The sequence below is a fragment of the Pseudomonas sp. R5-89-07 genome, assembly GCF_003851685.1.
Classification (GTDB): domain Bacteria; phylum Pseudomonadota; class Gammaproteobacteria; order Pseudomonadales; family Pseudomonadaceae; genus Aquipseudomonas.
The window spans coordinates 3,365,522-4,288,267 of the sequence record NZ_CP027727.1 but is presented as its reverse complement, the minus strand read 5'-3'; the positions used below and the strand labels follow the sequence as shown (position 1 = coordinate 4,288,267).

Annotated in this window: 798 protein-coding genes, 16 tRNA genes, 8 pseudogenes and 2 riboswitches (2 of these 824 only partly in view); of the genes and pseudogenes, 477 read left to right on the top strand and 345 right to left on the bottom strand. The window is 61.3% G+C overall.

The genetic code is table 11. The annotated features are described in order from the left end of the window. Window positions 1-892, bottom strand: partial view of an MFS transporter gene (locus C4J94_RS19500; protein WP_124387648.1) — the 5' portion only. The gene continues 308 nt to the left of window position 1, outside the view; the window shows 892 of its 1,200 coding nt (coding positions 1-892); the start codon lies at window positions 890-892; its stop codon lies beyond the left edge, outside the window. 103 nt (window positions 893-995) lie between these two features. Here C4J94_RS19500 and C4J94_RS19495 point away from each other — a divergent pair, with 103 nt between their 5' ends. Further along, on the top strand, window positions 996-1,889 hold the full coding sequence (locus tag C4J94_RS19495; RefSeq protein ID WP_124387647.1) for a LysR family transcriptional regulator: 894 nt from the start codon (window positions 996-998) through the stop codon (window positions 1,887-1,889). A 143-nt stretch (window positions 1,890-2,032) separates the two neighbouring features. After that, a complete protein-coding gene (locus tag C4J94_RS27900; protein WP_017737772.1) occupies window positions 2,033-2,155 on the top strand; it encodes a PA1414 family protein in 123 nt (40 codons plus the stop codon). Between the two features lie 151 nt (window positions 2,156-2,306). Here the strand turns inward: C4J94_RS27900 and C4J94_RS19490 are convergent, their stop codons facing one another. From C4J94_RS19490 to speB, 4 genes are read right to left on the bottom strand one after another with little or no spacing between them, the layout of a single operon-like run. Then, complete coding sequence (locus C4J94_RS19490) at window positions 2,307-3,689, bottom strand: sodium:solute symporter (protein ID WP_124387646.1); 1,383 nt, start codon at window positions 3,687-3,689, stop codon at window positions 2,307-2,309. A 23-nt stretch (window positions 3,690-3,712) separates the two neighbouring features. Beyond that, window positions 3,713-5,284 (bottom strand): cytosine permease, encoded by a 1,572-nt coding sequence (locus C4J94_RS19485; protein WP_124387645.1) that lies wholly within the window; start codon window positions 5,282-5,284, stop codon window positions 3,713-3,715. A gap of 21 nt (window positions 5,285-5,305) precedes the next feature. Beyond that, entirely contained in the window at window positions 5,306-5,728 is a 423-nt protein-coding gene (locus C4J94_RS19480; protein WP_124387644.1) for a nuclear transport factor 2 family protein, read from the bottom strand. Continuing rightward, window positions 5,728-6,678, bottom strand: coding sequence for an agmatinase (gene speB / locus C4J94_RS19475; RefSeq protein WP_017845302.1), 951 nt, complete (start codon window positions 6,676-6,678; stop codon window positions 5,728-5,730). Before speB ends, C4J94_RS19480 begins: the two co-directional genes overlap by 1 nt. A 156-nt stretch (window positions 6,679-6,834) precedes the next feature. On the opposite strand from speB, the gene C4J94_RS19470 reads away from it, so the two are divergent. From C4J94_RS19470 to C4J94_RS19440, 7 genes are all read left to right on the top strand, one after another. Next, a complete protein-coding gene (locus C4J94_RS19470) occupies window positions 6,835-7,728 on the top strand; it encodes a LysR family transcriptional regulator (RefSeq protein ID WP_017134867.1) in 894 nt (297 codons plus the stop codon). Between the two features lie 5 nt (window positions 7,729-7,733). Next, window positions 7,734-8,339: a tRNA-uridine aminocarboxypropyltransferase gene (locus C4J94_RS19465; RefSeq protein ID WP_124387643.1), complete on the top strand. Its 606-nt coding sequence runs from the start codon at window positions 7,734-7,736 to the stop codon at window positions 8,337-8,339. Window positions 8,340-8,570: 231 nt separating this feature from the next. Further along, entirely contained in the window at window positions 8,571-9,473 is a 903-nt protein-coding gene (gene cysM, locus C4J94_RS19460) for a cysteine synthase CysM (protein ID WP_124387642.1), read from the top strand. Further along, window positions 9,473-10,825 carry a 23S rRNA (uracil(1939)-C(5))-methyltransferase RlmD gene (gene rlmD / locus C4J94_RS19455; RefSeq protein ID WP_124387641.1) on the top strand — a complete coding sequence of 451 codons (1,353 nt, stop codon included), beginning with the start codon at window positions 9,473-9,475 and terminating at the stop codon, window positions 10,823-10,825. Before cysM ends, rlmD begins: the two co-directional genes overlap by 1 nt. Window positions 10,826-10,945: 120 nt before the next feature. Then, the gene (gene relA, locus C4J94_RS19450; RefSeq protein WP_124359318.1) at window positions 10,946-13,189 is read left to right on the top strand and encodes a GTP diphosphokinase; all 2,244 of its coding nucleotides are present in this window, start codon (window positions 10,946-10,948) and stop codon (window positions 13,187-13,189) included. A 127-nt stretch (window positions 13,190-13,316) separates the two neighbouring features. After that, a complete protein-coding gene (gene mazG / locus C4J94_RS19445; protein ID WP_124387640.1) occupies window positions 13,317-14,150 on the top strand; it encodes a nucleoside triphosphate pyrophosphohydrolase in 834 nt (277 codons plus the stop codon). Between the two features lie 25 nt (window positions 14,151-14,175). Continuing rightward, a complete protein-coding gene (locus C4J94_RS19440) occupies window positions 14,176-14,721 on the top strand; it encodes a DUF2058 domain-containing protein (protein WP_003230516.1) in 546 nt (181 codons plus the stop codon). A gap of 62 nt (window positions 14,722-14,783) precedes the next feature. Here C4J94_RS19440 and C4J94_RS19435 read toward each other — a convergent pair whose 3' ends face one another. The 7 genes from C4J94_RS19435 to purM form a co-directional block, all read right to left on the bottom strand. Continuing rightward, the gene (locus C4J94_RS19435; protein ID WP_124387639.1) at window positions 14,784-16,904 is read right to left on the bottom strand and encodes a TonB-dependent receptor; all 2,121 of its coding nucleotides are present in this window, start codon (window positions 16,902-16,904) and stop codon (window positions 14,784-14,786) included. Window positions 16,905-16,913: 9 nt separating this feature from the next. Beyond that, window positions 16,914-18,125: an MFS transporter gene (locus C4J94_RS19430; protein WP_124387638.1), complete on the bottom strand. Its 1,212-nt coding sequence runs from the start codon at window positions 18,123-18,125 to the stop codon at window positions 16,914-16,916. Beyond that, window positions 18,115-20,040, bottom strand: coding sequence for an IucA/IucC family siderophore biosynthesis protein (locus C4J94_RS19425; protein ID WP_124387637.1), 1,926 nt, complete (start codon window positions 20,038-20,040; stop codon window positions 18,115-18,117). The genes C4J94_RS19430 and C4J94_RS19425 overlap by 11 nt, the downstream gene beginning before the upstream one ends. A gap of 238 nt (window positions 20,041-20,278) precedes the next feature. Then, window positions 20,279-20,467: a hypothetical protein gene (locus C4J94_RS19420; protein WP_124387636.1), complete on the bottom strand. Its 189-nt coding sequence runs from the start codon at window positions 20,465-20,467 to the stop codon at window positions 20,279-20,281. 377 nt (window positions 20,468-20,844) lie between these two features. Further along, window positions 20,845-21,558, bottom strand: a complete 714-nt coding sequence (locus tag C4J94_RS19415) for a DUF3108 domain-containing protein (protein WP_124387635.1) — start codon at window positions 21,556-21,558, stop codon at window positions 20,845-20,847. A gap of 8 nt (window positions 21,559-21,566) precedes the next feature. Next, complete coding sequence (gene purN, locus C4J94_RS19410; RefSeq protein ID WP_124387634.1) at window positions 21,567-22,217, bottom strand: phosphoribosylglycinamide formyltransferase; 651 nt, start codon at window positions 22,215-22,217, stop codon at window positions 21,567-21,569. Continuing rightward, window positions 22,217-23,275 (bottom strand): phosphoribosylformylglycinamidine cyclo-ligase, encoded by a 1,059-nt coding sequence (gene purM, locus C4J94_RS19405; RefSeq protein ID WP_124387633.1) that lies wholly within the window; start codon window positions 23,273-23,275, stop codon window positions 22,217-22,219. Before purM ends, purN begins: the two co-directional genes overlap by 1 nt. A gap of 341 nt (window positions 23,276-23,616) precedes the next feature. Between purM and C4J94_RS19400 the strand changes: the two genes are divergently transcribed. From C4J94_RS19400 to C4J94_RS19380, 5 genes are all read left to right on the top strand, one after another. Continuing rightward, a complete protein-coding gene (locus C4J94_RS19400) occupies window positions 23,617-24,657 on the top strand; it encodes a DUF2066 domain-containing protein (RefSeq protein WP_124387632.1) in 1,041 nt (346 codons plus the stop codon). A 52-nt stretch (window positions 24,658-24,709) separates the two neighbouring features. Next, window positions 24,710-25,783: an AI-2E family transporter gene (locus C4J94_RS19395; protein ID WP_124387631.1), complete on the top strand. Its 1,074-nt coding sequence runs from the start codon at window positions 24,710-24,712 to the stop codon at window positions 25,781-25,783. A gap of 205 nt (window positions 25,784-25,988) precedes the next feature. Further along, on the top strand, window positions 25,989-26,693 hold the full coding sequence (gene hda / locus C4J94_RS19390) for a DnaA regulatory inactivator Hda (RefSeq protein WP_065884498.1): 705 nt from the start codon (window positions 25,989-25,991) through the stop codon (window positions 26,691-26,693). A 212-nt stretch (window positions 26,694-26,905) separates the two neighbouring features. After that, window positions 26,906-27,535 carry a C40 family peptidase gene (locus C4J94_RS19385; RefSeq protein ID WP_124387630.1) on the top strand — a complete coding sequence of 210 codons (630 nt, stop codon included), beginning with the start codon at window positions 26,906-26,908 and terminating at the stop codon, window positions 27,533-27,535. Between the two features lie 144 nt (window positions 27,536-27,679). Further along, window positions 27,680-28,219, top strand: coding sequence for a C40 family peptidase (locus tag C4J94_RS19380; protein ID WP_124387629.1), 540 nt, complete (start codon window positions 27,680-27,682; stop codon window positions 28,217-28,219). Between the two features lie 134 nt (window positions 28,220-28,353). Here C4J94_RS19380 and C4J94_RS19375 read toward each other — a convergent pair whose 3' ends face one another. Next, entirely contained in the window at window positions 28,354-29,667 is a 1,314-nt protein-coding gene (locus C4J94_RS19375; protein ID WP_124387628.1) for a sorbosone dehydrogenase family protein, read from the bottom strand. A gap of 99 nt (window positions 29,668-29,766) precedes the next feature. After that, a riboswitch (cobalamin riboswitch) is annotated at window positions 29,767-30,002 on the top strand. A gap of 78 nt (window positions 30,003-30,080) precedes the next feature. On the opposite strand from C4J94_RS19375, the gene cobO reads away from it, so the two are divergent. The 13 genes from cobO (at window position 30,081) to C4J94_RS19310 (ending at window position 41,482) form a co-directional block, all read left to right on the top strand. Further along, window positions 30,081-30,692, top strand: a complete 612-nt coding sequence (gene cobO / locus C4J94_RS19370; RefSeq protein ID WP_124387627.1) for a cob(I)yrinic acid a,c-diamide adenosyltransferase — start codon at window positions 30,081-30,083, stop codon at window positions 30,690-30,692. After that, complete coding sequence (locus C4J94_RS19365; RefSeq protein WP_124387626.1) at window positions 30,689-32,071, top strand: cobyrinate a,c-diamide synthase; 1,383 nt, start codon at window positions 30,689-30,691, stop codon at window positions 32,069-32,071. Before cobO ends, C4J94_RS19365 begins: the two co-directional genes overlap by 4 nt. Continuing rightward, window positions 32,068-32,718 carry a 5,6-dimethylbenzimidazole synthase gene (gene bluB, locus C4J94_RS19360; RefSeq protein WP_124387625.1) on the top strand — a complete coding sequence of 217 codons (651 nt, stop codon included), beginning with the start codon at window positions 32,068-32,070 and terminating at the stop codon, window positions 32,716-32,718. Before C4J94_RS19365 ends, bluB begins: the two co-directional genes overlap by 4 nt. Further along, window positions 32,715-33,623: an adenosylcobinamide-phosphate synthase CbiB gene (cbiB, locus tag C4J94_RS19355; protein WP_124387624.1), complete on the top strand. Its 909-nt coding sequence runs from the start codon at window positions 32,715-32,717 to the stop codon at window positions 33,621-33,623. The genes bluB and cbiB overlap by 4 nt, the downstream gene beginning before the upstream one ends. Continuing rightward, on the top strand, window positions 33,616-34,605 hold the full coding sequence (gene cobD, locus C4J94_RS19350) for a threonine-phosphate decarboxylase CobD (protein ID WP_124387623.1): 990 nt from the start codon (window positions 33,616-33,618) through the stop codon (window positions 34,603-34,605). The genes cbiB and cobD overlap by 8 nt, the downstream gene beginning before the upstream one ends. Continuing rightward, a complete protein-coding gene (locus C4J94_RS19345) occupies window positions 34,602-36,053 on the top strand; it encodes a cobyric acid synthase (protein WP_124387622.1) in 1,452 nt (483 codons plus the stop codon). Before cobD ends, C4J94_RS19345 begins: the two co-directional genes overlap by 4 nt. A gap of 140 nt (window positions 36,054-36,193) precedes the next feature. Beyond that, entirely contained in the window at window positions 36,194-36,715 is a 522-nt protein-coding gene (cobU, locus tag C4J94_RS19340; protein ID WP_124387621.1) for a bifunctional adenosylcobinamide kinase/adenosylcobinamide-phosphate guanylyltransferase, read from the top strand. Next, on the top strand, window positions 36,712-37,767 hold the full coding sequence (cobT, locus tag C4J94_RS19335) for a nicotinate-nucleotide--dimethylbenzimidazole phosphoribosyltransferase (protein ID WP_124387620.1): 1,056 nt from the start codon (window positions 36,712-36,714) through the stop codon (window positions 37,765-37,767). The genes cobU and cobT overlap by 4 nt, the downstream gene beginning before the upstream one ends. Then, the gene (cobC, locus tag C4J94_RS19330) at window positions 37,764-38,339 is read left to right on the top strand and encodes an alpha-ribazole phosphatase family protein (RefSeq protein ID WP_124387619.1); all 576 of its coding nucleotides are present in this window, start codon (window positions 37,764-37,766) and stop codon (window positions 38,337-38,339) included. Before cobT ends, cobC begins: the two co-directional genes overlap by 4 nt. A gap of 2 nt (window positions 38,340-38,341) precedes the next feature. After that, window positions 38,342-39,070 (top strand): adenosylcobinamide-GDP ribazoletransferase, encoded by a 729-nt coding sequence (locus C4J94_RS19325; protein WP_124387618.1) that lies wholly within the window; start codon window positions 38,342-38,344, stop codon window positions 39,068-39,070. 42 nt (window positions 39,071-39,112) lie between these two features. Continuing rightward, window positions 39,113-39,517, top strand: a complete 405-nt coding sequence (locus tag C4J94_RS19320; protein ID WP_124387617.1) for a MarR family winged helix-turn-helix transcriptional regulator — start codon at window positions 39,113-39,115, stop codon at window positions 39,515-39,517. A gap of 54 nt (window positions 39,518-39,571) precedes the next feature. Then, a complete protein-coding gene (locus tag C4J94_RS19315; protein WP_124387616.1) occupies window positions 39,572-40,780 on the top strand; it encodes an MFS transporter in 1,209 nt (402 codons plus the stop codon). A gap of 150 nt (window positions 40,781-40,930) precedes the next feature. Then, window positions 40,931-41,482: a glutathione peroxidase gene (locus C4J94_RS19310; RefSeq protein WP_124387615.1), complete on the top strand. Its 552-nt coding sequence runs from the start codon at window positions 40,931-40,933 to the stop codon at window positions 41,480-41,482. Window positions 41,483-41,547: 65 nt separating this feature from the next. Here the strand turns inward: C4J94_RS19310 and C4J94_RS19305 are convergent, their stop codons facing one another. From C4J94_RS19305 to C4J94_RS19295, 3 genes are all read right to left on the bottom strand, one after another. Further along, window positions 41,548-42,825, bottom strand: coding sequence for an OmpP1/FadL family transporter (locus C4J94_RS19305; protein WP_124387614.1), 1,278 nt, complete (start codon window positions 42,823-42,825; stop codon window positions 41,548-41,550). 145 nt (window positions 42,826-42,970) lie between these two features. Next, a complete protein-coding gene (locus C4J94_RS19300; protein WP_124387613.1) occupies window positions 42,971-43,453 on the bottom strand; it encodes a hypothetical protein in 483 nt (160 codons plus the stop codon). A gap of 275 nt (window positions 43,454-43,728) precedes the next feature. Further along, window positions 43,729-43,953, bottom strand: coding sequence for a hypothetical protein (locus tag C4J94_RS19295; RefSeq protein WP_005790139.1), 225 nt, complete (start codon window positions 43,951-43,953; stop codon window positions 43,729-43,731). A gap of 835 nt (window positions 43,954-44,788) precedes the next feature. Here C4J94_RS19295 and C4J94_RS19285 point away from each other — a divergent pair. Together C4J94_RS19285 and rmuC are read left to right on the top strand one after the other, a co-directional pair. Beyond that, window positions 44,789-45,112, top strand: coding sequence for a sel1 repeat family protein (locus C4J94_RS19285; protein WP_124387612.1), 324 nt, complete (start codon window positions 44,789-44,791; stop codon window positions 45,110-45,112). Between the two features lie 175 nt (window positions 45,113-45,287). Further along, window positions 45,288-46,652 (top strand): DNA recombination protein RmuC, encoded by a 1,365-nt coding sequence (rmuC, locus tag C4J94_RS19280; protein ID WP_177413484.1) that lies wholly within the window; start codon window positions 45,288-45,290, stop codon window positions 46,650-46,652. Between the two features lie 106 nt (window positions 46,653-46,758). Here rmuC and C4J94_RS19275 read toward each other — a convergent pair whose 3' ends face one another. The 3 genes from C4J94_RS19275 to C4J94_RS19265 form a co-directional block, all read right to left on the bottom strand. Beyond that, on the bottom strand, window positions 46,759-50,247 hold the full coding sequence (locus C4J94_RS19275) for a hybrid sensor histidine kinase/response regulator (RefSeq protein WP_124387611.1): 3,489 nt from the start codon (window positions 50,245-50,247) through the stop codon (window positions 46,759-46,761). A gap of 117 nt (window positions 50,248-50,364) precedes the next feature. Continuing rightward, complete coding sequence (locus C4J94_RS19270) at window positions 50,365-50,748, bottom strand: YbaN family protein (protein ID WP_124387610.1); 384 nt, start codon at window positions 50,746-50,748, stop codon at window positions 50,365-50,367. A gap of 20 nt (window positions 50,749-50,768) precedes the next feature. After that, complete coding sequence (locus C4J94_RS19265; RefSeq protein WP_124387609.1) at window positions 50,769-51,356, bottom strand: YecA family protein; 588 nt, start codon at window positions 51,354-51,356, stop codon at window positions 50,769-50,771. 277 nt (window positions 51,357-51,633) lie between these two features. On the opposite strand from C4J94_RS19265, the gene recQ reads away from it, so the two are divergent. Together recQ and C4J94_RS19255 are read left to right on the top strand one after the other, a co-directional pair. Further along, window positions 51,634-53,760: a DNA helicase RecQ gene (recQ, locus tag C4J94_RS19260; protein WP_124387608.1), complete on the top strand. Its 2,127-nt coding sequence runs from the start codon at window positions 51,634-51,636 to the stop codon at window positions 53,758-53,760. 121 nt (window positions 53,761-53,881) lie between these two features. Continuing rightward, window positions 53,882-54,316, top strand: a complete 435-nt coding sequence (locus tag C4J94_RS19255; protein WP_124387607.1) for a MarR family transcriptional regulator — start codon at window positions 53,882-53,884, stop codon at window positions 54,314-54,316. A gap of 129 nt (window positions 54,317-54,445) precedes the next feature. Here the strand turns inward: C4J94_RS19255 and C4J94_RS19250 are convergent, their stop codons facing one another. Then, window positions 54,446-56,635 carry a patatin-like phospholipase family protein gene (locus C4J94_RS19250; protein ID WP_124389020.1) on the bottom strand — a complete coding sequence of 730 codons (2,190 nt, stop codon included), beginning with the start codon at window positions 56,633-56,635 and terminating at the stop codon, window positions 54,446-54,448. A gap of 83 nt (window positions 56,636-56,718) precedes the next feature. Here C4J94_RS19250 and C4J94_RS19245 point away from each other — a divergent pair, with 83 nt between their 5' ends. Then, complete coding sequence (locus C4J94_RS19245; protein WP_124387606.1) at window positions 56,719-57,006, top strand: SelT/SelW/SelH family protein; 288 nt, start codon at window positions 56,719-56,721, stop codon at window positions 57,004-57,006. On the opposite strand, the gene C4J94_RS19240 is transcribed toward C4J94_RS19245, so the two are convergent. Beyond that, complete coding sequence (locus tag C4J94_RS19240) at window positions 57,007-57,888, bottom strand: DMT family transporter (protein ID WP_124387605.1); 882 nt, start codon at window positions 57,886-57,888, stop codon at window positions 57,007-57,009. Between the two features lie 142 nt (window positions 57,889-58,030). On the opposite strand from C4J94_RS19240, the gene C4J94_RS19235 reads away from it, so the two are divergent. Then, complete coding sequence (locus C4J94_RS19235) at window positions 58,031-58,840, top strand: UDP-2,3-diacylglucosamine diphosphatase (RefSeq protein ID WP_124387604.1); 810 nt, start codon at window positions 58,031-58,033, stop codon at window positions 58,838-58,840. Window positions 58,841-59,051: 211 nt separating this feature from the next. Here the strand turns inward: C4J94_RS19235 and C4J94_RS19230 are convergent, their stop codons facing one another. The 3 genes from C4J94_RS19230 to phhA all read right to left on the bottom strand — a co-directional run bounded on the left by C4J94_RS19230 (window position 59,052) and on the right by phhA (window position 61,503). Then, window positions 59,052-60,245, bottom strand: coding sequence for an amino acid aminotransferase (locus tag C4J94_RS19230; protein WP_124387603.1), 1,194 nt, complete (start codon window positions 60,243-60,245; stop codon window positions 59,052-59,054). Continuing rightward, window positions 60,245-60,601, bottom strand: a complete 357-nt coding sequence (locus tag C4J94_RS19225) for a 4a-hydroxytetrahydrobiopterin dehydratase (RefSeq protein WP_124387602.1) — start codon at window positions 60,599-60,601, stop codon at window positions 60,245-60,247. The genes C4J94_RS19230 and C4J94_RS19225 overlap by 1 nt, the downstream gene beginning before the upstream one ends. Window positions 60,602-60,684: 83 nt before the next feature. Beyond that, window positions 60,685-61,503, bottom strand: a complete 819-nt coding sequence (gene phhA / locus C4J94_RS19220; protein WP_124387601.1) for a phenylalanine 4-monooxygenase — start codon at window positions 61,501-61,503, stop codon at window positions 60,685-60,687. 256 nt (window positions 61,504-61,759) lie between these two features. Here phhA and C4J94_RS19215 point away from each other — a divergent pair, with 256 nt between their 5' ends. The 50 genes from C4J94_RS19215 to yegS all read left to right on the top strand — a co-directional run bounded on the left by C4J94_RS19215 (window position 61,760) and on the right by yegS (window position 113,801). After that, on the top strand, window positions 61,760-63,322 hold the full coding sequence (locus C4J94_RS19215) for a sigma-54-dependent transcriptional regulator (RefSeq protein ID WP_124387600.1): 1,563 nt from the start codon (window positions 61,760-61,762) through the stop codon (window positions 63,320-63,322). Window positions 63,323-63,625: 303 nt separating this feature from the next. Beyond that, complete coding sequence (locus C4J94_RS19210; RefSeq protein ID WP_124387599.1) at window positions 63,626-64,366, top strand: flagellar basal body rod protein FlgF; 741 nt, start codon at window positions 63,626-63,628, stop codon at window positions 64,364-64,366. A 70-nt stretch (window positions 64,367-64,436) separates the two neighbouring features. Continuing rightward, the gene (flgG, locus tag C4J94_RS19205; protein WP_057721328.1) at window positions 64,437-65,222 is read left to right on the top strand and encodes a flagellar basal-body rod protein FlgG; all 786 of its coding nucleotides are present in this window, start codon (window positions 64,437-64,439) and stop codon (window positions 65,220-65,222) included. A 52-nt stretch (window positions 65,223-65,274) separates the two neighbouring features. Further along, entirely contained in the window at window positions 65,275-65,970 is a 696-nt protein-coding gene (flgH, locus tag C4J94_RS19200; protein ID WP_124387598.1) for a flagellar basal body L-ring protein FlgH, read from the top strand. 6 nt (window positions 65,971-65,976) lie between these two features. Continuing rightward, on the top strand, window positions 65,977-67,086 hold the full coding sequence (locus C4J94_RS19195) for a flagellar basal body P-ring protein FlgI (protein ID WP_372240903.1): 1,110 nt from the start codon (window positions 65,977-65,979) through the stop codon (window positions 67,084-67,086). A 4-nt stretch (window positions 67,087-67,090) separates the two neighbouring features. Beyond that, on the top strand, window positions 67,091-68,356 hold the full coding sequence (gene flgJ, locus C4J94_RS19190; protein ID WP_124387596.1) for a flagellar assembly peptidoglycan hydrolase FlgJ: 1,266 nt from the start codon (window positions 67,091-67,093) through the stop codon (window positions 68,354-68,356). Between the two features lie 10 nt (window positions 68,357-68,366). Then, complete coding sequence (gene flgK, locus C4J94_RS19185; protein WP_124387595.1) at window positions 68,367-70,403, top strand: flagellar hook-associated protein FlgK; 2,037 nt, start codon at window positions 68,367-68,369, stop codon at window positions 70,401-70,403. 14 nt (window positions 70,404-70,417) lie between these two features. Next, window positions 70,418-72,001, top strand: a complete 1,584-nt coding sequence (locus tag C4J94_RS19180) for a flagellar hook-associated protein 3 (RefSeq protein WP_124387594.1) — start codon at window positions 70,418-70,420, stop codon at window positions 71,999-72,001. A gap of 279 nt (window positions 72,002-72,280) precedes the next feature. Next, window positions 72,281-73,210 (top strand): ketoacyl-ACP synthase III, encoded by a 930-nt coding sequence (locus tag C4J94_RS19175; protein WP_124387593.1) that lies wholly within the window; start codon window positions 72,281-72,283, stop codon window positions 73,208-73,210. A gap of 274 nt (window positions 73,211-73,484) precedes the next feature. Beyond that, window positions 73,485-74,930, top strand: a complete 1,446-nt coding sequence (locus C4J94_RS19170; RefSeq protein ID WP_124387592.1) for a flagellin — start codon at window positions 73,485-73,487, stop codon at window positions 74,928-74,930. 75 nt (window positions 74,931-75,005) lie between these two features. Beyond that, entirely contained in the window at window positions 75,006-75,365 is a 360-nt protein-coding gene (locus C4J94_RS19165; RefSeq protein ID WP_124387591.1) for a flagellar protein FlaG, read from the top strand. An 80-nt stretch (window positions 75,366-75,445) separates the two neighbouring features. Next, window positions 75,446-76,846: a flagellar filament capping protein FliD gene (gene fliD / locus C4J94_RS19160; protein WP_124387590.1), complete on the top strand. Its 1,401-nt coding sequence runs from the start codon at window positions 75,446-75,448 to the stop codon at window positions 76,844-76,846. 136 nt (window positions 76,847-76,982) lie between these two features. Then, window positions 76,983-77,372: a flagellar export chaperone FliS gene (gene fliS, locus C4J94_RS19155; protein WP_003175320.1), complete on the top strand. Its 390-nt coding sequence runs from the start codon at window positions 76,983-76,985 to the stop codon at window positions 77,370-77,372. A 24-nt stretch (window positions 77,373-77,396) separates the two neighbouring features. Next, window positions 77,397-77,693, top strand: a complete 297-nt coding sequence (locus C4J94_RS19150; protein ID WP_124387589.1) for a flagellar protein FliT — start codon at window positions 77,397-77,399, stop codon at window positions 77,691-77,693. A gap of 168 nt (window positions 77,694-77,861) precedes the next feature. Next, on the top strand, window positions 77,862-79,337 hold the full coding sequence (locus C4J94_RS19145; RefSeq protein ID WP_124387588.1) for a sigma-54 dependent transcriptional regulator: 1,476 nt from the start codon (window positions 77,862-77,864) through the stop codon (window positions 79,335-79,337). Between the two features lie 110 nt (window positions 79,338-79,447). Beyond that, a complete protein-coding gene (locus C4J94_RS19140) occupies window positions 79,448-80,659 on the top strand; it encodes a PAS domain-containing sensor histidine kinase (protein ID WP_124389019.1) in 1,212 nt (403 codons plus the stop codon). 7 nt (window positions 80,660-80,666) lie between these two features. After that, window positions 80,667-82,043: a sigma-54 dependent transcriptional regulator gene (locus C4J94_RS19135; RefSeq protein ID WP_124387587.1), complete on the top strand. Its 1,377-nt coding sequence runs from the start codon at window positions 80,667-80,669 to the stop codon at window positions 82,041-82,043. Window positions 82,044-82,174: 131 nt separating this feature from the next. Continuing rightward, complete coding sequence (gene fliE / locus C4J94_RS19130) at window positions 82,175-82,504, top strand: flagellar hook-basal body complex protein FliE (RefSeq protein WP_124387586.1); 330 nt, start codon at window positions 82,175-82,177, stop codon at window positions 82,502-82,504. Window positions 82,505-82,520: 16 nt separating this feature from the next. After that, on the top strand, window positions 82,521-84,296 hold the full coding sequence (gene fliF, locus C4J94_RS19125) for a flagellar basal-body MS-ring/collar protein FliF (RefSeq protein ID WP_124387585.1): 1,776 nt from the start codon (window positions 82,521-82,523) through the stop codon (window positions 84,294-84,296). Next, window positions 84,289-85,305: a flagellar motor switch protein FliG gene (gene fliG / locus C4J94_RS19120; protein WP_057721344.1), complete on the top strand. Its 1,017-nt coding sequence runs from the start codon at window positions 84,289-84,291 to the stop codon at window positions 85,303-85,305. The genes fliF and fliG overlap by 8 nt, the downstream gene beginning before the upstream one ends. A gap of 10 nt (window positions 85,306-85,315) precedes the next feature. Continuing rightward, window positions 85,316-86,080 (top strand): flagellar assembly protein FliH, encoded by a 765-nt coding sequence (gene fliH, locus C4J94_RS19115; protein ID WP_124387584.1) that lies wholly within the window; start codon window positions 85,316-85,318, stop codon window positions 86,078-86,080. Next, window positions 86,070-87,428: a flagellar protein export ATPase FliI gene (gene fliI, locus C4J94_RS19110; protein ID WP_124363780.1), complete on the top strand. Its 1,359-nt coding sequence runs from the start codon at window positions 86,070-86,072 to the stop codon at window positions 87,426-87,428. The genes fliH and fliI overlap by 11 nt, the downstream gene beginning before the upstream one ends. Window positions 87,429-87,431: 3 nt before the next feature. Then, window positions 87,432-87,881 carry a flagellar export protein FliJ gene (fliJ, locus tag C4J94_RS19105; RefSeq protein WP_124387583.1) on the top strand — a complete coding sequence of 150 codons (450 nt, stop codon included), beginning with the start codon at window positions 87,432-87,434 and terminating at the stop codon, window positions 87,879-87,881. A 166-nt stretch (window positions 87,882-88,047) separates the two neighbouring features. Beyond that, window positions 88,048-88,353 (top strand): STAS domain-containing protein, encoded by a 306-nt coding sequence (locus tag C4J94_RS19100; protein ID WP_124387582.1) that lies wholly within the window; start codon window positions 88,048-88,050, stop codon window positions 88,351-88,353. Further along, window positions 88,350-90,068, top strand: coding sequence for a fused response regulator/phosphatase (locus tag C4J94_RS19095; protein ID WP_124387581.1), 1,719 nt, complete (start codon window positions 88,350-88,352; stop codon window positions 90,066-90,068). The genes C4J94_RS19100 and C4J94_RS19095 overlap by 4 nt, the downstream gene beginning before the upstream one ends. A gap of 30 nt (window positions 90,069-90,098) precedes the next feature. Then, a complete protein-coding gene (locus C4J94_RS19090; RefSeq protein ID WP_124387580.1) occupies window positions 90,099-90,443 on the top strand; it encodes an Hpt domain-containing protein in 345 nt (114 codons plus the stop codon). A gap of 103 nt (window positions 90,444-90,546) precedes the next feature. Beyond that, window positions 90,547-91,833, top strand: coding sequence for a flagellar hook-length control protein FliK (locus tag C4J94_RS19085; protein WP_124387579.1), 1,287 nt, complete (start codon window positions 90,547-90,549; stop codon window positions 91,831-91,833). A 211-nt stretch (window positions 91,834-92,044) separates the two neighbouring features. After that, window positions 92,045-92,545 (top strand): flagellar basal body-associated protein FliL, encoded by a 501-nt coding sequence (gene fliL, locus C4J94_RS19080; RefSeq protein ID WP_124387578.1) that lies wholly within the window; start codon window positions 92,045-92,047, stop codon window positions 92,543-92,545. A gap of 9 nt (window positions 92,546-92,554) precedes the next feature. After that, entirely contained in the window at window positions 92,555-93,523 is a 969-nt protein-coding gene (fliM, locus tag C4J94_RS19075; protein WP_010166091.1) for a flagellar motor switch protein FliM, read from the top strand. A gap of 56 nt (window positions 93,524-93,579) precedes the next feature. Beyond that, window positions 93,580-94,047: a flagellar motor switch protein FliN gene (gene fliN / locus C4J94_RS19070; RefSeq protein ID WP_124387577.1), complete on the top strand. Its 468-nt coding sequence runs from the start codon at window positions 93,580-93,582 to the stop codon at window positions 94,045-94,047. Window position 94,048: 1 nt separating this feature from the next. After that, a complete protein-coding gene (fliO, locus tag C4J94_RS19065) occupies window positions 94,049-94,483 on the top strand; it encodes a flagellar biosynthetic protein FliO (RefSeq protein WP_124387576.1) in 435 nt (144 codons plus the stop codon). Continuing rightward, window positions 94,483-95,226 carry a flagellar type III secretion system pore protein FliP gene (fliP, locus tag C4J94_RS19060; RefSeq protein WP_124363771.1) on the top strand — a complete coding sequence of 248 codons (744 nt, stop codon included), beginning with the start codon at window positions 94,483-94,485 and terminating at the stop codon, window positions 95,224-95,226. The genes fliO and fliP overlap by 1 nt, the downstream gene beginning before the upstream one ends. 4 nt (window positions 95,227-95,230) lie before the next feature. Continuing rightward, complete coding sequence (gene fliQ / locus C4J94_RS19055; RefSeq protein WP_027603863.1) at window positions 95,231-95,500, top strand: flagellar biosynthesis protein FliQ; 270 nt, start codon at window positions 95,231-95,233, stop codon at window positions 95,498-95,500. A gap of 4 nt (window positions 95,501-95,504) precedes the next feature. Then, window positions 95,505-96,290 (top strand): flagellar biosynthetic protein FliR, encoded by a 786-nt coding sequence (gene fliR, locus C4J94_RS19050; RefSeq protein WP_124387575.1) that lies wholly within the window; start codon window positions 95,505-95,507, stop codon window positions 96,288-96,290. A 3-nt stretch (window positions 96,291-96,293) separates the two neighbouring features. Then, a complete protein-coding gene (gene flhB / locus C4J94_RS19045; RefSeq protein WP_124387574.1) occupies window positions 96,294-97,430 on the top strand; it encodes a flagellar biosynthesis protein FlhB in 1,137 nt (378 codons plus the stop codon). A 973-nt stretch (window positions 97,431-98,403) separates the two neighbouring features. Continuing rightward, window positions 98,404-100,518: a flagellar biosynthesis protein FlhA gene (gene flhA, locus C4J94_RS19030; RefSeq protein WP_124389018.1), complete on the top strand. Its 2,115-nt coding sequence runs from the start codon at window positions 98,404-98,406 to the stop codon at window positions 100,516-100,518. 12 nt (window positions 100,519-100,530) lie between these two features. After that, window positions 100,531-101,847, top strand: a complete 1,317-nt coding sequence (flhF, locus tag C4J94_RS19025) for a flagellar biosynthesis protein FlhF (RefSeq protein WP_124387571.1) — start codon at window positions 100,531-100,533, stop codon at window positions 101,845-101,847. Between the two features lie 105 nt (window positions 101,848-101,952). Next, on the top strand, window positions 101,953-102,786 hold the full coding sequence (gene fleN, locus C4J94_RS19020; protein ID WP_003192912.1) for a flagellar synthesis regulator FleN: 834 nt from the start codon (window positions 101,953-101,955) through the stop codon (window positions 102,784-102,786). Then, window positions 102,783-103,523 (top strand): RNA polymerase sigma factor FliA, encoded by a 741-nt coding sequence (gene fliA, locus C4J94_RS19015; protein ID WP_124359259.1) that lies wholly within the window; start codon window positions 102,783-102,785, stop codon window positions 103,521-103,523. The genes fleN and fliA overlap by 4 nt, the downstream gene beginning before the upstream one ends. 167 nt (window positions 103,524-103,690) lie before the next feature. Continuing rightward, window positions 103,691-104,065 carry a chemotaxis response regulator CheY gene (locus C4J94_RS19010; RefSeq protein ID WP_015885173.1) on the top strand — a complete coding sequence of 125 codons (375 nt, stop codon included), beginning with the start codon at window positions 103,691-103,693 and terminating at the stop codon, window positions 104,063-104,065. Between the two features lie 18 nt (window positions 104,066-104,083). Beyond that, entirely contained in the window at window positions 104,084-104,872 is a 789-nt protein-coding gene (locus C4J94_RS19005; RefSeq protein WP_124387570.1) for a protein phosphatase CheZ, read from the top strand. An 11-nt stretch (window positions 104,873-104,883) separates the two neighbouring features. Then, window positions 104,884-107,091, top strand: coding sequence for a chemotaxis protein CheA (locus tag C4J94_RS19000; protein WP_124387569.1), 2,208 nt, complete (start codon window positions 104,884-104,886; stop codon window positions 107,089-107,091). 48 nt (window positions 107,092-107,139) lie between these two features. Next, complete coding sequence (locus C4J94_RS18995; protein ID WP_124387568.1) at window positions 107,140-108,267, top strand: chemotaxis response regulator protein-glutamate methylesterase; 1,128 nt, start codon at window positions 107,140-107,142, stop codon at window positions 108,265-108,267. Next, a complete protein-coding gene (locus C4J94_RS18990) occupies window positions 108,267-109,007 on the top strand; it encodes a flagellar motor protein (protein WP_124387567.1) in 741 nt (246 codons plus the stop codon). Before C4J94_RS18995 ends, C4J94_RS18990 begins: the two co-directional genes overlap by 1 nt. A gap of 142 nt (window positions 109,008-109,149) precedes the next feature. Then, on the top strand, window positions 109,150-110,037 hold the full coding sequence (gene motD / locus C4J94_RS18985) for a flagellar motor protein MotD (RefSeq protein WP_124387566.1): 888 nt from the start codon (window positions 109,150-109,152) through the stop codon (window positions 110,035-110,037). Between the two features lie 50 nt (window positions 110,038-110,087). Continuing rightward, window positions 110,088-110,876 carry a ParA family protein gene (locus C4J94_RS18980; protein WP_124387565.1) on the top strand — a complete coding sequence of 263 codons (789 nt, stop codon included), beginning with the start codon at window positions 110,088-110,090 and terminating at the stop codon, window positions 110,874-110,876. Further along, the gene (locus C4J94_RS18975; RefSeq protein ID WP_124387564.1) at window positions 110,876-111,673 is read left to right on the top strand and encodes a CheW domain-containing protein; all 798 of its coding nucleotides are present in this window, start codon (window positions 110,876-110,878) and stop codon (window positions 111,671-111,673) included. The genes C4J94_RS18980 and C4J94_RS18975 overlap by 1 nt, the downstream gene beginning before the upstream one ends. Before the next feature lie 79 nt (window positions 111,674-111,752). After that, window positions 111,753-112,235: a chemotaxis protein CheW gene (locus tag C4J94_RS18970; protein WP_057721368.1), complete on the top strand. Its 483-nt coding sequence runs from the start codon at window positions 111,753-111,755 to the stop codon at window positions 112,233-112,235. After that, the gene (locus tag C4J94_RS18965) at window positions 112,236-112,628 is read left to right on the top strand and encodes a DUF2802 domain-containing protein (protein ID WP_124387563.1); all 393 of its coding nucleotides are present in this window, start codon (window positions 112,236-112,238) and stop codon (window positions 112,626-112,628) included. It begins immediately after the preceding gene. A 252-nt stretch (window positions 112,629-112,880) separates the two neighbouring features. Next, the gene (gene yegS / locus C4J94_RS18960) at window positions 112,881-113,801 is read left to right on the top strand and encodes a lipid kinase YegS (protein WP_124387562.1); all 921 of its coding nucleotides are present in this window, start codon (window positions 112,881-112,883) and stop codon (window positions 113,799-113,801) included. On the opposite strand, the gene C4J94_RS18955 is transcribed toward yegS, so the two are convergent. The 3 genes from C4J94_RS18955 to C4J94_RS18945 all read right to left on the bottom strand — a co-directional run bounded on the left by C4J94_RS18955 (window position 113,760) and on the right by C4J94_RS18945 (window position 116,051). Then, complete coding sequence (locus C4J94_RS18955; RefSeq protein WP_124387561.1) at window positions 113,760-114,419, bottom strand: response regulator transcription factor; 660 nt, start codon at window positions 114,417-114,419, stop codon at window positions 113,760-113,762. The genes yegS and C4J94_RS18955 overlap by 42 nt on opposite strands. After that, window positions 114,416-115,309, bottom strand: coding sequence for a sensor histidine kinase (locus C4J94_RS18950; protein WP_124389017.1), 894 nt, complete (start codon window positions 115,307-115,309; stop codon window positions 114,416-114,418). The genes C4J94_RS18955 and C4J94_RS18950 overlap by 4 nt, the downstream gene beginning before the upstream one ends. Before the next feature lie 292 nt (window positions 115,310-115,601). Next, window positions 115,602-116,051 (bottom strand): hypothetical protein, encoded by a 450-nt coding sequence (locus C4J94_RS18945; protein WP_177413460.1) that lies wholly within the window; start codon window positions 116,049-116,051, stop codon window positions 115,602-115,604. A 552-nt stretch (window positions 116,052-116,603) separates the two neighbouring features. On the opposite strand from C4J94_RS18945, the gene C4J94_RS18940 reads away from it, so the two are divergent. After that, window positions 116,604-117,539 carry a chemotaxis protein CheV gene (locus C4J94_RS18940; RefSeq protein WP_124387560.1) on the top strand — a complete coding sequence of 312 codons (936 nt, stop codon included), beginning with the start codon at window positions 116,604-116,606 and terminating at the stop codon, window positions 117,537-117,539. Window positions 117,540-117,579: 40 nt separating this feature from the next. Further along, window positions 117,580-118,383: an MOSC domain-containing protein gene (locus C4J94_RS18935; RefSeq protein ID WP_124387559.1), complete on the top strand. Its 804-nt coding sequence runs from the start codon at window positions 117,580-117,582 to the stop codon at window positions 118,381-118,383. A gap of 49 nt (window positions 118,384-118,432) precedes the next feature. On the opposite strand, the gene C4J94_RS18930 is transcribed toward C4J94_RS18935, so the two are convergent. The 8 genes from C4J94_RS18930 to C4J94_RS18895 all read right to left on the bottom strand — a co-directional run bounded on the left by C4J94_RS18930 (window position 118,433) and on the right by C4J94_RS18895 (window position 127,646). Continuing rightward, window positions 118,433-118,717, bottom strand: a complete 285-nt coding sequence (locus C4J94_RS18930) for a pyrimidine/purine nucleoside phosphorylase (RefSeq protein ID WP_124387558.1) — start codon at window positions 118,715-118,717, stop codon at window positions 118,433-118,435. A gap of 63 nt (window positions 118,718-118,780) precedes the next feature. After that, the gene (locus tag C4J94_RS18925; RefSeq protein ID WP_124387557.1) at window positions 118,781-119,323 is read right to left on the bottom strand and encodes an exonuclease domain-containing protein; all 543 of its coding nucleotides are present in this window, start codon (window positions 119,321-119,323) and stop codon (window positions 118,781-118,783) included. Window positions 119,324-119,396: 73 nt separating this feature from the next. Then, on the bottom strand, window positions 119,397-121,319 hold the full coding sequence (locus C4J94_RS18920) for an acetyl/propionyl/methylcrotonyl-CoA carboxylase subunit alpha (protein ID WP_124387556.1): 1,923 nt from the start codon (window positions 121,317-121,319) through the stop codon (window positions 119,397-119,399). 111 nt (window positions 121,320-121,430) lie between these two features. Then, window positions 121,431-122,192: an enoyl-CoA hydratase/isomerase family protein gene (locus C4J94_RS18915; RefSeq protein WP_124387555.1), complete on the bottom strand. Its 762-nt coding sequence runs from the start codon at window positions 122,190-122,192 to the stop codon at window positions 121,431-121,433. Next, the gene (gene atuD / locus C4J94_RS18910; RefSeq protein WP_124387554.1) at window positions 122,189-123,346 is read right to left on the bottom strand and encodes a citronellyl-CoA dehydrogenase; all 1,158 of its coding nucleotides are present in this window, start codon (window positions 123,344-123,346) and stop codon (window positions 122,189-122,191) included. Before atuD ends, C4J94_RS18915 begins: the two co-directional genes overlap by 4 nt. Window positions 123,347-123,362: 16 nt before the next feature. After that, window positions 123,363-124,979 (bottom strand): acyl-CoA carboxylase subunit beta, encoded by a 1,617-nt coding sequence (locus C4J94_RS18905; RefSeq protein ID WP_124387553.1) that lies wholly within the window; start codon window positions 124,977-124,979, stop codon window positions 123,363-123,365. 3 nt (window positions 124,980-124,982) lie between these two features. Then, window positions 124,983-125,855 (bottom strand): SDR family oxidoreductase, encoded by an 873-nt coding sequence (locus C4J94_RS18900; RefSeq protein WP_124387552.1) that lies wholly within the window; start codon window positions 125,853-125,855, stop codon window positions 124,983-124,985. A gap of 12 nt (window positions 125,856-125,867) precedes the next feature. Then, the gene (locus C4J94_RS18895) at window positions 125,868-127,646 is read right to left on the bottom strand and encodes an acyclic terpene utilization AtuA family protein (RefSeq protein WP_124387551.1); all 1,779 of its coding nucleotides are present in this window, start codon (window positions 127,644-127,646) and stop codon (window positions 125,868-125,870) included. A 153-nt stretch (window positions 127,647-127,799) separates the two neighbouring features. Here C4J94_RS18895 and C4J94_RS18890 point away from each other — a divergent pair, with 153 nt between their 5' ends. Both C4J94_RS18890 and C4J94_RS18885 read left to right on the top strand, forming a co-directional pair. Beyond that, window positions 127,800-128,423, top strand: a complete 624-nt coding sequence (locus C4J94_RS18890; protein WP_124387550.1) for a TetR/AcrR family transcriptional regulator — start codon at window positions 127,800-127,802, stop codon at window positions 128,421-128,423. Between the two features lie 93 nt (window positions 128,424-128,516). Next, window positions 128,517-129,305, top strand: coding sequence for an ABC transporter substrate-binding protein (locus tag C4J94_RS18885; protein ID WP_124387549.1), 789 nt, complete (start codon window positions 128,517-128,519; stop codon window positions 129,303-129,305). Between the two features lie 192 nt (window positions 129,306-129,497). Here the strand turns inward: C4J94_RS18885 and C4J94_RS18880 are convergent, their stop codons facing one another. Further along, complete coding sequence (locus C4J94_RS18880; RefSeq protein WP_065903497.1) at window positions 129,498-130,049, bottom strand: RNA polymerase factor sigma-70; 552 nt, start codon at window positions 130,047-130,049, stop codon at window positions 129,498-129,500. Window positions 130,050-130,351: 302 nt separating this feature from the next. Between C4J94_RS18880 and C4J94_RS18875 the strand changes: the two genes are divergently transcribed. The 3 genes from C4J94_RS18875 (at window position 130,352) to C4J94_RS18865 (ending at window position 146,909) form a co-directional block, all read left to right on the top strand. Continuing rightward, window positions 130,352-131,104 (top strand): thioesterase II family protein, encoded by a 753-nt coding sequence (locus tag C4J94_RS18875; RefSeq protein ID WP_124387548.1) that lies wholly within the window; start codon window positions 130,352-130,354, stop codon window positions 131,102-131,104. Window positions 131,105-131,155: 51 nt separating this feature from the next. After that, window positions 131,156-144,055 (top strand): non-ribosomal peptide synthetase, encoded by a 12,900-nt coding sequence (locus C4J94_RS18870; protein ID WP_124387547.1) that lies wholly within the window; start codon window positions 131,156-131,158, stop codon window positions 144,053-144,055. A 151-nt stretch (window positions 144,056-144,206) separates the two neighbouring features. Continuing rightward, window positions 144,207-146,909, top strand: coding sequence for a hypothetical protein (locus C4J94_RS18865; protein WP_124387546.1), 2,703 nt, complete (start codon window positions 144,207-144,209; stop codon window positions 146,907-146,909). 60 nt (window positions 146,910-146,969) lie between these two features. Here the strand turns inward: C4J94_RS18865 and dsbG are convergent, their stop codons facing one another. From dsbG to dsbD, 3 genes are read right to left on the bottom strand one after another with little or no spacing between them, the layout of a single operon-like run. Next, a complete protein-coding gene (gene dsbG, locus C4J94_RS18860) occupies window positions 146,970-147,731 on the bottom strand; it encodes a thiol:disulfide interchange protein DsbG (protein ID WP_124387545.1) in 762 nt (253 codons plus the stop codon). Then, window positions 147,707-148,552 carry a TlpA disulfide reductase family protein gene (locus C4J94_RS18855; protein WP_124387544.1) on the bottom strand — a complete coding sequence of 282 codons (846 nt, stop codon included), beginning with the start codon at window positions 148,550-148,552 and terminating at the stop codon, window positions 147,707-147,709. Before C4J94_RS18855 ends, dsbG begins: the two co-directional genes overlap by 25 nt. Continuing rightward, window positions 148,552-150,279 carry a protein-disulfide reductase DsbD gene (gene dsbD, locus C4J94_RS18850; RefSeq protein ID WP_124387543.1) on the bottom strand — a complete coding sequence of 576 codons (1,728 nt, stop codon included), beginning with the start codon at window positions 150,277-150,279 and terminating at the stop codon, window positions 148,552-148,554. The genes C4J94_RS18855 and dsbD overlap by 1 nt, the downstream gene beginning before the upstream one ends. Window positions 150,280-150,454: 175 nt before the next feature. Between dsbD and C4J94_RS18845 the strand changes: the two genes are divergently transcribed. From C4J94_RS18845 to C4J94_RS18825, 5 genes are all read left to right on the top strand, one after another. Further along, entirely contained in the window at window positions 150,455-151,135 is a 681-nt protein-coding gene (locus tag C4J94_RS18845) for a response regulator (RefSeq protein ID WP_124363741.1), read from the top strand. After that, window positions 151,135-152,454 (top strand): ATP-binding protein, encoded by a 1,320-nt coding sequence (locus C4J94_RS18840; RefSeq protein WP_124387542.1) that lies wholly within the window; start codon window positions 151,135-151,137, stop codon window positions 152,452-152,454. The genes C4J94_RS18845 and C4J94_RS18840 overlap by 1 nt, the downstream gene beginning before the upstream one ends. Before the next feature lie 123 nt (window positions 152,455-152,577). Continuing rightward, complete coding sequence (locus C4J94_RS18835) at window positions 152,578-153,345, top strand: N-acetylmuramoyl-L-alanine amidase (RefSeq protein ID WP_124387541.1); 768 nt, start codon at window positions 152,578-152,580, stop codon at window positions 153,343-153,345. 245 nt (window positions 153,346-153,590) lie between these two features. After that, window positions 153,591-154,991: an aspartate aminotransferase family protein gene (locus tag C4J94_RS18830; protein WP_124387540.1), complete on the top strand. Its 1,401-nt coding sequence runs from the start codon at window positions 153,591-153,593 to the stop codon at window positions 154,989-154,991. A gap of 82 nt (window positions 154,992-155,073) precedes the next feature. Then, entirely contained in the window at window positions 155,074-155,295 is a 222-nt protein-coding gene (locus C4J94_RS18825; protein ID WP_124387539.1) for an MbtH family protein, read from the top strand. A gap of 122 nt (window positions 155,296-155,417) precedes the next feature. Here C4J94_RS18825 and C4J94_RS18820 read toward each other — a convergent pair whose 3' ends face one another. The 7 genes from C4J94_RS18820 to minC form a co-directional block, all read right to left on the bottom strand. Further along, complete coding sequence (locus tag C4J94_RS18820) at window positions 155,418-157,586, bottom strand: mechanosensitive ion channel family protein (protein ID WP_124387538.1); 2,169 nt, start codon at window positions 157,584-157,586, stop codon at window positions 155,418-155,420. A 72-nt stretch (window positions 157,587-157,658) separates the two neighbouring features. After that, a complete protein-coding gene (locus tag C4J94_RS27660) occupies window positions 157,659-157,835 on the bottom strand; it encodes a hypothetical protein (RefSeq protein WP_016970148.1) in 177 nt (58 codons plus the stop codon). A 207-nt stretch (window positions 157,836-158,042) separates the two neighbouring features. Continuing rightward, a complete protein-coding gene (locus C4J94_RS18815; protein ID WP_124387537.1) occupies window positions 158,043-159,332 on the bottom strand; it encodes a M18 family aminopeptidase in 1,290 nt (429 codons plus the stop codon). A 184-nt stretch (window positions 159,333-159,516) separates the two neighbouring features. Continuing rightward, the gene (locus C4J94_RS18810; protein WP_005789965.1) at window positions 159,517-160,152 is read right to left on the bottom strand and encodes an RluA family pseudouridine synthase; all 636 of its coding nucleotides are present in this window, start codon (window positions 160,150-160,152) and stop codon (window positions 159,517-159,519) included. Window positions 160,153-160,247: 95 nt separating this feature from the next. Further along, window positions 160,248-160,502 carry a cell division topological specificity factor MinE gene (gene minE, locus C4J94_RS18805; protein WP_003175252.1) on the bottom strand — a complete coding sequence of 85 codons (255 nt, stop codon included), beginning with the start codon at window positions 160,500-160,502 and terminating at the stop codon, window positions 160,248-160,250. Window positions 160,503-160,505: 3 nt separating this feature from the next. After that, window positions 160,506-161,318, bottom strand: coding sequence for a septum site-determining protein MinD (minD, locus tag C4J94_RS18800; protein ID WP_003192835.1), 813 nt, complete (start codon window positions 161,316-161,318; stop codon window positions 160,506-160,508). A 201-nt stretch (window positions 161,319-161,519) separates the two neighbouring features. After that, the gene (gene minC, locus C4J94_RS18795) at window positions 161,520-162,257 is read right to left on the bottom strand and encodes a septum site-determining protein MinC (RefSeq protein ID WP_124387536.1); all 738 of its coding nucleotides are present in this window, start codon (window positions 162,255-162,257) and stop codon (window positions 161,520-161,522) included. Window positions 162,258-162,376: 119 nt separating this feature from the next. Between minC and C4J94_RS18790 the strand changes: the two genes are divergently transcribed. Continuing rightward, window positions 162,377-163,312, top strand: a complete 936-nt coding sequence (locus C4J94_RS18790) for a lipid A biosynthesis lauroyl acyltransferase (protein ID WP_124387535.1) — start codon at window positions 162,377-162,379, stop codon at window positions 163,310-163,312. 29 nt (window positions 163,313-163,341) lie between these two features. Continuing rightward, window positions 163,342-164,475 carry a patatin-like phospholipase family protein gene (locus C4J94_RS18785; protein ID WP_124387534.1) on the top strand — a complete coding sequence of 378 codons (1,134 nt, stop codon included), beginning with the start codon at window positions 163,342-163,344 and terminating at the stop codon, window positions 164,473-164,475. Between the two features lie 177 nt (window positions 164,476-164,652). On the opposite strand, the gene C4J94_RS18780 is transcribed toward C4J94_RS18785, so the two are convergent. The 7 genes from C4J94_RS18780 to puuE form a co-directional block, all read right to left on the bottom strand. Next, a complete protein-coding gene (locus C4J94_RS18780) occupies window positions 164,653-165,438 on the bottom strand; it encodes an outer membrane protein OmpK (RefSeq protein WP_124387533.1) in 786 nt (261 codons plus the stop codon). Window positions 165,439-165,664: 226 nt separating this feature from the next. After that, window positions 165,665-167,011, bottom strand: a complete 1,347-nt coding sequence (locus tag C4J94_RS18775) for a nucleobase:cation symporter-2 family protein (protein ID WP_124387532.1) — start codon at window positions 167,009-167,011, stop codon at window positions 165,665-165,667. A 195-nt stretch (window positions 167,012-167,206) separates the two neighbouring features. Beyond that, window positions 167,207-168,493 (bottom strand): urate hydroxylase PuuD, encoded by a 1,287-nt coding sequence (locus tag C4J94_RS18770; RefSeq protein WP_124387531.1) that lies wholly within the window; start codon window positions 168,491-168,493, stop codon window positions 167,207-167,209. A gap of 51 nt (window positions 168,494-168,544) precedes the next feature. Next, on the bottom strand, window positions 168,545-169,048 hold the full coding sequence (locus C4J94_RS18765; RefSeq protein WP_124387530.1) for an ureidoglycolate lyase: 504 nt from the start codon (window positions 169,046-169,048) through the stop codon (window positions 168,545-168,547). A gap of 144 nt (window positions 169,049-169,192) precedes the next feature. Beyond that, entirely contained in the window at window positions 169,193-170,188 is a 996-nt protein-coding gene (alc, locus tag C4J94_RS18760; protein WP_124387529.1) for an allantoicase, read from the bottom strand. Window positions 170,189-170,229: 41 nt separating this feature from the next. Continuing rightward, entirely contained in the window at window positions 170,230-170,745 is a 516-nt protein-coding gene (uraD, locus tag C4J94_RS18755; RefSeq protein WP_124387528.1) for a 2-oxo-4-hydroxy-4-carboxy-5-ureidoimidazoline decarboxylase, read from the bottom strand. Next, window positions 170,742-171,668, bottom strand: a complete 927-nt coding sequence (puuE, locus tag C4J94_RS18750) for an allantoinase PuuE (protein ID WP_124387527.1) — start codon at window positions 171,666-171,668, stop codon at window positions 170,742-170,744. Before puuE ends, uraD begins: the two co-directional genes overlap by 4 nt. 389 nt (window positions 171,669-172,057) lie before the next feature. On the opposite strand from puuE, the gene uraH reads away from it, so the two are divergent. Together uraH and C4J94_RS18735 are read left to right on the top strand one after the other, a co-directional pair. Next, window positions 172,058-172,411, top strand: coding sequence for a hydroxyisourate hydrolase (gene uraH, locus C4J94_RS18740; protein WP_124387526.1), 354 nt, complete (start codon window positions 172,058-172,060; stop codon window positions 172,409-172,411). A 151-nt stretch (window positions 172,412-172,562) separates the two neighbouring features. Further along, window positions 172,563-177,839 carry a dermonecrotic toxin domain-containing protein gene (locus C4J94_RS18735; RefSeq protein ID WP_124387525.1) on the top strand — a complete coding sequence of 1,759 codons (5,277 nt, stop codon included), beginning with the start codon at window positions 172,563-172,565 and terminating at the stop codon, window positions 177,837-177,839. Here the strand turns inward: C4J94_RS18735 and C4J94_RS18730 are convergent. Both C4J94_RS18730 and C4J94_RS18725 read right to left on the bottom strand, forming a co-directional pair. Next, window positions 177,817-178,455, bottom strand: a complete 639-nt coding sequence (locus tag C4J94_RS18730; RefSeq protein WP_124387524.1) for a LysE family translocator — start codon at window positions 178,453-178,455, stop codon at window positions 177,817-177,819. The two genes, C4J94_RS18735 and C4J94_RS18730, sit on opposite strands and share 23 nt — an antisense overlap. Before the next feature lie 80 nt (window positions 178,456-178,535). Further along, window positions 178,536-179,882: an NCS2 family permease gene (locus C4J94_RS18725; protein ID WP_124387523.1), complete on the bottom strand. Its 1,347-nt coding sequence runs from the start codon at window positions 179,880-179,882 to the stop codon at window positions 178,536-178,538. Window positions 179,883-180,191: 309 nt separating this feature from the next. On the opposite strand from C4J94_RS18725, the gene C4J94_RS18720 reads away from it, so the two are divergent. Further along, complete coding sequence (locus tag C4J94_RS18720; protein WP_124387522.1) at window positions 180,192-180,794, top strand: glutathione S-transferase family protein; 603 nt, start codon at window positions 180,192-180,194, stop codon at window positions 180,792-180,794. Between the two features lie 149 nt (window positions 180,795-180,943). On the opposite strand, the gene C4J94_RS18710 is transcribed toward C4J94_RS18720, so the two are convergent. Further along, window positions 180,944-181,840: a LysR family transcriptional regulator gene (locus C4J94_RS18710; RefSeq protein WP_124387520.1), complete on the bottom strand. Its 897-nt coding sequence runs from the start codon at window positions 181,838-181,840 to the stop codon at window positions 180,944-180,946. Between the two features lie 124 nt (window positions 181,841-181,964). On the opposite strand from C4J94_RS18710, the gene C4J94_RS18705 reads away from it, so the two are divergent. From C4J94_RS18705 to C4J94_RS18695, 3 genes are read left to right on the top strand one after another with little or no spacing between them, the layout of a single operon-like run. After that, complete coding sequence (locus C4J94_RS18705) at window positions 181,965-183,257, top strand: CitMHS family transporter (RefSeq protein WP_124387519.1); 1,293 nt, start codon at window positions 181,965-181,967, stop codon at window positions 183,255-183,257. A 1-nt stretch (window position 183,258) separates the two neighbouring features. Further along, entirely contained in the window at window positions 183,259-184,584 is a 1,326-nt protein-coding gene (locus C4J94_RS18700; protein ID WP_124387518.1) for an acyclic terpene utilization AtuA family protein, read from the top strand. After that, entirely contained in the window at window positions 184,581-184,901 is a 321-nt protein-coding gene (locus C4J94_RS18695; protein ID WP_124387517.1) for a hypothetical protein, read from the top strand. Before C4J94_RS18700 ends, C4J94_RS18695 begins: the two co-directional genes overlap by 4 nt. A 46-nt stretch (window positions 184,902-184,947) precedes the next feature. Here the strand turns inward: C4J94_RS18695 and C4J94_RS18690 are convergent, their stop codons facing one another. The 5 genes from C4J94_RS18690 to C4J94_RS18670 form a co-directional block, all read right to left on the bottom strand. Next, on the bottom strand, window positions 184,948-185,319 hold the full coding sequence (locus tag C4J94_RS18690) for a glutathione S-transferase N-terminal domain-containing protein (RefSeq protein WP_124387516.1): 372 nt from the start codon (window positions 185,317-185,319) through the stop codon (window positions 184,948-184,950). Window positions 185,320-185,421: 102 nt separating this feature from the next. Beyond that, window positions 185,422-185,967, bottom strand: a complete 546-nt coding sequence (gene folE / locus C4J94_RS18685; RefSeq protein ID WP_003192797.1) for a GTP cyclohydrolase I FolE — start codon at window positions 185,965-185,967, stop codon at window positions 185,422-185,424. A 78-nt stretch (window positions 185,968-186,045) separates the two neighbouring features. Beyond that, a complete protein-coding gene (locus tag C4J94_RS18680; protein WP_124387515.1) occupies window positions 186,046-186,603 on the bottom strand; it encodes a Smr/MutS family protein in 558 nt (185 codons plus the stop codon). Window positions 186,604-186,677: 74 nt separating this feature from the next. Continuing rightward, complete coding sequence (locus tag C4J94_RS18675; RefSeq protein ID WP_124387514.1) at window positions 186,678-186,998, bottom strand: hypothetical protein; 321 nt, start codon at window positions 186,996-186,998, stop codon at window positions 186,678-186,680. Window positions 186,999-187,140: 142 nt separating this feature from the next. After that, complete coding sequence (locus C4J94_RS18670; RefSeq protein WP_124387513.1) at window positions 187,141-187,731, bottom strand: cysteine hydrolase family protein; 591 nt, start codon at window positions 187,729-187,731, stop codon at window positions 187,141-187,143. A gap of 238 nt (window positions 187,732-187,969) precedes the next feature. Here C4J94_RS18670 and prmB point away from each other — a divergent pair, with 238 nt between their 5' ends. Then, window positions 187,970-188,878, top strand: coding sequence for a 50S ribosomal protein L3 N(5)-glutamine methyltransferase (prmB, locus tag C4J94_RS18665; protein ID WP_124387512.1), 909 nt, complete (start codon window positions 187,970-187,972; stop codon window positions 188,876-188,878). Window positions 188,879-189,003: 125 nt separating this feature from the next. Here prmB and C4J94_RS18660 read toward each other — a convergent pair whose 3' ends face one another. Then, window positions 189,004-189,807: a hypothetical protein gene (locus tag C4J94_RS18660; protein ID WP_124387511.1), complete on the bottom strand. Its 804-nt coding sequence runs from the start codon at window positions 189,805-189,807 to the stop codon at window positions 189,004-189,006. A gap of 99 nt (window positions 189,808-189,906) precedes the next feature. Beyond that, window positions 189,907-190,869: an alpha/beta hydrolase gene (locus tag C4J94_RS18655; protein ID WP_124387510.1), complete on the bottom strand. Its 963-nt coding sequence runs from the start codon at window positions 190,867-190,869 to the stop codon at window positions 189,907-189,909. 143 nt (window positions 190,870-191,012) lie between these two features. Here C4J94_RS18655 and aroC point away from each other — a divergent pair, with 143 nt between their 5' ends. The 4 genes from aroC to C4J94_RS18635 all read left to right on the top strand — a co-directional run bounded on the left by aroC (window position 191,013) and on the right by C4J94_RS18635 (window position 194,282). Then, window positions 191,013-192,104: a chorismate synthase gene (gene aroC, locus C4J94_RS18650; RefSeq protein ID WP_124387509.1), complete on the top strand. Its 1,092-nt coding sequence runs from the start codon at window positions 191,013-191,015 to the stop codon at window positions 192,102-192,104. Window positions 192,105-192,114: 10 nt separating this feature from the next. Continuing rightward, window positions 192,115-193,275 (top strand): MFS transporter, encoded by a 1,161-nt coding sequence (locus C4J94_RS18645; RefSeq protein ID WP_124387508.1) that lies wholly within the window; start codon window positions 192,115-192,117, stop codon window positions 193,273-193,275. Next, window positions 193,272-193,802, top strand: coding sequence for an acireductone dioxygenase (locus tag C4J94_RS18640; protein WP_124387507.1), 531 nt, complete (start codon window positions 193,272-193,274; stop codon window positions 193,800-193,802). Before C4J94_RS18645 ends, C4J94_RS18640 begins: the two co-directional genes overlap by 4 nt. A 210-nt stretch (window positions 193,803-194,012) precedes the next feature. After that, window positions 194,013-194,282 carry a response regulator transcription factor gene (locus C4J94_RS18635; RefSeq protein ID WP_124387506.1) on the top strand — a complete coding sequence of 90 codons (270 nt, stop codon included), beginning with the start codon at window positions 194,013-194,015 and terminating at the stop codon, window positions 194,280-194,282. 60 nt (window positions 194,283-194,342) lie between these two features. Here C4J94_RS18635 and C4J94_RS18630 read toward each other — a convergent pair whose 3' ends face one another. Next, window positions 194,343-194,621: a DUF3509 domain-containing protein gene (locus C4J94_RS18630; RefSeq protein ID WP_003172952.1), complete on the bottom strand. Its 279-nt coding sequence runs from the start codon at window positions 194,619-194,621 to the stop codon at window positions 194,343-194,345. Window positions 194,622-195,021: 400 nt separating this feature from the next. Here C4J94_RS18630 and C4J94_RS18625 point away from each other — a divergent pair, with 400 nt between their 5' ends. From C4J94_RS18625 to C4J94_RS18605, 5 genes are all read left to right on the top strand, one after another. Beyond that, complete coding sequence (locus C4J94_RS18625) at window positions 195,022-196,848, top strand: long-chain-acyl-CoA synthetase (protein ID WP_124387505.1); 1,827 nt, start codon at window positions 195,022-195,024, stop codon at window positions 196,846-196,848. Window positions 196,849-196,944: 96 nt separating this feature from the next. Continuing rightward, the gene (locus tag C4J94_RS18620) at window positions 196,945-197,460 is read left to right on the top strand and encodes an ankyrin repeat domain-containing protein (RefSeq protein WP_124387504.1); all 516 of its coding nucleotides are present in this window, start codon (window positions 196,945-196,947) and stop codon (window positions 197,458-197,460) included. A 40-nt stretch (window positions 197,461-197,500) separates the two neighbouring features. After that, a complete protein-coding gene (locus tag C4J94_RS18615) occupies window positions 197,501-198,031 on the top strand; it encodes a hypothetical protein (RefSeq protein WP_124387503.1) in 531 nt (176 codons plus the stop codon). A 67-nt stretch (window positions 198,032-198,098) separates the two neighbouring features. After that, window positions 198,099-198,290, top strand: coding sequence for a PLDc N-terminal domain-containing protein (locus C4J94_RS18610; protein WP_003172956.1), 192 nt, complete (start codon window positions 198,099-198,101; stop codon window positions 198,288-198,290). A gap of 444 nt (window positions 198,291-198,734) precedes the next feature. Continuing rightward, the gene (locus C4J94_RS18605; protein ID WP_124387502.1) at window positions 198,735-200,822 is read left to right on the top strand and encodes an LTA synthase family protein; all 2,088 of its coding nucleotides are present in this window, start codon (window positions 198,735-198,737) and stop codon (window positions 200,820-200,822) included. A 62-nt stretch (window positions 200,823-200,884) separates the two neighbouring features. Here C4J94_RS18605 and C4J94_RS18600 read toward each other — a convergent pair whose 3' ends face one another. Beyond that, on the bottom strand, window positions 200,885-201,037 hold the full coding sequence (locus tag C4J94_RS18600) for a DUF3309 family protein (protein WP_003192767.1): 153 nt from the start codon (window positions 201,035-201,037) through the stop codon (window positions 200,885-200,887). A gap of 329 nt (window positions 201,038-201,366) precedes the next feature. Between C4J94_RS18600 and C4J94_RS18595 the strand changes: the two genes are divergently transcribed. Both C4J94_RS18595 and csrA (C4J94_RS18590) read left to right on the top strand, forming a co-directional pair. Then, a complete protein-coding gene (locus C4J94_RS18595) occupies window positions 201,367-202,182 on the top strand; it encodes an SDR family oxidoreductase (protein WP_124387501.1) in 816 nt (271 codons plus the stop codon). 127 nt (window positions 202,183-202,309) lie between these two features. After that, window positions 202,310-202,513 carry a carbon storage regulator CsrA gene (csrA, locus tag C4J94_RS18590; RefSeq protein WP_124387500.1) on the top strand — a complete coding sequence of 68 codons (204 nt, stop codon included), beginning with the start codon at window positions 202,310-202,312 and terminating at the stop codon, window positions 202,511-202,513. Window positions 202,514-202,518: 5 nt separating this feature from the next. Here csrA (C4J94_RS18590) and C4J94_RS18585 read toward each other — a convergent pair whose 3' ends face one another. The 5 genes from C4J94_RS18585 to mnmC form a co-directional block, all read right to left on the bottom strand. Further along, window positions 202,519-202,746, bottom strand: coding sequence for a YheU family protein (locus tag C4J94_RS18585; protein ID WP_003192759.1), 228 nt, complete (start codon window positions 202,744-202,746; stop codon window positions 202,519-202,521). A 59-nt stretch (window positions 202,747-202,805) separates the two neighbouring features. Continuing rightward, window positions 202,806-204,005, bottom strand: coding sequence for an osmoprotectant NAGGN system M42 family peptidase (locus tag C4J94_RS18580; protein WP_124387499.1), 1,200 nt, complete (start codon window positions 204,003-204,005; stop codon window positions 202,806-202,808). A gap of 165 nt (window positions 204,006-204,170) precedes the next feature. Further along, a complete protein-coding gene (gene ngg / locus C4J94_RS18575) occupies window positions 204,171-205,916 on the bottom strand; it encodes an N-acetylglutaminylglutamine synthetase (RefSeq protein ID WP_124387498.1) in 1,746 nt (581 codons plus the stop codon). 3 nt (window positions 205,917-205,919) lie between these two features. After that, on the bottom strand, window positions 205,920-207,692 hold the full coding sequence (locus C4J94_RS18570) for an N-acetylglutaminylglutamine amidotransferase (RefSeq protein WP_124387497.1): 1,773 nt from the start codon (window positions 207,690-207,692) through the stop codon (window positions 205,920-205,922). Between the two features lie 162 nt (window positions 207,693-207,854). Then, on the bottom strand, window positions 207,855-209,846 hold the full coding sequence (gene mnmC / locus C4J94_RS18565) for a bifunctional tRNA (5-methylaminomethyl-2-thiouridine)(34)-methyltransferase MnmD/FAD-dependent 5-carboxymethylaminomethyl-2-thiouridine(34) oxidoreductase MnmC (protein ID WP_124387496.1): 1,992 nt from the start codon (window positions 209,844-209,846) through the stop codon (window positions 207,855-207,857). Window positions 209,847-210,001: 155 nt separating this feature from the next. Here mnmC and pap point away from each other — a divergent pair, with 155 nt between their 5' ends. The 12 genes from pap (at window position 210,002) to C4J94_RS18505 (ending at window position 222,880) form a co-directional block, all read left to right on the top strand. After that, window positions 210,002-211,516, top strand: a complete 1,515-nt coding sequence (gene pap, locus C4J94_RS18560) for a polyphosphate:AMP phosphotransferase (protein WP_124387495.1) — start codon at window positions 210,002-210,004, stop codon at window positions 211,514-211,516. 972 nt (window positions 211,517-212,488) lie between these two features. Beyond that, complete coding sequence (locus C4J94_RS18555) at window positions 212,489-213,673, top strand: thiolase family protein (RefSeq protein WP_124387494.1); 1,185 nt, start codon at window positions 212,489-212,491, stop codon at window positions 213,671-213,673. A gap of 499 nt (window positions 213,674-214,172) precedes the next feature. Then, entirely contained in the window at window positions 214,173-214,682 is a 510-nt protein-coding gene (locus C4J94_RS18550; RefSeq protein WP_124387493.1) for a fimbrial protein, read from the top strand. A 51-nt stretch (window positions 214,683-214,733) separates the two neighbouring features. Beyond that, entirely contained in the window at window positions 214,734-215,294 is a 561-nt protein-coding gene (locus C4J94_RS18545; protein ID WP_124387492.1) for a fimbrial protein, read from the top strand. A 19-nt stretch (window positions 215,295-215,313) separates the two neighbouring features. Beyond that, window positions 215,314-217,917: an outer membrane usher protein gene (locus C4J94_RS18540; protein WP_164485594.1), complete on the top strand. Its 2,604-nt coding sequence runs from the start codon at window positions 215,314-215,316 to the stop codon at window positions 217,915-217,917. Continuing rightward, window positions 217,914-218,675: a fimbria/pilus periplasmic chaperone gene (locus C4J94_RS18535; RefSeq protein WP_124387491.1), complete on the top strand. Its 762-nt coding sequence runs from the start codon at window positions 217,914-217,916 to the stop codon at window positions 218,673-218,675. The genes C4J94_RS18540 and C4J94_RS18535 overlap by 4 nt, the downstream gene beginning before the upstream one ends. 17 nt (window positions 218,676-218,692) lie before the next feature. Further along, the gene (locus C4J94_RS18530) at window positions 218,693-219,274 is read left to right on the top strand and encodes a fimbrial protein (RefSeq protein ID WP_124387490.1); all 582 of its coding nucleotides are present in this window, start codon (window positions 218,693-218,695) and stop codon (window positions 219,272-219,274) included. A 10-nt stretch (window positions 219,275-219,284) separates the two neighbouring features. Further along, a complete protein-coding gene (locus C4J94_RS18525; RefSeq protein WP_124387489.1) occupies window positions 219,285-219,767 on the top strand; it encodes a fimbrial protein in 483 nt (160 codons plus the stop codon). Between the two features lie 46 nt (window positions 219,768-219,813). Next, a complete protein-coding gene (locus C4J94_RS18520) occupies window positions 219,814-220,293 on the top strand; it encodes a fimbrial protein (protein ID WP_124387488.1) in 480 nt (159 codons plus the stop codon). Between the two features lie 11 nt (window positions 220,294-220,304). After that, window positions 220,305-220,841, top strand: coding sequence for a fimbrial protein (locus C4J94_RS18515; protein WP_124387487.1), 537 nt, complete (start codon window positions 220,305-220,307; stop codon window positions 220,839-220,841). 37 nt (window positions 220,842-220,878) lie between these two features. Beyond that, window positions 220,879-221,850 (top strand): fimbrial protein, encoded by a 972-nt coding sequence (locus tag C4J94_RS18510; RefSeq protein WP_124387486.1) that lies wholly within the window; start codon window positions 220,879-220,881, stop codon window positions 221,848-221,850. 73 nt (window positions 221,851-221,923) lie between these two features. Next, on the top strand, window positions 221,924-222,880 hold the full coding sequence (locus tag C4J94_RS18505; protein ID WP_124387485.1) for a DMT family transporter: 957 nt from the start codon (window positions 221,924-221,926) through the stop codon (window positions 222,878-222,880). 191 nt (window positions 222,881-223,071) lie between these two features. Here the strand turns inward: C4J94_RS18505 and C4J94_RS18500 are convergent, their stop codons facing one another. Next, complete coding sequence (locus C4J94_RS18500) at window positions 223,072-224,460, bottom strand: class II fumarate hydratase (protein ID WP_124387484.1); 1,389 nt, start codon at window positions 224,458-224,460, stop codon at window positions 223,072-223,074. A 193-nt stretch (window positions 224,461-224,653) separates the two neighbouring features. Here C4J94_RS18500 and C4J94_RS18495 point away from each other — a divergent pair, with 193 nt between their 5' ends. The 3 genes from C4J94_RS18495 (at window position 224,654) to C4J94_RS18485 (ending at window position 228,598) form a co-directional block, all read left to right on the top strand. Then, window positions 224,654-225,172 (top strand): DUF2059 domain-containing protein, encoded by a 519-nt coding sequence (locus C4J94_RS18495; RefSeq protein ID WP_003175221.1) that lies wholly within the window; start codon window positions 224,654-224,656, stop codon window positions 225,170-225,172. A gap of 6 nt (window positions 225,173-225,178) precedes the next feature. Beyond that, a complete protein-coding gene (locus C4J94_RS18490; protein ID WP_124387483.1) occupies window positions 225,179-225,472 on the top strand; it encodes a BolA family transcriptional regulator in 294 nt (97 codons plus the stop codon). 138 nt (window positions 225,473-225,610) lie between these two features. Continuing rightward, entirely contained in the window at window positions 225,611-228,598 is a 2,988-nt protein-coding gene (locus tag C4J94_RS18485) for an RHS repeat-associated core domain-containing protein (RefSeq protein WP_124387482.1), read from the top strand. A gap of 78 nt (window positions 228,599-228,676) precedes the next feature. On the opposite strand, the gene C4J94_RS18480 is transcribed toward C4J94_RS18485, so the two are convergent. Genes C4J94_RS18480 through C4J94_RS18470 form a run of 3 tightly spaced genes read right to left on the bottom strand, consistent with a single transcriptional unit; the run spans window position 228,677 to window position 240,914 of the window. Then, window positions 228,677-233,260, bottom strand: coding sequence for a SpvB/TcaC N-terminal domain-containing protein (locus tag C4J94_RS18480; RefSeq protein ID WP_124387481.1), 4,584 nt, complete (start codon window positions 233,258-233,260; stop codon window positions 228,677-228,679). Further along, window positions 233,257-238,077: a neuraminidase-like domain-containing protein gene (locus C4J94_RS18475; RefSeq protein WP_124387480.1), complete on the bottom strand. Its 4,821-nt coding sequence runs from the start codon at window positions 238,075-238,077 to the stop codon at window positions 233,257-233,259. The genes C4J94_RS18480 and C4J94_RS18475 overlap by 4 nt, the downstream gene beginning before the upstream one ends. Window positions 238,078-238,079: 2 nt before the next feature. After that, window positions 238,080-240,914, bottom strand: coding sequence for a Tc toxin subunit A (locus tag C4J94_RS18470; RefSeq protein ID WP_256657730.1), 2,835 nt, complete (start codon window positions 240,912-240,914; stop codon window positions 238,080-238,082). 201 nt (window positions 240,915-241,115) lie between these two features. Here C4J94_RS18470 and C4J94_RS18465 point away from each other — a divergent pair, with 201 nt between their 5' ends. From C4J94_RS18465 to C4J94_RS18440, 6 genes are all read left to right on the top strand, one after another. Next, entirely contained in the window at window positions 241,116-244,019 is a 2,904-nt protein-coding gene (locus tag C4J94_RS18465; RefSeq protein WP_124387478.1) for an RHS repeat domain-containing protein, read from the top strand. 153 nt (window positions 244,020-244,172) lie between these two features. Beyond that, window positions 244,173-245,114, top strand: coding sequence for a rhodanese-related sulfurtransferase (locus C4J94_RS18460; protein ID WP_124387477.1), 942 nt, complete (start codon window positions 244,173-244,175; stop codon window positions 245,112-245,114). Between the two features lie 3 nt (window positions 245,115-245,117). Beyond that, window positions 245,118-245,753 carry a DsbA family protein gene (locus C4J94_RS18455; RefSeq protein WP_124387476.1) on the top strand — a complete coding sequence of 212 codons (636 nt, stop codon included), beginning with the start codon at window positions 245,118-245,120 and terminating at the stop codon, window positions 245,751-245,753. Further along, window positions 245,746-247,563, top strand: coding sequence for an ABC transporter ATP-binding protein (locus tag C4J94_RS18450; RefSeq protein WP_124387475.1), 1,818 nt, complete (start codon window positions 245,746-245,748; stop codon window positions 247,561-247,563). The genes C4J94_RS18455 and C4J94_RS18450 overlap by 8 nt, the downstream gene beginning before the upstream one ends. 71 nt (window positions 247,564-247,634) lie before the next feature. After that, window positions 247,635-250,097, top strand: a complete 2,463-nt coding sequence (locus tag C4J94_RS18445) for an EAL domain-containing protein (RefSeq protein ID WP_124387474.1) — start codon at window positions 247,635-247,637, stop codon at window positions 250,095-250,097. Between the two features lie 76 nt (window positions 250,098-250,173). Next, window positions 250,174-250,947 carry a TenA family transcriptional regulator gene (locus C4J94_RS18440; protein ID WP_372240902.1) on the top strand — a complete coding sequence of 258 codons (774 nt, stop codon included), beginning with the start codon at window positions 250,174-250,176 and terminating at the stop codon, window positions 250,945-250,947. Between the two features lie 21 nt (window positions 250,948-250,968). Here C4J94_RS18440 and C4J94_RS18435 read toward each other — a convergent pair whose 3' ends face one another. Next, window positions 250,969-251,895 (bottom strand): GGDEF domain-containing protein, encoded by a 927-nt coding sequence (locus C4J94_RS18435; protein WP_124387472.1) that lies wholly within the window; start codon window positions 251,893-251,895, stop codon window positions 250,969-250,971. Between the two features lie 306 nt (window positions 251,896-252,201). Next, window positions 252,202-253,338 carry an FMN-dependent L-lactate dehydrogenase LldD gene (gene lldD, locus C4J94_RS18430; RefSeq protein WP_124387471.1) on the bottom strand — a complete coding sequence of 379 codons (1,137 nt, stop codon included), beginning with the start codon at window positions 253,336-253,338 and terminating at the stop codon, window positions 252,202-252,204. Window positions 253,339-253,438: 100 nt separating this feature from the next. On the opposite strand from lldD, the gene C4J94_RS18425 reads away from it, so the two are divergent. The 13 genes from C4J94_RS18425 (at window position 253,439) to C4J94_RS18355 (ending at window position 279,181) form a co-directional block, all read left to right on the top strand. Beyond that, on the top strand, window positions 253,439-254,341 hold the full coding sequence (locus tag C4J94_RS18425) for a LysR family transcriptional regulator (RefSeq protein ID WP_124387470.1): 903 nt from the start codon (window positions 253,439-253,441) through the stop codon (window positions 254,339-254,341). 54 nt (window positions 254,342-254,395) lie between these two features. Next, a tRNA-Asn gene (locus C4J94_RS18420) sits at window positions 254,396-254,471 on the top strand. A gap of 122 nt (window positions 254,472-254,593) precedes the next feature. After that, on the top strand, window positions 254,594-254,818 hold the full coding sequence (locus tag C4J94_RS18415; RefSeq protein ID WP_256657556.1) for a ParA family protein: 225 nt from the start codon (window positions 254,594-254,596) through the stop codon (window positions 254,816-254,818). A 256-nt stretch (window positions 254,819-255,074) separates the two neighbouring features. Next, the gene (locus C4J94_RS18410) at window positions 255,075-256,796 is read left to right on the top strand and encodes a ShlB/FhaC/HecB family hemolysin secretion/activation protein (RefSeq protein ID WP_124387469.1); all 1,722 of its coding nucleotides are present in this window, start codon (window positions 255,075-255,077) and stop codon (window positions 256,794-256,796) included. A 33-nt stretch (window positions 256,797-256,829) separates the two neighbouring features. Then, on the top strand, window positions 256,830-272,210 hold the full coding sequence (locus tag C4J94_RS18405) for a filamentous hemagglutinin N-terminal domain-containing protein (RefSeq protein ID WP_124387468.1): 15,381 nt from the start codon (window positions 256,830-256,832) through the stop codon (window positions 272,208-272,210). Between the two features lie 10 nt (window positions 272,211-272,220). After that, entirely contained in the window at window positions 272,221-272,670 is a 450-nt protein-coding gene (locus C4J94_RS18400; protein ID WP_124387467.1) for a DUF2247 family protein, read from the top strand. Window positions 272,671-273,063: 393 nt separating this feature from the next. Next, the gene (locus C4J94_RS18390) at window positions 273,064-273,462 is read left to right on the top strand and encodes a hypothetical protein (RefSeq protein WP_124387466.1); all 399 of its coding nucleotides are present in this window, start codon (window positions 273,064-273,066) and stop codon (window positions 273,460-273,462) included. 1,204 nt (window positions 273,463-274,666) lie between these two features. Continuing rightward, complete coding sequence (locus tag C4J94_RS18380; RefSeq protein WP_124387465.1) at window positions 274,667-275,020, top strand: hypothetical protein; 354 nt, start codon at window positions 274,667-274,669, stop codon at window positions 275,018-275,020. 355 nt (window positions 275,021-275,375) lie between these two features. Next, window positions 275,376-275,449: transfer RNA gene (locus C4J94_RS18375), tRNA-Asn, on the top strand. Window positions 275,450-275,589: 140 nt separating this feature from the next. Further along, on the top strand, window positions 275,590-276,129 hold the full coding sequence (locus C4J94_RS18370) for a GNAT family N-acetyltransferase (protein ID WP_124387464.1): 540 nt from the start codon (window positions 275,590-275,592) through the stop codon (window positions 276,127-276,129). Window positions 276,130-276,299: 170 nt separating this feature from the next. Beyond that, window positions 276,300-277,511, top strand: coding sequence for a YeeE/YedE family protein (locus C4J94_RS18365; RefSeq protein ID WP_124387463.1), 1,212 nt, complete (start codon window positions 276,300-276,302; stop codon window positions 277,509-277,511). A gap of 127 nt (window positions 277,512-277,638) precedes the next feature. Beyond that, window positions 277,639-278,181, top strand: a complete 543-nt coding sequence (locus C4J94_RS18360) for a cysteine hydrolase family protein (protein WP_124387462.1) — start codon at window positions 277,639-277,641, stop codon at window positions 278,179-278,181. A 4-nt stretch (window positions 278,182-278,185) separates the two neighbouring features. Next, window positions 278,186-279,181, top strand: a complete 996-nt coding sequence (locus C4J94_RS18355; protein WP_124387461.1) for a GlxA family transcriptional regulator — start codon at window positions 278,186-278,188, stop codon at window positions 279,179-279,181. Here C4J94_RS18355 and C4J94_RS18350 read toward each other — a convergent pair. From C4J94_RS18350 to C4J94_RS18330, 4 genes are all read right to left on the bottom strand, one after another. After that, complete coding sequence (locus tag C4J94_RS18350) at window positions 279,153-279,323, bottom strand: DUF2986 domain-containing protein (RefSeq protein WP_124387460.1); 171 nt, start codon at window positions 279,321-279,323, stop codon at window positions 279,153-279,155. The genes C4J94_RS18355 and C4J94_RS18350 overlap by 29 nt on opposite strands. Before the next feature lie 57 nt (window positions 279,324-279,380). Continuing rightward, the gene (locus C4J94_RS18345; protein WP_124387459.1) at window positions 279,381-280,409 is read right to left on the bottom strand and encodes an alpha/beta fold hydrolase; all 1,029 of its coding nucleotides are present in this window, start codon (window positions 280,407-280,409) and stop codon (window positions 279,381-279,383) included. 84 nt (window positions 280,410-280,493) lie between these two features. Then, window positions 280,494-281,105, bottom strand: a complete 612-nt coding sequence (locus C4J94_RS18340) for a transferase (protein ID WP_124387458.1) — start codon at window positions 281,103-281,105, stop codon at window positions 280,494-280,496. Window positions 281,106-281,319: 214 nt separating this feature from the next. Continuing rightward, a complete protein-coding gene (locus tag C4J94_RS18330; RefSeq protein WP_124387457.1) occupies window positions 281,320-282,555 on the bottom strand; it encodes an acyl-CoA dehydrogenase family protein in 1,236 nt (411 codons plus the stop codon). Window positions 282,556-282,795: 240 nt separating this feature from the next. Between C4J94_RS18330 and C4J94_RS18325 the strand changes: the two genes are divergently transcribed. Together C4J94_RS18325 and C4J94_RS18320 are read left to right on the top strand one after the other, a co-directional pair. Further along, entirely contained in the window at window positions 282,796-283,719 is a 924-nt protein-coding gene (locus C4J94_RS18325) for an ABC transporter substrate-binding protein (protein ID WP_124387456.1), read from the top strand. Window positions 283,720-283,741: 22 nt separating this feature from the next. Further along, window positions 283,742-283,966 (top strand): annotated as a pseudogene (locus C4J94_RS18320) (addiction module antidote protein); the annotation flags it as partial. Window positions 283,967-284,025: 59 nt separating this feature from the next. Here the strand turns inward: C4J94_RS18320 and gudD are convergent. Beyond that, window positions 284,026-285,351, bottom strand: coding sequence for a glucarate dehydratase (gene gudD / locus C4J94_RS18315; RefSeq protein WP_124387455.1), 1,326 nt, complete (start codon window positions 285,349-285,351; stop codon window positions 284,026-284,028). An 18-nt stretch (window positions 285,352-285,369) separates the two neighbouring features. Beyond that, window positions 285,370-286,731 carry an MFS transporter gene (locus tag C4J94_RS18310; RefSeq protein ID WP_124387454.1) on the bottom strand — a complete coding sequence of 454 codons (1,362 nt, stop codon included), beginning with the start codon at window positions 286,729-286,731 and terminating at the stop codon, window positions 285,370-285,372. Between the two features lie 336 nt (window positions 286,732-287,067). Here C4J94_RS18310 and C4J94_RS18305 point away from each other — a divergent pair, with 336 nt between their 5' ends. The 6 genes from C4J94_RS18305 to C4J94_RS18280 all read left to right on the top strand — a co-directional run bounded on the left by C4J94_RS18305 (window position 287,068) and on the right by C4J94_RS18280 (window position 294,839). Further along, window positions 287,068-287,778, top strand: a complete 711-nt coding sequence (locus C4J94_RS18305) for a FadR/GntR family transcriptional regulator (protein WP_124387453.1) — start codon at window positions 287,068-287,070, stop codon at window positions 287,776-287,778. A gap of 13 nt (window positions 287,779-287,791) precedes the next feature. After that, entirely contained in the window at window positions 287,792-288,487 is a 696-nt protein-coding gene (locus C4J94_RS18300) for a tRNA (adenine(22)-N(1))-methyltransferase TrmK (RefSeq protein ID WP_124387452.1), read from the top strand. 251 nt (window positions 288,488-288,738) lie between these two features. Beyond that, on the top strand, window positions 288,739-290,796 hold the full coding sequence (locus C4J94_RS18295) for a methyl-accepting chemotaxis protein (protein ID WP_124387451.1): 2,058 nt from the start codon (window positions 288,739-288,741) through the stop codon (window positions 290,794-290,796). 66 nt (window positions 290,797-290,862) lie between these two features. Continuing rightward, window positions 290,863-291,489 carry a glutathione S-transferase family protein gene (locus C4J94_RS18290; RefSeq protein ID WP_124387450.1) on the top strand — a complete coding sequence of 209 codons (627 nt, stop codon included), beginning with the start codon at window positions 290,863-290,865 and terminating at the stop codon, window positions 291,487-291,489. An 84-nt stretch (window positions 291,490-291,573) separates the two neighbouring features. Further along, window positions 291,574-293,298 carry an OPT family oligopeptide transporter gene (locus C4J94_RS18285; protein WP_124387449.1) on the top strand — a complete coding sequence of 575 codons (1,725 nt, stop codon included), beginning with the start codon at window positions 291,574-291,576 and terminating at the stop codon, window positions 293,296-293,298. 134 nt (window positions 293,299-293,432) lie between these two features. Then, the gene (locus tag C4J94_RS18280; RefSeq protein WP_124387448.1) at window positions 293,433-294,839 is read left to right on the top strand and encodes an amino acid permease; all 1,407 of its coding nucleotides are present in this window, start codon (window positions 293,433-293,435) and stop codon (window positions 294,837-294,839) included. Window positions 294,840-294,901: 62 nt separating this feature from the next. Here C4J94_RS18280 and C4J94_RS18275 read toward each other — a convergent pair whose 3' ends face one another. Further along, the gene (locus tag C4J94_RS18275) at window positions 294,902-295,273 is read right to left on the bottom strand and encodes a cupin domain-containing protein (RefSeq protein ID WP_124387447.1); all 372 of its coding nucleotides are present in this window, start codon (window positions 295,271-295,273) and stop codon (window positions 294,902-294,904) included. A gap of 193 nt (window positions 295,274-295,466) precedes the next feature. On the opposite strand from C4J94_RS18275, the gene C4J94_RS18270 reads away from it, so the two are divergent. The 3 genes from C4J94_RS18270 (at window position 295,467) to C4J94_RS18260 (ending at window position 298,601) form a co-directional block, all read left to right on the top strand. Then, on the top strand, window positions 295,467-296,921 hold the full coding sequence (locus C4J94_RS18270; RefSeq protein WP_124387446.1) for an MFS transporter: 1,455 nt from the start codon (window positions 295,467-295,469) through the stop codon (window positions 296,919-296,921). A gap of 424 nt (window positions 296,922-297,345) precedes the next feature. After that, window positions 297,346-298,200, top strand: a complete 855-nt coding sequence (locus C4J94_RS18265; protein ID WP_256657555.1) for an HNH endonuclease — start codon at window positions 297,346-297,348, stop codon at window positions 298,198-298,200. 167 nt (window positions 298,201-298,367) lie between these two features. After that, on the top strand, window positions 298,368-298,601 hold the full coding sequence (locus C4J94_RS18260) for a hypothetical protein (RefSeq protein ID WP_124387445.1): 234 nt from the start codon (window positions 298,368-298,370) through the stop codon (window positions 298,599-298,601). Window positions 298,602-298,720: 119 nt separating this feature from the next. On the opposite strand, the gene C4J94_RS18255 is transcribed toward C4J94_RS18260, so the two are convergent. Continuing rightward, the gene (locus C4J94_RS18255) at window positions 298,721-299,539 is read right to left on the bottom strand and encodes a helix-turn-helix transcriptional regulator (RefSeq protein WP_124387444.1); all 819 of its coding nucleotides are present in this window, start codon (window positions 299,537-299,539) and stop codon (window positions 298,721-298,723) included. Window positions 299,540-299,638: 99 nt separating this feature from the next. Here C4J94_RS18255 and C4J94_RS18250 point away from each other — a divergent pair, with 99 nt between their 5' ends. Then, window positions 299,639-301,093 (top strand): MFS transporter, encoded by a 1,455-nt coding sequence (locus C4J94_RS18250; RefSeq protein WP_124387443.1) that lies wholly within the window; start codon window positions 299,639-299,641, stop codon window positions 301,091-301,093. A gap of 60 nt (window positions 301,094-301,153) precedes the next feature. After that, window positions 301,154-301,684, top strand: a complete 531-nt coding sequence (locus C4J94_RS18245; protein ID WP_124387442.1) for a hypothetical protein — start codon at window positions 301,154-301,156, stop codon at window positions 301,682-301,684. A gap of 665 nt (window positions 301,685-302,349) precedes the next feature. On the opposite strand, the gene C4J94_RS18240 is transcribed toward C4J94_RS18245, so the two are convergent. Both C4J94_RS18240 and C4J94_RS18235 read right to left on the bottom strand, forming a co-directional pair. Beyond that, window positions 302,350-303,294, bottom strand: a complete 945-nt coding sequence (locus C4J94_RS18240; RefSeq protein WP_124387441.1) for a DMT family transporter — start codon at window positions 303,292-303,294, stop codon at window positions 302,350-302,352. 257 nt (window positions 303,295-303,551) lie between these two features. Further along, window positions 303,552-304,178 carry a TetR/AcrR family transcriptional regulator gene (locus C4J94_RS18235; protein WP_124387440.1) on the bottom strand — a complete coding sequence of 209 codons (627 nt, stop codon included), beginning with the start codon at window positions 304,176-304,178 and terminating at the stop codon, window positions 303,552-303,554. Between the two features lie 111 nt (window positions 304,179-304,289). Between C4J94_RS18235 and C4J94_RS18230 the strand changes: the two are divergent. Then, window positions 304,290-305,494 (top strand): annotated as a pseudogene (locus C4J94_RS18230) (MFS transporter). Window positions 305,495-305,656: 162 nt separating this feature from the next. Here C4J94_RS18230 and C4J94_RS18225 read toward each other — a convergent pair. Continuing rightward, window positions 305,657-306,610: a GlxA family transcriptional regulator gene (locus C4J94_RS18225; RefSeq protein WP_124387439.1), complete on the bottom strand. Its 954-nt coding sequence runs from the start codon at window positions 306,608-306,610 to the stop codon at window positions 305,657-305,659. A 375-nt stretch (window positions 306,611-306,985) separates the two neighbouring features. Here C4J94_RS18225 and C4J94_RS18220 point away from each other — a divergent pair, with 375 nt between their 5' ends. The 6 genes and pseudogenes from C4J94_RS18220 to C4J94_RS18195 form a co-directional block, all read left to right on the top strand. Further along, window positions 306,986-307,849 (top strand): alpha/beta fold hydrolase, encoded by an 864-nt coding sequence (locus tag C4J94_RS18220; protein ID WP_124387438.1) that lies wholly within the window; start codon window positions 306,986-306,988, stop codon window positions 307,847-307,849. After that, a complete protein-coding gene (locus tag C4J94_RS18215; RefSeq protein WP_124387437.1) occupies window positions 307,846-308,565 on the top strand; it encodes a hypothetical protein in 720 nt (239 codons plus the stop codon). Before C4J94_RS18220 ends, C4J94_RS18215 begins: the two co-directional genes overlap by 4 nt. 10 nt (window positions 308,566-308,575) lie before the next feature. Beyond that, a complete protein-coding gene (locus C4J94_RS18210) occupies window positions 308,576-309,619 on the top strand; it encodes an alcohol dehydrogenase catalytic domain-containing protein (protein ID WP_124387436.1) in 1,044 nt (347 codons plus the stop codon). Window positions 309,620-309,644: 25 nt separating this feature from the next. Next, window positions 309,645-310,652 carry a zinc-binding alcohol dehydrogenase family protein gene (locus tag C4J94_RS18205; protein WP_124387435.1) on the top strand — a complete coding sequence of 336 codons (1,008 nt, stop codon included), beginning with the start codon at window positions 309,645-309,647 and terminating at the stop codon, window positions 310,650-310,652. Window positions 310,653-310,675: 23 nt separating this feature from the next. After that, window positions 310,676-311,212 (top strand): carboxymuconolactone decarboxylase family protein, encoded by a 537-nt coding sequence (locus C4J94_RS18200; protein WP_124387434.1) that lies wholly within the window; start codon window positions 310,676-310,678, stop codon window positions 311,210-311,212. Window positions 311,213-311,397: 185 nt separating this feature from the next. Then, window positions 311,398-311,544 (top strand): annotated as a pseudogene (locus tag C4J94_RS18195) (transcriptional regulator); the annotation flags it as partial. Between the two features lie 48 nt (window positions 311,545-311,592). Here the strand turns inward: C4J94_RS18195 and C4J94_RS18190 are convergent. Beyond that, window positions 311,593-312,471, bottom strand: a complete 879-nt coding sequence (locus C4J94_RS18190; RefSeq protein WP_124387433.1) for a LysR substrate-binding domain-containing protein — start codon at window positions 312,469-312,471, stop codon at window positions 311,593-311,595. A 203-nt stretch (window positions 312,472-312,674) separates the two neighbouring features. Between C4J94_RS18190 and C4J94_RS18185 the strand changes: the two genes are divergently transcribed. From C4J94_RS18185 to C4J94_RS18140, 10 genes are all read left to right on the top strand, one after another. After that, entirely contained in the window at window positions 312,675-313,100 is a 426-nt protein-coding gene (locus C4J94_RS18185; RefSeq protein WP_124389013.1) for a VOC family protein, read from the top strand. A 116-nt stretch (window positions 313,101-313,216) separates the two neighbouring features. Then, the gene (locus C4J94_RS18180; protein ID WP_124387432.1) at window positions 313,217-314,458 is read left to right on the top strand and encodes a cation:dicarboxylate symporter family transporter; all 1,242 of its coding nucleotides are present in this window, start codon (window positions 313,217-313,219) and stop codon (window positions 314,456-314,458) included. A 58-nt stretch (window positions 314,459-314,516) separates the two neighbouring features. Beyond that, complete coding sequence (locus C4J94_RS18175) at window positions 314,517-315,098, top strand: TetR/AcrR family transcriptional regulator (RefSeq protein WP_124387431.1); 582 nt, start codon at window positions 314,517-314,519, stop codon at window positions 315,096-315,098. Window positions 315,099-315,152: 54 nt separating this feature from the next. After that, window positions 315,153-316,256, top strand: a complete 1,104-nt coding sequence (locus C4J94_RS18170; protein WP_124387430.1) for an alkene reductase — start codon at window positions 315,153-315,155, stop codon at window positions 316,254-316,256. A gap of 64 nt (window positions 316,257-316,320) precedes the next feature. Further along, the gene (locus C4J94_RS18165; RefSeq protein ID WP_124387429.1) at window positions 316,321-317,064 is read left to right on the top strand and encodes an SDR family oxidoreductase; all 744 of its coding nucleotides are present in this window, start codon (window positions 316,321-316,323) and stop codon (window positions 317,062-317,064) included. Between the two features lie 59 nt (window positions 317,065-317,123). Continuing rightward, on the top strand, window positions 317,124-317,504 hold the full coding sequence (locus C4J94_RS18160; protein ID WP_124387428.1) for a nuclear transport factor 2 family protein: 381 nt from the start codon (window positions 317,124-317,126) through the stop codon (window positions 317,502-317,504). A gap of 59 nt (window positions 317,505-317,563) precedes the next feature. Further along, window positions 317,564-317,950: a nuclear transport factor 2 family protein gene (locus C4J94_RS18155; RefSeq protein WP_124387427.1), complete on the top strand. Its 387-nt coding sequence runs from the start codon at window positions 317,564-317,566 to the stop codon at window positions 317,948-317,950. Between the two features lie 93 nt (window positions 317,951-318,043). Then, the gene (locus C4J94_RS18150; RefSeq protein ID WP_124387426.1) at window positions 318,044-318,484 is read left to right on the top strand and encodes an SRPBCC family protein; all 441 of its coding nucleotides are present in this window, start codon (window positions 318,044-318,046) and stop codon (window positions 318,482-318,484) included. A gap of 151 nt (window positions 318,485-318,635) precedes the next feature. After that, window positions 318,636-319,118: a GNAT family N-acetyltransferase gene (locus tag C4J94_RS18145; protein ID WP_124387425.1), complete on the top strand. Its 483-nt coding sequence runs from the start codon at window positions 318,636-318,638 to the stop codon at window positions 319,116-319,118. 152 nt (window positions 319,119-319,270) lie between these two features. Next, window positions 319,271-320,071, top strand: coding sequence for a GNAT family N-acetyltransferase (locus C4J94_RS18140; RefSeq protein WP_124387424.1), 801 nt, complete (start codon window positions 319,271-319,273; stop codon window positions 320,069-320,071). Window positions 320,072-320,138: 67 nt separating this feature from the next. Here the strand turns inward: C4J94_RS18140 and C4J94_RS18135 are convergent, their stop codons facing one another. The 3 genes from C4J94_RS18135 to C4J94_RS18125 form a co-directional block, all read right to left on the bottom strand. Beyond that, entirely contained in the window at window positions 320,139-320,348 is a 210-nt protein-coding gene (locus tag C4J94_RS18135; RefSeq protein ID WP_124387423.1) for a DUF6124 family protein, read from the bottom strand. A gap of 592 nt (window positions 320,349-320,940) precedes the next feature. Next, a complete protein-coding gene (locus C4J94_RS18130; RefSeq protein ID WP_256657554.1) occupies window positions 320,941-321,432 on the bottom strand; it encodes a hypothetical protein in 492 nt (163 codons plus the stop codon). 223 nt (window positions 321,433-321,655) lie between these two features. After that, window positions 321,656-321,907, bottom strand: a complete 252-nt coding sequence (locus C4J94_RS18125; protein ID WP_124387421.1) for a hypothetical protein — start codon at window positions 321,905-321,907, stop codon at window positions 321,656-321,658. 173 nt (window positions 321,908-322,080) lie between these two features. Between C4J94_RS18125 and C4J94_RS18120 the strand changes: the two genes are divergently transcribed. The 3 genes from C4J94_RS18120 to C4J94_RS18115 are packed head-to-tail and all read left to right on the top strand — an operon-like array spanning window position 322,081 to window position 323,795. After that, window positions 322,081-322,593, top strand: a complete 513-nt coding sequence (locus C4J94_RS18120) for a GNAT family N-acetyltransferase (protein ID WP_305955302.1) — start codon at window positions 322,081-322,083, stop codon at window positions 322,591-322,593. A gap of 54 nt (window positions 322,594-322,647) precedes the next feature. Continuing rightward, a complete protein-coding gene (locus C4J94_RS27895) occupies window positions 322,648-322,956 on the top strand; it encodes a transposase (protein ID WP_256657553.1) in 309 nt (102 codons plus the stop codon). Then, window positions 322,953-323,795, top strand: a complete 843-nt coding sequence (locus C4J94_RS18115) for an IS3 family transposase (protein ID WP_305955305.1) — start codon at window positions 322,953-322,955, stop codon at window positions 323,793-323,795. Before C4J94_RS27895 ends, C4J94_RS18115 begins: the two co-directional genes overlap by 4 nt. A gap of 100 nt (window positions 323,796-323,895) precedes the next feature. Here C4J94_RS18115 and C4J94_RS18110 read toward each other — a convergent pair whose 3' ends face one another. Continuing rightward, window positions 323,896-324,291 (bottom strand): RidA family protein, encoded by a 396-nt coding sequence (locus C4J94_RS18110; RefSeq protein WP_124387419.1) that lies wholly within the window; start codon window positions 324,289-324,291, stop codon window positions 323,896-323,898. 140 nt (window positions 324,292-324,431) lie between these two features. Here C4J94_RS18110 and C4J94_RS18105 point away from each other — a divergent pair, with 140 nt between their 5' ends. Beyond that, window positions 324,432-325,346 carry a LysR family transcriptional regulator gene (locus C4J94_RS18105; RefSeq protein WP_124387418.1) on the top strand — a complete coding sequence of 305 codons (915 nt, stop codon included), beginning with the start codon at window positions 324,432-324,434 and terminating at the stop codon, window positions 325,344-325,346. Between the two features lie 25 nt (window positions 325,347-325,371). On the opposite strand, the gene C4J94_RS18100 is transcribed toward C4J94_RS18105, so the two are convergent. The 9 genes from C4J94_RS18100 to C4J94_RS18060 form a co-directional block, all read right to left on the bottom strand. Then, on the bottom strand, window positions 325,372-326,553 hold the full coding sequence (locus C4J94_RS18100; protein ID WP_124387417.1) for a hypothetical protein: 1,182 nt from the start codon (window positions 326,551-326,553) through the stop codon (window positions 325,372-325,374). 116 nt (window positions 326,554-326,669) lie between these two features. Beyond that, window positions 326,670-327,956, bottom strand: coding sequence for an aminotransferase class V-fold PLP-dependent enzyme (locus tag C4J94_RS18095; RefSeq protein ID WP_177413458.1), 1,287 nt, complete (start codon window positions 327,954-327,956; stop codon window positions 326,670-326,672). A 79-nt stretch (window positions 327,957-328,035) separates the two neighbouring features. Then, on the bottom strand, window positions 328,036-328,932 hold the full coding sequence (locus C4J94_RS18090; RefSeq protein WP_124387416.1) for an EamA family transporter: 897 nt from the start codon (window positions 328,930-328,932) through the stop codon (window positions 328,036-328,038). A gap of 31 nt (window positions 328,933-328,963) precedes the next feature. Then, entirely contained in the window at window positions 328,964-330,193 is a 1,230-nt protein-coding gene (locus C4J94_RS18085; RefSeq protein ID WP_124387415.1) for an acetyl-CoA carboxylase biotin carboxylase subunit family protein, read from the bottom strand. A 31-nt stretch (window positions 330,194-330,224) separates the two neighbouring features. Then, window positions 330,225-331,556 (bottom strand): acetyl-CoA carboxylase biotin carboxylase subunit family protein, encoded by a 1,332-nt coding sequence (locus C4J94_RS18080; protein ID WP_124387414.1) that lies wholly within the window; start codon window positions 331,554-331,556, stop codon window positions 330,225-330,227. Between the two features lie 72 nt (window positions 331,557-331,628). Beyond that, window positions 331,629-332,969 (bottom strand): acetyl-CoA carboxylase biotin carboxylase subunit family protein, encoded by a 1,341-nt coding sequence (locus tag C4J94_RS18075; protein ID WP_124387413.1) that lies wholly within the window; start codon window positions 332,967-332,969, stop codon window positions 331,629-331,631. A 15-nt stretch (window positions 332,970-332,984) separates the two neighbouring features. Beyond that, the gene (locus C4J94_RS18070) at window positions 332,985-333,737 is read right to left on the bottom strand and encodes a hypothetical protein (RefSeq protein WP_124387412.1); all 753 of its coding nucleotides are present in this window, start codon (window positions 333,735-333,737) and stop codon (window positions 332,985-332,987) included. A gap of 66 nt (window positions 333,738-333,803) precedes the next feature. Continuing rightward, a complete protein-coding gene (locus C4J94_RS18065; protein WP_124387411.1) occupies window positions 333,804-334,100 on the bottom strand; it encodes a 2Fe-2S iron-sulfur cluster-binding protein in 297 nt (98 codons plus the stop codon). Window positions 334,101-334,196: 96 nt separating this feature from the next. Continuing rightward, complete coding sequence (locus tag C4J94_RS18060) at window positions 334,197-335,453, bottom strand: MFS transporter (protein ID WP_124387410.1); 1,257 nt, start codon at window positions 335,451-335,453, stop codon at window positions 334,197-334,199. A gap of 150 nt (window positions 335,454-335,603) precedes the next feature. On the opposite strand from C4J94_RS18060, the gene C4J94_RS18055 reads away from it, so the two are divergent. The 4 genes from C4J94_RS18055 (at window position 335,604) to C4J94_RS18040 (ending at window position 339,674) form a co-directional block, all read left to right on the top strand. Further along, window positions 335,604-336,059 carry a helix-turn-helix domain-containing protein gene (locus C4J94_RS18055; RefSeq protein ID WP_124367699.1) on the top strand — a complete coding sequence of 152 codons (456 nt, stop codon included), beginning with the start codon at window positions 335,604-335,606 and terminating at the stop codon, window positions 336,057-336,059. An 83-nt stretch (window positions 336,060-336,142) separates the two neighbouring features. After that, window positions 336,143-336,715 carry a nucleotidyltransferase family protein gene (locus C4J94_RS18050; RefSeq protein WP_124387409.1) on the top strand — a complete coding sequence of 191 codons (573 nt, stop codon included), beginning with the start codon at window positions 336,143-336,145 and terminating at the stop codon, window positions 336,713-336,715. 1,556 nt (window positions 336,716-338,271) lie between these two features. Next, window positions 338,272-338,712 carry a TspO/MBR family protein gene (locus C4J94_RS18045; RefSeq protein WP_124387408.1) on the top strand — a complete coding sequence of 147 codons (441 nt, stop codon included), beginning with the start codon at window positions 338,272-338,274 and terminating at the stop codon, window positions 338,710-338,712. Further along, entirely contained in the window at window positions 338,712-339,674 is a 963-nt protein-coding gene (locus C4J94_RS18040) for an alpha/beta hydrolase (RefSeq protein ID WP_124387407.1), read from the top strand. The genes C4J94_RS18045 and C4J94_RS18040 overlap by 1 nt, the downstream gene beginning before the upstream one ends. Here C4J94_RS18040 and C4J94_RS18035 read toward each other — a convergent pair. The 4 genes from C4J94_RS18035 to C4J94_RS18020 form a co-directional block, all read right to left on the bottom strand. Beyond that, window positions 339,666-340,430 (bottom strand): ABC transporter ATP-binding protein, encoded by a 765-nt coding sequence (locus C4J94_RS18035; protein WP_124387406.1) that lies wholly within the window; start codon window positions 340,428-340,430, stop codon window positions 339,666-339,668. The genes C4J94_RS18040 and C4J94_RS18035 overlap by 9 nt on opposite strands. Further along, a complete protein-coding gene (locus C4J94_RS18030) occupies window positions 340,427-341,431 on the bottom strand; it encodes an iron ABC transporter permease (protein WP_124387405.1) in 1,005 nt (334 codons plus the stop codon). Before C4J94_RS18030 ends, C4J94_RS18035 begins: the two co-directional genes overlap by 4 nt. Continuing rightward, a complete protein-coding gene (locus C4J94_RS18025; RefSeq protein WP_124387404.1) occupies window positions 341,428-342,438 on the bottom strand; it encodes an ABC transporter substrate-binding protein in 1,011 nt (336 codons plus the stop codon). The genes C4J94_RS18030 and C4J94_RS18025 overlap by 4 nt, the downstream gene beginning before the upstream one ends. A 114-nt stretch (window positions 342,439-342,552) precedes the next feature. Next, window positions 342,553-342,747, bottom strand: a riboswitch (cobalamin riboswitch). Window positions 342,748-342,784: 37 nt separating this feature from the next. Continuing rightward, window positions 342,785-343,714, bottom strand: a complete 930-nt coding sequence (locus tag C4J94_RS18020; protein WP_124387403.1) for a DNA/RNA non-specific endonuclease — start codon at window positions 343,712-343,714, stop codon at window positions 342,785-342,787. A 134-nt stretch (window positions 343,715-343,848) separates the two neighbouring features. Between C4J94_RS18020 and C4J94_RS18015 the strand changes: the two genes are divergently transcribed. Further along, window positions 343,849-344,910, top strand: coding sequence for a M4 family metallopeptidase (locus C4J94_RS18015; RefSeq protein WP_124387402.1), 1,062 nt, complete (start codon window positions 343,849-343,851; stop codon window positions 344,908-344,910). A gap of 28 nt (window positions 344,911-344,938) precedes the next feature. After that, window positions 344,939-345,241, top strand: coding sequence for a protealysin inhibitor emfourin (locus C4J94_RS18010; protein WP_124387401.1), 303 nt, complete (start codon window positions 344,939-344,941; stop codon window positions 345,239-345,241). Between the two features lie 85 nt (window positions 345,242-345,326). Here the strand turns inward: C4J94_RS18010 and C4J94_RS18005 are convergent, their stop codons facing one another. Further along, complete coding sequence (locus tag C4J94_RS18005) at window positions 345,327-346,718, bottom strand: aldehyde dehydrogenase family protein (protein ID WP_124387400.1); 1,392 nt, start codon at window positions 346,716-346,718, stop codon at window positions 345,327-345,329. 105 nt (window positions 346,719-346,823) lie between these two features. Between C4J94_RS18005 and C4J94_RS18000 the strand changes: the two genes are divergently transcribed. Next, complete coding sequence (locus C4J94_RS18000; protein ID WP_124387399.1) at window positions 346,824-347,696, top strand: LysR family transcriptional regulator; 873 nt, start codon at window positions 346,824-346,826, stop codon at window positions 347,694-347,696. Between the two features lie 45 nt (window positions 347,697-347,741). Here C4J94_RS18000 and C4J94_RS17995 read toward each other — a convergent pair whose 3' ends face one another. Both C4J94_RS17995 and C4J94_RS17990 read right to left on the bottom strand, forming a co-directional pair. Next, entirely contained in the window at window positions 347,742-347,951 is a 210-nt protein-coding gene (locus tag C4J94_RS17995; protein WP_005789784.1) for a hypothetical protein, read from the bottom strand. A gap of 99 nt (window positions 347,952-348,050) precedes the next feature. Further along, entirely contained in the window at window positions 348,051-349,247 is a 1,197-nt protein-coding gene (locus C4J94_RS17990; RefSeq protein WP_124387398.1) for an amino acid aminotransferase, read from the bottom strand. A 342-nt stretch (window positions 349,248-349,589) separates the two neighbouring features. Between C4J94_RS17990 and uvrB the strand changes: the two genes are divergently transcribed. From uvrB to C4J94_RS27890, 12 genes are all read left to right on the top strand, one after another. Further along, entirely contained in the window at window positions 349,590-351,605 is a 2,016-nt protein-coding gene (uvrB, locus tag C4J94_RS17985) for an excinuclease ABC subunit UvrB (protein ID WP_124387397.1), read from the top strand. A 291-nt stretch (window positions 351,606-351,896) separates the two neighbouring features. Beyond that, window positions 351,897-353,378, top strand: coding sequence for a glutamate--tRNA ligase (gene gltX, locus C4J94_RS17980; RefSeq protein ID WP_046068947.1), 1,482 nt, complete (start codon window positions 351,897-351,899; stop codon window positions 353,376-353,378). A gap of 147 nt (window positions 353,379-353,525) precedes the next feature. Further along, window positions 353,526-353,601 (top strand) — tRNA-Ala (locus C4J94_RS17975). 78 nt (window positions 353,602-353,679) lie between these two features. After that, a tRNA-Glu gene (locus C4J94_RS17970) sits at window positions 353,680-353,755 on the top strand. Window positions 353,756-353,804: 49 nt separating this feature from the next. Then, a tRNA-Ala gene (locus tag C4J94_RS17965) sits at window positions 353,805-353,880 on the top strand. Window positions 353,881-353,959: 79 nt separating this feature from the next. Then, a tRNA-Glu gene (locus C4J94_RS17960) sits at window positions 353,960-354,035 on the top strand. A gap of 181 nt (window positions 354,036-354,216) precedes the next feature. Continuing rightward, complete coding sequence (locus tag C4J94_RS17955; protein WP_124387396.1) at window positions 354,217-354,756, top strand: TetR/AcrR family transcriptional regulator; 540 nt, start codon at window positions 354,217-354,219, stop codon at window positions 354,754-354,756. A gap of 14 nt (window positions 354,757-354,770) precedes the next feature. Beyond that, a complete protein-coding gene (locus tag C4J94_RS17950; RefSeq protein ID WP_124387395.1) occupies window positions 354,771-355,604 on the top strand; it encodes an alpha/beta hydrolase in 834 nt (277 codons plus the stop codon). Window positions 355,605-355,643: 39 nt separating this feature from the next. After that, window positions 355,644-356,078, top strand: a complete 435-nt coding sequence (locus C4J94_RS17945; RefSeq protein ID WP_124387394.1) for a thioesterase family protein — start codon at window positions 355,644-355,646, stop codon at window positions 356,076-356,078. Window positions 356,079-356,133: 55 nt separating this feature from the next. After that, window positions 356,134-357,093 (top strand): tRNA-dihydrouridine synthase, encoded by a 960-nt coding sequence (locus C4J94_RS17940; RefSeq protein ID WP_124387393.1) that lies wholly within the window; start codon window positions 356,134-356,136, stop codon window positions 357,091-357,093. Between the two features lie 388 nt (window positions 357,094-357,481). Next, window positions 357,482-358,441, top strand: coding sequence for a hypothetical protein (locus C4J94_RS17935; protein WP_124387392.1), 960 nt, complete (start codon window positions 357,482-357,484; stop codon window positions 358,439-358,441). A 90-nt stretch (window positions 358,442-358,531) separates the two neighbouring features. Then, entirely contained in the window at window positions 358,532-359,488 is a 957-nt protein-coding gene (locus C4J94_RS27890) for a hypothetical protein (protein ID WP_256657552.1), read from the top strand. A gap of 67 nt (window positions 359,489-359,555) precedes the next feature. On the opposite strand, the gene C4J94_RS17925 is transcribed toward C4J94_RS27890, so the two are convergent. Both C4J94_RS17925 and C4J94_RS17920 read right to left on the bottom strand, forming a co-directional pair. Then, window positions 359,556-362,834 (bottom strand): PAS domain S-box protein, encoded by a 3,279-nt coding sequence (locus C4J94_RS17925; protein WP_124387391.1) that lies wholly within the window; start codon window positions 362,832-362,834, stop codon window positions 359,556-359,558. 66 nt (window positions 362,835-362,900) lie between these two features. After that, window positions 362,901-363,791: a LysR family transcriptional regulator gene (locus C4J94_RS17920; protein WP_124387390.1), complete on the bottom strand. Its 891-nt coding sequence runs from the start codon at window positions 363,789-363,791 to the stop codon at window positions 362,901-362,903. Window positions 363,792-363,931: 140 nt separating this feature from the next. On the opposite strand from C4J94_RS17920, the gene leuC reads away from it, so the two are divergent. The 19 genes from leuC to C4J94_RS17825 all read left to right on the top strand — a co-directional run bounded on the left by leuC (window position 363,932) and on the right by C4J94_RS17825 (window position 382,971). Further along, complete coding sequence (gene leuC, locus C4J94_RS17915; RefSeq protein ID WP_124387389.1) at window positions 363,932-365,350, top strand: 3-isopropylmalate dehydratase large subunit; 1,419 nt, start codon at window positions 363,932-363,934, stop codon at window positions 365,348-365,350. An 11-nt stretch (window positions 365,351-365,361) separates the two neighbouring features. Continuing rightward, on the top strand, window positions 365,362-366,003 hold the full coding sequence (gene leuD / locus C4J94_RS17910) for a 3-isopropylmalate dehydratase small subunit (RefSeq protein ID WP_124371258.1): 642 nt from the start codon (window positions 365,362-365,364) through the stop codon (window positions 366,001-366,003). 110 nt (window positions 366,004-366,113) lie between these two features. Next, window positions 366,114-366,878, top strand: coding sequence for a class I SAM-dependent methyltransferase (locus C4J94_RS17905; protein ID WP_124387388.1), 765 nt, complete (start codon window positions 366,114-366,116; stop codon window positions 366,876-366,878). Between the two features lie 52 nt (window positions 366,879-366,930). Beyond that, window positions 366,931-368,013, top strand: coding sequence for a 3-isopropylmalate dehydrogenase (gene leuB, locus C4J94_RS17900; RefSeq protein WP_124387387.1), 1,083 nt, complete (start codon window positions 366,931-366,933; stop codon window positions 368,011-368,013). 64 nt (window positions 368,014-368,077) lie between these two features. Further along, a complete protein-coding gene (gene asd, locus C4J94_RS17895; protein ID WP_124387386.1) occupies window positions 368,078-369,190 on the top strand; it encodes an aspartate-semialdehyde dehydrogenase in 1,113 nt (370 codons plus the stop codon). A gap of 237 nt (window positions 369,191-369,427) precedes the next feature. Beyond that, window positions 369,428-370,438 carry an aspartate-semialdehyde dehydrogenase gene (locus C4J94_RS17890; RefSeq protein ID WP_124387385.1) on the top strand — a complete coding sequence of 337 codons (1,011 nt, stop codon included), beginning with the start codon at window positions 369,428-369,430 and terminating at the stop codon, window positions 370,436-370,438. A 163-nt stretch (window positions 370,439-370,601) separates the two neighbouring features. Then, on the top strand, window positions 370,602-373,157 hold the full coding sequence (locus tag C4J94_RS17885) for a FimV/HubP family polar landmark protein (protein WP_124387384.1): 2,556 nt from the start codon (window positions 370,602-370,604) through the stop codon (window positions 373,155-373,157). A gap of 214 nt (window positions 373,158-373,371) precedes the next feature. Next, window positions 373,372-374,196: a tRNA pseudouridine(38-40) synthase TruA gene (gene truA / locus C4J94_RS17880; protein WP_124389010.1), complete on the top strand. Its 825-nt coding sequence runs from the start codon at window positions 373,372-373,374 to the stop codon at window positions 374,194-374,196. A gap of 64 nt (window positions 374,197-374,260) precedes the next feature. Then, entirely contained in the window at window positions 374,261-374,893 is a 633-nt protein-coding gene (locus C4J94_RS17875) for a phosphoribosylanthranilate isomerase (RefSeq protein WP_124387383.1), read from the top strand. 245 nt (window positions 374,894-375,138) lie between these two features. Next, entirely contained in the window at window positions 375,139-376,059 is a 921-nt protein-coding gene (accD, locus tag C4J94_RS17870; protein WP_124387382.1) for an acetyl-CoA carboxylase, carboxyltransferase subunit beta, read from the top strand. Further along, the gene (folC, locus tag C4J94_RS17865) at window positions 376,056-377,363 is read left to right on the top strand and encodes a bifunctional tetrahydrofolate synthase/dihydrofolate synthase (protein ID WP_124387381.1); all 1,308 of its coding nucleotides are present in this window, start codon (window positions 376,056-376,058) and stop codon (window positions 377,361-377,363) included. The genes accD and folC overlap by 4 nt, the downstream gene beginning before the upstream one ends. Next, window positions 377,347-378,006 carry an SPOR domain-containing protein gene (locus tag C4J94_RS17860; RefSeq protein WP_124387380.1) on the top strand — a complete coding sequence of 220 codons (660 nt, stop codon included), beginning with the start codon at window positions 377,347-377,349 and terminating at the stop codon, window positions 378,004-378,006. Before folC ends, C4J94_RS17860 begins: the two co-directional genes overlap by 17 nt. Before the next feature lie 247 nt (window positions 378,007-378,253). After that, window positions 378,254-378,811 carry a CvpA family protein gene (locus tag C4J94_RS17855; RefSeq protein ID WP_003192538.1) on the top strand — a complete coding sequence of 186 codons (558 nt, stop codon included), beginning with the start codon at window positions 378,254-378,256 and terminating at the stop codon, window positions 378,809-378,811. 40 nt (window positions 378,812-378,851) lie between these two features. After that, window positions 378,852-380,357, top strand: a complete 1,506-nt coding sequence (purF, locus tag C4J94_RS17850; protein WP_124387379.1) for an amidophosphoribosyltransferase — start codon at window positions 378,852-378,854, stop codon at window positions 380,355-380,357. A gap of 66 nt (window positions 380,358-380,423) precedes the next feature. After that, window positions 380,424-381,635, top strand: a complete 1,212-nt coding sequence (locus tag C4J94_RS17845; RefSeq protein WP_124387378.1) for an O-succinylhomoserine sulfhydrylase — start codon at window positions 380,424-380,426, stop codon at window positions 381,633-381,635. A gap of 11 nt (window positions 381,636-381,646) precedes the next feature. Next, window positions 381,647-382,411, top strand: a complete 765-nt coding sequence (locus C4J94_RS17840) for an SDR family oxidoreductase (RefSeq protein ID WP_124387377.1) — start codon at window positions 381,647-381,649, stop codon at window positions 382,409-382,411. Between the two features lie 169 nt (window positions 382,412-382,580). Next, a tRNA-Val gene (locus tag C4J94_RS17835) sits at window positions 382,581-382,656 on the top strand. Window positions 382,657-382,712: 56 nt separating this feature from the next. Next, window positions 382,713-382,789 (top strand) — tRNA-Asp (locus C4J94_RS17830). A 105-nt stretch (window positions 382,790-382,894) separates the two neighbouring features. Continuing rightward, a tRNA-Asp gene (locus tag C4J94_RS17825) sits at window positions 382,895-382,971 on the top strand. A 157-nt stretch (window positions 382,972-383,128) separates the two neighbouring features. On the opposite strand, the gene C4J94_RS17820 is transcribed toward C4J94_RS17825, so the two are convergent. Continuing rightward, window positions 383,129-384,412 carry an FAD-binding oxidoreductase gene (locus tag C4J94_RS17820; protein ID WP_124387376.1) on the bottom strand — a complete coding sequence of 428 codons (1,284 nt, stop codon included), beginning with the start codon at window positions 384,410-384,412 and terminating at the stop codon, window positions 383,129-383,131. A gap of 184 nt (window positions 384,413-384,596) precedes the next feature. On the opposite strand from C4J94_RS17820, the gene C4J94_RS17815 reads away from it, so the two are divergent. Continuing rightward, window positions 384,597-384,673 (top strand) — tRNA-Val (locus C4J94_RS17815). 232 nt (window positions 384,674-384,905) lie between these two features. Here the strand turns inward: C4J94_RS17815 and C4J94_RS17810 are convergent. Next, on the bottom strand, window positions 384,906-385,652 hold the full coding sequence (locus tag C4J94_RS17810) for a hypothetical protein (RefSeq protein ID WP_124387375.1): 747 nt from the start codon (window positions 385,650-385,652) through the stop codon (window positions 384,906-384,908). Window positions 385,653-385,799: 147 nt separating this feature from the next. Here C4J94_RS17810 and C4J94_RS17805 point away from each other — a divergent pair, with 147 nt between their 5' ends. Further along, window positions 385,800-386,399, top strand: coding sequence for a histidine phosphatase family protein (locus C4J94_RS17805; protein WP_124387374.1), 600 nt, complete (start codon window positions 385,800-385,802; stop codon window positions 386,397-386,399). On the opposite strand, the pseudogene C4J94_RS28165 reads toward C4J94_RS17805, so the two are convergent. Both C4J94_RS28165 and C4J94_RS17795 read right to left on the bottom strand, forming a co-directional pair. Next, a pseudogene (locus C4J94_RS28165) lies at window positions 386,385-386,509 on the bottom strand (transposase domain-containing protein); the annotation flags it as partial. The gene C4J94_RS17805 and the pseudogene C4J94_RS28165 overlap by 15 nt on opposite strands. A 692-nt stretch (window positions 386,510-387,201) precedes the next feature. Continuing rightward, window positions 387,202-387,450, bottom strand: a complete 249-nt coding sequence (locus C4J94_RS17795; protein WP_164485593.1) for a hypothetical protein — start codon at window positions 387,448-387,450, stop codon at window positions 387,202-387,204. A 176-nt stretch (window positions 387,451-387,626) separates the two neighbouring features. Here C4J94_RS17795 and C4J94_RS17790 point away from each other — a divergent pair, with 176 nt between their 5' ends. From C4J94_RS17790 to C4J94_RS17775, 4 genes are all read left to right on the top strand, one after another. Next, the gene (locus tag C4J94_RS17790; protein ID WP_124387372.1) at window positions 387,627-388,343 is read left to right on the top strand and encodes a DUF969 domain-containing protein; all 717 of its coding nucleotides are present in this window, start codon (window positions 387,627-387,629) and stop codon (window positions 388,341-388,343) included. Further along, window positions 388,340-389,290 carry a DUF979 domain-containing protein gene (locus tag C4J94_RS17785; protein ID WP_124387371.1) on the top strand — a complete coding sequence of 317 codons (951 nt, stop codon included), beginning with the start codon at window positions 388,340-388,342 and terminating at the stop codon, window positions 389,288-389,290. The genes C4J94_RS17790 and C4J94_RS17785 overlap by 4 nt, the downstream gene beginning before the upstream one ends. Window positions 389,291-389,297: 7 nt before the next feature. Continuing rightward, on the top strand, window positions 389,298-389,927 hold the full coding sequence (gene pcp, locus C4J94_RS17780) for a pyroglutamyl-peptidase I (RefSeq protein WP_124387370.1): 630 nt from the start codon (window positions 389,298-389,300) through the stop codon (window positions 389,925-389,927). Window positions 389,928-389,989: 62 nt separating this feature from the next. Then, entirely contained in the window at window positions 389,990-390,436 is a 447-nt protein-coding gene (locus tag C4J94_RS17775; protein WP_124387369.1) for an anti-virulence regulator CigR family protein, read from the top strand. Window positions 390,437-390,448: 12 nt separating this feature from the next. Here the strand turns inward: C4J94_RS17775 and C4J94_RS17770 are convergent, their stop codons facing one another. Genes C4J94_RS17770 through C4J94_RS17760 form a run of 3 tightly spaced genes read right to left on the bottom strand, consistent with a single transcriptional unit; the run spans window position 390,449 to window position 392,820 of the window. Beyond that, window positions 390,449-391,849, bottom strand: a complete 1,401-nt coding sequence (locus tag C4J94_RS17770) for a heavy metal sensor histidine kinase (protein WP_124387368.1) — start codon at window positions 391,847-391,849, stop codon at window positions 390,449-390,451. After that, complete coding sequence (locus C4J94_RS17765; protein ID WP_124387367.1) at window positions 391,846-392,517, bottom strand: heavy metal response regulator transcription factor; 672 nt, start codon at window positions 392,515-392,517, stop codon at window positions 391,846-391,848. Before C4J94_RS17765 ends, C4J94_RS17770 begins: the two co-directional genes overlap by 4 nt. A gap of 42 nt (window positions 392,518-392,559) precedes the next feature. Beyond that, complete coding sequence (locus tag C4J94_RS17760; protein ID WP_124387366.1) at window positions 392,560-392,820, bottom strand: DUF2790 domain-containing protein; 261 nt, start codon at window positions 392,818-392,820, stop codon at window positions 392,560-392,562. A 201-nt stretch (window positions 392,821-393,021) separates the two neighbouring features. Between C4J94_RS17760 and C4J94_RS17755 the strand changes: the two genes are divergently transcribed. Further along, the gene (locus tag C4J94_RS17755) at window positions 393,022-393,693 is read left to right on the top strand and encodes an HAD family hydrolase (RefSeq protein WP_256657550.1); all 672 of its coding nucleotides are present in this window, start codon (window positions 393,022-393,024) and stop codon (window positions 393,691-393,693) included. 4 nt (window positions 393,694-393,697) lie between these two features. On the opposite strand, the gene C4J94_RS17750 is transcribed toward C4J94_RS17755, so the two are convergent. After that, entirely contained in the window at window positions 393,698-393,961 is a 264-nt protein-coding gene (locus C4J94_RS17750) for a hypothetical protein (protein WP_124387365.1), read from the bottom strand. 206 nt (window positions 393,962-394,167) lie between these two features. Continuing rightward, on the bottom strand, window positions 394,168-394,362 hold the full coding sequence (gene csrA / locus C4J94_RS17745) for a carbon storage regulator CsrA (RefSeq protein ID WP_003192511.1): 195 nt from the start codon (window positions 394,360-394,362) through the stop codon (window positions 394,168-394,170). 260 nt (window positions 394,363-394,622) lie between these two features. On the opposite strand from csrA (C4J94_RS17745), the gene C4J94_RS17740 reads away from it, so the two are divergent. Then, window positions 394,623-394,988, top strand: a complete 366-nt coding sequence (locus tag C4J94_RS17740; RefSeq protein ID WP_124389008.1) for an SPOR domain-containing protein — start codon at window positions 394,623-394,625, stop codon at window positions 394,986-394,988. 31 nt (window positions 394,989-395,019) lie between these two features. On the opposite strand, the gene C4J94_RS17735 is transcribed toward C4J94_RS17740, so the two are convergent. The 3 genes from C4J94_RS17735 to C4J94_RS17725 form a co-directional block, all read right to left on the bottom strand. Further along, the gene (locus tag C4J94_RS17735) at window positions 395,020-395,709 is read right to left on the bottom strand and encodes an endonuclease (protein ID WP_124387364.1); all 690 of its coding nucleotides are present in this window, start codon (window positions 395,707-395,709) and stop codon (window positions 395,020-395,022) included. Between the two features lie 4 nt (window positions 395,710-395,713). Beyond that, a complete protein-coding gene (locus tag C4J94_RS17730) occupies window positions 395,714-395,965 on the bottom strand; it encodes a DUF1654 domain-containing protein (protein ID WP_170827563.1) in 252 nt (83 codons plus the stop codon). Between the two features lie 166 nt (window positions 395,966-396,131). After that, window positions 396,132-397,220, bottom strand: coding sequence for an asparaginase (locus C4J94_RS17725; protein ID WP_124387363.1), 1,089 nt, complete (start codon window positions 397,218-397,220; stop codon window positions 396,132-396,134). Between the two features lie 451 nt (window positions 397,221-397,671). Here C4J94_RS17725 and C4J94_RS17720 point away from each other — a divergent pair, with 451 nt between their 5' ends. From C4J94_RS17720 to C4J94_RS17690, 7 genes are read left to right on the top strand one after another with little or no spacing between them, the layout of a single operon-like run. Continuing rightward, window positions 397,672-398,631: a sugar ABC transporter substrate-binding protein gene (locus C4J94_RS17720; RefSeq protein ID WP_124387362.1), complete on the top strand. Its 960-nt coding sequence runs from the start codon at window positions 397,672-397,674 to the stop codon at window positions 398,629-398,631. A 57-nt stretch (window positions 398,632-398,688) separates the two neighbouring features. Further along, on the top strand, window positions 398,689-400,242 hold the full coding sequence (locus tag C4J94_RS17715; protein WP_124387361.1) for a sugar ABC transporter ATP-binding protein: 1,554 nt from the start codon (window positions 398,689-398,691) through the stop codon (window positions 400,240-400,242). Further along, window positions 400,239-401,216 carry an ABC transporter permease gene (locus tag C4J94_RS17710; protein WP_124387360.1) on the top strand — a complete coding sequence of 326 codons (978 nt, stop codon included), beginning with the start codon at window positions 400,239-400,241 and terminating at the stop codon, window positions 401,214-401,216. Before C4J94_RS17715 ends, C4J94_RS17710 begins: the two co-directional genes overlap by 4 nt. Window positions 401,217-401,219: 3 nt before the next feature. Beyond that, on the top strand, window positions 401,220-402,242 hold the full coding sequence (locus tag C4J94_RS17705) for a LacI family DNA-binding transcriptional regulator (protein WP_124387359.1): 1,023 nt from the start codon (window positions 401,220-401,222) through the stop codon (window positions 402,240-402,242). A gap of 23 nt (window positions 402,243-402,265) precedes the next feature. Next, window positions 402,266-403,183, top strand: coding sequence for a ribokinase (rbsK, locus tag C4J94_RS17700; RefSeq protein ID WP_124387358.1), 918 nt, complete (start codon window positions 402,266-402,268; stop codon window positions 403,181-403,183). Next, complete coding sequence (rbsD, locus tag C4J94_RS17695) at window positions 403,180-403,584, top strand: D-ribose pyranase (protein WP_124387357.1); 405 nt, start codon at window positions 403,180-403,182, stop codon at window positions 403,582-403,584. Before rbsK ends, rbsD begins: the two co-directional genes overlap by 4 nt. A 26-nt stretch (window positions 403,585-403,610) precedes the next feature. Next, window positions 403,611-404,639, top strand: a complete 1,029-nt coding sequence (locus C4J94_RS17690) for a nucleoside hydrolase (protein ID WP_124387356.1) — start codon at window positions 403,611-403,613, stop codon at window positions 404,637-404,639. Window positions 404,640-404,672: 33 nt separating this feature from the next. On the opposite strand, the gene C4J94_RS17685 is transcribed toward C4J94_RS17690, so the two are convergent. Next, window positions 404,673-404,879 carry a hypothetical protein gene (locus tag C4J94_RS17685; RefSeq protein WP_124387355.1) on the bottom strand — a complete coding sequence of 69 codons (207 nt, stop codon included), beginning with the start codon at window positions 404,877-404,879 and terminating at the stop codon, window positions 404,673-404,675. A 153-nt stretch (window positions 404,880-405,032) separates the two neighbouring features. Here C4J94_RS17685 and C4J94_RS17680 point away from each other — a divergent pair, with 153 nt between their 5' ends. Together C4J94_RS17680 and C4J94_RS17675 are read left to right on the top strand one after the other, a co-directional pair. After that, entirely contained in the window at window positions 405,033-405,338 is a 306-nt protein-coding gene (locus C4J94_RS17680; RefSeq protein WP_124387354.1) for a hypothetical protein, read from the top strand. Between the two features lie 144 nt (window positions 405,339-405,482). Further along, window positions 405,483-405,803, top strand: a complete 321-nt coding sequence (locus C4J94_RS17675; protein WP_124387353.1) for an I78 family peptidase inhibitor — start codon at window positions 405,483-405,485, stop codon at window positions 405,801-405,803. Window positions 405,804-405,875: 72 nt separating this feature from the next. On the opposite strand, the gene C4J94_RS17670 is transcribed toward C4J94_RS17675, so the two are convergent. Together C4J94_RS17670 and C4J94_RS17665 are read right to left on the bottom strand one after the other, a co-directional pair. After that, on the bottom strand, window positions 405,876-406,088 hold the full coding sequence (locus tag C4J94_RS17670) for a cold-shock protein (RefSeq protein ID WP_003234260.1): 213 nt from the start codon (window positions 406,086-406,088) through the stop codon (window positions 405,876-405,878). 289 nt (window positions 406,089-406,377) lie between these two features. Further along, on the bottom strand, window positions 406,378-406,692 hold the full coding sequence (locus tag C4J94_RS17665; protein ID WP_124387352.1) for a hypothetical protein: 315 nt from the start codon (window positions 406,690-406,692) through the stop codon (window positions 406,378-406,380). Window positions 406,693-407,058: 366 nt separating this feature from the next. Here C4J94_RS17665 and thrS point away from each other — a divergent pair, with 366 nt between their 5' ends. From thrS to C4J94_RS17620, 9 genes are all read left to right on the top strand, one after another. After that, on the top strand, window positions 407,059-408,981 hold the full coding sequence (gene thrS, locus C4J94_RS17660) for a threonine--tRNA ligase (protein ID WP_124387351.1): 1,923 nt from the start codon (window positions 407,059-407,061) through the stop codon (window positions 408,979-408,981). Further along, window positions 408,981-409,532, top strand: coding sequence for a translation initiation factor IF-3 (gene infC / locus C4J94_RS17655; protein WP_015884933.1), 552 nt, complete (start codon window positions 408,981-408,983; stop codon window positions 409,530-409,532). Before thrS ends, infC begins: the two co-directional genes overlap by 1 nt. Window positions 409,533-409,592: 60 nt before the next feature. Next, window positions 409,593-409,787 carry a 50S ribosomal protein L35 gene (gene rpmI, locus C4J94_RS17650; protein WP_002553160.1) on the top strand — a complete coding sequence of 65 codons (195 nt, stop codon included), beginning with the start codon at window positions 409,593-409,595 and terminating at the stop codon, window positions 409,785-409,787. Between the two features lie 30 nt (window positions 409,788-409,817). Next, the gene (rplT, locus tag C4J94_RS17645; protein ID WP_005789679.1) at window positions 409,818-410,174 is read left to right on the top strand and encodes a 50S ribosomal protein L20; all 357 of its coding nucleotides are present in this window, start codon (window positions 409,818-409,820) and stop codon (window positions 410,172-410,174) included. A 109-nt stretch (window positions 410,175-410,283) separates the two neighbouring features. Beyond that, window positions 410,284-411,300, top strand: coding sequence for a phenylalanine--tRNA ligase subunit alpha (gene pheS / locus C4J94_RS17640; protein WP_034099107.1), 1,017 nt, complete (start codon window positions 410,284-410,286; stop codon window positions 411,298-411,300). 26 nt (window positions 411,301-411,326) lie between these two features. Then, the gene (gene pheT / locus C4J94_RS17635; RefSeq protein ID WP_124387350.1) at window positions 411,327-413,705 is read left to right on the top strand and encodes a phenylalanine--tRNA ligase subunit beta; all 2,379 of its coding nucleotides are present in this window, start codon (window positions 411,327-411,329) and stop codon (window positions 413,703-413,705) included. Window positions 413,706-413,708: 3 nt separating this feature from the next. After that, window positions 413,709-414,011, top strand: a complete 303-nt coding sequence (ihfA, locus tag C4J94_RS17630) for an integration host factor subunit alpha (protein WP_002553164.1) — start codon at window positions 413,709-413,711, stop codon at window positions 414,009-414,011. After that, a complete protein-coding gene (locus C4J94_RS17625; protein WP_003174972.1) occupies window positions 413,992-414,348 on the top strand; it encodes a MerR family transcriptional regulator in 357 nt (118 codons plus the stop codon). The genes ihfA and C4J94_RS17625 overlap by 20 nt, the downstream gene beginning before the upstream one ends. A gap of 91 nt (window positions 414,349-414,439) precedes the next feature. After that, window positions 414,440-414,516: transfer RNA gene (locus C4J94_RS17620), tRNA-Pro, on the top strand. Window positions 414,517-415,039: 523 nt separating this feature from the next. Here C4J94_RS17620 and C4J94_RS17610 read toward each other — a convergent pair. The 9 genes from C4J94_RS17610 to C4J94_RS17575 form a co-directional block, all read right to left on the bottom strand. Continuing rightward, window positions 415,040-416,263 carry a hypothetical protein gene (locus tag C4J94_RS17610; protein WP_124387349.1) on the bottom strand — a complete coding sequence of 408 codons (1,224 nt, stop codon included), beginning with the start codon at window positions 416,261-416,263 and terminating at the stop codon, window positions 415,040-415,042. Further along, the gene (locus tag C4J94_RS27885; protein ID WP_256657549.1) at window positions 416,260-416,871 is read right to left on the bottom strand and encodes a hypothetical protein; all 612 of its coding nucleotides are present in this window, start codon (window positions 416,869-416,871) and stop codon (window positions 416,260-416,262) included. The genes C4J94_RS17610 and C4J94_RS27885 overlap by 4 nt, the downstream gene beginning before the upstream one ends. After that, window positions 416,805-417,257, bottom strand: coding sequence for a DegT/DnrJ/EryC1/StrS family aminotransferase (locus tag C4J94_RS27880; protein ID WP_256657548.1), 453 nt, complete (start codon window positions 417,255-417,257; stop codon window positions 416,805-416,807). Before C4J94_RS27880 ends, C4J94_RS27885 begins: the two co-directional genes overlap by 67 nt. After that, a complete protein-coding gene (locus C4J94_RS17600) occupies window positions 417,248-417,718 on the bottom strand; it encodes a hypothetical protein (RefSeq protein ID WP_124387348.1) in 471 nt (156 codons plus the stop codon). Before C4J94_RS17600 ends, C4J94_RS27880 begins: the two co-directional genes overlap by 10 nt. A 69-nt stretch (window positions 417,719-417,787) precedes the next feature. Then, the gene (locus C4J94_RS17595; protein ID WP_124387347.1) at window positions 417,788-428,200 is read right to left on the bottom strand and encodes a LysM peptidoglycan-binding domain-containing protein; all 10,413 of its coding nucleotides are present in this window, start codon (window positions 428,198-428,200) and stop codon (window positions 417,788-417,790) included. 17 nt (window positions 428,201-428,217) lie between these two features. Then, complete coding sequence (locus C4J94_RS17590; protein ID WP_124387346.1) at window positions 428,218-429,576, bottom strand: endonuclease/exonuclease/phosphatase family protein; 1,359 nt, start codon at window positions 429,574-429,576, stop codon at window positions 428,218-428,220. Next, window positions 429,573-433,148, bottom strand: coding sequence for a hypothetical protein (locus C4J94_RS17585; RefSeq protein WP_124387345.1), 3,576 nt, complete (start codon window positions 433,146-433,148; stop codon window positions 429,573-429,575). The genes C4J94_RS17590 and C4J94_RS17585 overlap by 4 nt, the downstream gene beginning before the upstream one ends. A gap of 2 nt (window positions 433,149-433,150) precedes the next feature. Beyond that, window positions 433,151-433,864, bottom strand: a complete 714-nt coding sequence (locus C4J94_RS17580; RefSeq protein ID WP_124387344.1) for a hypothetical protein — start codon at window positions 433,862-433,864, stop codon at window positions 433,151-433,153. A 323-nt stretch (window positions 433,865-434,187) separates the two neighbouring features. Further along, window positions 434,188-434,523 (bottom strand): hypothetical protein, encoded by a 336-nt coding sequence (locus tag C4J94_RS17575; protein WP_124387343.1) that lies wholly within the window; start codon window positions 434,521-434,523, stop codon window positions 434,188-434,190. Window positions 434,524-435,155: 632 nt separating this feature from the next. Here C4J94_RS17575 and gspE point away from each other — a divergent pair. The 17 genes from gspE to C4J94_RS17490 all read left to right on the top strand — a co-directional run bounded on the left by gspE (window position 435,156) and on the right by C4J94_RS17490 (window position 452,500). Further along, entirely contained in the window at window positions 435,156-436,853 is a 1,698-nt protein-coding gene (gene gspE, locus C4J94_RS17570; RefSeq protein ID WP_124387342.1) for a type II secretion system ATPase GspE, read from the top strand. Beyond that, window positions 436,850-438,046 carry a type II secretion system inner membrane protein GspF gene (gene gspF, locus C4J94_RS17565; RefSeq protein ID WP_124387341.1) on the top strand — a complete coding sequence of 399 codons (1,197 nt, stop codon included), beginning with the start codon at window positions 436,850-436,852 and terminating at the stop codon, window positions 438,044-438,046. Before gspE ends, gspF begins: the two co-directional genes overlap by 4 nt. A gap of 21 nt (window positions 438,047-438,067) precedes the next feature. Continuing rightward, window positions 438,068-438,478 (top strand): type II secretion system major pseudopilin GspG, encoded by a 411-nt coding sequence (gene gspG / locus C4J94_RS17560; protein ID WP_124387340.1) that lies wholly within the window; start codon window positions 438,068-438,070, stop codon window positions 438,476-438,478. A gap of 7 nt (window positions 438,479-438,485) precedes the next feature. Continuing rightward, entirely contained in the window at window positions 438,486-438,911 is a 426-nt protein-coding gene (locus C4J94_RS17555; protein ID WP_124387339.1) for a GspH/FimT family pseudopilin, read from the top strand. Continuing rightward, a complete protein-coding gene (locus C4J94_RS17550; RefSeq protein ID WP_124387338.1) occupies window positions 438,908-439,240 on the top strand; it encodes a type II secretion system protein in 333 nt (110 codons plus the stop codon). The genes C4J94_RS17555 and C4J94_RS17550 overlap by 4 nt, the downstream gene beginning before the upstream one ends. Then, window positions 439,237-439,845, top strand: coding sequence for a prepilin-type N-terminal cleavage/methylation domain-containing protein (locus C4J94_RS17545; protein WP_124387337.1), 609 nt, complete (start codon window positions 439,237-439,239; stop codon window positions 439,843-439,845). Before C4J94_RS17550 ends, C4J94_RS17545 begins: the two co-directional genes overlap by 4 nt. Beyond that, window positions 439,842-440,543: a general secretion pathway protein GspK gene (locus C4J94_RS17540; protein WP_124387336.1), complete on the top strand. Its 702-nt coding sequence runs from the start codon at window positions 439,842-439,844 to the stop codon at window positions 440,541-440,543. Before C4J94_RS17545 ends, C4J94_RS17540 begins: the two co-directional genes overlap by 4 nt. Continuing rightward, entirely contained in the window at window positions 440,540-441,532 is a 993-nt protein-coding gene (locus C4J94_RS17535) for a PilN domain-containing protein (protein ID WP_124387335.1), read from the top strand. The genes C4J94_RS17540 and C4J94_RS17535 overlap by 4 nt, the downstream gene beginning before the upstream one ends. Further along, window positions 441,507-442,109, top strand: coding sequence for a type II secretion system protein GspM (gene gspM / locus C4J94_RS17530; RefSeq protein ID WP_124387334.1), 603 nt, complete (start codon window positions 441,507-441,509; stop codon window positions 442,107-442,109). The genes C4J94_RS17535 and gspM overlap by 26 nt, the downstream gene beginning before the upstream one ends. Further along, window positions 442,106-442,606 (top strand): general secretion pathway protein GspN, encoded by a 501-nt coding sequence (locus tag C4J94_RS17525; RefSeq protein ID WP_124387333.1) that lies wholly within the window; start codon window positions 442,106-442,108, stop codon window positions 442,604-442,606. Before gspM ends, C4J94_RS17525 begins: the two co-directional genes overlap by 4 nt. 5 nt (window positions 442,607-442,611) lie before the next feature. Beyond that, window positions 442,612-444,735 carry a type II secretion system secretin GspD gene (gene gspD / locus C4J94_RS17520; RefSeq protein WP_124387332.1) on the top strand — a complete coding sequence of 708 codons (2,124 nt, stop codon included), beginning with the start codon at window positions 442,612-442,614 and terminating at the stop codon, window positions 444,733-444,735. A 477-nt stretch (window positions 444,736-445,212) separates the two neighbouring features. Then, window positions 445,213-447,606, top strand: a complete 2,394-nt coding sequence (locus C4J94_RS17515) for a TonB-dependent siderophore receptor (protein ID WP_124387331.1) — start codon at window positions 445,213-445,215, stop codon at window positions 447,604-447,606. Between the two features lie 19 nt (window positions 447,607-447,625). Further along, the gene (locus C4J94_RS17510; RefSeq protein WP_124387330.1) at window positions 447,626-448,597 is read left to right on the top strand and encodes an amino acid ABC transporter permease; all 972 of its coding nucleotides are present in this window, start codon (window positions 447,626-447,628) and stop codon (window positions 448,595-448,597) included. Beyond that, window positions 448,590-449,363 (top strand): amino acid ABC transporter ATP-binding protein, encoded by a 774-nt coding sequence (locus tag C4J94_RS17505; RefSeq protein ID WP_124387329.1) that lies wholly within the window; start codon window positions 448,590-448,592, stop codon window positions 449,361-449,363. The genes C4J94_RS17510 and C4J94_RS17505 overlap by 8 nt, the downstream gene beginning before the upstream one ends. Window positions 449,364-449,381: 18 nt before the next feature. Continuing rightward, complete coding sequence (locus C4J94_RS17500) at window positions 449,382-450,305, top strand: ABC transporter substrate-binding protein (protein ID WP_124387328.1); 924 nt, start codon at window positions 449,382-449,384, stop codon at window positions 450,303-450,305. Window positions 450,306-450,316: 11 nt separating this feature from the next. After that, complete coding sequence (locus C4J94_RS17495) at window positions 450,317-451,900, top strand: FAD-dependent oxidoreductase (RefSeq protein ID WP_124387327.1); 1,584 nt, start codon at window positions 450,317-450,319, stop codon at window positions 451,898-451,900. 177 nt (window positions 451,901-452,077) lie between these two features. Beyond that, a complete protein-coding gene (locus C4J94_RS17490) occupies window positions 452,078-452,500 on the top strand; it encodes a RidA family protein (protein ID WP_124387326.1) in 423 nt (140 codons plus the stop codon). A gap of 43 nt (window positions 452,501-452,543) precedes the next feature. Here C4J94_RS17490 and C4J94_RS17485 read toward each other — a convergent pair whose 3' ends face one another. Further along, the gene (locus C4J94_RS17485; RefSeq protein WP_124387325.1) at window positions 452,544-453,380 is read right to left on the bottom strand and encodes a 5'-nucleotidase, lipoprotein e(P4) family; all 837 of its coding nucleotides are present in this window, start codon (window positions 453,378-453,380) and stop codon (window positions 452,544-452,546) included. A 359-nt stretch (window positions 453,381-453,739) separates the two neighbouring features. On the opposite strand from C4J94_RS17485, the gene C4J94_RS27655 reads away from it, so the two are divergent. Continuing rightward, window positions 453,740-453,889 (top strand): hypothetical protein, encoded by a 150-nt coding sequence (locus C4J94_RS27655; protein ID WP_164485592.1) that lies wholly within the window; start codon window positions 453,740-453,742, stop codon window positions 453,887-453,889. Here C4J94_RS27655 and C4J94_RS17480 read toward each other — a convergent pair. From C4J94_RS17480 to C4J94_RS17470, 3 genes are all read right to left on the bottom strand, one after another. Beyond that, window positions 453,859-455,073, bottom strand: coding sequence for a DUF1835 domain-containing protein (locus C4J94_RS17480; RefSeq protein WP_124387324.1), 1,215 nt, complete (start codon window positions 455,071-455,073; stop codon window positions 453,859-453,861). The genes C4J94_RS27655 and C4J94_RS17480 overlap by 31 nt on opposite strands. A 151-nt stretch (window positions 455,074-455,224) precedes the next feature. After that, on the bottom strand, window positions 455,225-455,467 hold the full coding sequence (locus tag C4J94_RS17475) for a hypothetical protein (RefSeq protein WP_124387323.1): 243 nt from the start codon (window positions 455,465-455,467) through the stop codon (window positions 455,225-455,227). A gap of 71 nt (window positions 455,468-455,538) precedes the next feature. Then, on the bottom strand, window positions 455,539-456,615 hold the full coding sequence (locus tag C4J94_RS17470) for an aldo/keto reductase (RefSeq protein ID WP_124387322.1): 1,077 nt from the start codon (window positions 456,613-456,615) through the stop codon (window positions 455,539-455,541). A gap of 131 nt (window positions 456,616-456,746) precedes the next feature. On the opposite strand from C4J94_RS17470, the gene C4J94_RS17465 reads away from it, so the two are divergent. The 10 genes from C4J94_RS17465 to C4J94_RS17420 all read left to right on the top strand — a co-directional run bounded on the left by C4J94_RS17465 (window position 456,747) and on the right by C4J94_RS17420 (window position 465,742). After that, the gene (locus C4J94_RS17465; RefSeq protein ID WP_124387321.1) at window positions 456,747-457,424 is read left to right on the top strand and encodes an ATP-binding cassette domain-containing protein; all 678 of its coding nucleotides are present in this window, start codon (window positions 456,747-456,749) and stop codon (window positions 457,422-457,424) included. After that, entirely contained in the window at window positions 457,421-458,215 is a 795-nt protein-coding gene (gene fetB / locus C4J94_RS17460; protein ID WP_124387320.1) for an iron export ABC transporter permease subunit FetB, read from the top strand. Before C4J94_RS17465 ends, fetB begins: the two co-directional genes overlap by 4 nt. 226 nt (window positions 458,216-458,441) lie before the next feature. After that, a complete protein-coding gene (locus C4J94_RS17455) occupies window positions 458,442-459,413 on the top strand; it encodes a cysteine synthase family protein (protein WP_124387319.1) in 972 nt (323 codons plus the stop codon). Next, on the top strand, window positions 459,391-459,951 hold the full coding sequence (locus tag C4J94_RS17450; RefSeq protein ID WP_124387318.1) for a phosphoribosyltransferase family protein: 561 nt from the start codon (window positions 459,391-459,393) through the stop codon (window positions 459,949-459,951). The genes C4J94_RS17455 and C4J94_RS17450 overlap by 23 nt, the downstream gene beginning before the upstream one ends. Before the next feature lie 28 nt (window positions 459,952-459,979). Next, window positions 459,980-460,897 (top strand): DMT family transporter, encoded by a 918-nt coding sequence (locus C4J94_RS17445; protein WP_256657546.1) that lies wholly within the window; start codon window positions 459,980-459,982, stop codon window positions 460,895-460,897. Further along, the gene (locus tag C4J94_RS17440) at window positions 460,894-462,141 is read left to right on the top strand and encodes an ATP-grasp domain-containing protein (RefSeq protein WP_124387317.1); all 1,248 of its coding nucleotides are present in this window, start codon (window positions 460,894-460,896) and stop codon (window positions 462,139-462,141) included. The genes C4J94_RS17445 and C4J94_RS17440 overlap by 4 nt, the downstream gene beginning before the upstream one ends. Window positions 462,142-462,282: 141 nt before the next feature. After that, the gene (locus C4J94_RS17435) at window positions 462,283-462,909 is read left to right on the top strand and encodes a glutathione S-transferase family protein (RefSeq protein ID WP_124387316.1); all 627 of its coding nucleotides are present in this window, start codon (window positions 462,283-462,285) and stop codon (window positions 462,907-462,909) included. Between the two features lie 16 nt (window positions 462,910-462,925). Next, complete coding sequence (locus C4J94_RS17430; RefSeq protein ID WP_124387315.1) at window positions 462,926-463,846, top strand: LysR family transcriptional regulator; 921 nt, start codon at window positions 462,926-462,928, stop codon at window positions 463,844-463,846. Beyond that, the gene (locus tag C4J94_RS17425) at window positions 463,846-464,730 is read left to right on the top strand and encodes a LysR substrate-binding domain-containing protein (protein ID WP_124387314.1); all 885 of its coding nucleotides are present in this window, start codon (window positions 463,846-463,848) and stop codon (window positions 464,728-464,730) included. The genes C4J94_RS17430 and C4J94_RS17425 overlap by 1 nt, the downstream gene beginning before the upstream one ends. Window positions 464,731-464,809: 79 nt before the next feature. Beyond that, window positions 464,810-465,742 (top strand): pyridoxamine 5'-phosphate oxidase family protein, encoded by a 933-nt coding sequence (locus C4J94_RS17420; RefSeq protein WP_124387313.1) that lies wholly within the window; start codon window positions 464,810-464,812, stop codon window positions 465,740-465,742. 176 nt (window positions 465,743-465,918) lie between these two features. Here the strand turns inward: C4J94_RS17420 and C4J94_RS17415 are convergent, their stop codons facing one another. Then, on the bottom strand, window positions 465,919-467,406 hold the full coding sequence (locus C4J94_RS17415) for an aldehyde dehydrogenase family protein (RefSeq protein ID WP_124387312.1): 1,488 nt from the start codon (window positions 467,404-467,406) through the stop codon (window positions 465,919-465,921). Between the two features lie 237 nt (window positions 467,407-467,643). Here C4J94_RS17415 and C4J94_RS17410 point away from each other — a divergent pair, with 237 nt between their 5' ends. Next, window positions 467,644-468,813 carry a p-hydroxyphenylacetate 3-hydroxylase oxygenase component gene (locus tag C4J94_RS17410; protein WP_124387311.1) on the top strand — a complete coding sequence of 390 codons (1,170 nt, stop codon included), beginning with the start codon at window positions 467,644-467,646 and terminating at the stop codon, window positions 468,811-468,813. Window positions 468,814-468,870: 57 nt separating this feature from the next. After that, a pseudogene (locus C4J94_RS17405) lies at window positions 468,871-469,344 on the top strand (flavin reductase family protein); the annotation flags it as partial. 32 nt (window positions 469,345-469,376) lie between these two features. Here the strand turns inward: C4J94_RS17405 and C4J94_RS17400 are convergent. After that, window positions 469,377-470,699 carry a hypothetical protein gene (locus C4J94_RS17400; protein WP_124387309.1) on the bottom strand — a complete coding sequence of 441 codons (1,323 nt, stop codon included), beginning with the start codon at window positions 470,697-470,699 and terminating at the stop codon, window positions 469,377-469,379. Between the two features lie 218 nt (window positions 470,700-470,917). On the opposite strand from C4J94_RS17400, the gene C4J94_RS17390 reads away from it, so the two are divergent. The 3 genes from C4J94_RS17390 (at window position 470,918) to feaR (ending at window position 474,001) form a co-directional block, all read left to right on the top strand. Beyond that, window positions 470,918-472,417, top strand: a complete 1,500-nt coding sequence (locus C4J94_RS17390; protein ID WP_124387308.1) for an APC family permease — start codon at window positions 470,918-470,920, stop codon at window positions 472,415-472,417. Continuing rightward, window positions 472,380-472,946, top strand: a complete 567-nt coding sequence (locus C4J94_RS17385; protein ID WP_124387307.1) for a DUF3156 family protein — start codon at window positions 472,380-472,382, stop codon at window positions 472,944-472,946. The genes C4J94_RS17390 and C4J94_RS17385 overlap by 38 nt, the downstream gene beginning before the upstream one ends. A 113-nt stretch (window positions 472,947-473,059) precedes the next feature. Beyond that, a complete protein-coding gene (gene feaR, locus C4J94_RS17380; RefSeq protein WP_124387306.1) occupies window positions 473,060-474,001 on the top strand; it encodes a transcriptional regulator FeaR in 942 nt (313 codons plus the stop codon). Window positions 474,002-474,136: 135 nt separating this feature from the next. On the opposite strand, the gene C4J94_RS17375 is transcribed toward feaR, so the two are convergent. The 5 genes from C4J94_RS17375 to C4J94_RS17355 form a co-directional block, all read right to left on the bottom strand. After that, a complete protein-coding gene (locus tag C4J94_RS17375; protein WP_124387305.1) occupies window positions 474,137-474,892 on the bottom strand; it encodes an SDR family oxidoreductase in 756 nt (251 codons plus the stop codon). Further along, on the bottom strand, window positions 474,882-475,685 hold the full coding sequence (locus C4J94_RS17370; protein WP_124387304.1) for an SDR family NAD(P)-dependent oxidoreductase: 804 nt from the start codon (window positions 475,683-475,685) through the stop codon (window positions 474,882-474,884). The genes C4J94_RS17375 and C4J94_RS17370 overlap by 11 nt, the downstream gene beginning before the upstream one ends. After that, window positions 475,678-476,499, bottom strand: a complete 822-nt coding sequence (locus tag C4J94_RS17365) for a molybdenum cofactor biosynthesis F family protein (protein WP_124387303.1) — start codon at window positions 476,497-476,499, stop codon at window positions 475,678-475,680. Before C4J94_RS17365 ends, C4J94_RS17370 begins: the two co-directional genes overlap by 8 nt. Window positions 476,500-476,511: 12 nt before the next feature. Further along, window positions 476,512-476,877, bottom strand: a complete 366-nt coding sequence (locus C4J94_RS17360; protein ID WP_124387302.1) for a cupin domain-containing protein — start codon at window positions 476,875-476,877, stop codon at window positions 476,512-476,514. A gap of 135 nt (window positions 476,878-477,012) precedes the next feature. After that, entirely contained in the window at window positions 477,013-478,311 is a 1,299-nt protein-coding gene (locus tag C4J94_RS17355) for an FAD-binding oxidoreductase (protein ID WP_124387301.1), read from the bottom strand. Window positions 478,312-478,519: 208 nt separating this feature from the next. Here C4J94_RS17355 and hpaR point away from each other — a divergent pair, with 208 nt between their 5' ends. Next, window positions 478,520-478,942, top strand: a complete 423-nt coding sequence (hpaR, locus tag C4J94_RS17350) for a homoprotocatechuate degradation operon regulator HpaR (RefSeq protein WP_124387300.1) — start codon at window positions 478,520-478,522, stop codon at window positions 478,940-478,942. A gap of 125 nt (window positions 478,943-479,067) precedes the next feature. On the opposite strand, the gene hpaI is transcribed toward hpaR, so the two are convergent. The 8 genes from hpaI to C4J94_RS17310 all read right to left on the bottom strand — a co-directional run bounded on the left by hpaI (window position 479,068) and on the right by C4J94_RS17310 (window position 486,274). Further along, window positions 479,068-479,868, bottom strand: coding sequence for a 4-hydroxy-2-oxoheptanedioate aldolase (gene hpaI, locus C4J94_RS17345; protein ID WP_124387299.1), 801 nt, complete (start codon window positions 479,866-479,868; stop codon window positions 479,068-479,070). A gap of 15 nt (window positions 479,869-479,883) precedes the next feature. Continuing rightward, window positions 479,884-480,687 (bottom strand): 2-oxo-hept-4-ene-1,7-dioate hydratase, encoded by an 804-nt coding sequence (hpaH, locus tag C4J94_RS17340; protein WP_124387298.1) that lies wholly within the window; start codon window positions 480,685-480,687, stop codon window positions 479,884-479,886. Between the two features lie 11 nt (window positions 480,688-480,698). Next, window positions 480,699-482,003, bottom strand: coding sequence for an MFS transporter (locus C4J94_RS17335; RefSeq protein WP_124387297.1), 1,305 nt, complete (start codon window positions 482,001-482,003; stop codon window positions 480,699-480,701). 41 nt (window positions 482,004-482,044) lie between these two features. Beyond that, window positions 482,045-482,437 carry a 5-carboxymethyl-2-hydroxymuconate Delta-isomerase gene (locus C4J94_RS17330; RefSeq protein ID WP_124387296.1) on the bottom strand — a complete coding sequence of 131 codons (393 nt, stop codon included), beginning with the start codon at window positions 482,435-482,437 and terminating at the stop codon, window positions 482,045-482,047. Between the two features lie 15 nt (window positions 482,438-482,452). After that, window positions 482,453-483,310: a 3,4-dihydroxyphenylacetate 2,3-dioxygenase gene (gene hpaD / locus C4J94_RS17325; RefSeq protein WP_124387295.1), complete on the bottom strand. Its 858-nt coding sequence runs from the start codon at window positions 483,308-483,310 to the stop codon at window positions 482,453-482,455. 65 nt (window positions 483,311-483,375) lie between these two features. Beyond that, a complete protein-coding gene (hpaE, locus tag C4J94_RS17320) occupies window positions 483,376-484,836 on the bottom strand; it encodes a 5-carboxymethyl-2-hydroxymuconate semialdehyde dehydrogenase (protein WP_124387294.1) in 1,461 nt (486 codons plus the stop codon). Between the two features lie 5 nt (window positions 484,837-484,841). Beyond that, window positions 484,842-485,612: a fumarylacetoacetate hydrolase family protein gene (locus tag C4J94_RS17315; protein WP_124387293.1), complete on the bottom strand. Its 771-nt coding sequence runs from the start codon at window positions 485,610-485,612 to the stop codon at window positions 484,842-484,844. Further along, entirely contained in the window at window positions 485,609-486,274 is a 666-nt protein-coding gene (locus tag C4J94_RS17310; protein WP_124387292.1) for a fumarylacetoacetate hydrolase family protein, read from the bottom strand. Before C4J94_RS17310 ends, C4J94_RS17315 begins: the two co-directional genes overlap by 4 nt. A gap of 127 nt (window positions 486,275-486,401) precedes the next feature. Here C4J94_RS17310 and hpaA point away from each other — a divergent pair, with 127 nt between their 5' ends. The 3 genes from hpaA (at window position 486,402) to C4J94_RS17295 (ending at window position 489,572) form a co-directional block, all read left to right on the top strand. Beyond that, window positions 486,402-487,262, top strand: coding sequence for a 4-hydroxyphenylacetate catabolism regulatory protein HpaA (gene hpaA / locus C4J94_RS17305; protein ID WP_124387291.1), 861 nt, complete (start codon window positions 486,402-486,404; stop codon window positions 487,260-487,262). A gap of 378 nt (window positions 487,263-487,640) precedes the next feature. Next, window positions 487,641-488,609: a type III secretion protein gene (locus C4J94_RS17300; protein WP_256657545.1), complete on the top strand. Its 969-nt coding sequence runs from the start codon at window positions 487,641-487,643 to the stop codon at window positions 488,607-488,609. A 108-nt stretch (window positions 488,610-488,717) separates the two neighbouring features. Continuing rightward, the gene (locus C4J94_RS17295; protein ID WP_372240835.1) at window positions 488,718-489,572 is read left to right on the top strand and encodes a hypothetical protein; all 855 of its coding nucleotides are present in this window, start codon (window positions 488,718-488,720) and stop codon (window positions 489,570-489,572) included. Here the strand turns inward: C4J94_RS17295 and C4J94_RS17290 are convergent. Both C4J94_RS17290 and C4J94_RS17285 read right to left on the bottom strand, forming a co-directional pair. Further along, a complete protein-coding gene (locus tag C4J94_RS17290) occupies window positions 489,569-490,993 on the bottom strand; it encodes an efflux transporter outer membrane subunit (RefSeq protein ID WP_124387290.1) in 1,425 nt (474 codons plus the stop codon). The genes C4J94_RS17295 and C4J94_RS17290 overlap by 4 nt on opposite strands. Next, on the bottom strand, window positions 490,993-491,787 hold the full coding sequence (locus tag C4J94_RS17285) for a helix-turn-helix transcriptional regulator (RefSeq protein WP_124387289.1): 795 nt from the start codon (window positions 491,785-491,787) through the stop codon (window positions 490,993-490,995). The genes C4J94_RS17290 and C4J94_RS17285 overlap by 1 nt, the downstream gene beginning before the upstream one ends. A gap of 488 nt (window positions 491,788-492,275) precedes the next feature. On the opposite strand from C4J94_RS17285, the gene C4J94_RS17280 reads away from it, so the two are divergent. Further along, a complete protein-coding gene (locus tag C4J94_RS17280) occupies window positions 492,276-498,548 on the top strand; it encodes a non-ribosomal peptide synthetase (RefSeq protein ID WP_124387288.1) in 6,273 nt (2,090 codons plus the stop codon). Between the two features lie 433 nt (window positions 498,549-498,981). Here C4J94_RS17280 and C4J94_RS17275 read toward each other — a convergent pair whose 3' ends face one another. The 4 genes from C4J94_RS17275 to C4J94_RS17260 all read right to left on the bottom strand — a co-directional run bounded on the left by C4J94_RS17275 (window position 498,982) and on the right by C4J94_RS17260 (window position 503,758). After that, window positions 498,982-499,290: a DUF6124 family protein gene (locus C4J94_RS17275; RefSeq protein ID WP_124387287.1), complete on the bottom strand. Its 309-nt coding sequence runs from the start codon at window positions 499,288-499,290 to the stop codon at window positions 498,982-498,984. A gap of 410 nt (window positions 499,291-499,700) precedes the next feature. Next, complete coding sequence (locus tag C4J94_RS17270; protein WP_124387286.1) at window positions 499,701-501,218, bottom strand: glycosyltransferase family 39 protein; 1,518 nt, start codon at window positions 501,216-501,218, stop codon at window positions 499,701-499,703. Window positions 501,219-501,238: 20 nt separating this feature from the next. Then, window positions 501,239-502,894 carry a lipid IV(A) 4-amino-4-deoxy-L-arabinosyltransferase gene (arnT, locus tag C4J94_RS17265; RefSeq protein ID WP_124387285.1) on the bottom strand — a complete coding sequence of 552 codons (1,656 nt, stop codon included), beginning with the start codon at window positions 502,892-502,894 and terminating at the stop codon, window positions 501,239-501,241. A 186-nt stretch (window positions 502,895-503,080) separates the two neighbouring features. Next, the gene (locus tag C4J94_RS17260; protein ID WP_164485617.1) at window positions 503,081-503,758 is read right to left on the bottom strand and encodes a histidine phosphatase family protein; all 678 of its coding nucleotides are present in this window, start codon (window positions 503,756-503,758) and stop codon (window positions 503,081-503,083) included. A 280-nt stretch (window positions 503,759-504,038) separates the two neighbouring features. Between C4J94_RS17260 and C4J94_RS17255 the strand changes: the two genes are divergently transcribed. Genes C4J94_RS17255 through C4J94_RS17245 form a run of 3 tightly spaced genes read left to right on the top strand, consistent with a single transcriptional unit; the run spans window position 504,039 to window position 508,225 of the window. Then, window positions 504,039-504,707: an ABC transporter ATP-binding protein gene (locus C4J94_RS17255; RefSeq protein WP_124387284.1), complete on the top strand. Its 669-nt coding sequence runs from the start codon at window positions 504,039-504,041 to the stop codon at window positions 504,705-504,707. 1 nt (window position 504,708) lies between these two features. After that, entirely contained in the window at window positions 504,709-507,171 is a 2,463-nt protein-coding gene (locus tag C4J94_RS17250; RefSeq protein ID WP_124389003.1) for an FtsX-like permease family protein, read from the top strand. Then, window positions 507,161-508,225, top strand: a complete 1,065-nt coding sequence (locus C4J94_RS17245; RefSeq protein ID WP_124387283.1) for a lipocalin-like domain-containing protein — start codon at window positions 507,161-507,163, stop codon at window positions 508,223-508,225. Before C4J94_RS17250 ends, C4J94_RS17245 begins: the two co-directional genes overlap by 11 nt. Before the next feature lie 95 nt (window positions 508,226-508,320). On the opposite strand, the gene C4J94_RS17240 is transcribed toward C4J94_RS17245, so the two are convergent. Beyond that, window positions 508,321-509,004: a sterol desaturase family protein gene (locus tag C4J94_RS17240; RefSeq protein ID WP_124387282.1), complete on the bottom strand. Its 684-nt coding sequence runs from the start codon at window positions 509,002-509,004 to the stop codon at window positions 508,321-508,323. A 376-nt stretch (window positions 509,005-509,380) separates the two neighbouring features. Between C4J94_RS17240 and C4J94_RS17235 the strand changes: the two genes are divergently transcribed. The 7 genes from C4J94_RS17235 (at window position 509,381) to C4J94_RS17205 (ending at window position 518,240) form a co-directional block, all read left to right on the top strand. Next, window positions 509,381-510,817: a hypothetical protein gene (locus C4J94_RS17235; RefSeq protein ID WP_124387281.1), complete on the top strand. Its 1,437-nt coding sequence runs from the start codon at window positions 509,381-509,383 to the stop codon at window positions 510,815-510,817. A gap of 297 nt (window positions 510,818-511,114) precedes the next feature. After that, the gene (locus tag C4J94_RS17230) at window positions 511,115-512,038 is read left to right on the top strand and encodes a substrate-binding domain-containing protein (RefSeq protein ID WP_124387280.1); all 924 of its coding nucleotides are present in this window, start codon (window positions 511,115-511,117) and stop codon (window positions 512,036-512,038) included. Window positions 512,039-512,101: 63 nt separating this feature from the next. Beyond that, on the top strand, window positions 512,102-513,610 hold the full coding sequence (locus C4J94_RS17225; RefSeq protein WP_124387279.1) for a sugar ABC transporter ATP-binding protein: 1,509 nt from the start codon (window positions 512,102-512,104) through the stop codon (window positions 513,608-513,610). Next, the gene (locus tag C4J94_RS17220) at window positions 513,576-514,568 is read left to right on the top strand and encodes an ABC transporter permease (protein WP_124387278.1); all 993 of its coding nucleotides are present in this window, start codon (window positions 513,576-513,578) and stop codon (window positions 514,566-514,568) included. The genes C4J94_RS17225 and C4J94_RS17220 overlap by 35 nt, the downstream gene beginning before the upstream one ends. A 27-nt stretch (window positions 514,569-514,595) precedes the next feature. Then, on the top strand, window positions 514,596-515,675 hold the full coding sequence (locus C4J94_RS17215) for an alcohol dehydrogenase catalytic domain-containing protein (protein WP_124387277.1): 1,080 nt from the start codon (window positions 514,596-514,598) through the stop codon (window positions 515,673-515,675). Between the two features lie 2 nt (window positions 515,676-515,677). Beyond that, window positions 515,678-517,210 (top strand): FGGY-family carbohydrate kinase, encoded by a 1,533-nt coding sequence (locus C4J94_RS17210; RefSeq protein ID WP_124387276.1) that lies wholly within the window; start codon window positions 515,678-515,680, stop codon window positions 517,208-517,210. Window positions 517,211-517,514: 304 nt separating this feature from the next. Then, window positions 517,515-518,240 carry an SDR family oxidoreductase gene (locus C4J94_RS17205; RefSeq protein WP_124387275.1) on the top strand — a complete coding sequence of 242 codons (726 nt, stop codon included), beginning with the start codon at window positions 517,515-517,517 and terminating at the stop codon, window positions 518,238-518,240. Here the strand turns inward: C4J94_RS17205 and C4J94_RS17200 are convergent. From C4J94_RS17200 to C4J94_RS17135, 14 genes are all read right to left on the bottom strand, one after another. Next, a complete protein-coding gene (locus C4J94_RS17200; protein WP_124387274.1) occupies window positions 518,237-519,241 on the bottom strand; it encodes a LacI family DNA-binding transcriptional regulator in 1,005 nt (334 codons plus the stop codon). The genes C4J94_RS17205 and C4J94_RS17200 overlap by 4 nt on opposite strands. 58 nt (window positions 519,242-519,299) lie before the next feature. After that, window positions 519,300-520,163, bottom strand: coding sequence for a LysR family transcriptional regulator (locus C4J94_RS17195; protein WP_124387273.1), 864 nt, complete (start codon window positions 520,161-520,163; stop codon window positions 519,300-519,302). A gap of 145 nt (window positions 520,164-520,308) precedes the next feature. Continuing rightward, complete coding sequence (locus C4J94_RS17190) at window positions 520,309-521,715, bottom strand: amidase (protein ID WP_124387272.1); 1,407 nt, start codon at window positions 521,713-521,715, stop codon at window positions 520,309-520,311. Next, entirely contained in the window at window positions 521,712-522,980 is a 1,269-nt protein-coding gene (locus tag C4J94_RS17185) for a Zn-dependent hydrolase (protein WP_124387271.1), read from the bottom strand. The genes C4J94_RS17190 and C4J94_RS17185 overlap by 4 nt, the downstream gene beginning before the upstream one ends. 13 nt (window positions 522,981-522,993) lie before the next feature. Then, window positions 522,994-523,689, bottom strand: a complete 696-nt coding sequence (locus tag C4J94_RS17180) for an ABC transporter ATP-binding protein (RefSeq protein WP_124387270.1) — start codon at window positions 523,687-523,689, stop codon at window positions 522,994-522,996. Beyond that, on the bottom strand, window positions 523,689-524,438 hold the full coding sequence (locus tag C4J94_RS17175) for an ABC transporter ATP-binding protein (protein ID WP_124387269.1): 750 nt from the start codon (window positions 524,436-524,438) through the stop codon (window positions 523,689-523,691). Before C4J94_RS17175 ends, C4J94_RS17180 begins: the two co-directional genes overlap by 1 nt. Then, window positions 524,435-525,445 carry a branched-chain amino acid ABC transporter permease gene (locus C4J94_RS17170; protein WP_124387268.1) on the bottom strand — a complete coding sequence of 337 codons (1,011 nt, stop codon included), beginning with the start codon at window positions 525,443-525,445 and terminating at the stop codon, window positions 524,435-524,437. The genes C4J94_RS17175 and C4J94_RS17170 overlap by 4 nt, the downstream gene beginning before the upstream one ends. A 1-nt stretch (window position 525,446) precedes the next feature. Next, a complete protein-coding gene (locus tag C4J94_RS17165) occupies window positions 525,447-526,307 on the bottom strand; it encodes a branched-chain amino acid ABC transporter permease (protein WP_124387267.1) in 861 nt (286 codons plus the stop codon). 41 nt (window positions 526,308-526,348) lie between these two features. Further along, window positions 526,349-527,551: an ABC transporter substrate-binding protein gene (locus C4J94_RS17160; RefSeq protein WP_124387266.1), complete on the bottom strand. Its 1,203-nt coding sequence runs from the start codon at window positions 527,549-527,551 to the stop codon at window positions 526,349-526,351. Window positions 527,552-527,759: 208 nt separating this feature from the next. Then, window positions 527,760-528,527: a FadR/GntR family transcriptional regulator gene (locus C4J94_RS17155; RefSeq protein ID WP_124387265.1), complete on the bottom strand. Its 768-nt coding sequence runs from the start codon at window positions 528,525-528,527 to the stop codon at window positions 527,760-527,762. Window positions 528,528-528,635: 108 nt separating this feature from the next. Continuing rightward, complete coding sequence (locus tag C4J94_RS17150) at window positions 528,636-529,391, bottom strand: alpha/beta fold hydrolase (RefSeq protein WP_124387264.1); 756 nt, start codon at window positions 529,389-529,391, stop codon at window positions 528,636-528,638. Window positions 529,392-529,498: 107 nt separating this feature from the next. Further along, on the bottom strand, window positions 529,499-530,911 hold the full coding sequence (locus tag C4J94_RS17145) for an efflux transporter outer membrane subunit (RefSeq protein ID WP_124387263.1): 1,413 nt from the start codon (window positions 530,909-530,911) through the stop codon (window positions 529,499-529,501). Beyond that, window positions 530,904-532,877, bottom strand: coding sequence for a MacB family efflux pump subunit (locus tag C4J94_RS17140; protein WP_124387262.1), 1,974 nt, complete (start codon window positions 532,875-532,877; stop codon window positions 530,904-530,906). The genes C4J94_RS17145 and C4J94_RS17140 overlap by 8 nt, the downstream gene beginning before the upstream one ends. Window position 532,878: 1 nt before the next feature. Continuing rightward, complete coding sequence (locus C4J94_RS17135) at window positions 532,879-534,048, bottom strand: efflux RND transporter periplasmic adaptor subunit (protein ID WP_124387261.1); 1,170 nt, start codon at window positions 534,046-534,048, stop codon at window positions 532,879-532,881. A gap of 256 nt (window positions 534,049-534,304) precedes the next feature. Here C4J94_RS17135 and C4J94_RS17130 point away from each other — a divergent pair, with 256 nt between their 5' ends. The 5 genes from C4J94_RS17130 to C4J94_RS17105 all read left to right on the top strand — a co-directional run bounded on the left by C4J94_RS17130 (window position 534,305) and on the right by C4J94_RS17105 (window position 539,668). After that, on the top strand, window positions 534,305-534,787 hold the full coding sequence (locus C4J94_RS17130) for a sigma-70 family RNA polymerase sigma factor (RefSeq protein WP_124387260.1): 483 nt from the start codon (window positions 534,305-534,307) through the stop codon (window positions 534,785-534,787). Window positions 534,788-534,907: 120 nt separating this feature from the next. After that, window positions 534,908-536,245 (top strand): lysine N(6)-hydroxylase/L-ornithine N(5)-oxygenase family protein, encoded by a 1,338-nt coding sequence (locus C4J94_RS17125; protein ID WP_124387259.1) that lies wholly within the window; start codon window positions 534,908-534,910, stop codon window positions 536,243-536,245. Window positions 536,246-536,417: 172 nt separating this feature from the next. Beyond that, window positions 536,418-537,638: a putative DNA modification/repair radical SAM protein gene (locus C4J94_RS17120; protein ID WP_056861349.1), complete on the top strand. Its 1,221-nt coding sequence runs from the start codon at window positions 536,418-536,420 to the stop codon at window positions 537,636-537,638. Next, the gene (locus C4J94_RS17115) at window positions 537,635-538,468 is read left to right on the top strand and encodes a TIGR03915 family putative DNA repair protein (protein ID WP_124387258.1); all 834 of its coding nucleotides are present in this window, start codon (window positions 537,635-537,637) and stop codon (window positions 538,466-538,468) included. Before C4J94_RS17120 ends, C4J94_RS17115 begins: the two co-directional genes overlap by 4 nt. 309 nt (window positions 538,469-538,777) lie before the next feature. Continuing rightward, window positions 538,778-539,668: a GNAT family acetyltransferase gene (locus C4J94_RS17105; protein ID WP_124387256.1), complete on the top strand. Its 891-nt coding sequence runs from the start codon at window positions 538,778-538,780 to the stop codon at window positions 539,666-539,668. A gap of 124 nt (window positions 539,669-539,792) precedes the next feature. On the opposite strand, the gene C4J94_RS17100 is transcribed toward C4J94_RS17105, so the two are convergent. The 5 genes from C4J94_RS17100 to C4J94_RS17080 form a co-directional block, all read right to left on the bottom strand. Further along, entirely contained in the window at window positions 539,793-540,812 is a 1,020-nt protein-coding gene (locus C4J94_RS17100) for a branched-chain amino acid aminotransferase (RefSeq protein ID WP_124387255.1), read from the bottom strand. Between the two features lie 211 nt (window positions 540,813-541,023). Beyond that, a complete protein-coding gene (gene lpdA / locus C4J94_RS17095) occupies window positions 541,024-542,403 on the bottom strand; it encodes a dihydrolipoyl dehydrogenase (protein ID WP_124387254.1) in 1,380 nt (459 codons plus the stop codon). A gap of 4 nt (window positions 542,404-542,407) precedes the next feature. Next, window positions 542,408-543,667 carry a dihydrolipoamide acetyltransferase family protein gene (locus C4J94_RS17090; RefSeq protein ID WP_124387253.1) on the bottom strand — a complete coding sequence of 420 codons (1,260 nt, stop codon included), beginning with the start codon at window positions 543,665-543,667 and terminating at the stop codon, window positions 542,408-542,410. Continuing rightward, entirely contained in the window at window positions 543,668-544,726 is a 1,059-nt protein-coding gene (locus C4J94_RS17085; RefSeq protein ID WP_124387252.1) for an alpha-ketoacid dehydrogenase subunit beta, read from the bottom strand. It abuts the gene before it with no gap. 1 nt (window position 544,727) lies between these two features. After that, entirely contained in the window at window positions 544,728-545,963 is a 1,236-nt protein-coding gene (locus C4J94_RS17080; protein WP_124387251.1) for a 3-methyl-2-oxobutanoate dehydrogenase (2-methylpropanoyl-transferring) subunit alpha, read from the bottom strand. Between the two features lie 194 nt (window positions 545,964-546,157). Between C4J94_RS17080 and bkdR the strand changes: the two genes are divergently transcribed. Further along, a complete protein-coding gene (gene bkdR / locus C4J94_RS17075) occupies window positions 546,158-546,646 on the top strand; it encodes a Bkd operon transcriptional regulator BkdR (protein ID WP_003174877.1) in 489 nt (162 codons plus the stop codon). A gap of 121 nt (window positions 546,647-546,767) precedes the next feature. Here bkdR and C4J94_RS17070 read toward each other — a convergent pair whose 3' ends face one another. Beyond that, window positions 546,768-547,631, bottom strand: coding sequence for an MBL fold metallo-hydrolase (locus C4J94_RS17070; RefSeq protein WP_124387250.1), 864 nt, complete (start codon window positions 547,629-547,631; stop codon window positions 546,768-546,770). 94 nt (window positions 547,632-547,725) lie between these two features. Between C4J94_RS17070 and C4J94_RS17065 the strand changes: the two genes are divergently transcribed. The 5 genes from C4J94_RS17065 (at window position 547,726) to C4J94_RS17045 (ending at window position 553,079) form a co-directional block, all read left to right on the top strand. Continuing rightward, window positions 547,726-548,061: a helix-turn-helix transcriptional regulator gene (locus tag C4J94_RS17065; RefSeq protein WP_005789341.1), complete on the top strand. Its 336-nt coding sequence runs from the start codon at window positions 547,726-547,728 to the stop codon at window positions 548,059-548,061. A 50-nt stretch (window positions 548,062-548,111) separates the two neighbouring features. After that, window positions 548,112-549,356: an FAD/NAD(P)-binding oxidoreductase gene (locus C4J94_RS17060; RefSeq protein WP_124387249.1), complete on the top strand. Its 1,245-nt coding sequence runs from the start codon at window positions 548,112-548,114 to the stop codon at window positions 549,354-549,356. Then, complete coding sequence (locus C4J94_RS17055) at window positions 549,357-550,163, top strand: sulfite exporter TauE/SafE family protein (RefSeq protein ID WP_124387248.1); 807 nt, start codon at window positions 549,357-549,359, stop codon at window positions 550,161-550,163. It begins immediately after the preceding gene. A 121-nt stretch (window positions 550,164-550,284) separates the two neighbouring features. Further along, a complete protein-coding gene (locus tag C4J94_RS17050) occupies window positions 550,285-551,931 on the top strand; it encodes an MFS transporter (RefSeq protein WP_124387247.1) in 1,647 nt (548 codons plus the stop codon). Continuing rightward, the gene (locus C4J94_RS17045; RefSeq protein WP_124387246.1) at window positions 551,928-553,079 is read left to right on the top strand and encodes an HlyD family secretion protein; all 1,152 of its coding nucleotides are present in this window, start codon (window positions 551,928-551,930) and stop codon (window positions 553,077-553,079) included. Before C4J94_RS17050 ends, C4J94_RS17045 begins: the two co-directional genes overlap by 4 nt. A gap of 150 nt (window positions 553,080-553,229) precedes the next feature. On the opposite strand, the gene C4J94_RS17040 is transcribed toward C4J94_RS17045, so the two are convergent. The 9 genes from C4J94_RS17040 to copC form a co-directional block, all read right to left on the bottom strand. Beyond that, a complete protein-coding gene (locus C4J94_RS17040; protein WP_256657543.1) occupies window positions 553,230-554,117 on the bottom strand; it encodes an aldose 1-epimerase in 888 nt (295 codons plus the stop codon). A 149-nt stretch (window positions 554,118-554,266) separates the two neighbouring features. Beyond that, window positions 554,267-555,547, bottom strand: coding sequence for a TRAP transporter large permease (locus C4J94_RS17035; protein ID WP_124387245.1), 1,281 nt, complete (start codon window positions 555,545-555,547; stop codon window positions 554,267-554,269). Between the two features lies 1 nt (window position 555,548). Then, on the bottom strand, window positions 555,549-556,076 hold the full coding sequence (locus C4J94_RS17030) for a TRAP transporter small permease (RefSeq protein WP_124387244.1): 528 nt from the start codon (window positions 556,074-556,076) through the stop codon (window positions 555,549-555,551). Between the two features lie 74 nt (window positions 556,077-556,150). Beyond that, entirely contained in the window at window positions 556,151-557,113 is a 963-nt protein-coding gene (locus tag C4J94_RS17025) for a TRAP transporter substrate-binding protein (protein ID WP_124387243.1), read from the bottom strand. 51 nt (window positions 557,114-557,164) lie between these two features. After that, window positions 557,165-558,040 carry an SMP-30/gluconolactonase/LRE family protein gene (locus C4J94_RS17020; RefSeq protein WP_124387242.1) on the bottom strand — a complete coding sequence of 292 codons (876 nt, stop codon included), beginning with the start codon at window positions 558,038-558,040 and terminating at the stop codon, window positions 557,165-557,167. A gap of 31 nt (window positions 558,041-558,071) precedes the next feature. Beyond that, entirely contained in the window at window positions 558,072-558,887 is an 816-nt protein-coding gene (locus C4J94_RS17015) for an NAD(P)-dependent oxidoreductase (protein WP_124387241.1), read from the bottom strand. Window positions 558,888-559,109: 222 nt separating this feature from the next. After that, on the bottom strand, window positions 559,110-560,372 hold the full coding sequence (locus tag C4J94_RS17010) for an OprD family porin (RefSeq protein ID WP_124387240.1): 1,263 nt from the start codon (window positions 560,370-560,372) through the stop codon (window positions 559,110-559,112). A 272-nt stretch (window positions 560,373-560,644) separates the two neighbouring features. Beyond that, entirely contained in the window at window positions 560,645-561,502 is an 858-nt protein-coding gene (gene copD / locus C4J94_RS17005) for a copper homeostasis membrane protein CopD (protein WP_124387239.1), read from the bottom strand. Window positions 561,503-561,505: 3 nt separating this feature from the next. Then, window positions 561,506-561,871 (bottom strand): copper homeostasis periplasmic binding protein CopC, encoded by a 366-nt coding sequence (gene copC / locus C4J94_RS17000; protein ID WP_124387238.1) that lies wholly within the window; start codon window positions 561,869-561,871, stop codon window positions 561,506-561,508. Between the two features lie 116 nt (window positions 561,872-561,987). Here copC and C4J94_RS16995 point away from each other — a divergent pair, with 116 nt between their 5' ends. Next, on the top strand, window positions 561,988-562,608 hold the full coding sequence (locus C4J94_RS16995; RefSeq protein ID WP_124387237.1) for a TetR/AcrR family transcriptional regulator: 621 nt from the start codon (window positions 561,988-561,990) through the stop codon (window positions 562,606-562,608). A 127-nt stretch (window positions 562,609-562,735) separates the two neighbouring features. Here C4J94_RS16995 and preA read toward each other — a convergent pair whose 3' ends face one another. The 3 genes from preA to hydA form a co-directional block, all read right to left on the bottom strand. After that, window positions 562,736-564,010, bottom strand: coding sequence for an NAD-dependent dihydropyrimidine dehydrogenase subunit PreA (preA, locus tag C4J94_RS16990; protein WP_124387236.1), 1,275 nt, complete (start codon window positions 564,008-564,010; stop codon window positions 562,736-562,738). Beyond that, window positions 564,010-565,377 (bottom strand): NAD(P)-dependent oxidoreductase, encoded by a 1,368-nt coding sequence (locus C4J94_RS16985; protein ID WP_124389001.1) that lies wholly within the window; start codon window positions 565,375-565,377, stop codon window positions 564,010-564,012. Before C4J94_RS16985 ends, preA begins: the two co-directional genes overlap by 1 nt. 161 nt (window positions 565,378-565,538) lie before the next feature. Then, window positions 565,539-566,978 (bottom strand): dihydropyrimidinase, encoded by a 1,440-nt coding sequence (hydA, locus tag C4J94_RS16980; protein WP_124387235.1) that lies wholly within the window; start codon window positions 566,976-566,978, stop codon window positions 565,539-565,541. A 603-nt stretch (window positions 566,979-567,581) separates the two neighbouring features. On the opposite strand from hydA, the gene C4J94_RS16975 reads away from it, so the two are divergent. Together C4J94_RS16975 and C4J94_RS16970 are read left to right on the top strand one after the other, a co-directional pair. Further along, window positions 567,582-569,069, top strand: a complete 1,488-nt coding sequence (locus C4J94_RS16975; RefSeq protein ID WP_124387234.1) for an NCS1 family nucleobase:cation symporter-1 — start codon at window positions 567,582-567,584, stop codon at window positions 569,067-569,069. A gap of 98 nt (window positions 569,070-569,167) precedes the next feature. Next, the gene (locus C4J94_RS16970; protein WP_124387233.1) at window positions 569,168-570,451 is read left to right on the top strand and encodes a Zn-dependent hydrolase; all 1,284 of its coding nucleotides are present in this window, start codon (window positions 569,168-569,170) and stop codon (window positions 570,449-570,451) included. A 69-nt stretch (window positions 570,452-570,520) separates the two neighbouring features. On the opposite strand, the gene C4J94_RS16965 is transcribed toward C4J94_RS16970, so the two are convergent. From C4J94_RS16965 to C4J94_RS16950, 4 genes are all read right to left on the bottom strand, one after another. Continuing rightward, window positions 570,521-570,979 carry a transposase gene (locus C4J94_RS16965; protein ID WP_124387232.1) on the bottom strand — a complete coding sequence of 153 codons (459 nt, stop codon included), beginning with the start codon at window positions 570,977-570,979 and terminating at the stop codon, window positions 570,521-570,523. Between the two features lie 218 nt (window positions 570,980-571,197). Continuing rightward, window positions 571,198-572,616 carry an efflux transporter outer membrane subunit gene (locus C4J94_RS16960; protein WP_124387231.1) on the bottom strand — a complete coding sequence of 473 codons (1,419 nt, stop codon included), beginning with the start codon at window positions 572,614-572,616 and terminating at the stop codon, window positions 571,198-571,200. Further along, the gene (locus C4J94_RS16955; RefSeq protein ID WP_124387230.1) at window positions 572,600-573,769 is read right to left on the bottom strand and encodes an efflux RND transporter periplasmic adaptor subunit; all 1,170 of its coding nucleotides are present in this window, start codon (window positions 573,767-573,769) and stop codon (window positions 572,600-572,602) included. The genes C4J94_RS16960 and C4J94_RS16955 overlap by 17 nt, the downstream gene beginning before the upstream one ends. Then, a complete protein-coding gene (locus C4J94_RS16950; protein ID WP_124387229.1) occupies window positions 573,759-576,980 on the bottom strand; it encodes an efflux RND transporter permease subunit in 3,222 nt (1,073 codons plus the stop codon). The genes C4J94_RS16955 and C4J94_RS16950 overlap by 11 nt, the downstream gene beginning before the upstream one ends. A gap of 205 nt (window positions 576,981-577,185) precedes the next feature. On the opposite strand from C4J94_RS16950, the gene C4J94_RS16945 reads away from it, so the two are divergent. Then, entirely contained in the window at window positions 577,186-577,596 is a 411-nt protein-coding gene (locus C4J94_RS16945; protein ID WP_124387228.1) for a hypothetical protein, read from the top strand. Here C4J94_RS16945 and C4J94_RS27650 read toward each other — a convergent pair. Next, window positions 577,593-577,754, bottom strand: a complete 162-nt coding sequence (locus C4J94_RS27650) for a hypothetical protein (RefSeq protein WP_164485591.1) — start codon at window positions 577,752-577,754, stop codon at window positions 577,593-577,595. The two genes, C4J94_RS16945 and C4J94_RS27650, sit on opposite strands and share 4 nt — an antisense overlap. Before the next feature lie 210 nt (window positions 577,755-577,964). Here C4J94_RS27650 and C4J94_RS16940 point away from each other — a divergent pair, with 210 nt between their 5' ends. Then, complete coding sequence (locus C4J94_RS16940) at window positions 577,965-578,627, top strand: peptidase C39 family protein (RefSeq protein ID WP_124387227.1); 663 nt, start codon at window positions 577,965-577,967, stop codon at window positions 578,625-578,627. Between the two features lie 114 nt (window positions 578,628-578,741). Here the strand turns inward: C4J94_RS16940 and pbpG are convergent, their stop codons facing one another. Together pbpG and folD are read right to left on the bottom strand one after the other, a co-directional pair. Continuing rightward, window positions 578,742-579,665 (bottom strand): D-alanyl-D-alanine endopeptidase, encoded by a 924-nt coding sequence (gene pbpG, locus C4J94_RS16935; RefSeq protein WP_124387226.1) that lies wholly within the window; start codon window positions 579,663-579,665, stop codon window positions 578,742-578,744. A 207-nt stretch (window positions 579,666-579,872) separates the two neighbouring features. Then, window positions 579,873-580,727 carry a bifunctional methylenetetrahydrofolate dehydrogenase/methenyltetrahydrofolate cyclohydrolase FolD gene (folD, locus tag C4J94_RS16930; RefSeq protein WP_124387225.1) on the bottom strand — a complete coding sequence of 285 codons (855 nt, stop codon included), beginning with the start codon at window positions 580,725-580,727 and terminating at the stop codon, window positions 579,873-579,875. A gap of 274 nt (window positions 580,728-581,001) precedes the next feature. Here folD and C4J94_RS16925 point away from each other — a divergent pair. The 10 genes from C4J94_RS16925 to C4J94_RS16880 all read left to right on the top strand — a co-directional run bounded on the left by C4J94_RS16925 (window position 581,002) and on the right by C4J94_RS16880 (window position 590,429). Further along, window positions 581,002-581,078, top strand: a tRNA-Arg gene (locus C4J94_RS16925). 32 nt (window positions 581,079-581,110) lie between these two features. Next, window positions 581,111-581,186, top strand: a tRNA-His gene (locus C4J94_RS16920). A 57-nt stretch (window positions 581,187-581,243) separates the two neighbouring features. After that, window positions 581,244-581,328, top strand: a tRNA-Leu gene (locus tag C4J94_RS16915). Between the two features lie 77 nt (window positions 581,329-581,405). Then, window positions 581,406-581,481: transfer RNA gene (locus tag C4J94_RS16910), tRNA-His, on the top strand. A gap of 398 nt (window positions 581,482-581,879) precedes the next feature. After that, a complete protein-coding gene (gene tig / locus C4J94_RS16905; protein ID WP_124387224.1) occupies window positions 581,880-583,190 on the top strand; it encodes a trigger factor in 1,311 nt (436 codons plus the stop codon). 91 nt (window positions 583,191-583,281) lie between these two features. Then, window positions 583,282-583,917, top strand: a complete 636-nt coding sequence (clpP, locus tag C4J94_RS16900; protein ID WP_003174822.1) for an ATP-dependent Clp endopeptidase proteolytic subunit ClpP — start codon at window positions 583,282-583,284, stop codon at window positions 583,915-583,917. Between the two features lie 112 nt (window positions 583,918-584,029). Beyond that, entirely contained in the window at window positions 584,030-585,313 is a 1,284-nt protein-coding gene (gene clpX / locus C4J94_RS16895; RefSeq protein ID WP_017136464.1) for an ATP-dependent Clp protease ATP-binding subunit ClpX, read from the top strand. 190 nt (window positions 585,314-585,503) lie between these two features. Further along, window positions 585,504-587,900 (top strand): endopeptidase La, encoded by a 2,397-nt coding sequence (gene lon / locus C4J94_RS16890; RefSeq protein WP_124387223.1) that lies wholly within the window; start codon window positions 585,504-585,506, stop codon window positions 587,898-587,900. 150 nt (window positions 587,901-588,050) lie between these two features. Beyond that, entirely contained in the window at window positions 588,051-588,323 is a 273-nt protein-coding gene (locus C4J94_RS16885) for an HU family DNA-binding protein (RefSeq protein ID WP_003174819.1), read from the top strand. Window positions 588,324-588,554: 231 nt separating this feature from the next. Next, window positions 588,555-590,429 carry a SurA N-terminal domain-containing protein gene (locus C4J94_RS16880; RefSeq protein ID WP_124387222.1) on the top strand — a complete coding sequence of 625 codons (1,875 nt, stop codon included), beginning with the start codon at window positions 588,555-588,557 and terminating at the stop codon, window positions 590,427-590,429. A 144-nt stretch (window positions 590,430-590,573) separates the two neighbouring features. Here the strand turns inward: C4J94_RS16880 and C4J94_RS16875 are convergent, their stop codons facing one another. Both C4J94_RS16875 and C4J94_RS16870 read right to left on the bottom strand, forming a co-directional pair. Continuing rightward, window positions 590,574-590,999, bottom strand: coding sequence for a cupin domain-containing protein (locus C4J94_RS16875; protein ID WP_124387221.1), 426 nt, complete (start codon window positions 590,997-590,999; stop codon window positions 590,574-590,576). Between the two features lie 112 nt (window positions 591,000-591,111). Further along, window positions 591,112-591,438: a carboxymuconolactone decarboxylase family protein gene (locus tag C4J94_RS16870; RefSeq protein ID WP_124387220.1), complete on the bottom strand. Its 327-nt coding sequence runs from the start codon at window positions 591,436-591,438 to the stop codon at window positions 591,112-591,114. 120 nt (window positions 591,439-591,558) lie between these two features. Here C4J94_RS16870 and C4J94_RS16865 point away from each other — a divergent pair, with 120 nt between their 5' ends. Continuing rightward, window positions 591,559-592,452 (top strand): LysR family transcriptional regulator, encoded by an 894-nt coding sequence (locus C4J94_RS16865; protein ID WP_124387219.1) that lies wholly within the window; start codon window positions 591,559-591,561, stop codon window positions 592,450-592,452. A 57-nt stretch (window positions 592,453-592,509) separates the two neighbouring features. Here C4J94_RS16865 and nhaA read toward each other — a convergent pair whose 3' ends face one another. After that, complete coding sequence (nhaA, locus tag C4J94_RS16860; protein ID WP_124387218.1) at window positions 592,510-593,859, bottom strand: Na+/H+ antiporter NhaA; 1,350 nt, start codon at window positions 593,857-593,859, stop codon at window positions 592,510-592,512. A gap of 232 nt (window positions 593,860-594,091) precedes the next feature. On the opposite strand from nhaA, the gene C4J94_RS16855 reads away from it, so the two are divergent. Then, window positions 594,092-594,919: a DUF2242 domain-containing protein gene (locus tag C4J94_RS16855; protein WP_124387217.1), complete on the top strand. Its 828-nt coding sequence runs from the start codon at window positions 594,092-594,094 to the stop codon at window positions 594,917-594,919. Between the two features lies 1 nt (window position 594,920). Here the strand turns inward: C4J94_RS16855 and aceE are convergent, their stop codons facing one another. Beyond that, window positions 594,921-597,581 carry a pyruvate dehydrogenase (acetyl-transferring), homodimeric type gene (gene aceE / locus C4J94_RS16850; RefSeq protein WP_124387216.1) on the bottom strand — a complete coding sequence of 887 codons (2,661 nt, stop codon included), beginning with the start codon at window positions 597,579-597,581 and terminating at the stop codon, window positions 594,921-594,923. Between the two features lie 144 nt (window positions 597,582-597,725). Between aceE and C4J94_RS16845 the strand changes: the two genes are divergently transcribed. After that, window positions 597,726-598,196, top strand: coding sequence for a MarR family winged helix-turn-helix transcriptional regulator (locus C4J94_RS16845; RefSeq protein ID WP_124387215.1), 471 nt, complete (start codon window positions 597,726-597,728; stop codon window positions 598,194-598,196). 25 nt (window positions 598,197-598,221) lie between these two features. On the opposite strand, the gene C4J94_RS16840 is transcribed toward C4J94_RS16845, so the two are convergent. Next, window positions 598,222-599,229 carry a pyruvate dehydrogenase gene (locus C4J94_RS16840; protein ID WP_124387214.1) on the bottom strand — a complete coding sequence of 336 codons (1,008 nt, stop codon included), beginning with the start codon at window positions 599,227-599,229 and terminating at the stop codon, window positions 598,222-598,224. Between the two features lie 48 nt (window positions 599,230-599,277). On the opposite strand from C4J94_RS16840, the gene C4J94_RS16835 reads away from it, so the two are divergent. Then, on the top strand, window positions 599,278-599,544 hold the full coding sequence (locus tag C4J94_RS16835; RefSeq protein ID WP_124387213.1) for a hypothetical protein: 267 nt from the start codon (window positions 599,278-599,280) through the stop codon (window positions 599,542-599,544). 8 nt (window positions 599,545-599,552) lie between these two features. Here C4J94_RS16835 and C4J94_RS16830 read toward each other — a convergent pair whose 3' ends face one another. Together C4J94_RS16830 and C4J94_RS16825 are read right to left on the bottom strand one after the other, a co-directional pair. Beyond that, window positions 599,553-600,587, bottom strand: coding sequence for an AraC family transcriptional regulator (locus tag C4J94_RS16830; protein ID WP_124387212.1), 1,035 nt, complete (start codon window positions 600,585-600,587; stop codon window positions 599,553-599,555). A gap of 4 nt (window positions 600,588-600,591) precedes the next feature. Then, window positions 600,592-601,722 carry a carbon-nitrogen hydrolase family protein gene (locus tag C4J94_RS16825; protein WP_124387211.1) on the bottom strand — a complete coding sequence of 377 codons (1,131 nt, stop codon included), beginning with the start codon at window positions 601,720-601,722 and terminating at the stop codon, window positions 600,592-600,594. Window positions 601,723-601,932: 210 nt separating this feature from the next. Between C4J94_RS16825 and C4J94_RS16820 the strand changes: the two genes are divergently transcribed. Both C4J94_RS16820 and C4J94_RS16815 read left to right on the top strand, forming a co-directional pair. Next, window positions 601,933-603,972: an NADPH-dependent 2,4-dienoyl-CoA reductase gene (locus tag C4J94_RS16820; protein WP_124387210.1), complete on the top strand. Its 2,040-nt coding sequence runs from the start codon at window positions 601,933-601,935 to the stop codon at window positions 603,970-603,972. A 52-nt stretch (window positions 603,973-604,024) separates the two neighbouring features. Continuing rightward, window positions 604,025-604,915: a 1-aminocyclopropane-1-carboxylate deaminase/D-cysteine desulfhydrase gene (locus C4J94_RS16815; RefSeq protein WP_124387209.1), complete on the top strand. Its 891-nt coding sequence runs from the start codon at window positions 604,025-604,027 to the stop codon at window positions 604,913-604,915. Between the two features lies 1 nt (window position 604,916). Here the strand turns inward: C4J94_RS16815 and C4J94_RS16810 are convergent, their stop codons facing one another. The 3 genes from C4J94_RS16810 to C4J94_RS16800 all read right to left on the bottom strand — a co-directional run bounded on the left by C4J94_RS16810 (window position 604,917) and on the right by C4J94_RS16800 (window position 607,546). Beyond that, a complete protein-coding gene (locus tag C4J94_RS16810; RefSeq protein ID WP_124387208.1) occupies window positions 604,917-605,471 on the bottom strand; it encodes a cytochrome b in 555 nt (184 codons plus the stop codon). Between the two features lie 111 nt (window positions 605,472-605,582). Then, entirely contained in the window at window positions 605,583-606,410 is an 828-nt protein-coding gene (gene phnX / locus C4J94_RS16805; RefSeq protein ID WP_124387207.1) for a phosphonoacetaldehyde hydrolase, read from the bottom strand. Window positions 606,411-606,436: 26 nt separating this feature from the next. After that, a complete protein-coding gene (locus tag C4J94_RS16800) occupies window positions 606,437-607,546 on the bottom strand; it encodes a 2-aminoethylphosphonate--pyruvate transaminase (RefSeq protein WP_124387206.1) in 1,110 nt (369 codons plus the stop codon). A 111-nt stretch (window positions 607,547-607,657) separates the two neighbouring features. On the opposite strand from C4J94_RS16800, the gene C4J94_RS16795 reads away from it, so the two are divergent. Then, window positions 607,658-608,515 (top strand): LysR substrate-binding domain-containing protein, encoded by an 858-nt coding sequence (locus C4J94_RS16795; RefSeq protein ID WP_124387205.1) that lies wholly within the window; start codon window positions 607,658-607,660, stop codon window positions 608,513-608,515. Between the two features lie 98 nt (window positions 608,516-608,613). Beyond that, window positions 608,614-609,321, top strand: coding sequence for a YebC/PmpR family DNA-binding transcriptional regulator (locus C4J94_RS16790; protein ID WP_124387204.1), 708 nt, complete (start codon window positions 608,614-608,616; stop codon window positions 609,319-609,321). A 106-nt stretch (window positions 609,322-609,427) separates the two neighbouring features. Here the strand turns inward: C4J94_RS16790 and C4J94_RS16785 are convergent, their stop codons facing one another. Together C4J94_RS16785 and zapE (C4J94_RS16780) are read right to left on the bottom strand one after the other, a co-directional pair. Then, on the bottom strand, window positions 609,428-610,729 hold the full coding sequence (locus C4J94_RS16785) for a protein kinase (protein ID WP_124389000.1): 1,302 nt from the start codon (window positions 610,727-610,729) through the stop codon (window positions 609,428-609,430). Window positions 610,730-610,769: 40 nt separating this feature from the next. Beyond that, complete coding sequence (zapE, locus tag C4J94_RS16780) at window positions 610,770-611,864, bottom strand: cell division protein ZapE (protein ID WP_124387203.1); 1,095 nt, start codon at window positions 611,862-611,864, stop codon at window positions 610,770-610,772. Window positions 611,865-612,086: 222 nt separating this feature from the next. Between zapE (C4J94_RS16780) and C4J94_RS16775 the strand changes: the two genes are divergently transcribed. The 7 genes from C4J94_RS16775 (at window position 612,087) to C4J94_RS16745 (ending at window position 618,403) form a co-directional block, all read left to right on the top strand. After that, window positions 612,087-612,578, top strand: a complete 492-nt coding sequence (locus C4J94_RS16775) for a spore coat U domain-containing protein (RefSeq protein ID WP_124388999.1) — start codon at window positions 612,087-612,089, stop codon at window positions 612,576-612,578. Then, a complete protein-coding gene (locus C4J94_RS16770; protein WP_124387202.1) occupies window positions 612,572-613,117 on the top strand; it encodes a spore coat protein U domain-containing protein in 546 nt (181 codons plus the stop codon). The genes C4J94_RS16775 and C4J94_RS16770 overlap by 7 nt, the downstream gene beginning before the upstream one ends. Window positions 613,118-613,135: 18 nt before the next feature. Next, the gene (locus tag C4J94_RS16765; protein ID WP_124387201.1) at window positions 613,136-613,678 is read left to right on the top strand and encodes a spore coat protein U domain-containing protein; all 543 of its coding nucleotides are present in this window, start codon (window positions 613,136-613,138) and stop codon (window positions 613,676-613,678) included. Continuing rightward, window positions 613,678-614,169 carry a spore coat U domain-containing protein gene (locus C4J94_RS16760; RefSeq protein ID WP_124387200.1) on the top strand — a complete coding sequence of 164 codons (492 nt, stop codon included), beginning with the start codon at window positions 613,678-613,680 and terminating at the stop codon, window positions 614,167-614,169. Before C4J94_RS16765 ends, C4J94_RS16760 begins: the two co-directional genes overlap by 1 nt. A gap of 26 nt (window positions 614,170-614,195) precedes the next feature. Next, window positions 614,196-614,984 (top strand): molecular chaperone, encoded by a 789-nt coding sequence (locus tag C4J94_RS16755; protein ID WP_124387199.1) that lies wholly within the window; start codon window positions 614,196-614,198, stop codon window positions 614,982-614,984. Window positions 614,985-615,056: 72 nt separating this feature from the next. Next, window positions 615,057-617,405: a fimbria/pilus outer membrane usher protein gene (locus C4J94_RS16750; RefSeq protein ID WP_124388998.1), complete on the top strand. Its 2,349-nt coding sequence runs from the start codon at window positions 615,057-615,059 to the stop codon at window positions 617,403-617,405. Next, a complete protein-coding gene (locus C4J94_RS16745) occupies window positions 617,402-618,403 on the top strand; it encodes a spore coat U domain-containing protein (RefSeq protein WP_177413456.1) in 1,002 nt (333 codons plus the stop codon). The genes C4J94_RS16750 and C4J94_RS16745 overlap by 4 nt, the downstream gene beginning before the upstream one ends. Here C4J94_RS16745 and C4J94_RS16740 read toward each other — a convergent pair. Both C4J94_RS16740 and C4J94_RS16735 read right to left on the bottom strand, forming a co-directional pair. Further along, the gene (locus C4J94_RS16740; protein WP_124387198.1) at window positions 618,400-619,137 is read right to left on the bottom strand and encodes an anti-sigma factor; all 738 of its coding nucleotides are present in this window, start codon (window positions 619,135-619,137) and stop codon (window positions 618,400-618,402) included. The two genes, C4J94_RS16745 and C4J94_RS16740, sit on opposite strands and share 4 nt — an antisense overlap. Beyond that, window positions 619,134-619,640, bottom strand: a complete 507-nt coding sequence (locus tag C4J94_RS16735; RefSeq protein ID WP_124387197.1) for a sigma-70 family RNA polymerase sigma factor — start codon at window positions 619,638-619,640, stop codon at window positions 619,134-619,136. The genes C4J94_RS16740 and C4J94_RS16735 overlap by 4 nt, the downstream gene beginning before the upstream one ends. Window positions 619,641-619,807: 167 nt before the next feature. On the opposite strand from C4J94_RS16735, the gene C4J94_RS16730 reads away from it, so the two are divergent. Together C4J94_RS16730 and C4J94_RS16725 are read left to right on the top strand one after the other, a co-directional pair. After that, a complete protein-coding gene (locus C4J94_RS16730) occupies window positions 619,808-620,890 on the top strand; it encodes a catalase family peroxidase (RefSeq protein ID WP_124387196.1) in 1,083 nt (360 codons plus the stop codon). Next, window positions 620,887-621,426, top strand: coding sequence for a cytochrome b (locus C4J94_RS16725; RefSeq protein ID WP_124387195.1), 540 nt, complete (start codon window positions 620,887-620,889; stop codon window positions 621,424-621,426). Before C4J94_RS16730 ends, C4J94_RS16725 begins: the two co-directional genes overlap by 4 nt. Window positions 621,427-621,445: 19 nt before the next feature. Here the strand turns inward: C4J94_RS16725 and C4J94_RS16720 are convergent, their stop codons facing one another. Beyond that, window positions 621,446-622,597 carry a M14-type cytosolic carboxypeptidase gene (locus C4J94_RS16720; RefSeq protein WP_124387194.1) on the bottom strand — a complete coding sequence of 384 codons (1,152 nt, stop codon included), beginning with the start codon at window positions 622,595-622,597 and terminating at the stop codon, window positions 621,446-621,448. Between the two features lie 463 nt (window positions 622,598-623,060). Further along, the gene (locus tag C4J94_RS16715; RefSeq protein ID WP_124387193.1) at window positions 623,061-623,411 is read right to left on the bottom strand and encodes a DUF6124 family protein; all 351 of its coding nucleotides are present in this window, start codon (window positions 623,409-623,411) and stop codon (window positions 623,061-623,063) included. Window positions 623,412-623,540: 129 nt separating this feature from the next. Here C4J94_RS16715 and C4J94_RS16710 point away from each other — a divergent pair, with 129 nt between their 5' ends. Continuing rightward, entirely contained in the window at window positions 623,541-624,176 is a 636-nt protein-coding gene (locus C4J94_RS16710) for a LexA family transcriptional regulator (RefSeq protein WP_124388996.1), read from the top strand. Here the strand turns inward: C4J94_RS16710 and C4J94_RS16705 are convergent. From C4J94_RS16705 to C4J94_RS16690, 4 genes are read right to left on the bottom strand one after another with little or no spacing between them, the layout of a single operon-like run. Further along, window positions 624,173-626,098 (bottom strand): acetyl/propionyl/methylcrotonyl-CoA carboxylase subunit alpha, encoded by a 1,926-nt coding sequence (locus tag C4J94_RS16705; RefSeq protein WP_124387192.1) that lies wholly within the window; start codon window positions 626,096-626,098, stop codon window positions 624,173-624,175. The two genes, C4J94_RS16710 and C4J94_RS16705, sit on opposite strands and share 4 nt — an antisense overlap. After that, window positions 626,095-626,901: a gamma-carboxygeranoyl-CoA hydratase gene (locus C4J94_RS16700; RefSeq protein WP_124387191.1), complete on the bottom strand. Its 807-nt coding sequence runs from the start codon at window positions 626,899-626,901 to the stop codon at window positions 626,095-626,097. Before C4J94_RS16700 ends, C4J94_RS16705 begins: the two co-directional genes overlap by 4 nt. A gap of 14 nt (window positions 626,902-626,915) precedes the next feature. After that, window positions 626,916-628,523, bottom strand: a complete 1,608-nt coding sequence (locus C4J94_RS16695) for a carboxyl transferase domain-containing protein (protein ID WP_124387190.1) — start codon at window positions 628,521-628,523, stop codon at window positions 626,916-626,918. 12 nt (window positions 628,524-628,535) lie between these two features. Continuing rightward, window positions 628,536-629,699, bottom strand: a complete 1,164-nt coding sequence (locus tag C4J94_RS16690; RefSeq protein WP_124387189.1) for an isovaleryl-CoA dehydrogenase — start codon at window positions 629,697-629,699, stop codon at window positions 628,536-628,538. 150 nt (window positions 629,700-629,849) lie between these two features. On the opposite strand from C4J94_RS16690, the gene C4J94_RS16685 reads away from it, so the two are divergent. Beyond that, window positions 629,850-631,481 carry an AMP-binding protein gene (locus tag C4J94_RS16685; RefSeq protein ID WP_124387188.1) on the top strand — a complete coding sequence of 544 codons (1,632 nt, stop codon included), beginning with the start codon at window positions 629,850-629,852 and terminating at the stop codon, window positions 631,479-631,481. 733 nt (window positions 631,482-632,214) lie between these two features. Here the strand turns inward: C4J94_RS16685 and C4J94_RS16680 are convergent. The 3 genes from C4J94_RS16680 to C4J94_RS16670 all read right to left on the bottom strand — a co-directional run bounded on the left by C4J94_RS16680 (window position 632,215) and on the right by C4J94_RS16670 (window position 634,573). Continuing rightward, a complete protein-coding gene (locus C4J94_RS16680) occupies window positions 632,215-633,114 on the bottom strand; it encodes a hydroxymethylglutaryl-CoA lyase (RefSeq protein ID WP_124387187.1) in 900 nt (299 codons plus the stop codon). 15 nt (window positions 633,115-633,129) lie between these two features. Continuing rightward, window positions 633,130-633,522 (bottom strand): MerR family DNA-binding transcriptional regulator, encoded by a 393-nt coding sequence (locus C4J94_RS16675; RefSeq protein ID WP_003174785.1) that lies wholly within the window; start codon window positions 633,520-633,522, stop codon window positions 633,130-633,132. Window positions 633,523-633,637: 115 nt separating this feature from the next. After that, on the bottom strand, window positions 633,638-634,573 hold the full coding sequence (locus tag C4J94_RS16670) for a LysR family transcriptional regulator (protein ID WP_124387186.1): 936 nt from the start codon (window positions 634,571-634,573) through the stop codon (window positions 633,638-633,640). Window positions 634,574-634,724: 151 nt separating this feature from the next. On the opposite strand from C4J94_RS16670, the gene C4J94_RS16665 reads away from it, so the two are divergent. Further along, complete coding sequence (locus C4J94_RS16665; RefSeq protein ID WP_124387185.1) at window positions 634,725-635,954, top strand: acyl-CoA dehydrogenase; 1,230 nt, start codon at window positions 634,725-634,727, stop codon at window positions 635,952-635,954. 120 nt (window positions 635,955-636,074) lie between these two features. Here C4J94_RS16665 and C4J94_RS16660 read toward each other — a convergent pair whose 3' ends face one another. Further along, a complete protein-coding gene (locus C4J94_RS16660; RefSeq protein WP_372240901.1) occupies window positions 636,075-637,406 on the bottom strand; it encodes a substrate-binding domain-containing protein in 1,332 nt (443 codons plus the stop codon). A 198-nt stretch (window positions 637,407-637,604) separates the two neighbouring features. Continuing rightward, on the bottom strand, window positions 637,605-638,417 hold the full coding sequence (gene xthA / locus C4J94_RS16655) for an exodeoxyribonuclease III (RefSeq protein ID WP_124387183.1): 813 nt from the start codon (window positions 638,415-638,417) through the stop codon (window positions 637,605-637,607). A gap of 169 nt (window positions 638,418-638,586) precedes the next feature. Here xthA and C4J94_RS16650 point away from each other — a divergent pair, with 169 nt between their 5' ends. The 7 genes from C4J94_RS16650 to C4J94_RS16620 all read left to right on the top strand — a co-directional run bounded on the left by C4J94_RS16650 (window position 638,587) and on the right by C4J94_RS16620 (window position 649,612). Continuing rightward, window positions 638,587-639,237 (top strand): N-acetyltransferase, encoded by a 651-nt coding sequence (locus C4J94_RS16650; RefSeq protein ID WP_124387182.1) that lies wholly within the window; start codon window positions 638,587-638,589, stop codon window positions 639,235-639,237. 64 nt (window positions 639,238-639,301) lie between these two features. Next, a complete protein-coding gene (locus tag C4J94_RS16645) occupies window positions 639,302-641,029 on the top strand; it encodes an autotransporter assembly complex family protein (protein WP_124387181.1) in 1,728 nt (575 codons plus the stop codon). Beyond that, on the top strand, window positions 641,029-644,712 hold the full coding sequence (locus C4J94_RS16640) for a translocation/assembly module TamB domain-containing protein (RefSeq protein WP_124387180.1): 3,684 nt from the start codon (window positions 641,029-641,031) through the stop codon (window positions 644,710-644,712). Before C4J94_RS16645 ends, C4J94_RS16640 begins: the two co-directional genes overlap by 1 nt. 234 nt (window positions 644,713-644,946) lie before the next feature. Further along, window positions 644,947-645,417, top strand: coding sequence for a MarR family winged helix-turn-helix transcriptional regulator (locus C4J94_RS16635; protein ID WP_124387179.1), 471 nt, complete (start codon window positions 644,947-644,949; stop codon window positions 645,415-645,417). Continuing rightward, window positions 645,417-646,868 (top strand): efflux transporter outer membrane subunit, encoded by a 1,452-nt coding sequence (locus C4J94_RS16630; protein WP_124387178.1) that lies wholly within the window; start codon window positions 645,417-645,419, stop codon window positions 646,866-646,868. The genes C4J94_RS16635 and C4J94_RS16630 overlap by 1 nt, the downstream gene beginning before the upstream one ends. A gap of 15 nt (window positions 646,869-646,883) precedes the next feature. Continuing rightward, a complete protein-coding gene (locus C4J94_RS16625; RefSeq protein ID WP_124387177.1) occupies window positions 646,884-648,083 on the top strand; it encodes an efflux RND transporter periplasmic adaptor subunit in 1,200 nt (399 codons plus the stop codon). Then, on the top strand, window positions 648,083-649,612 hold the full coding sequence (locus C4J94_RS16620) for a DHA2 family efflux MFS transporter permease subunit (protein ID WP_124387176.1): 1,530 nt from the start codon (window positions 648,083-648,085) through the stop codon (window positions 649,610-649,612). The genes C4J94_RS16625 and C4J94_RS16620 overlap by 1 nt, the downstream gene beginning before the upstream one ends. A 154-nt stretch (window positions 649,613-649,766) precedes the next feature. Here C4J94_RS16620 and lpxH read toward each other — a convergent pair whose 3' ends face one another. Both lpxH and C4J94_RS16610 read right to left on the bottom strand, forming a co-directional pair. Then, window positions 649,767-650,516 carry a UDP-2,3-diacylglucosamine diphosphatase gene (gene lpxH / locus C4J94_RS16615; RefSeq protein WP_124387175.1) on the bottom strand — a complete coding sequence of 250 codons (750 nt, stop codon included), beginning with the start codon at window positions 650,514-650,516 and terminating at the stop codon, window positions 649,767-649,769. After that, entirely contained in the window at window positions 650,513-651,019 is a 507-nt protein-coding gene (locus tag C4J94_RS16610) for a peptidylprolyl isomerase (RefSeq protein ID WP_065877469.1), read from the bottom strand. The genes lpxH and C4J94_RS16610 overlap by 4 nt, the downstream gene beginning before the upstream one ends. Before the next feature lie 239 nt (window positions 651,020-651,258). On the opposite strand from C4J94_RS16610, the gene C4J94_RS16605 reads away from it, so the two are divergent. From C4J94_RS16605 to C4J94_RS16590, 4 genes are all read left to right on the top strand, one after another. Continuing rightward, entirely contained in the window at window positions 651,259-652,959 is a 1,701-nt protein-coding gene (locus C4J94_RS16605; protein WP_124387174.1) for a glutamine--tRNA ligase/YqeY domain fusion protein, read from the top strand. Window positions 652,960-652,977: 18 nt separating this feature from the next. Next, the gene (cysS, locus tag C4J94_RS16600) at window positions 652,978-654,366 is read left to right on the top strand and encodes a cysteine--tRNA ligase (RefSeq protein ID WP_124387173.1); all 1,389 of its coding nucleotides are present in this window, start codon (window positions 652,978-652,980) and stop codon (window positions 654,364-654,366) included. Window positions 654,367-654,617: 251 nt separating this feature from the next. Beyond that, the gene (locus C4J94_RS16595; protein ID WP_124387172.1) at window positions 654,618-655,382 is read left to right on the top strand and encodes a GNAT family N-acetyltransferase; all 765 of its coding nucleotides are present in this window, start codon (window positions 654,618-654,620) and stop codon (window positions 655,380-655,382) included. Between the two features lie 29 nt (window positions 655,383-655,411). Then, complete coding sequence (locus tag C4J94_RS16590; protein ID WP_124387171.1) at window positions 655,412-656,566, top strand: acyl-CoA dehydrogenase family protein; 1,155 nt, start codon at window positions 655,412-655,414, stop codon at window positions 656,564-656,566. Window positions 656,567-656,716: 150 nt separating this feature from the next. Here C4J94_RS16590 and C4J94_RS16585 read toward each other — a convergent pair whose 3' ends face one another. The 7 genes from C4J94_RS16585 to C4J94_RS16555 form a co-directional block, all read right to left on the bottom strand. Beyond that, a complete protein-coding gene (locus C4J94_RS16585; RefSeq protein WP_124367455.1) occupies window positions 656,717-657,055 on the bottom strand; it encodes a Na+/H+ antiporter subunit G in 339 nt (112 codons plus the stop codon). Then, window positions 657,052-657,330, bottom strand: a complete 279-nt coding sequence (locus C4J94_RS16580; RefSeq protein ID WP_076950843.1) for a K+/H+ antiporter subunit F — start codon at window positions 657,328-657,330, stop codon at window positions 657,052-657,054. The genes C4J94_RS16585 and C4J94_RS16580 overlap by 4 nt, the downstream gene beginning before the upstream one ends. Then, a complete protein-coding gene (locus C4J94_RS16575; protein WP_124387170.1) occupies window positions 657,327-657,815 on the bottom strand; it encodes a Na+/H+ antiporter subunit E in 489 nt (162 codons plus the stop codon). Before C4J94_RS16575 ends, C4J94_RS16580 begins: the two co-directional genes overlap by 4 nt. Then, a complete protein-coding gene (locus C4J94_RS16570) occupies window positions 657,812-659,494 on the bottom strand; it encodes a monovalent cation/H+ antiporter subunit D (protein WP_124387169.1) in 1,683 nt (560 codons plus the stop codon). The genes C4J94_RS16575 and C4J94_RS16570 overlap by 4 nt, the downstream gene beginning before the upstream one ends. Then, window positions 659,491-659,835 carry a Na+/H+ antiporter subunit C gene (locus C4J94_RS16565; RefSeq protein ID WP_124363330.1) on the bottom strand — a complete coding sequence of 115 codons (345 nt, stop codon included), beginning with the start codon at window positions 659,833-659,835 and terminating at the stop codon, window positions 659,491-659,493. The genes C4J94_RS16570 and C4J94_RS16565 overlap by 4 nt, the downstream gene beginning before the upstream one ends. Then, window positions 659,835-662,759, bottom strand: coding sequence for a monovalent cation/H+ antiporter subunit A (locus tag C4J94_RS16560; RefSeq protein WP_124387168.1), 2,925 nt, complete (start codon window positions 662,757-662,759; stop codon window positions 659,835-659,837). Before C4J94_RS16560 ends, C4J94_RS16565 begins: the two co-directional genes overlap by 1 nt. A gap of 174 nt (window positions 662,760-662,933) precedes the next feature. Beyond that, window positions 662,934-663,863: a DMT family transporter gene (locus C4J94_RS16555; protein ID WP_124387167.1), complete on the bottom strand. Its 930-nt coding sequence runs from the start codon at window positions 663,861-663,863 to the stop codon at window positions 662,934-662,936. Window positions 663,864-663,956: 93 nt separating this feature from the next. On the opposite strand from C4J94_RS16555, the gene C4J94_RS16550 reads away from it, so the two are divergent. The 11 genes from C4J94_RS16550 to C4J94_RS16500 all read left to right on the top strand — a co-directional run bounded on the left by C4J94_RS16550 (window position 663,957) and on the right by C4J94_RS16500 (window position 674,859). Beyond that, window positions 663,957-664,520: a helix-turn-helix domain-containing protein gene (locus C4J94_RS16550; RefSeq protein ID WP_124387166.1), complete on the top strand. Its 564-nt coding sequence runs from the start codon at window positions 663,957-663,959 to the stop codon at window positions 664,518-664,520. A 155-nt stretch (window positions 664,521-664,675) separates the two neighbouring features. Beyond that, window positions 664,676-665,872, top strand: a complete 1,197-nt coding sequence (locus C4J94_RS16545) for an SfnB family sulfur acquisition oxidoreductase (protein ID WP_124387165.1) — start codon at window positions 664,676-664,678, stop codon at window positions 665,870-665,872. Window positions 665,873-665,883: 11 nt separating this feature from the next. Continuing rightward, window positions 665,884-666,210, top strand: coding sequence for an acyl-CoA dehydrogenase (locus C4J94_RS16540; RefSeq protein WP_124387164.1), 327 nt, complete (start codon window positions 665,884-665,886; stop codon window positions 666,208-666,210). Next, window positions 666,210-667,646 carry an LLM class flavin-dependent oxidoreductase gene (locus C4J94_RS16535; protein WP_124387163.1) on the top strand — a complete coding sequence of 479 codons (1,437 nt, stop codon included), beginning with the start codon at window positions 666,210-666,212 and terminating at the stop codon, window positions 667,644-667,646. Before C4J94_RS16540 ends, C4J94_RS16535 begins: the two co-directional genes overlap by 1 nt. Before the next feature lie 108 nt (window positions 667,647-667,754). After that, window positions 667,755-668,603: an AMP-binding protein gene (locus C4J94_RS16530; RefSeq protein WP_124387162.1), complete on the top strand. Its 849-nt coding sequence runs from the start codon at window positions 667,755-667,757 to the stop codon at window positions 668,601-668,603. Next, entirely contained in the window at window positions 668,600-669,373 is a 774-nt protein-coding gene (locus tag C4J94_RS16525) for an ABC transporter ATP-binding protein (RefSeq protein ID WP_124387161.1), read from the top strand. Before C4J94_RS16530 ends, C4J94_RS16525 begins: the two co-directional genes overlap by 4 nt. Before the next feature lie 10 nt (window positions 669,374-669,383). Further along, window positions 669,384-670,265 carry a branched-chain amino acid ABC transporter permease gene (locus tag C4J94_RS16520; protein ID WP_124387160.1) on the top strand — a complete coding sequence of 294 codons (882 nt, stop codon included), beginning with the start codon at window positions 669,384-669,386 and terminating at the stop codon, window positions 670,263-670,265. A 4-nt stretch (window positions 670,266-670,269) separates the two neighbouring features. Further along, complete coding sequence (locus C4J94_RS16515) at window positions 670,270-671,319, top strand: branched-chain amino acid ABC transporter permease (RefSeq protein ID WP_124387159.1); 1,050 nt, start codon at window positions 670,270-670,272, stop codon at window positions 671,317-671,319. A gap of 21 nt (window positions 671,320-671,340) precedes the next feature. Further along, complete coding sequence (locus C4J94_RS16510) at window positions 671,341-672,681, top strand: ABC transporter substrate-binding protein (RefSeq protein WP_124387158.1); 1,341 nt, start codon at window positions 671,341-671,343, stop codon at window positions 672,679-672,681. A gap of 3 nt (window positions 672,682-672,684) precedes the next feature. Continuing rightward, the gene (locus C4J94_RS16505; RefSeq protein ID WP_124387157.1) at window positions 672,685-673,452 is read left to right on the top strand and encodes an ABC transporter ATP-binding protein; all 768 of its coding nucleotides are present in this window, start codon (window positions 672,685-672,687) and stop codon (window positions 673,450-673,452) included. 12 nt (window positions 673,453-673,464) lie between these two features. After that, a complete protein-coding gene (locus tag C4J94_RS16500) occupies window positions 673,465-674,859 on the top strand; it encodes an FAD/NAD(P)-binding protein (RefSeq protein ID WP_124387156.1) in 1,395 nt (464 codons plus the stop codon). Between the two features lie 193 nt (window positions 674,860-675,052). Here C4J94_RS16500 and C4J94_RS16495 read toward each other — a convergent pair whose 3' ends face one another. The 4 genes from C4J94_RS16495 to C4J94_RS16480 are packed head-to-tail and all read right to left on the bottom strand — an operon-like array spanning window position 675,053 to window position 679,664. Next, complete coding sequence (locus C4J94_RS16495) at window positions 675,053-676,300, bottom strand: efflux RND transporter periplasmic adaptor subunit (RefSeq protein WP_124387155.1); 1,248 nt, start codon at window positions 676,298-676,300, stop codon at window positions 675,053-675,055. Beyond that, the gene (locus tag C4J94_RS16490) at window positions 676,290-677,768 is read right to left on the bottom strand and encodes a TolC family protein (protein ID WP_124387154.1); all 1,479 of its coding nucleotides are present in this window, start codon (window positions 677,766-677,768) and stop codon (window positions 676,290-676,292) included. The genes C4J94_RS16495 and C4J94_RS16490 overlap by 11 nt, the downstream gene beginning before the upstream one ends. Further along, window positions 677,761-678,960 (bottom strand): ABC transporter permease, encoded by a 1,200-nt coding sequence (locus C4J94_RS16485; protein WP_124387153.1) that lies wholly within the window; start codon window positions 678,958-678,960, stop codon window positions 677,761-677,763. The genes C4J94_RS16490 and C4J94_RS16485 overlap by 8 nt, the downstream gene beginning before the upstream one ends. Then, window positions 678,957-679,664, bottom strand: a complete 708-nt coding sequence (locus C4J94_RS16480; protein WP_124387152.1) for an ABC transporter ATP-binding protein — start codon at window positions 679,662-679,664, stop codon at window positions 678,957-678,959. Before C4J94_RS16480 ends, C4J94_RS16485 begins: the two co-directional genes overlap by 4 nt. A 355-nt stretch (window positions 679,665-680,019) precedes the next feature. Here C4J94_RS16480 and C4J94_RS16475 point away from each other — a divergent pair, with 355 nt between their 5' ends. Then, window positions 680,020-680,772: a TetR/AcrR family transcriptional regulator gene (locus C4J94_RS16475; protein WP_124387151.1), complete on the top strand. Its 753-nt coding sequence runs from the start codon at window positions 680,020-680,022 to the stop codon at window positions 680,770-680,772. A gap of 165 nt (window positions 680,773-680,937) precedes the next feature. On the opposite strand, the gene C4J94_RS16470 is transcribed toward C4J94_RS16475, so the two are convergent. After that, the gene (locus tag C4J94_RS16470; protein ID WP_124387150.1) at window positions 680,938-681,999 is read right to left on the bottom strand and encodes an FUSC family protein; all 1,062 of its coding nucleotides are present in this window, start codon (window positions 681,997-681,999) and stop codon (window positions 680,938-680,940) included. Between the two features lie 87 nt (window positions 682,000-682,086). Beyond that, window positions 682,087-683,703, bottom strand: a complete 1,617-nt coding sequence (locus tag C4J94_RS16465; protein WP_124387149.1) for an NADP-dependent glyceraldehyde-3-phosphate dehydrogenase — start codon at window positions 683,701-683,703, stop codon at window positions 682,087-682,089. A 138-nt stretch (window positions 683,704-683,841) separates the two neighbouring features. On the opposite strand from C4J94_RS16465, the gene C4J94_RS16460 reads away from it, so the two are divergent. From C4J94_RS16460 to C4J94_RS16445, 4 genes are all read left to right on the top strand, one after another. Then, on the top strand, window positions 683,842-684,723 hold the full coding sequence (locus C4J94_RS16460) for a Dyp-type peroxidase (protein ID WP_124387148.1): 882 nt from the start codon (window positions 683,842-683,844) through the stop codon (window positions 684,721-684,723). An 86-nt stretch (window positions 684,724-684,809) separates the two neighbouring features. Beyond that, window positions 684,810-685,199 (top strand): hypothetical protein, encoded by a 390-nt coding sequence (locus tag C4J94_RS16455; protein WP_124387147.1) that lies wholly within the window; start codon window positions 684,810-684,812, stop codon window positions 685,197-685,199. A 116-nt stretch (window positions 685,200-685,315) separates the two neighbouring features. Beyond that, on the top strand, window positions 685,316-686,689 hold the full coding sequence (locus C4J94_RS16450; protein WP_124387146.1) for an MFS transporter: 1,374 nt from the start codon (window positions 685,316-685,318) through the stop codon (window positions 686,687-686,689). A gap of 56 nt (window positions 686,690-686,745) precedes the next feature. After that, window positions 686,746-687,876 carry an MFS transporter gene (locus C4J94_RS16445; RefSeq protein WP_124387145.1) on the top strand — a complete coding sequence of 377 codons (1,131 nt, stop codon included), beginning with the start codon at window positions 686,746-686,748 and terminating at the stop codon, window positions 687,874-687,876. A gap of 13 nt (window positions 687,877-687,889) precedes the next feature. On the opposite strand, the gene C4J94_RS16440 is transcribed toward C4J94_RS16445, so the two are convergent. Then, entirely contained in the window at window positions 687,890-688,411 is a 522-nt protein-coding gene (locus C4J94_RS16440) for a DUF3087 family protein (RefSeq protein ID WP_124387144.1), read from the bottom strand. A gap of 114 nt (window positions 688,412-688,525) precedes the next feature. On the opposite strand from C4J94_RS16440, the gene C4J94_RS16435 reads away from it, so the two are divergent. Both C4J94_RS16435 and C4J94_RS16430 read left to right on the top strand, forming a co-directional pair. After that, a complete protein-coding gene (locus C4J94_RS16435; RefSeq protein WP_124388995.1) occupies window positions 688,526-688,705 on the top strand; it encodes a hypothetical protein in 180 nt (59 codons plus the stop codon). Between the two features lie 15 nt (window positions 688,706-688,720). Continuing rightward, window positions 688,721-688,915: a DUF6021 family protein gene (locus tag C4J94_RS16430; protein WP_124387143.1), complete on the top strand. Its 195-nt coding sequence runs from the start codon at window positions 688,721-688,723 to the stop codon at window positions 688,913-688,915. Window positions 688,916-688,945: 30 nt separating this feature from the next. Here C4J94_RS16430 and C4J94_RS16425 read toward each other — a convergent pair whose 3' ends face one another. Beyond that, window positions 688,946-689,182: a DUF6555 family protein gene (locus C4J94_RS16425; RefSeq protein WP_124387142.1), complete on the bottom strand. Its 237-nt coding sequence runs from the start codon at window positions 689,180-689,182 to the stop codon at window positions 688,946-688,948. Between the two features lie 120 nt (window positions 689,183-689,302). On the opposite strand from C4J94_RS16425, the gene C4J94_RS16420 reads away from it, so the two are divergent. After that, a complete protein-coding gene (locus C4J94_RS16420) occupies window positions 689,303-690,136 on the top strand; it encodes an arylamine N-acetyltransferase (RefSeq protein WP_124387141.1) in 834 nt (277 codons plus the stop codon). 125 nt (window positions 690,137-690,261) lie between these two features. After that, entirely contained in the window at window positions 690,262-691,014 is a 753-nt protein-coding gene (locus tag C4J94_RS16415) for an outer membrane beta-barrel protein (RefSeq protein WP_124387140.1), read from the top strand. Between the two features lie 53 nt (window positions 691,015-691,067). Here the strand turns inward: C4J94_RS16415 and C4J94_RS16410 are convergent, their stop codons facing one another. The 24 genes from C4J94_RS16410 to C4J94_RS16295 form a co-directional block, all read right to left on the bottom strand. After that, complete coding sequence (locus C4J94_RS16410) at window positions 691,068-691,382, bottom strand: DNA-binding transcriptional regulator (RefSeq protein WP_124387139.1); 315 nt, start codon at window positions 691,380-691,382, stop codon at window positions 691,068-691,070. After that, window positions 691,372-691,722 (bottom strand): toxin, encoded by a 351-nt coding sequence (locus C4J94_RS16405; RefSeq protein ID WP_124387138.1) that lies wholly within the window; start codon window positions 691,720-691,722, stop codon window positions 691,372-691,374. The genes C4J94_RS16410 and C4J94_RS16405 overlap by 11 nt, the downstream gene beginning before the upstream one ends. A gap of 238 nt (window positions 691,723-691,960) precedes the next feature. Beyond that, complete coding sequence (gene nuoN, locus C4J94_RS16400; RefSeq protein WP_124367423.1) at window positions 691,961-693,424, bottom strand: NADH-quinone oxidoreductase subunit NuoN; 1,464 nt, start codon at window positions 693,422-693,424, stop codon at window positions 691,961-691,963. Window positions 693,425-693,431: 7 nt separating this feature from the next. Continuing rightward, complete coding sequence (nuoM, locus tag C4J94_RS16395; protein WP_010209575.1) at window positions 693,432-694,964, bottom strand: NADH-quinone oxidoreductase subunit M; 1,533 nt, start codon at window positions 694,962-694,964, stop codon at window positions 693,432-693,434. A gap of 39 nt (window positions 694,965-695,003) precedes the next feature. Further along, window positions 695,004-696,857 carry an NADH-quinone oxidoreductase subunit L gene (gene nuoL, locus C4J94_RS16390; RefSeq protein ID WP_124387137.1) on the bottom strand — a complete coding sequence of 618 codons (1,854 nt, stop codon included), beginning with the start codon at window positions 696,855-696,857 and terminating at the stop codon, window positions 695,004-695,006. Beyond that, on the bottom strand, window positions 696,854-697,162 hold the full coding sequence (gene nuoK, locus C4J94_RS16385; protein WP_003219560.1) for an NADH-quinone oxidoreductase subunit NuoK: 309 nt from the start codon (window positions 697,160-697,162) through the stop codon (window positions 696,854-696,856). The genes nuoL and nuoK overlap by 4 nt, the downstream gene beginning before the upstream one ends. 2 nt (window positions 697,163-697,164) lie before the next feature. Further along, on the bottom strand, window positions 697,165-697,668 hold the full coding sequence (nuoJ, locus tag C4J94_RS16380; protein ID WP_124387136.1) for an NADH-quinone oxidoreductase subunit J: 504 nt from the start codon (window positions 697,666-697,668) through the stop codon (window positions 697,165-697,167). Window positions 697,669-697,677: 9 nt separating this feature from the next. Further along, window positions 697,678-698,226, bottom strand: a complete 549-nt coding sequence (nuoI, locus tag C4J94_RS16375) for an NADH-quinone oxidoreductase subunit NuoI (RefSeq protein WP_003174725.1) — start codon at window positions 698,224-698,226, stop codon at window positions 697,678-697,680. A gap of 11 nt (window positions 698,227-698,237) precedes the next feature. Next, complete coding sequence (gene nuoH / locus C4J94_RS16370; RefSeq protein ID WP_003174724.1) at window positions 698,238-699,245, bottom strand: NADH-quinone oxidoreductase subunit NuoH; 1,008 nt, start codon at window positions 699,243-699,245, stop codon at window positions 698,238-698,240. Beyond that, window positions 699,242-701,956: an NADH-quinone oxidoreductase subunit NuoG gene (gene nuoG, locus C4J94_RS16365; protein WP_124387135.1), complete on the bottom strand. Its 2,715-nt coding sequence runs from the start codon at window positions 701,954-701,956 to the stop codon at window positions 699,242-699,244. Before nuoG ends, nuoH begins: the two co-directional genes overlap by 4 nt. A 136-nt stretch (window positions 701,957-702,092) precedes the next feature. Beyond that, complete coding sequence (gene nuoF / locus C4J94_RS16360) at window positions 702,093-703,451, bottom strand: NADH-quinone oxidoreductase subunit NuoF (protein ID WP_124387134.1); 1,359 nt, start codon at window positions 703,449-703,451, stop codon at window positions 702,093-702,095. Further along, on the bottom strand, window positions 703,448-703,945 hold the full coding sequence (gene nuoE, locus C4J94_RS16355; RefSeq protein WP_003232080.1) for an NADH-quinone oxidoreductase subunit NuoE: 498 nt from the start codon (window positions 703,943-703,945) through the stop codon (window positions 703,448-703,450). The genes nuoF and nuoE overlap by 4 nt, the downstream gene beginning before the upstream one ends. Before the next feature lie 2 nt (window positions 703,946-703,947). Continuing rightward, window positions 703,948-705,732, bottom strand: a complete 1,785-nt coding sequence (nuoC, locus tag C4J94_RS16350; protein WP_124387133.1) for an NADH-quinone oxidoreductase subunit C/D — start codon at window positions 705,730-705,732, stop codon at window positions 703,948-703,950. A gap of 72 nt (window positions 705,733-705,804) precedes the next feature. Further along, window positions 705,805-706,479, bottom strand: a complete 675-nt coding sequence (locus tag C4J94_RS16345) for an NADH-quinone oxidoreductase subunit B family protein (protein ID WP_003174719.1) — start codon at window positions 706,477-706,479, stop codon at window positions 705,805-705,807. A gap of 10 nt (window positions 706,480-706,489) precedes the next feature. Continuing rightward, window positions 706,490-706,903, bottom strand: a complete 414-nt coding sequence (locus C4J94_RS16340; RefSeq protein WP_003192109.1) for an NADH-quinone oxidoreductase subunit A — start codon at window positions 706,901-706,903, stop codon at window positions 706,490-706,492. 640 nt (window positions 706,904-707,543) lie between these two features. Next, a complete protein-coding gene (aceA, locus tag C4J94_RS16335) occupies window positions 707,544-708,869 on the bottom strand; it encodes an isocitrate lyase (protein ID WP_010458877.1) in 1,326 nt (441 codons plus the stop codon). A gap of 496 nt (window positions 708,870-709,365) precedes the next feature. After that, window positions 709,366-710,103, bottom strand: coding sequence for a secretin N-terminal domain-containing protein (locus C4J94_RS16330; protein WP_124387132.1), 738 nt, complete (start codon window positions 710,101-710,103; stop codon window positions 709,366-709,368). A 212-nt stretch (window positions 710,104-710,315) separates the two neighbouring features. After that, window positions 710,316-710,738, bottom strand: a complete 423-nt coding sequence (locus C4J94_RS16325; protein ID WP_124387131.1) for a GNAT family N-acetyltransferase — start codon at window positions 710,736-710,738, stop codon at window positions 710,316-710,318. Then, complete coding sequence (locus tag C4J94_RS16320) at window positions 710,731-711,897, bottom strand: cupin domain-containing protein (protein WP_124387130.1); 1,167 nt, start codon at window positions 711,895-711,897, stop codon at window positions 710,731-710,733. Before C4J94_RS16320 ends, C4J94_RS16325 begins: the two co-directional genes overlap by 8 nt. An 84-nt stretch (window positions 711,898-711,981) precedes the next feature. Continuing rightward, a complete protein-coding gene (gene purB, locus C4J94_RS16315; RefSeq protein ID WP_124387129.1) occupies window positions 711,982-713,352 on the bottom strand; it encodes an adenylosuccinate lyase in 1,371 nt (456 codons plus the stop codon). A gap of 125 nt (window positions 713,353-713,477) precedes the next feature. After that, complete coding sequence (gene hflD, locus C4J94_RS16310; protein WP_016969254.1) at window positions 713,478-714,101, bottom strand: high frequency lysogenization protein HflD; 624 nt, start codon at window positions 714,099-714,101, stop codon at window positions 713,478-713,480. Continuing rightward, a complete protein-coding gene (mnmA, locus tag C4J94_RS16305) occupies window positions 714,098-715,222 on the bottom strand; it encodes a tRNA 2-thiouridine(34) synthase MnmA (protein WP_124387128.1) in 1,125 nt (374 codons plus the stop codon). Before mnmA ends, hflD begins: the two co-directional genes overlap by 4 nt. A gap of 59 nt (window positions 715,223-715,281) precedes the next feature. Next, entirely contained in the window at window positions 715,282-715,728 is a 447-nt protein-coding gene (locus C4J94_RS16300) for an NUDIX hydrolase (protein WP_124387127.1), read from the bottom strand. 221 nt (window positions 715,729-715,949) lie between these two features. Next, window positions 715,950-718,175, bottom strand: a complete 2,226-nt coding sequence (locus tag C4J94_RS16295; protein WP_124387126.1) for an NADP-dependent isocitrate dehydrogenase — start codon at window positions 718,173-718,175, stop codon at window positions 715,950-715,952. Between the two features lie 494 nt (window positions 718,176-718,669). Between C4J94_RS16295 and icd the strand changes: the two genes are divergently transcribed. After that, entirely contained in the window at window positions 718,670-719,926 is a 1,257-nt protein-coding gene (gene icd, locus C4J94_RS16290) for an NADP-dependent isocitrate dehydrogenase (protein WP_124387125.1), read from the top strand. Window positions 719,927-719,988: 62 nt separating this feature from the next. Here icd and C4J94_RS16285 read toward each other — a convergent pair whose 3' ends face one another. Continuing rightward, window positions 719,989-720,258, bottom strand: a complete 270-nt coding sequence (locus tag C4J94_RS16285; protein WP_124387124.1) for a cold shock domain-containing protein — start codon at window positions 720,256-720,258, stop codon at window positions 719,989-719,991. A gap of 224 nt (window positions 720,259-720,482) precedes the next feature. Between C4J94_RS16285 and clpS the strand changes: the two genes are divergently transcribed. Continuing rightward, entirely contained in the window at window positions 720,483-720,851 is a 369-nt protein-coding gene (gene clpS / locus C4J94_RS16280; protein ID WP_005789091.1) for an ATP-dependent Clp protease adapter ClpS, read from the top strand. 29 nt (window positions 720,852-720,880) lie between these two features. After that, window positions 720,881-723,151 carry an ATP-dependent Clp protease ATP-binding subunit ClpA gene (gene clpA / locus C4J94_RS16275; protein ID WP_124387123.1) on the top strand — a complete coding sequence of 757 codons (2,271 nt, stop codon included), beginning with the start codon at window positions 720,881-720,883 and terminating at the stop codon, window positions 723,149-723,151. A 245-nt stretch (window positions 723,152-723,396) separates the two neighbouring features. Here the strand turns inward: clpA and infA are convergent, their stop codons facing one another. From infA to aat, 3 genes are all read right to left on the bottom strand, one after another. Continuing rightward, window positions 723,397-723,615 carry a translation initiation factor IF-1 gene (gene infA, locus C4J94_RS16270; RefSeq protein ID WP_002553999.1) on the bottom strand — a complete coding sequence of 73 codons (219 nt, stop codon included), beginning with the start codon at window positions 723,613-723,615 and terminating at the stop codon, window positions 723,397-723,399. Window positions 723,616-723,715: 100 nt separating this feature from the next. Continuing rightward, window positions 723,716-724,423 carry an arginyltransferase gene (locus C4J94_RS16265; RefSeq protein WP_124387122.1) on the bottom strand — a complete coding sequence of 236 codons (708 nt, stop codon included), beginning with the start codon at window positions 724,421-724,423 and terminating at the stop codon, window positions 723,716-723,718. A 56-nt stretch (window positions 724,424-724,479) separates the two neighbouring features. Next, complete coding sequence (aat, locus tag C4J94_RS16260) at window positions 724,480-725,160, bottom strand: leucyl/phenylalanyl-tRNA--protein transferase (protein WP_124387121.1); 681 nt, start codon at window positions 725,158-725,160, stop codon at window positions 724,480-724,482. Between the two features lie 498 nt (window positions 725,161-725,658). Between aat and C4J94_RS16255 the strand changes: the two genes are divergently transcribed. From C4J94_RS16255 to cysG, 6 genes are read left to right on the top strand one after another with little or no spacing between them, the layout of a single operon-like run. Then, window positions 725,659-728,070, top strand: a complete 2,412-nt coding sequence (locus tag C4J94_RS16255) for a DNA translocase FtsK (RefSeq protein WP_124387120.1) — start codon at window positions 725,659-725,661, stop codon at window positions 728,068-728,070. Window positions 728,071-728,124: 54 nt separating this feature from the next. Next, window positions 728,125-728,748 carry an outer membrane lipoprotein chaperone LolA gene (gene lolA, locus C4J94_RS16250; RefSeq protein ID WP_124387119.1) on the top strand — a complete coding sequence of 208 codons (624 nt, stop codon included), beginning with the start codon at window positions 728,125-728,127 and terminating at the stop codon, window positions 728,746-728,748. A gap of 27 nt (window positions 728,749-728,775) precedes the next feature. Then, window positions 728,776-730,098 carry a replication-associated recombination protein A gene (locus tag C4J94_RS16245; protein WP_124387118.1) on the top strand — a complete coding sequence of 441 codons (1,323 nt, stop codon included), beginning with the start codon at window positions 728,776-728,778 and terminating at the stop codon, window positions 730,096-730,098. Next, complete coding sequence (gene crcB / locus C4J94_RS16240) at window positions 730,098-730,472, top strand: fluoride efflux transporter CrcB (protein ID WP_124387117.1); 375 nt, start codon at window positions 730,098-730,100, stop codon at window positions 730,470-730,472. The genes C4J94_RS16245 and crcB overlap by 1 nt, the downstream gene beginning before the upstream one ends. Window positions 730,473-730,488: 16 nt before the next feature. Further along, on the top strand, window positions 730,489-731,769 hold the full coding sequence (gene serS, locus C4J94_RS16235; protein WP_124387116.1) for a serine--tRNA ligase: 1,281 nt from the start codon (window positions 730,489-730,491) through the stop codon (window positions 731,767-731,769). After that, window positions 731,770-733,164 (top strand): siroheme synthase CysG, encoded by a 1,395-nt coding sequence (gene cysG, locus C4J94_RS16230; protein WP_124387115.1) that lies wholly within the window; start codon window positions 731,770-731,772, stop codon window positions 733,162-733,164. A gap of 105 nt (window positions 733,165-733,269) precedes the next feature. On the opposite strand, the gene C4J94_RS16225 is transcribed toward cysG, so the two are convergent. The 6 genes from C4J94_RS16225 to tusD all read right to left on the bottom strand — a co-directional run bounded on the left by C4J94_RS16225 (window position 733,270) and on the right by tusD (window position 736,706). Then, window positions 733,270-734,265 carry a glutathione S-transferase family protein gene (locus tag C4J94_RS16225; RefSeq protein ID WP_124387114.1) on the bottom strand — a complete coding sequence of 332 codons (996 nt, stop codon included), beginning with the start codon at window positions 734,263-734,265 and terminating at the stop codon, window positions 733,270-733,272. A gap of 88 nt (window positions 734,266-734,353) precedes the next feature. After that, on the bottom strand, window positions 734,354-735,355 hold the full coding sequence (locus tag C4J94_RS16220; RefSeq protein WP_124387113.1) for a glycosyl transferase family protein: 1,002 nt from the start codon (window positions 735,353-735,355) through the stop codon (window positions 734,354-734,356). Beyond that, window positions 735,352-735,687 (bottom strand): TusE/DsrC/DsvC family sulfur relay protein, encoded by a 336-nt coding sequence (locus C4J94_RS16215; RefSeq protein ID WP_124387112.1) that lies wholly within the window; start codon window positions 735,685-735,687, stop codon window positions 735,352-735,354. Before C4J94_RS16215 ends, C4J94_RS16220 begins: the two co-directional genes overlap by 4 nt. Further along, a complete protein-coding gene (tusB, locus tag C4J94_RS16210; RefSeq protein ID WP_124387111.1) occupies window positions 735,684-735,962 on the bottom strand; it encodes a sulfurtransferase complex subunit TusB in 279 nt (92 codons plus the stop codon). The genes C4J94_RS16215 and tusB overlap by 4 nt, the downstream gene beginning before the upstream one ends. Further along, complete coding sequence (gene tusC / locus C4J94_RS16205; protein ID WP_124387110.1) at window positions 735,962-736,312, bottom strand: sulfurtransferase complex subunit TusC; 351 nt, start codon at window positions 736,310-736,312, stop codon at window positions 735,962-735,964. The genes tusB and tusC overlap by 1 nt, the downstream gene beginning before the upstream one ends. 1 nt (window position 736,313) lies before the next feature. After that, the gene (gene tusD, locus C4J94_RS16200) at window positions 736,314-736,706 is read right to left on the bottom strand and encodes a sulfurtransferase complex subunit TusD (RefSeq protein WP_124387109.1); all 393 of its coding nucleotides are present in this window, start codon (window positions 736,704-736,706) and stop codon (window positions 736,314-736,316) included. A gap of 158 nt (window positions 736,707-736,864) precedes the next feature. Between tusD and C4J94_RS16195 the strand changes: the two genes are divergently transcribed. After that, window positions 736,865-738,040 (top strand): CaiB/BaiF CoA-transferase family protein, encoded by a 1,176-nt coding sequence (locus tag C4J94_RS16195; protein ID WP_124387108.1) that lies wholly within the window; start codon window positions 736,865-736,867, stop codon window positions 738,038-738,040. A gap of 93 nt (window positions 738,041-738,133) precedes the next feature. Here C4J94_RS16195 and C4J94_RS16190 read toward each other — a convergent pair whose 3' ends face one another. Next, on the bottom strand, window positions 738,134-738,628 hold the full coding sequence (locus C4J94_RS16190) for a SprT family zinc-dependent metalloprotease (protein ID WP_124367396.1): 495 nt from the start codon (window positions 738,626-738,628) through the stop codon (window positions 738,134-738,136). Between the two features lie 128 nt (window positions 738,629-738,756). Then, complete coding sequence (locus tag C4J94_RS16185; RefSeq protein WP_124371051.1) at window positions 738,757-739,359, bottom strand: Yip1 family protein; 603 nt, start codon at window positions 739,357-739,359, stop codon at window positions 738,757-738,759. 363 nt (window positions 739,360-739,722) lie between these two features. On the opposite strand from C4J94_RS16185, the gene ttcA reads away from it, so the two are divergent. Both ttcA and C4J94_RS16175 read left to right on the top strand, forming a co-directional pair. Next, window positions 739,723-740,547, top strand: coding sequence for a tRNA 2-thiocytidine(32) synthetase TtcA (gene ttcA / locus C4J94_RS16180; RefSeq protein ID WP_124387107.1), 825 nt, complete (start codon window positions 739,723-739,725; stop codon window positions 740,545-740,547). Window positions 740,548-740,614: 67 nt separating this feature from the next. Beyond that, window positions 740,615-741,286 (top strand): DNA-3-methyladenine glycosylase I, encoded by a 672-nt coding sequence (locus C4J94_RS16175; protein WP_124387106.1) that lies wholly within the window; start codon window positions 740,615-740,617, stop codon window positions 741,284-741,286. A 28-nt stretch (window positions 741,287-741,314) separates the two neighbouring features. On the opposite strand, the gene C4J94_RS16170 is transcribed toward C4J94_RS16175, so the two are convergent. From C4J94_RS16170 to arsC, 3 genes are read right to left on the bottom strand one after another with little or no spacing between them, the layout of a single operon-like run. Next, on the bottom strand, window positions 741,315-741,734 hold the full coding sequence (locus C4J94_RS16170; RefSeq protein ID WP_124387105.1) for a DUF2069 domain-containing protein: 420 nt from the start codon (window positions 741,732-741,734) through the stop codon (window positions 741,315-741,317). Next, window positions 741,718-742,332, bottom strand: a complete 615-nt coding sequence (wrbA, locus tag C4J94_RS16165) for an NAD(P)H:quinone oxidoreductase (RefSeq protein ID WP_124387104.1) — start codon at window positions 742,330-742,332, stop codon at window positions 741,718-741,720. The genes C4J94_RS16170 and wrbA overlap by 17 nt, the downstream gene beginning before the upstream one ends. Further along, window positions 742,329-742,682, bottom strand: coding sequence for an arsenate reductase (glutaredoxin) (gene arsC, locus C4J94_RS16160; protein ID WP_124387103.1), 354 nt, complete (start codon window positions 742,680-742,682; stop codon window positions 742,329-742,331). Before arsC ends, wrbA begins: the two co-directional genes overlap by 4 nt. A 115-nt stretch (window positions 742,683-742,797) precedes the next feature. Here arsC and C4J94_RS16155 point away from each other — a divergent pair, with 115 nt between their 5' ends. Further along, window positions 742,798-743,259 (top strand): TlpA disulfide reductase family protein, encoded by a 462-nt coding sequence (locus C4J94_RS16155; RefSeq protein ID WP_124387102.1) that lies wholly within the window; start codon window positions 742,798-742,800, stop codon window positions 743,257-743,259. Between the two features lie 143 nt (window positions 743,260-743,402). Here the strand turns inward: C4J94_RS16155 and C4J94_RS16150 are convergent, their stop codons facing one another. The 4 genes from C4J94_RS16150 to C4J94_RS16135 form a co-directional block, all read right to left on the bottom strand. Next, entirely contained in the window at window positions 743,403-743,807 is a 405-nt protein-coding gene (locus C4J94_RS16150; RefSeq protein ID WP_124387101.1) for an META domain-containing protein, read from the bottom strand. Further along, on the bottom strand, window positions 743,804-744,244 hold the full coding sequence (locus C4J94_RS16145; RefSeq protein ID WP_124387100.1) for a hypothetical protein: 441 nt from the start codon (window positions 744,242-744,244) through the stop codon (window positions 743,804-743,806). Before C4J94_RS16145 ends, C4J94_RS16150 begins: the two co-directional genes overlap by 4 nt. 71 nt (window positions 744,245-744,315) lie before the next feature. Then, entirely contained in the window at window positions 744,316-745,305 is a 990-nt protein-coding gene (locus C4J94_RS16140) for a 2-hydroxyacid dehydrogenase (RefSeq protein WP_124387099.1), read from the bottom strand. A gap of 162 nt (window positions 745,306-745,467) precedes the next feature. Next, entirely contained in the window at window positions 745,468-748,221 is a 2,754-nt protein-coding gene (locus C4J94_RS16135; RefSeq protein ID WP_124387098.1) for a response regulator, read from the bottom strand. A 205-nt stretch (window positions 748,222-748,426) separates the two neighbouring features. Between C4J94_RS16135 and C4J94_RS16130 the strand changes: the two genes are divergently transcribed. After that, complete coding sequence (locus tag C4J94_RS16130; RefSeq protein ID WP_124387097.1) at window positions 748,427-749,155, top strand: response regulator transcription factor; 729 nt, start codon at window positions 748,427-748,429, stop codon at window positions 749,153-749,155. Beyond that, window positions 749,142-750,500, top strand: a complete 1,359-nt coding sequence (locus C4J94_RS16125; protein WP_124387096.1) for a sensor histidine kinase — start codon at window positions 749,142-749,144, stop codon at window positions 750,498-750,500. Before C4J94_RS16130 ends, C4J94_RS16125 begins: the two co-directional genes overlap by 14 nt. A 3-nt stretch (window positions 750,501-750,503) precedes the next feature. On the opposite strand, the gene C4J94_RS16120 is transcribed toward C4J94_RS16125, so the two are convergent. Beyond that, window positions 750,504-751,019 carry a DUF2062 domain-containing protein gene (locus tag C4J94_RS16120; protein ID WP_124387095.1) on the bottom strand — a complete coding sequence of 172 codons (516 nt, stop codon included), beginning with the start codon at window positions 751,017-751,019 and terminating at the stop codon, window positions 750,504-750,506. Window positions 751,020-751,154: 135 nt separating this feature from the next. Between C4J94_RS16120 and C4J94_RS16115 the strand changes: the two genes are divergently transcribed. The 8 genes from C4J94_RS16115 (at window position 751,155) to murB (ending at window position 758,011) form a co-directional block, all read left to right on the top strand. Further along, on the top strand, window positions 751,155-753,380 hold the full coding sequence (locus tag C4J94_RS16115; protein WP_256657539.1) for a DNA internalization-related competence protein ComEC/Rec2: 2,226 nt from the start codon (window positions 751,155-751,157) through the stop codon (window positions 753,378-753,380). Between the two features lie 109 nt (window positions 753,381-753,489). Next, complete coding sequence (locus C4J94_RS16110) at window positions 753,490-754,125, top strand: MotA/TolQ/ExbB proton channel family protein (RefSeq protein ID WP_122676958.1); 636 nt, start codon at window positions 753,490-753,492, stop codon at window positions 754,123-754,125. Then, window positions 754,122-754,550, top strand: coding sequence for a biopolymer transporter ExbD (locus tag C4J94_RS16105; RefSeq protein ID WP_124387094.1), 429 nt, complete (start codon window positions 754,122-754,124; stop codon window positions 754,548-754,550). The genes C4J94_RS16110 and C4J94_RS16105 overlap by 4 nt, the downstream gene beginning before the upstream one ends. Then, complete coding sequence (gene lpxK, locus C4J94_RS16100; protein ID WP_124387093.1) at window positions 754,550-755,560, top strand: tetraacyldisaccharide 4'-kinase; 1,011 nt, start codon at window positions 754,550-754,552, stop codon at window positions 755,558-755,560. Before C4J94_RS16105 ends, lpxK begins: the two co-directional genes overlap by 1 nt. 24 nt (window positions 755,561-755,584) lie before the next feature. Next, on the top strand, window positions 755,585-755,770 hold the full coding sequence (locus C4J94_RS16095) for a Trm112 family protein (RefSeq protein WP_003174668.1): 186 nt from the start codon (window positions 755,585-755,587) through the stop codon (window positions 755,768-755,770). After that, a complete protein-coding gene (gene kdsB, locus C4J94_RS16090) occupies window positions 755,767-756,531 on the top strand; it encodes a 3-deoxy-manno-octulosonate cytidylyltransferase (RefSeq protein ID WP_124387092.1) in 765 nt (254 codons plus the stop codon). The genes C4J94_RS16095 and kdsB overlap by 4 nt, the downstream gene beginning before the upstream one ends. Next, window positions 756,531-756,995, top strand: a complete 465-nt coding sequence (locus C4J94_RS16085; RefSeq protein ID WP_124387091.1) for a low molecular weight protein-tyrosine-phosphatase — start codon at window positions 756,531-756,533, stop codon at window positions 756,993-756,995. The genes kdsB and C4J94_RS16085 overlap by 1 nt, the downstream gene beginning before the upstream one ends. Continuing rightward, window positions 756,992-758,011 carry a UDP-N-acetylmuramate dehydrogenase gene (gene murB, locus C4J94_RS16080; protein ID WP_124387090.1) on the top strand — a complete coding sequence of 340 codons (1,020 nt, stop codon included), beginning with the start codon at window positions 756,992-756,994 and terminating at the stop codon, window positions 758,009-758,011. The genes C4J94_RS16085 and murB overlap by 4 nt, the downstream gene beginning before the upstream one ends. A 71-nt stretch (window positions 758,012-758,082) precedes the next feature. On the opposite strand, the gene C4J94_RS16075 is transcribed toward murB, so the two are convergent. Beyond that, window positions 758,083-758,754: a Bax inhibitor-1/YccA family protein gene (locus tag C4J94_RS16075; RefSeq protein WP_053256786.1), complete on the bottom strand. Its 672-nt coding sequence runs from the start codon at window positions 758,752-758,754 to the stop codon at window positions 758,083-758,085. 152 nt (window positions 758,755-758,906) lie between these two features. Between C4J94_RS16075 and C4J94_RS16070 the strand changes: the two genes are divergently transcribed. Together C4J94_RS16070 and C4J94_RS16065 are read left to right on the top strand one after the other, a co-directional pair. After that, window positions 758,907-758,997: transfer RNA gene (locus C4J94_RS16070), tRNA-Ser, on the top strand. Between the two features lie 534 nt (window positions 758,998-759,531). Beyond that, window positions 759,532-759,999 carry a hypothetical protein gene (locus C4J94_RS16065; RefSeq protein ID WP_124387089.1) on the top strand — a complete coding sequence of 156 codons (468 nt, stop codon included), beginning with the start codon at window positions 759,532-759,534 and terminating at the stop codon, window positions 759,997-759,999. Window positions 760,000-760,049: 50 nt separating this feature from the next. On the opposite strand, the gene C4J94_RS16060 is transcribed toward C4J94_RS16065, so the two are convergent. The 7 genes from C4J94_RS16060 to pip form a co-directional block, all read right to left on the bottom strand. Beyond that, window positions 760,050-760,991, bottom strand: coding sequence for an AraC family transcriptional regulator (locus tag C4J94_RS16060; protein WP_124387088.1), 942 nt, complete (start codon window positions 760,989-760,991; stop codon window positions 760,050-760,052). Between the two features lie 26 nt (window positions 760,992-761,017). Next, complete coding sequence (locus tag C4J94_RS16055) at window positions 761,018-761,851, bottom strand: oxidoreductase (RefSeq protein ID WP_124387087.1); 834 nt, start codon at window positions 761,849-761,851, stop codon at window positions 761,018-761,020. A gap of 164 nt (window positions 761,852-762,015) precedes the next feature. Continuing rightward, window positions 762,016-762,645 (bottom strand): YdcF family protein, encoded by a 630-nt coding sequence (locus tag C4J94_RS16050; RefSeq protein WP_124387086.1) that lies wholly within the window; start codon window positions 762,643-762,645, stop codon window positions 762,016-762,018. Then, entirely contained in the window at window positions 762,645-763,352 is a 708-nt protein-coding gene (locus C4J94_RS16045; protein ID WP_124387085.1) for an HAD family phosphatase, read from the bottom strand. Before C4J94_RS16045 ends, C4J94_RS16050 begins: the two co-directional genes overlap by 1 nt. Continuing rightward, entirely contained in the window at window positions 763,318-764,493 is a 1,176-nt protein-coding gene (locus C4J94_RS16040; protein WP_124387084.1) for an MFS transporter, read from the bottom strand. The genes C4J94_RS16045 and C4J94_RS16040 overlap by 35 nt, the downstream gene beginning before the upstream one ends. A 75-nt stretch (window positions 764,494-764,568) precedes the next feature. Beyond that, complete coding sequence (locus tag C4J94_RS16035; protein ID WP_124387083.1) at window positions 764,569-766,284, bottom strand: carbamoyltransferase C-terminal domain-containing protein; 1,716 nt, start codon at window positions 766,282-766,284, stop codon at window positions 764,569-764,571. A gap of 427 nt (window positions 766,285-766,711) precedes the next feature. Continuing rightward, entirely contained in the window at window positions 766,712-767,692 is a 981-nt protein-coding gene (gene pip, locus C4J94_RS16030; RefSeq protein ID WP_124387082.1) for a prolyl aminopeptidase, read from the bottom strand. A gap of 192 nt (window positions 767,693-767,884) precedes the next feature. On the opposite strand from pip, the gene C4J94_RS16025 reads away from it, so the two are divergent. From C4J94_RS16025 to C4J94_RS16015, 3 genes are all read left to right on the top strand, one after another. Beyond that, a complete protein-coding gene (locus tag C4J94_RS16025; protein WP_124387081.1) occupies window positions 767,885-768,889 on the top strand; it encodes an NAD(P)/FAD-dependent oxidoreductase in 1,005 nt (334 codons plus the stop codon). 58 nt (window positions 768,890-768,947) lie between these two features. Next, window positions 768,948-769,214: a hypothetical protein gene (locus C4J94_RS16020; protein ID WP_256657538.1), complete on the top strand. Its 267-nt coding sequence runs from the start codon at window positions 768,948-768,950 to the stop codon at window positions 769,212-769,214. Window positions 769,215-769,375: 161 nt separating this feature from the next. Beyond that, on the top strand, window positions 769,376-769,591 hold the full coding sequence (locus C4J94_RS16015; RefSeq protein ID WP_124387080.1) for a hypothetical protein: 216 nt from the start codon (window positions 769,376-769,378) through the stop codon (window positions 769,589-769,591). Window positions 769,592-769,693: 102 nt separating this feature from the next. On the opposite strand, the gene C4J94_RS16010 is transcribed toward C4J94_RS16015, so the two are convergent. Continuing rightward, a complete protein-coding gene (locus C4J94_RS16010) occupies window positions 769,694-769,918 on the bottom strand; it encodes a hypothetical protein (protein ID WP_124387079.1) in 225 nt (74 codons plus the stop codon). Between C4J94_RS16010 and C4J94_RS16005 the strand changes: the two genes are divergently transcribed. From C4J94_RS16005 to C4J94_RS15995, 3 genes are all read left to right on the top strand, one after another. Beyond that, the gene (locus tag C4J94_RS16005; RefSeq protein ID WP_124387078.1) at window positions 769,917-770,147 is read left to right on the top strand and encodes a hypothetical protein; all 231 of its coding nucleotides are present in this window, start codon (window positions 769,917-769,919) and stop codon (window positions 770,145-770,147) included. The two genes, C4J94_RS16010 and C4J94_RS16005, sit on opposite strands and share 2 nt — an antisense overlap. A 113-nt stretch (window positions 770,148-770,260) precedes the next feature. Further along, window positions 770,261-770,989, top strand: a complete 729-nt coding sequence (locus C4J94_RS16000) for an AraC family transcriptional regulator (protein WP_124387077.1) — start codon at window positions 770,261-770,263, stop codon at window positions 770,987-770,989. A gap of 79 nt (window positions 770,990-771,068) precedes the next feature. Further along, on the top strand, window positions 771,069-772,016 hold the full coding sequence (locus C4J94_RS15995) for a DMT family transporter (RefSeq protein ID WP_124387076.1): 948 nt from the start codon (window positions 771,069-771,071) through the stop codon (window positions 772,014-772,016). Here the strand turns inward: C4J94_RS15995 and C4J94_RS15990 are convergent. Then, window positions 772,013-772,810: an NAD(P)H-dependent oxidoreductase gene (locus tag C4J94_RS15990; protein ID WP_124387075.1), complete on the bottom strand. Its 798-nt coding sequence runs from the start codon at window positions 772,808-772,810 to the stop codon at window positions 772,013-772,015. The two genes, C4J94_RS15995 and C4J94_RS15990, sit on opposite strands and share 4 nt — an antisense overlap. A gap of 84 nt (window positions 772,811-772,894) precedes the next feature. On the opposite strand from C4J94_RS15990, the gene C4J94_RS15985 reads away from it, so the two are divergent. Then, a complete protein-coding gene (locus tag C4J94_RS15985) occupies window positions 772,895-773,824 on the top strand; it encodes a LysR family transcriptional regulator (RefSeq protein WP_124387074.1) in 930 nt (309 codons plus the stop codon). Window positions 773,825-773,855: 31 nt separating this feature from the next. Here C4J94_RS15985 and C4J94_RS15980 read toward each other — a convergent pair whose 3' ends face one another. Both C4J94_RS15980 and C4J94_RS27875 read right to left on the bottom strand, forming a co-directional pair. Next, the gene (locus C4J94_RS15980; protein ID WP_124387073.1) at window positions 773,856-774,470 is read right to left on the bottom strand and encodes a LysE family translocator; all 615 of its coding nucleotides are present in this window, start codon (window positions 774,468-774,470) and stop codon (window positions 773,856-773,858) included. Window positions 774,471-774,632: 162 nt separating this feature from the next. Continuing rightward, window positions 774,633-774,767: a hypothetical protein gene (locus C4J94_RS27875; RefSeq protein ID WP_256657537.1), complete on the bottom strand. Its 135-nt coding sequence runs from the start codon at window positions 774,765-774,767 to the stop codon at window positions 774,633-774,635. A gap of 216 nt (window positions 774,768-774,983) precedes the next feature. Here C4J94_RS27875 and C4J94_RS15975 point away from each other — a divergent pair, with 216 nt between their 5' ends. After that, window positions 774,984-775,724: a hypothetical protein gene (locus tag C4J94_RS15975; RefSeq protein ID WP_124387072.1), complete on the top strand. Its 741-nt coding sequence runs from the start codon at window positions 774,984-774,986 to the stop codon at window positions 775,722-775,724. Window positions 775,725-775,864: 140 nt separating this feature from the next. After that, window positions 775,865-776,146, top strand: a complete 282-nt coding sequence (locus tag C4J94_RS15970) for a hypothetical protein (RefSeq protein ID WP_124387071.1) — start codon at window positions 775,865-775,867, stop codon at window positions 776,144-776,146. Window positions 776,147-776,404: 258 nt separating this feature from the next. On the opposite strand, the gene C4J94_RS28015 is transcribed toward C4J94_RS15970, so the two are convergent. The 3 genes from C4J94_RS28015 to C4J94_RS27645 are packed head-to-tail and all read right to left on the bottom strand — an operon-like array spanning window position 776,405 to window position 777,745. Continuing rightward, window positions 776,405-776,899, bottom strand: a complete 495-nt coding sequence (locus C4J94_RS28015; protein ID WP_305955301.1) for a hypothetical protein — start codon at window positions 776,897-776,899, stop codon at window positions 776,405-776,407. A gap of 55 nt (window positions 776,900-776,954) precedes the next feature. Next, window positions 776,955-777,581, bottom strand: coding sequence for a helix-turn-helix domain-containing protein (locus C4J94_RS15960; protein WP_124387070.1), 627 nt, complete (start codon window positions 777,579-777,581; stop codon window positions 776,955-776,957). A gap of 5 nt (window positions 777,582-777,586) precedes the next feature. Continuing rightward, the gene (locus C4J94_RS27645; RefSeq protein WP_164485588.1) at window positions 777,587-777,745 is read right to left on the bottom strand and encodes a hypothetical protein; all 159 of its coding nucleotides are present in this window, start codon (window positions 777,743-777,745) and stop codon (window positions 777,587-777,589) included. Window positions 777,746-777,953: 208 nt separating this feature from the next. Here C4J94_RS27645 and C4J94_RS15955 point away from each other — a divergent pair, with 208 nt between their 5' ends. Then, on the top strand, window positions 777,954-780,071 hold the full coding sequence (locus C4J94_RS15955) for a TonB-dependent receptor domain-containing protein (RefSeq protein WP_124387069.1): 2,118 nt from the start codon (window positions 777,954-777,956) through the stop codon (window positions 780,069-780,071). A 34-nt stretch (window positions 780,072-780,105) separates the two neighbouring features. Here the strand turns inward: C4J94_RS15955 and C4J94_RS15950 are convergent, their stop codons facing one another. Next, entirely contained in the window at window positions 780,106-781,929 is a 1,824-nt protein-coding gene (locus C4J94_RS15950; protein WP_124387068.1) for a sigma-54-dependent Fis family transcriptional regulator, read from the bottom strand. Window positions 781,930-782,283: 354 nt separating this feature from the next. Between C4J94_RS15950 and C4J94_RS15945 the strand changes: the two genes are divergently transcribed. From C4J94_RS15945 to C4J94_RS15890, 12 genes and pseudogenes are all read left to right on the top strand, one after another. Continuing rightward, window positions 782,284-783,378 (top strand): ABC transporter ATP-binding protein, encoded by a 1,095-nt coding sequence (locus tag C4J94_RS15945; RefSeq protein ID WP_124387067.1) that lies wholly within the window; start codon window positions 782,284-782,286, stop codon window positions 783,376-783,378. Then, a complete protein-coding gene (locus C4J94_RS15940; RefSeq protein ID WP_124387066.1) occupies window positions 783,378-784,475 on the top strand; it encodes an ABC transporter ATP-binding protein in 1,098 nt (365 codons plus the stop codon). The genes C4J94_RS15945 and C4J94_RS15940 overlap by 1 nt, the downstream gene beginning before the upstream one ends. Continuing rightward, a complete protein-coding gene (locus C4J94_RS15935) occupies window positions 784,472-785,338 on the top strand; it encodes a carbohydrate ABC transporter permease (RefSeq protein ID WP_124363238.1) in 867 nt (288 codons plus the stop codon). Before C4J94_RS15940 ends, C4J94_RS15935 begins: the two co-directional genes overlap by 4 nt. A 10-nt stretch (window positions 785,339-785,348) precedes the next feature. Then, the gene (locus C4J94_RS15930) at window positions 785,349-786,149 is read left to right on the top strand and encodes a carbohydrate ABC transporter permease (RefSeq protein WP_124387065.1); all 801 of its coding nucleotides are present in this window, start codon (window positions 785,349-785,351) and stop codon (window positions 786,147-786,149) included. Window positions 786,150-786,160: 11 nt separating this feature from the next. After that, window positions 786,161-786,433, top strand: coding sequence for a DUF2160 domain-containing protein (locus C4J94_RS15925; RefSeq protein WP_124387064.1), 273 nt, complete (start codon window positions 786,161-786,163; stop codon window positions 786,431-786,433). Window positions 786,434-786,595: 162 nt separating this feature from the next. Further along, on the top strand, window positions 786,596-788,338 hold the full coding sequence (locus C4J94_RS15920) for an ABC transporter substrate-binding protein (protein ID WP_124387063.1): 1,743 nt from the start codon (window positions 786,596-786,598) through the stop codon (window positions 788,336-788,338). Window positions 788,339-788,529: 191 nt separating this feature from the next. Continuing rightward, window positions 788,530-788,724 (top strand): stability determinant, encoded by a 195-nt coding sequence (locus tag C4J94_RS15915; protein WP_124387062.1) that lies wholly within the window; start codon window positions 788,530-788,532, stop codon window positions 788,722-788,724. After that, window positions 788,724-788,992, top strand: a pseudogene (locus C4J94_RS15910) (type II toxin-antitoxin system RelE/ParE family toxin). Before C4J94_RS15915 ends, C4J94_RS15910 begins: the two are co-directional and overlap by 1 nt. 201 nt (window positions 788,993-789,193) lie before the next feature. After that, window positions 789,194-790,573, top strand: a complete 1,380-nt coding sequence (locus tag C4J94_RS15905) for an iron-containing redox enzyme family protein (RefSeq protein ID WP_124387061.1) — start codon at window positions 789,194-789,196, stop codon at window positions 790,571-790,573. Window positions 790,574-790,584: 11 nt separating this feature from the next. After that, window positions 790,585-791,529, top strand: coding sequence for a class I SAM-dependent methyltransferase (locus C4J94_RS15900; RefSeq protein ID WP_124387060.1), 945 nt, complete (start codon window positions 790,585-790,587; stop codon window positions 791,527-791,529). 6 nt (window positions 791,530-791,535) lie between these two features. Next, entirely contained in the window at window positions 791,536-792,675 is a 1,140-nt protein-coding gene (locus C4J94_RS15895; protein ID WP_124387059.1) for a carboxylate-amine ligase, read from the top strand. 61 nt (window positions 792,676-792,736) lie between these two features. Further along, complete coding sequence (locus C4J94_RS15890; protein WP_124387058.1) at window positions 792,737-793,981, top strand: zinc-dependent alcohol dehydrogenase; 1,245 nt, start codon at window positions 792,737-792,739, stop codon at window positions 793,979-793,981. A gap of 59 nt (window positions 793,982-794,040) precedes the next feature. On the opposite strand, the gene C4J94_RS15885 is transcribed toward C4J94_RS15890, so the two are convergent. Both C4J94_RS15885 and C4J94_RS15880 read right to left on the bottom strand, forming a co-directional pair. Then, window positions 794,041-794,472, bottom strand: coding sequence for a hypothetical protein (locus C4J94_RS15885; protein ID WP_124387057.1), 432 nt, complete (start codon window positions 794,470-794,472; stop codon window positions 794,041-794,043). Between the two features lie 109 nt (window positions 794,473-794,581). Continuing rightward, window positions 794,582-795,370: a helix-turn-helix domain-containing protein gene (locus C4J94_RS15880; RefSeq protein WP_124387056.1), complete on the bottom strand. Its 789-nt coding sequence runs from the start codon at window positions 795,368-795,370 to the stop codon at window positions 794,582-794,584. A gap of 85 nt (window positions 795,371-795,455) precedes the next feature. Here C4J94_RS15880 and C4J94_RS15875 point away from each other — a divergent pair, with 85 nt between their 5' ends. Further along, window positions 795,456-796,454 (top strand): bile acid:sodium symporter family protein, encoded by a 999-nt coding sequence (locus tag C4J94_RS15875; protein ID WP_124387055.1) that lies wholly within the window; start codon window positions 795,456-795,458, stop codon window positions 796,452-796,454. Between the two features lie 202 nt (window positions 796,455-796,656). Continuing rightward, on the top strand, window positions 796,657-797,841 hold the full coding sequence (locus C4J94_RS15870) for a sugar transporter (protein WP_124387054.1): 1,185 nt from the start codon (window positions 796,657-796,659) through the stop codon (window positions 797,839-797,841). Between the two features lie 140 nt (window positions 797,842-797,981). Here C4J94_RS15870 and C4J94_RS15865 read toward each other — a convergent pair whose 3' ends face one another. After that, the gene (locus C4J94_RS15865) at window positions 797,982-798,926 is read right to left on the bottom strand and encodes an aliphatic sulfonate ABC transporter substrate-binding protein (protein ID WP_124387053.1); all 945 of its coding nucleotides are present in this window, start codon (window positions 798,924-798,926) and stop codon (window positions 797,982-797,984) included. Window positions 798,927-799,119: 193 nt separating this feature from the next. Between C4J94_RS15865 and C4J94_RS15860 the strand changes: the two genes are divergently transcribed. The 8 genes from C4J94_RS15860 to C4J94_RS15825 all read left to right on the top strand — a co-directional run bounded on the left by C4J94_RS15860 (window position 799,120) and on the right by C4J94_RS15825 (window position 831,044). Further along, a complete protein-coding gene (locus C4J94_RS15860; RefSeq protein ID WP_124387052.1) occupies window positions 799,120-800,451 on the top strand; it encodes an LLM class flavin-dependent oxidoreductase in 1,332 nt (443 codons plus the stop codon). Window positions 800,452-800,491: 40 nt separating this feature from the next. Continuing rightward, window positions 800,492-801,550, top strand: a complete 1,059-nt coding sequence (locus C4J94_RS15855; RefSeq protein ID WP_124387051.1) for an ABC transporter substrate-binding protein — start codon at window positions 800,492-800,494, stop codon at window positions 801,548-801,550. Continuing rightward, entirely contained in the window at window positions 801,537-802,526 is a 990-nt protein-coding gene (locus C4J94_RS15850; RefSeq protein WP_124387050.1) for an ABC transporter permease, read from the top strand. The genes C4J94_RS15855 and C4J94_RS15850 overlap by 14 nt, the downstream gene beginning before the upstream one ends. Next, complete coding sequence (locus C4J94_RS15845) at window positions 802,520-803,308, top strand: ABC transporter ATP-binding protein (RefSeq protein WP_124387049.1); 789 nt, start codon at window positions 802,520-802,522, stop codon at window positions 803,306-803,308. The genes C4J94_RS15850 and C4J94_RS15845 overlap by 7 nt, the downstream gene beginning before the upstream one ends. 209 nt (window positions 803,309-803,517) lie before the next feature. Then, window positions 803,518-816,465 (top strand): non-ribosomal peptide synthetase, encoded by a 12,948-nt coding sequence (locus tag C4J94_RS15840; RefSeq protein WP_124387048.1) that lies wholly within the window; start codon window positions 803,518-803,520, stop codon window positions 816,463-816,465. Further along, window positions 816,462-827,795 carry a non-ribosomal peptide synthetase gene (locus C4J94_RS15835; RefSeq protein WP_124387047.1) on the top strand — a complete coding sequence of 3,778 codons (11,334 nt, stop codon included), beginning with the start codon at window positions 816,462-816,464 and terminating at the stop codon, window positions 827,793-827,795. The genes C4J94_RS15840 and C4J94_RS15835 overlap by 4 nt, the downstream gene beginning before the upstream one ends. A gap of 135 nt (window positions 827,796-827,930) precedes the next feature. Beyond that, the gene (gene macA / locus C4J94_RS15830; protein ID WP_124387046.1) at window positions 827,931-829,082 is read left to right on the top strand and encodes a macrolide transporter subunit MacA; all 1,152 of its coding nucleotides are present in this window, start codon (window positions 827,931-827,933) and stop codon (window positions 829,080-829,082) included. A 3-nt stretch (window positions 829,083-829,085) separates the two neighbouring features. Next, window positions 829,086-831,044: a MacB family efflux pump subunit gene (locus C4J94_RS15825; RefSeq protein WP_124387045.1), complete on the top strand. Its 1,959-nt coding sequence runs from the start codon at window positions 829,086-829,088 to the stop codon at window positions 831,042-831,044. A gap of 202 nt (window positions 831,045-831,246) precedes the next feature. Here the strand turns inward: C4J94_RS15825 and C4J94_RS15820 are convergent, their stop codons facing one another. Next, window positions 831,247-831,918, bottom strand: a complete 672-nt coding sequence (locus tag C4J94_RS15820) for a helix-turn-helix transcriptional regulator (protein WP_177413455.1) — start codon at window positions 831,916-831,918, stop codon at window positions 831,247-831,249. A 231-nt stretch (window positions 831,919-832,149) separates the two neighbouring features. Continuing rightward, complete coding sequence (locus C4J94_RS15815; RefSeq protein WP_124387043.1) at window positions 832,150-833,394, bottom strand: methionine gamma-lyase; 1,245 nt, start codon at window positions 833,392-833,394, stop codon at window positions 832,150-832,152. Between the two features lie 123 nt (window positions 833,395-833,517). Between C4J94_RS15815 and C4J94_RS15810 the strand changes: the two genes are divergently transcribed. Then, entirely contained in the window at window positions 833,518-833,988 is a 471-nt protein-coding gene (locus tag C4J94_RS15810; RefSeq protein ID WP_124387042.1) for an Lrp/AsnC family transcriptional regulator, read from the top strand. A 23-nt stretch (window positions 833,989-834,011) separates the two neighbouring features. On the opposite strand, the gene C4J94_RS15805 is transcribed toward C4J94_RS15810, so the two are convergent. Next, window positions 834,012-835,424, bottom strand: coding sequence for a PLP-dependent aminotransferase family protein (locus tag C4J94_RS15805; protein WP_124387041.1), 1,413 nt, complete (start codon window positions 835,422-835,424; stop codon window positions 834,012-834,014). A 158-nt stretch (window positions 835,425-835,582) separates the two neighbouring features. Here C4J94_RS15805 and C4J94_RS15800 point away from each other — a divergent pair, with 158 nt between their 5' ends. From C4J94_RS15800 to C4J94_RS15780, 5 genes are all read left to right on the top strand, one after another. Beyond that, window positions 835,583-835,765, top strand: a complete 183-nt coding sequence (locus C4J94_RS15800; protein WP_124387040.1) for a rubredoxin — start codon at window positions 835,583-835,585, stop codon at window positions 835,763-835,765. 27 nt (window positions 835,766-835,792) lie between these two features. Continuing rightward, the gene (locus C4J94_RS15795) at window positions 835,793-836,662 is read left to right on the top strand and encodes a sugar phosphate isomerase/epimerase family protein (protein ID WP_124387039.1); all 870 of its coding nucleotides are present in this window, start codon (window positions 835,793-835,795) and stop codon (window positions 836,660-836,662) included. Between the two features lie 53 nt (window positions 836,663-836,715). After that, the gene (locus tag C4J94_RS15790; RefSeq protein ID WP_124387038.1) at window positions 836,716-837,348 is read left to right on the top strand and encodes a LysE family translocator; all 633 of its coding nucleotides are present in this window, start codon (window positions 836,716-836,718) and stop codon (window positions 837,346-837,348) included. A gap of 79 nt (window positions 837,349-837,427) precedes the next feature. Beyond that, complete coding sequence (locus C4J94_RS15785) at window positions 837,428-838,474, top strand: diguanylate cyclase (RefSeq protein ID WP_124387037.1); 1,047 nt, start codon at window positions 837,428-837,430, stop codon at window positions 838,472-838,474. A gap of 60 nt (window positions 838,475-838,534) precedes the next feature. Continuing rightward, the gene (locus tag C4J94_RS15780) at window positions 838,535-839,764 is read left to right on the top strand and encodes a M20/M25/M40 family metallo-hydrolase (RefSeq protein WP_124387036.1); all 1,230 of its coding nucleotides are present in this window, start codon (window positions 838,535-838,537) and stop codon (window positions 839,762-839,764) included. 181 nt (window positions 839,765-839,945) lie between these two features. Here the strand turns inward: C4J94_RS15780 and C4J94_RS15775 are convergent, their stop codons facing one another. Beyond that, window positions 839,946-840,359 (bottom strand): hypothetical protein, encoded by a 414-nt coding sequence (locus tag C4J94_RS15775; RefSeq protein ID WP_305955300.1) that lies wholly within the window; start codon window positions 840,357-840,359, stop codon window positions 839,946-839,948. A gap of 400 nt (window positions 840,360-840,759) precedes the next feature. Between C4J94_RS15775 and C4J94_RS15770 the strand changes: the two genes are divergently transcribed. Continuing rightward, the gene (locus tag C4J94_RS15770; RefSeq protein ID WP_124387035.1) at window positions 840,760-841,416 is read left to right on the top strand and encodes a hypothetical protein; all 657 of its coding nucleotides are present in this window, start codon (window positions 840,760-840,762) and stop codon (window positions 841,414-841,416) included. 340 nt (window positions 841,417-841,756) lie between these two features. On the opposite strand, the gene C4J94_RS15765 is transcribed toward C4J94_RS15770, so the two are convergent. The 5 genes from C4J94_RS15765 to C4J94_RS15750 form a co-directional block, all read right to left on the bottom strand. Continuing rightward, entirely contained in the window at window positions 841,757-842,176 is a 420-nt protein-coding gene (locus C4J94_RS15765; protein ID WP_124387034.1) for a hypothetical protein, read from the bottom strand. 3 nt (window positions 842,177-842,179) lie between these two features. Continuing rightward, the gene (locus tag C4J94_RS15760) at window positions 842,180-846,541 is read right to left on the bottom strand and encodes an RHS repeat-associated core domain-containing protein (protein ID WP_372240833.1); all 4,362 of its coding nucleotides are present in this window, start codon (window positions 846,539-846,541) and stop codon (window positions 842,180-842,182) included. Between the two features lie 15 nt (window positions 846,542-846,556). Then, the gene (locus C4J94_RS28160) at window positions 846,557-847,024 is read right to left on the bottom strand and encodes a hypothetical protein (RefSeq protein WP_372240832.1); all 468 of its coding nucleotides are present in this window, start codon (window positions 847,022-847,024) and stop codon (window positions 846,557-846,559) included. 110 nt (window positions 847,025-847,134) lie between these two features. Beyond that, window positions 847,135-850,209: an efflux RND transporter permease subunit gene (locus tag C4J94_RS15755; RefSeq protein ID WP_124387033.1), complete on the bottom strand. Its 3,075-nt coding sequence runs from the start codon at window positions 850,207-850,209 to the stop codon at window positions 847,135-847,137. A 2-nt stretch (window positions 850,210-850,211) separates the two neighbouring features. Next, window positions 850,212-851,318 (bottom strand): efflux RND transporter periplasmic adaptor subunit, encoded by a 1,107-nt coding sequence (locus tag C4J94_RS15750; protein WP_124387032.1) that lies wholly within the window; start codon window positions 851,316-851,318, stop codon window positions 850,212-850,214. Between the two features lie 99 nt (window positions 851,319-851,417). Between C4J94_RS15750 and C4J94_RS15745 the strand changes: the two genes are divergently transcribed. The 4 genes from C4J94_RS15745 (at window position 851,418) to C4J94_RS15730 (ending at window position 855,812) form a co-directional block, all read left to right on the top strand. Further along, a complete protein-coding gene (locus C4J94_RS15745; protein ID WP_124387031.1) occupies window positions 851,418-852,623 on the top strand; it encodes a multidrug effflux MFS transporter in 1,206 nt (401 codons plus the stop codon). 76 nt (window positions 852,624-852,699) lie between these two features. After that, window positions 852,700-853,566, top strand: a complete 867-nt coding sequence (locus C4J94_RS15740; RefSeq protein ID WP_124387030.1) for a pirin family protein — start codon at window positions 852,700-852,702, stop codon at window positions 853,564-853,566. Between the two features lie 269 nt (window positions 853,567-853,835). Then, window positions 853,836-855,281, top strand: a complete 1,446-nt coding sequence (locus C4J94_RS15735; protein ID WP_124387029.1) for a mechanosensitive ion channel family protein — start codon at window positions 853,836-853,838, stop codon at window positions 855,279-855,281. Window positions 855,282-855,374: 93 nt separating this feature from the next. Next, window positions 855,375-855,812, top strand: coding sequence for a carboxymuconolactone decarboxylase family protein (locus C4J94_RS15730; protein WP_124387028.1), 438 nt, complete (start codon window positions 855,375-855,377; stop codon window positions 855,810-855,812). A 3-nt stretch (window positions 855,813-855,815) separates the two neighbouring features. Here C4J94_RS15730 and C4J94_RS15725 read toward each other — a convergent pair whose 3' ends face one another. Both C4J94_RS15725 and C4J94_RS15720 read right to left on the bottom strand, forming a co-directional pair. Next, window positions 855,816-857,957, bottom strand: a complete 2,142-nt coding sequence (locus C4J94_RS15725; RefSeq protein WP_124387027.1) for a TonB-dependent siderophore receptor — start codon at window positions 857,955-857,957, stop codon at window positions 855,816-855,818. A gap of 113 nt (window positions 857,958-858,070) precedes the next feature. Continuing rightward, complete coding sequence (locus C4J94_RS15720) at window positions 858,071-858,970, bottom strand: helix-turn-helix domain-containing protein (RefSeq protein ID WP_124387026.1); 900 nt, start codon at window positions 858,968-858,970, stop codon at window positions 858,071-858,073. 138 nt (window positions 858,971-859,108) lie between these two features. Here C4J94_RS15720 and C4J94_RS15715 point away from each other — a divergent pair, with 138 nt between their 5' ends. Genes C4J94_RS15715 through C4J94_RS15705 form a run of 3 tightly spaced genes read left to right on the top strand, consistent with a single transcriptional unit; the run spans window position 859,109 to window position 862,869 of the window. Continuing rightward, window positions 859,109-860,467, top strand: a complete 1,359-nt coding sequence (locus tag C4J94_RS15715) for a glutamine synthetase family protein (RefSeq protein WP_124387025.1) — start codon at window positions 859,109-859,111, stop codon at window positions 860,465-860,467. 24 nt (window positions 860,468-860,491) lie between these two features. Continuing rightward, window positions 860,492-861,580 carry a polyamine ABC transporter substrate-binding protein gene (locus C4J94_RS15710; RefSeq protein WP_124387024.1) on the top strand — a complete coding sequence of 363 codons (1,089 nt, stop codon included), beginning with the start codon at window positions 860,492-860,494 and terminating at the stop codon, window positions 861,578-861,580. Beyond that, window positions 861,577-862,869 carry an FAD-binding oxidoreductase gene (locus C4J94_RS15705; protein WP_124387023.1) on the top strand — a complete coding sequence of 431 codons (1,293 nt, stop codon included), beginning with the start codon at window positions 861,577-861,579 and terminating at the stop codon, window positions 862,867-862,869. The genes C4J94_RS15710 and C4J94_RS15705 overlap by 4 nt, the downstream gene beginning before the upstream one ends. 81 nt (window positions 862,870-862,950) lie before the next feature. Here the strand turns inward: C4J94_RS15705 and C4J94_RS15700 are convergent, their stop codons facing one another. Next, window positions 862,951-863,835, bottom strand: a complete 885-nt coding sequence (locus C4J94_RS15700) for a LysR substrate-binding domain-containing protein (protein WP_124387022.1) — start codon at window positions 863,833-863,835, stop codon at window positions 862,951-862,953. Window positions 863,836-863,950: 115 nt separating this feature from the next. Between C4J94_RS15700 and C4J94_RS15695 the strand changes: the two genes are divergently transcribed. Genes C4J94_RS15695 through C4J94_RS15685 form a run of 3 tightly spaced genes read left to right on the top strand, consistent with a single transcriptional unit; the run spans window position 863,951 to window position 866,214 of the window. Next, a complete protein-coding gene (locus tag C4J94_RS15695; protein WP_124387021.1) occupies window positions 863,951-864,955 on the top strand; it encodes an aldo/keto reductase in 1,005 nt (334 codons plus the stop codon). 18 nt (window positions 864,956-864,973) lie between these two features. Beyond that, window positions 864,974-865,771, top strand: coding sequence for an SDR family NAD(P)-dependent oxidoreductase (locus tag C4J94_RS15690; protein ID WP_124387020.1), 798 nt, complete (start codon window positions 864,974-864,976; stop codon window positions 865,769-865,771). 26 nt (window positions 865,772-865,797) lie between these two features. Beyond that, entirely contained in the window at window positions 865,798-866,214 is a 417-nt protein-coding gene (locus C4J94_RS15685) for an SRPBCC family protein (RefSeq protein ID WP_124387019.1), read from the top strand. 193 nt (window positions 866,215-866,407) lie between these two features. Here the strand turns inward: C4J94_RS15685 and C4J94_RS15680 are convergent, their stop codons facing one another. Next, window positions 866,408-866,917, bottom strand: a complete 510-nt coding sequence (locus tag C4J94_RS15680; protein WP_124387018.1) for an AAA family ATPase — start codon at window positions 866,915-866,917, stop codon at window positions 866,408-866,410. A 155-nt stretch (window positions 866,918-867,072) separates the two neighbouring features. On the opposite strand from C4J94_RS15680, the pseudogene dapF reads away from it, so the two are divergent. Further along, window positions 867,073-867,453 (top strand): annotated as a pseudogene (gene dapF, locus C4J94_RS15675) (diaminopimelate epimerase); the annotation flags it as partial. On the opposite strand, the gene C4J94_RS15670 reads toward dapF, so the two are convergent. Both C4J94_RS15670 and C4J94_RS15665 read right to left on the bottom strand, forming a co-directional pair. Next, window positions 867,425-868,585, bottom strand: a complete 1,161-nt coding sequence (locus C4J94_RS15670) for a PAS domain-containing sensor histidine kinase (RefSeq protein WP_124387017.1) — start codon at window positions 868,583-868,585, stop codon at window positions 867,425-867,427. The pseudogene dapF and the gene C4J94_RS15670 overlap by 29 nt on opposite strands. Further along, on the bottom strand, window positions 868,575-869,390 hold the full coding sequence (locus tag C4J94_RS15665; protein ID WP_124387016.1) for an alpha/beta fold hydrolase: 816 nt from the start codon (window positions 869,388-869,390) through the stop codon (window positions 868,575-868,577). Before C4J94_RS15665 ends, C4J94_RS15670 begins: the two co-directional genes overlap by 11 nt. Window positions 869,391-869,521: 131 nt before the next feature. Between C4J94_RS15665 and C4J94_RS15660 the strand changes: the two genes are divergently transcribed. After that, window positions 869,522-870,721 carry a YgcG family protein gene (locus tag C4J94_RS15660; protein WP_124387015.1) on the top strand — a complete coding sequence of 400 codons (1,200 nt, stop codon included), beginning with the start codon at window positions 869,522-869,524 and terminating at the stop codon, window positions 870,719-870,721. Window positions 870,722-870,960: 239 nt separating this feature from the next. Here the strand turns inward: C4J94_RS15660 and C4J94_RS15655 are convergent, their stop codons facing one another. Next, window positions 870,961-872,376, bottom strand: a complete 1,416-nt coding sequence (locus C4J94_RS15655; RefSeq protein ID WP_124387014.1) for a cytosine permease — start codon at window positions 872,374-872,376, stop codon at window positions 870,961-870,963. A gap of 251 nt (window positions 872,377-872,627) precedes the next feature. On the opposite strand from C4J94_RS15655, the gene C4J94_RS15650 reads away from it, so the two are divergent. Next, complete coding sequence (locus tag C4J94_RS15650; protein ID WP_124387013.1) at window positions 872,628-873,539, top strand: LysR substrate-binding domain-containing protein; 912 nt, start codon at window positions 872,628-872,630, stop codon at window positions 873,537-873,539. Window positions 873,540-873,658: 119 nt separating this feature from the next. Here the strand turns inward: C4J94_RS15650 and argE are convergent, their stop codons facing one another. From argE to C4J94_RS15625, 5 genes are all read right to left on the bottom strand, one after another. Then, on the bottom strand, window positions 873,659-874,804 hold the full coding sequence (gene argE / locus C4J94_RS15645) for an acetylornithine deacetylase (RefSeq protein ID WP_124387012.1): 1,146 nt from the start codon (window positions 874,802-874,804) through the stop codon (window positions 873,659-873,661). Next, on the bottom strand, window positions 874,801-875,478 hold the full coding sequence (locus C4J94_RS15640; protein WP_124387011.1) for a DUF1028 domain-containing protein: 678 nt from the start codon (window positions 875,476-875,478) through the stop codon (window positions 874,801-874,803). Before C4J94_RS15640 ends, argE begins: the two co-directional genes overlap by 4 nt. An 11-nt stretch (window positions 875,479-875,489) precedes the next feature. Next, on the bottom strand, window positions 875,490-875,900 hold the full coding sequence (locus tag C4J94_RS15635) for a RidA family protein (protein ID WP_124387010.1): 411 nt from the start codon (window positions 875,898-875,900) through the stop codon (window positions 875,490-875,492). Window positions 875,901-875,922: 22 nt separating this feature from the next. Continuing rightward, window positions 875,923-877,212, bottom strand: coding sequence for an NAD(P)/FAD-dependent oxidoreductase (locus tag C4J94_RS15630; RefSeq protein WP_124387009.1), 1,290 nt, complete (start codon window positions 877,210-877,212; stop codon window positions 875,923-875,925). A 121-nt stretch (window positions 877,213-877,333) separates the two neighbouring features. After that, window positions 877,334-877,936: a response regulator transcription factor gene (locus C4J94_RS15625; RefSeq protein ID WP_124387008.1), complete on the bottom strand. Its 603-nt coding sequence runs from the start codon at window positions 877,934-877,936 to the stop codon at window positions 877,334-877,336. Window positions 877,937-878,015: 79 nt separating this feature from the next. Between C4J94_RS15625 and C4J94_RS15620 the strand changes: the two genes are divergently transcribed. After that, on the top strand, window positions 878,016-879,629 hold the full coding sequence (locus C4J94_RS15620) for a hybrid sensor histidine kinase/response regulator (RefSeq protein ID WP_124387007.1): 1,614 nt from the start codon (window positions 878,016-878,018) through the stop codon (window positions 879,627-879,629). Here the strand turns inward: C4J94_RS15620 and C4J94_RS15615 are convergent. Then, window positions 879,619-879,957 carry a hypothetical protein gene (locus tag C4J94_RS15615; RefSeq protein WP_124387006.1) on the bottom strand — a complete coding sequence of 113 codons (339 nt, stop codon included), beginning with the start codon at window positions 879,955-879,957 and terminating at the stop codon, window positions 879,619-879,621. The two genes, C4J94_RS15620 and C4J94_RS15615, sit on opposite strands and share 11 nt — an antisense overlap. Before the next feature lie 176 nt (window positions 879,958-880,133). Between C4J94_RS15615 and C4J94_RS15610 the strand changes: the two genes are divergently transcribed. After that, window positions 880,134-880,646: a GNAT family N-acetyltransferase gene (locus C4J94_RS15610; RefSeq protein ID WP_124387005.1), complete on the top strand. Its 513-nt coding sequence runs from the start codon at window positions 880,134-880,136 to the stop codon at window positions 880,644-880,646. Between the two features lie 106 nt (window positions 880,647-880,752). Then, the gene (locus tag C4J94_RS15605) at window positions 880,753-881,235 is read left to right on the top strand and encodes a DUF488 family protein (protein ID WP_124387004.1); all 483 of its coding nucleotides are present in this window, start codon (window positions 880,753-880,755) and stop codon (window positions 881,233-881,235) included. Here the strand turns inward: C4J94_RS15605 and C4J94_RS15600 are convergent. The 4 genes from C4J94_RS15600 to C4J94_RS15585 form a co-directional block, all read right to left on the bottom strand. After that, entirely contained in the window at window positions 881,184-882,005 is an 822-nt protein-coding gene (locus tag C4J94_RS15600) for a hypothetical protein (protein ID WP_124387003.1), read from the bottom strand. The genes C4J94_RS15605 and C4J94_RS15600 overlap by 52 nt on opposite strands. A 97-nt stretch (window positions 882,006-882,102) precedes the next feature. Next, window positions 882,103-882,591: an HIT family protein gene (locus C4J94_RS15595; RefSeq protein ID WP_124387002.1), complete on the bottom strand. Its 489-nt coding sequence runs from the start codon at window positions 882,589-882,591 to the stop codon at window positions 882,103-882,105. Window positions 882,592-882,748: 157 nt separating this feature from the next. Beyond that, the gene (locus C4J94_RS15590) at window positions 882,749-883,231 is read right to left on the bottom strand and encodes a copper chaperone PCu(A)C (protein WP_124387001.1); all 483 of its coding nucleotides are present in this window, start codon (window positions 883,229-883,231) and stop codon (window positions 882,749-882,751) included. Then, on the bottom strand, window positions 883,231-883,839 hold the full coding sequence (locus tag C4J94_RS15585; RefSeq protein ID WP_034106413.1) for an SCO family protein: 609 nt from the start codon (window positions 883,837-883,839) through the stop codon (window positions 883,231-883,233). The genes C4J94_RS15590 and C4J94_RS15585 overlap by 1 nt, the downstream gene beginning before the upstream one ends. Before the next feature lie 179 nt (window positions 883,840-884,018). On the opposite strand from C4J94_RS15585, the gene C4J94_RS15580 reads away from it, so the two are divergent. Together C4J94_RS15580 and C4J94_RS15575 are read left to right on the top strand one after the other, a co-directional pair. Continuing rightward, the gene (locus tag C4J94_RS15580) at window positions 884,019-884,402 is read left to right on the top strand and encodes a DUF2946 domain-containing protein (protein WP_124387000.1); all 384 of its coding nucleotides are present in this window, start codon (window positions 884,019-884,021) and stop codon (window positions 884,400-884,402) included. A gap of 62 nt (window positions 884,403-884,464) precedes the next feature. Further along, window positions 884,465-885,010 carry a putative natural product biosynthesis protein gene (locus C4J94_RS15575; RefSeq protein ID WP_124386999.1) on the top strand — a complete coding sequence of 182 codons (546 nt, stop codon included), beginning with the start codon at window positions 884,465-884,467 and terminating at the stop codon, window positions 885,008-885,010. Between the two features lie 66 nt (window positions 885,011-885,076). Here C4J94_RS15575 and C4J94_RS15570 read toward each other — a convergent pair whose 3' ends face one another. Continuing rightward, window positions 885,077-885,553: a hemerythrin domain-containing protein gene (locus C4J94_RS15570; RefSeq protein WP_124386998.1), complete on the bottom strand. Its 477-nt coding sequence runs from the start codon at window positions 885,551-885,553 to the stop codon at window positions 885,077-885,079. A 289-nt stretch (window positions 885,554-885,842) separates the two neighbouring features. Between C4J94_RS15570 and C4J94_RS15565 the strand changes: the two genes are divergently transcribed. Further along, a complete protein-coding gene (locus C4J94_RS15565) occupies window positions 885,843-886,049 on the top strand; it encodes a PLDc N-terminal domain-containing protein (protein WP_124386997.1) in 207 nt (68 codons plus the stop codon). A 63-nt stretch (window positions 886,050-886,112) separates the two neighbouring features. Here the strand turns inward: C4J94_RS15565 and C4J94_RS15560 are convergent, their stop codons facing one another. Then, window positions 886,113-886,673 (bottom strand): type 1 glutamine amidotransferase domain-containing protein, encoded by a 561-nt coding sequence (locus C4J94_RS15560; RefSeq protein WP_124386996.1) that lies wholly within the window; start codon window positions 886,671-886,673, stop codon window positions 886,113-886,115. A gap of 30 nt (window positions 886,674-886,703) precedes the next feature. Next, window positions 886,704-887,207, bottom strand: coding sequence for a DUF4142 domain-containing protein (locus C4J94_RS15555; RefSeq protein WP_124386995.1), 504 nt, complete (start codon window positions 887,205-887,207; stop codon window positions 886,704-886,706). Window positions 887,208-887,405: 198 nt separating this feature from the next. Between C4J94_RS15555 and C4J94_RS15550 the strand changes: the two genes are divergently transcribed. Genes C4J94_RS15550 through C4J94_RS15540 form a run of 3 tightly spaced genes read left to right on the top strand, consistent with a single transcriptional unit; the run spans window position 887,406 to window position 888,776 of the window. Beyond that, on the top strand, window positions 887,406-887,615 hold the full coding sequence (locus C4J94_RS15550; protein WP_124386994.1) for a hypothetical protein: 210 nt from the start codon (window positions 887,406-887,408) through the stop codon (window positions 887,613-887,615). A 4-nt stretch (window positions 887,616-887,619) separates the two neighbouring features. After that, entirely contained in the window at window positions 887,620-888,051 is a 432-nt protein-coding gene (locus C4J94_RS15545; RefSeq protein WP_124386993.1) for a DNA methylase, read from the top strand. Continuing rightward, complete coding sequence (locus C4J94_RS15540; protein ID WP_256657533.1) at window positions 888,048-888,776, top strand: DUF72 domain-containing protein; 729 nt, start codon at window positions 888,048-888,050, stop codon at window positions 888,774-888,776. The genes C4J94_RS15545 and C4J94_RS15540 overlap by 4 nt, the downstream gene beginning before the upstream one ends. Here C4J94_RS15540 and C4J94_RS15535 read toward each other — a convergent pair. After that, on the bottom strand, window positions 888,741-889,526 hold the full coding sequence (locus C4J94_RS15535; RefSeq protein WP_124386992.1) for a DeoR/GlpR family DNA-binding transcription regulator: 786 nt from the start codon (window positions 889,524-889,526) through the stop codon (window positions 888,741-888,743). The genes C4J94_RS15540 and C4J94_RS15535 overlap by 36 nt on opposite strands. A 120-nt stretch (window positions 889,527-889,646) precedes the next feature. Between C4J94_RS15535 and C4J94_RS15530 the strand changes: the two genes are divergently transcribed. Further along, window positions 889,647-890,822 (top strand): alpha-hydroxy acid oxidase, encoded by a 1,176-nt coding sequence (locus C4J94_RS15530; protein WP_124386991.1) that lies wholly within the window; start codon window positions 889,647-889,649, stop codon window positions 890,820-890,822. Between the two features lie 177 nt (window positions 890,823-890,999). On the opposite strand, the gene C4J94_RS15525 is transcribed toward C4J94_RS15530, so the two are convergent. Beyond that, a complete protein-coding gene (locus C4J94_RS15525) occupies window positions 891,000-891,926 on the bottom strand; it encodes an alpha/beta hydrolase (protein ID WP_124386990.1) in 927 nt (308 codons plus the stop codon). A gap of 182 nt (window positions 891,927-892,108) precedes the next feature. On the opposite strand from C4J94_RS15525, the gene C4J94_RS15520 reads away from it, so the two are divergent. The 7 genes from C4J94_RS15520 (at window position 892,109) to uvrA (ending at window position 903,170) form a co-directional block, all read left to right on the top strand. After that, window positions 892,109-892,696, top strand: coding sequence for an NUDIX domain-containing protein (locus C4J94_RS15520; protein WP_124386989.1), 588 nt, complete (start codon window positions 892,109-892,111; stop codon window positions 892,694-892,696). 283 nt (window positions 892,697-892,979) lie between these two features. After that, window positions 892,980-893,597, top strand: a complete 618-nt coding sequence (gene lexA / locus C4J94_RS15515; protein ID WP_124386988.1) for a transcriptional repressor LexA — start codon at window positions 892,980-892,982, stop codon at window positions 893,595-893,597. Beyond that, a complete protein-coding gene (gene imuA, locus C4J94_RS15510) occupies window positions 893,597-894,211 on the top strand; it encodes a translesion DNA synthesis-associated protein ImuA (RefSeq protein ID WP_124386987.1) in 615 nt (204 codons plus the stop codon). The genes lexA and imuA overlap by 1 nt, the downstream gene beginning before the upstream one ends. 7 nt (window positions 894,212-894,218) lie before the next feature. Continuing rightward, window positions 894,219-895,634 carry a DNA polymerase Y family protein gene (locus tag C4J94_RS15505; protein ID WP_124386986.1) on the top strand — a complete coding sequence of 472 codons (1,416 nt, stop codon included), beginning with the start codon at window positions 894,219-894,221 and terminating at the stop codon, window positions 895,632-895,634. Window positions 895,635-895,770: 136 nt separating this feature from the next. Then, complete coding sequence (locus tag C4J94_RS15500) at window positions 895,771-898,842, top strand: error-prone DNA polymerase (protein ID WP_124386985.1); 3,072 nt, start codon at window positions 895,771-895,773, stop codon at window positions 898,840-898,842. Window positions 898,843-898,941: 99 nt separating this feature from the next. Next, window positions 898,942-900,654 carry an ATP-binding protein gene (locus C4J94_RS15495; protein WP_124386984.1) on the top strand — a complete coding sequence of 571 codons (1,713 nt, stop codon included), beginning with the start codon at window positions 898,942-898,944 and terminating at the stop codon, window positions 900,652-900,654. After that, on the top strand, window positions 900,651-903,170 hold the full coding sequence (uvrA, locus tag C4J94_RS15490) for an excinuclease ABC subunit UvrA (protein WP_124386983.1): 2,520 nt from the start codon (window positions 900,651-900,653) through the stop codon (window positions 903,168-903,170). Before C4J94_RS15495 ends, uvrA begins: the two co-directional genes overlap by 4 nt. A 43-nt stretch (window positions 903,171-903,213) precedes the next feature. Here the strand turns inward: uvrA and C4J94_RS15485 are convergent, their stop codons facing one another. Further along, window positions 903,214-904,296, bottom strand: a complete 1,083-nt coding sequence (locus C4J94_RS15485; protein WP_124388989.1) for an LLM class flavin-dependent oxidoreductase — start codon at window positions 904,294-904,296, stop codon at window positions 903,214-903,216. Between the two features lie 274 nt (window positions 904,297-904,570). Between C4J94_RS15485 and C4J94_RS15480 the strand changes: the two genes are divergently transcribed. The 5 genes from C4J94_RS15480 (at window position 904,571) to C4J94_RS15460 (ending at window position 907,459) form a co-directional block, all read left to right on the top strand. Beyond that, window positions 904,571-904,915, top strand: a complete 345-nt coding sequence (locus C4J94_RS15480) for a hypothetical protein (protein ID WP_124386982.1) — start codon at window positions 904,571-904,573, stop codon at window positions 904,913-904,915. A 55-nt stretch (window positions 904,916-904,970) separates the two neighbouring features. After that, entirely contained in the window at window positions 904,971-905,879 is a 909-nt protein-coding gene (gene glsB, locus C4J94_RS15475; protein WP_078743128.1) for a glutaminase B, read from the top strand. A 142-nt stretch (window positions 905,880-906,021) separates the two neighbouring features. Further along, window positions 906,022-906,312, top strand: coding sequence for a hypothetical protein (locus C4J94_RS15470; RefSeq protein WP_124386981.1), 291 nt, complete (start codon window positions 906,022-906,024; stop codon window positions 906,310-906,312). Window positions 906,313-906,392: 80 nt separating this feature from the next. Beyond that, entirely contained in the window at window positions 906,393-907,052 is a 660-nt protein-coding gene (locus C4J94_RS15465; protein ID WP_256657532.1) for a zeta toxin family protein, read from the top strand. Between the two features lie 86 nt (window positions 907,053-907,138). After that, window positions 907,139-907,459, top strand: coding sequence for a hypothetical protein (locus C4J94_RS15460; RefSeq protein ID WP_256657531.1), 321 nt, complete (start codon window positions 907,139-907,141; stop codon window positions 907,457-907,459). A 5-nt stretch (window positions 907,460-907,464) separates the two neighbouring features. Here the strand turns inward: C4J94_RS15460 and C4J94_RS15455 are convergent, their stop codons facing one another. From C4J94_RS15455 to C4J94_RS15435, 5 genes are all read right to left on the bottom strand, one after another. Further along, entirely contained in the window at window positions 907,465-907,968 is a 504-nt protein-coding gene (locus C4J94_RS15455; protein ID WP_124386979.1) for a signal peptidase II, read from the bottom strand. Window positions 907,969-908,040: 72 nt separating this feature from the next. Beyond that, window positions 908,041-908,280, bottom strand: a complete 240-nt coding sequence (locus C4J94_RS15450) for a DUF6124 family protein (protein WP_124386978.1) — start codon at window positions 908,278-908,280, stop codon at window positions 908,041-908,043. Window positions 908,281-908,784: 504 nt separating this feature from the next. Further along, on the bottom strand, window positions 908,785-910,029 hold the full coding sequence (locus C4J94_RS15445; RefSeq protein WP_124386977.1) for a saccharopine dehydrogenase family protein: 1,245 nt from the start codon (window positions 910,027-910,029) through the stop codon (window positions 908,785-908,787). A gap of 28 nt (window positions 910,030-910,057) precedes the next feature. Beyond that, the gene (locus tag C4J94_RS15440; RefSeq protein WP_124386976.1) at window positions 910,058-911,155 is read right to left on the bottom strand and encodes a carboxynorspermidine decarboxylase; all 1,098 of its coding nucleotides are present in this window, start codon (window positions 911,153-911,155) and stop codon (window positions 910,058-910,060) included. A gap of 248 nt (window positions 911,156-911,403) precedes the next feature. Beyond that, on the bottom strand, window positions 911,404-911,793 hold the full coding sequence (locus tag C4J94_RS15435) for a GFA family protein (RefSeq protein WP_124386975.1): 390 nt from the start codon (window positions 911,791-911,793) through the stop codon (window positions 911,404-911,406). Between the two features lie 285 nt (window positions 911,794-912,078). Here C4J94_RS15435 and C4J94_RS15430 point away from each other — a divergent pair. The 3 genes and pseudogenes from C4J94_RS15430 to C4J94_RS15420 all read left to right on the top strand — a co-directional run. After that, window positions 912,079-913,149: pseudogene (locus C4J94_RS15430) on the top strand (5-methyltetrahydropteroyltriglutamate--homocysteine S-methyltransferase); the annotation flags it as partial. Window positions 913,150-913,227: 78 nt separating this feature from the next. Next, entirely contained in the window at window positions 913,228-914,337 is a 1,110-nt protein-coding gene (zapE, locus tag C4J94_RS15425; protein WP_124386973.1) for a cell division protein ZapE, read from the top strand. Window positions 914,338-914,500: 163 nt separating this feature from the next. After that, window positions 914,501-914,992 (top strand): GNAT family N-acetyltransferase, encoded by a 492-nt coding sequence (locus C4J94_RS15420; RefSeq protein WP_124386972.1) that lies wholly within the window; start codon window positions 914,501-914,503, stop codon window positions 914,990-914,992. 99 nt (window positions 914,993-915,091) lie between these two features. On the opposite strand, the gene C4J94_RS15415 is transcribed toward C4J94_RS15420, so the two are convergent. From C4J94_RS15415 to C4J94_RS27640, 4 genes are all read right to left on the bottom strand, one after another. After that, the gene (locus C4J94_RS15415) at window positions 915,092-915,304 is read right to left on the bottom strand and encodes a hypothetical protein (protein ID WP_124386971.1); all 213 of its coding nucleotides are present in this window, start codon (window positions 915,302-915,304) and stop codon (window positions 915,092-915,094) included. Window positions 915,305-915,447: 143 nt separating this feature from the next. After that, window positions 915,448-917,685 (bottom strand): TonB-dependent siderophore receptor, encoded by a 2,238-nt coding sequence (locus tag C4J94_RS15410; RefSeq protein WP_124386970.1) that lies wholly within the window; start codon window positions 917,683-917,685, stop codon window positions 915,448-915,450. A gap of 127 nt (window positions 917,686-917,812) precedes the next feature. Continuing rightward, window positions 917,813-919,555, bottom strand: a complete 1,743-nt coding sequence (locus C4J94_RS15405; RefSeq protein ID WP_124386969.1) for a phosphoethanolamine transferase CptA — start codon at window positions 919,553-919,555, stop codon at window positions 917,813-917,815. A gap of 153 nt (window positions 919,556-919,708) precedes the next feature. After that, window positions 919,709-919,885: a DUF6026 family protein gene (locus C4J94_RS27640; protein ID WP_256657530.1), complete on the bottom strand. Its 177-nt coding sequence runs from the start codon at window positions 919,883-919,885 to the stop codon at window positions 919,709-919,711. 259 nt (window positions 919,886-920,144) lie between these two features. On the opposite strand from C4J94_RS27640, the gene gnd reads away from it, so the two are divergent. The 3 genes in view from gnd to C4J94_RS15390 are tightly spaced (each overlapping or abutting the next) and all read left to right on the top strand, a layout consistent with a single transcriptional unit that may run on beyond the window. Beyond that, entirely contained in the window at window positions 920,145-921,128 is a 984-nt protein-coding gene (gnd, locus tag C4J94_RS15400) for a phosphogluconate dehydrogenase (NAD(+)-dependent, decarboxylating) (RefSeq protein ID WP_124386968.1), read from the top strand. After that, window positions 921,125-922,648 (top strand): glucose-6-phosphate dehydrogenase, encoded by a 1,524-nt coding sequence (gene zwf, locus C4J94_RS15395; protein ID WP_124386967.1) that lies wholly within the window; start codon window positions 921,125-921,127, stop codon window positions 922,646-922,648. The genes gnd and zwf overlap by 4 nt, the downstream gene beginning before the upstream one ends. Continuing rightward, window positions 922,645-922,746, top strand: partial view of an HAD family hydrolase gene (locus C4J94_RS15390; RefSeq protein WP_124386966.1) — the 5' portion only. It continues 723 nt past the right edge of the window; only the first 102 of its 825 coding nucleotides appear in the window; it begins with the start codon at window positions 922,645-922,647; its stop codon lies off the right edge, out of view. Before zwf ends, C4J94_RS15390 begins: the two co-directional genes overlap by 4 nt.

Below are 922,746 nucleotides of genomic sequence, written 5' to 3'. Positions count from 1 at the left end.
CGCACAGCAAGACTCCCAGCGCCAGGCCCCAGCCGTTGCCCAGCAAGCAAGTGAACACACCCGCCGCTTGCAGCCACAGGGTAGTCATCAGCCAGCGCCGGGTGGTGTTCGGATCCTTGTGGCGCAGGCTGGCAATCACCACCCCCGTTGCTGCGGCCAGGCCAAAGCAAGGCCAGAACAAGTCGGCCTGCCAGGCGCCTTTGAACTGTGCGCTAGCCATCTGCGACAGGAAGGTCGCTGGAATGATGTAGCCCAGGCCGTACAGGAAGTAGATCCAGCATAAGTGCGCGATGCTGCCGTTGTTGCCAGCGCTGGGCTCGGGTGCAACCGAGGACGTCGGCTTCGGCAAGAAGGGCAGGCTGGCCAGCAGCATCACCAGCGCCACTGCGCCATACACCAGCCACAGCGTCGCGGAGCTTTGTCCCAGCAGGTTGGAGCCCAGCGCCAGCAAGCCGGTCAGCAAAATCCCCAAGCCCGGCCCGGCGAACACCAATGCTCCCAGGCGTGGCTTGCCGGCGGCAATCGCCAGTGGCTGGCTCAGACTGGTGATCATCACCAAGGCCCAGGCGCTGGCCACACCGGTGCCGAAACGCAGCAACAGGTGCGGCCAGAAGCCGTGTGCCCAGTACGAGGCCAGCGTCAGCAGCACGCACAGCCACAGTCCCGCGTACAGGCGGCCCTTAATGTGGTGATGGCTGCGGGCGAATATCGAGTCCACGGCACCCACGAAGTAACCCAGGTAATTGGCGGCCGCGATCAGCCCGGCGCCGGTCAGGTCGATCTGGCCTTCGCTGAGCAGATGCGGCATCTGCGGGGTGAGGGCAAAGCGGCCGATACCCATGGCCATCATCAGGGCGACAAAGCTGGCGGTTAAGCGAATCAGCGGTGACATGTTCACGTGTCCTGCAACAAAGCGAAGACCGTCAGGCTAAAGCGGATTGACTTTCTGTAAAAATGAATAATAGTGAGTAACTTGTTCAGTTTTGGAGAAAGGTGTGGAATTCAGTCAACTGCGCATCTTCCAGGCGGTGGCCGAGGAGGGCTCCATCACCCGCGCCGCCGAGCGCTTGCACCGTGTGCCGTCGAACCTGTCGACCCGGCTCAAGCAAATGGAAGAACAACTCGGCGTCGAGCTGTTCGTGCGTGAACGCCAGCGTTTGCAGCTTTCGCCTGCCGGTAAAGTGCTGCTGGACTACAGCGCCCGCCTACTGGCGCTGCACGACGAAGCGCACGGCGCCGTACAGGGCGGGCAACCGGCCGGTGATTTCGTACTCGGCAGCATGTACAGCACGGCAGCGATTCACTTGCCGGCGCTGTTGGCGCGTTATCACAAGGCCTACCCGAGGGTGAACCTGCAGGTGCAATCGGCGCCCAGCGGCGAGCTGCTGGAGGGGTTGATCACCGGGCGGCTGGATGCGGCGCTGGTGGATGGCCCGCTGACCCTTGCTACGCTGGACGGTATCCCTCTGTGCGAAGAGCGCCTGGTGATCATTTGCGAGGCCGACCACCCGCCGGTAAACGGCCCGCAGGACGTTGCCGGCCGCTCGGTATTCACCTTCCGTCGCAGTTGCGCCTATCGCACCCGCCTGGAAACCTGGTTTTCCCACGAGCGCGTGGCCATGGGCCGCGCCATCGAGATCGAGTCTTACCAGGGCATGCTCGCTTGCGTCATCGCGGGCTCTGGCGTGGCGCTGATGTCTGAATCCATGCTCGACAGCCTGCCAGGCAAGGACAGCGTGTCCGTTCATCCGCTGACGGGGCCTTTTGCCACTGCCACCACCTGGTTAATGTGGCGAAAGGGTATGCTCGGCGCTAACCTCAATGCATGGATCGAGCTGCAGCAGGCAAACCGTGCAGATTGCGCGCAAGAAAGGCGGGAGATTGCTTGAACGATCCGACAGGATTCAGATCCATTCAGTAATAGTTCGTTGTGGTTTCGCGCAAGCAATACGTAGGACTTAGGGCTACTATCAGTGTAGGAAAGGGCGACAGAACAGGCGCCTGCCAGCATTACCCTCAAAGGGGGCAAACCATGAAAGAGAAAATCCAAACCTGGCTCCATGACCTTGGCGTTGCGCTGGGCTTGATCGAGCCTCCGCTGCAGCCGGTACCGATCCGTACCGACGATGAGCAACGCCGCCCCCGTCGGCGTTGATTCCTAGTCCCAATTCAGGATTCGTGTGGGCCGGCTTGTTGCGGCGAGCAGGCTTGTCTGCGCGAGTTCCATGCAGCACTAAAAAGAAGCCGGCAGCCAGCTGCGCTGTCGGACGGGAGCAAGCTCCCTCGCCACGGTAATTCCATTCCTCTCAAACCGCCCCCACCACCACCGCCCCCGGTTTACGCGACAACACACTCACCAGCACAAAACTCGCCAATGCCACCGCGAGGCTGTAGTAAATCGGGGTGTTCGCATCCAACCCATCCTTGAACATGAAGACCAGCGCGGTCACGAAGCCCAGGGTCATGGACGTGATCGCCCCAGAGGTGGTTGCACGCTTCCAGAAGATCGCGCCGATCAACGGCACCAGCATGCCGCCTACCAGCAGGTTATAGGCCAGGGTCAAGGCACTGATCACATCGTTCACCACCAGTGCGATACCCAGCACCGCCACGCCGGTCAGCAGGGTGAACCAGCGGTTGATGCCCAGGCTCGACTGTTTGCCACCGCGCAGGCGGGGCAGCAGGTCTTCGGTCAGCACGGTGGAGGCGGCGAGCAAGCCGGCGCTGGCGGTTGACATCATCGCCGCCAGGGCAGCGGCAATCACCAGGCCGCGAATACCGTCGGGCAGCGAGGCTTTGACGATGGCCGCAAACGCGTTGTTGACGTTGTCCAGGTCCGGAAGCAGCACGTGCGCTGCCATGCCGATCAAGGCGCACGCCAGGCCGTAAAGAATGCAATAGAACCCGGCGAAGGTGCCTGCGTACTGGGCGACTTTTTCGTCGCGGGCGGTGAATACGCGCTGCCAGATGTCCTGGCCGATCAGGATGCCGAAGAAGTAGATCATGAAGTAAGTGATGATCGTGTCCCAGCCGATGGCGCTAAAGCTGAAGCTCGAGGCCGGCAGCTTGGCCACCAGTTCATCCCAGCCACCGACGCGGTACAGGCAGATCGGCAGCAGGATGAACATCAACCCGACGGTCTTGATCACGAACTGCACGATATCGGTCAGGGTCAGCGACCACATGCCGCCGATGGTCGAATACACCACGACCACGCCACCGCCGAGCAGCACCGAGACCCAGAACGGCAGGCCGAACAGCACTTGCAGGACGGTGCCGATGGCCAGGATCGAGGTCACGCCGATCATCAGCGCGTAGGCCAGCATGATCACTGCACTGGCCTGGCGGGCCATGGGGTTGTAGCGCTTTTCCAGGACCTGGGTGACGGTGAAGATTTTCAGCTTCAACAGCGGCTTGGCCAGGAACAGATTCAGCGCAATGATCCCCGCGCCTAGCGCAGCACACAGCCAGAAACCGGAAATACCGTGCACATAGCCCAGGCGCACGGTGCCGACGGTGGAGGCGCCGCCCAGCACCGTGGCGGCCATGGTGCCCATGTACAGCGAGGGGCCGAGGTTGCGCCCGGCGACCAGGTAGTCTTCGTGAGTCTTGGCGCGGCGCATGCCGTAGTAGCCGAGCACGAGCATGCCGGCGGCGTAGATGAGTACGACGAATAAATCCAAAGCCATGACGGCGAGTCTCCGATTATTTTTTATTGTGCAGAAGGCGCTTGCTGTGGCGAGGGCGCTTGCTCCCGTTCGACAGCGAAGCTGGAGCCGGCTTTTTCAGGACCGCGTCGCAGTCCAGCGGGAGCAAGCGCCCTCGCCACATACGTCGGGCCATAGACGGCGGTCGGTTCCGGAAACAGCCGCAGCAGGCTCAGGTACACCACCGAGGCCAGGCCCAGCGTCACCGGCAGGCTGATGTCGATGCCCTCGGCCAGGTTGCCCAACGGCCCGACAAACTGCCCCGGCAAGTTGACGAAGCACAGGCCCACCAGCGCGCTCGGGATCCAGGCCCCCAGCCCGCGCCAGTTCCAGCCATGGCTGAACCAGTAGCGGCCGCCGGTTTCGCCACGGGTGAACACCTGCAGGTCATCCGGGCAATAAAAGCCTCTGCGTACGATCAGGCCGATGATCATCATCACCATCCAGGGCGTGGTGCAGGTGATGATCAGCACGGCGAAGGTCGACACGCTCTGCACCAGGTTGGCGGCGAAACGTCCGATAAAGATGAAGGCAATCGACATTACCCCGATCAGCAGCGTGGCCTTGACCCGCGACAGCAGGCGCGGAAACACGCTGGACATGTCCAGCCCGGTGCCATACAGCGAGGTGGTGCCAGTGGACATGCCGCCGATCACCGCAATCAGGCACACCGGCAGGAAAAACCAGTTCGGCGCCACCGCCAGCAAACCGCCCACATAGTTGTTGCTTGCGATGTAGTCCGGTGCCTTGACGGCCACGATGGTCGCGGTAGCCAGGCCGAACAGAAAGGGAATCAAGGTGGCGAGCTGGGCCAGGATCACCGCCAGCATGATCCTGCGCTTGGGGGTGTGTCGCGGGATGTAGCGCGACCAGTCGCCGAGGAACGCGCCGAAGGAAATCGGGTTGCTCATCGCTACCAGTGCAGCGCCGATAAACGCCGCCCAGAAACCGCTCTGGCCGAGGGCGACGCTGCCGGAGAAGTGGCTGTCGAAGGCTGGCGCAAAGGCGAAGATCCCCAGCAGGAACAACAGGCTCGCGGCCCACACCGCAATCCGGTTGACCCACAGCATGAAGCGAAAGCCATAGATGCATACCGTCAGCACCAGCACGGCGAAGACGCCGTAGGCCAGGCCCAGGGTCAGGTCGGACTCCGGCAGGCCGATCAGACGTTTCGCACCGCCCACCAGCGCATCGCCGGAACTCCACACCGACAGTGAGAAGAAGGCAATTGCCGTCAACAACGACAGAAACGAGCCGACAATCCGCCCATGCACGCCGAAATGCGCGCCGGAAGACACGGCGTTGTTGGTACCGTTGATCGGTCCGAACAGGCCCATGGGCGCCAGGATCACCGCGCCCACCAGCACGCCCAGCACAATCGCCCAGACCCCGGCCTGGAACGACAGGCCGAACAACACCGGGAAGGCGCCCAGCACCGCAGTGGCAAAGGTATTGGCACCGCCGAAGATCAGCCGGAACAGATCCTTGGGGGCGGCGGTGCGTTCGTGGTCGGGGATCTGTTCGACCCCGTTGGTTTCTATGGTGCGAATACTGTTTTGGTTGTTTTTATTATTCATGATCAGCTCCGATCACATTGGCTAAGGGGGCGGCAGCCCTTCCGGCATAGCGGACAAATGTTCGTGACAGGCCAGCCACAGGCCTTGTTGTTGTTCTGTGCGCGACCCTTGCCGTGTGAAGACGATGGTCTCGCGTTCCTGGCTGAAGTAATGCTCCCCGTTCATGCGCAGCTCGGTGGCCACGTCATGCATGAAAATCGCCACGTCACCCTGCAGGCTGACAAAGGCGTTGCTCGAGGTGCACGAGAGCACCTCGAACCCCTCGTCCCGACGCCAGTTGTCCCACAACGCCTGGTAGGCATCGCGGCTGAGCAGCGGCTGGGGGAGGGGGTGGAACACAAAACTTGCATCGGCCGTGAACGCGCCGAAGTAAGCGGCGCGGTCGTTGCGAGCGAAGGCCCGGACCAGCGCCGCCGCAGCCTTGAGCACCGCGGGCACGCTCATCAGCGATGCGCCACGCCGGGCAGTACGCAGAGCATCTCGTACAGCAGGTTGGCACCGAGCAGCGAGGTGTTGCCGGTGGTGTCGTACGGCGGTGAAACTTCTACCAGGTCGCAACCAATCAAATCCAGGCCCTGGCAGCCACGGATGATCTCGATTGCCTGGATGGTGGTCAGCCCGCCGATTTCCGGGGTGCCGGTGCCAGGCGCCCAGGCCGGGTCGATGCCGTCGATGTCGAAGCTCAGGTAGACCGGGCCGCCGCCGACTTTTTCGCGCACTTCGGCCATCAACGGCGCAAGAGAGTGATGCCAGCATTCTTCGGCCTGGACCACGCGGAAGCCCTGTTTGCGGCTCCAGTTGAAGTCTTCGGCGGTGTAGCCCTGGGCGCGCAGCCCGATCTGCACCACACGGTCGCAATCGAGCAAACCCTCTTCCACGGCGCGACGGAAGGTGGTGCCGTGGGCGATTTTTTCGCCGAACATATGGTCGTTGACGTCGGCGTGGGCATCGATGTGCACCAGCCCGACCTTGCCGTGTTTCTTATGGATGGCCCGCAGGATCGGCAGGGTGATGGTGTGATCGCCGCCCAGGGTCATGGGGATCACGTTGTGCTCGAGGATTTCATCGTAGGCTTCTTCGATGATGCGCACGGCGTCGAGGAGGTTGAAGGTGTTGATCGCCACATCGCCAATATCGGCAACCGACAGCGAATCGAACGGCGCCGCACCGGTGGCCATGTTGTAGGGGCGGATCATCACCGATTCGGCGCGGATTTCACGAGGGCCGAAGCGGGTGCCGGCGCGCAGCGAGGTGCCGATGTCCAGGGGCACGCCGATAAAGGCTGCATCCAGGCCCTTGGCCGACTGCAGGTGGGGCAGGCGCATCATGGTGGCGATGCCGGCGAAACGCGGCATTTCGTTGCCGCCCAGTGGTTGGTGGAAAATCTTGTCCACGGGATTGCCTCATCGTTGTTTTGTTTATCAGGGGCCGATTCTGCGAAAAGCGCAGGAAGGGAAGAATCGGCAGAGGCAAATACTTAGTTCAGATTTTTCTAAACTAAGGGCTTAGGTAAACTCCGGCTCAAATGTAGGAGCGCTTCTGGAAAACTTATGGCCAACGCCTTGCCCGACCTCAAACTCCTGCGCATCTTCGTCAGCGTCGTGCGGCACCAGGGGTTCGCCAATGCCCAGCACGAACTCAACCTGTCCACGTCGGCCATCAGCACCTACATGAGCCAACTGGAATCGGCGTTGGGGCTGGTGCTGTGCCACCGCGGTCGGGGCGGCTTCAGCCTGACCAGCAAAGGCGAGCTGTTTCATCAGGAAACCTTGCGTTTATTGGGCGAGCTGGAAGGTTTCGAACAGTACGCCGCCGCGTTGAAGGGCGAGCTGCGCGGCACGCTCAAGCTCGGCGTGCTCGACTCTACCGTCAGCGATAAAGCCTTGCCGTTCGCCGAAGTGATCGGCGCCTACAGCCTGGAACACCCGGCAGTGCACCTGCATTTATCGGTAATGAGCCCGTATGAGTTGCAACTGGGTGTGCAGGACAACCGCCTGGACCTGGCCATCGGCGCGTTCTCCAACCGCATGAGCGGGCTGATCTATATGCCGTTGTACCGCGAGCAGCACTGGCTGTATTGCAGCACCCGGCACCCTTTGTTCAATGAGCGACGCATCCCCGAGCAAGTGATTACGCAACAGCGCATGGTGGGTCGCGGCTATTGGAGCCAGGCCGAACTCGCACGCCACGGCTTCAAGCACAGCGCCGCGACCGTGGAAAGCATGGAGGCGCAACTGATCCTGGTGCTGTCCGGCGCCTACATTGGCTACCTGCCCGAACACTATGCCCAGGCCTGGGCCGACAAGGGCGACCTGCGTGTGCTGCTGCCGGCCACCTTTGGCTACCAGGCGCCGTTTTCGATGATCATGCGCCGTGGGCGAAGCCGCGAGCCGCTGATCCAGACCTTTCGCGATCTACTTAAAGCTCAGCTCAACCAGGCCTGAAAACCATGTCCAGACCCCAATGCCCGCGCTGCCTCAGGCCGACCACTCATTGCCTGTGCGCGCTGATCCCCAGCCTCGACAGCCGTACGCGCGTGTTGCTGTTGCAGCACCCCAGCGAGGTCAACCATGCGCTGAATACGGCGCGGTTGGCGGCGCTGGGGCTCAACAATGCGCAGTTGGTGGTGGGGGAGGTGTTCGAGGACCTGGCGACCTTATTGAACCCGCCAGGGTATCAGGCGCGGTTGTTGTTTCCGGCCGATGATGCGCAGCCTTTGCAAACCTACGGGCCGGGTGATCAGCCACTGTTGCTGGTGGTGCCCGATGGCACGTGGCGCAAGGCGCGCAAGCTGCTGTACCTGAACCCGCTGCTGGCAGCCTTGCCCCGTGTGACCTTGGCTGATGGCGGCGTTTCCCGGTATCGGCTGCGCAAGGCGCCGGGCCCTGGAGCCTTGTCGACGGTCGAAGCGATTGTGCAGGCGCTGCAGTTATTGGAAGCGCCGGCATCTTTCGAGCCGTTACTCAAACCCTTTGAAGCACTTATCGAGGGGCAGATCGCTGCAATGGGTGAAGAGGTTTTTCAGAAAAATCATGGCGACGGGCATTTGGGTTAGATCTTTTTTCCAGGCGCGGCCATCGGGGGCAAGCCCCCTTCCATATTCGACCGCATGCTCACGTTGGAACGCGATCAACTGTGGGAGGGGGCTTGCCCCCGATGGCGCCCTCATAGGCACCACACCGCTGCCTTATTCCTATAAGCCATAAGCACCGCACTTTGCGTGATATGGCCCGCCGACCTTTCCCGGTATGATGTCCGCCCCCGCAGTCTGGATTGCGAATACGCCATGACCTTGCAGTACCCCACAATCGCCGATTGCGTCGGCAACACACCCCTGGTCCGCTTGCAACGCATGGCGGGTGAAACCAGCAATACCCTGTTGCTCAAGCTTGAGGGCAACAACCCCGCCGGTTCCGTCAAGGACCGCCCGGCGTTGTCGATGATTACCCGCGCCGAACTGCGCGGGCAGATCAAGCCGGGCGACACGCTGATCGAAGCCACCTCGGGTAATACCGGGATCGCCCTGGCCATGGCCGCCGCGATCAAAGGCTACAAGATGGTGCTGATCATGCCCGACAACGGCAGTGCCGAGCGCAAGGCGGCAATGACCGCCTATGGCGCCGAGCTTGTGCTGGTCACCCAGGACGAGGGCATGGAAGGTGCGCGTGACCTGGCTGAACGCATGGCTGCCGAAGGCCGTGGCGTGGTGCTGGACCAGTTCGCCAATGGGGATAACCCCGAAGCGCACTACACCAGCACCGGCCCGGAAATCTGGCGCCAGACCCAGGGCACCATCACCCATTTCGTCAGCTCCATGGGCACCACCGGCACCATCATGGGTAACTCGCGCTACCTCAAGGAGCAGAACCCGGCGATTCAGATCGTCGGCCTGCAACCGATGGAAGGCGCAGCCATCCCCGGTATCCGGCGCTGGCCTGAAGAGTACCTGCCGAAGATCTACAACGCCACGCGGGTGGACCGCATCATCGACATGGCCCAGCGTGAAGCCGAAGACACCACCCGCCGCCTGGCCCGTGAAGAAGGCATCTTCTGCGGCGTGTCGTCCGGTGGCGCCGTGGCCGGTATGTTGCGCTTGTCCAGGGAAGTCGAAAACGCGGTGATCGTCGCGATCATCTGTGACCGAGGCGACCGCTACCTGTCGACCGGCATCTTCGACGAACCCAACTGATGGCCAAGCACGAGAGAGGCCTGCGCTTCCAGCCGACGGGCGGCAGCCGGGCCCCGCAGATCCCCGTAGGCAAGAAGCAACGCCTGACCATCGAACGCCTGGCCAATGACGGTCGCGGCATCGTGTTCTTCGAAGGCCGCACCTGGTTCGTCAATGGTGCGCTGGCCGGCGAAGAGGTGGAAGCACGGGTGCTCGGCACCCACGGCAAGGTGGTTGAGGCGCGCACCGAGCGTGTATTCACCGCCAGCGAGCTGCGCCGCCCCGCACCCTGTGCCCACGTTGGCCGTTGTGGCGGCTGCAGCGTGCAGCACCTGCCTCATCACGAACAGCTTGCGCTGAAACAGCGCATGCTCGCCGAGCAATTGTCCCGCGTAGCCGGCGTCGAACCGCAAGAATGGGCCGCGCCCTTGAGCGGGCCGGAATTCGGCTACCGCCGCCGTGCCCGCGTGGCGGTACGTTGGGATGCCAAGGCGAAGCACCTCGAGGTGGGTTTCCGTGCCGTGGCCAGCCAGGACATCGTCGCCATCAATGATTGCCCGGTGCTGGTACAGGCCTTGCAGCCGATCATGCAGCGTCTGCCGGGCATGCTGCGCCGCTTGAGCAAACCGCAGGCGTTGGGGCACGTGGAGCTGTTCAGCGGGTCGTCCATCGCCGTGTTGCTTCGGCACATGGCACCGCTGTCAGACGCGGACATGCAGGTACTGAAGGAATTCTGCGCGTTCCATGACGCCCAATTGTGGCTGCACGGCGAAGGTCAGCCGGAGCCGGTCGAGCCAGCCACGGCACTTGGTTTCCGACTGGAGGCGTGGGATCTGGAGCTGGCTTACCGGCCGGGGGATTTCGTGCAGGTCAACGCCGCGGTCAACGAGGCGATGGTGGCCCAGGCCCTGCAATGGCTGGCGCCGCAACCCGATGAGCGGGTGTTGGACTTGTTTTGCGGGCTGGGCAACTTCGCCCTGCCACTGGCCAGGCAAGTACGCGAAGTCATTGCCGTGGAAGGCGTGCAGGCCATGGTCGAGCGTGCTGCGCAGAACGCCCTCAGCAACAATTTGCATAACGCCCGGTTTTTTCAAGCCGATTTGTCCCAGCCCCTGACTGACGCGCAATGGGCCAAACAAGGCTTTTCTGCGGTACTCTTGGACCCACCCCGCGATGGTGCCCAAGAAGTTGTGCGCAAACTGGCAACCCTGGGGGCCAAGCGCCTGGTGTATGTGTCCTGCAACCCGGCCACGCTGGCGCGGGACACCGTTGAGTTGGTCAAGCAAGGTTACCGGCTAAAGCGTGCCGGGATCCTCGACATGTTTCCGCAGACAGCGCATGTCGAGGCCATGGCGTTATTTGAAGCGGGCTAGGATGCCCGTTTAATCCGACTGGCCTGCAGTCTCCAGGGCCATGAACTGCCAGGGAGCTTGCAGCAAGGTCGGCGATGATTTTTGGCGCATCCAAGGTGCGTCGTAGGGAAGGTAAGCAAGATGGTACAGGTGAGAGCACACCAGCCGATCAACACCGACGGCAGTATCAATCTCGAGGCATGGCTGGATCATGCCGTCAGTGTCGACCCGGCACTGGACCGTGAAGCCTTGAAAGCAGCCTGCGAGTTCGCTCGTGAGTCTGAACAGCAAGACAATGCGGCCAAGAACCTGTGGGCGGAAGGCACCTCAAGCTTTCGTACCGGGTTGGAAATCGCCGAGATCCTTGCCGATCTCAAGCTGGATCAGGATTCGCTGATCGCCGCCGTGCTCTATCGCGGCGTGCGTGAAGGGCACATCCCGTTGCCGACCGTCAGCCAGCGTTTCGGCGCCGTGGTGGCCAAGCTGATCGACGGCGTGCTGCGCATGGCGGCCATCAGTGCCAGCCTCAGCCCGCGCCAGTCCATGGTGCTGGGCACCCAGGGCCAGGTGGAAAACCTGCGCAAGATGCTGGTGGCGATGGTCGACGACGTGCGCGTCGCGCTGATCAAGCTGGCCGAACGCACCTGCGCGATCCGTGCGGTGAAAACCGCCGACGACGAGAAGCGCAACCGCGTCGCCCGCGAGGTCTTCGATATCTACGCGCCGCTCGCGCATCGCCTGGGTATCGGCCATATCAAATGGGAGCTGGAGGACTTGTCCTTCCGCTACCTCGAGCCCGATCAATACAAACAGATCGCCACCCTGCTGCATGAGCGGCGGCTCGACCGCGAGCGCTTCATCAGCGACGTGATGGGCCAGTTGCGTTCCGAGTTGCAGGCCACCGGCGTGGATGCCGACATCAGCGGCCGCGCCAAGCACATCTATTCCATCTGGCGCAAAATGCAGCGCAAGGGCCTGGCGTTCAGCCAGATCTACGACGTACGCGCCGTGCGTGTGCTGGTGCCGGAAATGCGCGACTGCTACACCGCGCTGGGGATCGTGCACACCCTGTGGCGGCATATTCCCAAGGAGTTCGACGACTACATCGCCAACCCCAAGGAAAATGGCTACCGCTCGCTGCACACGGCGGTGATCGGCCCTGAGGGCAAGGTGCTGGAAGTGCAGATTCGCACCCACGCTATGCATGAAGAGGCGGAGCTGGGGGTTTGCGCGCACTGGCGCTACAAGGGCACCGACGTCAAGGCCGGTTCCAACCAGTACGAAGAGAAAATCTCCTGGTTGCGCCAAGTGCTGGAGTGGCACGAAGAACTGGGCGACATCGGTGGCCTGGCCGAACAGCTGCGCGTGGATATCGAACCGGACCGGGTCTACATCTTCACCCCCGACGGCCACGCCATCGACCTGCCCAAGGGCGCCACGCCATTGGACTTCGCTTACCGCGTGCACACCGAAATCGGCCACAACTGCCGGGGCGCCAAGATCAACGGGCGCATCGTGCCGCTCAACTACAGCCTGCAAACCGGTGAACAGGTCGAGATCATCACCAGCAAGCACGGCACGCCGAGCCGCGACTGGCTGAACCCGAACCTGGGCTACATCACCACCTCGCGGGCGCGGGCGAAGATCGTCCACTGGTTCAAACTGCAGGCCCGCGACCAGAACGTTGCCGCCGGCAAGACCTTGCTCGAACGCGAATTGGCGCGCCTGGGCCTGCCCCAGGTGGACTTCGACAAGCTGGCCGAAAAGGCCAACATGAAGATCGCCGAAGACATGTTCGCCGCCCTCGGTGCCGGCGATTTGCGTCTGGCCCAGCTGGTCAACCTGGCCCAGCAACTGGTGGAGCCGGAGCGCGGCAACGAACAGCTGGAACTGATCCCGCGCAAGGCCACCGGCTACAAGCCTGGCAAGCGCGGCGATATCCAGATCCAGGGCGTGGGCAACCTGATGACGCAAATGGCCGGTTGCTGCCAGCCGCTGCCGGGCGATGCCATTGTCGGCTACATCACCCAGGGCCGCGGGGTGAGCATTCACCGCCAGGACTGCGCCTCGGTGCTGCAACTGGGCGGGCGCGAGCCAGAGCGGATCATCCAGGTCAGCTGGGGCCCGGTGCCGGTGCTCACGTACCCGGTGGACATCATCATCCGTGCCTACGACCGCTCCGGCCTGCTGCGCGACGTCTCGCAAGTGCTGCTCAACGAGCGGATCAACGTGCTTGCAGTCAACACCCGCTCCAACAAGGAGGACAACACTGCGCTGATGTCCCTGACCATCGAGATTCCGGGGTTGGATGCGCTGGGGCGCTTGCTGGGGCGGATTTCCCAGTTGCCGAACATCATCGAAACGCGGCGTAATCGCACCCCATGAACGCGGTTTAAATGTGGGAGGGGGCTTGCCCCCGATGAGGGAGGGTCAGCTGGCACCTTTATTGACTGACCCATCGCAATCGGGGGCAAGCCCCCTCCCACATTTGATCTTCAGCGGAAAGAGACTGATGTATTCACTTGAAGACCTGCTGCACCTGATGAACCGCCTGCGCGACCCGCAATTCGGTTGCCCGTGGGACATCAAGCAAACCTACGCTACCATCGTGCCGCATACCCTCGAAGAAGCCTACGAAGTGGCCGATGCCATCGAGCGCGGCGATTTCGATCATCTGCAGGGTGAGTTGGGCGACCTGTTGTTCCAGGTGGTGTATTACAGCCAATTGGCGCGCGAAGAAGGGCGCTTCGAGTTTGCCGGGGTGATCGACAGCATCACCCGCAAGCTGATCCGGCGGCATCCCCATGTATTTCCAACCGGCGACCTGTATGCACCGCTGGATATCCCACAGTTGAGCGAAGAGCAGGTCAAGCAGCGCTGGGAGCAGATCAAGGCCGAGGAGCGCGCGGAAAAATCCGACGCACCCGAGCAATTGTCCCTGCTCGATGATGTGCCCACCGCCTTGCCCTCTCTGTCCCGCGCCGCCAAGTTGCAAAAGCGCGCCAGCCAGGTGGGTTTCGACTGGCCGTCGGCGTTGCCGGTGGTGGATAACGTGCGCGAAGAGCTCGATGAAGTGCTCGAAGCCATGGCCGATAACGACTCGGCGGCCATCGCCGATGAAGTCGGCGACCTGTTGTTCGCTGCGGTCAATTTGGCCCGTCACCTCAAGGTCGACCCGGAAACCGCGCTGCGCGGCGCCAATGCCAAGTTCGAGCGACGTTTCCGATTTATCGAACAGGCATTGCGCGACACGCACCAACCCATAGAAGATTGCACCCTCGAAACGTTGGACGCCCTATGGGGCGAAGCCAAACGCCAGGAAAAGAATGTATCCAGCTGCGGTTGAGCAGTTGCCCAAGTGAGTAAGCACCATGAGCCTTTCCCTTCGCGACCAGTTGCTCAAAGCAGGTCTGGTCAACCAAAAGCAGGCCAAGCAGGTCGGCAAAGAGAAGCAGAAACAGCAGCGGCTGGTCCACAAGGGTCAGGCTGAAGTCGATGACACCCAGGCGCGCCTGGCGGCCGAGGCGCACGCCGAGAAGGTCAAACGCGACCAGGAACTGAACCGCCAGCAGCAGGAAAAAGCCGAGGCCAAGGCGCGCACCGCCCAGGTCAAGCAATTGATCGAAACCTCGCGCCTGCCCAAGTTGACCACCGAGGATTACTACAACTTCGTGGATGACAAGAAGGTCAAACGCCTGTCGGTCAACACGCTGATGCGCAACAAGCTGAGCAACGGCTCCCTGGCCATCGTGCACCACGGCGGCAGTTATGAGGTGATCCCGCGCGAAGCCGCGCTGAAGATCCAGGAGCGTGCGCCGGAGCGTATCGTGCAACTCAATATCCTGACGGAAAGCCAGGTGCCGGATGAGGACGATCCGTACGCTGCCTACCAGATCCCTGACGATCTGATGTGGTAAGCCGCTGAAACGACAAACCCCGCCAAAAGGCGGGGTTTGTGTTTTACCGAGCCGGGTGCAGCTTACCAATCCACCGCATAACTGAGGCTGAAGGTACGGCCTTCGGCGTTCGGGTACGGTGCGCGGGCGTTGGCCTGGGCGAACATGTTCTGGTAGTTGCGGTTGCTGAGGTTGTACACCGCACCTTCGAGACGACCCACCGGCAGCCTTACCGAGCCGAGTAGGTCGACCAGGGTGTAGCCCTGGATATCGCGCCCGTTGTTGTCCTTGAACGCGGCGTCATAATTGGCCAGGCGCATACCCTGCAGGCGCAGGCTGTAGTCGCCACGGTCATAGCCGACAAAGGCTGTGGTCTTGGCCGGCGAGATACGGGTGGCGGGCAGGTCGATCCACTTGCCGTTCTGCTGGGTTTCGCCTTTGGCATAAGCGTAGGTGCCGCCTACTGACCATTGGTCGTTGACGTTGTACGTCAGGCTGGTTTCGATGCCACGCACGCGTTCTTTCTGATTGATCAGGCGCAGTACGCGGTCATTGGCGTCATAGAACTGCGTCACATCCGACGTGTTTTCATACGCCGTGACGTTGGCCAGCCACTTGTCCCAGTTGCCACGCCAGCCCAGTTCATAGCTGTTGACCTTCAACGCCTGGGCATTGAGGTCTTGAATGTTGTACGTGCTGTTGACGTCCCGCAGGAAACGCTGGATATCCGGCAGGGAAAAGCCCTGGCTGAAGTTGGCAAATACATCCTGGTTCTCGGTCAGGTGGTACACCGCGCCGAGGTTGTAGAGGGTGTCGTCATACTTGAGGGTGCCGCCGGGCAGCGTCGCGCGGTTGCCGGTCTGAACGATTTCGCCGTACGCGATGCTGTCGTCGACATCGCTCTCGATCCATTCGCGGCGCACGCCGCCGCGCAAGGTCCAGTCACCGATGTCATAGGACAATTGGCCGAAGATGGCCTTGGTGGTGGTCTGAATGTCCGGGCCCAGCTCGAAGGTGGTGCCGGTCTTGGTGTAGGTCAGCCCGTTGACGCGGTACTGGTCGCCGCGTTGACGCGAGGTTTCATGGTCATAGTCTGCACCCCAGACCAGGTTGCCGGTCGCAGCGCCGATGTCCGGCATTTGCGTGTCGATCGCTGCGCGCAGGCCGTACACATCTTGCACGCTGTTGTTGTCCGATACGCCGGCTCGGCCCCTGGACAGGTCCGGGAAGAACAGCGCATCGGCGCGGCGCCAGTAACTTTCCACCTGCAGACCCTGGCCGTAGAAATCCTTGTCGGTGTAGTTAAGGTTGACCGCCTGGTTGTGGGTAGACGGCTGGTCGTCCAGGTCCAGGCCTTTCACCGCTACCGCCTCGCTGGTGATGCGTGGGTTCTTGGTATAGCGGGTGTCCTGTTCGTCCTTGTAGTCTTGCAGCGAAAGGCTGATCTTTTTGTCGTCATCCAGCTCGTAGCCGAAGCGCCCTTGCAGGTCGTAGGTGTCGGTGTCCATGTTGCTGCCCTGGGACGTGTCCTGGGGGATGCGTTTGCCGTTACCGTCGAACTGGTCGTTGCGTTGCACGGCGTTGCCCGACAGGTACCAGTCCAACGGGCCCTGGCGGCCTGTTGCGCTCTGGAATGCCTGGTAGGAAAAGCCTTTGTGGCTGAGGTTGTCACCGGCGGTCATGCCGATCTTGCTGCTGAAGGCCAGGTCTTCACCTTTGTTGCGCTTGGTGATGATGTTGATGATGCCGCCCGATGCGCCTGCGCCGTAGACACTGCTGGCGCCGGAAATCACTTCGATGCGTTCGATGCTTTCCGGCGCCACGCTGTTGAGCTGGCGGAAGTTGTCGCGCGTGGCGTTCTGGGAAACCCCGTCGATCAGGATCAGCGTATTGCGCCCGCGAAGCGTCTGGCCGAAGTTGCTCATGCCGCCGCTGGAAGGGGCGATGCCCGGCACCAATTGGCCGAGGATATCAGCGACGCGGCGTCCGGCCCCCGTCTGCTGGCGGATCTGCTCTTCGTTGATCACCTGCACGGAACCTGGAATCTGCGCAATGCTGGTTTCATTGCGCGTGGCCGATACGACGGTCTCCTGTAGCTGCAGGGTGGTCGGCGCGGCCTGGGTCTGCTCTGTCTGGTCGGCCCAGGCAGGGGCGCTTATCGACCCGAAAAGCGGCAGCAGCACTGCCCATTGCGATTTGTTCATGAGCTTGTCTCAGTTATTAGAAGTATTGACAGAAAGAACGGATGTCTCAGGCATACGGGTGAACGAGCGGATTGCGCGGATGCCGAGGGCGGCCAATGCATAGGTGAGTGCCACCAGCCAGAAGCTGTGCGCCAGGCCCACCAAACCCATGCCGATACCCCCCATCAGCGCGCCGCTCAACGCGCCTGCTTTCGCGGCACTGTTGCCCATGCCCAGGGCGAAACCCTGCTGGCTCGGCGCTACGGTGTTGGCGATCAGCGTGTAGGCAACGGGCAACAAAGCGCCTTGCCACACGCCCCACAGCAGCCGACTGGCGATGAACCCCAGCCATTCGTTGGCCAGTGCCGTGAAGGCCAGCGTCAAGGCGCACGCCCAGGTGACCCACTCGATGATGCGCAGCGTGTGTGCGGGTTGATGACGATCGAACAGGCGGCCCCATAACGGCGCGGACAGCGCCAGGGTCAATGCGCTGGCGGCATAGCTGGCGCCGATCAGCCACGCGGGCGCGTGCAGGACATCGGCAACATACAAGGCGTAGAACGGTTGCGGCATCATCTTGGCTGCTTGAATCAATACGATGATTCCCAGCATCGCGCCAAGCCAGCCTTTGGGCAGTGCGACGGGCTTGGATGTACGGGCGGGTCTCGATCGTGGTGCGTCGTTGGGTAGGAACACGCTGATTATTGCGCACAACAGGCAGACGGCGGTGGCGCTGTAGCACAGTAATGCGAAACCAGATATATCCATCAGCCAGCCGCCCAGCACCGGCCCGGCGAGGGACCCGACGGCGGTGGCTGATTGCAGTCGGGCCAGAATATGCCCGCGTTCCCCGTCGCCGCAGTAGGCCAGCGCATAGGCTTGGGCTGCCGCGATGAAGCCGGCCAGGGCCCCTTGCGCCACGCGAATGACCACCAGCCACCACGGGTCGAGGGTAAGCGCCGCGAGCGCCTGGCACACCGCCAGCGCCAGCAACGCACGGATGATCATCGGCTTGTGCCCGGTGCGGTCGCCCAGTCTGCCCCACAGGGGCGTAAGGATCATCGCCGCCATCATGGGGCCGGCATACACCAGCGAAGACAACAGGCCGGTGTACTGGGCATTGGCAACACCCAGCAACTTCTGGATTTGCAGCGGCCAGAAGGGGCCGCTCATTTCCATGGCCCCCATCGAGACCAACTGGATCACCACCAGCAGCCGCAGCGCCATGCCGTTAGCCGGCATTGGCGATGGCGCTCAACGGGTTGGGCAGGCGCCCGACGATATCGGCGTGACTCTCCAGCAGGCGCATGCGCATGAACGACTTGGCCGGCCACGCTTGCTCCAGCAGTGCCTCGCGTTCGGTTTCCCAGCGTTGTGGCTCAACCTGGCCACGCAAATCGTCAAAACACTGGCTGACCTGTGTCGACAGTTCGTTCCAGAGCCGCGCCTGGGGAAGGTCGAAGTGGCGTGCAGCAAGTAATACCAGTTCGCCCAGGTGGCACATGAACACCGTGTGCAGCAGCTTGTCGCGTACGAAACCGGCGTCGTCGTAGAGCGTCATCTTCGGGTCGTGCAGTTCAATGTCCAGGCCGTGGGCGTGCAAGGTTTTGCGGTCGATCCGTATATCGCCGAAATCGCGCAGCAACAGGCGGCTCAATTGCCCGTCCGCAGCCATGACCATGAAGGAGTTCTGCTGATGGGCCTCGAAGGCAATGCCGTAGCGCAAGTACATGCCCAGCAGTGCCGGCACGGTGATCGCCGCGTAGTCGTGGAAGAAGGCGAACATGGCGTCCGCGTCATCCTTGCCTTTGCTCAGCCGCACCCATTGCCTGAGCAGCGGCTGGCCGTGCTGGTCGGTGGCAAACAGGCTGCCCACCGGCACCGCCATTTCTCCCGGCTGGAGCTGGCTCTGCGGGTTGTCGCGGTACAGCACCGCCAGGTGGCGAGAGTGTTCATCGTTGGCCGGCTGTGGCTTGAAATGCACACCGATGCGCTCGGGGACGATGCTGAGGATTTTCCGGATCGCAGGCTCGCGTTCCAGGACTGCCAGCAGCAGGTGGCTGATCCGCGGGCCCATGCGCGCCGAGCGTGGCGAAACGGTGCGCTGTACGCTGGTCAGTCGCAGCGACACCGGCAGCTTGACCATGGGCGCATCGCTCCGGCCTTCAGGCAGAACGGTCCGGAACGACATGGTGGGGTGGGCAGTGAATGCAACGATGTCGGTCAGCACCAGCAAGCGGTCACCGATTTCATTGGCGAACAGCTGCGGTAATTCCTGGCGAGCTTGCCAAGGGTGGGCAGGCAGCGGCAGATAATCGCTGGCCTCGAGGCCCTGAGCGGTCAGTTGTGCGGTCAATTGGCGGGCCGCTTGCGGGAACTGGCTTTGCCACCATTGCCAGTAATTTGCAGTACCGGCCAGGCTTTCGACATGGGCGTACTGGCGGTGCAACGCACACAGCAATACGGGGAAACGCGCCTCGAACTCCGGGGAGAAATCAATCACCTGGTCTGTGCCCAGACCCATCTTCGTCTTGTAGTTGGGGTGCCAGGGATGGCCGAGCGTGCCCCACTGCTCAAGCACGGATGTCGGGTTGCACACGCCGGGGTCGTTCTTGAGGTGGCTGAGCAGATTGTTCTGATGCGCGGGGTCCATCGAGGCGTGCAGGTTGCGCGTCCAATCCTCGTGAAAGGCGAGGCACAGCGTATCGTTGATGAAGCTGTCGTCGATCTCTGCGTTGAGACGGTTCAAGACCTCGGGGTCGGCAGGCGATTGCAGGCTGGTGTTGAGCAGCGTCAGCAACTGCGACGGGAACTGGATTTTCCGTTCGGGCTGACCATCCCGCAGCAGGCTGACTTTGCCTCGCAAATCCCAGCTGGCCATGCGCCCGGGTTGCAGGTGTTCGAAGCGCAGGCGGCTCTGGTCGGGCAGCACCAGCCAGCAGTGATCGTGTTCATCACGGTTGAGTGTGTCGGGGTCGAGCAGGCCTTCACGAAACAGCGCTTGGATCAGGCGTTGAAAACTGCGTTCGCAAGCCGGCGCCAAGGTCGCGACCAACGAATCCATGGAGAGGTGCCTGGCCTGAAATTGACGGGTGGCGAGTGCTTCACTCCAGCGGCCAAGCAGCGATTGTTCCGGTGTGGTGATGTGTCCGTGCATCGAGTCAAACTCCGTTTACGTGGGCCGAATGTAAAGCGCAGCGATACTATCGAGAATCATTCACAAATGTCTATTTTTTGTTACGCTTTTACATGAAACGATTATTCAAGGACTGAAGGGCAGGGGACGGGTGAAGTGCTTGTCTTCAGAAAACGAAAAACCCCGCTCAAAATGGCGGGGTTTTCTGTTTGTAGACGACTCGGCTGCGTGGGCCGAGCGGCTATGCGATTTCAGTGCTTCAGGAACTCTTTGCCTGGCGTTGCAGTTCGAGAGTTTCCAGCTCGTTTTTATAATTGTGGGCGTCGCTCTCGTTGTGGAACATGCCGACCAATACGTCTTGCTGATGAACATCCCAGATGTGAATCCCGTGGCCTATCGCTTCATGGGACATATGTTCATCGTCGCGCTCAGTTACTTTTACAGTCATCTGCTTGCTCCAATCTCTGGTTGATCTGCGGCAAGTCGTCGCAGGCCTTTGTTATATAATTTGTTAGCTTGCTAAGTAAACTGCTTTTGCGTGCAACAATTTATTGCGGGAAACGCAACAGTGACGCAAGCCGCGCAAACCGTGGCGTTGCGCTGTACGGTCTTGAGTTTTATGACAAAAGTTTCATGTTTGAGTCAGGCGTGACGGTTTGGTTGCTCCAGCTTCCGCTATCGGGGGCAAGCCCCCTCCCACACTTGGAATGCATTTTAAATGTGGGAGGGGGCTTGCCCCCGATAGCGTTCTACGCGTCAACACCAAAACCCCCGGGCAAAAAAAGCCCCGCATTCAGCGAGGCTCTTCTTTGAATCACCAGCGCATCAGCTACCTTTGACAGCCTGGCCGTCAACGGTGCCATCCTGCAGCATGATGTTGTATTCCTTGCCATCCGTCTCAACCTGGCGCAAGGCAACCAGAATGCCGCCCTGGTCCTTGGCAAACCACATCTGGGTGATGCGCTTGCTCTGGGATGGATCACGCACGCGTTCAACCTTGATCGCGTCGATGGAGCCCACCTTGGTCTGGACCTTTTCCGAGCCAATCACGCGGAAGTCATAGGTGTCGACATCAGTACCTTCGGCCACTCGGTAGCTCATGCTTTTCTTGCCGGCAGCCACGTCACGCTGAAGGGCGAGTTGGTACGTGGACTTGTCGAGCATGCCGCTTTCGAGGGTGACGTTAACCGGGTCCTTGTTTTCAAAGCCGGTGATTTTCTTGGTCGCCTGGTCGAAATCCAGGTTGATCTTCTTCGCCTTGCCCAGGCCGCCGCGTTCGAAGCTGTAGCTCTTGGGTTGCAGGGTGTCCTTGTCAAACAGGATCACGCTGGTTTCGGTCAGGCTGGCAATCATCATCGAGGCCTTGAAGTTCAAGGTCCAGGTGCCGTCGCCGTTTTTGGTCAGGCTGCGTTCAGCCGAACCACTCATGGGAAGCTGCTTCCAGTCGGCGGTGTAGCTGACGGAGAAGGGGTGAAGGTCTGCCGCTTGTACGGCAGGCAGAGCGAACAGCGCAAAAGCGAAAAGCAGGGCGCGACGCATAAAATCTCCTAGGTTCGAATCAAGTGGCCGCTGGCCGCGAGTAACTGACCGTCCAATAATGCACCCTGTTCACCGAGAATCAACCGACCCTCGGCAAACCAGCGTACAGCCAGCGGGTAAATCCTGTGTTCCTGGGTATGAACCCGTTGCGCAAGCGTCTGCGCCGAGTCACCCGACTCTACCGGAACCACTGCCTGTACGACCAGAGGCCCGCCATCGAGTTCCTCGGTAACGAAGTGCACGCTGCAGCCATGCTCGCTGTCGCCGGCGTCGAGGGCACGCTGATGGGTGTGCATGCCTTTGTATTTGGGCAGCAGGGATGGGTGGATATTGAGCAGGCGTCCTTCGTAATGCCGCACGAAATCAGCGCTGAGGATGCGCATGAAGCCGGCCAGGACGACAAGCTTGGGGTTGAAGGCGTCGATCAGTTCGATCAAGGCGCTGTCGAAGGCTTCGCGGCCTTCGAACGCCTTGTGGTCCAGCGAACGGGTCTCGATACCCGCGTCGCTGGCGCGCTGCAGGCCGTAGGCGTCGCTGCGGTTGGAAATCACCGCAGCGATGCGTACCGGGCTGTCGCCGGTACGCGTGCTGTCGATCAGGGCCTGCAAGTTACTGCCGGTGCCGGAGAGCAGCACCACGACATCACAGGTGACAGGCATCAATGCGCCTTAAGGTTCTTCAGTTCAACCTGGGCCGCGCCTTCGGCAGCGGTGGCGATCTGGCCGATCACCCAAGGTTGCTCGCCGGCTTCACGCAATACGTTCAGCGCGGTCTCAACGTGCTCCTGCGCCACGCAGATGACCATGCCCACGCCGCAGTTCAGTACGCGGTGCATCTCGATTTCGTTGACGTTGCCTTTTTCCTGCAGCCAGTCGAAGACCGCCGGGCGCTGCCAGCTGGCCACGTCGACAATTGCCTGGGCGCCTTTTGGCAGAACGCGCGGGATGTTGTCCAGCAGGCCGCCGCCGGTGATGTGGGCCATGGCTTTGACAGCGCCGGTGTCCTTGATCAGCTTGAGCAGTGGCTTGACGTAGATGCGCGTCGGGGCCATCAGCAGGTCGGTCAGGGGCTTGCCGTCGAGCTGGATGTTCTCGATATCGGCGCCTGCCACTTCGATGATCTTGCGGATCAGCGAGTAACCGTTGGAGTGCGGGCCGGAGGACGGCAGCGCGAGCAGGGCGTCGCCGGCAGCCACTTTGGAGCCGTCGATGATGTCGGCTTTTTCGACCACGCCGACGCAGAAGCCGGCCAGGTCGTAGTCTTCGCCTTCGTACATGCCAGGCATTTCAGCGGTTTCGCCGCCGACCAGGGAGCAACCCGACAGTTCGCAGCCAGCGCCGATGCCGGTGACCACTTGGGTCGCGGTCTCGACATTGAGCTTGCCGGTGGCGTAGTAGTCGAGGAAGAACAACGGCTCGGCGCCGCAGACCACCAGGTCGTTGACGCACATGGCAACCAGGTCGATGCCGATGCTGTCGTGCTTGTTCAGGTTCAAGGCCAGGCGCAGCTTGGTGCCCACGCCGTCGGTGCCGGAGACCAGTACAGGCTGCTTGTAGCCGGCCGGGATTTCGCAGAGGGCGCCAAAACCGCCCAGGCCGCCCATGACTTCAGGGCGCGCAGTGCGCTTGGCGACGCTCTTGATGCGTTCGACCAATGCTTCACCGGCGTCGATGTCTACACCGGCGTCCTTGTAGCTCAGGGAGGGTTGCTTGCTCATGATCCAGGCCTTTAGGGGGGATTTCTGGGTAACGACCGAGCCGGCAGGCGCTTTTTGTAAAAGGCCCAGCCGTTGACGGTCTGCGAAGGCGCGCGATTTTATCAGGCTTGAGGGGCAGCGGCCATCCTCGGGCCGACGGGCAGGGCATAAGAGCTTAAAAAAAACCGAATCGGCCCGGTAATGGAGCGTATTAAGGTATAGCCTTGAACCCGCTGTCGTTATGACAGTACGAAAACTTACCGGGACCCTGTGAATGTTTTACCGGTCGCTGTGTCACAGCCTTGCCAAACCGAGTTCACGCGGTCTGTTCCAGCCGCTAAATTGTCGTTCGGGAATCTTCCATGCGTCTGTGTAAATTCTTTTTTGTAGGCTGCTTGTCGTTGGTCAGCCTGGCGAGTCATGCCGAAACCCTCAATGGCCTCTATCAAGTACTCGAACCGGTCAGCAGCCAGTCGCCCCAAGAGCGCGACCAGGCCACCCAGCGTGCCGTGCAAACCCTGGTCATCCGCCTGACCGGCGATGCCAAGGCCGCCGAGGGCCCAGGCCTGGCGGCGATCCGCAAAGACCCGCAACAAATTATCAGCCAATACGGCTACGACGCCGGCCCACCGGAAAGCCTGCAAGTGGATTTCGACCCGGTCAGCACCGATCGCGCCTTGCGTGACGCCGGGTTGGCGATCTGGGGCAGCAATCGACCTTCGATCCTGGGCTGGTGGCTGAACGACTCTACCGAAGGCAGCAGCCTGGTCGGCGACGGCCAGGCGGTGGCTCAAACACTGCGCCGGGCGGCCCAGCACCGAGGCTTGCCGCTGCGCCTGCCGCTGGGGGATCTGGACGAGCAGGTGGTGGCCACCGCGCCGAACCTGGAAAGTGCCGACGCCACGCCGCTGCGCGCCGCCTCCGAGCGCTACGGCGCCGATGCGTTGCTGGCGGTTCATGCGCGCCAGGAAGGCAACCAGTGGCAGGCCAAATGGCGCCTGTGGCTGGGCGATAAAACCGAGCAGGGCAGCGTCCAGGGCGCTGACACTGGCGCGGTTGCCGATGCCGTGCTGCTCGCGGTCAGCCAAAAGCTGGCACCGCGCTTTGCGGTCAAGCCGGGGGTCAGCGCCGAACAGCTGCTTGAGGTACAAGGCATGACCCTGGAACGCTACGCCGTGCTGGGTCGTCTGCTGGAGCCCTTTGGTGGCCAGCCACAGCGGGTCGATGGCAGTCGCATTGTGTATCGCGTCAATGGCAGCGCCGATCAGTTGCGCACCCAGTTGAGCCTGGCCAAGTTGCAGGAAGTGCCGGCCGGTGAAGCTCCTGCCCAGCCACCGCAGGCCGAAGGTGCACAACCGGCCGCGGCGCCTGAGCCTCAGGCGCAGTTACGTTTTCGTTGGTAAGTGGCCTTCCTTCTATATAGAAGCGGCCAGCAAATAACAGAGGAAGTGGTTTATGGCGGATACGCGTCGTTGGGTGTGGCTTGGCGGGATTGTCCTGCTGTGCGTTTTTGTGTTCTTGCTGCATTCGATCCTGACGCCGTTCCTGGTTGCGTTGCTGCTCGCCTATCTGTTCGATCCTGTGGTGGATCGCCTGGAGAAAGCGGGCTTGTCGCGAACCTTGGGTGTGGTCGCGGTGTTTGCCTTGTTCACGTTGATCATCACCGCGCTGGTGCTGGTGCTGGTGCCGATGCTGGCCAAGCAGCTGTATCGGCTGTACGAACTGGCGCCACAGATGCTCGATTGGTTGCAGCACACGGCCATGCCGTGGGCCCAGGCCAAGCTGGGGCTGTCGGACGGGTTCTGGAAGTTCGACAAGGTCAAGGCGGCGATCAGCGAGCACATGGACAAGACCACCGATATCGTCGGTGTGGTGCTCAGCCAGGCCACTGCTTCCAGCCTGGCACTGATCGGCTGGTTGACCAACCTGGTACTGATCCCGGTGGTGGCGTTCTACTTGCTGCGTGACTGGGACATCATGGTAGCCAAGATCCGCAGCCTGCTGCCGCGCGACCGCGAGGAACGTATCGTGTCCCTGGCGGGCGAATGTCATGAGGTGCTCGGGGCGTTCGTGCGCGGGCAATTGCTGGTGATGCTGGCGCTAGGCATTATCTACGCCGCCGGCTTGATGGCGATCGGCCTGGAGCTGGGCCTGTTGATCGGCCTGATCGCCGGCCTGGCTGCGATCGTGCCCTACATGGGTTTCGTGATCGGCATCGGTGCGGCGCTGGTGGCGGGGCTGTTCCAGTTCGGCGGCGACCTGTACCCGATGCTGGGGATTGTCGCGGTGTTCATGGTCGGCCAGGCGCTCGAAGGCATGGTGCTGACGCCGCTGCTGGTGGGAGACCGCATTGGCCTGCATCCCGTGGCGGTGATCTTTGCGATCCTGGCGGGCGGCGAGTTGTTCGGCTTTACCGGCATCTTGCTGGCGCTGCCGGTGGCGGCGGTGATCATGGTGCTGGTGCGGCATGTGCACGACGTGTACAAGGATTCGGATGTGTACACGGGGGTTGAAGACCCCGATCTGTAATTGCGATAACACAAACCCGGCTCATGGCCGGGTTTGTTGTTTATGGCGGCGGGTGCGTCAAACAATTTACGTAAAACCAGCAAGTTAACGCAAACCTTTGATTTTGCTTGTGGTCTGCTGCATTGTGCGCCCGGCGCCACGAGTATAGACTTTGCAAACTTTACACAGAGGCCACTCACGGTTCGATGGGAGCCGTTCAGTCAGCATGAAACCGATTCAGCTGCCCCTAGGTGTGCGTCTGCGTGACGACGCTACCTTTATCAATTACTACCCAGGCGCCAATGCCGCTGCACTCGGCTATGTCGAGCGCCTCTGCGAAGCCGACGCCGGGTGGACTGAAAGCCTGATCTATCTGTGGGGCAAACATGGCGTAGGGCGTACCCACTTGCTGCAGGCCGCGTGCCTGCGCTTCGAGCAAATGGGCGAGCCGGCGGTCTACCTGCCCCTGGCTGAGCTGATGGACCACGGTGTCGGCATCTTCGACAACCTCGAACAGTACGAACTGGTGTGTCTGGATGATCTGCAGGCCATTGCCGGCAAGGCGGATTGGGAAGAGGCACTGTTTCATCTGTTCAACCGCCTGCGCGACAGTGGTCGGCGCCTGTTGATCGCCGCGTCGACGTCGCCGCGCGAGCTGCCGGTAAAGCTGGCCGACCTCAAGTCGCGCCTGACGCTGGCGCTGATCTTCCAGATGCGCCCGTTGTCCGACGAAGACAAATTACGCGCCCTGCAACTGCGCGCCTCGCGTCGCGGCCTGCACCTGACCGACGAAGTCGGCCACTTCATCCTCACCCGGGGCACGCGCAGCATGAGCGCACTGTTCGATTTGCTCGAACAGCTCGATCAGGCCTCGTTGCAGGCCCAGCGCAAGCTCACCATTCCCTTCCTCAAGGAAACCCTCGGCTGGTAGCCAGCCCTTGTATTTCAAGGCCTCGGCAAATTCCAGGCGCCAGAAAACCTGCGTTTTGACCGTTTTGGCCACGCAAAAGGCGCGTATCAGGGATTAAGGGCTTAGATGGCATAGTCCAAACGAGAAGTCACAAAGAACTCGATTGAATTTGCAAATCGATGTGATAGAGGGCATAGTCTCGCCTTCTTTACACATCAGCCACGGTCGTGCCCATGCTAAATCGCTTCGCACCCCTCGTGCCTCTCGCACTCGTTACCCTGTTGTTTGGTTGCGCCTCCCACCCTCAGCAGGTGGCAGAACAGCAAAAACCACAGGTTCAAAATCAGGCTAAATTCGTCGCTGCACAGTCTGCTTCTGTTTATGAAGAAGAGCTGGCAACCGAAAAAGAATTGGCCGATTTCTCCGGCAGCAAGCCTTATCAGCTGCCTGTTCTGGCCGACAGCATTCTCGAACGCGGCATGTCCCTGATCGGTACCCGTTACCGTTTCGGCGGTACTTCCGAAGCCGGTTTCGACTGCAGCGGTTTTATCGGCTACCTGTTTCGTGAAGAAGCTGGCATGAATCTGCCGCGCTCCACCCGCGAAATGATCAACGTGAAAGCACCGTTGGTCGCGCGCAACAACCTCAAGCCCGGTGATCTGCTTTTCTTTAGTACGGCCGGTCGCGGTCGTGTCAGCCACGCCGGTATCTACCTGGGCGATAACCAGTTTATCCACTCCAGCAGCCGTCGCAGTGGTGGTGTGCGGGTCGATAATCTGGGCGACAGCTACTGGAGCAAAACCTTCATCGAAGCCAAGCGCGCACTCGCCATGGCCCCGTCGACGGTTACCGCCAGTAAGTAAAGTTAAAGTGATACTTGAAGTTTGACGTGTAAGCGCTAGAATCCCTGGATATTGTTGTAATCCGTTCGCGCGAGCTTTGCTTGCGCGTTCTGGTTTTCAGCGTTCGGCAGCGAAAGCCGCATCCAGATCAGGATTGTTCTGCCCATGTCGACCTCGGCCCGCCTCATTCTGCTTGTTTGCGCCGCGCTCCTCAGCGCCTGCGCAAGCCGTCCACCGCCGCCCGCGCCCGTCGCAGCCAAGCCTAAGCCGGTGTTCAATTATTCCACCCAGAATTTCTCGCCCGCCGCCGAAGACGTACTGTTCCGCGCGCTGGGCCTGGTGGGCACGCCTTATCGTTGGGGCGGCAATACACCGGACTCTGGGTTTGATTGCAGCGGCCTGATTGGCTTTGTCTACCGCGATGCGGCGGGTATCTCCTTGCCACGTACCACCCGCGAGCTGATCGTGATGCGCGCCCAGGACGTGAGCGAACAAAACCTGCAAACCGGTGACCTGTTGTTCTTTGCCACCGGTGGCGGTTCGCAGGTCAGCCACGCGGGCATCTACGTGGGCGAAGGCCGTTTTGTGCACGCTCCGCAGACCGGCGGTACGGTGAAGCTGGATACCCTGTCAAAGGCGTATTGGCAGAATGCCTACCTGAGCGCCAAGCGGGTGTTGCCGGCAAACCTGGCGCGAAATCCCTGAACAAAACACCAAACCAAATGTGGGAGGGGGCTTGCCCCCGATGGCGGTGTATCAGTCACTATCTCCAGTGGCCGACACACTGCTATCGGGGGCAAGCCCCCTCCCACATTGCTTTGTGGTGTGCATGAGAGGGTCTACTTGGCAGCAGACACCCGCCACACCTTATTCCCCACATCATCAGCCACCAGCAAAGCGCCTTGCTGATCGATCACCACGCCCACCGGCCGGCCCATGGCGTTCTCATCCTTGTCGAGGAACCCGGTCAGCACATCCACAGGCAGACCTTTAGGCTGTCCACCCTCGAACGGCACGAAGATCACTTTGTAGCCACTGTGCGGCTTGCGATTCCACGAACCATGCTGACCGATGAACGCGCCGTTGCTGAACTGCGCCGGGAGTTTGTTGCCCTGGGCGAATGTCAGCCCCAGTGAGGCGGTATGAGGGCCCACCGCATAATCCGGCGCAATGGCCTTGGCGACCAGCTCCGCGTTCTGCGGGTTGACGCGCACATCCACATGTTGCCCGTAGTAGCTGAAAGGCCAGCCGTAGAATGCGCCATCCTTGACCGAGGTGATGTAGTCCGGCACCAGGTCGCTGCCAATTTCATCGCGCTCGTTTACCGCCGTCCACAATTTGCCGCTCTGCGGTTCCCACGCCATGCCATTGGGGTTGCGCAGGCCAGAGGCGAAAATACGATGCTGGCCCGTGGCGCGGTCGACTTCCCAGATCGCCGCCCGGCCTTCTTCGGCTTTAAGGCCGTTCTCGCCGACGTTGCTGTTGGAGCCGACGCTGACATACAGCTTGCTGCCATCGCGGCTGGCGATCACGTTTTTGGTCCAGTGATGGTTGAGGCTGCCACCTGGTAAATCGACGACCTTGGTGCCTGCCACCTTGATCGCGGTTTCGCCAGGCTGGTAAGGGAAGCGCAGCAGCTTGTCCGAATCCGCCACGTACAGGTCGTTGCCGACCAGGGCCATGCCGAACGGCGAGTTGAGGTTTTCCAGGAACACCGTGCGCGTTTCGGCGACGCCGTCGTGGTCGGCGTCGCGCAGCAGGGTGATGCGGTTCGGGCTCGGCACACCGGCCCCCGCGCGGCCCATGACCTTCTCCATCACCCAGCCGCGCACGCCCTTGCTGTCATCCGGCTTGGGCGGTGCGTTGGTCTCGGCCACCAGGATATCGCCGTTGGGCAATACATAGAGCCAGCGCGGATGGTCCAGACCCTCGGCGAACGCAGCCACTTGGGTGCCGCCAGCGGCCGTTGGCCTGGCGCCGTCCGGCCAGCCGACCGCCGGTGCGATATTCACGGTGGGGATCAGCGTCTTGTTCGGTTCCGGCAGCGTGGGCGAGGGCCCGGTGCCGTCGACCACCTGCAGGGTCGAGCTTTCTCCGCAGGCGGCGAGCGTGCCGGCCAGCATGATCAGTAGGGCGAGTCTGGTTTTGTGCATGGTGTTCTCCTGAATACCTGTAAGGGTAGAGAAGCACATCACCTTGATGGTTCAAGTACAGGGCCAGCTTTAATTGACGCTCCACCCCCAACCCACTAACCTTCGCGGCTTGTTCCAGGTGCTCTGTGGCGTATGCGTCAACAGAGTGAAACAGGGAAGCCGGTGAGTGAGCGCACTTGTACACAGTGCCGCCGCAATTCCGGCGCTGCCCCCGCAACGGTAAATGAGTCAAGACGCTGCCTTCTGCCACTGTATCCACACGATATGGGAAGGCGCAGCGCCGGCCTTAGCGCCACTCATGAGCCCGGAGACCGGCCTGAAACATTCAACAGCATCACGGTGGGCGATGCTTGGCTGTCTGTTTTTCTTTTTTCCTGCCCGCCGTTTTTGTCCAGCCCCAACGGAGAGCTGCCATGACCGATACCCCCGACCGCGACGAGCGCCACCTGGCGCGCATGCTGCGCAAAAAAGCCGTGATTGACGAACGCATCGCCAATTCGCCCAATGAGTGCGGTTTGCTGCTGGTGCTGACCGGCAATGGCAAGGGCAAAAGCAGCTCGGCCTTCGGCATGTTGGCCAGGGCCATGGGGCATGGCATGCAGTGCGGCGTGGTGCAGTTCATCAAGGGCCGCCACAGTACGGGGGAAGAGTTGTTTTTCCGACGTTTCCCCGAGCAGGTTCGCTTCCACGTGATGGGCGAAGGCTTCACCTGGGAAACCCAGGATCGCCAGCGCGATATCGCCGCCGCCGAAGCGGCCTGGGCGGTATCCCGGGCGATGCTCAATGACCCTGCCATTGGCCTGGTGGTGCTGGACGAATTGAACATCGCCCTCAAGCACGGCTACCTCGATCTGGACCAGGTGCTCAGTGACCTGCAAGCGCGGCCGCCGATGCAGCACGTGGTGGTCACCGGCCGTGGCGCCAAGCCCGAGCTGATCGAAATGGGCGATACCGTCACTGAAATGGGCATGCTCAAGCACGCGTTCCAGGCCGGTATCAAGGCTCAGAAAGGCGTCGAACTTTGAATCAGCCCCGTCATTGCCCGGCCGTATTGATCGCCGCACCGGCGTCCGGCCAGGGCAAAACCACCGTCACCGCCGCGTTGGCGCGCCTGCACCGTAACCTGGGGCGCAAGGTGCGCGTATTCAAATGCGGGCCGGACTTCCTCGACCCGATGATTCACGAACGCGCCAGCGGTGCGCCGGTGTATCAATTGGACATGTGGATGGTCGGCGAGCAGGAAAGTCGACGTTTGTTGTGGGAAGCGGCGGGGGAGGCCGACCTGATTCTGATCGAGGGCGTGATGGGCCTGTTCGACGGCACGCCGTCCAGCGCCGACCTGGCGCGCCACTTCGGTGTGCCGGTGCTGGGGGTGATCGACGGCACGGCCATGGCGCAAACCTTTGGCGCGCTCGCGCTGGGGCTGGCGCGCTACCAGCCGGACTTGCCATTCGCCGGCGTGCTCGCCAACCGTGTCGGTACCTTGCGCCACGCGCAGTTGCTCGAAGGCAGCCTGACCGAAGGCTTGCGCTGGTACGGCGCGCTTTCGCGTGAAACCGGCATCGAATTGCCCAGCCGTCACTTGGGCCTGGTGCAGGCCAGCGAACTGAATGACCTCGACGTGCGTCTGGACGCCGCCGCCGAGGCGTTGGGCAGCAGTTGCGAAGTTGCCTTGCCGCCGCCGGTGACGTTTGCCGCGCCGCAAGTGATCGTCGCCGAGCCGTTGCTCGCCGGGGTACGCATTGCTGTGGCCCGTGACGAAGCCTTTGCATTCACCTACGGTGCCAGTCTTGACCTGTTGCGCGCGATGGGTGCCGAGTTGAGTTTCTTTTCGCCGATCCATGACGGCGCATTGCCTGAAGCCGACAGCCTCTATTTGCCTGGCGGTTACCCGGAGCTGCATCACCTGGCGCTGTCGGAAAACACACCGATGCTCGACGCCATCCGCGCTCACCATGCGGCCGGCAAGCCCTTGCTCGCCGAATGTGGCGGCATGCTGTATCTGCTGGACTCGCTCACTGATGTCGACGGCAACCGCGCCGAACTGCTGGGCCTGTTGCAGGGCGATGCGGTGATGCAAAAGAAACTGGCGGCGCTGGCGCTGCAAAGTGTTGAGCTGCCCGAGGGTACGTTGCGCGGGCATACCTACCACCATTCCCTCACCAGCACCGAATGCCAGCCGATCGCCCGTGGCCTGAGCCCCAATGGCGGACGCGGCGCCGAGGCGGTTTATCGGCAAGGGCGAATGACCGCTTCCTACGTGCACTTTTACTTTCCGTCCAGTCCGGTTGCGGTAGCTGCACTGTTTGCGCCGGGCCCCGACACCGTCATCGGGGGCAAGCCCCCTCCCACCCTTGGAATGCATTCCCCTGTGGGAGGGGGCTTGCCCCCGATGACGCCATGACCGACAACGCCTTCCCCCAGGCCGACCGCGACGCCGTCTACCGCGCCATCGCCGAACGCCGCGACATGCGCCACTTCAGCGGCGGCACCGTCGCGCCTGAATTATTGCAGCGCCTGCTCCAGGCCGCCCACCAGGCGCCCAGTGTCGGCTTGATGCAGCCGTGGCGCTTTATCCGCATCAGTGACCGCCAGTTAAGGGGCCAGATTCAACAACTGGTGGAGCAAGAGCGCATTCGCACTGCCCAAGCCCTGGGCGAACGCTCCGATGAGTTCATGAAGCTCAAGGTCGAAGGCATCCACGACTGCGCCGAAGTGCTGGTGGCAGCCCTGATGGACGACCGCGAGCGGCATATCTTCGGTCGTCGCACCTTGCCGGAAATGGACATGGCTTCCTTGTCCTGTGCGATCCAGAACCTGTGGCTGGCAGCCCGCGTCGAGGGGTTGGGCATGGGCTGGGTCTCATTGTTCGAGCCCCAGGCCCTGGCCGACCTGCTGGGGTTGCCGGCCGGCGCCAAGCCCCTGGCGGTGCTGTGCCTGGGGCCGGTCGCCGAGTTCTATCCGGCACCGATGTTGCAGCTTGAAGGCTGGACCGAACCTCGGCCATTGAGCGACATGCTGTATGAAAACCTGTGGGGAGTGAGTCAATGAGTGTGGCCTTGCTGTGTGTCGCCGCAGTCGCGCTGGATGCGCTGCTGGGCGAACCCAGGCGCTGGCATCCGCTGGTGGCGTTCGGCAATTTTGCCGGGCGCATCGAGCAGCGTTTCAATACCGGCGGCCGTGGCTGGCGCAGCCATGGCGTGACCGCGTGGTTTATCGCGGTGGTGCCGCTGACCCTGCTGGCGACCGCATTGTCCTGGGCCCCTTACATCGGCTGGGTGCTGGAGATCCTGGCGTTGTACTGCGCCTTGGGCATGCGCAGCCTGGGAGAGCATGTGATCCCGGTCGCCCAAGCCTTGCGCAGTGATGATCTGGACGAAGCGCGCAAGCGCGTGAGTTATCTGGTCAGCCGCCAGACCAGCGAGCTGGACCGCACCGAAGTGGCCCGCGCCGCCACCGAGTCAGTGCTGGAAAACGGCAGCGACGCCGTGTTCGCCGCGTTGTTCTGGTTCGTGGTCGCTGGCGTGCCGGGGGTGGTGCTCTATCGCCTGAGCAACACCCTTGACGCCATGTGGGGCTATCGCAACGAGCGCTTTGAACGCTTCGGCTGGGCGGCGGCGAAGATCGACGATGGGCTCAATTATATTCCTGCGCGCCTGGTGGCTTTGACCTACGCGTTGCTGGGCAAGACGCGCCTGGCGCTCAAATGCTGGCGCAGCCAGGGCCCGACCTGGGACAGCCCCAACGCTGGCCCGGTAATGGCCGCTGGCGCCGGTGCGTTGGGCGTCGAACTGGGCGGCGCGGCGATTTATCACGGCGAGCTGCACCAGCGTCCACCGCTGGGCGAAGGTCCGCCGGCCGACGCTGACGCCATCGACCGAGGCTGGCAACTGGTGCAACGCGGCGTCTGGCTGTGGCTGCTGATCCTGTGCGCGGGGGCGCAATTTTATGCTTGAACACGGTGGACGCTTGCGCAAGGCGGCAATTGAATACGGGATCGCCGAAGCCGATTGGCTGGATTTGTCCAGTGGCCTGGCGCCCTGGCCATGGCCGATCCCTGAGATTCCCTTGCGCGCCTGGGCCCGCTTGCCCGAAGCCGATGATGGCCTGGAAAAAGCGGCCGCCGACTACTATGGCGCCGCTCAGGTGTTGCCGGTGCCAGGTTCTCAGTCCGCCATCCAGTTACTGCCGCGGCTGCGCCGTTCCGGCAAGGTCGGGGTGCTGTCGCCGTGCTACGCCGAACACGCCGAAGCCTGGCGTCGCGCCGGTTATGTGGTGCGCGAAGTACAGGAGCAGGAAGTCGACTTCTTTCTCGACGGCCTCGACGTGCTGGTGGTGGTCAACCCCAACAACCCCACCGGCTTGAGCCTGGCCCCGGAGCGCCTGCTTGACTGGCACGCGCGGCTGGCCCAGCGTGGCGGCTGGCTTGTGGTGGACGAAGCCTTCATGGACGTCACCCCGCACCTGAGCCTGGCCAGCCACACTCATCAGATCGGCTTGATCGTGTTGCGCTCGTTCGGCAAGTTCTTCGGCCTGGCCGGCGTGCGCCTGGGCTTTGTGCTGGCCGAACGCAAGCTGCTCAAATTGCTCGCCGACCAGGTCGGGCCATGGGCGGTCAGCGGGCCGACACGGGTAATCGGCCAGCAATGCCTGCGCGATAGCGCCGGGCACACCCGCCAGCGCACGCGGTGCATCGAGGCCGGCCAGCGCCTGTTCGACCTGCTTGAGCGCCAGGGCTTTCAACCCCAGGGTGGCTGCGCCTTGTTCCAATGGTTGATCACGCCGCACGCCCAACGCCTGCATGAATTCATGGCCCAGCGCGGCATATTGCTGCGCCTGTTCGTGCATGACAGCAGCGTGCGTTTCGGGCTGCCCGACAGCGAGGCCGACTGGCAGCGTCTGGAAACGGCGCTGGCCGCTTACAAGGAAGCCACATGAGTACGCTGATGGTGCAGGGCACCACCTCCGACGCCGGCAAAAGCACGCTGGTAACCGCGCTGTGTCGCTGGCTGGTGCGCCAGGGCGTCGCGGTGGCGCCGTTCAAGCCGCAGAACATGGCGCTCAACAGCGCGGTCACCGCCGAAGGCGGCGAGATCGGCCGGGCCCAGGCGGTGCAGGCACAGGCCGCCAACCTGGCGCCGCACACCGACATGAATCCGGTGTTGCTCAAGCCCAACAGTGACACCGGCTCTCAGGTGATCATCCATGGCCGCGCCGTGACCAGCATGAACGCGGTCGCCTATCACGATTACAAAGCCATCGCCATGCAGGCGGTGCTGGCTTCCCATACGCGTTTGAGCCAGGCCTATGGAGTGGTCATGGTCGAAGGCGCGGGCTCGCCGGCCGAAATCAACCTGCGCGCCAACGACATCGCCAATATGGGTTTTGCCGAAGCGGTGGACTGCCCGGTGCTGTTGATCGCCGATATCAATCGCGGCGGGGTGTTCGCCCATCTGGTGGGCACGCTGGAATTGTTGTCCCCCAGCGAACAGGCGCGGGTGCAGGGTTTTATCATCAACCGTTTTCGCGGCGATATTGCGCTGCTGCAACCGGGGCTGGACTGGTTGCAAGCGCGCACCGGCAAGCCGGTGGTGGGCGTATTGCCCTATGTGATGGACCTGCACCTGGAGGCCGAAGACGGCATCGACCAGCGTCAGATCGACAAGGCCGCCCAGGTGCTCAAGGTGGTGGTGCCGGTGCTGCCGCGCATCAGCAATCACACGGATTTCGACCCGCTGCGCCTGCACCCGCAGGTGGATCTGCAGTTCGTCGGGCCGGGTCAGCCGATTCCTGCCGCCGACCTGATCATCCTGCCGGGCTCGAAAAGCGTGCGCAGTGATCTGTCCTACCTGCGCGCCAATGGCTGGGATAGCGCCGTGGCGCGGCATTTGCGCTATGGCGGCAAAGTGTTGGGAATTTGTGGCGGCTTGCAGATGCTCGGTGAGCAGGTGCATGACCCGCTCGGGCTGGAAGGACCTGTCGGCTCCAGCGACGGCTTGGGGTTGCTGGCATTCAGTACGACGCTCGAGCAAGAGAAGCAGTTGCGTAATGTGCGCGGGCGCTTGTTGCTGGAGGATGCCGAGGTCAGCGGGTATGAGATTCATGCGGGGGTGACAACCGGCCAAGCGCTGTCGAAGGCTGCCGTGCTGCTCGATGATGGGCGCAGTGATGGGGCGCAGAGTGCCGACGGGCAGATCCTGGGCACCTACCTGCACGGGCTGTTCGAAACACCGGCAGCGTGCAGTGCCTTGCTGCGCTGGGCGGGTTTGCAGGATGTGCAGGAGGTCGATTATCACGCCCTGCGTGAGCGCGATATCGAGCGCCTGGCGGACCTGGTGGAAAACCATCTGGACACGGACTTGTTGCGTCGTTTGTGCGGGATCTGACGGCCTGTAAACGATACAAATGTGGGAGGGGGATTGCCCCCGATGACGGCGTATCAGCCGATGCATCAATGTCTGAAGCCCCTCCCACAATGGACGGTCCCAGGCGCACGCTTTCGGCTGAATGAAAAAGGTAGTGGCTCATGCATCAATTGATTCTTGGCGGCGCTCGTTCGGGCAAAAGTCGCCTCGCTGAAAAACTCGCCGGCAACAGCGGGCTGCCGGTGATGTATATCGCCACCAGCCAGCCGCTGGACGGTGAGATGAACCAGCGCGTTGCCCTGCACCGAGAGCGTCGTCCCGAGCACTGGGGCCTGATCGAAGAGCCCATCGAGCTGGCGCGGGTGTTGCGCGAAAACGCCGCCGCCGAGCGTTGCCTGCTGGTGGACTGCCTGACCCTGTGGCTGACCAACCTGCTGATGCTGGAAGACCCCGAGCGTCTTGCCTTCGAGCGCGAACAATTGCTGGAAACCCTGGCGGCATTGCCGGGGCAGATCATTTTTGTCAGCAACGAGACCGGACTCGGTGTCGTGCCGCTGGGCGAATTGACTCGCCGTTATGTGGATGAAGCCGGTTGGCTGCATCAAGCCTTGGCCGAGCGGTGTCAGCGTGTGGTGCTGACGGTCGCCGGCCTGCCCCTGACTTTGAAAGGTACTGCGTTATGACGGATTCCTGGTGGCTCAACCCCTGCAAGGCTATTGACGCCGCTGCGCAAGAGCAGGCGCTGGCACGTCAGCAGCAGTTGACCAAGCCGGCCGGTTCGCTCGGCCAGCTGGAAGCGCTGGCGGTGCAACTGGCCGGTTTACAGGGACAGGTCAAGCCGTCGATGGAGCAGCTGTGGATCGCGATTTTTGCCGGCGACCATGGTGTGGTCGCCGAAGGCGTGTCGGCGTTTCCCCAGGCCGTGACCGGGCAGATGCTGCACAACTTTGTCAGCGGCGGTGCGGCCATCAGCGTATTGGCCCGGCAACTGGACGCGCAGTTGGAAGTGGTCGACCTGGGCACGGTGACGCCCTCCCTGGACCTGCCCGGCGTACGCCATCTGAATCTCGGCGCGGGCACCGCCAACTTTGTCGAAGGCCCGGCGATGACCCAGGCCCAGGGTCGCCAGGCCCTGCAGGCCGGACGAGACAGCGCACGTCGCGCTCTGCAAGGCGGCGCCCAGCTGTTTATCGGTGGTGAGATGGGCATCGGCAACACCACCGCCGCCAGTGCGCTGGCGTGTGCGCTGCTCGATTGCCCGGTGAGTGAGATGACCGGCCCCGGCACGGGGTTGAATGCCCAGGGCGTCAGTCACAAGGTAGCGGTCATCGAGCGCGCCCTGGCCTTGCACGCGGCGCAGCGCGGCGACGCGTTGCAGACGCTGTTCAACCTGGGTGGCTTTGAAATTGCCGCATTGGTCGGTGCCTACCTGGCCTGCGCCCAGGAAGGCATCGTGGTGCTGGTGGACGGGTTTATCTGTAGCGTCGCCGCGCTGGTTGCCACGCGCTTGAACCCGGCATGTCGCGACTGGCTGGTGTTCGGCCACCGGGGCGCCGAGCCAGGCCATCGTCACGTGCTGCACAGTCTCGATGCACAGCCGCTGCTGGACCTGGGCCTGCGCCTGGGCGAAGGCAGCGGCGCGGCGTTGGCGGTGCCGTTGTTGCGCCTGGCCTGCGCGTTGCACGGGCAGATGGCGACGTTCGCCGAAGCCGCCGTGGCGGATCGCCCCGCATGACCTTGCACCTGGACCTGCTGCGCCACGGTGAAACCGAACTGGGCGGCGGGCTGCGCGGCAGCCTGGACGATGCGTTGACGGCCAGGGGCTGGGAGCAGATGCGCGCCGCGGTACTGGAGCAGGGGCCGTGGGACCGGCTGATCAGTTCACCATTGCAACGCTGTGCGCGCTTTGCCCAGGAATTGGGCGAGCGCCTCAACCTTCCCGTCAGCCTGGAAAAAGACCTGCAAGAGCTGCACTTCGGCGCCTGGGAAGGGCAGAGTGCGGCGGCGCTGATGGAAACCGACGCCGAGGCCCTGGGCTTGTTCTGGGCCGACCCCTACGGTTTTACGCCGCCCGAAGGTGAGCCGGTGAGCGCATTTTCCGAACGGGTGCTCGGCGCTGTCGCACGCCTGCAGCAGGCCTATGCCGGTGAGCGCGTGTTGCTGATCAGCCACGGTGGCGTGATGCGGCTGTTGTTGGCGCGCGCGCGGGGTTTGCCCCGAGAACACTTGCTGAATGTCGAAGTCGGCCACGGTGGGCTGTTCAGCCTGCAGGTGGCGGGTGATGGCAACTTGAAGGAAGGGGCTTGAACATGCTGCCATTCTGGATCGCCCTGCAGTTCCTAAGCAGCCTGCCGATTCGCCTGCCTGGCATGCCGCAGCCGCAGGAACTAGGGCGTTCGTTGTTGTTTTACCCGGTGGTGGGCTTGCTGTTTGGCCTGCTCCTGTGGGGCCTGAGCAGCCTGCTAACCGGCACCCCACTGTTGCTGCATGCCGCGCTGCTATTGAGCGCCTGGGTGCTGCTCAGCGGTGGCCTGCACCTGGACGGCCTGGCAGACAGCGCCGACGCCTGGCTGGGTGGCTTTGGCGACCGCGAACGCACCCTCACCATCATGAAAGACCCCCGTAGCGGGCCCATCGCCGTGGTCACCCTGGGCCTGGTGTTGCTGCTCAAGTTCACCGCGCTGGTGGCCCTGATCGAGCAACACAACGGCGCTGCGCTGATTCTCGCGCCGTTGATCGGCCGGGCTTCGATGCTGGCGCTGTTTCTCACCACGCGCTATGTGCGTGCGGGTGGGTTGGGTCAGGCGCTGTCGGATCATTTACCCAGGATCGTCGGTCAGCAGGTGCTGATTCTCAGTGGGCTGGCCTGCATCCTCATCGCAGGCTTCAGCGGTGGCCTAGCGGTACTGCTCGCTGCCGTGTGTTTTATCGGGTTGCGCCAGTTAATGGTCAACCGCCTCGGTGGCACCACTGGCGATACCGCCGGTGCCCTGCTGGAACTGCTCGAAACAGCTGTATTGATTGGGCTGGCGCTGTAACACTTTCTTGCATTTCCTTAACTCCGGGTATATACACGCTCTATGCTTGCCTCCCAATGTTTATGCACCAACCTGCGACGTGCCGCCCGTGGCGTCAGCAGGCATTACGACGGCGCCCTCGACGGCTTCGGGATCAACGTTGCGCAGTATTCTTTGCTGTGCAACTTGCAGCGTCTGGATCAGCCGAGCATTTCCAGCCTGGCGGAGGCCATGGGCCTGGACCGCAGCACCCTGGGGCGCAACCTGCGCGTACTGGAGGGTGAAGGCCTGGTGCAGTTGGTCGAAGGTGATGACCTGCGCAACCGCCTGGTGGTCTTGACCAACGCAGGTGAACAGCGCTTGGCTGCCGCATTGCCGGCATGGGAAGCGGCGCAACAGAAACTGATTGATAAGCTTGGCGCCGAAAAGCGCGAAACCTTGTTGGCCTTGCTGGATGAACTCGCCTGAACGGCGGTTTTTTCGACTATAAGCGGGTATATACCCGCGAGCGGAGAATAAGAAATGCCCTCAATATGGCGCACCAGTGGTTGGGTTCTGTTGGGAAGTGCGCTGATCCTGGCATTGTCCCTGGGCGTGCGGCACGGCTTTGGCCTGTTCCTGGCGCCGATGAGCAGCGAATTTGGCTGGGGGCGTGAGACGTTCGCCTTTGCCATTGCCTTGCAGAACCTGATCTGGGGCCTGGCGCAGCCGTTCACCGGGGCCCTGGCCGACCGTTTCGGCGCGACCAAGGCGGTGTTCGTCGGCGGCGTGCTGTACGCCGTGGGCCTGGTGTTGATGGGTATGTCGGACTCGGCGTGGTCATTGTCATTGAGCGCAGGGTTGCTGATCGGCATCGGCCTGTCCGGTACCTCGTTTTCGGTGATCCTTGGCGTGGTCGGCCGCGCCGTACCGCCGGAAAAACGCAGCATGGCCATGGGCATCGCCAGCGCCGCCGGCTCCTTTGGCCAGTTCGCCATGGTGCCCGGCACCTTGGGCTTGATTGGCTGGCTGGGCTGGTCCGCGGCGCTGCTGGCATTGGGCTTGATGGTGGCGCTGATCCTGCCGCTGGTGGCGATGCTCAAGGATCGCCCACTGCCGGTGACGGTCGGCCAGCAAACCCTGGGCGAAGCGTTGAAGGAGGCGTGCTCCCATTCCGGCTTCTGGCTGCTGGCCTTCGGCTTTTTTGTCTGCGGTTTCCAGGTGGTGTTTATCGGTGTGCATCTGCCAGCGTACCTGGTGGACCAGCATTTGCCGGCCACGGTGGGGACCACCGTGCTGGCCCTGATCGGCCTGTTCAATGTGTTCGGGACCTACACGGCCGGTTGGCTGGGCGGGCGCATGTCCAAGCCGCGCTTGCTCACCGGCTTGTACCTGTTGCGTGCGGTGGTGATCGTGTTGTTCCTGTGGGCGCCGGTCACCGAAGTCACGGCCTACCTGTTTGGCATGGCGATGGGTTTTTTGTGGTTGTCCACCGTACCGCTGACCAACGGCACGGTTGCGACTTTGTTCGGGGTGCGCAACCTCTCGATGCTGGGTGGGATTGTGTTCCTGTTTCATCAACTCGGCTCGTTTCTGGGGGGCTGGTTGGGCGGGGTGGTCTATGATCGAACCGGTAACTACGACTTGATCTGGCAAGTGGCGATTCTGCTCAGCCTGCTCGCTGCGGCCCTGAACTGGCCGGTGCGCGAGCGGCCGGTGGCGCGGATGCAGGCGCAAATGGAGGCGGCATGAGTGCAGCACTGCGGTGCATGGCCCTGGCGGCAGGGCTGATACTGTTGCTGCTGGCCTGGTGGGGCTGGCAGCAAGGGGGCCTGGCGCTGATGCAGTTGGGCATGGCGATCTGTTAAGTTGTTGGCCTGAACCGACTCAAGGACTTTCGATATGCGCAAGCGCTGGCTCGCTGTACCCGTCCTCATGGCTATTGGCAGCGTGGCCCTGGCGGCCAGTTGCCCGCCGTTGCTGGAAGGCCAATTGCCCAAGCTGCGGGCCAAGGAATCCATTGACCTGTGCCAGCGTTTCGCAGGCAAACCGCTGGTCATCGTCAACACCGCGAGCTTCTGTGGCTTCGCCCCGCAATTCAAAGGCCTCGAGGCCTTGTACCAGCGCTACAAGGGCGACGGTCTGGAGGTGATCGGCGTGCCTTCCGATGACTTCAAGCAGGAGGCCAAGACCGGCGAGGAAACCGCCAAGGTCTGCTACGTGAACTACGGCGTGACCTTCACCATGACCGAGCCGCAGAAGGTGAGGGGGCCGGATGCGGTCAATTTGTTCAAGGTTCTGGCGCAGCAGACCGACGCGCCGCCCAAGTGGAACTTCTACAAGTACGTGGTGGATCGCCAGGGCAAGGTCATCGCCAATTTTTCCAGCCTGACCAAGCCCGACAGTCCGGAATTGATCGAGGCCGTGGAAAAGGCGCTGGCGTCCAAACCTTGATCGCCAGCCATTGAAAAGCCCCGCCTCCCTTGCAGGAGAGCGGGGCTTTTTCATACCGCTGCGAATCAGAAGCGGTAGGTCATGCCCAGGCCGAAACCGTTGGCACTGTTTTCATACTTGGCGTTGTAGCTGGCCAATTGGTTGGAGCGTGCCACCTTGACGTCCTCTTCCTTCAGGTAGGAATAGGCCAGGTCGATGGTCATGTTCGGCATGACCTCGTAGCCCAGGCCCAGACTGAAGATGGTGCGGTCGCCGGTCGGAATGCGCGGCGAGCGATCCGTGTTGTTGGTTGGCGACTGGTCGAAGGTCAAGCCGGTACGCAGCACCACTTGCTTGGTCAACTGGTACGAAGTACCCACGGCGTACGCCCAGGTGTCGTGCCAGTTCTGGTCTTCCTTGATGGTGCTTACCAGCGCAGGGGCCAGTGCGCCACCGGTTGCGCCGCTGACGCCGTCGTTGTTGACGGTGATGTCTTTGAGGCGGCTCCAGCGGGTCCAGGTGGCACCGGCATAGAGCTTCCAGGCGTCGGTCAGGTCCTGGGTCACCGACAGGTCGTAGGACTCAGGCGTATCGATCTTCAGCGAAGCGTCGTAGCGGTTGCTGCGCAGGAACGGCGAGGTCGCGGTGGGCGCGGTCACTTCGGTGTGGCCGTCCAGCTTGTAGCTGACCTTGGAGTGATAGGTCAGGCCGACGCGGGTGGTATCGGTGGCTTGTACCAGCACGCCGATGTTGAAGCCCAGCGCGGTGTCATCACCCTTGATCTTGATATTGGTATCTGGCGCGGCAGGGTTGAGCGTGATGTCCGATTCCAGCGTACCGGAAATGCGGTTGATGGTCGGACCGAAACCAACGGAAACGCGGTCGTTGAACGCGTAGCTGACCGTCGGCTGGAAGGTCATGACTTTGACTTCGCTCTTGCTGCCGAAGCCACGGCCCTGGAAGCCGCTTTCGTAGTCAGTGATCAGGCCGAACGGTGCATAGACGCCGAAGCCGACCGCCCACTGGTCGTTGAGTTTATTGGTGTAGAAACCGAACGGCACAGCGGTGAAAGGCACCATGTCGCCTTTGTTGCTGCCGCGGGAGCGACCGCTGGTGTCGCTGATATCGGTGGAAGCATCGATGGCTGCGACACCGCCGGTGATTTGCTGGCCGTTCAGGCGAGCCATACCGGCAGGGTTGCCATAGACAGTGCTTGCATCATCGGCAGAAGAAGAACGACCTGCGAAACCGGTACCCATTCCGCTGACGCTCTGTTCGTTCAGGGCGAAGCCGCTGGCGAACAGTTGGGAGGAGGCCATGGCAACGGCGAGGCTAAGTGTGGTCTTGAGCATTACTTTTTTCATTATTAGAACTCCGTGTGATCACCGCTGCGGAAAGTATCAATAAATTTAACATCGCGCTATAGGCTGTAATGCAGGAGATAGAGCGGTTTTGTAGGACAATCCGACCAAATTCCGTGGTTTTTGGCGAATCTTGCAATTTGCCCGGTCAGCAGGCCACCTGTTTCATTGGAGATACACAGGTTTGCCAGGCCTGGGAGAAATCTCGCAGTCGGCCCTGAGGGTGAAATATTTCTTTCCAGATACGCGCCATGGCCAGTACATCGCCGGGGGCGGGCAGGGCGGGACGGTGTTGTTCCACCAGCAACCAGGCAATCGCTGTGGCGTAACGCAGGTTCACCGTCAACTCCAGCTGGGGCGCACTGAGGAATGCATGTTGGCTGGCTAATCCTCGCACCAGGCTCGCACGTTCAGGGTCGAGCGCCAGGTAGGTGTCCCAAAGCGCGCGGTGACGCGGTTCGGTGATGCTGTAGAGGCCGTGACCGCGTCGATCATGCAGGGCTGAGCCCAGTTCCGACTGGCTGGCGGCAATACCCAGCAACAAGGCTTCGGCGGTCGGGTTATGGCAGCCGAGGTACATCAAGGTCGGCCTGATCACATAACGACACAATTCACTGGCGGCAATACCCATACAAGCCTCAGTCAATGGAATGATTGACGGGCCTGAGAAGGGGGGCTTGGCAGCGGTGAATCGGATCTCAGGCCCGTCGCAAGCGGATCATGCCGCTTGAGTTGAAGTGTAGTGTCATATTTGTGATGTAAAGGACTGTTTTTAAAACATCTTCTTTATCTGGTTATAACGTTTATATTTATTCGTACTTAGTAAAAAGTACTTGAGCCAAATTCCAGGCAATAAAAAACCCTGCTTTTCAGGCAGGGTTTTTGTGTTTCAGCGACTCGGGTCGATCAGGCAGTCAGTGCCTGACGGGTACGCTCGATCACGGCCTGCAGCGGTTCTGCGCTGGAGTATTGATCGGGGTACAGGCGTTCGCTGTGACGTGCGATGCCGTGTTCGTTGACCAGGGTGAAGCTGAAGCAGCCTTTGCGAGCGGCCATGATCAGGCAGTTCATTGGGGCAAAAGCGTTGGTGAGGGTGCGGATGGCATCCTGAGTGTGGATTTGAGCGTTCATATTATTGGTGTTCCTACAAATGACACGGATAAGAACCGTGCAACGTTAAAACGTTCCAGAAACGCTGATCACCATTGATCAAGCGAAAGAACCTAGTCTGGAACAAAGCAGCCAGTTTGAAGCGCTATTCAATTAGGCGCGCTTGGGCTGGCAGGTAGGTACTTAGGAGGGCAGGCAACACAACAAGGGCAAAGGTTCTGGGCCCGGGGTGAAGATCCTGATCAATTTGCAGGTTGGTTCGGTCAGAGTATGCAGACTTGGCGGCACCCTTTGCTTGTTCAAAGGCAGTGTCGTCGCAAGTGATACCTGGAAACCATCGAGGTGGTCGACCCCATGTTGTTCAAGGGATATGTTCGACCAGAATTGACTTTCAGCTTGGTACTAACGCCGCGGATAGTAACGGATCGAAACAAGGAAAGGAAGTGTCTCTACAAAAAAACATGAACCATCCACCCGCCAGCAACATTTCCTGAGCCTGTGGGACCAAAAAAAGCCGCCGATATAACCATTGGCTGTGTAGTTGTGCACATTAGTCGCGGCGCATGTCACTTCACGGTCAACCGCCCTGGAGCCTGCCCATTTGCCTGCAATCAAAATTTAAGTCAATGAAAAATCTCGCTTTTTTTTATTGGTGAAAAAATCGTCAGTTTGACTGCGGCCCCCGTTCCATGGGCCTTTGCGCGAGTTAAAGCCGGGTTGTCCACTGAGTTATCCACAGCTTCTGTGGATTGTCCCAAGCGCTTGCTCTAGAACGGGCGTGCAGCGTTTTTTCAGCTTTACCTGTACGAAAAAAAGAGTACAGTGGCGCGCCTTCCGTCCTGCCCCACAGTGCTTTATGAAGTTTCGCTCAGTATCACCTTCTGTTACCGCCACTCCCCAACCTGTTACCGCGCCCAAGCGTTTTTCCTTGAAAGTCGCCTTGTGGCTCCTCGACAGCCCGCGCCTGGGGCAGAACACCAACATCAAGCACCTGGCTGGCCGTCTGCTCAAGCAACCTGCCCGCGAAGGGGTGGTGGCCGCGCAGAGCCGCCTGGGCCAATTGATGTGCCGCGAATGTGGAAGTGCCCGCGACCGACGTATCGGCCACGACCTGCTGCGTTCAGCGGCCCGCGCCGGCGACCGTCGTGCCCAGCGTGAACTGGGCCAGGTTGAAGACTGAGCTGTCCTCCCGCGCAATGCTTGGTTAACCTTGTTGTTTTTGGGTAATGGCAGAAATGGCTATGGTTTTCGACTGGACCAGTGTCGCCCTGGGGCTTGCTGGCGCAGCGCTGCCGTTATTGGCGTTGTGCTGGCAGATTCAACGGCGGCTGACCGCGCGTACCACCGGCTGGGAGTTGCTGGAAGAACGCCTGGCGACCGCGCAACTGGCCCAGGAAGGGCTCGCCGCCCAATTGGACGCCAGCCGCGACGAGATCAGCGATTTGAGCCAGGCCAACGCTGCCAAACAGGCCGACCTGGCCGCGGTGCGTCGCGAAGTCGAGCTGCTGCAGATCGACCGCGACAATGCCCGCGACGCCGCCCACGCCTGGAACCTGGACCGCAGCGCCAAGGAAGCCGAGCTGCGCCGGCTTGACGCCTTGGCCGCGGCCTTGCGCGCCGAGCTGCGTGAACAACAGGACAGCCATCAGCAACGCCTCGCCGACCTGCAAGGTTCGCGGGATGAGCTGCGCGCGCAGTTCGCCGAACTGGCCGGGAAGATCTTCGATGAGCGCGAGCAGCGTTTTGCCGAAACCAGCCAGGAGCGCCTGGGTCAGCTACTGGACCCGCTCAAGGAGCGCATCCAGTCTTTTGAAAAACGCGTTGAAGAAAGCTACCAGAACGAAGCCCGCGAACGCTTTTCCCTGGCCAAAGAGCTTGAGCGCCTACAGCAACTGAACCTGCGCCTGTCGGACGAAGCCACCAACCTGACCCGCGCCCTCAAAGGCCAGAAAACCCAGGGTAACTGGGGCGAGCTGATCCTCGAGCGGGTGCTGGAGCATGCCGGCCTTGAGAAAGGCCGCGAATACCAGACCCAGGTCAGCCTAAAAGGCCCGGATGGCGAACGCTTCCAGCCGGACGTGCTGATCATGTTGCCGGGCGACAAGCAGGTGGTGGTGGACTCCAAGGTCAGCCTGACTGCTTACCAGCAATATGTCGCCGCAGACGACGAAGTGATCGGCCAGGCGGCGTTGAAGCAGCATGTGCTGTCCTTGCGCAATCACGTCAAAGGCTTGGCCGGCAAGGACTACAAGCGCCTGGAGGGCTTGCATAGCCTGGATTTCGTGTTGCTGTTCGTGCCAATTGAAGCGGCGTTTTCCGCAGCGCTGCAAGCCGAGCCGAACCTATTCCAGGAAGCCTTTGATCGTCATATCGTGATTGTCAGCCCCACCACCTTGCTGGCCACTCTGCGGGTGATCGACAGCCTGTGGAAACAGGAGCGCCAGAGCCAGAACGCGCGGGAAATCGCCGAGCGCGCCGGATGGCTGTACGACAAGTTCGTGCTGTTTATTCAGGATCTGGACGAAGTGGGCAACCGCTTGCAACAGTTGGACAAGGCTTACAGCGCAGCGCGTAACAAGCTGACGGATGGACGCGGCAATCTGGTCAGTCGCACCGAGCAGCTGCGCCTGCTTGGCGCTCGTGCGAGCAAAAGCCTGCCGGCGGATTTGCTCGAACGCGCGATGACAGATTCGGATGGCGTGGCGCATTCCCCTGAGTAATGCACAGTCCGAAATGTGGGAGGGGGCTTGCCCCCGATAGCGGTGTAACAGTCAGCGATTTTTTAACTGACAGACCGCCATCGGGGGCAAGCCCCCTCCCACATTTTTACCGAGTACATTCTTTCTGCAGAGGCAGGTGTCTGCTTAGCAGTGCCCGCAACGCTGCCGGCTTCACGGGTTTGGCCAGGTAATCCAGCCCCGCTGCATGCACCTGCGCCACCATTTCCGGGCGCCCGTCTGCACTGATCACCACGCCCGGGATCGGCTCGGCCAATTCTGCGCGCAGCCAGCCCATCAGCTCAGTACCGGTCTCGCCGTGGTCCAGGTGATAATCCACCAGCGCCACGTGCGGGCGCATGCCTTCAGCCAGCAGGGCCGCGCATTGGGCCTGGCCGGTAGCGGTCCACACCTGGCAGCCCCAGCGGGTGAGCAGGCTGCGCATGCCGATGAGGATGCTTTCTTCGTTATCCACGCATAACACCTGCGCACCACTCAGCGGCAGGCCGTTTTCCTGGGGGGCCGGGTGTTGCTGGCTTACCTGATTGCGCGCCAGCGGCACACGCACACTGAATACGCTGCCCTTGCCCGGCCATGAGCGCACGCTCAGGCGATGGCCGAGCACGCGACACAGGCCGTCGGCAATCGCCAGGCCCAGGCCCAAACCCTTTTCGGCGCGGGTCTGGTGGCTGTCCAGACGCTTGAACTCTTCGAAAATGACTTTTTGTTTGTCCTGCGGGATACCGGGGCCTCGGTCCCAGACTTCCAGGCACAGTTCGCCCTTGCGACGACGTACGCCGAGCAGCACCGGGCCGTCGGCATAGCGGAAGGCATTGGTCAGGAAATTCTGCAGGATGCGCCGTAACAACTTGATGTCGCTGTCCACCCGCAGGCGGCTGCCGCGCAAACGGAAGCGCAAGCCTTGCTCATGGGCCAGCGCCTTGAATTCGGCGCCCAGGGTGTCGAATAACTCGTTGAGTGCGAAAGGCTGGCGTTGTGGGTTGATCTTGCCGTTTTCCAGGCGCGAGATGTCCAGCAAGTCGCTGATCAAGTCCTCGGCAGAGCGCAGCGAACTGTCCAGATGCTGCACCAGTTGCCGGGCCTCGTTCGAGAGGCCTTCCTGCTGGTGGGAAAGGGCGGCGGAGAATAGGCGCGCGGCGTTCAGCGGTTGCATCAGGTCGTGGCTGACCGCTGCCAGAAAGCGGGTCTTCGACTGGCTGGCGGTTTCGGCCACGCCCTTGGCCTCGGTCAGCGCGACGTTGAGCTGCGACAGTTCATGGGTGCGCTCGGTCACCCGCTGTTCAAGGCCTTCGTTGGCCTCGGTCAGCGCTTGTTCGGCTTCGCGGAATGCGGTGATGTCGGTGAAACTCATGACAAAACCACCACCGGGCATTGGGTTGCCGATCAATTCGATCACGCGTCCATTGGGGAACAAGCGCTCGGAGGTATGCGCACGGCCCTGACGCATCCAGTGCAGGCGTCGCGCCACATGCACTTGCGCCTCGCCCGGGCCGCACAGGCCGCGTTCGGCGTTATAACGGATGATGTCGGCAATCGGGCGGCCTACGCTGATCAAACCGTCGGGGTAGTTGAACAGTTCCAGGTAACGCCGGTTCCACGCCACCAGCTTGAGGGACTGATCCACCACGCTGATGCCCTGGGTGATGTTCTCGATTGCCCCTTGCAGCAGGGCGCGGTTGAACTGCAGTACCTCGGACGCCTCGTCGGCGATTCGTACTACATCCTCGAGCTGCATGTCGCGGCCTTCAATCGCCGCTTTCACCACGGCCCGTGTCGAGGACGCACCCAGCACGCCCGCCAGCAGGCGCTCGGTGTGGGCTATCCAGTCGTTGTCGGCATTCTGATTGGGGTTGAAGCCCTTGCCCTGGCGATAGGCGAAACGGATAAAGCTCTGCTGGGCGCGTTCCTCACCCACAAAGCGTGCAGACAGGCTGAGCAGGTCGCTGATCTGTACCGACAACATGGAGCGGGCGCTCGCGCGCTGGCTGATCTCCTGGCCGATGAAGCGGCCGGCCTGCCAGTGCTCGGACACTCGCGTACGCGACAGCATCGACACCCACACGAACAGCGTAAAATTCCCGGCCAGCGAGAACACGGTGCCCAACGTCAGTGAGGTCACGGAGAACCCGAATGGGTGGGAATGCATCCAGGTCAGGCCGGGGAAAAGGCTCAGCGACCAACCGAGGCTTTTCGCGGTGACCGGTAGGACCAAGGTGTAGAACCACAGGAAGGTGCCGGCCGCCAGGCCCGCAAATACGCCACGTCGGTTGGCCTGCTTCCAGTAAAGCGCGCCAAGCATCGCCGGTGCCAACTGGGTCACGGCGGCAAAGGCGATCTGGCCGATGGTCGCCAGGCTCGCGGTGGAGCCCAGCAGCCGGTAGCTGACATAGGCCAGCAGCAGGATGATCACGATGCTGACCCGGCGTACCGACAGCATCCAGTGGCGGAACACTTCAAAGGGCCGCTCGGCGCTGGAGCGACGCAACAGCCAGGGCAGCAGCATGTCGTTGGAAACCATGGTCGACAAGGCAATGCTCGCCACGATCACCATGCCGGTGGCCGCCGAGGCGCCGCCAATGAAGGCCAGTACGGCGAGGGCCGGGTGGGCTTCGGCCATCGGCAGGCTGATGACGTAGGAGTCCGGCAGCACCGAACCGGGCAACAGCATCTTGCCACCCAGGGCGATGGGGATCACGAACAACGCGGCCAGGATCAGATAAGCGGGGAACACCCACTTGGCCAGGCGCAAGTCCTGTGGGTCGATGTTCTCCACCACCGTCACATGAAATTGCCGCGGCAGGCAGATAATCGCCATCATCGCGACGCCGGTCTGCACCACCATCGACGGCCAGTTGACGGTCTCTTTCCAGTATTCCTCCAGGCGCGGGGCGAGCATCGCCTGGCTGAACAGATCGCCGAAACCGTCGTACAGCCCGTAGGTCACAAACGCCCCGACCGCCAGAAATGCGAACAGCTTGACCAGGGATTCGAAGGCAATCGCCAGCACCATGCCGCGGTGGTGTTCGGTGGCGTCGAGGTTACGGGTACCGAACACGATGGTGAACAGCGCCAGCACCAGCGACACGATCAGCGCGGTGTCCTGGGCCCGGGTGCCCGTGGTGTCGGCGCCGGAGCCGATCAACAGGTTCACGCCAAGCACGATGCCTTTGAGCTGCAGGGCAATATAAGGCAATACGCCAACCAGGCAGATCAGCGCGACCACGACCGCCAGGGATTGGGATTTGCCGTAGCGCGCAGCGATGAAGTCGGCGATGGAGGTGATGTTTTCCTGCTTGCTGATCAGAATCATCTTCTGCAGCACCCAGGGCGCTAGCACCAGCAACAGCACCGGCCCCAGGTAGATCGGCAAGAAAGCCCAAAGCTGTTCGGCAGCCTGGCCTACGGCGCCGAAGAAGGTCCAGCTGGTGCAATACACGGCCAGCGACAAACTGTAGACCCACGCACGCACACGCGGCGGCAGCGGCGCATGGCGACGGTCACCATAAAAGGCGATGGCAAACATAATGGCCATATAGGCCAGGGCAACGGCGGCGATCAGCCCGCTGGACAGCGTCATGGTAACTCCGAGCATAGGAACACCGGGCATTCCGGGCCCGGTTGGACAGTCTCGCATGATGCTTGGGGTTAGTCAGTGTCGACCAAGGTCGCGTGAGGACGAATGTCGCAGGCGTGCTCAGCGCGGTGGCAGGGTTTTCTGGCGCAGGATGTAAATCGTCACCAGTACGGCACTGGTCAGCATGAAGCCTCGTGCCCAGGGCAGGGGCACCAGGTAGCAGGAGAGTGCGATGCTCAGCCACATCAAGCCGATGGCGTAGACCTTGCCTTTTAGCGGGATACCATTACCGTCCAGGTAATCGCGGATCCAGGGGCCCAGGCGTGGGTGTTCCACCAGCCAGTGGTAGAAACGCGGGGAGCTTCGCGCGAAGCAGGCAGCCGCCAGCAGGAGAAAGGGTGTAGTCGGCAATACCGGCAGGAAAATGCCGATAACCCCCAGCGCTACGCTCAGCCAGCCGATGGCCAGCAGCGCGTAACGCAGGAGCGGCGAGCGGGTGCCCATGGGGTCCACGGGCAAGCGACTCAGTGGTGGCGTGGCTTGAGGATCGCCGGTTTTTCGTCAGGCGCGTTGCACAGCAGGTACAGCGCGGTGAGGGCTTCGGGGATCTGCACGATCATATCGTCCATCAGGTTGGCGTCGGCGGCGATATCGGAGAACTCCGGCTGGTCGTCGAACAGGCCCGAACCGACCATGATCGGCAGCAGCATTTCGCTGACTTCTTCTTCGGCGGTTTCGAACCAGGCGGCTTCGCGCAGGAAAACGCCTTCCATGAAGCCGATGCACCAGCCGCGCAGGTCGGAATCGTCCGGCTCTTCGCCCAGATCCAGCTCGCAAGGCAGCTCGAATTCCTCGTCGGAGGCCAGTTGGCGACCGATGTGGGCCTTGAGGGCCAGCAGGGTGGCTTCGATTTCTTCGCGCTGGGCGTCGTCGGCGTAGTGAGGCTCTTCGGCGAACAGCGCGTCGATCCATTCACGCTCGGGCACCTCTTCGGCGCAGATCGACAGCGCGGTCAGGTAGCCGTGGGCGGCCACGTAGTCCAGCGCCTCGTCATGCAGCTCATCGGCGTCGAGGAAGGCTTGCAGGCGGGTTAGTTGCTCAGCGAAGGACATTGAAGGACTACCTTGGGAATAAACGATGCTGAATTCTAGGCTTTCTTGAGCGCCCAGGCCAGCCGCAGTGCATTTTTGCAAGGTTTTAGACGGCGGCGGTCTATTCGTCAGTCGCGCCCTTTGCCGGTGAACGCTCGGGTATACTGCCGCGTTTTGTGATGCCCCTGCAGGCCATGCAGCACTCCGGGAAAACTTCGCTTACGGATTATTTTCTATGAAAGCGGATTTTTTCGGCCAGCCTGTACAGAGGGATTTCGGCACCATTTTGGAGTTTTACATGCTCGAGCAGGCTCAACGCGTCCTCAAGGACATCTTCGGCTACGACAGTTTTCGTGGCCGCCAGGGTGCGATCATTGAGCGCGTGGCCAGTGGCGGCGATGCCCTGGTCCTGATGCCTACCGGTGGCGGCAAGTCGTTGTGCTTCCAGGTACCGGCGCTGTTGCGCAATGGCCTGGCGGTGGTGGTATCGCCGCTGATCGCATTGATGGACGATCAGGTCGCCACCCTGGAAGAGCTTGGTGTCGCCGCCGCGTCCCTGAACTCCACCCTCAGTGCCGAGCAGCAGCGCGACCTGGCGGCGCGGATCAAGCGCGGCGAAGTGAAGATGCTTTACCTGGCGCCGGAACGGCTGGTGCAGCCGCGCATGCTAGCGTTCCTGCAGAGCCTGGAAATTGCCCTGTTCGCCATCGACGAAGCCCACTGTGTGTCGCAGTGGGGCCACGACTTCCGCCGCGAATACCTGCAGCTCGGTCAACTGGCGGAGCTGTTCCCCGATGTGCCGCGTATTGCCCTGACCGCCACTGCCGACAAGCGGACCCGCGAAGAGATCGTCGAGCGCCTGCATTTGCAGAACGCCGAGCGCTTCCTGTCGAGCTTTGACCGGCCGAACATTTTCTACCGCATCGTGCCCAAGGAGCAGCCACGCAAGCAGCTGCTGGCATTCCTCTCCGAGCGCCGTAGCGATGCGGGCATCGTGTATTGCCTGTCACGCAAGAAGGTCGATGAAGTCGCTGCGTTCCTCTGTGAACAAGGCTACCCGGCGCTGCCTTACCACGCCGGCCTGCCCAATGAAACACGCTCGGCCCATCAGAAGCGCTTCCTCAACGAGGAAGGCCTGATCATGGTGGCGACCATCGCCTTCGGCATGGGCATCGACAAATCCAACGTGCGTTTCGTGGCGCACATGGACCTGCCCAAGTCCCTCGAGGCCTATTACCAGGAAACCGGCCGCGCCGGCCGTGACGGCCTGCCGGCGGATGCCTGGATGGTCTACGGCCTGCAAGATGTGGTGATGCTCAAGCAGATGCTGCAGAACTCCGAAGGCGACGAGCGCCACAAGCGCCTGGAGCAGCACAAGCTCGACGCCATGCTCTCGCTATGTGAAGAGACCCGCTGCCGCCGCCAGACGCTGCTGGCGTACTTCGACGAAGACATGCCGCAACCGTGCGGCCATTGTGATAACTGCACCGACGGCGTGCAGACCTGGGACGCTACCGAGCCGGCGCGCCAGGCCCTGTCGACGATCTACCGCACCGGCCAGCGCTATGGCGTGGGCCATCTGGTGGATGTGCTGCTGGGCAAGGACAACGAAAAAATCCGCAGCTTCGGCCACGAGAAACTCTCGGTCTACGGCGTCGGCAAGGCCCGCGCCGAAGGCGAATGGCGTTCACTGTTCCGCCAGATGGTCGCGCGCGGGCTGGTTGACATCGATATCGAAGGCTATGGCGGCCTGCGCCTGAACGACAGCTGCCGGCCGTTGCTCAAGGGTGAGGTCAGCCTGGAACTGCGCCGCGACCTCAAGCCGCAGACCACCGCCAAGAGCAGCACCAGCCAGGCCAGCCAGCTGGTGCGTGGCGAGGAGCGCGAACAGTGGGAAGCCTTGCGTACCTTGCGCCGCAACCTGGCGCAGGAACACAGTGTGCCGCCGTATGTCATCTTCCCTGACTCCACGTTGCTGGAGATGCTTCGCGAGCAACCCACCACCATGGCCGAGATGGCCAGGGTCAGCGGCGTGGGTGCGCGCAAGCTGGAGCGTTATGGTCAGGCCTTCCTTGAGGTACTTGGAGGCCAGGCTGAAGCGCCCAGGGAAGTCGCTGATATTCGCCACGAACTGATCAGCCTGGCCCGCGCCGGCATGACCCCGCTGCAGATCGCCGGCCAACTGCAGTGCTCGGAAAAGAACGTCTACACGTTGCTCGCCGAAGCCATCGGCAAGCAGCAGTTGTCGCTGGAACAGGCCCTTGATTTGCCTGAGGACTTGCTCGGCGAAATCCAGGATGCGTTTCTCGACGGAGAGGGCGAATTGCCACCGGTCGCGGAGATCGCGCCGCTGTTCACCGGACGCGTTCCGGAGGGCGTTTTGTACTGCGTACGTGCCGCTTTGCAGTCCGAATTCGAAATTTAGTGTGCCAATTACGACAATGTAACGAATCAGTACATACCGGGCCTTGCCTCCTGGCATGGCTCATGCTTAGCTGACTAATAATTAGCCACACTTTATTTTCAGTCTAAAACATGAGTTTTTTATGCCGTTAACCGATCAACACCGCTTTGGCATGCAGTTGGCGCAAATGTCCCGAGGTTGGCGCGCTGAGCTGGACCGCCGCTTGGCGGGGCTGGGGCTGTCCCAGGCGCGGTGGCTGGTGCTGCTGCACCTGGCCCGTTTTACCGAAGCACCGACTCAGCGTGAATTGGCACAAAGTGTCGGGGTGGAAGGGCCGACCCTGGCGCGGCTGCTCGACAGCCTGGAAAGCCAAGGTCTGGTGCAGCGCCAAGCGGTAGTGGAAGACCGCCGCGCCAAACGTATCCTGCTGTGCGACAGCGCCAGGCCCCTCATCGACCAGATCGAGACCATCGCCACGGCGTTGCGCCATGAACTGTTCGTTGGCGTGGATGAAGAGGATTTGCGGGTGTGCATGCGCGTGCACGGGCACATCCTGGCGAATCTGGAAAAGTCCTGATTCCAAGGCCATTGAAGATCAAAAGGTGGGAGGGGGCTTGCCCCCGATAGCGGTGGTTCAGTTGGAGCATTTTTGACTGATACACCGCCATCGGGGGCAAGCCCCCTCCCACATTTGTTCTGCGTTCGGTCAGAAGGTCTGGCCGAGGTTCAGGTACACTGCCTTCTGGTTGTCATCATTGAACCCATAGCTGAAATTCAACGGGCCCAGCGGGGTATCAAAGCCAAGGAAAATGCTCGCCGCGTTGATATACCCGCTGTCGAATTCGTTGTCGTTGTTCCACGCCCGGCCGCGCTCCACCGAGGCGCCCAGGTACAGCGGGAAATCCAGCGGCAGGTAGGAGCGCGGCGTAAGGCGACGGTAGTACACCGCACGCATCAGGCTGACGTTCTGGCCCGAAATCGCGTCTTCGCGAAAGCCTGACAACTGTCGCGCGCCACCCAGTAGGAAGCTGGAGATCACCACGTCGGATTTATCCAGGGTGCGTCCGTAGCGTCCGCCCAGGATCAGGGTATCGGGGCCGTGGCTCATGGCCTTGTCCAGCTTGAACTCCCATTGGCGGTAGCGCTGGTCCGAGCCAAGCCCCGGCTCGAACTCGCGGAAGGCCAGGGCGATGTCTTCGCCGGTGTGCGGGAAATACACGTTATCGAACGAATCGAACGAGTATTTCAGTTCATAGAAGCCCTCGCTGAAGCTCACGCTTGGCAGGTCGTGGTCGCCAATGCGCACGTCCGCCTTGCCCCAGGCTTCACCCACGCCGAAGCGGATCTCGCCGCTGTTGCCGATCTGCCGCCCGACATTCAAGCCAAAACCGTAGCGTTCCAGCCGATATTCCGAGATGGGGTCGTTGTCCAGCATCAGCTCGACATTTTGCGACTGAGCACTGATATAAGGCGCGATGAAGTAGCGTGACCCGGTGTCCATCGGTTGGTAGAACTCGCTGTACAGCTCCTGGCGATCACCGATCTGCACGCGCGTGAGCCATTCGGCGCCGAGGCGGTTGATGCCGTTCACCCGGTAGCTGGCGCCGAGGTTGAAGGCGCTGTCGCCGCGCATGTCATCCGACAGGTTCAAGCCCAGGCGCAGGTAATCGGTACCGCTGCGTTTGCCGCGCGCAGTGATGACCAGGGTGTTGGTCTTGGCCTTTTTCACCACGCGGTATTGCACCTGCTCGAAGTAGTCCAGGCCGTACAGCGTGCCCATGTCCGATTGCAGGCGGCCGAGGTTGAGCGGCTCGCCCAGTTCCTGGCGGATGTAGTAGCGGATCACGTCGTCGCTGACTTTGGAGTCGTTTTCCACCTCAATGGCGGTAATGATCGGGGTGCGCTCGCCTGGCGTGCGGGCGGCGGTCAGTTGCGGGTCTACCGGTTCGGCGGGGCGCAGATGCGCCAGGCGCAAGTCAAGGGCACGCGTGGCGCGGTAGCCGGCGTCGATCATATCCTTGGCGCGTCCGAAATCCGTCACGCCATAGGCCGCCAGCGGTGGTTGGATCAAGATGTCCCTGGGTTGCAGGGCCTTGAGCTGTTCCTCGGAGTTACGCCGGGTCATCAACGTGATGGACTGGTTGAGCACATCGACCACGGTCGCCAATTGCTTGCGCGAGCGTAGCGGGGTGCCGATGTCCACCACGATGGCGATGTCCACGCCCATTTCCCGCGCCACATCCAGCGGAATGTTGTCGGTCATGCCGCCGTCCACCAGCAGGCGCCCGTCCAGCTCCACTGGAGCGAACACCGCAGGAATCGACATGCTGGCGCGTATCACCTGGGGCAGGTGGCCCTTGCTGAACACGACTTTTTCGCCGGTGGTGATGTCGGTGGCCACGGCCCGGAACGGAATCGGCAGCTTGTCGAAGTTACGCGTGTTGCTGCTGTGGGCGAACATGCTTTCCAGCAGCAACGCCAGGTTCTGGCCCTGGATCACACCCAGCGGCAGGCCGAGGCTGCCGTCGTCGCGAAAGCTTAGTTTCTGTTTGACCAGGAAGTCGCGGTCGTCCTGCTTGCGCCGGAACGGCACGTCTTCCCGCGGCGGTGCGTCGGACAACGCCTGTTGCCAGTCGATATTCAGCGCGAGTTTTTCCAGCTCGTCGATCTTGTAGCCCGAGGCGTACAACCCGCCGATCACCGCGCCCATGCTGGTACCGGCAATCGCGTCGACCTGGATGCCTTGTTCTTCCAACGCCTTGAGCACACCGATATGCGCCAGGCCACGCGCCGCGCCGCCAGACAGTACCAGGCCGATTTTAGGACGTGGGCTGTCAACGGCATTGGCGAGAAGGGGCAACAGGCACAGGCACAGGCAGGACAACAGGCGGCGCATCATGAATCTCAAGGCTGGTCGATAAAGGCCGGTATTATAGCCACTCGATCCACCGAAGCCGTCACGCAGGAGCCTTTCACCTTATGTCTGCACGTAAACCCGAAATCGTGATCACCTATTGCACCCAGTGTCAGTGGCTGTTGCGTGCCGCGTGGCTGGCTCAAGAGTTGTTGAGTACGTTTGCCGACGATGTGGGCAAAGTGTCCCTGGCGCCCTCGACCGGCGGCGCGTTTCGCATCACCTGCGACGATGTGCAGATCTGGGAGCGCAAGGCGGACGGTGGCTTCCCGGAGGCCAAGGTGCTCAAGCAGCGCGTGCGCGACCAGATCGACCCGCAGCGCGACCTGGGCCACAACGATCGTACCCCGTAGTCAGGCCGCCGCCGGCTGCTTGGCCTGGCTGGCGCTGCCCATCAGCCCGGACAACACGATGGCGACAATGATCAGCGCGCCGCCCAGCAGCATGCGCAAGGTCGGCGTTTCGGCAAACAGAAGCCAGGCCACCGTGATGCCGTAGACCGGTTCCATGGCGAACACCACCGACGCGGTGCGCGCCTTGATCACCGCGAGGCTGGCGACAAACAGGCTATGGGCCAGTCCGGTACAGAACACGCCGAGCAGGCCGATCCACAGCCAGTCCAGCGCGCGTACATCGGCAAGCCCCGGCGCTGCCACGGGCAACAGGCAGGCCGCAACGATCAGGTTCTGGCACAACGCGGCCTGTACTGCAGGAATGCGCCCGGAGCTGGCGCGGTTATTCAGCGACAGCAGGGAGAACAGCAGTCCGGAGGCGATCCCCCACAACAGGCCGCCGGTGGCTTCGCTGGCCAGGTTGAAGTCCGGGGTGACCAACACCAGCCCTACGGTGACCAACGCCACCAGCAGCACTTCATTGGCGCGGATGCGCTCGCGGAAAATCAGCCCCTCGAGGATCACCGTAAAGGCTGGAAAGGCGGTGAAGCCCAACGTTGCTACCGCCACGCCGGCCACTTTTACGGCAATAAAGAACGTCACCCAATGCGCCGCCAGCAGCACACCGCTGACGAGCAAGCGGCGCCAGTCACGCCATTCAAGCCGCCTCCATGGCGCCTGGCTGGCAAAGCGCGCAAACACCGCCAAGGCAATTACCGCAAACGCGGCCCGCCCGAATACGATGATGGCGGGGGAGGCGGCCGCCAGCTTGCCGAATACGCCGGTAAGGCCAAACATCAATGCGCCGATATGCAGGGCGCCGAGGGCTGAGCGGGGAGTCATGGCGATCCTTGAGCCAAAGGGTAACAGGGGCGCAGTCTACAACGCTTGGCGGCAGACGCGTTGTCATCAGACTGACGCACGGCTGTCACGGGCTATTAATCGCCAGGGCGCAAGCTCGCGAAAACAGCGTCGAGGGACACCCATGACCCGTGCCGAATTCGCCAAACCCAGCCGCAAGCAACGGGTGCGTACCCTGTGGATTTCCGATGTGCATCTGGGCACTCGGGATTGCCAGGCCGAGCACTTGTCGCACTTTCTCAAGGGCTACCACGCCGACAAGGTGTATCTGGTCGGCGACATTATCGATGGCTGGAAAATGCGCGGCGGCATGTATTGGCCCCAAGCCCACACCAACGTCATCCGTCGCCTGCTGACCATGGCCAAGCGTGGCACCGAGGTGATCTACGTCACCGGTAACCATGACGAGTTTCTAAGGCGCTACTCCAAGCTGATCCTGGGCAATATCCAGCTGGTGGACGAGGCCGTGCATGTCACCGCCGACGGCCGCCATCTGCTGGTGATTCATGGCGATCAGTTCGATGTGATTACCCGTTATCACCGCTGGCTCGCCTTCCTGGGCGACTCGGCCTACGAGTTCACCCTTACCCTGAACCGTTGGCTCAATCACTGGCGAGCGCGCTATGGCTATGGTTATTGGTCGCTGTCGGCGTACTTGAAGCACAAGGTGAAAACCGCCGTGAGTTTTATCAGCGATTTCGAAGAGGCCATCGCCCACGAAGTGACCAAGCGTGAGTTGCACGGGGTGGTGTGCGGGCATATTCACCATGCCGAGATCCGCAAGGTGGGCGAGGTGGATTACCTCAATTGTGGCGATTGGGTGGAGTCGTGCACGGCGTTGATCGAGCACTGGGATGGGCATATCGAGTTGTATCGGTTGGCGGATGCGCAGGCCAGGGAAGCGCAACTGAGGGCCGAGGTGGCCGTAACCTGAAGGTCCTGACTCGGTCAAAATATAGGAGGGGGGCAAGCCCTAATGCCATTCAGTTAAGTGTACACCGTCCTCAGTAGGAGCGAGCTTGCTCGCGAAAAACTCACAGGCTCCGCGTTCGTTCAGAAAGCACGCGTTATCGTTGACGTTTTTCGCGAGCAAGCTCGCTCCTACACAAATCCTTAACCCCTCCCACATTTTGTTCCGGTTTTATTCAGTTGGAGACGTCGGCGATGGCCTGGGCCAGCAGGGTTAGGCGGGTGGCATCGACCCCCGCCACGTTGGCCCGTCCCGAACTGACCATGTACACACTGTGCTTCTCACGCAGTTGCTTGACCTGCTCGGCACTCAAGCCGGTATAGGAAAACATTCCGCGCTGCGTCCCGATGTGCGCAAACCGCTCGGCCAGGCCGTGGGGCGTCAGCGCTTCCACCAGCCCGGCGCGCAATTGGGCGATGCGCAAACGCATGGCTTCGACTTCGTCGCTCCACTGCTTTTTCAGCTCGGCATCGCCCAGGATGGTCGCGACCACGGCGGCGCCATGATCCGGTGGCGTGGACCACAAATTGCGCGCGATATTGGCCAACTGACTGCGCACATCCAGAAGCTTTTGCGCATCCGCCGCACACACGATCAAGGCGCCAACGCGGTCGCGGTACAAACCGAAGTTCTTCGAGCACGAACTGGTGATCAACACTTCCGGCAGTTCGGCGGCGAACAAGCGCACCGCCCACGCATCTTGCTCCAGGCCGTCGCCAAAGCCCTGGTAGGCAAAATCGATCAGCGGTAGCAATTGACGTTCGCGCACGATCTGCAGCACCTGGCGCCAGTCATCCTGGGACAGGTCGAACCCGGTCGGGTTATGGCAGCACGCGTGAAGCAGGACCACGTCGCCCTTGGGCACGCTGGACAGAGTGGCCAACATCGCCGCCACATCCAGGCGATTGTCGCTGCCCACGTAGGGGTAGTGACTGACCTTGAGTCCGGCTTTGGCGAATAGGGTTTCGTGGATCGGCCAGGTCGGGTCGCTCAGCCACACGCCACGGCCGGGCAGGCTGTGGGCGATGAAGTCGGCCGTCAGGCGCAGGGCGCCGGTACCGCCCGGCGTCTGGGTGGCGCCGGCCCGTTGTTCGCCGAGCAAGGCCGAATCGGCGCCAAGCACCAGTTGGCTGATCAATGCGCCGAACGCTGCATCGCCGTGACCGCCGATGTAGGTCTTGGTGGTTTGGCTATCGACCAGGCGCTGCTCGGCGAGTTTGACCGAGTGCGGAATCGGCGTCAGACCCTGGTCGTCCTTGTAGACGCCCACGCCCAAGTCGAATTTGTTCGGGTTGGCATCCTGGGCGTACAGGTCCATCAACCCGAGGATCGGGTCACCGGGCACGCGGCCAATCGCATCGAAATGCATTACTTGCGACCCTCGGCGCTCTTGGCCACTTCATCGGTGCGCGCGGCCATGATGAAGTCGTTGCGGTGCAGGCCCTTGATGGAGTGGCTCCACCAGGTCACGGTGACTTTGCCCCATTCGGTGAGCAGGCCAGGGTGGTGGCCTTCGGCTTCGGAGATGTCACCCACGGCGTTGGTGAAGGCCAGGGCGAACTTGAAGTTCTTGAACAAAAAGACCTTTTCCAATTGCATCACGCCGTCGCGCACTTCGATGTTCCAGTCCGGGATCTGTTTGATCAACACCGGCAGTTCTTCATCGCTGACTTGCGGGGCGTCGGCGCGGCAGGCTTCGCAATGGGCTTGGTTCAAGGTGGTCATGAAGGTGTCCTGAATTCGAATGATTGAAGGTCAGTGGCGTTACCCTAAAGCAACGCGCGGCCAGGGAACAGACTCACCTGGCGTTAAAACACAAGGTTCACGCGGCTTTGGGTTTTGGAGGCTGCTTTTGGGGTAAAGAGCGGCGCATGCAGGCCCAGCTGCATGCCGCGCTCCACCATGCCCATGATGTCTTCCTGTGCCACATCGAACAGACGCTTGAGCTCGGGCAGCACGAAGTACAGCGGCTGCAGGATGTCGATGCGATAAGGGGTGCGCATCGCCTCCAGCGGGTCGAAGGCCTGGTGTTCAGGCTCGTCCGACAGGCAATACACGCTTTCCTTGGGCGACGACAGAATACCGCCACCGTAGATGCGCCGACCTTCAGGAGTGTCCACCAGGCCAAACTCGATGGTCATCCAGTACAGGCGCGCCAGGTACACCCGTTGCTCTTTGGTGGCCGCCAGGCCGAGCTTGCCGTAGGTGTGGGTGAATTCGGCGAACCAGGGGTTGGTCAGTAGCGGGCAGTGACCAAAGATCTCGTGAAAGATATCCGGCTCTTGCAGGTAGTCCAGTTCTTCACGGGTACGAATAAAGGTTGCCACCGGAAACTGCTTGCTGGCGAGCAATTCGAAGAAAGTCTGGAAGGGGATCAGCGCCGGCACGCGGGCCACTTGCCAGCCCGTGGTTTCAGCCAGCACTTTGTTGATTTCGCCCAGCTGTGGGATGCGATCCAGGGGCAGTCCGAGCTTGTCGATGCCGTCCAGGTATTCCTGGCAGGCACGGCCCTCGATCACTTTCAACTGGCGCGTGATCAGGGTGTTCCACACCGCGTGTTCTTCGGGCGGGTAGTGGATAAAACCTTGCGCATCGGGCTCGCGGGCCACGTAGTGCGTCTGCTTCATACGGCTCTCCTGCTAGGCATTCGTTCTTGTTATGTCCTGCGATGTCTCTATTGATAACCCGTGCGAGGCAGGTTTTCGCGGGTCTCAAAGGCCTCAAGGTAGGAAAAGTTACTGGATTTCGTAAACTATTCGTTACGGATGTGGCGCCCTGCGCTGCATTGGGCTGGGAAAAGCTCGCGGGCTGTCACATAATCTTGACGACTATCTGCGCCCAGCGGCAAAAAGCCGCAGCGCCTATCCACTTTCGAGCCCTTTCATGCGTATCAAAGTGCATTGCCAGAACCGCATCGGCATCCTGCGGGACATCCTCAACCTGCTGGTGGAGTACGGCGTGAACGTTGCCAAGGGCGAGGTCGGCGGCGAGCATGGCAATGCCATCTATCTGTTCTGCCCTAACCTGGTGAACATGCAGTTCCAGGCGTTGCGCCCGCAGTTCGAGGCGATAGCCGGCGTATTCGGCGTAAAAAGGGTAGGGCTGATGCCCAGCGAGCGTCGGCACATGGAGCTCAATGCGCTGCTCGGCGCCCTGGAGTTTCCGGTGTTGTCCATCGACATGGGCGGCTCCATCGTTGCGGCCAACCGTGCGGCGGCGCAGTTGCTCGGCGTGCGGGTGGATGAAGTGCCAGGGATTCCCTTGTCGCGCTATGCCGAAGACTTCGATTTGCCGGAGCTGGTGCGCGCCAGCAAATCGCGGATCAATGGTCTGCGGGTCAAGGTCAAGGGTGATGTATTCCTGGCGGACATCGCGCCGCTGCAGTCTTCCGAACATGATGACAGCGAAGCCATGGCCGGCGCGGTGTTGACCCTGCACCGCGCCGACCGGGTGGGCGAGCGCATTTACAACGTGCGCAAGCAGGAGCTGCGCGGCTTTGACAGCATCTTCCAGAGTTCCAAGGTGATGGCCGCCGTGGTGCGCGAAGCCCGGCGCATGGCACCACTGGATGCGCCGCTATTAATAGAGGGCGAAACCGGTACCGGCAAAGAGCTGCTGGCCCGTGCCTGCCACCTCGCCAGCCCGCGTGGTCAGTCGCCCTTGATGGCGCTCAACTGCGCGGGCTTGCCTGAGTCAATGGCCGAGACCGAGCTGTTTGGCTATGGCCCCGGCGCGTTCGAAGGCGCACGGGCCGAAGGCAAACTCGGGCTGCTGGAACTGACCGCCGGCGGTACGTTGTTTCTCGACGGGGTCGGGGAAATGAGTGCACGCCTGCAGGTAAAACTGCTGCGCTTTTTGCAGGACGGCTGCTTTCGCCGCGTGGGCAGTGATGAAGAGGTGTACCTCGACGTGCGGGTCATCTGCGCGACACAGGTGGATTTGTCCGAGTTGTGCGCCCGTGGCGAATTTCGCCAGGACCTGTATCACCGCCTGAACGTGCTGTCGCTGCACATCCCGCCCCTGCGCGAATGCCTTGACGGCCTCGCACCCCTGGTCGAGCATTTCCTCGACCAGGCCAGCCGGCAGATTGGCTGCCCGCTGCCCAAGTTGGCGCCTGCCGCGATGGACAAGCTCAGCCACTATCACTGGCCGGGCAATGTGCGGCAATTGGAGAACGTGCTGTTCCAGGCGGTTTCGCTGTGCGAAGGCGGGACGGTCAAGCTTGAGCATATTCGCTTGCCGGATTACGGCATGCGCCAGCCCCTTGGCGATTTCTCGTTGGAAGGCGGGCTGGAGGCCATCGTCGGGCGGTTCGAGAAGGCTGTTCTGGAAGCCTTGTACGCCGAGCATCCCAGCAGTCGGCAATTGGGCAAGCGCCTGGATGTATCCCACACCACCATCGCCAACAAACTGCGCGACTACGAAATCCTCAAGACCGGCAAGTAATGTGGGAGGGGGCTTGCCCCCGATAGCGGTATATCAGCCATACACTTTTGGACTGACCCACCGCTATCGGGGGCAAGCCCCCTCCCACATTGGATTTGTGTCGTATTCAAGGCCGAGGCTTGCCGTTAGCGGCAGTAGTCCGCCGTTTTTTCGACTCTGACCCACGCTCGCAATCTTGCATCGCACCCGCAAACCCCCGCCCCGCCTGTGCTTGAGCCAATTTTAAAAAGTTGGTTCGCAAATTGCTTAAGCCTCATCAGTACAGCGGTGGGCGGCAAGCGTCCGTCAGAAAGAGGATAGAGCGTGGACAAGTACCTTTATGTGGCAATGACCGGCGCCAGCCAAAATGCTCTGGCGCAGAAGGCCCATGCCAACAATCTGGCGAACATTTCCACCAACGGTTTCCAGCGTGACCTGGAGCAGGCGCGGTCGATGCCGGTGTTCGGTGACAGCTTTCCGGCGCGGGCCTTTGCGATGACCGAGCGGCCAGCCACCGACTTCTCCCCGGGCGCGATGATTGAAACCGGTCGTGACCTGGACGTGGCCGTCAGCGGCGACGGCTGGATGGCCGTGCAAACCCCGGATGGCAGCGAAGCCTACGTGCGCAGTGCCAGCATGAACGTGGATGCACTGGGCGTGCTGCGGGCGGGCAACGGTATGCCGATCATGGGCAACGGCGGCCCGATCGCCGTGCCGCCCCAGCAGAAAATCGAAGTGGGCGCCGACGGCACCATCAGCATCCGCGCCATGGGCGAGGGCCCACGGGTGATGGCGGAAGTGGACCGGATCAAGATGGTCCAGCCTGACCTCAAGAACATGACCAAAGGTTTGGACGGCACCATCCACACCAAGGATGGCCAGCCGGCCCAGGCCGACGCGAACGTCAAGCTGACCTCGGGCTTCCTGCAGGCGAGCAACGTCAACGCCGTGGAGGAAATGACTGCGGTACTGGCGCTTTCCAAGCAGTTCGAGCTGCACATCAAGATGATGAACAGCGCTAAAGAAGACGATCAGGCCATGACTCGCGTCATGCAGATGAGCTAATTGCCTTAATTGGCTTTTAAATAAACAGCGCAGCACGGCGCCAACAAACAGGCGCACGAAGGAGAACAGCATGCTTCCGGCTCTATGGGTTGCCAAGACAGGCCTGTCCGCCCAGGACACCAACCTGACGACCATTTCCAACAACCTGGCGAACGTGTCGACCACGGGTTTCAAACGTGATCGCGCCGAATTCCAGGACTTGCTCTATCAGATCAAGCGCCAGCCAGGCGCCCAGTCGACCCAGGACAGCGAACTGCCGTCGGGCCTGCAACTGGGTACCGGTGTGCAGATTGTCGGCACCCAGAAAAACTTCAGCGCCGGTAACCTGCAACAGACCGGTCAGCCGCTGGACATGGCGATCAACGGCCGTGGTTTCTTCCAGATCCTGCAACCGGATGGCACCACGTCTTACACCCGTGACGGTACTTTTCACCTGGATTCCAACGGCCAGATCGTGACCGCCAACGGTTTCGCCCTGGAGCCAGCCGTCGTGGTTCCGGCAGACGCCAAGACCTTCACCGTCGGCAACGACGGCACCGTGTCGATCACCGTGGCCGGCAACCCCGCGTCGCAAGTGATCGGCAACTTGCAAACCGCCGACTTCATCAACCCGGCCGGCCTGCAGGCCATGGGCAACAACCTGTTCCTCGAGACCGCCTCCAGCGGCGCGCCGCAAATCGGCACCCCTGGCCTGAACGGTTTCGGTACCACGCTGCAAAGCACCCTGGAAACCTCCAACGTCAGCACGGTTGAGGAGATGGTCAACATGATCACCACCCAGCGCGCCTACGAGATGAACTCCAAGGTGATTTCCACCGCCGACCAGATGCTTTCGTTCGTAACGCAGAATCTGTAATCAGTCTATGGGGCGCCCTTGAAAGCGCCTGCAACACCGTGAGGTTAGGGTCATGAATCGCTTTGTTTCTGTTTTGGCATTGAGTGGGATCGCCGTACTTGCGGGCTGTGTCGCCCCGACGCCGAAACCCAATGACCCGTACTACGCGCCGGTGTTGCCACGCACGCCATTGCCGGCGGCGGCCAACAATGGCTCGATCTACCAGGCCGGTTTCGAGCAGAACCTGTACAGCGACCGCAAGGCGTTCCGGGTGGGTGACATCATCACCATCACCCTGAACGAGAAGACCCAGGCCAGCAAGAACGCCAACTCGCAGATCGGCAAGACCAGCAAGACCGGTATCGGCCTGACTTCACTGTTCGGCGGCGGCCTGACCACCAATAACCCGTTGGGTGATGGTGACCTGAGCCTCAATGCCGGCTACAGCGGCGACCGCGCCACCAACGGCAAGAGTGCGGCAGGGCAGGGCAACAGCCTGACCGGCTCGATCACCGTGACCGTGGCTGACGTGTTGCCCAACGGCATTATCGCCGTACGCGGTGAAAAGTGGATGACCCTCAACACCGGCGACGAGCTGGTGCGCATTGCCGGCATGGTACGTGCCGATGATATTTCCACCGATAACACCGTGCCATCGACGCGGATTGCCGATGCGCGGATTACCTACTCGGGTACGGGTTCGTTTGCTGATGCAAGCCAGCCGGGCTGGTTCGACCGTTTCTTCCTTAGCCCGCTGTTCCCTTTCTAGGTGGCCATTTTGAACTTCAAGCAGCTGATGGCGGCGGTGTTGTTGCTGTCCCTGAGCGCCGTCGCCCAGGCCGAGCGCCTGAAAGACATCGCCAGCATTTCCGGCGTGCGCAGCAACCAGTTGATCGGCTATGGCCTGGTGGTGGGGCTCAATGGCACGGGTGACCAGACCACCCAGACCCCGTTCACCCTGCAAACCTTCAACAACATGCTGTCGCAGTTCGGCATCAAGGTACCGCCAGGCTCGGGCAACGTGCAGTTGAAGAACGTCGCGGCGGTGTCGATCAGCGCCGACTTGCCGGCGTTCGCCAAGCCGGGGCAGGTGGTGGACATCACGGTTTCGTCCATGGGCAACTCCAAGAGCCTGCGTGGCGGTACGTTGCTGATGACGCCGCTCAAAGGTATCGACGGCAATGTCTACGCCATCGCCCAGGGCAACCTGGTGGTGGGCGGGTTCGACGCCGAGGGCCGCGACGGCTCGAAGATCACCGTCAACGTGCCATCGGCCGGCCGCATCCCCGGTGGCGCCACGGTTGAACGCACCGTGCCGAGCGGTTTCAACCAGGGCAACAGCCTGACCTTGAACCTCAACCGTTCCGACTTCACCACCGCCAAGCGCGTGGTCGACAAGATCAACGACATGCTCGGCCCAGGCGTGGCCCAGGCCATCGATGGTGGCTCGGTGCGGGTGACCGCGCCGCTGGACCCAAGCCAGCGGGTGGACTATCTGTCGATCCTGGAAAACCTTGAGGTGGACCCCGGTCAGGCAGTGGCCAAAGTCATCATCAATTCGCGCACCGGCACCATCGTGATCGGCCAGAACGTCAAGGTTTCGCCGGCAGCGGTTACCCACGGCAGCCTGACGGTGACCATCACCGAAGACCCGATCGTCAGCCAGCCTGGGCCATTGTCCAACGGCCAGACGGCGGTGGTGCCGCGTTCGCGAGTCAATGCCCAGCAGGAAGCCAAGCCGATGTTCAAGTTCGGCCCCGGTACCACCCTGGACGAGATTGTCCGCGCGGTGAACCAGGTGGGCGCGGCCCCCGGCGACTTGATGGCGATCCTCGAAGCCCTGAAACAGGCCGGCGCCTTGCAAGCCGACCTGATCGTGATCTGAGGCCATGGTCATGGACATGCGCAAGAGCGGGATCAGCAGCACGGCGGATTCTGGGTCTTACTCGGACTTGAACCGGCTTAACCAGCTCAAGGTCGGCGCCGACAAGAACAGCGATGGCAACATGCGCAAAGTCGCGCAGGAGTTCGAGTCGCTGTTCCTCAGCGAGATGCTCAAGTCCATGCGTTCGGCCACCGAAGCGCTGGGCAAGGACAACCCGCTGAACACCCCGGCGGCCAAGCAGTATCAGGAAATGTACGACCAGCAACTGGCGGTGTCGATGTCCCGCGAGGGCGGTGGTATCGGCCTGGCCGACGTGCTGATGCGCCAGATGCAAAAGAACAAACCGGTGGACGCCCAGGCGGCCACCTTGCAGGGGCCGGCAGCCGAGGCCCCGGCGAAGAAAGCCGACGTGCCGACGGAAATTGCCGCCGGCACCCAGGCGCAAGGCCCGTTGGGACGCTCCAATGGCCAGCGTCCATTGTGGGCTTATCGCGTGGCGGTGCCCGAAGGCGCGAGTGCGCATGCCAACGACATGGAGCTGATGAACCAGCGCCGTATCGCCTTGCCAAGCAAACTGACCGATCGCCTGCTCGCCGGCATCGTGCCGAGCACGCCAGTCGCTGCGCAAACCACCAGCGCGCCGCTGCGCAACAGTGCCGCCGACGACAACGTGGTCAACAGCACTGCGCGCAGCGTGGCCGTGCCGAGCGGGCGCATGCAGGTCTACGGCCGCGCCATCGCTCAGCCACCGTTGGCACCGGCGAAAAAGGCCTTCAGCTCCCAGGACGAATTCGTCGCGACCATGCTGCCGATGGCCAAGGCAGCGGCCGAGCGCATCGGTATCGATCCGAAGTACCTGGTGGCCCAGGCCGCCTTGGAAACCGGTTGGGGTAAATCGGTGATGCGCGCCGAGGACGGCAGCAGCAGCCACAACCTGTTCGGCATCAAGGCCGGCCAGAGCTGGCAGGGCGGCCAGGCCCGTGCGATCACCAGTGAGTTTCGCGATGGCGCGATGGTCAAGGAAACGGCGCAGTTCCGTTCCTACAGCTCTTATCAAGACAGCTTCCATGACCTCGTGACGCTGCTGCAAAGCAATGATCGCTATAAAGAAGTTGTGAAGTCAGCCGACAACCCGGAACGCTTTGTGCGCGAGTTGCAAAAAGCCGGTTACGCCACCGACCCGGATTACGCCAGCAAGATTTCGCAGATCGCAAAAAACATGAACAGTTACCAGAACTACGCTGCCGCTGGCGCAACCACACATTTATAAGGTCTGAACCATGAGTTTGCTCAGTATCGGGATGTCAGGGCTTAACGCCGCTCAAGGATCGTTGTCGGTTCTGAGTAATAACATTGCCAACGTCAACACCCCGGGATACTCGCGTCAGCAGACCACGCAGAACGCCGGTGCCAGCAACCCCTACGGCGGCGTGTACATCGGCACCGGTACGACGCTGGCGGATGTGCGCCGCATTTATAACGATTTTCTAGGCGCTGCCTATCAAGGCAGCACCGCCCTCAACAGTGACGCCACCACTTACGCGGGCCAGGCCGCTGCGATCGACAAGACCCTGTCGGACAAGTCGACCGGCATGTCGGCCGTGCTCAGCGCATTTTTTGCCTCCCTGCAGACCGCGGCGGCAACGCCCAGCGATGTGTCCGCGCGGCAGTTGCTGGTCACCAGCGCCCAGACCTTGAGCAACCGCTTCAACGCGATCTCCACGCAGTTGACCCAGCAGAAAGAAGGCATCAACGCCCAACTTAGCACCATGAGTGACCAGGTCAACAAACTGACGTCGTCGATTGCATCGCTCAATGCTCAAATCACCACCGCCCAAAGTTCGTCGACCAGTGCGCCGGCCAACTTGCTGGATGCGCGTAATGAGGCTGTGCGTTCGCTCAATGAACTGATCGGCGTGACGGCCACCGAGAAAAACGGTCAGTTCAGCATCAACACCGGCACCGGCCAGTCGTTGGTGGAGGGGAGTATCGCCAATACGATCTCGGCGGTGCCGAGCAAGGCCGACAACAGTCAGTACACCATCCAGCTGAACATGGGCGACACTGCGATTGACATCGGTAATGTAGTCAGCGGCGGCAGTATTGGCGGCCTGTTGCGTTATCGCAGTGATGCGCTGATGCCCGCCATCAATGACTTGGGGCGCATCGCCATTGCCACCGCCGACAGCGTGAACAGCCAGTTGGGGCAGGGCCTGGACCTGAACAGCGATTTTGGCTCCTCGCTGTTCGGCGACATTAACAGCGCCATCGCGATTGCCCAGCGAAGCCAGGCGTCAGCGGGTAACAGTGCGGGTTCGGGCAACTTGAATGTGACGATCGCCGACAGCAGCAAGCTGTCGACCTTTGACTACAAGGTGACCTTCACCAGCGGTAACCTTTACAACGTGGTGCGCTCGGACGGCAAAGCCATGGGCTCGTTCGATACCACCACCACGCCGCCACCGGTGATTGACGGTTTCACCCTGGCGTTGAATGGCGCGGGCCCGGTCGCGGCCGGTGACAGCTTCAAGATCAGTCCGACGGCTAACGGCGCCAGCGGCATCAGTGTCGAACTCAAAGACCCGAACAAGCTTGCTTTTGCCGCGCCTTTGGCCGGTAACGCCAGCAAGACCAACACCGGTACCGGTGCGTTCACGCCTCCCACCTTGACGGTGCCGATCGATATCAATGGTGGCGCGGCCACCGCCCAGTTGCGCACCGGGATCGAAAACTCGATGCCGGTGAAAATGCTCTTCGGCAAGCCTGCGGCGAATGGCACCCAGCCGTATTCGATCAGTGATGCCCAAGGCAATCCGCTCGGCAGCGGTACCATCATTCCGGGTCAGGGCAACAAGATCACCATCAACGTGCCGATGCGCGATGCCGCCGGCGCGTTGATTCCGGGCAAAAGCTTCAGCTTTGACACCAGTGTGTCCGGTGCGCCCGCCGACGGCGACAGCACGACCTTTTCATTCAACAGTGGCGCCACGTCCGATGGCCGCAACGCCCAGCAGTTGCTGGGGTTGCAGACCAAGGCGACGGTCGGCGCGGTGGATGGCAATGCGGGCGTGAGCCTGGTCAGCGCCAACAGTCGGCTGGTGTCCCAGGTGGGCTCCAAGGCAGCCCAGGCCAATACCGACAGCACTGCAACCGGGGCCTTGCTGGCGGCGAACAAGGCGGCCAGCAACTCTGTGTCCCAGGTCAACCTGGACGAGGAGGCGGGCGACATGATCAAGTTCCAGCAGTACTACACGGCGTCGTCGCAGATCATCAAGGCCGCGCAAGAAACCTTCAGCACACTGATCAACGCCCTTTAAAGGAGTCTGGAACGATGCGTATCTCTACACAGCAGTATTTCGACACCAGCTCCACCAAGTACCAGGACAACTATTCCGGTGTGGTGAAGGCCCAGGACCAGGCGTCTACCGGCGTGCGTGTGCAAACCGCTTCCGATGACCCGGTGGCCGCGGCCCAGTTGCTGATGCTGCAACAACAGAAAGACATGCTGGGGCAGTACAACGGCAACATCACCACCTTGCAGAACTCGCTGAACAACGAAGAAAGCGTGCTGTCGAGCATCAGCCTGGCGATGCAGACCGCCAGTGGCCTGGCGCTGCAGGCGGGTAACCTGCAGATGAGCAACGATGATCGCAAGGCGATCGCCGCCCAGGTGGGAGCGCTTGAAGATCATGTGCTGGGCCTGCTCAACAGCAAGGACTCCAGCGGCAACTACATGTTCTCCGGGGCCAAGACCGACACGCCACCCTACAGCCGTAACAACGATGGCACCTACACCTATCAGGGTGATGAAACGCCGTTGAGCCTGCAGGTATCGAGCAACCTGTCGATTTCCATGGGCGATACCGGCAAGACCCTGCTTGAAAGTTCTTCCAATGTCGGTCGCACCCAAACCACGCTGTTGCCGCCTTCGGTCGATGACGGCAAGGTCTCGATTTCGGCCGGCCTGGTGACGTCCGGCACGGCTTATACCAAGAGTTTCGCCGATGGCCAGCCATACAAGCTGACCTTCGCCAGCAGCACCCAATACAGCGTAACCGACAACGCGGGTAACGACGTCACGTCGGAGATCACCGGCAACGGTATGTTCGACTCCACCAAGGAAGGCGCGGCCAGTGTCAACCTGCGCGGAGTCAAGTTCGACATCACCTTGAACCTGGGAGCGGGTGTAGCCTCGGGGCCTCCCTCCGACGTCCTGGTGGCCGGCAAGGAATTCACCCTTGAAAGCAAGCCGGATACCTTCAGCAGCTCGCGTACGGCAAACAATGCGTCCACCGCGCAGCTGACCGGTGGTCGCGTCACTGATCAGGCCACGTACGCCAGCACTTTCCCGAACTCGGGGGCGGTGATCAAATTTACCAGCGGCACCGCCTACGACGTGTACGCCCAGCCCTATACGGTTGATAGCAAATCCATTGCCTCGGGCACCATTGCCGCGGGCGCGACAACAGTCACCGCGGTCGGGGTGACCTTTGATGTGAGCGGCACGCCGGGTGCCGGCGATCAGTTTTCGATCGGTGCCACGAGCAACAAGAACATGAACGCCCTGGATACCCTGGGCCAATTGCGCAAAGCCCTGGAGACTCCGGCAGATGGTGATCCGATTGCCAGGGCCAAGCTCAAGGATGTCATCAATACCTCGATTGGCAACCTGGCCAACGCCGACGCGCAGATCAACCAGGTACGCGGCTCCATTGGTGCGCGGCAGAACGCCTTGGATATTCAGGGCCAGGAAAACACCAGCCTGGGTCTGGCCAACACCTCCACCATGTCATCGCTGGCCAACGTCGATATGGGGCAGGCTGCGATTGACCTGACGTTGCAGCAGACCATGTTGCAGGCGTCCCAGTTGGCCTTTGTGAAAATCTCCCAGTTGAGCCTGTTCAATAAAATGTAAATTCTGGCGGTAGACCAGCGGCTCATCCCGGAAACGGGGTGGGCCGTTGTCGTTTTTGCGGCTGATTTGTTTGCGGATTTTGCACGGATCCATTGAAAATTGAGTGACCTGTGAGTCATAAAGCGCATCTTCACTGTATCGTGTGAAAAGGATAAGTCGCCTTGCCGTTGTTATTGCGCGGCGTTCAGCGAGATCTTTATGGGGTTATCCCCTTTATTGTCAGCACTTCGGGCCCAGGCCCTGGGGTGTTCTCCAGCTATTTAGTATTGGGAAGCCACAATGATTGGCATAAAAAGCATCGCCAGTTACGTGCCGGCGGACGGTATCGATAACTACGCCCAGGGTGCCAAATTCGCCAAGGATGAAGAATTCATCATCGGCAAGATCGGTTCGGCGTTCCTGCCGCGCAAGGAAGCCGCGCAGGAAACCTCCGATCTGTGTGTCGAGGCGGTCAACGCGTTGTTTGCCAACAACCCGGACTTGAAGCGCGAGTCCATCGACGCTGTGATCGTCGTCACCCAGAATGGCGATGAAGAAGGGCTGCCCCACACCGCAGCCATCGTCCAGGACAAACTGGGCCTGCCGACCCACGTGGCCGCCTTCGATATTTCCCTGGGCTGTTCCGGGTACGTGTACGGCATCTACGCGATGAAGGGTTTCATGGAAGCCACCGGCCTGAAAAACGGCCTGCTGATCACGGCCGACCCGTACTCGAAAATCGTCGACCCGGAAGATCGCAACACCACCATGCTGTTCGGCGACGCCGCCACCGCCACCTGGATGGGCGAAGACGCGCCTTGGTTGCTGGGCAAATCCAAGTTCGGCACCGACGGTTCTGGCGCGCCGCATCTGAAGGTCAGTGATGGCGTGTTCTTCATGAACGGCCGCCAGGTGTTCAACTTCGCCTTGCTGAAAGTGCCGGCGCATTTGCACGAGCTGCTCGATGAGTCGGACCTCAAGCCCGATGACATCGATGCGTTCTGCATCCACCAGGGCAGTGCGGCCATTGTTGACGCCGTGGCGCGGCGTTTCGAAGACGCGCCGGTAGAGAAGTTCATCAAGGACATGGTCGAGACCGGCAACACCGTGTCATCGAGCATTCCGTTGCTGCTGGAAAAGCATGTGATGGACGCCACCTGGAAACGCGTGGCGATCAGTGGCTTCGGTGTGGGCCTGTCCTGGGGTTCGGCGATTCTCTATCGCCCATGACGTTTCATTAGACCGGTTCTGCATAAAAGCGAACGCTGATGATCAAAAGATCATCGGCGTTTTTTATTTGGCGCCAAAAAAAACCATAAAATCGCAGGTTGGAGTCGGCCCAAGGCCTTGAATCACAAGGGGTGGCACGGCGCCATTAAAAAAAATCAAAAAAATCCTCAAGCAACCGGCTACCACGACGATAACTATTACGTAGGTTCTCTAGGCCACACCCGGCGGTTGCCAGGGCCGGAAGCCGCAGTACACCACCCACGAGGATTTCGTCATGGCATTAACAGTAAACACCAACCTTGCTTCGTTGACCGTTCAGAGCAACCTGAACAAGGCTTCCGGCGCTCTGCAAACTTCCATGCAGCGTCTGTCCTCCGGCCTGCGTATCAACAGCGCCAAGGACGATGCGGCCGGCCTGCAAATTTCCAACCGTCTGACCAGCCAGATCAACGGCCTGGGCGTTGCAATCAAAAACGCCAACGACGGTAGCTCGATCGCTCAGACCGCTGAAGGCGCGATGCAGCAGTCCACCAACATCCTGCAAAGCATGCGTACCCTGGCCCTGCAATCGGCCAACGGCTCGCCAAGCGCTGAAGACCGCAAGTCGAACCAGGCTCAATACGCTGCTCTGACTGCTGAACTGACCCGTATCGCTACCACCACCACCTTCGGTGGCAAGAACCTGCTGGACGGTTCTTTCGGTACCACTTCGTTCCAGGTCGGCGCCAACGCCAACCAGACTATCGACATGAGCATCGGTAACGTTGCAGCCAACAACATTGGTTCGCAGCAGCTGAAAACTCAAGCTCTGACGCCTTCGGCAACCGGTATTACCGGTGGTGCTGTCACCGTTACCGGTGGTGGCCAGACCGCTACTGTGACCCTGGCTGCTGGCGCTTCCGCCAAGCAGATCGCTGCGCAAATGAACGGCGCCGTTGGTGGCCTGTCTGCGAGTGCCAGCACCGAAGCTCAGTTCACCGTGAACACCGGTACCATCGCTGCTGCCACTCCGCCGAGCGCTAACTTCACCCTGCAAGTGGGCAGCGGTGCAGCCGTTCAGTTCACTGGCGTGACCAGCACTTCCGACCTGGCTGACCAACTGAAGTCCAACGCTGCCAAGCTGGGCATCAGCGTCAACTACGATTCGTCCACCAACGCCCTGTCGGTCAAGTCCGACACCGGTGAGAACCTGACCTTCAACGCCGGTGACGGTGGTGCTGCTGGTATCTCGGTTGCTACCAAAGACGGCACCGGCACCTACGGTACCGCTACTGCCCTGGCCGCCACCGCTATTATCGCCACTGGTGCTGTTTCGCTGAACTCCTCCAGCAGCTACGCGCTGAACGGCGCTGGTGTAGCCGGTGTGTTCGCTGCCGGTGCCGCGACCGCTGCCAACTCGGCCAAAACCACCGTCAACAACACTGACATCACCACGGCTTCCAACGCGCAGAACTCGATCGACGTGATCACCCAGGCGATCTCGGACATCGACTCCCAGCGTGCCGGTCTCGGTGCTGTACAAAACCGTTTCGACAACACCGTTGCCAACCTGCAGAGCATTGCAGACAACTCCAGCGCCGCTCGCGGTCAGATCCAGGACGTTGACTACGCTGCAGAAACTGCTCAGCTGACCAAGCAACAAACCCTGCAACAGGCTTCCACTGCGATCCTGTCCCAGGCCAACCAACTGCCATCCGCTGTACTGAAGCTGCTTCAGTAATAGCCATCGGTAGATGACTGACGGAAGGGCGCGTTTACGTGCCCTTTTGTCTTTTGCGTGATGAGGAGATTGGACATGGACATGAGCATCAAGTTGAACCTGTCTTATCCTGCAGCGGCGCCGCAGAGCGTTTCTGCTCCCGTAAACAATGACCTGCAGAAGTCCAAGGTAGACCCTACTGCTGCCACGGTCGAAACCAAGCAGGACACGAAGCCGTCCGACCTTCAACAGGCGGTAACGGACATTCGCAAATTCGTCCAGGCTGCCCAGCGCAACCTGGATTTTTCGATTGATGACAGCACCCATCAGGTGGTCGTCAAAGTCATTGCGACTGACAGCGGCGAAGTTATCCGCCAGATTCCGTCGGAAACCGCATTGAAACTTGCACAGAGCCTTCACGACGCCAGCAGCGTACTGTTTGACGCCAAAGTCTGAGCTGGCATGAATTTTGTTGCTGTAGCTGCTTTTAGGCGTCGTCCGTCAATAAAGCGCCAGCCCCGATCAGGAGAAGTGTCATGGGTGATATCACGGTAAGCGGCCCGGTTACAGGGATTAATACCGAGTCGATCGTTACTGCCTTGGTGAACGCGGAGCAAGCGCCCAAGCAGTCGCAGATCAACAAACAGACGCAGACGCAGACCGCCCAGCTGTCCTCGATCGGTAAGATTCAAGCGGCGCTGTCGGCGTTTCGCGGCGCCATGGACAACATGGCCAAGGACGCCAGTATCGGTGGCCTGACAGCCTCGACCTCGGATACCGCCGTATCCAGTGTGACCTTGGGTGCCGGTGCTTCCGCGGGCAGCTATCAGCTGGTGGTCAACCAGTTGGCGACCGCCTCGAAGATCGCGACCCAGAATTTCGCCGGTGGCGCCAAGACCGTCGTCAACGCCGGCAGTACCGCGACGACCCTGGAGATTTCCCAGTCAGGCCAGAGTTATGGCGTGAGTGTCGCGCCGGGCGCCACCCTGCAGCAGGTGCGAGATTCGATCAACTCGCAATACAGCAGCGCAGGCTTGAGCGCCAACATCCTGACAGACGCCACCGGTTCGCGCCTGGTCGTCACCTCGACCAACACCGGCGCCGGCACCGACATTACCCTGGGCGGTAATTCCGGCCTGCAAACCGGTACTTCGGTGGTGGGCGGTGCGCCGCAGAATGCCAAATACACCATTGACGGTACGGCTCAGGAGTCCAAGAGCAATACCTTGTCCGATGCGATCAGTGGTGTGAGCATCAAGCTGACGGCCGTGTCGCCGCTGCCCACCGGCGAACAGGACACGACCAAGCGAATTGCGTCGACCATTACGGTCACCCGTAGCAACGACACCCTCAAAAGTTCGGTCAAGGGTTTTGTCGATACCTATAACGCACTGATCACCGCGATCAGCACCGAGACCAAAGTAACCACCAACCCTGACGGCAGCACCACGCCGTCCGCGCTGACGGGCGATGCCACCATGCGCTCTTTGCAATCGGCGCTGCGCAGCGAGTTGAACGCACTGAGCGGTTCGGGCACGTTGAAGTCTCTGGCTCAATTTGGCGTGAACACTGACCAGACCACCGGCAAGCTGAGTATTGACGATAAAATCTTCAGCGCGGCAGTCGCTAGCAACCCTACGGACATCGGCGGCATTTTCAACGGTGACAAGGGCCTGCTGGCGCGCATGAAAACCGCGACCGACAGTTATGCGCTGAGCGGCACTGGCGTGCTCGCCACGCGCAGCTCGACGTTGTCGGATAACCTCAAGGACCTGCAGAACCAGCAGGACACCCTGACCGCGCGTATGGCTGCCCTGAAGACGAGCCTGACCGCCAAGTACACCACGATGAACAACCTGGTCGCCCAGCTTACCAACCAACGCTCCAGTGTCATGACAACCCTCAATGCGCTGAACAAAAACAATTCGGATAGTTGATCCGCGTTGCAGTCGCCCCGGTGAGCGGCACCGGGCGCGGCTTCGCCTGATCGGCGGGTTAAAGTTTTGTGTAGTCCCGACGACATATTAGTCAGAGCCCATCCTATTTAGCTGTTGCCTGTCACGAGGTCGAAAAATGAATCCCATGAGAGCCCTTCGCCAATACCAGAAGGTCAATTCCCATGCCCAGGTCTCCGAGGCCAGCCCGCACCGTCTGGTCCAGATGCTGATGGAAGGCGCATTGGATCGCATGGCTCAGGCCAAAGGCGCCATGGCTCGTGGTGATATCGCGCAGAAAGGCCTGCTGTTGGGCAAGGCGATCGATATCCTGATCGGTCTGCGCGATGGCCTGAACCCGGAAAAAACCGATGACCCGGCCGCCTTGCAGCAATTGGACAACCTGTACGCCTATATGACCACGCGTTTGCTTGAAGCCAACAGCAAGAGCGATGTCACGATGATCGATGAAGTGGCGGGCCTGATGATTACCTTGAAGGAAGGTTGGGACGGTATCGCAACACAGTAGGCCCCTTGGCCTGAGGATGATGTCATGAGCCACGCCCTGCAACGGATTGACGAGACCCGCGAAGCCTTGGTGGACGCATTGGCGCAACGTAACTGGGACGCTATCGGCGAACTGGACCTGGGTTGCCGTGCGGTGATCGATGAGGCGCTGCACAATGCGCCGGTAGACGAAGCCGCGCTCCGCGAGAAGCTTGAGAGCCTGCTGGCGGTGTATCAGCAATTGCTTGAGGTGACGACCGGCGAGCGTCAAGCGATTTTTGAAGAGATGTCGCAGATCAACCGCGCGCAAAATGCGTCTAAGGTCTACCATCTGTTCGGCTGAATAGGCGCAGTTAATCCTACCGGGCGTCATAAATTTGACTGTGGCAGCTTTTTTGACTTAACTAGTGCTGTTTTCAGAGTTCAGACGTCTATAGAGTACGAAATCCTACGGCCGTCTTGATTGCCCTCATTCCGGGGCAGGAAGTTTTACTAGGGAAGTTGCTATTGCATGTGGCGTGAAACCAAAATTCTGCTGATCGATGACGATAGCGTCCGCCGCCGCGATTTGGCGGTGATTTTAAATTTTCTCGGTGAAGAAAATTTACCCTGCGGTAGCCATGATTGGCAGCAGGCGGTCAGCTCGTTGGCGTCGAGCCGTGAAGTCATTTGTGTGCTGATCGGGACGGTAAACGCTCCAGGCGCTGTTTTGGGCTTGTTAAAGACACTGTCAACCTGGGATGAGTTCCTTCCAGTGTTGCTGATGGGCGATATTTCTTCTGTCGACCTGCCTGAAGACCAGCGCCGCCGGGTACTTTCCACCCTGGAAATGCCGCCCAGCTATAGCAAGCTGCTCGATTCCCTGCACCGCGCCCAGGTCTATCGCGAGATGTACGATCAGGCCCGTGAGCGCGGCCGTCACCGTGAACCCAACCTGTTCCGCAGCCTCGTCGGCACCAGCCGGGCGATCCAGCACGTACGCCAGATGATGCAGCAAGTGGCCGACACCGATGCCAGCGTGCTGATCCTGGGCGAGTCGGGCACCGGCAAAGAAGTGGTCGCGCGCAACCTGCACTATCACTCCAAGCGTCGCGACGGGCCGTTCGTGCCGGTCAACTGCGGGGCGATCCCGGCAGAGCTGCTGGAAAGCGAATTGTTCGGCCACGAGAAGGGCGCCTTTACCGGGGCGATCACCAGCCGTGCCGGGCGCTTCGAACTGGCCAATGGCGGCACGCTGTTCCTCGACGAAATCGGCGATATGCCGCTGCCGATGCAGGTCAAGCTGCTGCGCGTGTTGCAGGAGCGCACCTTCGAACGCGTGGGCAGCAACAAGACCCAGAGCGTGGACGTGCGCATCATTGCCGCCACCCACAAAAACCTCGAAAGCATGATCGAGGTCGGCAGCTTCCGCGAAGACCTGTACTACCGCCTCAACGTATTCCCGATCGAGATGGCGCCGCTGCGCGAGCGTGTGGAAGACATCCCGTTGCTGATGAACGAACTGATCTCGCGCATGGAGCACGAAAAACGCGGCTCCATCCGTTTCAACTCCGCCGCGATCATGTCCCTGTGCCGCCACGGCTGGCCGGGTAACGTGCGCGAGCTGGCCAACCTGGTGGAGCGCATGGCGATCATGCACCCCTATGGTGTGATCGGCGTGGTCGAGTTGCCGAAGAAATTCCGCTATGTCGACGATGAAGACGAGCAACTGGTCGATAGCCTGCGCAGCGACATGGAAGAGCGCGTGGCCATCAACGGCCATACGCCGGACTTCGGTGCCACGGCCATGCTGCCGCCGGAAGGCCTGGATCTGAAGGACTACCTCGGCAACCTGGAACAAGGCCTGATCCAACAGGCCCTGGACGACGCCAGCGGCATCGTTGCCCGCGCCGCCGAGCGCCTGCGTATCCGTCGAACCACCTTGGTGGAGAAGATGCGCAAGTACGGCATGAGCCGCAAAGAAGGCGATGAACAGGCGGATGATTGACGCCTGTTTTTCAAGCGACTGAAATCCAGGTAGTTTTTTTTCGGCACGGGTATTGCTACAGCCCTCGCAACGTTCCGTTTCACTGACGGTCAGCCAAGCGAGAGAGCATGATGCCCCACGCCGCCCAATTATCTGCGGCCCCTGCCATCCAGGGGCTGGTTTCGCCTGTAGAGCCGCTGACCCGCCCGGGTCTTGAGCAGGCGTTCTCGCAGTTCAACCAGATGTCGAGCCAGTTGACCGATTCCTACAGTCTGCTCGAAGCCCGGGTGTCCGAGCTTAAAGGCGAGCTCGCAGTGGTCAGCGCCCAGCGCATGCAGGAACTGGCCGAAAAAGAACGCCTGGCCAATCGCCTGCAGAATTTGCTCTCGCTGCTGCCCGGTGGCGTGATCGTCATCGATGACCAGGGCCGTGTGCGCGAAGCCAACCCGGCCGCCTGCGACCTGCTCGGCCTGCCGCTGGAAGGCGAGCTGTGGCGTCACGTCATCACCCGCTGCTTTGCGCCGCGTGACGATGACGGCCACGAAGTTTCCCTCAAGGACGGGCGCCGCCTGTCCATCGCCACCCGGTCTCTGGATGCTGAGCCGGGTCAGTTGGTGCTGCTCAATGACCTGACGGAAACCCGTCACCTGCAAGACCAACTGGCCCGGCATGAGCGTTTGTCGTCGTTGGGGCGCATGGTCGCTTCCCTGGCGCATCAGATCCGCACGCCGCTGTCGGCAGCGTTGATCTACGCCAGTCATTTGACTGATGAGCAATTGCCGGCCGCCACCCATCAGCGTTTTGCCGGGCGTCTCAAGGAGCGCCTGCATGAGCTGGAACACCAGGTGCGCGACATGCTGGTGTTTGCCCGCGGCGAATTGCCCTTGACCGACCGCGTCACCCCGGCCGGTTTGATGCAGGCCCTGCAAGCGGCCGCGTCCACGCATATCCAGGGCGCGAACCTGCGCTGGCAGTGCGACAGTCACCAAGGCGAGTTGCTGTGCAATCGCGACACCCTGGTCGGCGCGCTGCTCAATCTAATCGAAAACGCCACCCAGGCCAGCGGTCCCGGTGCGCGGCTCAAGGTGCACCTGTACAGCCGCGAGCAAACCCTGCGCCTGTGCATCAGCGACAGCGGCAGCGGTATAGCGCCGGCGGTGCTGCAGCGCCTGGGCGAACCTTTTTTCACCACCAAGACCAACGGCACCGGCCTGGGCCTGACCGTGGTCAAGGCAGTGGCGCGCGCGCATCAGGGAGAATTGCAGTTGCGCTCCCGGTTGGGGCGCGGCACCTGTGCATTGATGACCTTGCCGCTGTTTTCCAGCGCGGCAAGCGCGGAGTAGAAGGGACATGACTATCAAGGTTTTATTGGTTGAAGACGATCGCGCCCTGCGTGAAGCATTGGCTGACACGCTGCTGTTGGCGGGCCATGACTACCGCGCGGTCGGCTCAGCCGAGGAGGCCTTGGAGGCGGTGGAGCAGGAGGCGTTCAGCCTGGTGGTCAGCGATGTGAACATGCCCGGCATGGACGGCCACCAGTTGCTCGGCCTGTTGCGTGCGCGCCAGCCGCAATTGCCGGTACTGCTGATGACCGCCCATGGCGCGGTGGAGCGGGCCGTGGACGCCATGCGTCAAGGGGCTGCGGATTACCTGGTCAAGCCGTTCGAGCCCAAGGCGCTGATCGAACTGGTGGCCAGGCATGCCCTGGGCGTGATTTCGGCGGGGGAGGGCGACGGTCCGATTGCCTTCGAGCCGGCCAGCGCGCAACTGCTGGATCTGGCGGCCCGTGTGGCGCGCAGTGACTCCACCGTATTGATCTCTGGCGAGTCCGGCACTGGCAAGGAAGTGTTGGCGCGCTATATCCACCAGCAATCGAGCCGGGCCCGGCAGCCGTTTATCGCGATCAACTGCGCAGCGATCCCGGACAACATGCTCGAAGCCACGCTGTTCGGCCATGAAAAGGGCTCGTTCACCGGCGCCATCGCGGCCCAGGCCGGCAAGTTCGAACAAGCCGACGGCGGCACCATTCTGCTCGACGAAATTTCGGAAATGCCCCTGGGTCTGCAAGCCAAGCTGCTGCGTGTGTTGCAGGAGCGCGAAGTGGAGCGGGTGGGCGCACGCAAGCCGATCCAGCTGGATATCCGCGTGGTCGCCACGACCAACCGCGACCTGACGGGCGAAGTGGCGGCGGGGCGGTTTCGCGAAGATCTGTTCTATCGCCTGTCGGTGTTTCCGCTGGCCTGGCGCCCGTTGCGCGAGCGCCCCGCCGATATCATTCCCCTGGCCGAGCGCCTGCTGAACAACCACGTCAAGAAAATGAAGCACGCCCAGGCGCGGCTGTCGGCCGAGGCCCAGGCCTGCCTGGTCGGTTATCCATGGCCGGGCAATGTGCGCGAGCTGGACAACGCGATCCAGCGCGCCCTGATCCTGCAGCAAGGCGGCTTGATCCAGCCCCAGGATTTCTGCCTGGCCCTGGGCAATGGCGTGGCGCCGTTGCCGAGCCTGGCGCCGGCAGCGGTGCTTGCCGAAGCAGAATCGGCCGGCGCCCTGGGCGATGACCTGCGTCGCCGCGAATTCCAGATGATCATCGACACCCTGCGCGCCGAGCGCGGCCGCCGCAAAGAAGCGGCCGAGCGTCTCGGCATCAGCCCGCGCACCCTGCGCTACAAGCTGGCGCAGATGCGCGACGCCGGGATGGATGTGGAAGCGTATCTCTTCGCCACCTGAGCAGAACCTAGGCTGACAAGGTTTGTCGCCTTTTCTTACGAATCGCCACGGAGCTGGCACCCTTGTTGCTACCACCCCTAGTAACCGCTGCGTAGTGTCAAAAAATTGCGGGTCGTCGGAGAGAGAAGTTCATGAGCCAGGGTATTGAGTTCAATCGGTTGATGTTGGATATGCGCTCCATGCAAATGGATGCCATGGCTCAGCCGAAATCCGTCGCGCCAGCGCCGGAATTGGGCCAAAGCAATTTTGCCGACATGCTCGGTCAGGCAATCAATAAAGTCAGTGATACCCAGCAGGCCTCCAGCCAGTTGGCGACCGCGTTCGAGATCGGTAAAAGCGGCGTGGACCTCACCGATGTGATGGTCGCCTCGCAAAAGGCCAGTGTTTCCTTCCAGGCCTTGACCCAAGTGCGTAACAAGCTGGTTCAGGCTTATCAAGACATCATGCAGATGCCGGTTTAAGGGCGAGATTTAAGTCATGGCAGAAGCAGTCGTGGACAACGTACCCGCCAAGACAGACGGCAAGCCGCCGCTGTTTGGCCTGTCGTTCCTGGAAAACCTCTCGGAAATGACCATGCTGCGTCAGGTGGGCCTGATGGTCGGCCTGGCGGCGAGCGTGGCGATTGGTTTTGCCGTGGTGTTGTGGTCGCAGCAGCCTGATTACCGGCCGCTGTACGGCAGCCTGGCGGGCATGGATTCCAAACAGATCATGGAAACCCTCGCCGCCGCCGACATCGCCTACACCGTAGAGCCCAACTCCGGCGCCTTGCTGGTCAAGGCCGATGATGTGGCGCGTGCACGGATGAAACTGGCGGCCGCCGGCGTGACGCCGTCCGACAGCAATATCGGCTTTGAAATCCTCGACAAGGACCAGGGGCTGGGCACCAGCCAGTTCATGGAAGCCACCCGCTACCGTCGCGGCCTGGAAGGCGAACTGGCGCGGACCATTTCCAGCTTGAACAACGTCAAGGGTGCCCGCGTGCACCTGGCCATTCCGAAAAGCTCGGTGTTCGTGCGTGATGAGCGCAAGCCAAGCGCCTCGGTATTGGTCGAACTGTTTTCCGGCCGCTCCCTGGAGCCAGGCCAGGTGCTGGCGATCGTCAACCTGGTGGCCACCAGCGTGCCAGAGTTGAGCAAGTCGCAAATCACCGTGGTCGACCAGAAGGGTAACCTGCTCTCCGACATGGCCGAAAACTCCGCGCTGACCCAGGCCGGCAAGCAGTTCGACTACAGCCGTCGCATGGAAAGCATGCTCACCCAGCGCGTGCACAACATCCTGCAACCGGTGCTGGGCAACGACCGCTACAAGGCTGAAGTGTCCGCTGACGTAGACTTCAGCGCCGTGGAATCGACGTCCGAACAATTCAACCCGGACCAGCCCGCCCTGCGCAGCGAGCAGTCCACCAGCGAGCAACGCACTGCCAGTAATGGCCCGCAAGGCGTACCGGGGGCCCTGAGCAACCAGCCGCCGGCCCCGGCGTCAGCACCGCAAACCACCGGCGGCGCCGCTGCCACCGCTGGCGCGATTGCGGCCGGCCAACCGCTGCTGGACGCCAATGGTCAGCAGATCATGGACCCGGCCACCGGCCAGCCGATGCTCGCGCCTTACCCGGCGGACAAGCGTAACCAGTCCACCAAGAACTTCGAACTCGACCGTTCCATCAGCCACACCAAGCAGCAGCAGGGCAAGATCAATCGCCTGTCGGTGTCGGTGGTGGTCGATGACCAGGTCAAGGTTAACGCCGCTGACGGCGCCGTCACCCGCGCGCCTTGGAGCGCCGACGAATTGGCACGCTTCACCCGCCTGGTGCAGGACGCCGTTGGCTTCGACGCCAGCCGTGGCGACAGCGTCAGCGTGATCAACATGCCGTTCTCTGCCGAGCGCGGCGAAGTGATCGCCGACCCGGCGTTCTACACCCAGCCGTGGTTCTGGGACATCGTCAAGCAAGTGCTGGGTGTGATGTTCATCCTGGTACTGGTGTTTGGCGTGCTGCGCCCGGTGCTCAACAACATCACCGGTAACGGCAAGAAGCAACTGGCCCTGGCCGGTGGCGACGTGGAACTGGGCGGCATGGGTGGTCTGGACGGCGAACTGGCCAACGACCGCGTCAGCCTGGGCGGCCCGCAAAGCATCCTGTTGCCAAGCCCGAGCGAAGGCTATGACGCTCAGTTGAACGCAATCAAGAGTCTGGTGGCAGAAGACCCGGGCCGTGTGGCCCAGGTCGTGAAAGAGTGGATTAACGCTGATGAATGATCGAGTCGCTGTTGCCAAGCTCTCCCGGGTCGACAAAGCTGCCGTGTTGCTGCTGTCGTTGGGCGAAACCGACGCCGCCCAAGTGCTGCGCCACATGGGCCCCAAAGAGGTCCAGCGCGTCGGCGTGGCCATGGCGCAGATGCGCAACGTGCACCGCGAGCAAGTCGAACAGGTGATGAGCGAGTTCGTCGAGATCGTCGGCGACCAGACCAGCCTGGGCGTCGGCTCCGACAGCTATATCCGCAAAATGCTCACTTCGGCCCTGGGCGAAGACAAGGCCAACGGCCTGATCGACCGCATCCTGCTGGGCGGCAACACCAGTGGCCTGGACAGCCTCAAGTGGATGGAGCCGCGCGCGGTCGCCGACGTGATCCGCTACGAACACCCGCAGATCCAGGCCATCGTCGTGGCCTACCTGGACCCGGACCAGGCGGGTGAAGTGCTCGGCCACTTCGACCATAAAGTGCGCCTGGACATCATCCTGCGCGTGTCTTCGTTGAACACCGTGCAGCCGGCCGCCTTGAAGGAACTCAACACGATTCTGGAGAAACAGTTCTCCGGCAACTCGAACGCCTCGCGCACCACCCTGGGCGGGATCAAGCGTGCCGCCGACATCATGAACTTCCTCGACAGCTCGGTCGAAGGCCAGTTGATGGACTCGATCCGCGAGATCGACGACACCCTGTCCGGCCAGATCGAAGACCTGATGTTCGTGTTCAACAACCTCGCCGATGTCGACGACCGTGGCATCCAGGCGTTGCTGCGCGAAGTGTCGTCCGACGTGCTGGTGCTGGCCCTCAAGGGCTCGGACGAAGGCGTCAAGGAAAAGATCTTCAAGAACATGTCCAAGCGTGCCTCCGAACTGTTGCGCGACGACCTGGAAGCCAAAGGCCCGGTGCGCGTCAGCGACGTGGAGACCGCGCAGAAAGAAATCCTCACCATTGCCCGCCGTATGGCCGAAGCCGGAGAAATCGTTCTCGGCGGGAAGGGCGGCGAAGAAATGATCTAAGGCGCCCTGCATGTCGAACAAAGATGAGACGCCCAGCGATCTGATTCGCGCGCGGGATGTCGGCGGGTTCGACATCTGGTCGTTGCCCAGCTTCGACCCCCACGTGCCGGAGCCTGAGCCTGAACCGGTGGAAGAGCCGCCGGCGCAGATGGAAGAAGTGCCGCTGGAGGAAGTCCAGCCACTGACCCTTGAAGAGTTGGAAGCGATCCGCCAGGAGGCTTACAACGAAGGGTTTGCGGCCGGTGAAAAAGATGGCTTTCGCAGCTCCACCCTCAAGGTCCGCCAGGAAGCCGAAGAAGCCCTCGGCGGTAAGCTGGCCAGCCTCGAGCGCTTGATGGGCAGCCTGTTCGAGCCGATTGCCGAGCAGGACTCGCAACTGGAAAAGGCCATGGTCGGCCTGGTGCAGCACATCGCGCGCCAGGTGATCCAGCGTGAACTGGTGCTTGATTCGAGCCAGATTGAAAGCGTGATGCGCGAAGCCCTCAAGCTGCTGCCCCTGGGTGTCGGCAATGTGCGCCTGTACATCAACCCGCAGGATTTCGAGCAGGTCAAAGCCTTGCGCGAGCGCCATGAAGAAACCTGGCGCATCGTCGAGGACGCTTCGCTGCAGCCGGGTGGCTGCCGCGTCGAGACCGAGCACAGCCGCATCGATGCCACAGTGGAAACCCGCATCAGCCAGATCATGGCCAAGTTGCTGGACCAACAGCACGAGCAGGCATTGAACCCCGCCCAAGCCGATATCAGCGTTGACCTGGACGCCAGCGATGCGCCTTGATCGCACCAGCTTCGCCAAGCGCCTGGGCAGCTACGCCGAGGCCACTGAGTTGCCCGGCCAGCCGATCCTGGAAGGGCGCCTGTTGCGCATGGTCGGCCTGACCCTCGAAGCCGAGGGCTTGCGTGCCGCCATGGGCAGCCGTTGCATGGTGATCAACGATGACAGCTACCACCCGGTGCAGGTCGAAGCCGAAGTGATGGGTTTTTCCGGCAACAAGATCTTCCTGATGCCGGTGGGCAGCCTCGCCGGTATCGCCCCCGGTGCCCGCGTGGTGCCATTGGCCGACACCGGGCGCTTGCCGATGGGCATGAGCATGCTCGGCCGCGTGCTCGACGGCGCCGGCCGCGCGCTGGACGGCAAGGGCGGCATGAAGGCCGAGGACTGGGTGCCGATGGACGGCCCTACGATCAACCCGCTCAACCGTAACCCCATCAGCGTGCCACTGGACGTGGGTATTCGCAGCATCAACGGTTTATTGACGGTCGGTCGAGGCCAGCGCCTGGGCCTGTTCGCCGGTACCGGTGTGGGTAAATCGGTGTTGCTGGGCATGATGACGCGTTTTACCGAAGCCGACATCATTGTGGTCGGGCTGATCGGCGAGCGTGGCCGTGAGGTCAAGGAATTCATCGAACACAGCCTCGGTGAAGAAGGGCTCAAGCGCTCGGTGGTGGTGGCTTCCCCAGCGGATGATGCCCCGCTGATGCGCTTGCGTGCGGCCATGTACTGCACGCGCATCGCCGAATATTTTCGCGACAAGGGCAAGAATGTCCTGTTGCTGATGGACTCGCTCACTCGTTTCGCCCAGGCCCAGCGCGAGATCGCCCTGGCCATCGGCGAGCCGCCGGCGACCAAGGGTTATCCGCCGTCGGTGTTCGCCAAGCTGCCCAAGCTGGTGGAGCGGGCGGGTAATGCCGAGGCCGGCGGCGGTTCGATCACCGCGTTCTATACGGTGTTGTCCGAAGGCGACGACCAGCAGGACCCGATTGCCGACTCGGCGCGGGGCGTGCTCGATGGGCACATCGTGCTGTCGCGGCGCCTGGCCGAAGAAGGGCATTACCCGGCCATCGACATCGAGGCGTCCATCAGCCGGGTGATGCCGGCGGTGGTCACGCCGGAGCACATGGCCCGCGCGCAATACTTCAAGCAGTTGTGGTCGCGTTATCAGCAGAGCCGCGACCTGATCAGCGTCGGCGCCTACGTGGCCGGCGGCGATCGCGAGACCGACCTGGCGATTGCCCTGCAACCGCAATTGGTGACCTACCTGCGTCAGGGCCTTAACGACAAGATCAGCATGGGCGAAAGCGAAGCGCATCTGCAGTCCATCTTCGCCCCGGCGCCAGGCGGCTAAGCCATGGCCAACAGCCGTGCTGCGCGCCTGGCCCCGGTGGTGGAAATGGCCGAAAAGGCCGAAAAGACCGCCGTGCAGCGCCTGGGCTATTTCCAGGGCCAGGTGCGCCTGGCGGAAAGCAAGCTGGGCGACCTTGAGAGCTTTCGCAGCGAATACCAGCAGCAGTGGATCGAGCGCGGCAGCAAGGGCGTGTCGGGCCAGTGGCTGATGGGGTACCAGGGCTTTCTCAATCAACTGGAAACCGCCGTCGGCCAACAGCGCCAGAGTCTGGCCTGGCACCAGAACAACCTCGATAAAGCCCGCGAAAGCTGGCAAGCGGCGTTCGCCCGCGTCGAAGGGTTGCGCAAGCTGGTGCAGCGCTATCTCGACGAAGCACGGGCCCTCGAGGATAAGCGTGAGCAGAAGCTGCTCGATGAGCTGTCACAGCGCCTTCCCCGCCAGGAACAGTTCTAAATGTGGGAGGGGGCTTGCCCCCGATGCAGTGTGTCAGCCAATAAATTCATTGCTGATACACCGCTATCGGGGGCAAGCCCCCTCCCACATTTGAACTGCTGTGTTGCTCACATCAGGTTCAGCTGCTACACCTTGTGTCTAGTGCCAACGACAAGGAAGCAGTCACATGTCAATCGAGTCAGAAGTATCCCTGGACGGGACGAAGTTGACGATCGCAATCAGGGGTCGATTCGATTTCGGCAGCCACCAGGCATTTCGTGATGCCTACGAGCGGTTTTACAAAGTGCCTGAGTTGTACGTCGTGGACCTCAAGGAAACCACGTATATGGACAGCTCGGCCCTGGGCATGCTTCTGCTGCTGCGCGACCATGCCGGTGGTGATGACGCAGAAGTCCGCGTGATCAACAGCAACGCCGACGTGCGCAAGATCCTCGCCATCTCCAACTTCGACAAACTGTTTGATTTAAGTTGAGCTTCCTGGCCCCTGTCCTCGAGCCGCTGACGATCCTGATCGCCGAGGACAGCGCCGCCGATCTGCTGTTGCTGTCGACGATTATCCGGCGTCAGGGTCACCAGGTACTCACCGCCAGGAACGGCGTAGAGGCCACAGAGGTGTTCGCCCTTGAGCGACCGCAACTGGTGCTGATGGATGCCCTGATGCCGGTGATGGACGGCTTCGAAGCGGCACGGCAGATCAAGCAATTGGCGGGCGAGGCGCTGGTGCCGATCATCTTCCTCACCTCGTTGCGTGAAAGCGAAGCCCTGGCTCAATGCCTGGATGCCGGCGGCGATGACTTCCTGCCCAAACCCTACAATCCGCTGATCCTGGCCGCCAAGATCAACGCCATGGACCGTCTGCGCCGCTTGCAGGCCACGGTGTTGCAACAGCGTGACCTGATCGCCCGGCACCACGACTACCTGCTGCATGAACAGCGTGCGGCCAAGGCGGTCTTCGACAAAGTCGCGCATTCGGGTTGCATCAACGCGGCGCCGAATATCCGCTACCTGCAATCACCCTATGCGCTGTTCAATGGTGATTTGCTGCTGGCGGCCTACACGCCGTCCGGCGACATGCACGTGCTGCTCGGCGATTTCACCGGCCACGGTTTGCCGGCCGCTATCGGTGCCATGCCCCTGGCCGAGGTGTTCTATGGCATGACCGCCAAGGGTTATGGCCTGACGCAGATCCTGCGGGAAATGAATGCCAAGCTTAAGCGCATCCTGCCGGTGGACATGTTCTGCTGCGCGACGCTGTTGTGCCTGAGCCCACAGCGGCGGGTGGTGGAAGTGTGGAATGGCGGCATGCCCGAGGGGTATGTGCATGACGTCGCCACGGGCCAACGCACCGCGCTGATATCGCGACATCTGCCGTTGGGAGTGCTCTCGGCGCGCGCCTTCGATGACAGTACCGAGGTCTGGCCGATGGCCTTGGGCGACCGGGTGTTTTTGCTGTCCGATGGGGTGCTGGATACGGCCGACGCCAACGAGCAGCTGTTCGGCGCCGAGCGTTTGCAACAAGTGTTCGCCGCCAACCGTGAGCCCGACCGGTTGTTCGAGGATATCGAGCAGGCGCTGGCGGCGTTCCGTGGCCGCGCCCGGGATGACGTCAGCATGGTGGAGATCACCTTGCAGGCCGACCAGCCGTTGCGTGCGGCCGAGCCGATGTATACCGACAGCGGCCAGTCGTGCCCGCTGGACTGGTCGGTGAGCTTCGAATTTCGCGCGCAGACGCTCAAAAGCTACAACCCACTGCCCTACCTGCTGCAACTGCTGCTGGAGGTCCATGGCCTGCGTGAGCAGGGCGGGGCGCTTTACAGCGTGATGGCGGAGTTGTATTCCAATGCACTGGAGCATGGCGTACTGGGCCTGGATTCGCAGCTCAAGCGCGATGCCCAGGGCTTTGCGCAGTATTATCAGCAGCGCAACGAACGGCTGGCGAACCTGAGCCACGGTTACATCCGGGTGCATGTGCAGGTGGAACCGACCGTGACGGGTGGCAGGTTGACTTTGCGTATCGAAGACAGCGGGCTGGGTTTCGATGTTGATCAGGTGCTCGCGCGGCCGTTGGATATCGACCGTCTGTCCGGTCGCGGCTTGAGCCTGGTGCGTCAACTGAGCAGCGATGTACGCTGGTCCGACGGCGGGCGCAGTGTCTGCGTGGAGTTTTGCTGGAAGGCTCTGGCATAATCCGCCGATTCTTGATCAAGGAGCGAGCAAGTGGCTGAGATTCATCTGGACCCCAACGTGTTGTCGGGCTTGCAGGAAGTGATGGAGGCCGAATACCCGCGATTGCTGGAAACCTTCCTGCATGATTCTGAAGAACGCGTCACCGCGTTGCGCAAGGCACGCGATGACGCCAAGGCGCTCGGGCGCATAGCGCATAGCTTCAAGGGCAGCAGCGGCAACCTGGGGGCGGTGCGATTGGCGCAGTTGTGTCAGCGCCTGGAAGTGGAGTCCGTTGGGGCGACCGCGGACCTTGGCGCCCTGGTCGATCAGATTGATCATGAGTTTGCATTGGTTCGGCCGTTGTATGAATCGGAGCGGGAGCGCTTCAGTCTCTGAATCGCGTTGAGCCGTGATTTATCGATCTCGGGTGACTTGGCCCGACTCTTGCTGTAGCTCTGGATACTGCATCCCCGATCCCATGCAGTGGAGACCTTTACCTATGCCAGTCGCCCCCAATTCGCTCCTTCAGGCTGCCCCTGCGGCCAAGCCTCAAGCGCCTGCCGCCAGCCCTGCGCCAGCGGCAGCGGACCCACGGGACAAGGGCCCTGGCTTCGCTCAAGTGTTCGCCAACCAAGGCGCCAAACCGGCGTCGAAAACCAGCGACACCCCGGCCAAATCGACGCCGACAGCGGGGGACGACAAATCTGCCGCCAGCACCCCAGCGGTTGCCGATAGCGGCAATCCCTTGCCTGCCAAGCCGGCCGAGGCCGACGAGGGCGCCGACGATACGCCCACTGATCCGTCGCTGGCGCAACAGCCGCCGGCAGACCCGCCGGTTGATCCCGCGTTGATCGCTGCGGTCATGCCCGTCGCCGTTCCGGTAGAGCCCCCAGCGCCTGCGGCAGTCGTGGCGGATGACAAGCCCCAACCGGTCGCTGCCGCCCCTGTCGCAGTGATCGACGAGGCCAAACCACCGGTCTTCGACCCGCAAGCCGATCCCCTGGACGCGGTGCCCGCCGTGCGCCTGGCGATGGAGCAGGGCGGTCATGTGTCGGCCAGCAGCCAGACGCCGCAGAAAGCTGCGCCAATCCCATCGCTGGATCAGCCGAGCGCCGCACAGAACTTCGCGGCGGGCCTGGTCACCCTGGTCGATCAACAAGCCACCAAGGACAGCACTGACCAGGGCGGCGACAAAGCCTTCGGCGCGCTGATCGATGACGGTCTCAAGGATTTGAAAGACGCCAGCAGCGACACCCGTGTGGATGACTTCGCCAATCGCCTGGCCGCGCTGACCCAAGCCGCCACGCCGAAAACCGCCAATGCCTTGCCGCCGGTGATCAACGCCCCGCTGGCCATGCACCAGAGCGGCTGGACCGAGGAAGTGGTCAACCGCGTCATGTACCTCTCCAGCGCCAACCTCAAGTCAGCCGAAATCCAGCTGCAGCCGGCTGAACTCGGGCGTCTGGATATCAAGGTCAACATGACGCCCGACCAGCAGGCCCAGGTGAGTTTCATGAGCGGCCATGCGGTGGTGCGTGAAGCGCTGGAAAGCCAGTCTGGCCGCCTGCGCGAAATGTTCGCCCAGCAGGGCATGGGCCAGGTGGATGTAAATGTGTCGGACCAGTCCCGGGGCCAGGAGCAGCAGCAACAGCAAAGCCAGGCGCGGAGCGTAAGTGGCGGTCGCAGTAGCGCTGGCGACGGCGCCGACCCTGTCGACGTGGCGGCCGCCGTCGCGCCAGTGGTGAGCAGCGTGATCGGCTCCAGCGCCGTCGACTATTACGCCTGACCCAAGCCGAACCGAGCTCCAAATGTGGGAGGGGGCTTGCCCCCGATTGCGATGTATCAGCAACAGATTTGTTGACTGACACACTGCTATCGGGAGCAAGCCCCCTTCCACATTTGATTTGTGTTGCCCTGATGCCAGACAACTCTGGCATAACACTTGCTCTTGCCTTTGCGTAGATCTATGAATCCCAGAATAGTGACGGATTATTGGCATGGCGAAGAGCGACGACGCAGCAACTCCCCCCGCAGGCAAAGGCAAGCTCAAGCTGATCCTGCTGATTGTGCTGGGCCTGCTCCTGGCCATTGGCGCCTCGGTTGGCGGCACCTGGTACATCATGCACAGCAGCGCCAGCAAGCCGGCCCCCGCCGCCGAGACCGCCACTAACGTCAAGCAACCGGCAATCTTCGAGCCGATGCTTCCGGCGTTTGTCGCCAACTACAATCAGAATGGTCGCCAGCGCTATTTGCAGGTGAGCATCACCTTGCTGGCGCGCAACCAGGCGGACCTGGACGCGCTCAAGGTGCACATGCCGGTGATCCGCAACAACCTGGTGATGCTGTTCTCCGGGCAGAGCTTCGACAGCCTGGCCACTCCGGTGGGCCAGGAAATGCTGCGCCAGAAGGTCACTGCCAGCGTGCAGGAAGTGGCCCAGAAAGAGCTCGGCAAAGTCGTGGTCGAGCAGGCGCTCTTCACTAACTTCGTATTGCAGTAGGACCACGACATGGCCGTGCAAGACCTGCTGTCCCAGGATGAAATCGACGCGCTGTTGCATGGCGTCGACGACGGTCTGGTACAGACCGAAATGGCTGCCGAGCCCGGCAGCGTCAAAAGTTACGACCTGACCAGCCAGGATCGCATCGTCCGTGGACGCATGCCGACCCTGGAAATGATCAACGAACGTTTCGCCCGTTACACCCGCATCAGCATGTTCAACATGCTGCGCCGTTCGGCGGACGTGGCGGTGGGCGGCGTGCAGGTGATGAAGTTCGGTGAATACGTGCACTCGCTGTACGTACCCACCAGCCTCAACCTGGTCAAGATCAAGCCGTTACGCGGCACCGCGCTGTTCATCCTCGACGCCAAGCTGGTGTTCAAACTGGTGGACAACTTCTTCGGCGGCGACGGCCGTCACGCCAAGATCGAAGGCCGCGAATTCACCCCCACCGAACTGCGCGTGGTACGCATGGTGCTGGAGCAGGCCTTCATTGACTTGAAGGAAGCCTGGCAGGCGATCATGGAAGTCAATTTCGAGTACATCAACTCGGAAGTGAACCCGGCCATGGCCAACATCGTCGGGCCGAGCGAAGCCATTGTGGTGTCGACCTTCCACATCGAACTCGATGGCGGTGGCGGCGACCTGCACGTGACCATGCCGTATTCGATGATCGAGCCGGTGCGCGAAATGCTCGATGCCGGTTTCCAATCCGACCTCGACGACCAGGACGAACGCTGGGTCAAGGCTTTGCGCGAAGACCTGCTGGACGTCGACGTGCCCCTGAGCGCCACCGTGGCCCGTCGCCAGCTGCGCCTGCGCGACATTCTGCACATGCAGCCGGGAGATGTGATCCCGGTCGAGTTGCCAGAAGAACTGATCATGCGCGCCAACGGTGTGCCGTCGTTCAAGGTCAAGCTCGGTTCCCACAAGGGCAACCTGGCGTTGCAAGTGATTGAGCCGATCAACCGACGCTGACCCAACCCCATGATGCATCCCCTATTTCTGATTGTTTGCTGCGCCGAGGACATGTAATGGCTACCGAACACGAAAACACTTCCGCCGAAGACCAGGCCCTGGCTGACGAGTGGGCAGCGGCCCTGGAAGAAACCGGCGATGTCGGCCAGGACGACATCGACGCGCTGCTGGCCGCCGACGCCGCCTCTGCGCCGGCCGGCAAGCGCCTGCCGATGGAAGAATTCGGCAGCGTGCCGAAAAACAACGACCCGGTGAGCCTCGACGGCCCTAACCTGGATGTGATCCTGGATATTCCGGTGTCGATTTCCATGGAAGTGGGCAGCACCGAGATCAACATCCGTAACCTGCTGCAGCTCAACCAGGGCTCGGTGATCGAGCTCGACCGCCTGGCCGGCGAGCCGCTGGACGTGCTGGTCAACGGCACGCTGATCGCCCATGGCGAGGTGGTGGTGGTCAACGAGAAGTTCGGCATTCGCCTGACGGACGTGATCAGCCCGAGCGAACGCATCAAGAAGTTGCGCTGAAATGAAGTATTCGCTGGCGGGACTGATGCTGGCGCTGCCATTGAGCGCCCTGGCGGCTGAACCGGTCGCGCAAGCGGCTGCGGCCCCCGCGGTGGGCAGCGTCGGCGGGCAATTGACGCAACTGATGCTCGGCCTGTTGCTGGTGGTCGGCCTGATTTTCGTACTGGCCTGGTTGATGCGCCGCGTGCAGCGTATCGGCCCGGGCAACGCCCAGGTCATCGAGATGATCGGCTCGCGCGCCCTGGGCCCGCGTGATCGCCTGGTGCTGGTGCAGGTGGGTGAGGAGCAGATCCTGCTCGGTCTCACCCCCGGCCGCATTACCCCGCTGCACGTACTCAAGACACCGGTGGACGCGGCCAAGACCGAGGCCGCCACGCCAGAATTCGCCCAGCGCCTGATGGAGTTGCTGGGCAAGGATCAGAAGGATAAGAAGTAATGCGCGTGTTCCTGACGCTCATGCTGTTGCTGGCCGCGCCGATGGCGCTGGGCGCCGACCCGTTGTCGATCCCGGCGATTACCCTGGGCACCAATGCGGCCGGGGCGCAGGAATATTCGGTCAGCCTGCAGATCCTGCTGATCATGACCGCGCTGAGTTTTATCCCGGCGTTCGTCATGCTGATGACCAGCTTCACGCGGATCATCATTGTGTTCTCGATCCTGCGCCAGGCGCTGGGCCTGCAACAGACGCCGTCGAACCAGATCCTGACCGGCATGGCGTTGTTCTTGACGCTGTTCATCATGGCGCCGGTGTTCGACAAGGTGAACCAGCAAGCCCTGCAACCCTACCTGGCGGAAAAAATGACCGCCCAGGACGCCATCGACAAGGCCCAGGGCCCGATCAAGGACTTCATGCTGTCGCAGACCCGCTCCAGCGACCTAGAGCTGTTCATGCGCCTGTCCAAGCGCACCGACATCGCCACGCCGGACCAGGCCCCGCTGACCATCCTGGTACCGGCCTTCGTCACCTCGGAATTGAAGACCGCGTTCCAGATCGGCTTCATGATTTTCATCCCGTTCCTGATCATCGACCTGGTGGTGGCGAGCGTGCTGATGGCGATGGGCATGATGATGCTGTCGCCGCTGATCATCTCGTTGCCGTTCAAGATCATGCTGTTTGTGCTGGTGGACGGCTGGGCGCTGATTATCGGCACCCTGGCCGGCAGTTTCGGAGGGGTATAGCGCCATGACCCCAGAAGTTGCCGTCGACCTGTTCCGTGAAGCGCTGTGGCTGACCACCGTGATGGTCGCCGTGCTGGTGGTGCCGAGCCTGCTGGTCGGCCTGCTGGTGGCGATGTTCCAGGCGGCCACCCAGATCAACGAGCAGACCCTGAGCTTCCTGCCGCGCCTGCTGGTTATGCTGATCACGTTGATCGTCGCCGGCCCGTGGCTGGTGCAAACCTTCATGGAATACATCCTGCAGCTGTACGGCAGTATTCCGCAGTTGATCGGCTGAGCCGATGCAATCGTTACTGGCCTTGACCGACACCCAGATCAGTACCTGGGTGGCCTCGTTCATCCTGCCGCTGTTTCGCGTCACGGCCATGTTGATGGCCATGCCGGTGTTCGGCACCACCCTGGTACCGCGGCGTGTGCGGCTGTATTTTGCGGTCGCGATTACCGTCGTCATCGTGCCGGGCCTGCCGCCGATGCCCCCGGTCAACGCGCTCGACCTCAGCGCGCTGCTGCTGATCGCCGAACAGGTCCTGATCGGCGCCATGCTGGGCTTTTCCCTGAGCCTGTTTTTCCAGGCGTTCGTGGTCGCCGGGCAAATCATTTCGGTGCAGATGGGCATGGGCTTCGCGTCCATGGTCGACCCCACCAACGGTGTGTCGGCGGCGGTGATCGGGCAGTTCCTGACCATGCTGGTGACCTTGCTGTTCCTGGCCATGAACGGCCATCTGGTGGCGTTCGAGGTGCTGACCGAAAGCTTCACCACCTTGCCGGTCGGCTCGGGACTGGTGGTCAACCATTTCTGGGAAGTGGTCGGGCGCCTCGGCTGGGTATTGGGCGCGTCCTTGCTGCTGGTGTTGCCGGCGATCACTGCGCTGCTGGTGGTCAACATCGCGTTTGGCGTGATGACCCGTGCGGCGCCGCAACTGAACATCTTCTCGATTGGCTTCCCATTGACTCTGGTGTTGGGCATGGGGATTTTCTGGATCGGCCTGGCTGACATTCTCAATCAGTATCAACCGCTGGCGACCGACGCCCTGCAGTTCCTACGTGACTTGGCACGGGCGCGCTGAGCCATGGCCGAGAGCGAGAGCGGTCAGGACAAAACAGAAGACCCCACGGAGAAACGTAAAAAGGACTCCAGGGAAAAGGGCGAGATCGCACGCTCCAAAGAGCTCAATACCGTTGCGACCATGATGGCCGGTGCCGGCGCGCTGCTGATCTACGGCGGTGGCCTGGCGCTGGACTTGCTGGAACTGATGAAGCACAACTTCAGTTTGCCCCGCGAGGTACTGCTCAACCCTGATTCCATGGGGCAATACCTGCTGCACTCGGGAAAAATCGCGATCCTGGCGGTGCAGCCGATTCTGATCACATTATTGCTGGCCGCGCTGATCGGCCCGGTCGCCCTCGGCGGCTGGCTGTTTGCCGCCGGCAGCATGGCGCCCAAGTTCAGCCGCATGAATCCGGCGGCCGGGCTCAAGCGCATGTTTTCCACCAAGGCCCTGGTGGAGCTGCTCAAGGCCCTGGCCAAATTCATTCTGATTCTGTTCGTAGCGTTGTCGGTGTTGTCATCCGACATCGACGACTTGCTGCGCATCGCCCATGAACCGCTGGAGTCGGCGATTATCCATAGCCTGCAAGTGGTGGGGTGGAGTGCGTTGTGGATGTCTGCCGGGCTGATCATCATTGCGGCGGTAGACGCGCCGATCCAGCTGTGGGAAAGCCACAAGAAACTGCTGATGACCAAGCAGGAAGTGCGCGACGAACACAAGGATCAGGAAGGGCGCCCAGAGGTCAAGCAGCGCATCCGCCAACTGCAGCGCGAAATGTCTCAGCGCAAGATGATGGCCTCGGTGCCCGATGCCGATGTGATCATCACCAACCCGACCCACTACGCCGTCGCCCTCAAGTACGACCCGGAGAAGGGTGGCGCGCCCATGCTGCTGGCCAAGGGCAGTGACTTTACCGCGCTGAAAATTCGCGAAATCGCCGTGGCCAACGACATTCTGCTGCTGGAATCGCCGGCCCTGGCGCGCTCGATTTTCTACTCCACCGACCTCGACCAGGAAATCCCGGCCGGGCTGTACCTGGCCGTGGCGCAGGTATTGGCCTACGTCTATCAGATCCGCCAGTACCGCGCGGGCAAGGGCAAGCGCCCGGATCCGCTCAAGGACCTGCCGATTCCGCCGGATTTGCGTCGCGACACGTAAATGCCTGTCTAACCTGTCAACTTTGACAGTAGCCAATACGCCGCCTTCACTGTCTGATAGAACGATGAGCCGCGCAGCCATGCGCGGCTCGGGAGGCTGTGATGGATAGGGCTACGGTCAGGTGGTTCGATGCGGTAAAGGGCATTGGCTTTATTGCCCGGGACCGTGATGGCAATGAGGTCGCTGTGCAGTCGACAGGCGCTAAGTGCGGTGACGTCCCGCCAGCCGCTCCCACCTTGCGAAAACCCCGCAAGCGAAAAAAACAACCGAAAACATAATCCCCTCACTAGCATCCATCGGCCGCTCGCGTCTACCTGTCAACTTTGACAGTAGCCAGCGGCAGCGTCTCGCGGTTCTATTGCGTCAGGCACTGCGCGCAGGCTGTAAACGAGATGCAGGGAGAACGGGGTTGAAAGTGGCTACGGGTACAGTCAAATCCTATGAGTTGGCCAGGGGCGAGTGGTTGATAGCGCTGGAAGACGGGCAGGACTGCGTCTTTATCGATTGGAGGGATTGGCATTGGGCTGCACTGTCGATTGGTGAGCAGATAACGTTTCAAATGATCCATAAACCCCTGGGCGTTTATGCGCTGCCCGTCAGTGCGGGTAACCGCGCCGAAACGGGTCCATAAGTGTGTGGAGAGCGGCAATGAGGTGAAACAAGCACAAAAAGGTCCTCAGGCCGAGAATATACGGCTTCTTTAAAAGACCACCCCGGTTACAAATGTAAGAGGGGGCTTGCCCCCGATAGCGGCATATCAGTCACCTATTCCGGGCCTGACACACCGCCATCGGGGGCAAGCCCCCTCCCACATTCGAACTGACTTACCCCCGTAGGCTGCGTCGTTCCCAAGGTCATCCTGGGCCCAAAAGCAAAGTTGGAAGGCTTCTTGCAATACCGCCTGCAGGACGCCCTCCAGCGTCAAAACTTTGCTTCAAGGACACGAGGAATACCGGTGGTAGATCGCTCTCAAATGCTCAGCACGGCCCGTGGCACCCTGACTGACCTGTCGCGGGGCAATCTGGGTGTGCCATTGTTGTTGCTGGTGATGCTGGCAATGATGATGTTGCCGATGCCGCCGTTCCTGCTCGACGTGTTCTTCACCTTCAACATCGCGCTGTCGGTGGTGGTGCTGCTGGTGTGTGTGTATGCCCTGCGCCCGCTGGATTTCGCGGTGTTCCCGACCATCCTGCTGGTGGCAACCCTGCTGCGCCTGGCGCTGAACGTGGCGTCCACCCGCGTGGTGATGCTGCACGGCCAGGACGGCCACGCCGCCGCCGGTAAGGTGATCCAGGCCTTCGGTGAAGTGGTGATCGGCGGTAACTACGTGGTCGGTATCGTGGTGTTCGCGATCCTGATGATCATCAACTTCGTGGTGGTGACCAAGGGCGCCGGGCGGATTTCCGAGGTGAGCGCGCGCTTTACCCTGGACGCGATGCCCGGCAAGCAGATGGCCATCGACGCCGACCTCAATGCCGGCCTGATCGACCAGAACCAGGCGAAATCCCGACGCCTGGAGGTAGCCCAGGAAGCCGAGTTCTACGGCTCTATGGACGGCGCGAGCAAATTCGTGCGCGGTGATGCCATCGCCGGCCTGCTGATCCTGTTCATCAACCTGATCGGCGGCATGGCCGTGGGTATCTTCCAGCACGGCATGACCTTCGGCGATGCGGGCAAGGTGTACGCGTTGCTGACCATTGGTGACGGTTTAGTGGCGCAATTGCCATCACTGTTGTTATCCACAGCGGCAGCCATCATGGTCACCCGTGCTTCGGGCTCCGAAGACATGGGCAAGCAGATCAGCCGGCAGATGTTCGCTTCCCCCAAAGCATTGGCCGTGGCGGCGGGCATCATGGCGATCATGGGCCTCGTGCCGGGCATGCCCCACGTCTCGTTTCTGAGCATGGCAGCCATGGCTGGCGGCGGGGCCTACCTGTTCTGGAAGAAGCAGAACGCGGTGAAGGTCCAGGCTCAGCAAGAGATTGCCCGCCAGCAGGAGCTGCTGCCATCCCCGGCCCGCGCCCAGGAAACCAAGGAGCTGGGCTGGGACGACGTGACCCCGATCGACATGATCGGCCTGGAAGTCGGTTACCGCCTGATTCCGTTGGTGGACCGCAACCAGGGCGGCCAGTTGCTCGCGCGGATCAAGGGCGTGCGCAAGAAGCTGTCCCAGGACCTGGGCTTTCTGATGCCCACCGTGCATATCCGCGACAACCTCGACCTGGCGCCCAGCGCCTACCGCCTGACCTTGATGGGCGTAATCCTGGCCGAGGCCGAGATCTACCCGGATCGCGAACTGGCGATCAACCCCGGCCAGGTGTTCGGTACGCTTAACGGCATCACCGCCAAAGATCCGGCTTTTGGCCTGGAAGCGGTGTGGATCGAAGTCAGCCAGCGCAGCCAGGCGCAGTCCCTCGGTTATACCGTGGTCGACGCCAGCACCGTGGTCGCTACCCACCTCAACCAGATTCTCTACAAGCACTCCCACGAGCTGATCGGCCACGAGGAAGTCCAGCAATTGATGGGTTTGCTGGCCAAAGCCTCGCCAAAACTGGCCGAAGAGCTGGTGCCGGGCGTGCTGTCGCTGTCACAGTTGCTCAAGGTGCTGCAAGCCTTGCTCGCCGAGCAAGTGCCGGTACGGGATATTCGCAGCATTGCCGAGGCCATCGCCAACAATGCCGCCAAGAGTCAAGATACTGCCGCGCTGGTGGCTGCGGTGCGCGTCGGTTTGTCCCGCGCCATCGTGCAAAGCATTGTAGGCATTGAGTCTGAGCTGCCTGTGATCACCTTGGAGCCAAGGTTGGAACAGATATTGCTCAATAGTATTCAGAAGGCAGGGCAAGGCCAGGAAGAAGGTGTTTTGCTGGAGCCAAGCATGGCTGAAAAGCTGCAGCGTTCGTTGATCGAAGCCGCGCAGCGCCAGGAAATGCAGGGCCAGCCGGTGATTCTGCTGGTGGCCGGACCAGTCCGCGCGATGTTGTCGCGCTTCGGGCGCCTGGCAGTACCGAATTTGCACGTGTTGGCTTACCAGGAAATTCCTGACAATAAGCAAGTGACTATCGTCGCGACAGTAGGGCCCAACGGCTGAGGGTAGTGGGTTATGCAAGTGAAGCGTTTTTTCGCCGCCGATATGCGTCAGGCCATGAAGTTGGTCCGCGATGAGCTGGGCGCCGATGCCGCGATTATCGGTAACCGTCGTATTGCCGGCGGTGTCGAGCTGACGGCTGCCCTGGATTACACGCCCCAGGCCCTGGCTCCGCGCGTGCCGAACATGGAGCTTGAAGACGAGTTGCGCAAGACCGCTTCGCGCATCGTCTCGGCCCAGGCCGAACTGAGCATGCGTGGCGACAGCGATGCCACCACCAATCGCCAATTGTTCGCCGGCCTGCCGCTGACCGCCGCCGAGCCGCTGGTGGAACCTACCTTTGTCGAGCCGCCACGTCCCGCAGCGCCAGCCCCGGCCGCCGCGGTCGACCAGCGCGTGTTCGATTCGATGCGCTTTGAACTCAACGGCCTGCGTGAGCTGCTCGAAGTGCAGCTGGGCTCCCTGGCCTGGACGCAACTGCAAGGCAGCAAGCCGCAACAAGCCAACCTGTGGCGTCGCCTGCAGCGCATCGGCCTGTCCGGCCCGTTGTCCCGCGACCTGCTGGCGCTGACTGCCGAAGTCCAGGAGCCGCGCCAAGCCTGGCGTATGCTGCTGGCGCACCTGGCACGGATGATCGCCACCCCGGAAATCGAACCCCTGGAAGAAGGCGGTGTGATTGCTATGGTCGGCCCTGCCGGCATGGGCAAGACCACCACCCTGGCCAAGCTGGCCGCGCGTTATGTGCTCAAGTACGGCGCGTCGAATATCGCGTTGGTGAGCATGGACAGCTACCGCATTGGCGCCCAGGAGCAACTCAAGACCCTGGGCCGCATCCTCAATGTGCCGGTGACCCACGTCGACCCGGGCCAGTCCCTGGCCAATGCCCTCGACCCACTGCTGCGCAAGCGCGTGGTGTTGATCGATACCGCCGGCCTGCAAGCCAGCGACCCGGCCCTGCGCATGCAGCTCGAAAGCCTGGCCGGACGCGGCATCAAGTCAAAAAATTACCTGGTGCTTGCAACCACCAGCCAGAAACAGGTTCTTACCGCTGCCTATCACAGCTACAAACGCTGCGGTCTGGCCGGTTGCATCCTGACCAAACTGGATGAAACTGCCAGCCTCGGCGAAGTGCTGAGCCTGGCGATCAGTCATGAATTACCGGTCGCCTATCTGACCGACGGGCCGCGGATCCCGGATGATTTGCATCTGCCGCGCCGTCATCAGTTGGTCAGCCGTGCTGTCAGTGTGCAAATGCAAGACGAGCCTAGCGAGGAAGCGATGGCCGACATGTTCGCCGACCTTTATCACAACCCGGCAAAGCGGGTGGGGTGAGGCAGGATGAACACCGTGAAATGTATCTACATCGATGGTCTGCAAGCGATACACGCGGCCAAGCCATGTAGCCTGCGTCTAAGCAAGACAAGGTAAAGAAATAAAATGGGCAGCATGCATCCCGTACAGGTGATCGCGGTGACCGGCGGCAAAGGTGGCGTCGGCAAAACTAACGTGTCAGTGAATTTGTCCCTGGCGCTGGCAGAGCTTGGCCGTCGCGTCATGCTGCTGGATGCTGACCTGGGCCTGGCGAACGTGGACGTTCTGCTGGGGCTGACACCCAAACACACCCTCGCCGATGTGATCGAAGGCCGCTGTGAGCTGCGCGATGTGCTGCTCCAGGGCCCCGGTGGCATCCGCATCGTGCCGGCCGCCTCGGGTACCCAGAGCATGGTGCACCTGAGCCCGGCGCAGCATGCCGGCCTGATCCAGGCCTTCAGCGATATCGGCGACAACCTCGACGTGCTGGTGATCGACACCGCAGCCGGGATCGGCGAGTCGGTGGTCAGCTTTGTCCGCGCAGCGCAAGAAGTGCTGCTGGTGGTGTGCGACGAACCCACCTCGATCACTGACGCCTACGCCCTGATCAAACTGCTTAACCGTGACTACGGCATGAACCGCTTCCGCGTGCTGGCCAATATGGCCCAGAGCCCGCAGGAAGGGCGCAACCTGTTCGCCAAGTTGACCAAGGTCACGGATCGCTTTCTCGACGTCGCCTTACAATACGTCGGTGCGGTTCCCTATGACGAGTGTGTACGCAAGGCCGTGCAAAAGCAGCGTGCGGTCTACGAAGCGTTCCCTCGTTCCAAGTGCGCGCTGGCGTTCAAGGCCATTGCCCAGAAGGTTGATACCTGGCCGTTGCCGGCCAACCCTCGCGGGCATCTGGAGTTTTTCGTCGAGCGATTGGTGCATCAGACGAGCGCAGGACCTGTGCTATGACATCCAGCGGCTACAACCTTTACAAAAAGTCGGCACGTGACAGTCAGGGCGAGTTGATCGAGCGCTATGCGCCGCTGGTCAAGCGCATTGCCTATCACCTGTTGGCGCGCCTGCCCGCCAGCGTGCAGGTGGAAGACCTGATCCAGGCCGGGATGATCGGCCTGCTTGAAGTGTCGACCAAATACGACGCGAGCAAGGGTGCGAGTTTCGAGACGTATGCGGGTATCCGTATCCGTGGCGCGATGCTCGATGAGGTGCGTAAAGGGGATTGGGCGCCGCGCTCGGTACACCGCAATACGCGAATGGTCAGTGACGCAATTCGCGCAATTGAAGCAAAAACCGGTCGTGACGCTAAAGATCATGAAGTTGCGGCCGAACTCCAATTGAGTCTCGACGATTATTACGGGATTTTGAACGATACCTTGGGCAGCCGCCTGTTCAGTTTCGACGACCTGTTGCAGGACGGCGAACACGAAGGGCTGCATGAGGACGGCGCGAGCGCGCATATGGAACCGTCGCGCGATCTGGAAGATGAACGTTTCCAGGGAGCGCTGGCGGAGGCCATTGCCAATTTGCCGGAGCGCGAGCGCCTGGTGTTGGCGCTGTACTACGACGAGGAGCTGAACCTCAAGGAAATCGGTGAGGTCCTGGGGGTCAGCGAATCGCGTGTCAGCCAGTTGCATAGCCAGTGCGCGGCCCGCTTGCGGGGGCGGTTGGGAGAGTGGCGCGCGCGCTGACAGGCAGTGTGGGGACACTGCAGACGCTACCGCGAGGGTTTCGGCCCTTGCGGGTTCGCTCCGTGGTGCCCTGGGCAGTCCTTTTTGTGTAACGCCTGTTGATTGAAGTGGCGCGTCCAGGTGCTGGGCGCGTTTAAGACTGCTTGGAGGTCGAATTGGACAAGAACATGAAAATCCTCATCGTTGATGACTTCTCAACGATGCGGCGGATCATAAAAAACCTGTTGCGTGACCTTGGGTTCACAAACACGGTCGAGGCGGACGACGGCATTACAGCCATTCCGATCCTCAACAGCGGGAGCATCGACTTTCTGGTAACCGACTGGAACATGCCGGGCATGACCGGTATCGACTTGCTGCGCCATGTGCGCGCCGATGAAAAACTGCGCAGCCTGCCGGTGCTGATGGTGACCGCCGAAGCCAAGCGTGAACAGATCATCGAAGCCGCCCAGGCCGGGGTCAACGGTTACGTGGTCAAGCCATTCACAGCATTGGCCTTGAAAGAGAAGATCGAAAAAATCTTCGAACGCATCCACGGCTAATGCCATCGCGGGGGAGCTATGGAGCATAACGAAACGTCACAGGGCGACTTTGAGTCGACCTTGAAAAAACATGCTCACCAGTTGGTCGAAAGCCTCGAAAAAGGCCAGTTCGCCGATGCGGTGCAGTTGATCCATGAGCTTAACCAGACCCGTGACCGCGGCCTGTACCAGGAAGTGGGCAAGCTCACGCGTGAGCTGCACAGTGCGATCGTCAATTTCCAGATTGACCCGCGCATGCCCCAGGCCGAAGAAATTTCGCAGATCACCGACGCCACTGAACGCCTGTCCTATGTGGTCAGGCTGACCGAGGCGGCGGCCAACCGCACCATGGACCTGGTGGAAAACGCTACGCCTCTGGTCAACGGCATGGCCAGCGAAGCCCAGGCCTTGAGCGTTGACTGGGGGCGCTTCATGCGCCGTGAAGTGGGGGCTGAAGAGTTCCGTGAGCTGGCCCGCAGAGTCGACGGTTTTCTGTCGCGCAGCGAACAGGAAAACCGCACGGTGGCCAGCAACCTCAACGACATTCTGCTCGCCCAGGATTATCAGGACCTTACCGGTCAGGTGATCAAGCGTGTGACCCAATTGGTCACCGAAGTGGAAAGCAACCTGCTCAAACTGGTGCTCATGGCCGGCCAGGTCGACCGTTTTGCCGGCATCGAACATGACCGCGAAGCGATCCTCTCGGAAAAAGATCCACAAAAACATCTCGCCAAGGGTGAAGGTCCGCAGATTCATGCCGATAAACGTGAAGACGTCGTATCCGGTCAAGATGACGTAGACGATTTGCTGTCCAGTTTAGGCTTCTAAGGAGCACCCACATGAGCTTCGGCGCCGATGAAGAAATCCTTCAGGATTTCCTTGTAGAGGCCGGCGAAATTTTAGAGCAACTGTCCGAACAACTGGTCGAGCTGGAAAGCCGTCCGGATGATGCGAACCTGCTCAATGCAATTTTTCGCGGTTTTCACACTGTAAAAGGGGGCGCCGGCTTCCTCCAGCTCCATGAGCTGGTGGAGTGCTGCCACATCGCCGAGAACGTGTTCGACATCCTGCGCAAGGGTGAGCGTCAGGTTGACTCGGAGTTGATGGACGTGATTCTCGAAGCACTGGATGCGGTCAACGGCATGTTCAGCCAAGTGCGTGAACGTGCACCGGTCACCGCCGCCACGCCGGAACTGCTGGCCGCCCTAGCGCGCCTGGCGGAACCCGCCGCCGAAGCACCGGTTGCGCAAGCCGAGCCTGAGCCTGTGGTAGAAGCCGAGCCGGACGTGACCGACAGCGAGTTCGAACAGCTGCTCGATTCGCTCAATGCGGTCAAGGCTCAAGCTGAGGCTCCGGCCACGGCTCCGGCCGCGCCGGTTGCCGCGCCGACCAGCGAAGACATTACCGATGCGGAATTCGAATCCCTGCTCGACCAGTTGCATGGCAAGGGCCAGTTCGCGGCCGACGCCGTGGCACCCGCCGCTGCACCGCCAGCGCCGGCCGCCAGCGCCAGCACCGATATTACCGACGATGAATTCGAGGCCCTGCTCGATCAACTGCATGGCAAAGGCACGTTCGTCGCCGAAGCCCTGCCGAATGTTGCGGCCACCGCAGCCGCTCCAGCCGCCAAGTCTGAACCGGCCGCTGATGGACTGATCTCCGACAACGAGTTCGAGGCGTTGCTGGACGAACTGCACGGCAAAGGCAAGTTCACCGAAGTGGCCCCGGCCCCGGTCACCGCCGCAGCGGTCGCTACGCCCGCACCGGTTGCTGCCAAGGCCGCGGCGCCGGTCGCCAAGCCAGCGCCTGCACCGGCTGCCGCGCCCGCTCCGGCGCGTGCCGCCGCGGCGCCGGTTGGCGAAAAACCTGCCAGTGAAGCCGAAACCACCGTGCGCGTGGACACTGCGCGCCTGGACGACATCATGAACATGGTCGGCGAACTGGTACTGGTGCGTAACCGCCTGGTACGCCTGGGTCTGAACAGTGGTGATGAAACCATGCAGAAGGCCGTGTCGAACCTCGACGTGGTCACCGCCGACCTGCAAACCGCCGTGATGAAAACGCGCATGCAGCCGATCAAGAAAGTCTTCGGCCGCTTCCCGCGCCTGGTGCGTGACTTGGCGCGCCAGCTCAAGAAAGAAATCATTCTGGAACTGGTGGGCGAAGAAACCGACCTCGACAAGAACCTCGTCGAGGCCCTGGCCGACCCGCTGGTCCACTTGGTGCGCAACGCCGTCGACCATGGCGTGGAAACCCCGGAAGAGCGCGAAGCCTCGGGCAAGTCACGGGGTGGCAAAGTGATCCTGGCGGCGGAGCAAGAGGGCGACCATATCCTGCTGTCGATCACCGATGACGGCAAAGGCATGGACCCGACCATTTTGCGCAATATCGCGGTCAAGCGTGGCGTGATGGACAAGGACGCCGCCGACCGCCTCACCGACACCGAGTGCTACAACTTGATCTTTGCCCCCGGCTTCTCGACCAAGACCGAGATTTCCGACGTGTCCGGCCGTGGCGTCGGCATGGACGTGGTGAAGACCAAGATCAGCCAGCTCAACGGCTCGATCAATATCTACTCGACCAAGGGCCAGGGCTCGAAAATCGTCATCAAGGTGCCGTTGACCTTGGCGATCATGCCGACCCTGATGGTGATGCTGGGCAACCAGGCATTCGCCTTCCCGCTGGTCAACGTCAACGAGATTTTCCACCTCGACCTCTCGCGCACCAACGTGGTGGACGGCCAGGAAGTGGTGATCGTGCGCGACAAGGCATTGCCATTGTTCTACCTCAAGCGCTGGCTGGTGGCCTCGGCCAAGCATGAAGAGCAGCGCGAAGGCCATGTGGTGATTCTGTCGGTGGGCACCCAGCGCATCGGCTTTGTGGTCGACCAGCTGGTGGGCCAGGAAGAAGTGGTCATCAAGCCGTTGGGCAAAATGCTGCAGGGAACCCCAGGCATGTCGGGCGCAACCATCACGGGTGACGGCCGCATCGCGCTGATTCTCGATGTCCCGAGCATGCTCAAGCGTTACGCCGCACGGCGTATTTGATTCTGGCGGGGCAGGGCGATAGCGCCCGCCCCGTCTAACGGAGTGTTTATGGCAGTCAAGGTCCTGGTGGTGGACGATTCGGGTTTCTTCCGCCGCCGCGTCTCGGAGATTCTTTCCGCCGATCCAACGATCCAGGTAGTCGGCACGGCCACCAATGGCAAAGAGGCGATCGATCAAGCCATTGCGTTGAAGCCGGACGTGATCACCATGGACTACGAGATGCCGATGATGGATGGCATCACGGCCGTGCGTCATATCATGCAGCGCTGCCCCACACCGGTGTTGATGTTCTCCTCGCTGACCCACGAAGGCGCCCGGGTGACCCTGGATGCGCTGGATGCCGGCGCGGTGGATTTTTTGCCGAAGAATTTCGAAGATATCTCGCGCAACCCCGAGAAGGTCAAGCAGATGCTGTGCGAGAAGGTGCACAGCATCTCGCGCAGTAACCGCCGCAGTCTGTTCAGCGCACCCGCGCCGACACCTGCACCCGCACCCGTGGTCGCGCCGACTTCATCGTTCAGCCGCCCGGCGCCCGCACCGGTTGCTCGGCCCGCGCCGACAACGCCTGCCCGCGCGGCTGCACCGAGCGCCCATTCGCCCGCGCCCAAGCGCAAGGCCTACAAGCTGGTGGCGATTGGTACATCCACGGGCGGGCCGGTGGCCCTGCAGCGTGTGTTGACCCAACTGCCGGCCAACTTCCCGGCGCCAATCGTGCTGGTGCAGCACATGCCCGCCGCGTTCACCAAGGCTTTTGCCGAGCGTTTGGACAAGCTGTGCCGCATCAGCGTCAAGGAAGCCGAGGATGGCGACATCTTGCGCCCTGGCCTGGCGCTGCTGGCCCCGGGCGGCAAGCAGATGATGGTGGATGGCCGTGGCGCGATCAAAATCCTGCCGGGCGACGAGCGCCTCAACTACAAGCCGTGTGTGGATATCACCTTCGGTTCGGCGGCCAAGTCCTACGGTGACAAAGTTCTGGCGGTGGTGCTCACCGGCATGGGCGCCGACGGTCGTGAGGGCGCACGCCTGCTCAAGCAGGGCGGCAGCGCCATCTGGGCCCAGGACGAAGCCAGCTGCGTGATCTATGGCATGCCCATGGCCATCGTCAAGGCTGACCTGGCCGATGCGGTCTACAGCCTGGACGACATCGGCAAACATCTGGTGGAGGCCTGCCTCTGATGGATGTCTTGAGCCTGATCGGCATCACTCTGGCGTTCGTTGCCATTATCGGCGGCAACTACCTGGAAGGCGGCCATCTGGGCGCGCTGGCCAACGGCCCGGCGGCGCTGATCGTGATTGGTGGCACCGTGGGCGCGGCGCTGTTGCAGTCGCCGCTGAGCTCATTCAAGCGTGCGATGCAGATCCTGATCTGGATCATTTTCCCGCCACGCGTCGACCTGCCAGGCGGCATCGACCGTGTGGTCAACTGGAGCCTCACTGCACGCAAGGAAGGCTTGCTGGGCCTGGAAGGCATAGCCGATGCCGAGCCCGACAGCTACGCGCGCAAGGGCCTGCAGTTGCTGGTGGACGGCGCGGAGCCGGAGGCGATCCGCAGCATCCTCGAGGTGGATTTCTACACCCAGGAAAGCCGCGACATCAACGCGGCCAAAGTATTTGAAAGCATGGGCGGTTACGCGCCGACCATCGGCATCATCGGCGCGGTGATGGGCCTGATTCATGTGATGGGCAACCTGGCTGACCCTTCGCAACTGGGCAGCGGCATTGCCGTGGCGTTTGTCGCCACCATCTATGGTGTGGCGAGCGCCAACCTGGTGCTGCTGCCGGTGGCGAGCAAGCTCAAGTCGATTGCCCTGCGCCAGTCCCGTTACCGCGAAATGCTGCTCGAAGGCATCCTGTCGATCGCCGAGGGCGAAAACCCGCGCTCCATCGAATTGAAGCTCCAGGGCTTCATGGATTGATGGGCATGAATTCTGTAGGAGCGAGCTTGCTCGCGAGAAACGTCAACGATAACGCGTGCATCCTGGATGAATGCGTCGGCCTCGTGTTTTTCGCGAGCAAGCTCGCTCCTACAGTGGGGTCGGTTTGTGGAGGGAAGTGCCTGTGAGCCGTCGCCGTCGCGAGCCAGAAGAACACGTCAACCATGAACGCTGGCTGGTGTCCTACGCGGACTTCATAACCTTGCTGTTTGCGTTTTTCGTGGTGATGTATTCGATCTCGTCGGTGAACGAAGGCAAGTACAAAGTCATTTCCGAAGCGTTGATCGGGGTGTTTTCCGACTCCGATCGCGCGCTCAAGCCTATCCCTATTGGCGATGAACGGCCCAAGACGGTGACCCCGGCCAAGCCGCTGGTCAATGACAGCGATGAAACCGCTGCCGGCATCGGCGGCACCAGCGATCCGCTCAAAAGCATCGCCGACGATATCAGCGCCGCGTTCGGCGACCTGATCCGTTCCAACCAGATGACCGTGCGCGGCAATGAGCTGTGGGTGGAGATCGAGCTGAACTCCAGCCTGTTGTTCGCCAGCGCCGATGCGCTGCCCAGCGATCAGGCCTTCACCATCATCGATAAGGTGGCGGCGATCCTCAAACCGTTTGAAAATCCGATTCACGTCGAGGGCTTTACCGACAACTTGCCGATCAGCACGGCGCAGTACCCGACCAATTGGGAGCTCTCCTCGGCCCGGGCGGCAAGCATCGTGCGCATGCTCGCGATGCAGGGCGTGAACCCCCAGCGCCTGGCGTCGGTGGGCTACGGTGAGTTCCAGCCGGTGGCCAATAACGCCACGGTCGAAGGCCGTGCGCGCAACCGACGGGTAGTGCTGGTGGTGTCGCGTAACCTGGATGTACGCCGCAGCCTGACCGGCACCGGCACGGCGAATGCAACACCGGATGCGGCGTTGAGGCGCGCTGGCACACAAACTGCACCGGCCTCTGCGAAGCCGCCGGTGCGGGCAAGCTCCGTCAATTCTCCGTCACCGGCTCAATAACCAATGCAATGTCTCGGTCGCGCCTGTGCCCGCCGGGAGGAACCAACCGAATGAGAGTCTGGGCAGTTGCCAATCAAAAGGGTGGGGTCGGCAAGACCACCACGTCCATCGCTTTAGCCGGGTTGCTGGCCGAGGCGGGCAAGCGCGTGGTCGTGGTCGACCTGGACCCCCACGGCTCCATGACCAGCTATTTCGGCTACGACCCGGATGCGCTGGAGCACAGTTGCTATGACTTGTTCCTGCACAAGGGCAACGTGCCGAGCGACTTGCCTGGGCAGCTGCTGCTGCCCACCAGCAATGACAGTATTTCGCTGTTGCCGTCCAGCACCGCCCTGGCCACCCTTGAGCGCCAGTCGCCGGGCCAGAGCGGCCTGGGCCTGGTGATCGCCAAGACCCTGGCGCAACTGTGGCAGGACTTCGACTACGCGATCATCGACAGCCCGCCCTTGCTCGGCGTGCTGATGGTCAATGCCTTGGCGGCCAGCCAGCAGTTGGTGATCCCGGTACAGACCGAACACCTGGCGGTCAAAGGCCTGGAGCGCATGGTCAGCACCCTGGCGATGATCAACCGTTCGCGCAAACAGGCGCTGCCGTTCAGCATTGTGCCGACCTTGTTCGACCGTCGTACCCAGGCGTCCCTCGGCACCCTGCGGGTACTGCGCGATGCCTACCCGGACACCATCTGGAACGGTTACATTCCGGTGGACACGCGCCTGCGTGACGCCAGCCGCGCCGGGCTCACGCCGTCGCAATTCGACGGCAAGAGCCGTGGCGTGCTGGCCTATCGCGCGTTGCTCAAGCACCTGCTGTCCCAGCAACTCGTGGCGCAGGTGGCGTGATGAATCGTCCCCTTGATTTCAAGACCCGGCCGCAACTGGCACTGGAATCCTACCTGGATGCCTTGCTGCAGGATGCGACCGCCGAGGAGCTGCCGGAACCGATCCTGGTGCTGGAGCCGGCCGTCGAGCCTGAGACTGCGCTGGATGAGTTCCAGTTGGCGGTGCTTGAAGAGCAGGCGCGCGATGCTCACGTCGAGGCGGCGCCCGTGGTGGTGCCGATCACGCCTGACGTAGTAGTGCCGGTGCCGGTGGTGGTCGAGCCGATCGTGCAGGTGCACCTGCCGCCGAGCATCACGCCGCCGCCGGCGACCGGCGATGGCCGCCCCTCGTGGGCCGCCGAGCCGTTCGAGTGCCTGCTGTTCGACGTCGCCGGGTTGACCCTGGCAGTGCCGCTGGTGTGCCTGGGCTCGATCTACTCCCTGGAAGGCCAGGAGCTGACGCCGCTGTTCGGGCAACCGGAGTGGTTCCTCGGCATCCTGCCCAGTCAGGCCGGTAACTTGAAGGTGCTGGACACCGCACGCTGGGTGATGCCCGATCGCTACCGCGACGACTTCCGCCAGGGCCTGCAGTACGTGATCTCCGTGCAGGGCTACGAGTGGGGGCTGGCGGTGCATCAAGTCAGCCGCTCGTTGCGCCTGGACCCGAACGAAATCAAATGGCGCAGCCATCGGGGCCAACGGCCGTGGTTGGCGGGCACCGTGATTGAACATATGTGCGCGTTGCTCGACGTCGCCGAACTGGCCGAGTTGATTGCCAGTGGCGCGGTCAAGGCAATGGCGCAGAACCAACGCAGTTGATTGAACAATAAAAGTCGTGCGGTCGCGCGGCTCATTAGCACACACGCCGTCGATAGCGGCATTTGAAGGGGTCAGAAGCATGAACAAGTCAGCGTCCGCACAAGGTTTGGATGATCCGATCCTGCAATGGGTGACCTTCAAACTGGACAACGAGTCCTACGGCATCAACGTCATGCGCGTGCAGGAAGTGCTGCGCTACACCGAGATCGCCCCGGTACCGGGTGCACCGAGCTACGTGCTGGGCATCATCAACCTGCGCGGCAATGTGGTGACGGTGATCGACACCCGTCAGCGCTTTGGCCTGGCACCGACCGATGTCAATGACAACACGCGCATCGTCATCATCGAAGCCGACAAGCAAGTGGTCGGGATCATGGTCGACAGCGTGGCCGAAGTGGTCTACCTGCGCCAGTCGGAAGTGGAAACCGCACCGAACGTAGGCAACGAAGAATCCGCCAAGTTTATCCAGGGTGTGTGCAACAAGAACAACGAGCTGTTGATTCTGGTTGAGCTGGACAAAATGATGAGCGAAGAAGAGTGGTCGGAACTGGAGAGCATCTGATTGTTCCTTGAGGCGGCGGTGATTGTCCTGGCCCTGTTGTGGGCCGGGACTTTGGCATTTGCGCTGCGCTATATGCGCCAGCAGCGGGAGTTGGCCTTGCAACAGGCCGAGCGCGATGCGGTGCGTGACCGGCGCATTCTGGAGTTGGTCAAGCGCGTCGATCATTTCCAGCAGAGTGCGGTGCGGGTTGGGGATGAAGTGCATGAATTGCGCGCTATTCTCGCGCCGTTGCCGGACAAGCTGGTGCAGTTGGAACAGCGTGACCCTTCGAATCTGTCGTTCGCCCAGGCCGCCAAGCTGGTGGGCATGGGGGCGACGGTGGATGAGCTGACCCAGTCTTGCGGCTTGACCCAGGCTGAAGCGCAGTTGATGAGCAAGTTGCACAAGGGCTGATTCGGGCCGGGGTATGGGTGGAAGGGCAGCCGGCGGCGATCCAACTGATGTTCCTCGGCCCAATGTGGGAGGGGCTTGCTCCCGATGGCGGTGTATCAGTCAGCTTATCTATAGCTGACCCACTGCTATCGGGGGCAAGCCCCCTCCCACATTTTGATTTGCGTACATCGGTCAATTTTCGCCCGTCACCGACTTTTCCCGTTGCCCAAGGGTCCACATCCTGCAAGCACCTTTGACCCAGGAGATTTCCCGATGACCACCGCCAGAGCCCTGTTGATCCTCCACGGCAAGCAAGCCCTCAACGAGGACGTACGCGCCGCCGTGATGGCGCGGCGTGAGCAGGGTTGGGAGCTGGCAGTGCGGGTCACGTGGGAGGGCGGCGATGCCCAGCGCCTGGTCAATGAAGCCCTGGCCGCTGGTTACACCCATATCATCGCCGGCGGTGGCGACGGCACCTTGCGCGATGTGGCCGAAGCCATGGCTCAAGCCGGCACCGACGCGAGCCTGGTGCTGATGCCCCTGGGCACCGCCAATGACTTCGCCAAGGCCGCTGGCGTGCCGTTGGAGCCCGCGGGAGCGCTGGCGTTGCTGGACGTTGAGCCCAGGGCAATCGACCTCGGCCAGGTCGGTGGGCAGATCTTCTTGAACATGGCCACCGGTGGTTTCGGCAGCCAGGTCACCGCCAACACCTCCGAAGACCTGAAGAAAATCCTCGGCGGTGCCGCCTACCTGTTCACCGGTTTGTCGCGCTTCAGCGAGTTGAAGGCCGCCTACGGTGAGCTGGAAGGTCCGGATTTCCACTGGAAAGGCGAGCTGCTCGCGCTGGGTATCGGCAACGGGCGCCAGGCCGGGGGCGGGCATGTGCTGTGCCCGGGTGCATTGGCCGACGACGGGCTGCTGGATGTCAGCATCCTGCCGGCGCCCCAGGAAGTGGTTGGCACCTTGCGCGAGTTGATGAGCAACGGCTGGGGCCTGGACACCATGTTCGTCCGCGCACGCCTGCCGTGGGTGAATATCAAGGTGGCGCAAGGCTTGTACATCAACCTCGATGGCGAGCCGCTGGAAGGCGATGACCTGCATTTCGAGGCGTTGCCCAAGGCGCTGCGGGTGCACCTGCCGCTGGGCTCGCCCTTAGTCGTCCAGGCTGATGATCTGCTCGCGCACCGCGAATAACACCAGGCCCGCCACGTCGAAAATCTGCAGGCGCTTCATGATTTGCGAGCGGTGTGCTTCCACGGTCTTGATGCTCAAGCCCAGGCCGTGGGCGATCTCCCGGGTGGACTTGCCGCGCACGATCAAGCGCAGGATTTCCAATTGGCGCGCGGTAAGGTTGTGGCTATGGGGGACGGGGGAGGCAGGGCCGTGGCTGCGCACCAGTGCCTGGTTGATCACCGTGTGGGCGATGGCCGGGCTGAGGTAGCGCTCGTTGTTGCGCAGGGCCCGCAGGGCATGTTCCAGCTCGTTGCCAGTCATGTCCTTGAGCAGGTAACCGTGGGCGCCCGACTCCAGCGCGCGCATGATCAGGTCGGGGTCGGTGTGCATCGACAGGATCAGTACTTTGCTCTTGGGGTAGGCGCCCTTGAGTTGCTGCAAGGCGTCCAGGCCGCCGGTGTGTTTCATCGACAGGTCCAGCAGCACGATGTCCGGCTGCAGGGTGCGAAATTGCTCCAGCAGTTGCGCGCCATCGCTGGCTTCGCCGATCACATCGTAGTCGGGAATATCCAGGATCAGCGCGCGTACTCCTGCGCGGATCAGCGCGTGGTCGTCCACCAGCAGTAAGTTGCAGCTCACTCGAAGACCTCAGGCGCGCGGGCCCGTTCGAGGGCGCGGGGCGCCCAGGGGAACAGCGCGTCGATCCGCGTGCCTTTGCCGGGTTGGCTGCTGACGGACAAGGTCCCCCCCAGTTGATCTATCCGCTCGGCCATGCCGGCCATGCCGCGTTGGCCTGCAAGGGCCGGGTCGGGGGCAGGCGAAAAGCCCTGGCCGTCATCGCAGATCATCAGCGACAGGCCTTCGGGCAGGCGTTGCAGGCGCACCCGCAGGTTGCGTGCCTGGGCGTGACGGAGCATGTTGGTCACCGCTTCCTGGGTAATACGAAACGCCGCCACGGCCATTTCTTCCGGGATACCGGTCAGGCGTTGCTGGCACTCCAGGCTCCAGCATACCTGGGTGTTTTCCAAGGTCTTGAGCAGGTGCGCGCGCAAACTGGCTTCCAGGCCCAGGCTGGCCAACTGGCGCGGATTGAGAATGGCGGACACGTCGCGCACTTTGGCCAGGGTTTCGTTGAGAATATTGCACAGCGTCTCGCACTGGCCTTGCAGCTCTGGCGGCAGGCGACGCTGCAGCCATTCGCTTTGCAGCTTGGCGGCGGTCAGCAGTTGGCCGATATCGTCGTGTAGCTCGCGACTGAGGCGATGGCGTTCGTTTTCCTGGACCTGCAACAGACGGTCGGCCAATTCCTGGGGTTGGAACTTGATGGCTTTGCGCGAACGCCATTGATGCAGGCCCAGCACCGTCAGCGTGGCCAGGTTGAGCAGCAGCACCAGTAGCGACCAAGGTGAAGTGTGCACGTACGCCCACACGCTGACGGCCAACGAACACAGGCACAGCGCGAGGACGATGCGGCATGCATTGCTGCGTGATACAGACCTGGAAAAAAGTGGCTTGAGGTTGGCGTACATAGCGGTTGGAGCCACTGAGGGTTCGCTGCGGGGAGACCGGTTGGCCGGGCTCTGTTTGGAATGCGCTGCCGAATCGTTTTTAAACATGATGAAGTTGTGTCACTTCGAGCGGGGCATAGTACCACCCCTGTTACCGTTGGTCGCCTGATTGGTTTATGGAACACGCAAATACTCTGGGCGGTAAGCCCAGAGTTTCAAATGAGAAGTTGTACTAATAGATTGGGTTTGTAACGTTATTATCGGCTGGGTCGTTTTTAGAGAAGTCGGCGATTAAATACGACATGCGCCAGACTCAAGACGCATGATGCAAACGCTGCTGCGGTTTATGACCGTAGTCCTTTTGCGGGATTTGCAGGGTGACCGTCGCAATCAGCGAAGTTTGCTCAGTTTCGTCCAGGCTCAGCTCGCCAGTGCGGCTGTCGATCAGTTCCAATTGCCAGGCCAGCAATGTCAGGCAGTTATGCAAGGCATCCAGTGCATCGTCATGCAATTGCATGGGGCTCTGGGCATTGGCGATCAGGTGTTGAAGGTGCCTCGAGAACTCGCTGATCGCTTGCAGGGCCAGGCTGTCGGCCTTTTCAGCGAGTTTGGCGAGGCTGGTCTTCATGCAGTCGATGGCGTCGCTGTCGTTACGGATCAAATGCAGATGGCTCAAGCACTCTTGCGACTTGATCAGCAGCATTTCGGCCTCCAGCAGAAATTCGGGAAGTGCCGTTTGCCATTCTTTCGCGCTGTTCATCATGCAAGTCTCCACAACTTAAGCTCGGGTGATGAGATATCGCACCGGGTGAATGGCTTAACGCTAGCGCTGAAATATAATTGAGGCTTGTAGGCTGCTTCCGATATTCCTGTAGGACGTTTATTGAAATGCCCACGAAAGTCGTGCGTAACCCCAATTGATCGGGATGACACGACTTCAGTTGCCGATACGTGAGTGCCTGGAAGGCCTACGGGCCAAGGGCTGGGGATGGCAAACAAAAGCCTGACTCCATTCATGCAATGAGAATGGCGTCACATTAATGGCTATTAGATATCGCGAATATCAGGTCGGGCCTGATTGCGCATAGGGGAATCCCCTATGGAGTGGAACCGCACGACGATTGGAGTGTCGTGCAAGGGTCGCCACACAGCCCTATGAGAGGGCTTACGCAGTAAAGCATGATGTCAGTGTGACATCAATGTATTTACATGGCATTTTACCGGGGTCAAGGTCTGGCGCTTGCCGCCGATAACTTGCCTATATGAACTGCACACCCTCTCAGCGCGAAACCAACGTGCACACCAGGAGCTTTTAATGGCCGGCATTCTCGACACGGTAGATCAACGCACGCAATTGGTGGGTGAGAATCGCCTGGAGATCCTTATGTTTCGCCTGTTCGGGCGGCAGCTGTTCGCCATCAACGTGTTCAAGGTGCAGGAAGTGCTGCAACTGCCCAAGTTGACCCTGATGCCCCAGCGCCATCCCTTTGTTTGCGGGGTGGTCAACCTGCGCGGCCAGACGTTGCCGGTGATCGACTTGTCCCAGGCCATCGGCATGCGTCCGCTGGTGCCAGGGCCCAACAGCACCATTATCGTCACCGAGTACAACCGTTCGGTGCAGGCCTTCCTGGTGGGCGGCGTCGACCGCATCGTCAACATGAATTGGGAAGCCATCCTGCCGCCGCCGGCCAGCGCCGGGCGCCAGCACTACCTCACCGCCATCAGCAAGGTCGACGACCAGTTGGTGGAAATCATCGATGTGGAAAAAGTCCTCGCTGAAATCGTGCCTTACAACGCCAAGGTCTCCCGGGAAAAACTCGAAGACCCGGTGCTGGAGCGCGCCCGTGGTCGTGAAGTATTACTGGTGGATGACTCCAATGTAGCGCTGTCGCAGTTGAAGGACACCCTGGGCCAGTTGGGCGTGAAAATGCACATCGCCAGCGATGGCCTCAAGGCGCTGAACATGCTCAAGGCCTGGGCCGACAGCGGCCAGGTGATGACCGACAAGCTGCTGATGATCTTCACCGACGCCGAAATGCCCGAGATGGACGGCTACCGCCTCACCACCGAAATTCGCAATGATCCGCGCTTGCGTGGCCTCTACGTGGTGCTGCACACCTCGCTGTCGGGCAGCTTCAACGAGTCGATGGTGAAGAAGGTCGGCTGCGACAATTTCCTCTCCAAATTCCAGCCCGACAAGCTGGTGGATGTAGTGCGTCAACGACTGATGCTGGACGAAGTGTCTGCCTGACTTTAGTCTATGACACTTTGTTTCCTAGGAACGCAGGCTCATGCTCCGTCTCAGCGCGCTGTACCGTTACCCCTTGAAATCCGGCAAGGCTCAAGCCTTGCAGCAGATTGGCCTGGATAAGCTTGGGCTTGAGGGGGATCGACGCTGGATGCTGGTGGACGAAGCCAGCGGGCGATTCCTCACACAACGCGCCGTGGCCAAAATGAGCCAGCTGACTGCGCTGTGGAACACCGCGGGCGGCCTGACCCTCAGCTCGCCCGGCTACCCGACGTTGGACGTGGCCTTGCCCGGCGCCGATGCGTTGCGCGGTGTGACCATCTGGCATGACAGCCTGCGCGTGCCGGACGCAGGCGATGCCGCGGCGGCCTGGGTCAGCGCCTTCATCGGCAAACCCACGCGCCTGGTGCACATGCCCATCGATCGCGCACGTGCCACCGAAGCCGGCTATGGCCAGGATGACGACCGGGTAGGGTTTGCCGACGGATACCCCCTGCTGCTGATTGGCCAGGCTTCCCTGGACGATCTGTGCGCGCAGATCGGCCGGCCGATGGAGATGCTGCGCTTTCGCCCCAACCTGGTGATCGAAGGCGGCGAGGCCTTCGCCGAGGATGGCTGGAAGCGCTTGCGCATTGGCGATGTGGAGTTTCGCGTGGTCAAGCCCTGTTCACGTTGCGTCCTCACCACCATCGACCCGCAGACCGGCGAGCGCAGCCCGGATCGTGAGCCTTTCGCGACGCTGCAGGCCTATCGCAGCACTGAGAAGGGCGCGATGTTCGGCCAGAACCTGGTCAACGATGGGGTGGGGCGATTGGAAGTCGGCATGCCGGTGACCGTGCTGGAATGAAAAATGCCCGTCTCGCAAGAGACGGGCATTTTTTTGCGCCGAGTGACCTTTAGCCGCGGTATTCGCACAGGTAAGCAGTGTCTACGGCGACCTTCAGTTGGAATTTGCTGTTGGCCGGCACGTTGAACTGGCTGCCGGCGGCGAAGGTTTCCCAGCCGCTGCTGTCCGGCAGCTTGACGACCAGCGCGCCGGAAACCACGTGCATGATTTCACGCTGGGCGGTGCCGAATTCGTATTCACCCGGGGCCATCACGCCGATGGTCGCCGGACCTTCCGCGGTGCCGAACGCGATCGACTTGACGGTGCCGTCGAAGTATTCATTGACTTTGAACATGGGTGAATCCTCGGAAAAGGGTCTGGAAAGGTCAGCCAGTATGCCCAAGGGCAGGGAAGCTGCCTAGACCGGCAAAGTCAGCGGCAGCAGGCGTGCGGTGTTGCGCGCATCCTCCAGCGCCCGATGCTGCTGGCCATGGAACTGCATGCCCGCCAGTTGCAGCGCGCTATTGAGCCCCAAAGGCTTGTCCAGGCGCCGGGCCTTGGCGAAACGTTGCTTGAGGTTGACATGGGGCGTCTGGCCGAGCGCGCTGGCCAGGCCATGGCGTTGCCATTCCAGCTCCAGTTGCACGCGGTCGTAATCGCCCCAGCTGGCCCAGCCTTCCAGGCGTGGCTGATGCTGGCCCAGCCAGCGCTCGAACAGCGGCCACACCTCGGTGATGGGCGCTGCCGCGTCGATATTGGCCTGGGTGATGTGGGTCAATTTGCGGCAAAACGGCGTCAGCAGTGGCCGCCGCAGCGGTCGCACGAAGCGCTGGAAGTGGTCCAGCTCGCGGCCCTGGCGGTTGACCAGGCTCGCGCCGATTTCGATGACTTCCATCTCCGTCACGGGCCAGCCGCCGTCATCCGTTGTGGCTTCAAGGTCAATAATCAGCCAATGAGGCATGCGCAGGTTCCCGTACTGTTCCTGTCCTGATGGGGATAGAGCGTAGCCGGGCCTTGTAGTTCCGCCCAGGGGCTTATTCGATCTCCAGCAAAACCTGACGATTGCGTACCTGGTCGCCCGCCGCCACCTGCACACCCTGGATAATGCCGTCGATGCCGGCCTTCAGCGGGTGCTCCATTTTCATCGCTTCGAGCACCACCAGCAGTTGGCCTTTGCTGACACTTTCGCCGACGCGTACATGCACCTCGACAATCGCCCCATCCATCGGCGCCTTGAGCGTACCGCTGCCGGCATCGGCCTGGCGGTTGGCGATGGGCTGGGTGACGTTATTTACCTTGAGGCCCGGCAGCCACAGTTGGGTGCCGTCGAGGTGATAGGCGATGCGTCGGCGGATGCCGTTGAGCACCAGGGTCGCCCAGCGCCCGTCAGTGCTGAGCTGGCGGATATCGACGTCGTCGACCTGCAGGTGGTTGTCCGCCACCACGCTGACGCTGGCCGCGTGGGTGGCATCGTTCACCACCAGGCGGTACGCCCAGGGCAGCGTGGCGTTGTTGCGCCAGCCTGCGAGGCCGTGGCGATGGGCGTTGGCGCTGTGCTGATAGAACAGCGCGGCGGCCACGGCGAGTTCTTCGGCGCAGGCCGGGGGGCGGGGAATGTGGTTGAAATGCTCGGCGATAAAACCGGTACCGAAATCACCGCTGACAAAGGCCGGATGCCTGAGCAGGTCGGCCAAAAGGCGCTGGTTGGTGGCGACGCCGAGCAACACCGTATCTTCCACCGCCCGCAGCAGCTTGCGCCGAGCTTCTTCGCGGGTGGCGCCATGGGCGATGAGCTTGCCCTGCATCGCGTCGTAGAACGGGCTGATGCTGTCGCCCTCGCGCACGCCATGGTCTATGCGAATACCCGGCGCCGGCTCCCAACGCAGCACCGCGCCGGTTTGCGGCAGAAAGTCGTTGGCCGGGTCTTCGGCGTACAGGCGCACTTCCATGGCGTGGCCGCTGAGCGTCACCTCGGCTTGGGTCAGCGGCAGGGGCTGGCCGGCGGCGATCTGCAGTTGCCAGTCGACTAGGTCAACGCCGGTGATCAGTTCGGTGACTGGGTGCTCGACTTGCAGGCGCGTGTTCATTTCCAGGAAGTAGAACTGGCCGTGGCCGTCGAGCAGGAATTCCACTGTCCCTGCGCCGACGTAATTCACCGCGCGACCCGCCTTGAGCGCGGCTTCGCCCATGGCGCGGCGCAGTGCGTCGGTCATGATCGGGCAAGGTGCTTCTTCGATGACTTTTTGATGGCGACGCTGAAGCGAGCAATCGCGTTCGCCCAGGTAAATCAGCTGGCCATGCTGGTCGCCGAACAGCTGGATTTCCACATGGCGTGGACCGATCAGCGCCTGTTCGAGGATCAGTTCATCGCTGCCGAAGGCGTTCAGTGCTTCGGAGCGCGCGGTGCGCAGTTGCTCCAGCAATTGGCCCTGATGCTGCACCAGGCGCATGCCACGACCGCCGCCGCCCGCGCTGGCCTTGATCATCAGGGGGTAGCCGATGCGCTGGGCTTCGTGGTGCAGCGTAGCGTCGTCCTGGGCGCTGCCTTGATAGCCGGCGATGCAGGGAACGCCGGCCTGGAGCATGGCAAGTTTGGACAGGCGCTTGCTGCCCATCAGCTCAATGGCTTCCGGGCTGGGGCCGATGAAGGTGATACCGGCGTTCAGGCAGGCCTTGGCGAACGCGGGGTTTTCCGACAGGAAACCGTAGCCGGGGTGAATCGCGTCGGCCCCCGTGCGGTGGGCGGCGTCGAGGATCGCCTGGCTATTGAGGTAGGACTGGTGGGCGGGAGCGGGGCCGATATTGACGGCTTCGTCGGCCATTTCCACGTGCAGGGAATGAGCGTCGGCGTCGCTGTAGACGGCCACGGTGCGGTAGCCCAATGCCTGGGCCGTGCGTTGGATACGGCAGGCAATTTCGCCGCGGTTGGCGATCAGGATCTTGGTGAAGGCGGGCATTGGTTTATCCCTTGGTTGATCGGATGAGTGTTCCGGCCTCATCGGGGGCAAGCCCTCTCCCACATTTTGAAAAGCGTTCCAAAGGTGGGAGGGGGCTTGCCCCCGATGGCGTCATTTGCACCACCCAGGCTTGCGCTTGTGCACAAAAGCCTGCGTCCCCTCGATCCCTTCTTCACCGGTCACCGCCTCGGCAAACCACTGCGCTGCCTGGTCCAGCAGCGGCTCCAGTGGCCGCTCCACACTGGCCAACAACAGCGCCTTGGTGCGCGCATTGGCGCCTGGCGCGCAGCGCAGCACTTGCCCCAGCACCTCATCCAGACGCTCTGCCAATGCCTGCCCATCGTCCTCGACAAAATGCACCACGCCCAACCTGCCCGCTTCGACGCCATCAAACCGCGCCGCCGTCAGCGCCAGGCGACGCGCCTGGGTCAACCCCACGCGCCTGACCACAAACGGCGCAATCTGCGCCGGCAGCAACCCCAGGCTGGTTTCCGGCAAGCCGAACTGCGCCGTGCCTTCTGCAATCGCAATATCGCTCACACAGGCCAGGCCAAACCCACCGCCCAGTACCGCGCCCTGGAGCACCACGATCACCACCGGCGAAACGGCTTCTGCCTCTTGCAGCAAACTGCCAAACGCGCGGTTCAAGGCGACCAGTTGATCACCTGCCGTGACCAGGTCCTTCACATCCGCCCCCGCACAAAAGTGCCCACCCGCGCCGCTGATCACGATGGCACGCACCTGACTGTCCAGTTGTGCCAGCACGGCGCGCAGTTCGTTGACCATCTCAAGGCTCATTGCGTTACGGCAATGCGGGCGGTTGAGGGTGATGTGCAGCACACCGTTGTGCGCTTCGAGCAGCAAGGTGTTCATGGCTTTTTCCCCGGCAGGGTGCCCATCAGTTTGCAGATGATGCCCAGCATGATTTCATCGGCACCGCCGCCGATCGACACCAGGCGCACGTCGCGATAGGCACGGGCCACCGGGTTGTCCCACATGAAGCCCATGCCGCCCCAATATTGCAGGCAACTGTCGCTGACCTCGCGGCCCAGGCGCCCGGCCTTGAGCTTGGCCATGGACGCCAGGCGCGTCACGTCCTGGCCTTTGATGTATTGCTCGGTGGCCTGGTAGACCAGTGCGCGCAAGCATTCGATTTCGGTCGCCAGTTCGGCCAGGCGAAAGTGAATCACCTGGTTGTCGAGCAGCGCCTTGCCGAAGGTGTGGCGTTGCTTGCAGTAGTCGATGGTGCTGTCGATGCAGTATTCCAGGCCCTTGATCATATTGGCCGCGCCGAACAGGCGTTCTTCCTGGAACTGCAGCATCTGCATCATGAAGCCCGCGCCCTCCTGGCCGATACGGTTGCGCTGCGGCACGCGCACGCCGTCAAAGAACACCTGGGCAGTCTCGGAGCTGTGCATGCCGAGCTTTTCCAGGGGCGGGCTGACGCTGATGCCGGGGCTGTTCATCGGCACCATGATCAGTGATTTGTTGAGGTGCGGCTTGTCGTCGGAGGTGTTGGCCAGCAGGCAGATAAAGTCGGCACTCGGCGAGTTGGTGATCCACATTTTGCTGCCGTTGATCACGTAGTCGTCGCCGTCCTTGCGCGCATGGGTCTTGAGCCCGGCAACGTCGGAACCGGCGCCGGTTTCCGAAACACCGATGCAACCGACCTGCTCGCCGCTGATGGCCGGGCGCAGGAACTCCTCGCGCAGTTCATCCGAGCCGAAGCGGGCGAGGGCGGGGGTGCACATATCGGTCTGTACGCCGATGGACATCGGGATGCCACCGCAGCGAATGCTGCCGAACGCTTCGGCGGCAACGATCGAGTAGCTGTAGTCCAGGCCCATGCCGCCAAACTGTTGCGGTTTGGAGATGCCCAGCAGGCCGAGATCGCCGGCCTTGCGGAAGATTTCGTGGATGGGAAAGCGCCCGGCTTTTTCCCATTCGTCCACGAAGGGGTTGATCTCGCGCTCGACGAAGGCGTGCACGGTACGCCGCAGTTCCTGGTGTTCCTGGGTGAAGATCATGCGTGTCGTCCTCCTGTTAGAACCGCGCCACACCAAAACTGTTGGGCTGCAAGGGGCGCACCTCGGCCTCCTCACAGATATCCAGCAATAACCCGAGCAAGGTTCGCGTATCCCGTGGGTCGATCAGCCCGTCATCCCACAGGTTGGCAGTGCCATACAGTGCGGTGGACTGGCTGTCGAGTTTCTGCGCGGTGACCTGCTCCAGCATGTCCAGTACCTTTTGATCGGGCACCAGGCCCTCCTTCAACTGCTTGGCCTCGGTGACGATGCGCAGCACCTTGCCCGCCTGCGCGCCCCCCATCACCGCCGTGCGGCTGTTGGGCCAGGCGAAGATGAAACGCGGGTCCAGGCCGCGGCCGCACATCGCGTAGTTGCCGGCCCCGTAGGAGCCGCCCACCACAATCGTGAGTTTGGCCACGCGGGCATTGGCCACCGCCTGGATCATCTTGGCGCCGTGCTTGATCACGCCTTGCTGCTCGGATTCGGTGCCCACCATGAAACCTGTGGTGTTGTGCAGAAACAGCAGCGGCGTGCGGCTCTGGTCGCACAGCTGGATGAACTGCGCCGCCTTGCTCGCGCCTTTCGGGGTGATGGGGCCGTTATTGCCGATCACGCCGACGGCGCGGCCGTGGATATTCAGGTGGCCGCAGACCGTGTGCGCATCGAACTCGCTCTTGAATTCAAGAAAGCGCGAGCCGTCGGCCAGGCGCGCGAGGATTTCACGCACGTCGTAGGGTTTTTTCGGGTCGTCCGGGATCAGTCCCAGCAGCTCTTCAGCGGCATACAGCGGCTCGCTGTAGGCCCGTTGCGGCGCTGGCGGCAGGTGATCATTCCAGGGCAACAAGCTGACAATCTCGCGCACGATGCGCACGCCATCGGCATCGTCCTGGGCCAGGTATTCAGCGGTGCCAGCGGTTTGCGCGTGCATCTGGGCGCCGCCCAGTTCTTCATCGGTGGCGACTTCACCGGTGGCGGCCTTGAGCAGCGGCGGCCCGGCCAGGAACAGCTTGGCCTTGCCGCGCACCACCACCACGTAATCCGAAAGCCCCGGCTGGTACGCGCCGCCGGCGGTGGCCGAGCCATGCACCACGGTGATCTGCGGCAGGCCCATGGCCGACATGCGCGCCTGGTTGGCAAAGCTGCGCGCGCCTTCGACGAAAATCTCGGCGGCGTAATTGAGGTTGGCACCGCCGCTTTCGGCGAGGGTCACCACCGGCAGTTTGTTGTCCATCGCGATCTGCTGCAGGCGCAGGGATTTTTTCAGGCCGGCGGGGGAGATGGTGCCGCCCTTGATCGCGCTGTTGTTGGCCACCACCAGCATGCGTACGCCGCTGACGTAACCGATGCCGGCGACCAACCCGCCGCCGGCGGCGCTGCCGTCCTTGTCGTCATGCAGTTTGTAGCCGGCCAGGCTGGCCAGTTCCAGAAACGGCGCGCCGGGGTCGAGCAGCAGGTTGAGGCGCTCGCGTGGGAGCAGTTGGCCACGTTGCTCGAACTTGGCCCGGGCCTGCTCGGCCTTGGCGAGCAGGGTGTGTTCCAGCTGGCGCACGTGCTGGAGGCTGCGCAGCATGGCTTCGCGGTTTTGCGCGAACTGCGGGCTGTGGGGGTCGATCAGGCTTTCGATCACGGGCATGGCCTAGTGCTCCGCCTTGAGCACATCGGGCAGGTAGGCGCGGTGAAAACCATTGAACCCTTCAGTGGGCGCCTTCGCCTTGTGCAACGGCCAGGCGCGGCTGCCCAGGCTGGCGGCGCCGTCGATGCGCAAGGTGCTGCCGCTGATAAAGGCGGCGGCGGGGCTGAGCAGAAACACGATGGCCGCGCTGACTTCCGACTCGGTGCCGATCCGCTTGAGCGGCACATGCTCGCCCAGGGTGGGGATCACCGCCTTGAACGCGCCTTCGTAGGTGTCCATGCCGCTGGAAGCGATCCAGCCCGGCGCCACCGCGTTGACGCGCACGCCGGCGTGGCCCCATTCAAATGCCGCGGTCTTGGTGAAGTTGTCCATCCCCGCACGCGCCGCACCCGAGTGGCCCATGCCGGGCATGCCGCCCCACATATCGGCGAGCATATTGACGATGGCACCGCCGTGGGTGCTCATCGACTGGTTGAACACTTCCCGCGCCATCACGAAGCCGCCGACCAGGTTGCTGCGCAGCACGGTTTCAAAGCCTTTTTGATTGATCGATGCCAGTGGCGATGGGTACTGGCCGCCCGCGTTATTGACCAGTCCATGGATTGGGCCGTGGTCGGCGACGATCTGTTCGACCAATTGCTTCACGGCGTCTTCATCGCGGATATCGCAGGCGTGCCAATCGGCGGTGCCAGCGTCTTCGGCGATTTCCGTCGCGACCTTTTCCAGCTTATCCGGCTTGCGCCCCACCAGGATCACATGCGCACCGAGTGCCGCCAGCTCATGGGCGGTGCAACGACCAATACCGCTGCCGCCTCCGGTAACGATAATGCTTTGCCCCTGGAGCAGGTCGGCTTTGAAGATCGAGTCGAAGGCCACGGCGACGGTCCTTTAAGTGAGTTGATCGGCGATGTGTTGCGGCACGGCGATGGGAATTTCCAACAGTTGCTGGGCGAAGGCCTTGCCTTGGGGGTCGATGCGCAAGCTGGCAATGCCGCCACCCCCCAGGGCGTTTTCCAGCAGGAAGTTAAGGCTGTGGCTGCCGGGCAAATACCAGCGCTCGACACGGCCGTACACCGGGTCGAGCACATGGCTCATCCAGTCGACGACCACTTCGGGGGTGAGCACTTCGGCGATCCACGGCAGGTACTCGGGCGCGCGGGCAATTACGCCGATATTGCTGTGGTTACCCTTGTCGCCGGAGCGCGCCACTGCCAGTTTCACCAGGGGCACGCTGGCGTCGGCACGGCCCTGGGGTTTGGGCGGTTCGATGGGCGCGGCAGGGGTGAGGGGCGGCCGTGCGGCGGGTAGCTCCACGACGTGATGTGCGTCCTGGTAGTCGAGGGTCACGGCGCAGGCAGATTTATCGATCAGGAACGAAAACAGCCGGATCAGTGGATACACCGTGGGCCTGCCGCCGACGATCCCGGTCAGCCCCGGCGCCATGCCGGTAGCGGCCTGGGCGATTTCGCGAGCAAACAGGAGGAGTGCCTGCTTGTGGGGGTGGCGCACCGCCAGCTTGATCACCACCTCCCGGCAGTCCTGACGTTGGGCGTGCCCTCCGTAGGTGGCTTCGCTGCCGAGCAGTTCTATGTTCACCTCGGTGTAGGGCCCCCAGCCGCGCTGGCTGAAGAGTTCGGAGGTCTTGTGGATGATGGCCTGGCTGACTCGGTCGGCCTTGGCCACCGCATCGATGCCGGCCAGCAGGCAACTGGCGGTGCAGCGGAAGCCGTCAAGATAAGTGGCACTGACCTTGTACTGCTCGGTCGGCGGCAGCCCCTTGGCGCCGTGCAAGCGCACGCAGTGTTTGCCTTGCTGCTGCACCTTGACCTGGCTGAAATCGCAGATCACATCAGGCAGCCGGTAGGCGCGGGGATCGCCAATCTCATACAGCAGCTGTTCGGCCACGCTCAGTTCACTGATCAAGCCGCCGCTGCCCTCGACCTTGTTCACCGTGAACTGGCCGTCGGCGCTGACTTCGACGATGGGGAAACCGATGTGCTCATAGTCCGGCACGTCGCGCCAGTCGGTGAAGTTGCCGCCGGTGCATTGCGCGCCGCATTCGATGATGTGCCCGGCCAGGGCGGCCTGGGCGAGGTGGTCATAGTCTTGCCACGACCAGCCGAACTCATGCACCAGCGCCGCGCTGACCACCGCGCTGTCGACCACCCGGCCAGTGATGACGATATCGGCGCCGAGCGCGAGCGCTGCGGTAATGCCTGGTGCGCCGAGGTAGGCATTGGCGGACATGCACGCAGGTGGCAGCGGCGCGCCGTTGAACATGTCGGTAACGTCCGGCAGGTGCTTGAGTTGCGCATGCAGGTCATCGCCGAGCAGGACGGCGATCTTCAGGGCAACCCCGGCGCTATTGCAGGCCGCTTGCAAAGCTGTCGCACAGGCCTGGGGGTTGATGCCGCCGGCATTGCTGATCACCCGGATGCCCTGGCGCTGGATATCGGCCAGCAGCGGCGTGAGCACCTCGACAAAATCGGCGGCGTAACCGGCCTTGGGGTCTTTGATGCGCGCCCCGGCCAGGATCGACATCGTGACCTCCGCCAGGTAGTCGAACACCAGGTAATCCAGGGCGCCGCCGTGCACCAACTGGGCGCCTGCGGTGCAGGTGTCGCCCCAGAAGGCGCTGGCACAGCCGATGCGAACGGTCTTGCTCATGAGAAATCCTTCCTCGAATGGCTGGTGGCGAGGCTACCAAGCAAGCGCTTGGTTTGTAAACCCTGTACACAAGTTTTACCCGAGCGCTTGCTTGGTTGGCGGTCACGGCCTAAATTGCCGCCCAAGACGATAGTAGACATGAGGGAGAGCAGCATGGATGACCCCCAGGCCCTGCGAGTAATGCGCACCATGGTCGACGGTGGACAATTGACCGACCCCGAGAGTGCCCGGGGCAAGTTGCTGCAAACCGCGGCGCACCTGTTTCGCAACAAGGGCTTCGAGCGCACCACCGTGCGCGACCTGGCCGGCGCGGTGGGCATCCAGTCCGGCAGCATCTTTCATCACTTCAAGAGCAAGGACGAGATCCTGCGCGCAGTGATGGAAGAAACCATCCTCTACAACACCGCGATGATGCGGGCTGCGCTGGAGCAGGCGAGTACCGTGCGCGAGCGCGTACTGGCGCTGATCCGCTGCGAATTGCAGTCGATCATGGGCGGCAGCGGGGAGGCGATGGCGGTGCTGGTGTACGAATGGCGTTCATTGTCTGCCGACGGTCAGGCCCAGGTGCTGGCCTTGCGCGACGTGTACGAAGACATCTGGCTACAGGTACTGGGCGAAGCCAAGGCCGCCGGCTACATCAGGGGCGACGTGTTTATCACCCGGCGCTTCCTGACCGGCGCGTTGTCCTGGACCACCACCTGGTTCCGCACCCAAGGCAGCCTGACACTCGAAGAACTGGCCGAAGAAGCCCTGCTGATGGTGCTCAAGGCCGACTGAGGCGCAAGCTATTAATTTGCTGGCGAAAAGTTGTCTCTATGGGGAAAAGCGCCTAGCTTATCGCCATCATAGAATTCAACGGTGTGTGCCTAGATGTTTTCGCCATGGCGGCTGGCTGCAGGACTTACATTATGGGCATTGGGAAGTGCAGGGTGGACGCAGGCTGGCGCCGCGCAGTTGGTAAGGGTCGGCGCGGCGCATTTTCCACCCTATACCGTACGCCCTGAGCAAGGCGCCGATACCGGTTTGCTGCCGCAATTGGTCGAAGCGTTGAACGCCACGCAAAGCGACTATCAGTTTGTGCTGGTGCCCACCTCGATACCCAGACGGTTCCGCGATTTCGAGCAAGGCCGCGTCGACATGGCGATCTTCGAAAACCCGTCCTGGGGCTGGAATGACATTCCCCATACCAGCGTCGATATGGGCCTGGAAGATGCGGAAATCTTCGTCGCCGAGCGTGAGCCCGGCCGCGACCAGAGCTTTTTCACCGACCTTGCCGGCAAACGCCTGGCGGTGTTCAGCGGTTATCACTACGCCTTCGCCAACTTCAACCCCGACCCCAAATACCTGACCGAGCACTTCCACGCCACCTTGACCTACTCCCACGACAGCAACTTGCTGATGGTGGCTCGCGGTCGTGCGGACATCGCCTTGGTGACGCGTTCGTACTTGAGTGACTTCATGGTGCGCAACGCCGACATGGCGGGCAAATTCCTGGTGTCGGAGCGCACTGACCAGGTCTATCACCATTACGCGTTGCTAAGGCCGAAGGCCCCGATCAGCGGGCCGGCGTTTGCCGGGCTGCTCAAGCAGCTGCGAGATAATGGCCAGATGCTGAAGATTTTCGAGCCGTATCGCATCGATGTAATGCCAGTGCCCTGAGAACGCAGAAGATCAACTGTGGGAGGGGGCTTGCCCTAATGCCATTTTGTAGGAGCGAGCTTGCTCGCGAAGAACTCAGGGCCACCGCGTTTATTCAGAATGAACGCGTTGCCTGTGCGCTCTTCGCGAGCAAGCTCGCTCCTACAGTGAACCAGTGGGGCAAGCCCCCTCCCACATTGGTTTCTGCTGTTTTCAGACCCTGCGCGCAAAGGTATCGCTATGGTTGCCCGACACCTTGCGGCAATGCACCAGCGCATCGCGAATCATGAAGTTCACCAGTGTCGGTGAAACCCCCAGTTCCTTGGCAATGTCCTTCTGCGGCACGCCGTGCAGGCGGTACATCTCGAACGCGTAGCGGGTGCGCTGCGGCAGCTCGGTCAATGCGTCGGCAATGTTTTCCAGGGTATTGAAATTGATGTGGGAGGTTTCCGGTGAAGCGCCGTGGATCACCACGTTCAAGCCTTCCTCTTCGGTCCCGGAATACTTGAGCTCCAGGGCCTGCTTGCGGTAGTGATCAATCGCCAGGTTGCGCACGATCTGGAACAGATAACTCAGCTGGGCCTTGAACGAAGAGGTGATGGTCGGTGCCGATTGCAGCCGAAAGTAGGCGTCCTGCACCACATCCTCGGCACGCGAACGACAGCCGGTAATACGTGCCGCGATCTTCACCAGGATCAGTCGATTGTCGACGAACGCCTGGAGAAGTGGTGAGTCGCACCTGCCTGTGGTTACTGGTTCCGTCATGGAAATCACCTTGTTGCAAAAGAGGTTAGGGGAGGGCGTCCTTGCTGAGGCCTCCTACACATCGGGCAACAAATTATGCTTAATGATAATTATTGTCAAATGAGAAGGCGAACTAATCTTATGCTTTCCAGGAAGGTGTGAACCGCGTCTCGCTCGCCCTCGGCGACTAATTATTTGCCGAGTCCGTCCGTTCTTCTGGGTGACAGGTCCGTTAGTAGAACGGCCAAGGATCAGCACCCGCAGGAGGACGAAATGGGTTTTTATCGTGCACGCAGCGTGTTTCAGCTTGGGGGCCTCGCTCGATGAGTACGCCTACGCCGCTGCGCCTGTTTTGCCTGCCCCATTCAGGCGCCAGCGCCTCGGTCTACGCACGCTGGCGTCGAGTGCTGCCGGACTGGTTGCAGGTGTGCCCGCTGGAACTGCCGGGGCGCGGCATGCGCATGGGCGAGCCGTTGCAGCGCGATATCAAGGCCCTTGCGGCCCAGCTCGCCGCTGAAATCAGCCGCGACCTCAAGGGCCCTTATGCGTTGTTTGGCCACAGCCTCGGCGGCCTGCTGGCGTTCGAACTGGCGCACGCATTGAACGCGCGCAATGCACCGGCTCCGCTGGCGTTGTTTGCCTCCGGCACTGCCGGCCCGGCGCGGCGTGATGTCAGCGAATACGCCATCGAAAAGACCGACGGACAACTGATCGCCCGCCTGCGCGAACTGCAGGGCACCTGCGACGCCGCGTTGGCCAATGCCGAGTTGATGCAGTTGATGCTGCCGATCCTGCGCGCCGATTTCCTGCTGTGCGGCAGTTTCACTTATGGCGAGCGCGAGCCGCTGGGCCTGCCGATCCATGTGTTCGGCGGCAAGCAGGACAGCGTGCGCGCCGACCAATTGCTCGACTGGCAGCTCGAGGCCGCCAGCGGTTTTTCCCTCGACATGTTCGACGGTCACCACTTCTTCCTCGTGCAGCACGAAAGCGCCGTGCTGCGCTGCCTGCGCCGCTACGCCGACGAACACCTGGCCCGTTGGCGCAATGGCGCGGCGCGGCAACTGGCCGCCGGCTGAATCTCACCGACTTCCCGACTTTCCCGTAAGCCGATTTCAGGCAGGAACCCCATGATGGACGCCTTCGAACTTCCCCGCACCCTGGTCCAGTCCCTCCAGCGCCGTGCCGCGCAAACGCCGGACCAGGTAGCCCTGCGCTTTCTGGCCGAGTCCGCCGAGCACAGCGTGGTGCTCAGTTACCGAGACCTGGACCTGCGCGCGCGCACCATCGCCGCCGCCTTGCAAGCCGATGTGGCGTTGGGCGAGCGCGCGGTGCTGTTGTTCCCCAGCGGCCCGGACTATGTCGCGGCGTTCTTTGGCTGCCTGTACGCCGGGGTGATCGCGGTGCCGGCCTACCCGCCGGAATCCACCAAGCGTCATCACCAGGAACGCTTGCTGTCGATCATCAGCGATGCCGAGCCGCGCCGGTTGCTGACCATCGCCAGTCTTGCCGATGGCCTGGCGCAGATTGACAACGCACCACCGGTATTGAGCGTGGATACCCTCGACGCACAGCTCGCCGACCACTGGGTCGCCCCCGAGCTGCAACCCGATGACATTGCCTTCCTGCAATACACCTCCGGCTCCACCGCGCTGCCCAAGGGTGTGCAAGTCAGCCACGGCAACCTGGTGGCCAACGAACTGCTGATCCGCCGCGGCTTTGGCATCGACCTCAACCCGCACGATGTGATCGTCAGCTGGTTGCCGCTGTACCACGACATGGGTTTGATCGGCGGGCTGCTGCAGCCGATCTTCAGTGGCGTGCCGTGCGTGCTGATGTCGCCGGCCTATTTTCTGGCGCGGCCGTTGCGCTGGCTGGAAGCGATCAGCGAATACGGTGGCACCATCAGCGGTGGGCCCGACTTCGCCTATCGACTGTGCAGCGAACGAGTCAGCGAGTCGGCCCTGGAGCGCCTGGACCTGAGCCAATGGCGCGTGGCCTATTCCGGTTCCGAGCCGATCCGCCTGGACACCCTGGAACGCTTCGCCGATAAGTTCGCCGTCTGCGGTTTCACCTCGAACAACTTCTTCGCTTCCTATGGGCTGGCCGAAGCGACCCTGTTCGTCGCGGGTGGCACCCGTGGCCAAGGCATCCCGGCGCTGCGCGTGGATGAGCAGGCGCTGGCCGCCAACCGCGCCGAGCCGGGGCAGGGCAGTGCGATCATGAGCTGCGGCACTGCTCAGCCGGACCACGCCGTGCTGATCGCCGACCCGCATACGCTGAGCGAGTTGGCCGACACCTGCGTGGGCGAACTCTGGGCGAGCGGCCCGAGCATTGCCCAGGGTTACTGGCGCAACCCCGAGGCCAGCGCCAAGACCTTCGTCCAGCACGCCGGTCGCACGTGGTTGCGCACGGGTGACCTGGGTTTTATCCGTGACGGCGAGGTGTACATCACCGGGCGCCTGAAGGACCTGCTGATCGTACGCGGGCACAACCTCTACCCGCAGGACATCGAGCACACCATCGAGCGTGAAGTCGAAGTGGTGCGCAAGGGCCGCGTGGCGGCGTTTGCGGTCAACGATCAGGGCCTGGAAGGCATCGGCATCGCTGCGGAAATCAGCCGCAGCGTGCAGAAAATCCTGCCGCCCGAAGCGCTGATCAAGGCGATTCGCCAAGCGGTAGCCGAGGCTTACCAGGAGGCGCCGTGCGTGGTGGTGCTGCTCAACCCGGGCGCGCTGCCGAAAACCTCCAGCGGCAAGCTGCAACGGGCGGCATGTGCGCTGCGCCATGCCGACGGCGGCCTGGACAGCTACGCGCAGTTCCCTGACCTGCAAGCACAGGCGAGCGGGGCAGCGTTGGCGTCGGCCCTGCAACACCATATCGCCGCGATCTGGTGCGAACAGCTCCAGGTGCCAACGGTTGCCGCCGACGATCACTTTTTCCTGCTGGGCGGTAACTCCATCAGCGCTACTCAAGTGGTCGCGCGCCTGCGCGAAACCCTGGGCCTGGAGCTGAACCTGCGGCTGCTGTTCGAAGCGCCCACCTTGCAGGGCTTTGCCGACAGCATCGCACAGTTGCAGCACGACGGTGGCGTTGCCCAAGGCGCGATTCCCGCGCTGTCGCGCCACGGCGACCTGCCACAATCCCTGGCCCAGAACCGCTTGTGGATTACCTGGCAGCTGGACCCCCACAGCAGCGCCTACACGATCCCGGGTGGCCTGCGCCTGCGCGGCGAGTTGAACGAAGACGCGGTGCGCGCAAGCTTCCAGCACCTGATCCAGCGCCACGAAGCCCTGCGCACGCGCTTCTATGAGCGTGACGGCCAGGGGTTCCAGCGCATCGAGCCCCATGTGGCGTTCGACCTGCAGGTCATCGACCTCGGCGACCTGCCCGGCGCCGAGCGTGAAGCCCGTGCGCAGCAGATCCGCGAAGACCAGGCCCGCACCCGCTTCGACCTGGAAAAAGGCCCGCTGCTACGGGTAACCCTGGTGCGCCTGGATGACGAAGACCACCAGCTGCTGGTGACCCTGCACCACATCATCGCCGATGGCTGGTCGCTGAATATTCTGATCGACGAGTTCTCCCATCTCTACGCGGCAGCCTCCCAGGGCCAGGCCCTGGAGTTGCCGCCCCTGCACCTGCACTACGCCGACTACGCCAGCTGGCAGCGCCAATGGCTGGCCGCCGGTGAAGGCCAGCGCCAGTTGACCTACTGGAAAGCAGCGTTGGGCGGCGACCACCCGACCCTCGACCTGGCCACCGACCACCCGCGTTCGGCGCAGCTGCTCAACAGCGCCTCGCGGCACACCGTCCGCCTGAGCGCCAAGCTCAGCGAGGCGATTCGCCAGACCGCACAGGCCCATGAATCCACCCCGTTCATGCTGCTGCTGGCCGCGTTCCAGACGCTGTTGTATCGCTACAGCGGCCAGCGCGATATCCGCATCGGCGTGCCCAATGCCAACCGCTCGCGCCAGGAAACCCAAGGGCTGGTGGGGTTCTTTATCAACACCCTGGTGCTGCGGGCCGAGCTGGACGGGCGCCAGCCTTTCGACCAACTGTTGGCCGTCACACGCCAGGCGGCGATGGACGCCCAGGCGCATCAGGACTTGCCGTTCGAACAACTGCTGGAGGCTTTCCCCGAGGCGCGTGAGCAGGGCCTGTTCCGGGTCATGTTCAACCATCAGCAACGTGACCTCAGCGCCTTGCGCCGTTTGCCGGGGATGCTCGCCGATGAACTGCCGTGGCACAGCCGCGAAGCCAAGTTCGACCTGCAACTGCACAGCGAAGAGGATCGCAATGGGCGCTTGAGCCTGGCCTTCGACTACGCCGATGAGCTGTTCGACACGGCAACGCTGCAGCGCCTGGCCGAGCATTACGTCAACCTGCTGCACGCGGTCTGCGCGCAACCGCAGCAAGCCTTGGGCGAGCTGAAACTGATGGCAGTGGACGAGCAACAGGCGTGGAGCCAGGCGCCGTGCGCGCCGGCCCGGCAGTGGTTGCCTGAGTTGCTCAACCAGCAGCAGACGTCGGACGCCACCGCGCTGGTCTGGGCGGACGCCAGCCTGAGCTTCGCCCAGTTGCACACCCAGGCCAACCGCCTGGCGCATTACCTGCGCGACAAGGGCGTCGGCCCGGACGTGTGCGTGGGCATCGCCGCCGAGCGTTCGCCGCAGTTGCTGATCGGCCTGCTGGCGATCATCAAGGCCGGTGGCGCCTATGTGCCGCTGGACCCGGATTACCCCAGCGAACGCCTGGCCTACATGCTTGAGGACAGCGGCGTGCACCTGCTGCTGACCCAGACCTCGCTGCTGGACCAATTGCCGACGAGCGCGGGCGTGTGCGTGATCGCCATGGACAGCCTGCACCTGGAGAGCTGGCCGACCCAGCCACCGGGCCTGCACCTGCACGGCGACCACCTCGCCTACGTGATCTACACCTCCGGTTCCACCGGCCAGCCCAAGGGCGTCGGCAGTACCCATGCGGCGCTGGCCGAGCGGTTGCAGTGGATGCAAGCCACCTATCGACTCGACGCCACCGATGTGCTGATGCAAAAGGCGCCGATCAGTTTCGACGTATCGGTGTGGGAGTGCTTCTGGCCGCTGATCAGCGGTTGCCGGCTGGTGCTGGTGGGGCCGGGTGAGCACCGCGATCCCCATCGCATCGCCCAGTTGGTGCGGGCCCATGGCGTGACCACGTTGCACTTCGTGCCGCCGTTGTTGCAGTTGTTTATTGACGAACCTCTGGTCGCCGAATGCACCAGCCTGCGGCGTCTGTTCTCCGGCGGCGAAGCCTTGCCCGCCGAACTGCGCAACCGCGTCTTGGCGCGGCTGCCAGCGGTGCAACTGCACAACCGCTATGGCCCGACCGAAACCGCGATCAACGTCACCCACTGGCACTGCGCCGTGGAGGATGGCGAGCGCTCGCCGATTGGCCGGCCATTGGGCAACGTGATCTGCCGGGTGCTCGACGAACACCTCAACCCGCTGCCGGCCGGTGTGCCGGGCGAGTTGTGCATCGGCGGCATCGGCCTGGCGCGCGGTTATCTTGGGCGGGCGGGGCTCACCGCTGAGCGGTTTGTCGCCGACCCGCTGGGCAGTGCCGGGGCGCGCCTGTATCGCACCGGTGACCGTGCGCGCTGGAGCGCCGAGGGGGTGCTGGAATACCTGGGCCGCCTCGATCAGCAGGTCAAGCTGCGCGGCTTTCGCGTTGAACCCGAAGAAATCGAAGCGCGCATGCTGGCGCTGTCGGACGTCGCCCAAGCCGTGGTGCAGGTGCGTGACGGCCAGTTGATCGGTTACTACACCGCCCCTGCCGAACTCGACGCAGCGGCGGTAAAAACCGCCCTGGCCCTTGAACTGCCCGACTACATGGTGCCCGCCTACCTGATACGCCTGGACGCCATGCCCTTGAGCCCAAGCGGCAAGGTCGACCGCCGCGCGCTGCCGGAACCTGTGTGGCAAACCCGCGAGCACGTCGAACCCGAGACGCCGTTGCAGCAGCAGATTGCGGCGATCTGGCGCGAAGTGCTCGGCCTGCCGCGTATCGGCCTGTGCGATGACTTTTTCGCCCTCGGCGGCCATTCGTTGCTGGCCACGCAAATCATCTCCCGCACCCGCCAGTCCTGCGACGTCGAACTGCCATTGCGCACCTTGTTCGACGCCAGCGAGCTGGGCGCGTTTGCCGAGCAGGTCGGGTTGATCCAGGCGTCGGGCCAACGCAACCAACAGACGGCCATCGCCAAGGTCGACCGCAGCCAACCGGTGCCGCTGTCCTATTCCCAGCAGCGCATGTGGTTCCTCTGGCAGCTGGAACCGGACAGCCCGGCCTACAACGTGGGTGGCATGGCGCGTTTGCGCGGGGTGCTGGACGTGGGGCGTTTCGAGGCGGCGTTGCAAGCCTTGATCATGCGTCACGAAACCCTGCGCACCACCTTTCCGAGCGTCGATGGCGTGGCTTGTCAGAAAGTCTCGCCACAGACCGGCCTGCGCATGGACTGGCAGGACGTCTCGGCACTGACTGAAACCGAGCGCCAGCAGCGCCTGCAACAACTGGCGGATCAGGAGGCCCATACGCCGTTCAACCTGGAACGCGGGCCGTTGCTGCGCGCCTGCCTGGTCAAGGCCGGCGAGCAAGACCATTACCTGGTGCTGACCCTGCACCATATCGTCACCGAAGGCTGGGCCATGGACATCTTTGCCCGTGAACTCAGCGCGCTGTACGAAGCCTTCATCGACGAGCGTGACTCACCGCTGGCGCCGCTGCCGGTGCAGTACCTGGACTACAGCGTGTGGCAGCGCCAGTGGCTGGAATCCGGCGAACGTCAACGCCAGCTGGACTACTGGACCGCGCAACTGGGCAACGAACATCCGCTGCTGGAACTGCCTGCCGACCGTCCGCGTCCAGCGGTGCAAAGTCACCGGGGCGAGCTGTACCGCTTCGACCTGAGCGACGCATTGGCCGCCCGCGTACGCGCGTTCAACGCCGAGCATGGCCTGACCCTGTTCATGACCATGACCGCTACCCTGGCCGTGTTGCTCTACCGCTACAGCGGCCAGACCGACCTGCGCATCGGCGCGCCGGTGGCCAATCGGATCCGTCCGGAAAGTGAAGGGCTGATCGGTGCGTTCCTCAATACCCAGGTGCTGCGCTGCCAGCTCGATGGGCAGATGACGGTTGCGCAGCTGTTCGAGCAGGTGCGTCACACCGTGATCGAGGGCCAGTCCCATCAGGACCTGCCGTTCGACCATCTGGTGGAGGCGCTGCAGCCGCCGCGCAGTGCGGCGTATAACCCGCTGTTCCAGGTGATGTGCAACGTGCAGCGCTGGGAATTCCAGCAGAGCCGCCAACTGGCCGGCATGACCGTCGAGTACCTGGCCAACGACGCCCGCGCCACCAAGTTCGACCTCAATTTGGAAGTCACCGACCTCGACCATCGCCTGGGCTGCTGCCTGACCTACAGCACCGATCTGTTCGACGAGCCACGCATTGCCCGCATGGCCGCGCATTGGCGCAACCTGCTCCAAGCGCTGATCGAACATCCGCAGCAATGCCTCAGCGAACTGCCGTTGCTCAGCGCCGCCGAGCAGCGCGCCGTGCAAGATAGCCTCGGTGCTGAAGCCGGCGAGCATCGGCTCGACCAGTGCATTCACCCGCTGTTCAGCCAACAGGCGCGCAAGCGTGCCGATGCGCCGGCGCTGACCTTTGCCGGGGTCACGCTCACTTACGCCGAACTCGACGCCCGCGCCAATTGCCTGGCCTGGATGCTGCGTGAACGCGGCGTCGGCCCGCAGGTGCGCGTCGGCCTGGCGCTGCCGCGTTCGCTGGAAATGGTCATCGGCCTGCTGGCGATCCTCAAGGCCGGCGGCGCCTACGTGCCGCTGGACCCGGAATACCCGCTGGACCGCCTGCGTTACATGATCGAAGACAGTGGCATCGGCCTGCTGCTCAGCGATGCCGCGATGTTCGAAGCCCTCGGCCCGCTGCCGGCAACCGTCGCGACCTGGTGCCTGGAACACGACCTGCCGCTGCTGGGCAACTACCCGGCCAGCGAGCTGCCGTTGATCAGCCTGGCGCAACACCAGGCGTACCTGATCTACACCTCCGGTTCCACCGGCAAGCCTAAAGGCGTGGTGGTGTCCCACGGCGAAATCGCCATGCATTGCCAGGCCGTGATCGAACGGTTCGGCATGCGCTCGGACGACTGTGAACTGCATTTCTATTCGATCAACTTTGACGCCGCCACCGAGCGCTTGCTGGTGCCCTTGCTCAGCGGCGCCCACGTCGTATTGCGCGCCCAGGGCCAGTGGGACGCGCAGGAAATCTGCGCGCTGATCCGCACCCATCGCATCACTATCCTCGGGTTCACCCCCAGCTACGGCAGCCAATTGGCACAGTGGCTGGCCACGCAAAACCAGAGCTTGCCGGTGCGCATGTGCATCACCGGCGGCGAAGCCTTGACCGGCGAGCACTTGCAACGCATCCGCACCGCCTTCCAGCCCCAGGTGTTCTTCAATGCCTATGGCCCGACCGAAACCGTGGTCATGCCGCTGGCCAGTCTGGCGCCGGAACAGCTGGAGGAGGGCGCCGCCAGCGTGCCGATCGGCAGCATCATCGGCGCGCGCGTGGCCTATATTCTGGACGCCGACCTGGCCCTGGTGCCGCAAGGTGCCACCGGCGAGCTGTACGTGGGCGGTGCGGGCCTGGCCCAGGGTTATCACCAGCGTCCGGGGATGACCGCGGAACGCTTTGTCGCCGACCCGTTTGCAGCGACTGGCGGCCGCCTGTACCGCACCGGCGACCTGGTGCGCCAACGCGCCGATGGGCAGGTGGAATACCTGGGGCGTATCGACCATCAAGTGAAGATCCGTGGTTTCCGCATCGAACTGGGCGAAATCGAAACCCGCCTGCTGGAGCATCCAGCCGTGCGTGAAGCGGTGGTGCTGGCGCTGGATTCGCCGAGCGGCAAACACTTGGTGGCGTACCTGGTCAGTGATGCCGAGCAGATTGCCTTGCGTGACGCGCTGAAGGCTCACCTCAAGGCGCACTTGCCGGACTACATGGTGCCGGCCCAGATGATCGTGCTCGACAGCATGCCGCTGACCGCCAACGGCAAGCTCGACCGCCGCGCCTTGCCCGAGCCGGACCCCGAGGCCAATCGCCAAGAGTACGTGGCGCCGCGCAACGCGCTGGAGCAAAGCCTGGCAGCGATCTGGTGCGCGGTGCTGAACGTGCAGCAAGTCGGTCTGGACGATAATTTCTTTGAGCTGGGCGGCGACTCCATTCTGTCGATCCAGGTGGTCAGCCGTGCGCGGCAGGCAGGCATTCATTTCAGCCCGCGTGACCTGTTCCAGCACCAGACCGTGCACAGCCTGGCCGCCGTCGCCACGCGCGCCGAACAGGTCAGCGCCGAGCAGGGTTTACTGACTGGCGGCTCGGGCCTTACGCCGATCCAGCATTGGTTCTTCCACAGCGACATCCCGGCGCGCCATCACTGGAACCAGGCGCTGCTGCTCAAGCCGCTGCAACTGCTCGACCCGCATCGCCTGGAGCAGGCCCTGGTGGCGGTACTCGAACATCACGACGCGCTGCGCCTGAGCTTTACCCAACGCGACGCGCAGTGGCATGCCGAACACCTGGCCGTGCCTGAAGGTGGCGTGTTGATGCAGGCGCAAGTGCGCGACATGGCCGACTGCACCGCGCTGTTCACCGACACCCAGCGCAGCCTCGACCTGCAGCATGGCCCGCTGCTGCGCGCGTTACTGGTGGACGGCCCGCAAGGCCAGCAGCGCCTGCTGATCGCCATCCACCACTTGGTGGTGGACGGCGTGTCGTGGCGAGTGCTGCTCGAAGACCTGCAAACTGTCTATCGCCAACTGAGCGCAGGCCAATCCGTGAGCCTGCCGGCCAAGACCAGCGCCTTGCGCGACTGGGCCGCGCGTTTGCAGGCCTATGCGCACAGCGAATCCCTGCGCGAAGAACTGAGCCTGTGGCAAGCCCAACTGGCGGGCCCGGCGCTGGCGTTGCCGGTAGATCGAGCCCACGGCGCACGGCGCAATCGGGATGCCGAAACGGTCAGCGTGCGCCTGGATGCCGAGCACACTCGGCAGTTGCTGCAACAGGCGCCGAGCGCCTACCGCACCCAGGTCAACGACTTGCTGCTGACCGCCCTGGCCCGCGTGCTGTGCCGCTGGAGCGGCCATGACGCGGCGCTGGTCCAACTGGAAGGCCACGGCCGTGAAAGCCTGTTCGATGACATCGACCTGACCCGCAGCGTCGGCTGGTTCACCAGCGCTTATCCGTTGCGCCTGACCCCGCAGGCGCAGCTGGGCGATTCGATCAAGGCCATCAAGGAGCAACTGCGCGGCGTACCGCATAAGGGCTTGGGCTATGGCGTGCTGCGCTACCTGGCGGACGACCTGTGCCAACGCACCCTGGCGGCGCTGCCGAGCGCGGATATCACCTTCAACTACCTCGGCCAGTTCGACCAGAGCTTCGGCGCCGATGCGCTGTTCCATCCACTGGATGAATCCGCCGGTCTCGCCCACGACCCCGACGCACCGCTGCCCAACGAGTTGAGTGTCGACAGCCAGGTGTACGGCGGCGAACTGGTGCTGCGCTGGACCTTCAGTCGCGAACGCCACGACCAGCAGACCATTCGCGATCTGGCCGAGGCGTACCTGGCTGAGTTGCACAGCCTGATCGCCCATTGCCTTGACGAAGATGCCGGCGGCCTTACGCCGTCCGACTTCCCGCTGGCGCGGTTGAGCCAGGCGCAGCTGGACAGCCTGCCGGTACCGGCCAGCGTCATCGAAGACGTCTACCCGCTGACCCCGATGCAGGAGGGCCTGCTGCTGCACACCCTGCTGGAACCGGGCACCGGCCTGTATTACATGCAGGACCGCTACCGCATCAACAGCGCCCTGGACCCGCAGCGTTTCGCCCAGGCCTGGCAGGCGGTGATTGCCCGCCACGAGGCCTTGCGCGCCTCGTTCTGCTGGAACGTCGGCGAGGACATGCTGCAAGTGATCCACACGCCGGGCAGCACGCCAATCGAGTACCTGGACTGGAGCGCCGACCCCGAGCGCGAGCAGGAACCGCGTCTGCAAGCTTTGCTCAAGCGCGAACGCGAAGCCGGTTTCGATCTGCTCAACCAAGCGCCGTTCCACCTGCGCCTGATCCGTGTGGGCGAGGCGCGTTACTGGTTCATGATGAGCAACCACCACATCCTCATCGATGCCTGGTGCCGTTCGCTGTTGATGAATGACTTCTTCGAAATCTACCTGGCCCTGGGCGAAGGTCGCGAAGCGCAACTGGCCACGCCACCGCGCTACCGCGACTACATCGCCTGGCTGCAACGCCAGGACCTGGACGAAGCACGCCAGTGGTGGCAGGGCAACCTGCAAGGTTTCGAGCGCACCACACCGATCCCCAGCGACCGGCCGTTCCTGCGCGAACATGCCGGCCACAGCGGCGGCATGCTGGTGGGCGACTGCTACACCCGCCTGGATGCCCCCGACGGCGCGCAATTGCGCGAGCTGGCCCAGGCCCACCAATTGACGGTCAACACCTTTGCCCAGGCGGCATGGGCGCTGGTGCTGCGGCGCTTGAGCGGTGATCGCGACGTGCTGTTCGGCGTCACCGTGGCTGGCCGCCCGGTCGACATGCCGCAGATGCAACGCACCGTCGGCCTGTTCATCAACAGCATCGCACTGCGAGTCAAACTGCCGGAGGACGACCAGCCTTGCAGCGTGCGCGACTGGCTGAGCGGCCTGCTCGACAGCAACATGCAATTGCGCGAGTACGAATACCTGCCGCTGGTGACCATTCAGGAGCACAGCGAACTGCCCAAGGGCCAGCCGCTGTTCGACAGCCTGTTCGTGTTCGAGAACGCCCCGGTGGAAACCTCGGTGCTGAGCCGTGCGCAAAGCCTGAATGCCACCTCGGATTCCGGCCGTACCCACACCAACTTCCCGCTGACCGCCGTGTGCTACCCGGGCGATGACCTGGGCTTGCACCTGTCCTACGACCAGCGCTATTTCGATGAAACCACCGTGCAAGGCATGCTCGGCGAGTTCAAGCGCCTGCTGCTGGCGCTGGTGCAGGGCTTCCATGGCGACATGGCCGACTTGCCGCTGATTGGCGCGCAGGAGCGTGAATTCCTGGTGGACGGCTGCAACCAGAGCGAACGCGATTACCCGCTGCAGCGCAGCTATGTCGAGCTGTTCGAGGAACAGGTGGCGCAGCAGCCGCAGCGTATCGCCGCCACTTGCCTTGAGCGGCAATGGAGCTACGAGGAGTTGAACCGGCGCAGTAACGGCCTGGGGCATGCGCTGATCACGGCCGGCGTTGGCCCGGACCAACCGGTGGCGTTGCTGGCCGAGCGTAACCTGGAGCTGCTCGGCATGATCATCGGCAGCTTCAAAGCCGGTGCCGGTTACCTGCCGCTGGACCCTGGCCTGCCGGGCCCGCGCCTGAGCCGCATCATCGAACTGAGCCGCACGCCGTTGCTGGTGTGCACCGAAGCCTATCGGGAGCAGGCGATCGAACTGCTCGACGGGGTCGACTGCCAGTTGCTGGTGTGGGAGGAAATTCCCGCCCGTGGCGAGAACCCGGGCGTCTACAGTGCGTCGGACAACCTCGCCTATGTGATCTACACCTCGGGCTCCACCGGCCTGCCAAAAGGCGTAATGGTGGAACAGCGCGGCATGCTCAACAACCAGTTGAGCAAGGTGCCGTACCTGCACCTGAGCGAGACGGATGTGATCGCGCAGACCGCTTCGCAAAGCTTCGATATTTCCGTGTGGCAGTTCCTCGCGGCGCCGCTGTTCGGCGCGCGGGTCGACATCGTGCCGAACAGCATTGCCCATGATCCCCAGGGCTTGTTGGCTCACGTCCAGGCACAAGGTATTACTGTACTGGAAAGCGTGCCGTCGCTTATCCAGGGCATGCTCGCCCAGGACCGTATCACCCTCGACGGCCTGCGCTGGATGCTGCCGACCGGTGAAGCGATGCCGCCGGAGTTGGCGCACCAATGGCTCTTGCGCTACCCCCGGATTGGCTTGGTGAACGCTTACGGCCCGGCGGAATGCTCGGACGATGTGGCGTTCTACCGGGTCGACCTGGCCTCGACCCGTGGCACCTACCTGCCGATTGGCACACCGACCGACAACAACCGTTTGTACCTGCTCGACGGTGCACTGGCGCTGGTGCCGCAAGGCGCTGTCGGTGAACTGTGCGTGGCCGGCACCGGTGTCGGGCGGGGCTACGTCAGCGATCCGTTGCGCACCGCACCGGTGTTTGTGCCCAACCCGTTCGGCGCGCCGGGCGAGCGGCTGTACCGCACCGGCGACCTGGCACGGCGGCGCAGCGATGGTGTGCTGGAGTACGTCGGGCGCATCGACCATCAGGTGAAGATTCGCGGCTACCGCATCGAGCTGGGTGAAATCGAAGCGCGCCTGCACGAACAGCCGGAGCTGCGCGATGCGGCGGTCGGCGTACAAGAGGGGGTCAATGGCAAGCACCTGGTCGGCTATCTCGTGGCCGCGGACCAGACGTTGAATGCCAGCGAGCGCCTGGACCGCATCAAGCAGCGCCTGCGCAGCGAACTGCCCGAATACATGGTGCCGCTGCACTGGCTATGGCTCGAACGCCTGCCGCTCAACGCCAACGGCAAACTCGACCGCAAGGCCCTGCCGGCCCTGGAGATCGGCCAGTTGCACAGCCAGGACTACCTGGCGCCGCGCAATGAGCTGGAAGCCACTCTGGCCGACATTTGGGCCCAGGTGCTGAAAATCGAGCGGGTAGGGGTGCAGGACAACTTCTTCGAACTGGGCGGGCACTCGCTGCTGGCCACGCAGATTGCCTCGCGGGTGCAGAAGACCTTGCAGCGCGATGTGCCGTTAAGGGCAATGTTCGAATGCAGCACGGTGGCGGAGTTGGCCGAGTATATCGAGGGGTTGGCGGCTAATGAGATCAGTGCGGAGAAGGTGGATCGGTTGAGTGATTTGATGGCGCAGTTGGAGGGGCTGTGAGGAAGCCATTGGTCTGGAATGCCGTGGTTTTCCAGCAGAACTGTTAATTCTGACAGTAGGCAAGGTTCTTGATCCCAGGGTTAGATAACCGCAGTTTCTGGCCGAGTTGGCCAGGCCCGACGGTGATCTAACGCTGGACAGGAGTCTTATCGTGGCGAGAAAAATACCCTCTGAGAAAAACATGTTCGTCGAGGCGGCGAAGGTGGCGCCAACAGTGGAAACGGAACTGCCCTATCCGATTATTCAGTACGCTGAGAACAACAGCCTGCTGTATCCCATCAAGGCAATTGATGGCACGACGGCCACGCTGACCCTGCCGGCGAATGCCACCAATGTCATGTTCTACATGGCGATCAAGGACCAGGATGAGCCGAGCTTCAAGCCGGTTTCTGTCGAAAACGGGGTTGATGTCGTCGACATTTCCGCACAGGACATCAGCTACTGCATTGGGCACACGGTATTGTTCAGATACACGGCTAATGCAGGAGGGCGGGCGCTGGAGTCCTTGACGCTGGAGTTGGAAGTCCAACAGATCAGGGAGGAAGATCTCGTCGTCTCCAGGCCGGTGTTCGTGCATGCGCGCAATGAATGGAATACCTGGTATCTGCGGATGCATGAGTTCCTAGGCAATGAATCTGTTGCCATCCAGGCGTGGCCAATGATCTCCCCAGGCCAGCGCCTGTTTGTGGCTGTCGCGGGAAACCAGCACGTCGCACCGTATCGCTTCATTTGGGTAGCGTTGGACCACGTAGTGCAGCCTCATGAGGCTCGTCCCGAGCAGATTTTCAGGTTCCCTCTATCGCGCGCCTGGCTGTCCAGGCTGGAGGATTACTCGGCGATCACCGTCCATATGGGCGTGATTTGGGATAAGAGTGCGCCGGTGTTTCCTCAGCCAGACGACCCACTGCTGGAAAATCCGCTGCCTGTTAACGCCGAGGACTTCCATCTGCGCACTACCTCGTTGTTGCTGGTCGACCCCGAACAGGAACTGAGACCGCCCCACTTGAGGGAGTCGGTGGAGCTACCGCCAGGTCAATGGCAGGTCAATCCTACCAATACGGTCAACGGCGGGCATGCAATCGTTAACTATGACGGTATGTTCGAGGGCGACCATGTCTGTGCCTATGCGTCGGGCCCGGATTATGGGCCGGTGGCACTCGGTTGCAAGGACGTAAAGAAAGGCGAGACGAGCCTGTCATTCGATGTCGCACCCGACATTTTCGCAGCGCTGTTCAAAGAGTCGCTCACGCTGAACTACAACCTCCAGTTCAATAGTTATCAACCTCAATCTTCCCCTAACCGTCAAATCAAGGTGTTAGCTCCGCAACTGACCACGCCGGATATTAAAGAAGCAACAGTGGGGGTGGTTGACCTGAGTACCTTCAAAAACGACGCAAAGGGCGTGGTACCCCCTTGGGAGTACGCAAAAGAGGGCGACTGTTGCTGGATGTGGGGGTGCGGAAAAAATAAGTCTGGTAAAGACTACAAGTTCGATATATTGCACGCCCAGCCCCTCAACGCACAATGGTTGGTCAATGGCGTTGACACGCCTATCCTACGCCGCGAACTGAAAAGTCTTGCGGATTGCACTGATTTTGAACTGCATTTTGCCGCGAGTTTTAATGGTAAGTGTGATTTCAATTCCGCTATGAAATTTCCGGTGCAATCATTCACGATTCAACAGGAACATCCGGTGTTAAAACCGCCGACAGTCACCGAAGCCGTGGGTGGCGAATTGACAGGGTGGAATGCGCGCGAAGGTGCGAATGTCGAAGTGCATCATCCGGACAACGAACCCAATCAAAAGCTTGCTGCGCAATGGTGCGGGCCCGATGGCAGTTGCGTGTCACTGCCCTTGAAGCCAGGCACGAATTCACCGTTCATTTTTCTTGCATCCAGGCAACTTGTGATCGAGGGCATTAACAAGCAGATATCGATTACCTATAGTGTGGAAAATGCGTGTAAACAGACGTTCTCCGACGCGCTGAAGTTGAATGTCAGCGTGCCGGTAAAAGAAAGGCGTCCACGGCCGATGGTGCGTCAAGCGACCCCCCAGCAAGAAAAATGCATATTGGATCTGCGCACCTTTGATGATGAGCCAGAGGTCTTCATCAAGACATCCGATCCCGAAATCAAGTGGGCGTGGTGGTTTATTCTTGAGGGTCAGATTTCGTACATGACATGCACTGGGGTCGATGATGATAATGAACCCCATACGGTAACTATAATGCACAGGGCCCCCATAGAGGCGGGTGATTTGTATAAGTTGTCGCGGAAGATTCCACGTGCGGATTTGGAGAAATTCAAAGATAAGTCTTTCATCGAGTTCAAGTTTAAATGCACGACGGATAAAAGCCTTCTTGAGAGCGACGCGCTTGAATTTCAGTCATTGAAGCTGCAATTCAGAAAACGCTATCGTCAAATGGCCAATTTCAATAGCCAAACCCTGGAAGGTTGGGAAGTGGGGACGGGCGCGCCGGATCCGAGAGATATCAGCTTCGAACCGCAACTCGATGGGTTCGCGGTAAAAAATTATACGTATTCAAAACGAAATGTCGGCCCTATCTTGCAGAAGACTTTTACGGACCTTGAACCGCACCATACGTATAAGTTTACTGTGAGGGTCCGCCGATTTAATACCGCCAACCCCACGCCTAAACTATTGCTACGAAAAGATAGTCAAGCAAAAACGCCAGAACTGGAGCTGATCGATACGGCTTGGCACACCCTCAGTTTCACGTTCGTGGCACCCGAGGCGAAGCCGGTCCTGTTGGATATTTATAGCAATGAAATGGATGAGCGAGGTACCGGCAACGATTACCTGATGGATGATTTCCTTGTAGAGGAGTTGTAGCGGCCGAATAAGAATGCCCGCGTTTATAGCGGGCATTCTTTGTTTGACGGTCAGAATCTATCACTTTGCCCCAAGTATCTTCACCAACTTATCCGGCGACGGCGCCCCTTGCTGTTGCTGCAAGCCACCCTTGTCGTCCAGATAGAAAATCGCCGGCGTCGCCGACAATTCCAGCTCCTCCATCAACTTCATATTGGCATCGAGCTTGGCTTCGATATCGGCCGGGATCTTGGCCAGCGCCTGCAACTTGCTGCCCTTGCCGGCGGCTTCGTGTTCTTCCAGGGCTTTTTGCGGGTCCTTGGCGGCGAACAGCGCGGCGGATTTGCCGGGGCTGTCTTCGCGAATGATGCCGACCATGATGTGGCGCAGTTGCACCTTGCCGGCCTTCACCCACGGGCGGGCCTGTTCCCAGAACATGTTGCAGTAGGGGCAGTTGGGGTCACTGAACAGGTAGACGGTACGCGGCGCGTTGACGTCGCCGTCCTGGATCCAGCTGCTCTTTTCCATCTTGGCCCAGACCTCCTTGGCCATCGGCGCGTACACCAGTTTTTCCAGGGGCGCGCTGCTCAGGTCATTACCCTGGGCGTCGTACAGGTTGCCGGCGAGCACGCTTTTGCCGTCGGCGGTCAGGTACAGCGCCATGCCGCGGTTCTGGTATTGCGCCGCGTAGCCGGTGAGGCCGCTGGGGGCGTCGAATTTGCCGAGGATCTTGGCGCCCTTGGCTTCGATCTGTTTGATCGGGGCCGGCCAGTCTTCGGCCTGGGCCAGGGTGGCGGCCAGCGTCAAAGGCAGCAGGGTCAGCAGGTGGCGGAGGCGAGGCATGTGGGTTTCCTTTGTGGGGCGGTGTCGAAGGGTTCCATGGCACGTGCCAGGCTGGCTTGGGACAGCTCGCCAAGGTGGCTGTTGATCAGGCGTCCGTCGGCGGTATAGAACAGCGTGGTGGGTAAAGCCATGGAGCCGACGGCCTGGCCGAGGCGACCGCTGGCGTCGAACAGCACGTTGTCGAGGTTCAGGCCCTGGGTGGCCAGGTAAGTGCTGACGCTCTGCATGCTCTCGGCCTGGTTGACGAACAGGAAGGTGACGTCCGGACGTTGGTGCTGGGCGCGTTCCAGTACCGGCATTTCGCGGCGGCACGGCGGGCACCAGGTGGCCCATAGATTGATCACCAGCGGGCCGCCTTTATAGTCGGCCAGTTGCACCACGTTGCCGTTGGCGTCGCGCAAGGTGATATCCGGCAGTTGCGAGCCTTTGTCGTAAAGGTTCAGGGACAGGCTGGCCAGGCCCCAGAACAGCAGACCGCTGATCACCCCGGCACTCAGCGGCTTGCGCAGGGCCGGGCGCCGCCAACCGTAGGCCAGCGCACCCAGCACCAAGGCGATAATCCCGGGCCAGGCGAGAAAGCCGCCGTCGCGCAGGTCGACCATCTGCAGCCAGTCGTTGCTGTACTCGCTCCAGTACATCAGCACAAAGCTGACGCGGGCGGTGAGCATGCCCAGCAGGAACAGGCTGAACAGCACCGACTCCGGGTTTTCACCGCCACGTTTGGCCACGCGCCAGCCCACCAGGGTGGCGAGGATCAGCGCGCTGATCAGCAGGATGTGATTCAGGGCGATGGCGAAGGTGCCGATGGTGAGGGTCAGCATCAGCGCGCGTCTCGGGTTTGTGTCCAGCGTTGCAGGAAGGCGGCGGCATCCACTTCGCCAGTGATGCGATGGGCGCGACGCTCTTCACCGTCCGGGCCGATCCAGACGAAGCTCGGCGGCCCAGGCACTTTATAGCGGCCGAGCAGCTCGCGACTGGCGGCGTTGTCGGCGGTAACGTCCAGGCGCAGCAGGCGCACGTCTTTCAGCGCGTCCATCACTTCGGGTTTGCCGAATACCTGTTTTTCCATGATCTTGCACGACACGCACCAGTCGGCGTAGTAATCCACCAGCACCCACTGGCCCTGGGCCTTGGCGCTGTCGAGCTGGCTTTGCAGCACGGCGGGGTCATTGATCGTCATGAATGCATCGTGAGCGCTGGCGGTGGCAGCCACCCGCGAGCCGCTGTAGACCTTCAGCGGTTGCCACAGCTCATCGCTGCCACCCGCCGCGCCCACCACCAGCACCGCGCCCCACAGGCCCAGCACCACGGAGCCTGCGCCAAACATCTTGGCAGCCAGGCCGCGCTCACGGGCCAGCGTCCAGCCGCAATAGGCCATGACCAGCGCCAGGGCGCCCCACAGACCGATCCACAGGCTTTCGCCAACCACCGGGCGAATCATCAGCACGGCGGTGCCGAGGAACAGGAAGCCGAAGATGCCCTTGAGCACGTTCATCCAGGTGCCCGGCTTGGGCAGGAAACGGTTGCCCACGGTGACCAGCAGCAACAACGGAATACCAATGCCGATGCCCATGGCGAACAGGATCAGGCCACCGTGCAGCGCATTGCCGCTCTGGGCGATATACAGCAGGGCGCCGGCCAGGGGCGCGGTCATGCACGGGCCCACCAGCAGGCCGGACAACGCACCGAGAACGCCAGCGCCGATCAGGCTGCCACCGCTTTGCTTGCGGCTGACGTTGTCGAGGCGGTCACGCAGGAAGGCCGGCAGTTGCAGCTCGAAGAAGCCGAACATCGGCAGGGCCAGGACCACGAACAACGCGGCGAAACTGCCGAGGATCCACGGGGTTTGCAGCAGCGCGGCAAGGTTGCCGCCGAGCAACGCGGCCATCACGCCCAGCGCGGCATACACCAGGGCCATGCACACCACGTAGCTGCTGGCCAGGGCAAAGCCGCGACGCGGGCTGGCGCCGCTGCCTACCACCAGCCCCGCGAGAATCGGCAGCATCGGCAGCGAGCAGGGCGCAAATGCCAGCAACAGGCCCAGGCCGAAAAAGATCAGCAGGCTCCAGCCCAGGCTACGCTGTTGCAGGCCGCTGGCCAGGCTCTGGTCCTGGGCCTGGGCGGTGGCAGCGACCGCCGGGTTGCCGCCCAGGTCCACGGTGATCGATTGCGGCGGGTAGCACAGGCCGGCATCGGCGCAGCCCTGCCAGCCCAGCCTGACCTGGCCGGTGGTGCCGGCCGGGATCTTCACTTCCAGGCCCTGGCGATACACCTGCTGTTCGCCGAAGAATTCATCGCTGTGGGCTTCCCCCTGGGGCAACACCGGCTTCTCGGCCAGGCCGTCGAATTTCATGCGCTGCTGGTACAGGTAATAACCGTCGGCAATCTGCCAATACAGCTGGGTCTCGCCACTTTCAAGACGTTCGGAGGTAAACGTGAAGGCTTTGCCCACCGGGAGAAAATCGGGTTTGGTCTCGAAAGGGTTGCCCGGCGCGGCCTGGGCCAGCCCCGCGAACAACACCAGCAGAAAGGTCAATAGATGCCGCATGGTCCAGCCTTAGTTCGATACAAGTGAGGCACACAATGTGTGGTGCTGATTAACCGATGATTAACCGGGGCTATTCTAGAACGTAGGGATTATCGGGTGTTGCGAAGTTAGCGGCATAATGTGCGCTTAATCCGTGCCTTTTCTAATCACCCGCATCTTTCATGAAGGGTTCAGCATGCACGTACTGGTCTGTGAAGACGACGAACTGATCGCCAGCGGCATTGTGGCCGGCCTCACCGCCCAGGGCTTCACGGTCGAACGCGTGGGCACGGCCGCGGCGGCCAGGGCGATGCTCAGGGCGGCGACCTTCGACATTATGGTGCTCGACCTCGGCCTGCCCGACGAAGACGGCTTGAAACTGCTGCAGCAACAGCGCAGCCAGGGCCTGGAGATTCCGGTGCTGATCCTCACCGCACGCGATTCGGTGACCAACCGTGTCGACGGTTTGCAGGCGGGCGCCGATGATTACCTGCTCAAACCCTTCGACCTGCGCGAACTCGCCGCCCGCCTGCAAACCCTGCTGCGTCGCGTGGCGGGGCGCAGCGTCAACCTGATCGAGCATGGCCGCCTGGCCTATGACCCCAGCAGCCGCGAGACCTTCCTGGGCGGCCAGCCGGTGGACCTGTCGCGCCGTGAACAGGCGCTGTTGCAGGCGTTGCTGCACAACAAGGGCCGTGTGCTCTCCAGTGAGCAACTCAAGGACAGCGTCTACGGGTTCAACGACGAACTGGAAAGCAACGCGCTCAACGTGCACATCCACCATCTGCGGCGCAAATTGGGCAATGGCATCGTCGAAACCGTACGCGGCCTCGGTTATCGCCTGGGCCCGGCCGATGCGGGAGAGGACGCTTCGTGATGAGCCTGCGCCTGCGCCTGACGTTCAAGCTCGGCGCCGCTTTTGTGTTGATCTGGGCCCTGGCGGCGGCCTGGATGCTCAATGACCTGCGCAACCAGATGATGTTTTCCCTTGACCAGCGCCTGGTGGCCTCGGCGCGCATGGTCGCCGGGCTGACCGAACAGATGCCGGGCCTGGCCAGCGTAGGCGCAGGCACCCATTTGCGCACCGAACAACTCAACGTGCCTGGGGGCATGGCCTGCCAGGTCAGTTCCTTGCGCGGTGAAGTCCTGGCGCGCAGCCATACCACGCCGGATGAGGGGCTGGAGTCGCGCAAGAGCGGTTTTCGCGACCAGATGATCGATGGCGTGGGGTGGCGCAGCTTCACCCTGTCCCGTGGTGACCTGCTGATCACCACGGCCGACCGTCAGGTGGAGCGCGAGGCGTTGAACCTGTCGATCCTGCTCGCGGCGTCGGTGCCGGTCGGCGTGGCCTTGCTGGGCTGCCTGTGCCTGCTGTGGCTGGGCATCGGCCAGAGCCTGGTGCCGCTCAATCGCATGCGTGACGCCTTGATGCGCCGCAGCGCCGACTCCCTCGAGCCGTTGCAGATCCACCCGCTGCCCAGTGAACTCAAGCCGCTGCTCGACACCCAGAACCAGCTGTTGCAACGCATCGCCAAGGCCATCGAGCGCGAACGCCGCCTGACCGGCGACGCCGCCCATGAGCTGCGCAGCCCGTTGACGGCGATCAAGACCCACCTGCAAGTGGCCCGCATGACCGAGGGCGCGGCACGTGACCAATCCCTGGCCCACGCCGAGGAAGGTGCCGACCGCTTGCATCGCACCCTGGAGCAACTGTTGCTGCTGGCACGGGTCGAGGGCAGCTTGTCGTTCGATGATGGTTTGCAGTCAAGCGCCGAGGAAGTCGCCAGGCTGGCGATCCAGGATGCCAGCGCCGGCGACAGTTCGCGCATCGACCTGATCCTGGCGGACGAGCTGACCGACACACCGGTGGACATGCCTGTGGGCCTGGCCGTCGCGGCTTTGCGCAACCTGCTGGACAATGCCTTGCGCCATACCCCTGCCGATACGCGTGTGGAACTGAAGGTATTTTCCACCGCTGACAGTGTGGTATTTCGCGTGCGGGACCATGGCCCGCAGATTTCCAGTGAGGACCTGCAATACCTGACCCAACGCTTCTGGCGCAACGGCAGCAGCGAAGGCTGTGGCCTGGGCCTGGCGATCGTTCAAGCGATCGTCCAGCGCTGCTCATGCTCGTTAAAATTCGACAGCCAGGTGGATGGCCTGCGGGTTGAACTGGGTATGCCGTTGCGTCGCTGATCGCTTTTCTGCACGTGCCAAATAGTTACCGCCCGCCTGAGGCTCAAGCCTTCAGGATGGCGGTAATTTTTTTGCGCTTGAAAGGGCCGAATGATTCGGCCCGTACTGAAAAGGACGGATCTTATGTTGGTCATCGATACCAGTTTCCCTGCCAGGGATTTCAACGAACGTAACGGCGAGCCCGTGGGGCAGGTGATCCTGCATTACACTGCGGCACCCTTTGCATCGTCCTTGCGCACGCTGACGCAGAACGGGGTCAGCGCTCACTACCTGCTGCCCGATCCCGATGAGCCCGCTTACCGCGCCGCCGGCTATGACGAACTGCGCGTGTTTCGCCTGGTGCCCGAGGACAAGCGCGCCTGGCATGCCGGGGCGAGTCATTGGGACGGGCGAGATAACCTCAATAGCCGTGCGATTGGCATCGAAATCGTCAACCTGGCGCGCGATGACCAAGGCGTGTTTACCTTCCCGGCGTATCGCGAGGAACAGGTGCAGGTTTTGATTGCGCTGGTGCGCGACATTCTCGAGCGATACGCGCACATCTGCCCGGTCGATGTTCTCGGGCATTCGGATGTGGCGTACTGGCGCAAGAGCGACCCGGGGCCCCGGCTGCCCTGGCGGCGCCTGCATGAAGCCGGGATAGGGGCCTGGTTTGACGAGGCGACCCGCGCGATGTACCAGCGCCGGTTTTGCCTGGGGTTGCCGCCGGAAGTTGAGGTAGAGCGGGCATTCCAGCGTTATGGATACAAACCGGCATGGAATCGCCAGGCCTTCGAACAGCGCACTCGAGCGTTTCAAATGCACTTCCGGGCGCGCGATTACAGTGGGCTTCTGGACGCCGAGACCTGCGCGATCCTGTACGCGCTGAATGAAAAATACCGCGGGCTTTAAGCCAAACACCCCTCAAATGTGGGAGGGGCTTGCCCCCGATAGCAGTGTGTCAGCTAAACATTGGCTGGCTGATACACCGCAATCGGGGGCAAGCCCCCTCCCACATTTTGATCTGTATACAGCGGTAAGTCCGAGCAAACCCCTAAATCCCCTCGAGCCTGATGCGTCTTCAGAACATGAAATCCGTGCGCGTTCCTCACCCCCCACGGATGACCCCCATCACCCGCGTATTGAGGGATCGAGAGATGTCAGTCGCCACCAGCCCCATCGAAGCCGCGCCTGTGCACGTCAGCGAAACGCTCTACCAGTTCGACGACAGCCCATTGCTGGCCCGCCAGCGCCAGCAGGAGTCCAACGCCCGCAGTTACCCTCGGCGCATTCCCCTGGCGCTCAAGCGGGCCAAGGGTATCTACGTCGAAGATGTGGAAGGCCGCCGTTTCATCGATTGCCTGGCCGGCGCCGGCACCCTGGCGCTCGGCCATAACCACCCGGTGGTGATCCAGGCCATTCAACAGGTCTTGAGCGATGAGTTGCCGTTGCACACCCTGGACCTGACCACGCCGGTCAAGGATCAGTTCGTGCAAGACCTGTTCGGCCTGTTGCCGCCGCAATTGGCGCGAGAAGCGAAAATCCAGTTCTGCGGCCCCACCGGTACCGATGCGGTGGAAGCGGCCCTGAAGCTGGTGCGCACCGCCACCGGGCGCAGTACGGTGTTGTCGTTCCAGGGTGGGTATCACGGCATGAGCCAGGGCGCGTTGAGCCTGATGGGCAGCCTCGGGCCGAAGAAGCCTTTGGGCGCATTACTCGGCAATGGCGTGCAGTTTCTGCCCTTCCCCTACGACTACCGTTGCCCGTTTGGCCTGGGTGGTGCAGAGGGCGTGCGGGTCAACCTGCATTACCTGGAAAATCTGCTCAACGATCCGGAAGCCGGCGTGTTGCCGCCAGCGGCGGTGATCGTTGAAGTGGTGCAGGGCGAGGGCGGCGTGGTTCCGGCGGACCTCGATTGGCTGCGCGGCCTGCGGCGTATCACCGAACAGGCGGGTGTCGCGCTGATCGTCGATGAAATCCAGAGCGGTTTTGGTCGCACCGGCAAGATGTTCGCCTTCGAGCACGCCGGTATCATCCCGGACGTGGTGGTGATGTCCAAGGCCATCGGCGGCAGCCTGCCGCTGGCGGTGGTGGTGTACCGCGACTGGCTCGACACCTGGCTGCCGGGTGCCCATGCCGGGACCTTCCGCGGCAATCAAATGGCAATGGCGGCCGGTTCCGCGGTGATGCGCTACCTCAAGGAACACGACCTGGCCGGGCATGCGGCGGTGATGGGCGAGCGCCTGGGCGAACACCTGCGCCTACTGCAGCGCGACTTCCCACAACTGGGGGATATTCGCGGGCGTGGGCTGATGCTCGGCGTGGAGCTGGTAGACCTGGATGGCACGCGCGACATCCAGGGCCACCCGCCCGTGCATCGTCAGCTCGCGCCGCTGGTGCAACGTGAATGCCTCAAGCGCGGCCTGATTCTCGAGCTGGGCGGTCGGCATGGCAGCGTGGTGCGCTTCCTGCCGCCGCTGGTGATCACCGCCGCTGAGGTCGACCAGGTCGCCGAGATCTTCGGGCGCGCCTTGGCGGCGGCGCTCGCCGGGCTCTAATTTTTCTGGCCCTTGGTACGTTTCTACAGATATCAGTGCGGCGCATGGTGCGCCGCCAGCCTTTGGACGACGGAGAACAGCAATGACCTCAGTATTTGACCGCGACGACATCCTGTTTCAGGTAGTGGTCAACCACGAAGAGCAATACTCGATCTGGCCCGACTACAAGGCTGTGCCGGACGGCTGGCGCACCGTGGGCAAGAGCGGCTTCAAGAAAGAGTGCCTGGCCTATATCGAAGAGACCTGGACAGATATGCGCCCGCTGAGCCTGCGTCAAAAAATGGATGGCGCGGCAATCGCCTGAACACCATGGATTCAATGTGGGAGGGGGCAAGCCCCCGATAGCGGTCTGTCAGTCAGCTTATTTTCAGCTGACCCACCGCCATCGGGGGCAAGCCCCCTCCCACATTTGGACAGTGCTGCCTTCTAGAGGCTCTTCTCTTTCTCCAATGCGCCAGATGCGCTCGTCACCACCTGCACACTCAAGCGCGGTGTCGCCAGGTCCAGCCCGGCTTCATCCAGATGCCGCTTGAGTGACAGGTTGAACGCCCGCGACACTTCCCACTGCTTGATCGGCGCCGTCTTGAACCGCGCGCGCAGGATGGCGCTGCCTGATTCGAAACTCTCCACGCCCTGGATCTCCAGCGGCGACCAGATATTGCGGCGTTGCAGGGGGTCATTGCGCATGGCATGGCCGACATCGCGCATCAGCTTGATCGCGTCGTCGATCTCCATGTTGTAGGGGATCGCCACGCGGAAGATCGCGTAGCCGAATTCGCGCGAGTAGTTCTTGATGCTCTTGATTTCGCTGAAGGGAATGGTGTGCACGATGCCGTCGATATCGCGCAGGCGCACGGTGCGGATGGTCAGCCCTTCGACGGTGCCGAGGTGACCGCCGACGTCCACGTAGTCATCGATGGCCAGGGAGTCTTCGATAATGATGAACAGGCCGGTGATCAAGTCGGCCACCAGCGACTGCGCACCGAAACCGATCGCCAGGCCGATCACACCGGCACCGGCCAGCAGTGGCGTGACGTTCATGCCCATGTTCGCCAGGGCGACGATGGCGGCGATGATAAAGATGGTGATGAACAGCACGTTGCGGATCAACGGCATCATGGTTTGCGCACGCGCGTTGGCCAGGCCTTTGCGCGAGCGGGTCAGGGCGTGGTGGATCGCGGTGTCGCTGAGGATCCAGATCAGCCAGGCAAACAGCAAGGTGCCGCCGAGGCTGAACAGCTTGACGCTGATTTCATGGCCGTCGCCTTCGGTAAAGCGAATCAGCGACAGGCCCCACACGCGCAGGCCCAGTTCAATGAACACCAGCCACACCAGCAGGTGCGCCAGGGTGTAGACGAAGCTTTTCAGGCGGTCGGAGTACAGTGCATGGCGCTTGTGCCCGCGTTGCGGTTTGAGCGCGTGGCGCCGCACCAGCCCGTTGATCACCATGCACAACACCAACAGCACCGTGCACAGCAGCGATTGGCGCAGGGCGGTGCTGGTGTCGCCGGCGGACAGAAAGGTGGCGAACAGCGAAATGCCCACCAGCAACAGCGCCGGCAAGTACCAGAAGGTGCCGATAATCGACAGGGTATCGGTGAGGGCGCGACGCGTCAGGCGACGCGACAGCGGCTGGTTGCGGATCAGGTGGGCAATCGGTCGACGGAACCGTAGGATAAATACCCCCGTGGACAGCGCCGCCATCACATTCGCTACGGTGGCGGCCGTGTGTGCCAGGTGCTGGCCGAGCGCCGCGACCAGCCGTGGGTCGCTCAAGGCTTCGCCAAAGGCGGCAAAACTGCCGATCCACCACAGTGGGCGGAAGGCCTGATGACGCAGGATATACAGGGCGCGGTGGCGATGCGGGCCGTCCAGCAGGGAAAAGGCAATCACGCAGATTGCCGAGAAACAGGTACCCACGACCAGGGCGTAAGCCAGCACCATCGCCAGGGACTTGCCCAGCGACGATGGCAGCGCGTAGCTCAGGTAAACCGTGATCACCAGGGCGATCAACCACGGGCCCAGCTTGCGCAGGGCGAAGCGCAGCATGTCCCAGGTGCGTGGGTGTTGCGGCAGCTCCTCGGGCAGGCCGAAGCGTTCGCGTACGCGATGGCTGAGCCAGATCAGCGCGGCGGCCAACAGGCTCCACACCGCCAGGATCACCGCAAAACCGAAGATGATCGGCAACCATTCGCTGGCCGGCAGCATCAGCGCACTGAGTTCATCCTTGGCCAGGTCGACCTCATTGGACCAGCGACCCAGCGGGCTGTCGGCGCCTGAGAATTGTTGTTCAAAGCCCGACAGCGTACTGCCGATCAGGCCCAGCACACCGAGTTCGGCAGCCGGTTGGGCCTTTTGCGTGGCGGCGCGCAGTTTCTTCAGGTCGCTCAACAACTGGGTGCGCTGCTGGTCGTTCTCCAGGGTCTTGATCACCTCGTCCAGCGACTGCCCCAAGGGCACCTCGGCCTGGGGTTGGGCCTTGGTGGAGCTGCCCAGCATACCGGGCAAACCCACGGCTTGGGCTGACGTCAGCGGCAGCAGCGTGAGCAGAGTAATGAGCAGGTAGCAGGGCAGGGCAAACAGGCGGGAAAGCACGAGGCGGTCAACCTTGAAAACGACGAATTGACCGAGTGTACGAGGCCGCTATGCCAGATGCGAGCGCATTTGTCATTCCGCCAGTTTGGCAAGGATCTTGTACACCACGGTACCCAGGATCAGCAGCATGCCGACCCACATGCCGAATACGCCAAGGGGCTTGTCGCGAAAGTTGAAGCCGACGGCGAGCATGATCATGCCGATCAGGATAGGGATAAGCATGGCGTGGAAGGAGGACATGGAGATCATGGTGCGACGGCCTTGTCAGAGTGGGAATACTGACAAGTCTAGGTCGGATTATGGGAAATGCAGGTGATATGGATCAGGTGAACACATAACCAATGTGGGAGGGGGCTTGCCCCCGATGGCAGAGTGTCAGTCAATGTATTTTTGTCTGAAGCACAGCAATCGGGGGCAAGCCCCCTCCCACATTTTTGAGCGCATTCGGTCCTGAGATCAGGGCAGATCGCGGCTGGCGTAAAACGCGCCCAATACCTTGACCAGATGCGCCAAGTCATGACTGCCACACAGTTCACGAATCGAATGCATGGCAAACGTCGGCAGGCCGATGTCTACGGTGCGCACGCCCAGGTGGCTGGCGGTGATCGGGCCGATCGTCGAGCCACAGCCCATGTCGCTGCGCACCACAAAGCTTTGCACCGGTACTTCCTGGGCCATGCACAGGTGGCGGAAGAACCCTGCGGTTTCGCTGTTGGTGGCGTAGCGCTGGTTGCTGTTGACCTTGATCACCGGGCCGGCGTTGAGCTTGGGGCCGTGGTTGGCGTCGTGTTTCTCGGCATAGTTGGGGTGCACGCCATGGGCGTTGTCCGCGGACACCAACAGGGATTTCTGAATGGTGCGTACGAACTCTTCACCTTCCGGCAGCAAACGGCGCAGGGTCTGTTCCAGCATCGGGCCATCGGCGCCGCAAGCCGAGCAGGAGCCGACTTCTTCATGGTCGTTGCACACCAGCACGCAGGTTTCATCGGTGTCGCTGGTGAGCAGGGCTTGCAGCCCGGCGTAGCACGACAGCAGGTTGTCCAGGCGTGCCCCGGCGATGAAGTCGCCATTGAGGCCAATCACCGCAGCGCTTTGGGTGTCGTAGAAGCTCAGCTCGTAATCGAGCACCACATCGGCATTCAGCCCATGCTCGCGAGCCAGTTGTTCGGTGAGTACGGCGCGAAAGTCCACGCGCTCGTCACCGGCAAATTGCGCGAGGATTGGCGGCAGTTCGGTCTGGGCATTGATCGCCCAGCCCTGGTTGGCTTCACGGTTGAGGTGAATGGCCAGGTTGGGAATGATGGCGATCGGCAGCTTGAAGTCGATCAGCTGGCTTTCGACCTTGCCATCACGACGGAACGTGACGCGGCCGGCCAGGGACAGGTCGCGGTCGAACCACGGGGCCAGCAATGCACCACCGTAAACTTCCACGCCCAACTGCCAGAAACCCTGGCGTTGCAGCTCGGGCTGAGGCTTGACCCGCAGGCACGGGCTGTCGGTGTGGGCGCCGACCATGCGGATGCCGTCCTGCAGTGGCGAATGGCGGCCCAGTTTGAACGCGATGATCGAAGAGTCGTTACGGGTCACGTAATAGCGACCGTTGGCTTCGGTGGCCCAGGTGTCACGCTCGTCGAGACGCTGGTAACCGGCCGCTTCCAGGCGCTGGGCCAGGGCAGCAGTGGCATGAAAAGGAGTGGGGGAGGCCTTGAGGAAGTCGATCAGGCCTTGATTCAACGCTTCGCGCATAAATAGCTCCAGACAGCAATGCGCGGAGTTTACCGTATTGGTTTGACTCGGTGTCTAGAACTCACACAGAACAAAATGTGGGAGGGGGCTTGCCCCCGATTGCGGTGTATCAGTCAGCCAATGTCTTAGCTGACCCACTGCTATCGGGGACAAGCCCCCTCCCACATGTACTGTGTTTACAGCTTTAGAAGGGCGCTGGGCACTCGAAACGCAAGCGCTCGCCGCTTTGCGGATGGGTAAAGCTCAGCATGCTTGCGTGCAGGCACAGGCGCGGCCAGGCGGCGAGGGCTTGTTCATGGGCGTACAGGCCGTCACCGAGCAGCGGATGGCCGATAGACAGCATGTGCACACGCAGTTGGTGCGAGCGCCCAGTGATGGGCGTCAGCTCGACGCGGCACCAGTCGCCGCAACGTTCCAGCACCTTCCAGAAGGTCAGCGCGTGCTTGCCGAATTCGTGGTCCACCACATGGCGTGGCTTGGTCGGCGGGTCATAGCGCAAGGGCAAGTCGATGCTGCCGCTGTCCAGTTCCGGCTGGCCCCAGGCCAACGCGGTGTAGGCCTTTTCCGTTTCGCGGTCATGAAACTGGCGGGACAGTTCGCGGTGGGTGTCCGCGTCACGTGCCAGCAGGATGATGCCCGAGGTTTCCCAGTCCAGGCGATGGACGATGCGGGCTTCGGGGTAGCCGTTTTCCTGCAGGCGGGTGATCAGGCAGTCCTTGTTGTCGTCGGCCCGGCCGGGCACCGAGAGCAGCAGGGTTGGCTTGTTCACCACCAGGACAGCGTCGTCCTGATGCAGGATATGGATATTGGACAGCGGCATTAAACAGCCTCGTAACAAACGCCAACGGCGGCTCGCCCACCCGGTTCCCGCAAGGGGATCAGGTGAGCGAGCCGCCGTGGCGGCCGCCTGTTCGATTAACGATCAGGCAGGGTGATATTGAGTTCCAGAATCGAGCAACTGCCGTCATTTTCCAGGGCGACATGCACGTCATCGTTGCCGATATTGACGTACTTGCGGATCACCTCGACCAGCTCCTTCTGCAAGGCTGGCAGGTAGTCCGGGGTGCTGCGTTGGCCGCGTTCGTGCGCCACGATGATCTGTAGACGCTCTTTCGCGACCGACGCGGTGCTTGGCTTTTTGTTGGCACGAAAGAAGTCGAGAAATTTCATTGTTTAGTTGCCTCCAAAGATACGCTCGAAGAAGCCCTTCTTCTTCACATCGAGGAAGCGGTGTTCCACGGTCTTGCCCAGCAGGCGATCAACCGCATCGCTGTACGCCTGGCCGGCGTCGCTCTGGTCATCGAGAATCACCGGCACGCCCTGGTTGGACGCTTTCAGGACGGCCTGGGACTCGGGAATCACACCCAGCAGGGTCACCGCGAGGATCTCCTTGACGTCTTCAACGCCGAGCATTTCGCCGTTGTTGACGCGCTCGGGGTTGTAGCGGGTCAGCAGCAGGTGTTCCTTGATCGGGTCCTGGCCTTCTTCGGCGCGCTTGGACTTGCTGGCCAGCAGGCCGAGCATACGGTCGGAGTCACGTACCGAGGACACTTCCGGGTTGGTCACGACGATGGCTTCATCGGCGAAGTACATCGCCAGGTGAGCACCGGTTTCGATACCGGCCGGGGAGTCGCACACCACGTATTCGAAGGTTTCTTTCAGCTCGGCAAGAACCTTGCCTACGCCTTCCTTGGTCAGCGCGTCTTTGTCACGGGTCTGGCTGGCGGCCAGCACATACAGGTTCTCAAGGCGCTTGTCCTTGATCAGGGCCTGTTGCAGGTTGGCTTCGCCGTTGACCACGTTGACGAAGTCGTACACTACGCGGCGTTCGCAGCCCATGATCAGGTCGAGGTTACGCAAACCGACGTCGAAGTCGACGATGACTGTCTTGTGGCCGCGCAGAGCGAGGCCGGTACCGATAGCGGCGCTGGTGGTGGTCTTACCCACACCACCCTTGCCGGATGTAACCACGAGAATCTTGGCCAAGGTGTTTCACCCCTAAGGAAAAAGGACTTTCGGTCCCTGAAAAACATCTCTTGAAACCCGCTGCAGGCGGACAGCCTGTGTAGGGGAAAGCCAGGTTTTCCTCAGGGGAAACACCCTACTTCCAAATAGTCCTACGCAAGTATTGCCAGTTTCGCTTTGCTATCAGAGTCTAGAGATGCTTGGAAAATGCGGCAGTATCCGTTAAAGACGGATGATGTTCAACACATCGCCCGACAGGTTGACCTGTACCGAAGCCCCCCACAGTGGATCACGGCGCAAATCTTCGGAAACCTTGTACTGACCCGCGATGGAAACCAGCTCAGCGGTCAACTGCTGGCAGAAAATACGCGCTTTGGTATCACCCTTGATGCCGGCCAGTGCACGTCCGCGCATCGGGCCGTATACATGGATGTTACCGTCGGCGAGAAGTTCCGCGCCGGGGCTGACCGAGGAGACCACCACAAGGTCGCCGCCCTGGGCGTAGATCTGCTGCCCGCCGCGCACCGGCGAGGTGATGATCCTGGTCGGCCTGATCGTCGGTTCAGGTGGTTTTTCCGGTTTTTTCTTCTCTTCGCCGACCAATGGTTCCAGCGGACGCTCGCGTGCACCGGAGGGCGGCAATACTGGCAGTTCAATGGCGATGGCCGCGGCAATATCTTCGATACGGCTGGCGCGAATCGCCAGGGTGCGCAGGCCGTGGGAGCGGCACACGCGCATCAGTCCCGGCAGGTCGATGACGCCTTGGCCGGCCGGGAGTTTGTCCAGGGCCAGCACCAGCGGGGCATTGTTGAAAAAGTTCGGCGCCAGGGCGACCTTGGCGGCCAGTTGGCGGTCGAGGGCGTCGAGGTCATTGCGGGCCAGTTCCAGCACGGTAATGGCGAGCATGCTGCCCTTCAGCTGGAACACGGGATCTTGGTCTAGCGGTTCGGTTTGGCTCATGGTCGGCAAAAGCGGCTTGTCGCGAAAAGTGTCGAGACTTATAACGAGAACACTCACCCGCCGCAAGCCGAGTCGAACCGTTGTAGAATGCGCGGCCCTTGTCTTTACCGGAATCTGTAATGGATCGCCCGCGTTTTCGAGCTGTATTTCTTCACCCGCGTTTTTGGCCGTTATGGCTGGGGCTGGGCCTGCTGTGGCTGGTCACCCAACTGCCGTACCGGGTGCTGCTGACCATTGGTCGCCTGTTGGGCGCGGGCATGTACCGCGTGGCCGGCGAGCGCCGACGCATTGCCGCGCGCAACCTGGAGTTGTGCTTCCCGGAGAAGTCCGCCAAGGAGCGCAAAAGCCTGCTCAAGGAAAATTTTGCTTCCACCGGTATCGCTTTCTTCGAGATGGCCATGAGCTGGTGGTGGCCCAAACCGCGCCTGGCGCGGCTGGCTCATGTGCAGGGGTTGGAGCATCTCACCCAGGCGCAACTGGAAGGCAAGGGCGTGATCCTGATGGCCTTGCACTTCACCACGCTGGAAATCGGCGCCGCCCTGCTCGGGCAAAAGCACACCATCGACGGCATGTACCGCGAACACGGCAACCCGCTGTTCGACTTCATCCAGCGCCGTGGCCGCGAGCGTCACAACCTCGATTCCCTGGCCGTGGAGCGCGACGATGTGCGCGGCATGCTCAAGCTGCTGCGCGCCGGCCGTGCGATCTGGTACGCACCAGACCAGGATTACGGCGCCAAGCAAAGTATCTTCGTGCCGTTGTTCGGCATCCAGGCCGCCACGGTTACCGCCACCAGCAAGTTCGCGCGCCTGGGCAAAGCCTTGGTGGTGCCGTTCACCCAGGAACGCCTTGCCGATGGCAGCGGCTATCGCCTGGTGATTCATGCGCCGCTGACCGATTTCCCCGGCGAGACGGACGAAATCGACTGCCTGCGCATCAACCAATGGGTTGAAGCTTCGATTCGTGAATGCCCCGAGCAATACCTGTGGACTCACCGCCGCTTCAAGAGCCGGCCACCGGGTGAACCCAAGTTGTACGAAAAACGCCGTCGGTAAGACTGACCTTTCCCATATGGAGTGACGCAATGCGCCCAGCTGAACCGGTTACAGGCTTGATTCTTTCCGGCGGCGGGGCGCGAGCGGCGTATCAGGTGGGGGTGTTGGCGGCGATTGCCGAGTTGCTGCCGCCGGGGGCGCCGAATCCGTTTCCGGTGATTGTCGGCACGTCCGCCGGGGCGATCAATGCGGTCACCTTGGCCAGTGGCGCGACTGACTTCCCCGCCGCCATTCAACGCCTCACGGCTTTCTGGCAAGGCTTTCGCAGCCATCTGGTCCTGCGCAGCGACTGGCGGGGAGTGATCCGCCAGGCGAGCCGCTTTCTTATTCATAGCTTGTTGGGCCTGGGCCGGCAGTTCCCGGTGGCGTTGCTCGACAGTTCACCGCTGCGCGATCTGCTGCAAGACAAACTGCACCTGGCGGGGATCGACGACGCTATCCGGCACAAGCATCTGCACGCCGTGGCGGTCACCGCGTTCGGCTATGAATCCGGGCAAGCGGTGACCTTCTACCAAGGCGGCGGCACCATCGCCCCCTGGCTGCGGCATCGGCGGATCGGCGTGCCGACCCAACTCACGGTTGAACACTTGCTGGCCAGTTCTGCGATTCCCTTGCTGTTCGCCCCGGTGAAACTCGACCAGGAGTTTTTCGGTGACGGCGCCGTTCGCCAGTCAGCCCCGATCAGCCCGGCTTTGCACCTGGGCGCGAGTCGCGTGCTGGTGGTAGGCGTCAGCGGTAACCCGCGCGGCAATGAACCCTCGACGCCGCGCACCTACACCGGCCAGGAACCGACCCTCGCGCAAATCGGTGGGCACATGCTCAACAGTACGTTCATTGACAGCCTGGAAAGTGATATCGAATTGCTGGAACGCTTGAATCAATTCAGCCATGCGTCGCCTGGGGTGGCGGCGGTGGATGTGCTGGTGATTGCGCCCAGTCAGCCGATCGACGAAATCGCGGCGCGGCATCGCCAGGAACTGCCGGCGGCGTTGCGTATGTTCTTGCGTGGGCCAGGGGCGACCAAGACGAGCGGGGCGGGCGTGTTGAGTTACTTGTTGTTCGAGGCGGGGTATTGCAGTGAGTTGATTGAGTTGGGGCGCAAAGATGCGTTGGCCAAGCGCGAGGAACTGTCGCGATTCCTCGGCCTAATGCCAGTCAGTTAAGCGAAAGGGGCTCATTGTAGGAGCGAGCTTGCTCGCGAAAAACGTCCAGGCAACGCGTTCAGTCTGAATAAACGCGAGAGCCCTGAGTTCTTCGCGAGCAAGCTCGCTCCTACAAAAAACCTTGATTGACTGGCATTAGGGCACGCCCCCTCCCACAGGTTGAAAGGCGGTGCTCAGTCAGAAGTGATACTTGACCAGGAAGCTCGCCGTATCCTGGGTCGTCTTGAACGCCCCCGAATCCTCGATCCCGTACTTGTTCTTCCAGTAGTCGTATTCAAAGCCCACATACAACTGTTTGTCGCCCCAATGCAGCGCCTTGCCCAGGTCATATTTGACCTGCGGGTTGAAGTGCAGGTTGGCGTGATAAGTGCCGCGGGCGTTCTTGTCGTTATCGACCACCCAGTCCATGAAACCGTCGATCAACACATCGGAGTTGCCCACGGGGATGGTGTACGACCACACCGGCGTGATCTGCCACACGCCGTCACCCGGGCGGTTGCCTTCGGTCTGACGCTGATAGAAGTTCAACTGGAAGTAGTCGAAGCCCGGAATATTCAAATCAAACGCCGGACCCAGCAAGTACGACTCGTTGTCGCCTTCGCCGAACTCGTAAGTGAAGGCCAGCAATACATCCTTGATCGGGCCGAATAAGAGGTCTTTGTCGAGAATCTTGCCGAACGACAAGCGTGGGCTGAACTCGCCGTAGTAGGTATTTGGGCCGACGTTACCGTCTTCCTTGCCGTTGTAAAAGATGCGGTCGAGGAAGAAGAAGTTGTCGCCGTATTTCCACGCGTCGGCATGTTCGAACGTGACGGTTTGCTGGATCTGCGGGTTGACGGTAAAGCTCTTGCCCCACAGATACGTCAGGCTGTTGTTCTGCCACTGCAACAAATCACCGGCCACGGCTTGGCCGCCGGCCAGCAGGGATCCCGCCAGCATCAGGCCTTTGAACATAGGTTTCATTCGGTGCTCCCGAGTTAAAGTTTTATGTTTTTTAATCTGGCGCTCTGGTGTGGCGCCTTTGGATTTGCTGAAGAACTCGTCTGATTGGTCAACTTTATGGCTGTAGCAAAAGCCGCGCCAAGGCGGTAAAAAACCGTCGATTCAAGCGGGCGCGGAGAATACTGGCTCCCACGTCTGGGCTCAAGTGCGCCGTTACAGCGCGCACAAGGCGACGATGGGGCACGCTTCAGCTGTGGGCGTGCTCAACGGCAGGGCGTTCCGCACCGCCGAGAATGTTGAACAGGATGTTCAGCGACAACGCGCTGAGGGTGGCCATGGCGATGCCACTGTGGGTGATCGGGCTCATCCATAACGGCAATTGCGCGAAGAACTCCGGGCGCACCACCGGGATCAGGCCCATGCCGATGCTTACTGCTACCAGCAATTGGTTGCGTCGGTCGGCGATGTCGGCTTCCTGCAGGATCTTGATACCGGTCGCCGCGACCATGCCGAACATCGCAATCGCCGCGCCGCCCAGTACCGCCGGTGGAATCGACGCCACCAGGTAGGCGGCCTTGGGCAACAGGCTCAGCACAATCAGGAACGCACCGGCCATGATCGTGACCGAGCGGCAGCGCACGCCGGTCATCTGCACCAGGCCGATGTTCTGCGCGAACGAGGAGTGGGTGAAGGTATTGAAGAAACCGGCAAAGAACGACGCGCCGGCATCACACAGCAAACCACGGCGCAGCATCTTCGGCGTGACCTCCTGGCCGGTGATTTTGCCCAGGGCGAGGAACATCCCGGTGGACTCGACAAAAATGATCACCACCACCAGGCACATCGACAGGATCGGCGCCAACTCGAATGTGGGCATGCCGAAGTGCAGCGGGGTCACCACCTGCACCCACGGTGCCTGGGCCAGGCCGCTGAGGTCGACCATGCCGAGCGTGCCGCATAATGCGTAGCCCAGGCCCATGCCGATCAGCACCGAGATGTTCACCCAGAAGCCACGCATGAAGCGGTTGATCAGCAGGATGGTGGCCAGCACCAGCGCGGCAATCGCCAGGTACACCGGCGAGCCGAACGTAGCGGCGGCACTGCCGCCACCGGCCCAGTTCACGGCCACGGGAAACAGCGAAAGGCCGATGGCGGTAATCACGGTACCGGTCACCAGCGGCGGGAAAAAACGCACGATCCTGGACATGAACGGCGCGATAAGCATGCCGAAGAACCCGGCGGCGATGGTCGCGCCGAAAATCCCCTGCAAGCCGATGCCAGGCATGCCTGCCATGGCGACCATGCTGCCGACGGCGGCAAAACTGGCGCCCATCATCACCGGCATGCGAATGCCCACCGGGCCGATGCCGAACGACTGCACCAGGGTGGCGATACCGGCGACCAACAGGTCGGCGTTGATCAGGAAGGCGATTTCTTCACGGCTCAGCCCGGCGGCCTGGCCAATGATCAGGGGCACGGCGACGGCACCGCCGTACATCAGCAAGACGTGTTGCAGGCCTACCAGAATCAATTGCAAGAGGGGCAGCCGCACCATGGCGGGCGCGGCAGGGTTCTGCGTTTCTAACTGGGACATGCAACACCTCGAATCTTTTTTATTGTTGTGTTGTTTGGCATTCAATTGCCGGGTGTAACTCAATCTTCAAAACGATGCTGGCCCAAATGTGGGAGGGGGCTTGCCCCCGATAGCGGAGCGTCATTTACAGATGCATTCACTGACACACCCTCATCGGGGGCAAGCCCCCTCCCACATTGGATCTGTGTGAATCAACTAGTTGGTACGCGCCCCCTGATTGATCCAGGTGCCAATCAAATCCCGCTCCTGCTGGGTCATCTGGGTAATGTTGCCCAGCGGCATGATCTGGCTCGCGACGGCCTGCGCTTGAATGCGCGCAGCCTGCTGCTGGATCTGCGCCGGGGTGTCGAACATCACCCCAGCCGGCGCGGTGCTGAACAGCGGACTGGTGGGCTTGGCCGAGTGGCACACGGCGCAGCGTTCCTGGATTACGCCATGCACCTTGTCGAAATCAATCGTCGCCTGGGCCGGTGCTGCGGCGGGCTCAGCCGGTGCGGCAGGGGCTGCGGGTTTCAAGCCACCACCCAGGGCGGTTTCCGGCAATGGCTGGTACTCAATCTTCGCAGGTGCCTTGGCCACTTCCGGCGCCGGCGTGGGCCCGGTCACATAGGCCAGGCTGATCATTGCCAGCGCGCCCACCGGTAAGGTCCATGCATACTTCTGGCTGTTATGCCGGGTGTTGAAGTAGTGGCGCACCAATACCGCCGCCACGGCAATCCCGGCCAGGATCAGCCAGTTGTAGTGGCTGCCATAGGTGCTCGGGAAGTGGTTGCTGATCATGATGAACAGCACCGGCAGGGTGAAGTAGTTGTTGTGCCGCGAGCGCAGCAAGCCCTTGGCCGGCAGCGCCGGGTCGGGTGTGCGGTTCTCGGCGATGGCCGCCACCAATGCGCGCTGGGCGGGCATGATGATGCGGAACACGTTGCCGACCATGATCGTGCCGATCACCGCGCCCACATGCAGGTAGGCGCCACGACCGCTGAACACCTTGCTGAAGCCGTAGGCCGCCGCAATCAACAGCACGAACAGGATCAAACCGAGCAGGGCAGGGCGCTTGCCCAGGGCTGAGTCGCAGAGGAAGGAGTAGATGAACCAGCCGGCGAACAGTGAGCCGATGCCCAGCAATACGCCTTCGGTGCCGCTCAGGCTGCTGCCGGGGGCGAGCAGGTAGAGGGTCGGATTCCAGTAGAACACCACGCACAGCAGCGCAATGCCCGACATCCAGGTGAAATAGGCTTCCCATTTGAACCAGTGCAGGTTGTCCGGCATGGTCGGCGGGGCCAGTTTGTACTTTTCCAGGTGGTAGATGCCGCCACCGTGAATCGCCCACAAGTCACCGGCCAGGCCGCTCTTGGGGTTGACGCGATTGAGGTTGTTTTCCAGCCAGACGAAGTAGAAAGAAGCGCCGATCCAGGCGACGCCGGTGATCATGTGAACCCAGCGCACGCTCAGGTTCAGCCATTCCATCAAATGTGCTTCCACAGTCTTTACCTCTCGCCTGTCACCCTTGTTGTCGGGTGATCAGACCTTCTCTTATTGGTGGGGGGCGAGGATCAACCGCTCATCCTCTTTGAAAAAATGCTCATCGCAGTTATTGCCTGTGCCACTGCGATCAACCACCAGGAAGTCATCCCGCTTTTCGATCGTCAGCACCGGGTGGTGCCAGACGCCGCGATGGTAATTGATGCCCTGCCTGCCGTTGGTGACGAAGGCGCGGACCAAGCCTGATACCGGTACATCGCCAAGTGGCGCGACCACGATCAGAAAGGGGTTGCCGAGCAGCGGAATGAAGGCCTGGCTGCCCAGCGGGTGTCTCTCCAACATGCACACGGTCAGCGGCATGTCCTGCGCGTCGGCGCGGAAGATGCTGATGATGGCGTGGTCTTCAGGCTGTGCTGTTTCGACCGTCGCCAGTTTGTGAAAGCGCATGGTCGACCCGTTGTTGATCATGAAGTGATCGCTGCCATCGGTTTCGATAACGTCTCCGAAGGGGGCGAAGGCTTCTTTGGTCAGGGGTTCGATCATCAGTGTGCGCATGGCTGTCTTCTTATCCGAATGCTGTGTTGGATCTGTTGTTGTGGCGAGGGAGCTTGCTCCCGCTGGGCTTCGTAGCGGCCCTGAAATCTTGGGAGCGCTTCGCACTCCAGCGGGAGCAAGCTCCCTCGCCACAGGGTTTACCGCTTATTTGGCTACCTTGCCCAGTACCCGCAGGCGGCTCACACCACCATCCGGGAACACATTCAGACGGATATGGGTAATCGGCCCCAGCGCCTTGATCTGCTCGGCGAAGGTGTGTTCGGCGTGCATTTCCAGTTTCTGTGCCGGCAGCAGTTCACGCCAGAACAGCGATTGGGTCTCGATCTGGCTGTCAGTACCGCCCTTGACGAACGCGCCCTGGATCGAGCAGGTGTCCGGGTAGTTGCCCTTGAAGTGCAGGGTGTCGACGATGATCTTCTCGATCTCGCCAGGGTGACCCAGCGCGACGATCACCCAGTCATTGCCCGGCGTACGGCGACGCGCGGTTTCCCAGCCATCGCCCATGTTGATGCCACGGCCCGGGTTGAGGATGTTGCTCATGCGCCCGAAGTGTTCATCGGAGCAGGCCAGGGCACGCCCGCCATTGAGCGCGGCAGCCAGGTCGACCTGTTCGTTGTCGCCCACCGCAGACCAGTCGCGGAATGGCACGCCGTACACGCGCAGACGCGCTACCCCGCCATCCGGGTAGATGTTGAACCGCAGGTGGCTGAACGCCTGCGCATTGTTGATCTCGTGGTAATGGTGGCTGTTACCTTGCAGCTCCACGGCCGACAGCACTTCCACCCACTGGGTGTTGGCATCCGGCTCGCCCGAGGCGAGGAAGCAGGCTTCCAGGGAGGCCGATGGCGGGAAGTTGCCGGTGAAGAATGAAGTGTCGATGTCCACGCCTTTGATCGAGCCCGGTACGCCCAGGCGGATCACCGCGCTGTCGTAGCCTTCGAAGCGCTTGCGGCGTGACTCCCAGCCGTCCATCCACTTGCCGTTGTCATCGAAAACGCCCTCCTTCCACACGGCCGGGGTCGGCTGGAACAGGCGATTGGCGTCGGCGAACCAGTCATCGGTGACTTCGATGATCTTGGTGCCCAGGCGGGCGTCGGCGAGGTTGACGAACTTTTCGAAAGGTACGGCGTAAGCTTTCATTCTTCTTGTCTGCCTTGGATAGAGTGGCTGGGGATGGTCGTTTAGAGGGTCAGTAATCGGAACAACGCGATCTTGTTGATCTCGTCCAGCGCGCACTTGAACTCAACGTCGGTGTCGTTGTGGATGCGCGTTTCGAACGCGGCGAGGATCTGGTGCCGGTTGCTGCCTTTTACCGCCATGATGAAGGGAAACTTGAACTTGGCTTTGTAGGCCTCGTTCAGCTCGGTGAAGCGCGAGAACTCTTCGGCCGTGCATTGGTGGATACCCGCGCCCGCTTGTTCATCGGTGCTGGCTTGGGTCAGCTGGCCCTGGACGGCGGCTTTGCCGGCCAGGTCCGGGTGAGCGTTGATCAGTGCCAGTTGACTGGCGTGATCGGCGCTCAACAGGATATCGCTCATGCGCTGGTGCAGGGTTTCGATCTGGTCGATCGACGCGTCCTGGCCCAGGTCGAAGGCCTTTTCGGCCACCCATGGCGAGTGTTCGTAGATATCGGCAAAAGCGGCGACGAACTCATCGCGGCTCAGGTTCGACGGTTTCAGGGTTTGGAACGCAGTCATTTCGCCGCTCCCGTATAGGGGTGGGTTTGCTGCCAGTGCCGGGCAATGTCGACGCGGCGGGTGAACCACACCTGTTCGTGGCTCTTGGCGTACTCGATAAAACGCTTCAACGAGGCCAGGCGCGCCGGGCGGCCGATCAGGCGACAGTGCAGGCCGATGGAAAGCATTTTCGGCGCCTCGGCCCCTTCGGCATACAGCACGTCGAAGGCGTCCTTGAGGTACTCGAAAAAGTCGTCGCCCTTGTTGAAACCCTGCACCTGGGTGAAGCGCATGTCATTGGTGTCCAGGGTGTAAGGGATGACCAGGTGCGGCTTGCCGGTGGGTGTGTTCGGTTCCCAGTAGGGCAGGTCGTCGTCGTAGGTGTCGCAGTCATACAGGAAGCCGCCTTCCTCCATCACCAGGCGCCGCGTGTTGGGGCCGGTGCGGCCGGTGTACCAGCCCAGCGGGCGTTCCCCGGTCAGCTCGGTGAGGATGCGGATCGCTTCCAGCATATGTTCGCGTTCCTGGGCCTCGTCCATGTACTGGTAGTCGATCCAGCGGTAGCCGTGGCTGCAGATCTCGTGGCCGGCGGCAACCATGGCGCGGATCACCTCCGGATGGCGCTGGGCGGCCATGGCCACGGCGAAGATCGTCAGCGGAATGTCGAATTCCTTGAACAGCTTGAGGATGCGCCACACCCCGGCACGGCTGCCGTATTCATACAGCGACTCCATGCTCATGTTGCGCGCGCCCTGCAGCGGTTGCGCCGAGACCATTTCCGAGAGGAAGGCTTCGGACTCTTTGTCGCCGTGCAGGATATTGCGCTCGCCGCCTTCTTCGTAGTTGAGTACGAACGACAGCGCAATGCGTGCCTTGCCCGGCCAGTGGGGGTGAGGAGGGTTACTGCCGTAACCGATCAGGTCGCGTGGGTAGTCAGCGCTCACTGCAGTCTTCCTTCTTGTTCGTGGTAGCAAGTGTGTGTGGCGGCCGGGCAGTGGAAAGACTGGGTGGCGTCACAGCGATGAGTGATTGTATACAACTTATCGCAAACTTTGTAAGCCTGCATTTCTGCATTTTTTCATCGAGGCTCGTCAGAAAGGGTGTAGCAAGAAACTTGCCTGACTGGTCAGCTAATGGACAAAAGGTCGTTTAAAAGCAAGGATTACATACGAATTGGCCCCTCAAGCAACAAAGGCGGCAGGATCCCAAGGTTTGTGATTTTTATTGTGTACAATTTTTTTAAAAAATGTCTTAATTAGCCATCGCCGGCTTTTTCGATGCCCTGAAAGAGTGCGGGTTCTCTACTACTGACTTCGGGAGGCGCGACCACGCCATGGGACGCTTGACTACACATGTTTTGGACGCCGCACATGGCTGCCCCGGCAGCGCCATCAAGGTTGAGCTGTACCGCGTCGACGGTGCGCAGCTGGCGTTGGTCGCGACTGCCGTGACCAACGACGATGGTCGCTGCGACGCGCCATTGCTGCAGGGCGACGACTACCGCAGCGGTGTCTACCAATTGCAGTTCAGTGCCGGCGACTATTACCGCGCCCGTGGCGTGCAATTGCCGGAACCGGCGTTCCTCGACGTCGTCGTGCTGCGGTTCGGCATCAGCGCCGAGCAGGATCATTACCATGTCCCGCTACTGATTTCGCCTTACAGCTACTCCACCTATCGCGGTAGCTGAGCGTCACCTCGCTTCATACCCCCAAGCTCTTCGTTGGTTTTTCGCCCGCCCACACTGCGGGCTTTTTTTCGTCTGCGTATTCAACTATCTAGCACCTTTTAAACAGCACGGGTGCCTAGGCTGGGTCTTTTCCTCATAGAGAAGAAGCCCTATGACGTCGCCGCCCAATCAGCCGGATACGCCTTCCTCATCCAATCGCTCCGTCGAACCCACCGAAGCGGATGCGCCGGACGTCATTGCCGAAGCGCAGTCTCGGCATATTCGCGACCAGGTGGAGGTGCGGATCAACACCACTACCCATCCCAGCCGGCTGATCAATCAGATCTGCCTGGCTGACTTGCGCTGCAATGAATCGGCAAACGCGCTGTTACGCCTCACGGGCCGCTCGCCAAAAATCCTGCAGGTCATCCGCGCCGAGCTGCGCAAAGCGTTTGACGTCGACCCGGACAACCTGCTGTTTACCGAGCCCAAGCCACCCCGGGTGGCAGAGAAAGTCGACAGCTTGACCGATCGCGCGCTGGCCCTGCTGGTGCTGCCGAGCGTGCCGATCAACGTCAATCAATTCACCGCCTTGAGTATCAAGGGCGATCCTGGCCGGCGCTTGCCTTATACACCGCTGGAAGCCCTGGAACGTGTTATCGGCTTGCGGCTGTTCGAGCGTCTCGCCCAGGCAGCAAGTCGATACTGGGACTCCCTGGCGCAAGGTTCCTGGCTCTCGCGCCGGGAGCGTTGGGTTGAGTTACACAAGGATCTCTTTGCGCAGCGTGCGTTTATAGCGCGGCAACTGGATGAGCTGTCGAGAGCGGGAATGGCCATGGTTCAGGCCGTAATCGATGCACCGGACGCTGAGGCCCGCCAGCGGGCGGGCGGGCAGTGGGCTACGGTGCGCGTGGCCCGGTTGATGTGGCCGGGTACATCTTCGATAGCGATTCCGGGCGCACTGCATATCTATCGTGAAAATGATCCCATCGATGTGCCTCATGTTGTTTACCTGCCGGGCGTGGCCCGCAATTTTTACGAGTACTCGTCCTTTGCTGTCCTGCAATGCGGCCTGCTGGCGTTGAATCAGTCCCTGTTTCACGACCTCTGGCATTGCTTGCCGTTGAGTCGGCGCAATCGGTTATGCCGGCCCGCGGACTTGTCCCCGGCGTCCAGCGTCGTTCGCGGTTTGGATGTCTTGGGCGATGCGCTGGCTCTCGGCGCGCAGGCGTTGCTGAGTGAGCAATGGGGAAACGAATTGGCCTGCGCGGTGATGATCAATTCCGCCCATGTGTTTGCTGATGAACGACCTCGGCCCCCGCCGCGGGATGCCGCATCCTTTCTCGCTTATGTGGAGGGGACCCGAAAGCAACTGATCGGCAGTGCTCGGCTCAGCGACCTTCGTGAGCCGTTGCTCCAATGGGACCAGCAGCGACGACGCCCGGAAATAATCCTCGCCAGCACCTCGCCCGGCTTGGCCCTGCGCACCGCGACGCAGCAGATCAAACGTTACGAAAAACGGCTGCTTGCGCTGTTGGATCCGCAGGACCTCAGCGCAGAGACGCCTGCGTATAAAGAGTTCGTGTCGTTGGTCAGCCGCCTCGAGGATCATGCCCGGGCGTTGAGCGAGTTGATGCACGGCGCACGGCCACGATTGCTTGACTTGGAATTTTGGACCGAGCGCCCCGGCGGAGTGGGAACGCCCAGGCGTGCGTCCCTGTTTTTGAACGCGCAGGCTGAGGCGCTACGCTGCGAAGTCCAGTTGCAACACCGGCTCAAGCTGCTGAGCGCGGCCCATCGGGACTTGGTTATCGAGGTGGTGGAGCGGCCACTGCCCAGCCAACGTGCAGACAGTCAAACCCAGGTGCTGTCGATCGTCGTGGGCAACGAGCCAGACGCTTTCTATCCACTGCATAACGCATGGGTGGTCACGACAGCTGCGGCGGTGAGGGTGCCGGTCCGCCAGCTTCCAGCGGTGCTGTATGTGTTCGGGACGGATGGCGGACTGCAGGGCTTCGCCGGATTGGACGCCTTGACCCACGGCGTCAAGGCGAGCCTGGGCGCTCGGGACGACTCCGTACTTTGGGGCTGTGTCGAGCGCGATAAACGTAATGACCTGCGCGCACATGCTGTGCGTAAAACCCTGGCCGTTCGCTACCTGCCCATCAATGGCAAGCCTGCACTGGTCGCGCTCAAGAAATTGCTGGGTAGCCATGATCGCCTGGACAAAAGTACCGAAGACATTACGCGGATTTTCAGTGAGGTGACGAGCGCCGAGTTGAGCCGCGCGCTGCTGGCCATTGAGCTGGAAGAGCACCTGAAAGTCCCGCCCAATAGCGCCCTGAGCCAGGCCCGGGCCAATATAGAGTTGGTGCGCAAGGCCATGTCCGAAGCGAAAAAAATGCCGGTATGGTTGGCGTCCGCCACACGCGCCCGGCGTAAACACTTCAGGCGCTCGCAGCGCCTTTATTTGAGTGGCGCGTTTGCCTACAAGGCCAGACTTGAAGAGCACCTGCCCGACCTGTACACCTTTGCCCGCACTGCCTTGACTGCGCGTTTGCGCCAGGAAGGTATCTCCGCGCAGCTGGACATCGACCAGCCTTTGATCGATATGCCCGATAATGTTTACGCCAGCTTTTGCGGCCAGGGGGACAGCCGCTGTGTGGTGGGGGATCGCAGAATCATATTGACCCCAACCACCACGCGTACCACCTTCAGCCTGCTGCAACTGGCGCTGCATAACCTGGACCCACTGGCACCCTGGACACTGTGGCGATTCAACCGCGCATTGTGGCTGCAACCGGCATGGAAGCAACAGCTCAGTGCCGATTTTCTGATCCGCATGGTGTCGTCGCTGGACATTGGCGGACAGTACGACGCCCTGATCAACAAGGTGTTCTATCCGCCTGTGACACCCGAGCGCAGACTCAGTGAGGGACGGATTCCCGAGTTACTCAAGCGCGCGTTACGCGCGGGCGTTCAGCATCATCTGTCGTTAGCGATACAGCGCGGCCTGACGGCAGATGCGCAAAGCCTGTTCAGCACGGCGATGGCGGCACGCACGCCGCAAGATCTGTTGAAAAACCAGCACGCGTTGCGATTGCATGTGGTGCACCTGGTGGGCCACACGATGCAACATGACCGCTACATTGCGGGGATTGTGGTGGTGCAGGACATCCGCTCCGGGCTTTGCGTGGTCTATTGGCCGCAGGCTGCGCCTGCCTCGGTCCTCACCGAGTACAGCAGTGTGCAACAGGCCCAGGAAGCCTTGAACCGTATTGGCGCAGAGGCTGGAAATACCAGGATTCTCGCGGGGCAAGTCGCACCCGGCTGGGCGTTCGAGGCCATCACCCACCACCCGGATAAGCTCGACACGACACTCGATTTGCTTGATATCACGCCTGCTTTCGTCCTGGTGAACGGGGTATGGCGGGGGGTGGAGTTCATTCGCTCATTCAAGATTACGCATCTGGAGCCGGCGGCGATGCCGGATGAGATCGAAAAACAGACCCTTGAACAGCTTGCCAGTGATGCGCAGGGCTGGCTGGCGGTGGTGGCCACGTCCCACAGTGACGCCCAGGCGTTGTTGTATCACGCAAATGTGCTTGAGTTGCAACGCCAGACCCAGGCTGCCAGTCATTCCGGCAAGGCGCTGCAAGCCTATCGAACCCGCCGGCTGGGTGAGCAGCAGGAGGCCACCTTGAGGCGCTTGGCGGGGTTTTTTTCCCCATTGTTCGGGATGCTCAATGACTTCTATGAATTGCTGGTGGTCGCGCGGCGTTATCACCGTTATGGCGATCCCAATGATGCGGTCGATGTGGGGTTTATGAGCGCTTTCATGGCAATTGACCTGTTGCTGAACTTTGTACCCGGCCCCAAGAGGGCGGGCAGGTCTGCCGCAGGTATTGTGCGTCCCGGCCCGAGGTTTGCCTTGGGGCGCTTGCACCGTTTGCGCATGACGAGGCGCGGCACTTTGCGCTCGACGCCGTCGCCTGCAACTCCACTCGACGCCTTGGCGTGTTTCAAAGTCAACGGCGTGCCTGAAGGGGCGGTGCCATTGAAAGCACCGGGTGAGAAGGGAGTCTATGTGAAAAATGGCGAGCCATTTGTGACGGATGGCTCGAACCATTACCCGCTTTACCGGCGCGACGGTGAAGCGGCGTATCGGACGAAAAATGCGCAGACGCCGGGGCAGGATGAGTTGATTTTGAACATTCATCAGCCCAGGGAATGGTTGCTCGGCGCGGACGCGCCGCAGCCAGTGGCGGGCACGAGTAGGGGGACGCTCCATCCGTGGCGTCAGGCCTCTCCTGCACAGGCGGACTGGCAACCCGCCACTGTGCGGACCGTGACGGAAAGCAGAATTATCAATTCATCCCCGGCGTCCAGCCATTGGTTGGATTGGCGCACTCCACTTCAGATGGACGCGCAAATGACGTCCCCGGCGCCAGGGGTGTTTCATATTGTGACCGACGCCCGGGGCTTTCCTCATAATGTCTTGCGGGTAGCTCCGCCGAATACCAGCCTGACCGACCCCCTGAGCGCTTATTACAGAATGCTCCCTCCGGGTGACCAGGCGCCTTTGACCGGCATCGGTTTCATCCACCGGGATGAGCCGCTGGTGTCACTGGCCCGCGCCGATATTGAGCGATGGACAAGCACGGCGATGTCCGAACAACCGCTTCCTGTCTCTCGCAGTTCGACGGGCGATTGGATAATCCATGCGCCCCTGTTCGACAGGCCTCTGGTGGACTATGTAGGCACGGCCTTTCCTACCATGACAAGGCATAGCCGCGAGTTCGCCGTGGCAAGGATGATTGAGTTGAGCGGCCCGAACCGCCCTGCGACGGCCAGTCATCTGCTCAATATCCGTTCGACGCTGGATGACTGGTTACCGCTTTCCGGCAGGGCCGGGCAGACGGATGATGTGTTGAAAATGTTGCGGCGCACTGAAAGCCCCGGCGAGAGGGTATTCATTGGTTACGACGGCAAGGCGCCGGGTTTTACCCGTGTTGACTACACGCCGCCTGTTGCATTGGACGCGCGGCTCCAGCATGGCGGCAGGGGAGTCGCGGCAGAGCGGGATGTGGCACAGCGTTCGGCGGTCAGGACGGTGCTCGAGCAGCAGGGCTTTACCGTCCAGGAGCGTGGCGGAAAACGCTACGCCATACCTTCCCACGAATTGATTGCCACTCATCCCAACTCTCCAGGCCGGCTCTACTACGTGACGTGCGAGTGGGTGGATAAGGCATCGTTCATCAAAAGGACCAAGGCCAAGCCAGCTTGGATTCGTGCATTCAAGCCTGACGTAGACTCGGATCTGACAAACCAGATCAGCACTGCGCTGAGCCGCAAGCGCCTGGTTCGGATCATTGCAGGCATCCAATGGCCTACGTGGGGGCAAGTCCCGCCCTCCGTTTACTTCGTCAAGTTATTGCTCGGGCCTTGATCAGCGACGCCACGCCAGCGCAGCCGAACAAGGCGGCGCTGACGCGATTGAACCAGCTCTGGCCCGAACCGCTGCGCAAGTACCGCGCGGCGCCCTGGGCACTCAGGCCATAGCCGAGCTTGCAGAGCAGGTCGAGTACGGTCCAGGTGGCGATCATGGTCAGCAACTGCGGCAGGAAGGCCTGCTCGGCACTGAGAAATTGCGGGAGGAAGGCGGCAAAGAACAGGATGTCCTTGGGGTTGCTCGCACCCAGCACAAAGGCACGGCCGAACAGCACGCGAAAACGCGGGGTGGGGGCCACCTGCGGCACATCGGCGCCCTCGGCCGGCTGGCGTGATTGCTGCCAGCTCTGCCAGGCCAGGTAGAACAGGTACAGCGCGCCGACGATCTTCAGTGCACTGAACACTTGCTCGGAAGCCAGCAACAGCGCACCCAGGCCCAGGGCCGAGGCACTCAGCAGGCAGATCGAGGCGAACACCCCGCCCAGGAACGCCGGGTAGGAGCGGCGTAGGCCGTAGTTCAAGCTGTTGCTGATCATCAGCAGGGACAGGGGGCCTGGGATCAGGATCACCACCAGCGCCGCGCCGCTGAACAGCAGCCAGGTTTCAATCGTCATTTCATTGCTCCAGTAGTCAGCGGCAAGCTTCAAGCCGCAAGTTAAAGCTTGTAGCTTGCCGCTGAAAACTTGCTGCTATGTCATAGAAATACAAACTTGGCGATAAAGATCACACAAAGCACCCACAGGCTGGCGGAAATTTCCTTGTGCTTACCGGTGCCGGCCTTCAGCACGACATAGGTGATAAAGCCCAGCGCGATGCCGTCGGCCACCGAGAAGGTCAGCGGCATCATGATCGCCGTGACGATGGCCGGAATGCTGTCGGTGGCCTCGTCCCAGTTGATATGCGCCATGCTCGCCATCATCAGCATCGCCACGTAAATCAGCGCGCCCGCCGTGGCATAGGCCGGGATCATGCCCGCCAGCGGGGCAAAAAACATCGCCGCCACGAACAAGATGCCCACCGTCACCGCCGTCAGCCCGGTGCGCCCGCCAGCGGCCACCCCAGCGGCGCTTTCCACGTAGCTGGTCACGGGCGGCACGCCGACCATGGCACCGAACACGCTGGAAGCGCTATCGGCTTTCAGTGCGCGGGACAGGTTATCGATCTTGCCATCGGCCTTGACCAGCCCAGCGCGCTGCGCGACGCCCATCAGTGTACCGGCTGTGTCGAACATGTGTACAAAAAGAAAGGCAAATACCACGCTGATCATGCTGACATTGAATACACCCTTGACGTCCATGGCCATCCAGGTCGGCGCCAGGCTCGGTGGGGTGGAGAGAATGCCGTTGTAGTGCACCAGGCCCAGGCCCCAGCCGGCCAGGGTCACGGCGATGATGCTGATCAGGATCGCGCCGAATACCCGGTGGTAGCTGAGGATTGCGATCAGCAGGAAGCACACCGCCGCCAGCAGCGGTGCGGGCTCGTGCAGCGAACCGAGCTTGATCAGCGTGGCGGGGCTGTCGACGATGATGCCGGCGGTTTTCAGGCCGATCACCCCGAGAAACAACCCGACGCCCGCACCCATGGCGTGGCGCAGGCTCACCGGAATACTGTTGAGCAGCCATTCGCGCACGCGGGACAGGGTCAGGCCCATGAACAGCACGCCCGAGATGAACACCGCACCCAGCGCGGTCTCCCAGTGGTAGCCCATGGTGCCGACCACGGTGTAGGTGAAAAACGCGTTCAAGCCCATGCCCGGCGCAAGGCCCACCGGCCAGTTGGCGTACAGGCCCATCAACAGGCAGCCCAGCGCTGCGGCGATGCACGTAGCGACGAAGGCTGCGCCATGATCGATACCGGCGTCGGCCATGATGTTGGGGTTGACGAAAATGATGTAGGCCATGGTGATGAACGTGGTGAGGCCGGCAATCAGCTCGGTCTTCACTGTGGTGCCATGCAAGCGCAGTTTGAACAGGCGTTCCAGCCAGCCATGCTGCGGCGGGCTGAGGTCCAGGGTTGGGGCTTCGGTTTTGCGGCTATCCACAGCGAGTACTCCTCAATCGTTTTATTGTTATTTCCAGCGCCGGTCACATGAGTGGGCAACAGCGCTTTGAGGTACTGGCGGGTTTTGTTGACCAGTAGGTCAGGAACTCGCACGAAGCGAATTATGCTTTTGTATACAAATAAAGCAAATAATGTTTTCGATAATCCGGGTGGAAGGGGATGAAAGGCAGCTTCCACGGCGGGCCAGCGCATTTAATTGTGCCGGATGCCTTGAAACCATCCCTCGATACCCTCACTTTGTTGGCGCAAGCGCTCGGTCGGAGCGCGCAAAGCGGCATAAGGGGAGCCCATGTACAAGGTTTATGGCGATTACAGGTCGGGCAACTGCTACAAGGTCAAATTGATGCTCAACCTATTGGGTATCCCGTATCAGTGGATTGATGTGGATATCCTCAAGGGTGACACCCAAACCGCAGAATTCCTTGCCAAGAACCCCAACGGCAAGATTCCGGTGCTGGAACTGGAAGATGGAACCTGCCTGTGGGAGTCCAATGCGATCCTCAACTTCCTCGCCGATGGCAGCGAATTTTTACCGAGCGAACCGCGCTTGCGCACCCAGGTGTTGCAGTGGCAATTCTTCGAGCAATACAGTCATGAACCGTATATTGCAGTGGCACGGTTCATTCAGTTTTACCTGAACATGCCGGAAGATCGTCTGGAGGAATACAAAACCACCCACAAGGGCGGTTACAAGGCGCTGAAAGTCATGGAGCGTCAGTTGCAAGCCACGCCGTATCTGGTGGGCGAGCAGTATTCGATCGCCGACATCGCGTTGTATGCCTACACCCATGTGGCCCATGAAGGTGGGTTTGATCTGGCGCCTTATCCGGCGGTGCAGGCATGGTTGCAGCGCGTGGCCAGTCATCCAAAACATGTGGCGATGCTGGACTGAGCCACCTTCCCAGGGGGGGATGGGCTCATTGTAGGAGCGAGCTTGCTCGCGAAAAACGTGCAGGCAACGCGTTCATTCTGGATAAACGCGGTGGCCCTGAGTTCTTCGCGAGCAAGCTCGCTCCTACAAGAGCCTTGCCCCTGCCACATTTAGTCCGATGGTGTGCCAGATAATGCTTCATTGAGCAGGTCAAAGCAGCGCTGCGCCGCCGGGCTCAATGCCATCCCACTGCGACTGATCAAGCCGATTTCCCTGTTCACGCCGGGATGATCAATGTCGATCCGCTTCAACCCCTCCAGGCTGTCCGCCGCCGATTCCGGCAGCACGCTGATCCCCAACCCCTGGCGCACCAGCGCCAGCACCGTGGACATGTAGTTGGCCTCCATGCCCGCATTCAGCGTCAACCGCGTCTCATCGAACAGCGTATCCACCTGCTCGCGCACGCTGCTGTCGCGCCCGGTGAGGATGATCGCCTGGTCCGCCAGTTGGGCCAGGCTCAGTTGCCGATGATGGGCGAGGGCGTGCCCCAGCGGCACGAATGCGCACAAGCGGTCATTGAGCACCGGCACAAAATCCAGGCCGTGGCTCAGGCGCGCGCGTACGCCGATGCCGAAGTCCACCTCGCCGGAACGCACCTGGGCATGGATGCGGTGGGCCACGAGGTCGTGCAGGCGCACTTCGATCCCGGCGAAGCGTTGCCGAAACAGACGCAACACCGGCGGCAGGCTGCCGGCGCACACCGAGGGCAGGGCGGCGATGGTCACGACGCCACGGCGCAGGGCCGCGAGGTCACGCGAGCCGGTGACGATGTTGTCCAGGTCCAGCAGCAGTTTTTCCATGGGGCCGCGGGCATCCTGGCCGGCGGCGGTGATGCTCACATGGCGCGGGCTGCGGTCGAGCAGGGCGACGCCCAGCCATTCTTCCAGCTGTTGAACTTGCACGGTCAGCGCCGAAGGGGACAGGTTCAGCTCGTTGGCGGCCTTGGTGAAGCTGCCCGTGCGAGCCACGGCGAGGAACGCCTGGATGTGTTGGATGCTGTTTTTCATAACGGCAGCTTCATTTTGTTTTTCCGAACGCGGGTGCCTGAATATTCCAATTTACAAAGCCTAACCTGATTCCAATACTCCAGGGAAAACAATAACCGGCCACAAGGCCGCCCTGGAGTACCCCATGCTCGCAACCCTGGGTGTCATCACCATCCTCTGCCTGCTCGCCGCCGTCATGAGCAAGCGCCTCTCGCCCCTGGTGGCCCTGATTGCCTTGCCGATCATCGCCGCGCTGCTCGGCGGTTTCGGCCTGCAAACCAGCGCGTTCATCATTACCGGCATCAAGAATGTCGCCCCCGTAGTGGGCATGTTCGTGTTTGCGATCCTGTTCTTCGGGATCATGACCGACGCCGGCATGCTCGACCCGATCATTGATCGCATCCTGCTCACGGTGGGCACGCGTCCTACACGCATTGTCGTCGGCACGGCGACCCTGGCACTGCTGGTACACCTGGACGGTTCCGGCGCGGTGACCTTCCTGGTGACGGTACCGGCGATGTTGCCGCTGTACACCCGGCTGGGCATCGACAAGCGCATCCTTGCCTGTGTCTGTGCCATGGCCGCCGGGGTCAACTTCCTGCCCTGGACCGGCCCGGTGCTGCGCTCGTCGGCGGCGCTGCATGTGCCGGTGGCGGACCTGTTCCAGCCGCTGATCCCGGTGCAGATTGTCGGGCTGGTCTTTGTATTCGCCTGCGCCTGGTGGCTGGGCCACCGAGAAGAAAAACGCCTGGGCCTGGGCGCCGGTTCCAGCGTGGACGCGGTGCCGCAGCGGGTGCTCAGTGACGATGACATCAAGCTGCGCCGTCCACGGCTGTTCTGGGTCAACCTGATCCTGACCGTGCTGGTGATGGTGGTGATGATCGCCGGCTGGGTCGACCCGGTGGTGATGTTCATGCTCGGCACGGTGGTGGCGCTGTGTATCAACTACCCCAACGTCGACGCCCAGCGCGCCCGCATCGATGCCCATGCCAAGACCGCCCTGACCATGGCCAGCATCCTGCTCGCCGCCGGGGTGTTCACCGGCATCATGCAAGGCACCGGCATGCTCAAGGCCATCGCCGAAGTGGCGGTGGCGCAGATTCCTGCGGGCCACGGCAAATTGATCCCGGCGGTGGTGGGTTTTATTTCCATGCCGTTGAGCATGCTGTTCGACCCCGATTCCTACTATTTCGGCGTGATGCCGGTGATCGCCGAAGTCGGCAAGGCCCTGGGCGTCGACCCGCTGCAGGTGGCCCAGGCCTCGCTGCTGGGTGTGCACACCACGGGTTTCCCGGTCAGTCCGCTGACCCCCGCGACCTTTCTGCTGGTGGGTTTGTGCAAGATCGAATTGGCCGATCACCAGCGCTTCACCATTCCTTTTCTGTTTGCCGCGTCGGTGCTGATGACCCTGACCGCGCTGCTCCTGGGAGTTATCTGAGATGAAAACCTTGCGCATCGGCGCCGGTGCCGGCTACTCCGGTGACCGCATCGAACCCGCCGTGGAGCTGGCCGAACAGGGCGACCTGGATTATCTGGTGTTCGAATGCCTGGCCGAACGTACGATTGCCCTGGCCCAACAGGCGAGAATCAGCGACCCACAGAGCGGTTACGACCCGCTGCTGAGTGAGCGTATGCGCCGTGTTTTGCCGTTTGTAGGTGTTAAAGCGGGGCGTCGTCGCCTGCGCGTGATCACCAATATGGGCGCGGCCAACCCGGTGGCGGCGGCTGTTGAAGTCCGACGGATTGCCGGTGAGTTGGGCTTGAGCCTCAAGGTTGCCGCCGTGGTTGGGGACGATGTGCTCAGCGTGTTGAATCCCAGGCAGCTGTTGGATAATGGCCAGACGGTTGCCGCCCTGGGTGAACGGCTGATTTCGGCGAATGCCTACCTGGGTGTGGATGGCATCCTTGACGCCCTGCACGCTGATGCCGACGTTGTGATTACAGGGCGCGTGGCCGACCCGTCATTGTTTCTCGCGCCGCAGATGTTTGAATTCGGCTGGGCCGCCGACGACTGGCAGCGCCTGGGCAGAGGCACCCTGGTGGGGCATTTGCTCGAATGTGCGGGACAAATCAGCGGTGGTTACTTCGCCGACCCTGGTTTCAAGGATGTGGATGACCTGGCCCGCCTCGGCTTTCCGTTGGCCGAGGTCGATGCCGACGGCAATGCCTTGATCACCAAGGTTGCAGGCTCCGGTGGGCGAGTCAGTCGGGCGACCTGCACCGAGCAGTTGATCTACGAAGTGCACGATCCGGCGGCGTACCTGACGCCCGACGTGACTGCCGACTTTTCCCAGGTAGGTTTTGTCGAGGAAAGCCTCGATCGGGTGCGTGCGCAAGGGGCGACAGGACAGGCGCGGCCGGAGCAATTGAAGGTCAGTGTCGGTTACCTGGACGGCTGGATCGGTGAGGGGCAGATGTCCTATGGCGGCCCCGGCGCTGTCGCACGAGCGCAACTGGCACGGGAGGTGGTGCTCAAGCGTCTGGAACTGATCGGCGTGAAGATGCAGGACGTACGCGCCGAGTTGATCGGCATGGAGTCATTGCACGGCCCGCGCAGCACCGTCGAGCCTTGGGAGGTGCGCCTGAGGGTCGCCGCCCGTTGTGAAGAACGCAGCGACGCCGTGCGCGTCGGCAATGAAGTGGAAACCCTCTACACCAACGGCCCGTCCGGCGGCGGCGGGGCGAGCAAGAGCGTGCGCCAGGTGGTGGCGGTGGCGTCGCTGCTGCTGCCCCGCGACAAGGTCAAACCGAGGATAGACGCATGAAGTTGCACGCATTGGCCCACTCCCGCACCGGGGATAAGGGCGACACCTCGAACATTTCGATCATTGCCTACCGCGCCGAGGATTACCCGTTGCTGTGTGAACAGCTCACCGCCGAGCGCGTCGCCGAATTTTTCGCGGGCCTGCTGGAACCCGGCGCGGCGCCGGTGCGACGTTATGAGTTGCCCAACGTGCAGGCGCTCAATTTTGTGTTGCCAGGCATCCTGCGCGGCGGCGTGACGCGCTCGCTGGCGCTGGATGCCCATGGCAAGTGCCTGGGCTCGGCGCTGCTGGACCTTGACTTGGTAATGCCAGACTAAATGTGGGAGGGGGCAAGCCCCTCTCACATTGGAGCGCACAGGTCTGTCAGATCGCGGCGAAGCGCTTGTCCAGGTAATCGATGATGACCTTGGAGTCGTACATCCAGGTGGTCTGGCCGTTTTCTTCGATGCGCAGGCACGGCACCTTGATCTTGCCGCCTTGCTCCAGAAGGGTCTGGCGGTCTTGCGCGTTGTTTTTTGCGTCCTTGAGCGCCACAGGCACATTCAGGCGGTGCAGGGTGCGACGGGTCTTCACGCAGAACGGGCAGGCATGGAACTGATACAGGGTCAGGTCCTTGGCCGCTTCGTTCACCTGGGCCTGTTGTTCGGCGGGGCGCTGTTTTTTGCGCGGGCGGGTCAGGAAGTCGCTGGCGATAATGATCTGGCCGAGGCCGACTCGAAGTGCTTTGACGAACATGGCTGAAAACCTCTTGCCCATGAAGAAGGGGTCGCAGCTTACCTGAATTTTGCGGGCGAAAAAAAACCGACGATGAACGCCGGTCTTTTCCTACGCAGCCATTTACTTGATCAGGCTGAGAAATTCGCTGCGGGTGGCCGCGTTTTCGCGAAACTCACCGAGCATCACCGACGTGATCATCGACGAATTCTGTTTTTCCACGCCGCGCATCATCATGCACATGTGCTTGGCCTCGATGACTACTGCCACGCCGAGGGCGCCGGTGACTTCCAGCACCGCATCAGCGATCTGGCGGCTGAGGTTTTCCTGGATCTGCAGGCGACGCGCATACATGTCGACGATCCGCGCGACCTTCGACAGGCCCAGCACTTTGCCGCTCGGGATATACGCTACGTGGGCCTTGCCGATAAACGGCAGCAGGTGGTGTTCGCACAGCGAGTACAACTCGATGTCCTTGACCAGCACCATTTCGCTGTTGTCGGAGCTGAACAGGGCGCCGTTGGTGACTTCTTCCAACGTCTGTTCGTAACCGCGGCAAAGGTACTGCATCGCCTTGGCGGCACGCTTTGGCGTGTCGAGCAGGCCCTCGCGGGAGACGTCCTCGCCGAGTTGGCCGAGAATCTCTGTGTAATTCTGTTCCAGGGACATGAAACTACCTGTGGGATTTTCGCAAAGCGCAAGGTTACGGGGGCGGACACATCGCTGCAAGCCTGACGATGGCACTTGTTACTCGTCGCGGCCTTCCATCATGGTGCGCTTGAGCATCACATACACCGCACCGGCGCCGCCATGGCGGGCCTGGCACGACGTAAAGCCGAGCACCTGGGCATGCTGGCGCAGCCAGGTATTGACGTGGCTCTTGATCATCGGCCGCTTGCCGTCCAGCCGCACGGCCTTGCCATGGGTGACACGCACGCAGCGGATTTCGAATTTGGTGGCTTCGGCAAGAAAGGCCCAGAGGGTTTCCCGGGCTTTTTCCACGCTCATGCCATGCAGGTCGAGGCTGCCTTCGAACGGAATCTGGCCGGCCTTGAGCTTGCGCATCTGGCTTTCCTGCACGCCGTCACGGGCCCACATCAACTCATCTTCGGGGCCGACGTCGATCACGAACTGGTCCGACAGGCCATCCACGGTGGTGGCATCGCTGCGCACGGTCGCGGCCTGGCGCAGCTTGGCGATTTGCGCCCGATCAGTCTTGGGTTTGCCGGTGTCGGCGCGATCGTGCTTGATCGGCTTGACGCCGCGCAGCTCGTTCTTGAACAGGGAAAAGTCGTCGTCTTGCATGTCAGCCTCCGCGAAGGGCGGGCAGTTTACCTAATCGCGGCGGCCACGGCGCAGCAAATGCTATTCAAGCGCCATCAGTCGTGCTTTTTCATCAGGTGCGAGGCGATATTCAACGACAGCGGCTGGCGCATCCTGCGCCGGCTGCGACGCCACAACCACACCCCCAACCACAACACCAGCAGGCCGATCCCCAGCAGGATCGCCGAGCCGCCAGGGCTGGCATTCAGCTCGCCGAGTGCAGGCGAATGCCCAAACAGGCCGGCGCCACCAGCGCCCGCCAACAGCAAACCTACGATCGCCAGCAGCGCGGCAATGCCCGCCACCAGGCGCAGACGCCAGTTGCTCGGGCCCTTGGGGCGCAAGCGACGAGCATCAAAACCATCGGATATCTTCATTCCGACCTTTCCTCCAGGGTATCGGCCCTTCGACCGGAAGATACACAGGTTGTTCCTGTGCCCGAGGTAAATGCGCGAAATGAGTACGCTTTGCAGATGAGCGGGGCAATGAACATTGGCGCACCGCTCATCAGGGCGGCGATCAGATCAGATCTTTGGTCAACGCCAGGGTGGCGAAGTTGTCGGCCATGATGGCCATTTCAGTCTGCTGCACGTGCTCGGCGCTCAGCACGCCACCTTTGTAGGGCAGGTCGCGCGTGGCGCAGGCATCTTCTACCAGGGTGCAGCGAAAACCGAGGTTCTTGGCGGCGCGCACGGTGGTGCTGACGCTGGAGTGGCTCATGAAACCGCAGACGATCAGGTCCAGCGAACCCAGGTCCTGCAGGTGTTTTTCCAGGCCGGTGCCGTGAAAGGCGCTGGGCAGCAGCTTGCCGATGATGGTTTCGTCACCTTCAGGTTCCAGGCCGGGGATGAATTCGCCGCGCTCGCCTTGTGGATCGAACAGGCCGCCGACGGTACCCAGGTGGCGCACATGCACGATCGGCCGCCCGGCGTTGCGCGCAGCGGCCACCAACTGCTTGACGTTGCCGACCGCTGCGTCCATGCCCGAGAGGGCGAGTGGGCCGCTGAGGTATTCCTTCTGGGCGTCGATGATCACAAGGGTCGCATGGGCAAGGTTGGCAGCTGCGTAACCACGACCGCTGAGTTGAAACATCGTCTTTGGAACGGACATTCTGGGGCTCCTGTGAGGGGGGCTTTTGCGACATTGTCCACTGGCTGAGCGGTTCTGTGAATCGCTACCATCGTAAGGTACGCCGTTGTTGACGTGCAGCCATGTCAAGTAGTCGGCTTGTTTAACTCAATAGTGGCAATTTGGATGAAATCCGACAAATGGCAAAGGTGTTTCGTACGTCGTCGGTACAGGTGAACGCTGCTAGAATCGCCAGTCGTTTTTTCCAGGAGTCTGCCCCGTGATCACTTCCCGCCTGCGCACCTTGCGCGACCATATCCGTTGGGCTGTCAGCCGTTTCCATGGGGAAGACCTGTTTTTTGGCCACGGCACCGACAATGCCTGGGACGAAGCCCGGCAACTGGTGCTCGGCGCCCTGCACCTGCCGTGGGAAATCGCCGACAGCTACCTGGACTGCAATTTGGAAGAAGAGGAAATCTCCCATGTGCAGCGTCTATTGCATCGTCGCATCCATGAGCGCGTGCCCACCGCCTACTTGCTGAAGGAAGCCTGGTTCTGCGACATGTCGTTCATCGTTGACGAACGCGTGTTGATCCCGCGTTCGCCGATCGGCGAATTGATCATGAACCGCTTCGAGCCCTGGCTGGCCCAGCCTCCGGCACGCATTCTAGACTTGTGCACCGGCTCCGGCTGCATCGGCATTGCCTGTGCCTACGAGTTCCCGGACGCCGAAGTGGTGCTGGGGGACTTGTCCTTCGAAGCCCTCGAAGTGGCCAACCAGAACATCGAGCGCCACGGCGTCGATGAGCGCGTCTACACCGTTCAGGGCGACGGCTTTGATGGCCTGCCGGGCCAGCGCTTCGATCTGATCGTGTCCAACCCGCCGTACGTGGATGCCGAAGATTTCGCCGACATGCCGGACGAATACCAGCACGAACCGGAGCTGGGCCTGGCCTGCGGCGATGACGGCCTGAACCTGGTACGGCGCATGCTGGCCGAGGCGGCGAACCACCTGACCGAGAAAGGCTTGCTGATCGTCGAGGTGGGCAATAGCCAAGTGCACGTCGAGTCACTGTACCCGGAAGTGGATTTCGCCTGGCTGGACTTCCAGCGCGGTGGGCATGGGGTGTTCATGCTCACGGCGCAGCAGTGCCGCGAGCATCAGGCGGTGTTTGCCGCGAGAATCTAACTGAACAAACACGCTCAATGTGGGAGGGGGCTTGCCCCCGATGAAGCAGTGTCAGTCAATGCATCACTAGCTGGGACACCGCTATCGGGGGCAAGCCCCCTCCCACATGGGTGGCATCCAGCCTGCTAGCGGTGGGTGGCAATCCAGATCAACAACCCCGCCTGAAACACGGTAAACGCCACCAGGCAGGTGATGGTAAAGCGCAGCCCGCTGTCCTCACGCTTGAACTTGGTGACCTTTTCCTCTTCCTTGCGCAGTTTCACTTCCTGCTCGGCCAGGTTCTGCTCGGCCTGTTGCAGCATCTGTGCGGCTTCGAGGATTTCCACGAATTGCACCTTCTCGGTGTTCCAACTGTCCAGCACATCGCTGACCTTACCTGGCTGCACGTTGCCCTTGAGGTGTTGTACGTCGGCGTAGGCCACGTCAAAACCCTGGATGCGCAGGAAGTGATCGCGGCGCAGGCGCGTGGCTTCGTTGAGCGCGTCCTTGTTGGCCAGGTCTACGCCGTCGACGCGGTAGTGTGACCACTTCTTCTTGGCCCAGGCAGCCGCCTGAGCGACCAGGAAACGGCCAAGGCCGCGGTTGGCCGGTTCGATTTCCAGGCTGTTTCCCGGGCCGAAGTGCACGCGATGTTTATCGTGATCCACCCACACATCCAGCTGGTTCTGCTCGCGCCGTACCCGCTGGCCGGGCAGTTGGATCACCATGCGCAACAAGCTGTGATGCGGGTCATGGCGCTCGGCATAGCCGAACTGCACGAACCGCAACGGCCGCACACCGGTCGCACGGTCGGTGGCCAACGGGGCGAGGCGCAGCATCTTGAAATGTTCGGCGTGTACGTCCGCCCACGGTAGGGCCGCAGCTGTTGCGGCCTCGGTTTCAGCCGGGGTATCGGCAGTGGATTCTGAGGTTGCTTCTGTGGTTGTCATGCGGCGCGATCCTGTCCAAGCCCTGCGAGCCGACAGTCTTTTTACTGTCGACTCTGGGCTTATCGGCCGTTTTCTCCAGGACTGGAGGCAAATTGCCGCTTAACGGGGGGCAAGTCCGTCGATAAAGCGCACTATCCGCTCGCCGAGTTCGGCGGCGAGGGGCAATTTGGGGTCGTTGTAGGACGCCAGTTGCTGCTTGACGTTGTTGGGCACGATGCGCATCACATGGTTCATGCCTTCGATCACAGCCAACTGCGCGTCGGGCTTGGCTTTCTTCAGTTGCTGGGCATCGCCTACGCCGACCTGTATGTCGTTGGTGCCCTGGATGATCAGGGCCGGCATGTTCAGCCGTGCAAAAGCCTCAGACGGATCGGCGCGGAACAGGCTGATCAGATAAGGCTGCACGCTGGGTCTGAAAATACCTTCCAGCGGGCGCGGCACATCGGTATCCACCTGGCCGGATTTGAGGTGGTCGAGAATGTCGTTGCTGCGCAGTAACAGGGCCGGGGGCAGGTGATCGGCCAGTTGCTGGCGAATGACCTGATCGACCGGGCGGGCACTGCCGGACAAGGAAATCACCCCGGCCGGATTCAATTGCGGCGCGGCGAGGGCGGCGACCAGCGCGCCTTCGCTGTGACCCAGCACGATCAGTGGGCCCATGCGCGTGTCGGCCTTGAGCAACTTGCCCCAGGCCACGGCGTCGGACACATAGGCGTCGAGGGTCAGGTTGCGTTCGTCCGGGGTTGCGGCAAGGCTCGCAGCCACGCCACGTTTGTCATAACGCACGCTGGCGATATTGTGCCGCGCCAGCACCCAGGCCAGGCGCTTGAGGCTGTCGTTGCGCGCGCCGTCGGCGCTGTTGCCGTTGCGGTCGGTGGGGCCTGAGCCGGCGATGATCAGCACCACCGGCACGGGCTGGTCGGACTGCGGCAGCAGCAGCGAGCCAAATAGCTCGCCGCTGCCGGTGTCCAGGCTGATGGGCCTTTGGAGTACAACCGGGGAGGCGGCCTGGGCCGCGACAGTAAACAAGGTGAGGGTGAACAGCAGAACTCGCAGCATCATCGCGCCATCATCGGAGAGGTGCCGGTTGGACCAACGTCTACCGGTAAGGTTTCGAGGATGAACTAGTCGGTTAGCCTGCGTATACTGGCCGCCTTAAGTTATTACGGTTGACTTGTTTCAACTGACTTCACGGAGCGCCCTGCATGTCCGGCAATACCTTCGGCAAGCTGTTCACTGTCACCACCGCGGGCGAAAGCCATGGCCCGGCGTTGGTCGCCATTGTCGACGGCTGCCCGCCCGGCCTCGAGCTGTCTCTGCAAGACCTGCAACATGATCTGGACCGCCGCAAGCCCGGCACCAGCCGCCACACCACCCAGCGCCAGGAGCCCGACGAAGTCGAGATCCTCTCCGGCGTGTTCGAAGGCCGCACCACCGGTTGCGCCATCGGCCTGTTGATTCGTAATACCGACCAGAAGTCCAAGGACTACTCGGCGATCAAGGACCTGTTCCGCCCGGCCCACGCCGACTACACCTACCATCACAAATACGGCGAACGCGACTACCGTGGCGGCGGCCGCAGCTCGGCCCGCGAAACCGCGATGCGCGTGGCGGCCGGTGCCATTGCCAAGAAATACCTGGCGACCCAGGGCATCGTCATTCGTGGCTACATGAGCCAGCTCGGCCCGATTGAAATCCCGTTCAAGACCTGGGACAGCGTCGAAGACAACGCCTTCTTCTGCCCCGACCCGGACAAGGTGCCGGAACTGGAAGCCTACATGGACCAGCTGCGCCGCGACCAGGACTCGGTCGGTGCGAAAATCACCGTGGTGGCCGAAGGGGTGAAGCCGGGCCTGGGCGAGCCGATCTTCGACCGCCTCGACGCCGAACTGGCCCACGCGCTGATGAGCATCAACGCGGTCAAGGGCGTGGAAATCGGCGCCGGTTTCGCCTGTGTGTCCCAGCGCGGTACCGAGCATCGCGACGAGATGACCCCGCAGGGTTTCCTCAGCAATAACGCCGGCGGCATCCTCGGCGGCATCTCCTCGGGCCAGCCGATCGTGGCGCACCTGGCGCTCAAGGCCACATCGAGCATCACCACCCCGGGCCGTTCGATCGATGTGCACGGCAACCCGGTTGACGTGATCACCAAAGGCCGTCACGACCCGTGCGTCGGCATCCGCGCCACGCCGATTGCCGAGGCGATGATGGCCATCGTGTTGATGGACCACCTGCTGCGCAACCGCGGGCAGAATGCGGATGTGCAGGTGAGTACGCCGGTGCTGGGCCAGCTGTGACGCGTTGAAGGTGACAGCCCTCCCGTATTGGCGCCTCTCCAGCTTTTACCTGTTCTACTTCGCCCTGCTCGGGGCGACGGCGCCGTTCCTGGCGCTGTACTTCGATTACCTGGGTTTCTCCAGCGCGCGTATCGGCGAGCTGGTGGCCATTCCCATGCTGATGCGTTGCGTGGCGCCCAACCTCTGGGGTTGGCTGGGCGACCACACTGGCCGACGCCTGGCGATCGTGCGGTTTGGCGCGGTGTGCACGCTGTTGAGTTTTTCGCTGATTTTTGTCAGCAAGACGTACGCCTGGCTGGCATTGGTGATGGCGTTGCACGCGTTCTTTTGGCACGCCGTGCTGCCGCAGTTCGAAGTGATCACCCTGGCCCACCTGCAACAGCAGACGGCGCGCTACAGTCAGATACGCCTGTGGGGCTCCATCGGCTTTATCCTCACCGTGGTGATCATGGGCAGGCTGTTTGACTGGCTGAGCGTGGCGATCTACCCGGTGGTGGTTGTGGTGATCATGGCCGGTATCATCGGCGCCAGCCTGTGGGTGCCGAACGCCCACCCTGCCAGCCACGGCAAGCGCTTGGCCGGCGACGGGTTTATCCGGCAATTGCGCAGCCCCGGCGTGCTGGCATTCTATGCCTGTGTGGCGCTGATGCAGATGAGTCATGGCCCGTATTACACCTTCCTCACCCTGCACCTTGAACACCTGGGCTACAGCCGTGGCGTGATCGGCCTGCTGTGGGCCCTCGGGGTGGTGGCGGAGGTCTTGATGTTCCTTTGCATGAGCCGCATTCTGGCGCGTTTTTCGGTGCGCCGGGTGCTGCTGGCCAGTTTCCTGCTGGCGGCGCTGCGCTGGCTGTTGCTCGGTGCGTTTGCCGAATTTTTCTGGGTATTGCTGCTGGCGCAAGTGATGCACGCCGCCACGTTCGGCAGTTTTCATGCGGCGGCCATCGCTTTCGTGCAGCGCAGTTTCGGCGATCATCAGCAAGGCCAGGGCCAGGCGCTGTATGCCGCCTTGGCTGGCACCGGCGGTGCGCTGGGTGCGCTGTATGCCGGCTACAGCTGGAACCTGCTGGGCCCGACGCTCACGTTCAGTATCGCCAGCATCGCGGCCCTGGCGGCCGCCGTTATCATTGGCCTTCGATTGCAAGAACCGAACCAAGGAGCCGTGCAATGAGTTATGTCGCTGTCTATCACATCACTACACCGGACACCCCGAACAAACTGCTGACCCACTTCGACGACATTCAGTCGACCCTGGCCGAACGCGGCGTGCGCTTTGAGCGCTGGCAGCCCAGCCCTCTCGAAAAGGGCGCGAGCGAGGCGCAGATGATGGCGGCGTATCAGTCGCAGATCGACGCGCTTGGCTACGCCCGCGTCCAAGTGGTCAGCGTGACCGGTGATCATCCGCAGAAAGATGCGTTGCGGGCCGAACGCCTGAACGAGCACGTCTGCAGTGAAGATCAAGCGCGATTTTTCATCGCGGGTCAGGGGTTGTTTTCGTTGCACATTGGCGATTACGTCTATGGTGTGCGCTGTGAAAAGCACGATCTGCTGATCGTGCCCGCCGGCATGCAGCATTGGTTCGACATCGGCGAGAACCCGCATTTTGTAGCGCTGCATATGTTCAACACCACAGAGGGCTCGGTGCCGACATTGACCGGTAATGACCTCGCTCGGGACTTTGCCAAGCTGGACGACTAGGACAAGTCTTTTAAATGTTCAACCCCGGCAAGTTGGAATGTGCTGTGGGAAGAAGCCTAAATACATGTAGGGCTTGGCTGTTTATCCTCGGCCTTGCTCTCTCATTCCGCCAGTTATGTAACTCTCTCCTTATTCAATGTTTATGTCGCCTGTCAATAGGAGGAATCCGAAGGGTGGCAGCGCATCAGCATATATAAAAAGGAGAAAGTAATGAGTCGCCCCGAGGAGTTATCTCAACCGCTGGACGTTGTGCCGACGGTTATCAGAAGACGCTTGAGTTTACTCGGTAAGCCCCTGACCAAGACGGAGCTGGAGATCCTGCGATGGGCCTCAGAGGGTAAGACCATTTGGGAGATGAGCAGGATTCGCTGCACTTCGGAGGCGACGGTCAAATTCCATCTGCGCAATATCTACGGCAAGCTCGATGTGAATAACCGGGTGCAGGCGATGAATGAAGCGGCGCGTCAGGGCCTGTGCTGACGGCATAAAAAAGGGCCGCGACGCTCAACGGCGTTGCGGCCCTCTTTATTGGAGTGAAGCTTATGCCGAATGGTAAGTCGGCAGGGCAAAGCGGTTCTGGCTTTGCAGCATCGAAATTTGCGGCAGCTCGCTGGCTTGTTCGGCCAGGTCGCGGCGAATTGCGCTGATCACCCAAGTGAGCTGGTCGGCGGTGTGCAGCTGCTGATACGAGATCGAGCGCTTGACCTGCTTGCCTTCGCTGTTGCGCAGGGTCAACAGGATGCCGCCGTCTGGACGTGGTTGGGTGGTGACGTCGTAGTTGGAAAATACCGAAGCGAATTTATCTTGGATCAGGCTCATGTCTATCAGCTCCATTGGCTCAAGTTGGCAAGCATGGAGTGATAGGTGCAGCGTTTGTGCCAGTATTGGATCTTCTTAAAAATTCTTATAAATCAGTCAGTTACAAATTTTCGGAATTTTTGTTTTCGTGCAATTTGCATGAAAGGCCATCGTGCATCCTGCATTTTGCGTTATCCGGATGATTACTTTCTGCGCGCAATATTCCTTTTCTACCGATTCTGACCGCGTATTTGCCGGATAAATTCCCTTCGGGCCCCTGGCAGCCGTCCGGGATACAAAACATTTCAAATCCTGCGTGTACAGCCAAAGAAGGGCTGACGTATTTTCCTTGAAAGGGGCCGGCCAATTTCTCGGCCGAGTGTCCGGACCCCGATCAACAATAAGAAAAGGACGTCCCGCCATGGCTCATCATCCAAGCGACATGATTACCTGGAGCATGCTACTGCGAAAGGTGCCGACGATTGTGCGGGCGCTCCCGCGAGTGCTGCGCGGCATGCGCGCCGCCAACATCACCGACCCCACCCAGCCTTGCGGCCTGGGCTGGCATTTCGAACAAGCCACCCTGCGCAATCCGCAGGGTGCCGCCTTGCTGTATGGCGACAGCGTGATCAGCTACCGCGACGCCAATCAGCGCGCCAATCGCATCGCCCATCATCTGCAGGGCCAGGGCATCCGTAAAGGCGAGGTAGTGGCACTGTTCATCGAAAATCGCCCGGAGTTGCTGCTGACCGTGCTGGCCGTGGCCAAGCTCGGCGGGATCTGCGCCATGCTCAATACCGCGCAAACCCAGGCGGCGCTGGTGCACAGCCTGAGCCTGGTCAGCCCGGCGGCGATTGTGGTGGGCGCGGAATTGGTAGACGCCTACGCGGCGGTGCGCGATCAGGTGGAAATAGCGCCTGAGCGCACCTGGTTCGTCGCGGATCAAGCGGAGAGCGGGCCGCCCAACGGGTTTATCGACCTGATGGCCGCCAGCGCGCAGAGCCCGGAGGACAACCCCGTCAGCTGCGCCCAGGTGTTTTTCAACGATCCCTGCTTTTATATCTACACCTCCGGCACCACCGGTCTACCCAAGGCCGGCATCATGAAGCACGGGCGCTGGACCAAGACCGCCGTGAGTTTCGGCAGCATTGCCCTGAACATGGGCCCGCAAGACGTCATGTATTGCACTTTGCCGCTGTACCACGCCACCGGCCTGTGTGTGTGCTGGGGCTCGGCAATCATTGGCGCGTCCGGGTTCGCCATCCGCCGCAAGTTCAGCGCCAGCCAGTTCTGGGACGACGTGCGCACGTTCAATGCGACCACCCTGGGGTATGTCGGTGAGTTGTGTCGCTACCTGCTCGACCAGCCGCCCAGCGAGCAGGATCGCCATAACAGCGTGACCAAGATGGTGGGCAATGGCCTGCGCCCAGGGGTGTGGGCGCAGTTCAAGCAGCGCTATGGAGTCGAGCACATCTGCGAACTCTACGCGGCCAGCGACGGCAATATCGGCTTTACCAACGTGTTGAATTTCGACAACACCATCGGCTTTTGCCTGCAGCATTGGGCGCTGGTGGATTACACCCACGACACCGGTGAGCCGCTGCGCGGCAGCGATGGTTACATGACCAGGGTGCCCAAGGGCGGGCAGGGCGTGTTGCTGGCGAGGATCGATGAAAAGTCACCGTTCGACGGCTACACCGATCCGCAAAAAAATCGCAAGGTGGTGCTGACCGACGTATTCGAGAAGGGCGACCGCTATTTCAATACCGGCGACCTGGTGCGCAGCATCGGCTTCGGCCATGGGCAATTCGTCGACCGACTGGGCGACACCTTTCGCTGGAAGGGCGAAAACGTGTCTACCACCGAGGTCGAGAACACCCTGCTGCAACACCCGCAAATTGCCGAGGTTGTGGCCTATGGGGTCGAGATCGTCAACACCAACGGGCGTGCCGGGATGGTCGCCATCACGCCGCGCGAGTCCCTGGCCGCGCTGGATATGCGCGAGTTGCTGCAGTTCGCCCACGGCCAGTTGCCGCATTATGCGGTGCCGTTGTTCCTGCGGATCAAAGTGAAGATGGAAACCACCGGCACCTTCAAGTACCAGAAGGTGAAGCTCAAGGAAGAGGCGTTCGACCCGGACAAGGCCGGCAATGATCCGCTATTTGCCTGGTTGCCGGGCTCGGACAGCTACGTGCCGGTAACCGCGCAACTGCTTGCGCAGATACAAGGCGGACATTTTCGCTATTGATTGTGCCTATGGACGCTTTTGGCAAAAAAGCCATGACAGCGGGGAACTCCATCGCGACACTGGGCGCCATATACAGCATCACAAAGGAGCCCCTACATGTCGACCCAGCCTAAACAAATGACCGAAGACGAAGCCGCCGAATTTGCCGAGCAAGTCTTCGATGTCGCCCGCAAAGGCGACGCCGCCATGCTCGCAGCGCTATTGGCCAAAGGCTTGCCGGCCAACTTTCGTAACCACAATGGCGACACGCTGCTGATGCTGGCGGCTTACCACGGCCATGCCGAGGCGGTAAAAGTGCTGCTGGAGTTCAAGGCTGATCCCTTGATCGCCAATGACAAGAACCAACTGCCGATTGCCGGTGCGGCGTTCAAGGGCCACCTGGCCGTGGTCAAGGCGCTGATCGAAGGCGCAACCCCGGTTGAAGCGGCGTCTTCGGATGGGCGCACGGCCTTGATGATGGCGGCCATGTTCAACCGCGTCGACATGCTCGAGTACCTGTTAGGCCAGGGTGCCAACCCCAAGGCCACGGACGCCCAGGGCGCGACGGCACTGGCGGCGGCGCAGACCATGGGCGCCGTGGATACGGCGGCGTTGTTGCAAAAACTGGTGTAGGCTACGCGCCCTCGAAAACCCGCCCGCCACAGGACTATCCATGAAAACCGCTCTCGTCGAACTCATCAGTAAAATCAGCGCCGGCGTTATGGGTGAGGACGAAGTGGCGCGTATCGCCGACGAAGCGGCCCAGGCCTACGCGGACCCTGCGGCCTTTCTGGCGGCCAATCCGGATATCAACTACGACGACACCTTCCCGATTCCGCTGGGGGAGTGGGTGGTAATCGGTAGTCTGCCGGACACCGTGCTGTTCCAGGCCGACACCTACGCCGACCTGTTTGCCCAGATCGTTGCCTCGTTCGGCCCCGGTGTGGCGTTCAACCTCAAGCCCAAGCAATTGGCTAAAACCGAGGACCTGACCGCGCTCAATCGCATCCAGATCCAGATGAGCGCCCTCAGCCCGGAAGACGGCGGCTATGTGCTGCTCAACTTCAGCCAGTTGCTCGATGACGAAATCCAGGCCGTGCTGGTGTTCGGCAATGACCTGCCCCGCGTGCTGCAACTGTGCGCCGAAGTCGGTATCCAGGCCGAGCCGTCGCTGGAAGCACTGAAGATTGCCGTTCACGTCTGAAATAATACGGAACCCCTGCCAGGGCTGACTATCCTACAAGGGCAAGCCCTCACTTAGGAGCGACACCATGGGTTCCACTTTCAATGGCCTGATTGGCCTGATCATCCTCGCGCTGGATATCTGGGCGATCATCAACGTGTTCAAAAGCGGCGCGAGCACGGGCGCCAAGGTACTGTGGATCTTGCTGATCCTGCTGCTGCCAGTGCTGGGCCTGATCATCTGGGCGATTGCCGGGCCGCGCGGTAACGTGCGGATCTGATCGTTCGCTCACTTCAACTCCTGTAGGAGCGAGCTTGCTCGCGAAAAACCTCCAGGCAACGCGTTCATTCTGAATAAACGCACGGGCCTTGAGTTCTTCGCGAGCAAGCTCGCTCCTACAAAAAACGTTACTGACAGGCATCAGGGGCCCGTGCCCCTCCCACATTTGCTTTCAATGTGTCTGGGAGATTTGTGTGTCGAAACTATTCGCTGCACGATTTTTTCACATCTCATCCAAGACAATTCCCCGGCTTTGTTTCTCTGCCAAGGCTCAGCTCATAAAGGCAGGGCGGCGGCGCACGTTCAGTAATATATAGCGTTGATGCCGTTGATCGGGCACCATTTGCCCCCACCGCGTTAACCGCCCACCCCGGCCAGCCTGGGCGAGGGGCGCACGCCACTGCATAATTTCGCAACTTCAACTTCCAATGGGTCCTAAAACGACATGGCAAACCCGGACGCCCTGAATCAGCAGCGAGCTTCAAATCGCCTGCTGCAACCGACCGTCAAATCCCATCTGGCATACACGCTGCTCTGCGCACTGGTCCTGATGGTGATGTTCTCCCTGCTGCGCCTGGCGTTGCTGGTCTACAACCGCGAGATGATCCTCGACACACCGGCCTCGACCTTCCTCGAAGCGTTCGCCAACGGCCTGCGCCTGGATATTCGCCTGGTGATGTACGTGCTGATCCCGCTGCTGCTGGCCTTGTTCAGCGTACGGGCCATGGCGGCACGTGGGTTCTTCCGGCTGTGGCTGACCGTCGCCTCCAGCATTGCGCTGTTCCTGGGCCTGATGGAGATGGACTTCTACCGCGAGTTTCACCAGCGTCTCAACGGCCTGGTCTTCCAGTATGTGAAGGAAGACCCGAAAACCGTGATGAGCATGCTCTGGTACGGTTTCCCGGTGGTGCGCTACCTGTTGGCCTGGGCCGTGGGCACGCTGATCCTGAGCATGGCCTTCAAGGGCGCCGACCGTGCGACGCGCCCGCGTGGCCCGTTCAGTGGCGGCAGTATCGGCACGCGCCAGGTGGCGCCGTGGTACAGCCGCATCGCGGTATTCGTGGTGTGCCTGCTGGTTGCTGTCGTCGCCATCCGCGGCACTCTGCGCCAGGGCCCGCCGCTGCGCTGGGGTGACGTGTACACCACCGATTCGAACTTCGCCAACCAGTTGGGCCTCAATGGCACGCTGTCGCTGATCGCCGCCGCCAAGTCGCGCTTCTCCGAAGAGCGTTCCAACATCTGGAAAGCCACCCTGGAGCAACCGCTGGCCACCCAGACCGTGCGTGACATGCTGGTGTTGCCAAGCGAGAAGCTGGTAGATACCGACACCGCTGCCGTGCGCCGTGATTACACGCCGCCGGCCGAGAAGACCCTGCCGATCAAGAACGTGGTCGTGATCCTGATGGAAAGCTTTGCCGGTCACTCGGTAGGCGCCTTGGGCCGTCCCGGCAATATCACGCCGTACTTCGACAAGTTGTCCAAGGAAGGCCTGCTGTTTGATCGCTTCTTCTCCAACGGCACCCACACCCACCAGGGTATGTTTGCCACCATGGCCTGTTTCCCGAACCTGCCGGGCTTCGAATACCTGATGCAGACCCCGGAAGGCAGTCACAAACTGTCGGGCCTGCCGCAGTTGCTCAGCGCGCGTGATTTCGACGATGTGTATGTCTACAACGGCGACTTCGCCTGGGACAACCAGTCGGGCTTCTTCAGCAACCAGGGCATGACCAACTTCATTGGCCGCAATGACTTCGTCAACCCGGTTTTCTCCGACCCGACCTGGGGCGTGTCCGACCAGGACATGTTCAACCGTGGCCTGGAAGAACTGAAGGCCCGCGAAGGTGGCAAGCCGTTCTACGCCCTGCTGCAAACTTTGTCCAACCACACCCCGTACGCATTGCCGACGCCATTGCCGGTTGAGAAAGTTACCGACCGTGGCAGCCTCAACGAGCATTTGACGGCCATGCGTTACTCCGACTGGGCGTTGGGCCAGTTCTTCGAGAAGGCCCGCAAGGAGCCGTACTTCAAGGAAACCCTGTTCGTGGTGGTGGGTGACCACGGCTTCGGTAACGAGCAGCAAATCACCGAGATGGACCTGGGGCGCTTCAACGTGCCGATGCTGATGATCGCGCCAGGCATGCAGGAAAAGTTCGGCGAGCGTGACCACACCGTGGGCACCCAGATCGATATCGTCCCGACCATCATGGGCCGCCTGGGCGGTGACACCCTGCACCAGTGCTGGGGCCGTGACCTGCTCAACCTGCCGGAAGGCGACAAGGGCTTCGGCGTGATCAAACCGTCGGGCAGCGATCAGACCGTCGCCCTGCTCACCGCCGACCGCGTGCTGGTCCTGCCCAAGGAAATGCCGCCCAAGCTGTGGCAATACGAACTGGGCGCCAACCCGACCGGCAAGGCGATTGAAGAGTCATCGGACGAAGCGGCATTGAAGCAGAAACTCGAGTCGTTCCTGCAGACCGCCACCAAGAGCCTGTTGGATAACACCGCAGGCGTGGTAGACGGTAAGCCGGATTAACCGATCGGCAATAAAAAAGAGGCCTCATCGAGGCCTCTTTTTTTTGTTCGTAAAAGCGCGTTTTATATTTTGCCGAGTAACAACAGCACCAGCAGAACGACCAGCACTACACCGAGGATACCCGACGGGCCATAGCCCCAGTTACGCGAGTGCGGGAACACTGGCAGGCCACCGACCAGCAACAGGATCAGGATAATGATCAGAATCAGGCTCATGGTTTTATTCCTTATAGGCCTTCTGTAAAGACCGGTTATTCAGCGGGAGTCTCGTCCACTTGATTATGGACGGCTTACCAACTCCGACTGCGCCGCTTCACAAAAAATTCCTTATTTTTTTAAAGCAATTTGGTTGCTGGCTTATTTCTTTTAACGCGTGCGCAACTGCATCAACTTAGTTGAAAAAGATTGAACTTAGTCTATGCGTGCGCATCCGACCGAGCCCGCAGTTTGCCTGGGGCATTCATCACTCTGATGGTGCGTGGGTGTGGCAAAAACCTTCGCTACACTGCCGGTCACTCCTCTGGTAAACCACAAGGCTACTTCCTATGCAAAACCGCATGATGATCACGGGCGCCGGGTCCGGCCTGGGCCGTGAAATCGCTCTGCGCTGGGCCCGAGAGGGTTGGCAGTTGGCTTTATCGGATGTCAGCGAGCCCGGCTTGCAGGAAACCCTCAAGCTAGTGCGCGAAGCCGGCGGCGACGGTTTCACCCAGCGCTGCGATGTGCGTGATTACAGCCAGCTCACCGCATTCGCGCAGGCGTGCGAAGTGAAGCTTGGCGGCATCGATGTGATCGTCAATAACGCGGGTGTGGCTTCTGGTGGGTTCTTTGCTGAACTGTCGCTGGAAGATTGGGACTGGCAAATCGCAATCAACCTGATGGGCGTGGTCAAGGGTTGCAAGGCATTCCTGCCGCTGCTGGAAAAGAGCAAGGGCCGCATTATCAACATCGCCTCGATGGCTGCGCTGATGCAGGGGCCGGCCATGAGCAACTACAACGTGGCCAAGGCCGGTGTGGTGGCGCTGTCGGAAAGCCTGTTGGTGGAGCTCAAGCAGCAGGAGGTCGGCGTGCATGTGGTCTGCCCGTCGTTTTTCCAGACCAATCTGCTCGATTCATTCCGTGGGCCCACGCCGGCGATGAAGGCACAGGTGGGCAAGTTGCTCGAGAGTTCACCGATTTCGGCGACGGATATCGCCGACTATATTTACCAGCGCGTGGCCGAAGGCGAGTTCATGATTCTGCCCCACGAGCAGGGGCGGATGGCATGGGCGCTCAAACAGAAAAAACCACAGTTGCTGTATGACGAGATGACGTTGATGGCCGACAAAATGCGCGCCAAGGCACAGGCCAACAAGGTCTGATCTGGGGGCGGTCTGTCAGGTAAGTTACCTATCTGTGTAGGTGGCGCCTGATTTGGCCGCAAGCCGTTGTGAGTTGTGCTGCAAACAAGGATGGTCGGGGTCCGGACACTGGAAAAGGACAACCGCCATGCTGGTCTTAAGCCGTGCTGTAGGCCAAACCATCGCCATCGGCGATGACATCGTCTTGCACATTCTCGAACTCAACGGTCATCACGTTAAATTCGGCATCGAAGCACCCGTAGGCGTCAGCGTGCACCGCGCCGAGGTGTACCGCAAAATCCTCGAGCGCAAGGCCAGCGCGACTTATCCGGTGCCGGTGCCCAACCCCTGATACCGTCAGTCAAACAGATGCTTGGGCACGTCGTGCTTGAGCATCAATTGGCATTGTTCGCTTTCCGGATCGAACACGATCAGGGCCTGGCCCTTGGTCAGTGCCTGGCGCACCCGCAATACACGGGTTTCCAGCGGTGTGTCGTCGCCATTGTCGGTGCCATCGCGGGTGACGAAATCTTCGATGAGACGGGTCAGGGTGTCGACTTCAAGCGCGTCGTAGGGAATCAGCATACAAGCCTCAGGTGTCAGGTCCCGGCGATGCTACTGTGCCGGGACCCATGTTGCCAGTATCAGCTGCTGCCGGCGTCTGACTTATGGCCGACCAGGCTGTCCACCGACGGCACACGGGTATCGTTCTCCATGTGCGTCTCATGTTCGATCTGATGGCTGAAGCGGTCCAGAGAGCCCTGGGCCGGTTGCGCGTCGCTGGCAAATACCGGTGGGCTGAGGATGTACGCGCCCAGCAGGCGACTGAGGGCCGCCAGGCTGTCGATATGGGTGCGCTCGTAGCCGTGGGTGGCGTCGCAACCGAACGCCAGCAGGGCCGTGCGAATGTCATGCCCGGCGGTCACCGCCGAATGCGCATCGCTGAAGTAATAGCGGAACAGGTCGCGGCGCACCGGCAACTCGTTATCCGCCGCCAGGCCCAGCAGGTGACGTGACAAGTGATAGTCATACGGCCCGCCGGAATCCTGCATGGCCACGCTCACCGCGTGCTCGCTGGAGTGCTGGCCGGGGGCGACCGGGGCGATATCGATACCGACGAACTCACTCACATCCCAGGGCAGGGCCGCCGCCGCGCCACTGCCGGTTTCCTCGGTGATGGTAAACAGCGGGTGGCAGTCGATCAGCAACGGCTCGCCGCTGTCGACGATCGCCTTGAGCGCGGCGAGCAGGGCGGCGACGCCGGCTTTGTCGTCCAGGTGACGCGCACTGATGTGCCCGCTTTCGGTGAACTCCGGCAGTGGGTCGAATGCCACGTAGTCGCCGATGCCGATGCCCAGGGAATCGCAATCGGCGCGGGTCGCGCAGTAGGCGTCCAGACGCAGTTCGACGTGGTCCCAGCTCACCGGCATTTCATCCACGGCGGTGTTGAACGCATGCCCGGAGGCCATCAAGGGCAACACGCTGCCGCGAATCACACCGCTGTCGGTGAACACGCTGACGCGGCTGCCTTCGGCAAAGCGGCTTGACCAGCAGCCCACCGGCGCCAGCGTCAGGCGGCCGTTGTCCTTGATGGCGCGTACGGCGGCGCCGATGGTGTCCAGGTGCGCGGAGACAGCGCGGTCGGGGCTGCTTTTCTGGCCCTTGAGGGTGGCGCGAATAGTACCGCGCCGGGTCATTTCAAACGGGATGCCAAGTTCTTCCAGGCGTTCGGCGACGTAGCGCACGATGGTGTCGGTAAACCCGGTGGGGCTGGGAATGGCGAGCATTTCCAGCAGTACTTTTTGCAGGTAGGCGAGATCCGGTTCGGGAATGGTTCGGGTCATGGAAACTCCTGATGAGTTGAGGGCATCGATGGTTTCGATGAGGTAAGGGGGAATGTAGTTGCCTTCACCGGCCTTATCGGGGGCCAGCCCCTCCCACCTTTGAAGGTGAACACCGTCAAAGGTGGGAGGGGGCTCCCGATAGCGGTTTCACATTCAGCACATTCCTCAAGCGGCCGGCTGACTGTGCGGAAACAACAGGTCCACAAACTTCTCAGCGGTCGGTTGCGGTTCATGGTTGGCAAGGCCGGCCCGCTCGTTGGCTTCGATAAACACGTACTCGGGTTGATCGGCGGCCGGCACGAGCAAGTCGAGGCCGACCACGGGAATGTCCAGGGCACGGGCGGCGCGTACGGCGGCGTCCACCAGGGTCGGGTGCAGGATCGCCGTGACGTCTTCCAGGCAACCACCGGTATGCAGGTTGGCGGTGCGACGCACGGCCAATTGCACGCCGCGTGGCAGCACGCTGTCGTAGTCATACCCGGCGGCTTTCAGGGTGCGCTCGGTTTCCGCATCCAGGGGGATCTTGCTTTCGCCATCGGTGGCAGCCTGGCGACGCCGGCTTTGGGCTTCGATCAAGGCGCGGATCGAATGCTGACCATCGCCTATCACTTCGGCCGGGCGCCGAATCGCGGCGGCAACCACTTCAAAGCCGATCACCAGAATGCGCAGGTCCAGGCCTTCGTGGAAGCTCTCGAGCAGCACCCGGCTGTCGAATTGGCGCGCCGCTTCAATCGCTTGCTGCACCTCCTCGATGGTCTGCAGATCCACCGCCACGCCCTGGCCTTGCTCGCCATCGAGGGGCTTGACCACGATGCGCTGATGCTCGTCGAGAAACTCCAGGTTGTCGTCGGCACTGCCCGCCAATTGCTGGGAAGGCAGTTTCAAACCGGCGGCTTTGAGCACCTTGTGGGTCAGGCTCTTATCCTGGCACAAGGTCATGCTGATGGCGCTGGTCAGGTCGCTCAACGACTCGCGGCAGCGTATGCGCCGCCCGCCGAGGCAGAGGGTAAACAGGCCGGCCTCGGCATCGTCCACCTGCACATCGATGCCGCGCCGGTGGGCTTCTTCAACGATGATCCGCGCATAGGGATTGAGCCCGGCCTGAGGGCCAGGGCCGAGGAACAGCGACTGGTTGATGCCGTTCTTGTGCTTGATCGCAAAGGTGGTCAGCGCCCGGAAGCCGAGCTTGGCATAGAGGTTTTTGGCCTGGCGGTTATCGTGCAGCACCGACAGGTCCAGATAGCCCAGGCCACGGCTCATGAAGTGTTCCACCAAGTGGCGCACCAGCACTTCACCCACGCCAGGCCGGGTGCATTGCGGGTCCACCGCCAGGCACCACAGGCTGCAGCCGTTTTCCGGGTCGTGAAAAGCTTTCTGGTGGTTCAGGCCCATCACGCTGCCGATGACCGCGCCGCTGTCTTCATCCTCCGCCAGCCAGTACACCGGGCCGCCTTGATGACGTGGCGTCAGGCGCTCGGGATCAACGGGTAACATGCCGCGTCCTTGATACAGCAGGTTTACCGCGTGCCAGTCGGCTTCGCTCTGTACACGGCGGATGCGGAAGCCGCGAAACACCCGTGTAGCGGGGCGATAGTCGCTGAACCATAGGCGCAGCGTATCGGAGGGGTCGAGGAACAGTTTCTGCGGATCGATCCCGAGAATCTGCTGGGGCGCGGCCACATACAGTGCGATGTCACGCTCGCCGGGCTGCTCCTTGAGCAACTCCTGGGCGAGGCTGGCCGGGTCGGGAAAGGTATGCCCGATCAGCAGGCGGCCCCAGCCGCAATGCACGGCAATCGGTTCGGGGCCTTGCGGGCTGCCGTCTTCGGCAAGCCGGGCCTGCAGGCGCTCGTAGGTCGGCGCCTGGACCTTGAGCAAGCGTTGGCTGTACGCCGCGGCGTTAGGTTTCATCGATCAGATTCCTTGTTCGCTGAGCCACAGGTTCAGCGCCGCCAGTTGCCACAGCTTGGAGCCGCGCAACGGGGTCAGTTGGCCTTGTGGGTCCGTCAGCAAGCGGTCGAGCATGGCGGGGTTGAACAAGCCACGGTCCTGGCTGGGGTCCAGCAGCAGTTCGCGTACCCAATTCAAGGTATCGCCCTGCAAATGCTTGAGACCGGGCACCGGGAAGTAGCCTTTCTTGCGGTCGATGACTTCGCTGGGGATCACGCGGCGCGCGGCCTCCTTGAGCACCTGTTTGCCGCCGTCGGGCAACTTGAACTTGCCCGGCACGCGGGCCGACAGTTCCACCAGGCGGTAGTCGAGAAACGGCGTACGCGCTTCCAGACCCCAGGCCATGGTCATGTTGTCGACGCGTTTGACCGGGTCGTCCACCAGCATCACCGTGCTGTCCAGGCGCAGGGCCTTGTCCACCGCAGCGTCCGCGCCTGGCATCGCAAAATGCTCGCGCACGAAGTCACCGGCGGCGTCGTTGGCGGTCAGCCATTTCGGCGCAACGGTGGCGGCATAGTCGTCGTAGCTGCGGTCGAAGAACGCTTCGCGGTACGCCGCATACGGGTCGCTGGCGCCGTCCACCTGCGGGTACCAGTGGTAACCGGCGAACAATTCGTCGGCGCCCTGGCCGCTTTGCACCACCTTGCAATGCTTGGCCACTTCCCGCGAGAGCAGGTAGAACGCGATGCAGTCATGGCTGACCATCGGTTCGCTCATGGCGCGAAAGGCCGCCGGCAATTGCTCGATGATCTCGCTCTCGGCGATGCGCAATTGGTGGTGATGGGTGCCGTAGTGCTTGGCAATCAGGTCCGAATACTGGAACTCATCGCCACGCTCGCCGCCGGCGTCTTCAAAACCGATGGAGAAGGTCGACAGGCCTTCCACGCCCACTTCGCGCAACAGGCCGACGAGCATGCTCGAGTCGACGCCGCCGGAGAGCAGCACGCCGACGTCCACGGCCGCGCGTTGGCGAATGGCCACGGCTTCGCGGGTGCTGTCGAGTACGCGGTCGGTCCAGTCTTCCAGGGTCAGGTGTTTTTCATCTTCATGGGGGCCGTAGGGCAGGGTCCACCAGGTTTTCTGTTCGGTCTTGCCATCGGCCTCGATGCGCATCCAGGTGGCTGGCGGCAGCTTTTCGATGCCCGCCAGCAGCGTGCGCGGAGCCGGCACCACCGCGTGGAAATTGAGGTAATGGTTGAGCGCGACCGGGTCGAGAATCGGGTTGATGTCGCCGCCCTTGAGCAACGCCGGCAACGCCGAGGCAAAGCGCAGGCGCTGGCCGGTACGCGACAGGTACAACGGCTTGACGCCGAGGCGGTCACGGGCGATGAACAGACGCTGGGCGTCTCGCTCCCAGATGGCAAAGGCGAACATGCCGTTGAGCTTGGGCAGCAGCGCTTCGCCCCAGGCGTGATAGCCCTTGAGCAGCACTTCAGTGTCGCCGCCCGAATAGAAGGCATAGCCCAGGGCTTCCAACTCTTGGCGCAGTTCCGGGAAGTTGTAGATCGCGCCGTTGAACGCCAGGGACAGGCCCGGTTGGGCGTCGACCATCGGTTGGGCAGAGCCGTCCGACAGGTCCATGATTTTCAGGCGGCGATGGCCCAGGGCAATCGGCCCTTGAGCATGGAAGCCCCAGGCGTCGGGGCCTCGAGGGGCGAGGTGATGCGTGATGCGTTCCACGGCTGCCAGGTCGGCAGGTTGATGATCAAAGCGTAACTCGCCAGCTAATCCACACATAAGTTCCTTACCGGTTTTTCCGTTGGGGAGGGGTCAATACTCAATACGCACCAAAAGGGCGCTTACCCAGAAACTGACCCCAGGCACAACGCCGGAGTTTTAGAACGATAAGTTATAAGTGGACTTTTATTAATGGCGCGCTTTGCATTGGTCCCTTGGCCCTCAGGTAGCCGTTCGCGATTTGCCGCGTATCAATTCGCGCAAGGCGAAGCGGTTGGGATGGCAGGCCTGGGCCACGCTCAGGGGCACGGGCAAGGGCTCGTTATCCAGCCACGCCGCCAGCAGTTGCGCCGATAGCGGTGCGGTGATCAACCCGCGAGAACCATGGCCGCTGTTGATGTACACACCGTCCAGCCATGGGCACGGCGTATCGGGTATTTGGCGTGCATCCCTGGCCAATACGCCGTACGCCTGGGCAAACGCGGTGGCATCGGCCAGCGGGCCGACGATGGGCAGGTAGTCGGGGCTGGTGCAGCGAAATGCGGCGCGGCCCTGCAGGGTTTCGAGCGGCTCGCCTTCAGGGTGCAAGGCGTCCAGCAAAGCCGGGGAAATTTCCCGCAGCATGGCCAGGTTATCGGCGTGTTCGGCGAGGGTGGGCGTCAGATCGTCGCTGTTGAAATCGAAACTGGCGCCCAGGGTGTGTTCGCCCAGGCGTGCCGGCGCGACGTAGCCCTGGCCGCAGACCACCGTGCTCAACGCTTGGCTGGCGGCGGTCTGCGCCAGGCAGGTGATCTGCCCGCGAATACGCTTGAGCGGCAGCGCGGCGCTGAAGGGGAAGCGCTTGATCTCGGCGGCGCCGGCCAGAATCACCACCGGCGCGCTGGCGATCAGCGTCTTACCGTTGCGGGCCTGCCACTGGCCGTCGATGCGTTGCAACGTCAGCGCCTCTTCATGCAAGCGCACCTGCACCCCGGGATGGCGGGCCTGCCACTCGCACAGCGCAGGCGGATGGACCCAGCCGCCTTCGGGAAAAAACAGCCCGCCCATGTCCAGCGGTATCTGCGCGTAGGCTTGCGCCTGGGTTGCATCTACGCGGTGCAGCAGACCCGGCGCGAACGCCTCGGCCAGTTGCGCCTGGCGTTCGGCCTCCTTGGCATTGAACGCCAGTTGCAGCACACCGCAGGCGTCCCAATCCACCCCGCGCTGTAAATGCTCCAGCAGCCGGCGCGTGTAGCCAAAACCGCTGACGATCAACTGCGACAGCGCCGTGCCATGGGCCGAGAGCTTCAGGTACAGCACGCCCTGCGGGTTGCCGGAGGCTTCCTGGGCCAGGGCGTCGTGGCGTTCCAGCAGGCACACCTGCCAGCCCCGCGCCGCCAGGCTGGCTGCGGTGCAGCAACCGGCCAGCCCACCGCCGATCACCAGCGCTCGGCGTTCACCGGGCGCAGGTGCTGGCCGCGCGAACCACGGCGCGATCACGGCGGGCGGTGGCGTGTGTTCGGGCCAGCCGAGAAACTCCCCGCGCAGGATCTCCCATTTGTGGCCGATGCCCGGCGTGCGTTTCATCTTGAAGCCGGCGGCATTGATCAAGCGCCTTACCCAACCGGTGCTGGTGAAGGTGCTGATGGTCGAGCCCGGTGCCGCCAGGCGCGCCAGTTCGGCGAACAGCTCGGCGGTCCACATGTCCGGGTTTTTCGCCGGGGCGAAGCCGTCGAGAAACCAGGCGTCAACCTGCGTATCCAGTTGCGGCAATTGCTTCAGGGCATCGCCGATCAGCAGTGTCAGGGTCACGCGGCCATTGTCCAGCACCAGCTGCTGGAAGCCTGGGTGAATGGCGATGTACTGGGCCAGCAGCGCTTCGGCGTAGGGTTGAAGCTCAGGCCAGAGGGCGAGGGCGCGTTGCAGGTCGGCGTGGCTCAGCGGGTACTTCTCCACGCTGACAAAATGCAGGCGCGCCCCGGCCACCGCGTGTTGATCGAACAGCTGCCAGGCGCACAAGAAATTCAAGCCGGTGCCGAAGCCGGTTTCGCCGATGACCAGCCGCCCACCTGCCGGCAAGGCGGCGAAGCGCTCCTGCAAACGGTTCTGTTGCAGGAACACATAGCGGGTTTCTTCAAGGCCCGACTGGTCGGAGAAATACACGTCGTTGAACATCCGCGAATGCGGGCGGCCGTGGTCGTCCCAGTCGAGCTGGGCGTGGGCGATGGGGGTCATGGGCGGCTCATAAATAGACAGCGGGCAAACACAAGGCGGCCATTCTAGCCGATCGACAGGCCTGGAATTGACCCATGGCAAGCCTCGGTGGAATTTCCCTCCGCGTGTTGCTGCCCAATCCGCTAGTCTTGAGCCATCTTGAAACGGAGCAGCCCATGTTCGAATCCGCCGAAATCGGTCACGCCATCGACAAAGACACCTTTGAGGCCGAAGTGCCCGCCCTGCGCGAAGCCTTGCTGGAAGTGCAGTATGAGCTGCAACAGCAAAAGCGCTTTCCGGTGATCATCCTGATCAACGGCATCGAGGGCGCGGGCAAGGGCGAGACGATCAAGCTGCTCAACGAGTGGATGGACCCGCGCCTGATCGAAGTGCGCACCTTCGACCAGCAGACCGATGAGGAACTGGCGCGCCCACCGGCCTGGCGTTACTGGCGGCAACTGCCGGCCAAGGGCCGCATGGGGATTTTCTTTGGCAACTGGTACAGCCAGATGCTGCAGAGCCGGGTTCACGGGCGCATCAAGGACGCGCGTCTGGACCAAGCCATCGCCGGCGCCGAGCGCCTGGAAAAGATGCTCTGCGATGAAGGGGCGCTGATCTTCAAGTTCTGGTTCCACCTGTCCAAGAAGCAGATGAAGGCACGCCTCAAGGCGCTGGCCGATGACCCGCTGCACAGCTGGCGCATCAGCCCGTTGGATTGGCAGCAGTCGGCGACCTACGACAAGTTCGTGCATTTCGGCGAGCGCGTGCTGCGCCGCACCAGCCGCGACTACGCGCCGTGGCATGTAATCGAAGGTGTCGACCCTCACTACCGTGGGCTCACCGTGGGCAAGATTCTGCTCGAGGGTTTGCAGAATGCCTTGAAGCTGCCCAAGGGCAAGGCCAGCGGCATGAACCCGGCGCCCTTGATTGCGTCGGTGGACGAGAAAAGCCTGCTCGACAGCCTCGACCTGTCCCTGCGCCTGGACAAGGACGATTACGAAGAACAACTGATTACCGAACAAGCGCGCTTCTCCGGCCTGATGCGCGACAAACGCATGCGCAAGCACGCGTTGGTAAGTGTCTTCGAAGGCAACGACGCGGCCGGCAAGGGCGGCGCGATCCGACGCGTGGCGGCGGCGCTGGACCCGCGCCAGTACCACATCGTGCCGATTGCCGCGCCCAGTGAAGACGAACGCGCCCAGCCTTACTTGTGGCGGTTCTGGCAGAAGATCCCGGCCCGCGGCATGTTTACCGTGTTCGACCGCTCCTGGTACGGCCGCGTACTGGTGGAGCGCATCGAAGGCTTCTGCACCCCGGCCGACTGGATGCGCGCCTATGGCGAGATCAATGACTTCGAAGAGCAATTGCGCGATGCCGGGGTGATCGTGGTCAAGTTCTGGCTGGCCATCGACAAGGACACCCAACTGGAGCGCTTTCAGGCGCGCGAAGAAATCCCTTTCAAACGCTTCAAGATCACCGAAGACGACTGGCGCAACCGCGACAAGTGGGACGATTACCGCGCCGCTGTCGGCGACATGGTCGACCGTACCAGCACCGAAATTGCGCCCTGGACCCTGGTGGAGGCCAATGACAAGCGCTGGGCCAGGGTCAAGGTGCTGCGCACCCTCAACCGCGCGCTGGAAGATGCGTTTGCCAAGAGCGACAAGCACGACAAGAAGAAAAAGAAATGACCTGATCAGAATTATTGGTCGACCACAGTCCAAATGTGGGAGGGGGCTTGCCCCCGATAGCGGTGGGTCAGTTACTGATTTATTGACTGACACTCTGCTATCGGGGGCAAGCCCCCTCCCACAATTTGACCGCATTCACTCAGGCCAGTGGCGATACTTCGCCAACCCGCAGCTGGCATGGCCGGGCGCGTGATACCTGACAACGCCAATCAAAGGTGGGAGGGGGCTTGCCCCCGATAGCGGTGGGTCAGTTACTGATTTATTGACTGTCACCCTGCTATCGAGGGCAAGCCCCCTCCCACAATTTGACCGCATTCACTCAGGCCAGTGGCGATACTTCGCCAACCCGCAGCTGGCATGGCCGGGCGCGTGATACCTGACAACGCCAATCAAAGGTGGGAGGGGGCTTGCCCCCGATAGCGGTGGGTCAGTTACTGATTTATTGACTGACACCCTGCTATCGAGGGCTTGCCCCCTCCCACAATTTGACCGCATTCACTCAGGCCAGTGGCGATACTTCGCCAACCCGCAGCTGGCATGGCCGGGCGCGTGATACCTGACAACGCCAATCAAAGGTGGGAGGGGGCTTGCCCCCGATAGCGGTGGGTCAGTTACTGATTTATTGACTGTCACCCTGCTATCGGGAGCAAGCCCCCTCCCACAATTTGACCGCATTCACTCAGGCCAGTGGCGATACTTCGCCAACCCGCAGCTGGCATGGCCGGGCGCGTGATACCTGACAACGCCAATCAAAGGTGGGAGGGGGCTTGCCCCCGATAGCGGTGGGTCAGTTACTGATTTATTGACTGACACTCTGCTATCGGGGGCAAGCCCCCTCCCACATTTGATCTCCATGCAGCCGATAGACCGCATCCTGGCTGCCATGCTTTTGCATCCATGCAGTGAATGATCATCGCGGTCGCCCAGGGCCCGCTCTATCCTCGATCCACAACCACAAGATCGAGGTAGCCCATGCGTGAAGTAGTGATCGTCGACAGCGTGCGAACCGGCCTGGCCAAGTCCTTTCGCGGAAAGTTCAACCAGACGCGGCCTGATGACATGGCGGCCCATTGCGTAAACGCGCTGTTGAGCCGCAATGGCATCGACCCGGCGACGGTGGAGGACTGCATTGTTGGCGCCGGCTCCAACGAGGGCGCCCAGGGCTACAACATCGGACGCAACGTGGCGGTGCTGTCGCGACTGGGCACCGGTACGGCGGGCATGACGCTCAACCGTTTCTGTTCGTCGGGCTTGCAGGCGATTGCCATTGCCGCCAACCAGATTGCCTCGGGGTGCAGCGACATCATTGTCGCCGGCGGCGTTGAATCCATCAGCCTGACCATGAAAAGCGTCAACACCGACCACCTGATCAACCCGCTGCTCAAAGAGCAGGTGCCGGGTATCTATTTCCCCATGGGCCAGACCGCCGAAATCGTCGCGCGGCGCTACCACGTCAGCCGCGAAGACCAGGACCTGTATGCCCTGCAGAGCCAGCAGCGCACCGCACAGGCCCAGGCCGATGGCCTGTTTGACGATGAAATCGTGCCGATGGCGGTCAAGTACAGCGTCGAAGACAAAGCCACCGGCCAGGTACAGGTGCTCGATGGCGTGGTCGACCGCGACGACTGCAATCGCCCCGACACCACCCTGGCCAGCCTCAGTGGCCTGAAGCCGGTGTTTGCCGAAGACGGTTCGGTGACAGCAGGTAATTCGTCGCAGCTGTCCGACGGCGCGTCGATGACCTTGGTGATGAGCCTGGAAAGGGCCCTGGCGCTGGGGCTCAAGCCCAAGGCGTTCTTTCGCGGTTTTACCGTGGCCGGGTGCGAGCCCGACGAAATGGGCATCGGCCCGGTGTTCTCGGTGCCCAAGTTGCTCAAGGCCAAAGGCTTGCAGGTAGCGGACATCGACCTGTGGGAACTCAACGAAGCGTTTGCCTCGCAGTGCCTGTACGCCCGTAATCGCCTGGAAATCGACAATGCCCGGTACAACGTCAACGGCGGCTCCATCGCCATAGGCCATCCATTCGGCATGACCGGGTCACGGCAAGTGGGGCACCTGGTGCGTGAGCTGCAACGGCGTGATTTACGCTACGGCATCGTCACCATGTGCGTGGGTGGCGGGATGGGCGCAACCGGGTTGTTTGAAGCGGTGCGCTAGATGGATTGACGGTTGCAGCACGTGTCACAGGGGGAGCTTTGCTCCCCCTGTTTGCATCTGCCATTCATCAACGCCACTTGCCCGTCGGCTGAATTCCTTAGTTGCAAAATCCCAGTAAGGTTTATTGTTTTTAAAGTCTGTGTAGCCATATTCTTACGGCTGTATCTGGCGCTGAATTATTAGCATTAACTCGTTTGTAGTCCAATTCCTTCAGCTGATTTAAAAGTTTTGGCAAAGTGCCATAAATTTCCTGCAAGCCTTGATATGCAAGGGCTACACGGTTAAACGAAACAGCTGGCTTACTTCTTCAAGTGTGAAGCGGACACTTGCCCGGCGTTGAGCGTGGTCCTGAAATGCAATACAACAAGTTGGAAAAGCATCTCAGGAGCAACCCCCTCGAAGCACTGGTCATACCGCTCTTTTAATCAGCCCTGTGCCTATCGGTGGCAAGGCTTCTTAATGACACTTGTTAAGTGGGAATCTGTAGATGAAAACCAAAATGAAAACTGTGCTGTTGTCTGTCGGTCTGCTGGCGGGCTCGGTGTCGATGGCGCACGCGGCGGACGGAACGGTTACGTTTTTGGGGTCGGTGCACTCCGGGGCTTGCTCTATCAAGCCTGACTCCGTTGATCAAACCGTTCGCCTGGGGGCGATTGCAAAGCATCAGTTGCAATCGGGGGGCAAGTCGGAGGCCCGGCGCGTGCTGATCGAACTGGAAGGTTGCGACCTGACGGGCCTCACCGACAACACCGTCACCACGACCTTCACCGGCGCGCCCTCCACCGTTGTGCCGGGCGCGATCGGTACGGTCGGCGGTGCTGGCGGCGTGGGCATCATGATGACCCACGGCGGCGACCTGGTTAAGTTGGGTGTGCCTACCGCCCCGCAAATCATTTCCGTTGGGGACAACACTCTGGAATTCGGTGCCTATGTACAAGGCGCCACCACTGGCACGATCGTCCCTGGCGACTTCAGTGCGGTCACCAATTTCACCTTGGCTTATCAGTAAGTTTTGCCCCCGCCACCTGGTGTGGCGGGGGAACGCTGACGGGAGGTCCAGGTGAACACATTCATACGTCTGGCTATCGCCTCTTCATTGACGACATTCATCAGCCCTTGTGTGGTCGCCCAGGCGCCTGCGCAAGGCGATGGGGTCGTGCTGCTCGGAGGCGAAGTGATTGATTCTGCCTGCGGGCTGGAACTGGCCAGTATCGATCAAACCATCGAGATGCCGCCCGAACCGGTTGGCCGGCTCTTGCGCAACACGCGGGGCGAAGACCATCCCTTCCAGCTGCGCTTGGTCAATTGCTCGTTGACCCGCCCGGACCCGTCGCGCCCAGGTGCAACCCTGCCTGACTGGGAACACATGCGCGTGACGTTCGACGGGCCCACCGACAGGGCAGGGCTTTCCTTCGCCGTGTTTGGCGCCTCGCAGGGGGTGGCGTTGCACATCGTGGATGCCGCCGGCCAGGAGAGCCTGCCGGGGCAACGCATGGCCCCGGTCCCGCTGGCGGAGGGTGACATGACGCTCAATTACCGGTTTTACCTGGTCGGCAACGGCTTGCCATTGGTGGTTGGGGCTCACAGTGCCGCGGTGCGGTTCAAGTTGGAATACTTTTGAACAGTGATGGACAGCTTTCATGTTGAATACGTCGAAGATCAAAAATACGCTCCGCCCCGGACTGTTTGGCGGGTTGATGTCATTGGCGGGCACTGCCATGGGCGCCGGTGATATCGAGTTCAATACCGACGTTCTCGATCTGAGTGATCGCACTAATATTGACTTGTCTCAATTTGCGCGCAGCGGATTCATTCTGCCAGGCACTTACTCGATGGCGGTGCAGTTGAACGCCCAGCCTATCGCTGAACAATCGGTGGCGTTCTATCCCCCCGATAATGATCCCAAGGGCAGCCAGGCCTGTTTGTCGCAGGCGCTTGTCGAGCAGTTGGGCCTGAGAGTGTCCGAAGCCGGCAAACTCACCTGGTGGAGGGGCGGGGAGTGCCTGGATATCACCAGCATGCCGGGCATGGAGGTCAGTGGCGACCTGGCCACCGCGACCCTGAGCATCAACCTGCCCCAGGCTTACCTTGAGTACAACGCCCTCAACTGGGACCCGCCGTCGCGATGGGACGAGGGGGTGCCGGGGCTCTTGCTCGATTACAGCCTGACGGCGCAGTCCAACTACCAGAAGGACGACGGCCAGCGCAAAAACCTCAGTGGCAACGGCACCGTCGGGGCCAATGCCGGCGCCTGGCGTCTGCGGGCCGATTGGCAGGGGCGCGTGGAGAATGGCCGGCAAGAGGCGGCCGGGCCGCAAAAGCTGGAGTGGAGCCGTTACTACGCGTATCGCGCCATTCCAGCGTTGCAGGCACGCCTGGTGGTGGGTGAGAGCTACCTGTATTCGGACCTGTTCGACAGCTTCCGTTTCACCGGTGCCGCGCTCAATTCGGACCAAAGCCAGTTGCCACCGAATTTGCGTGGTTACGCGCCGGAAGTGGTCGGCGTGGCCAAGACCAATGCGAAAGTCATCATCAGCCAGCAGGGGCGTGTGCTTTACGAGACCCTGGTCGCGGCCGGCCCTTTTCGCATTCAGGACCTCAATGATGCGGTGACCGGCAGGCTGGATGTGCGGGTGGAAGAACAGGACGGTTCGGTCCATACCTTCCAGCTCAACACGGCCGGGGTGCCTTACCTGACGCGCCCAGGCCAAGTGCGTTACAAGCTGGCGAGCGGGCGACCGTCCAATCTGCAGAACGGCTCCGATGGCGACTTCTTCGGTACCGGCGAGTTTTCCTGGGGCGTGAGCAATGGCTGGTCGTTGTTCGGTGGCGGCATCACCGATAACAACTATCGGGCCTTATCCGTGGGCGCCGGCCGGGATTTGCTGGCGTTCGGCGCTGTCTCGCTGGATGTGACGCAGTCCCATGCCTCCGTGTGGAACGAGACGCTCTCGGGAAAATCCTACCGCCTTCAATATTCCAAGAACTTCGAACAGTACGACAGCCAGGTGACGTTCGCCGGCTACCGCTTTTCCGAGAAGAACTTCCTGAGCATGAGCGAGTACCTGGATGCCCGGCATTACGGGTTGAATGGCGAACTCGGCGGGCGTGGCGATTATCGGGACCCCGAAGAGGGCTGGAAGCCTATCGGCGGCAGCAAGGCGCTGTATACGGTGACGGTCAACAAGCAGTTTCGTGACCTGGGCGCCACCGTCTACGCCAGCTACAACAAGCAAACCTACTGGGACCGGCCCGACACCCATCGCTGGAACCTGTCGCTGTCGCGCTACTTCAATGTGGGCACGGTCAAGAACATGAGCCTGTCCCTGAACATGTACCGCACCCAGGAATATAACCACAAGGATAACGGCATGGCGCTGACCGTCAGCCTGCCGTTGGGGCGTACCGGCACGCTGTCACTGGATGCCAACCGAGCCGGCGGCAAAAACAACCTTGCAACGCGCTACAGCGATCGCCTCGATGAGCGTAATAGCTACCAGCTCAGTGCCAGCGACACCTCCGCCAGCGGTTACCTGAGCCATATGGGCGACAACGCCGACATCGATGTGAGCGCCAGCCGGCAGCAGGGCGGTTCCAGCAGCCTCAGTGTGTCTGCACGCGGCGGCGCCACGCTCACGGCCTACGGTGCCGCGCTTCATCGAACCACCAGCACAGGCGGCACCCGCCTGATGGTCGATACCGCCGGCGTGCCCGATGTGCCTGTACGCGGTTACGGCGCGCCGACCCGCAGTAATGCCTTCGGCAAGGCGGTGATCTCGGACATCAGCAGTTACCAGCGTACCGCCGCCAGTGTTGATCTGGAGCGCCTGCCAAGCAATGTCGAAGCGACTCAATCCGTCACGCAATTGACCCTGACCGAAGGGGCGATCGGTTATCGCGCGCTGGACGTGATCGCCGGTGAAAAAGCCATGGCGGTGCTGCGCCTGGCGGATGGCACTGCGCCGCCCTTCGGCGCGACGGTGAAGAACCTCAAGCAGCAGGACACCGGCATTGTGAATGATGGCGGCCATGTCTACCTGAGCGGCATCCAGGCCGGCGAACAGATGAGCGTCAGTTGGGGCGGTGACGAGCGATGCATGCTCACGCTGCCCGCCACACTGCCCGCCGATGGTTTGACCGACGCCCTGCAATTGCGCTGCCAGATGGTAGCCGCCGACCCATCCTTGCCCGAGCCCGCCGGGCTGACCGGCAAGCCTAACGATACGGAGAACACAGCCTCATGAAACCGACCACAGGTTCCACTTTCCCGGCCTTTGCGCTGTTGGCCCTGGCCTTGAGCCAGAGTGCCAACGCAGCGGTGGGCCTGGACCGTACCCGCGTGATTTTCGACGGTGGCAAAGACGCCACCAGCGTGAACATCACCAACAACAATACCCAGCTGCCGTATCTGGCCCAGGGCTGGATCGAGGATGAAGCCGGTCAGAAGATCACCACGCCGTTGATCGTGCTGCCCCCGGTTCAGCGATTGGAGCCGGGTAAGCAAAGCCAGGTGAAAGTCCAGGCGTTGCCGGCGGCCAAGGCGCTGCCGCAGGATCGGGAGACGGTCTACTACTTCAACCTGAGGGAGATCCCGCCGCGCAGCGATAAGTCCAACACCCTGCAGATTGCCCTGCAGACGCGCATCAAGCTGTTCTACCGACCGCAAGCCATTGCGCCGAGCCAGCAGGACCTGTCCAACCCCTGGCAGGAGAAGCTGACCCTGACCCGTGAAGGCGATCAATACCGGGTAAATAACCCTACGCCGTACTACGTGACCCTGGTAGATGCGCGCAGCAGCAAGGACGGCAAGACCGTGCCCGGCTTTACGCCGCTGATGGTGCCGCCCAAGGGCGCCCTGACGCTGGGGGCCACGGCCAAGGCACTGGGTACAAGCCCTTACCTGGCCTATGTCAACGATTATGGCGGGCGCCCGGTGCTGGCCTTCAGTTGCACGGGCGACACTTGCACAGTAAACCCGCAGGCCGCGCCGGCGAATGAGTGATGCTGCTGGAGAACGCCATGAAGTCGCAAAAAGTGAAGGTCCTGGGTGCCCTGTTATGGGCCTTGGCAGTGGGTGCCTACGCCGAGGATGAGGAAGATATCGAAGGCATGAGCGGCATGCTCAATGTGCTCGGGTCCATGCATGAGTCGCCTTGCAGCCTGGAGATGACATCGGTGCACCAGACCGTCGATCTGGACGCGGTGTCGACCAGCCAGTTGCAACGCCCCGGTGACCAGGCGACCCCCAAAGCCTTTCAACTGCGGTTCAGCGATTGCCTGCGTACCGCCGGCCGTATACGCAATGAGCGCACCGGAAACCTGACCTGGAGCGCATACCAACCGGTGCTGTCGGTCACGTTCCAGGCGCCGGCCGATGCCGATGATCCGCGGCTGGTCAAAGTGCAGGGCATCACCGGCATGGGCCTGCAGTTGACCGATGCTCTGGGCCGGGACGTGCAATTGGGCGCACGGGGCCAGCCGCTGTTCTTGCCGGTGGGCCGCAATATCCAGACCTGGAATGTCTGGCCCACGCGCACTGCGGCGCCGTTGACCAGCGGGGCATTCAGGGCCGTGGTGGATGTCAGGCTCAATTATGACTAAGGGTGCAATGATGGCTAAATCAATCGGCTGGATCACCGGCGGCATGTTGCTGGCGGTCAGCCAGGGCGTACAGGCCGAGACCAGCTTGACCATTCGTGCGGTGATCATCGCGCCTCCGCCGTGCGTCATCAACGGTGGCAGCACCCTCGACGTGCCGTTTGGCAATGACCTGCTGACGACACGGGTCGACGGGGTCAACTACCGTCGCGATGTGCCGTATACCGTCACCTGTGATTCACCGTTCAGCAATGCGCTGACCCTGGAACTCAAGGGGACGGTGGCGTCATTTGACAGTCGCGTGCTCTCGACCCGCAAGGCCGATCTTGGGGTCAAACTGTTTGTGAATGGCGCGGACTGGCCGCTGAATACGGCGGTGAATTTTACCTACCCCAATTTCCCCGTGGTGCAGGCGGTGCCGGTCAAACGCGCGGGCAGCAAGCTGACCGGCGGGGCCTTCGATGCCACCGCGACCCTGGTGGTCGATTACCAATGATGGCTACCACTGATAACACGGCCATTAACAAGAAGAGGAACGACCCATGACAGCTTGGCAGCCACGAGCGTTGTTCGCCCTGTGGGCCATCGGCCTGTGCAGTGGCGCGTCGGCCAACGTGACGTTCAGCGGGACGTTGAATGAGCCGCCCCCCTGCACCATCGATGCGGGCAACACCATTGAAGTCGACTTTGGCGATGTCGGGGTAAAACGCGTCGACGGCGTGAGGTATCGCAGGGGCGTCGGCTACGCGATCAACTGTGGCACTGACACGCTGCCGTGGGCGCTGAAACTGAGCGTCAACGGCACTCCCACAGCGTTTGACGGTGCAGCGGTGCAGACCAGCGTGCCTGCGCTGGGCATTCGGGTTTTTCAGAATAACCTGCCATTTTCACTCAATACGCCGCTGGATATCACCCTGTCATCACCGCCGACATTAGAGGTGGTGCCGGTGCAACAGCCCGGCGCAACGCTGCCTCCCGCCGGGTTCACAGCGGTGGCCACGTTGTTGGCCGAATACCAGTAGGAGCTGAATCGATGCGATATCAAAGGGTTCAAAAGCACGGCCTGGCACTCCTGCTCATCTGCGGTCTGATCCCCATGGGGCACGCGGCGGACAATCTGCGTCTCAAAGGCAACCTGGTCGAAGAGGCCTGCACCCTTCGCCCTGGCGACGAGGCCGTCAGGCTGGAGCTCTGGGACCTCACCAGCAAGTACCTCTATATCAACACGCGATCGGTGGGTAAGCGTTTCAAGCTGCACCTGGAAGACTGCGACACCACGATCGGCAACTCGGTGACCATCACCTTCGGCGGTTTAGAAAACCGCGAGCTTCCCGGCTTGCTCGCGCTGGACGGTGGCAGCGGTGCCTCTGGCATCGGCGTCGGCATCGAGACGCTGAGCGATAAGCCCTTGCCCCTCAATACCGTCAGCGACAGGCAGGTGTTGAGCGACGGCAGCAATGCCATTGAGCTCAAGGCTTATGTGCAGGGCGAGCCGACAGCCATCGCGGAACAAACCATCGGGCACGGTGCGTACACGGTGACCTCAACTTTTACGCTGGACTATCCATAAGCTTTGACTGGGTAGAGCAGAGCAACGAGAGATCAAAATGAAACGACTATTTGGAGCCCTGGCGCTTGTCCTTCTGTTTTGTACAGCCACCACCGCGAAAGCGGCCCAATGCAGTGTGAACGGAGGCCCTTGGCAGCAGATCGATACGGGTGGAACACTGAATCTACAAGTACCCGTGACGGTTCAGCTCAACTCGGATAGAACCCGTATCTTCCTTCAAGGGGTAAGGCTGAGCTGCCGATTCACGCCTTATTTTGGATGGCCACCTTCTTATACGGACTACTGGGCAACTGCAATTCAAGCGGGCGCTCCCTGGACGCCTGGCCCGAAATTCTCCAATCATGGTACGGGCCTGCTGATAAACGGAAGGTTTCTGAACACCCCCGTGCCCTATGGGATTCGGGTGGCTACGATGCCCAATAACACATTGGGTGTGCCTATTGATGTGACGCCCTATATTTTGACCAGTAATAATCCGAGCAACCCGATCAAAATCGAGATAGGCGACATCCTCGGCGTCCTACGTCTCAACCAGACCAATAACTACGATCAAAGCCGAACTGGATTGGCGCTCACATACACCGCCGCCAACCGGTTCGAAATTTCCCCATCAACCTGCACGATCAACAACAACAACCCCATCGAGATCAATTTCGGCAACGTGCACCAGCGAGCGATAGGCACCGATCCGCTGACATCTTCCATCATCAGTAACCGCAGGCTTACCTATTCATGCCCGGATGGCGGGATCAATACACCCATCACCATTACCTACAAAGGCACCCGCACCGCATTTGATTCACGCTTGCTGACGATGACCAATGCTGACGTGGGCACGGCCCTTGTTCGCGACGGAGTTCCCGTGCAGGTCAACGGTTCGTTCCTTACCCGCATCACCAACAGTACGGGCGCAGACGACGTGACGTTTTCGCTGGTACGTCGGGCGGGTTCGTTGCCGGCTGCCGGCCCCATCAGCGGCAGCGGGGTGCTGGTGATGGGCGTGCCCTGAACACTGTTATACCCAAAGCGCACCGCATGCCCCTAGAATGCTGGTTCCACCTCCTCTGGCATTCGGGGCACTCATGCACATTTCTTCGGGCCGCTGGGTCTACGGTTTTTTCCTGACCCTGCTGACCGCGCTGCTCTGGGGCATTCTGCCGATCAAGCTCAAACAGGTGTTGCAGGTGATGGACCCGATCACCGTCACCTGGTTTCGCCTGATCGTGGCCGGCAGTTGCTTGTTTATCTATCTTGCGGCGACCCGGCGCTTGCCCAGCCGCAAGGTGCTCGGCCCCAAGGGCCCTTGGCTGGTGGCGATGGCCGTGTGCGGGCTGGTGGGCAATTATGTGTTGTACCTGGTGGGGCTTAAAATGCTCAGCCCCGGCACCGCGCAACTGGTGGTGCAGATGGGGCCGATTTTTCTGATGGTTGCCAGTGTGTTTGTGTTCAAGGAGCGTTTCAGCCTGGGGCAGGGTGTAGGCCTGGTGGTGTTGATCGTCGGCTTCGGGTTGTTCTTCAACCAGCGCCTGATGGAACTGCTGACTTCCATGGGCACCTACACCGCAGGCGTACTGACGGTGCTGCTGGCGACCACCATCTGGGTGTTCTACGCCCTGGGCCAGAAGCAGTTGCTGACGGTGTGGAATTCGCTGCAGGTGATGATGGTGATCTACCTGTCATGCGCCGTGTTGCTGACGCCCTGGGCACACCCGTTGGAAGCCTTGCAACTGAGCCCGTTGCAGGGTTGGCTGCTGCTGGCCTGCTGCATGAATACCCTGGTGGCATACGGCGCGTTTGCCGAGGCGCTGGCCCATTGGGAGGCCTCGCGGGTCAGTGCGACCCTGGCCCTGACGCCGTTGGTGACCTTTGTTGCGGTGGCGTTGGCGGCGTGGCTGTGGCCGGAATTTGTGCAGGCCGAGGAGATCAATGCCCTGGGGTATTTTGGCGCGTTGGTGGTGGTGACCGGCTCGGCGATGGTGGCGCTGGCGCCGTCGCTGATGGCCGGGCTCAGGGCTCGGCGATTGCGCATGGCTTCATGATTTCGATCCAAATGTGGGAGGGGGGTCGCCCTAATGCCCGTCTGTAGGAGCGAGCTTGCTCGCGAAAAACGTCCAGGCAACGCGTTCATTCTGGATAAACGCGATTGCTCTGAATTCTTCGCGAGCAAGCTCGCTCCTACAAAAAGCCTTAACTGGCTGGCATTAGGGCTTGCCCCTCACACATTGGGCTGTTAGTGCCCGGCCTCCAGCATATTCTCCGGGCGTACCCACTGGTCGAACTGCTCATCCGTGAGATAGCCCAGCGCCAGTGCCGCTTCACGCAGCGTCAGCCCTTCGGCATAGGCCTTCTTGGCGATCTGCGCGGACTTGTCATAGCCGATATGCGGGTTTAGCGCGGTCACCAGCATCAGGCCGCGCTCCAGGTGCTCGGCCATCTGTTCGGCGTCAGGCTCAAGACCCGCGATGCAGTGCTCCTGGAAGTTGTTGCACCCATCGGCCAGCAGGCGGATCGACTCCAGCAGGTTGTGGATGATCACCGGCTTGTACACGTTCAACTGCAGGTGCCCCTGGCTCGCCGCGATGCCGATGGTCACGTCATTGCCCAGTACCTGGCAGGCCAGCATCGACAGCGCTTCGCACTGGGTCGGGTTGACCTTGCCGGGCATGATCGAGCTGCCTGGTTCGTTGGCTGGCAGCTTGACCTCGGCCAGCCCGGCGCGCGGGCCGGAGCCCAGCAGGCGCAGGTCGTTGGCGAGTTTCATCAGCGCCACGGCGAGGGTTTTCAGCGCACCGTGCAAGGTCACCAGCGGCTCGTGGCCGGAGAGGGCGGCGAACTTGTTCGGCGCGGTGACGAACGGCAAGCCCGACAGCGCCGCCAGCTCGGCGGCAATCGCCTCGCCAAAACCGTGGGGCGAATTGAGCCCGGTGCCCACAGCGGTGCCGCCCTGGGCCAGCTCGCACACGGCGGGCAGGGCGCTGCGGATGGCGCGCTCGGCATAGTCCAGCTGGGCGATAAACGCCGAGACTTCCTGGCCGAAGGTGATGGGCGTGGCATCCATCATGTGCGTACGGCCGGTCTTGAGCAGCTTCATATGCCGCGCCGCCAGTTCCGCCAGCCCACCGGACAGCACAGTGATGGCCGGCAGCAACTGCTCGTGCACCGCCTTGACGGTGGCAATGCTCATGGCCGTGGGGAAGCAGTCATTGGAGCTTTGCGAGCGGTTCACATGGTCGTTGGGGTGCACCGGGCTCTTGCCGCCGCGGTTGTTGCCGGCCAGTTCGTTGGCGCGGCCGGCGATCACTTCGTTGGCGTTCATGTTGCTTTGGGTGCCGCTGCCGGTCTGCCACACCACCAATGGGAATTGGTCGTCGTGCTGGCCGTCGAGGACTTCGTCGGCGGCCTGTTCGATCAGGCGGGCGATATCGGCGGGCAAGTCGCCGTTGCGGTCGTTGACCCGTGCCGCGGCCTTCTTGATCAGGGCCAGGGCATGCAGCACCGCCAACGGCATGCGCTGTTCGCCGATGGCGAAGTTCACCAGCGAACGTTGGGTCTGGGCGCCCCAGTAAGCGTCATCCGGGACGTGGACGTCTCCCAGGCTGTCGGTTTCGATACGGCTCATCGGGCACACTCCTTCAGGTTCGTTTGCGCAGTTTAGGCTGTGATCGGCCCGGTGGGTTCCAAAAAACACGCTTCATCGGATTTGCACCGCGCAAAACCAGGCCCGACAAGGCCTGGGGTTGAGCCGCGAGGTTTTTTAGGCGCAGAATGGTCGCCCTTGGGGTCTTACCTCGCCTGCTAGAAAAGGAAACTCGATGACTCGTCTTCGTGCCATCTGTACCGCGGTTGCTCTGGTTTGCGCCAGCGGCCAGGTTTTTGCCGATACCGCCAGCCACAACGCCAGTGCCGAAGCCTTCCTTACCCTGGCCCACGCTGACAAGCTGGGTACCCCGGTGTACATGCAAGTGCAACAAATGTTCGCCCAGCGTTTCGAACAGACCAAGGCGCCTGCCGCCAAGCAGTCGGTTCTGGACAGCTACCAGGCCAAGGCCAATGCCGCCCTGGACCAGGCTATTGGCTGGCCGAAGCTGAAGCCGGACATGGTCAAGCTCTACACCACCAACTTCAGCGAATCGGAGCTCAAGGACCTGGTTGCCTTCTACCAGTCGCCGCTGGGCAAGAAAGTCCTGGAGAAAATGCCGCAACTGACCCAGCAATCGGCCCAGATGACCCAGGCCAAACTGGAAAGCGCCGTGCCGGTAGTGAACAAGCTGCTGGAAGACATGACCAACGAGCTGGCGCCCAAGGCAGCCGCACCGGCCAAGAAGAAGTAAACAGGAATGACCATGCAACAGCGTATCGAAACGGCACTCGCCGCCCTGAGCCCGCAACACTTGAGCGTGCTGGATGAGAGCCACATGCACAGCCGTGGGTTGCAGACCCACTTCAAGGCCGTGCTGGTCAGCCAGCAGTTCGAGGGGCTCAACCGCGTCAAGCGCCACCAGAAGGTCTACGCCAGCCTGGGTGACCTGATGAGCGAGTTTCATGCGCTGGCGCTGCATACCTACACGCCTGAAGAATGGGCGAACATCGACGCAGCGCCGGCCTCGCCGACCTGCGCCGGCGGGCATTGAGCGCAGCCTCGACCCGCGCGAGCGGGTCGAGGCGATGCCAGTACCCGGATACACAAAACATCCTCCAGCACCACCTTGCACCACCCACCGACCCCTAGGCTTTCAGGACTACTTATTCAGCAATAAGGTCTTGAGGTCATGTCTGATTCCGTCCATCGAAACACGCCGTCCCTGGCCGCGGTCGACCCGCGTGGGTTAATTGTTCGCAACATCGGCTACCACCGCGCAAGTGCAGCGGACGAGCCGCAGGTGCGCATTCATCGTCAGGTGTTGGGCAGTACCGGCTTGCTGACTGAGCAATGGGACCCACGTTTGTTGCAGTTGTCACGCTCACAGCTCGACACTGCGCCCAACCAACGCACGGTCTATAGCCTTGGCGGGCAAGCGCTGCGCACCCACAGCGTGGACGCGGGCTGGCGGTTGATGCTGATGGGCGAAGCCGGGCAGTTATTGGAAGAATGGGACGGGCGGGGCGCTCACCAGGCTCATCACTACGATCAATACCTGCGGCCGGTCGCCGTCTTCGAACAGGCGGCCGGGGACGCGCAAGCGCTGTGCGTCGAGCGTCTTGCCTATGCTTCATCCTCGGATGAAGAGGCTGCACGCAACCGTTGTGGCCGGGTGATTCGCCACGATGACGGCGGCGGCTCGTTGTTCCATGAAGTGTATGGGCTGCACTCGGAGGTTGTGCAGCAGACACGACGTTTCAGGCAGGCGGGTGCCGCGCTGGATTGGCCGCAGCCCGACACACAACGCGAGCTGCGCCTGGAGCCCGAGACGTTCCAGACATCCGTTGGGTTTAACGCGCTGGGTGAGCGCCTGCATCACACGGACGCCAAGGGCAATCGGTTCGACTACGCCTACGGCATTGACGGGCAACCGGCGAGTATCTACGTGACGCCCAGGGGCGGCGCGCGTAAGCAGGTGCTGGGCGAGCGCCACTACAACGCCGTCGGCCAGGTGCTCAGCGAACGCGCCGGCAACGGCGTTGTGCGCGCCATGCAATACCGTGAGTTCGATGGTCGCTTGGGGCAAATGACAGCTCGTCTGCCCGGACCATCGGGCGCGGCGCTGCAAGACCTGCGCTACGACTATGACAGCGTCGGCAACGTCGTGCGGATTGACGACCTTGCCCAACCGACACAATGGTCCAGCAACACCCAAATCAGTTCGGCCAGCCTCTACGAGTACGACACGCTATCCCAACTGACCAAGGCCACCGGCCGCGAAACCGCCGGCAACACGGGAGGCCCGGCGTTACCGGCGCGCCTAGCGTTTGGCTCGGCTGACGACAGCGTATGGCGTCGCTACACCCAGCGGTTCAGTTATGACGCCGCCGGCAATGTGCTCGCGTTGCACCATGTGCCCAGCAGCGGCACCGGCTTCACACGGCAGATGAGCGTGGCCGCAGGCAGCAATCATTTTCTGCCGCAGGTCGATGGCAGGACGGTGCCGGGGTTGGGCCAGGGCTTTGACCGCAACGGCAATCTGCAAGCATTGGCAGGCGACCACAAAATGGGCTGGGATGTGCGCAATCAACTGGTGCGCCTTACGCAAGTACGGCGCGAGGGCGGCAACGACGATGAAGAACGCTACGCCTACGATGCCACCGGCCAGCGTATCCTCAAACGTCGGGTCTCCCAGGCCCGGGGTGTGGCGCATACCGCCGAGGTGCGCTACCTGCCTGGGCTGGAAATTCGTCATGACAGCGCAACGGGTGAGCAACTGAATGTACTCAACCTCGATGCCGGTACAACCACCGTCCGCGTGCTGCTTTGGGATCGCCACCCTTCGGGCGCGCGCCAGGACGCGCAGATCCGTTACGGCTTGTCGGACCACTTGGGCAGCAGCTGCCTGGAGCTGGGCGAGCAAGCGCAACTGCTCAGCCAGGAAACGTATTACCCCTACGGCGGGACCGCGTGGTGGGCGGCGAAAAACGCCAGCGAGGCGAGTTACAGGTTTATCCGTTATTCGGGCAAGGAGCGCGATGCCAGCGGCCTGTCCTACTACGGCTTCAGGTATTACGCACCGTGGTTATGCCGCTGGATCAGCCCGGACCCGACCGGCGATGCCGATGGCTTGAATCTGTACGCCATGGTTGGCGGTAACCCGGTTACCCAGATCGATGCGCAAGGGTTGGCCGCCACACCGGCTCTGGAGGCGCCTCGGGACAACCCGATACGCAGGCTTTCCATTACCCGTCGTCTCGCGAATATAGGGTGGATCATGCGCCCGAGAATACAAGCGGCCTCGTCGGCCGCGATTCGCGATGGGTTATCCACCTACATCGCCAATGCCGTCGCGACGGGCGTCGATCTGGCGATATTCGGCAACATCCAACCCACGCCGGAACGCAATCAGGCCTTGCGTTTTAGCGTCGCGGCGCTGGATGCCGTGGCCACGATGCATATGAGCACCGGTATCGCGGGTAACTGGACACGCCTTGCGCCACACATTGGGGCTATTTCGGCTGGCCTCGTGGGCAGTGCTTATGCCCTCCAGTTCGACACGCCGAGCGTTCAAGCCGAGGAAGGCTGGGACCCCGTGGCGGTGCAGCGATTGAGCGGGCATGTCCGCTCGCTCTCCAGGGAACTGGTGCAGCAGATCATGCGTGGGCACGGCACTGGCGCATCCTGGGGCAGTGCGCCCCTGAGGGCCAGGGTCGGCCGCACCGCCGGCGCGACGGCGGCGTACGCGGTTGCGACCGTCGCCAACGCGGTGTACGGCGGGGAAGTGCCTGCGCTGATGCAAGCCAATGTGTCACCCGCAGTTGAAGCCTACGGCGGGGCGATGGGAACGATGATTCGCAGCGGCCACCCCATGGCTGTTCACGATCCCCATGGCCTGACCGTGCAGGCGCCGGACCCAGCGGCGCTGGTGCACGGCGGGCTGAGCAGAATGTTCAATCAGGTGTGGACGTACTGGGCCGCGACTGGGGTCGAGGCCTTGGCCGTTGCGCTGACGGGCCTACCCCAGGCCGCGCAAAGCGTGGGCACGCGCAGGATGGTCATGGCGGCCCGCGGGCTGATCGCATCACTGACCGAATGGCGCGGCTTTTTCGTCGCGTACGCCAGGCGCGGGTACACAACCTTTGCCGCGAGCTGGAGCACGGCCCGACGCCCCTGACGAGACCAGGACTGGGCCGCTCGCGGCCCATTCCCATACCTTTCGCGTGAGGCGAACGTCGTGCGGCTACCTGAGCCCTCAGGCGTCGCCAGTCTGTATTGGGCCGGGATTCAGCTCGTCATAGGTGTCGTTTTCATCCTCATTGACGGTATACCAGGCCCAATAGGTGGTACGCCGCATGAGACCCGCGGCGGTGAATGTCTGGGTCGGGCGCCCGAGAGGGTCATACAATTGCCGGTCGCTGTGGCCCAATTCGCGCATGGAGTGATCATTGACGTAGGCATGGCTGTTGGCGAAGTAGGGGCGGTAGAGGCGTATGACCAGGCCCTTGTTGTTGTATTCGACACGCTCGCTGACGCGCCAGCGCGGATCGGCATGCACTCGGCGCAGCTGCTTCTTCACGATGCCGGATGCATCCGGCAGCTCGTCGACCAACAGGTTGCCCTGCTCGTCGACCGCATGGGCCAGGCCTGGTTCGGTCTTCTGCTTGGTCTGCAATGAACGGCCGAAGCCATCCCAGCAGGTCAGGGTCATGCGCACCTGTTGTTCGGCATCGCCGGGGTAGCGGTCGGCTTGCAGCATGAGCCCGTGTACCGGCGTGCGGCTGGCCGCATCGATCAACGCCTTGAGTTGTTTTTCGCTGTCGTTGAGCGGTAGGCGACTGCCGCTCAGGCGCGCTCGCGCGCTCCTGCGGATATACCCGCCGGGGAGCAGATAGGCTTCGGTAATCCACTCGGGCTTGACCTGGGCCAGGTCGATGCTGCCCATCCAGCTGAACGGGGCGTAGCAGTGCGCGCTGGCCATGTCTTGCAACACGCTTTGCGCCTGGTCGATGGCAAGCTCGGGTGTCACGTTGTTGAGCGGGCGGTAGCTCTCCAGAGCGGCGAACCCCACTCTGAGGCTTTGTTCATGGCCGTGGAAGCTGCTGGCAAGCAATTGCCCAAAACCGTCATAAAGCGCCTCTTGAACAGTACCGTTTGGGTCAACGATTTTTGTCGGCAGCAGCAATCGGTAGTCGTATTCGGCTTTGGTCACGCAGCCGTCGGGGGTTTTTACCAGCAGGGTTTGCAGCGAGTAGGGGTCATATTGGAGGGTCGTTTCTTTGTGGGCCTCGGTGGCCCGCAGCGCCCTCAACCGGCAAAACCGGCTGGGCTTGTCATAGCGGGGAAAGTGGCGGCGAATCGACCACAGGCGGTTTTCCCCCGGCGGCGCCTCGCCGTCGAACAGAAAAAACATCGTCACGGTGTGATAGCCACAGTCGGTGAGCTTTTTTACCAGATCCACCGTGGGTTGGTTGGGCATGGCCGGGATGTCGTTATAAGCATTCAGGGCCTGGTCATCCAGCTCGGCGGTTTCCAGGTAATCGGCCAATGCCTGGGGCGTGGCGACGCCGGGCTCCAGGGTTTTACCGAGGCCACCGGCCTGCCGGTAGCGCTGCACCGACAAGCCGCTCAGTGTGCGCTTGGCCCCCGCGGCCAGTGGTCCGTCGCGGGTGTCAATGAACAGCTCATAGGCGATACGCGCAGGGTCCAGCCCGCCAGGGGCCGGCGCCTTGCCGAGCACCAGGGCGTTGTGGCGTTGGCGGTAGGGTAAGGCCAGGCACCACTGCTGTGCGTCGTCCAGGTGTATCGGCTGCGCCAGCGTTTCGCTCAGGTAATAGAACTGTTGCGCACTGTCATGGGTATCGCGCCACCAACGCTGCTGGTGTTCATTCGGGAGCACGGCGGGTGGCGGGTCGTCGGCGCTGGCACGGCGGGCATAATGCAGGGTCACGCCATGCGCCAGGCAACCATAGGCATCCCAGCGCAGGTTGATCTGGTGTTGGCAAACCGGGTCGTCTGCTACGCCTTCGTACTGATAGCTGATCGACTCCAGAGCCAATGGCAATAACCGGGCGTAGGGCGTGTGGGCAGTGGCCGGCGCAAGTTCGCGCACCAGATACCGCTGATGCTTGACCGAGTAGGGCACGACGTCGTGCGCCGGGTCCGCCGGCATTACTTCCGTGCGCAGCACCACGCCACTGAGTGCCCGAGCCACTTCGCGGGCCAGCGCTGGCGCAGGATCACCGATCAAGTCGTCATGATGGTCCAGCGGTTGCGCCTGAGCCGTCGCCCTGTAGCGGCTGACCAGCGTGTCTCCCGGGGCCTTGGCATGCGGGTCGTGAGCGCTATGGCCGAGGGTGGGCATGTCGAGGGATCGTCCGGTATGAAACCAGGTTTTGCTGAGCACGGGGGCGCTGGAACCCGGCGTGCGGGGAGCATCCTTGCGGCTGTCGGTGTCGGTTTGCAGCAACAGCCCGAAGCCACGGAACTCGCGGTCCAGGCGGTCGTAGTAAGCCTGGCGATAGCTCACGCGCTGGGTCCGTTGGTTGCCGGTAATCTCGTCCTGCTGGGTGTGTTGGCTGACCAGCAGCAGCGCAAAGGGTAGCTGGCTGATCGCAGGTTGCCCCTTGGCTTGCAGCTCGCGTTTTTCGTCCAGCCACTCTTGGGCACTGCTGCGATATCCGATCAACGCCTGGGCGCCCATGTTGTTGTTGGTACCCCTGAGCAGCCAGGGCTTCTGGCTGAAGAAGTCGTAGCGCCAGTGGATGGGGGTCTGGTGAGCGGCGGTCAGGATCAGGCTCGGACAGCCCAGGCCGAGCACGTCGATAACGCTGACCTGGCAGTAGTCGTCGTATTGCACGCCCTCTGGCCATGGGACGCTGATCGCCTCTGTCTCGAAGCCGTTGCCGCCTTTGTTGAGAAAAATAAGCAGGTGAGTGGTGGTCAAATACAGTAAGTCTGCCGCGCCACCGCCATCGAGGTCGACGAGCAGTACATGCGCCGCGTTGAACGTTCGATAACGCAACGGCAATGTGGCCAATACAAACCCCTGGCCAAAACGGCCGCGACCCAGGTTCGGCCAGCATTTCACCTCGTTATGGCGGATACGCACCAGATGCTGTTGGCCCGTGGCGAGCACGTCGCTGAACGCCACCAGTTCGTTGGGCGAGGAAGAAATGATCGGCAAGCCATCGTCGTGATCATGCGGTACGTCGGTGGCGGGTGCGAAGCCGGCCGCTCGGCGATTTTCATACAGGCGCACGCTGCGCGGGCCGATCATCGCAAAGTCATGCCGGCCGGTCCCCATCAAGTCAGCGAGCATGCCCTGGGGGTGGAAGATCTCCGACGGGAAGGCATCGAATGACGTATAGGTTGACCAGTTGCGTTGTTCGTCCAGGCTGAAAAAACCGTTCATCCCGGGCGCGGCCACCATCCAGTCCAAACGCCCGTCGCCGTTCACATCGGCCAGCGCCTGGTGGATTGGCCGGGTGCTGTCGGCCACCGGCACCCGCGTCAGCTCTGCGGCCGCGCCGTAGCTCACCTCGTCGCTGGTGGCCGCGTGTTGCGGCCTGAGCGGTTCACGGTAATACCAACTTTTGTCTGCGCGGTACAACACACCGGGCAGGCCTTCGCCATAGAGGTCCACCAGTTGATAACGCGTGCCGTCATGCTGCCTGGGCAACGCAGCGAATGCCTTGTAGCGGCCAGGGTCAATCTTGAGCTGGCTCGACTGATAAAAGCACTCCAGCGGCGGGCGGCTCACGCGATTGCCGGCGCTGTCGAAGGCCTGCTCATGAACCCCGCCCAACAGACTGACATGCCTGGGTAGGCGGTATTCCAGCAACAGGCGCTTGACCAGCACCGGGTCGGCGCCCATTCGCGTTTCTTTGGGGAAGTGGTGAAACATCAGGACCTGGCTGCAGCGGCGCAGGGTGCGCAGCTCGAAACCGAAGGAAAAGTCCGAGCAGGGATCGGGTCGTTCTGGCCATGCCCGGATTTTCCGATACGTCGGACGCTGATCCAGTTCAACGGCGCGTTCGCCGTAATCAAAGATCAATTGAAAATGCCAGCCCACGTCCGGTTCGTTGTTGGTCTGCCAGAGGTAAAGCTGCTCCCGTTCCCTGGCGGTGAAGTTGCCGTAGCAGACGCTTTCCAGGTAGTGCCTGGCGCGACAGTCTCTGGGGTAGCGCGCGGTATCGGTTTCTTTGATGTAGTGATAATAAATGTGCTCACCGCGGGCATTCAGGCTTTCCTGCAACAACCATTGCGCCACATGGTGCGGCTGGTCCGGATCGGCAATCCGGGCCAGCGGGGTTTTTCCGTAAAAGTGCTGGCTGCCATCGGCACTCTGTACCAACCAGAAGCCGGCTGTGTCAGTTGCCGATTGCCAGTGCTCGATGCGGTCGAAGCGGCTCTCGACCCTGGGGAAGTGGCGGGTCACCGTATAGGTGATGGGCAGTGGCAAGCCATTGAATAAGGCGAGTTGGCTGCTGCTGATTGCGCCCTCGGCGTCGCGTTCCGGTAACCACATTTGCCCATCGGGGCCCACCAGCACATCGTGCATCGTGTAGCTAGGCACGCCATGGGAAGTGCGCCGGCTGACGGCAGGCTGGGGCACCCCCCAGCCCAGGCCGAAGGGGCTGTTACCCGCGCCGCTGTGGTAGCTCAGCGACATGGCCGGCGCGTAGCCACGCCCTGGAGAGATGGGCAAGGCAATTTCAAAGCTTGCCGTACCACTGGAACCGATATCGCCCCAGCCCTTGCCGGTACCCTGGATGGCCGCACCGCCCTTGGGCAGGGCTGGCGGATTGACCTGTAGCTTGAAGGTGTCGTCGCTCATGCCTTACCCCCACTGGCAGCCGCCGCCCTGGCGGTGTAGCGCAGGTGAACGACAATATCGTTGATGGATTCCAGGACGGCTTTTTGCCGGGCCGGGTTGGGGAATTCCAGGGTCCAGTCGGAGATAGCCCCGGTGTATTCGAACGGCAAGTAACGCTCGTTGTTATCGAACGTGAGGGTGAACAGGCCGTTGTCATCCAGCCCGGTGGACAGTGCGATTTGTTGATGGGCATGCATGTCCGTGCGCAGCTGGCCCGTGGGCAATTCGATTTCGTTGCGGGTCTGGGTCAGTATCGCTTTGATGTCTTCATAGGGGCCCAGGGTCGCGGGCAACGATACGCTGATGCCTTTGATCCGTCGCAGGATGTGCCCGGGGTAATCCTCGTCAAACAGTGCTGCGGGCAATTTGAAGCACAGCGTGCCTTTGCTGACCAGTTGCTGTTTATGCACGGTCCACTTGTCTTCGGTAGTGGCGGGCGGTGTCTGGGAGGTGCCGGTTGAGGGTGGGGATATGTCGCACTCGATCAGGCGGTGACGCAGGGAAATGGTCTTGACGATTTCCAGATCCCGCACGTTATGGTTCAAATAGGCGGTGTTCATGTTCAACAGCGACAGTTTCAGGGCTTCACCCGCCAGATAGCCACGGTAGTGGTTGTTCCAGGCACCGGGCTGAATAAACGTGCGCTCATAGTCCGCGATCTCGTACTGCCAGCACGCCTGGGCGCTACGGCACAGGGAAAGGCTAAGGTCATAGACCTGGTAGTAGAACGTGCTCAATTGGGAATTGAGCCAGTCATACAGCTGTGCTTTGGTATAGCGCTTGGCCAGCAACTGATAGTTCGACCAGGCCTGGGCCAGGGAGGTCTCGGCCAGGCGCAATTGCAGGCGCGTGGCTTTTTCCTGCTCGGCATAGGCGTTCAATTGGGCGTCGACCTGGGCCAGTTCGAGTCGGGCCTGATCCTGGGCGTGGGCCCACTCTTGCGCCCGGCGGTTGAATTGTTCGGAACGGTCCAGGTCCGCAGCGGTGCCGCGCAGCGCTGTGGCAACACCCTGGGCAATGGCCTGGGCGGCATAGAACGGCCCTTCCCAGCGCGAGCCGCCGACACTCGTACCGAAGATATTCGGTGCCACCATGGCCATGCCGGCCCCTGCGGCGGCGACGCAGGCGGCGGTGTCGTACCCGGTGCTCATCAGGTAAAGCAAGCCTGCCTGGGATTCGCCGGGGCTGATGCCTTCGCTGAGCTGATGGGTGTAGTAGTGCATCCGCGATTCGATCATGCGTCGACTGGCGTCGAGTGCCTGGCGGTTCTTCGCGTCGACCTTCAACGCCTGGGTTTGCTGGGTCACGATGATGTTGGCCAGGTCCCACGCTTGTTGTTGCTGCAGCTCCAGGTATTCCGCCTGTTCCTTGCGTTCAACCAGGGTCAGCACCGTATTGCCGAATTGAATTACCGCTTCGGTGGCCGTGAGTGCGTGGCTCAACATCACCTGGAAGCGATAATGGCCGACCTGCGCGTCGATGAACGGCGCTGCACGGCTTTCGCCAAAAGCCCCTTTGCCTTGGCTGGCCATCAGTGTGAGAGGCGACAGCGGGGCCGCGTAGAGCGGCAGGCGCAAGGGCTTGCCGGTGATGTCGAGATTGTGCCGCAGATTATGCAAACGACTTTCGAGCTTGTCCCAGCGCGCCACCAGCTCGGTGTTGAAAGGCACGCGCAGATTTTCGGTGGCCGTGAGCCAGAGCCGCGCTTCGCCTTCGACCGATAGATTGACGTCGATTTCCAGCTTCGTTCGCTCGAGTTCTTCCAAGGCTTTAGAGCCCTGCGTTGCCAAAGTGGCAAGGGTGATTTGCGCCCACGGCTCAGTGGTAATGACCCTGGGACGAGTGCCAAGGAAATGGTGGACTCGGGTGTACCAGAGTTTGGCTTGGGTCAGGCTATCCGGAGTGAGCTGGCGATAGTACGCATCGCCGCGATTGAGCAGGATATCCAGATAAAACAGGTAGATCGCCTTGCGAAAATGCACGGGTGCGCGTATCGCCAGTTCGTGCGGATCGTCGCTGATGTAATCGGGCAGCCGTTCGTCAAGGGCGAGTCTGCTCAAGCCCCAAAAGGCAGGCCGGTCGCTGGAAGTGTCGGCGGCTCGCCCAGGGTCGAACAGATAGCCGAGCCAGGCTTGCGCTTGGGCGTACTGTTGCTCTTGATTCAGGCGATGGGCTATTAGCCAGGGCACGTACAGGAACAGCTCCCAGAAGTACTTGCCGTAAGCACCGTTGAAGTCGATGCCTTCTGCTGCACCGCCACGTGCAAGTGGAGGCTCTTGCCAGGTTTTTGGCGTTAACGAGAACAAATGGTCAAGGCCGATATTGGCCGCCTGGACCAGCTTTGCGGCAAAACAGGTATTCATGCGCAGGGTGGTGGACATGCCCGCAGGGAGGCTTGCCGAACTGTTGGAAAAGTCAATGAATTCGGCGGTGCCGATTGTTTCCGATGCGAGTGTCTTGATTGTCGGCGCCAATTGCTGGTTGGGCGTGGGGTCAGAAACAGATGTCGTCAGCTTCAAGGTTGCCGTATTCAATGCATAGCCGAGGATTTTCGTGCCGTTCTCGCTAGGCTCAAGGGTCACCACCCCATGTATAAGGGTGATGCCGGACATTAGTTGCTCCTGTGTTACCTGAAGGCGCGTCGTGACCCGGTGTCCTTCAGGTAATTCGGGACTTGAGCCGGTGAGGCTTTCGTGAGCCGTGTCCTGAAAATTGATGATCCGATGCGTATTGGCATTGATCTCGCTGGTAAATGGGTAGTCTTCGAAGTTCGCGCTCATGATGACGTGTTTGTAGGCGCGTAAGTTAGACGTGGTCACGTTTGCTCTTTGGATAAACGTATAATTTTGTGCATGTAACTTGTTTTTTTTTTCACCCTCTTGCTTGGCAATGCCATAACGTGTAAGGGCGAAATGGAAGTTTTTGTTTGTATATAAATCTACGAAAGCGTTCTTCTCGATGAAGTTACCTTCCAATGAGAGCTTTTTTGAGTCGTCCTGCTCTAATTTATGGGAAAAGAGTGGCCCGTCAGCATGATGGACAGCGTTGGGGAATTCCTCCAGCGTGTTCGAATTTCTTAGATATATTGAATAAAGATTAGTTTTCAGGTTTGTATCGGCATCTTCGATGACAGAGCCCTGGCTCAGTTCCATTCGTGTCGTTTTTGGGTCATCCAGCGCATCATTAGTCGTCAACGTGATAGTCATACCCGCCGGTTTGGATAATGTGACGGTGTACGGATGGCGGAAACTGCCACTGAGGGTAGAAGAGAACACAAGTTCTTGGGTGCTTGAATCGAAGAAAACGTTAGTGCTGTCGGAGTTTTTTATGTTTGTCTGTTTTTGTTCAAAATTCCAATGCTCTTTGTTTTTGAAAACCCGGTGCGGTGTTATGCTAATCGTTTGCTCGACTGTCGGCGCTATTTTGAACTGCAAGTTGCCCTGGTTTTTGTGGGCAAAGAGGGTAAGAAATTGCCGGGCGCTGTCGGGCAGCAATTCGCTGTAATACCCGTTGGTACTTTGCACCTCACCTTTGAGTATGGTTTGTACTCTGGTTTTCTGGGACGGATCGAAGGGTTCCAGTAGCCGGTTTATCTCTTCGGCCACCGCTGAACCGGGCAGCACGCTATAGCGCTCCGGGCTGCCGCCGTCGGCGACGGTGATGAGATTGAAAGACTGGTCGAGATGGACGGCCTGGAAAAATTTGCCGATAAAATTATCCTGCTGTTTAGGATCTTTGCGGCTGGTGGCAAGCACGCTTAAAAAAAGCACAGGCGTGCTGCTACTGTCGACGACGGCTACCGTTTGGGTAATGCTTTTGAGCAGCTCATGGGACGATGCGTTTACGTCTTCAGTCGCGCAATATTGCTCAATGCATGTATGGGGCACGCTCCAACTGCCTTCGTGCTTTTTATACGAGAAATTGAGCCGGAATTTGACGTAGTGGGTGTTGATCCAATCGGCCAGTTGCTCCTTTTCCTCCGAATCCCGTTGCGCCGGCTTAAACGAACTGGACGGGGTGGGCTTGATGCATTCGGCCCAGATGAAAAATAGCCGGCCATTGAAATACACCGGCCGGATACTTTGCTCGGCGGTGGCGTCGGAGATCGACAGGTTGATTTTTTCCCAGTCTGACCAGGCGCCCGGCAAAAGCACCGCGCCGGAGCGCCTGGACAGGTCCAGAGCACGCCAGTGATAGGTGTTCTCGGAGCTCGACTTACCGACGAAATAATAGGTGCCGCTGTGCAGGCTGCTCAAGTCTGCGTCGATATAGCCGTTGATCGTGCGTATGTTGGCGGTTTCCTCGAACCTGCTCAGATAATGCTGAACCGCCGTGGCGACGGTGTCCGCTTGAATTCGGTACTGGCTGAGGTCGTTTTCCAACTGTTGAAAACTGTCGGTCTTATCACGTCGTAATGTGGGGTCCAGATAGTTCGCCGGGTGGTAGCGCAGTTGCTGATTGGCATGCCACAGCGGGTAGGTGTGCAACTGTTCGCGCCAGAGCTTGCCCTGTTGCGCGGTCATGCCCTGGTGTTCGTAGCCCGGCTCCAGGCCCAGTTCAATACGGCTGATGTATTGCTGCAGGCTGGAAATGGCGCAGGCTACCGGACTGGTTGGCACGGCCTGGCTAACTTGGACGTCGAGTAACCAATACGCGTAAAGGTCATCGGCAGTGCTGATAGTTGTCTTCAGGGCAGCCGGCACTTTATGGGTGAGGTAGTACGCGAGCATGGCATCGCGCAGGCTTTCGTTAAGTTGTTGGGCAAGTGAATGGGACATGATCAATCCTTGAGCAGGTCGGAAGTGGAAGGCGCGTTGATGGGGGATGCGTGCGCGCTCGTGAGCGCGTCGCCGACGGCCTTCCATTGAGCGAATGTGGAGTCGGTTTTAAGTTGGCTCGCTGCGATCAGCAGGCTGGCCGACAGGCCGGTAGCGGTGCTGGCCTGGCGGCAGCGCATCAGCCAGTCCAGGCGATCCATGGAGGTAATGCGTGGCGGTTTCAGTTGGCTGCTGAAGACGTCTATTTCGCTGGCACTCCAGCCACACAGGCGGGCGAGATGCGCGTTGATTTCGTCACTGGTGTTTTGCGCTGCGCTATCGGGCGGTGTGTTGGCCTGCCTGAAGTAGTCGAGCATGTGTTCTTCGGTCATGCCTAGGCGGTCAATGCAATGCTTGAACTGCTGCATGAGGCAAAGGGTGTGCGGGGTCAGTTCAAGTAACGAAGATGCTTGATAGTCACTGTCCAGCCAGTGCGGGTTTATCAGAAACTGATCAAGCGCCTGGCGGCTGAGCGGCAATTGCAGAGCATCGACGGCGTGAGGCAATAGCAATATCAAGTAGCCGAGGGTTTGCAGGGGTGGGGCAGCGGGCGCGTGTAAGCGCAGGAAATGGCCGTAATGGTCATATTTTTCATAACCGTTGCCATTGCCTGGCAGCTGGGGGGCGGCGTGGATGATGCCTTTGAGACGTATATACAGCGCCCACAATTCATCCCGCACCGTGTTCAGCAGTTTTTCAAGCTTGGGTTTGACTACTTTGATGATCTCGGTTGTGCGGTCGGATTGCGTGCTGATGACAAGGGAAGACAGCATTTCATTGAGCGCCTCCTCAATGCGCGTCTCTGAGCGCATCCTTTTCAGTGCTTGCTGGACAAGGGATTCCCAGTTTACGGCGGGCAACCGCTGTTTTTCATCATCAGGTTGCTGGGGAAGGTTGAGCAGGTTCAAGTGTTTGGAATAAGAAGCCTGATCATAGGCCGCGAACTCTTTCAACAGCAGGGTGATAGCCGGGTCCTGGACCTGCTGCTCGAGCAAAAGCTGGCGCCTTAACAGTGACAGGCTGTCGCCGTTCTCCTTGAACCAATGGCTGGCCCATTCCAGGTGCATGAGCATATCGAGAAAGTCAGTCGCGCCCTTCGGCTTGCGGCGTAGCGTTGGGTGACGCAGTTGCGTAAGAAAGCTGGCCTTGCCGAGCAAGTGCGCCAGTTGTCGGCATTGCATGACCGACAAGCCGAACAGGCGAGCGATGCGCGCTTGCCGATAAAGTGCGCTGACGGTCTCGATCGTACGGGTTGCAGGCTTATCGACGATCAGCAGTTGCAACGAATCTTCGGTGTCTTGCAGGCCCAGCCCGGCGCAGAGTTGTTGCGCAGTCGTTGCGTCGAATGCATGGCCGTCCAGATACAGGGGCGGCAGGGCGGAACCTGCGCGATTGAACACCTGATCGAACAATGACACGCGCTCACCCGAGGCGTGAACGGGCAATTGATGGAGCCAGGCGGCAAACTCTTCGGCGTGCAAGCCGTAGCGCTTGCTCAGATAGCAAAAGACCCCCAGTGCCCGGAGCGTGTTATGGGTGATCAGCAGCCCGGGGTTGCTGGCACCTTCGCAGCGCATGGCACTGACCAGCAACGTGTCCAATTGCGCAAAAGGCAGGCCGAGCCAGCGCTGTAGGCGAATCATCCGGTGCAGCCTGTCGAAGCGTTCGAGGCTCACGTTGGCCAGTTTGCTGGGGGCGCCTTTGTCCAGGCCGATCGCGGGTGCAAGCGCAACGTCAGGGCCAGTCGCACCGTTAATGTAACAGGCACCGTAAGTAAAGCCGGTGTCCTGCTTGCAGTTAGGCGATTTGCGCGGTGCTTGTGTCTGTTGTGCCAGCAGCGCTTGAAGTTGTCCGGCATCCAGTTGCGTGTGGTGCAGAAAGTCAGTGACGTTTTCCAGCCCCTTCTCAGCCGTCCAGTTGAAGTACGTGAGATAGAAGATTTGCGCATCCTTCGCTGCTATCAGATCATTTTTCAGCATTGTCTGTTGTTCAGGGCTTAACCCTGATAACAGACACTGGACCTCATTATTTTGGCTAACGACTTGCCCATAAGTGCTGGTTTCTCCGGCTAGGGGCAGTCGGCGACTGATGCGATAGTTCAACTCCCCCAGCATCGGTTTGTCACCCGACAAGCCCAGCCAGCATTGCTGGTGGTGGAAATGATACGGCAGCGAAAACGGGTACCAGGTCTTGCTCAGTAGGATATAGGCGTCGCTGTCGTTGACGCCCGCAATATGGCGCAACAACGTCTGATTGACGATCGACAACATGGGCACCTGCTCCGCGACGCTGTGTTGGTCGATCAACAGCGCCTTCAGATCCACACGCCGGTCCGACAATTTGATCGCGTCTGCCCCCTCGGCATTCTCTTCCAGTTCCAGGGCGAACAGATAAAGCGCGCGCAGATAGGCAGCCGAAGAGTCGAGCGCTGCTATGGACGAGCTGGCGCAGAACTGTTTCCAGTTTTCGTTGAACAAGGCCTGGTAGGTGGCACTGGTATTGGCGGCCACAGGGACTTTATTGCGCAAGGACGAGCGATCCGGCGCGACTTGCTGTTCGCGAAACAACCTTTCCAGTTGCCTTGCAGCGCTTTGAGCCTTGCGATACACCGCGTGGGCATCGTCATCGTTGTAGGTGGCCAGTTGCTCAGCGAAGGCCTTTTCGCTGAGTCGCACAATGTCGAATACCGAACGAATGTCGAGGCGCTGCAGCGCGGTCTTGAAATCGTCCCGACCGGGGGCGGGAGGGCGTGTGTGATCAATCAGTTGCTCGAGCAATGAGCGGCTGTCGGTTGGCATATTCATACGTTCCTTCACGCCCGCCGATGGGGCCGGCGGGCAATGAAAAACGCTATCACGCAGGTTAACGGGGCCAGGCATAGCTATTTACAGGCATCGCCGGCCCCCGCCAATCGAGGCGTCCATACGCCAATACCACCTCAGTGCGAGGCATGAACCCTAGGCTTTACCGACCATTGTGCAAATACAGGTCATCTGATCATGTCTGCTTCCCTTCATCGAAATACGCCCTCGCTTGCAGCATTCGACCCCCGTGGGTTGACCGTGCGCAGCGTCGCTTATCTGCGCGCTACATCTGAGGCAGCGCCAACAGCCCGTGTCAGGCGCCACGTCTATGGGGCCAGCGGCCTGTTGCTCGAGCAATGGGACCCGCGCCTGCTTACCCGTAAATTGCGCGAACCGTCGACCGAGGCGAATCGGCTGTCGGTGTACAGCCTGTCCGGTACGCTGATCCGCAGCAAGGCGGTGGACGCCGGTACGCGTTTGATGCTGGCAGGACCATCGGGGCAATTGCTGCATGCCTGGGACGGGCGGGGTGCCTATCAGCGCCACGACTATGACGTCTTACAGCGTCCGGTGGCGGTGTTCGAACAAGCTGCCGGCGAAGCGCGAGCGCGGTGTGTCGAACGCTTGGTGTATGCCCTGCCAACGCCCGAGCACGTCGCGCTTAACTGCAGTGGACGTCTGCTACTCCATGCTGACCCGGCGGGCACGCAGGTGTTTGAGGAGTACGCAATGACCGGGCAAGCGCTGCGTCAAACCCGGCGGTTTCGCGAGGCGCCGGGCGAGGTGGACTGGCCGCTGGCCCAGGCCGACCAGGACCAGCAGTTGGAAAGCGTGCATTACGCCACTCGTTGGACGTTTGACGCCCTTGGCGGCACGCTGGAACAACTCGACGCCAAGGGAAACGCCCAACGATTCGCCTATGGGCTGGACGGGCAGATGAAGAATGTTCACCTCACCTTGAAAAGTGGCACGCGCAAGACCGTGATCGAGCGCTACCGCTACAATGCCGCCGGTCAGGTGGAAGCGGCCGTGTTGGGGAATGGCGTGACCAGCGAGGCCGCGTATCGGGCCGAGGATGGGCGTATGCACCGGCTGATGGCGTACCGCAAGAATGAGCTGGCGACGCCGTTACAGGATCTGAGCTACGAATATGATCCCGTGGGAAATGTTTCAAGCCAGCAGGATCAGGCGCAACCGACGAAATGGAGCCACAACACGCAAGTGGATGCTTCATATCGCTATGAATACGACTCGCTGTACCAACTGACCCAGGCGACTGGCCGGGAAAGCAGCGCCGCCGCCATCGGCCCGGCACTGCCCACGCGAGTTTCGTTCGGCTCGACCGATGCCGGCCTGTGGCGCAACTATACCCAGCACTACGTCTATGACGAGGGGGGTAACCTGACCCAATTGCGGCATGTGCCGTCCATTGGGGTCGGCTATACGCGCAACATGCACGTCGCCACCGGCAGTAATCGCGCGTTGTCGAGCGAACATCCGGTTGCCGAGTTCGCGCAGGGCTTTGATGCCAACGGCAATCAGCAACAGCTGGGGCGTAGCGTGCCGATGCAATGGAACGTGCGTAACCAACTGACTAAAGTCACGACAATTGCGCGAGAGAAGGGGGACACGGATGAGGAGGCCTATGTGTACGCAGGCGACGGCCAGCGTGCACTCAAGCTCACCCATCAGCAGGTGGCCGGCAGTCGGCAAACCGCGCGTGTGTATTACCTGCCGGGCCTGGAGATCCGCCATCGGCCGTTACGCCGGCTGAATGTGGTGCGCCTTGAAGTGGCGCGGTGCACGGTCGAGGTGTTGCAATGGGAGCTGGGGCTCGATGAGCGGGCCGCTGATGAAACCCTGCGTTTTTGCCTGACGGACCAGCAATCGAGTCATGGTCTGGAGTTGGGCGAACAGGCGCAGTTATTGAGCCAGGAGAGCTATTTTCCTTATGGGGGAACGGCGTGGTGGGCATCGCGCAGCGAGTTAGAGGGTAGCTACAAGACTCGCCGGTATTCAGGCAAAGAGTGTGACAGCAGCGGTTTGTACTACTACGGTTTCCGCTACTACGCCCCTTGGTTACAGCGCTGGATAAGCCCGGACCCCGTAGGGGATAGTGAAGCGTTGAATCCCTATCTCATGGCGTTCAACAACCCGATCACATTCGTTGATTCAATGGGACTGCTGCCGGTTGACGTGGAAAGTACCCAAATACGGGAAGGTATCATAGTCCTGCTGCTGGTCTTGCTGGGCCTGGGCGCGGGGGCGCTGTTTGGCAATGCGACGATGGGGGCTTCCGTTGGGGCGCTGGTGGGAGGTGTACTGTTTGGCGCCAGCCGCTTGAGTGCCTATCAACAAATGCAACCGCAGGCCCTGGCCAGGGCCGCGGAACAAGTGGAAGAAGTATTCGCCAGAAATGTTTCGGAGATGGCGATCTCGTTGGCGCAGCAGGCGCAGTTGACTCACGCAGAAACGGAGCGGATGGTGAATTTTGCCTATGGGCGCCGCCATGCGGACGAAGGCATTTCCCTGTATGTCTTTACGTCACCTCAGAAGCATATCTACGGTTACGCGGGGCCTGTGGACAAACCGGGAGACGTCGAAAAAATACTGAAGGTCAATCGTAACCCGATGCCCGAGTTGAAACGCAGGGGCTATGGCGCGGTACTGCTGCGAGGACCTGGGCGTGAGTCCGCTGCCGCGAGCAGTCAACAGGCGGGGCCAAGCGCGTTCGAGGTCGGGGCGACGACACAGGTTGCCGGCTCCAGCCGCGCGCGTGGCAGTCGGCAGGCGCAAGCCCAGCCGCCGACGGCGCCGACGGCGATGAGCGCCGCTGCCCCGCGGATGCAGATCGATACTTTGGCACTTGGAGGTGTCGACCCATCGAGCCGCGAGGGCCGCAGTATTGCCCTTACCCTCAGCCACTTGGGTGAAGGGCGTTTGGGCGCGGTTCACTGGCATTCTCACAGAGATCAACTGTGGTCCGCTGATTTGCATGGCTATGCCGCTTCTCGTGGCCGCGGCGCCTATCGGCTGATCTTGAGACACCTCGGTGGCCAGCAGTACCGAGTGGAAGGCATACGCAACCCACACCGCTAAAGCCGGTCGCTGCCAGGCGTCGGGGAATATCAGCGACTGCGTGTCGATGCGGTGGCTGCGTGGTTTTGCTAGAATGCGCGCCGCGCCGCCTGGCCGGCGTCCTTTTGCATCCGGTTCACCCTTTACGAGGGTAGCCACCTGGAGAGAACACCCATGACTCAACCGATTGTCGTGGCGGCACTGTACAAGTTCGTCACCCTCGAAGATTACGTCGCCCTGCGCGAGCCACTGCTGCAGGCGATGGTCGACAACGGCATCAAAGGCACCCTGCTGATCGCCGAAGAAGGCATCAACGGTACCGTTTCCGGCAGCCGCGAAGGCATCGACGGCCTGATGGCGTGGCTCAAGAACGACCCTCGCATGGACGACATCGACCACAAGGAGTCGTATTGCGATGACCAGCCGTTCTATCGCACCAAGGTCAAGCTCAAGAAAGAGATCGTGACCCTGGGCGTCGAAGGCGTCGACCCGAACAAGCAGGTCGGCACCTACGTCGACCCCAAGGACTGGAACGCGCTGATCAGCGACCCAGAAGTCTTGCTGATCGACACCCGCAACGACTACGAAGTGTCGATCGGCACCTTCGAAGGCGCGATCGATCCGAAAACCACCAGTTTTCGCGAATTTCCCGACTACATCAAAGCCAACTTCGACCCGGCGAAACACAAGAAAGTCGCCATGTTCTGCACCGGCGGCATTCGCTGCGAGAAAGCCTCGAGCTATATGCTCAATGAAGGCTTTGGCGAGGTCTATCATCTCAAGGGCGGTATCCTCAAATACCTCGAAGAGGTGCCGCAGGAAGAGACCAAGTGGCAGGGCGACTGCTTTGTTTTCGACAATCGCGTGACGGTGCGCCACGACTTGAGCGAAGGCGACTACGATCAATGTCATGCCTGCCGCACACCGGTGAGCGTGGAAGACCGCGCGTCCGAGCATTATGTGGCTGGCATCAGTTGCCCGCATTGCTGGGATAAGCTGCCGGAGAAAACCCGTCGCAGTGCCATCGACCGGCAGAAGCAGATCGAGCTGGCCAAGGCGCGCAATATGCCGCACCCGATTGGCTTCAACTACAAGCAAACCCCTTCCGAGGCTTGAACCATGCCCGCGCGCCTGCTCTATGTGATGGACCCGATGTGTTCCTGGTGCTGGGGCTTTGCCCCGGTGGCGCAGGCGCTGGTTGAGCAGGCCCGGGCGGCCGGTGTGGAGTTGCACCTGGTGGTGGGCGGCCTGCGCACCGGCAGCGGCGCGGCGCTGGAACCGACCACGCGGCGCTATATCCTCGAGCACTGGCAGGCGGTGACGGACGCCACCGGCCAGCCGTTCAAGCGCGAGGGCGCGCTGCCCGATGGGTTCGTCTATGACACCGAGCCTGCGTGCCGCGCCATCGTCACGGCGCGCAGCCTGGCGCCCGATTGCGCCTGGAAGCTGCTGGGGCTGATCCAGCAGGCGTTCTATGTAGAGGGCCGCGACGTCACCTCTGCCCACGTGCTGGTGGAGCTGGCCGAGCAGGCCGGGATCCCGCGTATCGAGTTTGCCGGCGAGTTCGACCGCGCCGAGCAGCACGCGGCCACAGCCGCCGATTTCACCTGGGTGCAGGACTTGGGCATTGCCGGCTTTCCGACCTTGCTGGCCGAGCGCAATGGTCAGTTGGCCTTGCTGACCAATGGTTACCAGCCGCTGTCCGAGCTTTCGCCTTTGCTGGGCCGATGGCTGGAGCGAGCCACCTGTGCATGATCAGCCCGACACGCCTGAAGCAACACGCACCGACCGCCTGACCTGGGCGGAAATTCGTCGCCTGGCTCTGCGTCACAGGAAATCCCTGTGGATCGCCAATAGCGTCGCAGTGCTCGCGACCTTGTGCAGCGTCCCCATCCCGTTGCTGCTACCGCTGCTGGTCGATGAAGTGCTGCTGGGCCGTGGCGATGCCGCGCTCAAGGTGATGAACAACTTCTTGCCGCTGGGCTGGCAGAAGGCCGCCGGCTATATCGGCCTGATGCTCCTGGTGACCCTGGCCCTGCGCTGCGGCGCACTGGTGTTCAACGTGGTGCAGGCGCGGCTGTTTGCACGGCTGGCCAAGGACATCGTCTACCGCATCCGCGTGCGGCTGATCGAACGGCTCAAGCGCATCTCCCTCGGCGAATACGAAAGCCTGGGCAGCGGCACGGTGACGACCCATCTGGTCACCGACCTGGACACCCTGGACAAATTTGTCGGCGAAACCCTCAGCCGCTTCCTGGTGGCGATGCTGACCCTGCTCGGCACCTCGGCCATCCTGGTGTGGATGCATTGGCAACTGGCGCTGCTGATCCTGCTGTTCAACCCGTTGGTGATCTACGCCACGGTGCAGTTGGGCAAGCGGGTCAAACACTTGAAGAAACTGGAAAACGACAGCACCTCGCGGTTCACCCAGGCGCTGACCGAAACCCTGGATGCCATCCAGGAAGTGCGCGCCGGCAACCGCCAGGGCTTTTTCCTCGGGCGCCTGGGCCAGCGGGCCCAGGAAGTGCGCGACTATGCCATTCACTCGCAATGGAAAACCGACGCCTCCAGCCGCGCCAGTGGCTTGCTCTTCCAGTTCGGCATCGACATATTCCGCGCAGCGGCGATGCTCACCGTGCTGTTTTCCGACCTGTCCATCGGCCAGATGCTCGCGGTGTTCAGTTACCTGTGGTTCATGATCGGCCCGGTGGAGCAATTGCTCAACCTGCAATACGCCTACTACGCGGCGGGCGGTGCGTTGACGCGCATCAACGAACTGCTGGCCCGCGCCGACGAGCCGCAATACGCAGGCGGTGCCGATCCTTTCAGCGAGCGTGCGACGGTGGGCATCGAAGTGCGCGGCCTGGACTTCGGTTACGGCGAGGAGCTGGTGCTCGACCAATTGAACCTGGCCATCGCACCGGGTGAGAAAGTGGCGATCGTCGGCGCCAGCGGTGGCGGCAAAAGTACCCTGGTGCAATTGTTGCTGGGCCTCTACACCCCGCAGGCGGGCACCATTCGTTTTGGCGGTGCGACCCAGCAGGAGATCGGCCTGGCAACCATTCGCGAAAATGTTGCGGTGGTGCTGCAGCACCCGGCGCTGTTCAACGATACGGTGCGCGCCAACCTGACCATGGGGCGCGAGCGTACGGATCAGACGTGCTGGCAGGCGCTGGAAATCGCCCAGCTGGAGGCCACCGTCAAGGCATTGCCGTTGGGCCTGGACAGCGTGGTTGGCCGCTCTGGCGTGCGCTTTTCCGGTGGTCAACGGCAACGCCTGGCCATTGCGCGCATGGTGTTGGCCGAGCCCAAGGTGGTGATTCTGGATGAAGCCACCTCGGCACTGGACGCGGCCACCGAGTACAACCTGCACCAGGCGCTGGCGCGGTTTCTCAGTGGGCGTACTACACTGATTATCGCCCACCGGCTTTCAGCGGTGAAGCAGGCCGATCGGGTACTGGTGTTCGATGGTGGGCGTATCGCCGAGGACGGCGACCATCAGCAATTGATTGCCGACGGCGGGCTGTACGCCAAATTGTATGGACACTTGCAACAAGTGCGGTGATTTGGCTTAGGCTGTGCGATCGGGAGCGGATTTTCGCGTGCGTATTAAGCTGTGCATGTGCAAGGGACTTCATGAAGCAAAAGCGGACTCTCGGAACGCCACGGCTGCTGGGCATTGTCTGGCCCTTTATTGCCGTTGTGCTGTTCCAGGCATTGTTAGGCTGCGTCAGTCTCTACGTGCTCTCGGCGGTGCGTGGCTATGTGGCTGGCGAAAGCCTATGGTCCAAGGGCCAGAAGGACGCCATCTACTACCTGACCCTCTACGCCGATAACCGCGAAGCGGCGACCTATCTCAAATACCAGCAAGCTATCGCCGTACCGCAAGGCGGGCATGAGTTGCGCATTGCGCTGGACCGCCCCACCCCGGATATAGCGGCTGCGCGCCAGGGCATCATCAAGGGGGGCAACCACCCGGACGACGTCTCCAGCCTGATCTGGCTGTATCTCAACTTTCGCCATTTCAGCTACCTGGAAAAAGCCATCGAACTCTGGACGGTGGGCGATGGCTACTTGTTGCAACTGGACGATCTCGCCCGGGAAATGCACGGCGCCATTGTCGCTGATCGGGTCAATGCCAACGATGTGCGCCAGTGGAAGGCTCGCATCACCGCGATCAACGAAGGTGTGACACCGGCGGCCAAGGCGTTCAGTGACGCACTGGGTGAAGGCTCGCGGATGATCCTGCGCCTGTTGCTGATCACGAACCTGGCCACGGCCCTGGGCCTGATCGTGCTGGCTCTGCTGCGCACGCACAAATTACTGGCCCAGCGCCATGCGTTCGCCGATGCCCTGCAGGCGGAGAAGGAGCGAGCGCAGATCACCCTGGAGTCGATTGGCGACGGTGTCATCACCACCGACGTGGACGGTGCGATTGCCTACATGAACCCCGCCGCCGAAGCGCTGACTCACTGGAAGTCGACGCAGGCCCAGGGCCTGCCGCTGGCGGCGTTGTTCAAATTGTTGGATGAAAACGCTGAGCCGGATGGTTTCACCCTGATCGAGCGCATCATCAAGGGTGAATTGAGTGGTGGCAGTGAACATTCCAAGTTGATCCAGCGCCTGGACGGCAGCACCGTCTCCGTGACCCTGGTTGGCGCGCCGATTCGCAGCGCCGGCAAGGTCAGCGGCGCGGTGCTGGTGCTGCATGACATGACCCAGGAGCGCCAGTACATCGCCAACCTTTCATGGCAGGCGACCCACGATGCCTTGACCGGCCTGGCCAACCGCCGCGAATTCGAATACCGCCTGGAGCAGGTGCTGCAGCAGGTGGCACGCCAGCAAAACGGCCGCCATGCCTTGATGTTTCTCGATCTGGACCAGTTCAAGCTGGTCAATGACACCTGCGGCCACGCCGCAGGCGACGAGCTGCTGCGCCACATTTGCGCGCTGCTGCAATCGGACCTGCGCGAAGGCGATACCTTGGCGCGGCTGGGCGGCGATGAGTTCGGCATTCTGCTGGAGAACTGCCCGGCACCGGTGGCCGAGAAGATCGCCGAGAGCCTGCGCCACACCGTACAGAGCCTGCATTTTGTGTGGAAGGGCCGACCGTTCATGACCACCGTCAGCATCGGCCTGGTGCACATCTCACAAGCCCCGACCACCCTGGAAACCTCCCTGCGTGCCGCCGATATGGCGTGCTACATGGCCAAGGAAAAGGGGCGTAACCGGGTGCAGGTGTATCACGCCGATGACTCGGAGCTGTCCCTGCGCTTTGGTGAGATGGCCTGGGTGCAGCGCCTGCACATGGCGCTGGAGGAGAACCGTTTTTGCCTGTACTCCCAGGAAATTTCGCCCCTGGGCCATACCGAAGCGGGCAGCGGGCACGTCGAAATTCTGCTGCGGCTGCACGACGAGGGAGGGCGAATCATCCTGCCCGACAGTTTTATTCCGGCAGCCGAGCGTTACGGCTTGATGACGTCCCTGGATCGATGGGTGGTAGAGAACGTCTTCAAGATCATTGCGCGTTGCATGCATGAGCGTCCGGGCCGACCTATGGCCATGTGTGCGATTAATCTGTCAGGAATAACGATTGGCGATGACGATTTTCTTGGTTTTTTATGTGAGAAATTCGGCACTTACAGCATCCCGCCGGAAATGATTTGTTTTGAAATAACTGAAACCAGTGCTATCGCCAATTTAGGCAGTGCGATTCGTTTTATTAATGAACTCAAAGCGTTAGGTTGCCATTTTTCCCTCGATGACTTTTGCGCCGGAATGTCCTCATTCGCTTATCTCAAACATTTACCTGTAGACTTCCTGAAGATCGATGGAAGTTTCGTAAAGGATATGCTGGACGACCCGATTAACCGCGCCATGGTCGAAGTGATCAATCACATCGGCCATGTCATGGGTAAACGTACCATTGCCGAGTTTGTTGAAACGTCGCAGATCGAACAGGCGTTACTTGAGATAGGTGTGGACTACGCTCAGGGCTACCTGATCGAACGTCCGCAATTGTTTACCTTTGATAGCTTGCAGTGCCGACCCGTGCGGCCACAGCCCCTGTTATTCAAGGCGCCCGGCACATTCCGCTGAAACTTTGCTGGTCTGTACATCACACTAAAAAAGGAGCCCTACAGTGATCGACGCATTCAACAGAACCGGCCCGCTTATGGAAGCCTCGAGTTACCCCGCCTGGGCGCAGCAATTGATCCAGGCCTGTAGCGAGAGCAAGCGTCGGGTTGTCGAACACGAACTGTACCAGCGCATGCGCGATAACACGCTCAGCGCCAAGACCATGCGCCACTACCTGATCGGTGGCTGGCCTGTGGTGGAGCAGTTTGCCTTGTACATGGCACAGAACCTCACCAAGACCAAGTTTGCCCGTCATCCTGGAGAGGACATGGCGCGACGCTGGTTGATGCGCAATATTCGCGTGGAATTGAACCACGCTGATTACTGGGTGCATTGGGCACGTGCCCATGGCGTCAGTCTCGAAGAGCTGCAGGCCCAGGACGTGCCACCGGAGTTGCACGCATTGAGTCATTGGTGCTGGCACACCAGCTCGGCTGATTCATTGATCGTTGCGATTGCCGCGACCAACTATGCCATCGAGGGGGCGACTGGGGAGTGGTCCGCCGTGGTCTGTTCCACCGGCGTATATGCCGCCGCTTTCCCGGAAGAAGAACGCAAGCGCGCGATGAAGTGGCTGAAGATGCACGCCCAGTATGATGACGCGCACCCCTGGGAAGCCCTGGAAATCATTTGCACACTGGCCGGCACGAACCCGAGCAAGGCCCTGCAGGTGGAGTTGCGCCAGGCGGTGTGCAAGAGCTACGACTATATGTACCTGTTCCTGGAAAGCTGCATGCGCCTGGAACAAGAGAAAGAAAAGGCGCCATCACTCGCTCGTGAGCGCCATGCTCGCGTCGCCAGCGAGGCGTGATGCACAGGCAATGGCGGGGTTTCACCCCGCCATTGCCAAGCGATTGCGGCCTTCGCGCTTGGCCACGTACAGCGCATTGTCGGCCCGGCGCAACAGGCTTTCTGCCGACTCGGCCGCCAGTAGCGTCGAGCAGCCCAGGCTTACCGTCAATTCGACCCGCGTCCCCTCCACCCAATAATCATGGGCCTGTGCCGCCTGGCGCAGTCGCTCGCCGACCATCCGCGCCGCATCGCGTCCGGTGTTGGAGAGCAGGATCAGAAACTCTTCCCCACCGAACCGAAACACCATGTCCACGTTGCGCAACTGGCTTTTGATCGCGGCGGCTACGGCTCGCAGTACGCTGTCGCCAGCGGTATGACCATGGGTGTCATTGACCTTCTTGAAGTGATCGATGTCCAGCATCAACAAGGACAGCGGGTGCATGTGGCGCCGAGCCATGTCGATTTCCCGTTGCAGGGTCTGGTCCATGGCGACGCGATTACCAGTTTCGGTCAAGGGGTCGCGCAGAGCACTGCGGGTGGCGGCGCGGTAGAGCAGGGCGTTGCGCATGGGGTAAAGCAACGTGGCGAGCAGGGATTCAAGCTGGCCCAATTCCTCTTCAATGAAACGTTGGTTGCGACGGAATATCAACTCGCCCAGGTGCTCGCCTTCATGGCTCAAGGTGTAGCTCACCGAGTGATGGCCGCGATGGCCGAACTCCAGGCGCAGATCGCTGATTGCATGGCGGTAGTGCAGGGCGTCCAGCGGCACCAGGCGTTGCACTTCGCGGAAGAACAGACCGAGGATGCGCTCCGGTTCCAGGCTGGTTTGCAATTGCTGGCTCAGTTGCTGGCGAAGCTGACCAAGGCTGGCGGGACGATGTGGACGAAGGGATGGCTGACCAAATCCCAGGCGTTGCAATTTGGCACTGTCAAAGTCAATTGCGTTGGTCTGGGTAGGTGTTTTCATACGCGGGCGGCCTCTAAGCACATGACTGTCTTACAGGCGGGATGAGAGTGGCAAGTGCCAAGCGTCTGACTGTTCCTTCAGTTCCGTAAAACATTGGAAACAGTTTAAACCGCTTTACGTCGGGTTATAAGCCCAGGGCACTGCCACACGTCTTATCATCACTTAACCTGCTTGAAAAGGGTTAGAGCCAGATTCGTGCCAAATCGTTTGAATTAATAAATAACTATATAAATCAATCAGCTGCTTTTTCCTGAAAGACAGTCGCCCCACCGCCGCGTCATTTCTCTGGCTAGTTTGAACGGGTGATTATGGGGTTACCAGTGTGGAACGGTCGATTTGGGCGATGGAGGTGACACCTGTCAGCGTCATTGCCACACGCATTTCCTTGGCGAAGATCTCCAGCAGGTTTTCCACGCCATGCTGGCCGTCGGCGGCCAGTGCATACACCGCGGAGCGCCCCAATAGGCAGGCCTTGGCGCCGAGCGCGAGCATGCGCACCACGTCGAGCCCGGAGCGAATGCCCGAATCCACCAGCACGGTGAGGTCATCGCCGACGGCCTCGGCAATCGGCGGCAACGCCTTGGCGGTAGATAGCACGCCATCCAGCTGACGGCCGCCATGGTTGGAGACCACGATGCCGTCGGCGCCGAAACTCACGGCATCCTTGGCATCCTGCGGGTCCAGAATGCCTTTGATGATCATCGGGCCTTTCCAGAACTCGCGGATCCACTCCAAGTCTTTCCAGCTGATCGACGGGTCGAAGTTATTGGCCAGCCAGCCAATGTAGTCTTCCAGATGGGTGGGTTTGCCCAGGTACCTGGAAATATTGCCGAGGTCGTGGGGGCGGCCCATCAAGCCTACATCGAACGCCCATTGCGGCTTGGTCATGGCCTGCAGTATCCGCCGTTGCGCCGCATAGGGCCCGGACATGCCCGAGTGCGCATCCCGGTAACGCGCGCCGGGGGTGGGCATATCGACGGTAAACACCAGTGTGGTCACACCCGCTGCCTGGGCCCGTTCCAGGGCATTGCGCATAAAGCCGCGGTCCTTGAGCACGTACAGCTGAAACCAGATCGACTGCGGGCTTTGCGAGGCCACTTCCTCAATCGGGCATACCGACACCGTCGACAGGCAGAAGGGCACGCCTTGGTTCGCCGCAGCCTTGGCCGCTTGCACTTCACCGCGGCGTGCGTACATGCCCGTCAAGCCGACTGGGCTGAGAATGACCGGCATCGCCTGTTCCTGGCCGAATAGCGTGGTTTTCAAGCTCAGGTTATCGACATTGCGCAAGATGCGTTGGCGCAGGCTGATCTCTGCCAGGTCCGAACTGTTGGCGCGCAGTGTGTGCTCGGCGTAGGCGCCGCCATCGATATAGTCGAATAGAAAACGTGGCAACTTGCGCTTGGCGGCAGCGCGGTAATCAGATGCGGACGAGATAATCATGCACGTGGGCTCCACTCGGCAAAGTGCTCCACGATAAGCAAAGTTCTGGCATGATAAAAACAACTTTTATCGCTGCTATTCAGTCGCATAAGGAATACTGATGAACCTGCGAACCTTGCGAGCGTTTGTCGAAGTGGTACGCCAGGGTGGTTTTTCCCAGGCGGCCGAGGTGGTGTCCCTGACCCAGTCCACCGTCAGCAAGGCGGTGAAAACCCTTGAGGAAGAATTGGGCACACCGCTGCTCAATCGTCTCGGCCATAGGAACGAACTCACCGCCGCTGGCGAAATTGCCTACCGCCGCGCCCTGGTGCTGCTTGCCGAACACAATGACCTGGTAGTGGAGATCAACGACCTGCGCGGTCTCAAGCGCGGCCTGTTGCGCATCGGCCTGCCGCCGGTCGGGTGCGGCGTACTGTTTGCCGCCATGTTCGCCACCTACCGCATGCGCTACCCCGACATCGACATCGAACTCACCGAATACGGCAGCAAAAAACTGCGCGAATGCCTGGAAGCAGGTGAGGTTGACCTGGCGGCCCTGCTGCTACCGGTAGACGAAGGCTTCGACTACCAGCCTGTACGCAACGAACCCTTGATTGCCGTATTGCCTGTCAGCCACCCATTGGCGGGCCGCGAGCGCATCGACTTCACCGACCTGGCAGACTCACCCTTCATCCTGTTCGAAGCCGGCTTTGCCCTCAACGCGAAAATCCTCGCCGCCTGTGAACGCAAGGGCGTAGTCCCCAAGGTGACGGCACGCAGCGGGCAGATCGACTTCATCGTCGACCTGGTCGCCGCAGGCCTGGGCGTCGCCTTCCTGCCACGCATGCTGGCGCACAAACACCAGCACTCAGGCATCGCATTGATCCCCTTGGACGAGCCCCTCACCGACTGGCATATAGCCCTGGCCTGGCGCGCCAGTGCCCACTTGCCACCGGCAGCACGGGCCTGGCTGGAACTGGCCAAGGAGCAGGCGGTTTCGACCGATCATCCTGTGCAGGCGTGACGCGCGTCAGAAGAGGGTTGACTTCTTCTTTTTAATCAGTAACATACGGCGCATTCCGCGATAGCTCAGTTGGTAGAGCAAATGACTGTTAATCATTGGGTCCCTGGTTCGAGTCCAGGTCGTGGAGCCAGATAGAGAAAAGCCTGCAGAGATGCAGGCTTTTTTTTGCCTTGGATTTCTTCGGGGTGATCAAAGCGCACAGCGTGACCAGCATGAAGCCGTCTCTAATCCTTCGATTTAGAGGCAAGCCCTATGAAAGTCACTGCAGTCGTTTCAACCAAAGACGGACCGGGTAAAACCACGGTTGGCGTCAATCTAGATGCGTTCTGCGCCGACGCAGGTGTTCGGACCCTGCTCATCGATCTTGATAATCAGCCGTCACTGTCCTCGTTTTACAACCTGTCGCACGAGGCACCTGTCGGTACCTATCAGTTGATCACGAGTAATGAGACTCGGCCTGATCAAATCATCTCTTAAACCTGCATCCCCAATCTATCGCTGATCATGCTTTTTATTGACCTGGGGGTTCTGAAATGTGCGGAGCTTCTGCCTTACCGGGAGAAGCTAATCAGAGGCTGCTCCGTTAAATACATGATGAAAAAACTATTCTTCCAAGCTCAATCTGATGATGTGTCACGGCAGAAACAAATTTGTACAATTGATTGACGCCATTAAATCGCCACTCTAAGATTGTCGCCCGTTGATGGCACAAGGCCATATAGAGGGATCTAACATGTGGCGTTTGGTACGTCAGGCCAGGCTCAGCCTACTGACCACTTGCTTTTGCGTGGGGGCATCCGGGCTGGCTCATGGCGCGCCCGTGCTGACCACGCCGGGTGTCACTGACTTGATCCGCGACCGCCAGGACCGTCTGCTCGAAGACCAGCAGCGTCGCCTTGAGGAGCTCAAGGAGCTCCCGGGCAAATCGGTCACGTCGGTCAAGACTACAGCCCCAGCCGATAGCCGTTGTTTCCCTATCAAAGCCATCGAGCTTGCCGGCGCCGACACCTTGTCCAAAAGCGAGCGCATTAAGCTGATCAAACCCTATATCGGTCAGTGCCTGGGTGTGCCGCAGCTCAACGAAGTGCTCAAGGTCATCACTGACCGCTACCTGGCCAATGGTTTGGTTACCAGCCGTGCGTACTTGCCACAACAACACCTCTACAGCGGCATCCTCAAAATTCAAGTAGTCGAAGGCAAGCTCGAAGGTTTGAAGGGGGCCGAGAGCAGTGGCATCACCGATCGTCAATTGGCCATGAGCTTTCCGGGCAAGACGGGCGAGTTGCTCAACCTGCGTGAAATCGAGCAGATGGTCGATCAGCTGAACCGCCTGCCGTCGAACCAGGCACAGATGGAATTGGCGCCGGGCAAACAGGTCGGTGGCAGCGACGTGCTGGTCAAGAACACCCCGCAAAAGCCTTGGCGCTTCGGGCTCTCCCGCCATAACGGCGGCCAGCGTAGCACCGGCGAGCAGCAATGGGGCGCTAGCCTGGATTGGGATAATCCGCTGGGCCTGGCGGATCAGTTGTCATTGCGTGGCGGCCACGATGCGGTCAGCGATCACCAGAAGACCTCGCGCAACTCTATGCTCAACTATAGCCTGCCGTTCGGTTGGTGGAGCCTCAATTACAGCTACAGCGAAACCGAATACCGCTCCTTGGCCCAGGCCAATAATTTCAACTTCAAGCAGACCGGAGACAGTCAAAGCCACCAGTTGCGCCTAGAGCGGGTGATCCATCGCGACGCCCTGAGCAAAACTTCCCTCAGTACCGGGGTGGCCTACCTGCGCACCAACAACTTTATCGAGGACAGCAAGCTCGCCCTGAGCAGCAACCGCCTTAGCGAAGCCCAGTTCGGTATCAATCATGGCCGGCGTATCGGTAGTTCTTTTCTCAACATCGATCTGGGTATGCAGGACGGCATTGGCGCATTCGACGCCCAGGCCAATCACAATCCGCGCCCCGGCCAGGCCGATGCGCGCTACCGAAAATACACCGCGACCGTGAGCTACCTGTACCCCTTCAAACTGTGGGGCGAGTCGCTCAGCTTCAGCAGCCTGATGACCGGACAGCGCAGTGAAGACGTACTGTTCAGTCCGCAGCGCGTGAGCCTCGGCGGCCAGTCTTCCATACGTGGTTATAAGGACCAAAGCCTGGCCGGCGACAGTGGCGGCTACTGGCGCAACGACCTGCGCTGGAGTCGCCCGGTGAGCTGGGCCTGGTTGCAGCCAGTGTTCCGCGAATACGGCACCAGCCTTGGCTACGACCAGGGCGTGATCAGTCATGGCCGCTACAACGCCGAGCAGCATGGGCGCATGACCAGCAATTCGGTGGATCTGTTTGCGCGCGGCCAGAACGTCGCCGCCACGGTGACCTTTGCACACTCTTTGGAGCGCCCGGATCCGATCACTGAACGTGAAGCGCCGATTTATTTCCGCCTGGATTTTTTTCTTTAAATTTTTACCGCCTCTTGGGCATCGAGACATGACATGGACGTTCGCCAGCTCGCCTTTCTTGCGCGCCAACCTTCTGCAGTCGTGAAAAAACGATCCAACTTCCTGGGCTTGCCCAAACGCGGGTTGGCGTTGATCTTGGCCAATGCGGTCTTCTGGCAGCCTTTGCTGGCGCAGGCGGACGGGATCGTAGTGAGCGCGCCAGGCACAACGCTGGGGCAGTCGGGCAACGGCGTTCCGATCGTCAATATCGCTGCGCCGAATGGCAGCGGGCTGTCGCACAACCAGTTCAAAGACTATAACGTCGGCACCAACGGCGTGATTCTCAACAACGCCACCGGTCGCACACAGGCGACCCAGATTGGCGGCATCATCGTCGGCAACCCGAACTTCAACGGCAACTCCGCCAACGTCATCCTCAATGAAGTCAACGGCGCAAGCCCCAGCCAACTGCGTGGTTACACCGAGGTGGCGGGGCAGTCGGCGCATGTAATCGTCGCTAACCCGTATGGCATTAGCTGTAACGGCTGCGGGTTCATCAATACACCGCAAGCCACACTCACCACTGGCAAAGCAATAATTGAAAACGGCCAGATCAGCCGCTATCAAGTCGATCAAGGCAGCGTCGCTATTGATGGTGCCGGCCTGAACGCCAGCAATGTCGACCAGTTCGAAATCATCACGCGCGCCGCCACCATCAATGCACAAATTCAGGCGAAAAAACTCACCATCGTCACCGGTCGCAATGACGTGGACGCACGCACCCTGAATGCCACGGCGCGGGCGGCGGACGGCAGTCAGGCGCCGGATCTGGCGATTGACTCGTCGGCCTTGGGCGGCATGTATGTGGGCGCGGTCAAGCTGGTGGGCACCGAAGCCGGTGTTGGGGTGAAACTGTCCGGGGATATGGTCGCCGGTGGTGATATCCAGATTGATGCGGCGGGCAATGTGGTCATGGGCCAGACCTCGGCTGCCGCAGCCGTTAACGTGAAAGCCCAGAGTTTGGACTCCAAAGGCGCTGTTTACGCCGGTACCGATTTGTCGGTGAAAACCCAAGGCGCACTGACTAACCGACAAACCCTTGCGGCTAAGGACAGCATCACCTTGGACGCCGGAGGCCGGCTGACCAGCAATGGGGTTATCGAAGCGGGTGTCAACGCTGATAACAGCCGCAACAACCAAGGTGATGTGCACCTAACAGCACAAGCCATCGACAACACTGGCAAGACCGTAATTGCCAGTCGAGATCTCAGTATCGACACCGGTGAACTCACAAACGTGGGCGGTACCCTGAGTGCTCAACGCGATGCGCAACTGAACGCGACGAACTTGGACAACCGAAACCAGGGCCGCGTTCTCAGTGCGGGCGGTCTCGGACTAACGGCCGATCAACTGCTCAATAGCCAGGGCGGTCTGGTCACCAGCACGGGCAACTTGGCGGCGGGTATCGGGCTACTGATCAACCGCGATGGCGAGCTGTCGAGTCAGGCACAGGTCACCTTGCAATTGGCGGCGTTGGACAACGTTGCAGGCTTGTTGTCGGCAGGGCAGTTGTTGACGCTGAACGCTACTGGCCAGATTAATAACCAGGGTGGTCGTATAGCCGGGCGCCAGATCGTACAGGTCATTGCGGGCTCGCTTAATAACAGCCAAAAGGGCTCGCTCACGAGCCAAGGCAACCTGGACCTGGTTGCCGGTGCAGTGGATAACAGCGCCACCGGCCAGATCGCCAGTGCGCAGGCTATCAAGGCCAACCTGCGCAGCCTTGATCAAAGTGCCGGTGGTCAGCTCACCAGTACCACAGGTTTAACCCTGGACCTTAACCATGGCCACCTCGACAACCGTAGCGGCTTGATTAACACCCGCGATCAACTGACTCTGAATAACCTCAATGCCGTTGATAACCGGCAGGGCGAAATTTCCAGCACGCAATCATTTGTCCTGGCTGCCAACAGCCTCGACAATGGCGCCGGCAAGGTCCTCAGTGATCAAGGCCTGACCTTACGTGTCGCGGGCGCGTTGGAGAACGCCAGAGGCCTCGTCTCCGCGACGAGCCTGGATGCGGTCACTGGCGACCTTAACAACCAGTCGGGGAAGTTCAGTGCTAGCGGTAGTCTGAACCTCACCGCCACCGGTTTGCTGGATAACACCAATGGCGAGTTACTGGCAAAGGACCTTGCACTGACGGCGGGAAGCCTTAACAACAGTAACGCACGTGTGCAAGGCGACCGAACCCTAGCTATCTATAGCGGCGCATTGGCTAACCAATTCGGCACTCTGGCCGCCGGCAACAGCTTGACGCTCAACGCTGCCAGCATGGACAACAGCGCGGGCCAGTTAACCAGTGACGGCGTGCTGACCGCCGCCATTGCGGGGCATGTGCTCAATCAAACCGGGTTGTTTGCCGCTAAAGGTGACCTGCATCTCAACCTTGGCAGCCTGGACAATCAGCAAGGCAAGCTGTTCGCGCAGAACAGTCTAGACCTGCAAGTGGACGGTGCGCTGAACAACCAGCGTGGCATCTTGCGAGGCGATATTCGCCTCAACCTCAAAGCCGGGCAAGTCGATAACAGTGATGGCGGTCGTATCAGTGCCAGCCAAGCTCTCAAGGCCAATGTTGCGAGCCTTGCTCAGCACAATGACGGTCGGTTGTTCAGCCCGGGGGATGTCAGTCTCGATCTTAATCAGGGGCAATTGAACAACCAGGGCGGTGTGATCAGTGCAGCGGGTCAGTTGTTGCTGGTCAACCTCGGTAACGTCGATAACCAGGGCGGCGAAATATCCAGCAGCCAGGCATTTACCCTGGCTGCTGATACTTTGAATAACCGCAGTGCCAAACTTCTTAGTGAACAAGCGCTGACCGTACGAATTGCACGTGCACTCGATAACGCTCAAGGTCTGGTCTCGGCCAATAACTTGGATATAGGTGCTGGTAGTCTGAATAACCAAGGCGGCGTACTTAGCGCCGGTGACGGTTTGATCACGCAAGTTTTTGGGGCACTGGATAACCGCAACGGTAAGGTGCTGGCGCGTACGGCATCGGTCAACAGTGCGTCCCTGGACAATCGCCTGGGCCTGCTGCAAGGCGATACCGTACTCAACCTCAACAGTTCGGGCTTGGTTGACAACCGCCAAGGCATGTTGGTGGCGGCGCAGGGCCTTGATCTCACTGCTGCGGGCCTGGACAACAGTGCAGGGAAGCTGACCAGCGATGGATTGTTGACTGCGCACATAGCCGGGCAGTTGCTAAACCAGGCCGGCCTGTTCAGTGCCGCCAGCGTTTTGCAAGTAAGCGCTGCCAGCCTCGATAACAGCGCCAAGGGCAATCTTTACGCCAAGAATCATCTGGGCTTGATGCTGGGTGCGTCGTTAAATAACGACCAAGGCACGCTCAACAGTGACGGCACCCTGGCAATGAATACAGGGCAAGTCGACAACGGCAACGGCGGGCGTATCACCAGCCAACAACAACTCACCGCCAGCGTGACTGGTCTCGACCAACATAACGGTGGCGGCCTCTATAGCCAGTCAGGTGTGAGTTTAGATCTGAACCATGGCCACCTGAATAACCAAGGCGGCTTGATACACGCGCCGGGTGCGCTGCTGCTGAACAACCTCGCCAGCGTCAATAACCAGGACGGGGAAATCTCCAGCGCCCAAGCGCTGCGCTTTACGGCCGATAGCTTCGACAACCAGAGCGGCAAGTTGCTCAGTGAACAGGGATTGATCGTGCGTATCGCCCGTGCGCTGGACAATACCAAGGGGTTGATCAACGCCAGCGCGCTGGACGTGTCGGCGAACAGCTTGCTGAATGCCGAAGGTGGACTCAAGGCCCGTGATGAACTGGTTACTCAGGTCGACACGACACTGGACAACCACCAGGGCGAAATCCTTGGCACTAGCATGCGTTTGGCCAGTGCGGCATTGGACAATAGCGGCGGCCTCATTCAGAGCGATAAAACGCTAACACTCAACAGTACCGGTGCACTGACCAACCGTAACGGCCACGTGGCCAGCGGTCAGGCGTTGTTCCTGACCTCTGGCAGCTTGGATAACCAAGCCAAAGGCAGCATCGCGGGCAATAATGACCTCACTCTGAGTGTCGGTCAGTTCGACAATCGCGGTGGTCGCGTGACGGCGGCAGGGACATTGCTGGCCAACGGTGACCAGCTCGATAACGGTGGTGGCGGCCTGTTGAATTCGGGTAAGGCGATGTCCTTGCAGTTCAATCGCCTGGACAACCAAGGTGGCGAAGCTTCCAGTGTCACTGATTTATCCCTGACCGGCGGTCAGTTCGACAATAGCAACGGTGGGCGCTTTTTGGCCAATGGCACGGTACAGCTCACCCTAGACCACCTGAACAACCAGCAAGGCACTGTGCGCGGCGGTGGCAGTCTGAGGCTGCAAGCCGCCACGCTGAACAACAACGGCGGTCGCATCAGCAGTGGAGCGGCGCAGCAATTGACCACCACCGGTGTCCTGAGCAACCGCAACGGCGAACTGCTCAGTGCCATGGCGCTAACCCTGAACAGCGCCAGCTTCGATAACCAGGGCGGAAAGCTGATTGGCGATGGCGCCGTAAGCGTCAGCACCGGTACTTTGAATAACCAAAACGGCGGGCGCCTGACCAGTGCTGATCGCCTCGACTTGACGGCCGGGCGGGTAGATAACCGTTTCGATGGCACCATCGCGAGCAATAAAACGCTTACTGCCAGCATCAACGAGCTGGATCAACGCGGCGGCGGCGAGCTCTACAGCTCCAGCGACCTGACCTTGAACATGAACCAAGGCCTCCTTGATAACGCCGGTGGTCTGATCCATGCGCCTGGCCAAATGCTGCTCAACAACCTGTCCGCAGTCTCTAACCAGAATGGTGAGATTTCCAGTGGACAAGCTTTCACCCTAGCCGCAAAAAGCTTTGATAACAGCAGCGGCAAGGTGCTCAGCGATCAAGCGTTAAGCCTCAAAATCGACTTGGCGCTGGTCAACCTTAAAGGCGTAATTTCTGCCGCCGGGCTCACTACCCAGGCGGCCAGTTTGGACAACAGCAGTGGCGTGTTCAGCAGCTCCAGAGATTTGGCGCTGACCCTTGGTGCCGATCTGCTTAATGACGATGGTGAGGTATCCAGCAGCGGTGCCAGCGTGGTCAACGCTATGACGTTGAATAATCGTAATGGCGGCAAGGTAATGGGCGATATCAGCCTCGACTTGACCACCAGCGGCGCGCTCTACAACCAAGGGGGCACCTTGGGCGGCGGCCAGGGTTTGAGGGTCACGTCGGCCAGCCTGGATAACAGCCAGTCCGGTAGCTTGGTGAGCGATGGTGGCTTGACGGTCAAAGTCAAAGGGCTACTGGACAACCAAGCCAAAGGTGCAGTGTTGGCCAAAGGTGTGATGGATATCCAGGCGGGCAGCCTGGACAACCGCACAGGCCGCCTGTCCGGGCAAAACCTGCTGACCCTGCGCAGTGCAAGCCTGGATAACCGTGGTGGTGCGGTACGTGCCAATCAGAACTTGGATCTGCACATTGGCCAGATAGACAACCGTGAAGGCGTACTCAACAGCAAGCAGGCGTTGTCAATCGCCGGACAATCGCTGAGTAACCAGGGCGGTCTTGCCAGTGCCATGGGCCCGGTTCGCCTGACCCTGGACACCATCAATAATACCAAGGGCCGCATCGCCAGCCAGGACGATCTGGCGGCCACCGTAGGTGTATTGAACCAGCAGGGCGGCGAGTTGGTCGCCCAGGGCAACCTGACCCTCAACGCCGACGCCTTGGATAACCGCGACAAGGGCCTGGTGGCTGCGACAAAAACGCTGAAGCTCAGCGTGAGCAACCTCGACAACCGAGCCGGAGAAATTTCCAGCCAGCAGAGCATCGATCTTAGCGGCCAGCGCGTGGACAACAGTGGCGGCAAGCTGCTGGCCGGGACTGCATTGGAAATGGCGATGGGCGAGGTGGTCAACCAGGCGAAAGGGTTGGTCTTCGCCCAGAACACCCGCTTTACTGGCGCCCGCTTGGACAACACTGAAGGCACCTTCGGCGCCGAGCGCTCTTTGGCGGTACAACTGTCGGAGGGTCTCGACAATACCCGCGGCATACTCACCAGTGAAGGTTCGATAGACCTGGCTGTTCAGCGCCTCAATAACACTGACGGCAGCCTTTCCGGAGCGGGTCCGCTGACCCTCGGTAGCGCCACGGAAGTGCTCAATACCGGCGGAACTGTCGAGAGTGCACAGGACCTCAAGCTGAACAGTGCCAGCCTCGATAACAGCAACGGTCTGATTAAAAGCCAGGGCGCCACGATCGTCACTACTGGCATGTTCACAAATGGCTTTGGCGCGCGCGTCTCCAGTGCCCACAGCCTTGACCTAACGGCCACCCAAGTCACCAATAGCGGGCATATCGGCAGCGCCGGCAGCCTGAACGCCAACATCACCGGCCTTACTCAAAGGGGCGGCGCCGAGCTGGTGAGCACTACGCAACTGACCCTCGACCTGCACGACGGTGAACTGGTCAACGCAGGCGTGATCAACGCTCCTCTCCTGGCGCTGAAAAACCTGGCCAGCGTCGGCAACCAGAACGGCGAAATTTCCAGCCAGAACGCTTTCACCCTGGCTGCGAAAAATCTCGACAACAGCAACGGTAAACTTATCAGCAACCAGAAGCTGACCTTGCGCGTTGACCAGGTGCTGGCTAACGTGAAAGGCCATATCAACGCCGTTGTTCTCGACGCCCGCAGCACCCGCTTGAACAACACCGACGGCTTGCTCAGTGGCCGGGGCGATGTGACCATCAGCGCCACCGAACTGTTGGGAAACCAACGCGGCAGCGTGATTGCCGACGGCGCCTTGCTGCTGACCGGCGCCGCTCTGGATAACCGTAATGGCGAGATCGCCGGCAAGGCCCAGGTGACGGCTACCATCGCGAGCATCGACAACCAGAACGGCAAGCTGATTAGCACCGAAGGCCTGTACCTTCGCGGCGCCAGCCTGGATAACCGCAATGGCCTGGTAGGCGCCGCAAAAGCGTTGAAACTCGACATAGATACACTGGACAACCGCGCCGGTGAACTGACCGGCAACGCTGACGTCGCCGTCACCGGGCAGCAGTTGAACAATAGCGACAAGGGCGTGGTGTTCGCGGGCGGTGGCCTGAGTCTTTCAGTTGATCAGATCGTCAATCGCGCACTCGGTGAGATGAATGGCCAGCGCCTGACTCTGGTTGGCACGTCGCTGGACAACAACGGAGGCAAGCTCCTCAGCCAACAACCGTTGATGCTGGAACTGGCAGGTGACCTGGACAACAGCGAAGGCGTGCTGGGCAGTGAAGATACGCTGAGCATCAAGGCTCGCAGCCTCAATAATAGCAAGGGCAGCCTTTCCACTGCCCAAGGCTTGAACGTCGCCGTCACCGGAAACCTGAATAACCATAGTGGTCAATTGGCCACTGATGGCAACCTGACGTTGCGCAGTGCCAGTATCGGTAATGAACAGGGCACTATCAGCGGCAAGGGTCCAGTCTCAGTCACCACAGGCTTGTTGAATAATCAAGGGGGGCGCCTCAATAGCGGCGACACCTTGACGCTGATTACCGGCCAGTTGAACAACGGCGGCAACATTGGCGGCGAGAAGGGCGTGACCTCCAGCCTCACCGGGCTGGACCAGCAAGGAGGCAAGCTTTTCAGTAATGCTGGCTTGAGCCTGGACCTGAACAATGGCGTGTTGAGCAATACAGGCGGCTTGCTCAACGCCAAGGGCCCGTTGCTGCTCAAAAACCTCAACACCGTCACCAATCAGCACGGCGAAATCTCCAGCGGCCAAGCTTTCACCCTGGCCGCGCAAAGCCTGGATAACGGAAACGGCAAGCTGCTCAGCAACCAAGGCTTGACCCTGCGCGTCAACCAGGCGCTGAGCAACATCAAGGGGCTGATCGGCGCAGCCAGCCTTGATGCCCGCGCGGCGACCGTGGACAACCGTGGCGGCACCCTGAGTAGCCGCAGTGACCTGCAGTTGACGAGTGCTGGTCTGTTGACGAACACCGAGCAGGGTTTGATCAACGCGGCGCAAACGTTGACTGTACAAAGCGCTGATTTGAATAACCAGAATGGCAACGTGCTGGGCGCTGCTGTGACACTCAACGCCATGGCCCTGGATAATACCGTGGGCGGCCTGATTAACAGCAAAGGCAGCCTGAACCTGACCGCTGCCAGCCTCAATACCGGCAGCGGTGGCGAGGTTTCAGCCAAAGGAGCGCTGGGCATCGACGTCAATGCCCTGGCAGTGGCGGGCGGCCGCATTGTCGGCGAGCAGGGCGTGACCCTCGATCTTAACAACAGCGACCTGGACAACCACAACGGTCTGCTACTCGCCAATGGCCCGTTGATCCTCAAAAATCTGCGCGATCTGAGTAACCAGGGCGGAGAGATATCCAGTCAGCAGAGTTTCTTCCTGGCGGCGCGCAGCCTGGACAACACTGGCGGCAAGCTGATCAGCAGCCAGTCGCTGAGCGTCAATGCGGGCACCTTGTTGAATACTGAGAAGGGCTTGCTGTCCGGCTGGCAAGGTCTGCACATCAGCGGCGGTAACCTCGACAACCGCAACAACGGCACGCTTTCCAGTCGTGACGGCGCGGTCGATGTCCGTTTGACTGGCGCCCTTAAAAACAACGCTGAAGGCGCGCTCGTCAGCCACGGGCGGCTGGATGTCAATGCCGCCAGCCTGGATAACCGTGGCAACGGCATGATTTCCAGCGGCGGCGCGCAGAGCCTGACAGTGAGTGGGGCGTTAGTTAACGGTGATGGTGGTTTGATCGACAGCGGGGCCACGTTGGATATGCAAGCGGCCACTTTGGCTAACCAGTCCAGCATTACCGCACAGCAAGCACTGACTTTCGCCGGTACCGACCTGACCAACAATGGCGGCACCCTGGCAAGCAACGGTGGCTTGACGCTTGATTTGCTAGGCAACCTCAACAACAGCGGCGGCAAACTCGCTAGTGCCGGGCCGCTACTTCTGCAGCGGGCGAGTCAGGTTTATAACGACGCCGACGGTCAGATTGTCAGTCAGGGCTTATTGACCTTGTTCACGGGCGGCCTGAACAACAGTCAGCGCGGGACCATCGCCGGTAAGGGCCGGGTGGCAATCACCAGCGCCGGCGGCGTGAAAAACCTCAACGATGGCTTGATCTATAGCCAGGACGCTGATGTGCAACTCAACGCGACAGGCCTGAGCAACGCTAAAGGTGCGGTGCAAGGTCAGACCGGGTTGGTCTTGAACATCAATGGTGACGTCGACAACCAGGGCGGCAAACTCCTTGCGCAAACCGGCGACGTTAGCGTCAAGGCTACCAGCTTGGACAACCGTGAAGGCCAGCTCGCCAGCCTCAAGGGGTTGTTGGATGCGCAACTGGCCGGGGGGGTTAACAATCAGGATGGGATTGCCCAAAGCCAACGTCTGAACCTGGTGGCAAACAGCCTTAGCAACCAAGGCGGTCACATTGCTGCCCAAGGCGGCGATGCGATAGTCATCGCTAATAATTTCATCAACGCCAATGGCGGCTTGTACGCCAAGGGGCTGTTGCGAGTTGATGGTCTGATGCTGGATAACAGCACCGGACAGATTGCCGCTGGCACAATTGATCTGAGCGCCAAGGGTGCACTGACCAACCGTGCTGGCGTGATTGAGAGCGACACAACGATAAGTGTGGCGGCTAGCGACATCGATAACCAGGGCGGCAAGCTTCGTGCTCTTGGCGGCGAAGGCAAGACACTCTTCCAGATCGGCAACCTGTTCGATAACCGCAGTGGTGTGTTGGAAACCGCCAACAGCGACCTGATTCTGGCTGCCAACAGCTTCCTCAATAGCGACGGTCGATTGCTGCACGTGGGCGCCGGTAACTTCGATATCTCCCTTCCAAATGTCACCGGTGCCGGTGGCAGCATCATCACTCGGGGTGGCCTAACCCTAAACGCTGATACGTGGAGCAACAGCAGCGTTATCCAGGCAGGGCGATTGAACGTTAACGTCAACAACTTCACCCAGACAGAAACCGGTCAACTGCTTGCATCTACGCGCTTGGAAGGCAAGGGCAAAAACTGGACAAACGGCGGTTTGATCGCCAGTGACGGCAGCATGGACCTGCAGTTGACCGGCGAGTATCAGGGCAACGGCAAGGTCAGCAGCGTGGGCTCCTTAGATATGTCGGCTGCGCAACTGACTCTGAACGAGTCGGCAACCATGGCCGCTGGGGGCATCACCAACGTCACCGTTAGCGGGCAGTTGAGCAACCGTGGGCGCCTGACCTCCAACAATGTATTGAATATCAACGCCGGTGACGTCAGCAATTTTGGCACCATGGCCAGTGGGCAAAACCTACTTATCAATGCGCAAGCCCTGACTAACGATCGCGTTCAAGCGGGTGAAAGTTCCTTGTTGCTCAGTGGCGGCGATATGAAGCTGCAAGTGAGTACGCTGAAAAATAACTACAGCGACATCTATAGCCTCGGCGGATTAGAAGTGGCGGGGTACAACGGTACCGAACACGCAGCGCGAATGGATAACCTTTCGGGTCGGATTGAGTCGACGGGGGATATGTCACTCAAGGCGACGATCGTGCTGAACAAGATGGAAAGTTTCGATGTTAAGGCGACCAACGCGGTGTCTGCTTCGATCGGCGTGAGGTGCCTTGACTGCAACTACGTAGGGCAGAACGGTGTTTTCACCTCCCATCTGGTCTGGCAGCAGAATTTTGATGTCGAGGCCACGGGTGAGCAAGTGGCCGCCAGTCTCGTATCAGGCAAAAAGCTGAGCGTGCAGGGCGACAAGTTCGAGAATTTCAACTCCGCTGTTTCTGCTGTCAGCGATATCAATATTTCAGTCAACGATTTTGATAATACGGCCAGCGCGCTGGGTAGTTATCAGAGTCTCAAATACATAACGATGCGCCCTGGCGTGGGGCTGTGGGAGAGAATATTCAACTACAACGCGACTAACGACCCGACATATAACCGGAATATTCATTTCTGGAATGCGGCTGAACAGGAAAGCATTGTTGGACTTAAGCAGCCCACCGATCGCAGCCAAGCGATTGCGACCTATAGGTTGAATTTTGGACCCAAGGGGGGCATGGGGGCCGCCGTCCCTAAAGCTAACTTCATACCGGGTGTCACTGTCCAGGCACCGGCAGAAATACTCAACGCCACACCGTTTGCTGAAAAAATAATTGCATCTTCAGGGGCCAGTTTTGTACCCGCCATCATCCAGGCCGGCGGTAATGTGGCCATCAATGCGGTCAACAAAATCACCAACGGTGTAGAGCGCTCCTTCACTACAACCGTTGCCGGACCATCCCGCCAGACCAATACCCAGGTTTCAGGTACTGGTAACTCCACAATCATCAACCTCAATCGCCAACTGCCTCCAGATCTGGCTCAGCAGAAGGTTGACCCATTGACCCTACCGGGATTCAGCTTGCCTAGCGGCAAAAACGGCCTGTTCCGCTTGAGCGAGCAGGGCGCGAGCAGCCAGCAGGCGGGTCAGGCTCGCCCTGAAGCGCAAAGCTGGACCATGGGCGCGGCTGACATCGGCCTGGCACAGCGCCAACAAACAATGCCTGAAAAACAGGGGCGTACGATCCAATTTGAAGGAGCAAGCCTCCTTACCGCTAGCACTCGTCAAGTGACTGTCGCGGCCCGCGAGGCGAGTAACGTCAACGCGAGTTTGCGTGCTGTAAATGCAGCCGATGTTGCGAACGCGGACACCGGTACACGTTTGCCGGGACGGGCCTCCGACACGGGTATTGCTCATATTGGCGCTATTAGCGTCGGAACGTCGAGCGGTATACCGGCTGTCAGCGCATCTCAAATTTCCGATGTTATATCCGAGGATCGAGATCCTCGTACTGCGATAACCGCACCAGTTGGTTCGCCATCGCAGCATCTGGAGTTGACTGCGTCTGTCGATCGCACGACTCGCGTAGACGGTACTCAGCATAATGCTACAACCTCCGGCCTCAACATTCCTGGCGTTACTCCGCTGGCCCCTGCTGTCGTCGTGGATGTTACATCGGTAGGTCAGCCTGCTAATGGGGCTTCTTCGTCAGTCGGTAGTCAGACCATTACACGCGTGGAGGGCCTACCTTCAAGCAAAGCGGCTTCGCAGCCACATAAATACTTGGTCGAAACCAACCCGGTACTCACCGAACTCAAGCAATTCATGAGTTCGGATTACCTCCTCGCAGGCCTGGGCTACAACCCAGATGAAAGTGCTAAACGCCTGGGGGACGGCCTATATGAACAACGACTAGTCCAACAGGCAATTATCGAACGCACCGGACAACGCTTCATCGACGGTCAAACCTCGGACGAGGCGGTGTTCCGGTATCTGATGGACAACGCCATCCGAAGCAAACAAGCACTGGACCTCTCCGTAGGCGTGTCGCTGACCGGCGAGCAAGTGGCTGCTCTGACCCACGATATCGTCTGGCTCGAAGAGCATGTTGTTAATGGCGAAAAAGTATTGGTCCCGGTGCTTTACCTCGCTCATGCAGACAATCGCTTAGCCCCCAACGGAGCTTTGATCGCAGGTCACGATGTCAGTCTTATTGCCGGTCAGAATCTGGAAAACGCAGGGACATTACGTGCGAGCAATGACCTGTCAGCTGCCGCCGGCAACGACTTGATAAACAGCGGCTTGATCGAAGCGGGCAATCGCCTTGATCTGCTGGCAGGCAACAATATCGTTAACAAAGCTGGTGGGATTATTGCCGGTCGTGATGTGTCGATGACGGCAGTGAACGGCGACGTTATCAATGAGCGCACCGTGACCGGGGCGGGTTACAACATCGGCTTCGCCAAACATACCGATTACATAGACAACGCAGCCCGCATCGAAGCTGCCAACGACCTGAGCATCAGAGCGGGTCGTGACGTCACCAGTGCCGGTGGCGTGCTGCAGAGCGGTAAAGACACCTCCATCGTTGCAGGACGCGATGTCAATCTGATTGCTGCGCAACAGCACGACACTATGGATGGGGGCAAGCGTAATCGCTCCGAGGAAATAACCCAAAATGGCTCAAGTGTTGAGACCGGGCGTGACCTGAAAGTGTCTGCCGGGCGTGACTTCAGTGCGATTGCCAGTGAAATAGAGGCCAAGCGCGACGTGTCGATTAGCGCGGGCGGCGATATCTACTTGGCCTCAGGCGCTGATGAGCAGCACTCATACTCCAAGACATCCAGCACCAAGCGCCAGGAAGACCACGTCAGCCAGATATCCACGAGTGTAACTGCCGGAAGTGATGTGACATTGAGCGCGGGTAAAGACCTGGCGTTGATTGCCAGTCGTATCAGCGCGGGTGATGAAGCCTATCTCGTCGCGGCCAAGAACCTCGGACTGCTTTCTGCAGAAGACCGCGATTATTCGCTCTACGACATGAAGAGAGGAGGAGGATTCGGCTCGGGGAAAACCCAACGTGATGAGCTGATGAAAGTCAGCAACAGAGGTAGTCAAATCAAGACGGACGGGGACCTAACGATTCAGAGCCAGGGTGACCAGAAATATCAGGTCGCCAGGTTGGAAAGCGGAGAAGACCTGACGATTGTCAGTGGTGGCGGTGTCAGCTTCGAAGGAATGAAAGATCTTCACCAAGAAAGTCACGAAAAAAGCAAAAGCAGTTTCGCCTGGAACAGCATGAGCGGTGCCGGTAACACCGACGAGACCTTCAAGCAGACTCAGATGTCGGCCAAGGGCCGCATTGTGATCCAGGCTGTTGAAGGGCTGAACATCGACGTAAAACAGGTTAATCAGCAGACAGTCAGCGAAGCTATCGATGCGATGGTCAAGGCAGATCCGCAACTGGCTTGGCTTAAAGAGGCCGAGAAGCGTGGTGATGTGGATTGGCGCAAGGTGCAGGAAATTCACGAGAGCTTCAAATACAACAACTCAAGCTTGGGAGGTGGCGCAGCTCTGGTGATCGCCATCATCGTCACTTATTTTACGTGGGGATTGGGCGCTGAACTTGTAGGCGTCGCAGCCACCTCCACTACTGGCCTGGCCGCAAGCGCTGTGTACACAGGAGTAGCTGTAAAAACCGCGACCAGCGCCATCAATAACAAAGGGAACTTGGGTGATATCGCTAAGGATGTGACCTCTACCGACAGTTTGAAAAGCTACGCGATTGCAGGACTTAGCGGCCCTATAGCAAAGCTTTTTGGAGTGACCGGAGCATTTACCGCAGCAGATCTGGGCAGGCAGCTCGCGGTCACTTCGGCACTTAAAACCGTCGTGAATGGCGGCAGTTTCACCAAAAATGTTGGTCAGGCGGCTCTTGATCTCAGCGCAAGTCTTCTATCGGGAATGATTTACGAGCAAGTGGGGGCGAAGCTGGTTGGCTCGGAACTTTCGACAAAAGTAGCGGTGCACGCGATCGTTGGGGGATTGATCGCAGAGGCCGCAGGCGGAGATTTTGCCTCTGGTGCTATTGCAGCAGGCGCTAACAAAGCGCTGGTGCAAGCTTTTGGTGACGATCTGTTTCCAGGCCAGGCCCACGAACGGCTATTGGCCATGACGTCTCAATTGATCGGTATGACGGTTGCGGCGGGCTTGGGAGGCAGTGCTAAAGACCAAGAGGTTGCAGGGTGGGTAGCTCAGCAAGGAACTATATACAACGAGCTGCAGCACAAAGAGATAGAAGCGCTTATCGGTGAAGCGAAAAACTGTAAAGCCAAAAATAACTGTCAGAACGTCATAAATAAATATGCCGATTTAAATGAGGCTAACGAAAAGCGTTTGAATGGCATTTGCGAAAGTGATCCCTCGAAATGTAGGGATGCTTACGGTGAATGGGCGGCGGGTTATGAAAAAACTCATGAGCTTATTTCTCAAGTACGAACCAATGATCGCCTGCCCGATGAGGTGTCGAACATGCTGATAGCGGTTGAGTTGATGAACATCAACTCCCGGAACAGGGTGCTAGCGGCAGGCATCGCTCAAAACGTGTTTGAGGCATCGAGTGACGTGGCTGCGGAGGCAGGCATTGAGGTGGCGCCCGAAACGGTTGGTGGGTATTCTAAATGGGCGGCAATCCTGTTTGGTGCGCGAAAAGCTGGTGCAAAAGCAATTGATAATTCAGTCATAGGAAAGCCAAGAGTCGGGAGCGCAAATAAACTTCCTGATGGCCAGCACGGATTTAATGACATAATTGATAACTATGCTGGTGATGCAGCTAAATTTGAGATACCAACCAAAGGACCAGGTGGCGAGGTGGTTAGGGTGTCAGAGTTAAGGCAAATTGAAGGCAGCAATAACGGAGTAGGTGGGGTTTTTGAATGGATTGTTGATGAGGGCAACGTGACTCATCGGCGCTTTATTCCCGGTGGTCAAGTAACTGGCCTGCCTAACCAAATTCCGAAAAAATAAGGAGAAGGTAATGTCCCCACTTGGTGTATTGATTAGTTTGGGTTTGGCTTGTTGGTCAACCATTTTTTTGGGATTTAGAAAGCGCTGGATAGGACGAGAAGATATTTTTGAGTTTGCCATGAATCAGCTTTTAAATGGTTGCGAAAGCGAGCGCGTTGCCATCATTGCTGGAGGCGAATATTTAAGCGATGAAGAACTTCTTGAGGTTGTCTCAAGACAAATGGAGATGACGAATCTTCTTGCCGAAATTGAAAAGTGGCGTTTGGCTTTTCTACTTTGTATTGACACGTCGAATGACAGTGACGAAAACAAAATAAATAGACTTCAGGAAGTCTATGCGGACTTTGATTATCCGGAAGATATGGCTTCGTGCAGTATTTACTCTCAGGATGGTGTCGACCCGCTTGTAGCAATGAGCCGAGTTGTGGAAAAACTAAGAGAGAGGTTTTTGCTCCGATAATTTGATGGTGCAAAAGGCATTCCAAGCATAAGCCGCAGTACCGAAATAACGGAGCTGTTTAGCTCTTCCAGTACTAGGAGCGGTATTCAAATTGGAGACCGCTCGCTCATTGAGGTTCCAAACACAGGAAATGCAAAAATATTTTCTGGTGCAACAGATGTGGAAGTTAAGCAGTATTTTTCGGAATTGACAGGCTCGACAGACTTGCCTTCTCCTCGTACTATTCCTGGGAAAGGGGATATATGTTGTTAATACACCTGAAGGAAATTTCACGCTTCGGAATTTTTCCTCTTTATCTGGTCAGACTGGTCCAGCCTGGACTATTGATGTGCCTAAAGCCGCCACAGGCACAACGTATAATCCAGAAATAAAATTCCTGATTGGAAATCCATAATGGATATTAAGTTTGTTGAAAAAATAGTGCGTGATTCATTTGGTCTGTGGATATCGGCTCTTTTCAGTGCCATTGGTTCATGGAATCCTGAGCTATCATTCTCTCAGCAAAAAGATGCTTTTTTTTCATTGGTCGAATATCTGCTTGTTACTGGAAAAATAAAATTTGTCGCGCCAAATGCGGATTGCTATATTTCTTCGGATAATCCGCACCCCAGATTTTCGATTAATGATGAAGAGTCTCACTGGGGGTTGGATGCGAAGCAGATCGTGTCTTACTTGAAAGATAAGTGGCCGGAAGGTGTTGTGAGTGAAAGTGACGAAGCACTCACGCTGTATTTTTATGAAATTCCAGGCGTAATTTGGATAGATGAAAACGGCTGTTTATTTGCTTCGTGATTTGTTGGTGCAAAAGCGACAGGTGGTGCAGTAGAGCTAAGGTTTGACAAGGCTACCCGGACTTGGACAACTCCAGCTGGCCTAGACTATGGACAAGGATCGGTTCAAGGAAACAGAGTTTTGCATGTTTTAGAGCATGCGGAGCCCAATCCGGCCAAGACAACACATAGCGTCTTTAGTATGGACAGAAAAGAGATTTTAGGTGCTGTCGATGAAGCATGGCTCAAGAAAGGTAGTCCTGTAATAGGTAATCCTGGTGTATATGTTGTCCCAATGGGCCGAGCGATCGGTACATCGGGAGAACGAGTATTAAAATTATTGTTCGGCTTGGGACCTGTCAGGTCATTACCGCCTACCCTGTCAAATAGAGAAGTGTTATATGTTGTGACCAAGGTGTGAGCAGGGAGATATTGTCAAGGCTAAAATCATAGCTGACGGCACTTGCTTGTTCGTATGTCAAGAGTGCGAGGCCTCATGGTTTTTATACAAAGACATTGGGGTTAGGGGCTTTTTCGACTATGGGACTTATATGGAAAGTCTAGGGCTGAAACCACTATGGAGTGAGTTGCAAATCATTCCTGAGTAGGTGCAAAAGACACCACTCGCTTCATCGATGGCATCAAGGTTGTTGATCAAAAAACTGGTCAGGTTCTCCAAGGCACAGTTGATCTTGGCCCAACCTTGGATCGGATAGAGTCAGGTGGATCTTTCTCTCATCGAAACGACGGCTCTATATTCCAGAATCGCGCCTCGGATCTGCCGCAGAAACCAACCGGTCAGGCAACTAAAAAATAATTAAATTCTTTATTTTTTGGTGCAAAAGGAGTGTCAGGTTGGACTCTGACGGGGGGCGAATCAGCTTAAATAGGAAATAGGTTGACGGTGAAGAGTAACCACTGCCCGTAAAATCTTTATCCGTACCGTGAATCTCCAGGGAAAAGTCAAGAGATGGATGGTGTTAAAGTTACCTTGAAATGTGTGTGATTTTCTTTGTTAGGGTATAGCGGTCTAGTACTTTGGTCCGAGGAAGTGCGCGCTTTGGCGGATCTGGATTTAGCGCTGTTTTTTGATGTTTATTTTACCGCAAATTAGTCATGCGAAATTAACGCACAGTACTTCGGAAAAGCCTACTTTGATGCGGCGGATGGTTCATGGAGCCTTCTCGCAGTAAAGGTCATTCCGCATTCCCAACGGGAGTTGTTAAATGAAGTGGGGCGAATTGCCGGGAAATAGTGAGGATCTGTTGTATTGGGTCCTTTGGTTTGCTGTCGGTGCATATTCTGAGGGGGACTTAGAAGGGCTTTTGCAGAGGATGTTTATGCGTCGCGAAGGGCTTTCTGGTGACCCGGGCTGGGAGTTTGAATACGAACCGGATGCCTGTTCTGGACATTACATTTTCTCGGCAGATCAGAATATGTGTGGTATTTTCCCTTATTGTCGAGCGTATAGTGTTCAGACGGTTAAGGAAGCCATGAAGGAATCTATGCTTGCGCTTGGGGTTAAATACCCTGAGAGGGCTGGTGATTTAGATGCTTTGATTTATAAATATAAGCTTTGAAAGTTTTTTCGGGGGAAAGTATTTGCTTTTGTTGGTTGTGATATTTTTAGTGATGATAAAAAGTGGGGTGGCCGGGGCGGTTTATGGCGTCATCTATATTGACGATTGTGCACTAGATTGCTGCACCTGAAGTGTGTAATTTTCTTATAAGTATGAGTTGGCTTAAGTCGCACTCGATTAACTTTCTTGGCGCTGGGGGTTTCCCGGTAGCTGACTATGCCCGTCTCCTTTCCTACAGATCATTGATTTCCTCTGCTTTGACAAGCCGGCCGAACCCTACTAACTTTCCTGACGTGACGCATTCGTGCGGCTCACGCTATGCAGCACACTATCTATTAGCCACATTTCGCCGTGGCCCCGATGCGCCTAACAGCTAGCAAATGACTGTTAATCATTGGGTCCCTGGTTCGAGTCCAGGTCGTGGAGCCAGATAGAGAAAAGCCTGCAGCGATGCAGGCTTTTTTTTGCCTTGGATTTGACCAAGCCATCTAGATGCATGGCGCAATTCGTGATGCCACCTTTACGCCTTCGATTCGTTAAACTCAGTCATGAATGGGTTTGGAGGGCGTATGGAATACTCAGGGGAAGGATTTTTTCTTCGAGCATTAACGAGTGACGATTGTGAGTTGATCAACCGCTACGAAAAAGCGAATCGTGGCCACTTGCAACGCTGGGAACCGCTAAGAGATGAGCAGTACTTCACCGTTGAGAGCGCTAGGGCGAGGGTCCAGGAGCAGCTTGAAAGTATGCAAGCCGCGGAGTCCGTTTTTTTTCTCCTGCTGGAACCTGAGAGTGGAGAGCTTCTGGGGCGGTGTAACTACACGAATATCGTGAGGGGCGTTTTTCAAGCATGCAACCTCGGCTTTTCATTGGCAGAGGTTGCCCAAGGCAGAGGTTTGATGAGGAAAACACTTCAAATCACCAACAGTTACTGCTTTGAGCAAGTCGGCCTGCATCGGATTATGGCCAACCATTTGCCGAGCAATGTGCGAAGCGAGCGCCTTCTGCAGTCCTTGGGGTTTGAAAGGGAGGGCTACGCACGAGCCTATCTAAAAATTGCTGGTGCCTGGCAAGACCATGTACTGAGATCGCTGATTAATCCTCGATAAAAAGTTCTCATTGGTGGGAGAGGGCGCTAGCTGCTGTACGGTCGGTTGTTGTCTGTCACGAGTCACGAGTTTGGCTGGCTAAGCCGTCTGGTATCTCCAAACATACTGACTAAGTCGGTCGCAATCACGCTGGGTTTATACTGGCCACCTTCAAACACATTGAGATCCCCATGAGCACCTCCCTATCCCTGACTCCGGCGCGCAAGCCGCTCGCGCCCCTGGTGGCCTTTATCGTTCTGGTGGCGGGCGCCCTGTTCCTGCAAAACACGGTGGGTATCCGCCAGGTTCTGCTGTTGATCGTCGGCGCCGCCCTGGGCTTGACGCTGTACCACGCCGCCTTTGGTTTTACCTCGGCCTGGCGGGTGTTTATCAAGGATCGGCGTGGCGCCGGGTTGCGGGCGCAGATGGTGATGCTGGCGGTGGCGGTGTTGCTGTTTTTCCCGGCGCTGGGGGCGGGTACCTTGTTCGGCCAGCCGGTGGTCGGGCTGGTGGCGCCGGCGGGGGTGTCGGTGGTATTCGGGGCGTTTATCTTCGGTATCGGCATGCAGTTGGGCGGTGGTTGTGCGTCGGGCACGCTGTTCACCGTGGGCGGCGGTAATGCGCGGATGCTGGTGACTTTGTTGTTCTTTATCTGCGGCTCGTTGATCGCCACCCATCATGTTGACTGGTGGTTTGCCTTGCCGTCATTTGCGCCCGTTTCAATCGTCAAAAGCTTCGGCGTACTGCCGGCGTTGGTTCTGAGCCTGGCGGTGTTCGCGATCATTGCGCTGGTGACCGTGCGCCTGGAGAAGGGCCGCCACGGCCAGCTTGAAGTCGGCGTGAGCAGCGAGCATCAAGGCCTGCGCCGCTTCCTGCGCGGGCCTTGGCCACTGGTGTGGGGCGCGATTGGCCTGGCCTTGCTCAACTATGCCACGCTGGCCCTGGCCGGGCGGCCATGGGGCATTACTTCCGCGTTCGCGCTGTGGGGCGCCAAGGTGGCGAGTGGGCTGGGTGTGGACGTGGCCAGTTGGGCATTCTGGCAAATGCCGGGCAACGCCAAGGCCCTGGCCGCGCCGGTTTGGGAAGACATCACCAGCGTCATGGACATCGGCATTGTACTCGGCGCGTTGTTGGCCGCAGGCCTGGCCGGGCGTTTCGCACCGAGCCTGAAGATTCCGGCGCGCTCGTTGATCGCGGCGGTCATCGGCGGTCTGTTGCTCGGTTATGGTTCGCGCCTGGCCTATGGCTGCAACATCGGCGCCTACTTCAGCGGGATCGCCTCGGGCAGCCTGCATGGCTGGCTGTGGCTGGTGGCAGCGTTTATCGGCAATAGCGTGGGCGTGCGCCTGCGGCCGTTTTTCTTCGCTGGCGAACGGCCCCAGGTGGCCTTGAATGGGTGCTGAGCGAGCGGCGAAGGTCGTATGTCCGAATCCGTCCTGAGTCGGTCCGCCTTGCGCCTGTTGCGCATGCGGCCCGGCCCTTACCATGGCTTGCATCATTTATCGCACCCCAAGCCAGGAAGGACCACCCATGAGCCGCAAAGCCCTGATCGTGATCGACGCCCAACATTCCTTTCGTCATGCACCCTACTGGTCCGAAAATGACCTGCCGGATTACCTAGCAAACCAGCAGGCGCTCATCGACGGTTGTGTTCAGCAAGGCATCCCGGTGGTACAAGTGTTTCATGTGGAAGACCAGGGGCACTTTTCGATGGCATCGGGTAACGTCAGGGCATTGAGCGAACTGTCGATCGACCCGCAGTTGGTCATCCATAAGCGCTTGCACAGCGCTTTGGCCGGTACGGAACTGGCCGCGCGCCTCACACAGATGGGCGTCACCACGCTGATCATCAGTGGTATCCGCACCGAGCAGTGCTGTGAAACCACGACGCGGCAGGCCTCGGACAGCGGTTTTAACGTCGACTTCGTCAGTGAGGCCACGCTGACGTTCCCTATGACCCACGCACGCAGCGGCCGCGTCTATACCCCGGCGCAGATTCGCGAGCGAACGGAGCTGGTCCTGGAAGATCGGTTTGCGCGCATCGTCACCGTCGACCAGGCACTGGCGGGGTGAACCGATGAGCGTGCCGGTGCTGTTCGTGCTGTTGCCCAATGTGCTGATGCTCGACCTGGCGGGCCCTGCCGAAGTGCTGCGCCTGGCCGCCCAGGTCGATGACCCTGCGGCGGTGGCTTTCGAGCTGCAATACGTCAGCCCGGTGCAATCCCTGCACAGCTCCATCGGCTTGCCGTTGACAGGCCTGGCGCCCTTGCCGACCAGCCTGGCCCCCGGCACCTTGGTGGTGTTGGTCGGCTCCAGCATGAAGGTGGACAAAGCACGCCAGCAAGCCTTCGAATCAGCCAGCGACAGCCTGGTGCAGTGGCTGCAGGATGTATTCGCGCCGTCTGGCGAACGGTTGATATGCGTGTGCGCCGGCGCGTTGACGGCCGCCCGCGCCGGGCTGCTCGACGGGCGCCAATGCACCACGCACCACGCACTGTGTGCCGCTCTTCAGGCGCTTGCGCCGAAGGCCCGGGTCCTGGAAAACCGCCTTTACGTCACCGACGGTCCGGTCAGTTGCAGTGCCGGGATCACCGCCGGCATCGATATGATGCTGCACCTGGTCGCCGAGCGCGCCGGGCCCAGGCTGGCGTGCGCCGTGGCGCGGGACATGGTGGTGTACTTGCGCCGCAGCGGCAGTGACCCGCAGCTATCGCCATGGATAACCGGACGTAATCACCTGCACCCGGCCGTCCACCGCGTGCAGGACGCCGTTGCCTGCGCCCCCTGTGAAGCCTGGACCGTCACCCGCATGGCGGACTTGGCCTGCACCGGCAGCCGCCATCTGGCGCGGCTGTTCCACGAGCATGTCGGCATCAGCCCGCTGGATTATCTGCATCGCCTGCGCCTGGCCGTGGCCCGCGAACTGCTGGTCGAGTCGAGCCTGGATATCGAAACCGTCGCCGAGCGCGCAGGCTTTGGTTCGGCCCGCCATCTGCGGCGTATCTGGAGCAAATACGAGGCCGGCACGCCTTCAGCGATGCGCCTTATTCAGCAGGCGTCTCGGGTGACGTAACCGGCGCTGGGTCGGCCTCGGCCGCCAGCTTAACGCGGTCGGCCTTGCTGACGTATTTATCTTTGCTTTTCGGCGCCAGTTTGGCGCTGGCCTTTTTAGCTTTGGCCTTGAAGAGCTGCTGGAGTTTTTTCTGGCGGTTCATGGGTGCTAGCCTGGTGGGTGAGGGCGCGGATGATATCAGCTTCAAAAGCCTGGCCCATCAGCGTGGCAGAAACTCGGTGATCAGCCCGATGACCTGCTGCTGAATCACCGCCCGTGGCCGCGCGCCGTCGCCATCCTGGCAAATGATGCCGTCGCCAGGCGCATCCTCGTCGAGCATTGCCGCTGCGCCTGGCTTGCACTGCGCCATAAAGCTGAAGTGGCTCGCATCGCTGATCTCAACATAGTGCGTTGAAGCCTTGGGGAGCCGTTTGGCCAGGTCGGCAGATTCGAGCTGCGCAGGCAGATCTTCAGACGGCGCCCCAGCGGCGATCACCAGCACGGGCACCGGCAGCGCCGCCAGGCTCGCATCGGCAAAACCGCGTGACAAGCCAATGTCCAGGGACACCACTGCACTGACACGCTTGTCGCGCAGGTCCGCAGCCAATTGCGCTTCGCCACCCGGTGCACCGGCGGGGTTCATTTGCTGGTAAACCCTGCAGCTGCTCAGTTGCGGATGGATGCCGCAATCCTTGGCAAAACGCTCGGGATCGAAGCGCGCCCCCGCGCTTTCCAGCACGGTCCAGCCGCCGAGGGAGTGGCCCGCCAGCGCAATACGGTTTTGCGCCACTGCGCCGAACTGCGCGGGTTGTGCGAGCACCGAGTCGATCACGCGACTCAGGTCTGCGGGCCGTTGCGACAATTGCGCGGCGGCTTTGGGGCTGCGGTCTTTAGTCGTGCTGCCCGGATGATTGACGGCCGCCACGATATAGCCCTGACGGGCCAGAGCGCTGGCCAGCCACGCCTGATTGCCCCAGTTGCCGCGGTAGCCGTGGGAAAGCACCAGCAGCGGATGTTCACCCTCGGCCGGCGGTGCATCGGGCACGGCGTGGGCGCCGACGAACACCGCGTCGTCTCGGATCAGCTGTGGTGTGGCGTTTGTGGTCGTGGGGTACCAGACGACCATCTCCAGTGGGCGCTCGTTGTGCGCATCGGACAAGGTGGTGGTCTTGAAACCCACAGGGCTGTCGCCGGCGAAGGCGGGACCCGTCAGGCAAATCAGGCACAGGGCGGCGAGGGTGGCTTTCACTGTTTTTATCGTCCTTGAAGTGAGGGCGCAGCATAGCTGGAACCATCCGTTTTGGTAATGTGCTGCCCTTTCCCAGCAGGTTGCTCAATCGTAGGCGAACTGGTCAACCAGCCCCAAACGTGGCACCTGGCTGTTGGGTTGCAAGAGCGCACCGGGAGCGATCACTGCATTGGCGCCAATTTTGCTGCCGTCGCCCACCAAGGCACCGAACTTGTTCACGCCGGTCTCTATCACGCTGGCCCCATGGCGGATCCTGATCGCCGCGCCATTGAGCTCGTTGCGATAGTTGGCGATGATTGCCCCGGCCTCGATATTCACGCCTTCACCCATCAGCGAGTCGCCGACAAAATTGAAGTGCGCCAACTTGCTGCCATCCAGCATGAAGCTGCTTTTCAGTTCACAGCTGGGCCCCACAATGCAATGGCTGCCCAGGTAGACGCCTCCACGCAGGTACGCACCTGCGGCCACGAATGACCCTTCGCCGATAATGATCGGGCCCTTCAGCACGGCACCTTCCTCGACAATCGCACTTTCGTGAATAGCGCAGTTGCCGTGGCGGTGGTAGCCGGAGCCAAGGCGCGAAAGCAGCGTGAGTACTTGGTTTTCGCAGTCCTGGGTGACCTGCCAGGCTGCTGAGGGAGCCAGGCCAAGTGAGGGCCATTGGGTGATAAACCTGCTGATCTCTGGTGAACTCATGAAAAGTCTCCGGTTCATGTGAAGAAAGCGAGAAATAACCTGTGGCGAGGGAGCTTGCTCCCGTTGGACTGCGCAGCAGTCCCATTGTCTGGGGTCGCTTCGCGGCCCAACGGGAGCAAGCTCCCTCGCCACAGGTACGATATGCGCTTTAACGACTTGTGGGCAGTAGGGCTTGCCCCTTCTCATATGCGATGCGTGCTCGCTCAGTTGGCAATCACGATGCCACGCCCACCCGCCATTGCCCCGGTGGCAGCACGCCATGAACCAGGTAATCGCCGACAATCCGCGACTTGTACACCCGCGGATTGTGATTTGCCAAGGTGCGCGCATTGCGCCACAACCGGTCCAGCGCCTTGTCGCTGGCGGTGGCACTCGCGCCGAGGGCATCGAACAGCGCGGTGGTCGCGGCGAGCGTCGCATCCACCACCGGATTCACCGCCAGGCACACTTCCAGCTCGGCCAGTGCCACCTCTGGGTCGTCATCCTGCAGCGCCTGCTGCGCGACGATCACCGCTTGCGCGGTGTGTTCCAGCCGCTGCGCCGCTTGCTGGGTGATGGCGTGGGCGGCATAGGCCTGGCTCGCGACTTCGCCGATCACTTGCAGCAACTGCACATCGCGACTCGCGACATCGGCGTTGCCGGTGGTGAAGGTCCGCGCACGCTTGCGCAGTTCTTCTGCACCGCTCAACGCGGCACAGCGGGCGATGCCGGCAAGAGTGCTCAGGTGGTACAGCTGGTAGAACGATTGGCCGTGGCCGAAGCGCTGATCAGTGGGGCGCAGGTCGTCCTCCACCAATGCATTGTCGAAAACACAGGTGCCGCTGGCGGTGAGGCGCTGGCCGAAGCCGTTCCAGTCATCGATGATCTGCACACCGGGCGCCTTGAGGTCGACCACCACGCTGTAGGTCTTGCCGTCTTCAAAGGTGGCGATGGTGCTGATCAGGTCGCTGTAGAGCGCGCCGGTGGTGTAGTACTTTTTGCCGCTGATGCGCAATGCACCGGCTTGATCACGGTAGAGGCGGGTCTCGAAATCGCCACGGGCCTGGCTGCCCACCTCGGTGCTGCCGGGCGAGAGCAGGGCGCCCTGGCTCAGGCGGTCGAGCCATCTGGCGCGCCAGGCCAGGTCTTTGGCGCTGAGCACGTCCTCGCAGAAACCAAAGTGCCCACGTAAGGCTTGGGTGATGTTGGAGTCGGCCGCGGACAGCTCGGCCAGCAGCGTGAACAGTTCAACCAGCGTCGCGCCATGGCCGCCATAGCTTTGTGGCAGGCGCCAGCGCGGCAGGCCGAGTGCGTTCAGTTGCTGGATGACGGCGGCCAGGCTGGCGCGGGATTGATCCGCTTCGGCCGCCTGGGCGAGGACCTGCGCAAAGAGCGGGCGAAACGGTGCGGCCAGTTGTTCGTAACGGGCGGAGGGCGCGGTGCCCCAGATATTCGAAGCGGGAGTCGACATGCGATGGACCTTGCTGAAAGTGGCTCAGGTGCAGGGGTCCAGTGGTCTGGTGACGCCACCCTAACCCAGGGGCGCCGAAGTTTTTAATACGAAAAGCAGCTAGGCCGCTACGCGCCAGTTCTATGGATAGTGCGCAACAGTATTAAACCTCGCGCTTTTATTGCGTTAGCTTCTACGCCAAACGACCAGACTGCATGCTCACAGATGGTTGAACCAACCAACTGTCCCGTGGGTAATTGCATGATCAAGCGTCGAACACTGCTTTCTCTATTGAGCCTGGCTTCGGTCGCGCTGTACGGCCCTTCGGCCTGGGCGGCGCAGCCGCTGACCCTCACCGTGGGTGACCAGTTCTTCTCCAACCGTATCGTGCTCGAGCTGTCGGGCGAGCTCAAAGACTTGCCGTACACCATCGACTTCAAACGCTTCAACACCGGCTCCCCGGTGGCCTCGGCGGTGGCGAGCGGCGCGCTGGACGTAGGCATCGTCGGCGACACGCCGGTGATCAGCCTCGCCGCCAATGGCGCGCCGGTGAAGGTGGTCGCCAGCACCCAGACCAGCCTCGACGGCGTGGGTATCGTGGCGCGCAAGGGCATTCATTCGGTGGCCGATCTCAAAGGCAAGACAGTCGCCATCTGGAACGGCTCATGGAGCCAGCAACTGGCCTACAAAGCCCTGGACGAAGCCGGTGTGCCGCGCAGCAGCGTCAACTTCAAATACCTGCTGCCTGCCGAAGCCAGCCTGGCCCTGACCCAAGGCGATATCGATGCGTTCGGCACCTGGGAGCCCTATGTGTCGCTGCAGGAGAAAGAGGGCAGCACGCTGATCCGCAATGCCAAGGGCCTGATGAGCGCGCCCACCTATATCGTCGCGTATGAACCGGCACTGGCGCAGAAAGGCGCGATCATCAGGGACTTTGTCGCACGCCTGACCCGCGCCCGTGTCTGGAGCAGCAGCCACGTCGACGAGTACGCCGAGGCCTGGTCCAGGGCCAACCAGTCCGCGCCGGACATCGCCAAGGTGTGGTTCAAGCGCGACGCGATCAAAGTGCTGCCGATCTCGCCGACGATCATCAGCGAAGCCCAGGCCACGGCGGATTTTCTGGTGGATGCGCAGATGCTCAAGCAGCGGTATGACGTGACGCCGTTGTTTGATCGGGCACTTTGAACGCGAGTGAAACAAGCGCTAACTCATGAAAGCCCTTGCCGAAGTGGCCAAGGCCCAAGGCGTGAACAAAGTGGCCGAGGCTGCGGGCGTCAATCGGGAGAGCCTTTATAAAACCCTCAGGGGCGGCTCTAAAACGCGCTATGAGACGATCCAGAAGTTAATGGCGGCGTTGGGCGTGGAGCTGACCGTGCGGCCGATTGCGCGCAAGAAAGCGTCGCAGCCAAAACCCGTGGCCGCTGGCAAATAAGCGACCACGACACTGACTGCGGGAGCCCTGCGAGGCTGCGATGGCTCCCAGATCCCGCCCTACCGCACCAGGCAAGGACGCTTGTTGTCGAAGCTCCAGCCCGGAATCAGGAACTGCATCGCCACGCTGTCATCCCGCGCCCCCAGCCCCATGCCTTTGTATAACTCGTGGGCGTGGGCCACGGCGTCCATGTCGATATCCACCCCGAGGCCAGGCTTGGCGGGCACCTTCACGTAGCCGCCCTCAATCTGCAGTGGCGCCTTGGTCAGGCGTTGGCCGTCCTGCCAGATCCAGTGGGTGTCGATGGCCGTGATGTCTCCCGGTGCGGCGGCCGCCACCTGGGTGAACATCGCCAGGGAAATATCGAAATGGTTGTTGGAGTGTGAACCCCAGGTCAGGCCCCACTCGTTGCACATCTGCGCCACGCGCACTGAGCCTTGCATCGTCCAGAAGTGCGGATCGGCGAGGGGGATGTCCACCGATTGCAGCTGGATAGCATGGCCCATTTCGCGCCAGTCGGTGGCGATCATGTTGGTGGCAGTTTTCAGGCCCGTGGCACGACGGAATTCAGCCATGACTTCGCGGCCCGAGTAACCGTTTTCCGCACCGCAGGGGTCTTCGGCATAGGCGAGCACATGATGCTGGTCGCGGCACAGGCGGATCGCTTCCTTGAGTGACCAGGCGCCGTTCGGGTCGAGGGTGATGCGCGCATCCGGAAAGCGCTCGGCAAGGGCCGTGACGGCTTCGATTTCCTCATCGCCACTCAGTACGCCGCCCTTGAGCTTGAAGTCATTGAAACCGTATTTCGCTTTGGCGGCTTCGGCCAGGCGCACCACGGCGTCGGCGGTCAGGGCTTGTTCATGGCGCAGGCGGAACCAGTCGTCGTCGGCGTCGGCCTCGTTGCGATAGGCCAGGTCGGTGGCGCTGCGGTCGCCGACGTAGAACAGGTAACCGAGCATTTTCACCGCATCGCGTTGCTGGCCTTCACCGAGCAGGGCAGCCACCGGCACTTCGAGGAACTGGCCGAGCAAGTCGAGCAGGGCGGCCTCCATCGCGGTCACGGCATGAATGGTGATGCGCAGGTCAAAGGTTTGCAGCCCACGACCCGCTGCATCCCGTGAGGCGAAGGTGGTGCGCATTTGGTTGAGGATGCGCTGGTACTGCCCGATCGGCTGGCCGACCACCAGGCTGCGCGCGTCTTCCAGGGTTTGGCGAATGCGTTCGCCGCCGGGCACTTCACCTACGCCGGTATGGCCGCTGCTGTCCTTGAGAATCACGATATTGCGAGTAAAAAAAGGCCCGTGGGCGCCGCTCAGGTTCAACAGCATGCTGTCGTGGCCGGCGACGGGGATGACTTGGAAGTCGGTAACGATAGGAGTGGTCATGGCAAGGTCCTGATTGACTTAAAGAGGTTTGCTGATGGCGGCGCGCGTTGGCGTGGCGGCAGATGAGGTCAGCACGGCAGAAGGTGAAGTCTTGGCAAAAAACACCAGGATCGCCGCCAGCACCGAGGTACCGGCCAGGCCGTAAAGCCCGCCCTGGATCGAGCCGGTGGTTTGCTCCAGGAAGCCGAACGTGGTTGGTGCGACAAAGCCGCCCAGGTTGCCGATGGAATTGATCAGGGCGATCACCGCGGCGGCGATGCGCACATCCAGATAGCCCTGGGGGATTGGCCAGAACAGCGAAGAGGCGGACTTGAAACCGATGGCGGCAAAGCAGATCGCCACGAAGGCAAAGATCGGCTCGCCCGTGGTGGACATGAACATACCGACGGCAGCAATCAACAGCGCAGCAGCAACCCACGCCTGCTGGAACTTGAACTTGCCCGACAGCGAGGCGAAGGCGTACATGGCGATGATCGAGATCAGCCAGGGAATCGAGTTGAAAAAACCGACCTGCACATCGCTCAGGTCTCCCATTTTCTTGATGATGCTCGGCAGCCAGAACGTCGCTGCGTAAATCGTCAGCTGGATGCAGAAATACAAGGCGCAGAACAGCAGGATCTGCCGGTCCTTGAGCAGCTTGCCGAGGGTTGGCTTGACCGTGGTCAGGGCTTCGCGATCACGCTGTTCCTGGTCGATAGCCTCCACCAGCGCGTCCTGTTCCTCGCGGCTCAGCCACTTGGCGTCGTGGGGCTTGGAGTCCAGCCAGAACCATACGAAGAAGCCCAGCGCCACCGAGGCCAGGCCTTCGATGGCGAACATCCATTGCCAGCCGTGAAAGCCGAAACCTTCGATCTGCAACAGCGCACCCGACAACGGGCCGGAAATCAGTGAAGCAACCGCCGAGCCGCTGAGGAAGATCGCAATGGCTTTGCCGCGTTCCACCCCAGGCAGCCAACGTGTGAAGTAGTAGATCACCCCCGGAAAGAAGCCCGCTTCAGCCACGCCCAGCAGGAAGCGCAGGATGTAGAAGTGGGTTTCGTTCTGGATGAACGCCATCATCGTGGCGACGATGCCCCAGGTGAACATGATGCGGGTCAGCCAGATGCGCGCGCCGACTTTCTGCAGCAGCATATTGGACGGCACTTCGAAGATGGCGTAGCCAATGAAAAACAGCCCGGCGCCGAAGCCATAGGCCGCCGCGCCGATACCCAGGTCATGCTCCATGTGCGTGCGCACGAAGCCGATGTTGACCCGGTCGATGTAGTTGAGGATGAACATGATCACGAACAGTGGGAGCACATGGCCCTTCACTTTGCTCACGGCGCGGGTGAGCACCGAATCAGTTTGTGGTGCGGCAGATGCATGGCTTGAATTGTTCACAATTCAAAACTCCCCCTGATTTGTTTTTATGCGGGTTTGCGTGTTTTGTTGCCAGACATCATACAAGTGGTGTTTTGGAAACTGCAATGCGGTGGTGAGTGTATTTGTTCTTCTAAGAGCGTGCGTAGGACGCCGTTTTGGTTATTTGTCAGCGTTTACAGAGGATTTTAGGGGTCCTCAAGGTAGCGCCTGTTCGAAACAAGCTCGAAAGTCGAAAGCGATGTGTTTAGGCTTAAGGTTGGTTGTCATACAAGTTGGCGCTGTTATGAATCAACTCGGCACTACCCATAAGCAGGGTGTTAAGCTCCCCTCAGCCTAACCCCGTGGACTCTAGCGATGCCCATTGAAAACGCACCCGCCGTGCGCAAACGCTCCACCAACCTGGCCCAGGGCGTGGTCGACGCATTGACCCAGCGCATCCTGCTGGGGCAGCTCAAGCCCGGTGAAAAATTGCCGTCCGAATCCACCATCGTGCTCGAGCATGGGGTGAGTCGTACGGTGGTGCGCGAAGCCATCTCCAAGCTGCAAGCGTCCGGGCTGGTGGAGACGCGCCACGGCATTGGCACCTTCGTGCTGGCGCAACATCCTCAGCAAGGCCTGCGCCTGCACGTGGACACGGTCGCCAGCGTGCGCAACATGCTCGAACTGCGCCTGGGCCTGGAGGTGCAAGCCGTGGCGCTGGCCGCGTTGCGCCGTAACGATGTACAACTCGCTCATATGCGCCAGGCGCTGGACGATTACCAGGCTTCGCTCGCCAACAACGACAGCTGTGTGGAAGACGACAAACGCTTTCACCAACTGATCGCCGAGGCCACCGGCAATACGTTTTTCAGCGAAATCATGCAGCACCTGGGCACTGCGATGATCCCGCGTACCCTGGTGGTGGGCGCAGAACGTGGCGGGGCGGATTTTACCCAGCTGGGGCAACTGGCGAACCTGGAGCATGAGGCGATCTTCAACGCGATCAAACGCCAAGACCCGGACGCGGCGCGGGCGGCGATGGTGCTGCATCTGACCAACAGCCGGGACCGGTTTTCCGGAGAATGAAAAGGAACCACCGTTGAACGAACACACCTTGTCCATGCGCCTGGAGCGCGTGGCGGCCCTGGTACCGGCCGGCGCGCGCCTGGCCGATATCGGCTCGGACCATGCTTACCTGCCGGTAGCGCTGATGCGTCGTGGTGTCATTGCGCACGCAGTGGCGGGGGAGGTTGCGGCCACGCCCTTTCACGCGGCGCAGCGCACCGTGCGCGATAACGGCCTGGAGCAGCGCATCCAGGTACGCCGGGCCAATGGCCTGGCCGCCATCGAGGCGGACGACGCCATCACCGCCATCAGCCTGTGCGGCATGGGCGGCGAGACGATCCGCGACATCCTCGACAGCGGCAAGGCGCAACTGAACGGCCAGCAACGCCTGATCCTGCAGCCCAACGGCGGTGAGCAACCGTTGCGCCAATGGTTGATGGATAACGGCTACCGAATCCTGCATGAGGAGCTGCTGCACGAGAACCGCTTTTACTACGAAATCATTGTCGCCGAGTGTACCGGGCCGGTGACCTATACCGAGGAGCAACTGTACTTCGGGCCGCTGCACCTGGAAATGCGCAGCCCGATGTTCGTGGCGAAATGGCAACGCCTGCTGCGCAAGAAGCAGAAAACGTTGGCCAATTTCGAGAAGGCCAGGCAGTCGGTGCCGCAAGAAAAGCTGCACGAGATTGGCCGACAGATTCAATGGATTACCCAATTGCTGGGCTGAAGTTTTACATCTGAGCGTCTGCACCGTCAGCCCTTCTGTCCCCGGCGGTTACAAGGCGTGCCCGACACTGAGTGCTTTCGCCCCATTTTCGCGCACCGCTGGCCGGCTCACGCGCACCATAACGCGCATCGCCGATGCTTCTATCCAACGGCCCATATCTTGCTAGAGCCAAGCTAATCAATGACATGGCATTTTGCCGTTAGTCATTTCCAGGCTATGAAGTATGGGTTCGTTCAGGGGAGCTGCAGGGCATGCAAAGACTTTTATCACCGGGTATCCGTCTGCTTGGACGGTTCGGTTTTGCCCGCAAGTTCCAGGTGCTGTTTTTCTTGTTCATGCTGCCGCTGGCCGGGAGCTTGTGGATGATCGGCCAGGATTACCACGACAAGCTCGCGGTGATTTCCAGTGAACAGTCCGGCGTGCACCAACTGCTGGCGCTGGACCGGCTCGACGCGCAACTGGGCGCCCAGCGCAACCTGGCCGCCCGCTGGAAAGCCGTGGACATCCTGCACACTCCAACCCCTGCCGCCCAGGCCGCGATGGACAAAGTGGATGCCGGCAGCCCGCTGATCCAGCAAGGCCTGCAAACCCTGGGCGATACGCTCAAAACCCATAACGCCAGCGCCGACACCCTGGCGCGCTTCGACACGTTGCGGGCCGCCGTAAAGGGCATGGACACCCAGGCCCTGCGCACTGTCGGCTGGTGGCCGGATGGCTATGACCGCTTCACCGCCGCCCTGACCGCGATGCAATCCTTGCGTGAACAGATCACCCTGGACGCCGGCCTGATCCTCGATCCGTGGCTGGAAACCTATCTGCTGATGCAGATTTCCAGCCAGCACACCCCGGACTTGATCGAGCGTATCGGGCGCACGGCCAGCGTCGGCCAATCCTCGATTGCCTCGGGCCAGTTCACCCTGCAAAGCCGCCTGCAGATGCGCGATCTGCGCGGCCGTATCGGTGATGCGCGCGACCAGTTGGTCAAGGCGGCCGGTGCGCTCAAAGCCAGGCAATACCCAGGCCTGGAGCCTTGGACGGTGCAATACGAAGCCAGCCTGCAACGCCTGGACAGCGAGCTGAAAACCCTGGACGACGGTGTATTCGGCGGCACCATCAAGCTCGACACCGTCGCGTTCGACCAAAGCGTCGACGCCATGCTCGCGGCCTTGGGCGCGTTGCGCAGCCAGTCGCTGCAGTCGCTCGATGCACGCCTGAGTTACTACCGTGAACGGTCGCTGCAACACTTCATCCCGGTGGCGGCGACGTTCAGCCTGCTGGCGCTGGCGGCGTTGTACCTGTTCATCTGCCTGCAAGCGTCGATCCGCCGCAGCGCCAGTGGCATCACCACCCTCGCCGAATCATTGCGCGACGGCAACCTGCGCGTCGAAGTGGCGGTGGAGGGACGCGACGAGCTGGCTGCCATCAGCACGGCGCTCAACGTTGCCGTGGTGCAATTGCGCGCCAGCCTGCTCGGTGTCAACCATGAGACCCAGCAATTGGGCGCCACCGTGCTCACCCTCAACGCGCAATCGGGCAGCACCCTCACCGAAGTCGAAGACCAGCAGCACCAGATCAGTCAGATTGCCGCTGCTGCGACCCAACTGGCCGCCACTTCCCTGGGCGTCGCCAAGAGCTGCGAGCAGGCTTCCGACAGCGCCCAGCAGACCCGGCGTATCGCCGAAGACAGCAGCCGCGACAGCCAGCGCACCACAGCGAGCATTCAGCAACTCAACCAGCGCCTGACCGACACCGCCAACGCGCTGGAACAAGTCAGCCAACAGGGCCAGCAGATTCAATCGGTGGTCGACACCATTCGCGGCATTGCCGAGCAGACCAACCTGCTGGCGCTCAACGCGGCCATCGAGGCCGCCCGCGCCGGTGAACAGGGTCGCGGCTTTGCCGTGGTCGCCGACGAGGTTCGCAGCCTGTCGCAACGCACCCAGGCCTCCACGGCACAGATTGCCGGCACCGTGGACAGCCTGCGCGCTACGGTCAGCCAGGCCGTGAGCCTGATGGGCGCCGCCTGCGAGCAGGCGCTCAGCGATGCCGAATCCGTCACCGGCCTGGGCACGCGCCTGGGCGAAATCGCCGGCGCCGTGCAGAACGTCACCGACACCCTGGCGCAAATCGCCGCCGCCGTGGAAGAACAGGCCACCACGGCGGATGAGGTCAGCGGCAACATCCAGCAGGTGGACCAGGCGGCCGGGCGCTTGCTCGACGGCGCACGCGCAGTCAATCAGGCCGCCGACAGCCTGAGCAAGGGCAGTCGGGCGTTGAGCGATAACACGGCGCGGTTTCGATTGGACTGAAGTCGATTCAGGGGCACTCTACCGCCGTCGTGTAGTCTTCTCCTTTACCCTAACGGAGCTGCCCCTATGATTACCGTTCACCATCTCAATAACTCGCGGTCCCAGCGCATCCTCTGGCTGCTTGAAGAACTGGGCCTGCCTTACGAGATCAAGCGTTACCAGCGCGACCCGAAAACCAACCTCGCGCCACCCGAGCTCAAGGCCATCCACCCCCTGGGCAAGTCGCCGGTGATCGAGGACGGCTCCCGCGTGCTGATCGAATCGGCCGCCATCATCGACTACCTGATCCGCCGCCACGGCAACGGCCAACTGCAACCCGACCCGGCCAGCGCCACCTACGACCAATACGTGCAGTGGCTGCATTTTGCCGAGGGTTCGGCCATGCTGCCGCTGATGCTCAACCTCTACGTCGGACGCCTGGGTGAGGCCGGCGCGCCGCTGCATCCACGGATTGAATCGGAGCTGGCCAACTACCTCGGCTACCTCAATGACGTACTCGGCAAAACCCCCTACCTGGTGGGTGATGAACTGAGCGGTGCGGATATCCAGATGAGCTTTATCGGCGAGATTGCCAAGGCCCAGGGCAAGCTGCTGGCGTATCCGAACCTGGCGGCCTGGGTAAGCAAACTCCAGCAACGACCGGCGTATCGCAAGGCGGTGGAGCAGGGCGGCGAGTATGCGTTCGCCAAATAAACCGGCGTAAAGCGCGGCTGAACCTTCGCGCCAGGCAGCGTTCACTTATCCAGTGGCGCTGTCTTCTGGTCGAAAGGAATCTGCATGCATCCGATCTCGTCAACCAACCCCGTAGAGCGCGAGCTCAGCGGGCGAGCCGTCATCACCGGGGTGCTGCTTGGCATCCTGCTGACCCCGTCCAATGTGTACGCCGGCTTGAAGATCGGCTGGTCGTTCAACATGTCGATCATCGCCTTGCTGATCGGCTATGCGATCTGGCAGGGCTTGGCCAAGCGCTCGGCGGCTGCATTGCCGTGGACGCTACACGAAAGCAATATCAACCAGACCGTCGCCTCGGCCGCCGCGTCGATCATTTCCGGCGGGCTGGTCGCGCCCATCCCGGCCTACACCTTGCTCACGGGCAACCAGCTGGAGGCGATCCCGATGATTGCCTGGGTGTTTTCGGTGAGCTTCCTCGGCATCTGGATCGCCTGGTACCTGCGGCCGTCATTGCTCAATGACAAGGCGCTGAAGTTTCCCGAAGGCATGGCCACCCTGGAGACCTTGCTGCATATCTACAACCAGGGGCGCGAAGCCGCGATACGCTTGAAAGTGCTGCTCAGCGCCGCCGTGCTGTCGGGGTTGGTCAAGTGGGTGGATACGTTCCTGTGGGCCTTCCCGCGCTGGTCGCCGAGCGCCCAGCTTGAGCGGCTGACGTTTACCGCAGACCCTTCGCTGCTGTTGCTGGGGTTTGGCGGCATCATCGGCATCCGCGTGGGCCTGACCTTGCTGCTCGGCGCGTTGCTGGCCTGGGGCGGGCTGGGGCCATGGTTGTTGGCCCAGGGGCTGGTGAGCATTCCGGCCGGTAGCAGCGGCCCGCAGTTCGCCGCGCTGGTGGAATGGCTGCTGTGGCCTGGGGTGAGCCTGATGGTGTGCTCCACCCTGGCATCCCTGGCAATTCGATTGTGGGCCTTGTATCGCTCCACCCAGGCTGACGGCGGCACCGCCTGGACGGTTCCCAAACCCGGTCCAGCCGCAGGCTTTGTCGTGGCGATCGGGTTGGTGGTGAGCCTGCAGGCGCTGTTGTTCGGCATCAACCTGTGGATGGCGCTGCTGACCATTCCCTTGGCGATCTGCCTGGCCGCCGTGGCGGCGCGGGTGGTGGGGGCCACCGGCATACCGCCGATTGGTGCGATTGGGCAACTGTCCCAGCTGAGTTTCGGCATCGCGGCGCCAGGGCAGGTGCCGATCAACCTGATGAGCGCCAACACGGCCGGCGGTTCGGCCGGGCAATGCACCGACCTGATGAACGACTTCAAGGTGGGCAAGGCGATTGGCGCCACGCCCCACAAGCAGGTGATCGCGCAGATCCTGGGGATCTTTATTGGCAGCATCGTCGGTGTGTTCGCCTACCTGGCGCTGATCCCGGACCCACAGACCATGCTGCTCACCGAAGAGTGGCCGGCGCCGGCCGTCGCCACCTGGAAGGCCGTGGCGCAAACCCTGACCCACGGGCTGGACTCACTGTCGCCGAGCATTCGCTGGGCCATCGGCATTGCAGCTGTGATCGGCGTAGTGCTGGGTGTGCTCGACAGCACATTGTCCGCCCATCGCAGCCGCTACCTGCCCAGCGCGGCCGCCCTGGGCTTGGCGTTTGTGTTGCCCGCCTCGGTGTCGCTGATGATGGCGCTGGGCGCCATGGTCACCTGGTTGGTCAGTTGTCGTTGGCCCAGTGTGACCGAGCGCTTTGCAATTACCGCCGCGGCGGGTTTGATTGCGGGGGAGAGCATTACCGGGGTTGGCGCGTCGTTGTGGCAGATGATCCATTAAAGGCATGAGAAACCCGCGCTACGAGTGCGGGCAAATGTCGAGATCAGACACGATGATGGCGCGCTCAGGCTACTTTGGCCGTGTCCAGCCCACTTAAGGTGGTGGGCATTGGTCGCCCGAGAACAACAAAAACAATGAATAGCCTCAACTGCAACGGTTCCAACGGTCAGCTGGCGCAAGGGTTCAAGCCGCGCCACGTCACCATGTTGTCCATCGCCGGCATCATTGGCGCGGGGTTATTTGTCGGTTCCGGCCACGCCATCGCGGCGGCGGGGCCGGCGGTGTTGTTGGCGTATCTGTGCTCCGGCCTGCTGGTGGTGCTGGTGATGCGCATGCTCGGCGAAATGGCCGTGGCACGTCCGGACACCGGTTCGTTTTCTACCTATGCCGACCAGGCCATTGGCCGCTGGGCAGGCTTCACCATCGGCTGGCTGTACTGGTGGTTCTGGGTGTTGGTGATTCCGATCGAGGCGCTGGCCGCCGGGCATGTGCTCAATCAGTGGTTTCCACAGATCGATGCCTGGTTGTTCGCGTTGCTGTCGATCATTGTGCTGGTGATCACCAACCTGTTCAGCGTTGCCAAATATGGCGAGTTCGAGTTCTGGTTCGCGATGGCCAAGGTCATCGCCATCGTCGGTTTCATTGGCCTGGGTTTCAGTGTGCTGATGGGCTGGATCCCTGATCGCGAAGCCAGTGGCTTGAGCCGGCTGATGCAGGAGCACGGCGGCTTTGCCCCCAATGGCCTGTCGGCGGTGGTGGGGGCGTTCATCACGATCATGTTCAGTTTCATCGGTACCGAGGCGGTGACGATTGCCGCCGCCGAATCGAACAACCCGGCACAGAACATCGCCAGGGCCACACGTTCGGTGATCTGGCGCATCGGCGTGTTCTACCTGTTGTCGATCTCGGTCGTCATCTCCGTGGTGCCGTGGAACGACCCGCTGCTGGCGTCCGTGGGCTCTTACCAGCGTGCGTTGGAGCTGATGAACATCCCCAACGCCAAGTTCATGGTCGACGTGGTGGTGCTGATCGCTGTCGCCAGTTGCATGAACTCTTCGATCTACATCTCGTCGCGCATGCTGTTCTCCCTGGGTAAACGCGGCGATGCGCCACGCGCCCTCAAAATCACTTCAGCGGCGGGCGTGCCCAGGGCCGCGGTGATTGCCAGCACCATCATCGGAGCCGGGGTGACGCTGTTGAGTTACTTCATGCCCGCGGGCCTGTTCCAGTTTCTGCTTGCCAGTTCAGGTGCCATCGCGTTGCTGGTATACCTGGTGATCGCCATCTCGCAACTGCGCATGCGGCGGTTGCTGATCAGGCAGAACGTCGAGCTGACGTTGCGCATGTGGCTGTTTCCCTGGCTGACCTATCTGGTGATCGCGTTCATCTGCGCGGCGCTGGCAGTGATGATGGTGACGCCGGAGCACCGCACCGAGGTGTCCTCGACGATTGGCTTGGCGTTGGTGATTTCCTTTATTGGCCTGGTTACCTCGCGTCAGCAAGGGCAGGCGGTCAAGACGGTGGCGTTGGAGCAGCCCTGACGCGGAGTGTCCCAAGGGGCATCCCCACGCAGAGCATGGGGACGATCAGACGTCCCAGCGTTTCAAATCCACCGGTCGTTCTCGGCGGTACGCTCGCCACCCTCATGCCCGGTGTTCAGGATGCCGCGCGGTTCGATCATCATCAGCTTGGCTTCGTCTTCGGCCGCGGTCCTGTGCTCGACTCCACGCGGCACTACGTACAGCTCGCCGGGAGCCACGTAGACAGGGCCGTCAGGCAGGTCGATGCGCAGCGTGCCTTCCAGCACCAGAAATGCCTCGTCGGTTTCCGGATGGGCATGCCAGATGAATTCACCCTGGATACGCACCACCTTGAACTGGTAGTCATTCATTTCGGCCACGACTCTGGGGCTCCATGGTTGGTCGATGAGCCCCGCTTTGTGCGCCAGGTTTACAGGTTGTTTTGACTGCGCCATGGTGAAACCTCTGATGAATAAGAGCCCTCAGACTACTCAAGCGGCAGGCCATCGCGCTTGTACGATCCTGCATACAAAGAAGGGCATAGCTGTTTGCAGCCAACCCACTCGCCCTTCGTCGCGACGACTTTGAACTCCCTCGCCAAAGGCTCACTCATAACTGACGAGGCACTGCACAAGGACGGAGGTGACCATGACCCAACCACACGCAGACACCCAGGGGGCGCTGTTCGAGACTGACTTGCCCGCACGCCTGGACCGCTTGCCCTGGGGTCGCTTCCACACCTTGCTGGTGTTTGCCCTGGGTATCACCTGGCTGCTCGACGGGCTGGAAGTGACCCTGGCCGGCTCGGTGTCCGGGGCGCTGAAAAGCAGCGCTGGCCTGAACCTGAGCAACTTCGACATTGGCCTCGCCGGTGGCGTCTATATCGCTGGCGCCGTGCTGGGTGCGCTGCTGTTCGGCTGGCTCACCGACCGCCTGGGGCGGCGCAAGCTGTTCTTCATCACCTTGTGGCTCTACGTGGGCGCCACCGCGGCCACGGCGTTTTCATTCAACCTGGAAACCTTTCTGCTGTTCCGCTTCCTGACCGGCATGGGCATTGGCGGCGAATACACGGCGATCAACTCGACCATCCAGGAATTCACCCCGGCGCGCTATCGCGGCTGGGTCGACCTGACCATCAACGGCACGTTCTGGCTGGGCGCCGCACTGGGTGCCGGTGGCGCCATCGTGTTGCTCGACCCGCACATCGTGGGCGGCGACATCGGCTGGCGCCTGTGCTTCGGCATCGGTGCCGCGCTGGGCCTGATTATTCTGGTGATGCGCCTGTGGTTACCGGAAAGCCCGCGCTGGTTGCTGATCCACGGGCGGCACGAAGAAGCGCGGCGCATTGTCGAGGGCATCGAAACGCGCCTGCGCGAACAAGGCCACGCACTGGCGCCGGCCAGCGGCCCAGCCCTGCGCCTACACGCGCGCGACCACACCCCGCTGGCGGAGATTTTCCACACGCTATTCGTCAGCTTTCGCCGTCGTGCCCTGGTCGGCATGACGCTGCTCACCGCCCAGGCATTCTTCTACAACGCCATCTTCTTCACCTACGCGCTGGTGCTCACTGACTTCTACGACGTGCCCGCCGAGCGCGTCGGCTGGTACGTCCTGCCGCTCGCCCTCGGCAACTTCTGCGGGCCGCTGCTGCTGGGGCGGTTGTTTGACGTGATTGGCCGGCGCGTCATGATCAGCTTCACCTATGCAATCTCTGGCGTGCTGCTGGCGCTCAGTGGCTATGCGTTCCAGCAAGGCTGGTTCGACGTGACCCAGCAAGCCATCGCGTGGATGGTGATTTTCTTCTTCGCCTCGGCAGCGGCGAGTTCGGCGTACCTGACCGTGGCGGAGACGTTTCCACTGGAAATACGTGCGCTGGCGATTGCAGTGTTCTATGCGTTCGGCACGGGGTTGGGCGGGATCATCGGGCCGACCTTGTTCGGGCAGTTGATACAGACGCAACAGCGCGGGAGCTTGTTCGTGGGGTATCTGATCGGGGCGGCGTTGATGTGCGCGGCGGCCTTGGTGCAGGCGGTCTGGGGCGTGGCGGCGGAGCGCAAGGCGTTGGAGCAGGTGGCGCGGCCGTTGTCGCAGGCGGCTGATTGACGGTGAGTGTCAGTGCCAGTCGCCGCAAAATGTGGAGCGGTGGAGCTCGCGAACGTATTGGACGGTAACCTTTGCGGCGCTTACCGCAGCAAAGGTGCAGGTGTCTGTAACGGGTCCCTGCGCGCCCAGTTAGCTTAAAGATTGAGTCGTTAGCGTCGATAACCTTCATGACCTCGCCAATCATAGACTGATTAAAATGACACTCTCCGTCAGCGCTGCCTGAGCGTGCTCGACAAGGCGGCCAACTGAACGATGCAAATGCCTAGCGCCTAACCGATCTGCTCAACCGCTCCCTGGGTCTTAAAGCGGCCGCTGTGGACTACCGCAACGCCGCGATAGACATGGTAAATGCCGGCTCAGCGGGGGCTGGCAGCCTCATGGAGCACTACAGCCTGGTCATTTAACTATCCAATTAGGAGCGGTTGTGGAAAGACATATTGCGAAAAATATCTCTAGTCTTCTGTCCTCTGCCGCAGGTGGAAATAGATACAAACTTGAGCGCTCTCACGCCCCGGGCAAGTTGAGCGAATTTCATCAGTGGGCCGATGAGAAGCCGTGTGAAGGCGCCTTCCTGTTCATAGATCAACTAGGCGTTGGGATATGGGTGTTACTTATCGATTGGCGAGAAGATGGAAATTTCTACGTCGTTATTTTCCCTCGGTCTAGATCGGGCCCTGTCGCGGAGATACATAGGGCCGAGGGTAAAGGGGACGAGATCACCTTAAGCTGGAGTTATTCTCCCAGGAAAAGAGACGATAAAAATGTCGAGCGAAAGCGCTACTTCATCGAATCTTTCCTGTCAGACGTCGTAAAAATTTCTGTCCCAGCAGAACCGAATGAGGTTGATGATTTTATCGGCGAACTCTTCGCTTTGGCTGATAGCAGACAAAAATCGGACGCTCTCGATCCAAATAAACCCCGCACACGTGACGGTTTCGCTGAAGGAAAGCTCAAGCAGAAGCTGCATTTCGTGAGAGAGCGGAATGGGGAGCTCGTTCGTCAAGCAAAGCGGTTAGCGTTGACCAAATATGGACGCTTGATATGCGAGTGCTGTGGTATGGACTTTCAGAAAATTTACGGAGAGGTGGGCGTTGGCTTTATTGAGGCACATCACACCAAACCTATCAGCTCGCTGCACAAGGACGGCGAAGAAACTCATCTTGAGGATTTAGCTCTGGTGTGTTCCAACTGTCATAGGATGTTGCACCGGCGCAGGCCATGGCTGGAAAGGCATGAGCTGAAGCAGTTGATGGATGAAAGCCATACGCTGCCGGCGTGATGCCGAGCTAAACGGCTAACTGCGTAAATATTTGTCTGTGACTGAGAAAAAGGGGCAGGTATTTACCCACTTTCGGCGCAAAGCAGCCCCTTTCTTTGCCAGCTGGTCTACCATGCCCGTCCCGGCAGTGGTCTATGCGCTACCGTTCATTTTTTAAAGGTACCGCCATGTCCATCGATCAAATCTCCCTGCCCAAAGGCGTCGGGCCCGTTGCCGCCAAACTCCTCGACGCCATCACCGGCGCGTCCACCCACGAAGAACTCAATCGCGCCGGCGGCAAGGCCGAGGGGTTTGTGTTGGGGCTGGAATCCACCAAGGCCATCAAAAGCCAGATCGCCGAGTCGCTGTATGTGGCCTACGACGATGCGGCGAGCAATCGTGCCAGTGAGTTGAAGGGCTGAAGGTAAGTCGGTCCTGATGCCGGGTGAGGGCGATCATGCGCTCGTAGCGCACAATCATAAATTGCGGGTTCATCCGATCCAGCCGTTCGCGGCCTACAGCGAGCGCTGTTGCGCCCAAGCTAGGCAGCGGGATCGCTCCTATTCAGGTCGGGGTCCAGTTGCCGAGCGTAGACCGCCAGCCGCAAATGCCGATCAGCGTCGATGGTCAACGACGTGTGCTCGAAGAGTACCACTTCGCCATCAACCAGCAGGCTGCAGGCATCACTTCCCGCTGCATGGACTTCCTGCTGTCGCCACCAGTGCTTGAACTCAGGCGAGACGTGCTCCAATTCGTCCACCAATGCGTGAATATCCGCTTGCAAAGTGGCGCGAGCAAAGTCGCGGCGGAAGCTCGACAGCATCTGCGGAGCCTGTGCGGCCCAGCCAACGAAACGCTCGCGCATCAACTGATCAGTGAACAATAGCCAAAGCAGATTGCGTCGCGGCAAAGGGTGGGCATCGAACCCAAACAGTTGATTGGCGGGGTCGTTGAAGGCCAGCACATCCCAGCGCAGGTTAAGTACGAAAGCCGGATGCGGGGCCAAGTCATCCATCAAGCGACGCACGAGTGGCGGCACCATGCACCACGTCTTGCCCGGCTCGACGGGTGGCCGCTCATGGGCCAGCAGGAACAAGTGACGTCGCTCGACCGCGTCGAGTTTCAGCACGCGTGCGAGTCTGTCCAGAAACGAAGCGGATACGCCAATGTCACGGCCTTGTTCCAGCCACGTGTACCAGGTTAGCCCCACCCCGGCGAGTGCAGCGACTTCCTCCCTGCGTAACCCCGGAGTCCGCCTACGCCCCCCGCCAGGTAACCCAACGTCATCAGGGGCCAGCCGTTCTCGACGGGCACGTAGAAAGGCAGCAAGGTCTTCGCGGGTTCGCTTCAGGGTCGGCACTGTTTAGTCCGGTGTTTTTAGTAATAGTATAAATGGTTAAATTGTAACTAGTTAAAGTTCAATTGAGAATCAGCGCTTCACTACGTCTGGAGCACACCCATGAGTTCTGGTTCTCGACTCACCACAACGGCTACGAGCACCTCGCTGATGCCTGCGTGGCTAGGTCTTTATGTCCTATTGTTGGCAGGCTTCGTCACTATCTTTGACCTGTTCGTGGTCAACGTCGCGATTCCCAGCATGCAAACCAGTCTGGATGCCAGCTTCGCCCAGATCGGCTATATCGTCGCAGGCTATGAGCTGGCCTTCGGGGTACTGTTGATTACCGGGGGGCGTCTGGGCGATCTGTTGGGACGACGGCGTTTATTCGTAGTCGGCATGGCTGGGTTCACAGTGGCATCTGGCTTGTGCGGGCTGGCGCCTACGGCCGGATTCCTCATTGCTGCTCGTGTCTTGCAAGGACTGGCGGCGGCGCTATTGTTCCCGCAAGTGTATGCCTCGATCCGCGTCAACTTCAGTGGCGAGGACAGCCGCCGGGCATTTGGCCTGCTAGGTATGACGCTTGGTTTGGCGGCTATAGCGGGACAGGTACTTGGAGGCTGGCTGGTGCATGCAAACCTGTTTGGATTGGGCTGGCGCACCATCTTCCTCGTCAATGTGCCAGTAGGGCTATTCGCGATGGTCGCCGCAAAGTTCATTCCTGAATCCCGTGCATCGCAACCGCCGGTGCTGGATTGGCGAGGTGTAGGGTTGGTCAGCAGCGCCCTGGCCTTGCTACTGGTGCCACTGATCGAAGGGCCTGGGCACGGTTGGCCTGCTTGGACATTGTGGTGTCTGGTTGCGGCGATGGTGCTATTCGCAGTTTTCTATCGCCACGAAGAGAGGCAGCGCCGTGCCGGACATCAGCCTTTGGTAGATATGCGCCTGCTGGCCCAGCGCCGTTTTGCCCTGGGTGCGGTGCTGGTGTTGCTGATCTACTCTACGTCCAGTTCCTTTTTCCTTTGCTTCGCACTACTGATGCAAACCGGTTTAGGCCTTGATCCGTTTATGGCGGGGAGCATCTTCGCTCCATGCAGCGTCGGCTTCGTCGTGGCTTCATTGGCAGCCCCGCGCCTGATCGCTCGCTGGGGGACGCCTGCTATCGCGATGGGGGCATTGGTTTATGCGAGCGCCCTGGGATTGCTGATTGCACACGTTAGCCTTGCAGATGCGGAGTTGATGCCGGTGCGTTTGATCGCCGTTTTGATCCTGGTGGGGATTGGACAAGGTTTCGTTATGACTCCGCTTCTGAATCTGGTGCTGGGCTTTGTAGAGGAGACTCAGGCGGGTATGGCCTCCGGTGTGATATCGACGCTACAACAAATCGGTGCTGCGCTGGGTGTTGCTGTAGTCGGGATCCTGTTCGCCACGGCGCTGGATGCCAGGGCTGACGGGTTACCCCTTGCCGGCCCGTACGCGGCGGCTTTCGTGGCGGGAATGCTATACAACCTGGTGGCAGCCGCTCTGTCGTTCATACTGCTTATGCTGTTGGCCAGAATGCCGTCATTCACCCGCTAAAGTCCGTAAATAACCAAGCACTCGTGATGAAGTCAAACTTCGTTTTAGGGAATCCAAGTGATGTCGCTCACCCACGCTATCGAGACTTATATTCTTGCCAAAGATGGCAACCGGCCGCATCTCATGTGTCGTGCATTCGCTGCTGATGCAGAACTTGTGATGAATGTTAAAACCGATGAAATATCCTTTCCATCAACAGTGAAAGGCCTGGATGGCATATCAGCCACTTTGGTCAGTCAGTTCGCGCAACGCTATGAAAATATCTATACGTTTTGCCTGGGGCCACCGCCGGGCAACGTTGCCACATTCCGTTGCGGTTGGCTCGTCTGTATGTCAGAAAAAGGTACCGGGGCGGTGCGGATAGGTTTCGGCGAGTATGAATGGGTTTGTCGAGATGACGCTGGGTTGATCTCGAAGCTCACAATAACGATTGAAGAAATGAAAACCCTGCCCAGTCAATTGGGTAATTCAATCTTTCAGTGGGCGAGCAGGCTGCCCTATCCATGGTGTTCGAACGATGTGCTGTTGCGAAGTACTCCGGACATACCAGCAGTCCAGGAAATTGTGAGGCTTCTTGGGCGATGCCGGTGAGAACCACTGACATTGACCCGCCCTGGCATGTCTACTGAACTCAGGGTCCTGGTTGCCGCCGCAGGTTATGCGGCGGACTTCAGGCGGCGTCAGTTAACGACCTTGCAAGGTTTGGTTGACGAGATGTAAGCCGCGCAGGTTTGAGGCACTTGGGCACGCAATGCCTCCCTCGCATTATTCTTGGCGGCTGTGCAGGCGGCATGATCGGTACCAGGCGCGGTTCCCGTCGCGCTGGCCCCTCGATTTGCAGGTGGGCATGGCATTGGAGCACTCGCTGCAACTGTTGCGGTGCCGATACTCTGACCGCGTGCCGCCGCTTCAGCTTTTGGTGTGTCGGCGGCGTAGGTACTGGTGGAGATTGCTCCGGCCAACACCCATGCAACTGCCATGATATTGATTGATTTCAGCATGTTCGATCCCTCGATTTTATTAAGTGACGGCTAATGTTTACGTTCCATACGTACTGCTGTTTACCTTATAGAGACTAGAGCGCGTAAAGCCACTCTGTGATATTTTTTATTTGTTCATCTTTTCAATTAGTTAATTTTAAAATCTGTTGGTTGACGTAAAAATGGCATTTTTGAGTGCCCACTTTCAAAGCCGGACAGAACTCATTGACCCACTGCAAGCAGGTGCCGGACATTCTGATCCATCTATCTCTCGGCTTACGCCACCTGCGCCTTGGTAGCCGGCTGGCGTGACTTGCGATAAGTCAGCAACACAATCCCCGTGACCACAATAACCCCGCCCGCCATCTGCCCGGCGCTGAGCATCTGGTCGAGCACGATCCAGCCCATCAACAAGGTTGCCAGCGGCTCGATGTTCATCACTGGCGCATTACGTGGCATATCCAGGCGCGGCACCGAAATGAACAGCACGATAAAACCGGTGCCATACAGCACCACCAGCGTGGCCAGTGCCAGCCAACCGGTGCTGGTTGCCGGCAGGTTCAAGCCATCGGCAAGCGCACCGGTCCAGCCCGCTATGTTGACGCTGCTGAACACGATGAAGATCGTCAGCAGGCTGCGCACAGAACCGCGTACCTGGGACAACTTGTGGTCGGTGATCCACAGCGCACAGGCGAATACGAACGCGGCGCAAAAGGCGAGGGTGACGCCGAGCAGCCATTGCGGGCCGAGGGTGGTGTGGGTGGCGAAGCGGCCGGGTACGTCCAGCACGAACACCAGGCCCACCAGAATCAGGCCCATCAGCAAGGCCGTGCGCGCAGTGGGGCGCGGGCCGCCGAGCGCCCAGGTCAGCAGCGCCAGCAGAATCGGGAAGACGTTGGCGACCAGCAGGGCCAGCGCCACCGGAACGCGCGCGACGGCGGAATAGAGGCAGAGGCTTTGGGTGGCGATCAGCAGGCCCAAAAGGACTTGCCAGCGCCATGCGCCTGGCGGGAGGCGCAGGCTTTGGCGTTGCCACAGGACCAAGATGGCGAGCACGAGCAGGGTGCCGCCTGAACGCATCAGGATGGCCAGCAGCACACCGGCGCCGTCGTCGAAGGCTACGCGCGCGGCGATGTGGTTGCCGGCGAAGGCACAGCCCATGCAGAGCAGGATGAGCACGGCGATATGGCGTGAGAAGGGTACGGCGGCAGGCGGAGTCATGGCGGGGCTCGGGCAGTTGGCGCCATCCTCGGGGGATGGGGATTATTTTTAGGTTGTCGTACAACTTGGTCGGGGATTTGTAACGTGTTTGGTTTGGAGGCGCAAGGTGATGCGTGAATATCGTGTGAAACACCGGCCCTTAGGGCGCAGGCACCCTAGAGCGGATCAAGCGACAATTCGCCGAGTCATCGTATGAGTTGCCGAGACCTTGGCCGCCACCATGGCCTCATGAAAAACCTGTTGCTTGAGCGTGTGATTCATTGATCGTCTGCAACGATACACAGGCTATCCCAAAGCCCCATCATTTGAGTCACTGCGGCATCCAGCGTGGCGTGTGGAGTGCCGTCGCGCGCCAGTGTCGACAAGCCCAGTAGAAAACTGTCGAAAGCGGTGGCGAGCGTTTGCGGTATCACTGTCGCAGGCAGTTCGCCCGCGGCAATGGCGCGTTCGATACAGGCAACCAAGCCTGCACGGTTCAAGCGCCTTGCCCGTACCAGAGGTTCGGAAATGGCTCTACTCTCGTCTGAGCAAGCGCTCATCAAGCCTAACGATACCAGGCACCCCTTAGGGTGGTCGGGCTCACATTGCATTTTCGCAGACCGGCGAAGGGTCAGTTCAATCGCCTCCCTGGGGGGCAGGGTTGTATCGAAGAGGCTGTCGGTGACCCGGCCATGGGTGGTCAGGTAGCGCTCCATGACCTCATTGAACAACGCCTGCTTCGAGCCAAAGGCGGCGTAGAAGCTAGGTGCGGTGATGCCTCCACCGATGTTGGCTTTGAGCTGGTTGAGGGAGGTCGCATCGTAGCCATGCTCCCAGAACAAATGCATTGCCTGAGTGATTGCTTCGTCACGGTCAAACCTGCGCGGGCGCCCCATCTGTGCCATATCGAGTCTCCAATTTTACTATTTAGATACTAATCGATACATAAGTCATTGACCACAGGCTTTGATCTCTTCTATATTTGTATCGATCAGTACATAAATGGCGTGAATCGAATGAATACAGATAACAAGCAGCGCGAAACGCTCCCTCTAGGGGCATTACTGGCACTGGCGATGACCGGTTTCATTTGCATAGCGACTGAGACATTGCCCGCCGGTTTGCTGCCTGAGATAGGCAGCGGCTTGGGCGTCTCGGCAGCGTTGGCGGGGCAGATGGTCACCGTTTATGCGTTGGGGTCGCTGTTGGCCGCCATTCCGCTGACTATTGCCACCCAAAGCTGGCGCCGCAGAACCGTATTGCTGCTGACGATTGTGGGCTTTCTGGTTTTCAATTCCGTCACTGCGTTGTCCTCCAGCTACGGGCTGACCTTGGTAGCGAGATTCTTCGCTGGGGTCTCTGCGGGCCTGGCCTGGAGCCTGATTGCGGGTTATGCGCGGCGTATGGTTGTTCCACAATTGCAGGGCCGGGCGCTGGCAGTTGCGATGGTGGGAGCGCCCATTGCATTGTCGCTGGGCGTGCCGTTGGGTACCTGGCTGGGTGGGCTCATGGGGTGGCGTATGGCGTTTGGCTTGATGTCTGCAATGACCCTGATGTTGATTGTGTGGGTATTGATCAAAGTGCCGGATTACCCTGGTCAGTCTTCCTCACAGCGCATGGCGTTGGGTGAGGTCTTTTCACGCCTGGCGTACGCTCGGTGCTCGGGGTTGTGTTCACTTGGATGCTGGCGCACAACATTCTTTATACCTATGTCGCTCCGTTCGTTTCCGAGTCAGGGTTGGCCAGTGACGTTGATTTGGTACTGCTGACATTCGGTGTCGCCGCGCTGGCGGGCATCTGGCTGACGGGACGGCTGGTTGACCGTCATCTGCGAAAGACGGTATTGGCGAGCCTCGCTACCTTCGCTGCGGTTTCGGTTTTCTTCGGCTCGTTCTCAGGCTCTGCCTGGGCCATCTACGTCGGAGTCTTCATCTGGGGCCTGACCTTCGGCGGTGCTGCTACGCTTCTGCAAACCGCCCTTGCCGACTCGGCAGGCAAGGGGGCTGACGTTGCGCTTTCGATGAATGTCGTCGTCTGGAACAGCGCCGTTGCAGGCGGGGGATTACTGGGGGGTGTTTTACTCGGTCAATGGGGGGTAAGTTCGTTTCCCTGGGTCTTGCTAATGTTGCTTTTGCTGAGTTTGGTCATTGCATCACGGGCCCGAGCGCATGGCTTTGCAACGGGTGAAAGGCAGGCCGGTCCAATGGTGGTCGGCCATTGAGTTAGAAAGTTAGGACGCTGGAAGGGCTGCCGTTCACCAGTAGCCTTGACACGTTGAACCCCGGTAACGATGCTTGCAGGGTAGGCGCTGCAGTTAATGGTTATGTTGTGGTTGTGTGCTTCTATCCAAGTCTCCAAGCTCCTTGCACGTTGATGCACTTGTTCACTCGACAACCAATTCCCTTGCTTCCCTCCTCAACGACTGCGGAGCGACGCCTAGCTTGCGGATAAATACTTCACGCAAATGACGCCTGTCGCGCAAGCCTGTTTCCCTTGCGATCACTTCCAGTGAATGACTGCCTCGCTCCACCATGTTCCTCGCGGTCTCGATGCGAAGTTGTTCAATGGCCTTGGCCGGGGACTGCCCGGTTTCTGCATAGAAGATGCGGCTGAACTGTCGCTCACTCAGATGCGCGACTTTGGCCAGGTTCTCGACGGTCAGTGCGCTGGAAAGATTCGAGCGCGCGTAATCAAGCGTGGCTTGTATGCGGTCCGACCTCGGCGCAATTTCGAGCATCTGCGAATGTTGCGACTGACCGCCTGAACGCCGGTGATACATGACCAGCACCCGCGCCACCTTGTTGGCAATGGCCTGGCCCAGATCGTTCTCGACGATACCCAGGGCCAGGTCCATCGCGGCGGAAAGCCCGGCTGATGTCCAGATCGATCCGTCGTTGACGAAAATATGATCCGGCTCTACCCGAGTATTTGGGAATTGGGCCTTGAGCAGCTTGGCATAGGCCCAATGAGTGGTGACTCGGCGGCCTTCCAGAAGTCCTGCCTGGGCCAGGACAAATGCGCCAGTGCACAGCCCCGCGGTGCGTCGCGCCCCACTGGCGGCGGCTTTGACGAACTTCAATTCATCATCCGGGGTTTTGCGAGTGGAGGGATTGACGATGCCGGAGACCATCCAGGTATCAGCCAGTGCTTCAGAGCTGGCCCGCTGTGTTTTCACCGTAGCGCCGACTGACGACCTGACCTCGCCGCCGCGTATGGAGTAATTGGTGATCTGATAGATTTCTTCCTTGGCCACCACGTTGGCGAACTCGAACACAGACTGTGTTCCCAGCGCCATCACCTGGAATCCATCCGTCAAGAAATAGCCGATCCGATGCATGTCTGTCTCCCCGCGTCATGTCCGAAAACACGACCATAAATGTCGTTTCAATTCCCGTCAACGCAATGCAATATTAATGGCAGTTCCAGCGCAAAAGAGCCGGTGGTGGTTGATGTTCAATCAGGCATCACGGCTGTACACCCTTACAACTAATATTCGTATTGGATTGAAGTTAATTTAATCTTTCTGGCTGTTTTTCTGGCCTGTAAGTAGAACTTTTCTTGCGCTTTTTATTGTCTGGGTTAATTCAATCCGGTTCCGCGTCAGTGCGGCAGTTAAGTATCTCTATATAACCGATGTCGATAAATGGGTCGGGCGCTTGTCGGCTCTGTTTAAGTCCAGGTTTCTAACGCAACACCTTCAGGAAGTGACGAGATGAATAAACAATTCCTTAGTTCCCAGGCCGCCACGCAATTCATAGACATCAACGGCAGGCGCCTCGCTTATCGCACGTTTGGCAGCGGCACGCCTCTGGTTCTGTGCGTAAGATTCCGGGGCACCATGGAGTCCTGGGACCCGCTCTTCCTGAATAACCTGGTCGAGCAGGGATTTCAGGTCACGATTTTTGATTACAGCGGCCTGGGGCAGTCAACCGGTGAACGGACTTACAGTCCTGCTTCGCTGGCTAAGGACGCCATTGAACTTATTACCGCCCTGAAGCTGGGAAAAGTCATTATCGGGGGTTGGTCACTTGGGGGCATTGCTGCGCAGATTGTGTTGGCACAAGCGCCGCAATTGATCAGCCATGTCGTGCTGCTGGCAACTACGCCACCTAGCCATCTGGTCAAACCAGGTGAGGCGCTGTTTTATGAAATGGCCCGACGCGAGAACGACTTTGAAGATTTCGCCAGGCTGTTCTTCGAGCCCGAATCCGCGTCTTCACGAGCCAGTGCCGAACGCTCATGGCAGCGCTTGAACATTGCCAGGGACGATGCCAGCCCCGAGGTGCCTTATGCGTGGGCTGGAGAACAACTCGGCGATGGCCCGAAGAATCCGATGTTCCCGGTAGACGCGGTGCTGCAAGTGTTGAAGTCCACCCGCATTCCAGTGCTGCACTTGGGTGGGGACCACGACATCGTCTTTCCGGTTGAAAACTGGTACAGCCTAAGCGACCAGCTTCCAACGTTGCATATGGTCACCTTCCCAAGCGCCGGTCATGGCCCGCACCTGCAGCACCCGAGTGCAGCCGCGCGGCACATCGCAGCGTTCGTCAGCACCAGCGTCGAGGAAGACCAATGAGCGATCTGATCGATCTGGCAATCGATGCCGCTGGCGGACTGGAGCGTTTCAAGGCGTTCCAGCGCGTTAGCGCAACCTTGGATCACAGCGGAGGCCTGTGGGCGCTCAAGCAGTGTGACGGTGTCCTCAGCCATTCGCGGGTCACCGTGCAGCTTCACCAGCAGCGAGTCTCCCATGGGCCATTCGCGCCAGGCAGCGATTATTCGGTGTACACACCGTCGCGTGTCGAGATTCGACACGAAGATGGCAGCCTGGCTGAATCGCTCGAAGCACCGCGTGCCTCCTTCGCCGGATTCGAGATGGAGACACCCTGGTCTCGCCCCCAACTGGCTTACTTCGCCGGCTACACCATGTGGACCTACCTGACTTCGCCGTTCCTGCTGCGGCATGCGGGTGTTCGCGCCGAAGAGATCGAACCCTGGTATGTCGACGGCTTGCCCTGGCGCCGACTGCGTGTCGAGTTCGCTCCCGAGATCGCCAGCCACAGTGCGCTGCAGACGTTCTATTTCGATAGCGATGGTTTGCTGCGCCGCCATGACTATGAGGTCGACATTCAAGGCCGCAATGCTGCTGCTCGTTACCTCAGTGATTACATCCAAGTACAAGGCATCCGCATGCCGACGCGCCTTCGCATCTATCCGCGCACAGCCGATAACCTCGCCCTTGCCGAGCCCCTCATTGTGGGCGTGGATCTTTCCGACTTCCGATTCGAATAACAGGTGACTCATGACAATTCGTACAACATACCGCGCCGTAGTGGCGACCGCCCCGGGGCAACTGGAACTGGTCGAGCGTCAGGTTCCCGCGCCGCAGCATGGGCAGGTGCGCATCCGGGTCGAGGCTTGTGGTGTCTGCCATTCCGACAGTGCAACGGTAGAAAATCTGACGGGATCCATCAGTTATCCCCGCGTGCCCGGTCATGAAGTCGTCGGGCGAATCGAGGCGATAGGTTCCGGTGTGGATGGCTGGGTGATAGGACAGCGTGTCGGGGTCGGCTTTCTTGGCGGCGAAGACGGCAGTTGTCCATCCTGCCGCCAGGGCGATGGGGTGAACTGCCACAATCCGGTGATCACCGGCATGAACGTTGACGGGGGTTATGCCGAAATCATGCTGGCCGAGGCCCGCGGTCTGGTGCAAATACCTGAAGAGCTGGATGCTGCCGAGGCCGCACCGTTACTCTGCGCAGGGCTCACCACTTTCAATGCGCTGCGCAATTCGAGTGCTCGAGCCGGCGACGTGGTGGCCATTCATGGGCTCGGGGGTTTGGGGCATCTGGGCGTGCAATTCGCCCGTAAAATGGGGTTCTACACCGTTGCGATCGCACGCGGCGCCGATAAGGCCGAGCAGGCGCTTGCCTTGGGGGCTCATCGGTACATCGACGCGACCGAAGAAAATGTTGCTGACGTGCTGCGTTCCCTGGGAGGCGCCAAAGTGGTACTGGGCACCGCGCCCACCGGGCAAGGAATGGCACAGACCGTTCCTGGCCTGACGCCTCGCGGCCAATTGATTGTGGTCGCGGTGCCCGGTGATCCGATCACCCTGAATGCAACCGACCTGATCTTCGGCGCTCGCTCTGTGGTGGGTGCCCTGACCGGCAGTGTGCATGACAACGAACAAACACTGGCATTCGCCAACCTGCAGAACATCCGCCCATTGATCGAAACCTTCACCCTGGATCAGGCCCAGCAGGCCTACGACCGGATGATGCGAGCCGATGTGCGTTTGCGTGCGGTTTTAGTCATGTCCCCGCAACCAGCCCAACGTGCCTGATTCTGGCCAGCTAAGGAGACCCACCATGAAAGCGGTAGCTTACGATCAGGCGGGATTGTCCATCGACGATCCGGCGTCTCTCTACGATATCGAACTGCCCGTGCCTCAGCCGGGACCGCATGACTTGCTGGTAAAGATCCAGGCCATTTCGGTGAACCCCGTCGACAGCAAGTTGCGCCTGAGCATGCCGACCCACGCGCCGCGTGTACTGGGCTGGGACGCCGTCGGCAAGGTGGAGGCGGTGGGTACTGACGTCAGCCTGTTCAAGGTCGGTGACGAGGTCTGGTATGCCGGCGACATTACGCGCGCAGGCAGTTATGCCGAGTATGGTCTGGTCGATGAGCGCATCGCCGGTCACCGCCCTTCATCCGTGCCTGCGGCGCACGCGGCAGCATTGCCCCTGACCAGCATCACCGCCTGGGAGTTGCTGTTCGATCGTCTGAAGATCGAGCAAGGTGCTGGCGAGGGGCAAAGCCTGTTGGTGGTCGGTGCTGGCGGTGGAGTGGGCTCGATTCTTGTTCAACTGGCGCGCCAACTCACAGCGCTGACCGTTATCGGTACCGCCTCGCGCCAGCAAACCAAGGAGTGGATCAGCGAACTGGGCGCGCATTTTGTCATTGATCACCGCGAGCCGCTTCAGCCTCAACTCCAGGCATTAGGCCTGAATGAGGTCGATCACGTGATCAGCCTGACCCATACCGATACCTACTACGAGCAGCTCATCGGTTTGCTCAAGCCCGAAGGCAATCTCGCGCTGATCGACGACCCGGCGTCGTTGGATGCGATGCCTCTCAAGCGCAAGTCGATCTCGCTTCATCTGGAGTTCATGTTCACGCGCTCGATGTTCCGGACCCAAGCAATGCTCAAGCAACACCAGTTGCTCAATCGAGTGGCTGAGCTGATCGATAGCGGGATGTTGAAAACGACGCTGGGCGAAAACTTCGGAACCATCAATGCCGAAAACCTGCGACGCGCCCATGGCCTGATCGAAAGCGGCAAATCCAAGGGCAAGATCGTCCTGGAAGGCTTCTGACCCTTTACACAAGAGACTGAACAATGACTCATTTCAACGCGATTCCAGCGGACCAGGCCAGCGGCGCAACCGCCGAGGTCTACACGAGCATCAAGCAGGCGCTGGGCAGGGTTCCTAACGCTTATGCCACACTGGCAACCCTCGCGCCGCAGGCGCTGAAGGCGATGCTGGCAGCCGACAGGGTGCTGGCGAGCGGACCACTCAGCAAGCCCGATCAGGAGACCGTCAAACTGGTGATCAGTGAGCTGTCGGGCTGTGACTACTGCGTTGCCGCCCATAGCATGGTCGGCAAGATGGTAGGACTGTCCGCCAACGCCATGCGCCAACTACGTGCCGGCCAGTCCACAGGAGATACCAAACGAGATGCGCTGGTTGCCTTCACACGCAGCCTGGCTCTTAATCCCGGGGCCGTCGCGCCAGCGCAGGTGCAGTCATTTCAAGAGGCGGGATACAGTGGTGAGGAGATCGTCCACATTGCCTTGGCAATCTCTGTGATCACCTTTACCAACGTGTTCAATCGCATCAACGAGACGGTCGTCGATTTTCCCGAGCCCACGTGAGAGGTCCCGCCAGGCCATCGAAAGGCACATCGCCGAGTGGTTCGTCGTCCGAGCCACCTTAAATACGGCAGCTGCAGACATGCAGTCTCCAATCTGGGGCGCCCCTTCAACGGCGCCCATCGGATCTCTTCACATCGAGGCACGCGCAGGGGCGCGCGAAAACAGCGTTGAAAATGCGCTGACCGTACCTGTTCAACAAAGGGGAGAGCTACTCGGTGCTGCTCGACAGTGAATTGTCGGAGCCGGTAGAGACCATCGCCGTGCGTTCCAGGGCGGGCAAGGTGTTGGCCTCGGCCGATTGTCATCGACGGGTCGTCAAGCGCCGGGGTTGAGAGGCGAGTCGAAACGGCTGGTCGACAGCAACGGATCTTTTTCTGGTTTTATTGCGAACTCGATGAAACCTGCTCAGTAATCAGCTGAGCCAATATCCGCACCGGTTCCGTGAAGCTTTGTCGAACTCGATGGACGAGCCCAATGTCCCGGTGAAAGGTGTGCTGCCCCAGATCAAGAACCCGGACACCGGCTGGCCACTCTTCATGGGTCGCTGTCTGCGGCACTAAAGCGACACCCACCCCGTTTTCAACCAGCTTGATAATCGCTTCCAGCTCATCCAGTTCGCACACTTCACGCAGGGTGAAATGCATGTGCCGCAGGAATCGGTCGACCTGCCTGCCTCCGAAGGATGATCGGTCGTATCGAATGAACGGTTGGCTGGAAAGCAGCGCTGACCAATCCTCTCCAGGCATGTCCCGCGGGATAATCAGACGGTAGGGTTCTAGCGCCAACGTCGTCCAACGCAGATCGCTTTGCAGCGAAAACGGCGGGCGAATGATCGCCGCCATATCGATCTCTCCCGCATCCACCATGTTGACCAGCTCCATGGAAAGCCCCGGGATCACACGGGTCCGGCACTGCGGGCATTGTTGATGAAACTTGGCTAGCGCGTCAGGTAAAAAGGATCGCTGAACGGAAGCGATAGCTCCGATATTCACCAGGACGCTGGCTGGAAGTCCGACTGTGGTGGAACCCAGGCTGTCGTAGAGCCTGAGCAGCTCCTGCGCTTGCAGGAGTATCTGGTGGCCCATTCTATTGAGGCTGGCCGAGCGGCCTTTTCTGTCGAATATCTCGAAGCCGAGTTCGGCCTCCAGGCGCTGAATCTGAGCGCTCACCGCCGCCTGGGTAAGGCCGATCTTGTTCCCCGCCGCTGCGAAGGTGCCTTCCCGCGCTACGGCGACAAGTGTCTTGAGTTCTTTGATCATTCACAAATAATAATTGTGTTTCTAAGAAAATTATATTGATTTTTTTGCTGGAAAACCCGGACTACGATGGACCCATTCCCGGCAACTGGTGCTGCACGAATGCCAATGTCGTGAAACGCATGACCTGGACGTCATGCGATACCAGGGTGAGCGATATGACGCCACCCCACGCCCACCACAACAATAAAGTCTTTGGAGTCCTGATGAGCCTCTCACCTTTCCATCTCGCAATCCCTGTTTATGACCTCGCCGCCGCACGCACTTTTTACGGAAAAGTGTTTGGGCTGGAGGAGGGACGTTCCAGCAACCAGTGGGTCGATTTTGACTTTTACGGCCATCAACTGGTCATTCACGAACACCCCAAAACCGCGTCTCAGGAAAGTGTTCACAGCAACCCGGTCGATGGGCATGACGTACCTGTCCCGCACTTCGGCATCATTCTCGGTTGGGCAGAATGGGAAGCGCTGGCGGAACGCCTGAAGTCATTTGGCACCGAGTTTGTGATCGAACCCTACATACGCTTCAAAGGCCAGGTCGGCGAACAAGCCACGATGTTCCTGTTTGACCCATGCGGCAACGCACTCGAATTCAAGGCGTTCAAGGATATGAGCCAGCTCTTTGCCAAGTAACCGCAGTACTCATGGCACAACCGCGTTGTGCCATTTGATCTCAAGTGAGCTGGAAGCTCATGACTCTAGCAACTGCCAATAAACGCAGACCTTTCATTCCAACAAGAAGGCTAGACATGAAACGTATTCCCTTGGTGTGGCAAATCGTTGCCGGGCTATTGCTTGGCGTGCTCGTCGGTTGGTATTTCAATACGCATCCTCACTATCAAGCGTGGGTCAGCGCGGAAATTCTGAAACCGCTGGGCGATATCTTTATCAAGATGATGAAGATGGTGGTGGTGCCGATTGTGTTCTGTTGCATGATTTTGGGTATTGCCGGTGGTGGCGATAACAAGTCGTTCGGCCGCATGGGTATCCGATCGCTGAGTTACTTCTTCGCGATCACGGGGCTGGCCATTGTACTGGGGCTGTGTTTCGCCAACCTCTTCGAGCCGGGCAACGGTACCGATATTTCCGGTATCACTCATGGCACGGCGTCGCTAACGATGGAGCCGTCAAAGGGGGCCTTGGTCATTGTGCAGAACATCGTCCCGGACAATGTATTCGTGGCGATGTCGGAAGCGAAGTTACTCTCGGTGTTGTTCTTCGCTGTGTTATTGGGCATGGCACTCAACGCTCTGCCGCGCGAGAAGAGCGCGCCGGTAGTCGCGGTGGTGCAGGGCCTTTCCGATGCGATGTTCAAAGTGGTTTCCATCGTCATGGCTTATGCACCAATAGGTGTGTTCGGCATGATTGGCGCCACGGTTGCGACGTTTGGTTTTGCTTCGCTGTTGCCATTGCTCAAGCTGATCGGTGTGGTTTACCTGGCACTGATTGTTTTCGCCTTGGTGGTACTCGGCGGGATCTGCTATCTGATCGGTGAAAATATATTCAAGCTGATCAAATACTTTCGGAACGAGCTGATTCTGGCGTTTTCCAGCGCGGCCTCCGCAGCCGTCATGCCGCAGCTTATGAGCAAACTGGAGAGCTACGGTGTGCCACGTCGGATCGTCAGTTTTGTGGTGCCGGTGGGCTATGCGTTCAACCTTGATGGTGCATCGATTTTCCTCGGCGTGGCGACCATTTTCGTGGCTCAGCTCTACGGTATTGATTTGTCCCTTTCCCAGCAGATCCTGCTTGTGGTCACGATGGTGTTGACCTCTAAAGGGGCTGCTGGAGTGCCTGGTTTTGCTATCATTATCCTGTCCGCGACATTGGCGTCTGCTGGCCTTCCATTGGAAGGGGTCGCACTCATCGCTGGAATTTTCAGGATTATCGACAGCGGAACCACCACGCTGAACGTGCTGGGTAATGCCGTAGCGCCATTGGTTATTGCCAAATGGGAAAGGGAAGCGCTGGAGCCTGCAGGCATCAGGTGAGCGGGATAAAGCGGATTCTCTAGACGACCGGTCTAGTTTTGTGTAGAGTGCCTTCCCTATGAAGAAACCTATACAAGACATGCGACAGCACATCATCGATGTGGCTAAGTCACTGATGACCAACAAGGGCTACACCGCCGTTGGTTTGTCGGAGGTCCTGACAACCGCCGGCGTGCCCAAAGGGTCGTTTTATCACTACTTTCGCTCGAAAGAGGAATTTGGCCAGGCGCTGCTCGAGGAATACTTTCAGGAATACATCGGTCGCGTCGACATTGTGATGGCAGCCGAAGGCACCGGCGCTGAGCGACTCTTGGCCTATCTGAATTATTGGGCCAAGACCCAGGCATTCGATCATCCCGATGAGAAGTGCCTGGTGGTGAAACTGGGTGCCGAAGTCTGCGACTTGTCCGAAGACATGCGCACCGTGCTGGAGGAAGGCACCGCGCTGATCATTCAGCGCATCATGCGATGTGTTGAGCAAGGCATTGCCGATGGTTCGATTCTCGCCGGGCAGGATGCGGCGACCTTGGCTGAGTCGCTCTATCAGCTTTGGCTCGGCGCGTCTCTGTTGGTCAAGGTCAGGAAGACCACGGCGCCTTTTGAAACCGCATTGATCACAAGTAAACGCCTTCTGGGGTAGGGCGTTTTTTTAAGTATTTTTATAGACGACCGGTCTAATATTTAAGGGTTGAACATGATTGATAACAGTCTTAACACCGATCTTTTTTCGCCGACGCAGATGGGCGCCATCCAGTTGGCCAATCGTATTGTCATGGCTCCGGTGACACGTAGCCGGATGGCAGATGATGGAGTGCCGAATGAACTGCACGCCACCTACTACGCCCAGCGTGCAAGCGCAGGCTTGATCATTGCGGAAGCCACGAACATTTCGGCGCAAGGGCGCGGTTATGCGATGACGCCGGGGATCTGGTCAGAAGAACAAGTGGCAGGCTGGAAAAAGGTCACCGATGCGGTACATGCGGCAGGCGGCAAAATTATCAGCCAGCTTTGGCACGTGGGTCGCTTTTCCAGCGTCGAGTTGCAGCCAGACGGAGCGGCTCCCGTAGCGCCCTCTGCCATCAAGGCCGAAGGTACCACCTACACCAACAATGGCAGGGTGGACGTGTCCATGCCTCGCGCGCTTGAGACTTCAGAGATTGCGGGAATTATCGAGCAATACAAGCATGCGGCGGAAAACGCCAAGCGAGCGGGTTTTGATGGTGTGGAAGTCCACTCTGCAAACAGCTATCTGCTCGACCAGTTTCTGCGTGATTCAACCAATCATCGCACCGACCAGTATGGCGGATCCATCGAGAACAGAACGCGGCTGACCCTTGAAGTCACCGAAGCTGTGGCTGCGATCTGGGGCAGTGACCGAGTGGGTATTCGTTTATCACCGGTGACACCGGATGCAGGCAATACGCCGCCTGACAGCAACGTTATGGCTACCTACGGCTACCTGATCCAGCAGCTCAACCGATTCGACCTGGCCTACTTGCACTTTGTCGAAGGCGCCACCGCAACCTCCCGCACGGTTCCTGAAGGTGTCGATCTGGATGCACTGAGTGCTCAGTTTGAAGGGGCTTTCATCGGCAATAACAACTACGACCTGGAGATGGCTGTTGAGCGCCGCGCACAAGGGAAAATCGATGCAGTTGCCTTTGGCCGCTTGTTCATTTCCAACCCGGACCTTGTAGAGCGTCTGCGTCGTGGCGCCGAACTTACCCTTGCGCCACGTGAGAGTTACTACGGCGGAGGCGCCAAGGGTTATACCGATTGGCCAACCGCCCACTATTGAGTCGTTCTCCCTGCGTCAGCGCGGCTGCGTCGCGAAAGCATTCACAGTACGAAGGATTCCGAGCATGAACTATCTGCAAAACAAAGTTGCCATTGTGACAGGCGCATCTTCGGGCATCGGCGCCGCCACCACTCGCGCACTCGCCGCACAGGGTGTTCGCGTGGTAGCTGCAGCGCTTGATCATCAAGGGTTGGAAGCGTTTGTTGCACAACTGCGAGCGTCCGGCAGTGACGTGGTCGCCTACACCACGGATGTTACCCAGCTGGATCAAACCAGGGCGATGGCCAAGTTTGCGCAAGACACCTATGGCGCCGTGGACATCCTGGTCAATAACGCCGGTTTGATGCTGTTTTCCAATTGGGTCGATCTGGCCGTGCAGGATTGGGAAAAGATGATCGATGTAAACATCAAGGGTTACCTCAACGCTACTGCTGCGGTACTTCCCTTTATGTTGGAGCAGAAGTCCGGGCAGATTCTCAATATGGACTCCGTTGCCGGTCACCAGGTCGGGCCCTCAGCAGGGGTTTACAGCGCTACCAAGTTTTTCGTGCAGGCCATGACCGAATCCATGCGCAAGGAGTTGGGCGTACAGCATGGCATCCGCGTGAATACCGTTAGTCCCGGCGTGATAAATACCGGCTGGGCCGACAAGGTCAGCGATCCTGCAGGGCGCAAGGCTGCTCAGGAACTCAACCGGATTGCCATTGCGCCCGACGATATAGCCCGCGCAGTGATTTACGCGCTCAACCAGCCCGAAAACGTGACCGTAAACGATTTGATCATTTCACCGACGCGTCAGGATTGGTGACGGTCGGCTGAGTTTTTTGTGTCCCAGACCAACAGGTCATCATTCATTAGGAGTACACCATGAGCAACCCAACTTACGTTCAGGAATACAACGCGATCGTTGCCGTTCTGAGCAAGTACAACGAAGGCGGCGCCAAAGCCGATAGCGCTTTGATGAAGCCTGCGTTTAATGAACAGGCTACGATTTTTGGCCTCGATGGAAGCAACCTTGTCGGCGGCCCGATCCAGAACCTGTACGACGTCATCGACAACGCCTTCCGTCCGTCCCCAGAAGCCACAGCCGCTATCGTTCGCATAGACATAGTGGGCACTGCCGCCAGTGCTCGCGTTGATACCGATAATATTTCCGGGTTTCGCTTCACCGACTTCTTCAACCTGCTGAAGGTGGATGGCGAGTGGATGATTGTCAGCAAGATTTACCACACACATACAAGCGATTAATCCCACGACTGCAGTTGGCGAGATACGTTGTATCTCGTCCCCACCCAAAGGAGACACCCATGTCAAAGAACATCAAGGCAGTACCTACTCGTGAATACAACGCTGTCATCGCCATCGCGACTCAATACGTTGAAGGGCTGCGTGTGGGCAGCGCAGGGAACGTTGCACAAGCCTTTCATCAAGATGCTGTGATGTATGGTTTCACAAATGGCGAACTGCTCGGAGGCCCGATCAAGAACCTGTTTGATTTCGTCGAGAAGAATGGTGAAGCCCCCGAAATCACCACCCGACTCGACGTGCTGGCTATCACCCCGACGACAGCTGTGGTGCGTGTCGATATGGAGAAGGATGCCATCGGCGCCGATTACAACGACTACCTGACCCTGATCAAAATTGACGGTGGCTGGAAGATCATCGCCAAGGTTTATCACCAGTTCGAAGGGTGAGTGTTCACCGATTGCACGTCATTTCCCTTCGAACGGTGCATGTGAGAAGGGCCTGGATGTTTTCAAAAATAGACAAGTTGAAGGGACTACAAAATGCCTGTCGTTGAGTTTTGCGCTGTCTTGGACAGCGATACAGGACATGCCTGGAGCGTATTGAAGAAATTTGGCGAGATTCATAAATGGCATCCGTCAATTGTCCAAAGCAGTATTGAGGACAATCAGCCGGATGGAATGGTTGGCTGCATCCGCCAGCTCAAACTGGTCGATGGCGCAGTTGTCAGGGAGCGCCTGCTGGCGGTCGATGACCGCAACACAATGCTTTCCTACTGTTTCGAGGAGGCGCCATTGCCCTTGGACAACTATGTTGCCACCGTGAAGTTGGACTCTCTGACGGGACAATCCAAGACGTTCATCAAGTGGTCTGCAGGCTTCGACCTGCAAGACCTGAATACCGCCGAACACTATCAAGCGCTCATTCGACAACTGATCGTGGAGGGGCACAAGAGCCTTCAGCTGTTTCTTGAGCAGCGCTGAATAAACAACTGGCTGAGTGTGGTAGATCGCTTAGCCGTGGCCATATGCAACGGACCAGCATCGCGACGTCAGTGGCATGACCACTGTGCGTCGTTTTCACTTTGCAGCAGCTCTATACTGACCGCCCAGGACGGTAGTTCGAGGCCAAAATATGCCCGTTGCGCCCAATCAAAATTTCCCGGTTGTTTTGGCGCGAGCCCAACAGAGCGACCTGGACAATCTCGTAGCCATCCGAATTGAGGCGATGCGCGAAAGCCTGGAGCGTGTTGGGCGATTTGATCCAGTACGCGCGCGCGAGCGGTTTCTTAGCGGTTTTGAAGCGCACAGCACCCACTACATCGAGGTGTCGGGAGAGAGGGTTGGGTTTGTTGTGCTCAAGCATCACCACAATCAATTGTTGCTCGACCACTTATATGTGAGACCCAGCGCGCAAGGAATGGGGATAGGCGCCGCTGTTCTTATGCAGATTTTCAAAACGGCGGATGCGGCGGCACTCCCTGTTAAAGTGGGTGCACTCAAAGGAAGCGCTTCGAATCGCTTTTATACTCGCCATGGCTTCCAATTCGTCGAAAGCGGCGAATTCGACAATTACTATGTTCGACAGAGCGTTGCGCCGATTGGCCCCGCTTGCTAGTTGGATGCGAGGCACCGGGATGTACGTTTTAACGCGCCATGGTGCCGATAGCGGCTTATCGGGAAAGGGCAGTTATTTACGTCATTAGTCAGTGACGTGTCTTCTATGATTTACCGCTACCTCCTGATGATCACGCGAAAAGGACTCTGCACGTGGATATTGAGATGGCCAAGGCGATCGAGGCTGCAGAAAGCGAGTATTTGTGTGCTCGAGTTGAGAGCTTGTCTCGGGTAAGTGGAAACCCTTTTGGTGCTCGTGTGTTTTTCAACGAGGCTTTTCCATGCTTTCAAGTGAAGGCATCACCTAGCCCGATGCTCAATCGCATCTGTGGCGACAGTGCCGAAAGTCCCGAGGCACTGCTGAGCTTACTCAAGACGTCGGCAGAATATTCGACCGTAACACCTCTAATCGGAACGGCTTCGACGCTGGGACAGCACGCTCATGTGGGCGGCGAGCGATTGGAGCGCCTGAGGGGGTGGACACATCTGCAACTTGCGTGCTCTATCGATGACGTCATCTTGAACCAGCACTCATTTAAAATCGAAGAGGCCACCTCACACACGCTTCCTGGGTTCGCATCCGTTCATGCGAGTGGGTTTCATACCAAGCCAGAGCATCGTCAGATGAGCCAGGCTTCGTTCGCGGGACTGATGTCAAATGACCGTCTTAAAATCTACGTTATTGAAGTGGATGGGCGGATTGTCGCTGGAGCGCTGATGTACCTGGCCAGCAATGGAATTGCCTACCTTGGGACGGCGGCTACACAAAAAAGTGCGCGGGGTTTGGGCTATCACACAGCCCTGATAGGTCATCGAATAGCGCAAGCGAAAAAACATGGCAGTGTTGTGATCGCTGCAACTGCGCTTGCCAGCTCGCAAAGTCGCCGTAATTTGAAGCGTTTTGGGCTAGCGACGTCCCATGTTCAAGCGCTATATCGCTTGGCAATCATCTGATCAAAAAGCAAATCGCCGAGCTTCTACAACGACTCAGCGATTAATCGCGCTTTTGAGTTGCTTTAAATCAGTGGGTGGGCGCCTCTCGGTCCAGCAGCCTGGCGGTCAGAAGCACGCCCAGTTCGCTCAGTTGGTGGATCGCCAGTGCGACATCGCGGTGTTTGCCGTTGAGGTCTTCGGACAGGTCGAGCAGCAAGGTGCTGACGCTGGTGAAGGTTTCGTAGCTGTTGGTGATGAGGGCTTCTTTGCTGGCGTTGGGAGAGACGGTGAAGAGCATGTTTGAATTCCTGAGTGTGGCTAGCTCCCTTCAGCTACTAAACAGAAGGGTGGCAGCTGTGCGCAGGTTAGTAGACCGGGGAATCCAAACGAAAGCCGGCGCACCCGAAGGTGCCCTGCGCACAGCCGCCATCAAGCACAGACAGGAACGTCTGATTGATGCAGCTCATGCACTGTGGTCTGGATAAACCGTCAGGCTACTAAACCCGATCGCCGAGAGATTCAACGACCGAGTCACCTTAAATTCGGCTACCCCAGCGCACAAGCCGGCGAATTCTGACGCAAGCGTAGGCAGTGGAGCAAGGTGCCGCAGGGGATTGGGAATTTTCCTTCAGCTTCCACGCGGCAGCACCAGCGTGTTGCAGGCGGCACTCTTCGCCGCAATCGAACTGCACACAACGCTCCAGCCACAGGTGTGGAGCGTCGGCGGCATGCGAAGCTGCGACTATCTACTCGCGCATGTGTTGGACGGCGCAGGGAATGAAGGCGAGTGCCTTGTTGGTACGTGTGTCGAAGGCCAGGTCATTTTATGGGTAGGCGATTTAGTCCACGGTGTCATTTTGTAGTGATTTGATCCTTATTCATTTCTTCCATCAATGCTTGACCACCGGAATCGCCGGAAACTGAAACCCGTCGTCCACCCTTTTTTGGGTGAAGTCGTCGCCGCCTTGCGCCTTGCTGCGGTAAGTAGTGGCGGTTAGCTCGATGATTTCATACGCGTCATTAAGGTAAGGGTTTCCGGGTTTGGCGGCAGTGATCTGCTCCCCCACTTGTTTCCCGGTAGTGATAGTGAAGTAGATCTTGCCGGACACTCCCCATAGGCCAAATTCCTTTTGCTCAAACCATTGGCCCGATTTGTCGGTCACGCGGAACTTCACATTGAACGTGCCATCGGCGCGACGTTCACTCAGTTGCTGCGTACGTTTACCGTCGAGGGTGGTCGCTTCGCCGTACCATTTACCGATCATCAGGGCGTGTTCCTGTCCCTGAAGGGTAGAGAGGGGTTTTACGGCATGGATAAGGGGTTGTTGACCACAGCCGGACAGGCATGTGAGGGTAAGCGCTAAAGCGAAAATCTTGAACACGTAAATTCCTTGGCGAATTAGCCCGCAGCCTGTCGATGCTTCTCAACTGGGAGACTCGGCCGATTTACTTGGTAGGCAGGTAGTTAACTTCAATAATAGTCAGGGTGATACCAAATGGTCACCCGTTTTCGGTGTGCCATAAGGTAGTACGCGTCTGCTTTCGGCCAAGAGCTGCTCTCATTTCAGCAGTAATTGGAAAGTGAAGACTGTGTACTAGCACAAGTCAGAGGGAGCATTTCTTCATTGAGAGCCGTAATCGCTGCCATTCATTCCAGCAGTCCTCGGCAACTAAATCCCGGAAACCACGTTTGTTCTCCATATTCAAGGCGACGCCGAGTGGAACTGCAACACACGTCGCTTGATCACGGATCTTGAGCACCTCGGTCTCAGTGAGTGGAAAGCCTTTGTTCGTTTCGGCGTTTTGCAAAGCCACCGATAGCGCCGGAATGAATACAACGCAAAGCTGTTCCGTCATCTGTTGCTAGCCTCACTCGTGCGCAAAGGCAGAAAGATTACGCTGGTTGCTTAGTCACGGCTATTGGCAAGAGAGTCCATGATAGCTGCCACTGGCGTATCCACGGTCCACACATCAAGATCCTCAGAGAACTCAGGAAGGGTTTCACGCCCCATCAGAGAGAATTGACCTCAATGGAAATTCAACGGATCACGCATCTGCCGCCACAAATCCTCGATCTTGAGAAAACGGCGGTTGCAGAAGGCTTCAGGTTTCTCACCCGGCTGACTTCAGAATGGCAGTCAGGCACCAATCGCTTCGATGGGCCTGGCGAATGCCTCATGGCAGCGTATCTGAACCAGCAGCTTGTAGGCATTGGAGGATTGTCTGTTGATCCGTTTACGCATGACCGTACAGGAAGACTGCGACGTGTGTATGTAGTGCCCATATCACGGGGGCAACAGGTTGGCCGGAGATTGGTTAACGCGCTGCTTGCCCACGCCGCATTGCATTTTGAAAGTGTGCGTCTCTACACCGATACCTTCGAGGGGAGCACTTTTTACCTGCGCTGCGGCTTCATTCGAACAGAAGACGTTCACGCGACACACATCGTGCGGATCACAACCTCTGAGTTTGTAGGTTATCGACCAGAAGCAGACGGTGAAAGCAAGCGGAGAACGGTAGGGAGCGGAGGTGAACTGGCCTAATGATCCCGGACACCTCTTAAGGGCGATATGATTCGCCCAATCAGGAGGTTCCAAATGCAACAGCGAAAGACCTATACCCGCGAGTTCAAGCAACGTGCTGCAAGCATGGTTCTTGATGATAACTGCTCAGTTCCCGACGTCTGTGCATCGATGGACGTTGGCCCTACGGCTCTGCGCCGCTGGGTTGATCAGGTTCGTAAAGAGCGTCACAAAGGGCAGCCAGTGGCAGGTACCAAAGCTATCAGCGACGAACAGCGAGAGCTTCAACAGCTACGAGCCAAGGTCAAGCGCCTGGAGACTGAGGCTGAAATCTTAAAAAAGGCTACGGCTCTCTTGATGTCGGATCCCGATCGTTTTTCCTGATCGAGGAACTGAGGGAGTCGAGTTCATATCCGACCAGCCTGCTTTGCAGTGCGCTAGGCGTTTCTCGCAGCGCGTTTTATGACTGGATTAAGCGTCGCTCAGCGCCGAATGCCGAGCGTGACGCGCTTAGAGCAAAAGTCGTGCAATTGCATGTCGAAAGCCGGGAAAGTGCAGGCGCGCGGATGATCTCTCAGCGCTTGAAGGCCCAGCAGATCAAGGTGGGAAGGTATTTAGTTGCAAAGCTCATGGCGGAGGCAAATCTGGCCAGCAAACAGCGCCGCCGCCATCAGTATCGTTCTAGAGGCGTCGAAGCATTTGTGGCCAAGAACCTGCTCGAGCGTAACTTCGAGCCAACCGCAATTAATCAGGTCTGGTGCGGCGACGTTACCAGCCTGATGGTTGGGAAACGCTGGTATCACTTGGCAGCGGTGATCGATCTGTTCGCCCGCCGAATCGTTGGCTGGGCATTTTCTCTGATCAATGACGCCAACCTGGTAAGCAAGGCGCTGAGAATGGCGGTAGAGGTTCGAGGCAAACATGCAGGCTTGATGTTTCATTCGGATCAAGGCTGCCAATACACCAGCCAGCTCTTTCAGTCCGAGCTGCTGGAGCATGGAATAACGCAAAGCATGAGCCGCAGGGGGCAGTGCTGGGACAACGCGCCAACAGAGCGTTTCTTCGGGACGCTCAAATCAGAGTGGGTGCCCACCAAAGGCTATACGACAGTTGAAGAAGCCAAGCAGGATATGACCCGCTTCTTCATGCGATACAACCGAATCAGGCTCCACAGCTACAACAACTACCTGTCGCCAATAGCCATGGAGCAGGAGGCGGCTTAATCACCGTAATCGGTGTCCGGAAAAACTTGACCAGAACAAGGACCCCCCCCAAAAAAAACAAAATGGCCTCCTGTGACGGTTGAAGGGGGCTGAGCAAAGTTTATCGGGGCAGCTTGGCAATCACCTTGATCTCGAAATCAAAACCGGACAGCCAGGTCACGCCGATCGCGGTCGCCGTCGGGTAGGGCGCTTCGCCCCAGTACTCGGCCACCACTTCCCAGATCGTTTCGAATATCGAGTCGGGGTCTACCATGAAGATGGTCGTGTCGACCACATCCTCGAAACTACTGCCGGCCTCAGTCAGGATCGCGTTGAGGTTGGCGAAGGCCAGGCGAACCTGTGCCGCGAGGTCCGGTTCGGCCGAGCCATCCTTGCGGCTGCCGACCTGACCGGAGACGAACAGAAAACCGTTGGAGCGAATCGCGGGTGAGTAGCGGTGCAGCTCGTAGAGTGCATGGCGGTCAGGCGGGAAAACCACATCACGTTTGCGGGTCATTACATACTTCCTTCGGGGCCGACACGGCCCGCTATTTACGAGGGAGACAGTGTAAAAAGACGAGCGCCCCCAATAAACGCGCAACGCTGGTCATGACTGTTTGTAGAATCCAAACTATCCAGACTCCAGTGAGGCGTGAAATGGACCGTTTCGATGCAATGCAGGCCTTTGCCCGAGTGGTGGAAACCGGCAGCTTCACCAAGGCGGCAGCCACCCTGCACATGAGCAAGACCACCGTGACGCAGCTCGTTCAGCAGTTGGAAGCGAGGCTGCGTGTGCGCTTGCTCAACCGCACCACGCGCAAGGTCAACGTCACCGCCGATGGCGCGGCCTACTACGAGCGCGTCATCCGGCTACTGGTCGATATGGACGACGCCGAGACCAGCCTGTCCAGCGCCTCGATGACGCCGCGCGGGCGCCTGCGGGTGGATGTGCCCAGCCCGTTTGCGCGCATGCTGCTGATACCCGCCTTGCCGGGCTTCTTTGCCCGCTACCCGGAAATCCAGCTGACCCTGGGCGTGAGCGATCGGATTGTCGACATCATTGGCGAAAACGTCGACTGCGTGGTGCGCGGCGGCGAAATCACCGATCAGTCACTGGTGGCAAGGCATGTGGGCGATCTGAACATCGGCATGTACGCCGCGCCCGATTATCTGCAGCGCTTCGGTACGCCAGTGCACCCCCATGAACTGGAGGAGGGCAGGCACAGCACCGTGGGCTTTCTCTGGTTTCGTACGGGCAAATCCTTGCCCTATGCGATGCAGCGTGGTGAGGAACGCATCGAGACCCAGGGGCGCCCGCAACTGACGGTCGACGACGGCAATGCCTACCTCGCCGCCGGCCTGGCGGGTCTGGGCATGCTTTGGCTACCGCAGTACATGGCCAAACCGCACCTGGTCAGCGGCGAGCTGCTGCCGCTGTTCGAGGACTGGCACATGGCGCCCATGCCGATGTACCTGGCCTTCCCGCCGAATCGCCATGTCAGCGCCAAGGTGCGGGTATTTATCGACTGGGTGATAGCGCTGATGGCCGAGCATGCGCCGGTGGTTAAGTGAAAACAGGTGTAAACCCCTTTCAGGACTAGGCACCCACGGCTTCGACAGGCGTTTGCCCACGAGCAAAACGCGTCGCTGAGGTCTGCAGCAACAGCACGACCGACAGGGTCACCAGCAGGAACGGCAGCAGCCAGGCGTTCTCGATGATCGCCAACTGCAGACTGAGGATCAGCAGCAGCATCGGCGTCGCCAGGGCGTTTGCCTTGCTCACGTACAAACCGACGGCCGCTTCGCTGTAGCGGCAGGCAATCGCGACACGAATATGCACACGCGCACCGCCAAAGGCCATGCCCAGAATTAGAAGGCTCAGCGCTTTGAGAAACAGCGAGTCCGGCATCAGCCACCACATTGTGGTGGAAATCACCGCCAGTGCAGTCAGCGCCGACAGGTAAACCAGCAGGTTACGGCCGGTATTGGCGATGATGACCAACACACCGATCAGCGCCATGCCCAAACCGAACACGGCATCCAGGATACCCAATTCAAACAGCGTCCATCCGTGATTCGATACGTACACGGGCAGCATGAAATTGAACGCGCCTAGAATCGGCCAGATCAGCACCATCGGCACAAACAAGGTCATCGGCAGTCTGGCGGGAGCTGCTACTTCGAGCTTCTCGCGTACATCCATGGGCAGGCCGTTGCGCGTGTAGCAAATACCCGCAACCAGCAAAAAACCGCTGCTCAGTACAAGGGAAAAACCAATGCCGGTCAGAATCGGCATCAAACCCGCTGCCAACAACGGGCCGATCATCAGGGCCGCCTGGCTGGTGGCCGTGGTGGCGCCACTGATCCGCCGTACCTTGGTTTCATCCATGCCTCGTTGCAGCTGGGTAAACCACATGTCCAGGCTGGCCTCGAGGGACATGATCATCAGCCATACAAAGAGGTTGGTGATCAGCAATCCGAGGGTAAAGTTTCGCGAGAACCCGGAGATCAGCGCCAGGCCCGTCAGGCACAGTATGAACAGGCTGCTCATCTGGCGTCCGGTCATGTGGTGCGACAGGCGCTTGATCATCATCGGGGTGATGAACGCCGGTATGAACGAGCAGAAAATCGCCAGGGCCAACGGCAGGTAGTCGCCATCGTTCTGTTTGAGAATGGTCCAGGTCAACGAGACCAGCAGTGCGCCGGAAAACAGGCGGTAGACCGTCGAGCAGAACAGGAAAATGGCCAGCTCTTTTGCGGTGCTTGGGTGTTCACTCATGTCATCGATCCTTGCCCTTGAGTACGCGCGATTCATCGAATTTGAACGGCCGACGTCAGCCCCGCAGCCGCATTGAGCGGTGCAGAAGGCTGGCGTGGATCCGGGCTGGCTGGGTGTCAGGCGAACGTGCGCATGACCTTGAGGGTTTTCTCGATATCTTCAGGGGTGTTGACGATCCCGGCAGAGAAACGCACCGTCGAATGGCGATACGGTGTGGCGCTGGCGATGATCTTCTGCGCTTTCAATTTCGCCACGACATCCTTAGGCGTCCAGCCTTTGACATCGCAGCATACGATGCCAGCGGAAAACTCGGCGGAGCGGGGCGTGTGCAGGTGCACATTGGGCAGCTTCGCCAGGCCTTCTTTCAGTTGACCGTTGAGTTCGGCGACGCGGTCGGCGATGCGCTTGCGCCCGATTTTCTTGACGAACTCGAACGCCTCGATCACGCCCCACTGGTTTTCAAACGCCAGGAATCCGCCAGGGCTGACCCAGGCGGCCTGCGTTTCACCTTGCGGATCGCGTTGCTGGCGCCAGGCATTGCCAGGCTCGGCGGCCATAATGGTAGGGATGGTGGGAGTGATCTGTGCCCATTGTCCTTCACGTGCCCAGACCAGCCCCGTGCCGTGCGGGCCAAGAATCCACTTGTGCGTGCCGGCGCTGAAAAAATCGCAGCCCAGGCTGGCCACCTGCGCCTCGGAACAACCGAAACCGTGCACACCGTCGATCACATAGATGATCTTATCGGCTTCAGCGCGATCACGATTGAGTCGGGCCACAAGGGCACCGATGTCCTTGAGCGGTAAGCGCACGCCGGTGCCCGAGTGCACCCAGGTCATGGCCAGAATGCGCGTCGAGGGTTTGATGGCTGCTTCTATGCGCGCGACGATCGCGTCGACACTGACATCCTCTGGCCCTTCGTACAGGTCGATGCGACGGATGCTCCCACCCCATTTCACCACTGCCAGGCGCATGGCCTCGTCGTGGGTATACCACTCGTGATGGGTGGTCAGGATTTCCTGATCGGGACGCAACTTCAGGCCGTTGTAAATCATCGCCAGGCCCTGCGTGGTGCTGGTGGTCAGCGCGATGTCCTCGGCCCGACCACCGGTGTACTCCGCCGCCGCAGCGCAAACCTTGCGCCAAACCATGTCTTCGGGTTTGGCGAACATATTGTCTTCAAGGTAGGTGTAAGGGTTTTCGTCGAAGGCCTGGCGGTGGCGCGCCATCGCATCGCGTACCGGCTTGGGGTTGGAAGCCAGAAAGAAATTGGAAATGTGCACAAATTCCGGCGACAGCTTGAACTGCGCCCGTACCGACGCCCAATCGGCGGGGTCAAGGGGTGCTACGGTTTCATCCTGGGCGGGCGCTTGGCCCACCTGTGCCTTTACTACACCTGCAAACATGCTGCCTCCAATCAGGGTCGCTCCTACACTGGCGCCCATAAAATCACGTCTTCCCAGACTCATACGGTTCTCTTTCAATTCAAATTGAAGTACGCGCAGGACGCGCGAAAATAGCACTGAAAATACGCTGACCATAGAGGCCGACGGCCAGGCCGAGTACGATCAGCACCACCGCCAATACTTTGCTCACCGGCACACTTTCGTTGAACACCACTACCGAGCCGAGCATGCCGAAGATCGGCACCAGCAGAGACAGTGGCGCCACGGTGGAGACCGGATAGGTCTTGAGCAGCGAGTTCCAGATCCAGTAAGCGAACAGCGTGTTGGGGTAGACCTGGAACAGGATCGACAGCACGGTAGTCGTGTTTACCTGACTGACAAACGCCGTGTAGCCGGCGCTGCCGTTCACCGCGTAATCGAGGGCGAACAGCGGAATCGGCGCAAACGCGCTGGACCACACCAGAAAGCCGAAGACATCCTTGGTGCTGGCCTTCTTGTTGATGATGTTCGCAACGCTCCAGGACGCCGCGCCCACCAGCACCAGCAATACGCCGGTCAGGCTCACCGAACCGTCACTGATCTTGATGATGCATAGCAGCCCCGCGAGCGCGATCAACATGCCCAGCACCTGGAAGCGGGTCAGCGCTTCCTTGAACACCCAACTGCCGAGCAGGATGGTGAAGAACGCGCTGAACTGCAGCACCAGCGACGCGATGCCCGCCGACAACCCAGCCTTGATACCCAGATTGACCACGCCCCACAGACCAATGCCGAACACCAGCCCATAGCCGATGATGTAGCGCCACGGCACGTCAGGTTTACGGATAAAGAACATCGCCGGTAACGCACAGAGACTGAAGCGGATACCCGCCAGGATGAACGGATCGACGGTGGCCAGTCCCAGTTTGATCACCGAGAAATTCACGCCCCAGATTGCCGTTATCAATACAGCCAACACTACGTGCAGTGGTTTCATGGATTATTTGCCTTGAGGAAGGAGGTCGGTGTCACGCTACAGAGGTCAGGTTGTGCGCCAGGCGCACACGTGAAAACAACGATTGCATCCATGCCCGAGTCTGCTGGGGCTCAGCGCTTTTGACGATGCCGGCCAACGGCGCTTCGAACGCCGAATAGGTCACGTGCTCCGGCAACAGTGCGCCCACTGACAGTTCATTCCATTGCACCACCTGCGCACTCGCGCGCAGCTCTTCGGCGCCGTCCAGGCCCTGGTAGATCCGCTCCGGATGGGTGTGCCCCGGGAACACAAACCAGCCGAAACCCAGGTCGTCCTGCTGGCGACTGAAGGCCGAAAGGTCCAGTTCGCCGTCTACGTGAATGCGTAACTCCAGCGACGGCAAGTGGATGCCCGTGGCAAGCTCATAGGTCGCGACCACATCCGCGCCACCGACCCGGTTGCCGACTTCGAGAAACACCGGCTCGTCGTCCGCCATGATCGCTTCGAGATGAAACGCGCCATTGTGAATCTGCACCGCTTGCAGCGCCGCGCTGACCCACTCCTGCATCGACGCCGTGGTTTCGATGTGCCACGAACCGAGCGGTTGGCCGCGCTCCATGTAATCCAGGCAGGTGCCTACGTATTCGCTGGACAGCAGGGTGATGACCCGACCGTTCAATACCAGGCCGTCGAAATGGCGGATCGCGCCGCTGATGTACTCTTCGACCTGAAACTCATCAACGCGTAGCGCGAGACTACTGATCTTGTGCCTGATCTCATCGAAGGCGTGAGCCGTTTGCTCATGAATGCTGACGTCCATGCTCGACGCACCGCTGTGAGGTTTCAGCACGGTTGCGCCAGTCCACGGCACATGGCCTTGCAGCAACAGATAGCGCTCCAGCGACATGAAGCGCGGTACACGCAGATGCCGGGCCTGAACCGCGGCTTTCATCTCCAGCTTGTTGCGCGCCAGGGTCACCGACTGCAACGACGCACCTTCGATATTCAGCACTTCGCGCAGACGCGCCGCGTCGAGCAATTCGTACTCGGACATCGATATGACGCGATCAAAGGTTTGTGGGCTTTCGGCCAGCCACGCCAGCGTTTCATCGAAGGCGCTGTTCAGCCCGGCTCGCACCACGCTGTGGCAGCGTAGGTCGGCGGGGAGCGTATCGATTGCCGATTGTTTGCCAATGTACGTGACATCGTGCAAGTCATGGTCAATCCCGCGGTGGTACTCGATACGCGGATACGGGACACGGTGAAGAATGAGGATTTTCATGCCGGGGATCTCAAAGCGTATTAGAGAGAAGTCAGGACGCGACCTTGAACAATTGCGCAGCGCGCAGGTGACGGTTCAGTACCGTAAGCCACTGTTCGCGCAGCACCGTCACCAGATCGCAGATGTCGATGCGAGCGTCATGCAACGCGACGCAGGCATGGGCCACGAAGTCGCTGTTGTCTCTGGGGGTTGCATGGATCAGCCGTGAATGGCCGATGATCCAGGCGCACTCGAGCAGTGTGATGTCGTCCTTGGCCAGCTCGAGGGTCTGCGCGGCCAACGTCAGCGTGTCATCAACCAGGGTGCGGATGTCGCCCAATTCGACCACGTCGAGCGTCATGTCCTCGGGTACGCCGAACATCACCGTGGCAGCGCTGCAGGTTGCCGGCGGCAGCTCCTGCGGCACCGACGCGCAAAACACCGAATCGACCCATGCCGCATACAGATCGACGCCATGTACGGCGTGCGCCAGCGTCCAGATTTTCATGCCGCCGGGACGACGGTTAGGCTCGATCACGGCCGTTTGGTAACCGGTATCGCTAAGTTTGATCTCGTTGTGAAACGGGCCGATTCGCTGGCCGACCAGACGATTGACCTGCTCGCCGGTTTGACGAATCGCCTGACGCTCTGGCTCGCTGAGGCGGGCGGGCAGGATCTGCGCTACTTCCACGGGATAACGTCCGGTGGCGCTGACTTTTTCCGTGATAAACCACAGCTCGCCCAAGCCGTCATAAGAGTATTCGCGGGTGAAGGTGATGAACGCTTCTGCCAACACACCGCCCTCCAGGTAGGGCGCCACTTCGTCAAAGGCCTGCTCGCAGTCGCCCCCCGGGGCGATCACCACCACCCCGCGATTGTTGCCTTCACACGCCGGTTTGATGACGAAGCCGCGTTCCTGGCGCAGGGCGAAATTGCGCACATCGTTGATGCATCCGATCTGCTGGAAGTCCGGCAGCACGACCCCCAGCGGCTCAAGCAGGGGACGGTCGCGACGTTCGGCGATGCGGTAGGCCAGTTTGTCAAAGGCGCCCAGCGCCAGCTCGGCGTCGTCCACCGGCAGGCCGAGTTGTTCGAGCAGGGCCGCACCGCTGGCGACTGCGTTGTCGGAAAACACCATTGCGGCACTGATCCTGCCCGCGTCCTCGCCCAACTGACGCAGCGCATGGAGGACGAATTCCGGGTCCAGCGGGTCGGCATCGATGACCCGGTCACTGATCTGCAGGTCATGATTCTGAGGATTGTCCCGAACCAGCCAGGTCTCGGCGCCCCATTGCTGGCGCGCATAGTTGCGCATGTGCAGAACATCGCCGATTCGGCTCAGGTTGTAGTCCACTATTAACAATACAGGCGCACGCAGCGGCATGTTCGTCATCCTCAAATGCTTGGAATTGTTCATGGACAGCAATGCTGTTCCAGGCGCTTGCTCAGCGGGATTTCAATGGATTTCAACGTCGTACTGGATGTCCAGCGCCGTGGCGGAAAGACGCGCCAGACGCTCAAGTTCCGTTGCCTGACGGTCTCGGTCGAACGTCCACAGCAACTGGCCCAAAAACACCTCACGGGCATGCGCGGGAATCACATCGCCTGCTTTGAGCAGGATGTGTTTCACCACTGGTGCCAGGGGCAGGTCATTGAGGGTGACCGAACTCAGCGTTCCCGGTTTGGCGAAATAAACTCGGAAAAAAGTCGCTGTGGTCTGTGCGCTGCTGCCGTCCGCCTGCCAGCCAAATTGGCTCAGGCGTTGCACAAGCGCTTCGCGGGGCAGGGCGTCGTCCTGACTGGCCAGAAGCAGATCCAGCCACAGTGAGAGCATGCTGTGGCCGCCGGTGACTGCCTCGACGCTCTGAGAAATCAAGCTGCCGCCAACGCGTGGGTTGATCTCGATCAGGTCCCAGTGTTGCCCGGTGAAACGCGCTTCAACGTGGTAGCAACCCCACTTGAGCTCCAGGCAGCCCAACACGCTCTTCAGCCACTGCAAGCCCGCCGCAATCTGCGCCTGGTCAACGCTTGCCGGCGGCGTGGTGCAACTGTCCTCCAGCACCGTGTCAGCGGTCTCGGTCACTTCGTATTTTTCATGGACGGCCACGACATGCGCCTGACCATCGACCAGCAGCATCTCGAAACTGAATTCCTGGCCGGCGATGTAATCCTCGGCCATGAACTGCAGACCGTCGTTGAAGGCCGAGGCATACACCGTGTCCTCGACCGAAGCCTTGCGCAATTCCTCAAGCGCTTCCCAGGTGGTGTCCTTGCGCATCGGAAACGCCGCATACGAAGCGATTCCGTGGATCGGCTTGATGAAGTAGCGCTGGTTCCGCGCTTGCAGTGTCTCCAGCACCGGTGCAGTCAATGCATAGGCATTGGCTTGCGATAATCCTGCCTCGGCCAGTTGGTTGCGCACCTCAAGCTTGTTGCGCAATGCCAGTGCCTGTCGGGCATCGATGTCATAGGTTCCGAGCGCGGCGTTGGCTGCGGCCATCAGGTGTCGATAGCCTTCCCACACACTGATGCAGCAGGTGACCTGCTCGCCGGACTTGCGCAGCGCCTGGAGTGCGTTGTTCACGTCTTCCAGTCTCAACTGGTGAGCGTCTGCGGTGTAGAGCCGGTCCGCCCAGCCCTGAATCTGTTCCAGGCGGGTCGGCACGTGTTCCGGAAGCGGCAATGAACTCAATACGAAACACCGGAGCTGGCGGCGATGCAGCTCCTCCTTCAAGTCCTCCAGGAAAGAAAAGCCGCAATGGCTCAGGATCAGAACGCCGGGTCGATTTGAATTCATTGCCTGCTCCATGGCTTAAGCTGCCTTGTGTTGCGGCTTGGCCAGGGTGTCGATGTACAGCTCGCTGAAATACATGGCGAGAATTTTCTGATGCTCAGCCAGGTAGCGTTTCAGGGCTTCGATGTCCTGCTCACCTTTGATCAGGAAGCGCAGAGCGGCCCAGACTTCGCCCGGGTGGTCGTCGTTGATATCGGTGTGAGAGTGGGAAACCTGACCGATGATGTTTTTCTCGCCAACCGAGGCCTTGAGGGCTTCGAGCTTGCGGGGTTCGAGCTTCACGTTCACGTACTCGACCAAGTAGGAATAGGCAACGACGCCCAGTGGGCCTTCGTGGTCCAGCAGGTAGGAGAAGAAGCCCGCCAGCAACTTGGTGGACAGGTACGGTTCGGTGGCCAGGAACTCTTCGCGGCTTACGCCGACACGTTCCAGATCCTGAATGAACAGGTCGTCATGGAGCATTTCTTCCTGTTCGTAGTGGGCCCAGATCTGTGCAGCTTCCGGGCTGACCTTGGCCACATCGACCAGCGCTTTTGCTTCAGCCACGCGCAGCAGACGGATGCGCCATGCGGTTTCGACCAGGTGACGTTTGTAGTACGCACTGTTGACGTCTTTACCTTCCAGGTGAGCGGCTTGAGGCACGGTTGCGTACCATTGCTCTACCTGCGTATCGATAATTCGGTCAATTTCCCCACGCAGATTCAATGACGCGGCAGCATTGAGGAAAGGAGTGCGATCACCATAGCCAACATTCTTTACACGGTTAAGCATAATCAAGCCTCTGTATTGGGTTTGTTTTTAACGCGTTAATTAATGAACCGACTTCAACTGCAACTATCAGCCAATGACTTCAATGGCTAATTCACCTCTTATCAAGCATTGGCACGCCAGGCGGTATTCTTCGCCGGTGTAGCCCAATACTTCGATAAACGCTTCTTCATCGCCGTGCCGAGGGTTTAACGCCTCAAGACCCGATTTGACTTTGATCAGACAGGCGCCGCAGGCCCCGACGCGGCAGCCCAGCGGGATCACATTCTTGCCGCCGGCTTCCCACTCGATATCGGTAATAGGCGAGTTGACCGGCAATTGAAACTCGAGTTGATGCGACGCAATAGTGAGTGTGTGCAACGCCATACTGACCTCGGTTGATATTAAAGTGTGTGTGGCAGGCCCACAGTTTCACGCCATCCGTTAACTGGCGAACGCGAAAAGTTTGTTGATGTTGGAACGTTATTTGGAAGTCAGTCCCAGGTAGATCCAGTACAGCAGGGCAACTGCGCTGATGGCGGCACCCAATAGACAAACGGCGACCCAGCCAAAGTGTGCATAAGTATAAGTAGCGGCTATTGCACCCAGACCACTGCCCACCGAATAGAAGCACATGTAGGCGCCCACCAGTCTGCTCTGGGCATCGGGTCGTGCGGCGAAGATCAGGCTCTGATTGGTGACATGGACGGCTTGCACGGCGAAATCCAGCAGCACCACGCCCACCACCATGGCGAACAATGAGTGTTCAACGAACGCCGTAGGCAGCCAGGACACGGTCAACAGCGCCAACGCGACGCCCGTGGTGCGATTGCCGAGCCCTTGGTCGGCGAGCCGTCCGGCCCGGGCCGCTGCCAGCGCACCGGCCACGCCGGCGAGTCCGAACAAACCAATCTGGGTGTGTGACAGCGACAACGGTGGCGCGCTGAGTGGCAGTACCATCGACGTCCACAACACGCTGAACGCGGCGAAGATCAGCAGGGCGAAGGTGCCCCGGACCCGCAATGTACGTTCGGTCAGGTACAACTGGAACACCGATCGCAGCAATTGCCAGTAGCCGCCTTTCGCTGGTGGCGCGGTGGAGGCAGGCATGGTGCGCATCAGCACCAGTGCCATGCCGATCATCAGGGCGGCCGAGACAAAATAAACGCCGCGCCAGCCGGCCAGATCAGCCACTGCACCCGAGACGAAGCGGGCCAGCAGAATGCCCAGCACCACGCCACTGGTCACGGTGCCGACGGCTTCGCCACGCTGTTCGGGACTCGCCAGCGAAGCGGCGTAGGCGACCACCACCTGCACCACGACCGCCATCAGGCCCACCAGCACCATCGCGCCGAGCAGCATGCCCCAATCCTGCGCCAGGCCAACTGCGCACAGGGCCAGAGCCGACAGCAGCATTTGTGTAAGGATAAGTTTCTTGCGATTGAGCAAATCACCCAGCGGAACGATGAACAACAATCCGACGGCATAACCGGCTTGTGTCGCCGTGACTACGACACCAATCGTGCCCGGCGAAACCGACAGGCTGGCGGCCATCGATTCCAGCAAAGGCTGGGCGAAGTAGACGTTTGCGACCGCCATGGCGCAGGTGATTGCAAAAAGAAAAGTCTGATAGCGACTGAGCCTGGAGGTGTCCCGGGTTTGGGGGGCTTGCATGTGCCCACCGCTGGTTTTTTCGGCTTCGATGTCCATCTTTACCGGGGCATGAGACTTGAAAGGCATCACTCCATCCTTGGAATATGTGGTTTTGAAAGGAAACCGATTCGTTGATTTTTATCCAATGAGGTTGTTAAATGCAACCAAATTTGTAAAACATTTTCGTCTGAGGTTAGAACTTTTCTCGCTTCCTACTGACTCGCCTCCAGGAGACCCATGGCCAGACAGCAATTACTGGCGCAGAGCGAATGCCCGGTCGCCCGCACGCTCGAAGCAATTGGAGATCGCTGGGTATTAATGATCATCCGCGACGCGTTTGACGACGTTCGCCGCTTCAGTGAATTTCAGAAACGTCTTGGTCTCGCCAAGAACATCCTCACGGTCAAGCTCAAAATGCTCGTCGAGTTGGGCGTGTTTACCATTCAGCCGGCATCCGACGGCAGCGCCTATAAAGAATATGTACTGACTGAGATGGGGCGCGCGGTGTTTCCCATCGTCATCAGCATGCGCCAGTGGGGGGAGCGCTACTTATTCAAAAAAGGAGAGAGCTACTCGGTGCTGCTCGACAATGAATTGTCGGAGCCGGTAGAAACCATCGCCGTACGTTCCAGGGCGGGCAAGGTGTTGACCCCGGCCGATTGTCATCGGCGGGTCGTCAAGCACTGGGGTTGAGGCGAGTCGGAATGAACTTCAGTTTCGCCGCGGCTGATCTGCGGTAGAGTCGAGGCGCTTAGAGCTGATCCCCAGGAATTCCCATGACCTTGACCGTCGACGCCTTACTCGAACTGGCCATGACCAACCCTATCAACGCTGAGATTACCGCACGCTTGCCTTCGCTCGGGGTAGAGCAGTGCCTGCTCACGGCGGGCTGTCTGTTTCAGGCGGTGTGGAATCATCAGGCGAATCGCCCGGTTGATGAAGGGGTGAAGGACTACGACGTTTTTTACTTCGACAAGGATTTGTCCTACGAGGCTGAGGATGCGGTGATTCGTAGGGCCGAGCAATTGTTCCAGGACCTGGGCGTCAACGTGGAGGTCAAGAACCAGGCTCGGGTTCACCTCTGGTATGGACAGCGGTTTGGCCGGCCATACCCTCAGTTGCATTCGGCCAGGCAAGGGGTGGACCGTTATCTGGTAGCGGGCACGTGCATCGCCTTGGACATTGCCACGGGGGAGGTGTATGCGCCGTACGGGTTGGCAGACGTGGAGCAGGGCGTGCTGCGCATTAATCCTGAGCATGCGGAGCCGGAGCTGTTTTTGCACAAGGCCCGCAGTTATCAGGCACGCTGGCGTTGGCTCAGGATTGTGCAACCGGGAACAGCCGAATAACCCGCCGAGGGCTGTCTAGAGCTGGGCCTGTCACGATGGCCCTGCAAACCGAGATCCCGCCGACACCGCCGATCCCCTGTGGGAGCTGTCGAGCCCCGGCGAGGCTGCGAAAGCGGTGTGTCAGGCAATGAAGATGTTGACCGTGCCGCCGCCATCGCAGCCTCGCCGGGGCTCGACAGCTCCTATATTTGAGTGCGTTGCGGGTGAGACCTGCGCTCGCCTCGATGGCTCTGTAAACCGAGATCCCGCTGACACCGCCGATCCCCTGTGGGAGCTGTCGAGCTTTAGCGAGGCTGCGAAAGCGGTGGGTCAGGCAATGAAGATGTTGACTGTACCGCCGCCATCGCAGCCTCGCCGGGGCTCGACAGCTCCTACATTTGAGTGCGTTGCGGGTGAGACCTGCGCTCGCCTCGATGGCTCTGTAAACCAAGATCCCGCTGACACCGCCGATCCCCTGTGGGAGCTGTCGAGCTTTAGCGAGGCTGCGAAAGCGGTGTGTCAGGCAATGAAGATGTTGACTGTGCCGCCGCCATCGCAGCCTCGCCGGGGCTCGACAGCTCCTACATTTGAGCGGCGTTGCTGTTCGGATCTGCGCTCGTCTTGATGGCCCTGCGAACCGAGATTCGCGCTGACACAGCCAATTCCTGTGGGAGCTGTCGAGCTTTAGCGAGGCTGCGAAAGCGGTGTGTCAGGCAATGAAGATGTTGACTGTGCCGCCGCCATCGCAGCCTCGCCGGGGCTCGACAGCTCCTACATTTGAGCGGCGTTGCTGTTCGGATCTGCGCTCGTCTTGATGGCCCTGCGAACCGAGATTCGCGCTGACACAGCCAATTCCTGTGGGAGCTGTCGAGCTTTAGCGAGGCTGCGAAAGCGGTGGGTCAGGCAATGAAGATGTTGACTGTACCGCCGCCATCGCAGCCTCGCCGGGGCTCGACAGCTCCTACATTTGAGCGGCGTTGCTGTTCGGATCTGCGCTCGTCTTGATGGCCCTGCGAACCGAGATTCGCGCTGACACCGCCGATCCCCTGTGGGAGCTGTCGAGCTTTAGCGAGGCTGCGAAAGCGGTGGGTCAGGCAATGAAGATGTTGACTGTATCGCCGCCATCGCAGCCTCGGCGGGGCTCGACAGCTCCCACATTTGAACGGTGTTGCTGTTTGGATCTGCGCTCGTCTTGATGGCCCTGCGAACCGAGATTCGCGCTGACACAGCCAATTCCTGTGGGAGCTGTCGAGCTTTAGCGAGGCTGCGAAAGCGGTGGGTCAGGCAATGAAGATGTTGACTGTACCGCCGCCATCGCAGCCTCGCCGGGGCTCGACAGCTCCCACAGTTGAACGGTGTTGCTGTTCAGATCTGCGCTCGTCTCGATGGCCCTGAAAAATCACGATCCCGCTGACACAGCCAGTCCCCTATGGGCGCCGCAGTGGTTTTGGCTTCATGACGTGGGGAAGCGACGGCCTGCCTGTCATTTTTGGGGCGTACATTGAATTTATCTGCGCTAGTTTGAGTCATTGAAAGCAGAGCGTTGCTTTCCACCCACTCGACCTCAAGGACCGATCATGACCTTCTTCATTTTCCTGCTCGCCTGCGCCGCCGCCGCCAGTACTGGTGTGATTTTCAAACCCGGCGCCTGGTACGAATCCCTGGTCAAGCCCGGCTTCACTCCGCCCAATTGGTTGTTCCCGGTGGCGTGGACGATCATCTATCTGCTGTTGGCCTGGGCCGGTTACCGCTTGAGCCTGATCCCCGGCAGTGAAACGGTGTTGGCACTGTGGGCGGCGCAGATTGCGTTGAATACGCTGTGGACGCCGGTGTTCTTCGGCGCGCATCGCTTGCTCGCGGGGATGGTGATCATTGTGCTGCTGTGGCTGACCGTGGCGGCGATGGTGGTGCTCGCGGTGCGTTTGGACCTGATCACCGGCTTGATCCTGTTCCCGTACCTGGCCTGGCTGTGTGTGGCGGCGGCGTTGAATTTCTCGATCCTGCGTAACAATCGCTGATGGCTTACCAACACTGGCCCGCCAGCGAGCCCGAGCTGGCGCAGATGCGCCGCTTCAATCAAACGCTGGCGTGGATGCCCCGCTTCAAGGTGCGCAACCGCGTCACGCCGCGGCTGATCCAGGCGCTGCTGCGCACGGGCCAACGGTTCAAGAAGGCGCCGGTGGTGGAGCGCCGGCTGGTCGGCTCCGTGCCGGTGCGCATCCTGCGGCCGGCCGGTACGCCCAAAGGCGTGGTGCTGGACATCCACGGCGGCGGCTGGGTGATCGGCAATGCGCAGATGAATGACGACCTCAACCTGGGCATGGTACGCGCGTGCGACGTGGCGGTGGTGTCGGTGGACTATCGGCTGGCCGTCAACACGCCGGTGGAAGGGCTGCTGGAAGACTGCCTGGCTGCCGCGCGCTGGCTCCTGGAGGACTGCCCCGAGTTTGCCGATTTGCCGGTGGTTTTTGTCGGTGAGTCGGCCGGTGGGCACCTGGCGGCGGCGACGTTGCTGGCGCTCAAGCAGTGGCCGCCGTTGCTCAAGCGCGTCAGTGGCGCGGTGTTGTACTACGGCGTTTATGACCTGACCGGGACGCCGAGCGTGCGCACTGCCGGGCCGCAGACCCTGTTGCTGGATGGTCCGGGCATGGTAACGGCGCTGCGCTTGCTCACACCGGGGATCACCGATGAAGAGCGTCGCCAGCCGCCGTTATCACCCTTGTATGGGGACTTTGCAGGCATGCCACCGGCGCTGATGTTCGTAGGCGAGCTTGACCCGCTCAAGGACGACACGCTGCTGATCGCCGAGCGCTGGGCAAACGTTGAAGCGCATCTGTTGCCCGAATCGGCTCATGGGTTCATTCATTTTCCCGTGGCGATGGCAGACCGCGTATTGGTGTACAGCCGTGGGTGGATAACGGCGCGTCTGCAACACCCTGGTGCGCTCTCGCAACCTTCGACGCCTTCGGGCTCAGGTTGAACGCAGGCGCAGAATCTGCGCACCGTCGAATGGATCTGTCAGGTAATGCCCCTGCACGCCGAATGTCTCTTGTAACCGCTCCGGTGTCAGTACCTGCAGTGGCGTGCCCAGCGCCACCAATCGCCCACGATCCAGCACGGCCAGGCGATCACAGGTCAGCGCCTGGTTGAGATCGTGCAAGGCAATCAGAGTGGTAACCGGTAGCGCTTGCACGCCTTTGAGAATCGTCAGTTGGTGCTGGATATCCAAGTGGTTGGTCGGCTCGTCCAGCAGCAGAATCTGCGGCCGCTGCGCCAATGCGCGGGCGATATGCACGCGCTGGCGTTCGCCGCCGGAGAGGCTGCGCCAGGCGCGGTGGCTCAGGTGGGTGGCGTCCACGTCGTGCAGGGCCTGGCGTACGATGGCGTCATCTTCGCTCGACCATGGGCTCAGCGCCGACAGCCATGGCGTACGGCCCAGGGCAACGGCATCGAACACGCGGATGGCGTCGTCGGTATCGGCCTGTTGCTCCACCACGGCCATTTGCTGCGCGATAGTGCGGCGGGACAAGTCGCCTAAACGCTGATCGCCCAGGCGTACCTCGCCGTTGGCCGGTGTACGCAACCCCGCGAGCAACTTGAGCAAGGTCGACTTGCCCGACCCATTCGGGCCGACGATGCCCAGGGTTTCACCCGACGCGACCTGCAGGTTAATGTCGCGCAACAGCTGCGCCTCACGCACCCTGAAGCCCAGCCCGCTGCAACTCAATACATTCATCGCGCGTTTCTCCGGCCAATCAGGATCAGCGCAAATACTGGCGCACCCACCAGTGCGGTGACCACGCCCACTGGAATCACCTGGCCTTTGATCAGGGTGCGCGACAGCACATCGGCGGCGATCAGAAACAACGCGCCGCCCAGGGCGCTGGCGGGCAACAAACGCGAGTGCGCGGTGCCGAGTATCAAGCGTGCGGCATGGGGGATCACCAGCCCGACAAACCCGATAGAGCCGACAATCGACACCATCACCGCCGTCACCACCGCCGCGCAGCCCACCAGGACAAACTGCACGCGCCGCACCGGGATGCCGAGGGAGGCCGCCGAATCGGTGCCGAAGGTAAACGCATCCAGTGCACGCCGATGCCACAAACACACCACCAGCCCCGCGAGCGCCACCGGCACCGCCAGCCACACCGATGGCCAACGCACGCCGCTGAGGTTGCCCAACAGCCAGAACATGATGCCGCGCGCCTGTTCGGAGCTGGCGGATTTGGTGATCAGGAACGCGGTGAGCGCATTGAACAGCTGCGAGCCGGCGATGCCGGCGAGGATGATCTGCCCGGTGCCGCTGGACGAGCCGCTGGCCCGCGCCAACAGAATCACCAGCGCGAACGCGGCCATGGCACCGACGAATGCGCCGGCCGACAACGAAATCAAACCGCCGCCCACGCCGATCAACGCAATCAGCACCGCACCGGTCGAAGCGCCGGCGCTGATGCCCAGCAGGTAAGGGTCGGCCAACGGGTTGCGCAGCAATGATTGCAGGATCACCCCACAGGTCGCCAGGCCCGCACCACAGGCGCCGGCGACCAGGGCGCGGGTCAGGCGGTAGTTCCACACCACGCCTTCATCGATGGGGTCGAGTGCGTAGCCGGCCGCCCAGAGTTTGTTGGCGAGCACCTGCAGCACCACCTGCGGCGAGATGGCGGTTTCGCCGATGGCCACACCGGCAAGCAGGGCGACCAACAGCAGCGTGAGGGCGAGCAGGGTCCGTATCATTGCGGCAGGTCGTAGCCGTCGATGGCGGCAGACAGTTGTTCAAGGCCATCGAAGGTGCGCAGGCTGGCCTGCAGCGCCAGGGCATCGAGGATGATGATGCGGTTGTGCTTTACCGCGTCCATGTTGCGGGTCACCGGATCGCTGCGCAGGAAGGCCAGTTTCTTTTCATGGTCGTCGGCGGGATAGCGGCGGCGGTCCATGCGCGCGATCACCAGAAAGGTGGGGTTGGCCTTGGCGATGGTTTCCCAGCCGACGGCAGGCCATTCTTCATCGGACTGCACCACGTTGCGCAGACCGAGGGTTTGCAGCATGAGTTCGGGAACGCCTTTGTGGCCCGCCACGTACGGGTCGCTGGCCATTTCTGCGCTGGAAAACCACACCAGTGCGCTGGCCTGCTTCAAACCTTTGCGCTGCGCGGTGGCAATGGATGTGGCCAGGCGCGCCTTGAGTTGGTCGGTAAGCTGCTGGCCGCGAGCTTGCACGTCGAAGATCTCGGCCAGTTGGCTGAGGCTCTTGTAGATAGTCTCGATACGGAACGCTTCCAGTCGCGTGCCGTCGGCGCCCACCCGATTGTCCTTGGCTTCGCAGTCCGAAGGTAGCAGGTAAGTGGGGATGTTCAGCTCGTGAAACTGTTCGCGGGTGCCCACTACGCCTTGGGGGCCGACCACCCATTCCAGCTCGGCGGCCACCAGTTGCGGGCGCTTGGCGATCACCGCTTCGAAGCTCGGTTCGTTATTGGCCAGGCGCTCGACGTTGTCGTTCTGCGCCTTGTACTGCGGCAAAACATCGTTGAACCACAGCGAGGTGCCGACCACTTTATCGCCTACGCCCAACGCATACAGCATCTCGGTGGCGGCCTGGCCAATGGTCACGCTGCGCGCTGGCGCTTGCTGAAACGTGATGGGGTTGCCGCAGTTTTCCAGCGTCAGCGGGAAGTGGGTAGGCGCCGCTTGGGCCAGGGCACAGCAACCCAGGCCGATGATCAGGGCCGTAATGCGTGGCAGCATGGGGCAATCTCCGTTTGAACCGTAGGTGAAGCAGGGGAGGTACGGTACGGAAAAACACCCACGAGCGCTGCCGGCCGGGCAGGGCAAGGATGGCCTTCCCGGACACCCCGCCGGTTAGTCAGTCACTGGGCCGGCAGGTCTCCTGACTGATGCGTCGTCGCCATGCTCCGGCCTTCCCGGACAATGTCCAGTGGCAGTGGGGAGCAGGCTCGGCACCTACAGTTGCGGGGGCAGTTTCGATTGACGTCGCGGGCGGCGTTTCGAATTCCCTATTAGTCCCGTGGGGGAACCGGCGGCGCTATGGTAGTTGATTCGGCCCTTGAGAGGGAGGTCGAAGTGACACCGGTCACAGGCGGATATCCCCAGGCTCGCGGATCAGCGCTTCGATGCGCGTTCCCGTGGCGCGCTCTTCGTTGCTGAAGCCGTCGTAGTCGGCGAGGTTGCCGAAGTGGATGCCGGTCAACTGTTCGATCTGGATCACGCTGCGCTGGTAGGTCCTGAGCGGGCCGAACACCAGGTCCAGTTGGCCCAGTTCGCGGCTCTGGTCGATCATGTAGGCGCTGGCCGAGGGTTTGCCGTCGTCGCTGAGGTAGGCCACGACTTTCCAGAACGCCTTGGGGATTTTCACGCCACGGTACAGGCGGTCGTCGTCGGCGAACACCGGGCCGGTAAATACGCTGGCGCGGGCTTTCCAGCGCTGGTTGTTGTCGAGAATGTAGTCTTCCAGTTCCAGCCAGGTCTTCTGGTTGAAGCCGCTCATCTGCGGCGAGCAGTTGGTGAAGTGGAACGTGTCGCCATTGGCGGTGTTCGCGTCGTCGCCCCAGTTGGGGTCCTGGCGCCGCACCAGGTGGCCACGGTCGAGGCCATTGCCGGCGTAAAGGTCTTCGCCCACCTGGGCGTCGATGGGCAGGCGACCATCGTAGGCCCAAGTGTCGTTGCTGCGCACGATATCCACGTGTTTTGCGCCGTCGATGTTGACGCCGACACACAGGGCCAGCCGTCGGGAGCGCGACATGCTGATGGAAAAGTGCGTGTAGTCCAGGCGCCCGGGCTGGGCGTCGCTTGCCTGGGCCGGGTCCAGCGTGGGCCAGGGCACCCCGAAGCTGCCGAGAAAATCCTCGGCGTAGCCGCGGCGGTCTTGCAGGTCCTTGGCTGCGGTGACGCGTGGCGCCGTGGCCCTGGCTTCCAGCAGGGAGCGCGTGGGCGTGATCAAGGGCCGAAGGTCAGCCAGCCTTGGGCGGTAGGCCAGGTCGATTTTGACGTTGCGTGTGGGCATTGGGTATTCCTCATGGGTATCGGATAAACACGACTGCAACATGATTTCATGACAATTTGGCCCAGGCGGCAGACTCGGGTCTATCCTGAACTCGTTAACCGGCCGTTCACCACACGCCAAAAAGGAGCCAGCTTATGTGTGTTCGCCAACCGCGTAATCCGATTTTCTGCCTGATCCCGCCGTACATGCTCGACCAGATCGCGCGCCACGGCGATAAAGCGCAACGGGAGGTCGCGCTGCGCACGCGCGCCAAGGACAGCACGTTCCGCTCGTTGCGCATGGTCGCCGTACCCGCCAAAGGCCCGGCGCGCATGGCGCTAGCGGCCGGCGCCGAGAAACAGCGCTCGATCTACAGCGCCGAAAACACCGACAGCCTGCCGGGCAAGCTGATCCGCGGCGAAGGGCAACCGGCCAGCGGTGATGCTGCGGTGGACGAGGCCTATGACGGCCTGGGCGCGACCTTCGACTTTTTCGACCAGGTCTTCGACCGCAATTCCATCGACGATGCCGGCATGGCCCTGGATGCCACCGTGCACTTCGGCCAGGACTACAACAATGCGTTCTGGAATTCGACCCAGATGGTCTTTGGCGATGGCGACCAGCAGCTGTTCAACCGTTTCACCGTAGCGCTCGACGTGATAGGCCATGAACTGGCCCACGGGGTCACCGAGGATGAAGCCAAGCTGATGTACTTCAACCAGTCCGGTGCGTTGAACGAATCGCTGTCGGACGTGTTCGGCTCATTGATCAAGCAATATGCATTGCAGCAGAAAGCTGAAGACGCCGACTGGCTGATCGGCAAGGGGCTGTTTACGAAAAAGATCAAAGGCACCGCGCTGCGCTCGATGAAGGCGCCCGGCACCGCGTTTGACGACAAGTTGCTGGGCAAGGACCCTCAGCCGGGGCACATGGATGACTTTGTGCAGACCTATGACGACAATGGCGGCGTGCATATCAACTCCGGCATTCCCAACCATGCGTTCTATCAAGTCGCCACCCGGATCGGCGGCTTTGCCTGGGAGCGCGCGGGGCGCATCTGGTATGACGCGTTGCGCGATGCCAGGTTGCGGCCGAACTCGGGGTTTCTGCGTTTTGCACGTATCACGTACGATGTTGCCGGGCGTCTGTATGGCGCGAACAAGGATGAGCAGAAGGCCGTGAAGGAAGGTTGGAAAGCGGTGGGTATCAACGTCTGACAATCCGCCAGGGCGGTGAGGAACAGCGATGCGAATCTCGATCAAGGAAAACGGCGGCCCGGCGTTCTTTCCGGGCCTGGCCCAGCCTCGCAGCGTGGAGCTTGATGCACTGCCCGAGCAGGATCAGCAAGAGCTTCGGCAGTTGGTCGAGGAATCGAAGTTTTTCCAGTTGCCGCAAAGTACCCAGCCCTCCGGCAATCCGGGCCAGGTGCATTACACGCTCACCGTGACCGAAGGCGAGCGTGAACACACGGTGTGCGTCCTGGCGCCGGTGAAGCCGCAGGCGTTGGATGGGCTGGTGCAGTGCGTGCGCCGGCATATCCGCTGTTGATACGGCCCTTCAGGGCTGTCTGGATCCAAATGTGGGAGGGGGCAAGCCCTCTCCCACATTTGATGTGTGTTGACGCCAGGGCTGTTTATTTACGGTCGAACCACACCGTCTGCGCATTGCAGAATTCGCGCACGCCGAAGTGCGACAGTTCGCGTCCGAACCCGCTTTTCTTAATGCCACCAAACGCCACCCGAGGGTCGGAGACGCTGAACGCGTTGACGAATATCCCACCGGTTTCCAGTTGGTTGGCGATGTCCCGCGCTTTCGCCGGGTCGGCGGTGAAGATACTGGCGGTCAGGCCGAATTCGCTGTCGTTGGCCAATGCCACCGCATGGTCGGCGTCGCGGGCGGTGATGATGGACGCGACGGGGCCGAACAGTTCCTGTCTGAACGAAGTCATCTGGTCGGTGACGTCTGCCAGTACGGTGGGCTCGTAATAGTTGCCTGCGCCAGCCACTTTGTTGCCGCCCAATAACAGGGTCGCGCCTTCTTCGAGAGTGGCCTGGACCTGGCCGTGCAGCTCATCGCGCAGGTCGAAGCGCGCCATGGGGCCGATGTAGGTGGCAGCCGAGGTCGGGTCGCCCATCACCAGGTTGCGGCTGGCTTCGAGGAACTTGGCGGTAAAGGCTTCGACCACACCGGCTTCGATGATCAAGCGTTTGGCAGCAGCGCAGACTTGGCCGCTGTTCTGGAAGCGGCCGATCAGTGCGGCTTGTACGGCAGCATCGAGGTCGGCGTCGTTGAGCACGATGAACGGATCGGAGCCGCCCAGTTCCAGCACGCATTTCTTCAAGGCTGCACCGGCCTGGGAGCCGATGGCAATGCCGGCGCGCACGCTGCCGGTGAGGGTGACGGCGGCGATGCGTGGGTCGGCGATGGCGCTGGACACGCCCTCGGTGGTGACGTTGATCACCTCGAACAGGCCTTCAGCGAAGCCGGCCTTTTGGAACGCCTGTTGAATCAGATAGGCGCTGCCCATCACGTTCGGCGCATGTTTAAGCACGTAGGTGTTGCCGGCGAGCAGGGTCGGTATGGCGCCGCGCAGCACTTGCCAGACCGGGAAGTTCCACGGCATCACGGCAAGGATCGGGCCCAGCGGGCGGTATTCGATCTGGGCGCTGCCGTTGTCCACCAGCGTCGGCTCCGGCGCGAGCATGGCCGGGCCGTGCTCTGCGTACCACTCGCTGAGCTGGGCGCATTTTTCGATTTCGGCGCGGGCCTGGGCAATCGGTTTGCCCATTTCCAGGGTGATCATCTGTGCCATGGCTTCGGCCTGGTCACGCAGCGCGCTGGCCAGGGCCAACAGCAATTCGGCGCGCTGACCGACGGGTTGGCGGCGCCAGGTGCGGAAGGCAGCGGTGGAGCGGTCGAGCGCGGCATCCAGCTGCGATGGGCTTTCGTACACGTAGCTGGCAACGGTTTCGCCGTTGGCCGGGTTGATCGACAACGCGTGGGTCTGGTGAGAAATAGCGTTCATGGCACCGTCCTGCTGGGATGATTGGAATGGAGCCCAGCGTACGGCGCTGTACCTTTTCTGGAAACTGAATAATATTAAGCAATACATTCACGATTGGAGAATGATTTGGACCTGGTGCAATTGGAAATCTTCAAGGCCGTTGCCGAGCAAGGCAGCATCAGCGCCGCCGCGCAGTTGATTCATCGGGTGCCGTCGAACCTGACCACGCGCATCAAGCAGTTGGAGCAGGATTTGGGCGTGGAGTTGTTCATTCGCGAGAAGAGCCGCCTGCGCCTGTCACCGGCCGGGTGGAATTTCCTCGGCTATGCGCGACGTATTCTCGATCTGGTACAAGAAGCCCGCGCAACGGTGGCGGGGGAGGAGCCCCAGGGCGCGTTTGCCCTTGGTTCGCTGGAAAGTACCGCGGCGGTGCGCATTCCCGCGTTGTTGGCGGCGTATAACCAGAAGCACACCAAGGTCGAGCTGGACCTGAGCACCGGCCCGTCGGGCACGATGATCGAAGGCGTGTTGTCTGGGCGGCTGACGGCGGCCTTTGTCGACGGGCCGGTGCTGCACTCCACTCTGGAAGGCGTGGCGGTATTCGAGGAAGAAATGGTGGTGATCGCACCGCTGCACCATGCGCCGATCACGCGGGGGCGGGAGGTGAATGGCGAGAATATCTATACCTTTCGCTCGAACTGCTCCTACCGGCATCACTTTGAGCGTTGGTTTTCACAGGATGGTGCGATGCCGGGCAAGATCTTCGAGATCGAGTCGTATCACGGCATGCTCGCGTGCGTCAGCGCCGGGGCAGGGCTGGCGTTGATGCCGCGCAGCATGCTGGAAAACATGCCGGGGTTTGCGGCGGTGAGCGTGTGGCCGCTGGCAGACAGCTATCGCGTGCTGAACACTTGGCTGATCTGGCGCAGGGGCACGGTGTCGCAAAGTTTGAACAGCTTCGTAAAACTGCTGGAGGAGCGCGGCTTGGTAGCAGCCTGAATCAATGTGGGAGGGGGCTTGCCCCCTCCCACATTTTGATCTTCATCAGCCGCCAAATTGCAGAGTGCCCATGGCCAGCTTGGCCATGATTGCTGTTGCGCCCAGTTGCACCAGCCACAACGCAAGACCACCGAGGAACACGCCCAGTGCCACTTGCAGCACCAGGCTTTTCTGGCGCTTGGCTTGGGGCGCACGTGGTGCATAGTCGTGCAGTTCGTCGCGATCGGCGCGCAGGTCCAGGTCGTCGTTTCTCATAGGGTTCTCACAGCAAAAGGGCAGTCGGTGTCCAGTCTAGTGGTTCGCCAACAAAAAGGGGGAAGCCATTGGCTTCCCCCTCGTATGACGCCTGCAGGTTTACAGCACCTGAACGATGGCTTTGGTCACTGCACCAATGTTCGACTGGTTCAGCGCCGCCACGCAGATACGCCCGGTATCCAGCGCGTAGATGCCGAACTCGCTGCGCAACCGAGTGACTTGCTCAACGCTCAGGCCGGAGTAGGAAAACATCCCGCGCTGGCGACCGACGAAGCTGAAGTCGTGGCCCGGAGCCGCCTTGGCCAGTTCGGCCACCATCTGCTCGCGCATGCCGCGGATGCGCAGGCGCATTTCGGCCAGTTCCGCTTCCCACTGGGCGCGCAGTTCAGGGTTGTTCAGCACCGCGGCAACGATCGCCGCGCCGTGGGTCGGCGGGTTGGAGTAGTTGGTGCGGATCACACGCTTGACCTGGGACAGGATGCGCGCGCTTTCTTCCTTGGAGTCGCTGACGATGGACAATGCGCCCACGCGTTCGCCATACAGCGAGAACGACTTGGAGAACGAGCTGGACACAAAGAAGGTCAGGCCCGATTCCGCGAACAGGCGCACGGCGGCCGCGTCTTCGTGGATGCCGTCGCCAAAGCCCTGGTAGGCCATGTCGAGGAACGGCACCAGGTTCCTGGCCTTGACCACGTCCAGCACGTTCTGCCAGTCGGCCGGGCTCAGGTCGACGCCGGTCGGGTTATGGCAGCAGGCGTGCAGTACCACGATGGACTGTGGCGGCAGGGCGTTGAGGTCTTCGAGCAGGCCGGCACGGTTGACGTCGTGGGTGGCGGCGTCGTAGTAGCGGTAGTTCTGCACCGGGAAACCGGCGGTTTCGAACAGCGCGCGATGGTTTTCCCAGCTCGGGTCGCTGATGGCGACGACGGCGTTTGGCAGCAGCTGCTTGAGGAAGTCAGCGCCGATTTTCAATGCGCCGGTACCGCCGACGGCTTGCACGGTGACCACGCGACTGGCTTCGAGCAGCGGCGAATCAGCACCGAACAGCAGGGTTTGCACGGCCTTGTCGTAGGCGGCGATCCCGTCAATCGGCAAGTAGCCACGGGCCGCGTGTTGCGCCACGCGAATGGCTTCCGCTTCGGCAACGGCACGCAAGAGTGGAATCTTCCCCCCCTCGTCGCAGTAAACGCCCACGCCAAGGTTGACCTTGGTGGTTCGTGTATCAGCGTTGAATGCTTCGTTGAGGCCCAGGATTGGATCGCGTGGTGCCATTTCGACAGCGGAGAACAGGCTCATTTTTGCGGCAGCTCTATGGGGGAAGGGAGGGACGTGTCGCGCTCCAGCCGGTTGCACTAGAGCGGTGCACAAACGGGGAGCTAGTATAGAGGCCATGACGGCTGAGGGCGACAGCCGAAATGGCTTTTCGGCCAAGTTTTTCGGTTTATTTGCCGACCGTTAGTCTTATTGCAATATTGACCCGGACGGCAGGTAGGACGATTGCCTTGAAACCGGTCACATTCGTCACCACTACTACGGCTATCATGGTTTTTTCCTGCAGCCTGCGATGACTTTTCGCGGGTTGCTGAGCTATTTCGTCCCTGGCGGTGTTGAGTCTGGGGTGACCACACGAGGTACGTTATGTCGGATTTCCAGCTCGTCACCCGTTTCGAACCCGCCGGCGATCAACCGGAAGCCATTCGCCAGATGGTCGAAGGCATCGAGGCTGGCCTCGCGCATCAAACGTTGCTTGGGGTGACCGGTTCAGGCAAGACGTTCAGCATCGCCAACGTGATCGCGCAGGTGCAGCGCCCAACCCTGGTGCTGGCGCCGAACAAAACCCTGGCCGCGCAGTTGTATGGCGAGTTCAAGGCGTTCTTCCCGAACAACGCGGTGGAATATTTCGTTTCCTACTACGACTACTATCAGCCGGAAGCCTACGTGCCGTCCTCCGATACGTTTATCGAGAAGGATGCGTCGATCAACGACCACATCGAGCAAATGCGGCTGTCGGCGACCAAGGCCCTGCTGGAACGCAAGGATGCGATCATCGTCACCACGGTGTCGTGCATTTACGGCCTGGGCAGCCCCGAAACCTATTTGAAAATGGTGCTGCACGTCGACCGTGGCGACAAACTCGACCAGCGCGAACTGCTGCGCCGCCTGACGAGCCTGCAGTACACCCGCAACGATATGGACTTTGCCCGCGCCACGTTCCGCGTGCGCGGCGATGTGATCGACATCTACCCGGCCGAATCCGACCTTGAGGCGATCCGCATCGAGTTGTTCGACGACGAAGTCGAAAGCCTGTCGGCCTTCGACCCGTTGACCGGCGAGGTGATCCGCAAACTGCCGCGCTTCACCTTCTACCCGAAAAGCCACTATGTGACCCCACGTGAAACCCTGATGGGGGCCATCGAGGGCATCAAGGTCGAGTTGGCCGAGCGCCTGGAGTATCTGCGCGCCAATAACAAGCTGGTGGAGGCCCAGCGCCTGGAGCAGCGCACCCGCTTCGACCTGGAGATGATCCTGGAGCTGGGTTACTGCAACGGCATCGAAAACTACTCGCGCTACCTCTCGGGGCGCGAGTCCGGCGCGCCGCCGCCGACACTCTATGACTACCTGCCGCCGGACGCCTTGCTGGTGATCGACGAGTCCCACGTCAGCGTGCCGCAAGTGGGTGCGATGTATAAGGGCGACCGTTCCCGCAAGGAAACCCTGGTGGAATACGGCTTCCGCCTGCCCTCGGCGCTGGATAACCGGCCGATGCGTTTCGACGAATGGGAGGCGATCAGCCCGCAGACCATCTTTGTCTCCGCGACGCCTGGCAACTACGAGGCCGAACATGCCGGCCGGGTGATCGAGCAACTGGTGCGGCCGACCGGCCTGGTGGACCCGCAAATCGAAATCCGCCCGGCGCTGACCCAGGTCGACGACCTGCTGTCGGAAATCAACAAGCGCGTGGCCCTGGAGGAGCGTGTGCTGGTCACCACCCTGACCAAGCGCATGTCCGAAGATTTGACCGACTACCTGGCCGACCACGGCGTGCGCGTGCGTTACCTGCACTCTGATATCGACACCGTGGAGCGCGTGGAAATCATCCGTGATCTGCGCCTGGGTACCTTTGATGTACTGGTGGGCATCAACCTGCTGCGCGAAGGCCTGGACATGCCGGAGGTGTCGCTGGTGGCGATCCTGGACGCGGACAAGGAGGGCTTCCTGCGCTCCGAGCGCTCGCTGATCCAGACCATCGGCCGGGCGGCACGTAACCTCAACGGCCGGGCGATCCTGTATGCGGACCGCATCACGGGGTCCATGGAGCGGGCGATTGGCGAGACCGAGCGCCGTCGCGAGAAGCAGATTGCGTTCAACCTGGAACATGGCATCACCCCCAAAGGTGTGTTCAAGGATGTCGCCGACATCATGGAAGGCGCCACCGTGCCCGGCTCGCGCAGCAAGAAGCGCAAGGGCATGGCCAAGGCGGCGGAGGAAAGCGCCAAGTACGAGAACGAACTGCGCTCGCCGAGTGAGATCACCAAGCGGATTCGGCAGTTGGAGGAGAAAATGTACCAACTGGCGCGGGATCTCGAGTTCGAGGCCGCGGCGCAGACGCGTGATGAGATTGGCAAGCTGCGTGAGCGGTTGCTGGCTGTCTGATTGGCGGTGACTGGGCTGGCCTCATCGGGGGCAAGCCCCCTTCCACATTTGAAAGTGTTCACAAATCGAGATGGGGGAGACGGCAGGTTGCTGGCTGTCTGATTGGCGGTGACGGGGCTGGCCTCATCAAGGGCAAACCCCTTTGCACACCTTTTTGATGTGTGAACGCATTCAAATGTGGGAGGGGGCTTGCCCCCGATGGCCGCGCCTCGGTTTTCCAGAAATCACCCAGGCTGTTACCATTCGCCCCTTGTTTCAATTTTCAGTTTTATCGCCCATTCGAGACCTGCCATGACCACCGTCCGCACGCGCATTGCGCCATCGCCTACTGGGGATCCCCACGTCGGCACTGCTTACATCGCCTTGTTCAACTACTGCTTTGCCAAGCAGCATGGCGGTGAATTCATCCTGCGGATCGAAGACACCGATCAACTGCGCTCCACCCGTGAGTCGGAGCAGCAGATTTTCGATGCCCTGCGCTGGCTCGGCATCACCTGGGCGGAAGGCCCGGATGTCGGCGGCCCTCACGGCCCGTATCGTCAGAGCGAGCGCAGCGACATCTACAAGCAGTACACCCAGCAACTGGTGGACATGGGTCATGCATTCCCCTGCTTCTGCACCGCTGAAGAGCTGGACCAGATGCGCGCCGAGCAACAGGCCCGTGGCGAAACCCCACGCTACGATGGCCGCGCGCTGCTGTTGTCCAAAGAAGAAGTGGCCGCGCGCCTGGCTGCCGGCGAGCCCCATGTGATCCGCATGAAAGTGCCGAGCGAAGGCGTATGCGTGGTGCCGGACATGCTGCGCGGCGACGTCGAGATCCCGTGGGATCGCATGGACATGCAGGTGCTGATGAAGACCGACGGCTTGCCGACGTACTTCCTGGCCAACGTGGTGGATGACCACCTGATGGGCATCACCCACGTGCTGCGCGGCGAAGAGTGGCTGCCATCGGCGCCCAAGCTGATCCTGCTCTACGAGTACTTCGGTTGGGAACAGCCGCAGCTGTGCTACATGCCGCTGCTGCGTAACCCGGACAAGAGCAAGCTGTCCAAGCGCAAGAACCCGACTTCGGTGACCTTCTACGAGCGCATGGGCTTCATGCCCGAGGCGATGCTCAACTACCTGGGCCGCATGGGCTGGTCGATGCCCGACGAGCGCGAAAAGTTTTCGCTGCAGGAAATGGTCGATAACTTCGACCTGTCCCGCGTCTCCCTGGGCGGTCCGATTTTCGATATCGAGAAGCTGTCGTGGCTCAACGGCCAGTGGCTGCGTGACCTGCCGGTAGAGGAGTTCGCCAGCCGTGTGCAGCAATGGGCGCTCAACCCCGAATACATGATGAAAATCGCGCCGCTGGTGCAGGGCAGGGTGGAGACGTTCAGCCAGGTCGCACCGTTGGCCAGTTTCTTCTTCGCCGGGGGCGTGAACCCGGACGCCAAGCTGTTTGAATCGAAAAAGCTTTCGGCCGATCAGGTACGCCAGCTGATGCAGCTGATCCTGTGGAAGCTCGAAAGCCTGCGCCAGTGGGAGAAGGATGCGATCACCGCGACGATCCAGGCGGTGGTCGAGTCTCTGGAACTGAAGTTGCGCGATGCCATGCCATTGATGTTTGCCGCGATCACCGGGCAGGCCAGTTCGGTGTCGGTGCTCGATGCGATGGAAATCCTCGGCCCGGACCTCACGCGTTTCCGTCTGCGCCAAGCCCTTGATTTGCTTGGCGGTGTCTCGAAGAAAGAAAACAAAGAGTGGGAAAAGCTGTTGGGCGCTATTGCGTAAACAGACGGTGGTAAGGACGAAACCCCGGTTTTCCGGGGTTTCGACGGTAAGTGATTGTTATCCCGGCAAAAAATTTTGAAAATTGTTGAAAATAAATTTGACACGTTTCCAAACCGCCATTAAGATTCGCCCCGTCCTCACCGATGAGGGGCTATAGCTCAGCTGGGAGAGCGCTTGCATGGCATGCAAGAGGTCAACGGTTCGATCCCGTTTAGCTCCACCAATTTACAGGTTCAAGGTCTGGCCACACCGTCCTTGAATCGATCGGCACTCAGCGCCGATCAGTTGTACAGAAGGTTTTGTCCCCTTCGTCTAGTGGCCTAGGACACCGCCCTTTCACGGCGGTAACAGGGGTTCGAGTCCCCTAGGGGACGCCAGTTTCAACAAGCAGCTCGAAAGGTCTGCTGCGCCGCCAGGCGAAAAATCGGGGCTATAGCTCAGCTGGGAGAGCGCTTGCATGGCATGCAAGAGGTCAACGGTTCGATCCCGTTTAGCTCCACCAATTTACAGGTTCAAGGTTGCGGCCACACCGTCCTTGAATCGATCAGCACTCAGCGCTGATCACTGTACAGAAGGTTTGTGTCCCCTTCGTCTAGTGGCCTAGGACACCGCCCTTTCACGGCGGTAACAGGGGTTCGAGTCCCCTAGGGGACGCCACGATTACCCGCTTTGCGGGATTTTTAAGGGTCATTCAATTATTGAATGGCCCTTTTGTTTGTCTGGCGTTTGGCCAATTCTTTGCTCACTTCCTTTCTTCTGTTCTGACCAATGGTCATGCTAGTCGCTTGCGCAATATTATTATGGTAATAATATTACTCCACGAGAGACGGAGGCTTTGATGAGCGATAAGAAAGCACAAACTCGCGAACGTATTTTGCAGGCTGCCAGCTCGGCATTGATCCAGCGTGGCCCGGCTGAGCCGAGCGTCGGTGAGGTCATGGGGGCGGCGGGGCTGACGGTGGGTGGTTTTTACGCGCACTTTGAAAGCAAGGATGCGCTGATGCTGGAAGCGTTCACTAAATTGCTGGCCAAGCGCCGCGCGGCGATCGAAGAAGTCGACTCGCAGCTGTCCGGCGAAGAGCGCAGAAGCCTGGTGGCGGCGTTTTACCTGTCGCGCAAACACCGCGACTCCACCGCCCAGGCGTGCCCGCTTCCTGCGACTGTCGGCGAGATGGGCCGTTTGCCGGACGCATTTCGTCAGGTGTTGAGCGAACACTGCGAGTTGATGGCGGCCCAACTGGCGGCCAGCCCGGAGGATACCGACAAGGCTCTGGCCGACATGGCGCTGATGGTCGGCGGCCTGACGCTGGCGCGGGCCCTGGGTCCGGGCGAGCTGTCCGATCGCGTGTTGCGCGCTGCCAAGTCGGCGGTACGCTGAAGAGGGTTCAGAGCATGGGCAGCTTGACCTGGGTTCGTGGCTTCAATCGCACTGTTGGCCGGCTTGCACCGCAAACGGTGGCCAACAGCATGCGTCGCACCTTCATGACGCCCCGCGAGCTGCCACCGCGTGAGTGGGAGCTGCCGTTACTGGCGCAGTCGGAGCGCATTACCCTGCGTTTCGGCCTCTCGGCGCTGCGCTGGGGCCAGGGGCCTGCAGTGTTGCTGATGCACGGTTGGGAAGGGCGGCCCACGCAGTTCGCCAGCCTGATCACGGCGTTGGTGGATAACGGCTATTCGGTGATTGCGCTGGACGGCCCGGCCCATGGGCATTCGCCGGGGCGAGAAGCGCATGTGCTGCTGTTCGCGCGGGCCATGCTGGAGGCGGCGGCTGAGCTGCCCCCGCTGCACGCGGTGGTCGGCCATTCGATGGGCGGCGCCAGCGCGATGCTGGCCGTGCAATTGGGGCTGCGCACGCAGGCGTTGGTGAGTATCGCTGCGCCGTCGCGGTTCCTGGACGTACTGCGCGGTTTCACCCGAATGATGGGGTTGCCACCGCGCGCACGTTCGGCATTCATCCAGGAGGTCGAGCTGGCCTTCGGCATGCCGCTCAAGCACCTGGACGTCGCGCACTACCACATGAATCTCCCCGGCCTGATCGTGCATGCAGAAGACGATACGTTCGTCCCGGTCAAGGCCTCTCTAGCTATTCATGAGGCCTGGTTCGACAGCCGGCTGCTGCGGCTGGAGCAGGGCGGGCATCAGAAGGTCCTGGCCGACCCGCGCGTGATCGAAGGCGTGCTCACCCTGTTGGCGAGCTGCCATTTACAGCAGCGCCAAACCGCCTGATACACTGCGCCCGCCGACATCAATCGACTGGAGCAAGGCATGGGCTGGGATTTGGCAACGCCGTTCATTATCGATCTGCAGGTCGCCCCTGAGGACATCGACGGCCTCGGGCACGCCAATAACGCGGTGTATGTCTCCTGGCTGGAGCGTTGCGCCTGGCGTCATTCCCAGCGCTTGGGGCTGGACCTCACCGAGTACCGGCGCCTGGACCGTGCCATGGCTGTGGTGCGTCACGAGATTGACTACCTGGCGGCCGGCTACGAAGGCGATGAACTGCAACTGGCCACGTGGATCGTCGACTGGGACCAACGTCTGAAGATGACGCGGCGTTTCCAGCTGGTACGCCCGCGTGACGGCGCCACCCTGCTGCGCGCGCAAACCACCTTTGTGTGCATCGAACTGTCCAGCGGCCGACCCAAACGCATGCCTGCCGAGTTTGTCGAGGGTTATGGGCCTGCGCTGACAGGGGGTTAACGGTTGTTGCGGGAAACCCAGTAAACTGCGCCACGATTTTTGTTGAGTGTTTTCCATGCAAATTGCTTTGGCGCCCATGGAGGGGTTGGTCGACAACATCCTGCGGGACGTGTTGACCCGCGTGGGCGGTATCGACTGGTGCGTGACCGAATTTATCCGCGTCAATGACCGCTTGCTCACCCCTGCCTATTTCTACAAGCTCGCCCCGGAACTGTTGCACGGCGCCCATACCGCGGCGGGCGTGCCGCTGCGCGTTCAATTGCTGGGCTCTGACCCGGTATGCCTGGCGGAAAACGCCGCATTGGCCTGCGAGTTGGGGTCGCAGGTGATCGACCTCAACTTTGGCTGCCCGGCCAAGACCGTCAATAAGTCCCGCGGCGGTGCAGTACTGCTCAAGGAGCCGGAGCTGCTCAACCGGATCGTCGAGCATGTTCGCCGCGCAGTCCCTGCCCACATCCCGGTAACCGCCAAGATGCGCCTGGGCTTCGACAGCCCGGATGGTGCGCTGGTCTGCGCCACGGCGTTGGCCGAAGGCGGAGCCGCGCATATCGTGGTACATGCGCGTACCAAAACCGATGGCTACAAGCCGCCGGCCCATTGGGAGTGGATCCCGCGTGTGCAGGACGTGGTCAAGGTGCCGGTGTTTGCCAATGGTGACATCTGGAGCGTCGAAGACTGGAAACGCTGCCGCGAAGTCAGCGGCGCCGAAGACATCATGCTGGGCCGCGGCCTGGTGGCGCGCCCCGACCTGGCGCGGCAGATCGCGGCGGCGCGCGCAGGGCAAGAGGTGGTGGAGATGACCTGGACCCAGATGCAGCCGATGCTCCAGGAATTCTGGACCCAATCGGTGGCGCAATTGACTGAGCGCCAGGCGCCCGGCCGTTTGAAGCAGTGGCTGGCGATGCTGACGCGCAACTACCCTGAAGCGGTGGAGCTGTTTACGGCGATGCGCCGCGAGACCGACCTGGAGCAGGTCAGTCGCCTGCTGGGAATGCCTCATCCCATGGTTGCCTGAAGTCAGTCAATTACACGTTTTTATCGCTAGTACCCATGAAGGCGCCACTGCAGGCGCCTTTTTTTCGTCGGCGAGTTAACACAAGTGAGCGACGAGTAAACGCGTGCAATGTTATCGACGAGTGACACGCCTACCGAGTATTAGCGCATGTGACCACGCTTGAGTGTCAACAAAGCCATGAATCAAGGCGTGGTGGAAGTTGTCCATGAGGCAATGTCTGATAATGCGCTTTGGTTTGCTTATATGAACTGCGATTTGCGGAACTGGATAGCCTAACTCTCCACGAATGGAGGGACTGTGATGCAGCACTGTTGTTATTCAGTCATAAAACTATCACTCCCTCTGGCCAGTAATAGGTCAGGTTGTATGAAGTAAAGGAATATTGCGAATGTCTATGTCGATTAACACTCCGCCAATGGCAAAGTTCGATACATCTGCCGTTGATCAGCAAGCGGTTTCAAAAAACAAGGCTGTTATAGATTCGAATACTCAGTCCCTCGGTACAACGCCTCCTCAGACGTCACTGCGCCCCGATGGCACTCAAGGTTTGCACAATAGGGTAGTCACTCCCGAGACTGCGCTGGCACAGTTATTCGATATGCTCGAAGGTATCTTCAAGGCCATGCGCGATATATTTTCGGGCAAAACTGCGCTCAAGCCCGACTCAGGCAAACTGCCGATCACACCGGATACCAACAAGGAGCTGGCCAGGCCGGATGCGGGCAAGCTGCTGGTGAAACCGGATACCAGCAAGGAACCGACTAAGCCGGGTGTAGATAAGCTGCCAGTGCTGCCGAACACCCGCAAGGAGCTGACCAAACCGGATGCAGGCACGCTGCCGGTGGTGCCGGACGCCGGTAAAGAACTCACCAAGCCGGATGTGGACAAGTCGCCGGTGCTGCCGAAACCCAGCGATTTGCCGGTCTTGGTGCCTGACGGTAATAAGCCGCGCCCGCTGCCATTCCCGCCAACGGTGCCCAAGCCTGAGGTCAGCGTGAACAACGACCCCAAGGCGAACGTACAGGTGAATGTGGTCGTCAGCCATTGCCACTGCCCTGATGGAAAAGTATTGCCGGAGCGATTGCCGACCCCAAAGGTTTCCGTAGATACCCGTCCCCAGCCGCCCGTATTGCCAGACGCCAAGCCCCAGCCACCGGTGCTGCCCGGTAATTTTCCAAGGCCGAACGTTCCAATGGATACCAAGCCTCAACCCGCAGTCTTGCCAGATAACAAGCCAGCGCCATTGCCCGACGCTCCCACGCCAGATCTGACCAGTCCTGGCCCTGTCGACGATCGATCTGCTGGCAGGCATGGGCGCTTTAATCATCGGCTAAGTTCCAGGTTTTAAAGAAAACCATCGCGCTTCAGTCTTTTTATAAATGCAGGCACTTTTTTTCGGAAGTGTATTTCGAGGAGGTGCCTGTGTGTGGAGAACTCTATGTCACTCTTTCCCATTAATAATATTGCGCGTGTCATTGACGTAAGGCGGTCACTGCCGATCGAATCGCTCAGTGCAAGTAATGAGCGAACTATTGAAGCCAATGTCAGTCGCGAGTCGATCAGCGCTACGCCTGTTATGGCCTATCGTGATAGGCCGCAACATTCGGCGGGTATCGGAAATGACTCGGAAGCGATCAATGCGGTCGTGGCTTTATTCACTTCGTTCTTCACTCAGTTGCTCGCTCTGGTAACGGATAAAAAAGAAAGGAATAGGCCTGACGGTGTTCCTTTACCCTCACCGGTTGTGCCGCAGGTAATTCCCCAACCGGTGTTACCGAAACCTGATGCCACAGCGCAGATCCCTGGTTTGTCGGGAAAGCGCAACGGCGCGAAGCCCGACAATATCTGGAGCGGCTTTCGCCAGGGCCCGGATGGCAATTGCGTGACGGTGTCGGCTATCAAGGCTGCGATGTATCGATTCGGTCAAAGCCCGACCGATATTTTCAAGGAGGTGGCGAGGACGCACGACGGTTACCAAGTGGTCATGCGCGATGGCTTTCGGCTCACGTTGACCGACCGCGAATTGGCCGAGGGTGCCCGGGGCGCCCAATTCAACGGGCCTGACAAAGGCATGCTCAAGGATGCGCAGTTCCTGTTCGCGGTGAGCGCCAAGCGTGCGCAGATGGAAAACAATGATGGTACGGCCGGTCGAAGTTATCAGGCAGCCATTCGCAGCCTCAACAACGGCGAAGATGAGACCGGTCCGGGAGAAGGCTTTCTGCGCCTTGGGTTGAGAAGCCACATGAAACGCGTGCCGGTGCGTGAGCTTGCCCAGGGGCAGATAGGCATGTGCAACCGGACCGGCCATTCGGTGGCGGTCATCAACGGCCGCGAGGAGTTATGGGGGAAACAGGGGCGGGTCCCCACGCATGGTCAAGCCGTTGCACTGATTTGACCATGATGCACCTGGGCAGGGATAACCCAGGCTGCACTCTGTTTCAACACGGAGTTTCAAAATACCCCTATCCCAGCAACTGCCTGAACCCCTCTATCGGCAATGGCCGACTATGCAAATACCCCTGATACAAATGGCAGCCGAGCCTTTGCAGGAACGCCAATTGCTCCTCGGTTTCCACGCCTTCGGCAATCACCTCCAGATTCAAACTGCGGGCCATGGCGACAATGGCGCGGATGATTTCAGCGTCATTGGGGTCATGAGTCGCGTCGCGCACGAACGACTGGTCGATTTTCAGCGCATCCACCGGCAAGCGCTTGAGGTAGGTCAGGGACGAGTAACCGGTGCCAAAGTCATCCATCGCAAAGCTCACGCCGAGTTTTTTCAAGCGGCGCATCTTCATCACCGTGTCGTCCAGATTCTGGATCACGATGCCCTCAGTGATTTCCAGCTTGAGCAAACTGTAGGGCAGTTGGTGCTGGGTGAGGCTACGCTCGACCCGTTCCACAAAGTCATTCTGGCGAAACTGCCGGGGACTGATATTCACGCACAGGCTGAAACTCAGCGGGTCCACCAGACCCTCGGCAATCAACCGCGCAAAGGCGCCGCACGCTTCATCGAGAATCCAGGTGCCCACCTCCAGGATCAAGCCGCTGTCCTCCAGCACCTTGATAAATTCCGTCGGTGACTGCGCGCCCAGTTGCGGGTGCTGCCAGCGCACCAGCGCCTCGGCGCCGACGATCCTGTTGCCGCGCGCATCTACCTGGGGCTGGTAGTGCACGCTGAATTCGCCGCGTGACAAGGCCAGGCGCAGGTCGGTTTCCATGCGCAGACGCTCGCTGGCGGTTTTCTGCATGCTGTTATGGAACATTTGGGTGGTGTTGCGCCCGGAGTCCTTGGCGCGGTACAAGGCGATGTCGGCGCGCTTGAGCAGATCGGCGGGCGTGGTGCCATGGTCAGGAATCAGTGCCACACCGATGCTTGGCGTCACCTGCAAGCGGTGGCCGTCAAGGAACATCGGCTCCGAGAGCAATTCACGCAGGGTATCGGCCAGTTCCTGCACCTGGCCGCCGACTTGCGTTCTTGAACCCTCCAGGCCGCTGAGCAGCACCACGAACTCATCACCGCCCAGGCGCGCCACGGTATCTTCCATGCGCACACTGGCTTCCAGGCGTGCGGTGACGATTTTCAGTACGGTGTCGCCTACCGGGTGGCCGAGGGAGTCGTTGATATGCTTGAAGTGATCAAGGTCGAGAAACAGCAGGGCACCGCGCAGGTTGTGGCGCTTGAGCAGGGCGATCTGCTGACTCAGGCGGTCCATCAGCAGTGCACGGTTGGGCAGGTTGGTCAGCGGGTCGTGATAGGCCAGGTGGCGGATCTGTGCCTGGGCATTTTTCAACAGGCTCACGTCACGCGCGGTCAATAGCAGGCACGGCGTTTCGTTCAAGGTAATCGGTTCGACCGACACCTCTACCGCGAGCACCTCACCCCGTTTGTTGTGCCAAAGCATTTCCAGGTGATGGATGCGTCCCTTGATCTCGAGTTCGGCCAGCAGCGCGGTGCGCTGGTTTTCATCGGCCCAGATGCCAATCTGGTACAGGGTGAGGCCGATGGCTTCTTCGGCGCGGTAGCCGGTCAGGCGGCAAAACCCATCATTGACCTCCACATAGCGACCGGTGTCGCGCTCGGTGATTGAAATGGCGTCGGGGCTGGAATGGAAGGCCTTGGCAAACTTCTCTTCACTGGCCTTGAGCGCCGCCTCCGAGCGTTGTTGCTGGGTGATATCACGCAGGGTGGTCACGATGCACGGCTGCTCACTGACCTTGATCAAGCGGCTGGAAATCACGCAGGTCAGGCTCTGGCCATTCTTGGCGTGTACGACGATGGCCACATTGCTCAACGACTGCTCGCGGATCACCTGCTCGATGCGTTGCAGGCGCTTGCTTGATTCATCCCACAGGCCGATCTGCTCGGCGCTTTTGTCGAGCACTTCGGCGGCTGTCCAGCCAAAGGTCTGGGTGAACGCTGGATTGATCTCGGTAAACGCACCGCTGTCCAGACACGTGACGCAAATAGGGTCGGGGCTGGCCTGGAACAGGCTGGCGAATTTCTCTTCGGAAGCGCTCAGGCGTAGCTCGCGCTCCACCTGGTCGGTGATATCGAGCAGGGTGCCGGCCATGCGCAGGGGCTTGCCGGACTCATCGCGATACAAGCGTGCGCGGCTTTCCAGGTAGCGCGGGCTGCCGTCTTCCAGCAGCACCCGATAGGTCAATTGGTAATTGCCGTCCGGGCCTTCGCGCAGGGTGCGGTAGGCATGGCGCATGCCCTCGCGGTCTTCATCGGACATGCCTTCAAAAAACGCATCGAATGATTCGTGGAACGGTTCGCACGGCAGGCCGTGGAGCTGCGCGGCACGGGCCGAGCCGTAGAGCATGCCGCTAGGAATGTGCCAGTCCCAGGTGCCCAACTGTGCCGAGTCCAGCGCCAGGTCCAGGCGTTCCTGGCTGTCCTTGAGTGCTTGCTCGGCGTTCTTGCGCTCGGTGGTGTCGAGGAAGGTGCTGATCAGATAGGCCTCGCCCTCGAGCTCGACCTTTTGTGCACTGAGCGTGCCGTCATGGATCTGGCCGTTGCTGGCGCAGAACTGCACTTCCATGGTGATGGACTCACCTTTGCGCTGGGTGGCCTTGACCAGTTGTGCGCGTTGCTCCGGGTGGCGCCACAGGCCCAGCTCCAGGGTGGTGCGGCCAATCGCTGCAGCCACCGGCCAGCCGAACAACATTTCGAAATGGTGGTTGGCTTCGCTGATCAGGCCGTCGGTCTGGCGCGTTAGCAGCACCATGTTCGGACACAGGTGGAAAAGCGTGGCGAAGCGCTTTTCCGAATGGCTGAGGGCGTGTTCGCGCTCGCGTTGGTGAGTGATCTCGCGGATCACGCCGATCATGCGGCGCCGGCCGTTTTTGTCCGGCACCAGGCTGCCGTTGATCTCCAGCCAGTGCAGGCTGCCATCGGGCCATTGAATGCGGTGGTGCATGGCCTGTTCGACCGGCTCGCCAGCCAGCACCGCATGAAACGCCCGCACCACGCGAGCGCGGTCTTCAGGCGCCAGCAAGTCGAGGTAATTGAGGTCGTTGGACAGTGGCTGGCGAGGATCGTAGCCAAACAATGCCTGAGTGCCACGTGACCAGCTGATTTTTCCCGTGTCGATTTCCCAGCACCACGCGCCCAGCCGCGCGGCATTGAGCGCCGACAGCAGTTGCGGTGCGCTGTCCCAGCGTTGTTCCGCCTCTTGAGGGTCCAAGGCGTATATGCGGGGCAGCGGTGGTACGGAATCGACGGGGTTAGGCATTATTCAAAGGGCCTTGGCTCGATGGGAAGACAGCGCGGTTTACTTAAAAACCGAGGCCGCACAATGTCATGCCGGTACCCCTGGCAAATCGACCTGTGCATCCAACAGGCTCATGAAAGCCCGCGCAGCGTTCGACAGCGTCCTTTCGGTGTGCACGATATAGCCTAGCTGGCGACTGAGCTGTATGCCCGGCAAAGCGATACTTGCCACCTGGTCATCGAGCATGGTGCGTGGCAATACGCTCCAGGCCAGGCCGATGGACACCATCATCTTGATCGTTTCCAGGTAGTTGGTGCTCATCGCGATGTTCGGCGTCAGCCCTTGGGCTTCGAACAGGCGGCTGACAATATGGTGGGTAAAGGTGTTGCCGCCGGGAAACACCGCAGGGTGCCCGGCGATATCGGCCAGGTTGACGGTGCCGTTGCTGATCAGGCTGTGTTCGGGAGCTACCACGAAATCCAGTGGGTCGTCCCACACCGGCGTCGCGCGCACCAGGTTGTGCGGCTCGGGCGCGAGGGTGATCACCGCGACTTCGGCGCGGCCGTGGAGGATTTCTTCGTAGGCCACTTCCGAATCGAGGAATTGGATATCCAGCGCCACGTTGGGGTATTGCCGGGTGAAGGTGCGCAGGATCGGCGGCAGGCGATGCAGGCCAATATGGTGGCTGGTCGCCAGCGTGAGGCGCCCGCTGACTTCTCCCGTCAGGTTGGTCAGGGCGCGACGGGTGTCATCCAGCACATTCAGGATCTGATAGGCACGCGGCAGCAAGGCCCGCCCGGCTTCGGTCAGACCCACTTCACGGCCCAGGCGGTCGAACAAACGCACCTTCAATTGCTGCTCCAGGCCGGCAATGCGTTTGCTGATGGCCGGTTGGGTCAGGTGCAGGCGCTCACCGGCACCGGAGAAACTGCCGGTCTCGGCGATAGCGATAAAAGCATTGAGGTTGGCCAGGTCCATGGTGCTATTCCAATTGGTAATCCAAAGCATAAAAAATATGAATTTGAGTTATTTAATGTAGCGCCATACCATCAGCCTCACAAGCCAAAGGGTTATTGAAAAGCCCGGCGCAAAGAAACACCGCTGATGAGGACCGACTGATGGCCGGCAAAACGCTTTACGACAAGCTTTGGGATTCCCATGAAGTGAAACGGCGCGATGATGGGTCGTCGCTGATCTATATCGACCGTCACATCATCCATGAAGTGACCTCGCCCCAAGCGTTCGAAGGCCTGCGGCTGGCCGGGCGCAAGCCATGGCGCGTCGACTCGATCATCGCCACGCCGGACCACAACGTGCCGACCACCCCGGAGCGCAAAGGCGGGATCGACGCCATCGTCGACACCGTGTCGCGCCTTCAGGTGCAAACCCTCGACGACTACTGCGATGAATATGGCATCACCGAATTCAAGATGAATGACGTGCGTCAAGGCATCGTCCACGTGATCGGTCCGGAGCAGGGCGCGACCTTGCCCGGCATGACCGTGGTCTGCGGCGACTCCCACACCTCCACCCACGGTGCCTTCGGTGCCCTGGCCCATGGCATCGGCACCTCGGAGGTGGAGCATGTGTTCGCCACCCAGTGCCTGGTGGCCAAGAAAATGAAGAACATGCTGGTGCGCGTTGAAGGCCTGTTGCCGTTCGGTGTGACTGCCAAGGACATCGTGCTCGCGGTGATCGGCAAGATCGGCACTGCTGGCGGTAACGGGCATGCCATCGAGTTCGCCGGCAGCGCGATTCGCGACCTGTCTATCGAAGGCCGCATGACCATCTGCAACATGTCCATCGAAGCCGGCGCCCGCGTGGGCATGGTGGCGGCTGACGAAAAAACCGTTGAATACGTCAAGGGTCGCCCATTCGCTCCGCAAGGCGCTGATTGGGACGCTGCGGTGCAGGCCTGGAAAGACTTGGTGTCTGACGCCGATGCGGTGTTCGACACCGTAGTCGAGCTCGACGCGACTCAGATCAAGCCGCAAGTCAGCTGGGGCACGTCCCCGGAAATGGTGCTGGCCGTCGACCAGAACGTGCCGGACCCGGCGCAGGAAGCCGACCTGGTCAAGCGCGGTTCCATCGAGCGTGCCCTCAAGTACATGGGTTTGAAGGCCAACCAGGCGATTACCGATATTCAGTTGGATCGCGTGTTCATCGGCTCCTGCACCAACTCGCGGATCGAAGACCTGCGCGCCGCCGCCGTGATCGCCAAAGGTCGCAAGGTCGCCTCGACCATCAAGCAGGCCATCGTGGTGCCAGGTTCCGGCCTGGTCAAAGCCCAGGCCGAAGCCGAGGGCCTGGACAAGATCTTCCTTGAAGCCGGTTTCGAATGGCGTGAGCCGGGCTGCTCGATGTGCCTGGCGATGAACCCGGACCGGCTGGAATCCGGCGAGCATTGCGCCTCGACCTCCAACCGTAACTTCGAAGGGCGCCAGGGCGCCGGTGGCCGTACCCACCTGGTCAGCCCGGCCATGGCTGCCGCTGCTGCCGTCAACGGTCGTTTCATCGACGTTCGCGAATTGATCTAAAGGAAAACCCGATGAGAGCTTTTACCCAACACACAGGTCTTGTCGCGCCGTTGGACCGTGCCAACGTCGACACCGACCAGATCATCCCCAAGCAGTTCTTGAAATCGATCAAGCGCACCGGTTTCGGCCCCAACCTGTTCGACGAGTGGCGCTACCTGGACGTGGGCTACGCCTACCAGGACAACTCCAAGCGCCCGCTGAACAAGGACTTCGTGCTCAACGCCGAGCGTTACCAGGGCGCCAGTGTGCTGCTGGCGCGGGAAAACTTCGGCTGCGGCTCCAGCCGTGAACACGCGCCTTGGGCTCTGGAAGAATACGGCTTTCGCAGCATCATCGCGCCGAGCTATGCCGACATTTTCTTCAACAACAGCTTCAAGAATGGCTTGCTGCCGATCATCTTGAGCGACGCCGAAGTGGATGAGCTGTTCCAGCAAGTGGAAGCCAACGTGGGCTACCAACTGACTGTCGACCTCGCCGCGCAAACCGTGACCCGTCCGGACGGCAAGGTGTATCACTTCGAAGTGGATGCCTTTCGCAAGCACTGCCTGATCAACGGCCTGGACGATATCGGCCTGACCTTGCAGGACGGTGACGCGATTGCGGCGTTTGAAGCCAAGCATCGCGCTAGCCAGCCTTGGTTGTTTCGCGATTGATGTAGGCAGGGGGCAAGCCTCCTCCCACAGGTGTACGCATTCCAAATGTGGGAGGGGGCTTGCCCCCGATGAGGCCAGTGTTAACAACACAAAAATCCAGGGGAAACACCATGACCAGCACCGCCCACACCCAAGTCGTGCAAAAACAATTCGGCGAGCAAGCCGCAGCCTATCTGAGCAGCGCCGTACACGCCCAGGGCACCGAATTCGCGCTGCTGCAGGCCGAACTGGCCGGGCAGGGTGCGGCGCGACTGCTGGACCTGGGTTGCGGTGCCGGTCATGTGAGTTTCCACGTTGCACCACTGGTCAAGGACGTAGTCGCCTATGACCTGTCCCAGCAGATGCTCGATGTGGTCGCCGCCGCTGCGCAAGATCGCGGTTTCACCAATATCAGCACCGTTAAGGGCGCCGCCGAACGCCTGCCGTTCGCCGATGGCGAATTCGACTTCGTGTTCAGCCGCTACTCCGCCCACCACTGGAGCGACCTCGGCCTGGCCCTGCGTGAAGTGCGTCGAGTACTGAAGCCCGGTGGCGTGGCGGCGTTCGTGGATGTGTTGTCTCCGGGCAGCCCGTTGCTGGACACCTACCTGCAAACGGTCGAAGTACTGCGCGACACCAGCCATGTGCGCGATTATTCTGCCGCCGAGTGGATGCGCCAGCTCAGCGAAGCCGGCTTGCATGTGCGCAACAGCAGCCGCCAGCGCCTGCGCCTGGAATACACCTCGTGGGTCGAGCGCATGCGCACGCCGCCGGCCTTGCGCGCGGCGATCCTTGAGCTGCAGCAGGCGATGGGCCAGGAAGTACGCGACTATTACGAAATTCAAGCCGACGGCACCTTCAGCACCGACGTGCTGGTGGTGTGGGCCGAACGCTGATTGATCTTTCCCGACTTGCCAAGGGCAGGTCGCTCGATGAAATGAGGAACCCATGAGCAAGCAGATTCTGATTCTCCCTGGCGACGGTATTGGTCCGGAAATCATGGCCGAAGCGGTCAAGGTCCTTACACTGGCCAACAGCAAGTACAGCCTGGGCTTCGAGCTGAGCCACGACGTGATCGGCGGCGCAGCCATCGACAAGCACGGCGTGCCCCTGGCCGACGAGACGCTGGAGCGTGCCCGTGCCGCCGATGCCGTGCTGCTGGGCGCCGTGGGTGGCCCCAAGTGGGACAAGATCGAACGCGATATCCGCCCTGAGCGCGGCCTGCTGAAAATCCGCGCGCAACTGGGGCTGTTCGGCAACCTGCGCCCGGCGATCCTCTACCCGCAGTTGGCCGATGCGTCGAGCCTCAAGCCGGAAGTGGTCGCGGGCCTGGACATCCTGATCGTGCGCGAGCTGACCGGCGGTATCTATTTCGGCTCGCCACGGGGTGTGCGCGAGTTGGAAAATGGCGAACGTCAGGCCTACGACACCCTACCTTACAGCGAGAGCGAAATCCGCCGTATCGCCCGTGTCGGTTTCGACATGGCCCGCGTACGCGGTAAGAAGGTCTGCTCGGTGGATAAAGCCAACGTCCTGGCCTCCAGCCAGCTGTGGCGCGAAATCGTCGAAGAAGTCGCCAAGGACTACCCGGACGTCGAACTGAGCCACATGTACGTCGATAACGCCGCGATGCAGCTGGTGCGCGCGCCCAAGCAGTTCGACGTGATCGTCACCGACAACCTGTTCGGCGACATCCTGTCCGACCAGGCGTCGATGCTCACCGGTTCCATCGGCATGCTGCCCTCGGCGTCCCTGGACACTAATAACAAGGGCATGTACGAGCCTTGCCACGGCTCGGCGCCGGACATTGCCGGCCAGGGCATTGCCAACCCGTTGGCGACGATTCTGTCGGTGTCGATGATGCTGCGTTACAGCTTCAACCTGAGCGACGCGGCGGACGCGATCGAGAAGGCCGTGAGCCTGGTGCTGGACCAGGGCCTGCGTACCGGCGACATCTGGTCGCAGGGTTGCACCCAGGTAGGCACGCAAGAAATGGGCGACGCTGTAGTCGCCGCGCTGCGGAATCTGTAATCTCTCGGGCCCGCTTGCAGTTGTCGCTGCAAGGCGGCCCACTTTTTAACAAGGTGTAGTTGCGATGAAACGTGTAGGTCTGATCGGTTGGCGCGGTATGGTCGGTTCCGTGCTCATGCAGCGGATGCTGGAAGAGCAGGATTTCGATCTTATTGAGCCGGTGTTTTTCACCACTTCGAACGTAGGTGGCCAAGGTCCGTCCGTGGGCAAGGACATTGCCCCGCTCAAGGACGCCTACAGCATTGAAGAGTTGAAGACCCTCGATGTGATTCTGACCTGCCAGGGCGGCGACTACACCAGCGAAGTCTTCCCCAAGCTGCGCGAAGCCGGCTGGCAGGGCTACTGGATCGACGCCGCGTCGAGCCTGCGCATGCAGGACGATGCCGTGATCATCCTCGACCCGGTCAACCGCAAGGTCATCGACCAGCAACTGGACGCCGGCACCAAGAACTACGTCGGTGGCAATTGCACCGTCAGCCTGATGCTGATGGGCCTGGGCGGCCTGTTCGAGGCGGGCCTGGTCGAGTGGATGAGCGCCATGACGTATCAGGCAGCTTCCGGCGCCGGTGCGCAGAACATGCGCGAGCTGATCAAGCAGATGGGCGCCACTCACGCCGCGGTTGCCGATCAACTGGCCGACCCGGCCAGTGCGATCCTGGATATCGACCGCCGCGTGGCTGAAGCCATGCGCAGCGAAGCGTACCCGACCGAAAACTTCGGCGTGCCCCTGGCCGGTAGCCTGATCCCCTGGATCGACAAGGAACTGCCGAACGGCCAGAGCCGTGAAGAGTGGAAGGCCCAGGCCGAGACCAACAAGATCCTCGGTCGCTTCAAGAGCCCGATCCCGGTGGACGGCATCTGCGTACGTATCGGCGCCATGCGCTGCCACAGCCAGGCGTTGACCATCAAACTGAACAAGGACGTGCCGATCGCCGATATCGAAGGGCTGATCAGCCAGCACAACCCTTGGGTCAAGCTGGTGCCGAACAACCGTGACATCAGCATGCAGGAGCTGAGCCCGACCAAGGTCACCGGCACCCTGAATGTGCCGGTAGGCCGTCTGCGCAAGCTGAACATGGGCAGCCAATTCCTCGGCGCGTTCACCGTTGGCGACCAACTGCTGTGGGGCGCGGCCGAACCGTTGCGTCGTATGTTGCGGATTCTGCTGGAGCGTTGATCGCTTGCAGGCTTTGAAAAACCCCGCGTTCTGGTGACAGGCGCGGGGTTTTTTATGGTTCTTCGGGCCCTATCGGGGGCAAGCCCCCTCCCACATTTTGGCCTGTGAACACATTCAAGTGTGGGAGGGGGCTTGCCCCCGATAGGGCCATCAGTCACACCCCAACCCCCAGGTTAATTGCCTCACCCCCGGCCAACCGGTAAAGTGCGGCTCCCCGCAATGCCCGAGGCAGCCCCCATGACCCAGACCTTTGAAATCGCCGTGATCGGCGCCACCGGTACCGTTGGCGAAACCCTGGTGCAGATTCTCGAAGAGCTGGACTTCCCGGTAGGCACTTTGTATCTGCTGGCGGGCAACAACTCCGCCGGTGCATCGGTACCGTTCCGCGGCAAGAACCTGCGGGTAAAAGAAGTCGATGAGTTCGACTTCAGCAAGGCGCAGTTGGCCTTCTTCGCGGCCGGCCCGGCAGTGACCCTGAGCTTCGCCCCACGTGCCATCGCCGCCGGTTGCTCGGTGATCGACCTGTCGGGCGCGTTGCCTGCCGAGCAGGCCCCGCCAGTGGTGCCCGAAGCCAATGCTGCTGAGCTCAAAGGCTTGAAAAAACCCTTCCAGGTCGCAAGCCCCAGCCCGTGCGCCACCCACCTGGCGGTGGTACTTGCGCCACTGCGCGGCCTGCTGGATATCCAGCGCGTGAACGTCACCGCCAACCTGGCCGTGTCTGCCCTGGGACGCGAGGCCGTCAGTGAGCTGGCCCGGCAAACCGCCGAGTTGTTGAATGTGCGCCCGCTGGAGCCGACCTTCTTTGATCGGCAAGTGGCCTTCAACCTGCTGGCACAAGTCGGCACGCCAGATGCCCAAGGTCATACAGCCCTGGAGAAACGTCTCGTACATGAGTTGCGTACCTTGCTGGAAACACCGTTGCTGAAGATTTCCGCAACCTGCGTTCAAGCCCCGGTGTTTTTTGGCGATAGCCTGACTGTGTCACTGCAGTTGGGGGCGCCGGCCGATCTGGCTGAGGTGAGCCGCATGCTGGAGGCGGCGCCTGGCATCGAGCTGGTGGAAGCGGGCGACTACCCAACGGCAGTGGGCGATGCGGTGGGTCAGGACGTTGTCTATGTAGGACGCGTACGCGCAGGTGTCGACGACCCGGCGGAACTAAATCTGTGGCTGACGTCAGATAACGTACGCAAAGGGGCTGCGCTGAACGCCGTGCAGCTGGCGCAGTTGTTGATAAAAGGCCTTGCGTAAAAGATACTTGGCGTCAATTTGTAGATTGATTCTCACCAAGCGCTATGCTTGGCCCAAAGCGGAACAGAAGCGCGTCGGTGACCTATCGGCTCGCCATGCCTCTTATGGCAGCGGTTACCAACCTTCTCGCAGGCCGGGGAGTGTTCAGACAAAGGATGAGGCTATGGTTCAAGTTCGCAAACTGGTGTTAGCAATAGCGGCCGCCTCGGCGCTGTCCTCCGGTATGGCGCAGGCGCTGCAACTGGGGGAGATGACCCTCAAGTCGACATTGAACCAGCCGCTGTCGGTGGAAATCGAGTTGCTCGACGTCGGTGGCCTTACGGCCTCCGAGATCACCCCGAGCCTGGCCTCGTCCCAGGCGTTCGTCGATGCCGGTGTCGACCGCCAGGCCTTTCTCGACGAGCTGACCTTTACGCCAGTGGTCAATCCCAATGGCCGTAGCGTGGTGCGTGTCACCTCCAGCAAACCGCTGCCTGATTCCTATGTGCGCTTCCTGTTGCAAGTGCAGTGGCCCAATGGCCGACTCATGCGTGACTACAGCGTGCTGCTCGACCCTGCCAAGTTCGACCAGCCAGCACCGACCGCCAGCGCGCCAGCGCCGCGCTTGAGTGCGCCGGTCGGCACTGCGTCCGTCGCCAGCAAGTCTGCGCAACATACCACCACCGCTCGCGATACTTTGTGGGAAATTGCCGAGAAAAACCGCAATGGTGGCTCTGTGCAACAGACGATGCTGGCCATTCAGGCGCTCAACCCGGATGCCTTTGTCGATGGCAACATCAACCGCCTGAAAACCGGCCAGGTCCTGCGCCTGCCGGACACCGTGCAAAGCACCGCACTGGCGCAACCGCAAGCGATCGCCGAAGTGGCTGCGCAGAATGCCGCCTGGCGCCAGGGCCGCCGCACCGCTGGCCAGCAAGTGGCGGGCAAGGCCCAGTTGGATGCGACCAAGCGCACCGAGACGGGCAATGCGCCGTCGAGCACCAACGCCAAGGACAACTTGAGCCTGGTTTCGGCCGAGGCTGCCAAAAAAGGTGCAGCGGGAAAGGTGGGTGATAGTCGCGCGCTGGGCGACAAGCTGGCAATGACCCAGGAGCAGCTCGACACCACACGCCGCGACAATGAAGAGCTCAAAAGCCGCGCGGCAGATTTGCAAAGCCAGTTGGACAAGCTGCAAAAGCTGATCCAACTGAAGAATGACCAGCTGGCCCGGCTGCAGGCCGAGAAAGGTGATGCGGCGGTGCCCGCAGCGGCGGCGACGCCTGCCCAGTTGGCCGGTGAGCCGGCGCCAGCTGCCGCCACTCCGGCAGCCCCGGCCGCGGTGGCGGAGCCTGCTCCGGAGCCTGCCAAGCCGGTTGTCGCGCCTGCGAACAACGAAGGCAAATTCAACGAGCTTTTGACCAACCCTGTCGTGCTCGGCGTCCTCGGTGGCGCGGCGGTCATTCTGGCGTTGCTGCTCCTGCTGCTGTGGGCGCGCCATCGTAACGCCCGTCGTGAAGAGGAAAAACACCTGCGCATGGCGCGTGCCCTGGCTGAAGAGCCGGAGTTCACTTCCAATATCGAACGCGACCTGCCGTCCGACAGTTTCGAAGGCCTGGAAGTGCCGCCGCCAAGCGTCGCCCTGGCGGCCGCGCCTGCTCCCGCACCTGCACGTGCTGCGGTGGCTGAGCCCGTAGCGCCGACCGTCGCCTCCGTGCTGGCGCCGCTGGCGACTGCCGTGGCCCCGAGTTCCAGTGACGCGTTGGCACAGGCCCAGTCCCATATCGACCGTGGGCACCTGAACCAGGCGGCTGACGTGCTAGAGCAAGCCATCAAGCAGGAGCCCAAGCGCAGCGACCTGCGTTTGAAGCTGATGGAAGTGTATGGCTTGCAAAATGACAAGAACGGTTTTGTCAGCCAGGAGCGTCAACTGGTGGCCAATGGTGAAAACCACGCCCAGGTCGAGCAACTCAAAGGCCGTTTCCCGGCCATGGCGGTGTTGGCGGCGGGCGTGAGTGCCGCAGTCGCCGCCGCAGCCCTGGACGCGCAGTACGTCAAGGATTTGCTGGAAGACAAGCCGGCCGCGCCAGAGCCAGCGCCAGAGTCTTTCGATACCGATTTCGACCTGAGCCTGGACGACCTGGAGGCGGCATCGCCGGCTGAGGTCAAGGACGATCAGCAGACATTCGAGACGCTTCTTCAGCAGCAGACCGCCGCCAACAACAGCGCGGACGACCTCTCTGACTTTGACCTGGACCTGCAATTGGATGCACCGGCGTCCGCGCAGTCCGATGATGACTTCCTGTCGGGACTTGAAGGGCAGATGAAGGACGTGCAAGCCGTCGAGCCGCCGACCCTCAGCCCCGCAGCGCTGGATGACTTCGATCTGCCGGAAGATTTTGACCTCTCCCTGGCGGATGAGCCCGAATCGGCGGCCAAGCCAGATGCCTTCGCTTCGGAGCTGGACGACGTCAACGCTGAGTTGGACCGCCTGTCCCAGAGCCTGGAGCATCCGTCCATGGAGCCGTCCTTCACGGCTGAAGACGCGGCGATGGGTGATGATGAGCCCGAGTTCGATTTCCTGTCCGGCTCCGATGAAGTCGCCACCAAGCTCGATCTGGCCCAGGCCTATATCGACATGGGGGATGCCGATGGCGCCAAAGACATCCTTTCCGAAGTGCTGACCGAGGGCAGCGAGGTTCAGCGCGGCGAGGCCAAGGAAATGCTCGGCCGATTGGCGTAAGCCAGGCAATGAACAATGCGGCGACCTTCGGGTCGCCGTTTGCTTTTGTGGGGGGGCGGGCTTGGCCGTGATGCGGGCGGCGTGGTCTTCCAGTAAAATCGGCCGGATGTTATCTCAGGCAAGCCAGCTTTGCCGCAAACCTGCATAATGCCCGCCTTTGCGCAACTCATCAGGCTCTCAGTTCTTGGCAAATATAGATAACGCGGCTGCCGAAATGGCGGCCGCAGGCTTTTACCGCATCGCCCTTGGCGTGGAATACAAAGGCTCGCGCTACCGCGGCTGGCAGCGCCAGGCCTCCGGCGTACTGACGGTGCAGGAAACCCTGGAAAACGCTTTGTCGAAAGTCGCTGACTCGCCAGTGTCGCTGATGTGTGCCGGGCGTACCGACGCCGGCGTGCATGCCTGCGGCCAAGTGGTGCATTTCGACACCCAGGCCGAACGCTCGATGAAGGCGTGGGTGATGGGCGCCAATATCAATCTGCCCCATGACGTCAGCGTCACCTGGGCCAAGGTCATGCCGGCGCACTTTCATGCGCGCTTCAAGGCCATCGCCCGGCGCTACCGCTACGTGATCTACAACGACCAGATCCGCCCGGCGCACCTTAACCAGGAAATTACCTGGAACCACCGCCCGCTGGATGCCGAGCGCATGGCCGAGGCCGCGCAGCATCTGGTGGGTGTGCATGATTTCAGCGCATTCCGTGCCGGCCAATGCCAGGCCAAGTCGCCGATCAAGGAAGTCCATCATCTGCGCGTGACCCGTCATGGCAAGATGATTGTGCTGGATATCCGTGCCGGGGCGTTCTTGCATCATATGGTGCGCAACATTGCGGGCGTGCTGATGACCATTGGTACCGGCGAACGTCCGGTGGAATGGGCCAGGGAAGTGCTGCAAAGCCGCATTCGCCGTACTGGTGGGGTCACGGCGCATCCGTTCGGCCTGTATCTGGTGGATGTCGAGTACCGCGACGAGTTCGAGTTGCCGGAGCGTTTTATCGGGCCACACTTCCTCACCGGTTTCAGTGAACTTGGCGGCTGACGCCTGTAAAAGCTTTTGTTACCATCCGGGGCTTTCTCGGTTCAATCCCTGAGGTTTCTACGATATGTCAGCCGTTCGCAGCAAGATTTGCGGGATTACCCGCATCGCAGACGCGTTGGCGGCGGTCGAGGCGGGGGCGGATGCCATTGGCCTGGTGTTTTATGCCAGGAGCCCGCGGGCGGTGAATGTGTTGGAGGCACGGGCGATCATCGCCGCGCTGCCGCCGTTCGTGACCACCGTGGGCTTGTTCGTCAACGCCAGCCGTTGCGAACTCAATGAAACCCTGGATGCCGTGCCGCTGGACATGCTGCAGTTTCATGGCGACGAAACCCCGGACGAGTGCGAAAGCTATCAGCGCCCCTATATCAAGGCGCTGCGCGTCAAGGCCGGAGACGATATCGCCGCAGCCTGTGCCGCCTACGCTGGCGCCCGCGGGATTCTGCTGGACACCTACGTCGAAGGCGTTCCCGGCGGCACGGGAGAGGCGTTCGACTGGTCGCTGATTCCGCAGGGCCTGAGCAAGCCGGTTATCCTGGCCGGTGGGCTCACCCCGTTGAATGTCGGCGCGGCCATCGAGCAGGTCCGGCCATATGCCGTGGATGTCAGCGGCGGGGTGGAGCAGGGCAGGGGCATCAAGGATCACGACAAGATTCGCGCATTCGTGCAGGCCGTGCGCAACAGCAGCGGTGCGATGTGACGGCTGGCAGTCTGCCGCCGTCCATAACTACCACTGTGTAAAACAGCACCGGCGCCGCCTGCGGGAGGCCCGGAAATGAAGTGGCAACCCTGCGCTGGCAGGTTGTCTGGAAGGCTGAGGATGCAGGTGGGAAATGGCTGGTCGAACGTCTGACCCCGTCCCCCCGGCGTCATCGCCACATATGAATTTAGCTCAAGGGCATACGCGGGGCTGTGTTCAAGCCACCGGTACTGGAGAAAGAAAGCATGAGCAACTGGTTAGTAGACAAACTGATCCCTTCGATCATGCGTTCCGAGGTGAAGAAAAGCTCGGTTCCTGAAGGTCTGTGGCACAAGTGCCCATCCTGCGACGCGGTGCTGTACCGCCCGGAGCTGGAAAAGACCCTGGACGTTTGCCCCAAGTGCAACCACCACATGCGTATTGGCGCACGCGCCCGTATCGACATCTTCCTCGACGCCGACGGCCGTAACGAGCTGGGCGCTGACCTGGAGCCGGTCGACCGTCTCAAGTTCCGCGACAGCAAGAAGTACAAGGACCGTCTGGTCGGCGCGCAGAAGCAGACCGGCGAAAAAGACGCGCTGGTCTCCGTCAGCGGCAAGCTGCTGGGCATGCCGGTGGTGGTTTCGGCGTTCGAGTTCTCCTTCATGGGCGGCTCCATGGGTGCTATCGTCGGCGAGCGTTTTGTGCGCGCCGCCAACTACGCCCTGGAAAACCGCTGCCCAATGATCTGCTTCGCCGCCTCGGGTGGCGCGCGGATGCAGGAAGCGCTGATTTCCCTGATGCAAATGGCCAAGACCTCGGCGGTATTGGCGCGTCTGCGCGAAGAAGGCGTTCCGTTCATCTCGGTGCTGACCGACCCGGTCTACGGCGGCGTTTCCGCCAGCCTGGCGATGCTGGGCGACGTGATCGTCGGCGAGCCAAAAGCGCTGATCGGCTTTGCCGGTCCGCGCGTCATCGAGCAGACCGTGCGTGAAAAACTGCCGGAAGGTTTCCAGCGCAGCGAGTTCCTGCTGGAGCACGGCGCCATCGACCTGATCATCCCGCGCGGTGAGCTGCGTCCACGCCTGGGTAACCTGCTGGCGCAAATGATGGGCCTGCCGACGCCAGTCTACGTCGCGCCTAAAGTCGAACCGATCGTCGTGCCGCCGGTGCCAGCAAACCTATGACCCAACGTACCCTGGGCGAATGGCTCGCCTACCTTGAGCAGTTGCATCCGTCCGCCATCGACATGGGCCTGGAGCGCTCGCAGCAGGTAGCGGCCCGCCTTGGGTTGGGGCGGCCGGCACCGCGTGTGATCACGGTTACCGGCACCAACGGCAAGGGCTCCACCTGTGCCTTTGTCGCGGCGCTGCTGCAAGCCCAGGGGCTCAACGTCGGTCTGTACAGCTCGCCACACCTGCTGCGCTACAACGAGCGGGTGCAGCTCAATGGCGTCGAAGCCACCGACGCGCAGCTCTGCGAAGCCTTCGCTGCCCTCGATGCAGGGCGTGGCGAGACTTCCCTGACCTATTTCGAGATGGGCACGCTGGCAGCGTTGTGGCTGTTCGAGCGTGCGCAACTTGATGTCGTTGTGTTGGAAGTGGGCCTGGGCGGGCGCCTGGACACGGTCAACGTGGTGGATGCCGACCTGGCATTGGTCACCAGCATCGGTGTCGACCATGCCGATTACCTGGGCAACACCCGCGAATCCGTGGCTTACGAAAAGGCCGGCATCTTCCGCCAGGGCAAGCCTGCCCTGTGCGGTGACCTCGACCCGCCGCAACCCTTGCTGGACAAGGTGCGCGAGCTGGATTGCCCGTTCTTCCTGCGCGGGCGCGAATTCAACCTCGAGATTGGCGACCAATATTGGCAGTGGTCCGGGCGTGATGCTCGCGGCCAACCAGTAGCGTTGCGCGATTTGCCGCTGCTGAACTTGCCGATGGAAAATGCCGCGCTCGCGCTGCAAGCCTATCTGTTGCTGGATCTGCCGTGGGATGCCGTGCAAATCGCCGCAACCCTGTTGGCAACGCGGGTAGTGGGGCGCCTGGATCGGCGTGCTGTCGAGTGGCAGGGCAAGCGTCTCAACCTGCTGCTGGATGTCGGTCATAACCCGCATGCCGCTCAATACCTGGCGCAGCGCTTGGCGCGAACGCCGCTGTCTGGTCGCCGCCTGGCGGTGTTCGGCTTGCTGGCCGACAAGGATCTGGACGGCGTGGTTGCGCCGCTGCTGGGCAGCGTGCAGTCCTGGGCGGTTGCACCGCTGGACACGCCGCGTAGCCGTCCTGCGGCTGAGCTGGAAACTGCCTTGCAGAACCTTGGTGCGCCGGTGACGTCGTATACAAGCGTTACCGCGGCCCTTGAGGCGCAGTGTGCGGTGGCGAAGGCCGAGGACGAGATTCTGTTGTTCGGATCATTTTATTGTGTTGCCGAGGCGCTCGAATGGCTGGCCCGGCGCTCCACGGAGGAAGCTGCACATGGCATTACTGGATAGCGCATACAAGCAGCGAATGGTGGGAGCCCTGGTGTTGGTGGCATTGGCGGTGATTTTCCTGCCGATGCTGTTTTCCCGTCAGGACGAGCAGCGTCAGGTGGTGGTTGAAGCGCCCGCTGCGCCGCAGGCACCGGTGGTTCCCCAGGTTCAGGTTGAGCCGGTGGTGGTGCCTGAGCCCCAGGCTCTGCCTGAAGAAGAGCCTGTGCCGACCGATGAGGAGGTCGCTGCGCAACAGGAACCGTCCATGCCGGTGCAGCCAAGCGTGCCGGTGGTCAAGCCGACCCCCGCGCCGGCTGTTGCCGCCAAGCCAGTGGCGCCAGCGCCTGCGCCTAAGCCGGTGGCGCCACAGCCTGCCGCGCCAGGCAAGCCGGACGTAGGTCAGAGCCGCATCGACCCGAATGGCTTGCCGATCAGTTGGTCGATTCAAGTGGCCAGCCTGGGCAACCGCGAAGGCGCCGACGCCCTGCAGAAAAAACTGCGTGCCCAGGGCTACAACGCTTACATCCGCAGTGCCGATGGCAAGAACCGAGTGTTTATCGGGCCGCTGATCGAGCGCGCCGAAGCCGACCGCCTGCGGGACTTGCTGGACCGCCAGCAGAACCTCAAGGGGTTCGTTACCCGTTTCCAGCCTGAGCGCGGCTGACTCAAGCTGGCAACCGGTCTAAATGTGGGAGGGGGCTTGCCCCCGATAGCGGTGGGTCAGCCAATTACATCTGTTGACTGTCACACCGCCATCGGGGGCAAGCCCCCTCCCACATTGGTTTTCAGCGGTCTTGAAATAGCGTTCACACCGCCCCATCTATTGATTTGCAGAGCACCCGCAATCACTGCTTACCGATAGCCCGGCGCTCTGCTAAAATGCGCCGCCTTATCCGTACGTAGGCTGCACTGTGCCATTTACCTGGGTTGATTGGGCGATCGTTGCAATCGTCGCCATCTCCGCTTTGATCAGTCTGAGCCGCGGCTTCGTAAAAGAAGCACTGTCGTTGCTGACCTGGATCATCGCAGGAGTCGTAGCCTGGATGTTCGGTGGTTCACTGTCGGTCTACCTGGCCGGTTACATAGAGACACCTTCGGCTCGCGTCATCGCGGGCTGCGCCATCATGTTCATCGCCACGCTGCTGGTGGGGGCAATGGTCAATTATCTTATCGGCGAGTTGATACGTGTCACCGGCCTGTCCGGGACCGATCGATTTCTCGGCATGGCCTTCGGCGCCGCGCGTGGCGCGTTGCTGGTGGTCGTGGCGGTCGGGCTGTTGAGCCTGGGGCCGGTACAGCAGGATTCGTGGTGGCAGGAGTCGGTACTCGTGCCAAAATTTCTATTGGTTGCAGACTGGTCCAAGAACCTCATATTGGGGTGGAGCAGTCAGTGGCTGGCCAGCGGAATCAGCGTACCCGCTGATCTTCCGTTCAAGGAACACCTCTTGCCGGCCAAAACGCCTCAGTAAGAGTGTTCAGTCAAGATCCATTAAGTAGGGGTTGCGTCGCATGTGTGGCATCGTCGGTATCGTCGGTAAGTCGAACGTGAATCAGGCGCTGTATGACGCGCTAACCGTCCTCCAGCACCGCGGCCAGGACGCTGCCGGTATTGTGACCAGCCACGACGGCCGGTTATTCCTGCGCAAGGACAATGGCCTGGTGCGTGACGTGTTCCACCAGCGTCACATGCAGCGCCTGGTCGGGCACATGGGCATTGGCCATGTGCGCTACCCGACCGCCGGTAGCTCCACATCGGCCGAAGCTCAGCCGTTCTACGTCAACTCGCCTTACGGCATTACTTTGGCGCACAACGGCAACCTGACCAACGTTGAACAGCTGGCCAAGGAGATTTACGAATCCGACCTGCGCCACGTCAACACCAGTTCCGATTCGGAAGTGCTGCTCAACGTGTTCGCCCATGAGCTGGCCCAGCGCGGCAAGCTGCAGCCGACCGAAGAAGACGTGTTTGCCGCCGTGATCGACGTGCATAACCGTTGCGTGGGTGGCTACGCGGTCGTGGCGATGATCACCGGTTACGGCATCGTCGGTTTCCGCGACCCCCACGGCATCCGCCCGATCGTGTTCGGCCAGCGTCACACCGACGAAGGCGTCGAGTACATGATCGCCTCCGAAAGCGTGTCCCTGGATGTGCTGGGTTTCACCCTGATTCGCGACCTGGCACCGGGCGAAGCGGTCTACATCACCGAAGACGGCAAGCTGCACACCCGCCAGTGCGCCGTTGCGCCGAAACTCACGCCCTGCATCTTCGAACACGTCTACCTGGCGCGTCCGGATTCGATCATCGACGGCGTTTCGGTGTACAAGGCACGCCTGCGCATGGGTGAGAAGCTTGCCGAGAAGATCCTGCGCGAGCGTCCCGAGCACGACATCGACGTGGTCATCCCTATTCCGGACACCAGCCGTACCGCTGCGCTGGAGCTGGCCAACCATCTGGGCGTCAAGTTCCGCGAAGGCTTCGTCAAGAACCGCTATATCGGCCGTACCTTCATCATGCCCGGCCAGGCTGCACGCAAGAAGTCGGTGCGCCAGAAGCTCAACGCCATCGAGCTGGAATTCCGTGGCAAGAACGTGATGCTGGTGGATGACTCCATCGTACGTGGCACCACGTGCAAGCAGATCATCCAGATGGCCCGTGAAGCCGGTGCGAAGAACGTGTACTTCTGTTCCGCTGCGCCTGCCGTGCGCTACCCGAACGTGTATGGTATCGACATGCCAAGCGCCCACGAACTGATCGCCCACAATCGTTCTACCCAGGACGTGGCCGACCTGATCGGTGCCGACTGGTTGATCTACCAGGACTTGCCGGACTTGATCGAAGCGGTCGGCGGCGGCAAGATCAAGATCGACGAGTTCGATTGCGCCGTGTTTGATGGCAAGTACGTGACCGGGGACGTTGATGAGGCCTACCTGAACAAGATCGAGCAGGCGCGCAACGACTCGTCGAAGATCAAGACCCAGGCGGTCAGCGCGATCATCGATCTGTACAACAACTGAGTAAACACCGGCCCTGAGGGGCCGGTTTTGTATCTTAAATAAAGAATTCGAGTAAGGAGTCGCAGCATGAGTCAGGAATGGGATGCCGGTCGTTTGGACAGCGACCTCGATGGCGTAGCTTTCGATACCCTGGCTGTGCGCGCCGGCCAGCACCGTACCCCGGAAGGGGAGCACGGTGACCCGATGTTCTTCACCTCCAGTTATGTGTTCCGCACGGCTGCCGATGCGGCAGCGCGCTTTGCCGGTGAGGTGCCGGGCAACGTCTACTCGCGCTATACCAACCCGACCGTGCGTGCGTTCGAAGAGCGTATCGCCGCCCTGGAGGGGGCTGAGCAGGCGGTCGCCACGGCGACCGGCATGGCCGCGATCCTGGCAGTGGTGATGAGCTTGTGCAGCGCTGGCGACCACGTGCTGGTATCGCGCAGCGTGTTCGGTTCGACCATCAGCCTGTTCGAAAAGTACTTCAAGCGCTTCGGTATTGAAGTGGACTACGTGCCCCTGGCGGATTTGTCCGGTTGGGAGGCGGCGATCAAGGCCAATACCAAGCTGCTGTTCGTTGAGTCGCCGTCCAACCCGCTGGCTGAACTGGTGGATATCGCCGCGCTGGCCGAAGTGGCGCATGCCAAGGGCGCGATGCTGGTCGTCGATAACTGCTTCTGCACCCCGGCCCTGCAACAGCCGCTCAAGTTGGGCGCGGACATCGTGGTGCACTCGGCCACCAAGTTCATCGACGGCCAGGGCCGGTGCATGGGCGGTGTTGTTGCCGGGCGCAGCGAGCAGATGAAGGAAGTGGTGGGCTTCTTGCGCACCGCCGGCCCGACCCTGAGCCCGTTCAACGCCTGGATCTTCCTCAAGGGCCTGGAAACCCTCGGCCTGCGCATGAAAGCCCACTGCGCCAACGCCCAGGCGCTGGCCGAGTGGCTGGAGCAGCAGGACGGGATCGAGAAAGTGCATTACGCCGGCCTCAAGAGCCATCCCCAGCACGCATTGGCCCAGCGCCAGCAGCGCGGGTTCGGCGCGGTGGTGAGTTTTGAAGTGAAGGGCGGGAAAGAGGGCGCCTGGCGCTTTATCGATGCCACGCGCCTGATCTCGATCACCGCCAACCTGGGTGACAGCAAGACCACCATCACGCACCCGAGCACCACCTCCCATGGGCGCCTGGCGCCGCAGGAGCGTGAAGCCGCCGGCATCCGTGACAGCCTGATTCGCGTCGCGGTCGGTCTGGAAGATGTGACGGACTTGCAAGCCGACCTGGCCCGCGGGCTGGCGGCCTTGTGATCGAGTGGTCCATGGAAGCCGCAGCGGCCACTAACGGGCGCGTTGCGCTGGTGACCGGCGCGGCGCGGGGCATTGGCCTTGGGATCGCCGCGTGGCTGATCAGCGAAGGTTGGCAGGTAGTGTTGACCGATCTGGATCGCGAGCGCGGCTCCGTGGTGTCCAAGGTGCTGGGCGAGAATGCCTGGTTTATCACCATGGACGTGGCCGACGAGAAGCAGGTGGCCCAAGGTGTCGCTGAGGTGCTGGGGCAGTTTGGGCGCCTGGACGCGTTGGTATGCAACGCGGCGGTGGCCGACCCGCGCAATATCACCCTGGAAAGCCTCGACCTGGCGTACTGGAACCGCGTGCTGGCGGTAAACCTCAGTGGGCCGATGCTGCTGGCCAAGCACTGTGCGCCGTACCTGCGCGCCCATGGTGGCGCTATCGTCAACCTGGCCTCGACCCGGGCCCGCCAATCGGAGCCGGACACCGAGGCCTACGCGGCGAGCAAGGGCGGCCTGCTGGCACTGACCCATGCGTTGGCGATGAGCCTGGGCCCGGAAGTGCGGGTGAATGCGGTCAGCCCTGGCTGGATCGATGCGCGTGATCCTGCTGCGAGGCGTGCCGAACCGCTCACCGATGCCGATCATGCCCAGCATCCGGCGGGCCGGGTGGGGACGGTGGAGGACGTAGCGGCCATGGTGGCGTGGTTGCTGTCGCGCCAGGCCGGGTTTGTCACGGGCCAGGAGTTCGTGGTGGACGGCGGCATGAGCAAGAAGATGGTCTACGAGCACTGAGGTGCAGATTCAAGTCGCAACCTGCAAGCTGCAAGTGAAAGCAGATTTTCGGTGGCTTTGAACTTGCGGCTTGAAGCTTGCTACTTACCGCTGTTTTTGAAAAAAACTCAATCCTGCTATTGACTTAGGTCCGCTACCTGCGTAAATTTCGCGGCCTCAACGAAGCAAAGGGTGATTAGCTCAGCTGGGAGAGCATCTGCCTTACAAGCAGAGGGTCGGCGGTTCGATCCCGTCATCACCCACCACTTCTTGAGAGTTTTGCCCTTGTGGCAAGACGCAACGTTAAAGGTTGCACCGACGCGCAGCGGTAGTTCAGTCGGTTAGAATACCGGCCTGTCACGCCGGGGGTCGCGGGTTCGAGTCCCGTCCGCTGCGCCATATTTTCCAGGTTCGATTCGTCGGATTTGAGATTGAACAGCGAAAGCTGATCAGTCAGATGTTTAAAGGTGATTGAGGGTTTACGCTCAGTCAGCCAAGCGATACGCAGCGGTAGTTCAGTCGGTTAGAATACCGGCCTGTCACGCCGGGGGTCGCGGGTTCGAGTCCCGTCCGCTGCGCCATATCAGCCTCAAGGCCCACTGAACGCCTTGAAGCACAAAGAAAGCCATTGGCTGACTTTGATTCGATAGCAAAGACCCTGGTCGAAAGACCGGGGTTTTTTGTATCTGCGATTTGGCTATCCAACCAGGGAGCCGGTGAACCGACTCCCGTTGTGCGTCAAAAGCCCAGCTTATCCCGCAGCCCGTAATACCACGCGCCCATGGCGGCGAAAGGCGTGCGCAGCAGCTGCCCGCCTGGGAACGGGTAGTGGGGCAGGTCGGCAAACGCGTCAAAGCGTTCAGCCTGCCCTCTCAGGGCTTCGGCCAGGACCTTACCCGCCAGGTGGGTGTACGTCACGCCATGGCCGCTGCAGCCCTGGGAGTAGTAGATGTTGTCGCCAAGACGGCCGACCTGTGGCAAGCGCGACAAGGTCAGCAGGAAATTGCCGGTCCAGGCGTAGTCGATCTTTACGTCCTTGAGCTGTGGGAACGCCTTGAGCATCTTCGGCCGAATGATCGCTTCGATATTCGCCGGGTCCCGCGCGCCATACACCACGCCGCCGCCGAAGATCAGGCGCTTGTCGCTGGTAAGGCGGTAATAATCGAGCAGGTAGTTACAGTCTTCGACACAGTAGTCCTGCGGCAGAAGTGTCTTGGCCAACTCGTCGCCCAATGGCGCGGTGGTGATGACTTGGGTGCCGCACGGCATCGATTTCGCCGCCAGCTCCGGCACCAGGTTGCCCAGGTAGGCATTGCCCGCGACGATAATGAATTTGGCCCTGACCTTGCCCTCGGCGGTATGTACCACCGGATTGGCGCCACGTTCAATACGCACCGCTGCCGATTGCTCATAGATCGTGCCGCCCAGGGACTCGACGGCTGCCGCCTCGCCCAGTGCCAGGTTAAGCGGATGGATATGCCCGCCGCTCATATCCAGCAGGCCGCCGACGTAGTTGTCACAGGCCACTACTTCGCGGATACGGCGCTCGTCCAGCAGTTCCAGTTGCGTATGGCCGTAACGCTCCCAAAGGCGCTTCTGCGATTCCAAGTGGCCCATGTGCTTGCTGTTGAGGGCGGCGAACACACCGCCGTCCTTCAAGTCGCACTGGATCTGATATTTAGCCACACGCTCCCGGATGATCCTGCCGCCCTCGAAGGCCATCTCGCCCAGCAACTGCGCCTGCTTGGGCCCGACGCTGCGTTCGATGACGTCGATGTCGCGGCTGTAGCTATTGACGATCTGCCCGCCATTGCGGCCAGACGCACCAAAACCCACCTTGGCGGCTTCCAGGACCGTCACGCGAAAACCGTTCTCCAGCAAAAACAGCGCGCTGGAAAGGCCGGTATAGCCGGCGCCGATCACACAGACATCGGTTTCGATCTCACCTTGCAGCACCGGACGCGGCGGAACCGCGTTCGCGGACGCGGCGTAATAGGACTGGGGGTAGGGGGTGTTCGCCATCCTGGAACCTCTGTTTTATATTTTTTACGAGTGCGGCGATCCTACCTGAGTTGAAAAACGGCCGCCAGCCACCCGCAAATCACGGGTACGCTGCGGGCGAATAAAAAATTCGCATATTCATAGGGTTAGCTGCAAAAAAGATGTTGACACCCCTACGGAATTCCGTAGAATGCCGCCACACAGCAGGCACGTAGCTCAGTTGGTTAGAGCACCACCTTGACATGGTGGGGGTCGTTGGTTCGAGTCCAATCGCGCCTACCAAACAAAATCCGCTCTGCTGGGCGGTCTAGAAGGGCTCACCGAAAGGTGAGCCCTTTTTTGTTGTCTGGAGTTCATGCAGAACGTTCACAAAATATAGACTTCGTTCACACTGAGCAATGTGAATGCAGGTAATGGCCCGATCCAAGGCTAGCAAGTCTTCCGTACCAAGGTAGGGCAGATGGGTCGGGCTGAGTATATCTATCCAAAAGAGATGCTAAAGCAGCGGTGTGGGTTACTGTGTGCAGGGCTGAGACGGGCGTGAGATTAATGCAAGTCTCGCCGCACGGCTGTTGCGAAGATAGGTAATGCGAGCGAACAGACCGGCATCTTGAGTGGCGAAACTCATCAGTCCGAGAATCTCTAGATCCGTCCAGAACAACACAATGGCGTCGACGAAGCCAGCCAACAGCCCAGCACTGATCTGAAGGGACTCTATCGATGTATCACGAGCCACAGGGTGCTGCGTTGATTGGATGTCGTGCTGTGGCCATAGCTCTGGGTATAACTTGAGCAGCTGCCTTGAAGACTTTCCATCACCATGCCGACATGCATTGCCCAAAAGTTGCAACTTGTTCAGGGTGGCGTAGGAATCAAAGGTGGTCAGGTCAGCCCCACGAATGTACTGAAAGAGATTGTTGGTCTTCTCGCCCCAAGTCATATGCTCAAGATCGTCGGCTGTCACATTCTCAATGCTTAGGGAGCTGACACAGTGACCAAGGTAGCGGCGAAGTTGTTGCTCCCAGAGAGATTGGATTGACAGGCAGAACGCCATATTCGTCTTGTTGATTAGGTCGCGATGGTCGGGAGCCATTAAGCCGCTCATCACCAGATCACCACTGCTCGCCAGCTCTAGGTATTTTTCTTCCAGTGCCGACAGCGACGGCCTTACCACCAGATCAAAGAATTCTTCGGCGATATCACCGTTACGATAGGCATACGCGTCAGCCCAACCGTGCTTCCATTTGTACGCGCCTGTCATGCCTTTATCCTGATAGTGGTTGGAGTTGCTTTCCGCAGGATCCCATGTAAGCGTCTGGGGAAGACACCTGTCCTAAAACCTGGTCTTGGTGCGTTCACCGGCGATGGAAAGGTACAATTTATCCCTTATTTCGCTGAGACGGATTTCATGCATTTATACATCGTGCGGCATGGTGAAACCTGGGCTAATGCCGAACATCGATACCTTGGATCTCTTGATCCAGAGCTAAACGCGCTGGGCCGCCAGCAAGCTCAAACTCTTTGCGAGCGATTGCCTGCAAGCCTTGACGTACTTGTCGTTTCTCCACGCGTCAGGGCAGTACAAACCGCGAGTATTCTGAACGAACGCCTGAAGCTCTCACCTGAAATAATGGACTGCTTCAGAGAGCGGGATGTCGGCGTTTTCGAGGGGTTGACCCAAGGCGATGCCAAGAAGCGCTATCCGCAACTCTGGTCGCAAAACATCACTCGACTTTGGGATGCTGGGCCGACCGATGGTGAGTCGATCTCTGACGTCGTGAAACGAGTGCGAGACGGTTTAGCTGAGCTGGAATCGAAATATCCTTCCAAAACTGTTTTGCTTGTAGCACACGGCTTTGTTGCAAAAGTAGTCCGAGCACTGGCCATAGGAGACTTTTCAGACTTCTACGAATGGCAACTTTCAAACGGTAACATGCTGTTTTTGCAAAGCTTCAATATACCTACACAAGATCTTGAAACTCTGAGGCGCTCTCTACCCATAGCGTGATGTGGGCTGCTGCCAGCTTTGCGGCAGCAACTCGCAATCTCACTTGCCCGCTGCGTCGGTAGGCGAGTCAGCACGTCCTTCAAATACGCATACGGATCATGCCCATTCATGCCGCACTACCGGATAGGTCTAGCCTTTTGATAGTGAATGATTGGCGTATGAGACTGGTTAGGTTGCAGGATAGTGTCAAAATACTATATTCGAAAAGCCTTACGGGGATGGCGAACACATGAATCACTCAGAGCTCACCTTGAGCTTCTGGGGGGGCGCCCCTAAAGACATTCCTGAGGCCAGATAACGTTTCTGTTTCCGGCTTCCACACTGAGCAATTACGACCTTAAAAAGGGAATAAAATGTTTACAGATATTAACCCTGGCCCGAAGCCAAAACGAGAAGATGGTAAAGATGATCGTCGGCACCATGTAAACCCACCAACCGCCCCGAAGCACCCAACGCTTCCACCGCACAAGCCTTCCAAGTAACCGGTAAGTAGGTTCAGATACATGCGGTGGGGTGACCAGCAAAGCTACGCCAATTCGTTTTGGTATCTGAGTTGGGGTTGGCTCGCCCCACTTCTTAGCGAAACAGCGAGTCGAGATACACCAATTCGAAGCTTGCCTGCTGCTCGAGGGACTTCCGCTCGCGAATGTATTCTCTCCGCCAATCAAAGCCATTACAGTAATTCCGCAAGGTCACTTTTCTAAATCGACGGAGGCGAGAACTGAATATCTACCGGCAACGACTGAAATTCGAGCACACCTTACCCGGTGACACCTTGCGGCGCACTTGAGGACTACGTGTCTCAAATCAACAGAAAAGCGTAGCCACCGACAGCAGGCAAATGATCTGGACCACCATCTGGCAGCGTATCTCGCCAATTGCTGTCGCCATACTGCTCATTTGACCGGCATACATAGCTGGATCCCTCATTGTCGGCAAAAGCGCGATGATCTGTGGAAGCATCATTGCTGAGTATAGAGCCAATCCCGAATCCCTCCAGCTGACCCAGCCAGCGCTGCCAATATCGACAAAATTTATTGGTTTGCAGCAACAATTTTTCTTGTTGGACACCTCCCACCCCGAGGCAGCAAAGTTGCCGCCACCGCTCGACCTTTCGGGTCAACAATAAAAAAACCGAGCCGACTGCACGCCACTTTCATGCTGTGAGCCCTTTGCTCACATCCTGCTGTAATGGCGCCGCAGCGCGCACTAAAGGACCTCTCCGCCATGCAAACTGTTGTGAATTTATGGCCGTTGATCGGCGTACTTGTCATCGTGGTCGGCTTTGTACTGCGCTTCAATCCGTTGCTGGTGGTCACCGCCGCCGCGATCGCGACCGGGCTCGCCGCCCAGTTTCCGCTGGAAAAAATTCTCGCCACCATGGGCGATGGCTTCCTTCAAACCCGTGCGTTGCAATTGATCCTGTTATTGCCGCTGGCGGTGATTGGCCTGTTGGAGCGTCATGGCCTGCGCCTGCATGCGCAGAACTGGATCTCCCGCTTCGAGCGGGCCACAGTCGGGCGTTTGCTGATCATCTATCTGTTTGTTCGTGAATCTACCGCAGCCATGGGGCTGACCAGCTTGGGCGGGCATCCGCAGATGGTGCGGCCATTGCTGGCACCGATGGCTGAAGGCGCTGCGGAAAAACGCTACGGCAAGCTGCCGGACAAGCTGCGTCACAAGGTGTTGGCCATGTGCGCCGCCACCGACAACGTGGGGCTGTTTTTTGGCGAGGACATCTTCGTCGCCTTTGGTGCGATCGCCTTGATGCATACCTTCCTGCTGGGTTCGGGGATTGATGTGGAGCCGCTGCACATCGCGGTGTGGGGCATCCCGACGGCGATCTGTGCCTTTATCATCCATGCCATCCGCCTGCATCGGTTCGATCGAAGGCTGACCCGTGAGATGACCGCCGTGGCCCCCTCGGTGGAGGTCGCACGATGATTATTTCCATTCAATACCTGTACTGGCTGGCCGGTGTGCTGTTGCTGATCACCGCCGGTATGATCCTGCTGGATCGCACCCACCCCAAACGTTGGTCCAGTGCGCTGTTCTGGCTGCTGTTTGCCATTCCGTTCCTGGTGGGGGAGCGTTTGCCTTCGGTGGTCATCGGCGTTGGCGTTGTGCTGATGGCGTTGATTGCGGGCATGGGGGGCGTTGGTCGTGGCCAGCACGCTGAATTGCACGACAAGGCTTCGCGCGCCAGTGCCGGTCGCCTCGGCCACAAGCTGTTTATCCCCGCATTGGCTATCCCGCTGACCACGGTGATCGGCTCGGTGTTGCTCAAGCACACCGAAATCGGCGGGGTGCCGCTGCTTGATCCGAAGAACACCACCTTCGTCTCGCTCGGCATCGGCTGCTTGATCGCCCTGGGCCTGGCCTGCTGGCTGACCCGCGATACGCCCGTGCAAGCCTTGCGCGAATCGCGTCGCCTGACCGAAGCCCTGGGCTGGGCCATGGTGCTGCCACAGATGCTGGCGATGCTCGGGCTGCTGTTCAATGAAGCCGGGGTCGGCACGGCTGTTGCCCACGTCACCACCACTTACATCAACCTGGATTTCAAGTTGGTGGCGGTCATGGTTTATGTGCTGGGCATGGCCTTGTTTACGGTGATCATGGGCAACGGCTTTGCCGCCTTTCCGGTGATGACCGGTGGCGTCGGCGTGCCGGTGCTGGTGGGGATTTATGGCGGCAATCCGGCGGTGATGGCGGCAATCGGCATGTTTTCCGGCTACTGCGGTACGCTGATGACACCGATGGCGGCCAACTTCAATATCGTGCCGGCCGCATTGCTGGAGCTGCCGGACAAGAATGCGGTGATCAAGGCCCAGTTGCCGACCGCGTTGATGATGCTGGTGGTCAATATCGTGCTGCTTTATCTGTTGATGTGAGGCCAGGATGAAAACCCTATTGCTGACAGGCTTCGAGCCTTTCGATCACGACGTAGTCAACCCCTCCTGGGAGGCGGTGCGTCAGTTGGAGGGGGTGGAACTGAGTGAGGGTGTGCGGATCGTCGCGCGCCGATTGCCTTGCGCCTTTGCCACGGCGCCCGAGACCTTGATTCAGCTGATCGAGGAATTACATCCGGCGATGGTTATCGCCACTGGCTTGGGCCCTGGGCGCAGCGATATTTCCATCGAGCGGGTCGCTATCAACGTCAATGATGCACGCATCCCGGACAATCTGGGCGCCCAGCCGATTGACACGGCGGTGGTAGAAGGCGGCCCGGCTGCTTACTTCTCGACACTACCGATCAAGAGCATGGTCAGGGCAGTGCGTGAAGCGGGTATTGCTGCGTCGGTTTCGCAGACGGCGGGGACGTTCGTGTGCAATCAGGTGTTTTATCGATTGCAGCATGCGCTGGCGGGCTCTGAGGTGCGCAGTGGGTTTATCCATGTGCCGGGATTGCCTGGGTCCGGTCAGCCGTCGATGGTGCTGCCGGTGTTGGTGGAAGGCTTGCGTCTGGCGGTCGCGGCAGCCTGGCACACTCAGGTAGATATCGTGGAAGCCGGTGGCCGTGTGAGCTGATTCAATACGCGGTGGTGCAACTTCGGCTACAGTTTTGCAGGTACCCCTCTGGAAGCTACGCCATGATCAAGTGCCCGAAGTTTGTGTCTGTCGTATTGTCGATCGCAGTGTTTGCAGGTAGCGGTGTTGCCTTGGCAGATCCTGGCAATGGCAAAGGCCAGGGGAATAACAAGGGCAATAACCAAGCGGGGCAGGGCCACGACAAGCCTAAGGGCAAAGGGTCGGCAGGTAGTCATGGCCCCAGCGTCGATCGAGGCAGTGTGCTGACCCTGGTGGGCGGAAATCGCGATTATTGGAGCCCGGGGCCCGCGCTGCCTCCGGGTATCCAGAAGAATCTGGCTCGCGGCAAGCCGCTGCCGCCTGGTATCGCCAAGAAACTTGATGGTCGCCTGGCGGGTCGCCTGCCGCATTACGATGGGTACGAGTGGCAGCAAGCAGGCACCGATTTGATTCTGGTAGCCATTGCTACCGGTATCATCTACGAAGTGCTCAACGGGGCTTTTGATTGACGGGGCGCCGCCTCACGCTTTCTGCGCGGGGAAAAACAACTCAAAGCTCGTCACGCCGTTTTCACTGCTGACGCTGTAACGCCCGTTATGCAATTGCATGATGGTTGCCACAATTGACAGCCCCAGTCCGTTGGACTGGGAAGAGCGTTCGCGGGCTTCATCCACCCGGTAAAACCGTTCGAACAGCCGCGGCAGATGCTCGGCGGGAATGGTTTTACCGTGGTTACTGACCCTCAATTTGACGCCCTGGTCATCAGCAATGGCCTGGATGCTCAGCTCCGAGCCCGGCGAACCATACTTGATGGCGTTGGCGCACAGGTTCGCCAGGGCGCGACGCAGAAGCATAGGCTCCGCCCAGATCACGCCTTCGCCTTTGGCGACAATGTGCATGCCCACGTCACCGGCCAGCCCTTCGAAGTAATCCGCGACGCGTTCCACTTCCTGCGATGCGTCCAGCGCCTGGCGTTGGCGCAGCGCACTGGCGGGGTCGGTGCGCGCCAGGAACAGCATGTTATCGAGCATCCGCGCCAGGCGTTCAAGCTCTTCGACATTGGAAGCCAACAGCTGTTGGTAGCTTTCGATACTGCGCTGCTGTTGCAGGGCAACCTGGGTTTCGCCGAGCAGGTTATTGATCGGCGTGCGCAGTTCGTGGGCCATGTCGGTGGAGACTTGGCCCAGTTGTACAAAGCCCTTGGACAAGCGTTCCAGCATGGTGTTGAACGACTCGATCATCGGCAGCAATTCCTTGGGTGCACCCTGGCCGTCGAGGCGTTCAGCCAGGTTGCCGACGCCGATCCCTTGAGCGTGCCGGGCGAGCCGGCGCAAGGGCAGCAAGCCGCGATGCACCAGCAGGTAACCGGCCAAGGCCAGGATGATCGCCGCGATACTCGCCAGGATATAAACGCTCAATCGATAGCTGGCGAGTACGGCGGTGCGCTCGGTCATCAGGCGGCCGCTGGTGACTTGCAGGCTGCCGAGGTCGCCGGAGTCGATGGTTGCGGCCACGGTTGAAAAGGGGATGCCGTTGAGCCCCGGCAAATGCTGCACATCGCTCAACGCCAGTACATGATCCCTGGGCACCGGTTTGATCGACGGCAGTTCGATATTCGCCGGGTTCACCAGCAGCAACGGTTGTTGACCGGGGGCGGCGATACTCAAGACGGATTCGCGATTGCCCAGCATGTTCTGGAACAACTCGGGCTTTGTCTGGATCAGTCCCAGGGTGTTGCTGTCATTGAGCAGGTTGCGCAGTTGATCCACCCGGGCTACTAGCGCGGTGTCGTCGCGGCGCACCAATTCGCGCTCCAGTTCGCGGTACAGGGCCACACCCAGGGTGGCCAGCAAGGCAAAGGCGAGCAGGGCGAAGATCAGCGCCAGGCGCAGGGTCAGCGAGTAATGGCGAGTTCGGTTCATGGCTGGGTATCGAAGCGGTAGCCGATGCCACGTACGCTGTGGATCAACTTGAGTTGGAACGGGTCGTCGATTTTCAAGCGCAGGCGCCGCACGGCCACGTCGACCACATTGGTGTCACTGTCAAAATTCATGTCCCACACCCGCGAGGCAATCAGCGAGCGTGACAGTACCTGGCCCTGGTGTGTGGCGAACAGGTGCAGCAGGGCGAACTCTTTATTGGTCAGGGTGATGCGCGTGCCGGCGCGGGTGACGCGGCGCTTGAGCACGTCGATCTGCAGGTCGGCGATGTGCAGGTGTTCTTCTTCTCGCGTCGGCCCGCGCCGAGTCAGGGTGCGCAGGCGCGCGACCAGTTCGGCGAAGGAGAAGGGCTTGATCAGGTAATCGTCGGCGCCCAGTTCCAAACCCTTGATGCGGTCGGCAATGTCATCTCGGGCCGTGAGGAACAGCACGGGCGTGTCGGCTTCCCTGCGCAAGCGGCGCAGCACTTCCCAGCCATCCATCTTCGGCATCATTACGTCGAGCACGATCACATCGAATGGCGTTTCCAGGGCCTGGTGCAAACCGTCCACGCCGTCGCGGGCCAGGCTCACGCTGTAGCCCAGCTCTTGCAGGCCATTGAGCAGATAATTGCCGGCCTTGGGTTCGTCTTCGACTACGAGGATGTTCATGGGAACTGCCCTGATTCAATGGGTTGCGCAAGTGTAGCTTGATCAATTGTCACTGGCGCAACCGGTGCCTTGCACCCGGTAGTCCAGCACGTGCTCGCGGTCCTGATGGTCCAGGTAGCGCAATTGCGCCGGGACGATACCGCATTGGCCGTTGATGTCGGTACTGGACAGTACCTTGGCGACATCCAGATGGACAAAGAAGCCGCTCTGATCATGGATCACCGGGGCAGTTGGAGTAGTGTCGGCAGCGAAGACCGAACCAGTGGCGAGCAAGGCAGCGAAGGCGAGGGCAAAGCGTTTCATGGCGATATCTCTGTGAAGGTTGGCTGCCGGCTTGGCAGTGAGTTCACAGTAACCAGGCGACCCGAACAGCTAACCAACAGGATGATGACAAGTTCGTCATTCAAGGCTTTGAGCGCGAACCTCGCAGCGTTTACAAGTGCCGAGGTGAGCCGTAGATTGCACGGGGTCAATCATCGCTTGAACACATGGGGAAACCGCGCAGTGCCCAGCCGAAATCCAACCGTATTTACTCAGCGTTACCGTGCCTTTCTGTTCGATATGGATGGGACCCTGCTCAACTCCATCGCCGCTGCCGAGCGTGTTTGGAGCCGCTGGGCCGAACGCCACGGCCTGGATGTGGAGGCCTTCCTGACCACCATTCACGGCGCCCGCGCCATTGATACGATCACGCGCCAGGCGCTTGCGGGTGTGGATGCTGAAAAGGAAGCCGCGTGGATTACCGAAGCTGAATTGGACGACGTCGAAGGCGTCGTGGCGATTCCAGGTGCGGTTGAGTTCTTGAACAGCTTGCCCGCCGATCAGTGGGCGCTGGTTACCTCTGCGCCCAAGGCACTGGCAGTGCGTCGAATGGAAGCGGCGGGTATTTCTGTGCCGGCGGTCATGGTGACAGCCGAAGACGTCGCCAGCGGCAAGCCAGATCCGGCATGTTACGTGCTCGGCGCCCAGCGCTTGGGTGTGCCGGTGCAGGATTGCCTGGTGTTCGAGGATGCGGCGGTAGGTATTCGGGCAGCAGAAGCGGCGGGCGCGGATGTGATGGTGGTGACCTCGACGCACTTGGCTTCAATGGCAACTGAACATGCCTGTATCGACGGGTACGAGCGGCTGCAAGTGGCGCGAGACGCTGATGGCCAGCTGACTGTGCGAGAGCGGTAGAAGATCAGCGTGCCGTTTTTTGCTCGGCGCGATGCGCCTCGCGCTGGCACAGCTTACGCAAGATCGTCTTCTGAATCGGCTTGAGACAGAACGCGAACAGGTAGGCACACAAGAGCAACGCCAAGTCCAGCCAGGAATGGTCTGCCGGGTCGACAGCCCCCTCGACTTCCAATCGCAGGCCATACCCGAGCGCCAGGAAGACCAGCCCAATCAGCAAGGCGATCGTCCAGGAAATGGAAATCATGGGCTGTGTAACGGTTGGCCTCATCGACGTGCTCCTGAATGCACTCGGACCGCAGGATGACGTGGGATTTGGCTGCAAATGATGCAACAAGTTCCGGGCATCACGGCAGTTTCATCTTGCAGCGCAGGGACATGTACGGGGCGCACGGCTCGGATAAGAAAAACGAACGTGCCAATCAGGTTTTCGCCAGCCGTTACGGTGAAGCAAAAGGCTGGCTACTGGGAGGTGCTTCAAGGCGTCTGGTTTTTGTCCGGCGCAGTGAGGCCGGCCTGGATGCGCTGATAAATTTCCTCGCGATGCACGGCAACATCCTTGGGGGCGTTGATGCCGATTCGTACTTGCTGGCCGCTAACGCCCAGAATGGTGATCGTAATGTCATCACCGATGTTTATGCTTTCACCAACTTTGCGGGTGAGTATAAGCATGGACTTCTCCTTGATTACTTTTAAGGACACATGTTCAGACAGGGCAGGTGTCGGATGTGCGTAGCTTACTGCGAAGCGCTTCCCTGTGACTGCCTCTTTTAGGACGCATAGAGGCGACATTAATTCCCATGGCATCATCATACAGGTCGCGATACATCATTCGCATTGTTTAAGCCTACGTTTATGACCGCCAGAATAGACAGTGAATGGTAAAGTCGCCTCTTTATCTTCAAAGGAGCAGGGCAGTGCGTAAAGTAGCGATGGCAATTGCGGTGTTGGCATTGGTCGGGTGCGGCGAAGGTAAACCTGTCGATGCGCCTAAGGCCAAGCCTGTCGTGACTCAAAGCCAGCCACAAACCGGTACGATCTCCGCTCAAGAATGGGATGTATGGGTGGGCCCGCCGGATCACAAGCTGCAGGCGATCACTGACTTGACCGCCTGGCTGCTGGAGCATGGTTTCAATTTCTATATCGTGAAGGTCGACGGTAAAGATGAGGTACTGCTGGGCCCGTTTGCCAGCAAAGCCGAGGCTGAAGCCAAGCAGGCGCTGCTCAACGAAAAGATGGCGCGGGCCAAGAAAAACGACACCGTGTCAGAGGTCATCGAACACAAGGTCGCGCAGTAACGTGAAGGTGGGCGCACGTTGCGCCCACCTTTTAGCCACAGGCCTTGAGATTTACCGGGCCGACAAACTCGTTGCCACGGCCCATCACGCAGCCCACTGTCTGGTTGCGCTGGCGCTCCCAGGCTTCAACCGGGTAGGTCTTGTTCCAGGCTTCATACCGTTGGCGATCCTGTTTTGACAGGCGCAGGCCGTATTGCTTGCTCATATAAAAATAGGTGCGCGCGATCATTCCGCGAATGGACGGGCGTGGCATGACCTTCTTGGCCTTGAAGTCCACCTGGGTCAGGCATGAACCGTACTGCCCGCTTTGCACCGGCAGCCAGCCGAAGCTGAAGTTGTTCCGGTCGCCATTCACCTCGCCGATGCTCGGCACCAGGTTGTGCAGGTCTGCTTCGGCACGCTTGAACACATCATCATGACGCGTGCAGTTTTTACGCCCGCCATTTTGCCAGCACTGACGCTGATGGCCGATCTGCCAGGCGGGCACAATGTGTTCCCATTCGATGCGCGCGGCGCGGTTGGCGTTCTTGCGCGGGATGTAACCGCAGGCTTTGAGGTTTATCCGGTTACCGGTGTATTTGCAGCCGCAGTAGAATTCGGTGGATTGCGGTGCGTAGAGCTTCCAGGCGATTTTCTTGGCTTCACTGAAGGTTCGCGGGGCTTGGGCGTTGGCGGTGACAGCAAAAAACAGGCAGCACACAGCAAAAAAACGGACACTCATTCAATCAATCTTCCTTCGGCACAACCCAGAAAATCTGCACGCCGCCGTCGTCCCGGTAGGCGAGGGTGACGTTGTCGTTTTCTGCAATCTCTTCAAGCAAGCGTGCCCACTCGTCCTCTGGCTCATCCGGCAAACGGAAGATCAGCGCCGCCTTGGCTTTCTGGGCGTTGGTCGAGTTGATGATTTTTTGTACGCGAATGGCCAGGCGTTGATAGGCATCTGGCGCTGCGGGTGCTGCGGAGGAGGGCTTTGCCACGGAGTATTCCTTAGTAAGCTGTACGCACATACAGTATTTAACTGTAGGTAATTTCGCAACTGCTTAAATTCAAAGAAGTCCGTCTGACAGCGAATTTGGAAATTTAGTGTGATTTTTTGCGAGAAACTGTAGGAGCGGGGCTCGCTCCTACAGGTAAAGCCTGGAATCAATATTCCCAGAACATCCGCTGCAGCTCTTTGCTGTCTTGGGTCTTGGTCAGGGCGACCATGGCCAGAATGCGTGCTTTTTGCGGGTTCAGGTCGAGGGCTGCGACCCAGTCGTATTTGTCGTCTGGTTGCTCGGCGTTACGCAGCACCATGCCACCGGCGTTGACGTGAGAAGAGCGAATGATCTGCACGCCTTGCTTGCGCAGTTCCACCAGCGCAGGCACCACCTTGGACGACACCGAGCCATTGCCGGTGCCGGCATGGATGATCGCCTTGGCGCCGGCTTGGGCCAGGGCTTTGTACGCGGTATCGCTCACGTTGCCGTAGCCGTAGGCAATTTCAACGTCAGGCAGGCTCTTGATGGTCTTGATGTCGAATTCCGAATCCATGGTGTGACGCTTGGCCGGCAGGCGGAACCAGTAGGATTTGCCTTCAACAACCATGCCCAGTGGGCCCCATGGGCTCTTGAACGCCTCGGTCTTGATGTTGATCATCTTGCTCACGTCGCGACCCGACTGGATCTCGTCGTTCATGGTCACCAGCACGCCCTTGCCCCGTGCGTCCTTGCTGCCCGCGACGGCAACGGCGTTGTACAGGTTGAGCATGCCATCAGCCGACATGGCGGTGCCTGGGCGCATGGAACCGACCACTACGATGGGCTTGTCGGTTTTTTCAACCAGGTTGAGGAAGTAGGCGGTTTCCTCAAGGGTGTCGGTACCGTGGGTGATCACGATGCCATCCACATCTTTATCATCGGCCAATTCGGCGACGCGGCGACCCAGTTGCAGCAGGTTTTCGTTGGTGATGCTTTCCGAAGCAATTTGCATCACTTGTTCGCCGCGTACATTGGCGATCTGGCTAAGCTCAGGAACACCGGCGATCAATTGTTCGATGCCGACTTTGGCGGCCTGGTAGGTGGCGCTGTTGGCTGCGCTGGCGCCAGCGCCGGCAATGGTGCCGCCAGTGGCAAGGATCACCACGTTGGAAAGCTTTGTCTTGGTCTCGACTTCTTTCGCCTGAGCGGCGACGGGGAACAGCAGCAGCAGGGCGAGTGCCCCGGGAACAAAGGTCTTCAATGCAGATTTCATTATTTTTCTCTCTGGTTTTTGATGAGTGCGGTAGCAGGTTCATCCAGAACACCCGGGCGACTCTGAACGCCTCGAGGTGCTGGGAAAGAGCATGATTTGTACCAATCCAATGGTCGTCGGTTATATAAATTAACCTGTTGATTTAAAACAATTAAAATTGATATTCCAGGCTGGTCCGGCACGGCATCGTCCGGCTTTCCGAACGCGAGAACCTTCGGTGTTCGGTTGTCCGAAAACTCTGAAGGGGTTTGTCTCGGGATAGGTGTTAAGCCTGCGCCGATCCTGTCATTTCAGACGGCGGCAACCTGATGGGCGGATTCAGAATGAAAGGTGAGTGCTTGCCGTTGACAAATCTCAACAAGGTTCTCATAGTTCAGCTAACGCAAACGTTTGCGAGACGTTTCTTTGCTGCGAGCGTTGCTCACAATAATCATAAGATCGGAGTACATCCATGAAGCTGCCATTTGCAGGACGTCTTCTTGCTGTCGCTGTGCTTGCTGCCGCATCCGCTGCCCTTCCTCTCTCTTCTGCTTTCGCTGACGACGCTGCCACCAAGCCCAAGGTTGGCCTGGTGATGAAGTCCCTTGCCAACGAATTTTTCGTGACCATGCAAGAGGGCGCCAAGGATTACCAAAAGTCCCACGCCGCCGACTTCGACATGATCACCAACGGCATCAAAAACGAAACCGACACCAGCGCGCAGATCGACATCGTCAACCAGATGATTCTGGCCAAGGTTAACGCCATCGTCATTGCGCCCGCCGACTCCAAGGCGCTGGTCACCGTGCTGAAGAAAGCCTCGGACGCCGGCATCAAGGTCGTCAATATCGACAACCGCCTGGACCCGGACGTGCTGAAAAGCAAGAAACTCGACATTCCCTTCGTAGGCCCTGACAACCGCAAAGGCTCCAAGCTGGTCGGTGACTACCTGGCCAAGCAACTGGCTGCAGGCGACAAGGTCGGTATCATCGAAGGCGTGCCGACCACCACCAACGCCCAGCAGCGCACCGCAGGCTTCAAGGATGCGATGGATGCCGCCGGGATGAAGATCGTCTCCACTCAATCCGGCAACTGGGAAATCGACCAGGGCCAGAAAGTCGCATCGGCCATGCTGAGCGAATACCCGGACCTCAAGGCACTGCTGGCCGGTAACGACAACATGGCCCTGGGCGCCGTCTCTGCCGTACGTGCGGCAGGCAAGGCCGGTAAAGTGCTGGTGGTGGGTTACGACAACATCGAAGCCATCAAGCCGATGCTGCAGGACGGTCGCGTGCTGGCAACCGCTGACCAGGCCGCCGCCCAGCAAGCCGTGTTCGGCATCCAGAATGCGCTGAAGCTGGTCAAGGGCGAGAAGGTCGATGCCACCGATGGCGTGATCGAAACCCCGGTCGAACTCGTTCTCAAGAAGTAATTGCGGCAGTAGCCAACAGCGCCCGTTCGTCCTGAGCGGGCGCCTGGAGATTTTCCTATGTCATCTTCCGCCCCGAACGCTGTCCTCTCGGTCAGCGGTATCGGCAAGACCTATGCCCAACCCGTTCTGTCCGACATCACGCTCACGCTCAACCGTGGTGAAGTGTTGGCGCTGACCGGTGAAAACGGCGCAGGCAAAAGTACCTTGTCGAAGATCATCGGCGGGTTGGTCACGCCGACCACCGGAAACATGCAGTTCAATGGCCAGGCTTATCAGCCCGCCAGCCGCACCCACGCCGAAGCACTGGGCGTGCGCATGGTCATGCAAGAGCTCAACCTGCTGCCCACGCTGACCGTGGCTGAAAACCTGTTCCTGCATAACCTGCCCAGCCAGGGCGGCTGGATCAACCGTAAACAGCTGCGCAAAGCCGCCACGGAAGCCATGGCCCAGGTTGGCCTGGACGCCATCGATCCGGACACGCTGGTGGGCAGCCTGGGTATTGGCCATCAACAAATGGTCGAGATTGCGCGCAACCTGATCGGCGACTGCCACGTACTGATTCTCGACGAACCCACGGCGATGCTCACTGCCCGTGAAGTCGAGATGCTGTTCGAACAAATCACCCGCCTGCAGGCCCGGGGCGTGGCGATTATCTATATTTCGCACCGGCTGGAAGAACTGGCCCGTGTGGCCCAGCGCATTGCGGTATTGCGCGACGGCCAGCTGGTCTGTGTCGAGCCGATGGCCAATTACAACAGTGAGCAACTGGTCACGCTGATGGTGGGGCGCGAGCTGGGCGAGCACATCGATCTCGGCCCGCGCACCATCGGCGAACCGGCGTTGACGGTTCAAGGCCTGACGCGCTCGGACAAAGTCCGCGATGTGTCTTTCCAGGTACGTGCCGGCGAAATCTATGGCATTTCCGGTCTCATTGGCGCCGGTCGTACCGAGTTGCTGCGCCTGATTTTCGGCGCCGACCTGGCCGACAGCGGCACGGTGGCCCTGGGGCCGCAGGCCAATGTGGTGAGCATTCGCTCCCCGGTCGACGCGGTCGGTCATGGCATCGCCCTGATCACCGAAGACCGCAAAGGCGAAGGCCTGCTGCTGACCCAGTCCATCAGCGCCAACATCGCCCTGGGCAACATGCCGGAAATCTCCGCGGGCGGGCTGGTTAACAGCCGCGATGAAACCGCCCTGGCCAAGCGCCAGATCGATGCCATGCGTATCCGCAGTTCCAGCCCGGCGCAGTTGGTGTCCGAGTTGTCGGGCGGTAATCAGCAGAAGGTGGTGATTGGCCGCTGGCTGGAGCGCGATTGTTCGGTGATGCTGTTCGACGAGCCCACCCGAGGCATTGACGTCGGTGCCAAGTTCGACATTTACGCCTTGCTCGGCGAGTTGACACGCCAGGGCAAAGCGCTGGTCGTGGTCTCCAGTGATCTGCGCGAGCTGATGCTGATCTGTGACCGCATCGGCGTGTTGTCCGCCGGACGCTTGATCGAAACATTCGAGCGCGACAGCTGGACCCAGGACGAATTGCTCGCCGCCGCGTTTGCCGGCTATCAGAAACGTGATGCGCTGCTCAACGATACAGCGCCTAGGAATACCCCATGAAAACAACCCTTTCCCCCGGTAAGACTGGCGGCAACTTCTACGGCCTGGGTACGTACCTGGGGCTGGCAGGTGCGTTGCTGGCGATGATTGCGCTGTTCTCGGTACTCAGCGACCACTTCCTGTCCTATGACACGTTCAGCACCCTGGCCAATCAGATTCCCGACCTGATGGTGTTGGCGGTGGGCATGACGTTCATCCTGATCATCGGTGGCATCGACTTGTCGGTAGGTTCGGTACTGGCGCTGGCGGCATCAGCGGTCAGCGTGGCGATCCTGAGCTGGGGCTGGAGCGTATTGCCGGCCGCCGTGCTGGGCATGGGTTGCGCTGCGTTGGCCGGCACCCTCACCGGTTCCATTACCGTGGCCTGGCGGATCCCTTCCTTTATCGTGTCCCTCGGTGTGCTGGAGATGGCCCGGGGCGTGGCCTACCAGATGACCGGATCGCGCACCGCGTATATCGGTGACTCGTTTGCCTGGCTGTCCAATCCGATTGCGTTCGGGATCTCGCCGTCGTTCATCATCGCGTTGCTGGTGATCATCGCCGCCCAGTTGGTGCTGACCCGCACCGTGTTTGGTCGCTACCTGATCGGTATCGGTACCAACGAAGAAGCGGTGCGCCTGGCGGGTATCAACCCCAAGCCCTACAAGATCCTGGTGTTCAGCCTGATGGGCCTGCTGGCCGGTGTGGCCGCGCTGTTCCAGATCTCGCGCCTGGAAGCGGCGGATCCGAATGCCGGCTCGGGCCTTGAGCTGCAAGTGATTGCTGCGGTGGTGATCGGCGGTACGAGCCTTATGGGCGGGCGCGGTTCGGTCATCAGCACCTTCTTTGGTGTGCTGATTATTTCGGTATTGGCGGCGGGCCTGGCGCAGATCGGCGCAACCGAACCGACAAAGCGCATCATCACCGGTGCGGTCATCGTGATCGCCGTCGTCCTTGATACTTACCGCAGCCAGCGCGCCAGTCGGCGGGGCTGATCCATGGCAACGATCAAGGATGTGGCGGCACTGGCGGGTATTTCCTATACCACGGTGTCCCATGTGGTGAACAAGACGCGCCCGGTCAGCGAGCCGGTGCGCATCAAGGTCGAAGCGGCGATCAAGCAGTTGGACTATGTGCCGAGTGCGGTCGCGCGCTCACTCAAGGCCAAGACCACAGCGACGATCGGGCTGCTGGTGCCCAACAGCCTCAACCCGTATTTCGCCGAACTGGCCCGGGGCATCGAGGATTACTGCGAGCGCAATGGCTACTGCGTGATCCTTTGCAACTCCGACGACAACGCCGAAAAGCAGCGCAGCTACTTGCGCGTGCTGCTGGAGAAACGCGTCGACGGCTTGATCGTGACCTCGGTAGGCGGCGATGACAGTGGCCTCGCCGCTGGCTTGAGTGCGGTGCGCACGCCGATGGTGATTGTCGACCGGGCGCTGGACGGTATCGATGTCGACCTGGTGCGCATCGACCATGAAGAGGGCGCTTACCTGGCGACCCGGCACCTGCTTGAATTGGGCCATCGCGACATCGCCTGCATCGCCGGCCCCGCGCATACTCGCGTGGCGCAAATGCGTTTGGCAGGGTATCGCCGTGCGCTGCGCGAAGCCGGTGTTGAAGTAGCAGCTGAGCGTATCCGCGAAAGTGATTTCACCAGTACCGGCGGTTATGCCGCCGCCGTGCAACTGCTCGCGCAACAGCCGCCCAGTGCGATTTTTGCCTGCAACGACATGATCGGGTTTGGCGTGCTGCGCGCCGCAGCAGAGCGCAATATCCGCGTGCCGGGTGAGCTGTCGGTGATTGGTTTCGATGACATTCAAATGGGCCGTTACGTCTATCCGGCGTTGACCACGGTCGGGCAGTCGATCGTGCAGTTGGGTGAGACAGCGGCCGAGTTATTACTGCGACGTATAGCGACACCCCAACTGCCGATCGATCAACGCATCGTGACGCCGAGTATTGTCTTGCGTGAGTCGACGGCGGCGTTGGCCGGCGTGTTCGCCCAATACCGCTGAACCGAATTGATGAGTACTGAAGTATGCCCGCAAAAGTAGTGGTAATAGGCAGCTTGAACATGGACCTGGTCACCCGCGCCAGTCGCTTGCCGCGTGCCGGTGAAACACTGATTGGCCAGACGTTCTCCACCGTTCCCGGTGGCAAGGGCGCCAATCAGGCGGTCGCCTTGGCGCGCCTGGGTGCGGATGTTGCGATGGTCGGTTGCGTCGGCACCGATGCCTACGGCGACCAATTGCGTGATGCGCTAGTGGTCGAAGGTATCGATTGCCGGGCCGTCAGCACGGTGGAAGGCTCCAGTGGTGTCGCGTTGATCGTGGTGGATGACAGCAGCCAGAACGCGATTGTGATTGTGGCGGGCAGTAACGGACGGTTGACGCCCGCGTCGTTGACAGCCTGCGATGCGGTGTTACAGGCGGCCGACGTAATCATTTGCCAACTCGAAGTGCCGCTGGAAACCGTCGGGCATGCGCTCAAGCGCGGCCACGAGCTGGGCAAGACGGTGATCCTCAACCCGGCACCCGCCAGTGGACCCTTGCCGGCCGAGTGGTATGCCTCTATTGACTACCTGATTCCCAACGAAAGTGAAGCCAGTGCCTTGAGCGGCGTCGCGGTCGACTCCCTCGACAGCGCCAGGCTTGCCGCGACAGCGTTGATCAAGGCTGGCGCCGGCAAGGTCATCATTACCCTTGGCGCCCAGGGTGCCTTGTTTGCTGATGGCAGCAACTTCGAGCATTTGGTCGCGCCCAAGGTCAGGGCGGTGGACACCACGGCGGCCGGCGATACCTTCGTCGGTGGCTTTGCTGCGGCATTGGCCGCAGGCAAAAGCGAAGCCGAGGCGATCCGTTTTGGCCAGGTCGCGGCGGCGTTGTCGGTGACCCGTGCCGGCGCCCAGCCTTCCATTCCTACGCTGCACGACGTACAAGGTTTTGTGCCCGCATGAAAAAGACACCTCTGCTCAATATCGCCCTGTCACGCGTGATCGCGTCGCTGGGGCATGGCGACATCCTGATCATCGGTGATGCCGGCCTGCCGGTGCCGCCCGGCGTCGAATTGATCGACCTAGCGCTGACCCAGGGCATCCCGGATTTCATCAGCACCCTGCGCGTCGTGCTCAGCGAAATGCAGGTAGAAAGCCACGTGCTGGCTGAAGAAATCCTGCTCAAGCAGCCGCCGGCGCTGATTGAACTCGATGCACTTACCGGACAAGCTGCCCTTGGCGAGCGTCGTCTGCTCAGCCATGAGGCCTTCAAGCAACTGAGTGGCAAGGCGCGCGCCGTGGTGCGCACCGGCGAATGTCAGCCTTACTGCAATATCGCGCTGGTCTCCGGCGTAACCTTCTAGAGTCCCCCTACGACAAGGAGTGTTTTATGCAACGTGGTCTTCCATCCCTGAAAAACCTGTTCCGGAGTGTTCTGCTTTTGTCCGCACTCACAGCTGCAAGCGCCCAGGCGGCGGAAAAAATCGACCTGATCATCGACACCGACCCGGGCGCCGATGACGTGGTTGCCTTGCTGTTCGCCATGGCTTCGCCGCAAGAGCTGAGTATCCGCGCGCTGACCACCGTGGCTGGCAACGTGCGCTTGGACAAAACCTCGCGCAATGCGCGCCTGGCGCGTGAGTGGGCAGGGCGTGAGGACATCCCGGTTTACGCGGGTGCCCCAGCGCCGTTGCTGCGCAAGCCGATCTATGCCGAAAACATCCACGGCAAGGAAGGTATTTCCGGCGTGACCGTGCACGAGCCGAAGCAAGGCCTGGCTGAAGGCAATGCCGTGGATTACCTGATCAAGACCTTGACCGCCGCCAAGCCCCACAGCATCACCATCGCCATGCTCGGCCCGCAGACCAACCTGGCCCTGGCACTGACCCAGGCGCCAGAGATTACCCAAGGCATCAAGGAAGTGGTGGTGATGGGCGGTGCGCACTTTAATGGCGGCAATATCACGCCGGTGGCCGAATTCAACCTGTTCGCCGACCCGGTGGCGGCTGAGATTGTGCTTAAAAGCGGTGTGAAGCTGACCTACCTACCGCTGGACGTGACCCATAAGGTGCTGACCAGCGAGGCGCGTCTGAAGAAAATCGCAGACCTGAACAACAATGCAAGCAAGGTTGTCAGCAATATCCTCAACGAGTACGTCAAGGGCGACATGGAACACTACGGCATTCCTGGCGGGCCGGTGCATGACGCCACGGTGGTCGCCTACCTGCTCAAGCCGTCGCTGTTCAGCGGTCGCCAGGTCAACGTGGTTGTCGACAGTCGTGAAGGTCCGACTTTCGGCCAGACCATCGTCGATTGGTACGATGGCCTGAAGCAGGACAAAAACGCATTCTGGGTCGAGAATGGCGACGCCCAGGGCTTCTTCGATCTGTTGACCGAACGCCTGGCGCGCTTGAAGTAAAACCCTAACCGGTCGGCGTTCGCCGGCCGGTTCTTATTCGTGCTCTTGCGCGCCTGGGTGGTCGGCCGGGTATTTCTCGAAGACCTGGCTGACAAATGCTTGCGCGCCCTGGGTGCCCAGTTCCTTGACCAGCAGGTCGATACCGATGATTGCCAGCTCCTCCGGACTCCCGGGGCTGTAGGAGCTTTGCCCTTGGGGCCATTTGGCTTTGATGTCGGCTTGGAGCGTTACGGTGGTCATGGGGATCTCACGGGTTTTAGGTACTGGGCGATGCTGGCGCGCGGCTGCAACGGGCGCAGTTAAGCATTTTGCACGGGAGTTGGCACTGCGACTTAGGCATGAGGAAGGGGCTGTGCGACACTGTTACCTTGTTTATTGGCCGGGAAACACCGCGTGCAGATCGATTTGAACAACCCCGAGAATCTTACGTTGGTAGCCGTGCGCCAACTGCTTGCCAGCGCCAGTGACGATGAACACACCCAACTGCGGGTCACCAAGGCCGGCATCGCCTACATCTCTTCTGGCGTTGTAGGGGGCGCCGATATTGAAGGTCTGCTGTTTCGCCTGGAGACCTGGGCCAAGGGTTCCGGTTATGTGGGGAACGTGGCCGCGAATGACGAAGTCTGGGTGATGCAGATTTTCAACGCGCTCAAGCAGAATTGGCCAACGCCATCGTCGGACTACATCGATATCTACTGAGCATGTTCATATCCAGTCACGATTGACTGGACGCTTGCCTGGCCTGAGTCAGGCAGACTTGGGCGTGAGGCGTTAACGTCTTGAAACCAATCGGCTCAATCGCTGTCGCACGATCTCTGTCCATTTTTTATCATAGGAGGCTTCATGCCTTGGAAGCTCGCATCATTCGGTACTTTGTTGGCAGCACTCGCGTTGGCGGGTTGCAGCACCCCGGGTGCCTCTGAGCCAGGCAAAGATGCCACCGTGACCGATGCTGGTCATAGCCGCTGTGAGTCGAAGGCCGCCGAGTTCACGATCGGCCAGAAAGCCTCGCCTCAACTGCTGGAGCAGGCACGTGCGCGTGCCGGTGCGCAGAATGCCCGTATCCTCAAGCCCAATGACATGATCACGCTGGAATATCGCTCCGACCGCTTGAACCTGAACACCGACGATAATCTGGTGATCACGCGGGTCAACTGCGGCTGATTGCGTCTGGCTTTTGCAGTACCCATAAAAAACCCCGTCACATGGACGGGGTTTTTTTAGCTCAGCGGAGTATTACTCGCCGCGAACTTGTGCAGCTTGCATACCCTTTTGGCCTTTCTCAGCCACGAAGGAAACGGTTTGGCCTTCTTTCAGGCTTTTGAAACCGTCGCTTTCGATAGCTTTGAAGTGTACGAACAGGTCGTCACCGCCACCTTGAGGAGTGATGAAGCCGAAGCCTTTTTCATCGTTGAACCATTTAACGGTGCCGGTTTGGCGATTAGACATGGTGTATCTCCAAGAAACATATATTTTCAGTAGTGCTGTGCTGCTCAGGCCAACTGGGCACACAGGGCTATCATAGTCGAAATGTTCGGCTTGGGAGCCCCCCCAAGGCATTGTTTGCTAATCAATAGCGTTGCGTTTAGTGCCTGGCTTGGCTGAAAGCCCCGATCTACGGGGCTTTGGTGCGAAATATCAGCTGTTAAAAAAAGCCGTAAAACCTGCATAATTTGTGAGAAATAGCCGTTTTAGGGCTGTTTTTCTGGCAATAAAGACGCCCGATCAGTGAGCGTTCTTACTTTTTCTTCACGACTTTGCAGGACGAAATAGCCGCGACCGCTTTGTTTTTCAGCTCCGGGCTGGCGTTCTGATTGGTCATCAATTCCTTGATTTCCGCAGTGCTCAATTCTGCGTTGATCTTGTCGGCGCCACATTCGCAGTGGGCTTTGGCGGTTTTGACGTCGACGTTCTGGCTGGCCGCAGCGCTGCAGTCATTGACGAAGGCGTCACGGGCGCCCGCCGGCCAATTCGAAGGCGCCGCGGCTTGCGCGCCGAGCGAAAGGAATGCCAGGGAAGCGGCGAGGGCGAGGGTCGAGGTAAAACGCATCATGGGATGCTCCTTTGGGTCGAGGACGAACGGCGATTCTCGGGGTGTTTGAGGCATGGCGTACAGCTCAAGTTCACTTTTGCGGCCATAAAGCATGGAATTTGCTTTTACCGCAGGCTGCGTCGGCGCGATGACCGTTCATCTGTGCTAGCATCGTGAGCTTGGCTTTTTCCAGGCGCGCCATTTGCCGCCATGCCAGGCTCTTTTTTGTTCACTCCAGTCACTCTGGTTCGATTATCGGTTGGCCGAAAGGCTCCTGCCGCTGTAAGGCAGGCGTTCAGTATTGAGCGGCCTGGTGTTGGATCTTGTACTGGCTCATCCCAACCCACGTGACCTTTGGTAGGGGTCACCACTAGGAGAGGAGGCGCCATGCCAACTATTACTCTACCCGACGGCAGTCAACGTTCGTTCGATCATCCGGTTTCCGTAGCCGAGGTCGCCGCATCCATTGGTGCAGGCCTGGCCAAGGCCACCGTGGCCGGCAAGGTCGACGGCAAGCTGGTCGATGCCAGTGACCTGATCACCTCCGACGCCACCCTGCAGATCATCACGCCCAAGGATCAAGAGGGGCTGGAGATCATTCGCCACTCTTGCGCGCACCTGATTGGCCATGCGGTCAAGCAGCTGTACCCCACCGCGAAAATGGTGATTGGCCCTGTCATCGACGAAGGCTTCTATTACGACATCGCCTATGAGCGTCCTTTCACGCCGGACGATCTGGCGGCGATCGAGCAGCGCATGCACGCGCTGATCGAAAAAGATTACGACGTCATCAAGAAAGTCACGCCGCGTGCCGAAGTGATCGATGTGTTCACCGCTCGTGGCGAAGACTACAAGCTGCGCCTGGTGGAAGACATGCCGGACGAGCAGGCCATGGGTCTGTACTACCACGAAGAATACGTCGACATGTGCCGTGGCCCGCACGTGCCGAACACGCGTTTCCTCAAATCGTTCAAGCTGACCAAGCTGTCCGGCGCCTACTGGCGCGGCGACGCGAAGAACGAGCAGCTGCAACGGATCTACGGCACCGCCTGGGCCGACAAGAAGCAGCTGGCTGCCTATATCCAGCGTATTGAAGAAGCCGAGAAACGCGACCATCGCAAGATCGGCAAGCGCCTGAACCTGTTCCACCTCCAGGAAGAAGCGCCGGGCATGGTGTTCTGGCACCCGAACGGCTGGACCCTCTACCAGGTGCTCGAGCAGTACATGCGCAAGGTTCAGCGTGAAAACGGTTACCTTGAGATCAAGACCCCGCAGGTCGTTGATCGCAGCCTGTGGGAGAAATCCGGGCACTGGGCCAACTACGCCGACAATATGTTCACCACCCAGTCGGAAAACCGCGACTACGCCATCAAGCCGATGAACTGCCCTTGCCACGTGCAGGTGTTCAATCAGGGCCTGAAAAGCTACCGCGAGTTGCCAATGCGCCTGGCCGAGTTCGGTGCCTGCCACCGCAACGAGCCATCGGGTGCGCTGCACGGCATCATGCGTGTACGCGGCTTTACCCAAGACGACGCGCATATCTTCTGTACTGAAGAACAGATGCAGGCTGAATCCGCCGCGTTCATCAAGTTGACCATGGACGTTTACCGCGATTTCGGTTTTACCGAGGTCGAGATGAAACTGTCCACTCGTCCGGAAAAGCGCGTCGGTTCCGACGAGCTGTGGGATCGCGCCGAAGCTGCACTGGCCGCAGCACTCGACAGCGCGGGCCTTGCGTACGATCTGCAACCTGGAGAGGGCGCGTTTTACGGTCCCAAGATCGAGTTCTCGCTGAAAGATTGCCTTGGTCGCGTCTGGCAGTGTGGTACCCTGCAGCTCGATTTTAACCTGCCGATCCGTCTGGGAGCCGAATACGTCTCCGAAGACAACAGCCGTAAACACCCGGTTATGCTGCACCGGGCGATCCTCGGCTCGTTCGAACGGTTCGTCGGGATCCTGATCGAGCACTACGAGGGTGCATTCCCTGCGTGGCTGGCTCCGACCCAGGCAGTGATCATGAATATCACTGATAAACAGGCAGATTTTGCCGCTGAGGTTGAAAAAACACTCAACGAAAGCGGATTTCGTGCCAAGTCCGACTTGAGAAATGAAAAGATCGGCTTTAAAATCCGCGAGCATACTTTGCTCAAGGTTCCCTATCTTTTGGTTATCGGAGATCGGGAAGTCGAGATGCAGACTGTCGCTGTGCGTACTCGTGAAGGTGCTGACCTGGGCTCGATGCCCGTCGCCCAGTTCGCTGAGTTCCTCGCGCAAGCGGTTTCCCGGCGTGGTCGCCCAGATTCGGAGTAATTATTATTAAGCGTGAAATGAGACAAGATAAACGAGCTGCACCGAAAGCCCCGATCAACGAGAATATCTCGGCACGCGAGGTTCGGTTAATTGGCGCTGATGGCGAGCAGATTGGCATCGTCTCGATTGATGAAGCGCTTCGTATTGCAGAAGAGTCCAAGCTGGACCTGGTGGAAATTTCCGCCGATGCAATCCCACCCGTTTGCCGGGTGATGGACTACGGCAAGTCGATCTTCGAGAAGAAGAAACAGGTTGCCGCAGCGAAGAAGAACCAGAAGCAGATTCAAGTAAAAGAAATCAAGTTTCGTCCAGGGACGGAGGAAGGGGATTACCAGGTAAAACTGCGCAACCTGGTACGTTTCCTGAGTGATGGGGACAGGGCCAAGGTATCCTTGCGATTCCGCGGCCGTGAGATGGCCCACCAGGAGCTGGGGATGGAACTCCTCAAGCGGGTTGAAGCTGACCTGCTCGAGTACGGTTCGGTCGAACAGCATCCTAAGATGGAAGGACGCCAACTGATCATGGTCATCGCCCCGAAAAAGAAGAAGTAATCAACAGGGCACGGCAGGCCTTCTGATTATGTTTATCAACTGAATGCGGAGTATCCGAACATGCCAAAGATGAAGACTAAAAGTGGTGCTGCTAAGCGGTTTCTGAAAACTGCTAACGGTATCAAGCACAAGCACGCTTTCAAGAGCCACATCCTGACCAAAATGTCGACCAAGCGTAAGCGTCAACTGCGCGGTAGCAGCTTGCTGCATCCGTCTGACGTGGCAAAAGTCGAGCGCATGCTGCGCCTTCGTTAATTTTTGGATCAAGAATAGAGGAAGTAACTCATGGCTCGTGTAAAGCGTGGCGTCATTGCCCGTAAGCGTCACAAAAAAATTCTGAAACTTGCTAAAGGCTACTACGGCGCGCGTTCACGCGTATTCCGTGTTGCCAAGCAAGCGGTAATCAAGGCAGGCCAATACGCCTACCGTGACCGTCGTCAGAAAAAACGTCAGTTCCGCGCTCTGTGGATCGCTCGTATCAATGCTGGTGCACGTGTTAACGGTCTGTCCTACAGCCGTTTCATCGCTGGCCTGAAAAAAGCGTCCATCGAAATCGACCGTAAGGTTCTGGCTGAACTGGCCGTGAACGAAAAAGCGGTGTTTGCTGCGATTGTCGAGAAAGCTAAAGCCTCCTTGGCTTAAGTACCCCCGACAGTCACCCTGGGTTACTCCTGTAGCCCACGGTGGTAAACGTCATAAATAGGGGAAGAGCCTTCAAGCTCTTCCCCTATTTTGTATCTGGAGTCTGTACATGGAAAACCTGGACGCGCTCGTCGCTCAAGCTCTTGAGGCTGTGCAAAGCGCTGAAGATATCAATGCCCTGGAGCAAATCCGGGTTCACTACCTTGGCAAAAAGGGCGAATTGACTCAGGTGATGAAGACCCTGGGGAATTTGCCGGCAGAGGAGCGTCCGCAGGTCGGTGCGCTGATCAACGTTGCCAAGGAGCGCGTCACCGAGGTTCTCAATGCGCGCAAGGCGTCGCTCGAGGAGGCCGATCTTGCGGCCAAGCTCGCCGCCGAGTCCATTGATGTGACCTTGCCTGGCCGTGGCCAGGCCTCGGGCGGTCTGCATCCGATCACCCGGACTCTGGAACGTATCGAACAGTTCTTCACCCATATTGGCTACGGCATTGCCGAAGGCCCTGAGGTCGAAGACGACTATCACAACTTCGAGGCGCTCAACATCCCAGGCCATCACCCGGCCCGGTCGATGCACGACACCTTTTATTTCAACGCGAACATGTTGCTGCGCACCCATACCTCGCCCGTACAGGTCCGCACCATGGAAGCGAACAAGCCGCCGATCCGCATTGTCTGCCCAGGCCGTGTGTACCGTAGCGACTCCGATATCACCCACTCGCCGATGTTCCACCAGGTCGAAGGCCTGCTGGTTGACCGCGACATCAATTTCGCCGACCTCAAGGGCACCATCGAAGAGTTCCTGCGGGTGTTCTTCGAGAAAGAGCTGGCGGTGCGTTTCCGTCCGTCCTTCTTCCCATTTACCGAGCCGTCCGCTGAAGTCGATATGGAATGCGTGATGTGCAGCGGTAAAGGCTGCCGCGTGTGCAAGCAGACCGGCTGGCTGGAAGTGATGGGTTGCGGCATGGTTCACCCTAACGTGCTGCGCATGTCCGGGATCGACCCGGAAGAATTTTCGGGCTTTGCCTTCGGCATGGGCGTTGAGCGTCTGGCCATGCTGCGTTACGGCGTGAACGACTTGCGTCTGTTCTTCGACAACGACTTGCGGTTCCTCGCGCAATTTCGCTAGTCGTAACGAATCTTTAGGAGAGCAGGATGAAATTCAGTGAACAATGGCTGCGTGGCTGGGTAAGCCCGCAGGTAGAGCGCGACGAGCTGGTTGCTCGTCTGTCGATGGCCGGTCTTGAGGTCGATAGCGTCAGCCCGGCCGCCGGTGTATTCAGTGGCGTAGTGGTGGGCGAGGTGCTGAGCACCGAGCAGCACCCGGATGCCGACAAATTGCGTGTGTGCCAGGTCAGCAATGGCGCGCAAACGTTCCAGGTCGTGTGCGGAGCGCCCAATGTGCGCCCGGGCCTGAAGATTCCGTTCGCCATGATTGGTGCCGAACTGCCAGGCGACTTCAAGATCAAGAAGGCCAAGCTGCGCGGCGTCGAGTCCAACGGCATGCTGTGCTCCCAGGCTGAGCTGCAGGTAGGCGAGGGTAACGACGGCTTGATGGAGCTGCCGGCCGACGCGCCGGTAGGCCAGGACATTCGTGTTTACCTGGAACTGGAAGACGCCAGCATCGAGGTCGACCTGACCCCGAACCGTGGCGACTGCCTGTCCCTGGCCGGCCTGGCCCGTGAAGTGGGTGCGCTGTACAACGTTCCGGTTACCCGCCCGGTGGTTGCCAGCGTGCCTGCCGTGCACGACGAAGTGCGCCCGATTGAAGTGCTGGCGCCAAACGCCTGCCCACGTTACCTGGGCCGCGTGATCCGTAACGTCGACCTGTCCAGGCCGACCCCGCTGTGGATGGTCGAGCGCCTGCGCCGCGCTGACGTACGCAGCATCGATGCGGCCGTCGATATCACCAACTACGTGATGTTGGAGCTGGGCCAACCGCTGCACGCATTTGACCTCGCTGAAATCAACGGCGGCATCCGTGTGCGTATGGCAGAAGAAGGCGAGAAGCTGGTACTGCTCGACGGCCAGGAAGTCAGCCTGCGTGCAGACACCCTGGTCATCGCCGACCATACCCGCGCCTTGGCCATCGCCGGCGTGATGGGCGGCGAGCACAGCGGTGTATCTGCGACCACTCGCGACGTATTCCTTGAAAGCGCATTCTTCGACCAGATCGCCATCGCTGGCAAGGCCCGTTCCTACGGCCTGCACACCGATGCATCGCACCGCTATGAGCGCGGCGTAGACTGGAAGCTCGCCCGTGAAGCCATGGAGCGCGCCACCGGCCTGCTGCTGGAAATCACCGGTGGCGAAGCCGGCCCGATCACCGAAACCGTCAACGAACAATTCTTGCCGTCCATTGCGCCGATCACGCTGCGTGCCAAAAGCGTCGAGCAAATGCTTGGCCTGGTGATCGAGCCTGCCGAGATCGAGCAACTGCTGTCGGCCCTTGGCCTTGTCATCTCCACGAGTGGGGAAGGGCAGTGGCACGTTGAAGTGCCAAGCCATCGCTTCGATATCAGCCTGGAAGTCGACCTGATCGAAGAACTGGCGCGCTTGTACGGCTACAACCGCCTGCCGGTTCGCTACCCGCAAGCACGTCTGGCGCCGCAGCCCAAGGCCGAAGCGCGTGCGCACCTGCCTGAACTGCGTCGCCTGCTGGTTGCGCGTGGTTATCAGGAAGCCGTGACTTACAGCTTCATCGATCCAAAGCAGTTCGAGCTGTTCAACCCAGGTGTCGAGCCGCTGTTGCTGGCCAACCCCATTTCCAACGATATGGCCGCCATGCGTTCGTCGCTGTGGCCAGGCTTGGTCAAGGCCTTGTCTCACAACCTGAACCGCCAGCAAGACCGCGTGCGCATGTTCGAAAGCGGCCTGCGCTTTGTGGGCCAGCTCGATGGCTTGAAGCAAGAGCCCATGCTGGCCGGTGTGGTCTGCGGTAGCCGCCTGCCGGAAGGCTGGGCACAAGGCCGCGATGCCGTGGACTTCTTTGACGTCAAGGCTGACGTGGAAGCGGTGCTGGGCTTCGCCGGTGCGCTGGACGCCTTCACGTTCCTGCCCGGTAAACACCCTGCGCTGCACCCAGGCCAGACTGCGCGCATCGAGCGCGAAGGTCGTTTGGTCGGTTTTGTCGGCGCCATTCACCCGGAACTGTCGAAAACCCTGGGTCTGGACCGTCCAGTCTTCGTTTTCGAGCTGCTCCTGGCTGAAGTTGCATCGGGCAAGATGCCTAAATTCAGCGAGTTGTCGCGCTTCCCTGAAGTGCGTCGTGATCTGGCCCTGATCGCCGATCGTGAAGTCGCCGCCACTGCCGTTCTGGATGTAATCCGTGAAAATGCAGGGGAATGGCTGACAGACCTCAGGCTATTTGACGTCTATCAAGGTAAAGGCATTGATCCGCATAGAAAAAGCCTAGCGGTTGGCTTGACCTGGCAGCATCCATCGCGCACTCTTAATGACGATGAGGTGAATACCACGACACAAAATATCCTCACCTCGCTCGAACAAAGGTTGAACGCCACGTTAAGGAAGTGACGTATGGGGGCTTTGACGAAAGCTGAGATGGCGGAACGTCTATACGAAGAGCTGGGTCTGAACAAGCGCGAGGCCAAGGAATTGGTCGAGCTGTTTTTTGAAGAGATCCGGCACGCTTTGGAAGACAACGAACAGGTCAAATTGTCCGGTTTCGGCAATTTTGACCTGCGGGACAAACGCCAGCGGCCTGGCCGCAATCCAAAAACGGGAGAAGAAATCCCGATCACGGCTCGCCGTGTGGTCACCTTTCGTCCAGGGCAGAAGTTGAAGGCCCGAGTTGAGGCTTATGCTGGAACCAAGTCATAACGACGAACTACCCGTCATCCCGGGCAAACGCTACTTCACCATCGGTGAAGTCAGCGAGCTGTGTGCGGTAAAACCGCACGTGCTGCGCTACTGGGAGCAGGAGTTTCCTCAACTCAACCCCGTCAAACGCACCGGGAACCGTCGGTATTATCAGCGCCAGGACGTGCTGATGATCCGACAGATCCGTGCATTGCTGTACGACCAGGGGTTCACCATCAGCGGCGCGCGCCAGCGCATGTCCGGTGATGAAGCCAAAGACGACACCACCCAATACAAGCAACTGATCCGCCAGATGATCTCCGAACTCGAAGATGTGTTGGTGGTGCTGAAGAAGTGATTCAGGCTTTTAAAAATACTTCCACATTTCAAAAGCTTGCGGTATATTCCGGTTCGCTTCGTCAAGAAGCAAACCCAGTAACACGCCTAGTCGGGGCGTAGCGCAGTCCGGTAGCGCACTAGCATGGGGTGCTAGGGGTCGAGTGTTCGAATCACTCCGTCCCGACCATATTTTTCAATGAGTTAGGCCAATGTTCACAGCATTGGCCTTTTTCATGTGCGTGAGTTTTGCGTGACTTGTCGTTTTTTCACGCCATGCTCAATCTAGACTTCAGTCGAGCCCAGCGCTCTCAAAATCGGTGGGATGGCTGAGCTGTGGCCTCTATGCTCACCGGGGGCCTTGCCGGGCCATGCCTGGCGGTGGAGTTAATGGATTTGAACTGCTCATTCCACTAGGTGCCGAAACAGCTACCACCCAGAGGATATAGCGATGACTGAAGAAAAGAAGAAAGAGCCCGAGCAGGAAACCCCAGCGCACTCCACTGAGCAAGAGCGTGAGCGCTTGAAGGACTTCAACAAAGACGGCATTCCGCCTGGCGCTTGCTGATCAGTTCACCAATGACGGCAGGACGTTCTAGCTGGATGGTCTCGAGGACCAAGTTCGTGACCATCTTCATTGCTCCGCAGAAAGCGACCTGCTTGCCCGGTCAGCAGACCTGGAATGTACTGCCTTACCTCCTTCTACTGTCAGTTCAGGAACGCAAAGGACGGCAGGCTTCTTCCAGAGCGGCGCGTACAGCCTGGCATAGATCATCGTCCCCAGGCTTTTGGCGAAAGTCTCGGAGTTGTTGTTGAAGGGCGGCGAAAGCAGTTCCTTCGACGGCCTTTGCCAGGCTCAGTAGCGGGTCTGGCTGAATGTATTGCAGGTGGTCGGGCGCCATGTAGAGCCCGTTGAGGTTCTGGTAGTCAGCGTCGATCCAGGCGTACAGGTGATGGTCAAAGCGCTCGGCAAAACGATAGCGGCCAAAGTCCATGATCTGCAGCTGCAGGGGCTCGGCGCTGGACTCCCCGGCCAACTGTACATTGACGCCGTCGATCACCAGCGGCTTGCCTTGGTTGTTCGCCAGCATCTGTTCCAATCGCTTGGTCACCTGGTTGTTGACCTTGAGTGTTGCGCCGTCGCGTTGTACCTGCAGTTTCCCATTCTCACGGCTGACGTGAAAACGCACCGCGCCACAGCTGCTGGCTGTCAGGCCATAACGCCTGAGGCGCAGTTCGGCTTGCATCAAGGCGCCCGCCAGCTCAGCCCCTTGCCAGTAACGTTGCCACTGGCAGCGCGGGCGGGTGCAGGGTCGGCGCAATAACAGGACGGCGGGTTCAGAGGCTCGACCGTCATGCCACAAGGCGTCGAAGCCCAGGTCAATTACGGCATAGGTCGGCAGCGGAGTGATCGCCTCTTTTGCATGAGTCATGGCTGCCAATACCAGATGTTCCATCAGCACTTCGTGCATGGCCTCGGCCAGGGTCAGCAAACCGTTGGAATGAGGAAGCACGGGGGCTTCATCCGGGGGCACACCGATGCCTTTGATGTCGAATAGCACCTGATCGCTGGAGGGCAAACAAAGCACTGCGGCCCTGCCATAGCGGGGCGGACGCCAAGCCGACGCGCGGCGGCTGTCGAGCGCGATCGGGGTGTTGATGCCTTGCGCTGCGGCTTGGCTGCTGGAGATAAAGGCGGCGTTGTCCAGCAGCCAATGGTCGATCTCGATGTGCGAGGACGTGTCCGTATGCGATCCCCAAAGCATGCCGAAGTCGGCCCGAATCGCTGCATAGTTGGCGAACAGGACCCGGGCGTCGGCCACCCCCAGCACCTGTTCTTCGATCAAGGCCTGGCCACTGTCGGCGTAGTCCGCAAGGTGCCGCACCCTTGGGCCGATAGTGAAAGGCTGGGCCAGGTCATGGATGCGCGGACTCATGGCAGGTCTGCGACCCAGGCCGCCAGATGTTGCGGATGGTCGAGGGCGGCCAGGGGGTCGAGCAGTATCCAGTTGCGATGCAGGTCCAAGGTGGGCCGCGGCCCCTGGGCCACCTCTGCGCGAGTGCCAAGCATGGGTAATTCCCTCAGTGGGCGCGGGGCTGGGGCACAGACGCCGAGGAGATCGGCATGAGGGCTGTAGCGAAGGTGTTCGAAGACCCGGGCGTCGCGAGTGCGGATCGGAATGAATTGCCAGCTGGGTGCCGATGAGTCCTGGGTTATCCAGGGATCCAGACCATATTGACGCAACTGCACCAATAATGCGGGCACCTGCAGCCGCAGCTTTTGGGTTCGCGCCTGGGCCGTTGCGACGGCCTGCATCAGGGCGGGCAGGGCATGGACCGACAAGGGCGGGCTCGACGCCGGGCGTGGTCGCGAACGTTGGCCTGGCGACCATACATCGATATCGGCATCCACCGGGGTGTCGCTGAACACTGCGCCGCCACCGCCGATATCCAGCGGCTTTCCGCTTCCCAGGGAGGTCACCACCCGTGATGCGCCAGGTCGATTGACGTCCCAGGCGCCAGCGCTGTCTTCGATGATTGGCATCTGCGACCCCAGTTGTCGCCGCAGGGCCGGAATGTCGCAAGGCAAACCGTATTGATAACGGCGATCACTGCATCCAGGCTGTTTTTATGACACCCCAGGGCGGCGCTGCTGAGCAGTAACTCAGCACCGTTTTCAATGATGACCGGTACCGCACCGGTATTGAGGACAGCTGCCACCACCTGATGACAGGTAGCCGCCGGAACGGCCACCCGCCACTCGGTTGTGACGCCTAATTGCCGTAACGCCAGTTCCAGCGCTGCGGTGCCGCTGCCTACCAGGGCTGCGTGACGGCGGGCGTAAAACTGTGCGAGCCAGGACGAGCACGGGAGCCTGTCGGCTTCCCGTGCTCGCCACTGACCATCGGCGGTGCTGGGGGCTACTTGCATTTGTCCATGGCGCAAGCGGTCAGGGCTTCAACCTTGCACTTGTCCATGGCGCAAGCGGTCAGGGCTTCAACCTTGCACTTGTCCATGGCGCAGGCCGTCAGGGCTTCAACCTTGCATTTGTCCATGGCGCAAGCGGTCAGGGCTTCGACCTTGCACTTGTCCATGGCGCAAGCGGTCAAGGCTTCGGCCCGGGCCCCGCCAATGCGCCAACTGGTGAACTTGCTTTGGGCCAGGGTCGCACGCTTGACCACATCCAGATGCAAGGTGCGGGCATCGTGATCGTTGCACTCAAGGAGAATCTCGTCCTCGGCCACCGCGAAGTGGTCATGCAGCAGGCAGAGTCCGAAGCGATCCAGGTTGCCATGGCGCTCCAGTAGCTCATGCAGGTCATTGATGAATTGCACGTCAGACGCGCCCAATGGCGTAGCTTCGGCAAAGGAGGGATTGGTGTGTCCGTTCATAAGGTGTACTCCAATATGTTTGAGTTTAAGCCTGTCAATGTCATCTACCGTACTCAGTGCATTTTCGCCTCATAGACCTCCTTGTCCCGGGGGAACCTTGTTGGCTGATATCCAGAGATTTTCGATGCTCAGCAATGGCGGTTGGTTGTCTGAGGGCAGTGCTCCCTGTGCCAGTTGGGTCGGATCGTCGGCGCTGAACGCGCGTAGGGTCAGGTCGACCCGTGCGTTGCCCTGGACCGTGGCTTTTTCGGCCAGGCGCCAGCGATCGATGGCCTGGCTGAACGTGCTGATGAAGGCGGGCGGGTTGTTCAGCGAAGTGGTCACCGGCAACATCAGCGCGGCCGGCAGCACGGTGCGCGCGACGACTCCCTGCCCTGCGATGTCGTAGCTGTAGCGCCCCTCCATGCCCACCTGGACCGTGGTGCCGTTGCTGCCTGAACCCAGGGCGGCAAAAAACGCATTCAAGTAGTCGTCCAGACTTGCATTCGCCACTGGCAGGCTGTCCAGGGAGAAGCTGTCCTGTGTGATGTGGGGGCTGATGCTGTCGACAAAGCGCACGACCGGTGTGGAGAAGCGGAACAGCGGATTGGTCTGCAAAGTGCCGATCTGCGCGGCGGGGAACAGGATGCGGTTGCGCTCCACCGACAGCGAAGCCCACGCGTCTTGATGATCGAACACATTGAGGGCCGGCAGGCTGGTGTGGCGCTCGTTGACCAGCAGCGCTTGCGCGTAATCGAGCCATTTTGCCGGCACGGCCCCCTTGAGGCGATAACGGTAGGCGATCAATCCGGGGTTGTCCGGATCGATGACGCTCACCGCCTCGTACTGCGTCGGATCTATTTCCACCCGTGGGGCCGGCAGGCTGACCTCGCCCCATTGGGCGAGGGTGGCGCTGGTTCGGCCGGTACCTGGATCGTAGCTGGCCGCCACATCGTTGATGGTCATGTCCAGCAACAGGGTCTCGGCCGCCTCTCGCCCGTCGATTGTCACCGCGGCGAGCACCTGGCTGAAGGCGCAGGTCAGGGCCTGGGGCGGCACAAATGTGGTTTTACTGCGGATCGGATTGGCCCAGGCGTGGTAGGCATCGGTGACCTCCTGGACGATGTACACGAAGGCCGCCACCGCATGCTGGGCCGCGGCGATTTGCAGCTCGGTCGGCTGGCTGACATTGATCCCGGTGAGGCTTTGCTGCATGGCCACTTCGATGCTCGGGTAAACGGTGACGAACTGGGCCAATGCGGCGACCAGGCTTTTACCAGTGCTGCGCAGCGCGCCGTTGGTTGTCGGGGTGTTCAGGGCTATGGCGACGTTGAGGCTGTCCTGGGCGGCACCCCGGACCAGGGAGTCAAAGGCATAAGTCCACTTGCTCAGGTCGCAGGCACTTTGTGCTGGCTGTGCCCAGGCTGTCGCTGTCTGGCTTTGGACCGTCGGTGGTTCAGGCAAGGCTCGCAGCAGCACCGGCAGGTTCATGGTCTGCCCCCCGGCCAAGGGGATCACCAACGGCCCGCTGATCAATGAGATCCAGTTCGATTGGGCGTAGCCGCTGATCCCCGGAACGCTGCGCATGTCGTGTTCCAAGTGACTGACCTGCAACGCCAGTTCCAGTGGTACATAGCTCCTTGCTGCCTCGTTGCGCGAATTGAACACAAACGCAAGGGCGCTTTCGCCAACCGAAGCCTGCAAGCGAATGCGGCCGCTGCCAAAGGCGTAGTTGTCGTTCCCTGTGCCGGGCGTTGACTGACTGGAGCCCGAAGCGCTCGGCTGGCCGTACAGCGACAACGTTTGGTCGGTCGCGCTGCCTTGCACGCAGAAGCCGACGATAGCGGTGGTGCTGTAGGCCGAGTACAGCTGGTTGAGCAAGGTCTGGCGCAATTTTTCAGCCGCTGCGGCGCGGGTTGCCCCGTCTTGCGGACCTGCCGATAGCACCGGTTCCAGGGTGGACGCGATATCGTCAGCCAGCACCTGCTTGGCGCTGAGGATTTTGCCGAGATTACCGTCCTTGAGCGGGTCCTTGCTGCCGAGCAGGGTATCGAGCAGGAACACTGAGGGGGCATAGGTCGGTGACAGGAAGCCGTCGATGGCCTTGAGGGCGGTTTCGAACCAGAGGTTCTGATCGACGCCAGTGAGGTTGAGTGTCGCCAGCTCATCGCCAGGGAACGGCTGGTCCGGCCGGTAGGTGGGGTAGATCTGCACGCTGTCGGAGGTCAGGCTGTTAGCGATCGGCCGGGCTGCGAAGTAGCCTGGGACCGGATCGATGCGGTAGCGAATACCTGCCGCGCCATCCTGCTCGGCGAAACGAACGGCCCACAGCGTCTGGCTGCGTCCGTCCGGCGTGCTGCCGGGGTCTGCGGTGCCGCTGCCGACCCGGGTCAGCCAGGCGCCGGGGCGCAGGAACAGCGCCTCGAAGGCTGCGGCGAACACGCTATATCCACTGGTGCTGGCCGTCGCTGGATCGGGGACCGGCAGCAGGGTACTGGCCACCGCCACGCCGCCTGCCAGGCCGGCGACATCCGGCGCCACCAGGGTCGAGACGCGCCGCAGGCTGAGGGTCAGGCTCAGGGGCAGGATCGAGCCGGGCGCGAGGCTATCGATATCCACCGCCAGGCACAGGCGCACGGTAGTCGGCGGTGTTGCAGTGGCGCCCTGGATCAATTGGCCGAGGTACAGAATCACCCCGTTGATGTAGTCCAGCAACGGCTGCGACTGGCTGACGTCGAGCTGGCTCAGTGGCTGGGCGAACAGGCTGTTGAGCAGTTCCACGCTGACCGCGCGGCCGTTGCACCAGGGCAGGTTCAAGTCCTGGTAGGACTGGTTCAGTTGGTAGTAGATCAGGCTGAACATTTCCAGATCCTTACCTGCCTGGACCTTGATGTCGCCGCCGCCTGCCGGGTCGTAACTGGAGGTGTCGAGGCTCAGATGGATAACCAGTTGCACACCGCCGGCAGCGGCTTCATAGGCGTAGAAGGCGCGGGTGTTGGGCCAGGCCGACAGGGCGATCAGGCGATCGTTGTAGCGCAACGGCAGTGGGGGATGGTTGAGGCTGCCACTGTAGCCGGCCGGCGGCTGCTGGAAGGGCGTCACTGTGATGTTGCCAAAGATGTCCAGCCAGGAGAGGTTCACCTGGGCGAAGCTGCCCACCCCTCGATAGGGGTTGTCGGAGGCGGCCGGCAGGCCTGGGTCCACCGGCTGCGGGGCGGCATTGCTGGTAGCGCGGCGTGCCAGGCCAAGGGTTTGCTGATAGGTGTACTGGCTGTCCTCGGCCAGGGCGTTGAGGGCCTCGCGTCGGCTCTGCAGGTTGCGCATGGCTCGACGATGGCTTTGCGCCTCAAGTTCATCCGCCCCAATGTCCGGCCGCTGTGGCCCGAAGGGCAGGGCCAGGTCGCTGGCGCTGAACCAGGGCGAGCCGTCGATGCCTGCACTCAGCACCGAGTAAAGGTTGTACAGATAGGCACTGGCATAACCGTCTGGGTCCACACTCGGGGAGTCCACCGGTGGCGGGTTGTCACGCAGGACACTGAAAGCGGCATTGCCTTGGTTGAACACCGCTTGCAAATCGAAGGTGCGGGTATCAAGGGTCAATGCGCTGCCACTGACCAGCAGCCCGACTACTCGCTCGGCACCGACCGCCAGTGCTTCGAGATCGAGCCCGTAGTAATCGGCCAGGGACTGCAGGCTGTTGCCCGGTGCAAGGCTGCCGTCAACGATATAGACCAGAGCCGGGATGAACAGCGCCACGGTGCTGGCAGCGCTGACGCCGGGGTTGAGGGCCGCGATCTGCGCGGCGGTGACCGGTTGCAGTGCCCCCACCGAGTAGTAGCGGGCCAGATTGTCGAGAATTGCCGCGGGCACGCCATTGCCTGCGCTGGCGTCGGCCGGTGTCACCAAGTGGATGATGCCGTCTATCGGTACCTGTGCGTTGGTGGTCAGTGTTGCGCCCGGATTGAGTTCGGCAATGCGTCCGGAGCCGATACCGTAGAACGTCGCCAGGCTTTCCAGGCTGTCGCTGGCGCGGGTCGGCTGGCTGAGCCCTACGGTGCTGGTCGAGCGCAGGGCCATGTGGCTGCCTTGCTGGATCACCGTATCGGTGGTGACAAAGGCGTTGATGAAGTTGCACAGGCGGCCTTGCAGGGCGCCGCGTGGATAGGTCACTACCAGCGTCAGGGTCGCCGTGCCACTGTCGTCGAAAATCCCATCGGGCAACCCGCTGGCGGCGATCACGTCGTAATAGCTCAAGTAGTAGCCGCCCGAACGGACGGTAGACAGTTCCCAGAGCAGTTTCACCACTTCCTGAGGGGGGTTGAGGATACCGCGCGGCCCAGCGTCGTCGGCCGTGCGCGGGGTCATCAAGTCGGGTGGCGGGTTGGTTTCGGTTGACAGGTTGGTCTGGGTCAGAAACGCGAGGAAGTCGCTCTGTGCCTGACTCAGCAGGTTGCTGGCCTTGGCATTGCCCTGGGGCATCAGCAGGAACTGGCCGCTGATGATTGACGTACCCAACTCGCTCACTGCGCTCAACAGACGCTCCAGCAATTGTGCATCGGTGGCTGAAGGGCCCAGCAGTTGGTAGGTATAAGACAGGCTGCTGCCGTCGCTGGCGATGACGCCGGGCTCGGCCTGGGGCAGCCGCTTGATGGTGAAGTCGACCCGGGTCGCGTAGCTGTAGGAGACTATTTCGCGGCGCGTCGTTTCGAGGGTTGCGGGGTCGGTTGAAACTTCCCAAGGGGTGAAGGCCGGCAGGTAGGGCAGTTGCTGCGAGAGATCAGGCAGTTGCGGGGCGAGACAGCCCACCCGCTGGTTGCTCAGTAGGACCAGGCCATCCGGCAGGGACCAGAGTAGGGGTTGCACGCTGGGCGCCTCTTCGGTTGAGGCGCGCAGGTTCGGCTGGCAGAGGTCACGCAGTTGCTGGAGGTCGGCGGTTGACCACAGGGAGACGCTTTTAACCGCATAGTCTTTCGGGCTGCGGGCGACGGTCGGCAGCAGGCTGATGCTCGGTGCCGGCTGGAACTTGCCTTGTTGCGCGTAGGCCAGCACCACGCAAAGGTTGCTGTAGGCCTCGTTCAGGTTCATTGAGCCGCTGCTGCCGCCGGCGATCTTGACGAACGACAAGTCGACACCATGGCTGCTGGCGTTGCGGCTCAGGCTGATGGGGAAGTCAGTCCCGGGCATCTGGTCGGTTGGCGTGGGGAACTGCTGGCCGGTCAGTTGATAGAGACCATAGGCGCTCTGGTTGTTTGGGTAGAGGAATTGCGCGCCCAGGCTCAAGCCACCCATGCCCGCCGGGTTTGACGGCAGGCGCAGGCCATAGGCCAGGAAGCGCGAAAGCATGCCCGCCAACTGGGCCAGTTGATCGGTGCCCACCACCACGGCCCACAGGTCTTGGGTAAAGAGGCTATCGAGGGCTGTCAGGGTGATCTGCTGCGTGGCGAATAGCGGTCCGACACTGAGGTTGCCAGACAGCGGATCACTGAACAGGGCCATGGTATTCACGCCAAAGCGTGCGCTGCTGCTGTTCAGACTGTCGCCAGCGGCGGTCTGGTACGCCAGGCTCGGCAGCAGCAACGGTTGGCCCGGCAACAGCAGGCCGGCCATGGTGTAGAGCGCGTTGTCCCGGGCCAGTACCGGCAGGTCGATACCCAGGGCCCTGGCCAGGCTGTTGAACGTTTCCCCGGGGCCCGTGGTGTATTGGTGAATATCGTTGCCCGCCATCAGGCTGATGAGTTGACCGGCGGCAATCACCGTCGAGTTGCCGTTGGCCAGGATCAAACCCGCCGCGGTGGTCGTCCAACGGGCTGGCACGGCGCTGTCGGACCAGGCCCGTGCGACTGTTGCCAGGGTGTCGCTGCTTTGCAGGGTATAGGCCGGCAGGGGGATGTCCAGCGTCAGCCCATCAGTCAAGGCGACTTCGCCGTTGGGCCGGACAATATCGTCGAGGGTCAGGCTGTTGCCGCGAGCTTCATTGGTCCATTGCAGGATCTGTTCGATGGAGTTGCCGTTGGCCGTGGCATAGGCGTAGTCGTCAAAGGCATTGAGGGCAACCTGCAACAGTTGGCGGCCGATGACCATGAAGGCATCGGTAAAAATCACGGCGGCCATCGATTCGTTATCATCGTCCGCGGCGCGCAGCGGCGGCGCGCGGCGTTCATCCTTGGTCGTGATAACCGCCGCCAGTTCCTTGAATAACTGCGCGACGTTGCTGCGGTAGGTGCTGTTGGTGCCCACGTACTGGAGAAAGTCCAGGGTCGCGCTACCGGCGTTCGCCAGGGGGACGTCCAGCGACAGGCCGTCGAAGACCGGGAACAGCACCGAGCCGGCCTCCAGCACCTGCTTGATCTGCGCCTGGTTGGCAGCGTCGGGCAACGTGATGCTGACGTCGAAGGACGACAGGAACGTCAGCAACTCGCTGATGCCGAACGGCGGGTTGGCCAGGTCGGCGAGGCGTTCGATATCCACCTCCAGCAGGGCCTTGTCCACCAACGTGCCAAGGATGTCGGCCAGGGTGTCCTGCTCGCTTCTGGCTGAGCCCAGGGTGCCGATCAGCCACGGCAGGTAATCTGCGCACAAGCGCTCGAAACTACTGGCGCCAACCGCCTGCCGTGTCGGTTGAGTCGGGGACGGTGCGTCCATGGTCAACAGGAACACGAAAGCACCTTGCTGGCCGCTGTAGCTGTTCACGCCTTCGTTGCACATCACGGTGAATTGCGGCGTCGCGTACAGGTTCAATGCCGGCTTGGTTGCACTGCGCGGCACCGACATTGCCTTGGGTTTGACGGCCCGTCGCTGGGCGGCGAGTTGCAGATGCCGAGCCTGGCGAGCCAGCAACGCGGTCGGCTCGGCCCAGGGGGCCGGGCCGCTGTTGAGGGCATTGATCTCAAAGCGTGCCGAGACGTCGGCATGGAAGGAAAAGCTGATGCTGAAACTGAACAATCCCAGGTCGATCTTGACCTTGACGCTGACTTCCACTGTGGCTCGGGCGGCGATAGGAATTGGCATGTAGCTTTCGTACGTCAGGGAGAGCGACAGGGTGATACGCACGTTGACCGCCGCCGAAATAATGGCGAAGTCGATGCTGCCGTAGAGCAGGCCGATGACCCCGACGGTGCCCTGGATCTTGAAGTAGTAGTCGTCCTGCACACTGCTGTTGGCCGTGACCAGAGCGGTGGACGGGCGATAGGCGTGAAAGGCGGCGATGGTGCCCTCCAGGATGCCGAATACGGTCAGCGCGAAGCCGGCCTTGAGCGGCCCCTTGACGAAGTTGTAGCCCAGGCCCAGTTGCAGACCCAGGCCGAAGACGATCACCGGGTCGAAGGTGCCCTGGGTGGTCTTCGGAACCTGGGTCGCGGTGACCGACGAGAGCTTGCCCAGGTAGAAACCACCGGCACCCAGCACTGGTACGCCGTAGACGATCGCGCTAATCGAGAACGAACGGCTAAAGTCGAGATTGTAGGGGAAGCCGATATCGACGAAAAAATCGCCATTGGTATAGATCTTCACTCCAATTTCCGGCAGCACGATCGATACCGCACCGAAGTTCAGGTTGCGGATGCTGTCGGGAAAGGTCCATTCGATCTGGTAGACGCCCACATCGTCGGTGATTTTCTTGTAGAGGATGTCGAGCACCAGATTACCCAGCGCCTTGGCTTTCTCTCCGGCAAGGGCCATGCGCAGGCCGTAGAGGTTGGGGTCGTTGAACACCAGCATCAGGTCGACGGTCCAGTCCTTGCCGGTCTTGAGCAGCAACAGTTGCCCGGCGATCAGCCAGTCGCTGTTGCGGTTGTAGTACGGCGTGCCCTTGGTGCCGCTGTCGCCAGGGTTCAGCGGGTTGCTGGAACCGGTCGTTGAAGGCACCGCTTTCAAGGCGTCGATCACCGCTTTGGTATTGGCGAAGCTGTCGTAGCCACTGATGGCCACGCGTTGGCCAAGTACCAGCAACGGTAGGCTGAAATAGTCCGTACCTTGGCCCGGAACCGAAGGCAGCTTGTCCACGGGCTGGCCTTTCTGGGGATCCAGCAGGTTGCTCCAATCCTGTTGTTCCTCGGGATTGTTGCCTTTGAACACAGAGGAGCCGTCGATGCCCAGGGTGATTTTGTCGACGCCGTCGACCTTCTTGCGTTCGAACACCAGGCCGTCGATGCTCATGAAACCCAGGTCAATTTTGCTCGCCAGGGTGTATTTGGCGGCGATGGTCGGCGTGCTGCCGTTACTGGTTTGCAGGTTGATGACCAGTGACAGGCCGTCGAGGGAAACCTGGTTGAGCACGTCCCAGGGTGAGTCGAGCGTAAAGTAGGGGTCGCCCAGGGACTGCATGAGTTTCTGGATCAGGCGCCCCAGGCTCCAGTTTTCCAAGGTGAAGGTCAGGGTTTTCCTGTCGACCTGATAAATCGCCGTCAAGCCTTCCCAGGACAGGCTCAATTGGGCATTGCTGCCCTGATTGTCGGGCGCGAAGCTATAGCCCAGCAACACGCTGTCGTTGAGGAAACTGAAATCCCACAGCGTAGTAGCGCTGCCACTATACTGCTGTTGGGCGGGTTTGCTGGCGTCGTAGCTCAGGCTCAGGGTGGCCAGGGTGTCGACGCTGAAGGCCTGGCCCAGGTTGAAGGTCCAGCGCAGGCTACCGGCGACGGTGTAGCGGTCGATCGGCGTGGCACCAGTGGCAAGAGTGGCGTCCACCTCAAGCGTGTCGACCAGCAGCGTGCCAGGCAGGAAGTCCGGGAACGTGAAGGCGCCACCGAAGCTGAGGAATTGGCTGACCAGCTGTTGCACATCCACCGGTTGCGCCAGCCGTGCGGCCACTGTCCAGGTGGCTGGGGACTGGGTGCCGTCATAGTCGATGCTGGCGTTGGCGAAATACGGCCCGATGCCGACCAGTCCGCCGATGCCCGCCTGGTAAGTGGTGACCGGCGCGGTATTGGCGATACCGCTGGCACTGGTGGGGGTGGTGGCCTTGATATAAAGCTGACCGTCGGTGACCGAGAGTATCGGCTGGTCGTCGAGCGTGAACAGGTTCAGGTCCAGTTCGAAGCCGGCGTTGAAGGCGTAGCTCTTGGCGCCCACGTCAAGGCTCAGGCCTACGTCGGACAGCGAGGCATCGACGAAGCTCTTGGGAATGCGGATCAAACCCAGGGTGAGCGTGGCAATCAGGTCGTTGAGATTGGCGGTACCGTCAAAACGTGCGAGCAACTGCAGGTCGGAATTGAATTGGACGAAGAACAGGCCGTTTTCTCCGGTGGTCTTGCCCTTGAACACTTCGGGTAACAACAGGAACTGGGTCTGGAACAGAAAACTATGGGCACTGCCCTGGGGAAGAAAGTTGATGCCCCATACCAACTCGAAATCGGTGACGCCGAAAACCAACTGGTTGGTCGGGTCCTGCAAGGGGACCCAAGGGTGCCCGGCATTGATCACCGTCGGGTCTGCCCCCAAGGTCACGCTGGCGCTGCTCAGGGCCAGGCTGGGGCTGGTGGCGCCGCTGAGGCTGAGGCTGCGCAGGCCGATCCCGGAAAGGAACTGCTGCAGGACCGGTGGCGTTCCCGTGAAAAAACTGCCGTTGTTATCCAGCAGGCCGATGACCGTGGCCGGGGTCAACAGGGCGCTGCCGTCGTCGCTGTGGCCGAGGTAGAAATTGAACGCGTTGCCATTGTTGATCTGGGCCAGGGCGCGCATCTGATAGTCGATGGATTGACCGCGCTGGTCCGTCAGGCTCAGGTCGAGGCCCAGATACAGGCTGACCTGCTGGTCGTAGAAGGCTTGCGCCGGGTCGTCGCCGTCCTGCAGTTCCGGCGGGCCGATGATCAACCCGAAAACCGGCGCATCGACACTCAGATTAAACAGTTTCAAACCGCTGTCCGCGCCGAGGAAAGCCGCCTGCAGGGTCGTGGTCGGCATGAAGATGTCGATCCCGTCGACCTTGGCGAAATCCATGCTGCCGCTAAAGGGCAGGGCGAGGGTTGGAAAGCCCAGGCCCTGCACCACCGCGACCGCATTGCTGAGCTGGGCGGGCGGCGTCAGGTTGGCGGTAAATCCCTGGCAGGGACCCAGGTTGTCATTGAAGGTGAACACCGCGTTGCTGATCACGGCCCACTTGAAGGGAATCCCGGTGGCAAAATTCGACAGATCGGACCAGGTCCAACTGGCCGGCGTGGTAACGACCTCCAGGCTCAAGGCCTGGGCACCGACGATGCCCCTCAGGCCAAAGGTCAACACCAGCCCCTGCTGCACGTCCTGTTGCAGAAACCGCGCACTGACGCCCGTGGCCTTGAACGTTTGGCTGGTCGGGTTCAGCGGTTGCACGCTTTGCGCTGTCAGGCTGATCGACAACCCGGCGACAGGCGATTGGAAGGCCGCGTTGAGGTCGCTGTCCAGGCTGTCAGAAACGCTGACGCCGGCATCCGCCAGGCCTGCGATCAGGTAGTCACGGGTGAGGAGGATCGGGGCGCCGGCATCGCGAGTCAGCGCCGCGGCGAGGTTGCTCAGTGGGTTGTTGGCCATCTGTCTTCTCCTTGAAATCAGACTGTCACGAACAGGGCCAGGTGATCGCTGGTGGAGCGGATGTGCCCCATGTTTCGCCACCCACGGAAACGCTGCCGGTCGCCAGCGGCGAATGCTGGCGCCGGTGATGGCGGCCAGCCGAGCGGAGGCGCCTGGAAATCGCTGGCGATGGCCACCATGCCCACGGGCGCACCGCCAGGCGCAGGGTTGACCACATTCAGCGGCGTGCCGACCACGGTGTTGGCGATGGTGAAGTTCCCGGCCGCGCCGCCACGCACCAGGATGTTGTCGATCGAATACAGGTTGCTGCTGCTCGACGAGCCGATGTAGCGGTAACCCGGATAAGGCACGGCTCCGACGTTGGTCGACCAGAAGACCGTCGATTTCTTGCTCTTGAGGTGGGTGGCGAAATAGCCCATGTAGGCATCCAGGGCCGGAGGCGGGGCCGCGGCCGGTGGTTGCAGTTGCAGGGCATAGCCCAGGCCCGTGAGCGGGGCGTAGCGCAGTGGATCATTGCCGGTCTGGCTTAGCAGGTTGACATTGAAATCACCGGTGATGACCCGGGTTTCCAGGGCGCCCAGGGCGGCGCTGATGTCACGCACGTTGGCCAGACCGTTGAGGTAGGCGTTGGCCGCCACGTACTGCGGCGGCGAATGGATGGCGAACAGCGTGAGGTTGCGCTGCACCACCACGGGCGGGCCGTCGACGGTTTCACAGAACGTCACCATATAGGGTTCGCGCAGGCCGCCATAGTTGATGGGCGCGCCGAGGTTATCGACGAAATCGACCCGCGCCGCGCACCGGCTTTCGGACGGGTTGCCGGGGTTCAGGGCGGTAGGCGGAATAGCGCGACCGGCGACGGTAAAACAAGCGTTGGTCTGCAGCGGCGGGTAGTTGCCGGCGGCGGGCGCGGGCAAAACCGTGGGGTTGAAGCTGACGCCATTGCCCGCTGGTGACCAGGCGTTGGGGCCGGTGAACAAGCGTCTGCCGGCCGCCACGCCGGGGCCCGCCGGGATCACCGGTTTGTAGAACACCGCGACGCCCTCGGCTCGCCCGGCCTGGCCGACCACCAGGGGCGGCACCAGGTTCCAGGCAAGGCCGGTCAGGTTGCGAATGCGCAACAGCAGCTCGACACAACCTTGCCAGCCGCCGGTTGGGGAAATCAGTGAGCCCGGGCCGTTGCTCGGGCCGCTGGCGGTCTCCACCACTACGAAGATGTCCGGGTTGAAGGCGGTGATATGGGCCAGGATCAGTGCCAGTCGGTCGGCAGCGTCCAGGTCGGGAATGAGCGCCCCGGTGCGGTCCCGCTTGGTGCTCAAGGGGCGGATCTTGTTATAGCCGAAGCTCTCGATGTTCCAGTACAGGACGCGCGTCATGAGGCAATCTCCGATGGCCCGGTCAGTGCCGGATGCGTGGGCGTATCCGGCGCCAGGGCCAGCAGGCGTTCGGTGTCGCTGTCCGGATCTTTGACGTAGGCGGCGTACCAACCCAGGCTGCCGGACGACTGAGGGTCGCCAAACAGGAAAAACTGCAGGGTCGCCCCTGGGGGCAACTTGGCGATGCCGAGGATCTTGATGCCGATATCGGTCAGTTGCAGGTTGAAGAATTTCGCTTGCGGATCGGGCTGCCCCGGGATGGTCTGGTAGAGCAGTTTTATCGGTCCGGTGGAAACCTTGATGATTCCCTGCAGGGAAAACACGCTGGCGGACGGCGCGGCGCCTGGCAGGCTCAAGCCAACGAAGAGCATTGGAGTGGCGTCGGCGCTTTGGCTGCCGGGCGACCAGGCAACCAAGAGGTCGGACTCGAAACCAGCACCTGAGACCAAGGCGCCGGGCGATCCCATGGTGACCTTGTAGACAATGCCCGACCAGGCTCCGGACATAGGCTTGAGCGAGAGGTTCTCCGGCAGGACCGGGAGAAAACCGTAGTCCGCGGGTTTCTTTTGTTCCGGCGCCTGGATGAATTGCTTGAGCTGCAGGGTAAAACCTTTGTAGAGGCTTTTTCCGCGAACCTGGCTGGTGACTGGATCGAATCCCAGGTTGTCGGGATTGAAGCTGAAACCCACGGCGTTGGGTGTGGCGCTGGGGAAACTCATGCCGATCTGCAGGTTGGTATAAGCCAGGCCCTCGTTGCTCGGACTGCCGTCTTCGCTGCCAAAGGACAGCAGGTCCAATGGCCCGGAGGAGGTTTCGAGCAGGGCGAAGTCCAGCTTGCCCCACAATAGGAAACGACTGGCGGTGGTGGCGCCGCCGTTCGGGCTGCCCAGGGTGTTGAACTGGATGCGATTGACTGATGCGGCCGGTAGCACGTTGCTGTCCAGGTTGAACAGGTAGCTCTGGCTTTGTTCGAAGACATAGGTGGTGGTGTCGTTTTGTTGCAGGGCGCTGCCGTCGAGGACCATGGCATTTACGGCACTGGGGGTTTCGGCGCGTCGTGTGGCCTGGATCGCTGAACCGAACAGGCGGTCCAGGCTCAGTTGGATACGACTGTTGAAGGTCACCAGCCGGGACTGACGAAACAGTGCCTGAAGCTGGAGGACGCTGAAGGCATAACCTTCGGTCGTAGCCAGGGCAATGGGCATGTCGGCCTCCGCGCCGTCGGCCCGGGCCTGTTCATAAGCCGGGTTCTGATAGTCGATCAGTCCGAAGAGGTTAGAGATGCCCTGGATATCCAAGGTGTCGTCCTGATGACTGACGCGACTGACGCTGGCACCGAAGTGGTGGGCGAGAAAGCGGCTGTAATCGATGCCAGCGGCGATCCCGGCCAATTGCTCGGGGAGGCTGTCCAGGGGCAGGTCGGCGTTGAGCACCATAAAGCCTTTCCATTCGGGGTCGTTGACCTGGGCGACGAAGTCCGCATAGAGGCTGTCCGGCGCGGCGGCGGCCTTGAGCTCGGCGGCGCTGATAAAGTCCTGCAGCCACTGGGACAAACCGGTGTAGGCCAGGGTCTCAAGGCCCGGCACCAGGTCTGCGGTTTTCGAGAACGTCTCGGGCATGGTCCAGCGGTTGGGATTGTCGATGCGCTCTTTCAGGCTGCCACTGCAATATTTCATGATCAGCACGTTGCGATAGCTGGTGGTTTGCACGCCGGCGCCGATATTGGCGATGAAGTGCCAGTCGGCGATCTCCAGTTGGTTACTGAACGTTGCGCCCTGGGTGAAAAACGGTTGCGGGTTGACGCCGACGAGAAATAGCTGATTGGTTTGCAGCGCCTCGTGCAGCGCATCGGTGGGCTGCTCGAAGGCAAAATCCAGCATATTCTCGGCAGATTTCGAGCGTGCCAGCAGCACTTTGCTATAGCCGATACCGTCCGGATCCAGGTCCACCAGCAAGCCTTGCGGTGTTGTCGCCCGATCGGGTTTTTCGGACGCGCCAGCCGGGGCCCGTTGCAGGCGTTTGAGCCGTGCGGCCCGCCTGCCCGGCAGGGTGGCGGCGCTGATAAGGCTCTTGCGCGAGGCGGCAAGAATCTCGCTCTCGAACTGGGTCAGGTTGACGTCCGTCGTATTGGTCATGCCGGCATACGGCACCAGGGGGAAGGCGAAGCCGGGGGTTTGCGGGAGCGGTGTGCGCGGCGCGGCGGGGGCCAGCATTACGGTGTCGCCGGCGGCCGCGGCCTGGCCATACAGTGGGCTGCCGTCGGGCTGTGCGCTATAGGCCGGGGTGGAGGCGCCGGCAATCAGGCTGCTCCAGGAGGTCCGGTAGTCGCCGGTCAGCAGGGCGGTGACCGCGCCACTGGTGGGGGAAACCAGGCTGCTGGTCTGGAACGGGAAGATGGGTGCATACGCCGGTTGAGCGGCGAGCAGGCGTATGCGGTCATTTTCGGTGGGGCTGGCCGCAGAATTGTAGTTGGAAAAGCTCAGCCATTCGGTACCGAAGATGCCGCACAACAAATATTGCCCGACGGTGGCGGGAAGGGTCGGCAGACTCAAGCCATAGTCACCGCTCAGGGTGAGGCTGTAGCTCGCGCCGTCATCGCAGAACACCAGGCTGGCTGCGTGGGGCAGGGGCCAGCCATTGGCATCGAGGCCATTGAGCGGGACCAGATTGATAGGGTTGCCGGCAGTGCTGCGCCATTGACTGGGCAGCGAGGTGCTGCCGGCAGCGGCGAAGGCCAGGCCGGTTCGGATCAACCCGGCGGCCAGTTGCGGCGCACTGATGTGCTGGTTCAGCCGGTCCAGCGGGTCGAGAACACCGCCCATGTTCAACGTGGCCGGCATGCCGATCGGGTTGAACACCGGGTAGTTGAGTAGGGTGTTGCCGTTCCCGGTGTTGACCACATAGGCGAAGCCGGTCTGGAAATACCGCAGCGCAGCCACGCAGTTGTAGGTCAAGGCATAAACCAGGCTTGCGGCCTGGCTACCGTCCAGCGGCACATAGGCCAACGGCTGCAGTGGGGGAGTCAGTTGCAGGCCACTGTCTGCCTGCAGTTTGTCGTTGAAGCCCATGCTGATGCCGGTAGTGGACTTCAGGCGCAACGCGTTGCAGTCGGCATCGTATTTGACGAAGGTGCCGAAGTTGATGAAGAAGGTCAGGCGATCGCCGAGCTTCACGTTGAGGTTGTTCTGCACTTGGCAGGACGCTCCCAGGCTGATGCGCAACCCATAGTCGTTGAAGCTTTTGGGCGCCGGCAGGTTGCTGCCCGGCAACCAGAGCAACGCCCTGCCGACGAAGTTGCGCTGTTCGACGGCAAACAGAAAGCCATAGAGGGCGCTAATAAAACCCGACGGATCGCTGCGTAGGCTGACCGGTTCGCTGGGGGCGAACAGGTAATGGCCGGCCTGCTTATCGAATGCATCGGCAGGGCTCAGGCTGGTCGGCAAGTCGGCTGGTGGGGTGCCTTGGGGCATCACGTAGCCGCGCCAGCCATAACCACTGTCATCGGGCAGGGCATAGGCCGCGCTGTTGGCAATTTGCTGATAGTCGGATGGGGTGGCGGCGCGGCTGGTCATGTCTATCCCCTGCAATTGTCGGCACGCCCACGAATCCACGACCAGTCGGCGATGCTGCCGGCGTAGTGGTTGGGCAGGTTATGGCCGGACTGGAAAGTGCCATCGAGGCTCAGCTGCCCCCGCTGTTCCTGGGTGGCGGGACGAAACGACAAGGCCCCACCCTGGATATGTACGGGCCCGACCTTGGATTTGCGCAGGGTCACGGGGGTGGCGGTGGCCATGACGGTGTAGCGGTCGATCAGGTTCGTGGCGTAGTAGAAACTCACTTGGGCCGTCAACGCGTTGCTGCTGTCGGGTTTGTAGGGTTCAAGCAGTTCCACGGTCACTTGCAGGTCTGGCAACAAGGGTTGGCGGTAGCTGGCAATCACGCTGGTCGTTGGGCTCTGCCAGCGGATGAGGTCGCCGCGGTAGGCTTGCGCGCTGTGTTTGTTGTCGTCGTGTGTGCCTTCGATATTGAAGTCGGCGAGCACATGCGAAGTGTTCGCAGGGGCACAGAAAAATGCGCCCAGGCTGCCACGTACCCGCTGGCCATCGCTGGCCAGGTCAAAGGTGGCAGTGGGTGTTTCGGCCGTCATGCTCAACCCTGTCAGGCCAGCGCCGCCCATGGACAGTTCGGCGTTCACCCGGGCCTCGCGGCTATCGACGACCAGTACGAACAGCACCGGACCGACCTGACGGCTGACGTTCATGCCGGGCAGCAGTATCGGACCCGGCAAGCAGGGTTCAGGAGGCACCGAAGAGGTGGAAGGAGAGGGGGGAAGGTCGGTGCAACCCGATGTCAGGGATGCGTACTCGACGCTGGAAAAAGTCTGGCTGAACCCGTCAGGCAAAGCCGTCGACACAGGTCTGCCGGTCGCCAGTAGCCACAGTATGGTTGCCAGAATCGCGCCCAGTGTTAACCAGCAAACCCGGGTATAAAGCATCCGATGCTTTGTCACGCGAGGGTACCGTCCATGTCCCGTACTGCGTTAAATGAAGCCGACGAACTTGCGCGTCCGCCGGCTTCAAGGATGGGGTCTGGCTAAAGAACCCGTATGGATCAGGAAAGGCTGAATGTACCGATGTTGGTGCTGGTGAAAGGCGTCTCGGAGCCGCTGTCGACGATCACGCCAGTGAACAGGATGCTGAACCCCGCGCCGACGTTTTGCAGCGTCACCTTGGCACCCGCGCGCAGGATCACCGGTCCGGCAGGGGCGTCGGCGGAGAGCGTTTGCGTTGAGGCGGTGTTATTGACTTGGGTAGCCCACAGCAGGTTGTTCTGGTAGTTGAACGTGACCTTGGTTGTTTCGTTGGGATCGCCGTTATACGTGACCACGGAGTTGCAGTTGATGGTCAGGGGCGTGGTGACGGTATTTACCGAAGTGAAGGCGTTCATTTTGAATATCCTTTTTCCAGTGTTAGTCATGATCCAGGGAGCTGAATCGAGTGAGAGTCTAGGCGTGCTTCTTCGCCTGTAAAGGAGGGGAATTAACAGCGTTTGGCGCATTTTCTCGACAATTTTTCGACGAGCGCGTGGCTCCCTTATCGTCCAACTGACTGTAATCAGATGGTTTTTGGGAATGGTGAAAGGTATGGCTAAATGCCTTTAATAGCGTTTTATAAGCATCGTTAGGCCGAAATAGTCGTTCGATCAGCTCCCTGGGCACGCCTGTGCGAAAAAGCCTTATTGGTTGTGGAAGAGGGGTACGAATCCCGTCCCGGAGAAACCCGTTCGCGCCTATTGCCAGAGTAAAACGCTTGCCTGTTTTTCAGTGCCGGTTATTTAAGAGAAGGTGTGTGAACAATTAAGGTGTATGGCTAATTGCAACTAGTGGCTATTGGCTGCCAACGCTCTAAATCAGTGCATTCAGCAATGTTTTGTATTTATATTTCCCACTCTCAGGAACTAGCGCTATAACTTCCAGTCGATACCCCCGGCTAACTCCCGGCAGGGCTATGGCGAACTAATGGCATTGTTCGATAGTTCCAAATAGCCATACTTCTCGCCCTATCAGATATCACTTCATTATGTCGTCAGCCCCCATCAATGCCTGCCAGATGCCTGTCCCGCACACCGAGCAGGTGTGCGCATGGTTGATGGCGCATGCAGGGCTGAAGACCGTTGACCTGGACCGCGCCAGACGCTTATCCACCGAGGGTAGCGACCTGCTCGGCCTGCTCACGCGCCTGGGGCTGGTCAGCGAAACCGAACTGGCCCGCGCCTGGGCCGCCTTGCTCGACGCGCCCCTGTTGCACGCCGATACGGCGCCGCCGCTGCTGGACCCTTTGCCCGCGCTGACCGAGCGCTTCATGCGTCACCATCAACTGGTGCCTATCGGCTGGGCCGATGGCGGGTTGCGTGTACTGTCGGCCAACCCTTCCCAGTTGTATCCGTTCCAGGCCCTGGCCTATGCCTGCCAGGTGTCGATCTGGCTGGCCGTCGGCCCGCGCACTGAAGTCGACAGCCTGATCGAGCGCTATTACGGCCAGGGCCGATCCGCCATGGGCACGCTGGTGGAGAACCTGGGTGAGCAGGGCGGCGCGGCCGACGATATCGAGCACCTCAAGGACATGGCGTCCGAAGCGCCAGTGATTCGCCTGGTCAACCTGATCCTGCAGCGCGCCGTGGAACAGCGCGCCTCGGACATTCATATCGAACCCTTCGAACATCAGCTCAAGGTGCGCTACCGCATCGACGGCGTGCTGCACGACGCCGAGGCGCCCCCGGCGAGTTCCTCGGCGGCGGTGATTTCACGGGTCAAGATCATGGCGCGCCTGGACATTGCCGAGCGCCGCTTGCCCCAGGACGGGCGCATCATGCTGCGCATCCAGGGCAAGGAGCTGGACTTGCGCGTGTCCACCGTGCCCACCAGTTTTGGCGAATCGGTGGTGATGCGTCTGCTCGACCGGCAGACCGTGCAGTTCGACTTTCCCAGCCTGGGCTTCAGTGGTGAGCGCCTGGATACCTTCCTCCAATTGCTGGAACGGCCCCACGGCATTCTGCTGGTGACCGGGCCGACCGGCTCGGGCAAAACCACCACGCTCTACACCGCGCTGTCGCGGCTCAATACCCCTGAGCGCAAGATCATCAGCGTGGAAGACCCGGTCGAATACCAGCTCGAAGGCATCAACCAGATCCAGGTAAAGCCCGCCATCGGCCTGGACTTTGCCGGCGTGCTGCGCTCCATCGTGCGCCAGGACCCGGACGTGATCATGATCGGCGAAATCCGTGACCTGGAAACCTGCCGCATCGCCATCCAGTCCTCGCTCACCGGCCATCTGGTGCTCTCCACCCTGCACACCAACAGTGCCGCCGCCAGCATCACGCGGCTGCTGGACATGGGTGTGGAAAGCTACCTGATCGCCTCCACCGTCAGCGGCATTCTGGCCCAGCGCCTGGTGCGCCGCCTGGACCCGGCCACGCGCGTGGCGTTCGAAGCGCCACCGGCGTTGATCGAGGAACATGGTCTGGAGCGTCTGACCGACCAGCGCCCGATCCTGCTCTACCACGGCGACTACCATGGCCGCAGCGCCCTCACCGAATTGCTGGTGATGAACGATGAACTACGCGGCCTGCTGATGCGCCACGCCGACGCCGCCACCCTTGAACAGGCCGCTCGCCGCGCCGGCCTGCGCACCTTGTATGAAGAGGGCTTGCGCCAGGCGCTGGCCGGCATCACCACGCTCGAAGAAGTGCTGCGCGTCACCCGTGGGGAACCGGCGTGACGCTGTTCAAGTTTCGCGCCCTCGACAGCCAGGGTGTCGCCCACAACGGCACCCTGCAAGCCCAGGACCATGCTGCTGCCGTTGCCGCACTGCACAAGCGCGGCCTGCTGTTATTGCAGATCGAAACGGCGGGCAGGCCCCTGTTAAGCCCGGCGCGTGGGGCGCTGAAAGGCGCCGGCCTGGTCAGCTTCACGCAACAACTGGCGACCCTGCTGGGCGCCGGTCAGCCTCTAGAACGTTGCCTTGGCCTGCTGCTCAAACAACCCGGCCCACCTCAGGTGCGCGGCTTGATCGAACGCATCCGCGACGAGGTCAAGGCCGGCAAGCCGCTGTCGGCCGCGCTGGAACAGGCGGGCGACAGCTTCTCGCCGTTGTACCTGAGCCTGGTACGCGCCGGCGAGGCGGGCGGTGCGCTGGAACGTACCCTGCACCAGCTCGGCGACTACCTGGAGCGCAGCCAGCGGCTGCGTGGCGAGGTGATCAATGCGCTGATCTACCCGGCGTTCCTGGTGGTGGGCGTGTTGGGTTCGCTGGCGCTGTTGCTGGCGTACGTGGTGCCGCAATTCGTGCCGATTTTCCAGGACCTGGGCGTGCCGATCCCGCTGATCACCGACGTGATCCTGGGCCTTGGCGAGTTTCTCGGTGCCCATGGGTTGCTGGTGCTGGCCGGATTGATCGCGATCCTGTGGACGCTGCTGATCAGCCTGCGCCAGCCACGCCGTCGCGAGCGCTGGGACCGTCGCGTGCTCGGCCTGCGTGTGCTTGGCCCGCTGTTGCAGCGGGTCGAAGCGGCGCGACTGACACGCACCCTCGGCACCTTGCTCAGCAATGGTGTCGCGCTGCTGCCGGCGCTGGTGATTGCCCGGCAAGTCTGCAGCAACCGTGCGCTGCAGGCGCAAGTGGCGATGGCCGCCGAAGCGGTGAAGGCGGGCGGCAGCCTGGGCCGGGCGTTCGGCGAGCAACCCTTGCTGCCCGAGTTGGCCCTGCAAATGATCGAAGTCGGTGAACAGGCCGGTGAACTGGACAGCATGCTGCTCAAGGTCGCCGATATTTTCGACGTCGAGGCCAAGCGCGGTATCGACCGGTTGCTCGCCGCACTGGTGCCCAGCCTGACCGTGTTCATGGCGGTGCTGGTGGCGGTGATCATGCTCGCGATCATGCTGCCGCTGATGAGCCTCACCAGCCATATCTAAACGTTCAAGGAGCTATAAACGATGAATGCCCGACGCCGCCAACGTGGTTTCACCCTGCTGGAAATGCTCGCCGTGATCGTGCTGCTGGGCATTGTCGCGACCATCGTGGTACGCCAGGTCGGCGGCAATGTGGACAAGGGCAAGTACGGCGCGGGCAAGGCGCAGCTCGCCGGCTTGAGCATGAAGGTCGACAGCTATGCGCTGGACGTCGGCTCGCCGCCCACCAGCCTGCAACAGTTGGTGGACAAGCCCGCAGCGGCCTCCGGTTGGGCCGGGCCGTACGCCAAGCCGTCGGAATTGAAAGACCCGTTCGGCCACGCGTTCGGCTATCGCTTTCCCGGTGAGCACGGTGCGTTTGACCTGATCTTCTACGGCCAGGATGGCCAGCCCGGTGGCGAGGGCTACAGTGCCGACCTGGGCAATTGGGAGTAAGCAGCCCATGGCCCAGCGTGGCTTTACCCTGCTGGAAATGCTGGTGGTGATCCTGCTGGTCAGCCTCGCTGCCGGCTTGCTCAGCGTCGGGTTGCGCCAGGGCCTGCAAGTGGCCAAGGAGCGTCGTGTGGTCGGGCAGATGGTCGAGGCGCTGCGCAGCACGCGGGCCGCGGCGATTATCAGCGGGCAGGCGGCGCGTACTCAGTTCGATCTGCACCACCGCGCGTTCAGCGCAGCGGGCGGCGCGCCGCGCTATTGGCCGCAAGACCTGCAACTGAGTGTGCACACCGCCGAGCAGGTCGGCTCGGCGGTCGAGTTCTACCCTGACGGCAGTTCCACGGGCGGCAACCTGCTGTTGGCCAACGGCACGCGGCGCTGGCGTATCGATATCGGCTGGTTGACCGGCAGCGTGCAGTCCAAGGCGTTGCCATGAAGCGCCAGGCGGGATTCACCCTGCTCGAAATGCTCGCCGCCCTGACGCTGCTGGCGGTGTGCAGCACGGTGCTGCTGGTCGCCTTCGGCCAGAGCGCACGTTCCCTGGCCCAGGTGGCGCGCAGTGACCGCCTGACCCACGCCGCGCTCACGGTGCTCGATCAGGAAACCGCCGGCCGCCTGGATAGCGGCGTCAGCCAGGGCGAACTGGATGGCATCCATTGGCAACTGACCCTCAGCCGCCAACCGCCGCACCTGTATCGCGTCGACCTGACCGTCAGCGAAGGCCCGCACCAGGCCCGCTTCAGCACCTTGAAGGCGCGCCTGTGAAGCGCCGCGAGCAGGGCTTCACCTTGCTGGAAATCCTCGTGGTGCTCAGCTTGCTGGCGGTGTTGCTGGTGCTGGTCGGCGGCGCGCTGCTGGGCGCCAACCGTGCGGTAACCAAAGCCCAGCGCTACAGCATCAGCCTGGATGAAATGCGTGCCGCCCAGCAGTTCTTGCGCACCGCCATCAGCGAGGCGCTGCCCCTGGACGTGACCGAGGACGACAGCCAGGCCGAGGGCTTTTTCAGCGGCACACCCGAGCGCCTGCAGTTTGTGGCGACCTTGCCCGGTGTGCTCGGAGGCGGTATCCAGCGCTTTACCCTGCAGCGGGTCGACCAGGCTTTGCAGGTGGAGTTCGCGCAGTTGGAATCGGGCATCAACCCCGCTCGCGTAGAGCCACAGGTACTGCTTAATCATGTGGAACACCTGCAGTTCAGCTACCGAGGCCTATCGCCCCTGGGCCAGCCGACCGGTTGGATCACTGACTGGCCCTGGCCCCGGCGCTTGCCTTATGCGGTGCGCATCACGGCCAGCGTCAGCGGGCCGGTGCCGTGGGTCACCGAAGTGATTGCGCTGCGCCTGAACCTTTCCAGCGGCAGCCTGGAAGAATGAAGCGCCAGCGCGGTGCGGCGTTGCTGCTGGTGCTGTGGGTGCTGGCCTTGCTCAGCGTGCTGCTCGGCGGCCTGGCCGGTTGGGTGCAATTGCAAAGCCGCCAGGCGCTGTGGCTGGGCCAGCACACCCGCACGCAACTGGCGGCCCAGGCCGGCATCGCCATGGTCATGGCGCAGCCGCATTGGGTGGCCGATGGGCGCACTGTCGCGCTGAGCTTTGATGATGCGCGGGTGCAGGTCAGCCTGCGTAGCGAGCGCGGCAAGCTGTACCTGATCAATGCAGCGGCGGACGATCTCACGCGCCTGGCCCTGGCTTGCGGTGCCACACCGGTCCAGGCGCAGCAATGGGTCAAGGCCCTTGAAGCCCGGCGTCGCCAGGGCCTGGCGCCGTTTCGGGTGCTGGAAGAAGTGCGCCAGCTGCCGGGCATGACCCAGGCGCTCTACAGTCAACTGTTGCCCGAAATCACCTTGTGGAGCGACCTGGATCGACCCGATCCGGCGTTCGCCAGCCCCTTGATGCGCAAGGCGCTCAACCTGCCAAGCCGCAATGCCGAGGGCGCCGACCCCGGCCAGGTCGTAGAAATCGACAGCCGCGCCGAGCGGCCCGGCGGTTATCAGGCGCGCCTGCGTATCACCGTTTCACTGAGCCCAGCGGAGGACAGCGCGCAGCCCTATCGGGTGGTGCGGTGGCAAGAATGAATCGACTCGAACCTATCGCCCGTCACTGGCGCGGCAGCCTGCTGCAACAGGCCTGGCGTCTGTGGCTCACCGAGCTGCGCGGCTGTGTGCCGAGTTGGCTGGCCCTGCAGGAGCCGCCGGAGCGCATCCATCACTGGCCGCTGACCGCGCCGGTCGAACCGGGCCATGTGCGCCGGGTGCTGATGCTCGGCCCTGACGATGTGTTGCGGCAAACCGTGCAGCTGCCCCTGGCCGCCGCGCGCCACCTGGACAATGTGGTGAGCTATGAACTGGACCGCTACACGCCGTTCGAGGCCGAGCAGTTGTACTTTGTCGCACGCCAGGAGCAGCGCACGCCCACTCACCTTGAGGTGACGCTGGTGGCGATCCTGCGCGAACGCCTGGATCCGATCCTCGCCGACTGCGCCACCTTGGGCCTGCGGCCCTATCGCGTGGATGTGGCGGACCTGGGCATCAACCTGTTGCCCGCCAGCCTGCGCCCGCGCCAACGCCCGCCGGGCCTGGGCTTGCAGCGCAGCCTGCCGTGGCTGTGCGGCGCGTTGCTGATCGGCGCGATGCTGCTGTGGCTCAACGACCGCCAGCGTGTTGTCGATGCCATGCAGCACAGCGTCCAGCAGCAGAAAGCCCAGGTGGCTCAGGTGCATGCGCTGCGCCAGCAACTGCTCAACACCCAGGGCGCGGCGCAGTACCTGGCGCGACGCAAATTGGCGCAACCGCCGTTGGCCGGGCTGCTCAATGACTTGACCCACTGCCTGCCGGCCGACACCTGGCTCGACCAGTTGGACGTCAAGGGCAGCGAGATTTCCATCGCCGGCCAAAGCGCCAAGGCCAGCGGCCTGATCACGCGGATCAAAGGCTGCCAGCGTCTGGACAACGCTCAGTTCGAAGGGGTGATTCAACCCGATGCCCGCACCGGCAAGGATCAGTTTGCCTTGCGTGCCCACTTGCGCCAGGAGGCCGCCGATGCGCCGACCCCTCACACCCCGTGAACGTCGCGGGGCAGCCTTGCTGATCCTCGCCGCCGTGCTTGGCGCGGCCTACTGGCTGCTGATCGATAGCTGGTTCGCCGGGCCGCTGCGCAGCATGGGCGCCCACGCCGAACAGTTGCGCGAACAGCAGCAGCGCTATGCCAGCGTGTTGCGCCAGGGCGATGCGCTGCGCCAGCAGCTCGAACGGGTGCAGCAAGACCCGGCCAGCAGCGCCAGCCTGTTGCCGGGGGATGACCCCGACGTGGTCGCCGCCGACCTGATGCAGCGCCTGGCCGACCTGGTCGCCAGCCAGGCCGGGCGCGGCGGTGGTTGCAGCCTGACCCAGCGCAAGCCCATCACCGCCGAGCAGGACGATGGCGAGCCTTATCGTCAGGTCAAGGTCAGCCTGACCCTCAACTGCGCCATCGAACCCTTGACCGCGATCCTGCATGCGCTGGAATACCAGCCGCCGTTCCTGTTCGTCGACGAACTGCGCATCCGTCGCAGTCGCGAGGCGCCCGCACGGGGCGGGGCGGGCAAGCTGGTGGTGAACCTGCTGGTGCGCGGCTACCTGCAACCGGCGCAGGTGGCGCCATGAACAGCAGATTGCGTCCCCTGGAGTGGGGCTTGCTCGGCGTTGCAGGGTTATTGGGCCTGCTGATGGCGGTGATCCTCAGCAGCATCGGCGACGAACCGCAGTGGTTACCCGCAGCACCGCTGGCGGCGCAGCCCTCCGCCAACGTGCAGGCGCCCGTGACGGCGGCCCTGGCCGACCTTGCCGGCACCTGGCAGGCGCCGCTGTTCAGCCCGGATCGCAGCCCCGACCGTGCGGTAGGCAAAGCGCAGGTCACCAGCCTGTCCAACCTGACCCTCAGCGGCATCATGATCACCGGCAACCTGCAAATGGCCATGCTTAAACAAGCCGACGGCCCACCCCTCACGGTGCGCCTGGGCCAGAGCTTGCCCAACGGCTGGCGCCTGGAACACCTCACCCCGCAATACGCCCGTTTCGCCCTGGATGGGCGCACCCAGACCCTAAGCCTGTACGGCAAGCGGTTGCCCTCGATTTCTTCTTCTCGCGAGCCCCTCCCTTGATTGATATGCGCACCTCGTTGTTTTGCCTGGCCACCAGCGTTGCCCTCGGCGGCTGTGGCACGTTGCCCGACCGCCTCGACCCGGATCAGGCGCTTTTGCACGAAGCCCTGCAGGGCACCGGTTCGCAACGCCCACCCAGCGAGGCACCCACCGTGCAAAGCGCGCCGCCCCAGGCGCAGCCACCCGCGCAGCGCCAGTTGATTCGGGGCAACCAACAGCTGGTGCGCGCGCCGGTTTCCAGGCCTGCGGTGAAGGAGGCGGAGGGCGACATCGTCTTCAACTTTCAGGACCAGCCCATCGAAGCGGTGATCAACAGCGTGATGGGCGACCTGCTGCACGAAAACTACAGCATCGCCCAGGGCGTGAAGGGCAACGTCAGCTTCTCCACCTCCAAACCGGTGGATAAGCAGCAGGCATTGTCGATCCTCGAAACCCTGCTGTCCTGGACCGACAACGCCATGATCAAGCAGGGCAACCGTTATGTGATCCTGCCGGGCAACCAGGCGGTGGCCGGCAAGCTGGTGCCGCAGATGCGCGTGGCGCAGCCTTCCAGCGGCCTCTCGGCACGCCTGTTTTCGCTGCGTTATATCTCTGCCACCGAGATGCAGAAACTGCTCAAGCCCTTCGCCCGGGAGAACGCCTTCCTGCTGGTGGACCCGGCGCGCAATGTGCTGAGCCTGGCCGGCACCCCGGAAGAACTGGCCAACTACCAAGACACCATCGACACCTTCGATGTGGACTGGCTCAAGGGCATGTCGGTGGGCGTGTTCGGCCTGCAACGCGCCTCGGTGGCCGAGTTGATGCCCCAGCTGCAAGCCATGTTCGGCGCCGACAGCGGCACGCCCCTGGCCGGCATGCTGCGGTTTTTGCCGGTGGAGCGCACCAACTCGGTGGTGGCGATTTCTTCCCAGCCGCAGTACCTCAGCGAAGTGGGTGACTGGATTCGCACCATCGACGAAGGCGGCGGCAATGAGCCGCAGATGTATGTGTACGACGTGCGCAACATGAAGGCAGCGGACCTGGCCCGCTACCTGCGGCAGATCTACGGCAATGGTGCGATCAAGGACGACACCCCGGCCAAGGTCGCGCCGGGCTTGCGTACCACCACGCTGTCCTCGTCCACCAACGCCGGTTTGCAGGCCAACACCCCGATGCCCGCCGCCGAGGAACCGGCCTCCGAAAGCAGCGAAGACGCCCCGGCGCCGCCCATCAGCGACCTGGAGGCCGGCACCCGCATCACCGCGCAAAAAAGCAGCAACCAACTGCTGGTGCGCACGCGTCCGGCGCAATGGAAAGAAATCGAAGCGGCGATCAAGCGCCTCGACAACCCACCGCTGCAGGTGCAGATCGAGACACGCATTCTCGAAGTCAAACTCACCGGCGAACTGGACCTTGGCGTGCAGTGGTACCTCGGGCGCCTGGCCGGCAATTCCACCAGCACCACGGTCGCCAATGCGTCCGGCAGCCAAGCTGCATTGGGCGGCGGCGGGGCGGGGCTGGGGGCGGCGGATTCGCTGTTCTATTCCTTCGTCAGCTCCAACCTGCAAGTGGCCCTGCATGCCCTGGAAACCAACGGCCGCACCCAGGTGCTGTCGGCGCCGTCGCTGGTGGTGATGAACAACCAGCCAGCGCAGATCCAGGTGGGCGACAACATTCCCATCAGCCAGACCACCGTCAACACGGGCGACGCCGACACCACCTTGAGCAGCGTCGAATACGTGCAGACCGGCGTGATCCTCGACGTGGTGCCGCGCATCAATCCGGGCGGGCTGGTGTACATGGACATTCAGCAGCAGGTCAGCGATGCACAGAGCGAGAGCAGCAACAGCGAAACGCCGATAAACCCGCGGATCTCCACGCGCTCGGTGTCGACCCAGGTGGCGGTGCAGAGCGGGCAGACGGTGTTGTTGGGCGGGTTGATCAAGCAGGACAACGCCGAGAGTGTCAGCGCCGTGCCGTACCTGGGGAAAATCCCGGGCTTGCGCTGGTTGTTTGGCAACACCAGCAAGTCCAAGGACCGCACCGAGTTGATCGTGCTGATTACCCCCAGGGTAATTACCAGCAACAGCCAGGCGCGGCAGGTGACGGATGACTACCGCCAGCAGATGCAACTGTTGCGGCCCCTGTAGGAGCGAGCTTGCTCGCGAAAAACGTCCAGGCAACGCGTTCATTCTGAATAACCGCGCAGGTCCTGAGTTCTTCGCGAGCAAGCTCGCTCCTACACATTGAACAAGCCCTCCCACATCTGGCTTTCATCGGGGTCTGAGACATTATTTATATGAATAAAGATTTTTATAAATAATGAAATTCAAGAATATTAGCTTATGCCCAAATAGCATTATATTTTTGAAATTCATTCCGTTATGTTTGAACGCAACAGCCTACCCCAGACCCCGGATGGTACCCAGCGTGATTCAGATTCTGCGCACCTGACCGGGTGATCCCCGGCAGCAGAATCGTTGGAACGGAGTTCAACGTATGTTGCCCCTTCAAGCCCCTCGCTCGCCCCATACCTAGCTCAAACCGCACCTGCACCCTGAACACCGGCCCTGCCGCGCCCAGCGCGTGCCTGCCCGACCCTGCGATTTGAAAACCCGGGAATAGCGATGAAGCATGTTCTAACCCCCACCGCAGCCTTGACCTTGTCCCTGCTGGCCGCCGCGGCCCAGGCCCAGGATGACAGCACCCTGTCCACCGTGGTCGTCACCGGTAACCGTGGCGCCGAGCAGCGCACGGTCACCAGCAGCCCGGTGCCCATCGATGTGGTCAGCGCCAAGCAACTGCAAAGCACCGGCAAGCCCGGTTTGATGGAAGCGCTCAGTGCAGTGATCCCGTCGCTGACGCTACCGGAAAAGACCGGCTGGGACGCCAGCGGCATTGCCCGTGCCCCCAACCTGCGAGGCTTGAGCGCGGCCGAAGTGCTGGTGCTGGTCAACGGCAAGCGCCGCCATACCAGCGCCACCCTGAACATCAACGGCATCAACACCGGCGCGGCCCCGGCCGACCTTGACCTGATCCCCATCAGCGCCATCGACCATGTGGAAGTGCTGCGCGATGGCGCCGCCGCCCAGTACGGGTCCGACGCCATCGCCGGGGTGATCAACGTGATCCTCAAGGCCGACACCAGCGGCACCTCGGTGACCAACGCGGGCCTGGGCTATGACGGCAAGAAGCAGACCGTGCAGCAAAGCCTCAACAAAGGTTTCGAGATCGGCGACGGCGGTATCGTGCAGTTGGCCCTGGATGCGCGCAGCCAGAACGAGGACAACAAGGCCAGCGCCAATGGCTACACCTATGAACAAGCCTACGGCCTGGCCGGCAAGTCCACCTACGGCGGCTACGGCACGCCCAAGACCAATCTGCTGACCCTGGGCTACAACGCCGAATTGCCTATCGACAATACGCTTAGCCTGTATTCCTTCACCACCTACTCACGGCGCAAGGCCGAGCAGGGCCAGAACTTCCGCCTGCCGACCATCACCAACACCATCACCACCGGGCCCAACGGCTACCCCTCCGGCTACACGCCCACCTGGTACATCGACGAAGACGATTTCCAGGCGGCATTCGGCGGCAAGGGCACCCTGGGCGAGTGGGACTGGGACCTGTCCACCACCTACGGGCGCAACGAAGCGGAGCAGGGCACCACCCATAACCAGAACCCATCCCTGGGCGAGGCCACGCCGAACCGCTTCACCTCCGGCACCTGGATTTCCACCGAGCTGACCACTAACCTGGACTTCAAGCGCGGCTTCGATATCGGCCTGCAAAAGCCGCTGGACCTGTCCTATGGCTTGGAGCATCGGCGCGACACCTATGAGGTGCAGGCCGGCGACTACGCGTCCTACGCCAACGGCGGTTACTGCGTGGCACCGGGCAATTGCGCGTCGTCCGGAGCGCAGGTCACCAACGGCATTTCCCCCGACGAAGAAAGCACCGCCTCGCGCAACAGCGTCGCAGGTTATGTGGATGCGGGCTTCAACCCGCTGCCGGACTGGTACGTGGGCACCGCCGTGCGCTATGAGCATTACAACCAGGGCGTGGGCGCCACCCGCAGCGGCAAACTGACCACGCGTTATGACTTCACACCGCAATTCGCGGTACGTGCCACGGTGAGCAATGGCTTTCGTGCGCCCTCGCTGGCCAACAGCCTGTTCAGTGCACGCTCGACCACCTATGGCGTGGTCGATGGGGTGTACCAGTCGATTAACTACGGCGTATTGCCGGTCGGTTCGGCGGCGGCCAAGGCACTGGGCGCCGAGGACCTCAAGCCCGAGCGCTCCACCAACTTCAGCCTCGGCTTCACCCTCACACCCACTGACCGCCTGAGCTTCACCGCCGATGCCTACGTGATCAACCTGCGCGACCGCATCACCCTCACCGGCACCTTGCTCGGGCCCGAAGTCACCCAGGTGCTGCAGAACAACGGCGTCAATTCCACCTCTGGCGGCCAGTACTTCATCAACGGCGCCGACACCCGCACCAAGGGCCTGGACCTGGTCAGCAGCTACAACCAGGACCTGGGCGCCTTCGGTGCGCTGAAGTGGACCGCCGCGTTCAACTGGAACCAGACCAAGATCCTCAATTACAAGGAGTCGACCAACATCCTCGGCACCTCCTACGAATTGATGGACCGCCAGGCGCGCAACCTGATCACCGATGTGCAACCCAACACCAAGCTGATCCTCGGTGGCGACTGGAGCATCGGGCGCTTGAACCTCAACCTGGCCCTGACCCGCTACGGCGCCTACAAGGAAGTGAACTCATCGGCCAATCGCGACCTGGACCGGGTCTACAGCGCCAAATGGATCACCGACCTCGACCTTGGCTACAACCTCACCAAAGACCTCAACGTGGCCATCGGCGCCAAGAACCTGTTCGACCTCTACCCCAAGAAACAAGGCGTGCCGAGCAGCACCATGCTCGCCAGCTACGGCACCTATTCGCCCTATGGTTTTACCGGCGGGTATTACTACACCCGGCTGACTTATGCCTTCTAAGGCCTGCGAGGACTAGCACATGCCCATTGTCGCCAAACCCTATGACCTGATCGATGAGGTCACCGATTACCCGCTTCGCCAGCGCCGTGTTTCCACGCCGATCCGCGCCCTGCAGGTAGTGCCGGCCCGGCATCCCTGGCGCTGGGCCGGCTCGATCTTTGCCGCGTTGGTGCTGCTTGCCATCGTGCATTCTCTGGCCACCAACCCGCGCTGGGAGTGGGGCGTGTTCGGCCAGTGGTTTTTCTCGCCGTCGGTGCTGCGCGGTCTGGGGCAGACCCTCTTGCTGACATTGCTGAGCACGCTGTTCAGCATCATTCTTGGCACCGCGCTGGCCCTGGCACGGCTGTCGGGCTCGCCGCTGCTGGCGGCGCTGGCCTGGGGCTATATCTGGTTCTTCCGCTCGATGCCGGCGCTGCTGGTGCTGATCATCCTCTACAACTTTGCCTACCTGTACGACCACATCGTGATCGGCGTGCCGTTCACCGAGCAGGTGTTCGCGCAATGGTCCACCGTGGATGTGCTCAGCCAGTTCACCGTGGCGGTGCTGGGCTTGAGCCTGATGCAGGCGGCGTACGCGGCGGAGATCATTCGCGGTGGCCTGATCGGTGTGGATGCCGGCCAGCATGAAGCCGCAGCGGCGCTGGGGCTGCCGGCCTCGCGGCGGATTTTCCGGATCATCCTGCCCCAGGCCTTGCGCTCGATCCTGCCGTCGGGTTTCAACGAGATCATCGGCCTGGTCAAGGGCACCTCGATTGTCTACGTGCTGGCCCTGCCGGAGCTGTTCTACACCGTGCAGGTCATCTACAACCGCACCCAGGCGGTGATCCCGCTGCTGATCGTGGCCACCGTGTGGTACCTGATCATCACCACGGTGCTGACCAGCGCCCAGTATTACGTCGAGCGCCACTTTGCCCGTGGCACCGCGCGCGTGCTGCCGCCGACGCCGCTGCAACGTCTGCGCCGTTGGCTCAAGGAGCAATCCCATGGCTGAAGCACGCGCAGGGCGTATCCAGATCCAGGGCGTAGGCAAGCGCTTCGGCAACCAGCAGGTGCTCGATAACATCGACCTGACCATCGATCCGGGCAAGGTCACGGTGATCCTCGGGCCGTCCGGCTCGGGCAAGTCCACCTTGCTGCGCACCATCAACCACTTGGAGAAGATCGACAGCGGGCATATCACCATCGACGGCGAGTACGTCGGCTATCGGCGCAAGGGTGACCTGCTGTTCGAGCTCAAAGAGCGCGAAATTCTCAAGCGACGCATCGACGTGGGCTTCGTGTTCCAGAACTTCAACCTGTTCCCGCACCTCAGCGCCTGGGAAAACATCGCCGAAGCGCCGTTGGCCCACAAGCGCTGGAGCAAGGCCCAGGCGCGGGACAAAGCGGCCGAGTTGCTGGCCAAGGTCGGCCTGGCGGACAAGCTCGATGCCTACCCGCGCCAGCTCTCGGGCGGCCAGCAACAGCGCGTCGCCATTGCCCGTGCGCTGGCGCTGGACCCCAAGGTGTTGCTGTTCGACGAACCCACCTCGGCCCTCGACCCGGAGCTGGTGGGCGAAGTGCTCGATGTGATCAAGGGCCTGACCCAATTGGGCGTCACCCTGGTGATCGTCACCCATGAGATCGGCTTTGCCCGCGAGGTTGCTGACCACGTGGTGTTTCTCTGCGACGGCCAATTGATCGAAGAAGGCCCACCCGAACAGATCTTCCGCCAACCCCGACACCCCCGCACCCAGGCCTTTCTCGGCAAGGTGCTTTAGTTCAAGGAGTGACTGCCCATGTTTACCCAACCTATCCGCCTGGCCGTGCTGACGCTTGCCATCGGCACCGCACCCCAGGTGTTCGCGGTGCAGCAGGTCGACCTCAGCCCGGACCGCCCGCGCATTCATGCGCCACGTAACGAAGCGGCCATCGCGCAAATCCCGCCGGGCTTCAAGTTCGCCCAGCCCGGCAAGTTCACCGTCGCCGTGTCCGGCGTGGCCGGGCCACCCCTGGCGCTGCTGGCCAGCGATGACAAGACCACCATCGGCAGCGAAGCCGACACCGCGCAGTTGGTGGCCGACAGCCTCGGCCTGCAACTCAACGTGGTGCAGACCAGTTGGGAGGACTGGCCCCTGGGCGTCAGTTCGGGCAAGTACGACGCGGTGATCAGCAACGTCACCGTGACCGAGGCGCGCAAGAAGCGGTTTGACTTCGCCACCTATCGACAGGATGTGCTCGGCTTTTACGTCAAGAGCACCAGCCCGATCAGCGAGATCAAGCAGGCCGCCGACATTGCCGGGCTGAAGATCATCGTCGGCTCCGGTACCAACCAGGAAAAGGTCTTGCTGGCATGGAACGAGGCGAACGAAAAGGCTGGCCTCAAGCCTGCGCTGCTGCAGTACTTCGATGACCAGGCCGCCGCGCAACTGGCGGTGCAGTCGGGGCGCAGCGATGCGCTGTTCGGGCCCAACTCGGTGTACGCCTATTCGGCGGCGATCACCGGCGGCATCAAGCGCGTCGGCACCGTCAACGGCGGCTGGCCGTTGCAGGCCGATATCGCCGTGACCACGCGCAAAGACAACGGCCTGGTCAAGCCGATCCACACCGCCCTTGAAGGTGCGATTGCCGGGGGGCAATACGCGCAAGTGTTGCAGCGTTGGGGCCTGGATGTGGAGCGCGTTGACCAATCGCTGATCAACCCACCTGGGCTGCCGGATTAGGAGTATCGAACATGGGACTGACACGACGTGAAGCACTGTCGAGCATCGCCGCAGTCGGCGGCGAAAAGGCGGCCGAGGATGCGCTGGCTGCACTGGGACTGGGGCCGTCTTCACACCGGCGGCCGCAACCGCTGAAACTCAAGGACGGCCTGGGGCAGGGCACCCGCGTGCTGGTACTGGGCGCCGGGATTGCCGGGCTGGTCACCGCGCTGGAACTGAAGCGGGCCGGGTTCACCGTGCAAGTGCTGGAGGCCCGCGACCGCGTGGGCGGACGCACCTGGACCCTGCGCCACGGCGACCGCGTGGACTACAAGGATGGCCGCTCGCAAACGGTGGCGTTCGATCCGGGCCAGTATTTCAATGCCGGCCCGGCGCGCATCCCCAGCCAGCATCGCACCATCCTCGACTATTGCAGCGAACTGGGCGTGCCGCTGGAGGTGCTGGTCAACAGCAGCCATGGCGCCCAGGTGCGGCCAGACCTGCAACAACCGGCGTTCACCGTCGGCCAGGCGGTCAACGATGCACGCGGGCATCTGTCCGGCCTGCTCGCCAAGGCGGTGCAGCGCGATGCGCTCGATGACGTATTGACCGTTGAGGAGCGCACGCGATTGCTCGCCTTCCTGCAGGTGTATGGCGACCTGTCCCAAGCATTGGCCTACGAAGGCAGCCTGCGCGCCGGCCACCTTGAATCGCCCGCACACCCCGGCGCACTGCCCGCCAGCGCGACGCCGATTGGCCTTGAGCGCCTGCTGCATCCCGAACTCTGGGGCGCGCTGCTGCACACTGAGTTCCCTGAGTTTTCAGCGACCATGTTTCAGCCGGTGGGCGGCATGGACCGTATCACCGAGGCGTTCTACCAGCGCGTGCGCGAGCAGGTGCAACTGGGCGCCCAGGTGCGGCAGATCCGCCAGTTGGAAGACGGCGTGGCGGTGACCTATCACGACCAGCACAGCGGCCGTGAGCAAGTGGTGCGCGCCGATTACCTGGTCTCCACCTTGCCGCTGCCGTTGCTGGCCAGACTCGACACCGATTTCAGCGACCCGATCAAGGCGGCCCTGCTCAGCACCCGCAGCGACCAGGCGACCAAAGTGGCGTGGCAATCGCCGCGCTTCTGGGAAAGCGATTACCGCACCTATGGCGGCCTGTCCTGGGTCGAGCACCCGGCGCGTTTGCTCTGGTACCCGAGCAACGACCTCAATACCCGCGAAGGCGTACTGGTGGCCGGTTACGTCACCGGGGAGGGCGCCGACGTGTTCGGCGCGCAGTCGCTTGACGCGCAATACGCCACCTCCCGGCAAGCCGTGGAACTGCTGCACCCAGGCTATTCCAGGCATCTGCGCCACCCGTTGGCGGTGTCCTGGGAACAGGTCCCCTACAGCGAAGGCCCGTGGCTGCAACGCGAGCATTTCCCGGCCGATGCCAGCGCGCTGCTGGAACAGGCCCACGGCCGCGTCTATTTCGCCGGCGACGGTCTGGTGCAAAGCGGCGTGGGTATTTGGCAGGAGTCGGCGGCCAATTCGGCGCGGCATGTGGTTGCGCAATTGGCGGAGCGCGTAACGCAACAGCGCCACAGCGCGGCATTGGCGGCGTCATGAGACTGCGCCGTCGTGGCGAGGGAGCTTGCTCCCGCTGGACTGCGTAGCAGTCCCAATCGTGTAAAGCCACGAGCGCGGCGAACCCTGACCCGGCCCCGCGGGAGCAAGCTCCCTCGCCACAAGGGGGAGGGGGCAGCCTTCGAGAGTTGTGTAGACATTCAATCAAGGAGCAACACCATGAGCGATAGCATCCAACGCACCAGCGTCGGCGATTTTCCCATCTCGCAAACCGTGACCGTGCCGGCCTCGGCCAGCCTGGTCTTTGTCAGCGGCACCTTGCCGGACCCGGCCGACCCGAACGTTCCCGGGGTTTACGGCGACACCGAAGTGCAGACGGTGTCGGTGTTCAACAAACTGCGCAAGATCCTCCGGCAGCAGGACCTCGACCTGGGCGATATCGTGCAGTTGCGAGTCTTCCTGGTCGGCGCCCCGGAAACCGACGGCAAGCTGGATTTCGCCGGGCTGCAGCGTGGTTACACGCAGTTTTTCGCCACTCCCGAGCAACCGAACAAGCCGGCGCGCACCGCGTTGCAGGTGGTGGCGTTGCCCCTGCCGGGGGCGCTGGTGGAAGTGGAGGCGGTGGCGGCCAGGGCGGGGTGAGTGGAGCGCAAGCGTCAAACAGTGAAGAGACCCGCGCGCGCGGTTACTGCTGCAACTGCAGCGCCTGCTGTTTGAACCTGCGCTTTTGCTCGAACGGCAGCTTCTCATTATCCCCATACGGCGCGCTGTACCAGTTGCCGTAACTCGGGTTGGGCAGCAGGAACCAGCGCTGCCCCAGCCAGTTCACATAGGGTTCGACGGCCTTGCGCTGGGCCGCCAGCGTGTTGTGTTCGGCTTGTACGAAATCCCCCAGGGAATCGCCGGCCATCAGCAACACCCGCGCATGGCTGGCGACCCATTGGCGTCGGCAGTTCTTGCCGTAGCCGGCGCTTTCGCAGTGGCCGGTGGGCGTGCTGGCTGCAAGGATCTGGTCATCGGCCTCAATCGGAAAACCGCGCAAGCGCAAGTTCCGCGCCGTGGCGGCAACCTGGCTGTGTTCGCGGTTGGTGAGGTAATAGACCTTGACGCCCTTTTGCCGGGCCGCTTGCAGAAACGCTACCGAACCCGGCAGGGCTCCAGCCTTGGCCTGGTCGACCCAGGTGTTCCAGCGGTCGTAGGAATACACCTGGTTGGTGAGAATGTCGCGGGCATTGAGCGGCACGTTGTCCAGCAGGGTTTCGTCGATATCCACCACCACAGCCGGGGGCAGCCCTTTCAACTCTCGCGCAGCAACGGGCAGGGCGTCCCAGGTCGGATCGGCCAGGGCGGCATCGAGCTGGCGCGTAGCGTTGGCAAAGAGCTGGCGGTAGATCAACTCGTGCTCGATGGAGGTCTGGGTCCAGAGCACGGCGTCCAGCTGGTCGTTGGCCGGTGGGGTTTGTTGGCAGCCGGTGAGGGCGATGGATAAAAGGCTGGCGGTGGCGAAAATCAGGTTACGCATGGTGAGGGCTCGCAGGTGGAAGCGGTTGCGTCTCAGGCGGTGCTTGGGATTCAAGGCTCCAATGCCTGGGTTGCCGCAGGGCGACATGGGTATCTACATAACTTTGACACGGCTCTGAACCTGTGGCGAGGGAGCTTGCTCCCGTGACGGCCCGGGAGCCGAAGCCGTGGTAGGGGCTTGCCCTAATGCCAGTCAGTCAAGCAAAAGGCCCTCTGTAGGAGCGAGCTTGCTCGCGAAAAACGTCTAGGCGACGCGTTAATCCTGAATAAACGCGGGGCGCCTGAGACTATGATCAAAAGCAAGATCAAGAGCGGCTCGCTTCGCATCGTGGTTACGGTTGGCTGCTATAGGTTGTGTCGATGCCTATGCGCATGGCGGCTTACTATCAGGCGAATAAACCCGGTTTTCCCTTGAACGTGAGCGAATACAGAGAAGCCCTCATCGAGCTCATCATGGAAGGCTTCTCTGGCGAGCAAGCCTATTCGATGACGCTTCGCCAAATGGGCTGAGCATCCTCGTCAACCGTCCAGTGAGGCTGACCTGGTTCAATGCAGATGCCCCCAACCCAGCGAACGTGTGAGCTGTGGTCGGGCCAATAGGCGTTTGCGTCGAGCACTTCAAGACCTAACGCAGTCAATGCCAAGCGCCGCCGAGGCCACTCAAGATGCGTCTCGGTTTGCACCAGCAACGGCTGGTCGCCATTGATCAACGGCCGCAACAACGCATGAAACATCATGTCACCCAGAAACGGCAGCGGTTCGCGCTTGGCCATCAGTTCTGCGAATACCCGGCCAAATGGCACTGGCCCGGCATCGGCGATGTAGCTCAGGGCCAGCCGTTCGGTCAGGGACAAGCCATCCTGCGATCCAGGCAACTCCTGCAACTGGCGCAGCAGCGCCGGAGCGAGAAAGGGCAGGGCGCGATGGTTTCCGTGAGCCAATTGCGCCCATTGCAAAGGTGAGTGGCTGCAGTACGCCGTCCACGCCTGTTTGGCCAGTTGTATCGCGGCCTCATCGATTATGCGTCGCTGCGGCCAGAGCCAGGCGAGTACATCGGGAGCCAATTGGCCGATCCCGATAAAGCGCTCGACGCCGGGAATATGGTCCACTTCAATCAGTTCAAGTTTAGGCGGTAGCCGTTCAAGACCCGCCAAGGCGCGAACCAGAAACAGCTGGTCGTAGGCATCCGCTTCGCACCACAGCACACTGTGCTGCGCTGTAGCCAGGGTTTGGAGCTGGGCATATTCATCGGCCAATCGCCGCGCCACGTCAGTTGCGTTCAAGCCGAATGCGCGGCTGATGAAGGCTCCGCGCAGGGTTTGGTATTCACCGCCAGGCAGGTCGCGTACCGGGCCCATGCACAGCGGGTCGGTCAGCATCCTGAATTGCCCGTTGAACCCCGCCAGTTGTAGGCTGTGGGCGATGTCATTGCCGCACCGCCAGTGAGTGGTGCGGGCTTCGTCGCTGGCAATGAAATCTGGGTGGCGTGCGGCGAAATCAAGGGCCTCGACATGGGCCTTGAGCTTGGACCAACTGCTGAAGCCTAACTGTCTGGCGATGTGCCATTGGGCTTGGGACAAGGCTGCGCCGGGGTCCTGGTGTTTAAGCTGCGCCAACAGTTCCTTGGCGCGTTTGCGCTGCTGCTCAAGGTTGAGGCGACCGTTGGTATTGGAGGCAAAAGGGGGATGTGACATACGAGCTCCTTGCACAAACCTTTTCCGCTTTAAGGTTGGGAGTCGTAGAAATGAGGTGCAGCTGTGTGTCTTGGGCGCAGCCCTTTCCGCGGAAGGTGGCGTAGAGAGCGCCAGGCGCAAAATATAGGCAGTGCGGCGCTCAATTGCAATCTCAGACGGGCTCGTCGGGCTTGCGATCAATCCAATGGGTCTTGATGCCTTTGGCCCAGGCCACCGTATAAAAACAACTGAGGAGCACAATGCCCCACTGTTCGGCATTGATCGACGACCAGAACCAGAACGGCTGGCCGGCCATACCGAACAGGCAGGCGTAGCGGCGTACGTTCAGACGTTTGCTTTGGCTGAACCAGATGGCGACCACCCCGAGGGCGGCGATCATGATTTGTGCGATCAACGCTGTCTCCTTGATCAAGGTGAGAGGGCACAAGCCCCTCCCACCTATCGATCTGCTGTATCGCAGCAGGGCTATTTGTCCTTGCGCGCATCCATGGTTTTCTGGTGCTCGGCAAGGAACGGTTGCTCCGCCGGATCAAAGCGATCGATCCCTGCGGTGAACCGATGCCAGTACGGGTACAACGGCTGGCGGCGCGTCACGGCTTCGATGCGTGAAGACTGCTCCTCAGTCAGCTTCAACTCCGTGGCCGCCAGGTTGTCACGCAGATGGGCCTCGGTGCGGGCGCCGACGATCAGCGAGGTGATCCCTGGGCGGTCCTTGAGCCACGCCAGGCAGGTGCGCGCCACCGAGACTCCGTGTTCATCGCCCACGGCGGCCAGGGTTTCGATGATGTCCAGCGCGCGTTCCGGGTCATGCACATAGGGTTCTGGCCAGTCACTGCCCTGGCGGGTATCGGCCGGTGGTTTTTGCCCACGGCGGGTCGAGCCGGTCAGCAGGCCTTCACCCATCGGCCCCCACACCAGCGTGCCGACCTGTTGGTCCAGCGCCAGCGGCAGCAGCTCGTACTCGGCTTCGCGGGACTCGGGGGTGTAGTAGATCTGCTGGGTGATCGGTTTGAGCATGCCGTGCAGCTCGGCCTTGCCCAGGGTTTTCATCATCTGCCAGGCGGTGAAGTTGCTGGTGCCGAAGTAGCGGATCTTGCCTGAGCCGACCAGCAGGCGCAGGGCTTCGAGCGTCTCTTCGATGGGCGTCAGGCCGTCCCAGTTATGCAGTTGGTACAAGTCGATATGGTCGGTGCCCAGACGCTTCAAGCTGGCTTCACAGGCGCGAATCAGGTGATAGCGCGATGAGCCGGAATTGTTCGGGTTCTGGTCCACCGGGCTGCGGCCCTTGGTCGCCAGCAGGATGTCGTTGCGCTTGTCGCCCAGGGCTTTACCGACCACTTCCTCGGCCAGGCCATGGGAGTAGAGGTCGGCGGTGTCGATCATATTCACCCCGGCCTCGAACGCAATATCGAACATGCGCCTGGCCTGGGGTACGTCCACCGCACCGCATTTTGCGAACTCGGCGCGACCGCCAAAGGGCACGGTGCCCAGGATGATTTCCGAAACCAGCAGGCCGGAATGACCCAGTTGTCGGTATTGCATGTTGCCTCCTACTTTGCGTTGCACGTGAAGGTGTGAACGACAGGGGGGGCGATAGTTTGAATTTTTTCATGAAATCTTCGGGCGTCTGCCGCACCATTGCCGTCATAGGATTTGACAGGAACGCCGTGTCCATGAGCGCATTGATAGAAACCCGCGCGCTTACGCGCCTGGATGAGCGGCGCCAGGTGGCCTTGCTCCAGCCGACCGATTTTGCCTTGAGACCGGCTGACCGCGTGTCGATCACCGGTCCCTCCGGCTCCGGAAAAAGCGTGTTCCTGCGCGCGCTGGCCTTGCTCGATGCACCTACTTCCGGGCAGGTACTGTGGAACGGCCAGATGATCGCTAATGCACAAATTCCGCACTATCGCAGCCATATCAGCTACCTGTCCCAGCGTCCGGCACTGCTCGACGGCACCGTGGAGGACAACCTGCGTTTCCCGTTCAGCCTCAAGACCCTGCGCCCACGGACTTTCGATCTGCAGGCGGTCACCCGGCTGCTCGAACACGCCGGCAAGGCGCCAGATTTTCTCGACAAGAACGCCGCAGACCTGTCCGGAGGCGAGTCCCAGGTGGTTTCCCTGGTGCGCACCTTGCAACTCAACCCCGAAGTGCTGCTGCTCGATGAACCTACCGCGGCCCTCGATCCCAGCTCCGCCCGTGACGTGGAAGTGTTGATCGATGCCTGGTTTGCCCATGCATCCGGCCGCGCCTATATCTGGGTGTCCCATGACCTGGAACAGGCCCGACGCATGAGCGACATCCACATGCAGATGAGTGCCGGGGTGTTGAACGGAGTGTCCCCGCCATGAATTATCAAAACCTGACCGCGCTGGACATGGCCATCGCCGCCTCGCTGATCCTGATCAATGGCGCGCTGTCACTGCTGTTGCGCCTGGGCCTGGAGCGCCAATTGCTGTGGGCGGCGGTGCGCACCGTGGTGCAACTGTTGGCGATCGGTTACCTGCTGGGCTGGGTGTTCGCGTTCGCCTATTGGTACGTGGTACTGCCGCTGATGTGCGCCATGACCCTGATCGCCGGTCTCTCGGCGGCGGGGCGTGGGCGGCGTACCTATCGGGGCCAGCGCGTCGACAGCATTGTGTCGGTGTGGGGCAGCTCATGGCTGGTCACGGCGGTGGGCCTGTTTGCTGTGATCCGCATCCACCCCTGGTATGAACCGCAGTACGCGATCCCGATCCTCGGCATGATCCTCGGCAACACCCTGACCGGCGTTTCCTTGGGCATAGAGCGCATGACCCAGGAACTGGCCGCGGGTCGCAACACCATCGAGATGATCCTGGCCCTCGGCGGCTCGCGTTGGGAAGCGGCGCAGCAAGCCATCCGCCAGGCCGTGCGCGCCGGGATGATCCCCACGCTCAACCAAATGACCGTAGTCGGCATCGTCAGCCTGCCCGGCATGATGACCGGCCAGGTGCTGGCCGGGGAAAGCCCGGTGCATGCGGTGCGGTATCAGATCGTGATTATGTTTTTGATCGCGGCGGCATCGGCGTTGGGCACGGTAGGGGCAGTGCTGCTGACGTATCGGCGGTTGTTTTCGCGCAGTCATCGGTTTTTGCGGGAACGGTTGGAAGAGCGCGCTTGAATGGCGATGTTGTTGCAAGTGCTGTAGGAAAAGTCTTTGGCGTGTGTATTAATAATTAAACCCTGACGTAGTTTGTGGGCGTTCTGACAGGAAGTTCTTACATATATTTGTCCAAATGAATAAATGGGTATTTTGCCCGTGCCTACCTATCCGTTTTGCTAGCTATTATTTTTTCAGGTGATTTGCTAGCGTCTACAGCTACCACAAAGGGCGCAGGGGCTTGGAAATGGAGCTGAAGGATATTGGCAATACACCGCTAGTTGAATTGGCGACGCTTTCCGAAAATGGGAATAGGGTCTTTTCCAAATGCGAGTTTCTGAATCCTTCCGGAAGTCATAAGGATCGAACGTATCTAAATATTGTGAGCCGACTGGAAGAAGCTCGAATTATTACGCCGGGTATGACGCTGATTGACTGCTCTACTGGGAATGGAGGCGCCGCACTGGCCTGGATCGGCAGATTAAAAGGCTATAAAGTAAAGATATTTATGCCTGAAGGTATGACTGAGGAGCGGAAAGCGCAGATACGCTCTTATAATGCTGAAATAGTAGAAACTCCAAAAGAATTGTTCTTGTCGGGTTCAGTGTTCCAGGCGAAAGCTTATTTGTCGGAAAACTCGTCTGAGAATTGCTATTATCTGGATCAGTCCAGTTGTTTGTTGAATAAAGACGGTTGGAGGGGCTGTGGTAGTGAAATAATTAGACAGTTAAGTGTGCAGAACATCGCACCCGATTTTTTTGTGTGTTCAATCGGCACAGGGGGCACATTCTCTGGTATTGCTGAGACGTTAAAGCACGCGTATGACGAAATTAAAACGATAGCGTTGGAAGTTAACAGTTCTGCGCCTTTGTTCTCGCAGAGAAATAAGCTGCCGTTTAATCATCGCCCCCACAATCTAATGGGGCTAGGCGCGGGCGTAATGTCGCCTAATACTGTTCCCGATTTAGTTGATGAGGTAAGAGTGATTGATGGCGCTGACGCGTGGTCTCGAATGAAACATTTCATTAAGGCAGAAAAGCTCCCCATCGGACCAACCTGTGGCGCTAACCTGCTGATGTGTGATGAGCTCGTTCGAACGCTCAAAAACAAGACCATAGTTACCGTGTTTTTTGACAGTTCGTGGAAGTATGCGAGCCGTTGGGATGGGCTTTATCCTGAGTACAGTGAGGTGAACTATGTTGCTGGAAGAGATTTATAGAAAAGCCAACGTCGTATGGTCAGGAAAATCACTCACCACCGTGAATGAGTTTACTGATCAGATACCTGCATTGCGGCCAGAAGTTCTAATGGAGGTTGCTCATAAAGTAATCAAGGTAATGAGTCATGATATCTCGAAAATTGTCACAGAGGAGGATAAGGGTGTGGCACTGGCGACCACTATCTCTCTGTTAACAGGCATTCCCTTAGCCATAGCGAGGTGGTATTCCTATAGTCTTGGTGGTCTCAATGAGCAAGTGGTTGTTATTGAATCGGAATATTTTCAAGGGCAGCTCTATCTCAATGGAGTAGAGGTAGGTGATCGAGTCATTATTATAGATGACACATTAAGTTCTGGTGGTGCGGTCATTGCGTTGGTCGAGGCTGTAAAAGCGGCTGGGGGTGAATTGGTAGACATCGTATGCGCTGTAGAGAAGGTTGGAAACGGTGGGGCGGATAATGTAAAGAGAGCGACGGGACTTACCGTTAAAACAATTATGAAAGTGACGGTTAGCGAAGGCGGGGTGAGCATTGAATGAAAACAGTCGAGCGTGCGCGGGTGGTTAAATGGTAATGCAACGCACCGGGTTGATCATCGGCTTGGTGTTTTGCTTGATCAGCGCGGCGTTCGACGTCTATGTCGCGTTGATCACCCAATCTATCAGCACGCTGAACGTTATCTTTTATTGTTTCATCACGTCAGCCTGTTTTTTTGGTGCTTGGGCGTTCTTTCGAAATACGCGTTCAGTGTGTTCAAAATTAAGCGCCCAATGGCGATTGGTCGTTATGGTCAATCTTGCGGTTTTACTCAATTGGGGCGGGCTGTTCTATGCACTGCGTTACTTGGAACCTGCCGTAGTCGGGGTCGCCTCGGTAGCCTGTGGTCCTGCGCTCACGTTGATTATTTCGTGGCTTAACAAACGTAGCGTCCAGGTTGCGCTCGCGGATGCGTTGGTTTCATGGCTAGTGCTTATCTCGGTAGCGATCATGTTGTTCAATTCCTTTATGGGGGACAGCGGTGTAGTCACCACCACCGATGGGCAGCGGGCGCTGGGTATTGCTAGCATATTGGCGTGTGCGTTGGGCACGGTCATATACACGGTTTTTTCCAAGGAAATGTTCGCTCGCCAGTGGTCTGTCTACGAAATTCTGGGTATTAGGAACATCGCAATGGTTGGCGTTTGTGCCGTTGCAATTCCTGCTACGGGGGGCAGTTTTTTACTTGATCGTGAATTGATTCCGTCTATGGCGGTGCTGGTAGTGTTAGGGCATTTGCTGCCCATTTACCTGATCCAGAAAACTATCTATTACCTCACGCCTATTCACGTTTCACTGGTATTGCTGACGCTTCCTGTATTTGTCTTGTTGCTCCAGTACATGGATGCGAGAGTTGAATTTTCCGTCGCCAGCGTCGCAGCGGTTACTGTGATTGTTTTTTTGCTGTTGGGTAGATCATTGCATGCATTGGAAAGGGAGGTTGTATGAGAGTCGTCATGGTCGATGGGTTTTCATCCGGAAAGTTCTTGGCGAAGCGATTAAAGGATGAAGGCTGCGTACTGGTGCATGTGGCTTCATCAGAAATGTTTGATAGCTACTATTACAAGGGCTTTGACTGTGCGCTCTATGAGCAGATGATCGTCAATAGTGACATTGCAGCGACTTTGGCGAAAGTCCAACGCTTCAAACCGCAGTTCATCCTTGCAGGCGCAGAAACGGGTGTGCTCCTGGCTGACCATCTGAATGAGCGATTGCAACTGCCTTATCGCAATCATTTTGACAAAACCAACGCGCGACGAAACAAGTACGAAATGATCCAGTGCATAACCCAGGCGCAATTGCCGGCTGCACGGCAGTTCATTGCTGGCTGTTGGGAGGATGCTCAACATTGGATTGATGAGCACGGACGTTTTCCGGTGGTCATCAAACCCCTCGAAAGCGCAGGCGCCGATGGTGTGTTTATCTGTGAAGATAGGCACGCCTGCAAGGCTGCTGCGCAGCGTCTATTGGGGACGACCAATAAGTTGAATATTCCTAACACCCAGATCCTCATTCAGGAATACCTGGCGGGGCTGGAGTATGTGGTGAATATGGTCTCCCTCAACGGGCAACAGCTTGTTACCGAAGTCGTACGTTACCAAAAGCAGCGGACGTCGACCGGCGGCATTCTCTACGACATCGATGAACTGATGGGGTCCGATTCACCGTTTTATGCAGTGCTCGTCGACTACACGCGAGCAGTGGTGCGGTGTCTCGGCATTCAAAACGGTCCCAGCCATGCGGAAATAATGCTCACCGAAGACGGGCCGAAATTGGTGGAAATTGCCGCCCGTACCGACGGCATTCTTCGACCAGACGTCTCAAGGAAAACTACCGGCCTTGGGCAGATCGACGCAGTGGTTTTATCCCTCCTGCAGCCGGAGGTATTTCAGCAACGGTTGGCGAGTAAGGTTGATTATCGGCGTCTGCGACATACCTACAACGTTTGCTTGATCAACCGCTCAGAGGGCCGTTTCGAAAAGGATGGTTTTTTGCAGCAACTGCTCAAGCTTGAGTCGTTTTTCGAGGCAGTGTTTTACGTTGAAAGCGGCCAGCCGATAGGTGTAACTCAGGATGTATTCAGTCAGCCGGGCACGGTGTATCTGGTTCATGCCGACCCAGTAGTGATCGAGGCGGATTACCGCAGGATTCGCACGCTCGAATTGCAGGGCGCATATTTGGCTGCCGACTAGCAGCGTCAGTGCGGAATCGCATTATTGTTTCATTAGATGAAATGCTGGATTGTACAATCTGGTAATTCCACTGACGGTTGGTACATAAGAACATTGCAGTCATCGACACGATATTCGGTCGACAACGCCCTGGAGTCCGTCATGCCCGCAATCAAACTGTATGGTTTCCCCCTGTCCGGCCACTCCCATCGGGTCGAGCTGATGCTGTCCCTGCTGGGCCTGCCCATGGAATTTATCTTGGTGGACCTCAAGCAAGGCGCGCATAAATCGCCCGAATTCGTCACCACCCTTAACCGCTTCGGCCAAGTGCCCGTGATCGACGATGGCGGGACGATACTGGCAGACTCCAACGCCATCCTGGTCTACCTGGCGGCCACCTACGACAACGGCCAGTGGCTGCCCACAGACCCGGTCGGGCAGGCACGGGTGCAGCGTTGGCTTTCGGCGGCGGCCGGTCAGTTGCATACCGGGCCTGCCACGGCGCGATTGGCCACGGTGTTTGGTGCCGACGTGGACGCGGGCCTCGCCATCAACCGCGCCCATGCACTGCTGAACGTGATGGAGCAGCAACTGGGCGAAAGCCATTTTCTGGCCGGCGAGCAGCCGAGCATTGCCGATATTGCGTTCTATACCTACACAGCCCATGCGCCGGAAGGCAATGTGTCGCTGGCCGACTATCCTCAAGTGCGCGCCTGGCTCGCCAGCATTGAAGCCCTGCCGGGTTTCGTCGGCATGCCGCGCACGGCGGCGGGTCTGCAGTCACAGTAACCAGCAAGGGGCGCCGATGGACCGTTTTCATGAAATGCAGGTGTTCCTTGCGGTGGCCGACGAGGAAGGTTTCGCTGCCGCCGCGCGGCGTCTGAACACCTCGCCGCCCAGCGTGACCCGGGCGATTGCCGCCATGGAACAACGCATCGGCACCCAACTGCTGTCGCGCACCACTCGCAGTCTGCACCTGACCGAAGCCGGGCAGCGTTACCTGCAAGACTGTCGGCGCATCCTGGCCGAGCTGGACGAGGCCGAGGAAGCGGCGGCGGGCAGTTATTCGATTCCCTGCGGGCAATTGAGCGTGACCGCGCCGGTGCTGTTTGGCGAGCTGTTCGTGGCGCCGGCACTGGGCGACTATCTCGACCGTTTTCCGCAGGTGAATATCAATGCCCTGCTGGTCGACCGTGTGGTCAACATGAGCGACGAAGGCGTCGACGTGGCCGTGCGTATCGGCCATTTGCACGAGCCGGGGCAGCAGGCGATCACCGTCGGTGAGGTGCGCCGGGTGGTGTGCGCATCGCCCGCGTATCTCGAGCTGCACGGGCGGCCCCTGCGGCCCGAACAGTTGCGTGACGCGAAGATCGTTACCTCTTCCTCCAGCCAATTGGTCAGTGAATGGGCGTTTGTCGACGGCGACCAGCCGCTGACGGTGCCTATCGAGCCACGCCTGGTGGTTACCGCGAACAATGCAGCGATCAACCTGGCACGCCTGGGCTGGGGCATGACGCGGGTGCTGTCCTATCAGGTGGCGGCAGCGGTGGCGGCGGGTGAGCTGGAGATTGTGCTGGAGGCTTTCGAGCCGGCGGCGCTGCCGATCCAGGTGGTGTTCCAGAACAACGGTCGAGTGCCGGCCAAGGTCCACAGTTTTGTCGATTTCCTTGCCCAGCGCCTTGGGCGGGACGTGGCCCTGAATCCGGCGTCGAAGCCGCGCCGCTGATGGAACGTTATCGCGATATGCAGTTGTTCGCGGCGCTGGCCGACCAACCGAGCCTGGCGGCGGCAGCGCGTGTTGCGCGGGTCTCCGGCCCGACCCTGGTGCGGGCGATTGCCCGTCTGGAAGCGCGTTTGCGCGTGATGTTGTTGCAGCGCAGTACCCGCGGGGTCAGCCTGACTGACGCGGGCAATGCCTATATGGCTGACTGTGTGCGGCTGCTGGCGGCGGTGGAGGCGGCTGAAGCCTCGGCCAAGGGGCTGCATAGCCAGGCCCAGGGCAATCTGCGGGTATTCTTGCCGTTGCTGTTCAGCCGCTATGTCATGGCGCCGGTACTGGCCGCGTATATGGACCGTTACCCGCAGGTGCGCCTGGTCGCCCACTACCACGACTACTACCCGAACCTGCACGAAGAAGGGCTGGACGTGGCGGTGCTGGTGGGCGAGTTGCCCAGCTCGTCGCTGATCGCACGGCCGGTGGGGCATGTGCGGCATATCCTCTGCGCCAGTCCCGGCTATCTTGCCGCCCACGGCGAGCCTATGCATCCCGATGCCCTCAAGCAGCATCATCTGATCGCCAGCACCGACCCGGCGCAGTGGGACTTCCCGCACTATCAGCTCAAGGCCCGCGCACGTCTGCGCTGCGCTACGGTGCAAGGCGCAATCAATGCCGCTGTGCAGGGAGCGGGGGTGATTCGTTGCCTGAGTTATCCGGTTCATGATCACCTGATGAGCGGCCAACTGCGCCGTATCCTGCCAGCCTTTGAACTGCCACCGGAGCCGGTGCAGGTGGTGTACCGAGAAGGTCGCCATGCGCCCATGCGCGTGCGCAGTTTTGTCGATGACTGTGTCGCGGCGTTGCGCGCGCACCCGGCATTTCAGCTGGCGTAACAGTGGATTGCCTGGGGTGGGCATTCTCTCCACGACGGCGTAGGTGCAGCATCCAGGTATCCAACCAGAGGTGGTCGCCATGAACTCGATCGAACAATCCCCTTGGCATGCCGGCGAACGGCATTTGCAGGACAGTGCCGGCGTGGCTGAACGCATGGCCGTGATCGGTCCCAAAGTCATACGCGATCATCTGCCGGAGCAGCATCGCGATTTCTATCCCTTGCTGCCTTACCTGATGCTGGGCGCGGTAGATGAACAGGGCATCCCATGGGCGACAATGCTGGAAGGTGCGCCAGGGTTCGCGCATTCGCCTGATCCGCAGCGGTTGCAGATCGACAGTCTGCCCGCCAAAAGCGACCCCGCCCGGGCTGGGCTAACGGCCGGCGCGGCTGTTGGCGTGCTCGGCATCGACTTGAACACACGCCGTCGCAATCGCATGAATGGTCGCATTGGCGCGCTGGATCACGACGGCTTTGCGGTGGAGGTGGTGCAAAGCTTCGGCAACTGCCCTAAATACATCCAGCTGCGCCCCGTCGATACCGTTGCGCGCAAACCTGGCAGCGTGGCCGAGCGCAGCGACAGCCTGGATGGCGCTGCACGCAAGATGATCCGCAGCGCCGACACGTTCTTCGTCGCCAGCTATGTCGACCTGCACGGTGAACGCTCGGTGGATGTTTCCCATCGCGGCGGCAACACCGGTTTCGTGCGGGTCGAGGGCAATGTGCTGACCATTCCGGATTTTGCCGGCAACCTGTTCTTCAATACCCTCGGTAATCTGCAAGCCAACCCGGTGGCGGGGTTGTTGTTCATCGATTTCGAATCGGGGGACGTGCTGCACGTGGCGGGGCGTACCTCGCTGATCCTCAGCGGGCCGCAAGTGGCCGAGTTCGACGGGGCGCAGCGGTTATGGACGGTGACTGTGGAACAGGTGGTCCACCGTCCGGCAGCGCTGGCCTTGCGTTGGCAGTTCGCCGAGTTTTCGCCTCATAGCCTGGCGATGGGCCGCTGGTAGCCAGGCGCAGTCTGCCCGGCACAGGAAATCAAAAATGTGGGAGGGGGCTTGCCCCCGATAGCGGCGGTTCAGCTGGCTCATTTGTGGCTGATGCACCGCCATCGGGGCAAGCCCCCTCCGACACTGGACCTAGGTGTTAGTTAAATCTGCGGCTGATTGATAATCTTCATCAATGCTCAATACCGAATCATCACCGACTTAAGCTCGGTGTAATCTTCGATAAACGCACTGCCAAACTCCCGCCCGACCCCCGACGAACGACGCCCGCCAAACGGTACTGCCGGGTCGAGCAAGGTGTGCATGTTCACCCACAGGGTGCCGGCGTTGATGGCCGGGATCATGCGCAGGGCCTTGCCCAAATCGTTGGTCCACAGGCTTGCGCTCAAGCCGTGGGGCCCCTGGTTCATCAGCGTCAGCAATTCTTCTTCGCTGTCGTAGGGCAGGAAGGTGGCGATGGGGCCGAAGGTTTCTTCGTTGAGCAGGGTGTCGTGGGGGCTGTTGGCGAGGATCACGGTGGGCTCGACGTAGCAGCCGGGGCGGTCGAGGAGGGTGCCGCCATGAATGATGGTGTTGTTTTCGGCGCGGGCCTGGTTGAAGTAACCGAGCAGTTTTTGCCGGTGCTGCTGATGCGTCACCGGGCCGAATTCGGTGCTCTCGTCCAGGGGCGAGCCGATGGTCAGGCGGCTTAGGCGCGTCTTGAGTTTTTCCAGTACAGCGTCGATCTGCGAGCGGTGCACATAGAAACGTTCGGCCGCCGCGCAGATTTGCCCGGAGTGTAAAAAGCCGGCTTCGATGATGCCGTCCACCGCTTTGTCCACGTCCATGTCGCGCAGGAAGCCAGCGGCATTCTTGCCGCCCAGTTCCAGGGTGGCGCGGGTCAGGCCGGCCCCCATGGCGCTACGGCCCACGGCAATGCCGGTCGGCACCGAACCGGTGAACGAAACCTTGTGGGTGCCGGGATGCTCCACTAGGCCCCTGCCGACGTGCCCGCCGCCGGTCAGCACGTTGAGCACGCCCGCCGGCAACCCTGCTTCTGTGCCCAGCTCGGCGATGCGCAGGAGGGTCAACGGCGTGAACTCGCTGGGCTTGATGATGATGCTGCAGCCCGTTACCAGAGCCGAGGCGAGTTTCCAGATGGCGATCATGGTCGAGAAATTCCATGGCACGATGCCCACCACCACGCCGACCGGTTCGCGCAGGGTAAAAGCGCTGTAGCGCTCGCCGTTGAACGAAGGCAGCGACGGCGTCAGCGTCTCGCCGCTGAGTTTGGTTGCCCAGCCGGCGTAATACCGCAGGAAGTGCGCGGCCTGATCGACCTCGAACGCACGGGCTATCTGGATGAGCTTGCCCGACTGGCAGGTCTCGATCTGTGCCAGTTCTTCGCGGTTTTGCTCCAGCAGGTCGGCGAGCTTGAGCAGCACGTTACCACGCGTTGCGGGGGCGGCCTGGGACCACAGCTCAAAGCCGCGGTTGGCGGAGGCGACTGCGGCGTCGACATCCGCCAGGTCTGCATCGGTGACATGGGCGATCACCTCGCCATTGGCCGGGTTGGTGACGGCGATCGTCTGGCTCGAATGGCTGTGTACGCTGGCGCCGTCGATAAACAGCCCATGGCGGCGGCGTAGAAAGGCCTCGACTTGCGGTAACAACGGAATATCACTCATGACAGGTTCCTGGCAGTTCACTCAGTGTGAACCCAAGGGTAACGAGCGTGCCTGGAGCCAGCTTGACTGTGCCTGCCAAGCGTTATGCCTGTGTCTGCCGAGCCTTTGAAAAGTACAATCTTGCCTGCGGAACGTGCATTTTCGGTAGGGGGCATGCGTTCGATACTGGCCCTGCATCCGGCGCCGTTCCTCCCTGTGGAACGTCGGCCGGACCTCCAATAATAAGCAGGGCCGTCCATGAAAAAGCCAAACCCGCTGCTCGAAGACCTCAAACCCCTCTTGCCCGTCATCGCCGCGAACGCCACGCGAGCCGAGCAGGAGCGCAAGGTGCCGGATGAAAACATTGCGTTGCTCAAAAGCATCGGCCTGCATCGCGCGTTTCAGCCCAAGGCCTTTGGCGGCCTGGAGTTGTCGCTGCCCGCGTTCGCCGACTGCATTGCCGCACTCGCCGGCAGTTGCGCCAGCACCGCCTGGGCCATGAGCCTGCTGTGCACCCACAGCCATCAACTGGCGCTGTTCTCGGCCAGGCTGCAGGAGGAAATCTGGGGCGCCAACCCGGATGCCACCGCCAGCAGCAGTATCGCGCCATTTGGGCGCGTCACCGAGGGCGAGGGCGGGGTGTATTTCAGCGGCGAGATGGGCTGGAGCAGCGGCTGCGATCACGGAGAGTGGGCGATTGTCGGCTGTCGCCGGCCGAATGCCAAAGGCGGCCAGGACTACTGCTTCGCCGTATTGCCACGCAGCGACTACCAGATCCGTGACGATTGGCATGCCGCAGGCATGAAGGGCAGCGGTACCAAGACCTTGATCATCGACCACGCCTGGGTGCCCGAGCACCGTATCCAGAAGGCCAGGGACATGATGGAAGGCAAGTCTGCCGGCTTTGGCCTCTACCCCGACAGTCAGATTTTCTACGCGCCCTATCGGCCGTATTTTGCCAGTGGCTTTTCCACCGTCAGCCTCGGGGTGGCCGAGCGCATGCTCGAGGTGTTCCGCGAAAAAACCAGCACCCGCGTGCGCGCCTACACCGGCGCTGCGGTGGGCGCGGCTACGCCTGCGCTGATGCGCCTGGCGGAATCCACACACCAGGTGGCCGCTGCCCGTGCCTTCCTGGAAAAGACCTGGCAGGAACACGCCGAACACAGCGCCGCGCACCGTTACCCCAGCCGCGAAACCCTGGCGTTCTGGCGCACCAACCAGGCCTACGCGACCAAAATGTGCATCGAAGCGGTGGACCGCCTGTTCGCCGCGGCGGGCGGCAATGCCTGGTTCGAACACAACGAAATGCAGCGCCTGTTCCGCGATTCCCATATGACCGGTGCCCATGCCTACACCGATTACGACGTCTGCGCGCAGATTTTGGGCCGCGAGCTGATGGGCCTGGAGCCGGACCCGAGCATGGTCTGACCGCGTTTTTCCCCACACCAATCAGGGCGGCCCATCGAGGCCACCCGGGAGTCTTGCATGCCTGATATTTTCGACCCGCGCGCCTTTCGCCGTGCCTTGGGCAATTTCGCCACCGGTGTCACCGTCGTCACTGCCGCCACCGCCTCCGGGCGCAAGGTGGGCGTGACCGCCAACAGCTTCAATTCGGTTTCCCTCGATCCGCCGCTGGTGCTGTGGAGCATCGACAAACGCTCCAACAGCCACGCCGTGTTCGAGGAGGCCAGCCACTTTGCGGTGAATGTATTGGCCGCTGACCAGGTGCACCTGTCGAATAATTTTGCGCGCCCTCGCGAAGACCGTTTTGCCTTGATCGAATACGAACCGGGGGAGGGCGGCTCGCCGGTGTTCGCCGATTGCTCGGCGCGTTTTCATTGTGAGAAATACCAGCAGATCGATGGCGGCGACCATTGGATCATGATCGGCAAGGTGGTGGCGTTCGATGATTTTGGCCGTGCGCCGTTGTTGTATCACCAGGGCGCTTATGCCCAAGTCCAGGCGCTACGTCCGTGCGCGCCCGAGACGGCTCAGAACGGTACGGCAACCACCAACTGACTGTACAGATTGGTGCCGTTGCCACCGGCCTGGTTACCGCCGGTTTGTGCCTCTTTATTGGGCTTGTACAGGCCGAGCAGCGGCGTGATGATCAGGTGCTCGTCCACCGCCCATTCGGCGTACAGGTCCAGCTCGCGGCCATCCAGGTTCAACTGGCCGCGGGTGCTGACCGTCTTGTAGTCAAAGAACAGCGCGCCGAGGGTGACGCTCTCCAGCGGCTTGAGCTTGAGCGCCACGTGCTGCACCGCCGTGTTGCTGTTGAAGGGGCCTGAGTAGTTACCCGCCACTTCGCCCTGCACCCAGGTGCCGTAGCCGCGATTGAAGCCTGAGAACATCGCGTCCCAGTTTTTTGAATAGCGCGCGTAGCGGTAGGTCAGGTCCGGTGACCCTGGCAGGTTGACGAAGGTGTAGCCGGCTTCGGCATAGCCGGCGTTTTGCTGGCTGTCGCGGCGGTCCTGGCGCGCCAGTTCGAAGGCGAAGTGCGCATTGTCGATGCCGACGCTGCCGCTGCCACGCACGCTGTAAAGGTTCATGCCTTTGCGCTGGCGCTGCAGGTCGGTGGCGAAGCGCTGATCTACGTCGATCCCGTGAATATACGTCAGCCCCAGGGTGCCCGGCGCGGCACTGTATTCCAGGCTGCCGGCGGCCATTTCAGTCAGGGCCTGGGCGCGGTTGTCGGACTTGATCCACATCAGGCTGGCGTGCACGCCGTCCTTGCCGCCAAGGCGGATCACTGCGGTTTTATCGAAGGCATGGCGCGCAGCGATGTAATAGGCGCCGCCGCGATTGAACTCACCCTCGCCCACGCCATTGCCCAGGTTGGGGCCGTCGTCGTTGAGGATAAAGCCGTCGCCGAGCATGATGACTTGCCGACCGAACGACAGGTCCACGCCGTCCTTGCCCAACGCTGGGAACAGCTCGCCGGAACGCCAGCCGGCGAAGGCTTCGTCAAACTTGGTGGTGCGCTCGGTGCCGTTGGTCAGCCCGGCCGCATCGCCATCGCCCCAGGTGCCGGAACTCACCAGATTCGCCGTGCCGTACACGCCACCCAGGTTGCCCAGGCTTTGCTCCACGCTCAGGCCGTATTTGATGAATGCTTCGCGCCAGGTCGAGCCGCCCCTGCGGCCATCGTAGTTTTTCGGGCTGTTGAACATTCCGTACACGGCCAGGAAGTTACCGCTGACCTGGGTGTCGGCGTCCGCATATAACGGGAGGGCTTGCGCCTGGCCGGCCAGCAATACAACACCGAGGCCGACCGCCTGGCGCAAGCGACGGTTTTTCAGAGTGTGCTCCATTGTTATTGTCCTCAAGCTTGGTTCAGAGTGAGGGCGCATTAGGGCGAGCAGGCACACCGCAAGTCTTTCATTTGCGTGCCAGCCAATTGACCCTGGCCGCCAGGCGACAAGGCGTGGCAGGCAGCAACAAAACCGGCGGCAGACAGGGGCAAGACGCTCCCGCCGGGTGGGGCGCAGAGTGCCGATACACATAAAAAACCGCTTTCGAGGGCCCCACCATGTCGATCAACGACCGACTCACCGCGCACCTGAACCGGGGCACGGTGGGTTTCCCCACCGCGTTGGCCAGTACCATCGGCCTGATCATGGCAAGCCCGGTGATCCTCACCGCCACCATGGGCTTCGGTATCGGCGGCAGTGCCTTTGCCCTGGCGATGCTGATCGCCGTGGTGATGATGCTGGCCCAGGCCACCACGTTCGCCGAAGCCGCTTCGATCCTGCCCACCACCGGCTCGGTGTATGACTACATCAACTGCGGCATGGGGCGGTTCTTCGCGATCACCGGCACCTTGTCGGCCTACCTGATCGTGCATGTCTTCGCCGGCACCGCCGAGACCATCCTCGCCGGGGTGATGGCCCTGGTGAACTTCGAACACCTCAATACCCTGGCGCAATCCGCTGGCGGCTCGTGGTTGCTGGGCGTGGGTTTCGTGCTGGTGTTCGGTGTGCTGAATGCCTTTGGCGTCAGTGCGTTTGGCCGTGCTGAAATCATCCTGACCTTTGGCATGTGGACCACATTGATGGTGTTCGGCGTGCTGGGCCTGATCGCCGCGCCCGCCGTGCAGCTGGAGGGCTGGTTCGGTGCGTCACTGGTGGGTACTGACGTGATCACCGTGCTGTCGCTGGTGGGCATGGCGATGTTCATGTTCGTCGGCTGTGAGTTCGTCACGCCGCTGGCGCCGGATTTGCGCCAATCGGCCAAGGTCATGCCGCGTGCGATGATGCTCGGGTTGATGGGCGTCGCCAGCTGCATGTTCATCTACGGCGCGGCGATGAAGCGTCAGGTGGAAAACGTGGTACTCGACGCCGCGTCCGGCGTGCATCTGCTGGACACGCCCATGGCCATCCCCAGGTTCGCCGAACAGGTGATGGGGCAGGTCGGCCCGCTGTGGCTGGGGATCGGCTTTTTGTTCGCTGGCGCGGCGACCATCAACACCTTGATGGCCGGTGTCCCGCGCATTCTTTACGGCATGGCCGTGGACGGTGCGTTGCCCAAGGTGTTTACCTACCTGCACCCGCGTTTCAAGACGCCGCTGCTGTGCATCCTGGTGGCCATGCTGATTCCTTGTCTGCATGCACTGTACCTGGGCGGCAATACCGACAACATCATGCACCTGGTGCTGGCGGCGGTGTGCGCGTGGAGCTTTGCCTACCTGTTGGTGACACTGTCGGTGGTGATCCTGCGCATTCGCCGGCCGGATTTGCCACGGGCCTATCGCTCTCCCTGGTTCCCGCTGCCGCAGATCGTTTCAAGCATCGGCATTCTGCTGGGCATGTGGTTTATCACACCACCCGGAATGAACCCGGCCGACATCTACGTGCCCTTTGGCGTGATGCTGGGCGCCACGGCTACCTATGCACTGTTCTGGACGTTAGTGGTACAGAAGGTCAACCCTTTCAAGCCCGCTTGCGTAGAGGAGGTGTTGGCCAAGGAATTCAGCCACGAACCGGAGCATGCCCATGCAGGTCATAGCGACTTTGCGGCAAAAATTGTGTGAGCTGTTTTGCGCTGATCGAGCGCCGGCCGGGTATCGCCCAGGGGTGACCCTGGAGCGCTTGCGGCGTGGTCTGGGCCTGGCGGCGCTTGAAGTGGACGGCCTGGCATTCGAGATAGTCGAGCGCACCGAGTCGCAGTTGTTGATGCACCTGGTGATGACCGAGTTCATCTTGCGCGTGCCCACGTCCACCGGCGGGGCGGGGCGCTTCGAGGTGCACCATGGCGGCGCGATCCGGCGCACTGGCATTCGCGTGCGGCGTCGCACGGGGAACCAGGCGTTGGGCCGTGAATTGCACGCGCGCCTGCAGGTTGATAGCGCTTTATTCCAGGCACTGATGCCCCTTGATTTCAAGCGTTTGCGCATCGAACTGCAAGACCGGCAATGGTGCGTGCGCCTGGAACATATGGGCGGCAGTGAGGTGGTCAACCGCATGCCGGCGTTTCGGCGTTACATCGCCATAAGCCCTGCGCAGCGCGACCATTTGCTCGCGGCGCTGGCGGGCCTCAAGCGAGTGCTGGCACACCTCTGATTGGCATCATTAGTGCTTCTGCAAAGGGCAGACAGGTTGTGGTTGCGCGCATATAGATAACATGTTAACAACTGCGCCAGAACAACAAAAACAAGCCCTTGCGGAGACTCCCCATGAATACCTCACAACAGGCATACGACGGGCTCGACAGCTGGAACCGCGAACTGCGCGCCGCGTGCGGCCACTTCGACACGGAACTGGCGTTCAACCGCTCGTTGTTCATCGGCGAAATCCACAACCTGCCACGCGGCCTGGCTGTGCTGCGCACCAATGCCGGGCTGATCAAACGCCCAACGCACCATGCCGACCACGACAATGACCAAGAGTGTTTCCTGGTCAGCCAGCGCAGCGGTTATTCGCAGATTGCGCAGAACGGCCAGACCCTGCAACTGGCCCCTGGCGAGATGCTGTTGATGGACTCGGTGGGCTCCATTGAAATCACCCCCTTCGGCCTGATCGAACACGCCTCGCTGTCGCTGTCGCGCCCGCAGGTGTGCAAACATTTGGGGGGCGATGCGCGTGCCTTCGGCAAGATCTCCTCGACCAAAGCCTGCGGGCGCATGCTGCACGTGCTGATGGACCAGTTGTGCAAGGACAACACCGAGGATGGCGGTGGTGAAGTCGAGGCGCTGCAGTCAGCCTTCGTTTCGCTGCTCGGCTCGGCCCTGGAGCAGGGCGATGAAGGCCGTGAAGGCGTGGCGGCGCTGCACGGCAATAACCTGCGCAGCTATGTGCAGAAGGTTATCGACGAATCCCTCAGCCAGCCGGGTTTGAGCCCGGTCGCGCTGGCCAATCGCCTGAACATTTCGGTGCGCCATTTGTATCGTTTGTTCGAGGAGCAGGACGACAGCGTCTGCCGCTACATCCAGCGGGCCCGGCTCAAGCGCAGTGCCGATGACTTGGTCAACCCATTCCTGCGCAGTGAGTCGATCACCTCGATTGCCTACAAGTGGGGCTTTACCGACTCGGCGCACTTCAGCCGCTCATTCAAGAAACAGTTCGAGGTGTCGCCCAAAGACTTTCGCTCCAGCCGGTTACAGGCCGTTGGCGCATAAACAGGTTCTTCAAGAGGCACGAAATCCAATGTGGGAGGGGGCTTGCCCCCGATGGCGGTGTGTCAGTCACCTATGTACCGGCTGACACACCCTCATCGGGGGCAAGCCCCCTCCCACATTGACCGAGCTGAAATTTCAGACTTCCGGTAGGGTGGACCCACCGTCCACGACCAAAGTTTGCCCGGTGATATAGCCAGCCAGGTCGGACGCCAGAAACACCATCGCCCCGGCAATGTCCGCAGCCGTACCCAGGCGCCCCAATGGCACGCGACTGGCGATGCTGTCATTCAATGCGGCGTCGCCCAGGTTGCCCATCGCCGGGGTGGCGATCATGCCTGGTTCCACGCCATTGACCCGCACGTTCAGCGGCGCCAGTTCCAGTGCCGCATTGCGGATAAACCCATTGACCCCAGCCTTGGACGCCGCGTAGTGGCTCAGCCCTGGGTACGCCACCCGATTGCCGGTGACCGAAGACGTCACCAGCACGCAACCGCGCCGCTGCTGGCGAAACATCGGCAACGCCGCCTGGGTCAGCCAGAACAGCGCCGACAGGTTGACCGCCAAGGTGCGTTGCAGGATCGAAGGGGTGATGTCGGCAAACGTAGTCAGCGGAAAATACCCGGCGTTGTGCACCAGGATGTCCAAACGGGGCAACGCCTGAACGCACTCGAACACCGCCTCGCACTCCGCCAGGTCAACGCCCACGGCGTCCACCTGATAACCCTGTGCACGCAACGCGGCGGCGTGTTCTTCTGCTTGTTGAAGCTGGCGGTCGGCAATCACCACCCGCGCCCCGCGCTGGGCGAACGCCCGGACAATGCCCAGGCCGATCCCCTGGGCGCCACCGGTGACCAGCACTAACTGGCCGCTGAAATCCAGGTCAGGGCGCATGGGTAGACTCCAGTCGCGTGAAAGCCAAGGTGGGCACGTCGACAATGCTCGAGCCGCCGTCCGCCACCACAGTGGCGCCGGTGATGATCGACGCCTCACGGGAGGCCAGGAAACGACAGACCCTGGCGATCTCGTCGGCACGCGCCGCGCGCCGCAACGGCACATCCGCGCACACCCGGTCGTAGGCTTGCTGCAAGGTTTCGCCATACGCGTCCATCAAGGGTTGCATTTCCGCATCGGCCATCGGCGTCTGTACCCAGCCCGGGCACACCGCATTGACCCGTACGCCATGCGGCCCGTAGTCCCGCGCCAATGAACGATTGAGCCCGAGCAAGGCATGCTTGGCCGTGGTGTAGCCGCACACTTCGGGGCCCGCCGCCAGCGACGCGATGGAACCGATCAGGACGATGTTGCCGGCGCTTTCCTGCAACAGCGGCAGGCAGGCGCGGGCGCTGTAGAACGCGCTGTCCAGGTTGCTGCGCAGGGCGTCTGCCCAAGTGGCGGGGCTGGTGTGCGTGGCGCTGCCCAGGCCGTGACCACCGGCGCAGGCCAGCAGCACATCCAGGCCCCCGTGCTGCTTACGAACCTCTTGGATAAACCCGTCCCAGGTCGCAGGGCAGGCGGCATCGCCTACCAGCACCAGGCCACCGGTATCCCGCGCCACCTGTTCCAGCGGCTCACGGCGGCGGCCGACCAGCACCAGCCGCGCACCTTCCTCTGCATACAAACGGGCACAGGCGGCGCCGATACCGGTGCCGGCCCCGGTGATCAGCACCGTGCGCGGCTCAGTCACGGGGATACTCCGTGCGGTTGAGCACCTGGCAGTAGGAGCTGACCGGAAAGTTCGACAACGCATCGAACGTCGCCCCGGCATAGCCGAAGATCTTGCCGTCACTGCGGTGCTGCTGCAGGTCGATCAGCACCAGGCCGAGGGTCGGCACGATCTTTTCCTGCCACACGAACAGGTATAACTGCTCGGCGATCTTGTAGTAGTGGCAGCGATCGGTGTCGCACAGCCCTTGCTCCACGCCCTGTAAGCATTGCCAGGCATAGAATCGCTCGTTGAGGTAGATGTGTTCGTAAACTTCGCTGGGGCTGTAGCGATACAGGTTGCGCAGGCCCACCAGTTCGTCGGTGGGCGCGTGCAGGCAATGGCCAGCCTGCCACGGCCGGTCGAGGCTGCCGTGCAGGAAGTCGACGTGCACCGAGGTCAGCGGCTTGCCGGCCAGGGCACGGTGATAGAGGCCTTCATGGGTCGCGGCCTGCTCGGGTAACCGGCCGATCACGGCCGTGAATGAGCTATTCGGCGTATCCAGCACCAGGCTGATCGACCAGCTCTGCCCGGCTTCATGCTTGATGAAGTCCACCAGGTACAGGCCGGGCCGGATCGACGTGGCGCGGTAGGTCGCGCTGCCGCTGGAATGGCCGTCCGCCGCGTGCCAGGCCAGGCGCTCCTGCTCGAAACGGTGCTCGATCTGCCAGCCGTTGGAAAAATGCAGGGTAAACCGTTGGCCGGCCAGGTCGGCCAGGTTCGGCAGGATGAATGCATCAGGAGCGAAACCGTCGGCCAGGGCGCCTACGGTGATCCAGTCAGAGGCATGGGTCATGGCAGCGTCTCCTTACACGACGGCGAAATAGTGTTTGACGAAGCTTTCGCTGAGCACGTCCCACACCACTGGCGTGCCCTTGGTCACGAACCAGCTGTCGCCGGCTTTGTAGCGCGTGGACTGGCCGCTGGATTCATCGGTCAGCAGTACTTCACCGGTGACCACGGTGGCCTGTTCGCTGAACGGGTAGACCATACGGAATTTGCCCTGGGTGGTGCCGAAATAAGCGCTGCTGACGGGGTCGGTCGGCGCGCCGAAGGTCATCCTGCCAAAGGCACGTACGTCGCCTTCGAGGATCTCGCAGCCAAGGTCGGCCACGGTGCCCCAGGCGTCGAGGTCCGACAGCTGAACGTTGTTTTTCAGGGTGGTAAGGGTCATGGCAGATGCTCCTGATAAGTACAAGATTGCTGTAGGCGCGAGCTTGCTTGCGAAGAACGTCATGGCACTGCGGTTCCCGCAGAACATCTGCGTTATCGTTGACGTTTTTCGCAGGCAAGCCCGCTCCTACAAGGGTTAGCGGCGGCCGTTCCAGTAGCCGGACAGTTGGTGCCAGGATTTACCCGCCGTCAGCAGCAGGGGGCGCAATGCGTCCTTGCCGAGGATGGTCGGGCGGTGGATCGAGCTGACCAGGTCATAGCGCGCCGAGCCTTCGCTCATGCCTTCGGCCAGGACCTTGCAGATGATGTGGCTGGGGGTGACGCCAAAGCCCGAATACCCCTGCACGAAAAACGCATTGCTGCGCCCCGGCAACGTGCCGACCTGTGGGAACAGATTCGGGCTGCACGCCATCGGGCCACCCCAGGCAAGGTCGATTTTCACGTCCTTGAGGTAGGGGAAAATCTTCAGCATCAGGTTGCGGTTCCAGGCCTTCAGATCGCCGGGGATATGCTCTACCCATGGCGTCGCGGCGCCGAACAGCAGGCGATTTTCGTTGGTCACGCGGTAGTAATCGATGACTGGGCGAATGTCGCTGTAGGCCCCGCGAATCGGGCTGATGCGCTGGATCAGCTCCTCAGGCAAGGGCTCGGTCATCATCTGGAACGCATAGGTGTTGATGGTCGAGCGGTGCAGTTCGGGTTCCAGTTTGTTGAGGAAACTGTCGCAGGCCCACAGCAACTTGCTGGCGCGCACCGAGCCGCGCCCGGTACGCACGGTGATGCGCTCGCCGTAGCTGACTTCCAGGGCCGGGCTGTTCTCGAAGATCCGCACGCCGTGGCTGGCCAGCGCGGTGGCTTCGCCCAGCAACAGGTTCAGCGAGTGCACATGGCCGCCGCCCATATGGAGCAGGGCGCTGGTATAGGCGGTGGAGCCGATGATCTGTTGCACGTCCGAGCCACCGAGAAAACGGATCTCGTGCTGGCTGTTGACCGATTTGAAGTCTTTCTCCCAGGCGCGCAGGGTTTTTTCCTGGCGGGCGTTGAAGCCCATGTAGCCGTAGCCGTGGCAGAAGTCCGCATCGATGTTGTACTTGGCGATGCGGTTCTTGATGATGTCCGCGCCCAGGTCGCTGATCTCGAACACTTGGCGCAGGCCGTCTTCGCCGACGTCCTTCTTGATCTTTTCCAGGTCGTGGCCGATGCCCGCCATGATTTGCCCGCCGTTACGGCCGGTGCCGCCAAAGCCGAGGTAGCGGGCCTCGAGCACGACAATATTGGTGATGCCTTTTTCGGCCAGCTCCAGGGCCGTGTTGATCCCGGAAAAACCGCCGCCGATCACCACGACGTCGGCGTCGATATCCTGTTCCAGGGTCGGGAAGCTGAGGTTGTATTTCTTGGTGGCGGTGTAATACGTGGGGGTCTCGATGTTGATCATGGCGCAGCCTGGCAAAGTGAAGGAAGGCGCTGAAGCGGATGCCTCCATTAGGGGCCCTGGCGGGATGGAAGTCTTGATCGTGCCTGCCCGGTGTTTTGATTCAGCGCGCCACGGGCAGGCGCTTCCCACAAGTTATAGCGCGCTCGGCGCCCGGGAATGTTAGAGTTTCGTTAAATTATTAACTAAATACTTCGTGACCCTGATACCCATGTCCAAACCTCGACAATCCCTGACCCTGGCCCTGCTGCAAGCCCGCGAAGCGGCCATGAGTTTCTTCCGCCCCTCCTTGAACGAACACGGTTTGACCGAACAGCAGTGGCGCATCATCCGCATCCTCGAACAGCACGGTGAGCTGGAGATTTACCAACTGGCGGAACTGGCCTGCATCCTCAAACCGAGCATGACCGGCGTGCTGGTACGCATGGAAGCCGCCGGCATGGTGCACCGGCGCAAGGCCGAGCAGGACCAGCGCCGGGTATTGGTGACTTTGGCCGACAAGGGCAAGGCCAGTTTTGACTCCATGAGCCAGTGCATGGAGGCGAACTACCAGCGGTTGCAGGATCAGTTTGGCGAAGAGAAATTCCAGGCCTTGTTGGGGCTGCTGGATGACTTGAAGAACATCAAGCGATAAGACGGTCTCTTAAACACAACAGATCAAAGTGTGGGAGGGGGCTTGCCCCCGATGACGGTGTATCAGCGACACATAAGCTGGCTGACAGACTGCCATCGGGGGCAAGCCCCCTCCCACATTGGATATCAGTAGACTTCACCGGTGTGTACCGCCTCTGGAGTGCCTTTGAATTTCCCGGCCAAACTCTGCAACCCGCGCATCAATACGGTGGTATCCACGCCCACCGCCACATACGTCGCACCCAGCTCGATATAGCGCCGCGCCAGGCGTTCGTCGGCGCTGAGAATCCCCGCCGCCTTGCCGGACTGCACCACGCGCACGATGGCGTCCTCGATCGCGGCCTGCACCTCGGGGTGCCCGGGATTGCCGCGATGCCCGAGTGAGGCGCTCAAGTCCGCCGGGCCGATAAACACACCGTCTACACCTTCGACTGCGGCAATGGCGTCCAGGTTGGCCAGGCCTTGACGATTTTCAATCTGCACCAGCAGGCACATCTGTGCGTCGGCCTGGTCCAGGTAGCCGGGGACGGTATTCCAGCGCGACGCACGCGCCAGGGCACTGCCGACGCCTCGTATACCCTGTGGCGGATAGCGCATCGCGCGCACCAGTTCGCGGGCCTGTCCGGCGTTTTCCACCATGGGCACCAACAGCGTCTGGGCGCCGATATCCAGCAGTTGCTTGATCAAGGCGCTGTCGCCGATCACTGGGCGAATCAACGGCTGGCTGGGGTAGGGCGCCACCGCCTGCAATTGCGCAAGCATCGCCGGCAACGGATTGGGCGCGTGTTCACCGTCGATCAGCAGCCAGTCGAAACCGGCGTTGGCCGCCAGCTCCGCAGAGTAGGCGTCGGCGAGGCCGAGCCACAGGCCGATCTGTACCTCGCCGCGGAGCAGGCGTTGTTTGAAGCGGTTGAGGGGCATGTCCATGACGGTTCTCCAGGTTCAGACGAAGCGGCAGGCAATCGACCCGAGCAGGTCGTAATCCACATGGAAGGTGTCGCCCGCCCGCGCAGCCACCGGCCGGGTAAACGAGCCGCCGAGGATGACCTGGCCCGGTAGCAGGGTCACGTCGTAGGGCGCCAGTTTGTTGGCCAGCCAGGCCACGCCCTTGGCCGGGTGGTTGAGCACCGCCGCCGACACGCCGGACTCTTCGATCACGCCATTGCGGTACAGCACCGCCGGCACTTTGCGCAGGTCGATATCGGTGGGTCGCACGGCGCGGCCACCGAGCACCACCCCGGCATTGGCGGCGTTATCGGAAATGGTATCGAACACCTTGCGTGTGGCGTTGCTCTGCGGGTCGACCTGCTGGATGCGCGCGTCGATGATTTCCAGTGCCGGAATCACCCATTCGGTGGCGTCCAACACGTCGAACACCGTGCAATTCGGGCCTTTGAGTGGCTTGCCGAGGATAAACGCCAGCTCCACTTCCACCCGCGGCACGATGAAACGCTCGAAGGGAATATCGCTGCCTTCGTCGAAAAACATGTCATCGAGCAGGACGCCGTAGTCAGGCTCGGTGATGTTCGATGACACCTGCATGGCCCGCGACGTGAGGCCGATCTTGTGACCTTTTACGGTGCGCCCGTTCTTGATCTTCTGGGCCACCCAGGCGCGCTGAATGGCATACGCGTCGTCAAGCGTGATAGCGGGATAGTCGAGGGAAAACTGACGCACCTGTTCGCGGCTGCGTTCGGCACGGTCCAACCGGGCGGCGGCGGCGAGGATTTGCGAGGAGTCGAGCATGGCAACGGTCTCTAGTGTGGGTTGACAATGGCGGCATGGGTGCGCAGCACCAGCAGGCCACCGAGGGCGATGAACAGGGCGAGCAGGTACAGCGCCAGGCTGGCGCTCTGGGTGGCGTCGCGCACCCAGCCGATCAGGTACGGCGCGAGGAATGCGGCGATGCTGCCGAACGAGCTGATCATGGCGATACCGGCGGCCTGGGTGGTGTTGGAGAGAAATGCCGGCGGCAATTGCCAGAACATCGGCAGCGCCGCGCTGGCGCCCATGCCGGCGAGCACCAGGCCACCCATCACCAGCAGCGGGTTGCCCGGCGCCAGGCCCGTCACGGCAATGCCGAGCGCCGCCATCAATAGCGGCACACACAGGTGCCAGCGACGTTCGCGGTGGCGGTCGGACGAGCGTCCGCAACCGAGCATGAAAAAGCAGCCGGCCAGGTACGGCACAGCACTGAGCAGGCCCACCTGGCTGTCGCGGCCGATACCGGCGCCGTGGATCAGGCTGGGCATCCAGAACGCCAGGGTGTTGACCGCCAGCATCACCGCGAAGTACACCGCCACCAGCAGCCACACCTGCCGGTCGCGTAGAATGCCGCGGAACGAAGTGATGGTCTTGCGTTGTTCTTCATGGCTGAGCTGCTCGCGCAACTGCTGTTTTTGCTCGCGGCTCAACCAGTTCACCGAATCGAAACTGTCCGGCAACCACTTGAGCACCACCAGCCCCAGCAAGACCACCGGCGCGCCTTCGATCAAAAACATCCACTGCCAGCCGCGCAGGCTGCCCACGTCATGAAAGTTCTCCAGGATCGCCCCGGAAATCGGCCCGCCCAGCACCCCGGCCATCGGCACCGCAATCGCGAACAGCGCAGTGACCTGACCGCGACGGCGGGCCGGGTACCAACGGTTGAGCAACACCAGGATGCCGGGAAAAAAACCGGCCTCGGCCACCCCGAGTAAAAAGCGCAGGACATAAAAGCCGCGCGCGCTCTCCACCCACATCATGCCGGTCGACAACAGGCCCCACACCACCATCAGGCTGGCGATCCAGCGCCTTGGCCCGACGCGGTCCAGTGCCATGTTGCTGGGTACGCCGAACAACGCATAGGCAATGAAGAACAGTCCGGCGCCGAACCCGTACACCGTGTCGCTCAAGTGCAGGTCATTGCTCATCTGCATCTTGGCGAAACCGATGTTGATACGGTCCAGATGGGCGAACAGGTAACACACCAGCAACAGGGGCATCAGGCGCCAGGTCACTAAACGATGGGTGCGGTCGTGCTCGGCAAGCCGCAGGCTTGCAGTGGAATTGGCTGTGCTCATGATGTTGTACTTTTTGTTTGAGTGGCCGTGAAGGGGGCGTTTCAGCCCGCCGGATGGTTCAGGAACGCATGTACGTTGTTCTGCTTGAAGTTGAGCTGCGGGTGCAGTTCGATCACCTCGAACGACAGGGCCAGCAAGCGCTGCGCCTGCAGTTCGGCGAAGTGGTCGGTGATTACCGCGAACAACGCTTGGGCAACCGCTTGGCGTGTGGCCTGGTCGCGGCCATGACCGACCTTGAGGGTCATGTGCACGAAGGCGTAATCATGCTTGCCGTCGGCCATGCGCCACGTGTCCAGGCGCACACCGCGACTGCGAATGCCGGCCAACGGAAACACGCCACTGTCGCCCAGCACGCGGTGGATTTTTTCAAACAGGCCGGGCAGGTCGGCCTGTTGCTCGATGTTGTCGGTGTACTCGGCAATAAAGTGCGGCATGGGTTGCTCCCAGGGTCACAGCGGGAAAATCGCATTGATCTGGCCGGTGCCCGAGCTGCCGAACGGCGGCGTGATGATCTCGGCCGGCTGGGCATACTCCGGCCCGCCCAACAGGCCCAGCAGCATCGCGGTGTCGTGCATCTTGCCTTCGCCGAAGCAGTGTTCGGCGTAGTCGGGCAGCATGGCGCAGAACTCCTTGAAGCGACCTTGCTTCCACATGTCCACCACATGCAGGTCCATCTGCTTGTCGAATTCGCGGGTCCAGTTGTGGATATTCGCTTCGGCCTGGCGGTCATCGGAGAAGCGGTGGGACAGCGAGCCCGACGCCAAGACCAACACCTTGCGCTCGCTTTTCTCGATCGCCCGGCGCACGGCGGCGCCGAAGGCGAAGCTGTCTTCCAGGCGATGCCAGGCGCACCACGCGGCGATGGAAATCACCTGGAATTTCTCCGCGTCAGGCACGCCCATGTGCATGTAGCGCATCGGTACCAGCGTGCCGTATTCCAGCTCCAGGCTCGGAATGTTATGGGCCATGCTGCGCACCCCGGCCAGGTTGGCTTCGGCGGCGATCAACTCGCCCAGTTCGGGGCAACCTGGGTAGGCGTAGTCCATGTTCTTGATGAAGTGCGGCAGCTCGTTGCTGGTGTAGGTGCCCTGGAACTGCGCGCCGCAGTTGACGTGGTAACCGCTGTTGACCAGCCAGTGCACGTCGAACACCACCGCCGTATCCGCGCCCAGCTCGCGGGCCCTTCGGCCGATTTCCTTATGGCCGGCAATCGCTGCTTCGCGACAGCCGTGATGCTTGCCGGGCAATTCCGACAGGTACATCGACGGTACGTGGCAGATCTTCGCCGCCAGGACCACTTCGCCCATGATGATTCTCCTGAATAATTATTCTTGTAAGGCCGACGCCCACAGCAAGCACGCCTGTTCGGGACCTAAATACCCCAACGCGGAATGTGATGACTGCCCATGGAAATACACACGTTCTTGATCTCGGCAAACACTTCAAAACTGTATTGGCCGCCTTCACGCCCGGTGCCGGAGCCTTTGACCCCGCCGAACGGCTGGCGCAGGTCGCGCACGTTCTGGCTGTTGATAAATACCATGCCCGCTTCGATACCGCGCGCCAGGCGGTGGGCCTTGCCGATGTCCTGGGTCCAGATGTAGGAAGCCAGGCCGTACTCGGTGTCGTTGGCCAACTGCAGCGCCTGGGCTTCATCCTTGAACGGTATCAGGCACACCACCGGGCCGAAGATCTCTTCCTGGGCGATGCGCATGCGGTTATCCACATCGGCAAACACCGTCGGTTGGATGAACTGGCCTTTGCTCAAGTGCGCCGGCAGGTTGGCCGGGCGCTCCAGGCCGCCGGCGAGCAGGGTGGCGCCTTCCTCGAGCCCGATCCTGATGTAGCCGGTGACCTTGTCATAGTGCGCCTGGGTAATCATCGAGCCGACCTGGGTGTTGGGGTCCTGCGGATCACCGACGACCAGGCGCTTGGCACGGGCTGCGAACTCGGCGACGAACTGCGGGTAGACGCTCTCCTGGATGAAGATCCGGCTGCCGGCGGTGCAGCGTTCGCCATTCAGCGAAAAGATGGTGAACAGCGCAGCGTCAAGGGCGCGCTCCAGGTCGGCGTCCTCGAAGATCAACACCGGCGATTTGCCGCCCAGTTCCATGGAGTATTTTTTCAGGCCGGCGGTCTGCATGATTTTCTTGCCGGTGGCGGTGCCGCCGGTGAAGGAAATCGCGCGCACATCCGGGTGGCGCACCAGGGCGTCGCCAGCGGTGGCGCCGTAGCCCTGGATCACATTGAGCACGCCGTTGGGAATCCCGGCTTCCACCGCCAGGCGCCCCAGTTCATTGGCCGTCAGCGGCGACAGTTCCGACATTTTCAACACCGCCGTATTACCCAACGCCAGGCACGGCGCGGTCTTCCAGGTGGCGGTCATGAACGGCACGTTCCAGGGCGACACCAAGCCGCACACGCCCACCGGCTGGTAGAGGGTGTAGTTGAGCATCTGGTCGTCCACCGGGTAACTGTGGCCGTCCATGCGCGTGCAGACTTCGGCGAAGAAATCGAAGTTGTGCGAGGCACGCGGGATCAATACGTTCCTGGTCTGGTGGATCGGCAGGCCGGTGTCGAGGGTCTCCAGCTCAGCCAGGCGCGGCACGTTCTGTTCGATCAGTTCACCCAGCTTGCGCATCAGGCGTGCGCGTTCCCTGGCCGGCGTGTTGGCCCACTTGGGAAAGGCTTCTTTGGCCGCCGCAACGGCCTGCGCCACTTCCTCGGGCCCGCCGCTGGCGACTTCGCCGATGGCCTCGCCGGTGGCGGGGTTGTAGTTGATGAAAGTGTCTTTGCTCTCGACCTCACGGCCATTGATCCAATGTTTGATCATGCTGCTCACGCCTCTTTTCGCACGGAGAAGAACTCCGTCTCGCTGACAATCCGGTTGACCAGGCGACCCACGCCTTCGACTTCCACCACCACTTCATCGCCGGGCACTACATCGGCCAGGCCTTCGGGCGTGCCGGTGGCGATCATGTCGCCGGGTTGCAGGGTCATGAAGCTGGACAGGTATTCGATGAGGTAGGGGATATCGAAAATCATGTCTTGGGTGCTGCCTTGCTGGCGCAACTCGCCGTTGATCCAGGTGCGCAACGTCAAGTTGCCGGGGTCGGGTACATTCGCCACATCAACGATCCACGGGCCGACCGGGGTGGTGGCGTCGCGGTTTTTCACGCGCAGGTTGGGGCGGTAGTAGTTTTCCAGGTAGTCGCGGATCGCATAGTCGTTGCACACCGTATAGCCGGCCAGGTAATCCAGGGCGTCGGCGCGCTTGACGTTGCGTGCGGTCTTACCGATGACCGCCACCAGTTCGCACTCGTAGTGCATGTAGGCGACGTGGTCCGGGCGCCACGTGACCTCGCGATGGCCGGTGCAGGTGCCGAACGACTTGATGAACACCAGCGGTTCGGCGGGCGGGGCGAAGGCCAATTCGGCGGCATGGTCGGCATAATTCAAGCCGAGGGCGAACAGGGTGCCGGTGGCCGGTGGCAGCCATTGCACCTGTGCTTCGGCGAGCAAGCGACCGTCGTTCAGGCGCACAGCATTGTTCGCCTCGACCTGCACGGAGTGGATTTGCCCGTCAAAACGGATACGCGCGCGCTTCATGACAATCCCTCCGCCTGCACCGTGTTGGCCAGGCGACCGACGCCGGCGATTTCGACTTCAACCCTGTCCCCAGGCTGCACATCCACGCGACCTTCCGGTGTGCCGGTAATCAGCACGTCGCCGGGGTACAGGGTCATGAATTCGCTGATCTGGGCGATCAATTGCGGGATATCGCGCACCCAGTGGGCGGTGGTGTTTTGCTGGCGCAGTTCGCCGTTGACGAACAGCTTCAGGCTTAGCTGATTGGGGTTGGCGACCTGATCGCGTGGGACCAGCTCCGGCCCGATGGCACACAACCCATCGCGGCATTTGGCTTTGATAGCGGGGCGGTAGTAGCTGTCTTCCGGCAGGCTGAACTCATTCACCACCACGTACCCGGCCACGTGGGCCATGGCATTGTCCAGGCTGACGCGGCTGGCTCGCTGGCCGATCACCACACCCAGCGCCGGGCCCGGTTGCAGGCGTTCGCCCCGGGGGTGCGGCACCACGCCGCCGTGCCGGTTGCGTGTATTCGGGGTTTTGATGAACAGCACCGGCTGGGTCGGTGGCTTCTGGTAGGGCGCCTGCTGGAAGGCGGCGAGATGCTGATCCAGCAGGCCCTGGTAGTTCAGCGCAACGCCGAGCAGGGTGCCGTTGGCAACATCGTGCAGGGTACGACTCATGCGTTTCTCCTGGCGGTGGCGACTGCTGCATAGGCAGTTCGTTAAGTTGTTAACGTTATAATTAATATGTTAACTACCGTCAAGCGTGGCAGAATCCGGCGGCACCCAATAACAAGCAGAGGGCCCAGTGCAGCCGATTCCGAATATCAATATCGGGCAGGTCTACGACCAGCGTTACAGCGATGCCGAGGTGCATTACGACAAGCTCGGCAACCTGGCGGGTTTTTTCGGGCGCAACATGCCCGTGCACCGGCATGACCGTTTTTTCCAGGTGCATTACGTCAAGAGCGGTACGGTGCGGGTCTACCTGGACGACCGACAGTTCGTGGAGTCGGGGCCGATGTTTTTCCTCACGCCGCCAACGGTGCCCCACGCCTTTGTCACCGAGGCCGATGCCGACGGACATGTGCTGACGGTGCGCCAGCAACTGGTGTGGGGGTTGATCGAGGCTGATCCGAGCCTTGCCTCGGGCGCTGCCTGCGTTGCGCTCGGGCCTGAGGCACAGGGTCTGGATCAACTCTTCGACGCATTGAGCGGCGAGATCAACGCTGAGCGGGCAGGGCGCGCCGCTGCCCTGGACAGCTTGACCCGCCTGATCATGATTCACCTGCTGCGTCTGTGCGCGCATGCGCTGCCGGCGCGCCCTATGCCTCATGAAGACTTGCGCATCTTTCACCGCTTCAACGAATTGATCGAAGCGCACTATCTGGAACATTGGCCGCTGGCGCGCTATGCCGAGAGAATCGGCGTCACACCGGCGCGGCTCAATGAGGTATGCCGGCGCATCGCCGACCTGCCGTCAAAGCGCCTGATCCTGGAGCGTGTGATGCAGGAAGCCAAGCGCCTGTTGCTGTTTACCGGCAGCTCCGCGAATGAAATCTGCTACCAGCTGGGGTTCAAGGACCCGGCCTACTTCAGTCGGTTCTTCCTTCGCTATGCGCAGGTAACACCGGGGGAATATCGGCTGCGCCAGGTGGGATTGCGCTGAGGTTCGTTCAGATGAAAACGTCGAGGTTGAGGAATTTTCCGATAGAAATCAGCTGAAATAGAAGGACGTTGTTACCTGTTGCCTCTGGGATATCAGGAACCTTTCTCACCGACTTGCCACGCATGAAAGCTTGCCGGATTCAATGACCGACGGTGACGGTTGGCAAGTGTGGTTCCCATCCTTTGATTAATGAGGCTAAACACAATGGTCACGCTTAATACGTCTGGCAACGGGCATGCTTACAGCGCCTATGCAACTTCCGGGCAGCTGGATAAAACACCGGATCATTCAACTACCGACCGATTCAATCGTTTTGGACAAGTGCCGGCGCACCCTGGAATAGGCCAAACTGCACAGTCGAGCAGTAATGACCGGGCAATGACTGAACTATTGACATTACTCGGCACGCTCGTGACAAGCCTTAAAACATGGATGAACGAGGAGAATGCGCTACCTGCGCCACGGCCGCCCGTCGCCGTGATACCCAAGCCATTGGTGAATGTCATTCCCACGCCCCGGATCGATGTCGCGCCGGCCCCCGAGACCGTGCAACCCAGTCAGGGTGTATGGAAAGAACAATTGGCGCCGTTCATGAATCGGTCGGATCTGGCCAGTAGCCGAAGCGCTTTTGATAGCGAACTTATTGACATGTTTTCCGATAAACACAGGGTGCTATCGAACACGTTTTTGTCGGAAAAAACCAAGGGGCAAAAGCCCGATGATCTGCGCAATGGGCTGCGCGCCACGTACGAGAATTATCCCTACGTGGGCACGATGGGAAGAGAAGAGCATGTCGCGGCGATTAAAGTCGCCATGGCCACCTTCGGGCAAAGCCCTGCCGGGGTGTTCAAGGACGTCGTCGAGAGTGGGGACGGCTACAACGTTACGATGAAAGATGGCTTTAGCCTTCATATCACCCGTGAGGAGCTTCAACTGGCGGCCAAGGCGGCAAAATTCAGCGGTGCTGATGAAAGCATGGTCAAGGATGCGCAATTTCTATTTGGGGTGATGAGCAAGCGTCAACACATGGAACTGGAGCGCAACAACGCAACGGACCCGTTCTTCAAACTGTACGGCACAGACAGTGCCTACCATGCCCACCGTACTTTTCCGGGTGTGCTGGCGGGCGCGGGGCAGGGCATCGACGGCAATACGGCGTTGTCGTACCTGGGGCTGAAAGAGCATATTCAGGTCGTTGAAGCCGGAACATTGGGGGCGCGCGTCGGGGTGCCATTGGATAAAGGCGGGAGAACCAAAAATGGTGCCATCTTTGAGGGGGCCATGGAGGGGCAGTTATACAACAAGCCAGTCTCGCCCTCACTGAAGGTCGTCACGCTACGAGATTGAGTCAGACAGCCTATTAAATCGGCTGGTTATCAGTAAAGCAGTCGGCCGCAGTGTTCATGGCGCTGAAGTTTCGTGCGCCTTTTTTTTGCCCGTTATGAGTGATTGAAGATGTTAGTGTCTAACGTTAATTATGCTGTCGCTGGCCTTTTAGAGGCGAGCGGTGCGGTTATTTCTCCAGGTTCTTCCGTTAAGGCTGCACCCACCGGAACAGTTGAGCAGTTGAGTTGCCTGGTGGGTGAGTTGGAGCGTTTATTAGCCCTGTTATCCGCGCGGTTTAAACCGGCAGTCGAAGTAAAACCTGCGCCTTACGATAATGCTTCAGTGAATGAACGGCGGGTTGATAATCACGATAAGTTTCTAAAAGGCACACGCGAGAATACGGGCGTCAAACCCAATGATATCTTCCAGGATTTCTATCAGTTGACCGAAGGCAATTGCGTAACGGTATCCGCCATTAAAGCCGCCATGATGAAGTTCGGTCATAACCCTCACGGTATTTACACGTCAGTACAGGCTACCGACACCGGCTATCGTGTCGTCATGCGTGACGGGTTCAAACTGGACATCACGCATGGCGAATTGGAACAGGCCAGGGCCGGTGCAAATTTCGGCGCCGCCCGGCCCAATGATGTACTGGTCAACGCGCACTTCTTATATGCAGTCAGCGCCAAGCGCGCGTATCTGGAAAACAACGACGGCGTGGCCAATCAGAGTTTCGCCACTGCGATGCACAGTTTGAATGATGGCGAGTATCCGGGGCAGGCGCTGCGCCGCCTGGGCCTGAAGGACTTCGTTGCCCCCGCAACGCTCGAGGACTTGCGCAACGGAGCCATCGGCACCCTCGCCAGCGCATTTCATTCCATGGCGGTCGTTGGCGGCTTTATTGACTATTACGGGGATAAGCAGCCACTGGACAAGCGTGACTGGAACAGCCATTCCGTCATTGGCCTGAAGTTGCTCTAACGCGTGATCGCCAGACCCGGTGGCTCGCTCCACGCACCTCCCAGCGCGGTATACACATTCACCTCCGCGACCAGTTGCGCCAGTCGATCGACAATCAGCGCCTGCTGTGAACTGAACAACGAGCGCTGCGCATCGAGAAAGGTCAGGTTGCTGTCGACGCCACTGCGGTAGCGGTGCTGGGCCAGGTCGTAATAGCGCTGGTTGGCGGCGACGAAGTCCCTTTGTGCGGCCAGCTGCTCGTTGAAGGTCTGGCGCGCCGCGAGGCCATCGGCGACTTCCTGAAATGCGGTCTGGATGGACTTTTCGTACTGCGCCACCGTGATGTCCTTCTGCAGCTTGGCGTAGTCAAGGCTGGCGCGCAGGCTGCCGGCGTTGAAGATCGGCAGGTTGATCTGCGGCTGAAACGTCCAGGTGCCCGCGCCACCCTTGAACAACCCCGAGAGTTGCGTGCTGGTGCTGCCGGCGTTGGCCGTTAGCGTGATCGACGGAAAGAACGCCGCCCTGGCCGCGCCGATATTGGCGTTGGCCGCCTGCAACTGGAGTTCGGCCTGGAGGATGTCCGGGCGCCGTTGCAGCAGGTCTGAGGGTAGCCCCGCAGGCACGCGGGCCAGCAGATCGTCGGACAGGGGACGCGAGGGCAGGTCGGCATCCACCGGGCCGCCGACCAGCAGGGTGAGGTTGTTGAGGTCCTGGGCCACCTGGCGCTCGTAGCGGGCCACGCTGGCGCGGGTACTTTCCACTGCGGTGCGTGCTTGTACCACGTCCAGGGCCGAGGCCTTGCCTGCGGTTTGGCTGCGGCGTGTCAGCTGCCAGCTGTGGTCGTTGGCGGCCAGGGTCTGCGCGGCCAGGGCCAGCAGCTCCTGGTCGGCACGCCACGTCAGGTAGGCGTTGGCGACGTTGGCCACCAGGCTCAATTGTGTGCTGCGCCGGGCTTGCTCGGTACTCAGGTAAGTCAGCATGGCCTGTTCGCTGAGGCTGCGCACGCGGCCGAACAGGTCCAGTTCATAGGCGCTCAGGCCCAGGGTCGCCGAATAGGTTGAGGTAATCGCCGACTGGCCGGTGCCAGTCACGGCCCCCGGCAACTTCTGGCGTTTGCCGGCCCCCGTGGCGGACACCGCCGGGAACAGGTCGGCGCGCTGGATGCGATACTGCGCCTGGAACGCCTGCACATTCAGCGCCGCAACCCGCAGGTCACGGTTGTTGACCAATGCAGCGTCAATCAACTGCTGCAGGGCTGCGTCGTGGAAAACCTGCTGCCAATCAGATGTCTGGGGCAGCGTGCCGGCCTGCGCCTGGCGGTAAACCCCGTCTTGGGGATAGTGCGTCGGCACTGGCGCGTCGGGCCGCTGGTATTCAGGAATCAGCGAACACCCGCCGAGCATCCAGGCCACGCCAACGGCGGTGAATATCCGTTTGTGCATCAGGCGCCCACCATCCATTTGGCCAGGCCGTGTCGGCCACTCACGCCGAGCTTGGCGGCCGCGCGTTTGAGGTAGGTCTCAATCGAGCTGTTTTTCACACTGAGTTTTTCCGCGATCTGCGGCACGGTGCCGCCCGTCAACAGGCCCAGGCAGACTTCCTGCTCGCGTGCCGAAAGCGTGATGTCGCTCAGCGATAGGCGCTTGTAGAACTCACGCTGCAATTGCGATTGCTCCAGCACGTTTTGCCCCGGTTCCACCTCGGCGTGCGGCGCTTGGCGCAGCAACTGCACATGCCGCTCCATCAGCGGAAGCAAGGTGTCGGACAGGCATTTGAGAAACGACAGCTCAACCAGGGAAAACCCACGTTCGGCAGGCGGACGGTAGAGCGAAATCACGCAGCGCCGATGACCCTGGCGCGAGACCAGGTTGCACTGGTGCGAACTGCCACGCGGGTGCGCGCTGTCGGCCTTGGCTTTCATCTGGATCAACAGCGGGTCCTGCATGCGCAGCATCTGTTGCAGCAGGGGATGGTCATTGAGCGAATGCAGGGTCTGGGGCGCGGGTAGATCATTGTTCAGGCCGGCGCTGCCAAGCAGCTTGATGTCCAGAACACTGTCACGCAGTTCATCGAGGCTCCACTCGCTGAGGTCCACCAGATGAATCGGTATCCATTTGTCCACCAGATGCAGCATGTTGGCGGCGAAATGTGCCTGGCCGCTGCTTGAAATCAGCTCGCCCATTTCGGCGTAGAACTGTGGGCTCTGGGTGTCGGCAATACTACGGGTCAGACTCATAGCCATCTCATCCTTGATGTCGAAAACCGTCAACGGGTGCCCTCGGTCTGTTCGGGGCGCTCCGTACTGCTTGAACGTAACTCGGCGTTCGAGATTTCATTTAGCCATAGCGATTAATCCTACGTATGTAGCGGAAACGAGGGACATACGCTGCCATAAAATCCGCGTCATTAATTCGACGTTTCTTACGGATAATTCGCTGCACGAAGGAGATGCCTGAATGTTCATCACAGACTAAGCCATTGATAAAAAACGCAAATGTTAAAAATTAAAAATATTTTTCAAATTTAACGTCGGCTGAGTGTGGCCAATTTCCTACAAGCCTTTAATCGTTTCAGCAGTGAACCCTCAGTCATGCCCATCCCAATCCGTTTGGATGTCCGGGTTTCGGGTGTCAGGCGCCACCCCATCAGCATGCTCAAATCCGGCAATTCGTGGTAATGGGCGACCCTGCGCGGCCAGTGCCTGACCCCCATGAGAAGGATCTTATGACGCAACTTTCCAGTCTGCCGGCCAGCTTCCCCCTCACCGCCGCACAACAGGACATCTGGCTCGACCAACTACGCGCGGGCGATTCGCCGCTGTACAACATCGGCGGCTATGTTGATCTGGCCGGCGCCATCGCACCCGAGTCGATCCAGCACGCGGTCGAGCTGCTGGTGGCCCGGCACGATGCATTGCGTACCCAGCTGCACAGCGACGCCAATGGCGTGCCCCGGCAAACCTTCACCGCCGAATGGACGGTGGACGTGCCGCAATACGACTTCTGCGCGTTGCCCGACCCCGAGGCCGCTACCCAGGCCTTGATGCAGGCGCAAATGGCCCGGCCCTACGCAATGAGCGGCGAGCCACTGTTTCGGTTTTTCCTGGTCAAGCTCGACGACGATCATTACCGCCTCGGCACCCAGGCCCATCACCTGATCCTCGATGGCTGGGGGTTCGGCCAGATGCTGCAATCCCTTGCTCAGCTGTACACCGCCCTGCAGCGCGGCGGGCAAACGCAAGCGTTGGCACCGTCTTATGTCGACTTTATCGACACCGACCAGCGCTACCTGCAATCGGCCCGCTACGCCCGCGATCGTGACTATTGGCTGGCCAAATACCAGGCGTTGCCCGAGCCGCTGCTCAGCCCAAGGCACACCGCCAAGGCTGCGAGCAACACCTTCGTGCAAGACTTCCCGGTGGCGCTGCTCAACCGTATGGAACAGGTCGCCAACCGATACCAGGCGTCGGCGTTCCATGTGTTGCTGGCGGCGTTGTATGTGTATTTCACCCGTACCAGCCAGCGCGATGAGTGGGTGGTGGGGCTGCCGATTCTCAACCGCTCCAACGCGCGTTTTCGGTCCACGGTCGGCTTGTTCGCCCAGGTCAGCGCGGTACGTTTGCAGTTCAGCGAGGCCATGAGTTTCAGCGAGTTGGTGCGCGGGGTGCGTGACCAGCTCAAGCAGGACTTTCGCCACCAGCGTTTCCCCTTGAGCGAGATGAACCGCGAGCTGGGACTGCGGCGTACGGACCGCGGCCAGTTGTTCGACCTGTCGGTGTCGTTCGAGCAGGACGACCATGACCTGCGCTACGACCAGGTGCAGGCCCGGGCGGTCAAGGTGTCCAACCACCATGAGCCGCTGCCGATCGCGATCCACTTGCGCAGCAACCGTTACCAGGACACCGCGTGCCTGCATTGCGTCTATAACCAGGCGTACTTTGAGCAGAGCGAAGTGCAGGTGTTGGCGCAGTGCGTGACCGGGTTGTTGGAGCAGGGCCTGGCCGACACCACGCTCACGGTGGGCAACTTTGATTTGTTGACGCCGCGGGACCGGGCCCGGTTGCAGCAATGGAACGCCACCGCTCAACCCAATGCCACACCGCAGACCCTGCACGGGCGTATCGAGGCGCAAGCCGAGCGCACACCGCTGGCCGTCGCGGCGGTATACCAGGGGCGGCAGTTGACGTACGCCCAGCTCAACAGCCAAGCCAATGCGTTGGCCCATCGACTGTTGGCCCATGGCCTGCAGCCGGATGACCGCGTGGCGGTGCTGGCGCGGCGCGGCCTGGAGACCTTGGCGGGGTTGCTGGCGGTGCTCAAGGCCGGCGCTTGCTATGTGCCGATAGACCCGGCGCACCCCGCCGAACGCGTGAATTACTTGCTGCACGACAGCGCGCCCGTGGCGGTACTGACTCAACACGACTTACTGCATCGCCTGCCGGCATTGGAGGTGCCGGTGCTTGTGCTGGAACCTTCCAGCGACCCCGGCAGCGACAGCAACCCGCAGGCCTCGGTGACGGCGTCCAACCTCGCTTATGTGATCTACACCTCCGGCTCCACGGGCTTGCCCAAGGGCGTGATGGTCGAACACCACAGCGTGTCCAACCTGGTGGACTGGCATTGCCAGGCCTTCGACCTGCACGCGGGCAGCCACACCGCGAGTATCGCCGGGTTTGGTTTCGACGCGATGGCCTGGGAGGTCTGGCCTGCGCTGTGCGTGGGCGCGACCCTGCATCTGCCGCCCGCCCATGACGGCGCGGAAGATATCGATGCGCTGCTCGACTGGTGGCGCAGTCAGCCGCTGGACGTGTGTTTCCTGCCCACGCCCGTGGCCGAATACGCCTTCAGCCAGCGCCTTGCGCACCCCACGTTGCGCACCTTGCTGATCGGCGGCGATCGCCTGCGCGGGTTCAATCGGGCGCAGACGTTCGACGTGATCAATAACTACGGCCCCACCGAAGCCACCGTGGTCGCCACCTCCGGGCGCGTTGCCGTCGGCCAGCCGTTGCACATCGGCGCGCCCATCGCCAATGCACGCGTGTACCTGCTGGACGCGCAACAACGGCCGGTGCCGATTGGCACAGCGGGGGAGGTGTATGTGGGTGGCAAGGGCGTGGCGCGCGGCTACTTGAATCGCGCTGATCTGAGTGCCGAACGTTTTCTCGACGACCCGTTCAACGGCGGCCGCATGTACCGCAGCGGAGACCTGGCGCGCTGGCGGGCGGACGGCACGCTGGAGTACCTGGGGCGTAATGACGACCAGGTGAAAATTCGTGGCGTGCGGATCGAGCTGGGGGAAATCGAATCGGCCCTGGCGACGCATCCCTCGATCAAAACCGCCGTAGTGGAGTTTCGTGACGGGCAATTGCTCGCCTGGTTCATCCAGCATCATTCGCTGCAGATCGAAGTCCTCCGCGCGCACCTGCAAGCCTCGCTGCCCGATTACATGCTGCCGGCCGCCTACGTGCGCCTTGATGCGTTACCGCTCACCGCCAACGGCAAGCTCGACCGCAAGGCGCTGCCGGCACCCACCCAGCAGGCCTTCGTCACTCGCCGCTATGAGGCGCCGCACGAGGGTGTCGAAACCACCTTGGCGCAGATCTGGGCCGAGTTGCTGCAGGTACAACAGGTCGGCCGGCAAGACCATTTCTTTGAACTGGGCGGCCACTCGCTGCTGGCGGTGCAGCTGGTGCAACGCATGCGCGAAGCCGGCCTGCAGGCCGACGTGCAGGTGCTGTTCGGCCAGCCCACCCTGGCAGCGCTGGCGGCGGCCAGTGTCGGCAGCGAAGTGGCGGTGCCGGCCAATCGCATCCCGGCCGGTTGCACGCGGATCACGGCCGACATGCTGGCCCTGGCCGATCTGGACGAACCCAGCCTGCAGCGTATCGTTGCCGGCATTCCCGGTGGCGCCGCCAACGTGCAGGAGATCTACCCGCTGGCGCCGTTGCAGGAAGGCTTGCTCTATCACCACATCACCGATGAGCGCGATCCGTACCAGCAGCATGCGCTGTTCAGCTTTGCGCGCCGCGAGCAGTTGGATGCGTTTGCCCAGGCCCTGCAACAGGTGATCGACCGCCACGACATCCTGCGCACCAGCCTGGTGTGGGATGCCCTTGATCAGCCGATGCAAGTGGTGTGGCGCCAAGCGCGGTTGCCGGTCGAACCGCTGCATGAACACACCCCGCCGCTGGACTTGCGCCGCGCGCCGCTGATGGCCCTGGATTACGCCGAAGAACCGCACCACTCGCGCTGGGTCGCCAGGTTGCGCTTCCATCATCTGGTCAACGACGCCACCTCGACCGCCGTGCTGGTGGATGAAATCCGCGCCCATCTGCTGGGGCAACACGCACAGTTGCCGGTGCCTGTGCCATACCGCAACGTGGTCGCGCAGACCCGCTCACCGCAGCGGCAAGCGGCGCATGAGGCGTTCTTTCGTGAGCGCCTGGCGGATGTGGACGCACCGACCCTGGCCTTCGGTCTGCAGGAACGCCAGGCAGACCGGGCCGAAATCGAAGAGTTCGTGCAGGCGGTTGACGACTCGCTCAACCAGCGGCTGCGGGCCCAGGCTCGCGCCTCTGGGGTCAGCGTCGCCAGCCTGTTCCACCTGGCGTGGGCGCAGGTGCTCAGCCGCGTTGCAAGCCGCGATGACGTGGTGTTCGGCACCGTGTTGCTCGGTCGCCTGCAAGCCGGCGAGGGGGCAGACCGCGCCCTGGGCATGTTCATCAACACCCTGCCGCTGCGCTTGCGCCTGGCCGGGCAACGCGTGGTGGAGGCCGTAACGGACACCCACGCCCAACTGAGTGCCTTGCTTGCGCATGAGCAGGCATCCCTGGCGCTGGCCCAACGCTGCAGCAGCGCCGCGCCGCTGTTCAACAGCCTGCTCAACTACCGTCACACCAGCGCCGAGCCGGACCTGAAACTGGTGCCGGGCATCGCCTTGCTCAGCAGCGAGGACATCCTCAGTTACCCGCTGATGCTCACCGTGGACGACATCGCCAGCGGCTTGCGGCTCAAGGCCAAGGCGCCGCGCAAAGTGGGGGCTGAACGCGTGCTGGGCTACCTCGTGACTGCGCTCGGCGGCCTGGTCGACGCGCTGGAACAGGCGCCGACCACCGCGCTGCGCGACGTGCCGGTGCTGCCCGCCCACGAGTTGCAGGCATTGCTGGTGGACTTTAACGCCACCGCGGTCGACTACCCCGACACCCTCACCGTGCAGGCGCTGTTCGAAGCCCAGGCGCAGCAAAGGCCGGATGCCGTGGCGGTGCAGGCGGGTGCGCAGCAACTGACCTATCGCGAACTCAACCAGCGCGCCAATCAATTGGCCTTCCAGCTGCGCGAGCGCGGCGTAAAGCCCGATGCGCGGGTGGCGCTGTGCGTCGAGCGCGGGTTGGACCTGGTGGTGGGCCTGCTGGGGATTCTCAAGGCAGGCGGTGCCTATGTGCCGCTCGACCCAGGCTACCCCCGCGAGCGCCTGGCCTACATGCTGCAAGACAGCCAACCGGTGGCGCTGCTGGTACAGGCCGCCACCCGTGATCTTGTGGGAGACGTGGCGGTGCCAGTGATCGATTTCGACCCATGCACCTGGCAGCAGGCACCCAGCGACAACCCCGTGGTGCCGGGTTTGACCGTGGATCACCTGGCCTACGTGATGTACACCTCCGGCTCCACCGGCACCCCCAAGGGCGTGATGATCGAACATCGCGGCCTGGGCAACCTCATGCACTGGGGCTCGCGGTTGTGCCCGCAGGCCCCCGGCGGCGCCTTGTTGCAACGCGCGCCGTTCAGTTTCGACGGTTCGGTGTGGGAACTGTTCTGGCCGCTGACCCAAGGCATGCGCCTGGTGCTGGCGCGGCCCGACGGGCATCGAGACCCGGCGTACCTGGCCCAGCTGATCCGCGAGCAGCACATCAGCGTGATCAAGTTCGTGCCGGCGATGTTGCAACAGTTTCTTGAATTGGATGCGTCAGCCCTGTGCACCAGCCTCACTGACATACTGTGCGGCGGTGGCGAGCTGACCGAAGCCCTGGCGCGCGGGGTGCAGGCGCGCTTGCCCGGCGTGCGGTTGCACAACGTCTACGGGCCCACCGAAGCCACGGTGGACAGCAGCGCATGGACCCTGGAACCGGGCGCGCCCGTGCCCGCGCTGCAACTGCCGATCGGCCGGGCGATCAACAACACCCGCCTGTATGTGCTGGATGAACACGACGCGCCCGTGCCAATGGGCATCAGCGGCCAACTGCACATCGGCGGTGTGGGCGTCGCCCGTGGCTACCTGGGCCTGCCCCAGATGAGCGCCGAACGCTTCATCGACAGCCCCTTCGTCGCCGGTGACCGGCTGTATCGCACCGGTGATGTGGTGCGTTACCTGCCGGACGGCAACCTGGAATTCCTCGGGCGCAACGACTTCCAGGTCAAACTGCGCGGCGTGCGCCTGGAGCTGGGCGAAATCGAAGCGCGCCTGGCCGCCCATCCCGCGTTGCGCGAAGTGGCGGTGCTGATTCGCGACGAGCGCCTGATCGCGTACTTCACCCTGCGCGAGCCAGCCCCCAGCCTGGACGCATTGCGCGCCCATGTACTGGAGCAATTACCCGAATACATGGTGCCGGCCGCCTTCGTGCAACTCGACGCATTGCCGCTCAACCCGGCCGGCAAGCTCGACCGCAAGGCCCTGCCGGAACCGGGCCTGGACGCCGTGGTGAGCCGCGCCTACGAAGCCCCGCAAGGCGAAGTGGAAAACCTGATGGCGACGATCTGGGCGCAGGTACTCAAGCTGGAACGGGTAGGGCGCCACGACCATTTCTTCGAACTCGGCGGGCACTCGCTGCTCGCGGTCAACCTGGTGGCACGCCTGCGCAAGGCCGGGCTGGAAGTGGATGCGCGCACCTTGTTCAGCCAGCCGACACTGGCACAACTGGCGGCGCGCGCAGTGGCGCACGTACCACGTGTGGAAGCACCCGAAACCGCCATCCCCGCCCTCAACCGCCGACGCCGAATCTGAAGGGGGAAGGTAACCAATGTGGGAGGGGGCTTGCCCTAATGCCAGTCAGTTAAGGCTTTTTGTAGGAGCGAGCTTGCTCGCGAAGAACTCAGAGCCACCGCGTTTATCCAGAATGAACGCGTTGCCTGGAAGTTTTTCGCGAGCAAGCTCGCTCCTACATTGAGCCCCGATAGCCATAGGTATCTACACAACTTTAGCGCGGCCCTAAACCTGTGACAGCTCAGCAGCCGAAGCCTCTCTAACTGACGCTCCGCGATCCAAATGTGGGGGGCGGTGCGACGGTTCGACTTGCCCCCGATGGCGGCCTGACAGCCAACCAGGATGTGGGATCAGCGCACGTCAGCTAAGAAGCAGCGCGCAGCGCCCCCAGTCTTTTTAAACAAAGAGCGGGGTCGCTCCGCGCCCCCACGGGAGCAAGCTCCCTCGCCACAGGTTATGAGGTTGTTTTCAACGGCCTTATGCACTCGATGGAGCGATCCACGGTGGTCTTGGCGATCTCCAGCAAATGCCACACCGCCAGAATCTTCGCCCGCTCCGGGCTGCTCAGCAGCTCCCCACAATCGAGCGCCGTCGCTGAAGCACTGTCGAGCAAGCTGGCGGTGTAGAGCAGGGCATCTTCGAAGCTCAAGTCTTCATTGACGCTGTGGAAGCCTTGGGTGGGCAGATAATGGTCGATGGCACGGTTGAACGCGGCACGGTCTTTGGCGGGATCGAGGGGTGGGTCGGGGATGACTTTGTTCATGGTGTAACTCCTTGTGAGTATCGGAGCCAACGCCTTTCGCGACTAAACGAAGGTGGCGGCTGTACGCAGGTTAGTCGACCGGCCACAAGGAAATCCGGCGCGCCCGAAGGCGCCCTGCGCACAGCCACCATAAAACTCCATGTGACCATGCGCCTTGTGACATGCCGAGCGACTAAACCCGATCACTGATGAGCAGTGACGGACCGCAGACTAGCCACCGATTCCAACCGGCACAAGGCGGCGGGGATTGTCTCGGAAACGTCCTGCAATTTAAAGAGATGTGGCTTGCTGGCCCTTTACAAGTCATGACGAAATGCCAGCTAGCGGATCGTTCCCACGCCGGTCATCCCCTGTGGCGAGGGAGCTTGCTCCCGCTGGGGCGCGAAGCGGCCCCGGGCCATTGCCGCCTTTCAACGCCCTGCAGGAATAAACGCCACACTCCCCCCCGACCTTTTCTGAAACAACCGCTCCCCATTATCCGGTTGCGTAGTGACCACCTGATGATCAACCCCCAGAAAGGCCAACGGCTCAGGATCTTCCTTGGAGTACTGCGCGACGATAATCGTGTGCCTTGGATCAAACCCCTGGCCGCTGGTTTTTTCCAGCCAGGCCATGAACGCGGCGCTGTCGCCCTGACGCGGGAAGTCCTGGGTTTCGCTCACGTAGTAGAACGGTTTGCCGCCGTTCTGCAAGTACATCGGCAGTTTGTTGTCCACTTCAACCAGTACCAGTTGCCATTGGTTCCAGGGCGAGCTCTTCATCGCCTGGGCTTGGACGTCCTCGGCGAAGCGGGTCACGCCGCCGTTGCGCGTGGTCCAGGGGTAGATCACGCCCAGCACCAACACCAGCAGGCCGGCGGCAATGCCGAAGCTTTTTTGCCAGCGCGGCCAACTGGCCGGGTGTTGGCGCAGGTGTTCGCTCAGCCACCAGGCGGCGAGTAACTGTGCGAAGGGCACCAGGGGCAGTACGTAGTAACTGCGTCGGCTGCCGCTGGCGGTGAAGAAGACGAACAACAGGCCCAGGCTCCACACCAGCCAGCGCACGTTGGGCGGCGTGCGGCGCCAGTGACGCAGGGCGAGCCATGCGCCGAGTATCCAGCACGGCGCCCATGGCAGGGTGTAGACCGGCAGGTAGATCAGGTAGGTGTAGATCGGGCCCATGTGGTCGAAGGGGTCGAAGAAGCGCACCACGTTTTCGCGAAACACCAGTTCCAGGCCGCTCTCGCCATAGGTAGGCGCGCCATAGAGGTGCGACAGTATGAAGGGAATGGCGTAGAACGCGCCGGCAATGAGCAGGGCCAGTAGCAATCGCAGGTTGAGGTGGCGTTTGTAGCGGTGTTCGCTGAGCAGATGCGGCAGCAGCGCCAGCCCCGGCAGCACGAAGCCGATCAGGCCCTTGAACAGCGACGTTGCCGCCAGCAGCAGGAAGAATACGGTGTAACGCCCCAGCCGGGTGTCGTCCGGCCCTCGCCAGTACCACCAGAGCGCCGCCAGCACGCCGCACACGGTCAGCACATCGGCCGTGGCCACGCGGGCCCAGAACAGAAAGTAGAAGGTGGTGGCGAGCATCCAGCCGGCAATCAGACCGGTGCCTTTGCGAAACAGCTGTTCGCCGATCAGGTACACCAGCCAGATGCTCAGCCAGGCCGCGATCACCGATGACAGGCGCAGTGACCACGGGCCGAGGCCGCCCATCAGGTTGGCGAAGCCGGTGATCAGCCAGTAGGAGGGCAGGGGTTTGTCGTAATAGGGTGTGCCCTTCAGATACGGATCGAAGTAGTCGCCGCTTTGCAGCATCTGCAGGGCGATGTTTGCCCAGCGCGTTTCTGGCCCCCACAGCTCGCGACTGCCCAGGCCCAGCAGCAAGAGCAAGGCCGAGACGCCCAGCAATAACGCCAGGGCGCCGCGTTCGGTTTTCCAGAATCTCATGGGTTGTTCCTGTCGGGCGATCAAGGTTGTTGGGGGTAAATCGTCAGTACCAGGTCGCCCTTGCGGTAGCGCTTGCCACCGGGCGGCAGTTGGCCTTCCTCAAGGTGTTCGCTGGTGCTCATGACGCGCATCAGTACGCCGACCGAACCCTGCTGACGGGCCTCGCTCAGCCAGGACTGCACGCTGTCCAGGGTGACCTTGCGCTGCTGCGAATCCGCGTAGTCCAGGCCGTAGCGCAGTTCGCCCGCGGTGTTGTAGAACGCCACCTGCGGCTGGCGCAGGCGCCATGCCAGGGCCGACGCCGCGCCCAGGTCGTTACTCAGCAAAGCATGGGTGTGTTGCAGTTCATCCAGATGTTCAAGCACGAACTGGTCGGGCATTTCGTTCGCCGCGATAATCTGCGGCATGCCCGCCGGCAGCAGCGCCACCAGTAGGCCGATCCCCAGCGCCGGCATTGCCCAGAGGGTCAACGGGCGCATCGCTTGCAGCAGGTTGACCAGGATCCAGCCGAGCAGCACGATAAAGGTCAGGGACAGGCTGAACATCTCGGCGTGGCTGTTGCTGTAGACCGGTTTGGCGATCTGCAGGTAGATCAGCGTCACCATCGCCGCCATGCCGAGGACGAAGTTGAGCGCGCCGTTGATGAAGATCGCGCGGGTCTGGTGTTGGTCGATCAGGTCGATCAAGGCATGACCCATCAGCAGCGCCAAAGGTAACAGGCACGGCATGATGTAGGTCGGCAGCTTGCCGCTGCTCAGGCTGAAAAAGCCCAGGGGCAGCAACAGCCACAGCGCAAGAAAGGCGATGGCGGGCTGGCGTCTGTCTTGCCAGGCCTTGAACAGGGTGCTGGGCAACAAAGCTGACCAGGGCAGGCAGGCCACCACCATGATCGGCAGGAAAAACCAGAACGGCCGCGCATGCTGCGCAGTGTCCGAGGCGAAGCGGCGGATGTGTTCATGCCAGAAAAAGAAACGCCAGTAATCAGGTTCCTGCAGATGGACCGCCAACACCCACGGCAAGCAGATCAGCAATGCGACCAGGATCGCCAGAGGGCCGTACCGCAGCAGTTCGCCGACGCGTCGCTGCCAGACCAGGTAGGGCACGGCGATCAGCACCGGCAGCAGCCACCCCAGAAAGCCCTTGGTCAAAAAGCCCATGCCGCAGGCCAGCCCCAGCAGTGCCCAGGCACCCAGACGAGCGCGTGGCGTGGGGCTGTCGAGTGCAAACCAGAGCGCAACCAGGCTCAGGTTGACCCAAAAGGTGAATTGCGGATCGAGGTTGGAGTAGCCCGCTTGCCCGGCTACCAGGCCAAAGCTCATGTAGAGCAGCGCGCAGGCGAAGCTTTTACGCGGCTCGTTCCACAGGCGGCGTGCAACCACGTAGGCCAGCAGTACACTCAACGCCGTGGTCAGGACGGAGGCGATACGCACGCCGAACAGGTTCTCGCCAAACACGGCCTGGCCCAGGGCTATCAGCCAATACCCCGCGGCCGGTTTCTCGAAATAGCGCACGCCCATGAAGTGCGGCGCGACCCAGTTGCCGCTCATCAGCATTTCCTGGCTGACCTGGGCGTAGCGGGTTTCATCTGGAATCCACAAGCCGTGTAGACCCAACGGCAGCACAAGGAAAATGACAAGGCCAAGCAATAGCACTGGTAAGGGCTTTAACCGGCTCATCAAAACGTCTCTCCTTGACGTTCGGTCGCAGGTGCGAAATTAAAATAGATAACGGCGTCTAGCATCAAGAGAGTCACTAATTCATTGGGAGTTAGGGCGTCCTGAACTAACAGGCGCACTTAAAATGCCAGACGCGGGCTGTCGTCTTGCTGAACGCAATACTTACTAATATGTAAAAAAGTGTATTTAAAGTTGCTTCAGTGCGGCCGCCCATTCCTGGCTTTGCATAGTGCCCAGCGCCTTGAGTTTGCCGTTGGGTAATACCTGCACGAAGAGGGCGCTGCCATATTCGGCGGCCTGCGCATGGGGATAGCCAAGTGCATCTTGGAAATCACTCATGCAGGCGCTATGGGTGATCAGCATCAGGTTGCGATCCGCCTGTTTATGGCTGAGGATTTCCTCGCCCATGGCTTCGCCGCAAATGGCGAGGGGGCCAGGGGAAAGCTCGGTCTTGCCGAACATGAACAGCGACGTCTGCGCCGTGCGCGTGGTGGGGCTACTGAGCACGTCGGTGCGCTCCATGCCCAGTGTTTCAAAGGCTTTACCCAGATCGGCCGCGCTTTGCGTGCCATTGATCGTCAGGCCGTCGGCCGGACCGTAGCAGGGATTGCCCGAACGGTCGCAGCGCTCCTCATGACGCACCAGCACGACCAGGTCGCCGTTGCGCCAGCTAGCCAGCACGCCAGAGGTGACCAGGCGATTGCCGATGCCCAGGTCCTCAGGTGACCTTGGCCAGAATAAGAAAACGGTCATCAGCAGTGCGAATACGACGATGCCCGCCACCGGAACGCGGTATTTTTTCAGGCGTTTTAACCTGGCCCGTTGGGGTTTGGTCAGGGTAATGTCTGCCACGCTGTTCACCATCGGCACGAGTGATTGTTTTGTTGTTAAACGACGCACGCAACTAATACGGCAGAGGCCCTTAGTGGCGCTAAAGCCTTTCATACGGCTGCTGTCTTTTAGCTGAACATATGAATATTAAGAAACATCGCGTGGGCCAACTTAAAAGTGTTCGGTTAATGGTGCCTGGGCCGAGAATTTAAAGTGTGGGGGGTGGGCAAGCGGTGAAATCAATGTGAAAAAATTGCGTAGGACCGCCGCGCAGCCGTTATTCTCGTTTGCAGTCCTTAACCCGAGCGTTCGTATGTTGCAGGTAGAAGGTGTTGTGAAAAACTACGCGACCCCCCAAGGTCCGCTGGCCGTTCTGGCAGGCGTCGACCTGCACCTCGGGACGCGCAGCAGCCTGGCGCTGATGGGCGAGTCGGGCAGTGGCAAAAGTACGTTGCTGCACCTGGTGGCCGGACTGGACCGCGTGGATGGCGGCAGCATTCTGATCGGCGGCCAGCGCCTGGATCGCCTCAGCGAAGGGCAACTGGCCCATTGGCGACGTACTGAAATCGGCTTGGTGTTCCAGCAGTTCAACCTGATCGGCAGCTTGCGGGTCGAAGACAACCTGGCGTTCCAAGCGCGCCTGGCCGGGCGTTTCGATCCGCAGTGGCAAGCACAGTTGGTAGAGCGCCTGGGATTGGGCGACTTGCTCAAGCGTTACCCGGAACAGTTGTCCGGCGGCCAGCAGCAGCGGGTGGCGGTGGGGCGCGCGCTGGCGTCCCGCCCCGGTTTGCTGTTGGCCGATGAGCCCACCGGCAACCTGGACGAAACCACCAGCGACGAGGTGCTGCAGTTGCTGCTCGACTTGTTGCGCGACAGCCCCACCAGCCTGTTGATGGTCACCCACAGCCCGCGTCTCGCCGCGCGCCTGGACCAGCAAGTGGTGCTGCACCATGGCCGCGTCGTGCCGATGGACCCGCGCTGAGATGGCGGTGTTCTACTGGGCGCTGCGTGCGCTGTTAAGCCATTGGCGGCGCCACCCGGTGCAGTTTTTCAGCGTGCTGACCGGCCTGTGGCTGGCCACCGCGTTACTGACCGGGGTGCAGGCGCTCAACAGCCAGGCGCGGGACGGCTACGCGCGCGCCAGCCAACTGATCGGCGGCGAACCGCAAGCCAGCTTGAGCGCGCCGGACGGTGCCGGGTTCCCCCAGGCGTGGTTCGCCGACCTGCGCCGTGCCGGGTGGCCGGTGTCACCGGTAGTGCAGGGCCGCATAGTGCTCAAGGGGCATGAAGAACAGCGCCTGCAGTTGATGGGCATCGAGCCGGTATCGTTACCCGGCAGCGGCAGTGTGGCGGGGCAACGCCTGAGCCAGGCCCAGATACTGGCGTTCTTCGAGGCACCGGGGCGCACCTGGATTGCCGCGCAAACGGTGCGGGCGCTTGGCTTGCACGCCGGCGAACAACCGCTGACCGTTGACGGGCAACGCCTGCCGCCGTTGCAGGTTCAGCCGGACATGGCCCCCGGCATGCTGCTCACCGATATCGGCTTCGCCCAACCCTTGCTCAACATGCCCGAGCGACTGTCGCGCCTGCTGCTGGACAAAAGCTTTGCCGCCCGTCATCCCGAGCCGCCTGCCGGGCTGCAACTCAAGCAGGGCGACGACAACAACCTCTCGCGCCTCACCGAAAGCTTTCACTTGAACCTCGACGCGTTGGGTTTTTTGTCCTTCGTGGTGGGGCTGTTTATCGTGCACGCGGCCATCGGCCTGGCGCTGGAGCAACGTCGGGGCCTGCTGCGCACCTTGCGCGCCTGCGGTGTCAGCGCACGCATGCTGATCCTCAGCCTGGGCGTGGAGCTGGGCTTTTTGGCGCTGCTCGGCGGCGTGCTCGGTGTGGCCAGCGGTTACCTGCTCGCCAGCCTGCTGTTGCCGGACGTGGCTGCCAGCTTGCGAGGCCTTTACGGCGCCGAAGTCGCCGGCCAACTGAGCTTGAGCCCGTGGTGGTGGCTTGCCGGCCTGGGGTTGAGCCTGCTCGGTGCGCTGCTCGCCGGGGCCAGCAGTCTGTGGCGTGCGGCACGCCTGCCGTTGCTGGCGTTGGCCAATGCCCAGGCCTGGCACGAGGCCCACGGTCGTTGGTTGCGGCGCCAGGGCTGGGTGGCGGCTGCGGCCCTGCTCATCGCCTTGCTGGCGCTGGGCTGGGGCAATAGCCTGGCGGCCGGGTTTGTGCTGATGGCAGCCTTGCTGCTGGGCGCGGCCCTCGGCTTACCGGTATTGCTCAATGCGCTGTTGAAGGGTGTACTGGGGCGCAGCCGTTCGGTGCTGGGCCAATGGTTCCTCGCCGACTGTCGCCAGCAACTGCCGGCCTTGAGCCTGGCGCTGATGGCGCTGCTGCTGGCCCTGGCGGCAAACATCGGCGCGGGCTCCATGACCTCGGGTTTTCGCAGCACGTTCAATAATTGGCTGGAACAGCGCCTTACCGCCGAGCTGTACCTCAACCCGCAAAATCCGGCCCAGGCCGAGCAACTGCAGGCCTGGCTTGCGCACCAACCGCGGGTGAAGGCAGTGCTGCCCAGTTGGCAGGTCGCGGTGCAGCTGCAGGGCTGGCCGGCGGAGGTGTTCGGCGTGGTCGACGACCCCACCTATCGCCAGCACTGGCCGTTGCTGGAGGCGGCGAGCACGCCCTGGGACCGTCTGCTGCAGGACGACAGCGTAATGCTCAGCGAGCAACTGGCGCGGCGCTTGAGTGTACGGCTGGGCGACACGGTTCAAGTCCCCACGCCCCAGGGCTCTTGGGCACCCAGGATCGTCGGGATCTACGCCGATTACGGCAACCCCAAGGGCCATCTGCTGGTCAACGCCAAACACCTGTTGGCGCACTGGCCGACGCTGTCGCCGGTGCGTTTCAACCTGCGCGTGGCGCCGCAGGATGTGCCGCCGCTGATCGCCCAGGTGCAGGGTGAATTTGCCCTGGAAGACGGCCGCATCGTCGATCAACAGCAACTCAAGGGTTGGTCCAGCCAGGTATTCGAACGCACCTTCGCCGCCACTGCCGCGCTCAACAGCCTGACCCTGGGCGTGGCGGGGGTGGCGCTGTTCATCAGCCTGCTGACCCAGAGCCAGAGCCGCCTCGGCCAACTGGCGCCGTTGTGGGCGTTGGGGGTGACGCGCCGCCAACTGATGCTGCTCAACCTCGGCCAGACCTGGCTGCTGGCAGTACTCACCCTGCTGCTGGCGTTGCCTTTGGGGCTGCTGCTGGCGTGGTGCCTGGATGCGGTGATCAACGTGCAAGCCTTTGGCTGGCGCCTGCCGTTGCAGGTGTTCCCGTGGCAACTGGCGCAGTTGATGGGGCTGGCGATGCTTGCCACGTTGCTCGCCTCGGCCTGGCCGTTGTGGCAACTGTATCGCAGCCGCCCGGCGGACTTGTTGAGGACGTTTGCCCATGAAGATTAAAGCGTTGGGGTGGGCGGTTTTGCTGCTGCTGGCCGCGTGCGACCAGGCACCGGCCCCCGAAGAGGGCTTCGCCGGCCTGGGCAGTGATGCAGCGGACTTTGTGCAGGTGGTGCCCGGCAAAGTTTTCACCTTTCCTGAAGACCACGGCCCTCATCCAGGCTTTCGCATCGAATGGTGGTACGTCACCGCCAACCTCAAGGACGCCCAAGGCAATGCCTTCGGCGTGCAATGGACCTTGTTTCGCAATGCGGTGAACGCGGGTCCGACGCAACCGGGCTGGCGCGACCCAACCATCTGGCTCGGACATGCCGCCGTCACCTCCGCCACCCGGCACTACGCCGCCGAGCGCTTCGCCCGTGGCGGTGTCGGCCAGGCCGGGGCGCAGGCGCAGCCCTTCAACGCCTGGATCGACGACTGGAACTTCGCCACCCGTTCTGGCGCGGCCAGCCCCCTGGCCGACATGCAGCTCAAGGCCAGCGGCGCGCAGTTCGCCTACGACCTGCAATTGACCTCCAGCCGCCCGCTGGTGTTGCAGGGCGATAACGGCTACAGCCGCAAGTCCGACCAGGGCCAGGCGTCCTACTACTACAGTCAGCCGTTCTTTACCGCCAGCGGCAGCCTCAGCATTGACGGCCAGACCTACCAGGTCAGCGGCCCCGCCTGGCTGGACCGCGAATGGAGCAGCCAGCCGCTGGCCGCGAGCCAGACCGGCTGGGACTGGTTCTCCCTGCACCTTGACCGAGGCGAACACCTGATGCTGTTTCGCGTGCGGCAGAAGGACGGCGGCGGCTACCTCACCGGCACCTGGATCAATGCCCAAGGCCACACGCAAACCCTGCACAACGCCGATATCCAACTCGCGCCGCTGGCCAGTACCGCCATTGCCGGGCGCAGCATTCCCACGCGCTGGTCGCTGAAAATCCCTGGCAAACACCTGGACATCACCACCGAAGCCGTCAACCCCAAGGCCTGGATGGGCTTGGGAATTCCCTACTGGGAAGGGCCGGTGAAGTTTGATGGTGGGGTGGGGTATTTGGAAATGACAGGGTATTAGGGGCGCTGTCTGCAGGCGCTCTTCTTTGGCTCTGTAGGTAACGCCCAAGCGCATTTTTGACCCTCTCGGGACTGTGTCCGCTGTGTAGGCACCCTCTACGAGCTTCCCTCTTTCTGTGCCGCGCACTCACGCGGCTCCCAATGCAGCGTGCCAAACAGATAATCCATCAGCGGCAGCACGATATTGAAATTGCGCCCCTGCATCAGCTCGCGGCGGTGATGCAACGCGTGCAGGTGATGCATCTGGCGTATCCACGGCAGGCGCGCCACCGGGTGCTCGGCGGGCAAGTGTTCACATGCGTGGAACACTTCATAGAGCAGGTAGCCGAGAATCATGCAGCCGGCGAATAGCCCGGCGGCATTGGCGTTCAATTGACTGAGCAGCCACCAGGCGGGGAGGGTGATCGCCAGGCTGTGCAGCACGATCAGCCAGGCGGGAAACAGGATCACGCGCCAGTCCGCGGGGCTGTCGAACGTCATGTGGCCGGGGGTGAAGAAGCTGTGGTGGTCGCCGGTGTGGCGGGCGTAGAAGATCCGGGCGAAAGCGTGTTTGTGGTGGCCGAGGTGGCGGTGCACCAGGTAGATGCAGAGGTTGAAGAACAGCAGAGTCAGCGGCACGGTCAGCCACTCGAGCGCCGTGATGTGCGCGGTGGAGGACCAGGCCAGCGCGATGCAGACACTGCCGTAGCCGATGACGAATGCGGCGTGGAGCCAGGGGTTGTAATACGCGCTCACGTGGGTGCGGTAGCGGGCGCGGAAGGTGTTGGTCGGGTGGGGCATTGGAGGGATGCTCACTGTTTGTTATTTGAAATTGAGCTTAGTGGCCACCGGGCAATATGCGAATTCGGCAAGGCCGCACGCCTCGAGTGGGGGAGGGGGCAAGCCCTGATGCCAGTCAGTCAAGGCGAAACTGTACCTGTGGCGAGGGAGCTTGCTCCCGCTGGACTGCATAGCAGGCCTATTCTTTGGGGCCGCTTCGCGGCCCAGCGGGAGCAAGCTCCCTCGCCACAGGTTACTTCTCGTTGCTGCGACTTCTTAACTAAAAAGTTTCAGAAAATACTGTACATAAAAACAGTACTATCCTACATTCCATCCCAGGTGACCGGATGTCACCGGTTACCTGAGCTTCAATTTTTTAACTATGGATGGATAAAAAATGAAATCGAAAAAAGCCCTTATGCTAGGTGCGGCCATGATGGCCTCCTGCTTCGTTTCGGCCTTCGCCCTCGCTGATCAAACCCCTCGAGCCCTCAGTGCCACAGCGGTCAAACAGGCCGTGGACAAAGCGCTCAAATCCGGTGGCAAGCTGGACGCGGCGAAGGTTTCGTCCGCGCTCAAGCACAAACTCCTGGCGGCCAAGAGCGGTCAATCCAGGGCCGTGACCCAAGCCATCAAGTCCGCGCCGTTCGACAGCGTGGTCAGCGAGCTGAAAAAACCGGCGCAGAGCGCTTCGAAAAGCGCGGCCGCTGCGGCGTTTGAACCGCTGTTTCCTACCCTGGATATCAACACGCTCTACACCATCGATGCGGTGCAGGCCGGCAACGAGTTCGCCTACCATTTCAACCTGCCGCAAAACGCGCGGGTGCAGGTACAACTGGTCAACCAGAGCGCAGGGGCGGATATGTCGCTGACCCTGTTTCAGGATGACGGCCAGGGCAACCTGAGTGTGGTGGGGTCTGCGGATGCCGCAGGCAATGCTGATGAATACCTCAACGGTGTACTGCCGGCCGGTGATTATTACTGGTACATGGTGGCCAAGGTCGCCGATAACGCGCAGTTCAGTTTTGGTGTGGCGGTGGACAGCAACATTGACGCGTTCGAGCCCAACGATAGCGCGCAAACAGCATTCGTATTGCCGGACTCGATGAACAAAGTCAGCGGTAACCTCGACAGCGCAAGTGATGTTGATTACTTCGACTTCAAGGCGGTACGTGGCCAAAGCGTGAGCCTGTACCTGGCGGGCGACGAGAACGGCAGCCGTAACCAGTGGATTTTCGACCGCTTCGATGGTGCCAATTGGATCACCGTGCCGGCCGGCTCCACCTCGACCTACCCGAGCGTCGCGCCGGGCACCACGGTGAAGGTGCGTGTACGGGCCAACCCGGCAGTGGCTCAGGACCCGAGCAAGTACTACCAGTTGAGCCTGGGCTCCACGCCGCGCCTGAACGCGAGCAGCGTGAAGGGCGACAACATCGTGCGGGTAACGGAGGTGTGGTTGGCTACGCAAACCGCGCGGCTGTTGAATTGGTCGACCCAGTGGTCGGATTCCACCGGTGCGCCGTTGCTGGGCGTCACCCCGGTGTTGCGCGTGGATAACCACTTCGTCGATCTGAACTACCGCTGGGTCGATTACAAGGCGACCACCAACAGCGCGGGCGTGTCCGAGGCCACGGCCAATATCGGCACTTGCTTCGGTGATTACACCACGGTGATCAACGACAGCAGCACCGGTGTGCCGTACACGTGGAGAACCACTTACAACGAGGGTGGCTGGCGCATCGAGCTGGCCGAGTTCCCGGGAGTCGGTGTCGGCGGTGACAACGTGCAGTACGTCAGCCTGGGGCATATCTGCACCCAGGACATCATCCACTGACAGTGTGATGTGAAACAGAAGGGGCAGCCTGCAGAGGCTGCTCCTTTTTTTTGCGGCGCACTCATGATTCGCAGGCGGCACGCTACAAATGTGGGAGGGGGCTTGCCCCCGATGGCGGTGAGTCAGTGACAGATGAACTGACTGAACCACTGCTATCGGGAGCAAGCCCCCTCCCACATTTTTTGACCGCGACCGACCAGCGGTGGCTTGCGCAGCTCTGATTTACTTGTTAGCTTCTGACAAAATGTTATCGATAACATTTGCTCTAAAAATAAAAACAAAACAGAGACCCACGCCATGAAAATGCTCCCGAAAACCCTGTGTTTATTGGCTGCCAGCATCACCTTGGGCAGCGCTTCCCCTGTATTTGCCGACGCCGCCAAACCGATCCGCATCGGCGCCTCGTTCCAGGAAATCAACAACCCCTATTTCGTCACCATGAAAAACGCCCTGGAAGAAGCCGGCGCGAGTATCGGTGCGAAACTGATCATCACCGACGCCCGCCATGACGTGTCCAAGCAAGTCAGCGACGTTGAAGACATGCTGCAAAAAGGCATCGATATCCTGCTGATCAACCCGACCGATTCGGTCGGTGTGCAATCGGCGGTCAAGTCCGCCCATGCCGCGGGTGTGGTCGTGGTGGCGGTGGACGCCCAGGCCGATGGCCCGCTGGACTCCTTTGTAGGCTCGAAAAACTACGACGCCGGTTTCCAGGCCTGTGAATACCTGGCCAAACACATTGGCGACAAAGGCAACATCGCGATCCTCGATGGCATCGCCGTGGTACCGATCCTGGAGCGCGTGCGCGGCTGCAAGGAGGCGGTGGCCAAGCACCCGGACATCAAGATTGTCAGCATCCAGAACGGCAAGCAGGAACGTGACCAGGCGCTGACCGTCACCGAAAACATGTTGCAGGCCCAGCCCACCCTCAAAGGCATTTTCAGCGTGAACGACAACGGCTCACTCGGTGCGTTGTCGGCCATCGAAGCCAGCGGCCTGGACGTGAAGCTGGTCAGCGTCGACGGTGCGCCGGAAGCGATCAAGGCGATCCAGAAACCCGGCAGCAAGTTCATCGCCACCTCGGCCCAATACCCCCGCGACCAGATCCGCCTGGCCCTGGGCATCGCCCTGGCCAAGAAGTGGGGCTCGCAAGTCCCCGCCACGCTGCCGGTGGACATCACCTTGGTCGACCAGGCCAAGGCCAAGGACTTCAGCTGGTAAATCGCCTGTGCCCCACGCTCGCCGTGGGGCTTGGGTTGTCCTTCCGAGTGTGAGGTCGGCGGTATGAGCAGTCTTCTGAAGCTGGAAAATATCTCCAAGCGTTACCCGGGGGTGCAGGCCCTCACGTCCATCAACCTGCAAGTGGAACGCGGCGAAATACACGCGTTGCTGGGGGAAAATGGCGCGGGCAAATCGACCCTGATGAAGATCCTCGGCGGCGTCGAGCATCAGGACGAAGGGCAGATCCTGATCGACGGCCAGGCCCGGCAATTTGCAACCTACCGGGATGCGATCGCGGCCGGCATCGGCATCGTGTTCCAGGAGTTCAGCCTGATCCCCTACCTCACGGCGGTGGAAAATATCTTCCTGGGCCATGAGCTGAGCAACCGCTTCGGGCTGTTGCGCAAACGCGAGATGCGCGAGGCCAGCGAGGCGCTGTTCAAGCGCCTTGGCGTGTCGATCAACCTCGATTGCGCGGTCAGGCACCTGAGCGTGGCCGAGCAGCAGTTCGTCGAAATCGCCAAGGCCCTGGCCCTGGATGCGCGCCTGCTGGTGCTCGATGAACCCACCGCCACCCTGACCCCCAGCGAAGCCGAGCTGCTGTTCCAGATCATGCGCGAGCTTAAGCGTCAGGGCGTGGCGGTGATCTTTATCTCGCACCATCTGGAGGAAATTTTCCAGGTGTGCGACCGCATCAGCGTGCTGCGCGACGGCGCCAATGTGGGCGTCACCGATGTGGCCGACAGCGATATCGACCGCTTGGTCGAAATGATGGTAGGCCGCCGCCTGGCATGCAGTTTCCCGCCCAAGCCCACCACTGAACGCGGGCCGTTGCTGCTGGAGGTCAAGGACATCCAGCTGGTGCGTGACGGCCCGCATAACCGCTTCAACCTGCACAAGGGTGAAATCCTCGGCTTCGCCGGCCTCGTCGGTTCCGGCCGTACCGAACTGGCACTGGGCATGATGGGCGCGCTGCCCTCGGTGAGCAAAGAGGTGTGGCTGCGCGGTGAAAAGGTCAGCCTCGACGACCCGGCCCAGGCGCTCGCCCATGGCATCGGCCTGTTGCCCGAAAGCCGCAAGAGCGAAGGGCTGATCACCGACTTCAGCATTCGCGAAAACATCTCGTTGAACAACCTGCGCAAATACCAGAACGCCAGCGGGCTGATCGACAAGGCCAGGGAGTGCGCCAGCGTCGAAGCACTGATGCGCCAGCTGTCGATCAAGGCGCCCAGTGCGCAAAGCCGGGTATTGAACCTCAGCGGCGGCAACCAGCAGAAAGTCGTGATCGCCCGCTGGATCAACCACCACTGCGACGTGCTGGTGTTCGACGAGCCCACCCGTGGCATCGACGTCGGCGCCAAGGCACAGATCTACGCGCTGATGCGCAGCCTCACCGAACAGGGCTACGCGATCATCATGATTTCCTCCGAACTGCCGGAAGTCATCGGCATGTGCGACCGCGTCGCGGTGTTCCACAAGGGCGCGATCGTCAAGGTCCTGGAAGCGTCCGCCGTCAATCCTCAAGAGGTCATGCGCCATGCAACAGGGGGCTCAAGTGAATACGTCCATTAACACCGCAGCCGGTAGCCGGTTGCGCCTGAACCTGGCGCAGCTGCTGCGCTCGCCGGCGTTTTATCCCTTCGTGGGGCTGGTGGTGGTGACCCTGGTGATGATCCTGGCCAGCGACACCTTTCTCACCGCCAGCAACCTGTCGAACATCGCTCGCCAGGTGTCGATCAACGCGATTATCGCGGTGGGCATGACCTGCGTGATCCTCACCGGCGGCATCGACTTGTCGGTGGGGCCGGTGATGGCGTTGTCCGGCACGCTCACGGCCGGCTTGATGGTCGCCGGCGTGCCGCCAGGCCTGGCCATCGGCGCGGGGATGCTGGTAGGCGTGGCCTTCGGCATCGGCAATGGCCTGTTCGTGGCCTACCTGCATATGCCGCCGATCATCGTGACCCTGGCGACCATGGGCATCGCTCGTGGCCTGGGGCTGATGTACACCGACGGCTACCCGATTTCCGGGCTGCCGGAGTGGTTCGCCTTCTTCGGCCGCGCCAGCGTTTTCGGCATGCAGGTGCCGATCCTGATCATGTTGCTCACCTATCTGGCCGCCTATGTGCTGCTGCAGCACACGCGCATCGGCCGCTACATCTACGCCATCGGCGGCAATGAAGAGGCGGTGCGCTTGTCCGGGGTGCGCGCGGCGCGCTTCAAGCTGCTGGTGTACGGCATCAGCGGCCTCACCGCCGCGATTGCCGGGCTGGTGCTGACTTCACGCTTGATGAGCGGCCAGCCGAATGCCGGCGTGTCGTTCGAGCTGGACGCGATTGCCGCCGTGGTACTGGGCGGTGCGTCGATTGCCGGCGGGCGCGGCGTCATCGTCGGCACACTGCTGGGCGCCATGCTCCTGGGCGTATTGAACAATGGCTTGAACATGCTCGGCGTATCGCCATACGTCCAGAGCGTGATCAAGGGCGGGATCATTTTGCTGGCGATCTTTATCAGCCGTCAGCGCCATCGATAAACACCTATCCACACAGGACCGAACACCATGGACAAGCACACTCACATGCAAGCCGTCGTCTGCCACGGCCCGAAAGACTATCGCCTGGAGCGCATCGGCCGGCCGCAGGCGCGCGCCAATGAACTGGTGATCCGCATCGCCGCGTGCGGCATCTGCGCCAGCGACTGCAAGTGCCACTCTGGCGCTGCGATGTTCTGGGGCGGCGACAATCCCTGGGTCAAGGCGCCGGTCGTGCCGGGCCACGAGTTTTTTGGCTATGTGGTGGAGGCGGGCGAGGGCGCCGGGGAGCACTTCGAAGTGGCGGTGGGTGACAAGGTGATCGCCGAGCAGATCGTGCCCTGCGCCAAGTGCCGTTTCTGCAAGTCGGGCAAGTACTGGATGTGCGAAGTGCACAACATCTTCGGCTTCCAGCGCGAAGTGGCCGAGGGCGGTATGGCGCAGTACATGCGCATTCCCAAGACCGCCATCGTGCACAAGATTCCCGAGTCGGTGTCCCTGGAAGATTCGGCCCTGGTCGAGCCGATGGCCTGCTCGATCCACACGGTCAACCGTGGCGATATCCAGCTCGATGACGTGGTGGTGATTGCCGGCGCCGGCACCCTGGGCCTGTGTATGGTGCAAGTGGCGGCGCTGAAGACGCCGAAGAAACTGGTGGTGATCGACATGGTCGACGAGCGGCTGGAATTGGCGAAGAAGTTCGGCGCCGATGTGGTGATCAACCCGTCCCGCGACAACGCCCGCGCGATCATCAACGAGCTGACCGACAACTACGGCTGCGACGTGTACATCGAGACCACCGGCGTACCGGCCGGCGTCACCCAGGGCCTGGACCTGATCCGCAAGCTCGGGCGTTTCGTCGAGTTCAGCGTGTTCGGTGCCGAGACCAGCGTGGACTGGTCGATTATCGGCGACCGCAAGGAGCTGGACGTGCGCGGCGCCCACCTCGGCCCGTATTGCTACCCGATTGCCATCGACCTGTTCGAGCGCGGCCTGGTCACGTCCCAAGGCATCGTGACCCATGACTTCCCGCTGGATGACTTTGCCGAAGCCTTCGAGCTGGCGAACTCCACGAAGTCGATCAAGGTCTTGCTCAAGCCGGTGCTTTGACCATGAACTACGTGATGGGGGTCGACATAGGAACCCAGAGCACCAAGGCGCTGCTGGTGGATGCCCGCGGCACGATCATCGCCCAGCACAGCCAGGGGTATCGCGTGGATACGCCGAAAGTGCGCTGGGCCGAGCAATGGCCGCAGGTCTGGCTGGAGGCGGTCGAGGCCTGTGTGGCGCAGTGCATGGCCAAGGCAGGGGTGGAGAGGACGCAGGTCAAGGCGCTGTGCATCAGTAGCCTGTATGGCGGCTCGGGGATCGCGGTGGATGCGCAGATCACACCGCTGCATCCGTGCCTGATCTGGATGGACCGGCGGGCCGGCGAGCAGGTGCAATGGGTGCGCGAGCAGGTGGACCTTGACCGACTGTTCGCCGTCACCGGTAACTCGGTGGACAGTTACTACGGCTTCACCAAGATGCTCTGGCTCAAGCAGCACCGGCCCGAGGTGTGGGCGAACACGCGCTACCTGCTGCCGCCCAACAGCTATATCAACTGGTGCCTGACCGGCGCGCTGGCGGTGGACCATAGCAGTGCCGGCAATATCGGCGGTGTCTACGATGTGGCCGCGCGCAACTGGTCCGGCGAGATGCTCGAGGCACTGGGCATCCCGCCATCGATGATGCCTGAGCGGTTGGTGTATTCCGGCGAAGTGGTGGGCGGTCTGCTGCAAGACTGGGCCGACCGCCTGGGCTTGCAGGCGGGCACGCCGATCCTCGCCGGCGGTGTGGATGCGGCGATGGCGACCCTGGCGGCGGGCGTCACGCAACCGGGCAACCATGTGGCGATGATCGGCACCAGCATGTGCTGGGGCTACCTCAACCAGCAGGTGGATGCGCGCCATGGGTTGGTGAGCATGCCCCATGTCTACAACGGCCATCGCGACCTGTACATTTTCGGCGGCGCGATCACCGCGGGGGCGTCGGTGAGCTGGTTTCGCGAACAGTTCTGCCAGGCCGAGGAGCAACAGGCCAAGGCCAGCGGCCAGGACAGCCTGGTGCTGCTGGAGCGCAGCGCGATGGATATTCCCGCAGGCAGCGAGGGGCTGTTGTTCCTGCCGTACCTGATGGGCGAGCGCAGCCCGGTCTGGGACGACCGCGCCAGCGGCAGTTTTGTCGGGCTGAACCTGTACCACACGCGCCTGCACCTGTACCGCGCCGTGCTCGAAGGGGTGAGCTTTGCCCTGCGCCACAACATCGAGGCCGGCACCCAGGGCGCGCACTCCCTTGACCCGCGCTTGATTGTGGTGGGTGGTGCGAGCCATTCGGATGTGTGGATGCAGATCATCGCGGATGTAACGCGCTATCCGGTGTACACCATTGTCCAGGAAGTCGAAGCGGCGCTCGGTGCCGCCTTGCTGGCGGCGCACACGGTAGGGCTGGTGAGTGATGCAGAGATGGACAAGGGTTGGGTGCAGTTGGCGCTGCGAGCGCAGCCCAAGCGCGAGAACGTCGTGATCTACGATCACGCCTTCAGCGAATACCTGAAGCTCTACCCGGCCCTGAAACCGATCATGCACAACCTGCAGGCCACCTGACCCCTGTGGGAGGGGGCTTGCCCCCGATGGCGGTGGGCCAGTCACAGCTGCGTTGGCTGACATGCCCTCATCGGGGGCAAGCCCCCTCCCACAGGGGATCTTCATCGTTGCGGGAATTTTATTTATGCAGCCAACGTCGATCATGCACAACCTGCAAACCACCTGACCCAACCCAGTTCAAAAATGTGGGAGGGGGCTTGCCCCCGATGGCGGTGGGCCAGTCACAGCTGCATTGGCGGATACGCCTTCATCGGGGGCAAGCCCCCCTCCCACAGTGATCATCATTGTTTCGGGAATTTTATTTATGCATGCCACCTTTGACTTCACCGGCCAACGCATCCTTGTCACCGGCGCGAGCAGTGGGATCGGTCGCGAAATCGCTCGCCAGCTCATGCTCAGCGGCGCCGAGGTGTTTGCCCTGGGGCGTGACGCGCAGGCGCTCGCGCAATTGGGGTGCCGCACTCTGTGCCTGGACATTGCCGACAGCCGCGCCCTCGACACCGCCCTAAACGAACTGCCGCCGCTGCACGGCCTGGTCAACTGCGCCGGTATTTCCCGCCTGGAACCGGCCGCCGCCATCAGCGCCGAGGCCTTCGACCAAGTGATGCACGTCAATGCCCGCGCCGCTGCGCAAGTGGCCAGTCGCGTGGCGGCGAAAATGATCGAGGCCGGCCTGGGCGGCAGTATCGTCAACGTGTCCAGCCAGGCGTCGCTGGTGGCCCTGGACGATCACCTGGGCTACTGCGCCTCCAAGGCCGCGCTCGATGCGATCACCCGCGTGCAATGCGCTGAATGGGGCCGCTTCGGCATTCGCGTCAACAGCGTCAACCCCACCGTCACGCTGACGCCCATGGCGACCATGGCCTGGTCTGATCCGGCCAAGCGCGATCCGGCGCTGGCGGCGATTCCGCTGGGCCGTTTTGCGCAGACCGTGGAGGTGGCGTTGCCCGTGCTGTTCCTGCTCAGCGATGCCGCAAGCATGATCAGCGGTGTGAGCCTGCCCATCGATGGCGGCTACACCAGTCGCTAGCCGTTCTCCAGTTGCCCGGCGATGACCACCTTGTCCCGTGGCTTGTGCGGGTCCTGCAAGCGATCGAGCAGCAGGCGCACCGCGCTGCTGCCGGCCAGCGAGGCGTCGTGGGCCACACAGGCAATCGGCACGCCGAAAATATCGGCGAAGGGCAGGCGGTCGATGCCGCAGATGGTCAGGCTGTCGTGGGCGATGTTGTGCATGCGCAAGGCGCGCAGGGCGCCGAGGGTGATCAACTGATTGAAGCCCATGATCGCGTCCGGCGCCGAGTGCGCGGCGAGGTAGTCGAGGGTGTGCAGGTAGGACGGCATCAACGTGTAGTCCCCGGCCTGCACTTCGACCTGCACCTGGGGATGCTCGGCCAGTACTTCGCGCAGGCCCTTGAGGCGTTCCACGGTGATGCGCGAATGCTCGGGGCCGGTCAGCACCAGCAGGCGCTTGAGGTCCGGGGTTTGGCGTAGCAGGTAGTGCGCGGCCTGGATGCCACTGTGGTAGTTGTCGAGTACCACGCGGCTGAACGGGCTGTCGTGAATCGTGCGATCAAGCAGCACCACCGGTGTCTTGCCATTGCCCAGGCGTTCCAGATAGTCGGGCTGGTAGCTCGGCTCGTCGGAGACCGGCGACAGGATGATCCCCGCCACGCGATACCCCAGCAGGGTATCGACGGCCTTGCTTTCCAGTTCCTCCAGTTCATCGGTGTCCACCAGCATGATGGTGTAGCCGTGCTTTTTCGCTTCGCGGGAAATCGCCTTGATCATTTCGCTGTAGAACGGGTTGTCCACCGACGCGGTGATCACCCCGATGATCAGGCTTTCACTGCGCTTGAGCCCGCGTGCAAAGGCGTTGGGCACGTAGTCCAGCTCACGCGCCACTTCCAGGATGCGCGCCAGGGTGGCGGGCTTGACCAGGTCAGGTTTGCTCAGCGCGCGGGACACGGTGATGGTGGTCATGCCCACCCGCTTGGCGATGTCGCTGATGGTGACGGACTTTTTCTTGTTCATCGGTAAGGCTGCGAAAGGGAACACCCGCAGGCTAGCACGCGCGCAGGCGCAGGGTGATTCAAATCAGCGGGTCCCAGCGTTGCGACCAGTCGCCCTCGGCCCGGACCACCTCGCGCAACAGCGTCAGCGCCTGCTGCAGCACCGCCGAATCCCGCGCCCGCGCGTACACCAGGTAGGTCGGGAAGCTGAATTCCGGCGCCTTGGCCACCCGCTGCATCACGCCGCTGTCCAGGTAGCTCTGCACCACCCGCGTGCGGAAATAACCGGCGCCGCCGTTCTCCAGGATGTACTGCAACGCCAGCGGCCCCAGGTTGAAACTCACGGCGGCGCGTGCCCGGTCGGGCAGGGCGGCGTCGTGCTGCTGGCGAAAGCCCGGGCCCCAGTCGATATACACGTAGGGCTCGGGCTTGCTCGCCAGTTGCACCAGGATCAGTTTTTCTTCCAGCACCTGCTCCACCTGCAACCCCGGCCAGTACTGCGGCTGGAACACCAGCGCGGCGTCGAGCACACCCAACTCCAGCTGGCGCAGCAGGTACTCGCCTTCACGCACTTCCGTGCGCAGCGCATGGCCCGGAATCCGCTCGCGCAGCGCCTTGGCCCAGCCGAGCATCAGCGGGTTGCACAGGCTGACTTCACCGCCGATATGCAGCACGTTGCGATAGCCATCGGGCAACGGCAGGTCACGCCGGGCAGCTTCCCAGGTTTGCAGCAACTGGTTGGCGTACACCACGAAGGCCTCGCCATCGGCGGTCAGCCTGGCCCCGGCGCGGTTGCGCACGAACAGCGTACTGCCCAACTGGTTTTCCAGGTTTTTGACCCGTGCGGTGATGGCGGTCTGGGTGACGTGCAGTTTCTCCGCCGCCGCGGCCAGGCTGCCGCAGCGGGTGATTTCGAGGAAGGTGCGTGCCAGTTCGATGTCCATGAAGCCCCCGGGAATGAATGGAGGGCATTGTAGTGGAATGCGGTCGAAACTGTGGGAGGGGGCTTGCTCCCGATGGCGGTGGGTCAGTGACAGATGAGCTGACTGAACCACTGCTATCGGGGGCAAGCCTCCTCCCACATTTGATCTACAGTGTTCTGGTGATCGGGGCTTGCAGGTGTTCGGTGGGGAACGCCCTTGCATAGGCTTGGCACACCCGCAACACCTGCTCATCGGCAAACCGCGCCGCCACCACGTGCAACCCCACCGGCAAACCATTCGCCGCCAGCCCGCAGGGTACCGACGCGGCGGGTTGCTGGGTGAGGTTGAAGGGGTAGGTGAACGGCGTCCATTGCGTCCATGCCTGCAGGCCGGAACCCGGCGGTACGTCGTGCCCGGCCGCGAACGCGGTGATCGGCATCATCGGTGACACCAGCACGTCGTAATGCTCATGGAACGCCGCCATCCGGGCCACCAGCGCCGCACGTGCTTCCAGGGCCGCGTTGAAATCATCCAGGCTCAAACGCTCGCCCTGTTGTGCAATGCGCAGCAAACCCGGATCGAGCAGCTGCTTCTGCGCGTCGCTCATGCCGCGCGTCAAGCGCGCAGCGCCAGCGGCCCACAAGGTGCTGAATACCTCCAGCGGATCACTGAAGCCCGGGTCGATCTGCTCGACGTGGGCCCCCAACTGCGCCAGGCCATCGACGGCGGCGGCGACCACCTTGGCCACTTGAGGGTCGACCTGCACGTAACCCAAGGTGGGGCTGTAGGCGATACGCAATCCTTTCAGGTCGGTGCCCGGCGTCAGCCATGGCGTGGCCCTCGGTGCACCGATCAGCCCGTCCCGCGCGTCCGGCTGCGCCACGGCCTGCAGCATCAACACGCTGTCTTCCACGGTGCGCGTCATCGGGCCCAGGTGCGACAGAATCGTCATGGAGCTTGCCGGCCATTGCGGCACATAACCGAAGGTCGGCTTGATGCCGAAGGTGCCGGTGAATGCACAGGGAATCCGGATCGAGCCGCCCGCGTCGCTGCCCTGGTGCAGCACGCCCAGGTTCAGCGCCGCCGCCGCAGCGGCGCCGCCGGATGAACCGCCCGCCGTGGTGCGTGTGTCCCAGGGGTTACGCGTGATGCCGTACAGCGGGTTGTCGGTGACGCCTTTCCAGCCGAACTCCGGGGTGGTGGTCTTGCCCAGCAACACCGCGCCGGCCTTGCGCATGAACGCCGTGAACGGCGCGTCGACGTCCCACGGCCCGTCGGAGGTGGTGGTGCGCGATCCCTTGCGGGTGGGCATGCCGGCCGTCAACGTCAGGTCCTTGATCGATGCCGGCACGCCGTCCAGCGCGCCGCAGGGCTGGCCCTTGAGCCAGCGCTGTTCGGCGGCGCGCGCCGCGTTCAACGCGCCTTCCGGGTCCACATGGCAATAGGCGTTCACCACCGGGTTGTAGCGCTCGATACGCAACAGTGCATCTTCGGTGACTTCCACCGGCGACAAGCGCTTGTCGCGAAAATGCTGCAGCAGTTGCACCGCTGTCAGTTGGCCGATCTCGCTCATGGCTCAACTCCCTGCGCCGCATTGACCATGGCACGCAGCAACACCGCGCAGCCCGCCGCCAGGTCATCCGGCGCGGCGTTTTCGATTTCGTTATGGCTGATGCCGCCTTCGCACGGCACAAAGATCATCCCGGCCGGGCCGAGTTCGGCGACGAAGATCGCGTCATGCCCAGCGCCGCTGACGATATCCATATGGCTCAAGCCCAGTGCGCTGGCGCCGTCGCGCACGGCGTTCACACAGATGGGATTGAAGTCCAGGGGCGGGAAGTCGGCGGTGGGGGTCAGTTCATACGTGAGGCCGTGCCGGGCGGCGCTGGTTTGGATCACGCTGCGCACTTCGTCGACCATGGCCTGCAGCTTGTCTGCGTGCAGGTGGCGCAGGTCGATCGTCATGTGCACCTGGCCTGGAATCACATTGCGCGAGCCGGGGTGCAGGCTCAGGCAACCGACGGTGCCGCAGGCGTGCGGTTGCTGCTGATGGGCGATGCGGTTGACCGCGCTGACCACCTCGGCGGCGCCCACCAGGGCGTCCTTGCGCAGGTGCATCGGCGTCGGGCCTGCGTGGGCTTCGACGCCGGTGAGGGTCAGGTCGAACCATTTCTGGCCCAGGCAACCCATCACCACGCCGATGGTGATGGCCTGGTCTTCCAGCACCGGGCCCTGTTCGATATGCGCTTCGAAATACGCGCCTACCAAGTGGCCCGACACAGCGCGGGAACCGGCATAACCGATGCGCTGCAATTCCGCGCCCACCGACAGGCCGTGCTCGTCCTGTTTATCGAGGGTGTCCTGCAGGTCGAACTTACCGGCGAATACCCCGGAACCCATCATGCACGGCGGAAAACGCGAACCTTCTTCGTTGGTCCACACCACCACTTCAATCGGCGCCTCGGTTTGGATGTTCAGGTCATTCAGGGTGCGGATCACTTCCAGGCCGGCCATCACCCCGTAGCAGCCATCGAACTTGCCACCGGTGGGCTGGGTGTCGATATGGCTGCCGGTCATCACCGGGGGCAGGGCGCTGTTGCGCCCGGCGCGGCGGGCAAAGATATTGCCGATGGCGTCCACCGTCACACTGCAGCCGGCGGCCTCGCACCACTGCACGAACAGGTCACGGGCCTGGCGGTCGAGGTCGGTCAGGGCCAGGCGGCACACGCCGCCTTTGGCCGTGGCGCCGAGCTTGGCCAGGTCCATCAGGGATTGCCACAGGCGGTCGCGGTCGATCAGCGGGGCGTTGCTCTTTAGCGGTTGCGCAAAGCTGTTCATGGGTATTCTCCGGTCAGGCACTCAGGGCCAGGTAGCGGTTCTTGATGCTCGGGTCGGCGCGGAAATCCGCAGCGCTGCCTTCGTACACCACGCGGCCCTGTTCGAGTACGTAATGACGGTCGGCGAGCTTGTCGCAGACCATCAGGTTCTGTTCCACCAGCAGCACGGGCAGGCCGTCGTCCTTGACCTTGCGCAGGATCTTCACCAACTCGTCGACGATCACCGGCGCCAGGCCTTCGGTGGGCTCATCGAGGATCAGCAGCTTGGGATCGTTGAGCAGGGCGCGGGCGATGGCGAGCATCTGTTGCTCGCCGCCGGAGAGCGCGTGCCCGGCGTTCCTGCGGCGCTCCTTGAGGCGCGGGAACATGGCGTACACGTCTTCCAGCTGCCAGCGGCTGCTCTTGCGCACGGCGATGCGCAGGTTTTCCTCGACGCTGAGCAGGCGGAAAATCCCGCGGTTTTCCGGGACCAGCGCCAGGCCCTGGCGCGCGATTTCAAAAATCTTCTGCCCCACCAGCGCCTGCCCGTTGAAGTGGATCTGGCCCTGGCGCGGGCAGATGATGCCCAGGATGCTGCGCAAGGTGGTGGTCTTGCCGGCGCCGTTACGGCCCAGCAGCGTCACCAGTTCACCGGGATTGACGGTCAATGACACGCCTTCGAGCACATGGCTTTTGTCGTAGTAGGAATGAATGTTTTCGACGATCAGCATCACGCCGCCTCCCCAAGGTAAGCCGTGCGCACACGTTCATCGGCACGCACGAACTCCGGCGTGCCTTCCACCAGAATCTGCCCGTGGCTCATCACGGTGATGCGTTGGCTGATGGACATGACGATGCTCATGTTGTGTTCGATCAGCAGCACCGTGTGGTCGCGGCCCAGGTCGCTGATCAGTTGGGTCATGATCGGAATGTCATCGATGCCCATGCCCGAGGTGGGCTCGTCGAGCATCAGCAGTTTGGGCCTGGAACAGATCGACATGCCCACTTCCAGCACGCGCTGCTGGCCGTGGGACAACTCGCCGGCCAGGGTCTCGGCGCGGGCGGTGAGTTGCAGGCGTTCCAGCACCTGGTCGGCCATCTCCAGGTGCTCGCGCTTGCTGTCCACGCGGCGCCAGAAATTCAGGGCGCGCGCGCCGTCACGGCCCTGCGCGGCCAGGCGCAGGTTTTCACGCACGCTGAGGTTCTGGAACAGGCTGGTGAGCTGGAACGAGCGCGCCATGCCCAGGCCCACGCGGCCGTGGGCGGGTTTGCGCATCAGGTTTTTGCCGTCGAAGTGGATCGCGCCGGCGGTGGCCTGGCGCTCACCGGTGAGGCAATGGAACAGGCTGGTCTTGCCCGCGCCGTTGGGGCCGATGATGGTGTGGATGGTGCCGGCTTCGACCTTGAGGTTGACGCCGTTGACCGCATGGAACGCGCCGTAGGCCAGTTCCAGGTTCTTGGTTTCCAGCAGGGTGCTCATAGCAGCTTCTCCTTGGTCACGACATCCGCCTTGCGGCTGCCGCGCACACGTTCGAACAGTGTCGACAGGCCGCCCCACAAGCCGCCTCGCATAAAGATCACCACCAGGATCAGAATCACCCCCAGCAGCATCAGCCAGCGCGGCCACAGGTCCGACAGGAAATCCCCCAGCAGCACGATGGAACCGGCGCCCAGCAACGAGCCGAACAACGAGCCGGTGCCACCGACGATGGTCATGATCAGGATGTTCTCGGACATCGCCAGGTCGATGTTCGACAGCGGCACAAAGTGCAGCAGCATGGCGTACAGCGCCCCGGCAATGCCGGTGACCGCGCCGGACAACACAAACGCCAGGATCTTGAAGTGACGCGTGTCGTAGCCGATGGCCGAAGCGCGGGTTTCGTTTTCGCGGATCGCCATCAGGGTGCTGCCGAACGGCGAGGCGATCACCCGGCGCGCGCCGATAAAGATCAGCAGGAACAGCACCGCGACAAAGCCGTAGAAGGCGCGGGCGTCGGCCAGCGACAGCAGTACGGTGTCACCGATGCGGATCTCCGGGCGCGGCACGCTGAGCAGGCCGTTGTCGCCGCCGGTCCAGTCGCTCAGGGTGTAGGCGACGAAGTAGGCCATCTGGCTGAACGCCAAGGTGAGCATCACGAAGTAGATACCGGTGCGCCGGATGGCCAGGGCGCCCACCAGCAAGGCCAGCAAGCCACCGGTCAGGGCCGCGCCGAGCAGCGCGCTGAACAGGCCCAGTTGCAGGTGGATCATCAGCAGCGCCGCGCAATACGCACCGGCACCAAAGAAGATGCCTTGGCCGAACGACAACAGCCCGGTGTAGCCCAGCAGCAGGTTGCAGGCCAGCGCGGCCAGGGCAAAGATCAGGATTTCGGTGGCCAGGGTGGCCGACGGCAATATCAACGGCAGGCCGATCAGCACCGCCACTACCCACAGCAACATCGCGCGCGATTGGGTCTTGGCAAACGGCAGGGGGTTTTTCTCGCTCATGTCAGGCTCTCCCGAACAGGCCGTAGGGGCGGACCAGAATCACCACGGCCATCGCGCCGTAGATCATCAGGCTCGCGCCCTGGGGCCAGAGTGTGGTCATCAGGCTTTGCACCACGCCCACCAGCAAACCGCCGACCAGCGCGCCGCTGAACGAACCCATGCCGCCGATCACCACCACCACGAACGCCACACCGAGAATCTCCGGGCCAACGAACGGCTGGGCACCGCGCAGCGGCGCGAACAGCACCCCGGCGACGCCGGCCAGGGCCACGCCTAGGGCGAAGGTCATGGAGAACAGGCGGAAAATATTGGTGCCCAGCAGCGACACGGTTTCGGTGCTCTCGCTGCCGGCGCGCACCAGCGCACCGAAGCGCGTGCGTTCCAGCAGCAGCCACAGGCCCAGGCCCACCAGCGCGGAAAACACGATGAGGAACAGGCGGTAGTAGGGGTAGATGAAGTCACCCACCACCAGCACGCCGCGCAGCAGTTCCGGCACCGCAACGCTCTTGCCCACCGGGCCCCAGATCATCACGCTGGCTTCCTGGATGATCAGCGCGATCCTCAGGGTCACCAGGATCTGGAACATGTGCGGCAAGTGGTAGATCCGCTGGATCAGCAGGCGCTCGATCACCCACGCCAGCGCGGCCACCACCAGCGGTGCAATCAGCAGCGCCAGCCAGAAGTTGCCGGTGAGGCTGACGGCGGTGTAGCAGAGGTAGGCGCCGAGCAGGAAGAACGCGCCATGGGCGAAGTTGACGAAGTTGAGCAGGCCGAAAATGATCGTCAGCCCGACCGCGATCAGGAAGTAGATCATTCCCAACCCCAGGCCATTGAGTATCTGGAACAGGTAAAGATTAAGCATGCGCAAGCCCTCAGCAGGAAGCCGGTGCAACGTTCAGGGAATCAGGCGAGCGTGCAGCCCGTGGCTTCCACCGGCGGGAAGGACTGGCCGGCGCTGAGCACCTTGGCCAGGTCGTCCTTGTCGGCCATATCGCTGGCCGCCTTGCCGATCAGCAGGTAGTAATTCTTGATCACCTGATGGTCGCCGGCGCGGATCGATTCCTTGCCGGTCGGGCCTTCATAGCTCAGGCCCTGCATGGCCTTGGCCACGGTTGGCCCGTCGAAGCTGCCGGTCGCGGTGATGGTCTCGAGCATGATTCGAGTGCTGATGTAATCGGCAGCCAGCGGGTAGGTGGGGTTGATGCCGTATCTGGCCTGGGTCAGCTTGACCAGCTCGCGGTTGAGCGGCGTGTCGACCTGGTGCCAGTACTGTGCGCCCAGGTACACGCCTTCGAGCACATCGCTGCCCAGTTCCTGGAACTGGTCGAGGCCGGCGGACCACACCAGCAGCACTTTCATGCGCTCCTTGATGCCGAAATTCACCGCCTGGCGCAGGGTGTTGGATGACTGGCTGCCGAAATTCAGCAGCACCAGCACGTCGGGCTTGGTGGAGATGGCGTTGGTCAGGTAGCCGGAGAATTCCTGTTCCTGCAACGAGTGGTAGCTGTTGCCGACGTGCTCCAGGCCGTGCTCCTTGAGTACGTTTTTCGCGCCTTCGAGCAAGGCTTCACCGAACACGTATTGCGGGGTGATGGTGTACCAGCGCTTGGCGTCCGGCAGTAGCTTGATCAGCGGCACCAGGGTTTCGCGGATTGCGCCGTAGGTGGGTACCGACCAGCGAAACGTGGCCTTGTTGCAGTCCTTGCCGGTGACTTCGTCGGCGCCCACCGGGGTCATGAAGACGCCGCCGACCTTGTCCACTTCCTTGGCCACCGCCAGGGCGGAGGAGGACAGTGTGCAGCCCTGGAAGAACCGCGCGCCGTCCTGCTGGATCGCCTCCTGCACCTTGCGCACCGCCTTGCCGGCATTGCCTTCGGTGTCGATGACCTTGTAGTTCAACGGGCGGCCGAGCAGCTCGGGGTGCTGTTCCACCGCCAGGCGCGACCCCATGTCGGCAAACTTGCCATAGCTGGCAAAGGCGCCGGACATGGACTTGAGGCCGTAAAAGGTAAAGGGCTCGGCGGCGAATGCCGAACGCACGCTCAGCGGGAGGCTGAGGGCGGAGGCGAAGGTGAGACTGGCTTTCAATAACGTACGACGCTGCATGGGGTGACTCCCTGGTTTAGTTATTGGCAGGAGCGGCAAGGGCGATACGGTGGAGCAAGGGCCTGTGGGCAGGCATTTTTTATTGAGGTGACGCACACCCATTGTGGGAGGGGGCTTGCCCCCGATAGCGGTGGGTCAGGCACAGCTGCAGTGGCTGATGCTCAGTCGGGGTGTAGAACCCTCCCACATTGGATTTTTGGTGTTTGGGTTAAGAGTGATCGAACTCCAGCAAGAAGTGCGGGCTGACCTGGCCTTCCAGGGCAGTCATATGGTGTTCGGCATCGCACATGTGTTCATGCATCAAGCTGCGCACCGCGCTTTCATCCCCGGCGCGAAAGGCGAGCAGCAATTGCTTGTGGTAGTCCAGGTTGGCCGCATCGAACTGCTTGCGCTTGGGCTTGTAGGCTTTTTTCAGCACCACCAAGTCGCGCAACAGGTCGTTGAGAAACTGCGCCATGAAACTGAGCAGCGGGTTGGGGCAGGCCTTGGCCAGCAGGTTGTGAAACTCCAGTTCCGCCAGGCGCTGTTCGCGCTGGCCGGCTTCGCTGTCTTCGGGAGCGCTGCAAAAGTCCACGTTGTCCTGCAGGGCCCGGTAGTCGTCCTCGCTCAAGCGCCCGAGCACCGACACTGCCAGTTCCACTTCGATGACCTTGCGCAGCTGGTACACCTGCTCGCCGTCCAGGTGCTGGAAGTGCAGGTAGTTGCGCAGGGCGCGGCTGGCGGGCTCGGTGCCGGCCTGGTTGAGGTAGGCGCCGCCGCTGGGGCCGGTGCGCGTGCTCACCAGGCCTTCGACTTCCAGTGCCTTGAGCGCTTCACGGGCCGAGCCCTTGGAGCACTGGAAGCTTTCCATCAGCTCGCGTTCGGTGGGCAAGCGGTCGCCCGGCTTCAGCGCATCGGTGACGATGGAGCGCTTGACCGACTCGACGATCACATCGGAAAGCTTCTGGCGTTTGCGGCGTAGCGGGCGGCTCAGCATGGGTTCGATTTATCGTATTAATGCGGATAAATAGCACTTAATAACGATCGGGCCGCAGCGTCAACGCCGGGTGTCGTTTCTGGTATCAACAGGTCGTAAACGTAAAGGTCAGTCCCAGTCGCCGCGGTCCAGGCACCGTGTGGTCGGTGGTGGCTGTTTGCCGTACGCCAGAAATTCACCGAGCCAGCGGGTGACACAGCCCTCGCCGCTGGCCTGGGCGGATTCCTTGAGCAGCAACAGCTCGGTGCCGGACGCGACCGGTTCGCCGCGCCCCGCGTTGACCAGCACCATGCGTGCGATGCGTTCGGGAAACAGCGTGGCATAGCGGTTGCCGAGTCGCGTCGCATCGGCATTGCCGACGTAGCTGAGCCGGGCCTCGCCCAGTTGCCCGCGTACATACTCCATATCCTGCGCCGCCTGCTCTACGTCGCTGCCCTGTCGCGGGTCGCGGCTGCTCAGTTCGATCACGTCATAGCGGTCGACCAGCGTGCGGTAGGCCGGGGTGGCGTAAGACTCCCAGCGACCGGCCAGTTGCAGGGCAAAGGTGGCGTTTTTAGCCGTAGGGGGTTCGCCGGACTGGATAAACACCACGCCCTCGCGGTTGAGCGGGTCGCGCGCGCCGATGCGGGTCAGGCTCAGGCGTATGCGCCCGCGCGCAGGCGCGGCATAGTCGCGGGGCACGGTTACCAAGGCGCATTGGGTGCGGGCCAGGACTTCCGGGTCAAACCGTTCAAACGCCGGGAAAGGGCAGTCGAGTAGCCAGTCAATGGCAGTGGGCGCGATCAAGGCGTCGGCCAGGGCCAGGGGTGCGAACAGCCAGCCGCCGAGGCAGACCAGGCATTTTCCAACAACGCTGGGTTTCATTAAAAGGTCCTGGAGCGCCGAGTGAAGGCGGCTTTTTTACCAAGGACCTTGGGCCAATTAATGTAAGGCGATTAAACGGTTCGTGTAAGAAGTTGGAGTTTCGTTTATCAGATGCCGCTACCCCAGCCACCGCCCAGCGCTTTGTACAACGCAATGCTGGCTTGCAGGCGCGACAGCCGCAGTTGCACGTTCAGGTCCTGGGCAGCGTAGAGGCTGCGTTGGGTCTCCAGCACCGTGAGCCAATCCTCGGCACCGGCCTGGTAGCGGCTTTGCGCGATCTGGAAGGCCGTCTGGGCCTGTTGCAGCTCTTGGGACTGCCATTGGCGTTGCTGGTCCAGGCGGGTGATGCTGCTGAGGGCTTTTTCCACGTCGGCAAAGCCGTTGATGATCGCCCCGCGGTAGGTTTGCAGCAGCTCATCCTGGCGTGCGCGGGCCTTGTCGCGTTCCGCGCTTAAACGTCCATTGTTGAAGATGGGAGCCACGAGCCCCGAGGTCAGGGTGTAGAACGGGCTGCGCAGGATATCGTCGGCCTTGTACGCGCCTGAGCCGAGGGTCGCGCCCAGGGTCACTGCCGGCAGCATCGCTGCACGGGCCACACGCACGTCGGCGTGCGCCGCCGCCAGCTGTGCCTCGGCCTGGGCGAGGTCGGGGCGCCGGCTCAATAACTGGCTCGGCACGCCGGGCCCGATGGTTGGCCAGGTCAGGGCCTGGAACGGCTCGCTGCCCAGCTCCAGTGCCTGCACCGGCTGGCCGAGTAACGCGGCGAGGGTGATCCGCGAATCTTCGGCCAACTGCTCGACCAGCGGCAACTGCCGCTGCTGGCTGGCCACCAGGCTTTTCTGTTGCGCCAGCTCCAGGGCGGTGGCGGAACCGGCGTCGTAGCGGGTTTGCACCAGCCTGAGCACAGTGCGCGCATTCGCCAGGTTCAGTTCGGCGATCTGCAGGCGTTGGCGTGCGGCCAGGGTTTGTGCGTAGCGGTCGGCCACATTGCTGAGCAGGGTCAGCTCCACGTTGGCCTGGTCGAACTGGCTGGCTTGCAGGCTGTGCAGCGCACTGTCTCGCGCAGCGGCGCGGCCGCCCCAGAAATCGAGTTCGTAGCTGGCGCTGAGGTTGGCGTCATAGCTGCTGACGGTTCGGTCGCTCTCGGTGGCGTTCAGGTCGGAGTTGCCGCTGCCGCGCAACAGCTTTTCGCGGCTGGCGGTGAGGTTGAACTTGACCTCGGGCAGCAGCGGTGCGCCGGCAATTACCGCCGTTGCCTGGGCCTGACGCACGCGGGCCATGGCGGCGGCTACGTCGAAACTGTCACGGCGCGCCTGGTCGATCAGGCGGTTGAGCGAAGCGCTGCCAAATTGCGTCCACCAGCGCTGGTTGGTGGCCTGGCTGGCTGCGCGCTCGGCATATTGCCAGGCGGCGGGCGGCGCGATGCCGCTGTCGACGGCGGGCGCAGTGCCCGCGCAGGCAGTGAGCAACAGGCACAGGCTGAGCAGCGCCAAAGGCGGTGCGAGGGGTGGTTTATTCACTGGTCAACGCCTTAACCGGATCGAGCCGGGCAGCTTTACGGGCCGGCATGAAGCCGAATACGACACCGGTGACCAGCGCACAGCCAAATGCGCCGAGCGCCGCCATCAGGGAGAACTGCACCGCCACGTCGGCCAGCACCAGCACGCCGCCCACCAGCAGCGCCAGGGCAATACCGAACAGCCCGCCGGCCACCGAGAGCATCACCGCCTCGGTGAGAAACTGGCGCAGGATGTCGCGCTGACGGGCGCCGGTGGCCATGCGGATACCGATTTCGCGGGTGCGTTCACGCACGGTCATCAACATGATGTTCATCACGCCGATACCGCCCACCAACAGGGAAATCGCCGCAATCGAACCGAGCATCAACGACAGGGTATTGGCCGTGCGCGCTTCGGCCTGGATCATCGCGGCGTTGTTGGTCAGGTGATAGTCGTCCTTGCCGTGGTGCAGGCGCTTGAGCAACTGGTCGATGGCCTGCTCGGCGGCGTAAACGCGGGTGGCGTCGGCGGCGGCAATCACCACGTACTCCGGGTTGTAGCTGCCGAACAGGCGAATGCTGGCGGCGGAGTAGGGGATGGCGATGCGGTCATCGCTGTCTTTGTTGCCCGAGCTGGAGCCTTTTTCCTGCAGCACACCGATCACCTGGAACGGCACGTTTTCGATCAGGATGTATTGGCCGATGGGGTTGACCAGGCCTTTGAACAGCTTGTCGCGCACCCGTGCGCCGATCACTGCGACGGTGGCGGCGTTGCGCTCGTCGGCTTCGGTGAAGTAGCTGCCCTCGACCACTGGCCAGTTGAAAATCGTCGGGAAATTCGTGTCATTGCCGCCGACATAGGCCATGTAGTCGATGTTGCCGAACCGCACGCCGGCTTCGGCGCCGTTGACCGGCATGATCTTTTTCACCTGCGGCAGGGTGGCCAGGGCGGCCACATCCTCGGGGGTGATGATGCCCAGGGGCGTGCGCGGGTTGGGTGACGAGCCGCTGACATACAGGATGTTGGAGCCGAAGGCGCCCATCTGTTCCATCACCTGGCGCTTGCTGCCTTCACCCACGGCGAGCATGACTACCACCGAGGCCACGCCAATGATGATCCCCAGCAGGGTCAGCGCGGTACGAAAGCGGTTGATCCACATCACGCGCCAAGCCGCTTGCAACGCGTCGAGCAGTTCGGCTTTCCAGGCACCGTTGTGTTCGGCACCGTCAGCCAGGCGTTGACGCAGGTCCACGGCTTGCAGCGCAGCGCTGTTCGCTTCGGCGGGCACAAAGGCCTCGGTCTCGGCCGAGTCGCTGATGATCAGGCCGTCGCGAATCTCGATGATGCGGTTGGCTCGCGCGGCCACTTCGCGGTCATGGGTGATCAGGATGACCACATGGCCCTGGCTCGCCAGTTCGTCAAGCAGCGTCATCACTTCGGCGCCGCTGTGGCTGTCGAGGGCGCCGGTGGGTTCGTCGGCGAGGATGATGTGCCCACCGTTCATCAACGCGCGCGCGATGGACACCCGTTGCTGCTGGCCGCCGGAGAGCTGGTGCGGCCGGTTGCCGGTGCGGTCGGCCAGGCCCAGGCGGGTGAGCAGGGCGCTGGCGCGGGCATGTCGTTCGCTGGCACTGATGCCGGCATAGATCGCCGGCATCTCGACGTTTTCCTGGGCCGATGCCGATGGGATCAGGTGGTAGCCCTGGAACACGAAACCGAAGGCCTCGCGGCGCAGCCAGGCCAGTTCGTCGCTGCCCAGGTGGGCGACGTTTTCGCCGGCGAACAGGTAGTCGCCTTCGCTCGGGCGGTCGAGGCAACCGAGGATATTCATCAGCGTCGACTTGCCGGAGCCGGACGCGCCGACGATGGCGACGAATTCGCCGGCGTGGATCGACAGGTCGATGCCGCGCAGCACGTCGACCTGCGGGCTGTCGCCGCCGCCGTAGGATTTGCGGATGTGCTTGAGTTCGATCAGGGGCGTGGTCAACTCAACCCCCACTGCTGTCGGCCGGACCGATCAACAGGCGATCGCCTTCGTTGAGTCCTTCCAGCACCTGGACGCGCAGGCGGTCGCTGATCCCCAGGCGCACCTCGCGCTGCTCGATGCTGCCGTTTTTTGCTACCACCCGGGCGGTCTGAGTGTTCGCGGTGGGCGTGCCTTGCAGCGCGGCGACCGGCACGGTGAGGGCGTCCTTGACCTGGCTTGCGACGAAAAACACCTGGGTGGTCATCTCGGCCATCAGCGCGTTATCGGCGTTGTCCACGTCCAGCAAGACCGTGTAGAGCACCACGCGGCCGGTGCCGCTCTTGCTGGCGCTGCTCGGGCTGCCGCTGCCTTGGGTTTCGTTCAACGGCTTGGGCGGGATCGGCAGGATCTGGCGCACGGTGCTGGTCCAGCGGCGGCTGCCGCCGCTCAAGGTGGTGAAGTACGCGCGCATGCCGGGTTTGACATGGCCGATATCCGCCTCGGACACCTCGGCCCACACGGTCATCGGCGACAGCCTGGCGATACGCAGGATCAGCGGGGTCTGTTGCTGGGCGTTGAGCGTCTGGCCGACCCGCGCATCCACCGCGACCACGGTACCGGCCATCGGTGCGTAGATGCGCGTGTAGCCCAGTTCCGCCTCGTCGCTGCGCAAGCTGGCCTGGGCCTGGCGAATCTGGGCCTGGAACATGTCGACCCGCGCCTGGGTCGCGCTCAGTTCAGCCTTGGCGGTTTGTACATCTTCTTCGCGGGTGGCATTACCGGCGCTCAGGCGTTGCTGGCGCTGGTACTTCTGGCGCGCCAAGGCATGCAGGGCCTTCTGCTCCTGCAACTGCGCCGCAAGGTTGTCGATGGCGTAGCGGCTGGCGTCGAGCTTGGCTTTTTGCGTCGACGGGTCGATCTCGACCAGCAACTGGCCTTCCTTGACCTGGTCGCCGGCCTCGACGTGAATCTTCTGGATCTGCCCGGAAGCCTGGGCGCCGACATCCACATAACGCCGCGGTTGCAGGGTGCCCAAGGCGGTGACGCTGTTTTCGATATCGCCCCGGCTGACGGTGACCGTGGCGAGGGTGTCGCGGCCCGGCGCAAGGCCTTGCCAGGTGGCAAACGCAACGATGGGGATCAGGCACGCCACCGCAAGCAGGGCGCGTCGGGCAGGTCGAGGGCGTTTCATGCGTAGGTTCCAGCCAGGAAAGATCGGGGCGCAGTCGCGCAGAGCTGACAGTTAAACGATGAAAACGTCCGCGGATTTAGGCTGTTACACGCGCGGTTACAGGTTGCGTGGAGAAAAAAATCGATTGTTGATGCAAGACTTCTTTAAAAGTAGATGAGAATTATTATAAATTGCACGCATTCAAACTGACATCATCGCTGGGCTTGTTCCTACACGGGCTGGCATCGTCAGTACCACGGCCACGGGGCCAGGAGCCATGTTGGAAAACTACTATCGCGAGCTGGTGTGTTTCCTCAACGCCAAGCTGGGCAACCGTCAGGTGGCTGAGGATGTGGTGCATGACGCGTACCTGCGGGTGCTGGAGCGCTCCAGTGACACCCCGATCGAACAGCCGCGCGCGTTTCTCTACCGCACCGCGCTGAACCTGGTGATCGACGGCCATCGGCGCAATGCCCTGCGTCAGGTCGAGCCGCTGGAAGTGCTGGACAGCGAAGAACGCTTCGCCCCGTGTTCGCCCCACGCCAGCCACGCCCAGGGCCAGCGCCTGGAGCTGCTCGAGCGCGCCCTGGCCGAGTTGCCGGCTGCCTGCCGCGACAGTTTCCTCTTGCGCAAACTGGAGGACCTGTCCCATCTGCAAATCGCCGAGCGCCTGGGCATTTCCCGCAGCCTGGTGGAAAAGCACATCGTCAACGCCATGAAGCACTGCCGGTTACGCATGCGTGAGTGGGAAGCGCACTGAAGCGCTGTTAGTTAAATTTTATTTCATTGTCCTCGTTTCCTATCAACACACGGCCTGTTGTTCAGGCCTTGAAGGTATTCCCGCCCCAACCGCCACGGGGCTTATCCAGAGGACACTGGAATGACACAGGCAATTGCTTCGCCCGCGGTTCACGACCTGATCGGGATCGGTTTCGGCCCTTCGAACCTGGCGCTGGCCATCGCCCTGCAGGAGCGTGAGAAGGCCCAGGGCAAACTGGACGTGCTGTTTCTCGACAAACAAGCCGATTACCGCTGGCACGGCAATACCCTGGTGACCCAGAGCGAACTGCAGATTTCCTTCCTCAAGGACCTGGTAACCCTGCGCAACCCCACCAGCCCATACTCCTTCGTCAATTACCTCAAGGCCCACGAGCGCCTGGTGGACTTCATCAACCTGGGCACCTTCTACCCGTGCCGCATGGAGTACAACGACTACCTGCGCTGGGTCGCCGGTCAATTCCAGGCCCAGGCCCGCTACGGCGAAGAAGTGCTGGCCATCGAGCCGATCCTGCATCAGCAGCAGGTTGAAGCGCTGCGCGTGATCTCCCGTGATGCCCAAGGCGAACAACATGTGCGCACCACGCGCTCAGTGGTGGTCAGCGCCGGTGGCACGCCGCGCATTCCCGAAGCGTTCAAGGCGCTCAAGGGCGACAGCCGGGTGTTCCACCATTCCCAGTACCTGGAGCGCATGGCCAGCCAGCCGTGTGTCGAGGGCAAGCCGATGCGCATCGCGGTGATCGGCGGTGGCCAGAGCGCTGCCGAGGCCTTTATCGACCTCAACGACAGTTTCCCGTCGGTGCAGGTCGACATGATCCTGCGCGGCTCGGCGCTCAAGCCCGCCGATGACAGCCCGTTCGTCAACGAAGTGTTCTCGCCGGCCTTCACCGACCTGGTGTTCCAGCAAGTCGGCGCTGAGCGTGAGCGGCTGGTCGCCGAGTACCAGAACACCAACTACTCGGTGGTGGACCTGGACCTGATCGAACGCATCTACGGCATTTTCTATCGGCAGAAAGTCTCCGGCGTTGCGCGCCAGGCGTTCCGCACCCTGACCGTGGTCGAAAAGGCCACCCCCGGCCCGCTGGGTATCGAACTGACGCTGCGCAACAACGCCAGCGGCGAAACCAGCGTGAGCCATTACGACGCGGTGATCCTCGCCACCGGCTACGAGCGCCAGATGCACCGCGAACTGCTCGCGCCGCTGCAGGCCTACATGGGCGACTTCGAAGTGGCCCGCGACTACCGTATCGTCACCGATGAGCGCTGCAAGGCGGGCATCTACATCCAGGGGTTCAGCCAGGCCAGCCATGGTTTGAGCGATACGTTGCTGTCGGTGCTGCCGATTCGGGCGGATGAAATTGCGGCGTCGCTGTATGCCAATGACCGTAGCCGTGATTCAGCACGCTCGGTGCAGGACCTGCTTCTCGCAACGGCGAGTTGATCTGACCCTGTAGGAGCGAGCTTGCTCGCGAAAAGCGTCAACGATAACGTGCCTCTTCTGAATTAACGCGGCGCTCTTGTATTTTTCGCGAGCAAGCTCGCTCCTACAAACGGCACTTGTGACAGGGAGTGGCTGCTGATACTGTACAAAAAACCAGTATTGGTAGCTTCCCATGCAGTTGATCGAAAAACTCAGCATCCTCGCCGACGCCGCCAAGTACGACGCTTCGTGCGCCAGCAGTGGCGCGCCCAAGCGCAGTTCCGAAGGCAAGGCGGGGCTGGGTTCCACCGATGGCATGGGCATCTGCCACAGCTATACCCCGGACGGGCGTTGCGTCTCGCTGCTCAAGGTGTTGCTCACCAACTTCTGTCTCTACGACTGCCAGTACTGTGTCAACCGCCGTTCCAGCGATGTGCCCCGTGCGCGGTTCAGCCCGGAAGAAGTGGTCACCCTGACGCTGGACTTCTACAAGCGCAATTGCGTCAGCGGCCTGTTTCTCAGTTCCGGCATCATCCGTTCAGCTGACTACACCATGGAACAGTTGGTGCGGGTCGCCAAACTGCTGCGCGAAGAGCACGACTTTCGCGGCTATATCCACCTCAAGACCATCCCCGAAGCCGACCCGGCGCTGATCGCCGAGGCCGGGCGCTATGCCGACCGCCTGAGCGTGAATATCGAACTGCCCACCGATGCCAGCCTGCAAACCCTGGCGCCGGAAAAGCAGATCGGCTCGATCAAGCAGGCCATGCAGACCATCTACACCGGTGAGCAAACGGTGTTCAACGAGCCGCGCGCGCCACGCTTCGCCCCGGCCGGGCAGAGCACGCAAATGATCGTCGGCGCCGATGACACCGATGACAGCACCATCCTGCACGGGGCCGAAGCCTTGTACGGCAATTACAAGCTGCGCCGTGTGTATTACTCGGCATTCAGCCCCATCCCCAACAGCCCGAAAAGCGTGCCCCTGGCCGCGCCGCCACTGATGCGCGAACACCGCTTGTACCAAGCCGACTTCCTGTTGCGCAGCTACGGTTTCAGCGCCAATGAGCTGTTCGAAGGCCCCGGCCACCTGGCTCTGGATATCGACCCCAAACTGGCCTGGGCGCTGGAGCACCGCGAAGTGTTTCCCCTGGACCTGAACCGCGCCGAACCAACGTTGATCGCGCGCATCCCCGGCATTGGCCTGCGCACCACCCAGCGCCTGGTCGACCTGCGCCGCGAACGCAAGATCCGCTTCGAAGACCTGGCGCGCATGCGCTGCGTGCTGGCCAAGGCCAAACCGTTCTTCATCACCAGCGATTACCACCCCCAGCAAGCCGACAGCACCAGCGTACTGCTGCGTGAACAGCTGCGTGATCGCCCGCAACCGCAACAGATGGGGCTATGGGGATGATCAGCCTGGAATGCGACAACCTGTTCGGCACCTGGCGCGAACAGGCGCGCTGGCTGCTCAGCCATCAGGTCGACCCCAGCCAGGTAAGCTGGGGCGAGGCTGAGGTGGCGGATCTGTTTGCCACCGACGAGCCGATCCCGGCCGAGCCCGGTCCGTTCCAGGCGCGCATTCCCAAGGCGTTGCTGCAACTATTGGAATCGGCCGCCTGCTACCACGGCGAGCAGCGCTGGAGCCTGCTCTACGAGGTGCTTTGGCGGGTCAGCCATGGCGATCGCACGGCGATGCTGGCAGGGGACAAGCTGGGTAGCGAATTGCAGCGACGCATCAAGCAGGTCAGCCGTGAAGCCCACCACTTGCATGCGTTTGTGCGGTTTATCGCACTGCCGGCCGAGGCGGGGCCCGAGCTGCCGGAATACGTGGCCTGGCACGAGCCCGCCCACGACATCCTCAAGAGTGCCAGCCAGCATTTTGTCGGGCGCATGGGCCGGCATCGCTGGATGATCGCAACTCCTCTGGACGGGGTGTATTACGACGGCGAGCAGTTGATTCACCAGCGCCAGTGCCCCGAGGCCTGGCAGCAACTGGCGCAGAATGTCGAAGACCCGCACAGCGCCATGTGGCTGACCTACTACAGCCACATCTTCAACCCGGCGCGGTTGAACCCGAAGGTCATGGAAGGGCACTTGCCCAGTCGGTTCTGGAAGAATCTGCCGGAGGGCAAGTTGATACCGGGGCTTATCAGCGAGGCGCGCACGGGCAAGCAGAAGGATGGGCAGGCCAAGCTGGTGGGCGCTAAACCCGGCAAGCGTATTGCTAGCGGGCACGGTTAGAAAGAGGGCAAGCCCTAATGCCAGTCAGTTAAGGCGAACACCAATCCTGTGGTGAGGGAGCTTGCTCCCGCTGGACTGCGCAGCAGGCCCATTGTTTGGGGCCGCTTCGCGGCCCAGCGGGAGCAAGCTCCCTCGCCACAGGTTCAGGGCCGTGCCAAAGTTGCATACACACCCATACCTCGATATCGGTAGATTAGTCGGCTTGTCTGTACTTGATCCACCGTAATCAGGGGCAAGCCGAATCGTCGCACCGCCCCTCCCATATTGGTATTGTGGTGCCTGCCCAGTCGCCGTCAGCCAGGAGCAAGCATGTCTACCGCCGTTCGTATTGCCCAAGCCTCAGATGCCGAGGGCATCAGCCAGGTCATCCTGGCCGCCTTGCACAGCAGCAATGCGCGGGATTACCCAGCGGATGTGATCGCTCGGGTGGCGAGCAATTTCACGCCGGAGGCGGTGCTGGAACTGCTCAAGCGGCGTGTGGTGCTGGTGGCGGTTCAGGCGCAGGTGATCGTCGCCACGGCGGCCCTGGATGCCAATGTAGTGCGCTCGGTATTCGTTAACCCGGCGCTGCAAGGGCAGGGCATTGGTCGGCTGCTGATGATCGAGATCGAGTTGCGTGCCCGTGAAGCCGGGGTGACCGTGTTAAGCGTGCCGTCCTCGCTGACCGCCGAACCCTTCTATAGCAAGCTGGGTTTTCATACCGTGCGCGATGTCTACCACGGCAACGAGCGCACACTGGTCATGGAAAAGGCCTTGCTGTCTCGGCACCCCATCGGCCCGTATCGCGACCGCCAGCACCGTGCGCAGGTGGTTGCGTTATGGCAGCAAGCGTTCGGCTACGACACCGCGCATAACCTGCCGAGCCTGGCCATCGATAAGAAACTGGCGGTCAATGATGGGTTGTTCTTTGTGGCGACCGATAAAAAAACCGTGATCGGTACGATCCTCGCCGGGTACGACGGCCATCGTGGCTGGTTGTATTCGGTGGCGGTGCATGCCGACTATCGGCGCCACGGCCTGGGGTCATCGTTGGTGCGTTACGCGGAACAGGCGTTGATGGCGCTGGGTTGCATGAAGATCAACCTGCAGATCACCAGCGGCAATGACGCGGTGGCGGGGTTCTACGAGGCATTGGGGTATGGGGTGGAACCGAGGATCAGCATGGGCAAGAAGATTGCCAGCAATATCCCCCAACCTTGAAAATACTGCAGATCAAATGTGGGAGGGGGCTTGCCCCCGATGGCGGTAGGTCAGCCAATACATCTGCTGACTGATAGACCGCTATCGGGAGCAAGCCCCCTCCCACAAGGTTTTGCGGTGCTGCTTAGACTTTTACGATCCAACCTGCAGGCGCTTCAACGTCACCGGTCTGCACTCCGGTCAGCTCTTTATAAAGCTTCTGGGTGATCGGGCCCACTTCGGTCTCGCTGTGGAACACATGCAGTTTGCCGTTGTACTGGATGCCGCCGATGGGCGAGATCACTGCAGCGGTACCGCAGGCGCCGGCTTCCTTGAATTGATCCAGCTTGTCGATGAACACTTCGCCTTCGACCACGTCCAGGCCCAGGCGGGTCTGGGCCAGTTCGATCAGCGACAGGCGGGTGATGCCTGGCAGTACCGAAGGCGACTTCGGCGTGATGAACTGGTTGTCATGGGTGATACCGAAGAAGTTGGCCGAGCCGACTTCTTCGATTTTCGAATGGGTCATCGGGTCCAGGTAGATCGCGTCGGCGAAGCCGGATTTTTTCGCTTCCGAACCTGGCATCAGGCTGGCGGCGTAGTTACCGCCCACTTTCGCGGCACCGGTGCCCTGTGGCGCGGCGCGGTCGAAAGTGGAGATCTGGAAGTTGTGGGGCACCAGGCCGCCCTTGAAATAGGCGCCAACCGGGATGCAGAACACCGAGAAGATGAACTCCGGCGCGGTGCGTACACCGATGTTGTCACCGGTGCCGATCACGAACGGGCGCAGGTACAGCGCGCCGCCGCTGCCGTAAGGCGGGATGAAGCGTTCGTTGGCCTTGACCACTTGCTTGCAGGCATCGATGAATGCCTCGGTTGTCACATGTGGCATCAGCAGGCGGGCACAGCTGCGCTGCATGCGCGCGGCGTTCTGGTCTGGACGGAACAGGTTGATCGAGCCGTCCTTGCAGCGGTAGGCCTTGAGGCCTTCAAAGCACTGCTGGCCATAGTGCAGGGCAGTGGAGCCCTCGCTGATGTGCAGCACATTGTCGTCGGTCAGGGTGCCGTCTTGCCATTCGCCGTTTTTCCAGACCTGGAGAAACCGCTTGTCGGTCTTGATGTAGTCAAAACCCAGCTTGTCCCAATTGATGCTTTCGTTACCCATGACACCCTCTAATCTCTGGTCAAGTCGGATTTTTTTCTGGATGGCCGCAACAATACTGCATTCTTGGCTTGTGTGGGAGCGGGCGGATGGACCATTCGACATCTCTATTGGCTGATCCATCGCTATCGGGGGCAAGCCCCCTCCCACATGCGTTCCCCTGTGGGAGGGGCGGTGCGACGATTCGACTTGCCCCCGATGGCCTCGCCACGGTCTACAGATGCAGCGCGTGGCCCAGCGCCCGCAGCGCGGCTTCCTGCACGGCTTCACCCAACGTCGGGTGAGCGTGGATGGTGCCGGCCACGTCTTCCAGGCGCGAACCCATTTCCAGGCTCAGGCCAAACGCCGTGGACAGTTCCGACACCCCCGCGCCCACCGCCTGCCAGCCGACAATCAGATGATTGTCCCGCCGTGCCACCACCCGCACGAAGCCGGCTTTCGACTCCAGGGTCATGGCCCGGCCGTTGGCGGCGAAGGGGAAGCTCGACACGATGCAGTCCATACCGGCCGCCTTGGCGTCGTCAGGCGTCTTGCCGACCACCACCAGTTCCGGGTCGGTAAAACACACGGCCGGGATCGCCGCCGGGTTGAATTCGCGGGATTTGCCACTGATCAGTTCGGCAACCATTTCGCCCTGGGCCATGGCCCGGTGCGCCAACATTGGCTCGCCGCTCAGGTCGCCGATGGCCCAGACGTTGCGCATGCTGGTCTGGCAGCGGCTGTCGATCCTGATCGCCGCGCCGTTCATCGCCAGGTCCAGCGCTTCGAGGTTCCAGCCCTGGGTGTTGGGTTTGCGGCCCACGGCCACCAGCACCTGGTCGGTCTCCAGCGACAGCGTATCGCCATTGGGGTCGCGCACCTGCAGGCAGTTATCGGTAAAGCCGGTGACGCTGTGCTTGAGGTACAGCTTCACGCCCAGTTGCTTGAGGGACTCGCCGACCGGCTGGGTCAGCTCGGCGTCATAGGCCGGCAGGATGCGGTCCTGGGCCTCGACCACGCTGACTTCAGCCCCCAGTTTGCGGTAGGCAATGCCCAGCTCCAGGCCGATATAACCGCCGCCCACCACGATCAGCCGCTTCGGTACGCGGGTGGGCGCCAGGGCTTCGGTGGACGAAATGATCGGCCCGCCCAGTGGCAGCATCGGCAGTTCGACGCTTTTCGAACCGGTCGCCAGCAGCAGGTGTTCGCACTGGATACGCTGGTCGCCCACGTCGACGGTCTTGCCGTCCACCACCTTGGCCCAGCCGTGAATCACCTGCACCTTGTGTTTCTTCAGCAGCGCGGCGACGCCGGTGGTCAGGCGGTCGACGATGCCGTCTTTCCATTCCACGCTTTTGCGGATGTCCAGGGTGGGCACATCCACTTCGATGCCCAGGGGCGAGCCCTGGCTGTGGTGCACGCTCTGCTGGAACTGTTCGGCCACATGGATCAAGGCCTTGGATGGAATGCAGCCGATGTTCAGGCAGGTGCCGCCCAGCGCCTGGCCTTCCACCAGAATGGTCGGAATGCCCAGCTGGCCGGCGCGAATCGCTGCCACATAACCGCCAGGGCCGCCGCCGATGATCAGCAGCGTGGTGTGTAGTGTCTGAGTCATGCCCTTACTCCAGGAACAGGCTGGCGGGTTGTTCGAGCAGGCCGCGAATCGCCTGGATGAATTGCGCCGCGTCCATGCCATCGACCACGCGGTGATCGAACGAGCTGGAGAGGTTCATCATCTTGCGCACCACGATCTGGCCCTTGATCACCATGGGCCGCTCGACGATGCGGTTGACGCCGACGATGGCCACTTCCGGCAGGTTCAGCACCGGCGTGCTGACAATCCCGCCCAGCGCGCCAAGGCTGGTCAGAGTGATGGTGGAGCCCGACAGCTCGTCACGGCTGGCCTTGCCATTGCGCGCCGCCGTGGCCAGGCGCGCGATTTCTTCGGCGTTGCCCCACAGGCTGCGGGCTTCGGCGTGGCGCACCACCGGCACCATCAAGCCCACGTCGCTCTGGGTGGCGACGCCCACATGCACCGCGCCGAGGCGGGTGATGACCTGGGCTTCATCGTCGTAGCGCGCGTTGATCTGCGGGAAGTCGCGCAGCGCCACCACCATGGCGCGCACGATGAACGGCAACAGGGTCAGCTTGCCGCGTGTGGCGCCGTGCTTCTCATTGAGGTGCACGCGCAGTTCGTCCAGCGCGGTGACGTCGATTTCTTCCACATAGCTGAAATGCGCGGCGCGGCGGGTGGCGTCCTGCATGCGCTGGGCGATCTTGCGGCGCATGCCGATCACCGGAATCTGGTGCTCGTCGTGGCGTTCGGCGTAGGGGTTGGCGGCGCTCGAGGAGCTGCTCGCGCCTTGCTGCAGGTAGGCGTCGAGGTCTTCATGCAGGATCCGCCCGGCTGGGCCGGAACCCTGTACCAGGCGCAACGGGATACCTGCATCCAACGCATGTTTGCGCACGGCGGGAGAGGCCAGCGGGCGCTCGGCCGCATCGCGGGCCACGGGGGCTTGAGGCTTGGCGGCGATAGGCGCGGGCTTGGCTTCAACCGGTGCCGGTTTGTTCTCCACCACAGGCGCGACCGTTTTCACCGGTGCGGCCGCGGCCGGCGCTTCCTTGGCGTTGCCGGCGCCTTCCACTTCAATGCTGATCAGAATACTGCCCACCGCCATGACTTCGCCCGGCTCGCCGCCCAGCGACAGCACCTTGCCGTGGACGGGCGAGGGGATATCCACCATCGCCTTGTCGGTCATCACGTCCGCCAGCACTTGGTCTTCGACCACCAGGTCGCCGACTTTTACGTGCCACTGTGACAGTTCAACTTCTGCGATGCCTTCGCCAATGTCCGGCATCTTGATAACGTGCGTGCCCATTCAGACCTCCATGACCCGTTTCAACGCCGCGCCCACTCGGGACGGGCCTGGGAAATACGCCCACTCCTGCGCGTGCGGGTAGGGGGTGTCCCAGCCGGTGACGCGCTCGATCGGCGCTTCCAGGTGGTGGAAGCAATGTTCCTGCACCAGCGATACCAGCTCGGCGCCAAACCCGCAGGTGCGCGTGGCTTCGTGCACCACCACGCAACGGCCGGTCTTTTTCACCGACTTGACGATGGTGTCCAGGTCCAGTGGCCACAGGCTGCGCAGGTCGATCACTTCAGCGTCGATGCCGGTTTCTTCGGCGGCGACTTGCGACACGTACACGGTGGTGCCGTAGGTCAGCACGGTTACGGCCGAACCCGGACGCACGATGGCGGCGACGTCCAGCGGCACGGTGTAGTAACCGTCCGGCACTTGCGCTTGCGGGTGTTTCGACCACGGTGTTACCGGGCGGTCGTGATGGCCATCGAACGGGCCGTTATACAGGCGCTTGGGTTCAAGGAAGATCACCGGGTCATCGTTCTCGATGGAGGCGATCAGCAGGCCCTTGGCGTCATAGGGGTTGGACGGCATCACGGTGCGCAGGCCGCAGACCTGGGTGAATACCGCTTCGATGCTCTGGCTGTGGGTCTGGCCGCCATAAATACCGCCGCCGCACGGCATGCGCATGGTCAAGGGCGCGGTGAACTGCCCGGCCGAACGATAACGCAGGCGCGCCGCTTCGGAGATGATCTGGTCGGTGGCGGGGTAGACGTAGTCGGCGAACTGGATTTCCGCGACCGGGCGCAGGCCGTAGGCACCCATGCCCACCGCGACGCCGACGATGCCGCTTTCGGAGATCGGTGCGTCGAATACCCGTGAGCTGCCGTACTTGGTCTGCAGGCCTTCGGTGCAACGGAACACGCCGCCGAAGTAACCGACGTCCTGGCCGAACACCACCACGTTGTCGTCACGTTCAAGCATCACATCCATGGCCGAGCGCAGGGCCTGGATCATGGTCATGGTGGTTGTGGTCATGGCGGTTTCCAGTTCGATGCTGTTGTTGTGATCGTTCATGTCAGACCCCCAGCTCTTGACGCTGGCGCTTCAAGTGCTCCGGCATCTCTTTGTAGACGTCTTCGAACATGGTCGCGGCGCTTGGAATCTGGCCGCCGGCGAGGGTGCCGTACTGTTCGGCCTGTTTTTGCGCGGCGATGACTTCGGCTTCCAGCTCGGCACTGACCGCCGCGTGTTCCTCTTCGGACCACTGGCCAATCTTGATCAGGTGCTGCTTGAGACGGGCAATCGGGTCACCCAGCGGGAAGTGGCTCCAGTCATCGGCCGGGCGGTACTTGGACGGGTCGTCGGAGGTCGAGTGCGGGCCGGCGCGGTAGGTGACCCACTCGATCAGCGTCGGGCCCAGGTTACGTCGGGCGCGTTCGGCGGCCCAGGCGGAGGCGGCGTACACCGCGATGAAGTCGTTGCCGTCGACCCGCAGCGAGGCGATGCCGCACCCCACGCCGCGTCCGGCGAAGGTGGTGGCTTCACCACCGGCGATAGCTTGAAAGGTCGAGATGGCCCACTGGTTGTTCACCACGTTGAGGATCACCGGGGCGCGGTAGACGTGGGCGAAGGTGAGGGCGGTATGGAAGTCGGATTCAGCCGTGGCGCCGTCGCCGATCCAGGCCGAAGCGATCTTGGTATCGCCCTTGATCGCCGAGGCCATGCCCCAGCCCACGCCCTGTACGAATTGAGTGGCAAGGTTGCCGGAAATGGTAAAAAAGCCGGCGTCCTTGACCGAGTACATGATCGGCAGCTGGCGGCCCTTGAGCGGGTCGCGCTCGTTGGACAGCAGCTGGCAGATCAGGTCCACCAGCGGCACCTCGCGAGCCATCAGGATGCTTTGCTGGCGGTAGGTGGGGAAGCACATGTCGTCGATGTTCAAGGCCAGGGCCTGGGCGCTGCCGATGGCTTCTTCGCCAAGGCTTTGCATGTAGAAAGACATTTTTTTCTGACGCTGGGCGACCACCATGCGGTTGTCGAAGATGCGCGTCTTGAGCATCGCGCGCATGCCGCGGCGCATGATCTGGGTCGAGACACCCTCGGCCCACGGGCCCAGGGCCTGGCCCTGGTCGTCGAGCACGCGGATCAGGCCTTTGGCCAGGTCGGCGGTGTCGGAAGGCTCTACGTCGATGGCGGGTTTGCGCACCAGGCCGGCGTCGGTCAGGCGCAGGTAGGTGAAGTCGGTCTTGCAGCCTGGACGGCCCGAGGGTTCAGGGACGTGCAGGCGCAGTGGTTCATACGGCTGGGTCATGGCTTCTACGCTCGATCTTGTGAATTTCTTGTAGTGGGCGCGCTAGCTGACAGTCAGTCTTCGGGTAGAAGAAATCTTGTCCTACAACAATCATAGGCGTGGCGTAGAAGAATATTTATCTGTGTTTCATTGCGCCTGAGATCATTTGCGGATAAAAAATCTGCATAAACATAATAAACAGGTGATTTTGTCTCATGCGCAAACTGGACCGTACCGATATCGGCATTCTCAACGCCCTGCAGGAGAACGCCCGCATCACCAACGCCGACCTGGCCCGTTCGGTCAACCTGTCGCCCACGCCGTGCTTCAACCGGGTGAAGGCGATGGAGGAGTTGGGCCTGATTCGCGAGCAGGTCACGCTGCTGGATGCCGACCTGCTGGGGCTGCACGTCAACGTGTTCATTCATGTGAGCCTGGAAAAGCAGAATGAACTGGCGTTGCAGCAGTTCGAAGGGGCGATCTCGGACCGCCCCGAAGTGATGGAGTGCTACCTGATGGCCGGCGACCCGGACTACCTGATTCGGGTGCTGGTGCCGACGATCCAGTCGCTGGAGCGCTTCATGATGGACTTTCTGACCAAGGTGCCGGGGGTGGCGAATATCCGCTCCAGCTTTGCGCTCAAGCAGGTGCGCTACAAGACCGCGCTGCCTCTACCGGCCAACGGCATCAGCCTCGGTTCCTGACACCCACAGGCCCAAATGTGGGAGGGGGCTTGCCCCCGATAGCGGTGGATCAGCTACACATGAGTGGACTGTCACACCGCCATCGGGAGCAAGCCCCTTCCCACATTTTTTTGACTGCGTTTCAAAGTTGATTGAGGGGGATCTTGAGGTAGGTCACGCCGTTCTCTTCCGCCGGCGGCATATTCCCCGCCCGCACATTCACCTGGATCGCCGGTAGCAACAGCGTGGGCATTCCCAGCCCGGCATCGCGTTGGGTGCGCATCGCCACGAACGTCGCCTCATCCACGCCGTCATGCACATGGATATTGCCCGCACGCTGCGCCGCCACGGTGGTCAGGCATCTGGCCTCGCGGCCTTCGGGCGGGTAGTCATGGCACACGTACAGCTGGGTTTCGGCCGGGAACGCCAGCAACTTGCGCATCGAGGCATACAACTGGCGCGCATCGCCGCCGGGGAAGTCGCAGCGCGCGGTGCCCACGTCGGGCATGAAGAGGGTGTCGCCCACCAGGATCAGGCGGCCATCGATCAGGTAGGCCATGTCCGCTGGGGTATGCCCGGGTACATGCAGCGCCTGGGCCTGCAAGCCGCCGATATGAAAGATTTCATCCGGCGCGAACAAGTGGTCGAACTGCGAGCCATCGACGCGAAACTCCGGCTCCAGGTTGAACAGGTGCTTGAATACGCCCTGCACCGTGCTGATGGACTGGCCAATCGCAATCTTGCCGCCCAGGGTGCGGCGCAGGTAAGGCGCGGCGGACAGGTGGTCGGCGTGGGCATGGGTTTCCAGCAGCCACTGCACCTCAAGGCCATGCTCGTGAACGAAGGCAATCACCTTGTCGGCCTGGACGGTGTCGGTGCGCCCGGAGGCCGGGTCGTAGTTGAGCACCGAGTCGACGATGGCACAGGGACCGCCGTCCGCCTCATAGACGATGTAGGTATAGGTCGACGAGGCCTCGTCCAGAAAGGCTTGAATCAACGCTGGCATGGCGGCTGTCCCCGGTGAAGAAAAAAGTGGTTACAATCAGTTTACGTTTACACATAATGTATTGAGCTTAAGTGAGACCGAGGAGCCGAGGCAAATGGAATCTACGTTGAGTGAGGGCGAAGTCGCCCAGTTGCGTGCATCGGCGTCCAAGGCCTGTTCCTTGCTCAAGGCGCTGGCCAATGAAGACCGCCTGCTGATCCTGTGCCAGTTGACCCAGGGCGAGCGCAACGTCGGCGAGCTGGAAGCCCTGACCGGCGTACGCCAGCCTACGCTGTCACAACAGTTGGGCATCTTGCGTGACGAAGGGTTGGTCGCCACCCGTCGGGAAGGCAAATACATTTTCTACGGACTGGCCAGCCATGAAGTGATTCAAGTGATGAAGACCCTGTCCGGCCTGTACTGCGGCGCGGTCATAAAAAGCTGGGCGTGACGCCATCCGGCAGCGACCCTTGTGTGCATTGACAAAAAAGGCAGTAGACCATGACCGAACAACACTGGGGACCCACCATCAGTGGCGATATCGTAGTCATCGGCGGCGGCTCGGCAGGCATCGGCCTGCTGGCCAGCCTGCTCAAGCGCGACCCGCAGCTGAACATCATCCTGATCGAACCCAACGATTTTCATTGTTACCAACCCGCCTGGACCCTGGTCGGCGGCGGCGCCTATGACCTGCGAAAGACCCGGCGCCCGCTGGCCAATGTACTGCCCAACGGCGTCACCTGGATCCAGGCCGCCGTCAGCCAAGTGCTGCCCGACGAGCAGCAGCTGGTGCTCGACAACGACCAGCGCGTCAGCTGGAACCACTTGATCGTCTGCCCCGGCCTGCGCCTGGCCTGGGAAAAGATCGAGGGCCTGCCAGAAACCCTCGGCCGCCACGGCGTCACCTCCAACTACAGCTACCAGCACGCCGCCTACACCTGGCAACTGGTGCAGCAACTCAAGGGCGGCAAGGCGCTGTTCACCCAGCCAGCCATGCCGATCAAATGCGCCGGCGCGCCGCAGAAGGCCATGTACCTGTCCTGCGATCACTGGCTCAAGCAGGGCACGTTGAACAACATCGAGGTTGAATTCAACCTGGCCGGTGCCGCGCTGTTCGGCGTGCCGACCTTCGTGCCGCCGTTGATGAAATACGTCGAGAAATACAATGCACGCCTGGCCTTCAATGCCAATCTGGTGAAAGTCGATGGCCCGGCGCGCACCGCCTGGTTCGAAGTCAAGGACGCCGAAGGCAACGTGACGGTCCACGAGAAAACCTTCGACATGCTCCACGTCGTGCCGCCGCAGGTCGCGCCGGATTTTATCCGTCAAAGCCCGCTGGCCGATGCCGGTGGCTGGTGCGAGGTGAACCCCCACAGCCTGCAGCACCTGCGCTACCCGCACATCTTCGGCCTCGGCGATGTGTGCGGCACCAGCAACGCCAAGACCGCCGCAGCGGTGCGCAAGCAGATCGTGGTGGTTGCCGAGAACCTGCTGGCCCTGCGCAGGCAGGCGCCGCTGCCGCTCAAGTACGACGGCTATGGCTCCTGCCCGTTGACGGTGGAGAAGGGCAAGGTGGTGCTGGCCGAGTTCGGTTATGGCGGCAAGCTGCTGCCGACCTTTCCCCTCGACCCAACCCGGGCGCGCCGCTCGATGTGGTTCCTCAAGGCCACGCTGCTGCCGTGGTTCTACTGGAACGGCATGCTCAAGGGACGCGAGTGGCTGACCCGCCTGAGCAAGGTGGACTGAATGCTGCTGGCGAGTGTGTTGGGGGTATTGATGGGCCTGGTCATGGGCCTGACCGGCGCGGGCGGCGGCATCCTTGGGGTGCCGGCGCTGGTGTTGGGGTTGGGGCTGACGATGACCCAGGCCGCGCCGGTGTCATTGCTCGCGGTGGGCGCGGCGGCGGCGGTGGGCGCGATTGACGGCCTGCGCCACGGCCTGGTGCGTTACCGCGCGGCGCTATTGATCGCGTTGCTGGGCGCGCTGTTCTCGCCGCTGGGGGTGTTCATCGCCCATCAACTGTCGGAGCCGGTGCTGATGGGCCTGTTCAGCGCACTGATGGTGCTGGTGGCCTGGCGCATGCTGCGACGCGAAAAAATCCAGGCCGGGCCGAGTGACCATGGCGCCGCCTCCTGGGGCCAGAAGAATTGCATGCTCAACCAGCAGACCGGGCGCCTGGCGTGGACGGCCAAATGCACGGCGACCCTGGCGGCGTTGGGTGCGGTGACCGGTGCGGTTTCGGGCCTGCTCGGTGTGGGCGGTGGCTTTCTGATTGTGCCGGCGTTCAAGCAACTCACCGATGTGCAGATGCGCGGGATCGTCGCGACCTCGTTGATGGTCGTCAGCCTGCTCTCGTTGATCGGCGTGGTGGGGGCGTTTCATGCCGGCGTAAGCATCGAGCCGGTGGGTGGGGTGTTTATCGGCGCGAGCATTGTCGGCATGTTGGCCGGGCGTCGCTTGTGCTCGGTGATTCCTGCGCGCGCGTTGCAGGTGGGCTTCGCCAGCCTGTGTGTGGTAGTTGCCGCCGGTATGCTCGTCAAGGCTGCGCTTTAGCCGGACCTGCTCCAGGCATCAATTGTGTGTCCAGGATGACAAAATGAACCCTGCTCAGGTTTACTGTTCTCTGAGTTAATGGCTTCACCGGCCTTGCGCGTCGGCTCATCAAGGTCATCGAATGGATAAATACACCCCTCACACCTGGCAACCCCACGAGCGGCCGAGCCTGCCGGGCTCGCCGTCGACGCCGTTGCACCCCACCCACAAACGCTGGCTGTTTGCGCTGGTCGGCGTATTGGTGGCAATCACCGGCGGGTTGGGTAACGCACTGGTGATCGCCAACCTGCAATACCTGCAAGGCGCCTTGGGCGCGACCACGGCGGAAATGGCCTGGCTGCCCGCCGCCTATGTCATGACCAACGTGTGCATGAACCTGCTGCTGGTGAAGTTTCGCCAGCAGTTCGGCTTGCGCGTGTTTACCGAAGTGTTCCTGGTGCTGTATGCGCTGGTGACCTTCGGCCATCTGTTCGTCAACGATCTCAACTCGGCCATCGCGGTGCGCGCGGCCCACGGCATGGTGGGCGCGGCGCTGAGTTCGTTGGGCTTGTACTACATGATCCAGGCGTTCCCGGCCAAGTGGCGCCTCAAAGCGCTGGTGCTGGGGTTGGGCACGGCGCAACTGGCGTTACCCCTGGCGCGGCTGTTCTCCGAAGACTTGCTGCAAATTGCCGAATGGCGTGGCTTGTACCTGTTCGAGCTAGGCCTGGCGTTGATCTGCCTGGGCTGCGTGTTCCTGCTCAAGCTGCCGCCCGGCGACCGCTTCAAGACTTTTGAAAAACTCGACTTCCTGACTTTCGCAATCCTTGCCACCGGCGTTGCCTTGCTCTGCGCGGTGCTGTCCCTGGGCCGCATCGACTGGTGGCTGGAGGCGCCCTGGATCGGCATCGCCTCGGCCTGTTCGCTGGTGCTGATCATGGCCGGCCTGGCCATCGAGCATAACCGCGCCAACCCGATGCTGATGACCCGCTGGCTGGGCAGCGGCACCATGATTCGCCTGGCGCTGGCGGTGATCCTGATTCGCATGGTGCTGTCCGAACAGTCCACGGGCGCGGTGGGATTCATGCAGATGCTGAACATGAGCTACCAGCAGATGCACACGCTGTACGTGGTGATGCTGGCCGGGGCGATTGCGGGGCTGGTGGTCAGCGCCTTGACGATCAACCCGGCGCACTTGCTGATGCCGCTGGTGATTTCCCTGGCGCTGATGGCGACCGGGTCGGTGATGGACAGTTTTTCCAGCAACCTCACGCGGCCGCAGAACCTGTATATCAGCCAGTTCCTGCTAGGCTTCGGCGGTACCTTTTTTCTCGGGCCGACCATGGTACTGGGCACCAAGAACGTGTTGACCAACCCGCGCAACCTGGTGAGTTTTTCGGTGATGTTCGGGATTTGCCAGAACCTAGGCGGCCTGATCGGCGCGGCGCTGCTCGGCACCTTCCAGATCGTGCGCGAGAAGTATCATTCAAGCATGATCACCGAGCACCTGACCCTGCTGGACCCCCTTGTTGCGGCGCGGGTGCAGAGCGGCGGCTCGGCCTATGGCGGTGTCGTCGCCGACCCGCAATTGCGTAACCTCATGGGCATCCGCAGCCTGGCCACGGCGGCCACCCGCGAGGCGAACGTGATGGCTTACAACGATGTGTTCATGCTGATTGCGATCATCGCGATCCTGACCATGATCTGGATCTTCGTGCGCAGCCTGTGGCTGATGAGTACCACCAAAGCAGCAACCCCTCCCGTTCAACCTGTCGGCGCCTCTTCATGACCGAACCCACGACCACCACCACGACCACCAACGCCATTGCCTCCACGCCTGAGGGTTCCACGCCGCCGGGCGCCACAGTGACCGAACCGCGCTCGTTACGGGTACGCATCGTTTCGTCCCTGGGCTTTGCCGCGATTGCCATCGTTGGCGTGCTCATCGTGCTGTATGCGTGGCAGTTGCCACCGTTCAGCAGCGCGGTGGAAACCACCGAGAATGCCTTGGTGCGTGGGCAGGTGACGATCATCGGCCCGCAGCTCAGCGGCTATGTGTTCGAAGTGCCGGTGCAGGATTTTCAGTATGTGAAGGCGGGCGACCTGCTGGTGCGCCTCGATGACCGCATCTACAAGCAGCGCCTGGACCAGGCCCTCGCGCAACTGGCGGTGCAGAAAGCGTCGCTGGCCAATGTGGTGCAGCAACGCAACAGCGCCGAGGCGACCATCAAGTTGCGCCAGGCCGCGTTGGTGGACAGCCAGGCCCAGGCCCGCAAAAGCACCGCTGACCTGCGCCGCAATGAAGAATTGATCAGCGACGGTTCGGTGTCCAAGCGTGAACTGGACGTGACCCGTGCCGCCAACGCGCAGACCATCGCCGCCGTGGCCCAGGCCCAGGCCAGCCTGGAAATCGCCCGGCAGGACCTGCAAACGGTGATCGTCAATCGCGGCTCGCTGGAAGCGGCGGTGGCCAGCGCGGAGGCGGCGGTGGAGCTGGCGCGGATCGACCTGTCCAACACGCGCATCACCGCGCCCCGCGATGGTCAGCTGGGGCAGATTGGCGTGCGCCTGGGGGCCTACGTCAACTCTGGCGCGCAGTTGATGGCGCTGGTGCCCAAGCAGTTGTGGGTGATTGCGAATATGAAAGAAACCCAGATGGACAATGTGCAGGTCGGCCAGCCGGTGACCTTCACCGTGGATGCGCTGAACCACCGCAAGTTTCACGGCACGGTGCAGCATATCTCCCCGGCGACCGGGTCGGAGTTCAGCCTGTTGCAGGCCGACAACGCCACCGGCAACTTCGTCAAGATCGCCCAGCGCGTGCCGGTGCGGATCACGGTGGACCCGGACCAGGCCGAGAGCGAGCGGTTGCGGCCTGGGTTGTCGGTGGTGGTGAGTATCGACACGGCGGGGCGGCTGAAAAACAGCCCGCCCTGACACGGCGTAGACCTGAGTGTGGAAGGGGCTTGGCTTGAAGCTTTATGTAGGAGCGAGCTTGCTCGCGAAGAATTCAGGCCCCCCGCGCATATTCAGAATGAACGCGTTGTCTGGTCGTTTTTCGCGAGCAAGCTCGCTCCTACATAAGTCTTAGGGCAAGCCCCCTCCCACAGTTGGACTGTATTTCAGGGTGAAATCGAGGTGGGTAGACTGACCTTGTTCCAGCAGTTTCAAGCCCGGCCTGCCTGGCAGGTGATGGGCATTCACCGGATGGCTGACCGGTTCGATGCAGAAAAACTCCAACCCTGGCGGGCAGTACAACAGGAAGTAATCGGCGCCGGTGGCCTGGCATTCGAGGGTGTAACCCAGCTCCGGTTGTTCGATCAAGCAATACCCATCCCATTCGCAGAAACCATTGTCCACCAGGCCTTGCGGCAGCGTTTGGGGTTGCCTGAAATCCCAGTCCTGCGGCACCGACGCCAATCCGGTCGGCAGCTTGGACGCATCACTTAACCACACCTGCGCAGCCTTGGCCTGCAACCGTGTACCCGGCCGGCGCGGAAAGTACGGATGCAGGCCCACGCCATGCCATGCGGCTGTTTCAGCCAGATGCGTGACCCGCAGTTCGATCCTCAGCGCCCCACCGCTCAAGCGGATACGTTGCTCGGCGCGATAGGCGAACGGCCTGTCGCACGTCACTTCCAGCAGCACCTCATCCGCCGATTGGCTGACCACCTGCCACGCCTGTTGCCAGGCCGAGCCGTGAATCGGCAGCGGGTCGGTGAGGCTGTTCGGAGCCAGTGCGAGCCAGCCACTGGGCGTGTCGAACCCGCCTTCGGCAATACGGTTGGACCAGGGAGCCAATGGATAACAACCCAATTTGCCCGGCAGGCCGGTGTTGATTGCCTGTTCATCGCTATGGCGCAACAGCGGCTGCCCGGTGGCCCGCACCGTCCAGTTGACGAGGCTACCGCCGATGGCGGGGGCGAGTACCAGATGGGTGAATTGATCCGTAAGCTCAACGAAGTTCAAAGACACGATCGACCTGCCGTAGGGAAATAGTAAAAACAGCGCTGCCCGACATATGGGAGGGGGCTTGCCCCCGATTGCGGTGTTTCAGTCAAAGATGTTCAGACTGACCTACTGCTATCGGGGGCAAGCCCCCTCCCACATTCAAGCGTCTTTGTTTACAGCACCACGCTCGGCAGCCACAGCGACAAGGCTGGAATGTAGGTCACCGCGATAAGTACCAGGAACAGCACCGCATAAAACGGCAGCAGCGCCTTCACGGTTTTCTCGATGCTGACCTTGCCCACCGCCGCGCCCACGAACAGCACCGCGCCCACTGGCGGGGTGATCAGGCCGATGCCCAGGTTCACCAGCATGATCATGCCAAAATGCACCGGGTCGACGCCGATGCCGAGGATCACCGGCATCAGGATCGGCGTGAGGATCAGGATCAGCGGCGCCATGTCCATCACCGTGCCGAGCAACAGCAGCATCACGTTGATGCACATCAGAATCACGTAGCGGTTGTCCGACAGGGTCAGGAACAGCGTGGTGATCTTCGCCGGGATCTGCATCAGGGTCATGATGTAGCCGAAGCTGGCCGCGAAGGCGATCAGGATCATCACGATGGAAATGGTGCGCACCGTGCGGTGCATTAGCTTGGGCAGCTCGCGCCATTTGTAGTCGCGGTAGATGAACATGGTCACGAAGAACGCCCACAGCACCGCAATGGCGGCCGATTCGGTGGCGGTGAAGATGCCCGACAGGATACCGCCGAGGATGATCACCATGGCCATCAGGCCCCAGAGCGCGTCGGCGGCGATCTTCAGCGCCTGCTTCAAGGGAATGACTTCACCCTTGGGGTAATCGCGCTTTTTCGCGAAGATCAGGCACAGCACCATCAGGCACGCGCTCATCAACAGGCCTGGCACCACGCCGGCCATGAACAGCGAAGCGATCGATACCGTGCCGCCTGCCGCCAGGGAGTAGAGCACCGAGTTATGGCTGGGCGGCGTCAGCAGCGCCTGCACCGAACCGCTGACCGTCACCGCCGTGGCGAACTCGCGCGGATAGCCGCGGCGTTCCATCTCCGGAATCAGCACCGAACCGACCGACGCGGTATCGGCCACCGACGAGCCGGAGATTGCGCCGAAAAACGTCGACGCCATGATGTTGACCAGCGACAGCCCGCCGCGCACGAAGCCCACCAGCACACCGGCAAACGCCACCAGCCGCCGCGACATGCCGCCCTCGGCCATGATCGCGCCAGCCAGCACGAAGAACGGAATCGCCATCAGCGAAAACTTGTTCACCCCACCCGCCACCTGGATCATCAAGGCCTGGAACGGAATGTCGATCCACCACGCACCGATCAGCGCCGACAGGCCCAGGGCGTAGGCCACCGGCATGCCGATCAGGATCAAGGCGATAAAACTGCCCAACAGAATCAATGCGTCCATCTCAGGCGGCCCCTTCGCTTTCTTCAACCAGATCGAAGCGCACCACGCGCCGGTTGCTCTGGTCGCCCAGCAGCAGTTTTTCCACCACGAATATCAAGGTCAGCACGCCGCCAATCGGGATCGGCATGTAGGTAATGCCCACCCGCAGCGTAGGGATGGCGCTCATGAACTGGTTCCAGGTGGACAGGCACAGCTTGGTACCCCAGATCGTCATGAACAGGCAGATAGTGCCCATCAGCAGTTGCGACACAATGCCGACGACGCGGCGCTGGGCGGGGGGCAGGCGGTCGGTGATCATCGCCACCGACATATGCGCACCGGCGCGGTAGCTGGCGGCGGCGCCGATAAAGGTGAAGACCAGCATCAGCAGGATGGCGGTGGGCTCCGGCCAGCTTGAACCGGTGCCGAGGATGTAGCGGGCGAAAATGCCCCAGGGAATGATCAGTGCGACCCCCAGTACCGAGAGGCCGGCGACCCAGATACAGGTCATGTAAATGCGGTCATTGATGCGCAGCACCAGATTCTTCATGGCGTTCACCGTAACCGGGCGCGGATCGCTGCAAGTGCAGCGGGCCGCGCCGGGCCTTGTCAGGGAGGAGGGCGTTATTGAACGGCGTCGATACGCTTGATGATGTCGGCGTACGGCGCACCGTACTTGGCGCGAACCTGTGCGGTGGCGTCATAGAAGGGTTTCTTGTCGACCGTGATGAATTCCACTCCGGCCTTCTTGAGCTTTTCTTCGCTGCTGGCGGACTTGGCGTCCCACAGCACGCGCTCGTCAGCCTGGGCGGCCTTGGCGGCTTTCCTGACCATGTCCTGCTGCGCGGGGGTGAGCTTGTTCCAGGTGATTTTCGACATCACGATGGGCTCGGGCAGGATCAAATGCTCGGTGAGGGTGTAGTACTTGGCGTTCTGGAAATGGTTGTGCTCCAGCAGCGTCGGCGGGTTGTTTTCCGCGCCGTCGATCACGCCGGTCTGCAGCGCACTGAAGATCTCGCCGGTGTCCATGGCGATGCCGTTGGCGCCCATCGCGTTGAAGGCATCGATGAACAGCGGGTTGCCCTGCACGCGAATCTTCATGCCCTTGAGATCTTCGATCTTGCGCACCGGTTTCTTGGTGTAGAGGTTGCGCGTGCCGCCGTCCATCCAGGCCAGGGCGACCAGGCCGAACTCGGAATCGGTAATCTTGGCGAGGATCTCGTCGCCAATCTCGCCGTCGATGACCTTGCGCATATGCGCCTGGTCGCGGAACACGAAGGGCAGGTTGAACACGTTGACGTCCGGCACCACCGGGCCGACGATGCCGAGGCTGACGCGGGTCATCTGCACGGCGCCGACCTGGGCCTGTTCCACCACTTCCTTTTCCGAGCCCAGCACGCCGCCTGGGAAGTATTTGAAGGTCAGTTCGCCGTTGCTTTCCTTGGTCAGGGCCTTGCCCATGTTTTCTTCGGCGACGACGGTGGGGTAGCCGGCGGGGTGAATGTCGGCGAACTTGATTTCCAGCGCGTGGGCGGCGCTGCTGAGGGCGACGAGTGTTGCGGCGAGCAAGGTGCGTTTGAAGTCCATGGAAGGTCTCTCCTGTCTTGTTATTGTTGTATTCAAGGCACAGCGATACAGCTAGAGGATGAAGTGGGGTTCGGGTAGACCCTGGACGCCGGGGTTGAGGGCGAACACGCCGCCGGACAGCGAGTGTTCACTCGCGTCGTCACGGATCGAGGTGACGTACAAGGTGTCCAGGCGACTGCCGCCAAAGGCGCACATGGTGGGTTTTTTCACCGGTACAGGCAGCGACTGGTCGAGGCGACCGTCCGGGGTGAAGCGGTGAACCAGGCCAGCATCGTTGGCGCAGATCCAGTAGCAGCCGTCCGCGTCCACGGCTGCGCCGTCGGGCCGACCTAGGTGGTTGTGCATGTCGACGAATACACGACGGTTGGACGGCGTGCCGCTCTCGATGTCGTAATCGAAGGCCCAGATCTGCTGCACCAGGGGGTGTGAATCCGAGGCATACATCGTGCGGCCATCGGGGCTGAACGCCAGGCCGTTGAGGGTGATGAAACCGCCCAGCTCGGCATGGGGCGCAGCGCCAGACACGAAACGATAAAGGCTGCCTTCGGTGGCATTCTGGCCCATGTCCAGCACCATGCTGCCGGCCCAGAAACGGCCCTGGCGGTCACAGCGGCCGTCGTTGAGGCGCATGTCGGCGCGTGGATGGTCGACGCCGGCCAATAACGTGGTGTCGAGGCTGCCATCGCTGTGCGGGGTCAGCTGGAAAAAGCCGGTCTCCATGCCGGCCACCCAGTTGCCTGTGTCGGTGCGCGCAATGCAGGCGAGCATCTCGGGGGCTTGCCACGTTGCGACCAGGCCGGTGCCCGCGTCCCAGCGCTGCAAGCGACCGTTGGGAATGTCCACCCAGTACAACGCGTTTTCTTCGGGCACCCACACCGGGCATTCGCCCACGGCGTTGCGGGCGTCGACAATCAATTCTGCATTCATGGCCGCTCATTCCCTTCAGGTTGCGGTGAACTCAGTCACCGAAGGGGCCCGCCGCGCAGAACGCGCCGCCCTGGTAGATTTTTGCCGGATCGTTGTCAGCCACTGGCGGCTGGGCCTCGACCTGGGCGCGGAACACTTCGGAGCTGTCCTTGGGCGCAAAGCCCAGGTGGGCGGCGTAGCGGTTGTCCCACCAGGTGTCCAGGTTATCCGACACGCCGTAGACCACGGTGTGGCCGACGTTCGGCGTGTACAGCGCGCGTTCGAGCAGTTGGGTCAGGTCGTCGAAGCTCAGCCAGGTGTGCATCATCCGGCGGTTCTGCGGCTCCGGGAACGAGGAGCCGATACGGATGCTCACGGTCTCGATGCCGTAGCGGTCGAAGTAGAAACTCGCCATGTCTTCGCCATAGGACTTGGACAGGCCGTAGTAGCTGTCCGGGCGACGTGGCGATTGGGCGTCGAGTTTTTCGCCCTGTTTGTAGAAACCGATCACATGGTTGGAGCTGGCGAAGATCACACGCTTGACCCCGTGACGGCGCGCAGCTTCGTAGATATGGAAAATGCCGCTGATGTTCGCGCCGAGCACTTCTTCAAAGGGGCGCTCCACTGACACGCCACCGAAATGCAGGATCGCGTCGACGCCTTCCACCAGATGGTGCACGGCCTGTTTGTCGGAAAGATCGCAGGTTTGCACTTCTTCATGGGCAGCGGCGGGGGCCATGTCGGCGATGTCCGACAGGCGCAGCACCTGGGCGTAGGGGCGCATGCGTTCGCGCAGGACTTTACCCAGGCCACCGGCGGCGCCGGTGAGCAGGATGCGGTTGAAGGGAGCGGGCGTAGTGGTGGTCATGGGTATTCCAGTTTTTGTTGTAGGTTGTCGTATGACTATGCCGAAGTATTGTTAGGGATCCCCAGGTTGTCAACGTTCTTGCAACTGAGTGAGACCAATTGTGGGAGGGGGATTGCTCCCGATGGCGGTGTTTCAGCAGTGCATTCGGTGGCTGATACATCGCCATCGGGGGCAAGCCCCTCCCACATTGTTTTGCGGTGTTTTTTAGATGATCGGCAACTTTTAAAGCAACGAAATTGGATAGCTGATAAAGATCCGGTTTTCGTCGAATTCGTTATTGCTGAAGTCCCGACGCATGGTCGAGTTGCGCCATTTGACGTTCAAGTCTTTCAGCGCACCGCTTTGCACGGTGTAGGCCAGTTCCGACTCGCGGCCCCATTCCTTGCCATCGGTGATTGCCCCGGTGTGCACGTTACTGCCGCTGATGTAGCGGTTCATCATGGTCAAGCCAGGAATGCCAAGCACCACAAAGTTGAAGTCATGGCGCACCTGCCAGGATTTTTCCTTGGCGTTGTCATAGCTGGAGTTGTAGCTGTCGTTGGCCAGCGTGCCGCCGCTGGTGCCGTTGACCCGCATCCACAGGCTGTCGCCGGTGAGTTTCTGCAGGCCCACGTAGAAGGTGTTGCCGTTGTACTTGGCCGACAGCAGGGCGAACACGGTCTTGTTATCGAGGTCGCCGGCCAGCGCGCTGCCGTCTTCCTTGCCATTGAAGAAGCCGAGGTTGGCGCCCAGGGTCCAGTCGCCGACCGGCTGGCTGTGGGTGAGGTTGAGGTACTGCTGCTGGTAGATATCGGTGAGCTCGGCGTACCACAGGCCGACCTGGGTGCGCTTGTCATTGAAGGTGTATTCGCCGCCGCCGAAGTTGAACCGGTCGGAGGTGAACGCGGCTTTGCCGTTCATGAACATGTCTTCCATGCTCGCGTCGTTGCGCGGGCTGTTGCCGCGGAACTGGCCGCCGTAGAGGGTCAGGCCGGCGATCTCGTTGGAGGTCACCTGGCCGCCGCGGAAGGTCTGGGGCAGGGAGCGCCCGTCATCGGAGCGCAGGATCGGCAACACCGGCATCCATTCGCCGACCTTCAATTCCGTCTTCGACAGCTTGGTTTTCAACGCGACGCCCAGGCGTCCGAAGTTGTCGGCGGGGCGACCATCATCGTGCACCGGCAGCAATTGGGTGCCTGCGGTGCCTTTGCCGCCATCGAGCTTCTGCGAGTACAAACCCAGCACGTCAATGCCGAATCCTACCGTACCGCGGGTGTAGCCGGAGCGGGCGTCCAGAATGAAGTTCTGCGTCCATTCTTCGGCCTTGCCCTGGGCATTGGCGGGGTTGGTAAAGTTGCGGTTGAAGTAGGCGTTGCGCAGGTTGAGCGTGGCTTTGGCGTCTTCGACAAACCCATCGGCGTGGGTCGTGAGAGGCAAGGTGAATGCGAGGCTGCCGAGACTGATAAGGCCGAGGCGATAGGAGGAATTGCGGGCGAATTGACGCACAGTGAGGCTCCCTTTTCTTTTGTTGTTTTTATTATTTGTCATACGTTGTCGTACAACATTGAGCGGGATATTTACGGGGTTTTGAAGGTGTGTCAAGCAGAAGTTATAGGATGACTTGCTCGGCCCGAATAAAAAGCGGATACAGTCAAATGTGGGAGGGGGCTTGCCCCCGATAGCGGTGGTTCAGTGAGAAATGTATTCACAGACACACCGTCATCGGGGGCAAGCCCCCTCCCACATTTGATGGGTGACAACATAAGAATGGCGGGGTGTCAGCCGGCCATGACCATCGGTGGCAGGGTGCCGAGCAGGGAAACCGCCGCCACCGCTGCAACACCTAGTAACCATTCCATCATCACGCTGGCCTTCAAGCTGCTCACACGTTGTTCGCACTGTTCCAGGCGCAATCGGTTCAGCAACGCCAGCGCCAACATGCCCAGCACCAGCAGCACCTTGATCAGCAGAATCAAGGCGAACCCTTCGAACAGCGGGGTAGGCCACAGTTGGCCGGTGAGCACGCGTACGTTGATCAAGCCGGTCACCAGCAGGCCGGCGACCAAGCCATAGCCCACGCCACTGAAGCGCCGCAGGATGGGCTGCAGCGCAAAGCGGGAGGGTTGCATGAGGATCAGCACCAGCACCAGCAAGCCCCCAAGCCATGCGCCGACGCACATCAAGTGCACCACTTGGTTGAGGATCAACAGTCGCCCGCTGAGCCCATCGAGCATGGCGCCATGCCCGACCGGCGCCAGCGTCGCCAGCAACAGCGCGACCAGCGGCAGGCGCAGTGCGGCCCAGGGTTTGACCAGTACGATGACCAGCGCCAGGTTAAGCAGCAAATGCCACACCCACACCTGCCCAAAGAAGGTCTTGCCCAGCACCAGCGCCACAGTGGCCGGCTGCAATGCCGCGTCCCAACGGCCGGCCATGCTCGCGGTGATCAACAGCAACCAGGCGACCCCGGAGCCCAGTCCCAGCCACGCCAGCCCACGGGTAATGCGCAGCAGCTGCCGGTCGAGTGCCGGTTGCGCAGCCGCGCCGAGCAACAGGGGCCTGAACACACTGGCCCCGAACATCAACAGCACCACGATGAAATGCACAAAACGGCACAGCACCAGCAGGGTCACCATGGATTACTGGCCGACCTTGAAGCTGTAGGTGCCTTCGCTTTTGTGGGTGTCGACGGACACCGCGTGCCACTCGACCTTATAAGTACCGGCCGCCAGCGGGGCGGCCGGGGTGACCACCAGGGTTTTCTTGTCGGCGTCCGGGGTTTCCAGGCCCTTGATCGCGATTTCCGTGCCGTCCTTGCTCAGGGACACCTTGGTGAAAGTCGCTTCGACGCCTTCGCTGAACGTCAGGCGCAGATCGCTCGGGGCGGCAACGCTGCTGTCGGCCGCCGGCGTGGCGCTTTTAAGGTGGGCGTGGGCAAAGGCCGCAGAAGCGCCCAGCAGGGAGGCGAGCAGGGCGACGGTGGTCAGGGACTTCTTGATCAACATTGTTCAATACCAATCAGAGGATAGAAGCCGGCAGTGTACGAAGTTTCGGTTCGGCGTGTCGCCCCGATCTAGAGCCGATGGTAGTCTTTAGCTCGTGTTGTTGTCAGGGAGCCCTTATGGGCAATCACAAGATCGGAATTCGACGGGCCAACGTCGAGAAAATCCTGCTGGCTGCGGAGAAAGTCTTCGCTGAAAAAGGCTACGGCAGCACCGCCATGGCCGACATCGCCCAAGAGGCGCAACTGCCGCGCTCGAATCTGCATTACTACTTCACCACCAAGAGCGAGCTGTACAGCGCCGTGCTGTTCGACCTGCTGGAAGTGTGGAAACAGGACGCCCTGAGCTTCGAGACCTTCGATGACCCACGGGTGGTCCTCAGCAGCTACATTCGCGCCAAGATGCAACGCTCGCGCACACGGCCCTATGGCTCGAAAGTCTGGGCCAATGAAATCATCCACGGTGCGCCCACGCTGGGTGAGGCTCTGGATGAAAGCCTGTACGACTGGGCCAAGATGAAGGAAGCGAAAATTCGCCATTGGGTGGAAGACAAACGCATCCTGCCGGTGGAGCCGTCGAGCCTGCTGTATATGATCTGGGCGTCGACCCAGCACTATGCTGACTTCGATCACCAGGTGAATATCCTGAATGATCACCAGCCGTTGTCGGACATGCAGTTTGAGCGGGCGATACAGACGGTGACCGGGGTGATATTGCGTGGGATCGGGCTGGAGCCTTGAATGCTGGGGTGAGCTTGAAGGCCTCATCGGGGGCAAGCCCCCTCCCACACTGGATCTGTGTGAACCCGATCAAATGTGGGAGGGGCGGTGCGACGATTCGACTTGCCCCCGATAGCGGTCTACAGGACTACACAGCCTCCCGATAAGGATTACGCGGATCCTGAGTCCAGTTCAAAAACGGCTTGCCTGTATCAATCGGCACCATCTCGATGCAATCGGCCACCGGGCAGGTGATCTGGCACAAATTGCAACCCACGCACTCATCGTCGATCACCTCATATTTATGCGTGCCATCGGCCTGCTTCAAACTGGCGATGGCCTGGTGCGACGTGTCCTCACAGGCGATGTGGCAGCGCCCGCAGCCAATGCAGGCCGCCTGGTCGATGTTGGCGATTACCTGATAGTTGATATCCAGGTATTTCCAATCCGTGGTGTTGCCCACCGCTCGCCCGGAAAATTCCTGCAAGCTGGTGTAGCCCTGGCCGTCCATCCACCGCGACAAGCCATCCTTCATTTCTTCAACGATGCGAAACCCATGCAGCATCGCCGCCGTGCACACCTGCACCGCGCCGCACCCTAAGGCGACGAATTCCGCGGCGTCCCGCCAGTTGCCGATGCCGCCGATACCGCAGATCGGCAGGCCTTGGGTCTGCGGGTCACGGGCGATTTCGGCGACCATGTTCAACGCAATCGGCTTCACCGCCGAGCCGCAGTAGCCGCCATGGGTGCTTTGGCTGCCGACCATGGGCAGGGCGACCATGCGCTCCAGGTCGACGCTGGTGATGGAATTGATGGTGTTGATCAGCGACACCGCGTCCGCGCCGCCGCGATACGCCGCTCGCGCAGCCACGCGGATGTCGGTGATGTTGGGCGTGAGCTTGACGATCACCGGCAGTGAGCAATAGGTCTTGCACCAGCGCGTCACCTGTTCCACATATTCCGGTACCTGGCCCACCGCCGCGCCCATGCCGCGTTCGGGCATGCCGTGGGGGCAGCCGAAATTCAGCTCGATGCCGTCGCAGCCGGTGGCTTCTACCAGCGGCAGAATGTTTTTCCAGGATTCCTCTACACACGGCACCATCAGCGACACGATCAAGGCGCGGTCCGGCCAGTCCTTTTTCACCTGGGTGATTTCGCGCAGGTTGATCTCCAGGGAGCGGTCGGTGATCAGCTCGATATTATTGATGCCCAGCACTTCGCGATTGGCCCCGTAGTGGGCCGAGTAGCGCGACGACACGTTGACGGCCGCCGGGTCTTCGCCCAGGGTTTTCCAGACCACGCCGCCCCAGCCGGCCTCGAACGCGCGCACCACGTTGTAGGCCTTGTCGGTGGGCGGCGCGGAGGCCAGCCAGAACGGGTTGGGGGCTTTGATGCCGGCGAACACAATCGAGAGATCAGCCATTACGCGGCCTCCACATTGAGCATGAGTTGGGCGTGCATGGCCTCGGCGGCCAGCTTGCCGTGTTGCACCGCCTGCACGGTAAGGTCCTGGCCGAGGCTGACGCAGTCACCGCCGGCATACACCCCGGGAATGCTGGTGCGCAGATGTTCGTCGACGAAGATGCGTTCGCCCACGCGGTGCAGTTGCTGGGCCAGCGGGTCGTGCAGCGCTTCGCTGGCAAAGCCCTGGCCGATGGCCTTGAAAATGGCGTTTGCGGCCAGCTCGAAGGTTTCTCCGGTGGGGTGCAGGCGACCGTTGTCCATGCGGGTGCGGGCAAAGCGCATACCGCGTACGTGCCCTTGATCATCGAGCAACACCTGTTCCGGTTGGGCCCAGGTCAGCAGGCGTACCTGATTGGCCTTGGCGATGTCCTGCTCATGCTGGGTCGCGCCCATGTCGGCCAGGCCACGGCGGTACACGAGGTTCACATCCCGCGCACCGAGGCGGGCCATTTGCACGGCCATGTCGATGGCGGTATTGCCGGCGCCGAGCACGATGCAGCGGTCGGCCAGGGGCAGTTGGGTGAGGTCATCGGCCTGGCGCAGTTCGCGGATGTAGTCGGTGGCGGCGAGCAGGCCGGGGGCGTCCTCGTGGGGCAGGCCCAGGTGTTTGCTGGCCGCCAGGCCGAGGCCGAGGAACACCGCGTCGAACTGCGCGTGCAGTTCGCTGAGGGAGAGGTTGTCCCCCAGGCGCTGGCCGTGACAAATTTCGATGCCGCCGATCTGCAGCAGGAAATCCAGTTCCTTCTGGGCGAAGTCATCCACCAGCTTATACTTGGCGATCCCGTATTCGTTCAAGCCGCCGGCTTTTTCCCGCGCTTCGAAGATCACCACGTCATGGCCGTGCAGCGCCGCGCGGTGAGCGCAGGCCAGGCCCGCCGGCCCGGCGCCGACCACGGCGATGCGTTTGCCGGTGAGCGCCGCGCGCTGGAAGGGGTGTTGGCTGAAATGGGCGTTGTCCACCGCGTAGCGTTGCAGCAGGCCGATCAGCACCGGGGCGCATTCTTCGGCATTGTTCCGCACGCAGGCTTGCTGGCACAGGATCTCGGTGGGGCAGACCCGTGCGCAACTGCCGCCGAGAATATTGGCTGAGAGGATTGTCTGCGCCGCGCCCTGGACGTTTTCGGTGTGGATATTGCGGATGAACGACGGGATATCGATGTCGCTGGGGCACGCGTTGATGCAGGGGGCGTCGTAGCAATACAGGCAGCGCGAGGCTTCCAGTTGCGCCTGGCGGGCGTTGAGAGGCGGTGCCAGGTCGGTGAAATGGCTGGCGAGGGTGGGCCCGTCTTCATGGGGACGGGGGAGGTGGGTCAGGGTCTGGATCACGGTGGTGGCCTCACGGTTTTTTCTGGATTGCCTCTGAGCGGGCATTTTTGTTGCCTGTACTGGACCCATCGGGGGCAAGCCCCCTCCCACATTTGATCGGGTTTACACAGTCAAGTGTGGGAGGGGCGGTGCGACGATTCGACTTGCCCCCGATAACGGTCTCAGCGTTTCACAGCAGTGGGCCTGGACTGCTCCGCCCGTTTGCTCAACTGCTCGAACACCGACGGATACGCCGGCCGCTGCACATAGCGCCCGGCGCCACGTTCGGCGCGCAGGTCGCCATCGGCCCAGACCAGCTTGCCCTGGCTGATGGTGTGGCTCGGTACGCCGCGTACGGTCTTGCCTTCGAAGATGTTGAAGTCGACCTGTTGATGGTGGGTCTTGGCGGAGATGGTGCGCGTGCCTTCGGGGTCCCACAGCACCAGGTCGGCATCGGCGCCTACGCGAATCGCGCCTTTGCGCGGGTAGAGGTTGAAGATCTTCGCGGTGTTGGTGGAGGTCAGCGCGACGAATTCCTGCATCGACAGGCGCCCGGTATTCACGCCTTCGTGCCACAGCAGCGCCATGCGGTCTTCGATACCGGCGGTGCCGTTGGGGATCTTGCTGAAGTCGTCACGCCCGGCGGCCTTTTGCTCGGCGCAGAAGCAGCAGTGGTCGGTGGCGGTGGTGTGCAGGTTGCCGGCTTGCAAGCCGTGCCACAGCGCCTCCTGATGCCCGCGCGGACGAAACGGCGGGCTCATCACGTAGCCTGCTGCGGTCTGCCAGTCGGGGTGTTGATAGACGCTGTCGTCGAGCAGCAAGTGGCCGGCGAGCACTTCGCCGTAGACCGGCTGCCCTTTGCTGCGGGCGTAGGTGATTTCGTCCAGCGCTTCCCGGGTGGAGACGTGCACCAGGTACAACGGCGTGCCGATGGTCTCGGCGATGCGGATCGCACGGCTGGCCGCTTCGCCTTCGACCTGGGAAGGCCGCGACAGTGGATGCGCTTCCGGCCCGGTGATGCCCTGGGCCATCAGCTTGCGTTGCAGGTGATAAACCAGTTCGCCGTTTTCCGCATGTACCGTGGGCACCGCACCCAATTCCAGACAGCGCTCGAAACTGGCCACCAGGGTGTCGTCGGCCGCCATGATCGCGTTCTTGTAGGCCATGAAATGCTTGAAGCTGTTGATGCCGTGATGGCTGACCAGTTCGGCCATTTCCTCGCGGACCTGTTCGCTCCACCAGGTGATTGCCACATGAAAGCCATAGTCGGACGCCGATTTCTCGGCCCAGCCGCGCCACTGATGGAACGCCTCCATCAAGGACTGCTGCGGATTGGGGATTACAAAGTCGATGATCGAGGTGGTGCCGCCGGCCAGGCCCGCCGCCGTGCCACTGAAAAAGTCTTCACTGGCCACGGTGCCCATGAACGGTAGTTGCATATGGGTATGGGGGTCGATACCACCGGGCATCAAGTACTGGCCACTGCCATCGAGTACTTCGGTGCCGGCCGGAATATCCAGGTTCGTGCCAATAGCACGGATCAGACTGCCTGCGCATAACACATCGGCGCGGTAACTTTCATCATGGGTAATAACGGTGGCGCCACGGATCAACAGCGACATGTCGAGTTCCTCACAGGCTTGACCGGCTTGTGCCAGTTCTAAGTGTTGTAATACGGCGCGCCGATGGTCGGATAATTCCTGTCATCGGTGACAGGAATAGAAACTAGCCCGAGTTTTTCGATTGGGCAAGAATATTTTTATTAAGCTTATAACAATTATAAATATCTGATTTATATAGATAAAAAATGCAATTCACCAAAATGAAGCAGCCAGACACCATTTTGACGCACTTGACAGGTTGCCGATTTGAGCAACATTTCTTATTGCAAATCAGCCGGTTGAGAGACGGCGCTTGACGGCGCCAGGAAATAAAAATAATTGTGTCGCACCAGATTGAGTCCAGCGGGTTCGTACAACTTGCGTGCTATGCCGACTGAGTCGCGTGGCAAGTTTCGAAGACGCAATCGGTCAATGAGATAAAGCTGATAAACATCAGCCAGTTATAGTGGAAGTGTGGGTCGGGAAGTGGTGGTCGGCACGGTTATTGAGTGCAGTGGCGCCTGGCCGGGCCTGAGATGTCATGTTGTAAACGAGGTACTCCGGCCGCCTGCCTTAGCTGGGCAGGTGAGCAACAATAATTTTAAAAAAAACCGTGGAGCGGCCATGCAACAGAACAGATCGCAAGTCATTGAGCGTAACGGCCTGTACGAACTCGACGCCGGCCCCGACGTCCTCGACAGCCCTCGCTACAACCACGACATGGCACCGACCAAGGTGCACGAACGTACCTGGAACACCTGGCATATCACCGCGCTGTGGGTCGGCATGTCGATCTGCGTGCCGACCTACACCCTGGGCGGCGTGCTCACCGCGTACTTCGGGTTGTCGGTGGGCGAGGCGCTGATCGCGATTCTACTGGCCAACATCGTGGTGCTCATCCCGCTGACCCTCAATGCGTTTCCCGGTACCAAGTACGGCATTCCGTTTCCGGTGCTGTTGCGCTCATCCTTCGGCATCCTTGGTTCCAATGTGCCGTGTCTGATTCGGGCGTTGGTGGCGTGCGGCTGGTTTGGCATTCAAACCCTGTTCGGCGGGTTGGCGATTCACCTGTTTCTCGGCTCGATTTTCGAGGGCTGGAAATCCCTCGGCGGCACCGGTGAGGTGATTGGTTTCATGCTGTTCTGGACCCTCAATCTGTGGGTGGTGTTGCGCGGCGCCGAGTCGATCAAGCGCCTGGAAACCCTGTCGGCGCCGCTGCTGGTCGCGGTGGGAATCGGCTTGCTGGTGTGGGCGATGCCGAACGTGTCGATCAGCGAACTGATGGCGATCCCGCCCAAGCGTCCTGAAGGGGCGAGCCTCACCGGTTACTTCATGGCCGGCCTGACGGCGATGGTGGGTTTCTGGGCGACCTTGTCGTTGAATATCCCGGACTTCAGCCGCTACGCCAAAAGCCAGAAAGACCAGATTCTGGGGCAGATTTTCGGCCTGCCGCTGACCATGTTCCTGTTCGCCTCCCTGGGGGTGATCATGACGGCCGCTTCGGTGAAGCTGGTGGGCGTCAGCGTGTCCGACCCGGTCAGCCTGATCGGCCATATCCAGAGCCCGGTGTGGGTCGCCATTGCCATGGCGCTGATCATCATCGCTACCTTGTCGACCAACACGGCGGCGAACATTGTCTCGCCGACCAATGACTTCCAGAACCTTGCGCCCAAGCTGATCAACCGCACCAAGGCCGTGATGCTGACCGGGCTGGTGGGGTTGGCGCTGATGGCCCATGAGTTGCTGAAAAAACTCGGGCTGATCGTTTCCGATGTCAGCCTGGAGACGGTGTATTCCAACTGGTTGCTCGGCTACTCCAGCCTGCTGGGGCCGATTGCCGGAATCATGGTGGTGGACTACTTCATTACCCGCAAACAGCAGCTGGACCTGGCGGGGCTCTACCGTGACGACGTGTACCCGGCCTGGAACTGGAGTGGGTTCATCGCGTTTGGCGTACCGGTGGCGCTGACCTTGCTGTCGCTGGGCAGCGATGCGTTCAGCTGGTTCTACAGCTACGGCTGGTTTACCGGTTCGGCGTTGGGCGGGGTGTTGTATTACGGCTTGAATGCCCGGCGCGCAATCACCTCGATACCGGCGAAGTCCGCGCTGTAACGCAAGTGGAATGCGAACCCAATGTGGGAGGGGGCTTGCCCCCTCCCACATTGGACCGTGTTCCAATCTTAAGAAAAACTCAGCCTGAGGAGATCCCCATGAACGCTGCCCTCGACGTTCTGCAATCGACCCATCAGCACATCAACCGCGACCGCTTGTGGCAGTCGCTGATGGACCTGGCCAAGCTCGGCGCCACCCCCAAAGGCGGTGTGTGCCGGCTGGCCCTCACCGACCTCGACCGCAAGGCCCGCGACCTGTTCGTGCAGTGGTGTGAGCAGGCCGGTTGCACGGTAACCGTCGATGGCATCGGCAATATCTTCGCCCGACGCCCGGGGCGCAACCCTGACCTGCCACCGGTGATGACCGGCAGCCATATCGACACCCAGCCCACTGGCGGCAAGTTCGACGGTTGCTTCGGCGTGCTGGCCGGTGTGGAAGTGCTGCGCACCCTCAACGACCTCAAGCTTGAAACCGAGGCGCCGCTGGAAGTGGTGGTGTGGACCAACGAAGAAGGCTCGCGCTTTCCACCCTGCATGATGGGGTCCGGGGTGTTCGCCGAAAAATTCAGCCTGGCCGATACCCTGGCCAAGGTCGATGCAGACGGCGTGAGCGTAGGCGATGCGTTGAATGCGATCGGCTATGCGGGCGCTCGCCCGGTCAGCGGGCACAAGGTAGGGGCTTACTTCGAAGCGCATATCGAACAGGGGCCGATTCTGGAGGACGAGAAAAAGACCATTGGCGTGGTGCTCGGCGCACTCGGGCAGAAGTGGTTCGACCTGAAACTGCGTGGCGTTGAAGCACACGCGGGGCCTACGCCGATGCACCTGCGCAAGGATGCGTTGGTAGGCGCGGCCGCGGTGGTGGCTGCGGTGAATGCGGCGGCACTGGGGCATCAGCCCCATGCCTGCGGGACCGTGGGCTGCCTGCAGGCGTATCCCGGTTCGCGCAATGTCATTCCCGGCGAAGTGCGCATGACCCTGGATTTTCGTCATCTGGAGCCCGCGCGACTTGATTCGATGATTGCCCAGGTGCGCAAGGTGATCGATGAGACCTGTGCCAAGCATGGCTTGAGTTTCGAAATGGAGCCGACCGCTGACTTCCCACCGCTGTACTTCGATAACGGCTGCGTCGACGCCGTGCGCGATGCGGCCAACGGCTTGGGCTTGTCGAACATGGACATCGTCAGCGGGGCAGGGCACGACGCGATTTTCATTGCCGAGCTTGGGCCTGCGGGCATGATCTTCGTGCCGTGTGAGGGCGGTATCAGCCATAACGAAATCGAAAATGCTGCGCCGGATGACTTGGCGGCGGGGTGTGCGGTGTTGTTGCGCGCCATGTTGGCCGCTTCGGCCGCCATTGCCAGCGGCAAGCTTGCGGCCTGAGATGTGATTAAAAATGTGGGAGGGAGCAAGCACCCTCCCACATTTGGACGGTGTGCTTCAGATACAGCGTCAGACCCAGATGGCATCCCACAATGGGTAGTCGCCAATCCGCTCGACCAGGCCCGCTCGCAATGGGTTGGCCACTACATACCTGGCCATGTTTACCAGGTCATCCTCTTTGCGCAGTGCTCGGTCGTGGAAGCTTTCTTGCCAGAGCCGGCCTTTGCGGCCGGTCGCGCCGTTGATGGTTCGTGTGCTTTTGGATTTCACCTGGCACATCAGGTTTGCCAGCGAGCCTTTTTTCAACTCGATAATCCAGTGGAAATGGTCGGGCATGATCACCCATGCCAAGGAGTTCGCCAGACCTTGGTATTGAGCGATCCGAAATTGCCAGACGACCAGGCGGCCGAGATGGAAATCGCTGAAGAGGCGAATGCGTTCATGGGTATTGGTGGTAATCAAGTAGATGCGGTTCGGCTCGCTGTAACGACCGATACGCAGGCGGTGTGAAGCGGGTAAGTCAGGCATTCCTTGGCCTCTTTCTGATTGTGTCATCAGAGGCTAGCTGGGTGGTCAGTGGGGGGGTGGGTAGGCTTTTGGCAGGATGTGTCTGGGAGGGCGCTATCGGGAGCAAGCCCCCTCCCACAGGGGGCCGGCAGTGTTCATACATTCTGTGTCTGGCCCACAACGAAATGTGGGAGGGGGCTTGCTCCCGATGAGGCCGGAGCTGACGCTATAGCACGGTATCAGGCCCCCGGCTGCCAGCCACCCCCCAGCGCCGTCACCAACCCCACACTCGCCTGCAACTGCCGCGTCTGCACCGCCTGCAACGTCCGCTGCGCCTGCAATGCCGCCGTCTGTGCGGTCACCACATCCAGGTAACTCACCGCACCGGCCTGATAGCTGTTCATCGCCAAGGCTTGGGTATGCTGCGCCGCATCCGCCGCCGCCTGTTCATCCTGCTCCTCCTGCTGCAAATCTCTCAGTTGCGCGAGGTTGTCTTCCACCTCGCGAACGGCGTTCAGCACCCGGCTGCGGTATTGCGCCGAAGCCTCTTCAAACTCGGCCTTGGCCTGGCGCTCGTTGGCACTCAAGCGTCCGCCATCGAAGATGGGCAGGTTCATCAGCGGCCCCAGCGCCCAATACCGATTGCCCGCCGATAGCAGGTTGCCCACGCCCTGGGTCTGGCCGCCAATCAATCCGGTCAGGCTGAAATCCGGATACCAGGCCGCCTTGGCGACACCGATGTTGGCATTGGCCGCGAACACTCGGCGTTCTGCTGCCGCGATGTCCGGGCGGCGTTGCAGCAGGTGGCTCGGCAGTTGCGATGGAATGCCGGGCAACGCAATCAATTGTGGGGTGGGCGGCAGTGAGAAGTCACTGGCCGCCACGCCCACCAGTTCGCCGATGGCATGCTCGGTCAGGTTGCGCTGCCCGCGCACTTCATCCAGCTGCGCCTTGGCCTCGGCCAGTTGGTTTTGTGCACGGGTCAGGTCCAGCTCCGAGGCGATCTGGCCTTCATAACGGCTGCGGGTGAGTTGCAGTGCCTGGCTGAAATCGTCCAGCGAGCGGTTGAGAATCCGGCTCTGCGCATCCAGCCCATTGAGTTGCACATACAGCGTTGCCAGTTGATGTTGCAGGCTCAGGCGCGCCACCGCCAAGTCATCGCCGGACGCTTGCGCCTGGGCGTCGCCGGCCGCGACCTGGTTACGAATTTTGCCCCACAGGTCCAGGTCGTAACTCAGCGAAAAACCGGCGCTGTCGCTGTTGTACACCGACGGTTGCGTGCTGCCGCGCAACGGCCTCGAATCCGACTGCCGCTGGCGCAGCGGTTGTGCGCTGGCGGTGATCTGTGGGAACAGCCCCGCATGCAACTGGCTGGCAAACGCCTGGGACGCATCGAAATGCGCCAGCGCCGCGGCCAGGTCCGGGTTGGCCTTGAGCAGTTGCTGCTGCAGCGCATCGAGCGTTGGATCGTTATAGAGCTTCCACCACTGAGGCGCCAGTTGGTCGGACGGCTGCGCGCTGTGCCACGGGCCGTCGCTGGTCTGTTCGCGGTAACCCGCCGGCAAGTCAACCAACGGCACCTGATAGGCGGGCGCCATGGAGCACCCTTGCAGCGCCAGCAGCATCAGTGCCGCAGCAGATTTAAGCTTTGGGCGCATGGGCACCCCCGGCGACGGCAGCCAGTTGCACCGGGTCGCCTTCGCGCAGGGCGTCGGGCGGGTTGTCGATGATGCGGTCGGCGGGCTTCAGGCCCTGGTCGATCACCAGGCGTTCGCCCAGGTCCAGGCCGATATGAATGTTCTGCAGGTGCACATGGTTTTGCCCATCCAGCACCGCGACCTGGGTGCCCTGGGCCCGGAAGATCAGCGCGCTGGCTGGGATGCTCACGCCGTGGGTGTCCGCTGGAATCGGCAAGCTGGCTTCGGCATAGTCGCCGGGCAGCAGTTCACCGTTCGGGTTGTCGGCGACGAACTGCGCGAGCAGGGTGCCGGAGCGTCGGTCGATGGCGGTGGAGTCGCCGATCAGGCGCGCCTTGAAGTGTTCGCCTGGGTGCTCAGGCACGGTCAGCTCGGCTTCGAGGCCGGGGTGGATCACTGCCGCGTAGTTCTGTGGCACCGGCACGTAGAGCCGCAATTGGTGGGTGTCGGCAATGCTGAACAGTTCCGGATCGCTGTCGGTATCGGCCTTGATCAATTGGCCAATATCGGTGTTACGCGCGGTGATGGTGCCGGCGAAGGGCGCTCGGATGGTCTTGTAGCTTTCCAGCGCGGACAGCCGCGCATAGTCAGCGGCGGCCGCGTCGGCATTGGCTTTGGCGGCGGCGGCATTCGAGGTTTTTTCGTCGGCCTCCTGGCGTGACACGGAATGGCTGGTCAACAGGTTTTGCCAGCGCGTTGCGGTGGTGGCGGCCAGGCGCGCATTGGCCTGTTCCTGCACCAGGTGGGCATGGGTTTGCGCCAGTTGCTGGTCCAGGTCCGGGCTGTCGATTTGCGCCAGGATCTGCCCAGCCTTGACCTGGCTGCCAATATCGACTTTCCAGTCTTTTAAATAGCCGCTGACCCGCGCATGGATCGGCGCTTTGCTCCAGGCCTCCAGGTGCGCCGGCAAGCGCAGCGTATCGCCGGCCGCATTCTGTTGGGGCTGGAACACCAGCACTTGGGGAATGGCTGCGGTTTCCGTCCAGGCGGTGACCGATTGTTCATGCAGCGTGCGGGCGTGCAAGCCGTTGGCGACCAACAGGGCGGCCAGGGTCAGGCCGCCGACACCCAGGAGCATCAGACGCTTGCGCGAGGGTTTGTGATCAGACGACATGGGGCATTTCTCCAGCAGTTGCGCGAGTAGGGTGACGGCCGTGGACCAGGCTGAAGACCACGGGAACAAACAACAAAGTGGCGATGGTGGCGAAGATCAGGCCGCCGATCACCGCGCGGCCCAGCGGCGCGTTCTGCTCCTCGGAAAGCGCCAGGGGCAGCATGCCGATGATCATCGCCAGGGCGGTCATGCACACCGGGCGAAAGCGCGTGTAACCGGCCTCCATCGCGGCTTTCAGTGCATCGCCATGCTCGGCCAGACGCTCACGGCAGAAGCTCACCACCAGGATCGAGTTGGCGGTGGCCACGCCCATGCACAGAATCGCGCCGGTGAGGGCCGGCACCGATAATGAGGTGCCGCTGAGGAACAGCATCCACACGATCCCCGCCAGTGCCGCCGGCAACGCGGTGATGATCACAAAGGGGTCGGCCCAGGACTGGAAGTTGACCACGATCAGCAGGTAGATCAGCACCACGGCGCCGAGCAGGCCGAAGCTCAACCCGCTGAACGCCTCATGCAGTGCATCGATCTGCCCGTGCAGGCTGATCGTTGCGCCTTTGGGGCGCATGGACGCGGTGTCATCCAGCACTTTTTGCACATCCCGGGCCACGCCGCCAAGATCGCGGCCTTGCACGTTGGCGTACAGGTCCAGGGTGGGTTCGATGTTGTAGTGCGTCACCACCGCCGGGCTTTGTACCCGCGAGATGCTCGCCACGCCACCGAGGATTTGTGACTGACCATCGGCACCGGTCACCGGCAGGGCCTCCAGCGAGGGCAGGCTGTCGAGGCGGTATTGCGGCGTTGCGGCCACGATCGAGTAGGACACGCCATTGGCCGGGTTCAGCCAGAACGTCGGCGCCACCTGGGAGCTGCCGGCGAGGGAGGCGACCATGCTGTTGGTCACGTCTTTCTCGGTAATACCCAGGCCATTGGCGCGCAGGCGGTCCACATTCACCTGCAGCGACGGGTAGCCGGTGGATTGCTGGATGCGCAGGTCGGCGATGCCGGGTACGTGTTGCAGGCGCCGTTCGAGCTCCACGGCATAGGCGCGGTTTTCTGCGTCGCTGCGCCCGGAGATTTTCACGTCCAGCGGGGCCGGCGCGCCGAAGTTGAGGATCTGGCTGCTGATGTCCGCCGGCAGGAACGCAAAGTGGCTGCCGGGGAAACTTTGCGGCAGGGCTTCACGCAGTTTTTTGACGTAGTCGGCGGTGGGCGCATGGTCCTTTTTCAGGGTGACCTGGATATCGCCGTCCTGCGGGCCGATGGTGCCGCTGCTGCTGTAGGCCATGTCGATACCGCTGAGGGGAATGCCGATGTTGTCGACAATCGTGTCCAGCTCCTGCGCCGGAATCACCTCGCGAATGCGCGCTTCGATGCGGTCGAACGCGGCGGCGCTTTCCTCGATACGCGTCCCCAGCGGCAGGCGCACATGCAGCGCCAGTGCTCCGGCATCGGTCGCCGGGAAAAAATCCTGGCCCAGGCTCGGCAGCAACACGAACGAGGCCAGCACGCAGGCGAGAAAGCCGACGATAAAGCGCTTGCGCGCGCCCAGTGCGAGCGTCAGCAAGCCATGGTAGGTGTCGCGGATATTGGAGAAGTGCCGCTCGAATCCCTGCTGGAAATTCAGCACCGATTGCAGCACCGCATTGCGCGGCTTGGTGTGCTGCTCCCCCTCGTGGTGGTTGATGAATTGATCTTCCGGATGATGCCCCGGGCCTTGCTCGGGTGTGTGGGGCTTGAGCAGGAACATCGCCAGTGTCGGCACCAGGGTGCGCGAGAGGATGAAGGAACTGGCCATGGCAAAGATCACCGCCAGCGCCATCGGCCGGAACAGGTACCCGGCGATGCCTTGCAGCAGGAACATCGGCACGAACACGATGCAGATGCACAGCAGCGAGACGAACGCAGGGCCGACGATTTGTGCGGCGCCGTCGAGGATCGCCGTCTTCACCGCCTTGCCTTGTTCCAGGTGCCAGTTGATGTTTTCGATGGTCACCGTGGCATCGTCCACCAGGATGCCCACCGCCAGGGCCAGGCCGCCCAGGGTCATTACATTCAGGGTTTGCCCGCTGACCGCCAGCAGCGCGATGGCCGACAGCACCGCCAGGGGAATCGACGCGGCAATGATCAGCGTCGAGCGCCAGCTGCCGAGAAACAGCAGGATCATCGCACTGGTCAGCAGGGCGGCGATGATGCCTTCCTGGGCCACGCTGCCCACCGATTGCTTGACGAACACCGAGGCGTCGCCCAAGAACGATGTCTTCAGCGACGGCGGCAGGGTTTCGTTGATGCGCGGCAGCATGTTGCGGATGCCGTCGATGATCGACAGGGTCGAAATGCTGCCGTTCTTCAACGCCGGCATCAGTACGGCGCGGTGGCCGTCGACGCGCACGATATTGGTCTGCGGCGGCGAGCCGTCCCGCACGTGGGCGACCTGGCCGATGGTGATGATCGCGCCGTCGACGCTCTTGATCGGCAAGTCATTGAGCTCATCGATCGCCTTGGGGCTGTTGTTCAGCAGGATCGTGTATTCGTTGGGGCCGAGCTTGGCGGTGCCCACCGGGATGATCTGGTTCTGCAACGCCAGGGCATTGCCGACGTCCTGGGCCGACAAGCCTTTGGCGGCCAGCGCCTGCGGGTCGAGGTCGAGGGTGATCTGGCGCTGCTTGCCACCCATCGGCGTGGGCATCGCCAGGCCGGGCAGGGCGCTCAGCGGCAGGCGGATATTGTTCTGCACCAAATCGCGGATTTTGGCTTCCGAAAGGCTCGGGCTGGAAAACGCCATTTGCAGGATCGGTACCGTGGACGCGCTGTAGTTGAGGATCAGCGGCGGCGTGATGCCCGGTGGCATCTGCTTGAGCACGGTCTGTGACACCGCCGTGACCTGGGCATTGGCGGTGCGGATATCCACGCCGGGCTGGAAGAAGATCTTGACGATGCCCATGCCCGGCAGCGATTGCGACTCGATGTGTTCGATGTCGTTGACGGTGGTGCTCAGGGAGCGTTCGTAGGTGTAGATCACCCGGCCGGCCATGGCGTCTGGCGACAGGCCGTTGTACTGCCACACCACCGCGACCACGGGGATACCGATATCGGGGAAAACATCCGTGGGCGTACGCAGGGCCGCCATGGGCCCGATGATGCAGATGAATATGGCCAACACGATGAACGTGTACGGCTTGTGCAGTGCGGTCTTTACCAGCCCGAGCATGCGTGGATCTCCAAAAGAGCAGGATTGCAAACCCCGGCAGTCTTGCCCGACCCACCTAACACGCACCTTTCAGCCAGGTGAAGGAAGATTTAGGTAATGGCTGAAGATCGTTTCATTTGTATTCATTTGTTCTACAAACGGCAGCTCTTCAAGCTTGTCAGCCATCGGATACGCCTTTTTTACTGATGTACTTTGGAGCCCTGCCATGTCACCGAAAACCCTGTTGTTGATCCCCACCCTTGCGGCCGTCTTTATGCTGTCGGCGTGTGCCGGCCCGATACCCAAGGCGGACCCGAGCGAAGCCTGGATCGGCTTGACCGAAGAAGCACCGAACGACCTGATGGCCGAGCGTGTCGACGGCAAGCGGGTAGATGACGGGCGCTACTTTGAAGTAAGCCCAGGGGAACATCGGCTGGACGTGACGTTATTCGAGGAAGAGGCTGGCGATAACAATCAGCAGGATTGCCAGGGGCGGGTCGAGTACAAGGATTTCAAGGCGGGTGAGCATTACACCCTGGAGGAGTCGAGCCTGGGTACCACTGTGCGCGCAGCGCTCAAGGATGGGCACGGCAAGGAAGTCGCCGCCACGCAGGACTTCACTTGCATGCCCGGCTAGGCATGGTGCGCCGTCGCCTTGCGCGGCTTGGCGGGCGCAGCGGGTTTGACGTGGGGGTGATGATGGCGACGAGACACTCGCATCACCCCCCACAGCATGGCGGCGGCCACCGCCAGCCAACCGCAGATCAACAGGAAAATCGTCGTTGCAAGGCTCATTCAGGCCTCCTTTCGCCCCGTCCGGGGCACACACAGTCTTCTCAATGGACAGTCTAGCTACCTGGCGGTTGCCTGCTATTGACCAATGGTCGTGTCTTCCAACTTGTTTGCTCTATGGCAGGCGCTTTACCGACACTGGAGGCTATACCCCCGCCCAAGAGCATCCTATGATCGTGACCCTCACCGGCAGTTGATCAAGAGAGTAAAAAATTGCGCTTACGGTCGAACCTTAAAGCATCCATCCTGCTGGCCTGCGCCCTGGGGCTCGTGGCCTGTTCCAGCCACCCTTCGAAACTCCCGGGCCTGCCGGAGCGGGTTGAACTCAACGGCGTGCCGACCTTTCGCAGCGAGGCTTATCAGAGCGGTCCTACGGCTCTGGCCAGCATGCTGTCGCAACAAGGCATTGTCATGACACCGGGGCTACTCGATAAGCCGCTGCACTTGCCAGGCGCCGAGGCCGATCTTGAGCGCAACATGCAAAAGTTGGCGCGTGAGTACGGGCTGATGGTGTACCCACTGGATGCCAAGCTGACCGCGGTGCTGGCGCAGGTGGCGGCGGGTTATCCGGTGATGGCGCGCATCGACTCAAGCTTTTGGTCCGGGCCACGCTATGTCGTGGTGGTGGGGTTCAATCAGCAGAAGAGCACGGTGCTGCTGCGGTCCGGTATGGAGCGGCGCTTGATGATGAGCTTCAGCGACTTTGAGTCGTCGTGGAAGAGCGCAGGTAACTGGGCGATTCTCACCCAGCGCCCGAGCCAGCTGCCGGCAAATGTGGATGCGCAGCGTTGGCGCGAGGCGGCGAATGCCACAGCCCAGTCCGGGCAAGAGCAGTCGGCGGCCCAGGCACTCAAGGTGCTGGCTGAACACAAATAAAATGTGGGAGGGGGCTTGCCCCCGATGGCGGTGGATCAATCACTGATGTTGTGAATGACACACTGCTATCGGGGGCAAGCCCCCCTCCCACATTTTATTTGCGTTGTGAGTGAGTCAGCGACGCACTTCTGTCACACCTGCACGACTTTTCAGATTCTTGTCAGCCTTGTAGCGCAACGCCACATCCGGCACCGAACTGCTCGCGCCGGTCTCGACCCAGTTGCGAATACGGCTGGCATCGGCGAAATGGGTGAATTTGCCGAACGCATCCAGGATCACCAGCGACACCGGACGGTTGCCCATGCTGGTCACCAGCACCAGGCAATGCCCGGCCTGGTTGGTAAAACCGGTCTTGGTCAGCTTGATGTCCCAGTTGGCACGGTTGATCAGGTGGTCGGTGTTGGAGAAGCCCAGGGTGTAGTTGGGCTTGCGGAACGCCACGGTCTTTTCCTTGGTGGTGCTCAATTGGCTCAACATCGGGAATTTGCGCGCGTAGGCCAATAGCTTGCTCAGGTCGCGGGCGGTGGACACGTTATGGATCGACAGGCCTGTCGGCTCCACGTAATGGGTGCTGGTCATGCCCAGTGCCTTGGCCTTGGCGTTCATCGCGGCAATGAACGCCGAGTAGCCGCCCGGGTAATGGTGGGCGAGGCTCGCGGCGGCGCGGTTTTCCGAGGACATCAGCGCGATCAGCAGCATTTCCTTGCGCGGCATCTGGCTGCCGATCTTCACGCGGGAGAACACACCTTTCATCTCCGGCGTGTCGGTGATGTTGATGTCGATGTATTCATCCATGTTCTGCTTGGCTTCCAGCACGATCAGGCCGGTCATCAGCTTGCTGACGGAAGCGATGGGCACGACCACGTCGGGGTTGCTGGAATAGATGACCTTGTTGGTCTGCAGGTCCACCAGCATGGCGCTGCCGGACGCGATGTGCAGTTTGGAGGCATCACGCGGGGCCAGGGTGGTTTCGGCGGCGTGGGCGAAGGTGCCTGTGAGAGCAAAAAACAGGCTGACGACGGAAAGACGAATTTTCACGCGGATGAACTCGCTAAAAAGTAAGGAAATACCGTTGGGGAACGGGTTTGGTGACAAATGACGTTACATTCTAGGAGTATGGATCAGAAACTGTCGAATGTTCTTCCGAAACCGGACGAAAGTGCTTAAAAACTAAGAAAAAACAGATAATTTTCGGGCAATAAAAAGCCCTGCGATAAGGCAGGGCTTTTTCAGTACGCCTGGTTATTAGCCGTGCAGGGTTTCTGCCGCATACAGCGTATTTTCCAGCAGGCATGCCCGGGTCATAGGGCCTACACCGCCTGGGACCGGTGTGATCCAGCCGGCGCGGGGCAGGGCGGTGTCGTAGACCACGTCGCCTACCAGCTTGCCGTCATCCTGGCGGTTGATGCCGACGTCGATGACGATGGCGCCTTCCTTGATCCACTCACCCTTGACCAGGCCCGGCTTGCCGGCGGCGACCACCACCAGGTCAGCGCGGCCAACGTGGCCGGCAAGGTCCTTGGTGAAGCGGTGGGTGACGGTGACGGTGCAGCCGGCCAGCAGCAGTTCCATGGCCATCGGGCGACCGACGATATTCGATGCGCCGACTACCACTGCGTCGAGGCCATACAAATCAACCCCGGTGCTTTCCAGCAGGGTCATGATGCCCTTGGGGGTGCAGGGGCGCAGCAGCGGGATGCGCTGGGCCAGGCGCCCGACGTTATAAGGATGGAAACCATCGACGTCCTTGTCCGGGCGGATGCGTTCCAGCAGCTTGGACGCGTCCAGGTGCTCGGGCAGCGGCAACTGGAGCAGGATACCGTCCATGTTCGGGTCATCGTTGAGGCTGTCAATCAGGTCGGTCAGGGCCTGTTGAGTGGTATCCGAAGGCAAGTCGTAGGCTTTGGAGATAAAGCCGACCTCTTCACAGTCTTTACGCTTGTGCGAGACATAAACCTGAGAGGCAGGATCGCTGCCGACCAGGATCACCGCGAGGCCAGGCGTGCGCAGGCCTTGCTGGCGACGCTCGGTGACGCGTTTGGCGATCTGCTGGCGCAGGCTGGCGGCGATTGATTTGCCGTCGATAAGTTGTGCAGTCATTACGCGTGATTAACCATCGAGAGGGGGAAGAAAAGTGCGCGCATTCTCGCATGCCGAGGCGCGAGGGCAAAGGCGCTTGGTCTGCAAATTGCCCTAACCCCTTAAATAAAATCAGTTTTTTTCAAAAAAGATTTGACGGGTTTCAGGACCCTCTATACTATTCGTCGCACTTGTCGGGCACAGCCTAGCACTGGTTAGAAGGTCGAGCAGAATTGTTGTGCTGCAAGGCTGGAAACACTTAGTTTGTAATCCTCCAAGAGTACAGATTAATCAGGCGCCCGTAGCTCAGCTGGATAGAGCATCCGCCTTCTAAGCGGATGGTCGCAGGTTCGAGTCCTGCCGGGTGCGCCATTAGGCAGCTTTGGCACAAGTAGCGCTAGATGGTGGGCGTAGCTCAGTTGGTAGAGCACGGGATTGTGACTCCCGTTGTCGAGGGTTCGATCCCCTTCGTCCACCCCATATTTTGAAAAGGCGCCAGATTAACCGTCTGGCGCCTTTGCTTTAAGAGCTTCAAGCGCGGATGTGGTGGAATTGGTAGACACACTGGATTTAGGTTCCAGCGCCGCGAGGCGTAAGAGTTCGAGTCTCTTCATCCGCACCAAATAAAACGTTGTCCTGCTGTCAGGTGGGGCAAGGTTCAACAAAGAAGTGGTTTGGTTTCTTTGTTAACGCAATATGGTGGGCGTAGCTCAGTTGGTAGAGCACGGGATTGTGACTCCCGTTGTCGAGGGTTCGATCCCCTTCGTCCACCCCATATTCGAAAGGCGCCAGATTTAACAGTCTGGCGCCTTTTTTGGTTTTAGCGGTTTGAATGTCGGCGGTCGCAGGTACTGGGCTGCATCGGCAGGGCGTTTCATCGTATTTGTGTATCTCGATGATGCCGCGTTGCCAGCTTGCTCCGTCCGCGGGGCGGGCCGTCAGGGAGATGAGTGGCTGCTTCTTCTATATATAGAAGGGCAGCGCAGAGCCCTGGCGCAATTGATTGAATTTGTCACCGGGGCGGGGTACTTCAGTGCCTTCGTACCGATAAAATGCCGGCTGTTTCCCGGTGTATTTCCAGTAGGGTGACTTCTTGAGTTTGACCCACTAGAATGCATGCCCTTGATTGGGGTCGGAAATGGCCGGCTAATGTCTGTGCAACGAGGAATATCCATGCAAGTTTCTGTTGAAAATACTACTGCTCTCGAGCGCCGCCTGAGCATCACCGTGCCGGCAGAGCGTATCGAGACTGCGGTCAACAAGCGTCTGCAGCAGACTGCCCAGAAGGCCAAGATCGCTGGTTTCCGTCCAGGCAAAGTGCCGATGAGCGAAATCAAGCGTCGTTTTGGTGCCGATGCGCGCCAGGAAGCTGTAGGTGACGTGATCCAGGCTTCCTTCTACGAGGCCGTTGTCGAGCAAAAGCTGAACCCGGCTGGCTCGCCTTCGATCGAACCCAAGTCCCTGGAAGCGGGCAAGGACCTGGAATACGTAGCCGTATTCGAAGTGTTCCCGGAATTCGAAGTGGCCGGTTTCGACAGTATCGCTATCGAGCGCCTGAGCGCCGAAGTGGCTGATTCGGACCTGGACAACATGCTGGAAATCCTGCGCAAGCAGAACACCCGTTTCGAAGTGGTCGACCGTGCCGCCCAGAACGAAGACCAGCTGAACATCGATTTCGTTGGCAAGGTTGACGGCGAAGTATTCGCCGGTGGTTCGGCCAAGGGCACTCAGTTGGTGCTGGGTTCCAACCGCATGATCCCTGGTTTCGAAGACGGCCTGGTTGGCGCCAAGGCCGGCGAAGAGCGCGTACTGAACCTGGAATTCCCTGCTGACTACCAGAACCTGGACCTGGCCGGCAAAGCCGCCGAGTTCACCGTGACCGTCAACAGCGTTTCCGAGCCTAAGCTGCCAGAGCTGAACGAAGAGTTCTTCGCTCAATTCGGCATCAAGGAAACCGGCATCGAAGGTTTCCGCGCCGAAGTTCGCAAGAACATGGAGCGTGAGCTGCGTCAGGCCATCAAATCCAAGATCAAGAACCAGGTCATGGACGGTCTGCTGGCTGCCAACCCGATCGAAGTGCCTAAGGCTCTGCTGTCCAACGAAGTGGATCGCCTGCGCGTACAAGCGGTTCAGCAGTTTGGTGGCAACATCAAGCCTGACCAGCTGCCGGCCGAGCTGTTCGAAGAGCAAGCCAAGCGCCGCGTCGTGCTGGGCCTGATCGTGGCTGAAGTGGTCAAGCAGTTCGACCTCAAGCCAGACGAAGACCGCGTTCGCGAAATGATCCAGGAAATGGCCTCGGCCTACCAGGAGCCTGAGCAGGTCGTGGCTTGGTACTACAAGAACGACCAGCAACTGAACGAAGTACGTTCGGTTGTGCTGGAAGAACAAGTTGTGGATACTGTTCTGCAGAAGGCTAAGGTGACCGATAAAGCGGTCTCTTACGAAGAAGCAGTCAAACCGGCGGAAGCAGCACAAGCCGACTGATTGTCCAACTCGTTGGAAATTCAACCATAAGCCAGCCTCGCGCTGGCTTATGCGTTTTCAAGACATGACTATTTGGGAGTAACTGCAGAGCATGTTCCGTAATTCCTATATTCAGCAGAACTCTGATATCCAGGCCGCAGGCGGCCTGGTCCCGATGGTTGTCGAGCAGTCCGCTCGTGGCGAACGCGCCTACGACATCTACTCGCGCCTGCTCAAGGAGCGAGTGATCTTTCTGGTTGGCCCGGTAGAGGACTACATGGCCAACCTGATCTGTGCGCAACTGCTGTTCCTTGAAGCGGAAAACCCGGACAAGGACATCCATCTCTACATCAACTCGCCGGGTGGTTCGGTGACTGCGGGCATGTCGATCTACGACACCATGCAGTTCATCAAGCCAAACGTGTCGACGACCTGCATTGGCCAGGCCTGCAGCATGGGTGCATTCCTGCTGACCGCCGGCGCCGAGGGCAAGCGTTACTGCCTGCCGAACTCGCGCGTGATGATTCACCAGCCACTGGGCGGTTTCCAGGGCCAGGCATCGGACATCGAAATCCATGCCAAGGAAATCCTCTTCATTCGTGAGCGTCTCAACACGCTGATGGCCAAGCACAGCGGGCACACACTTGAAGAAATCGAGCGTGATACCAACCGTGACAACTTCATGAGCGCCGAAGCCGCCCGTGAATACGGGTTGATCGACGCCGTGATCGAAAAGCGCCCCGCTTAATATAAGCCGCTCAAAATAGGGCTGGTCGGCATGTCCGACCACTGGCGGGCTTGAAAAAGCCCGCATAAGCCTTCATCTTGTGTTGCAAGCCTATCGGATTTGGATCGAACGAATGACTGACACCCGCAACGGCGAGGACAACGGCAAGCTGCTCTATTGCTCCTTCTGTGGCAAAAGCCAGCATGAAGTACGCAAATTGATTGCCGGCCCCTCGGTGTTTATCTGCGACGAATGCGTCGACCTGTGCAATGACATCATCCGCGAGGAGGTGCAGGAAGCCCAGGCCGAGAGCAGTGCGCACAAACTCCCATCGCCGAAAGAAATCAGCGGCATCCTTGACCAGTACGTGATTGGTCAGGAGCGTGCGAAGAAGGTTCTGGCCGTAGCGGTGTACAACCACTACAAGCGCCTGAACCAGCGTGACAAGAAAGGCGACGAAGTCGAACTCGGCAAGAGTAATATCCTGCTGATCGGTCCTACAGGCTCGGGTAAAACCCTGCTTGCGGAAACTCTCGCTCGCCTGCTGAACGTTCCGTTCACCATCGCCGACGCCACCACCCTCACCGAGGCTGGCTATGTGGGCGAAGATGTCGAGAACATCATTCAGAAACTGCTGCAGAAGTGCGACTACGACGTAGAGAAGGCCCAGATGGGTATTGTCTACATCGACGAAATCGACAAGATTTCGCGCAAGTCGGACAACCCGTCGATCACTCGGGACGTTTCCGGTGAAGGCGTACAGCAGGCACTGTTGAAGCTGATCGAAGGCACGGTCGCTTCGGTACCACCGCAAGGCGGCCGTAAGCACCCGCAGCAGGAATTCCTGCAGGTCGATACGCGTAACATCCTGTTTATCTGTGGTGGTGCGTTCTCCGGCCTGGAAAAGGTAATTCAGCAGCGTTCCACCCGTGGCGGCATCGGTTTCGGCGCGGAAGTGCGTAGCAAGGAAGAAGGCAAGAAGGTTGGCGAGTCCCTGCGTGAAGTTGAACCTGACGATCTGGTCAAGTTCGGCCTGATCCCGGAATTCGTCGGTCGTCTGCCGGTCCTGGCCACGCTGGACGAGCTGGATGAGGCTGCTTTGATTCAGATCCTCACCGAGCCGAAAAACGCCCTGACCAAGCAATATGCCAAGTTGTTCGAGATGGAAGGTGTGGACCTCGAGTTCCGTACCGACGCGCTCAAATCGGTGGCCAAGCGGGCACTGGAGCGCAAGACCGGTGCACGTGGTTTGCGCTCGATCCTCGAAGGCGTATTGCTCGACACCATGTATGAAATCCCCTCGCAGTCCGAGGTGAGTAAAGTGGTGATCGACGAAAGCGTTATCGAAGGCAAGTCCAAGCCACTGTATATCTACGAAAACAGTGAGCCGGCTGCCAAGGCTGCACCTGACGCCTAAGCGTCTGCGCAGTGGTGGTACAAGCAAGGGGCCTTTCGGGGCCCCTTGTTTTTTTGGGGTCTTTTTGCAGGGCGGCGGATTAAATCGCGTTTATTCATGCGTTTAAGTGCTGGCATTGAGCTTGTTTTTTTTGCAGGCAACCCCCATCTTGGTTTCAAGCTTGTTTTTCAACTGTCATAGAGGCGAAATCATGAAGACAACCATCGAATTGCCTCTCCTGCCGTTGCGTGATGTCGTCGTTTATCCGCACATGGTTATCCCGCTGTTCGTGGGGCGCGAGAAGTCTATCGAAGCCCTCGAGGCTGCGATGACGGGCGACAAGCAGATCCTGCTGTTGGCCCAGAAGAATCCTGCTGACGATGATCCAGGCGAAGACGCCCTGTATCGCGTCGGCACTGTTGCGACTGTCCTGCAATTGCTCAAGCTTCCCGACGGCACCGTCAAGGTACTGGTGGAAGGCGAGCAGCGCGGCGCAGTAGAGCGTTTCATGGAGGTGGACGGCCACCTGCGCGCCGAAGTGGCGCTGATCGACGAAGTCGAAGCCCCTGAGCGCGAGTCCGAAGTCTTCGTGCGCAGCCTGCTTTCGCAGTTCGAGCAGTATGTGCAACTGGGTAAGAAAGTCCCGGCTGAAGTCCTGTCGTCCCTCAACAGCATCGATGAGCCAAGCCGCCTGGTCGACACCATGGCGGCGCACATGGCGCTGAAGATCGAGCAGAAGCAGGACATCCTCGAGATCATCGACCTGTCGTCCCGTGTCGAGCACGTGCTGGCACTGCTGGATGGCGAAATCGACCTGCTGCAGGTCGAGAAGCGCATTCGTGGCCGCGTGAAGAAACAAATGGAGCGCAGCCAGCGCGAGTACTACTTGAATGAGCAGATGAAGGCCATTCAGAAAGAACTCGGCGATGGCGAGGAAGGCCACAACGAGATCGAAGAGCTGAAAAAGCGTATCGATGCCGCCGGCCTGCCGAAAGACGCGCTGACCAAAGCAACGGCCGAGCTGAACAAACTCAAGCAGATGTCGCCGATGTCGGCCGAAGCCACCGTGGTTCGCTCCTACATCGACTGGCTCGTGCAAGTGCCGTGGAAGGCCCAGACCAAGGTACGCCTGGACCTGACCCGCGCCGAAGAAATTCTCGATGCCGACCACTACGGCCTCGAAGAGGTCAAGGAACGTATCCTCGAATACCTCGCCGTGCAAAAGCGCGTGAAGAAAATTCGCGGCCCGGTGTTGTGCCTGGTTGGTCCTCCTGGGGTGGGTAAAACCTCCTTGGCGGAGTCGATTGCCAGTGCGACCAACCGCAAGTTCGTGCGCATGGCCCTTGGCGGCGTGCGTGACGAAGCGGAAATTCGTGGTCATCGCCGGACGTACATCGGTTCGATGCCAGGAAGATTGATTCAAAAGATGACAAAAGTGGGCGTGCGCAACCCGCTGTTCCTGCTCGATGAAATCGACAAGATGGGCAGCGACATGCGTGGCGATCCGGCGTCGGCGTTGCTCGAGGTGCTCGATCCCGAGCAGAACCACAACTTCAACGACCATTATCTGGAAGTTGATTACGACCTGTCCGACGTCATGTTCCTGTGCACCTCCAACTCCATGAACATTCCGCCAGCGTTGCTGGACCGGATGGAGGTGATTCGTCTGCCGGGTTACACCGAAGACGAGAAGATCAATATTGCCGTCAAATACCTCGCGCCCAAGCAGACTTCGGCCAACGGCCTGAAGAAAGGCGAGATCGAATTTGAAGTCGAAGCGATCCGTGACATTGTGCGTTATTACACCCGGGAGGCCGGTGTACGCGGGCTTGAGCGTCAGATCGCGAAAATCTGCCGCAAGGCGGTCAAGGAGCATGCGCTGGAAAAACGCTTCTCGGTGAAGGTGACTGCCGACTCGCTGGAGCATTTCCTGGGCGTGCGTAAATTCCGCTACGGCCTGGCCGAGCAGCAGGACCAGGTAGGGCAGGTGACTGGCCTGGCGTGGACCCAGGTGGGCGGCGAGTTGCTGACCATCGAAGCGGCCGTGATCCCGGGCAAGGGCCAGTTGATCAAAACCGGTTCGCTGGGCGATGTGATGGTCGAATCGATCACCGCCGCGCAGACCGTGGTGCGCAGCCGTGCCAGGAGCCTCGGTATCCCTCTGGACTTCCACGAGAAGCACGACACCCATATCCACATGCCGGAAGGGGCGACCCCAAAAGACGGCCCTAGCGCGGGTGTAGGCATGTGCACGGCCCTGGTGTCGGCATTGACTGGCATTCCGGTGCGTGCTGATGTAGCGATGACCGGGGAAATCACCCTGCGTGGTCAGGTATTGGCTATCGGTGGTCTGAAAGAGAAATTGCTCGCCGCACACCGGGGTGGAATCAAGACCGTGATCATTCCTGAAGAGAATGTTCGCGACTTGAAGGAAATTCCTGACAATATCAAGCAGGATCTTCAGATTAAACCGGTTAAATGGATTGACGAAGTCCTCCAAATTGCGCTGCAATACGCGCCGGAGCCCTTGCCGGATGTGGCTCCGGAGATAGTCGCGAAGGACGAAAAACGCGAGTCGGATTCCAAGGAAAGAATTAGCACGCATTAATGTGTTGAAGCCTGGGGGGCTTCCTTGACAGCTTTTTAGAGCCCTTGTTATAAAGCGGCTCTTAAGTGTCTGTAGGCCATTCAGCACTGGTTTTTGCTTTTTACCAAAAAAACTTAGAATCATACTCATAGATATATAAGGGGACTTAGAGTGAACAAGTCGGAACTGATTGATGCTATCGCTGCATCCGCTGATATCCCGAAAGCTGCTGCCGGCCGTGCGCTGGACGCAGTAATCGAATCCGTCACTGGCGCTCTGAAGGCCGGCGACTCCGTGGTACTGGTAGGCTTCGGTACTTTCTCTGTGACTGACCGCCCAGCTCGCACTGGCCGTAACCCACAGACCGGCAAAGCACTGCAAATCGCTGCTGCCAAGAAACCAGGTTTCAAAGCCGGTAAAGCCCTGAAAGAAGCCGTTAACTAAGCTTCGATCAAGCCTTTGTTTACCCGGGTCGGACGCAGGTCTGGCCTGGCAGCGGATCGGTAGCCGACCCACGTATCCATCGGGTCGTCACGCCGGGGGTCAGAGTTAAAACCCCCGTCCGCTCCGCCAGTTACGAGAAGGCGCATCCTCGGATGCGCCTTTCTTCTATCCGGATTCTACCCACGCTCCACGGTTGCCTATTTTTGATGTTCAACCGTTTCTGGGGGACGCATGCTGCAAAATATCAGGGACAATTCACAAGGCTGGATTGCCAAGACCATTATCGGGATCATCGTCGCATTGATGGCGTTCACCGGTATCGAGGCTATTTTCCAGGCTTCGGGTAATAACAAGCAGGACGTGGCCAAGGTCAACGGTGAGGAAATCACCCAGACCGAATTGAGCCAGGCCGTCGATATGCAACGGCGCCAGCTGATGCAACAACTGGGCAAGGATTTCGATGCTTCCCTGTTGGACGAAAAACTGCTGCGCGACGCGGCCCTCAAGGGCCTGATCGATCGCAAGCTGCTGCTGCAAGGCGCTGCTGATTCCAAGTTCGGCTTCTCGGAAGCGGCACTGGACCAGGTGATCCTGCAGACGCCGGAATTCCAGGTGGACGGCAAGTTCAACACCGAACGCTTTGACCAGGTAATCCGCCAACTGGGCTATAGCCGCCTGCAATTCCGTCAGATGCTGACCCAGGAAATGCTCATCGGCCAGGTTCGCGCAGGCATCGCCGGCAGTGGTTTCGTGACCGACGCCGAGGTGCTGGCATTCGCCCGTCTGGAAAAACAGACCCGCGATTTCGCCACCGTCAACATCAAGGCTGACCCGGCAGCGGTGAAACTCACCGACGACGAAGTCAAGGCCTACTACGACCAGCATGCCAAGGAGTTCATGACCCCGGACCAGGTCGTCATCGACTACCTGGAGCTGAAGAAGTCGTCGTTCTTCGACCAGGTTACCGTCAAGGACAATGAGCTGCAGGCTGCCTACGAGAAAGAAACCGCCAACCTCGCTGAACAGCGTCGTGCCGCGCACATTCTGATCGAGGTCAACGACAAGGTCACCGAGGCGCAAGCCAAGGCCAAGATCGAAGACATCCAGGCGCGCCTGGCCAAGGGCGAAAAATTTGAAGCCCTGGCCAAGGAGTTTTCCCAGGATCCGGGTTCGGCCAACAATGGCGGGGATTTGGGCTTTGCCGGTCCTGGTGTCTACGATCCGGACTTCGAGACGGCTCTGTACGGCTTGAAGCAAGACCAGGTGTCAGTGCCGGTGCGCACCACGTTCGGTTGGCATTTGATCAAGCTGCTGGGCGTTGAGGCGCCACAAGTGCCATCGTTCGCCAGCCTGAAAGACAAGCTGACCCGCGAGCTCAAGACCCAGCAGGTTGAACAGCGCTTTGTCGAAGCGACCAAGCAATTGGAAGATGCGGCATTCGAAGCCTCCGACCTGGCCCAGCCGGCGTCCGATCTGAAGCTGACCGTGCACACTTCCGCGCCGTTCGGTCGTGAGGGTGGCGAAGGCGTCGCGGCCAACCGTGCCGTGGTCACCGCTGCGTTCAGCCCGGAAGTGCTGGATGAAGGTGCCAACAGCACTGCCATCGAGCTGGACCCGGAAACCATCATCGTGCTGCGCGCCAAAGAGCACCGCAAGCCTGCCCAGCTGCCGCTGGAACAGGTTGCTGAGCCGATTCGCGCACAGATGACCAAGGAGCGCGCCAGCGCCGCCGCCAAAACCCATGCCGACGAGTTGATCGCCAGCCTGCGTGATGGCAAGACCGCGTTGAACCAGCCGATTGACGGCCAGGCCTGGAAGGTGACCGAAGCTGCTACCCGTGGCCAGGAAGCTATCGACCCTGCGGTGCTGCAAGCGTTGTTCCGCATGCCCAAGCCTGCGGCCAAGGACAAGCCGACCTTCACCACCGTCACCCTGCGCGATGGCAGCCTGGTGATCGTGCGCTTGAACGGCGTCAATGAAGCAGCTGCTCCTACGGACGAAGAAAAGGCGCAATACCGTCGCGCCCTTGCTTCACGTATTGGCCAGCAAGACTTTGCTGCCTACCGCAAGCAGTTGGAAACCCAGGCAGACATCAAGAAGTTCTGATGCAAGCCTGAATAAAAAGACCCCGTCCTGAAGAGGCCGGGGTCTTTTTTTGCGCCGTTTAAAGCTCAGGTTGACCCGTGATAGCTGCAATCGGGGCGACGATTGTCAACGTAGCCATCCATCACAGCATCGACGCCAACGTGATCAGCTTACGAGCGCACCGCCGAGGTATTGTTCGTCGGTCACCGGCTCCATCCAGTCAGTATTTTTGCCATCGATCGTTTCGGTGACCGCAAAATGGGACATCGCAGTCGTCGCAGCAGCGCCGTGCCAATGCCGTTTCCCGCAAGCACAGGAGACGACGTCACCCGCGCGAATCTCGGTTCGCTGGCCACCTTCGCATTGAACCCAGCCGACACCCGTCAATACCACTAGCGTTTGACCCGCCGGGTGAGAGTGCCAAAAGGTGCGCGCGGATGGCTCAAACGTGACGATGGCGCCCGTTGCTCGACCAGGTGCTGTCGCCTGGAACATGGTGTCGATACGAACCGAGCCAGTGAACCAAGTGTCAGGGCCCTTTGCAGATGGCTTGGTTCCGTTGCGGATGATGGTTAGGTCTGAATCACTCATGGAATTCTCTCTGAGTCGCCGGTGGCTTGAGTGCGCATTGCGCCACCGATAGTGGGCGGCAGCTGCCACGTCAGTGGGCACCTGCGTTGCGGAAAATATTCACAGGCCCTGCTTATGTACCGGTCTCCTCGAACACCTTGCGAGCGATATTCAGTGCAGTCGCCGCGACGGGCCAGCCGCCATAGAACGCCAGATGGGTGATCGTTTCGATGATTTCTTCACGGGTCACGCCGTTCTCAAGGGCAAGCTTAAGGTGGTACGGCAACTCGTTTTGACGGTAAAGCACAATGAGGGTGGTGATGGTTACAAGGCTGCGGTCACGAGGTGAGAGGCCGGGCCGTTTCCACACATCATCGAACAGCAGGTTATCGGTGTATTCGGCAAGCGCCGGAGCTACATCGCCAAAAGCCTTGTGGGCTGTACCTTTTTCGTATGCCATCAGAATTTCCTTCCGTTCACTCGGCAGCGAGGCTGCGTTAGATCTGAAACTAAATTAACAGCCACGATTGCTTCTGATAACGTGCTTAAAATTGATTAGATATATAAGCGAAGCTTATCAATGCACAAGCAGACCGCCTCCGACCTCGTCGCGTTTTTAGTGGTTGCACAAGAACAAAGCTTTACCAAAGCAGCGAAGCAACTGGGTGTCTCGCAGTCAGCGCTGAGCCAAACGATGCGGGCATTAGAGACGCGCTTAGGCGTAAGGCTCCTCACTCGGACGACCAGACGCGTGTCACCCACTCAGGCTGGCGAGCGCCTGCTGCAAACCGTCGCTCAGCGGTTCGCGGAGGTCGATGCGGAGTTAGAAGCGGTTACTGCATTGGGCGAAAATCCCAGAGGTACCCTGCGCCTCGCGGCTACCGAAAACGCCGCGGCCACCGTGCTCTGGCCCAAGCTGGAGAAATTCCTTCCTCTGTACCCAGAAATCAAAATTGAAATAGTCGTAGATGTAGGGCTGACAGATATCGTGGGCGGGCGTTTCGATGCTGGCATTCGACCTGGCGAAACGGTAGCGCAAGGCATGATAGCTACCCGGATAGGGCCAGACATGCGCATGGCGGTAGTCGGTACGCCCGTGTACTTCGAGAAGTACGGACAGCCACGGGCGCCCTCCGACTTGACGTTTCACAACTGCATCAACCTGCGACTTCCTACACATGGCGGACTGTACGCTTGGGAATTCGAGAAGGACGGTCGAGCTGTAAACGTCCATGTGGACGGTCAGCTTGTTGTTGGATCTGCGTCTCTCATTTTGATGGGGGCTCGATCAGGTCAGGGGCTCGCCTACCTACCTGAAGAGCAGGTGAGATCGGACATCGAACACGGCAGCTTAATTCGTGTTCTAGAGGACTGGTGCCCGCCGTTTTCCGGATATCACCTGTACTACCCAAGTCGACGCCAACCCACACAAGCATTCAGCCTCCTCGTGGATGCGTTGCGCTACCGCGATTGACGTCGTTTGGAGCGCCGGTCGGCCGCTTTTTACGCCGCACGCTTATGGCGGTGGCGCTTAGCTCTCAGATTTCTTGCCCGAGAACTTGAGCTTACCCCAGGTCAGGCCGATGACCGCAGCCAGGGTCGACGCCGTCAACACGCTCAGCTTGGCCGCCGACAGCAAGGCCGGGTCGGAGAACGCCAGGGACGAGATGAAGATCGACATGGTAAAGCCAATCCCCGCCAGCAGACCCACCAGGCCGACACCCGACCAGGTGACGCCGTCCGGCAGCTGGCAGAGGTTGAGCTTGACCAGGGTGATACTGGCCAGCATCACGCCCAAGGGTTTGCCCAGCACCAGGGCGAAGACGACGCCCATGAACACGCCGTGGGGCAGGGGATCGTCCAGGTTGAAGCCGCTCAGGCTGACACCGGCATTGGCCAGCGCGAACAGCGGCATCACGCCGAAGGCCACCCACGGGTGCAGCGCCGATTGAACCCGCTGCACTGGCGGTAAAATTTCCCGCTGCGCTTCGCGCAATTGCTTCAGTGGCTGGTTAACGTGTCCAGGGCCTTCATGGGACTGGGAGAAGCGCTCCATCAATTCGTTGAACGTGCGGCCTATGGTGTCCAGTGGGCGCTCGGTGGCGGGCTTGGAGTTGACCGGCGTCATCAGCCCCAGGATTACGCCGGCAAGCGTCGGGTGGACGCCGGTCTTGAGCAGGCCAAACCACACGATCGCTCCAGGCAGCAGGTAGACGGCGGCCTTGCCGATGCCCATGCGCTGGAAAACCAGCACCAGCGCCAGCCCGGCGATGGCTATTACCAGTCCCATGTAATCGAGGCTGGCGGTGAAGAATACGGCAATGATCAGGATTGCCACGATGTCATCGATAATGGCCAAGGCCAGCAGCAGGATACGTACGCCACTGGGAATCGACCTGCCCAACAGTGCCAGCACGCCGACGGCAAAGGCGATGTCCGTTGCGGTGGGTACGGCCCAGCCACTGGCGGCGGCGGTGCCGTGGTTGAGCACGGTGTAAATGATCGCCGGCATCAGTACGCCACCCAGCGCTGCGCCCAATGGCAGCGTGGCCAGCTTCAGGTTGGCGAGCGCACCGTCCTTGATCTCCTGGCGTATCTCGGCGCCCACCACCAGGAAGAAGATGGTCATCAGGCCGTCATTGACCAGGAAGTGCAGCGAGCGCGACACGCTGTAGTCGCCCAGCCCAAGGGTGACTGGGGTATTCCAGAAGTGCTCGTAGGTGTCGGCCGCCGGGCTGTTGGCCCAGATCAAGGCGACGATGGCGGCCAGCAGCAGGACAATGCCGCTGACGGCTTCTATATCTGAAAAGCGCCCAAGGGCAGACAGTGCGCCCTCGGTCAAACGCTGTGGGCGAGGGATGGCTGGGTGTTTATCAGGCACGACCTATCTCCATTGGCGGCCCGACCAACGCTTATTCTTTAACCTGCGCTGTGCCGTATGCAGCAGCGCACCCAGGGCGATGATAGGAAGTTGGGGAATAAGTTGTAAACAAACTTGTCATAGTCAGCAGCGCCAGCCCCAAAGGCTGTGACGTTTTACCGACAGGAATGCGCGCGCCAAGGCCTCGTTCTGTTGCACAATACCGCCCGGACTGTTTTTCTCAGGATTTTCGATGTCGACATCATTTCACTTGCGAAACCTAGGGTTGGCGCTGGTGCTGGCGGGCGCGGCGGGTTGCTCGTCACCCAAGACCGCTATTTATGAACATGAGAATTTCGACGACTCCGGTACCTTTTCCCGCGATTACCCGGTGAGCGATGTGGCGGCCTGTGAAGCGGCGCGTCGTGCCCTGCTCAGCCAGGGCTATATCATCACCAGCAGCGATCCAAAGTTGGTGGCCGGCAACAAGAGTTTCCAGCAGACCGGCGAGACCCATTTGCAGATCAGCTTCAACGTGGTGTGTGCCGCTGATGGCAAAGGCAGCAATCACTCGACGATGTTTGCCAACGCCTTGCAGGACCGCTATGCGCTGAAGAAGGTCAACAATTCCGCGAGCCTCGGGGTTGGGGTATTGGGCTCGGTGTCGATGCCCATCGGCTCCACCGATGACTCGATGGTCAAGGTGGCGAGCGAGACCGTCTCGGCGCCCAAGTTCTATGAGCGTTACTTTGCCTTGGTGGATGTGTTTTTGCCCCAGGAAGTGAAGCAGGCCGCACATATCCCCGAAAAGCCCAAGGATGAGCTTGGCATGCCTGAACAGAAAGCCGCGCCGGCAGCCGATAAGGTCGAGGCTCCTCAAGAGGCGCCTGTCACGCCTGCCGCTGCGCAGCCGCTTGCGCCGCCACCTGAGGCCGCACCCATCGCGCCCGTCGCGCCGAGCGTAGAGCCCGTACCGGACATGGCACCGACACCGGCAACAGAACCTGCGCCTGCGCCGACCAACCCGAGCCTGCCCGCGCCGACAGAGGCGATTCCACCTCTGCCGACCCCAGCCCAGTAGCTCAGACCGTTACGGGATCTGCCTTGTCGGCATTGATCCCGTAGCGGCTGATGGCGTCCACGACCTTGTCACGGCCGATCACGCCGTCATCTGCCAAGGCCTTCAGGGCCGCCAGCACGATGAAATGTCGATCTACTTCAAAAAACTCGCGCAACGCTTCGCGTGTATCCGACTGCCCGAAACCATCCGTGCCCAGCGCCACAAAGCGGCGGCCGTGTACGAAGGGGCGAATCTGGTCGGCGAATAGTTTCATGTAGTCGGTAGCGACCACCACCGGTCCGGTCTTGTCGGCGAGACACTGTTCCACATAGCTCTGGCGCGGTTCATCGCTCGGATGCAACAGGTTCCAGCGTTCCATCGCGTGCCCGTCGCGGCGCAGTTCAGTCAGGCTGGTGACGCTCCAGACATCGCTGTGCACGGCGAAGTCCCGCTCAAGCAGCGCAGCTGCGGCGATCACTTCACGCAGAATCGAACCACTGCCCATCAGTTGCACGCATGATTGGCGGTGGGTGCTCAACGGATACATACCCTTGAGAATGCCAGTCTCGACGCCTTCGGGCATTGCCGGGTGCGGGTAGTTTTCGTTGAGCAGGGTGATGTAGTAATAAATGTCTTCCTGCTCGACGTACATGCGCCGCATGCCCTCGCGAATAATCACCGCCAGCTCGTAGGCAAAGGTCGGGTCGTAGGCCACGCAGCAAGGAATCACTGACGCCAGGATATGGCTGTGCCCGTCGTCATGCTGCAACCCTTCTCCCATCAGGGTGGTGCGCCCGGCCGTGGCCCCCAGCAGAAACCCTCGGGCCCGCGCATCTCCCGCCGCCCAGGCCAGGTCGCCAACGCGCTGGAAGCCGAACATTGAGTAGAAGATATAGAAAGGCACGGTCATCAGGCCGTGGTTGCTGTAGGACGTACTCGCCGCGATCCATGAGGAAATGGCTCCCGATTCATTCAGGCCTTCCTGCATGATCTGTCCGTCCTTGCTCTCTTTGTAGTAGCTCAGTTGGCCGGCGTCTTGCGGAGTGTAAAGCTGGCCGACGGCGGAGTGGATGCCGATCTGCCGGAACAGGCTTTCCATGCCGAAGGTGCGCGACTCATCCGGCACGATGGGTACGATCAGCTTGCCCAAATGCGGGTCCTTGAGCAGGGTGCCAAGGATGCGGACGAACGCCATGGTGGTGGAAATAGCGCGCTCGCCGGTGTCCTTGAGCTGAGTGGCGAATACGGACAAAGGCGGGATCGTCAAAGGGGCGACGCTGCTGTGCCGGGCGGGCACGTGTCCGCCCAGGGCCTGGCGCCGGGCGCTGAAGTAGTGGGCTTCTGCACTGTCGGCGGCGGGTTTTAGGTAAGGAATCTCGTCGAGCTGGTCATCGGCCACGTCCAGACCGAAGCGATCACGGAAGGCTTTTACCGCCTCGGCGCCCATCTTTTTCAACTGATGATTGATGTTCTGGCCTTCGCCGGCCTCGCCCATGCCAAAGCCCTTTACGGTCTTGGCCAGGATCACAGTGGGCTGGCCCTTGTGGCGTACCGCGGCGGCGTAGGCGTTGTAGACCTTGGCCGGGTCATGACCGCCCCGTGAGAGCTTCCAGATATCGTCGTCGGACATGTCTGCAACCAGTGCCAGCAGCTGCGGATACTTGCCGAAGAAATGCTCGCGTACGTAGGCGCCATTCTGAGATTTGTAATTTTGGTAGTCGCCGTCCACACATTCCATCATGCGTTGGCGCAGCAGGCCGCTGTGGTCCTTTTCCAGCAGCGCATCCCAGCCACCGCCCCAGATCACCTTGATCACATTCCAGCCGGCGGCACGGTACAAACTTTCGAATTCCTGGATCACCTTGGCGTTGCCGCGCACCGGGCCGTCCAGCCGCTGCAGGTTGCAGTTCACTACAAAGATCAGGTTGTCGAGTTTTTCGCGCCCCGCCAGGGAGATGGCGGCCAGGGATTCCGGCTGGTCCATTTCGCCGTCGCCGAGGAACGCCCACACCTTGCGACCCTGGTGTTGCTTGAGGTCGCGAAATTCCAGGTAGCGCATAAAGCGCGCCTGGTAAGCGGCAGTGATCGGGCCGAGCCCCATGGACACCGTTGGAAACTGCCAAAAGTCCGGCATCAGCCGTGGATGAGGGTAGGAAGACAGGCCTTCGCCACCGGCCTCGCGGCGAAAGTTATCCAGCTGGGCTTCGTTGATACGGCCTTCCAGATAAGCGCGGCCGTAGATACCTGGGGAGGAGTGGCCCTGGATGTACACCAGATCGCCGTCGAACGTATCGGTTCGACCACGGAAAAAATGGTCGAAGCCTACGTCGTAGAGCACCGCGGCTGACGCATAGGTTGCAATATGCCCACCGACGCCTGAGTGTTTGCCGGCACGCAGGACCATCGCCATGGCGTTCCAGCGGATAAACGCATTGGTCCGGCGTTCGATGTCCAGATTGCCGGGGTAGGGCACCTCGCGGTCGAGCGCAATGGTATTGACGTAAGGGGTGGTCACCCGTCCATAAAAGTCGCCGTGGCGCGCTACGTCGAAATCCAGCAGTTGGTCGATCAGGTAGTGGGCGCGGGGGCGACCTTCGGTAGACAGCACCGATTCGATGGAGTCCAGCCACTCGCGGGTTTCCTGTGGATCGTTGTCCAGAGATGCTGCGTTATTGGGGTTCATATATGGCTCCAGAGTAGGCGGATTCCAGGCGACGGACTCCTTGTGGGAGTGCTGCAATATAGTTGCAATTGCAACGACATGCCGGAATTTAGCCTGGGATGAGCTACTATTGCAACCTTCTTGAAAATCCCCGGATGGTGTTGCATGTCGTCGAAAGAGCCTGATGTATGGTTCCGTTTTGTCAGGGCCCACAGGACGGTCATCCGTGAGATCGAGCGCCGGTTGGCCGAGGCGCAACTGCCGCCGTATGCCTGGTACGACGCGTTGTGGGGGCTGGAAAGCGGCCCTGAAGGTACCCGCCGCATGCATGAACTGGCCGATGTGCTGGCCATTGAGCGTTACAACCTCACACGTCTGGTCGACCGCCTGGAAAAAGACGGCCTGGTGGTGCGCTCGCGTTCCGACGGTGATGGCCGAGCGGCGTTTGCCTCGATCACCGAGGCGGGCCGCACCCTGCGCAAAAAGATGTGGAAAATCTACGAAAGCACCGTGGATGAGCTGTTCTTGTCGCAGATCGAGCCCGAGCAGCGCCAGGCCTTTGCCGATGCGCTGGAGCGCACGGCGGGGCTGGCGATGGATGCGGGTGTGCAAACCCGCGGTCGACGCAAAACCTGAGTGCAGCGAAGTGCTGCATGCCGGCTCATTTCAGGCAATAGCGTCGCAGGGCATCTTCTGCTTTGCGTGTGTCCAGATGCCCGTCATCGGCCAAGGCTTTTAGCGCCAGGCTTGCAATCCAATAACGGTTCGGTGCTGCTGCCTGCACCGAGCCTGCGCCCAGCGCTACGAAGCGGGTATCCACATACGCCGCCAACGGGTCGACGACCGCCTGTGGGTAACCAGTGACGGCAATCACCGGTGTTCGGCTCCCCGCCAGGCAGTCGCGCAAATGGCAGCTGCGCCTGGGTGCATGCGGATGCAGGCGGTTCCAGCGTTCAGCGGCCTGTGCCTCGCGCGCCAGCCGTGTGTAACTGGGGCAACTCCATACCTGTGCCGTAATGCCCCATTCATGTTCCAGCAACTGTGCGGCGTGCAAGACCTCGTCCAAGGCCCGGCCCGCACCTAGCAAGCGCACAGCCTGCGCGCTTGCAAGGCCCCGAACCGGATACATGCCCTTGATCATGCCTTCACGATCTAGCGTCTGCGCTGCGATGGCGCTTTCCTGATCATGCAGCGCCAGGTAATAAAACCCCGGCTTGCCGTCGACATATAACGTGCGCAACCCGGCCAGTACGATGGTCCGTGCTTCTTCACCCGAGGCGGGATCGTAGGGGGTGCAGTGTGGGTTGGCCGACAGCCACAATGGCAGCGACGGTTGCGCGCCCTTCGGCCAGGGGGACGGTTGGGTTTCGCTGTCATTGCACAGGATGCCGCGCTGGGCGGTGTGGTCTGACAATGCGCACAGCTGCGCAGATGACGTTGCGCTGTGCAGGTAGAGCATGGGTTTTTCGCCGGTATTGCGGGCAAACCAAGTGGGCCAGTTGCCCACGCGTCGACTGCGCGACTGGCCGCGAATCACCCAGGCTTGTCGGCTGAATTCCAGCGCGCTGGCCATGGTCATGACCGTATACAGCGGCGAGTTGCGCGGGTAGGCGCAGGTGCTAAGTGCGTCGATGCACCACTGCGCGGCGTTTGCGGTAGAGGTGGACATGGGCGTGTTCCGGGCAGCAGATGCGTCTACCCTAACGGAATGCGGCATATGATTGCAATTGCAATGATTGCAGATGCACCTAAAGCGCGCCATTTAAATCAGCATGCCGCTGGCACGTTTAAAGACAGGAATGTAACAGCGCAGACATTTTTTCGTCATGGCGGCACTTTAGGCTGGTCATGCAGGTCATTAATCGTGCGGCCGCGTTTAACTCAACAAGGAGTCCCCATGGACGATTACCAGGAAGAACTGCTGGAGTACCAGGCATTCGAATTCGACCCGCTGGATCCGGTCGACGATGCCACCGAGCTGTAAGCCCGACTTCAGGCGGAATGCCGCTGACTGCGGCGAAATTCCCCTGGGGTCTGGTTGTTCCAGCGCCTGAAGGCGCGTTGGAAGGCTTGGGCCGAGGCAAAACCGAGCAGATAGGCGATTTCGCCAAAGGCCAGTTCCGTGTCGCGGATGTAGGTCATGGCCAGGTCGCGGCGGGTGTCGTTGAGAATCGCGCGAAACTGGGTACCCTCGTCGGCCAGTTTGCGTCGCAGTGTCCAGGTGGGCAGCTTCAAGCGTGCCGCCACTTCCTCCAGGTCGGGTTCCCGACCCCCATTGAGCATGGGGCCGAGCAAACGGGTAATGCGCTCGCGCAGGCTGCGGGTGCGGGTCAGTTGCTCCAGTTCCCGTTCACACAGCTGCAGCAACAGTTGCCAGGTGCTTGGGCAGTGCTGCGGGTTTCGCAGGGCCAGGGTGGGTTGGCTCAGGCGCAGTTGATTGTTCTCGGCGCCGAACTGCACCGGTGCGTCCCCCAGCACGTCATACAGCTCACTGTATTCGGGCGCTTGGAACTCGATTTCAATGCGTTGGGCCTGCACCTGTTGTTGCGCCAGGCTCGACAGTTGATGCAGCCAGCCGGCGATGATCGAGTCCACCACAAAGCGGTTATAGGCATTGTAGGGGCTGATGGAATAGAACCTCAGCCAGGCGCCTTCGGCGTCTTCATGAAAGCTCGATTGTCCGCGGTAGTTGGAGCCATACAAAGGTTCGAAACGCGTCAGCGTGCGCGCAGCTTCACGCACATTCGGCGCCTGGGCTGCGGTGACACCGGCGAGCCCGGCCTGGCTCAGGCGACTGAGCTGGCCCATGCGCAGGCCCAGGCCCGGATCGCCGGTCAGTTGGATGGCCGCATGGCCCAGGCGCATATAGCGCGGGATCGACAAACGCGCCCCCGCTTCGGCCAGGCGTGCAGGGTCCAGGCCGTATTGCAGCAACAGGGGTTGCGGGTCCAGGCCGTGGCTATGGACGGCATCGGCCAAGGTATGCACGAAGCCTACCGACAAATCCCCCAGGCGCACCGGCTTCACGCGCTTACAGCCAGATATTCAGCAGGCGCGCGCCACGGGCATCGCCGTCGGCGAACAATTGCCCGTTGTGGCTGAGAAAGCTTTGTCCGGCGCTGCCCAGGTCCCAGAACTGCCCGCGCAGGAACACGCTCATGCCCGCCGTGGCCTGGCTGATGGGCGGCTGGCTGATCAGGGTCAGGCGGCGCCAGGCTTCGCCCTCGCTGGTTTCTTCGGGCTTGAGGCTGACTTCAGACGGGGTCGACACACTCTTGAAGCCGCGCCACGGACGCTCCCAGGTATCGCGCCCGGTCACGTAGGCCGGTACTGCAATCAGCTGGGCCGACTGTTCGTTGAGCTTGCGGTAGTTGTCCGGGTACCAGCTGTCGCTGCCGATCAGGATGCCCAGGCGCCCGGCCGGGGTGTCAACCACGCTGACGATGTTTTCATCGCCGGGTTCGATAAAGCCGCGTTCGTCGTAGATCGGGTACAACTGACGCTGCGGCTGGCCCAAGGGCAGACCATCGGCGGCAAACACCAGGCTGACGTTGTACAGCGCGCCATGGCCGACCTGCAGTTGCCCCTGGCTCACACTGGGGTTGGGCAGGGCGATGGAGCCGGCCACCAGGGTCACGCCGAATTCCTTGGCCAGCCCGCCGAACAGCACCTGATAATCGCGCGCCATGCCCGGCGCTTTCATGCGCAAATACGCATCGTCCATGCGGTTGTCGCCGGTGGCGCTGATCCAGGCCCGCAGGAACGGCACCGGGTTGCTGATCGACAGCCAGTTCATCGCATCCTTGAGGTGGGTGGCCTGGTACAGCTCGTCTTTCTCACCCGCCAGCATCAACCAAGTGCCGATGTGCTCCGGCAGCACCACGATGGTCTTGTCGTTGATCAAGCCCATCTCACGGGCCTTCTGCAGATAGGCCGAGAGCTTCAGGTGCAGGCGTTCCAGGCTCTGGTAATCGGCGGGAAACAGCTCCGGCTGGATCCCCAGCAGGTTGCCACGGTCGGCCGGTTGGCCTTCATTGACGGCGAGGGTAATGCGCAGGTCCGACAGGTAATGCGCCACGGGGCGCTCCTGGGTCCAGACCAGATACGCGGCGAGGGCGGCAACCAGGGCCATGGTGACGGTGAACACGAGTAATTTGCGCATGGGGCAACAGACAGCAGACCGGAGACAGGGTTCGCGACAGGGTAGGGCCCATGGACCGGCTTGCCAAGGGGTGCTGTGCATTTGGATCAATAAGTTGTCAGTTTCGGTCATTGAGCGGTAGGTGATCGCCTCTTAGTCTGTGGGACATAAACCGATGGGGTGCCATTCGAGCGCTCCACGTCCCGTGATGATCCGTTGTGGAGCTGTACCATGACCGCTGCTGCCTACCCGCACTTGCTGGCCCCGTTGGACCTGGGTTTTACCACCCTGCGCAACCGCACCCTGATGGGCTCCATGCACACCGGTCTGGAAGAAAAGCCCGGCGGATTCGAGCGCATGGCGGCTTACTTCGCCGAGCGTGCCCGTGGCGGCGTGGGCCTGATGGTGACCGGCGGCATCGGCCCGAACGATGAGGGCGGCGTGTATGCCGGCGCGGCCAAGCTGACCACCGACGAAGAAGCGCAAAAGCACCGGATCGTCACCCAGGCCGTGCACGAGGCCGGAGGCAAGATCTGCATGCAGATCCTGCACGCCGGGCGTTATGCCTACAGCCCCAAGCAGGTGGCGCCGAGTGCCATCCAGGCGCCAATCAACCCGTTCAAGCCCAGGGAGCTGGACGAGGAAGGCATCGAGAAGCAGATCCAGGATTTCGTCACCTGTTCGCTGCTGGCCCAGGTCGCCGAGTACGACGGCGTCGAAATCATGGGCTCTGAAGGCTATTTCATTAACCAGTTCCTCGCCGCCCACACCAACCACCGCACCGACCGTTGGGGTGGCAGCTTTGAAAACCGCATGCGTCTGGCCGTGGAAATCGTGCGCCGGGTGCGTGAAGCGGTAGGCCCGAATTTCATCATTATTTTCCGCCTGTCGATGCTCGACCTGGTCGAAGGCGGCAGCGTGTGGGAAGAAGTCGTACAGCTGGCCAAGGCCATCGAGCAGGCCGGCGCGACCCTGATCAACACCGGTATCGGCTGGCACGAAGCGCGTATTCCGACCATCGCCACCAAGGTGCCGCGTGGTGCGTTCAGCAAGGTCACCGCCAAGTTGCGCGGCGCGGTGCAGATTCCGCTGATCACCACCAACCGCATCAATACGGCGGAAGTGGCCGAGCAGATCCTCGCCGAAGGCGATGCCGACATGGTCTCCATGGCGCGGCCGTTCCTCGCCGACCCGGAGTTCGTCAACAAGGCTGCGGCTGGGCGTGCCGACGAGATCAACACCTGCATCGGCTGCAACCAGGCATGCCTGGACCACACCTTTGGCGGCAAGCTGACCACCTGCCTGGTCAACCCGCGGGCGTGCTATGAAACCGAGCTCAATTACCTGCCGGTCAAGCAGATCAAGAAAATCGCGGTGGTTGGCGCCGGGCCTGCGGGCCTGGCGGCGGCCACGGTGGCTGCCGAGCGCGGCCACCAGGTGACGCTGTTCGATTCCGCCAGCGAGATCGGCGGCCAGTTCAACATCGCCAAGCGCGTGCCGGGCAAGGAAGAGTTTTTCGAAACCCTGCGCTACTTCAAGCGCAAACTGCAGACCACCCATGTCGAACTGTGCCTCAACACCCGTGTCGATGTGGCGCAACTGGTAGCGGGCGGGTATGACGAGGTGATCCTGGCCACCGGTATCGCGCCGCGCACCCCGGCGATCCCGGGCGTGGAGCACGCCAAGGTGCTCAGTTACCTCGACGTGATCCTCGAACGTAAGCCGGTCGGCAAGCGCGTGGCGGTGATTGGCGCGGGCGGTATCGGGTTCGACGTGTCGGAATTCCTCGTGCATCAGGGCGTGTCCACCAGCCTGGACCGTGAAGCGTTCTGGAAAGAGTGGGGCATCGACACCCAGCTCGAGGCCCGTGGCGGCGTCGCCGGGATCAAGCCCGAGCGGCATGCGCCGGCGCGTGAGGTGTTCCTGCTGCAACGCAAGGCGTCCAAGGTCGGCGACGGCCTGGGCAAGACCACCGGCTGGATCCACCGTACTGGCTTGAAGAACAAGCAGGTGCAGATGCTGAACAGCGTCGAATACCTGAAGATCGATGATGACGGCCTGCACATCCGCATCGGCGCCGAGGGGGAGCCTCAGGTGCTGGCGGTGGACAACATCGTCATCTGCGCCGGCCAGGACCCGCTGCGCGAACTGCACGACGGCCTGGTCGCCGCTGGGCAGAACGTGCACCTGATTGGTGGTGCCGATGTGGCGGCCGAGCTGGACGCCAAGCGCGCCATCAATCAGGGCTCGCGCCTCGCCGCCGAGCTGTGAAGACAAGGAGCGGTGGTAGACTGCCGCTCCTTTTTCATGCAGATATGCCCTTATGGGTCCCTTCGATTGGCTGCCCAACGCCCCGCTTGAACCCGTGCAGCTGGACTGGCTGCACGGGGTCGAGTTGGCTGTGCTGCGCCTGGACCGCATCGACCCGCTGATCAGCGGCAATAAGTGGTTCAAGCTCAGCGGCCACCTGGCCCAGGCGCAACAGGCCGGTGCCAGCGGCATCATCAGCCTTGGCGGTGCCTACTCCAACCATCTGCATGCGCTGGCGGCGGCGGGCAAGCGCTTTGGTTTTGCCACCGTCGGCCTGTTGCGTGGCCATCCCCAGGACACGCCCACCGTACTCGACCTGAAAGCCTTCGGCATGCACCTGCACTGGCTGGGGTATGGCGGTTATCGCGAGCGGCATGCGCCGGGGTTCTGGCTGCCCTGGCGCGAGCAGTATCCGCAGTTGTATCCCGTGCCTGAAGGCGGTGGTGGATTGACGGGGGCCATTGGTTGCGGCGTATTGCTGGAACAGGCGCGGGCGCAGTTGGTTAACCTGGGCTGGGCCGATTACGACGCCTGGTGGCTGGCAGCTGGCACCGGAACCACCCTGGCCGGGCTGGCGCTGGCCGAGGCGGGGGCGCATGCGGTGTACGGCGCAATGGCGGTGCCGGACGATCACGGCGTGGCGCAGAACGTCAACGCCATCGTGCAACACGGCTACCACTTGCTTGACGCCAGCCGTGGCGGTTTTGCCAAGGTCGACCCGCTATTGTTGGAGTTCATGACCAGCACGCAACAGGCCTGCGGTATTCCGCTGGAGCCGCTCTACACCGCCAAGGCGCTGCTGGCGTTGAAGCAGCAGATCGAGGCCGGACGCTTCGCGGTTGGCACCCGGCTGATCTTCATCCACACCGGCGGCTTGCAGGGCCGCCGAGGTTTTAACGCCTAGCTCAATGCCCGCTCTTGCCTGGCATCATGCGCAACGCGGTGTTGTCGCGCAGTACGTAGTGATGAAAGATCCCGGCCAGCGCATGCAGCCCGATCAGCCAATAGCCGGCTTTGCCAAACCACACATGCCAGCCCTCGATCTGCTTGGCCAATGCCTTGTTCTCGCCAATCAACGGCGGCAATTCCATGCCGTAGAACATCACCGAATGTCCCTCGGCGCTGACGATCAGCCAACCGGCAATCGGCATGCCGATCATCAGCGCGTACAGCGCCCCATGCGTCAGCGTTGCGAGCAGGCTCTGCCATTGCGGCGGCGCCGGCAGTATTTTCGGCGCAACGCCCAGGCTGCGGGCAAACAGGCGCAACCACACCAGTACGAACACGGTCAGGCCTAGCATGAAGTGCATTTCCACAATCAGCGTGCGTGCGCCGCTGCCTTTGGGGAACTGCCCGCGCAGTTCAATGCAGGCGTAAACCACCGCCAGCAGCACCACCATCAGCCAGTGCAACGCAATCGACATGGTGCTGTAGCGCGTATCGGAATTTTTCCACGGCATTGCTGGGTTCCTCACTTGTCAGGGCATGCCTCCGTTCTTTGACGGAGTAGGTTAACTGTATGCCTGTTTCAAGCGCTTCGCCTGTTGCGATTGCGGTTGCCTTGATCTCGGTCAGTGGCTTTGCGGCATTTCTCCGCGAGCCAGGCGCGCGTTGATGTCGGCGATCACCTGCGGCAGATCGCTAATGGTGTCCACCCGGTAGTGCGGGCGTGAACCTTCGAACATTGCTTCGATACGCTGGCGCTCGCTGGCCAGGGTGGCGCTGTCCAGCGCACGAAATTGCGCGTAGGTCAGGCCCAGGGCGTTGCCGGAGCAGGTCAGCGCCACGGTCCACATGCCGGCGCGTCGGCCTTCGAGGATGCCCGGCACGGTGTCGTCGACCTTCACGCACGCCGCCACATCGTCAATGCCCAGCGCGATCACATTGGCCAGGGCCTGGGCCGGCCATGGGCGGCCGTTGGGGACTTCGTCGGTGGCGACCACGTGATCGGCGATGTAGCCGTTGCTGGCGGCCAGGGCGACCACCTTGTCCATCACTTGCTTGGGATAGCCGGAGCAGGACCCAATCTTGATACCTTGCGCGCGCAGCCCGGCCAGCGTCTCGAGGGCGCCGGGGATCAGGGCTGAGTGCTCGGCGATTTTCTCGATCTGCAGCGGCATGAAACGCTGGTAGATCGCCGTTACGTCGTCGTCCGTGGGGGTACGGCCGAACGCCTTGCGGTAGCGTTCGGCAACCGCTGGCTGGTCGCACAGCGTGCGGATGTGATCCCACTTGCCCATGCCCATCGGGCCGCGGGCTTCTTCGATGGAAACCTGTACGTCGAACTCGGCGAAGGCCTCGACAAAAATCTGCGTGGGCGCAAACGAGCCGAAGTCGACCACGGTGCCGGCCCAATCGAGAATGACGGCCTGCAGAGCGGTGGGGTTTTGATAGTTCATGGTGCAAATCCTGTCGGTAGGGGAGATCAGATGTCGAGCACGCGCATGTCTTGCAGCACCTCGGCGATGGCCTGGACCGCGGCCTGCATGCCTGCGGCATCGACCTGGCCGATACAGCCCACGCGGAAGGTTTCAACCTGGGTCAACTTGCCCGGATACAGAATGAAACCCTTGGCCTTGACCCCTTCGTAGAACGCCTTGAATTGGTAGCGCGGGTCCTTAGGGGCGTGGAAGGTGACGATGATCGGTGCCTGGATCGCCGCCGGCAGAAAGCTGCGCAGGCGCAGTTCGGCCATGCCCTCCAGCAGTGCCTGGCAGTTTTGGGCGTAGCGTTGATAGCGCGCGGGCAGGCCGCCTTCTTCGTGGTATTGCAACAGCGCTTCGTGCAGGGCGGCGACCACATGGGTGGGCGGGGTGAAGCGCCATTGACCGGTCTGGGCCATGTAGCGGTGCTGGTCGAACAGGTCCATCGCCAGGGAGTGAGCATTGCCTCGGCTGGCGGCCAGCGCGGTTTTGTCGGCGAACACAAAGCCCATGCCCGGCACGCCTTCCAGGCATTTGCCGGAGGCGGCGATCAATGCGTCGAAGGGCACTTCGCGCGCATCGATCGGCAATGCGCCGAACGAGCTCATGGCATCGATGATCAGGCGCTTGCCGTGGCGCTTGACCACCTCGGCGATCTGCGCCAGCGGGTTGAGGATGCCGGTGCTGGTTTCGCAGTGGATCACCGCGACATGGGTGATGGACGCGTCGGCGTGCAGTAGGCGGTCCACATCGGCGGCGGCGGTGGGTTCGTCCTCCAGGGTTTCAAAGGTGCTGAACGCGCGGCCAAGCACGTCGCAGATCTTTGCCAGGCGCTTGCCGTAGGCGCCGTTGACCAGCACCAGTACCTTGCCGTCGCGCGGCACCAGGGTGCCGATGGCGGCTTCGACGGCGAAGGTGCCGCTGCCTTGCAACGGCACGCAATGGTGGCGGTCGGCGCCATGGATGATCGCCAGCAGCTGCTCGCAAACACTGGCGGTGAGTTGGTTGAAACGCTCATCCCACGAACCCCAGTCCACCATCATCGCCTGACGGGTGCGGTGTGAAGTGGTCAGGGGGCCGGGGGTAAGCAGCAGTGGCGCGGCAGGGTTCATCTCGGGTCCTCGCAAAACAACGGGTCGACTCTACGGCGCCTAAATTGCAGTTTGGCTTGTTATCAATCAAATTGTTTGTTGTTATGCGAGCTATCAGTGAGGCCGATAGTTATGAACCTGTTCCAACTGCGCGCATTCGATGCCGTGGCCCGCGAGGGCAGTTTTACCCGTGCCGCCGCTCGGCTGTTCATCAGCCAACCGGCGGTGACCGGGCATATCAAGGCCCTGGAAGAGCACTACCAGATCCCCTTGCTGCGCCGCACTGCGCGGCGGGTGGAGTTGACCGAAGAGGGCGCCCGCCTGGCGGCGATCACTCGCGCGATTTTCGGCCTGGTGGACGAGGCGCAAGCCATGCTCGAGGCCAACCGCCAGCTGCTCACCGGGCGCCTGGAAGTGGCGGCGGACGGCCCGCACCTGGTGATGCCGATGATTGCCCGCCTGCGCGCGCGCTATCCCGGCATCACGGTGAACCTGCGCTTGGGCAACGCACAAGAAACCCTCGCGGCGTTGTTGTCGGAACATGCCGACGTGGCGGTGCTGACCGAAGTGGAACCGCGCAACGGCCTGCACCTGCAGCCTTTGGGCGAGTCCCGCATTTGTGCGCTGGTACCGGCGGCGCATGCGTGGGCGGCGCAGGCCAAGGGCATTGAACTGGCGCAGTTGAACGAGGTGATCATGGTGCTGCGCGAGCCCAGCTCCATCACCCGGCGCACCTTTGACGAGGCGTGCCTGGCCGCCCAGGTCCGGCCCAGGGTGCTGCTGGAGCTGGACAGCCGCGAAGCGGTGACCGAGGCCGTGGCTGCCGAGTTGGGCGTCGGGGTGGTGTCGTCGATGGAGGTCAGCCAGGACCCGCGCGTGCGGGCGGTGCCGATCCTCGGCGATGGCCTGCTGAATCGCCATAGCCTCGGCTGCCTGGAGCGGCGCCGGGCGTTGCGCTTGATCCAGGCGTTTTTCGAGTTGGCGCCTTGAGGGTTTTTGGTGGAACGATGCGTTCTTGCGCTATAAACTCTGCCCCCAAAGCGCCGGCCAGTAGACGTTTCGGCGCGATGGACAGCAGAGAGTGAGTCATGGGCGCACAGTGGAAAGTCAAACATAAAGAAGCGGCAGCCAATGCCAAGGGCAAGATTTTCGGCAAGCTGGTGAAAGAAATCACCATTGCCGCCCGCAACGGTGCGGACACCTCGACCAACGCCCACTTGCGTCTGGTGGTGGAGCAGGCCAAAAAAGCCTCGATGCCCAAGGAAACCCTGGACCGCGCGATCAAGAAGGGCGCCGGTCTGCTCGGTGAAACCGTGCAGTACCACCGCGTGACCTACGAAGGTTTTGCCCCGCACCAGGTTCCGCTGATCGTCGAATGCGTCACCGACAACATCAACCGCACCGTGGCCGAAATCCGCGTAGCGTTCCGCAAGGGCCAATTGGGGGCTTCGGGCTCGGTAGCCTGGGACTTCAACCACGTCGGCCTGATCGAAGCGTCGCCGGACACCCCGGACGCTGACCCGGAAATGGCCGCCATCGAAGCCGGCGCCCAGGATTTCGAAGAGGGCGAGGAAGCAGGCACCAGCCTGTTCATCACCGAAACCACCGACCTGGACGCTGTGCAAAAAGCCTTGCCGGAGCAGGGTTTCACCGTGCTGTCGGCCAAGCTGGGCTACATCTCGAAGAATCCGGTGACGGGCTTGAGCGAGGAGCAGATGGCCGAAGTCGAAGCCTTCCTGGAAGGCCTGGACAACCATGATGACGTGCAGGATATGTTCGTCGGGCTGGCTGGCTAAACGCGGTAAAAAATGTGGGAGGGGGCTTGCCCCCGATAGCGGTGGGTCAGACACAAATAGTGTGGCTGATACGCCGTCATCGGGGGCAAGCCCCCTCCCACATTGATTAGTGGTGTTGGATAGAGTGCAGCAGGGCTTCGATTTCTTCGAAGCTCGGGCGTGCCAGCACGTCGGGCCGGCAGCAACTTTGCTGCAGGGCTTGCAGTTCGCCTGCCACCGTCGTCTCAACCCGCTCCAGCAACTCCCCCAACAACACGCCAAATGCGCGCACTTCAATGCGCTGCAACGCCCTGGTTTCCAGGGTGTCTGCGGTGGCATGAAACGACGCCGCGCCAAAATCCCCCAATAAGCACTCGCCCGCGCTATTCCACAGAATATTATGGCCGTACAGGTCGCCATGGGTGATGCCGTGCCGGTGCAGGTGCGCCGCCACCGAGGCGATGCCGCGGGCTATGCGCAATGCCACGTCGAGGCTAAAGCGCGTGGCAGGCTCGTACACATCCCGGGTGCAGGACGCCAGGCTCGGCAGCGCCGCGAGGTTGCGGTAGCTCGGGTCGATCAGGTCCATCACCAGCGCGGCCTGGTCATCGGGATGGCCGACGACGCGCCCCTGCACCGTGATCAGGTTGGGGTGCAGCCCAGCGGCAATGCACGCTTGCATTTCGTGCAGCGGCGAACCGTCGCTGGTGATCGTGCCTTTATACAGTTTTACCGCCACCGGCAGCGCATGGGGCGTCCACACCGCCTTGCGAATAATCCCCGAGGCGCCTTCGCCGAGCACTTCGCCCAGTTCCAGTTCGGCCCAGGCAATATTCGCTGTCACGTCATCGCCCGCCACGTCCACGGTCATTTCCACCGGATTGCCGGCATAGGCCAGCCACGTCAGGCTCGGCATCGTCAGCAGCCAGTGGGGCAGGTGGGTTAGGCGGTTGGACGCGATGCGGATCAACTCAAGGTTTTCACACTGGGCCAGGCTGGGCGGCAAGTGCGTGAGTTGGTTGCCGGCCAGCATCAGTTTTTGCAGCAGGGGGCGCTGGCCGAGTGCGTCGGGCAGTTCGCCGATGCAGTTGTCGGTGAGGATCAGCCAGCGCAACTGGGGTGGCAGGGCGGCGGCAGGCACGTGGCGGATCTGGTTGGCCTTGAAGCCGATCATGCTCAGCGTGGCGCACTGGCCCAGGCAGTCCGGCAGTTCGGTGAACGCGTTGTCCGAGCAGAACAGCACACGCAAGTGTTTCAGGCGGTGCAGGTCGTGCGGCAGGCTGCTCAAGGCGTTGCCCGTCAGATTGAGGATTTCCAGCGAGTCGGCCAGTTCGAAGATCTCCCGAGGAAATTCGGTCAATCCGCAGGCCAGGTCCAGGCGTGTGGCACCGGCCAATTGGCCGGCCTTGAGTTGGGCGAGGGTATTGATCAACGGCGCGGTCACTCGGCAAAGGGGCGTGAAAAGGCGCTCATGATACCGGGTCGGGCGCAGGTTGCGCGCTGTACCCTTGCAATTGCCCCAGGCGGCTGGCGGTACGGGCGAGGTCGATGGCCTTGCCACTCAAGGCCTGCTCCAGCGGTTGCTCGCCGATCAGGACCAGGTGTTTGTCGCGGTCGTAGAGCACGTCGATCAGGTTGATAAAGCGTTGCTGCACGGCAATCGGGCAGTCGGCCAGGTGGGGCAGGCCGTCGATGACCCAGTGGTCGAAGTCCTGGCACAGCAGCAGGTAATCCATCACGGCGGTGAGCTGCTCGCACAGGTCGTTGAAGGTGAAGGCGATGCTGCGCGCCTCACGGCGCCGGCACTGCAACTGCCGGTTGCCGACGGCCAGCGGCAACGCCGGGCAATCTGCGGCGGGCAGCCCAAGCGTCGCACGTTGCGCCGCGCTGCCTGGCCAGACGTACTGGCCGCTGCTGAAGCGCTGCTCGGTATGGGCTTGGGGCCGGCGGCGAAAATCCTCGGGGGCGCTGACTTCCAAGACCTCCATGCGCGCAGCGATGAGGTCGATCACCGGCTTGAAGCGCTGATGGTACAACGGGTTGGGCAGCAGGCCCTCGGGCGCGTAGTTGGACGTCACCAGCACCAGCACGCCGCGCTGGAACAAGGCCTTGAACAAGCGGCTGATGAGCATGGCATCGCCGATATCGTGCACGTGAAATTCGTCGAAACACAGCACGCGGCAGTCCGCCAGCAGTTGGTCCAGGGCCACGGCCAGCGCATCGTCCTGCTGGCGGTGCTGGAACATGCCCCGGTGCAGTGCGGCGAAAAAGTCGTGAAAGTGCACGCGCTGCTTGGCGGCGATCGGCAGCGCCTGGAAAAAACCGTCGAGCAGCCAGCTTTTGCCGCGCCCCACCGGGCCGTGCAGGTACACGCCACGCGTGGGCTCGCCGCTGAGCAGGTGCTCGGTCTCGCGGGTCAGGGCGGCAATCGCGCGGGTTTGTCCGGCACTCAGGATGTAGCCCTGTTGCGCGGCCTTGTGCTGGAAAAATGCCGGGATAGCCGAGGTGTCCGCACGCGGGGGTTGAGTGCCCAGCAGGCGCCGGATAAGGGAAAGCACGGTCAAAGCGCGTCACTCTTGTTTCGGTGGTTGCTCACTTTAGGATGCTCGCCACGATTTGACCAATAGCCAGGATGCACCCAGCCATCTCAAAAGGGCATGGCGCGTGGGTTTTCCTGGCCAGACTGGCAGATTTCACCCCAGTGACTACCCTTGTACTCAGGAGTCACCCCTGTACAAGGATTTGGGGCTGTGAAGGAACGAACAGTACTGGCGATCATCGGCGCGATGCTCTGCAACACGGCTTTCGCCGCGCAGCTCCAGGTGGAGGTGCGTATCGTCGTGCAGCGCGGTTGCCAGTTGGTAGGCACCACACGCGCTGCGGGCATCGAGCAGCTTGGCGTTCTGGACTTTGGCCGTGTTCCGCGTCTGGATGACCCGGCCGGCCCGTTGAGCGCGGCGCTGATCAGCCAGCGTCAGCCTCGCCTGGAATGCAATCCCGACACACCCTACCAAGTGCGCGTTGACGGCGGCCTGCATGGCGGTGTCGGCGAGGTGCGTTATCTCACCAACGGAACGCCTGCGAGCAAACCCATTCCCTATCGCATCTATGCCGATGCCGCGCGGTTGATTCCGTTACCGGTGAACGTGCCCGTCAGCGGCCGCGTGCCGGACACCGGCTCCGTCGACCTGCCGCTGTATGGCCGTATCGAACCGCTCAAAGACATCCCGGCAGTCGGGCGTTATTCCGACCTGCTCAAGGTCACGGTCACATGGTAAGCCGCTCTCTGGCCGCGACGGCCCTGGGCAGTTTGCTGTGCCTGGCGCAATGCGCGCAGGCCGGCGTGGTCAATGGGCAGATCCACGCGCGGCTGGTGATCACCGCCAGTTGCGAAGTCAGCAAGGGCACGCAAACCGCACCGGTTACACCCGAGGGCGGTACCGCGCGCCTGGATTTCGGCCAGCAAGGGCCGACCTGGAACGACACGTTGGGTGCGGCCATTTCCGACACCGACAAGGCACCGCTGTCAGTGTCCTGCAACCCCTCGGTGGTCAGCAGCTTCACCGTGACCATCGACGGTGGCACCAACGGCGACGGCACCACGCGGCGCCTGAGCAATGGCCGCCACACCATACCGTATCGGCTGTCGGCCGATCCTTTGGGCCGCAGCACCTACAGCATCGGCCAGCAACGCAATTTCGCCGTGACCCATGGCACCCAGGTACCGATCCCGGTATTCGGTTCCGTGGTGGCGAATACCAGGGCCCTACCGGCCGGCATCTATACAGACACCCTGACGGTGACTCTGGATTGGTAAACCATGAGGATGGATATCATGCATGTACTCGTATCTCGATTAGGCGTTTGTGCCCTGGGCCTGGCGATGGCCTCCAGCCTCAACGCCGCGACCACCGTGACCGGGCAGATCAGCTCCAGCCTGACATTGATCGCAAGCTGCCAGGTCAACGGTTCCGGTGCCGCCACCGGGTTGAACTTCGGTAGCCTCAACTTCGGTACGACCAACAGCCTGTTTACCAGCGCCAATGCGCAGTTGCTGGGCGGTACCGGTACGGGCGGGGCGTTGTCGATCCTGTGTTCGGCGGGCACCACGCCCGCGGTCAAAGTGCGCGCCGGTGCCCATGATGGTGCTTCTCCAGGGGGGACCCGAGCATTGGCCGATGGCGCGGGTAATTTCGTGCCCTATGACTTCTACACCGACAGCGGTTTCTCTTCGCTGCTGGCGATCGACGGCGTCATTACCCTCGCCGCGAGCACCGGTGTGGCGCAAACCGTGGGCCTGTATGGGCGTGCGGTGGGCAAGGCGGGGCTGCCGGCCGGCGTCTATACCGACACCGTCGCCGTGGAACTGACCTTCTAATGAGGCGGCGCGCACTGTTGCTGGCGTGTGGGCTGGCGTTGCCGCTGCCGTTGTCGGCCGTGACCAGCCAGAGCTTCCAGGTCAGCGCGACCATCACGCCGGGGTGCCTGATCGTGGGCGGCGGGAGCAACTACGGCACGCTGGCCTACGGCAGTTATTCGGCCCTGGCCACCAGCACCGTGACCGCTGCGCTGACCGGCGGTGTGACGCTGCAATGCACGCCGGGTGTGGCGCTGAGCATGAGTGTCGACGGCGGGCTGCACAGCAGCACCGGGCGCAATCTGCAGCTTAACAGCGGCAGCGCGCGGGTGGCTTACCAATTGTTTCGCGATGCGGCGTTCAGCCAGAGCCTGGGGATCAGTCAGAGCGTCAGCGTCAGCTACAGCGATGCGAACGACATCAGCCTGCCGATTTACGGGCGGGTGGTATTACCAGGCAATCAGCCTGGGGGGATATACAGCGACACGCTGCAGGTGCAGCTGTCGTGGTAGGGCTACGGTATTGAAGGAGTGGTGTTATGCGTTCACCTTCCCGGCGGTTGTGGGCCGCGGGTGTTGTCTTGAGTGCCTTGGGCACGACCGGGCTCGCGCAAGCGGCCAGCTCGGTGCTGATCTGGCCCATTGACCCGGTGCTGGAGGCCGACCAACAGGCCAGTGCGCTGTGGCTGGAGAACCGTGGCAGCGAGACGGCCAACCTGCAGGTCCGCGTGTTTGCCTGGAGCCAGAACGGCTTCGACGAGCAATACCAGAACCAGCGCGATGTGATCGGCAGCCCGCCGGTGGCGAAGATCGAGCCGGGGCAAAAGCAACTGGTGCGCCTGACACGCACCCGTGAAGTGCCGCCCGGACAGGAATTGGCCTATCGCATCATCATCGATGAAATCCCCTCGGCGTTGCAGGTGCCCGCGCCACCGGAGGGCAAGAACACCGCAGCGGCGATTCGTTTCCAGATGCGCTACTCGGTGCCGTTGTTTGCCTATGGCGCTGGCCTGTGGAGCAAGGACGACGCCACGCGCCAGCGCGACCCCAAGGGTGCGGGTAAACCGCAACTGAGCTGGCAGAAAGTCAATGTGGCCGGGCGCAGCTATATCGAGGTGCATAACCAGGGCGCCGTGCACGCGCGCTTGACGGATGCCTCGTTCAAACAAGGCGGGCAGACCCGGCCGCTGGTGGAAGGGCTGCTCGGTTATGTGCTGCCTGGCGCGACCATGCGCTGGCCGGTGCCGGAGGCCGTGTCGGCTGACCAGCCGCTGCAGGTCAGGGTCAACGGTGCAGCGCAGTTGGAGAGCCTGGCGCCAAAACGCTAAGCGGGATCTCGCGGGACGGGCGCATGCCCGGGTTTTGACAGGATGGAGATGTCCATTGAAGGACGCAACGCCATGATGAGTCGTGGTTGGGCTCGTGGTATATGGCCATCGGTGGCAGTGGCAAGTGGGCTGTGGGGCGCTGCGGTAGCGGGCGACCTGCCGCCGCCACCGAGCAGCATGGAGGCGGTCGCCGATGCGCAGCTGTTCTTGCAACTGGTGGTCAACCAGATGGACACCGGCCGTGTCATCGCGGTCGAGCAACGCGCCGGGCAGCTCTATGTGCCGGCCAGCGCCTTGCAAGACGTGGGCATGAAACTGCCGGGTGATCCCGACGGCAGCGTGGCCCTGGACAAGGTGCCTGGCCTGCACAGCGATTACGACAGCAATGGCCAGCGCCTGCTGCTGGATGTGCCGCCGGGGTGGTTGCAGGAGCAATTCATCGGCAACCGCAACACCTACCCGCGCACCCAAGCCATGAGCAGCTTCGGCGCTTTGCTCAACTATGACGTGTACTTCAACGACACCGACGAAGGCGGCAGCTACCTCGCGGCCTGGAATGAGGTGCGTCTGTTCGATAACTGGGGCACCTTGTCCAACACCGGGCAGTTGCGCCAGACCCTGACCAGTGGGCTCAGCAACAGCACGCTCAACAACGGTTACCGGCGTTACGACACTACCTGGCGCTTCTCCGATGATGAACGGCTGCTCACCTACGAAGCCGGGGATGTGATCAGCGGCGCCTTGCCCTGGAGCAGCTCGGTGCGCCTGGGCGGGGTACAGCTGTCGCGGGACTTTGCCGTGCGCCCGGACCTGGTGACGTACCCCTTGCCGCAATTTGCCGGTGAGGCGGCGGTGCCCTCGTCGGTCGACCTGTTTATCAACGGCTACAAATCCGAAAGCGCGCAGCTGCAACCCGGGCCTTACACCCTGACCAACATCCCGTTCATCAATGGCGCCGGCGAGGCCGTGGTGGTCACCACCGACGCCCTCGGCCGCCAGGTGTCGACCACCGTACCGTTCTATGTCACCAGCACCTTGCTGCAACAGGGCCTGACGGATTTCTCCGTGGCGGCCGGGACCTTGCGTCGTGATTACACCGTGCGCGATTTCGGCTATGGGCCGGGAGTGGCCAGCGGCACGTTCCGCTATGGGTACTCCGACAACCTGACCCTGGAAAGCCATGCCGAAGCGTCCAGCGACCTGACCCTCGGCGGGCTGGGCGGCAACCTGCGCCTGGGCAATTTCGGCGTGCTCAATACCGCCGTCAGCCAGAGCCAGTTCGACAGCCGCAGCGGCCAGCAGCTGAGCCTTGGCTATCAGTACAACAGCACGCGCTACAGCCTGATGTACCAACGCGTCGAACGACGCGACGCGTATGCCGACCTGACCCTGGTCGACACGCCGTACGCCAGCCTCAGCAAGCGCAGTGAGCAAGTCACCCTGAGCCTCAACCTCGAGCGGTTCGGCAGCCTCGGCCTGGGCTATTTTGATGTGCAGGCGGCGGATGATTCGCGCACGCGCCTGCTCAACCTGAGCTGGAGCAAACCGCTGTGGCGCAATTCCAGTGTGTACCTGTCGGCCAACCGCGAAATCGGTGACAGCAACTGGGCGATGCAGGCGCAACTGGTGGTGCCCTTCGATCTCAACGGCAGCCTGGCCTTGAGTACCGAGCGCAGCAAGGCCGGCGCCAGTCGCCAACGCATCAACTACAGCCGCGCGGTGCCCAGCGAAGGCGGGGTGGGCTACAACCTCGGCTACGCCCAGGGTGACGGCCCCACCTATCGGCAGGCCGACCTGACCTGGCGCTTGCAGTCGGTGCAGCTGCAGGCCGGTGTGTATGGCAGCAGCGACGCCGAGACGCGCTGGGCCGATGCCAGTGGCTCGCTGGTGTGGATGGGCGGCAACACCTTCGCCGCCAACCGTATCAACGATGCCTTTGTGGTGGTGAGTACCCAGGGGTTCGCCGGGGTTCCGGTGCGCTATGAAAACCAGCTGGTTGGCGAGACCGACAGCAAGGGCCACTTGCTGGTGCCGTGGAGCAGCGCCTACTACCGCGCCAAATATGAAATCGACCCGCTCAACCTGCCGCCGAATGTGCAGAGCCCGAACGTGGAGCAGCGAGTATCGGTGCGCCGTGGCAGTGGCTACCTGCTGGAGTTTCCATTGCGCCGGGTGCTCGCCGCGAGCATCACCCTGGTCGACAGCCAGCACCAGGAGTTGCCGCTGGGCAGCCTGGTGGTGCACGAGCAGAGCAACACCCAGGCGGTGGTCGGGTGGGATGGCCTGGTCTACCTGGAAAACCTCAGCGCCCACAACACGCTGCAAGTCACCCTGGGCGAGGGTCGCAGCTGCCAGGCGACGTTCAGCATCGATGAACAACAACAGGACGTGCCGCTGATCGGGCCGTTGGTCTGTCAATGAGGGATTGCACAGGGAGAGTGCGGGTGAGGGGCAACGGATGGCTGTATGGGTTAGGGCTGCTGTGGTCGGGCCAGGTATTGGCCGTGTGCTCGGTGGTGTCCGCGGTGCCGGCCGGTTTCGGCTCGATCAGTTCGATGACCGTGCGCACCGCCGCGCAGACCAGTTCCACCACCAACGCCGGGCTAAGCTGCACGCCGGCGCTGATCTCGCTGCTGGTGTCGACCGACCATTTCTATGCCACGATCACCTCGACCCAGGCCGGCATGCTCGGCCCAACCGGGGATGTGATCGGCTACACAATTTATGGCAATAACAGCACCAGCTACCCGATCACCCGAGGCGCGCAGTTCGATTTTGGCGGCGCGGGGGGTATTGCCCAGAGCATCGGCCTGATCGCCGGGCCCGGTGCGAAAACCGTGCCGCTGTACCTGAGCAGCATCATCGGCAGCAACGTCGCCGCAGGCGTGTATACCGAGACGCTGAGTATTGCCTGGAGCTGGAACTATTGCTCCGGGATTGGCATTGGTGGCATCTGTGCGGGGCGTGACATTGGCAGCGGCACCGCATCGCTGACCGTGAGCATGAACGTGACCAATGACTGCCAGATCACCGCCCCCAATATCAGCTTCGGCAGCGCGCCGGTGGTCAGCGGGTTCACCGCCGTGACCGGGCAGACCCTCAATATCGCCTGCACCAAGGGCAGCGCCTACACCGTGGGCTTGAGCGACGGCCAGAACCCGGTCAGCGTCGGTGGGCGACGACGGATGATTTCCGGCGCCAACTACCTGGCCTATGACATTTTCAAAAGTGCCGGCACCACGCGCTGGGGCAGCGTTGGCGCGGCGCGGCGAGCCAGTTCCACGGCGGAGGTCAACCCCGGCAATGGCTTGGGCACAGGCAGCCAGGTGTACAACTACAACGCCCGGATCTACACCGACCAGCCCACGCCGCCGGCCGGCACCTACCTGGACAACGTGGTGCTGGACGTTGGCTTTTAGAATTTCGTTTGTGGCGCAGTCACTTGATCCACCGGGCTGACCATCGCGTAGTTGTACCCACCGCCCGACCAGTAGTCGGCCTGCAAGCCGTCGGCGCTGCGGCTGCCACGCGGCAGGAAGCCGTTGTTCGGGCCAGGCGGACGGATGTAGAAGCTGATGCGCCGGCCTTGCGTGTCTTCGTATAGCACCATGGCCGCCGCGCCTTGATCGGTGGTGAGCAGGCGCCCACTGACCGGCTTGAACCCCGCCTGGCTCAAATCGGGCAAGCGGTGGGCCTGGTTGAAATAGCGGTCGAGCCAGGCCTGCATCGTGTTGCGGTCCTGGGCGTTGTAGTCGGCGGGCATGATGCCGTCCTGGGCAAACAAGCGATACGCCTGCATGGCATCGGCCATCGGCAACAGCGGCGGCTGGGTGGCTTCGCGGGCGTGCCAGCCGCCCAGCCCGCCGAGGCTGACGGCAATCAGCAGCAGCGCGGCGGTGGCGAAGTGGCGGCGGGACTGGTGCCTGATGCGCTGGCGAATCAGCGCCGGGTCCAGTGCCGGGTTGCTCGGCTGTTGCAGGGCACCGCTCAGCGAGGCGCGCAGCAACTGCGCATCCTGTTGCCAGGCGTGCACCTGGGCGGCCACGTCGGGGTGGCTGGCCAGCCAGGTTTCAAGCATTCGGCGGTCACTGTCGAGCAACTGGTGATCGACGTAGGCGTGCAGGTCGCGTTCGCTGGGGGGCAGGCTGATCATTTGAGTATCCGCAGGGAAGGGCTGGCAATTTCGCCATCGCTGAGTTGACGCAGGGCCTGGCGGGCGCGGGACAGCCGCGACATCACCGTACCAATGGGCACCTCGAGTATTTCGGCGACTTCCTTGTAGCTCAAGCCTTCGACCGACACCCACAGCAGCAGCGCACGCTGCTCGGTATTGAGCCGGTCAAAGGCTTGCAGGGTGGATTGGGCCATCACCGTGCGTTCCACCGAGGGCTGCGCATCGTCGCGGCCGGTGAAGAATTCGAGCATGCGTGCGTAGCGTCGGCTGCGCCGATGGGCATCGAGGAACTGCCGGTAGAGGATCGAAAACAGCCATGCGCGCAGATCGCCTTCGATGCGTTTGTCGGCCCACGCGATGATCGCCCGTTCCAGGGTTGACTGCACCAGGTCGTCGGCGCTGCTGGTGTTACGGGTCAGGGACACGGCAAAGCGCCGCAGCCTGGGGATGAGTTCACGTAACTGTTCGTCGAGTTCATGCATGGGTGTCTGGCTGGTCGCTACGCTGGGACTAGGGAGACGTCCGACGCTAAAGGTTATTCCATCGGCTGAAAAATAAAACGCGGCCGGGGAATAGAGCTTATCGGCGTGCGTCTCAATGCTCCGACCTTGTGTTTCATCCCCTTAGGCCTCTGGCCTGGAGTTCATTCATGGTAGATCACTCATCACCGCCTCGTCCTCCATTGAGCACTGCGAGCCTGATCGCACGGCTCGCGGGTATCGGCGCCGTGGTTGCCGTTGTTGCCGGGGCATTTGCCTACGTCAACGGCACCCTCGACCCACAACGCCTGCGCCCAAAAACCTTGGTCAATGCCCTGGAGACCAATAACGGCGTGCACCCCGGTTTTCGACGTAACCATGCCAAGGGTGTGTGCGTGGCCGGGTACTTCGAGAGCAGCCCCGAGGTGCGCCCTTACTCCAGCGCCCAGCTGTTCAACGCGGCGAAGACCCCGGTAATCGGACGGTTTGCCCTGCCCAGCGGCAACCCTTACGCACCGGACAGCAGCGTGCCGATCCGCAGTTTCGCCCTGCAGTTCAGCCAGGCCAACGGCCAGCAGTGGCGCACCGGGATGAACAGCATGCCGGTGTTCCCGGTGGGCACGCCCGAGGCGTTCTACCAGTTGCTCAAGGCCGGCGCACCGGACCCCGCCACCGGCAAGCCGAACCCGGCGAGCATGCCGGCGTTTTTTGCCGCACACCCGGAGACGGCACCGTTTTTGGCATGGGTTAAAACCGCCAAGCCATCGGCCAGTTACGCGACTGAAACCTACAATGGCATTAACGCGTTTTACCTGGTGAGCGCCGACGGCAAGCGTCAGGCCGTGCGCTGGGCCGTGCTGCCGCAGAGCCAGGACGCCGCAGGCGATACCGCGCCAGAGGGCGGCGACTTCCTGGAAAAAGACCTGGTGCAGCGTCTGGCTGCGGGGCCGCTGCGTTGGCAACTGAACATGACGCTGGCCAACCCTGGCGATCCGCTGGATGACGCCAGCAAGACCTGGAGCGGTGAGCACAAGGTGCTCAACGCCGGCACCCTGGTGTTGCAGAGCAGCCAGCCACAAGCCGATGGCGATTGCCGCGATATCAACTTTGACCCGCTGATTCTGCCCAGCGGTATCGAGGCCTCCAATGACCCGCTGCTGGCTGCGCGCTCAGCCGCCTATGCCAGTTCTTACCTGCGCCGTGCCGGTGAAGTCAGCCCGTTGCACAGCACTTCCCAGGAGTCGAAGCCATGAAGGTTCAACCAACGTTTTTCGCCCCGTTGGCGCGTGTGCTGCACTGGTTGATGGCGTTGATGGTCATCGCCATGCTGTTTATTGGCGCGGGTCTGGCGGCGTCGGTGTCTGAGCGTCACGAGTGGTTGATTCACCTGCACAAGCCACTGGGGATCGCCATCCTGGCGCTGGTCATTGTGCGTCTGGTAGTGCGTTTTTCCACGCGCCAACCGCCGCTGCCAGCGGACTTGCCGCTGTGGCAAGTGCTGGCGGCCAAGGCTTCTCACGTGGTGTTGTACGGGTTGATGCTGGTGTTGCCGCTGCTGGGGTGGGCAATGATTTCGGCGGCCGGTGACCCGGTCATGCTCGGCAGCTCCGTGCAACTGCCGGCATTGGTGTCGGCGAATGCGCCGTTATTTGCGCTATTGCGCAAGGCCCACGGTTATCTTGCCTACCTGTTGTTCCTGACGGTACTGGTGCATCTGGCGGCCGCACTGTTCCACGGCTTGATCCGCCGCGACGGCGTGCTGCAAAGCATGACGGGCACCAAACACTGATCAGGCTTTTGATCGATGATTAACGCACGTGGCCGATGATATCGGCCACGCTGCTCAAGACATCCTTGCCCAGTTGCTTCGAGCGATCACCGGACCACCCGGTTTTTGGGTTGGGGGCGTCGTCGTTGTCCTTGAAAGGCATCTCCAGGGTCAGTGACAGACAATCGTACTTCTCACCCACTGCGTTGCAGGCCAGGGTCATATTGGCTTGCCCGGGTAGGTCGCGGGTGTAGCCGTGAGTGGTCTGGAAGTCACGGGTCAGGTGGCTCAAATGGCTGCGAAAATGTTTTTCCAGGGCTTCGATGCGCGGGTTATAGCCGGGGTTGCCTTCACAGCCCGCGGTGAAGACGTAGGGGATTTCTTCGTCGCCATGGATATCGAGGAACAGGTCGACGCCATGTTTCTCCATCTGCTGTTGCACGAACAGAACTTCTGGGCTGAGTTCCTGGCTGGCGCTCTGCCAGGCGCGATTGAGGTCCTGGCCCATGGCGTTGGTGCGCAGGTGGCCATGGAGCGCGCCATCGGGGTTCATGTTCGGCACCAGGTACAGATCGGCCACCGCCAGCAGCTTTTTCATCTCGGCGTCACCGTCCTGTTGCAGGCGTTCGATGACGCCTTCCATGAACCATTCGGCCATGTGTTCGCCGGGATGCTGCTGGGCGATGATCCACACCTTGCGGCGACCTTCGCCCCCTTTGCCACGGCGCAGCAGTTGAATGTCGCGGCCCTCGACACTCTTGCCGGTGGCCAGCAGCTTGACGCCGGCGTACTTCAGCGCCTGCTCGATCAACCAGTCGTGGCGTTCACGGCTATAGGGTTCGAAGTAGGCGAACCACGCGTGTTTTTCCCGGGTCTGGAGGCTGATGTGCAGAATTTCGCCATCAAAGCGCGATGGCACGCGGAACCAATTGACGTGGTCGTAGGACGCCACGGCGTTATAGCCGCTCCATGCATGCTTGTAAGACGACCCGCCCGCGTTGCTCAGGCGAAACGTGTGGGTGTGGCCCACATGCATGCCTTCGGCCTTGAAATGGAACCATTGGTAGTGTTGGCTACGGGTGTCGGGTTTGATTGCCAGCAATAACTGGTAGGCATCGCTGGCATCCAGCACCTGGATATTACCGCTGTCGAAATCAGTGCTGATTTTGATCGAAGTCAAGGCCACGGTCATAGTCTGGTTGCCTGAATATGAGGATGTGGCGGTTATCTTACACAGGCAGCAGGTAAACGCTGGAAGCAAAATTGTTGCACGGGGGAGGGGGCGTCATCCGTGACGCCGCAGCAGCTTAGAGTCTATGAGATTGATTCTCAAGCGCTAAATCGCAAAGAACCGGGCTAGAGCCTTGATGTGGCTTCCTTTTCGCGATGGGCTTTTGCTACCATGCGCGCCATCAAGCAACACACAGTCTTCATTAGCCTGAAGCCATGCCAGGAACGACTGGCAAAAAAAAGACCCGGCCAAAGAGCCGGGTCAAAAACCGTGATTAGCCTGATGAGGAGATATTCCAAGAGTCCGACCTAAGGTCTCTTGGTCTATCGACTGATCTCGCGATCAGCTGGGTCCAATAATAATCATTATCATTTGCAAGTCAAATGTTTTTATCCGTTTGATAGAAAATTTTCGCGCGTGTCCCTCACACGTTTGTCTGAGCCACCGGTGCTCGCAACGACCGCTCCACCATCGCCTTCGCCATATCGATCAAATACACCACCGAAAACGCCAGGTCGCGATGATTGCCCTGATGGCTGCTCGCCGATTCGTAGGCGGTCGCCGCGGCGCTGCGCAGCAGGTCGGAGGCGTGCACCAGCGCTTCCTCCTGGCTGATGCCTGGCTTGATGGAGAAAAAGGCCGCGTCCGCGGCTGGCGCAGACATATCCTCTTTCAAGTAATAGTCCAGCGCACGCTGAGCGGCGCCGCTGCAGCGCATGTCGTGCAGTTCGCTGTGTTCAGGTGTTTCAGGCAGGTGATACGGGCTTGTCGTCATAAGGTGAGGTACTCCGGGTGGGTGTCGAAAACCTTATGTCGATGATAGTACGTATCGTATTTATGTCGTTTTATGGATTACTACAAACTGTTTATTGCCCTGGACAATACGCAACGTAATGTCTGCGCCATGGATAACTGGATAGCGTTGGTGCGAGCCAACATGAAAGACCGCAAGGTCACGCAGGATGAACTGGCGGAGCGCCTGGGCATGTCCCAGGGCGGCGTGGGGCATTGGCTCAACAAACGCCGCGTGCCGAGCCTCGCGGACATGAACCGGGTGCTGGCGGAGCTGGGGCTGGGCTACCTGGAGGTGGCGCTGGACATTCGTCGGAGAGCGCAGGCAGAGGCCGCACTGGAGCATCATTACAATCCGTATTTTCGCTATCCGGTCAGCGATTGGAATGGCCTGTGCGAGCTACGCGAAGAGCGCGCCAGCTACGGGCCGGCACGCTTTGAAATGACCGATTACCAGGCCCACGGCGCCGCGTTCTGGCTGCCGGTGATCGGCGACGCCATGACCGCCCCCAGCGGCCTGAGCATCAGCGCGGGCATGCTGATCCTGGTCGACCCGGCCATCGCTGCCGAGCCCGGCAAACTGGTGGTTGCCCAATGGCTCGACAACCCCCAGGCCACCTTTCGCCAGTTGCAGGCCGACAGCGGCCAGCTGTACCTGGCACCTCTGAATCCCACCTATCCCAAGCTGCTGTTCACTGATGATTGCCGAATCCTCGGCGTCGTCGTGCAAGCCACCGCGAAGTTCTAGCCGGCGGTTTCCAGCTCCACCAGCGCACTGCCTTCGGCGACCATCTCGCCCTCCTGGCAGAACAGCGCCTTGACCACACCTGCCTCGGGCGCGCGGATGCTGTGTTCCATCTTCATCGCTTCAAGCACCACCAGTTGCGCACCGGCTTCCACGCGTTGGCCGATTTCCACCAGTACCCGCACGATGCTGCCGTTCATGGGCGCGCTGAGACCGCCCTGATGGGAGTGGCTGGCATCGACCGCCGCAATCGGGTCGAACAGGCTGACGGCCTGCATCTCGCCATCCCAGCGCAGGTACACCGTGCCTTCATTGCGCACGGCCAGATGAGAGCGGCGTACCCCCTGGTGTTCGAGCACCAGTTGCTCGCCGGTCAGAGGCGCCGATAACCCTGTCAGCGTGACCAGCCGATCCTGCCCGTTGCAGCTCAAATGCAGCGAGACCTGCGCCGGCAGCCCGGCGCGAAAGCCCTGGGTCGCTGCCCATGGCCCGTCACCGCTGGGCAAGCTCTGGATGAACGCCGAACCCGCCGCCTGCCAGAACTCATCGCTCAATGCACCGGCGGCTGGCAGCAGCTGTTCCTGATAGCGTGGGATGAATCCGGTATCCAGTTCCGCCGCAGCAAACGCCGGATGGCCAATGATGCGCCGCAAAAAGCCCAGGTTGGTCCTGAGCCCGCCCACCGCAAACTCGTCGAGCATACTCAGCAACCGCAGCCGCGCCTGTTCGCGGTCCTCGCCCCAGGCAATCAGCTTGCCGAGCATCGGGTCGTAGAAGGGTGAAACACTGTCGCCTTGCTCGACGCCGCTGTCCACGCGCCGACCCGGGCCTGGGTGGCACTCGCGATACACCGCCAGCCGTCCAGTCGCCGGGAGGAAGTCATTGGCCGGGTCTTCGGCGTACAGCCGTACCTCGATCGCATGCCCCATCAGCGGCACCTGGGCCTGGGTGATCGGCAGCGCCTCGCCCTGGGCCACGCGGATCTGCCAGGCCACCAGGTCGAGGCCGGTAATCGCCTCGGTGACCGGGTGTTCCACTTGCAGACGGGTGTTCATTTCCATGAAGAAAAACTCGCCGCGGGCATCCAGCAGAAACTCCACCGTCCCGGCGCCTACATAGCCTATCGCCTGCGCCGCACGGACCGCCGCTTCGCCCATGGCCTTGCGCTGATCGCTACTGAGCCCCGGCGCGGGTGCTTCTTCCACGACCTTTTGATGACGCCGCTGGATCGAGCAATCGCGCTCGTTGAGGTACAGGCAGTTGCCGTGTTGATCGGCGAACACCTGGATTTCCACATGGCGCGGTTTGAGCAGGTATTTCTCCACCAGCATCTGCCCGTTGCCAAATGACGAAAGCGCCTCACGCTGGGCGGAGGCCAGGGCTTCTGCCAACTGGCTGACCTCCTCGACCACCTTCATGCCCTTGCCGCCACCGCCGGCCGTGGCCTTGAGCAGCACGGGGTAACCGATGCGCGCACAGGCCTCGCGGAAAGTCTCCAGGTCCTGGGCCTCGCCGTGATAACCGGGTACCAGCGGCACGCCTGCGGTTTCCATCAGCGCCTTGGCCGCCGACTTGCTGCCCATGGCGTCGATTGCCGAGGCGGGCGGGCCGAGGAAGATCAAGCCCGCAGCCTCGATGGCCCGAGCGAACCCGGCGTTTTCCGAGAGGAAGCCATAGCCCGGATGAATCGCCTGGGCGCCGCTGGCGTGGGCGGCGGCAATCAGTTTGTCGATCTGCAGGTAGCTGTCCGTGGCCTTGCTGCCGCCCAGGTCGACGCGAATATCCGCTTCGCGGCTATGCCGGGCATCACGGTCGATCGCGCTGTGCACGGCCACGGTGGTCAGCCCCATCGCCTTGGCGGTGCGCATCACCCGGCAAGCGATTTCGCCACGGTTGGCCACCAATACGGTAGTGAGTGTACTCATGGGTGCGGCTCCTTGGACTGCCAGCTTGGCGCACGCTTTTGCAGAAATGCGCGCAAGCCTTCCTGGCCTTCGGCACTTACCCGAATGCGTGCGATAGCGTTTTCACAGTAGCGCCGCAGTGCTGGGGTGAGGGCGCCGTTGCCCACTTCGCGCAACAAGTCTTTGCTCGAACGCATCGCCGCCGGGCTGTTTTGCAGCAGGTTGGCGACCCACGCGTCTACCTGCTGATCCAACGTATCGGCCGGGTAGCTTTCCGCCAACAGGCCGATCTCGCGCGCACGCTGGCCGCCGAACCGTTCAGCCGTCAAGGCATAGCGGCGGGCCGCGCGTTCACCGATGGCCTGCACCACGAACGGGCTGATCACCGCCGGCGCCAGGCCGATACGCACTTCCGATAGGCAGAACTGCGCGTCATCCGCGCCAATCGCCATGTCGCAGCAACTGATCAAGCCCAGTGCGCCACCGTAGGCCGCGCCTTGCACCACCGCCAGCGTGGGGATTTTCAGCTTGGCCAGGTTGTACATCAGCTCGGCCAGTTCACGGGCGTCGTCCAGGTTGGTGTGATAGTCCAGCTCGGCCGACTGCTGCATCCAGGCCAGGTCGGCACCGGCACTGAAGTGCTTGCCACGCCCGCGCAGCACCAGAAAGCGCAGGGACGGGTCGCCCTGCACATGGTCGAGGGCGATGATCAGTTCGCGGATCATCTCGGCATTGAACGCGTTGTTCTTGGCTTCACGACTGAGCCACAGCGTGGCAAAGCCACGGCTGTCGGTGATCAGTTCGAGGGTGTTGAAATCGCTCATGGGTACAGCTCCGATTACATGCGGAACACGCCGAAGCGGCTCGGCTCGATAGGGGCGTTCAGGGCGGCGGACAACGCCAGGGCCAGCACGTCGCGGGTCTGCAGCGGGTCGATGACGCCGTCATCCCACAAGCGTGCGCTGGAGTAGTAGGGGTGGCCCTGGGTTTCATACTGGTCGAGGATCGGCTGCTTGATCGCCGCTTCATCGCTGGCACTGAACGCTGCGCCTGCGCGTTCAGCCTGCTCACGCTTGACCTGCACCAGCACGCCCGCCGCCTGCTCGGCGCCCATCACGCCGATGCGTGCGTTGGGCCACATCCACAGGAAGCGCGGGTCATAGGCGCGACCGCACATGCCGTAGTTGCCGGCACCGAAACTGCCGCCGATGATCACGGTGAACTTCGGCACCTTGGCGCAGGCCACCGCTGTGACCAGCTTGGCGCCATGCTTGGCGATGCCGCCGGCTTCGTACTTCTGACCGACCATGAAGCCGGTGATGTTTTGCAGGAATAACAGCGGGATCCCGCGCTGGCAGGCCAGCTCGATAAAGTGCGCGCCTTTCTGCGCGGCTTCGGCGAACAGAATGCCGTTGTTGGCCAGGATCGCCACCGGATACCCGTACAGGTGCGCAAAACCGCAGACCAGGGTGGCGCCAAACAGCGCCTTGAACTCATCGAACACCGAACCGTCCACCAGCCGCGCGATCACTTCGCGCACATCGAACGGCTGCTTGGCGTCGGCCGGGATCACGCCGTAAAGCTCTTCGCTGCTGTACAGCGGCGCCACGGGCGGGCGTTGGCGCAACTCACCCAGCTTGCGCCAATTGAGGTTGGCCACACTGCGACGGGCCAGGGCCAGGGCATGCTCATCGTTGTCGGCATAATGGTCGGCCACCCCGGAGATCCTGCAGTGCACGTCGGCACCGCCAAGGTCTTCAGCGCTGACCACTTCGCCGGTGGCGGCCTTCACCAGTGGTGGGCCGGCGAGGAAGATGGTTGCCTGCTGGCGCACCATGATCGCTTCGTCGGCCATGGCCGGCACATAGGCACCACCAGCGGTGCACGAGCCCATCACCACGGCAATCTGCGGGATGCCCTGGGCGCTCATGTTGGCCTGGTTGAAGAAGATCCGTCCGAAGTGTTCGCGGTCCGGGAACACTTCATCCTGGCGCGGCAGGTTGGCGCCGCCGGAGTCCACCAGATAGATGCACGGCAGGCGGTTCTGTTCGGCGATGGTCTGGGCGCGCAGATGCTTTTTGACGGTCAAGGGGTAGTAGGAACCGCCTTTGACCGTTGCATCATTGGCGACGATCATGCATTCCACGCCTTCCACGCGGCCGATGCCGGCAATCACGCCAGCGGCCGGCACGTCTTCGCCGTACACCTGGTGGGCGGCCAGCTGGCTCAATTCGAGGAACGGCGAACCGGGGTCGAGCAAGCGATTGATGCGCTCGCGTGGCAGCAACTTGCCGCGCGAGGTGTGGCGTTCCTGAGCCTTGGCGCCGCCGCCTTGCTGTATCTGGGCGAGCAAGCTGTGCAACGCCTCGACTTGTAGGCGCATCGCCGCACTGTTGTCGGCAAATTCCGCGGAGCGTGGGTTGAGCTGGGTGTGCAGGGTGGCCATGGGCGCGCTCCTTCAGCGGGTTTCGTTGAAGAGTTCGCGACCGATCAACATCCGCCGAATCTCACTGGTGCCGGCGCCGATTTCGTACAGCTTGGCGTCACGCAGCAGGCGCCCGGCGGGGAATTCGTTGATGTAGCCGTTGCCCCCCAGGATCTGGATCGCATCGAGGGCCATTTGCGTGGCGCGCTCGGCGCTGTAGAGGATTACCCCGGCAGCGTCCTTGCGCGTAGTCTCACCGCGCTCGCAGGCCTGGGCCACCGCGTAGAGGTAGGCGCGGCTGGCGTTGAGCTGGGTGTACATATCGGCGACCTTGCCCTGGATCAGCTGGAATTCGCCGATGCTCTGGCCGAACTGCTTGCGGTCGTGGATGTAGGGCACGATCAGGTCCATGCAGGCCTGCATGATGCCGGTGGGGCCACCGGAGAGCACCACGCGCTCGTAATCCAGACCGCTCATCAGCACTTTGACGCCGCCGTTGAGCACGCCGAGGATGTTTTCCTGCGGTACGTGCACATCATCGAAGAACAGCTCGCAGGTGTTGGAGCCGCGCATGCCCAGCTTGTCGAACTTGGTGCTGCGGCTGAAGCCTTTCCAGTCACGCTCGACGATAAACGCGGTGATGCCGTGAGCACCCTTTTCCAGGTCGGTCTTGGCGTAGATCACATAGGTGTTGGCGTCGGGACCGTTGGTGATCCAGGTCTTGCTGCCATTGAGCACGTAAAAGTCACCCTGCTTGTCGGCGCGCAGTTTCATCGAGACCACGTCGGAGCCGGCATTCGGCTCGCTCATGGCCAGGGCGCCGATGTGCTCGCCGCTGATCAGCTTGGGCAGGTACTTGAGCTTCTGTTCGTGGTTGCCGTTGCGGTTGATCTGGTTGACGCACAGGTTGGAGTGGGCGCCGTAGGACAGCGCCACCGAGGCCGAGCCACGGCTGATTTCTTCCATGCTCACCACGTGCGCCAGGTAACCCAGGCCGGCACCGCCGTACTCTTCCGGCACGGTGATGCCCAGCAGGCCCATGTCGCCGAACTTGCGCCACAGGTCGGCGGGGAACAGGTTGTCGATATCGATCTGGGCCGCTCGCGGTGCAATCTCCTTGGCCACGAAGGCCTGCACCTGGTCGCGCAGCATGTCGATGGTTTCACCGAGGGCGAAGTTCAGGGACGGGTAACTCATGGACGGGCACCTTAATGTGAGCTTTTGTTGTTGTGCGGGCGAGGCGCGGAGGAGGGCGCTCACCTTTACGTTAACGTAAGCTTGCGTTAAGGCGCTGTCAATCGTAGTTTACGTTTACGTCAACCTACAAAAAAGACAACAGGGGTCGTTATGGATCAACCGAACCTGAGCTACAGCCGTGGCTCCCGGGACAAGGCCTTGCTGGCCGACACCATTGGCCAGGCCTTTGACCGTACGGTGGCACGCTACCCGGATGGGGACGCGCTGGTGGTGCGCCATCAGCAATGCCGTTACACCTGGCGACAACTGGCCGAGACGGTGGACGTGCATGCCCGTGCGTTCATGGCCCTGGGGATGCAGGTCAGTGACCGCCTGGGCATCTGGGCGCCAAACTGTGCGCAGTGGTGCATCAGCCAGATCGCCAGCGCCAAGCTCGGGGTGATCCTGGTCAATATCAACCCGGCGTATCGCAGCAGTGAATTGGAGTACGTGCTCAAGCAATCCGGCTGCCAGTGGCTGGTGTGCGCCGGCTCGTTCAAGACCTCCGATTACCATGGCATGCTGCAGGCGTTGAAGCCCGATTTGCGCGCTATTGTCAGTCTGGACCCCAACCCGCCTGCGGAATTTTTGCCGTGGTCAGCGTTGTCGACGCTGGCCGCGCAGGTTCCCCTTGAGCAATTGCACGCGCGCCAAGCCAGTCTGCAGGTCGATCAGCCGGTCAATATCCAGTACACCTCCGGCACCACCGGCTTCCCCAAGGGCGCCACCCTCAGTCACCGCAACATCCTCAATAACGGCTACATGGTCGGGCAAAGCCTTGGCCTCACGGCGCAGGACCGCCTGGTGATCCCGGTGCCGCTTTACCATTGCTTCGGCATGGTGATGGGTAACCTGGCCTGCATCACCCACGGCACCACCATGATCTACCCCAATGACGGCTTCGACCCCTTGCTCACGCTCACCGCCGTCGCCGAAGAACGCGCCACGGCGCTGTACGGCGTGCCGACCATGTTTATTGCGCTGCTCGATCACCCACGCCTCGACGAATTCGAATTATCCAGCCTGCGTACCGGGATCATGGCCGGGTCGACCTGCCCGATCGAAGTGATGCGCCGCGTGATTAGCCAGTTGCATATGAGCGAAGTGCAGATTGCCTATGGCATGACCGAAACCAGCCCGGTGTCGTTGCAGACCGGCGCCGATGACGACCTCGAGCGCCGCGTGACCACTGTGGGGCGCACTCAGCCGCACCTGGACAACAAGATCATCGACGCTGACGGCAACACGCTGCCACGCGGTGAGACAGGTGAACTGTGCACGCGCGGCTACAGCGTGATGCTCGGCTACTGGAACAACCCCGAGGGCACCCGCGACGCCATTGACGGGGAGGGCTGGATGCACACCGGTGACCTCGCGACCATGGACGAACACGGCTATGTGTGTATCGCCGGGCGCAACAAGGACATGATCATTCGCGGTGGCGAGAATGTGTATCCACGGGAGCTTGAGGAATTTTTCTTCACCCATCCGGCAGTGGCCGATGTGCAAATCATCGGTATTCCCGATGATCGCTATGGTGAAGAAATTGTCGCCTGGATCAAATTTCACCCAGGCCATGTGGCGAGCGAACTGGAATTGCAAACCTGGTGCAAGGGCCGCATCGCCCACTTCAAGACGCCCAGACACTTCAAGTTCGTGGATGCGTTTCCGATGACGGTGACCGGCAAGATCCAGAAATTCCGCATGCGCGAAATTTCCATCGAAGAGCTCCAGGCTCGTTGACCGCTCTCTGTGGGGGCGGACTTGCCCCAATGCCATTTTGGCTTGCCTTGACACCATTTTGTAGGAGCGAGCTTGCTCGCGAAGAACCCAGGGCCTGCGCGTTTATTCAGAATGAACGCGTTGCCTGGACGTTTTTCGCGAGCAAGCTCGCTCTTACAATGGGCCCTGTTCGTTCCCACGGAGCGTGGGTGAATGACGAAAACACAAAGGGGACCCGAAGGTCCCCTTTAATGTGTCGTTGCGTGCTCTTTTTTTATTATTAAGGGGCGGTCTATTGTTGTTTTTGGCAACCGTTACCCTTTACCGCTGTTTTTGGTGACCCCCATCCGGGGTCAAGAGCAAACGTATTTTTTTGAACGCTGATCTGCTTCTTCGTCAACGATCCAACCAGTGGGTAGCTACCTGAGGTAGTTTTATTTTTCTCTAACCGGTTGCGGGTTTCGGCATGCCGTACCCTGCGAAGCACATCTTCTCCAAAAAAATCTGTTAGCTGCGTCTCTGCCGTGTTGTTTTTGTTATGTCAGAGTCGTTTCGTCTTATTTTTATTAGGTTTGGCGCTTTTTATTCTTGTTATGCCATAGAGATAGCAGAAGCCGTGCCAACTTTTTAAAACCCTTTAAAATCAATGGCTTGATTTTTTATCGGGAAATGTCTTTCATAAAATGCGACAGATTATGTTCCCGCGTTACCCGCTATGTCGGTGTGCGGTAACACATTGTCACAGCTGTGCTACTCAACCGGCGCTACGCGCTTTCGCCACCCGCGATCCGGTTGCCCGTCCTAGCACCTGGCTGATCTGCTGGCCCGCGCCAATCAAGCGCTCCAGGTCGATACCGGTCTCGATGCCCAGCCCATTAAGCAGGTACACCACGTCCTCGGTGGCGACGTTACCGCTCGCTCCCTTGGCATATGGGCAGCCACCGAGGCCCGCGATAGAGCTGTCGAACACCTGGATGCCTTCCAGCAGGCTGGCGTAGATATTGGCGATCGCCTGGCCGTAAGTGTCATGGAAGTGGCCGGCAAGTTTGTCGCGTGGCACCTGTGCTCCGACCACCTCGAACAGCCGCCGTGTCGCCCCCGCCGTGCCGGTGCCGATCGTGTCGCCCAGCGACACTTCATAACAGCCCATGGCATACAACTCGCGAGCGACAGCCGCCACCTGCGCCGCCGCGATGTCGCCCTCATACGGGCAACCCAGCACACACGACACATACCCGCGCACGCTGACCCCGTGCTGTTGGGCCGCCGCCATCAGCGGTGCAAACCGATCCAGGCTCTCGCTGATGGAGCAATTGATATTGCGCTGGGAGAAGGCTTCGGATGCCGCCGCAAACACCGCGACTTCCTTGACCCCAGCCGCCAGCGCATCTTCAAAGCCGCGCAGGTTCGGCGCCAGCGCGCCATAGGTCACGCCTGGCTTGCGCTGGATCTGCGCGAACACTTCGGCGGAGCCGGCCATCTGCGGCACCCATTTGGGCGAGACGAAACTGCCGACCTCGATATAGCTCAGGCCGGCGGCGCTCAAGGCGTCCACCAACCGGACCTTGTCGGCCACGCTGATCGGCTGGGCTTCGTTCTGCAAACCGTCGCGCGGGCCGACTTCCACCAGGCGTACGTGTGAGGGGAGGGACATGGCGTTACCTTCTGATCAATGGCCGGCCTGGCTCATGGTGTGTGCCAGGGCCTGGGTGCACCGCTCTTCGGCGGTGTCCAGTTCCAGCTTCATCTGTTCGATATCCAGCAACTGCTGCTCGAGCTGCTCACGGCGCTCGGCGATCTTCGCCAGCATGCTGTTGAGTTGAATGTGGTTACCGCTGGTGGGGTCATAGAGTTCGATCAGCTCACGGCATTCAGCCAGGGAGAAGCCGATGCGCTTGCCACGCAGGATCAGCTTGAGGCTGACCTTGTCCCGCGCCGAATAGATACGCTCCTGGCCCCGGCGTTCCGGGGCCAGCAGGCCTTGTTCCTCGTAGAAGCGAATGGCGCGGGTGGTGATGTCGAGTTCGCGGGCGAGGTCGGAAATGCTGTAGGTGGTGCTCATGGCGGTGCTCGAGAAGGTCTTGGCGCTAAGCTAATTGCAGGTTGACGTAAACGTCAAGGACCTGCTGCGCTGGCCATCGGGGGCAAGCCCCCTCCCACAGGGAAACTCGGCTCCCTCAGGCCTGCTGTTTATCCAGCTTTTTCTCGTGGGCCGTCACCTGCTGGCACAACTCGATCATCTGCTCGCGCATCCAGCGGTTGGCCGGGTCCTGGTCGGTGCTTTCATGCCAGTACAGGTGGGTTTCCACCGCCGGCACATCATTGACCGGCAGGTTGAACCAGTGCAGTTCATGGCGACGGGCGAAGCGTTCCGGCACGGTCATGACCATGTCGGTCTGCTGCAATACTTGCGAGGCCATCAGATAGTGCTGGGAGCGCAGGGCAATCTTGCGCTGGATGCCCATCTTGCCCAGGGCCAGGTCGACATGCCCCAGCCCGTTGCGGCGGCTGGAAATATGAATATGGGTCAGCGCCAGGTAGTCATCCAGGCTGAATTTTTCCTTGCCCGCCATGGGATGGCCCTTGCGCATGGCGCACACGTAGCGGTCTTCCATCAGCTTGACGTGACGCACTTGCGGGTCGGTGTTGAGCGGCGCGTCCACGGCGAAGTCCAGGCGCCCGGCCGCCAGTTCCTTGGTGGTTTCGCGGCGTTTGGACAAGAAGCTCTCGATGACCACCGTCGGCGCCAGGCGGCGCAGGCGCTGGAACAGCGGTGGCAGAATCACGGCTTCGGTGAGGTCGGTCATGCTGATGCGATAGGTCTTGGCCGCCTGCTGCGGATTGAAAATCCGGCTCTCCTGCACTGAAACCCGCAGCAACGACAACGCATTGCGCACCGGGCCGATGATGTTCTGGGCCATTGGCGTGGGCACCATGCCTTGGGCGGTGCGCACGAACAACGGGTCGTTGAAGGTCTCGCGCAGGCGTGCCAGGGCGTTGGACACCGCCGGCTGGGTGATGCCGACAATCTGCCCGGCGCGGGTCAGGTTGGCTTCGGTATAGATCGCGTCGAAGACGATAAAGAGGTTGAGGTCGACCTTGCTCAGATTCATGTCGTTGCACTCTTATTGTTAGGTATCCATACGCCGATCATATATCGGTGATGAATGTTAATACACGCCGAGAATAGGCTAGGTAAATTATCAGCGCTGTTCTAGCATCGATTGCATGACCTAAACAACCTCTCAGAGAAGGGAGCCGCTCATGGATTTCGCCTATTCGCCCAAAGTTCAGGAACTGCGTGAACGCGTCACCGCATTCATGGACGCTTACGTCTACCCGGCCGAGCCGGTGTTCGAACGCCAGGTCAGCGAAGGTGACCGCTGGCAGCCCACCGCCATCATGGAAGAACTCAAAGCCAAAGCGAAAGCCGAAGGGTTGTGGAACCTGTTCCTGCCCGAATCCGAGCTGGGCGCCGGCCTGAGCAACCTCGAATACGCGCCACTGGCTGAAATCATGGGCCGCTCGCTGCTGGGGCCGGAACCGTTCAACTGTTCCGCCCCCGACACCGGCAACATGGAAGTGCTGGTGCGCTACGCCAATGAAGAGCAGAAGCAGCGCTGGCTCGAGCCGCTGCTGCGCGGTGAGATTCGCTCAGCCTTCGCCATGACCGAACCGGACGTGGCCTCCTCGGACGCCACCAACATGGCCGCCCGCGCCGAACGCCAGGGCGATGAGTGGGTGATCAACGGCAAGAAGTGGTGGACCTCCGGCGCTTGCGACCCGCGCTGCAAAATCCTGATTTTCATGGGCCTGAGCAACCCGGACGCACCGCGCCACCAGCAGCACTCGATGATTCTGGTGCCAGTGGACACCCCCGGTGTGAAAATCCTGCGTCCGCTGCCGGTATTCGGCTACGACGACGCGCCCCACGGCCATGCCGAGGTGCTGTTCGACAACGTGTGCGTGCCGTACGAAAACGTACTGCTGGGTGAAGGCCGGGGGTTTGAAATCGCCCAGGGCCGGCTTGGCCCGGGCCGCATCCACCATTGCATGCGCTCGATCGGCATGGCCGAGCGCGCATTGGAATTGATGTGCAAACGCTCGGTCAGCCGCAGCGCCTTCGGCAAGCCGCTGGCGCGCCTGGGGGGCAATATCGACAAGATCGCCGACTCGCGCATGGAAATCGACATGGCGCGGCTGCTCACCCTGAAAGCGGCGTACATGATGGACACCGTGGGCAATAAGGTGGCGAAAAGCGAAATCGCCCAGATCAAGGTGGTCGCGCCGAACGTGGCGCTGAAGGTGATCGACCGTGCGATCCAGATTCACGGCGGTGCCGGCGTTTCCAACGATTTTCCGCTGGCCTACATGTACGCCATGCAACGCACCCTGCGCCTGGCCGACGGCCCGGACGAAGTGCACCGTGCGGCGATTGGCAAGTTCGAGATTGGCAAGTATGTGCCTCGGGAAATGATGCGCAGCGGGCAGTAATACCGCGTCGCCTGCAATCGGGGGCAAGCCCCCTCCCACACTTGGATGGGTGTACACAGGCAACATGTGGGAGGGGGCTTGCCCCCGATGAGGCCAGCCCAAGCAACACAGCCCCCAGGTTCAATACACCCAGACCTCCACCCGCCGATTCTTGATCCTCCCTTCATCCGCCGTATTCGCCGCCACCGGCATCTGCGCGCCAAACCCGCGAATATCACGCAGCACCACGCCGCTTTTCAGCAGTTCCCTGCGCACCGCCATCGCTCGCAACTTCGACAGCAAGGCCGCCCGCTGCGGATCATTCTTGGCATCGCCAAACCCCACCAGCGTCACCTGCTTGTGCAGTTTGCCGTGGCTTTCCAGATAAGCCACCACCCGCTGCACGTCCTGGCGCGCCTTGTTGTCCAGGCTGGCGCTGCCTTCCTCGAAACGAAAATTCACCGTCAAGCGCTGGGCGTCGCGCGCAATCGCCTGGTAGTCCTCCGGCATCGAGGTGCGAGGCTCTACATCCATCGCCTGCACGTGCTGGGCGATAAAGCCGTTGGCCGCCACCAGCGCCTGGCCCTGGGCGCTTTGGGCGAAGTCCACCAAGGCTTTGGCCCACGGGTTGTGGACCGTTGGGGGCAGGTAGAAAAACAGCCGCCGTGACAGTGGATAATCTTCGGTGGCGATCAGGCTGTTCAATGGCAACATCGGTTGCGAGTCGCCATCGGCAATTGCCACTGCCTTGGCTTGGCGTACATAGGGCAGGCCGATAAAGCCGATGCCTTGAGAGTCACGGCTGACCGCATCGGACAACGCTTCGCTGGACTCGAAACGCTGGGCTGACGCGGCCAGCGGTTTGCCACGCCGGTTCAGCACCAATTCTTTGAAGGTGTCATACGTGCCGGACTGATTGTCCCGCGCGTACACATGAATGGCCCCGCCAGTGCCGCCCAGCATTTCCCAGGTGCTGATTTCGCCATTGAAGACTTGCGCCAGTTGCTCGGTGTCGAGGGTATTCAGCGGGTTGCGTGGGTTAAGGATGATTGCCAGGCCGTCGATGGCGATCACGTGTTCGGCGCCGGGGCCTTTGAGGTCACCCAGGGGCTCGAGGTCAACCAGTTCGCTGTCCTTGATCGGGCGGGACGCGGCGGCCAGATCGGCGCTGTCATTTTTCAACGCGGCAAACCCGGTGCTGGAACCATGGGCGGCGACATGGATAACCACGGCTTTACCCTGACGGGTCTTGCCGATCACGCGCTGTTCATTGCTGCCCTCAACGCGTTCGCTGTGCACGCCTTGCACACCCTGATGCTCCATCAAGCCCTTGACCAATGCCGGGCCCAACGCCGCGCCAATGGTGTTGGAACCCTGGATGCGCAGAGCCGGGCCTTGATCGGGCAGGGGCAGCGGGGCGGACAGCGCGAAGAACGGGAAAAGGGCTAGCAGTAACAGAACGCGCAGCATCAGCCGGCACCTTCGTCAGCCAAAGGGAGTGCCGCCAGATTAAGTCAGTTGCATTGCATCTATATGACTGACACTCCATAGGTCTAAATGTGGGAGGGGGCTTGCCCCCGATGGCGGCGTATCAGCTATAAATCAGCTAACTGACACACTGCTATCGGGGGCAAGCCCCCTCCCACACTTGACCGCATTGGGTCAGAGAGATCAGCTCAATTCAAGCCAGATCGGCGCATGGTCCGACGGCTTTTCCAAGGCGCGCAGATCGTAATCCACCCCCGCATCCTTGACCCGCGGCATCAGCCCGGTAGACGCCATGATCACGTCGATGCGCAGCCCGCGCTTGGGCTCGTCCTCAAAGCCACGGCTGCGGTAATCGAACCAGCTGAAGCGGTCGGTCACCTCAGGGTTCAAGTGACGGAAGGTGTCCACCAGGCCCCAGTTTTTCAGGCGGGCCATCCATTCGCGCTCTTCCGGCAGGAAGCTGCACTTGCCGGTCTTCAGCCAGCGTTTAGCGTTGTCGGCGCCGATGCCGATGTCGCAATCCTGCGGGGAAATATTCACGTCGCCCATCACCACCAGTGCCTGGTCATTGCTGAACTGGCTTTCCAGCAGCTGTTGCAGGTCTTCATAGAAACGCTGTTTAGCCGGGAATTTGGTCGGATGGTCTCGGCTTTCGCCTTGGGGAAAGTAGCCGTTCATGATGGTGACGGGGTTGCCGTTCCCGTCGGCGAAGGTGCCCCAGATGAAGCGGCGCTGGGCGTCTTCTTCATCGCTGGCAAAGCCCTTGTGCACGCTCAACGCCTCTTTGCGCGAGAGCAGGGCCACGCCGTAGTGGCCTTTCTGTCCATGGTAATAAACGTGATAGCCCAGCGCCTGGACTTCAGCCAACGGGAACTGGTCATCGTGGACCTTGGTTTCCTGCAGGCCGATGACGTCCGGTTGATGCTTTTCGATCAGCGCCGCCAGCTGATGAGGGCGGGCGCGCAGCCCATTGATATTGAAGGAGACGATTTTCATGGTCGGCAGTCCAGTCTGGCAAAAGGGCGATGCTAGCCGACAAGTCGGACGGGGGCCAGCGTGGCGGCCGCAAGCATGCGCTGCTAAGGTCAGGGAACGACTGGCGCTGCGCAGGTTCGTACCCATAAGAACGCCACCTCATTGAGTGGCGTCCAGGAGATTGACTGTTATGCCTGACACTTCGACGCCCGCTGCCGAAATCCGCCTGCTCAATAGCGGTTATTCCCGCGAAGCGCGTTCCCTGCTGTACCAGGCCTACCGTCACGAACCGACCTTCGCCTACATTTTCGAAGCCGAGCGGCCAGGTTATGAGCAGCGGGTACGCGCTACGGTGCGGGAGCTGGTCAAGCAGCATTTTTTCCAGAAGCTTCCGGCCATTGGTTTGTTCGTCAACGACCGTTTGGTCGGCGTTGCCCTGATTGCCCCGCCGCAGCGGCGCCTGGGTATCACCGAAAGCTGGGCCTGGCAGATCCGCATGTGGCTGAGCACCGGTGTACGCGGCACGCGGCGTTACCTGGAATACCATCAAGCCGTGCTGGCGTGCCTGCCCAGCGAATCGGTGCATGTGTTGCCATTGCTGGGTATTCACCCGCAGTTGCAGGGCCACCACTACGGCGAACAGTTACTGGAAGCGGTCCACAACTGGTGCGCCGAAGACCCGCACTCATCGGGCGTGGTGCTCGACACGGGCAATTCCCGTTACCTGGATTTCTATAAGCGCCAGGGCTATGAGGAAATCGGCGAAATTGCCGTTGGGCCTGTGCTGGAACATGTGTTTTTCCATCCCAATCCCCAAGCGTTAACTGCCGCAACGGCTTGAGACAGATTTATTCAGACAAATCCGGGTTCAAAGTTCCTCTCTCGCTCGTGTAGCATCCGCGCCTATGAAGTTTCCAGGAAGATTTACCAGCGGCTTGATACTGCTGTTCACAAGCTGCGGCGCATTGGCGCAAAGCGAGCTGGACGTGCGAGTCAAACCCTCAAACGACGCGCTGAAAGCCAACATCGAAGGCTACATCGGCGGGGTGGGCGATCGTGATGAAGAAGCGCTGCTGCGCTTCAGTCGCGGCGCCGAAGAACAGGCGCGCAAAGCCGCCCAGGCGCTGGGCTTCTATCAGCCGCAGATTGCCAGCGATGTGAAGGGCGGCAAGAACCCGCGCCTGACCCTGACCATCGACCCCGGCGAACCCGTGCACTTGCGCAACGTCACCCTGCGGGTCGACGGCCCGGCGGCCAGCCTCAAGGCGTTCCGCGTGCCCGCCAGTGACGAGCTCAAGCCCGGCGCGGTGCTCAATCACGGCCATTACGACGATGCCAAGCGCCTGATCCAGAACCAGGCGTCGCGCTATGGTTTCTTCAGCGGGCGCTTTACCCGCCAGAAACTCTCGGTAGATCCCCAGGCGGGCGTCGCCGATATCGAGCTGGTGTACGACAGTGGCCCGCGCTACAGCATGGGTAAGGTCAGTTTCGCCGGCGACACGCCATTCGATGAAGAACTGCTGCAACGCATGGTGCCCTTTGAAAGCGGCACACCTTACGACTCCGAACTGATCGCCGAACTCAACCAGAACCTGCAAGCCAGCGGTTTCTTCGAAAGCGTGCGCGTGGACGCCAGCCCCACGGCCTCGACCAACGATGTGATTCCGGTGGCCGTGCAGCTGGACACGCGCAAGCCACGCACCATGGGCCTGGGCCTGGGTTTCTCGACGGACGTCGGCCCTCGGGGCAAGGCCAACTGGACGCGCCACTGGGTCAATCCCCAGGGCCACAGTTATGGCTGGGAAGCCGAACTGTCGGCGCCGCGGCAGAACGTTGGGCTGTGGTATGACGTGCCGCTCGACCCACCGCTCACCGATAAATTGCGCTTCGCCGGCGGTTACCAGAATGAAGAGCTGGCCAACACCGACACCCTGAGCAAGTTGCTCACCCTCGGTCCCGAATGGCACAGTAAATTGCCCAGCGGCTGGACGCGGGTTATCTCACTCAAATACCAGCGTGAAGAATACAGCCTGGGCAATGACTCGGGCATGAGTAACCTGGTGATGCCGGGCATCAGCTACTCCTACCTGCGCAGCGACAACCGCATCGACCCACATAACGGTTATCGCCTGATGTTCGACAGCAAGGTCGCCAAGGAAGGGCTCGGTTCCGACACCAACCTGCTCTACGGCACCGCCACGATCAAGGGTTTGACCACCTTGTGGGATAACCACCGCTTCCTGGGCCGCGCGCAACTGGGCGGCAGTGCCACCAACGGCTACCAGTCGGTGCCGCCGTCACTGCGCTTCTTTGCCGGTGGCGACCAGAGCGTACGGGGTTATGAATACCAGACCCTGTCACCGGAAAACGACCGCGGTGATCGCATTGGTGGCCGCTACATGGTGGCCCTGAGTGCCGAGTACCAATACTCCATCGCCGATAAATGGCGCATCGCGACCTTCATCGACCAGGGCAACTCGTTCAATACCCTGGAAATGCCCAGCCTGAAAACCGGTGTGGGCGTGGGGGTGCGCTGGGTTTCGCCGGTTGGCCCGATCCGCCTCGACCTCGCCCATGCGCTGGAAGACCCGGGCGGCATTCGATTGCACTTTTCCATGGGGCCTGAGCTGTGATGCGTGGTTTGAAGATAGCGGGGCTGGTGCTGATTGCCATCCTCGCCGTAGTGGTGCTGGCGCTGTGGTCGGTATTGGCTACCCAGGTAGGCAGCCGCTGGGCCTTGGGCCTGGTGCCGGGGTTGAGCGTCGACAACTTCGAGGGGCGTCTTGGTGGCCAGTGGCGTGCCGACCACCTGCTATGGGAACAAGACGGCAGCCGCGTCGAGCTGAATGCGCCGACGTTTGCCTGGTCGCCCGCGTGCTTGCTGCGCATGACGTTGTGCATCGACAAGCTGGACGTGGAACAGGTAAGCCTGCAATTTGCGCCCAGCGCCGAAGAGAGCAGCGGGCCTATTGCGCTGCCGGATCTGAAACTGCCGCTGGCCATCCAGTTGGGCGAGGTTCGCGTCGGTACGTTGCTGTTGAACGGCAGTGAACAACTCAAGGGCCTGCAACTGGCCGCGCACTGGACTGCCGAAGGCTTGCAGATCGACGCGGTGCACCTGCAACGGGACGACCTGGTGCTGGACTTGTCCGGCCTGCTGCAACCGGTCGGTGACTGGCCTTTGACGGCCAGCGGTCAACTCAGCCTGCCTTATGCGCCTGGCGGCGCGCCCTGGACGGTGGCCCTCAAGGTCGACGGCGACCTGCTCAAGACACTCAAGCTCGACGCTGACAGCAGCGGCTACCTGCCGGCCAAGCTCAGTGGCGAGTTGCAGCCGCTGGTGGACAACCTGCCGGCGCAATTGCGCATCACCGCCGACGTCTTCAAACCCAGCGCCGATCTGCCCGACACCTTGCAGCTCAATCAACTGGACCTGAGCGCCAAGGGTGACCTGAAAAGCGGTTACCAATTGCTGGGCAAAGCAGTATTGCCGGCTGAGAAAGGCCCGGTGGATCTGCTGCTGCAAGGCAAGGTCGACGCCAAGGGCGCGCAAATCGCCGGCCTGGACCTGACTGCCGGTGACCAGCAAAGCCTCAAGCTCAGTGCCAACCTGGACTGGCAACAAGGCTTCAGCGCCGACGCCAGGATCGACTGGCTCGACTTTCCCTGGCATCGCCTCTATCCGCTGATCGACGAGCCGCAGGTCGCTTTGCGCACCTTCAACGGTGAGATTTCCTACAAAGACGGCAACTACCTGGGCAACCTCAAGGCCGATCTCGACGGCCCGGCCGGCAAGTTCAATGTGGTCACGCCGTTCAGTGGCGACCTCAAGCAGATCTTCCTGCCCGAGCTCAAGCTGACTGCTGGCCAGGGTAGAGCCGAAGGCCGTGTGACGGTGCAATTTGCCGACGGTATCGCCTGGGACACCGCGTTGGATTTGACTGCGTTGAACCCGGCGTATTGGGTTGCCGAATTGCCCGGCACCCTGGCTGGGCCACTGCGCAGCAAAGGCGAATTCAGGAACGAGCAACTCAAGCTCAACGCCGACCTTGACCTCAAGGGCCGCCTGCGCGGGCAAACCGCCGTGCTGGCGGCCAAGGCCGAGGGCGCGGGGGAGCAATGGACACTCGCCAACCTGGATATCCGCCTGGGCGACAACCGCATCAACGGCAGCGGCAGCCTGCAGCAGCGCCTGGCCGGGCAGATCGACATCAAGCTGGCGCGCCTGGCCCAGCTCTGGCCGCAGCTGCGCGGGCAGATCAATGGCCGCGTCGATGTCGCCGGCACCTTGAAGGCGCCGCAAGGCAAGCTCGACCTCAAGGGCCAGCAACTGGCATTGGCCGACAACCGCCTGCAAAGCCTCAGCCTCGACGCGACACTGGACAGCGCCCAGCGCGCCCGGGTCGACCTCAAGGGCAGCGGCATCCAAAGCGGCGAGACCCAGGTCGGTACCCTCACCGCCAGTGCCCAGGGCGATATCAAGAACCAGAAGGTCCAGCTGGACCTGGCCGGCCCGCTGCTCAAGCTGGCCCTGGCCCTGGACGGCAATCTCGACAAAGGCAACTGGCGCGGGCGCCTGGCCAGTGGCGACGTGCAAGCGGGCGGCCAGGACTGGCGCCTGCAGGCCCCGGCGAAAATCGAGCGCCTGGCCGACGGCAAGTTGACCTTCGCCGCTCATTGCTGGGTGTCCGGCGGCGCCAGCCTGTGCGGCGAAGACCAGCGCCTGATGCCGGAGCCGAAGCTGCGTTACCACCTCAAGCAGTTCCCCCTCGACAGCCTGGCGGCGTTCCTGCCCAAGGACTTCGCCTGGCAGGGCAGGCTCAACGCCGATGTGCAACTGGATCTGCCGGCCAGCGGCCCCAAAGGCGTGGTGTCGGTGGACGCCGGTGGCGGCAACCTGCGCGTCAGGGACAACGGCCAGTGGTTGGATTTCCCCTATGACACGCTGAAGCTGGAAACCACCCTCAACCCCAAGCGCATCGATACCCAGCTGAATTTCCATGGCGGCAAGCTCGGCGAGTTGCTGCTGCAGGCGCAGATCAATCCATTGCCGGCCAGCAAGCCGATCACTGGCAATTTCAGCCTCACCGGGCTGGACTTGGCGGTGGCACGGCCGTTCGTGCCGATGGTGGAAAAGCTCACCGGCAAGCTCAATGGCAGCGGGCGGATTTCCGGTGGCTTGCTCGCGCCCCAGGTCAACGGCAGCGTCAACCTGGTAGACGGTGAAGTCTCCGGGCCCGAGTTGCCCGTGAGCCTGGAAGGCTTGAACGTGCAAGCCCTGATTGCTGGCGAAAGCGTGCAGCTCAATGGCGCCTGGCGCAGTGGCAAGGCCGGGCAGGGCAGCCTGCGGGGGCAGATCGACTGGGGCCGCGCGCTGGTGGTCGACCTGAGCCTCAAGGGCTCGCAACTGCCCGTGACGGTAGAGCCTTATGCCGTATTGGAAGTGGCGCCCGACCTGAAGATCAGCCTCAAGGACGACAAGCTGGCGATCGCCGGCAAGGTGCACATCCCTCGCGGCGATATCACCGTGCGCGAACTGCCGCCATCGACGGTCAAGGTGTCCGATGACACGGTGATCGTCGGCAGCCAGACCGAAGAGGGCAAGCCGCCGATGGCCATGGCCATGGATATCGACGTGGAGGTGGGCGAAGATCAGCTCAACTTCGCCGGCTTTGGCCTCACCGCCAAAGTGCGGGGCCACGTGCATATCGGCGACAACATGGACACCCGTGGCGAGCTGTGGCTCAACGACGGCCGTTATCGTGCCTACGGCCAGCGCCTGAATGTGCGCCGTGCGCGGCTGCTGTTCGCCGGGCCGTTGGACCAGCCGTTCCTGGACATCGAGGCGGTACGCGTGACCACCGAATCCTCGCGCACGGTTACCGCTGGCATCCGTTTGAGCGGCAGTGCCGAGCAGCCGACCACACAGATCTTCTCCGAGCCTGCCATGGCCCAGGAAGACGCGCTGTCCTACCTGGTGCTGGGGCGTTCGCGGACCAACAACGGTGAAGACAACAACATGCTCGCCGAAGCCGCCCTGGGCCTGGGCCTGATGGGCAGCGCCGGGGTAACCACCGACATCGCCAACAAACTGGGGATCCAGGATTTCGACCTGGACACCCAGGGCACCGGCAACAACACCGCGGTGGTGGCCAGCGGCAAGATCAACGAGAAGTTGAGCCTGCGTTACGGGGTCGGGGTGTTCGAACCGGCCAACACCATTGCGTTGCGCTACCTGCTGAGCAAGAAGGTGTATCTGGAAGTGGCCACGGGCGTGGCCAGTTCGCTGGACATCTTTTACAAGCGCGATTTTTAAGCCTTACTCGGAAAAAATGTGGGAGGGGGCTTGCCCCCGATAGCGGTGGGTCAGCTACAGATAAGCTGACTGACAGACTGCTATCGGGGGCAAGCCCCCTCCCACATGGATATGTATTCACTTCAATTTTCATGTGATTACCAAGCAACCTAACTATTGGATTTGACATTCGCTGCCTAAGCAGTAATATCTCGTCACACATTCACTGCCTAGGCAGTAATAAGGTGACTTCCGATGCCTCACTTCACCCCGGACAACTTCCACAACTGCCACCTCGGCCTGTTGCTGGGCCGCGCTGCGATCCTCAAGGACCGCATCATCGACACCCATATGGAACCCCACGGCATCACCGCCGCGCAGTTCAAGGTGTTGATCATCATGGCCCAGTTCGGCGTCGATACTCCGGCCGAGCTGTGTCGCAACCTGTCCCTGGACAGCGGCTCGATGACGCGCATGCTCGACCGTCTGGAGCAAAAACAGCTGCTCAGTCGCAAACGTTCCGAACTCGACCGCCGCCAGGTGCAGTTGGTGCTCACCGCCGACGGCCAGCGCCTGGCCGACATGCTGCCGCAGATCGGCGCCCAGGCCCTCAACCAGCTGGCCGGTGTACTCGAGGCGGGCGAGTTGGAAACCCTGGAACGGATCCTCAAGAAAATTCTGATAGCTGCGGGTGATCCCATCACCCTCCAGCGGGTAGGTCATTGATGAACACACGCGCATTCAGCCTGGTGCTGATGGCGATGACGTTGGCCGGTTGCGCCAACTACAGCGGCCTTGATACCCAAGGCAAACGCCTCGACGCCAACACCTTGCAAACCGGCAAATCCCTGAGCGGCGTCAGCCTGTCCAGCGCCGCATGGCCTGCCGCCGACTGGTGGAAGAGCCTCGGCGACCCCGAGCTCGACGGCCTGATCCAGGAAGCCCTGCAACACAGCCCCGACATGCAAGTGGCCAGCGCCCGTGCGCACCAGGCCGAGGCCGCTGCCTATGCCGCCAACGCCGCGCGCATGCCGACGCTGGATGCCAGCGCCGGTGTCAGCCGTTCGCGGCTGGCCAAGGACCAGGACCCGCGCGGGGAGGGCGATGCCTATTCGACGGTGCGCAATATCGGCGCCAGCTTCAATTACAACTTTGACCTGTGGGGCGGCCAACGCGCAGCCTGGGAAGCCGCACTCGGCCAGGCCCGCGCCGCCGAAGTCGACCAGCAGGCCGCGCGCCTGACCCTGGCCGCCAACGTGGCCAAGGCCTACAGCGATCTGGGCCAGGCGCATATCGTGCGTGACCTGGCCGCCGATGACCTCAAGCGTACCCGCCAGATGCTCGACCTGAGCAAGCGCCGCCTGAGTTCCGGTATCGACAGCGAATACCAATACCAGCAAACCGAAAGCCTGGAAGCCAGCTCCCAGTCGCAGTTGATCGATGCGGAAAAACAGCTGCAAAGCGCCAAAATTGCCCTGGCGGTGTTGCTCGGCAAAGGCCCGGACCGTGGCAACGAATTGGCCCGCCCGAATGTGCTCAAGCCCGCGGCGGTGGCCGTGCCGTCGGTGCTGCCCGCCGAATTGCTCGGCCGCCGCCCGGACCTGGTGGCCGCACGTTGGCGGGTAGAAGCCGCGAGCAAGGACATCGCCGCGAGCAAGACCCGCTTCTACCCCAACCTCAACCTGAGCGCGAGCGCCGGCGCCGAATCGTTGCTGGGCGATGCGATGTTTGGTTCGGCCAGCCGCTTCTTCAACATTGCGCCGACGATCTCGCTGCCGATCTTCGACGGTGGCCGCCTGCGCGCGGACCTCGATGCCCGCGACGCCGATTACGACCTGGCCGTGGCCCAGTACAACAAGACCCTGGTGCAAGCCCTGGGCGATATCGGCACCACCCTGTCGCAACTGCGCGACACAGGCCGGCAGATCCAGGCCCAGCAACACGCCGCGGACATCGCCCAGCAGTCCTACGACACCGGGGTGCAGCGCTACAGCTCCGGCATCGGTAACTACCTGGATGTGCTCAGCATCGAGCAGCAATTGCTGCAGGCCCAGCGTCAGCTGGCGAGCTTGAATGCTGCGCAGATCGATCTGTCGATTCAATTGATGCAGGCCCTGGGTGGCGGGTTCAACGCCAACAACGTGGCCGCGACCACCCCAGCCCACCGCACGGAATAATTCGAGGTATTTTTCATGGCCACTGCCGACAGCAACAACACAGCCGAACACACCCAAGACAACAACCCACGCAAACGCAAAGTCCTGCTGATCGGCCTGGCGCTGATCGTCATCCTGGGTGTCGTCGGCGTCTGGGCCTGGTACGAGTTCTACGGGCGCTTCAATGAAAGCACCGATGACGCCTATGTGAATGGCAACGTGGTGGAAATCACCCCGCTGGTCACCGGTACCGTGGTCAGCATCGGCGCCGACGATGGCGACCTGGTCCGCGAGGGCCAGGTGCTGGTCAGCTTCGACCCCAACGACGCCGCCGTCGGCCTGCAAAGTGCCCAGGCCAACCTGGCCCGCACGGTGCGCCAGGTCCGTGGCTTGTACAGCAACGTCGACGGTATGAAAGCCCAGGTCAATGCGCAGAAAGCCGATGTGCAGACGGCCCAGGACAACTACAACCGGCGCAAGACCCTGGCCCAGGGCGGGGCGATCTCCCAGGAAGAACTGTCCCACGCCCGTGACAGCCTGACTGCGGCAAAGAACGCCTTGACCAACCTTGAGCAGCAACTCAAGACCAGCAACGCACTGGTGGATGACACGGTGATTTCGTCCCACCCGGATGTGCAGGCCGCCGCCGCGCAACTGCGCCAGGCCTACCTGACCAATGCGCGCAGCACCTTGATCGCACCGGTTACCGGCTATGTGGCCAAGCGCACCGTGCAACTGGGCCAGCGCGTACAACCGGGCACCGCGCTGATGGCGGTGATCCCGCTGGACCAGCTGTGGATCGACGCCAACTTCAAGGAAACCCAGCTGCGTGACATGCGCATCGGCCAGCCGGTGGATATCGAATCCGACATCTATGGCAGCGATGTGAAGTACAGCGGCACCGTCGACAGCCTGGGCGCCGGCACCGGCAGCGCGTTCGCCCTGCTGCCCGCACAGAACGCCACCGGCAACTGGATCAAGATCGTGCAACGAGTGCCAGTGCGCATCCATATCAACGCCGAAGAGCTGGCCAAGCACCCGCTGCGGGTCGGTTTGAGCACCGTGGTGAATGTGGACCTGCATGACCAGAGCGGTCCGGTTTTGGCGCAACAGGCGCCGCAGAAAGCGTCGTTCACCACCAACGTGTATGACCGCCAATTGGCCGAGGCCGATGCCATGATCAACCAGTTGATCCATGACAACAGCGTCGCCGCTCCCAAGGCTGCGCAACGCTGATGAGCAATAACGCCTCGTTCACGCCACCCAGCCTGTTGATGGCCACTATCGGGCTGTCGCTGGCGACCTTCATGCAGGTGCTCGACACCACCATCGCCAACGTGGCGCTGCCGACTATTTCCGGCAACCTGGGCGTGAGTTCGGAGCAGGGCACCTGGGTCATCACTTCGTTTGCGGTGAGCAACGCGATTGCCTTGCCGCTTACTGGCTGGCTGAGCCGCCGGTTTGGCGAGGTGAAGCTGTTTCTGTGGGCAACCCTGCTGTTTGTGCTGGCGTCGTTCCTGTGCGGTATCTCCACGTCGATGCCCGAGTTGATCGGCTTTCGCGTGTTGCAGGGCCTGGTCGCCGGGCCGTTGTACCCGATGACCCAGACGCTGCTGATCGCGGTCTACCCGCCGGCCAAGCGCGGCATGGCCCTGGCGCTGCTGGCGATGGTCACGGTGGTGGCGCCGATTGCCGGGCCGATCCTCGGCGGCTGGATCACCGACAGTTACAGTTGGCCGTGGATCTTCTTCATCAACGTGCCCATCGGCATCTTTGCGGTGATGGTGGTGCGTGCGCAGTTGAAGAAGCGTGCGGTGGTCACCAGCCATCAGCCGATGGACTACGTGGGCTTGTTGAGCCTGATCGTCGGCGTCGGCGCCTTGCAGATCATCCTCGACAAGGGCAACGACCTGGATTGGTTCGAATCCAACTTCATCATTATCGGTGCGGTGATCTCGGCGATTGCCCTGGCGGTGTTCGTCATCTGGGAGATGACCGACAAGCACCCGGTGGTCAACCTGCGCCTGTTCGCTTACCGCAACTTTCGCATCGGCACCATCGTGCTGATCCTGGGCTATGCGGGCTTCTTCGGTATCAACCTGATTCTGCCGCAATGGCTGCAAACCCAGATGGGCTACACCGCGACCTGGGCCGGGCTGGCGGTGGCGCCCATCGGTATCCTGCCGGTGCTGATGTCGCCGTTCGTGGGCAAGTACGCGCACAAGTTCGACCTGCGCCTGCTGGCGGGCCTGGCGTTCCTGGCGATTGGCTTGAGCTGCTTCATGCGCGCCGGTTTCACCAACGAGGTGGACTTCACCCACATCGCCCTGGTGCAGCTGTTCATGGGTATCGGCGTAGCGCTGTTCTTCATGCCGACCCTGAGCATCCTGATGTCCGACCTGCCGCCACAGCAGATCGCCGACGGGGCGGGCCTTGCGACCTTCCTGCGTACCTTGGGCGGTAGCTTTGCGGCGTCGCTGACTACCTGGATCTGGATTCGTCGGGCGGACCAGCACCATGCCTACATGAGCGAGAACATGACTACCTATGACTCGGCGACCCGCGATGCCTTGCAGGCGCTCGGTGGGGCAGGGCAAAAGGCCTACACGCAGCTGGACCAGATCCTCACCAGCCAGGCCTATATGATGTCCACCGTGGATTACTTCACGTTGCTGGGGTGGATGTTCATGGGGCTGATGCTGCTGGTGTGGCTGGCCAAGCCGCCGTTCGGGGCGAAGGCCGGGCCGGAAGCGTCCGGCCACTGATCTCCGAGAGTTGAAATGCAATCAAATGTGGGAGGGGGCTTGCCCCCGATAGCAGTGTGTCAGTCCACTCATCAGTAACTGACCGAATGCCATCGGGGGCAAGCCCCCTCCCACATTTTGATTTCTGTTCACAGTGGATCAGTGGTGTTCGGGCTCAAGCGCCAGGCAACGCCAGCTGCGGATTGACGAAGTCAAACGCCGCCAACTGAAACCCTTGCTCATCCACCTGCAACGCCCACCCTTGCTTGTCCCAGTCCCCCAGCACAATGCGTTTGGCCGCCTGGTCGCCAATCTGCAGTTTGTGGATGGCAGGGCGGTGGGTGTGGCCGTGGACCAGGGTGCGCACGCCAAATTGCTGCATCACCCGTGGTACTTCTTCGGGCGTGACGTCGACTATGTCGTTGGCCTTCATGCGTACCTGGGCACTGCTTTCGCTGCGCAACTTGCGCGCCAGTTTGTGGCGGGTGCGCAACGGCAGATGCCTCAGGATAAACAGCACAATCGGGTTACGCAGGATGCGCCGCAGCTTCATATAGCCAAGGTCGCGGGTGCAGAGGCTGTCGCCGTGCATCAGCAGCACGGGTTCGCCGGCGAGCTGCACGACACTCGGGTCCTTGAGCAAGGTTGCGCCTGCCGCTTTGCAGAACGCCCTGCCGATCAGGAAATCGCGGTTGCCGTGCATGATGAAAATCGGGGTGCCGCTGTCGCTCAGTTCGCGCAGCGCCGCACAGATGGAGCGCTGGAACGGTGTCATCCCATCGTCGCCAATCCAGGCTTCAAAGAAGTCCCCTAGAATGTACAACGCCTGGGCGCCACGGGCGCGGCCGTGGAGCAGATCCAGAAACGCCCGGGTGATGTCCGGGCGCTCCTCTTCCAGATGCAAGTCTGAAATCAGCAATATCACGCTTCGATGATCTCGGCTTTCTCGACGATCACGTCTTCTGCGGGAACATCCTGGTGACCGGCCTTGGACGTGGTGGACACGCCTTTGATCTTGTCGACAACGTCGGTGCCAGCGGTGACTTTACCGAACACGGCGTAGCCCCAACCCTGCACGTTCTTGCCGCTGTGGTTCAGGAAGGCGTTGTCGGCAACGTTGATGAAGAACTGCGCAGAGGCCGAATGCGGCTCCATGGTGCGGGCCATGGCGACGGTGTACTTGTCGTTGGAAAGGCCGTTGTCCGCTTCGTTCTGGATGCTTGGACGCTTGTCTTTCTTCTCTTTCATGCCTGGCTCGAAACCGCCGCCCTGGATCATGAAGTTGCCGATGACACGGTGGAAAACAGTGTTTTCGTAGTGGCCGGCTTTGACGTACTCGATGAAGTTGGCGACGGTGATCGGCGCTTTCTCGGCGTTCAGCTCGATGACGATGTCACCGTGGTTGGTGGTCAGTTTGACTTGAGTCATGTTCACTACTCTTTTCAGGGAATTCGTGGGTTTGAGCGCCTGGGCGCCTTACCTGTCTGGCTAAACGTCGGCCAAGGCGCGCAGTTTAGCGTGCCGCGCAGGAATTTCGAGGTGGTTTTTTACCACTGGTGCGTTAAAAGCACCTCAACCGCTGTCAGCGCCTTGACAGCATCAGCTATGATATCGCCTTTGTTTTGTCTGGCCTCAACCGGCCACGAACCTGTCTGTTCAAGGATCCTATGAGCAAGCCCACTGTCGACCCTACCTCGAATTCCAAGGCCGGACCTGCCGTCCCGGTCAATTTCCTGCGCCCGATCATCCAGGCGGACCTCGAATCGGGCAAGCACACGCAGATCGTCACCCGTTTCCCGCCAGAGCCCAACGGCTACCTGCACATCGGTCACGCCAAGTCGATCTGTGTGAACTTCGGGCTGGCCCAGGAGTTCGGTGGCGTCACGCACCTGCGTTTCGACGACACCAACCCGGCCAAGGAAGACCAGGAATACATCGATGCCATCGAAAGCGACGTGAAGTGGCTGGGCTTCGAATGGTCCGGTAAAGTGCGCTATGCCTCGCAGTACTTCGACCAGCTGCACGACTGGGCCGTCGAGCTGATCAAGGCCGGCAAGGCCTATGTCGACGACCTGAGCCCGGAACAGGCCCGGGAATACCGCGGCACCTTGACCGAGCCGGGCAAGAACAGCCCGTTCCGCGACCGTTCGGTAGAAGAGAACCTCGACTGGTTCGCCCGCATGCGCGCCGGTGAGTTCCCGGATGGCGCCCGCGTGCTGCGCGCCAAGATCGACATGGCCTCGCCGAACATGAACCTGCGCGACCCGATCATGTACCGCATCCGCCATGCCCACCACCACCAGACCGGTGACAAGTGGTGCATCTACCCCAACTACGACTTCACCCACGGTCAGTCGGACGCCATCGAAGGCATCACTCACTCCATCTGCACCCTGGAGTTCGAGAGCCATCGCCCGCTGTACGAGTGGTTCCTGAGCAACCTGCCGGTGCCGGCACAGCCGCGCCAGTACGAGTTCAGCCGCCTGAACCTGAACTACACCATCACCAGCAAGCGCAAGCTCAAGCAACTGGTGGATGAGAAGCACGTGCATGGCTGGGACGACCCGCGCATGTCGACCCTGTCGGGCTTCCGTCGTCGCGGCTACACCCCGGCGTCGATCCGTAACTTCTGCGAGATGGTCGGCACCAACCGTTCCGACGGCGTGGTCGACTTCGGCATGCTCGAATTCAGCATCCGCCAGGACCTCGACGCAAACGCGCCGCGTGCCATGTGCGTGCTGCGTCCATTGAAAGTCGTGATCACCAACTACCCGCAAGACCAGGTCGAAAACCTCGAACTGCCGCGTCATCCGCAGAAAGAAGAACTCGGCGTGCGCAAGCTGCCGTTCGCCCGTGAAATCTACATCGACCGCGATGACTTCATGGAAGAGCCGCCAAAAGGCTACAAGCGCCTGGAGCCGAACGGCGAAGTACGCCTGCGCGGCAGCTACGTGATCCGCGCCGACGAAGCGATCAAGGACGCCGATGGCAACATCGTCGAACTGCGCTGCTCCTACGACCCGGACACCCTGGGCAAAAACCCCGAAGGCCGCAAGGTCAAGGGCGTGGTGCACTGGGTACCGGCCGCCGCCAGCATCGAATGCGAAGTGCGCCTGTACGATCGTCTGTTCCGCTCGCCCAACCCTGAGAAGGCCGAAGACAGCGCAAGCTTCCTCGACAACATCAACCCAGACTCCCTGCAAGTACTCACGGGTTGTCGTGCCGAGCCATCGCTTGGCGACGCACAGCCGGAAGACCGTTTCCAGTTCGAGCGCGAAGGTTACTTCTGCGCGGATATCAAGGACTCCAAACCTGGTCATCCGGTATTCAACCGTACCGTGACCTTGCGTGATTCGTGGGGCCAGTGATTCTCTAAGGAAGCCGTTGTGCTAACGATCTACAACACACTCAGCAAGACCAAAGAAGTCTTCAAGCCGCTCGATGGCAACAAGGTGCGCATGTACGTGTGCGGCATGACCGTGTACGACTACTGCCACATCGGCCATGGCCGCAGCATGGTTGCCTTTGACCTGGTGACCCGCTGGTTGCGGTTCAGCGGCTATGACCTGACCTATGTGCGCAACATTACCGACATCGACGACAAGATCATCAACCGCGCCAACGAAAACGGCGAGTCGTTCGACGCGCTGACCGAGCGCATGATCGCGGCCATGCATGAGGACGAGGCGCGCCTCAATATCCTCAAGCCAGACATGGAACCGCGTGCCACGGACCACATCCCTGGCATGCACGCGATGATCCAGACCTTGATCGACAAGGGCTACGCCTACGCGCCAGGTAATGGCGACGTGTACTACCGCGTCGCCAAGTTCATGGGCTACGGCAAACTGTCGCGCAAGAAGATCGAAGACCTGCGCATCGGCGCGCGCATCGAAGTCGACGAAGCCAAGCAGGATCCGCTCGACTTTGTCCTGTGGAAAGCCACCAAGCCTGGCGAGCCAAGCTGGGAGTCGCCATGGGGCGCCGGGCGTCCGGGCTGGCACATCGAATGCTCGGTGATGTCCACCTGCTGCCTGGGCGAGACGTTCGACATTCATGGCGGCGGCAGCGACCTGGAGTTCCCGCACCACGAGAACGAAATCGCCCAGAGCGAAGCCGCCACCGGCAAGACCTACGCCAACGCCTGGATGCACTGCGGCATGATCCGCATCAATGGCGAGAAGATGTCCAAGTCCTTGAACAACTTCTTCACCATCCGCGACGTGCTGGCTAAGTACCACCCGGAGGTTGTGCGTTACTTGCTGGTGTCCAGCCATTACCGCAGCGCCATCAACTACTCGGAAGACAACCTCAAGGACGCCAAGGGCGCCCTGGAGCGTTTCTACCATGCGCTCAAAGGTCTGCCCGTCGTGGCTCCTGCCGGCGGCGAAGCCTTCGTGGCCCGCTTCACCGAAGTGATGAACGACGACTTCGGTACCCCCGAAGCCTGCGCGGTACTGTTCGAGATGGTGCGTGAGATCAACCGCTTGCGCGAGACCGATATCGACGCGGCGGCGGGTCTGGCGGCGCGCTTGAAGGAGCTGGCCAGCGTGCTGGGCGTGTTGCAGATGCACGCCGATGACTTCCTGCAAGCCGGCGCCGAAGGGCGCGTGGATGCCGCTGAAGTGGACGCGTTGATTCAGGCGCGCTTGACCGCTCGCGCCAACAAGGACTGGGCCGAGTCCGACCGTATCCGTGACCAACTGACCGCAATGGGCGTTGTGCTGGAAGACGGGAAGGGCGGCACGACCTGGCGGTTGGCTGACCAGGCCTGACTGATAAGTCGATGTAAATGTGGGAGGGGGCTTGCCCCCGATAGCGGTGGTTCAGCCAGTTCATCTGGAACTGGCCCACCGCAATCGGGGGCAAGCCCCCTCCCACATTGGGTTGACGGGAATGCATCCCGTAACGCTGCGTTCTAGTCTTGCCCAATTCACTCCAGGTTTCAGAGTTTCCTTACAGTCCCCCTTCGAGCGGCGCAGGTAATGTTTTGTTTATTACTTGGCGTTGTAAAAAGGGAACACCTATGCAAATGCTCAAACAGACCAATCATCCGGATTCCGGCGTGCCGCCCCGTATCGGCAAGTTGACGGTTGGCCTCGCCAGTACGCCAGAGCAACTGCGAGAGGTACAAGCGCTTCGTTATAAAGTTTTCAATGAAACCTTTCAGGCGCCGGCACTTACAAATACGCAAGGTTTGAATGCCGATGAGTTTGATGACTATTGCGACCATCTGATAGTGCAGGACACCACAACTGCCCGTGTAGTGGGCACTTATCGGCTAATGAGCCCTAAAGCCGCCCTGCACGTGGGGCACTACTATTCAGAAAGAGAGTTCGATCTCAGTCGATTGGATCATTTGCGCGCACGTATTATCGAAGCGGGGCATGCCTGTGTGCACCCAGACTACCGCAGCGGCAGCGTGATCATGATGCTGTGGTCGGGCCTGGCAGCCTACATGCGGCGTGAAGGCTGCGATTATTTGATGGGGTGCGCCAGCGTCAGTTTGGCTGACGGCGGTTATCTGGCCTCGGCCATCTATCGTGCATTGACACCCGAACAGGTTGCACCGGCTCAATACCGTGTCACCCCTCACACGCCCTATGTACTTCATGAAGTTCAAAGTGAAAAACATGTGCAGATGCCACCTTTATTAAAAGGTTATTTGCGCAGTGGTGCCTGGGTGTGCGGTGAACCGGCCTGGGATTGCGACTTTCATTCGGCTGACTTCTTTGCGTTGTTGCCGTTAGCGAATTTGGATCAGCGCTATGCGCGCCATTATCTGAAGTAACTAAGTCATCACTCCATTGAGTATGAGTTGTGAAACCGCACGAACCATTGAAGGGTGTTAATACTATGTTTTTGACAGAAGAACGAACGACCGCGTTTGAGCTGATACCGCAAATGGCAGCCTTTCTTGAGTCCGCATCACTTTTGGAACTTGAACGGGGTGAGTCTCAACGATTGGCCGATCTGTTCCGAACAGTGGGCCGGCCTGGGCTTGCCATCGCTGAGGCACTGGGTGGGGAAGGTGTCAGCGCACGCAAGTTGGCGCAGTTGCACACGTGGGTCGGCGCACATTGCCCGTCGCTGGCGGTGATGATGACCATGCATCACCACACCATCGCCGGCATGATGGCAGCCAGTTATTTCTTTCCTGATCTTGAGGGCTTGTTGAGCCTCGTTGCACGCAACGACTTGTTGGTGGCGTCCGGGTTCGCCGAGGGGCGCGCGCATTCGGATATTTTGTCGTCGACCATGAGCGTTGAAAAAACCGCCGAAGGGTATGTGGTCAATGGCAGCAAGAAGCCGTGCACGATGACCCATCACTTCGACGTGATCACCTTTGGCGTCAACTACGTTGATCCAGAAGGGCACCTGCATCTTGGCATTGGCGCGGGGCTGGCGGGCGATCCGTGTATCGAGCGCAGGAAGTTCTGGGGTGTTCCCCATCTGCAAGCGGCGAACAGCCATGAGGTCATCTTCAATAACCTGATGGTTCCCGAGTCCATGATGCATTTCAGCAAAACCGTGGATGCGCAACTCGATGAGGATCAACAGGGCACGGGTAACCATTTGTTTGCGATCTGGTTCCAGTTGCTGGCGGCATCGTCCTACCTGGGCATGGCATCGGCATTGGCATCGCGTGCATTGACGGCGGGCAAGGGTTCGCCGCAGGATCGGGCGCTGTTGCTCATCGATGTGCAGGGGGCGACGATGGCGTTACAGGGGCTGGCAACGTCGATAGATGAACACCGATTCTTGCGCGCCGACCTGGCGCGTGCACAGGCCACACGCTTCGCGGTGCAGGAAGCCGTCAACCGTATCGGCACGCGTGCTTTCGAGCTGATGGGCGGCATGGCGTTCATGTCGTCGGAAGAAGTCGCCTATCTGCTGGTGGCTACGCGTGTGTTGGCGTTCCACCCGACGTCCAGGAGCGCCAGCAGTGCGTTCCTGTGCGAGCAATTGAGCTAGAACCCACATCTGATCTTTCGCCTGACGCATTACCAACTGTGGGAGGGGGCTTGCTCCCGATAGCGGTGGCTCAGTCAGTTAATCTGTCACTGATACACCGTTATCGGGGGCAAGCCCCCTCCCACATTTTAGATCGTGTCCGATCTTTAATCAGCGGCGGCTGCTGACTTCAGCGGGCACGTCGTCGCCGGCCATGCGCTTGCGGAACAGCGCAGTCCGGGCCAATAGCAGTGTGGTCACCGGCACCGTGATCGACAACAGAATCGGTATCAACCACCCGTGCAACACCGGCCCGGACTTGAGTACCGAAAAATAGATGATCGATGCCAATGCGACACACCAGGCCCCAATCGTCGAGGCCAGTGCCGGCGGGTGCATGCGCTGGAAGAAGTCTTTCATGCGCAGCAAGCCAATCGCGCCAATCAGCGCAAACACGCTGCTTAACACCAGCAGCACGGCGACGACAATTTCCATCCATAACGGCATCATTCGATCACCTCGCCACGCAGCAGGAACTTGGCCAGGGCGAACGAGCCCACGAAGCCGAACAGCGCAATCAACAGCGCCGCTTCAAAGTAGGTGTCACTGGCGTAACGAATGCCCAGCACCAACATCATCAGCATGGCCAGGATGTACAGGTAGTCCAGTGCCAGTACCCGGTCCTGGGCCGATGGGCCTTTGAACAGGCGGATCAGGGTAAGCACCATGGCCAGGCTGAACAGGAACAGGCTGAACAGGATCGCATTGGCGAGCAGGGCGCTCATTCGAAGATCTCCATCAGGGGCCGCTCGTAGGTGGCTTTGAAGTGCTCGATAAACGGCGCTTCCTCGTCCAGGTCGAACACGTGCAAGAGCAGGATACTGCGGTCCAGCGCCAGTTCGGACCAGATGGTGCCGGGGATCACCGTGGTGATCATCGACAGCGCCGCCAGGCCGTTGGGGCTGCGCAGGTCCAGGGGAATCTTGATAAAGCGCGAACGCGGCGCTCGTGTGCCGCACCGCAGCACGCCCCAGGCCACTTGCAGGTTGGACACAATCACGTCACGGCCCACCAGCAGGAACAGGCGCAGGATCACACCGGGACGGCGCAGGCTGATCGGTTGCGGGCGCAGCGGCGCCATCATCAGCGGTGCCAGCACCCCCAGCAGCGCACCGAGCAGCAGGTTACCGGGGCTGACCGACAGGTTCAGCACCAGCCACAGCATCCAGAGCGCCAGGGACAGCCAGGGGGCAGGGAACAGTCGCTTCATGGTTGCACCTCCAGCGCGGCGGCCTGGGCTTCAGGGCTCGGCACCGGCCGTGTGGCCATCACTGCCATCACATAGTGTTCCGGGTTGTTCAGGCTGGCGGCGGTGGCCTGGGCATAGCGCATCAGCGGCTCGGCCTTGAAGGTCAGCAGGATGCTCAAGCCCAGCAAGAAGAAGATCGGCACGCATTCGTAGCGGCGCAGCAACGGCGAGGGGCGCTCTTCAGGGGTCCAGAAGCGCTGGATGCCGAGCCGTGCGAACGCGATCAGCGAGGCCAGGCCAGACAGGATCAGCAGTGCCACCAGGCCCCAGGCCGCCGGGCGAATGGGTTCATTCACCGCGTTGCCCAGGCCCAGCGGATTGATCAGTGCATTGAGCAGACTGAGCTTGCCGATAAACCCGGACAGCGGCGGCATGCCGATGATCAACAAGGCGCAGGCGACAAAGCTCAAGCCCAGGAACGCCATGGTCCAGGGGATCACCTGGCCGATCACGGCTTTCTGTTCATCGTCGAGGTTCACGCCGGGCCGTGGGTGCAGTGACTCCATGGCCTTGGGCAGCGCGTCTATCTCTTCGTCCAGTGGCAGGTCGTTGGCCGAGCGCGAGCGTTCGATCAGTTCCGCCAGCAGGAACAGGGCGCTCAGCGCCAGGGTGGAGCTGACCAGGTAAAACAGCGCCCCGGCCGTCAGGCTCGGCTGGGCAAACCCCACGGACGACAACAGGATCCCGGCCGAAACCAGGATGCTCAGGCTCGCCATGCGTTCCAGGCGCTGCGCCGCGAGCATCGCCAGCGCTGCGCACACAATGGTCGCCATGCCGCCGTACACCAGCCAGTCACCGCCAAACAGCGCCGAAGCGCCAGCCTGGCCGGAGAACAGCAACGTCCACAAGCGCAGCACGGTGTACACGCCCACCTTGGTCATGATCGCGAACATCGCCGCCACCGGCGCGCTGGCCGAGGAATAGGCCGGGGCCAGCCAGAAGTTCAGTGGCCACATGCCGGCCTTGGCCAGGAACGCGGTGGCCAGGATCGCCGCGCCGGCGTGCAGCAGGCCGCGATCGGCCTCCGGCACCAGCGGGATTTTCAGCGCCAGGTCAGCGAAGTTCAGCGTGCCGGTCACCCCGTAGATCATCGCCGCACCGATCAAAAACAGTGACGACGCCAGCAGGTTGATCGCGATGTAATGCAGCCCCGACGACACCCGTGCGCGGCCCGAACCGTGCAGCATCAAGCCGTAGGACGCCGCCAGCAGCACCTCGAAGAACACGAACAGATTGAACAGGTCGGCGGTGAGGAAGGCGCCGTACAGGCCCATCATCTGCACCTGGAACAGCGCGTGGAAACTGGTGCCGGCACGGTCCCAGCGGGCCATGGCGAAGAGCAGCGCGCTGACGCCGATGATCCCGGTCAGCACCAGCATCAGCGCCGACAGTTGATCCACCACCAGCACGATACCGAACGGCACTTGCCAATTGCCCGGCAGGTATACGCCGATCGAACCGGGGCCACCTTTCTGCGTCCAGTAGAGCAGCAGGACGGCGACGCCCAGCCCCAGCATGCTCGACACCAGGTTGATTTTTGCCTTCAGCGGGCGGCGTTTCTCGCCGAGCATCAGCATCAATGCTGCGGTCAGCAAGGGCAGCAGGATCGGCGCGACGATCAGTTGATTGACCCAATTCATGCCTTTGGCTCCCGGCCATCCACATGGTCGGTGCCGGTCAGGCCCCGGGAGGCCAGCAACACCACCAGGAACAGCGCGGTCATGGCGAAGCTGATCACGATGGCCGTGAGCACCAGCGCCTGGGGCAGGGGGTCGGTGTAGTTGAGCAGGTCTTGCGGCACGCCGTCCTTGATGATCGGCTCCTTGCCGATAAACAGGCTACCCATGCTGAAAATGAACAGGTTGACCCCGTAGGACAACAGGCACAGGCCCATCACCACCTGGAACGTCCGTGGCCGCAGGATCAACCACACGCCGGAAGCTGCCAGCACCCCAATGGCAATTGCAATGACTTCTTCCATCAGGCGGCAGCTCCTTGTGGGTTGGCGACGGTTTTGGGCTGGTTGCTCGGTTTGTGCGCTCGCACCGACTGGTGGCCGAGGGCGGTGAGCATCAGCAGGGTCGAGCCGACGACCATGGCGTACACGCCGACATCGAAGAACAAGGCGCTGGCGATATGGATATCGCCCAGCACCGGCAGGCTCAGGTGCCAGGTGTGAGTGGTGAGGAACGGGTACCCGACGAACAACGCGCCAAGCCCGGTGAGAGTCGCCGAGAGCAGGCCAAAGCCCATCCAGCGCATCGGCCGCAGGCTCATCTGTGCCTCGACCCACTGCGTACCAGCCACCATGTATTGCAGGATAAACGCCACCGACATCACCAGGCCCGCGACAAAGCCGCCGCCCGGTTGGTTATGCCCGCGCATGAACAGGTAGAACGACACCACCAGCGCTATCGGCAGCAGCAGGCGCACCAGCACCGCCGGCACCATCATGTAGCCCAGGGCGGTGTCGCTGGCCTGGCGCGGGTTGACCAGGTCGGTGGCCACATCGGGCGCGAGCTGGCGCTGTTGGGGCGGCAACTCCATGCTTTCCTTCGACGGGCGGAAGCGCCGCAGCAGCGCATATACGGTCAGCGCCACCGCGCCGAGCACGGTGATTTCGCCGAGGGTATCGAAACCGCGGAAGTCCACCAGCATCACGTTCACCACGTTGCTGCCGCCGCCCTCGGGCAGGGCGCGGCTGAGGTAGAACGAGGAGATGTCGTTGGGCGTCTGGCGCGTCAGCATCGCGTAGGACAACAGTGCCATGCCGCCGCCCACCACGGTGGACAGCAGGAAGTCGCGCAGGCGGCGGATGCGCGCCTTGCGCAGGGAGCTTGGCAGCGGCGAGACCTCTTCGATCCGGCGTGGCAGCCAGCGCAGGCCGAGCAGGATCAGCACGGTAGTCACCACTTCCACCACCAGTTGCGTCAGCGCCAGGTCCGGCGCCGAGAACCACACGAAGGTAATGCAGGTCATCAGGCCGCACACGCTGACCATGGTCAGGGCTGCCAGCCGGTGGTACTTGGCCTGCCAGGCGGCGCCCAGCGCGCAGGCAATCGCCAGCAGCCACAGGGTGACGAACACGATGGAGCCGGGGATTTTCGGCCGGTCGCCCCAGCTCAGGCCGCTGTTGAACATAGGGATCATGGCGCCGATTACCGCTACGATCACCAACAGGAACAATTGGGTTTGCAGGCGCTTGGTGCTGATGCGTTTCTCGATGCGGCGCACGCCGCGCATCATCAGCACCAGGCAGCGCTCGAAGCCGCGCTTGCCGTCGAAGTAGCCGATCAGCGGCGGGTAGGCGAAGCGGCCGCGCTTGAGTTGCTTGCGCAGCATCAGGTAAAGCACCACGCCGCCGCACATGGCCACCAGGCTCATGATCAGCGGTGCGTTCCAGCCGTGCCAGATCGCCAGGCTGTACTCGGGCAGCACGCCGCCCACTACCGGCAGCGCGGCGGCGGCGAGGATCGACCCGACCATCTGGGCCGGGAAGATCCCCACCAACAGGCAGGTAAATACCAGCAGTTCAACCGGCGCACGCATCCAGCGCGGGGGTTCGTGGGGGGTGTGCGGCAGGTCGGTTGCCGGTGGGCCGAAGAACACGTCCACGGTAAACCGCAACGCATAGGCCACGCTGAAGGTACCGGCGATGGTCGCGATCACCGGCAGCGTGATTTCCACCCATTTTGTTGCCGAGATAAATACCGTTTCGGCGAAGAACATCTCTTTGGACAAGAAGCCATTGAGCAACGGCACGCCGGCCATCGAGGCACTGGCCACCATCGCCAGGGTCGCGGTAAACGGGATCAGGCGCACCAGCCCACTGAGCTTGCGGATGTCCCGCGTGCCGCTTTCGTGGTCGATGATGCCCGCCGCCATGAACAGCGAGGCCTTGAAGGTGGCGTGGTTGAGGATATGGAACACGGCCGCGACGGCAGCCAGCGGGCTGTTGAGACCCAGCAGCAAGGTGATCAGCCCGAGGTGACTGATGGTGGAGTAGGCCAGCAGGCCCTTGAGATCGTTCTGGAACATGGCGCAGTAAGCGCCGAGGAGAAGGGTAATGGCACCGGCGCCGCCGACGATCCAGAACCATTCTTCGCTGCCGGACAGCGACGGCCACAGACGGGCCAGCAGGAACACGCCGGCCTTCACCATCGTTGCCGAGTGCAGGTAGGCCGAAACCGGCGTGGGCGCCGCCATGGCGTGGGGCAGCCAGAAATGGAAGGGGAACTGCGCGCTTTTGCTCAAGGCACCGATCAGCACCAGGGCCAGCATCACCGGGTACAGCGAGTGCGCGCGAATCTGATCGCCCGCCGCCAGCACCTGGTCCAGGTCATAGCTGCCGACGATGTGCCCCAGCAACATCACGCCGGCCAGCAAGCACAGGCCGCCCGCGCCGGTGACCATCAACGCCATATAGGCACCGCGCCTGGCATCGGCGCGGTGGTGCCAGTAACCGATCAACAGGAACGAGAACAGGCTGGTCAGTTCCCAGAAAAACACGATCTGGATCAGGTTGCCGGAAATCACCAGGCCGAGCATGGCACCCATGAAGGCCAGGAAAAACGCAAAGAAACGCGGCACCGGGTCGTCCGGCGACATGTAGTAACGCGCATACAGCGACACCAGCGTGCCGATGCCCAGCACCAGCATCGAGAACAGCCAGGCGAAGCCATCCATGCGCAGCACGAAATTCATCCCGAGGCTGGGCAACCACATGAATTCTTCACGGATCACGCCACCATGGGCGATCTGGGGGTAGAGCAGGGCGACTTGTACGGTGCCGACCAGGGCCACCAGGCCAGCCAGCAGGGATTCGGTGTTACGCGCGTTATGCGGCAGCAAGGCCGCCAGACAGCTGCCAATGAATGGCAGAAGCAGTAGAACTATCAGGGACATAGGCTTCTAATCTGCGGGAGTTTGGGATGCATCATACGTGCCGCTTTCTTGATTACCAAACGGCAAGATGTGGCAGGATCCTACAGATGCAGTAGAAAGCAGCTACAAGCGGCAAGCTGCAAGAGAATAGCCGATCGCGTATTTCTTGCAGCTTGCAGCTTGCAGCTCAAAACATCACCGCTGACTTTCCGGTTCAACTTCGACCTTGGCATCGACCACTTTCGAGCTGCTTCTCTTCATCTCACTCACAATCACCGCCAGCACGATCAACGCTGCCCCCAGCATCGCAATCGGTGGAAATCGCTCGCCGGCAAGCCGCCCCACCACGCCGGCCCATACCGGTTCACCGGCATAGATCAAGGTGGCGCGGGTCGGCGAAACGCTCTGCTGCGCCCAGTTCATCGCCACCTGGATCACTGCACTGGTCAAGCCCAGGCCCACCGTACTGAACAGCAGCAGCCACGAAAAGCTCGGCAACGCCTCACCCATCGGCACCACCATCAGGAACGACAACAGCGACGCCGTAGCCAGTTGCACCACGGTGACGCGGCGCACATCCACCTGCCCGGCATAGGCGCTGATCAGGATGATTTCGGCCGCTACCGCCATTGCGCAGATCAGCGTGGCGATTTCACCGGGGCTGAAATTGAAAGAAGCGCCGGCTGGCCCGGTCAGCAACATCAAGCCGGTAAACGCCAGCATGATGCCAATACTCGGCAGCAGTGCCGGGCGCCGCCCCAGTACCAGCCATTGCAATAACGGCACGAACGGCACATACAACGCGGTGATAAACGCCGACTGGCTGCTCGGAATGCTCTGCAGGCCGATGGTCTGCAAGCCGTAGCCAAACATGATCGCTACGCCGATGAAGACGCCGGCCTTCAGCTCCAGGAGGGTCAGGTCGCGCAAGGTACGCAAGGAAAAAAAGCCGACCACAATGGCCGCCGCCGCAAAGCGCAGGCCGACGAAAAACATCGGCCCGCTGACGGTCATGGCATGCTGAACCAGCAAGAACGTGCCGCCCCAGATCATGGTGATCACCACCAGGATGCATTCGGCTTTGCTCAAGCGATTGAAACGCGAAGGGGAGTTCGGGGCAGTCATGGCGGGCTCGGTCTTGCAAGGGAAAGGCACGGACCGCACAATGCGCCGCACGCTGGGCAGTATACTGCGCACACCCACCCATTGAGCAATATAGTGCACAAAGAAAATCCGCAACGGGCTTCGGTCCTGCAACACGTCAGCCAGAACGTGCGTCGCCTGCGCCACGCCGCCGACCTGAGCCAGACCGCGCTGTCGGAAAAGTCGGGGGTCAGCCGACGCATGCTGGTGGCCATCGAGGCTGGCGAAAAGAACGTCAGCCTGTCGACCCTCGATCGCGTGGCCGAAGCGCTGGATGTCGCCTTCAGCGATTTGATCCAGGCGCCGGATGTCGGCGACCACAGTCGCATCAACGAATTGGCCTGGGCCGGTGATATACCCGGCAGCAAAGCGGTGTTGCTGGCCAAGGCCACTGCGCGGCGCGAAGTCGAGCTGTGGGAGATGCACCTGGCACCGGGCGACCGCTACAGCCCCGACCCCGACCCGGACGGCTGGAGTGTGCAGCTGTTCGTGTTCGAAGGTTGCCTCACGCTGTTGGTGGGCGAAGAGGAAAAGCGCGTCGCCGCCGGTGAGTTCTATATGTTTGCCAGTCTTCACGTGCACGGCTATCGCAATGATGGCGACGTGACAGTGCGCTTTGTACGCAACGTGGTGATCTAACTGTTCGCTCGGCAACAGCGGATGGACACTTTGCTGGTATGACAGCCTTCGCGGAACCTTCTTTAATAAATAACTATTTGATTTAAATCATTATTTAATTCAGGCACGACTTCTGCAAAGGCTCTTTTATTCCTTCGCAGCCTGGAAGTCGGCCCATGTCAGCCCACCCTCAACACCCTGCTCACATCATTCGCTCGGATGCCGAAGCCATCGAAGTTGCCACGCGACTGGCCGCCCGTTTCGCCGTTGAGGCGAGTGAACGCGACCGTGAGCGGCGCCTGCCCATCACCGAGCTCGACGAGTTTTCCGCCAGCGGCCTGTGGGGCATCACCATTCCCAAGGCCTATGGTGGCGCCGAGGTGTCCTATGTGACCGTGGCCGAGGTGATCAAGTTGATCTCCGCCGCTGATCCTTCACTGGGGCAGATTCCGCAGAACCACCTCGGCGTGGTGGATATCCTCCTGCAGACCGCGACCGAGGAGCAAAAGCGCCACTACTTCGGCAAGGTGCTGGCGGGCTATCGCTTCGGCAATGCCTTTTCCGAAGCCAAGAGCAAAAATGCCGGCACCTTCGATACCCGGATTCGCGTGAATGGCGACGTTACCCGCATTGACGGCGAGAAGTTCTACTGCACCGGCGCGCTGTTCGCCCATATTGTGCCTACCGTCGGCAACAACGAGCACGGTCAGGCATTGATTGCCTTTGTCGAGCGCGATGCCCCCGGCCTCAGTGTGATCGACAGCTGGGACGGCTTCGGCCAACGCACGACTGCCAGTGGCGGCGTGACCCTTGACGGTGTGATCGTACCCTCGAGTGCGGTGATTCCCGCGCACCAGGCGTTTGATCAACCCACCGCCAACGGTCCGATTTCGCAGATTATTCAGGCGGCGGTCGACACCGGCATTGCCCTCGGTGCCCTTGAGCAGGCCAAGCTCCATGCGCGCCAGGCGCGGCCCTGGATCGACAGCCAGCAGGAGCATGGCTGGCAGGACCCGTTCACCATCGCCGCCATCGGCGACCTGGAATGGCGCGTGCACGGCACCGAAGCGATTCTCGCCAAGGCTGGCAGAGCGATCGACCTGGCCCTCGCCGAACCGAATGAAGACACCGTCGCCAATGCCTCGCTGATCGTTGCCCAGGCCAAGGTGCTGTCCGCCGAAACGGCCTTGCTCGCCAGCAGCAAACTCTTCGAGCTGGCCGGCACGCGCTCGGTCACCGGCAAGCACAACCTCGACCGTTTCTGGCGTAACGCCCGAACCCACACCTTGCACGACCCGGCCCGCTGGAAGTACCACCTGATCGGCAACTTCGTGCTCAACGGCGTGAAACCCGCACGCCACGCCTGGAACTGAGGAACCTACCGATGACCGCACTGAACCAGGCATGCCTGCTGTTGGAAACCACCCGCCGCTTTGTCGAGCGCAGCGACGATCCGTATGTGATCAGCCGCTTCGGCGATCTGCAGATTCGTGTCGACGTGGCCACCGCGCTGTTCGAGCGTGCCGAAACCGACCCCAGCCCGGTCGCCTCCACCGAAGCCCAGATCGCTGCGGCCCAGGCCCTGATCGCTGCGAGCAACGCTGAATTCGAACTGACCGGCCAACGCACCGCGCTGCCGTCGTCGGTCGATGACCCGTTGCACCGCAAATACCAGATCGTGGGCAACTACCACCTCAACGGAGTGCTGTGATGGCCCGCCAAATCCGCTTGAACGCCTTCGACATGAATTGCGTCGGCCACCAATCCCCGGGGTTGTGGGCGCACCCGCGGGACCGTTCCTGGCAATACAAGGACCTGGAATACTGGACCGACCTGGCCAAAATCCTCGAGCGCGGCAAGTTCGACGGGCTGTTTATCGCCGATGTGCTGGGTATCTACGACGTGTACAACGGCAATGGCGAGGCGGCGATCCGCCAGGCGGCGCAAGTGCCGGTCAACGATCCGTTGTCGCTGATCGCGCCGATGGCCCTGGTCACCGAGCACCTGGGGTTTGGCCTGACAGCGTCGCTGTCGTTCGAACATCCGTATCCGTTCGCGCGCAGGCTTTCCACCCTTGACCACCTGACCAAGGGCCGCGTCGGTTGGAATATCGTCACGTCCTACCTGGAAAGCGGCGCCAAGAACCTCGGGCAGAAGGCCCAGACCGAACACGACGCCCGTTACGACTACGCCGAGGAATACCTGGAAGTTTGCTACAAACTCTGGGAAGGCAGCTGGGAAGAGGGCGCGGTGTTGCGTGACCGCGAGCGCCGAATTTTCAGCGACCCGAGCAAGATCCACGAGATTCGCCATGTGGGCAAACACTTCCAGGTGCCCGGCATTCACCTGTGCGAACCCTCACCGCAGCGTACGCCGGTGCTCTACCAGGCAGGGGCCTCCAGCCGTGGCAAGCAGTTCGCCGCCGAACAGGCCGAGTGCGTGTTCGTCGCCGCGCCATCCAAGGTACTGCTGAAAAAGACCGTGGCCGACATACGTCGGCGTGCAGCCGAGGCGGGGCGTGATCCGCGCAAAATCCTGATTTTCAACCTGCAGACAGTGATCGTCGCCGAGACCGATGCGCAGGCCAAGGCCAAGTTCGACGAATACAAATCCTATGTCAGCTACGAAGGCGCGATGGCGCTGATCTCCGGTTGGACCGGTATCGATTTCAGCCAGTTCAAGCCGGATGAGCCGCTCAAACATGTGCACACCAACGCCATTCAGTCGGCGGTGGAAGCCTTCTCCACGGCGGACCCGAACAAGGTCTGGACGCCGAACGAGCTGGCCGATTGGGTCGGCATCGGTGGTTTTGGCCCGCTGTTCGTCGGCAGCCCCCAGACGGTGGCGGATTTGCTGCAGGAATGGGTGGAGGAAACCGACGTGGACGGCTTCAACCTGGCCTATGCGCTGACCCACGAAACCTTTATCGACGCGGTGGAGTGGCTGGTGCCGGAGTTGCAGAAGCGTGGGGTGTACAAGACCGAATACGCCCAGGGTACGTTGCGCGAGAAGTTGTTTGGCGACGGTGCGCGGCTCGGTTCGAACCATCCGGGCGCCAGCTATCGCAATTTGTCAGCTTCACACAAAACCCCTGTGGGAGGGGGCTTGCCCCCGATAGCGGAGGGGCAGCAATTGATCGGTGCCTGACACACCGCCATCGGGGGCAAGCCCCCTCCCACAGTTGAACGTCGTCGCCTGATATAGCCCCGCCAGCGGACCACCGCACGCCCACCACCCAATAGGAGCATCACCCCTATGAGCGTGCCCGACCCCCAAGCCGCCCTGGAACGCCTGCATCACTGGGCACAACTCACGCCGCTGCACATCGCCCTGCGCCACAAGCGCCAAGGGCAATGGCATGCCTGGCGCTGGATCGACGTGCTGCGCGACGTCGAACGCCTGGCTGACGGTTTACGCCAGCAGGGCTACAACGAGCAGTCGCGGCTGGCGCTCAGCGGCGCGTTTGAGCCGAACCTGCTGTTGCTGGCGCTGGCGGCCGGGTCGGTGGGTGGGCAGGTGCTCACGCTGCCCGACAGCCTGGCGCCCCAGGCTTTGCAACAACAGTTATGGCGCATTCGTCCCAGCCACGCCTACGTGCAAGGTCGCCAGCCCGATTGGGAATTCACCCAGCGCCTGGATTTTGCCCAGTTACTCGGCCCCGTGGACCCCGCGCAGCACATCAGCCGCTGGTGGCATCCCAGTGGCGAAACCACGCTATGGAGTGAGGAGGGTACCCACTGGCTAGGTGGCCTTGGCGTTGTGTTGGAGCAATGGCTCAACAGCGGCCACGGCCTGGCCTTCCCGGAAAGCCTGGCCTCGGCGCGGCGCGATCGCAGCGAAGTCGCCCCCACCGGGCTGCTGCTGTCGCCTGAACGTTTGCAGCACTTGGCCGACGACATCGAAAGCCGCCTTGCCCCCCACGGCACCTGGCGCCGACGTCTGTGTGACTGGGCCATCGCCCATCCGCAAAGCGGCCTGCGCCGGTTGCTGAAAAATCGTGTGCGCAGGCTGCTGGGCTTCCAGCGCCTGGCCTATATCTGGCAGCCGCTCAAATCGAGTACTGAGCCGACGTGGCTTGCCGAACTCAAACGGAAAAGTGCATGAGCCAAGCCATCCTCCAGGTGCGGGACATCTCGCTGTCGTTCAAAGGCGTCAAGGCGATCAATGCCTTGTCGTTCGAGGTGCAGCGCGGTGAGATCTGCGCGTTGATCGGCCCTAACGGCGCCGGCAAAAGTTCGTTGCTCAACGTGCTCAATGGTGTGTACCGCTTCGATGCCGGTGAGATCGTGTTCGAGGCGCAGCACTTTCATCGTATCGACCCGCTGGGCGCCGCCCGTCGAGGCATTGGCCGTACGTTCCAGAACAATGCGCTGTTCAAGAAAATGAGCGTGCTGGACAACATCCTCACCGGCTTGTCGCGGCATATGCGCAGCACTTTCATCGAACAGGCCCTCGGCTTGCCGCGCGCACGGCGAGAAGCCGTCGCGTTTCGCGAGCGGGCCCAGGGCATTCTGGAATTTCTCGAGTTGCAGGCCCATCGCGAGGTGCTGGTGGGCAACCTGTCCTATGGCCTGCAAAAGCGCGTGGAACTGGGGCGAGCGTTGATCGCCGGGCCCAGCCTGTTGTTACTGGATGAGCCCATGGCCGGGATGAATGCCGAGGAAAAACAGGAAATGGCGCGCTTTGTCGCCGACGTGAATCGCGACCTGGGCACCACCGTGGTGTTGATCGAGCACGACATGGGTGTGGTCATGGGCTTGTCCGACCATGTGGTGGTGCTCGATTACGGGTGCAAGGTCGGCGACGGTTCGCCGGCTGAGGTGCAAGCCAACCCCGAGGTGATCGCGGCCTACCTGGGCGTGGCGCAACCATGAGTATTCAAGCATGACCTTCTTCTTCGAAACCCTGCTCGGCGGCCTGCTCGCCGGCACCATGTATTCCCTGGTCGCCATCGGTTTTGTGCTGATCTACAAGGCCAGCGGCGTGTTCAATTTTGCCCAGGGCGCGATGCTGCTGTTTGCCGCGCTGACGTTCGTCAGCCTGCATGACCAGGGCGTGCCGTTTGCCCTGGCGTTATTGCTGACGGTGATCGTGATGATCGTCGGCGCCTTGCTTATCGAGCGCCTGGTGCTGCGGCCGCTGGTGAACCGTTCGCAGATCACCCTGTTCATGGCCACCCTCGGCCTGTCGTTCATTATCGAGGGGCTGGCGCAAGGCTTGATGGGGTCGCAAGTGCGTGCGCTGGACCTGGGCATCGATGATGTGCCGCTGTTTATCGGGCCGCTGATGCTCAGCCAGTTCGACCTGATCGCCGCGGCGGCGGCCGTGGTGCTGGTGACGCTACTCGCGCTGCTGTTCAACAAGACCCGTATTGGCGTGTCGTTGCGTGCAGTGGCGGACGACACCACGGCGGCGCTGTCCATCGGCATCAACCTCAATCGGATCTGGCAGATCGTCTGGGCAGTGGCCGGGATCGTCGGGCTGGTGGCCGGGCTGTTGTGGGGCGCGCGCCAGGGCGTGCAGTTCTCGTTGTCACTGGTGGTGCTCAAGGCCTTGCCGGTGTTGATCATTGGCGGTTTCACCTCGATTGGCGGGGCCATCGTCGGCGGGCTGATCGTCGGCGCGGCGGAGAACCTCGCCGAGGTGTATATCGGCCCGCTGATCGGCGGCGGTATCACGCCGTGGTTCGCCTATGTATTGGCCCTGGCCTTCCTGTATATCCGTCCCGCCGGCCTGTTTGGCGAGCGCGCCATCGAGCGAGTCTGAAACCATGTCGACCTCCGTTGCACACCACACTGCGCCGCTGCTGTTGACCACCCGGCGCGTTCCCTGGGGCCTGGTCGCCTGGCTGGCGCTGGCGTTTATCGCGGTACCGCTGTGGGGCGATGATTATTGGCTAAATGCGATCCTGATTCCATTCCTGGTGCTGTCGCTGGCCGGGTTGGGCCTGAACCTGCTCACCGGATACACCGGGCAGACATCGGTCGGCGCGGCCGGCTTCATGGCGGTCGGGGCCTTCGCCACCTACGGTTTCCTGCTGCGCCTGCCCGAGCTGGGCTTGCCGGTGGCGTTGCTCGGCGGTGGGGTCATCAGCGCGCTGGTGGGGCTGTTGTTCGGCCTGCCCAGCTCACGGATCAAGGGTTTCTACCTGATGGTCACCACGTTGGCGGCGCAGTTTTTCCTCGAGTGGCTGTTCGTCAAATTCCCCTGGTTCTACAACTATGGCTCTTCCGGAACCATTTCCGCACCGCAGTTGACGCTGCTGGGTCACGACCTCAACACCCCGCTGGGCCGCTACTGGCTGACCCTGGTCACGGTGCTGCTATTGACCTGGACCGCCGTCAACCTGGTACGCAGCCAGGTCGGGCGCAACTGGATGGCGATCCGCGACATGGACACCGCCGCCGCCGTGGTCGGCATCCCGGTGGTGCGCTACAAGCGCCTGGCGTTCGCGATCAGCTCGTTCTACCTGGGCATCGCCGGTGCGTTGTGGGCCTTCGCCTACCTGGGCACGGCCAGCGCCAGCAGCTTCGATATCAACCGCTCGTTCCAGATCCTGTTCATCATCATTATCGGTGGCATGGGCAGCATTGCCGGCAACTTCGTGGGCGCGGCGTTTATCAGTCTGCTGCCGATCCTGCTCAGCCACGCCGGGCAGGCGTTGTTCGGCGGCGCGGTCGATGCGGGGCAGTTGCAGAACCTGCAGAAAATCATTTTTGGCGCATTGATCATCGTGTTCCTGATCAAGGAACCCGAGGGCTTGATTCGCCTGTTGCACAACCTGCGTGACCGTCTGCGGCAGTGGCCGCTGCGTTTCTAACCTTCCCTCAAGAGAATCTCCATGCGTGCATCCCTGAAACGTTCCCTGGTCGGTACCGCGTTCGCACTGGCGGCCCTGACGGGCGCTGTGCCGCAGGCCGTGGCCTCGCCCGACCAGCAATTCATTCCCCTGGCTACCTACCGTGTCGGCGCCTATGCCTCGAGCGGCGTGCAGGTGTGGGCCGGGATGATTGACTACCTGCGCTATATCAATGAGGTCGAAGGCGGCATCAACGGCGTGAAGCTGGTGTGGCAGGAGTGCGAGACCGAATGGACGGCAGAGAAGGGCATCGAGTGCTACGAGCGCTTCAAAAACGGCCTGGACGGCGCGCCGGTCGCGGTGTACCAGCCCAACGGCGCACCAGCTGCCTACGCTCTCAGCGAGCGAGCCGAAGTGGACAAAATCCCGCTGATCACCCTCGGTTACGGTCGCACCGAAGCCACCGACGGTACGGTGTTTCCCTACAACTTCCCGGTGATGCTGACCTTCTACAGTGAGGCCTCGACCCTGGTGAACTACATCGCCGAACGCGAAGGAGGCTTTGACAAACTCAAGGGCAAGAAAATCGCCACGGTCTATCACGACTCGGCCTACGGTCGCGAAACCCTCGGCCCGCTGAAGCTGCTGGCCGAAAAGTACGGTTTCGAAAATATCCAGATCCCGGTGGCCGACCCCGGCAACGAGCAATCGGCGCAATGGCGCCAGGTACGCCAGGCCAACCCGGACTGGGTATTCCTGCGCACCTGGGGCGTGTCCACCCCGGTGGCGGTGAAGACTGCGGCGCGCTTCGGCTTTCCGGTGGACCATATCATCGGCGATATCTGGGCCAGCTCCAGCGAAGACGTATTACCAGCCGGTGCCGCCGCCAAGGGCTACCTGGCGCTCACTCCGTACCCGGCGGCCAGCGATTTCGAGATCCACAAACGCCTCAAGCAGTACGTGCTCGACAAGGGCCACAGTGACCTCAAGGACCTGAAAAACTTCGGCAGCGTTTACTACAACTCAGGCCTGGTGAACGCTGCCGTGGCGGTGGAAGCGATCCGCACCGCCCAGGCCAAATTCGGCAAGCGCCCGCTCAATGGCGAAGAAGGCCGCTGGGGCCTGGAACACCTGAACATCGACGATGCGCGCCTCAAGGACATGGGCTACCTGGGCCTGATGCAAAACCTCAAGCTGTCCTGCCGCGACCACGAAGGCGGTGGCTCGGCACGGGTGCAGCAGTGGGACGGCGCCAACTGGGCCTTGATCAGCGACTGGATCGCCGCCGACCGTGCGCTGCTGCGCCCGTTGATCGATGAAAAATCCGCCGCGTTCGCCAAGGAAAAGCACCTGACGCCACGCACCTGCACCGGGGATGAATAAACCATGAGCCAGCCTGCCACGCAGCCAGGGCGCCAGTCGTTGCTGACGGTCGACGACATTGAGGTGGTCTATGACGGTGCGATCCTGGCGGTGGCCGGGGTGTCGCTGAGTGTGCCCAAAGGCGCAATCGTTGCGTTGCTCGGCGCCAATGGCGCCGGCAAGAGCACTACGCTCAAGGCCATTTCCGGGCTGGTGCGCGCCGAGCGCGCCGAAGTCAGCCGTGGCCTGATCCAATACGCCGGCCGCGATCTGGCGGGCGTAGACCCCAGCCACCGTGTGCGCCAGGGCATGGTGCATGTGCTGGAAGGTCGGCATGTGTTCGGCCAGCTCAGCGTCGAAGACAACCTGCGCAGTGGCGGCTTTGTGCGGCGCTTGAGTCGCAAGGAGCTGGCCCACGATCTGGAGCGCATCTACACCTGGTTCCCCAGGCTCAAGACCAAGCGCCACACCCGCGCCGGGCTGACCTCCGGCGGCGAACAGCAAATGGTCGCCATTGGCCGGGCCTTGATGACCCGTCCGGCCCTGGTGCTGCTCGACGAGCCGTCGATGGGGTTGGCACCGATGATCGTGCAGGAGATTTTCGCCATCATCGCGCAGCTCAACCGCGAGCAGCAGGTGAGCTTTTTGATCGCCGAGCAGAATATCAACGTCGCGCTCACCTATGCGTCCCAGGGCTACGTGCTGGATACTGGGCGGGTGGTGCTGAGTGGCAGCGCCGCCGAGCTGTTGGCACGGGGTGATTTGCATGACATTTATCTGGGAAAACGCTAAGGGCGAACGTGCATGAGTGAATCCATCCGCAACGCTGATGTACTGATCGTCGGCGGCGGCCTGAGCGGCACGATGCTGGCGGTGCAACTGCTGCGCCTGCCTGGCCGGCGGCGAATCCTGGTGATTGAACCGCGCGCGGAACTGGGGCGTGGCGAGGCCTACAGTGCGGTCGAGCTGGGCCACACCTTGAATGGCAATGCGGCGCGCATGAGTGTCGACCCGGACAACCCCGATGACTTGACCCAATGGCTCACCGACTACATCGGCGCCGGGGGCTGGCCGGAATCGGCGCAACAGCCGGTGCCCATCAGCGAACTGTTCCCGCCCCGCGGGATTTTTGGCCTGTACGCGCAGCAGCGCCTGGCTGAGGCCAAGGCGCTGTCGGCTTCCACGGTGGAGCATGTTTGCGCAGAAGTGGTCGACTTGCAGGTCGATGCTGCCAGCACTCTGGTGTCGCTGGATAACGGCGAGCGACTGCGTGGGGCCTGTGCCGTATTGGCCACCGGCATGTTCCCGGCGGCCCGCACGCCGCAGACCGAATCCAGCGGACTGAACGCTGCGGCGCTGGACCCGTGGGACGTACAGGCCATGACCCAACTCGACCCGCATGCGACCGTGCTGATCATCGGCTCCGGGCTGACCATGGTGGATGCCGTGGTCTCCCTGGAACAAGCCGGGCACCGTGGGCCGATCGAGGTGTTCTCGCGCCATGGTCTGTTGCCCCATGTGCGCCGCCAGCCGCCGAGCTGGGACGACTTTCTTGGTGCCGATCCCGCGCTGCGCAGCCCTCGGCAACTGTTGCGCGAAGTGCGGCGTCAATGCCGTATCGCGCTGGACCAGGACGTCGATTGGCAGGCGCCGCTGGACACGGTTCGGGTGCACATCGCCAGGTTGTGGAGCCAGGCCAGTGAGCGTGAGAAACGTCAGTTCGTGCGGCATGTGCGGCCGTGGTGGGAAAGCCATCATCACCGTTCGCCGCCGTTGAGTGCGCAGTTGGTGGAACGCTTGCACGGCGAAGGGCGCCTGCAGATACGCGCCGCGTCGTTCAAGGGCTTGGTGCCGTCGAAAAGCGGCGTGACCATTCGCTTGCGCCAACGCGGCGAGCAGACCGTGACGCACGTGTCCGGCGCGGCGCTGATCAACTCCAGCGGCATCGAATACGACTGGCGCCGCGTGGCCCGGCCGTTGCCGCAGCAATTGCTCAAACGCGGATTGATCCAGCCTGGGCCGTTGGCGCTGGGGATTGCAGCGGATGCCTCTGGCGCCGTGCTGAATGCCCAAGGCCAGGTGAGTGACAGGCTATTCGCCATGGGCCCGCCGTTGCGCGGGATGTGGTGGGAAAGTACGGCGGTGACTGATGTGGCGATTCAGGCCAAGGCACTGGCTTTGAAACTGACACAAATCTAAATGTGGGAGGGGGGTGGGTCAGGCAGTCTGCAGGTTGTGCGTGATCGAAGGTGGCTGCATAAATAACTTCCTCGAAACAATGATGATCGCCTGTGGGAGGGGGCTTGCCCCCGATGAGGGTATATCAGCCAACTCACCTTTGACTGACCCACCGTCATCGGGGGTAAGCCCCCTCCCCCAGGTTGATCTTCATTTATCTTGAGGTCTTCACAAATCCGGGCTTTAGGCCGAACACCTCGACGCCTTGCGGCGTCGATTGCCCGGTCGTCACCGTCACCCGCTCTACCGGCTGGTCCATCGCCGCCCGGTACTCGACGGTACTGTCCGCCCGGATCGCCTCGCTCGGCACCACAATTGCCTGCGCATTGCTGTACGTCACAATGGTCAACCGCGCGCTCATCCCCAGCCGCACCCGCTGCAACTGCTGCGGCGTGAGTGTGGGGATGGACAACGTCACCGCAAACTGCGCGCTGCCCTGGCTGTCGTTGGCAATGGCCAGGCCACTGACCACGCTCACCGAGCCCGTCAGCCGCTCACCGTCGAACCCGTCCCCCATGACTTCCACGGCCTGGCCTTGATGCAGTTGGTTGATGTCCAGCTCAGAGACCCTGGCGACGATTTTCAAGCGTTCGATATTGGCCAGGCCGAACAGCACCTGACCCTGGCTGACCTTGCTGCCGGCCTGGACCGGTGCGTTGTTGCCGCCGCCGCCTTGGGACGACGTGCTGATGCCGGGGGCGGGGACCACGATGCCCGAGAAGGGCGCCTTGACCTCCTTGCCTTCGAGCAGCGTGTGCAGGGCGTCATATTTCACGGTGGCGTTGGTCAACTCCATATCGGCGATCTGCCGGTATTCGCCCTTGCCCAGGTCAAGCGCCTGTTGCAGTTCACTGCGCGCCGCTGCCAGGTCCAGCTGTTGTTGCTGGGTCTGTTGCTTGAGGTCATCGAGCTCGTTGCGCGGGATGATGCCGCGCTTGAACAGGTTTTCGCTTTCGGTGAGTTTGCGCTGGGTGTTACCGGCGCTCATCTCTGCGGTGCGCAGGCTGCGCCGGGCCCGGCTGACGGCGGCGCTGCTGTCCCAGTCCTGCATTTCCTGCACGGTGCGCCGGGCCTTGAGCTGGGCGGAAAGGGCCTCGCGCAGTTGCACTTCGAGGGTGGCGGGGTCCATGCGCAACAGCACCTGGCCGGCCTCGACGCGCTGGCCTTGCTCGACCAGGTTGGCCAGTACATTGCCGTCGAATGGCGCGGTGAGCGTGACGGTGGTGTCGGGCTCGATCTTGCCCACCAGGCCGATCTGGTGCACCAGCGGGTCGGGCTTCACCGCCAGCCAGTGTTCACTGGCGCTGGCCGGGCCTTCAGCCGGGCTGCGCAGCACCAGCCCCGCGCCTGCCACCAGTACGATCAACACAGCAGCCAGCAGGCGTTTGCGATTAGTAGTCATTGAGGGCGATTTCCCAGCTTTCCAGGGTCATGCCCAGCGTCAAGTCCAGCTGGGTCTGAGCGTTCAAATAAGCAATCAGCGCATTGAGCCGAGCGTTTTCGGCGTTGCGCAGGTCCGTCTCGAAGCTCAGCACCTGAAAGTTGGTGGAGCGACCGGCGCTGAGTTTTTCCCGTTCGATCTCGATCTTGCGCCGCGACAGCTCCACGGCACGCTGGGAGATTTCGTATTGGCGCCAGCGGGTGCCGAGGTCGCGCACCACGTCGTTGACGTTGCGTTCCAGCTCCTGGCGGGCGTCGGTGATGCGGATCTCCTGGTCCTCGACATTCACCCGCGCGCGGACTTCGGCCTGGCGCGTGCTGATGTCACCGATGGGGATTTGCACCTGTACCCCGGCGTAGCTGTCCCAGGTACGGTTATTGGTACGGCCGTCGTCGTTGTCAAAGGCGTCGCGCACCTGGTTCGCGCCGGCCACCAAATCCACTTGCCAACGCCCGGAATCCTTGGCAATCACTAGGTTGAGGTCGGCTTGCTGGCTGCCCAGCAGGGCGGCGAGGTATTCCGGTTGCTGGTTTTGTGCCAGGTTGAACGCCTGACGCCTGTCGATTTCCATGGGCCTGGCCTCCAGGGCTTCGGTGGCGCGAATTGGCGTGGACAGGTCCAGCGCCAGCAGGCGCAGCAGGGCCAGGCGACGGGTATCGAGCTGGTTCTGCGCTTCCTCCACGCCCAATTGCTGGGTGGCGATATCGGCTTCGGTCTGCACGATCTCGAACTCGGCCATGCGTCCGGCGCTGATCAACGCCCTGTTCACCTCCAGCAGCGTAGTGGAACGCTTGAGCGCTTCCTGGACGATCACTTGTTGCTCCTGGGCCCGCAGCAGCTCGCGGTAGGTCGCGATGATCTGGCTGATGGTCTGCGCCACGGTGGCCTTGAGGTTGAGGCGGTTGGCCTGTTCCGCCAGGCGCGACAGGCGCAGCGGCGCCGTGGTGGCGTCCCAGCCGGCGCCGCGCATCAGCGGCTGGATGACGGCCAGGTCAAGCCCGTCGCTGCGGTAACGGCCGGCGCGGTTGGCGTTGTTCAGTTGCTGGGTCCAGGCCATGCTCAGGCGGGTGCCGTACTCGCCGAGCAGGCTGGTGGACGGTGCCAGGTTGGCGTTGCGCGCGCTGTCCTGGGAGCCCCGTGTGCCGCGGTAGTAACTGTTGAGGGTGAGCTTGGGGTTGAATACGTCCTCGGCCACCCGCAGGTCGAACTTCTGCGCCACGCGTTGCAGGTAAGCGCTGCGGATCGCCGGGTTGTTGCGCAGGCCCAGGTACACCGCGTCGCCCAGGGTCAGGGTCGTCACCTGGGCGTTCAGCGATACGCCCCGGTCATAGCCGCTGCGGGTGGTGCTCGGCGCCGAAGGTTTGATGACCACGTCAGCCGCCATGGCGGGCAGGCTGATCAGCGCCAGCAGCAGTAGCCATCTATTCATCGCGCAAGGCCTCCACCGGTTGCAAGCGTGAGGCCGATACCGCCGGGTAGATGCCGAAGAACAGACCCACCAGCAACGTGCTGCCGACGCCCAGGGGCAGGGCGGCCACCGCCAGGGAAAAGGCCCAGCCCGACAGCCACGCGTAAAACCAGGCGGCGGTCATGCCCACTACCGCGCCGCACAGCGCGCCGACGGCGGTCAGGGTGACGGCTTCGAGCAGGAACAGGTTGCGGATATCCCGCTGGCGCGCGCCCAGGGCCATGCGAATGCCGATCTCGCGGCGCCGCTGCGAAACGTTCATCAGCATCACATTCATCACTCCGACACCGCCGCCTATCAGCGAAATCGCGCCGAGGGCCAGCAGCAGATAGGCAAAGGTGCGGCTTTGGCGGGTCATGCCATCGATCATCTGCTGGGGCACCGTGATGTCGACGTTGTGCTCGGTCAGTTGTGGTTGCAACGCAGCGGCGGCGTCCCGGGCCACGCGTTCCATGTCTTGCCCAGGCTGGGCTCGGATGATCACATTGTTGATCTGCGGGCTGGCGAAGATGCGCCGCATGCCCTCGGCAGGCATGAACAGGGATTCATTGGCCTGTACCGGCATCAGCAGGGCCCGGGGCTGGTTGTGCAGGATGCCGACGATCAGGAACAGGTAGTCGTTGATGCGCACACGGTCACCCAGTTTGAGCGGATCGCCGGGTGCGCCGAGGGCCTGGGCGACCTGGTCGCCGATCACTCCATAGGTTTCGCTGGCATCGAAGGCTGACAACAATCGCCCCTCGCTCAGCACCAGCCGCATGGCGGCCTGCACATCCGGGGTGCTGCCGACGAAGTTTGCATTGGCGGTGCGGCCATGAAATACGATGGGCCCGCTGAACAAGCTGAGCGCGCCGATATGGGCAATGCCTGGCACAGCCTCGCGCACCGACGCCAGGTCGAGCTGGGTGCGCATCGGGACGTTGCTGGTGCCTTTGGGCGGGAACTGGACGACCAGGGTGTCGGTGCCCATGTCCTTGAAAATCATCGCGGCGTCGGTCGCGGCGTTATGGCCGATATTGATCAGGGCTACCACCGACGAACTGCCGATCACGATACCCAGCAGGGCCAGCACTGAGCGTTTGCCCAGGGTGCGCAGGCTGATGAACGCTTCATGCAGCAGTTGGCTCAGACTCTGCTCGACCCGCAGGCTCATAGGCGCGGGGCCTCGTGCACCACACCGCTGCGCACCAGGATCTTGCGCTCCAGCCGCTCGGCGATCTGCGCGTCGTGGGTGACGATGATCAGCGTCACCTGTCGCTCGCGATTGAGCGCCAGCAGCAGCTCCATGATGTCTTGGGCGGTGCTGCTGTCGAGGTTGCCGGTGGGCTCGTCGGCGAGTATCACCGAGGGCTTGCCGACCAGCGCCCGGGCAATGGCGACACGCTGGCGCTGGCCTCCGGAAAGGTCGGCGGGGCGATGGTGGGCGCGCTCGGCCAGGCCGACCTGCTCGAGCATGCGCAAGGCCTGCTCCACCGATTCATGGCGAGACACGCCGCGATAGCTGAGGGGCAGTGCGACATTGTCGAGGGCGCTGAGGCGCGGCAACAGGTTGAAGCTCTGGAACACGAAACCGATCTGCTGGTTGCGCAGCGCCGCCAGTTCATCGGGTGTGGCGTTGAAAATATCATGACCGGCAAAGTGGTACTGGCCGCAGTTGGGCAAATCCAACAGGCCGAGGATATTGAGCAGCGTGCTTTTGCCGGAGCCGGATGCGCCGAGGATGCCGCAGCTGTCGCCGCTGGCAATCGACAGGCACACGTCATTCAAAATGGACAGGTGCTGCCCGGCAAGCTGGTAGCTTTTGCCGATGCCTTGCAGGGAAATCAAGCTTTGGTGCGCGGGGATCTCTGTCATCATGACTACGCCTGCAGTCTCGACGGTGCTGGGTTGCCCTGTAAATGTTTGTAACAAGTTTGGGAGCTACCTGTGCCCGTCACGGACTGATTTTATTTCTTGTTTTTAAAATATTGTTTGAATAGTAACCGCGTTCAAACGGCTTCGCCAGTTGTGGATGTAGAGCGGTTTGAGGCCTTGAAATGCCGTCTGTCCAGACCCCGCGAGGCGCAGAAACAACCGTGGGCTGCCCTCGATGTTCCTGTATGCAAAGGCTTTCGTTCATATGGCACCGTGTCATTGCTTGCTTTCGAACGAAGGCCCCGGTATAAAAAATCAAATAATTTTTTTAAACAATATTCCCTCCCGTGGAACCCTTATGGTCGCGAAGAAACTCAGCGCTCCAAACATTACCAAGACTCGACTGCTGGATGCGACAGAGGCTCTCTTTATCAAGTACGGATATGACGCGGTTTTATTACGGCAGATTACCGAGCGCGCCCAGGTCAACCTGGCTGCGGTGAATTATCACTTCGGGGACAAGGATTCCCTGATGAAAACCCTGCTGATGCAGCGCCTCGAGCCGCTCAACGAGCAGCGCCTGGAACTGCTGGCGCGGTGTGAAGCCGAGGCCGACGGCCCGCTCGATTGCGACACGCTGCTGGGTGTGCTGTTCGCCCCGGCCATGGGCCTGGAGCGCAGCGATCCGGCGAGTGGGGAAGGGCGTTCATTCATCCGCTTTCTCGGCCGTGTGTACAGCGATACCTCGCCGTTTATCCAGGAATACCTCAAGGTGCATTACCAGCCGGTGTTCCAGCGTTTTTTCGAAGCCTTTGCCCTGGCGCTGCCGGATTTGCCGCGCAACGAATTGGGCGTGCGTCTGCAATTTGCTCTCAAGGCGATTTCCGGGGTGATGGCCGGCACCGAGTTGCGCCTGCTAATGAATTCCATGAGCCTGGGCCGCCCGGCCACGGATGCCGAGGTGATGGCCAAGCTGATCACCCTGGTATCGGCGGCCATTCGCGTGCCGCAGCAGAGCGCTGAGGCCGAAACAGCCTTGGCCAAGGTGCTGGAGACCCAGCGGGCGATTCGCGAGCAAGCCGCGGCACCTGCCGGCAAGGTTGCGCGCTAGGCCAAATCCAGGGCAAAAAAAAGCCCGCTGGGGCGGCGGGCTTGATATGCAACGTTTGTAACGGATGAGGCTTCACACTACGTTCCGGCTTGTGAATAAAGCGTGAAAAATATGTAAGAGAAAGTGTGAATACGTTAAATCAAGCAAGCTTATTTAACGCTCATATTAAATCTTCCAGCGAGGTGCGCTTTTCGCCAGGCGCTGACGCATCTGATCCACGTTATCCGCCAGTTGCACGGTCAATAATCGATAGCCATCCAGCGCGCTGTACACGGGGGCGTCCAGTGAGGTCGGCGGGCTGCTGGCATTATGGGGGCGTTGCAGACGCTCCGTGACTCCCGATTTCAACGCCCGCGCCATTCCCACCAATTGAACCCGAATTTGCCGGTGCTCGGCCTTGAGCATCACACGCATCCTTGCCGTAGCCTGCTCGTCACGCGGGTCCGGTCGGGTATTGCCGAGAATCTCCAGGGTGCTGATGCACATGCGCAGGTGCCGCTGGAGTTTGTCCAGTTCGGTCATTGAAATCCGCACTTCCTTGGACACCGAGGGCATCAGCGAACGCAATTGCAGCATCGCCGCGTTCAAGCGGTTGAGCAGTTTGAGGTGTTCGTCATCGGTAACCGATTGGCCATTGATGATCCGGCCATAGATCGCCGCACAGTCGCGCAGGGCGCTGGCCAGGTTGTAGCGCCACGAGTACACCGCGTACAGCGGCAGGGCGAAGGAAAACGCCAGGGCCAGCGCGATGCCGATCAGAATGTCGACGGTGCGCCACAGCCCGTCCGAGATTGGGTTATCACCGTGCCCGGCCACAATAAACACCGTGATCGCCGACAGCAGCGCGATATAGCCGCCCTTGCCGATGGCGTGGTAGGAAAAGAACCCGCACACCGCTGACATCAACAGATACGTAAGCAGCGGCATACCCAGCCAGGCATGTTGAACCACCACCAACAAACCGACACTGGCACCGATCAAGGTGCCATAGGCGCGTTCCACGGCTTTCTTGCCGATATTGCCGTGATGCTGCAACCCTCCGATCACGATCAGCATGGTCACCGACGCCCACTCACCGTGGGGCAGGTTAATGCCGGTGGTCAGCAGGATCGTTGCCAGCAGGCCGATGGACACGCGCACGGCGTGGATCAGCTTGGCATGGCGATAGCGCCGGTACGGGTCGAGCAACGGGCGCAGCAGGCGCCGGGCGAAGAGGGGCAGGTTCATCGGTATTGAAGTGGCCTCGGTGATAGCGGTGACTCGGTCCGAACGGTGGGAGCAAGCCGGCGCCCACCTGTTCGAACGGCGATATGCTTAGAAGATGTAGTCGGTGCTGATGAAGTTCGAGTCACGGTTGCGCAAGATCTCCCCGAGCAACGCCTTGTTGCTCTCCTGGAACTTGGTCGCGACCAGGGTGCGGATCGAGAACACGCGCAGCGCGTCATGTACCGACAACGTCCCCTCGGCCGAGTTCTTGCGCCCGTTGAAGGGGAAGGTGTCCGGCCCGCGCTGGCACTGGGCGTTGATATTGATCCGGCCGACCTGGTTGGCGAAGGTATCCACCAGCCGTGCGATTTCCCCGGCATGGGTGCCGAACAGGCTCAACTGTTGGCCGAAGTCCGAGTCCAGCACGTAGTCGATCACCGTCTCCAGGTCACGGTAGGGCACGATCGGCACCACGGGGCCAAACTGCTCCTCGTGGTACACACGCATCTGCGGGTTCACCGGGTACAACACCGCCGGGTAGAAGAATGAACCGCGGCTGGTGCCGCCATTGGGGTTCACCACTCGGGCGCCGTGCTGTGCGGCATCGGCGACCAGGTCGTTGAGGTAGTCCACCTTGCCCACTTCCGGCAGTGGGGTCAGCGCCACGCCGTCATCCCAGGGCATGCCGGGTTTCAAGGTCGCCAGCTTGGCGTTGAATTTTTCGATGAACGGGTCGACCACCGCCTCGTGCACAAACAGGATCTTCAGCGCGGTGCAGCGTTGACCGTTGAACGACAACGAGCCGGTAAGCGCTTCGCTGACCGCGTTGTCGAGGTCGACCTCGGGCAGCACGATGCCGGGATTTTTCGCATCCAGGCCCAACGCGGCGCGCAGGCGGTGGGGTTTTGGATGGAGTTTTTTCAGGTCGCTGGCGGCCTTGTTGGTGCCGATGAACGCAAAGATATCGATCTTGCCGCTGGCCATCAGCGCGCTGACGGTTTCGCGGCCGCTGCCGTAGATCACGTTGATCACCCCGGCCGGGAAGCTGTCGCGAAACGCCTCCAGCAGCGGGCGGATCAACAGCACGCCAAGCTTGGCCGGCTTGAAGACCACGGTATTGCCCATGATCAGCGCCGGGATCAGCGTGGTGAAGGTCTCGTTCAACGGGTAATTGTACGGGCCCATGCACAGCGCCACGCCCATCGGCACGCGGCGGATTTGCCCCAGGGTGTCCTGCTCCAGCTCGAAGCGGCTGCCGCGGCGGTCAAGTTCCTTGAGGGCGTTGATGGTGTCGGTGATGTAGTCACAGGTGCGGTCGAACTCTTTCTGCGAGTCCTTGAGGTTTTTGCCGATCTCCCACATCAGCAATTTGACCACCGCGTCACGCTGTTCGCGCATGCGCCGCAGGAAGGCTTCCACATGCTGGATGCGGTCGGCTACGCGCATGGTCGGCCACTCGCCCTGGCCCCGGTCATACGCGCGCACCGCGGCGTCGAGGGCGGTGAGAGCGGTTTCGGCGTCCAGCAGCGGTGTGCTGCCGATGTACACGCGTTCGTCGCCAAGTTGCACCGGGCTTTGAATGCGCGCCAACGGGCCATTCCACACCCGTAGCTGGCCGTCGACCAGGTAATCACGCTGTTCAATCGGCTCCCCGAGGCGAAAGGCCTCGGGAATGTCGGCGGTGGAAGCGGGAAACAGCTGGGCGAGCAGGTTACTGGTGGTCATGTCGCTACCCCTGGAATAGTTGCAAAACATGACTAGAGAGTCACCCATACCAGGGCTCTGTGGCAAGGCTTGTGCGCTTTACGCTGCGGATTCCAGGCGCTTCGGGATAAACTGCGCGGCTTTCTTGAAGGAGTTCACATGAGTCAGTACCAGCCGGGCATTCTTGCCGCACCGGTGCCGTTGCAGGCACGCCATCTGTTTTTTGCCATTGAGTCCCCGGGCGCCTTGCCCGCTGCGCTGGACGCGCTGGTGCAACTGACGGATTCAGCGGCGGTGGTCGGTTTCGGTGAGCCGCTGGTAAAGGCGTTGGGCGCGGATGTCGCAGGGTTGCGGGCCTTCCCCGCGGTCACCGGCCCTGGCGCGCATAACCCGTCCACCCAGCAGGCCTTGTGGGTATGGCTGCATGGCGTGGACCGTGGTGAATTGCTGCTGCGCAGCCGCGCGTTCGAAAAAGCCCTGGCGCCGGCGTTGCGCCTGGTACAGATGACCGAAGGCTTTCGCTACAAGACCGGTTTCGACCTGACCGACTACGAAGACGGCACCGAGAACCCCCATGACGACGCAGCCGTGGAAGCGGCGCTGACGGACAGCGGCGCCAGCTTCGCCGCCATCCAGCAATGGCAGCACGACCTCGACGGTTTCGCTGCGCTGCCCGCCCAGGAGCGCGACCACATCATCGGCCGCCGCCATGGCGACAACGAAGAGCTCGATGACGCCCCCGAGTCCGCCCATACCAAGCGCACCGCCCAGGAAAGCTTCAGCCCCGAAGCCTTCGTGGTACGTCGTTCAATGCCATGGGCCGAAAACGGCCAGGCGGGGCTGATGTTTCTGGCGTTCGGGCACTCTTTCGATGCATTCGAAGCGCAGCTGCGCCGCATGAGCGGGCTGGAAGACGGGATTGTCGATGGCTTGTATCGCATCAGCACGCCGTTGACCGGTGGCTACTACTGGTGCCCTCCGTTGAAGCAGGGGCATCTGGACCTGAGCCCGATCACTGCGGCTACGCCGATCCAAGGCTGATAGCCTGCCCCTGATCCCCCTGGAACTGACCCAGGGTCGCTGGCCACATAACAGCGACCTCGGCAAACTTCCAGGAGTACTCAGCCATGCTGATCTCAAGCATTCGCGTGTCGCACGCCTCACCGGCACGCCCGTCCCCCAATGATTACTCGAAGATGTCGGACTCGGATCTGGCCAAGGCCTTTGGCGACAACTTCCAGGCGTTCAAGCACCCGACGACGCCGAATGCAACCACGGATAAAATCCGTGAAGTGGCGGGCCGTGCGCTGACGGGCGACGCGCAGAAAGATAATGAAACCCAACTGGCCCGCGAAGTGCTCAAGCGTGACAACGTCTTGAAGGCGTTGGATTCGGTGGATGACCACGGTAAGCGCGACGGCGTGATCGGCCCCTGGAATCCGCAGATGGCGGCTGACCAGTTAGCCTGTAATCGTTGCACGAGCTCGCCCATCACCACGCTTCAAATCACCTATTGACCTTGGCCCGCCGCGCGCCGGCGAACATGAAAAAACTGACAGCCAAACCAATGACCGCTGAAAAAAATCCGCACTGGCCGTAATCTAAGCGCCCTTGCCACCCGTGCGGATTGTTCATGTCTCCTGTTGCCGATGGGCTGCCTCTCAATAAACGCTTGCCGGCCGTGATTGCCCTCTCGCTGGGGATCGGCATGGCAACCCTGGACACCGCGATCGTCAATACCGCCTTGCCGACGCTGGCGGACGGTATTGGCACGGACTCGGCTTCGGTGATCTGGGTGGTCAACGCCTACCAGTTGGCGATCATCGCGACGGTGCTGCCGTTTGCTTCGCTGAGCGATGTGCTGGGGCATCGCCGCGTGTATCTGGGCGGCTTGCTGCTGTTCATTGTTTCGTCATTGTTGTGCGGCCTGGCCGATTCGCTGCTGACCCTTACTGCCGCACGGGTGGCGCAGGGCCTGGGAGCGGCGGCGCTGATGAGCGTCAACACCGCCTTGCTGCGGCATATCTACCCTGCAAACATGCTCGGGCGTGGCCTGGGCTATAACTCGCTGGTGGTAGGGCTGGCGTTCACCTTGGGCCCCACCGCTGCGTCGGCGATCCTCTCCGTGGCCAGTTGGCATTGGCTGTACCTGATCAACGTGCCACTGGGGCTGTTGGCCTTGGGGCTGGGCCTGCGTTCGTTACCGGTGTTGCCCATCACGGGGCACGCCTTCGACCGGTTGGCGGCGCTGCTGTGTGCAGGGTTGTTCGCCTTGCTGGTCTTGGGTTTGGGCGCCGCCGTGCATGGCGCACAGGGTGCGCTGACCTTGGGGTTGATCGCGCTGGCGCTGGTGTTCGGTGCGTTGCTGCTGCGCCGCGAAGCCGGGCACCCGGCGCCGATGCTGGCGGTGGATTTATTCAAGCGTCCGGTGTTTGCATTGTCTTCGCTGACGGCGATCTGCGCCTTCAGTGCACAGGGCCTGGCGTTTGTGGCGTTGCCGTTTCTGTTGCAGTCGACGCTGGGCCACAGCCAAGTGGAGACCGGCTTTCTGATGACGCCGTGGCCGGCCGTGGTGGCGGTCATGGCCTTGGTTGCAGGGCGCCTGGCTGACCGTGTGTCACTGGGTCTGCTGTGCGGCATTGGCTTGTTGATGCTCAGCGTTGGCATGGCCGCGCTGGCCACCCTGGGCAATGACGCCTCGGCCTTCGAGATCGGCTGGCGCATGGCCTTGTGCGGCGCCGGCTTCGGTTTTTTCCAGTCGCCCAACCTCAAAGCCCTGATGACCAGCGCGCCCTTGGCCCGCAGCGGCGGGGCCAGCGGCATCGTGGCGATCTCGCGGTTGCTGGGGCAGACGCTCGGCGCCTCGTTGGTGGCCTTGTGTTTTCACCTGTTCGTAGACACCGGCCCGGAGTACGCACTGTGGCTGGGTTGCGTGTTCGCGCTGGTGGGCGCTGTTGCCAGTGGGCTGCGGTTATTGCCCTATCAACGCAGTGTGGAGACCTTGTAAAACAGGGCAGGGCAAGGCTAGTGTGGAGGCCTGAATATTTCTGAATGTTTCGGTTTATGCCCAGCCTGGCCCACCGCACCGCTGATGTATCTTCCCGCCGCGCCGCGCTGACCCTCGGCTTCTGCCTGCCCAGTGACGTCTTGCTCTACCTGCTGTTACCCATGGAAGCGGACGCGTTCGGCGTCACTCTGGCCCAGGCCGGGGTATTGTTGGCGGCGAACCGCCTGGTACGGATTTTCGGCTACCGGCATGTGTTGAAGTTCTACGCGCGCAACGGTGATCGCCTGACCTGCATGATCGCCGCAGGCGCCGCAGCCTTGTGTGCCTTGGGTAACTCGGTGTTGTCGGGGTTCGCCGCACTGCTGGGCTTGCGTCTGGTCTGGGGGCTGTGCTTCGCCGCGCTGAACCTGTCGACCCAGGTACTCGCCACTTCCGAGCCGCAAGGCGCGGCACGCCGGGCAGGGCGGTCGCGTGCGTTGATCGCCTGCGGGCCGATGCTCGCCTTGCCGCTGGGCGGCGTGCTGACCTTATGGGCGGGGCCGCGCCCGATTTTCCTGGTGCTCGCCGGGTGCTGTCTGATCGGGCTCTGGTTGGCTCGAGGCTTGCCGGCTACGGGTCATGACCTGCACGGCACGCCCGGGCGACGCTTCAAGTGGCCCGACAGCGTCGCGATGTGGTCGTTTATCGAAGGCGTGGCGCTGGACGGTTTGTTTATCTTTGGCCTGTCGATCCAGGCGCAAACAATCATGGGCGGCGATGCGGTGTTGATCGCCGGCGGCTTAATGGCCCTGCGCTATCTCTCGGAACTGCTGCTCAGCCCCTTGGGCGGGCGCGCAGCGCAGCGCTTTGGCGCCACCTCGATGTTGCTGCTGTTTTCGTTCCTGAGCGCCTTGGCACTGACAGCATTCGGCAGTTATTGGGTGATTGTCGGCGCGGCGGCGGTGTTGGTGTTGCGTGCGCTGCAATTGCCGCTGGTGACCACGTTGGTGGCCGAGCGTAATCCGGGCTCGATGCGGGTGTCCGCGCTGGCGTCCAACGCCGTGTGGCGAGACATCGGCGCGGGTCTGGGGCCATTGCTGGCGGGTTTGCTGCTGCCGATTGCGTCGGCGCCCTGGGTGTTTGGCATGGCGGGCGCGGCGATTGCCGTGAGTGCGGTGTTTTGCTGGCGGGCCAGAGTTTCGCCCTGACGAGGTGAGCGGCTCAAGCGCCTTTAACGCTTTCCAACCAGAGGGGGTCGAGGCGGGTTTGTTCCGTATCGATCCCCAACGCCTGCATTTTCGCGGTGTGCGCTTCGATTTCACCGGCCAATTGCGCCTGTGCGCTGGAGTTGGCGTCTAGGGCGTGCATCTGCGTCAGCCCCAGATGGTAGAAGCGCAGCACTTTGATAGCAGTGGGATCATTGGCCTGTACCCGTTCGCTGACCTTGTGCATCACATTGGTCACGCTCATCAGGCTGCGCTTGAGCTGCCAGCCGTATACCGCTGCTGCCAGCCACGGCTGAGTCCAGAAGGGGCCACGTACCAGGGCGACAGTGATCAACACCCCGGCAAACACCCCGCCGACATTGAAGCGAAAGTTATCGCCGCCCGATTCACCGAACAGCATTACCGCCAGGCTCGACAGCAACATGGCCAGCGCCAGGAACACCACGGCGATGATCAGCGTGCTGCGGCGGGTCTGTTGCCGGTATAGCGCGGGGTCACAGGGTTTGAGCTCGAACATTCGGGTCAGTTCTCCAGAACGGGACGCCATCTTCTCATGCTTGAAGCAATCAAGTTGAACGATGGCAACCGGTGGTTCCTCTAAATCCGTGAAGTCACCATGAGGTCACCCATCATGTCCGAGCACAAGCAACCGCCGCCTGGCACGCCCGATCCCAATCGCACCCCCGGCGAAGAGGAGCGCGATAACGATGCGCTGCGTCCTAACGATCCGGCGGAGCGTCAGGATAACGACGACGTGGAGCGGGTCGAACAAGACCTGGAAAACCTCCACGACAAAGCCCGTCCGCTTTAAGCAAGGAGGTCTTTTATGAGTAATCCCCCGAACGGCCCGCGTTCCGATGAACATGCCAGCGGTAAGGAAGAGTTGGGGTTCGACCCCGACTCGCCCGACCTGGCCGACCCGCAGGTCGACCCCATCGGACCGGCCATCGCACCGCTGGACAAGCAAAAGCAATCGGAAAAAAAGCCGCCCTACGATCCGCTGGGCGACTTGAAGAAGTGAATCAGGCCCCGCAATCGTGCGGGGCTTTGTTTATTTTGGAGGGTTCCAGCTGACATCGGTGATGCCGAACTTTTCCGCCCAGGGCCGGGTGGTTTTTTTCACCTGCTCGTGCCCCACGCGGCCAATGCGGCTGACATGCGCAATATCGGCATCGACTGCCGCCCAGTGCCAGGCCTCGGTACTGTTCATCACCTCGGCGCGCACCACGAAAGACTTGGGTTTACCGTGCAGCTGATAATGGATGGTGTAGATTTTAGCGGTACTCATGTTGCCTCCCTGTCTTGTTATAGATGGATAGGCAGGCGCCGCCAAAGGTTCATTCAAAATGACAATTCGCGCCGATGCGCGGCATAGTGGCGCCTTCATACTGCGCCGAAGGAGCGCGCCATGACCTCGCTCACCCATAGCCGCGTGTACCTGCAACGCCTGGGCTACGATTCGCCGCCGCCGCCCACCCTGCAGACTTTGCGCGACCTGCAACTGCGCCATGTGTGCACCTTCGCCTTTGAAAGCCTGTCGACCCTGTTGCGGGTGCCGGTACCGATCGACCTGCCCAGCGTTGAGCAAAAAGTACTGCTCGATGGGCGGGGAGGTTACTGCTATGAATTGAACCAGATGTTCCTGGCGCTGTTGCTGGAACTGGGGTTTGACGCCCGCGGTATCACCGGATGGGTGGTGATGGGCGGCCCACCGCAAGCGCGCACTGCGCGCACCCACCGCCTTAGCCTGGTGACCCTGGATGGCGTGCGTTACATCAGCGATGTTGGCTTTGGCGGCATGGTGCCCAGCAGCCCATTGCTGCTGGACAGCGGCACTCCCCAGCCCACCGCCCATGAACCCTACCGGCTGACATTGGATGATGGTCACTACACGCTATGGGCCAAAGTCGCCGAAGCGTGGCGCGGCCTGTACGTGTTTGACCTGCAACTGCAAACCGACATCGATTATGAGGTCGGTAACTGGTACGTCTCCACGCACCCTCATTCACCTTTCGTGGGGCAACTGAAAGCGGCGCTGTTGGCCCCGGGTAAGCGCCATACCTTGGCCAACGCCCACTATGCGACCCATTACCTGGATCGGCCCAGCGAAAAGCGCACTATCGAAAGCGCCGACCAAATGTTGGCGCTGCTGCGCGACACGTTTGCCATTCGCCTACCGGATCATCCGCAGTTGCACGCGGCACTTGAAGGCCTGATCCTGGCCCAAAGCCAAGACTATTGACCTAGAGCCTTCGCTGAACCGTTTTTTCTCCTTTTTGGTGCAAATCCGTTCGAACTTTTTGCAAACGCCAAGGTTCGAACCGGTTCCTGAATACTTTGCCCACCAAAAAATGGAGATGTAAAACGATGTCCAAACTATTCGGAAAATTCCTCAAGAACACCTCATTGCTGGCCTTGGTGGCGGCGCCAACCGTGGTGTTTGCGGCACCGTCCACCGACCCGATCTCCACCTTCGGTATCCTGGGCAGCTATAACGACTTCAAACTCGAAGGCGGTAGCGAAAGCGACAAGGACCACATGCCCGAGGCGGGCCTGTTCTACAACTTCGGCAACAAGCTCACTGCCGAATCGGGCTTCATCTACCAGGCCGGTATCGAAGCCAAGTACGGTGAGAAAAGCGATAACAAGCTCAAGGAAGGCCAGGCCGACCTCGACCTCGGCTGGCGTGCCGCGCTGGATGCGCGCAACTTCGTCGACGTGATCGTCGGCGGCGGCTACACCTGGACCCGTTACGAGCCGGACACCAACGGCTACGATTTGAAGCTCACCAACAAGTCGCCATTCGCCAAGGCAGCCCTGGGCTATAACCACCAGTTCGATGACATGACCCTGCGCGTTGAAGCCGGCGCTCGCCACACCATTGATGGCCGTGCCAAGCTCAAGGTCGACGGCATCGGCAGTGACAGCGTGGACCTCAAGGACCGCACCAACCCATACGCCGAAGTGAGCCTGCTGATGAACCAGAAGGGCAACATGCCGGTGATGGCGGGCCTTTACTACACCCGTACCGAGTACAAGCTTGACGACGACTCCTATGTCGCAGACAACACCAAGCTCAAGCGTGACGAGTACGGCTTCAAGGTCGGTATCGCGTTCTAAGGCACTGCCCAGGATGTGGGGGGCCAACCCCCACATTCCCTATCGGGCATCTCTCAACTCAATACAGCGAGTTGCGCCACGGTTTCCGGAAAGCGCGCCACCAAGCGGATCAGCGTAACGGCCTGTGCGTTTGGTTTTGCTCGTCCTTGCTCCCAATTCTCCAGGGTGCGGGTATTGGTACGCAGATACATGGCAAATACCGACCGGGAAAGGTTGAGTTGCTGACGCACTGCGATCACTTCGTCGGCAGTGAGCGGCGCCAGTTTGTTGAGGTGGACTTTGTGGGTGCGCAGGGTGATCTTGCCCTGACGTTCGTCCGCCAAGGCGTCGAAGCCTTCGACCAGTTCGGAAAAGATTTCACGTTTCATTGTGTGCTCTCGCTTTGATTTCCCTGTCCAGCATGTGTTTAAGGGCTTTCTTGTGTTGGGGTGTCAGGTCGCTTTGTTCGTGTTTGCCATACAAGGTGAATAACCAGAATTGCGTGCCGCCCGACCACCAGTAGTAAATGACCCGCAGGCCACCGCGCTTGCCTTTGTTTCGTCGCTCATCGACGAAGCGAACCTTGCGTAACCCTCCCGTTCCTTCGATCACGTCTCCCGCTTCCGGGTTTTTCATCAGTTCCTGTTGAAAGCCCTGGAAAAGCTCGTCACTCAGATAGTCCCTGCGATGCCGTTCGAATGCCGGCAGTTCGATAAATAGAGCATCCATGTTCTGTACGTAGCCTGCGTATAGTTTGGTGGCCCACCTGCAACGGGTCAAGTGACCTTGCTGTGGGAACTTTCTTAAAACGCAACCACCTTAAGGCCGCATCCAACGGGTAGATGCCAGATGAAGAGGCAGGTCAAGAAGGAAAAGTCAGCGAGCAGGGAAGGGGGGCAAACCAGGCCATGGAAACGCAAAACGGCGCCCTAAGGCGCCGTTCTGTTGATTGCATCAACTTAAGCGATCAAACCCCCAGCACCGCGTGCTGCACCAGTGTCAGCAACGGTTGTGGGTACACGCCCAGGAAGAACGCGAGCAGGGCGATGGCCAGCAGCATTACGCCGCCCGCCTTCTGTTCCCAATGCAGCTCGGCATCCACACGGCGCAGGTTTGGCTCGATCAGGTACAGGGTGACCATCACGCGCAGGTAGTAGAACACGCCGATGGCGCTGCCCAGTACCAGGGACGCGACCAGCCACCATTGGTGGGCTTCGACGCCGGTGGCGACGATGTAGAACTTGCCGATAAAGCCGGCCGTCAGCGGGATACCCGCCAGGGACAGCATCATCACAGTGAGTACGGCGGTCAGGTACGGACGGCGCCAGAACAGGCCGCGGTATTCGTACAGGGCGTCGGCGTCACGGCCTTTGTACGGCGAGGACATCAGGGTGATCACCCCGAACGCGCCGAGGCTGGTGATCACGTAGGTGACCAGGTACACGCCGATGGCTTCCACGGCCAGGCCTTTGCTCGCCACCAGGGCGATCAGCAGGTAGCCGAAGTGAGCGATGGACGAATAACCCAGCAGGCGCTTGAGGTTGTTCTGGGTCAGGGCCAGCAGGTTACCGAACAGGATCGACGCGATGGCGATCACGGTCAGCACGTTGCTCAGCACACCGGTGTTGGCAGCCGGCGAGATCTGGAACAACCGCACCATCACCGCGAACACCGCCACTTTCGATGCAGTGGCCAGGAACGCGGCCACCGGCGCCGGGGCGCCTTCGTACACGTCCGGGGTCCACAGGTGGAACGGCACCAGGGAGAGCTTGAACGCCAGGCCGATCAGCATCATTGCCAGGCCCAGTTGGGCGATTGGCGCAGGGCTGTTGGTAGCGGCCAGGGCGTGACCGATACCGGTGAAGCTCAGGCTGCCGGCTTCGGCGTAGAGCAGGGCCATACCGAACAACAGGAACGCGGAGCCGGCTGCCGACAGCACCATGTACTTGATGCCGGCTTCCAGGGAGCGCTTGTTGAAGAAGGCATAGGCCACCAGACCGTAGGTCGGGATCGACAGCAGTTCCAGGCCGATGAACAGGCCCGCCAGGTGCTGTGCGCTGACCAGCACGATACCGCCGGCCGCAGCCAGCAGGATCAGCAGGTACAGCTCTTCCTTGTTGCCCGGGTAGCCGGTGCCGCCCTCGCCGAGGTAGGCGTGGGCGAGCGTGACGCAGGCCAGGGTCGCGACCAGGATCAGCGCGATGTACAGCAGTGCGAAGTCATCGACCATCATCAGCGGCGTGACCGCCAATGGCGCGACCTTGAGGGCCGGGATGATCGACAGCAGGGCCAGGTTCAACCCGGCGCAGGACAGCAGGAACGTTTGCGAATGATTGCGGCGCCAGGCGATCGCCAGCATCACCACCACGATGGTGAGGCTGGTGATCAGCAGCGGCGCAAGCGCGATAAAGTGTTGGATCGTGAATTCCATAGCGCTCTTACCGGGCCGAAGCGAGTTGAGAGAAGGCGGTGCCGAACCATTGCTGCACGCCATGCATCGTGGCGGCAGAAGTGTCCAGGAACGGCTGCGGGTATACGCCGATGTAGATCAGCAGTACCGCCAGGCCGAGCACCATGATCAGTTCGCGCGCATCCATCCCTTGCAGGACGGTGTCGGACTTGGCCGGGCCGAAGTAGGCGCGGTGGATCATGATCAGCGAGTAGACCGAACCGAAGACCAGGCCGGAGGTGGCAATGGCACTGATCCACGGCGTCTGCACGAAGGCACCCATCAGGATCAGGAACTCGCCGATGAAGTTACCGGTACCCGGCAAGCCCAGGGAGGCGGCGGCAAAGAACAGGCTGATTGCCGGCAGGTAGGCGATGCGCGACCACACGCCACCCATTTCACGCATGTCACGGGTGTGCAGGCGCTCATACAGCTGGCCACTCAGGATAAACAGTGCAGCGGCCGAGACACCGTGGGCCAACATCTGGATCACTGCGCCCTGCAACGCCAGCTGGCTGCCGGAATAGATGCCGATCAGTACGAAACCCATGTGGGAAACGGACGAGAAGGCAATCAGACGCTTGATGTCGGTTTGCGCGAAGGCCAGGAACGCACCGTAGAAGATCCCGATCAGACCCAGGGTCATCGCAATCGGCGCGAACTCGGCCGAGGCATTCGGGAACAGCGGCAGGGCGAAACGCAGCAGGCCGTAGGCAGCGGTTTTCAGCAGGATACCGGCCAGGTCAACGGAACCGGCGGTTGGCGCCTGGGCGTGGGCATCCGGCAACCAGGAGTGGAACGGCACCACCGGCAGCTTCACCGCGAAGGCGATGAAGAAGCCCAGCATCAGGATGTACTCGGTGGTCAGGGACATCTTGGTTTTCAACAGGTCGGCGTAGTTGAAGGTAATCACGCCGGTGTTGTTGAAATTGACCAGGACCAGACCCAGGATCGCCACCAACATGATCAGGCCGGAAGCCTGGGTGAAGATGAAGAACTTGGTCGCCGCGTAGATCCGGGTTTTCTTGCCGTCCGAAGAACTGTGACCCCAGAGCGCGATGAGGAAGTACATCGGCACCAGCATCATTTCCCAGAAGAAGAAGAACATGAACAGGTCCAGCGCAAGGAACACGCCGACCACGCCGCCCAAAATCCACATCAGGTTCAGGTGGAAGAAGCCCACGTGACGCTGGATCTCTTTCCAGGAGCAGAGTACCGAGAGGATACCCAGCAGGCCGGTCAGCAGGATCATCAACAGCGACAGGCCGTCGAGGGCCAGGTGCACGTTGATGCCGAAGCGCTGGATCCACACGTGCTTGAATTCAAGCGCGAAGGTTGGATCGACACCCGGAGCCGGAGCGAATGAATAGTCGCCATGGGCCCACAGCCAGAGGCCGAGCGCGAGTTCCAGGGACATGGTCAGCAACGCAATCCAGCGGGGGAGGGTGGCGCCGAAGCGTTCACCCATCCAGCAGAGCAGGCCGCCGATAAAGGGGATCAGGATTAGCCAGGGCAGAATCATGACAGGCTCGTTTCCTTTCGCAAGTTCGCAAAGTTCATATCAGACCGCTACCACTACGATGGCGCCGATCACCAGCACGGCACCGGCCGCCATGGAAGCTGCATACCAACGCAATTGCCCTGTCTCGCTGCGGCTCAGTGCGGTGTGACCGCCTTTGGCTGCACGCGGGATCAAACCGATGGTCTGGTCGAGCGGGTCTTTGCGCAGTACATGGCTGATCGCAAGGTAAGGCTTGACGAACAGTTTGTCGTAGATCCAGTCGAAGCCCCAGGCGGCGAACCACCAGGCCGACAGGAAGCGGCCGATACCGCTGTTGGCCACGGCGGTCACGAAGCGACGCTTGCCGAGGAACAACAGCGCCGCCAGCAGGATACCGGCGATGGCGATGGCGCCCGAGGCGATTTCCAGGCTGTGCTTGGCTTCGCCGCCGGCATGGCCGACGCTTTGCGGCAGTACACCGGCCAGTGGCGGAGTGATCAGGGCGCCGATGAAGGTCGACAGGATGATCAGCACCGACAGTGGCAACCAGTGGGAGATACCGTGGCCAGCATGCGCTTCGGTCTTGGCTTCACCGTGGAAGGTGATGAAGATCAGGCGGAAGGTGTACAGCGAGGTCATGAACGCACCCACCAGGCCTGCGTACAGCAGGTTCTGGTTACCGCTGGCAAAGGCTTCCCAGAGGATTTCGTCCTTGGAGTAGAAACCGGCGGTCACCAGCGGCAGCGCGGCGAGCGCGGCACCACCGACGATGAAGCTGGCGTAGGCCAACGGCAGTTTCTTCCACAGGCCGCCCATCTTGAAGATGTTCTGCTCGTGGTGGCAGGCCACGATCACCGCACCGGAGGCCAGGAACAGCAGGGCCTTGAAGAAGGCGTGGGTCATCAGGTGGAAGATCGCCGCGTCCCAGGCGCCAACGCCCAGGGCCAGGAACATGTAGCCGATCTGGCTCATGGTCGAGTAGGCGAGGATACGCTTGATGTCGGTCTGCACCAGCGCGGCGAAGCCGGCCAGTACCAGGGTCACGCCGCCGACGATGCCTACCAGGTGCAGGATATCCGGCGCCAGGGTGAACAGGCCGTGGGTACGGGCGATCAGGTAGACACCGGCGGTCACCATGGTTGCCGCGTGAATCAGTGCCGACACCGGGGTAGGACCGGCCATTGCATCCGCCAGCCAGGTTTGCAGCGGCAGTTGCGCGGATTTACCGACAGCGCCGCCCAGCAGCATCAGGGTCGCCAGGGTGATCCAGAAGTCGCCGACCTGGAATTTCTGCGGTGCCAGCACCAGCAGTTCCTGGATGTTCAGCGTGCCCACCTGTTGGAACAGGATGAACAGGCCGATGGCCATGAACACGTCGCCGATACGGGTGACGATGAACGCCTTGAGTGCCGCGTTACCGTTGTTGCGGTTGCTGTAGTAGAAACCGATCAACAGGTACGAGCACAGGCCCACGCCTTCCCAGCCAAAGTACAGGAACAACAGGTTATCGCCGAGCACCAGGAACAGCATGCTGGCGATAAACAGGTTGGTGTACGAGAAGAAGCGCGAGTAACCGGCTTCACCGCGCATGTACCAGGAGGCGAACAAGTGGATCAGGAAGCCTACACCCACCACCACGCCGAGCATGGTGATCGACAGGCCGTCGACGTAGAGGGCGAAGTTGGGCTTGAAGCCTTCCACCGACATCCACTGCCACAGCACCAGGGTGTAGTGACCGCCTTCCGGCGGCGCCACGTTGAATTGCCAGATGACGTAGGCGGCGACGATGGCCGACAGGCCAATGGAACCCACGCCGATCAGGGCCGAAAGGTTTTCCGACCAGCGTCCGCGAGAGAACGACAGCAGCAGGAAACCGATCAGGGGAAATACGAAAGTCAGAAAGATCATATTCATCCGCGCATCTCACTGGCAGCGTCGATATCAAGCGTGTGGAAGCGACGATACAGTTGCAGCAGGATCGCCAGGCCGATACTGGCCTCGGCGGCTGCCAGGCTGATCACCAGGATGAACATGACTTGTCCATCCGGCTGGCCCCAACGGCTACCCGCCACGATGAACGCCAGTGCCGCGGCGTTCATCATGATTTCCAGGCTCATCAACACGAACAGAATGTTACGGCGAACCATCAGGCCGACCAGGCCAAGGCAGAACAGGATGCCGGCGACCGCCAGACCATGCTCCAAAGGGATAGCAGGCATCGTCATTGCTCCTTGGCTTCGTTGCGGCCCAAGTGGAAGGCCGTGATGGCTGCGGCGAGCAGCAGCATCGAAGCCAGTTCGACCACCAGCAGGTACGGGCCGAACAGGCTGACGCCCACGGCTTTCGCGTCCACGGTGGTGTGGCCGATGGCCTGGCCGCTCTGGTGAGCGAACAGCACATACAGCAGTTCAGCCAGCAGCAGCGCCGCCAGCACAACCGGGCCGAGCCAGATGCCGGGCTTGAGCCAGACGCGTTCCTGGGCGACCGAAGCCGGCCCCAGGTTGAGCATCATCACCACGAACACGAACAGCACCATGATGGCGCCGGCGTAGGCGATCACTTCCAGCACACCGGCGAACGGTGCGCCGAGTGCGAAAAAGGTCATGGCCACGGCGATCAGCGAAATGATCAGGTAGAGCAGGGCGTGCACGGGGTTGGTGTTGGTGATCACGCGAAGCGTGGACACAACCGCGATACCCGATGCGAAATAGAAAGCGAATTCCATCTTTCTTCCTTAAGGCAGCAAGCTCTTCACGTTGATCGGCTCGGCTTCGTTTTGTGCGGCGCCCTTGGGCTTACCGGCAACGGCCATACCTGCAACACGATAGAAGTTGTAATCAGGGTTTTTACCGGGACCAGAGATCAGCAGATCTTCTTTCTCGTACACCAGGTCCTGACGTTTGAACTCGGCCATCTCGAAATCCGGCGTGAGCTGGATCGCGGTGGTCGGGCAAGCTTCCTCGCAGAGGCCGCAGAAAATGCAGCGCGAGAAGTTGATACGAAAGAAGTCCGGGTACCAGCGACCGTCTTCGGTTTCAGCTTTCTGCAGGGAGATGCAACCCACCGGGCACGCCACGGCGCACAGGTTGCAGGCTACGCAACGCTCTTCGCCATCGGGGTCACGGGTGAGCACGATGCGGCCACGATAGCGCGGCGGCAGGTACACCGCTTCTTCCGGGTATTGCAGGGTGTCGCGTTTGCGAAAGCCGTGACCGAACACCATCACCAGGCTTCGCAACTGGGTACCGGTACCCTTAACGATGTCGCCAATATATTTGAACATGGGTCAAATCCTCACTGAACCGCGGCTGCTGGCGTGTTCAACAACACGACGGCAGCCGTCACCAGCAAATTGATCAGGGTCAGCGGCAGGCAGAATCTCCAGCTGAAATCCATCACCTGGTCATAGCGCGGGCGCGGAATCGAGGCGCGCAGCAGGATGAACAGCATGATGAAGAACGCGGTCTTCAGGAAGAACCAGAAGAAGGCCAACTGCGGCAGGATGCCAAACGGACCGTGCCAGCCGCCAAAGAACAGCGTCACCAGCAGGGCCGAGATCAAGATGATGCCGATGTACTCACCGACGAAGAACATGCCCCACTTCATGCCGGCATATTCAATGTGGTAGCCGTCGGCCAGTTCCTGCTCCGCTTCCGGCTGGTCGAAGGGGTGACGGTGAGTCACGGCTACGCCAGCGATGAAGAAGGTGCAGAAGCCAAAGAACTGCGGAATGATGAACCACAGGTTCTGTGCCTGGTACTCGACGATATCGCGCATGTTGAACGAGCCAACCTGCACCACGATGCCCATCAGTGCCAACCCCATGAACACTTCATAGGATACGGTTTGCGCCGAGGCCCGCAAGCTGCCCAGCAGGGCGAACTTGTTGTTGCTCGACCAACCGGCGAACAGCACCGCGTACACCGACAGGCCCGCCATGGCGAAGAAGAACAGCAGGCCGATGTTCAGGTCCGCCACGCCCCAGGTCGGGGTGATCGGGATGATCGCGAAGGCAATCAGCAAGGCGCTCATGGCCACCACCGGTGCCAGGGTGAAGATCACCTTGTCGGCAAACGGCGGGGTCCAGTCTTCCTTGAAGAACATCTTGAGCATGTCGGCGGCGATCTGGAACATGCCGAACGGGCCAACGCGGTTCGGACCGTAACGGTCCTGCCACCAGCCCAGCAGGCGACGTTCGACGAAGCTGAGCAAAGCGCCCGCGACGACCACGGCCAACAGGATCACGATGGCCTTGACGACCGAGATGATCACGTCGATCACTTCAGGGGTGAACCAGGTCATTGCGCTGCCTCCTGCAGACCGTCAACGGTTTGGCCAAAGATCGCTGGAGGAATACCGGCGATGCCTTTAGGCAGTGCAACCAGGCCGGCACCCAGCTCTTCGTTGATGCGCAGCGGCAGACGCAAGGTCTGGCCGGCCACGTTCAGGCTGAGCAGGGCACCGTCGTTGACGCCCAGGCGGTCGGCTTCGGACTTGGCCAGGGCCACGTAGGCGGCTGGAATGCGTTCCTGAACCGGCGCGGCCTTGGAAGAGGTCTCTTCGCTGCCGAACAGGTGGAAGAACGGCACGACCTGCCAGGTACCCGGCGCCGGGTTGAATGGACGCGGTACGGCGGCGAACCAGTTCAGCGAGTCACCGGTGCTTTCGATCAGGCGGGTGCCCGGGTCGCCAGCACGGATGTGACCACCGACTTCGTCCTGGAACTTGTTCCAGGCCTGCGGTGAGTTCCAGCCCGGCGACCAGGCAAATGGCACCTGCTGACGTGGCTCGACCGAACCCGAGTAACCTTCCATGGAGAAGGCGAATGCGGTGTCGGCGTCTTGCGGGGTACGCGGTTCATGCACGCTGATGTTGGCGCGCATGGCGGTACGACCGGAGTAACGCAGCGGCTCACGGGCCAGTTTCAGGCCCTTGATGCGGAACGCGGCGGACGGTGCGGCGTCGACGATGCGCGCCAGCTGCGGTGCGCTGGCGGCGGTCGCGGCGGTGACGTGGTCCAGCTGGGTCCAGTCGATCGGCTGGTTCAGCAGGGTCGCGCGCAGGGCATGCAGCCAGCGCCAGCCTTCGTGAACCAGGATGCTGGCGTCCATGTACTTCGGATCGAACACCTGGAAGAAGCGCTGGGCGCGGCCTTCCTGGCTGACCAGGGTACCGTCGCCTTCGGCGAAGGTAGCGGCCGGCAGTACCAGGTCGGCACGCTCGCTGGTGGCGGTCTTCTGGTGGTCGGCCACGATCAGCACCTTGGCGGCGTTGAGTGCAGCGTCAACCTTGGCCGCAGCGGTGCGGGTGTACAGGTCGTTTTCCAGCACCACGATCGCGTCGGCACGGCCGTCGGTCACCGCTTGCAGGGCCGCGTCCACGGACTCGCCACCGAGCATGGCCAGGCCAAGGCTGTTGGCTTCCGGTACAACCAGGCTGATGGAGCCGTTCTTGTCGCGCAGCTTCAGGGCCTTGGCGATGTTGGCGGCGGCTTCGATCAGCGCCTTGGAACCCAGCGACGTACCGGCAATGATCAGCGGGCGCTTGGCGGCCAGCAGGGCGTCGGCGATGCGCTGGGCCAGTGCCAGGGCTTCAGTGTCTAGGCCGTCAACGGCTGGCGCGCTGGCGTCGAGGGCGTGGGCCACGGCGAAGCCGATGCGCGCTAGGTCGTCCGGTGCGGCGTGGACGCATTCTTCGGCGATGTCGTCGAGCTTGGTTTCAGCCAGGGAGGCGATAAACAGCGGGTTCAGCGCGTGCTGGCCGATGTTTTTCACCGCGGCGTCGAGCCAGGGCTGGACGCGCATGGCATCGGCCATTTCCTCGGCCTTGCCTTTGACCGACTGACGCAGCGACAGCGCGATACGCGCGGCGGTCTGGGTCAGGTCTTCACCGAGCACGAAGATCGCATCGTGGTCTTCGATGTCGCGCATGTTCGGCACAGGCAGCGGGCTGTCGTTCAGCACTTGCAGGACCAGGCGGATACGCTCCAGTTCGCCGGCTTCGATACCGCAGTAGAAGTGCTCGGCGCCGACCAGTTCACGCAGCGCGAAGTTGCTTTCGAGGCTGGCGCGCGGCGAGCCGATACCGACGATGTTACGCCCACGCAGCAGGTCGGCGGCCTTGTCCAGCGCGGCGTCCAGGCTCAGCTTGGCGCCATCGGCCAGCAGCGGCTGGCGTGGACGGTCTTCGCGGTTGACGTAGCCATAGCCGAAACGGCCACGGTCGCACAGGAAGTACTGGTTGACCGAACCGTTGAAGCGGTTTTCGATACGGCGCAGCTCACCGTAGCGCTCGCCCGGCGAGATGTTGCAACCGCTGGAGCAGCCATGGCAGATGCTCGGGGCGAACTGCATGTCCCATTTACGGTTGTAGCGCTCGGAGTGGGTCTTGTCGGTGAACACACCGGTCGGGCAGACCTCGGTGAGGTTGCCGGAGAATTCGCTTTCGAGCACGCCGTCTTCAACGCGACCGAAGTACACGTTGTCGTGGGCGCCGAACACGCCCAGGTCGGTGCCGCCGGCGTAGTCCTTATAGAAACGCACGCAACGGTAACAGGCGATGCAGCGGTTCATCTCGTGGGAAATGAACGGGCCGAGGTCCTGGTTCTGGTGGGTGCGCTTGGTGAAGCGATAGCGGCGCTCGTTGTGGCCGGTCATCACCGTCATGTCTTGCAGGTGGCAGTGACCGCCTTCCTCACAGACCGGGCAGTCGTGAGGGTGGTTGGTCATCAGCCATTCGACGACACTGGCGCGGAACGCCTTGGATTCATCATCGTCGATGGAGATCCAGGTGTTGTCGGTGGCTGGGGTCATGCAGGACATGACGATACGACCGCGGGTGTCGTTCTCGTCGGTGTACTGCTTGACCGCACACTGGCGACAGGCACCGACGCTACCGAGCGCGGGGTGCCAGCAGAAATACGGGATGTCGAGGCCGAGTGACAGACATGCCTGTAACAGGTTGTCCGCCCCATCGACTTCGAGCGCTTTGCCGTCTACGTGGATAGTGGCCATGGTTCAAAGTTCTTCGTTGGCCCGTTGTCAGCGGGCGTGGCTAATGGAATCTTGTTATTCATGTGCATCTACACAGCCATCAAGGCGTCCGCACATGAGAAAAGCGAAAGGCATGAACCCTTCGCTTCTTTAAGCGCTACGCACCGACCATGGTCGGTGATACCACCTGAGTGAGTTCGCCCGCGCGGTTTGGCGCGATGCCGGCCTCGAATTCAGGGCGGAAGTATTTGATTGCGCTGCCCAGTGGTTCCACGGCGCCCGGTGCATGGGCACAGAAGGTCTTGCCTGGGCCGAGGAAACCGACCAGGCCCAGCAGGGTTTCGATGTCACCCTCGCGGCCTTCGCCATTTTCCAGGGCCATCAGCAGCTTGACGCTCCACGGCAGGCCGTCACGGCAAGGGGTGCAGAAGCCGCAGGATTCACGCGCAAAGAACTGCTCCATGTTGCGCAGCAGCGAGACCATGTTCACCGTGTTGTCCACCGCCATCGCCAGGCCGGTACCCATCCGGGTGCCCACCTTGCCGATGCCGCCGGCATACATCTGCGCGTCCAGGTGCTCGGGCAGCAGGAAGCCGGTGCCGGCGCCGCCTGGCTGCCAGGCCTTGAGGGTGTAGCCGTCGCGCATGCCGCCGGCGTAGTCCTCGAACAGCTCGCGCGCGGTCACGCCGAACGGCAGCTCCCACAGGCCAGGGTTCTTGACCTTGCCGGAGAAACCCATGAGCTTGGTGCCCATGTCTTCACTGCCTTCGCGGGCCAGGGATTTGTACCAGTCCACGCCGTCGGCGATGATCGCGGGCACGTTGCACAGGGTCTCGACGTTGTTCACACACGTCGGCTTGCCCCACACGCCAACGGCGGCAGGGAAGGGCGGCTTGGAACGCGGGTTGGCGCGGCGGCCTTCGAGGGAGTTGATCAGTGCGGTTTCTTCACCGCAGATGTAACGCCCGGCGCCGGTGTGCACGAACAGCTCGAAGTCGAAACCCGAACCGAGGATGTTCTTGCCCAACAAGCCCGCCGCCTTGGCTTCAGCCACGGCACGGTTGAGGTGCTTGGCGGCGGTGGTGTATTCACCGCGCAGGAAGATGTAGCCACGGTAGGTTTTCAGCGCGCGGGCGCTGATCAGCATGCCCTCGATCAGCAGATGGGGCAGTTGCTCCATCAGCATGCGGTCTTTCCAGGTGTTGGGCTCCATTTCATCCGCGTTGCACAGCAGGTAGCGGATGTTGATGGATTCGTCTTTGGGCATCAGGCCCCACTTCACCCCCGTGGGGAAGCCGGCGCCACCGCGGCCTTTGAGGCCCGCGTCTTTCACGGTCTGGACGATGTCGTCCTGGGCCATTTCGGCGAAGGCCTTGCGCGCGGCGGCGTAGCCGTTCTTGGCCTGGTACTCGTCGAGCCACACAGGCTCGCCGTCGTCACGCAGGCGCCAGGTCAGCGGGTGGGTCTCGGCCGAACGCTTGATCAGGTTGGCCGGGCCGAAGGAGGTCAGGGTCATGGGTAGCCCTCGAGCAATTGGGTCACGCCAGCAGGCTGCACGTCACCGAATGTGTCGTCGTCGATCATCAACGCCGGCGCCTTGTCGCAGTTGCCCAGGCAGCACACCGGCAGCAGCGTGAAGCGGCCGTCGGCGGTGGTCTGGCCCAGGCCGATGCCCAGCTTGGCCTGGATTTCGCTGACCACGGACTCGTGGCCGCCGATGTAGCAGACCATGCTGTCGCACACGCGAATGATGTGGCGGCCGACCGGCTGGCGGAAGATCTGGCTGTAGAACGTCGCCACGCCTTCAACGTCGCTGGCTGGGATGCCGAGGATCTCGCCGATGGCGTAGAGGGCGCCGTCCGGCACCCAGCCACGTTCCTTCTGCACGATCTTCAAGGCTTCGATCGACGCCGCGCGCGGGTCTTCGTAGTGATGCAGCTCGTGCTCGATGGCCGAGCGCTCGGTTTCACTCAAGGTGAAACGGTCTGTCTGGATAAGCGTGCTGTTCATGCTTAGCGGTCCACGTCGGCCATAACGAAATCGATACTACCAAGGTACGCAATCAAGTCCGCGACCATCTCGCCTTTGATCACCGAAGGGATCTGCTGCAAGTGCGGGAAGCTTGGGGTGCGAATCCGGGTGCGGTAGCTCATGGTGCCGCCATCGCTCGTCAGGTAATAACTGTTGATGCCCTTGGTCGCTTCAATCATCTGGAAGGACTCGTTGGCCGGCATGACCGGGCCCCACGAAACCTGCAGGAAGTGCGTGATCAGGGTTTCGATGTGCTGCAGCGTGCGCTCTTTGGGCGGCGGCGTGGTCAGCGGGTGATCCGCCTTGTACGGGCCTGCCGGCATGTTGCGCATGCACTGCTCGATGATCTTCAGGCTCTGGCGCATCTCTTCGACACGCACGATGCAACGGTCGTAGGCATCGCCGTTCGCGGCTGTCGGAATTTCAAACTCGAAGTTCTGGTAGCCGGAGTACGGGCGCGCCTTGCGCAAGTCGAAATCGCAACCGGTGGAACGCAAGCCGGCACCGGTGACGCCCCATTCCAGGGCCTCTTTGGTGTTGTACTGGGCCACGCCGATGGTACGGCCCTTGAGGATGCTGTTATCCAGCGCAGCCTTTTGGTATTCGTCCAGGCGCTTGGGCATCCAGTCGATGAATTCCTTGACCAGGCGCTCCCAGCCATTGGGCAGGTCGTGGGCCACACCGCCAATGCGGTACCAGGCCGGGTGCAGGCGGAAGCCGGTGATGGCTTCGATCACCTTGTAGGCGCGTTGACGGTCGGTGAAGGTGAAGAACACCGGGGTCATGGCGCCGACGTCCTGGATATAGGTACCCAGGAACAGCAGGTGGCTGGTGATCCGGAAGAACTCGGCCATCATGATGCGGATGGTGTCGACGCGGTCCGGTACCGTGATCCCGGCCAGCTTCTCGACCGAGAGCACATACGGCAGGTTGTTCATCACGCCGCCGAGGTAGTCGATACGGTCGGTGTACGGGATATAGCTGTGCCAGGACTGGCGCTCGCCCATCTTCTCAGCACCACGGTGGTGGTAGCCGATGTCCGGAACGCAGTCGACGATCTCTTCGCCGTCCAATTGCAGGATGATACGGAACGCACCGTGAGCCGAAGGGTGGTTCGGGCCCAGGTTGAGGAACATGTAGTCCTCGTTGGTGCCGGAACGCTTCATGCCCCAGTCTTCCGGGCGGAAGCGCGCAGACTCTTCTTCGAGCTGTTGCTTGGCCAGGTTGAGGGTGAACGGATCGAATTCGGTGGCGCGGGCAGGGAAGTCCTTGCGCAGCGGGTGACCTTCCCAGGTTGGCGGCATCATGATACGCGACAGGTGCGGGTGGCCGGGGAAGTCGATACCGAACATGTCCCAGACTTCACGCTCGTACCAGTTGGCGTTCGGCCAGATACCGGTCACGGTCGGCACGCTCAGGTCGCTTTCGGACAGCGCGACCTTGAGCATCACGTCGCTGTTACGTTCCAGCGACATCAGGTGGTAGAACACGGTGAAATCGGCGCCGCTCGGCAGGCCTTGACGCTTGGTGCGCAGACGCTCGTCCACGCCGTGCAGGTCATAGAGCATGACGTACGGCTTGGGCAGGTTGCGCAGGAAGGTCAGGACTTCGACAAGCCTGGCACGCGCCACCCACAGCACCGGCATACCGGTGCGTGTGGCCTGGGCGGTGAAGGCGTCAGGGCCAAAACGGTTATTGAGTTCGACAACCACATCCTGGTCGTCTGCCTTGTAAGGCGGGATATACAGAGCACTGCCTGTAGTCATGGTTTTTTATCGCTTTCGGTCAACGTAAAGAATGAGGCCAGGTTTTCGTTCTATAAAAAGAAGCGGGCTGGATCAGACTTCGTCGGGGCTGCGCAGGTTGGTGACTGCGATTCGCTGTTCGCGGCGCTGTTCCTTTTGCGAAGGCATCTCGGCGCGGTACACGCCTTGATCACCGACGACCCAGGAAAGTGGGCGACGCTCCTTGCCAATCGATTCCTGCAGCAGCATCAAGCCTTGCAGGAATGCTTCGGGACGGGGCGGGCAGCCAGGCACGTAGACGTCCACGGGCAGGAACTTGTCCACCCCTTGAACGACCGAGTAGATGTCGTACATGCCACCGGAGTTGGCGCACGAACCCATGGAAATCACCCATTTCGGTTCGAGCATTTGCTCATAGAGACGCTGAATGATCGGCGCCATCTTGATGAAGCAGGTACCGGCGATAACCATGAAATCCGCCTGGCGCGGTGATGCCCGGATAACTTCGGCGCCAAAGCGCGCGATGTCGTGGGGCGCCGTGAAGGCGGTGGTCATTTCCACGTAGCAGCACGAAAGGCCGAAGTTGTACGGCCACAGGGAGTTTTTACGCCCCCAGTTGACCGCGCCACTCAGCACGTCTTCCAGCTTGCCCATGTAGATGTTTTTGTGGACTTGATCTTCTAACGGATCGGAAACGGTTTCCCGTTCGCCGATGGGGTACTGCTCGTTAGGAGCATCCGGGTCGATCCTGGTGAGATTGTATTGCATCGCCAAAGCCTCATTGTTTCAGCTTCGCTTGCCGCTTACGACGAGCTTCCGGAGCCCAGTCAAGGGCGCCCACTCGAAATAGGTAGACAAGGCCTGCCAACAGAATTGCTATGAAAACGAGGGCTTCGACGAATCCGGTCCAGCCGCTTTCGCGAACGGACACAGACCAGGCAAAGAGAAAGAGGGCTTCGATATCGAAGATCACGAAGAGCATCGCGACCAGATAGAATTTGGCTGAGAGCCGCAAGCGGGCGCCACCTGTAGGCAGCATGCCGGACTCGAACGGTTCATTCTTGCTGCGGCCCCAGGCTTTTGACCCGAGGAGGCTGGAGACGCCGAGCATGAAGGCGCAAAGGCCTACAACACCGAGGAGGAAAATGGCAAAGCCCCAGTTGTGGGCCATGAGTCCTGTCGCGTCGGTCATGCTGGAAATCCTTAACAGAGAGCAAAGGTCTCTGAGCTCGAAAAAGTAACGATGCAGTGACGATATGTCGCACTGCAATCAATCGCGGTGATTTTATGGCTAAACACCGGGCAAGTAAAATTCCTGTGGCGAAATTATTCGATGGAATAAGCACATAGTGCACCTTTGTGGGGCTCAAGCCCTTGCGTAGCGGGCATTAGGGGGCTTTTTATCAAATGTGTTTTGTTTTAGCTGTAACGAAGTTTTTGCGCGCCAAATGATAATGAATATTGTTTGCGCAGGATTTAAGCGAATGTTTCTCATGTGGCGGGGAAGTTACCGTTACTTGCTTGAATGCTGTTTAGTTGCCGCAGCGGTTCTTTTAACCGATCGGACGTGGACGAATACCGCTCTGGATCAATCTTTTGCGCAAAAAAACCGGTATTGAACGCATTCACCTGTGGGAGGGGGCTTGCCCCCGATCGCGGTGTGTCAGTCGAGGCTTTGTGGCTGATTCACCGCAATCGGGGGCAAGCCCCCTCCCACATTTGATTTCTGGTGTTGCTGAAATAAAAAACGCCCCGAGCCAGTCGGGGCGTGATGGTTGTGCGGCACTGCGGTTAGGTCTTCCCTGGGGCCGCAATGGCCGTGTACGCGGTGCTTAGTGGAACTGCTCTTCCTCGGTCGAACCGGTCAGCGCGGTCACGGACGAGGTGCCACCCTGGATGACGGTGGTCATGTCGTCGAAGTAGCCAGTGCCCACTTCCTGCTGGTGCGCCACGAAGGTGTAACCCTTCGATGCGTCAGCGAACTCCTGCTCTTGCAGCTTCACGTAGGCGGTCATGTCGTTGCGGGCGTAGTCGTGCGCCAGGTTGAACATGCTGTGCCACATGTTGTGAATGCCGGCCAGGGTAATGAACTGGTGCTTGTAGCCCATGGCAGACAGTTCGCGCTGGAACTTGGCGATGGTCGCGTCGTCCAGGTTCTTCTTCCAGTTGAAGGAAGGCGAGCAGTTGTAGGACAGCAGTTGGTCCGGGTATTCCTTTTTGATCGCTTCGGCGAAGCGGCGGGCTTCGTCCAGGTCCGGCTTGGCGGTTTCGCACCAGATCAGGTCGGCATAGGGCGCGTAGGCCAGGCCCCGGGCGATCGCCTGGTCAAGACCGGCGCGCACTTTGTAGAAACCTTCCTGGGTGCGCTCGCCGGTCACGAACGGCTGGTCGTACGGGTCGCAGTCCGAGGTCAGCAGGTCGGCGGCGTTGGCATCGGTGCGCGCCAGGATGATGGTCGGCGTACCGGCAACGTCAGCGGCCAGGCGGGCAGCGGTCAGCTTCTGTACGGCTTCCTGGGTGGGCACCAGAACCTTGCCGCCCATGTGGCCGCATTTTTTCACCGAAGCCAATTGGTCTTCGAAGTGCACGCCGGCAGCGCCAGCCTCGATCATGCTCTTCATCAACTCGTAGGCGTTGAGTACGCCGCCGAACCCGGCTTCAGCGTCCGCCACGATAGGCGCGAAGTAGTCGATGTAGCCTTCGTCGCCTGGGCCTTTACCGGCTTTCCACTGGATCTGGTCGGCGCGACGGAACGAGTTGTTGATGCGCTTGACCACGGTCGGTACGGAGTCCACCGGGTACAGCGACTGGTCGGGGTACATGGATTCAGCGGAGTTGTTGTCCGCTGCCACTTGCCAGCCGGACAGGTAGATCGCCTGGATACCGGCTTTCACCTGTTGCACTGCCTGGCCGCCAGTAAGGGCGCCCATGCAGTTGACGAAATCTTTGTCGGGGCGGAAGGACGGCTTGGCACCTTGGGTGACCAGGTTCCACAGCTTCTCGGCGCCGAGTTTTGCAAAGGTGTGCTCAGGCTGGACCGAGCCACGCAGGCGGACGACGTCAGCAGCGGAATAAGCGCGGGTCACGCCTTTCCAGCGTGGGTTTTCAGCCCAGTCTTTTTCAAGGGCTGCAATTTGCTGTTCGCGTGTCAGTGCCATGGGGAAAAACCTCGTCGCATAGGTCTAGGTGGAAAATTCCGTGTGCCAGCCGCGTAGTGAGTACGTGGTTATGGCTGCTCGCTGACCAGAAGCTTAGGCGGTCAAGCCGGGTTTGACGGGGAGGGCGACGGGATGAACGATCGGCTCAAAGGGGGAATTGAGCAGGTAAGGGCAAACTGCGAACGGTCTTCGGGCATCGTGGGCCTTTGTACGATCCATCAGTGTGTAGCCGGGTTACCTGGTTAGCTTCCGTCCCTCGGGACAACTTCGTTCCAGTCGCAACCAACGTCAAACACACCTTGTGGGCGGTACAGACACGAATCGGCTCAGGTGGGTAGTTTAGAGCGGCGATCCGAAGGCCCTTGCCAGGGCCCCTGATTAGCGGGAGCGAGGCCATCATGCCCATGCTTTTTTGGCTCGTCAAACGTTTTGTAGTGCTTTTTTTATGGCACTACATCTTTGGTCTAATACGACTCGCCAGTCAGTTTTTGGTGCTTCAGTTCAATGTGTCCACTTTGACCCGTACCGTCAGGTCATCGCGGCCCTGAGTAGAGTAGCTGCGGGTTGTAGAGGATTTGTCGGCTTGAGTTTCACGGTTGATGCCCGCCAGCGTGATCCACTCGCCCAGGCGACCGCTGACGCTTGTGTCGGTACTTTGTACGTTCACTACATCGGGACGTTCCTGGCTCATGCGGTCACGGTTGGTACTGATGGCGAGGTGAACGGTCTCGCCGGTGACGCTGGCGGTCACGTAAAACCCCTGGGTGACGTTGCGATACTGGGTCTGGTTTTGCAGGCGCCCGTAGCTGTCCTGCTGGGTGGTGGTCAGCGGTACGCTTTGGCCGACCTGGATCAGCGCAGGCACGCCTTCACTGGCCTGGATCTGCTGAATGCCACCCTCGCGGCTGGTGGTGCCGTAGCTGATGATGCGGGTCTGGCTGTCGCCGGTGTTGTGCTGATTGTTTTCATTGGTATCGACGGTGATCAGCAAGCGCTTGGCGGGCGTATCCAATTGGCCAAGCAGTGTGCGCAGCGCCTCGATCTTGCCCGGCTCGGCGTTGACGATCAGTTGGTTGCCATAAACGCTGACGGTGCCGTCCTTGCCGATGAAGTTCTGCGCGACCGGCAGCAGGTCGGCGCTGGTGCGGTTGCTCAGGTCGACGACCTGGGTGTCGGCCATGGTCGAGGCGCTTGCGGTCAGGATGAGGGCGGTGAGCAGGGTGCGTAGGGACATGTCCGTTATCTCTGCGAGTCATTTGGCGTGATAGTGCCAGTTTGTCGGCGTGGCAGCGCGCAAGTTGAATCGTAGACGGCAAAATGCCCTGGCTGGCAGGGCATTTGGGGTGTTGCTGAAATAGCCATCGGGGGCAAGCCCCCTCCCACACTGACCACGCGGTCAAAATGTGGGAGGGGGCTTGCCCCCGATGGTGGCGACGCGGTCTGGAATCAGCCCTCACGCACCATATCAACATGCGGAATCCCGACCTCGAGGAATTCCTCGCTGACGATCTTGAAGCCCAGTCGCTCATAAAACGGCGCCGCGTACACCTGCGCACTGAGAAACTGCCTGCTCTGGCCACGTTGCTCGGCCTGGCCAATCACCGCTTCCATCAGCTTGTCGCCGACCTTCAGCCCGCGCCAGTCCTTGAGCACCGAGACGCGTCCGATCTCGCCGCTGGGCAGCAAGCGAGCAGTGCCGATCGGAAAGTCGCCTTCGTATGCAAGGAAATGCATGGCGCCGGCGTCGTCCGCATCCCACTCCAGCTCCGGTGGAACCGATTGTTCAGCGATAAATACCGCTTCACGAATGCGCCGAATCTCGTCGATATCCTTTCGCCAGTCCGCGACACTTACGTGAATCTTATTCATCCGCAAACCCCAGGCTGCCTTGCTTGACCAGTTCGCACAGCAGGTCGCGACCGTCTTCGTCGGCCAGCCAAACGCCGAGGTTTTCGCTGTGCAGCGCGTCTGCCGAGCACACCAGCTTCAGCAGTTCGCGCAGCTTGCCCGGCAGGTAACGGCTTTGGCCGCTGGCGAACAGCAGTACATCGTCGTCCACTTCCGACCAGGCCAGGCGCGCGCTTGGGTTGCGTACCAGGATCGCGCCGTCTTGCAGGCTGCTGATGAAATCCTCCTCGCCCACCTCTTCGCCCGCCACCAGCTCCGGGTAGCGCGGCTCGGTCATGAACTGGCCGAACCAGGTCAGCAGCATGCGCTCGTCGCTCATGTGCTCGGCCAGCAGGCTCTTGAGGCGGTCCAGTGCATCGCTCTGGATCTGGTGCGGGTCGCTGACCGGCTGGGCATCGGCGTCGGTGTAGCGCTCTTCGTCGGTCAGGTACTGGCTGAGGAAGTCGGTGAAGTGGGTCAGCACTTCGGCCGCGCTCGGGGCACGGAAGCCTACCGAGTAGGTCATGCAGTCGTCTTCGGCAATGCCGAAGTGCGCCAGGCGCGGCGGCAGGTACAGCATGTCGCCCGGTTCGAGTACCCATTCGGCGCTTTCTTCGAATTCGGCGAGGATGCGCAGGTCGGCGTGCTGCAGCAGCGCGCTTTCGGAGTTGCACATCTGGCCGATCTTCCAGTTGCGCTTGCCTTGGGCTTGCAGCAGGAACACATCGTAGTTGTCGAAATGCGGGCCGACGCTGCCACCTGGCGCGGCGAAGCTGATCATCACGTCGTCGATGCGCCAGCTCGGCAGGAAGCGGAAGTGCTCGAGCAATTCGGCGACTTCTGGCACGAACTGGTCAACCGCCTGCACCAGCAACGTCCACTCACGCTCGGGCAGCGTGCTGAAGGCGTCTTCGGCGAACGGGCCGCGACGCAGCTCCCACGGACGTTCGCCGTGTTCGATCACCAGGCGCGACTCGACTTCTTCTTCCAGGGCCAGGCCGGCCAGTTCGTCGGCGTCGATCGGGCTTTCGAAATCGGGGATGGCCTGGCGGATCAGCAGTGGTTTTTTCTGCCAGTAGTCGCGCAGGAATTCCCGTGCCGTGATGCCGCCCAGAAGTTGAAGAGGAATATCAGGATTCATGTGTAACCTATTGAAAAAAAGCACTTTTAAGACAGGAATAAAAACGCCCGGCGCGGCCGGGCGTCTCAAAGGGTCGTGCGCTGATCAGATGCGTTTGGCTTGCTCAACGGCGTTGCCAATGTAGTTGGCCGGGGTGAGCAGTTTCAGCTCGGCCTTGGCTGCGGCTGGCATGTCCAGGCCGTCGATGAAAGTTTGCAGTGCGTCAGAGGTGATCCCCTTGCCGCGCGTCAATTCTTTCAGCTTCTCGTAAGGGTTTTCGATGTTGTAGCGGCGCATCACGGTCTGGATCGGCTCGGCCAGGACTTCCCAGCAGGCGTCCAGGTCAGCGGCGATCTTCTGCTCGTTGAGTTCCAGCTTGCTGATGCCTTTGAGGCTGGCTTCGTAGGCGATCACGCTGTGGGCAAAGCCCACGCCAAGGTTGCGCAGTACGGTGGAGTCGGTCAGGTCGCGCTGCCAGCGCGAGATCGGCAGTTTGCTGGCCAGGTGCTGGAACAGCGCGTTGGCGATGCCGAGGTTGCCTTCGGAGTTTTCGAAGTCGATCGGGTTGACCTTGTGCGGCATGGTCGACGAACCGATTTCACCGGCAATGGTGCGCTGCTTGAAGTAGCCCAGGGAGATGTAGCCCCAGATATCGCGATCGAAGTCGATCAGGATGGTATTGAAACGCGCGATCGCGTCGAACAGCTCGGCGATGTAGTCGTGGGGTTCGATCTGCGTGGTGTAGGGGTTGAAGCCCAGGCCCAGCTCGTCTTCGATGAACGCGCGGGCGTTGGCTTCCCAGTCGATCTCAGGGTAGGCCGACAGGTGGGCGTTGTAGTTGCCTACCGCGCCGTTGATCTTGCCCAGCAATGGCACGGCGGCGACCTGAGCGATCTGGCGCTCCAGGCGGTACACCACGTTGGCCAGTTCTTTGCCCAGGGTAGTTGGCGATGCCGGCTGGCCATGGGTGCGCGACAGCATCGGCACGGCGGCGAAACGGATCGCCAGCTCGCGGATGGCGTCGGCGGTTTGGCGCATCAGTGGCAGCATCACGTCATCACGGCCTTCGCGCAGCATCAGGGCGTGGGACAGGTTGTTGATGTCCTCGCTGGTGCAGGCAAAGTGGATGAACTCGCTGACCTGGGCCAGTTCCGGCAGCTTGGCCGCTTGCTCCTTGAGCAGGTATTCGATGGCTTTGACGTCGTGGTTGGTGGTGCGCTCGATCTCTTTCACACGCTCGGCGTGTTCCAGAGAGAAGTTTTCCGCCAGGGTGTTGAGCACAGCGTTGGCTTGGGCGGAAAACGCCGGCACTTCGCTGATGGCAGGGTGAGCGGCCAGGCGCTGGAGCCAGCGCACTTCAACCAGGACACGGGCACGGATCAGGCCGTACTCGCTGAAAATAGGGCGCAGGGCCTGGGTTTTGCCGGCGTAGCGGCCGTCAACAGGGGAAACCGCAGTGAGCGAAGAAAGCTGCATGGGGTGTTCTCGGACAGTCGGGCAACGAAATGGGGCGCGTATCATACATGAAAATATCCGCCGGTCCGTCGCCAACTGACCGGCGTATTACGCGTAACGGCTTGAAAAGGGTCTGCTGATACGACTTATTCGTTGCGCATCAACGGGTAAAGCTCTTTGAGCAATTTGCGTCGGCTGATCACCAACTGCCAGCGATGGCCGCCCAGTTGGCGCCACAAGCGCGCCGAACGAATCCCCGCCAGCAGCAGGGCGCGGATTTTCGAGGCGTTGTTCGGTTGCTGCAGGTTGCGCATGTCGCCGTGCACCTGGATGCGCTGGCGCAAAGTACTTAAGGTGTCCTGGTACAGCGCGCCGCAGGCGGCGATCACGTTTTCGTGGGCTGGGCCAAAGTGCTCCACCTGGGACTGGATCTGTGGCAGGCGTTTGCCGATGGTCTCGAGCATGTCCTCACGCTTGGCCAGTTGGCGCTCCAGGCCGAGCATCGACAACGCGTAGCGCAACGGCTCGCGCTGCAGGGTGCTGGGGTCGCGCTCCAGGGCGCCGATCAGCGCGCGGTAACCTTCACGCAGCGCCAGGTCGTCACCACCGTAGACTTCCAGGGTGTCCTTGGGGTCGCGGATCAGCAGGCTGCCGAGCATGCAGGTCAGGCCCGCCTCGGTGACCTGGCCGGTCTTGGCGATCTTGTCCACCAGCACCGCGGCGAGGAAAACCCCGCCCAGCGCGGTCAATTGCTCCTGGGTCGGGCTCATGCCGGGTTGCTCCAGGCTTGCGCCACTTCAATCACACCGCCGCCAAGGCAGACTTCGCCGTCATAGAACACCACGGACTGGCCAGGGGTGACTGCGCGCTGCGGGTCGTCGAAGGTGGCTCGGTAGCCTGTAGCGGTTTTTTCCAGGGTGCAGGGCTGGTCGCTCTGGCGATAGCGCACTTTGGCGGTCAGGCGGCGCGGGGTGCTCAGGTCGATCGGGTTGACCCAATAGATTTCCGAAGCGAGCAGGGCGCCGGAGAACAGCAGCGGGTGCTCGTTGCCCTGGCCGACGACCAGCACGTTGTTTTCCAGATCCTTGACCAGCACGTACCATGGTTCTTCGCCGGCGTCTTTCAAGCCGCCGATGCCGAGGCCCTGGCGCTGGCCAATGGTGTGGTACATCAGGCCGTGGTGACGGCCGATCACTTCACCTTCGGTGGTCTTGATCTCGCCCGGTTGTGCCGGCAGGTATTGCTTGAGGAAGTCGCTGAAGCGGCGCTCGCCGATAAAGCAGATCCCGGTGGAATCCTTCTTCTTGGCGGTGGCCAGGCCGTGTTGCTCGGCAATCTTGCGCACTTCGGGCTTTTCCAGCTCGCCCACCGGGAACAGGGTCTTGGCGATCTGTTCACCGCCCACGGCGTGCAGGAAGTAGCTCTGGTCTTTGTTCGGGTCCAGGCCCTTGAGCAGTTCGGTACGACCATCGATATCGCGGCGGCGCACGTAGTGGCCAGTAGCAATCAGATCGGCACCGAGCATCATGGCGTAGTCGAGGAATGCCTTGAACTTGATCTCGCGGTTGCAGAGGATGTCCGGGTTCGGCGTGCGGCCGGCCTTGTATTCGGCCAGGAAGTGCTCGAACACGTTGTCCCAGTACTCGGCGGCGAAGTTGGCGGTGTGCAGCTTGATACCGATCTTGTCGCACACCGCCTGGGCGTCCGCGAGGTCATCCATGGCGGTGCAATATTCCGTTCCATCGTCTTCTTCCCAGTTCTTCATGAACAGGCCTTCCACCTCATAACCCTGCTCCATGAGCAGAACGGCGGAAACGGAAGAATCCACGCCGCCGGACATGCCGACGATGACGCGCTTCTTTTGAGTGTCAGAAGGGGCTGGATCACGCATAGGGTTTCAACGGGTGTCTTGAAAAAGGACGCGATTCTAGCAGGCCTGGGCCCGCAAGGCTAAAGAGAAGGGCGGATCAATTCCAGACTGTGGTGCTGACCGGCCAGATAATCATCGATACAGCGGATGATCAGTTCGCTGCGCCAGTTGTCGCGCAAGGCCATCAGTTCATCGCGGGTCAGCCAGCGGGCGCGCAGGATGCCTTCGTCGAGCTGATAGTCCGGGTGGTGCTTCAGCGTCTTGGCGATAAAGCAGACTCTCTGATAGGTCACGCCATTGCTGGGTGCGGTGTACAGGTAGATGCCGACGATGCCCGTGGCTTCGACGTCCCAGCCGGTTTCTTCCAGGGTTTCGCGCACGGCGGCTTCGGTCAGGGTTTCGTTCGGGTCCAGATGGCCCGCGGGCTGATTGAGCACGGCACGGCCGCCCTTGAGTTCTTCGACCATCAGGAAGCGGCCGTTGTCTTCGACGAGGGTGGCGACGGTGATGTGGGGGAGCCAGGTCATAGTTGCCTCGATTCAGGACGCGGTGCGGTCTTACAGAGGGAAAATACAGTCAGTGTGGGAGGGGGCTTGCCCCCGATGAGGGAGTGTCAGTAAATACATCTGGGGCTGACCCACTGCCATCGGGGGCAAGCCCCCTCCCACATTTGATCCGGTTTCTTCAGTTCGATAGTGGAAACAGAAACCCCGGCACAAGGCCGGGGCTTCTTTGCATCCTTACAACCTTACTTCAACTTGGCGATCGCCGCATTGAGCGTATTGCTCGGGCGCATGGCCTTGCTGGTCAGCTCCGGGTTCGGCGCGTAGTAGCCGCCGATGTCCACTGGCTTGCCCTGTACGGCGTTGAGTTCGGCAACGATGGTTGCTTCGTTCGCGGCCAGGGTCTTGGCCAGTTCGCCGAACTGCGCTTGCAGTGCAGTGTCTTCGGTCTGGGCGGCCAGGGCCTGGGCCCAGTACAGCGCCAGGTAGAAGTGGCTGCCGCGGTTGTCGATGTTGCCGACTTTGCGCGATGGCGACTTGTTGTTGTCCAGGAACTGGCCGGTGGCCTGGTCCAGGGTCTTGGACAGTACCAAGGCTTTCGGGTTGTTGTAGGTCACGCCCAGGTGCTCGAGGGACGCGGCCAGGGCCAGGAACTCGCCCAGGGAATCCCAGCGCAGGAAGTTTTCTTCCAGCAGCTGCTGCACGTGTTTCGGTGCCGAACCACCGGCGCCGGTTTCGAACAGGCCGCCGCCGTTCATCAGCGGTACGATCGACAGCATCTTGGCGCTGGTGCCCAGTTCCATGATCGGGAACAGGTCGGTCAGGTAGTCGCGCAGTACGTTACCGGTCACCGAGATGGTGTCCAGGCCCTTGCGGGTGCGCTCCAGGGTGAACTTCATCGCGTCGACCGGGGCCATGATGCGGATGTCCAGGCCTTCGGTGTTGTGGTCTTTCAGGTAGGCCTGAACTTTCTCGACCACGACGCCATCGTGCGCACGCTTAGGGTCCAGCCAGAAGATGGCCGGGGTGTTGCTGGCGCGGGCGCGATTGACGGCGAGCTTGACCCAGTCCTGGATCGGCGCGTCTTTGGTCTGGCACATGCGGAAGATGTCGCCGGCTTCGACTTTCTGTTCCATCAGCAGGTTGCCCTTGCTGTCGGTGACGCGGACCACGCCGTCAGCCTTGATCTGGAAAGTCTTGTCGTGGGAGCCGTACTCTTCGGCTTTCTTCGCCATCAGGCCAACGTTTGGCACGCTGCCCATGGTGGTTGGGTCGAAAGCGCCATTGGCCTTGCAGTCTTCGATGACCGCCTGGTAGATGGTGGCGTAGCAGCGATCCGGGATCACCGCCTTGGTGTCGTGCAGCTGGCCGTCGGTGCCCCACATCTTGCCGGAGTCACGGATCATGGCCGGCATCGAGGCGTCGACGATCACGTCGCTCGGCACGTGCAGGTTGGTGATGCCTTTGTCGGAGTTGACCATCGCCAGGGCAGGGCGAGCGGCGTAGACGGCCTGGATGTCCGCTTCGATCTGCGCCTGCTGGTCAGCTGGCAGTGCCTTGATGCGGGCGTACAGGTCGCCGATGCCGTTGTTCAGGTTGAAGCCGATCTGTTCCAGCACGGTAGCGTGCTTGGCCAGGGCGTCTTTATAGAACTCGGCAACGATCTGGCCGAACATGATCGGGTCGGAGACCTTCATCATGGTGGCTTTCAAGTGAACCGACAGCAGTACGCCTTGTTTCTTGGCGTCTTCGATCTCGGCGGCGATGAACGCGCGCAGGGCCTTCTTGCTCAGTACGGCGGTATCGATGATCTCGCCGGCCTGTACGGAGGTCTTTTCTTTCAGGACGGTGGCGCTGCCGTCTTGGGCGATCAGCTCGATTTTGACAGCGTCAGCGGCTTCGATCTGTACGGCTTTTTCGCTGCCGTAGAAGTCGCCGTTGCTCATGTGGGCAATGTGCGACTTGGAGTCGGCAGCCCAGGCGCCCATCTTGTGCGGGTGCTTGCGTGCGTAGTTCTTGACCGACAGCGGTGCGCGGCGGTCGGAGTTGCCTTCGCGTAGTACCGGGTTCACGGCGCTGCCCTTGACCTTGTCGTAACGGGCACGGGTTTCTTTTTCCGCGTCGGTGGTTACGGTTTCCGGGTAGTCCGGCAGAGCATAGCCCTGGGCCTGCAGTTCCTTGATCGCGGCTTGCAGCTGCGGGGTCGAGGCGCTGATGTTAGGCAGCTTGATGATGTTGGCTTCAGGCGTAACGGCCAGGTCGCCCAGTTCGGCGAGGTGGTCCGGGATGGCCTTGGCGCCCAGTTGCTCGGGGAAGCTTGCGAGGATGCGCCCGGCGAGGGAAATATCGCGGGTTTCCACGGCAATATCAGCGGAAGCGGTGAAGGCCTCTACGATAGGCAGCAGTGAATAGGTGGCGAGGGCTGGGGCTTCGTCGGTGAAGGTATAGATGATCTTCGAGCGGGTGGGCATATTCGGATTAACTCTCTTCTTTGCTGAAAGCGTGCGCAGAAACTCGAGATGCGCCGGGTGGAGCGCGTTCGTTCAAAGTCATCCATGAGCGAAATGTCGAGGTTTCTTCGCGGTGATGTTGGGTTGCATCAGTCGAGCGTCAAGCGTTTGGACTATTGTAATAGTCCTGCTTTCTGGCTGAAGGCTACTGTCTAGAGCGGTCAACCGTCGTGACTCTTGGGTCAGCGGCGGCATTATACATAGGTCGCTATGCTTACGCTGAGCCTTCATACAAAAGGTGTGTCGTCCATTGGTCTAAAGGTCGCAGGTGGCTCGGGTGTGCGCTATGTCGCACGTTGTGCTCAAGATTGGCGGTTTTCCCTTTGATTTCAGGCTTGTAGGCGACAATTTATGCTGTTTTCGATGCAAATGAGCATGGCGCAAGGTTTCAGTCGCCATATATCTGGAGTAGGCTCGAACGCAGCCAGATGTTCAATCCATAGATGGAGTTCAGCATGGGATACAAGAAGATTCAGGTTCCGGCAGTCGGCGACAAAATCACCGTCAATGCAGACCATTCTCTCAATGTTCCTGACCAACCGATCATCCCCTATATCGAAGGTGACGGTATTGGCGTCGACATCAGCCCGGTGATGATCAAGGTGGTCGACGCCGCTGTTGAAAAGGCCTACGGCGGCAAGCGCAAGATCTCGTGGATGGAGGTGTATGCCGGCGAGAAGGCGACTCAAGTCTACGACCAGGACACCTGGCTGCCCCAGGAAACCCTGGATGCGGTCAAGGATTATGTAGTGTCCATCAAGGGCCCGCTGACCACGCCGGTCGGCGGCGGCATCCGTTCGCTGAACGTGGCCCTGCGCCAGCAACTCGACCTGTATGTGTGCCTGCGCCCGGTGCGCTGGTTCGAAGGCGTGCCCAGCCCGGTCAAGAAACCGGGCGATGTGGATATGACGATCTTTCGCGAAAACTCCGAGGATATTTACGCCGGCATCGAGTGGAAGGCCGGTTCGCCTGAGGCGATCAAGGTGATCAAGTTCCTCAAGGAAGAAATGGGCGTAACCAAAATTCGTTTCGACCAGGATTGCGGGATTGGCGTGAAGCCGGTTTCCAAGGAGGGCACCCAGCGCCTGGCGCGCAAGGCGCTGCAGTATGTGGTGGATAACGACCGCGACTCGCTGACCATCGTGCACAAAGGCAACATCATGAAGTTCACCGAAGGCGCCTTCAAGGAATGGGCCTACGAAGTGGCGGCCGAGGAATTCGGCGCGACCCTGCTCGATGGCGGGCCGTGGATGCAGTTCAAGAACCCGAAGACCGGCAAGAACGTGGTGGTCAAGGATGCGATCGCCGATGCGATGCTTCAGCAGATCCTGCTGCGCCCGGCTGAATATGACGTGATTGCGACACTTAACCTGAACGGCGACTATTTGTCCGATGCCCTGGCGGCGGAGGTGGGCGGTATCGGTATCGCGCCGGGCGCCAACCTGTCCGACACCGTGGCCATGTTCGAAGCCACCCACGGTACGGCGCCCAAGTATGCAGGCAAGGATCAGGTCAACCCGGGCTCATTGATCCTGTCGGCGGAAATGATGCTGCGGCACATGGGTTGGGTCGAGGCGGCTGACCTGATCATCAAGGGCACCAACGGCGCTATTTCGGCGAAGACCGTGACCTATGACTTCGAACGCCTGATGGATGGGGCGACCCTGGTGTCATCGTCAGGCTTTGGTGAGGCGCTGATCAAGCATATGTAAGCAGGGCATGAAAACCGGCCATCCGATGACTGGAGTGGCCGGTTTCTTTGTCCGATGGAGAATCAGGCAGTTTCTTTTTTTTCTGCTTGAGTGGCCAGTGCCACAGACGCTTCGGTTGCAGGGCTCATGGACGCAAAAACGCCCTCGGCTTGCTTTCCCTTGCGTCCTTCAACAATTTTTTCGAACTGTACAGGCTGGCCCGCTTTCAGCGTTTTATACCCATCCATTCTTATCTGCGAGAAATGCACGAAAATATCTTCTTCGTAGCCTTCTACCCTAAGGAACCCGAATCCTTTGGCGTTGTTGAACCAGCTGACCTTACCACTAGTCATTCCCTTATCCCTCTGCACCAGACTCCATCACTGGAGTATCATCCTGTCTATCCGTCCTAACCCGAATAAATAAGGTTGACTGCGCGGACCTTTTTTACCCACTGTGGGCTCTATTGGTTGTAACACCGATTTGCCGATAGTCAAGGCGACCAAAGGGTCAGAGTTGAAATTCTGACAGCTCGCCCCCACCACTGTATTTGAACCACTGACGAACCTTTCTTTCCATGCATGCAAATAGCCAGATTCGACTAACATTCAATCAGGATCGCCCGGATCAGGAACATGATGACGACGGTTCTGCAGGCATTGCTGTTCAGGAGGCCAAGCCTGCTTTACAGGCGCCGCCGATGTACAAGGTGGTTTTGTTCAATGATGACTACACACCGATGGATTTCGTCGTCGAAGTGCTCGAGGTGTTTTTTAACCTGAACCGCGAGTTGGCGACCAAGGTAATGCTGGCCGTTCACACAGAAGGACGGGCAGTATGTGGAGTGTTTACCCGCGACATCGCCGAGACAAAGGCCATGCAGGTCAACCAGTACGCCAGGGAAAGCCAGCATCCGCTACTCTGTGAAATCGAGAAGGACGGTTAACGCCGACCACTTGGGTATGAGGTGAAGCTATGTTAAACCGCGAGCTCGAAGTCACCCTCAATCTTGCCTTCAAGGAGGCTCGTTCGAAACGTCATGAATTCATGACCGTCGAACACCTGCTGCTGGCACTTTTGGATAACGAAGCTGCCGCCACCGTTCTGCGTGCGTGCGGCGCCAACCTCGACAAACTCAAGCATGACCTGCAGGAGTTTATCGACTCCACCACGCCACTGATCCCCGTGCATGACGAGGACCGTGAGACCCAGCCAACCCTGGGCTTCCAGCGGGTATTGCAGCGTGCTGTATTCCACGTACAGAGCTCCGGTAAGCGTGAAGTCACGGGCGCCAACGTGCTGGTGGCGATTTTCAGCGAGCAGGAAAGCCAGGCCGTGTTCCTGCTCAAGCAGCAGAGCGTTGCCCGTATCGATGTCGTTAATTACATCGCCCACGGTATCTCCAAGGTGCCTGGGCACGGCGATCATTCCGAGGGTGAGCAGGATATGCAGGACGATGAGGGCGGTGAGTCTTCTTCTTCAAGCAACCCGCTGGATGCCTATGCCAGCAACCTCAACGAGCTGGCGCGCCAGGGGCGGATCGATCCGCTGGTGGGGCGTGAACTCGAGGTTGAGCGCGTAGCGCAGATCCTCGCACGTCGTCGCAAGAACAACCCGTTGCTGGTAGGTGAAGCGGGCGTGGGTAAAACCGCGATCGCCGAGGGCCTGGCCAAGCGTATCGTCGACAATCAGGTGCCGGACCTGCTGGCCAACAGTGTCGTCTATTCCCTGGACCTGGGCGCCTTGCTCGCCGGAACCAAGTACCGTGGCGACTTCGAGAAGCGCTTCAAGGCGCTGCTCGGCGAGCTGAAAAAACGCCCGCAGGCGATCCTGTTCATCGACGAAATCCACACCATTATTGGTGCGGGTGCCGCATCGGGCGGGGTGATGGATGCGTCCAACCTGCTCAAGCCGCTGCTGTCGTCGGGTGATATCCGCTGCATTGGCTCGACCACGTTCCAGGAATTCCGTGGAATTTTCGAAAAAGACCGTGCCCTGGCGCGCCGCTTCCAGAAAGTCGACGTGTCCGAGCCTTCGGTTGAAGACACCATCGGCATTCTGCGCGGGCTCAAGGGTCGTTTCGAGGCGCACCACGGCATCGAGTACACCGATGAGGCCCTGCGTTCAGCCGCTGAGCTGGCGTCGCGCTACATCAATGATCGGCATATGCCGGACAAAGCGATCGATGTGATCGACGAGGCGGGTGCCTACCAGCGCCTGCAGCCGGTCGAGAAACGCGTGAAGCGCATCGACGTGCCTCAAGTCGAAGATATCGTGGCGAAAATTGCGCGGATTCCGCCAAAACACGTCACCAGTTCCGACAAGGAGCTGCTGCGTAACCTGGAGCGTGACCTCAAGCTGACCGTGTTTGGTCAGGATGCGGCCATCGACTCGTTGTCCACTGCGATCAAGTTGTCGCGTGCGGGCCTCAAGTCGCCGGACAAACCAGTTGGTTCATTCCTGTTCGCCGGCCCGACCGGCGTCGGCAAAACCGAAGCGGCGCGGCAGTTGGCCAAGGCCATGGGGATCGAGCTGGTGCGCTTCGACATGTCCGAATACATGGAGCGTCACACTGTGTCGCGCCTGATCGGTGCGCCTCCGGGCTATGTCGGCTTCGACCAGGGCGGCCTGTTGACCGAGGCGATCACCAAGCAGCCGCATTGCGTGCTGCTGCTCGATGAAATCGAAAAGGCGCATCCGGAAGTCTTCAACCTGCTGCTGCAGGTGATGGACCACGGCACCCTGACCGACAACAACGGGCGCAAGGCGGACTTCCGCAACGTGATCGTGATCATGACCACCAACGCCGGCGCTGAAACCGCTGCGCGGGCGTCGATCGGCTTTACCCATCAGGACCACTCTTCCGATGCGATGGAAGTGATCAAGAAGAGCTTCACGCCGGAGTTCCGCAACCGTCTGGACACCATTATCCAGTTTGGTCGCCTCAGCCACGAGGTCATCAAAAGTGTGGTGGACAAATTCCTCACCGAGCTTCAAGCGCAGTTGGAAGACAAGCGCGTGCAGCTGGAGGTGACGGATGCGGCGCGCAATTGGCTGGCCGAAGGCGGTTACGACGCGGCAATGGGCGCTCGCCCGATGGCGCGCCTGATCCAGGACAAGATCAAGCGGCCGCTGGCCGAAGAGATCCTGTTCGGCGAGCTTTCCGACCATGGCGGCGTGGTGCATATCGACCTGAAGGATGGCGAGCTGACCTTCGAGTTCGAAACCACGGCTGAAATGGCCTGATCGTTCCTGCAATAACAAAAAGGCGCCGAAAGGCGCCTTTTTACTATCTGAAATGCCATTACCGAAACGATGAAGCTCCAATGTGGGAGGGGGCTTGCCCCCGATAGCGGTAGTTCAGCCAGTACATGGGTGACTGATACATTGCTATCGGGGGCAAGCCCCCTCCCACATTGGGTTGTGTATGGATGACAAATCCTGCACACACAAAAACGCCCGGCATAACCGGGCGTTTTGTATTGACTTGCTTAGCGAGCGCGGTAAGTGATGCGCCCTTTGCTCAAGTCATAGGGCGTCAGCTCGACGCGCACTTTGTCACCGGTAAGAATACGAATGTAGTTCTTGCGCATCTTGCCGGAGATATGCGCGGTTACGACGTGCCCATTTTCCAACTCCACACGAAACATGGTGTTGGGCAGGGTGTCGACGACAGTGCCTTCCATTTCGAAGCTGTCTTCTTTCGACATGCAGTAAAGCCCTCGGTATCCAGTGAATGGCCCGGTGCAACTGCGCCAGGCAAAAGCGGCGTGCATTGTGCCCGAAAAAGGGTGTTCAAGCCAAGGGGTTCTAGTTAAGCGTGACCCATCTTTGATTAATCAGCAGCTCAATGGGCCGATATTGGGTCTTGTAGTTCATCTTTTTGCAGTTCTTGATCCAGTATCCGAGGTACACCGCCTCAAGTTCCAGGCGCAGCGCTTCACCGATTTGCCAAAGAATGGCAAAGCGCCCCAGGCTGCGGCGCTCTTCGGCGGGTTCATAGAAGGTGTACACCGCCGACAGGCCATTGGGCAGCAGGTCGGTCACCGCCACCGCAACCAGCCGTCCGTTGAGGCGGAATTCGTAGAAGCGCGAAAAAGGCAGGTCGCGCACCAGGAATGTGGAAAATTGATCGCGGCTGGGCGGGAACATATCGCCGTCGGCGTGGCGTTGTTCGATGTAGCGTTGATAAAGATCGAAATATTCTTCGCTGTACTGCGGCTTGACCGCGTTCACCGTCAGGTCGGCATTACGCTTGAGAATGCGTTTCTGGTTGCGATCCGGTAAAAACTGCGCCACCGGAATACGCGCCGGCACGCACGCATTGCAGTTCTGGCAGTGAGGGCGGTACAGATGATCGCCGCTGCGCCGGAAACCCATCTCGGACAGGTCGGCGTACACATGCACGTCCATGGGCTGGCTGGGATCGAGGAACAGCGTGGTGGCCTGCTCGTCGGGCAGATAGCTGCAAGAGTGGGCTTGAGTGGCATAGAACTTCAAGCGCGCCAGCTCGGTCATGATCAACCCTCGGGATAAGCTTTGAAATAAGTGTAAGCCAGGTACGCGGATGTCGCCTAAGAAACCCACGGCCCAGAGCTGGGCTGGTCCAGATGATCGCGCAGGAACTGCGCGAATTCACTGCGCGGTATGGCGCGTGCGCCCAGGCTGTGCAGGTGGTCATTGGGCATCTGGCAGTCGATCAGCACAAAGCCCCACGCCTGCAATTGCCGGGTCAGCGTGGCGAAGCCGAATTTCGAGGCGTTGTCGGCGCGGCTGAACATGGACTCGCCAAAAAACAATTGGCCCATGGCCAGGCCATACAGGCCGCCGACCAGCTCACCCTGGTCCCACACCTCTACGGAGTGGGCGTAACCGCGCTGATGCAGCTCCAAATAGGCGCTCTGGATGCCTTCAGTGATCCAGGTGCCATCCGCGTAGGTGCGCGGCGCAGCGCAGGCCCGGATCACTGCGGCGAAATCCTGATCGAAGGTCACGCTATAGCGCTGCTGGCGCAATAATTTGCCAAGACTGCGCGAGACGTGCAGCTCGTCGGGAAATATCACCGTACGTGGGTCCGGCGACCACCAGAGGATCGGCTGGCCTTCGGAGAACCAGGGAAAGCAGCCGTGACGATAGGCCTGAATCAGCCGCTCGGCTGAAAGGTCGCCACCGGCGGCAAGCAGGCCGTTGGGTTCGCGCATGGCCTTGGCCAGTGGCGGAAAAGTCAGGGTGTCGCGTTGTAACCAGGTCAGCATGGCATCCAGGCTTACGGAAGGGGAGGGGAGTGGCAGGTCGGGCGCCTGCCCCAAGGCATGATTATTGTCGACCCGGCGCCACGGGGCCAGCCCGAATGGGTTTTTGGCCACGATTAGCGTGTAGGGGTGTTTCTGCAACTCTGTGCATAAGGTGCGGTCGTAATCGGGGCTGGCCAATGCAGGCCATCTGCCAAGCTTGCCTGGATTGGCAAATACAGCGCATAAGCCTTTGTCAGCAAAGACAATGCATGCTCAAATTGAGCGTGCTGCAACGTCTGGATGGTTGAGCTCGCTGCGTGACGGGGCAAGTGCGTGGCATCGCGCACGCAAACCCGTACAATGCGGCGATTGTGGCGTTATCGCCGTTTCGCCTATGGGTTAGGCGGTGTTAAAAGTAGATTCAGTAACATTCGTCATTTTTCACCTGCTCGGGATAGAGCAGTCGTGTGCAGTCATTCAACAGATGGACGCGCCAGAAGGCGCAGGAAAAGACCCGTTTTGAAGAAATCCGCCGCAACACCCAAAGCAGCAGTCGTGCCGGCCTGGCGCCAGCACCTGCATTACCGACTCAAGGAAGGCGCGCTGATCGCTATCGGCGCGCTGTGCCTGTTCCTGATGATGGCCTTGCTCACGTATGGCAAGGACGATCCCGGCTGGAGCCATAACAGCAAAATCGACGATGTGCAGAATTTCGGTGGCCCTGTGGGTTCCTACAGCGCCGATATCCTGTTCATGATCCTCGGTTATTTCGCCTACATCTTTCCGCTGCTGCTGGCGATCAAGACCTGGCAGATCTTCCGCCAGCGTCATGAGCCGTGGCAGTGGAGCGGCTGGCTGTTCTCCTGGCGCCTGATCGGGCTGGTGTTCCTGGTGTTGTCCGGCGCGGCGCTGGCGCATATCCATTTCCATGCGCCCACCGGCCTGCCAGCGGGCGCGGGCGGGGCGCTGGGCGAAAGCCTGGGCGATCTGGCGCGCCGCACCCTGAACATCCAGGGCAGCACACTGATGTTCATCGCGCTGTTCCTGTTCGGTCTCACGGTATTCACTGACCTGTCATGGTTCAAGGTGATGGACGTGACCGGCAAGATCACCCTCGACCTGCTCGAATTGTTCCAGGGTGCCGCCAACCGCTGGTGGGCCGCGCGTGTCGAGCGCAAGCAGATGGTTGCCCAATTGCGCGAAGTGGACACCCGCGTCAACGAGGTGGTGGCCCCAAGCACGCCGGATCGTCGCGAGCAGGCCAAGGTCAAGGAGCGCCTGATCGAGCGCGAACAGGCCCTGAGCAAGCACATGTCGGATCGTGAGAAGCAGGTGCCTCCGGTGATCGCTCCCGCGCCGCCCAAGGCGCCGGAGCCAAGCCATCGCGTGCAGAAAGAGAAGCAGGCGCCGCTGTTCATCGACAGCGCCGTCGAAGGCACCTTGCCACCGATCTCGATCCTCGATCCGGCGGAAAAGAAACAGCTCAACTACTCGCCGGAATCCCTGGCGGCCGTCGGCCACCTGCTGGAAATCAAGCTCAAGGAATTCGGCGTCGAGGTGTCGGTGGACTCGATCCACCCAGGCCCGGTGATTACCCGCTACGAGATCCAGCCGGCCGCGGGCGTCAAGGTCAGCCGTATTTCCAACCTGGCCAAGGACCTGGCCCGTTCCCTGGCCGTGACCAGCGTGCGCGTGGTGGAAGTGATTCCCGGCAAGACCACCGTGGGTATCGAGATTCCCAACGAAGACCGCCAGATCGTGCGCTTCTCCGAGGTGCTGTCGACCCCGGAATACGACAACTTCAAATCGCCGGTCACCCTGGCCCTCGGCCATGACATCGGCGGCAAGCCGGTGATCACCGACCTGGCGAAGATGCCGCACCTGCTGGTGGCCGGTACCACCGGTTCCGGTAAGTCGGTGGGTGTGAACGCGATGATCCTGTCGATCCTGTTCAAGTCGGGTCCGGATGACGCCAAGCTGATCATGATCGACCCGAAAATGCTTGAGCTGTCGATCTACGAAGGCATCCCGCACCTGCTGTGCCCGGTGGTAACCGACATGAAGGACGCCGCCAACGCCCTGCGCTGGAGCGTCGCCGAGATGGAACGTCGCTACAAGCTGATGGCGAAGATGGGCGTGCGTAACCTGTCCGGCTTCAATGCCAAGGTCAAGGAAGCCCAGGACGCCGGCACACCGCTGACCGACCCGCTGTACAAGCGCGAAAGCATTCACGATGAAGCGCCGCTGCTGACCAAGCTGCCGACCATCGTGGTGGTGGTCGACGAATTCGCCGACATGATGATGATCGTCGGCAAGAAGGTCGAAGAACTGATCGCGCGTATCGCCCAGAAGGCACGTGCGGCCGGGATCCACCTGATCCTCGCCACACAGCGGCCGTCGGTGGACGTGATCACCGGCCTGATCAAGGCCAACATCCCCACGCGCATGGCGTTCCAGGTGTCGAGCAAGATCGACTCGCGGACCATCATTGACCAGGGCGGCGCCGAGCAACTGCTGGGCCACGGTGACATGCTCTACATGCCGCCCGGCACCAGCCTGCCGATCCGTGTCCACGGTGCCTTCGTTTCCGACGATGAAGTGCATCGCGTGGTGGAAGCCTGGAAACTGCGTGGCGCGCCGGAATATAACGACGACATTCTTGCCGGCGTTGAAGAAGCCGGCAGCGGCTTTGATGGCGGCAGCGGTGGTGGCGGCGACGATGACGCCGAAACCGATGCGCTGTACGACGAAGCCGTGGCGTTCGTGCTGGAAAGCCGCCGCGCGTCGATTTCCGCCGTGCAACGCAAGCTGAAGATCGGCTACAACCGCGCCGCCCGCATGATCGAAGCCATGGAAAACGCTGGCGTCGTCACCGCAATGAACACCAACGGCTCGCGTGAAGTCATCGCCCCCGGGCAGATGCGCGACTGATCCCGCGCCGCGTGGCAGCACGCGGCGTGCCCTGACCATTCAATGAGGACTCCCATGCGCATTATCCGCATGCTGTTGTTGCCGGCACTGGCCCTGACCGCTGTTTCGGCCCACGCTGACCCGGCTTCCGTGGCCAGCCTGAAGAACCTGCTGGACAAATCCCAGACCCTGACGGCGCGCTTTTCCCAGCTGACCCTGGACGCCGGTGGCACCCAGTTGCAGGAAACCGCGGGTGAAATGGCCGTGCAGCGCCCTGGCCTGTTCTACTGGCACACCGAAGGCAAGGCCGAGCAGACCATCGTTTCCGACGGCCAGAAAGTGACCCTGTGGGACCCGGACCTGGAACAGGCGACCATCAAGAAGCTCGACCCACGGCTGAACCAGACGCCGGCGCTGCTGCTGTCGGGCGATGTATCGAAGATCAACGACAGCTTCGACATCACCTCCAAGCAAACCAGCAACGTGATCGAATTCACCCTGAAGCCCAAGTCCAAGGACACGCTGTTCGACAGCCTGCAACTGTCTTTTGGGAACGGCGTGATCAACAACATGCGTTTGATCGACAGCGTCGGCCAGCGCACCGATATCCTGTTCTCCGGGGTCAAGGCCAACCAGCCGGTGCCCGCCTCCAAGTTCAAGTTCGACATCCCCAAGGGTGCCGACGTGATCCAGGAATAAACTCCCCAGAGGTTTCAAACGCTGCCCATGGACCTGTTTCGAAGTGACCCGATTGCCCAGCCACTGGCCGCGCGCCTGCGCTCGACCAACCTGGATGAGTACGTCGGTCAGGAACACCTGCTCGCTCGCGGCAAGCCCTTGCGCGAAGCCCTGGAGCAGGGTGCGCTGCACTCGATGATTTTCTGGGGGCCGCCAGGGGTGGGTAAAACCACGCTGGCGCGGCTGCTGGCAAAGGTCTCGGATGCGCACTTCGAAACGGTGTCGGCGGTACTGGCCGGGGTCAAGGAGATCCGTCAGGCGGTGGAAGTCGCCAAGCAGCAGGCCGGGCAATACGGCAAGCGCACCATCCTGTTCGTCGACGAAGTGCATCGTTTCAACAAGTCGCAGCAGGACGCGTTCCTGCCGTATGTCGAAGACGGTACGTTGATCTTTATCGGCGCCACCACCGAAAACCCTTCGTTCGAATTGAATAACGCGCTGCTCTCGCGGGCTCGCGTGTACGTGCTCAAGAGCCTCGACGAAGCCGCCATGCAGAAGCTGCTGCAGCGTGCGTTGAGCGAAGACAAGGGGCTTGGCAAGCGCCAGCTGAGCGTGAGCGAGGAGGGCTTCAAGATCCTGCTTACCGCTGCCGATGGCGACGGACGGCGGTTTCTCAACCTGCTGGAGAACGCCTCGGACCTGGCTGAGGATGGCGGCGAGATTGGCGTCGACCTCCTGCAAAGCCTGCTGGGGGATACGCGCCGGCGTTTCGACAAAGGCGGCGAGGCGTTCTATGACCAGATATCGGCGCTGCACAAATCCGTCCGTGGCTCCAACCCGGACGGCGCGCTGTACTGGTTTGCGCGGATGATCGACGGCGGTTGCGACCCGTTGTACCTGGCGCGTCGGGTGGTGCGCATGGCCAGCGAAGACATCGGCAATGCCGACCCTCGCGCCTTGAGCCTGTGCCTGGCGGCCTGGGACGTGCAGGAACGCCTCGGCAGCCCGGAAGGCGAGCTGGCGGTGGCCCAGGCCATTACCTACCTGGCCTGCGCGCCCAAAAGCAACGCGGTGTACATGGGCTTCAAGTCGGCGCTGCGCGCGGCGGCCGAACACGGTTCCCTCGAAGTGCCGATACACTTGCGCAACGCGCCGACCAAGTTGATGAAGCAGTTGGGTTACGGTGATGAGTATCGCTATGCCCATGATGAGCCCGACGCTTACGCGGCCGGCGAAGACTACTTCCCCGATGAACTGGAGCCGCTGGCGCTGTATCAGCCGGTGCCCCGTGGCCTGGAGCTGAAGATCGGCGAAAAGCTCAACCATCTGGCCCAGCTCGACCGTCTCAGCCCACGGCAGCGGAGAAAGTAGTGCTCAAGACGATTCTTGCCGTGTCCATCGCCGGCATCGCTGGTACATTATTGCGTTTCGCCACCAGTACCTGGGTCAGCGCCCATTGGCCAAGGCATTTCTATGCGGCGACCTTGGCGGTCAACCTGGTGGGTTGTTTGATTATCGGGCTGTTGTACGGCTGGTTCCTGTTGCGCCCGGAAGTGCCGATTGAAATACGTGCCGGCTTGATTGTCGGCTTTGTAGGCGGTCTGACGACCTTTTCATCCTTTTCACTGGATACGCTGCGCCTGCTGGAAAGCGGGCAGGCCCTGACTGCCTTCGGGTACCTGGGCATCAGCGTGTTCGGCGGGCTGCTCGCCACCTGGGCCGGCCTGTCCCTGACCAAACTTTGATAAACGAGAGACCGACATGCTCGATTCCAAACTGTTACGTAGCAACCTTCAGGACGTAGCGGACCGCCTGGCATCCCGTGGCTTTGCCTTGGATGTTGCGCGCATCGAAGCGCTGGAAGAACAGCGCAAGACCGTCCAGACCCGCACCGAAGCACTGCAGGCTGAGCGTAATGCGCGTTCCAAGTCCATCGGTCAGGCCAAGCAGCGCGGCGAAGACATCGCGCCGTTGATGGCGGACGTCGAGCGCATGGGCAGCGAGCTGTCCGACGGTAAAGTCGAGCTGGACAAGATCCAGTCCGAGCTGGACTCGATCCTGCTGGGCATCCCTAACCTGCCACACGAGTCCGTGCCGGTGGGCGAGGACGAAGACGGCAACGTTGAAGTGCGCCGCTGGGGCACGCCAAAAGCCTTCGATTTCGAGATCAAGGACCACGTCGCCCTCGGCGAATTGACCGGCGGCCTGGATTTCGAAACCGCCGCGAAAATGTCCGGCGCGCGTTTTGCCTTGCTGCGTGGCCCGATCGCCCGCATGCATCGCGCCCTGGCGCAGTTCATGATCAACCTGCACACCGCCGAGCATGGTTACGAAGAGGCTTACACCCCGTACCTGGTGCAAGCGCCGGCGCTGATGGGCACCAGCCAGTTGCCCAAATTCGAGGAAGATCTGTTCAAGATCAGCCGCGACGGCGAAGCCGACCTGTACCTGATCCCGACCGCCGAAGTGTCGCTGACCAACATCGTCGCCGGCGAAATCCTCGACGCCAAGCAACTGCCGCTGAAGTTCGTCGCACACAGCCCGTGCTTTCGCAGTGAAGCCGGCGCATCGGGCCGCGACACCCGCGGCATGATCCGCCAGCACCAGTTCGACAAGGTGGAGATGGTCCAGGTGGTCGAGCCGTCCCAGTCGATGCAAGCGCTGGAAGGCCTGACCGCCAACGCCGAGCGCGTCCTGCAACTGTTGGAGCTGCCGTATCGCGTATTGGCGCTGTGCACCGGCGACATGGGTTTCAGCGCCGTAAAAACCTACGACCTTGAAGTGTGGGTGCCGAGCCAGGACAAGTACCGCGAGATTTCGTCGTGCTCCAACTGCGGCGATTTCCAGGCCCGCCGCATGCAGGCGCGTTTCCGTAACCCGGAAACCGGCAAGCCGGAACTGGTGCACACCCTCAACGGTTCGGGCCTGGCGGTAGGCCGTACGCTGGTGGCGGTACTGGAAAACTACCAGCAGGCGGACGGTTCGATCCGTGTACCTGAAGTGCTCAAGCCGTACATGGCGGGCGTTGAGGTCATTCGCTAAATGGAATTTCTGCCGCTGTTTCATAACCTGCGCGGCAGTCGTGTGTTGGTCGTCGGCGGCGGGGAGATTGCCTTGCGCAAATCCCGGCTGCTGGCCGATGCCGGTGCGTTGCTGCGGGTGGTTGCTCCCCAGATCGAAGACCAGTTGCGTGAACTGGTGCTGGGCAGTGGCGGGGAACTGACATTGCGCGGTTATCAGGAGGCGGACCTCGACGGTTGCGTGCTGATCATCGCGGCAACCGACGATGAGCCACTGAACGCGCAAGTGTCCAGTGATGCCAAGCGTCGCTGTGTGCCGGTCAATGTGGTGGATGCGCCGGCCTTGTGCAGCGTGATCTTCCCGGCGATCGTCGACCGTTCGCCGCTGGTGATCGCGGTGTCCAGTGGCGGCGATGCGCCGGTGCTGGCGCGCTTGATCCGGGCCAAGCTGGAAACCTGGATCCCGTCCACCTATGGCCAGTTGGCCGGGTTGGCGGCACGTTTTCGTGCCCAGGTCAAAGGCTTGTACCCGGACGTCCAGCAGCGTCGGGCATTCTGGGAAGAAGTTTTCCAGGGCCCGATTGCCGACCGCCAACTGGCCGGGCAGGGCGATGAGGCAGAGCGCCTGTTGATCGAAAAGGTCAATGGCGCTCCGCCTTACGCACCGGGTGAGGTGTACCTGGTGGGCGCAGGCCCGGGCGATCCGGACCTGCTGACTTTCCGCGCCTTGCGCCTGATGCAGCAAGCCGACGTGGTGCTGTATGACCGTCTGGTTGCCCCGGCGATTCTGGACCTGTGCCGTCGCGACGCCGAGCGCGTATATGTCGGCAAGCGTCGCGCCGACCACGCCGTGCCGCAAGACCAGATCAACCAGCAACTGGTGGACCTGGCCAAGCAAGGCAAGCGCGTGCTGCGACTCAAGGGTGGCGACCCGTTCATTTTCGGGCGGGGCGGCGAAGAAATCGAAGAGTTGGCGGCCCACGGCATTCCGTTCCAGGTGGTACCGGGCATTACGGCGGCCAGTGGTTGTGCGGCGTATGCGGGCATTCCGCTGACGCACCGTGACTATGCGCAGTCGGTGCGCTTCATCACCGGGCACCTCAAGAACGGCACCTCGGACTTGCCCTGGCAGGACCTGGTGGGCCCGTCGCAGACCCTGGTGTTCTACATGGGTTTGATTGGCTTGCCGATCATCTGCGAACAGTTGATCAAACACGGGCGCGCGGCGGACACGCCGGCGGCGTTGATTCAGCAGGGCACCACCTCCAACCAGCGCGTGTTCACCGGCACCCTGGCGGACCTGCCGCGCATGGTGGCGGAGCATGAAGTGCATGCGCCGACGCTGGTGATCGTGGGTGAGGTGGTGGTGTTGCGCGAAAAGCTCAAGTGGTTCGAAGGGGCTCAGTCCCAGGTCTGAGAACACAAGCATCGGGGCAAGCCTTGATGCCAGGCAGTCAAGAAGTACCCTGTGGCGAGGGAGCTTGCCCCCGATGAGTCCTTCAAACACACCGCATCTTTTGGATCAGCTCCAGACGCCCTTGCCACTCAAACGCTGACGATCATGCGCGGTATCAAACCTCTGCAACGGCCCCCTCGGCACAATCCCCGTCGGATTGATGGTGCGATGGCTGGCATAGTAATGCCCCTTGATGTGCTCAAAATCCACCGTCTCGGCCACCCCTGGCCACTGATACATTTCCCGCAGCCAATTCGACAAATTCGCATAATCGGCAATCCGTCGCAGGTTGCATTTGAAGTGGCTGTAATACACCGCATCAAAACGAATCAACGTGGTGAACAGCCGCACATCCGCCTCGGTCAGGTACTCGCCCGCCAGGTAGCGATGCTCGCCCAGGTGGCGCTCCAGGTGGTCCAACTCCGCAAACACGTCATCGAATGCAGCTTCATACGCCTGCTGCGAGGTGGCGAAGCCTGCGCGGTACACGCCATTGTTCACGGCCGGGTAGATGCGTTCGTTCAGCGCGTCGATGCTCGGGCGCAGGGCTTGCGGGTAGAAGTCCAGGGTGTTGCCGGTCAACCCGTTGAACGCGCTGTTGAACATGCGGATGATCTCCGCCGATTCATTGCTGACGATGCGTTTGAGCTGTTTGTCCCATAGCACCGGTACCGTGACGCGACCGGTGTAGTCAGCGGTGTCGGCCGTATAGCGCTGGTGCATGAAGTCGAAACCGTCCAGCGCGTCGCCGCTGGAGCCGTGGGCCTTGTCGAAGGTCCAGCCGTTTTCCAGCATCAGCCAACTGACCACCGAGACGTCGATCAAGTCTTCCAGGCCCTTGAGCTTGCGCAGGATCAAGGTGCGGTGGGCCCATGGGCAGGCGAGGGACACGTAGAGGTGATAACGGCCAGCCTCGGCCTTGAAGCCGCCTTCGCCACTTGGGCCGGGTTGGCCATCGGCGGTCACCCAGTGGCGGCGTTGCGCCTGTTCACGCTGGAAAGCGCCGTCCGCGCTACTTTCGTACCACTGGTCTTTCCAGTGTCCTTCGATCAGCAAACCCATGACTGGCTCCTTGGCTAATAAGCGTTGGAGCCCAGTCTAAAGGGATGAGTTCGAACTAAAAGCGCAAAGACCGGAGGTCAATGATCGATTAAATCGATCTGTCCCGTGCATCCCAATATTGTTGGGCCAGTTCGAACGCCTGCTCGCGGCTGCGTCCGAGGCCGCGCAAGGCCAGGGCCATGGTCGCGATCAGTGCCAGTTGCGGGTAGCTGTCCTCGACATCGCCACGCCATACGGCCTTGAGATGCTCAGGCTCCAGGCTCGCGGGTTTGACGTGGCGCTGAGCGGAGAGGGCGGGCCATTCTTCGTCCCAGCTCTGGCCACCGCTGGTGCCGTACAGGTGGCTGAGGGTGTCGGGGTTGATTTCGATCTCGCCGCCATCGCCCTTGACCACAATCACGTTGTCGCCCAGCAGGCCGCTGGCGTCGCGGTGTACGCCCTGGTAGCCGGGGTGGAAAATGCTTTGCAAGCCGCAACGGGCCTTCAGCGGGTTGAGCAGACGTGCCAGGGAATGGATCGGCGAGCGCAGGCCCAAGGTATTGCGCAGGTCGATCATGCGCTGCAACTGCGGCGCCCAGTCACCCAACGGGATAAACGCCAAGTTGCCGTGTTCATACGCCGCTTCGACCTGCTGCCAATTGCGGCACAGCGGTATCTGCAACTGCTCCAGCAACTGCTCGGTGTACAAGCGCCCCGCCGTATGCGCGCCGCCGCCGTGCATGAGGATGCGCACGCCATTGTGCGCCAGGCATTTGGCCGCCAGCAGGAACCACGGCAAGTGGCGCTTTTTGCCGGCGTAGGTCGGCCAGTCGATATCCACATTCAGGGCCGGCGCATGCAAGCGCTCGCGTACCGCTTCGGTGAAGCCGGCAAGCTCCTCCGGGCTTTCTTCCTTGTGGCGCAGCAGCATGAGGAAGGCGCCCAGTTGGGTGTCTTCGACTTTTTCGTCGAGCAGCATGCCCATGGCTTCGCGCGCTTCCTCACGGGTGAGGTTGCGTGCGCCGCGCTTGCCTTTGCCGAGGATGCGCACGAAGGGCGCAAACGGATGTTCTTCAGGGGTGGAGAGGGTCAGGGGGGCAAAGTCGGTCATAAGCAATTCGTCGGCCTGGGCAGGCCCGCCAGCTTGGCGGCGAGTTTGGCGGGAGTGCCGTTGAACAGTTTGTTGAGGTGCAGGCTGTTGCCCTTTTGCGCGCCGAGCTTCAAGGCGGTGTACTTGATCAGCGGGCGCGTGGCGGGGGACAGCTGGTACTCGGCGTAAAAGCCGCGCAGCAGTGCGAGGATTTCCCAGTGGTCCGGGGTCAACTCCAGGGATTCGGCGGCCGCCAGGGCAGTGGCCACTTCGGCGGACCATGCGTTGAGGTCGACGAGGTAGCCGTCCTTGTCCAGTTCCAGGGTACGCGTGCCGACGGTCAGGGTGTTCATAGCCAGCTGTTGACCTTGTCGTAGTCGATGGACAGCTGCACGAAACCCGGATAATCCACGCTGTCGGCCCAGTCCGGCAGAGGCAAGTTGCGCGCCTGCAGGTCTTCAGCCAGGACGAACACTTTTATGCCCTTGGTGGGCAGGACCGGGTTGTGCAGGCCGTAGGCGCCATCGCCGCACAGCAGGATGGCGTCCGCGCTGCCACAGACACGCAGGCAGCTGTCCAGGCGGCTATCGGTAAACGGAGAGTGGGAGACTACATGTAAGGTCGCCATCAGAGGGTCATCACCTGGTCGTAACGATCAATCAGTTTGCAGATATCTGCGCTGTCCAGCGCCTGGGCGCTTGCCGGCGAAGCTAGCCCGCGCTCGGCCAGGCTGTGGCGGCAGGCGAACACGTCATCAATGCCGAACAGGCCCAGGGCTTGCAGATTGGCGCTCAAATCCTTTTGCTGCACGGCCTTGGCGTCCTGCTGCGCCGCCAGTTGGAACACGCCGTCATCGAGAAACAGCAGGCCGATCGGCAAGTCGAACGCGCCCCCGGCCAGCACGATGTCCAGCGCTTCCCGTGCACTTGGCCCGGACCACGGCGCCTGGCGGCTGATCACCAACAATGATTTGGCCATCTCACGAGCCTCCAAAACAGATCAGGCGGTCGGCGTCCTGGATGGCATCATGCAATTGCCCCAGGCCCGACAGCGCCCAGGGCGCATCCAGATTCACCGCGCTGCGTTGATAGCGCGCGGCTTCCTCGGCGTTGAGCACCCCACGGCGCAAGGCCGCGGCGATGCACACCACGCCGTCGAGCTGGTGGGCGCTGACAAACTCGCGCCATTGGCGGGCGATGTCTTGCTCATCCTGGGGCGCGACGATGTTATTGGATGCGCTGTATACGCCATCCTGATAAAAAAACAGCCGCACAATCTCATGCCCGCCGGCCAAAGCCGCCTGGGCGAACAACAGGGCGCGGCGCGAGGAGGGCGCGTGGGCGGCGCTAAACACTGCAATCGCGAACTTCATGAAAGACTCTGCCAACAAACGTGGGCCAATGATAAAGCCGCCGCGACGAAAAAGCCCGCCGTGATCAAAACGGTCACTGCGGTTGATCGTTCTGACGATTGTCGTCAGCACTGAAGGCTGACTACGCTGTGGTCAGTCGAATCGCAAACGGAGCGTGTATGACAGGTCCCTTGGCGTCCCTCAAAGTGCTGGATTTTTCTACCCTGTTGCCCGGCCCGTTCGCCTCGCTGATGCTGGCGGACATGGGCGCCGAGGTGCTGCGCATCGAATCACCGACGCGCACCGACCTGCTGCGCGTGCTGCCGCCCCACGATCACGGCACGTCGGCAAGCCATGCCTACCTCAATCGCAACAAGCGCAGCCTGGCGCTTGATCTCAAGCAGGCCGAGGCGCTGCAGATCGTGCTTGAGCTGGTCAAGGGCACCGATATCCTCATCGAACAATTCCGCCCCGGCGTGATGGAGCGTCTGGGCCTGGGCTACACGGCATTGAAAGCGATCAACCCCAGGCTGATCTACGTGTCGATCACCGGTTACGGCCAAACCGGCCCTTACCGGGATCGCGCCGGCCACGATATCAACTACCTGGCCGTGGCCGGCGTGGCCAGTCACACCGGGCGGCGCGACAGTGGGCCGTTGCCGCTGGGCGTGCAACTGGCGGATGTCGCGGGTGGGTCATTGCATGCCGTGGTGGGCCTGCTCGCGGCGGTCGTTGCGCGGCAGCACAGCGGCGTCGGCCAGTACCTGGACGTAAGCATGACCGACTGCTCGTTCAGCCTGAACGCCATGGCCGGCGCCGGTTACCTGGCCTGCGGGGTGGAGCCGGAGCGGGAAAACCATTTTCTCAATGGCGGCAGTTTCTATGACTATTACCGCACGCGGGACGGGCGCTGGATGTCGGTGGGTAGCCTGGAGCCGGCATTCATGCAGCAGTTGTGCGAAACCCTGGGGCGCCCGGAGCTGGCGGCGCACAGCGTGAAGCCTGAGCAGCAGCCGGCGCTCAAGCGGGCGCTGCAGGTGGAATTCGAAAAGCGCAGCTTGGATGAACTGTGCACCATGTTCGCTGAGGTGGATGCGTGCGTGGAACCGGTGTTGAGCCTGAGTGAAGCCCTGGAGCATCCGCAGTTGAAGGCGCGGGCGCTGGTCAGCCAAGTGCTGAGGGGCGATGGCTCGACCCAGGCGCAGATGGCCTGCCCGCTGAAGTTCTCCGAGGGGTTGCCGGCACCACGGCATATTGGCGCGGCGGTAGGGGCGCACAGTGATGAGGTGCTGGCGGAGTTGGGGTTCAGTGCTCAGCGGATTGCGGATTTGCGCCAGGCCAAGGTTATTGGATGACTGTTCTGGTGCTATCGGGGGCAAGCCCCCTCCCACACTTTGATGTGTGAATACATTCAAAATGTGGGAGGGGGCTTGCCCCCGATGAGGCCCTCACTCCACCCGAGTCTCCCCAGTGAACACCAGAGTCTGCCGACACCGCCGGCACAAATACCGCCGCCCCTGGCCCACCAGCCCATGGCGCTGCGGTGAAAACGGAAAGTCGCTGTCGGCACACGGGCAGCGGTAGATGTAACGTGTCACCTGACGACGCTTGACCTCATAGGTGTGGCAACGATCCGGCGGCAGTTCGTAAACCCCGCGCATGATCAGCTGCCATTCCTCGCCATGGGGCTGGATGCGCTCGCCAAAAAGCTGGTGGGCAATCAGGTGCGCCACTTCGTGGGCCACGGTCTGTTTCAGGAAGTGCTGGCTGTTTTCGCGGTAGAGCTGTGGGTTGAAACGCAGCAGGTTTTCGTGCAAATGCGCGACACCGGCTTTCTGGCCCCGCAGCTTGAGGCTGACCTTGGGGCGTTTGAAGCTTCGTTTGAAAAAGGATTCGGCTTGCAGGAAACAATCTTCGACGCGGGTATTGAGTTGCTCGGGCATGCTGTACATATCTCCAGAGACGCCCAGTATGCCGCAAAGCGGGGTGTTTCCGAATCTGTCAGGCGCCGAATGGTCATGCATAACGCACAAAGCCACCTTGTCGGTGGCTTTGCCTGCGGTAAAAAGGCTTAACTGGTGTAGATAGGCCCAACGCCCAGGCCCCAGACGATCACGGTAAAGGCCATGATCGCCACCAGCACCACCAGACCCACGGCCAGTACCGAGCTGGAAAACAGAAAGCCTTCATCCGGGTCGATACTCATGAACGTCGGCAACCCAACGTACAGCAGATACACCGTGTAGCAAATCGCCGCCGTGCCTACGACCATGCCCAGCCACATGTGCGGATAGAGCGCCGCCAAGCCGCCGATGAACAGCGGTGTCGCCGTGTAGGTGGCAAACGCCACGCAGCGCGCCATGCTGGGGTTGGCGTCATAGGTGCGGGCCATCCAGTGAATGAACGCGCCCATCACCGCCACGCCGCCGAGCATCGCCGCGTAAGACATCAGGGTCATCCACAACGCGCTCTCCTGGGTGAGCATGACCGGGGCACGGTTGCCGATGACCCAGCCAACCTGGGTGGTGCCGATAAACGCAGAAACGGCGGGAATCGCCGCGAGAACGAGGGTATGGGTGAGGTACATGTGGCTGATGCTTTCTTCTTTATCGCCACGAATTTCCCGCCATTCCTGGTCGGGATGGGTAAAAAGCCCCACGACGTGATGGATCATGCCAGTCACTCCTGTCGTTATTACTATCGCTCCGCATGGAAGCGCCCACCGGCCAAATGGCCTGCAAGGTCTGGATAGTTGTGCGACCTCACGTCGCAGTATAGGAAGTGATGTCCCGGAAAACCGTAGGGCCTTTAGAGTAAATCGCGCTGTAAACCCGGGTGCTAATCGCGGCGCGGTCTGTGGCTGGCAGTGCACTCAAAGGTGGGAGGGGGCTTGCCCCCGATAGCGGTGTATCAGTGACTGATACTGGGACTGGAACACTGCAATCGGGGGCAAGCCCCCTCCCACATTGAATCTCTGGCGCTCACGTCGTTAAAATACCCCGCTTTTCGTCACACACTTCCAGCGGATCCAAGCGCCATGGGCACTCTTACGGTCAATCAGAACAAACTGCAAAAACGCCTGCGTCGCCTGGCCGGTGAAGCCGTCGCCGATTTCAACATGATCGAGGAGGGCGACAAGGTGATGGTTTGCCTCTCCGGCGGCAAAGACAGCTACACCTTGCTCGACGTGCTGCTGCACCTGCAAAAGGTTGCGCCAATCAAGTTCGAGATCGTCGCTGTGAACATGGACCAGAAGCAGCCGGGTTTTCCCGAACATGTGCTGCCGGCCTATCTCAAGGAACTGGGCGTTGAATATCACATCGTCGAGAAAGACACCTATTCGGTGGTCAAGCAGCTGATTCCCGAAGGCAAGACCACCTGCTCGCTGTGCTCACGCCTGCGGCGTGGCACGCTCTATACCTTTGCCGACGAGATCGGCGCAACCAAGATGGCCCTGGGGCATCATCGCGACGATATCGTCGAGACCTTCTTCCTGAACATGTTCTTCAACGGTTCGCTCAAGGCCATGCCGCCCAAGCTGCGCGCCGATGACGGGCGCAACGTGGTGATCCGCCCGCTGGCGTATTGCAACGAGAAGGACATTCAGGCGTATTCGGACTTCAAGCAATTTCCGATCATTCCGTGCAACCTCTGCGGCTCCCAGGAAAACCTGCAGCGCCAGGTGGTCAAGGACATGCTGCTGGACTGGGAACGCAAGACGCCGGGGCGCACCGAAAGCATCTTCCGCAGCCTGCAGAATGTGATCCCGTCGCAATTGGCCGACCGCAACCTGTTTGACTTCACGAGCCTTAAAATCGATGAAACCGCCGCATCGCGTTTCGTCAATGTAGTGAACCTCTAACGCCCAATAACGCTCTGAAAGACGGCGCTTACGGGCGCCGTTTTCATTTCAACTGCCAGGAGAGGGCATGCGCGATTACAAGTGGCTGCACGAATATTGTTTGAACCGCTTCGGTTCAGCAGCCGAACTGGAAGCCCATCTGCCGGTACCCAAGACCCCGGCGCAACTGCGCAAGATCAGCGATGACCGCTACCTGTCGACCCTGGCGCTGCGCGTGTTCCGTGCCGGGTTGAAGCACAGCGTGGTGGACGCCAAGTGGCCGGCGTTCGAACAGGTGTTCTTCGGTTTCGACCCGGAAAAGGTCGTGCTGATGGGCGCCGAGCACCTGGAGCGGCTGATGCAGGACACACGCATCATTCGCCACCTGGGCAAGCTCAAGAGCGTGCCGCGCAATGCGCAGATGATTCTGGATATCGAGCAGGAGAAGGGCAGCTTCGGTGCGTTTGTCGCCGAGTGGCCGGTCACCGATATCGTCGGGCTGTGGAAGTACCTGAGCAAGCACGGCCACCAGCTCGGCGGCCTGTCAGCGCCGCGCTTTTTGCGCATGGTGGGCAAGGACACCTTCGTGCCGAGCTATGACGTGGTAGCAGCGTTGAATGCACAGAAGATCGTCGACAAGGCGCCCACCAGCCTGCGCGACCTGGCGACCGTGCAGGGGGCGTTCAACCAGTGGCATGCCGAGAGCGGGCGGCCGATGTGCCAGTTGTCGATGATGCTGGCCTACACAGTCAATCACTGACCATGTGCCGGCATTCTGTGGGATGTGATCAGGTGGGCAGTGGCTCAACCGCCAACCGCCGATTCAACTGATGCCGCCAACGCACATACAACAACGCCGTACAAAACAGCGCCAGGCTCGCCGCCATCTCCAGCACCCCGAACCCTTGCCGGTTCGGGTCATACGCCGCCAGTGCGCCCTTGATGAAGTACAGGTTCACCACAAAGCACATCCACGAATGCCCGCGCGCGCTGCCCATGATCATGCCCGGCGCCAGTACCAGCAGCGGCACCAGTTCGATCAGCAGGATCACCCACGGACGCGCCCCGTGCAGGTCGGCCACGAACAGGTAGTACACGCACAACAAGCCGACCAGGGCGAAAAACGCCAGAAGGCTCAGTGCGCGTGCAAACTTGACCCGCGGTTCCAGCCAAGCCTGGGGCGGCAGTACCTTAGGCTTCCTGGCCACGGCCGTTCTCCAGCAGCGTGGCGGTTTTGGCCAGGCGCAGGCCCAGGGCGCGGCACAGGGTAATTTCATGGGGGTCGAGCATGCGCTTGCCGTCAGGCCCGGCGTGGTGGCTGGCGCCATAGGGCGTGCCGCCGCCCTGGGTGTCGAGCAGCGCCTGTTCGCTGTAGGGCAGGCCGGTGATCAGCATGCCGTGGTGCAGCAGCGGCAGCAGCATCGACATCAGCGTGGTTTCCTGGCCGCCGTGCAGGCTGGCGGTGGAGGTGAACACACCGGCGGGTTTGCCCACCAGGGCACCGGTGAGCCACAGGTTGCTGGTGCCGTCGAGGAAATACTTGAGCGGCGCGGCCATGTTGCCGAAACGCGTCGGGCTGCCGAGGGCCAGGCCCGAGCAGTTTTTCAGGTCATCCAGGCTGGCATACAGGGCGCCCTCGTCGGGGATGCTCGGCGCCACGGCTTCGCACTCGGTGGAGATCGCCGGCACTGTGCGCAGCCGGGCTTCCATGCCGCCTTGCTCGATACCGCGGGCAATCTGCCGGGCCATTTCGCTGACCGAGCCATTGCGGCTGTAATACAACACCAGCACATAGGACGTCGTCACGGCAGAATCTCCAGTACGTTTTCCGGCGGACGGCCAATAATGGCTCTATCAGCGGTTTCCAGGATCGGGCGTTCCATCAGCTTGGGGTGCTCGGCGATGGCGGCGATCAGTTGCGCTTCGCTGAGGCCGGCGTCGGCCAGGTTGAGGCTTTTGTATTCCTCTTCGCCGGTGCGCAGCAATTGGCGCGCGCCCAGGCCAAGTTTGGCCAGCAGGGCCTTTATTTGCGCAGCGTTCAGTGGGGTTTCCAAGTAGCGCACCACAGTGGGCGTCAAGCCCCGGGCTTCGAGCAGTTCAAGCGCACCGCGGGATTTCGAGCAGCGCGGGTTGTGATAAAGCGTCAGATCGGTCATGTGCGGGTCGCATCTTGCGTAAGGTGGCGGGTATTCTACCTGCGCTGCGGGCCGTCCTTAAACCGTAAGAGGCGATAGGTCGCAGCCAACGTTCATTTTTACGAAGGATTACCCCATGACAAGGCGACTGATCGGTGCATTGGCGATCATCACAACCCTGCTGCTCAGCGGCTGCGGTAACGATTACGGCGTGGACCAGTACGGCCAGAAAGTCCCGGCCGAACGCCTCGACAAGCAGTGGCTGGTGGTCAACTACTGGGCCGAATGGTGTGGCCCGTGCCGCACGGAAATTCCCGAACTCAATGCCCTGGCCGAGCAGCTCAAAGCGCAGAACGTAGGCGTGTTCGGGGTCAATTTCGACAATGTGCAGGGTGAAGAGCTCAAAGCGGCCAGCGACAAGCTGGGCATCAAGTTCACCGTACTGGCGCAGAACCCCGAAGCGATCTTCGATATTCCCCGCAGCGAGGCGCTGCCGGTGACCTACATCATCGATGACAAGGGCAAGGTGCGTGAGCAACTGATGGGTGAGCAGACGGCGCAAGGGGTATTGGCCAAGCTCAAGGCGCTGCGCGGTTAAGACAACGCCTCAAAAGCAAATGTGGGAGGGGGCTTGCCCCCGATTGCCATGTAATAGTCAACTAATGCATTGACTGGCACACCGCTATCGAGGGCAAGCCCCCTCCCACATTTGGATCCCCATTGATTCAGCGACTGGGGATATCAGCCTTCTTCGAGCCACAGCCGAATCGGCTTGCCGTCGGCGGGCCAGAAGCGGGTCTGCTCGATCGGTGAGATGTCCCAGCGCTGTACGCCTTGCAGGGCCTGGAAGAAGCGGTGCTCCTGCTCCATCAACGCCTCGGCGCACAGTTTGCGGGTACTGCCGATCGGGCCGAAGCTGAGCGAGTTGCCTTCAAGGGTGTACGGCGCAAACCAGTGGTTGCAGCCGCCGTTGCCATAGGCGCGCCCATCGGCACCGAGGGTGACGGTCAGGTGCGCGTAGTCCATCAAGGGCCGCTCGCCGATCCATTCCACCACGTAGCTGTGATCCTGCTTGAGCTTGACTGCATCACCGGCGCAACCACCCAAAGCCGCACCCACGGCGGCGAGCAGCAACAGGCGCTTCATTGCGCGGCCCGCTGGCATTTCGGGCAACGGTGCGTTTCGCCTTCGCTGGCCCAGCCGAGCTCTTTGATGCGCGCATTGGCGGCCGGTTGCAGCGGTTCCTTGGTGAGCTTGGTTTCCACCGCGAATTCGAACTCCAGCACGCTGTCGCAGCTGTCGCAATTGACCTTCCAGGTGTGAATCTCCAGCTCGCCGAATTTCGGCCCCTGGGCCATGGCGACCCATTGGCCCGCCGGGCGGATGGAGTAACGCGCATCACCTTCCACGGTCAGGCGCATCGACAGGGTTTTACTGCCGCGCAAGGTGACGATCAGCACGTCGCCATGCTTGATCGAGCCCCCATTGCCGGTGACTTGATAACGGCCAGGCACCAGGGCGCGGCATTCGATCAGGGTGTGTTGCGGGCTCAGCAAGCTGAAGCGGAAATCGTGTTCGGCCATGGATCCTCCAAATAGGCGCGGCATCCTATCACGGGTGCTGGCTCATCATGAGCCCGGTATGTGACCGCTGATCATCCCTCGACCAGGTTCTGCGCACGGCCCTCGGTCCAGGCCGCAATATTGGCCAGCGTAGTGCCGGCAATCCCCGCCAGTGCCTCGCGGGTCAGGAAGGCCTGGTGCGCGGTGATGATCACATTGGGGAAGGTCAGCAGGCGGGCGAGCACGTCGTCTTGCAGGGGCAGGTCCGAACGGTCTTCGAAAAACAGCTGGGCCTCTTCCTCATACACATCCAGGCCCAGGTAACCGAGCTGGCCGCTCTTGAGCGCTTCAACCAGTGCCGGCGTGTGGACCAGGCCGCCGCGGCCGGTATTGATCAGCATGGCGCCCGGTTGCATGTGCGCCAGGGAGTCGGTGTTGATCAGGTGCTGGCTGTCGGCGGTCAGCGGGCAATGCAGGCTGATGATCTGCGCCTCGGCGAGCAATTCGGGCAGGCTCACGTAGCGCGCGCCCATGGCCTGGACCTGCGGATTGGGGAAGGGGTCGTAGGCCAGCAACTGACAGCCGAAGCCGGCCATGATTTTGGCGAAGGTGGCGCCGATCTGCCCGGTGCCGACCACGCCGACGGTCTTGCCGACCAGATCGAAACCGGTGAGCCCGTGCAGGCTGAAATCGCCATCGCGGGTGCGGTTGTAGGCGCGGTGCAGGCGACGGTTAAGGGCCAGGATCAGGGCCGCGGCATGTTCGGCCACGGCGTGGGGCGAGTAGGCCGGTACGCGCACCACGCTCAGGCCCAGGCGTTTGGCGGCCGGCAAGTCGACATGGTTATAGCCGGCCGAGCGCAACGCAATCAGGCGGGTGCCGCCCTTGGCCAGTTGCTCGAGCACAGGGGCGCTGAGGTCATCATTGATAAAGGGGCAGACCACCTCGTGCTGTTGGGCCAGGGCGACGGTGTCGAGGTTGAGGCGGGCGGGCTGGAACTGCAGCTCGATGCCCTGAGGGCGCGGTTCGCCGAGAAAACTGTCACGGTCGTAGGCCTGGCTGCTGAAAAGAATCACGCGCATTAAAAAGCTCCCTGCAATTTGCGAATTGAAAAAATGCGAGCTGAATGTGGGAGGGGGCTTGCCCCCGATAGCGGTGTATCAGTTACGAATATTGCGACTGACACACTGCAATCGGGGGCAAGCCCCCTCCCACAGGGTTGAGCGGCGGCCATAAAAATCGGGTCAGGCGCTGACCCGCGCCTCACTGGCCAATCGCGCGATCGCCATGTCCAGCTCATCCAATGCGGCCATGGCCTTGGCGTCGTCCTGCTTGAGCAGGGTTTCGGCGCGTTGGCAGGCCGCGCGCAATTGCGGCACGCCGCAGTAGCGAGTGGCGCCATGCAGGCGGTGGACGCGCTCGATCAGGGCGTGGTTGTCGTTGGCTTCACGAGCGACCGTAATCGCCAGCCGATCGGCTTCCAGGGAGGCCAGCAGCATGGCGAGCATGTCGGCGGCAAGATCCGCCTTGTTGGCGGCCAGGCGCAGGCCTTCCTCATGGTCCAGCACCAGCAATTGCACGCCTGGGCCAAGGCCTTCGGTGACGCGCTCCGGCCCCTGGTTGCGCAGGGCCAGGCCGGTCCATTTCAGCACCACCTGGGCCAGCTGCCGCTCGCTGATGGGTTTGGTCAGGTAATCGTCCATGCCGCTTTGCAGCAGCGCACGTTTTTCATTGGCCATGGCATGGGCGGTGAGGGCCACCACCGGCAGTGGCGTGCCATGGCGTTCGCTTTCCCATTGGCGAATCGCTTCGGTGCTCTGGCGCCCGTCCATGCCGGGCATCTGCACGTCCATCAGCACCAGGTCGAAAGTTTCCTGCTTGACGGCGTCAATGGCCGCATAGCCGCTTTCCACGGCCTGGACCTTGGCGCCCATGTCTTCAAGCAGGGTTTGCACCAGCAACAGGTTCGCCGGGTTATCGTCCACGCACAGCACGCGCGGCGCACGGCTGGACAACGGCTCACCTGGCTCGCTGCGCGAAGGGCGCGGGCTGATCAGGTCGGCCAACGCGCGGCGCAGCTTGCGCGTACAAGCGGGTTTGGCCTGCAACTGGCTGTTAGGGTTGGGCACCGATTGATTGAACAGCATTTGCTCGGTGGTCGGGCACAGTACCAGCACCTTGCAGCCCAGGTGTTCGAGGTCCCACAGGTGCTGGTTGAGGCGCTCGGGCGGGATGTCGTTGGCGGTGACGCCGAGCACCGCCAAGTCTATCGCCTGTTCGGTCTGGTGCGCGCTGGTGATGCCGTTGGTCAGGCTTTCCAGGGTATTGAACGGCGTCACTTCCAGGCCGCAGTCTTCCAACTGGTGCTGCAGGGCCTGGCGCGCCAGCTCATGGTTCTCCAGCACGGCCACGCGGCGCCCGAGCAGCGGCGCGCTGGGCAGGTCTTCGACGTCGTCGCGGGTCTTGGGCAGGTTCAGGCTGATCCAGAACTCCGAACCTTCGCCCGGCGTGCTGTCGACGCCGATTTCGCCGCCCATCTGTTCGATCAAACGCTTGGAAATCACCAGGCCCAGGCCTGTGCCACCCGGCTGGCGCGACAGTGAGTTATCTGCCTGGCTGAAGGCCTGGAACAGGGCGCGCACGTCCTGGTTGGACAGGCCGATGCCGGTGTCCTGCACACTGATGCGCAACTGTACGCTGTCTTCCTGCTCATCCTCGATCATCGCCCGGGCAACGATGGTGCCTTCGCGGGTGAACTTGATCGCATTGCTGATCAGGTTGGTCAGGATCTGCTTGAGGCGCAGCGGGTCGCCCACCAGCGCCAGCGGCGTGTCGCGGTAGACCAGGCTGACCAGTTCGAGCTGCTTGGCGTGGGCGGCGGGGGCGAGGATGGTCAGGGTGTCCTGCAGCAAGTCGCGCAGGTTGAACGGCACGCTGTCGAGCACCAGTTTGCCGGCCTCGATCTTCGAGAAGTCGAGAATTTCGTTGATGATGCCCAACAGGTTGTCGGCGGATTTTTCGATGGTGCCCAGGTAGTCCAGCTGGCGTGGCGACAGCTCACTTTTTTGCAGCAGATGGGTGAAGCCTAGGATGCCGTTGAGCGGCGTGCGGATCTCATGGCTCATGTTGGCCAGGAATTCCGATTTGATCCGGCTGGCTTCCAGGGCTTCCTTGCGGGCCAGGTCCAGCTCGATGTTCTGGATCTCGATGGTTTCCAGGTTCTGGCGCACGTCTTCGGTGGCCTGGTCGATGCTGTGCTGCAATTCTTCCTGGGCATTTTGCAGGGTTTCGGCCATGCGGTTGATGCCCGAGGCCAATTGATCCAGCTCTTGGCTGCCCAAGGGTGGCAGGCGGGTTTCCAGATTGCCGTCCTTGAGCTGGGCCACGGCTTGCTTGATCAGGCCGATCGGCGAATTGATGGTGCGGCTGATGCGCAGCGCCAGTGCCGCCGTGCAGATCAAGCCGATGGCGATCAGCAGCAGGCTGGCGAACAGGCTGCGATAGCCGCGCAGCAACATGCCGTTGTGGGACAGTTCCACCTCGACCCAGCCCAACAGGCGGTCGGACTCATCCGGAATTACCTCGCCCGCCAGGTTGCGATGGCGGCCGAACACGGGCATCAGATAACGAGTGGCATCATTGCCGGTACGCTGCAGCAGGTGTGAACTGTTGCCGGTGGGCGGTTGATTGAGCATGGTCGGGCCGGCATGGGCCAGGGAAGAGCGATCCGGTGCCAGGAACGACACTGCGCGCACATCGGGTTGTTCAAGGGATTGGGTCGCGATGCGTTCCAGCAGGTCGGCGTTCCTGCTGCTGAGGGCGGGCGCGACCAGCGGCGCCAATTGCTCGGCGATCATTTCACCGCGTTGCAGCAATTGGGTTTGAAGCTCGGAGAGCTGCATCCAGGTGAAATAGCCCCCCAACAACAGGGCCATCAGGCTGGTCGGTAATAAAGTCAGCAACAGTACGCGGCCTTTTATCCCCATTCTTCTAAGCACGCCACTCTCCTGCTACCACATTGATATCAATCATCCACGCGGGCATCCGGCCCGCGCCACCTGCGCAGTGTAGCCATTTGCGCCGGCAGGAATCTCGTAAATTAATGACGCAGGGCAATCTTCGGGCCATTCGGCGGCGGACGGCGATTGCCTGTAACACTTTAATCTTGAATAATCAGTCATTGAGAATGACTTGCAGACGCTAATGAATCCCGCAGCCGTTGGCCTACCCAGTATCCTGACCATCGAAGACGACCCCGTGCTGGGCGCCTACGTGCATGAGCACCTGGGCCGCTGTGGCTTTGAGGTCACCTGGTGTCAGAATGGCCAGCAAGGTTTGCAACTGGCACGCGACCGGGCGTTTGACCTGATACTGATGGACGTTCTGCTGCCAGGGCTGGATGGGCTCTCGGTGCTGACGCACTTGCGCCAAAGCCATGCCATGCCCGTGATCCTGATGTCGGCCCTGGGCGCCGAAGCCGACCGTATCAGCGGCTTTCGCTTGGGTGCGGACGATTATCTGCCCAAGCCGTTCAGTATGGTTGAGCTGCGCGTACGCATCGAAGCCATTCTGCGCCGGGTGGCCCTGGATCGTCGCCCCCAGCCGAGCCTTGCGCCCTTGCGTGAGGATGCGCATCTGCTCGGTTTTGACGATGAGCGCTGCGATGTCTGCTACCAGGCGCACTGGGCCGGCCTGACGCGCAGTGAATACCGTCTGTTGGAAACCCTGCACCGCAATGCTGAAGAAGTCCTCAGCAAAGCCTTCCTTTATCAGCACGTGCTGCAGCGCGGTTATGCCCCGCACGACCGCAGCCTGGACATGCACGTGAGCCAGATTCGCCGCAAGCTCAAGGCGCTCGGCTACACCGAGCGCGAAGTGCGCACGGTGTGGGGCAAGGGCTATGTGTTGAGCGGTCACGATGAAGGGCTTTGAGCGGCTGCCGAGCAGGCACTCGTTGTTCTGGAAGCTGGCGTGCCTGCTGATCGCCTTTTGTTTGCTGATGATCTGGCTCAGTTGGTCCTGGGGCCGCTACATGGAGCAGCAAAGTGCGTACCTCTCTGAAGAGGCCCGCGCTACGCTGCGCGGCTATGCAGCGGGAGCCGAGTTGGCCTGGAGCACCCAGGGCAGCGCCGGGGTGGATGCCTGGCTGCAGCATATGAATGACCGCGAAACCACCTGGCTGGGTGTGATCGGCAACGACCTGCAATCCCTTGGCAGCGCACCGCTGAGCGACAAGGAAAGCCAGCGGCTGACCTTTTTGCGCGGATTGGACTGGCCGGTGAGCCGTCATACCAAAGGCCTGCCCTGGTTGAAGATCGGCTTTCCCGTCGATCCCGATGCCGGGTCACTGGTGATCGAGTTGCCCCAGCGCTTTATGCCGGGGCGCTATCAATTATTCTGGCGCGTCATGACCAACGGCGTGATTCCCGGGTTGTTTACCTTATTGCTGTGCATTGGCTTGTATCGACTGCTGATCATGCCCCTCAATCAACTGCGCGAGCAGGCCAATGCCTGGCGTGCCGATCAACTGAATGCACGGATGTCCGGGGACGCGACCAGTCGCCAGGACGAGTTGGGTGAACTGGGACGCGCCTTCGACCATATGTCCGAACGCTTGCAGGGCACTGTGCAGTTGCAGCAACAGTTGCTGCGGGACATGTCCCATGAATTGCGCACGCCCTTGAGCCGCCTGCGCGTGGCCTGTGACAGCGAGCAGGATCTGGCGCAGTTGCGCGAACGGCTGAATCGGGAAATCGACGCGATGCAGCGCCTGGTTGAAGACAGCCTGCAACTGGCCTGGCTCGACAGCGACAGGGCGCCGTTGCCCCAGGAAGACATTCAACTGCCGGCGCTGTGGGACATGCTGCGCGAGAACGCCTGTTTTGAAAGCGGCTGGCCGGCATCGCGCTTGCTGTGCTTATTGCCAACGCAGTGCTGGGTGCGCGGTAATCTCAATGCACTGGCCCAGGCCTTGGAAAACATCCTGCGCAACGCAATACGCCACTCTCCGGATCAGGGAAGGGTCACAGTGGACGGCGTGCGCGAGGGCGAACACTGGCATGTCTGGCTGGAAGATCAGGGGGCCGGCATCGATGAGGCCGACCTGGAACGTATCTTCGCGCCCTTTACCCGGCTGGACGGTTCACGGCCCGGCGACGGCGGCTTCGGCCTGGGCTTGAGCATTGCGCGCAACGCTGTCCAGCGTCAGGGCGGACTTCTATGGGCAGAAAACACCGGCCAGGGCCTGCGTATACATCTGCGTCTGCCTGCGCGGTAGCCATCAGCGTCGGCGCAGTTTGCGTTTCTTCCACTGGTGCGCAACCCACCAGCGCCAGTACCCCATGGTCAGGCAATAGGCCAAGGCGCCCAGCACCAATCCACTGACCACCGACCCCAGCAGGAACGGTTGCCACATCGTGCTCAGCTCGCCGCTGATCCATTCCCAGGTGAGGTTGTCCGGCAGGCTGCGCGGCGGCACATTCATCAGCCAGGCGCCGGTCATATAGGTGCAGAAAAACACCACCGGCATGGTGATCGGGTTGGTCAGCCACACCAGGCTGACGGCAATCGGCATGTTGCCGCGCACCACAATCGCCAGGACCGCGGCCAGCAACATTTGCAAGGGAATAGGGATAAACGCGGCGAACAAGCCCACGGCCATGGCGCGGGCTACCGAATGCCGGTTGAGGTGCCAGAGGTTCGGGTCATGCAGCAGGGTGCCAAGAAACTGTAATGACTTGTGTTCCCTGATGCTGCTGGGGTCGGGCATGTACCGTTTGAATAAGCGCCGGGGCATAAGGGGTCCAGGTCAGTTCGAGGGGCAAGTATGCGCGCATTCTATAAACAGATAATTCAGACTTTGTGACAAAACATCAAAGGCGCCGCTGGGAACCCCGACTAAGACTGAATGGATCATCGAAAGGAATGATCCATGAGGACAGGGATGTGCGCGCTTGCGCTGGGGTTGCTGGCCCTGCGTTTTCTACCCACGTTGCCGCCCACCGGTTGGCTGTTGGCCATGTTGGTGCTGGCCTTGATGCTATTGCCGTTTCGTACTTACCCGCTGGCGTTTTTCCTGTTGGGTTTGAGCTGGGCTTGCATCAGCGCGCAGTGGGCGCTGGATGATCGATTGCGACCGGCGCTGGACGGCGAGACGCGTTGGTTGGAAGGGCGCGTGGTGGGGTTGCCCCAGCAGACAGACACGGGCGTGCGCTTTGAATTGGCCGACAGCCGGTCGCGCAAAGCCAGGCTGCCCAAGCGCATTCGCGTGTCCTGGCACGGCGGGCCGGCGGTGCGCAGTGGGGAGCGCTGGCGCCTGGCTGTCACGCTTAAAAGGCCGTCCGGTCTGCTCAATTTTCACGGTTTCGACCACGAGGCCTGGCTGTTGGCGCAGCGCATTGGCGCTACGGGCTCGGTGAAAGACGGTGAGCGCCTGGCACCGGCCCGCCACGCGTGGCGCGACAGCCTGCGCCAACGCCTGCTGGCGACCGATGCGCAAGCCCATGAAGCCGCCGTCGCGGCGCTGGTGCTGGGGGATGGTTCCGGGCTGGAAGCTGAGGATTGGCAGGTGTTGCAAGACACCGGAACCGTGCACTTGTTGGTCATTTCCGGCCAGCACATCGGCTTGCTGGCCGGGCTGATCTATGGGCTGGTGGCCGCGATGGCACGGTTTGGCTGCTGGCCACGAAACCTGCCATGGCTCCCCTGGGCGTGCGGCCTGGCCTTTGTCGCAGCGTTGAGTTATGGCCTGCTGGCCGGTTTCGGCGTGCCGGTGCAGCGGGCCTGCGTAATGGTTGGCCTGGTGTTGCTATGGCGGCTGCGCTTTCGGCATCTGGGCGCCTGGTGGCCGTTGTTGCTGGCATTCAACGGCGTACTCCTGCTTGAGCCGCTGGCCAGTCTGCAACCGGGCTTCTGGTTGTCGTTTGCGGCGGTTGCGGTCCTGGTCCTGGCGTTCGGCGGACGGCTGGGGCCATGGAGTGTCTGGCAGGTATGGACGCGCCCCCAGTGGCTGATTGCCGTCGGCTTGTTTCCATTGCTGCTGGTGCTGGGATTACCCATTAGCCTCACTGCGCCTGTGGCCAACCTGTTCGCCGTGCCGTGGATCAGCCTGGTGGTATTGCCGTTGGCGCTGCTGGGCACCGCGTTGCTGTGGGTGCCGCTGGCCGGCGAGGGCCTGCTCTGGCTGGCCGGTGGAGCGCTGGAGGTGTGGTTCAAGGGCCTCGCTCTGCTGGCTGGGCAGTTGCCGGCCTGGACCCCGGCTGAGGTGCCGCTGGCTTATTGGCTGGTCAGCTTGGCGGGCGCGGTGCTGTTGCTGCTGCCCAAGGGGGTGCCGTTCCGCTTGCTGGGCTGGCCGATGCTGTTGCTGGCGGTGTTTCCACCCAGGCAGCCACTCCCCCATGGGCAGGTGACGGTGGTACAGCTGGATGTCGGCCAGGGGCAGTCACTGATCCTGCGCACCCGCAATCATGCCTTGCTTTACGATGCGGGGCCTCGTTCAGGGCCGGTCGACCAGGGCGCGCGGGTGGTCTTACCGTCGCTGAAAAAATCCGGCATAGAGCGGCTGGACATGCTGCTGCTGAGCCATGCCGACGCCGATCATGCCGGTGGCGCGGCAGCTGTTGCCCGCGGCTTGCCCATCAGGCGTGTGGTAGGTGGCGAAACCGAGGGATTGCCGGATTTTCTGAAGACTGAGCCTTGTGTCAGCGGCGAGCGATGGGAGTGGGATGGCGTGTCGTTCGTGTTATGGCAGTGGCCTGACGCCGTAAGTGGCAACTCGAAATCCTGTGTGTTGCAGGTGGTGGCCAACGGCGAACGGCTGCTGCTCACCGGCGATATCGACCGTGCGGCGGAGCGCGCACTGCTTGATACAGCATTGGCGGTGCCCACCGATTGGCTGCAAGCGCCCCATCATGGTAGCCGCAGCTCTTCATCCAGACCCTTTGTGCAGAAGCTTGCGCCCGAGTCGGTGCTGATCTCCAGAGGCAGGGGTAACGCGTTCGGTCATCCCCATTCACAAGTGCTGGAGCGCTATCAGGCCCTGGGCAGCCGGATATATGACAGCGCCGAACAAGGTGCGGTGCGTGTTCAATTGGGGGCCTTCCAACCAGCCGTTGTTGCGCGTAGTCAACGCAGGTTCTGGCGCGAACCGTTACCGTAATTCGGCGTTACCAAACACGGCGGGCTGCGACGGTCTGGTCTGTGGCCGACGAACCCCGCCGCTTAACCTATATGATAAAGTGGCGCACTTTTTCGAGGGGGCATTCACTGTGTGGGAATTGGTCAAATCCGGCGGCTGGATGATGTTGCCGATCATCATGAGTTCCATTGCCGCACTCGGCATCGTCGCCGAACGCCTGTGGACCCTGCGCGCCAGTCGCGTCACCCCCGAGCACTTGCTGGGGCAAGTCTGGGGCTGGATCAAGAACAAGCAGCTCGACAAACAGAAACTCAAGGAGCTGCGCGCCAATTCGCCGCTGGGTGAAATCCTCGCCGCCGGCCTGGCCAACTCCAAGCATGGTCGCGAGATCATGAAAGAGTGCATCGAGGAAGCCGCTGCGCGGGTGATCCATGAACTGGAGCGCTACATCAACGCCCTCGGCACCATTGCCGCCATGGCGCCGCTGCTCGGTTTGCTGGGCACGGTGCTGGGCATGATCGACATTTTCAGCTCGTTCATGGGCTCGGGCATGACCACCAACGCCGCCGTGCTGGCCGGTGGTATTTCCAAGGCCTTGATCACCACGGCCGCGGGCCTGATGGTGGGTATCCCTTCGGTATTCTTCCACCGTTTCCTGCAACGGCGCATCGATGAACTGGTGGTCGGCATGGAGCAGGAAGCCATCAAGCTGGTGGAGGTGGTGCAGGGCGACCGTGATGTGGACCTGGTCGAGGGCAAAGCGTGAAATTTCGCCGCAAGCAACGGGAAAACGTCGATATCAACCTCGCGTCACTGATTGACGTGGTGTTTATCCTGCTGCTGTTCTTTGTCGTCACGACCACATTCACCCGGGAAACCCAGCTGCGTGTCGACTTGCCCGAAGCGGTGAGCGGCTCGCCAGCCGAAGACCAGCAGGTCAAGCAGCTGGACATCGCCATTAGCGCCGACGGGGTGTTTTCGGTGAATAACCAGTTGCTCGAAAAGAACGACCTGGCCAGCTTGATGGGCGCCTTGCAGAAGGAATCCGGGGGTGACACCAGCATGCCACTGTCGATCAGTGCAGACGGCAAGACCCAGCACCAGGCTGTGATCACCGCGATGGACGCTGCCGGCAAACTCGGCTTCAGCCACCTGCGCATGACCACTGTCGAGGCGGCGAGCCCACCCTGATGGCCATGTCCGATCGTTTGCTCAAGGCCTGGTACGAGGGGCATCCGGCCCTCACGCTGTTACGGCCGCTGGAGTCTTTGTATCGCCGGGTGGTGCAGCGCAAGCGTGCGCGTTTCCTGGCGGGTGAGGGCACTATCTACCAGGCGCCAGTACCGGTTGTGGTGGTGGGTAATATCACCGTAGGCGGTACTGGCAAGACGCCGCTGATCCTGTGGATGATCGAGCACTGTCGGCGCAGTGGGCTGCGCGTAGGCGTGGTCAGCCGTGGGTATGGCGCCAAGCCGCCACACTTGCCATGGCGGGTCGAGGCCAGCCACAGTGCCGAAGTGGCCGGCGACGAGCCTTTGCTGATCGTGCAGCGCTGCGGTGTACCGTTGATGATCGACCCGGATCGCAGCCGTGCGGTACAAGCGCTGCTGGCCAGCGAAACCCTGGACCTGATCCTTTCCGACGACGGCCTGCAACACTACCGTCTGGCCCGCGATCTCGAACTGGTGCTGATCGATGCAGCCCGTGGCCTGGGCAATCGCCGCTGCCTGCCGGCCGGGCCGTTGCGCGAGCCGGTGGAGCGCCTGCACAGCGTCGATGCGCTGCTGTATAACGGTGCCGCCTCGGACCGCGAAGACGGCTTTGCCTTCCGCCTGCAGCCTTCGGCGCTGGTCAACCTGCAGAGCGGCGAGCGACAGCCGGTCAGTTATTTTCCGGCAGGCCAACCGGTGCACGCGGTTGCCGGTATCGGTAACCCGCAACGTTTCTTCAATACCCTCGAAACGCTACACTGGCAGCCGATTCCCCATGGGTTTGCCGACCACGCGCCCTACAGCGCCGAGGTGTTGAATTTCACACCGCTATTGCCACTGGTCATGACTGAAAAGGACGCGGTGAAGTGCCGCGCCTTCGCCCGGCCCGACTGGTGGTACCTTGCGGTGGATGCGCTACCGTCGCCAGCGTTTGTCGCCTGGTTCGACACGCAGCTGATGCGCTTGCTGCCCAACCGTCTTTTGCCTTGAACCGCTTATCTCCAGGAATTACTCATGGACACCAAATTGCTCGACATCCTTGCTTGCCCGATCTGCAAAGGCCCGCTCAAGCTCAGCGCCGACAAAACCGAGCTGATCAGCAAAGGTGCCGGCCTGGCTTACCCCATTCGTGACGGCATTCCGGTGATGCTGGAAAGCGAAGCCCGCACCCTGACGACCGACGAGCGCCTGGATAAATGAGTACCGCCTTCACCGTGGTGATTCCCTCGCGCTATGCATCGACCCGCCTGCCGGGCAAGCCGCTGCAAATGATCGGCGCCAAGCCGATGATCCAGCTGGTGTGGGAACAGGCCTGCAAAAGCAGCGCTGAACGGGTGGTGGTGGCCACCGACGACCCGCGTATCATCGAAGCCTGCAAAGGGTTCGGCGCCGAGGCCGTGCTGACCCGCGAAGACCATAATTCCGGCACCGACCGCCTGGCCGAAGTGGCCACGCAACTGGGCCTGGCGCCCGACGCCATCGTGGTGAACGTGCAAGGTGACGAGCCGTTGATCCCGCCCAGCGTCATCGACCAGGTCGCCGCCAACCTGGCGGCCCATGGCGAAGCGCGCATGGCGACCCTGGCCGAACCGATCGAAGACAGCGAAACCTTGTTCAACCCGAACGTGGTGAAGGTCGTCAGCGATATCAACGGCCTGGCCCTGACGTTCAGCCGCTCGACGCTGCCCTGGGCACGGGATGCCTTTGCCAGCAACCCCGGCGTACTTCCGGAAGGTGTGCCATATCGCCGTCATATCGGCATCTACGCCTATCGCGCCGGTTTCCTGCATGACTTTGTCAGCTGGGGCCCGTGCTGGCTGGAAAACACCGAGTCGTTGGAGCAACTGCGGGCCCTGTGGCACGGCGTGCGTATCCACGTGGGTGATGCGCTGGAAGCGCCGCCTGCAGGCGTCGATACACAGGAAGATCTCGAGCGCGTTCGTCGCCTGCTGGGGGCTTGATGGAGGTCCTGTTTGTCTGCCTGGGCAATATCTGCCGTTCGCCCACTGCCGAAGGCATCTTGCGCCACAAGTTACGCGACGCTGGTTTGGCCGACCAGATCGAGGTGGCGTCAGCAGGGACGGGGGAATGGCATGTGGGCAATCCTCCGGATCAGCGCAGCCAACGTGCGGCCCTGGCGCGGGGCTATGACTTGTCATCCCAGCGTGCCCAACAGGTCTCCCGCGCCGACTTTGCGCGTTACGACCTGATCCTGGCCATGGACCACAGCAACCTGCGCAACCTCAAGGCCATGCAGCCTGCGCAGGGCAAGGCACAGCTGGATTTGTTCCTGCAGCGTTTCGATGGCGAAGTGGACGAGGTGCCAGACCCTTACTACGAAGGCGAACAAGGTTTTGAGCGGGTCCTGGACCTGATCGAGCGTGCCTGTGATTTATTGGTGATCGAATTGAAGGGGCGGTTATGACCTTGCAAGTACAGGCGCAGGTATCGCTCAAACCCTTCAACAGCTTTGGCATCGATGTACGCGCCCAACTGTTTGCCGAGGCCCGCAGTGATGCCGATGTGCAGCAAGCCCTGGCCTACGCCGAGGCGCACGGTGTGCCATTGCTGGTGATCGGGGGCGGCAGCAACCTGCTGCTGACCCAGGATGTGCCTGCCCTGGTATTGCGCATGGCGACCCAGGGTATTCGCGTGCTGCACGACGACGGCGTGCACGTGGTGGTCGAGGCTGAAGCGGGCGAAGCCTGGCACCCCTTTGTGCTATGGACCCTTGAGCAGGGTTTTTGCGGCCTGGAAAACCTCAGCCTCATTCCGGGCACGGTGGGGGCGGCGCCCATGCAAAACATCGGTGCCTACGGCGTTGAGATCAAGGACGTGTTTGCCGGCCTCACTGCGCTGGACCGCCAGACCGGAGAACTGCGGGACTTCAGCCTGCAGGAATGCAGGTTTGCCTACCGCGACAGCCTGTTCAAACATGAAGTCGGGCGTTGGTTGATCCTGCGCGTGCGTTTTGCCCTGAGCCGCGCCAGCCACCTGAAACTCGACTACGGCCCGGTGCAGCAGCGCCTGGCCGGGCAGGGGATTACCGACGCTACGCCGACGGACGTAAGCCGGGCGATTTGCAGTATTCGTCGCGAAAAATTGCCAGACCCGGCAGAGCTGGGCAATGCCGGCAGTTTCTTCAAAAATCCGCTGGTACCCCAGGCCCTGGCTGCCGAACTGAAAGGCCAGTATCCGGACCTGGTGGCCTACCCACAGGCAGACGGGCAGACCAAGCTCGCCGCCGGTTGGCTGATCGACAAGGCGGGTTGGAAGGGCTTTCGCGATGGCGATGCCGGCGTGCATAAAATGCAAGCGCTGGTGCTGGTGAACTATGGCGCGGCCAGCGGCCGTGACATTGCCAACCTGGCGCTGCGTATCCAGCGGGATATCGCCGAACGTTTCGGGGTAGAGCTCGAGATGGAGCCCAACCAGTACTGATCGGCCAACACCGCGGCCAATAAAAATGCCCCGTATCTCGCGATACGGGGCATTTTTTACAGCGTTAACAATCAGTCGTCGCGGCTCATGATGCCGAAGATCTGCAACAGGCTGATAAACAGGTTGTAGATCGACACATACAGGCTGATGGTGGCCATGATGTAGTTACGCTCACCACCATGGATGATGGCGCTGGTCTGAAACAGGATGCACACCGAGGAGAACAGCACGAAACCTGCGCTGATCGCCAGTTGCAGGCCGCTGATCTGGAAGAACATGCCGGCTACCACAGCCGCCAGCAACACGAAGAAACCAGCGGTAATGAAGCCGCCCAGGAAGCTCATGTCCTTACGGCTGATCAGCACGTACGCCGACAGGCCACCAAACACCAATGCGGTCATGGCAAACGCCGAACTGACCACCTCCGCGCCGCCGGCCATGCCGAGGTAACGGTTGAGGATCGGGCCGAGGATAAAGCCCATGAAGCCGGTCAAGGCAAACGCCGACACCAGGCCCCACGCCGAGTCACGCAGCTTGTTGGTCAGGAAGAACAGACCATAGAAGCCGATCAACACGACAAAGATATTCGGGTAACCGACGCGCATCTGCTGGGCCACGTAAGCCATCACGCCGCTGAATGCGAGGGTAAGGGCGAGCAGGCCGTACGTATTGCGCAAGACGCGGCTGACTTCAAGCTGCTCAGCCTGCGCGTTGCCATTCACTGCGTAATTCTGTTCGCGCATGGCGACACTCCTTCAGTTTTGAAACGTTCAGTCGCAAAGATCATAACAGACGCTCTGTAACAAGCTATGCAGAGAGTTTGACAGTGTGTTTCATTCGGGTATTATGGCGCCCGCTGAGACGGGATGAGCTATCATAATCCTGTGACGCACAAGGGAAATTGGCAGAGTGGTTGAATGCACCGGTCTTGAAAACCGGCGAACGTTAATAGCGTTCCCAGGGTTCGAATCCCTGGTTTCCCGCCAAGATTGACACGAAAGCCTCGCGAAAGCGGGGCTTTTGCGTTTCTGGGGTTCGTCCCAGCGCAGACCCCACAGCCGCTTGCCCGTGTGCCTCAGCATGCGGATGGCATCGCCCAAGTCCAGGATCTCACTGGCAGCTTTCGGGCAGGATCACCTCAACCTGGAGTTTCGGCAGCTTGGTTTAGACTTCTTCGCGCTGCTCGTGAAGCTTGCGGCCTGCGCCTCCCATTCGTAGCCGGGCTTGGTCATTGCCGGTGGGCGCGCAGGTGCAAGTGCTGACGTAATAGGGTTGTCGTGCGTGGAAATTTCGACCAACTGAATCCGCTGTACACCAATAGACGCGACGAAGCATTGCACGCGGTGGCCTTGGCAAGAGGGCAGCGCTACGTTTAATGCATAAATGCATAAATGCATAAATGCATATTTGAAAAGGGCGTGTATTTTAGACAGGCATATATGTCTAAGTGCCATCACTCAGATACAATCCGCGCCGGCCGTATCTCGGCTATGCCAATGAAGGCGCAATGGAGTGATTGTATGAAGATGGGAAAGGTGGCAGGTGCCGTAGCGTTTGCTGCGATGGTTGTCATTAGCGGCTGCGCCAGCATCGTGAGCGATAGTAAGCCGAAAGTGGGTCTGTACAGCGTGCCGACAAATGCAAACTACGTAATCAAGAACAGCAATGGAGCTGTGCTGTCGAAGGGCGTCACGCCAGGCACAGCATTGCTGGAGACGAGCAGGGGCTACTTCAAAAGCCAAAGCTACACCGTCACATTTCAGAAGGAAGGCTACACAGAGACGACTGTTCCTCTGAAATCGACTGTCAGTGGCTGGTACTGGGGCAACCTGCTGATTGGTGGCTTGATAGGCATGCTGATCGTTGACCCACTCACAGGCGCCATGTACACGCTCCCAGATGACGCTACTGGGAAGTTGAGCGCTGTGAGTCTTCCAGCATCATCGCAGCCACAAGCCTCTACTTCAGCAAAATTAATCGCAAATTAAGAAAAGCCCGCTCGATTGCGGGCTAGGTATAAGACAGGACTGATTAAAGGTCAGTGTGATGACACGAAGGGCGACGGGGTTGTCGGTGCCGGCAACGCATAGGTCCGTTTCATCCACGCCACCTCCGCTATTGGTGTGCGGCCGAAGAGGCGCTTGAAGTCGCGGCTAAATTGCGAAGCACTTTCATACCCCACCAGAAATGCCGACTTGGACGCTGTCAGGTCGTTACGCAGCATCAGTAATCGCGCTTGATGCAAGCGTGTCGACTTGAGGTACTGCATCGGCGATGAATCGGTCACCTTGCGAAAATGCAGATGAAAGTTGGGCACGCTCATCTGCGCTTCCTGCGCCAGTGCTTCTACATCCAGATGCTCGTGGTAACAGCTGTGGATTTTGTGAATGGCGCGCGTCACCTTGCCGAATTGGCCCTGCTGGGCAATCGCGGCGCGTAGCGTGCCGCCTTGTTCGCCGGTGAGGATGCGGTAGTAGAGTTCGCGCAGCATCGCCGGGCCTAGGATTTGCGCGTCGGTTCGGTCGGCCATGACCTCCAGAAAACGCAGAGTCGACCGCCGCAGCGGTTCGTCCATGGGCGAGGCGTACATGCCCATGGGCTGAGCCGAGCGGAAGTTCCATATCTCGTCCACCTGCTGAATCAGCTCGCCGGCCAGGGGGAAATCCAGACGCAGGTACACCGCCAGCATTGGCTGTGCCTCGCTGGCGTCGGTCTCCATCGTGAAGGGTACCGGCACCGACACCACCAGATAATGCTGGGCGTCATAGACGTAAACGTCATCACCCAGATAGCCGCGTTTGCGCCCCTGACAGAGGATAACGATGCCCGGTTCATACAAAACCGGCGTGCGTGTCAGCGGCCGGTTGGAACGCAGAAAACGCACATCATCCAGCGGGCTCAGGTTGTAACCCTCCAGTGGCGCAAGCTGGCCCATCAACTGCACCATACGCAATGTGCTCGGGTCCTTGGGTCTCGACATCGACTGCACGCTCTCCACATTCATGCTCAGCCATCCGTAGAACAGCTAAGCGCCTCCCATTGCTTAATACTCTCCGCGGTCCGGCGCAGCTTGTCACGCACCAGGGCCAGGGCGTCGCTGCCCAGCAGCAGGTGAGCCGGCGGGCTGGAACTGGCGATAACCGTCAGCATGGCGCGTGCGGCTTTCTGCGGGTCGCCCGGTTGATGGCCGTTTTTTTTCTCACGGGCTTTGCGCACCGGGTCGAAACTCGCATCGTAGTCACGGATACTGCGCGGCGTACGCTGCATCGAACGGCCTGCCCAATCCGTGCGAAACGACCCTGGTGCCACGGCCGTGACAAAAATATCGAAGGGTGCAAGCTCCTTGCTCAACGTGTCAGAGATGCCCTCCAGCGCGAATTTGCTAGCGCAGTAATAGGCAATGCCCGGCATGGTGATGTAGCCGCCCATGGACGTGATATTGAGGATATGCCCCGCCCGCCGCTGGCGAAAATACGGCACAAACGCCTTGCTCACCGCCACTGCGCCAAATACATTGACGTCGAATTGGCGGCGCATCTCTGCCAGCGACGACTCCTCGAAAATCCCCTCGTGGCCATAACCGGCGTTGTTCACCAGCACGTCTACCGGGCCGTGCCGTTCCTCAACAGCCGCGACCACCGCGTCGATGGCATCGAAGTCGGTAACGTCCAGAAGCACCCCATGGACCCGCTCAGGCGAGAGCGCCTCAAAGGCTGCCAGAGAGGATTCGCTGCGTACAGTGCCGATCACTCGATGGCCCTGAGCGAGAGCTTCCTTAGCCAGGGCCTGGCCAAAGCCGCTACTGACGCCGGTGATAAAAATGGTTTTTTCTGCACTCAAGGGGCGCACTCCTGAAGATATAAGGCGAGGCCATGCTAGGTGGGAGAGTGCTGGGGGGCTATGCCGGATTGAATTTGAGTATTGCCTGATCCTATCGGTGTTCTGCATTGCGCGATGAGGGGCACGACGACGCTGGAGCGGTGCCATTGTCCAAGCGCGGTACACTAACTGGTAAGGTGGTTTTTAAAGCCCAGCTCAATCAAGTGCCTCCACGCCGCCTCGACTTTTTTCGGTAACTCTTCTCCGATCTGAAAGCCCTTTTCTGGATACAGCATAATGCGCTGTACATCACCCACCATTTCGTCGATTAATCCCAGCACCCCCACCTGATTGGAAGTTTGTTCAGGGAAACAATAGCTCGGAGCATCAACCCATGCATCAAGGCCGGGCCATTGGATAGGTAAAGTCAGTTTTACCCGGCGAATTGAGTTTGGCTTGGTAAGAAAAGTAGCACTTTTTATTTGTGGAAACATTTCTTTAGTGAAGGCAATGTTTTCAGCAAAGTTGGTTGCTCGCTTTTCCAAGCTGAATTGCTCATGCAGAATCCCAAGGTCGAGCGCGCGTCGAGCAAAAACTTCGGCTTCGGTTTTATCCCATAAGTGTCTCGTCCAATTCCCCGTATTGCCTGTGAATAATAGGTGGCCAGCTACTCCCTTGCGAAGCAGTTCACAAGCGTAGTCGCAGACACGAAGATCGTATGACCCACAGACTACGAGCAAATCACAGGTCTCATGCTGACGCCCTTCGGACAAGTACTCCCAAAGAATAGCGGCATATTTCAGTGTGGATGTCATTAAGAAGGTAATCTCCTGGAACTATGGCTACCGACAACCAAGCCCTTTTCAGTAAACAGAGAGGTCGGCGTCGAGCTTTCTATGCTTGGCAGAGCGTCAAAGTCGATGTACACCGCCTTAGCGCCGTAGTTGATTAGCGAAACGTCATTGCCGATACCGAGACATTTCGCACCGCTGCTTACCGCCGACTGGACTCCGCTTACGGAGTCTTCGAAGACAAGGCATTCATTGATGGGGGTGTTTAATTTTCGAGCCGCTAGCTGATAGCAATCGGGAGCTGGCTTTCCACGGCTGACATCTTCGCGTGAAACGATACATTCAAAGGCAGTTTCCAGACCGTGATGACTGAGTACATAGGCGATACGAGCGGGCCAACTACTGGTTACCAGTGCCAACGGAACTGATCGTTCCCGCAGTTGAGCAATCAGCTTTGCCACCCCAGGTACTAACGAACAGACTGCCACCTCTTCTGCAGCATCTACTTGTTCTTTGATAGTGCGCCGGGTTGGTTGATTGAAGTTGGGAAAGAGAGCCTGCAGCGTATACTCCCCAGGTCGACCATGGATATGCTCATGTATGAAGTCTTGACTAATTTCAATGCCATATTCCCGCGCCACACTAGACCAGGCATGTTCAATAACTTCGCGTGACTGAATAAGGACGCCGTCCATATCAAAACAGACCGCTGTAAACGTGTGTGTCGTCATGCTTGAAGTTCCGCGTTTTTTGATAAGCAATCAAGGCTAGTAGCGCGCCGAGTAAGGCTATGGTGGCCATTACATAAAAAGACCCATTGGGCATTTTCTCATAAAGATAACCGGAAAACGGCGTGGCTATCCCCATGGGTATTGCTACCGCGAAAGAATAATAGAACCCCTGGGTTAAAGTCTGTATGTCGTGCGGAGCGTGATCGCGGATAAAGCGCATAATCGCCGTGTGATAAGCAGCAAAACTCAGAGCGTGCATGCATTGCCCTACGATGATGAGTGATAGGGCGTCGCTGTTAGAGAAGAGTGCCCAGCGAAGCGACGCACATAAACTGGACAAAATCACGATAGATAAGGGAGAGAAGGATTTGAGGATTTTATTCGAGAACGCAAAATAGGTAATCTCAGCAATCACAGCAACTGACCAAAATAATCCAACGGTAGTCGATGAATAACCTTTAAGTCCCCAGTTTATTGAGGCTGTGGCAAAGTACAATGTATGGCTTAACTGAATGATGCTTGCCGAAGCAATTGCCAATAGCAGCGTTTTGTTTTCGAATAGCCGCCGCCAGTCTGGTTTTTTAGCGCGCTGAGAATTGTTAGAGACGTTTTTATTTGGGACTCGATGTCTTAACCATAAACAACTCAATGCTGTAAAAAACATGCTTGCTGCAACGCTGATAGGCACCCATGAAAGCCCATAAAAAGTAAAAAAAACACCACCCAGTGTCGATGTTAAAATGAATGCTGAAGAGCCAACTGCTCTTACCCAACCGTAATTTTGAATGGATTGTTTATCTCGTTTAAGCAGATACGACTCGCACAGGGGCAGCACGACCATCCACAGGCCGCCGAACGAAATGCTCAACGCGATGAAAGTGAATAGAGAGGTGGGTAGGAAATAAAACAGCAGCGTACTGATGGCTGCTGAAAAACTTAGGAATGCGGCCAGGTAAATTTGATCGATGCGCCAGTCCGCGGCATAGGTAATCAACACCCCGGTCACAATTTGAGGCCAATAAGCTGCCGCGATTAGCAAACCTATCTGACTGGCGCTGAACCCCAGCGTGTCTAGCCAGGTCGGCCAGAACGGATAGATAATGCCCTCGGCTGCAAAGAAACCAAAAAATATCAAGTACATCGGCCACCACATAAAAACAGTTGATTACCCATTTGAAAAAAAAAGGGGCTTGGAAAGCCCCTAGGCGCGTCGGTTTTACTCAAAACGCTGCAAGGCGAAACTGTTCTTGTTTTTACGCCAGATGATTAACGACTCGCTCATGACTACCAAGTCGACCATGCCTTCTTTAAGCGCAGCCAGGGCATCTTGTGAAGTGCATACAATCGGCTCTTCATGACGATTGAAGGAGGTGTTTATTAACGCTGACTGCCCTGTTCGAGCGTGCCAGGCAGTTAGAAGCTTGTGCATAAACCCGTCTGCCTCAGGACGAATTACCTGTGGTCTGGCAGTACCGTCAACATGCACAACGGCGGGGCTGGCCTCGATAAACTGTGGATGGCAATCATAGGTCATCGTCATGGTGTCTGCGGCAATATGCTCTTCGGTCCAGTCAATGTAGCATTCGGCGGCCTGTTCGATAGCGGTCACCGGGCCAAATGGCATGAACTCGGTTCGGTGCATACGTTTGTTGAGCCAGTCGTTCACATCAGCATCTTTGGCATGGTAAACGATGCTCCTGTTGCATAGCGACCTCGGGCCAAACTCCATTTTTCCTTTGAACATTCCCAGCACTTGGTTTTGCATCAAAGCGTCTACGAGCGTCTCAATGATGTTAGTGGGGTTGTGATAGCCCAGCTCAGGGTAGTCGCGATTTATGAGGTTTATGTTTTGCGAAACACTACGTGCGGCCGGGCCCAGCGTCATCGCCGGGTTCTTGAATCGAGTGCCGTTTTCCAGGTAAGCCGCGCCCACTGCAGCGGCCAGTGCCAGACCGCCGTCTCCCATGCATGGAAGCACATAGACGTTATTCACATTAGGGATTTCTCGTAAACGCTGGTTAAGCTTTACGTTGCCAAACACACCACCCGCTAAGCAAAGATTACGACTCCCTAGCCTTCCTAAATGGTAAGTGACGATTGTAACAAGCATGTCTTCAACATGGCGTTGAACGGCGGCTGCAATATCTTCCGGCTTTTCATTTGCCAGTAACGTTTTTAGCGTGTCGCTGTAACCATTATACGAAGGCAGGAAGAGATCCCCGCATTTGGCCCTGATGCGCCCACCCTCGACATTAATCATTTGTTGCATGACGGGCAGCAGTTTTTCGGGATCGCCAAATGCAGCCAAGCCTGTGATCTTGCCTTCATGGCGGTTAGGTTTGTAACCCATCAGATGGGTGATACGTCCGTAGAAGTACCCCAGACTGTCGATGCTTGTTTCACGCTGTAATATCGTGGTTTCGTTGGGTGTGTAATGTGTCAGCGTCAGCGATTGGAAGTCACCTCGCCCATCACATGTCAAGGTTAAAGCTTCATCGAATGGGGAGCATACATAAGCACCCAATGCGTGACATTCATGGTGATCTATATAATAGGCGGACAGCGCATTGTCTGAGATAAACTTATCGAACTCAGCTCTTTTTTCTTTATCATTGGATATTTCGTCAACAATGCGTTGTCGGAAAAGTGGTAGCCCATCAGGGTTGTTATTAACTTCATCTACAATACGATCGAAATATAAGGGTAAATGCTTTTCAGCAGTGAATCCTGCGTTCCAACCATAGGCTACATAGTCTACGTCCTCTAAACTCATACCCGCCTCAGCCAGTACAAACGAAATAGATTGCGCAGGCCAGACTTTGTCATCCTTGATACGGGTGAAACGTTCTTCACTTACCGCTGAGAGAATTCGGTCGTCGCGGACCAGGCAGGCACCTGATAAATCATTGTTAGTAATTCCTAAAACGATCATAACAACTCCATGTTTTTGCAATTCAGTGATTTATCAGAGATCACTGCATCAGCACCGCCCATCATTCTGTCCTCAGAATGTTCCCTGGCGTCCAGTGAGCCGTTTAATAGCGCCCAAGTGGGCGATCCTGCCCTCTGACACAGGCAGCGTAGCAGTGGGTTGTGACACCTATATGAAAAACCTTCATGAAAAAACGGGACAATTGGTACGTCAAACTATGCCATCCACCATGTGTTTACGCATTGTGAGACCGATAGGCTGAAGTCCGATAAGCAAAGGCTTGTCCCCCAATTCCACCGCAAACCCATAAGTATTAGCGGCATGTTAATTAATCTAATGCCCGCTCCCGGTGGCGTTGTTCAGTTAGCCTAGCGTCAAGTGATGTAAGGGCCCTAAAAAATACGGCCCCTACGCGCCTTGTTCAGTGTCAGTCAAAACGCCCTGCAACCTTGAATTTTTCGGTAGCTTCGATCAGCGTGCTCAAGATGCCCGGCTCCGAAGGTGAATGGCCCGCATCCGGCACCAGTTTCAGCACCGAGCCCGGCCATGCTTTATGTAAGCGATAAGCGGAGTTGGGCGTTGCAATCATATCGTGGCCACCCTGAACGAGCGTGCAGGGTAGATGGCGGATCGCCGCGATGTCGCGAATTAGCTGATCTTCTTCAAGGAACAGATGGTTGAGAAAATACCACGCATCCAGTGTCGCCATGCCGATGCTGGTCTCGTCGTCCGCCGCCTGCTCCTCAACGCCTTTCGGGTCATGGCGCAGCAACGAGCAACTCGCCGAATAGCGGATCCAGCCGCGAATGGCCTCCATGCGGATCGACTCGTCTTCCCCGGTCATGCGGTTCAGGTAGGCCTGCAGCAGGTCGGCGCGTTCGGCTTCGGGAATGAGGTTGACGAAGTCCTCATGTGCCCTGGGAAAGAAGCGCCGCATGCCGTGGATGAACCAGTCGATCTCGTCACGTGTGCCGAGGAACACGCCACGCAGGATGAAACCCAGGCAGCGCTGCGGGTTCGCTTCGCCATAGGCCAGCGCGAGGGTCGTTCCCCATGACCCGCCTGTGACCAGCCAACGCTCGATGCCCAAGTGTTCACGCAGCGTCTCGATGTCGCCGACCAGCGCTTGGGTCGTGTTGTTGTGCAGCGCCGCGAGCGGCGTCGAGCGCAGGGCGCCGCGCTGGTCAAAGAGCACGATTCGGTAATGATCGGGGTCCCAGAACTGCCGCACGCTCGGTGGTGCGCCCTCACCGGGGCCGCCATGCAGGTAGATAACCGGCACGCCGTCGGGGTTGCCGCTTTCTTCCCAGTACAAGGTATGCAGTTCATCCACGGGCAGCATGCCGCTGCGCCTCGGGTCCTCGATGGGAGGGAACTGGCTGTAGGTGATCCGGCGGGATGCGTCCATGGCGCTGCTCCTGAGCGGGTTCTCAAAATGGGTTGTCCAGTTTCGAAAGGTGCCCCCAGCCCTTGGTTCACAGGCCCGACGAGCAGGGCAGACGAACGGAACATAAGCCGTGAACCGCCGTTTATCGCGCCAAAAAACCTTTGCTGATCCACACCAGTCATTACTAGCAAGGCTTATGGGGAGGAAAGAGTGATGGCTGGCGCGCAGGGTGAATACGAGGAGCTTTTTGATCAACCGGAATCGGCCTCGACCGATGCGGGACAGGTGGACTTCGATTGTCTGGTGATCGGAGCAGGCCCGGCAGGGCTGACCACTGCGGTTTACCTGAGCCGCTTCCACCGGCGTGTACTGGTGGCCAACGGTGGGCCCAGCCGCGCGAGCCTGATCCCGCTTTCCCATAACTACCCAGGCTTCCCGCCCGGCATCGCCGGCAAGGACCTGCTCGAGCGTCTATGCGAGCAGGCGCTGCGTTACGGGGCGATCATCGAGGCCGGGCGGGTGGAAAACCTGTCCTGCAATCGTATGGGGTTTGAGGCGCGACTCAACGGTCGAACGCTGAGCGCGCGTCGGGTGGTGCTGGCGACCGGTATCGTGGATACGCTGCCGCAGATGGCGCGCCCCTATGATGCGGTCGCGCAATCGGTCATTCGGCTGTGCGCGATCTGTGACGGTTATGAGGTTAACGGTGACAACGTTGCGGTGTACGGCGAAGCGCATTGCGCGATCAACCACGGGCTGTTCCTTCGCAATTTCACTGACCGTGTGACGGTGCTGGTGCATGGTGATACCCAGGCCTGCGAAGAAGCGGTGGAGCTGGCGCGGCACGCGGGCATACGTCTGATCGGCGACCGCGTCGAGCGCATCGAGGTCATCGATCAAAAAGTCCGGGTGCGCACCTGCAAAGGTGAGGCGCTTTGCTTTGACATTGTCTATCCGTCACTCGGGTCACGGTTCTGTTCCGAGCTGGCGACGCAGTTGGGTGCGCGGGTTAACAAGCAGGGGGCCTTGTGCGTTGATGCCCACCAACGCACCTCCATCAATGGGCTCTACGCGGTCGGTGATGTGGTGGATTCGCTCAAGCAGATCAGCGTCGCCACAGGCCAGGCGGCCATCTGCGCGACCGCCGTGCACAACAGTCTGCAAGTGCGCTTGTGGGATCGTGCACGGGATAGCAGCACCGCTTCGGATAGGGCTTGAGCCTGCTCCAGCCCTGCCGGGAATAATCTGGCGCCGCCGATTAGCGGATGCTTCAAACATGGAGCAGGTCGCGGGTCTCAATCGAGAAACTGCAGGGGGCTTTTCAATGGATGTTTTCCGTGTCGAATCCGAGGACGGCGGCTGGGTGCTGTATAAGGCTCACGGCTATAAACCGGTGATGCGCGCCGACTGCCAGGCTGACTTGATCCAGCATGTCCAGGTGATTACGGGCGGGAAGGGCGCGGTTATTCGGTTCTGGGCGCAAGCGGGCGTGCGAGAACTTCGAGTGGGCGGGGTCGGTGTAGACGATGCATGGGGACTTTAGGTCGCCGGCCCGGGCCCTGACCAGGCGTGGGGCAGCATGAATATGCAACGCTTTGCCATCGTGCGCATTCTTTCGCCCGCTCGTCGATGCGCCTGCACGTTCTCTCTACACCGCACCTCTCATACCTATGCGCAACCCTGCGCTACAGAGAGGAGGTAGTTATGGTCGATGATAATAATGGTCCGGCAGCGCCATACCCAGGACCCAAAAAAGAAGTGCCTGATGCCGGTGAAGGTCATGACTCAGGTCTTGACCAAACCAAATCCGAGCCCAAGCAGGCAATGGGCGAGCGCCCGGTGGACTGGAACCCGCCGCCGGGCAACCCTGGGTCTGATCAGGATGCTCAAACTGAACGCGAGAACAGTGGTTCGAAGTAAATGACAAGCGGGTGCACAGTCCGTCAACAACCCGGCCACAGGGCCGGGTTTTTTATTGACTGAGGTTCGCCTGTGGCTAGGGGCGGCTCTTGGCAAGCCTGGTTATTTCCCCAGGTTTTGATTCATCAAGTTATCCAGTACCGGAAACTTAGCTATCCCAAGTCCAAGCGCCACTCTGTTTGACGCCTCGGCAGCGCGCCAAGAAGGCCTTGCCTTTGCCGCTGAGGGTGCCAGGAAGTTTTTCCAGGCGATGGCGCTGCCAGGAAATTGAAACTTCTGCGGCCACGGGGCGATCTCCTGTGCATCAACCAACAGGAGGTCAGACATGAATTGCTATCTGTGCGGGCTTGAAGCGAAGCAGTCCGATGAGGGGCAGAGTACTAAGCTCGTTGACTGCTCCGACTGCGGTACTTACACAATATCGAGTCTGGTTCTGAAGGAACTGGAGACCAAGCGCTTCGAGTTCTCGAAGATGCGGGATGACCTGCACCGCCAGCGGCAGTTCAATGCCACTTCCGTAGCTGAGATCAATACAGAAACGGCGATCTGGTCTTGAATGTCACAGTCAAGTGAGCCGATGCTAGAATCCGCGCGCCAATCCTGAGCGAGTACAGGTGCGCGCAGGCGCTGTAGGGCGTCAATCTCACCGGATCGGGCCAATGGTGCATCATGTTTCTGAGTCTTGAAGTGCGCAGCTACGAGCGCGAAAACCACAACCATCACCATGACCACACTCAGTTGGTATTGCCGATCCATGGCCGCATGGAAATCGACGTAGGCGGCCGCGGAGGGTGCATCGATCCGTCAGTGGCAGCCCTGGTGACGCCTGGCGCGGTACATTCGCAGCACACCAGTGCCGATAGCCGCTTTCTGGTTCTGGACTGCGCGCCAACGGCGTGGGAGACGCTTCAGATCGAGCGCCTTGCTCGGCAGATATATGTTCCCATTCCCCCGGCGACACGCCGGCTGATCGAGTTCGCCGAGTTGGTAGGCAATGCACAACTGTCCATCACGGCTTCACAGCTGGGCCCATTGATGTTGTCATCCCTTAGCCCGGATGCCCCGCGTTCTTGCGACCCGTTCGAGCAGTTGATTGCCCGTCTTCGGGCAAATCCGGGGGCGAACTGGAGCAACGACGTCATGGCTCAAGTCGCAAGCATCAGCATGAGCCAACTGCACCAGCGCTTCCGCCAGGCGTTCGACATGAGCCCGCAAGCCTGGTTGACCGATGTGCGCATCCAGGAAGCTCAGCGATGGCTGCGCGCAACCTCATTGCCGATCTGCGAAATCGCCTTGCGCGCCGGTTTTTCCGACCAGGCCTCGCTGACCCGAGCCATGCAACGGGTCAGCGCCACAAGCCCGGCGGCTTATCGCAAAACGCAAAAACAGTCTGGGTAAAAAATCCCGCGTTTACCGACAATATTCCCCGAATCCGCTGCTGCAGACTCCCTCCATTACGCTTTGGGAGTGCGGATGAATGTTTGCTGATCGATCATTGCTCAAGGGCATCGTCTACGGCGTTTGCGCGGGTCTGTGCTGGGGGGTGATCTTTCTCGGCCCCCAGTTGACTCCGGGGTTGAGCGGGCTGCAGTTCGCCGTCCTCAGGTTTCTGTGTTATGGCGCGATTTCGTTGGTCTTGTTGATGCCGCGTTGGCGGCGGGTTTGCGCGAACTTGACGATTGCCGACTGGAAGTCACTGTTCTGGCTCAGCCTGGTCGGCAACCTTATTTACTATGCGCTGGTGGGCACCGGTGTGCAGCTGGTGGGCATTGCCACAACATCGCTTATCGTCGGGCTCATCCCGGTGTTCGTCACGTTGGCGGGGCGTCACGATGCCAACGCCGTTTCCCTGAGCAAGCTCGTCCCCTCGCTGTGCTGTGCCGTGGCAGGCGTGGTGCTGATCAGCTGGCATGCGCTGATCAATGGCGACAGGCCCGACACACTGACTAACATTGCAGGGATTTTATGCGCGACCGGCGCACTGGCGACCTGGAGTTGGTTCGCGGTGAGCAACGCTCGTCGGCTGGTTCAGGTAGTCAGCGTTTCCTCCCATGACTGGGCACTGCTGATGGGGGTGATGACCGGCGCGCAGTCGCTGCTGTTGGCGGCGCCGGTTTTGGGCTTGCACGCCGCCAGCCATGGCAGCGCCCAATGGCTGCACTTTTTCCTGGTGGCTGGCGGCGTGGCGCTTTTATCCTCGGTTATCGGTGGCGCGTGCTGGAATCAAGCCAGCAGGCTCCTGCCATTGGCGCTCAGCGGGCAAGTGCTGGTGATCGAGACGCTGGCGGCGCTGGTTTTTGGTTTTCTATGGGAGCATCGATTCCCCGATTCGTACGAACTCGCCGCGATCCTGCTGCTGGTCACCGGTGTCGTCTGGTGCCTGAACAGTCATCGTGTTCCCCAGCATATGCCGGCGAACGCTTAGCCCTCAGACTGTATGCCATCGCCCATGTGGATGCCCAGATCCTGACGGCCGGGCGCGATATGCGGCTTGAGCGTCAATGCCGGAATTTCATAGTCCCCGGCATTCTGACGACGAAACGGCAAAGGCTCATCATCGAACAAGCTATCCAGCCGCGCAGCATAGGCCGCGGACAGCTGTTCGAAACGAGCCGCGTCCATCTTGCTGGTTTTATAGACGGGGAAGGGCGGCATCACAGTGAACCCAGGATAGAACAGCACCCCATGCTGGATAGGAAACAGCAGGTCATCCAGCGCACCGTTCACCCCTCGGCCACTGTAGTGCGACGCCCAGCCGCCCATGGTGACCACCAGCATCGCCCGCTTTCCTTCCATGCGGCCTTCGCCGTAGCGATCGCCCCAGTGGCGTTCGCTGTGTTCGCCGACACCGTAGGCAAATCCGTAGGCGTAGACGCGTTCGACCCACCCCTTGAGGATCGCAGGCATCGAAAACCACCACAGTGGGAATTGAAAGATCACGGCATCGGCCCACAGCAGTTTGGCCTGCTCCGCCTCGATGTCTGCCGGTTGGGTGCCGGCGGCGAATACTCGCTGGGATTCTATCGCCGGGTTGAACGGTTTGCTGTCGTCATAGCCTGGGGCGTCGTTCACATCGATGGGTGCTTTCCACTGCATAGCGTACAAATCTGAAACCTCGACCTGGTGGCCTGCGGTTTCCAGGTGAGCAATCGCGAAATCCCTCAGCGAGCCGTTGAGCGAACGAGGTTCAGGGTGGGCGTAAATCAGCAGTAGCTTCATGAGGGGCTCCGAGTGGTTATGCCCCTCACCGTAACGACGAACCCGGTATGATAGAAATGAATTTCCGAAACATAGGGTATTTACATGCACAATACCTTGCGGCGTCTGGACCTCAATTTGCTGGTCACCCTGGATGCGCTGTTGTCCGAGCAGAACGTTACGCGGGCCGCTCGATTGCTCAACCTCGCCCAACCTACCGTCAGCCTGCAACTGGGCCGACTGCGAGAATTGCTCGACGATCCCCTGTTGCTGCCCGGCCCGCGAGGCATGTCGCCTACCGAGCGGGCCCGTGAACTGCGCGGGCCGCTGCGTGAAGCGCTGGTAGCGCTGGAAGGCGCACTCAGCCCTGGCGGCGCTTTTGAGCCCGCGCTGTCCAATCAGACGTGGAAGGTGGCGGCTAGTGATTATGCCGCGACCGCTTTGGTCTGGCCGTCGCTGGCGCTGCTCCGGCGCCTGGCCCCGAATACCCGCCTGGCACTGTTGAACAAACATCCCGTCAGCCTTGCCAATGAGCTGGAGAACGGCCAGCTCGACCTGGCGCTGCACACCCGCGATGACGCGCCGCCCAAACTGCGCCAGCGGTCTTTGGTTCATGAACGCTACGTGCTGGCAGGGCGGCGCGGCCATCCGGCGTTGGCAGACAAGCTAACGCTCAAAGCGTTCTGCGCCCTTGAGCATGCTGTCATGTCACCTGATGGCGCTGGGTTCGTGGGCAGTACTGACCAGGCACTGGCAGCAAAAGGGCTTGAACGACGCGTCGTATTGTCAGTGTCCAATTTCAACTCGCTCGTCTCGGCATTGGCGCACAGCGACCTGGTGGCGGTGGTGCCCGAAAGGTTGGTGCGAGATGAGCCGGCACTTCACGTCCAAGCGCCTCCACTGGCCATTCCCGGATTTGAAATGCTGATGTTATGGCCCGAACGACTGCACCGAGACCCCGCCCATATTTGGCTGCGCGACCTTATCGCCTCGACGTTGCAGGCAGCCTCCAACCCAAAGGCTCCCTTGAAGTGACTAGCCAGCCCGGTTCTCGATGACAGGACTGCTAAATCAACTGACGGATGCCCAACGACAAAATCAACCCGCCACACAGTCGGTCAATCGCTTTTTTCCGTCCTTGATATGCGCTGGCGATCCTGGGCTGGGAGAGGGCGATTGCTACCATTGCATACCAGGCCAGCGAAACTACCACTACGACTGCCAGCATCGACAAGAACGTGCCCGGCGAAACGTGGGCGGGGGCTGCGGCTGAGAATACAGCGGCATAGAAGGCCATGGACTTCGGGTTACCCAGGTTGGTAATCACACCTTGGGTGAAGGACTGTCGGCAACTGCCGGCGACGGCATCATTTGAGGGACCGATGGCATTCCTCCCGGCATTGAGTAGCAATCGGAACCCGAACCAGATCAGATAGGCTGCCCCGAGCACCTTCACAACCAGGGCGGCCCAGGGCAGAGCAGCGAATACGATCCCCAGCCCACCAATCGCACAGGTTGACCAGAACAGATTGACCACCACGATTCCCGCTACCAAAGCCAGGGCTTCAGCGCGTGTAGCGGCCACCGCCTTATGGACGACGGCAACGAAATTCGGGCCAGGGATGACGACACCCGCCAAGTAGACCAAGAACACTGTTAACACAGCGGAACCGTCGATCATGTGATTACTCGCAAGGTCTGCAGGGAGGCGGTGACTGTCACCAAAGCATGAGTTTTACACAGTCGCAGCAGATCGGGGCCTGTTTTATGTAGGCGTCCCTTGCGCAGTGCCGGAAGGTGCCAACGGCCGGCTACGCCGCCAAGCCGTCAGCAGTATGGACCGTTACTCGACCGTGCAGATCCAGCGGTGATTGTGCCGGTAGGGCGCGCGCGTGAAGTGGACATCGGAAACCAGATTCAAGCCGCGCTCTTTCAAGGCTTCGGTCAGTTGTACGAGTGTCTCTGCCTGGATAGTCATCACTGTTACCTCGTCAAATTTACCGCATTCATAATTCTTGACTGAGCGGGCAACTCGCTAATTCAAATTTTCTACAGGTTTAATAGTGGACGGCCGCGCCTGTAGTCCGATGCTTATCTAAACCCGTGGTGCTGCACTTTTTTTGATTTTCCTGATCTACCTCTGTCACTGCCATCCGCCTCCTGCGATTGGCCAACAGACACAGACCCGGTACCGATGGCTCGAACGTTCACTGTTTTTATCACCCGATGGCCGCGGTTGCTGGCTGCGCTGTTGGCGTTGTGTGTTGTCGGTTGCAGCCAGCAACAGGGGCGCGACATCGCCAGGCAGTTCAGCGATGGCAAGCCGGATGAGTTTTTTCAAACCAGCGTCGACCGCATGGCCACCCTGGGCATGCGCGACAACCTGCAAAGCCTGTATCTGCTGATGAGCAAGCTTTACCTGCGCAATCCCAACCAGTGGCGTCAGTCCGGGTATCCGGATGCGGTGAGCGCTGCGCGGGCTATTCGCCAGGCTATCGAAAACCGTCAGCCATTGCCTGCCCTGGGCGAACGGCGTGATCTGGCGGCCTTGAGCTACTCCTTGAGCCCGGAGTTTCGCGGTGACCGGGTAGGGGCGTTCATCTACGCCATCGGCAGTATGCTGGTGACCGCGCACGGTGGGCGTACGCAGTTCTACGTGACCGACTCGATCAACCCACAGTTTGTCAGCAACGCCGCACGCAATATCGAGAAAGCCACCTGGCTGCTCGGCCAGCGCCAGGACGCAAACGGTGTGTTGCTGCTGTTTTCCAATGAAATATCGGAGGAGGGCAGCAACCTCAGTTTCGCCGTCGAGTTCGGCAAGATCGTCGCGCGCCTGGACCTGCTCACCCAGATACTCGATGAGCGCTACCGACGTATCGGCCTCAACTATGCGCAAAGTCTGCTGCTGATGAATTTCCTGCCTGTGCAGTGACACGCGGGCGGCACGAACAGGCCTGTGGGTGGGGTGTTTCTCTTTCCTCTGTAGGAAGATGCCTATGATGCCCTGGACAGCTTGAAACACGCCCCCGGTCGGCCCTAGCCTCGGACTTTTCTTAAACACGAGTGCCTACCTTGGGTAAGCGAAAAACGGTTTGGCCTACTGATCGCGAAATCCGCCTGCGATTTATCCTTTTTGCTGTCATCGACGCCGCGAGTGCCCAGGGGGTGGCTGCGGACGTAGTACTTGCCGCGCACAAACTGCTGCGCGAATCACCTACCGAGGCGCAGCTATGCGATGCGCTTGCCAGCATTCTGGCCACCGATGAGATGTATGGGTTCAGATTTCCCGTCGGTTCGGACGCTGACGATCTGATGCAAACGCTTGCATTGCCGGGCAATGGGGGGCGCGGGTGATCTATTTGCCGTGGGTTAGATTGTTTATTTCCATCTGGACTATTTAAGTTCCTGGTTCGAATATCCATTGCGTCTATCTCGAAACTTACACGTCGTGTTTTGCCGTTGCAGCGTCGGTATCGCTGTCATGCCGGTTTTTCTGCTTGTTCAAACCGACCAAGTCGCCCTTGGAACATCCAATCCTGCTGCTCTGCCAGCGTCTTGCGCCGTTGCCTGGCGGCTCTAGAATCGGCGCCAGAACCTGGCCTTTCCTGTCGATTACGGAGTTTCGAACATGATGAACGCAATGCAGATGCCGATGAACACCTCCATGCCAATGATGCCGATGATGGGCATGCCCATGATGATGGCGACCATGCAGTGCGAAATGGCCGGTGACGCCATGATGTGCACCATGAAACCTGCCGCAGGCATGGACATGACCCAGTTCAAGACCAGCGCCGAGATGATGGCGATGATGATAAACTGCGGCATGCCGATGATGATGCAGTGCGCCAATATGAACATGATGTGCATGTCGGCGGACGCGATGAACATGCTGTCGAGCATGAACATGCCGATGGCCATGGGCATGATGAAATGCGTGATGGAGTGCACCCTGCAGGGTGACAGCATGCTGTGCAAAATGATGCCGATGTCGGGCATGAGCATGGGCATGATGGAAAACTGCTGCATGCTGATGAACAAGATGATGAACGACTGCGCCATGCCGATGATGATGAGCTGCAACGGCATGCCGATGATGTGCTGCACCTGCTGACAGCTCGCCTGTCAGAAAAAAGCCCCGAATCGTCGGGGCTTTTTGCATTCAGTCCAGACGTTCCGGGTAGATGATCACCAGGAACGCCACCGCCTCGCTGTCAGCCGGGTTGCGATAGCGGTGCGGCTGGTCGGCGAAAAACAGAATGGAATCGCCGGTGGAGAGCAGGTAGCGCTCATCGTTGACGCTGACCTCCAGCACCCCTTGGGCGACCACCAGATTTTCCTGGATGCCAGGTCCGTGGCCCTCGGAGACTTCTTCACCCAGGCCTCGCAGACGGATTTCATAAAATTCGGACTGACGCGCCCTGTCGAAAGGGAACAACGCGCGGCTGACGAACGCTCCGTCAGCGCTCACCAGGCGTTTGCTCTGTCGCGCCGGCAGCACTTCGACGCCCTCGAACGCGCGGTCTTCCAGAAAGGCCGCCACCGACACCTTCAAACCCTTGGCTATCTTGCACAGCACCTTGATCGACGGCACGCTGCGCCCGGACTCGATTTGCGCCAGCATTGCACGGCTCACGCCGCAGGCCCGCGCCAGCCCGTCCAATGACAGGTGGCGCTTGCCGCGCAGGCGTTGCAGGTTGTGCGCTACGCACAGGCTGATCACATCATCGTCGGTGCTGGGGGTGGGCAGCGGCTCAGGTGGTTCGGGAATGGCGTGAAGGAAGTTCATCGGCCTTACGCCTGGCGGGTATCGCTGTTTGTCGTGGCGTGCGCAGTAAACACGGCCAGCCCTGCACGCGCTGCGTACATCGCCCACATCAACTCGGCCGCCGCACGTGCCTGGCGGCGTTTACGGTGAAGGGTGAAGTCAATGAGGGTGGCGGATGTTTGCATGGGTAGGCTCTCGCGATGGAGGGGTTCGATGACCCACAGTAAGGCGTAGCGGTTATTTCCTTAAATACTGAATTTTTATTTGTTAATTCGATTTTGGACTTAACAGCGAATCCCGGTGCCCGCGTGACCTGGCGGGTGTGGGCGCCTTCCCATGACTGTTCGCGTGCCGGCGCTGCCGTCCACGCCCTGTCTATCAAGGACCCGCCCCATGCTGTTGCGACAACCTCCGCTGCTATTCGCCACCCTGGCCCTCAGTTCGCTGGTACAGGCCGACAGCCTGCAACTGGCGCCGGTCGAAGTCACCACGGCCCAGGCCAGTGCCGGCGACATTGCCCAGGCGCAGCTCAAAAGCGTGCCCGGCGGCACTAATTTCATCGACATGAACAGCGTGCAGCAGGGGCGGGTGAGCACCAATGAGGACGTGTTCAAATACCAGGCCGGGGTCTACGCCAAGGCGGCGAACAACGAAGGGGTCAAATTGTCCATTCGCGGTTCGGGCCTGAACCGCAGCCCCGGTGCCCATGGCTCGGGGCTGTACGAAATGTTCGACGGCCTGCCGCTCACCGGCCCTGGCGGTACGCCTTACGAACTGAAGGACCCGCTCTGGCAGAGCCGGGTGGAAGTACTGCGCGGCGCCAACGGTTTCGATCAGGGCGCGTTGGCCCTGGGGGGCGCCGTCAATTACGTCACCCGCACCGGTCTGGACGCGCCCAAACTGCAAGTGCGCTATGAGACGGGTAGCCGTGGCTACGCCCAGCGCGAGATCAGTTCCGGGCAGGTGCTCGGGGATGCCGATTACTACATCAGCCTCACCGATTCGCAGTCCGACGGTTTCCAGCACCAGAGCGCTGGCACCGGCAAGGGCGTCGCGGCCAACTTCGGCTACCGCTTCAACCCGGACCTGGAAACGCGTTTCTATTTCCGTTACCGCGAAACCACCAACGACACCCCAGGCAAGCTCACGCGCTACCAGATCAGCCATGACCCGCGTGCCGCCAACAGCCTCAACGCCGCCCGCGATTCCAAGCGCTTGCAACCGGGCTCCACCTGGATGGCCAACAAGACCACCTTGCAGTTGGATGACGCTTCGCGGGTCGAAGTCGGGCTGGCCTATCACGACTACCCGATGGACCTGCGCGAAGGCACCAACCGCCTGAAAGTCGCCTACACCGACATCAGCGGCACCCTCAATTACATCCGCCAGGACAGCCTGTTCGGCCACGCCAGCAACACCACGCTCGGCCTGCGCACCACCCAGGCGATGCCCAACAATGGCGCCTCGGAGTTCGTCCGCACCCCGACCGGGAACACAGCGGGCTTCGTGCCCGGCACCAAGACCCGTGATTACACCTACCTGGGTTCGGACACCGTGCTGCACGTCGGCAACGAACTGGAGCTGGTGCCTGACCTGTGGCTGACCACTGGCCTGGCCGCGATCTACACCCGCCGCGAAACCCAGGTCACCTATCCGGACGGCCAGGCGCCGACTCGCCAGCACGACTGGGACTATGCGCCACGCATTGGCCTGCGCTATGACTTCACCCCGCAATTGCAGGTGTACGGCAACCTGAGCCGTTCGGTCGAGCCGCCGCATGCCTGGTCGATGATCTGGGGTTCCAACAAATATTTCGGCCCCGGCAGTGGCGCGGCCACTGGCTTGCAGCGCGAAGGCGTGAAGCTGCGCAATCAGAGCGCTACGACGCTGGAAGTCGGTGGGCGCGGTGAGGCCTGGCTTGGCCAATGGGACCTGGCGCTGTACCGCTCCGAGGTGCGCCATGAACTGCTGACCGTGGAAGCCCAGGCCCAGACAGCCACCAGCAATGCCATCGTCGCCGAAGCCAATGCCAGCCCCACCGTGCACCAGGGCGTGGAGCTGAGCCTGCTCAGCCCGCTGTGGGACGGCGGACGCAACGGCCAGCTTGCGCTGCGCCAAGCCTATACCTTCAGCGACTTCCACTACCGCGACGATGAGCGTTTTGGTGGCAACACCTTGCCCGGCATGCCCAAGCACTATTACCAGGCGCAGCTGCGCTACAGCCACCCGACCGGTTTCTACACCAGCCTCAACAGCGAGCACGCCTCGCGGGTGGCGGTGGACTACGCCAACTCTTACTACGCGGCGGCCTACACCACCCTGGGCGCCACCTTTGGTTACGATGCGCCCAGGCAGGACTGGCAGGCCTGGGTCGACCTGCGCAACCTGACGAACCGGCGCTATGCCAATACCGTTACGCCGGGCTATGACGACAAAGGCGTGGATGTGGCGCGCTCCACCCCGGCCGACGGCCGCGGTATCTACACCGGCGTGTCATGGAGTTGGCGCTGAGGCGGTATCGGTAGGCGCGCGCAAGCTTGCTGCTTCAGGCTTCGTTCTGGCGCAGGCGCTTGTACAGGGTATTGCGGCTCACCCCCAGTTCGCGGGCGAGGTGGGATATGTTGCCGCCCGCTGCTTTCAGGCGCTGCGTCAGGTCGATGCTGTCATCCAGGCGCTCATTGGCGGGCTCCGGTGTCGGCCCCGGCCCCTGCAAATCCACAAAAAAGTCATCGGGCAGATGTTCCGGGCGGATGGGCTGTTCTTCGGCCATCGCCAGCGCCACCTGCAACACACTGCTCACCTGACGCAAATTGCCCGGCCACGGATGTTGTTCGAACAGCTTGAGCACCTCGGCGCTCAGCCCGGCCCACTGCGTGGGGTCGCGGTGCTGCTGCCACAGTTGCTGAAACAGCGCCTGCTTGTCGCTGCGCTCGCGCAATGGCGGCAGTTCCAGGGTCAGGCCGCCAATGCGGTAGTACAAATCCTCACGAAAACGCCCGGCTTGCACCAGTTCCCGTAATGCTCGGTTGGTCGCCGAGATGATGCGCAAGTCCACCGGGAACACTTCACTGCTGCCCACCGGCTGAACGCAACGCTCCTGCAGCACCCGCAGCAGACGGGCCTGGGTGGGAAGAGGCATGTCGCCGATTTCATCGAGAAACAGCGTGCCCTTGTCGGCCTTGCGGATCAGGCCGATGCTGCCTTTCTGGTTGGCGCCGGTGAACGCACCTTTTTCGTAGCCAAACAGTTCCGATTCCACCAGCTCAGCCGGAATCGCCGCACAGTTCACCGCGATCAATGCCTGCTGGCTGCGGGAACTGGCCTGGTGCAGGGCTTTGACGAACACCTCCTTGCCCACGCCGGTTTCGCCGTGGATCAACAGCGGGATGTCTTTCTCCAGCAGGCGTTCGGCCTGGCGCACGGCTTTCTCCACCCGTGCATCGCCAAAGTGCAGGGTCGTGAGGCTGACGGCGGTGGGCCTGGACGGCGCAGGTGGGTTGAACATCCGAGCCTGCACCGGCGTCTGCCGGGGCCGCTTGAGCAGGCATTGGAAGCGATTGCGTCCCGCCGCTTGCAGGGAGAACGGCAGGCCCTCCGGCTGATTGAGCAACTCCAGCAGCGAGACCTTGAACAAGCTGTCGATCATTACCCGCGACAAGCTGATGCCCAGCAGGTTGTCCGCGCGCCGGTTGGCCGACAGCACCTGGCCGCTTTCATCGAAGATCAGCAGGCCTGCCCACTGGCTGTCGAGGTTGCTCAGGCCGGTGTTGAACGTCAGCTGGAAGTGCTCGCCGCGAAACAGGTTGAGGATCAGCCGGTTTTCCACGGTCTGGCTCATCATCTTGACCATGCCCAGGGTGTGGGAGGGCGGCAGGTAGCTGTCGCTGGAGACGTCCAGCACCGCAATGATCTCGCGTTGAGCGTCGAAAATCGGCGCCGCCGAACCGGTCATGAAGCGGTTGGCCTTGAGGAAGTGTTCGTCGTGCTCGATATGCACGGCCTGGGCGCAGGCCAACGCGGTGCCGATGGCGTTGGTGCCGCTGGCGTGTTCCATCCAGCTGGCGCCTGCGCTGAAACCACGGGCCAGCCGCGGCTCGATAAACCGCTGAGTGCCCCACGAGGTCAGCACCTGGCCCTGGTTGTCGGCCAACATGATCAGGCAGTTGGAATTGCTCAGGATGTTTTCGTAGTAGGGCAGCACTTCCTGATGAGTGGTCTGCACCAGTGAATGCTGGCTCTCCAGCAACTGGCGAATGCCCTCGGCGGGCAACTGGTCAAAGCTGGGCGTGCTCTGGTGGTCCAGGCCGAAGGCGCGGCAACGGCGCCAGGAGTCCTGGATGATGGTGTCGTGAGTCAGTGGTTCGGCCATGTGTTGACCTTCATTTTTATTGTTTTGGGGTCTTGCACAATCCAGTGGATGTAACCAGGTCAGTGTGGGAGGGGGCTTGCCCCCGATAGCGGTGGGTCAGTCAGCACGTTTTTCACTGATGTACCGCCATCGGGGGCAAGCCCCCTCCCACATTTGACCTTTGCTGAGGTCAGAAGAGTGTTGTTCAGAACTGTTCATTGTCAACCCCCTGACTGTTCAGTTGATCAGTCAAATTGTTCACTCCCGAACAGCGCATTCATCCCATTTCCTTACGGATCAACCACCTGCCATTTCTGGCACGAAACTCGCTCTGACAACTGGCCAGATTCATTCCAATAATAAAAAGGTCGTGTCATGTCATTGACCCTGGAACATGTCTCCCGCGTTGTCGAAGGCCAAACCTGGATCGACGATGCCAACCTGCGTTTCGAAGCCGGTTCCTTCAACGTTTTGCTCGGCCGCACCCTGTCCGGCAAGACCAGCCTCATGCGCCTGATGGCCGGCCTGGACAAGCCCGACAGCGGCCGCATCCTGATGAACGGTGTGGACGTCACGCAAAAGCCGGTGCGCTTGCGCAACGTGTCCATGGTGTATCAGCAGTTCATCAACTACCCGACCATGACCGTGTTCGAAAACATTGCCTCGCCGTTGCGCCAGGCCGGTGTGGCCAACGAGCTGATCCAGAGCAAGGTGCTGGAAACGGCGCGAATGCTGCGCATCGAGAAATTCCTGCAACGCCACCCGCTGGAACTGTCCGGCGGCCAGCAACAGCGTACGGCCATGGCCCGGGCGCTGGTCAAAGACGCCGAGCTGATCCTGTTCGATGAACCGTTGGTCAACCTGGACTACAAGCTGCGCGAAGAACTGCGTCAGGAAATGCGCGAGCTGTTCAAGGCGCGCCACACCATCGCAATCTACGCCACCACCGAGCCCAACGAAGCCCTGGCGCTGGGCGGTACCACCACCATTCTTCACGAAGGCCGGGTGATTCAGAGCGGCAAGGCCGCCGAGGTCTATCACCAGCCACAAAGCGTATTGGCTGCCGAGCTGTTTTCCGAACCGCCGATCAACCTGATGCCGGGGCGCATCAGCGGCAATGAAGTGAGTTTCGCCAACTTCGTGCATTTCCCGCTCAACGTCGACCTGCGTCCCATCGGCGAAGGTGAATTCCGCTTCGGCGTGCGCCCCAGCCATATCAGCCTGGTGCCCAGCAACGACGATGACCTGGAGCTGGCGGTAACCGTGGAAGTCGCCGAGATCAGCGGTTCGGAAACCTTCCTGCACGTGCGCAGCGAACATTTCCTGCTCGTGCTGCACCTGCCGGGGGTGCATGAGTACGACGTCGACGCGCCGATCCGCGTGTATATCCCCACCCATAAACTGTTTGTGTTCGATGGCCAGGGCCGTTTGGTCCAGGCCCCCGGGCGCCGTGTCGCGAGGGTTGCCTGATGGCCGAGATCCACTTGCAGAACCTGGCGCACAGCTACAGCCCTACGCCGAGCGGCCCGGAAGACTACGCCATCCGCGCCATGAACCACGTGTGGGAGCAGGGCGGTGCCTACGCCTTGCTCGGCCCGTCGGGCTGCGGCAAGTCGACCTTGCTCAACATTATTTCCGGCCTGCTCAGCCCCTCCGAAGGCCAGGTGCTGTTCGATACCCAGGTGGTCAACGACCTCACCCCGGAAAAGCGCAACATCGCCCAGGTGTTCCAGTTCCCGGTGGTGTACGACACCATGACGGTGTTCGATAACCTGGCGTTTCCCCTGCGCAACCAGGGCATGGCCGAGGCGAAAATTCATAGCAAGGTGCAGGAAATCGCCGAGGTCCTCGACCTGCAGAACCTGTTGAGCAAAAAAGCCCGCAACCTCACCGCCGACGAAAAACAAAAAGTCTCCATGGGCCGTGGCCTGGTGCGCGACGACGTGTCGGCGATCCTGTTCGACGAGCCGCTGACGGTGATCGACCCGCACCTGAAATGGAAACTGCGGCGCAAGCTCAAGCAGATTCACGAGCAGTTCAATATCACCATGGTCTACGTCACCCACGACCAGCTTGAAGCCTCCACCTTCGCCGATAAAATCGCGGTGATGTACGGCGGGCAGATCGTGCAGTTCGGTACGCCGCGGGAATTGTTCGAGCGGCCGAGCCACACCTTCGTCGGTTATTTCATCGGCAGCCCCGGGATGAATCTGATCGAGGTGCAGGCCGAGGCGGGCGGGGTGCGGTTTGCCAACACGCTGTTGCCGCTGTCCGAGGCGTTGCAGCAACGCCTCAGCGCCACCGACTACAAGAAGCTGCAGGTGGGTATTCGCCCGGAATTCATCCATGTGTGGGACGAGCACAACCCTGACGCCTTGCAGGCCGACGTCACTCACGTTGAAGACCTCGGCACCTACAAGATCATGACCCTCGACCTCGATGGCGCCACGCTCAAAGTGCGCCTGGCCGAAGACAAACCGGTGCCCGAAGGCCGAGCCTGCATCAGCTTCCCCGCGCAATGGCTGATGCTCTACGCCGACGATTACCTGCTGGAGGTGCAGCCATGAACAAGGTGCAGAACAACAAGGCCTGGTGGCTGGTGCTGCCGGTGTTCCTGCTGGTGGCGTTCAGCGCCGTGATCCCGATGATGACGGTGGTCAACTACTCGGTGCAGGATATTTTCGACCAGTCCAGCCGCTACTTCGTCGGCGCCGACTGGTACAAGCAGGTGCTGCTCGACCCGCGCCTGCACGATTCGCTGCTGCGCCAGTTTATCTATTCGGCCTGTGTGCTGCTGATCGAAATTCCCCTGGGCATTGCCATCGCCCTGACCATGCCGACCAAGGGCCGCTGGTCGTCGCTGGTGTTGATCGTGCTGGCGATCCCCTTGCTGATTCCGTGGAACGTGGTCGGTACCATCTGGCAGATCTTCGGCCGCGCCGACATCGGCCTGCTCGGTTACAGCCTCAACGCTATGGGCATCAGCTACAACTATGCGGCCAACACCATGGACGCCTGGGTCACCGTGCTGGTGATGGACGTGTGGCACTGGACCTCTCTGGTGGCGTTGCTGTGCTATTCGGGGCTGCGGGCGATTCCGGACGTGTACTACCAGGCTGCGCGTATCGATCGCGCATCGGCCTGGGCGGTGTTCCGACATATCCAGCTGCCCAAGATGAAAAGCGTGCTGTTGATCGCGGTGATGCTGCGCTTCATGGACAGCTTCATGATCTACACCGAGCCGTTCGTACTCACCGGCGGCGGGCCGGGGAATGCAACCACCTTCCTCAGTCAGACCTTGACCCAGATGGCGGTAGGCCAATTCGACCTCGGCCCGGCGGCGGCATTTTCGCTGGTGTACTTCCTGATCATCCTGTTGGTGTCCTGGCTGTTCTACACCGCCATGACCCACTCCGACGCCAACCGCTGAGGCCGCCAACATGAGCAAGCGCAAGCTGGTTCCATTACTGATCTACATCCTGTTCCTGCTGGTGCCGATCTACTGGTTGCTGAACATGTCGTTCAAGAGCAACACCGAAATCCTCGGCGGGCTGACGCTGTTTCCGCAGGATTTCACCCTGGCCAACTACAAGGTGATCTTCACTGACCCGAGCTGGTACACCGGCTACCTCAACTCGCTGTACTACGTGAGCTTGAACACGGTGATTTCCCTGAGCGTGGCCTTGCCGGCGGCCTACGCGTTTTCGCGCTACCGTTTCCTGGGCGACAAGCACCTGTTCTTCTGGCTGCTGACCAACCGCATGGCGCCGCCCGCGGTGTTCCTGCTGCCGTTTTTCCAGCTGTATTCGTCCATCGGCCTGTTCGATACGCATATCGCGGTGGCACTCGCCCATTGTCTGTTCAACGTGCCGCTGGCAGTGTGGATCCTTGAAGGGTTCATGTCCGGCGTGCCCAAGGAAATCGACGAAACCGCCTACATTGATGGCTACTCGTTTCCCAAGTTCTTCGTGAAAATTTTCATCCCGTTGATCGGTTCCGGCATCGGCGTCACGGCGTTTTTCTGCTTCATGTTTTCCTGGGTCGAACTGTTGCTGGCGCGCACCTTGACCTCGGTCAACGCCAAGCCCATCGCGGCAGTGATGACCCGCACGGTGTCGGCCTCGGGTATCGACTGGGGCGTGCTGGCGGCGGCGGGGGTGTTGACCATCCTGCCGGGCATGCTGGTGATCTGGTTTGTTCGTAACCACGTGGCCAAGGGCTTTGCCCTGGGCCGGGTCTAGAGGAATCGACGATGGAATGGATGGCCTGGACCACCCCGACTGCACTGTTCTTTGGCGGCATCGCGCTGATTCTGGCGGGCATGACCACCTGGGAGTTGCGCTCGCCGAGTATCCCTCGGCGGGGTTTTCTGCCGATCAGCACCACCCGTGGTGATCGTTTGTTTATCGGTCTTCTCGGCAGCGCCTACCTGCATTTGCTGGTAATCGGCGCCACCGGCTGGAGCATCTGGGTGGCGACCGCGCTGTCCCTGGTGTGGCTGTTGAGTGTGATGCGCTGGGGCTAGCACCGACTCCTTCGTGTAGGAGCGAGCTTGCTCGCGAAAATCGTCAACGATAACGCGGTGCTCCTGGTAGTGCGCGGGGTCTGTGAGTTTTTCGCGAGCAAGCTCGCTCCTACAGGGGAGAGGCATCTGATAGCCCTGTTCGAAATTAACCAGGAGGTCTCTATGTTGAATAAAAACAATAAGCTGCGACATAGCATTTCATTGGCTGCCGTACTGGCCCTCAGTGGTTTGAGCGCTTCGGCCTGGGCCGATGCGTATGAAGATGCGGCGAAAAAGTGGATCGGCAGCGAGTTCAAACCGTCTACCCTCACGGCCGAACAGCAACTGGAGGAATTGAAGTGGTTTATCAAGGCCTCCGAGCCGTTCCGTGGGATGAAGATCAACGTGGTGTCGGAAACCCTCACCACCCACGAGTATGAATCCAAGGTACTGGCCAAGGCCTTCAGCGAAATCACCGGGATCAAGCTGACCCACGACCTGCTGCAGGAAGGCGACGTGGTGGAAAAGCTGCAAACCCAGATGCAGTCCGACAAGAACATCTATGACGGCTGGGTCAACGACTCGGACCTGATCGGCACGCACTTTCGCTACGGCAAGACCGAATCCATCACCGACCTGATGGCCAACGAAGGCAAGGACTTCACCTCGCCAACCCTGGACCTCAAGGACTTTATCGGCCTGTCGTTCACCACCGCCCCGGACGGCAAGGTCTACCAGTTGCCTGACCAGCAGTTCGCCAACCTTTACTGGTTCCGCGCCGACTGGTTCGAGCGCCCGGAGCTTAAAGCCAAATTCAAGGAAAAGTACGGCTATGACCTCGGCGTGCCGGTGAACTGGTCGGCCTATGAAGACATCGCCAAATTCTTCAGCGAAGACGTCAAGGAAATCGACGGAAAGCGTATCTACGGGCACATGGACTACGGCAAGAAAGACCCATCCCTGGGCTGGCGCTTCACCGACGCCTGGTTCTCCATGGCCGGTGGCGGCGACAAGGGCCTGCCCAACGGTTTGCCGGTGGACGAGTGGGGCATTCGCGTGGAGGACTGCCACCCGGTGGGCTCCAGCGTTACCCGCGGCGGCGACACCAATGGCCCGGCGGCCGTCTTTGCCACGCAGAAATACGTGGACTGGATGAAAGCCTATGCGCCACCGGAAGCGGCGGGCATGACCTTCTCCGAATCCGGCCCGGTGCCGTCCCAGGGCAACATCGCCCAGCAGATCTTCTGGTACACCGCGTTTACCGCCGACATGACCAAACCGGGCCTGCCGGTGGTCAACGCCGACGGCACGCCGAAATGGCGCATGGCGCCGTCGCCGGTCGGGCCGTATTGGGAGAAGGGCATGAAGAAGGGGTATCAGGACGTAGGCTCCTGGACCTTCCTCAAGTCGACGCCGGAGAAACAGAAACTCGCCGCCTGGCTCTACGCTCAGTTCGTGACCTCCAAAACCGTGTCGCTGAAGAAGACCATCGTCGGCCTGACGCCGATTCGTGAGTCCGACATCAACTCCCAGGCCATGACCGACCTGGCGCCCAAACTCGGCGGCCTGGTGGAGTTCTACCGCAGCCCGGCGCGGGTCGAATGGACCCCAACCGGCACCAACGTGCCGGACTACCCGCGCCTGGCGCAACTGTGGTGGAGCAACATCGCCGCCGCCGCCAGCGGCGAGAAAACCCCGCAACAGGCCCTGGACAACCTGGCCAAGGAACAGGACGCGATCATGACGCGCCTGGAACGCTCCAAGGTTCAACCGGTGTGCGGCCCGAAAATGAACCCCGAGCGAGACGCGCAATACTGGTTCGACCAGCCTGGCGCGCCGAAGCCTAAACTGGCGAACGAGAAGCCCAAAGGCGAGACCGTGAACTACAACGACCTGCTCAAGCAGTGGGAGGCAGCGCGTAAGTAATAGGGCTACGCAATGCACTGAGTACCAGTGTGGGAGGGGGCAAGCCCTCTCCCACATCACTTGAAACAGAACGGAACCTTGCGTGCCATTTTTAATCTTGCGGGTAAGCTCGCCTGCATTTCATCTGGTGGTTCAAGACAGCCCGCCGGGTTGCGACTAAACTGCTGAACGTTCATACAGGAGGTGACCTGATGGCTGTTCCACTTTCCCCAGTTGTTTCGGAGTTTGAAACCGAAGAGCAGGCGAGTAGCCATGATCTCTGGTTTCGTAAAAAAGTCGAAAAAAGCCTGACCAATCCCGGCCCCGGCGTGCCTCATGATGAAGTCATGGCGAGGGTTGAAGCGATCATTCAGCAAGCGGAGCGTAAACAGAGGGCGAAAGTCTGATGCTGCCCGTTGTTTGGCTTGATGAGGCCATCAGCGACCTGATTGAAATCGTGACTTTTATCGCAGCACAAAACCCTGGCGCTGCACGACGCCTCAAGACCCGCCTTGAAGGTGCGCCTTTGCCATTGACGGAGCATCCTTATCTGTATCCGAATGGTCGTGTGCCGAGGAGGTCGTCGTTCACCCGAATTATGTGTTGGTGTATCGAGTGTCCGCAGAACGGATCGAGATCGTCAACGTATTACACGCCCGGCAAGAATATCCTTGAGGCTTTCCCGAACCTCGCATCCTCTCGGTGAAAGGCGTCACTAGCAATACATTGCGACCGCTTATCCCTCCTTTCCCAACACCATTTGAATTTTTCGCACCCTCCAAGGTTCTGCATTCTATAAGCGCGTGGTTCAAAGCGCTTTTGCGGGGCCGCCTAGCAGGGTGGTCCGTTGTAACGGACTTTGCGGAAACTGCCACCATGACACTCCTTACAGCGCTGTCGGGCCAACCGGCCTCTGTCACTGACGCGGCCCATGGTCGCCATCAACGGGTCTACCAACAGTTGTATGGTGAATCGCCGGACGCCATGGAACTGGCGCGGGAATACCTGCAGGACCAACTGGCCCAGGTAGAAACGACCGCCAGCGACCTGCCCGATTCGCCCGAACAACTGCCGGCCTGGGTCGAACAGCGTTGCGCTGCCGTAGCCCAGGCGTACGCCGAGTACCTGGAGCAACGCCAGCAAGGCCGCCCCCGTCGCTACTTCCACAACAAGGCCCACGCCTTGTATGTGCTGCAACGCGTGGCGCCGACCAAACAGGTGGACGGCGCCTGGCTCTACGGCCTGCTGCACTATTGGCAGGACCAGCGTTTCGACGGCCTGCTCACCACCTACCTCGAAGAGTTGGGCGACGGCGAGGCCGCACAGAACCACGTGGTGATCTATCGCAAGCTGCTCAGCGAGCACGACGCCGACAGCGAGGCGGGGCTTGAGGATGACCACTATCTGCAAGGCGCCCTGCAACTGGCCCTGGGCCTGTGCGCCGATGAGTTTCTGCCGGAGATCATCGGCTACAACCTCGGCTACGAGCAGTTGCCGCTACACCTGTTGATCACCGCGTACGAGCTGAGCGAGCTGGGCATCGACCCCTATTACTTCACCCTTCATGTGACCATCGACAACGCCAGCAGCGGCCACGCCAGCAAAGCCGCGCAGTCGGTGTTGAACTTGCTGCCGCTGGGCGAGGGCAGGGAAGACTTCTACCGTCGTGTCGCCGCTGGCTACCGCCTCAACGACCTCGGCCCAGGCACCACTGCGGTGATCGAACAGTTCGATCTGCAGGAAGAAGTGGTGGCCATGCTCGAGCGCAAGCGCACCTTTGGCCAGCACATGCATTCGGACTATTGCCGCTTTGAAGGCAAGACCGTCAACCAATGGCTGGCCAAGCCCGGGCAGATCGCAGATTTCCTCAAGGCGATGGAAGACAAAGGCTGGATCAAACGCAACCAGGAGCCCTCCGAAAGCCGCTTCTGGCAGCTGATCGAGGGCGCGGGCGCCGCGATGTTCGGCGTGTTCAGCGGTTACGAAAAACAGGTGCTGCATGACTGGATCGCCGGTGACTGGATCGGCACCCAGCGCGTACCGCCGGTACGGCCGGGGCGCGGCAGCCGTTTTTCTCGTGAACAGCATCGGCCGGCCGATCCGGACACCCAGGCCCTTGCCGATTCATTGTGGAACCTGCCCGATGAACAACAGCTGGGCACGCTGATCCCGTGGATGTCGGCGCGGCGCCATTGCAGCCCCGCAGGCCTATACGCTACCCGCCGTTTTATCCAACTGCGCGCGCGCCTGCGCTAAGGAAGTCTTTCATGTCTGCCCAACAATTGGCTGATCGTGCCTTGCTGAACCTCGGTCGAGGCTTGAGGGAGAGCGGCTACCGCTTCATCACGCCCACGCCATTGACCCACGAGCGCGTCTATCGACGCCTGGGGACACCTCTGGCGATGAATCTGCGCGATGTCTTCGGCTGGTCCATGCCGTTCGACAATGAGCTGTTGCCTGAAGCGTTTCGTGACGAGTTGCAGCAGGCCGAGGTGATCGAAAAACACGACGCCCTGTGGCGCAGCACGGTGCGCTGGTCGAGCCTGGATGATTTGCTGTTTGCCCATTCGCCTTTTCCCACCGTCGAGGCGGACGCGGTGTTTTTCGGCCCCGACAGTTATCGATTCGCCCAAGTGATCCAAGCTTATCTGCAGCAGCGTTTCGAGCCGGTTAAACGCGCGGTAGACATTGGCTGCGGAGCCGGTGTCGGCGCGCTGGTCATCGCCCATGCGCGGCAAGACGCCGAGGTGCTGGCGGTGGACATCAACCCCCGCGCCTTGCGCCTCACCGCGGTGAACGCCGAGCTGGCCGGCCTGGCAAATGTGAGCGTGTATCAAAGTGACGTGCTGGCCAGCGTCGAGGGCGAATTCGACCTGATCGTCGCAAACCCACCGTACATGAATGACGACCGCCAGCGCGCCTACCGCCATGGCGGCGGCGCGCTGGGCGAACAGCTGTCGGTGCGTATCGTCAGCGAATCCCTCGGGCGCCTCGCGGTTGGCGGTAGCCTGGTGCTGTATACCGGTGTGGCCATGGTGGCGGGCGGCGACCCTTTCCTGGAGGCGGTCAAGCCGCTGCTGGCCAGCGACGCCTATGGCTGGACCTATCGGGAACTGGACCCTGACGTCTTCGGCGAAGAACTCGATAAGCCCGGTTATGAACGCGTCGAGCGGATCGCCGTGGTGGCGCTCACCGTCACTCGCCTACGCTGAACGCTCATGCTCGCCTTCGGTGTCGAAGAGGAGTATTTCATTACCGACCTGCACACTCGCCAGATGCTGGCCGAACCCACGGCGGCCGTGCTGGCGGCCTGCCGGGGCGCTATCGGTGATGGCTTTAACCATGAGATGTTCCAAGGGCAGATAGAGGCCGCTTCACCCGTATTCCACTCCAGTACCGAAGCAGCCGTGCACCTGCAAACCGTGCGCTGCAACCTGGCGCAGGCTTTGGCTGACTTCGGCTTGAGCGTGCTCTGCGCCGGCAGCCATCCTTTGGCCGATTGGCGTGAGCAGCGGCCCACCGAGCAGGTGCACTTCCGGCAATTGTTCGAACAAGTGCAGTACGTGGCGCGGCGCAGTGTGTTGTGTGGCTTGCATGTGCATGTCGAGGTGCCGACCGGTATCGATCGCATCGCGGTGATGAACGAGGTCTCGCCCTGGCTGCCGTTATTGCTGTTGCTCAGCTGTTCCTCACCCTTCTGGAACGGTGCGCCCACGGGCTTTATGAGCTACCGCCAAGCCGCCTGCGATGAGTGGCCGCGCATGGGCGTGCCGGAACATTTCGCCGATTGGCAGGCGTATCAGCGCTATCTGGCACTGTTGCAGCGCATGGGCGCAATCGACGCCGATGGCAATGGTTGGTGGGGCATTCGCCCCTCGGCGCGCTACCCCACCCTTGAGCTGCGCATGACCGACGCCTGCCCCCGGCTGGAGGATGGCCTGGCCCTGGCGACTTTTTTTCGCGTGATGGTCAGTTATGCCTGCGCGATGCAGCGCCCCGGTGCGGGTTTCACCCCCGAAGCGCGTTGGCTGCTCAAGGAAAACCGCTGGCAAGCCAAGCGCTTCGGCGCAGCCGGCACCTTTGCGCTGGACGCTTCAGGCACCTTGGGCAATGCGCAACAGTGGCTGCAGCGCGCTCGCCAGACGTTCGCCGACACGGCCGACGCCACGGGTGAACGGCCGTTGTTCGACATCCTTCACACGCTTCTGCTGCGAGGTAACAGTGCGGTCGAGCAGTTGCGTTGGTATGCCGATGCGCGGGCCGCCGGCGCCGATGCGTTGGGCGGTCTGTGCCGCGTGGTGGATGGGCTGTTGGCCCAGAGTCGCGGCGACCATTTATCGGTTGCCGCTGCAGGTTGAGGGAACACCCACGCACTGCGCGCGCCCTTAAGTAGTAAGCCCAACCACAGGAGTGCAGAGCATGCGCGCGATGACTTACCAAGGCGCCCACAAAGTCCAGGTCGAGACGGTGCCTGACCCGATCATTGAGCAGCCCGACGACATCATTTTACGCGTCACCGCCACCGCGATCTGCGGTTCGGACCTGCATCTGTACCGAGGCAAGATCCCGACGGTGGAGCATGGCGACATTTTCGGGCACGAGTTCATGGGCATCGTTGAAGAAACCGGCCCGGCAGTGACGGCGGTGCAGCGCGGCGACCGCGTGGTGATTCCCTTCGTGATTGCCTGTGGCGATTGTTTCTTCTGCCAGTTGCAACAGTACGCCGCCTGCGAAACCACCAACGACGGACGCGGTGCGATCCTGAATAAAAAGGCGATCCCACCAGGCGCCGCGTTGTTCGGCTATAGCCGCCTGTACGGCGGCATTCCCGGCGGCCAGGCCGAGCTGGTGCGTGTGCCCAAGGCCAACGCCGGGCCGTTCAAGGTGCCCGGCGTGCTGGCGGATGAAAAGGTGCTGTTCCTCACCGACATCCTGCCCACGGCCTGGCAGGCAGTGACCAACGCCGGTATCGGCAAAGGCTCCAGCGTGGCGATTTACGGCGCCGGCCCCGTGGGTTTGCTCAGCGCGGCGTGCGCGCAGATGCTTGGCGCCGAACAGATTTTCATGGTCGACGACCATCCCTATCGATTGGCCTACGCGCAAAAGATGTACGGCGTGATCCCGATCAACTTCGAAGAAGACGATGACCCCGCCGACACCATCATCCGCCAGACCGCCGGCATGCGCGGTGTCGACGGCGTGGTGGATGCGGTGGGTTTCGAAGCCAAGGGCAGCACCACGGAAACCATCCTCACTACCTTGAAAATCGAAGGCAGCAGCGGCAAGGCCCTGCGCCAGTGCATCGCCGCGGTGCGCCGTGGCGGCGTGGTCAGCGTGGCCGGGGTGTACGCCGGTTTCATCCACGGCTTCATGTTCGGCGACGCGTTCGACAAGGGCCTGACCTTCAAGATGGGCCAGACCCATGTGCAGCGCTACCTGCCGCAATTGCTTGAGCATATTGAACTCGGGCACTTGAATCCCGAGGCAATCGTTACCCATCGACTGTCCCTGGAACAGGCCGCGCGGGGCTATGAACTGTTTGATAAAGCCGAGGAAGAGTGCCGCAAGGTGATCCTGCTGCCGGGGATCAGTGATCGGCCGTTGACCGAGCCGCTGGAAGAACTGACGCCTGAGACCCGGGTGCAAGGCGTTCCCGGCTTGTAATCTGCTAATACAAAACCAATGTGGGAGGGGGCAAGCCCCCTCCCACATTTGAAGCGCGTTCAAGTCAATGCTTGTGGCTGAACGTGCAATTGGTTATCGACATCCTTCACCAACCCGCTGGCCAATAGCAGGGGCGCCACGCGCTTGTGCAACTGCGGCTCGACAAACTCCTTCACCGTCTCCAGCGCCAACACACCGCTGAGCGGCAATTCCGCCTTGGTGTACGACAACCAGGCTTTCTTCAGTGCCATCAGCACGTCACTGCCTGCCGTGGAGGCGAAGCGGCGGTGCGTGGGCTTGCCGTCGAAATCAAACGTGTGCTGGAACGCATAACCGGTTTCATCGCCACCGCTGGCGCTGCAACGAATGCAGGTGCACGGGCCGTCGCCAAATGCACTGCGCAGGTAGGCGTTGAAGTCCACCACAGGCTTGAGTGACAGGCGTTTATCAACCTCGAACAGGTCTCCGGTCATTTTATCGTCAGTGTTCAACGTCCATTTCCTCGCAAGTCGGTAGCGGTCTTTCAAAGCGCGGCACAATACCAGCCGAGCGCGTGTTTGGGGATTATTTGAATACCTGGCATGGCTGATTGAACAAGGATCAGCGGAAGAATTCACCGGGTGTAGCGTCGAACTGCTGACGAAACGCATTGATAAACGCCGACGTCGATTCATAACCACAGCCCAGCGCCACATCCGTCACCCGTTCGCCTCGTTCCAGGGCGGGCAGGGCGCTGAGCAGTCGCAGGCGCTGGCGCCACGCGCGGAACGTCAGCCCGGTGTCAGCGAGAAACAGACGGCTGAGGGTTTTTTCGCTCACCCCCAGCTTGCGGCTCCACTCGCCCAAGGTGGTCTGTTGCTCCGGGTGCAGGTTCAGGCTGCGATAAATCTGGCGCAGGCGGGGGTCATGGGGCAAGGGCAACATCAAGTCCACTTGGGGCGCTGCGGCGAGTTGGTCCAGCACCACTTGGGCCAGCCGGCCGTCGGGGCCGTCCTCGGCATATTCCACCGGCAGTTCACTGAAGCTGCGGATCAATTCGCGCAACAGACTGCTCACCGCCAGCACCTGGCAGCGCTCGGCCGCCCAGGTGGTGACGCGGCAATCCAGGTAAAGGCTGCGCATTTCGGTGTGGGGCGAGCTGTACACGCGATGAGGCATGCCCGCCGGAATCCATACCGCACGCTGGGGTGGCGCAACGAAACGGCCGGCGCTGGTCTGGATCTCCAGCACCCCGGAAATCGCATAGGACAGCTGCACCCATGGGTGACTGTGCCGGCGCGTCAGCGCACGATTGGGCAACGATTCGGTGCGCCCGTACACCGGCCGCGGCAGGCTGGGCAGCCCGGGCACAGTGCGTCGGACGGTTTTGTCATGTCCTTTGGGCGGCATTTACTGGCTCATTGGCGTTAGTCGGTAGCAGGTGGTTACGTTAGAGTCGCCGACATGCTCTTGGCAACCCCTGGAAAACTTGCTTATGACCCGTCCACGTTTCCTGCCCGACAACTTCACCCTGACCCTGATCGCCACGGTGATCCTGGCCTCCCTGCTACCGGCCAGCGGCCAGACCGCCGTGGCCTTCGGCTGGGTCACTAACCTGGCCATTGCGCTGCTGTTTTTCCTGCACGGCGCCAAGCTGTCGCGCCAGGCTATCGTCGCCGGGGCCGGGCACTGGCGCCTGCACCTGCTGGTGTTCAGCCTGACCTTCGTGCTGTTTCCGCTGCTGGGCCTGGCGCTCAAACCCGTGCTGTCGCCGCTGATCGGCAACGACCTGTACATGGGCATGCTCTATCTCTGCGCGCTGCCGGCCACCGTGCAATCGGCGATTGCCTTCACCTCCCTGGCGCGCGGCAACATTCCGGCGGCGATCTGCAGCGCAGCGGCCTCCAGCCTGTTCGGGATCTTCCTGACGCCGTTGCTGGTGACCCTGCTGCTCAACGTGCACGGCGATGGCGGCTCAACGGTGGACGCAATCCTGAAGATCAGCGTGCAGCTGCTGCTGCCGTTTGTCGCCGGCCAGATCGCCCGGCGCTGGATCGGTGATTGGGTCGGGCGCAATAAAGCCTGGCTCAGGTTCGTCGACCAGGGTTCGATCCTGCTGGTGGTCTACGGCGCCTTCAGCGAAGCGGTCAACGAAGGTATCTGGCAGCAGATTCCCCTGTGGGAGCTGGGTGGGCTGGTGGTGGCGTGCTGCGTGTTGCTGGCGCTGGTGCTGGTGGCGTCCGCACTGCTGGGCAAAGCGTTCGGCTTCAACCAGGAAGACCGCATCACCATCCTGTTCTGCGGCTCGAAGAAAAGCCTCGCTACCGGCGTGCCCATGGCCCAGGTGCTGTTCGCCGGGGCGACCATGGGTGTGCTGATCCTGCCGCTGATGCTGTTTCATCAGATCCAGCTGATGGTGTGCGCGGCATTGGCCCAGCGCTATGCCAAGCGGCCGGAAAGCATTCCCGAGTTGATGACGCAGGTGGATCCGTGAGTCAGTTTATCGACGAGCAAATAGCCTCAAGTTAACGCCGCGCCGATTGACGAAACTCTCCCCTGCGACAAATGCACGCAGTGGCTCGGCGATAACCGGGCGGGATCGGCGCCAACAGCTGCGCGAGAAACCTATAGAATGTTCAACGGCCCCGCCTGTTCGGCGCGGCCGTTTGATCACCGTCAGAGTACCTCGCCCGTCAATGAGCCTTTCAGCCGCAACCCCTCAAGCCAATTGGCAACCGGTCATCGCCCTGGCGCTGGCCGCGTTTGTGTTCAATACCACCGAATTCGTGCCGGTCGGCCTGCTCAGCGCCATCGGCGCCAGCTTTGACATGCCCGTCGCCAGCGTCGGCCTGATGCTGACCATCTATGCGTGGATCGTGTCGCTGACCTCGTTGCCGGTGATGCTGCTCACGCGTAACGTTGAACGGCGCAAATTGCTGATTGTGCTGTTCGGCCTGTTTATCGCCAGTCATATCCTGTCCAGTGTGGCCACCAGCTTCGGCCTGCTGATGGTCAGCCGTATCGGCATCGCCCTGGCCCATGCACTGTTCTGGTCGATCACCGCGTCGCTGGCGGTGCGCCTGGCACCGGTGGGCAAGCAGGTGCAAGCCCTTGGCCTGCTCGCCACCGGCACCTCCCTGGCGATGGTGCTGGGCATTCCCCTGGGCCGTCTGTTAGGCGAGGCCATGGGCTGGCGCACCACGTTCCTGGTGATCGCCGCGTTCGCGGCGGCGCTAGTGTTCTGGCTGGCGCGCACCTTGCCGCCGCTGCCGAGCCAGAACTCCGGCTCCCTGCGCAGCCTGCCGTTGCTGTTCAAGCGCCCGGCCTTGGTGGCGCTCTACGTGCTGACCGCGATGACCGTCACAGCACAGTTCACCGCCTACAGCTACATCGAACCCTTCGTCGAAGGCGTTGCCGGCCTGGGCGGCAGTGCGGTCACCCTGATCCTGCTCGTGTTCGGCGGCGCCGGCATCATCGGCTCGCTGCTGTTCAGCCTGGTGCATCGTTTCAACCCGCATGTGTTCGCGATCAGTTGCGTGTTCCTGCTTGCGGCCTGCCTGGCGCTGATGCTGCCGTTGAGCGGCGCCGAATCCTATCTGGTGGTGCTGAGCATTTTCTGGGGCATGGCGATCATGGGCTTCGGCCTGGCGATGCAGTCCAAGGTGCTGGTGCTCGCGCCGGATGCTACGGATGTGGCGATGGCGATGTTTTCCGGGATCTACAATATCGGCATCGGCGGCGGCGCGCTGATGGGCAGCTGGGTCGGCAGCCACTTTGGCTTCGCCTGGATCGGCGCGGCGGGCGGCTTGCTGGCGGCGCTTGCGTTGGTGGGGTATTGCCTGGCGATTCGGCGGTTTGGCACGGGTGTCGCGCAGCGCTAAAAAAGCTGGCGGCCCCGGGGCTGATCAGGCAAACATCCCCCTGTGGCGAGGGAGCTTGCTCCCGCTGGGCCGCGAAGCGGCACCAAACAATAGGCCTGCTGCGCAGTCCAGCGGGAGCACGCTCGCCACAGATTACTTTTTCACGGCTGCCAGGTCTGCACAGCCTTGGCGTCCACGGCCCTGGGCAACAACCCGGCCTTGAAAAACGCATCGGCAATGTTCTGTTGTTCACCCAACTGCTCCAGCGTCACCGGTTGCACCTGGTAACTGCGGTGCGCATTCGCCGCTTCCACCGTCGCCTCATCCAGGTTGCCCCACAACGGCCCGAGTACTTTCGCTGCGTCCCGCGGGTGGGTTTTTACCCATTGGCCGGCCTGTTCCAGCTGTGCATACACCGCTTTCAATACCTCGGGATGGGCCTGGGCGTAGGGCGTGCCCGTCAGGTAATAACGCTTGTAGCTGGCCAGCCCGGTACCGTCCGCCAGCGTGCGCGTCGGCAATTGGCGCTGCACGCTGGTGAGGAAAGGTTCCCAGGTCACCCAGGCATCCACCTTGTTGTTTTCGAACGCGGCGCGACCGTCTGCCGGTGAGAGGTATGCCGGCTCGATATCCGAGAAGGCCAGGCCGGCCTTGTTCAAGGCGGCGATCAACAGGTAGTGAGCCCCGGCAGCCTTGGTCACTGCGATTTTTTTACCCTTGAGGTCCGCCAGTTGCTGGATCGGCGAGTCCTTGCGCACCACGATGGCCTGGGCTGCGGGCGAGGGCGCTTCCTGGGCGAAATAGGTGAGCTTGGCCTGGGCCGCCTGGGCGAAGATCGGCACGGTATCGGCCACATCGGCGCTTATATCGACGTTGCCCACATTCAGTGCTTCCAGCAAGGGCAGCCCGCTGGGGAACTCATGCCAGCTGACGTCGATGTGATCGGCCTTCAGCGCTTTTTCCAGGGTGCCCTGGGTTTTCAACAGGGTGATCAGGGTCGAGGATTTCTGATAACCGATACGTACGGTTTCCTGGGCAGGGGCGCTCGGCGCAACGCTCAGCACTAGCAACCCGAAAGCAGCAGCGAAAGGATAACGGAGGGACATGGTGAGCTCGATCTTCTAGTTGAGGGCCCAGCTTAATGATCTGAAAACCGTTCGATAAATACTCTTTCGATCTGAGCTTAGGGCACTTTTCCAGCCTTTCGAGCAATCTGGCATATCCATAGAATTATAGGGTTCTTTCATAATTATTGACGGCCAATATAATCAATCGCGCACTTTTGCTCGAAGGCCCGTCATGACCGCATCCCGCCAGATTCACCTATCGGCTTTCTTGTTGAGCGGGCCGGTGGTTCACAGCCACGCCGTGTGGCGCCACCCGCAAACCGTTGGCAACTACCTCGATCCCGAGTACTACGCACGCATCGCCAAGGTGGTGGAAGAGGGCCTGTTCGACTTCCTGTTCTTCGCCGATCGCTTGGCGGTGGGCGACCAGATGGGCGGCTCACGGGAGTTTGCCTTGCGCTATGGCGCCCAGGACGCCACACGCCTGGACCCGCTGCCGATCCTGTCTTATCTGGTAGGCCAGACCCGCAAGCTGGGGCTGGGCGCGACGCGTTCCACCACCTACTACGAGCCGGCGCATATCGCTCGCGAATTCGCCACCCTCGATCACCTGTCCAAAGGCCGCGCCGCGTGGAATATCGTCACTTCGATGAACGACAGCGAGGGGCGCCTGTTCGGCAAGGCCAAGCACTTGGAGCACGACCTGCGCTACGACCGCGCCGACGAGTTCGTCGAAGTGGCGTTAAAGCTGTGGAACAGCTGGGGCAAGGACGCGCTCAAGCTGGATCGCGAAAAGGGCGTGTTGGCCGACCCCGAGCTGATCCATTCGGTGCAGCATCAGGGCGAGTGGTTCAAGGTCGAAGGCCCGCTGAATATCCCGCGCACGCCCCAGGGCAGGCCGGTGCTGATCCAGGCTGGTTCGTCGGGGCGCGGTCGTCGTTTCGGGGCGCGCTGGGCTGAAGCGATTTTCACCATCCACCCGCACCTGGCGGCCATGCGTGCCTTTCGCGATGACGTGCGGGCTCAGGTGGTACAACAAGGCCGCGACGCCGACAGCTGCAAAGTCCTCACGGCGGTGATGCCGTTCATTGGCGGCAGCGAAGCCGAAGCCCGCGCCAAGCGCGACCGCCACAATGCCCTGGCGCGGCCCGAACTGGGCCTGGTCACATTGGCTTCGCAACTGAATGTCGACCTCTCGCCGTTTGCCCTGAGCGCCACCTTGGCTGAGGTCGCTCGTTCGCCGCTGGTGCATGCGGCGGCGGCTGAAAAACTGCTGATGCAAGGCGCCGAGCTTACCTTGGAACGACTGGGCCGCATCTTTGCGAGCAGCGTGCGCGTGCCGCAACTGGTGGGCACGGGCGCACAGATCGCCGATCAATTGGCCGAACTGTTCGAGCAGGGCGGTTGCGACGGGTTCGTGGTGTCGCCGGGGTACCTGCCGGGGTCGTTCAGCGAATTTGTCGAGAGTGTGATTCCTCATCTGCAACGCAAAGGCTTGTTCCGAACCGCTTACGAAGGCTCGACGTTGCGCGAGCACTTGGGCCTGGCCGAACTGGACGCCTGAAACCCTCGCCACCCTCACTTTAGAAAAAGGAATACCGCGCATGGCTGCTTTCGACCCTTTGACCCGTCGCCGCTTGCTCGGCATGGCCGGCCTCACCCTGGCCGGCCTGTCGTTGCCGCGCCTGGTGTTTGCTACCGACGCGCACGCCGGTCATGGCACACCGCAGGAACCCACCGGCACCGGTGAGTTCATCCGCCTCGACGCACCACGCAAGCTGAAACTGGCGGTCAACCTCAACGCCGTGTGCCTGGCACCGGTGGTAATCGCTCACGGCCAGGGCTTCTTCACCAAACACAACCTGGACGTTGAATTGGTCAACTTCGGCAACTCCACCGAAGTGCTGCTCGAAGCCATCGCCACCGGCAAGGCCAACGCCGGCGTGGGCATGGCGCTGCGCTGGCTCAAGGCGCTGGAGCAAGGCTTCGATGTCAAGCTCACCGCCGGCACCCATGGCGGTTGCCTGCGTCTGCTCAGTGCGGCGAACGGCGGCGTGAGCCGGCTCGAAGACCTCAAGGGCAAGGCCATCGGCGTTACGGACATGGCCAGTCCAGACCGCAATTTTTTCTCGATCCTGCTGAAAAAACATGGCGTGGACCCGGTGCGCGACGTTGAGTGGCGCCTGTATCCGGCCGACCTGCTCGGCACTGCGCTGGAGCGCGGCGAAGTGCAGGCGGTCAGCGGCAGCGACCCATTCATGTACCGCCTGATCAAATCCGGCGTGGCGCGCGAGCTGTCCACCAACCTGGTGGAGGAATACGCCAACCTCAGTTGCTGTGTGGTCGGCGTCACCGGCAAGCTGGTGCGCGAGGACAAGCGCGTGGTCGCGGCCCTGACCCAAGCGATCCTCGAAGCGCATGATTATTCGGTACAAAACCCCGAAGCCGTCGCCAAAGGTTTCCAGGCCTATGCGCTGAATACGTCCACCGAAGAAGTGCAGGCGATCCTTCACGATCACACCCACGGGCATCACGCGGTCGGTACAGCCTTGACCGAGGAAATCACCACCTACATCACCGATCTCAAAACCGTCGAAGTGATCAACAAGAGCACCGACCCGGTGGAGTTCGCCAAGGAGATCACCGCCGATGTCTTCAGTTGATACCACCGCCCTCAACCCCCGCGTGGCGCTCAAGGTCGGCTGGCGGGGCGCGGCCGTCGTGTCAGCCTGGGTCGGCGTAGCACTGCTGATCAGCTACTGGCCGAACGCGACGCGCAATTGGCCGATGACCCAGGGCCTGGCCAGTCTCTGCGTGGGCGTAGCGGTTGTATTCAGTGCCGTGAGCCTGCTGGGCCGCACGCTGTCGAAACTGCAGTTGCGCCTGCGCAATGCCACGCCGTGGCTGATCGCATTGCCGCTGCTGCTCGGCCTGTGGGAGCTGCTCACGGCCAAGCTGGCGCTGTTGCCGGTGCCATTCTTCGCGCCGCCCCAGGCCTTGCTCGCGGTGTACGTCGAAGACTACGCACGGTTGGCCGACAGTCTGCTGCATTCGGCATTGCTGCTCGGTTCGGGGGTGGCCGTGGGCGCGATCACCGGCTTTATCGCGGGCGTCGCCATCGGTTGGTCAACCCGCATTGGCTACTGGCTGCACCCGGTGCTGCGCATCCTTGGCCCGGTGCCGTCCACGGCGTTGCTGCCGCTGTGCTTTTTCCTGTTCCCCAGCAGTTGGAGCGCCAGCGTGTTTTTGATCGCCCTGGCCACCTGGTTTCCGGTCACCGTGCTGACCTGGTCAGGCGTTTCCAGTGTCGACAAGGCCTATTACGACGTAGCCCGAACACTGGGCGCCAAGCAGGGCTTCCTGATTTTCAAGGTGGCGATTCCGGCCGCGCTGCCCCATGTGTTCGTCGGCCTGTTCATGGGGCTGGGCGCGTCGTTTTCGACTTTGGTGGTGGCGGAAATGATGGGCGTCAAATCCGGTATCGGCTGGTACCTGCAATGGGCCCAAGGCTGGGCCGCCTACGCGAATATGTACGCCGCCTTGCTGATCATGGCACTGGCCTGTTCGGGGCTGATCAGCGCCTTGTTCCTGGTCCGTGATCGCTTGTTGGCCTGGCAGAAAGGAGCCATGAAATGGTAGCGCTGGCACAGGCGACAGCAGCGTCGACGGGCCTCGCGCTGCGCATTGAAAACCTCAGCCATGGCTTCGCCCTGGACGGCCAGCACTTGCCGGTGCTGGAACGGGTGTCGCTGGACGTGGCGCCGGGGGAATTCGTCGCCTTGCTCGGCCCCTCCGGCTGCGGCAAGTCCACCTTGCTGCGCCTGGTGGCCGGGCTGGAACCGGCGGATGCCGGCAGGCTGTTGGCCGACGGTCAGCCCATCACCGGGCCCGACCCCAGCCGCGTGGTGGTGTTCCAGGACCCCACGCTCTACCCCTGGCGGCGTGTCTGGGACAACGTCGCCATTGGCCTGGAAGCTCAAGGCCTGCTCAAACGCCACGCGGCCAAGGTGGACGAAGCCCTGGAAAAAGTTGGCCTCAGCCAGTTCGCCCGCGCCTATCCCCGGCAGCTTTCCGGCGGCATGGCACAACGAGTGGCCCTGGCTCGTGCACTGGTCAATCAGCCACGGCTGCTGATCCTCGATGAGCCGCTGGGCAAGCTGGATTCGCTGACCCGCATCACCATGCAAAAGGAACTCATCGCGTTGTGGCAGCGCCAGGGCTACACGGCCCTGCTGGTGACGCATGACGTGGAAGAGGCGCTGCTGCTGGCCAACCGGGTGATCGTGTTCAGTGATCGCCCGGCGAAAATCCAGGCGCAGTTGACCATCGAACGACCCTACCCACGGCATCGGGATGATCCGTATCTGGTCGACCTGCGACGCCGGATTCTGGGGCTGCTGGGGCTGGGAGGAGACTGGTAGCACACAACTAGATCACCGATCGTTCCCACGCACGTGGGAACGATCCCCCACTTCGCTTGTCCCCGCTTCCCATGTCACCCCCCGCCGCACAAATCCCTTAATTTTCCAAGCCTGTCGGGAAGCCTCTCCAGGCCCCCGGCTGCGCCGATCCTAGCGGCAACTGAATACGGACATTCTCTTCAACCGTGACATATCAGGCAGGTTTCCCCATGCAGTTCAGCGAATTACTGGCAGCGATCTCCACCCATGCGATCCGTCTGCAAACTGAAGACGGCGACCTGATCGTCCTGGGCGATGACCAAGCGCTGGATGACGCGCTGTGGGATCAACTGATCGTGCACAAACCCCAACTGCTTGAGTGGGTCGCGGCGCAGGGTGGCGACTGGTCGAGCCCGGCCTATCGCATCACCCCGGATATGCTGCCGCTGGTCAGCCTCGACCAGCCGGCCATCGACCGTATCGTCGCGGCGATCCCCGGCGGTGCGGCGAATGTGCAGGATATCTACCCGCTGGCGCCGCTCCAGGAAGGCATGCTCTACCACCATCTTTCGGCGCAGCAGGGTGATCCCTACGTGCTGCACGCGCAGTTCGTGTTCGACAGCCGCGCCCGTCTGCACAGCTTCACCCAAGCGCTGCAATGGGTCATCGACCGTCACGACATCCTGCGCACGTCGATGGCCTGGGAGCGCCTCGACGAGCCGCTGCAAGTGGTGTGGCGCAAGGCAACCCTGGTCTGTGAAGAGGCGCAGCTGGACGGCGCCGACCGCCTGGCCCAGTTGCTTGCGCGCTACGACGCGCGTACCTATCGCATGGACCTGGGCCAGGCGCCGTTGCTGCGCCTGGTGTTCGCCGACGACCCGGCCAACCAGCGCGTGGTGGCGATGCTGCTGTTCCACCACACCATCCTCGACCACACCGCCCTCGACGGGGTGCGCGAAGAGATCCAGCTGTATCTGGCCGGCCAGCAGGCCCTGGCCGCACAGCCGGTGGCGTTTCGCAGCTATATCGCCCAGGTGCGCCACGGTGTCAGCGAGCAGGCGCATGAAGCGTTCTTTCGCGACATGCTCGCCGACATTGACGAACCGACGTTGCCCTTCGGCCTGCAGGACGTGCAGGGCGATGGCCTGGGCATCGATGAGGCGCGCATCCCGGTGGACCACGCCCTCAGCCTGCGCCTGCGCAGCCTGGCGCGCCCGCTGGGCGTGGGTGTCGCCAGCCTGATGCACCTGGCGCTGGCCCGCGTGCTCGGGGTGGTGTCCGGCCGCGAGTCGGTGGTGTTCGGCACCGTGATGCTCGGCCGCATGGGCGCGGGCGAGGGCGGTGAGCGTGCGTTGGGCATGTTCATCAACACCTTGCCGCTGCGCGTGGATGTGGGCGGGCAAGGCGTGCGCGCCGCGATCCAGGCCACTCACGAACGGCTCACCGCGTTGCTCGATCACGAGCACGCCTCCCTGGCGCTGGCCCAGCGCTGCAGCGGGGTGGCGGCACCGACGCCGCTGTTCAGTGCGATGCTCAACTACCGCCACAGCGCCGCCACCGACATGCACGCGGTAATTGAAGTGGCCGAAGGCATTCAGGTGCTGGGCGCCGAGGAGCGCACCAACTACCCGCTGACCGTCAACGTCGATGACCTGGGCGAAGACTTTGCGCTGACGGTGATGGTCGATGCGTCCATCAGCGCGCAACGGGTCGCCAGCTACCTGCACACGGCACTGGAAAGCCTGGCCGAGGCCCTTGAGCAGCGACCGGACATGCCGCTTCGCGGCCTGAACATCCTGCCCGACCTCGAACGCCACACCCTTTTGCATAGCCTCAACCAAAGCGCCACGCATTACGCCGACACCGCACTGATCCACGAGCACGTTGAACAGCACGCCGCCGCCCAGCCCGACGCCATCGCCTTGCGCTTCGAACAGCGAAGCCTGACCTACCGAGAACTCAACGCACGCGCCAACCAGGTCGCCCATGCGCTGCTGGCCCAGGGCGTGCGCCCCGATGCGCGCGTGGCGATCTGCGTGGAGCGCGGCCCGCAGATGATCATCGGCCTGCTCGGCATCCTCAAGGCCGGTGCAGGTTATGTGCCGATCGACCCGGCTTACCCGCTGGAACGCATCGCCTACACCCTGGGCGACAGCGCGCCGGTGGCGGTGCTGGTGCAGGCCGATACCCGGCACCTGGTCGGCGACCTGGCGCAGATCGACCTCGACGCCCTGCACGATCAGGCCATCGTCAACCCACGGCTGCACCTGAGTCCGGCCAACCTCGCCTATGTCATCTACACCTCCGGCTCCACCGGCCAACCCAAGGGCGTGATGATCGAGCACCGCCAGGTGGCGCGCCTGTTCAGCGCCACCCAGCACTGGTTCGGTTTCAACCAGCACGACGTGTGGGCGCTGTTCCATTCCTTCGCGTTCGACTTTTCCGTGTGGGAAATCTGGGGCGCGCTGATGCACGGCGGCCAGTTGCTGATCGTGCCGCAACGGGTCAGTCGTTCACCGGATGAGTGTTACCGGCTGCTGTGCGACGCCTCGGTGAGCATCCTCAACCAGACGCCGAGTGCGTTCCGCCAGTTGATCGCGGCTCAGGGCAACAGCGACCAGGCGCATTCGTTGCGCCAGGTGATTTTCGGCGGCGAGGCCCTCGAACCCGGCATGCTCAAGCCGTGGTATGCGCGGGCGGTGAACGCCGGTACGCAACTGGTGAACATGTACGGCATCACCGAAACCACCGTGCACGTGACGTACCGCGCGCTGGAAGCGGCCGATGCGCAGTTGGTCGGCGTGAGCCCGATTGGCGTGCGCATTCCGGACCTGCAGCTGTACGTGCTGGATGAGCAGCGCGAGCCGTTGCCGTTCGGTGTGGTCGGTGAGCTGTACGTGGGCGGCGCCGGCGTGGCGCGCGGTTATCTCAACCGGGACGCCCTCAACGCCGAACGCTTCCTGCCCGACCCGGCCACGGGCCTGCGCATGTACAAGACCGGCGACCTCGGGCGGCTGCGGGCTGACGGCAGCGTCGAGTACCTGGGGCGCAACGACGACCAGGTGAAGATCCGCGGTTTCCGTATCGAACTCGGTGAAATCCAGGCGCACCTGGCCACTGCCGACGGTGTGCGCGACGCGCTGGTGATCGCCCGCGAAGACACACCAGGCGAAAAACGCCTGGTGGCCTACGTGATTGCTGACGGCGCGCCCAGTGCTGCCGCCCTGCGCGAGCATCTGCTGCTGAGCCTGGCCGACTACATGGTGCCCGGTGCGTTCGTGCTGCTGGAGCGGTTCCCGCTGACCACCAACGGCAAACTCGACCGCAAGGCGTTGCCCGCGCCCGATGCCGACGCGCTGGCCCGGCGCGCTTACGCAGCACCGCAAGGCGCAGTGGAAACCGCCATCGCCGCGCTCTGGCAGGACGTGCTCAACGTCGAGCGGGTAGGGCGCGAGGACAATTTCTTCGAACTCGGCGGCCACTCCCTGTTGGCGGTCAAGCTGATCGAACGCATGCGCCAGGTGGACCTGAGCGCCGACGTGCGCGTGCTGTTCGGCCAGCCGACGTTGGCCGCGCTGGCGGCGGCGGTGGGCGGGCAGCACGAAGTGCAGGTGCCGGCCAATCTCATTGCAGAACACAGTGAAGCCATCACACCGGGCATGCTGCCGCTGGTGGAACTGGATCAGGCCGCTATCGACCACATCATCCAGGCGGTGCCCGGCGGCATTGCCAATGTGCAGGATATCTACGGCCTGGCGCCGTTGCAGGCGGGGATTCTCTACCACCACCTGGCGACCGCAGAGGGCGACCCCTACGTGTTGCAGGTGCAGTTCAGCTTTGCTGACCAGGCCGCCGTGGACGGCTTTATCCAGGCGCTGCACAGCGTGATCGAGCGTAATGACATCCTGCGCACCGCGATCCTCTGGGAGGGCCTGGATGAGCCGGTGCAAGTGGTGCTGCGCCAGGCGCCGCTGGCGGTCGAACGTGTCGACGCCACGGGCGACAATGCCCTGGCTGATCTGCAGCAGCGCTTCGATCCGCGTCATTATCGCCTGGACCTGTCACGCGCCTCGCTGATGCGTCTGGCGTATTCACAAGATCATGCCCAAGACCCTGCCCAGCAACCGGGCCGCCTGGTCGGCATCCTGCTGCTGCACCATATCCTGCTCGACCACACCGCTCTGCACGTGCTGGTGCAAGAAATGAGCGCCAGCCTGTCCGGCAGCAGCGCGCAACTGCCCGATGCGGTGCAGTACCGCAACTACGTGGCCCAGGCGCGTCTCGGTGTGAGCCAGGCGCAGCATGAAGCGTTCTTCAGCCAGATGCTTGGCGATATCGACGAGCCGACCCTGGCCTTCGGCTTGCAGGATGTGAATGGCGACGGCAGCGGTATCGTCGAAGCGCACCTGCCGCTGGAGTCGGGGCTCAGCCTGGCGCTGCGCGAACAAGCGCGGCAGTTGGGCGTCAGCACCGCGAGCCTGGTGCACCTGGCCTGGGCCCAGGTGCTGAGCCAGGTTTCCGGCCAGCCGGATGTGGTGTTCGGCACCGTGCTGCTGGGGCGCATGCAGGGCGGCGAGGGCGCGGATCGGGCGCTGGGGATGTTCATCAACACCTTGCCACTGCGCGTCAGTCTTGGCGCCACGGGGGTACAGGCCGGTGTGCGCGCCACCCACGCACGGCTGGCGCAATTGCTCGGTCACGAACATGCCTCGTTGTCCCTGGCTCAGCGCTGCAGCGGCGTACCGGCTGCGTTGCCGTTGTTCAGTACCTTGCTCAACTATCGCCACAGCGCAGCGGATCAAGCGCCGGGCGACAGCCCGTTCGCCGCGTCCGGTATCCAGGTGCTCAGCTCCCAGGAGCGCAGCAACTACCCGCTGGTGCTCAACGTCGATGACCTGGGCACCGGCTTTGCCCTCACCGTGCAAGGCGTCGCCACCCTGGATGCGCAGCGCGTGGCTGAGTACATGCTCACCGCGCTGCGCCAGTTGGTGACGGCGCTGCAACAGGCGCCTACCACCGCGCTGCAGGCGCTGTCGATCGTCCCGCCGGCAGAGCGCCGGCAGCTGCTGGTGGAATTCAACGACAGCGGCCATGACTACCCGGCGCATCTGGGCGTGGTGCAACTGTTCGAAGCCCAGGCGCTGGCACGGCCTGAAGCGGTGGCGGTGGTGCACGGCAACCTGTCCCTGAGTTACCGCGACCTCAATCGCCGCGCCAATCGCCTGGCGCATCACCTGATCAGCCTGGGCGTGCAACCTGGCGAGTCGGTGGCCCTGGCGCTGCCGCGTTCCATCGACCTGGTGGTCAGCCAGTTGGCCGTGCTCAAGTGCGCGGCGGTGTACGTGCCGCTGGACGTCAACGCGCCGGCCGAACGCCGCGAGTTCATGGTGCGCGACAGCGGTGCACGCCAGGTGCTCGACGACCTGGCCGGGCTCAACCTGGAAGGGCTACCGACGAGCAATCCCGCGCTGGCGCAGGCTGCCGACAGCGTGGCCTACATCATGTACACCTCCGGCTCCACCGGCACGCCCAAAGGCGTACTGGTGCCCCATCGCGGCATTGTCCGGCTGGTGATCAATAACGGCTACGCCGACTTCAATGCCCAGGATCGCGTGGCTTTCGCGTCCAACCCGGCGTTCGACGCCAGCACCATGGACGTGTGGGGCGCGCTGCTCAACGGTGGGCAGGTGCAGGTGATCGACCACGCCACCGTGCTCGACCCACAGGCGTTCGGCGCCGCGCTTAAGGGCGCCACGGTGCTGTTCGTCACCACCGCGCTGTTCAACCAGTATGTGCAACTGATCCCCGATGCACTGGCCGGCCTGCGCATCCTGTTGTGCGGCGGCGAGCGTGCCGACCCGGACGCCTTCCGCAGCCTGCTGGCCCAGGCGCCGGCGCTGCGCCTGGTGCATTGCTACGGCCCGACTGAAACCACCACTTACGCCACCACTTACGAAGTACGTGCACTGCCCGATGACGCGCAGAGCGTGCCGGTGGGGCGGCCCATTTCCAATACGCAGGTGTATGTGCTGGACGCGCAGTTGCAACCGGTGCCGCTGGGAATCACTGGCGAAATCTGCATCGGTGGCGATGGGGTTGCCAAGGGCTACCTGAACCGCCCGGACCTGACCGCCGAAAAGTTTGTGCATGACCCGTTTTCCGAGCAGCCCCACGCCTTGATGTACCGCACCGGTGACCTGGGGCGCTGGTCGGCGGACGGCTTGCTCGAGTGCCTTGGACGCAATGACGACCAAGTGAAAATCCGTGGCTTCCGTATCGAACTGGGCGAGGTCGAGGCGCGCCTGGCGAGTTGCCCCGGCATCCAGGAGGTTGCGGTGCTGGCCCGGGAAGACGCGCCGGGGGACAAGCGCCTGGTCGCCTATTTCACCTGGGCTGACGCTGCGCTGGGCATCGATTACGTGCACGCCCACCTGCAGGGCCAGTTGCCGGATTACATGCTGCCGTCGGCCTATATGCCGCTGGACAGTCTGCCCTTGACCAACAACGGCAAGCTCGACCGCAAGGCCTTGCCCGCGCCGGATCCGCAAGCCCTGCTCAGCCGTGGCTACGAGGCGCCGCAAGGCGCGGTGGAAACCTTGCTGGCGCAGATCTGGCAGGACGTGCTCAAGCTCGAGCGCGTCGGTCGCCATGATCATTTCTTCGAGCTGGGCGGGCATTCGTTGCTGGCGGTCAGCCTGATCGAGCGCATGCGCCGCGTCGGCCTGAGCGCCGATGTGCGCGTGCTGTTCAGCCAACCGACCCTGGCGGCGCTGGCGGCGGCGGTGGGCAGCGGTCGCGAGATCGTGGTGCCGGCCAATGGCATCCCGGTGGGCTGCACCCACATCACACCGTCCATGCTCAGCCTGGTGCAACTCGACGCGGTCGCCATCGAACGCATCGTCGCCAACGTGCCGGGCGGTGCGGCGAATGTGCAGGACATCTACCCGCTGGCGCCGTTGCAGGAAGGCATTCTCTACCACCACATCAGCGCCGAAGAGGGCGACCCGTACCTGCTGCAATCACGCATGGCCTTCGACAGTCTCGAGCGCCTGCAGGGTTTCATGGGCGCGCTGCAACAGGTGGTGGCCCGCCACGACATCCTGCGCACCGGGGTGGTCTGGGAGGGCCTGGACAGCCCGGTGCAGGTGGTCTGGCGCCAGGCGCAGCTGGTCGTACAGGAAGTCAGCCTGGACCCGGCCGATGGCGGCATCATTGAGCAACTGCACGCACGCTTCGATGCGCGCCACTACCGCCTGGACATCACCCAGGCGCCGCTGCTGCGCATGGTCTACGCCCAGGACCCGGCCCATCAGCGGGTCGTGGCAATCCTGCTGTTCCATCACCTCGCACTGGACCATACCGCCATGGCCGTGGTCGGCCAGGAGATGCGTGCGTTCATGCTGGAGCAGGCCGATGACTTGCCCGAGGCCGCGCCCTTTCGCAATTACGTGGCCCAGGCGCGCCTGGGGGTCAGTGTTGCCGAACATGAGCAATTCTTCCGCGCCTTGCTCGCCGATGTCGACGAGCCCACGTTGCCGTTCGGCCTGCAGGATGTGCAGGGCGATGGCAGCGCCATCGAAGAAGCTGAGTTGCCGTTGCCGGTCGAGCTGGCCCAGCGGGTGCGTGAGCAGGCACGCCAGTTGGGTGTCAGCGCAGCCAGCCTGATGCACCTGGCCTGGGCGCAGGTACTGGGGCTGGTGTCCGGGCGCGATGATGTGGTGTTCGGCACCGTCCTGATGGGGCGCATGCAGGCCGGCGATGGTGCGGACCGCGCCCTGGGCATGTTTATCAACACCTTGCCGCTGCGGGTCGATGTGGCCGCCGGTGCCGCCGACGCGGTCAAAGCCACCCATGCACGCTTGAGCGCCTTGCTCGGGCATGAACATGCCTCGCTGGCCCTGGCCCAGCGTTGCAGTGGGGTGGCGACGTCCACACCGTTGTTCAGCGCCTTGCTCAACTACCGCCACAGCAGCCCCGACGAAATGGCGCGCGACGGCCACGGGATCTGGGAGGGCGTGCAGTTGCTCGGTGGTGAAGAGCGCAGCAACTATCCACTGACCTTGAGCGTGGATGACCTGAGTGAGGGCTTCGCGCTGGCGGTGCTGGCCGTGCCGCAGATCGGCGCCCAGCGGTTGTGCGACTACATGCACAACGCCGTGGCGCAACTGGTTGGCGCCCTGGAAAGCGCGCCGAACACCCGCCTGAACCATCTGCCGATTCTGCCGGCGACGGAGCATGACACGCTGCTGCGCGAATTCAACGCCACCGCCCATGACTTCCCGCGTGGGCACACCCTGCACGGCGCCTTCGAGGTGCAGGTCGAGCGTCAGCCCCATGCCATCGCGATGAGGCAGGGCAGTGCAACGCTGACCTACCAACAGCTCAATCAACGCGCCAACCAGCTGGCGCATCACCTGCTGGCGCTTGGCGTGCAGCCGGATGACCGTGTGGCGATCTGCTGCCGTCGCGGCCCGCAGATGCTGGTGGGGCTGTTGGGGATTCTCAAGGCCGGCGCCGGTTATGTGCCGATTGACCCGGCGTACCCGGCCGAACGGATTGCCTTTCTGCTGCAGGACAGCGCACCGGTCGCGGTGCTCTCGCAGGCCTGCACACAAGACCTGCTCGGCGCCGTCGCCAGCATCGATCTGCACGATCCCGGCTGGCAGCGCCACGCCGTGAGCAACCCGCAACTGGATGCATTGACCCCGGCGCATCTGGCCTACGTGATCTACACCTCCGGCTCCACCGGCCAGCCCAAGGGCGTGATGGTGGAACATCGCAGCGTGGAAAACCTGGTGCACTGGCACTGCGAAGCCTTTGGCCTGAGAGCGGCCAGCCATACCAGCAGCGTTGCGGGGTTCGGGTTCGATGCGATGGCCTGGGAAGTCTGGCCGGCGTTGTGCGTGGGCGCGACGCTGCACCTGCCGCCCACCCGCGTGGGCAATGAAAACATCGATGAACTGCTGGCCTGGTGGCTGGCGCAGCCGCTGGACGTGAGCTTCCTGCCCACCCCGGTGGCCGAGTATGCGTTCAGCCTGGACCTGCAACACCCCACCTTGCGCATGCTACTGGTGGGCGGCGACCGCCTGCGCCAGTTCACCCAGGAACGGCGTTTTGCGCTGGTCAATAACTACGGCCCCACCGAAGCCACGGTGGTCGCTACCTCCGGCCGTGTGCGTGCCGGGCAGCCTTTGCATATCGGCCGGCCCATCGCCAACGCCACCAGTTATGTGCTGGACGCCCACTTGCGCCCGGTGCCGGTAGGCGTAGCCGGTGAATTGTATGTGGGCGGGCGCGGCGTGGCGCGCGGTTACCTGAACCGCCCGCAATTGACCGCCGAGCGCTTCCTGCAAGACCCGTTCAACCCTGGGCGCATGTACCGCACCGGCGACCGGGTGCGTTGGCTGCCCGATGGCAACCTTGAGTACCTGGGGCGTAACGACGACCAAGTCAAACTGCGCGGGGTGCGCGTTGAGCTGGGCGAAATCGAAAGCCGCCTCGCGGCCCTCGACGGCGTGGCGGAAGCGGTGGTGCTGGTGCGCGATGGGCGCTTGATCGCCTGGTTCACCGAGCGCCAACCGCTGTCGATCGAAACGCTGCGTACCCAGTTGCAAGCGCAGTTGCCCGAGGCGCTGGTGCCGGTGGCCTACGTGAAACTGGCGGCCTTGCCCCTGACCGCCAACGGCAAGCTGGACCGCAAGGCCCTGCCGGCGCCCGACCAGGCGGCGCTGCTGACCCGTGACTATGAAGCGCCCCAGGGCGAGGTGGAAACCCGCCTGGCGCAGATCTGGTCCGAGGTGTTGCAGGTGCAGCAGGTCGGCCGGCATGACCACTTCTTCGAGCTGGGCGGGCATTCGTTGCTGGCCGTCAGCCTGATCGAGCGCATGCGCCAGGTGGGCCTGAGCGCCGATGTGCGCGTGCTGTTCAGCCAGCCGACCCTGGCCGCGCTGGCGGCCGCCGTCGGCAGCGGACGCGAAGTGCAGGTGCCGCCCAACCGCATCCCTGCCGGTTGCCAACGCATCACCGTCGACATGCTGCCCTTGGTCACGCTGGCGCAATCGACGCTCGATCAGGTAATCGCCCAGGTGCCGGGCGGCGCCGCCAACGTGCAGGACATCTACCCGCTGGCGCCGTTGCAGGAAGGCATTCTCTACCACTACCTCACCGCTGAGCAGGGCGACCCGTACCTGTTGCAATCACACCTGGCCTTCGACAGCGTCGAGCGTCTGCAAGCCTTTGCCCAGGCGTTGCAACAGGTGATCGACCGCCATGACATCCTGCGCACCGGCATCGTCTGGGAGGGCCTGGTGCACCCGTTGCAAGTGGTGTGGCGCCAGGCTCAACTGAGCGTGCAGGCGTTGCAGTTGCACGGTGACGTGCTCGCCGGCTTGCATCAGCGTTTTGACGCGCGCCGTTATCGCCTGGATATCAGCCAGGCGCCGCTGATCCGCCTGATCCATGCGCGCGATCCGGCCAACCAGCGTGTGGTGGCGGTATTGCTCTACCACCATATCGCTCTCGACCACACCGCGTTCGACGTCGTACTGCGCGAAATGCAGGGCTACCTGCTGGGCCGCGCCGCACCGGCCGCCGCACCGATGCCGTACCGCAACTATGTGGCCCAGGCGCGGTTGGGCGTGAGTGAGCAGGAACATGAAGCGTTCTTTCGCGACATGCTCGGCGACGTCGACGAACCCACCTTGCCGTTCGGCCTGCAGGACGTGCGCGGTGACGGTAACGCCATCGAAGAACACACCCTGCACCTGGACGGTGAACTGAACCGGCGCCTGCGCGCCCAGGCCCGCTTGCTGGGGGTCAGCAGCGCCAGCCTGTTCCACCTGGCCTGGGGCCAAGTGCTTGCCGCCACCTCGGGGCGCCACAGCGTGGTGTTCGGCACCGTGCTGGTGGGGCGCTTGCAGGGCGGCGAGGGCGCCGACCGCGCTCTTGGGGTGTTTATCAATACCCTGCCGCTGCGCCTGGACATCGACGCCCAAGGCGCCCGCGAGGCGGTGCGCGCCACCCATGCGCGACTGAGCGCCTTGCTCGGGCATGAGCACGCGTCCCTGGCTTTGGCCCAGCGTTGCAGCGGGGTGGCGGCCCCGGCGCCGCTGTTCAGTTCGATGCTCAACTATCGCCATCGCGGTTCCGCCACCCGCTCGGCGGATGCGCAGCTCGCCTGGGAAGGCATGCAGACCCTGGTCAATGACGGGCGCACCAACTACCCGCTGACCTTGAACGTGGATGATTTGGGCGACGGTTACCACGTCACCGCCCTGGCGCGGGTGGATGCGCGACGGGTCTGCGGGTACATGCAGAACGCCTTGGCCGGCCTGGTTCAGGCACTCGAGCAGGCGCCGCAGCAGGCGTTGAATCGCCTGCCGGTGCTGGGCGCCGAAGAACGGCACAAAATACTGGTCGAGTTCAATGCCACCGAGGTGAACTACAACCTCGAGCAGACCCTGCATGGAATGTTCGAAGCCCAGGTCAGCCGCTCACCGGATGCCGTCGCGGTGAAAGCCGGCGAGCGGCAACTCACCTACCAACAGCTCAACGAACGCGCCAACCGCCTGGCCCATCACTTGCGCGAGCATGGCGTACAGCCGGATGCGCGGGTGGGTATCTGCCTGGAGCGTGGCCTGGAGATGGTCATCGGCCTGTTGGCCATCCTCAAGGCCGGCGGCGGTTACGTGCCGCTGGACCCGGCGTACCCGCAGGAGCGCCTGGCCTACATGCTGCAGGACAGCGCGCCGGTGGTGGTGCTCACCCAGGGCGCTACCCGTGACTGGCTGGGCGCTGTGCCGGTCATCGACCTGGACCACGACACTTGGCAACACCAGCCTGCGAGCAACCCACAGGTCCCTGGCCTCACGGCCCGGCATCAGGCCTACGTGATCTACACCTCCGGTTCCACCGGCCAGCCCAAAGGCGTGATCAATGAACACGCCGGGGTGGTCAACCGTCTGCTGTGGATGCAGGACGCCTATGGCCTCAAGGCGCATGACGCGGTGTTGCAGAAAACCCCGTTCAGCTTCGACGTGTCGGTGTGGGAGTTCTTCTGGCCGCTGATGACCGGTGCGCGCCTGGTGATGGCGCGTCCGGGCGGGCACAAGGAGCCTGAGTACCTGTGTGAGGTGATCGAAGCCGAGCGGATCACCACGCTGCATTTTGTACCGTCGATGCTCGACGTGTTCCTGGCCCACGGCGACGTCAGCCAGGCGGCAGGGCTATTGCGCGTGATGTGCAGCGGTGAAGCGTTGCCGGGCAGCCTGGTGCGGCGCTTCAAACAGCAACTGCCGGGCATCGGTCTGTACAACCTGTATGGCCCGACCGAAGCCGCGGTGGACGTGACCGCATGGAACTGCGCACGCACTGACGTGCCGGACAACACCCCCATCGGCAAGCCGATTGCCAACACGCGCCTGTACGTGCTGGATGAGCAGTTGCAGCCCGTGCCGCTGGGCGTGGTGGGCGAGCTGTTCATTGCTGGCGTGCAAGTGGCGCGCGGTTACCTCAACCGTGCGCAACTCACCGCTGAACGCTTCCTCAAGGACCCGTTCAACCAGGGGCGGATGTACCGCACCGGTGACCTCGGGCGCTATTTGCCCGATGGCAATATCGAGTACCTGGGCCGCAACGATGATCAGGTGAAGATCCGCGGCTTGCGTATCGAACTGGGGGAAATCCAGGCGCGCCTGGTCGAGCATCCGGCGGTCAAGGATGCGGTGGTCGTGGCCCGCGAAGAGCGCCTGGTGGCCTATTACACCGGCGTGGCAACCGCCATCGACGCGCTGCGCGACCAACTGTTGCAGCACCTGCCGGACTTTATGGTGCCCGCCGTGTTCGTGCACCTTGAGGCCTTGCCCCTGAGCCCCAACGGCAAGCTGGACCGCAAGGCACTGCCGGCACCAAACATGGCGGCGTTGAGTGTGCGCGAGTATGAGGCGCCCGAAGGCGACACCGAAATCCTGCTGGCCCAGCTCTGGGCCGAGCTGCTGAAGGTGGAACGGGTAGGGCGGCATGACAACTTCTTTGAACTGGGCGGGCACTCGCTGCTCGCCGTGAGCTTGATCGGGCGCTTGCGCCAGGAAGGCATGGAAGCCGACGTGCGGGGGTTGTTCGAACAGCCGACCCTGGCCGGCTACGCCGCAATGACCGAACGAATGGAGATCGTCCTGTGAACATCCTTGAGCTGCTGGCAACCCTGAACACCAAGGACGTGCAACTGGCGCTCAAGGGCGAGCAGTTGTCGGTGCTAGGCAACAAGCACGCCTTGAGCGACCCGGCGATCCTCGCCGCGCTGCGCGAACACAAGCCGGCACTGATCGAGCTGATCAAGGCCGGTGACTATTCGGCCACCAAGGCCGGTGAGGTGCAGGTGCCGGCCAACGGCATCCCGCCGGGCGCCGAGCGCATCACACCGGCCATGTTGACCCTCTCCACGCTGAGTCAGGACGAGATCGAACGTATCGTCGCCACGGTCGCGGGCGGTGTGTCGAATATTCAGGATATCTACCCGCTGGCGCCATTGCAGGAAGGTATTCTGTTCCATCACGTCAGCGCCGAGCAGGGCGACCCGTATGTGATGCAGTCGCAGTTCGCCTTCGACAGCCTCGAGCGTTTCGACGCCTTTGCCCAGGCCCTGCAACAAGTGATGGACCGCCATGACATCCTGCGTACCGGCGTGGTCTGGGATGGCCTGGAGCAGCCCTCGCAAGTGGTATGGCGCCAGGCACGCCTGCCGGTGCAGGCGCTGATGCTGGACCCGGCCGACGGCGATATCGCCGCGCAATTGCACGCCTTGTTCGATGCGCGCCACTACCGCCTCGACGTGACCCAGGCGCCGCTGTTGCGCCTGGTGCGTGCCGACGACCCGGCCAACGGGCGCATCGTCGCCACCTTGCTGTTCCACCACATGGCGCTGGACCACAGTGCGCTGGAAGTGGTGTGCCATGAAATGCAGGCGTGCCTGCTGGGCCAGGGCGCGGCGCTGGGCCAGGCGGTGCCGTTTCGCAACTACGTGGCGCAGGCGCGGCTGGGCATCAGCGAGCAGGAACACGAAAGCTTCTTTCGGCAGATGCTCGGCGATATCAGCGAGCCGACCTTGCCGTTCGGCTTGCAGGACGTACAGGGCGATGCGCGGGGCATTGCCGAGGTCAGCCTGGCGTTGGCGCCGCTGCTTTCGCGCCGCCTGCGCGCCCAGGCACGGCAGTTGGGGGTGAGTACCGCCAGCCTGTTTCATATGGGCTGGGCCCAGGTGCTAGGGGTGTTGGCCGGCAAGGCCCAGGTGGTGTTCGGCACCGTGTTGATGGGGCGCATGCAGGGCAGTCATGCCACGGATCGCGCGCTGGGCATCTTCATCAACACCTTGCCGTTTCGTGTGGATGTGGACACCCAGGACGTACGCACCGGGGTCAAGGCCACCCACGCACGCCTCACCACGTTATTGCGCCATGAACACGCGGCATTGGCCCTGGCCCAGCGCTGCAGCGCAGTGGTGGCGCCGACACCGTTGTTCAGTGCGCTGCTCAACTACCGGCACAGTGCGGCGACGGCCAGTGCCGAGGCGGTGTCGGCGTGGCACGGCATCACCGCGCTGCGGGCCGAAGAGCGCACCAACTATCCGCTGACCCTGAGCGTGGATGACCTGGGCGAGGACTTCGGCCTGAGCCTGCTCGCCAGCACCGCCGTCGACCCGCAGCGGGTCTGCGCCTACCTGCAAACCGCGCTGGAACACCTGGTGACCGCGCTGGAGCAGGCGCCGCACACCGCGCTCAACCAACTGCCGGTGGTGCCCGTTGCCGAACAACGCCTGTTGCTCGAGCAGTTCAACACCACCCAGGCGGTCTTCCCCCAGGGCACCACCGTGCACGGTCGCATCGAAGCCCAGGCCGCGCTCACCCCGGATGCCATCGCGGCGGTGTGCCTGGACCGTACGCTGAGCTACGCCGAACTCAATCAGCAAGCCAACCTGCTGGCCCATCATCTGCTGGCGCTGGGGGTCAAGCCCGATGACCGCGTGGCCATCGTCGCGCGGCGTGGCCTGGACACCCTGGCCGGGCTGCTGGCGATTCTCAAGGCCGGCGCCTGTTATGTACCGGTCGACCCCTCCCATCCGGCCGAGCGCCTGAGCTACCTGCTCAGCGACAGCGCCCCGGTGGCAGTGCTCACCCAGCACGCCTTGCTCGAGCGCCTGCCGCCGCTTGAGGTGCCGGTGATCAACCTTGACCGCTACACCTGGCAGCACCATTCGGCGAGCAACCCCAAGGTGGCTGTCACGCCGTCGAACCTGGCCTATGTGATCTACACCTCTGGCTCCACCGGCCTGCCCAAAGGGGTGATGGTGGAACATCACACCGTGGCCAACCTGGTGGACTGGCATTGCAGCGCCTTCGACCTGCGCGCCGGGCGGCACACCGCCAGTGTGGCCGGTTTCGGCTTTGATGCGATGGCCTGGGAAGTGTGGCCGGCGCTGTGCGTAGGCGCCACCTTGCACCTGCCACCGGCCCACGACGGCGCCGAAGACCTCGACGCGCTGCTCGCCTGGTGGTGCGCGCAACCGTTGGACCTGTGTTTCCTGCCGACGCCGGTGGCCGAGTACGCCTTCAGCCAGAACATCGAACACCCGACCCTGCGCACGCTGCTGATCGGCGGTGACCGCCTGCGCCAGTTCGGGCGGGCGCAGCGCTTTGAGCTGATCAACAACTACGGCCCCACCGAAGCCACGGTGGTCGCCACCTCCGGCAAGGTCGAGGCGGGCCAGCCCTTGCACATCGGCAAACCCATCGCCAACGCCAGGGTCTATCTGCTGGACGAACAGCAGCGCCCGGTGCCGCTGGGTGTGGCGGGCGAGCTGTATGTGGGCGGCACGGGTGTGGCCCGCGGTTACCTCAATCGCCCGGAGCTGACCGCCGAGCGTTTCCTGCGCGACCCGTTCAACAGCGGGCGCATGTACCGTACCGGCGACCTTGCGCGCTGGCTGCCCGACGGCAACCTCGAGTACCTGGGGCGCAACGATGACCAGGTGAAGATCCGTGGCATGCGCATCGAGCTGGGCGAGATCGAAACCCAGCTCAATCAACTGCCGGGTATCCTCGAAGCGGTGGTGCTGGTGCGTGAAGAACGGCTGGTGGCCTATTTCACCGAAAATCCGCAACTCGACGGGCTGGCGGTCGCTGATATCCGGGCGCACTTGGTGGTCCATCTGCCGGACTACATGGTGCCGGCGGCCTTCATGAAACTCGACGCACTGCCGTTGACCGCCAACGGCAAGCTCGACCGCAAGGCGCTGCCGGCACCCGACAGTGCTGCGGTGTTCAGCCGTGACTACGAGGCACCGCTGGGCGAGATCGAAAGCGTATTGGCCCAGATCTGGGCCGATGTGTTGCAGGTGACGCGGGTCGGGCGTCGCGATCATTTCTTCGAGCTGGGCGGGCATTCGTTGCTGGCCATGCGCATGGTCTCCCAGGTGCGCCAGCGGCTGGGGGTGGAGCTGGTGTTGGGCGACCTGTTCGCCAACGCCGAACTGGCGGCAGTCGCCGAGCTGTTGGCCCGCGCCGGCCGCAGCACCTTGCCGGATATCCTGCCGGCCAATCGTGACGCCGAGCTGCCGTTGTCGTTCGCCCAGCAGCGCTTGTGGTTCCTCGCATTGATGGAAGGCGCCAACACCGCCTACAACATTCCCATCGGCTTGCGTTTGCGCGGGCACCTGCATGTGCAGGCGCTGCAGCGTGCCCTGGCGCGCATTGTCGCGCGGCATGAAACCTTACGCAGTCGCTTCGCCCAACATGGCGACGAGGCCCAGGTGCTGATCGTGCCGGCCGAGGACATGCTGGCGCTGCAAGTGCAGGACTTGCGCCGCCACCCGCAACCGCAGCAGGCGCTGGACGCACTGATCCACGGTGAGGCCTCGGCGCCGTTCGACCTCGAGCGCGGCCCCTTGCTGCGCGGTCGCCTGGTGGTCATGGCCGACGATCACCACGTGCTGCTGCTGACCCTGCACCATATCGTCTCCGATGGCTGGTCCATGGGCGTGCTCACCCGCGAGCTGATGGCGCTGTACCAGGCCTTCAGCCACGGCCACGCCGACCCGCTGCCGCCGTTGCCGATCCAGTACGCTGACTTTGCCGTGTGGCAACGCCTGTGGTTGAGCGGCGAGGTGCTGCACCGCCAGAGCACCTATTGGCAACAGGCCCTGGCCGGTGCGCCGGTCTTGCTCACCTTGCCCACCGACCGCCCGCGTCCGGCGCAGCAGGACTACGCCGGCAGCAGTGTCGAAGTGCGCCTGGATGAACGCCTCACCGCCGGGCTCAAGGCCTTGAGCCAACGCCATGGCACCACCCTGTACATGACCTTGATGAGTGCCTGGGCCTCGTTGCTGGCGCGCTTGTCCGGGCAGCACGACCTGGTGATCGGCTCGCCAGTGGCCAACCGCATGCGCACCGAGGTGGAAGGACTGATCGGGTTGTTCGTCAACACCCTGGCGGTGCGTATCGACACCAGCGGCGAGCTGAGCAGCGAAGCGCTGCTGGCGCGGGTCAAGGCGCTGACGCTGGCGGCGCAGGCCCACCAGGATTTGCCGTTCGAGCAGGTGGTGGAAATCACCCGGCCACCGCGCAGCCTTGCCCACAGCCCGCTGTTTCAAACCTTGTTCAGCTGGCAGGACAGCAGCGCGCCCACCCTGGCCCTGGGCGACCTGGCCCTGGAAGGCATTGTGGAGAACAGCCACTTCGCCAAGTTCGACCTGTCGCTGAACCTGGGCGAAGTGCAGGGCACGCTGCTCGGTGTACTGGAGTACGCGGTGGCGCTGTTCGATGAGTCGACGGTGCGGCGTTATGTCGGTTACTTCACCCGGGTGTTGCAGGCCATGGTCGATAACGACCAGGCGGTGCTGGAGCACGTGCCGCTGCTGGATGAGCGTGAACGTCAGCATCTGCTGTTCGATTTCAACGCCACCGCCGTGGCTTACAACCTCGACCAGACCCTGCACAGCCTGTTCGAAGCGCAGGTGCTGCGCACGCCGCACGCCATTGCGCTGAAGGCCGGCGAGCAGCAACTGACCTACGCCGAACTGAACGCACGCGCCAACCAGTTGGCCCACCACCTGATTGCCCTGGGCGTGCAGCCGGATGCGCGGGTGGCGATTTGCCTAGAACGCGGCCTGGACATGGTCATCGGCCTGTACGCGATCCTCAAGGCCGGCGCCGCCTATGTGCCGCTGGACCCGGCGTACCCGCTGGAACGCCTGGCCTACATGCTGCACGACAGCGCCCCGAGCGTGGTGCTGGCCCAGGGCAGCACGCGCGGCTTGCTGGGCGAGGTGGCGGTGGTCGATCTGGACCAGCCGAGTTGGCACCACCAGCCCATCCATAACCCCGGCGTGGCGAGCGTGACTGCTTACGTGATCTACACCTCTGGCTCCACCGGCCAGCCCAAGGGTGTGATCAACGAACACGCCGGGGTGGTCAACCGCTTGCTGTGGATGCAGGACGAATACGCGCTCGGCGCGGCTGATACGGTGCTGCAGAAAACCCCGTTCAGCTTCGACGTGTCGGTATGGGAGTTTTTCTGGCCGCTGTTCACCGGCGCTCGCCTGGTGATGGCGCGGCCGGGCGGGCACAAGGAGCCTGAGTACCTGTGTGAGCTGATCGAAGCCGAGCGGATTACTACGCTGCACTTCGTACCCTCGATGCTCGATGTGTTCCTGGCCCATGGTGACGTCAGCCAAGCGGCCGGGCTGCTGCGCGTGATGTGCAGCGGCGAAGCCCTGCCGGGCAGCCTGGTGCGGCGCTTCAAGCAGCAGCTACCGGGCGCGCAGTTATACAACCTCTACGGCCCGACCGAAGCGGCGGTGGATGTGACGGCCTGGAACTGCAGCGGCCCGCTGACTCCGGACAACACACCGATTGGCAAGCCGATTGCCAATACCCGTTTGTACCTGCTGGATGCGCAGTTGCAGCCGGTGCCCCTGGGCGTGGTGGGCGAACTGTTCATCGCGGGCGTGCAGGTGGCGCGCGGCTATCTGAACCGCCCCGAGCTGACCGCCGAGCGCTTCCTCGACGACCCTTTCATGGCCGGGCGCATGTACCGTACCGGTGACGTCGGACGCTATTTGCCGGACGGCACTATCGAGTACCTGGGGCGCAACGATGACCAAGTGAAAATCCGTGGCCTGCGCATCGAGCTGGGGGAAATCCAGGCGCGCCTGACGGACTACCCAGCGGTGAACGAAGCCGCGGTGATTGCTCGCGAACAGCGCCTGGTGGCGTATTACACCGGCTTGCGCTGCGACATCGACGCCTTGCGCGCGCACCTGTTGCAGCACCTGCCGGAATTCATGGTGCCAGCGATCTTCATGTACCTGGAGGCATTGCCGCTGAGCCCCAACGGCAAGCTTGAGCGCAAGGCGCTGCCGGAACCGGGCGTGGACGCGCAGAGGCTGCGCGAATATGAAGCGCCCCAGGGCGACACTGAAATCGCCCTGGCCAGCCTGTGGGCCGAGTTGCTGAATGTGGAGCGGGTCGGCCGCCACGATAACTTTTTCGAACTGGGCGGGCACTCGTTGTTGGCCGTCAGCCTGATGGGGCGCATGCGGCGCCTGGGGTTGGCGGCGGACGTGAAAGTGCTGTTCGGCCAGCCGACGCTGTCGGCGTTGGCGGCAGCCCTCGGTAGCGGGCGTGAAGTGGCGGTGCCGGCCAATGGCATCGCGGCCGACTGCGTACGGATCACCCCACCGATGTTGACGCTGATCAAGCTCGACCCGCCTGCCATCGAGCGCATTGTCGCCGTCATCCCCGGCGGCGCGGCGAATGTGCAGGACATCTACCCGCTGGCACCGTTGCAGGCGGGCATGCTCTATCAGCATCGGGCGGCTCAAGGTGACGACGCCTACGTGCTGCAGGCGCAGTTCGGGTTCGACAGCCGTGTGCGCCTGGACGCGTTTGCCCATGCGTTGCAGGCGGTGATCGAGCGGCACGACATCCTGCGCTCCTCCTTCCATTGGGAGGGCCTGGAGCAACCGGTGCAGGTAGTGTGGCGCAAGGCTTCACTGCGCGTCGAAAGCGGGCCGCTGCCACAGCGCCTGGAATTGGACCAGGCGCCGCTGATGCGCCTGGTGTACAGCGAGCAGGCGCAGCGCGTGGTCGCGACCTTGCTGTTCCATCATCTGGTCATGGACCACGTGGCGCTGGAGATTCTGCAGCATGAAATGCAGGCGTTTCTGTTGGGGCGCGAGGACGAACTGGGTGCGGCAGTGCCGTATCGCAACTATGTGGCGCAGACCTGCCTGATTGACCGCGACCACGAGGCATTCTTCCGCGAGATGCTCGGTGATATCGACGAGCCGACCCAGGTGCAGATTACCGACGGTGCGCACCGCGCCCAACTGACGCTTGATCCGAGCTTGAGCCAGCGCCTGCGGGAGCAGGCCCGTCAGGCGGGCGTGAGTGCGGCGAGCCTGATGCACTTGGGGTGGGGCCATGTACTGGGCAAGGTCAGCGGGCGCGAAAACGTGGTGTTCGGTACGGTAATGCTCGGTCGCCTGCAGGGCGGTGAAGGTGCCGAGCGCGCCATGGGCGTGTTTATCAACACCTTGCCGCTGCGCATCGACCTGGGCGAGCGCTCGGTGCGCAGTGCGCTGCGGGCCACCCATGCGCGCCTGAGTCAATTGCTCAGCCATGAGCATGCGCCGTTGGCCCTGGCCCAACGTTGCAGCGGCGTGCCCGCCAGCACAGCGTTGTTCGACGTGCTGTTCAACTACCGTCACAGCGCGCCGCAGACGGGCACCGTTGCGCAGGCATGGCAAGGCATTGAGCTGCTCAACGCCGAAGAACACACCAACTACGGCCTGTCATTGAGCGTGGACGACCTCGGTGAAGGCTTTACCTTGAAGACCGTGGGGCCGGGCGCCGAGCGTCTGTGTGCGTACCTGCAGGTTGCCCTGGAGCACCTGGTGCAAGCGCTGGAAAGCCACAGTGCTATCGCCATCGGATGCGTGCAGGTGTTGCCGGCGACCGAGCGCCAGCAACTGTCGGACTTCAACGCCACCGCCCGTGCCTTCCGGCGCGAGCACACCGTGCAGCGTTTGTTCGAAGCCCAGGCCCAGGCGCGTCCCGACGCGCTGGCGGCAATGCATGGCGCGCAGCGGCTGAGCTATGGCGAGCTGAACACGCGGGCCAACCAGTTGGCCCATCACCTGATGGGCCTGGGGGTGCTGCCCGGCGACAACGTCACGATCCTGCTGCCGCGCTGCCTGGATTTGCTGGTCAGCCAACTGGCGATCCTCAAGGCCGGCGCCGCCTATGTGCCGCTGGACATCCACGCACCCGCCGAGCGCCAAGGCTTCATGCAGCACGACAGCGGCGCGACCTGGCTGTTGACCCACAGCGATACAGCGCTCGCCTTCGCGGCGCGGCGCCTGGACCTGGACCGCCTGACGCTGGCTGCGCAACCGAACCATAACCCCGACCTGTCGCAGTCCTCGGACAGCGTGGCTTACATCATGTACACCTCCGGCTCCACCGGCACACCCAAAGGCGTGTTGGTGCCCCATCGCGGCATCACGCGTTTGGTGCTCAACAACGGCTACGCCGACTTCAATGCCAGTGACCGCGTGGCCTTCGCGTCCAACCCGGCGTTCGACGCCAGCACCATGGACGTCTGGGGCCCGTTGCTCAATGGCGGCCAGGTGCAGGTGATCGACCATGCCACCTTGCTCGACCCGCTGGCGTTCGGCGCGGCGCTGCAGGACGCCACGGTGCTGTTCGTCACCACCGCGCTGTTCAACCAGTACGTGCAGATGATCCCCCAGGCCCTGGCCGGCTTGCGCATCCTGCTGTGTGGGGGCGAGCGCGCCGACCCGGCGGCGTTCCGCAGCCTGTTGGCGCAGGCACCGGCATTGCGCCTGGTGCATTGCTATGGCCCGACCGAAACCACCACCTACGCCACCACCTATGAAGTGCGTGCCTTGGCTGACGAGGCCGACAGCGTGCCGATCGGGCGGCCGATCGCCAACACCCAGGTGCATGTGCTGGATGCGCAGTTGCAGCCGGTGCCGCTGGGCGTCAGCGGTGAAATCTGCATCGGCGGTGACGGCGTGGCCAAGGGTTACCTGAATCGGCCTGAACTGAGCGCTGAAAAATTCGTGCAGGACCCCTTCAATCCAGGCGCATCGCTGTACCGCACCGGCGACCTTGGACGCTGGACGGCGGACGGCCTGCTGGAGTGCCTCGGGCGCAACGATGACCAGGTAAAGATCCGCGGTTTCCGCATCGAACTGGGCGAGATCGAGGCGCGCCTGGCGACTTTTTCGGGCCTCCAGGACGTGGTGGTGCTGGCGCGCGAAGACGTGCCGGGCGACAAGCGCCTGGTCGCCTATTTCACCTGGGCCGCAGACGCCGTTGGCCTCGACCGGGTGCGCGCGCACCTGCATGAGCAGCTGCCTGAATACATGCGGCCATCGGCCTATGTGCCCCTCGACCGGCTGCCGCTGACGGCCAACGGCAAGGTCGACCGCAAAGCCTTGCCGGTGCCGGTGTATGACGCGCTCGCCAGCGGCGAGTTCGAGGCGCCCATCGACGCCCTGGAACAGCGCCTGGCGCTCTTGTGGGCGCAGGTGTTGAAGCTTGAGCAGGTGGGGCGGCACGACAGCTTCTTCGAACTGGGTGGGCATTCGCTGTTGGCGATTCGCCTGGTCACGCTGCTTGACGAAGCCGGTTTGCCGGTGTCGCTGGCCGAGCTGTTCCAGCATGTCAGCGTGGCGGCCATCGCCGCGCTGCTGCGTCAGCGTACCGACGCGCCCGTGCGCGATACCTCGGTGATCACCGTACGGGAGAGCGGCACGCAGGCGCCGTTATTCCTCGTGCACGAATTCAGCGGCATGGACGTTTATTTCCCGGCGCTGGGCCAGCATTTGCCCGGCGATTACCCCATCTACGGCTTGCCGGGAGTGCCGCTCGGCGAGGCGCATCTGACTACCCTGGAAGGCCTGGCGGCGCGCATGGTCGGGCTGATCCGCGGCATTCAGCCCCATGGCCCTTACCGCGTTGCGGGCTGGTCGTTTGGCGGGGTGCTGGCCTATGAAGTGGCCATGCAACTGCTGGGGCTCGATGAGCCGGTGGCCTTTCTCGGCTTGATCGACAGCTACGTACCGCGCATGACCGACCAGGGCAAGGCGCGCTGGAGCGGGCCGCACGCGCTCAAGCGGCATCTGTTGCTGCAGTGCACAGCGTATTGGAAAGCACAGGGAGGGGTGGATGAGCTGGCGAGTCTGGAACAACTGGAGGCAAACCTTGGACAGCTGGACTTTGCGGGCCTGCTGCAACGCTGTCGCGATCAAGGTTTGCTATACGCGCAAATGGCGGCGGCTGCGGACGCGGACCTCGTGAGTTTTCTCGAACGTGAAGTCGGGCATGGGCATGCGTTGGCCCATTACAGCCTGTTCCCGCTGCCGATCCCCGTGCATTTATTCAGTGCCGAGCAGCGGCCCACCGAGCTGTCCCGGCGCAGTGCGGCGCTGGGTTGGGACACGGCGCTGGCGCCGGGGCAGTTGCGCCAGGTACCGGTGCCGGGTGACCACCAAAGCATGATGCAGGCCCCGCATATCCAGGGCCTGGGCCGGGCGATGACGCAGGCGCTGCTGGCCGCTGCGCCGGTCAGTTGCCCAGACCATCAACCGCTGTTGCGCATTCAGAGTGGGCGAGCCGGGCATGCGCCGGTGTTCTGTGTGCCGGGTGCGGGAGACAGCGTGACCGGTTTCGTCGGTTTGAGCGAGGCACTCGGGCGTGACTGGCCGTTGTATGGCCTGCAACCGCGCGGGCTGGACGGTGAAGCGGTGCCCCATAGCCAGGTGGAAGCGGCGGCGCAGTGTTACCTGACCGCACTGACCCATGAGTGTCCCGCGGGGCCGGTGCACCTGGTCGGGCATTCGTTTGGTGGCTGGGTCGCGCTGGAAATGGCGCTGCGCTTGCAGGCAATGGGCCGTGAGGTGGCGTCGTTGACCGTGATCGACAGCGAGTCGCCGGGCGGCAACGGCGTGGTGGGGCGCCCGTACACATCGACGGCGGCGCTGTTGCGGCTGATTGAAGCGATGCAGTTGGCGGCCGGGAGATCCCTGGGGATCGATCCGCAGGACTTTGCCGGGCGCGATGAGCTGGCGCAGCGCCAAGCGTTGCATGCGGGGATGGTCGGTGTCGGGTTATTGCCGGCACGCTCTGCGGTGGACGCCATGGCAGGGCCGGCGCGCACCTATGCGGCGGCGTTGCGTACGGTGTATCGACCCCAGGCGCGGTATGAAGGGGTGGTGCGCCTGGTGCTGGCGCGCGACCCTGCGCTGGATGCGGCGGGCAACCAGCGCGAGCAGGGGCTGATGGTCGAAGGGTGGCGAGGGCAGGGGCGTGGTCTGCAGGTTTGGCACGGCGGTGGTAATCACTTCACCTTGCTCAAGGCGCCGAATGTCGCGGAGCTGGCCCAGTGGTGGCTTGAGGGGGTTGTGGTTGGGGAGAGGGTGTCTTGAGTGGGAGGGGGCTTGCCCTCGATGGCGGTGGGCCAGTCAGCGATGCACTGGCTGATACGGCCTCATCGGGGGCAAGCCCCCTCCCACAGGGAAAGCAGATTTACGCCGCCCGAAAAATCAATTTTATGGTCATTTATGCAAAAGTCTAAGTTGCGCAAAATCGGCATGTTTGCAGTACTGGCCGTGGCCGTTGGCCTGATTATCTATACCGTAAAGGCCCCCGCCGATGCGCCCTTGTACCTCACTGCCACGGTCGAGCGCGGCGATATCGAGAACGCCGTTCTGGCCACCGGCCTGCTGGAGGGTGTCAAGCAAGTCGACGTCGGCGCCCAGGTCTCCGGCCAGTTGAAATCGCTCAAGGTCAAGGTCGGCGACAAGGTCAAAAAGGGCCAGTGGCTGGCCGAAATCGACCCGCTGATCCTGCAGAACACCCTGCGCAAAGCCCAGGTCGATGAGGAAAACCTGCAGGCCCAACGCCGCGCCACGGCGGCGCAGGTCAAGCAGGCCAAGTCGGTGTATGAACGCTACAAGGGCTTGCAGGACGATGAGTCGGTGTCGCGCCAGGACTTTGAAGATGCCGAGTCGACCTTCCAGGTGCAGCAGGCCAATCTGTTGGCCCTGGATGCCCAGATAAAGAGCGCGCACATCCAGATCGACACCGCCAAGATCAACCTGGACTACACCCGCATCAATGCGCCCATCGACGGTGATGTGGTGGGCATTGTCACCCAGGAAGGCCAGACCGTGATTGCCAGCCAGCTCGCGCCGGTACTGCTCAAGCTGGCCGACCTCGACACCATGACCGTCAAGGCCCAGGTCTCGGAAGCCGATGTGATTCACATCAGCCCTGGCCAGCAGGTGTATTTCACCATCCTCGGCGAAGCCGACAAACGCTACTACGCCAAGTTGCGCGGCACCGAACCTGCGCCGCAGAACTTCCTGGAAACCCAGACCGCCGGCACGCCCAAGCAGAATACGGCGGTGTTCTATAACGCGCTGTTCGACGTGCCCAACCCCGACCATCGCCTGCGCATCGCCATGACCGCCCAGGTGCGCATTGTGCTGGATACCGCCGAGGCTGCGCTGATGGTGCCGGTGGCGGCACTCGGGCCGCGCAATGCCGATGGCCGCTATGCGGTACGGGTGCTGGACGCCAAGGGCAAGGCGCTGGTGCGTGAGGTGACAACCGGCATCAACAATAACGTCAAGGTGCAGATCCTCGACGGCCTGGTCGAGGGCGATAAAGTCGTGATCGGCGACGCAACGCCTGCCGTGGCGGGGAACTGAGCCATGAGCCAACCTCTGCTGGAACTCAAGGGCATCACCCGCAGTTTCATGGCCGGTGAGCGCGAGTTCATTGCGCTCAAAGGCATCGACCTGACGATTCACGCCGGTGAGATGCTGGCGATCATCGGCGCGTCGGGTTCGGGTAAATCGACGCTGATGAATATCCTCGGCGGCCTGGATTACGCCACGGCGGGCAGCTACAGGATCAACGGCATCGAAACCCGCTCCCTGGGCGATGAGCAACTGGCGGAACTGCGCCGCGATTACTTCGGGTTCATCTTCCAGCGCTACCACCTGTTGGCGCACCTGAGTGCTTTGCACAATGTGGAAATGCCGGCGATTTACGCCGGCACCCCAGAAACCCAACGCCACAGCCGCGCACGGGATCTGCTCGCACGCCTAGGCCTGGCGGGGCATATCACTCATCGGCCGAGCCAGTTGTCCGGTGGCCAGCAGCAGCGCGTGAGTATCGCCCGGGCTTTGATGAACGGCGGTGAAGTGATCCTTGCCGACGAACCCACCGGGGCTCTTGATACCCAGAGTAGCAAGGAGGTGATGCGCATCCTCGCCGAGCTGCATGCGGCCGGGCAGACGGTGATCATCGTCACCCACGACCCCAAGGTGGCGGCCAATGCCCAGCGTATCGTCGAAGTGTGCGACGGCGAGATCGTCAGCGACAAGGCCAATCAGAGCGCCGTCGCGCAGTTGCCCAACGACGCGCCGGTCGAGCCCAGGCGCAGCGGCGCCCGGCGCTTGGTGGCGAGCCTGGGGTTGTTCAAGGAGGCGTTCAACATGGCCTGGGTCGCGCTGATCTCCCATCGCATGCGCACCTTGCTGACCATGCTCGGCATCGTTATCGGCATCACCTCGGTGGTGTCGATCTCGGCCATCGGCGAGGGCGCCAAGCGCTATGTGCTCAAGGACATCCAGGCCATCGGCAGCAACACCATCGATATTTTTTCCGGCACCAGTTTCGGTGACAGCCGCGCCTCGGCCATCGAGACCCTGATGCCTTCGGATGTGGACGCGTTGAACCAGCTGTATTACGTCGACAGCGCCACCCCGGTGGTGGGACGCAACCTGTTGCTGCGCTTTGGCAACATCGACGTGGATGCACAGGTCAACGGCGTCAGCGACCGTTACTTCAAGGTCAAGGGCCTCAAACTCGAAGCGGGTATCGCCTTCAGCGAAAGCGATGCACGGCGTCAGGCGCAGGTGGTGGTGATCGACCACAACACTCGGCAGCGCCTGTTCGGGCCGAACGTCGACCCGCTGGGCCAGGTCATCCTGGTCGGCAACCTGCCGTGCACGGTGATCGGGGTGACGGCGGACAACAAGAACATGTTTGCCGCCAGCAAGGCGTTGAATGTGTGGGTGCCGTATGAGACAGCGGCGGGGCGCTTGCTGGGCCAGCGCCATCTGGACAGCATCACCGTGCGCATCAAGGACGGCCAGCCGAGCAAGGTGGTGGAGGACAACGTCAATAAGCTCATGCTGCAACGCCACGGCACCAAGGATTTCTTCACCAACAACCTCGACAGCATCATGCAGACGGTACAGAAAACCAGCCGCTCGCTGGCGCTGTTGTTGTCATTGATCGCGGTGATTTCGTTGCTGGTGGGTGGCATCGGGGTGATGAATATCATGTTGGTGTCGGTCACCGAGCGCACCCGCGAGATTGGCATTCGCATGGCGGTAGGGGCGCGGCAGTCGGATATTCGTCAGCAGTTTCTGGTGGAGGCGGTGATGGTGTGTCTGATCGGCGGGATCATCGGCATCTCGTTGTCCTACGCCATCGGCTATCTGTTTTCGCTGTTCGTGAAGGAATGGGAAATGGTGTTTTCCGTGGGCTCGATCATCACCGCGTTTGCCTGCTCGACGCTGATCGGCATTGTGTTCGGCTTCGTACCGGCGCGCAACGCGGCACGACTGGACCCGATCGAGGCATTGGCCCGCGATTGACAACTGCCGACCGACGCAGATCAATGTGGGAGGGGGCTTGCCCCAATGCCAGTCAGTTAAGAAGCAGCAGAAGCGAGAAGCATCTGTGGCGAGGGAGCTTGCTCCCGCTGGGTCGCGCAGCGGCCCCAAACAATGGGCCTGCTGCGCAGTCCAGCGGGAGCTTGCTCCCGTGACGGCTCGGGAGCCCCCTCCCACATTTTTTTCAGAAGCTGGCGCTGTCGTCCGCCGAGTACATCCACCGCAACAACGAGTGCCGCCCGCTGATCCCCAGTTTGATCGCCGCGCGCTTGAGGTAGCTCTCGATGGTGTTGACCTTCAGCGCCAATTGCTCGGCCAACTCCGGCGCGGTGCGCCCGGCCAGCAGGCCCACGCACACTTCCAGCTCACGTTTGGACAGGGTCAGCCCCGATTGCACCAGCCGCTCCTGTATACGGCGGCGCAAGGTCTCGATGCCCTGGTGTTGCGATTCCATCGACGTATCGCCCGGAAGGCTTGGCTGGATCGCGCTGATGTGTTTTTCCACCATGGGCAGCAGCAGCGTGGAAAAGTCCTGCAGCATGCTGCGCTCTTGGGCCGAGAAGTTTTCGGAATCGTGGGAGCGGTACACCGACAGCACATAGCGCACATCATCTTTACGCCGGGTGAGGTGCAGTTGGGCGGCCGGTTGTTCCTCCCCCAATGCCAACGTCGAGTCGGTGTAGACCGGGCTGATCTTGCGGCGCGTGTCGCCTGCGGCATTCACTCGCAATTGTGTAATGTGTGTGGCGTCCACTGCCAATTGGGTGAGGATCAGGTCATGCAGCATGCGTGGGAAGTGGCGACTGCCGGTGCTGGCGATGACCTTGCCTAGATGTGGGAACAGGTGTGAGTTCATCAGTTCGTCCATGAGTTCCGGTTGCAGGCATTCGGCTCTATAGCGACGGGGATTAAGGTGCTAGCCAATGCGAATAACCTGCAGTGATGGTGCTGCCCGCCGAGACGTATGCTAGTACAGCCTGACCCAAGGGTGGGGATCCAATCGTCAAAAAAACCAGATTAAAAACGCATAACGGCGATCAGACTTGTCTGGTCGCCGTTGTGGGAAAGTCTCACGTCAGCCTGACGGTCATTTCATCGCGTGTGCGTCTAGCGAGGTTGGGCGCGCAACCGTACGTACGCACTTGGCCAACGCCTGCTGCACATCTGCCAACAGGTCGGCGACGTCCTCAAGCCCTACCGACAAGCGCACCAGCCCTTCGCTGATGCCGTGCTGTGCACGTTCCTCGGGAGTGTAGGTGGAGTGGGTCATGCTGGCCGGGTGCTGGGCCAGTGATTCGGCGTCGCCCAGGCTGACCGCGCGGGTGAACAGCTTGAGCGCGTTCATGAAGCGCCGACCCATGTCGACCCCGCCGGTGAGCTCAAAGGCAATCATGCCGCCGGCCTGTTTCATCTGGCGTGCCGCCAATTCGAATTGTGGGAAAGACGCCAGCCCAGGGTAGGTCACCCACCGCACGGCGGGGTGCGCCTGCAGCGCTTCAGCGATGGCCTGGGCGTTGCTGCAATGACGGTCCATGCGCAAGGCCAGCGTCTTGAGGCCGCGCATCAGCAAGGCGGCGTCCTGGGGGGACATCACCGCGCCGGTCAAATCCTTGAGCCCCTGCAGGCGAATACGTTGCGCCAGCGCCTGGTTGCTCACCGCGATGCCCGCGGTGATGTCGCCATGCCCGCTGAGGTATTTGGTGGCTGAGTGCACCACCACATCGGCGCCCAGTTCCAGAGGCCGTTGCAGGTAGGGCGTGCAATAGGTGTTATCGACCACCACGGTGACATTTGGCTGTTGATGGGCGAGCCGCGCCACGGCGGCGATGTCCACCAGGCGCAGTGTGGGGTTGGCCGGGGTTTCGCAGTAGATCATGCGGGTGGCGGGAGAGAGTGCTGCTTGCAGGGCGGTCAGGTCGGTGAGGTCGACATGGCGCACCTTGATACCAAATTCGCCAATGCCATGGTGCAACAGGGCGAAGGTGCAGCCGTAGAGGGTCTGGCTGACGATCACCTCGTCTCCAGGGCGCAACAAGGTCCAGAACGTCGCCGCAATCGCGCCCATGCCGGAACTGAAGGCCACCGCCGCCTCGCCGTTTTCCAGGGTAGCCATGCGTGATTCCAGCAGGGCCAGGGTCGGGTTGGAAATGCGCGTATAGAAGTGCCCGCTGGCTTCCCCGGCAAAGCAGGCGGCGCCGTACTCGGCGGTGGGAAAAACGAAGGTGGCCGACAGGTAGATCGGCGGTACGAGCGCGCCGTGATGGTCCTTGGGGTCGTAACCGTGGTGAATGGCGCGGGTAGAAAAGCCGAACGCAGGGTGTTTATTGTTCATATCAGGCGCTCCTTATTTCCTACAATGCTATGCTCATAACCAGCGTTGAACGTTGCGAAAAAGCCCGCAAATGCGGGCGTCCATGCAAGAAAAATCGATAAAGACAATAAATAGAGGCACGTTATGCCCGCCCATCTGGACCGCACCGATAAAGCCCTGTTAAACGCGTTGCAGAGCAATGCCCGCCTGACCGTGGCCGAACTGGCCGACCGCGTGGCCCTGACCACTTCGCCGTGCTGGCGACGGGTGCGCAATCTGGAAGAAAGTGGAGTGATCAGCGGTTACCAGGCGATCCTCTCACCCAAGGCCCTGGGCTATGGGGTGACTGCCTTCGTCAGCATCATGATGGACAGCCACACACAGGAAATCGCGCGGGCGTTCGAGCAGCGGCTGTTGGCGATTCCGCAGATCGTGGCCTGTCATAACGTGTCAGGGCGTTATGACTTCTTGCTCGAAGTGGTGGCCAAGGACCTGGAGTCGTTCGGCGAATTTGCCAGGGAAGTCCTGCAGACGTTGCCCTGTGTGAAAGAAATCTACTCGAGCTTTTCCTACAAGTCGGTGCGGCCGTTGCGGGTGATTCCGTTGCCGGATTGACGCAACCGTTTACCCGCCGCCGGTCAAGCTGACCGTACCGCCTTGACCAGCAGCGCCTCGAACACCCGCTGCACCCGTGGCTCGTCAGTATGGGCCACGTTGAAGCGCATCAAGTCGCGGTGCGCCGGGTCGTAGCCAAACAGCGTGCCGGGCGCCAGCACCATGCTGCGCTTCAAGGCTTCCTGGGCCAGCACTTCGCCGTTGACCCCAGGCGGCAGGCGCGCCCAGATGAACATGCCGCCTTCAAACGCCATCGGCAGCTCGCAGCCGCAGCGCTTGAGCCATTGCTCGACGCGCCCGCCGGCTTCCATCAAGCGCTGGACCATGCGCTTGCGGTGCTTGGCATAGCTGCCTTCACTGAGCATGCGGTACACGATCTGCTCGAACAGCTCCGAGGTCACGCCGCCGCTCATCAACTTCATATTGGTCAGGTTGGCCGCCAGTTGCGGCGCGGCCACCACGTAACTAACGCGGGTGTTGGCACTGAGGATCTTCGAGAACCCCGACAGGTAGGTGACCTGGTCCAGCCCGGCGACGACGGCCAGGCGCGGCGGTGGATTGGGGTGCAGGTCGCCATAGAGGTCATCTTCGACGATATGGCAGTGGTACTGCTGGGTCAGTTGCAGCAGGCGAAACGCTTGGCTTGGGCTGAAGGAATGGCCGGTGGGGTTATGCAAGACGCTGGTGGTCAGGTACAGGCTGGGGCGGTGCTCGGCGAGCAGCTGTTCGAGGGCAGTGAAGTCAAAGCCGTCGGGGCGCCGTTCCAGGGTCACCACCTTGACGCCGTGCAGGGCCAGGTTGGCGTGGAAGTTGAAATAGCAGGGCGCGTCCAGCAACACCGTGTCACCAGGACGCACCAGCAGACGCATGAGCATGTCCAGACCTTGCACGGTGTTGGGCGTGGTGATGATCTGTTCCACCGGTACCGACAGTCCGTCGCCGTGCAGTTTCTGTTGCAGCGCCTGGCGCAGCGGCAGCAGCCCGGCCGGCGTGCCGAGCCCGGCAAGGCGCAGCGACGGCGCACGCACTACGCTGCGCATGGTTTGGCGGATCGCTTCGCCGTTCAACCAGTCTTCCGGCAGGTGGCCGCCACCGGGGCGAAGTTCACCACTGGCGGTCGCCAGGGGGCGGCGCAACACGCTTAGCAGGTCCTGGGGCAGCAGGTCGACCCAGGTCGCCGCAGCCGGGCGCGCGCTGTCCATCGCCACGAAATAGCCACGGCCCTGGCTTGAGGTGAGCAGGTTGCGCCCGCGCAGGCGGTCCAGGGCTTCATTGAGGGTGAACTTGCTGACACCGAGGATTTCGGTCAACTCACGCACCGACGGCAACTTGCTGCCGGGCGCCCATTCACCGGCCTCGATGGCCTGGCTGAAGGCTTCCACGATCTGCTGGACCTTGGGTGTGCCTTCCATAAAGGCGATGGCGGATACCAACATGAAGCGTCCTTAGGTTTGCCGGTGCTTTTACCGGTGAAGTTAGGCCGAATTAGGCATCACTTTACCTGCCTGGCGCAATGCCATTCCCCTAGACTGCCCGCCATCTCGCCAGGAGTTGGCGAAATTTCCTACAAGCGAGCAATGGATTCTGCATTCTCATGAAGACTTATATGTGTGCACCCTGCGGTTTTATGTACGTGGAAGAATTGGGTATTCCGGAGGACGGAATACCCGCAGGCACCCCTTGGGAAGAGGTGCCTGAAGACTGGACATGCCCCGATTGCGGCGTGACCAAGGCCGATTTCATGGCCATCGAACTCGCTGAACCTCTACACGCCTGACCCTCCATCAACGAAAGGAATCGCTCCATGGAAAGCAAACTGATCAACCCTGCCGTGCCGTTCTGTACCGGTGTGGCCCACCAGAAATACCTGGACGCTGAACAGGGTCTGCAAACCGCCATTGAAGGCCAGTGCACCCACTGGTATGTCGACGGCAGCCTGTTTGGCGAAATGGTCGATGACTGGACCGACGCGCGCATCGAAAGCCTGCAGGCGCAGATCGCCGCCAGCGGCGTCCAGCCGATTTTCCACGGTAATTTCAAGGCGCCGCTGGGCAGTGACGTCGAGGCTTTCCGCTCGGCGGCGGTGGCCTACGTAAAGAAGGAAATCGATATCGCCAGTCGCCTGGGCGCGCCGCTGATCATTCACGGTGGCTGCATCGTCGAGCCGAAAATGGTGCTCAAGGCCAAGAAGGTCGCCCTGGAGCACTACCTCAAGTCAGTCCAGGAACTGGCCACTTACGCGGCGGGCAAGGGCACGGATATCTACCTGGAAAACCTGTCCAACTACGTCAACTATCGCCCGTTCCACTACATCTTCACCCACGAGGCCGAATACGCTTTCGTGTTCGAGCGCCTGCAAGCCCACGACAATGTGTTTTTCTTCCTCGATGCCGGCCACGCCAACATTGAGAACGGCCTGCCGGCGGCCGTGGTGCGCAAGTATCACCACTTGATCAAGGGCATTTCCTTCAGCAACAACAACGGGGTGCAAGACCAGCACTTCGGCATTCATGACGGCAACTGCGACTACGCCGACGTGATGCAGGCCATCGTGGAAACCAACTGGAAAGGCCTGGTGGCGTTCGAAACCCGCAACCAGACCGCCAAGGCCGCCCTGGCTGACCTGGCCTTGATGTACCGCGAATCCCTGACGACCGAAATCGCGGTCGCCTGATGTCCATCATGGGCGCGCGCGTGCAGCGTGCGCCCCCTTCAAGGTCCCGGACCATGACAAGTGCGTTAACCCTGTCTTCGTTTCTCTACTTTCTGTTGTTCTGCGCGACCATGACCTTCAGTCCCGGCCCCATGACCCTGCTGTTGTTGAGCCTGGGCTTGAAGGACGGCCTGCGCAGTTCGATTCCGGCGCAGATCGGCGCCAGTGTGTCGTACCTGATTTCGATCCTGATCTTTGCCGTGGGCTTCTCGGAACTGATCAAGGGCAACCTCGCAATTACCCAGGCCATCCAGTTTGTCGGCGTGGCCTACATTCTTTATCTGGCCTACAAGCAGTGGACCAGCAGCGGCGTGTCGATCGACAAGGCCGGCGCCGTGGAGGGCTCGCGCAGCCTGTTCGGCAAGGGTTTGCTGACCGGCTTTTCCAACCCCAAGACCATCATCATGTTCAGCGCTGTGTTCCCGCAGTTTGCCGGGGGTGGGGAGCACAGCTCGGCGGCGGACATCGCCATCCTCGGCTTGACCTTCCTGTTGCTGCAATTTGCCAGTGGTTGCCTGTACTGCTATTTCGGCCAGCGCATCAAGCATGTGCTGGAAAACCCCAAGCGGCGAGTGTTGTTGCAGCGGATCACGGCGGTGATGTTGCTGGGTGTGGCATTGATGCTGGCACGCGGGTTTTCGCACTGAAGCATTAACCGGTAAGCAGTAGTGGCGATTTGACGTTGCCCTGATAGACTCCAGGCATTCACCCAGGATTGCCCCCATCATGCCAGCCGCCGGAGGAAACGGACTTCCGCTCGCTTCGCGCTTGTACAAATCCCGCCTCCTGGGGCTGACGCTCGGCTTTGTTTGCGTGGCGTTCGGCATGTATCCGCTGAACCCGTCCCTCTGGGTGTGGGCCTGGATGCTGATCAACGCATTTGCATGGCCGCACCTGGCGTTTCAAGCGTCGTTGCGTGCCGCTCATACCCTGCGCAGTGAGCGCCGCAACCTGTTGTTCGATTCCTTCTGCGGCGGCTTCTGGGTTGGCGCGATGCACTTCAACCCGCTGCCCAGCATCACCACCTTGTCGATGATGAGCATGAACAACGTCGCCATCGGCGGGCCGCGCTTCATGCTGGCGGGGTGGGTGGCCCAGGCGCTGGGCATCGCCACGGCGCTGCTGATGTTCGCGCCGGCATTTGTCGTGGTCACCACCCAGGCCCAGTTGTTTGCCTGCCTGCCGATCCTGATGCTATATCCCCTGGCCCTGGGCTGGATCTGCTACCGCCAGGCCGTGACCCTGGCGCGGCACAAGCGCGAACTGCTGGCCCTGAGCCGCACCGACAGCCTGTCGGGCCTGCTCAACCACGGCGCCTGGAAAGACCACCTGGAAATCGAATTCCAGCGTTGCCGCCGTGGCCCGGCCGGCGCCGCCATCGCGCTGATCGATATCGACCACTTCAAGATCATCAACGACACCTATGGCCATGTCACCGGCGATATCGTCCTGCGCCAGCTGAGCAAAGTCTTGCGCCAGAACCTGCGCGCCACCGACCTGGCCGGGCGCTACGGTGGCGATGAGTTCTGCGTGATCCTGCCGGACATGCCGCTCAACCGTGCCACTGAAGTGATGGATGCCCTGCGTGATCGGTTCAACGCCTTGGCCTACGCCCAGGACCCGACCTTGCGCGCCAGCTTGAGCATCGGCCTGGCGCTGTATCAGCCGAGCCACGCCGACTCCACCAGTTGGCTCAACGATGCCGATCAGGCGTTGTACGAAGCCAAAAGCAGCGGGCGCAACCGGGTCAGCTCGCTGCAAGGGGCTTGGTAGCGGTCCGTTGAGTGGGGTAGGGTGTGGCGGCACCCTATCAACAAAAACAAGGATCGGTTCATGCTCTTCATCTTCCCTCGTACCCTTCTGGCCGCCACCCTGGCTTTGTCCTTCGCCGTGCCGGCCTACAGCGCCGAACCCCACAAGCAGATCCAGGCGGACGCCGAACAGTACAAGGGCGAGGCCCTGAAACTGCTGGAGCGCCTGGTGAATATCGACTCAGGCTCTGGCTACGAGCCGGGCCTGACCCAAGTGCGCGATATTGCCGTGGATGAATTGAAACAGTTGGGTTTCAGCATTGAGCTGGTACCGGACAAAGCCGCCAACAACAGCCATGTGATCGCCACCCTGAAGGGCACTGGCAAGGCCAAAATCCTGCTGATGGCGCACATGGACACCGTATTCAAGGAAGGCTCGGCCGCCGAACGCCCGTTCCACATCAAGGACGGCCGCGCCTATGGTCCCGGCGTGATGGACGACAAAGGCGGTATCGTCGCCGGTATCTACGCGTTGAAAGTCCTGAAAAACCAGGGCTTCAAGGACTATGCGCAAATCACCTTCCTGCTCGACGCCAGCGAAGAGACCGGCTCCGAGGCCGCGTCCGAACTGATCCGCAACACCGCCAAGGGCCACGACGTAACCCTCAACCTGGAACCCGGCCGCCCAGCCGACGGCCTGGTGGTCTGGCGCAAAGGCAGCGCCACCGCCGTGGTGGAAGTCAAAGGCAAAGCCGCCCACGCCGGCGTTGCCCCGGAGTTGGGGCGCAACGCCGCCATGGAGGTCGCACACCAGATCCTGCAACTGGGCAAGCTGGGCGACGCCGAGAAGAAAACCACCATCAACTTCACCGTGCTCAAGGCCGGCGACCGCACCAACGTCATCCCCGACCAGGCCACCGCCAAGGCCGACGTACGCGCCGCGTTGCCGGAAGAATTCGACCGCATCGAGAAAGACCTGGCGCGGGTTTCAGCGGACAAACTCATCCCCGAAACCGAAGTCAAGACCAGCCTGCAGCGCGGCTTGCCGCCGATGCCGCAAACGGCCGAGTCGGACAAATTGGTCGCGATTGCCCAGGGCATCTACGGAGAACTGGGTAAAACCCTGACCATTGAAGGCAGCGGCGGCGCGGCGGATGCGAGCTTATCGGCCGGGGTCGGGACGCCGACCCTGGATGGGTTTGGCATAGTGGGTGGGAATATTCACACGCCTGAGGAATATGCCGAGGTGGAAAGTGTGGCGCCGCGGGTTTATCTGTTGAGTCGGATGATCATGGAGCTTTCCAAACGCTGAGCAGTTCATGCCCCTGTGGCGAGGGAGCTTGCTCCCGTTGGGCTGCGCAGCAGCCCTGAACCCTGCGCTGCCAACTTGACTGAGACACCGCATTGCCCTGATGGGCCGCTTCGCGGCCCATCGCGAGCAAGCTCGCTCGCCACAGGGGGATTGTGGTTTTTCAGGGAGCGTGGCGGCGTTTTTACCAAGTGGATTGGTCTTCGTTGCTGGCTTTTTGAAGGTCGTCTTTCCAAACCTTATTGGCGAGTCGGTAGATGTCGGCGAAGAAACCTCGGCGGTCGGCTATTTCTGTTTCGTCCCAGGCCATAGTTATATGTTCGTCGTAATCGCTTTCGAATTCTTTGGCGAAGTCAAATTCAGAGTTTTTTAAAGCAGCTTGAAGCATTGTTATTAATATGAAGCGATGCCTGTAAGTAAGGTACATAAGATCTTTAAGGATGAAATTCTTTATTGTTATTTCTCGCTCTTTGGCGTCGTTAGGGTTATATCTCCAGAGCGCTTCGCCTTTGGTTTCTTCAAGGTCATATATTGACAGTGCTGCCAAAATATAAGAGAACTTGGGCGTAAAAGGCATATTTCCAAATGGCGATTTCAATGTTGTGACCTCAGTACGGAAATGCAGTGAATGGGCGAATTGTCCTCGTTGTCGAATCTGACTTCGACGTTATATATTACTTAAACTACCTGAAACACTCCATCGCCTTGATTGGGGCAGCTTCGCGGGCCAGCGCAAGCATGGGGTTGCTCGATTCTTGAGAATGCGTTGTAGGATTTTTCGATTTTATCGGCGGGATCTTGTTGTCGAGGGTTTCTTGTATTAGGGGTGGGGCAATTTAAATTATTGATGCCTAGCGGTTAGATACATTTAGCTACAAATCGGTAAAACGCACTGACGGCGTGCGTTACAGGTCTGTGCGCAAGACATTGCGCATTTAATCTGAGGTATAACATGTTTTAACGCGAGACCACCGGTCGCAGTAATCATAAGGATAAACATGCAATCCCCGTTTCTTTTAACTGTTGTTGAATACGAGCGAACCACCTCTTTACGTGAACGCATGCGCACCGCAGGTTGTGTGTTTGAATTTGTAGTCTTTTCTCCAAAGCCCAATACTGTTGTTGATGAGCATATCCATCGGCAGGCTTTATTAGGAATGAGTTGCTATCAGGCTGCTGCATACAGAACGCCAGAGCTGGCGGAGACAGGCGACTATCTTCCTTCTCACTATGCTCCGATTCCGGATTGGGATTGGGATGTGGAGCGTGCGGACGCTGCGCCGTTGACCTTAGCTGAAGTCCAAAACCTGACGCTTATGCAAAAAAATCTATTCGGTCCTACTGCGCTCTATAGGGCTTTTTGCCATCCGCCTTATAGCGCTCAGTTTAAAAGAGGTGAGAGTGAGGCTCAGTCTTTATATTGTGAATGGTTGCAGTTGCTTGGTATTGAAGCACAGAACGACGTTGTGGTCATAAATTGGGTGGATGCGTATGAGGAAAAATGGGGACGGCGACCAGACGGTAGTCTGCCAGTAGAGCGGCCTTGGGATGAGTTTTTCGAATGGGGGTTGGAGTGGTGGGGCATATGGTGCCTGACCGTGTGGAATCCAAGAAAAAATACTCTAAGTATATTGGTTGCGAGCACTTCAGATTAATTTTTATCCCTGCTGGTGTTCCCGCAATCGAGAGCGGGCAGGCTTGCTCTCGATCTGTTTCGTGGTGTTTCTGCCAATGCGCCAGCAAGATTAAGGTCAGTGGGATTATTTTGTTATTTGATGATCTCCTGTTGCCAAAAATCAATACGATGTGGATAAGCTATAGCTTTTTGTGTTATTTTTTTCGACATGCTGGTGGCAACCTAAGTTTTTAATACAGGACTTAGCTGTTCGCTGCGCTGGGTTTTAGTATGGCTCTTTAATACTGTCGTGCGGCCTTCGTGCGCGAGTAAATTCTTTTACTGCAAGGTACGGTATTCTTTGCAGAACTGTATTGGTTTTACCATGTTGATTGATCTTCGAGGCCGGCTTTTTCGAGATCGTCTTTCCAGGTCTCGTTGGCCAGGCGATAGATGTCGGCGAAGAAACCTCGCGGGTCGGCTATTTCTGTTTCATCCCAAGCCATGGTTGAATATTTTTCTGGGTCATCCTCAAAGTAAGAGTGAAAATTGAAGTTTTGTGTGTTTAGCGCGATAGATAAGTTCTGCGTTAATTTATATCTGTGTCGATAGGAGAGTTTTTTATATGGATCTAGGCAATACTTTGTTATGAGGGTTTCTCTATCTTTACTGTCATTTGGGTTGTAGCAGGCGAGCTCTTTTCCCTTGGTTTCCTCTCTATCATAAATATCAAAAACCCCCACAAAATAGTAAAGGCTGGCGTCGAAGGGTACAGTGTCGGAGCCTGGGTGAAATAACATTTTTCATTCCTTAGTTGGGAATAAGGTGAAGGGTGTGCCGTCTTCGCGAAATTTCATTTCTGCACCATTCATGGAGGGGTTGAAGGTTGGGTTTTTTGGGTCTTTTTTATTTGGTCTGTAGCCTCGTCCCGCCCCTGGTAATTCTAAGCGTACAATGTTGTTTTTACTATCGTCAACGCCAGTGTAACGAGGTAGGCCCCGCTCAGTTCTAGAGGTGGCTTTTGTCCATGCCTGAAGTTGGAGCTTCCAGCTATTAAATTGCGAACTCGGGACACCTTTTTTATTTTTTGGAGTTTTATCCGTTATTGGGTCTGTTCCGTCGAATGATCGCCTTCTCGTCTTGTGACTCTCTACCTCAGGACCGTGCTTGCCGACCATGTGCATGTCGTACTTTGCTTCGTATTCCAAGATTCGACGCTTTGCATTGGCCTCGGTAAGTTCCTCAATTTTCGCTTGTCTAGTTGTCAGTTGCGGTTCAGGAGTTTTTGGCTCACCGGAGTCAACTTTAACGGAGGCAAAAGGGGTTTTGGCTTTATAGGATGTTTTGCATCCAGGGGATTCTGGACATGAACTCAATCCCAGCGGGTCCACCCATCCGGTAGGATTGGGCACGTACCGGTACGCGTTGATCCCACCCGCCAGCTTCACCGGGTCAGGCGTCAGGTATCGACCAACATCCGGATTGTAGTAGCGATGGCGGTTGTAGTGCAGGCCGCTTTCTTGGTCGAAGTATTGGCCCTGGAACCGTAGTGGGTTGTCGACTTTGCCTACATCGAGCCGGCTGATTTCGCCGTAGGCGCGGTAGTGGGCGGACCAGACGATGTCGCCTTCAGGCGTGGTGAGTTCCTGCGGTGTGCCGAGGTAGTCGAGTTGGTAGTGGTAGGGCTTGGTTTCTTTTGGGCCGAAGCCCTCCAGCAGTGCCAGCGGGCGGAAGCTCTCCGGTTCGTAGAGGTAGCTTCGGTGACGTTCCGCATGGTGTTCTGCGATCAGCTTGTCACCTTGCCAGAAGAACTCCGTGGTGATGCCGTCGACGGTCTTGCTGACACGGCGCCCAAACGGGTCGTAGCGATAACTGGCCGTTTGCCCGTTGGGCTTGGTAATTCCAATCAGTCGATGTTGGCAGTCGTAGCGATACTCGGTAACGAGTGAGTGACCTTTGCCACGTCGCTCACGGATCAGGTTGCCAAAGGGGTCGTACTCGTAATGATGATCGCCCTGCATCATCAGGCGATTACCCGCGACGATGTCCGGCCCCGGCCGGTTTTGCATGAGCAAATTGCCCGCCGGGTCGTGGCCGAAGCGTTCCTGTACGTCTTGCGAATGGTTGGCGCGGGTCAGGCGTTGGAGCGGGTCGTAGCGGTAAAGGTGTTCGCCTTTGCGCGTGTCGTGCAGGCGGGTGAGGTTGCCGGCTTTGTCGTAGTCGTAGTGGCGTTGGTAGAGGTGGTTTTGTTGCTGGGTGACGGCGTGGGCGTGCAGGCGGTTTTGGTCGTCGTAGTGGTAGTGACTGAGCAGTTGGCCTTGTTGGCGTTGGTGTTCGCGGCCGGCTTTGAACAGGTGGGAAGTCAGTAACGAACCGTTCAGCTCGACGGTGGCGAGGTGGCCGCCTTTGTCGTGGTTGAAGGTGAGGCGGTTGTTGTCGGGCAGGCGTAAATGTTGAAGCTGGCCGCAGGCGTCGTAGCCATAGCGCAGGGTGCCCCAACCCTGATGTTCGGCGGTGAGGCGGTTTTGTTTGTCGTATTCGTAGGCCAGAAACCAGTGGCCGTCGTCGACGCTAAGGAGGTTGCCTTGGCGGTCGTAGGCATAGTCGACAGTGCTGCCATCGGGCAGGTTTTTTCGTACGAGGCGACCGGCGTGGTCGCGCTGGTATTGGGTGACTAGCTGACGGCCGTCGTCGCCGTGTTCGGTCTTTTCCAGCAGGTTGCCGTTGAGGTCGTAGGCGTAGGCGGTACGTTGGCCGTCAAAACCGGTTTCCTGTTGGATCAGGCCGTTGGGGTGGTAGTCGAGCTGGTAGGTTTCGCCGACCTCGTTTTCGATGGCGGTTAGCAGTAAGCGAGCGTTGTCGTAGCGGTACTTGAGCTGGGTGCCGTCTGCGTTGATGCGACGGCTGATCAAGTGCAGGCCGTCGGCGTATTCGTAGCGGGTGACGTGGCCCAGTTCATCGCGTTCGGCGATGATTTTTCCGTAGGGGTTGTAGCTGAATTCCCGCGTGGCACCGTCCGGCAGCACCAGGCGAGTTAACCGACCTACGCCGTCCCATTGATACTGGGTCAGGGAGCCGTGTTCATCCTCATGCGCAATCTGCCGGCCCAGGTCGTCATAGCGATAACGCTTGGTCCCGCCATTAGGCAGCTGTTCTTCAACGAGCTGTCCGCGCTCATTCCACACGAGCCGATGGCAGCTGTTGTCGGGGTACCAAACGCCGGTGAGTTGCCCACGCTTGTCGTAGCTGTAGTCGGTCGCATGGCCATCGGGATCGATCTGGCGAATGACATCGCCCTGGTCATTACGCTCGTATTTCCAGACCGCCTCACCGCGACGCACCACCCGTACGAAGCCGTTGTCATGCTCGTAGGCCGTCGGCTCGTCATCCCCCGGAAACAGCGCCACCAGGCGTCCGGCGTCGTCGTATTGATATGCTGTCACCGCACCCAGCGGGTCCTGCTCGACGGTCAGTCGGCCCTTGTCATCGTAGGATTTGAAATGCTGGGCGCCGTCGGGATCGATGCGCTGTACCAGCCGCGCCCGCTGGTCATGTACGTAGACTTCCTGGCTGCCATCGACGTTGTGCACGGTGACGCGCCCGTCGTCACCCCAGACATAGCGCGTGTCCATCTGCGAAAAGCTGGCCCAGTGCCGGACGCAGCGTGCGGCCTTGCCAGTGCGTTCCCATTCCCAGAAAAAGCTCGCGCCACCGGCCAGTTGCCGCTCGAGAATGACGTGCTGTTCGTCGTACCGATAACGCTCACATTCACCGATAGCGTTGGTCGCCGACACCAGCCGTCCACTGTCGTCATAGACGTAGGAAACGACGTTCTGCTCGGTCACCCAAACAAAGGGTTCATAACCCTTGGCGCGATGAACCTGGTAGTCCACCGCCACAATGCGATCCAGCTCATAGCGCAAAAACAAAGAGCGGCCGACACCGTTATCCAGCCGCTCAATCCGCCCCAACCGATCCCGGAAAATGCGCAACCGGTTGTCATACACATCGCTGATCGCCGTCAGCGCACCGTCGCAAAAGTGGTAGAACCGCGAGCCCTGGGCCAGCACCAGTTCATCCGGCAACGACCCCAGGTAAATCGCCGCTTCCGCCAGGCTGTTGGTAATCGCTGGCCGAGCCACCGTCGGCAAGGGCAGGGTGGTCGAGCGGTTTTCATGATCGGTCCACACCACCGAATCGCCCGACACCACCAGCCGCTGCGCCAGCGCATGGCTCCAGCCAAACCCCAACCCGCAATCCACTTCCACCGCACTGGTGCGATACAAGCGCGTCCACTCGAACGGCAAAATTCCATCCAGCGCGCCATCGGTGAGGGTCAGCAATTCCTCCCCGGTGACCATCGACACCGGGCAGCCGTGGGTGACGGTCTTGTCCGAAGAGACAGCAGCATCCCCGGCCGGATTTTTAGCGGAAGCAGGCACATCATCCACCGCCTCCTGACGAACCAACGCCGTGCGCTGCGTCTTGCTGCGAACCGCCGGCACCGGGTTTGAAACCAGCGTCTCGCCCACTTTCAATGGCCCAACGGGCACCGCCTTGATCGCCGTCGCTGCACTGCTCAGCAACACCGGCTTGGCGGCCTCCACATGGGTTTCCAGCCCAGGCCCCACAACCTGCTTGGCCAGCAACTCCAACAACGCCCGCGCTCGCCCGGATCTAACGCGACTGAGCACCTGGGGCCCCAACCGCACCGCCAACCCCATCGCCCCACACACGCGAATCAGCAGCAGGTTGATCAGCACCTCACCAGTGATTTCGCCCCATAGTTCAGTCATCTCCGGCGGCGGCAGCATTTGCATCCAGCTGACCATCGCCGACAAATGGATAAACAACAGCGGCTCATCACTGAGCACGAGCAGCCCCTGGGCAAGCGTATCCTTGCCTAGCTTCAGCAGCTCATCGAGTTCGGCTTGAGAGAGGTACTGCAATAACTTTTCGCTGTCGGGCTTGAGGTCAGCCAGCAGATCGTACAGCTCGGTAATGTTGTCCCACAGGCTGTAAAGCGCTTTGCCCATGCCACTGAGAAACGCCGCTTCCAGCATTCGTCGTCGGTCAAGGGGGCTAACGTCTGCGTAGTTTTTCCACTGGGCCTCAAAGGTGTCGGTCCACTCTTTGCGCAGCCGCGTTTCTAACTCTGCGATCACCGACTGGTAGGACGCTTACAGTGCCTTGACGTGATCCTGGGAAACGTTGGGATAAAAGCTGACCCGGTAGCGCTCGTTGCGATCACACTCGGAAACTTCGAGGATGCCGCTTGGGCCGATGGTCTTGTGAATGAGCTCGCCCAGGCCGCCGTTTGGGTCGACGCGTTGCAGCACCACCGGCGTGTTGCCGATAGGCACGAAGCGCGTGCTCTGGAACATATGCACCAGGGTCAAGGTCCCCGTGGCCTGGCATGTAGCGACGGTGCTGCTGGGGAAGATCGAACGGTTGATGGGGGCCACCAACGTCACTTCATCCCCAACCTTGAATACCTGTTCGACATCCAGCGCCGAGACGCTCCAGAAACTTGAAGCCCATTCGTCAAATGTATTCAGGCAATCGCGCAAGTCACGGAAGACGCTCTCAATGTCGAGCTTCTTCACATCCATGGGCGTCAGGGCCAGCCTGCCAATGGCCGGGTTCAAGCAATGACCCCGTTAAACAGGGGCTTAACGAAAAAAACCATCTGCATTCCCTCGCACTGTGTGATCAGGCGAGGGACTTTGCAGCGGTTTTCAGGGCAGGGGAGTAGAGCTTATCCGGCGGTTGCGTGGGAAGTTTCGGCAAGCCGGTCGCGCAGTACCAGGCTGCACAGCGCCGGCAGGAACAACAGCGTCAACACCGTGCCCACCAGCACCCCGCCGATCAGCACATAGGCCAGGGACGACCAGAACACCGACAGCGTCAGTGGAATGAACGCCAGCGCCGCCGCGAGTGCGGTGAGGATCACCGGCCGCGCTCGGCGCACGGTGGCTTCGATGATCGCCTCGCGTATCGGCATGCCGTGATCCTGGTTCTGGCGAATCTGGTCGGTGAAGATCAGCGTATTGCGCATCAGAATCCCGCCGATGCCGATCAGCCCGAGGATCGCGTTGAAGCCGAACGGCTGGTTGAACAGCAGCAAGGTCGGCACCGCGCCAATCAGGCCCAGCGGCGCGGTGGCGAAGACCATCAACATCACGCCGAAGGAGCGCACCTGGAACATGATCACCGTGAGGGTCAGCAGGATCATGATCGGGAACAGTACCGCCAGGGCGGCGTTGGCCTTGGCGCTTTCTTCCACCGGGCCGCCGATGTCGATCCGGTAGCCGCTGGGCAGTTTCGCGATCAGCGGTTGCAGGTCTTTGTACACGGCCATTTCCACGTCGGGCGGTTGTACGCCGTCGACGATGTCGGCGCGCACTTCCACGGTGGTGGCGCGGTCGCGGCGCTTGAGGATCGGTTCTTCCATCACCGCCTGGAAATGCCCGACCTGGGCCAGCGGCACCGAGGTGCCCGCACTGTTGGTCAGGGTCATGTTGTTGAGGTTGCCGAGGTCTTCGCGCTGGCTGCCCTGGGCGCGGGCCACCACCGACACGGTACGGTTGCCTTCGCGCACTTCGGTGATCGGGTTGCCGCTGAGCAGGGCGTTGAGCTGGGACTTGACCTCGTCGGGCGTGAAGCCGAGCAGGCGCAGGCGATCCTGGTCCAGCACCAGGCGATAACCGCTGGCGCGCTCGCCCCATTCGAGGAAGGCGTCGCGGGTCAGCGGGTTGCCGGCCACCACTTGGCGCACCTGCTCGGACAGCCCGCGCAGCACGTCCAGGTTCGGCCCGGACACACGAAACACCACCGGGAACGGCACCGGCGGGCCGAACACCAATTGCGTCACGCGTACCCGCGCGGCGGGAAACTCGCCGGCGGCGATGCGCTCACGCATGCGCACTTTCAATGCATCGCGCGCGTGGGAGTCCGGGGTTTGCACGATCAATTTGGCGAACGCCGGGTCCGGCAGTTCAGGGTTCAGCGACAGGAAAAAGCGCGGTGCGCCGCCGCCCACATAAGTATCGACCAGACTGGTCTGCGGCTCCTGCAAGAGCGCTTTCTCGACTTGCGCGGCCACCGCTTCGGTGCTTTTGAACGCGCTGCCGGGCGGCATGTACACCTCCAGAATCAGCTCCGAACGGTCGGAATCGGGGAAGAACTGTTTCTTCACCACCCCCATGCCCAGGCCGCACAGCACAAACGCCGCCACCACCAATCCGGTCACCAGCCAGCGCCTGCGCACGCAGGTTTCCACCAGGCTGCGCAGTTTCTGGTAGTAGCGCCCGGCGTAAATCGCATCATGCCCGCCAGGCACCGGCTTGATCTGCGGCAACAGTTTCACGCCCAGATACGGCGTGAACACCACCGCCACCAGCCAGGACGAAATCAGCGCAAAGCCAACGATCCAGAAGATATTGCCGGCGTACTCGCCGGCACCGGATCGTGCGAACCCCACGGGTAAAAAGCCGATGATCGTCACCAGCGTGCCGGTCAACATGGGCGCCGCCGTGGAGCTCCAGGCGTAGGTGGCCGCATGGATGCGGTCAAAGCCTTCTTCGAGTTTTACCACCATCATCTCGATGGCGATGATGGCGTCGTCCACCAGCAGGCCCAGGGAAATGATCAGGGCGCCGAGGGTGACGCGGTCGAATTCACGGCCGGTGACGAGCATGATCACAAACACGATCGACAGCGTCAGCGGCACGGCCGCCGCCACCACCAGCCCCACGCGAAACCCCAGGGCCAACAGGCTGATCAGCATCACCACGGCCAGGGCGACGAAGAATTTGAGCATGAACTCGTTCACTGCCAGGCTGATGTTTTTCGCCTGGTCGGACACCTTGGCAAAATTCACGCCCAGGGGCAGGTCGGCCTGGATTCGGGCTTCCTGGGCCTGCAGGCCCTTGTCCAGTTCCAGGCCGTTCCAGTGCTTCTCCATGATGACTCCGAGCATCAGCGCCGGGTCGCCCTGGTGGCGGATGCGGTAGCTGGGCGGGTCTTCATAGCCCCGCCGCACGGTTGCCACATCGGCGATGCGCAGCACGCGGCCATTGGCTTGCAGCGGCACGTTCTCGATCAACGCCAGGCTGTCGAAGGCGCCATCGATGCGGATATAGGCGCGGGCGCCGGCGGTTTCGACGAAACCTGAGGGCGCCACGGCGTTTTGGGCGGCGAGGGCAGCGAAGATCTGTTCGGGCTTGATGCCCAGGGTCGCCAGGCGCTCATAGGAAAACTCGACAAACACACGCTGGGCCTGTTCGCCGAGGATATTGACCTTCTTCACCCCCGGCAGGTTGAGCAGGCCCTGGCGCAGTTCTTCGGCCATTTGCACTTGCTGGCGATGGGGCAGGTGTTCGGCCTCCAGGGCGTAGAGCGCAAAGTAAACATCCGAATACTCATCGTTGAAAAACGGCCCGATCACGCCCTTGGGCAGTTTCGCGGCTTCGTCGCTGAGTTTTTTGCGGGTCTGGTAGAACAGGTCCTGTATCTCGCTTGGGCGCGTGGATTCAAGGAACGTCATGCGCATCGAGACGAACCCCGGTTGAGCGATGGTCTCGACGCGGTCGTAGTAGTCCAGTTCCTGCAGGCGCTTTTCCAGGCGGTCGGCCACTTGCTCTTGCATTTCCTCAGCGGTGGCGCCGGGCCAGGCGGCGGTGATGGTCATGACCTTGACGGTAAACGATGGGTCTTCGGCGCGCCCCAGTTTGCCGAACGAGAAGATCCCGGCGGCGATAATCGCGATGATCAGGAACAGGGTGACCGCGCGGTGCTTGACCGCCAGTTCCGAGAGGTTGATTCCACGCATGCTCATTGGTCCTGTTTGCGGTCGAGGGCCAGCGCCTGGGCGGGCAGCAGGCGTACCTTGTCACCGCTGTGCAGCAGGTGCGCGCCGAGGGCGACGATGGTTTGGCCGGGTGTGACCCCGCTGTCGAGCAGGGCCTCTTCCTGGCCGAGACTGGCGACGTTCACCGGGGCGAAGCTGACGGTGTTGTCTTCGCCGATCAACCAGACGCCGGTGCCTTGCCCCGCGTCCTGCAACGCACCGATGGGCACGCGGGTTTGCTGGGCCTGGCCGTTACCCTGCAGGCGCACGGTGATGGTCGAGCCGAGAGCGAAACGCTGGGCCGGGCCGTGCAGTACATAGCGTGCGCGGTAGGTGCGGGTGGTGGGATCGGCGCTGGCGGAGAGTTCACGCAGGGTGGCGGTGACCGCCTGCTCCGGGGCGCCGAAGGCGAAGGCCAGGGCGCTTTGCGTGGCCTGGGCGCGCTGCTGTTCCGGCAGGTTGACGATGGCTTCGCGGGCGCCGTCATGGGCCAGGCGTGCAACGATCTGCCCTTCGGTCACTACCTGGCCGCGATCCGCCAGCACGTCGGTGATGATGCCGTCGCCATCAGCCTTGAGCACGGAATAGGTGCGGCGGTTTTCGATCTGGCTGGCGTCCGATTGCGCCGCGGCCAGTTCGGCTTCGGCAACCCGCAGGTTGGTCGCCGACTGGTCGAAGATCTGCCGTGACACCGCGCCGGTGCTGGCCAGGCGCTGGTAGCGGTTTTCGTCATCGCGACGTTGGCGCAACTGCGCCTGGGCAGCGTTCACACGGTTTTTCGCCGAGCGCAACGCCAGTTCGAAATCGCCGATGTCCAGCACCAGCAGCGTGTCGCCACGGGACACGTGCTGGCCGGGATCGACCTTGCGTTCGATCACCTTGCCACTGACCCGAAAGCCCAGGTTGCTTTCGGTGCGGGCGGCAACCACGCCGGTGTAGGCGCTTTGCTGGGTGCCGCCAGCCTCGACCTTGGCGGCCAGCACCGGGCGCGGCGGGGAAACTTGAGCAGCGCTGTCGGCCTGACTGTTGCAGCCACTGAGGACCGCCAATAAAGCCAGGGGCGTGAGAAGGCGCAGGTGGAGAGGGGGCATGACGAACTCCAGGGTGACCAAGGGGAAAAAATTATGGACATAATTTTTTAGCCATATTATGGTCGAAATATAAATAAATCCAGCCCCCGGATATTTCCCATGGCAAACGCCCCCACACCTTCGCGCCGCTTGTTGTTCCTGCTGGTTGCCCTGACCGCGCTGGGTGAAGTCTCCACGCAATTGATCATCCCAGGCCTGGGCGCCATCGAGCAGGCGCTGCTGGCGCCGCAAGGTTCGGCGCTGATGGCACTGTCCGCGTTCGTTGCCGCGTTCGGCCTGGGCCAGTTGCTGTTCGGGCCGTTGTCGGACCGTATCGGCCGCCGCCCGGTATTGCTCGCCGGCCTCACGTTGTATGTGCTGGCGACGCTGTCGATGCTGCTGGTCACCGACATCCAGCAATTTATCGCCGCCCGCGTGCTGCAAGGCCTGGGAGCGTGCGCTGCGTTGGTGCTGGCGCGCACGGTGGTGCGTGATGTGTGGAAAACCGAGGCGGGACCGGCCCTGGCGCTGACCATGATCGGCATGCTTTATGCCATCGTGGTGGCGCCGATGGCGGGCGGCTTGCTGATCAAACTGTTCGGTTGGCACGCGCCCATCGTACTCGCAGGGGGCATTGGCAGCGTGGTGTTAGTGCTTGCGGTGCTGTTCTTTCGCGAGAGCAACCTTCATCTCGACCCGAAGGCCGCGCACTGGCGCACCCTCGGCGGGCAATACCTGGATTTGCTCAAGGGCCGCCAGTATCGCGCCTACGCTGTGGCGCTGGCCTGTACCTACGGCGCGATGTTTGCGGTCATTGCCGGTTCGTCGGCGGTGTTTATCAATCTGCTGGGTTTGAGCAGCCTGGAATACGGCATCAACTTCGGCCTGATCGTGTCGATGCTGATCCTCGGTTCCACCTATACCCGACGCAATATCCTACGCCTGGGGCCGCAGCGGATTGTGACGATGGGCGTGACGTTGGTGGCGGCCGGCGGCGTGTTGGCACTGTTGATTTATATGCTGTTCGGGCTCTCAGTGGTGGGCCTGGACCTGCCCATCGCCCTGGCCACGCTTGGCGGCGGGCTGGTGCTGCCCGGTACGGTCACAGGCGGAGTCATGCCCAACGCCCACCGTGCAGGGCTGGCGGCGGGATTGATGGGGTTTGCGCAGATGTTCGGGGCCACTTGCAGCGGCGTGCTGTTGAGCCATCTGCGTGATGGCAGCGCGACGCCGATGATCGTCATCCAGGCTGCCTTTGCCGTCACGGCCTTCGTCGCGTTTCACCTGTTGCGTCAGCGCGCGACCAAGGTATTGTCCTATACATAGAACGATCCGCGCCGCTTTCGCCGGCTAGTGCGCTAAGGGCAGGGGGCTTATGGTGTATGCACTTTGGAGGTACACCATGAAAAAACTGATTGGTATCTACACCAGCCCGCGCACCCATTGGGTTGGCGATGGCTTTCCGGTGCGCACGCTGTTTTCCTACGACACAATGGGCAAACACATCAGCCCATTCCTGTTGCTGGACCACGGCGGCCCGGTCGAATTCACGCCTACCGACACCCGTCGCGGCGTCGGCCAGCACCCGCATCGCGGCTTTGAAACGGTGACCATCGTCTATGACGGCGAAGTCGAGCACCGCGACTCCACTGGTGCCGGCGGCAAAATCGGCCCGGGCGATGTGCAATGGATGACGGCGGCCAAAGGCATTCTCCATGAAGAGTTCCACTCCCAAGACTTTGCCCGCACAGGCGGGACGATGGAGATGGTGCAGCTGTGGGTCAACTTGCCCGCCAAGGACAAAATGACAGACCCCGGTTACCAGACCCTCGTCGATGGCGACATTCCGGTGCTGCCGCTGGCGGACGATGCGGGGCACCTGCGCTTGATCGCCGGTGAATTCGCCGGTACGCAAGGCCCGGCGCGCACTTTCACGCCGATTGATGTGTGGGATTTGCGCCTCAATGCCGGCAAGGCCGTGACGCTGGACTTGCACGCGGGGCGTAACACCGCGCTGGTGATCCTCAGCGGAACCGTGCTGGTCAATCGTGAGGAAGTTGCGCGCCAGGGGCAGTTGGCGTTGTTCGAGCGTGACGGTGACCGGATCAGCCTGGAGTCCAATGACGACGCCAAGGTGCTGTTGCTCAGCGGCGAGCCGATCAACGAGCCCATCGTCGGCCACGGCCCGTTCGTGATGAACACCGAGCAGGAAATCCACCAGGCGTTCGCCGACTTCCAGTCGGGCAAGTTCGGCCGGATGCAGGGTTGATCCCAGCGTGTTTATAGCCCTCCCTGGGAGGGGAAGCAGCAGCGAGAAGCAACCTGTGGCGAGGGAGCTTGCTCCCGCTGGGCCGCGAAGCGGCCCCAAACCATGGGCCTGCTGCGCAGTCCAGCGGGAGCAAGCTCCCTCGCCACAGGCACGGTGTTCGGCTTGACTGACTGGTGTCAGGGCAAGCCCCCTCCCACATTTTTTTCTGCGCTATACCCGCCATCGCCATTTCATGCGATCTTCTGCGCATTCGCCCTGGAGTCGCCTGGATGCCCTCATTTATTGTTGATCACCCGATGTTGTGCGCCCTGGCGCTGATCCTTATCGACATCGCCGTGTGGCGCCTTATCTCGCCCACGCTTGCCAACTGGAAGCTCGCGGCGCGGCTGGTGATCTTTGCGGTCTTCAGTGCGGTGCTGTTCAACGACGGCATGAACCCCATGCAAGCGGCGCCTTACGCCGATGACACCACGCTGCACCTGGCGGCAACCGCGTTGCAGATCGGCTGGTGGCTGTTCGCGGCGCGCACCCTCACGGTTCTGCTCGGCGCGGTGATGATGCAGCGGGTCGGCCACACCGGGCGGCTGTTGCAGGACCTGATGGGCGCGGTGATTTTCCTGATCGCGATCATCGCTGCCATGGCCTACGTACTCGACCTGCCGGTCAAGGGCGTGCTCGCCACTTCCGGCGCGGTGGCGATCATCGTCGGCCTGGCCTTGCAAAGCACCCTGAGCGACGTGTTTTCCGGGATTGTCCTCAACACCACCAAGCCCTACCAGATCGACGACTGGATCTCCATCGACGGCACCGAAGGCCGTGTCACCGATATCGACTGGCGCGCCACGCGGCTGCAGACCTCCCAGGGCAGCCTGGCGGTCATCCCCAATTCCCTGGCGGCCAAGGCCAAGATCATCAATTTCTCGCGCCCGGCGGACATGTTCGGCCTGGCGGTCAGCCTGCAAGTGAGCCCCCATGCACGCCCGCAGACGGTGATCGAAGCCCTTGAGCGTGCGATGCAGGGCTGCCGCGCGCTGTTGGCCAAACCGGCGCCCAGCGTGGCGTTCAAGGCTTCGACCAGTGGCGGCGTGGAATATGAAATCAGCGGCTTCGTGCCGGCCATGAGCCTCAAGCGCGACGTACGCAACCAGCTTTACGATCTGGCATTCCGCCACTTGCAGGCGGCGGGCGTGGGCCTGTTGTCCGCCACCGAAGGCGGTACACCCGCCACGGTCTCCGGCGCACGGGCATTGCTTGAACGGTCGTCGATCTTTTCTACCCTGCGCCAGGAAGAAAAAGACACCTTCAGCCAGAACATGAGCCTGCACACCTACCGCGCCGGCGACATGATCCTGCCGGCGGGGGAGGTCAGCGATCACCTGTTCATCATCGAATCCGGGGTGGTCTCGGTGATGCTGGTCAAGGGCGGCCACACGTTCGAGGCCGGGCGCATGGGGCCGGGGGAGGTGATTGGCGAGTCCGGCATCCTGACCGAACAGGCCACCCTGGCGGACTTCACAGCCAAGACCTACTGCACGCTGTACCGCATCGAAAACGAATACCTCAAGCCGTGCCTGGATGCGCGGCACGACATCGGCGAAGCCATGAAGGCGCTGCTGGACTTCCGCGTGCACGCCGCCCAGGCGCTGACCGAGGATGCGCCGGTGGTGCCGGTGAAGAAAGGTTTCCTGCAGTGGTTGAGGAACCGCGGCCTGTAGATTGGTCACCTGTTCTTCGCCCGGATTGGCTATTTCTCCAGAACGCCCCGGTGACTAATCTGCTCACCCATCCCACCGTTCTGGAGTATCACCATGCAAACCCGTACCGATTTCTACACCGCTTCCCCGGACGCCATGAAGGCCATGCTTGCCCTGGAGGCTGCGGTCGGCAAGCTGTCCATCGAATTGCCGCTGCTGGAACTGGTGCGCCTGCGCGTCTCGCAGATCAACGGCTGCGCATTCTGCCTCGACATGCACACCGCCGACGCGCGCAAGGGCGGTGAAACCGAGCGCCGCCTTTACACCGTATCGGCCTGGCGTGAAACGCCGTTCTTCACCCCACGTGAACGCGCTGCCCTGGCCTGGGCCGAAAGCCTGACCCTGCTCAGCCAGACCCACGCCCCGGACGAGGACTTCAACGCCCTGGCCGCCGAATTCAGCCCACAGGAACAGGTCGACCTGAGCGTGGCGATCTCCACCATCAACAGTTGGAACCGCCTGGCGGTGGGCTTTCGCAAGATGCCCAAGTAAACCTTAGAAATTCACCGATGCACTCAGGCGCGCCGTCAGCGGTGCGCCCTGGAACAGGTAGTCATCGCCCATGTATTCGCCCGCGTCGCGCCAGTAGCGCTTGTCGAACAGGTTGTCGACGCTCAGGCGAAACACCGTTTCATAGCCATCGACTTTGGTGGTGTAGCGGCTGCCTACATTGACCACCGCATAATCGCCCACCTCCACATTGCCGCTGCGGTTGGCGTACTTTTTCGCGCTGTATTGCACGCCGCCGAGCACCGCCAGGCCATTGACCCACGGCAACGCATAATCAGCGTACGCACTGGCGCGCAGCGTGGGCACGTTGATCGCCTGGTGGCCCTCGTAGTCCGGCGTGCCGCTGCCCGTCACCCGTGCGCGAATGGCTGCCACGCTCGTGGCGATCTGCAGGCGCTCGGTGGCCCAGCCGTTGGCCGACAGTTCGACCCCGGTGTTTTTCTGCTGGCCCTGTTGCACGTAGTTGAACCCACCGTCTTCGGGCTTCGCGTACTGATAGGCCTGGCGTGTCTGGAACACGGCGGCGGCGAAACTGATGCGCCGCCAGTCGTATTTCACCCCGGCTTCGATTTGCCGTGAGGTGGTGGGTGCCAGGGTTTCGCTGCTGTTGGTGGCAAACCACGGTGCCGTGCCGCCCAGGGACAAGCCTTTGCTGTAGCTGGTGTACAGCGAGACATTGTCCACCGGTTTATAGATCAACGACGCCTGGGGCAGGAATACATACCGTTGGGTGTGGCGCGCTTCGGTGCCGTCTTTGTCGTAGGCCTTTTCATCCAGACGCACTTCGCGCCCGCCGAGGAGCGTTTGCCACTGCTCGTTGAAACGAATGCGGTCGGTGACAAACACGCCGTATTGGCGACTGTCGAGGTTGCGATGGCTATCGTTCAACGGCTTGTCGGTGGGCGTGAAGCTCGGTGGGTCCTGGTGGATGTTGCCGCTGCCGATGTACTCGTTGACCGAGTCACGCTTGTCGATCACCCGGCGAAACGCGCTGGTACCAAAGGTCAGTTCATGGCCCAGGCCGGCAGTGTCGAACAGGCCGGTCATGGCGGCCTGGACTTCATCATCACGGCGAGTGTCGTCGGGGCTGCGGTAGTCGTAGATGCCGTAGTCGCCCTCCGGCGTGAAGTAATTGCCCACGCCATTGGTATCGCCACCCCAGGCAAACGCGCTGTAATCATCGATCACCACCTTGCTGCGCGCCGCGCTGACAGTGCCTTTCCACTGCTCGCTGAAGCGGTATTCGAACTTGCCGTTGAGGTTGAGCGAGTCGATGCCCACTTGCTTGGAGCCGGTCTGATGGCCGAGCAGCTTTTTCGGCGAGGCGTCGTGGGGTACCTCGGAACCGCCGAGCAATTGATAACCCGGCACCGAGCGCTGCTGTTTGTTCTGGTATTCGGCGTCCAGTTGCAGCACGGCGTCGGGGCTGATGTTCCAGTCGAAGGCCAGGGACACAAAATCGCGCTGACCGTTGGCGTGTTCTACGTAGGAATTGAGGTCTTCATGGGCGACGTTGGCGCGCAGGCCAAACTGCTGCTCACTGCCGAACCAGCCGCCGATATCGGTGGCGACATAACCGCTGCCGCGATCATCGGTGGACACCGTCACCGAGCGCACGTCCTCGGGGCGCTTGGTCACGTAGTTGATCACGCCGCTGGGCTCGGAGATGCCGCTTTGCAAGCCGGCCAAGCCCTTGAGCACTTCCACCTGTTGCTTGTTTTCCAGGGCGACGTTCTGCTCGCCGGTGATGGTGCGCCCATTGATCTTGTAGCTGCTCGCCGCATTCAGCGAGAAGCCGCGCACCACGAAGTTTTCGTAGTAGCCGATGGGCGCGTAGCTGTCGCCGACTGAGGCGTCATTGCGCAGCACCTCACTGAGCAGGCGTGCCTGCTGGTCCTTGATCAGCGCGGCGTTGATCACGCTGATCGAGGCGGGCGTATCGAGCAGGGGCGCTTCATCGAAGCCACCGACCGAAGCGGTTTCGGTGCGATAGCCCGACTCGTCCTGGCCCTGGACGTTGACCGTCGGCAGTTCGATCTGCGCCGCCAGGCTGTTGCCGATGCCGCCACTGAGTAACAGGCCGAGGGCGAAACGTGAAGTGACGACGGGACGAAAACGCAAAACCATGGGGCAGGGCCTTAAAGCGCTGGGCGGGGGGCGCATAAGCTAGGGGCAAGTGCCGAGTTTTACAAGGTGTGCTCGATTCAATGTGGGAAAGAGGCTTGCCCCCTGCCACAGTGTTAACCGCGTTTTTTCAGCAGGGTTTCGCTGGGCAGTTCTTTGAACAGCGCGCGGTAGCTGTTGGAAAACCGGCCCAGGTGCCAGAACGACCAATTCATTGCCACCTCGGCCACGGTAGTGCCAGCGCACGCCAACAACTCCCGCCGCGCGCCATTCAATCGACGCAGGCGCAACCACTGCGCCGGGCTCATGCCGGTGTAGGTCTTGAACCCTTGCTGCAATTGGCGCAATGGCACGCCAGCGATCTGCGCCAGCTCCAACAGATTGACGGTTTCGTCCGGGGCATCCGCCGCCCATTCGCCGATGCGGGCCATCAACAGGCGCTCGGCGCCGCGTTTTTGCAGCGAACTGCGGTCCAGGCACACGCAGGCGTTGTCGAGGATGAACAGGCAGTCGTCGAGCAATTGCTGGGTGAGGGCGTCGCGGCTGGCCGGTTCGATCACGGCGGACAAGCGCGTGAGCGTGCCACTCAGCCACCGGGCAAACAGCGCGTTCTGCTGACTCGTCAGCGGGGCCATGAACAAGCCTTCGAGCCTGGCCATGTCCAGCCCGTGGCGCTGCACGAACTGCGGGCCGAACACCACGGCGGTCTCACGGTAGTTTTCCGGGGTGATCCAGGTATTTCGACTTTCGCCATTGAGCAGGTACAGCGCGTTGTCGCTGCCGTCGAAACAGAACGCCAGCGAACCCGGCGGGGCGTTGAAATGCTGCTCGACGCGGGTGTTCATGCTCTCTTCGTACACCTGCACGCCTTGCAGGTCGAGGTAGCGCACGCGTCCGGCAAAATGCCCGGGAGACATCTGCTGGTACTGCTGCACCCAACCGGGTGTCGCCTGGCATTGAGCGGCCACATCGCCGGTGGCGAAGGCCTGTACGCGCAAAGCGGTTGCCTGTGTCATGGGTGGTCCGTGCGCACTCTATTGGTGCGTTGTGTGGCGTACAAAGTGGATAGATGCGGTTTCAAGGCGGGCCCAAGATAGACCTCAATGCGTCGCCAGTACAAGCCTGTGCGGCATCCTACCCAAGACGAGGTCCTTATGAACGCCCCCTTCGATCAGCTCTCCCTCTGGCTGAAAGAACACAAGATCACCGAAGTCGAATGCGTGATCAGTGACTTGACTGGCATCGCACGCGGCAAGATTGCGCCCACCAACAAGTTCCTGCATGAGCGAGGCATGCGCCTGCCGGAAAGTGTGCTGCTGCAAACGGTGACCGGGGACTTTGTCGACGACGAGGTCTACTACGACCTGCTTGACCCGGCCGATATCGATATGATCTGCCGCCCGGTGGCCAACGCCACCTACGTGGTGCCGTGGGCCATCGAACCTACCGCCATCGTGATCCACGACACCTTCGACAAGCAGGGCAACCCGATCGAATTGTCGCCGCGCAACGTGCTGAAAAAAGTCCTGCAGCTCTACACCGAGCAAGGCTGGCAGCCGATTGTCGCGCCGGAAATGGAGTTCTACCTGACCCAGCGCTGCGAAGACCCGGACCTGCCGCTGAAAACCCCGATTGGCCGCTCCGGCCGCGCCGAAACCGGGCGCCAGTCATTCTCCATCGACGCCGCCAACGAATTCGACCCGCTGTTCGAAGACGTCTACGACTGGTGCGAAGCCCAGGGCCTGGACCTCGATACGCTGATCCACGAAGACGGCCCGGCGCAGATGGAAATCAACTTCCGTCACGGCGACGCACTGGACCTGGCCGACCAGATCACCGTGTTCAAACGCACCCTGCGCGAAGCCGCGCTCAAACACAACGTGGCCGCCACCTTCATGGCCAAACCGGTGGCCGACGAGCCCGGCAGCGCCATGCACCTGCACCAGAGCGTGGTCGATATCGCCACCGGCAAACCGGTGTTCGTCGACGCCGACGGCAAGATGAGCCAGCTGTTTTTGCATCACATCGGTGGCCTGCAAAAATACATTCCCAAGCTACTGCCAATGTTCGCGCCCAACGTGAATTCGTTCCGGCGCTTTCTGCCGGACACCTCCGCACCGGTCAACGTCGAATGGGGCGAAGAAAACCGCACCGTCGGCCTGCGCGTGCCCACCTCCAGCCCCGACGCGATGCGCGTGGAAAACCGTTTGCCGGGGGCCGATGCCAACCCGTACCTGGCGATTGCCGCGAGCCTGTTGTGCGGCTACCTGGGCATGATCGAGCGGATCGAACCCAGCGCCCCGGTTGAAGGGCGCGCCTATGAGCGTCGCAATTTGCGCCTGCCGTTCACCCTCGAAGACGCGCTGGCACGCATGGAGGACTGCGCCACGGTCAAGCAGTACCTGGGTGACAAGTTCGTGCGCGGCTACGTGGCGGTCAAGCGCGCCGAACACGAAAACTTCAAGCGTGTGATCAGTTCCTGGGAGCGCGAATTCCTGCTGTTGAGCGTCTGAAAACCATCATAACGAGGTGTGGATATGCGTGTTGTGAGCAAACTTCTTCCGCTGGCCCTGCTGGCGGCGTTCAGCGGTGCCGGCCAGGCTGCATCAACGGTCAGCGTCTACAACTGGACCGATTACATTGGCGAGACCACCCTGGCGGACTTCCAGGCCAGCACGGGTATCAAGGTGGTCTACGACGTGTTCGACTCCAACGAAACCCTGGAAGGCAAGTTGCTCGCGGGGCGTACCGGCTATGACGTGGTGGTGCCGTCCAACCACTTCCTGGCGCGCCAGGTAAAAGCCGGCGCATTCCTCACGCTCGACCGCGCGCAACTGCCCAATTTCAAGAACCTGGACCCGAGGCTGCTCAAATTGCTCGAGCAGAATGACCCGGCCAACGCGCACTCGGTGCCGTACCTGTGGGGCACCAACGGCATCGGTTACAACGTCGACAAGGTCAAGCAAGTGCTGGGCATCGACCGCATCGATTCCTGGGCTGTGCTGTTCGAGCCCGACAACCTCAAGAAGCTGCACGAGTGTGGCGTGGCCTTCCTCGACTCGGCCGATGAGTTGTTTCCGGCAGTGCTCAACTACCTGGGCAAAGACCCGCGCAGCGAGAACCCCGAAGACTACAAACTCGCCGAGGCCAAGCTGCTGACGCTGCGGCCGTACATCACCTATTTCCATTCCTCCAAGTACATTTCGGACCTGGCCAACGGCAATATCTGCGTGGCGTTCGGTTATTCCGGCGATGTGTTCCAGGCGGCCAACCGCGCCAAGGAAGCCAAGAACGGCGTCAACATCGCCTATTCGATTCCCAAGGAAGGCTCCAACCTGTGGTTCGACCTGTTGGCGATCCCGGCCGACGCGAGCAACCCCAAACAAGCCCACGCCTTCATCAACTACCTGCTCGAGCCCGAGGTGATCGCCAAGGTCAGCGCCTCGGTGGGTTACGCCAACGCCAACCCGGCGGCCAAGCCTTTCATGGCCCCGGAACTGGTGAACGACCCCGAGGTGTACCCGCCCCAGGCCGTGCTCGACAAACTCTACATTTCCACCACGCCGACCCCGGCGACCATGCGCGTGATGACCCGCGCCTGGAGCAAAGTGAAGTCCAACCGATGATGCAGCCCAACGACCACGCCCAGTCCTATTACCGCGCATCGGCCCACGCGATACCGGAGCGGTCGGCACTGGATGCCGACCTGAGCGCCGACGTGTGTGTGATCGGCGGCGGTTTTACCGGAGTCAACACCGCCATAGAACTGGCCCAGCGCGGGCTCTCGGTGATCCTGCTCGAAGCGCGCCGCATCGGCTGGGGCGCCAGTGGACGCAACGGCGGGCAGTTGATTCGCGGCATCGGCCATGACGTGTCAGGCTTTGCCAAACATGTAGGCGAGGAGGGCGTGCGTTATCTGGAACGCGCCGGCATCGACTCGGTGGCGCTGGTGGGCGAACGCATCCGTGAGCACGGCATCGACTGCGATCTGCGTTGGGGGTTTTGCGAACTGGCCAATACCCCCGCGCAGTTCCAGGCTTTCAAGGGTGAACAGGATCACTTGGCGGCGTTGGGATACGCCCACGAAACCCGCCTTGTCGGCCCGCAGGATATGCCGCAGGTGGTGGACTCGACGGTGTACGCCGGAGGCTTGATCGACATGGGGTCCGGTCACCTGCATCCGCTCAACCTGGTGCTGGGCGAGGCGCGTGTGGCTGAATCCCTCGGGGTGCGCATCTTCGAGCAGACCCAGGTGCTGGAGCTGATCCACGGCGACAGCGTACAAGTGCGCTGCGCTGGCGGCACGGTGCGCGCGGCCAGCCTGGTGCTGGCCTGCAACGCCCATCTGGAAGACCTGGAACCGCGCCTGAGCGGCAAGGTGCTGCCGGCGGGCAGCTACATCATTGCCACCGAACCGTTATCGGAGGCGGTGGCCCATCAGTTGATCCCACACAACCTGGCGCTGTGCGACCAGAAAGTCGGGCTGGACTACTACCGGCTGACCGCCGACCGCCGCCTGCTGTTCGGCGGCGCCTGCCATTACTCGGGGCGCGATCCCCAGGACATTGCCGCGTATATGCGGCCGAAGATGCTCAAGGTATTCCCCCAGTTGGCCAACACCCGGATCGAATTCCAGTGGGGCGGCAAGATCGGCATCACGGCCAACCGTTTTCCTCAGGTCGGGCGGCTCAAGCAGTACCCGAATGTGTTCTATGCCCAGGGTTATTCCGGTCACGGGCTGAACGTGACCCACTGGTGCGCGCGGTTGCTGGCCGAAGGCATTCATACCGGTGTCAGCCAGGGCCTGGACGTGTTCAGCCAGGTGCCGCACATGACCTTTCCAGGCGGCAAGGCGTTGCGCTCGCCGCTGCTGGCGCTGGGGATGTTGTGGTATCGGTTGCGGGAGATGCTCTGATTACACGGGCTCTGCCTGTGGCAGTGATCCAAATGTGGGAGGGGGCAAGCCCCCTCCCACATTTGAACCGCGGAGCATCAGTTATTCAGTCAGCACCTTACGAAACGTCTCCACCAACGGCCGCAGGTTGATCCGGTGCCAGGCCGCCCAGAGCGGGGCGGTGTAGCTCAGCCAGGGCAGTTCGCGCAGTACCACGCCCGGTGGTGCGTTGCGGCTCAGGCCTTTTTGCACCATTGCCACGCCCAGGCCGGAGGCGACCAGGCCCAGGGCGGTGAAGGGTTCGCTGGCTTCCATGGGGATCTGTGGGGTGAAGCCGGCCCGGATGCACGCGGCGACGAAGTCGTCAGCCGGGTTGGCGCCGGGTTTGCGCTGTACGCCGATCCATTGTTGCTCGGCCAGGTGCTCGGGCAATAACTCGCGCTGTTGGGTCAGCGGGTGATGTTCGGGCAAGGCCAGCAGCATCGGGTCATCGAGCACCTGCCGGGCGGTCAGGTCTGGGTCGTCGGCCGTCGGCGGCTCGCCCACCAGGGCCACGTCCAGGCTGCGTTGGCGCAGGCCTTCCAACTGTTCGAGGGAGGGCAAGTTATACAGCTTGATATGCACGTTGGGCCGGTCATCGCGCAGCACGCGCAGGGCGTTGGGCAGCACACCGGCGTGCATGGCGTTCTCGATATAACCGATGCACAAGCCGCCTTCTTCACCCCGACCCAGGCGCTTGCCCAGGGATTCCAGGCGGCTGGCGTGGGTCAGCAACGCCCTGGTTTCGGCGAGAAATGTCTGGCCGTCGCGGGTCAGGCGGATACGTTGCTGGCTGCGTTCGAACAGCGTCAGGCCCAGGCGCTCTTCAAGCTGGGCGATCTGCCGGCTCAACGGCGACTGGGAGATGTGCAGGCGCTCGGCGGCGCGGCCGACGTGTTGTTCTTCGGCGACCACTTCGAAGTAGCGCAGTTGGCGTAGATCAATCATGTAAGACCTATCGGGACTCAAGTTGGTCGCAGTATGTCTTGGACGGTCTGATCAAGGCAATCTAGGATCTGCTCAACGGTCATCGCGACCCTTTGAACCGATTGAGGAAGCCATCATGAGCTTGAAAGACAAACTGCCCGGCGTACTGGGCTTTGGTACCGCACCGCTGGGCAATATGTTCCGCGCCATCCCCGAAGACGAAGCCCAGGCCACCGTCGAGGCTGCCTGGAATAACGGCGTGCGTTATTTCGATACCGCACCGTTCTACGGGTCGGGGCTGTCGGAAATCCGCCTGGGCCGCGCCTTGGCCCGCTACAACCGCGACGACTACGTGCTCAGCACCAAGGTCGGCCGGGTGATCCTCGACGAAGTCGAAAACACTGCCCGTGACCTGGGCGAGAAAAGCGGTGTGTTCGAACACGGACGCCCGAACAAAATGCTCAATGACTACAGCGCCGATGCCACCTTGCGCTCGATCGAAGACAGCCTTGAGCGCCTGCAAACCGACCGCCTGGACATCGTGTGGGTGCACGACATTGCCCAGGATTTCTACGGCGACCAGTGGCTGGAGTACTTCAACCAGGCCCGTACCGGCGCTTTCAAGGTGCTGACGCGTTTGCGCGAGGAAGGCGTGATCAAGGCCTGGGGCCTGGGGGTGAACCGCGTCGAACCCTGTGAGTTGACGCTGGACCTGGCCGAAGCCCAGCCCGACGGCTTTCTGCTGGCCGGCCGCTACACGCTGCTGGACCACGACCGCGCCTTGCAGCGCCTGATGGACGCCGCCCTTGCACAGCACGTCGAGATCGTGGTCGGTGGCCCCTACAGCTCCGGCATCCTTGCCGGGGGCGCGCACTTTGAATACCAGCAGGCCAGCCCGGCGATCATCCGCAAGGTCGAGCAGATCAAGGCGATTGCCCAGGCGTTTGGCGTCAGCGTCAAGGCGGCTGCGCTACAGTTTTCCCTGACACACCCGGCCGTGGCGGCGGTGATTCCCGGTGCCAGTCGTCCGGGGCGTATTGCCGAAGACGTGGCGGCGTTGTCAGAGCAGATTCCAGCAGCCTTCTGGCAGGCGTTGCGCGATGCGCAGTTGATTTCGCTGCGCGCGCCTCTGCCGCTTTAACTTTGGGAGTTCAGAAACATGAAAATCGATGTGAGCGGCAAAGTAGCCATTGTCAGCGGTAGCACGGCCGGGATCGGCCTGGGCATCAGCCAGGCCCTGGCGCAATCGGGCGCCACTGTGGTGGTGATCGGGCGGGACAGCGGCAAAGTCGACGCGGCCCTGGCCAGCATTCGCCAGACGGTGCCGGGCGCCGATCTGCGCGGGCTGGTGGCCGATCTGGGCACGGCCGAAGGCGCCGAGAAATTGTTCGCCGCCGAACCCCGCGCCGACATCCTAGTCAACAACCTGGGCATCTTCAACGATGTAGATTTCTTCGAGGCGCCGGACAGCGAGTGGGCGCGTTTCTATGAGGTCAACGTGATCTCCGGCGTGCGCCTGGCGCGGCATTACGTGCCGGGCATGGTCGAGGGGGGCTGGGGGCGGGTGATCTTTGTGTCGTCTGAATCCGGCGTGGCGACGCCAGCGGACATGATCAACTACGGCGTGACCAAAAGCGCCAATCTGGCGGTGTCCCATGGCCTGGCCAAGCGCCTGGCGGGTACCGGTGTGACGGTCAATGCGATCCTGCCGGGGCCGACCTTTACCGATGGCCTCGAGCACATGCTCAAGGACGCCACGCAGCAATCCGGGCGTAGCGCGCGGGAGGAGGCCGATGTGTTCGTGCGCAAGGCGCGGCCTACTTCGATCATCCAGCGCGCGGCGAATGTGGATGAAGTGGCCAACCTGGTGGCGTACATTGCTTCACCGCTGTCATCCGCCACCACCGGCGCCGCGCTGCGGGTCGACGGTGGTGTGGTCGACAGCATGGCGATCTGATTTTTCAATGATCTGGAGTATTTATTGTGGCAACAGCGTCTTCTGTGATTGAAATCCCTGCGTCGGCTGACCAGGTCTGGAAACTGATCGGCGGCTTCAACAGCCTGCCTGACTGGCTGCCCTTTATCGCCAAAAGCGAGCCAGGCGACGGCGGCCGCGTGCGGCACCTGCACACCGCCGATGGCGGCCAGATCGTCGAGCGCTTGCAGACCTTCGACAACGTGGCACGCACCTACAGCTATACGATTGAACAGTCGCCGTTTCCGGTGAGTGCTTATCTGGCGACCGTGCAGGTTGAAGCCTTGACGGATGCGTCGGCCAAAGTGACCTGGTCCGGGGTGTTCACACCGGCCGCAGGCACCACGGATGCAGCGGTGGAGACGCTGTTTACCGGCGTGTACAGCGATGGTCTTGCGGCGTTGCGCGCCAACTTCCCTGGCTGACGCCAACCCTCTGTGGGAGCTCACGAGCCCCAGCGAGGCAGCGAAAGCGGTGGTTCAGGCGACGAAGATGTTGACTGTGCTGCCGCCATCGCAGCCTCGCTGGGGCTCGACAACTCCCACATTTGAGCGGCGTTGCTGGTGATATTTGCGTTTGTCTCGATGGGCAAGGTAAGCCTGGAGCCCATCGATACAACTAATCGCTCACGCTCGACAGATGTACGCGGGTTGCTGTGATGGCCTCTGCGGCTGTGAGCTGCGCCGTATCGAGCATGAACGGCGGCTTATCCCACGCTTCATACTCATGCGCCAACACCGATTGCCACGTCGGCGGCAACAGTCCCGGAATATCGCCCTCACGGCTCTCTACTCTGCGCCGATGCTCCTGCTGGTCGGAACACACCACCTGAATATCAATCAGCTTCACGCCTGCCGCCAGCGCCACGGCCTGCCAAGCGTCGCGGCTCTCTCTTACCGGGTTCACGCAGTCTGCGACCACTTGCTGGCCCAAGCGCACATTGCTCAACGCCAGCGCATTGGCCACGCCATAGCCGCTGGCACCCACATCGCTCGCCAGCACCCCAGCCTCCCGCAGCGCTTGCTCGATCACATCGATGCGCAGGTAAACCGCGCCCACCTGCCGCGCCAGCTCCCTGGCAATCGTGGTCTTGCCGGTGCCGGGCAGGCCGCTGAATACGATAAGCATGGTCCATCTCCTCGCTTCTACGGGTGTTAGAGTGGGGTTGTTTCGTTCGACTACAGGACTGTCCATGACCTTGCCCTTCGTCAAGATGCACGCCCATGGCGACGACTTCATCATCATCGACCGCCGTGGCCAGGATAACCCGATCACGCCGCAGATCGCCCGCTGCCTGTGGCATGGGTAATCCGCACTGCACGTTTTTTGTCGAAGACATCGCCGCAGTCGATGTTGAAGCCCTGGGCCCCGCCCTGGAATATCACCCGCTGTTCCCGGCCAGGACCAATGTGCATTTTGTGCAAGTGCTCGGGCGTAACCGTATTCGCCTGCGGATCTGGGAACGTGGCGGTGGCGTGCCGTTGGGCTCCGGGTCGTGCTGCTGCGCGGCGGTGGTCAATGGTGTGCGACGCGGGCTGCTGGATGACAAGGTGGAGGTCGAGTGCGACGGCGGCACGCTGACGGTGCAGTGGGATGGGCAGGGCGGGGTGGTACTGACGGGGACTGTGGAGCCGATCATGCAGGGCGCGGCGTACTTGCCTTGAATTTCACACTGAAGGTGGTTCCGTGCGTCGCGCAGGAGTTCACCGCCACGTCGCCACCGTGCACTCTGGCCAGTTCGCGCACGATATACAGGCCCAAACCCACGCTACGCACATCGCTGCCCTGATGGGTGCCGCGGGTCATCGGTTCGAACAGCCCGGCCAGCAAGGCTTTGGGAATCGCCGCGCCGTAGTTGTGTACCGAGACTTCACTGCCTTCGGTGCCCAGGCGTGACGCGATGGTAATCGGTTGCTGCAGGTCGCCATAGGCCACGCTGTTGGCAACCAGATTGCCGATGATTTGCTGCACCCGGTCGGCATCCAGGCAAGCATCGCCATGGCCGTCGGCCAGATGCACCAGCGTGGCCTTGGGAAAGGCCACACGCAGTTCGTCCACGGCGCGCAAAATCACCTTGTGCAGATCCAGCGGCTGGGCCCTGATGGTGATGCCCTGGCCGACCCGGGCCTGGGTGAAGTCCAGCAGGTCGGCGATCATGCGCTGGGCGCGCTCGGATGATTGGCCGATATGCCCCAGCAACTGGTGTTCCTTGGGCGTGCGCTCGCCGCGTCGAAGAAAGTCCGAGGCCATGCGGATCGCGGTCAGCGGGTTTTTCAAGTCGTGGCTGACAATCGCCACCATCTGTTCAGCGAACAACGCGCGCTGCTGGGCAATGGCGTAGGCCTCGTTCAATTCGGCCTGGGCCTGGTGCAGCGCCTGTTCGGTGGCGGTTTTTTCCTGAAGCAGCGCTTCGGCCAGTTTGCGTGCGTTGAGCAGTTCGCGCTCGTACTTGTCGCGGTCGGTGGTGCCGAACAGTGCCAGGTCATAGACCGCGCCATCGGCCTGCTGGCGCTGGCTGGCATTGAGCAGCACGGTGACCTTGTGCCCGTCGCGGTGGCGGATGTCGAGCTTCACCTCGGTGACGCTGCCATGCATGCGCAGCATCGGCGCCAGATGGGTCTGGTAGAAAATCCGCCCGCCCATGGTCAGGAGGTCTTGAAAGCGCTGCCCGTGCAGTTGGGCCGCGCTGAGCCCGAGCCAGTCGCTCAAGCGCTGGTTGGCGTGCACAATCGTGCCGTCTTCGCGGGTTACCGCCAGGGCGCAGGCGGCGCTGTCGAACAGCGATTCAGCCGGCATTGACGGCGGCCCACGGCGCCAGGAACCGCTCCATCGCCGCCGCGCATGCCTTTGGCGCGCTCATGTGCGGGCAATGGCCGATGTTGTCCACCAGGTGATAGGTGCTGTTTGGCAGCACGGCATGCAGGTATTCGCCGACGAACACGGGGGCGATCAAGTCGTCGCTCGATTGCAGGATCAGGACGGGGGTGGTCAGGCCGATCACGTCGGCGCGGTTGTCCGAGAGGAAGGTCACCCGGGCAAATTGCTTGGCGATGTCGGGTTCGGTGCGGCAGAAACTCTCGGTCAGTTCGCTGCTCAGTTCAGGTTGCCCAGGGGCGCCCATGATCACCGGGGCCATGCTGCTGGACCAGCCGAGGTAGTTGCTGTCGAGGGTGTCGAGCAGGTCTTCGATGTCGTCGCGCTTGAAACCGCCGACATAGCCTTCGGTGTCGATATAGCGCGGCGATGGGCCAATCATCACGTGCGCCGCGACCCGCCCCGGCGCGAAGCGGTCGGCGAGGGTGCCGATCATTGCGCTGACCGAGTGCCCCACCAGAATCACCGGGCCTTCGGCGTAGCTGTCGATCAGCTCGTTGAGGTCGCGGGCGTAACCCTCCAGCGTGCTGTATTTGGCTGTGTCGTAGGCGCCAAGGTCAGACAGGCCGGCGCCCACCAAGTCATACAGCACCACGCGAAAACGCTTGAGAAAATGGGGCACCAGGGAATTCCACATTGCCTGGTTGCAGCCAAAGCCATGGGAAAACACCAGGGTCGAAGAGCCGTTGCCCATCACACTGACGTTATTGCGGTGATGTAGATCCATGGCGTTCTCGTAGAGGGTTTATTGCTAGGCAGCGTAGCGGCAGTTTAGAGAGTCGCAGGCCCTGGGTCACGCGTTTGCGCGTAGATAGGGTAGAGTCGGCGCCTTCAGGAAGAAACTTCAGGTAACAATACATGATGCTGCTTTTACGGCAATCCGTCTTGAGCGTGCTGGCCCTGGTGTTTGCCAGCCTGTTGAGCAGCGCCCAGGCCGACACCTCGCCCATCGGCGTTGCACTCGACCAACGGGTCATCGACCTGACCAATACCCTCGACTCGGGCACCACCTCGCGTCTCAAGCAGCAACTGGCCGATCTTGAGCAGCGCAAAGGCGCGCAGGTTGCCGTATTGCTGGTGCCCGGCACGGGCGACGTCAGCATCGAAGACTATGCCAACCAACTGTTCCGCGCCTGGAAGCTGGGGCGCAAGGACGTCGACGACGGCATCCTGCTGGTGGTGGCCAAGAACGATCACACCCTGCGCATCGAGGTGGGCTACGGCCTGGAGGGCACGGTCACCGACCTGCTGGCCCATCGCATCATCGAAGAGCGCATCACGCCGGCGTTTCGTCAGGGCGACTTTGCTGGCGGGGTTCAACAGGGGGTCGACGCGCTGACCGTACTGGTGGACGGCGGCGACCTGCCGAAGGTGGCCGGGCCCGGAATCAATCCGCAATTTTTCGCGTTGCTGGCAGCGTTTGTCCTCGGTGGGCTCGTCGGCGTGTTGCTCGCGGCCGGCAAGTTGCACTGGCGCAAGGCAGTGATCGTCGTGGTGGCGGCTACGCTGTTGCTGACGCTGCTGGCGGGCGGGCGGGAATGGCCGATGTTTCTGTTCGTCATGCCGCTGACCCTGCTGATCGGCGGCGCCCTGTTCGGTGCCTTGTGGCAGGTCCGCACGCTCTTCTACTGCGTGATCGGGCTGCTGGTTTACATCCTCGGGTTGGTGGTGGCAGACCGGTATGTGGACGTCAGTTTTACCCATTGGCTGGCGTGGCCACTGGGTGTGCTGGCTGTGCTGGGGCTGTACCTGGTGCTGCTGCTGATCATGAGGCACACCTGGAGAACCAGCCGCACCGGTTTTGTCGTGCGGCTGCTGGCGTCGGTCGCCGTCTACGGGGTGGCCGGGTGTCTGCTGGATGACGGTCGCGACGGTTGGTTGCTGGCGTTTCCTATCGCGTCGTTTGTGGCGTTGCTGATTTTCGGCAAGGTGGGTGAGGGCTCGGGGTCAGGGTCTGATAGTGGGTCCGGTTCGGGTTCCAGCAGCTCCAGTTCCAGCAGCAGCTCGTCCGGTGGCGGGGGTTCCAGTGGCGGCGGTGGGGCGTCGGGGAGCTGGTGACACGCGCCGCTGCGGTTGCGGTCAGGCCTGCCTGACGTATGAAGATTCAATGTGGGAGGGGGCTTGCCCCCGATAGCGATGGACCAGTCACTGATGTGCTGAATGATCCGCCGCCACCGGGAGCAAGCCCCCTCCCACAGTTTGATAGAGCTCGGCTCTGGCTCTCTCGAAAACAAGAAACCCGCCAGAGCGGGTTTCTTCAGGTCAATCACGGCAAACGCATCCGCCACATCCTGGTATCAAATCCCACCCACCAACTTCCCCCCGTCCATGCGGCGCTTATACGCACTGTCCCGACTCGCGAGCCAGAAATACAACGGCGACGTGACCACCAACCCCACCACCCAGGACAAATCCGCCCCGTTGATGTGTTCCGAAATCGGCCCTACATACAATGGCGTGTTCATGAACGGAATCTGCACCGCGATCCCCACCGCATAAGCCAGCAGCGCTTGCGGGTTGTACTTGCCATAGATCCCGCCATCCACGCGAAAGATCGAAGCGATATCGTATTTGCCTTTATGGATCGCATAAAAGTCGATCAGGTTGATCGCCGTCCACGGCACCAGGACCACCAGCAACACCAGCACCATGTCGACGAAGTGGCCGATAAAGTCCTTGGAGGCAAACACCGCCGCAATCGAACAGGCGGCCAGCACGATGATGGAGATCACCGCGCGGCTTTTTGCCGTGGGTATCCAGCGGTAGGCGAAGGTTTGCACCAGGGTGATGATCGACAGCACCGCGCCGTACAGGTTGAGGGCGTTGTGGCTGATCACGCTGAGCAGGAACAGCACCAGCATCAGCGGGCCGATGGCGCCGGTGGCGAGCTTGACCGCGTCCATGGTGTCCATGCCTACCGGCGTGGCGAGCACGGCGACGGCGCCGAAGATGAAGGCCAGGCTCGAACCCAGCGCAGAGCCCAGGTAGGTGGTCCAGAAGGTGGCGGCGACAGGCACATCGGCCGGCAGGTAGCGCGAGTAATCCGAGACGTACGGCGCAAAGGCGATCTGCCACAGCGCAGCCAGGGAAACGGTGGCCAGCCAGCCGGAAATATTGAAGCTGCCGCGGGTCAGGAAATCAGTGGTCTGCACATGGGTGAAGATGTAGCCGAAGCCCAGCACAATGCCGGCGCCGAGTACCCAGGTGCCGATGCGGTTGAGCACATGGATGAAGCGATAGCCGATGATGCCGATGATGCCGGAACCGATGGCACCGACCACGATGCCGACGGGCACCGGTACTGCATCCACCACGCCATGCAGGGATTTACCGGCCAGCACGATGTTGGAGGCGAAGAAGCCGATGTACATCACACCGGCAATCACCACCACCAGCAGTGCGCCAAGGGAGCCGAACTGCGCGCGGCTCTGGATCATTTGCGGAATGCCCATTTGCGGGCCTTGCGCCGAGTGCAGGGCCATCAACACACCGCCGACCAAGTGGCCAACGAGGATGGCGACGATGCCCCACACCAGGTTGAGGTGAAACAACTGCACCCCCAATGCGCCGGTCACGATCGGCAACGGCGCGATGTTGCCGCCGAACCACAGGGTGAACAGGTCTCTTACCTTTCCATGGCGATCTTCCGGGGGCACGTATCCAATCGTGTGTTTTTCGATAAGCGGGGCGCAGGATGTTGCAGTGGTGACCATGACGAGCTCCAAGGCAAGGTGAGTACGTTGACGTACTTCGCTGTGCGCAGCCAGGGCCGCGCTTTGTTGTTGGAGTGATCATCTGCAATGGACACGGGCAGGTAAATTAGTAAGTTTGTTGCTATAGACCTTAAAAAAAGTATCTCGCGGCGATTTTTGCTCCGGTATGTTGCATGGGCTGGAATCGATGAAAAAAGCCGGACTTTCTTGCACATGTTTGGGGCAAAATCCCCTGTTTTCCGGAGGCCGTGATGGCTGCCTACAACCTGCGCCAACTCAGATATTTCGTCACTACCGCCGAATGCGGCAGCGTCGCCGAGGCGTCGCGCAAGCTGTATATCGCCCAGCCGTCGGTTTCCACCGCCATCAAGCAGCTCGAAGACAGTTTTGGTGTGCAGCTGTTTATTCGCCATCACGCCCAGGGCGTGTCGCTGACCCCCAGCGGCGCGCGGTTTTATCGCAAGGCGCTGGAGCTGCTGCGGGTGGCCCATGAGTTCGAACAGAACGCCTTGGCCGACAATGATGTGGTGGCCGGGCAGATCGATATCGGCTGCTTTGAAACCGTGGCGCCGCTGTACCTGCCGCGTCTGATCGCCGGCTTCAAGGCGCGCTGGCCGGGGGTGGAAATCCGCATTCGCGACGGCGAGCAGCAGGAGCTGGTGCAGGCGCTGACCGCGGGCACCATCGATGTGGCGATGCTGTTCGAGCACGACCTGGGCGGCTCCATCGAGACCACGCCGTTGATGCCCCCGCAGCAGCCGTATGCGTTGCTGCCGGCGGACCACCGGTTTGCGCGCCAGGCCAGGGTATCGCTGGCCGACCTGGTGCTGGAGCCGATGATTCTGCTGGACGTGCTGCCGAGCCGGACCTACTTCGTGAGCATCTTCGAAGAGCGTGGCTTGACGCCGAACATCGTGTTCAGCTCACCGTCGATCGAGATGGTGCGAGGCATGGTGGGGCGAGGGTTCGGCTTTTCGATCCTGGTGACCAAGCCGTTCAGCGAGTACACCTATGATGGGCAGAAAGTGGTGTGTATTCCGCTGGCGGAAACCGTCACCGGCTCCGGCTTGTCGGCGGTGTGGCTCAAGCGCGCACCGCTGACCAAGCCGGTGCAGTTGTTCGTTGATTATTGTCGCGAAGAGCTGGCTCGATTGTTGGCCTGAATACAAGGCCAATGTGGGAGGGGGCTTGCCCCCGATTGGGGTGGTTCAGCCAATACATAAGTTGGCTGATACACCGCCATCGGGGGCAAGCCCCCTCCCACATTTGAGCTGTGGTGTATTCAGAGGCGGATCGAATCCAGCATCCGCCGCAACAGCGCATCGCAGCCTGCCAGCTGTTCCAGGCTCACAAACTCATCCGGCTTGTGCCCCTGCTCCATGCTGCCCGGCCCGCACACCACGGTGGGAATGCCCACGGCATCGAACAGCCCGCCCTCCGTGCCAAACGCCACGGTGCCAAATTCGCGGGACCCGCAAAACGCCGCGATCAGTTCGGCGGCCTGGCTGCGTTCATCGGTGACCAACCCAGGGTAGGCCGACAGCTCGGTGAACCGAATCGAACTCTGCTTGCTCACCGCCTGCATGCGCGGCAGTACCTGCTGCAGGGCGTAGGCTTGCAGCGCTTCGGCCACTTCGCCGGGATCCATCGAGGGCAGGGCACGTACCTCAAAATCAAATTGGCAATCGGCCGGCACGATATTCAACGCCTTGCCGCCGCTGATCAGCCCGGTCTGCACGGTGCTGAAGGGCGGATCGAAGCGCGGGTCCTGATGTGCACGCAGCCCTTGGCCGATGCGCCCCAGCTCGCCGATCAACTCGGCAGCATGCTCAATCGCATTCACCCCGGACGGCGCATACGCCGAATGACAGGCCTCGCCCTGCACATCGCAGCGCATCGCCAACTTGCCCTTGTGGCCCAGCACCGGTTTGAGCTCGGTCGGCTCGCCGATGATGCACAGTATCGGTTTCACCGGGCGTTGCTCCAACAGACTGAGCAGCGAGCGTACACCGAGGCAGCCGACTTCTTCGTCGTAGGACAGCGCGATGTGCACCGGCAGGCGCAACGGCGCCTTGACCAGCTCCGGCACCAGCGCCAGCACGCAGGCGATGTAGCCTTTCATGTCGGCGGTGCCACGGCCGTACAGCTTGCCATCACGCTCGGTCAGCTGAAACGGCGGCAGCGTCCACGGCTGCCCATCCACCGGTACCACATCGGTATGCCCCGACAACACGATGCCGGGCAACTCCACCGGGCCGATGCTGGCAAACAGGTTGGCCTTGGTGCGCGCCTCGTTGTAGACCAGTTCGCTGGTCACGCCGAAGCCCGCCAGGTAATCGCGCACGAACTCGATCAACTGCAGGTTGGATTCGCGGCTGGTGGTGTCGAACCCCACCAGCGTCTGCAGCAACTCACGGCTGCGGCTCATCGATCGTCTCCGGCTACGCCGTAGCCTGGGGAGCGGTCGGGGGCGAGGGCGCGATCAATGTAGTCCTGCACCTGCGGGCGGTAGGCGTCCCACAGTGTTTGCAATTGGCCGATGGGCGCCTCATCGGCCCAGTCCACGCGCAAGTTGATGATCGGCCAGGTCAGGTCACCCACCACCACCAGCGCGGCGGAATGCACCGGGCCGGCTTCGCCACCGGCGGCGATGGCGGCATGCATCGCCGCCAGCAGGCGGTCCGCCAACTGGCCTTCGCCGTGTTCGAAGGCGCTGACCATCGCCTCGATCACCCCTCGCTCAGCAAGCATATTGCCGGCCGCCACGCATTGCTCACCCGACACGGCGTTGTGGGTGCCCAGGGTTTCGCTGCCGCTGAAATGCACGCTGCGGCCCAAGTGGTCTATCGCGGTCAATTGCCGGTATTGGCTGTAACCGTTGCGGGTCAAGGCGCTGTCGATGGCCTCGGCCGGCGTGAGGCCTTGCTCCAGCAGGTCGAGCACGTCCGGGCCAAGGGCCGGCAGCGTGATGTTCTGGGTGGACACCGCGCCCACACCGGGGCGCAACCATGGGCAACGGGCACCCACGGCGATGCTCGATGAACTGATGGCGATGCCCAGTTGGCCGGTGTCGGCGCAGCGACCCACGATTGAAAAAGTCATGGCTTGCCTCCTTACTCTGGAATAACTGCGATCACATCGATCTCCATCAGCCACTGCGGCTGGCCCAACGCCGACACCACCAACCCGGTGGAGATCGGGAACACACCCTTGAGCCACTTGCCGACTTCCTGGTACACCGGCTCGCGGTAGCGCGGATCGATCAGGTAGGTGGTGGTCTTGACGATATGGCTTAAGTCGCTGCCGGCTTCTTCCAGCAGTTGCTTGACGTTTCTCATCGCCTGTTCGGCCTGGGCACGGGGGTCGCCCAGGCCGATCAGGTGACCGTCAAAATCGGTGCCGACCTGGCCGCGTACATACACGGTATTGCCGGCGCGCACGGCCTGGCACAGGTCGTTGTCCAGGCTCTGGTTGGGGTAGGTTTCTTTGGTGTTGAACATGCGGATGCGGGTGTGCGTAGGCATCGAAAAAACTCCGGCAAGGGGATCAGGCGCTGACAGGGGACGGGCGAGCCACCGGGGCGGCTTCGCGGTACTCAAGGTATTGACGCTGGATGGCGATATGGTCGGCGACGTACTTGGCGTCGTGCCACACGCCCCAGATAAACGACGAACCACGGCGCGACTGCCAGGGCAGGCCGAGGAAATAGATCCCGGCTTCGCTGGCGACGCCACGCTGGTGCCGGGGCTTGCCGGCTGCGTCAAAGGCGTCCACCTTGAGCCAGCTGTAGTCCACGGCAAACCCGGTGGCCCAGATGATCGAGGTGATGCCGGCCTGGGCCAGGTCCAGTTCCAGGATCGGATGCTTGATGCAGTCGGCATCCGGGAATACGCGGCGCGCTTCAGGCTCCGGGGGCAGGTCGAGGCCGTTGCGTTCGATGTAGGCGTCGGCCGCATCCAGCAGGGCCAGGTAGTTTTCATCCCCGCGGGCCAGATTCTCCACCAGGTTGGGTTGGAACGTGGCGACGCTGCCGTTAAACGCCTGGGTGAGGCCGACCAGGGTCATGCCTTGCTGGGCCAGCTCACGAAAATCGATGGTCTTGCCGCCGTGGGCACCACTCACTGCGATGGTCACGTGCTCGCGGCCGGGTTTCATCGCGGCCTGGTCCCATTCGCCCAACACCCCCAGCCACCAGCAGAAGTCGCGGTTTCGATAGGCGCGCGGCGGGCGGTCGTGGGCACCCACCGACAGGTACACCTGGCGACCGCTGCGTTGCAGTTCATCGGCGATCTGTACCCCGGAAGAGCCCGCACCCACTACCAGCACGGCGCCTGCCGGCAGTTGCGCGGGGTTGCGGTAGTCGGCGGAATGGATCTGGTACAGCGCGGTGTCTTTCGGCGCAATCGCCGGAATCACCGGCTTCTGGAACGGCCCGGTGGCGGCCACCACGCGATTGGCTTCGATCACGCCTTCGCTGGTGTGTACGGTAAAGCCTGGCCGACCTTCGTTGCGCACCACCGAAGTGACTTCCACGCCTGTGCGAATTGGCGCATTGAACTTGCGTGCATAGGCTTCAAAGTAGTCCGCCACGCGCTCCTTCGGCGCAAAGCCATCGGGCGCCACATCATCGAATTGCAGGCCCGGAAACCGGTCATGCCAGGCTGGCCCGTTGGCCACCAGCGAGTCCCAGCGCCCGGTGCGCCAGCGCTCGGCGATCCGGCTGCGTTCCAGCACCAGGTGCGGCACGCCGAGCTTGCTCAAGTGCTCGCTCATGGCCACGCCGGCCTGGCCGGCGCCCACCACCAGGGTGTCTGTTTTTGTTATTGATTCAGTCATGTGTTTGTCCTTGCGTCATGCAGTTGGATTCAACGTGGGCATGGCTTCAAGGCTAGGGGGAGGGTGGTTTTTAATAAAATATTATTAAGCTTGGGAGTGAGCATAAATATCGGATGCAGCGTCAGAGCGCTCCGGAATACTTCACCGCTGCCGCTGCCCGCGACGGCACCTTCAAACTGCGCAGCAACGACGACACATGAATGCGCACGGTAAACGGCGAGATTGCCAGGGCCTTCGCGATTTCCTTGTTGGTCTTGCCCTGGGCGATCAGGCGTAATACGTCTCGCTGGCGGGCAGTAAGCGTGTGGGTGTCGAGGGGCAACAGGCCTGATGGCGCGAACTTGACCAGCACTTCGCCGTCTCGGATCGCCAGCAGTGCCAGGCCGATTTCATCGGGAGCAATGTTCTTGCCGATAAAACCGTCGACGCCCAGGGCCATGACCTGTTCGATCAGCGCCGGGTCATCCACCATCGACACCACCACCAGCGTGGTACGCCGCAGTTGCCGGCGCAGGTCGGCGAGCTGGCTCATGCTGGTCAGGCCGGGAAAGCGCAAGTCGAGGATCAGCGTGTCGATATCGTCGCAGTCAGCCAGCAACTGGTGCACCGCATCCAGGTCGCCGGCTTCCTGTACCACGGCCTCGGGTAGCAGGCGCTGCACGGTGCGCGCCATGCCCTCGCGAAACATCGGATGGTCGTCGGCGATAATAATCCGGCCGGTCATGCTGGGCTCCTTCCTGGGGCTGTGCTGAGGCATGTTACTTTACCCCCGCGCCCACAAAGGGCATGTCAAGGATATGACTATGAGTGTTGAAACTAGCTCCGAACTCGACCAGGCTAACCTGCGCATCGTGGTGGCAACTATCGCCATTGTGTATATAAGCGTGCTGGGTTTTTTGCCCGGGCATTCGCTGGGCACCTATCTGCCAGTGATGGTGTACATCGTCGTGTTCCTGCTGGTGTCTATCGTACTGCGTCAGGTGATCGCGCGCTGGCCGGGGCATTACCCGGCGCGGCGGATCTTCGGCATGCTGCATGACTACACCGGCACCTCGTTCGGCCTGGTAGTGGGCGGTGAAGCGGCGCTGCCGCTGTATGCGGTGATGGTGTGGGTCAACCTGGGCAATGGCATGCGCTACGGCTCCCGTTACCTGGCGATTGCCACCGGGCTGGCGTTGCTGGCGCTGCTGGTGGTGTACCGGCTTACGCCGTTGTGGCAGGCGCAACCGTTCATGGTGCTGATGTTGATGATCACCAGCACCGTGATCCCGGTCTATGCGCATATTCTGCTGGAGCGTACGCGCAAGGCCTCCGAAGAAGCCATCGCCGCCAACCTGGAAAAGTCCCGCTTCCTGGCCCAGGCCAGCCATGACCTGCGCCAGCCGATTCACTCCATCGGCCTGTTCACCGCCTGCCTGCGCGAAGCCCGGCTGGGCGATGAAGAGCGGCGATTGGTGGACAATATCGACCGTTCGTTGCTCAACGTGTCGCAGCTGTTCCGCTCGATCCTTGACCTCTACACCCTCGATAACGGTCGGCTGCTGCCCAAGTACCAGGTGATCGACCTGGGTGAGTTCCTCGCCGACCTGGTGCGCCAGAACGCCGAGGCGGCGCGCTGGGCCGGGGTGCACTTGCACTTGCGTCCGTGCGCGCACTGGGTGCGGGTTGATCCGGCGTTGCTGGCGACCATGGTGCAAAACGTGCTGTCCAATTGTTTCAAGTACGGCGCGCAACGGCCGGTGTTGATCGGCGTGCGCAGACGTGGCGGCGATTTGGCGGTGGAGATTCACGACCGTGGGCGGGGAATTGCCGAGGAGCATCTGTCAAAGGTCTTCGAAGAGTTTTATCGGGTGCGCCACGTGCGCGACAAAGACGTCGAAGGTGTGGGCCTGGGGCTGTCGATCGTCAAGCGCCTGGGACAGTTGATGGGCCTGCAGGCAAGCCTGCGCTCGCGGGTGGGGCACGGCACTTCGGTCAGCCTGTACGGCCTGACGCCAACCTGCGCCCCACGTCAGCCGGCCCCACGCGATGAGGCGCGCCAGGCCGGGCTGCTGACGGGTTTGAAAGTCTGCCTGGTGGAAGATGACCACAACGTACTGCTCGCCACCCAGGCCTTGCTGGAACGCTGGGGCTGCCAAGTGCAGGCAGAATCATCAGGACATGACCTGGTTAGTGACTGCGACATCATCGTCGCCGACTATGACCTGGGCAATCACGCCACCGGTATCGAATGCATCGACCACCTGCGCCGGCAGCGCGGCTGGGCGGTGCCGGCGCTGATCCTTACCGGGCATGACGTGGAGAAAATCCAGGCCGCGTTGCACGACCGTCAGATCGCCATCTTGTCCAAACCGTTACGCCCTGCGGAACTGCGTGGCACCTTGCGTGAGCTCGGTCGGAAAAAAATTACTGCATGAACGGTGGCATCAACTGGTTGCCCCGCGCTCCCTTGGGTTGGCACATGGCGTTGGGTTTTACGAGGCCAAAGCTTCCGATTGCCATCAGTCCACCACCCACCCCACTGGAGATCACACAGTTGTAGTCACCGGACGCGGTGCTGGCTATGTAGTAGGTGGTCATGGAATCACTTCGCACATTGGAGATACGCTTCACCGGCTCACCCAGATTGGTTTCCGACAGCGTCTTGAGACGATCTTCGGTGGGTTTGATATTGCTGCAGCCGGCGACGCCGATGATCAAGGCGCCGAGCAGGACAACACGAGTAGCAGAGGAGTGGAGTTTCATGGTGCTTCTTCCTTGGGGTTGTGAGGGTTTTTCCGACGCGCAACGGTGCCGCACGCGCTGAATACGGGTGTTGGCTGAGCGTTGGAGGTGCGGGGGAATATAGCGTTGGAGAAGGGGTGGGTCGATTAGCACAAATGGGCTAATGGCAGTTTGAAATCTTGGAGAGGGACAGTGCTGTGCTTAGGATAAAACGCGCCACACCAGCCGACGCTGACGAGGCGTTCGAGATTCGCCGCGAAGCCATTCGCAGTCAGTGCATTGGCGCCTACAGCGCTGAGCAAATGGCGCTCTGGACCCGGGGCTGCGCAAGCGACGGTTACAGCGTATTGATGGAAAAACTGTTCTACATCGGATGGGTGAACGGTGAAGCCGTTATCAGCGGCATGCTCGATCTTGCCAACAACGAAATCGGGGCGTTATTCGTACGGTCCGCATTTGCCGGGCGCGGTTATGGCAAGGCGATGCTTGACCATCTTGAAGACGTCGCGCGGCAGCATGCCGTTGCGCAAGTGGTGCTGGATTCGACGTTGAACGCGGTGAGCTTTTATCAAGCGTGCGGGTATGTGGGGCATGAGCAGGCAGTGTATCGCTCGCCAGCGGGATTGGTGTTGGCATGTGTGACTATGGTGAAAAAGCTTGCTTGGGATTCTGGTGCGGCAGGCAGCCAGAGTGAGTGCCTTGTTACGTAATTGCCCGCTCCGCCTGTCACTCGCAGAGCCTTGGAACCCGCGCCAGTGTTATAGTCCCGGCGCTTTTTACCGTTCGATTACGCCGGGAGGCCCCAGGAGAATCCGCATGAACCTCTACACCGCTGGCTACGAAGGGCTGTCTATCGACGCGTTTATCGCGCAGCTCAAACACGCCGGTATCGACAAGGTGCTTGATGTACGTGAATACCCGTTGTCGCGTAAAAAAGGTTTTTCCAAAAATGCCTTTGCCCAGTGTCTGGCTGTGCATGGAATCGGCTATGAACATAGCCGACCACTCGGTTGCCCGAAACCCATACGCAAGCAGTACAAGGAAGACGGCAATTGGTCGACCTATGCGCGGGACTTTCGGGCTTATATCCGAACGCAAGGCGATGTGTTGAACTCGCTGGTTTCCAAAGCCGCCGTACAACGTATTTGCATGGTCTGCTACGAAGCCGACGCAAACTTCTGCCATCGTAGCCTGATTGCTGAAGCAGCCCAGGAAGTAGTTGCCTCGCTACAAACTCGACACCTCTCTCAGAACAACGCTATCTGCGGATGCCCTTCATTGAGTCGCTTAGGAGGGTAGATCAAGCTGACAATTAGCCATTGGCCAGGAAAACGATGGATGGTGCCCATGAGAAGCATCAGGTCCCTGGCGGGTAGATCGATTTCGAGTTTTTGACGCAATGGCGCCTCCCATCCTGACGCACCATATTTGCGATGCACGTTTCTATAGAGCTGGCTAGCTTCCCAGTCGACAATTTTATGGGTATGAGATTTCAGCACCCCGCCAGACATGCATTCGTAGACGTAGTGAAAGTCAAATGGCACTTTCTCCAAGCGCTTTATGCTGGCGTGATCCCGCTCTTCAAACAAAGAGTATTGGCGTTGCATTGATTGCAGCTTTTCAATCTCATCAAGTGTCCAGTCTGCGGAGGCTGACTTCTTGATGCGCAATGCAACAATACGTGCAGGTCTTACCAGACCTAGCGTAACGTTGTAGTTGATCCTTGCTCTTTCCAGCGCGTCAAAGCTCTCATAAACGGTCAGTTTTTCCAGCAGTCTCATTCGTTCGTGCCAGTCTCCAGCGGGCAAGACACTACCCACGCAGATGCTGTCCACGCCGATCTTATGGCTTTCTGGTCTGCGGTCTGCCGGGCTTCGCTCAATAGTTGCTTCAATCCATTGCCATTTGGCGAACCGTTGTTCACCGGTGATCAGGCGAAAAGGTACTGGATAAAGTCGTATAAGATTGCCGTGCTCGTCCATCCCTGCCACACAGGACGTTTCGGCGTATTTAGCGCTTGGTGAAGGGTAGGTTTTACATAGAATCAGAATTCGAACTTTGCGTTTCATGCAGCCATATCCAAAGGTCTTTTCTGAACTGTATCCGCCCATTGGGAAGTTGCCAGAAAGACTTGTAACCGTGCGTGGATATGCCTTCAAACAATTTCTATTGATCTGCGAAACCAGTGCGCAATCGCTCAATCACCTGTTTCACCCCGGGCCCCTGAATCTGCGGCGGTGCATCACTCTCGCCAAACTCACGCCACACAAACAACGTCAGCTCGGCTCCATCGGTCAGGTCCCTGGCGAGTGTTTGCGAGCCGAAATTGTGCAGTGCGCGGTAGCGTTCGTCTTGCCAGAACGCTTGCTCCACCCAGTCATAGACGGGGATCAAATGAAAGTGCAGCGCGAACCCCGGCATATGCCCGTAGCGGCTGATATACAGCCACTTGGGCTGCAGCTGCGTTTCCATTACCCGTTGGGTTCGGGCGAGCAAGCCGCCCAGTTCGGCCAGTGCGGCGTCGGGCATGTCGGCCAGGGAGGCAATCGGTGCCTTGGCGCCCAGCATCAGGTAGCCGGGCAGTTTTGTAGACTGGTGATGGTTGAGCAGCCAGTGTTCGGTCTGGTGCAGGATGAAGGCGGGGTCGATTGGCATGGGCGCGCGTCCAGGTTGGCTGGTGCGGCAGGATAACAAGTATTCCCCATGTGGGAGGGGGCTTGCCCCCGATGGCGGTGGCTCAGTCACGAATGTATGTGCTGATACTCCCTCATCGGGGGCAAGCCCCCTCCCACATTTTTAGCCGAGTTCGACTTCAATGCATCTTGCTATGGTCCATGTGGCTATGGTCCATGCCATCCAGCCCCCGAGCAGCAGCCTTTACTTCAATGCTTTGCTCTGCGCCCTTGGCGTCTTTTACCGTGAGGGTCAGCGGCACCTGGTCGCCTTCCTTGATCTGGCCGGTCAGGCCCATCAGCATCACGTGGTAGCCGTTCGGGTCGAGGGTCACGGGCTTGCCGGCGGGCAGGGCCACCGCATTCACCGGGCCCATGCGCATGACGTCGTCTTTCATGCTCATTTCATGGATCTGCACGTCCTTGGCCACCGGCGACGCCACGCGCAGCAACTGGCTGTCGGTGTCGGCGGTGACGGTCATGAACGCGCCGCTGGACGGTTGGCCCGGTACGGTGGCGCGCACCCAGGCGTCGGTCACTTGCACCTGGGCGCTGGCGTGGGCGGCAAGACCGAGCAGCGTGAGGCCGAGGGTGAAACGCTTGAGGTGTTGAACGGCAGTCATTAGCAAACCTCCATGACGGTGAGCAGGTCTTCTGCGCACTCTTTAGCGGTAAGGGACGCCTGCAAGCCAAGGCGCAGGTTGCCACGGGTATCGAACACGAAACTGGTGGCGGTGTGGGACAGGGTGTAGGTGTCGCCGGCGGGGATCTTTTCATAGAAGATCCCGAACTCCTTGGCGGCCACGGCGATTTCTTCCGGGGTGCCGTAGAGGGCTTCGAAGCTGGGGTCGAAGGCCTTGACGTATTTGTCGAGAATCTCGGGGGTGTCGCGCTCGGGGTCCAGGGTGATGAACACCACCTGCATGATTTCACCGTCGCGGCCCATCAGTTTTTTCGCCTGGGCGGCGCGTGCCAGGGTGGTCGGGCACACCGCCGGGCACTGGGTGAAGCCGAAGAACACCACGGGCATCAGGCCACGGTACGAGCTCAGGGTGACAGTCTCGCCGTCGGTGTTCTTGAGCTTGAAGGTGCGCCCCATGATCTTGTCGCTGAGGTCCTTGCCATATTTGAAATTCAACTTGGGGCTGTAGTCACAGCCGCCCAGCAGGCTGCCCAGGCCCAACAGGCCCATGCCGGTCAGCACTTTGCGGCGGGTGAATAACGTACTCATCAACTGTGCATCCTGTGAAACGCCTGAATGGCTGTGCTGAGGCCCACCCGGCTTTGAAAAGGAGTAACGAGAAGGGTCAAGAGTCTACCAACCCTGGCCACCTTGCGTAATCTGCGACGTTCTGCCACAGGGGCGCGCTGCGCTTCATCCTTTTGTGGCTCGGTGGTAGAGTCGCCGCCATGAAATTGAGCCACCCTGACCGTGCGCTGATCGCCTGGGCCCTGTACTTCTGCGTACTGGTGAACCTGTTCGTGTGCGGGTTGGGGCACGGACAGATGATGGGCCAACAGCTCAATGGCATCGGCGGCCAGTTCTGTTCAGTGGACGGCGGCCAGCCGGCAGTTTCCGACAAAGGGTTGGCTGACCCGTCGTCCAGTAACATCTCGAACTACTTTGCCTGCCCGGTGTGCAGTGCTGTCACTGTCGCCATCGTCTTCCTGATTGGCCTGGCGTGGCTGCTAAGCCTCAAGCAAACCCCACGTGTGGCCCATGAACAACGCAACAAGGCGCCTCCACGTTATGTCTGGCCTTCGGCCAATCCCCGCGCTTCCCCCACATTCTGACGTGTGCCCTGGGCTTCCCGTAACCGGGAGGCATCCTATCGTCACGATTGTGAGTGCGTTTGATGAATTCCCTATTGCCTGCAAGCGCCGGTCGCCTGGTCAGCAAGGCCGCTCGACGGCCGCTCGCGGAACCGATGCTGCCGGACTATCCGAGTAACGCCCGCTGTTTCGTACACCTCGATGCGCGGTTGCTGCCGCATTGGCACACCTTGTTCGATGTGTGCCCTGCATTGCTCAAGCTCGACCCACCGGAAGGCTTGAACCTGTTTCGCAGCTTCATGACCTGGGCGTATCGCAACCGGCCAGCGTTGGACTGGACCTACCATTTGAACGTGTGCCGCTGGCTGCTGGGTTCATCCTACAGTACGCAAATCGGTGACGAACCTATCGAAGCCTTCATGGCCGCCGCCGCCGCGCGCTGGATTCTCACCGACGACAGCCAGGCCGCAGGGATTGCCCTGAGCTGGCGAAACGTGAGGGTGTTGGATTGGAGAGGCGCCGCTTCGACAGCCGCAGGGCGGCAGGTATCTGCGGCGCCTGACCTGGATTTCGGCTGGTGCCCCTTGAGTGAGCGAGGCGCGTTCGGCGAATGGTTGCCGGTACCGTAAAAGGTCTGGCTGATCCTTGCGAAGGATAACGCGACAGGGCCTGATGGCAGGCCTGTCGCGAGGGAATCACGCGGCCAATGGCTTGCTCGCCATCGACTTTTTATAGGCCGCTTTCATCGCTTCCATCTCGGCCCCCAGATCATCCAGCAGCGCCTTGCCCAACAGTTTCTTGGCTTGAGGAAACATCTCGCTTTCCTCTTCCTCGATGTGGTGCTCCAGCAGCTCTTTAACCACTTTCACGCGACCGGAAAACTCGGTGGATGAAGGGTCGGTCTGTTTCAGGTCGGGCAGCACCAGTGAATCGACGGTGCGGTGCTCTTCCTTGGCTTCGTGGTACATGATCTCCTGTTCCTTGCCGCCGGCTTTCTTGAAAGCAGGGTAGAGAATTTCCTCTTCCAGCTTGGTGTGCAGGGTAATTTCCATCTCCAGCTTGGCCAGCAACTCGGTGCGTTTTTTCACCCCGCGTTCGGTGGACTCGCTCAGTTGGGTCAGCAGGGCCTTGACGCGTTCATGGTCGGCTTTGAGAAGGTCGATGGCATTCATGTGGAACCTCACGGGTAGTCGTCGGGCATGTCGAAACGCACGCCTCGTGAGTAGGGTAAATGCATCAGGCGTACCAGCTTTTACACCTTTTGAAAGCTCTTTAAAATCAAAGGGATGGGAGTGACAAGGCGTTTCGTTGTCGTGCAGCTTGCATGATTTGGCCTTGACTGGATTGCACAATGCCGATCTGCCGACGCCGTACCTTCAGCGGTGTGCCCCCGACCAGAAAATCCAATGGAACCCTTGGCGCTTCTGCTTGACCTAACCCTTAGACCTCAGGAGGTGAAGCATGGAAATAAACTATATCTGGATCGCATTGGCGGTGATTTTGCTGCTCTTGGAATTGTGGGCGATCAGTACCGTATTGCGCAGCACCGGTGGCTGGGAGTCCAAGGGGTTGTGGCTGGTGGTGCTGATCTTCGTACCGCTGCTGGGGCTGATCGCCTGGGCGATGTTCGGGCCCAAGCGTGAGATGGCGCAACAGCGCAAACACTAAAGGCATTGAGCGATAAGAAAACAGGCGCCCCATGGGGCGCCTGTTTTTGTTGCAGCCTACGGATCAGCCCGCAACAGCCTTGGCAATCGCCTCATTGAACGCCGGTAGATCGTCCGGCGTGCGCGAGGTGATCAAGGTCCAGCCGTTGGCCGTGCATACCTGCACCTGAGCATCGACCACGCTGGCAGCGCCAGCGTTTTCAAGGTCGATACGCACGCTTTTATACGCGGTCAGGGTCTTGCCCTTGACCACGCCGGCGTCGATCAGCGTCCACGGGCCGTGACAGATCGCAGCGATGGTCTTGCCGGCCTGGGCGAACTCATTGATCAAGCGCAGCGCGGCGGCATCCTGGCGCAGGGTGTCGGCATTCACCGTACCGCCGGGAATGACCAATGCATCGAAGTTGCCGCTGACCACGTCCGACAGTTGCACGTCGGACTCCACCGTCTGGTCCTTTTCGGTATCGCCGACAAAGGTCTGGGTGATCCCGCCTTTGCTGGACGCGTGCGTCACCGTCGCGCCGTAGCCGCGCAGGGCTTGCAGCGGCTTGAGCAGTTCATCGCGCTCGATGCCGGTGTTGGAGGTGATGACGAGGATGTGCTTGCCGTTGAGTTGCGAACTCATGGTCGAGTGTCTCCTGGGGTCATGGGTGGATTACTTGGCGTACTTGGCTTGCAGTTCCTTGGCCATTTTCAGGTGCGCTTCAAGGGAAGGCAGGGTCTTGGTGGCGAAGGCTTTCAGCTCGGCGTTGTCCGAGGACTGGGCTTCCTTCTTGAACAATGCGACGGTGGTTTCGTGGGCGTTGACCTGGTTGTTGGCATACGCCTTGTCGAAGGATTCATCGCGCATTTCCAGGATGGCTTTCTTCGCCTTGTCCGTCAGGGCGGCGTCATCCGGTACTTCGATATCGAGCTTTTGCGCCAGTGCCGTCAGTTCCTGATTGACCTTGGTATGGTCGGTAATCATATGTTGCGCGAAGGTCTTCACGTCCGCCGAACCGCTTTTTTCCAGGGCCAGCTTGCCGGCTTCCACTTCGGTGATACCGCCTTGGGCGGCATTTTCGACAAAGTCGTTGGACGTTGCGGCCATTGCGGTGGAAATCGAGCCTGCTACCAGCGCGAATGTCAGGCCCATTTGTTTCATCAGTCGAGTCGTCATGGTGTCTCTCCTTGGAAATGGCGTGATGCCGTTACCTGACTGTTGAACCGAGACCTGCGCAAAAGGTTTAAATTTTTTTTGCGCGAATTGACCCAACGGCCAGACGCGCCAATTTCCTTGAACTAATGCAAATCCCTGCGGTTCTGCTGCATAGGACCGCCGCTCTCGGTGGCCTGTTATTGATCAGGAGATTGCACTGTGACCGACCACACGCCCGACGATAAAACCCCCGCGCCCATCAGCTCTGAAGACGTGCAAAAAGGCAATGCCGACGGCGCCAAAGGGCAGACGCTGGAGCGTCCCAACCCCAAGACCGAAACCATCGACAAGGTCGTCACGCCTACCTCGATCAAGGACATCGAACGCCAGACCGATGCCATCAACGAAAAGCTCAGCAAGGGTCAGTGAGCACATGGCCCGTTCCATCAGCGCGGCGCAATTGGGCATCGAGCTCAAGCCTGACGACGACAGCAGCCTCTTCAAGTGGTTTATCGCCAGTTTTCTGATGGGCAAGCGCATACAGGCGCCCATTGCCGCGCAGGCCTACAAGGTGATCGTTGAAGAGGAGGGCCTCGACAGCGCGCGCAAGCTGCAGCACTGCACGTCGCGGCAGTTGGTGGCGATGTTGGGGCGTGCGCATTACGTGCGCTACGACGAAACCACCGCGCAGCGCCTGTTGGACCTGAGCGCCAAGCTCAACGCCGACTACAGCGGTAGCATCAGGCGGATGGTGCAGGCCAGCGATAGCCGCCAGGCGTTCGAAAAACGCCTGGCTGAGTTCGACGGCGTCGGCCCCAAGACCATCGAGATTTTCATGCGCGATGCCGCCACGGTTCTGTTTTGACCGCACCTCTGTATGTGGGCTGCGCCGGCTGGAGTTTGCCCCGCGAACAGTGGCCAGCCTTCGCTGAGCAAGGCACGCATTTACAGCGCTATGCGTCGCGCTTCAACGCGGTGGAAATCAACAGTTCGTTTTATCGGCCTCACCTGCCCAAAACCTATGAGCGTTGGCGTGATTCAGTGCCCGCGGGGTTTCGTTTCTCCGTCAAGATACCCAAGCTGATCACCCACACGCGGCGCCTGCAGCAGTGTGACACCGCCTTGGACGAGTTTCTCGCGCAATGCCTGCAACTGGACGAGAAGCTGGGCTGCCTGTTGGTCCAGCTGCCACCGTCCCTGAAGTATGAGCCGTTGGTTGCCGGCGCTTTTTTCGAGGCGCTGCGCCAACGGTTCGCCGGTACTGTGGTGCTGGAACCGCGCCATGCCAGTTGGCTCGCTGCGCAGGCCTTGCTGCAGGCCTTCGAGATTGGCTGGGTCACTGCCGACCCTGCGGTGATCGCTCCATGCGAGGCCTGGCACGGCGTGCGCTATTGGCGCCTGCATGGCTCGCCACGGATTTATCACAGCGCCTATGGACACGAGCGGGTGCAGGCTTATGCACGGTTGTTGCAGCAGTCGATTGAGGCGGGCATTCCCACCTGGTGCATTTTCGATAACACCGCCAGTGGCCATGCGGTGGCCGATGCCCTTGACCTACTCGGCATCCATCCGCAAAACGTGCAGGCCTGATTGCTCGTAAGCCTCGACACCGGGCGCATCCCACTCGGTAATCAGCGTATGGATGCGGTTGCACGGCGCCACCACAAAGGGCTCCACCGCACCAAGCTTGTCCGAGGTGGTCACGGCCACCACTTGGGAGGCGCTGTCGAGCAGGGCTTGCTTGACGGCCACTTCAGCAAAATGCACAGACGTGATGCCCACTTGCGGGTGCAGTGCGCACACGCCGGTGAACAGCAGGTCGGCCTTGATGCTCTGGATCAGGCGCAGCGCTTCATGGCCGCCGGTGGAGAGGGTGACGGGGTTGAGTTGGCCACCGGCCAGGATCACGGTCACGTGGGGGTGGTCCGCCAGCGCAATGGCAATCATCGGCGATGGGCTGACCACGGTCAGGTGGATCGAGTAGGGCAATGAACGGGCGATCTGCAGGGTGGTGGAACCGGAATCGAACAGCACGATCTGGCCGTCTTCAACCTGTTGCGCGGCCAACTGTGCCAGGCGCCGCTTGACGTCATCGGTCTCGCCGACACGGGTGAAAAAATCCTTGCCGGTGTCCTTGGGCCGGGGCAGGGCGCCGCCGTGTACGCGCTGCAACAGGCCAGCGGCGGCGAGTTCGCCGAGGTCGCGGCGGATGGTGTCCTGGGACACGGCGAAATGCTCGACCAGCTCGGATGCCGTGACTTTGCCGTCGCGCTCCAGCAGCAACAGAATCTTTTGTTTGCGCAGGGAAGGCAGGTCGATGGCGTGATGGGTGTTTTGCATGTTTGTGCGCTTTATTGCGGGTTTGTGCAAGATTAAGCGCCGGCCTGTCCAAACGCAACGACTGGTTGCCCGAGCCATCGCCGGTTACTCTCTGGGTTCAGTTCAGGGAGAGGTGACCCGATGTCGTTGATCACAACCATCGAAGACTTACGCAAGCTTGCGCAAAAACGTGTGCCCCGGATGTTCTACGACTACGCCGATTCCGGTTCCTGGACTGAGAGCACCTACCGGGCCAATGAAAGCGACTTTGCCCGGATCAAGTTCCGTCAGCGCGTGGCGCGCAATATTGATGAGCGTTCGATTCGCGCCAGCATGATTGGCCAGGACATGGCCATGCCGGTGGTCCTGGCGCCTACCGGCCTGGCGGGCATGCAGCACGCCGATGGCGAGATCCTCACCGCGCGCGCCGCCGCAGCGTTTGGCCTGCGCTATACCTTGTCGACCATGAGCATCTGTTCGCTGGAAGACATCGCCGAGCATGTCGGTCAGCCGTTCTGGTTCCAGCTGTATGTGATGCGCGACCGGGGGTTTATCGAGCGATTGATCGAGCGTGCCAAGGCGGCGGGCGTTGACGCGCTGGTGTTGACGCTGGACCTGCAGATACTCGGCCAGCGGCACAAGGACTTGATCAACGGCCTGTCGGCGCCGCCCAAACTGACCCTGCCCAATATCCTCAACATGATGACCAAGCCGCGCTGGGTGATGGGCATGCTGGGCACCCAGCGCCGTGGCTTCGGCAACATCGTCGGGCATGTGACGGGGGTGGCTGACATGAGTTCGCTGTCGGCCTGGACCGCCCAGCAGTTCGACCCGCGCCTGAGCTGGGACGATGTGGAATGGATCAAGAAGTGCTGGGGCGGCAAGCTGATCATCAAAGGCATCCTTGATGTGGAGGACGCACGCCTGGCGGCCGATGCCGGCGCCGATGCGCTGGTGGTGAGCAACCACGGTGGTCGCCAGCTGGATGGTGCGCCATCGAGCATCAGCCAGTTGCCGGCGATTGTCGAGGCGGTGGGCAACCGCATTGAAGTGTGGCTCGATGGCGGTATTCGCTCCGGCCAGGACGTGCTCAAGGCCATGGCGCTGGGCGCCAAGGGCACGATGATCGGGCGCCCGCATCTGTATGGCTTGGGTGCAATGGGCGAGGCGGGTGTCACCCGAGCGCTGGAGATCATCGCCCGTGAATTGGACGTGTCGATGGCGCTGTGTGGCTATAACGATATACGTAATGTGAACCGCGAGATCCTGCTGCCTGGCACGTTTCCTGACGGCGTTGAATGGGCAAAAAAAACCTGAAAAAGTAAAAAGAGTTGTCCACGAAAACCGTGGGTATCTCTGTGGATAACTTTGCAAGGCCCCGGCCGCGTTGGTGATTTAGCCTGCGGTCAATATTTGATCAACTTTCAACAGGGGCCAATATGGGCAGGGTTTGCGCTTGACAGGCCTGAGCGAACCCAGTGCCGAAAAGCGCATTTACGAGTCGCCCACGCGGCCTTTGGAGTGCGTGACCACGGGTGTTGGCATCGTCGTTTGCATCAGCTTGTTCAGCGCCTGACCATAATTTCGCCCGGCCAGGCTCATGCTGTTGTTATGGCTGGCACCCGGCACCATCAACAGCCGCTTGGGTTCGCGGGCGGCTTCAAATAATTGCTGGCTGAAGCGCGGTGGCACGTAGCGATCATCGAGGCCATGCACCACCAGCAAGGGCATATGAATATCAGCCATCTTGTCGATGGAATCGAATTTTTGCGAGAGCAACCAGCGCACCGGCCATGATGTATTGGCGACGGCCGTGGCGACATCCCCCAGGGAGGTGAACGTGGACTCGATCACCAGCCCGCGCACCGGCAGCGGTACCTGCTTGCTCAACTGCGCGGCGAGGTCGATGGCCACCGCGCCGCCCAGGGAGTGCCCGTAGATCAAGCGTTTGCCGGGGTCTGGCTGCAAGGTCTGGAAGCGCTCCCAGGCGATGCGGGCGTCTTCATACACCGTGGTTTCCGAAGGCAGGTCGCCCTGGCTTTTGCCAAAGCCGCGATAGTCGATGGCCAGTACCGAAAAGCCCATGGCATGCAATTGCTCGATGCGAAACAGTTGGCCGGTGAGGTTCCAGCGCACGCCGTGCAGGTAGAGGATGGCGGGTGCGTCCTTTTGAGCGGCCGGGTACCACCAGCCATGGATATTCTGGCCGGCCTTGAAGGCTGCGGGCTTGATATCGAACTCCTGCACGGCGCTGGGGAGCCCGGTGTACCAGCCTGCGGTGCCCGGCTCGATGCGAAACACCAGTTCGCGCTCCTTGTGTTGCAACACGGCGCAGCCCACCGGCAGTCCGACGACCAGCACGGCCATGCACAGCAGCGCCAGCCAGCGCAGACCCCGACGGGGCATAGAACGAGAGGACATGAAAGTTCCATTACAAAAGCGAAGCACGGGTTGTACCAGATGGTCCGGGTTGGGGGCGAAATTAATGCGACGGCCGTGACGCAGGATTGCTTGCAAAGTGTTGCAGCGATGCAGGCGAGTCACCGGCTTGACGCTGCATGACCTGCACGCGATGCTCCGCTTCTTTGAGCAAAGGCCCGACCATGGACAACAGCCCCGTGCGCATCACTGCCGAAGAAACCCTTTCGGACAACTGGTACCTCTTGAAAAAATACAGCTTCGACCTGCGCCGCCGCGACGGCAGCTGGCAGGCCCAGACCCGCGAGGTGTACGACCGCGGCAACGGTGCGACCATCCTGCTGTATAACCGCGCCCAGCGCACGGTGCTGCTGATCCGCCAGTTCCGCATGCCCACGTTCGTCAACGATTACCCCGGTTACCTGATCGAAGCGGCGGCCGGCTTGCTCGACAACGCCAGCCCTGAAGAACGCATCCGCCTGGAGGCCGAGGAAGAAACCGGCTACCGCGTCGGGCATGTGGAGAAAATCTATGCGGCGTTCATGAGCCCGGGGTCGGTGACCGAGCGGATTCACTTCTTTATCGGTGAGTACCAACCGGGCGACCGGGTTGGCACAGGCGGTGGCTTGGAGGAGGAGGGCGAGGACATCGAAGTGCTGGAGCTGGGGTTCGAACAGGTGCTGGGGATGGTGGCCAGCGGGGAAATCGTGGATGGCAAGACCATCATGCTGCTGCAGCATCTGGAACTGCGCATGTTGAAAGAACGCTGGTAGCCCAATCGAGCCTGACGATCAACCTGTGAGAGCACCTGTCTTATTGGATTCAATTCAGAAGTCATCTGTGGCGAGGGAGCTTGCTCCCGCTGGGCCGCGAAGCGGCCCCAAACAATGGGCCTGCTGCGCAGTCCAGCGGGAGCAAGCTCCCTCGCCACAGGTACGGTGTTTGCCTTGACTGATTGGCATCAGGGCAAGCCCCTCCCTGTTTTGCTTGTGATTCCCAGGCCAATCCCCAGCCCCGACTGATGGCTATTGTCAGAAATTTCCGACAGGAGTACAAATGTACTCCATGACAAACCTGCCCCCCCGCCGCACTGCCATCCTGACCTTCATCCGCGACCGCATCGCGCAGCAAGGCCAGCCCCCGAGCCTCGCCGAGATCGCCGAGGCGTTCGGCTTTGCCTCGCGCAGCGTCGCCCGCAAGCATGTGGTGGCCCTGACCGAGGCCGGCTTTATCGAGGTCAACCCCAACCAGGCGCGCGGTATTCGCTTGCTCAACCAACCGCCACGCCCGGAATGGCTGGACATCCCGGTGCTCGGTCGGGTGGCGGCGGGCCTGCCCATCGGCGCGGATGCCGAAGTGCACAATCATCTGCAACTGGACCCCGCCACGTTCGCCAAGACACCGGACTACCTGCTGCGCGTGCAGGGCGATTCGATGATCGAAGACGGTATTCTCGATGGCGACCTGGTAGGTGTGCGGCGCAGTGTCGAGGCCTTGAACGGGCAGATTGTGGTGGCGCGCCTGGACGGTGAAGTCACCATCAAGCGTTTCGAGCGCAATGGCGACAAGGTGCGCCTGCTGCCGCGCAACCCGGCGTATCAACCTATCGTGGTCGGGGCCGATCAGGACCTGGCCATCGAAGGGGTGTTCTGCGGCCTGGTGAGGCAAGGCTGATGGGCGCCGTGGTTGCCCTGGACTCGCTGTTCAACGGCGGGCGAGTCTGGAAGGGTCGGCCCGCCGCGCCACCGGCCAGTGTGCACCCCACCGGGCTTGCGCCGCTGGACGCGGTGCTGCCCAGCGGCGGCTGGCCGGAAGCGGCGTTGAGTGAAATCCTGATGGCCAAGGACGGCGTGGGTGAACTGCAACTGGTGCTGCCAACCCTGGCGCGCTTGTCGGCGATGGGCGAACGCATTGTGCTGGTAGCGCCGCCCTACACGCCGTATCCCCATGCCTGGCAGAACGCCGGGGTGGATGTGCGCCAGCTCGCGGTGATCCAGGCCCAGGAACGCGACGCGCTGTGGGCGGTGGAGCAATGCCTGCGCTCCGGCAGTTGCGGCGCGGTGCTGTGCTGGCCGCACAAGGCCGATGACCGGGCCTTGCGCCGTTTGCAGGTGGCGGCGGAAACCGGGCAGACCCTGGCGTTTGCCTGGCGCGCCTTGAGTGAAGCGGTCAATCCATCACCGGCCGCCTTGCGCCTGGCGGTAGAGGCAAGGCCCGCGCAAGTGCGGGTGCTCAAGTGCCGGGGCGGCCTGGCTCACCCGGCGCCGATCGCCCTGGCGGGGCATTGAGGTTGCCATGCGCTGGGTGTGTATTGTCTTCCCGCAATTGGCGCTGGACGGGGTGTTGCGTGCCCATCCCGAGCCCGACCAGCCGCTGGCACTGCTGGCCGGTACGCCGCAGCGGCGCGTGTTGCAAACCGTCAATACCGCCGCCCGCGCCCTGGGGTTGCGCCCCGGCCAGTCGCTGACGGCCGCGCATGCCCTGACCAAGACTTTTGCCTGTGCCGAATACGACCCACTGGAAATCCAGCGCTGGCAGCAGTTTCTCGCCGCCTGGGCCTACCGCTTCAGTTCCCAGGTCAGCGTGTATTATCCACGTGCCTTGCTGTTCGAGATCGAGTCGAGCCTGGGCCTGTTCGGGCCGTGGCCGCAGTTCGAAGCGCGTTTGCGCAAGGAGTTGACCGAGCTGGGCTTTGGTCACCGCATCGTCGCCGCGCCCAACCCGGCGGCGGCGCGGGTGCTGGCGAACCGTTACGATGGCCTGGCCGTGGCTGACGACAGCACCCTGATGCAGGCCCTGGCGCCGCTGCCGATCGACCGCGCCGGGATTGAACCGCAGGCCGCCGTGGCTTTGTCGCGCATGGGCCTGCGCACGGTGGCCCAGGTGCAAGCGTTGCCCCGGCATACCCTGGCGCGGCGCTTTGACGCCAGCCTGCTCAAGCACCTCGACGCGCTCACCGGGCACCGACCACTGGCCCTGGAGTTCTATCAGCCGCCGGACCAGTTCGATGTGCGCATCGAGTTGAATTTCGACGTGCAATCCCACCAGGCGCTGCTGTTTCCCTTGCGCCGTTTGACCGCCGACTTGTCCGCCTTTCTGTGCGGGCGTGACAGTGGCGTGCAGCGTTTCGATCTGCACCTGGAACATGCCCAGGCTCCGGACAGCGTGATCAAGGTGGGCTTGCTCAGCGCCGAGCGTGAACCGGCAATGCTGTTCGAACTGGCCCGGGGGCGATTGGAACAGGTGCAGGTCACAGCGCCCGTGCGCGGTTTTCGCCTGGTGGCCCAGGACTTGCCGGTATTCGTGCCGCAACGCCAGGACCTGTTTGACGACCGTCCGCAACAGAGTTTGCCCTGGGAGCAATTGCGCGAACGCCTGCGTGCGCGCCTGGGTGACGAGGCGGTGCAGGGCCTGCGTTTTCACGCCGACCATCGCCCCGAATGCGCCTGGCAAGCCACTGTCGACAACCATCCGTGCCCGACCTTGCACAAGGTGCGCCGCCCTGGCTGGTTGTTGAATCAACCGACCTTGCTGGCCGAGCAGGGCGTACAGATCCTGATGGGGCCGGAGCGTATCGAATCCGGCTGGTGGGATGGCGCCGATATCCGCCGCGACTATTACCTCATCCAGACCCGCGCCGGCCAGCAAGGCTGGGCCTACCGCACGGTGGGGCAGCAGGATGGTTTGTGGTTGCAAGGCTGGTTCGCATGAACACCAACAGGCCACCACCCTTTGTAGGAGCGAGCTTGCTCGCGAAGGTGGGTAACGATAACGCGGGGCGCCTGAATGAATGCGGTGCCCCAGGGTTTTTCGCGAGCAAGCTCGCTCCTACAGGGGCGGGGCAGGCATGAGTTACGCCGAGCTGCATTGCCTGTCCAACTTCAGCTTCCAGCGCGGTGCCTCCAGTGCGCTGGAACTCTTCGAGCGGGCCAAGCGCCAGGGCTACAGCGCCCTGGCGATTACCGACGAATGCACGCTGTCGGGCATCGTGCGCGCCTGGCAGGCGGCGAAAGCGCTGGAGCTGCCGCTGATCATCGGCAGTGAGATGCGCATCGAGAATGGTCCGAAACTGGTGTTGCTGGTGGAGAACCTGAGCGGTTACCAGCACCTGTGCCGGTTGATTACCCTGGCCCGGCGCCGCGCTGAAAAGGGCAGCTATCGCCTGCTGCATGAAGACTTCGAGCAACCGCTGTCTGGCCTGCTGGCGCTATGGGTGGCCGAGGACAGCGACACCCAGGCGAGCATTCAGTGGCTGCGCCGTACCTTCGCCGAGCGCCTGTGGCTGGCGGTGCACTTGCACTGCGGGCAGGACGATGCGCGCCATCTGGAGCAACGCCTGCAACTGGCGGCCAGCCTGCAGATCCCGGCGGTCGCCTGCGGTGATGTGCACATGCATGCGCGTGGCCGCCGTGCCCTGCAAGACACCATGACCGCCATCCGCCATCACGTACCGGTGGCCGAAGCCGGCCTGCATCTGCACCCCAATGGCGAGCGGCACCTGCGCAGCCTCGACGCCCTGGCCGCGCTGTACCCGCAAGCCTTGCTCGATGAAACCCTCGCCATCGCGCGGCGCTGCAGCTTCGACCTCGGCCAGCTGCGTTACCACTACCCTCGCGAGCTGGTACCCGCCGGCCATGACGCCGAATCCTGGCTGCGCACCCTCACCAAGGAAGGTATCGCGCTGCGCTGGCCCGACGGCATCGACGCCAAGACCTTGAAGCAGATCAACACCGAGCTGGAGCTGATCAGCGAGTTGGGCTACGAGAGCTACTTCCTCACAGTGCACGACATTGTGCGCTTTGCCCGCAGCCGCTCGATCCTGTGCCAGGGGCGCGGCTCGGCGGCCAACTCGGCGGTGTGTTTTGCCCTGGGCATCACCGAGATCAACCCGAGCCTGAGCAACCTGCTGTTCGAACGCTTCCTGTCCAGGGAGCGCAACGAGCCGCCGGACATCGACGTGGATTTTGAACACGAGCGCCGCGAAGAAGTGCTGCAATACGTGTTCCAGCGCTATGGCCGTACGCGCGCCGCCTTGACGGCGGTGGTCAGCAGTTACCACGCCACTGGCGCGGTGCGGGATGTGGCCAAAGCCCTTGGGCTGCCGGCGGACCAGGTCAACGCCTTGGCCGAATGCTGCGGACGTTGGAGTGACGACGCGCCGCCGTTGGAGCGCCTGCGTGAAAGCGGCTTCGACCCGGACAGCCCGCTGCTGCGCCGCGTATTGACCCTGACCCAGCAGTTGATCGGCTTTCCGCGGCATTTGTCCCAGCATCCCGGTGGCTTCGTGATTTCCGAGCATCCGCTGGACACCCTGGTGCCGGTGGAAAACGCCGCCATGGCCGAGCGCACCATCATTCAGTGGGACAAGGACGACCTCGACGCCGTCGGCCTGCTTAAAGTGGACATTCTCGCCCTGGGCATGCTCAGTGCGATCCGTCGCTGCTTCGACCTGCTGCGTCGCCATCGCCACCTGGATTTGAGCCTGGCCAGCATTCCTCCAGAGGACCCGGCCACCTACGCGATGATCAGCAAGGCCGACACCATCGGCGTGTTCCAGATTGAATCGCGGGCGCAGATGTCGATGCTGCCCAGGCTCAAGCCGAAGACGTTTTATGACCTGGTGATCGAAGTCGCCATTGTGCGGCCAGGGCCGATCCAGGGCGGCATGGTGCATCCGTATTTGCGTCGCCGGAATAAAGAGGAAGAAGAAACCTATCCGTCGCCGGCATTGAAAGAAGTGCTGGAGCGCACCCTGGGCATCCCCTTGTTCCAGGAGCAAGTGATGCAGATCGCCATGGTCGCCGCCGACTACGGCCCCGGCGAGGCCGACCAGTTGCGCCGTTCCATGGCCGCCTGGAAACGTCACGGTGGCCTGGAACCCCATCAAAAGCGCCTGCGCGATGGCATGCTGAAAAACGGCTACACCGAAGCCTTTGCCGCGCAGATTTTCGAGCAGATCAAGGGCTTTGGCAGCTATGGTTTTCCCGAGTCCCACGCGGCCAGTTTTGCCTTGCTGACGTATGCCAGTTGCTGGCTCAAATGCCATGAGCCGGCGGCGTTTGCCTGCGCGCTGATCAACAGCTGGCCGATGGGTTTTTACAGCCCGGACCAGATCCTGCAGGACGCGCGCCGTCATCGCCTGCAGATCCGCCCGGTGGACGTGCAGGCCAGCGACTGGGATTGCAGCCTGGAGCCCATCGACGGCCAGCAGCCGGCGATCCGCATGGGCCTGCGCATGATCTCGGGGTTTCGCGAAGAGGATGGCCGGCGCATCGAGGCCGTGCGCCAGCAGCGTGCCTTCAGCGACATCGCCGACCTCGACGCCCGCGTCGGCCTGGATGCCCGCGCCCAGGCATTGCTGGCGGATGCCGGCGCGTTGCGCGCGTTGGCCGGTAACCGGCACCAGGCGCGCTGGGAGGTGGCCGGTGTGCACAAGCAACTGGGCCTGTTTGCCGGCCTGCCGAGCCCCGATGAAGCGGTGGTGACATTGCCCCAGCCCACGGTAGGCGAAGACTTGCATGCCGATTACGCCACCCTCGGCACCACCCTTGGCCCCCATCCCCTGACACTGCTGCGCGCCGAACTGCGCAAGCGCCGCTGCCGCAGTTCCCAGGAGCTGTTGACCGTGGAGCATGGGCGCAATGTGAGCGTCGCCGGGCTGGTCACCGGGCGCCAGCGCCCAGGCACCGCCAGCGGCGTGACCTTTGTCACCCTGGAAGATGAATTCGGCAACCTCAACGTGGTGGTCTGGCGCGACCTGGCCGAGCGCCAGCGCCGGGCCCTGGTAGGGTCGCGCCTGCTCAAGGTGGACGGGCGCTGGGAGGCGGTGGGCGAGGTGCGGCATTTGATCGCCGGGCGCCTGACAGATCTGACACCGCTGCTGGACGGCATTGTGGTGCGCAGCCGGGATTTTCACTGAGGCCAGTGGTTTCTTAAGCTTGTGTCAGACAAGATGAAACCATCCCGCGCCGCCGCGCTCCAAAACTTGCAACTGCCCTCTCTTTGCCCAGAGCCAATCATGCAATTTTTATCCAACCCCCACGGCTGTGAAGGCTGGGCCGGTGAAATGGCCCAGCAGATTCGCGCGTTTGACTGGTCAACCACCGACCTGGGCCCGATCGATCGCTGGTCCACCAGCCTGGCCTGCACCGTGCAGATGATGCTCGCCTCGCCAGTGCCCATGGTGATGCTGTGGGGGCGGGCCGGTTACATGATCTACAACGACAGCTACTCGGTGTTCGCGGGCGGGCGCCATCCGTACTTGCTGGGCACGCCGGTGGAGCTGGGCTGGCCGGAAGTGGCCGAGTTCAACCGGCATGTGGTGGACACCTGCCTGGCGGGTGGCACCTTGTCGTTCAACAACAAGGAACTGGTGTTGTCGCGTAACGGCAAGCCGGAAAACCTGTGGCTGGACCTGTATTACAGCCCTGTGGCCGGCGATGACCAGCAACCGGCCGGCGTGCTGGCCATCGTGGTGGAGACCACTGAACTGGTGCGCTCCGAGCGGGTGCGCCAGGAGCTGACCCATAATCTGGAGCAGCGCGTGGCGGCCGAAGTGCAGGCGCGTTCCGCCGCCGAGGAGCAATTGCGCCAGTCACAGAAGCTGGAAGCGATTGGTGGCCTGACCGGCGGCGTGGCCCACGACTTCAATAACCTGCTGCAAGTGATCGCCGGCAACCTGCACCTGCTGGCGCGGCATGAGCCGGACAACCCGCAGGTGCAACGGCGGGTGGCTGCCGCCATCGCTGCGGTGGAACGCGGCGCTACGCTGTCCTCGCAACTGCTGGCGTTTGCCCGGCGCCAACCGTTGTCGCCGGCGGTGTACAACCCGCAACGCATCTACGCCGGTCTCGGTGAACTGCTGCAACGCGCGCTGGGCGAGACCATTCACCTGGACGTGCAGCTGCCGCAGGATTCCTGGTGCATCAACGTCGACCGCAACCAACTGGAAAACGCACTGCTCAACCTGGCGATCAATGCCCGCGACGCCATGCAAGGCGAGGGTGTGATTCGTATCACTGGCGAAAATATCATTCTCAACCCGGCCGAATGCGCGGGCAAAAGCATCAAGCCCGGCGAGTACGTGCGCCTGGCGGTCACCGACACCGGCGTGGGCATGCCGCCGACGGTGCTCAAGCGTGCGTTCGAGCCGTTCTTCACCACCAAGCGCGAGGGGCAGGGCACCGGCCTGGGGCTGAGCATGGTGTTTGGCTTTGTGCGCCAAAGCGGCGGGCATGTCGACATCTGGAGCGAGGAGAACAAAGGCTCGGTGGTGCAGATGTATTTTCCGCGCAGCCTGGAACCGGAACACCTGGACCTGGATACCGGCGAGGAAAGCCTCTGCACCGGCCAGGAAACCATTCTGGTGGTAGAGGACAATGAAGGCGTGCGCCTGACCGTGGTGGAGCTGCTGCAGCAATCGGGCTACACCGTGCTGACCGCTGAAGACGGCGACCAGGCCATGGCCAAACTGCAGTCCGGCCTGCAACCGGAATTGATCTTCACCGATGTGGTGATGCCCGGCCGCGTCAAGAGCATCGACCTGGCCAACTGGGCGCGAGAGCAGGCGCCGCCGATCCCGGTGCTGTTCACCTCCGGCCACACCCGCGACATTCTTTCCTCCAATCATCTGCTCAGTGCCGATATTCACCTGCTGAGCAAACCCTACAGCCCCGACGCCCTGACGCAACGGGTGCGCAGCGTGCTCACCGCCAGACAAGGTTGTCCATGACTTCACAGCGCAACATCCCTTCACCGACCGCCCAGCACACCGGCTTCGTGCGGGTGCGCGGCGCTCGCGAACACAACTTGCGTAACGTCGATGTGGATATCCCGCGCGATGCCCTGGTGGTGTTTACCGGGGTGTCCGGTTCCGGCAAGTCGTCCCTGGCGTTTTCCACCGTATACGCCGAGGCCCAGCGTCGCTATTTCGAATCGGTGGCGCCCTATGCGCGTCGTTTGATCGACCAGGTCGGTGTGCCGGATGTCGACAGTATCGAAGGCTTGCCGCCCGCCGTGGCCCTGCAACAGCAGCGTGGCACGCCGAGTGCGCGCTCCTCCGTGGGCAGTGTGACCACCTTGTCGAGCCTGATCCGCATGCTGTATTCGCGCGCCGGCAGCTACCCGCCGGGGCAGGCGATGCTGTATGCCGAGGACTTTTCGCCGAACCTGCCCCAGGGCGCGTGCCCGCAATGCCATGGCCTGGGCCGCGTGTATGAAGTGACCGAAGCGTTGATGGTGCCCGATCCATCCCTGACCATCCGCCAGCGCGCGGTGGCGTCCTGGCCGTTGGCGTGGCAGGGGCAGAACCTGCGGGATATCCTCGTGACCCTGGGCTATGACGTGGATATCCCGTGGCGCGACCTGCCGAAAAAACAGCGCGACTGGATTCTGTTCACCGAAGAAACCCCCACCGTGCCGGTGTACGCCGGCTTCACGCCGGCGCAAACCCGCGATGCCCTCAAGCGCAAGCTGGAGCCCAGTTACCAGGGCACTTTCAGCGGCGCGCGGCGCTACATTCTGCACACCTTCGCCCACACCCAAAGTGCGCTGATGAAAAAGCGCGTGTCGCAGTTCATGCAAGGCAGTGCCTGCCCGTTGTGCGAGGGCAAACGGCTGACCAAGGCGGCGCTGTCGGTGAAGTTTGCCGGGGTGGATATCGGTGAGCTGTCGCAACTGTCCCTGAACCGCCTGGCCGAGTTGCTGCGGCCGGTGGCGGCGGGGCAGGACAAGATGAAATTGTCGGTGGAAAAACGCCTGGCGGCCCAACGTATCGCCGAGGATTTGCTGGAACGGGTCAGCACCTTGATCGAACTGGGGCTGGGCTATCTGTCCCTGGAGCGCAGCACGCCGACCCTGTCGTCCGGAGAGTTGCAGCGCCTGCGCCTGGCCACTCAACTGGGCTCGCAGTTGTTCGGCGTGATCTACGTGCTGGATGAGCCTTCCGCAGGCCTGCATCCGGCCGATGGCGAGGCCTTGTTCAGCGCACTTGCGCGCTTGAAGGCCGCCGGTAATTCGCTGTTTGTGGTCGAGCATGACCTGGAAACCATGCGCCGCGCCGACTGGCTGATCGATGTGGGCCCGGCCGCGGGCGAACACGGCGGCCAAGTGCTGTACAGCGGCCCGCCCGCGGGGTTGGCGGATATCGCCGCATCGCAGACTCGTGAGTACCTGTTTGCCCAAGCGCGCCCGTCGAATCAGGCGCGGCGCGAACCCAGCGGCTGGCTGAAGCTGCAAGGGGTGACGCGCAATAACTTGAACAATCTTGAGGTGGGTTTCCCGCTGGGCTGCTTCACGGCGGTAACCGGGATTTCCGGTTCGGGCAAGTCCAGCCTGGTCAGCCAGGCGCTGTTGGAACTGGTCAGCAGTGGCCTTGGGCGCGTGCTGGAAAGTGTCGATGAGCCGAGTCTGGAAGACGCTGCGCCCGCCGCCAGCGAGGGGCGCATCAGCGCCGGGCTGGAGCATATTCGCCGTCTGGTGCAGGTGGACCAGAAACCCATTGGCCGTACGCCGCGTTCCAACCTGGCGACCTACACCGGGCTGTTCGACAACGTGCGCAAACTGTTCGCCGCCACGCCCACCGCGAAGAAGCGCGGTTACGACGCGGGGCAGTTCTCCTTCAACGTCGCCAAGGGCCGTTGCCCGAACTGCGAAGGCGAGGGCTTTGTCAGCGTTGAATTGCTGTTCATGCCCAGCGTGTATGCGCCATGCCCGACCTGTCACGGTGCGCGATACAACCCCGAGACCCTGGCGGTCAAATGGCAAGGCTTGAACATCGCCCAAGTGCTGGGCTTGACGGTGGAGCAGGCCGTCGACGTGTTCGCCGAGCAACCGAGCGTGCTGCGCGCACTGCAGGTGCTGCGCGATATCGGCCTGGGCTATCTGCGTCTCGGCCAGCCGGCCACCGAGCTGTCCGGGGGTGAGGCGCAGCGCATCAAGCTGGCGACCGAGCTGCAACGCAATGCGCGGGGCGCCACGTTATATGTACTGGACGAACCGACCACCGGGCTGCATCCCAGGGACGTCGACCGCTTGCTCAGCCAGCTCAATCAATTGGTGGAGGCGGGGCATACGGTGGTGGTGGTCGAGCATGAAATGCGCGTGGTGGCCCAGAGCGACTGGGTCATCGACATTGGCCCCGGCGCCGGGGATTCGGGCGGGAAAGTGGTTGCCAGTGGTACGCCGCAGACGGTCGCCAACAGTAAAACCAGCCGCACGGCGCCATTCCTGGCGCGAGAACTTGGCTAGCCGCCAGGAATGCGGGAGGGCACGTGCGTCCTCCCGCCGGTTCTCAAGCGACTTGCCTGGCCCGTTCGCGTTCGGCGACCAGCTGGCGGGTCAGCGGTATCAGCGTCTTGCCGTAGTCGATCGCATCATTGAGCGGATCGAACCCGCGAATCAGGAACGTGGTGATGCCCAGGTCGTAGTAATCCAGCAACGCCTGCGCGACCTGTTCGGCCGTGCCCACCAGCGAGGTGGAATTGCCCTGTGCGCCGAGCAAGCCGGCAATCCCGGTCCACAGGCGCTTATCCAGACGCGAGCCTTGGGCCGCTGCCGCCAGCAACCGGCGCGAGCCTTCATTGGGTGGTTCGCGCCGCACAAAGCCGCTTTGCTCGGCCAGCGCCGTGGCTTGCTGCAAGATAGTGTCTGCCCGCTGCCATGCCAGTTCTTCCGTCTCGGCGAGGATCGGCCGCAATGACAGGCTGAAGCGAATCGTACGCCCGTGCCGCGCCGCTTCGGCACGCACCTGGGTCACGACCTCGCGCACCTGCTCATAGGTTTCGCCCCACAGCGCATACACATCCGCATGCTTGCCTGCCACCGCAATCGCCGCCGCGGACGAGCCGCCGAAGTACACCGGGATATGCGGCTGTTGCGGCGACTTCACGCTGGAGTACGCCCCTTCGACCTGATAGTACGTGCCGGCGAAGTCGAAGGGTTTGTCGCTGGTCCATTCCTGACGCACCACGCTCAAGTATTCATCGGTGCGCGCATAGCGCTCGTCCTTGCCGATATGGCTGCCGTCGGCACGCAGCTCGCGGTCGTCGCCGCCGGTGATGATATGCACGGCGGTACGGCCGCCGTTGAACACATCCAACGTGGCGAACTGGCGCGCGGCCAACGTGGGCTGGGCGAAGCCTGGGCGGTGGGCGATCAGGAATTTGAGCCGTTGCGTCACGCTGGCGGCGTGGGCGGCGATCAGTGTGCTGTCCGGGCTGTTGGAATGGAAGGCCACCAGGGCACGGTCGAAGCCGGCCTCTTCATGGGCGCGCGCCACACGTTCAACGTAGTCCGGCTGCAGGGTGGGGCCGCTGCGCGGGTGGATTTCGGAGGCATGGTGGCCGCCGATGTAGCCGATGAATTCGATGCTCATGGTCAGGTCCTTGTTGAAGTCGATAAACAAGCCTCCACCGGGCAGGGGGTCGGTCCGTAGCGTGAAAATAGAGCGCACGGGCGTGCCTGTAAAAGGCCGATTGGTTCTAACCTAATTATTAAATTATGGAATTATAGATTTTCATATTATCAATGGATTGCATTTTGCTATTGCTGTGCACGCCTGTTGCGTGACGTGCTTGCCTGGTCAGCGCTCGACAGCCTGCCCATTTGAACTACCTTGATTGACGAGCCTTCCCACTCGGTATTCACGCATGCGCACGTTATGGACGCGGTACCTGGCGTTGCTGGAAAACGACCTGAGCACACAGGTTTTCGACAACGTGAAAAACCTGCTGGTGTGCGCGTTGCTGTTTGCGGCGGGCACCAATACGCTGGTGGGGCGCCATGAGTTATTCATCGGGGTCTTTGCCTCCTATGTCGCCGGTTGGGGGCTGATCATCCTGTCGACGCTGTTGGTGTTGTTGAACGTCAGTGACGGCATTCGTCGGCTGGCCAAGCTGCGCTATCACCTGGCGCTGCAACTGCTGCTGATCCTGATCTACCTGGTGGTCGCTGAACGCGTGGTCGAGATTGTGTGGGGCTTCCGCGCCCATTGAAGTATCCTCCGCGCCTCGTTCACCACTGATTCAAACCAAGATGACAGGACAAGATATGCAGGCGCTGCTGGAGTCGATCCTCGACGAAGTGCGCCCCCTGATCGGCCTCGGCAAAGTCGCCGACTACATCCCCGCCCTGGCCGACGTGCCCGCCAACCAGCTGGGCATCGCGGTATATGGCAACGACGGCGCGGCCTACTGCGCCGGTGATGCCGACACGCTGTTCTCGGTGCAGAGCATTTCCAAGGTGTTCAGCCTGGTGCAGGCCATCGACCACGGCGGCGAAACCATCTGGGAACGCCTGGGCCACGAACCGTCGGGGCAACCGTTCAACTCCATGGTGCAACTGGAATTCGAACGAGGCCGCCCGCGCAACCCGTTTATCAACGCCGGCGCGCTGGTGATCTGCGACATCAACCAGTCACGCTTCGCCGTGCCGATCCTGTCGATGCGCGATTTCGTACGGCGCCTGTCCGGCAACCCGCAGATCCTGGTCAACAGCGTGGTCGCCGATTCGGAAGCGCAGCACGGCGCGCGCAACGCGGCCATGGCTTACCTGATGAAGTCATTCGGCAACTTTCACAATGATGTGGACGCGGTGCTGCACAGTTATTTCAATTACTGCGCCTTGCAGATGAGCTGCCTGGACCTGGCCAGGGCGTTCAGCTTCCTGGCCAACGAGGGCGTGAGTGCCCACAGTGGCGAGCAGATTCTGACGGCGCGCCAGACCAAGCAAGTCAACTCGATCATGGCCACCAGCGGGCTGTATGACGAGGCGGGTAACTTTGCCTACCGGGTGGGATTACCGGGCAAGAGCGGGGTAGGCGGCGGGATTGTCGCGGTGGTGCCGGGGCAGTTTACGGTGTGCGTGTGGTCGCCGGAACTGAATGCAGCGGGGAATTCGCTGGCGGGGATGAAGGCGTTGGAGTTGTTGAGTGAGCGGATTGGGTGGTCGGTGTTTTGAGCGAGAAACCGCTTAGAGGTGTTGAACAGCCCACTGCAGGACATGGGACACACATTGAGGTAAAGTCGAGCCAGCGTTCGACGCCTAAGGTGATCTATGCTCATCGCCATTGATCAACCCTTGTCCTGAGCCGGAGACCAACATGTCACGTAAAAAAGTTAAATCCCAAATTACCGAGGCACAGATTCTTGCCCAGGAATCGAGCATTCCCTCCATTGCGGCCAAAGCATTCAGGGATGCCTACGAGGTTGCCCTTTCCAAGGGAGAGTCCGTACTTATGGTTCGCGACGGCCAACTGGTTAAAGTTTCTACTACGGAAATGTTGGTTATCCGCCCTGTGGAAACCTACGGCACTCTCAAAGCCGGCACGCGCTTGAAAACCAAAAAGTCTTTATTGGACCGTCGGTCTGCCCAGGCGCAGATACAGGCTTGAGTACCACCCCCCGCGTCCGTATGTTCGCCGGACCGAACGGGAGTGGAAAGAGCACATTCAATTCGAAGGTTCCGGCCCACTTGCTGGTCAATTACATCAATCCTGATGCAATTGAGCTGGGCATTCGTGAAACGGGTTTTTTCGATTTTGCTGCCTTCGGGCTGTACCGCTACGCCAAGTGTGCGATCACGTTCTTGCGCAGCCATTCGCTGCTTTCAAAGTTTCCTGATTCCCTTGTCAAACTGGATGACCTGGCCGCCAAGGGTGAACGGATCATTTTTGCTTCGCGCAACATCGACTCCTATATCGCTTCCGCTCTTTCTGACTATATTCGGGTGTCTCTGATTGGGGAACGCGTAAGTTTTACATTCGAGACAGTCATGTCGGACGGCAGCAAAATTGAGCTGCTAAGGCAGGCGAAAGCTGCTGGTTATCGGGTATACGTTTATTACGTTGCTACTGCGGATGCTGATATTAACGTTGCTCGGGTTGCCTACCGGGCCTCTATAGGTGGCCATGATGTACCACCGGACAAGATTCGATCTCGTTATAAGCGCTCTTTGGAAAACCTGTCAGAGGCGATTCTCTTATCCAATCGAGCCTATATCTTTGACAATTCGCAAGACGGCGAGCCCAGGTTTGCGCAAATTGCCGAGATTACAGAAGGCGAGGATATCGATATTGTTGCGGACACCCAGCCTGCATGGTTTCAGCAGTATGTCATCGATAAGTTGACGTAGACGTCGGAGGGCAAAAGCCGCTGAAGTGAGTATCAGGCTACCTTGGCATTTCAAGGACCTTTCCCCTTTATCTGATGGATATTTTTATGGCCTATGAACTCCATATAGCCCGTGTCGAAAGCAATGTAATCACGCCTGAAGAATGGCGTGCCTTGTGTGCCAATGATCCAACCCTGGTGTTACAGGACGAAGTGACTGCCGTTAACCCCGCCACAGGAGCGACGATCTCGCTCAGCGGTAACGAAACTGCTTACTGGACCTCTACCACCACGCAGCAGGATTATTATTTCGATTATCGCCGTGGCCAGATTTCGTTTGTATACAGCGATGAGAGCATCGTCAAAGCCAAGGCGATCGCCCAGGCCCTCGCCGCCGAAATTCGAGGCGATGAAGGGGAGCAATACTGAGGCGCCTAGGCTTTAAGCGGCTTCACGAACAGGTCGATTAGCAGGTACAACGCGCCGACGGTAATCGCGATATCTGCAATATTGAATACCCCGGTATGTGCTGGCCCGACGTTCAGGATCATGTAATCAACCACATGGCCGTCGCGAAACACCCGGTCGATCAGGTTTGCGATGCCACCCAAGGCGATGGCGTACAGCGGCAAGACTTTACGCAGTGGCTGGTTCCAGTTGGAGAGGGACCATCCCATCGCCCAGGCCACTACGACGGCTACGCCGATGATAAAAATCAGTTGTTTGACCTGTGGCGGCAAAGCGGCGCCCAGGCTCAGGAATGCGCCGGGGTTCAGGCTTAGCTCCAAAGCAAGATTGATTGGGTTTGAGCCGATTTTGAAGCTTTTGGCATGCAGTGAAACTAGGGCCAATAGTTTTACAAGCTGGTCCAGGGCGATGAATGCGATGCCAGCGAGGAGGGCGAACGTACGGCCTCGCACTAGGGGCGACGTGCTCAAGTGGTAACTTCCTGTTTGGGGCGTTCGAAAGGAGCGCCTGAAGATAGCTCAGGCGCCTGGTGCCGTCTACGTTCAGGCAGCCGGATGAGCCTCATCCAGTGCTTTGTCCACCAGCAGCTGTACGCCTTCGAGCATGCGGCAGATGCCCAGTGCGATATTACGTTGAGCGCCATCGACGTCGAATGCCAGGTGAGTGGCGATATCGTTGATGGAGGCTAGATCCTGGGATGCGTTGACCAGCAGGGTTTCCGTACACAGGTTGGGGCGTACGGTGAAGAGGTGTTCTGGGGGGTTGGGGCTGTCTTTGATCATGGTGAAGTTCCTCTGATTAAGTGGAGCCGCCAACATTCGCGGTCAAGCAAAGAGGGTGGCAGCTGTACGCGGGTTGACCGACCGGCAATCAAAGGAAATCCGGCATACCCGAAGGTATCCCGCGTACAGCCGCCGCGACACGATACCTCAGGCGCAAAGAAAACGCCGAATAGGTTTTGGCCGTAGCTGTCCTTCAATTAATCGGACGGTCAAGTCCGGTCGCTGAGTGGGTAGCGACGGCAGTGAGGTTAGTTAGCGCTCTTCCGACCGACAACCTGAAACGGTCGTGGGAAAACTCTGAGAGTCCGGGGCGAAGTGCTATCCCTCTGGGAAGGGGCTTGCTCCCGATGCAGTGTGTCAGCCAGCTCCGTTGTAGCTGATACACCGCCATCGGGGGCAAGCCCCCTCCCACGTTTGATCTTTACTGGTTTTGGGATTTATGTGAGCCCAAACAAAAAATGCGCCCCTGAGGGCGCATTTTTTTGTTCGGTCAGCGATTGCCTATCAGGCCTTTGCATCCCAGGCGCGATCGCCGTGCTCGTCTTTGATCCGAGTCGGCAAGCCCATCCCATCCAGCGCTTTGAGGAACGGCTCAGCCGGCAGTTCCTCAACGTTGGCCATGTGCTTCACGTCCCACTCGCCACGCGCTACCAGCAGCGCAGCGGCTACTGGCGGAACGCCGGCGGTGTAGGAGATGCCCTGGCTGTCGGTTTCCGCGAAGGCTTCTTCGTGATCCGCCACGTTGTAGATAAACATCTCACGCGGCTGGCCGTTTTTGGTGCCTTTGACCAGATCGCCAATGCAGGTCTTGCCGGTGTAGCCCGGAGCGAGCGAAGACGGGTCGGGCAGCACGGCCTTGACCACTTTCAACGGCACCACTTCCAGGCCTTCGGCGGTCTTGACTGGCTTCTCGGAAAGCAGGCCGAGGTTTTTCAGCACGGTGAACACGTTGATGTAGTGCTCGCCGAAGCTCATCCAGAAGCGCACGTTCGGCACGTCGAGGTTTTTCGACAGCGAGTGCACTTCATCGTGGCCGGTGAGGTAAAGGTTCTGCGAACCGACGACCGGCAGGTCGTCGGTGCGTTTGACTTCGAACATGGTGTTGCTGGTCCACTGGCTGTTCTGCCAGCTCCACACCTGTCCGGTGAACTCGCGGAAGTTGATTTCCGGGTCGAAATTGGTGGCGAAGTATTTGCCATGGGAGCCGGCATTGACGTCGAGAATATCGATCGAATCAATGCGGTCGAAATGCTGTTGCTGCGCCAGCGCGGCGTACGCGTTGACGACACCTGGGTCGAAGCCCACGCCAAGGATGGCGGTGATGTTCTTCTCTTTGCACTCTTGCAGATGGTTCCATTCATAGTTGCCGTACCACGGCGGGGTCTCGCAGACCTTGCCCGGCTCTTCGTGGATGGCGGTGTCCAGGTAAGCCACGCCCGTATCGATGCAGGCACGCAGCACCGACATGTTGAGAAACGCGGAACCTACGTTGATGACGATCTGCGAGTCGGTCTCGCGGATCAGGGCCTTGGTCGCTTCCACGTCCAGGGCGTTCAGCGCGAAGGCTTGGATGTCGGCGGGTACCTTGAGGCTACCCTTGGCCTTGACGCTGTCGATGATGGCCTGGCATTTGGAGATGTTGCGCGACGCGATAGCAATACGACCGAGTTCGTCGTTGTGCTGCGCGCACTTGTAGGCCACCACCTTGGCGACACCTCCTGCACCAATGATAAGAACGTTCTTTTTCAATTGCTTTATCTCTCCTTTATCCGCCAGCTTACGAAAGGCTGGACAGGTAGTCGTCGTAACCAAATTCACGAACCACCTCGACTGTACCGTCGAGTTGTTTCACTACGATGGACGGCATTTTCAGGCCGTTGAACCAGTTTTTCTTGACCATGGTGTAGCCTGCGGTGTCGATGAACGACAGCCGATCGCCGATGGCCAGCGGACGATCAAATGGGTACTCGCCGAAGATGTCGCCGGCCAGGCAGGATTTGCCGCACACCATGTAGGTGTGCTCACCCTCGCTCGGCGCCAGCTTGGCGTTGAGGCGGTAGATCAGCAGGTCCAGCAGGTGCGCTTCGATGGAGCTGTCGACCACGGCAAGATTTTTGCCGTTGTAGAGCGTGTCGAGCACGGTGACTTCCAGGGAGGCACTGTTGGTGATCGCCGCTTCGCCGGGTTCCAGGTACACCTGCACGCCGTACTTCTCGGAGAATGCCTTCAAGCGCGCGCAAAACGCGTCCAGCGCATAGCCTTCACCGGTGAAATGGATGCCGCCGCCGAGGCTGACCCACTGGACCTTGTGCAGCAGCGCGCCGAAGCGTTCTTCGATGGTGCCGAGCATCTTGTCGAACAGACTGAAGTCGCCGTTTTCGCAGTTGTTGTGGAACATGAAGCCGGAGATCTGATCGATCACGCCGTCGATCTTCACCGGGTCCCACTCGCCCAGGCGACTGAACGGGCGCGCCGGGTCGGCCAGCAGGTAATCGGAGCTGCTCACCTGCGGGTTCACGCGCAGGCCACGGGTCTTGCCTTCGCTGCGTTCGGCAAAGCGCTGCAGCTGGCTGATGGAGTTGAAGATGATCTTGTCGCAGTTCTCCAGCATCTCTTCGATTTCATCGTCGGCCCAGGCCACGCTGTAGGCGTGCGCCTCGCCTTCGAACTTCTGGCGACCGAGCTTGAGCTCATACAGCGACGACGACGTGGTGCCGTCCATGTATTGCTGCATCAGGTCGAACACCGACCAGGTGGCAAAGCACTTGAGCGCCAGCAGAGCCTTGGCGCCGGACTGCTCGCGCACGTAGGCAATCTTCTGCATGTTGACCAGAAGCTTCTGTTTGTCGATGAGGTAGTACGGCGTTTTGATCATTTTTGAGAGCCTGCGGCGGTGCCTGCCAAAAAAGGACACGCATTGTGCCCGCACTTGGAGCAGATCGAAAGGTTAGCCGGCGGAATTTGCGCGCCTGCATACAAGCATAGGCTCTCGGTGTGACGGTACAGATAGTCAGGCGATAGAGGGCGCCCGGCGTCCCTGAGCGATTTTTATCGCGAGCGACGCCGGCAATGGCGATCAGTTGCCCAAGACAAAACGCACCGAGAAGGCATTCACCGGATTGTTCATATCGATTGGAGTGCACTAAGCCAGCCCACCTTGGACTCAACACAGCTGTGCGTTTGCTGCGACGCACTGAAAGGCGTGTCCAATGTGCCCAGCGCAATCGAAATCCAGCCCGGATAAGCACCGTTGGCATCCGACCAAAACAGTGACGAGCCGCACTGCGAACAGAATTGACGGGTAACGCCCGGCGAGGATTCATAGCCTCGCAGCGCATCTGCGGCAGCGTGAATGTTCACCGCTGTCCTGGGCGCGCTTGCGTAGCTGGCGAACGCTGCGCCGTGGCCCTTCTGGCATTTTTTGCAGTGGCAGTGGGTGGCGGCCTTGAGCGGTGCCATGACCTGATAGCGGATTGCGCCGCAGAGGCAGCTGCCTTGGCTGGTTTTACTCATCTCAATTCAATCCCATCCATGTTCAACGCTGAACGCTGTGGCGAGGGAGCTTGCTCCCGCTGGGCTGCGTAGCAGCCCCGAAAGTCGCAATCGAAGTGTTTCAGATGGCAAATATGACTGATTTGGGGCCGCTCCGCGACCCAGCGGGAGCAAGCTCCCTCGCCACAGGTGTCAGCCTATTAACATGAGCGTTACTTGTGATCATCTTCAATTATATGAGTTTGTCTCATTGCCGCCCGCTGCCGACAATAGCTGCCATACCTTTATGTACGGGAGCTGTAAGTTATGGCAGTCGCTCATTCCCTCGGTTTTTCGCGCTTTGCGCGCGACCGCGAACTTAAAGGCGCGCAGGAAGCGTTCTGGAACGGCAAGCTCGATGAGGCCGGCCTGCGCGCCGTAGGCCGTGACTTGCGCCAGAAGCATTGGGCGTTGCAGAAGCAAGCCGGCATCGAGCTGCTGCCAGTCGGTGATTTCGCCTGGCACGACCAGGTGCTGACCCACTCGCTGATGTTTGGTGTGATCCCTGAACGTTTCCGCCCGGTCAAGGGCCATGCCACGCTGCGGACGTTATTCGACATCGCCCGCGACACCCGCTGCGGCGATGCTCACGCCTCGTGGTTCGATACTAGCTCTGACTACCGGGTGCCGGAGTTCAGCGTCGATCAGCGATTTCACCTGGGCTGGGATCAATTATTCGAAGAAGTCCAAGAAGCTCGCGGCCTCGGGCATACGGTCAAACCGGTGGTCATCGGCCCGCTGACGTACCTGTGGCTGGGCAAGGCCAAGGGCTGTGCCTTCGACAAGCTCGACTTGCTCGAGCGTCTGCTGCCGCTGTACGGCCAGATCTTCCAGCGCTTGGCCGAGCTGGGTGTGGAGTGGGTACAGATCGATGAGCCAATCCTGGCGCTCCAGCTGCCGCAGGCCTGGAAGAACGCGTTCGAGCGCGCCTATAACCTGATCCAGCGTGACCCGCTGAAAAAACTGGTCGCTACCTACTTTGGCGGGCTCGAAGAAAACCTCGGCCTGGCCGCCAACCTGCCGGTCGACGGCCTGCATATCGACCTGGTGCGGGCACCGGAGCAGTACCCGACCATTCTTGATCGTCTGCCCGCTTATAAAGTGCTGTCTCTGGGTGTGGTCGATGGCTGCAACCCAGCGCGCTGCGACCCTGAAAAAGCCCTGGCGACCTTGCAGCGTGCCCACGAAAAATTAGCCGATCGCTTGTGGGTGGCGCCGTCCTGCTCGCTGCTGTACGGCCCGGTGGATCCGCAGCGTGAAGACAACAGTTGGCTGACCTGCGCCTTGCAAACGTGCGCGCAGGTCGCGGCGCTGGCCCAGGCCGTCGACCAGCCCCGGGTACCAAGCGCTCGCGCAGCCGGGTTGCGCGTGAAAACTGCGCGGCCGGCGTTGGCGTTGTAGGTCATACTGGCGGGCATGACTTTCGACTCGCCGCTCGCCGCTTATCAATACGCTATCGCCCAGCAGGGCTTCGTGCCCGACGACGCCCAGCGCCGTGCGGTGGAGGCCTTGCAAGCCTGTCATCAGGCCTTGCACCAGGGCCGTTCGCCCCCTGCAGGGGTTTATCTGTGGGGCCCGGTGGGGCGCGGCAAGACCTGGCTGATGGACCAGTTTTACCAGAGCCTGCGCGTGCCCGCGCGACGTCAGCATTTTCATCACTTCATGGGCTGGGTACACCAGCGCCTGTTCCAGCTCACCGGTATCAAAGACCCGCTGCAGGCCTTGGCGCGGGAACTGAGCCGGGACGTGCGCGTGCTGTGCTTCGATGAGTTGTTCGTCAATGATATCGGTGACGCGATCATTCTTGGTCGTCTGTTTCAGGTGATGTTCGAGGAGGGTGTGGTGATGGTCTGTACCTCCAATCAACCGCCTGACCAACTGTACGCCGATGGCTTCAACCGTGAACGTTTTCTGCCGGGTATCGAGGCGATCAAGCGGCATATGCAGGTGGTGGCGGTGGACGGTAGCGAGGATCACCGCCTGCATCCGGGGGTTGGTCTGCAGCGCTACTGGGTGAATCAACCCGATGCACTGGCCACCGTGTTCAGGCAGTTGAGCGCCGGACAAACTGTCGGCGACGTGAAGCGGGTGAGCGTGGGGCATCGCATGATTACGGCAGTACAGGCCAGTGACGAGGTACTTTGGTGCCGCTACGCCGAACTCTGCGAACAGCCCCTCGCCGCGATGGATTTCATGTTGCTGTGTGATCGTTTCAAAGCCATTTTGTTGGCACAAGTACCCAACCTCAGCGCACAACAGCGCCCCGGTCGCATTGCCCGTGGCACCGAAGACGGGGCCGAGCGCGTGGTCGCGGGGGATCGCCAATTGCCGGCGCTGTCGGTGCACGATGACAGCGTGCGGCGCTTTATTGCGCTGGTGGATGAATGTTACGACCGCAAAGTGCCGTTGTTCATCGAGGCCCAGGTGCCGTTGGAGCAGCTTTATACCGAAGGCTACCTGGCGTTTGCCTTTCGTCGCACCTTGAGCCGCTTGCAGCAAATGCAGCTGCAGCGCTTCGGTACCTGAGAGCCCTGGTATTCGCCTTGTTCGAGGCGTTGGATGCCTGCAGCGTGCGCGCTTTCTGTCAGGCATTTGTCGTTTATCTCCTTCATCTACTGCCGGCTCCATGCTTACAATCACCTTCTCTCAAAGGGAATCGGTTCCCTGGTTGTCGTTATCGAGGAAGGAAATGGACACCCCAGACATCCTGGTGCTGCAAGCCAGCTATACCAATGCCGTGCACGCCGATGCCATCGGCTCGCTGCTCAACCATTACGCTGAAGACCCAATGGGTGGCGGCCACACCTTGCAAGCCGATCTGTTGCAGCAACTGCCTGCAGAGCTGGCCAAGCGCCCTCACGCCTTCAGTGTGCTGGCGTTCGTCGGGGGTGAGCCGGCGGGGCTGGTCAATTGCTTCGAGGGGTTCTCTACGTTCACGTGTCGGCCGCTGGTCAACGTCCACGATGTGGTGGTGGCCAAACAGTTTCGTGGCTTGGGGTTGAGTCAGAAGATGCTGCAGAAGGTCGAGGAAATCGCCCGTCAGCGCAGTTGCTGCAAGATCACCCTGGAAGTGCTTGAAGGTAACGAGCTGGCGCAGTCGGCGTATCGCAAGTTCGGTTTTGACGATTCGGTATTTGATCCCGCCCACGGCCGTATGTTGTTCTGGAGCAAGGCGCTTTAATAAAAAAGTGAAAAAAAAGGCGCCATTCAATGGCGCCTAATAAACCCTTGCCAAGGGAGCGGAATGGCATGGGGTGTTGCGGATTAACTCAGCGTTAAATCAACTGTTGGGCTGTGCTGAATCGGTAGTAGTGGTTTTAACCGGTTTGCCATCGGCGGATGCAACTTGTTGTTCAGCCTTGCCGTGGGTTTTTTCCTGAATGAAGCTGAAGTTGTTGTAAAACTCCTTCGAGCGCTCTGAACCGCCTTCTGCGAAGGCGGCGGCGGAGGTCAGGGTCATCAGGGTGGCAAGCATCACTGTCGAAAGTTTCATGGCGGTATTCCCGTTAAGAGTGATAGGTATCCGGTCACTCCTTGATCAGATCATGGGGTGACTATGGCGCTAACTTATTAAGTGGGAATTAACTGAATTCAGCTGTGAAGTTAACATTTCTGTTAACTTCACGAGGCAGGGTGTTATAGCCTCCAGTCCAGCGCCAGCGTGATCGAACGTGGGTCGCCCCAATACACACCATTGTAAAAACCGACGCGCTCGTAATATTTTTTATCGAATAAGTTATTGACGTTAATCGACGCCGTAACATGTTCGTCGAACTGATAGCGCGACATCATGTTGACCACGGTGTAGCCCTGTTGCGTGATTTTCTCCCGCGTTGTGACCACTCCGCCCTCGCTGTTGCGCCCTCCCGTGGGGCGGTTGCCGAAGTCATAGATTTCGCTCTGCCAGTTCACCGCGCCGCCCACGGTAAGGTTGCGCCACGCCCCCGGCAGGCGATAGGCGCTGGACAGCTTCAACAGGTTCAACGGTTGACCGGTGTTGCTGCGCGTGCCTGCGCCATTCACCGAATGGGTGTAGGTGTAGCCTGCGGTCAGGTTCCAGTCCGGTGTAATTTCCCCGGCCGCCTCTAGCTCGAACCCTTTCACCTTGTTGCCCTTGCCGCTGGACTTGTAATACTCCTCGCCGGTGACCGGGTTCGGCGGCACCGATTCATCGCGCTCGGCGACGTTGTCCTGGGTGCTCCAGAAATACGCAGCCGCGAGGTTCAGGCGCTCGTTCAGCACGCTGCCCTTGAGCCCCACCTCATAGTTGCTGCCCACGAGGGGTTCGAGGTATTTCCTGTTGGCATCACGGTAATCCTGCGGCTTGAAAATATCGGTGTAGCTTGCATAGACGGTGTACTGCGGTGTGATGTCGTAAAGCAGCCCGGCGTAGGGCGTCCACATATCGTTGTGGGTCTGGCGGGTTTTGCCGGAAGCGGTCAGTTGATCGTTTTCATCGTATTCGGGAGTAGCACTTTCCAGCTCCCAGCTGCCGTAGCGACTGCCCAGTACGGCGTGCAGACGGTCAGTCAGGCTCAGTCGCGTGGCCAGGTAGCCGGCTTTCTGTTGTTTTTTGCTGTGCTCACCCTTGAGGTTGGTGACGTCATCGCTGAACTTGCCGATCCCCCCCATGTGTTTCCAGTCCTCGATGGGGTAGTAGCTGGCGGGCAGGTCGCTGCGCATGAATGGCGAGCTGTCTCGTTGCGCCGCCTCGCCATAGCCCATCATCAGCGCGTGCTCGCGGCCCAGCAGCGCGTAGCTGCCGGCCAGGTTGAGGTCCACGGCTTCCATTCTCGACGTGCCGCGCATATGGCTGGCCCAGGCCGTCATGCCGCTGCGGTCGGCATTGGGGAAACCCGCGCCGCCGTAGTACACCTTGCCGTCGGTATCGCTCTGGCGGTGGGTGTAGGCGGCCTTCAGGTGCCAGTCGCCGCCGAGCCGGTGATCGAGGGTGGCGAAGGTAGTCTTGTCGGTCAGTGGCCAGGAACTCCAGTGCGCCGCCATATTGGTGGAGCGCGGCAGCCTGGCCTTGCCGCCCTGGCTGTTCCAGTAGGGCACGGTGCCCCAGGAAGTGCCTTGCACCTGTTTGTCCTGATAATCAAAGCCTACGGCCAGCACGGTGTCTTCGGAAAGGTCGCCCTCGAGAATGCCGTAGCCCACCGCCCGCTGCAGCGCGTAGTTGTCGCGAAATGACTGGCTGTCACGGTAGGCCAGTACGCTGCGCCCACGCAGTTTGCCGTCGAAGGCCAGCGGGCCACCGACATCGAGGTAGCTGTAGTAGTTGTCATGGGTGGCGCCACTGATCCCGGTTTTCGCCTGCCATTGGGCAGTAGGACGCTTGCGGACCATGTTGACGGTGGCCGAGGGGTCGCCCGCGCCGGTCGTGAGGCCGGTGGCACCGCGAACCACTTCGATGTGGTCGTAGATGATGGTGTCGGCGTCGGACTTCATGTAGCCGAACGTGTTGAGCATCCCGTCAATCTGGAAGTTGTTGATGCCGTAGCCACGAGACGTATAGGCCACGCGGTCCGAATCATAGTGCTGAACATTGACGCCGGTGGTCTGGCGTAACACCTCGGTCAGGGTGTTGAGGTTGAAGTCATCCATCTGCTGGCGCGTGATCACCGAGATCGATTGCGGGGTTTCCTTGATCGACAGGTTCAGGCGGGTGGCGGTGCTCATGGAGCCGGTGGTGTAGGCACCGGTGTGCTCGGTGGTCGCACCCAGGCCTTCGGCGGTGATGCGGGTGGCGCCCAGTTCGAGGGCATTGGCGGGGGTGTGTTCGGGGTCGGTTTCGGCCAGCAGTTCCGGGCTCAGCGCCAGGCTGAACAGGCCAAGGGTGAAAGTGATGGAACGGGTAACGGGCGCGAGCATCGCGGCGAACTCCTTGTCGTCTTTGAGGCCGCCCGGAACGGGCGGGTATGGCTCAAAGACGAAAGGAGGCGCGGAACTTTAGCTTCAAACGAGAATGATTTGTATCTTTATGATGTGGGACACCGGCCTACTTGACCACCACATCGGCACTGTCGGCCTTCTTCGGCTTGATCAAACTGAAGTCGATCAAGGCCTTCTGCTTGGTCTCGTAAGGGTTGCCGATCAGCAGGGGGCGCGGCTTGAAGCTGTCGCTGACCAGGCTTTTGCTGCGGTCCAGTTCATCGAAACTCAGGCCTGCCAGGTCCGCCCAGGTGTGGATCAACTGCGAACTGCTGTAAGGCCGTTGCAGGTCACCGGCAAAGCTCCAGTCGTGGCTTTCGCGCCATTTGGGCGAGGCGTAGGCCATGAACGGAATGGTGTACATCGGCGCGGTTGGCTTGCCTTCGTTACGGCCCAGGGTGTCGTGGCCGGCAGAGTCGAACACATCTTCGCCGTGGTCCGACAGGTACAGCAGGAAGCCGTTGGGGTCAGTCTTGGCGTAGTCTTTGATCAGGCTCGATACCACGAAGTCGTTGTACAGCACCGCGTTGTCGTAGCTGTTATACGTCGGCAACTGTGCATCGCTGACACCCGCCGGCACGCCCTGGCGGTCGGTGAACTTGTCGAACGTCTGCGGATAACGGTACTGGTAGCTCATGTGGGTGCCCAGCAAGTGCACCACGATGAACTTGCGCTCGGCGGTATCGGCCAGGGCCTTGGAAAACGGCGCCAGTACATCGCCGTCGTATTGGCGGGCGTTCTGGTTACGGTTGTTGTTCAGGTACACCTGCTCGTCGGCCTGTTCGGAAAAGGTTGTGAGCATGGTGTTGCGCTTGGTCATGGTCTGCTGGTTGGTGATCCAGAAAGTCTTGTAGCCGGCCTGTTTCATGACACTGACGATGGACGGTGTCTTGAGGTACAGGTCCGGGTTTTCTTCGTCGGCGAAGGTCAGTACCTGCTGCAGCGCCTCGATGGTATAGGGGCGCGGGGTAATCACGTTGTCGAATACCGCCAGTTGGTCGCGCAGCTTGTCCAGTTCCGGCGTGGTGTTACGCGGGTAGCCATAGAGGCTCATGCGCTGGCGGTTGGTGGACTCGCCGATCACCAGTACCAGGGTGGACGGCTGGCCGGCCATGCTGTCCTTGAGGTTTTTCAGCGGTGGAATCTGGCTGGCGCTGGTGAGCATGCCTTGCATGTTGTCCAGCTGTTCGGTGTAACGACGGTAAGCGACGATCATCTGCCAAGGCACGGCCGGTTCGATGCGGGTTTCGAAGCGGTCGATGGCCAATTCCATGGTTTCGCTGGTGGCGATCTGCTTGACCAGTGGGTAGCCAACCACGGCCAGTACGATGGCGATGGCCGCTACGATCGACTGACCGCGAGGCAAGTAGACCGGGCGCAGGCGTGTCCACAGGAAAATCGCAAAGGCGGTGTGGGCGATGAAGGCCAGCACGATCCACCAGGCAAAGTATTGGGTGGCGTATTCGCCCGCTTCAGAGATGTTCGATTCGAACATGATGAAGATGACGCTCTGGGAAAATTCCTGCTGGTAAATAAAGAAATAACCCAGGCTGGCCATGGAGCAGGCCCACAGCACCACGCCGATCAAGGCGGCCAGCAGGCGCGTCTGCCGAGGAAACAGCAACATCGGCGCCAGCCACAGCGCACTCATGAAGAACGCCTGGCGGAAGCCGCTGAAGCCGGACGTGCCGGTCAGTTGGATAAGAAGTTGGGTGATCCCGGAGAAATACCAGAAAAACAGGAATAACCAGCCAAGGCCGGCCCAATCAAAGCCTTTCGCAGTCGTCGTGCTGCGTTTGAACATCGCCATCCAGCGCCCCATCAGAAAATGATCGTCACGCACAGGCGCGCAACATCGGGCCGCTCAGTAAGTGAGCGGCATCGCGGGCGGGAGTATCAAGATGTGTGTGTGAAAACTTTGTGAGTTTTCTGTAGGTATTGCCTGACAAACTCACCAAGCGGTTCAGCAGAGCGCGGGCTTGGCGCCGGACGCCAGTTCAAGCTGGCCTTGCAGGTGTGAACGCAGGCGCAGGACTTCCTGTTGCAACTGATCACGCTCGTCCTTCAACTGGCGCAATTCATCGCGGCGGATGGTGACGTAGAGAGTCTGTGACGGTCGGGACATCTGTGCTGTGCTCATTGCTTACCTCGCAAATAGCCGGTCAATCGCGTTGCGCGAAACGGTTCGCGGCAACAGTCGGAGGTAAGTCTGAATTCTTTTTCGCACCAAGGGAACTTTTTTATTTTTGGTGGTCGTGTGACTTTTCGAGGCGTGATGGTGAAATGATGGCGACTTTTTTGCCATGAAACTACATGGATCCGCTCTGGACTAACCCTCATTAGCCTCATTGCGCTATAAACTATGTCACACATTTTTTAGTAGTTAGGAGCATCAGCACATGCAACTGGGGATTATCGGACTAGGCCGCATGGGCGGTAACATTGCGCGGCGCCTGATGCTCAATGGGCATACCACCGTTGTATATGACCGTAACGAAGCCTTTGTCAAAGGCTTGAGCGAGGAGGGCGCCACTGGCGTCGCTGGCCTGGAGGCCCTGGTGGCCGGGCTGCAGAAACCACGCGCGGTGTGGGTGATGTTGCCAGCCGGCGCGCCTACCGAAGACACCATCAATGAACTGAGTGAACTGCTGGAAAGCGGCGACGTGATCATCGACGGCGGCAACACCAATTACAAGGATGACGTGCGTCGTGGCAAAGCCCTGGCGCAAAAGGGCCTGCACTACGTCGACGTCGGTACTTCCGGCGGCGTATGGGGCCTGGAGCGCGGCTACTGCATGATGATTGGCGGCGACGTGGAAACCGTGCAACGCCTGGACCCGATCTTCAAGAGCCTCGCCCCGGGCCTTGGCAGCATCCCGCGCACCAAGGACCGTTCGGCCTCTGCCGACCCTCGCGCCGAGCAGGGTTACATCCATGCCGGCCCGGCGGGCTCTGGTCACTTCGTCAAGATGATCCATAACGGCATTGAATACGGAATGATGCAGGCATTTGCCGAAGGTTTCGACATCCTCAAGACCAAGAACTCGGAAAACCTGGCGGAAGACCAGCGCTTTGACCTCAACGTCGCCGATATCGCCGAAGTGTGGCGCCGTGGCAGCGTGGTGTCGTCGTGGTTGCTGGACCTGACCGCGGACGCCCTGGCGACCGATCCGAAGCTGGACGGCTATTCCGGTTCCGTGGCGGACAGCGGCGAAGGCCGTTGGACCATCGAAGCGGCCATGGAGCAAGCGGTGCCGGTACCGGTGCTGTCGACCTCATTGTTCGCCCGTTTCCGTTCGCGCCAGCAGAGCACCTACGGCGACAAAATGCTTTCGGCCATGCGCTTCGGCTTTGGCGGCCACGTGGAGACCTCCAAAAAATGACCGCCAACGGCAAGAAACCCAAGGCCGAACCCGCTCCACCCACCACCTTGTTTCTGTTTGGCGCCCATGGCGACCTGGTCAAGCGCCTGCTGATGCCGGCGCTGTACAACCTGAGCCGCGACGGGTTGCTGGGCGATGGCTTGCGCATCGTCGGCGTTGATCACAACGCCATCAGCGACGCTGACTTTGCCAAGAAGCTCGAAGACTTCATTCGCACCGAGGCTGCCAGCAAAGTGCGCGGCAGTGCCGACAATGCGCTGGACCCACAACTGTGGGCCCAGTTGGCCAAGGGCATCAGCTACGTCGAGGGCGACTTCCTCGACGACAGCACCTACGCGGATATCGCGCAGAAAATCGCTGACAGCGGCACCGCCAATGCGGTGTTCTACCTCGCAACGGCGCCGCGCTTCTTCAGTGAAGTGGTGCAGCGCCTGGGCAGTGCCGGGTTGCTCAACGAAACCGAGGAGGGCTTTCGCCGTGTGGTCATCGAGAAACCTTTCGGTTCCGACCTGGCGACCGCCGAAGCGCTGAACGCGTGCCTGCTCAAGGTGATGAGCGAGAAACAGATCTATCGCATCGACCATTACCTGGGCAAGGAAACGGTGCAGAACATCCTCATCAGCCGTTTCTCCAACGTGCTGTTCGAAGCGTTCTGGAACAATCATTACATCGATCACGTGCAAATCACCGCGGCCGAGACGGTCGGTGTGGAAACCCGGGGCAATTTCTTCGAAAAAACCGGCACCCTGCGGGACATGGTGCCCAACCACCTGTTCCAGTTGCTGGCCATGGTCGCCATGGAACCACCGGCCGCCTTCGGTGCCGACGCGGTGCGCGGTGAGAAGGCCAAGGTGGTGGGGGCCATTCGGCCCTGGTCCCTGGAAGATGCACGGGCCAACTCCGTGCGCGGCCAGTACACCGCTGGTGAAATCGGCGGCAAGTCGCTGCCGGGTTACCGTGAAGAAGCCAACGTCGCGCCCGACAGCAGCACCGAGACCTTCGTCGCGCTGAAGGTGATGATCGACAACTGGCGCTGGGTCGGCGTGCCGTTTTACTTGCGTACGGGCAAGCGCATGAGCATTCGCGACACTGAGATCGTGATCTGCTTCAAGCACGCACCTTACGCACAATTTCGCGACACCGAAGTCGATGAACTCAAGCCCACTTACCTCAAGATCCAGATCCAGCCGAACGAAGGCATGTGGTTCGACCTGCTGGCCAAGAAGCCCGGGCCAACCTTGGAGATGGCCAATATCGAGTTGGGGTTCGACTACAAGGACTTCTTCGAGATGCAGCCGTCGACGGGTTACGAAACGCTGATCTACGACTGCATGACCGGCGATCAGACCCTGTTCCAGCGCGCCGACAACATCGAGAACGGTTGGCGTGCCGTGCAGCCGTTCCTAGATGCCTGGAAAGAAGATGACGGTATACAGGCCTACAAGGCCGGCGAAGATGGCCCTGCGGCGGCTGATGCGCTGCTGGCCCGTGATGGCCGCACCTGGCACAGCCTCGGATGAGTGATGCCGCGATTCATCCCATCCGTTTTATCCTCAGTGACGTGGACGGCACCTTGCTGCACCCGGATCACAGCCTGAGCCAGCGCACGGCCGATGCG

Coding starts and splice junctions, on each gene's coding strand:
- C4J94_RS17940 (WP_124387393.1), top strand. CDS start 356,134: ATGCAAATTGCTTTGGCGCCCATGGAGGGGTTGGTCGACAACATCCTG.
- lon (WP_124387223.1), top strand. CDS start 585,504: ATGAAGACAACCATCGAATTGCCTCTCCTGCCGTTGCGTGATGTCGTC.
- C4J94_RS18295 (WP_124387451.1), top strand. CDS start 288,739: ATGCAAAGACTTTTATCACCGGGTATCCGTCTGCTTGGACGGTTCGGT.
- zapE (WP_124386973.1), top strand. CDS start 913,228: ATGACTTTCGACTCGCCGCTCGCCGCTTATCAATACGCTATCGCCCAG.
- C4J94_RS18020 (WP_124387403.1), bottom strand. CDS start 343,714: ATGCCCACACGCAACGTCAAAATCGACCTGGCCTACCGCCCAAGGCTG.
- C4J94_RS18905 (WP_124387553.1), bottom strand. CDS start 124,979: ATGCCCGTGATCGAAAGCCTGATCGACCCCCACAGCCCGCAGTTCGCG.
- truA (WP_124389010.1), top strand. CDS start 373,372: ATGGCGGCCGCAGGCTTTTACCGCATCGCCCTTGGCGTGGAATACAAA.
- C4J94_RS15820 (WP_177413455.1), bottom strand. CDS start 831,918: ATGAACTCACACCTGTTCCCACATCTAGGCAAGGTCATCGCCAGCACC.
- C4J94_RS15520 (WP_124386989.1), top strand. CDS start 892,109: ATGGACAACAGCCCCGTGCGCATCACTGCCGAAGAAACCCTTTCGGAC.
- C4J94_RS18100 (WP_124387417.1), bottom strand. CDS start 326,553: ATGAGTGAACACCCAAGCACCGCAAAAGAGCTGGCCATTTTCCTGTTC.
- C4J94_RS19375 (WP_124387628.1), bottom strand. CDS start 29,667: ATGCACAAAACCAGACTCGCCCTACTGATCATGCTGGCCGGCACGCTC.
- C4J94_RS16190 (WP_124367396.1), bottom strand. CDS start 738,628: ATGCCCGAGCAACTCAATACCCGCGTCGAAGATTGTTTCCTGCAAGCC.
- C4J94_RS15620 (WP_124387007.1), top strand. CDS start 878,016: ATGAGTGTTGAAACTAGCTCCGAACTCGACCAGGCTAACCTGCGCATC.
- gspD (WP_124387332.1), top strand. CDS start 442,612: ATGCGCACCTCGTTGTTTTGCCTGGCCACCAGCGTTGCCCTCGGCGGC.
- C4J94_RS16705 (WP_124387192.1), bottom strand. CDS start 626,098: ATGAGTACACTCACTACCGTATTGGTGGCCAACCGTGGCGAAATCGCT.
- C4J94_RS17740 (WP_124389008.1), top strand. CDS start 394,623: ATGGCAATTGCGGTGTTGGCATTGGTCGGGTGCGGCGAAGGTAAACCT.
- C4J94_RS18570 (WP_124387497.1), bottom strand. CDS start 207,692: ATGTGTGGATTAGCTGGCGAGTTACGCTTTGATCATCAACCTGCCGAC.
- serS (WP_124387116.1), top strand. CDS start 730,489: ATGCTCGATTCCAAACTGTTACGTAGCAACCTTCAGGACGTAGCGGAC.
- C4J94_RS18070 (WP_124387412.1), bottom strand. CDS start 333,737: ATGCTTAACCGTGTAAAGAATGTTGGCTATGGTGATCGCACTCCTTTC.
- C4J94_RS15460 (WP_256657531.1), top strand. CDS start 907,139: ATGGCCTATGAACTCCATATAGCCCGTGTCGAAAGCAATGTAATCACG.
- C4J94_RS27890 (WP_256657552.1), top strand. CDS start 358,532: ATGTCACTCTTTCCCATTAATAATATTGCGCGTGTCATTGACGTAAGG.
- C4J94_RS18720 (WP_124387522.1), top strand. CDS start 180,192: ATGTACAAGGTTTATGGCGATTACAGGTCGGGCAACTGCTACAAGGTC.
- C4J94_RS18625 (WP_124387505.1), top strand. CDS start 195,022: ATGGCTCATCATCCAAGCGACATGATTACCTGGAGCATGCTACTGCGA.
- C4J94_RS16430 (WP_124387143.1), top strand. CDS start 688,721: ATGAGTAATCCCCCGAACGGCCCGCGTTCCGATGAACATGCCAGCGGT.
- C4J94_RS16140 (WP_124387099.1), bottom strand. CDS start 745,305: ATGCGCGTGATTCTTTTCAGCAGCCAGGCCTACGACCGTGACAGTTTT.
- C4J94_RS15745 (WP_124387031.1), top strand. CDS start 851,418: ATGGCAAACGCCCCCACACCTTCGCGCCGCTTGTTGTTCCTGCTGGTT.
- C4J94_RS15405 (WP_124386969.1), bottom strand. CDS start 919,555: ATGGCGATGTTCAAACGCAGCACGACGACTGCGAAAGGCTTTGATTGG.
- C4J94_RS17420 (WP_124387313.1), top strand. CDS start 464,810: ATGAACTCGATCGAACAATCCCCTTGGCATGCCGGCGAACGGCATTTG.
- C4J94_RS18440 (WP_372240902.1), top strand. CDS start 250,174: ATGGAAGCCTCGAGTTACCCCGCCTGGGCGCAGCAATTGATCCAGGCC.
- C4J94_RS17375 (WP_124387305.1), bottom strand. CDS start 474,892: ATGCGCCCTGACCTGGATTTCAGCGGCCAGTTAGTGCTGGTCACCGGT.
- C4J94_RS17070 (WP_124387250.1), bottom strand. CDS start 547,631: ATGCCAGCGTTGATTCAAGCCTTTCTGGACGAGGCCTCGTCGACCTAT.
- C4J94_RS16945 (WP_124387228.1), top strand. CDS start 577,186: ATGTCACCGAAAACCCTGTTGTTGATCCCCACCCTTGCGGCCGTCTTT.
- C4J94_RS16875 (WP_124387221.1), bottom strand. CDS start 590,999: ATGAGTGATTCAGACCTAACCATCATCCGCAACGGAACCAAGCCATCT.
- C4J94_RS19380 (WP_124387629.1), top strand. CDS start 27,680: ATGTCGACCTCGGCCCGCCTCATTCTGCTTGTTTGCGCCGCGCTCCTC.
- C4J94_RS17205 (WP_124387275.1), top strand. CDS start 517,515: ATGCATGCCACCTTTGACTTCACCGGCCAACGCATCCTTGTCACCGGC.
- C4J94_RS16795 (WP_124387205.1), top strand. CDS start 607,658: ATGAACCTGTTCCAACTGCGCGCATTCGATGCCGTGGCCCGCGAGGGC.
- pap (WP_124387495.1), top strand. CDS start 210,002: ATGTTCGAATCCGCCGAAATCGGTCACGCCATCGACAAAGACACCTTT.
- C4J94_RS17245 (WP_124387283.1), top strand. CDS start 507,161: ATGAAGATTAAAGCGTTGGGGTGGGCGGTTTTGCTGCTGCTGGCCGCG.
- C4J94_RS19400 (WP_124387632.1), top strand. CDS start 23,617: ATGCGTCTGTGTAAATTCTTTTTTGTAGGCTGCTTGTCGTTGGTCAGC.
- C4J94_RS16000 (WP_124387077.1), top strand. CDS start 770,261: ATGTTTCTGAGTCTTGAAGTGCGCAGCTACGAGCGCGAAAACCACAAC.
- gnd (WP_124386968.1), top strand. CDS start 920,145: ATGCAACTGGGGATTATCGGACTAGGCCGCATGGGCGGTAACATTGCG.
- C4J94_RS16710 (WP_124388996.1), top strand. CDS start 623,541: ATGGATAACTGGATAGCGTTGGTGCGAGCCAACATGAAAGACCGCAAG.
- C4J94_RS17415 (WP_124387312.1), bottom strand. CDS start 467,406: ATGAGTGATATTCCGTTGTTACCGCAAGTCGAGGCCTTTCTACGCCGC.
- C4J94_RS15690 (WP_124387020.1), top strand. CDS start 864,974: ATGAAAATCGATGTGAGCGGCAAAGTAGCCATTGTCAGCGGTAGCACG.
- fliO (WP_124387576.1), top strand. CDS start 94,049: ATGAAGTATTCGCTGGCGGGACTGATGCTGGCGCTGCCATTGAGCGCC.
- C4J94_RS18950 (WP_124389017.1), bottom strand. CDS start 115,309: ATGTACGCCAACCTCAAGCCACTTTTTTCCAGGTCTGTATCACGCAGC.
- pcp (WP_124387370.1), top strand. CDS start 389,298: ATGAAAACCCTATTGCTGACAGGCTTCGAGCCTTTCGATCACGACGTA.
- C4J94_RS19085 (WP_124387579.1), top strand. CDS start 90,547: ATGCCAGTCGCCCCCAATTCGCTCCTTCAGGCTGCCCCTGCGGCCAAG.
- C4J94_RS18215 (WP_124387437.1), top strand. CDS start 307,846: ATGAGCGATCTGATCGATCTGGCAATCGATGCCGCTGGCGGACTGGAG.
- C4J94_RS15855 (WP_124387051.1), top strand. CDS start 800,492: ATGGCTGCTTTCGACCCTTTGACCCGTCGCCGCTTGCTCGGCATGGCC.
- C4J94_RS15440 (WP_124386976.1), bottom strand. CDS start 911,155: ATGATCAAAACGCCGTACTACCTCATCGACAAACAGAAGCTTCTGGTC.
- C4J94_RS18855 (WP_124387544.1), bottom strand. CDS start 148,552: ATGCTGACCCTCACCATCGGCACCTTCGCCATCGCCCTGAATCACATC.
- C4J94_RS18225 (WP_124387439.1), bottom strand. CDS start 306,610: ATGCATCGGATCGGCTATTTCTTGACGGATGGATTCCAGGTGATGGCG.
- clpS (WP_005789091.1), top strand. CDS start 720,483: ATGCATGCAAATAGCCAGATTCGACTAACATTCAATCAGGATCGCCCG.
- C4J94_RS19420 (WP_124387636.1), bottom strand. CDS start 20,467: ATGACTGTAAAAGTAACTGAGCGCGACGATGAACATATGTCCCATGAA.
- C4J94_RS16695 (WP_124387190.1), bottom strand. CDS start 628,523: ATGGCCACCCTGCACACCCAGCTCAACCCACGCTCCGCGGAATTTGCC.
- C4J94_RS16015 (WP_124387080.1), top strand. CDS start 769,376: ATGGTCGATGATAATAATGGTCCGGCAGCGCCATACCCAGGACCCAAA.
- nuoE (WP_003232080.1), bottom strand. CDS start 703,945: ATGAACAGCACGCTTATCCAGACAGACCGTTTCACCTTGAGTGAAACC.
- C4J94_RS16570 (WP_124387169.1), bottom strand. CDS start 659,494: ATGAATTGGGTCAATCAACTGATCGTCGCGCCGATCCTGCTGCCCTTG.
- pheS (WP_034099107.1), top strand. CDS start 410,284: ATGGAAAACCTGGACGCGCTCGTCGCTCAAGCTCTTGAGGCTGTGCAA.
- C4J94_RS18220 (WP_124387438.1), top strand. CDS start 306,986: ATGAATAAACAATTCCTTAGTTCCCAGGCCGCCACGCAATTCATAGAC.
- C4J94_RS17595 (WP_124387347.1), bottom strand. CDS start 428,200: ATGGCCAACAACCCACTGAGCAACCTCGCCGCGGCGCTGACTCGCGAT.
- C4J94_RS18640 (WP_124387507.1), top strand. CDS start 193,272: ATGAGTTATGTCGCTGTCTATCACATCACTACACCGGACACCCCGAAC.
- macA (WP_124387046.1), top strand. CDS start 827,931: ATGCAAAAGTCTAAGTTGCGCAAAATCGGCATGTTTGCAGTACTGGCC.
- C4J94_RS16450 (WP_124387146.1), top strand. CDS start 685,316: ATGTCTCCTGTTGCCGATGGGCTGCCTCTCAATAAACGCTTGCCGGCC.
- C4J94_RS17190 (WP_124387272.1), bottom strand. CDS start 521,715: ATGAGCGAGATCGGCCAACTGACAGCGGTGCAACTGCTGCAGCATTTT.
- clpP (WP_003174822.1), top strand. CDS start 583,282: ATGTTCCGTAATTCCTATATTCAGCAGAACTCTGATATCCAGGCCGCA.
- C4J94_RS16965 (WP_124387232.1), bottom strand. CDS start 570,979: ATGCCTGACTTACCCGCTTCACACCGCCTGCGTATCGGTCGTTACAGC.
- C4J94_RS17885 (WP_124387384.1), top strand. CDS start 370,602: ATGGTTCAAGTTCGCAAACTGGTGTTAGCAATAGCGGCCGCCTCGGCG.
- C4J94_RS18120 (WP_305955302.1), top strand. CDS start 322,081: ATGGAAATTCAACGGATCACGCATCTGCCGCCACAAATCCTCGATCTT.
- C4J94_RS16690 (WP_124387189.1), bottom strand. CDS start 629,699: ATGAGTTACCCGTCCCTGAACTTCGCCCTCGGTGAAACCATCGACATG.
- C4J94_RS16515 (WP_124387159.1), top strand. CDS start 670,270: ATGTCGACCTCCGTTGCACACCACACTGCGCCGCTGCTGTTGACCACC.
- C4J94_RS17130 (WP_124387260.1), top strand. CDS start 534,305: ATGTTGGAAAACTACTATCGCGAGCTGGTGTGTTTCCTCAACGCCAAG.
- C4J94_RS19315 (WP_124387616.1), top strand. CDS start 39,572: ATGCCCTCAATATGGCGCACCAGTGGTTGGGTTCTGTTGGGAAGTGCG.
- C4J94_RS15955 (WP_124387069.1), top strand. CDS start 777,954: ATGCTGTTGCGACAACCTCCGCTGCTATTCGCCACCCTGGCCCTCAGT.
- fliS (WP_003175320.1), top strand. CDS start 76,983: ATGAATCCCATGAGAGCCCTTCGCCAATACCAGAAGGTCAATTCCCAT.
- fliG (WP_057721344.1), top strand. CDS start 84,289: ATGAATGATCGAGTCGCTGTTGCCAAGCTCTCCCGGGTCGACAAAGCT.
- C4J94_RS17715 (WP_124387361.1), top strand. CDS start 398,689: ATGTCATCTTCCGCCCCGAACGCTGTCCTCTCGGTCAGCGGTATCGGC.
- C4J94_RS17215 (WP_124387277.1), top strand. CDS start 514,596: ATGGACAAGCACACTCACATGCAAGCCGTCGTCTGCCACGGCCCGAAA.
- C4J94_RS15635 (WP_124387010.1), bottom strand. CDS start 875,900: ATGCCTACGCACACCCGCATCCGCATGTTCAACACCAAAGAAACCTAC.
- C4J94_RS15725 (WP_124387027.1), bottom strand. CDS start 857,957: ATGGTTTTGCGTTTTCGTCCCGTCGTCACTTCACGTTTCGCCCTCGGC.
- fliQ (WP_027603863.1), top strand. CDS start 95,231: ATGACCCCAGAAGTTGCCGTCGACCTGTTCCGTGAAGCGCTGTGGCTG.
- C4J94_RS18520 (WP_124387488.1), top strand. CDS start 219,814: ATGACAGCTTGGCAGCCACGAGCGTTGTTCGCCCTGTGGGCCATCGGC.
- C4J94_RS15880 (WP_124387056.1), bottom strand. CDS start 795,370: ATGCCGCCCAAAGGACATGACAAAACCGTCCGACGCACTGTGCCCGGG.
- purM (WP_124387633.1), bottom strand. CDS start 23,275: ATGAGCAAGCAACCCTCCCTGAGCTACAAGGACGCCGGTGTAGACATC.
- C4J94_RS18390 (WP_124387466.1), top strand. CDS start 273,064: ATGGATATTAAGTTTGTTGAAAAAATAGTGCGTGATTCATTTGGTCTG.
- C4J94_RS16325 (WP_124387131.1), bottom strand. CDS start 710,738: ATGAATAAGATTCACGTAAGTGTCGCGGACTGGCGAAAGGATATCGAC.
- hda (WP_065884498.1), top strand. CDS start 25,989: ATGAAACCGATTCAGCTGCCCCTAGGTGTGCGTCTGCGTGACGACGCT.
- C4J94_RS18150 (WP_124387426.1), top strand. CDS start 318,044: ATGCCTGTCGTTGAGTTTTGCGCTGTCTTGGACAGCGATACAGGACAT.
- nuoH (WP_003174724.1), bottom strand. CDS start 699,245: ATGACCTGGTTCACCCCTGAAGTGATCGACGTGATCATCTCGGTCGTC.
- C4J94_RS16605 (WP_124387174.1), top strand. CDS start 651,259: ATGAGCAAGCCCACTGTCGACCCTACCTCGAATTCCAAGGCCGGACCT.
- C4J94_RS15875 (WP_124387055.1), top strand. CDS start 795,456: ATGACCCGTCCACGTTTCCTGCCCGACAACTTCACCCTGACCCTGATC.
- C4J94_RS17285 (WP_124387289.1), bottom strand. CDS start 491,787: ATGAGTCTGACCCGTAGTATTGCCGACACCCAGAGCCCACAGTTCTAC.
- recQ (WP_124387608.1), top strand. CDS start 51,634: ATGCTCGAGCAGGCTCAACGCGTCCTCAAGGACATCTTCGGCTACGAC.
- C4J94_RS18290 (WP_124387450.1), top strand. CDS start 290,863: ATGATTACCGTTCACCATCTCAATAACTCGCGGTCCCAGCGCATCCTC.
- C4J94_RS16675 (WP_003174785.1), bottom strand. CDS start 633,522: ATGAGCACCACCTACAGCATTTCCGACCTCGCCCGCGAACTCGACATC.
- C4J94_RS17055 (WP_124387248.1), top strand. CDS start 549,357: ATGCTGCTGGCGAGTGTGTTGGGGGTATTGATGGGCCTGGTCATGGGC.
- C4J94_RS18935 (WP_124387559.1), top strand. CDS start 117,580: ATGCTCCGTCTCAGCGCGCTGTACCGTTACCCCTTGAAATCCGGCAAG.
- phnX (WP_124387207.1), bottom strand. CDS start 606,410: ATGAACTATCAAAACCCCACCGCTCTGCAGGCCGTCATTCTCGATTGG.
- C4J94_RS16020 (WP_256657538.1), top strand. CDS start 768,948: ATGGAGCAGGTCGCGGGTCTCAATCGAGAAACTGCAGGGGGCTTTTCA.
- flgH (WP_124387598.1), top strand. CDS start 65,275: ATGAATCGCTTTGTTTCTGTTTTGGCATTGAGTGGGATCGCCGTACTT.
- C4J94_RS18245 (WP_124387442.1), top strand. CDS start 301,154: ATGTCGCTCACCCACGCTATCGAGACTTATATTCTTGCCAAAGATGGC.
- tusD (WP_124387109.1), bottom strand. CDS start 736,706: ATGAAGTTCGCGATTGCAGTGTTTAGCGCCGCCCACGCGCCCTCCTCG.
- C4J94_RS18060 (WP_124387410.1), bottom strand. CDS start 335,453: ATGCCTTTCAAGTCTCATGCCCCGGTAAAGATGGACATCGAAGCCGAA.
- C4J94_RS18410 (WP_124387469.1), top strand. CDS start 255,075: ATGTGGCGTTTGGTACGTCAGGCCAGGCTCAGCCTACTGACCACTTGC.
- hpaH (WP_124387298.1), bottom strand. CDS start 480,687: ATGCTCGACTCCTCGCAAATCCTCGCCGCCGCCGCCCGGTTGGACCGT.
- C4J94_RS17540 (WP_124387336.1), top strand. CDS start 439,842: ATGAAGCGCCAGCGCGGTGCGGCGTTGCTGCTGGTGCTGTGGGTGCTG.
- C4J94_RS18045 (WP_124387408.1), top strand. CDS start 338,272: ATGACCTTCTTCATTTTCCTGCTCGCCTGCGCCGCCGCCGCCAGTACT.
- C4J94_RS15755 (WP_124387033.1), bottom strand. CDS start 850,209: ATGCGTGGAATCAACCTCTCGGAACTGGCGGTCAAGCACCGCGCGGTC.
- C4J94_RS19325 (WP_124387618.1), top strand. CDS start 38,342: ATGCTGCCATTCTGGATCGCCCTGCAGTTCCTAAGCAGCCTGCCGATT.
- C4J94_RS16585 (WP_124367455.1), bottom strand. CDS start 657,055: ATGATGCCGTTATGGATGGAAATTGTCGTCGCCGTGCTGCTGGTGTTA.
- C4J94_RS17160 (WP_124387266.1), bottom strand. CDS start 527,551: ATGCAGCGTCGTACGTTATTGAAAGCCAGTCTCACCTTCGCCTCCGCC.
- C4J94_RS19440 (WP_003230516.1), top strand. CDS start 14,176: ATGAGCCTTTCCCTTCGCGACCAGTTGCTCAAAGCAGGTCTGGTCAAC.
- C4J94_RS16775 (WP_124388999.1), top strand. CDS start 612,087: ATGCTCTGCAACACGGCTTTCGCCGCGCAGCTCCAGGTGGAGGTGCGT.
- C4J94_RS18190 (WP_124387433.1), bottom strand. CDS start 312,471: ATGATCAAAGAACTCAAGACACTTGTCGCCGTAGCGCGGGAAGGCACC.
- C4J94_RS15545 (WP_124386993.1), top strand. CDS start 887,620: ATGGCCCGTTCCATCAGCGCGGCGCAATTGGGCATCGAGCTCAAGCCT.
- C4J94_RS16150 (WP_124387101.1), bottom strand. CDS start 743,807: ATGAAGCGCCTGTTGCTGCTCGCCGCCGTGGGTGCGGCTTTGGGTGGT.
- C4J94_RS16870 (WP_124387220.1), bottom strand. CDS start 591,438: ATGGCATACGAAAAAGGTACAGCCCACAAGGCTTTTGGCGATGTAGCT.
- nuoI (WP_003174725.1), bottom strand. CDS start 698,226: ATGTTCAAATATATTGGCGACATCGTTAAGGGTACCGGTACCCAGTTG.
- C4J94_RS17610 (WP_124387349.1), bottom strand. CDS start 416,263: ATGAGTCCGCGCATCCATGACCTGGCCCAGCCTTTCACTATCGGCCCA.
- C4J94_RS17310 (WP_124387292.1), bottom strand. CDS start 486,274: ATGAGTCGTACCCTGCACGATGTTGCCAACGGCACCCTGCTCGGCGTT.
- C4J94_RS18170 (WP_124387430.1), top strand. CDS start 315,153: ATGATTGATAACAGTCTTAACACCGATCTTTTTTCGCCGACGCAGATG.
- C4J94_RS17165 (WP_124387267.1), bottom strand. CDS start 526,307: ATGCTTAATCTTTACCTGTTCCAGATACTCAATGGCCTGGGGTTGGGA.
- C4J94_RS17480 (WP_124387324.1), bottom strand. CDS start 455,073: ATGTCACATCCCCCTTTTGCCTCCAATACCAACGGTCGCCTCAACCTT.
- C4J94_RS17995 (WP_005789784.1), bottom strand. CDS start 347,951: ATGAGAAACGACGACCTGGACCTGCGCGCCGATCGCGACGAACTGCAC.
- C4J94_RS18110 (WP_124387419.1), bottom strand. CDS start 324,291: ATGACCCGCAAACGTGATGTGGTTTTCCCGCCTGACCGCCATGCACTC.
- C4J94_RS18895 (WP_124387551.1), bottom strand. CDS start 127,646: ATGAGCAAGACCGTTCGCATCGGCTGTGCCAGCGCCTTCTGGGGCGAC.
- C4J94_RS16975 (WP_124387234.1), top strand. CDS start 567,582: ATGCAACAGAACAGATCGCAAGTCATTGAGCGTAACGGCCTGTACGAA.
- C4J94_RS16880 (WP_124387222.1), top strand. CDS start 588,555: ATGCTGCAAAATATCAGGGACAATTCACAAGGCTGGATTGCCAAGACC.
- C4J94_RS18920 (WP_124387556.1), bottom strand. CDS start 121,319: ATGCCCGCCTTCACCAAGATCCTGATCGCCAACCGCGGCGAAATTGCC.
- C4J94_RS18475 (WP_124387480.1), bottom strand. CDS start 238,077: ATGTCCCATTCACTTGCCCAACAACTTAACGAAAGCCTGCGCGATGCC.
- mnmA (WP_124387128.1), bottom strand. CDS start 715,222: ATGCGTGATCCAGCCCCTTCTGACACTCAAAAGAAGCGCGTCATCGTC.
- C4J94_RS17330 (WP_124387296.1), bottom strand. CDS start 482,437: ATGCCGCACTTTATTGCCGAGTACACCGACAACATCGAGCAACAGGCC.
- rbsD (WP_124387357.1), top strand. CDS start 403,180: ATGAAAAAGACACCTCTGCTCAATATCGCCCTGTCACGCGTGATCGCG.
- C4J94_RS15905 (WP_124387061.1), top strand. CDS start 789,194: ATGACACTCCTTACAGCGCTGTCGGGCCAACCGGCCTCTGTCACTGAC.
- C4J94_RS18635 (WP_124387506.1), top strand. CDS start 194,013: ATGAGTCGCCCCGAGGAGTTATCTCAACCGCTGGACGTTGTGCCGACG.
- C4J94_RS18105 (WP_124387418.1), top strand. CDS start 324,432: ATGGACCGTTTCGATGCAATGCAGGCCTTTGCCCGAGTGGTGGAAACC.
- C4J94_RS17135 (WP_124387261.1), bottom strand. CDS start 534,048: ATGAAACGCCCTCGACCTGCCCGACGCGCCCTGCTTGCGGTGGCGTGC.
- C4J94_RS16475 (WP_124387151.1), top strand. CDS start 680,020: ATGGTCGCGAAGAAACTCAGCGCTCCAAACATTACCAAGACTCGACTG.
- C4J94_RS16685 (WP_124387188.1), top strand. CDS start 629,850: ATGGATCAACCGAACCTGAGCTACAGCCGTGGCTCCCGGGACAAGGCC.
- C4J94_RS19345 (WP_124387622.1), top strand. CDS start 34,602: ATGAGTACGCTGATGGTGCAGGGCACCACCTCCGACGCCGGCAAAAGC.
- C4J94_RS15770 (WP_124387035.1), top strand. CDS start 840,760: ATGCAATCCCCGTTTCTTTTAACTGTTGTTGAATACGAGCGAACCACC.
- C4J94_RS18585 (WP_003192759.1), bottom strand. CDS start 202,746: ATGCTGATTCCCTACGACGCGCTTGAAGTCGACACCCTGACCCGTCTC.
- C4J94_RS19175 (WP_124387593.1), top strand. CDS start 72,281: ATGATTGGCATAAAAAGCATCGCCAGTTACGTGCCGGCGGACGGTATC.
- C4J94_RS18655 (WP_124387510.1), bottom strand. CDS start 190,869: ATGATGCTGCGAGTTCTGCTGTTCACCCTCACCTTGTTTACTGTCGCG.
- C4J94_RS15980 (WP_124387073.1), bottom strand. CDS start 774,470: ATGATCGACGGTTCCGCTGTGTTAACAGTGTTCTTGGTCTACTTGGCG.
- C4J94_RS16115 (WP_256657539.1), top strand. CDS start 751,155: ATGAGGACAGGGATGTGCGCGCTTGCGCTGGGGTTGCTGGCCCTGCGT.
- C4J94_RS17750 (WP_124387365.1), bottom strand. CDS start 393,961: ATGAGGCCAACCGTTACACAGCCCATGATTTCCATTTCCTGGACGATC.
- C4J94_RS17100 (WP_124387255.1), bottom strand. CDS start 540,812: ATGGGTAACGAAAGCATCAATTGGGACAAGCTGGGTTTTGACTACATC.
- C4J94_RS16405 (WP_124387138.1), bottom strand. CDS start 691,722: ATGGATGCTCTATTTATCGAACTGCCGGCATTCGAACGGCATCGCAGG.
- C4J94_RS16665 (WP_124387185.1), top strand. CDS start 634,725: ATGGATTTCGCCTATTCGCCCAAAGTTCAGGAACTGCGTGAACGCGTC.
- C4J94_RS18180 (WP_124387432.1), top strand. CDS start 313,217: ATGAAACGTATTCCCTTGGTGTGGCAAATCGTTGCCGGGCTATTGCTT.
- C4J94_RS18210 (WP_124387436.1), top strand. CDS start 308,576: ATGACAATTCGTACAACATACCGCGCCGTAGTGGCGACCGCCCCGGGG.
- xthA (WP_124387183.1), bottom strand. CDS start 638,417: ATGAAAATCGTCTCCTTCAATATCAATGGGCTGCGCGCCCGCCCTCAT.
- C4J94_RS16345 (WP_003174719.1), bottom strand. CDS start 706,479: ATGCAATACAATCTCACCAGGATCGACCCGGATGCTCCTAACGAGCAG.
- C4J94_RS16525 (WP_124387161.1), top strand. CDS start 668,600: ATGAGCCAAGCCATCCTCCAGGTGCGGGACATCTCGCTGTCGTTCAAA.
- dsbD (WP_124387543.1), bottom strand. CDS start 150,279: ATGCGGCATCTATTGACCTTTCTGCTGGTGTTGTTCGCGGGGCTGGCC.
- C4J94_RS17050 (WP_124387247.1), top strand. CDS start 550,285: ATGGATAAATACACCCCTCACACCTGGCAACCCCACGAGCGGCCGAGC.
- C4J94_RS16415 (WP_124387140.1), top strand. CDS start 690,262: ATGTCCAAACTATTCGGAAAATTCCTCAAGAACACCTCATTGCTGGCC.
- C4J94_RS18980 (WP_124387565.1), top strand. CDS start 110,088: ATGAGAGTCTGGGCAGTTGCCAATCAAAAGGGTGGGGTCGGCAAGACC.
- C4J94_RS17105 (WP_124387256.1), top strand. CDS start 538,778: ATGTCTACCGCCGTTCGTATTGCCCAAGCCTCAGATGCCGAGGGCATC.
- C4J94_RS16265 (WP_124387122.1), bottom strand. CDS start 724,423: ATGACCGAGCTGGCGCGCTTGAAGTTCTATGCCACTCAAGCCCACTCT.
- clpA (WP_124387123.1), top strand. CDS start 720,881: ATGTTAAACCGCGAGCTCGAAGTCACCCTCAATCTTGCCTTCAAGGAG.
- C4J94_RS16610 (WP_065877469.1), bottom strand. CDS start 651,019: ATGACTCAAGTCAAACTGACCACCAACCACGGTGACATCGTCATCGAG.
- C4J94_RS15605 (WP_124387004.1), top strand. CDS start 880,753: ATGAACCTCTACACCGCTGGCTACGAAGGGCTGTCTATCGACGCGTTT.
- hydA (WP_124387235.1), bottom strand. CDS start 566,978: ATGTCGCTGTTGATCCGTGGCGCCACCGTTATTACCCATGATGAAAGT.
- C4J94_RS17600 (WP_124387348.1), bottom strand. CDS start 417,718: ATGAACGGACACACCAATCCCTCCTTTGCCGAAGCTACGCCATTGGGC.
- C4J94_RS18885 (WP_124387549.1), top strand. CDS start 128,517: ATGTTTTCGCCATGGCGGCTGGCTGCAGGACTTACATTATGGGCATTG.
- yegS (WP_124387562.1), top strand. CDS start 112,881: ATGACCACCGCCAGAGCCCTGTTGATCCTCCACGGCAAGCAAGCCCTC.
- C4J94_RS18160 (WP_124387428.1), top strand. CDS start 317,124: ATGAGCAACCCAACTTACGTTCAGGAATACAACGCGATCGTTGCCGTT.
- C4J94_RS16640 (WP_124387180.1), top strand. CDS start 641,029: ATGCGTGGTTTGAAGATAGCGGGGCTGGTGCTGATTGCCATCCTCGCC.
- C4J94_RS15940 (WP_124387066.1), top strand. CDS start 783,378: ATGGCCGAGATCCACTTGCAGAACCTGGCGCACAGCTACAGCCCTACG.
- hpaE (WP_124387294.1), bottom strand. CDS start 484,836: ATGATCAAACATTGGATCAATGGCCGTGAGGTCGAGAGCAAAGACACT.
- C4J94_RS15935 (WP_124363238.1), top strand. CDS start 784,472: ATGAACAAGGTGCAGAACAACAAGGCCTGGTGGCTGGTGCTGCCGGTG.
- C4J94_RS19285 (WP_124387612.1), top strand. CDS start 44,789: ATGAAGTTTCGCTCAGTATCACCTTCTGTTACCGCCACTCCCCAACCT.
- uraD (WP_124387528.1), bottom strand. CDS start 170,745: ATGACTGCGTTCCAAACCCTGAAACCGTCGAACCTGAGCCGCGATGAG.
- C4J94_RS18460 (WP_124387477.1), top strand. CDS start 244,173: ATGACTCAACCGATTGTCGTGGCGGCACTGTACAAGTTCGTCACCCTC.
- C4J94_RS19305 (WP_124387614.1), bottom strand. CDS start 42,825: ATGAAAAAAGTAATGCTCAAGACCACACTTAGCCTCGCCGTTGCCATG.
- C4J94_RS19470 (WP_017134867.1), top strand. CDS start 6,835: ATGGCCAACGCCTTGCCCGACCTCAAACTCCTGCGCATCTTCGTCAGC.
- C4J94_RS17090 (WP_124387253.1), bottom strand. CDS start 543,667: ATGGGCACGCACGTTATCAAGATGCCGGACATTGGCGAAGGCATCGCA.
- C4J94_RS17020 (WP_124387242.1), bottom strand. CDS start 558,040: ATGAATGCAGAATTGATTGTCGACGCCCGCAACGCCGTGGGCGAATGC.
- fliD (WP_124387590.1), top strand. CDS start 75,446: ATGGGTGATATCACGGTAAGCGGCCCGGTTACAGGGATTAATACCGAG.
- flgK (WP_124387595.1), top strand. CDS start 68,367: ATGAGTTTGCTCAGTATCGGGATGTCAGGGCTTAACGCCGCTCAAGGA.
- cbiB (WP_124387624.1), top strand. CDS start 32,715: ATGAGTGTGGCCTTGCTGTGTGTCGCCGCAGTCGCGCTGGATGCGCTG.
- C4J94_RS18380 (WP_124387465.1), top strand. CDS start 274,667: ATGAAGTGGGGCGAATTGCCGGGAAATAGTGAGGATCTGTTGTATTGG.
- C4J94_RS18690 (WP_124387516.1), bottom strand. CDS start 185,319: ATGTTCGTCAAAGCACTTCGAGTCGGCCTCGGCCAGATCATTATCGCC.
- folD (WP_124387225.1), bottom strand. CDS start 580,727: ATGACTGCACAACTTATCGACGGCAAATCAATCGCCGCCAGCCTGCGC.
- C4J94_RS16670 (WP_124387186.1), bottom strand. CDS start 634,573: ATGAATCTGAGCAAGGTCGACCTCAACCTCTTTATCGTCTTCGACGCG.
- fliA (WP_124359259.1), top strand. CDS start 102,783: ATGACATCCAGCGGCTACAACCTTTACAAAAAGTCGGCACGTGACAGT.
- C4J94_RS15960 (WP_124387070.1), bottom strand. CDS start 777,581: ATGAACTTCCTTCACGCCATTCCCGAACCACCTGAGCCGCTGCCCACC.
- C4J94_RS18065 (WP_124387411.1), bottom strand. CDS start 334,100: ATGGCGTTGCACACACTCACTATTGCGTCGCATCAACTCGAGTTTCAA.
- C4J94_RS19430 (WP_124387638.1), bottom strand. CDS start 18,125: ATGCCGGCTAACGGCATGGCGCTGCGGCTGCTGGTGGTGATCCAGTTG.
- C4J94_RS15800 (WP_124387040.1), top strand. CDS start 835,583: ATGAAGACTTATATGTGTGCACCCTGCGGTTTTATGTACGTGGAAGAA.
- C4J94_RS17820 (WP_124387376.1), bottom strand. CDS start 384,412: ATGGCGAACACCCCCTACCCCCAGTCCTATTACGCCGCGTCCGCGAAC.
- C4J94_RS18400 (WP_124387467.1), top strand. CDS start 272,221: ATGTCCCCACTTGGTGTATTGATTAGTTTGGGTTTGGCTTGTTGGTCA.
- C4J94_RS18835 (WP_124387541.1), top strand. CDS start 152,578: ATGTTGGTCATCGATACCAGTTTCCCTGCCAGGGATTTCAACGAACGT.
- relA (WP_124359318.1), top strand. CDS start 10,946: ATGGTACAGGTGAGAGCACACCAGCCGATCAACACCGACGGCAGTATC.
- preA (WP_124387236.1), bottom strand. CDS start 564,010: ATGGCTGATCTCTCGATTGTGTTCGCCGGCATCAAAGCCCCCAACCCG.
- fliM (WP_010166091.1), top strand. CDS start 92,555: ATGGCCGTGCAAGACCTGCTGTCCCAGGATGAAATCGACGCGCTGTTG.
- C4J94_RS16700 (WP_124387191.1), bottom strand. CDS start 626,901: ATGAGCGATTTCAACACCCTCGAACTGATCACCGACAGCCGTGGCTTT.
- C4J94_RS15530 (WP_124386991.1), top strand. CDS start 889,647: ATGTCGTTGATCACAACCATCGAAGACTTACGCAAGCTTGCGCAAAAA.
- C4J94_RS17195 (WP_124387273.1), bottom strand. CDS start 520,163: ATGGACATCGAACTGGCACGCACCTTCCTCGAAATCACCCGCTGCGGC.
- C4J94_RS15640 (WP_124387011.1), bottom strand. CDS start 875,478: ATGACTTTTTCAATCGTGGGTCGCTGCGCCGACACCGGCCAACTGGGC.
- zwf (WP_124386967.1), top strand. CDS start 921,125: ATGACCGCCAACGGCAAGAAACCCAAGGCCGAACCCGCTCCACCCACC.
- cysM (WP_124387642.1), top strand. CDS start 8,571: ATGACCTTGCAGTACCCCACAATCGCCGATTGCGTCGGCAACACACCC.
- C4J94_RS18490 (WP_124387483.1), top strand. CDS start 225,179: ATGACCATGCAACAGCGTATCGAAACGGCACTCGCCGCCCTGAGCCCG.
- C4J94_RS16060 (WP_124387088.1), bottom strand. CDS start 760,991: ATGTCGAGACCCAAGGACCCGAGCACATTGCGTATGGTGCAGTTGATG.
- C4J94_RS16535 (WP_124387163.1), top strand. CDS start 666,210: ATGGCCCGCCAAATCCGCTTGAACGCCTTCGACATGAATTGCGTCGGC.
- C4J94_RS16095 (WP_003174668.1), top strand. CDS start 755,585: ATGGACACCAAATTGCTCGACATCCTTGCTTGCCCGATCTGCAAAGGC.
- C4J94_RS19255 (WP_124387607.1), top strand. CDS start 53,882: ATGCCGTTAACCGATCAACACCGCTTTGGCATGCAGTTGGCGCAAATG.
- C4J94_RS16420 (WP_124387141.1), top strand. CDS start 689,303: ATGACCTCGCTCACCCATAGCCGCGTGTACCTGCAACGCCTGGGCTAC.
- C4J94_RS17390 (WP_124387308.1), top strand. CDS start 470,918: ATGTCGATCAACGACCGACTCACCGCGCACCTGAACCGGGGCACGGTG.
- C4J94_RS18480 (WP_124387481.1), bottom strand. CDS start 233,260: ATGAGCGACGACACCTTCAAGCTACAGGTCAATCCGCCAGCCCTGCCC.
- lpdA (WP_124387254.1), bottom strand. CDS start 542,403: ATGACTCAGACACTACACACCACGCTGCTGATCATCGGCGGCGGCCCT.
- C4J94_RS19320 (WP_124387617.1), top strand. CDS start 39,113: ATGCTTGCCTCCCAATGTTTATGCACCAACCTGCGACGTGCCGCCCGT.
- C4J94_RS16530 (WP_124387162.1), top strand. CDS start 667,755: ATGAGCGTGCCCGACCCCCAAGCCGCCCTGGAACGCCTGCATCACTGG.
- C4J94_RS18945 (WP_177413460.1), bottom strand. CDS start 116,051: ATGATGAACAGCGCGAAAGAATGGCAAACGGCACTTCCCGAATTTCTG.
- C4J94_RS18285 (WP_124387449.1), top strand. CDS start 291,574: ATGCATCCGATCTCGTCAACCAACCCCGTAGAGCGCGAGCTCAGCGGG.
- C4J94_RS27880 (WP_256657548.1), bottom strand. CDS start 417,257: ATGCAAGTAGCCCCCAGCACCGCCGATGGTCAGTGGCGAGCACGGGAA.
- C4J94_RS19415 (WP_124387635.1), bottom strand. CDS start 21,558: ATGCGTCGCGCCCTGCTTTTCGCTTTTGCGCTGTTCGCTCTGCCTGCC.
- C4J94_RS17575 (WP_124387343.1), bottom strand. CDS start 434,523: ATGAACGCCTTCACTTCGGTAAATACCGTCACCACGCCCCTGACCATC.
- C4J94_RS18875 (WP_124387548.1), top strand. CDS start 130,352: ATGAGTACGCCTACGCCGCTGCGCCTGTTTTGCCTGCCCCATTCAGGC.
- C4J94_RS16490 (WP_124387154.1), bottom strand. CDS start 677,768: ATGAATAGATGGCTACTGCTGCTGGCGCTGATCAGCCTGCCCGCCATG.
- C4J94_RS18080 (WP_124387414.1), bottom strand. CDS start 331,556: ATGCCGCTGCGTGCGCCTGTATTGTTAATAGTGGACTACAACCTGAGC.
- C4J94_RS19300 (WP_124387613.1), bottom strand. CDS start 43,453: ATGGGTATTGCCGCCAGTGAATTGTGTCGTTATGTGATCAGGCCGACC.
- C4J94_RS17150 (WP_124387264.1), bottom strand. CDS start 529,391: ATGAAACCCAGCGTTGTTGGAAAATGCCTGGTCTGCCTCGGCGGCTGG.
- C4J94_RS17685 (WP_124387355.1), bottom strand. CDS start 404,879: ATGACCACCGTAACGCTCCAAGCCGACATCAAAGCCAAATGGCCCCAA.
- C4J94_RS17525 (WP_124387333.1), top strand. CDS start 442,106: ATGAACAGCAGATTGCGTCCCCTGGAGTGGGGCTTGCTCGGCGTTGCA.
- C4J94_RS18340 (WP_124387458.1), bottom strand. CDS start 281,105: ATGAGTTCACCAGAGATCAGCAGGTTTATCACCCAATGGCCCTCACTT.
- C4J94_RS19295 (WP_005790139.1), bottom strand. CDS start 43,953: ATGAACGCTCAAATCCACACTCAGGATGCCATCCGCACCCTCACCAAC.
- C4J94_RS16010 (WP_124387079.1), bottom strand. CDS start 769,918: ATGTCTGACCTCCTGTTGGTTGATGCACAGGAGATCGCCCCGTGGCCG.
- C4J94_RS18025 (WP_124387404.1), bottom strand. CDS start 342,438: ATGCTGCCACGCATTACGGCCCTGATCATCGGCCTGGGTTGCTGTGCC.
- C4J94_RS16760 (WP_124387200.1), top strand. CDS start 613,678: ATGAGGCGGCGCGCACTGTTGCTGGCGTGTGGGCTGGCGTTGCCGCTG.
- C4J94_RS17410 (WP_124387311.1), top strand. CDS start 467,644: ATGAAAAAGCCAAACCCGCTGCTCGAAGACCTCAAACCCCTCTTGCCC.
- C4J94_RS17210 (WP_124387276.1), top strand. CDS start 515,678: ATGAACTACGTGATGGGGGTCGACATAGGAACCCAGAGCACCAAGGCG.
- C4J94_RS17455 (WP_124387319.1), top strand. CDS start 458,442: ATGGAGCTGAAGGATATTGGCAATACACCGCTAGTTGAATTGGCGACG.
- C4J94_RS17220 (WP_124387278.1), top strand. CDS start 513,576: ATGCAACAGGGGGCTCAAGTGAATACGTCCATTAACACCGCAGCCGGT.
- C4J94_RS19465 (WP_124387643.1), top strand. CDS start 7,734: ATGTCCAGACCCCAATGCCCGCGCTGCCTCAGGCCGACCACTCATTGC.
- C4J94_RS17845 (WP_124387378.1), top strand. CDS start 380,424: ATGAGTCAGGAATGGGATGCCGGTCGTTTGGACAGCGACCTCGATGGC.
- C4J94_RS19435 (WP_124387639.1), bottom strand. CDS start 16,904: ATGAACAAATCGCAATGGGCAGTGCTGCTGCCGCTTTTCGGGTCGATA.
- C4J94_RS16340 (WP_003192109.1), bottom strand. CDS start 706,903: ATGACCGACGCGACAGGACTCATGGCCCACAACTGGGGCTTTGCCATT.
- C4J94_RS16790 (WP_124387204.1), top strand. CDS start 608,614: ATGGGCGCACAGTGGAAAGTCAAACATAAAGAAGCGGCAGCCAATGCC.
- C4J94_RS17860 (WP_124387380.1), top strand. CDS start 377,347: ATGGCATTACTGGATAGCGCATACAAGCAGCGAATGGTGGGAGCCCTG.
- C4J94_RS27885 (WP_256657549.1), bottom strand. CDS start 416,871: ATGCCAATCATCGAAGACAGCGCTGGCGCCTGGGACGTCAATCGACCT.
- C4J94_RS18940 (WP_124387560.1), top strand. CDS start 116,604: ATGGCCGGCATTCTCGACACGGTAGATCAACGCACGCAATTGGTGGGT.
- C4J94_RS17625 (WP_003174972.1), top strand. CDS start 413,992: ATGCTGGAACCAAGTCATAACGACGAACTACCCGTCATCCCGGGCAAA.
- C4J94_RS15555 (WP_124386995.1), bottom strand. CDS start 887,207: ATGACGACTCGACTGATGAAACAAATGGGCCTGACATTCGCGCTGGTA.
- C4J94_RS18550 (WP_124387493.1), top strand. CDS start 214,173: ATGAAAACTGTGCTGTTGTCTGTCGGTCTGCTGGCGGGCTCGGTGTCG.
- C4J94_RS18775 (WP_124387532.1), bottom strand. CDS start 167,011: ATGTCCCAGTTAGAAACGCAGAACCCTGCCGCGCCCGCCATGGTGCGG.
- csrA (WP_003192511.1), bottom strand. CDS start 394,362: ATGCTTATACTCACCCGCAAAGTTGGTGAAAGCATAAACATCGGTGAT.
- C4J94_RS16470 (WP_124387150.1), bottom strand. CDS start 681,999: ATGAACCTGCCCCTCTTCGCCCGGCGCCTGCTGCGCCCGTTGCTCGAC.
- C4J94_RS16300 (WP_124387127.1), bottom strand. CDS start 715,728: ATGACCTGGCTCCCCCACATCACCGTCGCCACCCTCGTCGAAGACAAC.
- C4J94_RS15575 (WP_124386999.1), top strand. CDS start 884,465: ATGAATTCCCTATTGCCTGCAAGCGCCGGTCGCCTGGTCAGCAAGGCC.
- C4J94_RS18505 (WP_124387485.1), top strand. CDS start 221,924: ATGCACATTTCTTCGGGCCGCTGGGTCTACGGTTTTTTCCTGACCCTG.
- C4J94_RS16500 (WP_124387156.1), top strand. CDS start 673,465: ATGAGTGAATCCATCCGCAACGCTGATGTACTGATCGTCGGCGGCGGC.
- C4J94_RS18525 (WP_124387489.1), top strand. CDS start 219,285: ATGGCTAAATCAATCGGCTGGATCACCGGCGGCATGTTGCTGGCGGTC.
- C4J94_RS18780 (WP_124387533.1), bottom strand. CDS start 165,438: ATGAAACCTATGTTCAAAGGCCTGATGCTGGCGGGATCCCTGCTGGCC.
- C4J94_RS19245 (WP_124387606.1), top strand. CDS start 56,719: ATGTCTGCACGTAAACCCGAAATCGTGATCACCTATTGCACCCAGTGT.
- C4J94_RS15785 (WP_124387037.1), top strand. CDS start 837,428: ATGCCAGCCGCCGGAGGAAACGGACTTCCGCTCGCTTCGCGCTTGTAC.
- fliF (WP_124387585.1), top strand. CDS start 82,521: ATGGCAGAAGCAGTCGTGGACAACGTACCCGCCAAGACAGACGGCAAG.
- C4J94_RS15825 (WP_124387045.1), top strand. CDS start 829,086: ATGAGCCAACCTCTGCTGGAACTCAAGGGCATCACCCGCAGTTTCATG.
- C4J94_RS16445 (WP_124387145.1), top strand. CDS start 686,746: ATGCCCAGCCTGGCCCACCGCACCGCTGATGTATCTTCCCGCCGCGCC.
- uvrB (WP_124387397.1), top strand. CDS start 349,590: ATGTCGGATTTCCAGCTCGTCACCCGTTTCGAACCCGCCGGCGATCAA.
- C4J94_RS19250 (WP_124389020.1), bottom strand. CDS start 56,635: ATGCGCCGCCTGTTGTCCTGCCTGTGCCTGTGCCTGTTGCCCCTTCTC.
- C4J94_RS18695 (WP_124387517.1), top strand. CDS start 184,581: ATGAAGTTGCACGCATTGGCCCACTCCCGCACCGGGGATAAGGGCGAC.
- C4J94_RS16735 (WP_124387197.1), bottom strand. CDS start 619,640: ATGCATGAACTCGACGAACAGTTACGTGAACTCATCCCCAGGCTGCGG.
- C4J94_RS15615 (WP_124387006.1), bottom strand. CDS start 879,957: ATGAAACTCCACTCCTCTGCTACTCGTGTTGTCCTGCTCGGCGCCTTG.
- C4J94_RS18240 (WP_124387441.1), bottom strand. CDS start 303,294: ATGACTCCGCCTGCCGCCGTACCCTTCTCACGCCATATCGCCGTGCTC.
- C4J94_RS15585 (WP_034106413.1), bottom strand. CDS start 883,839: ATGAGTACGTTATTCACCCGCCGCAAAGTGCTGACCGGCATGGGCCTG.
- C4J94_RS16740 (WP_124387198.1), bottom strand. CDS start 619,137: ATGATCAGCCTGCCCCCCAGCGAACGCGACCTGCACGCCTACGTCGAT.
- cobC (WP_124387619.1), top strand. CDS start 37,764: ATGACCTTGCACCTGGACCTGCTGCGCCACGGTGAAACCGAACTGGGC.
- C4J94_RS16560 (WP_124387168.1), bottom strand. CDS start 662,759: ATGTCCCTGATAGTTCTACTGCTTCTGCCATTCATTGGCAGCTGTCTG.
- bkdR (WP_003174877.1), top strand. CDS start 546,158: ATGCGCAAACTGGACCGTACCGATATCGGCATTCTCAACGCCCTGCAG.
- argE (WP_124387012.1), bottom strand. CDS start 874,804: ATGAGCCGCAGCCGTGAGTTGCTGCAGACGCTGGTGGGGTTCGACACC.
- C4J94_RS16730 (WP_124387196.1), top strand. CDS start 619,808: ATGGTAGATCACTCATCACCGCCTCGTCCTCCATTGAGCACTGCGAGC.
- C4J94_RS15860 (WP_124387052.1), top strand. CDS start 799,120: ATGACCGCATCCCGCCAGATTCACCTATCGGCTTTCTTGTTGAGCGGG.
- C4J94_RS15535 (WP_124386992.1), bottom strand. CDS start 889,526: ATGCAAAACACCCATCACGCCATCGACCTGCCTTCCCTGCGCAAACAA.
- C4J94_RS18280 (WP_124387448.1), top strand. CDS start 293,433: ATGAATAGCCTCAACTGCAACGGTTCCAACGGTCAGCTGGCGCAAGGG.
- C4J94_RS16620 (WP_124387176.1), top strand. CDS start 648,083: ATGAGCAATAACGCCTCGTTCACGCCACCCAGCCTGTTGATGGCCACT.
- fliN (WP_124387577.1), top strand. CDS start 93,580: ATGGCTACCGAACACGAAAACACTTCCGCCGAAGACCAGGCCCTGGCT.
- nuoG (WP_124387135.1), bottom strand. CDS start 701,956: ATGGCCACTATCCACGTAGACGGCAAAGCGCTCGAAGTCGATGGGGCG.
- C4J94_RS18010 (WP_124387401.1), top strand. CDS start 344,939: ATGCGAATCTCGATCAAGGAAAACGGCGGCCCGGCGTTCTTTCCGGGC.
- C4J94_RS18495 (WP_003175221.1), top strand. CDS start 224,654: ATGACTCGTCTTCGTGCCATCTGTACCGCGGTTGCTCTGGTTTGCGCC.
- C4J94_RS18085 (WP_124387415.1), bottom strand. CDS start 330,193: ATGAAAATCCTCATTCTTCACCGTGTCCCGTATCCGCGTATCGAGTAC.
- tusB (WP_124387111.1), bottom strand. CDS start 735,962: ATGGCGACCTTACATGTAGTCTCCCACTCTCCGTTTACCGATAGCCGC.
- C4J94_RS16770 (WP_124387202.1), top strand. CDS start 612,572: ATGGTAAGCCGCTCTCTGGCCGCGACGGCCCTGGGCAGTTTGCTGTGC.
- C4J94_RS18675 (WP_124387514.1), bottom strand. CDS start 186,998: ATGAAGATATCCGATGGTTTTGATGCTCGTCGCTTGCGCCCCAAGGGC.
- folE (WP_003192797.1), bottom strand. CDS start 185,967: ATGTCCCTGGAACAGAATTACACAGAGATTCTCGGCCAACTCGGCGAG.
- C4J94_RS17710 (WP_124387360.1), top strand. CDS start 400,239: ATGAAAACAACCCTTTCCCCCGGTAAGACTGGCGGCAACTTCTACGGC.
- C4J94_RS18455 (WP_124387476.1), top strand. CDS start 245,118: ATGCCCGCGCGCCTGCTCTATGTGATGGACCCGATGTGTTCCTGGTGC.
- gspE (WP_124387342.1), top strand. CDS start 435,156: ATGTCGTCAGCCCCCATCAATGCCTGCCAGATGCCTGTCCCGCACACC.
- C4J94_RS18055 (WP_124367699.1), top strand. CDS start 335,604: ATGGCCAGACAGCAATTACTGGCGCAGAGCGAATGCCCGGTCGCCCGC.
- C4J94_RS15870 (WP_124387054.1), top strand. CDS start 796,657: ATGAGCCTTTCAGCCGCAACCCCTCAAGCCAATTGGCAACCGGTCATC.
- C4J94_RS17360 (WP_124387302.1), bottom strand. CDS start 476,877: ATGACCCTTACCACCCTGAAAAACAACGTTCAGCTGTCGGACCTCGAC.
- C4J94_RS16575 (WP_124387170.1), bottom strand. CDS start 657,815: ATGAAGCGACTGTTCCCTGCCCCCTGGCTGTCCCTGGCGCTCTGGATG.
- tusC (WP_124387110.1), bottom strand. CDS start 736,312: ATGGCCAAATCATTGTTGGTGATCAGCCGCCAGGCGCCGTGGTCCGGG.
- C4J94_RS17785 (WP_124387371.1), top strand. CDS start 388,340: ATGATTATTTCCATTCAATACCTGTACTGGCTGGCCGGTGTGCTGTTG.
- C4J94_RS18995 (WP_124387568.1), top strand. CDS start 107,140: ATGGCAGTCAAGGTCCTGGTGGTGGACGATTCGGGTTTCTTCCGCCGC.
- C4J94_RS16510 (WP_124387158.1), top strand. CDS start 671,341: ATGCGTGCATCCCTGAAACGTTCCCTGGTCGGTACCGCGTTCGCACTG.
- C4J94_RS15810 (WP_124387042.1), top strand. CDS start 833,518: ATGCCCGCCCATCTGGACCGCACCGATAAAGCCCTGTTAAACGCGTTG.
- C4J94_RS15815 (WP_124387043.1), bottom strand. CDS start 833,394: ATGAACAATAAACACCCTGCGTTCGGCTTTTCTACCCGCGCCATTCAC.
- C4J94_RS15750 (WP_124387032.1), bottom strand. CDS start 851,318: ATGCCCCCTCTCCACCTGCGCCTTCTCACGCCCCTGGCTTTATTGGCG.
- C4J94_RS18555 (WP_124387494.1), top strand. CDS start 212,489: ATGCGTGAAGTAGTGATCGTCGACAGCGTGCGAACCGGCCTGGCCAAG.
- fliE (WP_124387586.1), top strand. CDS start 82,175: ATGAGCCAGGGTATTGAGTTCAATCGGTTGATGTTGGATATGCGCTCC.
- C4J94_RS17765 (WP_124387367.1), bottom strand. CDS start 392,517: ATGAACATCCTCGTAGTCGAAGACGAACCCAAGGCCGGCAATTATCTG.
- C4J94_RS27660 (WP_016970148.1), bottom strand. CDS start 157,835: ATGATCTCCATGTCCTCCTTCCACGCCATGCTTATCCCTATCCTGATC.
- C4J94_RS17515 (WP_124387331.1), top strand. CDS start 445,213: ATGAAGCATGTTCTAACCCCCACCGCAGCCTTGACCTTGTCCCTGCTG.
- C4J94_RS17840 (WP_124387377.1), top strand. CDS start 381,647: ATGGAAGCCGCAGCGGCCACTAACGGGCGCGTTGCGCTGGTGACCGGC.
- C4J94_RS17200 (WP_124387274.1), bottom strand. CDS start 519,241: ATGAACAAGAAAAAGTCCGTCACCATCAGCGACATCGCCAAGCGGGTG.
- C4J94_RS16175 (WP_124387106.1), top strand. CDS start 740,615: ATGCGCGATTACAAGTGGCTGCACGAATATTGTTTGAACCGCTTCGGT.
- C4J94_RS18435 (WP_124387472.1), bottom strand. CDS start 251,895: ATGAAAACACCTACCCAGACCAACGCAATTGACTTTGACAGTGCCAAA.
- C4J94_RS18250 (WP_124387443.1), top strand. CDS start 299,639: ATGAGTTCTGGTTCTCGACTCACCACAACGGCTACGAGCACCTCGCTG.
- C4J94_RS17175 (WP_124387269.1), bottom strand. CDS start 524,438: ATGAGCACCCTGCTGGAAACCAAGAACCTGGAACTGGCCTACGGCGCG.
- C4J94_RS17875 (WP_124387383.1), top strand. CDS start 374,261: ATGTCAGCCGTTCGCAGCAAGATTTGCGGGATTACCCGCATCGCAGAC.
- C4J94_RS17905 (WP_124387388.1), top strand. CDS start 366,114: ATGACCAGCACCGCCCACACCCAAGTCGTGCAAAAACAATTCGGCGAG.
- C4J94_RS18135 (WP_124387423.1), bottom strand. CDS start 320,348: ATGCTCTTCACCGTCTCTCCCAACGCCAGCAAAGAAGCCCTCATCACC.
- C4J94_RS15780 (WP_124387036.1), top strand. CDS start 838,535: ATGCTCTTCATCTTCCCTCGTACCCTTCTGGCCGCCACCCTGGCTTTG.
- C4J94_RS17490 (WP_124387326.1), top strand. CDS start 452,078: ATGAGCGATAGCATCCAACGCACCAGCGTCGGCGATTTTCCCATCTCG.
- flhA (WP_124389018.1), top strand. CDS start 98,404: ATGCTCAGCACGGCCCGTGGCACCCTGACTGACCTGTCGCGGGGCAAT.
- C4J94_RS15730 (WP_124387028.1), top strand. CDS start 855,375: ATGCAAACCCGTACCGATTTCTACACCGCTTCCCCGGACGCCATGAAG.
- C4J94_RS19150 (WP_124387589.1), top strand. CDS start 77,397: ATGAGCCACGCCCTGCAACGGATTGACGAGACCCGCGAAGCCTTGGTG.
- thrS (WP_124387351.1), top strand. CDS start 407,059: ATGCCAACTATTACTCTACCCGACGGCAGTCAACGTTCGTTCGATCAT.
- lldD (WP_124387471.1), bottom strand. CDS start 253,338: ATGATTATCTCGTCCGCATCTGATTACCGCGCTGCCGCCAAGCGCAAG.
- C4J94_RS18600 (WP_003192767.1), bottom strand. CDS start 201,037: ATGAGCCTGATTCTGATCATTATCCTGATCCTGTTGCTGGTCGGTGGC.
- C4J94_RS17465 (WP_124387321.1), top strand. CDS start 456,747: ATGAGCGCATTGATAGAAACCCGCGCGCTTACGCGCCTGGATGAGCGG.
- C4J94_RS16050 (WP_124387086.1), bottom strand. CDS start 762,645: ATGACATCCACACTGAAATATGCCGCTATTCTTTGGGAGTACTTGTCC.
- C4J94_RS18090 (WP_124387416.1), bottom strand. CDS start 328,932: ATGAAACCACTGCACGTAGTGTTGGCTGTATTGATAACGGCAATCTGG.
- C4J94_RS15975 (WP_124387072.1), top strand. CDS start 774,984: ATGGCTCGAACGTTCACTGTTTTTATCACCCGATGGCCGCGGTTGCTG.
- C4J94_RS27650 (WP_164485591.1), bottom strand. CDS start 577,754: ATGAGCCTTGCAACGACGATTTTCCTGTTGATCTGCGGTTGGCTGGCG.
- C4J94_RS18095 (WP_177413458.1), bottom strand. CDS start 327,956: ATGTTTGCAGGTGTAGTAAAGGCACAGGTGGGCCAAGCGCCCGCCCAG.
- C4J94_RS17230 (WP_124387280.1), top strand. CDS start 511,115: ATGAAAATGCTCCCGAAAACCCTGTGTTTATTGGCTGCCAGCATCACC.
- C4J94_RS16715 (WP_124387193.1), bottom strand. CDS start 623,411: ATGACGACAAGCCCGTATCACCTGCCTGAAACACCTGAACACAGCGAA.
- hflD (WP_016969254.1), bottom strand. CDS start 714,101: ATGAGCCCGACCCAGGAGCAATTGACCGCGCTGGGCGGGGTTTTCCTC.
- C4J94_RS16245 (WP_124387118.1), top strand. CDS start 728,776: ATGGACCTGTTTCGAAGTGACCCGATTGCCCAGCCACTGGCCGCGCGC.
- glsB (WP_078743128.1), top strand. CDS start 904,971: ATGCAGGCGCTGCTGGAGTCGATCCTCGACGAAGTGCGCCCCCTGATC.
- C4J94_RS16130 (WP_124387097.1), top strand. CDS start 748,427: ATGAATCCCGCAGCCGTTGGCCTACCCAGTATCCTGACCATCGAAGAC.
- C4J94_RS16855 (WP_124387217.1), top strand. CDS start 594,092: ATGTCGACATCATTTCACTTGCGAAACCTAGGGTTGGCGCTGGTGCTG.
- C4J94_RS18465 (WP_124387478.1), top strand. CDS start 241,116: ATGTCTGCTTCCCTTCATCGAAATACGCCCTCGCTTGCAGCATTCGAC.
- C4J94_RS17505 (WP_124387329.1), top strand. CDS start 448,590: ATGGCTGAAGCACGCGCAGGGCGTATCCAGATCCAGGGCGTAGGCAAG.
- C4J94_RS17670 (WP_003234260.1), bottom strand. CDS start 406,088: ATGTCTAATCGCCAAACCGGCACCGTTAAATGGTTCAACGATGAAAAA.
- C4J94_RS17585 (WP_124387345.1), bottom strand. CDS start 433,148: ATGACCAGCCGCGCCGCCACCCCATCCGACTATCAGCAAATTGCCAAC.
- C4J94_RS15435 (WP_124386975.1), bottom strand. CDS start 911,793: ATGAGTAAAACCAGCCAAGGCAGCTGCCTCTGCGGCGCAATCCGCTAT.
- C4J94_RS15930 (WP_124387065.1), top strand. CDS start 785,349: ATGAGCAAGCGCAAGCTGGTTCCATTACTGATCTACATCCTGTTCCTG.
- C4J94_RS16425 (WP_124387142.1), bottom strand. CDS start 689,182: ATGAGTACCGCTAAAATCTACACCATCCATTATCAGCTGCACGGTAAA.
- C4J94_RS15920 (WP_124387063.1), top strand. CDS start 786,596: ATGTTGAATAAAAACAATAAGCTGCGACATAGCATTTCATTGGCTGCC.
- nuoJ (WP_124387136.1), bottom strand. CDS start 697,668: ATGGAATTCGCTTTCTATTTCGCATCGGGTATCGCGGTTGTGTCCACG.
- C4J94_RS17260 (WP_164485617.1), bottom strand. CDS start 503,758: ATGGTGAACAGCGTGGCAGACATTACCCTGACCAAACCCCAACGGGCC.
- C4J94_RS19425 (WP_124387637.1), bottom strand. CDS start 20,040: ATGCACGGACACATCACCACACCGGAACAATCGCTGCTTGGCCGCTGG.
- C4J94_RS18205 (WP_124387435.1), top strand. CDS start 309,645: ATGAAAGCGGTAGCTTACGATCAGGCGGGATTGTCCATCGACGATCCG.
- C4J94_RS18470 (WP_256657730.1), bottom strand. CDS start 240,914: ATGCCAACCGACAGCCGCTCATTGCTCGAGCAACTGATTGATCACACA.
- ttcA (WP_124387107.1), top strand. CDS start 739,723: ATGGGCACTCTTACGGTCAATCAGAACAAACTGCAAAAACGCCTGCGT.
- C4J94_RS17760 (WP_124387366.1), bottom strand. CDS start 392,820: ATGAAACGCTTTGCCCTCGCCTTCGCTGCCTTGCTCGCCACTGGTTCG.
- C4J94_RS16120 (WP_124387095.1), bottom strand. CDS start 751,019: ATGCCCCGGCGCTTATTCAAACGGTACATGCCCGACCCCAGCAGCATC.
- C4J94_RS18700 (WP_124387518.1), top strand. CDS start 183,259: ATGAAAACCTTGCGCATCGGCGCCGGTGCCGGCTACTCCGGTGACCGC.
- murB (WP_124387090.1), top strand. CDS start 756,992: ATGACCTTGCAAGTACAGGCGCAGGTATCGCTCAAACCCTTCAACAGC.
- C4J94_RS17185 (WP_124387271.1), bottom strand. CDS start 522,980: ATGAACAGCTTTGCGCAACCGCTAAAGAGCAACGCCCCGCTGATCGAC.
- C4J94_RS19145 (WP_124387588.1), top strand. CDS start 77,862: ATGTGGCGTGAAACCAAAATTCTGCTGATCGATGACGATAGCGTCCGC.
- C4J94_RS19485 (WP_124387645.1), bottom strand. CDS start 5,284: ATGAATAATAAAAACAACCAAAACAGTATTCGCACCATAGAAACCAAC.
- C4J94_RS18175 (WP_124387431.1), top strand. CDS start 314,517: ATGAAGAAACCTATACAAGACATGCGACAGCACATCATCGATGTGGCT.
- C4J94_RS15915 (WP_124387062.1), top strand. CDS start 788,530: ATGGCTGTTCCACTTTCCCCAGTTGTTTCGGAGTTTGAAACCGAAGAG.
- C4J94_RS18235 (WP_124387440.1), bottom strand. CDS start 304,178: ATGGCACAGATGGGGCGCCCGCGCAGGTTTGACCGTGACGAAGCAATC.
- C4J94_RS17170 (WP_124387268.1), bottom strand. CDS start 525,445: ATGAGCGAGAAAAACCCCCTGCCGTTTGCCAAGACCCAATCGCGCGCG.
- C4J94_RS15655 (WP_124387014.1), bottom strand. CDS start 872,376: ATGGTCACCACTGCAACATCCTGCGCCCCGCTTATCGAAAAACACACG.
- lolA (WP_124387119.1), top strand. CDS start 728,125: ATGCGCATTATCCGCATGCTGTTGTTGCCGGCACTGGCCCTGACCGCT.
- C4J94_RS18790 (WP_124387535.1), top strand. CDS start 162,377: ATGGATCGCCCGCGTTTTCGAGCTGTATTTCTTCACCCGCGTTTTTGG.
- C4J94_RS18165 (WP_124387429.1), top strand. CDS start 316,321: ATGAACTATCTGCAAAACAAAGTTGCCATTGTGACAGGCGCATCTTCG.
- C4J94_RS17225 (WP_124387279.1), top strand. CDS start 512,102: ATGAGCAGTCTTCTGAAGCTGGAAAATATCTCCAAGCGTTACCCGGGG.
- C4J94_RS18610 (WP_003172956.1), top strand. CDS start 198,099: ATGGGTTCCACTTTCAATGGCCTGATTGGCCTGATCATCCTCGCGCTG.
- C4J94_RS17500 (WP_124387328.1), top strand. CDS start 449,382: ATGTTTACCCAACCTATCCGCCTGGCCGTGCTGACGCTTGCCATCGGC.
- C4J94_RS16285 (WP_124387124.1), bottom strand. CDS start 720,258: ATGACTAGTGGTAAGGTCAGCTGGTTCAACAACGCCAAAGGATTCGGG.
- C4J94_RS19165 (WP_124387591.1), top strand. CDS start 75,006: ATGGACATGAGCATCAAGTTGAACCTGTCTTATCCTGCAGCGGCGCCG.
- C4J94_RS18075 (WP_124387413.1), bottom strand. CDS start 332,969: ATGAATTCAAATCGACCCGGCGTTCTGATCCTGAGCCATTGCGGCTTT.
- C4J94_RS17300 (WP_256657545.1), top strand. CDS start 487,641: ATGACTGAACTATTGACATTACTCGGCACGCTCGTGACAAGCCTTAAA.
- C4J94_RS18595 (WP_124387501.1), top strand. CDS start 201,367: ATGCAAAACCGCATGATGATCACGGGCGCCGGGTCCGGCCTGGGCCGT.
- C4J94_RS16825 (WP_124387211.1), bottom strand. CDS start 601,722: ATGCGCAAATTACTCGTGTTCACCGTCACCATGGCCCTGGTTGCCGCC.
- nuoN (WP_124367423.1), bottom strand. CDS start 693,424: ATGGAATTCACGATCCAACACTTTATCGCGCTTGCGCCGCTGCTGATC.
- C4J94_RS17690 (WP_124387356.1), top strand. CDS start 403,611: ATGCAACGTGGTCTTCCATCCCTGAAAAACCTGTTCCGGAGTGTTCTG.
- C4J94_RS15900 (WP_124387060.1), top strand. CDS start 790,585: ATGTCTGCCCAACAATTGGCTGATCGTGCCTTGCTGAACCTCGGTCGA.
- purN (WP_124387634.1), bottom strand. CDS start 22,217: ATGCCTGTCACCTGTGATGTCGTGGTGCTGCTCTCCGGCACCGGCAGT.
- flgJ (WP_124387596.1), top strand. CDS start 67,091: ATGGTCATGGACATGCGCAAGAGCGGGATCAGCAGCACGGCGGATTCT.
- C4J94_RS17290 (WP_124387290.1), bottom strand. CDS start 490,993: ATGCACAAACGGATATTCACCGCCGTTGGCGTGGCCTGGATGCTCGGC.
- C4J94_RS17155 (WP_124387265.1), bottom strand. CDS start 528,527: ATGCTGAGCCGCCCGCTACGCCGCAAACGCCAGAAGCTTTCCGATGTG.
- aceE (WP_124387216.1), bottom strand. CDS start 597,581: ATGAACCCCAATAACGCAGCATCTCTGGACAACGATCCACAGGAAACC.
- C4J94_RS18735 (WP_124387525.1), top strand. CDS start 172,563: ATGACGTCGCCGCCCAATCAGCCGGATACGCCTTCCTCATCCAATCGC.
- C4J94_RS18990 (WP_124387567.1), top strand. CDS start 108,267: ATGGATGTCTTGAGCCTGATCGGCATCACTCTGGCGTTCGTTGCCATT.
- nuoC (WP_124387133.1), bottom strand. CDS start 705,732: ATGACTACAGGCAGTGCTCTGTATATCCCGCCTTACAAGGCAGACGAC.
- C4J94_RS15995 (WP_124387076.1), top strand. CDS start 771,069: ATGTTTGCTGATCGATCATTGCTCAAGGGCATCGTCTACGGCGTTTGC.
- C4J94_RS15805 (WP_124387041.1), bottom strand. CDS start 835,424: ATGTTGGTATCCGCCATCGCCTTTATGGAAGGCACACCCAAGGTCCAG.
- C4J94_RS19180 (WP_124387594.1), top strand. CDS start 70,418: ATGCGTATCTCTACACAGCAGTATTTCGACACCAGCTCCACCAAGTAC.
- C4J94_RS16765 (WP_124387201.1), top strand. CDS start 613,136: ATGCATGTACTCGTATCTCGATTAGGCGTTTGTGCCCTGGGCCTGGCG.
- C4J94_RS18365 (WP_124387463.1), top strand. CDS start 276,300: ATGAGCACCTCCCTATCCCTGACTCCGGCGCGCAAGCCGCTCGCGCCC.
- C4J94_RS17275 (WP_124387287.1), bottom strand. CDS start 499,290: ATGAACAAAGTCATCCCCGACCCACCCCTCGATCCCGCCAAAGACCGT.
- C4J94_RS18370 (WP_124387464.1), top strand. CDS start 275,590: ATGGAATACTCAGGGGAAGGATTTTTTCTTCGAGCATTAACGAGTGAC.
- C4J94_RS16595 (WP_124387172.1), top strand. CDS start 654,618: ATGCAAATGCTCAAACAGACCAATCATCCGGATTCCGGCGTGCCGCCC.
- C4J94_RS19225 (WP_124387602.1), bottom strand. CDS start 60,601: ATGACCACCTTGAACCAAGCCCATTGCGAAGCCTGCCGCGCCGACGCC.
- C4J94_RS19215 (WP_124387600.1), top strand. CDS start 61,760: ATGCGTATCAAAGTGCATTGCCAGAACCGCATCGGCATCCTGCGGGAC.
- C4J94_RS16045 (WP_124387085.1), bottom strand. CDS start 763,352: ATGACGACACACACGTTTACAGCGGTCTGTTTTGATATGGACGGCGTC.
- C4J94_RS19240 (WP_124387605.1), bottom strand. CDS start 57,888: ATGACTCCCCGCTCAGCCCTCGGCGCCCTGCATATCGGCGCATTGATG.
- C4J94_RS17385 (WP_124387307.1), top strand. CDS start 472,380: ATGCAGGTCATAGCGACTTTGCGGCAAAAATTGTGTGAGCTGTTTTGC.
- C4J94_RS16950 (WP_124387229.1), bottom strand. CDS start 576,980: ATGCTCGGGCTGGTAAAGACCGCACTGCACAAGCCGTACACGTTCATC.
- C4J94_RS16810 (WP_124387208.1), bottom strand. CDS start 605,471: ATGCCGTGGAAAAATTCCGATACGCGCTACAGCACCATGTCGATTGCG.
- C4J94_RS18825 (WP_124387539.1), top strand. CDS start 155,074: ATGACCTCAGTATTTGACCGCGACGACATCCTGTTTCAGGTAGTGGTC.
- accD (WP_124387382.1), top strand. CDS start 375,139: ATGAGCAACTGGTTAGTAGACAAACTGATCCCTTCGATCATGCGTTCC.
- C4J94_RS15600 (WP_124387003.1), bottom strand. CDS start 882,005: ATGAAACGCAAAGTTCGAATTCTGATTCTATGTAAAACCTACCCTTCA.
- fliH (WP_124387584.1), top strand. CDS start 85,316: ATGTCGAACAAAGATGAGACGCCCAGCGATCTGATTCGCGCGCGGGAT.
- nuoF (WP_124387134.1), bottom strand. CDS start 703,451: ATGACCCTGACCTCCTTCGGCCCGGCCAACCTGATCAAGCGTTCGGCC.
- C4J94_RS15485 (WP_124388989.1), bottom strand. CDS start 904,296: ATGAGCATCGAATTCATCGGCTACATCGGCGGCCACCATGCCTCCGAA.
- kdsB (WP_124387092.1), top strand. CDS start 755,767: ATGAGTACCGCCTTCACCGTGGTGATTCCCTCGCGCTATGCATCGACC.
- C4J94_RS16625 (WP_124387177.1), top strand. CDS start 646,884: ATGGCCACTGCCGACAGCAACAACACAGCCGAACACACCCAAGACAAC.
- csrA (WP_124387500.1), top strand. CDS start 202,310: ATGCTGGTCTTAAGCCGTGCTGTAGGCCAAACCATCGCCATCGGCGAT.
- C4J94_RS17025 (WP_124387243.1), bottom strand. CDS start 557,113: ATGGACTTCAAACGCACCTTGCTCGCCGCAACACTCGTCGCCCTCAGC.
- C4J94_RS18915 (WP_124387555.1), bottom strand. CDS start 122,192: ATGAACACCTTGCTGCTCGAAGCGCACAACGGTGTGCTGCACATCACC.
- C4J94_RS18890 (WP_124387550.1), top strand. CDS start 127,800: ATGGATGACCCCCAGGCCCTGCGAGTAATGCGCACCATGGTCGACGGT.
- feaR (WP_124387306.1), top strand. CDS start 473,060: ATGAATACCTCACAACAGGCATACGACGGGCTCGACAGCTGGAACCGC.
- C4J94_RS15565 (WP_124386997.1), top strand. CDS start 885,843: ATGGAAATAAACTATATCTGGATCGCATTGGCGGTGATTTTGCTGCTC.
- rbsK (WP_124387358.1), top strand. CDS start 402,266: ATGCCCGCAAAAGTAGTGGTAATAGGCAGCTTGAACATGGACCTGGTC.
- C4J94_RS16225 (WP_124387114.1), bottom strand. CDS start 734,265: ATGGGTTTGCTGATCGAAGGACACTGGAAAGACCAGTGGTACGAAAGT.
- rlmD (WP_124387641.1), top strand. CDS start 9,473: ATGGCCAAGCACGAGAGAGGCCTGCGCTTCCAGCCGACGGGCGGCAGC.
- cobO (WP_124387627.1), top strand. CDS start 30,081: ATGACCGATACCCCCGACCGCGACGAGCGCCACCTGGCGCGCATGCTG.
- C4J94_RS17955 (WP_124387396.1), top strand. CDS start 354,217: ATGAGCGATAAGAAAGCACAAACTCGCGAACGTATTTTGCAGGCTGCC.
- C4J94_RS17085 (WP_124387252.1), bottom strand. CDS start 544,726: ATGAACGATCACAACAACAGCATCGAACTGGAAACCGCCATGACCACA.
- C4J94_RS18840 (WP_124387542.1), top strand. CDS start 151,135: ATGAGCCTGCGCCTGCGCCTGACGTTCAAGCTCGGCGCCGCTTTTGTG.
- C4J94_RS19310 (WP_124387615.1), top strand. CDS start 40,931: ATGCGCAAGCGCTGGCTCGCTGTACCCGTCCTCATGGCTATTGGCAGC.
- C4J94_RS18815 (WP_124387537.1), bottom strand. CDS start 159,332: ATGCGCGAAGCGTTGAATCAAGGCCTGATCGACTTCCTCAAGGCCTCC.
- C4J94_RS16220 (WP_124387113.1), bottom strand. CDS start 735,355: ATGACCGACTTTGCCCCCCTGACCCTCTCCACCCCTGAAGAACATCCG.
- C4J94_RS18540 (WP_164485594.1), top strand. CDS start 215,314: ATGTTGAATACGTCGAAGATCAAAAATACGCTCCGCCCCGGACTGTTT.
- C4J94_RS18040 (WP_124387407.1), top strand. CDS start 338,712: ATGGCTTACCAACACTGGCCCGCCAGCGAGCCCGAGCTGGCGCAGATG.
- C4J94_RS18530 (WP_124387490.1), top strand. CDS start 218,693: ATGAAGTCGCAAAAAGTGAAGGTCCTGGGTGCCCTGTTATGGGCCTTG.
- C4J94_RS17125 (WP_124387259.1), top strand. CDS start 534,908: ATGACACAGGCAATTGCTTCGCCCGCGGTTCACGACCTGATCGGGATC.
- C4J94_RS18580 (WP_124387499.1), bottom strand. CDS start 204,005: ATGACCCGAACCATTCCCGAACCGGATCTCGCCTACCTGCAAAAAGTA.
- C4J94_RS17890 (WP_124387385.1), top strand. CDS start 369,428: ATGACCCAGACCTTTGAAATCGCCGTGATCGGCGCCACCGGTACCGTT.
- uvrA (WP_124386983.1), top strand. CDS start 900,651: ATGACTTCACAGCGCAACATCCCTTCACCGACCGCCCAGCACACCGGC.
- C4J94_RS18200 (WP_124387434.1), top strand. CDS start 310,676: ATGACTCATTTCAACGCGATTCCAGCGGACCAGGCCAGCGGCGCAACC.
- C4J94_RS17065 (WP_005789341.1), top strand. CDS start 547,726: ATGGAATCTACGTTGAGTGAGGGCGAAGTCGCCCAGTTGCGTGCATCG.
- bluB (WP_124387625.1), top strand. CDS start 32,068: ATGACCGACAACGCCTTCCCCCAGGCCGACCGCGACGCCGTCTACCGC.
- fliI (WP_124363780.1), top strand. CDS start 86,070: ATGCGCCTTGATCGCACCAGCTTCGCCAAGCGCCTGGGCAGCTACGCC.
- C4J94_RS18605 (WP_124387502.1), top strand. CDS start 198,735: ATGGCAAACCCGGACGCCCTGAATCAGCAGCGAGCTTCAAATCGCCTG.
- C4J94_RS18425 (WP_124387470.1), top strand. CDS start 253,439: ATGAACCTGCGAACCTTGCGAGCGTTTGTCGAAGTGGTACGCCAGGGT.
- C4J94_RS15735 (WP_124387029.1), top strand. CDS start 853,836: ATGCCCTCATTTATTGTTGATCACCCGATGTTGTGCGCCCTGGCGCTG.
- C4J94_RS16540 (WP_124387164.1), top strand. CDS start 665,884: ATGACCGCACTGAACCAGGCATGCCTGCTGTTGGAAACCACCCGCCGC.
- C4J94_RS18275 (WP_124387447.1), bottom strand. CDS start 295,273: ATGGCGCAGTCAAAACAACCTGTAAACCTGGCGCACAAAGCGGGGCTC.
- mazG (WP_124387640.1), top strand. CDS start 13,317: ATGTATTCACTTGAAGACCTGCTGCACCTGATGAACCGCCTGCGCGAC.
- C4J94_RS18185 (WP_124389013.1), top strand. CDS start 312,675: ATGAGCCTCTCACCTTTCCATCTCGCAATCCCTGTTTATGACCTCGCC.
- C4J94_RS17705 (WP_124387359.1), top strand. CDS start 401,220: ATGGCAACGATCAAGGATGTGGCGGCACTGGCGGGTATTTCCTATACC.
- C4J94_RS18710 (WP_124387520.1), bottom strand. CDS start 181,840: ATGAAAAACAGCATCCAACACATCCAGGCGTTCCTCGCCGTGGCTCGC.
- C4J94_RS15500 (WP_124386985.1), top strand. CDS start 895,771: ATGAGTTACGCCGAGCTGCATTGCCTGTCCAACTTCAGCTTCCAGCGC.
- aceA (WP_010458877.1), bottom strand. CDS start 708,869: ATGGCACTGACACGCGAACAGCAAATTGCAGCCCTTGAAAAAGACTGG.
- C4J94_RS16440 (WP_124387144.1), bottom strand. CDS start 688,411: ATGTTCGAGCTCAAACCCTGTGACCCCGCGCTATACCGGCAACAGACC.
- C4J94_RS19000 (WP_124387569.1), top strand. CDS start 104,884: ATGAGCTTCGGCGCCGATGAAGAAATCCTTCAGGATTTCCTTGTAGAG.
- C4J94_RS18355 (WP_124387461.1), top strand. CDS start 278,186: ATGAGCGTGCCGGTGCTGTTCGTGCTGTTGCCCAATGTGCTGATGCTC.
- C4J94_RS17355 (WP_124387301.1), bottom strand. CDS start 478,311: ATGATCAACATCGAGACCCCCACGTATTACACCGCCACCAAGAAATAC.
- C4J94_RS18125 (WP_124387421.1), bottom strand. CDS start 321,907: ATGACGGAACAGCTTTGCGTTGTATTCATTCCGGCGCTATCGGTGGCT.
- mnmC (WP_124387496.1), bottom strand. CDS start 209,846: ATGACCCCCATCGCCCACGCCCAGCTCGACTGGGACGACCACGGCCGC.
- C4J94_RS18350 (WP_124387460.1), bottom strand. CDS start 279,323: ATGAACCGCCAGAAAAAACTCCAGCAGCTCTTCAAGGCCAAAGCTAAA.
- C4J94_RS17935 (WP_124387392.1), top strand. CDS start 357,482: ATGTCTATGTCGATTAACACTCCGCCAATGGCAAAGTTCGATACATCT.
- C4J94_RS16750 (WP_124388998.1), top strand. CDS start 615,057: ATGATGAGTCGTGGTTGGGCTCGTGGTATATGGCCATCGGTGGCAGTG.
- C4J94_RS16755 (WP_124387199.1), top strand. CDS start 614,196: ATGCGTTCACCTTCCCGGCGGTTGTGGGCCGCGGGTGTTGTCTTGAGT.
- fetB (WP_124387320.1), top strand. CDS start 457,421: ATGAATTATCAAAACCTGACCGCGCTGGACATGGCCATCGCCGCCTCG.
- C4J94_RS15765 (WP_124387034.1), bottom strand. CDS start 842,176: ATGTTATTTCACCCAGGCTCCGACACTGTACCCTTCGACGCCAGCCTT.
- C4J94_RS18970 (WP_057721368.1), top strand. CDS start 111,753: ATGAACAAGTCAGCGTCCGCACAAGGTTTGGATGATCCGATCCTGCAA.
- C4J94_RS19005 (WP_124387570.1), top strand. CDS start 104,084: ATGGAGCATAACGAAACGTCACAGGGCGACTTTGAGTCGACCTTGAAA.
- C4J94_RS17950 (WP_124387395.1), top strand. CDS start 354,771: ATGGGCAGCTTGACCTGGGTTCGTGGCTTCAATCGCACTGTTGGCCGG.
- C4J94_RS17255 (WP_124387284.1), top strand. CDS start 504,039: ATGTTGCAGGTAGAAGGTGTTGTGAAAAACTACGCGACCCCCCAAGGT.
- C4J94_RS16455 (WP_124387147.1), top strand. CDS start 684,810: ATGCTGATCTCAAGCATTCGCGTGTCGCACGCCTCACCGGCACGCCCG.
- C4J94_RS18155 (WP_124387427.1), top strand. CDS start 317,564: ATGTCAAAGAACATCAAGGCAGTACCTACTCGTGAATACAACGCTGTC.
- purF (WP_124387379.1), top strand. CDS start 378,852: ATGTGTGGCATCGTCGGTATCGTCGGTAAGTCGAACGTGAATCAGGCG.
- C4J94_RS18260 (WP_124387445.1), top strand. CDS start 298,368: ATGTCCATCGATCAAATCTCCCTGCCCAAAGGCGTCGGGCCCGTTGCC.
- C4J94_RS16635 (WP_124387179.1), top strand. CDS start 644,947: ATGCCTCACTTCACCCCGGACAACTTCCACAACTGCCACCTCGGCCTG.
- C4J94_RS16320 (WP_124387130.1), bottom strand. CDS start 711,897: ATGAATCCTGATATTCCTCTTCAACTTCTGGGCGGCATCACGGCACGG.
- C4J94_RS17365 (WP_124387303.1), bottom strand. CDS start 476,499: ATGACCCATGCCTCTGACTGGATCACCGTAGGCGCCCTGGCCGACGGT.
- C4J94_RS18845 (WP_124363741.1), top strand. CDS start 150,455: ATGCACGTACTGGTCTGTGAAGACGACGAACTGATCGCCAGCGGCATT.
- C4J94_RS18670 (WP_124387513.1), bottom strand. CDS start 187,731: ATGTCCGTTCCAAAGACGATGTTTCAACTCAGCGGTCGTGGTTACGCA.
- C4J94_RS17250 (WP_124389003.1), top strand. CDS start 504,709: ATGGCGGTGTTCTACTGGGCGCTGCGTGCGCTGTTAAGCCATTGGCGG.
- C4J94_RS15925 (WP_124387064.1), top strand. CDS start 786,161: ATGGAATGGATGGCCTGGACCACCCCGACTGCACTGTTCTTTGGCGGC.
- C4J94_RS18515 (WP_124387487.1), top strand. CDS start 220,305: ATGCGATATCAAAGGGTTCAAAAGCACGGCCTGGCACTCCTGCTCATC.
- C4J94_RS16970 (WP_124387233.1), top strand. CDS start 569,168: ATGAACGCTGCCCTCGACGTTCTGCAATCGACCCATCAGCACATCAAC.
- C4J94_RS17430 (WP_124387315.1), top strand. CDS start 462,926: ATGGACCGTTTTCATGAAATGCAGGTGTTCCTTGCGGTGGCCGACGAG.
- C4J94_RS18035 (WP_124387406.1), bottom strand. CDS start 340,430: ATGAATGTATTGAGTTGCAGCGGGCTGGGCTTCAGGGTGCGTGAGGCG.
- C4J94_RS17235 (WP_124387281.1), top strand. CDS start 509,381: ATGAAATCGAAAAAAGCCCTTATGCTAGGTGCGGCCATGATGGCCTCC.
- C4J94_RS15700 (WP_124387022.1), bottom strand. CDS start 863,835: ATGATTGATCTACGCCAACTGCGCTACTTCGAAGTGGTCGCCGAAGAA.
- C4J94_RS27655 (WP_164485592.1), top strand. CDS start 453,740: ATGCCTATGCGCATGGCGGCTTACTATCAGGCGAATAAACCCGGTTTT.
- C4J94_RS16330 (WP_124387132.1), bottom strand. CDS start 710,103: ATGTCCCTACGCACCCTGCTCACCGCCCTCATCCTGACCGCAAGCGCC.
- C4J94_RS17015 (WP_124387241.1), bottom strand. CDS start 558,887: ATGACCACCACTACGCCCGCTCCCTTCAACCGCATCCTGCTCACCGGC.
- C4J94_RS19230 (WP_124387603.1), bottom strand. CDS start 60,245: ATGCATTTCGATGCGATTGGCCGCGTGCCCGGTGACCCGATCCTCGGG.
- C4J94_RS27875 (WP_256657537.1), bottom strand. CDS start 774,767: ATGACTATCCAGGCAGAGACACTCGTACAACTGACCGAAGCCTTGAAA.
- C4J94_RS17400 (WP_124387309.1), bottom strand. CDS start 470,699: ATGGAGCACACTCTGAAAAACCGTCGCTTGCGCCAGGCGGTCGGCCTC.
- cysG (WP_124387115.1), top strand. CDS start 731,770: ATGGAATTTCTGCCGCTGTTTCATAACCTGCGCGGCAGTCGTGTGTTG.
- leuD (WP_124371258.1), top strand. CDS start 365,362: ATGAGAGCTTTTACCCAACACACAGGTCTTGTCGCGCCGTTGGACCGT.
- C4J94_RS16725 (WP_124387195.1), top strand. CDS start 620,887: ATGAAGGTTCAACCAACGTTTTTCGCCCCGTTGGCGCGTGTGCTGCAC.
- rpmI (WP_002553160.1), top strand. CDS start 409,593: ATGCCAAAGATGAAGACTAAAAGTGGTGCTGCTAAGCGGTTTCTGAAA.
- C4J94_RS16465 (WP_124387149.1), bottom strand. CDS start 683,703: ATGACCACCAGTAACCTGCTCGCCCAGCTGTTTCCCGCTTCCACCGCC.
- C4J94_RS15580 (WP_124387000.1), top strand. CDS start 884,019: ATGAAATTGAGCCACCCTGACCGTGCGCTGATCGCCTGGGCCCTGTAC.
- C4J94_RS17675 (WP_124387353.1), top strand. CDS start 405,483: ATGCCTTGGAAGCTCGCATCATTCGGTACTTTGTTGGCAGCACTCGCG.
- C4J94_RS17450 (WP_124387318.1), top strand. CDS start 459,391: ATGTTGCTGGAAGAGATTTATAGAAAAGCCAACGTCGTATGGTCAGGA.
- C4J94_RS15720 (WP_124387026.1), bottom strand. CDS start 858,970: ATGACACAGGCAACCGCTTTGCGCGTACAGGCCTTCGCCACCGGCGAT.
- C4J94_RS19235 (WP_124387604.1), top strand. CDS start 58,031: ATGACCCGTGCCGAATTCGCCAAACCCAGCCGCAAGCAACGGGTGCGT.
- C4J94_RS16955 (WP_124387230.1), bottom strand. CDS start 573,769: ATGTCGTCTGATCACAAACCCTCGCGCAAGCGTCTGATGCTCCTGGGT.
- purB (WP_124387129.1), bottom strand. CDS start 713,352: ATGCAGCTTTCTTCGCTCACTGCGGTTTCCCCTGTTGACGGCCGCTAC.
- C4J94_RS18870 (WP_124387547.1), top strand. CDS start 131,156: ATGATGGACGCCTTCGAACTTCCCCGCACCCTGGTCCAGTCCCTCCAG.
- C4J94_RS18500 (WP_124387484.1), bottom strand. CDS start 224,460: ATGAGCCGTATCGAAACCGACAGCCTGGGAGACGTCCACGTCCCGGAT.
- phhA (WP_124387601.1), bottom strand. CDS start 61,503: ATGAAGCAGACGCACTACGTGGCCCGCGAGCCCGATGCGCAAGGTTTT.
- C4J94_RS16840 (WP_124387214.1), bottom strand. CDS start 599,229: ATGTCCACCTCTACCGCAAACGCCGCGCAGTGGTGCATCGACGCACTT.
- C4J94_RS18405 (WP_124387468.1), top strand. CDS start 256,830: ATGGACGTTCGCCAGCTCGCCTTTCTTGCGCGCCAACCTTCTGCAGTC.
- C4J94_RS16565 (WP_124363330.1), bottom strand. CDS start 659,835: ATGGAAGAAGTCATTGCAATTGCCATTGGGGTGCTGGCAGCTTCCGGC.
- pheT (WP_124387350.1), top strand. CDS start 411,327: ATGAAATTCAGTGAACAATGGCTGCGTGGCTGGGTAAGCCCGCAGGTA.
- C4J94_RS15865 (WP_124387053.1), bottom strand. CDS start 798,926: ATGTCCCTCCGTTATCCTTTCGCTGCTGCTTTCGGGTTGCTAGTGCTG.
- C4J94_RS16155 (WP_124387102.1), top strand. CDS start 742,798: ATGACAAGGCGACTGATCGGTGCATTGGCGATCATCACAACCCTGCTG.
- C4J94_RS16555 (WP_124387167.1), bottom strand. CDS start 663,863: ATGACTGCCCCGAACTCCCCTTCGCGTTTCAATCGCTTGAGCAAAGCC.
- C4J94_RS15410 (WP_124386970.1), bottom strand. CDS start 917,685: ATGCTCGCGCCCGTTACCCGTTCCATCACTTTCACCCTTGGCCTGTTC.
- hpaR (WP_124387300.1), top strand. CDS start 478,520: ATGTCCAAACCTCGACAATCCCTGACCCTGGCCCTGCTGCAAGCCCGC.
- C4J94_RS16845 (WP_124387215.1), top strand. CDS start 597,726: ATGTCGTCGAAAGAGCCTGATGTATGGTTCCGTTTTGTCAGGGCCCAC.
- alc (WP_124387529.1), bottom strand. CDS start 170,188: ATGAAAGCTTACGCCGTACCTTTCGAAAAGTTCGTCAACCTCGCCGAC.
- C4J94_RS15525 (WP_124386990.1), bottom strand. CDS start 891,926: ATGTCCTCTCGTTCTATGCCCCGTCGGGGTCTGCGCTGGCTGGCGCTG.
- C4J94_RS17470 (WP_124387322.1), bottom strand. CDS start 456,615: ATGCAATACCGACAACTGGGTCATTCCGGCCTGCTGGTTTCGGAAATC.
- leuC (WP_124387389.1), top strand. CDS start 363,932: ATGGCCGGCAAAACGCTTTACGACAAGCTTTGGGATTCCCATGAAGTG.
- gspM (WP_124387334.1), top strand. CDS start 441,507: ATGCGCCGACCCCTCACACCCCGTGAACGTCGCGGGGCAGCCTTGCTG.
- C4J94_RS18360 (WP_124387462.1), top strand. CDS start 277,639: ATGAGCCGCAAAGCCCTGATCGTGATCGACGCCCAACATTCCTTTCGT.
- C4J94_RS15660 (WP_124387015.1), top strand. CDS start 869,522: ATGATGCTGCTTTTACGGCAATCCGTCTTGAGCGTGCTGGCCCTGGTG.
- C4J94_RS18445 (WP_124387474.1), top strand. CDS start 247,635: ATGAAGCAAAAGCGGACTCTCGGAACGCCACGGCTGCTGGGCATTGTC.
- C4J94_RS18630 (WP_003172952.1), bottom strand. CDS start 194,621: ATGAGCCTGATCCAAGATAAATTCGCTTCGGTATTTTCCAACTACGAC.
- atuD (WP_124387554.1), bottom strand. CDS start 123,346: ATGATCTTCACCCAGGAACACCAGGAACTGCGGCGTACCGTGCACGCC.
- lpxK (WP_124387093.1), top strand. CDS start 754,550: ATGGCCATGTCCGATCGTTTGCTCAAGGCCTGGTACGAGGGGCATCCG.
- C4J94_RS16215 (WP_124387112.1), bottom strand. CDS start 735,687: ATGAACACCCTGACCGTCGGCACGCGTACCCTGGAACTGGACAAGGAC.
- C4J94_RS16580 (WP_076950843.1), bottom strand. CDS start 657,330: ATGAGCGCCCTGCTCGCCAATGCGATCCTGTTCAGCCTGTTCCTGTTC.
- C4J94_RS15985 (WP_124387074.1), top strand. CDS start 772,895: ATGCACAATACCTTGCGGCGTCTGGACCTCAATTTGCTGGTCACCCTG.
- gltX (WP_046068947.1), top strand. CDS start 351,897: ATGACCACCGTCCGCACGCGCATTGCGCCATCGCCTACTGGGGATCCC.
- C4J94_RS17550 (WP_124387338.1), top strand. CDS start 438,908: ATGAAGCGCCAGGCGGGATTCACCCTGCTCGAAATGCTCGCCGCCCTG.
- C4J94_RS19480 (WP_124387644.1), bottom strand. CDS start 5,728: ATGAGCGTGCCCGCGGTGCTCAAGGCTGCGGCGGCGCTGGTCCGGGCC.
- C4J94_RS17810 (WP_124387375.1), bottom strand. CDS start 385,652: ATGACAGGCGCGTACAAATGGAAGCACGGTTGGGCTGACGCGTATGCC.
- cobU (WP_124387621.1), top strand. CDS start 36,194: ATGCATCAATTGATTCTTGGCGGCGCTCGTTCGGGCAAAAGTCGCCTC.
- uraH (WP_124387526.1), top strand. CDS start 172,058: ATGGGACGCTTGACTACACATGTTTTGGACGCCGCACATGGCTGCCCC.
- lexA (WP_124386988.1), top strand. CDS start 892,980: ATGTACTCCATGACAAACCTGCCCCCCCGCCGCACTGCCATCCTGACC.
- C4J94_RS16295 (WP_124387126.1), bottom strand. CDS start 718,175: ATGCCCACCCGCTCGAAGATCATCTATACCTTCACCGACGAAGCCCCA.
- C4J94_RS18730 (WP_124387524.1), bottom strand. CDS start 178,455: ATGACGATTGAAACCTGGCTGCTGTTCAGCGGCGCGGCGCTGGTGGTG.
- C4J94_RS15570 (WP_124386998.1), bottom strand. CDS start 885,553: ATGAATGCCATCGACCTTCTCAAAGCCGACCATGAACGCGTCAAGGCC.
- C4J94_RS17735 (WP_124387364.1), bottom strand. CDS start 395,709: ATGAGTGTCCGTTTTTTTGCTGTGTGCTGCCTGTTTTTTGCTGTCACC.
- flhB (WP_124387574.1), top strand. CDS start 96,294: ATGGCCGAGAGCGAGAGCGGTCAGGACAAAACAGAAGACCCCACGGAG.
- nuoL (WP_124387137.1), bottom strand. CDS start 696,857: ATGAATATGATCTTTCTGACTTTCGTATTTCCCCTGATCGGTTTCCTG.
- C4J94_RS18510 (WP_124387486.1), top strand. CDS start 220,879: ATGAAACGACTATTTGGAGCCCTGGCGCTTGTCCTTCTGTTTTGTACA.
- C4J94_RS16025 (WP_124387081.1), top strand. CDS start 767,885: ATGGCTGGCGCGCAGGGTGAATACGAGGAGCTTTTTGATCAACCGGAA.
- C4J94_RS27640 (WP_256657530.1), bottom strand. CDS start 919,885: ATGAGCACAGCACAGATGTCCCGACCGTCACAGACTCTCTACGTCACC.
- flgG (WP_057721328.1), top strand. CDS start 64,437: ATGCTTCCGGCTCTATGGGTTGCCAAGACAGGCCTGTCCGCCCAGGAC.
- C4J94_RS15950 (WP_124387068.1), bottom strand. CDS start 781,929: ATGGCCGAACCACTGACTCACGACACCATCATCCAGGACTCCTGGCGC.
- C4J94_RS15595 (WP_124387002.1), bottom strand. CDS start 882,591: ATGCCAATCGACCCCGCCTTCATCCTGCACCAGACCGAACACTGGCTG.
- C4J94_RS17485 (WP_124387325.1), bottom strand. CDS start 453,380: ATGCGTAACCTGATTTTCGCCACCGCCAGCCTTTTATCCATCGCCCTC.
- copC (WP_124387238.1), bottom strand. CDS start 561,871: ATGTTGATCAAGAAGTCCCTGACCACCGTCGCCCTGCTCGCCTCCCTG.
- C4J94_RS15990 (WP_124387075.1), bottom strand. CDS start 772,810: ATGAAGCTACTGCTGATTTACGCCCACCCTGAACCTCGTTCGCTCAAC.
- C4J94_RS16195 (WP_124387108.1), top strand. CDS start 736,865: ATGACAGGTCCCTTGGCGTCCCTCAAAGTGCTGGATTTTTCTACCCTG.
- C4J94_RS19135 (WP_124387587.1), top strand. CDS start 80,667: ATGACTATCAAGGTTTTATTGGTTGAAGACGATCGCGCCCTGCGTGAA.
- C4J94_RS17510 (WP_124387330.1), top strand. CDS start 447,626: ATGCCCATTGTCGCCAAACCCTATGACCTGATCGATGAGGTCACCGAT.
- nuoM (WP_010209575.1), bottom strand. CDS start 694,964: ATGATTCTGCCCTGGCTAATCCTGATCCCCTTTATCGGCGGCCTGCTC.
- C4J94_RS18325 (WP_124387456.1), top strand. CDS start 282,796: ATGATCAAGCGTCGAACACTGCTTTCTCTATTGAGCCTGGCTTCGGTC.
- C4J94_RS18330 (WP_124387457.1), bottom strand. CDS start 282,555: ATGTCGACTCCCGCTTCGAATATCTGGGGCACCGCGCCCTCCGCCCGT.
- C4J94_RS15560 (WP_124386996.1), bottom strand. CDS start 886,673: ATGAGTTCGCAACTCAACGGCAAGCACATCCTCGTCATCACCTCCAAC.
- imuA (WP_124386987.1), top strand. CDS start 893,597: ATGGGCGCCGTGGTTGCCCTGGACTCGCTGTTCAACGGCGGGCGAGTC.
- C4J94_RS18680 (WP_124387515.1), bottom strand. CDS start 186,603: ATGCAAGACGACGACTTTTCCCTGTTCAAGAACGAGCTGCGCGGCGTC.
- C4J94_RS17590 (WP_124387346.1), bottom strand. CDS start 429,576: ATGACGCGCGTCCTGTACTGGAACATCGAGAGCTTCGGCTATAACAAG.
- C4J94_RS17270 (WP_124387286.1), bottom strand. CDS start 501,218: ATGAGATTCTGGAAAACCGAACGCGGCGCCCTGGCGTTATTGCTGGGC.
- C4J94_RS16645 (WP_124387181.1), top strand. CDS start 639,302: ATGAAGTTTCCAGGAAGATTTACCAGCGGCTTGATACTGCTGTTCACA.
- gudD (WP_124387455.1), bottom strand. CDS start 285,351: ATGACCACTCCTATCGTTACCGACTTCCAAGTCATCCCCGTCGCCGGC.
- C4J94_RS16035 (WP_124387083.1), bottom strand. CDS start 766,284: ATGATCGTTTTAGGAATTACTAACAATGATTTATCAGGTGCCTGCCTG.
- C4J94_RS18930 (WP_124387558.1), bottom strand. CDS start 118,717: ATGTTCAAAGTCAATGAATACTTCGACGGCACCGTCAAGTCGATCGCG.
- C4J94_RS16435 (WP_124388995.1), top strand. CDS start 688,526: ATGTCCGAGCACAAGCAACCGCCGCCTGGCACGCCCGATCCCAATCGC.
- C4J94_RS17725 (WP_124387363.1), bottom strand. CDS start 397,220: ATGAAATCTGCATTGAAGACCTTTGTTCCCGGGGCACTCGCCCTGCTG.
- C4J94_RS16545 (WP_124387165.1), top strand. CDS start 664,676: ATGTCAGCCCACCCTCAACACCCTGCTCACATCATTCGCTCGGATGCC.
- C4J94_RS19490 (WP_124387646.1), bottom strand. CDS start 3,689: ATGGCTTTGGATTTATTCGTCGTACTCATCTACGCCGCCGGCATGCTC.
- C4J94_RS16085 (WP_124387091.1), top strand. CDS start 756,531: ATGGAGGTCCTGTTTGTCTGCCTGGGCAATATCTGCCGTTCGCCCACT.
- C4J94_RS17925 (WP_124387391.1), bottom strand. CDS start 362,834: ATGCCTAACCCCGTCGATTCCGTACCACCGCTGCCCCGCATATACGCC.
- C4J94_RS18765 (WP_124387530.1), bottom strand. CDS start 169,048: ATGCGCACACTGATGATCGAACCCCTGACCAAAGAAGCCTTCGCCCCC.
- C4J94_RS17120 (WP_056861349.1), top strand. CDS start 536,418: ATGCAGTTGATCGAAAAACTCAGCATCCTCGCCGACGCCGCCAAGTAC.
- C4J94_RS16865 (WP_124387219.1), top strand. CDS start 591,559: ATGCACAAGCAGACCGCCTCCGACCTCGTCGCGTTTTTAGTGGTTGCA.
- C4J94_RS16960 (WP_124387231.1), bottom strand. CDS start 572,616: ATGCGCCCAAAGCTTAAATCTGCTGCGGCACTGATGCTGCTGGCGCTG.
- C4J94_RS18305 (WP_124387453.1), top strand. CDS start 287,068: ATGCCCATTGAAAACGCACCCGCCGTGCGCAAACGCTCCACCAACCTG.
- copD (WP_124387239.1), bottom strand. CDS start 561,502: ATGGTGACCCTGCTGGTGCTGTGCCGTTTTGTGCATTTCATCGTGGTG.
- C4J94_RS15845 (WP_124387049.1), top strand. CDS start 802,520: ATGGTAGCGCTGGCACAGGCGACAGCAGCGTCGACGGGCCTCGCGCTG.
- C4J94_RS18485 (WP_124387482.1), top strand. CDS start 225,611: ATGTCTGATTCCGTCCATCGAAACACGCCGTCCCTGGCCGCGGTCGAC.
- C4J94_RS16650 (WP_124387182.1), top strand. CDS start 638,587: ATGCCTGACACTTCGACGCCCGCTGCCGAAATCCGCCTGCTCAATAGC.
- C4J94_RS16485 (WP_124387153.1), bottom strand. CDS start 678,960: ATGAGCCTGCGGGTCGAGCAGAGTCTGAGCCAACTGCTGCATGAAGCG.
- C4J94_RS17280 (WP_124387288.1), top strand. CDS start 492,276: ATGACGCAACTTTCCAGTCTGCCGGCCAGCTTCCCCCTCACCGCCGCA.
- C4J94_RS17665 (WP_124387352.1), bottom strand. CDS start 406,692: ATGATGCGTTTTACCTCGACCCTCGCCCTCGCCGCTTCCCTGGCATTC.
- asd (WP_124387386.1), top strand. CDS start 368,078: ATGAAACGTGTAGGTCTGATCGGTTGGCGCGGTATGGTCGGTTCCGTG.
- C4J94_RS16460 (WP_124387148.1), top strand. CDS start 683,842: ATGAGTCAGTACCAGCCGGGCATTCTTGCCGCACCGGTGCCGTTGCAG.
- C4J94_RS17920 (WP_124387390.1), bottom strand. CDS start 363,791: ATGGACCTGGCCAACCTCAATGCTTTTATCGCTATCGCCGAGACCGGC.
- ngg (WP_124387498.1), bottom strand. CDS start 205,916: ATGAAACCTAACGCCGCGGCGTACAGCCAACGCTTGCTCAAGGTCCAG.
- ihfA (WP_002553164.1), top strand. CDS start 413,709: ATGGGGGCTTTGACGAAAGCTGAGATGGCGGAACGTCTATACGAAGAG.
- C4J94_RS15890 (WP_124387058.1), top strand. CDS start 792,737: ATGCGCGCGATGACTTACCAAGGCGCCCACAAAGTCCAGGTCGAGACG.
- C4J94_RS27900 (WP_017737772.1), top strand. CDS start 2,033: ATGAAAGAGAAAATCCAAACCTGGCTCCATGACCTTGGCGTTGCGCTG.
- C4J94_RS17080 (WP_124387251.1), bottom strand. CDS start 545,963: ATGACCCAGCCGTATGAACCACTGCGCCTGCACGTCCCTGAACCCTCG.
- cobT (WP_124387620.1), top strand. CDS start 36,712: ATGACGGATTCCTGGTGGCTCAACCCCTGCAAGGCTATTGACGCCGCT.
- fliR (WP_124387575.1), top strand. CDS start 95,505: ATGCAATCGTTACTGGCCTTGACCGACACCCAGATCAGTACCTGGGTG.
- C4J94_RS17180 (WP_124387270.1), bottom strand. CDS start 523,689: ATGCTGATCGTCGAAAACATTCATTCCTACTACGACAAAAGCCATGTG.
- C4J94_RS17945 (WP_124387394.1), top strand. CDS start 355,644: ATGGGCTGGGATTTGGCAACGCCGTTCATTATCGATCTGCAGGTCGCC.
- C4J94_RS19100 (WP_124387582.1), top strand. CDS start 88,048: ATGTCAATCGAGTCAGAAGTATCCCTGGACGGGACGAAGTTGACGATC.
- C4J94_RS16800 (WP_124387206.1), bottom strand. CDS start 607,546: ATGAACCCTGCCGCGCCACTGCTGCTTACCCCCGGCCCCCTGACCACT.
- C4J94_RS19010 (WP_015885173.1), top strand. CDS start 103,691: ATGAAAATCCTCATCGTTGATGACTTCTCAACGATGCGGCGGATCATA.
- C4J94_RS17425 (WP_124387314.1), top strand. CDS start 463,846: ATGGAACGTTATCGCGATATGCAGTTGTTCGCGGCGCTGGCCGACCAA.
- C4J94_RS18535 (WP_124387491.1), top strand. CDS start 217,914: ATGAAACCGACCACAGGTTCCACTTTCCCGGCCTTTGCGCTGTTGGCC.
- C4J94_RS15715 (WP_124387025.1), top strand. CDS start 859,109: ATGAACGCCCCCTTCGATCAGCTCTCCCTCTGGCTGAAAGAACACAAG.
- C4J94_RS16520 (WP_124387160.1), top strand. CDS start 669,384: ATGACCTTCTTCTTCGAAACCCTGCTCGGCGGCCTGCTCGCCGGCACC.
- C4J94_RS19265 (WP_124387609.1), bottom strand. CDS start 51,356: ATGTCCTTCGCTGAGCAACTAACCCGCCTGCAAGCCTTCCTCGACGCC.
- C4J94_RS15840 (WP_124387048.1), top strand. CDS start 803,518: ATGCAGTTCAGCGAATTACTGGCAGCGATCTCCACCCATGCGATCCGT.
- C4J94_RS17030 (WP_124387244.1), bottom strand. CDS start 556,076: ATGAAGAATCTGGTGCTGCGCATCAATGACCGCATTTACATGACCTGT.
- C4J94_RS15790 (WP_124387038.1), top strand. CDS start 836,716: ATGACAAGTGCGTTAACCCTGTCTTCGTTTCTCTACTTTCTGTTGTTC.
- C4J94_RS15670 (WP_124387017.1), bottom strand. CDS start 868,585: ATGCCGGCTGAATCGCTGTTCGACAGCGCCGCCTGCGCCCTGGCGGTA.
- C4J94_RS16145 (WP_124387100.1), bottom strand. CDS start 744,244: ATGGCCGAACACGATTTCCGCTTCAGCTTGCTGAGCCCGCAACACACC.
- tig (WP_124387224.1), top strand. CDS start 581,880: ATGCAAGTTTCTGTTGAAAATACTACTGCTCTCGAGCGCCGCCTGAGC.
- C4J94_RS15710 (WP_124387024.1), top strand. CDS start 860,492: ATGCGTGTTGTGAGCAAACTTCTTCCGCTGGCCCTGCTGGCGGCGTTC.
- C4J94_RS27645 (WP_164485588.1), bottom strand. CDS start 777,745: ATGCAAACATCCGCCACCCTCATTGACTTCACCCTTCACCGTAAACGC.
- C4J94_RS17335 (WP_124387297.1), bottom strand. CDS start 482,003: ATGAGCACAGCCAATTCCACTGCAAGCCTGCGGCTTGCCGAGCACGAC.
- C4J94_RS16680 (WP_124387187.1), bottom strand. CDS start 633,114: ATGTCCCTCCCCTCACACGTACGCCTGGTGGAAGTCGGCCCGCGCGAC.
- C4J94_RS18030 (WP_124387405.1), bottom strand. CDS start 341,431: ATGATACGGACCCTGCTCGCCCTCACGCTGCTGTTGGTCGCCCTGCTT.
- C4J94_RS16185 (WP_124371051.1), bottom strand. CDS start 739,359: ATGATCCATCACGTCGTGGGGCTTTTTACCCATCCCGACCAGGAATGG.
- C4J94_RS16480 (WP_124387152.1), bottom strand. CDS start 679,664: ATGATGACAGAGATCCCCGCGCACCAAAGCTTGATTTCCCTGCAAGGC.
- C4J94_RS15415 (WP_124386971.1), bottom strand. CDS start 915,304: ATGAAACTTTCGACAGTGATGCTTGCCACCCTGATGACCCTGACCTCC.
- C4J94_RS17495 (WP_124387327.1), top strand. CDS start 450,317: ATGGGACTGACACGACGTGAAGCACTGTCGAGCATCGCCGCAGTCGGC.
- C4J94_RS17990 (WP_124387398.1), bottom strand. CDS start 349,247: ATGAGCCTGTTCTCCGCTGTCGAAATGGCACCACGCGATCCAATCCTG.
- C4J94_RS17115 (WP_124387258.1), top strand. CDS start 537,635: ATGATCAGCCTGGAATGCGACAACCTGTTCGGCACCTGGCGCGAACAG.
- dsbG (WP_124387545.1), bottom strand. CDS start 147,731: ATGCCTCGCCTCCGCCACCTGCTGACCCTGCTGCCTTTGACGCTGGCC.
- C4J94_RS18015 (WP_124387402.1), top strand. CDS start 343,849: ATGTGTGTTCGCCAACCGCGTAATCCGATTTTCTGCCTGATCCCGCCG.
- C4J94_RS18620 (WP_124387504.1), top strand. CDS start 196,945: ATGTCGACCCAGCCTAAACAAATGACCGAAGACGAAGCCGCCGAATTT.
- C4J94_RS16815 (WP_124387209.1), top strand. CDS start 604,025: ATGGGTCCCTTCGATTGGCTGCCCAACGCCCCGCTTGAACCCGTGCAG.
- C4J94_RS16820 (WP_124387210.1), top strand. CDS start 601,933: ATGACCGCTGCTGCCTACCCGCACTTGCTGGCCCCGTTGGACCTGGGT.
- C4J94_RS17555 (WP_124387339.1), top strand. CDS start 438,486: ATGGCCCAGCGTGGCTTTACCCTGCTGGAAATGCTGGTGGTGATCCTG.
- C4J94_RS16410 (WP_124387139.1), bottom strand. CDS start 691,382: ATGAAACGTGAAATCTTTTCCGAACTGGTCGAAGGCTTCGACGCCTTG.
- hpaI (WP_124387299.1), bottom strand. CDS start 479,868: ATGGACATGCCCCTCAACCGCTTCAAACAACGCCTGCTCCGCGGCGAG.
- C4J94_RS15895 (WP_124387059.1), top strand. CDS start 791,536: ATGCTCGCCTTCGGTGTCGAAGAGGAGTATTTCATTACCGACCTGCAC.
- C4J94_RS16040 (WP_124387084.1), bottom strand. CDS start 764,493: ATGTACTTGATATTTTTTGGTTTCTTTGCAGCCGAGGGCATTATCTAT.
- C4J94_RS17035 (WP_124387245.1), bottom strand. CDS start 555,547: ATGGACGCATTGATTCTGTTGGGCAGTTTTATCGCCTTGATCCTGATC.
- C4J94_RS15590 (WP_124387001.1), bottom strand. CDS start 883,231: ATGACTGCCGTTCAACACCTCAAGCGTTTCACCCTCGGCCTCACGCTG.
- C4J94_RS15505 (WP_124386986.1), top strand. CDS start 894,219: ATGCGCTGGGTGTGTATTGTCTTCCCGCAATTGGCGCTGGACGGGGTG.
- C4J94_RS17775 (WP_124387369.1), top strand. CDS start 389,990: ATGATCAAGTGCCCGAAGTTTGTGTCTGTCGTATTGTCGATCGCAGTG.
- C4J94_RS17295 (WP_372240835.1), top strand. CDS start 488,718: ATGTTAGTGTCTAACGTTAATTATGCTGTCGCTGGCCTTTTAGAGGCG.
- C4J94_RS15625 (WP_124387008.1), bottom strand. CDS start 877,936: ATGACCGGCCGGATTATTATCGCCGACGACCATCCGATGTTTCGCGAG.
- C4J94_RS18145 (WP_124387425.1), top strand. CDS start 318,636: ATGCCCGTTGCGCCCAATCAAAATTTCCCGGTTGTTTTGGCGCGAGCC.
- C4J94_RS16995 (WP_124387237.1), top strand. CDS start 561,988: ATGGGCAATCACAAGATCGGAATTCGACGGGCCAACGTCGAGAAAATC.
- infA (WP_002553999.1), bottom strand. CDS start 723,615: ATGTCGAAAGAAGACAGCTTCGAAATGGAAGGCACTGTCGTCGACACC.
- C4J94_RS15420 (WP_124386972.1), top strand. CDS start 914,501: ATGGACACCCCAGACATCCTGGTGCTGCAAGCCAGCTATACCAATGCC.
- C4J94_RS18925 (WP_124387557.1), bottom strand. CDS start 119,323: ATGCCTCATTGGCTGATTATTGACCTTGAAGCCACAACGGATGACGGC.
- aat (WP_124387121.1), bottom strand. CDS start 725,160: ATGCTGACCTGGTTACAACGCGACACCCTGACTTTTCCGCCACTGGCC.
- C4J94_RS18050 (WP_124387409.1), top strand. CDS start 336,143: ATGACCTTGACCGTCGACGCCTTACTCGAACTGGCCATGACCAACCCT.
- C4J94_RS16005 (WP_124387078.1), top strand. CDS start 769,917: ATGAATTGCTATCTGTGCGGGCTTGAAGCGAAGCAGTCCGATGAGGGG.
- C4J94_RS17315 (WP_124387293.1), bottom strand. CDS start 485,612: ATGAAGCGCGCGCGTATCCGTTTTGACGGGCAAATCCACTCCGTGCAG.
- rplT (WP_005789679.1), top strand. CDS start 409,818: ATGGCTCGTGTAAAGCGTGGCGTCATTGCCCGTAAGCGTCACAAAAAA.
- C4J94_RS17045 (WP_124387246.1), top strand. CDS start 551,928: ATGACCGAACCCACGACCACCACCACGACCACCAACGCCATTGCCTCC.
- C4J94_RS19395 (WP_124387631.1), top strand. CDS start 24,710: ATGGCGGATACGCGTCGTTGGGTGTGGCTTGGCGGGATTGTCCTGCTG.
- hpaD (WP_124387295.1), bottom strand. CDS start 483,310: ATGGGCGAAGTGGTCCTGGCGGCGAAGATCTGCCACGTACCGTCGATG.
- fliJ (WP_124387583.1), top strand. CDS start 87,432: ATGGCCAACAGCCGTGCTGCGCGCCTGGCCCCGGTGGTGGAAATGGCC.
- C4J94_RS17060 (WP_124387249.1), top strand. CDS start 548,112: ATGACCGAACAACACTGGGGACCCACCATCAGTGGCGATATCGTAGTC.
- C4J94_RS17445 (WP_256657546.1), top strand. CDS start 459,980: ATGGTAATGCAACGCACCGGGTTGATCATCGGCTTGGTGTTTTGCTTG.
- flhF (WP_124387571.1), top strand. CDS start 100,531: ATGCAAGTGAAGCGTTTTTTCGCCGCCGATATGCGTCAGGCCATGAAG.
- C4J94_RS19270 (WP_124387610.1), bottom strand. CDS start 50,748: ATGGGCACCCGCTCGCCGCTCCTGCGTTACGCGCTGCTGGCCATCGGC.
- C4J94_RS17790 (WP_124387372.1), top strand. CDS start 387,627: ATGCAAACTGTTGTGAATTTATGGCCGTTGATCGGCGTACTTGTCATC.
- C4J94_RS18005 (WP_124387400.1), bottom strand. CDS start 346,718: ATGAACGCTATTTCTCACCAGACCCACGCGTTGTCGATCAACCCGGCC.
- C4J94_RS15495 (WP_124386984.1), top strand. CDS start 898,942: ATGCAATTTTTATCCAACCCCCACGGCTGTGAAGGCTGGGCCGGTGAA.
- arsC (WP_124387103.1), bottom strand. CDS start 742,682: ATGACCGATCTGACGCTTTATCACAACCCGCGCTGCTCGAAATCCCGC.
- leuB (WP_124387387.1), top strand. CDS start 366,931: ATGAGCAAGCAGATTCTGATTCTCCCTGGCGACGGTATTGGTCCGGAA.
- C4J94_RS18270 (WP_124387446.1), top strand. CDS start 295,467: ATGACCCAACCACACGCAGACACCCAGGGGGCGCTGTTCGAGACTGAC.
- C4J94_RS17435 (WP_124387316.1), top strand. CDS start 462,283: ATGCCCGCAATCAAACTGTATGGTTTCCCCCTGTCCGGCCACTCCCAT.
- C4J94_RS17535 (WP_124387335.1), top strand. CDS start 440,540: ATGAATCGACTCGAACCTATCGCCCGTCACTGGCGCGGCAGCCTGCTG.
- C4J94_RS16505 (WP_124387157.1), top strand. CDS start 672,685: ATGAGCCAGCCTGCCACGCAGCCAGGGCGCCAGTCGTTGCTGACGGTC.
- fliL (WP_124387578.1), top strand. CDS start 92,045: ATGGCGAAGAGCGACGACGCAGCAACTCCCCCCGCAGGCAAAGGCAAG.
- C4J94_RS15695 (WP_124387021.1), top strand. CDS start 863,951: ATGAGCTTGAAAGACAAACTGCCCGGCGTACTGGGCTTTGGTACCGCA.
- C4J94_RS15705 (WP_124387023.1), top strand. CDS start 861,577: ATGATGCAGCCCAACGACCACGCCCAGTCCTATTACCGCGCATCGGCC.
- C4J94_RS16835 (WP_124387213.1), top strand. CDS start 599,278: ATGATTGCAATTGCAATGATTGCAGATGCACCTAAAGCGCGCCATTTA.
- C4J94_RS15795 (WP_124387039.1), top strand. CDS start 835,793: ATGGAAAGCAAACTGATCAACCCTGCCGTGCCGTTCTGTACCGGTGTG.
- C4J94_RS15480 (WP_124386982.1), top strand. CDS start 904,571: ATGCGCACGTTATGGACGCGGTACCTGGCGTTGCTGGAAAACGACCTG.
- C4J94_RS17240 (WP_124387282.1), bottom strand. CDS start 509,004: ATGCCCCACCCGACCAACACCTTCCGCGCCCGCTACCGCACCCACGTG.
- C4J94_RS15450 (WP_124386978.1), bottom strand. CDS start 908,280: ATGATCAAAGACAGCCCCAACCCCCCAGAACACCTCTTCACCGTACGC.
- C4J94_RS16075 (WP_053256786.1), bottom strand. CDS start 758,754: ATGCGCGAACAGAATTACGCAGTGAATGGCAACGCGCAGGCTGAGCAG.
- C4J94_RS16745 (WP_177413456.1), top strand. CDS start 617,402: ATGAGGGATTGCACAGGGAGAGTGCGGGTGAGGGGCAACGGATGGCTG.
- C4J94_RS15680 (WP_124387018.1), bottom strand. CDS start 866,917: ATGCTTATCGTATTCAGCGGCCTGCCCGGCACCGGCAAGACCACGATT.
- C4J94_RS19385 (WP_124387630.1), top strand. CDS start 26,906: ATGCTAAATCGCTTCGCACCCCTCGTGCCTCTCGCACTCGTTACCCTG.
- C4J94_RS18660 (WP_124387511.1), bottom strand. CDS start 189,807: ATGACAACCACAGAAGCAACCTCAGAATCCACTGCCGATACCCCGGCT.
- icd (WP_124387125.1), top strand. CDS start 718,670: ATGGGATACAAGAAGATTCAGGTTCCGGCAGTCGGCGACAAAATCACC.
- C4J94_RS15740 (WP_124387030.1), top strand. CDS start 852,700: ATGAAAAAACTGATTGGTATCTACACCAGCCCGCGCACCCATTGGGTT.
- C4J94_RS17440 (WP_124387317.1), top strand. CDS start 460,894: ATGAGAGTCGTCATGGTCGATGGGTTTTCATCCGGAAAGTTCTTGGCG.
- clpX (WP_017136464.1), top strand. CDS start 584,030: ATGACTGACACCCGCAACGGCGAGGACAACGGCAAGCTGCTCTATTGC.
- C4J94_RS18705 (WP_124387519.1), top strand. CDS start 181,965: ATGCTCGCAACCCTGGGTGTCATCACCATCCTCTGCCTGCTCGCCGCC.
- cobD (WP_124387623.1), top strand. CDS start 33,616: ATGCTTGAACACGGTGGACGCTTGCGCAAGGCGGCAATTGAATACGGG.
- C4J94_RS18975 (WP_124387564.1), top strand. CDS start 110,876: ATGAATCGTCCCCTTGATTTCAAGACCCGGCCGCAACTGGCACTGGAA.
- C4J94_RS17805 (WP_124387374.1), top strand. CDS start 385,800: ATGCATTTATACATCGTGCGGCATGGTGAAACCTGGGCTAATGCCGAA.
- C4J94_RS16720 (WP_124387194.1), bottom strand. CDS start 622,597: ATGACCGTGGCCTTGACTTCGATCAAAATCAGCACTGATTTCGACAGC.
- nuoK (WP_003219560.1), bottom strand. CDS start 697,162: ATGCCTGCTATCCCTTTGGAGCATGGTCTGGCGGTCGCCGGCATCCTG.
- C4J94_RS18810 (WP_005789965.1), bottom strand. CDS start 160,152: ATGCCGCTGTCCAATATCCATATCCTGCATCAGGACGACGCTGTCCTG.
- gspG (WP_124387340.1), top strand. CDS start 438,068: ATGAATGCCCGACGCCGCCAACGTGGTTTCACCCTGCTGGAAATGCTC.
- C4J94_RS15630 (WP_124387009.1), bottom strand. CDS start 877,212: ATGACTGAATCAATAACAAAAACAGACACCCTGGTGGTGGGCGCCGGC.
- C4J94_RS19170 (WP_124387592.1), top strand. CDS start 73,485: ATGGCATTAACAGTAAACACCAACCTTGCTTCGTTGACCGTTCAGAGC.
- C4J94_RS19275 (WP_124387611.1), bottom strand. CDS start 50,247: ATGACGCTGTCCAGCGGGCTGATCGCCGCCGTTGCCCTGGCCTATATG.
- fliP (WP_124363771.1), top strand. CDS start 94,483: ATGCGCGTGTTCCTGACGCTCATGCTGTTGCTGGCCGCGCCGATGGCG.
- C4J94_RS15470 (WP_124386981.1), top strand. CDS start 906,022: ATGTCACGTAAAAAAGTTAAATCCCAAATTACCGAGGCACAGATTCTT.
- C4J94_RS16065 (WP_124387089.1), top strand. CDS start 759,532: ATGAAGATGGGAAAGGTGGCAGGTGCCGTAGCGTTTGCTGCGATGGTT.
- C4J94_RS17770 (WP_124387368.1), bottom strand. CDS start 391,849: ATGAACCGAACTCGCCATTACTCGCTGACCCTGCGCCTGGCGCTGATC.
- minC (WP_124387536.1), bottom strand. CDS start 162,257: ATGAGCCAAACCGAACCGCTAGACCAAGATCCCGTGTTCCAGCTGAAG.
- fleN (WP_003192912.1), top strand. CDS start 101,953: ATGGGCAGCATGCATCCCGTACAGGTGATCGCGGTGACCGGCGGCAAA.
- C4J94_RS15850 (WP_124387050.1), top strand. CDS start 801,537: ATGTCTTCAGTTGATACCACCGCCCTCAACCCCCGCGTGGCGCTCAAG.
- C4J94_RS18880 (WP_065903497.1), bottom strand. CDS start 130,049: ATGACGGAACCAGTAACCACAGGCAGGTGCGACTCACCACTTCTCCAG.
- folC (WP_124387381.1), top strand. CDS start 376,056: ATGACCCAACGTACCCTGGGCGAATGGCTCGCCTACCTTGAGCAGTTG.
- C4J94_RS15665 (WP_124387016.1), bottom strand. CDS start 869,390: ATGGATCTACATCACCGCAATAACGTCAGTGTGATGGGCAACGGCTCT.
- aroC (WP_124387509.1), top strand. CDS start 191,013: ATGTCCGGCAATACCTTCGGCAAGCTGTTCACTGTCACCACCGCGGGC.
- C4J94_RS16630 (WP_124387178.1), top strand. CDS start 645,417: ATGAACACACGCGCATTCAGCCTGGTGCTGATGGCGATGACGTTGGCC.
- C4J94_RS18415 (WP_256657556.1), top strand. CDS start 254,594: ATGAAAGTCACTGCAGTCGTTTCAACCAAAGACGGACCGGGTAAAACC.
- C4J94_RS17720 (WP_124387362.1), top strand. CDS start 397,672: ATGAAGCTGCCATTTGCAGGACGTCTTCTTGCTGTCGCTGTGCTTGCT.
- arnT (WP_124387285.1), bottom strand. CDS start 502,894: ATGAGCCGGTTAAAGCCCTTACCAGTGCTATTGCTTGGCCTTGTCATT.
- C4J94_RS18785 (WP_124387534.1), top strand. CDS start 163,342: ATGCGCCCAGCTGAACCGGTTACAGGCTTGATTCTTTCCGGCGGCGGG.
- pip (WP_124387082.1), bottom strand. CDS start 767,692: ATGGACGCATCCCGCCGGATCACCTACAGCCAGTTCCCTCCCATCGAG.
- C4J94_RS27895 (WP_256657553.1), top strand. CDS start 322,648: ATGCAACAGCGAAAGACCTATACCCGCGAGTTCAAGCAACGTGCTGCA.
- C4J94_RS18830 (WP_124387540.1), top strand. CDS start 153,591: ATGTCAGTCGCCACCAGCCCCATCGAAGCCGCGCCTGTGCACGTCAGC.
- C4J94_RS15650 (WP_124387013.1), top strand. CDS start 872,628: ATGGCTGCCTACAACCTGCGCCAACTCAGATATTTCGTCACTACCGCC.
- C4J94_RS19140 (WP_124389019.1), top strand. CDS start 79,448: ATGCCCCACGCCGCCCAATTATCTGCGGCCCCTGCCATCCAGGGGCTG.
- C4J94_RS16495 (WP_124387155.1), bottom strand. CDS start 676,300: ATGACTACTAATCGCAAACGCCTGCTGGCTGCTGTGTTGATCGTACTG.
- minE (WP_003175252.1), bottom strand. CDS start 160,502: ATGAAATTTCTCGACTTCTTTCGTGCCAACAAAAAGCCAAGCACCGCG.
- C4J94_RS18615 (WP_124387503.1), top strand. CDS start 197,501: ATGAAAACCGCTCTCGTCGAACTCATCAGTAAAATCAGCGCCGGCGTT.
- C4J94_RS15945 (WP_124387067.1), top strand. CDS start 782,284: ATGTCATTGACCCTGGAACATGTCTCCCGCGTTGTCGAAGGCCAAACC.
- C4J94_RS16125 (WP_124387096.1), top strand. CDS start 749,142: ATGAAGGGCTTTGAGCGGCTGCCGAGCAGGCACTCGTTGTTCTGGAAG.